The organism is Flavobacteriales bacterium, from assembly GCA_016704485.1.
In the GTDB taxonomy this organism is placed as follows: Bacteria; Bacteroidota; Bacteroidia; order Flavobacteriales_F; family PHOS-HE28; genus PHOS-HE28.
In genome coordinates this window covers 748,169-1,670,914 of record JADJAA010000001.1, presented here as the reverse complement: position 1 = coordinate 1,670,914, position 922,746 = coordinate 748,169, and the positions used below count along the sequence as shown (strand labels likewise).

The following is a 922,746-nucleotide window of genomic DNA, read 5'->3' as shown; positions in this document are numbered from 1 at the left end:
ATGATCTCGGCGATACCCCTTGCACCGGTCGTTAGTACGTTGTCGGCATGCTCGAAGGCATTATCCAGTGATAAATTCCCGAAAAGATCCCGCAACCGATCATTGTTGATCACCAATAAGGTATCAACGGCATTGCGCATTTCTTCGATACCGATCGCGGCTTGTTGCTTGCGTCGGCGACCTTCCCATTGAAAAGGACTTGTAACGATACCAACGGTAAGGATGCCCATTTCGCGAGCGATCTCAGCGATAACGGGAGCTGCACCGGTTCCGGTACCACCACCCATACCCGCTGTGATGAAGACCATCTTCGTACGCTTGCCGAGGAGTTCTTTGATCTCGTCGATATTCTCTCCGACCGCATCGCGACCACGTTCAGGTACTGCACCAGCGCCGAGCCCTTCGGTGAGGTTCACACCGAGTTGGAGTTTCACCGGCACTGGGCTTATATCAAGCGCCTGGCGATCCGTGTTACAAATGATGAAGTCCACGCCGGCAATTCCTTGCGTGTACATGTGGTTAACGGCATTGCTGCCACCACCGCCCACACCGATCACCTTGATAATGGAGCCTAGTTCTTTTGGAAGATCGAATTTCATGACTTCTGGGGGATTTTTTTGGAGTGTAATTGCGGGTCTTTCAGTAGGTCAGTTCTCGTCGTCCTTGAGCAATTCACTTGCACCTGAAAGGACTGACTTAAAGAATGAACCGATCCTACCTGGTTCGGAATGTTCTTTAACGGTGCTAGCGGATCTGCGCATTGGGTTACGCGCATCGGCCGCATGTGGGCGACGGCGCTCCAGATAATCAAAGCCTTTCATAACAAGGCCTACACCAGTTGCATGCAAGGGGCTTGTAACATCTTCAACCGCACTTTTCGCAATGTGCTCATTCGGGTATCCGATGCGTGTGGACATGCCGGTCATGTACTCAACGAGCTGTTTCAAATGCTTCAATTGTGCACCACCACCGGTCAACACCACACCAGCGATCAGTTGTTTTTCCAAGCCACTGTTCTTGATCTCGAAATACACATGTTCCATGATCTCTTCCATGCGGCTTTGGATCACTTCAGCCAACGTGCGCAAGCTGATCTCCTTGGGTTCGCGACCGCGCAGACCGGGAATGCATACAACTTCGTTCTCCTTATTCTCTGCTGCAAGAGCGGATCCGAATTTCGTTTTCAATAATTCAGCCTGATCCCGCATGATCCCGCAACCTTGGCGGATGTCTTCCGTTACCACGTTACCACCGAATGGAATTACCGCCGTGTGACGAATGATATTGTCGAAGAAGATCGCGATATCCGTTGTACCACCACCGATATCAACAAGCACCACACCAGCTTCCTTCTCCTCTTGGCTTAGCACAGCATCCGCACTTGCCAGTGGTTCCAGGATCAATTCGGTAACATGCAGACCAGCTCGGTGTACGCATTTATTGATGTTACGCGCAGCGGTCACCTGGCCACTGATGATGTGGAAGTTGGCTTCCATGCGAATTCCGGACATACCGATCGGGTCACGGATCCCTTGCTCGTTATCCACGATATATTCTTGCGGCAACACGTGAATGATCTCCTCACCCGGCGGCATTACCAAACGATAGGTCTCATCGATCAACAGGTCGATATCATTCTGCGTGATCTCTTCATCGTTGCTCTCACGCATCTTCATACCGCGGTGCTGCATGCTACGGATATGCTGTCCGGCAATACCCACATTCACGGTGGTGATCTCGACACCAGCGCTATCCTCGGCCATTTTCACTGCAGCTGTTATGCTCTCCACCGTCTTTTGGATATTTGCCACAACACCACGGCTCACCCCGTCTGATTTCGCTTTCCCCATCCCGAGGATCTCGATCTTGCCTTGTTCATTCTTTCGCCCCACGATGCAGGCGATCTTTGTGGTACCGATATCGAGGCCGGCTACGATATCAAGGTGCTCGTTAAGCTTCTGATTTTCTTGATCCATTTCTAATGCGGGTGTTTAGGGTCGTTGGAACGGTTAGGGTGTAGTGCGTTTAGTACAGACGACCTGGTCAGCGAAACGCAGGTCGATCCTGTCGTAACGTCTCCAATCGGCTTTCGGAATTCCTTTTTCGTAGAAGATCTTGAGTTTGGCGAATCGTTGTTCCAATTCGGAACCATCGCCTAAGAGGATACGCTGTGCACCGATCTTTGGTATCAGCTCGAATTCACCATCATTCTTTACAACAACCTGATCAATAAGAGCGTTCCACAAAGCGTCCTGACGAATGAACATGGCCAGTCGATGGATATCATCGGAACGGAATCGATCCACGATACTGTCCGTAGCGAATACGGATCGGACACCATCCGTTGCACCGGGTTCGTTCAACGCACCGGTGACAACGAGCACACGCGCGGTATAATTCGGATCGATCGGCATGGTGATCCCTTCCTGATCGATATAGAAACTGGTACCGTCAGCATTGAATACACGTACCACAGGTGCCCGTTGCTTTACCATTACGTGCAACGTGCCATCCATGGTATGATGTGCTTCTGCTTGCGAAACACAGGGTAGGCCGCGCAGTCGTTCTTCAATGATCGGCAGATCCAATTCACCGATCGGCGAACCAAGTACCGCGATACCTTGATCCAATACTTGGCGCCGAACACCGACATCATCAATGAAATGAACGCCTTCATCGCCGATCACGGTGATCTTCAGGTCCGAAATAAGGGTACCATCGGAGGTCCGTTCCACGAAGCCGAGCATGACCACCACGCTGATCGCGCTGAGCACGATCATAAGTGGCCGAACTATTTTCCTGAGCTTGTTCATGGGTAGCGTTGATTGAGCTGACGTTCGAGCGGGGCCACCAAACTGTCGATGTCACCGGCGCCCATGGTCAGCACGACCTCCACATGGCGTGAATCAATTTCCTTCAAAAGTGATTCTTTCTTGATGCATTCTTTCACGTCCATCGGAACATGTTTCAACAACCAATCGGAAGTAACTCCTGGGATGGGCTCTTCCCGAGCAGGGTAGATATCGAGCAACAGGAGTTCATCCAATTGCGCTAGGCTCTTACCGAAATCCTCAACATTGTCCCGTGTGCGTGTAAAAAGGTGAGGTTGAAAGATCCCGGTGATACGCTTACCCGGATAGAGCTCACGAACACTGGCTATGCATGCATCCAGTTCCTTAGGGTGATGGGCATAGTCGTCGATATAAACGACCTTTTCATTCGAAACACGTGTTTGGAAACGACGTGCCACACCTCGGAATGATGCCAGCCCTTGTTGTAAATGGTCAGGAGAAACTCCCAGGCGGAGTGCTACAGTGGAAGCCGCGATCGCATTCTCCACATTGTGCTTGCCTGCCATACCCAGTTCAAGGTCCTTGATCATTCGGCCTTCCGCGAAAAGGTCGAAAACATACTTGCCACCCACTATGCGGAGGTTCTCAACACGCGGGGACCCGGAGCCTGTAAGCGCATAGGTGATCACATTGGAACGCTCCTTGAAATGGTCAGCAATGCTTTCATGCACCAACAATGGACCATCACAAAGGATCGCGAATTCGGTGTAGGCATCGAACATGGCCTTCGGCGTACCGTAGATATCCATGTGATCTGGATCCATTGCCGTGATGATCGACTCACTTGGACAGAGCTTCAGAAAGCTGCGATCATATTCATCCGCTTCAACGACGTTCACTATCGCATCATCGTTCAGTAGAACGTTCGTCCCGTAGTTGGCGGCTATTCCGCCGAGAAATGCATTGCATTTCACCTTGCCGACGGTGAGCAAGTGGGCCAACATGGTACTGACCGTTGTTTTTCCGTGCGTTCCCGCCACAGCAACAGTTCTTCGTTCCGCCGTTACCAATCCCAACACTTCGGCGCGTTTCATGATCTTGGCACCACGGTCCTGCCAATACTTCAACAACCGCGAATCCGCAGGAACGGCTGGTGTACGCACAACAAGGATCTCGTTCGCTGGAGCGTTCGCATATTCCTCCGGAATGGAACGTGGGTCTTCATTGAATTGTACGGAAACGCCTTCGCGCATCAACTCGTTGGTCATTTCACTTGGGGTACGGTCGTAACCAGCCACTTCCGCACCTCGCCTACGGAAATAGCGTGCAAGACCTGACATACCGATGCCACCGACACCGATGAAAAAGAATTTATATCCGTTCAATTCGGTCATTTGGTGCGTGCCAATCGTATTACTTCAACTGCTATCGCTTCGGCGGCATTGCGCGTGCCCATGCTGGCGATCGCAATTCGCAACTTCTCCAATGCTTCGGTATCGTTCATTAGACCCAGTACGGTCTTTCCAAGTTCTTCCACTGCATCCGCATCGTTCAACAGAACAGCCGCTCCTCGATCGGTCAGCGCCCTTGCGTTATGCGTTTGATGATCCTCCGCAGCGGTTGGTAACGGCACAAGGATCGCAGGTTTTTGCACTAGGCACAATTCGCTTACACTTATCGCACCGGCACGAGCTACGACCAGGTCTGCCACAGCATATGCGTAGTCCATTCCGGTAACGAATTCCATGACCTTACAATCATCATAGCCAAGATCAGCGGCTGCCTTCCGTGCTTGTTCGAAATAGGGCGTTCCTGTTTGCCAGATCACTTGGATACCAGCTTCCTTGAACTTAGGCAAGGCCGCTTCCACGCCCTTATTCACCCCGCGTGCTCCAAGCGATCCGCCGGTTATAAAGAGCACCGGTCTTCCTTCTTGCAACCCGAATAGTTCCATGCCCCTTAGCCTTTTACCAGTGAGACGAACCACTTCTTGTCGAACCGGGTTTCCGGTCAACAACACTTTTTCCTTCGGGAAGTATTTTTCCATTCCTGCGTATGCCACGCAAATTCGATCCACACGTTTGGAGAGGTATATGTTGGTCTTGCCGGGGAAACTGTTCTGCTCCTGGATCAACGTCGGCACATTCATACGTTGCGCCGCAGCGAGGACCGGCCCACTGGCATAACCACCAACACCCACCGCAACATCCGGCTTGAATGTTCTCACCAGTGAACGCGCCTTCATCATACTCCGGACCAAACGCCATGGAAGCGACAGATTCTTTGCAATTGAACCACGTTGAAAACCGCGGATCGGCAAGCCTTCGATCTTAAACCCTGCCGCTGGAACTTTCTCCATTTCCATTTTTCCTTCGGCACCAACGAACAGGAATTGGGCAGCACTTTCCCGCTCACGCACTGCATTTGCAATTGCGATGGCTGGGAAGATGTGACCGCCGGTACCACCCCCGGAGATCATCACCCTAAGGTCTCCCTTAAGCGACGGCTGTCCGAGGTTTTGCATCCTTTTTTATGATCTGAATATCGTCTATACTTCGGCTTACACTGAGAACAATGCCAATGGCAAGGCAGGTGAACCAAACGCTGGTTCCTCCCATGCTCACCAAAGGCAACGGCTGACCTGTTACCGGAACAAGGTCCACAGCAACGGCCATATTGATCATGGCTTGCAGCACCAACATCAGACTGAGTCCAACTGCAACGAGCGATCCGAATTTTTTATCGCACCGTCCGGCGATCTTGACCGCTCGGAAGAGGAGTATCAAATACAGCAATAGCAACCCCAATCCACCGATGATACTTCCGTACTCTTCAATGATGAATGCGTAGATCATGTCCGAATAAGGATGTGGCAACCAGTTCCGGGAATTACCACTTCCTGGTCCGTTCGGTAACAGCCCACCGGAAGCGATCGCGATCTTGGCATGCTCCACTTGATAATTCGCGTTGCGATCATCACCTCCGAAATTGGAAACACGGTTTGTCCATGTCTCTACACGCGGCAAAACATCCAACTCCAAGGCTTCGTTCGCCATGACCAACAGAACGAATGAACCCACAGCCAAGCCTACGATAGCGAGCAACCATTTGATCGGTACTTCGCCAATGAACATGATGATCATGCAGAGAAGGAACAAGAGCGCCGCCGTCGAGAAATTTGCAGGAAGTATCAAACCACAGATCACTCCTACGGGAACCATCAGGTTCACCAGCACATCGCGGAACGTCCATTCCTTATCCTGTTGTTTTCCGATGACACGAGCGAGGTAAACGATCAATACCACCTTAGCCAGATCACTGGTCTGGAAGCTTTGGTTAATGATCGGTATCGTGATCCACCGACTGGCATCATTGATATTCGAACCGAGCAACAGCGTAAGCAATAACAAGCCTGCAACGATGCTGATCGCTAATTGCGAAAGCCGCGAGTACATGCTGTACTTCAGCATGGAAGCGTAATACATGATCACGCCACCGGTCACTAACATGATCCCATGTTTCATTAGAAAATGCAACGTGGAACCACCTTCCCTTTTGAAGGCAAGTGAGCTGATGGAACTGTACACCGCCAGCAAACTGATAACGGCCAATATCATAGCGGTCATCCAGATCACACGATCTCCTTGAAGCTTATTTAAGAGGGTTTTCAGTTCGTTGGATGGTTTTTCGTTCTCAATTCTTGATCCAGTTCCGCTGACTATAGATCCCTTACTGCGCGTTTGAATTCAGCGCCGCGCTCTTCGTAATTCGCATAACCATTTCCGCTCGGGCAAGCAGGGCTGAAAAGCACGGCCTCTCCATCCTTTGCCAATTCTCTTGCTAGAAAAACAGCAGTACGTAATTCCTTCGCATGGAACACTTGAGCATCCTCTTTTCCTTGCACTTCTTTTACCGGACCGAAGAGCACTACTGCACTAACATGTTCCTGCATGAGCTCAACCACTTGGCTTTGGGCCATCTCGTCGCTCCATGCACCGGTGATCCACACCACGCGTTGGTCCATGTTACCGAGCGCTTCCAAGGTCGCATCCAAGAACGTAGATTTCGAATCGTTGATGTAGATCACACCATCCACGGACAACACCATTTCCATGCGGTGTGGGCCTTGTCCCTGAGCTTCAATGGCAGCTTGGCGTGCTTCAAGCAATTGCCCGCCGACCATTCGAAGCGAAGAAGTAATGGGTTTCTTTTCCATCATCGTTCTGTTCTAGAGCCCCTTCACTGCGGACTTGAACTGGCGCCCGCGGTCCTCGTAATTCTCAAATAAATCGAAGCTTGAACAGCATGGGCTCAGGAGAACCACATCGCCACTTTCTGCTAGTTCATAGCTTGTGCGAACTGCTTGTTCAGCACTCGCAGTATCCACCATGACCGGAACGATGGATCCGAAAACCTCATGAAGTTTCGCGTTATCCGTACCCAAACACACGATCGCTTTCACACGTTCCTTGACAAGTTCCATCAGTGACGAATAATCATTGCCTTTGTCTATCCCTCCAACGACCCAAACAATTGGTTTGGTCATGCTCTCCAATGCGTACCACGCTGAATTAACGTTGGTCGCTTTAGAGTCATTGATGAATTCGATCCCGTGCACCATTGACACATACTCAAGTCTATGCTCCACGTTCTGGAAATCGCTGAGGCTCTCCCTGATCACCTCACTTCGGATCTCGAGTACGCGCGCTGCGATACCCGCAGCCATGGAATTATACACGTTGTGTTTGCCTTTCAGCGCTAATTCGATCATTGACATTTCGAAGGTGGTTTGGTTTGTTTTGATGTGGATATGGTCGTTAACGAGAAATGCTCCTTGGGGAACGGAATGCTGAATTGAGAAAGGCCACTGCTGCGCCTTGATAGCGTTTTTTGATAACCAAGCCGCAGACTCGGGATCATCCGCACAATGGATGAAATGATCCGTCTCGATCTGGTTCATCGTAATGCGGAATTTGCTTTCCACATAGTACTGCATTCTGTAGGCGTACCGATCCAAATGATCCGGAGTAATATTCAGCAACACGGCGATGTGCGATCGGAAATCAATAATGCCATCCAACTGGAAGCTGCTTAGCTCAAGGACGTAATGCGAATGGTCTCCATCCGCTACCAACGCTGCGAAACTGTTACCCAGATTGCCGCCCATGGCCACGTTCAATCCCGCTCTTTGCAGGATATCGTTGGTAAGCATGGTCGTTGTGGTCTTACCATTACTACCCGTGATCGCGATTATCGTACCGTTGCAATAGCGGTAAGCGAATTCGATCTCACTGATCACTGGAATACTTTCCTTGCGCGCCGCGATGACCGATTTGGCAGTATCGGGAATGCCAGGACTCTTCACAATGGTTGATGCACCCAATACGCGTGCTTCCGTATGTCCTCCTTCCTCGAATGCGATCGCGTTCCTTTTCAATTCGTCGCGGTACTTCGGCTTGATCTCGCCTGCGTCGCTGACGAAAACATCGAAACCTTGTTGTTGGGCCAACCGTGCTGCCCCGACGCCGCTTTCCTGAGCTCCAAGTACCACCAGCTTCTTCATCTTAGCTTAAGTGTTACGATGGAAATAACTGCGAGCAAGACACCGAGGATCCAGAATCGTGATACGATCTTGCTTTCGTGGATCCCTTTTTTCTGGAAGTGATGATGCAAGGGCGACATCAGGAAAATGCGTCTTCCTTCGCCAAATCGTTTGCGGGTGTACTTGAAGTAGGACACCTGCACCATCACGCTCAAGTTCTCGACCAAGAAGATCCCGCAGAGTACCGGGATCAACAATTCCTTGCGCACGAGTATCGCTAGCGTAGCTATGATGCCACCAAGTGCCAGACTGCCTGTATCACCCATGAACACTTGCGCGGGATAGGCATTGTACCATAAGAATCCGATGCACGCACCAAGCAGCGCACCAATGAATACCGCCAGTTCACCCGAACCGGGTATATACATGATATCCAGGTATTGTGAGAAGATGATGTTACCGCTCACATAGGCCAGGATCCCGAGTGTCATCACGATGATCGCGGATGTACCCGTCGCCAGTCCATCGATGCCATCGGTAATGTTCGCGCCATTACTCACTGCGGTAATGATGAAGATCACCGCGAGGATGTATACGATCCATGTGTATTGTCTTGCATTGCGTCCGAATACACCGAGTATGGAGGAATAATTGAACTCGTTATCCTTTATGAACGGGATCGTTGTATTCGGGGATTTGCGGTCGAGCATGTAATGCGCCGTACCATCCTCTTCCTCGAAAACGCTCAGTTCAGAAGGAGCGAATTGTTGTGCCAGAACTTCCGGCACTTCAACGCGCGTACGGATCGAAGGATGGAAATAGACCGTAGCACCGATGATGATGCCTAGCCCGACCTGCCCAATTACTTTGAATTTTCCCGCCAAGCCTTTCTTATCCTTCTTGAAGACCTTGATGTAATCATCGATAAAGCCGATGGTACCAAGCCATACCGTACTTATGAGCAATAGGATAATGTATATGTTATCCAGTTTCGCGAACAATACTGTTGGGATGATCGTCGCGGATAGAATGATGAGACCACCCATGGTCGGTGTGCCTTGCTTCTGCATCTGCCCATCCAGACCAAGGTCGCGTACGGTCTCCCCGACCTGCATTTTGCGCAGTAGATTGATGATGCCTTGACCCCACCATAGCGAGATCAGCAATGACACGAATACGGCCATTGCTGCACGGAACGAGATGTAATTGAACACCCCTGATCCAGGGACATCATTACCAAGCCAATGGAACAAGTGATACAACATTATTTGTGCAGTAGTTCAAGGGTTTCCTTTAATACCGCGACATCATCGAACGGATGCTTGACGCCATTTACTTCTTGATAGGTCTCGTGTCCTTTACCCGCGACCAATACAACATCACCTGCTTTCGCCATTCCAACTGCTTGGCGAATTGCTTCCCGACGATCAGGGTTGGTCCATACTCTTGCTTGATCATTCGCAGCCACACCTTCACGCATTTCGTTGAGGATCGCCATTGGGTCCTCGCTGCGCGGGTTATCACTGGTGAGCACTACATGGCTACTGTTCAACGTGGCGATCTGCGCCATGATCGGGCGTTTCGTACGATCACGATCACCGCCACATCCTATCACAGTGATCACTTGTTCGGTTTCACCGCAAACGGCATTCACGGTTTCCAATACGTTCTTCAAGGCATCGGGCGTATGCGCGTAATCCACAATACCGATGATACCGCTTGTACTACGTACCAACTGGAATCTTCCGCGCGGTGGCTCCAGGTCGCTGAGTGCTGTCAACACGTTCAAGGGTGCCTCGCCTAAGAGGAGGGCTACGGCATACACAGCAACCAGATTACTCGCATTGAATTCACCGATCAACCGAGCGTACACATCATGTCCGTCTATGTTCAAATGCAGACCGGTCAGTTGGTTCTCTATGATGCGACCGCGATGATCGGCTATGTTGTGTACTGCATACGATCGCTTCTCTGCCTTTGTATTCTGCACCATCACAGAACTGTTCTTATCGTCCGCATTCACTATTGCGAATGCAGTTGATGGCAACTGATCGAAGAAGCGCTTCTTAGCTTTGATGTACGCATCGAACGTACCGTGGTAGTCCAAATGATCATGCGTGATATTGGTGAACAACCCGGCCGCGAACTTCAATCCGGCAATACGTTCCTGCACCACACTGTGCGAACTCACTTCCATGAAACAGAACGCTATGCGTTCGCTTACCATTTCGGCGAGCAACTCGTTCAAGCGGATCGCATCCGGTGTGGTGTGCGTACTTGGGATCGTTCGCTGTCCAATGCGTGTTTCAACCGTGCTGATCAACCCACACTTATGACCCAAGGTCCGATACAAACGGAACAACAGCGTTGCAATACTGGTCTTTCCATTGGTACCTGTGATCCCGATCAACTTCAGTTTACCCGACGGATGATCGTAGAAATTCGAAGCCATGATGCCGAGTGCTTCTTCGGCATGCTCTACACGTACGTACGTAACACTCTCCTTCAGCTCGGCAGGTAACGTCTCGCACACGATCGTATTCGCTCCGTTTTCGATCGCTTTTTCGATGAATGCATGACCATCGACCTGCGTACCTTTTATGGCAATGAACGCGGCAAAGGCGATCACTTCACGGCTGTCGAAAGCCAATTTCTCAATAGCGGTATTCGTTGAGCCGACCACTTGCTCAATGCGCACACGATAGAGTATGTCCTTCAGCAGTTTCATGTCAGTTCGATCACGATCATTGAACCACTGGTAGCCTTCGTACCTGGAGGAAGTGATTGACGCTTCACCATACCACTTCCTTCGAAGCGTACACGCAGGCCCCGATTCTCCAGGATGTAGATCGCATCCTTCAATCCCATTCCCAATACATTCGGAACCAGATCCATCGCACCTGTTGGAATTCCGCGGGATACGAGCGTTACACTGGAATCTCCTGCTTGGGTCGTAACCCATTCGCTTTCGGTATCAAAGACCATCGGAACCTTCAATGCTTCCATTGCGGTGCGTAGATCAGCGCTGTTCCCGCTCAACGAAATAGGACTTGATGGCCCCTTGGCCTTAGCAAGATGAACGCCTTGTTGTAACTCCAGTCGATTGCTGTAGATCTTATCGGCGATCTCTTTGAATATCGGTCCGGCCACAACGTTCCCATAGTAACCGCTCATCGTGGGTCCATTCACCACAACGATACAGCTGTACTTGGGTGCATCTGCCGGGAAATAGCCAACGAACGATGCTTGATAGCTGACCCCGTGTTGCTTGTAGCTACCATTGCGTGCGATCTGCGCGGTACCCGTTTTACCTGCGATCGCAAAATGCGCTGCGCGTAGGTTGGTGGCAGTGCCACTATCCACAACACCTTGTAACATTCCTTGAACGATGTCAAGGGTCTTATCGGATGCTATCCTTTCGTTGATCACTTGCGGCTCGAAGGTGCTGGTCACTTTTCCGTTGCGCGTTATATGGCTCACGAAACGGGGTTTCATCATCCGCCCATTATTCGCGACAGCATTGTAGAAAGTCAGTGTCTGCAAGGGTGTTAGCGACACTTCATAGCCTATGCTCATCCAAGGAAGACTAACGCCACTCCATCCTTTCTCACCAGGGTTACGCATGGTGGGTCTCGGTTCTCCGGGCACCAGTACCCCGGTCGGAAGATCCAGACCCATACGTCGCAGACCATCAACGAAACGCTTCGGATCCTTCTCATAAGCCCGGTTCACAGCCACGCTGATACCGGTATTCGAGGAGAGTTCGAATGCGCGTTGCACGGTGATCTTTCCATAACCTCCTTCGTGTGAATCACGCATGATGCGGTCCCTGAATCGCACCGCTCCTTTTTGTGTATCTACCGTATCCGTTGACGCGATCAGTCCATCCTCCAGACCCACCATTAGTGATGCTAGTTTAAATGTGGAACCGGGCTCTGTGCTTTCACCCACAGCAAAATTCTGAGCCTCGGAATAGGTGCTGTCCTTATACAGCATCAAGTTGCTGGCGGCCTTTATGTATCCGGTGGCAACTTCCATCACGATCACGCAACCGTAAACGGCACCATGTTTCAAGAGCTGTTGTTCCAAGGCATCATCCGCGACATCCTGTAGGTTGATGTCGATCGTAGTATGTATGTCAGAACCCTCGACCGGATCAACACCTTCACCATCATCGATCGGCATCCAGACACCACCGGTCAAGCGACGTTCCAACCTACGGCCGGTAACCCCTTTCAAATACTGATCATATCCATTCTCCAACCCGATCGTGGTACTATCCCGAAGCATGTAGCCGACAGTACGTTCTCCTAATCGTCCGAACGGATGCACCCTCACCGTTCGTTTCTCGGTCACCAATCCACCGCGATATCTTCCTAAGTTGAAGATCGGGAATTCACGGAGTTGTTGCACTTGCGCATGATCCGCACGACGCTTAACTAAATGGTAACGCTCTTTCCGTTTGCGTGCATCAACAAGGTCACGCTTGTATTCAACAGCGGTACGGTCACCAAAAAGTTGTGACAACCGAATGGCGAGCGAATCCACTTTGGAACTGAACATCTCCTCGCTGAGCCCGTCAGGGATCATGTCCATGCGCACGTCATACTCCGGAACACTGGTCGCTAACAACCGCCCATCTTCACTGTAGATATGTCCGCGATCCGGTTGAACGGTGCGGTAGGTGGTCGCAACATGCTCAGCCTTTGCACGCCATTCTTCGCCTTCAACAAGTTGAATGGTGAAGAGCCGAACAGAGATCGCCAGTGCGAATAGCACCATTACGATATAGACCATGTTGGCCCGAGCGCGCAACTGTTTGGTCGTATCCGTCATGGTGTTCTGGTATGATCCATTTCCTTCTTCTCCACGTCGATCTTCACAGGTGGCACAACACTTTCCTTCAAGCCAAGCACGGCGATCCGATCGGCTACTTTACTTTGTTGTTCATCGGTCTCCAGTTTGGCACGCACGGTGATGTATTCACTGCGCAGTTCTTTTAGCTCACTATCCGTGGAGCTGAGGTTGCGAACGATACGTTCCGTGTGATAACCATAACCGATGTAGGTGATCATCAACGCTGAGCAGAATAGTATGAAGGGCATATTGCCCAACACATTCTCACGTGTGAGGAACGTTCCATTCAACACATTCAAAAAGGCACGCGGCATCCGCGCCTTACTGGCGGGCGCATCTGAAGAGCCGTTCGCTTCCTTCTCTGCTTTCTTATTTTTCAACTTGTTCACTGCGTACTGCTATTCGTAAGCGGGCACTGCGGGCCCTTGGGTTCATTGCTACTTCGCTATCGCTCGGTTGTATTGCTTTGTTACTTGTAGGATCGAAGGGGCGTGTTCTGTTTCCGTAGATGTCCTTGTTCTCATGGCCAGCGAGATCTCCGCTTCGCATGTAATTCTTTACCAGTCGATCTTCGAGGCTGTGGTAGCTCATGATCACGAGTTTTCCTCCTGGAGCCATCACCTCTGCGGTCTGTTGCAGGAACAGTTCGAGCGAAGCGAGTTCATCATTGACTGCGATCCGAAGCGCTTGGAACACTTGCGCCAAAAAGCTACTCTCCTTACCACGGGGAGTCACCGGCCTCAACGCTTCCACCAACTGGAACGTGGTGCGGATCCGTCGGGATCTATTCGCATCGACCAGTTGATGTGCCACACGGTGTGCATGCTGGACCTCACCGTATTTGCGTAATACATCCGTGAGCGCATTCACATCCAGGTCGCGTAAGAGTTGTGCAGCATCCCGGGAATTGCGATGATCCATCCGCATATCCAATGGTCCATCGAACCGAAAGCTGAATCCACGGTCCCCGGTATCGAATTGGTGACTGCTGACTCCTAGATCTGCGAGAATTCCATCGACCGGAATGGCGTGGAGGTAGCGGAGATGATTCCTGATCCAACGATAATCCGCCTGAACCAATGTGAAGTGCGGCTTATTCTCGCCATCATACTTCTCACGCAGTATAGCGGCATTCGCCCAAGCATCACGATCGCGATCAAAGGCGATCAGCCTACCGTGCGGTCCGAGCTTTTCAAGGATGGCTCTGCTGTGCCCACCACCGCCGAACGTAACATCGACATAGGTGCCATCCGGCTGGATATTCAATCCTTCAATACAAGCTTGTAAAAGAACGGGCTCGTGGTACTCACTCTTCATCTGCGTTGCCTAGGCTGCCCATGACATCCTCGGCAAGCGCGGTGAGATCCACTTTTTCGCGCAACATTTTTACATGCGTGTCGGTACTCCATATCTCCACACGGTCCATCATGCCCACCATCCGTAGCCCTTTGCCGATTCCGGCGTGGGCGAGAAGGTGTTTCGGCAGGAGCAAGCGATCACTCGCGTCCAGTTCAATTGGCGTTGCTCCATTCATGAAGCGCCTAACGAACTCGACGTTCTTGGCCACGAAACGATTCAATCGTCGCATCGTGGTCTGTGTATGCTCCCATTCGACCATGGGGTAGAGCACCAAGCACGGCTTGAACACATCACGATTGATCACGAATCCTTTCTGGATCTCACCATCGAGCTGCTTGCGCAACCCGGACGGGAGCGTAAGACGGCCTTTGGCGTCCAGTTTCAGATCGTATTCACCGAGGAGGTTCAACATGCAAAGCGTTAGCTCGAAAACGTGGCGAAAGTAGGGTAATTGACCCACTCTGTTCCACTATAACCCACTTTTTTGTTCAATCGTTGATAACTTGTCAACGGTCAAACATAACAAATGTTGCAACAACCCGCGAAAAGGCTGGAATTAGTGCATTCAAACCCGTGGGTCAAAGTGGGGCATATGAACAATCAAAGGTTCAGAATATGACTCGGAGCTGATCACCAATGGATTGCTAAAAGTCTGGGATCAAGGCAATAACACTACAAAGCCAGAGCAGGATCGATCAACCGCTTTCTGTTGATAGCGGATGATATTCGGCCGGATGATCAAGCGGGATCCGGGTTTGATGGTTTTGGCCGATAGAAGATGATCCTGAAGGATCCGGGAAGGAGAAAGTAAGTCGCCATTAGACAGCTAAGTCGCACGGATCGCGAACGGAAAATGAAGTTCGAGAACCACAGACCGCTCATGATCAATGAAGGATCACCTTTCAGCTGTTCTCCTTGGATGGGCACCTTCTTCAACAATGATCTAGTAATACTCTGAGGGTCCCCCTTTCCATGAACCAACCATCGGCATACCTTTGGACGGACCGCATAGTAAGCATGTCGAACGATCGTACGTTAATAAAGGAGGGTGAATTCCAGTACTTGGAAGCGGGCGAAGGTCAGCCTTTGATCTTGCTGCACGGGCTTTTCGGAGCGTTGAGCAACTTCAAACCATTATTCGATCACTTCACACCGAACTACAAAGTGATCGTACCCATATTGCCGTTGTACACGCTGCCGATGTTGAGTACGAACGTGGACAATCTGGCAAAATTCCTGGACCGGTTCATTCAGCATAAGGGTTTCAAACAGGTGAATTTGATCGGCAATTCGCTAGGTGGGCATGTCGCCTTGGTGTATTGTAGTCGACACGCGGAGCGCGTACGGAGCTTGGTACTCACAGGCAGTTCCGGTCTATACGAAAATGCGTTCGGCGGAGGTTTTCCTAGAAGAGAGGACAAGGAATTCATTCGCAAAAAAGTAGCCGTGACCTTTTACGATCCGAAGCATGCAACGGACGCTTTGGTAGACGAATGCTATGAAACCGTAAATGATCGGAGCAAGTTGATCCGGATCCTATCCTTGGCCAAAAGCGCGATACGGCACAACATGGCTACGGAGATCCCGAAATTGAAGATGCCCGTGTTGTTGATCTGGGGAAAGAACGATACGATAACCCCACCTGATGTAGCTGAAGAATTCCATACGTTGATCCCGCATAGCGAATTGCACTGGATCGATGAATGCGGACATGCAGCCATGATGGAGCATCCAGATCAATTCAACGCCATCTTGGAAACGTGGCTGGCCAAGACGTTGGTGTGATCGATCTGGGTCATATAACAACCTTATCGGTATTCACTGTCAGTCCATTGAAATGAAAGCCTTGGTCGCAGAACATTTGGGCAGCGGTCGTGCTCCGGAGCATTGGCCCAAAGCCACATTGCCGGAGTATGCGTTCATTGGAAGAAGCAATGTTGGGAAGAGCTCGTTGATCAACATGCTCTGCCATATCAACAAATTAGCACGAGTAAGTAACACTCCGGGCCGCACGCGGAATGTAGAACACTTCAGAGTGGACGGCACGCTGAAAAGCGATCGCCAATGGATGCTCGCGGACCTACCCGGCTACGGCTTTGCGAAAGTGAGCAAGACAGAACGCAGCGCTTGGGAAAGCATGATCCGCAATTACCTGCGCCGCAGAGAGAATCTACAATGCACGTTCGTTCTCGTCGACAGCAGACTTGAACCGCAGAAGAACGACCTTGAAATGATACAGTGGTTAGGAGAAACGGAGATCCCGTTCGCAATCGTTTTCACGAAAACCGATAAGCTCGGTCAGCCACAGGTTCAGGCAAACGTAGCCAAGCTCAAACGCGAATTGAAGAAGTCCTGGGAAACCCTGCCGACCATCTTCGAGACCAGTTCAGAAAAGTCAGTGGGCCGGGACGAATTATTGGGATTTATTGAAGAAGTGAATAAGGGCTGGGGGGCTACGGAGTAGCAAGTTGGCAGTTTTCAGTTTGCAGTCAGCAAGAGCAGTGGGCAGTCAGCAAGAGCAGTGGGCACTAGCAGTTTGCAAATTGCCCACTGCCTACTGATAACTGCCAACTGACCTAAGCCTTCAACTCCGGCAACATATGCTCCGCGAAATACGCTCCGAAGTCGCGCATTTGTTCCGCCATTTTGCTTTCGTTGGTCGCACGTTCGAACGTATCCGCCATGGTGAGAATGTTCTGGTGGAAGAACGCTTTCATTTCCTCAACGGACATTTCCTTGGTCCAGAGATCGATGCGCAAGGTGTTCTTCTCCTTATCGTCCCAAAGGGATAGGAGCACTGCTTTGCTCTGGCTTTTTTCGCCATTGTCCTCGGCTTCCCAATCGATGCGTTCGGGCACGTTGTTCTCGTCGAGTTGTACGGAAAGTTTGATCTCGGATCTTTTCATGGGTGGCAAAGTTCGGGCTCAGTAAAGAGAATGTAGAATTTAGAATGAAGAATGAAGAATTTTGAATTTAGCGCCTACATGGCTAATTGCGACTTGACTTGGGAATTGTCACTTACTACCCGAAGCACACATTCTGGCAATGCGAAAACGAAGGAACTGCTAACTGCCATTGCAAACTGCCCACTGGTGTAACTTGAGTCTTCTTTTCCTACTTCGGTTTATAGGCCTTAAGGATCACTTTTGGATCTTCGATGGCGATCAATTGCGCGAACGACACATCCGGATTCTCACTGAGGTAAGCCGTAACCATCCGATAGCCGATCCATTCACCGATATGTCCTGGGCTTTCACGCGGTAGACCGTTCGTGAACGGACCATCATTCAACATTCTACCGATGTCATCGGCTTGCTTACTGAAGAGTTTTTCATCGCTCACCAAGTTCTTCCAGATCTCGAATTCATTTGCTTCGCACCATGCGAGTTGTTCTTTAGTGAATGCGAATTTGAGGTCAGGGTGGGTATACGGAAGCAGTACATCGAGGATCGCCATCACCTTTCCGGTCTCCACTAAATTGGTCAATAGGTCCTCCCCTCTTATGTCTTTTGTGTAGTGTACCAACAACCACCCTTTCAAGGCACTTGGCACTAACATTTCAGGCACCATCCGGTCTTTCATGAACTGTGGAAATGCGTCAGGAGCCAGCAGACCGATCACAGGGCTATTGCTGCCAATGAACCATTCCACTCCCACGCCGAGAACACTATCCGTCGGAAAAATGCCAAAGTTGAAACCCGAATTGAATGCGATCACCCTTGGTGTAAGGCTATCAGGGAACAAGGTTTTCAACCTTCCGAATGCATCCTGGAATTGTAGGCGCTGAGGCTCTAGGTCACCAAGTACACTATCCACCGCTTGTTGCGCTGCACTCCAATCGGGATCACTGATAAAATCGGCAAGGACCATCGGCAAACGCGGGTCGTTCAACGCAGCACCTTGCAGGATATCTTCGATGTAGATCCGATAGAACGTTCCATATTCCGCAGATAGACCTGCGTTCACACTCGGCAGACTTTCCAAAGGTGCATTGAAAAGCCGTTGGTCCAACCGCCCTATGGTCAGGTTTTGTTCCAAAGCAATAGGGTCCACTGTCCTGTGACCATTTTCGGTACAGCTCGTCCATATACCGATAAGGGAGTACGAAACGAGGAGCAAACCCAGCTTGTTCGATCTTGCGCGCAACACGTTACCTTTGTCCATTCGTAAAACGACCCCAAAACTATGAAGAAGGCATTCGCCATTCTCGCCGTGACATTGATCGGCGCAACAACCCTTAACGCACAAAGCGATAACAGCGTGCGCTTGGGCATAAAAGTATCGCCCAACATGGCTTGGATCCGCACGGATACCAAAGGATTGGAAAGCGATGGTAGCTTGATCGGCTACAGCTTCGGCCTGATGGCTGAGTTCCCATTCGGTGCGAACGGAAATTATCGGTTTGCTACGGGTCTGACGTTGTTGAACATTGGTGGAAAGACGGAGACATCATATGAAGTAGACTCTAGCAGTGTTGTTACATCGGTTAGAAGTATTCAAAAAACCCGTCTCCGTTATATCGAGATCCCATTGGCCCTTAAATTAATGACCAATGAGATCGGCTACATGCGTTATTTCGGTCAACTTGGTTTCGACGCTGGCGTTAACCTCCGCGCCAAACAGGATATTGAGACCGTAACCACTACCAATAATGTTTCAACTACCGCAACCGTTGATGAAGACGATGTAAAGGACGAGGTGAATCCCGTAAAACTCGGGTTCCAGATAGGCGGAGGTGCGGAGTATAACTTCTCTGGTAGTACCAGCATGTTGATCGGTATTGCGTACCACAGTTCGTTCACTACATTGTTCAAGAAAGGCACCTTCAATACGGATGATACTACGCTCTTGTATAAGGCCAAAACATACGCTGATTATTTCGAGCTATCGCTTGGTGTTTACTTCTAAGCTTGGAACATAGTAATGAAGCCCCGTTCAAACGTAATTGAACGGGGCTTCGCATTTTTGTACCGATGGAAACCCAAAAGGTAATAGCCCATATCGTTGGTTGGCTGAAGGAATATTGTACCAACGCTCACCAAAAAGGATTCGTGATCGGGATCAGCGGTGGTATTGATAGCGCTGTTACCAGTGCGCTGTGCGCACGGACCGGGTTCCCTGTTCTATGTGTGGAAATGCCGATCCATCAAGCGGCATCACAAGTTTCACGTGGCCAAGAGCATATTGTAGCTTTAAAAAAACAGTTTCCCTTGGTAAGCTCGCAGATCGTGGATCTCACACCAACCTTCGACACAATTGCGCTAGCGTTACCTAAGTCGGAGAACGATGATGCTGTTCAACTCGCCTTGGCCAATACGCGTGCGCGGTTACGTATGACCACCTTGTACTACTTGGCGGGCCTACACGGATATCTCGTCGCAGGCACAGGAAACAAAGTAGAAGACTTCGGTGTTGGGTTCTTTACCAAATACGGCGATGGCGGTGTGGACCTTAGTCCAATTGCCGACCTGAACAAGACAGAGATCTATACAGTAGCACGCGCATTGGGTATCGTTGAAAGTGTGCAAAAAGCGGCGCCAACAGACGGTTTATTCGGTGATGACCGTACGGATGCGGATCAGATCGGTGCGAGTTACCCGGAGCTGGAGTTGGCTATGGAACACGTGGAAAGCGGTAACAGCGACCTATCAGAACTTAGCGAGCGCGAGCGCGTCGTTATGGACATTTATAAAAAACGTCACCGCGCCAATCTGCACAAAATGGATCCGATCCCGGTGTGTGAGATCCCGCTGGAATTGAAGAACTGATCAGTGAAGCACGTCGTTCAAGATCTGCTCCACTACACTCTGTCCGAAGAGGATGTTGAGTCCAATTGTTGCGGTAATACCGGGTTCGATAGTGGTCCGTACAACTTCGCCCTGAGGAACGGTCCAGCGCAGATCATGGAACGCATACCCCACTTCACCGCGCAGTACGAACGTTCTGTTCAACTTCGTCCTTCCATTGATAAAGCCACGAACCGCTTGATAATTCAAATTAGTTCGTTGGTCCTGTACATACGGAGCACTGGATACGCCGCTGCGCCATGCATCCACACCAACGCCTGCTTGAAATAGTGTACCTGCATTCGGTCTATAGAGAATGGCGATCTGTACTGGCAACGTATAATTGAAGTACAGCTTTTTTGCCAACCTCGTTTGCCCACCAATGAATGGCAATGGCAAGGTCAGTCCATCGCTATGGACCAGCACAAGACCGTAGTAGAATTGACGGTGCAACCCTTTCACCTTCATTTTTCCGATCAACCCACTGAAACGGATCGCAGGGTCGTTCAGCGTTTCATTCTCTTCGCTGATGTTCACGTTCACATTCCAGAACAGAATGCGGAACTTCTTCGTGAGACTGATCCCCAGCAACCCCGCAGATGCCGTGTGCAATGACCGAGGGTCCGGTTGCAGACCAACGGTATTATCGGTAATGGAAATTTCGCGATACCCGTATTTCAGGCTACCCATCACTTGCGAAGCGCGCACACGGACACCACTCAAAAGCAGCTCCTTCCAACTATCCGAAGTAAGATCCAGTTGCACATTTGCATTGAATGTCCGCGCGATCGGGAACGTTAAAGTTGCTGCTCCTGATCGATCCTCCAATCGGGTGTGTGGGGTGTTCACTCCCGTCCGTGGCAGCCATCGACCATCAAATCTTAGCCTTGGCCGGAAGACCTGTTCAAATTGTTAAAGATCGAAGGACTGTCCGAAAACCGGCCCTGACGCGACAAGCGTGAACAACAACACATATTTCGGAAAGTGCAGTCTCCGTTTCATTCCAGTTATTGCCGAACGGTACATTGAAGCATGTAAAATTAGCAAAGTGAGCAGCTAAGGATGCGTAGAAAAGGCTTTGCACGAGCTGAAGAACATGTTGAAATATATCCCGGAAAGTTGAATGGCGGATCGTATTCATGCAAAATGTACAGATGATGAACTTATCAGTTCGTCATCTACGAACACCTTGATCACTTGATACTCCACATGTGCTCACCACGCAACAACGCATCGAGATCGCCTACACCCTTCTTCTCTTTTGCCAAGGCTAATTGTGCATTGAGCTTTGTCTCGTTGGTTGCGCGATCGTTCACGTAGAACACACCGAACGGACGTGGTAAAGCTCCCTCCTTTCTTGGATCCTCGAAAATGCGAACGAGTATACTGGCCTTGTAACCATCGCGTTCGTCATGGACCCACAGGTCGGCGGCGGATGCGCCGTTCGAAAGATCAACTGCAATGGGTGTCATACCATCGAGCTTAATGCCTTTAGTACCACCAGCAAAGATCAGCGGCTTACCGTGTTCTACGAAAATAGTGTTATCGGGCTTCGACTTTTTCTCGGTGAACACTTCGAATGCACCATCATTGAAAACGTTGCAGTTCTGGTAGATCTCCAACAAACTGGTACCACGATGTGCCTCTGCACGCACCAACATCTCACGTAAATGCTTCGGGTCGCGATCCATACTGCGCGCAATGAACGTGGCATCGGCACCCTTACACAATGCCAATGGGTTGAATGGATGATCCGTACTACCCATAGGTGTGCTACGTGTTACTGCACCCTCAGGTGAAGTAGGTGAGTACTGTCCTTTGGTCAACCCGTAGATCTCGTTATTGAAGAGCAGAACGTTCACATCAACATTTCGACGCAACATGTGGATCAAATGGTTACCACCGATGCTCAGTGAATCACCATCTCCGGTGATCATCCATACGCTCAGATCCGGACGTACACCGCGCAGCCCGCTTACAATGGCTGGTGCACGGCCGTGGATGCTGTGCATTCCATACGTATCCAAGTAATACGGAAAGCGCGAACTGCACCCGATACCGCTGATGAACACAATATCCTCTTTCGCTTTTCCTTGATCCTTCAGCACCGTCTCCACTTGTTTCAGAATGCTGTAGTCACCGCACCCGGGGCACCAGCGCACTTCCTGATCACTTGCATAACCTGCGCTTGGCGCGGCATTGTCCAGAACGACATCACTTGCTATGGTCATGCTTTCAAAAGGTCTAATGCAGCGTTGTGTATCTCTGCTGATGTAAATGGCATTCCTTGGATCTTGTTCAATCCTTTGGCATCGATCAAGTATTCGGCCCGTATCATTTGGCGCAATTGACCACTGTTCATTTCGGGCATCAACACGGTCTTATACTTCTTAAGGATATTACCTAATTCTTTTCTGAATGGGAATAAATAACGCAAGTGCAAATGACCAACGCTATATCCTTCATCCGTCAATTCGTTCACGGCGGTCCGGATCGCACCATACGTACTTCCCCAGCCCAAGATCAACAGGTCACCGCTTTCGGCACCACTTGAAAGATCCAATGGAGGCACGTCCTCCACAATGCGATGCACTTTTTCAGCACGCAACTTTACCATTAGTTCATGGTTGGCTGGATCGTAACTGATGTTACCTGTCCCATTCTCTTTCTCAATACCTCCTATGCGGTGTTGCAGTCCCTTCATGCCTGGGATGGCCCATGGTCGCACACCTTTCTTGTCCCGTTCATAGGGCAGGAATGGTTCATTGACGGTACCGTTCGTTCGTGGCTTCGCGAATGGAGGTTTGATGGCCTTCAGCTCATTTGCTTGCGGGAATTTCCACGGTTCGGCACCGTTCGCGATATAACCATCGCTCAAGAAGATCACGGGTGTCATGTGCTCAACTGCAATGCGCACAGCTTCGTAGACCATTTCGAAACAATCCGTGGGACTGCTTGCGGCAACGACCGGAATGGGTGCTTCGCCATTCCTGCCAAAAACGGCTTGCCACAGGTCCGCTTGTTCGGTCTTGGTGGGTAACCCGGTGCTTGGGCCACCCCGTTGCACATTCACGATCACCAATGGAAGCTCCAACATGAACGCAAGGCCCATGGCTTCGGTCTTCAATGCGATACCCGGACCGCTACTCGCCGTGGCACCTATCGCTCCACCGTAACTAGCACCGATCGCGGAACAGATCGCTGCGATCTCATCCTCGGCCTGAAATGTCCGTACACCAAAATGCTTGTGGCGTGAAAGTTCATGGAGGATATCACTCGCCGGTGTGATCGGGTATGATCCGTAGAACAGATCAAGCCCGGCCTTCTGTGCGGCGGCAGTTAGGCCAATTGCAGTTCCTTGATTACCAGTAATGTTCCGGTAGTTGCCAGAAGGCATCGGCGCGGGTTTCACCTCGTAGCGTGTGGTGAATGTCTCGCTGGTATCACCGTAGTTGTATCCGGTGAGAAGCACTTTCAGATTCGCCGCAAGAATATCCGGTTTCTTAGCGAACTTCTTGTTGAGGAACGCTTCGGTATGTCCCAATTCACGGCTATACATCCAATGGATGAAACCGAGAACGAACATATTCTTGCAGCGATCCTTCTCTTTCATACCAAGAGACGTGTCGGCCAGCGCATTGCGCGTCATCTTGGTTACGTCGACCGTATGCACGAGGTAGTTCTGGAGCGACCCATCCGTAAGCGGCTCCGCATCATCCGGGTACCCTGCCAAGCGCAGGTTCTTTTTATCGAACCCATCTGTATTCGCGATGATAACACCGCCTTTCTTAAGCTTACCGAGATTCGCTTTCAGTGCGGCGGAGTTCATTACCACAAGCACATCACTCTGATCACCCGGGGTGAAAAGCTCCACGCTGCCGAAGTGCAGTTGATAACCACTTACACCGGCAAGAGTTCCTTGTGGTGCACGTATCTCAGCTGGAAAATTGGGGAAAGTGCTTACATCGTTACCGAACAAAGCGTTGCTTTCCGTGAACTGGGCACCAGTAAGCTGAATGCCATCGCCGCTATCCCCTGCAAAGAGGATGACCACATTGCTACGTTCTTCGACGGAGCGCGTAATAACAGGAGTATCCATTAAAGTGGCACAAAGGTACGAGGGGAGAAGAGATCAAATGATCCAGCGTCCAGCTGAATTAAGGCATCCTCATCACTCAAGCGACCAGCTCTGCGTTCACGGCTTGCACCGATCTGACCTCGGGAGCTGACTTTTTAATTGCCTCTTCAACACCCGCTTTCAATGTCATTGCCGACATACTGCAATTGCAGCAGGCACCATGCAAGCGCACCATGGCAATGCCGTCCTGCGTTACCTCTTCCAAAGTTATGTTACCACCATCGGCCTCAAGAAATGGGCGTATTTCGTCAAGTGCTTCGCGAACGCACACCTCCGATGATTCGATCTGGTATCTGTCTAGAACGGTCATGCCGGTTGTTGCATTGGAGCTGGTTTTGGTTCTTGTTCAACTTTCGCCATTCGTTCCTGGAATGCGTTGCATAGATCATTGAACGCTACAGCGCTAACGGTATTTGGTTGCAATACTGCGGGCCTTCCCACATCCCCGGCTTCACGGATGCTTTGTACCAAGGGTACTTCGCCCAAGAATGGCACATTCAATTCGCCGGCCAACGCACGAGCTCCGCCTTTACCGAAAATGTAGTATTTGTTATTGGGCAATTCCGCTGGAGTGAACCACGCCATGTTCTCCACAATACCAAGCACGGGAACATTAACGCTAGGCATTCGGAATAACCCAACACCCTTCCGAGCATCAGCTAACGCGACTGGTTGCGGTGTACTTACTATGATCGCACCCGTCAACGGCACGGCCTGCACGAGAGATAAATGGATATCACCTGTTCCCGGTGGCAGATCGACCAAAAGCAGGTCAAGCTCGCCCCAATCGGCATCCTTGAATAGTTGCTCCAATGCTTTACTGGCCATTGGCCCGCGCCAAGCTATGGCTTGATCAGGTGCCGCAAAAAAACCAATGCTCAACAGTTTCACGCCATGGCTCTCAACCGGAATGATCAAATGCTTGCCGTCCTTCTCCACTGTTTGCGGTCGTTCATTCACCACATCGAACATGATCGGCATACTCGGTCCGTGAATATCCGCATCCACCAGACCAACCTTCAACCCGCGTTGTGCTAGACCAACCGCAAGGTTTGCGGTGATCGTGCTTTTTCCAACACCACCCTTTCCGCTGGCAACGGCAATGATATGCTTAACATGAGGTAGCACTTTGCGCAAATTGCCGCGATCACCGGACAAGGGCGAAACGGTCACTTTGACATCAACTCCTTTTCCTAGTTCCTTCTTCAGGTTGAATACGACCGCTTCTTCCATGCGTTTGCGGCTATGCAACGCGGGATTGCTCACTTCTACGCTCACATGAACAGTGTTCTCGTCGACAGTTACCTCGCGAACAAGGTCCAGTTCCACGATATCCTTCTTGAGGTCGGGTTCAATAATTTGACTAAGTGCCGCTAGAATAGCGTCTTCGGTGATCGGCATGGGGCCACAAAGTTATACCATTTAGACATTCAGCCCCCTCGATCTACTCGCTCTTTTCGACCAACACATCTCCGAATGATCAGTTCCGCCGCGATGACCATGCAATGATCTTTTCGGTGCGCCTTCATCAAGAATGGCTTCGCATTCTCGGGTGCATTTGAAGATCTAAATGGCACTAGTGGTCTGGCGGTCCATCTGATAGTCCCTATCAGACAAGGCCATTCTTGGCCCTTGAAGGACCTGCACCATTACTTTCCATCAACCATAACTGCGCAATGGCCGGATCCTCGAAGAAATTGATGCTATACGTAGCTTCTTTCGGTGTAGCGTTCACCATCTTATCCACCGCGATAACATTCATCGCATCCAAGCTGCTCACGATCGCAATTCGCTCTAACCCAACGGCTATAAGATCCGGCGTGAATTCCTGCATGGTCCAGACCTGATCCGCTTGAAGGATGGGCCCCATTTTCCGCCCGTCGCTTAACCAAAGTTTGATGTCCTGTTCTGAAACAACATCCAATAAGCACATAAGCAGAGACCGATAATGCTCACTACTCACATGTGACTTCCATGTAAGCCGTGCCAATTTTTGATCGGGATAGACTTCGATGGTTGCAAAATCATCGTCGTGCTCTAGAACTACTTTCATGCCTAATGCTTAGAGTCAGCAATGTACTAGATCATAAACGAAGTTCAATTGCAGGATCCCAGAAACGGTCCGGAAAACCGAGTATGGTATCCTTCTTTACCATCACACCCTCTTCAGCCAACAACTCTTCCATGAGGGTTTCTGTTGCGAAGTGGTGTTTTCCGGTGAGCATGCCATTCCTATTCACTACGCGATGCGCAGGTACTGGAGGTTCTACGTGGTGTGCTTTGTTCATACAGAACCCTACCATTCTGCTGCTACGTGCGGCACCAAGGTATTTGGCAATGGCACCATAACTCGTAACGCGGCCCTTGGGGACCTGTCGCACAACGTCCATTACATCGGCAAAGAAATCACGCTCTTGTACCGCATTGTTCTGAATGGTGCGTTTAGGCATGATCACGAATTACTTGAACCCCTCGATCCCGAACCGCACATAATGAATGTTCTTCCCTTCTGAAAGCCAACGCTTTTCATAGTAGGTACGGATATTCATAACAGCCTGCTCTTGAGGAGATGAACGCAGAACAAGGTCTGAATAAACGTTCGTGCTTTGTTCGTACACCGGCAAATGGAATTCCGCGATCTGCTCCATAGTGTACTCATAAAGCTCAGGACTATCCGTCTTCATATGAATAAGACCTCCGGGCTTTAACACTTCCTTGTAGCGCGCTAAGAATAGCGGACTCGTCAATCGTTTGCGGGCCTTACCGATCTGAGGATCGCTGAAGGTCAACCATATTTCGCTTGCTTCATGGGTGCCGAAACAACGGATCAAATGATCCACGTGGGTTCGCAGAAAAGCGACATTCTTAAGACCTGCTTCTTGGGCATGTTTAGCACCTCGCCACAATCGCGCACCCTTGATATCCACGCCAACATAGTTCTTCTCGGGTTGCAGTTGGGCGAGACCAACGGTGTATTCACCACCACCACAACCCAACTCCAACACAAGTGGTGCATCCCGATGGAACATTTCTGCATTCCATTTCCCCTTCAGCGGGAAGCCCATTTTTTGCCAGCTCGGTGTAAGAAGGCTGAACAACGTGATCATAGGTGAGGTTCTCTTCGAATCTGGATATCTTGTTCTTGCCCATATACTGGCCGCGAATTTAGAGCGCAGAGCGATAGTCCGAGGTGATCCACTTTCCTTTGCACTATGCTCAACGGCAAGCGCATTCTCGTAGCACCCCTCGATTGGGGTCTTGGACATGCCACGCGCTGCGTTCCATTGATCGAACGATTGCTTCGCTTCGGTGCTATTCCGATCCTGGGTGCCGACAAAGGACCCTTAGCCGTTCTTTCTGCTGAATTCCCATCGTTGGAATATGTTCGCATTCCAGGGATCACCGTTCGCTATTCCGAAAGTGGGAATCAGTTGTGGAGCATGGCGAAACAGTTCCCTGCCATGCTGCGCAGCATGCAGACAGAACGTGCGTTATTCGAAGGAATGCGAGCAAAATTACGATTGGATGCCGTGATCAGTGATCAACGCTTCGGGATCCGTTCAAATGCACTGCCCAGCTTGTTGATCACGCATCAAGTATTTCCGTTCACGCCATTCGCGCAAAGCGTGTTGCGCAAGGTCAATCTGCGGAACATTGCTCGGTTCGATCGGTGTTGGATCATGGACGAACAACGATCTCCTGGACTCGCGGGTGAACTTTCGCATGGCGCTGAACTGCCCGGAAATTCGCGCTACATAGGGATTCTAAGCAGAATGGCACCGATACGGAACAGCCCTTCCGAAAGCACAGGAGCTAAATACAGGATCGTTGCAGTGATCAGTGGTCCAGAACCTCAGCGCTCACTATTGGAGAACATTCTTTTGGAGCAAATGCAAGGGATCAAGGGCGAACATTTAGTGGTCCTTGGCCTACCGGATGAACTGGATCAAAAACAGATCAAGAATATTACAATGATCGGCCATATGCAAGGTTCCAAGCTAGCGCGGGCCATGTCGGATTCCGAGATGATCGTATCGCGCAGCGGCTACACCACCTTGATGGACCTTGCTGCACTTGGCCGCAGTGCGTTGATCGTACCTACACCCGGACAAGAGGAACAAGAATATTTGGGAAGACTTCACGCAGGAACGGGTCGGTATATCGTGCAACAACAGAACAGTATCGACCTGACCACCGCACTAGGCACTACTGCTGACCAACCGTTAACACCTCAACATTCAGGGAGCGATCTTCTTGACGAGGCCTTGGGCGATCTGGCAGGGCTCTTGCAGTAGACCAATTTGCATCGCATGTATATTGAAAATTCCACATTCCATTCCAATATCCCATGGTGTTCCCCTACCTTCCCACCTTCCATGAAACCGATCACCTACATCCTATTGCTCTTGGCCGCCTTTTTAGTGTTGCCAACAACTGCCCAGACCGACCTCGAAGTTCAACTGAAAAAATTGGAGGAACAAAATTCTGCGTTCACCCTTCAACAGGAAAAAATGGTTGCACGCTTGGACTCGGTGAAGCTTGCGATCATCCGTCGAGACCTACAGAAATGGGGTTTGCCCAAATTGGAAGAAGGCGATGAATTGATCGTACACCCTGGACACATGTTGGTATACAGCGAGAAGCACGAACAACCGAAATGGACCGTACACATAGCTGCGCCCGACCTGATCAAAGGAAACTTAGCGCGTATTGACTCCTTCTTACCGGATCCATTGGTGAAGACAGGCACCGCAGTAACGGCGGATTATTGGTATAGCGGCTATGATCGCGGTCACATGGTTCCCAGTGCGGATATGCGTTGGACCTACGATGCTTTGCTCGGAACGTACTACTATAGCAATATCTCACCACAACTTGCCGACTTCAATCGTGGCAAATGGGCCGAACTGGAGGACTGGGGGCGCCGTTATGTCTACCACACCAAACGACGCGTATTCATCGCAACCGGCCCCGTTCTTCGCGATGGACTTCCTACAATGCAGAAAGCAGATCGAAAGAATGAGGTCAGCATCCCTGAGCTATTCTGGAAAGTGATCGTGGATCTGGACGGGAAGGATCCAAAGGCGATCGCATTCGTTATGAAGAATGAGAAATTGGAATACCCGGTGATCAGTTACGCAGTGCCGGTCGACAGCGTTGAGAAACTTACAGGGATCGATTTCTTTCCTTCATTGGAGGATGAGCTCGAGAATAGGATCGAGGTAATGGCGGACTATAAGGCATGGTATGAAAAAGACGAGGATAAGGCAGGTGAAACGGCTCCGATCCCTGCTCCCTTGCCAAATGGCATGTTCAATTCCGTACAAGCCAAATATCACGTTGGTAAGACCGTTACGGTCTGCGGAACAGTGGTAGCATCGCGCACAACGGTAAAAGCCAAAGCGATCTATTTGAACTTTGACACCCCGAATCCGGATCAGGAGTTCTATGCAACGGTCTGGCAGGACAAAAGCGTGAATTTCAGCTACGACCCGGAAACTTATCTCTTGAATAAAAAGATCTGTGTTACCGGTAAAGTCACCATGTTCGATGAAGTGCCGCGCATAAGCATCAACAATGAAAGCGAGGTGCAGTTATACGATGAAGCTGTTGGAAAATAAGTGGGTCTATCAGGATCGGACACAAATTGATACAACGATCTAATTCGCCTTCTCCAAGGTGAACACGAACGTTGTTCCTTCCCCCTCGTTGCTCTTTACGGCAATGGTCTGGTCGTGTGCTTCGATGATGTGTTTCACGATCGCCAGCCCTAATCCGGACCCGCCTTCGTTGCGCGCTCTGCTTTTCCCTACGCGATAGAAACGTTCGAAAAGGCGTGGCAGGTGTTTCTTGCTAATTCCGATCCCATCATCGGATAATTCCACTACGATCTGGTCACCCATCGTATAAGCCCGCACTGTGCATGTACCACCCGATCTTCCGTAGTTCACCGCATTATTGAACAGGTTGGTGAATACTTGGGCCAAGCGGTCTCGATCGGCCATTACCATAACGTCATGTGGTACTGTGTTCTTCAGTTTCACACCGCGCTCCTTAGCAAGGATCTCCATTCCTTTTTTGGTTTCCTGCACTAGATCATGGAGGTCCAACGGCGCAGTCCTCAGGTCCATGACACCGCTCTCCAATTGCGTGATCATATCGAGGTCCTCAACGAGCTTATTCAACCGGTCGACACCGGTGAAAGCGCGCTCAAGAAAATCACGGTTCACCCGATCATCCTCCAGACCACCTTCCAAAAGCGTGAGTATATACCCTTGGATATTATGGATCGGTGTCTTCAGTTCATGTGCCAGGTTGCCAATGAACTCACGTCGGAATTTTTCGCGTTCCTCCAATTCTTCGATCTGATCGCCACGTTCTCTGGCCCAAGCACGAACTTCTTCATTCACTTGTCCCAATACATCGCCTTTCAAATTCAAGTGGTCCACCTCTTTGGGGTTCCGCTTAAGATCATGCACTGTTCTGTACAGCATCTTAATGCGCCTGTGGATGAATTGCTCAATACCGAAGGAAACCGCTCCATACGCCACAGCGAAAACAAAAACGGCGACTGCGAAAGGCCACCAAACTTCTGAATTAGGAATAACACCGAATGTGCCAAGCGCAGACAAACAAGCCGCAAGGATCGCAACGATGGACGCTATCAATAGCGCTAACTGACGAGGAGAAAGTTGGCCCAAAATGAATGACCTTGTCGGCTGGATCTGTGTAAGGTCGCCCAAATATACCGTGCTTGTATGACCGGCGTAGCTTGGGTAGGCAAAGGATAACCTCCGGCTAACATTCCGGAAACGTCATTACCAACTAAGTGGATGAACGATCGAACCGGCCTCTTCGGTCAATCCAGAATGATCTGGTTGGAGTAAACAACATTGCTTTCATGCAATGCGCGGTCAACGATCTTAACTGAGAAGCGGATGGAATCAGAGAGCTGAGATATCGAAAGCGGCAATGGGTCGATCGCTACAGAAATATCACCTTCCAATGTTTTATTCTGACCATTTGGCGTAATGCGTGGGATACGATAATAAAGTGGCAAACCTGGGAAAACATACGGTGTCCAAACACCATTGATCAGATCTTCCTGTTCCAGGAAAAAATTGTTGTAGTAAGCAGAAGCGGTATCGAAAGGAGCTTGTGTATCCGAATCATCCAACCCAATATCCCCATCACCATCCGTGAAAGAAACGGTTAGCGAGGCGGAATCGCCAAAAAGTTCGAAGGATTTGAACGTGAGTTCGGGTTCTATCGGAAACTTCTCTGTTTTGCGACAACCCAAGGCGGCGCCCACTACAAAGAGCACCACAACTACTTTTGTCCATATACCCATCGCAGCATTCATTGATACAAAGTTAGCTCATAACCTCATTTTGTCACCTATCACTGACCCAACCCTCTTTCTTGAACGACCATTCACTATCAGTGGTGCTGATGAATTCAACGCATTGGCGCTGGATCTATTTCGTTTACATGCAGCAAAGAACCCGGTGTATCGGGGATTCCTGAATGGGTTGAAGGTCGACCCTTCATTGGTCGCTGATGTTGCTGGGATCCCATATCTACCTATTGGGTTGTTCCGAGATCACCGGGTTCTATTGGAAGGTTTGGACCCAAGCGCGCATTTCACGAGCAGCGGCACCACAGGCTCAACTACCAGTACACACCATGTGCCTTGGCCAAAGCTGTACGAGCGATCTTTCAGTACATCGTTCAGAGCAGTGTATGGCGACCCTAAGGGATGGCGGATCCTAGCGCTGTTACCCGCGTACCTGGAGCGCGAAGGCAGTTCATTGGTGTACATGGCTCAGCAATTGATCGCCGCAAGCGAAGACCCCTTGAGCGGCACCTACCTCTACAAATATGCCGAACTGAGCGAGGTGTTGAAGCGATCTGAACGCGAAGGGAAAAAGACGTTACTGCTCGGTGTAACGTTCGCATTACTGGACCTTGCCGAACAATTTCCGCAAGCCCTGAAGCACACCGTGATCATGGAGACCGGTGGAATGAAAGGCCGTAGACCCGAGATCGTACGCGAGGAATTACACACCATCCTGAAAAAAGCGTTTGACGTTGCAACCATCCACAGCGAATACGGTATGACGGAACTACTAAGCCAAGCATGGTCCAAGGGCGACGGGATATACCGCTGTCCACCGTGGATGCGAATAAGTTTACGCGATGTGAACGACCCGTTGAGCAGCGTATCAAACGGACGCACAGGAGGCATCAACGTGATCGATCTTGCAAACATTGCAAGTTGTCCCTTCATTGCTACGCAAGACCTTGGTCGGTGCTATCCAGATGGTTCGTTCGAAGTGTTAGGTCGGTTTGATCACAGCGATGTACGCGGGTGCAATTTGTTGGTGTAGCAGCGTAATGGAACGCTGATGACGCAGAAAGAGCTGATCAACGCGGTTCACGCTACTTGTTTCTGCAATGGCGAACCATTCATCACGCCAATACCGAAGACCCCTACATCGCCTTCACTAAAAAATAATTCTTCTTGCCGCGTTGAAGCAGGATAAATTTCCCACTCAACAGGTCAGCTGTTCCGATCATTTTGTCGTCACCTACTTTCTCGCGATTCACCGAGATACTGCCCTCCTTCAGTGCCCGTTTCGCTTCGCCTTTGGAAGCCAAGAATCCTGTATGGTCCGAGAGAAGATCAACACTATTCACACCACCGGCAAATAGATCACGAGATACTTCTGCTTGCGGAACACCGTCGAACACATCCAACCATTGTTGATCGGACAGCTTGCCCAACGCATCCGCATCACCTTTTCCAAAAAGCACTTCAGAAGCTTGTATCGCACTTTGCAACTCATCCTCACCATGCGTTCTTCGTGTGATCTCCTCTGCCAACTTCTTCTGAACGATGCGTAAGTGCGGAGCCTTGGTATGTTCCGCGATCAACGCTTCGACCTCTTCCTGGGTCCATGTTGTAAAGATCCGGATGAACTTATCAGCATCAGAATCGGAGGTATTCAACCAGAACTGAAAGAATTTGTACGGTGATGTGCGCGCGGCATCCAACCAGATATTTCCGCCTTCGCTCTTTCCGAATTTTGAACCATCGGCCTTGGTCAGCAGCGGGCTTGTTATCGCGAATGCTTCCCCGCCACTCATTCTGCGGATCAATTCGCTGCCCGTGGTGATATTGCCCCACTGATCGCTGCCACCCATTTGCACGCTGCAACCCATGTTCTTGTGCAACCAGTAGTAATCGTATCCCTGCACCAACTGGTAACTGAACTCAGTGAACGAAAGTCCGGTTTCCAAGCGCTTTTTCACGGAATCCTTCGCCATCATGTAGTTCACGGTAATGTGTTTACCCACGTCACGGATGAACTGTAAAAAACCCATCTCCTTGAACCAATCATAATTGTTCACGAGTTCAGCGGCATTATCCTTCGCGTTGAAATCGAGGTAATGTTCCAGCTGTTTGCGGATGCACGCTACGTTATGCTCCAGCACCTCCGCGGTCTGTAACTGGCGTTCTTCGCTTTTACCACTTGGGTCGCCCACCATACCGGTAGCTCCGCCGACCAGCGCCACGGGTTTATGTCCTGCACGTTGAAAATGGACCAACAACATGATCTGCACGAGATTCCCAACATGCAACGAATCCGCAGTAGGATCGAAGCCGATATAACCGCGTTGTGGTCCTTTGTTCAAGTGTTCCTCCGCGCCGGGCATACTGTCTTGCAGCAATCCGCGCCAACGCAGTTCATCCATAAATCCGTTCGCCATTCTTCAAGTTGTTCCACTCACATTCAACGAATGCATGATCAGTGCAAGGTCGGCAAAGATAGACGGGGTGTTCAGTGGATCGCCGTTCCTTTGCACAAATGGATCTGGTCACTGGCGGCACGGGAATAGTAGGTGCACACGTTCTTCTCGAGCTCACCATGACCGGAAAGCCGGTTCGCGCATTGGCAAGGCCGAAGAGTGACCGCACGATCCTCACACGCATTTTCAAGCACTACCAGCCCGATAGGGTTGATGAACTTTTGTCCCGGATCAATTGGTTCGAAGGCGATCTGGACAGTCCTGGAGCATTGGAAGATGCAATGGTCGGAGTAAGAAATGTATACCACGCTGCTGCGATGATCTCCTTCGATCCACGCGATGCACGGACCATGCACAAGGTGAATGTGGAGGGCACTGCGAACGTGGTGAACGCCGCATTGATAGCGGGCATTACGCGGTTGTGTTTTGTAAGTTCCATTGCTGCGATCGGCGAAGCACCTGGGCATGTGGAGCGCGATGAGACCTTACCGTGGAGTGCCGATGAATACACCTCGGCATATGCGCTGAGCAAGTACGATGCGGAACTGGAAATTCAACGCGGCATCGCCGAAGGACTGGATGCAGTGATCGTAAATCCGTGCATGATCATTGGACCCGGTGCTCCGGGTAAAAGCACCATGACCTTGATCGAACGACTGAGCAAGGGATCCCGATTCTACCCGCCCGGTAGCAACGCTTATGTCGATGCACGGGACGTTGCACAATGCATGATCAAGTTAACGGACCAAGCCCCGAACAGCGAACGCTATTTGCTCGTTGGCGAGAACCTCACCTATAAGGAATTCTTCACGCAGTTCTGTAAAGCCAATGGCAAACCAGCGCCAACGCAGGAACTAAAGCCTTGGATGCTTGCACTCGCTTGGCGCGCTGAACGCCTGCGGACCTTCCTTACACGCACCCGACCGATGGTAACCAAAGCAACCGTTCATAGCTCCATTATTGAACGGCGATACGGCAACAAGAAAGTAGTTGCGTTAACAGGACATCAATTCCGGCCGATCAAGGATGCTGTAGAGAATGTTGTGAAGTATATGAGGGGGTGAATTAGGGTGAATAGAACACAGATAACGCTGAAAACAAAGATGAACGCAGATTGTTAGTTGATAGTTGTTCGTTGTTGGTTTTACTTTCTGCCTAACACCTGACGCACGGTGCAAGAATTGTTACGCAGTGTTTTCTACTTCCGAGATCCACGTTCAGCAAAGCGAAAAACTCAGGAACTGCTAACTGCCAACTGAAACCAGCCTACTGCCACTGCAACCTGCCAACTTCTTACTGTCATTCGACCAAGCAGGCGCGACATTCTAGTTCGTCATTCCGGGCCACGACCCGGAACTACATTGATCATTCTTCATTTTTCATTCCCGAAGGGCCATCCTTCCTCTTGCTCAACTCGGTAATGATCTCCTCGTAGATGGATTCCATCTCGTTCGGGTGTTCACTGTAATGGTCGAAGGTTGCTTGGAATTGTTCCTTGGTGGTCCCTTGCTCGGCAAATAGTTCAGCATAGTATTCATCAGAAGGAACTTCGCCCATATGCGATACCGTCAACTCATGGTTCATGCGAGCCTCGATCAACTGCGCCTCCAATAGAACGCTCACGAATTTTTCGCGTGGCAACAGGTCAGCGGGCGGTTGGGCCTTCTTGGTTCCACAAGCGAAAAGCAACGCTACTAGCAAAAGTTGGGTAAGCTTCATCGTGCAAAACTTAATCGCTGCCCCCGTACCGAACGGTCCACTTTTCCATCAGCGTACACCATGCGGCCGTTCACCCATGTGTTCAACACTTTCGATCGGAATTGCTGCCCTTCGAATGGCGACCAACCACATTTGTATAGGAGATTTTCTTTGGACACGGTCCAGGGTGCGTCGAGATCCACCAATACCAGATCGGCATGGTGACCTTCAGCAACGTACCCACGCTTGGAAACTTGGAACAACCGAGCTGGAGCATGGCACAGTTTCTCCACCACTTCCGCAATGGTGAACACATCCTGATGCATCAGTTCCAGCATGGCCACCAGTGAATGCTGGATCAATGGTCCACCGGATGGACATTGGGCATACGGACTTTCCTTTTCTTGCAGGGTATGCGGCGCATGGTCTGTTGCTACCACGTCGATCCGTCCATCACGCACCGCTTCGCGAATGGCATCTCGATCCGCAGCAGTTTTTACAGCAGGGTTCCATTTGATCAGTGCGCCTTTTTCTGCATATGCAACATCGGTGAACCAAAGATGATGGATGCATGCTTCCGCAGTAATGCGCTTTTCCTCCAACGGTCCGGGCTGGAACAACGCGGTTTCTTTTGCGGTACTTATGTGCAATACATGCAACCGCGTGTTGTGTGCAAGCGCAAGCGCAACGGCATTGCTGCTACTGGTGTAACAGGCTTCAGCACTGCGGATCAACGGATGTTGTTCCATCGGAATGGCATCGCCCCAGCGCCCTATGGCCTGCTGCATATTGGCGCGGATCGTCGCTTCATCCTCGGCATGGATCGCGAGGAGCATGTGCGCCTCGCGGAATAAATTCTCTAGCGTTGCGGGATCATCCACCAACATATTGCCTGTACTGGAACCGAGGAATGCTTTCAATCCACAGACTGATCCGGGATCGGTACGCAATGCTTCATCCAAATTGGAATTGCTGATCCCCATGTAGAACGAATAGTTCACCAATGAACTAGCCGCGCCCAGGCCGTACTTCATCTCCAATAATTCCTGTGTAAGCGTTTGGGGTTCCGTATTCGGCATCTCCATGAAACTGGTCACTCCGCCTGCAGCGGCAGCTGCTGTAGCATGGGCGATATCCTCCTTATGGGTCATTCCCGGCTCCCGAAAATGCACTTGATCATCGATCACCCCTGGCAAGAGATAAGCTCCTTTCGCATCCAACTCTTGTACACCATGCACTTCACCAAGCCCATCAACTTCAACACGCTCGATCATGCCATCACGCACCAGTACATCTGCCCGATAGACAGCTCCTTCGTTGACAATACGTGCGTTGCGTATAAGGTGGTTGTTCATTTTATTATATTCCTTTATGGGTACAGAGTACTGGGTAGTAGGCTCTTGTCTTATGTCTTATGTCTTATGCTTTGTGCCTCGAGTCTTGGATGTTCGTTTATTCTGTCGGCGGAGGCGAAATGAACTAGGTGGTGAATGTTATTTCCCAAGACAAAATTCAAGCAAAGCGAAAAATTCCGGGACTGCTAACTGCCATTACCTACTGCTAACTGACCTACCCCAACTCCTATCGTTTCAAACCCATGCGCATCTGCATCACACCAATGATTGCTTCCTTAAAGATACCGGAATTCATTTTGCTCTTTCCCTTCACACGATCGATGAACGTGATCGGAACCTCTTTGATCTTGAATCCAGCGAGACGCACGCGGTATTTCATTTCGATCTGGAATGCATAACCGATAAAGCGCACATGATCCAAGGCCAACTTCTCCAGCACATGGCGTTTGTAGCACACGAAACCGGCAGTGGTATCGCGCACACCCAACCAAAGTATTGCCCTTACGTACATGCTCGCGCCTACACTGAGCATCACGCGGTCCCAGGACCAATCCTTCACCTTTCCCCCTTTCACATAACGGGAGCCAACGGACATATCCGCACCATCTGCACAAGCCTGGTACAAACGCAAAAGATCATTGGGATCATGACTGAAGTCCGCATCCATCTCGAAGATGTAGTCATACTTCTTCTCGATCGCCCATTTGAACCCTTTGATGTATGCGGTACCCAAACCAAGTTTTCCGCTGCGTTCGATCAGGTGTACGCGGTCCGGATGTTCCTGCATCATCCCCTTCACAAGCGCCCCTGTCCCATCGGGCGAACCATCATCAACTACCAGCACATCGAATAACGTCGCCAAACCCAGGACATGCGCAATGATGTCGCGGATATTCTCTTTCTCATTAAAAGTGGGGATTATGACCAAACGGGTGTTCACGCGGGGAAAATTGAAGGCGGTAAAGATAGGTGTAGCTAAAATCCTTGCTCTCTAGGCATTTGCCAATAAAGATCAACGCTTTCAGATACGCCCAGCAACAGTTGATCCGCCCAGGAAAAATGACCTCAAAAAATTAACGCTGATGATATCCCTCCGATCCAACCCTGCACAGTATCTTCGCAGGCCCAAAAAGAAATGGGAAGTAAAATTGGCCGGTGGGTTTCCCATTACGGTGAGAGCAGATGTAACCACCGAACCAAGAGCTAAGTCCGTCATCACATTACTTTGTACGCTATGCAAACACCCTTACCCGAAAACGCATCAGGCAGCACCGGAAGCGCGACCCAACGTATTTCCTTGAGCGGAGCGGTAAGTGCGGTATGCGCGATCCTGTTCCTTGCGATCGGTACGTTGTCTGCACAAGTGGATAGTACCACGTTGGAGCTTCCACCGGACACCACTATTGTACCGGACCGCCAGACACCGATCATTACCGTTACTGCGGATGATCTTGATTCCGAACTAGGTGGGCAGGACGTTTCGGGTATCCTGCAATCGTCACGGGATATTTTTATTTCAACTGCGGGATTCAACTTCGGTTCCGCGCGTTTCCGTATTCGCGGTTACGATAGCGATAACACCTTGGTCACCATGAACGGCGTTATGGTCAACGACCTGGAATCGGGGTGGGCCAGTTGGAGCGATTGGGGCGGACTGAACGATGTGACCCGCTACACCTCAGTAACTGCTGGTGTGGGACCTACGAATTTCAACTTCGGCAGTATCGGCGGTACATCCGATATCAACATCCGTCCCGGTGCGGTAAGAAAAGGCATCCGTGTTTCTTATGCCTCAGCGAATCGTTCGTACAACAACCGGATCATGTTATCTGGCAGTACCGGTGTGATGAAGAATGGTTGGAACGTTAGCTTTTCCGGCTCACGTCGATGGGCGCAGGAAGGTTACGTGCCTGGCACACCGTTCAACGCCTATGCGTATTACCTGGCTGCGGAAAAGCAATTGAGCAAGAAACACGCGGTGAGCTTCGCTGGTTTCGGAGCACCGATCGTACGCGGTCGTCAAGGCTTGGCCATCCAGGAGGCCTACGACCTTGCTGGCACAAATTATTACAACCCGAATTGGGGCTACCAGGATGGCGAAGTGCGCAATGCGCGGATGACCTTCGATCATAAACCATTGGTGATGGCAAGCCACATCTTCACACCTACCGATAGTGTTACGTTGACCACTACCGTGTTCTATGCTTTCGGAAGGGATGGATCAACGCAGTTGAACTGGTTCGATGCACAGGATCCACGACCGGACTATTACCGTTATCTGCCAAGCTACAATGCACTACAGGATCCCGGTCTTGCTGCACAACAAGCGGTATCCTGGAGTAGTGACCCAAGCGTACAACAGCTCAACTGGGACCAGTTCTACTTCGCGAACGATAAGAATTTGTACACCGTTGAGAATGCGAACGGCTCTGGCACGTCCGTTACCGGGAACCGGAGCAAATACATTGTTGAAGAGCAACGTGCAGACCCGAAGCGGATCGGACTCAATAGCGTTTACCGAAAGAACCTGCTCAACAACCGGAACATTACTGTCGGATTGAATTTCAATCGTCAAAGCACCCATTATTTTAACGTTCTGGATGACCTCTTAGGTGGAGACTTCTGGGTGGATATCGACCAATTCGCGGATCGCGATTTCGATGACCCGATCATCTCCCAGAACGACTTGAGCACACCGAACAAGGTAGCAAAAGAAGGTGATGTTATCGGATGGGATTACAACATTGTAACGCGCGCTACGAGCCTGTTCGGTCAGTACGAAAAGAAATGGCAGAAGGTAGAAGTTTATGCAGCTGCGCATTTGGCACAAACCTCGTTCCGCAGAGATGGCAATGTGCAAAATGGTCGCTTCCCTGAAACATCGGAAGGCAAAGGCGAGAGCCAGGATTTCTTGACCGGTGGTATTAAAGCAGGAGCTACATACAAGATCACAGGTCGCCAGTTCATTGTAGCCAATGCTGCTTATTTGAACCGCCCACCGTCACCGCGGAATTCGTTCCTATCTGCACGTACCCGTCCGGATGTGATCCCTGGTCTCCAGAGCGAATCCGTTTATACCGGTGATATCGGTTACGTGGTGCGGTACGCTCGACTAAAGGCACGTGCGACGTTCTACTACACCAAAATGATGGACCAGATGTGGAGCCGCTTCTACTACAATGACGAAGCGTTGACCGTGGTGAACTACAGCATGAGCGGTGTGGACCAGATCAACAAAGGCGTGGAAGTAGGTATCGAAGCGAACTTGACCAGCACGATCCAAATGACAGCGGTATATGCCGGTGGCGATTATCGGTATTCCAGCCGTCCGTTGGCCACGATCACTCAGAACAACAGTGCGAACACATTCGCAGAGAACCGCGTGATCTACTGGGAGAACTACAAAGTCGGTGGCATGCCACAGACCGCTGCCTCGGTCGGTCTCCGGTACAACCATCCTAAATTCTGGTTCGTTGGTTTTAACGCGAACTACTTCGGTAACATTTATTTGGACCCCAACCCGGACCGCCGCACGGCTGAAGCTATCGGCAACTACGTGGATAGCGACCCGCAAGTGGCCCAATTATTGGACCAAGTGCAGTTGGATGACAACTACACCGTGGACGCTTTCGCTGGCAAATCGTGGATGATCCAGCGGAAATACCGGATCGCATTGAATATCTCCGTGAGCAATATCCTGAACAACCAGGACTTCAAAGTAGGCGGTTTCGAGCAATTGCGTTACGACCGCACCAACGTAGACAAATTCCCCCCGAAGTTCAGCTACCTCTATGGCCGCAATTACTTCGCAATGCTTACCTTCAGTTTCTAATGACCACACGAAAGAAGAATCCCATGAATTTTAAGACCATTGTACTTGGCCTCGTTGCCATATTGACCGTAGTGGCCTGCAAGAAGGAATTCGACGCGCCACCGATCCGGACGTTACCTGTTGGCGAGGTAATCACCCTCAAGCAATTGCGAGCCATGCATGTTCAGAATGCCAATCACAAGTTCGTAGGTGACACGTCGATCTACGCAGTGGTAACAGCTGATGAAGTTTCCGGCAACCTGTATAAAACAGTCTATGCACAGGACGATTCTGCCGCAATCGTTCTTAAGCTGGTATCTTCTGGAGGGATCTACATTGGAGATAGTATACGCATTGTGCTTAAGGGCACCTTTCTTAACGACTATAATGGCATGGTCCAGCTAGATAGTGTTAATGTGGACAACAACGTTGTGAAACAAGCAACCCAGGTCTTTAAAACACCGGAATTGGTTACTATTTCAGAGCTTGCTCAGAGTTATACACCCCGCTGGGACCACCCATTTCAAGGCAAATTGGTCATGTTGGATTCCGTTCAATTCGTAACCGGTGAGGCAATTGGCTCTACATATTCTGTCGGACAGACTACTGTGAACCGGAACATTGAGAACTGCATCGGTCAATCCGTATTCGTGCGCAATAGTGGTTATTCCAACTTTGCAACGAATCCACTTCCTCAGGGTCGTGGAACGTTCGTTGGTGTCCTTGGTACATTTGATACGGATGCACAACTGTACATACGGAACATTAACGAGATCCAACTGAACGGTCCGCGTTGTAACGGCGAGGTACTTCCCATTTTCAATAAGGATTTTGGAGATGGTAGCATGATATCCGGCGGATGGACACAACAGGCCGTGATCGGAAATATCCCATGGACATACAGCACACTGGGGGGAGGACAATATGGTCTCTGCAAGAATTACTTTGGGACAAATACGGCCTGTGAATCATGGTACATTTCACCTTCCATAGATCTTTCTAATACGAATGCTCCTGTTTTGACATTCCAGAATGCGAGCAACTATACTGGAGCTCAACTGGAATTGTTATTTTCAACGGACTATGTTGGAGGTGCACCTTCTTCTGCAACGTGGAGTCCGATTCAATTCACGCTTAGTTCAGGTGGGTTTGTTTGGATTTCTAGTGGAACAATAAGTCTTTTACCATACATGCAATCCAACTTCCATTTGGCATTCAAATATGTTGGTTCCAACTTCGATGGCAAGACATGGGAGATCGATGACATTCGGATCTCTGACCAATAATTTGCAAACGAACACAACCCCTAATCCCCATACACATGAAACACATTACACTTTTTGCAATGGCCGCCTTGTTCGGAGGAGCCATGAACGCACAGGTCTTTACCAGTGGAGTAGAGGCTTGGACAGACTCACTACCCGATGACTTCGTTGGTTCTAAGACCAATATTGCATTGAGCGACATCGGACAGGTAGATGCCAACCCGCATAGTGGCACGTATGCCGTGCGCTTGGAGAACACCACTACTTCACACAAGCGCTTCACTACACAGACAGTGACCGTTGTTGAAGGAGAAACCTATGACATTACCTTTTGGGTACGTGGCGAAGGTGATATCCGCGTAGGTCTTTATGATGGCCGTCCGGGAACGAGCTCTGGCTACTCCCCTTACAACCCACAGAATTACGTAGCCATAAGCGGTAACACATGGCAGGAGCTGACGCTATCTGTTGTTGCCGGGAACGATACAACGGGTGCAGAGTTCATTTTCAGCGTGCGCAGCACGGTTGCACCAGAGCATTTGGTCATCGATGATGTGAATATCGAGACCGGTGCTGCACAGGGTGATACCCCGATCTATGACATCCAGTTCACCACGGCACCGGATGGAGCATCCCCTATGGAGAACCAATCCGTTTCCACTTCGGGTATCGTAACAGCAATTTTCCCTGCTGGTGGTGCTAACCCAGGCTACTTCCTACAAGATGGCCCGGGTCCTTGGAACGGCGTTTTTGTTTACGACAATACGAACATTCCAAGTTTGGGAGATGAGATCTCGTTAACAGCGACCGTTACGGAATACTTCACACTCACCGAATTGACGGGTGTAGTTGGATACACTGTTGAAAGCACTGGCAATCCACTTCCTGCAGCTTCATTCACGAGCACATTCGGTGCAGGTTCCGAGCAGTACGAGGGCGTATTGGTTACGGCCAACAATGCGAATTGCACGGATCCTTCCGCAGCCAATGGTCAATGGATCATTGACAATGGAACCGGTCCTTTATTCGTAAGTCCTTTGATCTACGACTACCCGAACCCTGCACAAGGAACACTGTATGACGTTACCGGACCAATATTCTACGCTTTCAGCGAGTGGAAGGTATTGCCACGTGACATCAATGATGTGGTCTTCGCAACCAGCATCGGCGAATTCGCAGGTAGCACGGTGACTGTGTTCCCGAACCCAGCGGATAACGCATTGACCATGGACCTCGGCAGCGTTAACGGTCGCACGGAATACACTGTAAGCGATGCAACCGGCCGTATTGTATTGACTGATATGGTGAACACGCAACGCAGCACTGTTGACGTAAGCGTACTCAGCAACGGCATCTATGTAGTGACCCTACGTAACGCTGATGCAATTTGGAGCACCCGTGTGCAGGTGCAGCACTAAGTAGCTGAACTAAAACAAAAAAACGCCCCGTGCTCGTTGGAGTACGGGGCGTTTTCGTTTGCTGTATATGTACAGCAGCTGAAGTACATAAAGGTTTCCCGGGGCACCGTTCAAGCCGTTACATTTATCCCACTAAAGGAGATTTGAAAGAAATATTGGGGCTCTGATCCATCGAACAAAATCCAAGTCAATGAAAAACAGTTCTAATTTTCACGGAGCACTCCTAATGCTTCTCTTTAGTGTCATTCTTACCGGATGCAAAAAGGAGAAGAACAGAATTTGTGAGCTGTATGATAGTCCTGTTGGCTACGCTGTAGGCTTCATTGAAGACTATGAGTCAAGCGCTGTAAAAGTGCATTACACGTATTCTTACTACGTTGATTCAATCAGCTATGCTGGCACTGAAAAGGTCTATGGCCTTTGGAAAAAAGATACGGACATGCTGGGCAGGTCATTCCTTGTGGTTTATGCACTGGGAGAACCTTTGAATAGTGACCTGAACACTGACCATAGCCTGACCACGGAGATGGATCTTCAACAGTTCACGGACGAACATCAGGGCTCACCACCACCACCTGATTTTCCGAACCGGTGCCGATAAGTGTGTACTCCAACTATTGGTGCGAGACTCCTGCACCATAGGCGGTCAGGCAAGTCCTACTGCTCTCGGTCGAATTCATCGAGCGGAACCGAGTTAGGGCACCTCGACTCCGCTCGGCGACCTAACTCGGCTGCGGAGTAGGTCTTCGAGCGGAACGGATTAGGACTTCGAGCGGAGCTGAGAAGCCTACTTCGCCTCCTTCACCAGGATCAAGAATACCGGGAAGTGGTCACTGTACCCATCCTGATAGGTATCGCCAACGAATGTGCGCGACGGGTAGCCGGCGTAACTGCCGTCCTTTTGTCGGAGATAAGCTTCATTGAACACACGCGTGCCGTAGTACTTGTAGGCCCCCCCTGCACCGGTGAACATACCGGGAGAGATCAGGATCTGATCGAACAAGTTCCATGAATCGCGCCACGCCAAAGAGCCGATTCCTTTTTGGTACAACGCATGCATCGGGTTGAAGAAGTTAACTCCGGTCACAAGCTTTTTATCACCTGTTGCACGCATGTGTTTTTGCACGCTCGGGTTCACGGGATCATCGTTGAGGTCGCCCATGTATAGGATATGTGCATTGGGGTTGATCCTAAGCAAGGAATCCACGATGTGGCGCCCAAGATCCGCAGCTGCTTCACGCAACGGTTGTGATCTTTTCTCACCTCCTCTGCGGCTCGGCCAGTGGTTCACGATCACGTGTGTTGTATCACCATCCAGAATGCCGCTCACCAACAATTGATCACGTGTTTTGAACGTGGTATCAGCAGTATACAACCGGTAGGCCTTGTGGCTGAACACAGTGTATTGTGCGGGGTCATAAAGCAATGCCACATCAACACCACGGCGGTACCAACAATCCTCGTGAACGATCTTCATGCCGCGCGCTTTCAAAGCATCTGCGGCTACAAGGTCATTGAGCACATTCTTATTCTCCACCTCACACAGACCGATCAACGCAAGGCCGTTGGGTTGCACATCCTTACCCATATCAGCGATAACACCAGCCATCTTATTGATCTTCCTGAAATACCGTTCGGTGCCCCAGAACTTGCTACTTTCAGGGAGGAACTCGGCATCGTCCACATCGGGAGCATCCAACGTATCATACAAGTTTTCAACGTTGTAAAAGCCCAACAATGCAGGGATATAGGCCATTTTCTCTTCTTGTGCTTGAGTAGCACCAAAGAATAACGTGGCGATAAGAACGAGTGAGGTGCGCATGGTACGATCGTCTGTTGGGGGCGCCGAATTTAAGTCATCAGATCCGGGTCTCAGTCGTATTGCCAAGATCCGTGCCGTTGTCTTTCATAAGACCAAGGCCAAAACCGCCGTTCCTTTGCACCATGCGTTTCTTGTTTTCACTAACGATCCTCACTGTTGTAACGTCCGGTTACGCGCAGACACCCATTGACCAAGCTCGGAACCTACCGGTCGGCACCTCGGCTACCGTTAGCGGTATTGTGACCAATGGTTCGGAGTTCGGTTCGATCCGTTACGTGCAGGATGCGACAGGAGGTCTGGCACTTTTTCCGGGCACAGGTTCCACAGGGGGATTCAGTCCGACGGTTGGAACAGACATTACCGTAACCGGAACCGTGAAGGATTATTACGGCTTGTTGGAGTTGGATCCCATCAGTGCGTTCACGATCAACAGTACAGGCAATGCGTCTCCTACAGCACAAGTGATCAACCCTTCGCAAATTGGCGAATCATACGAGGGTGAATTGGTCCGCGTGAACAATTGCACATTCGCCAATGCAGGTGGCACCTTCTCAAGCGGATCTGGATCGTTCAGCAGCAACGGTCAATCCGGCATCATCTATTTACGCACGGGGCATCCATTGATCGGCACGACGATCCCGCTTGGCGCGATCGACCTTGTTGCGATCGTATCGCAATACACAACGTCAACACCTGCATCGGATGGCTACCAGCTCCTACCTCGGACCAGCGCCGATCTGATCGCGAGCAACACGATCACGATCACAAGTCCGATCACGCAAGCGAATATCGTTCCCGACGGCTTCACCCTTTTCTGGACAACGAATTTAGCAGGCACTTCGAACGTTGCGTACGGAACAACACCTGCACTTGGGTCCGTCACATCGGGTTCAGGAACCACTACGGATCATTCCTTGGCATTGACCGGTTTACAACCTGCTTCCTTCTACTATGCCCGTTGTTTCTCGGTATTGAGCACGGATACGGCATGGTCAACCACTACCTACTATTCCACTGCCTCCACCAACCCCGGATCGGTCGCTGCATATTTCACCCATTCCGTGGATAATAGTGTAGCAACCATCTCTCCAGCGATCAGTCTCGGGAATTTGATCGATGACACGGTGCGTGCTTACATCGATCGCGCACAACAGACCTTGGAATATGCGGTGTACAATACTACCACCACAGGGATCACCACCTCGCTGAACAATGCGTATGACCGTGGCGTACAGATCCGCATCATTGCAGAAGCGAGCAACAGCAACTCTGCGTTGAACAATTTGAATGTTGCCATTCCCATTCTGTTCAGACAGAATTCACAAGGGAGCGGCATGCACAACAAGTTCATGGTGATCGATGCGGATGACCTGAACAACGCCTTCACAGTGACCGGCAGTACGAACTATACCAACAGCAGTTTTTACACCGATGCGAACAACCTGATCATCATCGAGGACCAAGCGTTGGCGCGTTGCTATCGGATGGAGTTCAATGAAATGTGGGGTGGATCCGGAACACAACCCGATCTCGCGAACAGCAAATTCGGTGCGGATAAGACCAACAACACGCCACACTTATTCAATGTCGGTGGCACACTGATCGAAAGCAGTTTCTCTCCTTCGGACGGCACTACGGCACGGATCGACGCTGCACTTCGGACTACGGACGCTACTGTCGAATTCGCGTTGTTCGCGTTCACGATGAACTCCCTCATAAGTACATTGACAACTGTTGATGCCCTACCCGAAAGGACCGTGCGCGGGGTCATGGAAACGGATGATATGGACATGGGCACGTACCAGGATCTATTGGATGGCGGCATTGATGTTCGACCGGACGGAGACCCGGACAGTTACCTGCACCATAAGTATGCGATCGTGGACAGAGGGACCGTAGCGGCAGCCGATCCGCTGGTGATAACAGGTTCGCACAACTGGAGCTACAATGCAGAAACGTTGAACGACGAGAATACCTTGATCATCCACAACGACGAGATCGCAGATCACTTTTATCAGGAATGGGTTGCACGTTGGACACTTGCTGTTGGCGTAAACGAAGCATCAAGAAGCACGATGGAATTCAACGCGTGGCCGAATCCAACGCATGATCAGTTCAACATTCAGTTCGAAGCGTTGCAAGGAGGGTTGGTACACACGAACGTACTGGATGCCACGGGTCGCGTGGTCATCAACTCGAATGTAGTTGCAGCGCCAGGTTCGAACAGGATCACGATGGATGTCCATGGACTGGCTCCGGGCACCTACGTTATTCAGATCGAAGAAAATGGTAGCCGTGGGCACAAGGTCTTCGTGAAAGAGTAGATCGCGCCTCGCTTTCTACCGTTGCTTACTTCGGAAAGCGCAGTGGGTGCCGTTCGTTGTAGAGCCGAAGAAATCGGAAAAGGGCTTCATCCGAATTCCGTTGCTTTTTCGAAAGTGACCGGAACTCTTCCAATAACACTGGATCGGTCTGCAATGCTCTGTCCATGCCCGCAGCGTTGAACGCTAGGAATTCGCCGGTATCCATGTGCAGCATTTGTTGCACCACCACGGTGCGATTTATTGTTCCGGAATTGTACATGTACGGATCCCAATCGCGGTACGTCACCTCATACATCATGTGCGAAAGACTACCCATTAGTCCGATGCGGTAGAAGCCATTTCCCGCAGCGATATAGACCGCATCATTCTGGCAGAAACCCCACAGCTTCTCTTTGCGAATGGTCTGTTGCGCACCTGTATCCGATTGCCATACCAACTTACTCACCACACGACGGATATCCGTCACTGGGCCACCCTCATCACGCAGCGCTTCGATCGGAACAGTTGGTCGGTTGTATCGGAACGCATTGAAATCCGCGTAAACACCGTCGTGCAGATCGAAGCCTCCGTAATACGTTTGCCATTCCGTTTGGTCGGGAATGTTGTCGGATTGCGCGTGAATATTAAGCGCAATAACCAGTCCGATAAGCACATAAATAAAACGCATCATCAATTAACTAAGGACAAATTCCATACCACAGGCCAAGGGTTGTTTCAATCCGTAATTTAGGAAGGAACCAATCACCCAAGGCGTAGATCGATCGAACATCCAGATCGCAGGAATCAGAAATGGATCGCGAACGAAACAAAGCGAAGATCGGAAACCTCTCAAGACCCTAACGTAACACTAACCGAGACCTCAAGAATTAGGAATTAGAGATCGACCAACGGGAGCAATCAGGAATTAGAATTTGAACGTATCATCTCAACCACCTCATCCGGCGCCTGCGCATGCACCCAATGCCCGGCGTATGAGATCGTCTCGATCCTGCTGTTCGGGAACTGCTCTTTTATTGCCGGAATATCTTCACGGAGGATGTAATCGCTTTGCCCGCCACGGATGAACAGTGTTGGGACCTTGACCATCTTCGAACCGATCCCCGCGAGGATGTGATCCATCTTTTTCGCGAGTAGATCGATATTCATTCGCCACGCCAATTCACCTTCGCTCTTCCAGTACAAATTCTTCATCAGAAAAGACACCACGCCGGGTTCCGGGACCTTACTGATCATATATTCCTCCACCTCCTTACGCGTACGCCCTTTTGAAATATCAGCGTTCAACAGGGCATCAACTATGTACTGTTGCGTATTCGCATGTTCCTTCGGACTGATGTCCACCACGATCAAGCGCTTCAACAATTCCGGCCATCGCTGCGCGAATTCCATGGCTGTTTTCCCACCCATGCTATGGCCCACGAGAACGAGTTCCTTCAACCCAAGACCAGTGACAAGTGCATGCACATCCGCAGCCATGAGCGGGTAGGAAGTTTCCGTTCCATGTTCCGATCGACCATGATCACGCAGGTCAACGAGCAACACATCCAAGGCCGTTACCGAAGCATCAGATGGTGTGCCCAGTTCCTTGCCAATGCTTCCCCAATTATCGGAGCTTCCGAAAAGTCCGTGCAGGATCACCACGGGTGTCGCGCCTTCGGGACCCATGCGGCGGTAGTGAAGTTCAACGGTAGTCATTATTTCACTGAAGGGATCAACGCATCGCCCCGCAACTCACGCAGGTACAATTGGATCGTATTCTCCATGCCGTAACGCAACGCATCACAGATCAACGCATGACCGATGGATACCTCATTCAACCCCGGAACACGCGCGTTGAAGAATGCGAGATTGTGTCGACTCAGATCATGGCCTGCATTCAGACCAAGTCCACACAGTGTTGCATGGATCGCCGCTTTTGTGAACGGTGCTACCGCTGCTTCGCGATCCGCACCGTATCCTGCCGCATAGGGCTCGGTATACAATTCAATGCGGTCCGCACCCGTTCTTGCAGCATGATCGATCTGATCAAGATCCGTACCCATGAACAGCGACGTGCGAATACCGGCTTTTTTGAACGTGGCCACCACCTCGACGAGTTGCGCTTGGTTCGCGATCGCATCCCAACCGGCATTGCTGGTAAGCACACCGGGCGGATCGGGCACCAACGTCACTTGAGCAGGCATTACTTGCAACACAAGCGCAATGAACTCCTCACTGGGATACCCTTCAATATTGAATTCCGTGGTAAGCACCGGCTTCAATGCGAACACATCACTTCTACGAATATGGCGTTCATCGGGTCGCGGATGCACTGTTATTCCTTGTGCTCCCCATCGCTCAATATCCAGCGCCATGGCCACCACATCGGGGTCGTTGGCACCACGTGCATTGCGGATCGTAGCAAGTTTGTTGATATTCACACTGAGTCTTGTCACCTGTCTGTTGCGTTACTTTGTTCCCCTTGGGTTCAGCAAAAGTAGGACCCAAGGCTCGACCGATCCGTTACCATGCATGCGCTTGACCTCATAACCCCGGATATTCCACCGTTGCGTCCGCACGACGATATAAAGCGTGCATTGGATTGGATGGAAGAGTTCAAGGTGATGCATTTACCTGTGGTGAATGAAAAGCGGCTGGTTGGTCTGGTGAAGGATACGGACCTTATGGAATGCGCCGATGCGCACGCACTCGTTAGTACCGTAATGGAGCAAGTGGAGATCCCGTTCGCACGGGCCGGGCAGCACATCTATGACGTAATGAAGCTTTTCAGCGAACGCGGCCTATCGGTTGTTCCGGTGTTGGATGAAATGGGCGTATATGTTGGATCGATCACCGAACACCAAGCGTTGTTGAAATTAGCTGAGCTTGCGAATGTCGGCGAACCCGGCAGCATCGTGATCCTGGAAATGAACCTGATCGACTACAGTTTGCAATTGATCTCACGGATCGTGGAAGGCAACGATGCACGGATCCTGAGCGTTTACTGCCACACGTTGCCAGGCACCAATCGCACGGAGGTGACCCTGAAGATCAATCGAGAGGACATCAGCGATATCCTGCAGACCTTCGAGCGTTATGATATTTTCGTGAAGTCCACCTTCCAAGGCTCTCGCTTTCAGGACGATCTTCGTGGGCGGTATGATGAACTCATGCGCTTTATCAACACCTGAAAGCTGGGTTTGATGAACGGTGAATGGATAGTACGCTCTCCGGTTCAAGACCGGAGTGACAGACGATGAAAGAACTGATCTACGCAGATAGATGTGGCTGCAAGCGGCTTCGGACTCGGAGGTGAATGGTGATTGGTGAATGGTGAATGGATAGAACACGCTCCGGTCCAAGTGCCGTATCACCGGATGCCAGGCCCGGAGAGAAGGACGCTGAACGAATGGATGAACGCGGCCTTTCGCCATGTGGCGGGATCCTTAGTTACACTGTTACTGTTCGAATGGTCGACATGGGTCCATTGAATGGATACACGTCCATATAGATGAGATCGAAGTTGACCATACCAATGTTCATCTGCATGCTGTTCAGCAGCACAGCGCTTTTTGCGCAAGAAACCGCCGTGAGCGACAGCGTGGTCATACAGGTAATGGGCGTAGCAATTTCAGGGAATAAGGTCACCCGGGATCGGATCATTTTGCGGGAACTGGTGGTGAAAGAAGGAGAGGCATGCGGTTCCACAGCACTGTATGAAAAACTGGAACGCAGCCGTCAGAACCTGATGAATACAGGGCTGTTCAATAGTGTCACCGTTTTGCCGTTGTACCTGAATAAGACAACCGCGATGATCGAGGTAACGGTGAACGAACGCTGGTATTGGTGGCCCGCGCTCGTCTTCGACCTAGCGGACCCGAACTTCAATACGTGGTGGCTCACCAAGGACCTTAGCCGTGTGAACTACGGCGTGTACCTCTACAAATACAATTTCCGCGGGCAGAATGAAACGGTCTACGTCAATGCACAGTTCGGTTATACCCAACAGTATGCCATCCGGTACAAAGTACCCTATCTGGACAAACAGCAGAAATGGGGCATGTCCGTTGGTGCGAGCTTTTACCAACAGGCGGAGATCACGGCAGGCACCCTCGATAACAAACGCATCCTTATCCGGAACCCGGATGGGAGCAACAGGGATGTGTGGAGCGCCGACATCGGCGCAACCTTGCGCAAGACCCATGATTTCCGACATAGCTGGCGATTGGGCTTCACACAGGCCGAAGTGGCGGATACGATCGTACACGTGGCTGAGGATTATTTCAACGGCAACTCCAACACCACCCGTTACCTGAGCCTCACTTATTCCGTGACCTGGGATAAACGGAACCTCCGATCGTTCCCGACGAAAGGTCATTTTGCTGAGCTAAGACTGGACCGTTACGGATTAGGGCTATTGGACAAGAATGCACCGGAAGTTACCACGGCCTACCTGGAAGCTACCCGTTGGTTCAAATTGAACGAACGCTTCACCTTCGCTCTGGGCGCACGCGGCAAACGCACCTTCGGTAGGCAGCCTTATTATGTGCAACAAGGATTGGGATACCGCAATTCAGTGCGAGGCTATGAGTACTATGTGATCGACGGTGATCATTATGCATTGGGCAAGGCCAACTTCCTGTTCGCGTTGTTCAAACCGAAGACCTTCCGGGTGGAGTTCATTCCCATTGAGAGTTTCCGCACCGTGTATTTCGCGTTGTACTTGGATGCATTCGTGGATGCGGGTTACGTATGGGATAGCCGCTATGCCGATCAGAACTTTCTGGCGAATTCACCCATGTCCGGCTATGGCCTTGGTCTGGACCTAGTTACCAGTTATGATCAGGTAGCACGGTTGGAATACACCTTCAATGCCTTGGGCGAGAGCGGTTTCTTTTTGCATTTTACGCATCCATTCTAGCACGCACCTTGAACTTATTCTTGGATGTAAGCATGTTCGCAACACGCGAAATGGGAATACACCCAACTGCAATATCTTTGGACGGAACCCAACGACCAACGGATGCGCGTAGGTGTAAATGGTAGAGCAAAGGATATTAGCGGCACACCTGCTGTTATCCGTGTATTGGAACAGATCCATGCAGCTGGGCTTGAGTTGGCATTGACTCCCGATATGGCCACTTGGCTCAATGAGACTGCGGGATCAATTCCGTGGAAGGTCCTCACTGAAGCGCCGCTCGAGGCACAGGGGTTGGATATGATGATCAGCCTTGGTGGCGATGGCAGCTTGCTGGATACCGTGGCCATGGTAGGCCGATCCGAAGTACCCGTAGTAGGGATCAACTTGGGCCGGTTGGGCTTCTTATCCAATGTTCGCTTAGAGGAAGTGGACGAAGCACTCGCGGTGATCAAACAAGGCAAGCACACCATATTGGACCGCTCGTTGGTAGAAGTTACGAACCATGCGGATATACTGAGCACGCAGAATTTCGCGCTGAACGAGGTAACCCTTCACAAACGGGACAGTGCGAGCATGCTTGCCGTGCATGTACACTTGGGCGAGACCTACCTGAACACGTATTGGGCCGATGGATTGATCATTGCCACACCCACTGGATCCACCGCCTATTCACTCAGTTGTGGCGGCCCTGTGCTGGACCCATCGAACAATGCGCTGATCATCACACCCATCAGTCCGCATAACCTCAATGTGCGGCCCTTTGTGGTCCCCAATCATTTAACGCTCCACCTTCAACTGGAGGCGCGTTCGGCCAAGTGCCTATTGAATCTCGATTCGCGCAGCCATGCGATCCACGGACAAAGCATGGTCACCGTGCGCAAGGCCGATTTTGTGGTAAAGATGATCCAGATCGAAGAAGGGGAATTCCTACCCACGTTACGGGCAAAGCTCAATTGGGGCTTGGATATCCGGAGTCCGAAAGTGGAAAAGAACGCTAAACGTTGATATGTAGGTCAGTAGAAGGACTCAGAGGTTGCGGATCCAGATTACCTTCGCGCTCGCTAGCTAGGACATACCAATTCCGGGCTACGAACGTTGGTACCGGGATGCTACGCAAGATCTGCCTACTCATTGTGATCGGCTCGCTGATACAGGTTCACGCCCAAGTGAATGAGATCGGCATCACCGGTGGCCTTATGTACTACATCGGTGACCTGAATCCTACGCGGCACTATCCAAAAGGCACTAAACCAGCGGTCGGCATTGTGTTCCGGCATAACATCAACGATCGCTATGCCATTCGCCTTCAAGGGCTTTACGGAACTTTACAGGCTTCGGACAGCAATAGTCCGGATAGCCTACAACAGCTACGCAACCTGAGCTTCCGTTCCCGCTTGTTCGAGGCTGCCGTTCTATTTGAGATCAATTTCTTCAAATACCGCGACAAAGGCAAAGAAGGCAAATTCTGGACACCGTTCATTTTTGGTGGGCTTGCTTATTTCAGGGCCGACCCGCAAGCGCAACTGGGTGATACCTGGATCCGGTTACAACCATTAGGAACAGAGGGCCAAGGCACAACGGTAGCAGATAGGGACATCTACAAGATCGATCAGATCGCCATTCCGTTCGGTGCCGGGTTGAAGGCCAATGTGGGCCGGTTCGACTTCCAGTTGGAATGGGGACTACGTCGCACCTGGACGGATTATATCGACGATGTGAGCGGGAAATACGTGGATAATGGATTGCTAGAGTTCGAGAACGGACCCATCGCTGCGATCTACGCGGACCGCAGTGGACTGCCCCAGGCGGGCATCTCCAATGCAGGCCGTGCACGGGGCGATACGAACACACGCGATTGGTACCAGTACACCGGATTTTCGATCACTTACATCCTGAGCAGATTCTCCGATTGCGACGAACAGTACAACTGGATGCGTCGAAGAAATTGATACCGCGAATTTCGCGACCTTTGCACCCCATTTTAATACGCCCTTGACCACCGAAGAAATACTTGGCCGCATCGACACCACCAAGGTGCCGAAGCATATTGCTATCATTATGGATGGCAATGGGCGTTGGGCCAAGGCGAACGGCGAGCACCGCGTAGTGGGCCACGCCACCGGTGTACGCAGTGTACGCGAAGCCTTGGTTGCTGCTACGGAGGTGGGCGTGGAATACTTAACGCTCTACGCATTCAGCACGGAGAACTGGAACCGACCAGCGAATGAAGTCGCTGCATTGATGGACCTCTTGGTGCAGACCATAGCGGGTGAGCTGGAGGAATTGAACAAGAACGGCGTTCGGCTGCAAGCGATCGGCGATGTTGAAAGCCTTCCTGCTACATGCCGGGATACCCTGCGCAATGCGATCGACAATACCGCCAAGAACGATCGGATAACCTTGGTACTGGCCCTGAGCTACAGTTCACGTTGGGAGATCCTGCGCATGGCCCGCAACCTTGCAAGGGCTGCCAAGAACGGCGAGATCGATCCGGAAGAGATCGATGAGCAAATGATCGGCAACGAACTCACCACCGCCGGTATCCCCGATCCGGAACTATTGATCCGCACCAGTGGAGAGCAACGGATCAGCAATTTCCTGCTGTGGCAGATCGCCTATGCGGAACTCTGGTTCACGCCTGTACTGTGGCCGGATTTCAAGAAAGAGCATCTCTACAGTGCCATACTCGATTATCAGAACCGTGAGCGTCGCTTCGGCCTTATCAGTGAACAAGTGACCCCGGGTTGAAAGCAATGCGTTGGTATATCGTACTTCTTCTAGTGTTCATCGGCGGTTCAGCTTTCGCACAGACCAGCGGGCCTACCATGGATCCGGCGCATGCATCGGAATATGAGATCGGTGGGATCACCGTTAGCGGCACCGTTACTACGGATCCTAACGCCGTAAAACTGTTCACAGGGCTGCAAGTAGGTGATAAGGTCACGGTGCCCGGCGAACGGATCACCAACGCGATCCGCCAATTGTGGGACCAGCAGTTGTTCAGCGATGTCCGCATCGATGCAGCGGAGATCCGTGGGCGAGTCATCTTCCTGAACATCATTGTGGTCGAAAAGCCTCGCCTATCGCGTTTCAAGTTCAAGGGCCCGAACAAGAGCGAAGCTGATAAATTGCGCGAAGAGATCCAATTGGTCCGCGGGCAACAAGTGAATGATGCCCTGATCGCCAATGCCTCGAATGCGATCGAACGCTATTACATCGATAAAGGATTCCTGAAGGCCAGCGTGAACATCATCCAGATCAATGACACGGTAAAGACCGCACCGGAGAATAGTGTACTGTTGATCCTTGAGGTGGAGAAGAACAAGAAAGTGAAGATCAAGGATGTGGTGTTCACCGGGAACAACAATATCAAATCGAGAAAGCTGCGCAAGGCGATGAAGAAGACCCGCCAGAAGCGCTGGTGGAATTTCTTCGGCAGCAGCAAATTCCTATGGAGCGAGTACAGGAACGACAAGAACAGCGTGTTGGACCTGTACAATGAAAAAGGCTATCGCAACGCGGCCATCGTGTCGGATACCATGTATTTCGTGAGGGAGAAACGGGTAAGGGTGGAGATCGCCATGGATGAAGGTCCTGAATTCCGTTTCCGCAACATCACCTACACCGGCAACAGCAAGCACTCGGATGCGCAGTTGGCGGAGATCATGAACATCAACAAAGGCGATATCTACAACAAGAAATTGCTGGACAGCAGATTGTACATGAACCAAGCAGGCCGCGACATCAGCTCGTTGTACATGGATGATGGTTACCTGGCGTTCTATCCGGACCCCATTGAGCTACTTGTACCTGGCGATAGCATCGATATCGATATCCGGATCCGCGAGGGCAAACAATACCGCATCCGGAACGTGATCATAAAAGGCAATACGAAGACCACGGAACATGTGATCCGCAGAGAGATCTACACAAAGCCGGGACAATTGTTCAACCGCAGTGATGTGATCCGTACACAGCGGGAGCTCTCCACCTTGGGTTACTTCAATCCGGAATCTATGGGTGTGAATCCGATCCAGGATGCACGTACCGGCACCGTGGATCTGGAGTACACCGTAGAGGAAAAACCAAGTGACCGATTGGAATTGAGCGGTGGTTGGGGCGCAGGGCGCGTAGTGCTCTCATTGGGCCTATCGTTCACCAACTTCAGCATGCGGAATCTGTTCAAAGGTTCGGCATGGACACCTTTGCCTAGCGGAGATGGCCAGACGTTGAACCTTAGAGCACAGACCAACGGACGGTTCTTCCAATCGTACAGCTTATCCTTCGTGGAACCTTGGTTGGGTGGCCGGAAACCGAATGCGCTCAGCATATCCGCGTATCGCAGTGTACAGACCAATGGCGAGAACAGGTTCATAGACACCGAAGATGGCCGCATAGCAAACCCATTGCGCCAATCCTTGATCATTACAGGTGTAACCCTAGGCATCGGCAAGCGTCTGCAGTGGCCGGACAACTATTTCATCCTCCGCCAGACCTTGGGCTATCAATTGTACGATCTGAAGAACTATTCGAGCGGAGCCGTGGTCTTCTCGTTCACGAACGGTGTCAGCAATGTGCTTTCCTACACGCTCCAGTTATCGCGTAGCTCCATCGACCAACCGTTCTTCTCCAGAACAGGATCGAACACCACGATATCCGTGAAGGCCACCCCACCCTATTCGCTCTTCCAACCGGAGCGCGATTGGGCGGATCTGGAACCGGAGCAGCGTTACGAATGGGCGGAGTTCCACAAATGGAAATTCAGTACGCAGTGGTTCAATAAGCTCACCAACCCGAAAAGCGGTCGCAGTTTGGTGTTGATGACCCGTGCCGGATTCGGCTTCTTGGGAAGGTACAACAGTTCGTTGGGCGATTCGCCGTTCGAGCGGTTCTATTTGGGTGGAAGTGCGTTAACGGGCTTCCAGTTGGATGGTCGTGAGATATTGGGCTTACGCGGCTATGATGATTTCTCGCTCGCACCGAACACCGGGAATTTCGTAGTGGCCAAATACACCGCGGAATTGCGCTACCCGATCTCCTTGAACCCATCGGCCACCATTTTCACCCTTGCGTTCCTGGAAGCCGGTAACAGCTACGGCAGTTTCAATGATTTCGACCCCTTCAAACTATACCGTTCAGCTGGTATAGGATTGCGATTGAACCTCCCGATGTTCGGCCCCATGGGCTTGGATTACGGGTGGCGTTTGGATGATGTACCGAATCTTCCGAGCATGGCCAAAAGTCAGTTCCATTTCACGATCGGCATAGATCTTGGCGAGTTATAGACCGGATCACCTATTTTCGACGGCTCCGCATGAAGAACAACCTCATATATACGATCGCTCTGCTAGCTGCTTTTGCATTCGCCCCAAAGATGGATGCACAACGGATCGCATTCGTGAACACCAAGTACATCATGGATAATATGCCGGAATACAGTACGGCACAGAAAGAGCTCGATCGCTCGAGTGCGCAGTGGCAGGAGGAGATCGATGAACGGCATCTGGGGATCAAACGGATGCGTGAGTCGTACAATGCGGAAGCGATCCTCCTTACGGAAGAGATGAAGCGCAGTCGCATGGAGGAGATCGATCGTCGCGAACGCGAAGCACGTGACCTGCAGAAACGCAGATTCGGCCCTGGTGGTGATCTCTTCAAGAAGCGCGAAGAACTCATCAAGCCGATCCAGGACCGCGTATACGATGCGATCAAGGAAATAGCAGGAACCAGCTATATCGCTGTGTTCGACCTGGGCGGAAGCAGCAGCAATCTGTTGTTCGCCAGTGAGAAATACGATAAGAGCGATACTGTTCTGCGCAAGCTTGGTATCCGTCCGGGAAAGGAAGGGACCGATGGCGCGAACGACGATGAGAAATTCGGCGAAGACCCGCCGGAAGAAGAAAAGCCTGATCCCGGAAAGGGCGGAATTGACCCTAGAGGCGGCAAGGACGAAGTAAAACCACGATGAACAAACGAACAATGAAAACTGTATTTCTCGCACTCGGCTTATTGCTGAGCACCGTACCGATGGCCACCGCACAGAAGCTCGGTCACATCGATCGCCAGCAATTGATGCTCTTGCTACCTGGCCGCAAAGCAGCTGAAACGAAAATGCAGGACTTTGCCAAGACCTTGGATGATCGCTTGAAAGCGATGGGTGCCGAGTACCAGCAAAAAGTTGCCGATGCACAAAAAGATGCCCCGGACATGACCCAGACACAAAAAGATATGGTTGTGACGGAGATCCAAGATCTGGAGCAACGCATCCAAGCAGCGCAGGAAAAAGCACAGGAGGACCTAGCCAAGCAGGAAGAGGAATTGTTGCGTCCTATGGTAACGGAGACCAACGCGGCGATCAAGAAAGTAGCTGAAGCGAACAACTTCGTCTACATCTTCGATGTAAGCACGGGCTTTGTCCTGTACTACGATAAAGGTGAGGACATTCTACCGTTGGTAAAAGCCGAATTGAAGATCCCTTGATCAGATGGACCCACGTCCCATCGGTATCTTCGACAGCGGGATCGGTGGGTTAACAGTGACCAATGCAATGCAGCAGGCGCTCCCTACGGAGCGCCTGCTCTATTTCGCGGATACGGTACACATTCCCTACGGACAGCGTTCGTTGGAGGAAGTACGTCAATTCAGCACCGCCATAACCCGGGTATTGATCGCAGCGGATTGCAAACTCATTGTGATAGCGTGCAACACCGCTTCTGCCGCAGCACTCGCCCACTTGCGCGCACACTTCCCTACCGTCGCGTTCGTCGGCATGGAGCCAGCAGTAAAACCGGCCGTGGAACAAACGCTCAGCGGTGTCGTGGGCGTTATCGCCACCACGGCCACTTTCCAAAGCGCTGTCTATGCCAGTGTGGTCGGTCGCTTTGCGAAGGATGTTGAAGTGATCCACCAACCTTGCCCCGGCCTGGTGCAACAAATAGAAGCCGGCGAGTTAGAGACCGATCATACAGAAAAAATGCTGCGCGGTTGGCTGGAACCGATGCTGGCCAAGAACATCGACGCATTGGTATTGGGCTGCACGCACTACCCGTTCGTACGCCCGTTGATCGAACGCATCCTTGGCCCTAGTGTCCGCATCATCGACCCGGCACCTGCCGTTGCAAAACAGGTCGACCGGATCCTTGAACAGCGCGACCTGAACGCACCCGCGAAGCAAGTTGGTGGCTTGGTTGCTTACACAAGTGGCGCTACGGAACAGTTCACGGCGTTGTTGCCACTACTTGGGTTGGAGCAGATGGAAGTTCGCGGGGCTGTTTGGGGAGATGGGGATGAGGTGTTGGAGTTGGGTGGGTAGGAGATTGTTGCTGTTGATATTATTTGGAGATTATGATACCAAGGAGTATCGTTGCAACGGGGTGGGTTGCCGCCAGCCTTAATAACCGGGTGCATGATCTTAGCATAGAGTTAATATAGCCGCGGTGATCTTGCACTACAATAAAGCGACTACATTCGTGTAAAGGACACAATACATGGTACGGATCGTATTAGCTGGACTGGGTTGCCTTTTGTTCATTTCAGCCAGCACGCAATGGGTCGACTGGAGTAATCAATACCCATACGCGGGAAGACGTGTCTATGCGCATACCATGCACCGTACCAGCGATGGGAACTTATTGCTATGCGCCAGTATTCATGGTGGTTGGACAACCGGAAGCGGGATTCCTTTCGAGGACCCACCCCTCGCTACGTACTTACTGAAAACACAGCCCAATGGCGATACCCTGTGGACCCAACGGATCGATTCGTTGGTGCCCTACACTATTTCACATGTTGTTGATCTATTCGATGGGAATACCCTGATCGCCGGAACGGCAAGCATGAATTGGACCTATTGTGGTTTTGCGTACTCGACCATCCCTATGCCCCAAGTTTTCGCCATGAAGATCGATCAGCAAGGAACTATTCTCTGGAGGCATGTGTACGACCTACCCTGCGCCAGAATATTGGCCGACGCATGGGAAACGGACGATCAGGAAATACACCTGCTTGCTCTGGATACCCAAGAGCCGAACATCGTGGTCGGTTATATTCAACCGACGTGGTTCGAGAATTACACGTTGGATACACAGGGTAATACCATTAACATGGCTATGATCCAGGAGTCCGATCCTTTCTTTGGGGCCTGCATAGGTAGTGCGGGTCACCGGGCAGGGCGTTATTTACTGGCCACAGCGTTGGACACGGTGGGCCAGAATAACAGCTACGTAAGACTTGGAAAGCTGGACGATGATGGAGTTCCGCTGGGTTTTGTAACGGTAACCGATTCCTCGATCAGAACGGTCGTGGACATTATAACTACGGTGGATAATGGTCTGTTGATGACGCTGAGCAACGAATACTCAACTAGTCGACTGATCCATACGGATACACTTGGTGCCACCTTATGGGATCGCCAGTATGCCACCCGGTTTCAACAAGCGCTGTCCTTGTCGGACGGTACGTACTTGCTCGTTGGAACAAGCGGAAGCTTTGTGACACCGGACATGAATCAACTCTGTGTTACTGCTGTAGCGGCCAATGGCGATTCCATTTGGTCACGGGTTTATGGCGACTCGCTCCGTGACCGGGGAACGAGCATGCTGGTGACCAATGATGGTTTCGTGGCGTTCGGGACGAAGGATATGTATTCGGGTTCTGTACCGCCCCGTCTATTCTTGACATGGGACACATTAAGCAGCACCGTCGGAATTGCCGAGTACCAACTGAACAACGAATTACTTCTAATCTACCCGGTACCCGCTGACCAACAGGTGCGCGTACAAATACCACCACTTGCAGGTCCAATTCACATAGAGGTGATCGATGCCACTGGGAAAATGTCACACCAAGAGCAGATAATGTCCGGTGCGCGTGAACACGTGCTGTATGTTAGCGACCTTTCAAACGGAAATTATACAGTGATAGTGAGAACCGTTAAGGAGCTGCTTGTTGGCCGTTTGGTCGTAGCGCATTAGAACCAACCAATTACTATTCTCACGTTTTACACGATATACGTTTCGCTGTAGTCAATAGTATCACATATCCTCAGAACCGGAACCGCACCCCAGTACCCGGTTGCAAAAAGAAAACGAACGGATCATCGAACAGTTCCATGTACACTGTTCCATCCGCAAAGAGGGATACCGGCGCTTTCGGGAAGGTGTATTCTATACCAAGAACGGCATCAATTCCCAAGTCGACACTGCTCACACGCTCATCGCTCACATAGATCCAGTCATTGTCGTTCGGTAATTTGTAGCGGTAGCTGAACCGATAGCTCGCAACATGTGCTTGCCCTCCGAAACCGAAATACCAACTCAGACCATTTACATTACCAATAGGGTTCTGAATAAGGTAATGGACCTGCACCCCGATCGGCACCGAAGTACCGTACCCCAGGAACTCGTGCTTATCGTAGTTATAGCCACGGCGATCATACCACCGCTGATATTGCCTGTTGTAGAAACTGTTCCCTGTAAAGAACTGGGCGCGTCCGACGCTCACTTCAAGGGCTTTGTTGTTCCAGTAGTGTTTCAAGGTCAATCCGCTCGGATCGCCTAGCCGGAAACCGATGCCCCAATTCTGTGCAGCGGCGGAAGTACCCATGAGAAACGAAGCAAAAGCGAGAAGTTTAATGGAATAGCGCATGTGAGGAATTTTATTCATGGTACTCAAGCAAATGCTATGCCCCGCATATTTCTTAGTATGCCCTGTTCGGATGCTCTATCAACGCGGCAAATGTTCCCCATTGTGCTTCTTGCTTTACCCGTTTTCAACACGCGCTCAACTAGAACAGTGTTAGCCATACGATTTACGCGGAAATCACTCCATTACGAGATCACAAAAAGGCGCCACCCGGATCCGAATGGCGCCTTTATCTTTTTAATATCCCAGCACTACGCCGTTTGTTTCGCGTGCTTGCCTTCTGCAACTTCTTCTACCAATCTGGCATTGAATGCAGGGAGATCCTTGGGCGAGCGGCTGGTCACAAGACCTTCATCCACCACTACTTCATCATCCACCCAGATCGCGCCGGCATTTACCATATCGGTTTTTATGCTCTTGTAACTGGTTATGCCTCTACCTTCCAGTACGCCTGCTTCTGCAAGCATCCACGGACCATGACAAATTGCGGCCACGGGCTTTTTCTGTTTGAAGAATGCCTTCACGAAGTTCACGGCATCGGCGTTGGCGCGCAATAGGTCCGGGTTTATCACTCCGCCGGGAAGAACCAGGGCATCGTACGCATCGCTCGTCGTCTCTTTCACGGTCGTATCCACTTCGATCGACCCGTGCCAATCACCATCTTTCCATCCTTTGATGGAACCACTTTCCAGTGATACGATGTGGGTGGTTGCACCGGCTTTTTCCAATGCTTCCTTTGGGCTGCGTAGTTCACTGTCCTCAAATCCGTTCGTTGCCAGTATGGCTACTTTCTTTCCTTTCAATTCGTTGTTCATTGTATGTGTTCTTTAACTGTTCGTGTATGTTGATCGTGTTCACGTCACCCTGTAATTCCGGGTGCAACGCCGCGGTCCGGTCGTGGTGCGCGCGGCTGCTTTCTGGGTTTAATTGGTGGCGTGTGCTCTTTCTTCGGAACCGTTCGATCACCACGTTCTTGGGGTTTCATTGATGGCTTTTCCATGATGCCTATACTGGAACATAGTTCATGCCGAAGGGTGGAAGCCGCATGCATAGGCACTTCCTTAAAAATACCCTGTGCGAGAATTCCCCGATCATGCGCAACACCGGCAACACCTTCAACCAAAAAGAAGGGGCTGTCTCAAAAGAGGCAGCCCTTTTCATTTTGTTGAAAAGCCGTTGGAAGTTGATCTTGACAACTCGTTTTGGGTGATCGACCTTCGGGCATGGCTTCACAAAGAAAAGTCGTGTTCAAGGACTACGACCCGAGTCAAGCGATGCTCTTGCCACCATCGTTGGAAGAACTCATCTCAAAGACACATGCCGTACGTGTAGTTGGTTCGGTTATCGACCAGATCGACATCGGTTCGCTGGCCGACACGTACAAGGGTGGCGGCACCTCTAGTTACCACCCGCGTATGTTGCTCAAGGTATTGGTCTATGCTTACCTGAACAACATCTACTCCTCGCGTAAGATCGAGGCAGCGATCCAGGAGAACATCCATTTCATGTGGCTTGCCGGGATGAAGCGTCCGGATCACCACACGGTCAATCGGTTCCGTGCCCAGCGGCTCAAGAACCACATCAAAGAAGTGTTCAGCCAAGTGGTTCTGTTGTTGATGGAAGCGGGTCATGTGGATCTCAAAGCAGTGTACACCGATGGCACCAAGATCGAGGCCAATGCCAATAAGTACACCTTCGTTTGGGCCAAGAGCATTGCCACCAACAAGAAGAAAATGAAAGCCCAGTTGGAGGAGCTCTGGAACTACACCCAAGGAGTAGCCGCTGAAGAACTACAGGGCGATGACCCCGGTGAGATGGAAGAACTCGACCCGAAGAAAGTGGCCCAGACCATTGATGCGATCAACGCCGCGCTCAAGGACAAGAAGATCGATCCGAAGACCAAGCAAAAGCTCTCTTACGCCAAGAGGAACTGGCCGGACAACGTGCGCAAGTACAAGATGCAAGAGTCCATCTTGGGCGAGCGCGGTAGCTACTCGAAGACCGATCGCGGAGCCACCTTCATGCGCATGAAGGACGACCACATGGGCAACGGACAACTCAAGGCCGGCTACAACGTGCAATGGAGCACCCAGAACCAGTTCATCATACACTACAGCCTACATCAGGACACCACCGACACCAAGACACTGATCCCCACTACAAGGAACTACAAGCCCAGTTGGGCAAACTGCCCCAAGCGGCTGTGGTCCGCCGCATGGCGGAGCTATGGCTCGGAGCAGAATTACGAATACTTGGAAGGCGAGGGCGTGGAGGCTTTTGTGAAGTACAACTACTTCCACCGTGAACAACAAAAGAGCTACTGGGAAAAACACCCCTTTGTACAAAACAGACTCCACTACAACGCTGCAAGGAACGAGTATACCTGCCCCATAGGCCAGCCCATGCGGCATATCGGTGACCAGCGCTCAACAACAAAGGCCGGGTATGTGCAAACCGTATCGCGCTACCAAGCAAGCAACTGCGCCACATGCCCCATGAATGGTGTTTGCCACAAGGCCAAGGGTAACCGGATCATCGAAGTGAACCATCGGCTTAACGAACTTAAAGCCCAAGCCCGAGAAAAGCTCACCAGCGAAGAAGGTCTAATGCACCGAAGCGCTAGACCGGTGGAAGTGGAATCGGCCTTCGGTAACCTCAAGCAGAACAAAGGCTTCACCCGGTTCATGCTAAGGGGACTCGATAAAGTCGCCTTGGAAACCGGACTACTTGCAACTGCGATCAACCTGAAGAAGTTGGTCAGGATCCTTCAAAAAAGGGCTGAGGAACGTCTAAAAAGTGCCTTGGGTTCGGTCCTGTCCTTTACACGGGCAAGGCCGCAAATAATCCCGATCTGGTAGGTCTCTGAATCAGCACCACATCCAATCCCCATCAAAACAAGAAGGGGCCATCCCTTTCGAGACAGCCCCTTCTGATCTTCTCCCGAACGTTCAACGGGAGTGATGATGTCAACTTTCACCTCAACATCATATTCGAATTAATGTCCGTCCTTGTCATGGTCGGCATCGGTCTCCGCATCCACCTTTTCCTTTTGGGTCTCCCACCAGGACTTCACTTCTTTCGAGGTGTTCTCGGCATCGGACTTGGTCATATCCCAAGCATCGGCGGTCGCATTCTCAACGTTACCGATCTTCTCGTCCAACATGTTCAGCTCCTTGGTCAATTCAGCTTTCATTGCCTCCTTGTCCGCTTTCACACTTGGCTTGATATCCGTATTCGCAAGGTCCTCATTCACCTCCGCGAGCTTGTTGTCAACCTTCGTGCGCAGGTCGCGTAGGTCGTTCATGATCTCCGTGCGTTCGGCTTGCCAATCCCGTGCGGTCGTCGCGTCGATCGCTTTGTCCTCGATCTTTTCCACTTTATCATTCATCTCGTCGCGCTGCTCTGCTGGCGTGTTGTTGCAGCTCACTACAAGAAAAGACCCGGCTACTAGCGAGGCCATTATCAAATTGCTCTTCAACATTTTCATTTGGTTGGTGTTTTTAAGGGTTCGCTGGGTTCATTACCATTCGCGTACCGATCCTTTACGAATAGGCGTCGGCGGCATACACACCCTATCTACGTAAGCGTGTAGCACGAACAAGAAGATCACGAGGTCCGTGCCGGAATGAACGCATCATGTGGAACCTACACCCCAACGTGTGGCTTGGTTCCACAATTCAGGAACGCCAGAGCAAGGTGCCGAATGCCTCGTAAGCCCCGCGTACAGTGGGCATGACCACCCTTACGAACTCCATGGCATGGCACGTGCACCCATTAAAGTGTTAACACGAATCATTAACTAAAACCCCAATAAAGATGAGCACACCAACCGAAGACAAGTTGAAAGGCAACTGGAACGAACTGAAAGGTAAACTAAAGCAGAAGTACGGCGAGTTGACCGATGATGATCTGACCTACGCTGAAGGAAAAGAGGATGAGCTATATGGTAAGATGCAGCAGAAGTTGGGCAAGACCAAAGATCAAGTGCGCGATATCGTAGAAGATATGCGGTCTGCATTCAACAAAGAAAAACAGGCGCACTGATCGTGCCGATCACCTCAGTACATGAACTTGCTACAAAGCAAGTAGCAAGAAATAGGAATAGGCGGTCTGCGGGAGCAGACCGCCTATTCTCATTCAACACCATCATGATCCCGCGAAACACAACGAACAAAATAAAAACTAAAACAGGAATGGATCGTCAAGAAGCGATCAATCAATGAAAGGAACAGATCTTGCAGTAGCTATGCACAAGAACATGGCACGCGAGTAGTACCTTTGAATATGCCGTGTAAATAATACCAACCACCATCACCATGAAAAAGCAGAAGCACACACCCGTTAATCCGAACGTTGCTGCGGAAGGTGTACCAGGATTCCACCACGTAAAAGGGCCCGGCGGCTACTACATGGCGAGCATGAAAATGGATGACGATGAAGTGGAATTAGGACGAGTGGATTCCGGCACCGGCGAACAACCCGGCAACTTGGAAGAGACCTCCGAATACATATCGGAGCGGATCAAGCCCTTCCCACCGAAAAAGGGGTGAATCTGCTATCGCTGGATCGTCACGTTCGCATCAAACCTTCACCGGATCTCATACCTTCGCCTGGTCTCCGCTTCAGGACCCTGCGACTCATCAAACCTTTGCCTGGGCTTCTTCCTTCCGGCAGCGACCCAGTTTCTCATTGGCGCAATGAACAGCAACTGCGGGGTCCTCTTTGAGATACCCAGCAAAAGCTTGAAGCAGCGGTTTGAGGTCGCACGCGAACTGACCTCCAACTCCCTATCTAAGGTACTTGTATCGCCTGTTCGTAGATGACGATCCTGGAAGCAGTCACATGGTTCAGCTTCCACCAGCCCAAGCGCTCACTGCCGTTACCATCCACCATCGCGAAGCCTATATACAGCACCTCACCAAGTGGTAACAGGAAGCAATCATTAATTGTTTCCGACACGATCTGATAAGGAGGTTCATAGTTCGGAGTTGATACTCCTGAATTGGTGCGCCTTAATTGTATTGCATCCGCGTAGAATGCATCCTCACTGGTGAGCATGTAGTCAGTGTGGAACCACAGGATCTTCGTAACGTTCGGTACTATGGAGCTGATCTGATCAACCAGTGCCAAGCGCCGACAGGAATAGACACGGTGGATCATGGATACACTGACCGTATCGTCATGAACGAATGACGTATCAGAACGTTGAAAACTGCGCAGGGTAGCATTCGCATGTTGGCTCGTCAGGACGGAATAGGCCTGGAAACCGCCACCCATGGAAAAGTTCGTTTGCAGAAAGATCTGAAAGTCCGTGATCCCATCCGCATCCACGTCCATGTCATGCGTGACCGATTGGTTGATCATCGGTTCCAGAACGACGGAATCTCCGTTGATCAGCATATTGTCCACCAACCCGAAGGTGATCGTATCACCCACGTTGATCGTTGTCTGCACCGGCGAGGGACCGCTACCCGCAGGATCCTCAATTCCATGTTCCTTTCGGCATGAAGTGCTGAGAATGATCGCACAGAAAATTAGAATGCTGGAGTTCTTCATGGCATGGGAGAATATGTAAATGTATGCACTGATGCATTGTGAATGCGTTGTTGAACTACACGATCAATTCAACCTTCGCCGTCGCACCAAACCTTCGTCGGCTCTCCCCTTCAGGACCCTGCGACATATTCATCGGTGCCGCTGATACCCAACGTTTCGATGTACGCACACACGATCGTGTTCACACTACCCTACGGCGCTTGTATCGCCTGTTCGTAGATCACGATCCTGGAAGCGGTAACATGGTTCAGCTTCCACCAGCCCAAGCGTTCACTGCCGCTTCCATCCATCATCGCGAAGCCGATGTACACCACCTCGCCAAGTGGAAGCAGGAAGCAATCACTATCGCCTGTAGTCTGTATTTGGTAAGGTGGTTCATAGTTCGGAACGGGCGATGAATAGTTCGTGCGACGCAAAGCGATCGTATCCGCGTAGAACGCATCCATTACGGTGAGCTCGTCACCACTTTGGAACGGAAGGATCTTCGTAACGTCCGGCACGATGGAACTGATCGGATCCAATGGTCCCACCCGTCTGCACGAGTAGACCCGGTGGATGATGTTATCGACACTTACCGTATCATCATGAACGAACGTCGTATCGGGCCGCAGCAGACCGCGCACTGTGGCATTCGGATGCACGCTCCGCATAAACGAATAAGCCTGGAAACCGGCACCCAAGGAAACAGAGGTTTGCATAAAGATCTGAAAGTCCGTGACCCCATCCGCATCCACATCCATGTTATGCGTAAGCGACTGGTTTATGCCAGGCTGAAGCACGATCGAATCGCTATCGATCAGCATATTGTCCACCAGCCCGAATTCGATCGTATCACCGATGTTGGCAATACTTGTCATCGGCGATGGATCGATCCCCGGATCATCTTCGATCGCGATATCCTTCCGACAGGAGGTGCTGAGTAGGAATGTACAGAGAATAAGGATGCTGGAGGTCTTCATTGTTCGAAAGGGATATGTAAATATAAACATCGAGCCGCATCGCTATCCAATTGCTCTTCACACGTGAACAGCAGTCAGAAACACTAACTCCATTCACGCGTCCAACGGCAAAAGCCCGTGCCGCGCGGCGAAGAGCACCATGCCCACCTTACTCTTTACGTTGAGTTTCTCGAAGAGGCTTTTGCGGTAGTAATCCACGGTGCGGCCTTGGATGCCCATTAATTCCGCCACGTGTTCGTAGGTATGTTCTTCCGCTGCACATACCAATAGCAGGAACTCCATTTCGCGTGCCGTCAGTAGTCCACCCAGTTCTTCGCTTTGGCGTTCGTACACGGTCTTCTCTTCATTGGAATTCATCATGCCCTGCAGCACATCCTCGGTGTGGTAGTAGCCCGTCAACATCAAACTATCCAGTGCGAGCTTTAGTTCCGATGGCGGCGCTTCCTTCAATAGGAACCCGCGTGCACCGGAGCGTATCGCACGCACCATGGCATCTTCCGCCGCATCGAAGGTCAAGGCCAACGCACGCACCGAAGGCGCATTTTTCCGGAGCCAATCCATGGTCTCGAACCCGTTCATGACGGGCATGCTCAGGTCCACGATCGCGATCTGCGGCAAGTTGGTAACATTCAACGCGTCCACGAATTCCTTGCCGTTCGGGAAATCCATGGTAACCCGGTACCCTTCCATACTGTTCACGATGCTGGCCAGGCCTTTGCGCACCATGTGGTGGTCATCGATCAGCGCTACGGATGTTTCCATTGGGGAGAGGGCTAAATGTCCAGGAGCAACCAGTGCCCATGGCGGTCACCAAGGTAGCATCGTAACCGATCAGTGCGCAGCGGTTGCGGATATTCAGCAAACCGGTGCCCTCCGTTACCGCGAGCGGATCGAACCCGCACCCATCATCCGTAATGGATAGCGTGTGCTGTACAACGCCGCTCATGCGTACACGGATGTGTTGGGCATCCGCATGTTTCAGTGCATTGTTCAGCGCCTCTTGGAACGAGCGATAAAGAATGATCTTCGTATCCGTAGGTGGATCCAACGGATCATCTTCTATCTCCACCTCCACGTGCACCGTACGGATGCGCATGATGCGGTTGGCCTCATCGGTGATCGCCATCGCCAAGGTGCGGGTCTTCCACTTATCATTGTTCAAGGTCCTCCCCAACAACCGCACTTCGTCAATGGCTTCCTTCAAGGCCCCCATGGCCATGATGCGTGGCTCATCCGTATATTCCGGTACGGTGGAAAAGCCCATGCGCGCAGCGGTGAGCAACTGCCCCACACTGTCATGCAGCTCGCGACCGATGATGCTCAAAGTCTGTTCGCGCGAATCGCGATCCGCACTTACTACTTCCTGCTTGCGCCGAAGGTCCGCCTCGGCCATTTCAGCACGGTGCTTATGGCGCTTGTTCGCATTCACCACAAGCAAGAGTCCCGTGATGCTGATCATGATCACCAGCAGCAACGTGCCGATCAGCATAGCGAATATGAGCGAAGGATCATCCATGTGCGGTACTGCTTTCCAATTTACAGGCAAATGCAGTGATGGCATAACGCGTTACACACAGCATCGGCATGATCTGGTAGAGCCGTTGGGCAAGCGCATGGTCCTGCGCGTACACGCGATCGATGATGGTGAGGATCGGCGACATGCAACCGAAGTAGACCAATAGCCCCATGAAGAGCCAGAACCCTGGCACGAGCTGCAACGGCACAGCACTGGTCTGCGCCAACTGCCACAGCACGGCCATAAGCACCAGAGTAAGTACTACCGCGCTAAGCACGATACCGCGACCAAGAAATACGTTCGGGTCAGCGTCCCGGTCCATAAAATCCCATGCCATTGCACTGACCACGAGTGCTGCACCGATCGCTACCACCAGGATCCGTGCAGGCACCATCAGGTAGCAGATCCATAGCGCGATCAAGCAATCGACCAATGCGTAACCATTGTAGAACGCGGTGTTATTCACGCTTCGCCATGCCAGTGCAGCACCCATTAGTTCCATGAGCAGCCCGGCACCGATCAGCAGACCCACCACCCGGAACGCCGGTTGGCGAGGTACCGGTATCCGTAACCAAAAACCCAGCGCTATGCTCATGCTCACTAAGAGGAGTATCCTATTGATATCGGCTGCGCCCATGCCCAAGTATACCACATGTGCAGGAACCGCATGCGTTCAACAGCCAGGCCTGCGGGGTTGCCCTCTTTCCGGTAAATAAAGCAATGCACAATTCGGCGGGCAGAGCGAACCCAGATCCGCCCCCTTGTTCTTGAACTTCTCAGTGTGATCCACATCATCCAATTCCACCCCTACACCAACCCAACAGAGGCTCTGGTAAAAGTCCTTCTCCTCAATGCCACCGTGACCATCCTCTTTCCATGTTGCCGGCTCCGCAGCAGGCACCAGTTCCAGCAGGTCGCTCCCGGTCAATCCGTTCTCGGCGATCAACAGATCCAACTCACCCTCGTAGAGGAACGTGATGCTCGTAACATCCACACCCGACCGGAAAGGCTCCCACGTTGGGCCGTCCGTGCGGCGTTTCACCACCTCCTTCGTATACCGGTCGCCGCTATCCGCCAACCAATTCGTTATGGCATCAGGTGCACGCACCAAATGACCACCAACAATAACATAGTAGGTAGCGGTAGGCGTATAGGTGTAGGTATCGGCCGTGCCGTTTACCGGGTACATGCAGACGAACTGCAATACCAGATCCAGCGCGCCATTCCTATCCAACCCGAAGTGAACGGTGATGCCGCGCAGGTTCCCTTGCCCAGCCGCGCAAGTAGCCAACGAATCCAGCGCTCTACTGACATCGTCGACCGAAAAGCGCAGCTGGGGCACCACGATCGGTTGGGGAGAAGCAACCGGACCGCGTTGAATATGAAGGGAAAAATCACGCGAGATACACGTGAATTCTTTCTTGGGGACGTACCGGAACTGGGTCATGGAATGTGGTTCTATTCTGGCGGCCAAAGTACCGGCCCCGTTCGAGGTGGCACTGCGTGTTTTTCATAGGGGGGTACTCCCGAAAAACACGCAGTGCTATTCCAGAAATTATGTTACGGATCTCCCGACAAAATGCAACCCAACGAAAGCGCGTAATGCACCATGCAACCTCCTGCACAACGCCAAGCCGTAACCGACCGACCACCGATAACCATTGCTGTACTTGGATATTCCCCTCTATGTACCTGATCGTATCCTGCACAAAAGCACAACGAATTCATCGCAACGCGCAGAACGCAATACACATTTTCCGCGACAATCCGCACTGTTAGTATAGGTCTCCACCCCTATGATTTTTCGGGAGTAGTACCCTAGGGTTTTTCGGGAGTAGGCGCATTCAACAATGCGCTTATTTCGCCTTTGCAAAGAAGTTGATCACACCGATCATGGGTTCCTGGCCTGCTGACAGAAGAACCCGCACATGATCCTGCGACGTGGTGGAAGAAGTACTTGTGTAACACCAACAAGAAGTACCACATGAATGCACAATGGATCGATAGAAGTTTCTTGGATGGGAATGGGCGGGAGGTATTAAAGCCCGAATGCGCATGCGTACCATTTGCACTGCTTAACGTCGGCTTCAACTTGGTTTCTACTATAAACATATCCAGCTGTAATATCAGAATACCTGTAACTGGGTATTGTGAGCAGATCATCCTCTCGTGACTTTTGTTCGAACGAAACACCATGCCAACTCACCGCACCACCGCCTCTGTACTTCGCCTTCGCGAAGGCCCAAGTACCAATCGATCCATCATCGGTCGCCTACCGCAGCATACCGCATTGGACCTCTTGCAAGGACCGCGGAATGGTTGGGCGCAAGTGAGCGCAAAATTGCGCGATGGCACACTTACCGGTTGGGTAAGCACCACCTACATCGAACCGGTTGCCACCGCTCCACCGATAGATGAGCCTGCTTGGTTGAAGATCGCCCGTGCAGAGATCGGTGTTAAGGAATATCCAGGTCCTGAGCATAACCAGCGCATAATTGAATACCACAGTACTACAGGTCTCAAAGCAACCACCGATGAGGTGGCATGGTGCTCGTCATTCGTTAACTGGTGCATCACCAAAGCAAACTTGCGCGGCACCAACTCCGCCGCCGCTCGCAGCTGGTTGCAATGGGGCAAAAAAATTAACGAGCCCGTTCCCGGATGCATCGCAGTCTTCAAACGCGGCAACAGCACCACCAGTGGCCATGTGGCCTTCTACCTCGAAACGCGCGGTACCGGCATCATGGTGTTAGGCGGTAATCAGAGTAATAGTGTTTGTGTAAGTAGTTACCCGGCGAGTGATGTGTTGGGGTGGCGGTGGAGCGCATGAACGAAGCTTAAGTCAACAAATTCCTCAAAAAAATGGCAACAAAGAAATCACCTCCCCGCGTCCTCAATTGCCTTCCTTCATTGAACACCGCAAACGATTGGAACTTGCACACAGCACGTGCCGCTGGCGCACTACGCGCACCAGCACCACCTCCGCCTAAAAAAGACTTGCGAGAAGATTGGTGGACCATTGGCGACCAAGGAAGTACCGGCTCGTGCGTTGGCTGGGCTTGCGCCGAAGGTGTGCTGCGTTGGCATTTCGCAAAAGCCGGAAGGATCGCCACCAACCGTAGGCTTAGCACGCGCTTTACATGGATGGCCGCAAAGGAGATCGATGAATTCACCGACAAACCAACCTCATTCATTGAAAGCGATGGAACCAGTCTGAAAGCAGCACTCGATGTATCGCGCAAATACGGCGCAGTGCTGGATAGCGTGTTGCCTTTCGGTCGCGGAATACTCTATCCGGATGAGACCGATGTGTTCTACGCGATTGCTGCGCAGTTGAAGGTGATGCGCTACTTCTCATTAGGCCAAGACCTGAATGAATGGCGGCGCTGGATCGCCAACAAAGGCCCCATTCTCACCCGGCTGAACTGTGACAACGCCTTTATGGATGCGAAAGAGACACGGGGCAAACTAGCGCGCTACCGTGCCAGCGACAACCTAGGTGGCCACGCTGTCTCTATTGTCGGATACACGCCTGATCATTTCATCGTGCGAAACAGTTGGGGAACCACTCTGTGGGGAGACAAAGGGTTTGCTTACGCCAGCAAATCATACGCTGAAGCGGCGTTCACGGAATCTTATGGTGTAGAAGTCTAAATAATTGAACTGAAAAGTATATGACAATGAGACGAACAACAATTGCGATATTCCTGCTTTCAACCTCATGCACAATGTTCGCACAAACGGGGCCATTTGTTTTTCCAAACAGTGAGTCTCGGAAAAGCAACATAGACTTAACAAAAGTTGAACTGAATAAATTCCTTGAACCGTCTGATTCGTCAATACAAGTAAAGAGTGTATATGCATTTTTGAAAGACGATCGAGCCGAAAACAAGAAACACAAACAAGCATTCCGAAGAGCTTCGTTCCAAGCACTGGATAATGACCGCTCCGCCGATTCAAAAGAACTGATCGATTCACTGAAAGCCGCATATCGACAGCGAAGGCAGGATTTCCAGTCGTACAGAGAAGAATTGTTGCGCATCCGGTTCGATCCGGATGTAACAGAAGGGCTTTATGGCTTGGCGGTCCGGCGAATTGCGACGGAATATTTCTACGATGGTTTCAGTTCTGAAGAGGAACGGGGAAAACTCCTAAAGAATAATCTCCTCACGTATAGTGGGCAAGCACAGAAAGCATCTCTATACTCGGAGGTTGTTTATGATTATTTCGGACCAGTGCGAATGGGTTTTGGTGCGCTGATCAGCAACAAGACGAGTGAGCCAGATACAGTGCCAGTTTCAGACTCCAGCGCCACTTTCCAAGATCAGGTGCAACGTATTCTTGGCGGTGGCGGAAACGGGGTTTTGAATTTCGGTGTGCCAATTGTCGGATTTACCTCACTGAACCGTCGATTGTCCATTCGCTTGCATTATGCACCTCGATTATCCTTCGATCTTCCTAAGATCGGGGTAGACACAAATGTCGTTGGCCAAAACTTTGATAATGGTGCAGAAATGGTATTTTCACTTACTGGGATTAAGGATCGCATGGCTCTTTTTGGTCAAGTGCGCTATTCTCACATAAGTGGAAATGCTGTTTTTTGGCATAATCTTGATCGTACGTCAGAGGGAGGTATCGATCTTTGGCAATTCAGCGCAGGTTTAGCATTGAATAGCGTCGTTCGAATAGTGGCTAATTGGTATTCCGGAGATGATTTCGTGAAGAAGAATTTCCAGTTCCGGTTTGGTGTGCAGATAGTACCTAATTCTTAACTCCACAGATTTACGTTCCATTCGACCATGAGCCATCACAATAATGTGGTGGCAAGTCAATGCATTTCTGACCGATAGTACTGGCATCATAAGATCTCTATAAGTGATCAGTACGCACTGGATCAAAAATGAGTAAAGTGAAGGACCCCATAGTGAACTGCCACGTGCACTTGTTCAACAACTATCACGTGCCTCCAGAGCATGCAAAGGGTATTCTTCCGTGGCCGTTGTACAAGTGGGCGCGAATGGATTACTTCATGAAACTTTACGTGAAGTGCAACCGACGGAAGTATGCCGAGCGGTATGAACCGGCACAAGAAACCATACGCATAAACAAGGTAAAGGCGCAGAACAGGATCCAACGAAACAGCTTCTTGAAGTTTGTACGAGGTGCGTTTAATTTGATCGTTACGATCTATGTGTTATTATTCCTTTATGAAGTTTTGGTTGAAAGCACCTTCTATGGCGGGTCGAAATATATCGCGGCGTTCTTGGCGTTACTTGTAAAGTATAAATTATACTTTCATGAATTACACTGGGCGATCAAGACCATATTCGTAGCAGCAATTATTGCATTCATCCCAGCCGTTCGAAGACAGATCTGGTTCCTTCTACAAAAGTTTGTTCCAATGATCAAGAGCTTTCCTGCTACGGAGTACATGGACCTTTTGGAGCGATACGTACTTATCGCACGCTTCAGCTCTTATGGTTACGAGACGAAAAGTGCGAAAACCGGTGATGACCAAAGGCGACTAAGTCTACTCTTTCAAAAACTCCGGGCCCAGTACCCAGCCGAAACCAAATTCATTGTTCTACCAATGGATATGAAATACATGGGTGCGGGGAAGGTCCACCGATTAGGTGATTTCCACAAACAAATGGAAGGGCTTGTAAAACTTACCAAAGGTGAAGATCATGGACATCAAATACTGCCTTTCATCTTCATTGATCCACGCCGAATTCGTGAAGAGGATGACTTCTTCAAGTGGAAAGTAGAATACGGTAAAGTAGTCTTGCTTGAATGTAAAGTCCAGAAGTATCTAAGCAATGGTTGCTGCGGATTCAAGATCTACCCGGCTTTAGGTTATTATCCTTTCGATGAAGACCTATTGCCCGTGTGGGCGTATGCAGCTCAGGAAGGTTTACCGATCATGACCCATTGCGTGCATGGCACAATATATTCCCGAGACAAGATCACTGATGAAATGGCAAAGCATCCTGTCTTCAAGCGTTCAACCGGAATAGAGGACGCACATGACGATACGGTGATCGCACCCATTGACCTGTTGGAACTTCGCGGAATCGACTTTCAAAAGAACTACACACATCCATTGAACTACCTCTGCCTGCTGGATGATGACCTCTTGAGGGAGCACCTCGTGAGCTGCCAACCCCGAATTCAAACGTTGTTCGAAAAAGGTCCCGATGAAAAATTCCGATCACTTTCTCAATTGAAGATCTGCTTGGCACATTTTGGTGGTGTTGATGAATGGAAACGACATTTAGAAGCCGATAATGACCAGTACAACCAAGATCTGAACCTGCATGCTGAAAGCGGATTATTTCATCGATCGTATTATGACAACGAACACAAGCGCATCCAATGGACACGTGTCTACGCTCACTGGATGGAAGCTGACTGGTACACGATCATTTGCAGTATGATGTTGCGCTATGAGAACGTTTATGCAGATATCAGTTACATATTGCACGATCCGTGGATACAACCGTTACTGAAAAAGACGATCGACCATTCAGTGAAGAAACTCGGTGAACGGGTCCTGTTCGGTACAGACTTTTTTGTCGTGAGGAACCACCTATCAGAAAAGGAGCTCTATGCCAATATGCTGGCCGGCCTGAGCGAAGCACAATTCGACCTGATCGCCAGGACTAACCCGAAGCACTATTTGGCGAACACGTTCCACAGAATAGCACATAGTTAAGATGAGAAAACTGAACCGAAGTAAAGTATCTCCACCAGACCTACAGTACAGTACGGAAGGAGAGAAGACGTTCAATGAACTTCGGAAGTTTTATGCGCAACCTTTAGAGAAGCGAAGCCAGATAAGACACAAGGCTCCACAGTATTCTCGTGATGTAAACCGAGATCTTCTGGAAACCTCCAATAATGCATGTGCGTATTGCGAAGCACCCTTGAATGAAAAGACGGTACACATCGACCTGTACCGACCGGTAAAAGTGGAACCAAATGAGCAGGTTGGCGACCACTATTGGTGGCTATTGTTTGATTGGCAGAACATGCTACCCATATGCAATGAGTGCAGTTTTGCAAAGGGAGCACAGTTTCCCATCGCCGGAAAACGTGTTCCTATCAAGCATGCTGATGACCAGCCTCGGGGGAGTGCGCTCGAGAAAGAAGAACCGTATTTGCTGAATCCTTATGAAGACGATCCGGAGGAGTACTTCGACTATTCATCTAATGGAATGATAAAGCCTCGTTCCACTTTAGGGCACATGCAGAAGCGACGAGCCGAGGTGACCATTGAAACTCTGGACCTGAACCGGAAATCCGCCATCAATAGAAGGAGTGATATGGTTCACCGAGTTCGCGACTTGACAAAGTCTCTGGTTCTTAAAAAAAAGGGTGAGAAACTACCTCGAACCGTAGAAGAAGATCACTTCTTGAAAGGACTGATAGACCCGCAAAGTCCAATGCGGAATCTGAGTAACCATGTTCTTAAGGAGGACTTCGGACTAAAAATCCTCATTCAAGGCGACGGCCTGCACGTCGAAACAATAAGCAAAGGGCTCAATAAGCCTGGGTCCTTATTAGAAGCTGAGACCGGAGCGCGTACGAAACCGGGATCAACACGCGCTAATAAGGAGTCTCCAAAGAAGACGAGTTCCGAGGCGCAAAGAACTCCTCCGAAAACCGCCACAGAGAATGCGCCGTCCAAGGAGAAAGTCGCGCATCAAGCGCTGACCATTAGCAAATTAATAGTTGAGAATTACAGGATCTTCGAGAAGGCTGTATTCTTGATCCCCCAAGAACGCCCGAAAGACCTAGTAGACACAGAACGTGAACTGAACTTAGACTTGAACACGGAAACAGCGGGAGGCAATCAAGAGGAACGCCGGAAGACGATCGACGAAAACGGCTCCGAATCTCCACAACAGGAAACCTTTCGACACAGCGGTTGGAAAATGCTGCTGGGTGAGAACGGGTCAGGAAAAAGTTCGCTGCTCGAAGCACTTGCATTGATACTCAGCGGCAAGAAAGCCTTGAGTAAGATGAAGGAGCATTTCAGCACTAGCTTGAGGCGTGGAGCTACGTCAGGTAGAATTGAAGTCTACTTTCATCAGCGAACAGATCCTATCGTAGTGAACATCACGAATAGCGGATTAAAATGGGAGCAAGGTGAGGTCCCGAATATATTTCTTCGTGCATACGGGCCTGTTCGATTGCTGCCGCAAAAAGGCAAGAGTTCTGATCTGTTAGAGAAAAGGGGAGTGAATAAGAACATCCAGAACCTCTTTGACCCGTTCTATCCCATGGTAGATGCCGAAGAGTGGTTACGTACCATAGTGGTAAAGAATCAACAGCAGTTCTTCGATGTTTGTGTGGCCTTGAAGGACCTGCTGGATCTTACAGATAATTCTACACGTCTCGACTTTCAATTTGAAAACAACAAGCCAACACAATTCGGGCTTTTCGTGAACGGGTCATTCACCCGCTTAAAGCATTTTAGTGCGGGTTACAAGACCATGGTTGGTCTAGCCTGTGATATAATGGCAGGCAATCCAACGGATACGCATCAAATTAGAGGCGTGGTACTAATTGATGAGATCGGTGCACATCTGCACCCGAGTTGGCGCATGAGCATCTTAAGAAGATTGGAACAGACATTTCCGCTTATCCAATTCATCGCGAGCACCCATGAGCCACTATGCCTGCATGGGCTGGGTGCTGGTGAAGTAGCATTGGTCAAGAGAAATGTGGACGACCCTTCCATGGCTACAGTACACGACGACATGGATTCGCCGGCTGGCTTACGTTCCGACCAGCTCCTTACCTCAGAATTATTCGGATTAAGTACAACCCTGGACCCGCGCACAGCTGAATTCTTTGACCGCTATTACAACCTCATAGCGAAGGCATCGGCGTTAGATGATTCGGGTAAGGCACAACTGAAGGATCTACATGAACGACTCAACAGAAAGAGCATTCTCGGTAGTAGTCGGCGTGATATGTACTTGTTGAGGCTGATCGATGAGCACTTGATGAAGTCACCGACCAACGTACGATTTCCCAAACCCACTAAGAAGATAATAGAGGCTTTAACGGATGCTTCCTGGCGCCTGAACAACTGAGCTCTTCAATGATCAAACGAAAACGCGTAAATGCCCCGCAGGCACTTACCATAACCTCGGATGCCTTCAACAAAGAAAAGGAAGAGGTGGAAGCATGGCTTCGAAGCGATTTCCACAAGGACCTAAAGCCCGATTTCAAGCTTTACAAGCACGAAAAAGTGCCTGAGTTGTTGGAGCTTATGTTCCATGGTAAATGTGCATATTGCGAATCACCTTACACGCGCACACAACCGCTGGATATTGAGCATTTCAGACCCAAATCCGAAGTGCTCGTAGAATTGACGAACAAGACCGAAACTAAAGTAGGTGTATATGCTAAGCTCGCAATGGAATGGGATAATCTACTCCCTTCATGCATAGACTGCAATAGAGCGCGCTATCAATATGTGTATCGAAAGAACCCCATAGATGGGTCCTATCAATGGAAAAAGCTAAAACAAGGAAAGGCAAACTCTTTTCCATTGTTTGATGAAACAATGCGTGCGAGTGCGCCGCTGTTCGATATTTCAGGCGAACAATGTTTGTTGTTGAACCCTTGTACGGACGAACCTAGCAAATACTTGGAATACGATGACTCAGGAGTAATGAAGGCCATTGCTTTGCCCTCATCAGAGAACGTGATAAAAAGGGAGATCCATTGGCAAAAAGCGATCCGTTCCATTGAGATCTACGGCTTGAATAGAAAGGGGTTGGTCGATATGCGCAGAGAATACATTCTGCGATTAAAAATGCGTTTTGAGATGATCTTGAAATTGATCGACCTATCGAACGAGATCGGTAAGGATATCAGATCATTCAAGGATAAAGTACCAACACGTACATTGAACAAACTTGTAAAAAAGACCACAGGAACAATTGAGGCGATGATCGAGCAAGAGGTGGAATTGCTGATGCAACTGACAGAGCCGACCAAGCCTTACTCTGCTTTAGCCAAGCAATTTGTACAAGCTTTTGTGAACGAGTTCATAAAGGCTTGACAATTTACATTCCATCCAATGCCCATTGATCCATGGTCTGCAAGAATGGAAGCTCGTCTCTCGCGCCCCCCAGCAAAAAAAACGACCCAGCAAAAACAGCGGGGTCGTTCCATTCAAATGAGGGGCACACCTACACCTCACTGCCGTGATCCCAATGCCGATGTACCACGGTAAAAGGAGACATCGGATCGGATTCTTCTGCTATGCTGGTGGTTCTGGACATCGGTTCATAGCAGTCCGTGAACTGTAGTTCGGCGATGGAACCGTTGGACAATATATTCAGCCGGATCTCGCCGCGTTCCGGGCAGTGCACCAAGAGGGTTGCTTTGTGCGGAAGTTCCGCTTCGGGCGATGCGGGGTCCACCAGGTAAGCGAACTGCGCATCCGCTACCCATTGCGTAGTGCAGCGGCGCATTTTTAAACCCGCTCAGGGTCAGTCTGCCGCATAGCAGACGACCCTGCCACTCATACACCATCCCCGAACGGAAGAATCCTAGCACAACTGGCCGGGGTTCTTTTCATTTACTGTAGCCCGCACGCGGCCGCTCGAGGATGGGTTATGCAGCACGGGCAACGTTCGGATCACTCTTTACGCCTGACGCTGAGTGGGTTATCAGTCCCCGTGTTACAAGCAGGCATACCCCACGCAATGGCATAAGCACCTCTGTATCAAGTAAGTGTACTGTAACTTGAAGTATCGTTACACATGGTACAGGTACACATACTCACGGCACAAGTACATGTACTTACGGGACAAGTACATGTACTTACGGGACAAGTACATGTACTTACGGGACAAGTACATGTACTTACGGGACAAGTACATGTACCAACGGCACAAGTACATGTACTTACGGGACAAGTACATGTACTCACGGCACAAGTACATGTACTCACGGCACAAGTACATGTACCAACGGCACAAGTACATGTACCAACGGCACAAGTACATGTACTTACGGGACAAGTACATGTACCAACGGCACAAGTACATGTACTTACGGGACAAGTACATGTACTTACGGGACAAGTACATGTACTCACGGGACAAGTACATGTACTCACGGGACAAGTACATGCACTTACGGGACAAGTACATGTACTCACGGGACAAGTACATGTACCAAAGGCACAAGTACATGTACTTACGGGACAAGGCCATGTACCAATGGAACAAATACAGCCTCTTGCACCAGGCCTACATGAAGCAGTTCTGAACCACAAGTGTGCACCACGAGGCGCACGGTGCAAAGCACCATATAGTAATATGGTATAGGTAGTAGGTCAAATCACACCATCTTTACCTCCAAAGTTCACGAGCCGGAGATGGAGGCTTATGCCCCCTATAGTAATATGGTATAGGTTTGGGATAATTGCACCCCAATGATCATCTGGCAGCGAATGCAGTTCCGAAGGCGGAAGTCCAGACTAAGGTTCAATGTGCCCTATAGTAGTATGGTATAGATAGCGGACCATTTCACCTTTTACTTCCTCAAGTTCCCGAGGCACAAGCGCAATGCTGGTTCAGGTGAACTCCCTCAAGATCAATGGAATGCACTATTGAGCTTGGTGTCGGGTACCATTAAGTTTAGTGCGGGGTACCACCCAACTGGGTGCAGGGTACCACCCAACTGGGTGCAGGGTACCACCCAACTGGGTGCAGGGTACCATTAAGCTTAGTGCAGAGTACCACTAAGCTTAGTGCAGGGTACCACTAAGCTTAGTGCAGGGTACCACCCAACTGGGTGCAGGGTACCACCCTGCTGGGTGGAGGGTACCACCCAACTGGGTGCAGGGTACCATTAAGCTTAGTGCAGAGTACCACTAAGCTTAGTGCAGGGTACCACTAAGCTTAGTGCAGGGTACCATCAAGCTTAGTGCAAGGTACCACTAAGCTTGGCACAGGGTACCACTAAGCTTGGTGTGTGGTACCATCAAGCTTGGTGCAGGTTACCACCCAGCTGGCAGCGGAAGATTAATTTGCTCTATGCAATTGATTTTTGAAAAGTGAGCGCAGAAGCATTAGTCCGTTTTTTGTATTTCTGAAGGACCATAAAAGACGAGGCTGGTAACACCGTTCAGCCCTAATTTCAGCCACCCGAGATGCCCGTAAATAAGAATGCCCTTATTCGCTATCAGACAATGGACCGTTGCTTTGCGAACCGTGGGCGCGAGTATTTCATCGAAGACCTGATGGAAGCTTGCAACATGGCGTTGGAGGAGTTCACCGGAGCAGGTGCAAGCATCAGCCGCCGCCAAGTTTTCGAGGACATCAAGTACATGGAGAGCGAACAAGGATGGGCTATCCCGCTGGAGAAACACAAAGACGGAAAGCGTACTTTTTACCGGTACAGTGACCTTGAATTCTCTATCAACAAGCGACCGCTGAACGAGAGCGAAGCGGAACAATTGAAGGAGGCGCTCTTAACGCTGAGCCGATTTAAGGGCATGCCGCAGTTTGAATGGGTAGATGAATTAGTTGCTCGGTTGGAAGCTGGTTTCGGGCTGAAACAAGGGGCTGCTCAGGTCATCGAGTTTGAGCAGAACCCGTATTTGAAAGGTGCCGAGCACATTACCACATTATTTCATTCGATCATCAATGAGCAAGCCTTGGAAATATCTTACCAAGGCTTCAAGCAAAATGCGCCTAGCATTGTGTTGCTCCATCCGTATTACTTGAAACAGTATAACAACCGTTGGTTTGTTTTTGGTCTTGAGGAAGAGGGGCGTATTGTCAATATGGCCTTGGACCGGATCCGGGATATTGTACCCAGTAAGGTGAAATACATACCGAACGATGAGGTGGATTTCACGGAGTATTTTGAGGATGTTGTTGGTGTAAGTGTACCTGCGGATCAAGAAGCTGTTGTTGTCAAGATCCAAGTCACGGATAGACTTTGGCCTTATTTGGAGTCAAAGCCTATACACGGTTCGCAGAAAGTAGTGAAGAGAAAAGACGGCGGCGCGACTATTCGTTTAGAAGTGAAGCTGAACTACGAGCTACAAGCCTTGTTGTTATCTTATGGAGAAGGGCTACAGGTTATTGCGCCGGAAGAACTACGCCAAGCGCTGCTTTTGCGGGTGATGGAAATGAAGAAGAACTACGCGAAATGAACTGTGCAGATAGACTGCACAGGTGACCGGGACTTTTGGTCCGTTGCCATAGGGAAGTTCGTTGGTTGAGCGATTATCCAACCATATAGACCCTTGGTGGCGAGGACCAATGACGAACACGCTCATCATATCCTTCGACCTGATCCGGCACGGTGAGATCACCAAGCCCTTGGCGATCGCATCTCTCTTGGCACACCAACGGAGTAATGAACGGCTGCGTGGACAGATGCACGTGGAACACCTCTCGATCAACATGCTCGAACACGGCGGCACGGCCACACCCGAGCAATTCGAAGTGCAACTCGCGGCGCTTGATGTGAGCCGCTTTAACGCCATCGCGCTCTCGGCTTACATCTGGAACGAGTACCTCACCAATGGCATCATCGCATTGCTTCGTCGTCTTGGGTTCCTTGGCAAGGTGGTCCTCGGAGGGTATCAAGTCACCTACGGGAACCGAGCAGAATTGCTGCGTCGGTATCCGGATTGCCAGGTCTTCATCTCCGGACAAGCCGAACAAGCCTTTGCCGAATTGACGGACCATCTCGATGCCGACGAACCCGTGTTCGTGAACGTACCAGTGGACTTCACACAACTGGCCTCACCGTATCTCACTGGCGAATTGCCTGTACCAATGGGAGCCGGTATGGTACGGTTGGAGACCAAACGCGGCTGCCCCTACCGGTGTTCATTTTGCGCACACCGCGACCTCGCCACTCACCGCGTGCATAAGCACCCACTGGATAAAGTCTTTAAAGAGTTAGCATTTCTCACTGAACATCGTGTGCAACGCGTGAACATACTCGACCCCATCTTCAACGCTGGGAAGGAGTGCCTGGATATAATGCAAGAGATCGTTCAACTCCGTACGCGCTCCACCTTCACCCTGCAATCGCGCTTTGAGAATATCCGAGGCCAACAGGTTAATGCATTCCTGGACCTTTGTACGCAAGCCAACTTCCACTTGGAGTTCGGGTTGCAGACCACGGACCATGCAGTGTCCAAGAAAATTGACCGCGCCAATCGGATGGATCTTGTCGATGCTGCTATTGAACAGCTTGTGGAGCGCGAGATTCCTTTCGAAGTGAGTTTGATCTACGGGTTGCCCGGACAGACCTTGGAAAGTTTCCAGCGTAGTATCGACCACCTCTTATCCAAAGGCTGCAGGGACGTTAAGGCTTGGCCGCTGATGCTTTTGCCCGGAACAAAGCTCTACGACCAGAAGGATCAATGGGCTATGCGCGAGGATGCCATGGGCGAATTCAGGATCCCGGTGGTCACGGAGAGCAACTCGTACACACGTCCGGAATGGGAGGTCATGGATCGTATGGCTGCCCAACTTCTGCCGACAAACCGACTGGAGAAAGTCGCTTGAGATCATAACCTGCAAACACATCTACACCATAACCCTCCACCGCTTACTTTGACCCCCGTTGCATGAAACTGATAGACGCCATAATATGTGCCCTTCGCCTGAAGAACGGCTCGGATACTTTGGAGGGTGTCTGTAATATCGTCAAGGTCTTATTGAGCCAGAAGGACGTTGAGCCATCGAGCTTGCTTGCTGAGGTGGAGTTGTCTGGTGGGCGTGTTAGTATATCCGATGACGGTAGTTTACAGTTGGATCCAGAACGTATGTTGAACCGGGTCCGTTTTTTTCAGGCCCACGCATGGGAATTGCGCAATGCGCTACGATCCATGCCCTTCGCGCAGACCGTTGGCTTGGAGCTGGCACTCATTTATGCCTTGGCCGTGCGCCCAGCAGGAGTGTTGCCTACGATCGCTCAAAGAGGAGAAGGATTATGGTCCACCTTGAATGAATTGGCAGAGGAGTTTAAGGACTTTGGGGAGCAGCATTCGTATCTTCTTAAAAATGGCGGCGCACTGGCAACAAGCCCAGTACAAACTGAGCTTTTTCTCATGGCATCAGCGGGTTTGGAACCGATCGAGTATGTGGAAGAAATGCGTAGCCTCCTCTTGCGCGATAGTCACATGGGCCAGTTCTGTACGCCATGGTCCGTTGCAATGCTTATGGCGCGGCTGCTCGGAGACGTGGAAGAGGTATTCGACCCAGCTGCGGATGCGAGCGTATTGCCAGCAGTGCTCGCAGCGCGTGCGCCACATTCTGTAAAGCTCGACGCGGTATTCTTCAACCAATTCGCATTCTTCTTCAATACGCTGCAAGCACGTATTCTCGGGGCAGACCTGAACGCCGCCTTGAACGAACCATCAGCACCCGGTGCTTCCAACAAGAAGTATACGCATTGCATTAGTGCACCACCTTTCGGTGGTCGAGTGAAAGAGGAAGGAAGGCTACGCGCGATAGAACCCTATGAGATAGCGATCAACCAGATCCTCAAGCGGCTTGCACCCGAGGGGAAGGCGGTGATCCTTGTGCCCGAGAGTATGTTGTTCGGCATCAACAGAGCGCATCTACGCAAACAGATTCTTGACCTAGGGTTGCTCGAAGCAGTGATCTCGTTGCCAGCAGGATCCTTCACACCCTACTCAGGGATAAAGACCTCGATCATTGTTTTGAATGGATCACGGCCAACGAATGCGCCTGTCCGATTCGTGGATGCGGGTTTGCATGTCACATACAAGACGCGATCCGAAATAACACTCGATGTTAGCAGCGTGCTGCAGGCGTTGGATAGCACTTATACCTTACAAGGTGTTTTGGACGTGAAGGTTTCTGACATCCGTTCCGACGAGCATGTGTCTTGGAGCATGAGTCGGTTTGCCAGCCTGCTTCAACAAGCCCATATCGTGGCCGAAGCGGATGGTGTGGACGTGGTTGAACTCGGCACCGTGCTTTCGGACGATATCCTCTCCATGGGCGACCTCGCCGGTCTGCCGCTCTTCCAGGTCTCCGAGCTTTCAACGGATGTCCTCGACATGAGGCGCACGGCGCGTGATGGGCAACATGAAACCGGTTCTGTCAAGAAGGGACTGAAGAGATTGGATGTGCCAGCACTGCTACTTGCACGGGTGGGCGGAAAGTTGAAGCCGACCTTATTCGACCCGGTAGATGGACCGATCGCCGTGGGAAGCAATGTATTCATGTTCCGTGTGGATGCGGCTCGTGCTAATACCGAATACCTCGCAACAGAACTAAGAACGCCCACGATCCAAGATCAGCTCGACGCATACCACCAAGGAAGTACGATCGCTTTCATAGCCAAAGCAGACGTTCTGAGAATTCGGGTTCGCTTACCCGAACTCAAGGATCAACTGCGCATTGTTCGCGAACGGAAGGAATCCATTCTATTGGCGAAGAAGGAGGAGATCGCTAGGCAGGAAAAACAGCATGGCCTCTCCACTGATGAGTGGCAGATCCTTGGTGCAGTGGAGCACAGCTTCCGCCCGGTGGTGGCGCTTCTGGAGCAACCCATGGCCGAGATCCATGCAGTACTCAACAGTTTGGGCCCAGTTGAAAAGTCTACGATCACCACCGCCCTAGATACAATGAATAGTGGATTGGATCGCATGCGCGGTCTCTTTCAATTGATCAATGCGGTGATCCGATCAGATAAGGAGAGTCTAAGACCAGTGCCCATCGACCTTCGTCGACTGTTCCGAACGGAATTGCGCGGACTTGCCGACCAGGTGAAAGCGCTTATGGTCATTTTCGAATGTGAAGCTGGACTAGAAACCACTGAAGGAGTGATCGCACATGTCGATCAACAACAGTTCGCACTTGTCATCCAGAACTTGTTCATCAATATGGCCAAACACGGCCTTCGATCGGATCAGGAACAATTGGTCGTACGGGTGAGGGTATCAACGCGTATTGAACCTCAACGAACGCGATTGGTTATCACCATCGAGAACAACGGCAAACCCTTTCCGGAAGGTTTTACCCATGAGCACTTCATCACCTTTGGCAAGCGTCTGGACATGAAAAAGGGCAATGGCATAGGCGGCTATCTGATCGATCGGATCATTGCCAACCACGGCGGAAAGTTCGTGTCGGGTAACCTGCCAGTGAGCGATGACAAGTACCGATCGAGTTTTGAACGCGATCAACGTATAGACGAGAATCATTGGATACCATTTGACCGGGAAGCTGTATCCACTCAAATGTTTGTCCACTTCACCATTGACCTTCCCATTTCGCATGACACTGTTTGACCTGGTTCCGATCGCCTTAGTAGATGACGATGAAGCATACGCCAAAGCCCAAATTGCTAAGGCGGTCGCGCACGGTTTCGAAGTGACTTGGTTCAAGACCTGGGCCGAGGCTAAGGAACCGATCCGAGAAAAGCGTTTCAAAGCCTTGATCCTCGATGCCAGAGGGCAGGTGGATGAACATTCACCCACCGAGGACATCGACCACCTGCATGAAGCCCGCAGGGATCTGGACCAATGGAAAGGAGCGAACATTCATATTCCGTATGTGATCAATACCGGCTTTGACGAAGGTGCAACAAAGAACCGTCGTGATGAGCGGCGGTACTTGAAAGGGAACGAGAAGGACCTATACGCGGAACTACAGAGCCTTGTTGATCGAAGCAACGAGCAAGCGCTTCGTGATAGGTATGCCGATGTGTTCGCAGTGCTCCAAGTTCCTTATTTGGATGCCGTTGCCGACCCTATGTTCATGGACGCATTGCGCTTTGTGGATCGCGGGGACAAGTCCGGTAGTGATCGCTTATTCATGAATCCTTTGCGTCAGGTAGTGGAGCACTTCTTCTATGCCGCGCATCGGCACGGGTTACTACCCGATGTCCTTGTAAAGCCGAGGGTCAACCAACGCTTGTCAGCACTGTTCCTGCGGGGCGAGCGCGTGCTTTATCCGAGCCGTTCTTCGGCCACGGTGGCCTTGAAGTGTGACCGCCCGATGATGCCCCGGATCGTTGCCGATGCACTGGACAATATTCTGCGGGTAACCAGCGAAAGCTCGCATGCGGACGAGACCGCTGAGGATTCCAATTACAGCTTGGACAATCTCGAAGCACTACACGAGCATGGTGTAACGCCTTACCTCTTGAGCACCATCGTGTTCCAGCTCATGGACGTGTTGGTCTGGTTCAAGAAGTTCGCAGCAAAGTATCCAGACCCCAAGGCGAACCGAACCTGGCTACACGAGGAAGCGGTAGGCAGCGACGGAGTTCCCCTACTCGACGGTGATACCAAAGAACTGGGCCGCGTCGTGGTCAAGAAACGCAACGATAACACCTACGCCCATGCTGGCGATGCCTACATCAACAAGGATCTGATAAAACTACACAGCCTTGTGGATGGCGACCTCGTTTCCGGCCAAGTCAAACAAGTCGAACTGAACGGACAGTCTAAATGGGAATTTACCACCATCACCAAACATTGACCATCTTCACCCCATGATAAACGGAACACTCCGCTCCGACGTCGACCGCCTCTGGGAGGCCTTCTGGACTGGCGGCATCGCCAATCCGCTCACGGTTATCGAACAGATCACCTACTTGCTCTTTTTGCGCCGGATGGATGAGATCCAGACCACCAAAGAGAAGCAGAGCGCCAAGCTCGGTGGGCCCATCAAGGATCCCATTTACCCGCCCAAGTACAAGGCGTTGCGGTGGAGCAGTTTCAAGGACAAGGACCCGGATACATTGTTCGCGCTCTTTACGCGGCCTGATGCGAAGAACGATAACCTCACGGTCTTCGATTTCATGAAGCAGATGGGGCGCGAGGGCAGCGTGTTCAGTGAGCACATGAAGGGTGCTACGTTCATGATCCCCTCCGCGCGGTTGCTGGACCGCGCCGTGCAAATGATCGCCGCGCTGGACATGGCCGACCGCGACACCAAGGGCGACCTCTATGAATACCTGCTGGGCAAGATCGCTACGGCAGGACGCAACGGCCAGTTCCGCACACCGCGCCACATCATCCGCATGATGGTGCAACTGATGGTTCCGCAACCCACCGATACCATCTGCGATCCCAGTGCCGGCACGTGCGGTTTCTTGGTGGCGGCAAGCGAAGAGATACGGCGCACGCACCCGGACAGCTTCCACGAGAAGAAGTTCCGCGAGCATTACAACACCAACCTCTTCACCGGGGTCGAGTTCGACTCCAGCATGTTGCGCATTGGTGCCATGAACATGATGTTGCACGGCATTGAGCACCCGCAACTGATCGGGCAGGATGCGCTTAGCAAAGAGCAAGGCCACATCAGTGAGCGCTTCTCGCTGGTGTTAGCGAACCCGCCGTTCAAAGGCAGCTTGGACCACGACGCTGTGGACCCTGCGATCTTGCGCACAGTGAGCAGCAAGAAGACCGAGTTGCTCTTCCTAGGTCTGATCCTGCGCATGCTCCGCACAGGTGGCCGCGCAGCTGTGATCGTGCCCGATGGTGTGCTCTTCGGCAGCAGCAAGGCGCACAAGCAACTGCGGCAGGAACTGATCGAACGCCAGCAATTGCAAGCGGTGATCAGCATGCCCGGCGGCGTATTCAAACCCTATGCAGGGGTGAGCACCGCGGTGCTGATCTTTACCAAGACCGATAGCGGCGGTACCGACAACGTGTGGTTCTACGACATGCGTGCCGACGGTTTCTCGTTGGATGATAAGCGCACACCGCAACTCACCGAAGAACAGCTTGAACTCCAATACACCGAGCCCACCAAGGGAGCGAAAACGCTGCACGAGAAAAGCAACATCGCCGACATCCTAGCGCGCTTCGGTGCGAAAGGTGAAAGCAAACGTGCACGAACCGACCAGAGCTTTCTGGTGCCCTTTGCGGACTTGAAGGCCAACAACTGGGACCTCAGCATAAACCGCTACAAGGAGGTGGTGTACGAGCAAGTGAAGTATGCCACGCCCGCCGAGCTGATCAACGGCAAAAAGGGAGAACCCGGCCTGCGCCAATTGGCCGCCGACCGTGTGAAATTGTTGGACGAATTGGAGGCGTTGTTGAAATGAGCGTGCTGGGCAATTATATCCAGATACTTGGTGGTGGTACTCCTAATCGCGATATCGAGGGCTATTGGGAAGGTGATGTCCCATGGGCTACGGTGAAGGATCTTACATCAAAGCATATTTCGGAGACGTACGAGTCGATCACTGAACGCGGTGTAGATAATTGTGCGACACAGATAGTTCCAGCCGGAACGTTATTGATTGCAACACGCATGGCTCTTGGGCGCATGTCGATCACGAACGTGCCGATGGCATTCAATCAGGATCTGAAGGCGCTTGTTATAAATGGCAAGGTTGACCAGACCTATCTCTATTACTTTCTATTTGCGAAAGAGAATTACTTCATTTCGCGTGGAAACGGAGCGACGGTGAAAGGCTTCAAGATAGAAGATATCCGCAGCTTACCTTTTGCTCCGCCCGCCCTCCCCACGCAGCGTCGCATCGCGGCGATCTTGGACAAGGCGCAGGCGCTGGTGGCCAACGACCGGCGAACCTTGGCGGTTTACGACCAACTTGCCAAGAGCCTGTTCTTGGAGCTGTTCGGGGATCCGGTGCGGAATGAGAGGGGGTGGGAAACTGTAGACTTGGGTTCGTTGTGTGAGGTCGTCCGTGGGAGCAGTCCAAGACCACAGGGTGATGCGCGATACTTTGGAGGTCCCGTGCCTCGCCTAATGGTTGCAGACTTGACCCGTGATGGGATGTATGTGACACCTCAGATCGATTCACTCACGATTGAAGGCTCACAGCGCAGTCGTCCAATGAAACGTGGTGACTTGGTGATGGCTGTAAGTGGGAAGCCAGGCCTGCCAGCGATCCTGATGGTCGACTGTTGCATACACGATGGATTTGCAGGATTTCGTGACTTTGACAAAGGCTTTGACCTGAGGTTCATTTACCATTATCTGAATATGCTCGCCGTAGGGGTCAGCGATAAGTCGGTGGGAGCCATCTTCAAGAATATCACAACAGAAGAGATCCGAAGAATGCGTATTCCACTTGTTCCACTCAAAGCGCAGGAACGGTTCGGAACATTACTCCATAACATCCAAAAGCAGCGCACCTGCATTGCAGCAAGCTTACACCAGAGCGAGGGCTTGTTCGGGAGTTTGTTGCAGGGGGCGTTCCGGGGGGAGTTGGGGAACTAACGGAAGAGGATCACGCAGCACGGACATAATGTATCGCACCCTCTCACCAACCTATAACGCCGCCTACCAGCAACACTTGGAAGCCTTTCAACGTCGACTGGCGCGCACCTTTCCGCAACGCACCCACTTCACAGACTTCTATCCGAGCATCGGTACGCGAACGAATGAACCGGTTGATGTGCTGGTCTACGGCCAGGCCGTGGGTGGTTGGCACCCGGAGTGGGACTTCACGAAGGCAGTACCGAGGGGCCGCATAGAAGAGAGCAAGCGCTACTCCAACGAACCCTTCAAAGACCACTCCCCGTTGGATTGGGTGAACGTGTTGTGGACGAACACTACCTTGAACAAGTGTAGCCCGGAAGAACAAGCCTGGTATACCGAACGGGAGAAGAACTACCGCGCTTGGTCATCGTTCTTCTGGCAGGCCACGGTCAAGCTGATGCAGGTTCGGCACGGCATCACAAATGAGGACGCGTGGGAATGGAACCGTCAACTGGTATGGTCCAACCTCTACAAGATCGCACCGCAGAACCGTGGCGAAGTGGCCAATCCGGATGTGGACGAGCGCATCCTGCAACGACCCGAATGCGTGGATCTGGTGCGCATGGAACTGGAGGAATTACAGCCGAAACTCTGTGTGGTGCTCACCAACGATACGTGGTGGTCGCATTTTCGCACGGGGCTGGGGATCAAGGAAAGTAGACCAACTGACTCGTCGGTCGAACGCGCAGAGCAGTACGGAGATACCCGCATCGTGGTGGTGAAACGGCTGCGTGGCTTGAGCTACAAGACGGTAGTGGCGGATATCGTGAAGTGGAGTGGATAGACAGCACTACCGGTGTTCCACTGCGAACCTACGCCGGAGCGAGGACTTGTTCGGGCTTTTGCTGCAGGGGGCGTTTTGGGGGGAGTAGGGATCGGAAATGGCTATGCGACCGGCCCTCTCTTTACGAAGTACATTTCCAGCTCTCCTTTCCCTTTCACTGGTATTTTGCCTCGCGATGTGAAGGCAAGTCCCGGCACGTTCTTCACCAGTTCATAGGTGCTCTGCGAGATGTTTACTTGGCCCACTTCGCTATTGCTCTCCATGCGGCTGGCCGTGTTCACGGTGTCGCCCCAGATATCGTACTGGAACTTCTTCACACCCACGATGCCCGCCACCACTGGGCCGGTGTGAACACCGAGACGCATCTCGAAGGCCGGTTTGTTCAAGGCTGTTCGTTGCGCTTTGTACCTGACCATGAATTCCTGCATCTCCAACGCGGCCTCTACAACACCTGCCGGTGATCCGCGCAGAGGATCAGGCACGCCACCTGCCGCCATGTAAGCATCGCCAATGGTCTTGATCTTCTCCACACCGTACCGGGAAATTATCCCATCGAACGCCTCGAAACACGTATTGATCTCGGCCACCAGATCCTGAGCACTTAATTGCACGGATAGCTCCGTGAAGCCTTTGAAGTCGGTGAACAGGATGGTGGCGGGATCGAAGTCCCGCGCCTTTGCCGAACCGTTGGCTTTTAGTTCTTCCGCCACTTCGGATGGCAGGATGTTGAGGAGTAGTTCATCGCTGCGTTCTTTCTCGCGCAACACCGCTTGTTTCTCCGCTACAAGTTCGGCGGTACGGTCGTCCACCTCGCGATCAAGATCATCCCGTTGACGCGCTACCAGCTTGTTGTTTTGAGCGGCAGTGACGGCCAGATAAATGACGACTGAAACCGGCACAGCAACATAGGCGAGATAATCGGAAAGTGTGAGCCATGTCGTAGATGGTATTTCAGTGACCAGGCCGAAGCACGTCAAGAGGAAACTCAACAGACTGGACACAAGCGCCCCTGCCCCGATCCAACGTCCGAAACCCTTCTTACGCACCAGGCGAATGCCAAGTCGGATCAATTCGATCGCGAACCAGAGCGCTATGGAATAGCGCAGTACCGCACCAACCACCAGTGCGACCAAAAGTGGCCACTGATCATCGGACAAACCTGCATCTATGCTGTATTCCCCCGTGATCTCCGAAAATGACCAGGAGATCTTCCCGAAAAAGTACAAGCGGCCAGCGCTGGTTGCCGAAACGAACAAGACACCGAAGGTGAGCCAAAAGGCGCGCCGACTTGATAACCCACCTAGCATGCGCCACAAGACCATGATAAGCACATACATAGGCCATAGAAGGAGGATCTTGTCAATAATGCCAATGACCTGGATGGTGGGCCACGGCAAACCCAACAAGCCCATCTCACTGGTCAACTTGGCGCATACCCTGATCCTGTAACGAAGGCCAGCAGGGCCAGTAGCCACCACTGCTTATCATTCCGGTCCAAAGACCAGAGGACCAAGGCGAGCAAAAGATGATGGCGTTGACCCCGATGAAGACACCATAGTGCATCGCGGACAGCTGTACGTTGTAGGCGAAGTTCGTATAGTGCAAAGTGGGGTAGGGAATTCCATTCCTTGCCGGATCTATCCGAATAGCGAGCACTTCTGGTTCGCCTTGGCACGCGAATGTGATCGGTAGGGTAAAGCGCCGCAGCGTGTCCCAAATTGGTTGATCAAGATCATGAACAACCGGCGGCAATTCCCGGACGTGCACCAACCGATGGCCGTTCAAAAAGATCTCAATACCGGCAATGGATCCCAAACTTAGTGTCAATGGGCTACCGCGCAGGGAACTGTCGCAGAGAAGATGGTACCGCACCCACAGGGCTTGCGCAGTGTCCAATTGTTCCTTTGGCAACGTGATGGGCGCATACCATGAACCGGCTGCGACCCAACCGGAATCATTCAAGTCGCGCGATGCGAATGTGCCATCATCCCCAAAGTGGTAACACAGAAGCCCGTAGTTGGACAAGTATATTCCCGGGATCTGTCGACCCATGCCGGGCACTACCGAATTAAAGTCCTGCAGTTGTTCCGCCGTGATAATTGTTGGCTGCTCCTCCTCGGTTGGTCCATCTTGTTGCGCCGTGCATAGCCCTACGACCAAAAATGGCGATCGCAACTAATAGCAGGCGTGTGTGGGTGCACATGTCCGCAATGTAGTGCTTCAGAGGAATTAGCATTCTCTTAGCAGCAAGAAGACCGGTTCTGAAGTATCCACATGTATTTTAGAGCCGTAAAGGGCCACACGCGGCAGTTACCATCACAAGCCGCACATCATAGGCTCGACTTATTCGCATCTTGTAATTGTACAAGTGCTTAGAATATCGTCAATTGCGCCTCCATGTCGTTGAGCACCCCGAGCAACTTCCGCTTCCTCGTTGAAGAGTGGCCCTCCATTGCGAAGGAGGCCATGGACGCGGAGCGGTATGCCTTGGCCGCACCGATCGCCTCTGCCGTGTATGCCCGCCGTGCGTTGGAACGTACCGTGCACTGGCTGTATGATAACGACAGTGACCTACAGCGCCCTTACAACAGCCAGTTGAGCGCGTTGATGGATGAACGGTCCTTCCGGGTACTGATACCACCACCCATCTACATCGACCTGCAGTACATCCGGCGTACCGGCAATGCCGCTGCGCATGATAAGAAGGTGGTGGAGAGCCAGAGCGTAGCCTCATTGCGCCTCTTGTTCCGGTTCTTGAAATGGATGGGTCGTACGTACAGCGCATTCGACATCGAGGTAGGAACATTCCAAGAGGAGGCACTCATAGTACAAGTGAAAGTGAAGGAAGTTCCGAACAGCGCGGAGCTTCAACAGTTACAGGAGCGTTATGAAGCGCAACGTGTAGCGATGGAGACCGAGCGCGAGCAACGGTTGAAATTAGAAGGAGAAAAGCAGATATTGGCAGAACGCCTGGCAGCGATCCAGGAGCGCAAGGAGCGCCATGAGAACATACCCATACCTGCTTCTGAATATTCGGAGGCGGATACACGGTTACTCTTCATTGATGAACTGTTGCGCGAAGCAGGCTGGGACCCTGCCGCATCCAACGTGATCGAATACCCGGTAACAGGGATGCCATTGAGCACCAATCCCAACGGCAACGGCAAGGTAGATTACGTGCTCTGGGGTGCAGATGGTAAACCGCTGGCCGTAGTAGAGGCCAAGCGCACCACCCACGATGCCCAACAAGGCCGTGTGCAAGCAAGCCTTTACGCTGATTGCCTGGAACGCATGACCGGACAGCGCCCGGTGATATTCTATAGCAACGGTTTCGATACGTGGATCTGGGATGACACCTTTTATGGTCCACGCGCTGTACAGGGCATTTACACGCGGGACGAATTGCAACGGGTCGTTGATCGGCGTATCGGTCGTGTGAACATTCGGCATGTGCCGATCGATGAGCAGATCGTGGAACGCTATTACCAACATCAAGCGATCAAGCGGGTTGCAGAAAGTTGGGTGGATGAAGATGGCATGCGCGGTCTTAAGCGAAAAGCATTGATCGTAATGGCCACTGGGGCTGGCAAGACGCGTACCGTTGCCGCGTTAGTGGACCTTCTACTGAAAGCGAATTGGGCGAAGCGTGTGCTCTTTCTCGCTGATCGCAATGCCTTGGTCACACAGGCAAAACGGGCCTTTGAGAAGAACCTGCCGAATGTTACCACATTGGATCTCACCAAACAGCGCTATGATGAAAGCGCACGGGTGGTCTTCAGCACCTACCCCACGGTAATGAACCGCGTGGACCAAGTGCGGAGTGATGATGTGAAGACCTTCGGTGTCGGTCACTTCGATCTGATCATTGTGGATGAGGCGCATCGCTCAGTGTACGATCGGTACGGTGCTATTTTCACCTATTTCGATTCCTTGTTGGTCGGCCTTACTGCAACACCACACGACCAAGGGGATCGGGATACCTATGCCTTGTTCGATTGCGAAGAGCATAACCCGACATCGTTCTATGAATTAGGGCAGGCCGTAGCCGATCGTTTTCTGGTGCCGCCCATTGGCAAAGCAGTGGACTTCGGCTTTCTGCAACGCGGTATCCGCTACGATGACCTGAGTGAGAGCGATAGGACACATTACGAAGAGACCTTCCGGGACGACCAAGGGAATATACCCGAAGAGATCGGAGCGCCCGCGATCAATAACTGGCTCTTCAACTCGAACACCATCGATCAGGTGTTGGCCTATGTGATGGAGAACGGGATCAAAGTGGAAGGTGGTGAGAAGCTGGGCAAGACCGTTGTCTTTGCAAGGAACATAGACCATGCCCGGGCCATACAGAACCGTTTTGAAGATCAGTTCCCGCAGTACGGTGGGCATTTCATGTCGGTGGTACACAGTAAGGAGCAATACTCCCAGAGCATCATAGATAATTTCAGTGATAAGGACCGGTATCCACAGATCGCCGTGAGTGTGGATATGTTGGATACGGGTATTGATATTCCTGAGATCGTGAACTTGGTGTTCTTTAAACCGGTCTATAGCAAGTCCAAGTTCTGGCAAATGGTTGGCCGCGGCACACGCTTATGCCCGGATCTGTTCGGTCCCGGCCAGCACAAGGAGAACTTCAGGATCTTCGATCTCTGTGGCAACTACAGCTTCTTCAACCTGCGGCCGGAAGGCATTGAACCTGTGCGCTCCCCCAGCCTATCGCAACGGATCTTTGAAGCAACTATCCTACTTAGTGAACAACTGCGTGAACCAGCCCATCAGGTACCAAAAGATCAAGCACTACGCGTTGAGCTTTTGAATAGTGCGCATAGTTGGGTCCAGGCACTTTGGGAATTGCGGCACACCGTGCGCATTCGTCCTGCGCAACGTGTGCTCGATCACTACCGTGAACGTACCGCATGGAATGCGTTATCAAAAAGCGGGATCAGTGATCTGTTCGAGACCGTTGGTCACTTGATCGAACTACCGGACAAGGACGAGCTGGCCAAACGATTTGACCTACTTATGCTCGATCTGGAAATTGCTGTGGCCCAAGAGGCGCCGTCAGTAGATCGCCTGTTCCGCACGTTGGCCTCAACCGCCACACAGCTTGCCCGGCTCTCCAACATTCCCGTAGTGCAGGAGCGGTATCCAGCGATCAAAGCAGTTCTTGATGTCGCAAATGATCAACAACAACGAGCCGCTGTGTTCGGTCTGGAAGCCTTGGAATTCACACGAAAACAATTGCGCGATCTAGTGCGCTTGATACCGCGCGAGGAACGCAAAGTGGTATACTCGGACCTGAGAGATGAGTTGGTGAGCGAGGGTGAGGATATCATCTCCATGCCAGGTAGCTACACCATGCGTAGCTATCGGATGCGTGTAGAGGAGTTCATCCGCTCGCACAAACACCAGCTTACCATTCACAAACTATACACCAATGAGCCGATCACGACCGCTGAGCTAGTGGAACTGGAACGCATCCTGTTCGATGGAGACGAACGCGGCACGAAGGAGGCTTTGATGAAGGAACTTGGCGAGGAACGGCCACTAGGCTATTTCATTCGCAGCATCATCGGCCTTGATGAAGGCGCAGCAAAAGCAGCCTTCGGCGAATTCTTGTCCGGCTCCATCTTCAGTGCTACGCAGATCCACTTCATCGATTCCATCATTCGGCACCTCACGGTGAACGGCGTGATCGACAAACGCATGCTCGCAGAGCCGGGTTCAACGTTCACGGACCTACACCAAGAAGGGATCTTCGGCCTATTCCCGAATGAGAATGATCAGGATAAGATCATCTCGGTAGTGGAGTGGGTGCAAGGGAACGCACAGCCGGGTGAGCGCAGTGCTTGATCTGAACAAATACTTTAGGCGCATCTTCGCCACGCAGCTAACTGATACAGCGCTGAACAATAATCACACGAAGGACAATACATAGGTTGTTCAACACGATCATGCAAACACAGAAATACAGTATCCAACAGCCGCTTATCGAAAGTTTATTGTCGTGGGTGAAAGAGAAAGAGATCGCGATACCCGAGATCCAGCGCCCATTCGTTTGGGATAAGAGCAAAGTCCGCGATCTGATGGATAGCATCTACCAAGGTTTTCCAGTGGGCTACATTATTACATGGAAGAACCCGGATGTGCGCTTGAAAGATGGCAGCATTGGCAGCGGCAAGAAGATCTTGATCGATGGGCAACAACGCATAACAGCATTGCGTGCTGCTTTAATGGATGAATACGTGGTGGACAAGGATTATGCGCGGATCAAGATCAAGATCGCGTTCCATCCCATCACCCAGAAGTTCGAGGTGCAAACGCCCATCATCCAAAAGGACAAGGCGTGGTTGCCGGATATCGCGGTGTTCTTTGGGAGTGGTTTCAGCTTGATCAAATTGAACAAAGCATACACCGCAGCAAACCCGGATGCAGATGCCGAGCTTGTGGAGAGCAGCCTTGGGCAATTGGCCAATTTAGCCAAGCGGCAGATCGGCGTGATCGAACTGAACCACGAACTGGACATAGAGACGGTAACGGAGATCTTCATCCGCATCAACAGCAAAGGAGTCGTATTGAGCCAAGCGGACTTTGCCATGAGCAAGATCGCCAGCAACGAGCACCATGGTGGTCCGGTTCTGCGCAAGGCCATCGATTACTTCTGCCACCTGAGCAAAGAGCCGCAGTACTACGAGCACATCAAGGAGAACGACCCCGAGTTCGCAGCCACGGAGCACTTCAAGAACATGAAGTGGCTACGCAGCGAAACCGAAGATCTCTATGACCCGGCCTACACGGATATGTTGCGTGTTGCCAGCGGTGTGGAATTCGGTCGTGGTAAAATGAGCGACCTGGTCAGCCTACTTAGTGGACGCGATTTCGTGAACCGCACGTTCGAGGAGACCATTATGGAAAATTCTTTCAAGCAGTTGGACGCTGGTGTGGCCCGCTTCATGAATGAGACTGACTTCAAGTTCTTCACGTTGATCCTTCGGTCGGCAGGCTTCGTGCGCAGCAAGTTGATGCGCAGTAAGAACGCGATCAACTTCGCCTATTTCTTGTACCTGCATTTGCGTCGTCAAGGAATGGACCGAGGCAATGAATTACAAAGCTTGGTGCGCCGTTGGTACGTTATGAGCATCTTGACCGAACGTGCAACGGGCAGCTTCGAAAGCCAATTCGACTTTGACATCAAACGGCTGAACGAACGCAATGCTTCCGACTACTTAGCCGAGATCGAAGCAGGTGACCTGAGTGATGCGTTCTGGAATTCTGTACTTCCAGGGCATTTGGAAAGCCCAGTGATGAGCAGTCCGTTCTTCGGCGTATTCCTAGCTGCCCAAGCCAACGCGAACGACCATGGTCTGTTCAGTCGGCACCTCACCGTGAACGACATGTTGCTTACACGCGGAGATGTACACCACATCTTCCCCCGCAGCTTGTTGAAGAAGAATGGCTTGGGTCGCAGTCTGTACAATCGCGTGAGCAATCTGGTGTACATGGACCAACCCGGAAACATCAAGATCGGTGACAAAACGCCAGCGGTATACTTTACGACCGTTGCGGACAAGCTTGAGCAAGGCAAAGGTGACATCGGTGGTCTGCGTAACATGGCCGACCTGCGCAAGAACATGCGCGAGAACTGCATCCCAACAGCTATCTTCGACTATGATGTAAAAAGCTACCAGACCTTTTTGGAGGAACGCAAACACCTGATGGCACAAAAGATCAAGGGCTATTACGAAGGCTTGTAAATTTCAACAACCAGCACCACCCCATGCGAACTCTCCTACTCTTCCTAACTGTAATTCTTTCTACGCTGGTTCAAGCGCAGACCACGGAATGCACCACCGAGGTCGTGGAAGATCTAGAAAGTGGGTTGGAGAGTTTTCGGGTTATTGAAGGAGTGTTGAATTTGTGATCCATGCATAGCTCTTCCGCAGCCCGTTTCATCCACCACGCCATTGCGCCCAGCTAATGAACGCACTGGACAAGGTCCTCATTCTGGATCTCGAGTTAGATCAGCGGAGTAAAAAACTCCTGGACGTAGGAGCTGTGCTCGGGAGCAGCGAATTCCACAAGCGTAAGCTGGATGGACTTAAGAAGCTGATAGACAGGGCAACCATTGTCGCCGGGCACAACCTTGTTGGCCATGATGCGCCTGTGCTTCGGAAGCACATGGGGCAGAATGTATTAAAGGGTAAGGTGCTCTTGGATACTTTGTGTTGGAGTGCATTGCTGTACGCCAATAAGCCCTATCACAAGTTGGTGAAGGGCTACAAGATCCGCAACGAGGACGGCGACAACGATCCGCTCAGTGACGCAAAACTGTGTCGCGAACTATTGGAAGAACTTTTAGGTACATTCAATTGTTTGCCTGTTGTCATGCGTTCGGTCTATGCCGGTTTGCTTTCCGGACAGGAAGGGTACGATGGCATGATCGAGCTTGCGGCACATGAGCAGGACAAGACAGACGTAGCCGACTTGATCACCTCGCGTTACTCAGGCCTCATTTGCGCTTCTGCTCCGCTGCAACGCTTTACTACTGATAGACCTGTAGAGCTCGCGCATGCGCTGGCCCTGATCGACACGACCGATGAAGCATCCATCCTACCCCCTTGGGTCGTACATAGCTTGCCTTTTACCCAACAGGTACTGCATAACCTGCGGTTCGCACAGTGTAATGATGCGGGCTGCGAGTACTGTGCGACCTGGATGGATGCAAAGCGCGGACTGAAGGAGTATTTCGGGTATGATCACTTCCGATTGTTCGACGGTGAAAGCCAGGCTGGAGTGCAGGAAAAGGCCGTCGGTTCAGCGTTGGCCGGAGAGTCGGTCCTGACCGTCTTCCCCACTGGCGGAGGCAAGTCGCTCACGTTCCAGCTGCCTGCTCTAATGGAAGGTGCGCTTACCCGTTCGCTCACCGTGGTCATCTCGCCGTTGGTTTCGCTGATGAAAGATCAGGTGGAGGTGCTGGAACATCGGCACCAGATAGTGCGTGCGGCCCATCTGAGCGGACTACTTTCCCCATTGGAGCGGCAAGAAGTCCTGAAGCAAGTAGAGGATGGCGGGATCCACCTGTTGTATATCGCTCCGGAAACGCTTCGTTCTCCCACGCTTTCCCGTCTGCTGCAGAAGAGACAGATCTCGCGGTTCGTTATAGATGAGGCCCATTGCTTTTCCAGTTGGGGGCATGATTTCAGGGTGGACTACTTGTACATCGCGCCCTATCTGAAACAGCTTCAGATCGACCTTGGGCGCGAGAAGCCCATACCCGTATCCTGTTTTACTGCCACCGCCAAGCCGCAAGTGGTGGAAGACATCCGGAACTATTTCAAGAATGGCCTTGGTCTGGACCTTATTCCCTATATAAGCCAAGCGCGGCGGGAGAACCTGGAGTACGAGGTCCTTCCTGTGGAGGACACCACTGCCGAAGCCCGTCAACGTGTGTTATTGGGCCTGCTGAACACCTGTGAGAAACCCGCGATCGTGTATGCAAGCCGGACCAAACGCGTTGATGAGCTTGTAGATCGCATCAAGGCGATCGGGATATCGGTCCGCGGATTTCATGGCAAGATGGAGCGCGAAGAGAAGCAGCTCAATCAGGAGAGCTTCATGGATGGTGAGGTGGATGTCATGGTGGCAACCTCGGCTTTCGGTATGGGTGTGGACAAGGAGGATGTGCGATCCGTCATCCACTACAACATCTCCAGTTCGCTGGAGAGCTACGTACAGGAAGCCGGTCGCGCTGGCCGCAACAAAGACATTGATGCCAAGTGCTACATCCTATACAATGAGAATGACCTGGGCGGCCATTTCCACTTGCTTCAACGGACCAAGCTCAATCAAAAGGAGATACAGCAGGTATGGCGTGCGGTAAAAGGCATGACCAAGATCCGGGACAAGATCAGTCGTTCGGCTTCGGAGCTTGCCAAAGCCGCGGGATGGGATGAAGAGATGCGTGATATCCAGAACCGCGTGGCCGCATCCCTTGCAGCCCTAGAGGACCGAGGCTACATAAAGCGCACGCTGAACTCCCCGCAGGTTTTCGCTACCGGTCTAATGGTCAAAGGACTGGAGGATGCCTTACGGATAGTACGGGACAATACCGGATTAACAGAAAAACAGAAGGAGAATTGCATACGGGTATTGCAGCGACTAGTGAAACCGGATGAGGATGGAGTGGGTGTATCGCAAGTCGATGTGGTCGCGGGTCATCTCGGAATGAAGTTGCGTGATGTGATCGAGACCGTACAACTGTTGCGGAACATCGCGGTCTTGAACGATGAGCAGGACCTGACCGCCTATGTGGATGGTCGACCACGTGCGGGTTCCAAAGCACGGTTGCAACGCATCCTGAATACCGAAAAGGCATTGGTAGGGCTCCTGGCCGAACAGGAAATGACCGTGACCTATCGCGCGCTGAACCAAGGCATTCTTGACCAGGGGGTGGACAGCAGGATAGAGGATCTGAAGCCACTGTTCCTGATCTGGAAGAAACGAAGACTGGTAGGGATCAAGCGCCTGGACCGGCAAGCAGATAGCTACAGGATAACACTATTGAAGGACCCGGAAGAACTACGGAAGGAGGTGGAAGCGCGCCAAGCACTTGCCTTGGCTTGTTTCGAACAACTTGAGAAACTAGTACCCGATACGTCGAAGCTCGCTGACGATGCCAAGCAGGAATTGCGTGTGAAATTCTCCTTGTTGGGGCTGAGAGCGGCAATGGCCGAAGGGATGTTCGGCAAAGAGCATGACCTGAAAGCCATTGCCGATGCATTGCTGTTCCTACACGGCATGAATGTACTGAGCCTGCAGGACGGGTTCATGGTCATGTACCAACGGATGAATGTGGAGCGCGTGGAGCAGAACGTACGGAAGCAATACACCCAAGAGGATTACGGTAACCTGAGGCATCATTACCAGAACAGGGTGGAACAGATCCATATGGTGGGAGAGTATGCAGCACGCCGTATGGAAAGCGTTCAGGCCGCGTTATCTTTCGTAGATGACTATTTCCGCTTCGAGCACGATGTCTTCGTGCAGAAATACTTTCCGAAGCGCAGCACCGATATCACACGGCCTATCACCCGAAGCAGATTCACTGAGCTTTTCGGGGATCTGGATACGAAGCAATTGGGAGTGGTCAATGATAGTACGGACCAGATCCTTGTTGCTGCGGGTCCGGGGAGCGGTAAGACCCGGGTCCTTGTCCATAAGGTGGCGAGCCTTCTGCTCATTGAGGATGTGAAGCCTGAGCAATTCCTTATGCTCACGTTCTCGAAGGCTGCGGCAATGGAGTTCCGCGACCGCGTCCATGCCATGGTTCCGGAGTATCGAGGCCTTATCCGGATCACGACATTCCATGGCTTGTGTTTTGAACTGATGGGTCAGCTCGGCGATCTGGACCGGTCGGAAACTGTGATCAGCCGCACCATGGCGGCTATCCATGCCGGCGAAGTGGATGTCACCTCCATTGCGAACAAAAGCGTGATCGTATTGGATGAATTCCAAGATGTTGATCAGGAGCAATGGCAACTGATCCAGATGCTTGCTGAGACCGCAGAGAAACCACGCATCATCGCAGTGGGTGATGACGACCAGAACATCTATGAATGGCGCGGTGCATCGCCAAGATTCATGTCGGAATTCCGAACCCGCTTCAAGGCGCGATCGCATAGCCTACTTGTGAATTACCGGAGCAAGGAGACGATCGTTCGATTGACGAATCATATTGCCTCCAAGATCAAAGTCCGGATAAAAGATGGTGAGGAACTTGTAGCAAATGACGATCGGCCGGGAGTGCAACGTGTGGTCCGATATTCCGGCGGCTATCATTTGACAGGACTGGTAAAGGACGTCGCACGGTCGACGCTCACCGGCACGACAAGTGTATTGACCCGCACGAACAATGAGGCGATCATGGCAACGGCCATGCTGGAGCAACATGGCGTCAAGGCGCGCTACATCGGTGGCTCGGATGACTTCCCCGTAGGTCGCTTGCGCGAGGTCCGAGCGTTCGGCCAATTCGTTCGTGAACGCCATCCAGGAATTGGTGTTATTCCCAAGGAGGTCTGGGACAATGCCGTTAAGGAATATATAGAAGGGCTCAAGGGGAATCCATTGCGGGCGGACATGAAAGACCTACTTGCGCTCTTCAAGAAAGGGAACCAAGGGCGACATGACCTATCAGAATGGGATGCTTTCGTGCGTGAGATCAGGATCAGCGACGCCGTGAAACCACAGAAAGGAGTGGTGCATGTATCTACCATGCACAAGAGCAAGGGCAAGGAGTTCAATAACGTGTTCGTATACCAGAAGAACTACCCGATGGAGGAGGACAAAGACCTCCGCCTACTCTATGTGGCCTGCACAAGATCAATGGACCAATTAGTGATCCACACGAATGATCAGTTCCTTCCCACCTACAAACATGCCTCGTTGATCAGAGAAACGAATGAGGTGGTATACCCTCGGCCCAATAAACTTGAATACGTGCTTGGTATGAAGGAGGTGAACCTGGGATCGTGTTCATATAACTCCGACCGGATCACATCCCTTTCTGCGGGCTCCAATATGGTGCCGGATGAGAAACAATTCACGAACGGAAGTGCACTTGGTCTTGGCACCGGGAACGGCAATGTGCTGCTCTACGCGCGCAAGTTCATTGACTCGACACTACCCCGTTTCGCAAATGAGGGATATCGTGTTTCAGGCGCTACGGCAGAATACATTGTGCATTGGTACGATAAGGAGAAGGATAAGAGCTATGAAGTGGTATTGCCTCGCGTGCAGTTCACGTTGGGTTGACAGGGTAAAGGCTGGTCAACATCAAATACCGTGAAGGACATTGCCGATGTGGTGAAGCCGTATGCTCCGTTCATTTTCGAGATGGAACTGTTCGGCACTTGCCCGGATGAGGATACTTGGCCTGTGGACCGGAGCTGGAAAGTCTTTAACGCATGGTTCAGTTACCACGTGGGGAGCATGGTATGGGATCTATCGCCGGAGGTGATCTTGGAACATAATGACTATTGATGGCGGGGTGAGAGCTGAACACTACCAATAGAAAAACGACGCAGTAGAGCTCTTAGCTAACTTTCTCAAAGAACACTATCAAAGGCCGCGTGGCCGGAACGATCATTCGAGATACGGCAAGTTCATACTTGAACGAACGCCACGATGCCAGAAACACCGTACTACCAATTCAACCGGGAAGAGCATGATCCAGCTGTACTGAGCGACACGACTCACTCCCCACTAAAAAGATCCGGACCCGCTAGGGCGTAGCTGCGTGATCGGCCAGTTGGTGGTTCCACTTTGTGCAGGTGTACCAATTGGTCCAGCAGGTGGCTGATGCGGGCCTCGTCCATGGCGATATGTTTGGCAAGGGCCTTCACGGTCATGGGAGTGGCAAGTGCCTTGAGGATGGCTTCCATCTCATCCGCTTCGGTGAGCTCTTTCGGGGCCGTGGTTCCGGAGGCTTGGTATACGGCGGCAACGTCGGAGGCAATGGGCAGTTCGAAGAGTTGAGCGCTGGAGAGTTTACCCTTGGCGAGGTCCTCCATGTCCAAGGCATGCGGATCGGAATCGGGCAAAGGCTGTGCGCCACGATCCACCAGTGCGCGGTTGCCGCTGCGTGGATCGGGATGGTGCTTCACCCACACGGGCACCCACTTCTTCTTCAGGTCCTCAGTGGCGCCGGCCCAGGTACCTCCCTTGTTGGCATCGGAGCACACCACCACGGCCGCACGGCTTAGGCAGTACACATACTTGTTGCGCGCCATGGCATTGGCCCCGGAGAAACCCACTTCGGGGTGCGAGGCACAGAGCAGGACGATGTCACTGCGTTGGATGGCATCGCGGTACTTGTGACTGGTGGCCATCTTCAGCAGGCTATCGGCCACCACCCCGATCACGGTACCACTGGCTTCGATGGCACCGCGCATGGAGGCTTCGTCCACACCGCGCGCACCACCGCTTACGATGGACCAGCCCTGTTGTGCGGCGGCGTGGCCCAGTTGGCGGGCGAAGTGCAGATCGGCCTCGGCGGCGTTGCGCGATCCGATCACAGCAAGTGCCTTGGTCTCCAGCTTGCGGCGGTCGCCTGCACCATGGAACAAGGGCGGCGCTTGGTCGCCGAGCATGGTGGTGAGCCGTTGCGGATAATCCGGCGAGGAGCGCGTGATCACCCAGAGCCCTGCACGTTGCCACTTCTCCAGCAACAAGGCAACTTGGAAACCGCGATCCAGCAACGGTGCGATACGCTCCAGGGTGATGGTCTTGTCCTGAAAGGTGGCCAGCGTGTGCTTCGGATCGCCAATGAACAGGTCGCCCGGTGTGTGCTCATGTGCAAGCAACCACGCACTGAACCGTGACCATTCGCCGGTGGAGAGCGGCTGCACGGCGTTGCCTCCGGGCAGGTGCGCGGTAAGCAGCAAGGTGGCTTGGTCGTCCGGTCTTAGGTCCATCAGGTATGGGAGGTGCTTGCTAGTGCGATAGGGTACACCAAGGTACAACCGGCCTGTAGCAGTTGTGCCGAAAGAATGGCAATGGTCCAGCCGGAATCCACCACATCGTCCACCAATAGCACAGGCCCTTCGGGCACCGTACCGATGGCGAAGGCGCCATCGAGGTTATGGCACTGGTGGTAGCGGTTCTGCATGGCTTTCTGCGCCTCGTTCTGGCGGGTCTTTTCCACCACGTTGTGGAACGGAAGTTCCAACTTGGCGGCCAATCGGCGTGCAAGATCGGGAACCAATTCCGGATGGCGAAGGGAGGGCACACAGGTCACCCACATTGGGGGCGGATCCGGACACCAGCGCTCGTTCACCATTTCGGCAAGGGCGTGGACGAGTTCGTCTTTGAAGTGTCCGTCGTGCTTCTGTTGCGCCACCAACTTGCCCCAACCGGAGTCGCCCCAACGGCAGAGGATCCTTCCGGGCTGCGGGCGCAACTCCAGCGGTATGTTGCCCTTAATGTCGAGCGCATCCAAGCCACCTGCGGGTAGTGCCTTCGGACAGGTGAGTACCATCTCCGCGCTGCGCAGAAAGGTAGCCGCGCGGGCCACTTCCGCTGGGGGCATGTCCGCCTTGAAGTGCTTGTCCAAGCAATTGGCGCAATGTCCACAGGGTGCATGCACGACATCATCCAAGGCCTGTTGAAGGAATTCCATGCGGCAGCCAGTGTGTTGCACGTAGGCCACAACTTGCTCACGTTCGCGCTCTCGTAGTTCCATGAGGCGCTGGATGTGCGCATGGTCCAAGGTGTAGGCCACCGGTGTGCGCTTCCACAGATGGTCCTGCAACACCACCGGCGCAGGGTCCTCCATGCTCAGGAATTTCAAGGCCTGTTCCAACTGCCCGTAGCGCAGGTTCATGGTCGGCTCCAGTTGCCGGATGGAAAGACCGTTGCCACCTTCTAAAGTCTTCAGTATCTGCAGCACATTCGACTCGTTCGGGAAAGCGTTCTCTTGAAAGTAGGCATGGATCTCAGCATCTTCTTCGCCATGTAGGAGTATCCCGTAGGCCTTCTCGATCGCCCTTCCGGCGCGCCCCACTTGTTGGTAGTAGCCGATGATGGAGCCGGGAGCTTGGAAGTGGATCACGAAACCCAGGTCGGGCTTGTCGTAGCCCATGCCGAGTGCCGTGGTGGCAACTAAGGCCTTGATGCTTCCATCGAGCAGTTGCTGCTCCAAGCGCTCGCGCAGATCGCCATCTTCGGTATCAACGACGGAGGCATGGTAGGCCCTTGCTTCGATCCCGTTCTGTTGCAACCATTCGGCAACGCGCTCCGCATCGCGCACGGTAAGGGTGTACACGATACCGGATCCGGGGAGCAGGGGCAGGTAGTGCGTCCGCCAAGCGAGGCGTGCGGCTTGGTCGGGGAGTTGCACAGCATCGAGCATCAAACTGTCACGCACTAAGGTCCCACGTTGTATGGTGAGGTCGCCAAGTTGCACCTTCAGATCGTCCACCACGCGTTGGTTGGCAGTGGCGGTTGTACCCAGTACCGGTAGGTTGGCAGGCAGTTGTTTCAGGATCGCGATGATGCGCCGATAGTCGGGCCGGAAATCGTGCCCCCAATCGCTGATGCAATGCGCTTCGTCCACCACGAGCATGCCGATGCGTCCAGCGATGGGCAACAGCACCTCGGCGATAAAACGTTCGTTGGCCAGTCGTTCCGGACTGATCAGGAGCACATCGGCTTCACCGGATACCACCTGCTCTTGCAGCGTCTCCCATTCATCCGTGTTGGCACTGTTGATGGTGATAGCCTTCAGCTCCATGCGCGCTGCGGCCTGCAATTGGTTGCGCATCAAAGCCAATAGCGGACTAACGATAACGGTGGGTCCATGCCCTTTTTCGCGCAGCAACTTCGCACTGATGAAATACACATTGCTCTTGCCCCAGCCGGTACATTGCACCACCAGCAAGCGCTTTCGCTCACGGACCAGGGCGACGATGGCTTCCAGTTGACCTTCCCTGAAGGTGGCCTTGGTATCCCCTACCGAACTCCGCAACAAGCGCAAGGCATCTTCCTCTAAGGTGCGCATAGGACAGGATCCATGGGTTTGTGGGGCGCTAGTAACATTGGGCGCTAGTTCGGGTCGAAGATCGTTCAAGTTCCCTCATCTTGGTTGCACCATGCCACCCTCATCTACAAATACACCGCTATGAAAGGTAGGCAATTTGTGAGATCATTGTGATTGTGGAGACGCCGAAGCGGTCGGCTCCTGAATTAAGGTTTTAGAGGATTGTAGTTAGCTTCATTTGTTGGTCCAAAGCCTGTATATTGTGCAAACCGCGTTGACGAGAAAGCGGTCAGCAGAATGAGTGAGTTACCGAACCCTACCCCGCCCAGCTTCGAAGAACTGAAGCAGGTCAATTCACATGGTGCCGAGTTCTGGAGTGCCAGAGCGCTGCAACCGTTGTTAGGTTATGACCAATGGCGGCGATTTGAACAGGCCATCAAACGGGCACAAGATGCGTGTAGAGAGTCAGGGAATGAGCCGACCGACCATTTTGCCGGCGCCGGCAAAATGGTCCCTCTTGGATCGGGCAGTGAGCGCCAGTTGGCCGATTTCCACCTCTCCCGATTCGCCTGCTATCTAATCGCCATCAACGGCGACCCTCGCAAGCCGGAGATCGCCTTAGCGCAGCAGTATTTTGTTGTGCAAGCGAGACGCCAAGAAGTGAATGACCAATTGGCCGCAGACAAAGAACGGCTGCAAATTCGCAAGCAAACAGCCGAAGAATTCAAAGCATTGAGCGGTGCTGCACAACAGGCTGGGGTGAACGGGCGCATGTTCGGTGTATTCCACGATGCTGGTTACAAAGGGCTCTACGGAGGTATTGGTAACGCACAGATCAAACAGCGCAAGGGCATCCCTGGCAAAGAGCAATTGCTGGACCGCATGAACGCAACCGAACTCGCTGCGAACCAATTCCGCATGACGCAGACCCGTGACAAATTGGCCCGGGAAGGTGTGCATGGGGATCAGCAGGCAATACGCACACACGAGTCAGTAGGCAAGGAGGTGCGTGATGCCATCCGTCGTATTGGTGGCACACTACCGGAGAACATTCCACCTGCCGAACACATTAAGAAAGTGGAAAAGCGATTGAAGACCGCCAAACCCAAATGGACTCTGGATGAGCGCGATGCGCACGGTCTGCGCGGGGGCGAAGAGCCAACGTCTGAAGAGCCTTCTCGGCTCCGGAGAACACGATGAACGAAGGGCGCTGTATCCTAGTATCTTCCCCCGCCGAACCCGATCTTCGGGCAGGCCATTGCACCATGATCCGAACACTCCTCCTCACTATTGCGCTGCTCGCGTTGGGCAGCGTACACGCGCAATGCATCAGCTGCGCGATCGATGCCACTTGTTTTGCCACGCCGGCCTACCCTACCCTGTGTCCGTTGCAACCACCCGATGCTACGGCAGGTGAAGCGTATGCAAGCGACATCACCTTTTGGTTACCGGCCAACTTCACCGATCCGGGAACGGGAATGAACGTCAACTTTTTGCAGATGACGATCACCAGTGTCACGGGGGTGCCCTTCGGCATGGAGCTTACGTCGAACGAACCGTTGGGCATCTACTATCCGCAGGTGAACCAGTATGGTTGCGCGCGGCTGTGCGGCACACCCATTGGAAGTGGCACGTACACCATCGCGATCAACATCATTGCACAGGTGGAAGCGAGCGGTTTCACGTTGAACGTGTCGCAGACGTTTGGTGTCACGTTGGTAGTGCAAGCGGGCAGTGGTGGAAATGCAAGTTTCACATTCACACCCAGCAGCGGATGCGGAAGTGCCGATGTGCAGTTCACCGCGTTGCTCGATGGCGCTCCGGCACCCACAAGTTATGCGTGGGACCTTGGCAACGGGAACACGAGCAACAGTGCCACGCCGAGCGCAAGTTTTGATACGCCGGGCGATCATGTGGTAGCGCTCACCACAACGATCGGCGGCTTCGTACTTAACGATGTAGTGCTGGGCGGCGTGAGCGACAATTGGTGCGGCGATGTAGAGGAACCATCGCTCTTCGGTGCGTGCACGGGCGATCCGGATCTGTACTACGTGCTCACCGATGGCAACGGCAACAGCACCACGAGTGGCACTGGAGACAACAGCACGAGCATGACCTGGAACGATGTGGGCCACCTCTTAGCGAACCCACCGTATTCGATCGCCTTCTTCGATGAAGATCCCGTGAGCCAGGACGATGACCTCGGCACGTTCAACATCCCGACCGGCAGCAATGGCGTAGTACCTTTCGCGTTGGGCAACGGCACCTTCGGCAGCCTCACCATTTCCGTGGTACCGCAATTGGTCTTCACCGATACGGATACGGTCCGTGTGTTCCCTGTACCCCAACTTTCCACGAGCTATGACACCGCCGCAGCATTGCTCTGCGCCACGGATACCATTCCGTTGACCTACGTCTGGTACAACAACGGCGACACGGTGCCCAACGTGAACGGCCCTTGCGTTCCCACGGATAGCACCGGCTTGTGGTGGGGTGTTGCAACGAATGCATTCGGCTGTACTGCTAACAGCGATACCATCGTGGTGTGTCCATCGGTCACCATTGAAGCAAGCGGACAAGTGCTGTTGGTTCAAGGCGATTTCGAGAGCTACGCGTGGAGCCTGAACGGCGTACCCTTGCCCGGCTCGGACGCCCCTTTCGTGGTGGCTGCAACAGGTGGGCAATACAGTGTTACCGTCACCACCGCAACGGGCTGCACGCTCACTACTGATTACATGTTGGTCATCACTGCACTCAACGAGGAAGTCGATGCGGAGATGATCATCGCCTTTCCGAATCCGAACACCGGGCGCTTCAACTTGGTGCTTCCATCGGACATGCACCAAGCGAGCATCAACGTATTCGATGCAAGTGGCAAGGTGTGTTGGAGCGGACAGCAGCGCAACACGCCGAGCCAAGCCATCCAGTTGCCCGATGCCGCAGCAGGTCGCTACCTAGTGGTGGTGCGTGCAGGTGAACGCGTGCGGACCTTGAGCGTGGTGGTGCAGTAACACGATCTCCCAACCGCAGATGGTGATCATACACTATACCTTCACCTCCGCATTCCGATAAGTTCGGACATGCCAACCGAAATACCGGAACCAAACCACGCAAAATTTCAACCGATGCGCACTTCCATTATCATCATTACCGTTTTCCTTTCTTCGCTCATCCAAGCGCAGACCACCGGCAAGATCCTGGTCATGTCCAACGTGAACGCCCAGGTGATGGTGGACAGCACCGCCGTTGGTGAAGTAGTGGCCGGCACGCCCTTCATGCACAATGCACCCGTTGGCGATCACATGGTACACGTAACCTATGGCACCGGCGAAAAAGCTGTGGTGCAACAAAAGGAAGTGGCAGTTGCAGCAGAGCAACTGAGTCCGTTGAACTTCATCTTCGAGCATAAGGAGACCGGTACCGGCACCGCTGAACCGGTGAAGGAACCAAAGAAGATCGATACCGAGTAGCGCAGAGGGACTACAAGTGCGTTCACCATTCACAACGTGCTTTCGAGCCTAGCCTCCTTGCCTCGCAAAAGACAGCGAACGCGGTCTCTCCTTCACTATTTCTATCTGCGTTTATCCCACCTTTAAACTCTGTCACTCCGGGCCCCGACCCGGAGAGCGTGCTATCAGTTCTCCCCCATGTCCCACCTACTCTCCAAAAGCACGTACATGCGGGGCAAGCAATGTCCCAAGGCGTTGTGGTTGTACAAGCACCGGCGCGATCTGTTGCCACCCATCGGTGCGCAGCAGCAGGCCATCTTTGATTCGGGCACGTCGGTAGGGTTGATGGCGCAGCAGCTTTTTCCAGGAGGAGTGGACTGTGCGCCGCCTTCGCCGTTCGAGTTCGCGCAGAGCGTGGTGGATACCGCAGCGGCCATTGCGCGCGGTGAGCGGGTGATCTACGAAGCGGCGTTCATGCGCGACGGTGTGTTGGCCGCGTTGGACCTGCTGGTGCATACGGCCGAGGGATGGAAAGCATTTGAAGTGAAAGGCAGCACAGGCGTGAAGGATGTGTATGTGCAGGATGCTGCGTTGCAGTACTATGTCATCTCGGGCAGCATCGCGTTGGCGGATGTCAGCATTGTGTACTTGAACAACAGCTATGTGAAACAGGGCGCGGTGGATGTGCAGCAGCTCTTCAACCGCACCTCCGTACTTGCGGAGGTACTGCGTGAGCAAGCGGCGATACCCGCGCGCATCGAAGCGCTGAAACAGGTGGTGCAACAAGAGCAAGCACCCGTTGTCGACATTGGTCCGCAATGCGATGCACCCTACCCGTGCGACTTCAAACCACACTGTTGGTTGCACATTCCGGAGCGGTCGGTATTCGAGCTAACAGGTGCTACTGAACAGAAATGGTCGTTGTACCAACGGGGCATCCTGAAGCTGGTGGACATTCCGGAAAATGAAAAGCTCAGCGCTGCACAACGTCGGCAAGTGAATGCATGGAAAAGTGGCGAAGGACACATCCAGCACGAACCGCTACACCAGTGGTTGGCGGCGCTGGAATACCCGGTGCATCATTTCGATTTCGAGACAATGATGCCGAGCATACCGCTCTATGACGGCACACGTCCGTTCCAGCAGATGCCCTTCCAATACAGCTTGCATGTGCAGTCCGCACCAAGTGCACCGGCAACGCACCATGAGTTCCTAGCGGATGGCACCAGCGATCCACGCGAAGCACTCGTGCAGCAATTGCTCAAGGACATTGGTCCAACGGGCGACATCCTCGCGTACAACGCAACCTTCGAACGCATGGTGCTGCGCGATCTAGCGCGCGACCTTCCACACCATGCACCAGCCATCCAGCAACTACTACCGCGCATCAAGGACCTGATGGATGCCTTCAGACACGGTTGGTACTACGCCCCGCAAATGAACGGCAAGTACGGCATCAAGACGGTACTCCCTGCCTTAGTGCCAACACTCAGTTACAAGACCCTCAACGTGCAGGAAGGCGGCACCGCCAGTCTGCGCTTCACGCAACTCGCCAGCGGCACCTACACCGGCAACGTACCCCAACTGCGGACCGACCTGTTGGCCTATTGCAAGATGGATACGCTTGCGATGGTGGAGGTGTTAGGGGTTCTTCAGCAAGTAGTGCTTTAATTCTTCGCGGCGCAGCAGTTAGGCAGGTAGCGGTGCAGTGATGATCCAGTTCTTTTATGTGCGTCACAGCAGCTCGGCAGGCAACTGTGCGTGGCGATCCGGTATCCGCGCGGCAGCCGCCCACTGCGGGCTCGTAGGCGTGAAGAAATTCCAGTACGACATCTGGGGCGATACGGTGAACACGGCAAGTCGTATGGAGAGCAGCGGTGAGGTTGGCCAAGTCAACATCAGTGAGGCGACCTATGCGTTGGTAAAGAGCGAGCCTGGACTTACCTTCACTCCAAGAGGCAAAGTTCAAGCGAAGGGCAAGGGTGAAATGGAGATGTACTTTGTTACGAACCAAGAGCCAGCAGTAAATGCTATCATTGTAAAAGAAGATCCCGGAACGAATATCTGTTATAACGCTAAACGATATTGGCATTGAGGAAAACCCGTTAGCAGATCGAATGTTCCCATGAACACATCCGATGCAGCCCATACTCGCGCATAGAGCCGAACTGTTACCAATTTACTTACGAAAGCTTTTTATATTCCCAAGCAAAACCCACACACCATGAACTACGCAGCAACAACCCTTTGCGCATTGTTCCTCGCACTTGGCCCAACAACATTCGCACAACCCGGTAGCTTGGATGCCAGTTTTGATGGAGATGGAAAGGTGACTACCGATTTTGGATCCATGAATGCTCAAGGAGCATCTGTTGCAATTAGGCCGGACGGAAAGCTGGTCGTAGTCGGAACAGTAACGAACAATTCGCTTTTCGCTTTCGGTGCGGTCGGTTACAACGTTGATGGTAGCCTCGACACTGATTTTGGGACCAATGGGAAGGTGGCTACCAACATGGGACTGAATAATGCCTCCGTATATGCAGTAGCGGTACAATCGGATGGAAAGATCATCATGGCCGGAGGTGCTTACATTGGCTCTACGTACGTCTTTGCGTTGGCACGGTATAACCCGGATGGCACCCTTGACACCAGTTTTGGTACGGACGGTAAAGTGACAACTGCCGTTGGAAGTGGAGGGCCTGCTGAGGTCGGATCACTGGCGATCCAGTCGGATGGGAAGATCATAGCTGCAGGGGGTGCGTACGAAGATGTGTCACAAATTGTAAGCGGGGTTTTCGCCCTGGTACGTTACAACCCGGATGGAACGCTCGATACCGACTTCGGTGTTGACGGTAGATCGACAACGGAGTTCGGTTATAATTTTGCCCGCATTCGATCAGTCGCCATTCAGCCGGACGGGAAGATCGTAGCGGTGGGCGTTTCACACTGGTCTCCGACCTTTGACATCGCACTGGCCAGATACAACGTTGATGGCAGCTTGGACAACAGCTTTAGTGATGATGGAAAATTGACCACCGATCTGGGTTATGATCAGGGAAACGGCAATTCAGTAGTGATCCAGCCGGACGGGAAGATCCTGTTGGCCGGAAGCATCGGTTCTGGTTCAGCAAGTGATTTTGTTTTGATCCGCTATAACACCGATGGCACGCCTGACACGGATTTCGGAACGGACGGCCATATTACAACTGACATCGCGGGCGGATTCGATGATACGGGCAATTCTGTCATCTTGCAGCCGGACGGGAAAGTGTTGTTGGCAGGGACTTCCTATAATGCTGCAAGTACCGATTTTGCATTGGTCCGATACAACGCGGATGGAACGCCTGATCCAGATCTTGGCTCGGTCGGTATCGTGATCACCGACTTTAACGGTTTCGATGACATGGCCAATTCGAGTGCGCTTCAACCGGACGGCAACATCATTGTGGCCGGATACGCGAACGATGGCACCGACTATGCGTTTGCAGTAGCGCGTTATCTCTCTGGGCTCAACGTGGGTATTATTGATCTTTCAGTCGCCAATGATAATGCCCTGATCTATCCGAACCCTATTGGAATGCACGCAACGTTGGAGTATACGTTGCAGCATGCCGAGCGGATCAGCATCCATCTACTCGATATGCAGGGCAGAACAGTTCACACGTTCATTGAGGGGCAGGAACAAGCGTCCGGTTATCACCAGCAAAGGATTGAACTACCCGAAGCACTCCCAAGCGGCACTTACCTTATCGCTATTTCTTCCCCCAAGGGAAGGCTTACGGTGCAAGTCGTGAAGTAATAGGATCGCTGAACTAATTTGATATGTTACCGCATGCTTTCATCTCGAAGGGCATGCGGTAACCTGCATTGATGCCGGCTAAGTGATCAGGTGAAGATGGCCTCGCCGAATTAGCGGTCGGGATCCATGTTCACACTATGCATGCAGATCGCATGGATAGGATCACGACCTTCGGCCATTTACCATTCACTCGCCCTCAACTTCGCTCCGTAAGACCAGTTCATTCGAAGGGAATAGCAAGATGTTTATGTTCTTAGTGAAATAAGGTTGAGGAGAACAAACCCAGCAACTCGCGAAAATCGGTAGCGCATTCAACGCATGGAGAACCGAAGAATGAAATATATGCCGAGAAGCCTACGGCAACTCCCCAGCCAACCACTTCAACTGCAGTTCGGCAAGCTTGGCTTCGTATTGTGCGGCAAGCAAGCGTTGTTCCGCAGTGATGAGGCCTTGTTGCACTTCGCGTAATTCCACTGCGGTGATGGCACCGAGCCGGTAGCTCTCCAGCGCCACGTCCGTTTGTGTGCGTGCACCACTGAGGTTGCTTTGCTCCAACGCAACACGTTGGTTGGCGGTGGTGTGATCCGTCCATGCGTTGAGCAGACTTTCCTCCAACATCAGTTCCGCTTGTTCGGTGCTGATTGCGGCTTGCTCGCGGGTCAGTTTCGCAACTTGCATTGCCTTGTTGGCCTGTGCTCCATTGAAGAGCGGAATGTAAATGCGTGCGCCATAGTCCGGGCCGATGCTTCGGTTACTTTGCAAAAATCCTACTGCGGAAGTGGACTTCGTGTAACCGTAGTTGCCGAAGACATCCACCTGAGGAAGTAGTGCTCCACGCAATTGCTTCACGCTGAAGTCCGCCGCGATGCGTTCTTGCCGTGCGAGTTGTAGTACACTGTTCGCGTTACGCGCAGCTTGTTGGATCTCTCCGAACTCCATCGGCTGCGTGGATGGAATATCCGTACCGAGTGCGAGCTCTGTTGCTGGAGCATTTCCCATCAATGCATTCACACGGGCCACCGCAGCGGATTCCTGCACCAGCAGATCCAACACGGCAGCACTGTCGGCGCTCTGGTCGAGTTGCGCTTGCACCACGGCAAGACCACTGGCACTTCCGATGCGCTGTCCGGCACGAGCGATCTCCAGCCGTTCATCGGAAATGCGAACACCTTCGCGTTGCACAGCGATGCCTTTCCGCAGTTGCACCACCTGATAATAAGCGGCGAGAACATCGTACACCGTGGCTTCGATCTCCTGCCGCAAACGTGTTTGGCCGATCAGTTCCAATGCTTCCAAGCGGTCCTTCGCGGCGAACATGGCAAGGCCATCGAACACGGTCCAATTCAGTTGCACAGCGCCATCGAGCACACGGGAATCGGCATTGTCCGCCTCGCGCACTTCGCCACTGAAGAAGGTCTGCTTAGTACTGCTGTTGTCCACGCTGTAAGAACCCACAGCATCCACGGTCGGCAGCATACCTGCTTGTCCTGCGTTGTTCAACAATTCCGCGCTGCGCGCATCCAACCGCGCTAGGCGTATACCGTGGTTCTGTTCCACAGCGATGCGTACGGCATCATCGGCAGTAAGCATTTCCTGGGCGAAAAGGCCCGTAGTGCAAAGCGCAAGAAAAAGAGCGATCGTATACTTCATGCGTTCGCGTTGTGTTCGTTAAGCAGTGTGTCCTCTCCTGCCGCATCCGTGCTTTTGTTCTCACGGCTCAAGTAACTGTAAAGTGCAGGCACCACATAGAGCGTAAGGATCAGTGCGAAGAGCAATCCGCCGATGATGGCGACACCCATGGGCACACGGCTTTTCGCTGCGGCACCAAGTCCCAGCGCAATGGGGAGCGCACCAAGACTGGTGGCCAAACTGGTCATGATGATCGCCCGGAAACGCTGGGCAGCAGCGTCGATAACAGCTTCCATTTTCTTGAGACCGGCCTCTTTGCGTTGGTTCGCGAATTCCACGATGAGGATACCGTTCTTGGTGACCAGCCCCACGAGCACGATGATACCGATCTGCGAGAAAATGTTGAACGTGTGCCCACCGATCCAGAGTGTCATCAGCGCACCGGCAAAGGCGAGCGGAACGGTGAACATCACCACAAGCGGATCGATCCAGCTTTCGAACTGGGCGGCAAGTATCAGGAAGATGAGCACCAGTGCAAGCAGAAGTGCGAACAGCAAGCTGTTGCCGCTTTCGGCGAATTCCTTGCTCACACCTGCCAACGCAGTGCTGAAGCTGTCATCCAGCACCTCTTCCGCGATGCGGTCCATTGCCGCGATGCCGTCACCGATGGTGCGGCCCTCGGCCGGTTTCGCACTCACCGTTGCGCTCACGTAACGGTTATAGCGGAAGAGCTGTGGCGGCGTGCTGCGGTCGGTGGTACGCACCAGATTGTCCAGCTGCACCATCTGGCCTTTGTCGTTGCGGACGTACGCACTGCTCAGGTCGATCGGTGCCGCGCGGTTGTCACGTGTGGCCTGACCGATCACCTGGTACTGTTTGCCCTGCATGATGAAATAGCCGTAACGCTGTCCGCTGAAATAGAGCTGGAGCGTTTCCGCGATATCGCGCATGCTCACACCCATGGCCCGTGCCCGATCGCGATCGATCTCCACGTTGAGTTCCGGCTTATTGAACTTCAGGTTCACATCCACCACTTCGAACATGGGATCGGCACCGGCCTTTTCCATGAAGGTAGGGATGACTTTTCGCAAACTTTCGAAATCAGGTGCTTGTATCACATACTGCACGGGAAGGGTCGTGAAGCGCGATCCGCCGATGGTGGGTTCCTGGATCACGAAGCTGCGTGCCATGTTGAAGCGCTGCACCTTGCCCATGATGTCCTTGGCGAGTTGATCCTGCGTCTTCGTGCGTTCGCCGGGCTGCACCAATGTCACGCGCACGAAGCCCGTATTGGTGGAAGATGCGGTGCCGAAGCTGGGAGCTGTAACGCTGATGAGTGCCTGCCGTTCGGGCATTGTATCCACCAGTTCGATCACGTTGCTCAAGTAATCGTTCATCAGTTCGAAGCTGGTTCCTTCCGGAGCTGTGCTCATCACCATGAACCTGCTCTTGTCCTCATCCGGGGCCAGTTCGCTGGGGATGTTGATGAACGAGATCACCACCATACCAACGCTGACGAGAATGATCGGGAACACCAACCACCGGTTGCGGAGGAAGGCTGAGAGTGAACGTTCGTAACCGCTGGACAGGTTCTCGAAGAACCGTTCCGTAACTATAAAGAAGCGGCTATGCTTGGTCTGGCGCTTCAGGAAGCGCGCGCTCATCATCGGTGTGAGCGTGAGTGAGACCACTGCGCTGATGATCACCGCACCAGCGACCACTACACCGAACTCCCGGAACAAGCGACCCGTGAGACCGCTGAGGAAGATGATCGGAAGGAACACAGCGGCGAGCGTGATGGTGGTACTCACGATGGCGAAGGTGATCTCCGCACTGCCTTTGCGACCGGCCTCCATGGGATCCATGCCGCCTTCGATCTTGCTGTAGATGTTCTCCAACACCACGATCGCATCATCCACTACGATACCTGTTGCGAGCACGATGGCAAGCAGTGTAAGGATGTTGATACTGAAGCCCGATGCCCACATGATGAAGAAGGAACCGATGAGCGAGATCGGTATGGCGAGCACGGGAATAAGCGTAGTGCGCCAGTCGCGCAGGAACACGAAGATCACGAGCACAACCAGTCCGAAGGCGATGAGTACAGTCTCTTCCACTTCCACGATCGCAGCGCGGATACCTGTGGTGGTGTCCATGGCAACACTGTAACGCAGATCCTCGGGCAGGTCCTTCTTGATCACTTCCACACGCTTGTAGAACTCATCCGTAATAGCCACGTAGTTGCTGCCGGGCTGTGGTGTAATGGCGATCGCGACCTGGGGAATGCCACCATTCCCACGCAGCAAGGAACGTTCGTTCTCCGGGCGTAGTTCGGCCAGACCAATGTCGCGCAACCGTACTACACGACCTTCCTCTTCGCGGATGATAAGGTCGTTGAACTCTTCTTCTGTCGTAAGGCGTCCGGAAGTTCGGATGCTCAGTTCGGTATTGAATCCTTCGATGCGGCCGCTGGGTAGCTCCACGTTCTCGCGGTTCAGTGCATTGCGCACATCGATCGGTGTTACTTGGAAACCGGCCATCTTCACCGGGTCCAGTTGCAGCTTCATGCTGAACTTCTTCTCCCCCCAGATGCGGATATTGCTCACGCCGGGAATGGTCTGAAGTCGCTCCTTGAAAATATCGTTGGCGATCTGTGTCAGTTCAAGCAGATTACGCTGATCGCTCTGTACGGTCATCGCAACGATAGGACTGCTGTCAGCATCGCTCTTCGCTACGATGGGTGGATCCACATCCGCAGGCAGATCGCGCAAGCTGCCGCTCACCCGGTCGCGCACGTCGTTGGCTGCGGCCTCCAGGTCAACGTCCAATTCGAATTCCACGGTGATGGTGCTTCGGCCATCGGCACTCACACTTGTAAGGTTGCGGATGCCGGCGATGCCGTTGATCTGCTCTTCGAGTACCTCAGTGATCTGGCTCTCCACGATATCGGCGTTCGCACCCACGTAGTTGGTAGTGACGGTGATCACCGGCGGATCAACGCTCGGGTATTCGCGCACGCCTAGGTAGCCGAACCCGATGATGCCGAACAGCACGATGATGATCGAGATCACCGATGCGAGCACCGGGCGGTTGATGCTGACGGTTCCGATGTTCATTTTGCACTGTCCGTTACCACCGTTGCGTTCATGGATGTCGATGAGATCGCAGAAACGGGCATGCCTTCTCGCACTGCAAGTATTCCCGTAACCATTACCGAATCACCGACCTGTGCGCCGCTTGTCAATTGCACAGTGTTCGCACTGCGGATGCCGGTCTTCACACGCAGGCTCGCAGCCTTGCCATTCTTGATCACGAGTACTTTTTGTCCTTGGATATCCGGGATCAATGCTTCAGCAGGAACAACGAGTGCATCGCTGATCCGATCCAAGCGCACGTCCACTTTCGCGAAGGATCCAGGGAGAAGATGACCATCCTTGTTGTCGCTGCGTGCACGCACTTTCACGGTGCGCGTCGTAGGGTCCACACTCGGATCCACGGCATAGACCTTACCGACATACGTAGCCGTATCTCCTTCCAATGAGAAGCTGATCGCCGTACCGGGTTTCATCATCCGACCATACCGTTCCGGCACTGCGAACTCGATCTTTATTGGATCGACCTGTTGCAATTTGGCGATCATGGCGTTGCTGCTCACATACCCTCCTTCGCTCACGGAACGCAGTCCTACTTTCCCATTGAACGGTGCGCGGATGGTGCTCTTCGCGATGCGTGCGCGCAGTTCATCCGCTTCGGCCTGCAAGCCTGCGCTCTGGGTCTTTGCTGCATCGAACTGTTCTTGACTGATGCCGCTCACCGCGAGCAATTGTTCCTTACGACCGCTATCATCCTTCGCCAATTTCAGGTTCGCTTCCGCTTTGCGCAATTGTGCTTGCAGCTCATCATTGTTGATCTGCACCAGCACTTGTCCTGCTTTCACGTTCCCCCCTTCCGTAAAGCCGATGGAGGTGATCCGTCCGGCGAGTTCGCTCACGAGATCCACTTCTTCATTGGCCATTAATGTGCCGGTGGTCACGATCGCATTGTCCAAGTTGGATGGCTTCAGCACGTGTACCTGAACGGCCATCGGTGGTCGTGCACCTCCCTTCTCCATGTTCTCATCGCCGTTACTACAGGCTGTGAAAAGCAAAGTGCCAGCGAATGCGAATAGCGCGGTGGCGATGTGTTGGGAGGAGAAGGGAAAAAGAGATGATCGGCGATTCATTTGGGAAGCTTCTTCGAATAGGTCATAGGTGCGGGTTCCATTCCATCAGTGGGCATGCGTTCCAGCATTGCCTGAACGTCCTTGATGAATTTATTCCTGGCGTTGTCGGTCATGGGGCCCATGACAAGATCGTTCACTTCGGTGTATGCTTTCTTGATGGCCTTCACCACCGGCTTGGCCTTGGGCAACAAGCGGATGTGGTGCTTGCGGCGGTCGTCCGGGCAGTTCACCCGTTCCACGTAGCCTTTTGAGCTGAGCAGATCCAACGCCCGCACCATGGTCACCTTATCGACCATAAGCTGCTCTGCGATCTCCTGTTGGCTCATGTGTCCATCGCTTTCGGCAATGGCGATCAGCACAACGAACCAGCGATCGAGGTCATACACTCGCATGCGGTGCAGCAGCTGCGTGTAGTACCGCTGCGTTAGTACAGCGAACCAATGGCCCAAGGGTATGTGCGTTCCGTTCACGGGTACAAAGTTCGGAATGAAACTGTTACATTTGTAACTATTTCATGAAATGATCGTGAAAACTTGTGAATGCAATAGGTCCTCGAGCAGTTCCACATCCTAAATGCGAAGGACTTCGGAACGATAAGCCCGATCCCGGCAAGCCATATGGTAGAGGGATCCGCGCGATGTTCGCGAAGTAGCGGTTGTTAGAGCTACGAGAAACCCCAAGATCATTTACTGAACAAGACAACGAAGGAGCGACTGAACTGATACTACATATCTGCCGACTTGGCGTGGTATCATCAACAGCCCTGCTTTGTTCCGGGAAACCACTCCTAATTTAGCGGACCTATTGACCACGTTTAAGGCATAGTATGCCGCATCCTTTTATGATCCATACGTTAAGCAATGCGCATTGCATTTGAGGTCCTCGCGGTGGGGTGTATCGTTTTTACGTTGCTTCCCTTCTTGCGCTATGAACACTGGTTGATCCGGATGTTCGACTTTCCAAGGTTGCAGATCTTAGTACTTGCCACCGTTGCTATTACTGGAATGCTCGCTTATTACACTGCATTGACCACCGTGCAATGGATCATCGCGGGTATTACGGTCATCGCGTTCCTCTTTCAATTAAGCCGTATGCTACCTTATACCGTATTCGGTAAGAAACGCGCGCAGGATGGAATTGCGGGCAATGGGCGATCCGTGGTTTCCATCATGAGTGCGAACGTGCTGATGACCAATTCGGCACACCACGAACTCTTGGCGTTGATCGAGCAGGAGGACCCTGACATGGTACTCACCTTGGAAACGGATAAGCACTGGGAAAAATCCCTTTCCGTCCTTGAGAAAGACCGACCCTATACCTTGAGATGCCCGAAGGATAATTTATATGGCATGCACCTCTATTCACGGCTGCCGCTTCATGATGGGGAGATCCGGTATTTGATCGAGGACGATGTGCCCTCGGTACGTACGGAAGTGGAATTACCTTCTGGTGAGCGTTTCACCTTTTATGGCTTACACCCAAGGCCGCCAGCACCAAAAGAGAATGAGACGTCCATAGAACGGGATGCTGAGCTGATCGTCGTGGCCAAAGAAGTAGAGCAATTGAACGGTGCAGTGATCGTTGCAGGAGATCTGAATGACGTGGCCTGGTCGCATACATCGCGGCTATTCCAACGCATCAGCAGACTATTGGACCCCCGCATGGGTCGGGGCTTCTTCAATACGTTCCCAGCTCAATACATGCTCCTTCGTTGTCCATTGGACCATGTATTCCACAGTACCGATCTTCGGTTACTGAAGCTCCATCGCGCCGGCCCTATCGGTTCCGATCATTTCCCGATCTTCATTCAACTTGTCTTGGCTCCGGGAGCGGACAATGGCAACACACCGCCGAAGCCCGACGCGCAGGATCGGAAGGAGGCAAACAGAAAGGTTGCTAACGGAACTTCCTAGTAAAGCATTATTGGGCCGTTGAAGAAATTACCCGATCTATATCCGCAATGTGCAACAATCGCACACCACGGTGTGATCCACTGCGGTTGCTGTGCGTTCATTATCCTCCAAAATTTCAACACTTCCATGTACGTGCACTGCGTGTGGCATTGAACGGTATAGGAGTTGGATGTCAATTGTTCAACCAAATCCACAACAACAATGGCAAGCAAAAATAAACCGACCGGTCTACGTAAACTATTCGAAGATCTATTGGCTGATATCTATTACGCAGAAAAGAAAATAGCATCGGCTCTAAAGACCATGACGAAAGAGGCGCAGGATGGCAAATTGTCGAAGGCGTTCGAAAGTCATCACAAGGAAACACAAGTACAGATCGACCGTCTGGAGAAAGTCTTTAAGCACTTGGACTTACCTGTAAAGGGAAAGAAGTGTGAAGCGATCGAAGGATTGCTCAAAGAGGCAAAAGAACTGATGGATGAGTTCAAGGACGATCCAGCATTGGATGCCGCTTTGGTATGTGCTGCGCAAAAGGTGGAACATTATGAGATGGCCAGCTATGGATGTCTTGTCACCTACGCGGAAGAACTAGGTCTTTCCAAAGCAGCCGATCTGCTCAAGCAAACATTGAAGGAAGAACATGGCGCTGACGAAAAGCTGAGTCAGTTAGCAGATCCTGCATTGAACCGTGCAGGTGAGAAAGAAGGAACGAAGAATAGCACCTCGGCTCCGCTCGGCGCACTCGGGAAGAAGAAAGCGAAGAAAGAGGTGAAGAAGCGCGCCAATCCGAAGAAGAAGTCCAGTAAACGCAAGCCAGAGAACATCAATAAGATCAAAGAAAAGAACACACCAGCAATGGTAGGTTAGGTGGTGGACTACCCTTAGAGGACCGGCATGTTGATTCATGTCGGTCTTCGACATTTCGTGTCAGCTCATTTCAAAAAATGGTTGTCCATGATCATGGCAACTGAACTTTGGTAATGATCATTTTCTCCTTATTGCCTTCACATAGATCAAGGATCTTATCAGCGGGGTGCGTAATTTGGGAACGACCGGACAATACACTTCTGGTTCCGCCTGCTTCCAAAACCCCAGCTGCGTTGCAGTATACGAATACGATGTTGTTCTCGAACGCTCTGGTGGTGCAAAGCGAGTCGATCAAATGGATCTCTTCCTTCATTGCTTCAGCATCTTTTGTGGTACCCTCCGGGAATGACCAATAGGTTGGCGAGATCACCAGCTGAGCACCTTGTGCATTCATCGCTGCAAAGAGTTGTGGGAATGCAATATCCCAACACACAATTAGACCGACGTTACCGAATCGGGTTGGGAACACCGAGGCAAGTGTACCCGGCGTTATTGCGATCTTCTCGGTCTCCCATAAATTCACTTTACGATAGACCCCTGCAACGGTGCCATCGGAATTCAGGTAACAGGCTTGGTTATACAATGCACCGTGCTCTTGAACGGTCCATGTGCCAGGCACTAGATCGATCGCATACGTGGCGGCCAACCCCTGCATGCGTTCCATGTAGGCCGGAGCATGTTGCACGAAAGCGGTTTGCCCGGTCAATGGGCCACAAATGGCATCTTCAGGAAACACGATAAGGTTCGCGCCTTTCTTCTTTGCTTTCGCAACGAACTCTTCCATCCGCTCCATGTTCTTCAACGGATCGCTCGGTGCGATGTTCATTTGTACCACTGCTATATTAAGCTCCATCAGATAAGTTCAATGTTCGATCATAAGTGCAAACCAAAGGCCACAGGTCAGGCATTGCAATATTACTCGCTACCGTATTCTTTCAACGTATTCAACCCTTACCCGACCTCGAACATTGCCACGTTCAACTTCAGGTAGCAAAGCAAATGAATGAGACAAGGCCATAGGAAACCATCGCACGGTCTCCGATAGTCGCCAGAAATTGGTTCTGTATGTCACCATTAGGCGATCCTTCGTCCGACACGCACTGATAGATTAAAGCTGCACATCAACCACCACTTCATTCCTTCTACCGAACAGTTTGAAGGGAGGGTCGTAACCCAAGAAGCTCCACTGACCGGAATGGCTGATTCCTTCCTCGGTGAGGCGTTGGAACAGTTCGTTCTTGTATTGCTGGATCTTTTCATCATTGGCAGAACCACCGAATGTGATCGCAGCAACGGTGCGTTCGCTCTCTGTTGTGAAACGTACCTGCGCGTTGGTGGGTGTGGGCAATTCATCAAGTGTGTATTGGGCAGGTACCAGGAATTTCATGGTCACGTTGCTGTCCATTTCCATCACCACCGGTGAGGTCATCGCGAACTTCTGCTCGCGTGCGTTCCCTCCGAAAATGTAACCTGCGAGCATCCGGAACCCTTCACTGGAACTTTCCGCATAGGTCTTAGCATCCATCGTTACATAGATGAAGTTGGCACGCTCGTATCTGCGCACTTCAATCCCGTCATAGGCCTTGTCCACGCGGTAGGGGTATACCTCAATTCCCTTCACTTGGCTTTGCGCCCAGAGCTGGGAGATGGCAAACAGCACAAGCAGTATGGCCAATACGATGTACACGATCTTCATTGTCCGGTTGGGGTAGAGGGTATAGGAGCATAACACCCCAACGGTTGGTTTTGTTCCTGAATTCCTGACGGAAAGTGAACAGGTCCGCGTGGAGGATGCTACTCAAGAACTGTTGGACTACTCCACCTGCAACGGCGGCCCCACCACTTCCATGCCATGTGCGCGGAACACGCGGGCCACTTCTTCCTTGCTCGGTGGCAAGGTCCATTGTGCGGTCTCTTGGAAAAATGCTTCCATATCACCAGCCGGTTGGTAGGTGACCAACATCCGTGCATGATCGGTCAATTGAATGAATGCGTGCGGCACACCACGCGGAAGGAAAATGGTATCACCAATGCTGGCAGGAAAGTGTTGTTCGCCCACTTGGAAGCGGTACTTCCCTTCCAACACATGGAAGTATTCGTCCTGGTCGGCATGGATGTGCAGCGGTGGACCACCATTCGGGCTCTTACCGATCTGTTCGAACACGGCCAACCCACCATCGGTATCCGCACTGCCGATCTTCATGTCCAGCGTATTGGCCGTAACACCTTTCATGGTAAGGTGCTTGCCGTTGCGGGCTTCGCCGGAATGCGTAATGAAGCCGTTCTTGATGGGCATGGTGATCAGGTTGGACGCATTGGAAAGCGTGGCAAGCACGGTCGTGACGAACACGCTTAGAACGAACCGACGACGCTGCATGATGGCTGTGTTTGACACATCAATATTAGGTGATCGACCGTCGACAGGCATATGATCCCTTCAACCAAGCTGATTCTGCATTCCATATGACATTACCGAAGAGACCATTCTACGGGGTCACTGGGTCTGTGCCATTCAATAAATACCTCAGCGCAGATACACTACCACTCGAACATCCGGTATCTGCTAGCTTTGCACGCTTCTGAACGGCACGGTGTACCGCTTTGATCCGCTCGTTCGATCCGAAAGCAACCTGCCGCAATTCCTTCTACGCACGTTGGCCGCCACGCCCAAGGAAAAAGAATAATGAAGCTTACCAAACTATTCAAGGAGTTCTACGAAAGCGAGAAAGCCGGTGGCATTGTATTATTGATCGCTACCATTCTTTCTCTTGTGCTTGCCAATTCTACGGTGGGTGCCAGTTATATAGCGCTTTGGCAATTCGACATCAATGGCCACTCGGTGGCACATTGGATCAACGATGCGTTGATGGCGATCTTCTTTTTGTTGATCGGTCTGGAGCTGGAACGAGAGGTCTACATCGGTGAACTATCCAAGATCAAGAATGCTTCGCTACCGATCATTGGTGCGATCGGTGGATTCGTTCTGCCCGCATTGATCTTTCTGGCCTTCAACTTCGGCACGGAAACCAGTTCGGGTGCGGGGATCCCTATGGCTACGGATATCGCCTTCGCCATCGGAATTTTGTCGTTATTGGGAAGTAGAGTTCCCACGTCACTGAAGGTATTTCTAACGGCCTTGGCGGTGATCGATGATCTGGTGGCGATCATCGTGATCGCGATCTTCTACACGAAAGCATTGGTGTTCGGGGATCTGATGATCGCGCTATCCATTTTCGCCGCATTGGGTGCACTGAACCGGTTGAAGGTACAGAACCTGATCCCTTATTTAGTAGGCGGGGTGTTCATGTGGTACTTCATGTACAATTCCGGTGTGCATGCCACCATCACGGGTGTGTTGTTGGCATTCGTGATCCCGTTCGGCAAAGGTGACGAAACGTCTTCTTCCTATGTACTGCAGCATGTGCTGCATAAGCCTGTAGCGTTCGTGATCTTGCCGCTTTTTGCCTTGGCGAACACGGCCATACTCATAGCTCCTGATTGGTACAGCGGCCTTGGTGAGCCTTATAGCATCGGCATCATAACTGGTCTAGTGATCGGCAAACCGGTGGGCATCTTCCTGCTTACGTTCCTCGGCGCTGCAATAGGGTTGTGTTCCTTACCCAAAAACCTGAGGTGGTCGAACATTCTTGGCGCGGGACTTTTGAGCGGCATCGGGTTCACCATGTCCATATTCATAACGCTATTGGCGTATCAGGATAATGACCTGATCAATGGATCGAAGATCTCGATCATCATCGCTTCGAGCATTGCGGGCGTTGCAGGGTTCGTTTTCCTACGCTTTACGTTGAAGGACCGAGGTGAGGAGAATGAAGAGAACGATGATGAGGATGAAGTGCAGGTTTCAAGGGCATAAATCAGACCTCTAAAGCTGGCGTCATTTCTTCGAGCAAGTAGGCGAGCAGTTCTAGATCATCATATTGGCCACGGCCCGGAACTTCAGTCTATATTCTTCATTCTCCATTCTCCATTCCCGAAGGGTTCTTGAACCACTCCGCATACATCCTGTAATTATTCGCGATGCGTTCGATCTCGTTCTTGCTGAGATCTTCACCCACCGTGCGGATGCGTTTAGCGGGGACACCAGCCATTAAGGAACCGGGTTCAACGATCGTGTTCTGCAACACCACTGCCCCTGCGGCTATGACAGATCCTTCACCGATCACGGCATTGTCCATGATGATCGCTCCCATACCCACAAGCACTTTGTCATGTATGGTGCAACCGTGAACGATCGCATTGTGCCCGATGCTGACATCGTTACCAATAGTGAGACCAGTGCGTTCATACGTGGCATGCAACACGGCGCCATCCTGAATGTTCACGCGATCACCGATGCGGATCGAATGCACATCGCCACGTACCACGGCATTGTACCACACACTGCAATGATCGCCCATGATGGTGTCGCCGATAACGACAGCTGTTTCAGCGAGGAAGATATCGGCTCCGAAGGAGGGAGTGAAGCCGCGAACGGATCTGATGATTGACATGGCGGGAAACGAATGGAACGCAGATAACGCTGAAAAAAGGGCTGAACGCAGAACCTGAATTTAGTGGATTATTGCAGGACGCGAGCAATCTAAATTCTTCATTCTACATTTTTCATTTTTCATTCCTTTCAGGTGCAACTTTTCCGCAGCCTTCTTTCTGGCAGCACTCGGGAAGTTTGGCAAATGCCTTTTCACTGCCGGGTACGCCGTCCGCTCCGTAACCGAGATCGATCAGTGCGGTGCGCAGATCCTCCGGCGTGTTCTTGCGCGGATCGTATTCCACGTTGACTGCACTTGCTTCCAGATCGACGACCACTTTTTTCACGCCTTTCTCGTAGATCATGTTCTTTTCGATGGTCTCCTTGCACATGTCGCATACCGTGGTGGTCTTGATCACGAGTTGTTCGGTCTTCTTCTTCTTGGTATCCTGTGCATAGCTGTTTACCGTAAGCAGTGCGAGGAATAGGATGATCAGCTTTTTCATGGAGTAATCTGTGTTTGGTTCTTGGGTTTTTTAGCAATGTTGAAACGAAGTCCGCCGTAGAGCATGGCCTTGTTCGTTGGCCCCCAGATCAGGGACGCGTCAAAATATGGGCCATACGGATCATTGGCAGCAATGATCTGTTGGTTCTGAAGTGTACTTGTAAGATTCTCCCCACCGATGTAGAACTCCCATGTACCTACAGTTCTGGAGATCTGCGCATGCATCGTGGTGTATGCCGGGGAGCGTTCCGCGAACCGATATTCTGCAGGATTGGAAGCGGTGTTCGGAATTCGTCCTTCGCCGAAAAGGTTCAGAGTGATATCGAAACGCCACTTATCCTTCAGGTCGGAATAGGCCAGATCGATGAGGCCGCGATGGCTCGGTGTGAAAGGACGTTGACGCATTACGCCATCGTATGTCGTTCGCACATCGTAATACCGGTAGCTCACTTTGAAATCGAACCGACGGCCGAGTTCAACTTGGATATCGGTGAGCAAACTGTTCGCGTACGATGGTCCATCGAGCATGTAGAACGCAATGGTCTGCGGACTGCGATCCAGATCCGTGACCAATTGTTCCACGAATTCCGTGCGGTAAAGATCCACACCGAATACCCACTTGCGATCGAGCATTTTGAACTTGTGCAGGAACGAAGCACCGAAGTTCCACGACCGTTCCATTCCCAACGGACCTTCGATCACCACCGTACGTGAACTGGCCAGCACACTTGAATTCTCGATCAACGGGTTCGCTGTTCTGAACGCATGGCCCAAGGAAAAGCGCAAGTTGGTAAGTGGTCCGAAGTCGTACTTCGCATGCACCCGCGGGCTTACTGTATTGCCGTAAACTGAATTCGCATCAGCTCGAATGCCAGCGACCAATGCCAATTTCTCACGTTTGCGTGTGTACTCTGCGAACACACCAGGCATGCGCTCCGTACGTCCGAAGGTGCTATCAGCAGCGGTCATGTTCGGACGAAAAGCCTCAGAATAATCATCGAACTGGAACGTAACGCCTGCTTTCAATTGATCCGTTCCTGTACCGAGCAACATTTGATACACCGCACTCGCATACAAGCTTTCCTGCGTACCGGTATAATTGCGTTCGCCGAAGAGTGAACCCACATCATGTTTGCGTGCAGTGAACAGGAACCCGATGCTCTTCGAAGGATCGTTCTTGAACACGATCCCGTGCTTACCGAACACATCGATCATTTCATTGCGGATGTTCACGTTGTACGGCGCGTGTACCAACACATCGCTGAGTGTATCCGCAGTGCGTGTTGTAACTCCGCCGATCCGTTCGTCATACACATACCGAGCACCCAACTGAATGGTGCGTCGCTCTGTACGGTAGAGCCAGCGGTCCATGACATTGATCCGTTTTGATCGTGGCGAATCCAGGAACCCATCCGCATTCTGATCCATGTCCTGTTGGAACAGGTTACCGTGGAGCATCAGGATATTGTCGCTGTTCTTCCCGGTGGATTGTGCCGTATGCACATTCGCCTCGGCCCTTCCCTGTGAGTTGCCGTAGAGGTTGATGAAGAGCGGACCTTCAGCAGCAGGATCGCGGAGGCAAAGATCGATCTGGCCTGTCATGGCATTGGGACCATTCACAGCGGTGCCGATCCCTTTGCTCAGGTTGATATCCTGGATCCACGTACCGGGCAGCAGTGTAAGCCCGTAGTTCGATGACAAGCCACGGATGAACGGCAGGTTCTCCATGCTGATCTGTGCGTACCTCCCATCCAGACCGAGCATGCGGATCGTCTTCGTTCCGGATACGGCATCGGCGTAATTCACATCGATGGTTGCGTTCGTCTCAAAGCTTTCGCTGAGGTCGCAACACGCAGCGCGCTTCAATTCCTTCTGTCCGATGGTCTCCAGATTGATCGTTGTGCGCGAATTGAGTTGCGTACCACTCACGCGTTCCACCACCTCTGCGCTTTTCAATTCCTGCACAGCTCCCAGCGCAACGCGCAATGCTTTAGTCGGTGTTACATCGAAGTTGAGGGTATCATTCCGGAACCCAACGGCTGCGACCACCAGTTTGGCAGGCCACGCATCAGGTTGTGCGATGGCAAACATTCCATCAACATCCGTAACAGCGGAAACCGTTGTTCCTAGCCAACCAACGGAAGCGCCGGGAATGCGTTCCGTACCCGAGAGGCTTTCACCAAGTACTTGACCTGTGACGGTCGGTTGTGCGTGTGCCAACAAGCTCCCGAAGAGCAGCGGCACGAGTAATAATCCTATTCGTTCGTAGTGAAACATGATCGTTCATTTCAAAGTTCGGATCCGCCAAAGCGGAAAAAACGGACGTGCCACACGAATGCAGCAGGTGGAACCAAGAAGAACGATCTAAATAAGGAAGCTGCCGTTTGCAGCCAAGCGCACACTCAAGAGTAAGGGCGGCGGTATAGCTTCTCCACGTGGTAACACGCGGGTCGGCTGGAAAAGTGCAATGCGCACAGGTTCTTGATCAACGACCGTAGCAGTGAGGTCCAATGCCAATTCCACATGTTGTGTGAATGGGTCAGTGTATCCAACAGCTTGTGTGATAGCACAACATGTTGCTTTCACTACTGGAATAGCGGAAGGCGCATCATCCGGGCAGCAATCATCGGCCAGACCAACGCTCACCACGGAGTGTCCAGCGCTTAGGCAGGTCATCCGCGACAACGCGAACCCGCTTGTAACGAACAATAAGAGCACCGCCAAAAGCGCTGCGCTCCATTTGTTCTGTCTAATGCACTGGTTCATTTCGTCCGGCAAATATACGGTGATCGGTATTTTGGGTTCCATCGTTATGAAAAGTTGGTTGTTCCGAGCCGTCATTCCGGGATCCCGTGTCTAAGTAATAGATGACGCAACGGAAAGACCATCCCCGCAACTACCCTTATCTGCGGTTATCATCTCTTTCAGTGTTATCAGCGTTCCATCTCTTCTACCACACACACATTCAAAGCCCCTCATCCATACCCACTATCTTTGTGCCATTCAATAAGACCAGTCCAAAATGCCTGAAGCAGCCACCAAACCGCCCGTATCCGTTTATGCCGAAATGACCCCGAATCCAGCGACGATGCGATTCGTGAGCAATGTGGCTTTGGTACCGGATAGTCGTTTATTGGAATTCCGCACACCAGCGGAAGCCGAAGCGGTTTCTCCGTTTGCAGCACATGTCTTCAACCTGCCTTTCGTGACGGGAATTTTCATCTCGGGAAACTTCATCACCGTAACCAAGAACAACTCCGTGAGCTGGGATCTGGTGCAACTGGAATTGCGCGAATACATCCAGGATTACCTGAAGGACGATGGCCGCGTAGTGTTGAGCGATGCCCCTGCGCAAGCCTTGGCCGACGCGAACGAACGTGCGAGTACGCATGCACCGGCAAAGGGTCCGGAGGACGAACAGATCATCAAGATCCTGGAAGAGTACATCCGTCCGGCAGTGGAAGGTGATGGTGGCCATATCGCATTCCGTTCCTTTGAGGATGGGATAGTTACCGTGAGTTTGCGCGGATCATGCAGCGGTTGCCCAAGCAGCATGGTAACGTTGAAGCAAGGCATTGAGAACTTGCTGAAACACGAAGTGCCAGGAGTAAGAGAGGTCGTGGCGGAGGAGTTGTAGCGGACTTCAATTCTTTTATGCATTCCACACCGTCTTTGCATCTTATGGTCAAAGCGATCGAAAATGCGAAAGAACATCCTACTGAGTGCACTCCTTGGAGCAATTCCATTTGCACCTACAACAGCCCAGAACTTTGGCGAGATCCACGGGCGCGTCGTAGATTCCAAGACGCGTGAAGGCGTGGCCTTTGCGAGTGTGACCACTTGGCCCAGCGGCAGCGGACCTGGAACGGAAACGGACATCGACGGGCGCTTCAAACTGAAGCCGTTAGAGCCCGGCACCTATACGCTCCGCTTCTCTTTTACCGGTTTCAACACCTTTGAATTGGGGAGCATCGAGGTACTCGGCGATAACATCACACGCATTGGTGAAGTAACGCTGGAAGGGAATCAACTTCCGGACCTCGTTATCGTTCATCGCAGATTCGAACGGCCTTTGATCGATATGGATAACCCTACGGTGAATACCTTGCTCGCACCAGAATTCGAACATGACCCGAACAGAAAGAACCCAACCGATATGATCGAAAAGAACTTTCCGGGAGTAACCAAGTCGCGCGATGGCGAAAGCTTGATCTTCCGCGGATCACGCCCAGGCTCCATGGTGTACTTTGTTGACGGTGTGAAGGTCACTGGAAAATTGAGTGGGGTGCCATCTTTCGGAATACGCAGCATAAGTGTATACACTGGCGCCTTACCTGCACGTTATGGTGATGTAACAGGAGGCGTGGTGGTGATCGACACCAAGTCCTACCAGGAAGAATGGGCACGGCGTAATGTTGAAGCCGAACGTGAAACCTTGACCAATAGTGAGAACATCATTGAATGACGTTGTTGCGCAGGACCGATACGGACCCTTCGAGTGATGAAGAGTTGGTGGCTTTGCTGAGGCAGGGCCACCAACCTGCGTTGGGTATTCTATGGGACCGGTATGCGCACCTTCTTTTCGGAGTAGGAATGAAATACCTGAAGAACACCGAGCGATCCAAGGATCTTGTTGTAGAGCTGTTCGCGACATTGGGATCGCTTGTTACGAAACAAGAGATACAGCGTTTTCGTCCGTGGTTGCACACCGTCATGCGCAACAACTGTTTGATGCTATTGCGCAAGCAGGACACTACTACGACATTCCCGAACCAAACGTGGAATGGAACCGATGACATTGATCACGAGGACGCGATCCTTCATGAGAGCACCTTGCAACGACTGGAGAGCGCTATCTCGGAATTGAAGGATGAACAACGCATTTGCATTGAGCTCTTCTATTTGAAAAAGCAGAGCTATCAGCAGGTCGCAGAACGAACACAACAGGATATACAGCAGGTCCGCAGCCATCTCCAGAACGGTCGGCGGAACCTGCGCTTGATACTAGAACGCTCCGGCGTAACCAATACCCGCTCCAATGTCCGATAAGCCCAACATCCATCCCTTTGCTACGACAGGGTCACCCACACGCACGGAGTTGCAAGCATACATGGAAGGCAAACTTTCGCCGAGTGAACAACATGCCATTGAAGTGCATCTGGAACATGATCCGTTCCTGCGCGATGCAGTAGAAGGCCTGCATGGATCCGGTGCATTCGTGGCATTGGATCAACTTACGCCACCGTCATTGCCTCCGCAAACAACAGGATCCATCTGGGTGGTCGCCACAACAGTGGTCGTGATCACGACAAGCGTACTTGCCTTCTCGGGATCACCCGAGGTGACGGGACAGAATGAAGTGGAGATCGCGGCAATTCCATCAACGGAAAACACATTGGTACTGACGGAACCCGAACTGCACGCGGAATTGAAACCTTTGGAACCCGAAGAGATCGAAGCCTTGGTGCAACTGGCAGAGACCTTGCAGATCGGGCATCAGAAGAATGACCTGCACACGAAGGCCATGGAACATGTTGCGGATGTACGCGAACCGATCCTTTTGGATAGCATAGTCGCCGTTGATCCCGTCCTGAAACTGGATCGCATTGCAGTCAAACCTGAACCCGTGCATGCCAAGAGATCGTCGTTGCAACTGATGTATCTCCACGACCTGAAGTTGGTGGACCCCAAAGAACTCTATGCACATGCAGCGATGCTTGCGATCTCTGAGCAAGGCGTTGATGCTAGTTTCAGCGACAAGGATGCAATGAATGCAGCACATCGGAACCAGCGCATAATGCCCTACACGCCGTACATGGAGACCGCCATGTACAAGTTCGCACACAACGACCACAAGGGTTGTTTACAGGACCTCCAGCGCGCGTTGGACCAATATCCGAACGATGTGAATGTGTTATTCTATTCCGGGCTATGCTGTTACAACCTGGGATCATACCAACGCGCAAAACGTTTGCTCTCCGCAGCAGCAACACACTCCATCACCGTATTCGATGAGGAAGCGGATTGGTACCTCGCATTAACCTTGGACCATACCGGTGATGCAGAAGAAGCGAAAGCGGCAATGATCCGTATCGCTGAGCAGAACGGATTCTATTCGGAACGTGCGAAGAAGGAGTTGACGAAAAAGTAGCAGTTGGTACCAAAAGAACAGGGTGCCCTAAGACACCCTGCTCTCCCCTTGGTCCCTATCCTTAACTACAACGACAGGACTTTGAATTCGGTTCGGCGATTGCGCTGATGTTCATCTTCTGTGCACTTTGTGCAATCGCAATTCTCACTTGGCATTGTTTCACCGTATCCTTTGCTGGTGATGCTTTCCTTCGGAATACCTTTTTTGAGGATATAATCCACGGCACTCTTCGCCCGTTTCTCGGAAAGCGAAAGGTTGTACGCATCCTTACCGCGACAATCCGTGTGTGCGCTCAGCTCGATCTTCACAGTAGGATTCTCCTTCAGCGTTTCCACAAGCTTATCAAGCTCAATGGCGGCATCCGGGCGGATATTCCATTTGGCAAGGTCGTAGAAGATGTTATCCAAGCGGATCACGGCATTCACGGCCAGCTTCACAAGCGCGAAATCCTTCTTGAAGACCTGGCTGGACTTCCCCTTCGTGCTCAGCGCTCCGCTCTGCTTGAAGTAACCTTCCTTGCCTACACGGATCCGGTAGTCACTTTCCGGCTTCAATGTAAAGTAGTACTTACCGGCTGCATCGGTGGTCTCGGTCTTGATATGTTCATCGTTACCATCGGTAAGTACAACGGTCGCACCCGGGATTGCCTCTCCGGTCTCAGCACTCGTAATAACCCCTTCAACAGCAAATTCGTACTTCTCCAATTCCACGATCAGGTTAGCGATATCATCCGTCGTTGTGTTGATCGGAAGATCTACGGGCAGATAACCATTGCGGGATACCGAGAGGATGTATTGCTCCAGGTAATCCGCTTTGATCCGGAACTTTCCTCCATCCTCGAGTTCGATCTCGCGTATCACCACTGTATCTCCGTTGGTATTCTTAAGGACGAGATCAGCGCCATCGATCGGTTCACGTGAGTCCTTGTCGATCACGATACCAGCGATGATCATGGTCTCAGGCCTTACAGTACATCCATAGATATCATCGCTTCCTTCGCCACCAGGTCTATCGCTTGCGAAGAACCCTGCCGTATCATTGATCAAGATCAAGCTGTGATCATTGTATCGTGTGTTGATCGGGTAACCCAAATTACGCAAACGCAACGGTCCTGCCGGAGTCAAGCGCGTAGAGAAGATATCCAAGCCACCAAGACCAGGCTGCCCTGTACTAGCAAAGAACAACGTGCTATCTCCAGTAAGGAACGGGTACATTTCATTCCCAGCAGTATTCACCAACGGCCCCATGTTCACGGGTGCACCCCATTGGTCTCCTTGATTCTGGCTCACCCAGATATCGGTTCCGCCTTGTCCGCCCGGCCGGTCACTTACAAAAAAGATCTGTGCACCATCGGGAGAAACACACGGGTGCCCGTAGTTAGCGTTCTTATCATTGTGATCGAACGGAATAAGCGCATCCCATTCCTGTTGTCCGAATTCACCGGTAACAACATCAACGAAATAGATGCCTAAGTTCAGGTAACCGTCATCGCTTTTCCCAACGGAACCATAGTGCACATTGTCTCGGGTGAAGTACATCCGCTTATGCGTGGAATCGTAGCTCACCGTACCATCGTGATACCTGCTATTGATATCCTTGCGCATGACAATGGGGTCCTCGGCGGTCTCCCCTTTCAACAATGCGGTATACAGATTGAGGTAGGGCTGATCATCCCAACCGTAGGTGCGTTTACCTCCCGCACCCTCACCGCGTGCACTGGAGAAAAGCAATAGTTCACCCATTACGCTCATTCCAAGATCGGCCTGAGGCGAATTGATAGGCACCTTTCGCACGGAGTTGGTCGTACTATCGCTCATTAACTTTGAAAGCAAATGTGGATCCTTCGTGTAAGCATCCACTGTACGGTCATCCGGGTTCAATGCCGCGTAATTCCCATACCACTCGTTCGCTTCCGTATACTTTCCATTGGCCCTGAGCTGATGTGCATAGGCCAACATGTCCTTCGGCAATTCTTTACCAGTGGCCATCAGCTCCGTATAGATGGATTCCGCCTCTGCGTGTTTCTCCAATTTCTGGTAGGTCTGTGCCAACTGGCGCAGGTCATCGGGCGTAGCTGTTCCTTTGGTCCTTCTACTCTCATAGATAGCGACTACCTTCGAATAGTCGAACTTCTCCGTCGCTTCGTCCAGAATATTTTGTTGCAACTTCTGTGCTTCAGCTACTGGCGTGCTCAGCAAGAGCAGAAGCGTCAACGCGGCAGTGGTAGCGTGTTTTATCCAAGATGTAGTTCCCATGTTCATGGATCAGAAATAGCGGGGTGATCGAATACCTTTCAACTTGTTTCCCAGCTCGAAGCTCAGCATCACCTCATGCGATCCGCCGCTATGATCGCGCATTACGGAGAGCGGAAAATCATATGCATACCCTACGCTGAGATCTTTGGTAATGTGGTATTGGGCCAATGCGCCGATCGCATCGGTATGGCGATACATGGCGCCTAACCAGAACTTCTCGTAGAATAGGAAATTGGCACTGAGGTCGAAACTGATGGGAGCGCCTTCAACGGCCTTCACCAGGAATGTCGGTTTGAACTTGTGGTACAAGCCCAGATCGAATACGTAGCCACCTGTAAGGAAAAGGTGTGGACGTTGCCCAGCCTCTGAAACGAATTCAAGCGAATCGGTCTCAAAGAACTTCGTGCTCAACATCTTCGGTGTACTCAACCCTAAGTAATATCGGTCGCTGTAGTACATGATCCCGAACCCGAATTGCGGATCAAGCTTTGTATTCACGTTCTGCTGAAAGACCTGATCACCAGGGTCGAGCGGATTCAGGTCCGCGTACTTCCCTTGCAACAGGTTCAATCCTCCTTTGATACCGAAAGCGAGTTTCGCATCGCCCATGAAGATCCGATAGGCGATATCCGCCATGAACGTGTATTGTGTGATCGGGCCGTGCGAATCGCGCATCACGGTTCCACCAACACCTAAGCTCTCCCGCCATAACGGTGAGTGAACGGTGAGCGTTTGCGTAACCGGGGCACCTTCGAAGCCGACCCATTGGTGTCTGCTCAACGCCTTCAGGCTAACACGATCCGCACTTCCTGCATAGGCAGGATTCAGCGCCAACAGGTTGAACATATATTGGGTGAACTGTGGATCCTGCTGGGCCAACATCGTCGTGCTGAAACCCAGTGCGAGGACCATGCCCATCCAACGTTTAGCGAATGCTCTCATCTGCGTGTGATGTTTGCTAAAGAGGTTTCTCATCGGCGTAGATAGATATAGCCAGTGTATGGTTCCTTATCACCTCCAATATCCAGGATGTAGTAATAGGTGCTCTCCGGCAACAACTCTCCGAATGCTCCTCCGAACTGACTCGTACCATCCCAGTCATTGTTGTACGGACTCTTATCGAGCACCTTACTGCCCCAACGGTTGAATACTTGTAGTGACCGTACATCGTAATACTCCAGGTTCCGGATCACATAGACATCGTTGGTTCCATCTCCGTTCGGCGAGAACGCATCCGGGATCACGAGCGTCAAGCAATCCTCCAAGAGGATGGAGAGCGTATCCGATGTTGTGCCACAAACACCGTTGCTTACTGTCCATTGGAAGATGTTAGCACCCAATTCCAGCCCACTGATCGGTGTACCGGAGTTGGTCGGTTCAGAGATCGTCGCATTACCAGCAAGTATCGTCCAGAGTCCAGAAGCCAACGGATCGTTGACAGGTGATGCCTCCAAATTGGTTCCTGTGAATTCATGATCACAGAAGGTTCCACTCAGGCCTGCATCCGCATCCAGAATAGTTCCATCATACATGAAGATGAACATCTGGTCCGAAGTAATTCCACATACACCATTATCAACCGTCCAGACGAACGTGTTCACTCCTGTTCCAACGTTGGTGACCTCAGTGAACGGATCGTTGACGTCAGCGAATGTGCCACTACCCTCTTGAACGCTCCATGTTCCAACAGCAAGGCCCGTAGGGCTGCTAGCGAACATGGTGATAGGGCCGGTCAGCGTGGTTGAACAGAGATCCATATCCGGTCCAGCTGCTGCCACTGGTGAAGAACCATCGAACACTTCGACCACCACGGTATCTCTTGTGATGCCGTTCGCGCATGGACCATTGTCGATCATCCATTCCAACACGATCACACCTTCACCGAAGCCACCCAGCGTAGCACTTGGAGATGATGGATCGTCCAGCGTGCCAACGCCACTGATAATGGTCCACTGACCCGTTGCAGGGAACGGAGCTGGATTACCAGCCAACGATACTGTTGGTGTCGGCGTGCAAAGTTGTTGATCGGGTCCAGCGTTCGCCGGTTCTTGTTGGTCGTTGAATATGGTAACAACGACTGTATCAGCGGTTATGCCGCATGGTCCGTTATCGATGGTCCACAGGAATTCCGTTGCTCCGATACTCATTCCACTGACAGCAGTTTGTGGATCCGTATCCACGTCTATTACAGCCGTTCCGCTCAACACTGTCCATACTCCACTAGCTGGGAATATAGGAGCGCTGGCTACTAGCGTGGTGGAAGTGGTCGGTGTGCATAGGTCCTGATCCGATCCTGCATATGCAGGCTCCGCATTACCATCGTAAATGAATATGCTCACGCTATCACTGGATGTTCCACACGGTCCGTTGAAAATGGTCCAGACCAGATCATATTGACCAACTCCAAGACCTGAAACAAGTGTATTCGGATCATTCGGATCGGTGAAGACCAGTGATGGATCCGATGATGTCCACGTTCCAACACCAGGGAACGTTGCATCGTTCGCTTGCAGGATCGCAGTTGAAGTCGGTGTGCAGAATTCCTGATCGGCTCCAACTGCGGCAAGTGGTGCATCCACATCGTACACATAGATGCTTACCGTATCAATGGTCGGTGGTCCTGTTCCACATGTGCCGTTGTAAACGGTCCAGAGGAATGTGTGGATACCTACTTCGAGGTTCGTGATCAGCGAAGTTGGGCTGTTGATCGAATCAACTACTGCAGAACCAACAAGTACGGTCCATGTTCCCACGCCGGGCTCCCATGGCAGCAAGGCCGTCATGTACGTTGTATCCACCGGGCTACAGAAGATTTGATCCAACCCTGCATCAGCAATAGGTGCAGCAGGATCGTATACCAGCACCGTCACCGTATCGGTCAGTATTCCGTTGTTCGGACATGGATCCCATGAAAGAGTCCATACGAACATATGCGTACCAGCTACGGTCAGATCGCTTAGTTGTGAATTCGGATCTGTTGGATCGGAGAACGTACCTGTTGAAGGTCCGGAGATCTGTGTCCACATACCTACTGCAGGAGCTGGAGGTGTTTCACCTTGCATCGTCGTGAACGGTATACCGAGACAGGTCTCCAGGTCCGGACCTCCATTTGCTGAGGCCGTGGTATCGTCGTAGAGGATCACGATCATAGTATCTGCTGTGGTACCGCAAGGGCCATTGTATACTTCCCAACGGATGGTATTCACGCCAATGGACAAATTGGTAATAAGGCTTGCTGGATCTCCGGGTTGTTGTGGTATTCCATTTCCACCGATCACGGTCCATGTACCAAGCGCAGGGATCGTCAATGCGCTACCTGCCATGAACACGCTATCCTGCGGAACGCAGAGTTCCTGATCCATACCTGCATTTGCTGGCGGGTTGTTCGGATCGAAAACGCGGATCTCCAACGAATCACGGGTAGTAATACATGCGCCGCCGGTCAATGACCATTCGAGGATATTGATACCGATAGGCAAATTATCAACGGTTGTCGAAGGTGAATTCACGTCGGCGATATTACCACCACCTTGAACTACTGTCCATGTACCCATTGCTGCACCTACAGGAGGGTTACCGGCAATGTTAGCAACGCCTGCAGGGAAACAGAACTCTTGATCCGGCCCTGCTGCCGCTGGTGGTGCTTGTGCATCGAACAGGGTTATTCCAACAGTACTGCTGGTAATACCATTCAGACATGCACCGTTGTCCACTGTCCAAGTAAATTCATTCAAACCAATGCTAAGACCTGTGACGTTGGTATTCGGATCATTGAGGTCTGCGAACACACCCGTGCCGCTGGTCAAGGTCCATGTTCCAACTGCTGGGAACGTCACTGAACTACCGGCCATGAAGGCATTGGTAAGCGGCGTACAAACTTGCTGATCAGGTCCAGCATCCGCATCCGGATTGTTCTGATCGAATACGAATATGCTAACTCGATCCGTGGTGACCGCATTCGCGCAAACACCGTTCTCCACGGTCCAGATCAAGATGTTCTCACCTACCGCAAGTCCGGATACCGATGTGTTCGGATCATTGATATCTGCGATCACGATGGACGGAGGTCCAAGCGCAACTTGCCATGTACCTACGGCTGGGAAGATCACGTTGCTGCCTTGCAGATTGGTGGTAACGGTAGGGCCACCTGCAGTACAAAGCTCCTGATCAGGACCAGCATCTGCATCGGGGTTCGCATCGTCGTACAAACGAATGCGCAATGTATCCGTGGTAATACCATTAGTACATGGACCATTATCAACCGTCCAGACCACGTTGTAGATACCCGGTGTAAGACCCGTTATGGTCGTAACGGGATCGTTAGGATCCGTTATCGTACCACCGCCACCAATCAACGTCCATGTCCCAACAGCCGGGAAGATCACTGCGGAACCATTCAAGTCCACTGCTGCGATCGGCGTGCACAGATCCTGATCCGGCCCAGCATTCGCGATAGGGTTATTCTCGTCGTAGATCGAGATCGTGATCTGGTCCGTAGTTACGCCTGGCAAGCAGGGGCCATTGTCCACGGTCCATTCCAATACGGTAACACCAACACCTAGATCATAGACTCCTGAAAGTGGATCGTTCACATTATCGATGGTTCCCGAACCGCTTACAATGGACCATGTACCAACGGCTGGGAAGATGATGTTACTTCCGGACAGCGTTGTTGAAGCGGAATCGACCGTACACAATTCCTGATCAGGGCCGGCATTTGCGATCGGGTTCTGATCATTAAAAATGAAGATGCTCATGGTGGCTGCACCTTGTCCATTAACGCATGGACCATTGGAAATACTCCACTGGAATATGTTCTCGCCAACAGCCAAATTGGTTACCGCACTGTTTGGATCATTGACGTCGTCAATATCACCAGCACCGTTCAGAAGTGACCATGTACCGATGGCAGGGATGGTTACCGCACTTCCAGCGAATGTTGAACTGGTAGTTGGTAAACAGAAGGACTGATCAGGACCTGCGTCGGACAACAGGCCATCATCATCGTACAATGAAATACTCACCTGACTGGATGTGATGCCGTTGGTGCATGGTCCATTATCCACGGTCCATGCGAACACGTTCACTCCAATGCCCAGATCAGTGATCGTCGTTGTAGGCGAGGTCGGATCGGTGATGGTACCGTCACCACTTACCAAGGTCCATTGACCAGAAGCTGGGAAGACCACCGTACTGCCGGCCATATCGGCGATCGTATTCGGCGTGCATAGGCTCTGATCAGCACCAGCATCTGCGATCGGGTTGTTCTGATCGAATACGAATATGCTCACGGTATCGGAAGATGGGCTTAGCAAGCATGGTCCATTATCCACGGTCCAAGCGAAAATATTCTCACCAACAGTCAATCCGTTAGCTGTTGCTGCAGGGTCGTTCGCATTCGTGAAGAATCCGCTACCGCTTACTAAGGTCCACGTTCCCACTGCAGGGAAGATGATAGCAGAACCGGCCATCACCACACTTGTAGTCGGTGTTGTGGTGCACAATTCTTGATCAGCACCTGCATTCGCTGCCGGATTATTCTGGTTGAAGAGGAAGATACTTACGTCATCCGTTGTAGTACCGTTCGCGCATGGTCCGTTGGAAACGGTCCAGGTGAAAATGTTCTCACCAACCGTTAATCCAGTTACCGTTGTGTTGGGATCATTCGCATCGCCGAACACACCTGTTCCGCCCGAAACGGTCCATTCGCCAGTTGCTGGGAAGATCAACGAACTACCTGCCAACGTTATTGCAGTTGTTGGCGTGCAAAGTTCTTGGTCCGGGCCGGCATCAGCGATCGGATTATTCTCGTCGTATACGAAGATCTGCACATCATCGGTCGTAAGGCTGTTGGCACATGGTCCATTGGAGACGGTCCATCGGAACGTATGCACACCTACAGGCAGTCCGGTTACCGATGAGTTCTGAGAGGTCGGGTTCGAAATAGTACCGATACCACTGATCAACGTCCAAACACCTGTTGCAGGGAAGATCACATTGCTTCCTGATAAGTTGACCGATGAACCGGGCGAGCAGATCTCTTGATCCAATCCAGCGTCGGCGATCGGATTCAACACGTCGTAGACCAACACGACCATCGTATCTACGGAGGTTCCGCACGAGCCATTATTGATGCTCCAAGTGAACACATTCACGCCCACATCCAAATTCGTAACAGTCGTCGAAGGATTATTCGGTGCGGTGATATTACCAAAGCCACCGATCCGCGTCCAAGTACCTAATGCTGAACCGACCGGCAGATTACCCGCCATCGTAACCGTGGAACTTGGTGTGCAGAGCTGTTGATCAGGACCTGCGTTTGCAGCAGCAGCACCGGAATCGAACAGGAATAGACTTATTTGATCCTGCGTTACGGGGTTGGGGCAAGCACCATTATTCACTTCCCATTGGAAAATATTCTCTCCGAGGCCGAGTCCACTGACTGTTGTGAATGGGCTATTCGGGTTGGTGATAACACCTGTACCACTGACCAAGGTCCATTGACCCACAGCTGGGATATTCACAGCACTTCCGGAAAGGCCAGCACTTGTTATCGGCGTGCAAAGCTGCTGATCCGGACCTGCATCAGCAACCGGGTTGTTCGGATCGAAAACAAGGACCGTCATCAGGTCGCTGGTAATTCCGCATGGTCCATTGTCAATGCTCCAACGGATATCGACAATACCAATGCTCAATCCGGTAACCGAAGCAGTAGGTGAATTCGCATCGCTGAACGTTGCAGTTCCTTGCACGACGCTCCAGGTTCCGATCGCACCTCCCGTGGGCGGTGTAGCTGCCATGGTGATGGGGCTTGCCGTTCCACAAACGCTTTGATCCGGACCTGCCTGTGCTGTTTGCGCAGCACCATCGGCCACGATCACGATCACGTTATCACTTGTCAACCCGTTAGGGCAGCTACCATTGTTCACCGACCACGTGAAGGTGTATGTTCCAACAGTAAGGTCAGTAGCTAGGGTTGTTGGTGAGTTCGGTGAAACGATCGTTGCAGTAGCTGGAGATACGGTCCACACGCCGGTTGCAGGGAAGGAGACCCCACTACCCTCCAGTGTCACCGTATTTCCGATCGAAGTACAAAGACTCTGATCGATACCAGCATCCGCGCTTGGGTTGTTCGGATCGAAGACGGTAATGGTCATCTGATCGTTCGTGATCGGATTCGCGCATGGGCCATTGCTCACATTCCATTGGAAAACGCTTTGACCAACCTGAAGATCGGTGATCGTTGCAGTAGGACTTGTAGGGTTGGTGATCGAACCGGTTCCACTCACCAAGCTCCAGAACCCTGTTGCGGGTCCAACCAGATCGCTACCCGCCATGGTAACGGTTCCGTTCACAGAACAGATGGACACGTCCGGCCCAGCATTCGCCAATGGCGTATTCGCATCGAACACCGTAATGCGAACGACATCTTGCGTTATACCATTCGGACATGGGCCGTTACTTACCTGCCATTGAAGATCAACAAAACCTACGACCAGATCGGTGATCTGCGTATTCGGACTGCTTGCATTCACGATCGTCGCAGAACCGTTGATCACGATCCACGAACCAGTTGCTGGAGCGATCACGTTGCTCCCTGCCATCGTAACACTATTGGTACCAACCGGAATACAAACGGACTGATCCGGTCCTGCATTCGCAACCGGGTTAGCCGGATCGAATCGCACAATAGTTACTTCATCGTTCGTTGTTCCGCACGGTCCATTGTTCACCGTCCAACGTAGAACGGTACTACCAATACCCAATCCGGAGACCGACGTGTTAGCCGTGGATGCATTCGCGATGGTGGCCGTACCACTGATCAACGTCCATGTCCCTGATGCCGGGAAAACCACTGCATTTCCTGCTAGCGTAGCTGAAGGAGAACCGCACAAGGCTTGATCAGGTCCAGCATTCGCAGCGGGTGTTGCAGGATCGAACAGTCGTATCGTAACCTCATCGAACGTGATACCATTGGGGCAAGGGCCGTTGCTAATGGTCCAACGATATACGTTATTGCCAATAAGCATTCCGGACACGGTCGTGTTGCGTACGGTCGCATCCGCGAAAACGCCGGCTCCACTAATTACGGTCCAAATACCGGTAGCTGGTGCTGTAGGCGCATTTCCAGCTAATGTAACGTTGGCAACCGGTGCACAGACTTCTTGATCCGGACCAGCACTGGCCACAGGTGCGTTGCGATCGAAAACACGGATCACGACGTCATCGGTATTCACTGTAGGTGTACATGGACCATTCGCGACGGTCCATCGGAAGGTGTTGACCCCTACAGGTAGGCTGGTAACTGTGGTGGCCGCATTGTTGGGACCTGTGATAATACCTCCACCACCGACCAATGTCCAAGTACCTATGGCAGGAGACGGCATAAGGTTACCAGCTAGTGTGGTACTCGCAAAAGTTGAAGCAGAAGCGGTACAGAGGTCTTGATCCGGACCTGCATTAGGCACAGGAGAATTTCCATCGAAACGCACTACGGACACTTGGGAGGTTGTTACTCCATTTGCGCATGGGCCATTGTACAAGGTCCACTGGAATACGTTGGTTCCGAGACTTAATCCGGTCACTGCGGATGTAGGAGAGTTCGGTGTCGTGAACGTTCCCGTCCCGCTCACCAGCGTCCACAGCCCGGTTGCAGGAGGTGTCGGCGCATTACCGGTCAAGTTCGTCGATGTGGCACACAACTGTTGGTTGGCACCAGCGTTAGCGTTCGGGCTGTTCTGATCGAACACCGTAATGGTCATTTCATCCTGCGTGGTCGGCGGTGTGCATGGTCCGTTCAGGATCGTCCAACGGAACGTATTCACGCCAATGCTCAGACCACTTACCGCCGTAACGCGTTGGTTCGGGTTTGCGATCACACCTGAACCGCCTTGCAAGGTCCATTGGCCCGTAGCTGGTGCGATCAGCGTGTTACCGGTCAGCGTGGTGTTCAACGTTGGCGTACAGAGCTGCTGATCCACACCCGCATTTGCGGAACCTTGTACATTACTGTATACGAGCACGGTCACGGTCGAATTGGTAGGAGCTCCACATGGGCCGTTCGAGATCGTCCAGCGGAATGTGTTCGTACCCTGCACTAGGCCGGAGACGGTTGATGTAGGACTGTTAGCGTTAGCAAAAATTCCACCACCGGTCACCAGCGTCCAAGTCCCTAATGCTGGAGATGTTGCCGTATTAGCGGCAAGCGTTGTACTCGATGCGGGTAGGCATAACGATTGTTGTGGCCCCGCATTCGCTGCTGGTTGGTTCGGATCGTAAGCGGTAATAACAACAGTATCATCGGCAAAGCCGCATGAACCGTAGTTCACACGCCAACGGAGCACGTTCGGGCCAGGAGCAAGGCCATTGACCACCGCATTCGGTGAATTGGGGCTTGCGAACGTACCGGCTCCACTAATAACGGACCATGTGCCTTGCGCACTGGGCCAAGGTTGCTGACCGGCCAGCGTGGCGGAAGTTCCACACACGCTTTGATCCGGTCCGGCATTGGAAGGCGTGAATGGTGGCGTAATATTGATCAAGTAGCCTTGTGTACCGGAGCCGTTCAAAATACAAGCGTTATCACGTACATTGACGGTAAAGAGCTGCTGTCCGATATTGGCCGTTGTAGGTGACCAACAGAACGTACCCGTTGGCAACGGACCCGCTGAAGTTGTGAACGTGGCCCCTGGTATGGCGTTGTTCCAGGTCATGGTCACGACATTTCCCGCATCGGCGTCAAGGGAGTTAACATCAAAGCAAAAGCTGGTATTCGCACAAACGTCGTACACGAACGTGCCTGTGTTGTTGATACCGGAGACCGTGGGGTTGCTATTGTTGCAAGCAACCACCGCGAATTGAAGATCACGGGTATACGTGCCGATCAGCACGCCATTCCGGTATTCACGCACCAGAACGGTCACAACGGAGAACTGCTGAACACTGGGCGTGAACGTAATGGTTCCTGTCTGTGAGTTGATCTGTACCGCGTTAGCACCACCACTGGTGATCACTGGTTGCAGGAATGTGTAGCCGTTGTTATAGGCTAGAATAGCGCCACCCGCTCCGCGTGCAGGAGCCAATGAGAAAACCAGCGAATCACCGGCAAGGTCACTCACGCCGTGGTTGTAAACCATAGGTTGCCCTACACAACCGAATGGAATAGGGTCATTCAAGAAGCGAGGTGAACTGTTGCATGGTTGAATGGTATTGTTCAACGTTGCGCTCAAGTAGAGGTCCTTACCACCCGGGTTGTTCAGTGAGGTGATCGCGTTATTCCTACAACAGAGATTCCAATCGATCAGCCAATCAGTACCACAATTATTCCATGCGGAAAGGTTGATCACCGCGCTATAACGGTACCGCTCCACACCATATACTCCAGCAGGAGAATTGCAACGGTCGATAGCCGAAGCGCATATCGGTGTTACGACATCAACACTTTGAAAAACAAAACACCCCGTGAACGAAGCTCCGCATTGTGACGATGAAACATCGAATCTGAGGTCCCCATTATTACAACTTACGGGCGCAGCAACACCGTTGCAATCCCTGAAAAAGCTAAGGTTGACACGATACTGGTTATTACCTAAACACTCATAGGTAAGGTCGCCACCCATGGCGTGTGTTGCATACGCTTCGGCATTCCAAAGCAAAAGTGCCGCGACTGCGGGCAATACCGTTCTTAGTGAACGTGTGATCAAGGCACCCATCCAACGAGTGACCCTAAAAAGGCGTACGTGTTCTGCCATGTACCTTACAGCTTGTAGGCACTTTTCCGGAACGGCATTCAAGGAGTTACCCTCTTGTGCTGACGATGGTCCGTATCCTGCACTTCAGATAAGTGCAACGAATACGCGAACCGGTTGAGTGCTCGACAAACCTATGTTCATGAGCAAGTGAAGAAGAACTCGATACGTCGTACTTGTCAACACGGCTATGTTGGACCCACAGAGCGTTTCACATCACCGGAACTTGATCCCGTATGGAATGCTTTCTGCATATCCCTAAGCATGGATCAGAAAATAAACGCCTGAAGGGTCGATCGAAAGTTCAAAAAACAATGCTTCGGATCAAATTCCACGCGCAACATTTCAAGGAAGTCTGAACAAAAAGCGTGGATGAATTCCTAGTGCGAAACAGGTCCAGGAACTTCGACCTACTCGTGTGGTCTGTAGAACGTAAGTTTTCCGCCGCGAACATCTGCCATGTACAACTTGCTCATCGCAACTTTTTTGCCAACCGGTTCAACATTCTGATGTGCTATGGTGAATAAACCCTTACCAGCAACTGCAACAACCACGGCGGTGTGTTTCATATATCGCTCACGGGTTATCATATTCCTGCTCCGGAATTCCACTTCCACGTTCGCGAACTGAACGATATCACCGGGTAGGATCTCTTCTTTCCTCCAATCCACGATGTCACCGAAAACATAAGACCCATCCCACGTTGCTCCACCAGAATTCAATGCTTCCGCAGCAAGGTCCCAGCATTCTCCGCGACCAACTTTCTTGCCTTCATGACCCAATACAAAAGTGACGATGCGTTGATTCAGTTCCGGTATGGCACTGGCCGTGCTATCCGGATCCTGAGCATGGGCATGCGAAAAGAAGAACAGTGCCAGTGGCAGACAGGTCGAACTTACCATCATTTTCATGTACCCAAGATAACGAACGGAACAGGCACTAAGTATTTCCTAATTATAGTGAGTAATGCTGCTATGATCCCGTATGGCAATAAATTGCCGACCATGAACCTTTGGCGCGTTGTCATTTTTCTACTGATCGGCCATGTCATGATCCCATGCTGCGCACAAAGTGTACGTGACAATGAAGTGCGCTTATTGGGCGGGATCCACATCGGAATGGACAAAGCAAAGATCACCGATCCTGGGTCGCCCTCCTTTACCTCTACAGGTTGGTTGGCCACAGCTTTGGATCTTGGCACGTCGCTTACGCATCGCGAACGTTGGGGGTTCTCGGCGATCGGAGCATTGGCACTGAATGGCTATTACTTCCAATACGATAAGATAAAGTACAACTTGTATCATCAGACGCTCCGCACCGAACTTCAACCTTGGTGGCTGGTTTCAACTGGACGAGGCAATAGAACAAAACTAAAGATCGGTGCAGGGCTTGGATTCAGTTTTCAATCCGGAGGTTCCGTTTCCACTTCGAACAGGGATCTTGTTTCAGTCGCTTCCGCTCCTGGCCGGAATTCATTCTTCATTGCACCCGACATTACGTTATTCAACTTCGGAAAAAAGAATGCCTTCGAGATCGGCCTGCGGTATTTGTATCACTTGGATCGAAGCGCGGCGCTTAGAACCACCATGACGGTGGGAAATAATCCGACCAGTGCAAGTGCGACCAACGATTATTTCGGTCTTGTATTCCGGCAACATATCGGTTTCAAAAAGAAACAACCGCCTCCTGCTCCAATACAGGAAGTTGCTTTTCAGGATCGGGAAAATGATCTATTGACAACACTAAATGCAAAAAGCCATCGAATAACCATAGAGGTTTGGGACAATGCAGAGGTTGATGGTGATACGATCTCCGTATTGCTGAATGACCGGTACGTCCTATTCGGACACGCGCTGACCAAACGAAAAGAACGGATCGTCATCGACCTGCCAAGCAACTATAACATCCTGGAATTCGTTGCGCACAATGAAGGACGCGTTGCACCGAACACAGCAAGCTGTACCGTAAACGCGGGATACGGAAAGAAAGAGCTATTGATCCGTACCAGCAACGAGAAGAACACCACCGTTGAGATCAATTATGAACCGAAACTCAGTCGTAAACTAATGCGCTATTATGAGGATCACCCATTGGAGGATCCCGACTAACTAAGTTCAGTTTCCGAACACACGTTGTAGGAGATCGGTCGTACGCGCCATCGGGTCCTGTCTGATCTTGGCTTCTTCTTGAGCGATCAGTTTGAACAGACCGGCAATGGCCTTGTCGGTAACGTATGCATCCAGGTCCGGGTCCACGGCTTTTCCACCGGTGAGCATTGTCGCTCTGTTGTACCCGCTTGCCAACGGGGTCCAGTAATTCGTTAATGCCACTTTCGCTGTAGCCTTCTCCACAATGGGGCGGAACTTCTCGATCAAGGTTGCGTTCGTTTTCTCGTTCAGGTAGTTCGTTGCAGCGTTGTCACCACCTTTCAGGATCGCGAACCCATCACCTACGGACATACCCAAGACGGCATCCTTAAGAACGGGCAATGCTTCTTTCGCAGCTTCTTCCGCGGCGCGATTCATGGTAAGCTCGAACTCCTCCACTTGCTTGGTCATCCCGATACTGTTGAGCGTACTTTTCATCTTCTCCGCTTCCGGTGGGAATGGAATGCGGATCAGCTCGTTCTTATTGAACCCATCCAACGCGGAACCCTTCAGAACAGAACCTTCCGCACCTTTGGTCAACGCCTCCTTCAATCCAGCGATAACTTCATCATTGCTGATGCCACTGGCACCGCCACTGGTTACCTTATCCGCCGCATCCTTCAATACTTTGGGGAATTGAGCCTGTGCAGTAAAAACCGTCGCTGCAAGGGAGAAAAGCGTGATCGCGTATTTCATGTTCTTTGAATTATGTGGACCTAAAAGCAAAGGCCATGCCGTTATGAATACGACATGGCCCTATGCGGATGTATTGGAATTGGTTACGCAGTCTTTTCGTACACCATACGGTAGTGCTCAAAGATCTCGCGTTCGAATACCTGTAGGTTCGGTGCGATCTTGTACCGGCGGATCCACTTACGGAAATCACTATTGAGCAACTTAGGCGCAAGGCTAGCGTAGAGCATATACTTCTCCAGGTCCCACTTGTTGAATGCAGAGGTCCAGCGATGAATGGTCTCTATGTAATCCAAGCGGCCACTATCGGAGTGGATTAATTTGAAATGTTCTTTTTTGGCGGGGCGCTCCATCCCTTCCTGTCCATATGGTAACCATGACCCAGGGAACACATCGCAAACCAGATCCATGAGCTCTTCGCCGGAATAGTCCGTTCGATTCTTATACACGTTGGTCTCTCCGAACTTGATATCCTCGAACTTCACCATGTTCGGGCCGAATACCATGGTCTGGCAGTAGAACCTACCACCTACCGGCAACAACGCGTTCATTTGCTTGAAGTAGGTCTCATAGATCTCTTCTTGCTTACCCGCTCGGTATTCATCAACACTGCACAGGTGCTCAGGGCTACCCATTGCACAAACGGCGTCGAACATACCGAAGGTCTCCGGCGTGATCTTCTTGCTGTCCATATGGTGAACGTTGAGACCGTTCTTTCTACAGGCATTCGCTTGTCCTTCCGCGAGCACCACACCAGTTGTCTCCACACCTTTCTTATTCAGAAAATCGATGAACGCACCCCAACCGCAACCGATATCGAGCACCTTCATACCGGGCTTGATGTTGCAGTTATCCATGATGAATTGGTGCTTTTTCTCTTGCGCTTGCTCAAGTGAAAGCGAGAAATCACCATCGAAGCGGGCGCCGCTATATCCACCTTTCTCACCTAAGCTCAGGCGGAAGATCTTATCCATGGTGGTGTAATGCGCGTCGAGGTCTTGTTGGTCTGCCATAGGAAGTAGTGCTACTTTTTATTTTTTGCGGCGGTGAAGGTAGGCTGTTGGATCGGATGTAGGAATTAGCCGGAAAACCTTGGCTGGTATTGACTTAGCGAAGGGAACGCCGAAAAACCATGCGGTCCCAACCGCGTGGATCAGGCACATCACGCTCAGAACATCGCTGAAACCCGAGCCGCTCGTACAAACGCTGTGCAGCATACATGGTCGGTTGTGTCCAAAGCACGAGGCCAGTTGCACCTTCATTCTTTGCTCTATCGATACACGCTTGCACCAAGAGTTCCCCTACCCCTTTCCCACGGGCTTCCGTAGCAACGGCCAAGAGTCTGAATTCCCGTTCGCCGTCCTGTGCAAGTTGTTTAAGGGCACTGTCAGGGTGAAGGAAAAGTGTTGTTCCAAGAACAGCACCCGCACAGGTCTCTTTCGCGACCAGTAATGTACCAGCGGGTTCAAGGTTCTCAGGCGTCATCATATTCGATGCGGCCTCTTTGGTAGTAAAGGAGCCTATAACGTATACTTTTCGAAGAAGTGCGGTGACTTGTTGCCATTCGATAGGGCTAGCGCCTTCAGAAACGACAGGACATCTTAAGTCCGACCCCATTTAAACTTGTTCAAGAAAATTTTACAACCCCAGCAAAACCTCACCTGGCTCCTTACCGCCGAAGACCAACTTCGTCGGATCTTCGATCATCTGTTTGATCGCCATGAGGAAGCTCACGCTTTCCTTGCCATCGATGATGCGGTGATCATAGCTCAACGCGAGGTACATCACTGGACGAATGACCACTTGGCCATTCACTGCAACAGGGCGATCAACAATGTTGTGCATGCCTAGGATCGCACTCTGCGGTGGATTGATGATGGGTGTGCTGAGCATGCTGCCGAATACGCCACCGTTGGTGATGGTGAACGTTCCACCGGTCATTTCATCAATACTGAGCTTACCGTCACGTGCTTTGATCGCAAGCGTTTTGATCCCGCCTTCGATCTCGGCGAGACTTAGTTTTTCTGCATTGCGCAATACAGGGACCATTAGACCTTTCGGGCTACTAACAGCGATACCGATATCTGCATAGTCGAAGGTGATCACTTCATCGCCATCTATCTGGCCATTCACGTTCGGGAATAAGTGCAACGCTTCGGTAACGGCCTTGGTGAAAAAGCTCATGAAACCAAGGCTTACACCTTTCTCTTCTTTGAACTTGTCCTTGTATTTGTTGCGCAGGTCCATCACTGCACTCATGTCCACTTCGTTGAAGGTGGTGAGCATAGCGGTCTGGTTCTTCACGCTTACCAATCGTTCACCCACTTTCTTCCGAAGCGTGCTCATGCGAGCACGTCCCTGTTCGCGGGTACCACCCCATCCATATAATGTAACGCCGCTGGCATCAATACCAGCGCTCACGTACGCATCCACATCACTGCGTGTAATGCGTCCGTTGGGTCCGGTACCTTTCAGCTTATCGGCGGTAATACCCTTGTCAGCCATAACAGCTTTTGCAACAGGAGTTGCGTGTGTGGCTGCGGCACTATTGGCAGCCACGGGTGCTGCTGCAACAGCAGGCTTATCGGCCTTTGAGGTCGACGCTGCGGATACAGGCTCTTTCGCTGCGGCCTTTTTTTCCGGTTTCACGGAGGTATCGATCCGGGCAACAACATCGCCAACGCTCACGGTAGCATCTTCTTCAGCCAGGATCTCGATCTTACCTGCTTCTTCAGCACTTAATTCAAGTGTCGCCTTATCGCTGTCTATCTCGGCGATCGGCTGGTCCTTTTCCACCACATCACCGGTTTTAACAAGCCATTGCGCTATGCGAACTTCACTAATGCTTTCTCCGGGACTCGGCACTTTAATATCGACTGTTGCCATGTGTATACTTGGTCTGTGATGTTAGTTCTGTTCGATCCAAAAACTATTGGATCACGCCTTACTTTTTTTCTTCGGTACGGGTTTCGCGTTGGCCTTTCCGTTCGCTACCACTTTTCTTTTGGACGTCGTTGTTGCTTTGCTGATACCGAGGTCCAGGAATGATTGTTCCACGATCGCTTTTTGTTGAATAGCCCAGCGAACGCCGCTTCCTGTGGCGGAGGCGCCACTGATGAATCGAGAGATACAGTGCAGTTCCACCGCGGACCAATTCAACTTAAGGTAGCCCCATGCGCCCATATTCACGGGTTCTTCCTGCACCCAATAATGGCTTTTTGCATGTTCATACTTTTTCAGGATCGCACTTAGCTGCTCTTCCGGCAACGGATGCAATTGTTCAATACGAACGATCGCAACATTGTCGGCATTCAGCTCTTCTTTCTTCTCGAGCAGTTCATAATAGATCTTTCCTTGGCAGAAGATCACGCGTTCAACTTTCTTCGGATCAGCGGTAGCATCATCGAACACCTCTTGGAAACGGCCGGTGCTGAGTTCTTCCAGCTTACTCACGCAACGCGGGTGGCGCAACAAGCTCTTTGGCGTGAACACCACTAGCGGACGACGGAAGTCGAATGCCAATTGACGACGTAATACGTGGAAGAAGTTAGCAGGCGTAGTACAGTTCACCACCAACATATTTCCATCGGCACAGCTGCCCAGGAAGCGTTCCATTCGTGCAGAACTATGCTCCGCACCTTGGCCTTCATACCCGTGCGGCAGCAGCAGTACCAAGCCGTTCATGGTCTTCCACTTCTCTTCTGCGGCACAGAGCCATTGGTCCAGAATGATCTGTGCACCATTCACGAAATCACCGAATTGTGCTTCCCAGATCGTTAGGGTCTGCGGCGTAACGAAACCATAACCGTATTCGAAACCAAGCACGGCATATTCGCTGAGCAACGAGTTATAGATCTGTAATAATGCTTGATCTTTCTTCAGGTGCTTGAGGTGGATGAACTCCTCGTCGCTATCTGCCATTTTAACGATGGCATGGCGGTGGCTGAACGTACCCCGTTCCACATCCTGCCCAGTGAACCGGACCGGATGTCCTTCAACGAGCAATGAGCCATATGCCAACAACTCCGCCATTCCCCAATCCAGTCGGTCATCTTCGATCATTTTGGCACGATCACCCAGGATCCGTTCCATTTTGGCGAAGAACTTTTTACCCTCTGGCACAAGGGACAGTTTCGCACTGATCTCCAACAATACCTTCTTGGCCACGCCGGTTTCCGGACTTGTTCTGAAAATAGAAGCATCTGGTCGATCGAACCCTTCCCAACGGTCCGCCAAAAAAGATGAGATCTGGCTTTTCTCGATCTGTTTGGCCTCATCCAAGCGTTCTTGCAGCATTGCTTGGAAATGATCTTCCATCTCCTTGGCAAGTTCCGCTTCTATGGCACCACTTTCCAGCAATTTCTTCTTGTAGATATCGCGCGGATCAGGGTGCTTGGCGATGGCCTTGTACAACACGGGTTGAGTGAATTTCGGTTCATCCCCTTCGTTATGGCCATGGCGGCGATAACCCAATAGATCGATAAAGACATCCTCGCCGAAATGTTGTCGATAATCCAGGGCCAAGGCCATTACGTATGCGACCGCTTCAACATCATCCGCATTCACATGGAAGATCGGACATTGCGTCACCTTGGCCACATCCGTACAGTACGTACTGGTTCGGCCATCGATATAGTTAGTGGTAAAGCCCACTTGGTTATTGGTTACTATATGCACGGTACCACCGGTGGAATAGGCTTTCAGGCCGGCCATCTGTACAACTTCGTACACAACGCCCTGTCCCGCAATGGCTGCATCTCCATGAATGATCACCGGCACTACTTTTTTGTGATCGAAGGCATGGTCCTGTTCAATGATCGCTCGTGCGATCCCTTGCGCCACAGGTCCAACACTTTCCAAGTGACTCGGGTTCGGGCTTAGTGTAAGCTTCACCCCTTTACCGGTCTCTGTGATCACGCAGCTACTATAGCCCATGTGGTATTTCACATCACCTTCAACCAATGCATCTGAAAAATCCCGGCCTTCGAATTCCGCAAAAATGCTTTCGTAGGTCTTATTGAGCGTATTGGCGAGCACGTTGAGCCGTCCGCGATGTGCCATGCCGATCACGATATCCTTAATGTCGTGGACCCTAGCACCGTGTTCAATGATCCAATCCAACGCTGGGATCAGCACTTCTACGCCTTCAATGCTGAATCGTTTTTGCCCAAGGAACTTCTTACCCAGAAATTTTTCAAAGACCACGGCCTGGTCCAATTTCATAAGGAATTCCTTCTTCTCCGATATGGAGAACGATGGCGTATTGCGAACCTTTTCCATTCGGTCCTGAAGCCAAGCAACACGTTCAGGTTTGCGGATATAATGGTATTCCACACCGATATTGTTGCAATATGTAACCGTGAGGAACTCAAGGATATCCTTCAGTTTAGCCGGTCCAAGACCTACTTCATCTCCTGCTTGGTACACTGTTTCCAGGTCATCCTCATTCAATCCAAAGTTGACCAGATCCAACGTGGGAGTGTATTTACGCCGTTCGCGGACCGGGTTGGTATGGGTAAAGAAATGGCCACGCGTGCGATGCGCATTGATCAACTCCAGCACTTTGAACTCACGGCGCAGATGGGCGACATCTCCTTTTTTTCCTTCGACTACACCCGCATTGGCGCCACCATCGGGAAGTTGCGGAAATTTGGTACGAGCCAGATCGAATCCCTCGAAAAAGTGGGCCCACGTACGATCAACTGAAGCGGGGTCCTTCTGGTAAAGTTGGTACTGTTCGTCCAGCCAAGCGCTGTCGACGTTGCTGAGGTAGGAATAGGTGTCCATTCAATAGGTCCTGCGGATCCTGTACAAAGGTAGTTTTTCCACTTGTGCGGGCGCGAAGCGTTTATACGTAAATTGGTCTTCGTGGGTTCCGGCGATCGCTTTGTCGAAGAAACCTTGGAACTTATTGGTAAAAAATACCACGGATAAACCCTTGAACGAAAAGGGACGGCGTCAATATCTGCCCGCATAGCGCAAGCGGGTAAGCACCTTTTGCAATGCTCTGATCACACACTCTCCGGCCAATGCATGTAGCCCGCCACCCGCCATGGTCCGCTTTAGGTGGGCCTCCGGAATATCCACGCGATACATGGCAACCTGAAGGGCATGCTGATTTTTCTGTTGCAGCGCTGTCAAAACCGGAAGTACATCCTTACGAAGTGTTTCGAATGCTTCATCACCCACATCTGGCATGGGCAGTTCCTGTTCAGAAAGCGAGAGATCCTTGCGCAGTTGTGTAACCGTGGAGGCCAGAACTTCACCACGATCCAAGTACCGTTGAAGGTCACCATCGGACCTGCTCGGCATCTCAATATTCGAGTTGTTATCCACGATCGCAAAGGTCATACCTTTCCGCATTAGAAGTGTGGCACTATTTTCGCGCTCCGGATCCTTGAATGATCAATAGCTCATGTTGATCGAGATCCAACCAACATACCCGAATCCTACCGACCATGCAAATCAGAACGCTTACTGCACTAGCTCTACTTGTTTCCGTAACGGCCACCGCTCAATATGGCACGTTCAATGCCGCCTCTGTAAAAGCAGCGAAAAGCGAAACCGTTCTGGTGGTGCTCGATGCCACCGACACGCCTTACAACAAGGCGATCATGAACGCAATGAAGAGCAATTGGAAATTCAATGAGAACATTGAGTTCGTCAACATCGATGCGATAACGACCGCGCCCATTGCCGAGGACAAGTTGTATTTGGTAAAAACATCGAAAGTGGATCCCGTGAAGTTCGAGGGTACGTTCTTAACGCTGATGCAGGGCTGGAAAGCGAAGAAGAACGATAAGCTGGAGATGAAGGACAATGCGTTCACCACGTTCCCGGTTGAACAGGAATTGGCGTATATCCTGATCGACGAAAAGGGTATGGCGGAAAAGAGCACATCGTCTTTGATCAACCTCTATGTGAAGCACTTGCAGGATTATTTGAAGCAAGTTGAAAGTGGCAAGATCACGGATAAGACCACTGCGGATAGGATCTATTCCAGCCGTACACGCTTTGTGCGCGAAGCTGAACTCTGGATGGCAAAAGAACATTTGGACAAGACCATTCCGGATGCCGCAAAGGTGAAGGAATTCTATACGGCTCCCGCCCAGTTGATGGACCTAGCGCAATTGATGAGCGCCGTACAAAGCGCTGATAAAAGTGTTGTGATCAGCGATGTTGTCCTGACCGGTGACTATAAGAACAAGCATACCTTCAAGCGCGTATTCAACGCGGGCACAGGTGAGCTGATGTACCTCAATGATGATGCCGCCATCTATGGCAAGAAGGAAGGTTTCATTGAAGAAGACCTGAAGAATCTGGAAAGGGCCAGGTAGACTGACTACTCACCTTAATTCGTTGCCCACCTGAAGTGGGGTCGTTGACCATGTCGCGAAGTGCTGCGCTGCTACAATTATTCGACGGTATGGAGCGTGACAGACTTGCACTGTACGCACGTCTTGATCCGCTTTCCGAAACCGCACTTGCCGCCGAACCAGCGCCCGGGAAATGGAGCGTTGCTCAAGTGATCACCCATTTGGCGATCGCTGAGGAAGGTGCGTTAGCATATCTCCTGAAGAAGCGTGATCTAGGCGCTCACGGACCAGTTCCTTTCTCCGCAAGGTGGCGCATGGCAGCGCTTCGGGCAGCCCTCTACCTTCCGTTCAAATACAACGCTCCTGCCGTGGTGGCAACAGTTCCTTCAACCTCGTGTTCCGTGGCCATGGAACGCTGGGCAGCTGTGCGTAACGCGATGCGTTCAACGTATGTTTCGATCCCTGAAAGCGAGGTGGGACATGACCTTTTCAAACATCCGATCGTAGGCAAGTTCGATCTGATCCAAAGTGTAAAGTTCATGCACCATCACATGCGTCATCACGAAAAACAGATCGAACGCACGTTAAGATCAGTGAAATGAACCTTTATGACGTTACCCTATCTTGCGTGGGTAAATCCGTATACCGACCATGAAGCAAGCATCGATCGTGCTTTTTCTGCTATTCACCGCGAATGCTCTTTATGCGGAGCATTTACCAGGCGGCTCAATCACTTATAAATGCGTCGGCAATTCATTGTATGAGATCAACCTGACGTTGTTCAGGGAGTGCAGTGGTACGGCAATGATCCCTCAGGAAATGAGGTATGACAGTGATTGCGGCATCAGTTTCGTGCGCGCCAATATGTTGCCGGATGCGACCATGGAAACCTCGCAGTTATGTGCGGCGAGCATGGCGAACAGCAATTGCAACGGTGGCCCATTGAGCGGGTACTTGGTCTATACGTATATCGATACTCTCTTTTTAACGCCATGCGATGGCTGGACGATCAGCTGGGACATCTGTTGCCGTTCAGCCTCGTTGAATCTGAGCGCAACGCCCGGCCTGTATATGGAAGCGAAGCTCAATAATGTCCCAGCTCCGTGCAATAGCTCATCACAATTCACGCAACAGAGCTTACCGAACGTGTGTGTGAACCAGCCCATTATTTATGACGCTGGCGCTGTGGATGACAACGCGTTCAGGCGTAATTTCAGTTTGGTCGATGCCCGGTATTATGGCGGAAGTCCGGCATTGGTCACCTATACCTTCCCGAATTATGGCGGGGAACCAATAGTCGGGATGACGATCGATGCGGCAAGCGGTGAGATCAGTTTTACGCCGACGAACATTGGAAATATCGTGACCGTAATTCAAGTGGATGAATACGACAGCAGTGATATCTGGATAGGCAGCGTGATGCGCGATCTACCGTTCGTTGTTGTTGCTTGCACCAATGCACCTCCGGATCCGCATTCCGGTACCATCGCATCGATCACTGGTGATTGTGAGCAGACGGGAGAGCGTTCACTATCGATCTGTAGCAATGGAGAGTTCTGTCTGACAACCGGGATCAATGACCCAACGGCGAGTGACGTGATCTCACTTACGACCAATATCGACCAGGTCATTCCGGGTGCAACGATCCAAATTTCGGGTACCAACCCCGTAACCGCGACGATCTGTGGAAATGCGAATGGCACTTCGATCGGTATACACCCATTCACGATCACTGCGGTGGACAACGCTTGCCCCATACCGGGTTTGCAGGTCTATACGTACCAGCTGACCATCGTTACTAGCGACGACCCGTTGTGTAGTTCGATCGGAATACAAGAGTTGGAACAACCCACGATCCGCGTTCATCCAAATCCAACGAATGATCGGATCATCATTACCGGAACGCTTGGCACTAATGGAAATTGGCAGTTGTCACTGTTCGATCTACAGGGTAGAAAGGTGCTGGAACGTACCGTGGCATTAACTTCCGATGGAGCGGTACTTTCCTTGACCACGATCATAGCGAACGGCACCTATTCATTGAAGTTGACGGACCTTACGAACGGCACGACGATCAATACTTCAGTTATACTGGATCGCTGATCCGATCTGCATGAAATGCTTGCGTTCGATCATAAGTATGGTTAGACAATTCAAAGGCATATGTCCACGATCCTGATTACCGGAGGAAGCGGGATGATCGGAACCGCACTTACCAGAACGTTACGTGAAGCCGGGCATACAGTGCGCCATTTAAGTCGTACTGCAGGTTTTCATGACGGCGTAAATGCATACGCTTGGAACATTGAACAGGGTACGTTGGATGAGCGTGCGCTGGAAAATGTTGAACACATTGTGCACTTGGCAGGTGCCGGGATCGCGGACCAACGCTGGACCGATGCACGCATAAAAATTCTGATCGATAGTCGCTGTGCCTCGGCACGCCTTCTTTTGGAAAAGGTGCGATCCAGCGGCACAGTGATCAAGAGCTTTGTGAGTGCCGCGGGCATCAATTATTACGGTGCAGAAACATCCGATCATATCTACTCTGAAACCGATCCGCCGGGACCGGACACCATAGCGCGGATCAGTGTTGCTTGGGAAGAGGCCGTGGACGAGTGGGCCAGCCATTGCCGCGTAGTGAAATTGCGCACACCGATCGTTCTATCTCCGAATGGTGGGGCTTTGCAGAAACTCGCAGTACCAGTGCGATGGGGTCTTGGGTCACCGTTGGGAAGTGGCGAACAATGGGTGCCCTGGATCCACATCAATGATCTCGTAAGGATCTACCAGCAAGCGATCTTACAAGAGGATATGGAAGGTGCCTACAATGTGAATACCGGGTTCGATGTGACCAATGCGGATCTTATGCGGACCATAGCTCAGGTATTGGGCAAGGCCTATTTTCTTCCTCGCATACCCTCCCTCCTCTTGAAGGCGATATTGGGTGAATCATCATCTGTTCTTTTGGAAGGCAGTCGGGCATCGAATACGCGCTTGATGGCAACGGATCTTGCATTTGAATTCCCAACATTAAAGGAAGCATTGATCAACCTTCTTGATCGATAATACCACATACTGGCACTTCGAACGAAAATGGCGATGGATCGCCTCCGTCGTCTTTGATCGCAATTCCTGTATATTGGTGGCCCATTTACGCAAACTACACCGTTCATGAAACAACTTGTACTCGCTACTTGCCTCCTTTTATCTGCTGCAATCGTAAAGGCCGAACACCTTCCTGGTGGATCGATCACTTATGAATGCATCGGTGACAACTTGTACGAAGTGACACTATCGATCTATCGTGATTGCAGCGGCACGCCAATGACCGGCCAATCCCTTCATTTTGAGAGTGATTGTGGTACGACCTTCACCGTAGGAACCACGGATTTTCCACTTGCTGTCCTGGATGTGACCGAAGTTGCATTGCTGTGTGATGCCAGCGCATCCAACAGTACATGTAACGGTGGCACATTGAACGGCTACGAACGCTATCGTTATAGAACAACGGTTTATTTGGCACCTTGTGCTGATTGGACCATCAGCTGGTATATCTGCTGCCGTGCTGAGGCATTCAATGTTGTGGGAACACCAGGTCTCTATTTTGAAGCAAAGTTGAACAATGTGATATCTCCTTGTGGGAGCTCTTCATCCTATACGGACGTCAACGTGCCTTACACCTGTGTGGACCAGCCATTCCTATATGATATTGGCGCTGTTGGTGGTAGTGCAGCAAGCCGCAGTTTTCATTTGATAGATGCACGTTATTTCGATGGTAACCAAGCTGTATCGATCGACTATGAGGCCCCGAATACGGGAGTTGAACCCATCCTAGGAATGGTCATTGATACGGCCAATGGACAGATAAGCTTTACACCGACATTGACCGGCAGCTTCATCGCAGTCGTGCAAGTGGACGAGTATGACATCGATGGGACCTGGATCGGTAGTGTAATGCGCGATCTTCAGTTCGTGGTCTTTGCTTGTAGCAGCAATCCACCTTCGCCGACTTCGGGTACGATCAGCGGCACCACTGGTGCTTGCCAACAGACCGCTCCAAGAGCAGTGGATGCCTGCACTTCAGGTGATTTCTGTTTCACAACGATCATTGATGACCCCGACGCGAGTGATAGCATCCAATTGGTCAGCAATATCGGACAAGTGCTACCTGGGGCGACCTTCACGGTTACCGGGGTCAATCCGATCAGCGCGACCATTTGTGGAAATGCCCAAGGTCTGAGTTCCGGTCTCTATCCGTTCACCATAACGGCAGCTGACAATACGTGTCCTATACCCGGTGTGCAGATCTTCACATATCAGTTCAGCGTTGGTAGTGGAGCAGGGTTGGATGGCACAGCAATGGCATGTTCCAACACGCTGGCCTTTGCATTGATCGATTCCCTATTGGGTACACCAGCCGTAGGAGGCGTATGGACCGGACCTGGCGGGGCGAGCAACGGCATGTTCGACCCTGCGATGGATGATGATGGCGATTACACGTATACTGTTACCAGCCCCAACGGATGCATTACTTCCGGCACGGTGACCGTAACACTGTTGCCTGACACCGACCCGTTCTGCATTTCTACAGCGGTATCGATGAATAGTGGCCGATCATTCGATGTTTTCCCGAACCCGACGGCAGGCACGTTCGTAGTATCGGGATCCTTAGTTTCCACTGGAAATTGGCAAATGGCGTTGATCGATCTTCAAGGCCGTACTGTGATGACCAAAGCGCTGTTGAATACAACGGACCGGGTTACGGTCGTAATCCCTGAGAATTTGCGGTCGGGAGCTTATGTATTGGAATTGCACGATGGAGTTTCGGGTGCATGTGAACGCCGAACGATCCTGCTTAACAAATGATACGATTCCGCACTACAGGATCGGGTGATCCTGTAGTGCGGAATAGATCAATTCAAGCCACCCGAGCCTGCAATTTGGCAACCATTTCGCGGAGCGCGGTTTTTTGGGCTTCCGGAACGCTGATGGCATTGAGTTGTCTTCGCGCAAGTGCTTCCAGCCGTTCTATTTCGGCTTCAGCTTCTTGATGAACGCCAAGTGCTTTTAGCGTATCGATCATCTTTTCCACGTTACGCGCAGCGCTGGTCTTGGCCAGTTCCTCCTCAAGCGTTGTGTCCGCTTTCTCCACGGACACTTCCGATCCGCGAATAAGCAACCATGTCTTCTTTCCTGCCCGTAGATCACCGCCGATCTGTTTCCCTAAAGTGGCCTGATCGCCGAAGGCATCCAAAAGATCATCGCGTAACTGGAACGCCGATCCCAAACTTTCACCGAACAGACCGATCCGTTCCTGGTCCTCCACCGATGCGCCGGCCTTACAGGCTCCTATCTTCAACGCACCTGCCAGCAACACGGCGGTCTTCAGCCGTATCATCTCGCGGTATTCATTCAACGATACATGCGAGCGGGTCTCGAAGGACATGTCCTTCTGTTGCCCTTCACACACCTCAAGTGCGTACCGATTGAAGATGGTAAGGACCGCTGGATCCAGGCCCATGAGCTGGTAGGCCTTTACCAGCAGCGCATCACCGCTGAGTATTGCTGTATTGGCATTCCATTTTTCATGTACCGTGGCCATGCCCCTTCGTAACCGGGACCGGTCCATGATATCATCATGCATCAACGTGAAATTGTGAAAGAGCTCGATGGCTACCGCTTCGTTCAACACATCCTCTGATCTTCCGCCGAACATCTCGCAAGCCATCAGCGTTAATAGTGGTCGAACCCGTTTAGCAGGCAACTTCACGAGGTAAGCCATGGGCGCGTAAAGCGGATCATCGGGTAAAGAACCCGTCCACCTGGCGATATGCTCCTCGACCAACGCGCGATGTTTCTCCATCACTTCTCGAGCATCTTCATGAGATACTCCCCGTAGCCGCTTTTCAACAACGGTTGAGCGAGAGCCTCCAAAGCAGTTGCATCGATAAAGCCTTTCTTGAACGCAACCTCTTCAATGCAACCGATCCTCAAGCCCTGTCGCTCCTCGATCACTTGTACGAATTGACCAGCTTGTGTAAGTGAAGCGAACGTACCGGTATCCAACCATGCGGTGCCCCGATCAAGGATCTCCACTTTCAATTTACCCCGCTTGAGATACTCCTTGTTCACATCGGTGATCTCATATTCACCACGTGCGCTGGGTTTCAGATCACGGGCAATGGTCAACACCTCGTTATCATAGAAATAAAGTCCTGGAACAGCGTAGTTGCTTTTCGGTCTGGCCGGTTTCTCTTCAATGCTCAACGCCTTATTGTCCGCATCGAATTCAACAACGCCATACCGTTCGGGATCGCTTACATGATATGCGAAAACGAGACCACCGTCCGGATCAATGTTCGCGCTAAGCTTGCGACCAAGGCCCGATCCATAAAAAATATTATCACCAAGGATCAGTGCTGCACTATCAGATCCAATGTGCTCCTTACCGATCACGAATGCTTGCGCAAGTCCATTCGGTATCTTCTGTTCAGCATATGAGAAATCGCAGCCAAGCGACCGACCATCACCGAGTAATTTCTTGAAATTCGGAAGGTCGTGCGGCGTGCTGATGATCAAGATCTCTCTGATACCAGCAGCCATAAGCGTGCTGAGCGGATAATAGATCATCGGCTTGTCGTACACGGGCATCAGCTGTTTACTCACTGCCAATGTCAACGGGTGTAACCGTGTGCCGGATCCACCTGCTAGAATAATACCTTTCATTCTTCTTTAGTTCCTGATCGATCAACAACGTCCAAATGCGTTCCACCTTCTATCCGCAATTCATCAAGGTCGATATCACTCTCCTCATCCAGAATAATAAGCAAGGGCTCACGGAATGCTTTGGTGGTCATTACTTTCTCGAAGCTCAATAGAAGCGAGGGCAGGATCAACAAATTAGTGAGCATGGCCACCAACAATGTGAATGACACCAATAACCCCAGGGCTTGAGTGCCTCCGAAATCAGAGAAGACGAACAGGCCGAATCCGCAGAAAAGTACAATTGAGGTGTACAACATGCTCACCCCTGCTTCACGCAGTGCCTCGATCACTGATATCCGGATCTTCCCACCGTTCAAATTCAATTCCTGACGATACTTCGAGAGGTAGTGGATCGCATCATCGACCGCAATACCGAACGCAATACTGAACACGAGGATGGTACTAGGCTTGATCGGAACATCCAGATAACCCATCAACCCGGCGGTGGTGATCATCGGGATCAAATTCGGCACAAGTGAGACCACGACCATGCGCGCGGAATTGAAGAGCAACGCCATCAACGCACTGATGATGATCACGGCCCAGATCAACGATATGATCAGGTTCTTCACCATGTACTTGCTCCCTTCCAGAAAGATCACGCTCGCACCGGTAAGCACCACTCTATACTTGGACGGGTCGAAAATGGAATCCACCTGAGTGCGCAGTTTGGCAACGATACCATCCATGCGCGCAGTGCCAACATCTGCCATTTGAAGAGAAATGCGCGTCGTGCGTCGCTCATCATCAAGGAAGGCACGTGCCATTCCTCCTTTGTCCTGCGCACCTTCCAAGTACGGAAGGATAAAGCTCTTTTCACTGGACTTGATCAAACCATAACGCGATGGTTCACCACTGTAGAATGACTGACGTATGAATTTCACAGCGTCGGCAATTGAAAGTGAGCGAGAGAATTCCGGATACTTGGCCATTGTATCCTGCAGCTGCGAGATCCGTTTTAACGAAGCCTCGCGCAAGGCGCCACCATTCTTCCGCGTATCCACCATGATCTCCAGCGGCATGATCCCCTTGAATTCCTGTTCAAAGAAGCGCAGGTCCTGCATGACCGGATCATCAACGGGCAGGTCGTCCACCACCCGACTTTCATTCTTAAGGCGTTGCACGCCAATAAGGCCAACCACCAAGATCAATAGCGTTACCGAATACACCCACGGCCTTTTGTACTGAACAATATCGATCACTGAATTCGTAAGCTTATCCACCCACATCCGGTCCAAATGCGCAAGGTGCCTATCCTTCGGTTCATCCTGAAAGCTGAAGATGATCGGGACAATAAGAATGCTGAGCACGAACACGGCCATGATGTTCAATGACGCAATAACACCGAATTGTTTCAACACATCGCTATAGGTCAGTGCGAATGTTGCGAAGCCGACAGCAGTAGTTGCGTTGGTGGTGAATGATGCTTTGCCAACACGGTATATGACCCTGGAAAGTGCCTTCACCTTGTTGTGGTGCTTAGCATATTCGTAGTGATATTTATTGATCAGGAATATGCAATTGGGTATTCCGATCACGATCACGAGCGGCGGAATGATCGCCATCACGGATGTTAGTTTATAACCGAACAACCCGATGGTGCCCATGGCCCAGATAACACCAACGCTCACCACCAACAGGCAGATCAACATTACGCGCCAACTCTTGAAGAACAAGAGTATCAATGTAGAGACCACCACCACCATGAGCGCAACGAACATGCCCATTTCGCTCTTCGTCCGCGCAGTCACCACCGTACGGATGAACGGCAGTCCACTGCGATAAACTTTGAATCGTTCCCCCTCGAACTTTTTTACGCGTGCTTCGATAAGTTCGACCATATCGCCACGATCGTTACTGTTGAATCGCTTCGAGTTCACGAAAACCATCATCAAGCTGGCACCTGACTCTGGGTTGTACAACGAATTCTCATAGAACGGCAACGAACGCACCTTGCGCAATACACTGTCCAACTCGGCTTGATCCGCCGGCGGGCGAGAAAAGATCGGTTTCAAATTGAATCGTTTCAAACTGTCACTACGGACCAGCTCGAAAATATTAGCCTCCGAAAAAACAGAATCAACCCCATCCTGTTTCGTAAGGTCCCTTCCCAGATCATACCATGCCCGAAAATTCTCGACCTGATAAAGCGCCGGATCCTTTACGCCAAGGACGATCACATTTCCATCTTCGGAGAATTTCTCCAGCAATTCTTCATAGTGAACATATGCGCTATCATTCTTTGGCAATAGCCCGCCGAACTTGTAACTGAATTCAACCGTGGTGGCCTCATAGGCAAAAAATGCCGTTATAATGGCCAACCCAAGGAGGATCCCTGTCCGGTTCCGAAGTATTCTGCTAGAGAGCCAAGCCCACATTGGGGAATAATAGCGCCCCGGTATTTGCTCCGCAGGCCATAGGCACAAAGAAACGATATCTACCGGAAGGAAACCCTATCAAAGTCCTATCCCAAGGGTCAATTTTACCGCAAGGTCGTCCTTTACATACCCAAACGCATTGGACCCCATGCGATAGTAGGCACCTGCACCAAAGCGGATCACGTCAAATTTCAGGATGCCATCCAGTTGAAGACCGGCCTCGTAGAACCCTTCACCCAGCCCTTTTATGGCATATCCTTTATGGAACTCCGGGTGTTGCAGTTCCCCCCACGCCGCACTGGCCACCAATGTGGGTTCCGGTTGGAATTTCCCTTTGCCCTTGTACAGTAATTTTCCGAATGAATGACGCAGATGTACCGCACCATAGCGATCGGCCAAAAATTCGTTCGGATGCATGGTCTGGAAGGCATTGGCGGCTGCGATGGGCACTGTTCCGCTCCACGTTCCGCGCATATTGAACAAGAACGGATATGGGGCCTTATCATCTGCAACTCCACCGATCACCTGAACGGATAATGCACCGAGCATCCGCACCCTGAATTTCTTTTCCACCATCGCGTTCAAGCGCCACGTTTCAACGGTTCCATCATACAGGCCATCGAAGGACTTGAACGCATTCACGAAGAGAACCGGCCATTTGGAGCCCAGCGTGATCTGCCGATCCGGCATGCGCGCCAGTTGTTCCCTGTACGCAAATCGCATGCCTATGGTAAACGCGCCCGTTACGAACCGATCGGTCAAGAGTGTTAGATCATCCGCAATGGGCTGTGCGAATTGGTAACCGATAACGTTCGTTCGATCGGAGCGCTCCGTGCCAAACCAGAATTTCAACGAGCTACTTACGCGTACCAGCAGTTCTGCCCGCATTTGTTCAATACGGTCCATGCGATTCATGTAGAAGAACCGGTAGCTTTCACTCGTGAATGACCTTGGCGTTCCGTTGAACTCCACCCCACCGCTTTCAGCAACATCGCTTTTGTAGGTAAGCTTCAATTCCAGGTCCCTACCCGGCTTCGGTTTGATGGTGAGATCCCCACCATATTTCCAGTACTTATCCTTGAAACCATAAGCGACATATCCACCCAACGATGCATACCGTGTAAGCCGATCATTGGTCGCAAGACTGGGTCCGATACGGTAACCTTCGTATCCGTTCAACGCCATAAGTTCATTTAGCCGCAGATCAACGGGGCCTATTGGGATCTTACCGGAAAGCGCATAGCTGAGCCACTTCAATTTGCGATCAAGACCCACTTCATCGCCCATACTATCCATCACTTGGTAGGTGCGCAATTCCTTCGCATCCAGGGAGTCATTCCGAAGTGCATCCCAATAGCTATCATCCCTGCGCGTTGCCAAACGGTCCATCTCGAATTCCGGTCCGCGAAGCTCTTTGCGCTGCACATCCGCATCCACTTCAATATCCTTCAGGTAGGTTTTACCGATACCGACAACGTTCGCCCCATTCAACTTCAGGCCATCGAAATAAAGTGATGTATTCAATTGCACGGGGAACCATGCGAGGCCATCGATCTTTTCATGATGCTGTTGCAGTTTGATGCTCGCAGCACCGCTCCGCTCAACAGGTTCAGCGATCACGTTCTGCAAGGCATAGCCATCCGTATTCACGTAGAGCACACCCTTCAACCCTTCGAATTTTTTTCCACTTCGCGGACGGTAGCTGATCACGTACACACTGTCAACGCCTTGGTACAACGTATCCTCGATCACGAATAGGTAGTGGTTTGTGCTTGATGGACCGATCGGGCCCAAGTACGTTTTGTCATTGAACGCGATCTGATCATCGTACACGGAGAATGACTTCGTTGACGCGGCAAGTGCTAGCAGCGAAGGGTCCTTCAAACCACTTACGCGCATGGCCAACACCTCTTCGCGTTCCTTTGCCGGTGGCTCGAATGTCTTTTTCGTAGCGCTTTCGATCACCGCGAGATGCTGTTCATTATAGAACTTGGTCATATCGATCTTCAATGTATCCGGTACCGCACTCGCTTCAGGTTCTGGTTCTTTTACAGTATCGGGCTCAGCAATTTCGGAGCTGTCCCGTAAACCGGTGAAAACCGTTTTGCTATAGCTCGTGTAGCGGTAACTGCGGAAGCGCATACCGTCGTTGATCTTACGGTTCTTGTACACTTGTTGAATGATCCGGTGCGCTGGGTTCTCCGTTGGCAGGATCAGGACCTCGGCCAGCTCAGCGGTGATCTGCTGAAGTTTGATGATCTGAAAATCCGATGAACCGAACATCGGCTCTGAACTAGCATATCCAACATAGCTCGTACGCAGCGTTACCGGCATCCTGGATACGCTGATCGAGAACAGCCCATCAATATCCGACTGTGCACCTTGCTGCGCACCCACCACCGCAATATGCACGAATGCGAGCGGCTCCAACGTTCTGTCATCCACCACGCGACCTTGTAGCACGGTCTGCGCATACGCGAACGAATTCGCGCAAAGCAACGTGGCAAGAAAGAAGAAGCTCCGGAGCATGGTTCAGAGGGGTCTTGTGTAGGACGGCGCGTTGCGGCGAAAAGTAACAGATGGTGGTTTAATTCATTCTAATTCGCCAAAAACGTGCGCGGCCTAACGAAGATGGCGAGTAGTTCGCATGATATGCTTTCATGCGCCTACTCGCCATTCACGGAGATCCAATGATCTTCGATCACATCATTTTAACGGCTTTCTTCGTTATTGGCTTACCATCCAACAGCAGTGTAACATAGTAAATTCCTAGCGCAAGGTCAGCGGTGTTCCAATTGAACTGGTAACTGCCTTGCTCCATGTTTGCTTCATGCAGCACGCGCAATTGTTTACCATCAGCGCTGTTGGCCATGAGTTGCATCCGACCACCTTGTTCCAATTGGTAGTAAATGGTCGTTTGCGTTTCGAATGGATTCGGTGCAATATGAAGCAAGCGGTCGTTCGCTCCATTCAGTTTTTCATCGATCAATTCTTCTCCACTAGTACTCCGCTGGTCAGAATGTATAGCGCAGCAGCTTGCAATATTCTGGTCCATGGCATCCAGACGATCCGTAAGGTGCTGAACCTGATCATTCAGTGTGGCGTTGGTGGTTTGAGCTTCGGCGAGTTGGGCTTCTAGCACGGCGACTTTAGCGTCTTGCTCCTGCATTCCAGCAACGACAACGGGGATTATTGCAGTGTAGTTGATCCCTTTAATAACCTGCGCATCTGCCATGACTTCATTCGTTTCTTGATCCAGCACAGGTGCGATATGAATATCATGGACCACATCAGGCATCACATTCTCTACCTCTTGTGCAATAAAACCACGTTGCAAACCCAGCGGCAAGTTCATGTAAGGGTTCTGATCGGTTAAGAACTGGTACGTAGTGGGCCTTAACTGCCGAATTATTTCCATAGGATCAGTAATTTCTTGCACATCAGTCTTGATACTTTCGTCAGACCATGTTACTGTCCCGGACGCCGTTATATTGCCTTGAACATGCACATTGCCCTGAAAATACCCTGCCCAACTAGTGGCTGTTGTTGCATCAACCCTGCCGTACAACCCAATATTGTTTGTTGCAGTTGAGTGACACCAACCATATACAGCGGCGGCTTGAAAAGTACCGCCAAAGGTTTCAGCGTGAACTCCGTTCGTATAGAAGGAATTGTCATTCGAAATGAAATCAGCTGCCCGACCCACGGCACCGGCTCCAGCACCATTCGAAAACACCTGTATACCTCTGGTGCCACTATTGGAAGTACCTAGAGCACTGAAACGACCACCGATAACGAAGCCATTCGCATTGGAAGCAGTAACATCCAATCCACGAGCAAAGTTCGTGGAAGCGATGGTCATTTTGGACGTTGCTAGTGCTCCGCCAAGATTCAAACCGATACCGACCGCATCGTTCGCATCGGGACAATTCGGATCCACAGCACCGAAAGCCGTGGAAACGTTATTCTGAGGGCCAGGATCTGTCGACCAATCACAATCTGCAAGGCCTGTCGTTGGCATTGGCCTATGTTCTAAAACCCCATCAGCCCGAACTACGACCATGTCTGTAGAAGTACTTATTGGGTCTGTAGGGAGTTGGCGGATGCGCGCAAAACCATCCAAAACATCCAACCGTTGCGTTGGGTTCAAACCTGCTGTGAAGTAATCGCCTATGCCTAAATACCCTTCATTGCCGTTAGCTGCTGGGAGCATTCTTGCAATTTCTAAACCAGCAAAAGTATTCGCAACGGTCGTATTGTCCGGCTGACTAGTGAATACAAAACACATCGGATCCGGGCCTTGACCTTGATTTGCAGTGAAATCATCAGACCAACTAAGGATCGAGTGCGTTAGACCATTAATTGGTCGCATGCCAATGTATAAACCATCAGAATCCTGTGTAGCATAGGTTCCTACACGCATCCAAGGTCTATATCCCGGTGTAACACCAGTGAAGCCACTGTATATATGCAAGTATGTCAACGGGGGATTCGGGGCCGGACTACCAATGCCCAAGTGCCCGCTAAAATCCAGATTACCGGTCTGGTACCATCCCCAGTTCTGATTGACCAAAGTAGGGGTAAGCCGCATACGTAGAATGTTACTAGTGCGCCATTCGTGCGGAAAGTTTGCCATAGTTGTAAAGCGCAACGGCTGGGTACTGTTGATGTTACAGCCTAAGTATTGGACCGGGGTATTTATTAAGTTACCTGCCGTGTTCCAGAACTGAGCAGTGCAAAAGTTAGATGTGACGAGAAGTATCACACATCCGGTAATTTTGGTTCTCATTTTCGTGTTTTGTTCTTATACCAGATCAATGCATGTAAACGAATTTCTCACGAATGCTTTCACCATTGTTCAATTTAATGACAAGCGTATAGACTCCTAGTGGGAGGTCCGCAATACTGATCATTCCTGAATTTACCTCTCCTTGATTGAACAACCTGCCGGACATATCGAACAGTCCATACGCACTATTTGCTTGAATTCCACCAATAACAAGTTGTCCTGATGCCTGATCCACATAAACGTGTTGCGTGACATTATTATAGTCCAATATACTTGTGGCCATAGGACAACCATTAGGGTCGGAAGAAACACAAACAGCATCGAACAAGTAGTACGCCGCTATAGACGGGTTAGCCGAAAGATGGACGGTATCGGTGAATGCATCAGCAAAAAAGTTGCCGATCACAACATACCTATACGCACTATCTGCAATAAAACTCCCACTTACCAGCGTCCAATTCATCGTATCCGTGATAACTGTTGTGTTGTTCACATGCGCATAGTTCCTAACGACAAACTCCGGTCCGGCACCAGTTGTTAATTGCCAGATGTGTTCATTCATCGTAAAAAGCAACCCTTGATTGTTACAGGCCCAACGTGCTTCCCAGTAGCTACCTTCCGTGGCTAGGTTAGTATAGAAACTAGCATAGTAGGTTTGCCCAACTACCAGAGGTTGAATTAACTCTGCGCCTACCAATTCATGGAAATCGTCCACCAAGAAACAACCACTGCCTACATAACCGTCACCGTCATAGGCATATTGCCATGTAAAGCCATTCCAAGGAACATCCAATAACGTATCAATTCCACCAAGGTTTCCCGCGCATGCATGAAAATAGTCTGGGCTTTGGTCCCAACGGTTCCAATACAAAGGCTTACTTGTAAAGCCAAATATTTCTGGGCACGTATCATGCAACTCAAAACTGGGGTTTGGCACTAAATTTTGCGCATTTGCAAAAAGAGGAACTAGGGTCAACAGAAAGCACACTGCCCAATTGGCAATGCACTTTCCGTTGTATCTAGAACTAAAAAGCATTCGTTTGTGCATTCCTAATGACCAAGTTATTGATCCGGTCAAAAAGTCTTCTTTACGATTCAAGCGTCAAGTAGCATCGACCTGTTCTATCGCGCTTGCTCAAGGACCGCATGAGTTGCGGGAATGCTGCCTAGCCTAGCTCAGGGAGACGTACTGATTTCTGTTTATCTGAGTCACTGTAATGTGATAATAGTTAAACAAGAGCTGCGATGATAAAGTTGAAAAAAGAATGTAATCACACCGATCTTTGTTTTCCGTACTTTTAGTCTTTCGGGCCAAAACAGTTAATTCTTGCAGCGCGAGCAAAACCCATTTCTCTTTCGATTCGTGGCTAGGTCCTCCCAGGTAGCTCACATCACTAACCCGCACCTAGGTACCTTTGCAACCCCAATGTTCAGCGCAACCCGTGATGCTATCGAGTGGTCCAGAAAGACCACGCCCCGCCGTTTGCGGAATGCGGCATCCTTGTGGACGAGCTACCAGCGTGCCAAGCGGAGCAAGGAACCACATATTGGCGGCATGCCGTTCAGCATAAGCTTTGAGCCTACTACGGCGTGTAATCTGCGTTGCCCGGAATGCCCAAGTGGGTTGCGTTCATTCACGCGGCCTACGGGAAATCTGAAGACGGACCTCTTCCAACGCGTCATGGATGAACTGGGTCCAGACCTGTGGGCGCTGACGTTCTACTTTCAAGGCGAGCCGTACATCAATCCGAATTTCTTGGATATGGTGGGGATCGCGAACAGCAAAGGGTTGTACACGAATACCAGCACCAACGCGCATTTTCTTACGGAAGAAAAAGCGGAGGCAACTGTGCGCAGTGGTTTATCGCGGCTGATCATTTCGTTGGATGGTACGGACCAGGAAACGTATTCGGCCTACCGCAAAGAAGGCGAATTGGCCAAGGTGATCGAAGGCGCAGAACGCGTTGTGAAGTGGAAGAAAAAGTTGAAGAGCTTGACGCCCCACATCGTTTTCCAATTCCTGGTCGTAAAACCGAATGAGCACCAGATCGGTGAAGCGCGTGCGTTAGCGAAGAAGATCGGTGTGGATGACCTCTGGTTGAAAACAGCCCAGATCTACGACCCGAAAGATGATCATCCGTTGATCCCAACGCAGGATAAATATGCGCGCTATAAACGCAGCGCCAATGGCATTTGGGAAGTGAAGAACAAGCTCGATGATGAGTGCTGGAAAATGTGGCACAGTTGTGTTGTTACGTGGGATGGTCGCGTAGTTCCCTGTTGTTTCGACAAGGACGCGCACCACGTACTAGGCGACCTGAACACCCATAGTTTCAAGGAGCTTTGGCACAGTGATGCCTACAACGATTTCCGTCGCCAGCTGTTGCATTCGCGCAGCAGCATTGAAATGTGCAAGAATTGTAGTGAAGGGAGCCCTGTTTGGGCGTGATCGTTCGTCTCCGAACGCACCTCACACCTTCATGATATCCTTCTCCTTCGCCTCGATCAGTGCGTCTACTTTCTTGTTGTAGACCCCGGTCAATTTTTCGACTTCGCCATCGAGGCTTTTGGCTTCATCCTCCGGAAGACCATCCTTCTTGGCTTGTTTGATCGCATCCATGGCTTTCTGTCGGCTACTGCGGATGCCTACTTTGGCATGTTCACCTTCAGCATGTGCGTTCTTCACCAACGCTTTACGGCGATCCTCGGTAAGCATGGGTACGTGGATGATCACACTTTCACCATTGTTGCTCGGATTGAAACCGAGGTTGGCACCGATGATGGCCTTTTCGATCGGATCGATCATGTTCTTCTCCCACGGCTTCACGAACAGTGTACGCGCATCGCCACTATTGACCGCAGAGACCTGTGACAAGGGCACCATTTGGCCATAGTAATCCACGCGAACACCTTCGAGCATCATAGGGTTGGCGGCACCAGCACGGATCTTCGTCAATTCATTATCCAAGTGCTCAACGGCACTCTTCATGTGTTGTTCGCACTGTTGGATAGCTGTAGCTGTATCGATCATCAGGAATAGGAATGGAGCGCGAAATTAGGCAGTCCAAGTGGAACGGCTAAAAAGCAGCGCTAGTGAAATGGAATTAAAGCTCAACCAAGGTCCCCACTTTTTCACCTGCGACCAATCTGCCGAGATTTCCGGGTTTGTTCATATCGAACACGATGATGGGTAGATCATTCTCCTTGCACAGCGTGAATGCGGTGAGATCCATCACGTTCAGGCCCTTGGAATAAACCTCGTCAAACGAAATACGCTCGTACTTGGTGGCGGTCTTGTCCTTTTCAGGATCCGCAGTGTAAATACCATCCACGCGCGTCCCTTTGAGGATCACATTGGCTTCTATTTCGATGGCACGTAAGCTGGCAGCGGTATCCGTTGTAAAATAGGGATTGCCTGTACCCGCTCCGAAGATCACGATCCGTCCCTTTTCCAAATGGCGCACAGCCCGGCGCCGAATGAACGGCTCAGCGATCTGCTCCATTTTTATAGCGCTCATCAAGCGGGTCTTATACCCTTGTTCTTCCAACGCGCTTTGCAAGGCGAGGCTATTGATCATCGTGGCCAACATCCCCATGTGGTCTCCTTGCACACGATCGATCCCGCTTCCTTCGGCCTGCATGCCGCGGTAGATGTTCCCGCCACCGATAACAATGGCCACTTGGACCCCTTGATCGGCAATTGCCTTGATCTCCTTGGCATACGACCGCAGGCGTGCGCTGTCGATCCCATAAGCCTGATCACCCATAAGGCTTTCACCAGAAAGTTTCAGGAGGATGCGTTTGTATTTATTGGCCATGATCAGGATTTGTGAGGCGAAATGTAAGCGTGCTGGACAGAACTGAATTAAAAATGGCACAAAAAAACGGCCCCTGTAAAAGGAGCCGTTCTTCAATTAGTCGTTCATGGCGATCACACGGTCAACGAGTGACGCTTGAAGGCCGTAGCGGTAAGTTCCTTGTCCTGCGACTGGAGGTATTGCTCTACGTTCATCTTATTGTCCTTGATGAATTCCTGTGCGAGCAAGGTGCTTTCCTTGAAGAATTTGTTGAGGCGACCCTGTGCGATCTTTTCAGCCATTTCAGCTGGTTTTCCCTCTTGGATAGCGAGTTCCTTGCCGATCTCCAATTCCTTGTCGATCACACTTTGCGGGGTACTGCTCTTATCCAACGCGATAGGGCCCATAGCCGCGATCTGCATAGCAACGTCCTTCGCTGCGTTCTCAAAACCGGCCTTATTCAACCCAACGATACTTGCCACCTTGTTACCAGGGTGATTGTAAGCATAAACGTAGGGAGCTTTAACGATTGAGCAAGCACTGATGTCGATCTTCTCGCCGATCACACCGGTCTGTTCGATCAACTTTTCAGCTACGGTCAATTTGCCATCGAATTTGGCTGCTTTCAAGGCCTCAATGGTATCGAGCCCATTCTCCAATGCGATCTTCGCCATAGCCTCTGCCATTCCAGCAAAGTCCGCGTTCTTCGCAACGAAATCGGTTTCGCAATTGATACACACCAACGCACCTTGCGTGTTATCGGCGGTAGTCGTTGCGATCACCAAGCCTTCGCTCGCGTCACGATCGGCACGTTTGGCTGCAACTTTCTGGCCTTGCTTGCGGAGAACATCCACAGCGGCATCGAAGTCGCCATTGGCCTCCATAAGCGCCTTTTTGCAATCCATCATACCAGCCCCGGTCGACTGGCGTAGCTTATTCACATCGGCAGCAGTAATAGCCATTGTGGTCATTTTGTTTCAAGTTTAGTTGTTCGTCCGAACGTTGAACAGAACAGCCGTTCAGGTCGGAACTATCAACGATCAATTATTCAACGTCGCTATCAGCGGCTTTTTCACCGGCAACAACGTCCGCAGTCACAGCCTTTGGTGCCTCAAGCACTTCAGCTTTCGGCTCTTCTGTTGTTTCTGCAGCGGCTACGGCAGGCTCAAGTTTTTCGGCTTTTGGTCCAGCTCCTTTTGGTGCGGCTTCCTTACGTGGACGTAGCACTCTTGCTTTTGGTGCTCCATCCTCTTCACCCTCGTCATCGGAATCATCGGCAACGGCGTTCTTATCGTTCTTCCGCTCTTCGAGACCTTCCTGGATCGCTTTGATCATCTCGTTCATTACCAATTCGATGCTCTTTGTGGCATCATCGTTGGCCGGGATCGGGAAATCGATCAAGGATGGATCGCTATTGGTATCAACCATTGCGAACGTTGGGATACCCAATTTGCGCGCTTCAGCAACAGCAATGTGTTCCTTAATGATGTCAACGATGAACAATGCGCTAGGCAAACGGGTAAGATCGGTGATGGAACCAAGGTTCTTCTCCATCTTATCACGCTGGCGGCTCACTTGGAGACGTTCGCGCTTGCTCATGTTCTCAAATGTTCCGTCCGTACGCATACGATCGATGGTGGCCATCTTCTTGATCGTGCGACGGATCGTACCGAAGTTGGTCAACATACCACCGCTCCAACGCTCCGTAACGTAGGGCATATCGATGGCTTTTACCTTTTCAGCAACGATATCCTTCGCTTGCTTCTTGGTAGCAACGAACAGGATCTTCTTACCACTTTTAGCAATGCTACGCATGGCGTTGGTGGCTTCCTCAAGCTTTGCAGCTGTCTTGTTCAGGTCAATGATGTGGATCCCTTTCTTCTCGGCGAAGATGTAAGGAGCCATGTTCGGATTCCACTTACGACGTAGGTGTCCGAAGTGTACGCCTGCTTCAAGCAGTTGGTTGAATTCAATACGGGCCATTCAGTTCTTCTTAATTGTTCACATTCCTTGTTCCCTGTAACAGGCATCCCGCTGGTAGCCGTCCACCAAAAGGCGGATGAGTCCAGCGGGATTGGATCCTGAACAAGCGTGGGACCTTAACGCTTGCTGAATTGGAAACGCTTACGCGCTTTCTTGCGACCGAATTTCTTACGCTCCACTTCGCGTGGGTTACGTGTCATCAGATCTTCGGCTTTCAATTTCGGTTTGTGGTCGGCATCGACTTTCACCAATGCGCGAGCGATACCCAAACGCACGGCATCCACTTGGCCGGTAATTCCACCACCATCCACACGGACGGTGATATCATACTTCCCAACGGTATCCGTTAGTTTGAATGGTTGCTGCAGTTTGAATTGCTGCATGGTTATCGGGAAATAATCGCTGCTTTCACGACCATTCACGGTAATTGCACCGTTCCCTTCTGTGAGGGTGATGCGGGCCACCGAAGTCTTACGACGGCCAAGGCTAAGTACTGGTTCCATATTACTTAATGGTATTCAGGTCGATCTTACGGGGCTTCTGTGCTTCGTGCTTATGGTCAGGCCCTACCACAACGTGGAGGTTACTGAACAAACGACGGCCAAGACGGTTCTTCGGGAGCATACCGCGAACGGCGATCTCCATCATAGCCTCTGGCTTACGTGCCATCAGGTTCTTGGCCGGCTCACGGGTCTGTCCTCCTGGATGTAGGCTATAGCGTTGATATTCCTTGTCTGCCATCTTCTTACCGGTAAGACGGATCTTATCGGCATTGATCACGATCACGTGATCACCACAATTAACGTGCGGTGTGAAGGTGGTCTTGTGCTTACCGCGAACGAGCATTGCTACTCTGCTTGCGAAGCGTCCAAGTGTCTCATTTTCAGCATCAACGATAAGCCATTCAGGCGTTACCGTGGCCGCGTTGGCCATGCTGGTGGTGTAGGTTGTAGATGCCACGGCTATAGTGGTTTTTTATGGGATAGGGCCCCGGAAATGGGGTGCGAAGATAGATCCTTTTTCTGAAAACCAACACAGGGCTGTTCAGAACCTTATATGGATCGATCGGCTTAACCGCTCGCGAACGTGGTCAAGTTCACGTATTCCCGATTGAAACTGAGCTTAACGAATACTTGACGCAAAACCATGTCCGATCCTACAATAGACCACTAGACCAAAGAAGGGTACAGAAATGCTCAGTTAGATAAAGCACTGGTCAGGGTGGAGCCCCCAATTCACGAAGAGCGAAGATCTCAGTAGTCAAAACGTTTTCCCGATCGCTCCCAGTTGATCAACAGCACGTACTTTGAGGGCCACAGCCACAATCCTCACCCGTCGCGACGTTGACTTTTGCGGTCTTGTCCTCGTTCACCACGCAACACGCAGCATCTTTCGTTCGTGTTCCGGTTACGGTTATGCTTACTATACCGAGACCATCCTTTTTCACTTCGGCAATTGCAGGTGCGGATAAGTAGCGTTCGAGGATATCGTCAGGAATGATGATCGGCTTGCTCTTCACGACGTTCACGTTCTCGAATCCTGCATCTACGATCATCTTCATGTATTGGTCCTGCTGGATCGCTCCCGTAACACAGCCTGCATAAAGCTCTGCCGCTTGGCGCAGTTCCTGAGGCAACTCTCGTGTAAGCACAATGTCGGAAACACTGAAGTGTCCGTCTGTCTTCAGGACACGGAACATTTCGCTGAACGCTTTTTGCTTATCGGGCACAAGGTTCAATACGCAGTTGCTTACAACAACATCCACCATGTTGCTTGACAAGGGTAGCTGTTCAATGTCCCCTTGACGGAACTCAACGTTATCGTAACCAAGCTTGATCGCATTTGCCTTGGCCTTTGCGATCATCTCTGGTGTAAAGTCCACACCGATCACTCGACCATCCGGGCCGACAGCTGCGCGTGCAACGAATGCATCGTTACCTGCACCACTGCCAAGGTCCAGTACCGTATGTCCCGGTTTGATCCCTGCCGTCTCCGTAGGCAGACCGCAACCAAGTCCCAGGTCCGCATCGGGTGCATGACCTTGCAGACCGGTGTAATCATCGGTCATGATGTTGTAGACTTCGGTACTGCAACCACCAGCACCACAACACGAAGCAGCGTTGGCTTCTTTGCTTTGAGAAGCGATGTCCGCGTATGTTCGGCGAACGGACTCTTTCAGTTCTTCTGCGTTCTTCATCTTATTTTGTTTATCGTTATTTTACGTTCAATGTTCGTTCAGGTACAACATGTGGTATCAACCGCTTTGAAGCTGGTCATCATCTCAATAAAAGTCTTCTGCGCCATCGCCCATTCTTTGGGGTCGATGCAATAACAGACGCGCTTACCATCGATATCTCCTTGAATCAAACCGGCTTCTTTCAATTCCTTCAAATGCTGGCTCACCGTACTCTGCGAGAGGGGTAGCTCATCCACGATATCACCACAGACACAAGCGTTCTTCTTGATCAATAACCTCAAAATGGCTACACGCGCCGGATGTGCTAAGGCTTTCGCATAACGAGCTATCCGATTATCGCGCACCGTGAATTCTTCGAGTTTGGCAAGTCCCATGTTTTGGTCTTATTAATCGCAATATTACGATGAATAATTGAATCGTGCAAATGGTATCGGAATTTTTCTTGACTCAGACCATGCCGGCCCTGTTCTCAGACCGCTACGCATCACCCTTACTATTGAACCGAAAGGAGCAAAATGCGTCTTATCTTCACCTATTCGTGTACGTCCAATGAGATCCTCACTTCTTTCCTTCGCCTTGCTGATCGCTCCCTTGCTTAGTGGTCAACCTGTCCTTCTGCCTAGCATTGGTATTAGTACGCTTCCGGGCAACGATGATCCAGTCTGTACACTACCACTGCAAACACCTCCGATCACCTCAGTTGGCCGAGATGCGGGAGAAACCGCAGCGGACTTCACGCTGTATGACCGCGATGGAAATGCGTTCAACCTGCATGATGCATTGGCTGCCGGCAAGCCGGTGTTGATGATCAGCGCGAGCTATACTTGCCCGGTCTTCCGGAACAAGGTCCCATCCATCAACAGTGTAGTTGCGACCTATGGCGATGAATTGACCACCGTGATCATTTACACTGTTGAAGCACATCCCGATCAGGATATCAGTCCGTATTTCGGCGTGGTGAATACGGGAGCCCAGAACATCAGCGCGGGCATTCTCTATCGCCAACCAACAACTTATGGCGAGCGGAAGGATGTGCTGGATGCACTTACGTTGGATATGCAGATCGATGCTCCGATCTATTTGGACGGACCCTGCAACGAATGGTGGGACTATTACGGACCTCAGCCGAACAACGCGTACTTGATCGATACCACTGGCGTGCTCTTCGCACACCACGATTGGTACGATAAGGATCCGGAGAACATCATCTGTGATATTGATAGCCTGTTAGGAAATCCCGTGGATTGCACAACGACTTTAGGAGGCTCCTTCACTTTCGAACTGACCGGCAACGACACGGTCTACGGTGCCGACGCGACCACGTTGACCGCTGAATGTCTGCTCACTAACCCATCGACCTCAGATGTACAGGTGCGTGTTGTGCGCATGAACATGCAACTACCAACGGGTTGGAGCAGCTCGCTGTGCATGGATATCTGTTATCAGACGGACACGATTACGGCGTACGTTACCATCCCTGCGGGCGACGAACAACATTTCTACAATTATTTCTATTCGCCTCCGAGTGTCGGGACCGGCTATGTGCGCGTTGGATTCCGCAATATGGATGACGACACGAATGGCTTTACCCAAAGGCTATGGGGAATCAATAATGGGCCTACAAGCACAGAAGAACATTCCGATGCGATCGATGCTTGGCGTCTTTATCCGGATCCCGTAACGGATGTGTTCAACGTACAAGGTCCTCAACGCACGGACCGCATCCGGATCTTCGATCTTTCGGGCAGAACGGTGGCGACGATCGCTGGCACCAATTCATTCGTGATACTGGACAGGGAACCGGGTGGCTATTTCGCTTTGCCTATGTTGGGGCATGAACTGGTGGGGCCGGGGTTGCGTTTCATGAAATTGTAGAGAGTCGTGATGTTGATGGTCACTCTTTTGCATGCATTTGATCGCAAGAACGATCATTGCATTCCCGCTATTTGAAATCACATGAGAATAATCAATATCATATCCCAAGTCCTCTTCTATATGGGATTGCTGCTAAAGCTGTTTCACATTCACTACAATGCCATATTGATCCTGATCGGTCTTGTGGGAGTAGTCATATCGTTAATAGTAGGCGTACTGAAAAAACAGCAAAAGGCCACGTTACTGCTGACGTTGGCAAACTTCGGGTGGTTACTGCTAGTATTCGTGTCCGTCAAGTTCCTGCCAATACAATCGGTGATTCTGATCGTTGCAGCACTACTGACGTTAGTAGCCGCAGTCTTTATCATTCGCGCAGGGCACCCAAAAAGGCTTTTGCCTATCCTGATCACGATCCCGATCGCATTGTTCTTTTACTTCTTACCTACCCACGAGCGATATAGGATACTCTGTATCAACTGGAATTACGAAATTGAGACAGACTACATTACGTGGGATAAATACTCCTGGTTCCTGTATCAAAATGATGAGTTTGCTAAAGCACTTGAAGCATCCACAAAAGCCAGAACCATTGCGGATCAACTTGAAGACAGTGATTGGGTGCAACTCATTGATGCACATCATGAAGCTATAGTAGCGAGAGCATGGGAAAAATACCGCTAGCGAATGCTTAAGTCGAACATGTAAACTGATCCTCTTGTTCATTGTTTAAGACAAAGAGGCTTGAATATCCAACACTTGTGGCGCAGGTTCGTTTTAGCTGGGCGTGCATTTGAAAAGACGCATTCATCGAACAAAAAAAGGAGCCACGTTCACGGCTCCTTTTTTCTATTAGAAAATACCAGATCACATCTTCTTAATGATGAATTCCGTTCTGCGATTGAGTTGGTGTTGTTCCTCTGTACAAGTACTCTCTACGCTTCCTTCGCACGGGCAATCGTTCACCAATTTGCTTTCGCCGTATCCTTTTCCTGTGATACGTGAACGCGCGATCCCTTTGCTTACGATGAAGGCCATACTGCTCTTCGCACGTTTATCGCTCAATACCCTGTTGTACTCAACGGAACCGCGACAATCGGAATGACTACCGAGCTCGATGACGATCCCCGGGTTATCATTCATCACCTCCACCATTCTATTCAATTCAGCGGCTGCATCCGGACGGATATTCGCTTTGTTCACGTCGAAATAGATCGTCTGTAGGTCTATAAGCGAACCGAGGTCATCGCCTTTCGCTGCCGGTTGAAGGCCCACTTCCATTGATTCGTTCTTCTTCAATTCTCCATACGCTTTGATCAGTTCATTGTACGTGATCTTCTTGCTGAGGTAGCCCTTGCGCGAAAGCCGGATCTGCATGTTCAGTTCGTCACCAATGGCTCGTTTCTCCAGCGCCGTACGAACGTTTCCTTTGTCATTAGTCATGCCGATCAACAATGGTTCCGGTGATCGATCTTCAACGATGTTCACGTTCACATCCTTCAGCGGATCGCCTGTTCCAAGGTCGGTGACATGCATCAGGAAAGAGATCCCCAATGCACTGACCAGCGTAAGATCCTTCTCCACTAGTGTATCCAGTTCAGTTAATAGATCCAGGTCCGTTGCGTATTTAATGAACTCCTCCTTTTCCGCAGTGATGGAGTATTGCTGGCCAGGTTCAAGTGAGAAACCGTATCGACCGCTGGCATCCGTCATCGTGGAATCAAGTGTCTCGCCATTCGCTCCGACCTTCTTCACCAGCACACCTGCCAATGGTGCGTTCGTTGTACCCTCTCTTACGATGCCATCGATCTTCAATTCATTCCGCAACTTCGCAGTGATCGTAACGGAATAAATATCATCATCACCCTTTCCTCCAAGGCGATCGCTGGAAAAATAACCGCTGGAACTGTTGCGCAGAACGAACCCAAGATCATCCGCAGTACTGTTGATCGGTGCACCGGGATTCCGCACTTTACTGAATGTGGTGCCTGTGACATTCGCCATCATTACATCAAGACCACCAAGGCCTTTGTGACCGTCGGAAGCAAAGAAGAGCACATTGTCCGTGGTGATGAACGGGAACATTTCATTGCCTTCGGTATTGATCCCTTCCGCATTCGCAGCGGGGCCCCAACCGCCTATACCGGCCTTCTCACAATACCAGATATCGGTACCGCCTTTTCCACCCGGTCTATTGCTGGTGAAGTACAATCGGTTGCCATCGGGTGTTAATGCAGGGTGCCCAACGGAGTACCGATCATTGTTATGGATGAATGCATTTTCCTTCTCCCATGGACCGGTACCCGAACGCGAGGTCGAATACATTTTCAGACCGGTCACACCACTTTCGTCCTTGCCGCGTTTATGTCCATCGTAGTTGTTCCGTGTGAACAGCACTTGTTGTCCTGCGGAGGTCGCACTCAAGTTGCTTTCGTGGTACTTGGTATTGAACGGGCCATCCAATGGTCGCACGTTGGTCAGGTCACCGGTCGTACTTGCATCGGCTACATACAGATCAAGGAATGGCGCATCATTCCACGTATGGTTCCGTTCTTCTGCAGCCCTATCCCTTCGCGCGGAAGCGAATGTTACTTGCTCACCGAGCATACCCACTCCCATGTCTGATCGTTCGGAATTGATATCAAGGTTCTTCACGGATGCGCCAAGTAGATTCCGTTCGTTCAGTTCCTTCACATAACCGACGGCGTTGTCCTGCAATTCAGTTCGCGAATCCTGTGCAGCAAGTCCTTTATATCGCTCCAGAACGAGGTCCGCCTCAGCGATCTTTCCGTTGCTCCGCAGCACCTCACTGTACCGATAAACATCCTGTGGACTTGCGGTGGGCGGCGCTACAGCTTTCGCGTACCAGCGTTCCGCATTGCGCATATCGCGTAAGCGCCAGTAGCAATCTGCTAGGTTCGAAGCAACGTCCAATTCCGCGGCACCTTTCCCTACAGCCAATTCATACAACCTGGCAGCTTCGATGTAGGAGAACGCTGCATATTTCTTATCCGCCCGTTTGATCAGGCCGCTCTGTGCGTAGGATCCTGTCGCGATCAACAATGCAGTGATCACGGTCATGATGGTCCTGTTCATATACATATAGGTCATCTGCGTGTGCATGGATCAGAAGTAGCGTGGTGAGAGGATCTTATTCTTATTGAAACGGAGATCGTAAGTGAGCATCAATTCATGTGAACCGCTTTGATAGCCGCGAAGTTCTGTCGTTGTAAAATCGTAGGCGTATCCCACTTTGAACTGATCCGTTACTTGGAACGCTGCAATTGCGGAACAGCTCGACTGATTGCGGTAAGCGCCACCGATCCAGAACCGATCATGGATGACAAATAACGCACTGAGGTCGATACTGATCGGCGCGCCGTCCACTGCTTTTACCAAGAACGATGGCCGCAGTTTTACAGCATCGCTGAGTGTGAATACGTATCCACCGACAAGAAAAAAGTGTCTCTTTTCAGCCAGGACCTCTGTCTCACCAGCGGAAGTGACCACCGTTCCATAACTGTTCTCCATCAACTTGGGAGCACTGAGACCGAGGTATCCTTTCTTGCCCCAGTAGTACAATCCGAAACCGAAATTGGGAGCGGGTTTACCGGAAACGTTCTGTTGGAAAACCGGGTCCGATGCATTCACATTCGCCAATTCACCCACTTTTGCTTGGAACAGATTGATACCTGCTTTCAGTCCGAACGCTAGTCGCGTATTCTGTCCTGTTCGGATGCGATAGGCAAAATCGCCATAGATCAATGTGGTATTCACCGGACCGACCTTATCATTCACAACAGAGAGTCCGAGGCCGAGCTTATCGTTCTTTAGCGGTGATTGGATGACCAGACTTTGTGTGCTTGGCGCGCCATCGAGGCCGCTCCATTGTTGACGGGCCAGTGCAGTAATGCTCAGTAGTTCATTGGATCCAGCGTATGCCGGATTCACGGCCATCATGTTCCACATGTACATGGTGTATTGCGGATCCTGTTGCGCTGAGGCAACCGTTGATCCGATCGCAAGTACCAGTGCTAGGAGAATGTGCAAGTGCTTCTTCATGTCTCTTTGGTGTTGCTCTGGTTATCGGTTGATGTAGACATATCCGGTGCGCGCTTCATCACCATTCCCCAGATCCAGGATGTACCAATACGTTCCGTTCGGCAGGTCTTCTCCGAGTGAGAATGAACCCGTGTTATTCCCTTTCCAATCGTTCATGTATGGCGCAGCACTAAAGACGCTATTGCCCCAACGGTTGAAGATCGTTACACTGGCCTGCGGATAATTCTCCAGTCCAGTGATCACCCACGTATCACCGATGTTATCACCATTCGGTGAGAAGCCTTGTGGTATCGCTAGCGCATCATCCGAACATTCTACTGTGATGAATACTTGACCAATATCGCATAGCGGCCCGGGATCACAGACAGTGTAGGTTATGGTATCCGGTCCGCAATAGCCAACATGCGGCCTGTAGAACAGGTTACCATCCTGATCGATGGTCACATCACCATGGATCGCAGTCGCATCGGTCACTGTAAGTGGATCACCATCCACATCGATATCATTATCCACAACATCGATCGTTACATCACCTCCTTGTGAAACCGAGGTACTATCATCAACCGCGATCGGGGGGTCGTTCACACAGATCACATCGATCGTTACGATCCCGGTATCGCACAATCCTGTGGTATCGCAGATCGTGTAGGTGATCATATCCTGCCCACAGTAATTCGGATCCGGCGTGTATGTCAACGATCCGTCGCCATTGATCACCACCGTTCCATTACCGGCAGTTGCAACGGTCACAGAGAATGGATCACCGTTCAGATCGTAATCGTTGATCATCACATCAATGGTGATCGGCGTATCCTCGAACGTCGATAGGCTATCATCCACAGCAACCGGAGGGCAGTTCACGATCACCAGAATGATCGCGGAATCGCAAGCTCCATTATCATCGCAGATGGTGTAACTGATGGTATCCGTACCGCAGAACGTCGGACCCGGGGTATAGGTCAGTGTTCCATTACCATTGATCACAACAGTTCCGTTACCAGCCGTCGCAACAGTAGTAGTGAACGGATCACCTTCTGGATCGCTGTCATTGGCTTCATTGTCTATTACAACAGAACCGCCACCATTCACCGACGCGGTATCATCAACAGCCCAAGGCGGGAGGTTATCCGTTACGTTGATGATGACGACGATCGTATCACATGCATTGAGGTTATCGCATATAGTGATCACCAGCGTGTCGCCACCAACGTAACCAGGATCGGGTGTGTATGTGAAGCACGTATCACCATCCGCGAAGTTCGTCGCTGTTCCGTTCGTTGGGTTAACGATCACGGCAGTCACATCGACTCCATCGCCTTCTGGATCGATCGCGTTCAAACAGATAATGATCGATGTATTCAACATGGTATTGGCATACACAGTATCCACTACATTTCCGCCTACCTCAACGTACGGCGGATCATTGACCGGCGTAACCGTGATGTACACAACAGCCGTATCGCAGATCGCAGGCAATGGTATACCGGTATCGCAGATCACGTAGATGAGGGAATCCGATCCATTGAAATTCGGACCGGGTATGTAGGTTATCGTTCCGTCTCCATTCACTGTCGCTGTACCGTCCTGAGGACCGCCGATCACGGTCACTGAAGTTGGGTCGAGCGGTGAACCGTCAATATCGTCATTATCATTGCTTATCACATTCACGATGATCGCTGTGTCCTCATTTGTGGAAACGATGTCATCCGTTGCAATTGGTGGATCGTTCACCGGTGTTACATCAATGATAATTGTGATCACATCGCATGCACCTAGTCCGTCGCATACTTCGATCGTAACCGTATCGGGTCCGTTGTAATTGGCGTTCGGTATGTAGGTGAAGCAGGTGTCGTTATCGCTCAGACCTGTGATCGTACCATTCAATGGGCCGTTGAGTGACCCGGTAACATCCACTGCGTCACCATCGGGATCGATCGCATTGAGACAGATGATTATCGATTGATCCTCCGGCGTCGTAATGGCCAATGAATCGATCGGTGTTCCGTTCCCATCCACGATCACCGGTGGTTGATTCGAGAGCACGGTGATCACTACGACCACGGTATCACAGCCATTGAATGGATCGCATATCACAACCGTCACCGTATCCGTGCCAACGAATCCTGGGTCAGGTGTGTACGTAACGCAGGTATCACCATCATTCACACCGGACATGGTACCATTCGTCGGTCCGTTCAATGTTGCGGTGGCATCAAGCGTGTCGCCTTCAGCATCCGTTGCGAAGAAGCAGATCACGATCGGCACATCCACCAATGTTGATACGTTCAATGTATCGATCGATGTACCTCCACCATCCGTGATAACAGGTGGGTCGTTGACCGGTGTAACCGTGATGTACACAACAGCCGTATCGCAGATCGCTGGCAGCGGCACACCGGTGTCGCAGATCACGTAGATGAGGGAATCCGAGCCATTGAAGTTCAGTCCTGGCACATAGGATATTGTTCCATCGCCGTTCACCGTGGCCGTGCCGTCCTGAGGTCCACCGATCACGGTTACGGAAGCAGAGTCGAGCGGTGATCCATCGGCATCATCGTTGTCGTTGTTGATCACATCCACAGTAATTGCAGTATCCTCATTCGTGGTAACGGTGTCATTCGTAGCAATGGGTGGATCGTTCACCGGTGTAACATCAATGACCATCGTGATCACATCACACCCTCCTAAACCATCACACACCTGGATCGTAACCGTATCGGGTCCATTATAATCCGGATCGGGTATATAGGTGAAGCACGTATCGTTGTCATTCAGACCATTGAGGGTACCGTTCAGAGGTCCGAAGGTTGCACCGGTAACATCCACTGCATCGCCATCTGGATCGATCGCATTGAGACAGATAATGATCGGTTGATCCTCCGGAGTTGTAACAGCGAGGCTATCGATCGGTGTTCCGTTCTCATCCACGATCACCGGCGGTTGATTCGGGATCACAGTTATCACTACGACCACAGTATCGCATCCACCGTTCTGGTCGCATACCACTACGGTAACGGTATCCATTCCAAAATATCCGGGATCCGGTGTGTATGTCACGCAGGTGTCTCCATCATTCACACCGGACATTATACCATCGTTCGGACCGTTCAATGTTGCCGTTGCATCAAGTGTATCGCCTTCAGCATCCGTTGCATTCAAACAGATCACGAGTGGTACATCGGTCAACGTTGAAACGTTCAACGTATCGATCGGTGTGCCTCCATTGTCCGTGATCACCGGAGGCGAATTCGGTAGGACCGTGATCACTACGTTGATCGTATCACAAGCACCTTGATCATCGCAGAACACGATATTAACGGTATCCATTCCAACGTAATCGAGGTTTGGCGTGAAGGTGAAACACGTATCGTTATTGCTCAGCCCGGAAATAGCACCATTGCTTGGTCCGTTCAGGGCATCGGTAACATCCACAGGGTCCCCATCAAGGTCGAATGCCAACAGACAAACAGTGAGGGGCACATTCACTGAGGTAATTACGTACAGAGTATCAACAGTACCACCCAATGGATCATTGACCACAGGAGCATCATTGACCGGAAGAACAGTAATGAATACGTAAGCTGTATCACACAATGCCGGTAACGGAACCCCGAGGTCACAGACCACATATTGCAATGAGTCCGGACCGTTGTAGTTCGGTATTGGATCATACGTGATCGTGCCATCCAAGTTCACAACAGCCGTTCCATTGAAAGGACCATTCAGGATCGTTACGGAAGTACTATCAATACCACCATTGGGATCTGCCGGATCGGAGTCATTGGTCAGAACATCCATGATCAGTGCTGTATCCTCGTCGGTGGTATAGTTGTCGTCCGCAGCCACGGGTGGATCATTCACAGGGATCACATCGATCACGACCGTAGCGTTGGAACAGAAGCCTGCATCATTGCAAACGGTATAGGTGAAGTCATCTGCGCCGTTGAAGTTCGGATCCGGTGTATACGTAATGGTACCGTCCGGATTCACGACTGCGGTACCATTGGTCGGAAGATCCACGATCGCCACAGTGCCAATAAGCAATACTCCGGTCGGCGAATTATCGTTCGCTAGTACATCGATCACCACAAAGTCGTCCTCATTCACCGCGCTCACATCATCAAGGGCCTGTGGCGAAAGATCATCCACGGTAAGGAAGAGCCAAGCCGTATCACAGAGCACCGGCAACGGGTAACCGACATCACACACTGTGTACTGGATCGAATCCGGGCCCACGTAATCCAGATCCGGGAGATATGAGATACTACCATTAAGCTCTGCGTTAGCGGTTCCATTGAAAGGTCCGGCGATGATCGTGATGGAGGTCACATCAATGCCGCCGTTCGGATCAAGACTATCGGTATCGTTCGCTACCACATTGGTAAATACGATCCCATTCTGTATCGTGTTATCGATATCATCGTTCACGATCGGCGGATCATTCACGGGATCAACATTGAAGGTGATCGCTGCCTGATCACATGCTCCCTCAGGATCGCAAAGCTCATAGGTCAACTGCGCAGTGCCATAGTAGTTATCCGCAGGATCGAACGTAACGATGCCGGTCACCGGGTCGTAGGTCCAAACACCGACCGCATTGGTCATGTTCGTCTGTACTCCCGGTGTTCCTGTGTCAAGATCAACGGTGAATTCACCAGGGCCGTTGGTCGGCGGAACAGGGTCACCATCCTGGTCGGTATCATTCGCAAGGATGTCAACGGAACCGTTCACACCATCTTCCAACAATGTTCCACCGAATTCGCCCTGCGCATCGGGAAGGTCATTTACGGAACTGACAGTGAATGTGATATTGGCTTGATCACATCCGCCATCCGGATCACATAGCACATAGGGAGTGGTAGCTGTTCCGAAGAAATTATCGGCAGGGTTGAAGGTGACGATACCAGTCGTGGTATTGTAGCTCCAGAAACCTTGCGTTGTTGGTAGCACCAATTGATAACCGGGGTTCGCGGGGTCCAGATCAATGATGTATTGGCCTGCACCATTGGTCGGTGCTGATACCGTACCATCCGCATCCGTATCGTTCGAAAGTATGTTCACGGTTCCGTTCGCTCCGTCCTCGATCAATGGTGCAAGTACGATGTCATCCACGGCATCCGGTGGATCATTCTGGGCAGAAACGACGAACGTGATATTCGCATTGTCGCACAGCCCGGTCGGGTCGCACAACTGATAGGAAAGCGTTGCGGTACCATGGTAGTTATTCGCTGGGTTGAAGGTCACGATCCCGGTCGCCGTAGCATAGGTCCATGTACCCAGTGCATTGGTCACTGTTGTTTGAATACCAGCCGCCACCGGGTTCAGGTCAATTCTGAATTGGTTCAACCCGTTCGTCGGCGGGGAGGGGTTTCCTTCTGGGTCCGTGTCGTTCGCAATGATGTTGACCGTTCCGTTGGGGCCATCCTCAACGAGCACGCCGCCATTATCGTCCACTGCATCAGGCGCGTCGGGAACCGATGTCACAACGAATGAGATCGTCGCAATATCACAAAATCCTTCCGGGTCACACAATTGATATTGGATCGCAGCTGTGCCGTTGTAGTTATTCGCCGGATCGAAGGTGACAATTCCTGTTGCCGGATCATAGGTCCATACGCCTGCCACTGTTGTATTGTTGACCTGCACACCACCAAGACCGGTATTGATATCCACGGTGAATTGACCAACACCATTCGTGGGTGCGGTAGGGTTTCCTTCTGGATCCGTATCATTTGCAATGATGTTGATGGTACCGTTGGCACCATCTTCCACGAGCGTTGCACCTACATCCGAGATCGCATCAGGTGGATCACTTATTTCAAGGATAATGATCGTTGCGGCAGCCGTTGCGCACAACGGTTCAAGATCGCAAACTTGATAAGTGAAAGAGACCGTACCACTTGCGTTCACGTTCGGTATATAGGTGAGGTTTCCGTTAGGGCTGAATATGATCGTTCCATTCGCAGCCGCAGTACCTCCGTCCAGAACGCTCCAAGTGAGCTGACCGTTCGTGTTATCGATATCACCATCGTTACTTGCTACATTGACACTGGGCACACCCTCTTCATTGATATCGAATGAATCATCCACGGCGGTTGGCGCATCATTTACCGGAGTGACGTTGAACGAGACAAAGGCCGAGTTGCAGGATCCACCGGGATCGCATAACTGATAGATATGTGAAACACTGCCGTTGAAATTATTCGCCGGATCGAATGTGATCACTCCCGTGGCGGGATCATAGGTCCACACTCCGGTAGCATCAGGATCCGTGATCTGAATTCCCTGCATACCAACGTTCAGATCAACAGTGAATTGGCCAGGTCCGTTGGTAGGAGCGGTCGGGTTACCATCCGTATCCGTATCATTTGCAATGACGTTGATGGTTCCATTGGCTCCATCTTCCGGAATGTTACCACCTACATCATCGATCGCATCAGGAACACCGCTTGGCACACAGATCGGTGCAAATACCATGTCGTTGTATGCACTGACATCAGCTTGCCCAGCACCGGCTGCTGTTGGTACACCGGTACCATCCACACCGCCGGTAAGCCGCCCGTTCGCATCGATATCGGTCAATAAGAAACCACCATCACCTTCAAGTGCATCCGGGCAACCGTCCGCATCGGAATCGTTATCGAATCGATCGGCAAGGGCATCACCATCGGAGAACCGATCAACGCAAAGTGTCTCAATGATATATCCTGGACTTCCAGCTGAAGCGTTATAGAGGTCCATGCGGATCCTGGAGACCGGGAACGGAAACACAAAACGTACGGTGACCTGTGGCTCGAAGGAATCGACGCTGGTATCGAAAGTACTGGATACATCACAGCTATGTGTTGCATCAGAAGCTACGGTAATTGAAGCACCGAGAACGGTAACATAGGCTGTGACATCAGGAACAAGCGTACCGCTGGCATCGAACACATCTAGATAGACCCGTTCCAAGCGGTCCATGTCCACCAGATAGAATTCCATGTTCACGGCAGCAGGTGCGAACTCGATCTCCGCAGTACCGAAGCCTTCAGGATACACATAGGTATACCCTCCTTCTACAGCGGTAGCCAACGTGGTGGTGAGTTCCGTATAGGTGATGTCCACGATACCGTCATCCACTGTCACTGAAGGGTTCGGGTCCTGCGCAACAGGAACCGTTATGAGACAATCCATCTCAGCAACATCCAGGATCCCGTCGTTGTCATCATCCAGATCAACTTCATCCAACACACCATCATCATCGTTATCACCGATCACCAACATTGGCGGTTGTATCGCCATGGCCTGCAGTTCCCAGCGACAAAATTCCGCTCCGTCGTCAAACCGAACGACGATCCCGAATGAAGACGCGGTCGCAATGAATACCAACAGGACCGTGAAACAATAGCGTAATGAACAGCTCATACGTAGCGTAGTATGTGTCAGATGTAGTTTGAAGAAAGCAGTGTGGGTCCGGGATCCAACCATTGTGTATTTGATAGGAGTATCATCAACTTCTCTGGCCGGAACATGGCTCACCCCTGATCAAAGAATAAAGCATGACCGTCCGCAACATTAAATGTTCAGGCGGATGGTGAGAGCTCCAACACCTCCTGCAAACCTACCCGCATTGGGAAGCACAAGTACCGGGCTCACCTAACAAATACCAACAAGTGGATGTGTTAAGAACCCATATTCAAAATTGATAGCGGTGAGGAGCAGCGCTGCAGGGCCATCGGGTCTTCGACCCGCGCCCGCAGAAAGATCGAGGAACCACAGATAGACACGGATAAACACAGATAAGTCCACCGTACCGCGGATATGTGATCAACTATGGAGCAAAGTCTCTCCAAATCGACACCTTTGCAGTTAAACCAATTTCACAAATGGTCTACACTCAAGGAGGAGGTGTGGTTGAGACCCAATAACCTTGTGCAGCTATGCGCTTAGGATACAAGAACTCATATCTTCTCAAAAAGGAACCCATGAATTCAATTGGAAAACGCACTCCATTTCTCATAGACGAACAACGCTTTTACCAATGATCACTTACGGCAACTGTTGGATCCGCACGTTCGTAGGTACCACCCCGCCGATGTTGGTCAGAATTGGATCGCGATCATTATTGGTTCCCGTATAGCGCACCACACCATCCATATTGCAATCCTCTGAATGGTAGCCGTTCACAGTATTCGTTGGTACTACCCCCCCGATCTTTGTAAGGATCACGTCCCGATCATTTACCGTGCCGGTGTACTTGATCACCAGATCATGGACCACGTTCCCTAACCACAGTACACGCACTCCGTTCACCTCTTTTTGAGCTTCGGTACCATAAGTAAGTGTAAGCGGGTTGGTAAGATCTACACTTGCGGTTCCAGTAGTGAACGGGATCGCAGCTGCGGTCATGCACCCCAAGTGATTACGATGCCGCGCGACAATGAAATAGTTCCCTGTAGGAGCATTGAAACTCACCGGCGAAATACCATCCTCCGCTACGACATCACCATCGCTCTGTAGAAGCGCGGAACGCGTAGCAACAACGGTGGTCGGTGACCCTTCGGAACGCAATTCAATGAATACCCAATCCACGATCGCGTTGTTTCCCGTGATGCTCTGTACACCGGCCTGAATGGTCTCTCCACCACCACCCACATGCACGAATTCCGGAGCAGTGTAAGGTTGTAACGCAGGGATCAACGCAGCTATCCGTAGGTCATCCCGCATCGACCCGATGTTCGTTTCGTATGCTCCTTCCAACATCATCTTCAAAGCCAATCGCATACCGCTGTTCACCACTTGGATATTGTCCAGGTAGAGCCTGTCGCCATAGTCATTCACTGCTGTGAATCGGATCACGACCTGTTGCCCATCGTATGCGCTGATGTCGATATCATGCAACAGCCAATCGGTTGCCAGCCCTGGTGCCCACGGAGTGGATCCCGTTGCGGAAGTGGCAAGTGCGCCTGCTTCCGCGTAGTACAGTTGGATCCATGAACTTCCGCAATTGGTACTGATCTCCACGCGAAGACCGTCCGTATACGAAGCGCCATACATTTTATACGCGTGATGGAATTTCAATCGTGTTCCGGAACTACCACCTAGCGTTGTCACCGGCGAGATCAAACGATCCAACTGACCGGGAGCGTTGTAGTAATAATTGTCGATGCGCCATGCCCGCGTCGCATTTCCATCCGCACCGATCGTCACCGCCAGATTGCTCCAAGTATCCGCGTTGTCCGGGTTTTCGAGGCTCCATCCAGCAGGTGTCAGCAACTGATCTTCTGCATCCGCGATCAACGGTGTGGAGGCTGTGCTGTTCTCAACGGTGATGTAGCCGGGAAGCGTTCGGGTACTGTTCCCGTTGGCATCGCTCACATCAAGCGTTACGTCATATACGCCGGGTGTTGAATACGAGACCACCGGACTTCGATCGGTACTTGTGGCTGGCGATCCACCTGGAAAGCTCCAGCTCCAGGTCGCATTGGTTCCGTTCAACGCACTGTTATCCCAGAATTGCACGTCTGGAGAAAGACACGATACGGTGCGTTTGTCCGCAGCGAAATTCGCAACAGGACCCGCCAAGGTCTCCAGGGCACTTTCCCAAACACTGCGATCGGTACCGTTGCGGATCTTGCCATCCCGGTAATTGATCAATAAGCGTGTGCTATAGATCTTGGTGGGGAGTCCTGCGTTCCAAAGTGCCCACGCAGGTGCAGCATTGCTCCGGTGATACACACCTCGGCGTGTTCCGATGTACAGATCACCTGCACTGCCCAACTGATGTACGATGTTCGATGGCCATTCACCGTTCAGGTTCGCATCCGTGATGTTGGTCCATGAAGATCCGCCGTTCACGCTTTTGTAAACGAGGTAGCCATCCATGTTCGGTGAGTTACCGTACTGGCTGGTGCGGCAGAGCCACACGGTCTGTGGGTCGGTCGCGCTTACAGTTACATCGTAAGGAACCCACGTGTTCCCGTTGATCATTGCGGAATTCGGTGTAATGTTCGTCCAGTTAATGCCGCCGTCAACGGTGCGCCATACCTTCTTCACGCCCCACCAATCGGGATAGGTACATACGTACATGGTGTTCGGTTCGCTGAGGGCCATATCAATGTTGGTCACGTCCTCCCCGAAGTCATACACTTCTATAAATGAAGCACCGTTATCATCCGTTCGCCACAGCGCTGTGCCGTTACCAAGGAAAGCTGTATTCACGGCATTGGGGTGCCAGACAATTTCGCTACTTTCTCCTGTTATGTAACTGGCGGATGGTTGTTTGCTCCACGTACTGTTCCCGTTAGCAACATTCCTATCGCCGCTCAAGGTCTTATAGCCGTAATCGCTCAATACGCGCCGATCATATTGCGGATGTGCGAAACCGCGGAACCCATCACCACCATCGGTACAGACCCATCCGTTGGTATACACATCGTTATCCTTGAGCATGGTGCCGTTGTGGTACGCACCACCGAGCATCACATTGCTACCGGTCCAACCACCCGCTCCGAATCCCCAGAAGTCCGTACCGCTGATGCCGAACATCCGTTTGTTGAATGTGGCACCACCATCATTGCTGTAGAAGACCCCACCATCACACCCGGCCCAGATCTCCGAACCGCCGTAATAGCGGAAGTCGTGAATATCGGCATGGACGTAATCCACCTTACTGCTATGGCTCCATTTTGCTGGGCACGTGAATGATACTCCACCATCGGTGCTCACCCAACGTTGCACGCCGCAAACGTTCACCTTGTTCTCATTCGTGGGGTCCACACCAAACGCTAGGTCATAATAGTATTGGCCTCCATCATCCTGTCCAACATCATTCCATCCCATCAAATTGAAATTGGTGGGTGATGGCACCCCAGCGGGCGAAGGACCACAGCATTGGAACGTCCAATTCACACCTTGATCACTGCTCTTGTAAACACCGTACAGACCGCTACCGCCATTTGCCGCTCCGGTACACAATGCGTACACCACATTCGGAGCCGCTGCACACACAGCGATCTCCGTCCGTTTCTGTTCATCCGGAGCTACCGGTAACGGCCAACCTGTAACGATCTGAGAAAAAGAAACACCGTTGGATGTACTTCGCCAGAACTCCGTTCTGTTCGACGTTTGTTTAACGGCATATACCGTATTCGGATCGTTCGGCCTGAACTCCAGTTCCTGCCAGATCCCGGTCTGTATCTGCGTGAAACTGGAACCGGCATTGGTACTGCGCCATAGTCCTTTATCACTGATCACGTAAAGTAATTGCGCATTGGAAGGGTGCATGACGATATCGCGGATACTGTGGCTCAATGCATTGAAGGTGGCATCGCCGATAACGATCCATGTTGCACCTGCGTCAATGGACTTGAACAGATCACCTTCCGCACCGAAATAGACAATGTTCGGATCGCTGATGTGGATCTCGATACTCAGGACCTCACCGACCAACATACCCTTCGTAACGTTCAGCCAATTCAGTCCCTTGTCAATGCTTTTCCATAGTCCTGCGTTAGCGGTTCCGGCATAGATAACATCCATGTTGGAGACACTTTGTTCCACGGTATAGACATGCGCAGCACCAGCGGCGTAGCTCTTTACCACCGACCCGTGGTCCCAATCAATGGGTCCGATGCAACTCCAATTTGCAGCACGGGAAGCATTCAATTGTTCCGTCTTGATCACGTATTGCCTAGAACTCTCGGGATATTCAGCGCGTTGTTGCGGATCTACCGGCACCAATTCGTGACCGATCTCGCGTTTCCATCGCTTATAGTATTGTGTGTGGGCATTCTTCACGAACGGCTGTGTTGCGTAATAGGCCTCATATGCAGCTTGCACAGCACTAGGGTCAGGGTCAGGCGCATACATCAATTGCACCCAACCGGGCAGTGTACCGGACGCATATCGGAATTGCTCCAATTGTGCATTCATGGAAACCGATAGTGAGATCGTGCACAGGAAGAAAAGGGCTCTTAGCATTGCAAGGAATTGATCGTTGTAAGGGGGTCCGTCCATTCGGATCGGTTCTATAGCTCGAACCCGGATCAGCGGCAATGTACCGTGAAACCTGATTCTAACGAGAACAACAACGCACGAAATCCAGTAGTCCTATTCAGATCACGCCTAGCTCCTTACCCACTTTTGCGAAAGCTGCAAGAGCCTTATCGATGTGTTCATCGGTATGTGCTGCACTCAGCTGAACGCGAATGCGTGCGGTATCTTTCGGTACAACAGGGTAAAAGAACCCGATCACATAGATACCTTCATCCAACAGCTTATCCGCCATTACCTGGCTGAGCTTGGCATCCCCTAGCATAACGGGTACAATGGCCGCTCCGGCTCCGCGTGTCTTGAATCCGAGCGCTTCGATCCCGCTCCGGAACCGATCCACGTTCTTTTCGAGACGATCGCGCAATTCCGTGGATGCCGTAAGGATATCGATCACTTTAATGGAAGCACCTACAATGGAGGGGGCCAATGAATTACTGAACAGGTAAGGCCGTGAACGTTGACGCAGGAGTTCAACGATCTCTTTTCGTGCACTTGTGTAGCCACCCATAGCACCACCGAGCGCTTTGCCCAATGTACCGGTAATGATATCCACGCGTCCGGTAACACCGCAATGCTCAACGCTCCCTCTACCCGTTTTCCCAATAAAGCCTGCAGCGTGGCATTCATCCACCATCACCAGCGCTTCATACTTGTCGGCCAGGTCGCAGACACCTTTTAGGTCAGCGATGATCCCATCCATGCTGAAGACACCGTCGGTAACGATGATGATGTTCCGAGCACCATCTGCCCGGGCCATTCTCAACTGGACCTCAAGGTCCGCCATATCGTTATTGGCATACCGGTACCGCATGGCTTTGCTCAAGCGCACGCCATCGATGATGCTTGCATGGTTCAGAGAGTCACTGATGATCGCGTCCTGTTCTGAGAACAGCGGTTCGAAGACCCCTCCATTCGCGTCGAAACAAGCCGCATAGAGAATGGTATCATCGAGCGAATGGAACTTTGACAATTTCTCCTCCAGCTCCTTGTGGATGTCCTGGGTACCGCAAATGAACCGAACACTGCTCAGCCCATAACCATGATCATCCAGCGTGGCATGGGCCGCTTGCACTACCTCCGGGTGTGACGAGAGGCCCAAGTAATTGTTGGCACAGAAATTCAGCACCTTCTGGGAACCGACCGTGATCTCCGCATTCTGCTTGCTGCGGATAATGCGTTCCTTTTTGTATAGCCCGGCTTCTTGGATAGCCGCAAGTTCATTGACCAATTGGTCCTTTATCGTTCCGTACATCTGTGGTGATTGGTCCGCGAAAGTAGCCATGCGGAATTTGTCGCTGCACGTACCCGATCCACACCCTAGTAACCCCATCTTGGCATAGTCCGTACAAGCCCCAATTCACTAACTATTCAGTGACCTGAGAAGTTCAATTGCCAACAGGAAGTTGGTTATTTCACCCGCAGAAATTGACCGCCCGTCGGGGTAAAAGCTATATTCGTCCCACTTTCCCACTTTCCCATGCGTGCATTCGTTAGCCGTTACCCCGTACTTCTTTTTGTGTTGCTCACCTTATCCTACCAATTCGTTGTGGTAGGCGTAGTTTGGGCCAAACTTGCTCCAGGCACGCATATAAGCAACGACGAGGTTGCTCATATGATCTTTCGGTTCCGTGTATTCGGACCGCTCGTATTCGCAGTAATGATCACGGCCTATTTAGAAGGCATGGCCGGCATGCGCAAGCTGTTCGGGGCTTTCTTCCATTGGAAGGTATCGGCTATATGGTACGCGCTCGCTTTTTTATGGAAGCCCATATTCACCTACATCGGGATCACGACCATTGCGATCCTTGGAATTCGCGCGTGGCCCGGATTCGTGGTGGATGATTTTTTCGGTGGCTCTTGGGAGAACCTAGGCAACCTCATGAAGAATATGCCGTTCATCGTCGGGATCGCATTCGTGGAAGAGACCGCTTGGATGAAATTCTCCGTGACCCGTTTGCAGGACCGCTATAAGGCTTTGCCTGCTTGTTTGTTAGCCGGAACGGCATGGGGCCTTTGGTATTTACCTATGCTTTTGATCGGTGAGGGTGTACCGGATGGTTACCCTTGGCATATGTTCATGTTGAGCATGATCGCATTGACATTCTTTCTGAGCTGGACGTATAACATGACACGGAGTGGCACCATCCTGTTGATCATGCAGATCATCAGCAACTGTGCATTCTTCATGTTGCCTGTGCTTCCAGGCCTATGGGGCGGTGACCCGACCTATATAAACGGCTTCGTATCGGTGAACATGTTGAGCGCCATAGCGATCGTCGTGATCTTCGGTTGGCGCGAAATGGGACGTACCACCCGTGCCAAATGGAGCGACCTCAACGCTGAAGTCGACCCGGAACAAGACTCTGAAAAAGAGTACATGATCACTGCGGCTTGAACTTGGTTCTGTCGTGGTCCTGAAGACCTACCCCGTGCATTGTCCTGCCCGGCCATTGCATCTTCAGCTCTCTATCTTTCAGTAAGTGAAAAGCTTCTTCCGTGCTGCATCCTTAGAGGTGAGCACATCGCGCACTATCCAATGCGAATTGTCGCATCGTCCACGGCGACGAAGACCGCGGTCCGCATCCTGTGCATTGTTCTTGAATGCATACCCCGTGAGGGGTTTTTTCATCACAGCGATCCGTTCAACCCACGTTGTACGAATAGAACAGGTCGATACTTCTTTACACCAGCGTCGAATTTCCATTGCGAATGATCCAGCAACCATCCATTCCTCATATGTGGTTCTGTAGTCGATCGGAAAGTGGCTATCGGAGGCCTCCGCTAACTGACCGATCCACTGATCAAACGAACACGATCATTAAAAACTCGATCCCCATGAAACACATAGTGTTAACAGCTGCTTTACTAGCAGCATTCGCAAGCCCGGTACTTGCACAGAAAACGAAGATGGTAGGTGGTGCAGAAATGTATCCTACCAAGAACATCATTGAAAACGCAGTGAACAGCAAGGACCATACGACACTGGTGGCCGCCGTTAAAGCTGCCGATCTGGTGGAAACACTTTCCAGCGAAGGACCATTCACCGTAATCGCACCGACCAACGCAGCATTCGATGCCCTACCTGCTGGTAACGTAGAAGGTTTGTTGAAGCCAGAAGCGAAGGCACAATTGCAGGGCGTATTGACGTACCATGTATTGGCAGGTACGTTCGACAGCAAAGCCGTTGCTGAAGCGATCAAGAAAGGCGGTGGAAAAGCAAGCATGAAAACTGTAGCCGGTGGCGAACTGATGCTCAGCATGAAAGGCAGTGACCTGATCGCGATGGACGCAAGCGGTAACAGCGCAAAGGTGACGATCGCTGATGTATACCAGAGCAACCGTGTGATCCATGTGATCGACGCCGTGTTGCTTCCGAAGATGTGATCAACTGACTAATTGGGGCCACCCCAAAACATACTTGGTGGGTCAAGACCCCCTCTACCGAACCCGCAGCAACGCGGTTGAGGTGAAGGGGCTTCTTGATATTCTATTGGGGCTTGGCGTACCGCTGACCATTGGACGAAATGTTTGGGATCCATCAACCACGTATTCCAACTTCCATTCGAGCATTTCCATAGATGCGATCCATAGCGGTGAGAACAACCTATTCTCATCTTTTTCGATCAGCTGCTGAACAAACCGCGATCTTGCTTGTTTATCATTTGTTCGTAAACATTAAACAAAAAAACAATCATGAAACACGTAGTGCTAACAGCTGCTCTTGTAGCAGCATTCGCAAGCCCAGTACTTGCACAGAAAACGAAGATGGTAGGTGGTGCAGAAATGTATCCTAGCAAGAACATCATTGAAAATGCAGTGAACAGCAAGGACCATACGACACTGGTAGCTGCCGTTAAAGCTGCTGATCTGGTGGAAACCCTTTCCAGTGAAGGACCCTTCACCTTATTCGCACCGACCAACGCAGCATTCGATGCCCTACCTGCTGGTACCGTAGAAGGTCTTCTAAAGCCAGAAGCTAAGAAGCAATTGCAAGGCGTATTGACCTACCATGTATTGGCCGGTAAGTTCGACAGCAAAGCCGTTGCTGAAGCGATCAAGAAAGGCGGTGGAAAAGCAAGCATGAAAACTGTAGCCGGTGGCGAACTGATGTTCAGCATGAAAGGCAGTGACCTGATCGTGATGGACGCAAGCGGTAACAGCGCAAAGGTGACGATCGCCGATGTGTACCAGAGCAACGGTGTGATCCACGTGATCGACGCCGTGTTGCTTCCGAAGATGTGATCAACTGACTAATTGGGGCCACCCCAAAACATACTTGGTGGGTCAAGACCCCCTCTACCGAACCCGCAGCAACGAGGAGAAGGTATAGGGGTTTCTTGTTTGGACCTGTTCCTTTTGCGTCGCTGGATCGCGGACGGAAAGTGTGGAAATGCTCAATGCATCATTCCGGGTTTCTTTCTGGGAGCGTTAAGTTGAGCGGGCGCGAAAACCGCCACTTGCTCATCCTGAGCCACCACTTGCTCCGGGGTGCATGCGCTCATTGTGGGATCGGGAGACATTTGTCCTGTCAACAACGACGACCAACCCCTCCGAACAAAATGAACATTGTAAAACGCACCCTCGTCTCCGCCGTCCTCTTCGCTGCCGCTGTCGCCTTCTGCAGTTCCATACACGCCAACACCTTCAATGGAGTGCCCGAGGGCGTGAACGGAACAGAGGCCGTGGTACGCATCGACCTCGTGAATAGCTCCTTCATGGTCAGCAACGACACGGCCACCGTGTTGCAACGGGTGGTGAGCGCGGGTACTGATGGACAATACAAGGCACAGGTGCTCGCACCTGATGGCACCGTGATGATGGAAGGAAGCTACAGCGACGTGAAGTGCACCGTGCAGAACGGCCCCTTCACCTACTACTACAACAACGGTAAAGTGAGCGCCAAGGGAGCCTACGCCATGGGGATCAAGACCGGGATCTGGCTACGTTTCGATGCCCAAGGCAAGGCTTTGGCCGAGCGCGTCTACACAGGGTTGAACTGGGAGCAGACGCAGATCCAACTCGGTCTGGTGAGCGCGGCAGATACAAAACAGTAAGCACGACTAGGAAGCAGGAAAGGTGAACGGGCCGTCTCCAACGAGGCGGCTCTTTTGCGTTCATGTGGAACGAAGATCTGTCGGCTGCGGATCGGGTTTGCGCCAATGTTCCTAAGTCACGGCAGGTTCTCCTTCTATAAGCCCCTGCCGTACGCACGTTTCAGACCCGCATTTTACCGCTTCATCACTTTTGTAGCACGCTTCAGCAACTTCAATTAAATGCGGCATGAAATGGAGATACCTTCGACATGCGATAAGTGCACAAAAGCTTTCAATGCTCTTCCCGACTTAAGTTAGATGAACTATTGGCATTGCTCATCGTTCATCCCCGGAAAAACAATCATCATGAAAAAGACGATCCACTTATTAGCGATCCTTCTACTGCTATCAACATCGCTCGTCGCGCAACCCATTGAGCCGAACTGGAACTACATCCGACCTACCAATACCGGCCTCGGTGGTGATTATTTCAGGAACATCGAAGTGGACCAATGCGGTGATAAATGGACAGGCGGATATCTTCCTTTTTACAGCGAAGGAAGTGTGGTCCGTTTTGACGATTCCGTATTCACGGCGTGGAGCAACTTTGAAGGATACATTCCGAACGCACAGGTCTTTGGCATTGCGTTCGATCAGAACAATGGCATTTGGGTAGCATGCAATGCGAACGTGAATTTCAACGAACACGGCGGAGTTGCGAATTATGACGGCACCTCATGGACAAAGTGGGACATGACCAATGCGCCATTTCCCACTGACCTGATGCTTGCCATTGCAGTTGATCACACCAATAATGTATGGGTCACGTTCTATGACTTCGGGCAAGGTCTTGGCGGTCTCGGAAAATACGATGGTACAACTTGGACCATCTATACGCCTTCCAATTCCGGTCTGCCTACAATTGACCTTACCGATATCGACGTGGATGCGCAGAATAACATTTGGATCGCCAGTCATGCAGGCTTGGTCAAATTCGACGGCATCAACTGGACCGTATTTACGCAAGCCAACTCCGGGATCGTCTTTGACGAGATCAATGATGTCGAGGTCGATGAAAGCACCAATAAAGTATACGCCGTCTCCACCTTTTCCGTAGACATTTACGACGGAACGAACTGGTCGCACATCAACGCCAACAATGCGCCATTCGGTAATATCTACATGACGGAAGTAGATGCGAAAGGAGCAACCGTGATGATCGGTTCCGTAGGTGGAACAGCGCCATCCGGAGTACGGATCTTCTCCAATGGTCTTTGGATATCGCACAATACACCCGGTAATATTACAGATGTCCGGATCGAGGATGATGAAACGTTCTGGACCTGCGGAAATGGTTTCGTGGAAAAGTATGATGGCACCAGTTGGACCACCTACACCAGTAAAAATACGGGAGCTACATCCATGCTCAACAATGCTGTTTTTGTAGATAGCAGGAACCGTATCTGGCTTTCCAGCGATCTGAATGGCGGCATCAACGTGTTCGACTGTCCAAAGTGGGAGGATTACGGACCGTATAACGAGGACCTATGGCCCGCGCCCATTGATTATACAGGCACCGGAGGCGGCGTAACCGAAGATAGTTATGGTGATATTTGGATGGCCTTCAACGGGCTCGCGGGTGGAGTAGTCCAGATCCCAGGGGGTGATGTGAACGACACTGCTGCATGGCATTTATGGGACAATGCGAATAGCGGTGTGTCCTTGCAATTTCTGGACGTGATCGGATCCGACCATACCGGCAACGTGTATATCGGGCACGATAACAATTGCAGTTTTTCAAAATTCGATCATGCAACGGATTCATGGACAGAGGTCAGTCTATACAATGCCGGAGATCCGGTCTGTGTTTTTGGCCAAGGCCTGAACAGGATCCGCGTTGATGTGGACAACACTGTGTGGTTCTGCGGTACGTACGGATTGGCCAAATATGATCAGACCAACATCACGTATTATAACGCCAACAATTCTCCACTACCACAGGGCAACATTGCGGATATAGCTTTTGATACGCAAGGAAATAAATGGATCGCTACCGAGCAAGGACTGTACAAATTCGATGACGTGACTTGGACACTATACGATACGAGCAACACCGGATTGATCGCCAACTGGATAACTGCATTGCTAATTGATGGTACGGGCACACTCTGGGCAGGCTGCGAAGACGGCGTTCTTGGTGATCCCGCCGGGCTTTGTTCGTTTGATGGAACAGTCTGGACACCATACACCACTGCGAATTCAGGATTGCAGGAAAAACTCATACGGCAATTGGAAATGGATACGCTTGGGAATCTCCTGGTGCTTTCCCAAGGGAAAGGCGCGGCCCTATTCAACCCCAATGGTGTACAAGGGTATGAGTGCATCGATAGAACGTTGCGAACTTGCATACCAACAGGTGTAACGGAATTGGCGGAGCATGATGATCCAGCGCTGACCGCTTTCCCGAATCCATTCTCGAACACGACCACACTTTCATTCACGTTGGAAAGCGCTGGATCCGTTTCACTAACGCTATATGACGTGGCGGGCAGGGTCGTAAAAACAATTCCCTTGGAAAAACCTACGGCCGGTAAACAAGAGATCCAACTTTCCTTGGGAGAGTTGCAGGGAATGAACTCAGGTATTTTCTTCGTCGACCTGAGAACGGCAACGCACGCTTACATAACAAAGCTCATCATTCAGTAAGGTCCTTTCCAGAAAGAGGCAGCTCAGCTGGGAACGCTGAGTCTGTGGACGAAGATGGGTTGCACGGGTAAGAGCATACCGGATACCGGTCTCATCTGCTGCCCTAGAGCCAAACGCCATCACCAGTTGGCAAAAGCCTCTGATCCAGCAAGGTGAGAAATGGGCTCTTCCGTGCTCATTCACGGCTATCCGACGGGGCCGACCAGCCATGCTCCGCCAGTTGCTCAGTTACATCCGCCACTTGCTCAAGCCCGCTTCGGTTCTGCTTCAGGACGGGCCAATTTTGACCCGTCGAAAGCAACAAGCACCCCACGAAAATGAACCTCCGCACCTTCTTCGCAACACTGATCAGCCTTATCACCCTTAGCTCCTATGCAACGGGTCCAGAGCAGATCGTCTTCCATGGTCGCATCTTCGTTGCCGGCGCGGATAGAGCAGGTAGCACCTTGACCATCACCACAGACGGACAGGAGCCTGAACTGATCATGGCAGCAATTGATGGAACCTACCGCGTGAGTGTTGCCGAAGGCAGCACCGCAGTGCTTTGCTTCGCACACAATGGCCACATCAGCAAGACCGTTTTGCTGGATACACAGCATGCCTTCGCCTCTTCCACCACCACCAGCCGCAACAAGAAGATCACGTTCGACGTGATCCTCCAAGAGAACCTTACACCTGAGATGCAGGCGGAGCAGAATGTAGTCGGCAGTATCCGTTTTGTACGCGGCAGTGGTTTGATGAAAGTGGGTTACGAGCAGACCACCATCCAGCCGGTTCTGGCCATGTTGGGCAAGTAAGCAGCGGCACTCGAATGTGGAACAAGCCCATTGGCCTACCCATTCGTTCAGGGAAATACGGAGCAACTATCTTCGCAAGAGCCATCATAACCTACCACCACTGGTCATGATACGATCGTAAACTGTTTCCATAACCCACCCTACCATGACACTCACAGGCCCCGGAGAGCCAACTCCCTCCAGCGTTCCTCCCACGGAAAAACCGACCACCGTGCCCCGTGAACAACCCTCCTACCCGCAGCCGGACCGCCCTGTTACCCGTCCGCAGGAAACACCAACACGCCCATCGCACGAACCGCCGACACGGCCCCAACCGGGTTCATGATCGTGAACCCTCCCCTTCGTTCCGAACACGGCGAAGGCTATGCGGTATAACCATTCGCACACCCCAACATAGGCTACCTTCAGCGCATGAATAGGACCAGGGACCAGATCCTGATCGCGTTGGCCGTGATCGCCCTTTTGTACGTGGGCAAGGCATTGTTCATCCCCTTGGCCTACAGCTTGCTGCTTGCCTTGGTGCTCTACCCCATGGTAGCACGCATGGAACGGCGGGGCATGAACCGTATCCTCGCCATCACTGCAAGTCTGGTCGTGGTGGTGGTGCTCTTTTCCGCACTCATCGTCCTGCTCGTTTGGCAATTGAATGCGTTCATGGCCGAACTGCCCGCCTTGCGCAACGGATCGCCACTGGTGGCCAATGCGGTGGACCTCCTCAGCCGGTACGTTCGGGATCTTTCCACCACCGACATGGATCACTTGGATGCCCTCTTGGCCATGCTCCCCGCAGGACTTGCCAACGCATTGCTACCGGCACTGAACGCCATGTTCGGCATGGTCTTCAACCTGCTCATCATACCCATCATCGCCTCTCTGATCCTGCTCCACCGCAAGCGCTATGTGCTGGTGCTCACGGAGATCGCGGGGCCCACGTTGCGGCCCGTGCTACCCGCCGTGCTGCAACGCAGCATCCACAGTTTCTCGAAGTTCATTACCGGCACCGCCAAAGTCTATGTGATCGTGGGGGTGCTGAACAGCATCGGGCTCCTGCTCTTGGGTGTGGAGAATGCCATCTTTTTCGGTATGCTTTCCGCGCTGATGACGATCATCCCCTACGTGGGCATCATCGTAAGTTCCCTGCTGCCGATGGCCGTGGTGTGGATCGCGACCGGGAACATGCTGTACCCTGCCGGCGTGGTGCTGGTCTATGCAGTGGTACAGTACTTGGAAGCGAACCTCATCTTTCCGAAAATAGTCGGCCGGCAGCTCAACCTCAACACCCTTGCCTCCATCGTCATCGTGCTGGCCGGGGCCGTGCTCTGGGGCGTTTCGGGCATGATCCTCCTGCTCCCCTACGTCGCCATCCTGAAGATCGTTAGCGCAGCGATCCCCTCCATGCGTGGGATCAACATGTTGTTGGGGGATGAGGAATTGGGGGCAGAGGAGGATGGTGGGGTGGGGAATTGAATTGGGGGATGCGGACTGCCCTAAGCGGGTTCAGACCCATACGCACCACGTACCTCATTGAGGTATTGATCCGGATCAATGTCCTTTATCCAGCTGCTGGCCCTTGCCTGAAGCCGCCTTAGATACGTTGCTTCGAACTTTTCATCTAAATCGATAAGTTCGATCAACTTCAAAGCCCCCTTCTCGATCTCACCGGTCTGCAAGTTCTGGCACCCGATCGCCCTGACGCCCATGGTGTGGTAGAGGATGTTATCCTTTAGATCCGCAAGCACTTGTTCCGAGGCATCAATGATATATACGCCTTGGCCATCACCATTCAAGTGGACAGAGGGTTTCCCCCTACTACCAGCTTCCACCACTTTGCCATAGAGGTATACTTCGCTTTCTACCGATGTTGCTTCCGTACGAAAGAAATGTGTGCGAACTTCGATCCGCAGTTCTGTAGTATTCGGTAACGAAGTGCGCAGCGTAAAGGCAAGATCCGAATCTTGCGCCCAGCGCTGTATAACCTCGATCGCCTTCGCGGTACGTGGTTCCAACACATCTATAGTGCCACTTGTGACCACCAAGCCCAATACCGCACCGAGCTACGCCACAGCTTGCAAGCCAGTGCGAAATAAACTACGCATTGAACCTTCCTGCACTTCGTAGCTGATAACCGGGTGCTCGCGCTGATCATTCGGGAATAGCAATACCTCCGCTTCGGCCTGCAATTCGCGCAGCGCCTTATTGTCATAGTCCGCTGGCTTCAATGGCTTACCCGCCTTGGTGCCTTCCAGTACTACTTCGAATGTTGCCGTGTTTTCCACGTTTCAAAGGTAGGTGGGCAGGTTCACGTTTTTGCGTAAACCCATTCAAGGACGAGTCACCCTATGTTCCTGGTCATTACCACAGGATCGTCGTTGGCAGATCGCTGCGCAGGCTTGGCCGCGTGGGTATGGTTTACCATGCACGGATTCTAAATGTTGCTTGTCCGGGGCGATTTCTTGTGGTTCTCTTGGTGTTTTGTAATGCCGGGTTTTTGCTAATGAAGGCCGAAGATCGATCGTATAACATCAAGGCTATCGAGAATAATATGAAGACCTCCTCCTACTTGCATTTGGGCGCAATATGTTTCCGCTTCGGGTGAGTCGAGGACCGGTATGATAGTTCCGTTAGAAAACACTAAGCAGGTATTGCACGATTGCACTTCGTTATTTTTGCACGGCAGTGGGACAATGTCATAGGCTTTAGGCAACGTTGTGCGGTCTTCGTAAGCGAATAAACGGTCACTATTTTCAACGAGGAATAGGCTTAACGTACTGTCTGCTGAAATGTGCAACAAGGTCTTGCAAGGGAAGTTGACAATTTTAGTATGTCCGTTAGAAAGTTCCGTTTGCTTATTAATGGTGTCAACTTGTGAAGACGGTTTCACACTCCTAACGTTAATTGTATCTGGATTTTGGCAAGCCAATAGACACAATGAAAGAATAATGGCGAAACTTTTAAATCTGCGAAGGGTCTGTCCGGCCCAGGCCTTGAGCCGGGATGGCGGACGACTGTGTGACTCAATAGCGGAATCGTTCATGACATTCCAGATCTAAGGTAAGGTGGACACGCAAGCTGTCAGCCGTTTGGGTATCCTCAATAGATTCACCCTCACGCCTTAACCACCCCATTCCGATAGAGATCAAGCGCGTTCTTCAAGATGCCCGTGATCCTCACCATCGGTAGGTCAGCAGTAGGGTCGATACGCAGGATCTTCATCCGTGAACGATCGCCTTGTTCCAATGCGGGATGGTCCAAGTGTTTGCCTTCCACGAAAAGAATGTAGGGTTCCTTGGTCTTTTTGTCCGTCCACAAATAGCAGAACATTTTCTTGCGGTAGCAGAAGCATGGCATGCCGTATTTCCGTGTTTCGTGAACGTGTTCATCCTGTTCAAGAATGATCTTCCGAAGCACCAACAAGCAGCTTTTATTTGGTTCTGCCTGGGCCAAGTAGAATGTATCAAGGTCCGCGATCATACGTTCGTGAATGTAAGAACGTCTCAGCTTCCGCCACGGGAATCCCTTCCTCGCGATCTTCCATGCCAAGGATAACTGCATTCTACCGAACTTCGGGCCCGGTTCTTGCAAAGACGTCCTTAAACCCACTAAATCATGCTCCGCATACCATTTCTTATCCTCGGTCTTGGCTTCGGCATTCTAGTTAACGCCCAGCAGGATGCGCTCGCTACACTCACGGGCGACGGTAGCCTGCAATGGATGGTGGTCGGCAACGCCACAACACCCAAATGCAGCCCCGGCGATGCCATCTACACATTTAGTGCAAAGGAGGTTGTGATACAACAATGCGCGGAAGGTGCATGGAAGAGCACCAAAGAGGTATTGGAGCCTTGGAGTGCCGGCGGTAAGAACGGCATTGCTTTCGGAGGTGCGCGTTACGAAGTGAAGAGTTTACCTGCATCCGCTGCTGCTTGCAAGGGCAATGCGAACTGCGTGCGGCTCACGACCGTACCTGATGGTAAGACGGATGCCACGCGCAGCATCTACCTTGCACACTGATGGAAGAAAAATTGCCGAACAGAAGTACCGACTATTCCAAAGCGGTAGCGCCGCTGCTCACCGTGTTGGGCATTACCGTGGGGGCTTGGCAGTTCACCAGCCAGATGAGCCATGAGAGCAAGATGGAATTCAGCCGCAGCATGTACACCAAGAAACTACAGGCATACGAGGAGGTGGGTAAAGCCGTAGGCGATCTGCTGGTGGTACCGCATGACGAGCGGCTGTGGATCAGTGCCGAGGATACAATGGCTTTCGACAGCTGCCTAGAGCGGTTCCGCACGTGCTACTGGGGCGTGCTGCCATTAGTGGAGGATAGCACCGTTGAGGTGGCCATGATCCAGTTCAAGGACATGGCGCGTTTCTATCGCCGTGGTGAGAATGACTACCATGATCTAGCGCGCGAAGGCATGAGCCTGATGAATGCCTGCAACCAATCGTTGGAGAATCATTGGAGCAGACCAAAAAAAGGGGAATAGGTACGCAGCACTCCCGCGGATAACAGGTGCATTGCGCCACTTCATCTTGTTTTATATTCGCGACCGCATGGCAAAGTTCGATATCGACCGCCGGGTCCTACAAACGTTCTTGTTGGGGGATCGTGACTTCACGAACAACGAAGATCTGATACTACGCGATCACCTCGCGTTGGTGCGTACGAGGCTGGCCAACGAGCGCACATTGCTCAGTTACATCCGCTCTGCATTATACCTTCTTCTTGGTGGAATTGCCCTGCTACAGCTGGAGAATTATGGCGATCTCTATTGGGTAGGCAATGCTTCTTTGGTGATGTGTGTTCTCTTTATCACCATCGGCTTTTATCGCTACCATACTCTGCGCCGCCAGCTGGATCGCATGTACCCGAACCAGATCAGCCCAAAGGATCCGGCGGAATTTTGAACATGGAGATAGCTCTGGTGCTTGGCCTTTTAGTGGGAGCTATTGTCCTGTTCAGTATGGAACGTATAGGTGTGGACGTGGTCACGGGTCTACTGCTTATCGTACTTGTACTTACGGGCATACTCAGTCCAACCGAAGCGTTCGAGGCCTTCGGCTCCGAATTCATCGTTATGTTGGCCTCCATCTATGTGATCACCGCTGCGGTGGAAACCTCGGGCGTGCTTGATGAATTGGCAGGCCGTCTCAGTCGCTCACGTCCGGCGAAGATGGTGCCACTGATGCTGTGGCTCTTGCCTTTTACTGCACTGTTCAGTGCGTTCATGAACAACACTACCTTGACCGCACTGCTCATACCGCCAGTGCTGGCTTTGGCGAAGAAATCGAAACTGCCTGCGAGTAAGATCCTCATGGCGGTTGCTTACGCCAGCATCGTTGGGGGAACGTGTACCGTCATTGGCACGAGTACCAACATCGTGGTCTCCGCCTACCTGAAAGATCATGGTATTGGCACCATCCGTATGTTCGATTTCTTCAATATTGGTCTAGTGCTGGTTGCAGTGACCGTGGTTTACTTGCTTACGGTAGGCCGGTGGCTTACACCTGTTAGAGAAGCTCCGGACGAAGAACAGGGAGGTCCGGTGCGCAGCTACACCAGTGAGATACGTGTGCTGCCGGAAAGCAGTTTGATCGGCACGCCAGTGGGTGCTTCTGAACTCACGGCCAGTGGGTTCGAAATACTAACCGTGAAACGAGGTAGCCACCAGTTCTTCCGCACGATAGGCATGCGCTACCAAGAGGGAGATCTGATATTGGTACAAGGCGATCTGGATATGTTACTGGCGGTAAAGGATAAGGCAGGTATTGATATCGTGGCCGACGAGTTGTTGGCAGAGAACGGATTCGATGAAGGGTTGAAGTTGACCGAAGTATTGATCCCGGCGAGCTCGGATCTTGTGGGGCTTACCATTAAACGATCCCGTTTCATGGAGCGCTATGGGGTGGCAGTAGCTGCAATGCACCGCGCTGGAGAACGCCTGACCAGTCACCTTGGGCAGGTGAAACTGCGCGTGGGAGATGTACTGCTGGTGCAAGGCACCCCCGAAGCTTTGCGCACGTTGAATGAAGAGCACAGCTTGATCCTGCTGGAAGAACACACACCGGATCCGAAGCGCGTGCGTAAGGGGTATATCACCATCGGCCTCTTCTTAGTGGCGATTGCGCTGAGCGCGACCAGCCTTGTGCCGACGGCCATTGCATTCATGAGCGCTGCGATCGCTACCGTGGTATTGCGCATTACCGAAAGTGTGAAGGCCTATGCCAGTATTGACTGGCGATTGATCGTCCTGATCGGTGGCATGACGGCCATGGGCACCGCAATGGTGAACAGTGGAGCGGATGTATTCCTGAGCGATGGGGTAATGAAGCTATTTGCTCCGTTAGGTGTACAAGGCACCTTGGCGGGTTTCATGATCCTTACCGTGCTTCTTACTCAACCCATGAGCAATGCAGCAGCTGCTTTGGTGGTACTCCCGATCGCTATCAGTGCCGCAACATCCTTGGAGGTTTCTCCACTCACCTTTGGTATGGCCGTGATGCTCTCCGCGTCGATCTCACTGATCACGCCATTCGAGCCCTCGTGCGTGTTGGTGTATACTCCTGGACGTTACCGCTTTCTGGATTTCGTTCGCGTTGGCGGGCCGCTTACCGTGCTGCTGTTGGTAGTGGTTTTTTTCATGGTGCAACGTCAGTGGCCGCTATAGAGCGGATCAGCATCAGTTCCGCACCCTAATACCATTTCCTAATTCAGACCCACCCGATCTACTTGCTCTTTTTGTCCGATCCATTCCCAAAAAACTAGTTCCGTAACCTAGGCCATGCAACGATTTTTTAGGAAGTCTTGAATAAAAATAGCTACGCATCTTTTGGCTGGATCTGAATTGGGAAAAGGTATAACTGACCAGTTCCCGGAGACCAGATCTTGAATGCGTCACGAATTGTTTTTCTCACCACTCCGCTCGTTTGTGTTCAAGTACACGAGGGGCCATGAACGTTTCAATGATCTGTCCGAGAGAGGGTATTTCCGAAAGTTATAGCCGCATTGTGTCCCAATCCCATCTACATTCATTCCGTTCCAAAAGGTAAATGCAGTATTCCTGAACGCAACGACCCCGGCAATTTGCCGGGGTCGTTGTTCAGGGACAGTGTTCAGGAGCCCGCACTAACAAGCACCAACCACCGGACTGTCGATCACTGCACCTTAACGAATTGTTCGGTGAGCACTTCTCCATTCGCGACCATGCGAACGATGTAGTTGCCGTTCTCCAGATCGTTCACATCGATCGTGAGGTCGCGCACACCTGCTTCCAGGTCATAGCTCTTGCTGCCTCGTACAATGCGTCCGCTCATGTCCATCACGCTCACTTCCATTTGCATCGCCAAACGGCTGTCCAAACGGATGTTCAGGATATCGGTAGCAGGCACTGGATACAAGGTGGCCTGTACAGGTACCTCACTGGTCAACATCTTAAGATCTTCATCGCTCAGTGAGCGCGCGTCACGTCCGAGCGCATCGCTCAATTGATCCATTGGGTCCATGCCATCGGAGTTGAAGAATGGCAGGAACCAGTTGCAGATCCAACCGTTCAGAACGAGGAAGGGAGCTCCTTGTACATCCAAGGATGCGCAGATGGTTCCACCTCCTTGCACGAGCAAGCTGTTGACATCGAAGCCCGTTGTTGTTCCCAGCACCACGATGCCCAGATCCAATGTATTCGGATCATACACCACAGTGTGGATGCGGTACAGACCAGGTGTAGTTACGTTGAATTCCGGTGTTGGACCAGCATTCACGATCACCAATCCTTGGCCACGTGTTAGCACATACACGGTGTTATATCCCGCAGGTACCTGCGCATCTCCGGCAGGGTTACCGTTAAGCGTAGCAGTGCCGTTGTTCAAGCAGCTCAGGAAGTTGTCCGGATCAATGTTCCCTGCATAAGGACCACTCACCTGTACTGGTGCACCGGCCACATCCAGGCTCGCACAGAGTGCACCACCACCTTGGATCAATAGACCGTTCACATCGAAGCCCGTTGTTACGCCTGGCACCACGATGCTAAGGTCGAGGTCACTTGGGAAGACGAAGGAGTGGATCGTGTAGAGACCACCGCTCGTAACCGTGAACTCAGGTGTTGCGCCGAGTTGCTCGATAACTAGACCAGTTCCACTGGTGAGCACATATGCCTGGCTGTATCCTGCTGGGACGTTCGCATCACCGTTCACGTTGGCACTGATGGTTACTTGTCCATTCACCAAGCACGCTTCATCGCTCACTGCGGTAAGGGTTCCAGCGTCAGCTGTGCATGCGCACTCGGCCACGTTGAACTGTGTACCAGCTACATCCAAGGATGCACAGAGGCTACCACCACCTTGCACGAGCAATCCGTTCACATCAAATCCTGTTGTCGTTCCAGGTACCACCACACTTAGGTCGAGGTCACTTGGGAAGACGAAGGAGTGAATGGTGTACAGACCACCGCTTGTTACGGTGAACTCCGGTGTTGCACCGAGTTGCTCGATCACCAGACCTGCACCGCTTGTCAATACATACGCTTGGCTGTATCCTGTTGGTACGTTCGCATCGCCATTGGCTGTTGCCATCAACATTGCGCTGCCATCAACTAGGCATGCATCGCCGCCACCGCTCATCGTTCCGGCCATTGGGTCGACTACGTTGAACTGTGCACCGGCCACATCGAGTGAAGCGCAGAGTTCGCCACCACCTTGTACCAACAAACCATTCACATCAAAACCAGTTGTCACACCAAGTACCACTACGCTGAGGTCGAGGTCACTTGGGAAGACGAAAGAGTGGATCGTGTACAGTCCACCAGTTGTTACCGTGAACTCAGGTGTTGCACCGAGTTGCTCGATCACGAGACCTGCACCGCTTGTCAACACATACGCTTGGCTGTAACCAGCTGGTACGTTCGCATCACCGTTGGCCGTTGCAGTCAACGTTGCTTCGTCACCATTGAAACATGCATCAGCACCACCGCTCATCGTTCCGGCCATTGGGTCGGTCACGTTGAACTGTGCACCTGCAACATCAAGACTTGCGCAGAGACTTCCGCCACCTTGCACGAGCAATCCGTTCACATCAAAACCGGTCGTTGTTCCAGGAACCACTACGCTGAGGTCGAGGTCACTTGGGAAGACGAAGGAGTGGATCGTGTAGAGTCCGCCTGTTGTTACGGTGAACTCAGGTGTTGCACCGAGCTGCTCGATCACGAGACCTGTGCCGCTGGTCAACACATACGCTTGGCTGTAACCTGCTGGGACGTTCGCATCGCCGTTCGCCGTAGCGACCAACACAGCACCATCACCTTGCAAGCAGAAATCAGCACCACCGCTCATCGTTCCGGCCATTGGGTCGGTCACGTTGAATTGTGCACCTGCAACATCAAGACTTGCACAGAGACTTCCGCCACCTTGCACGAGCAATCCGTTCACATCAAATCCTGTTGTCGTTCCAGGAACCACAACACTCAGGTCGAGGTCACTTGGGAATACGAAAGAGTGGATGGTGTAGAGTCCGCCAGTTGTTACCGTGAACGCTGGCGTTGCACCGAGCTGATCGATCACGAGACCTGCACCACTGGTCAACACATACGCTTGGCTGTATCCTGCTGGGACGTTCGCGTCTCCATTTGCAGTTGCCACGAGAACTGCACCATCACCTTGCAAGCATGCATCAGCACCACCGCTCATGGTTCCGGCCATTGGGTCGGTTACGTTGAACTGTGCACCTGCAACATCGAGAGAAGCACAGAGGCTACCACCACCTTGCACCAACAATCCGTTCACATCAAAACCAGTTGTCACTCCAGGTACCACTACGCTCAGGTCGAGGTCACTTGGGAAGACGAAGGAGTGGATCGTGTAGAGACCGCCTGTTGTTACGGTGAACTCAGGTGTTGCACCGAGTTGCTCGATCACGAGACCTGCACCGCTGGTCAACACATACGCTTGGCTGTATCCTGCTGGGACGTTCGCATCGCCGTTAGCAGTTGCCATCAACATTGCATTGTCGCCGTTGAAGCAGACATCAGCACCACCGCTCATCGTGCCGGCCATAGGGTCGGTCACGTTGAATTGTGCACCTGCAACATCAAGACTTGCACAGAGACTTCCGCCACCTTGTACGAGCAAACCGTTCACATCGAATCCTGTAGTAGTTCCAGGAACCACAACGCTCAGGTCGAGGTCACTTGGGAATACGAAGGAGTGGATCGTGTAGAGACCACCGCTTGTTACCGTAAACTCTGGTGTTGCACCGAGCTGCTCAATTACGAGACCTGCACCGCTGGTCAACACATACGCTTGGCTGTATCCTGCTGGTACGTTGGCATCACCGTTTGCAGTTGCCGTCAACGTTGCTTCGTCACCATTGAAACATGCATCAGCACCACCGCTCATCGTTCCGGCCATTGGGTCGGCAACGTTGAACTGTGCACCGGTCACATCCAAGGATGCGCAGAGTGAGCCACCGCCTTGGATGAGAAGGCTGTTCACGTCAAAACCCGTTGTCGTTCCAGGTACCACAATACTCAGGTCGAGGTCACTTGGGAATACGAAGGAGTGGATGGTGTAAATACCGGGACTCGTTACGGTGAACTCAGGTGTTGCACCCAATTGCTCGATCACCAATCCTGCACCGCTGGTCAATACATACGCTTGTGAAAAGCCCTGAGGTACGAACGCCGCACCATCGGGGTTTGCTACCAGTGTTACACCGCCCGCGCTGAAGCATACATCAGGCTTCGAGGTGGACATTGCACCAGCGACCGCATCGCATGCGCTGATCACCGATAGGGTGTAATCCTCCACATCGCCAGCAGCGTAATTGTCACATGCTTCGGCATAGCTGAAGGCTTTCATTGAGATCCGCATGCGGTAGTTACCATCAGGAGTGCCCGAAGGGATGTTCACGGAACCGTTCTGCACGCCGAATCCGGTTACCTGCAACACCCGCTCAGCGTTGTCGAAGGTGCCGTCGTTGTTCAGATCCAGCCATGCGCGCCAACGGTAGCGCAAGAAGAAAGGACCGGATGGGTCCAAGGTCACCGGTAAAGCAGTACCGGCGGTGGCGGTAACGGAGAGCGCGGTGAAGTCACCGTACCCATCGTTGTCGCCACTGGAATTGTTCAGATCGCCAAGCACCACGCGATCGATGTTGATCACATTGCCCGATCCACCGTCACTGGGACAGTATGCTTGGGAGAATGCTGGTTGACCGAAGCCAACAAGCAGCGCAAGTGCGCTCACATAGCGGATCATCCGCTGCATTCGTTTTGCGGAGCCCCGTGGGGGTGGAGCTAAATTCGACGTTTTGTCCATGGTCGGAGTTTTGTTTAGGGTTTCTGAACAATAATTAAACAGCCGACATGACGGATTGTTCATGCATGGGATGGAAAAAGATGCAAAGGCCCGTAAACAGTGGGATTCTGAAGGCATGTGGGAACGCGCATACCCTGCCTGCGCTTAGGCGCTGGCTCCAGCGGAATGGCCGAATTGGCGGTTTGACCTACAGGGATAGTTAAAGATCCGTCCACCAAGCCTCACTTGGACCCGTTAAGGAATCCACTGAGATCACCTCGCCGATACGCGGTGTTATGATGGGCATGCCGAGTGCATTCGCTTGCTTGGTTACGCGCACTACGGGGTCGGTCCAGCTGTGCATGGCCAGCACGAAAGAACCCCAATGGATCGGCATCATTGCTTTCGTACCAACATCCACAGCGGCCTGTGCTGATTCCTCTGGCATCATGTGGATCTCCGCCCACTTCTCGTTGTATTGGCCACACTCTATCATCGCAAAGTCGAAGGGGCCGTACTTCGCACCGATCTCCTTGAAGTGCGGACCGTAGCCGCTATCGCCGCTGAAGAAAATGCGATCCTGTTTTCCGTGGATCACCCACGAACCCCAAAGCGTGCTAAAGCGATCGGTAAGTGCTCTTCCTGAAAAATGGCGAGCAGGTCCCAACGCGAAACGGATGCCTTCGTGGTCGACCTCGTTCCACCAATCCAATTCATGGATCCGGCTTTCTTCAATTCCCCAAGAACGTAAGTGCGCACCTACGCCAAGTGGGACGTAGAACTCCTTTGTTTTTGCGTTCAACGCTTTGATGGAACCATAGTCCAAGTGATCATAGTGATCGTGTGAAAGCAGGATCGCATCGATCTTTGGTAAGGCCGCGATCTCGATCGGTAGTCCTTCCGTGAATCGCGCACGACCCAGCCACGGGTGCGGTGCAGGCACAGCGCCGAACATGGGATCGATAAGGATGTTCTTTCCATCCAATTGCAACAGGAATGCGGAGTGACCGAACCATACCATGCGCGCAGCCTTTGGCGGTGAAGCGATCAACGCGCTATCCGGATGCAGCACGGGGATCTTGCTTTTCGGCGATAAGTTGTCACCTCCTGCTACAAAATCGTAGAGGGTCGTTGCCAGGTCCTTTGCGGACATTGACATGCTCGTTGGCAGGATGTTCTGGAACTTTCCATTGCTGAAGTTCGCCGACATTTCATATTTCTTTTTATCCATGCTGTTGGGCGTTCCGCCGAATTCCGAACTGCTGTTCACGAAGATGCTACCGGTAAGAAATAGGAGTACCGGAACTCCCATAACGTAGGTGCGCCTACGTTTGAACCAGTTCTTGTTCATGCGATGGCTTTCAGATAGGCCTTCGCGCGATGGTGTAGAAAATTATCTGCCACGAAACCGACGCTGCTCAAAAGTATCAGTCCAAGTGCAACCCCTTTCCATGTGCCGGAACCAGCGAGGAAGATCAACGCGATCCCCGCAATACAGATGGTGCTCCAGATGAAATTCATCATGCGGTAATTGGTACAGTCATTCTCGACGCGTGCGATCTCCACCGCTTTGGCACCCTCCGGATCCTGCTGGTAGCGCTGGGCAAATGCTGTCGCATGTGCAGGCCGGGTCACTTGCATCAACCCGCCGTAACCCGTGGAGATCAACACTATGACGCCAAGGGGGATCAACATTCCGCGTAGCATTTCACCTCCATTCCTCCACGCAAGGATGCTTGCCAAGAACACGATAACGCCCACGATCAACATCAATTTTCCTTGGGCGATATCTCCTTGTGCCCATGTGTTCGTGTGCGCTATCATTTTGCTTTCAGGATGCCTTCATCGATCAGGTTCTGGAAAGAATCCTCCATCGTTTCTTTCATCGGACGGAAGGTCATTCCTAGCTCCTTCTTGATCTTGGAGTTGTCCGCATTCCATGGCACATCAACATTCTTGCGGATGAATGGACGTGTGAAGAGTTTGCTCGTGAATGGTCCGATGATCATCAGCAACCACTTCGGCAACGCTTTCGTTGGTAGCGGGAAACGATCGCCATACTTGGGCAATAGCACTTTACCCATCTCCAAAAGATCGGTGGAATGTGCCGAGGTGATGTACCTCCCTTTGGCGGTTGGTGTAAAGCCAGCTTTGAAATGCGCCTCAGCGACATCGCGGACATCCACTAGGCCAACACCCATTCGTGGAGCGCCCATTTTCATTTCACCGCCACCCAGCATCTTCAAAATGTTGATGCTTTCCGACGTGGTATTTCCGGGATTCAGGGCAGGCCCCATGACCAAGGACATGTTCACCGTTACCAGGTCCCATTTGTCTTGGGACTTCGCTAGTTCCCATGCCTTTTTCTCGGCCAAGGTCTTAGAAAATGAATAGGGTTGATACTCCAAGGAAGAAGTGGTGTTCCAGATCTCTTCGGTGAGCTTACCGCCGGGTGCATTCACCGTATCAATGGCATCGCCGTAGATCGCTGCGCAACTGCTGGTGACGACCACACGTTTTACGGAATCCACTTCGGTGGCGGATCGCAACACGTTCTCCGTACCCTTCACAGCGGGATCTATCAATTCTTTCTGCGGATCTTTTACGGTCGTAGTGAATGGCGATGCGGTATGATACACCAATTCGCAGCCTTCCATCGCGGCTTTGTACGACCCCGGCTTCAGCAGGTCGCCTGCGAAGAATTTGATCTGCCCGCTCGACTTCGCGGCCGCTTCCTTCAAATGCGCGATCTTCTTTTCGTCATTCGGGTTGCGCACTGCGGCGTGAACGGTAAGGCCATCATCCAGCAAGCGCTTTACCAACCAGCTGGCCACATAGCCGTTAGCGCCGGTCACCATCACTGGTCGTGTTCTATCTATCGTTGTCATCTTCTTTTCGTTCTAGGGTGCAAAAGTCCATCAACTACAAGCAACCGCTTAACATCAATTCCTGTAAGGCAAACACATTTCACTGAAGTTTCCGAAATGACCCTCAGTTGAGCAGTGGCCGGTTGCGGTATTCATTCGGCGTCATCCCTGTTCTCGCTTTGAACAGCCGACTGAAGTAATGCGGATACGTGAAGCCCAACCGGTAGGCGATCCCGCTGATGGCATCGTCTTCACTGAGCAACAGATCTTTTGCTTTCTCCACTACGAAGTGATTGATCCGATCCCGGGTTGACATGCCCGTTTCCTTTTTCAAGAGGTCGCTCAAGTAGTTCGGCGATAAGTGTACTTGGTCCGCGAAGTGTTCAATGGAAGGCATGCCGATCTCTACGAACTTGCCTTGTTTGTAGTAGTCCTTCAATAAGTGCTCGAACTGGCTCACCACATCGGTGTGCTGCGCCGAGCGCGTGTGGAACTGGCGCTCGTAATACCGAAGACTGTAATTCAGGATAAGTTCCAAGGTATTCACGATCACGCGTTGGCTGTGGCCATCGATCCGCGCGCTGATCTCTGATCGGATCAGTTCTACGCAATCGTTCACTATTTTTTGTTCGGCATCGGAAAGGTGCAAGGCTTCATGCACATCGTACGAGAAGAACCCGTAGTCGTCCATGTGCTTTCCCAACGGCATGTTACGGATAAGGTCCGGGTGGAAGAAGATCATCCAACCATTGATCGCTCCCAACTTCTGTTGCTTGGTGATGGAAGCTACTTGGTCCGGTGCCGTAAAGATCAAAACACCTTCATTGAAGTCGTACGTATTCCGGCCATAGTCCATGCCGCAACTGGCGTCCTTCAGCGCGATGGAATACAGGTCAGTCCGCAACTTCCGACCAACCCATTCAGGGCCGATCTCCCATTTGCTCACATCGATCACCGAGATCAACGGGTGCGTTGGTTTATCAAAACCACAAAGCGCGTGCAGTTCGCTTATGGAAGTGATGTGATGGATGGTGTTGGGCATGTTCGATAGGATCGTAACCGCGTGCAAAGTTCCGCCTAACTGGTGAAGCGGACTAACACGAATTCCTGATGGGCTTGCACGAACTGTGGTTGATGGTGCTATGCATTTGCAACTGATCCACCGAACGTTGCAACACCGATCTTCTTCAGCGGTTTTATATCCGTGCCGAGCCCGTGGATAGTGCGCGCATGACCTTGGTATAGCATCTTTGCGGACCTTGCGGGCCAGAAAGGACATTGAACCGAACGCACCATGAACAACGCCTTGCTCATCGCCACATCGTGGCTCGCGGTCACACTCCATCTGGTGGTCGCCGTGCTCGCGCTCCGCCGCATGAGTGAGCTTCCACTTGTGCCCATGGTGAATCTCGCTGTTGCGGGGTGCGTGCTACTCTATTGGATGCGCCAATGGTACGGATATCTGTTCCGCGGTATTACGTGGTATGTTGCGGACCAATGGTTGCCGTTGTGTGCGTTGTGCGTTTGTGTGTTGTGCGTGTTCACCCTAGCGGGAAAGTATCGAGGTGCACTTCCACATGCGATCATTTTTGGTATTGATACCGCTGTGCTCCTTGCCGCCGCCATCTTTTTTACCGTCTTCCGGATGGACCGTATGATCTGAATGCGAACAATGGCACAGGGCATCGGCCAATTCGTTGTTCGCCGATCCGTGGAACGAACCAACGCATAAAGACTTCGCGAGGGTGATCCGGTATAAGTCTTTCCTGCATTCATGTAAGCTGAAGGAGACGGATCGGTGGTTCCTTTGTACCTTGTAGGCAACGATCATGGCAACTTCCACCGTACCCCTCAAACGCAGCTACCCGGTAACGGGTATGACGTGCGCCAGCTGTGTGCTGAGCGTAGAGAAGGCGTTGAAGGCCCAGCCCGGTGTTGCCACCGCTTCCGTGAACCTCGCGACCAACACCGCGCAAGTAACCTTCGATCCGGAAGTGAGCAGCGAAACCGACCTGCAGAAGGCGGTACAGGAAGGTGGGTTCGATCTGCTGTTGGAGACCGACGGTGACAGCCAAGTAGATCTTGAAGCGCTGCAACAAAAGCGTATGACCGCGCTGAAGCAGAAGCTCTTCGCAAGCATCGCGCTCAGCATCCCGCTGATGATCGCGGGCATGGTGTACATGCATGCGTCATGGTCACCGTGGGTGCAGTGGCTGCTCGCTACACCGGTCGTGCTCATCTTCGGAAGGCAGTTCTTCATCAACGCATGGAAACAGGCCAAGCACCGCAGCGCCAACATGGATACACTTGTTGCGCTTAGCACCGGTGTGGCGTATGGCTTCAGCGTCTTCAACACATTGAACCCTTCGTTCTGGACCAGCCGCGGACTGGAGCCGCACGTTTATTTCGAAGCAGCTGCGGTGGTGATCACCTTCATTCTCCTTGGCAAGTATTTGGAAGAACGTGCGAAGGCAGGAACCTCCAGTGCGATCAAGAAACTGATGGGACTACGACCGAGCACTGTGATGCGCGAGGATGCAAATGGTCAACCGCAGGAAGTGCCCATCGCGGAGATCACGATCGGTGATGTGTTGCTCGTGCGACCGGGAGAAAGCATTGCGGTGGATGGTTCCGTGATCGACGGTGACAGCTACGTGGATGAAAGCATGATCAGCGGTGAACCGATCCCCGTTGCGAAGAGTGCGAACGCCAAGCTGCTCGCCGGTACCATTAACCAGAAAGGAAGCCTGCGCATGACCGCTGAAAAAGTGGGCGCTGCAACGTTGCTCGCTCAGATCGTCCGCGCCGTGCAGGATGCGCAAGGCAGCAAAGCGCCCGTGCAGAAATTGGTGGATAGGATCGCTTCGGTCTTCGTGCCAGTGGTGATCGGTATTGCGGTGCTCAGCGCGATCGGTTGGTGGGTGCTCGGTGGCGAACACGCGTTCACGCAAGGACTGCTCGCCATGGTCACCGTTCTCGTGATCGCATGCCCCTGCGCACTCGGTCTTGCAACGCCCACTGCGATCATGGCCGGCATGGGCAAGGGTGCCGAGAACGGCATCCTCATCAAGGACGCCGAGAGCCTGGAACGTGCACGTAACATCACCGCGATCGTGCTCGACAAGACCGGTACCATCACCGAAGGAAAACCGGAAGTCGTAGAAGCCATCGGGTTAGAAGATGCAGAAGTTGCGAATGCGTTGTTAGCGATCGAATCGCGATCAACGCATCCGTTGGCGGAAGCAGTTGTGCGGTATCTGAGAAAAGGTGAATGGTACATGGTGAATGGTGAACGGACAGAGCCGGGGCCTCCATTCACCATTCACCCATCACCATTCACCAACTTCGAAGACCTGACCGGCAAAGGCATCAAAGCCACCCTCAACCTGCCTACCGGACAGGCAGGCGGCACCACATGGCTCGTCGGGAACCGCCGATTGTTGGAAGAGCACGGCATCTCCATCCCTGCTGAGCGCCGTGAAAAAGAACGCAGTTGGGGTGATGCGGCAAACACCGTCATCTGGTTCGCTGATGAAAAGGAAGTGCGCGCCGCCATCGCCATTGCGGATCGCATCAAACCCTCCGCCAAAGAGGCAATCGCACGGCTGAAAAAAGAGAACATAAAAGTCTACATGCAGACCGGCGACAACCAACGCACCGCACAAGCAGTAGCGCGCGAAGTGGGCATCGAACACTTCCGCAGTGAAGTACTCCCGAAGGACAAGGCCGCATTTGTTCACGGCCTGCAGCAACAAGGCGAAGTAGTCGCAATGGTCGGCGATGGCATCAACGACAGCGAAGCACTTGCTAAGGCCGACGTCAGCATCGCCATGGGCAAGGGCAGCGACATCGCCATGGACGTCGCACGCATGACGCTGATCAGCACCGATCTGAATACAATTCCGCGTGCCATCACCCTCTCGCGCAAGACCGTCTCCTTCATCCGCCAGAACCTCTTCTGGGCCTTCATCTACAACATCATCGGCATCCCCATCGCCGCCGGATTGTTGTATCCCATCAACGGCTTCCTGCTCAACCCCATGATCGCCGGTGCCGCCATGGCGTTCAGTAGTGTAAGTGTGGTGAGCAATAGTTTGCGGTTGAAGTGGGTGAAGTTGGGTGGGTAGGGAAGTGCGTCCATGCAAATTGACGGTAGCCTTTTAACCCGCGCAGACTCTTCGCTTCGAGACCCTTTTTATGGCAACATGATGAGGACTTGCGGAAGCGTGAAGCAAAGGATCGAATAGATCCAGATCCAACAAGGGCAACGCCGCTCAGAAAATGCCCTCCAGATCAGTGAATATCTGGGAATCCAAGGTTCCTGCCTAAAAGAACATTCATATCTGGATCATCACAACCACAGTAACCGCCGTGAACGGTTAGCTTGCACGCTGATACTACAAGTCCGATCATCATCAACCAAAGGATCCAACCAATGAAAAAACATTTCCTCACTATGGTTCTGAGTGTGGCCACCGTTTTAGCTTCTGCGCAGACCGCGACCAACTTCAACTGCAACGATTGCTCCAATGTGCCACACGAACTCTTTGCTGAACTCGACGCGGGCAAGGTGATCGTGCTCGTTTGGGTAATGCCTTGTGGCGCATGCACCGGGCCATCCTTGACCACGTACAATGTGGTGGAGAGCTATCAATCATCCAACCCGGACAAGGTGAGGATGTATCTCTGCGATGACTTTGCGAATACCAGTTGCACTTCGCTCAACAGTTGGAAGAATTCCACAGGTCTTACGAATGCAGTCACCTTTTCCGACGCTGCGATCAACATGGGCGACTATGGCTCCGCTGGTATGCCGAAGATCGTTGTTCTTGGCGGGGGCGGTCACACGGTCTTTTACAATGTGAACAATACGGTCAATATCACCGATCTTCAGGATGGGATCGATGCTGCCTTGTTGGCAACGGGTATACAGGAACAAAGCGAATTGGCTTCTTCACTCAACGTTTATCCCGATCCAATAGTGGACAATGCGCAGATCAAATTCACCCTTGCACGATCGGCCGATGTAACGCTTGACCTGTATGACCTTTCAGGCAAGCTGGTGAAGAACGTGTATGGCGGACGCCTTTCAGCAGGCGTACACAGCATCGAACTCGCCACCGATGCTATTCCAGCTGCCGTGTACCTGGTAAAACTCTCTGATGGAACGCAGAACGCGTTCATCAACATGGTCATCGCCCATTAGTGTGGTATGGGAGATGGAAATGAGGACGACTTCCATTGATGTTGGCATAGTTGGCTGAGGAACCACCGCTCCGGATGATAAAGGGATCGATCGCCATTCTGGTACTTTTTGTCGCAACGATGGTGCTCCTTCCTGTGCGGATCCAGGCCCAGTGCTGTGCCGGCGGCAGCGGAAGTTGCATTGCAGGAGGAGCTGCTCAGGGGGTTTTGGCGGAACGGCAGATGGAACTCAATACCAACTTCCAGTTCATCAACACGAATAGGTTCTACAAAAATGATCAACGTGCCAGCGACCGGACCTTCGACAGCTTTCAAAGTCAGTACGAGTACTTCAAATTGGCCTATGGTATTTCGGAACGTTTGACCTTGTCGTTGGAGAGCGGATACTATTTGTTGAAGAAGGAGGTCGGTCTGGCGAGCGATCCTGCCACCACGTATACCTCCTCGGGAATTGGCGATCTTGTGGTTTTTCCCAAGTACGATATCTACAAGAAGAATAACGAAGCAAAAGGGACCACCAACGAGATAACCATTGGCTTGGGCTACAAGATCCCACTTGGATCGTACAACGATTCAACTGGAAGTGTTGAGCCCTTTTCGGGACATACCTATTATGTAACGAAGCCAACGTCGGTACAGCTATCCTCGGGCGCCCAGGACCTTATCTTCTACACGTTCCTTCACCACGGTTTCAGATCGAAGCTCAACGTGTTCGCGAGCGCCATCTACATCAAGAAAGGGTGGAACCCGAACGGCGAAAAATTGGGGGACTATGCGAGCGTGGCATTGTTCGTGAGCCGAACATTCCTTGATCGCTTGGGCATCACCTTGCAAGCCCGTTACGAGACCGTTGCACGGATGCGGATGAATGCGTCCGTTCTTCTTTTCGGAAGCCCCTCCACGTACTTTCCTGAAGCAACGGGCTACAAGAAGTTCTTCCTCACTCCCCAGATCAGTGTTACCAAAGGCAAGTTCACCATTTATGCCGCCACTGATGTGCCACTCTATCAGAGTATGCAAACCTCTGAATATTACACGCAGGTCGGCTCGCAATACACCACCACCATTGGGCTTTCATTCCGCTTCTTCACCGCGCAACCTCGGATGGCTCAATTGAAAGGAACGGGCCAATATTACTGCCCCATGCACCTCGAAGAGGTTTCCGACGGGCCGGCGAAATGCCCCAAGTGCGGAATGGACCTGGTACGGCCGAAATAATTCACGGTCTATTCTTCGCACGATCCGCACACAGTTTGGAGCGGACCGTAGCCATACTTTTCATTGTTCCCTACTTTATGAACCCGCGCGGGTCTGCGCTTCGAGATCCTGTGGAACTGCGGGTGCGGCAGGATCCCTGCATAGGTGACTTGCCGAGGTTCTGAATGTATTTTTCTACCTCCGCAGCCTCTAGTATTGCATCGTCACTGCGGCTGATAAAGGTGTATCGCGATCAGTTCCTCCCAACATGAACTCCCTCTGCAGTGGTAAGCGTTACGAAAATGAAATGCTCCTCAGCCGTCACCGGAATATGCCACTGACTGCCTGCTGTTACGTTCTTTTCATCGATCAATTGTCCGGCAGGGGTGAATAATCGGCAAACAGCCTCGTTAAGCGGAATTTTAGAGTTGATGATGAGTTCTCCATTTGATCGCTATATGATCAAACCTGTGGATGCAACTTGTTCAACAACACTGTTCACGGATCCAAGTTGGCAGATACAAGAACCCTTGTCATCAGCAAATAGGATCTCGCAGGGGTCGAGACAGACTTGCACGAACTGCGGACCTTCCGATGGATACGATCACGGGCATATTGAAGGACGCGCTTGATCTTTATCGGAATGGAGTGGTTAAGGTGTGAGGGCGAGCGCATTGAGGAAGCCCAAACCAAGCTGATAGTTTGCGTGTCCACCTTGCCTTAGATTTGGAATGATCTGAACGATTCCGCTATTGAGCCACAGGCTAAGTGAATATGGCCCCTTCACCTTGCTTGATCCAAATGCCATAAATTTGCTTGTATGAATTTGGAACAACAAAAGATCGAGCTTATCAATTGGATCAACTCGGTCAATGATAAAGTTGTATTGGATCATCTTGATTCGCTCAAGAATGCCACTACGGTTGCCGTTCCTGAAAAGATCATGGAACTCTTAAGGATCTCTGCCGAAACGGATCTTTCTGGTTGCGTTGAGCACACCTCGGTGAAGGATCTGTTGAAGGATCGGAAATGACCAAGAAGGTTGTTTGGACGCCCCTAGCTGCGCGCTCGTTGGTGGAGTTGACGGAATATGTCAGGCGAATGTGGGACGAAACGATCGTTGATGATCTTCATTCCATGATCGACGATTCGATCCATAGTATCGCAGTGTATCCCGGAATTGGCGTTGTAGTTGAAGGCTCTGAATTTCGAAAGTTGGTAATGCATAAGAACGTGTCCTTGTTCTATTCCGTTGATTCCGATAGTGTCAAGATACTTTTGATCTGGGACAATCGTATGGATGATGCAACCATATTTTCCAACTTGACCAAATCGGGTCAATAGCTTGAAGCCCGACTCTAATCCACCTCAGGGGGAATCGCGAAACGAGCCTCCGTAGATGCTTCCACCGCATGGCGGAGAACCCTTCGGCTGCTAAAAGGGTACCCAAACCAAGCTAATAGTTTGCGTGTCTACATTACCTTAGATTTGGAAGGTCATGAACGATTCCGCTATTGAGTCACAGGGTCGTCCGCCGTCCCGGCTCAAAGCCAGGACCGGACAGACCCTTCGGAGGTTTAAAAGTTTCGCCATTATTCTTTCATTGTGTCTGTTGGCTTGCCAAAATCCAGATACAATTAACGTTAGGAGTACGAAACCGTCTTCACAAGTTGACACCATTAATCAGCAAACGGCACTGTCCAACGGACATACTAAAATTGTCAACTTCCCTTGCAAGACCTTGTTGCACATTTCAGCAGACAGTACGTTAAGCCTATTCCTCGTTGAAAACAGTGATCGTTTATTCGCGTACGAAGACCGCACAACGTTGCCTAAAGCCTATGACATTGTCCCACTGCCGTGCAAAAATAACGCAGTGCAATCGTGCAATACCTGCTTAGTATTTTCTAACGGAACTACTGTACCGGTCATGGACTCACCTGAAGCGGAAACATATTGCGCCCAAATGCAAGTAGGAGGGGGTCTTCATATTGTTCTCGATAGCCTTGATGTTATACAATCAATCTTCGGTCTTCAATAGCACAAACCCCGCATTACAAAACTCCAAGAGAACCACAAAAAACCGCCCCAAACAAGCAACATTTGAATCCGCGCAGGGTTAACCCACGCGGTCGAGCCTCCGCAGTGGTCTTCCGCTGCATGGCGGAGAACCCTTCGGCCTTTGAATGCGCATCATCCCAAACATGGTCTTCACGCCGATCCACAAGGATCACCTATAACGTTCTCAGAACCGCAACCGAACGCCACCCTGCACCATCCGCGGCATTCCGGGTCGGTAGCCTGCGGGTAGTTGCGCTGCTTGGTACACGGTGTTACCAAGGTTCGCTACCGTGCTGAACACCTCGAAGTGCGCGTTGAAACGGTACGACGCATTCGCATCTACGATCGTTCGCGCGGCGATGATCGTTGTGTTGGCATCGTTGAGTGAACCGGTAACCGTTGCTACTTCGCTTTGATAGTTTGCACTAATGCCGCAAGTGAATTTTCCTGTAACAAGGTCGAGCCGTCCGTTGATCTGGTGCGTTGGAGTATATGGTATGCGATCACCTTCCAGCACATTGCCCCATGGTTCGAAACTGCTATTGAAACTGGAACCGAATCGCGCATCAGTGAACGTGTATGCAACCGATAGCGGCATGCGCATCCGCGTACTCAACCCGTTCAGCACATCCCAATTCGCATAGAATTCCACGCCTTGCACCACTGCTTTTCCGGCGTTGAAAAGATCACCCGTACCACTTCCTCCGGCTGCTGCTAGATCGCTACCGAGCATCTCACTGTAGTTGTTCAGGAAGCCGATCAATTGCACATTCAGACCCGTGCGCTCCACGCGAACACCCAACTCGTAATTGATGCTGGATTCCGGCAACGTGCCCGGTTGAACACCCGGAGGAGAGAAGCCTTTGTGTAAACCTGCGAACACGCTGACCAATTTGCTCAATTCAAGATCAGCACCTATACCGGGTATCCACACATCCACTGTATTCGTAGTGGTGCCCAATGCATTTCCTGTGCGCCCGGGATCTTGTTTTCCAAAATCATCTTGCGCCATAACGATATGCTCGTAGCGAATGCCAGGATGAATGGCAAGACGACCGAGGTCCAGATCGTACGCTGCATGCGCCGCGATCGCATCGGCCGTCGCGATCCTGTTGCTTTCCGTTCCAGGCACACCACTGCTGGTCTGATAAAGTTCGCCGTTGTTCATGCGCCATCCATCGGTCCATTGAAAGCGATCCATGTAATCACTGTGCAAACGGACCCCAGCTTCAAGACCCTGCTTTGTTTTCGCGCGTTGGATCGTATGCGTAACGATCAGTTGCGCACCGGACGATTGGTAATTGCGGTTGTTCGCTTTGATCGAAAGAGCATCATCCGCGGATGTATTTCCGCGCAGCGTATTGAACGCGTCGGAATGTGCCTGTGGATCGCTTAGCAATTCACTGATCCCGGTTGACGTCCCAGTGCTGTCGGTCACCTTATCCAATTTGTACCAGTTGCGAAAGGTGTTCGTTCTGTAGAATGTCGCAGCGATCTCGGGACCCTTCTTGAGGCGCAGTGCATACCGCACACTTGCAAGATCATGTTCCGAACGCATATTGTCCTTTGCTGAAGCGGCATATCGCGAATAGGGATCATTCGCATAGTCAGTAGCTGTAAGCCCGAGGTAGGTTTCGTTGTTGTTCTCTTTGGTGTATCCCGCTTTCACGGCAATTGCATGTTGCACGCGTCCGGAATCCGATGAGGTCCATTGCCACTTACCGAGATAATCCTGCTTATCAAATCCAGTATTTCCTCCATTGCTCAATTGCTTGAATCCATCAGATCCTTGCTGAAAAGTTTCCGCTAAGAATTGATGGCGACCAACAGTAGCGCCTGCATTGGCGTGCAAATTCCGCGTACCGAATGATCCGCCCCACATGCCGAGCATCGCTTGCTCTTTATCCGGGACCGGTGTCGAGATCAGGTTTACCGCACCGCCTGTTGTCAGTGGCCCGTAGCGCACTTGGCTGCTGCCTTTCACCACCTCCACAGCATGCATACGACCAGTTACCGGAAAGTAATAGGCGGCCGGTGAGGCATACGGTGCAGGGGCGATCAACACACCATCTTCCATCAAAGTGATCTTGGACGAGCGCTCAGAACCGGCACCGCGCAGTCCAATATTCGGGCGAAGGCCAAAACCATCTTCCTCTTGGATATTCACGCCGGGCACGGACCGTAACAGGCGGTGAATGTCGGTAGTTGCCTGTGCTTCGATCTCCTTCGGACCAATGTACCATGCCGAACCGGCCATGGTGCGGGAAGGACCACTTCCACCAGTGATGGAACTAAGCACTGAAAAGGCCTTAAGGTCAACTACATTTTCAGCAAGGGGCTGAGCAACATTCGTTACAGCGCCGTTCGTGACCTGGATCTGTTTTTCCACCACCTCATAGCCTACGCTGGTGTAGCGAACGGAATAGGATCCGGGAGCAAGTGCATTGAAACCGAACTTACCATTCGCATCAGCAACGATCGTTGATCCGTTCGGCCCCAGAGATACGCCAACGAAGGGGATCGGGGCACCCTGTTCATCCGTTACGGCTCCTGATACACTTCCAGTTTGAGCGACCACCCACACAGGTGCTAAACCAAAAAGCACTGGTAGAAAAGCGACGCTTGAATACCTGAAGAACCGACCAATACCACCAATTAAAAGAGCGTTCATAAAGCTGATCATATGAACCGCAAAGGTGAGATCACGCAATGCGCACTGAAATACCTTGATCGGGGTATTTGGCAACCTGGTCAACTATGATCGAACAGATAGCACGCAACTACTGCGCACTGAAGTACGGAACACTTCACCCCTACCCTTTGTCCACAACACGCGGAACCTTGAAATAATCGCTGTCCTTCACCGGACTGTTCTTCAGTGCATCGGCCTTGGATACAATATCCTCCGGAACGATGACATCCTCGCGCAGCACGTCGTTCTCTTCGGTCATGAAGATCAAAGGTTCAATGCCTGTAGTATCTACCTCGTTGAGTTTTTCAACGAAACCGATCACCCGTTCCATATCGGCAAGCATGGCGGTACGTGCAACGGGGTCACTGAAATCCAGGTGTGCGAGTTTCGCGACCCTATCCAAGGTCTTTTCGTCGATCTTCATTGGTCCTGCAAGAGAGGTTCTTCGATGATGCGGTACACCTCCTGCCGCAAAGTTACCAGATCGGCTTCAGTAAGGCCTTTGGTGGAAATAACAGGATGAATGATGGTGCGGGAGATCCCCGGCCTGCCTCTGCTGAACAATTCAGTGGGTTCGCCGAGCAAGCGCCAATGATCGCGAAAGGTGATGGGTACGATCGGGATCTGCTTTTCAATAGCAAGCTTAAAGGCGCCGTCCTTGAACGGTTTCATGCGCGGAACGAACGGTGGGATCCCTCCTTCCGGGAACATGGCGATGCTGGTGCCGCGGTCAATGGCCTGCGCGACTTTGCGGAATGCCTTCGCGGCCGAACTGCGATCACTGCGGTTCACCGTGATGTTCATGTTCTTGAAAAAGATGTTGAAGAGCGGCCAATTGAGCAGTTCATATTTCGCGATGAACAGGAAATAGTGCGGCACCACATTGTACATCTGGATGATGTCCAGGTAACTGCTGTGATTGCAACAGATGATGTACGGTGCTTCAGGCAACTCACCTCTGCGCTCGATCCGAACGAACACACCGGAACCGCATTGCAGGAAATAAGCCCACCAGCGCTTCAGTCGGAATGCCCGTTGATAGCGGTCCGGACGGTGCAAGAGGATCCTGAATGGGATATAAAGGATCGCCAACGACAGAAAAAAGACCAGTGCGAACCACACCTTGTACAGCACACGTAGCGGCATGAAGACCAGCTTGAACACCGTATTCCTGCGGCTCTCACTAGTGGCTACGCGATCCTGTGGGGTAAGGATCCGCGACCGGAATTCATTATCAACGCTCTGACCCATGGTCCCAAAAAGGGTCGCGAAGATAATCCGACCTTTCTGAGCGACTTGCGGTACCGGCCATTTCGCGGAAAGTCCTGCCCAACGGAAGATGTCGCGCTAAATTTGGACCCATGGCACGAATTCTGACCGGGATCCAATCGACCGGCACCATACACTTGGGTAATGTTCTTGGCGCTATCCGTCCGGCAATTGCCATGGCGAACGATACCAAGAACGAATCCTTCCTGTTCATCGCGGACCTGCATGGTCTAACACAGATCAAGGATCCTGCGATCATGCGTACCAATACGTACGGCGTGGCAGCGGCTTGGCTGGCTTGTGGACTCGATCTTAAGAAGACGGTTTTCTACCGCCAGAGCGATGTGCCTTTGACGGCTGAATTGACGTGGTATCTGAGCTGTTTCTTCCCCTACTCGCGGTTGGCATTGGCACATAGTTTCAAGGATAAGGCGGACCGGTTGGAGGATGTGAATGCGGGCCTGTTCACGTATCCCATGCTGATGGCTGCGGATATTCTGTTGTACGATGCGAACGTGGTACCCGTAGGAAAGGACCAGAAACAACACATCGAGATGACACGGGATGTCGCGGAACGGTTCAACCATCAAATGGGTGAAACATTTGTGTTACCCGATTCGCTCATCGACACGAATGTGATGACGGTTCCCGGTACCGATGGGGAGAAGATGTCCAAGAGTAGAGGCAATCTGCTGAGCCTTTTCGCGCCGGAGAAACAACTCAAGCAGGAAGTCATGAACATCATGACCGACAGCAAAGCGTTGGAAGAACCCAAGGATCCGGATACATGCAAGGTTTTTGCGCTATATCGTTTAGTGGGATCTCCGGAAGGTACCGAGACCATGCGTAAGAATTACCTAGCTGGTGGTTATGGTTACGGCCACGCGAAAAAGGAATTGCTCGCCGTACTTCTTGATGTGTTCAAGAACGAACGATCGGAGTACGACCGCTTGATGAATGATCTTCCCACACTGGATGAACAACTAAAGATCGGTGCCGAAATAGCAACTGTTGTTGCACGCGGGGTTCTTGATCGCGTTCGAGGGAAGTTGGGTTATTGAACTTCGCTGATCACCGCACGGGCCTTTGCCTGCGCCACCAAATGAAGGGCGGTAACCAGATCAGGAAAAGCAGGAACAACGAATAGCAATGGAACCGCAGGAATCGCGGGCTTGGTCGCTCCATGGATGCGCGCACCGGTTGCGATCGGCACCATGCAATGAACAGATCGGCGATCGGCATTGCACCGAATAAGTAGCGCCGTTCATCGGTACCTAGTGGAAAACCGAAACCGTCGACGGTGCTGCTCATTTCCAGATCATGGAACACATCGCCATTCGCTCTGCACGCACCAGCGCCAACGATCATAGCCACTGGTCCGGTGCCGAAGATCAATGGCCCGGAATCGATATCGCCCGCACCCTTATTGTTCTTGGGAAATTCGTTGACAACCGGCACGCCAAGGATCTCGTCGAAAAAATAACCTGAAAATGTAATGAACTGTTCTTTAGCGAACGTGCTATCGATCTCAGGCAACAAGAGGCACATCAATGCCAACGAAGACCCACGCATTTCACGTAACGCAGAGTTGGTCTCCGGATCCCATTCGTGGGCTACTCCCTTGTTCTGACCCATGCTGCGCCGCACGTGTTGCACCCAAGTCCGGCGCACATCCGAGAACCTGTCGAGAAGGATGCGATCATGGAGCGCCAATGCCGCCATTGCGACTGTTGCATCCGCTGGCCAAGCCATGCCATTGTATGACTCCGGGAATGGTGTAGGCGCGTGAATGAAGGTGGACGCGATCGTATCACAACGCCGAATGAACGCGTGACGCTCTTCAATGGAAATAGCTTCGATCCCGGTAGTTTGCAGAATGGACCCGTGCAAATACGCCGACCAGCCTGCATGAAAAATGCCATGTTCTGGTGGTAACAACTCCGGGAAACGTCCGCGAACACGTTCACTTTCCAATGCATTCAACGCCCAACGCGCTTGATCGATCCGTTTCAGTTTCAGATCATGATCACACCAACGCGCTGAATTACAATTTGCAAGGCCATACAACGCATAACTGAACGCCTCACCTTCCGGGAACAAGCGTTGCATACGTTCCGGAACACCGTTGTGCATGGGTGGTCCGAGTGACGTAAGCAATGCATCGACTTGATCATATTCGGCAACGGATCCCGGCAATTCAGTTCGGTGGATCGCAATGTTCCACCAGATCACCATTGCTGTGATCACCGACACGAATACGATCACTACGGTCAACGATCTTCGCATAATTCACGCCCAAGATATGCCAGACCATTGCGCGTCAATAGGTCTCAGTAGCGTTCCACCGGGACACACGCAACACCGGATCTTGTCGAAATTCACGGACCACCTCCTAGGACCTAACCCCTGTGGCCTTAAATTCGCGCCGCTCTCCGGAACCAGATCAACGCTTCGACCATTATGGAATTCTTTGCCTTTATACACAGTCTGCTACGCTATGCCGTACTCGGCACCGTTGCAGTTGCGGGTTTTGCTGCCCTGCGTGGCTATCTCACAAAGTCACCGATCCTTTCATGGGAACGGGCGGCGGCAATTATTGGGATGATCCTTTGCCATGTTCAGCTGGTCATCGGGCTCTTGCTATACGTTACGCGATATGGCTCATTCGAAGAGCGGTTCGGAGCAGGTTCGGACATGCTTCGTTTCTGGAAAATGGAACACATCGGTACGATGATTGTCGCAGTTGCGTTGATAACGATCGGTCGTGTTCTAAGTAAGAAAACGAATACTGAATCCTCCAAACAACTACGAATTGCAGTGTTCTACTTGATCGGCTTGTTACTCATGTTCGCAATGATCCCTTGGCCATTCATGGCAAAGTTCAATCACATGTATCAATGGCTCTGATGCGACCGATCGTACTCCCCATCCTCTTCACGATCTCGATAATTGCTTGTAGCAGCGGAACGGATCCATCTCCCGACACATTAGCTAGTAAAGGCACGAATGGTGCTGAGATCTACGCAGCCAATTGTAAATTGTGTCACGGCAGTACGGGTGATCTTGGAATGGGAGAAGCGAAGGACCTTTCCGTATCGGTATTATCCAAGGAAGAGATCATTTCAATGGTCACGAACGGCAAAGGCAACATGGTTCCATACGAGAACATCCTTACAACCAAGCAGATCGAAGCTGTCGCTGAATACGTGCAGTCCCTTCGCAAGACAGAATGATGGATCCGTTGGAGTTCTCGGGGAAGACCGAGACCGCTGTGCTTATTGGCCTGATCACTGAGAAGCAGGATGAACAACAGCTCAAGGAATACCTGGATGAGCTGGAATTCCTTGCAACGACAGCAGACATCAAGACCTTGAAGCGTTTCACGCAACGATTGCAAAGACCCGATGGGCGCTATTATATCGGGAGTGGCAAACTGAATGAAATAAAGACATGGGTCGAGGAACACGGAGCGGATTCCGTGATCTTTGACGATGAACTCTCCCCAGCGCAACAGCGGAATCTGGAGAAAGTGCTGGGTATACCGGTACTCGATAGGCCACGGTTGATCCTTGATATTTTCGCTCGAAGAGCACGATCGGCGCACGCGAAGACGCAAGTAGAGTTGGCGCAGAACCAATACATGTTACCCCGTCTCACAAAATTGTGGACACACTTGGAACGGCAACGTGGCGGCACCGGAACACGCGGTGGTGCTGGTGAAAAAGAGATCGAGACCGACCGTCGATTGGTACGCGACCGCATCTCACTATTGAAAGAACAGCTGAAGCAGATCGATCGCCAAATGGCCACCCAACGTGGCAACCGCGGCAAATTGATCCGCGTGGCCGTTGTGGGTTATACGAACGTTGGTAAGAGCACATTGGTGACCTTGTTGAGCAAGAGTGAAGTGTTCGCTGAGAACAAATTGTTCGCTACGCTGGATACCACCGTAAGGAAGATCGTGCTGGGCAACCTGCCCTTCCTGATGTCCGATACGGTAGGGTTCATTAGGAAGCTGCCCACACAATTGATCGAGAGTTTCAAAAGCACGTTGGATGAAACACGCGAAGCGGATCTCTTGTTGCATGTCGTGGATATCAGTCACCACAACTTCGAGGAGCAGTACGCGACCGTGAAGCAAACGTTGAATGAGATCGGGGCCGGTGATCAGCCTGTCATCGTTGTGTTCAACAAGATCGATGCTTACCGCCCAACGCCGCATGACCCTGACGACCTTGCTCCGAAACGTGTGGACCAGTTCACGTTGGAAGAATTGAAAAGCACATGGATGGCGCGAATGGAAGGCGAAGAGGTCATTTTCATAAGCGCTGCCGATCGCCAGAATATTGATGGGCTGCGCAAGCTGTTATACGAGCGCGTAAAGGCTTTGCATGTAGCGCGCTATCCTTACGAGAGTGATCTTTTGTTCAAGGATGAATACTTGGCGGGGGGTGAATTACCGTAGGTGATGGCCGCGAAGCCCAAGAAAAAGGCCAAGAAGAAAGGCACAGGAGTGCGCGTGAATTGGGTCAAGTTCCTATTGATCCTGTTGGCAGTGCTTTTGATCGGATTCTTCGCGTTCATGCAAAGCGTGCGCAGCGGCATGTTCGGCGAGTTGCCCTCTGAGGACGATTTCAAGGAGATCAGACATGAGCAGGCCACGTTGATCCTTGGATATGATGGATCCACTATTGGAAAGATCTTCGCAGAGGATCGTACCAGCGTAAAATTCGAGGACCTTCCACAGCATTTGATCAACGCGTTGGTCGCTACGGAGGATGCCCGATTTTTCTCCCATGAAGGGGTGGACGGCAGATCGTACGTGCGTGTATTCTTCCGTACGTTATTGGGTCGTGACAGAAGTGGCGGCGGCGGCAGCACCATCTCGCAACAGATTATTAAGAACCTGTATGGTCGTGGCAAACACGGCATGCTCACCACGCCGGTGAACAAGATGAAGGAGGCTTTGGTAGCGCAACGTTTGGAGCGGATGCTCACGAAGAACGAGGTGCTCGTCCTCTACTTCAATTCGGTTCCTTTCGGAGAAAATGTTTATGGGATCGAAGCTGCGGCGCATCGTTATTTCAGCAAAACCACGAACCGGTTGAACGTGCAGGAAAGCGCCGTACTGGTGGGCATGCTCAAAGCGAACACCACCTACAATCCAAGACTGAATCCGAAGAATTCCAAAGATCGAAGAGATCAAGTGTTGGGCTTGATGCAGGGTCGTAATTACCTTACGTCAACTGCTGAGGACAGTCTAAAAAAACTGCCGATCCTCCTTCGCTATTCTGGAGTGGATGCATTCGATCGTTACGGTTACTTCAATGCGAAAGTGCAGCAGGAAGCGGATGTAATCCTGCAGGGGATCGAGAAAAAAAGCGGAACGAAGTACGATCTGAAGAAAGACGGTCTTCGCATTACGACCACCTTGGACCCGGCGTTGCAGCTCAGTGCATACAGAGCGGTTCATGAGCATTTATCGACGATGCAACCCAAGTTGGATCGCGAACTACGCGGTTCGAAAGCGCGGAAGTATTGGGAACAGCGGCAGAATAAAAAGCCTTCCAAGAAATGGAAAGCGAATGCACAATTGATCACGGAGATCTACGAACACGAACAACGCGTGGTGGACACGTTGAGCTACCGCGACAGCCTCTGGCATTACCGGACCTTGTTGAACGGCGCTGTATTGATGATGGACCCCAGTAACGGTGCCGTACGTGCTTGGGTAGGTGGGAATGACCATCGCTATTTGCCTTATGATCTTGTGCAAGCACGGCATCCGATCGCAAGCACCATTAAGCCAGTGATCTATGCCGCAGCATTGGAGCGTGGCATGTTGCCCTGCACCTATTTGGACAATGAGAAAAAGACCTACGCAGAATTCGAGGACTGGGCACCGGACAATTTCGATCGGGACACGATCGGTGGTGAAGTTGCGCTCTGGTATGCGCTCACCAAAAGCATGAACCGACCCACGGTCGATCTCTATTTCAGGACCGGAGTGGATACCGTTCGGCAGACGATGAAGTCACTCGGCATACCATATGGCGAAGCTGCAAAACCTGCGGTGGCCTTGGGCGCTACCAACGTATCGCTCACGGAGATCGTTCCGGCATACGGAGCGTTCGCAATGAAAGGCAGACGCGTTCGTCCACAACTGATCTCACGTATAACGGATGCGAAAGGAAAGGTGATCTACGAAGCGAAACCATCGCGAAGTTCCGTGGCCGTGAGCGAGGCGACCGCAGCAACGATCACCACCATGTTGCAACGTGCAGTGGACCAAGGAACCGGAACAGCACTGCGAAGCCGGTATGGGATCACGGGGCCTTTTGCAGGGAAGACCGGTACCTCACAGAACTACAGCGATGCATGGTTCGTGACCTATACGCCAGGTCTTGTCGTAGGGGCTTGGGTAGGAGCGTTTGAACCGGACGTGCATTTCCAAGGCGCGAATGGAACGGGTGGTCATTTGGCGTTGCCGATCGTTGGCCTTGTACTGAAGGACATTGAAAAAGCACCTGATCTGCGCAAGCGGTATATCCGGTCGTTCGATTGGTTAGCGAATACGGAAGTGGATCTGGATTGTGACGCACGTCGCAGTGGAACCGCGATCGAGCGTTTCTTCGAAGGCCTGTTCAAACCAAATGAAGAACCAGTGGAAGCGGTTCCGCAACCTGATTATACCAAACCAACGGATTACACCGAGATCGAGGAAGAGGTGAAGAAAGACCCAGGGTTCTTTGATCGGTTATTCAAGAAGAAGGAGTGACCTAGTGGTGAATAGCGAATAGTGATAGGTGAATGGTGAATGGTAACCTCCGTTCACCCTCTACTGATCACTGGAACAATTGCTCAAGGATCCACGAAAATGACCTGGCTTCGACCCAACAAACTTCCTTGGGCATCATAGGCCATGACGATGTAGCATCCAGCTTCCAGACCCATGCGTTGCATCGTTACTTGCTCGCGAAATGGCCCTTGCATTGTACGTATTATTCGACCTGATCCATCCACAAGTTCGATCGACTTAACAGCCGCTGACCCCAACTCCATCACCACTGCATCGCTACTTGGGTTGGGGTAAACTGTTAGTTGCGCCAGGTTACTGTACTCACCGATACCGACCGAGCACAGACCCAGTTGGCAAATGATCACTGAGCTCTCCACAATTCCAGTATTGACATCCAAATACGGCCATTCGGTTGTTGTTGGGGATGTGTCGCAGATGTGTGCGAAGTTCCCTAATGTGCCATTATTGATCGACGTACCTGAAATACAAATGGTCCCTTGGTCACGGATCTCGCAACTCTGATGATTCAGAAAATTTTGTGTCTCAACAATTGCGTTAATATGGTTATTGGAAATCGCCTGAAATTCCGGAACCCCATTGATCAATGAGTCAGTGCAAATAATGATCCCATCATTTTCAAAGCCGTTAAGTACATGAAGTGATCCTGCCGTGATCGATCCCGAATTTTGCACTAGAAGCGATAATTCTACTCGACCTACAATACTAATAGACCCTTCATTCGACTGCAACCTTCCGTTGTACTCAGCTCCCATCAGTGAACATGTTGCACCGAGGTTATGTATCATACCTAAATTCAGTATCACATTACCCTGAAGGACTCCACTCCAATTGTGCATATTGCGCCCCCAGCCATTTACGATCGAATCATTGGCCTGAATACTACCGAAATTGAAACAAGTGTCTTTGACGTTAATGAACACATCAGCTACAATGTTGCTATAATTCCTAAACGTTCCAGAATAAAAGCACCACATCCGCACAACATCGATCGAACCATAATTATGCAATGTTCCGAACACGGATAACTGGCCGTTACTTGTGATCGAACCAGCTGGTTCGATCCGTAAAAAAGTTGCATTGATCTCCGTGTCAGGCAAAGTCGCTACCATGGCGTGCGACACGATCAAGGTGTCGCACGCACTCGGATCACATCCGCAATCCCAAACTGTTGAGTCGTTCCAGTTACCTGAAGCTATCGTATGGCACGCCTCCGCCAAAACTGGCCCAGCCATTGCGAAACTAGAGATCAACAGGATCAAGGCCCTTATTTTCCACATGACCGATCAATTGGTTACGCCAAAGTAGCTCTTGACCATGAGGGAACTTGAATTTCTGCTCTCACTTTCAGGAAAGGCGAGAATGAACAAGGAACGGTCTATTTCACGGAAGACAAAGAACCAAGCTCTTCAGTTATTTATGAAGACCAGCTGGCTTCGTCCCGTCAAACTACCTTGTGCATCGTAGGCCAAGACGAAGTAACACCCTGCTTCCAGAGCCATCCGTTGCAATGTTACTTGCTCGTAAAACGGACCTTGCATGATCCGGATCATTCTTCCGGATCCATCCACAAGTTCGATCGACTTTACAGAAGATGACCCAAGTTCAAACACCACTGCATCGCTACTTGGGTTCGGGTAAACCAAAAGTTGAGGAGCGTTACTGACCTCGTCAATTCCAACTGAGCACAGCCCCGGCTGGCAAACGATCACCGAGCTTTCAACTATTCCTGTATTCACGTCCAAATAGGGCCATTCCGTTGATGTTGGGGAAGTGTCGCAGATGCGGAGCGTGCCTTCAATGCTTCCTTCGTTAGTGGACTCACCGGAAATACACATCGTGCCACTACCAAACACTCTACATGGTTCTGGATTAAAGAAAACATTGGTTTCAACTAACGCCCCTCCGAATATTTTAGATATTTCCGCCGAACCTAACCCCGGCAATCCAGTTATCAAAGAGTCTGAACAAGTGATGGTCCCGTGTGTTTCGAGACCAGTACTTACTTGTAAAGTAGCGGTAACGATACTGCCTGTATTTTCAATAATGGAGGAAAGTCTAATTGCTCCCGAGACATAGATCGTACCATAATTAGCCAATGATCTACCCTCAATATATTGAGCTGTCAATGAGGAGCCGACACTTACATTATCGAAGAATCCGAGGTTACCAAAAACAGCAACTTCCATCAGTGCATAATTATAAAAACTACTTCCGAATCCATTAATGATCGTATCGTTCACTGTAAACGTACCGTAATTGACGCACGAATCTTTCGACATGATAAAAAAATCGGCTACAAGAACTCCCGTATTGCGCATATAGCCTTGAGTAAAGAAATCCAGCCATGATTCATCAATGAGGCCGAAATTATCCACTGTTGAGGTAATATTCACTTCAGATGAACCCGTTAATGATCCGCTCGCTTCGATCCGTAGATAAGCGGCGTCGATGTACACCACTGGATCAGTTGTTAGGAGGTCGTGTTCGACATAGAGCGTATCACACAGTACCGGATCACAACCACAATCCCAAACTGCTGGATCGTTCCAATTTCCAGATGCGATCGTGTGACAAGGCTCAGCGCAAAGCAGACCCATCAACATGCAACTGAAGATCGTTAGAACCAGTCTTCGCTTATACCTCATGATAGTACATTAGGGTTGTGCCAAAGTAACCCGGATCGAGAACCACTTTACACGTTCAATCGAACTGATCTGAGCAACGGTTCCGTAGGCCAGGGAATGGAAAATAATACGGATCCCTATCGAGCACTTCGACCTACCAACAGCTCCGTGACCTTTCCCCGCAACCGCATAAAAGGCAATTCATACCAGCGGTAGATTGCTGCTGCGGCAAAGATGGAAGTCGCCCAGAAACCAGCGTAAAGAAGAACTGTTTCCGACTTTGAAAGTCCTTCAGCTGCGTCCAAGAAGAAGTAGCGCAGCGGCAAGTGCACGAGGTAAAGTGCATAGCTGATGGTACTCAGGAACTCAACGGGCTTGGTAAACTTCGCGGTTGAATACCACGAAGAAAGAACGGGCAATGTCATGGCCAATGCAATGCTGATGAACGTGAAATACCATGTGGACAAGTAGCCGACATTGGTCATGCTCCACGGTATTGTTGCGAGCCAATAGCCAAGCACACCCACTATGAAAGCGAACCACTTCAACTTACTCCATGCTTCTCTGTAGTAGTGATGGAACCACGCAGCAAGCACACCAAAGCCGATCATGTCCAAACGATTCACGACCAACTTGCGGATGATCAGATCCTGCTGGAAGAGTGATTCGATCCCATCGATGTACGAAAAGCGGATCACCGTGGGAAGTATGATCATGACCATTGTCGCCAACAAGAATGCATAGCGTATAGGCAGTTTGATCAACCGCAACACACCATGCACAGCGATCGGGAAAAGCAAGTAGAACCATTCTTCAACTGCCAATGACCAGGACTCCCAGAACATGAGTCCGAGTTGAACATGGAAATTCTGGAGGAAGAGGAAATAAGCCCACGTATTTGTGTGAAGTACTCCTCGCGAGACACCTGCATAGGCCAACCCGATGTTCACGAATAGGAACAAGTAGTAATTGGGCAGTGTACGAAGCCATCGTCGTTGCCAAAAATTCAACAACGCTTTGTACCAAGGCAGTTCATTTTCTTCCAGCGAGCGCAGTAAAATACCACCCACCAGGAAACCGCTAAGAACGAAGAACAGATCCACACCATCAACATAACTTATTGAAAGATCCGGTGGCCAATAGGCTCCGAGCAGTTCAAGCGAATGGCTGTACGCGACCTGTATGATCGCCAGTGCCCGCATAACATCCAGACCAAAGATCCGTTGCGACTGTGATCCGTTGGTGAGCATGAACGACGGTGCGTTTACGAGTTGGATCTACGCGAATGCCTGCATATCGCAAAGCTTCCGGTATTGACCATTGGCCTCGAACAACTGTTTATGCGTTCCGCGCTCGATGATACGTCCTTCCTGCATCACGCAGATCTCATTGCAATGTTGGATGGTGCTCAAACGATGCGCTATCACCAAACTTGTTCGGCCTTCCAACATCTTGAAAAGCGCATCCTGCACCAGCCGTTCACTCTCAGTATCCAAGGCACTTGTTGCTTCATCCAGGATCAGTATCGGAGGGTTCTTCAACACAGCCCGTGCAATGCTGATCCGCTGTTTTTGCCCACCACTGAGACGGTTCCCACCATCACCGATGTTCGTTTGGTAGCCACCATCCATGGCCACAATGAAATCGTGTGCATTCGCGATCCGGGCAGCGCGTTCAATGTCCGCCATGGCCACACCGGGTGTTCCGAACGCGATGTTATTCGCGATGGTATCGTTGAACAAAATACTCTCTTGCGTAACGATACCCATCAAAGACCGCAGATCGCTAATTCGGAGGTCGCGGATATCATGACCGTCGATCAGTAACGCGCCACCGGTAACATCAAAGAAGCGTGGAAGCAGACCAGCCATGGTCGTCTTTCCACCGCCGCTCATTCCTACCAAAGCAACACTGTGTCCTTTCGGTATCTCCAGATCGATCTCGTTCAGGACCGTAGTGAATGCACTACTGTTCTTGTCACCTGAAATTGCATCGTACGCGAATGAGACCTTCTTGTAAGTGATCCGATCATTGAAAGCGGTGATCGGTGCCGCATCCGGTTTTTCCTTCACCGTATTCTCTACTGCGAGTAGATCGAAAATGCGTTGACCACTAGCACCACCTCTTGTAATTGCTGAATACCCTTGCGAAAATCCTTTGATCGGTGCCAACAACTGCGAGAAGATGATGATGAACCCAAGGAAGCTGTCTCCGGTCAACGAGGGTGTAGCACCCAGAACATACGAACCGCCGATGTATGCGATCGCGGCCATGACCGCAGCACCCATGGTCTCACTCAAAGGCGATGCAATATCCTGCCGATTCAGCATGGCGATACTGCTGCGGGCGAGCATCTCATTCTCGCGTGCAAAACGCCGCTCCATATCCGCCTCGCCGTTGAAGGCTTTCACTACGCGGATACCCGTCAATGTTTCTTCAACCCGTGCCAACACATCGGCGCTCTTTTCCTGAACGCGGTTGCTCCGGCGTTTCAGACTTTTACTGATGCGACCGATCAACAGACCGCTGATCGGCAGGAGCAACAATGAGATCAAGGTGAGTTGCGGTGAAAGCGTCACCATGGTGGCCAAGAACAGGATCACAGCGATCGGCTCGCGGAATACCATTTCGATGTAGAACATCACCGAGTACTCGATCACTTGCATATCGTTGGTGATCAACGAGAGCAGATCGCCTTTCCGCTCGCCGCTGTGATAGCTTAACGGCAACGACATCATCTTCCCGTAGATCGCAGCGCGCACATCGCGAACGATCAAGTTGCGGAAATTACAGATCGCTACGAGTGCGAGGTAACGGAATAGGTTCTTGAAAAGGAAAAGCACCACCACGCAGATACTGATCACCAACAATGCCCCCATTTGCCCGCGTTCCTCAATAAGCACGGTGAGCCCCCAATTGAACGTTCCTTCCAATCCTTCGCGGGTCCATAAGGCAGCGGGGCGTTCATGCACCATTTGTACCTGACCCAGTAACAACCTCAAAAAGGGAATAAAAAGCAGTAACGAAGCCAGGTGGAACAGCGTTCCCAACAAGTTGAACACCGCGTTCAGCGCGGCAAAATGCCTGTACGGCTTACCGTAAGCGAGTATCCGGAAGAAATTGCGCATTCAGGTTGAAGGTCGCGAAGTTACCGGTTCGACCCGGCGGTTGGTAGGAACCATACGGAACCTGACGCTCACCCACTACCTTCGCCCACCAATGGACACTTTAAGACAGAACAAGGTCAATAGCATGCTGCAACGCGAGCTAGCGGAGATCTTCCAGCTCGAAGGGCGCAATTTCCTACCGGGCGGGCTTATCACGGTATCAGCGGTGCGCATAAGTCCGGACCTCGGATTGGCAAAGGTTTACCTTAGCCTCTTTCCGGTAAAGGACAAGCAAGGCGTTATCGATACGATCAAAGCACAGAGCCATCGCCTACGTGGGCAATTGGGTGGCCGTATAGGCAAGCACATGCGCATTGTGCCGGACCTGAATTTCTACATCGATGACTCGCTGGATCGGGCCGATGAGATCGACCGGCTATTGAAAAAGTAGAGCAGATATTCCCACCAACTCGTTTAATGATCTCACCTGATAAATGCGGCACGTGTCACAGAGTTCTTAGAAACCCAGAACATACAGATCAGTGAACCTGACCGTCGATGCGGCACATTCTAAATTCTACATTTATCATTCTCCATTTTTCATTCCCAAAGGGCAATGCAGTATGATCCGGTAAAACGTCGGTTAGGGGTGGTCTTCAACCGTACGCCCTTTCTGCGCAAGATCTTCTACGGCCTTCTGGACCTGCTCTTACTAAGAGCATGGCACATTCAGCGAGAGCTTACCAAATGGGCTGCTGATAAGCGTGATCGGCAACTAGCGATCTACGATGCTGGTGCTGGATTCGGGCAATACACCTATTGGCTAAGCAGCAAGAGCAGGAAGTGGAACATTACTGCGATCGATGTGAAGGATGAACAGGTTGCTGACTGCAATGCATTCTTCAGCAAGATCGGTCGCACTCAGGTTAAATTCGAAGTTGGGGACGTTACCAAATTCACCAAAGCGGATACGTTCGAGCTAGTAGTTTGTGTGGATGTCATGGAACACATTCTCGAAGATGAAGCGGCGTTGAAGTGTTACAGCACATCGCTTAAGTCCGGCGGCATGTTGATCATCAGCACACCGAGCGACCAAGGTGGTAGCGATGTGCATGAGGAAGGTGAAGGCTCTTTCATTGAAGAGCATGTGCGCGATGGGTATAACATCGACGACATCCGAGCGAAGTGTCTGCGAAATGGATTCACGAAAGTTGAAGCGCGCTACAGTTATGGAGCACCGGGCAAGATCAGCTGGAAGCTCAGCATGAAGTGGCCGTTGCTCATGTTGCAGGCGAGCAAATTATTCTTCATCCTACTACCCTTCTATTACGTGATCGCCTACCCGATCGCATTCGTGTTGAACATGTTCGATGTGCGCATGAAGCACAGCACGGGTACAGGACTGATCGTTAAAGCTTGGAAGTAGATCGTACGAACAATGAACCTCCCACTGCTCTTCGCTCGTCGGTATTTATTGGCCAAGCGCTCGCAGAACGCAGTGAATGTGATCACCATCATCAGCATCGTGGTGATCGCTGTGGTGACCGGCGCAATGGTCGTTGTGCTGAGCACATTGAACGGTATCGGTGATCTTGTGGATTCCATTTACAGTCCGTTCGATCAGGACATCACCATCACTCCGGCAACGGGTAAGACCTTCCCTAAGAATACGCTTGACCTTTCGCAATTGAACGCGCTGCCGGAAGTACAACGATCAAGTTGGGTGATCGAAGAAAATGTATTGTTGCGGTGCGGTGATCAGCAAGGCGTTGCAACCATGAAAGGCGTGGAACCACAGTACTTGGAGATGAGCAGGCTGAAGGACTTCTTGTTCGATGGCGCCATTTCATTGGAAGGAACCACCGGCCCGACCGCGATACTTGGCATTGCATTGAAGACCGACCTTGCCGTTCCGTTGGATGATGGTGTTTTCCAGCCGTTGGAAATAAGCGCTCCGATACGTGGACGAAAACTGAGCAAGTACCAACAGCGGGCCTTCGAGCAGTCGTCATTGGCCGTAAGCGGAACGTATACGATGAACATGGAGTTCGACGCTAAATATGCTGTGGTGCCGCTTGAATTCGCACAAGAAGTATTGCATTATGACAGCTCCGTGAGTGCCTTGGAGGTTCAACTAAAAAACTCCAAGGACATGGACCGGGTAGCGAAAAAACTGCGCGTGGACCTCGGCCCATCGTTCATTGTAAAAACGCGTTACCAGAAAAATGCGTTGATGTATCAGACCAATGCATCGGAGAAATTGTTCACGTTCATCATTCTTGTTTTCATTGGCCTTATCGGGGCGTTCAACATCATCGCATCGTTGACCATGATGATGATCGAGAAACAGCAGGACATGAGAACGCTGATCAGTATGGGAGCCACACCGGGCGTGGTACGCAGGGTGTTCTTCAATGAAGGATTGTTGATCGTGATCGTCGGCATTTTTGCTGGATTGGCGCTTGGCCTTGGTATCTGTTTCGCGCAGCAACAATTCGGGTTCGTGGCCTTGAGCGGATCAGTTGTGGAAGCCTATCCCGTATTAGTGCAAGCAGAGGACCTCGTTGTGATCTTCTTCACGGTGCTTACTATCGGCGTGTTGGCCGCATGGGTACCGTTAAGGACGTTAAGCAAGCGGTTCTTGAACACGTGGTGAGGTCGGTGAATGGTGAATGGTGAATGGGTCGGTCCGATCACCATTCAGCATGTGCTACTGACTTTTATTCACTTGCCTGATCAATTAGAACAAAGTGGGGTAATGGGTCGGTCCTATCACCGTTCACCATTCACCATTCACCTCACTTCACACGGCAACCTCCACCGAATACAGTGCGATCACTTCGTCCAGGATCTCTTCAATGATCTTGGGATCGCGTTCCGTACACAGGCGAAGGCGCACTTCCTTCACGTTGGGAAGACCACGGAGATAATTGCCGTAGTGGCGCCGCATTTCAACAACACCTTCCCACGGACCTTTCCATGCAAGTGAGCTCAACAAGTGTTCGCGACAGGCTTCCACACGGTCTTCAATTGTTGGCGCCGGTAGATGTGTACCCGTGGCCATGAAATGCTTGATCTCGTTGAAAATGAATGGATGGCCGATCGAGCCCCTTCCGATCATGATCCCATCCACGCCGTAGCGATTGCGATATTCAACGGCCTTTTCCGGTGAATCGATATCGCCATTCCCGAAGATCGGGATATTGATGCGTGGGTTGTTCTTCACCTCACCGATCAATGTCCAGTCCGCGGGGCCTTTGTAGAGTTGTGCACGTGTGCGACCGTGGATCGCCAATGCCTGGATACCGACTTCCTGTAACCGTTCGGCCACTTCCATGATGTTCTTGGTGTGGTCGTTCCAACCAAGGCGTGTTTTCACTGTCACCGGCACCTTGACAGCATTAACGACCGCTTTGGTGAGCCGCACCATTTTGTCCACGTCCTGTAACAAGCATGCACCGGCGCCTTTATTCACGACCTTATGAACGGGGCACCCGTAATTGATATCGATCAGATCTGGTCGCACTTCTTCAGCAATGCGGGCCGCCTCTTCCATCGCATCCTCTGAGCCACCGAAAAGCTGAATACCAACAGGGCGTTCATTCTCGAAAATATCGAGCTTCTTCATGCCTTTGGCCGCCCTTCGGATCAACCCTTCACTGCTGATGAACTCCGTATACATCAGATCTGCACCATGCTTTTTGCACAACGCACGGAACGGCGGATCGCTCACATCCTCCATGGGAGCGAGCAACAGCGGGAATTCGCCAAGTTCTATGGGGCCGATGCGGACCATCGTTTTTAAGGGCTTCAAAGGTAAGGAAGTGGTGGTGAGTGGATGTAATGCTATTACGTTCAACTCACGATCTCTGAATATGTAATGTGCCTAGTGAGATCGTAGACCCTGAAATCTTCGCGGTAAGGGATTGACCTCCCTTTGGTCGGTCTTTCTGTCGGACGGCAGAGGGCTTCAATGTGACGGTCGCTGCGTGACCTGGTTCATTTTAATACGATCGCTTTTTCGAGCTAGTTCGAGCGCGATCGTATTAAAATGAACGCCGCTACGCGGCGTCACATTGGCGGAGAGAGAGGGATTCGAACCCCCGTTACCCTTTCGAGCAAACACACTTTCCAGGCGTGCGCCTTCAACCACTCGGCCATCTCTCCGGTTGTACGCCCCACGATCTTGTTGTGTGGCGGGGCGCGAAAGTAAGCTACTCAGTTAGTTCTCCTGCCAAGGACTGCACGAAATGTTGAGCAACGACCTCGTTCTTCGAGTACATCCCCAATAGGAACATAAGCTTCGTCACTGCAGCCTCAATTGTCAGATCCGCACCGGAAACCATGCCCATTTTCAGGAAGGCTTGGCTGGTGGCGTATTTCCCTTGTTCTACTCTGCCGCCTACGCATTGGGTAATGTTCACCAAGAGCACGCCCCGTTGTGTCGCTTCCTTCAACGCACTGATGAACAACGGGTCCCGCGGGCCATTTCCGCTACCGAACGTGGTAATGATCGCGGCACGAAGTCCCGGTTGTGACAAAGCATGATGCACCCAACTTGGTCGAATTCCAGGGAACAAGCGGATCACGGCCACTTCGGTGTTGAATGCAGTATGCACCTTGAACTTTGCGGAACGATGAGTCAAGATCGCCGACCGATCGTATTTGATGTGTACGCCGGCTTCTGCCAGAGCTGGCCAATTGGGTGACCGGAAGGCTTCGAAACGCTCTGCATGCACTTTAACGGTCCGGTTACCTCGCATAAGTCCGTATTCGAAATACACGGCCACTTCCGGGACCATTGCTCTTCCTTCTTCGTCTTTTGCAGCCGCGATCTCAATGGCGGTGATAAGGTTCTCTTTGGCATCGGTACGGATGGTGCCAATGGGTAATTGGGAACCCGTAAGGATCACCGGTTTGTTCAAGCATTCGAGCAGAAAACTGAGTGCACTCGCGGTATAGGCCATGGTATCGCTGCCGTGCAGTACTACGAAACCATCGTACAGGTCGTAGTTTTCCCCTACGATCTCGGCCAAGCGCACCCAATGCTCCGGGTTCATATCGCTGCTATCGATCGGCTCTTCGAACGCGACCGCTTCCAGATCCACTTTTACACGCTCCAATTCTGGGACTTGCTCTTCCAGATGTGCAAGATCCATGGGTTGTAGCGCACCAGACTTAGGGTCAGCCCACATGCCGATGGTGCCACCGGTATAGATCAGAAGAACAGAAGGTTGTTTCATGCGTTACGTGGGGCAAAAAGACGTTCGGCGTTTGCGGTAGTAATGGCAGCGACCTGTTCGAGCGTAAGGCCACAAGCTTCAGCAAGTTTTGCAGCGATCAAGGGAATATAGCTGCTCTCGTTGCGTTTACCGCGATGCGGAACGGGCGCTAGATAGGGGGCATCGGTTTCTAACACGCAATGGTCAGCACCTACAACGGCCATTGTTTCTGCGAGGCCACCGTTCGGGAAGGTGATAACGCCACCGATACCCAAATAGAAATCGCCCAGTGCTTTGATCCGTTCCGCATGTTCTGGAGTTCCCGTAAAACAATGGAATACACCGTGCAGTCGATCATCGTTCTCCTCTTCAACAATAGCAATGGTCTCCTCGAAGCTCTCGCGACAATGGATAACGATGGGCAACGCCATTTCCTTCGCCCAGCGCACGTGCTGCCGAAAGACGTCCTGCTGTTGGATCAAAAAGGTCTTGTCCCAATGCAGATCGATGCCGATCTCTCCTACGCCACAATAACGTCCTGTGCGCAACAGCCGTTCAACCTCGGCCATTTGTACTTCATTATCCTCGCTCACCGAACAGGGATGCAACCCCATCATTGGGTAGCAAACATCCGAATACGCTTCTGCCAGTGCATCCATTGCCTCGATACTTTCTTTGTCGATGTTGGGCAGGAACAACTTCTTCACCCCTGCATCCAGCGCGCGTTGCACCATGGCTGCCCGGTCGCCTTTGAATTGGTTATGATACAGATGAGCGTGCGTATCGATGAACATGGCGCGAAGTAACGGAGTCGAGCTCGAACTTGAGCCCTTCAAAGTCGAAGAACAGGGCCTACTTTTGACAGCGTATTTTACGGGACTGCCCAATACCAATGGGTTGCCGTTCCTCATCCATGAAGATCCTTGTACTTCGATTCAGTTCCATCGGTGATATTGTGCTTACCAGTCCGGTACTACGGTGCCTCAAAAAGCAAGTAGCTGATGCGGAGATCCATTTCGCGACCAAATCGGTATTTGCGGATCTGGTGAAGTTCAACCCGAACGTTACTAAAGTTCAAGAATTGGATGAGGATATCAATGCGTTGATCGCAAAATTGAAACCGGAAAAGTTCGATGTCGTCATCGACCTGCACAACAACCTACGTACCGCTAGGATAAAACGGGGTCTCGGCGTTCCTTCACATAGCTTCCCGAAATTGAACGTGGAGAAATGGCTTTTGGTAAACCTGAAGTGGGACCGTATGCCCAAGATCCATATCGTGGACCGCTATCTCAGTGCGGTGGCTTCTTTAGGTGTGAAGAATGATGGAGCAGGGTTGGACTTTTTCATACCACAGGAACGGGCGGTGAAGTTGAGCGACCTACCAACAACGCATCAGAATGGATATACCGCACTGGCCATAGGTGCGGCTCACGTTACCAAGCGATTGCCGGAACACCGTTGGATCGAACTGGTGCAAATGATCGAAGGTCCGCTGGTCTTGATCGGTGGCGAGGACGATGTGCGTATTGCCCGTGGCATTGCGAACGAAGTAGGTGGACGCGCTTGGGACGTTACCGGTAAGTATGATATTCTGGGCAGCGCATCATTGATAGAGCAAGCGCGCGCGGTGATAGCGCATGATAGTGGCGCCATGCACATCGCATGTGCGTATCGCAAGAATGTGGTAAGCATTTGGGGCAATACCGTTCCTTCATTCGGTATGGGACCCTACATTCCAACAAACCCGGAACGTGCCCACATTTCTGAAGTTCTGGGGCTTTCGTGCCGCCCGTGTTCCAAGATCGGTTTCAATGATTGCCCAAAAGGTCATTTCCATTGCATGGAAAAGCATGACCTACAGCGGATTGCAACTTTGGCCGAACAGATCACGTAATACCCGCTCATGAGCTGGGATATCTACATTCAGGACCTACCATTGGTGCCATCGATCAAGGAAGTTCCCAATAGCCATGTTCCCAAGCCGATCGGCAAGCGAACGGACCTCATGGCAAAGATCTATCAAGCTCTACCAAAAGCCGAGGGCGAAGGAAGTGACTGGATCTTCTTGCGTGATGAAGGCGTGGACATGAGCATCCAGTTCCACATGGAGAACCGCGATGAAGTCCGGTATCTATTGGTACACGTTTTCGGTGGTGATCAAAGTTCAACTTACGTTTCAACGATCCTCAGGAAATTGGAACTGCGTGCTTTGGATACCGAGACCGGTGAATTCTTCTGTGAGAGCTAGTGGGACGCGGATCGCGATCGCGACTATTGGATCGCGAATAATTTCTTCAATTCCGTTGCTTCCTCGGGTTTCATTTTTCCGCTTAGGATCAAACGCAATTGCCGACGACGCAACGCTCCATCAAACTTGATCTGTTCCTCCTCGTTACTGGGCACCACCTCAGGCACCCGTGTGGATCGGCCATCCCGATCCACAGCAACGAAGGTGTAGATCGCGCTATTGGCTTTGATGCGTTCACCGCTCATTTGATCTTCGATCCATACGTCTGCCCATACCTCCATACTGGTAGCAAAAGTGCGGCTCACGTGGCTCTTAATGGTAACGAAGTCGCCTAGTTTAATGGGTTTATCGAAGCTGACATTGTTCACCGCAGCAGTCACTGCCAAGCCCTTGCAATGCCTGTGTGCACTTATTGCGCAACTCATATCCAACCACTTCAAGAGTTGCCCACCGAAGAGGTTGCCGAGTGTATTGGTATCGTTCGGCAGGATCAGGTGAGTTGTTTCGGTATAACTATCGGTAGTGGATCTGGAAGTGTTCGGGCTCATAAAGGAGGGGCTTCGGAATGTGATATGGGAGGCAAATGTAGACCGCCAAGTTTGCGCTTCGATCAATGCGCAATAGAACAGCGTTCTTTGCACACAACCCAGCGAGAAATGTTGAAGATCGGCAGCAATGCCCCCGAAATTGATCTTTTGGACCAACACGGTGATCGCTTTCGCCTGAGCGAACTGCGTGGAAAGAAGAATGCTGTGATCTTTTTCTACCCAGCGGATGACACAACAATATGCACTGTGGAGGCCTGTGCCTTCCGTGATTCGTATGAAACGTTCGTGAATGCGGATACCGAGGTTATCGGAATAAGTGCTCAGGATGCTGCATCACATCAGCGATTCGCCAATAAATTCTCGTTACCCTTCCGGTTATTGGTCGATGATAAAGGCACAGCACGCAAAGCCTATCATGTAGGTAGGCTATTCGGGTTACTGGACCATCGACTTACTTACGTGATCGATGAACAAGGGTTGATCATAGCGATCACCAAAAGCACATTGTATGGGGAGAAGCATGTGGCTGATGCATTGGCAGCCATACCGTGAACGAGTTACTTCGGAAGTGTGTAGAACAGCACTTGTCCGTCATCAGTACCGGTAATGAACCACTCCTCCCAGAAGAGCAATGGCGCACGGTGGTGTTGGTCCTTATTCTCCGGGAACTCAATGGTCTGTACCACTTTATTCTCGGCATCCACGAACTCGATCACACCGCTCTTTCCTGTACGTACGGTATAGTCACCGAACGTTGATTCGCTTTGCTGATAGAAGCGATCGAAATTGGAGTTCTTTCCTATCAATCCCATTCTGGTTGCGTCCTGATAGGTCGGTATCCAAAGGTTATCCCGCAGCACCATCTCCCGCTTACCGGTCTTCACGTTCCACACGGCTCGTTTGCCGGAGTGTCCGATCAATACCACTTTCTCGCCATTATCATTGAAGCCCACATGGTACACCGCAGTACCATCATCTTCATTGAAGGGGTATGTTCCCACCATCTTTCCACTTTCGATATCGTAAAGCTCTGCGCCGTCGTTAAGACCAACAAGAATACGGTCACCTTTTGGCGCAATGGCCAAAGCAACAACTTCTGCTTTACTTGTCTTGATCGTTCTTGCAGCAGGCACAACAACAATTTGCGCCGTTGAAAGAACAGGAAATGCTAATACAGCCGTGATAAAGCTCCAACGAAATATACTCATGCTCAGATCAAATTACGTTGCATGGCCAACCAATCCATTGCCTTGTTCTTGTCATTGAACATTTGGATGGGCCTATGCGGTTTATGGTGTCGAACGAAAACATTCGCAGCCAACTGATGACCGAAATCACGGACCAGGATAGCGTCCGCGGCAATGTATTTACAGGAATCCTCGGTTGATGCATACGCACGAGCTTCATTGCTCATGGTAGTTCCGGCCCCAACGGAGACCATGAGCAACACCTTACGTCCACCCCGTTCTTTCTCGATCGCATCGAACATCTCTTGTACCTGTTCGGCAGAGATGGTCCGTTCTCCTTTGAAGTGCGTGTGTGCAACGTCGTTCTCCAAAAAATAAATGGTACAGAATTCTAAATTCAATTCATGCATTACTGCCGTTCTCGTGGGTACTAAGTTATGGAGTAGGATCAACGGATCAGTAACCAAGCTGAACGTGAAGGATCCGTTCGCAACGCATCAAGCGCCTTAACTGCTTCTGCCCTTGTGGCATAGCTACCGAACGCGACGGGGTGAAGTCCTTTATGTTCTTCAAGTCGTAATGCTGCGTACCCCGAATTGCGTAGTTGTTCCAGCAATTTATCTGCATTCTCCGGTTGCGCGAAACAACCACCGATCAAGTGGAACCGTTTGTTCATCAGTGGCACTTCGACCTTGGGCGCCGGGATGTCCGCTACGGACTTTTCCACCGCGATCTTCGGTGTCGGAGCGATCTCCTTTTCCGGTGGCGAAGGCATACCCAGATCAACAGTGACCATGGTCTCGTCATCCGTTGTGATCGGGATCTTCTGTACGCCTAATTGATCGTTAGGTAAGGTGAAGACCGGCAGCTCTGCAATGTCTGGTACCGCGATCGTTACAGCGGAGTATGTGATGGCTGGTTTTCCTAGTGGTGCGAAATTGGCCCATTCCGCACGTTGCCCTTGACCGGATGTAAAGTACCATACGGCTGAAGCGCTTAGAAGCAATGCCACAGAAGCCGCAGCAGCCCAGAAAATGGACGTGGGCCGTTCAACTGGTTCTGCCACGGAAACCACAGGGTCCAAGGTTCGAACAACAGGAGCCTTTTGCTCGAGGAGGATCGCTGGAACAGGACGCAGCCCGTATGCATCTTTCAAGAAGTTGACGCGCTTGTCCGGATCGAACTGGAGGTTCCGATCGCTATCTCTGTAGAATATCCCGATATGGGGCACTTCCACCCTGCCATGCTGGTCCATTTCACTGCGCCAGTTGGCAACTTCCGTAGCGATCTTAGCCGTAGCACGATCGAATGAGATCCCTTCGCATTTTGCGATATGATCCGCTAGAACACCATCATTACGAACCAAGTTCCGGTTGAAACTTAGATCCTTGCCAGGTGGGTGCACCAGTTTACGGCCTTCATCCAATCTGGCGCTTTTGTACTGTGTAAGGAAACCGCCCCATTGCGGTACAATAACACAGTCGTGGCAATAAAGAAGCTGATGCAATTCCCGCGCGATACCCATTCTTAGCGGTGCGAATTTAACCCAGAGATCCGTTTTCGTGCTAATTCAAGATCCGCAGGTGTATCCACGCAGAATGAAGGGTGTTCAGTAAGGCCGATACGAACCTTGTGTCCATTCTCCACCCAGCGTAATTGTTCCAGACCTTCAGCCACTTCCAACGGCGATGGCTTCAAGCTGACCAATTGCTCCAACACTTCCGATCGATACCCGTACAGACCAACATGTTTTAAGAAACGGAAATGTTCATGCCTTTGTCCGTCACTGACATCACGTAGGAAAGGGATCGCGGCACGACTGAAATAAAGTGCATCCATTTTAGTATTGACCGTGATCAATACTTCTCCGGGATCATCAAGATCATGATCATCCGTTACTACTTGCGCCAAGGTAGCTATTCCGCCGGGCGCGGCAACGAGTGTTTGGCAAAGTTGGTCGATCTGCAAGGGTTCAATGAATGGCTCATCACCTTGCACATTCACGACTGCATCAAATCGATGTGCACCACTGATCTGCAATGCTTCGAAACAGCGGTCCGTACCACTCGGGTGATCCGGAGAGGTCATGACCGCCTTACCGCCGAATGCAGCTACGTGATGCATGATCCGTTCATCATCCGTTGCCACTACAGCCTCAAGAATACCTGTTGCCTTGCTGGCCTGTTCCCATACCCGTTGCACCATGCTCTTGCCACCGATATCCACCAGCGGCTTACCGGGCAACCGACTACTTGCATAGCGCGCCGGGATCACCGCCAGAACGCGCATGCTTTTCATAACTCGAAGGTCATCTGTACCTGGAATGTACGCGGCGCTTCGATCGCCAAAGGGCGCAAAGCATAAACCTCATTCGTGAGGTTGTTCACGATAACGGAAAGCCGCACTTCTTCCGTAAGGTCCAACCCTGCACGTACATCCACCAATGTAGTTCCTGTTGTATGGGTCTTCATCCAGGAACTTACCCCGGTCTTCAGGCTTAGTGCTGAAGAGGTCGACTCATCCAGATCAACGAAGACCTTATCGATGTTGCGCACATGACTGTTGTAGCGAACACTGAAACCACAGAATACCTTGTGATAGGTCAGTTGGATGTCCGATCGGAACATATCACGCACTCGGAACTTCAGGATATTGCCCTCGGTATTGGAACTCGTTGTGTTATACGAATAGGGAAGTGCACCAAGACCTGCGGAACGTGAATAGACCTCATCCGGTGTAGTGGAAATGGGCGTGGTATGGGTGTAACCCGCAAGCACTCCGATCTCCACTCCACCGATCTTTCCCTTGCCACCTAGCTCGAATTCATATCCGGTAACCTTGGCACCACCTGTATTCACACTTTTGAAACCGAAACCAGGGTTGGAGAAGGAAACGAACGGAGTCCATTGTCCAAAGGTGAATTCCACATAATCGGTGAATGTTTGTTGGAAATAGACGGCATCCACATATCCCATGAAATTTCCGATCTTGAAGCCTTGTTTCACGCCTCCTTCCACGTTCCAACTTTCCTCCGGTCGCAGCTCCGCATTGGGGTATATCACCAACTGGCCCACACTGGTATTGATGAACCGCTCACCGATCGTAGGGAAGCGGAACCCTTCGCCGTAGCTGGCGCGAAGGAAAGTAGCTTTGTGTATTTGGTACGTAGCCCCTGCTCGCACTACCGGTCTGGCAGCAACTTCATCATTCACGGTGAATTGCTCATACCTGACGCCAGCGGAAATAGCGAGTTTGTTCCAGAGCTTCTTATCCAGCTGAATGAATCCGGCAAGGTTCTCAGCGGTGTTCAATCCGGAGCTGGTTTCCGTTAGCCTGTATAACTCCGCATCACTCTTTACCGAGCGTAGGACCAATCCACCGGTAATAACGGTCTCGCCGAATAGTTGTAATTTCTGTTGGATCTGGTATTCAGCATGGAGAACATCGTTCCTATTGCTTTGGCCACCACTGTTCTCGAAGATCTGGCGGTGCCAGCGAGTTCGGATGGAATGCCGCGTACCGGCATTCGAGAAATAATTCAGGAACGGGTCGATATAGAACTGCGTGCCTTGCGTAACGGTAATGGTGTTCGGTTCGGGTCGGTATTGTCCTTCTTCCACATCATCCCAGATGAAAACGCTTGTATTCCGGCTTTCCATAGCGTTGGTATTAATACCATAATTGAGGCCTTTCACCTTTTTATTACGCCACCGCAACCCGGTATTGAATCGGATGCGCTTGTCATACCCACCGGGCCCGATGCGAAGCGGATCAACGGCAAGGGAATCCGGTGAGATCGGCTCGGGGCCTACGAAACCATCATCCGAAAGTGCATTCCCGCCAACTACGAGATCCAGATTACCGATCATGCGAGAGTGGAAAAAATTGACCCCGGAAATGGTAGGGTTGTTATCTCCCCACCACTTCGCTTGGGCGCTGCCAGGCGTATCATACATACCTGTGAACGCCACAACACGGGTTTTAGGTTCCTGCCTTGGGAACGCGGTCCGTACGTTGATCACCCCACTAAGCGCGGCACTACCGTAGAGCACCGAAGATGCGCCCTTGATCACCTCTACTTGCTCCAAGTTCTCCAGCGGCAGGAACGTCCAATTAGGCCGTCCGATATCCCCGCTCAGAATAGGAATGTCATCCACCAACACTTGTACGCGGGATCCCGCTCCGTAGCTGAACCCGCTGCCTGCACGTATTTGCGGATCTTCATCCACCACCACCACGCCGGGCACTTGGTCCAATGCGTCGCTCATGGAGGTAATGTTCTTGTTCTGCACGATATCAGGTCTTAGGACGCTTAAGGATTGTGTTACCTCTCCTACCCGTTGTTCGAACCTACCAGCACTAACAACAACTTGATCGAGCTGGGCAGTTGAAACGACCAGCTTGATGTCCAACCTTCGATCTTCTCCTGCTGTTAGGATCACCTTCTCGGAACGCGGGGCATACCCGATCATGCTAATATGCAATTCATATTCACCAGGAGGGAGCGTAAACATGTAGGAGCCATCCACATCGGTGACCATCCCCTTGTTCGATGCGTACTGTACGCTTGTGCCGATCAATGTTTCGCTGCTGGCCGCGTCGGTTATAGTACCGCGCAAAGTGGCATCCTGTGCTTGCGTTTGGAGAAACCCAAAGCCAGCTAGCAGTAAGTAGACAAACCTTTTCATTTGTGCTGTTCAATAAGGATCGCGTTGCGGTTACATTTGCCCGAACACCCCCTGAATTAGAGTTGGTTGTGTTCGTGGTGCGGGTAAATGTAGAAAAAGAGCGCGTGGAAGATCAAAAATGGATACACCGCATCGCACTCTCGATGCTAAAAGGCATTGGTCCAGTGAATGCCCGGAACTTGGTTGCCTACTGTGGCGGGGTGGATACGATCTTCACAGACAGGAAATTGAAGAATACCTTAGAAAAGATCCCGGGTATTGGTCCGAAGTTGATCGGGAGCATAACGGACAAGAAGATCATTCCACTGGCTGAAAAGCAGTTGGTGTATGTGCAGAAGCATAAGCTGCGCATGCTGTTCTATTTGGACCGGGATACGTATCCGAAACGCATGCATGAGTGCGTGGATTCACCTGTGCTCATGTACGCGAAAGGCAATTCCGAATTGGACGGTCAGCACATGGTCGCGGTCGTGGGAACGCGCACACCAACTGAACAAGGGAAACGCTTGTGTGTTGAACTTGTGGAAGGCTTGAAAGAATGCAACGCCACCATAGTAAGTGGATTAGCGTATGGAATCGACATAGTCGCCCACCGCACTGCGTTGAAGAATGGCATGGCGACCATAGGCTGCGTAGCCCATGGTCTTGATCGATTGTATCCAGCAGAGCACGCCGCAACAGCAAAGGACATGTTGGAGAATGGTGCATTGATAACGGAATTACCAAGCGATAGCCCCTTCGCACCAGGAAATTTTCCAGCTCGGAACCGGATCATAGCCGGACTAACGGATTGCACCATTGTAGTGGAAAGTGCTCCAAAGGGAGGATCGTTGATCACCGCTGATATTGCAAGCAGTTATGATCGTGATGTATTTGCTTTTCCCGGGCGACCAAGCGATCCGCGCAGTGAGGGTTGCAACAAACTGATCCAACAGAACAAAGCCGCGTTGATCACAAGCCCTATGGATGTGATCACCTTGATGGAGTGGTTGCCCAAGCATAAGAAACCAGTACAACCATCATTATTCGTGGACCTGATGCCCGATGAGCAGATCCTTGTTGACATACTCAAGACCCAAGGCAAAGTGGATATCGACACGCTGTGCATCCAAAGCAGGATGGCACAAGGCAAGGCCGCAGGTCTTTTATTGAATTTGGAGTTCAGTGGGGTTGTGCGTGTGTTGCCGGGAAAGGTATATGCATTGAATTGAGGATGAACGAACCAATGGCGGCTCGCTTCCCGAACGAAGAGTGGTAGCGTTTCGAACCAGGACGATCCATTTTGGGGCCCAGGATCACCTGTCGACCACTCAAGGTCCGTAGATAATGGGGCACTCTTCAAATGAAACCATATCCTTGAACTTGCGTTAAAAACCTTCCCGAAACCGCTTGTCAACACCAATGACAGTTCTACCTTCGCGGCCTATTTCAACCCCAAAACGTATGGCAACCGCCAAAACTGCACCCAATAACCAAAAACTGGTTGACGCTTTCATGAGCGAAGTGAAGGTCCGTAATGGAAACGAACCCGAATTTCTTCAAGCTGTACACGAGGTTGCCGAAATGGTGATCCCGTTCATTGAAGCCAATCCGAAGTACAAAGGCAAAATGCTTTTGGAGCGCATGGTAGAGCCGGAGCGCACCATTATATTCCGCGTGCCATGGGTGGATGACAAAGGTGTTACCCAAATGAACCGCGCATTCCGTGTGGAATACAACAGCGCGATCGGGCCGTACAAAGGCGGTCTGCGTTTCCACCCGAGCGTGAATTTGAGCATCTTGAAGTTCCTCGGTTTCGAACAGACCTTCAAGAATAGCCTTACCACTTTGCCAATGGGCGGTGGAAAAGGTGGAAGTGATTTCGACCCGAAAGGAAAGAGCGATACGGAGGTAATGCGTTTCTGCCAGAGCATGATGACGGAATTATTCCGCCACATCGGCCCTGACACCGACGTACCTGCTGGTGATATCGGTGTTGGTGGTCGCGAGATCGGATACTTATTCGGGCAGTACAAGCGCTTGGCCAATGAATTCACCGGCGTCCTTACCGGCAAGGGCACCAGTTGGGGTGGATCATTGATCCGTCCGGAAGCGACGGGTTATGGCTGTGTCTATTTCGCACAGGAAATGATGGCCCGCAACAAGACCAGCTTCAAAGGCAAGGTGGTAGCAGTAAGCGGAAGTGGAAACGTTGCACAATACGCCATTGAAAAGGCGACCCAGTTCGGTGCGAAAGTGGTTTCCGCCAGTGATAGCAGTGGCGCGATCTATGACCCAGCTGGTATTTCCAAAGAGAAACTCGCTTTCTTGATGGACCTTAAGAACGTAACGCGTGGTCGTATCGAAGAATACACCAAGAAATTCAAAGGGTCGAAGTTCGTGAAAGGTGCTAGCGCATGGGATGTAGTTGCTAAGTGCGATGTTGCATTGCCTTGCGCTACCCAGAACGAGTTGGATGCAAACGATGCGAAGAGCTTGATCAAGAAAGGTGTGAAGTATGTGGCAGAAGGAGCCAATATGCCGACCACCCCTGATGCGATCACCATTCTACAGAACGCGAACGTGGTATTTGCTCCGGGTAAAGCCAGCAACGCTGGAGGAGTAGCAACCAGCGGTTTGGAGATGAGCCAGAACAGTTTGCGTATGGCTTGGACCCGCGATGAAGTGGATGCCAAGTTGCATGCGATCATGAAGAACATCCATGCTGCTTGTGTAGCGCACGGTCAGGAAGGCAAGAGCATTAACTACGTAAAAGGTGCGAACATCGCTGGCTTCGTAAAAGTTGCTGACGCGATGTTGGATCAGGGAGTGGTCTGACCTTGCTCGATCTCTTTTTGAGAAGATCAATTAGAATTGAAAAGCCCTGTCATGTTGGTGGGGCTTTTTGTTTCACGGACATTCATCGAAACAAGCACATGCACTGGAATCTGCATTGAATGATCAGTGCCTAACATGATCTTAGGTAACGATCTGCCTAAATTGCACAACATCAAATACAATTAGAATGAGAATTTCATTATTACAATTCGCAACTATCGTCGGTATTTCGGCAACAGCACAAACGCTTACCAGTACGACCAATATTCCTGTGGCAACAATAACCTATAATACTGGAAGCACACTATATGTCGAGCCTACCCCACCCGGACCTGATCAAACTTGGGATTTTTCAACGTTGTCTTCTCCGGGCACTGGAAACCATGGAATTGCTTTAGCCTCAACTACGAATAACGCCTCGTCTTTCCCTACTTCGAATTGGGCTATTCATACGTCTGGGGGAATCTACGAATACTGCGAAGTGAACGCAGCCGGTTGGTTCAAGATAGGGGCATTTACTTCTTCTGATAATTCTCTGGCATTTTACGATGACTCTGAAATGATCCTGTCATTCCCATGTTCCTATAACACAACATGGACGGATGAATGGAGCGGGACCTACGGGGCTTCTTCAGCCAGCCGGACCGGTACGATAACATGTGTTGCGGACGGCTATGGCGAGCTGGTCATGCCTTACGGAACAGTATCCAATGTATTGAGGGTGAAACGGACTGAAGATTATATTGATCAGCATGGCAACACGCCCTATCGCCACATTTACATCAACCATATGTTCTACAAACCCGGAGTCTTGGTTCCGTACGTCACGCTCTCTGATGAAACCATTACGGTCTATAACACGGTCACCTCTCATTATGAACGAACCCTATGGCTCCGCGATGCCCCACTTCAGATGGAAGAAGGACCATTCAACGCGATCGGTATTGACCTCTATCCTAATCCCACAACGAACAGCACAAAGCTGGTGTACTCTGGTGTTGGATACAGCATGCAGCTTGAACTAACGGATCTTATGGGCCGCTTGTTGCGTAACGAACAATTGACCAACACAGCCAACGGCGTGCAAATACATGACTTGGACGTAAGCACACTGCCTGTAGGAATTTACCAGCTCCGTATTTATTCGAAAGATGGCCAACAAGGCACTAAGCGCTTGATCGTTCAATAACCTTCGAACCTTTTAATGAATAGCCCCGCTGGAAATTCCAGCGGGGCTTCTTCGTTATGAATGCAAATTGAATGCGAGGTCACTCTACAATGATCATCCGCGCTTTGCTACCGATGAATCCTGCGGTATAGAGTCCCGCTGCTAGACCCGAGACGTTCATGATCACATTGGTCGCACCAATGCCAACGCGTTCTTGCAAGACCACACGCCCCGTGGCATCACGCAAAAACATGATGTGCCCTGCAGCCGTTGGGCCCACATTGATCACTACTGCGTCAGTTGCCGGAACGGGATAAATAGCACCGATCATTGAATGTCGTTCTTGACCGTCTACCGCCATTGTAATTCCGCCATCGGCATTTACTTGCTTCACTTGATAAACTGCTCCGGTAGTTGGCCCAATAAATGCTACCACGCGCAGATCTGCAATGGTCCAATCCAGGTCCAAGGTCAATGTGTACGTACGTTCCACCAAGGTTCCTAACGTATTAACTGCAACTGGATCACCAGCTACATCGGTGATCATATCACGTAGTACATGGCGATGATCATAATTCTGTTGTGCGCCATTCCCATAATCCTGTTGATACCCGATAATATGATCCTGGGTCAATGCCACATGGATCTCATCATTGTTCGCCGGAGTACTGGTATAATACACTTCGACATCAACGGTCAGCATACCGTTCTCAACGGTAGCGGCAATTCCAATATTGGCCGGCGATGTTTGTGAAAGGATATTGCTGACAGCGTTGCTCCAACTTGAAGCACCGGACAAGGCTTCGCGGTTCACCGTGCCCTGCGGTTGGAAGTTCACGCCGAATACACTCCACAATGCCGTACCATCCGTTGTACGAAAGTCGGGTTGCCCTGAGGAGGGATTCGCAAGGGACCCACCATGTACTTCAACCCCTACCAACTGATCATTGTACTGTGTAAAGAGGTTTGTAGCTACAGCATGTGCCGCAGGACAATTACCACAATTGATCGCTGTGAATTCTTCCAATAACGCAGTACGCTGCTGTGGCATGATACTGACCAGCGTTTGTGAATTGCCGAAAAGGGGCAGTACAAGAAGGAGCGTCAAAAGGTGTTTCATAGTGAAGCGGTCGAATGGTGAAATTATTCAAAGGTGCTCACACAAGTGTCATAGTAGTGATCGTCGCGGCAACTCGATGACCCTTACACTGACGCCTTGATCAAAACGAACAAAGCCTCCCAATAGGAGGCCAGTTCTCAAAGGCTTCATTCCTGTTGTTAGTTGCTTATCAGCTCAGCTGCCGAATGACCAACAACTAACGATCAGGTCTAACAGAACTCGTCGTAAGCCATCGCTAAATTCTCGGCGATCATCTCGGCACTGCGACCTTCTATGTGATGGCGCTCCAGAAAATGCACAAGCTTACCATCCTTGAACAATCCCATTGAAGGGCTACTTGGCGGATAAGGCAGGAAATGCTTACGTGCTTGGTTCGTGGCATCAGTGTCCACACCAGCAAAAACCGTAACCAGATTATCTGGACGTTTTTCACCATTCAAGGATTGCTTAACACCTGGGCGAGCAGCACCTGCGGCACAACCGCAAACGCTATTCACCACGCACAACACCGTGCCGGGTTGTGACAATGCTTTATCAACTTGCTCAGGAGTATGTAGATCTACAAAACCGACAGCTGTCAGTTCGGATTTCATTGGGGCAACTAATTCTGCTGGGTACATTGGGTCTTGTTTTTTGTTATTCGTTATCCGTTGTGCAATATGGTTGTCGTAGAACGGCCGCCTCCCTTACCTGATCAATTCACTTCTGATCAACAATACAGGCACTCAAGGCGTGGTACAAAGGTAAGTATTGAGGAAAACCGTGATCCGTGTTCGGGCCATCGGTCATAAGGCCCGTTTCCGTTTGAAGAAGGCCTTCAACAGATCGGCACATTCCGCCTCCAATACGCCACCTACAACAACGGTCTTTGAATGCAACGTGCGTTGACCGAACCTTCGATACCCCGCTTTTTCATCGAACGCACCGAAAACGATGCGCCCCATTTGTGCCCATTGCAAAGCACCAGCGCACATTACGCATGGTTCCAACGTTACGAAGAGCGTACAGTCCTTCAGGTATTTACCGCCGAGGTTCTGTGCTGCTGAAGTGATCGCTTGCATTTCGGCATGTGCGGTAACATCGTTCAACCGTTCGGTGAGGTTGTGTGCGCGTGCAATGATCTGGTCCTTGCAAACGATAACAACACCGACCGGAACTTCGTCAGCCTGAAAAGCCAATTCTGCTTCGCGCAATGCATGCCGCATGAAATGTTCATCCGAGGTATGATCGATCATTCCAGAAGCACTTTCACACGTTGCGGTGCTGAGCCCTGCTTTGAAACAAGCTCGATGAAATAGACGCCGCGTGCGATATCAGCAACATTGAACCGGACCACATCACTGGACGCAGATTCCTGCATGATCGCCCGCCCGCTGATATCGAGTAACCGAACAACTCCTTTACGACCATAGGTTGCAACGGACAAGAAATCGCTTGCAGGGATCGGCCACGCCCCCAGCGCTGGAACCAGCTGAAGCTCTTCCACACCCACTTGGAAAGCCGGGTCGCAATCCTGGTAATGCTCCGCATGTAGCGCATCATCCACAACGATATTCTCATCACTTGGGATACCGAATGCATAGGCGAAATAGAAGAGCATCATCTCGTTGGTAGTGGCTTCGCCAAGCCATACCCAATCCGGCGGTGAATTCGGGTTACTCAGGTTGTCTGCCGTGTTATCGTAATCTGCTTCACCATACAACACGGTTCCAGCGGGCAAATAGATCGGATGTCGGAATTGATACATTCCCTGCCATCTGAAATCCCATTTGGGTATGTCGATCAGCGGAATGGTATCACCACCGGGTGGAATGGCATACGCTTTCATCCTCTTTCCAAGCAAGTGACTGTGAGGGCCGATCGCAGTAATGGTCGCGGCAATGGGAGCTGTATATTGTGCATGAAAGGTTCGCACCTCATTCGGCGCAATGACCAGTGGGCCATCCGTGATCGTAACCACATGATCAAGCACGGGGTCTATCGCAAGTTCTCGCATGAACGGAGCCGTGCCGAACTGGATGTTCACGCGTGTACTGTCCAACTCAACCGTACTCAATGCAGGATAGTGCACTTGTATGACGAGGTCCGCTCCGGCAAATAGTTTAATTCCCATACCACTTGGTGTTTCCAAGGCATCGGATCCAGGGACCCAGATACCAATAAGCTTTGCGCTGTTCACACCGATCCCGCCAAAATTGGTGTAGCCGGGTTCAATATCCTCATCATCCAACACCTGGGCTTGGCCCGATGTATCCTGGAAAACAAGAACGTGATGAACGATAGGGCGGTTACCTGGTACTACTTCCAACTTTGTAATGAACTGATCGGTCGGGTTATCGATATCCAACACAAAGCATCTATAGAGATCACTGCTGCTCGGAGGTACCACGTAATCTTCCATGATCGCGGTAAGATCCGGCTGCGGAATTTGCGATGCGTTGGCGTAAATAGGTACCGGTGGCGCCAACAGAGGGTCACCTTCCGGCGCTCCACCATCAACCCATGAACCAATGATATCGATCTCCTCTTGCGTAAGCACGCGCTCATGTGCTAAGGACCGATAATTGGGGTCAGGTGGCCACGGTGGCATGTAGCCAAGTTCCGTTGCCGCCTTTACGTCATTCCGTGAATAGTACGCATCAGTGAAGGTCGTTAAACTGAAATGCGCCGCTCCACCTTCATGATGACAAGTTGTGCAATGCGAGTAAACGATGCACGCTACATCCTCGCTCCAAGTAGGTGTCTGCGCACGTGCAGTAAAAAACTGGAGGCATGCAGATATGCCCGTAAAAAAGAGAGTTGCTTTCTTCATTTCATTCTCTATCCGGTCATTCAAAGGTCGCACGTTCTAGGCCGGACCCGCAACTCCAATTGCAGACTCCTTCTGACCTTCGCCTACCAACAAATTAAGTATACCTGGTTTGATATCCTTTACGTTCAACTGCATTTTCACTTGACCATTCCATTCATTTTCTTCCAACGTACACAACACGCTGAACGGTTTTCCGGTCTTGATCATTTCGAAATGGTGTCCTAATTTGAACCCGATCGCATCGAAGCTAAGCTTTGGATCCTGCGGGTGTGCTAATTCCATTTTCACGTGATCCTCACCAACGATCCTGGCGCGACCGCGATCCACCAGCCCTCTGATCAGGAACATGGGACGCATATTCCCTGGACCATATGGTGCCATGTAGTGCAATAGACCAACCAAGGGTTTATCCAGGTCCTTTAGTCGTAGTTCGAGGTCAGCTACTTCTTCCGGAATTCGCAATTCAGGATCCATTGTATTGCGCACCACGTCTTCGAATTTTTTCTTGAAGGCATCCACATTCTCAAGTGGCATACTGAGACCAGCGGCATACATATGTCCACCGAATTGCTCCAATAGATCGCTGCAGGCATTGATCGCTTCGTACACATCGAACCCCTTCACGCTTCGCGCACTACCCACAGCCATACCGTTGCTTTCGGTAAGCACAACGGTGGGTTTGTAATGTTTCTCGATCAACCGCGATGCCACGATCCCGATCACACCCTTATGCCACGTATCCTGAAAAACCACTGTACTCCAACCATCTTGCGTTACAAGGTCATCGATGTGTTCCAAGGCCTCACGTGTAATGTCCTTGTCCAGCACTTGGCGTTGTGTATTGTTCACATCCACACGGTTGCCGATCTCCGCAGCTTGCTGAGCTTGTTTGGCCAACAACAATTCCACTGCTTGGCTACCATGTTCGATGCGCCCTGCGGCATTGATCCGTGGTCCGATCGAAAAAACGAGGTCGGTAATTCCCTGCGTCCTTTTTGCGTTGCTCATATCCAGCATTGCCTTAATACCTGGCCTTGGCATGGAATTCAATCTCAGCAATCCGAAGTGTGCAAGTACCCTGTTCTCGCCATTCACGGGAACAATATCACACGCCGTGCTTACCGCAACTAGATCCAACAATGGTTCCAGGTCACTGAATGGCATGTTGTTGTTCTGAGCCAAGGCTTGCATCAACTTGAAACCAACACCACAGCCGCTCAATTCTTTGAATGGATAATTGCAATCATTCCGTTTCGGGTCAAGCACAGCCACCGCGGCGGGTAACTTATCCCCTGGTCTGTGGTGGTCACAAATAATGAAGTCCACCCCTTTGGAGTTGGCATACTCCACTTTGTCAATGGATTTGATACCGCAGTCCAACGCAATGATCAACGCAACTCCTTCGGATTTGGCATGATCGATCCCTTGCGTAGAGATCCCATACCCTTCTGCATAGCGATCCGGAATGTAGAAGCAGATATTGCTCGTGAATTTCTGTAGAAAGGAATAGACCAACGCCACGGCCGTAGTACCGTCCACATCATAATCGCCATAGACCATTATGCGTTGTTTCTCGGCCAACGCCTCCTCGATCCGTTCAACCGCTTTCCTCATATCGGCCATGAGGAACGGATCATGCAACTGATCCAAGGACGGCCTGAAGAAGACGGATGCCTGCTCATGATCCTTAATTCCACGCTGCACCAGAATGCGCGCTCCACGTTCCGGGCAACGATCATGCACCAATGCTTGGACCAGGTCGTTATCAACCTCTGGCACCAATCTCCACCGCTTTAGTTTTCCCATCCGATCAAATTCCGATTTTGGCACACCTAAGAACAGTATTCCACCCGAGCATTCATGACGTTGAGAACAACCCGTAAAAACCGACGAACATCTACCGATCAAGCTCCGAAGATACTTGAACCGTTCAAACCGTTCATTCGGCCAACAACAGCACTTTCCCTTCCTCCAGCTCCTTCTTGTCTTTTGCGCTCAATTCCGGATCCATTGGGTCCATTGCCTCCAGTTCTTCGCGCACCAAGCGCCCGACGATCGCGCGACTTTCCCATTGATCGTCGGCTGGCACTATGAACCAAGGTGCATGCGGAGCAGCAGTAGCGCTTATCGCCTCCTCATATGCGTTCTGATATGCATCCCAATGTCCACGTTCCGCAATATCACCCATACTGAATTTCCAGTTCTTCTCTTTTTCCTCGATACGCTCAAGGAACCTTTCCTTTTGAGCCGCTTTGCTCATGTGGAGGAAGAATTTCAACACAACAGTTCCTTGCCGTGCAAGATGTGCTTCAAATTCCCGAATGCTCGCGTAACGATCCTCCCAGAAGGCTTTATCCGCATCATCCGGCTTCATGATCCCAGGAATATGTTGGCCCAACAAATACTCCGGATGCACTTTAACGACGAGCACCTCTTCATAATGACTCCGATTATGGATCCCGACCATCCCCTTTGCCGGAAGGGCCTTGGCGTGTCGCCACAAGAAATCATGGCTCAATTCCTCGCTATTAGGTGCTTTGAAGCTATGCACATTGCATCCCTGTGGGTTCACACCACTCATAACGTGGCGGATACAACTGTCCTTGCCCGCTGCATCCATTGCTTGGAAGATCAAGAGAAGCGACCTTGTACCTTCTGTATATAATTTGGTTTGAAGCTCACTTATACGATCTCTGTCCTTCTCGAGTGAATCCTTCAATTCCTTTTTCTTGAGTTCATCACCAAGATCAGTCTTGAAAGCACTCAGGTCGACCGTTCCTTGCTTATTGACGCAAAAGCTTGGCATATGAAGAAGTTCGGTCATTTTTCGTTCCGGATATTCCGAAATATAGTGGGCAACTGCGATAGGACGCATTCAATGCCCATGTGATACCCTTCTGTGACGACTAATTGACCTTGGTGCGATCAACTGAATTTCAAACCAAAAAATGCACGAAGGACCATCCGAACGTAACAAAGCCCCAACTTTCGTAGGGGCTATGCTACCTGAGGGCTTTCAGCCTTCGGCAGGGCGAACGCTCAGCCTTGCTAACGGTAGCCGTTGATGTATGCGTTGGCAATGATCTCGCTTTCGCGAATAAGGCCTTGCACGATCTCTCGGATCACGTCATTCAACTGTTGTTCCGTGTAACGGTTCAGGTCATTGTACACGTGCGTTTTTCGCTTACTGCTTTTGATGAAGGCTATCTTGTCCTTCTTCGTCATGGAACCTTCTACGCAAGATCGCGCTGAAAGGATCCAGAGAATTGCAAAATAGTTCGGCGGCCCTACAGGGACGGGACTATAATTTAATGGACCTTACTAGGCCAAGTCCTCAAACATCCCTTGAAAACCGGGTATGGACGGGTCATGGTATAGCATTTACGACCCTCCATGAACATGCATGCTGACATCTATAAAAAAGTACGGCGGCACCTCCAAGAAAGTGCCGCCGCAGTTGTATCGTCTTCAAGTTAAGAAACTGCCATCCGGCTTAACGTACGAATGGTAAGCATTTCATGCAGGAGCCGCATGTAGCGTTCCACATCTCCTTTCAACATGTAACGCGTTGCTTGGCGCTTCAACTTGAGGTAGTGGTCCTTTGGGGTTGTCATTTTCTATCTGGTTTAAGGAATACACCGTGACATATTCCAACGCCGTGCCAAACTGCGTGGAACGGAACAACAAGCAGTGTTTACAAGGCATTCCGCGTACCCATGGATCCAGGTCCGGCGTACACGACGATGAACAAGGAGCAAAATGACCGTTCCTAATTCCCTTGATCACAACGACCCGGTTTGCCTACATTTGGCACCATGCTGCGCGGAGCCTATCTGGTAGGTATTGCTGGCGGAAGTGGCTCCGGCAAGACCAGCCTGGTGCGCGCTCTCCGTGAACGGTTGCCCGACGGCACTGTTTGCCTGGTTTCCCAAGATGATTATTATCGCTCCAAGGAAGAGCAAGGGGTTGATGCAAATGGTAAGGTCAACTTCGACCTTCCTCAAGGGGTTGACCTGAATGGCTTGGCAAAGGATCTTCGGACCCTGGTTGCAGGCGACCCGATCTACCGGAAGGAATACACCTTCAACATAGAAGGTCAGGAACCGAAACTGATAGAACTACGTCCTGCTCCGATAATTCTGGTGGAAGGTTTGTTCGTATTACACCATGAACCCGTACGTGAGCTTTTCGATCTGCGGGTATTCATTGAGGCCAGCGAAGGAGCGCAGTTGGATCGTCGCATAAAACGGGATACGAAAGAGCGCGGTTATGGAGAGGAGGAGATCATGTATCAATGGGATAACCATGTGTTACCTGCTTACCGCAACTATTTGCTGCCATACAGGCATTTATGTGATCTGCACGTGGTGAACGAAAATAATTTTGAGCGCGCACTCACCGTTCTGCATGACCATTTGCTCAAAACAGCAAGCATCGTGGAGCCTATATCACTGAGCGGTATAAAGACTCAATGATACAAGCGGTGCTGGCGGATGTAGCGCAACACATCGGGAGCGACCAACGCTTCAACTGGTTTCCACGTTCCTATATCCTCACGGATGCGTGTCGAAGAAACGTTCAACATTGGTGAGTCGTTGACGATCTTTACCTTGGCGTGATCGCGGTATACGGCATTCTCCAGGTGTTGCTCCACACCTTCACGTGGATAGACCAGGATAGTATGGTGCTCCAGGATCTCTTCAGGATCTTTCCAAGTGTGCAATGTGGCTAGGTTATCACTACCAATGATCAGATCGAAAACGTGATCCGGCCACCGATGGCGCATGAACCTTAGGCTATCTGCCGTGTAACTTGGCCTTGGCATATCGATCTCAAACCCACTGGCCACCAACTTTTCATTGCCTTTTACAGCAAGCCGTACCATGGCCAAACGATGCGTATCCGCACTTAGTACAAGGTGTTTCTTGAATGGATTCTGGGGTGTTACCACCAACCAGACCTGATCCAGTTGCTGGGTCCTGAGCATATGCTCGGCAATAGCAATGTGGCCTACATGTGGCGGATCGAAAGACCCAAAAAGACACCCGATATGCATGGGTCAGCGAGAAGTGTTTTTTCGATGGATTACCATATTCTGACGATCAAGCGGCAGTGGGTCACTACCAGTTCCGAGTTTTGATCGATCTTACGTGATCATCCAAAATAAGTTCCAAGGCATTGAAATTGCTTTTACTCGGATCAGCCAATAAATTTCTTGACCAGATCATAAGCCTCGTCACAAGCGTGTTCAAGTGTATCATTCACAATGATCGCATCGAACTGATCGGCAAATGTCATTTCGTGGGCTGCTTTATCGATCCGCTTCTTCAACGTTTCGATGCTCTCCGTATCACGTTTTCGAAGACGAGCCTCCAATTCCTCGATGGAGGGTGGGCTAACAAAAATGGCCAGCGCCTGATCACCGAATACCTTCTTTAGATGAAGGCCACCGATCACATCCACATCAAAAATGGCGATGTTACCCAGTGCCCAAATGCGTTCGATCTCACTTTTCAATGTTCCGTAGACCATACCGGGATACACTTCTTCCCACTCTATGAATGCATCCTGTTCGACCTTTTCCTGGAACTCCTCCATGGAAATGAAGAAATAATCCTTTCCATCCACTTCAAAAGAACGCTTCGATCTATTGGTAGCGCTAACAGAGAACGTAAGTCGAAGTCCTTGGGCCAACAAGCTACGCACGATCGTGGTCTTCCCTGCTCCCGACGGAGCAGAAACGATGATGCACTTACCGGTTTTACTCTGCATTTCCGTCGATAAACTCACAACACATTAAGGATCTGCTCCTTCACCTTTTCCAACTCGTCCTTCATGCGCACTACTACTTGTTGGATCGCGGCATCGTTGGCCTTTGAACCGATGGTATTGATCTCGCGCCCCATTTCCTGTGCAATGAAACTGAGCTTACGCCCTTGTTGCTCATTGCCGTTCATGGCCTCTTCAAAGTACGTGCAATGCGAACGCAGCCGAACTTTCTCTTCGGTGATATCAAGCTTCTCCAGATAGAAGATCAATTCCTGTTCAAAACGATCTTGATCCACTTTTGCTTCCAATTCGGCAAGCTTAGCGCGCATCCGTTCGCGTGTCCGCTCAGCCCGAACAGCATCCATTTCAGCAACCTCGTTCAACAATTTGCTGATCTCGGCCACGCGTTCCTTCAATTCGGTATGAAGTCGGGCACCTTCGCTGAGCCGGAACTCATCGAGCGCCGCAACAGCATCATTGAATAGAGCTCTCACAGCATCCCATTCTCCCTCGGCAATTTCCTCCGCTGTAGTTGTAGCAACGTCCGGCATGCGCAGAACATGTGCGAATAGGTCGGTGGTTATGTGCGGGTCGATGTCCTGTGCGATCTCCTTCAACTCCGTGTAGTAGCCACGTACGAGCTCGCGATCGAAGGAAGTTCGTTTCGCACTTTGTAAGCCTTCCACATTAATGAACGCTTCGGCCTTACCCCTGGAAATGTGGGTCGCCAGATATTGGCGCAACTCCACCTCGAACTCCTTGTATAGCGAAGGCACCTTCAGGAAAAGATCCAATTGCTTGCTGTTCAAGGACCGTAATTCCACAGTCACTTTCTTTTCCTTCACCACCCCTTCGGCCCGGCCGAAACCGGTCATTGATCTGAGCATACGCAGTTATCTAGCGGGCAAATGTAGTGGTGGCGAGGCTGTTGGCGGTGAATGTTGGGATCAGATGATCAGATGATCAGAAAATCAGAAAATTGAGTGACTGCATGGTCGAAGCAAGGGTCCATAGCACTGGCACGCAGAAAAGACAGTGAGCGTCCATTTAGCCCGTCATTGCCCAAGCCGACAGCTAATGACCGACAACCACATTCACTATCCGCGGTGATCATTACTTTCTGTGTTATCAGTGGTCTATTCACTATTCACCTGAACTCTTTTTCCCGTTTACTCACCAAGTACACACCCAAGAAGATCGCTGCACCGCAAATGAGTTGTGGCAAGCCAAAAGGTGTTTCATACTGACCTGGTATACCCAAACGTTCCGCACCGATACGCATGAAGAGCCACGTGCCCAAAGCAGCCAGCACCGGCTGAATGTAGATGTAGGTTCCCACCACACTTGCCGAAACAATACCCAATGCCCACGTGTTCAACAAGTACGCAACGAATGTTACCATGATCACCACAAAGAGGAAGGAGGCCAGCACCGCATTGGAAAGCGAATGCCACTGCACAACGCTCAATTCCTTCCACGAGAAAGGCGTTATGATCAATAACCCGAAAAGGAATGACCAGGCCATAACGGTAATGGCATTGTACTTCCGCATAAGCGGTTTAACAATGACCAAGTAGATGCCATAGCTTATCGCATTGATCAGAATAAAAAGATCACCTAACAGTGTAGCTCCTGTACCCCCATCCGATGGCTTGAAGAAGATCAACGCCAAGGCACCGCATGCGCCGAGCACCACACCCAGCACTTTGGTGGGCGTTACGCGCTCGTTGATCAATATGGCAGAAAGTACCAGCACCAGAATGGGTGTAGCCACCATGATAGTGCTGGAATTGATGGGCGACGTGCGCATCAATCCATTGAAGAACATCGTTTGGTTTACCGCCACGCCGAAAAGTCCACAGAGAAAAAGCCGGACCAGATCAGCGATGGCCGGTCGTTCGAAGCGCAATGCATAGATCAGCCAGAAAAGCGCTCCTGCACCGAGCACCCGCATCAGTACGAATCCGTTCGGGCCAATAGCCTCGGGCATCAGTCCTTTAGCGATCACATAATTAACGCCGTAGATCGCATTCACGATAAAAAGCGCGATATGTGCAAGGGTATTCCGGTCTGCTATAGGCATGGCGTTCCTGGTCGTGATCCGAAATGGGATGCGAATTTAGGGTGCTGGCCTTAGCGGTGGATCAAACATCCTAAGAAGCAGAGCATAGCATCCTTTTCACTTCTTGGCGCATTTATGAAGCCCCAAATTCAAACACCTTTAACCCACGCAAGGTGAAGCCCAGCTGGTCCTCGAAGACACCGCCGCCGGTTCCGCAAGCTTGCTGAATGTCCGCTGCTCCCGGCCTTGAGCCGGGATGAGCGGACGCCGCTTGACAACTGCAACCGGTAGGTAAGCCGGAACCATTCCTTGAAAAAAGGTGCTGGTGCGGTTATGACCCTACTCCTGCACCATGATGTACTGGTACCGCATATCCAACTGCGTCGCATCAATCGTATCCAACAGGCCTTGCGTGATCTTTATTGGATAAAGGGAATAGTTCACTGGCTTAAGCATTATTTCCTTCCATTGTGATGGAGCAATTTGCGCCGGGCGTTGCGCCATGATGACTTGCATGGTGAGGGCATTCGGCACCTCGACTACGCTCGGCGACCTAATGCCGCTAGGTCTTCGAGCGGAGTCGAGAAGCCTAGCGGATTCCTTGTCTTGCGCACACAAAAACAACGGAACCCAAAACACGAAAACGAATGCGATCAACCTCATCGTAAAACAGTTAAGTGGGTCGATAGTTTAGTACCACCCCAACGCAACGTAGCGGTGTATGCACCATGCTCTTGATCACTCAGATCGAAGCTGTGAATGGTACTCCACTGCGGTATGCGTTCTTGCAAAATAACGCGACCTGCTGCATCCAGTATTTCCAACGAACCTACTTCTGAATTTGCCGGATAACTGATGGTGAATTGGCCGGTGCTTGGGCTGGGAAACACCGTAGCTGTTCGAGCGGAGCCGAGAACCGACGGTGTGAGGGTATTGATCCCCAAGCTATCACACACACTGCCATCTATTGGGCCTAAGTGGTAGTTGGGGTGGTTGGGTAGGGAGTTGAAATTGTACGTGGGTAGTTCAATGGCATGTTGCTGGAAATCGCAAGCTAAACCAGGAAGGTCCGGCGCATTGATCACATGCAAATGAAAGGTGCCATTGCCGGTGCTGATGTAAATTTTACCATCTGGAGCCAATTGCGCTATATCAAAGACCGTTGCCAAAGGTGGGCTGGGCGAGTAGAAGCCATCCCAAGTGCCCAAGTGGACCATAGACCCTGCGATATCTGCAACGGTGACATCGTATTGATACACATCCAAGACCGAGGACACATAAAGGAACTGACCACTGGGCGAAAACGCAACGCCTCCCATCTGGTTATAATCCTCTATGGCGATATGAACCGGGTTGGACAAAAGACCAGTGCAACGATCGAAATCAAAGATTTCTAAATCGTCTTCTGCGCCATAGTAATAGGCGAACTTGTCGCCATTCGGAGAAAAGCAGACCTGACCTCCATCAGCATGCCGCAACATACCAACTGATTGCTGGAATGGACCTTGGATACCATAGGGTGTGACTAATAAGCGCAAATAGATATTTGCAAATTGCTTGTGACAGAAGACCCACCAATCTCGTCCGTTGGCATGCCGCACACTGGTGATCTTACCAATGTTCAACGTGTCATCGATCAGCACGATGTTCTTGGAAACAACTGAACCGAAGCCTCCATTCATATTCAGGTCAATCGCGGAAACGTATAGGTACTGAGCGAATGATTCTGAGAAGTTGTCGATAGTCCCGTGAAAAAGGTAGTGCCGTGAAGGACTCCCAGGGATAGGTATGATCAACGCGTCTTGAGGTGTATGTAATCCTTCGTTATAGGTCGTTGAGTAGTTACTAGGGCTCAGCCCTGTCCCATTCTGCATGGTGTCGCCTATTGCATCTGCTACCCATGCTCCGTTGGTGCTGAACAACAGAACACCATTGCTAACGGTAATATTGGCATTCGCTCGACTATAGCCGATATCCCGGTACTGGTAGTAGATGTCCGGTATTCCTAAAATATAATCAATGTTGGTGCCTCCCCAAGGGGAGCCCTCATCGTTATCGTATCCCATTAAGAAGAAATTGTTCAACCCTTGGGCGAAGCTTTGGTGACTGACCAATTGGCCAGCCACCAAGGAGATCGCTATGCCGATAGAACGCATGCTTCTCGGTTGGGTTGTCATCGCACGATCATCAGTTTACCAGTACCAATGAGATCCGTGGCACTGCTTACTACGTAATGGTAGGCACCTTGCTTCAATTCCGCTGTGCTGAACTCGTGGCGTTCATGTTCCGAGCTTAAGCCGTGCCGTAATACTTCTTTGCCCAGCGCATCGTAGATTAAACCCACGCAGGGTGAACCCCAGCTGTTCCTCGAAGACAAACCTCCGCCGGGTCTGTCCGCTGCTCCCGGCCTTGAGCCGGGATGAGCGGTCGACCCTGCGGCTCGCTAGCGTAAACGACAAGCCTTTCATGACGATCAAGATCCATTTATTGTAATGCAAGATAACTGCATTCCATCACAGTCGGCGTCAACTCGGCCTGCGCTTCAGCGGTGCCAAGCCATTGATGACAAGTAAACTTCTCGAAATAGACCGCGTCGGGTTTACTACTCAGCTTACGAACGGCCATACGTTTTAACCCACGCAAGGTGAAGCCCAGCTGGTCCTCGAAGACACCGCCGCCGGTTCCGCAAGCTTGCTGAATGTCCGCTGCTCCCGGCCTTGAGCCGGGATGAGCGGACGCCGCTTGACAACTGCAACCGGTAGGTAAGCCGGAACCATTCCTTGAAAAAAGGTGCTGGTGCGGTTATGACCCTACTCCTGCACCATGATGTACTGGTACCGCATATCCAACTGAGTAGCATCGATAGTATCCAAAAGCGCTTGTGTAATGCGAATAGGATAAAGCGACGCATTAACCGGTTGCAACATCATTGCTTTCCATTGCTCCGCAGGAATAGTTGCCGGCCGCTGTTGTATGATCACATGCATGGTAAGCGCGTTGGGTGCTGGCCATGCACGTGCTGTGGACGGGCTTTGTGCCGACGCGAGTATCGGTAAAGCAAGCATAAGTAGGAGGTAGTAACGCTTGCTCATGGTTGTAGTATTACCCGTGTGTTGGCGGAACGAGTGCCCCATTGCATGCGGCAATTGTACAAACCTGCTGGGGTGTTCTCTAATGCCACATTATGTATTTGGCTCCAAGCTGCCAAACGGTGCTGGTAGACCACCCGGCCTTGTACATCCAGAACCTCCAACAAACCGGGTTCCGGGTGAGCCGCAAAACTCAACGCGAATGTGCCTGTGCTTGGGTTGGGGTGTGCGCTAACGCTCGTTCTCGGCTCCGCTCGAACACCTAGCATGCCTGTATTGATCCCCAAGCTATCACACACACTGCCATCTATTGGGCCTAAGTGGTAGTTGGGGTGGTTGGGTAGGGAGTTGAAATTGTACGTGGGTAGTTCAATGGCATGTTGCTGGAAATCGCAAGCTAAACCAGGAAGGTCCGGCGCATTGATCACATGCAAATGAAAGGTGCCATTGCCGGTGCTGATGTAAATTTTACCATCTGGAGCCAATTGCGCTATATCAAAGACCGTTGCCAAAGGTGGGCTGGGCGAGTAGAAGCCATCCCAAGTGCCCAAGTGGACCATAGACCCTGCGATATCTGCAACGGTGACATCGTATTGATACACATCCAAGACCGAGGACACATAAAGGAACTGACCACTGGGCGAAAACGCAACGCCTCCCATCTGGTTATAATCCTCTATGGCGATATGAACCGGGTTGGACAATAATCCTGTACAACGATCAAAGTCAAAAATCTCCAGGTCATCCTCCAATCCATAGTAGTACGCGAACTTGTCGCCATTGGGTGAAAAGCAAACCTGACCAACATCTCTGTGCCTGATCATGCCAATTGATTGTTGGAAAGGCCCTTGAACACCGCTAGCTGTAATCAACATTCGATAATAGACGCTAGTGAACTGTTTATGACAATACACCCACCAATCACGGCCATTAGCGTGTCGAACTGCAGTTATTTTCCCTTTATTAAGAGTGTCTTCCAAGAGAATATTATTCTTAGTAATGACAGAGCCCAAGCCGTTGTTCGCATCCATATCAATAATCGAATAATACAGATAACTGGCATATGATCCCGAGAATTCATCCAAAGTCCCGTGAAACAAATAGTACTGTTCATCATTTGCAGGGTTTGGAATGATTACAGCCAATTGTGATCCATGCAACCCCTCCGGATAGAGGGAAGTATAGTAGCTTGGACTTAATCCTGTTCCATTTTGCATGGTGTCACCTATGGCATCAGCCACCCATGCACCGTTGGTGCTGAAAAGCACGTTGCCAAGGTCATCAGAAATATTCGCATTCGCCCGACTGTATCCGATATCACGGTACTGATAGTAGATATCAGGCGTACCAGAACTAAAATTGACGTTAGTGCCACCCCACGGTAAGCCCGCGTAATTCTCGTACCCCATCAAGAAGAAATTATTCAAGCCCTGCGCGAAGCCTTGGCGGCTTACCAATTGGCCAGCCACCAAGGCGATCGTTATGCAGATCGAACGCATCTTTCTCGGTTGGGGTATCATCGCACGATCATCAATTTACCAGTTCCAATGGCATCCGCGCCACTGCTTACCACATAATGGTATGCACCTTGCGTCAATTCCGCTGTGCTGAACGCGTGGCGTTCATGTTCCGAGCTTAAGCCGTGCCGTAATACTTCTTTGCCCAGCGCATCGTAGATGACTAAAGTGCCATTTTTGTCTTCGGCCATGCTGTACAAGAGGGTAGCAGCGTCATCAGTCGGGTTCGGTTGGATACTCACTTTTGAGACAGCGTTGAGTTCCAAGTTCTTGTAGATGATGCCATGTTGCAGACAAAGGTTGGCATCGTCGTATTCCACATCGTCATCGATCAGTGCATAAAGTGAGCGTGCACGGAATACCGCGTTACCACCCACCAGTGGGCACTGGTTGGCAATCGCGAAGAGGTCACTGGTCTGTGTTGTGGTGAAATCGTCCACGTCCTTACCGATGGTGGCCAGATAAACCTCGTTTACTGTTTTCGCGTTGCCTTCTATCAATTTAGTCGTTACGATACTTGAGTTTGCCAACTTAACTCCATCGGCAGTGAGCACGTTGGAGGCGTTGGCACTTAGTAATCCGCTAGCCAAGACCAAGAGGGCGTATATTCTTTTCATTGTTCCAATATTATTCGAACAGCAGCGCTTTGTGCCCCCCAAGCTAACCTACAGTTGTAAATACCCGCCGCCTGGCCGTGCAGCCCAACTTTATGCACTTGGCTCCATGCTGGCAGTTGCGTACGGAGCACAAGCCGCCCGGAAACGTCGCGCACTTCTACTTCACCGGCGAGACTTTGCACCGGATAACTCAACATGAAGTCGCCAGCACTTGGGTTCGGATAGACATTTACGCCGAGCCGTAGCGATTCTTCAAGCACCCCAACATTGATCCCCAAGCTATCGCACACACTCCCATCCACCGGCCCCAAATGGTAGTTGGGGTGGTTGGGGAGGGAGTTGCTGAAATAGCGTGTCAGATCAATGTCATGCTGCTCGATGTTACATGCCAACCCTGCGGAATCCGGAGAGTGGATCACGTGCAGTTTATCTGTGCTATTGCCAGTGCCAATGTAGATCTTACCATCCGGTGCGAGTTGAGCGATGTCGAACAAGGTTGCCAACGGCGGGAATGGGGAGTACGTACTGTCCCATTCGGCGATGAGGACCTCGGATGCAGCCAGATCCGGTGCCTCGGTGTCATATTGGTACACATTATCCACATCTGTTATGTAAAGGTACCGACCGTTCGGTGAGAAGGCGGCTCCATTTCCAAACTCCAAGTCCGTGTACGTGACCGACACTGGTGATGAAAACAAGCCTGTGCATCGATCGAACTCAAACAACTCCAGACCAATATCCCGCCAGTAATAGGCGAACTTGGTCCCATCGGGCGAAAAACACACTTGCCCCGTAGCCCAGATACTGAGATCGCCAATGGACTGGGTGCCGTCCAAGTTGATGCCTGCTGGGGTGATCAAGTAGCGATAGAAGGTATTGGTGTTCAGTATGCGGCAGAAGGCCCACCAATCGCGGCCGTTCGCATGACGTACCGCTGTCAAGTGCCCCAGGCTGATCTCATCGTCCAGGATAGAAACGTTCTTGCTCACCACAGCACCCAAACCCCCATCTAAACTCATGTCGATGGTCGTGAGAAGCAGGTGCTCTGCATAGATATCGACGCTGTTGTCGATGGTCATGTGGAGCAGATAGTAAATGTTAGAGTCTTCGGGCTTGGGTAGGATCAATACGATTTGGGAACTGTATAAACCCTGCGGATATTGGTTGGAGTAGGATCCAGGATTCAGGCCACTTCCGTTGACCATCGTATCACCTAAGGCGTTCGCGACGAATACGCCGTTCGTGCTGAACAGAAGCACTCCATCCAAATCAGAAATGTTTGCGCAGGTACGACGGAATCCGATATCGCGTGAGGTCGTATTGAGAACGAGATTTCCGCTAATGAACTGCAAATCAACACTACCGTATGGAGGAGGGTAGCCACTCCCGAATCCACCCAGCCAGAGGTTGTTCAATCCTTGCTGGGCCTGAACTTGACACAAGGGTAATAACCCTTTTAACAAGCCGAAGCAGAAACAAACAAGGAACGCCAACCTGATCATCGCGTACCGCCCTACTTAGTGAACGATCATGAGCTTACCCACACCAATTACCCCGGAAGGTCCTCGAACCTAAACCCACGCAGGGTGAACCCCAGCTGTTCCTCGAAGACAAACCTCCGCCGGGTCTGTCCGCTGCTCCCGGCCTTGAGCCGGGAGCAGCGGTCGACCCTGCGGCATGCTAGCGTAATCGACAAGCCTTTCATGACTTTCAAGATCCATCAATTGTAACGCAAGTTAACTGCATTAAGACCACAGGGTGACCCGTCCTAAAATAAGTTTACAGGTTTTGTTTGATGTCCGAAGATAGATTTACGGTTATTGTTTCGTCCTGATCTGGGTTTACGGTTGTTCGCTTTTTATAGTAATTCTTCCAGGAGCGTTGTACATGGAGTTGATTGTTATGGACGTGGTCTGGGGTGAACATGCTTATGCTGGCATGTGGTCTTTGAGTGTTGTATAGGAATACGGCACGATCAAGTTCCACGCGCACATCTTCTATTGTATCAACATGGCCCAAGTCCAAATACTCCTGTTTGAGTATGCCGTTAAGCCTTTCGGCCACAGCGTTTTCCAAAGGATCACCGTTTTCGGTCATACTGATCGTAATGCCATTGTTTTGGAGCATTAAACCCACGCAGGGTAAACCCCCGCTGCTCCACGAAGACAAACCTCCGCCGGGTCTGTCCGCTGCATTTGAGCGGTCGACCCTGCGGCATGCTAGCGTAATCGACAAGCCTTTCATGACTTTCAAGATCCATCAATTGTAACACAAGTTAACTGCATTAAGACCACAGGGATCACCACGGTGCTCCTTTCCCATCCAAGTATCCGTATTCATGGTATGCCACTAATGGGGCAGCGCGTTGCTCTCCTCGCACATAGAAGGCGAAGCTGGAATGTGGATATTCAACAGCATCTTCCGCTAACCGCCATTTCTTACTGATAGGATTAGCATGGATATACTTCAACTTCGCCTCGATCATCTTACCACTGAAACATTCGATCAGATCAGTGGAGGTTGCGAAAACACGGTGTTTCTGTCCACGTGCAACATCAGAAGGGCGCAGTCCGGAACTCAATTGCGTTAGAATGGAATTTCGGCCATCTGCTTTCAGTCTTTCGATGATCTCATACGCTAATAATCGTTTGCCATTGCTCAGGACCGTATTGATAGCTCCATCTTGTGGAACTCGGATCACAAAATGTGCATGGTTGGGCATAATGGCATAACCAAAGAATCGGTATCCAAGAGAATGAGCTTGGTGCATCCAGTTGTACACCAGATCATATCCGTTCACTTGTTCCAACAATGGCAGCCATTGATAACAGGTGAACGTCGCGAAATAGACCGCGTCGGGTTTGCTACGCAACTTACGAACGGCCATACGTCGAATGTATCGCTAATTCCGGCACAAGGGCGCAGGGTCGTCTGCCGTACGGCAGACATTCCGCAAGCCTACTGAACCGGTGGAGGCTTGTCTGCGTGGGTTTAAGCGTCATGTGAAATCGTTATCGCGTCTTCGATGTCGCAGGGTCGTCGCCAGAGCACGACAGACCCGGCGAAGGTTTGAGGGCATGGTGTTCCGGATCGTGATCCGAAATGGGATGCGTATTTGAGGTGATGTAGTTGGGCATATGATCATGCACACCGTACAACAACAAAGACCTGCCCCTCTCTTCCCTGGCGATCACACCAACCTACCTTCGCAGACCAACAGAAAAGGAAGCACAATGCGACGCGGTACCAAAGCCATTCACGCAGGCGTAGAACCTGATCCAACAACCGGGGCGATCATGACCCCGATCTACCAGACCAGCACCTATGTACAGTCGGCACCTGGCGATCATAAAGGCTATGAATACAGTCGCACGCACAACCCAACGCGGACAGCTTTGCAAAAAGCGCTTGCCGAATTGGAGAATGGCAAACACGGTCTCTGTTTCAGTAGCGGTATGGCGGCGATCGATGCGGTCGTGAAATTGTTGAAACCCGGTGATGAAGTGATCAGTACGAACGATCTATACGGTGGTACTTATCGCATTTTCACCAAGATATTCGAGCATTATGGGATCAAGTTCCACTTTGTGGATATGAGCGACCCGGACAATGTGAAGGCCAACGTGAATGCGAACACGAAACTGATCTGGGCCGAAACACCAACGAACCCGACCTTGAAGATCATTGACATCAAGGCACTGGCGGCCATTGCGAAAACGCAGAAGTGCATGCTCGGTATCGATAACACGTTCGCTAGTCCTTATTTGCAGAACCCCATCGACCTGGGTGCGGATATCGTAATGCATTCAGTTACCAAGTACCTCGGCGGCCATAGCGATGTGGTCATGGGCGCATTGGTGGTAAAAAGCGATGACCTCAACGAGCGGTTGGCCTTCATTCAGAACAGTTGTGGCGCCGTACCCGGTCCGCAGGATTGTTTTCTGGTATTGCGCGGTCTGAAAACGTTGCACCTACGCATGGAACGCCATTGTGAGAATGGGAAAGTGATCGCCGAGTGGTTGGTAAAGCACCCGAAAGTGGACAAGGTCTACTGGCCAGGATTACCAACACACCCGAACCATGCCATCGCCAAGAAGCAAATGCACGGTTTCGGTGGTATGATCAGCTTCACCATAAAGGGCGATAAGTTGGCCGATGCAATGAACATCCTCTCCCGGACCAAGCTTTTCGCTTTAGCGGAATCCTTGGGTGGAGTGGAATCCTTGATCGGGCACCCGGCAACCATGACGCATGCAAGCATACCGCGGGAGGAGCGCTTGAAGGCGGGGTTGGCCGACAGCCTGATCCGACTAAGTGTAGGTGTGGAAGACGTGGAAGACCTTATTGACGATCTTGCTCAAGCACTGGCGTAATTCACGGATGTCTCTGGCCATTGTTCGTCGGGGTCCAGAAGACATCTGCCGAATTTCATGATCCCTATATGGAAGTGAGTTTCCACGTTAGCCCCGTTTATGGTGGGTCCCGAGACGAGCTGACCCTATATCTTTACGTTCCCTCATTGTTCGCAGCCCCTCTCCTCGCGACCATAATTTTCAACTATACATGCGCAATTTGTTACTAGTTATTCTCACCGTGTTCTGCATGCCTGTTATTGGTCAACAGGATGATGAAGGGTTTCGTTGCAATGCCAACAACCAAGATGAGCTGACCAAGCACCTGAACAACACCCCTGGTGCTTTCGAGGATGCCATGCATGCAAAAGGGTTGTTGGATGCTCGAACAGAAGGCTTTTCAGCCAATGCGGAACGTGGAGGTGACGAACCGTATATCATTCCAATGGTTTTTCACATTATTCACAACAATGGCGTAGAGAACATCACCGATGCCCAGGTCTATGATGCCGTAAGGATCTTGACCAACGATTACACGAAACAGAACGCGGACTGGCCGAACGTACGCCCAGAATTCCTGGACATTGTTGCCGATGTGAACATCGAATTCCGTTTAGCAACGCTTGACCCCGAAGGGAACTGTACGAATGGAATAACGCGTACTGTTTCCACCCAGACCTATGATGGCGATTTCGAGATGACGCAGTTGATCCAATGGCCTCGTGATCAATACATGAACATTTGGGTTGCAGCGTCCGCAGGAAGTGGCGTAGCTGGTTATACGTATTACCCTCAGTGGTTGGATAATTGGCCCGAAGCGGATGGTATTGTCATTGGCCATAATTACGTTGGGTCCATTGGCACGAGCTCCATTGGCACTTCCAGGGTGCTAAGCCATGAAACAGGCCACTGGCTTAACCTAGCGCATTGTTGGGGAAGTACGAATGATCCTGGCGAAGAAGACAATTGCTTTAGCGATGATGGGGTTTCGGATACCCCGAACACCGTGGGGTGGCAATCCTGTTTCTTGCAAGCAGCATCCTGCGGATCACCTTTGGATAACGTGGAGAACTACATGGAGTATTCCTATTGTGGCAAGATGTTCACTGTAGGTCAAGGAGACCGGATGATAGCGGCACTTACAAGTAATATAGCACAACGCTCCAACCTTTGGCAATCGAATAATTTGGCTCAGACCGGAGTTACCACGGACCCGGTTCTTTGTGCAGCGGATTTCCTGCATGGCAATACCGAGATCTGCACTGGAAGTACGGTCCAGTTCACGGATATCAGCTACAACAGCGTAACGCAGCGCACGTGGACATTTCCTGGCGGAACCCCAAGCACTAGCACTGATGAACAACCCATCATTCAATACGATGCTGCGGGGACGTACCCTGTAACATTGCTAGTGAGTGATGGTGTGAACGACCTGACCGTGAGCCAACAGGATCTGATCGTGGTCTATGCAGATACGGGCTATGCCATTCCGTTCAATGAAGGGTTCGAGGCACTGACCAGTATACCGGATAATGAATGGATCGTGCGTGACGTTGATCAGAACGGAACATTCCAGCTTACTTCAAGTGCAGCGTCAAGCGGAGCGAACAGTATCATGCTCACCAATAATAGCAGCATGGTCGGCAGTCTGGACAATATCTACTCGCCCACCTATGACTACTCCAATGCTGGAGAAGTGGTCATTTCCTTCCGGTATGCGTTTGCCATGCGAAACGCGAATAACGATGACCGGTTACGGTTCTACGTTTCCAATAATTGCGGAACGACCTGGTCAATGCGCAAGCAGTTACGCGCCGGGATCGACCTTACTACGGGCGGTATCGTGAGTGGATCCTATGTTCCGAATGATCCAAGCGAATGGGGTTACGCCGTTGTGGACAACATAAGCTCCAATTACCATACCAGTGATTTCCGGATACGATTCGAATTTCTAAGTGATGGTGGCAATAACGTCTACATCGATGACATAAATCTATCGGGAACACCATTGGGGCTTGATGATCTTACCGCTACGGAAAACGAACTAGAAGTAGTTCCGAACCCGGCTACAGAATCCTCGTACGTGCAATTCATATCATCCGGATCAACTGCAATTGACCTTTCGATCATCGACCCAACGGGGCGTCTCGTCAAGACGGTATTCCAAGGAAAACCAGCTGTCGGTCTGCAACGAATATCGCTGCCTATATCGGAATTATCAGCCGGGTTCTATATGATCCAACTAGCACAGGGTGATCAGATCTATTCAGTCCGATTTACGGTGGATCATTCATATTGAGCGAATGGATCTGCGTATTCCCAAGAATGCTTTCGTCAGGTTTTTGCAATTCCTCAACTTAGTAACGCACTAGTGGCACCATGATCCAGTGGAACTTTGCAGAACTAAGACGAACTTCAATACTTTTACTACCCCCCTCATTTGGACCAAAACCTTCCTTTATGAAACTGTTCCTACCCTCGTTGCTCCTTTTGGCAATTGCAGTGCCTTCGTTACAAGCACAGAATGGAGATGTACCGTTCAGCTGTAAAGCGAACGACCTCCACCTTTTGGACCCTGCGCGCGCGGAAGACCCAGCTCTACTAGCACAGATAGCGACTTTGGAAGCGGAGTTGGAGGTATTCACCCAGGAATTTGCCCTGGACGCTTCACGAGGTGGTGGGAGTTATACCATTCCGGTGGTATTCCATATCATTCACGAGAATGGTCCTGAGAATATTTCCGATGAGCAGGTCTTTGATGCCATGCGTGTATTGAATGATGATTTCAACAAATTGAACAGCGATTGGCAGAACGTGAGACCGGAATTCTTAGGTATTGTTTCTGACGTTGGAGTGAACTTTGCACTGGCTCAAAAAGACCCTCAAGGGAATTGTACGAAAGGCATCACGCGAACGGTTTCTGCGCTTACGAACGTAGGTGATCAGGACATGAAGGACCTCATTCAATGGCCACGGAACAAGTACATGAACGTATGGGTATGTGCCTACGCGGATGGAGCAGCTGGCTATACCTATCGACCGGGTGCAGCTGACTTTTTCCCCACTGGGGATGGCATTGTGCTATTGCACAATTATACAGGTGCGATCGGAACCAGTTCCCCCGGCCGCTCACGTACATTGACGCACGAGACAGGCCATTGGCTGAATCTGAAACACACATGGGGTGATTCGAACGAACCCATTGTAACATCGAATTGCTCAGATGACGACAGCGTTAGTGATACACCGAATACCGTGGGTTGGACGAGCTGTGTATTGAGCGGTATTTCGTGTGGCAGTTTGGACAATGTTGAGAACTACATGGATTACAGCTATTGCTCCAAGATGTTCACCGAGGGACAGAAGACACGTATGATCGCTGCATTGAACAGCGGCACAGCACAGCGAAGCAGTCTTTGGACAACGAACAACTTGAATGCGACCGGTGTGGGCTCACCAGCTATCCTGTGCGCAGCAGAGTTCACAAGCAGTATTCAGGAAATATGCGCAGGCAGTACGGTCACATTCAGCGATGTGAGCTACAACAGTGTTAGCTCACGGACCTGGAGCTTTCCTGGCGGCACACCCAACACATCCACGGACCCGAACCCATCAGTGACCTACACCACTGCCGGAAACTACGCGGTAACATTGGATGTGACCGACGGCACAACGAATTTGTCCGTAACGACCAACGATCTAATAACCGTGTTGGCCAACCCTGGTGCAGCGGTACCATTCAATGAAGGCTTTGAGAGCATTAGCTCATTGAATGGATCTTCTTGGACGGTGTATGATCCGGACAACAACAATACATTCCAACTAACGAATGCAGCCGCATTCTCGGGAAGTAACAGTGTTCGTTTATTGAATACCGCTTCAATGACAACGCAATTGGACGAATTCTATTCCGAACCGTTCGACATGTCGAATGCCACTGAGATCGTTGTCACGTTCCGCTACGCATACGCTCAGCGCAATACCACCAACGACGATCGTTTGAGGCTGTACGTCTCCAACAATTGTGGTGACACATGGTCCATGAGAAAGCAATTACGCGGATCCAGTGACCTGAACACTGCCGGAGGAACGGTTTCAAGCAGCTTCGTTCCCTCTGGCGATCAATGGGGCTATGCTGAAGTGACCAATATCAGCAGCTCATACCATACCTCGGATTTCCGGATCAAATTCGAGAGTGAAAGCTATGGAGGCAATAACATCTATGTAGATGACATCAACCTGAATGGTATGCCGGTCGGGCTTGAAGAGCTTTCAGCGAACAGTGGCTCATTGATGATCATCCCGAATCCCGCTCAGGACAATGCTCAACTACTGATCGAAATGCCGTCCAGTGACCAAGTGGTCATTGACTTGATCGATGTTACAGGGCGAAAACTTATTGAATTGTACAACGGTAATCTGGCAGGTGGACCGCAACGGATCGACCTACCGATCTCCACACTTCGAAGTGGTGTGTATATGGTGCGTTCACAACACGGCGATCGCTCGGAAATGATCCGGTTCGTGGTGGAGTGACCGACGAATCCAATTTATTAAAGAAGCCCTTGCCATTGCAGGGGTTTCTTGTTTTGCAACTAGGGCTTCCCGCATCTGCGCTAAAGCGCTGTACGGGATGAATTTCTCCCCATGCCCGGCACAAAAAAACCCCGCTTTCGCGGGGCATTTTGTTGTCTGACCAGGGCTTCCCGCATCTGCGCTGAAGCGCTGTGCGGGATAAACTTCTCACCACGCTCGTAAAACAAAAAAACCCCAATTTCGTGGGGCATTTTGTTGTCTGACCAGGGCTTCCCGCATCTGCGCTGAAGCGCTGTGCGGGATAAACTTCTCACCCTGATCGGACAAAAAAAACCCCGCTTTCGCGGGGTTATTTTGTTGTCCGACCAGGGCTCGAACCTGGACTCTTCTGGACCAAAACCAGACGTGTTGCCAATTACACCATCGGACAATTTCACATTCTTTAAGCGACCATATTGGCTTAAGGAGGTGCAAATTTAACAAGATCCGCTATTCGGAGGGTGGTTCCACCAACTACTTTGGTATTTTCGCGGCTTATCGTTTCGCCCCCAGAGGAGTATGCCGTACAAAAAACTGAACATTATCACCGGTTGGCTTGTGTTCTTGGTCGCCAGTTGGACCTATATCGCAACCATAGAACCCACTGCCAGTTTCTGGGATTGCGGTGAATTCATCGCCACGGCGTACAAATTAGAGGTCGGCCACCCTCCAGGAGCCCCACTTTTCATGATCTTGGCCAGACTAGCTGGCGCATTCGTTGATCCGGAGACCGTTCCATACGCCGTGAACGTGTTGAGCGCTATGGCAAGCGCCTTTACCATATTGTTCCTGTTCTGGAGCATAACGCATATGGCGTACAAGTTGGCCACGCGCAATGGAGTTGTGGTAACACTAGGCGCTGTGATCGCGATCATGGGTAGTGGTGTTGTTGGCGCATTGGCATACACGTGGAGTGATAGTTTCTGGTTCAGTGCTGTAGAAGGTGAGGTTTATGCGCTGTCCAGCTTTTTTACGGCCATTGTATTCTGGGCCATTCTCAAATGGGAAAGCGAGGCCAACGAGCCGCATAGCACGCGCTGGCTCATACTCATTGCCTATTTGATGGGCCTCAGCATTGGAGTTCACCTATTGAACCTGCTTTGCATCCCTGCGATCGCCTTCGTTTACTACTTCAAACGGTATGAAGTTACCACGCTCGGTATCGTAAAAACGTTCATCGCATCGGCCGTGATCCTTGGTGCAATACAAGCGATCATTATTCCGGGCCTTGTTAAAGTGGCCAGCAAATTCGAATTGCTGTTCGTGAATGAAATGGGCATGCCCTTCAATTCCGGCAACCTGATCTACATCCTTCTTTTGGTGGGACTGATCGTATTTGGGATCCGTTACACGCAACGCAATGGGCTGGTCCTTTGGAACACCGTCATCCTCGGTGTAAGCGTGATCCTTATTGGATACAGCACCTACGCGATGATCGTAATTCGCAGTGCTGCTAATCCACCGATCGACGAGAACAATCCGGAGAACGTGTTCAACCTATTAAGTTATTTGAACCGTGAACAATATGGGGACCGCCCACTATTGAGCGGTCAGTTCTGGGATTCACCCTATTCGAATGAGCGTTTGGACGGGACTCCTGTATACACGGCCACCTATCTGATCAAGAAGAACGATCGACCAATTAAGAAATTCTACGACCGCTGGAGCGCACAACATTTCCTAGCAGAGCATCCTGACCATACGGTGGATCACGAATACATCATTACCGACCCACGCAAAGGAACCGAGGTAGTGTATGATCCGGATTTCACGATGCTTTTCCCCCGCATGTACAGCGCTCAGGCCAATCACGAAGATGCGTACAAGAGCTGGAGTGATTTCAAGGGAACGCCGATACGGACCACCGATCGGGAGAATAAACCAACGATCGTGTTCAAGCCTACGTTCGTGGAGAACATGCGTTACTTCTTCTCCTACCAGATGGACTGGATGTACGGCAGGTACTTCATGTGGAATTTTGCTGGAAGGCAGAATGATGTGCAGGGCCACGGGAACAGCATGGATGGCAATTGGCTATCCGGTATAAAACCTATTGATGCGGAACGGCTGGGAAATCAGGATCAGTTACCTCCGAGCATGACCAATAACAAAGCATTCAACAGGTTCTATTATTTGCCGTTGATACTGGGTCTTATCGGCATGCTTTATCAAATTGTAAGGCATAGTAAAGATGGCTCCGTAGTCGCGCTTCTGTTCCTATTCACCGGTGTGGCCATCGTGATCTACCTGAACCAAACACCGTATCAGCCACGAGAACGTGATTATGCTTATGTAGGATCCTTCTATGCATTCGCGATATGGATAGGCCTTGGTGTGTTCGCGTTATATGATGCTGCACGTACGCTTACTCAAAAGGAACTTATTTCGGTCCTAGGTGTTGCATTAGGTATCGGGATTCTGAAATATGTTGTGGAAACCGTACTTGGTGATGACCATGCAACGTCATACACATTGCTCTATATCGCGCTTCTGGGAGGAGGTGCTATTGCCCTGTTCCATGTATTAGGCAAAGCGCTGAAAAACGAAACAGTTGCTGGCGTACTTGCTACATTGATCGGACTTACCGTACCGTTGATCATGGTTGCAGAAGGATGGGACGATCACGACCGTAGCATCCGAAAACCAGCACGTGACCTGGCAAGCAACTATCTTGAAAGTTGTGCCCCGAATGCGATCCTCTTCACCAATGGCGACAACGATACGTTCCCACTTTGGTATGCACAGGAAGTTGAAGGCATACGCACGGATATCCGCGTAGTGAACCTAAGCCTGCTGAACACTGATTGGTACATCGATCAGCAACGCAGGAAGGCCTATGAGAGCGAACCAGTTCCTTTCGGAATGGCACCTGAGCTCTATCGCCAAGGAACGAGGGACGTTGTGGCGTTGATGCCGCGTGGGAATGATGGTTACCGCAACATCAAACAAATGATGGAGTTCGTTAGCAATCCGAAGAACACCGAAGTGCTGTTCCAACGCGGTGTTCGTGACTCGTATTTCCCGACCAACAAATTCAGTATTCCTGTGGATAGCGCAACAGTATTCGGCAACGGTACGCTCTCGGCTGCGGATACGAATTGGGTGCGCAGTGTGGACTTCGAGATCCCGCGGCAAATGCTCTTGAAGAACAGCCTGATGGTTTTGGACCTTTTGGCACACAACGATTGGGAGCGTCCCATTTACTTCGCAGTGACGACCGGACCGGATAGCTACATCAACCTACAGGACCACTTCCAATTGGAAGGACTCACCTATCGTCTGGTACCTGTAAAAAGCGAAAGCTCCAACCCGAATACGCAAGGTCGCGTAGCCGCGGATATCATGTACGAGAACGTAACCACGAAATTCCTGTGGGGCAATATGGACAGTCAGGAGCCGGTATATCTTGATGAGAACATCCTGCGCATGACCACCAACCTACGATTGCAACTAAGCAGTCTTGCTGAAGAGTTGATCGCCCAAGGAAAGGACGACAAAGCACTTACGATCCTTGACCTTTCGCTCAACAAGATGCCGGAACACAATGTTCCCTATGACCGGATCCTTTTACCGACCGTAGAAGCCTACTACGCGATCGGCGAGATCGAGAAAGGGAACGAACTGAGCGAGCGGATCTTTACGATCATGGAAGAGAACATGGTGTATTTCAATAGTCTGGAACCACGCTTCGCAAGTCATTTGAACAATGAAATGGCAATTGCACATGCTGTTATGGGACGATTGGCATCCGTGACATCGCGTTCTGATACAGCAAAGGGAAAATTACTGGAAGATCGTTTCCGAATAATGGAGGACTCGTATCAAGCCAAGCAATTGGAATTGCAAGGCGAAGGACGTCGTACCACCAGACAGTCGTTCTGAACGGATCGAATGGAGCAGCGGATCGGAGCTATGGCATCGGTCCGCTGTTGTATTTTAAGCCGTTGCTATCACTAGCTCGAATGTATTTCGCTCGAACGCCCTCCGTATTAAAACTGCTCTATCCTGGGCGGATCTGGAATATGGAACGCAAGGAACGTGCGGTATACTTGACGTTCGATGATGGACCGATCCCCCATGTAACGCCGTGGGTGCTCGAACAATTAGCTACTTACAATGCAAAAGCCACGTTCTTCTGTATTGGCAAGAACGCATCCGAGAATCACGAGATCCTAAAAAAGATCACGGAAGGAGGCCATACCATTGGCAACCATACGTGGAGTCATTTGCGCGGAACCAATACACCAACAGCAAGCTATATCGACGATGTGCAAGGCGCCGAAAACGCGTTGGGGCTTGGTGTGAATGGAAGTGAAAGGCTACTATTCAGACCGCCTTATGGGCGCATAACGAATGACCAGGTTCACGAGCTTAAGGACCGATACCGGATCGTGATGTGGGATGTCCTAAGCGGAGATTTCGATATGCGCTCAACGCCAGAGCAATGTCTGAAGAATGTAACAAGGAATATCAGATCCGGCTCCATCGTGGTATTTCATGATAGCGTAAAGGCGGAAGAACGGTTGCGCTACACACTTCCACGGACGCTGGAATACCTGAGAAATGAAGGCTACGCGATGAAGGCTTTGCGGTAGACCATTACAACACCTTGACCACCTTGTATTCCGTCCGTCTGTTCACGGCATGTTCTTCATCCGAGCATTCAGTTCCGGCAACGCACCTGTTCAGGATCCTGCTGCTACCAAAACCTTTTGCCACAAGCCTTTCCTTCGGCACCGCCTTGCTCACCAGATAGGCCGTAGCTGCTTCCGCTTGTTTCTGGGTCATAGGCTGATGCTTGGTCACATCACCACGAGCGTCCGTGTATACGCAGATCTCGATCACCAATTGTGGGTTCACCAGCATACGTTCTGCCAGCGCATCAAGCTCCGTCTTGGCCAGAGGGTCCAATGTAGCAGACGAACTGTTCCAACGAACGAATTTGAGGGCAATAGCACTGTCGAGAACGATCGGTTCAAATCGAAGATCACGCGCTTGATTCAGGTCGATCACTCCTTGCTTTATACCGATGGTTGAAACCGGAACGCTTTGCCCGAAGAACCCTGCTTTCTCAAAGAGCACCTCGAACTCCTCGTTGGTCTGCAAGCGCATACTGAAGTCGCCCCCGGAACCGGATCTGGTCGCCTCCGAAGAAAAACTACTGGTATTCACCACGCTGATGTTCATGCCTTCGATGAAACCAAGCCTGTCCTTATAGGAAACCGCACCGCGCATCCAGACACCTGCATCCGCAACCAAGTGCACATCACGCGTGGTGATCTGTTCCTGCTCAATATTCTCCGTACTGAAATGTCCTTGGCCATCGTAGCGACCGGCCATCTTGGCGACCACGCGGTAAGCTTTGTTCTTTTCAACTGGGAACGTGTATTCACCATTCGCATCCGTGAATGCTGTACCGATCAGTTTCTTGTCCGCATCATATAATTGAACTTCCGCAGCTATCACAGGTATTTCGAATTCATCATCGATCACATGCCCTGTACATAGGTAGCGTTCATCCAATGGGGCCAACATATCGAAGCGATAAATATCATCATCACCCATACCACCGGATCTGTTGCTGGAGAAATAGCCATGCTTATCCTCAGCATCAATGATGAACGCAAAGTCATCTTTCGGTCCATTGACCGGTGCTCCTACATTAACAGCAGACTTGTACATGCCATTCTCCATACGCTGCGCGGCATATACATCCAGACCGCCTAGGCCCGGGTGGCCGTTGCTCGCGAAGTACAATGTGCCTTTCGCACTAATGAACGGGAACAGTTCGTCACGGGACGTATTAATGGAATTGCCCAAGTTCTCAGGCTCGCCCCACTGACCACCTTGGTCACGGCATACGTAAATATCGGATCCGCCATACCCACCTGGCATGTCACTTACGAAATAGAGTGTTCTGCCATCCACGGAAAGGGCTGGGTGACCAACGGAGATCTCAGGATTGTTGAACAGGAACTGTTCCACATTGCCCCATCCATTGTTCTTCGGATATGCTTTGTAAATTCCTAACCTACTGATCCCGTTCTGACTTTTCTGTTTTCGACCTTTGAAGAATGAGTTACGGGTGAACCAGATCGCATCTCCGCTGTTGCTAGCAGTAGCAGGCCCTTCATGTAACTTCGTATTCACATCGCCTTCCACGACCTTGGCGTTCGAAAGATCCATATCCGATCCTCGTTCTGCGGTGAAGAGGTCCAGAAAGGGTTGATCATTCCAAGCAGCCCTTCGCTCAACGATCGTAGTAAGGTTCCTTGAGCTTGAGAACAGCACTTTATCGTTCCCTAGCCAACATGTACCAAAATCCGAGAACGGTGTATTGATACCAACAGAACGGACAGTGAACCGATCAGTATCCTGCGAAAGTTTTTTTGCAAAGCCGTTGATATTGCTCCGCCGAACATTCGCATCATCGGAAGATACCAAAAGATAACGATCCATCCATTCCTCAGCTTCTTCGTATCGTCCGTTGCTTTTCAGTACTTCGGCATAATTGTACATGTCCATTGGCTCACGGCTCATGAACTTCACCGCGGAAGCGAACCATTGTTCGGCTTCCATGGTCTTTCCTATTTGCATGTAGCTTTTGCCAAGACGTCGTGTAACGTGTTCAGTGACCGCACCTAATTCTGCAGCGATCGTGTACTCCGGAATGGCCCGTGAATAAGCCATTTGTTCGAAGAACTTATCCCCTTCATTCACGTGATAGTCCGCTTTGGTCTGAGCAATGGCTGATCCCATTGAGAACAAACCAATAACGACTATGGCTATGCGGAATAACATGGGTTCAGAAATAGCGCGGCGATATGGTTCTTCCGTTCACGAATTTCAGATCATAGCTCAACATGAGCTCATGCGTACCGGCATTGTATGCACCGATCTTTGTGGTTGTAAGATCGAACGCATAACCTGCTCGGAATTGATCCGTAATACGATATTGGCCCATCACTCCGAATGAATTTCCTACACGGTACATGGCACCGAACCAGATCTTTTCGCGGAACAGGAAATTAGCATTCAGGTCCAAAGAGAGCGGTGCTCCCTCTACCACACGCATCATAACCGACGGTTTGAATTTCAGGTCACGATCCAATTCAAAGACATAACCTCCCATAAGGAAATAATGGCGTGCTTCGGTGGATGTGACCAATGCCGTTGCACTTGCAGCATCGATAGAATTCGTTAGCAACTTAGGTGCTGAAAGTCCGATGTAGTATGTGGGGCTATGCCAGAAAAGGCCAAAACCGAAGTTGGGGAGAATGGTGGAGGAAATGTTCACACTTGCTGGATCGGGATCAACACTGGAGAGCGAACTTAGGTCCGCTTTGTAGAGATTAACTCCGCCTTTAAGTCCGAAGGCAAGCTGAGTTTTTTCTCCGGTCCGTATGCGATAAGCAAGATCCAAATAAGCTCCGGTCTGTTTCGTTGGTCCGATCTTATCATTGATGGCAGAGAATCCCAATGCGATCTTTTTACTTTTCAATGGTGTGTGCAATGCGAAGGTCTGCGTTGCCGGAGCTCCTTCGAAACCGACCCATTGATGGCGACTGAGCGCCATGATCGTAAACACATCGGCGCTGCCCGCATAGGCCGGGTTGAAGGCCAACGTATTGAACATGTACTGGCTGTACATGGGATCCTGTTGAGCAACACAAGGCAGTGGTGCCATTGCGCAGATCATCCCGATCGCTTTGATGATATGTCGGCGATGGATCATCTGTTCAAGTAGATGTATCCGGTGAAAGGCGCTTTGCTGGTACCAAGATCCAGCACATAGAAGTAAGTACCTGTCGGTGCAAGTTCTCCCATGATCGCTCCGTTCGAGGTGCCGTTCCAAAGAACTTTTACGTTATCATATCCGACTGCATCGAACACTTTGGCACCCCAACGATTGAAGATGCTAATGCTGTTTTTCGGGAATCCTTCAATTCCGGGAATGATCAACGTTTCATTTATACCATCTCCATTGGGAGAGAAGGTCTCTGGAATAAAGATCTCCGTAACGAAATCACACGGTGATGATGCGACAATACGGTAAGATCCGCATCCATAGGCATCGGTAATGAATGCTTCGAAGTCAGCGCTTGTAACAACAGGTGTACTGGTGAACGCATAGTTCTGCGCAGGGTCTATTGAACCTTCAGCTCCGCTCACAACATAAGATCCCGTGTCTCCACCTAGGATATTGAAGAGCACGGTATAGGTGCGATCCACCAAATTGCAGATCGTGATGGCCGTATCGATCCGCGGGCTGGAAACAACATCCACGCTCAACGTTGAGCTATAAGGGCCGCAACCGGGAACGTTGATCGTATACAAGAAATCGTAATTACCTGGCTGGATGTTCGTGGTATTCAAGTTCCCACCGTCCAGTTCACCGGTACCATCGAGATCCTGCCATGTACCAGTGGCCTGAGGTGTACCACTCAGCAATGGAAGCAATCCAAGGGAATCCGTCGTATCACAAACCAATACGGATGCATCCTGACCGGGGTCCGCAGGAGAATTGCTGAACAATGCAAGCGTAGCTACTCCATCTGGACAGATATTGTTTCCTGGTATGATATACGAATAGTTACCAGCAGGATCAGTACTCGGATCAAATGTTCCATTGAAACCAGGCTGAGGGCCTGTCCAAGTACCATTCAACTCAGGCGTTCCGCCAAGCTCAGAAAACAGATCGAAAGGCGCAGCTGTTGTACAATATTGAACGGAACCGCCAATACCAGCGTTCGGAAACGAGGAAGTCGTAACCGTTACCGTGGCGAACTGGTTCCCACATTGGGCATCAGACGTACTATAAACGAATGTTTCCGTGTTACCTGGCAAGATCAACGTAGCGTTCAATGCTCCTGTTACCGAATCGACAAGTGCAATAGAACCAGCAGGAGATGACCAAACACCACCACCATCAGGATTCCCGCCAAGCGCATTGAACAAAATGTATTGTGCATCGGACCCGCAAACCACGGCGGAACTATCCGTGCCCGGGTTAGAACCCAGACCAACTACAACAGTGACATCGCTGGAGGCCGCCGAACAAGGTGGGTTCGCCGCGAACGAATACCGCAATATCCATGTCCCAACTCCCGCGCTTGATGGGTCGAACACATTACCAGCCAACGCACCGGAACTATTCACATCAGTCCACGAACCACCTGGTGCAGCGTTCGGGCCAAGTGCAGCGAACACGTTCAATGAATCAATACCAGTGCAAACATTGAGCGTTGTTGGTACTCCGGCATTTCCCCCCACCACCACGGTCATCACCACTACTGAAGAATCGGACTCACATGGTGACGAGCCGGTTATCAAGTAGGTATATGAACCAGCGGCATCGTTACTTGGGTCAAATGATGCTGTATGGATATTTCCATCCGGATCCTTCCATACACCACCCGTCTGTGGGCCACAACCAAGCAGCGTGAAAAGGTTTATTGTATTTCCGCTGGAGCAAAGCGTTCCAGCCCCATCACACCCCGTGTTCGGAGCAATTGGTTCAGCAACGATGATGTTGGCGGTTGCAGGTGCACAGGGCGCTTGTGCCGTAACTGTATACGTATATGTACCCGGTGCATCAATGGCCGGTGTATAGATACCATTCCCTACATGCGGGTTTCCGTTGAAGGTCCATGAACCACCGGTCTGTGCAGTAGGCCCGAGTAGGTCGAACAAAACAGTAACACCATCATTTGAACACGTTGCGTAGTTCTGGCTCGCAATTCCCGCAATTGCCGCGGGCCTAACCGTGATGACCGTAGTCGCAGTATCCGCAGGGCAACCCGCTATGGCTGCTACGACATAATGAAAAGTACCGGTCGGTTCACTTCCAGGGTTGAACGTAGCTGGATGCGGAGCCCACACATTATTGAACCAGGACCCACCTGCATCAGGGTTCGAATTGAGCTGAATGATCAAATTGAAGGATGCACTTGAAGAGCATACCGTAGTACCGCCATTTGCTCCTGCGAAAGGAGCATCCACTACGTTAACAGTTACTATTGCCGAATCCGCTGGACAAGTAGCCGAACTGGACAAAAGGTATTTGAACATCCACGATGATCCAACAGGAACAGCAGTTGCATCGAAAACCGTTCCGCCGATCAATGCACCACTACCACCCAGATCCTGCCATGTTCCGCCACCTTGCGGGTTACCGGTCAATAGATCAAATAACACAACTTGAGATTGTGTTTCACAGACCGTTACGTCTGAATTATTACCTGCATTCAGCGCATTGGTCACGGTAACCATAACGGTCGAACTGGCATTACCGCAAGAACCTGCACCGGTCAATGTGTAGATATAGTTGTAGGTTCCAGGTGTGACTCCTGATATGTTGAGTTGGCCTGTTGGTGAAACAACACCAGCGCTATTCACATTCGTCCATGTGCCACCGACCGTAACCGAGGTGCCTAGCGCAGCGAGCAGGTTTACCGAGCCAGCACCCACACATGTGGTGATCTGCGCATCGCTCCCTGCATTCGGTGCTTGTGAGATCGTTATCTGGACCTGAGCGGTCTTATCATCACAAGGACCGTCTCCTAACACAGTATAGGTGTACGCGCCGTTTGCTGCCGTATCCGTGCCGAGGTTGGGACCGATAGCGTTATTGTTCAAGGTCCAGGATCCATCGGTATCCGGGTTACCTCCAAGCAGATCGATCAATGCAATTACCCCATCCGACGAACACAATGGCGCTACCGTATTGATACCAGCATTGGACTCTGGCGTTTCAATGATATTCACCGTTGCGCTATCAGCAGAACACGGGGCAGTTGCCATGATCTTGTACTTGTAGATCCCCGGTTGTGAATACCCAGGCGTGTAATTATCTCCTACTTGGACGCCATCTGGGTCGTACCAATCTCCGCCGGTCTCCGGACTACCACTGAGCACATCGAATAGCGGGAATTCAGGATCGCTGCTACACACTTGACGTGCTCCATTGCTTCCCGCATCGGGTGCGTGCTGTTCGATGACGTTGACCTCTGCAGTTGCATTTGGGCAAGGAGCCACCCCTGTAGATGTATAGACAAAGACACCGGCTGTATCCACACCGGGTAGATAGAAATTACTATGAGACGCACCAGATGCACTCACCCAATAAGAAATTGGATTAGGTGTTGCGCCAATAAGCAGGGTGAACATATTGATCGGATCATCATCATCACAGATGGTGATCAGCGCATTTCCACTGCCTGCATTGGGAGCTATGTTCACGGCAACGTTCACGATATTGGAGTCGCTGGGACAACCAGGCAATCCCAACACTGTGTAGACATAGACCCCTACAGGATCGGATGCCGTATTAAAAACACCGGGGTGGGAAGCATGTGTCGGTCTATAGTTCCAACCCCCACCTGTTTGTGCCGATGGACCTAGATAAGGGAATAGTGGGGTGAGACCTCCAGTGCTGCATAACGTAGCATTTCCATTTTCTCCTGCATTGGACGCTGGATTAACGCCGATCGTCAACGTGGACGACGTATTCGGACAAGTACCTGTTCCAGGAACGGTGTATGTATACGTACCAGGAGGCGTATTACCAGGAATGAAAAAGCCATCCATGGTATTTGTTGAAGGTGCAGGCCCTGTCCAAACACCTCCTGCAGCTGGCGTACCGGTCAACCGCGTGATCATGTTGAACCCTTGTGATGGGTTACACACGAATATGGAATTAGAGCCACCTGCATTTGGTGGCGCTGCCAATGTCACAACTACTTGTGAACTATCAATGGTGCATGGTGCCGCTCCTACAACCCTGTATGTATAGGTACCTACAGTAGAAGTACCCGGTACAAAAACGCCATTGCTTGCACTTGCGCCAGGACCGGTCCAAGACCCCGAAGCATCCGGCGTACCGTTCAATCCAGTGATCAATTGAACACTTCCACCGTTCGAACAAATATTCAACGAGCCATTGGTACCCGCAACCGGTCTGCGATTCTCAATGATGGTTGCCGTAGCCGAACTGTTCAGACATGGTGGATCGCCAGTGACCGTGTACACATACGCTCCGGGCATGCTGGTCCCGGGAGTATAGACCCCATCATGAGGCAGCGCATCCGGTCCGACCCACGTGCCTCCTGGTTGCGCTCCGACCAGAACGCTGATCAACAGGAATACAGAATTATTACTACAAACTGTGCTGGTTCCGTTCGCCCCCGCAGAAGCCGCTGTTTCAACGGACACCGAAAGGCTGGATGTTGCATTTGCACAAGGCGTTTGACCCACCACAGTGAAGATATATACGCCTTGCGGATCCACACCGGGGATGAACAAAGGCCCGTGTGGTTGGCTATTGAAGGACCACGTCCCTGCTTGCGGCGTACCACCCAATCGGGAGGTCATGTTGAATTGCGTACTGTTCGAGCACACTGAAGTGTTTGCGGAAGTGCCAGCATTTGGCGCAATTACCTCCGTAACAGTAAGTGTAGCTGTAGCATTTGCGCAAGGTCCGGCACCTAGTACACGATACGTGAATGTGCCTGATATATCCACTGCGGGATCGTACGATGCACCGTGTGCTACAGCACCTCTGAACCAATCACCGCCACCCTGAGGGGATCCACCCAAAAAGGGTAACATGTTGAATGCAGCACTGTTGCTGCATGTGGTCGTAGATCCATTCTGACCCGCGTTCGGCGCACTATTCACCGTTACGGAAACTTGGGCGCTTGAAGCAGCACAGGAAGGTGTTCCGGCCAATGTATAATTGAACGTATAGGTTCCAGCAGTAACCATGGTCGCATTGAAGATCTGACCGCTCAGTGCTCCGGTTGCAGAGAGGTCCGCCCATGTTCCGCCAGTCTGTGGTGAACCTGTAAGCCCTGTAAATAGATCCACGGATGCATTCGTTCTACATACATTGAGCGCCCCGTTCGTGCCCGCATTAAGTGCAGGTACAATGATCACCTGAACCGTGGATACATCTGCAGCACACAACCCGATCCCGTCGACGGTGTACGTAAAATCGTATGTTCCTGGAGGGAGCCCAGGCGGTGTAAATGTTGAACCAGTGAGGTGTCCGGTTGAATTCGTTGCTACCCATGTTCCGCCGACATCTGGTGTGCCACCCAATAAGGGAAATAGGTCAATGGAAGCAAGGTCCGCACAAACCGTAGCGGTTCCATTCGATCCTGCATCCGGACCTTGGTTCACAGTTGCGGTGACTGTTGCTGTTGCGTTGGTACACGGTGCAACGCCAGTCACGGTATAAGTGTATATACCGGGCATACTTGTACCAGGAATGAAGACGCCCGTACTCGCGCCGCCGGGTCCGGTCCATACGCCACCCGCATCCGGTGTGCCGCCGAGGATCGTGAATAGCTGAACAGGACCATCCGTTGAACAGCGTTGAAATGCGGCACTGGTTCCAGCAACGGGCTGTCTATTCTCGTTCACTACCAGAACGGCCGAGGCAGAAAGGCAAGGTGTTGTCCCTGCAACGGTGTATGTGTATCCACCTACTTGCGAGATGCCCGGTTGGTAATTGCCACTGGGCAAAGCCGTACCATCCGGTCTCGTCCATGATCCACCCGCCTGTGGTGTTCCTCCCAAAGCCGTGATCAATGCGAATTGCGCAGCGCTACTACACACTGTGATTGTTGCATTGTTTCCTGCATTTGGTGCAGCGATAACGTTCACCGTTGCGAATGCCGTATCATTTACACATGGTGAAGTACCCTGTACAACGTATGTGTACGTTCCCGGTGTACTTGTTCCTGGGGTGAACATTTCAAGCACAGTCGTCATTGACGGACCGAGCCAAGTACCGCTTCCATTCGGTGTGCCACCCAAAGCCGTGATCAAGTTGAACGGTCCATTGGTGCTACAGACCGTGATCGATCCATTGATCCCTGCATTCGGTGCAAGCACCCTGTTCACTTGCACAACAGAAGAGGCACTCGCGCATGGTGATGTACCTACAACCGTATACGTGTAGCTGCCACCTGGTTGCGTTGCCGGGATATATGTCCCATTATGCGCAGTACCATCGGGTCTGGTCCATGTGCCCGTTATTGCCGGAGAACCACCGAGCAGTGTAAACAAATTCACATTGCTTGCATCACTACAGATCGTTATCGTGCCGTTCGTTCCTGCATTGGGTGGAGATACAACCGTGATCGTAACCGTTGCCGTAGCATTTGCACAGGGAGCAGTGCCAACAACGGTGTACGTATACGCACCAGCGACGTCAGTTCCTGGAGCGAATGTGCCTGAATGCGGAGCACTAGCCGGCGTCGTCCATGATCCAGTAGCATTCGGTGAGCCACCGAGCAATGCAAAGAGACCGAATGATGGACCATTTGAACAGGTTGTGAACGTTCCGTTATTTCCTGCAACAGGTTGTTGAACAATGGAAACCGTAACCACTGCGGAAGCACTGGCACATGGTGCTGCACCAGCCACAGTATATGTGTATGCACCGGGCACATCGGTGGCCATATTATATGTTACAGGATGGGCCAGACCAGTGGGGCCAACCCACGTGCCTCCCGCAGCGGGTGTTCCACCGAGTGAATCGAACAATGAGAAGTTCGATGCGTTCGAACACTTTATAACCTGCGCGTTACTACCCGCATTTGGTGGATCATTCACTGTTACCGTAACCGTGGCAATTGCATTCGCGCATGGCGCGAGACCTGCAACCGTATAGGTGTACACACCTGCCGAACTTGTACCTGGAATGAATGTACCTGAAAATGCCCCACCACCTTGTGTGGTCCATGTACCTCCTGCGTCCGGAGTTCCTCCCAAACTTGTGCTGAGCTGAAAATTTCCATCGGTGCTACATACCGTTCTGGTTCCGTTGGTCCCAGCATTGGGTGCTTGCCTTTCAGTAATTGTAAGCGTTGCTGTTGCATCCAGGCAAGGTGCTGTTCCTAAAACCGTATACGTATACACACCACTAATATCCGTTGCAGGAGTATAAGTCGCTGCATGTGCAACTCCACTAACTGGACCGGTCCATGACCCTGTCGCTGCAGGCGTTCCGCCTAAAAGTGGGCGCATTGGAAACGGCGCATCACTGCTGCAAATGGTCGCTGCATCACTTGTACCAGCGTTTGGCGCTACAACTTGTGTTATGGTTGCAGTGGCCGAAGCTGCGGCACATGGTGGTGTGCCAAGTACGGTATAGGTGTAGATGCCAGAAGCGGAACTACCTGGCGTGAATGTAGCAGCAACCGGAAGACCATTGGGGCCTGTCCAAGCTCCGCCGGGGTCAGGGCTACCGGTAAGCAGCGTGATCAAATTGAACGCTGATCCATTATCACAGACGGTACGCGATCCACTAACACCGGCTTCCGGTCCTGTGATGATCGTGGCGGCCCACCCTGAAGCAACTACTGTGGCATTGCTGGTCCACTGGAAGGTTAGACAACCCGTTGCTCCGGTAGCTAGAAACGATTGACCTGTAAGATCATTGGTAGAGCTACCCGTCGCTAGGATCGGAGCCGCGGTGGTTGCTCCGTTATACACTACCAGTATATCGCTACCCGCTAAAGGCTGAACCGCGAATTGTGTGAACGTGACCGATGAAGCAGGACCAGCGCCCGAGCCTCCTGTGGGGCATAGCACAACGGTGAACGTTTCAGAATTACCGTAGTTACCGGCCGCTCCACCAGAATCATAGAACGTACCTGAACAGGAGTTTATCACAAGACCGTCGGAAGCAACGAAGACTTGGGCAATACTTCCAGAAACTCCACAAGCCATCAAAAGCCCTAACGAACACCGCAGGGACAACCGTTTAAAAATGGTATTCAGTAGAATCGCAGTCACCGTGAATTATTCAATCCAGAAAAGGGAAGCCAAAGGTAGCGCTAATAGATCATTTGGACCCTTTAGGCTTGCAATTATCAAAGGAAATTGGCGACGAATGACCCAAATCGACCGACGAATGACAAAAGAAGCACGGCCTCCCTAACTAATAACCCCACAAACTCCCGTATTTACACGGCTATTCACCATGCTCGAGGTCAACATTAGGTGGCACAAAATGCCTTCCTGGGCACTCGTGAATTCAACTAGATCCAACCGCGAAGAACGAATTACTCACCGCCTGCAGGCACCGATTTCTTTGTTTTCCCGATCGTTATGGCAAGCATCACTTCGTGTGAACCGGTGCTGTAGTTCTGTAAGTTGGACGTGATCATATCGTATGAGTAGCCGAACTGAAAGGTCTGCTTGTGCCAATAACCGAGCATTACACTGATCGCATCATTCGTTCTGTAGGATGCACCCAACCACACCGCATTCTTGTATTTGATCGTGGCCGTAAGATCTACTTTGAGTGGTACCGGGTCCACGTACTTCAAAAGGAAAGAAGGTTCGATCCGCCAATCATCACCCAAGAAGAAGCGATAGCCTCCAGAAACATAATAGTGTTGTTGCAGTCGACTCAAACTACTGGTGGAACTCTCCAAGAACGTGATCTTATTACCAAGGATCTGAGGAGCCGTTGCACCCAACCAGAATTTAGGATGGTAGAGGTAAAACCCGAATTTGGCATCGGGTTTAATACCGCCGCGCAACTGATCGTCGATGACTGGATCATTGGGGTCATGGAAATCGATCTTGGAACCATCGATCAGGAACTGGAGCATACCTGCGGAAAGTGCAAATGAAAGCTTCAGATCACCTGTTATCTTGAAATGATACGCATATGAGAACTGCACACCAGTGCGTCTTGTTGGTCCAACGTTATCCGTAAAGATGTAGCCACCAATACCCATTTTCTCACCTACCGGCGTTGCGCCGCTGAGCGTAAACGTGCGTGGAGCATCCTGTATGCCCACCCATTGGGTGCGATGGCCACTACGCAATTCAAAGAATGGTCGACTTCCCGCAACGGCCGGGTTGATGATATAATCGTTGAACTGGTATTGGGAAAGCTGAGGTAATTGTTGTGCAATGGCGCCATTCAACGCCAAGGTCAGGATTCCCACTAGGATATGTCTTAGGTTCATCATGGCGTTATCGTATCACAGTTAATGGGCCTGTGTAAGCATCAGGGAACAACGGGTCGTTCAGCTTTATCACATAGTAGTACGTACCCACTGGCACGTATCCACCATTATACCTTCCATCCCACGGTGTTCCGTATCCAACACTTTCAAACAGCATTTCCCCCCAACGGTTGTATATCTCAACTTCCATCTGCGGGAATTTATCCACGAAGTCGATCTGCCAGTATTCATTGTACCCATCACCGTTCGGCGTGAATCCAGATGGGAATACCACGTCCGGCAACACAGTGACGAGTACCGAATCAACTGCGACACAACCATTCGGTCCGGTGACCGTTACGGTGAACCACGACGTTACATTAGGTTCCGCTTCAGGGTTTGAAGCGCCGTTACTTGAGAGCACTGAATCCGGAACCCAGATGTACGAAGAACCGTTCGGCCCTGTTGGTGATCCTCCTAACGTTACGGTTCCGCTCAAGAAAATAAATTGATCCGGACCTGCATCGGCGATCGGCAACTGAATTACCGTTATCGTTACCTGATCGGTCGATGTACACGGACCATCAATTGCAGTCAATGTGAACGTATGGGATCCTGGAGCTAACACACCAACATCGATCACTGCGGATGTTCCTACTTCAATATTCTGATCGTCGGTCCATAAGTACGACGTCGCACCTGTACTTCCGGAACCGTCCAGAAGCGTGATCGTCCCTGTGCATTGTATCACATCCGGTCCCGCATCGGCCTGCACTGGACTTAGTGCATTCACCGTAACAGTAGCTGTCGCTGTACACAAGTTATCATCGGTCACTGTCACGGTGTACGACCCAGGGGCAAGGTTCGCAATATCCTCCGAAGTGGAAGTAAAATTGTTAGGCCCTTGCCAAGCGATCACAGTTTGTCCGGTTCCTCCGCCGATCGTCGAATTGATGAGGCCGTCCGTCGCAGTAAGACAACTTGCATCCACCACAGTATCAATGATAATGGTCACGGCAGAGGGTTCACTTATTGAGAAGATCAATGTCGTATCACAAACGGTTCCATCATCGATCGTAACGCTTATTACTCCCGGACATAAAGCCGTTGCCTCGTTCGGTATAGGACCGTTCGGTACTGTCCAAGCATACGTGTACACACCTGATCCACCTGTCGGGGCGAGCACGATGCTACCATCACATGATCCATTGCAAAGAATATCCTGCTGTACCACATTCGGATCGATCGGAGCATAAGGAAGAACGGTGAACGCAACAATGGTATCGCAACCCAATGAATCCGTAACCGTAACAGTATATGCTTGCGCACAAAGCCCGGTTACCGTATTCGTTCCTTGCCCCGTAATGACACCTGGTTCCCATAAGTATGTCAGTGTACCTGTGCCACCTGTCGCAGACAAAGTTGCTGCACCATCACACGGTCCAACACATGTTTCGTTGGTGAATACAAGAGCCGGATCGATCGCGGATCCCTCAGTAATACCGAACGGCAGGAGAAGCTGACATCCACCGGAATCGATAATGATCAATTGATAGGTTCCGGCGCAGAGCGAACCGATCATGACCGTATCCTGATCGATCAGTGTTCCATTTTGATCCGTCCAGGAAAGAGTGTAGGGCGGCACACCACCGCTGATGGTTGCCATAGCGGAACCGATGCAATTACCAGCGCAAGTATTATTGATCAAGTCCAACTGAGCTTGCAGAAAAGGTGGATCGATCAACGTAATTGTAATTGTTGTATCACATCCGTTCAGGTCCGTAATTGTCACATCATAGGTTCCGGCACACAAGCTATTCAAGCTGCTGGTATCCGGCAATAATGGATCAGACCACGAATAGGAATAACCGGGCGTACCTCCTTGCGGATCAATTGAAATGGTTCCATCACAAACGCCATTGCAAGAAGGGTTCGTGGCAATGATATTGGCAGTTAACAGATCGGGCCCTAGGATCAGTGCACTGAACAGCGTGCTACACCCGGTCACTGTATCGGTAACCGTTACTGATATGGAACCAACGCACAGCTGCGTGGCTTGCGGAGTTCCTTGTCCAACAGGTGGCGGGTTCCAAACATAATCGTACTCACCGCTTCCGCCCGTAGGTGCTATCGTTGCGGAACCATCACATTCCCCGAAACAACTGACCTGCGTGGTACTCAAGTTCGGGACCAGATCAGGCGGAGCTGTAACAAAGGCCGTGTCCAACGTGATACAACCGGTAGCATTGGTGACCTGAACCAAATACATACCTGCACAAAGACCTGAAACGGTATTCGTGTTCTGTAGGAGATCATTTCCTGCCCCATCGAACCAAGCGATCGTGCAACTTGGATCCGAGCAAACGAAATCGACATTCACGGTTCCATCGCATGTATTTGCACACGTTGTAGTATCGCCGGAAGCGGTGATCACTTCGCCATCGATATCCGTAACAGGCACCAGCAGTGCAGCTTGGCAACCATTATCATCCGTTACCAGAACAGAATACAGACCAGCACACACACCACCCAATATGCTATCGGTTCCATAGATCGCGGCACCCAATGTCCAGAGGTAGGTATAGCCCGGCGTTCCACCAATTACATCTACCTCCGCACTGCCATTGCAAATACCGCATTCGCTTTGAATGCTCGTTGCGGAGAGGACAATAGCAGGTGGTTCATTGATCGTCCATGTCTGTGTGGCGGTGCACCCATTCGCATCGGTAAGGGTCAACGTGTATGAATCAGCGCACAATTGTGATGCAATGTTCGTACCCTGTCCATTCCCCGGGTCAGGAGACCATGCGTATGTAAGCGTTCCGGTACCACCTGACACTAGCGTAGTGATCGTTCCATCGCAGACCCCGTTGCAAAGTATATCCGTGGCAACACCGGAGATCGTGATCGGTAATGGATCCTGGATCAATACGGTGACCGTGGTATCACATCCGGTTGAATCGGTGATCAACACCGCATACGTACCTGCGCATAGATCAATGGCCTGTGGCGTCGTTTGGTTATTGGGATCATTCCATACGAACGTATAGGGCGGAACTCCTCCCATGGCTCCAACAGTAGCCGTTGCATCGCAATCACCTGGACAGCTTGGCGGTGTGTTCGTGATGTTGATCGTCAACGTGGTTGATGGTAGAACCTGCGCCGTATCGATCGCGATGCAACCATTCGCGTTCGTCACTTCAACAAAGTAATCGCCATGGCAAAGGCCACTTACAGTAAGCGTATTCGCAATAGAGTCACCGGCCGCGTTGTACCAAACGGTCGTACAGATCGGAGCGCTGCAGATATAATCCACACTTACGATCCCATCACAGTCGTTCGCACAACTCGTGAAACCGTTGATCATGGTGAGCGTTTCCGCATTAGCATTTTGAACAGGGACCAGCAACTGTGCTGTACATCCACTGCTATCGGTCACAGTAAGGTTGTACAGGCCTCCACAGAGATCCACCGCATTCTGATCCGTACCTATTTCAGTACCATTCAACATCCAGCTGAAGTTGAACGGCGGAGTACCACCAACAACCAGTGCACTAGCGGTGCCATCGCAAGCAGGACAACTACTAATTGTACTGGTCGCAGTCACTTCCAATAGTTGAGGTTCGTTGACCGTGATCGTGTCCGTGATCGAGCAGCCATTTCCATCCGTTACGGTCAGAATATGATCTCCAGCACAGAGTCCGGTCGCTATTGGCACACCTTGTCCGTTCGGTGGAACAGGCGTCCAGAAGTAGGTGTAACTACCGTCGCCTCCTTGCGCAGTTGGCGCAATGGTTCCGTCGCAATCTCCATTACACGAAACGTCGGTTACAACTGGCGCTAGTGCTAATGGCAATGGTTCCAGGATCAATACACTTACTGTCGTATCGCAGCCAGCACCATATGTGATCAAGATCGAATAGGTTCCAGCACACAAACCCGTAACGGATGGTGTCCCTTGACCGTTGATCGGCGGAGGCTCCGGGCTCCAGGTGAACGTGAATGGACCTGACACTCCGCTAACGCCAACTGTTGCTTCTCCATTGCACTCACCGGAACAACTCACCGGCACACTACTGATGTTCGCTATCAGTCCTGTTGGTGGCGTGACGAATGCCGTATCGATCGAAACGCATCCGTTGCCGTTGGTCACTTGCACGTAGTAGATTCCAGGGCATAATCCCGTTGCCTGATCCGTAGGTTGATTCAGGTCGTTACCAAGTGCATCTGTCCAAAGCACAGTGCACAGCGGTGCGCTACATACATAAGAGACAGATACTATACCATCACATGAATTGGTACAGGACGTGACTCCACTTGCAGTGGTCAACACTTCGCTATCTTCATCACTCACCGGTACGGTCGATTGTGTAGAACAACCGTTCGTGTCCGTGACAAGAACCGTGTAGATGCCAGCGCAGAGGTCGATAAGTGTTGCTGTCGACCCGACGTTATTCCCAAGCGCATCGGTCCATGCAATTACAAAACCAAGTGTACCTCCTGAGATCTGCACCGTGGCTGTTCCCACGCACAAACTACATTGACTACTCGTACTCGATGTAGAAATTACCAGAACAGGTGGTTCGATCAGGACGTAGGTGAAGGTCGAATCGCATCCGTTGCCATCCGTAACTGTAACATTGTACGTTCCAGCGCATAGGTCAATGGCCGCTCCCGTACCCTGTCCTATCACATTCGGACTCCATGAATATTGATACGTTCCATCGCCTCCCGTTGCATTCAATGTTATTGTTCCATCGCATTCACCGCCGCATGAAATTGGCGTGACCACCGCGTTATCCACTATTGGATCCGGGCCCAATATCAACACGGACTCCGTGTGTGGACAACCTACACTATCCGTGATCAACAGGTCGTATGAACCAGGGCAAAGACCGGTGGCCATTGGCGTTCCTTGACCACCGCCCGGTTCTGGACTCCACGAGAATGTATAGGGCGGCGTACCACCGGTCGGGCCAGCCGTTGCAGTACCATTACAGGTATCCGAACACAATGTTGGTGTGCTACTGATGTTTGCCAGAATATCGGTGAATGGATCCACATTGAATGTGATCGTCGTATCGCATCCGGTACTGTCAGTGAGCGTAACGGTATAGGTCGTGCCTGCGCATAAGCCTGTGGCGGTATATGTTCCTTGGCCACCAATGTTCGCGTCCGGTTGCCAATCCGCAATGATGGTTCCTTGCCCGCCGGTTGGAGCTACGGTAGCAGATCCGGAGCAAGGTGACGCACAGGTTTCCGGCGTGATCGTCAGATCAGGAATGATCGGTGGCGCAGTAGTAATGATGATCGTGATCGCCGTATCGCACCCCGCTGCTTCCGAGATGTTCACAATGTACGTTCCGGCACAAAGCCCCATTCCAGTATCGGTAGTATCCGAACCAATTGTTGGAGCTGGGATCCATTGATAGTGGAAAGGTGCGTTACCCGAAAGTGGATCAATATGCGCCTCTCCTCCACATTCATTCGCGCAAGACCCAGCGGTAACTTCCACATCAAAACTCAGGATCGGAATAGGAAGGATAGTTGTCGTAACCGTTGTGTCACATCCACCACCCACATCAGAAATGGTAACACTGTAATCACCGGGACATAGTCCAGTTGCTTCCGATGTTCCTTGGCCTGTCACGTTCGGTGTCCACAGGTATTCATAGATACCTGTACCTCCTGTCGGCATTACCGTTATGGTACCATCACATGGCCCGTTGTAGCACGTCTCATGCGAAAGTGTCAAGTTCGGGTCGATCGGATCCACGCCACCCACATCGATCAGTAGGGTTGTATCGCAAGCAGCAGCATCGGTGATCACCAGTGTATAGCTCCCTACGCAGAGATCGGTCACGTTGGGTGTGCCTTGGCCGTTGATCGGTGTTGGCGCCCAGACATAAGTAAGCATACCCGTACCGCCTGTGGCTGGAACGCTGATCGCACCATCGCACACATTTCCGCAGGAAACATCAGTAACCGCAGGGATCGCATCGATACCGGATGGCGTGCCGATGATGAATTGCACAGTGGTATCGCAACCATTCGGGCTCGTTACCGTGAGCGTGTACGGACCGGCGCAAAGGCCTGTGGCCATATCAGTTCCTTGGCCCGTGATGGTTCCTGGTTCCCAGAGGTAGGTCACGTTCCCGATCGTACCGGGCACAACTGCGGTAGCTGACCCATTGCAAACTCCGCCACAATCAGTCTGCACTATATCCAGTGACGTTACAAGCGGTTGCGCATCGAGGATGGTGAATGCAATAACCGTATCGCATCCAGCTGCATCTGCAATGGTCAAGGTGTAGTTTCCGGCACACAGGTCAGTAGCCGTGTCGGTCCCTTGACCGTTGATCGGATCGGGTGCCCATGTATACGTAAGTATGCCTGTTCCTCCTGATGCCGTAGCAGAAGCAGACCCGCTACAAACTCCTGCACATGCAATATCGGTCGTCGTCAGCGTCGCATCGATCGCAACAGGTTCATCGATCTCAAAGACCAACGTGGTATCACATCCACCGGATGAAACGGTTACCGAATAACTGCCAGCGCATAGATCCGTAGCGCTTCCTGTTGATGGCGTGATCGGTGGTGTCCAAACATAAGTGAACGTTCCGTCACCACCCGTTGTAGTGAGGATGATCGACCCATCGCAATCACCCGAACAGGATATATCGCTCACAACGGATGTAACGTTGATCGGGTCCGGCGCAGGTACCGTGAAAGCGATCGTCGTATCGCAACCCGCCATGTCGGTTATCGTTACAGAATATGCGATCGCACAAAGACCTGTAACGTTCGCTGTGCCTTGTCCTGGAAGCGTTCCGGTTGGGTCCGGCTGCCAATCATAAACGAATCCTCCAGCACCACCGGCAGCGATCACACCTGCTGTACCATCGCAATCACCTGGGCAAGAAACAGGAGTTACTTGTAACGATAGTGTGATCGGAACGGCATCCAATATTGTGAATGGAACCACTAGTTCGCACCCGTTATCATCGGTGATCAACACGCTATAAACCCCGGCACAGAGGTCCGTAGCATTGGCCGTGCCTTGCCCGTTCACATTAGGGGTCCAGAGATATTCATAATCGGTAGTGCCGCCACTTAGGACAACTCCGGCAGCACCAATGCACGCTGTTCCACAAGTAATGTCGGTCTGTGAAGGCACTGCAGTAAGTGGGAATGGTTCATTGATAATGAAGTTGATCAATGTATCGCAACCGTTCATATCGGTGATCAACAAACTATGCGGTCCGGCGCAGAGATCCATAGCGTTCGGAGTTCCTTGGCCTGTTACGTTCGGTGTCCAGAGATAAATGAATCCACCCGCCCCGCCGGAAACGGACGCACTGGCTGTTCCATCACAAATGCCGTTACAGGAAACATCGGTGGTTGTAAGAATTGGATCCAAGGGAAGCGGTTCATTTACGATGAATGTCAAGGTGGTATCGCATCCGGAGTTATCCGAAACGGTTACGGCATAGGTTCCAGCACAGAGGTTGATCGCACTGGAACTTGTATTTACAAGCGGTAGTGCCCACAGATAGGAAAACACGCCAGACCCACCCGTTGTAGTAAGCACTATCGATCCATCGCATTCGCCTGCACATGAAGCGTCCTCGATCGTTGCTTGTGCATCAATGAACGTTGGTGAATCGATGGTGAACACGATCGTAGTGTCGCAACCACTTTGCGTATCGGTGATCAATACGGAATAGGCTTGTGCGCAAAGTCCTATCGCTGTTGAGCTTGTTTGTCCTCCTGGACTCCATAAAAAACTGTAGTCACCAGCAGCACCACCTGGGCTAACGGTTGCAGCTCCGTCGCATAGTCCGAAACAACTTGCAGGGAACGTAACAAGTGCTGGAACGATCGGCGCTGGTTGGCCGATCGTGAAGACCTGCGTGGTATCACATCCATTCAGATCTGTCAGTGTTACGTTGTAATTTCCAGGGCACAATCCACTTACACTATTGGTCCCTTGACCCGTAATGGTGCCCGGACCCCAATTGAATGTTAGCTGCCCTGTGCCACCAACCGGAGCAACCTGAGCGGTACCGTCACAGTTCCCGAAACAGGTCACATCCGTACTGGTAAGGTTTGGAATGATCGGCTGGAGATTGAATACGAAGACCGTATCGAACGTGCAATTATTCAGATCGGTGACCTGCAGCGTATTGGTACCTGCACAGAGTTGGCTGAATGAAGGACCCGTGCCGGCGCCATTGTTCCAGTTATATGCAGGAGGCTGTACACCGCCTACGGCCAACGCGGTGCGCGTTCCGTTGCAAAAATTCGCACAAGTAGGTGGCGTTCCTTGTCCAAAGAAGATCACACCCAGCGGCGGCGGTTCAGAAACGGTTACCTGAACAGCACATGAAACCCCTTGTCCTTGGTCGGTCACGATCACGATCTGCGGTCCACCGCATGCTGCTGTCCATGTTTGCGTTTGCGGACCACCCAACCAACTGTAGGTAAAACTACCAATGCCGCCGGTTACTGAAACAGTGACCGTCGCATTGCAATTTCCTCTGCAACGCACACCGAATCCATTGTAATTACTGGTTACCGTAGCATTGATCGTGAACGGAGTTTGACCAGGTCCGGTAGCGCAAACGCTGATATCCCTATCATCGCCGTTCAGCACAGGTCCCCATGGAACTTGCACATCGGCTACAATAAGCAGTGCGTTGTCGTGATCAATGGAATTGCGGATCACTACGTCATCCGGCATTTCATTCAATTTCACAATGCCATTGTTGGCTAGTAACCGGCCGCTGCTTCTCCGTTGTTGGATCAATGCTCTCGCCTCCAATTTATTGCCGTTGGTGATCAATGTTCCATGGTTCAAACGAAGGTCACGATCCGTGAGCACAAGGTCGCTTTGCATGGACCAGGATCCACTTGCATCACAACTAACAGTAGCGTTGATCGGCGTTCCGCGAAGGTCGAGGATCTCCCCACCATGTTGTTTGATCAAGTTCACCGTTCCGCTATGAAGCCATTGAACATCACCCATTGCGGACCAACCTCCTGCAACGTTGATCTCCGAACCACTATCCCCTTCAACACGAACGCGCGCAAGCGACCCATACACATGCAGTCCCGCGCACCATGCAACACCGTTTATCGTTAGAACGGAATTAGCCTGAGGTGCTATTACGACATCGTTCTGAATACGCGGCACACCTGCGCCCCCGATGCCATTTTCCGTGGCGCTCCAATTCCCGGCATCATTCCATGATCCATTGCCACCAACCCAATAAAGGGTCTGAGCATGAACCGCAACGGAAAACGTTGCAAGCAAAAGGAGCAGTGCGGTCTTGATCGTGTTATTGATCCGCTTCATGTTTTGTTCTTTACCTAATCGAATGCAGGGCAGTTGATCATTCGTTTATCCTTACCTGCTTTCGAACAGGGCGTAACTCCCAGAATGATCTCGTGTGTATTGGAACTACCTTCACGCAATCGTGAAGTTGTAACATCATAACTATAACCGAGTTGGAAGAACTGCAGGAATCCTACCTTCATCATTAAGGTCAATGCATCTCCGTTCCTGTAACCAATACCCAAGGCGATGACCCTGTTCCACTCGATCATTGCGTTGACATCCAACGCTACCGGTGAACCTTCTGCTACCTTGAACATGGTGCTCGGTGTAAAGGACATCTTCGTACCCAGTTTGAATCGGTAGCCAGCACTGAGTTTGAAATGACGGGCCAATTTGGAACTCGTCCCGATGTTCTTGATCTTATTACCCAATGCTTGTTGCAATGCCAGTCCACCCCAGAATCGCTTTCCGTAAACCCAGATACCTGGTGAAATATCCGGGACGACCAGCGACGTGGCCTTACCGTCGAGTGCAGGATCTCCAGCATCGCTCAGGAACGCTTCGCCCACATCAAATTTCATTTGCTGCACTCCTGCGAACACGCCCAAGGCCATGTAGTAATCCTTCGACATTTGAATGTGGTAGGCATAGGCAAGAAGAAATCGGGTATACCCCCAATTTCCGGCTTGATCCGCTTCCACGAACATGCCAATGCCATGCTTGTTATTCTGGAATGGCTTGTTCTTACCTTTCAATGACGCATGCAAACTTGCCCATCCTGTGGTAGGCGCACCGGGGAGTCCTACCCATTGTTGCCGGAACCCTAATCTCACATCCAAACAATCCTTACTTCCCGCTACCGCCGGATTAATACTGAATTGATTGAACACGTATTGCGTGTATTGCGAAAGTTGTTGGGCACACCCCACTGTCCCAACAAGCATTACGATACACACTATCAAAGCACCCCTCATCGCACAATAGAGATAAAGCCCAGATACGGGTCACTCTGCCCTTGGAGTTGGTTCAGTCTGATGCTGTAGTAGTACGTACCCTCTGAAAGTTTTTTCCCCTTATTGGTGCCATCCCATGGCTCCCGGTACCCAATAGCCCTGTACACGATCTGGCCCCACCTGTCATGGATCACTACTTCAGCACCGGGGTAATCATTGATTCCCGGGATCTCCCAAGTATCATTGAAACCATCACCATTCGGAGTAAGGGTGTTCGGTGGTTCTATTAACCGAATGACATTCACCGTTACTTGGTCAACATAGGTACAACCGTTGGTCGTGGTGGTTACCGTATAGGTCGTTGAACCAGTAGGCGCTGCAATGGGGTTAGGGATATTGTTATCGCTCAAGCCCGTTGTCGGAGACCATATGAACGTACTTCCAGCTGGTCCGGTCGCATTCAATTGCGTGCTACCTCCCTGCCCGATCTCAACGTCTGAACCAGCCGAATAATCCACGCCAACGATATCCACACCGGGTCCGCTCACGTCGATGGTGAAATCACATTGGGCCGGAGTTGTTGCACCACCATTTGGGGCACCGGCAACGGTCAACCAATACTGTGTCGAAGGATTCAGTGCTTGGGTAGTGAATGAAAAATCCTGTGAATCCGAAACACATGGCGGCACTGCACTGAACGTGGAAAGTGTACACGATCCATCTCCGCTGAGGATCAGGGCGGTCAGCATATTGCCCATGTTGGCCACTTGCGGGCAGTCGATCCCAGTGATATCCACATCCAACACGCCACCAAGTGAGTTGGTCGTGAACGTATACCAGACCACATTATTCGTATTCGTGCATAGGCCAGGGATCCCCGGTGGTCCAGTATTGTTACCTCCCACAGGTTGTTGCCCACAAAGTGTTTGTGCCGTCGCGCAGCTATTGTTCGGCGGTTGCGCGAAAGCGGTTAAACCCGCTAATAGCAAACATGGAATGACAACGGCAATGCGCATGGAACAGAAAAAGGACGTTAGCCGCGTACACATACGGCAACGCCGAAGGTAGGATCTGACGCATGCATCTTTTCAGTGGGAACACGCTCATTTTCACACAAGAAGTTGTTAAGCGTGTAATGCTGACGGATCACTCCGGGAAGAGTATCGGCCAGCCAATGGAATGGAATGGTATGCAAGCCGTCCGAGACTAGTGACCCCACCAGGAGTCGAACCTGGATCTAGAGTTTAGGAAACTCCTATTCTATCCATTGAACTATGGGGCCTTTACCTCGCACGAATTGGACGAGCTAAAACGGGCGGCAAAAGTAGGGGAATAGCTGATAATCGGGGCAGACCCGAATCCATCCACAACCGATTGGTGGAACCTTGTCACCATTTTACCGTAACAAACGCAGGATTAAGTATGAACTTCGCAGACCACAGGAACGTAATTTCTTGTGGTTTCGATGGTCGGACCAATGCTCTCCACAGGTCTAATACTTAGTGTAGAACGAAATTGAGCAATACCATATGACCAAGAGCATGGATACAGCATCTTCACCGTTGGAGACGGCTGTGTTATTCCTGATATTCAATCGGCCGGATACTACGGATAAGGTCTTTGAGGCTATACGCAATGCACGTCCACCAAGGCTCTATATAGCAAGTGATGGTCCTCGACCAGGCAAAAAAGGCGAAGCCGAGTTGGTTGATGGTCTTCGAAGTTCGATCCTTGAAAAAGTGGATTGGCCGTGTGAGGTACACACGCTGTTCCGCGATACCAACCTTGGATGCAAACTAGCTGTTAGCGGTGCAATTACCTGGTTCTTCAGTAAAGAGGAGCAGGGGATCATTCTAGAGGATGATTGCTTGATAAGCCCAACCTTCTATCTGTTCTGCCAAACACTCTTGCAACGCTACGCGAACGACGAGAGCGTAGCAGGAATTACGGCCGATTTCCGACCACTGAAGAGCAAGAATGAACCGGACACGTTCGGTCGTATCGGGTATCCATTGATATGGGGCTGGGCCAGCTGGCGGCGAGTGTGGAAGAACTATGACCCGGATGTAAAGAAATGGACGGGTAACATCAATGATTTCCCACGTTTGGCCGTAAAGCCTTCAGCAACCCAGCAATACCTTAAAATGGTATTCGATGGTGTAAAAGAGGGACAGTTGGATACGTGGGACTTCCAATTCAACTTCATGTGCCAGTTGCACGAGCAGGATTTTCTATACCCTCACGTGAACATGATCACGAACATCGGATTTGCAGGAAATGCCACGCATACGGATAATCCGCACGACACCAATGCAATGCTTCCAAGGGCTGATGTGAAATTCCCATTGGCCCCTGAATTGCCGGGTAGAGCCTATGAGCATTGGTTGGATAAAAAAGTCTTCTCAGCAAAAAGCATCACTACAAAAGCGATGAACCGACTGTACCGATGGTCAATGGCCATGCGTTCGAATTCATGAACGTATTGATCATTAACTCTGCCGATCTCGAAGGAGGTGCAGCGCGTGCCGCGTTCCGCTTACATCAAGGCTTACGGCTTATTGGCGTTGGCTCCCAGCTAATGGTGCAAAGCAAAACAAGTGATGATCGATGGGTACAAGGTCCGGTAAGCACGTTCGATAAGGTAATGTCCAAAGTGCGTCCGAGCATTGACATTATACCCGTGAATCGTTACCCCGAGGGCAAAGGCAAGATCTTCTCACCAGCTTGGCTTCCCTTTTCCGGCATGGTGGATAAGATCAATGCGAGCGATGCCGATGTGGTGCATTTCCACTGGATAAACGGCGGCATGTTACGGATAGAGGATATTGCCAGGATCAACAAACCGATTGCTTGGTCCTTGCATGATATGTGGCCGTTCACTGGTGGATGCCACTACGATGGTGAGTGCGGACGGTATACGGATCGATGCGGCAAATGCCCTGTTCTGGGGTCGACCGATGAGAATGACCTGAGCCGAAAGATCTTCCGGCGCAAGGAAAAAACCTATGCGAACAAGAAATTGACGATCATTGGACTCAGTCGTTGGATGGCGGATTCTGCCCGTTCCAGTACACTATTGAAAGACCACAACGTGGTGAATTTGCCAAACCCGATAGACACAGAGGTCTTTAAACCGATCGATAAGCAATTCTGCAAACAGTTGCTTGGTCTTCCGGTAGATAAACCTGTGGTTCTTTTCGGAGCTGTTAATGCCACTGCGGATCCACGCAAAGGATTCATACATGTAAGTGAAGCACTTCGCAGATTACCTAAAGACAGCGTGGAACTTGCCGTATTCGGTGCGTCGCGCCCGGAACAACCACCCGATCTTGGGCATCCGATCCACTACTTGGGTCGCCTGCACGATGATACTACCTTGTGCATTCTATACAATGCCGCAGATGTGGTTATCGTACCTTCCTTACAAGAGAATTTGAGCAATACGATCGTGGAAAGTCTTGCGTGCGGAACACCGACTGTTGCGTTTGACATTGGCGGTAACAAGGACATGATCGATCACCATGTGAACGGAGCATTGGCCAAAGCCTTCGATGCCGATGACCTTGCTACCTGTATTCGTTGGGTGCTGGAAAACCCGGACCCTGCTGCTATTTCTGCCAATGCACGGCGCATTGCCATGGAAAGGTTCGAAATGGCAACCGTAGCACGTCGCTATGAAACATTGTACACCGAAATGATCGCGCGCGGCAACTAGCGGATCTCAGATCCGTTCGGAACCGGACTCCTGGGCTGCACGAACACTAATTTCCCTTGGGCATCTTCACCCATCAGCACCATTCCTTGGCTTTCGACACCGCGCATTTTCCGTGGGTCGAGATTGCAGAGAACGAGTACCTGCGAGCCAACGATCGCTTCTGGCTCAAAATGCTCTGCTATGCCACTAACGATGGTCCGTGGTGTAGGCTCACCCACTTCGATCGAGAGCTTCAGCAACTTATCTGCTTTCGGGATCTTCTCCGCTGCAATGATGGTACCTGCGCGCAGATCTAACTTGGTGAAGTCCTCGAACGTGATATTCGCTTTGGCTACAAGGGCTTTTTCCATAGGCGTTGGAACAGGATCTTTCGGTTCAGTATTCGCGGTGGCCATATTCGCTTCAGAGGTTGCGTGCAAACGCTCAACCTCCGCGGCGATCTCTTCATCCGTGATCGGTTTGAAAAGGTGTTCGGCCTTGGCCAATGGCATACCCGGCTTGATCAGGTCAGCACGCAACGCATCGTCCCACACTAGCTCCTTCAGCCCCAACATGGCGCGTAATTTTGCTGTGGTATGCGGAAGGAACGGCTCCAACACAACGCTTAACAAGCCGCAGATCCGTAAGCCATTGTACAGAACTGTTCGTGTGCGCTCAGGATCGGTCTTTTCCAATTTCCACGGCTCAGTTTCGGTCAAATAGCGATTCCCGATCCTTGCCGCGTGCATGGCACTGGCCAATGCTTCACGGAATCGGAACCGATCATTCTCTGCGGCAACTTTTTCTGGGATCACATTCAATTCGGCCCATAACTCAACATCTTGTTCTGGACCTGCACCAGGCTCTGGAGCCTTACCATCATAGTACTTATTGCACAACACAAAGATCCGCTGAACGAAATTCCCGAGTATCGCAACGAGTTCGTTGTTGTTCTTGTCCTGGAAGTCCTTCCATGTGAATTCCGCATCCTTGAACTCAGGCAGGATCGTCGCCAAGGCATAACGCATTTCATCCTGTCTATTCGGCCAACGTTCCAGATACTCGTGCAACCAGACCGCCCAATTCCGGCTCGTACTGATCTTCTGTCCTTCGAGGTTCAGGAATTCATTAGCGGGCACGTTCTGCGGAAGAATAAAACCACCGTGCAACTTCAGCAACATCGGGAAAATGATGCAGTGGAAAACGATATTGTCCTTTCCGATGAAGTGGATAAGTCGGGTATCATCTGCCTTCCACCACTTCTCCCACTCTCCCGCACCGGAACCCTGATCCAACGCCCATTGCTTCGTGGCGCTGATGTATCCGATCGGAGCATCCAACCATACATAAAGTACTTTACCGTCGGCTCCAGGCAATGGAACAGGCACGCCCCAATCCAGATCACGCGTCATGGCTCGTGGACGAAGGCCCTCCTTCAACCAACTATTGCATTGGCCAAGCACTTGCGGTTTCCATTCGCTCGCATCATGCTGTTGTACTGAATCCAGCATTCCTGTATTGATCCACTCTTCCATCCACTGCTGGCTACGCTCCATGGGCAAATACCAGTGCGTTGTTGGCTTCAGGATCGGTTTGGCTCCGCTCAACGTGCTACGTGGATCTTTTAATTCTTTCGGGCTAAGTGCGCTACCGCATTTCTCGCATTGATCACCATAGGCATTAGGATTCTCGCAATTAGGACAAGTGCCCATGATGTAGCGATCGGCCAAGAACTGGTTGGCCTCCGGATCGAAATATTGTTGTTCTTCTTTCTGTGTGAACACCCCGTTCTTTTCAAGTTCCAGAAAGAACGCTTGCGAAGTTTCCTTATGCAACTGACTGCTTGTTCTGTGGTAGATGTCGAAGTCTATCCCGAAGTCAGAGAACGCCTTCTGCATCATCGCGTGGTACTTGTCCACAATTTCTTGCGGTGTTGTACCCTCTTTGATCGCTCGGATAGTGATCGCTGCTCCGTGTTCATCGCTACCACAAACGAACAGAACTTCCTTGCCTTGCAACCGCAGGCAACGTGCATGAATATCGGCAGGCAGATAAGCACCAGCGATATGTCCAATATGCAAAGGCCCGTTCGCATATGGTAAAGCGGCGGTAAGGGTATAACGTGCTGGTTGTTTCACGGGGATCGATCTAAGAGCAAACGAATGTGGCGCAAAAGTAGGGCGCTGGTAATTGCGGGATCAATGCGGAATGATCTCGTTCGAAATGCGACCTTCGCTCCATGAATGTGATCACCCCAAAACCGTTGCGCAAAGGAGACCTCATTGCAATAATTCCTACTGCGCGTGCCATAAATGCTGAAGAATTGAAAGATGGTATTGCGTTGGCAGAAAGTTGGGGCTTGCGTGTAAGGCTGGGAGCGGGCATTGGGCGCAAGCATTTCCAGCAAGCCGGTACTGACAAAGAACGCGCTGCGGATCTGCAAGCAGTGATCAATGATCCTGAAGTACGTGCTATCTGGTGTGCGCGTGGCGGTTATGGCACCATACACCTTATGGACAAGGTGGATCTAAAACCGCTACTTAAGAATCCAAAATGGATAGTAGGGTTCAGCGATGTGACCGTGCTGCACAATGCCTTACACGATCTGGGTGTGGCAAGTCTTCACGCACAGATGCCGTTCATGATCGCGAAAAAGACCGAAGCCTGCCGAGAAACATTGCGTGCTGCGTTGTTCGGTGAGGCAGAAGAGATCAGTTACCAATTTGATACCGCTGGAACGAAAGATGCATTGACCCGCACAGGCGAAGCCACAGGTCAACTGGTAGGAGGCAACCTCAGCATTCTTTATGCATTAAGAGGTTCTCAACTCGATATCGATCCTGCGGGAAAGATCCTGTATTTGGAAGATCTGGATGAGCTCAATTACCATTTGGACCGCATGTTACAGAACCTGAAGTACAGTGGGTGGTTCAAGAACCTTGCAGGGCTGGTGATCGGCCACATGACGGACATGCACGACAAGAATGATGAAGACCCGTTCGGGCAAACGGCACATGCTATGATCAAAGCGGCCATGGGTGATGTGAACTATCCTGTTTGCTCCGGTTTTCCGGCAGGTCATGATGCGGACAACCGCGCAATTATCATGGGCCAAAAAGCAAAACTCAGCGTCACCAATGAAGGTGCAACGCTGAGTTTTATACTGAAAAGCTTAAAGGCTTAAGCGCGGTTACCGCACTAGTTGCGCTCGAACTTATTGTAACCGGCCGGGATCTCGAAAAGAGCGTCTTTCTGCGGACCTTTAGCAATGTTGGATACTTCCAAGCGGCCTACTTCGGCACCATCGATCTTCTGTTCCAGACCTACGATCGGAAAAACACCTTTTGAATCCGGGATCTCCAAGAAGAACACTGCTTGTTCATCCTTGCGATTCAACGTTTCCAAAAGTGGAATAAAGAAATCAAAGGCATCGGCAGCCACCCAATACGTGATCAGCCTGTCCTCCGCGTTGCTCTTCACGACCCACTTCTCGCACTTATAGTTGAGCATTTCTTTGGATTCGTTCGTTTTCGTGATGCTGGTCTCCACCTCCTTCGGCAAACGCATATTGGGAACGTCCATGAATAATTTGCGCTCGGGGCTCAGCGCCACCACGGTCTTATCATGTGTATCCACCAGCATGATACCTTGAACTTCCCCTTTGGAGCTGACCTCCTCGATCCGCACGTGATCACCTTTTACATAATACTTGTAACTGGTAACGACAGGACCGGATGTTTTCTTGAACTCAATGACACCCTCAAAGGATTGAGCTTGCGTCATGGTCGTGAATAGGCCAGCTACCAGCGCTAGATTTCGCAGTGATCGGATCATTGTGTTCTTTATGAGTGATGCCGGATGAACGGCCAACGAAAAGTTCCTCAATTTTAACCCTTGTAACGAGCCTTTTCACCGAAGGGTTACGATAACTTATCGACGAATGGCAGAGCATAACGTACTCGGGATCCAAGGAGAGCAACTCGCATGCCGATTTCTGGAACAGCGGGGATATGTGATCCTGGAGCGGAATTGGCATCATGCCAAGCACGAGTTGGATATTATAGCCCAGGACGGTAAGGAACTCGTGATCGTAGAGGTGAAAACCCGGAGCAGTGACAAACATGGTGAACCGGAAGATGCCGTAAAACCTGGGCAACGAAGTCGGATAGTAAAAGCCGCCAACGCCTACGTAATGGCAAGTAATTGTGAATTAGCGCTCCGATTCGACATCATTAGTGTGATCTTGCACCCGCTAGGCAAGCCATACATCCATCATATTGCCGATGCTTTTTACCCCAAATTGAATGACCGAACGCTCTAAAGGACCTCGTGGAAGAGGCCAGGATAAACGCACTTCAGCACCAAAAAGAAGCTCAGATCGTTCTGAAAAAGGGCAAGGAAGCGAACGTTCCGGACATCCGGATGAACGCGGCCCTCGCGGCGAGACCGACGATGACCGCTGGAAAAAGCGCAGTGGAGTTGGTCATCCAGGTGCGCGAAGCGAAGGTTCTAAGAATGACCGTAGTAATGATCGCGGTACCGGATCAAGTGGTCGAAGCGAAGACGGTAAGCCCAAAAGCAAAGCACGCCCAAAAAAGCGCACTGCGAGCGGTTCGGGTAAACGCGGGGCCAGCGCCGGTCGTGGAGAAGAAGGACCAGAAAGACCATCTGCACGAGCTGGCAAAAGGCCACCTGCATCAGGAAGGGCCCGCACGGGTGAAGCTCCCGGTAGTCGTGGTGGCGCACGCTCGCCCTCCGGAACGAAAGATGGCGAACATAGCGAACGCCCAGCTCCAAAGAAATTCAGTAAGGATAGATCACGCGCCACCCGTGATGCACGTACCGCCGGCCGAGGCTTAGGTCGTGGCCAGGACCGTAACAGCAAACGGGGCCGCATGGCGGAAGAAGGTAACGACGATGGCCTCATTCGTTTGAACCGTTATTTGGCACAAAGCGGCGTGGCAAGCCGCCGCGAAGCTGATGACCTGATCAAAGCAGGCGTGGTACAAGTGAACGGCGTAATTGTAACCGAACTTGGAACAAAGATCAGCCCCACCGACCGTGTGCATTACGGCGGGCAGCGCCTGACCACCGAGAAAAAACGCTACGTTCTACTGAACAAACCGAAGAACTTCATTACTACCACGGACGACCCACAGGACCGCCGCACCGTAATGGCACTGATTGACGATGCCTGCACGGAACGACTTTACCCAGTAGGTCGTTTGGATCGACACACGACCGGTGTGTTGCTCATGACCAACGATGGCGATCTGGCCAAAAAGCTCACGCATCCCAGCTTCGGAGCCGAAAAGATCTACTCCGCAACATTGGATCACCCAATGACCAAAGCCGACCTGGAACAACTGGTCATTGGTGTTGAGTTGGAAGATGGGCCTGCCGTAGCTGACGAAGCCAGTTTCGTACAAGGCAAACCCAAGAACGAGGTTGGGATCAAGATCCACATGGGTCGGAACCGAGTAGTACGCCGCATGTTCGAGGCACTAGGCTATGAAGTGCTGAAGCTGGACCGCGTAATGTTCGCTGGCCTAACGAAGAAGGATCTACCGCGCAGTAAGTGGCGTCATTTATCCGAGAAGGAAGTTCTGTTCTTGCGGAAGAGGAAGTGAGGAGGTGGATTTTCTAGTACGAGAATAACATGTAGGTCTTTTAGGTGATCTGCATTCGTTGCACTTTTTTTCTGGTGCACAACACCGAAGCTGACCGTTGTCCGGTTCTACAAAGCGGGTTCCGGACCAATTAATGCCGGTCCTCGTGTTCCGCATATTCTTGCGGTTTAGCCAGACTACTTTGGTAGCGATCGGAATCACAACGTTATGCGGTGATCATAGCTTCATTTCCTAAAACACTTTCCCATGTTAAGATCAATTCTACTCGCAATTGCATTCATTACCATAGGCGCCGATCTATACTCTCAAAGGGTCTTACCAGTTGGCGAAGGAACAGTTGGACAAGGCAGTGTGTATGATATGGTCGAATACAATGGCCAAGTTATTCTAGGCGGCCTCTTTGCCAGCTTTAATGGCCATGCACGTAAAAACCTACAAGGCTGGGATGGCGCAAACCATTTCGATTATCCGGGGGCTTTCGAAGCACCAACGAACCGGGTAAGCGCTCTGGAGATCTACAATGGCGATCTCATCGCAGGAGGTAATGAACCCATTTTGGGGAACATTGCGCGTTGGGATGGAAGCACATGGCACCCAATGGGTGCTGGGATCAACGGTACTGTAAAGGCTATCCATATATTCAACAATGAGCTATACGCGGCCGGCTCTGACGGTACGGTAAATACCTGGGACGGTTCGGTCTGGCAGCAGTTAGGCGATGCGTTCAACGGTTCAATTGAAGCAATTCAAGGGCACAATGGCGAATTGTATGTAGGTGGTGATTTCGATCAAAACGCAAGCAGCACAGTGGTAATTCGACGCTTGGCAAAGTGGAACGGAAGCTCTTGGGTAGAAGTAAACAATGGCCTGAACAATAGAGTGCAGAACATGCTCTCAACTTCTGACGGCTTGATCATCGTAGGATACTTCGACTCGCGCGGCGATGGGGTCCAGAATTTCCCGTCTTGGACCATTTTTAACGGGTCAAACTTCAACGAACCAACATTCACAGTACGCAATAATCTCATTGGCATCGAGTCGGTATGTGCTCATCCCCAAGGTGGTTTCATCCTCGGCGGCTATGGGCCATATTCAATGTGGGTCAATGGCAGCGAAACGCTCGATATTCACTTCAACTGGCTTCGCAATATTATCCAGTACAACGGGAAGCTTTTTGTTTGTGGGTCTAGCGGTACGTCATATAATGTGATACGGGGGTTAGGTCATTTAGTAGAAGGCACCGAGTACGCATTGTTGGATGCTGGAAGCAATAGCGCCGCGATAACGCCGACCTCATCCATGTTTCATGACATTTACCGCAGCTTACCAGGATTCGAGGCACCTAAAGGTGACAATACGTTTACGATCAGTTTAACCTCGCCATGGTTGATCGGAAAGAATATGGATACTCTTCACAGTTCTGTGCCAATATATAACGTGAACGACCCTCCGTCCGCAGGTCCTAATGCGAATGTCATGAACAGCGACTATTACGAACGATACTACCAGGTCTGGAAGTTGGATCGAGATATGATCAGCCATCACGCACTGCACTGGAACGATGCCGGCTACACAGCACCTTATGTCATTTCCTCATGGCCCGGCAATGGTGATATGAGCAATGGGGAACCTGCACAGATCGCACCATACGCAGACTTGAACAGCAATGGGCTTTATGAACCAAGCACAGGGGAATTCCCCCTGATCCGTGGCGACCAAGCCATCTATTACATCCAACATACAGTGCAAGAGTCTTGGAACCAACATCCAACGATGAAATTGGACCTGAACATTATGAGTTATGCTTTCAATGACCCGATCGAAACTGACCTCTACTCAACTGTGTTCTGCAACTTCAACATCGTTAATCGCGGCAGCGATAATTATACGGATGCCCGTTTCGGAATTTTCGCGGATCTGGATATTGGTTATTCAGAAGATGATGTTGTGGAGTGTGATTCTGCACTAAACCTTTTCTTTGCTTATAACAGATATGACATTGACCTAGGGGCGTCTTTTACTGATGCTTATGGATCTTTCCTACCCGCACAAGGGGTTCAGTTTCTTAACGAACCCATGACAGCTCACTCCTCCTATAGAAGCGGTCCACTTAATGTGGAAGACCTCATGAGCGGCACGTTCAACGGCGCACCATACATGAACTTGGAGTATCCCACACATTTCCAATTTCCGGGTGGTGCATGGACTGATACGGTTAACAGCGTGCCGACTAGCACCCTGAATCGCATGACTATAGGCTCGATAGGCCCATTCACCTACAACTCCGGCGATACCATCTGCGTGGACGTGGCCTACCCCTATGCCATGTCTGCAAGTGGGAACCGACTGGAGAGTGTGACCGACCTTAAAGCGCGAGCCCAAGCCTTGAGGGCATGGTACGCCACGCAAGATTTTGCATGCGGTTATTATCCGGATAATATCACCCAAGTAGCCACTTTGGACGCATCGACTTTCGCGCTCTATCCGAATCCAACGAGTGGAGAAGTAACGCTAACGGGGTATCCTGCTAAAGAAAGTCTGGCCATAACCGTTCACAATGTGCTCGGGGCAGTCGTTCAGCAACAAACATGGCCCGCTGCCAAACCACAATTCACCCTAAGTACGGATGGATGGAACGATGGCATTTACATTCTTTCCATAGCCGGCAAGGATAGAACAACTGCACTGCGCCTAGTTGTGTCACACTAAAACGTTGGTCGCAATAGTCTTGGATAAGGTGGCTTTCTAGCAAGGACAACACGGTGCGCAAGCCCGCTGTGAGCAAGGCGTCGAAAATTTTCTTCACAACCAACATCCGCCTGTGAACGAACTGCCCCATTTCCAGCGTTATAGCATGAAATGCTTCGATACTTTCGCATCTTGCCGATGCTGCGCCTATTCCGTAATGCCTTGCTGGTACTGGCCACTCTGGTGGTTCTGGGTGCGGGAGCGTTGGCTGTTCTGGCCCATGTTTACGAGGATGAAGTGAAGGCAACCTTGGTCAGTGCCATTAACGAACAACTGAGTACGCCGGTAAGTGTTAGCGACATGGACCTTACGCTGGTAGCGCGTTTCCCGCAGGCCAGCATGCGGTTGCACAACGTACTGGCCAAAGAAGTGCGCACCGATGACGTTGTACCGGACACACTACTATTTGCTCGAGAGCTCTTCTTGGAATTCAGCCTTTGGGATCTGTTCCAAGGCAACTATACCGTTGAACAAGTACACGGCGAAGAGGTCCGTTTGTACGCCGGTCTGGATGGAAATGGTAACGAGAATTACATCATCTGGAAAACCGATTCTACAACAACGTCTTCAACCGCGATCGCTCTCAATAAGGTGAGTGTTGATGACCTCATTGTCCGGTTCAGGGATGCGCGGACCGATCTGAAGATTTTGGCCCATCATGATAAAATGGTCGTTCGAGGACAATTCAGTGATGCTATCAGTGAGCTGAACCTGAGCGGTGACATCTCGCTCGCGCATTGGAGACAAGGCGAACACACACTGCTCGAAAACCGTTCGGGGCATGTGAGCCTGGCAATGGAATTCGGAGGTGCGGATGGGGTCTTTCGGATCACAAAGGGCCAAGTGAATACCGGCAATATGCCAATCGACCTAACACTTGCTGTAACCCCAACAACTGAAGGAAAATTTCTGGATCTCCGCGCCAATGGCCTTGGATTGGACCTCGCTGATGTGATCGCTGCGCTTCCAGAGGGTCTAACTACGCCGATCAAGGAATACGGCATGAAAGGCGAAGTGGATCTCGCTATACACTATGCAGGACCGTTGGACAAGGATGGGCCGGAACTATCCGTTGGTGCTAAGATCACCAATGGTCAAATGAAGGAAAGCCATTCAGGAACCAAGTTCACCAACATCAATGGCGAAATGGCCCTGGACCTCACGGCAAGTGGCGTAGCGAAGAACCTTGCGGTCAAAAGCTTCTCGGCCCGCAGCGGTAGCGGCAGTATTAGTGGAAATTGGAAAAGCAACGGGCTTTCCAACGCAGAGGTCAAAGCAGACCTCAAAGGCGACATTGCGCTAGCTGACCTGTTGCGATTCGCGCAGATCGACACCTTGGAAAAAGTAAGCGGAAGACTGAAAGCCGATGCACGGATCGCGGGCAAACTGCGCGACATGGGAAACATTCGGGCAAGTGATCTTGCGGCACTGAGGATCACTGGCACGTTGACCTTGCGTGATGCGGATCTGAAAATGAAAGGCGTTCGACACAGAATATCACATCTCGATGCGGACCTGGCCTTGCACGGAAATGACGCCACTGTACAAGGTCTACGTGCAGAGTTCCATGAAAACCCGGTCGTTCTAAGTGGCACATTGCGCAATTTGGTGCCATACATTCTGTTCAAGGACCAACGCCTAGTAATTGAGGCCAAGGGATCCTCGCCACATATCGATCTTGCGGCGTTGTTGCGCAGTGATGATGCACAAACCGCAAATGCAAAAGACTACACGTTGGTCCTTCCTGCAAGCATCGAACTGGATCTACAAGCGCATGTAGCGGAACTGGTATTCGAGGAATTTACTGCCACGGATATCGACGGTCGCTTACGCATGAAAGACCGCGTTTTCACCGCATCACCTGTATCCTTCAACACAGCTTCAGGTAAAGTAACCGGAACGCTTTCATTGGATGCCAGCACCGGCAGACCGAACCTGGCCCAATCAGCGATCATGCCGTATCCATTGGCCATTAACGCTGTGGTCACGAACATCAATGTTACCGATCTGTTCAAAGAATTCCAGGACTTCGGCCAGGACTTCATCGGTCATCAACACCTTAGTGGAACCGTCAATGCTGAGGTTGCATTCAACGCGCCGTTAAGCGCAAGTATGAAGTTGGACCCCGATCACGTGGCATGTGTCATGGACATCAATATGACGAATGGCACCATCAAAGGCCATCGACCATTGCTCCAAGTAGCGGACTACTTGCAACAGAATAAGCTTGTGGCTCCATTCGTTGATACGAAAGCATTGCGAAAGAATTTGGGCGACGTTCACTTCGCAACGTTGGAGAACCAGATCGCCATTCGGAATGGAGCCGTGCATATTCCGAATATGCTCGTGAGCAGCAATCTGATGGACATTGAATTGAGCGGCACGCATTACTTCGATGATCGCATTGACCACCATCTCAATTTCCGATTGAGTGATCTGTTACGCACTGGAGAGCTAGCAGATGAATTCGGCCCGATCACAGATGATGGCACAGGCATGCGGATCTTCTTACACATGTCCGGCACTGCGGACAACCCAGAGTTCTCAAGCGATGGAGCAATGGCCGCGGACCGAAGGAAGAAGCAGTTCCAGAATGAAAAACAGGAATTGCGTTCCATCCTTCGCGAAGAATTCGGTCTAGCTAAAAAGTCGACCAGCAACTCTGGTACAACAGCCAACACAGGTGCACAAACAACACAATTCACAGTAGTGCCGGCCGGTACGGATACATTACAGATGGCGGGCGCACGAGGCCCTAAAGAGCGTACAGGATTAAGTCGGTTCCTCAACACCAAGGAAGACGAACCAAAAGCGGTCTTCGAGGTGGAGAATTGAAGTGGGACCCGCATTCGCTTTTACCAAGAAGGCGCCACATCACCACGTTTTCAATTTCAACTCCGGTCAGATCATTCTTTCCTACGCTCGTAACTGCGGGCTACGACCAGGAGTGCGTTCTATCTCTTTGACCATGCAGGCGTTACATCTTCTGATCGTCTGATTTTCTAATTGTCTGATCATCTGCTCCTCTTTCCCGAACTTCACGCCGCGTTATGGATCTCTACTCCCGAAAACAACGATGGAAACTCGTGCTCGCCGCTGTGGCGTTGTTGCTCGTAGGTGCGTCGTTGTGGTATAGTAGCAGCATTGTAGAGCGGGTGCGATCGGAAGAACGGCGGAAAGTGAAACTTTGGGCAGAAGCGGTGCAGAACCGGGCCCAATTGGTCAACTACACAGAGAAATTGTTCGATCGGTTGCGCGAAGAAGAACGCAAGAAAGTAGAACTCTGGGCAGAAGCGATGCTTCGGTTGGTGAACACCAAGGAAACGGATTTCTCTTTTTACTTGAAGGTGGTGAGCGACAATACCACAGTACCCGTGATCATTACGGATGCAAAAGGCGAAGTGAAATTCCATCGAAATCTGGATGAAGGGATAAGTGACGACCCGAACAAGCTCCAAGCAGAAGTAGCCGAAATGGCCAAGCTCCATGAACCGGTTGAGATCGCGATCCACGGCGATCAAAAACAATTTCTTTACTACACGGACTCGAAAGTGTTCACCGAGCTACAGGAGGTCATGGACGGGATCATCAGTTCCTTCATTTCCGAAACGGTCATGTCCACTGCCGCCGTGCCAGTGATCTATACGGACAGTACGCGTACCAAGGTGATCGAAAGCGGCAACATCGAACCTGAAGTAATGGCGGACAGCGCTGCCTTGAGATCACGGATCAGATCCATGGCGCAAGCGAACACACCGATCGTGATCGACCTACCGGGAAAAGGGCGCAACTACATTTTCTATGAAGAATCCTTGGTGATCACCCAGCTACGCTATTTCCCGTTCGTACAGTTGGCCATATTGGGGCTGTTCCTTCTGGTTGCTTATGCCCTTTTCAGTTTGTTCCGCAATGCCGAACAGAACCAGGTCTGGGTCGGTATGGCCAAAGAAACCGCGCATCAATTGGGCACGCCACTGAGCTCTTTGATGGCATGGATGGAATTACTGAAAGCACAGAATGTTGATCCCGATGCGCTCGCCGAAATGCGCAAGGATGTGGACCGGTTGGAGGTGATCACGGAGCGCTTCAGCAAGATCGGAAGTGCGCCTGCATTGGAACTCGAAAAGCTCTACTATACGCTACGTGCAACCGTATTGTATCTACGTCCTCGCCTACCCTCACACGCAAAGATCGATGTGGTACAACCTGCCGATCCGGAACAATTGATTCCGTTGAACAGGGCGCTCTTCAGCTGGGTGATCGAGAATTTGATCCGCAACGCCATCGATGCCATGGAAGGTGAAGGGTCCATTACGTTGGAGATGATCCCCGAAGGCAACGAAATACATGTTGATGTTACCGACACTGGAAAAGGCATACCGATATCTCAACAACGCACTGTATTCCAACCAGGATTTACGACCAAAAAACGCGGCTGGGGACTAGGTCTTTCCCTCAGCAAGCGTATCGTCGAACAATACCATGGTGGCCGTATCGTAGTGAAGAAAAGCACACCCGGCGTTGGCACAACATTCCGGATAACGCTTGCCGCAGAGACCTTGGGCAACAAGATCGTGACCGAACCCATTACCAACGTATGAGCGGCATCTACGTTCATGTGCCATTCTGCAAACAAGCCTGCACCTATTGCGATTTTCATTTTTCAACTTCCGTAAAAAGCAGAACGGAATTGCTGAATGCAATGATCCTGGAGTTGGAATTGCGTAAAAATGAAGTGAGCGGCACTGTTAGCACGATCTATTTCGGAGGTGGAACGCCCAGCCTTCTGGAACCGGATCGGATCGCCTCTTTCATTGAAAAATGCAAGACCCTTTTCAGCGTTACGATCGATGCTGAGGTCACATTGGAAGCGAATCCGGATGACATAACCAAGGAACGGTTGGTGCAATGGCTTGCCGCAGGGGTCACGCGCATGAGCATGGGCACGCAAAGCTTTCGGGAAGATCGATTGAAATTCATGGGACGTGCCCATACGGCCTCGGAAGCAATGAAGGGCATTGAACTGATTTCCAAAGCCGGCTTCGCATCATGGACCATTGACCTGATCTACGGATTACCTCAAATGGATCTGAACGAATGGGATGAGGAACTTACCATCGCATTGGATCATGGCATGCCGCATCTCTCTGCCTATTGCTTAACCGTTGAGCCGCGCACTGTTTTGGCGCATCAAGTACAAAAAGGCACAGTACAAATGCCGGGTGATGACGTGCAAAGTGCGCAGTTCGACCGTTTGATGGAGCGCATGGATTTAGCTGGTTTGGACCATTACGAGATCAGCAATTTCGGAAAACCCGGACATTGGTCGCGGCACAATACAAGTTATTGGGAAGGTGTTCCGTATGTAGGCGTAGGGCCGTCAGCACATTCGTTCAACGGAACCGAGCGGCGATGGAATGTGGCGAACAACGCGCGTTATGTGAAAGCGATCAGTGAAGGTCAAAGATTCTGGGAAAGTGAGAAGCTCACCCCTGCACAACGGACCAATGAGCTACTAATGACGGGGTTGCGCACAAGTTCAGGGGTCGATCGTTCGAAATTGGAAATAGATCCGTTCACGATCAATTCATCGGCAATAAACAACTATGTATCGAAGAGGCATTTATTTGTTACAGCCGAGCGATTAGTTTTGAGCAGAGCGGGACGTCATTTTGCGGACCGAATTGCATCTGATCTATTCGTACCAGAAGATGATCGCTGAGATCTCACACCACGGCCGTACGTTCAAGGTTGACCTTTCAAAACCGCTCGACCTGTCCATTCCAATTCGTTCCGGAACCGGACATTTACGCGCATGGGGAGTTGATCCCGTTCGCATGGAACCCGTTCAGAATAGGGATACGATCTATGCCGTTCAGCAAGGTGCTCCAGTGAATTTCCGGAATGTGTTCTTCAATCCGCATGGACATGGCACGCACACTGAATGTGTCGGTCACATTTCACCCATCGTTCATTCGGTAGGCAGTATTTTCAAGCGTTATTTCTTTACCGCTCAATTGCTCAGTATCCGACCGCAGGATCGCCGGACCGAAGGGCAAACCGTGGATAACGTGATCACCTTGGAGCAATTACGCAGTGCCTTATCAGAACGGCCTCCGGAGGCTTTGGTTCTAAGAACTTTGCCTTACGTTGATCACCGGGAACATGACTGGACCGGGACCAATCCGCCCTATATCCAAGCCTCTGCGTGTTCATGGTTACGAAGTATTGGCGTAAAACATCTATTGCTTGATCTTCCCAGTGTTGACCGCGAAGAGGATGGCGGAAAGCTGGAGGCGCACCACGCATTCTGGGGACATCCGCACACACGGGATCAGGAAAGCACCATTACCGAATTGATCAACGTACCAACTGATATCCGGGATGGGAATTACCTCCTGGAAATACAACTGGCCAACTTCGTGAACGACGCTGCACCCAGCCGTCCGGTGCTTTACGCGATCATCCCATGACCTTACAGGAATTCCGAGATCATTGTCTTAAAAAAGAGTGGTTCAGTGAAGACCTTCCATTCGATAAGGTCACCTTGGCGTTCCGTGTTGGAGGAAAGATCTTTGCGTTAATGGATACCGACATTTTCGCGAGCGTGAACTTGAAATGTGATCCAGAACGTGCGATCGAACTACGCGAGCGTTTTCCCGGAATTACGGGAGGATACCACATGAACAAGCAACATTGGAACACCATTGTTACTGACGGATCCGTCCCCGGCAAACTACTGCTGGAGTTAGCAGACCATAGCTATGACCTTGTTCGCGCGTCGCTCACAAAGAAGCAACGTGAGGCAATGGGAGCGTGATCGACAAGCTGAACATCGTTCTTATAGATTTGTCCCACCCGAAAGGGACCTCGTATGAACACTCGTAGACCATTCCAATACGTTCTTAGCCTATTTTTCAGAGGCTTGCTTTTGCTTGTTCCGGCCACGATCATGATCTGGGCGATGTGGACCGCATTGAAATTCCTGGATGGCATCATCCAAACGGACATACCCGGGCTAGGGCTGATCATCCTGATCACGATCATTACGCTTGCTGGTCTGTTAGGCACCACCTTCCTCTTTCAGCCATTAGCTGCGATCGGCGAAGAATTGTTACAGCGGATCCCATTCCTGAAGACATTGTACGATGCATTAAAGGATCTTGTTGAAGCTCTAGTGGGAAGCAAGCGGAAATTCGATCGACCTGTCCTTGTGCGCATTGGTGACGGTTACGATGCAGAAAGGATCGGATTCGTAACCCAGCATGACCTCAGTCACCTAGGCCTCGGAACAGATAAGGTAGCCGTTTACTTACCCCACGCCTTCAACTGGAGCGGTAATTTGTTCATTGTCCCGGTCAGTCACATCACACCGCTGAATGCCAAAGCAAAAGATGTAATGAAATTCGTTGTTAGCGGCGGCGTATCGCAGGTGGATGATGAAACAGAACCTACCGGATCCGGCATGCCGGTTGCATAAAAAGCTCTCAAAATGAACGCGCGGATCTTACTCTTAACGCTTTTACTAACGCACTGGGGTGCATCGTTCGCACAAACCACAGTTACCCCAGGCTCTTATGCTTTTAGCACCGGAGTACACCCCACGTTCAACTTCATTTTCGAAGGCACCAACTCAAAATATATTGAGAGCTATTGGAAAGATGAATTGAAGAAGATCAGCATTGGCGTATCGAACAAAAAGGAGGTTACGGGTGAGGGCAGTTTGATCCCCTCGATATCGCGGGACACTTTGCGGATCCTGATGAAAGGAGAACAGCGCAAAGGCAGTCCGTTGCTTACGGCACATGTGTCAATTCAAAGCACCAATGGGTATATAGGACCCGATAGCGATTCTGAAGTGTACGCAGCGGCTGTGGCATTCGTACAACGACATTCCACAGCGATCCGCCGCCAATTGGCACAACAAGAGCTTAGCGCTTCGGAAAAAGACCTTGATCGGTTGCAGAACGACCTGGAGCTATTGGAACGGGAAAAGGAACGAGCGGCAGCAAGTATTATCAAGAGCAATGAGCGCGCAGTTGAAGCTGCTCAGGAACAGATCACGACACGAGCCGAAATGGATGATCTGGGCCCGAAAGTCATCGCAATGCGCGAAGAAGCGAACCGCACCATGAACGAGGATCTTGCGAAGGAATTAAAAGGGTTGGAAAAGGAAGAGGCAAAAGCGCTCGCAAAGAACCGTCGTGCAATAGACAAGGAGCAGGACATGAAGAAAAAAGCCGAAGATCTGGCATTGGAGATCAAGAAGAACGAGGAGGACCAAGAGCGTAAAAAGGTAGCGGTCGAACAACAGAAAACGTTGGTCAAAGCACTTAAGGAAAAATTGGATTCGATCCCTTGAAACCATCTACCAGTTGGCAGTGGGCAATTAGCAGTTGGCAATTGCACACTGCTAACTGCCCACTGGAAACTGCCAACTGAAAATGCACGCTCGCCGCAACGCATTATTGCTCCTTCACCTGATCGTATTCATCTGGGGCTTCACGGGGATCCTGGGCAAATTGATCGACCAATCACCTTTGCACCTTGTGTATACGCGCACGGTGATCGGTCTGGTGGGAATGGCGTTGGCAGCTTGGTGGTTGGGCCGTACCATATCCCCACTTACTCCGCATTTGCGGAATTACTTGCTTACCGGCTTGATCATCGCTGGTCATTGGATCACGTTCTTCGCCGCCATCAAACTCAGCACTGCGAGCATAGCTGCGGCTTGCCTCAGTACCAGCACCGTATTCACTGCTTTGTTGGAACCGTTCTGGTTCAAACGCAAGATCCGTATGTACGAAGTAGTGCTTGGGGTCATCGTTGTTGCAGCGTTGATCATGATCTTCGGTATTGAATCGAAGCATCGCATTGGTATTGCTGTAGCCACATTGAGCGCATTCCTAAGTGCGTGGTTCAACGTAGTAAATGCGGTGCTTGTGAGTCGGGATAATGCGATCAGGATCGGTTTCTACGAAATGCTCGCCGTCGTTCTTTCGATCGGGATCTACTTGCTCATCACCAATGACCTGCCTTTGCCATTGTGGGAGTTACCGACCGATACGATCATCTATCAATTGATCCTTGGTCTCGTCTGCACATCGTTCGCATTCGTTATTGGAATAGCCGTCATGAGGCAGTTGTCTCCTTTCACCGTTGTACTAACTGTGAACTTGGAACCCATCTACACGATCATCATCGCATTGATGATCTGGGGCGCGGAAGAGCAGATGAAGCTGGGATCATACTTTGGTATTGCATTGATCTTGGGATGCTTGATGGTGAATGGCTGGTTACAGCGCAAGAAAGCTCGCGGTGAAGTGGTGACACCAGCACCCTTGACCCAAGGGTGACCAAGCAGATCAAGCACAACGCGGAAGGAACCGGAAAACCCCGAACTTTGCGCCATGCGAAAAGTGTTCGGCATCGTGTTACTGGCTGCGTTCGGCCTATTGGTGTTCTTCATTACCAGAGAAGCCTATCAGCCGGAGGCTTCCAGCACTGAAGTAAGTTCCACGATCTTGCTCGAGCGCGTGCGGCCAGTGCTGAAATTGGTTACCGTTGAGGGTGATTTCAGCGAACTCTATACCTTTAAGCAAGCCGACGCGAGATTCGAATTTTTCAAGCAATTCGCAGCGTTCCAGAAACAGGCGATCGTGAGAGTTCAAGGAAGGGCCAGCATTGGGTATGACCTGGAAGGAATGGAACTCGCTTTCGATACAGCCACGCATACCGTGCGCCTAACGGGCATGGATACCCCAAAGTTGCTTTCATTGGAACACGATATGGACTATTACGACCTGGAAGCAGGCGCCTTCAATGCCTTTACTGCTGCAGATATGACCAAGATCAATTCCGAGTCAAAACAACTGATCTCTGACAAGATCGAGAATAGTGGTCTTTATGAGGCTGCCGCAAAACAGCGGGACCAGATGCTTACGGTAATGCGCGCAGTGATCGAGAACTCCGGGTGGAATTTCGAGGATAATGTTTCGCCCCGTGATGGTCGTTCGCGGCTGAATGTAGAATAGCAGCACTTTACCTCAGACCACAGCAAACACATGCCCGATACGATCGTGATCCCTGCATATAAATACTGCCCATCGCTCTTCCAATACGAGCGTTGGAATACCCGATCCGTACAAGTTGGTGACATCGGTATCGGTGGAGAGAATCCCATCCGCGTGCAGAGCATGACCACCACGGACACGATGGATACCGTGGCGACCGTTGCACAAAGTATCCGGATGATCGAAGCTGGATGCGAGCTCGTTCGCATTACTGCACCGAGTAAAAAAGAGGCGGAGAATTTGGCCGTGATAAAAAAGAAACTGCGTGAGCAAGGATACACTGCGCCACTTGTTGCCGACATCCACTTCACACCGAATGCAGCCGAGATCGCAGCGCGCATCGTAGAAAAAGTGCGTGTCAACCCAGGAAATTACGCCGACAAAAAGAAGTTCGATGTACGTGAATACAGCGACGCACAATACGAAGCCGAACTGGAACGTATCCGGGAGCGCTTTACGCCATTAGTGCGCATCTGCAAAGAAGAAGGTACCGCAATGCGCATCGGTACGAACCACGGAAGTTTAAGCGATCGCATTCTGAATCGTTATGGCGATACGCCACAAGGCATGGTGGAAAGTGCCTTTGAGTTCCTGCGCATTTGTAGGGATGAAAACTACCACGAGATCGTGTTGAGCATGAAATCCAGCAACGTGCAAGTGATGGTGCAAGCGTATCGCTTATTGGTGCATCGCATGATGGAAGAGGGTTGGAACTACCCTTTACATTTAGGCGTGACCGAAGCTGGAGACGGCGAAGATGGTCGCGTAAAAAGTGCGGCTGGCATCGGGGCTTTATTGGAGGACGGACTAGGCGATACCGTTCGTGTTAGTCTTACTGAAGATCCCGAAGCAGAGATCCCGGTTGCACAAGCATTGGTCAAGCGATACACTGCTCGTCCGGGCCATAGCGCGATCCCTGCTATCGGGAAAAGTCCGGTCGATCCATTTACGCATGAACGTCGACTCACGCATGAAGTGCTCAATATGGGTGCTCGCCATGTGCCTATTGTTATGGCGGATCTTAGTATGAAGCAGTCGATCTCGCAAGCAACTTTCTTTGCATGGGGCTATCGGTATAGCGTACCCCTGGATAAGTGGAACATTACGGACCAAGCATGTGACTATGCCTACATCGGCCAGAACACCATTGAATTCGAATTGCCCGGGACATTGGGCATACTACAGGATCACGCAACATGGTTGACGAATAGGACCAAGGTCCAACATTATCCATTCATTCAAAAGAGGGAGTACGTTGATGGCGTGGAACTTCATCCACGATTCAACATGGTACATGCGACCTTACAAGATCTTGATGAAGCGTTCATTTCAAAACTGGAGGCCGACGAGACAGCAGTGCTGCTGATCGTAACGAAGAACACGCATGGCATGGCGGAACAACGGCGCTTGTTCTTCGAACTGATGGAACACGGCTGTGAAGTACCGGTCATCGTTGCTCGTTCCTATGGCAGCATCACGAAAGACGACCTGGTTTTGCAAAGCAGTACGGATATGGGTCCGCTTTTTATTGATGGATACGGCGATGGAATATTCATTACCGACACCGACGGTGGCCGTGAGGATCTTGTTTGCCGAACTGCATTCGGCATCCTTCAAGCTACACGAACGCGCACCAGTAAAACGGAATATATCAGTTGCCCAAGTTGTGGGCGCACCTTGTTCGATCTACAAGAAACGACTGCAAAGATCCGTGCACGGACCAGTCACCTGAAAGGTGTTAAGATCGGTATCATGGGTTGCATCGTAAACGGTCCAGGCGAAATGGCCGATGCCGATTATGGCTACGTTGGAACTGGTCCGGGCGTGATCACATTGTACAAAGAGAAGAACGTTGTAAAGCGCAACGTACCGAGTGCGAACGCTGTGGATGAGCTTATTGAGCTGATCAAGAAAGGAGGAGATTGGGTGGAAATGGAGTGAGGCTCACACCCAATTGCAAGGTGATGGTTTCATCACCTTGCAATTGAATGAGTTCCACGTATTGACGATCAGTAAACTGACCTCGGATGCAGAGAACGGCTGATATAATTCCGTGAAAAAGTAACCGTGGAAAACCGTTCTAAAGGGAATTGATCGTCCTCATGAACGGCTCCAGCATACTGGTCGCTCAACGTGTTACTGCAACCTTGGCTTCGGAAGAGATCTGATCCGTAGGTGGTTCGTAGGTCACAACAACGATCGCGAGAAGTGCAGCAATTGCAGCAGCTTGTATCAAGGTGAGGTACTTCGGTTCCATGGTGGTCTATTCTAATTGGTTCATCCCTTGCTACGGGAGCATTCCACCGAATGTGACACGGCATCGACACAAAGACCTAGGACCATGTCGAACCAAGGAAGTACATCGACGGACCTCCTTGGCGAACAACGGTCAAGAACACCGAAAGAGGTCGGTCATGGGGCCAAATAACCTTTGATCGACTCCACATACGTTCCGAATGCCGTGGCGCCTTTTGGTGAGATGGAACACGTTGTTAACGGATAGTTATCCCGGAATCCCTTCTTTACAAGTACATACCCAGCTTCCTTCAGCTTGCTGATCTGCACACTAAGATTGCCGCGCGTTGCACCTGTCTGCTCCAGGAGCCATGTGAATTCTGCATGTTCAACGCTCACCAAAAGGCTCATAACAGCCAATCGGAGCTGGTTGTGCAATACGGGGTCCAATGGTTCAAACGCCATTTTCGTGACGCCGAAGGAGGAGACCTGGGATCAAATAGCCAAATATGATGGCCGCTGCAAATACCAAGGAAGAGTATTCGTGCAGAAAGAAGAACGATAAGATCCCGAATGCCCAAAAGACCACTCCACCGAACATTAGGGGCCGAAAGCGGATCAGAGCGCCAGTAGCGAATGTGGGCAATCCGGTAAGAAGCAGTATGTACGGATTCGGGTTCATCTGATGAGAAACCGTACCAATGATGATCAGGATTAACGTAATTACGAACGAACCCCACAGCACGGATTGAACGCGGTCCATTAACGTACTTACGCCACGCTGCTTGCCTTCGCGGTATCCGTAGACCGCTGAAACCACACCACCTATCACGCCGGCAATTCCCCATGCTGCACCTTTGGTCTGAATGCCGTTGGATCGTAAATAATGATCAGCGATTCCTGCCAAGGCAAGCAAGATCCCCCATAACAGGAAGAAGAAATTCGATCGTTGAAATGAACGTTTCGCTTGAGCGACCATTTGATTGATCACATCCAAGCTTTGGGCGGGGGTCAGTTGGTTTTCCATTTTGATGTAAGTATAGTGCAAATGTAAACTAGTTTATATAATAAACCAAATATCAGGATAAATTTGTGAAATGTCATTCACACTACTGATAGCAGGCGCCACAGGATTGATCGGCAAAAAGACGCTGGAACTTGCGCTCGCTGACCCGTCCATCAACAAGGTCATTGCACCGGTCCGCAAGAAACTTCCGGATCATCCAAAGCTCGAACAATGGGTTGATAGCGACTTTGCAAAGGCATTGCGCCCCGGAAAAGCCGATGCCGTGATATGCTGCTTAGGAACCACGATCAAAAAAGCGGGTAGCAAAGAAGCCTTCCGGCATGTGGATCATGACCTGGTGATCACGCTTGGAAAGTGGGCGAAGGAAAATGGCGTTGGAACCTTCTGTGTTGTGAGTTCCATGGGGGCAGATGCAGGATCCTCTATCTTCTACAACAAGGTGAAAGGGGAAATGGAGCGCGATCTTTTTGCGCTTCAGCTTCCTACCCTGCACATCTTCCATCCTTCCATATTGAAAGGTCCACGAGAAGCAGTACGTATTGGTGAACGGATCGGAATTGCGGCAATGAGCGCATTCTCCTTTATTACACCGGATAACTATAAGCCAATGCCTTACGATACGTTAGCAAAAGCGTTGATCAGTGCCTCTAAGATCAAAACCAGTGGCACCTATACGTATCGGAAGATCTTTGAACTCGCAGGGAGATAGACCGATTTGCTTTCCAAATGAATCTGAAAGTGCCATACTTCTGCCTATATTCGTGATATGTTCCGCGCAATTATGATTTGGCTGATGTTCGTTGCCGCATCTGCGCGTGGACAAAGCGAGTCCGTATTACCGGAAATATCAGGTTTTTGGTACATGCAGACAACCTCTTGGTTTCCTGTCGGAACGAATATGAACTTTGAATATACGGAACACGTATTGCAATATTCGTCAGAGCCGGAGCAGCTAGCTTATGGCCTTTCATGGCGTGCATTAACGAACTTCGATTTCGAGCAGATCGGTTGGTTGGCGGTGGATCAGAGCAGCGTCTATTTCAGAAGTACTTCGCCATACCATGTTGGGTATGTCTCGTACTACGACACTACAATGCGCCAAGTATACGACTTCGACTTAGCCATCGGAGACACGGCATATTTGACCAACCCGCCCAGTTCGGAATTTCCTGCCATAGTGTGGGACATTGACACGGCCTTCATCGCCAGTGCGCCAAGGACACGCTTTATTTTGGACAATGGCGATATTATAGTCACAGGGATTGGGAGTTTGCAAGGACTGCTTCGTCCACTATTGTATCATCACGAAAATTACTTCGAACTGCTTGATTATTGCGGTGAATACTTGGATACGGATAGCATTCAATACACCGGATGTTGGCCGAATGCCGTTGGAGTAGCACAAACGTTGAACCCAAATATCAGCATCTTTCCGAATCCGAATGGTGGAGAGTTCTCCATTTTACATTCAGATCCTGGGACCAATTACACTGTCTTGGATATGCGAGGTGCAACAATTGTATCGGGTCTTATTGACGGAGAAAGCACATTAGTGCAGATGCCGATTATTGCTCCCGGTCTTTACGTTCTTGATGTGAACGGCCAACGCAACAAACTGATCATCGAGTAAGGTGTTCTCGGATGGCTCGGTCTAACCAGACCTATTGGGTCGAGCAGGCCAACAAACGTAACTTCAAGAAGACGCTCAAGCTTGAGCGAATTCCTTCGCGTTAGAACGTGATCACTTTGGTCTTACGCACCACCGCCAATTCGGCACCATCCAGCTCACTCGTGCGCTCTTCGCGCATGCGGTTGAAGGCTGGTCTTAGCTCTTCCGCCAAAGGCTCCGTATTCGGGAATTCCTCGCGGCGGTGATCCACTTGAACACCATTTTTCCAGAAACGGAAACAGACATGCGGTCCGGTGGCCAAGCCCGTGCTGCCGACCTCGCCGATCACATCGCCTTGCTGAACAGCGTCACCCGCTTTCACCAACGTCTTCCGCATGTGCAGGTATTGCGTGGAGTAGGTACCGTTATGGCGGATCTTCACATAGTTGCCATTCCCTCCCGTATACCCTGACTTTTCCACAACACCATCCCCTACCGCCAAGATGGGTGTACCGTATGCCGCAGCGTAATCCGTTCCAAGATGCGCTTTCATCACTTTCTGAACAGGATGCAATCGCCTGCTGGAGAAACCGGATGAAATGCGACTGAATTTGATGGGTGACTTCAGGAACGCCTTACGCATACTATTCCCTTCGCTATCGAAATACTGCTCCACCCCATCTGATTGCGCAAATTCAAATGCCTCTTTGATCACGCCACCACTGGCATACCGTGCCGCAAGTATCTCCGGTCTACCGTAAGGTTTTCCTTCAACGCTCTGCTCTCGGTACACCACGGAGAAAACGTCATCCTTCTGGATCCGATAGAAGTCAATGGTCCACGCGAACACATCGGACAATTGCATTGCGAGTGCTGGATCTGCTCCTGCTGCAACAAAATCATTGTAAAGCGCACCGGTCACTAAGCAAGCGACGCTATGTTCTTCGACTTTGATAGGTCGATGCCCTACACGTACATGCAAACTATCCTTCAGCCCGAACACTACATATTCAACGGGATCCGATTCATAAACAAAGTAATCAGGGCCATTCGTATTGTCCGCTTTGTAAACGAACGCATAAGGGTGCCCAGTGCGCATTCGTCGAACATCAAAATAAGGTTCTGCCAATTCAACCATATCCTGTACCGTGTTCATGGACACTCCTTGCTCAGCAAGTAGGTCACCGAACGTTGCACCTGACTTCACGGTACCTTGTTCAATGGAATAGCCCGACATTGGAATTCCGTAAGTACTAGGTGAAGATGGAATGGTATCCACAATGCCCACGGGATCACTATCCGGCTTGTATTCCACGTGGGGACTGACATCCACGGTCAAGAGTGTTCCTACTGCTCCTGCCGTCAGCACGGAGCCCAGCGCCCATTTGATCCAAACTTGCATGCAGTGCAAATAACGTGCGTTCAGAATAAACGGATCGCATCCTGTGGAAGATCATTTCCACTAACGAGTGTTGGTTGGTATTGGGATGATGCGACGAAAAAGGTACAGGGCACACACCCAATTTGCCTCCGGTAGTCTATCAACTGATCAAACTTATTCCTTCGCGATCGGGTGCGCCAGGCCTTCGTAACTGGCAAGTTCCATCTTAATGGAGCCCACGAGCACTTGCGCTTGCGCAAGCACTGGAATGTGGTTTCCGTCGTCCGTGATCCACACATTAAGGTCATCGTTACCCTCGAAAATACGGCCTTCTTGCACGACTGGTTGGAATTTCAGACACTTGTATTTTCCATTGCGCAACTTGATCGTCTCTTTACCCATGAACTGCATGCGCAGCGGCCAAAGCTCACCATCCATGAACGTCTCGATCGTGTACACATCACCCACTACAGCGGTGCTATAATTGATCGTACGTGCATAATAGAAGGCGCTAAGCATGTCCTGAACACTTCCCGGCACTTTGTACACCTTGTCCTCTTGGGTCTTAACTTCCCGCTGGTTCTGTGTATAGATGTAGTTCTGGGTAAATTCATACCCACCTTCACTCACCTTACGATCAAAGATCCACGGGAACACCCCTTGCGCATCAAAGTAGGACTGGTATGTATCATCCACTTTAAAGAATGCATTGAACGCACCCAAGCTTCTACCTGTACCGACCGCATGCCAAACCTCGCGGCCTTGAAGATCGCGGTCGCTTTTTTTGAGTTCAACGACTGCTTCACCCGCATCTATCCAGCCGTAGTGAACTACATAGGTTAGTTTTTCACCGGGTTTGAAGGCATCGTGTTGGATCGTGCGCAACGGATAATTGATCGCGCGACCGGGTGAAGGGGTTACAGGGCTTGGCGGAAAACCACCTTGTGCAAACGCCAAGCTGAGAACACCTGCCCCGAACAATGAAAAGACTGCTTTACTTGCCATGCCTTTTGATATGCAAAACCGGTGCCGAACCACGCCTTTGTCTGGAGAACAGGACATTATGTCGGGCAAATTTGCGTTCACACTACGATATTCACGATGCGTTTGGGGACCACGATCACTTTTTTCGGAGTTTTTCCTTCCAACCGTTCCTGCACCTCAGGATTTGCCATTACCTGCGCTTCCACCTCTTCTTTTGAAAGTGTGGCGGGGAATTCCAGCAACATGCGGGTTTTTCCATTGAAGCTGATCGGGTATTTGAAACTATCCTCAACCAAATACTGTGGATCGAAAACCGGCCAAGGCGCTGTTGTGATGCTTTCCGTATGGCCCAATTTGCTCCAGAGCTCCTCCGCGATATGCGGTGCAAATGGCGCGAGGAGTATGGTCATCGGTTCCAGCACATCACGTTTGTGGCTCTTCAATGCACCCAACTCGTTCACTGCGATCATGAACTGCGCAACACTGGTGTTGAAGCTCATGTTCTGAATGTCTTCCGTTACCTTCTTCAGGGTGGAGTGCAAGGCTTTGAACTCGGCTTTCGTGGGAGCTTCATCGCTCACGCTGAACACATCGCTTTCATAGAACAGATTCCAGAATTTACGCAGGAAGCGGAAGGTGCCTTCGATGCCGTTGGTGTCCCACGGCTTGCTTTGCTCCAACGGGCCGAGGAACATTTCGTAGAGGCGCAGGGTATCGGCGCCGTATTTGGCAATGATCTCGTCGGGGTTCACCACGTTGAACTTCGACTTGGACATCTTCTCCACGTCGCGCAACACCCTGAAAGCGCCCTCAGACACATACACGCCATCTCGAAAATCAGTGTTCCAGTTCTTAAGTGCCTCTAAGTTCACAGAGGATTCATCAGCCTCGATGAACTCAATCGGTATCAGAACTCGATCCATAGCCTCTGTCATTTGCAAGAGGTGCACATCGTGAAACAAGAGGTCTGGGGCAATATCATTTTTGGCTCCAATGGCATTGCACGCAGCGCGACGAATGGCGTTCTGGGCAGCTATTCGACTGCCTCCATCATCGGAAAATTGTTGATTGAACAAATCCGCTGAGACATACAAAAGAATATCCCAATTGAGAATCGGATAAGGACGTTCAACATGAGTTGGATTGTTGTCGACCAATGGTAATCGATTACGAAACGCCACAGCAGAGCGCCCAGTAATCATCCCCTGATTCACCAACTTCTTAGCCGGTTCATCAAAAGGCAACCAACCGCGATCATGCAGGAACTTGGTCCAGAACCGGAAGTAGAGCAAGTGGCCTGTGGCGTGTTCGCTGCCACCCATGTACAGATCGATCTGGTTCCAATACTTGATGGCTTCCGGTGATGCGAAACGGCCCTCGTTATGCGGGTCCATGTAACGCAAAAAATACCAACTGCTTCCGGCCCAACCGGGCATTGTGGTGGTCTCTAACGGATGGCCATCGTAACTCCAATTCTTCGCTCGAGCCAATGGTGGTTCTCCATCTTCTGTAGGAAGGAATTTATCAACCTCCGGCAAAACCAAAGGCAATTCACTTTCTGGTAAAGCGTAGGGAATATCGTCCTTGTAGTAGATAGGTATCGGCTCGCCCCAATAGCGCTGGCGGCCAAATGCAGCATCGCGCAAGCGGAAGTTTATGCGGCCTTCACCGGCACCCAATTTTTCCAACTCTTGGATCGCGCGCGTGATCGCATCCTTCACTTTCAAGCCCTTCAGAAATCCTTCGCTACAGATGATCGCGTCCTTGCGCTCGTCGGCTTCCTTTTCGATATCTGCTCCTTCGGTCACGGCAATGATCGGCAGGTCGAACTGCTTCGCAAAACGCCAATCACGCTGGTCTCCACCGGGCACGGCCATCACGGCACCAGTTCCATATCCAGCGAGCACGTAGTCACCCACCCAGATCGGAATATCGGCGCCCGTGAACGGATGCTTGGCGTAGGAGCCTGTGAAAACACCACTCACCTTTTCCACCTCGGCTTGGCGTTCGCGTTCACTTCGGTTACTGGCGGTTTTCACGTAAGTCTCGACTTCTGCTCTGCGATCATCAGTAGTGTACTTGCCCACCAACACATGTTCCGGTGCTAGCGTGATGAACGATACTCCGAACAGCGTATCTGGCCGCGTAGTGAATACCTCGATGAAATCTTCAGCCACAGTAAAACGGACCAACGCCCCCTCACTTCGCCCGATCCAATTTCGCTGCGATTCTTTTAGCGAGGTACTCCAATCCAATTCGTCCAGCCCTTCGAGCAGCCGTTGCGCATAGGCCGTGATGCGCATGCTCCATTGTGGCATGCGCTTCCGCTCCACTGGGTGTCCGCCGCGCTCGCTCACACCATCCTTCACCTCATCATTGGCAAGCACTGTTCCCAGGGCGGGACACCAATTCACCCAAGCATCGCTGAGGTAGGCCAAGCGGAAATACTGCAACACCATCTGCTTTGTCCGTTCGCTATACGAACTCCATTCTGCCGCTGTAAATCCGCCCACGAACTCCTCCACATCTCCCGTAAGGATGGACGCATCCTGTCCTTGGCATCCCTGCTGTTCGAAACGCGCTATCAGATCTGCAATGGGTCTGGCCTTATCCTGTTTTGGATCATACCAGCTTTCAAAAAGTTGCAAAAAGATCCACTGGGTCCATTTGTAGTACTTCGGGTCACTGGTGCGCACTTCGCGACTCCAATCGAAGCTGAAACCGATTCTGTCGAGTTGCTCGCGATAACGTGCCAAGTTGATCTCGGTGGTCTTTGCAGGATGTTGACCTGTCTGGATGGCGTACTGTTCTGCAGGCAACCCGAAGCTATCATAGCCCATGGGGTGCAACACATTGAAGCCGCTGTGTCGTTTGAAACGAGCAACGATATCACTTGCTATGTACCCGAGCGGGTGCCCAACGTGCAGGCCAGCGCCACTGGGATACGGGAACATGTCCAGGACATAATACTTAGGTTTCGACAAGTCGTTCTCCACACGATAGGTGCCATCGGCTTTCCATTTCTCGCGCCATTTCTTCTCGATCTCGTTGTGGTCGTACTGCATATTCTTCCGTCTACGGTGGCAAATGTACTGGGCTACGCCAAGTCGGAACAATGCATTCGCCGCCCTAACTACATTTGTCGCCGATGAGTATGGACCGCAATTCAAGATCACGCACTCGTTCCGCAGGGTTTGGGACCATTATCGGAATTGCACTTGTGCTGTTCATGCTGGGCATTCTCGGCTTTTTGGTCCTGAATGCCCACGCCTTGGAGCAGTATTTCAAGGAAAACGTGCGCGTTGAGCTTTTTCTGAAGCGGGACCTGAAGGAGGTTGACATTATGCAGTTCCGTAAAGAATTGGATACGGAGGCCTACTCCCATGAAACCCGATACGTTACTGCAGACGAAGCGGCCGAGCAATTGAAACAAGATCTCGGCGAGGACTTTTTGAATGTGCTCGGCAGTAATCCCTTATTACCCTCCGTGGAATTACGGTTAAGCGCAGACTATGCCCAAACAGATAGTTTGAAGTGGATCGTTGAGAGTTTGAAAAAGGACCAACGCGTACAAGAAGTAGCGTACAATGCGGCAGTGGTCGAGAACATCGATGCTAATTTGAGCAAAATAGGCCTGCTAGTGCTTGGGTTCACTGCATTGTTGTTGATCATTGCCATAGCGCTTATCAACAATACGATCCGCTTGGCCATATACAGCAAACGCTTTCTTATCCGCACGATGCATTTAGTGGGAGCCACGCAATGGTTCATCAAGAAACCCTTCATTTCACAGAGCATGTGGCAAGGCATAGTGGGTTCCATTGTTGCTGTTGGTCTAATGGTGGGGGTGCTTCAATTGGTAAAGCATTACATGCCGGATATGCTCGCGTTCACGGACATGTTCACCTTGGCGCTTTTGTTCATCGGAGTAGTGGTTCTAGGACTACTTATATCGTTGGTCAGCACGTGGTTCGCAGTACGTCGTTACCTTCGCATGAATTCCGAGGACCTTCATTGGAGTTGAATAAGCAGATCATGGCATCCAAGCACAACGAACAAATGGATATGGCGTTCACCGCCACCAATTACAAATTACTGTTGATCGGCCTCGCGATCGTCGTAGTTGGGTTCATGCTCATGGCCGGGGGTGGTAACGGCGATCCGAATTCCTTTAATGAGGCTGATATCTTTAGTCCAAGGCGCATAACCGTTGCTCCTATTGTTACGCTGATCGGCTACTTATTCGTGGTCTATGCGATCCTGAAAAAGACAGGTGGTTCGGAGGCATGACCATTATCCAAGCGATCATCCTCGCGATCATCGAGGGAATCACCGAATTCCTGCCCGTTTCAAGTACTGGGCATATGATCATCGGATCCAGCATCATGGGGATCCAGCAGGACGAATTCGTGAAACTTTTTACCGTTGCGATCCAGTTCGGAGCTATCCTTTCCGTGATCGCTTTGTACTGGAAACGCTTCTTCCAGACCTTCGATTTCTACACAACGCTTTTCGTCGCATTCCTGCCCGCAGTTGTTGCAGGCCTTCTGCTGAATGACTTCATCAATGCCTTGCTGGAAAATGTGGTCGTGGTCGGGGTTATGTTATTCCTTGGTGGGGTCGTGTTCTTGTTCATTGATCGTTGGGCTCCCGGTGGAAAAAACGAGGAAACACAACCCATTAGCTATAAAAAGGCGTTCATCATCGGTGTGTGGCAGTGTATCGCAATGGTGCCTGGTGTGTCTCGTTCCGCGGCCACGATCATTGGAGGAATGACGCAAGGTTTATCGCGAAAGAACGCGGCGGAATTCAGTTTCTTTTTGGCCGTACCGACAATGTTCGGAGCCACGGTAAAATCCATCTACGATTACATCAAGGACGGTGGTGAATTCACCAGTGAGCATTTCCAGCTTTTCGCCATTGGCAATGTGGTGGCGTTCATAGTCGCGATCATCGCAATTCGTTCGTTCATAGCCTTTCTGAGTAGGCATGGATTCAAGGCATTCGGTTGGTACCGGATAGTGGTAGGCGGGGTCATTATCGTGTTATACTTGATGAATGTACCCTTGCAAATGATGTAAGCGCTACAGTCACAAAGGCTACCACCAACATCCTGGTACCTTCGCCGCTGTTGATCCGTATGGAGGAAACCGGAAAATTTGAGGATTTTGTATTTCTACCCGATGACGGAGGATTCGTTCTGGTGGACAAGCCGTTGGACTGGACCAGTTTTGATGTGGTAAAGAAGATCCGCGGAGCTATGCGGAGCGTAGTTCAAAGACGGAACTTCAAGGTAGGTCATGCTGGCACGTTGGATCCATTGGCTAGCGGGCTATTGATCATTGCTTACGGGTCCTTCACGAAAAAGCTTCCCCTCATTACCGGACAGACCAAAGTCTACACCGGCACCATCACATTAGGCTATGTAACAGATAGTTATGATGCTGAAACGGAAAAGATCCGCTTTGGGCCATGGGAACAACTGGATGATAATACCATCAAGTCCGCCTTTGCCCAGTTCCATGGCGAGGTAATGCAGCGCCCACCTAACTATTCTGCCAAGCGCTTTGAAGGTGAGCGCGCGTTCTGGTTGGCACGCGATGAAGAACGTGCCCATTTAGTCGATTTTCCAGAGGTTAAAGTATTGATATCCAAGCTGGAAGTAACTGGAATCCGCGACAACGAGGTCGATTTCGAGGTACATGTGAGCAAAGGCACTTACATCCGATCCTTGGCCCACGACATTGGTCAGGAACTCGGTTGTGGCGCATACCTCAGCGCATTGCGGCGCACGCATATCGGCGACTTTTCCGTTTCCGACGCCCGACATCCGTTTGAATGGACGCAATTGATCGCCCCGTTGTGAAATAGGCCTCCAAGCCCGACACACCTGTTCTTACCACCTGCTGGTCAACCTTTTTGACCTCGGCGCAGTTATGATATTATCTTCGGCCCCCCAAATAAGCAGCGGGAGCCTGTAAGCTCCGCAAAATTCATGAAACTAGCATCATTCAAATTCGATCTGCCAAAGGAGCAGATCGCCCTATATCCAACCAAAGATCGCGACGGCGCCAAATTGATGGTTCTGCACCGCAAGGACGGGAAGATCGAACACAAGAAATTCAAGAACATCCTTGATTATTTCAATGAAGGCGACACCTTCATCCTGAACAACACCCGCGTATTCCCTGCACGTATGTGGGGCAACAAGGAAAAAACAGGAGCGAAGATCGAGGTCTTCATGCTGCGCGAATTGAACCGCGAAAGCCTGTTGTGGGATGTGATCGTTGATCCTGCTCGCAAGATCCGTATCGGTAACAAATTGTACTTCGGTAAGGACGATGAACTTGTAGCGGAGGTGATCGACAACACTACCAGCCGTGGCCGCACCTTGCGTTTCTTGTTCGATGGCACCTACGAGGAATTCAAAGCCGCGATCACCGAAATGGGTGAAACACCTTTGCCTCGCTACATCAAACGCGAAACTGAGCCTAGTGATGCCGAGCGCTACCAAACGATCTACGCCAAAGAAGAAGGCGCTGTAGCAGCACCAACCGCTGGTCTTCATTTCAGCCGTGAGCTGATGAAGCGGATGGAACTGCAAGGACTGGAGTTCGCCGAAGTAACCTTACATGTAGGTCTTGGCACGTTCCGCCCAGTGGAAGTTGAAGATCTGACCAAGCATAAAATGGACTCCGAGCAGGCCATTATTACGCCAGAAGCGTGTAAGATCGTGAACAAAGCGATCGTGAACAAGAAGCGGGTATGTTGTGTAGGTACCACCACGATGCGCGCCATTGAAAGCAGCGTGAACACGGAGAACCAGTTGAATCCATACAACGGATGGACCAACAAATTCATCTTCCCGCCATATGATTTCAGTATCGCGGATAGCATGATCACCAACTTCCATATGCCAGAAAGCACGCTCTTGATGCAAGTAGCTGCATTCGGTGGATATGACCATGTTTGGAACGCCTACAAAGTGGCCATGAAGGAGAAGTATCGTTTCTTCAGCTATGGCGATGCGATGTTGATCATCTGATCGGGATAATTAACTCTGAACGAAGCCGTGGGTCCATGATCCGCGGCTTTGCGCTTTCAGCACATTTCGATCGTAACTCATTTATCGGTTAATTCGTGATCATGGAACGTAGCGCCATCATTGTAGCCGGAGGCCTAGGCAAACGCATGGGAGCCTCCATTCCGAAACAGTTCTTGTTGCTCAAGGGTAAGCCGCTGCTATGTTATTCCATCGACGCGTTCCGGGCCTATAATGTCACCATGCAGATCGTGGTCGTCTTACCAGAAGCGCAGATCCCGATCTGGAAAAGCCTTTGCATTGGTCATAAATTCTTTACAGAACATGAGATCGTGGCCGGTGGCGAAGAACGATTCCATTCCGTTCAGAAAGGACTTACCAAAGTCACTCACAACGGTGTGGTTGCCGTTCATGATGGCGTACGACCACTGGTAGATGTAGGTCTGATCGGTCGTTGCTTCGATGGTGCCAAGGCCAATGGGTCAGCCATTCCAGTCGTACCGATAAGTTCGTCAATACGGGAGGTCATGCCAGAGGGGTCCAGAGCGATGGATAGAACAGGGTTCCGCATTGTGCAAACCCCTCAATGCTTTCGTACGGACCTTCTGCGTAAGGCGTTCGAACTACCCTACGACCGAGCATTCACGGATGAAGCCACGTTGGTGGAGCGCTTAGGAGAACCCGTGCATTTAGTGGAGGGCGATGACGCTAACCTGAAGATCACCACGCCAATGGACCTAAGGGTAGCTGAAGGGCTGGTAGTGTGATCATCCCGTATTCCACCCCATTTAATGGATTAACACCGACCTTTGCGCCGTGAGCACTACACCGATCGATATCCGCAGCCTTTCCAAGGAACAACTAACCGCTTTAGTCGCTGACCTTGGCGAAAAGCCCTACCGCGCCAAACAACTCTGGGATTGGTTGTGGAAGAAAAAAGCACGTGCCTGGGATGATATGTCCGACCTACCCAAGGCATTTCGTGAAAAACTGAGCGAGCACACGTTATTTCGTCCGCTAGAATTGGTAGAAGAACAACGAAGCGAAGATGGCACGATAAAGTGTGCTTTCAGGACCTGGGACGGTCACATTGTTGAAGGCGTTCTGATCCCGACACCAAAACGGCAAACGGCATGTATCAGCAGCCAGATCGGGTGTAGTTTAACGTGTACGTTCTGCGCAACGGGCAAGCTGAAGCGCATCAGAAATCTGGATGCCGCTGAGATCGTGGACCAAGTGACCTTGATCGATGATCTTGCACTGAAATACAACAAAAAGAACGTCACCAACATTGTTTACATGGGCATGGGCGAACCATTGCTCAACTATGCCAATACCATGGCTAGTGCAGATCTCATCAACTCGCAGGATGCACTGGGAATGGGCTCGCGCCGCATAACGGTGAGCACTGCTGGTATTGCAAAAATGATCCGGAAATTAGCGGATGACGGTGCGCGTTTCCACCTTGCGATCAGCCTTCACGCCGCTACGGATGCCAAACGTGATACCATCATGCCGATCAACGAACAAACGCCCTTGGCAGAGCTGAAGGACGCCTTGCGCTACTATACCCGCATGACGAAAAAGGATGTCACCTTCGAGTACATTCTATTGAAGGGGTTCAACGATTCCATCGCAGATGCACAAGACCTTGTGCGCTATGCAAGCGACGTGGATTCGAAAGTGAATCTGATCGAATACAATCCGATCGATGCTAGCGCGAACGTAAAGGGATCTTTCCAACGTTCAAGTGATGAGGATGCAGCAGCATTCATGTACCACTTGGAAAGCAAGGGCATTGTCGCTCGTATTCGCCGCAGCCGTGGAAAGGACATTGATGCAGCCTGTGGCCAGTTGGCGAACAAGAATACGCCTGCTATAAAGGACGGTGAGCGGGTGATGAAGTAGTATCTTCGCTTTTCAAGCTGCTTGTCAGAACCCTAGACCGACCTTGAACCCAAGGAAGAATGCGGGAACCGTATCATCGGACTCTATAGTACTGTAGAGGTACTCAACCCGACTATTGGTAAAGTCCACTCGTGTTTCCTCAATGACCTTTACTGAATGACGCGATCGCATAGCGACCCCACCATAGATATCACACATCCAATTGCTTGAAGAACTGAACAACTGGTAACCTATGTATAACCGGAGGTCATTGTAGGTGCGCACATCAAGCGAACGTTGCGGATCTTCCGGGAAGCGTCCTAATGAGTCCTTATGGAGGATCTTCTTGGAATACTCCAAGTGAGCGAATTCAAGCTGCGAATACCACCCTTGCGGCTCAATATCGATCTGATGATAATAACGTGCACCGATGTGAAAACTGGGGTTAGCTTGGATCTCAACACCTCTTCCATAATCGTCGGCATCATCACCAGCAATGGATAGTGCCAGGAAATTCCGATACGTAACGCCAATACCGACCTCAAGGCTCAATCGCGGTGTAAGCGCACGTTCATAATAAAGCGGGATCTCTCCTCGAAAAAAGAGCAATGGGTTGATCTTGAATACGTTTTTCACACAATTCACCGTGTCGAATGCTGCATTTACCCGGTCCTTGTACAAAAGGGTCTTCGGTTTTTCCTTTTGGGCCATGGCCACCATACTCAACGTACAGGCAGCGATCAGCAGGAAACTGCGAAAAATGGAGGAACGGGAATTCATGCGTTGCGAAGGTAGGTAGTTGTAGGCTTACCCAACGCAGACGAGAATCTTGAAAAAGGTTGCGCGGCAACGTGCGGTGTTCGCCATCTTTGCCGTTCCCGGCAGGCCATTTGTTCTTCGAGGGTGCAAGCATTGGTGACCATTGAAGCCATACAGCGGCCGATCGCCGAGGAAATGAAGGCCTTTGAGCCGCATTTCCGAGAAGCCATGCGCAGTAAGGTCGCGCTGCTGGACCGGGTTATGCACTACATCGTTAAGCGGAAAGGCAAGCAAATGCGGCCGATGTTCACCTTGCTCAGTGCGAAGCAGTTCGGGCCTGTGAAGGACAGTGCGTTCATCGCTGCAAGTTTGATCGAATTGCTTCATACGGCAACCTTGGTCCATGACGATGTGGTGGACAGCAGCTCCATGCGTCGCGGATTCTTCAGCATCAATGCGCTTTGGAAGAACAAGATCGCGGTATTGGTCGGCGATTACCTGTTAAGCCGAGGCTTGTTGCTCGCGATCGAAAAAGATGAATTCCAGTTACTGAAGATCGTCAGTACTGCTGTTCGGGAAATGTCCGAAGGCGAATTGCTTCAACTGCAAAAAACACGGAACTTGAATTTCAGTGAGGACGTGTATTTCGACATCATCGGCAAGAAAACGGCCAGTCTTATTGCTGCGTGCTGTGCAAGTGGAGCAAGCGCTGCAGGCCAGCCTCTTGAAGCCGTGCAACGCATGCATAAATTCGGGGAACACACCGGCATCGCCTTCCAGATAAAGGATGATCTGTTCGACTATGGCAATGGTGAGGACATTGGCAAACCGACCGGGTTGGACATCAAAGAAAAAAAACTGACGCTCCCATTGATCTATTCACTGGACAAGGTCTCGAAGTCCGATCGTCGGTGGATGATCGATGTGGTCAAGAACAAGAACGAAGATGACCGATCGGTGAAGCGTTTGGTGGAAATGGTATCGGAAGCAGGTGGGATCGCACATGCGCATGCACGCATGCTCGAATACCGCGACAAAGCCATCGGAACACTGCATACCTTTCCGAAGAACGAATACCGCGACGCCTTGGAAGGCCTTGTACAACTGACCGTGGAGCGAACGAAATAAGAACGCACTAGACAACGTATCCGGAACAATGAAATTCATCGATCACCTACTTCACACCACCGTATGGTTTGCGTTCGTTGGAGCTCTTGTGGCTTGTACACCGCAACAAGCACCTCAGAAAACACAACCGCCGGCAGAAGAAATAAATACCGCACCAAAGGATACGATCAAGGCTTCGGTCCGCAAGGATGGTATCCAGGACATTAAGATCCCGGATGCTGGTAGAATGACCGGTCTGCAAGAGAATGGCGAACGGCAAGGGCCGTGGACCTCTTACTTCGGGAATGGCACAATTCGCAGTAAGACCGTGTATAGCGATGGAAAGCAGAATGGCTTGAACGAAGTCTTCCACGATAATGGAATGTTGTTCTACAGCGGTCAATACAAGCTCGATCTCAAGGTCGGAGAATGGAGATTCTATGATCGTAAAGGCGTATTGATCAAGACCGCCCAGTTCGATAGCTTAGGTGTGGAGCTGAAATAGCACCAACCGTAAATTGTACCCGTTGGATCAACGGCTGCGGTCGCTAGTGTAATTTCACACCCCGGTAATGATCGCGCCCCACGCCATTCAGGAAGTAAAAGAAGCTGCTCGCGTAGAAGAAGTAGTGGGCGAATTCGTTGCGTTGAAACGGAAGGGTTCGCGGTATTTGGGACTGTGTCCATTCCACAACGAGAAAACACCCTCCTTCAATGTTACCCCGAATCTGGGCATCTACAAATGCTTCGGCTGTGGCGAAGCTGGTGATAGCATCACCTTCCTTACGAAGCATGAGCACCTCAGCTATGTCGAGGCGCTGAAGTGGCTTGCGAAACGGTACAACATCGACCTACCGGAAGAAGAACAAACACCGGAACAGGAGATCGCGCAAAGCGAACGCGAAAGCCTTTCCGTGATCCAGCAATGGGCCATGAACTGGAGCGTGGAACAGCTCTGGGAAACGGACGAGGGCAAGCGGATCGGGCTCTCCTATTTCCGCGAACGCGGTTTCTCCGATGCCACGATCAAAGAGTTCCAATTGGGCTATGTCCCGGAACAAGGCAATGCGTTTGCATACGCAGCGCAAGCCAACGGATTCAACGCGGAATTGTTGGCGAAAGCGGGATGGATCAAACGCAGAGAGAGCGATGGATCTCCTTGGGATTTTTTCCAAGGCCGTGTTACGTTCCCGATCCACGGACTAAGCGGCTCGCCGATCGGTTTCGGTGCGCGCACATTGAAGAGCGATAAAAAACTACCGAAGTATTTCAACAGTCCAGAGAGCTTGCTGTACATAAAAAGCAAGTCGCTTTATGGTATCTACCAAGCCAAGAAAAGTATCGTGCAGCATGAACTGTGCTACTTGGTGGAAGGCTATACGGATGTGATCAGCTTACACCAAGCGGGGATCACGAACGTTGTGGCAAGCAGCGGTACCAGTTTGACAGAGGATCAAGTTCGTTTGATCAAGCGTTACGCGGCCACGGTCTGCATATTGTACGATGGCGATGCCGCTGGAATGAAGGCCAGCTTGCGCGGTATCGATCTGATCTTGAAAGAAGGATTGAATGTAAAAGTGGTCACGTTCCCGGAGGGCGAGGATCCGGACAGTTACGCGAAAAGCCACAGCAGCAGCGAGGTAACGGCACACCTCACGGAACACGCTCAGGATTTTCTGGTCTTCAAGGCCGAACTGCTCATGGCCGATAGCGGCAATGACCCGGTGAAAAAAGCAGCTGCGATCCACGAGATCGTGGAGAGCGTTGCGTTGGTTCCGGATCTGGTCCTGCGTGCATTGTACGTGAAACAATGCAGCACCTTGTTGCAGATCAACGAACAGGCCTTGATCAGCGAAATGAACAAGGTACTGCGCCGGCAGTACAAGAAAAAACTCGGCGGCGACTTTGTTCCGGAAGAACATTTGGCTCCTGATCTATCAGCGCCACAACCGATCGTAGAGGACCTCGGCACCGCACCACAGGAACGTGATCTCCTCCGCATGCTCTTGAGCTATGGACACGAACGGATCATGGTGAAATTCCAGGATGAAGAAGGCAATGCCGAAGAAGAAGAAACCAGCGTGGCCGAGTTGATGTTCGAGCTGTTGGCACTGGATGATATCCTCTTTGACGAACCGTTGTTCCGCGAGATCTACATCGACTACCGGCACAAGAGCAACTTAGGTGAAACCATTGATGCAGCCCGCTACGTTGGGCACGAACAAGAGAACTGGCGCGCCATGGCCATAGACCTTCTAACGGAGAAACATGACCTAAGTCCGAACTGGAAAGCTCGCCACAAGATCCATGTGAAACGCGAAAGTGAAGCGCTGCGTGATGCACTTGAAGAAGCTGTGGACATCTTGAAAGAGCGCCGCGTGGACCGCATGATCCGGGACAAGCAAGAAGACCTGAAGACCGCCGATGAACTGAACGTGATCGCCACGTTGCAGGAAATCATAAAAATGACCGAGGCCAAAAAAAAGTTGGCAAAGAAGACCGGGCGGGTTGTTGTTGGGTGAGGGTGTGGGGGTTGGTCTAAAAACAGAATAGGACGGCTCGTTCTGACCATGGGCTTATTCGGAAATTAACTCCTCCACCTACCTTCGCCAAATGTCACCCGCGCATGCACACGCGCATGACCATGCCGGTCATGAACACACGCACGGCGAGCCGAGTATGGCCAGTGCCATTGCGCTGCGTACTGCGTTCTACATCAATCTAGCTTTTACGATCATTGAAGCAGTTGGTGGTTGGTGGACCGGCAGCATTGCGGTGATCACCGACGCCATGCACGACGGTGGCGATTGTTTGGTGTTGGGTGCCGCGTGGTGGTTACAACGCGTAGCAATGAAAGGCCGCGATGCGCGGTACAGTTATGGTTATGGCAGGTATAGCATGTTGGGCGGTTGGCTCACGGCGTTGGTGTTGATCGCTGGTGCATTAGGCATGTTGTTCTTCAGCATTCCGCGGCTCTGGGACAATGAGCTACCGGATACGCCGGGCATGATCGGCATTGCGATCTTCGGGTTGGCGATGAATGGCTTCGCTGCTTGGAAATTGCATGGTGGAGAAACACTGAACGAACGCGGAGCCTACCTTCACTTATTGGAAGATGTGTTGGGTTGGGCGGCGGTCCTGGTGGGTGCCGTGATCATGTATTTCACCGGATTTGCTTGGATCGATCCATTGATGAGCATCGGGATCAGCTTGTTCATTCTGTACAACGCATTCGGCACGTTACGCAATGGCACCGCGATCTTGATGCAAGCGCAACCGCACCGGATCCACGCAGAGGAATTGGAAGCCGAGTTGAAACAGATCCCCGGTGTTGCCGAGTTGCATGATCAGCATACTTGGACATTGGATGGTTCCTTCATGATCCACACCGTTCACATTGTATTGGGTGATGTAGATGCCACACGTGCTTCCGAGATAAAGATCTTAGCGCGAAATAAGTTGAAAACACTTGGCATACACCACGCCACCATAGAACTGGAGTGGCCGGGCGAGCACTGCAGCATGGAAGAACTTACTCCCAACAATGCGTAAGAACCTGTTCCGCCTAGTGGCGAAGATCAACAAGGCAATTCTTCCACGACTGTGGGACAAGGACCTTCAACGCCTGAGTAAATTCCAGAAACTGATCGTAGGCTGGCGGATCTGGGTGACGAAGAATGCGCTGTAGGCCCGGGAGGGTCGACCAATGGAACTAAAATGGTTGCGAAGCTGGATCTCTGCTTGCATGTCAAACAGAAAGTACATGAACTTCAGATGCGGTGGTCTTATAAAAGATCTTGTGTTCACCTACCTCTTTAACCCGCACGTCCGGGTCACTTGTTGATCTTCCTAGTTTTGGATGTACAGCGATCAAACGTAACGCTGTACGGAACATACTATCCAGCTTTTCACTGTATCGGAACGAACCGTTCCGCTCCGCCCAATAGGTCAAAATTTGCAAACGCTCATTTTGCGCATTTGCGGTCCAGATCACTTTCCGAGCCATTCATCCACGGCCTTATCCGCGTCGCGTGAAGAAAGCGTTCTGCCCGCCTTAACGTCTTGCTTTCCTTTAGCGATCGATGCCTGTTGGTCTTTATTCAACTTATAAAGCTCCAGATCCGCTTCATCGGTACCGAACAACCTAAGCGCCTCGCGCAGTAATGCGCTATTTCTAGAACGCTGAATGCGACTGATCAACCGTTTCTTTAATTCAACCTCTGACATCCACGTTGTATTTGGAAACGTAAATATACGGCCATTCCGAAGTGCAACACCACTGCAAAGCGCAGCGCATTGTACATGGTATCGATATACCCATAGCACTTTGGAGGCCACGATCCGCAATGGCATTAGTGGGTCGGTGGAAAATATCCCGGCCCGCATTACCCTATGCCCTAATTTTGGCCGGTGAAAACCATTCTTGGCTTTTTCTTGTGTCTCTTCCTCCTTGTTGATCCCGCTTCCGCGCAAACGGTTACGATCAATGAATTGCAGGCAGCGCATGCCTTCGAACCAAATGCGGAAGTAGGCAAGATCTCCGATTGGGTGGAATTGTACAACGCAGGTCCTGATTCCTATCAATTGTTGGGTACGCGGTTGGTGATCAACGGTGTTAGGCACATGATAGATGCCCCAATGGTAATTCCTGCAGATTGCTATTTCGTTCTGTGGTGTGATGGTGAACCAGCCTTAGGGCCGGACCACATTCGGGCTACGTTGCCGCGTTCCGGTGCATCCGTCCAATTGGTCGCTGCGGACGGTAGAACCATTATGGATTCAGTATCCTATTCCGAACTATCGGCGACATTAAGTCTCGGCAGAGAGAACAGTGGTGACGGCAGCTTTACGATCTTTGACACACCCACTCCGGGAGCCGCGAATCGCTATCCGGGTTATGCAATTGCGCGAACAGCCACGCCTACTCCCTCTGTGCAAGCGGGTATCCGGATCACACCGTTCGAACTTGATCTTGTTGGCGATGAACACGATGAGATCCGTTATACCACGGATGGCACTGCTCCGAGCCAACATAGTGAACGGTGGCGATCTCCGATAGAGGTCACTGGAACGAAGACGGTCCGTGCGATCGCATACCGGAAAGGGTCCTTACCTAGTTCTGAGATGCATGCGTCGTACGTATTTGAACCAACGCTGCACCGAGCGATCCACCTAACCACGGAGCCGGAAGATCTTTGGAATGATAGAACAGGGATCTATACGAAAGGTGCTTTCGCCAATAACACCCGCACGGGCAAGGAATGGGAGCGTCCAGTGGTTGTACAGTTCCTCACATCTGAAGCCAATGCTACCGAACATCAAGGCAGCATTTCAGCAGGGATACGGATCAGTGGAAGTGGATCACGAGGAATGGAAAAGCGTTCATTCAAACTATTTGCACGTGAGGAATATGCAGGCCCTGGAATTGGTTTCCCTTTCCCGGATGATGCATTTTATACCGAAGCGATCCTACGTGCAGATGCAAGTCCGAACGGCTACTTGCATAATACCATCATGGAATCCGTTGTTAGCCAAGGCAAGCTAGCGCTGGATGTACAGCCTTCAACGACGTGGCCGCTTTACCTGAACAATGTTTACTGGGGAACCTATCGTTGGATGCCGCCGAAAGATGAAGAATGGTTGTGCGCTTTGAGCGGTACCGCTGATCTGGACGTGTTGGTCGGTCCGGCATTGCGTGCGATCTGCGGCAGTAATACCGACCTACACCACGCAATTGGGCTGATCGAACAGAAAGCCCCGATGCAGGAGATCGAGGAGTTGATCGACCTGGAAAGTTTGATCGATCTGGCCTGCATGGATCTGTATACAGGTCGTGCGGACCATGACCTGAACGTGCGATGCTATCGGCCGCATAACAATGGTGAACCAGGAAGGTGGCGCTGGGTCCTTTACGATATGGATCTCTGGAGTGCCCCGAAAGAGAATAGCGTCCGGCGCATGTGCATGTCCACGGAATTGGAAGCCCCCTATCTATCGTTGTTGTTGGCACATCCCGAAATTCAGGAGCGTCTGTTGATCCGCATGGTAGCGTTACAAGCCACTATTCTGGATCCATTCAACCTACAAGCCATTGCGGATAGCATTTACCAAGCGAACAGTGCGGTTCTTGCGGAGGATCAAAAACGATGGGAAGGCCAGTTGGACCGTCCGGATCCACATCAAGCACTAGAGGAAGTCCATGAAATGATAGCAGAGCGCGGTCCCCTCTTAATGCAGTATCTCGGGGAACATACGGGGCATGAAGTACATACCGTTACGATAATTGCTCCCGATCCAGGATCAGGCCATTTCTTGGTGAATGGTCGCGAGCTGGCTCCGGGCCGTAAACGTATCCGTTCATTCAAGAACATCCCGACCACCATTGAAGCGAGACCACATCCAGAATTTACATTCACGGAATGGAATTCGCATTCGAGCGACCCGGTTCTCACATTCTATGGAACCGAGTCCCAGAACGTGATCGAGGGTGGATTCACGCCGTTATTACGAACGCACAAGGACATCCTTCAACAAGGAGTCGAACAGAAAGCGGCCGTCGGTATTCCCTAGTCTAGGATCCATAGCGCGTTCCGGATGTGGCATCATGCCGAACACATTGCGCTCCTTGTTGCAGATGCCCGCAATGTTCTCTTTGGATCCATTTGGGTTCGCCGTATCGAATGTGCGTCCTTCGCTATCGCAGTATTTGAATAGGATCTGATCGTTCTCCTTCAAACCTTTCAACGTTGCTTCATCCGCATGATAGCGTCCTTCACCATGTGCAATGGGGATCTTCAACGCTTTGTTCGGTATTGACCGCGTTAATTTGGTTCGTTGAGTAACCGCTTTGATATAGACGTTCTCACAAACGAACTGTTGGCCTTCATTGTGCATAAGCGCTCCGGGCAACAGGCCCGCTTCGCAAAGCACTTGGAATCCATTACAAATGCCGATCACGATCCCGCCGTTCGCAGCGTGATGTGCAACCGCACGCATCACCGGAGAAAAGCGCGCAATAGCACCGCTCCGTAGATAATCGCCGTAGGAGAACCCGCCTGGCAGAACCACCACATCAACGCCTTTCATGTCCACTTCCTTATGCCAAAGCCGTTCAACGGGTTGCTCCATCAATGTACCTAGCGCGTAGGCCATGTCTTCATCGCAGTTGGAACCAGGAAAAGTGACTATGCCGAATTTCATAACAGGAGTGGATCAATTGTTAACCGACCGCGAAGTTACGGAGGTGGTTGGTTCTAGTGGTCTTGGCATTTGACGGGAGCCGCAATTCATTGTCCTCTGAGCATTGGGGATGGCTTGTGGAGCACTCGACCAACTCAACCCCACATGCCCCAAACAGCTAGTGCTCCCAGTGCCAGCACACCGAGTTCCCCAACCCACGCACGCTTATTGGTGTTTACGGCATACCCGCATAAAATGGCCAAAGGAACCGCTACGATCACGGGCGGAAAGCGTTTGGAAAGCATCCAAAGCAGCCCGCTCAATACAATGGTTGCCGCACAATACGCAAGGAACGAAGAGCGCAAGTTCTTTTCGCGCATTACGCCACTGCCATAGCCTTTTGCGAATGCCAGTGCTCCTGTACCTATAAAGGCCGCTAACAGAAAATAGAAGAGCACCCGTTGTGATCGAACTACTTCATGTGTCGAAAGCGTGTTTCGGTCCATGATCGTATACAAAGGCCTCCAATGCTCCACGCCCATCAACTTCAGTATCCCCCATGCCAAATAAAGCACCACAGCAACACCCAGAAAAGGAACCAAATGATCACGCCAGAAGAATGGGCGGATCACGGAGACCGAAGCCCACACCACCACGACCATGAAGGCGTAGGGCAAATAGAAAAGCGAGGCAATACCGATCAACAATCCGGCATCGAATAAGGGTCCTAACGCACTACCCATGTTCGTAATGGACCACGTGCGTTGCAGCGCGAACAAAAGGAAAGGCATTCCGAATAGTGCGGGCCCTATAGGCACCGGGTCGCCAAAAGCCGCAAGCAATAACGGGAAGAATAACGCTGGCAGATGGTTCCGGCGCAACATCAGCTCAGAATTATTGACAAGCGCGGTCAATTGAATAGCGACCAGGATGATAACGACCATACCAGCCGTTCCGCGGATCCAGCTCGTTTCATTTACCAGGACCAGCATGGCCTGATGAAATGGCATGGATACACGCGGTGTCGAACCTGCATCCCAGACCCAGGGCAGGAACAGCGCGGGTACAATAACCATCAGAAGCGCAAGAACTGCTGGGCGATTGCTTCGAAATAGGCCTGCGAGCATGATTTTACGTTGGTAACTCCTGATCGCTATCTTTGGCCGCGCTCAAGAGCACGCAGCATGCAAAAGATCTTCTTCGCCATTGGCCACTTTACGGAAACCTGTCTTAGCCTATTGGTAGGTATGGGATGGTTGCCTAATATCTTGATCTCGATCACCCTGTTCATCGGACTGATCTACTGGTTGAACCTACAAGGTAAATACAACAAGAAGGCACAAAAGAACAGCACGTTGGCTTAAATGCTGCTATTGGCCTTTTGATCTGCATTTTACGCTTTCTGGGGAGTTGCGGCTTTTCCAGTGGGCTTCTTTACGAGGTCCAAACCGATATCCAACCGCATATACCGACCTTCGAAATTGATCAACGCGGCCGAACGATAGGTGGCCATGATCGCCTGTTCCAGATCTTTACCGAATGCGGTCACGGAGAGCACGCGACCACCGTTCGTTATTAGCTGATCTCCTTTCATTGCCGTTCCGGATTGGAACACGTATGCATCCTTAACGCTCTCGAGTCCGAGGATCGGTTCACCAGTGGCATACTTACCGGGATATCCTTCAGCGGCCATTACGATCGTAACAGCTGTGCGGTCCTCAACATCCACGTGGCATTCGCTTAACGTACCGGACGCAATACCTTCGAAGAGATCCAGCAGGTCGCTACGTAGACGTGGCAGAATGCATTGTGCTTCGGGATCACCTAACCGTACGTTGTATTCGATCACATACGGTTCGCCGTTCACGTTCATAAGTCCCATGAACAAGAACCCTTGGTAGTCAATACCCTCTTTCCGCAAGCCACGAATAGTGGGAGCAGCAACACGGTCGTGTACTTTCTGCATGAAGTCCTTGTCCGCGAACGGAGCTGGCGAAACCGCCCCCATACCTCCGGTGTTCGGACCCGTATCTCCTGTACCAATACGCTTGTAGTCCTTTGCTGATGGCAGTATCTTGAAATGCTCGCCATCAGTAATGAGGAATGCGGAAAGCTCAATGCCCTTAAGGAATTGTTCGATCACCACTTTTTGACCTGCATCTCCGAAACTGGAGCCATCAAGCATTCCCTTGATCGTTCGAAGTGCTTCCTTTTTATCATTTGTAATGATCACTCCTTTGCCTGCAGCGAGGCCATCGGCTTTGATCACATAGGGTTCGGTCATGCGATCCAAATGCTCCTCCGCTTCTTTCAATTGACCTTTAACGAATGTGCGGTGTGCGGCTGTTGGAATGTTGTGCCGGAACATGAACTCCTTCGCGAAATCCTTGCTGCCCTCCAACTGTGCAGCGATCTTGCGTGGCCCGATAACGGTAACGTCCTTGAGCGTGGGATCCTCTGCAATGCGATCGTGGAATCCATCCACCAACGGTCCTTCGGGCCCAACAACGATGATGCGGATCTTCTTTTCCTTCAGGAATGCACGCACCTTTTTCTGATCGTTCAGATCAAGTACCACTTGCCTTCCATGGCGCACCACACCTGGGTTTCCAGGAGCTACGTAAAGTTCATCGAGGAGTGAGCTCTGCGCTAGTTTCCAAGCCATAGCATGCTCTCTTCCTCCGCTGCCGATCAATAGAACGTTCATGTGTTGCCTTTGCTACAAAGGAACATCGCTCGACCGGGGTGCCGAAATGTTCTTTTCAACAAACCCGCCGATCCACGGGCAGAAGTCCAATCCGACGGAAATACGCGTGTATCAAAAAACGAACGGCGGTGAAGCTCTTAGCCACACCGCCGTATTAAAAAATCAAAAGGTCAAGAATTGAAAAGATCAATGCTCGTGCTTAATGCGCTTAATGCTGCAACCCACATTCCGTGTTGTTGCTGGATCAATGGCTGCACCACTCGCCAATGCGTTCAACGCATTCTCCAACCACTTTTCTTTTACCGCAGCGGGATCGGAAACATTATCATCGATCGCGCCTTTGTACACAAGCTTCATGTCTTTATCGAACAAAAAGACGTGTGGCGTAGTACGCGCACCGAAGGCATCTGCAACGACATGGTTCTCATCCAAAAGGTACGATCCACGAAATCCCTTTTCCTTATAGCGGGCCTGCATATCAGCGAATGCATCTCCGTCATCACGCTTGGCCTCGTTGCTATTCACCATGGCCATTCCTATTCCGGAACGTGCGCTCATTGCAGCAAGTTCAGGGTATCGTCCTTCCCAACCAACACTGCCTTCGCTACCAATAACGAACGGACACGTATTACAAGAGAAAATAACAAGCAGGCCATTGTTACCGACCAGATCCCTCAATGAAGTGCTGGTACCTGAAACATCCATCATCACCTTATCAGCTGCAGGCAAGGTCCCACCAATAGCGAGGTCCGGAAGTGGTTCGTGAGGGATGACCGTGAATAATGCAAGTACGCTTAAGGACAGAAGTTTCATGATCATTTTTATTGACGTGTTGTGATTGAAGGACCAAGGTACGAAATGGCCATCTTTTCCTGTTGCTTTGAGTGTGACATAATGACCTCAGTATTGTATGCCCCACCGCCGCTACTGCATGAAAAACTAACTTCGCCTACAAGATATGGAAGAGGTACTGATCATTCTTGCGGCATTGCTCGCATCGGTTCTTACATTGATCAGTGGCTTTGGATTAGGCACGTTGCTGCTACCTGTATTTGCGTTGTTCTTTCCATTGGAGATCGCTGTAGCATTGACCGCGGTCGTTCACTTGCTGAATAATCTTTTCAAGACGGGTCTGCTATGGCGAACCGCTGACCTTGGTGTGGTATTACGCTTCGGTGTTCCCGGGATCATTGGCGCGTGGATCGGTGCATTATTGCTTACCCGTCTTGAAGGTCTATCACCGCTTTATAATGGACTCCATGGGCCTGTGAGCATTACGAAATTGGTGATCGGTATATTGATGTTGGTCTTTGCAGTATTGGAATTGATCCCGAACAGTAAGAGCTGGTCCTTACCTCGTAAATACCTTGTTCCGGGTGGTGCTTTGAGTGGTTTTTTCGGAGGACTCAGTGGGCACCAAGGGGCATTACGCAGCATTTTTTTATTGCGCTGTGGCTTGGATAAGGCCTCATTCATAGCAACCGGTGTAGTGATCGCCGTGTTGGTGGATATTGTGCGGATACCGATCTATTTAAGATCGATGCCGGATGGTTTTTTGCGTGAACAAGGCGTGATACTTATACTGGCCACTGCTGCTGCATTCCTAGGTGCCGTGATCGGCAAACGGCTAATTCCCAAGATCACGCTACGCAGTGTTCAACTGATCGTTGGGTTCATGTTGGTGTTGATCGCGATCGGTCTGTTGCTCGGGTTTATTTAGGTGACCCCAAACCTGTTTTGATCGGGATGCGATGACCCAGGAACAAAAAAGAACGCCGCCCATTGTTGAACGGCGTTCTTTTAACGCAGTAGAGAGAGCGGACCTATTGAATGGTAACTGTCTTCGTCCGCACTGTTTCCTTTCCGAAGTAGATGTTCTTCCCACCTTGATCTTCGTTGATGTAGGAATATGCAGCAACCTGCACAAGGCTGGTACCAGTGGCTAATCCACTAAGCTCATCAGCGGTAAAGTCGCAGGAAGTAGCGCTACCCACGAGGGTTTTCGCAACACTACCGACCAGGAATAACATGCTATCCGCACTTGCCACGGCCTGAACCGTAAGCGTGTAGCCATTTGCACGAACCACCACATCACTGCTTGAGACCGCGTCAATTGCAGGAAATGCGAACTCCGGGACACTGCGCGTAAAACCTGCGAACCCATTATCGCCAGCAACGGTCCAGTCCGTGTTACTGTTGCTAAAGTCGATCCCCAATGGGTTGGCCTGTGATGGTGTTGACGTATAGCTATTATTGGACTGTGCCGTTAAGTCCGTCCCATTCACTCCAACAGTACCCACATTTACGAAACTTGCGAAATCATCATTACTGAATACCGCTATACCGACACCGATCTCTACGGTGACATTACCAATTGGTGTCGTTGTGGTCGTCCAGGTCTTAACACCCCACAAAGAGGCATCCGCATCCACGAAATTCGGAGTTGTACTTGGTGTCGACGAAGTGCTACCTCCATCAGGAGCAGCTGGTTCAGGATCATCATCCTTTTTGCAAGCGGTAAGTACAATGCCTGCAGAAAGTGCGAAAACAAAGAGCGAGCGGGAAGAGAAGTGGTGTTTGTTCATGTTCACTGTTTTTTTACGAAAATTCGAATTCTTAACGAAAGCAAGACCTCCGTGAAGAACAACATTAGCATACGGAGAACATCCTTATTCATTCTTAGAATGCCAAGATCGTGCTGTCCATAGTTCCGGCCGAACAAGGTAGGCATGAACTACAGCGGAATATTCCCATGCTTTTTCTTTGGCATGGAGTCCACCTTGTTCCTTAGCATTTCCAACGCAGCCATGATCTTTACTCGCGTTTCCGAAGGCCTGATCACTTCATCAACGAACCCCCGTGCAGCCGCTTCATAGGGATTTGCGAATTGCTCTTTGTACTCGCTTTCTTTTTCCAGTAGCTTGGCCTTAGGATCTTTGGAATTCGCGATCTCATTCTTGAAAATGATCTCCGCTGCTCCTTTCGCACCCATCACGGCGATCTCCGCACTGGGCCATGCATAGTTCATATCACAACCAATATGCTTGCTGTTCATTACGTCATACGCGCCACCATATGCTTTGCGCGTGATCACCGTTATACGCGGCACCGTTGCTTCACTGAATGCGTAAAGCAATTTCGCACCGTGGTTGATGATACCACGCCATTCCTGATCGGTACCAGGTAGGAATCCCGGAACATCCACGAACACCAACAATGGGATATTGAATGCATCACAGAATCGAACGAAACGAGCGGCTTTTACGGAAGCGTCAATGTCCAGCACTCCTGCAAGTACAGTCGGTTGGTTAGCAACGCAGCCAACGGTCCGGCCTGCGACACGTGCAAAACCAATGACCATGTTCCGCGCATATTCGGCATGCACCTCCATGCTACTGTCCGGATCGATCACCGCATTCAGGACCTCTCGTATATCGTACGGTTGGTTCGGGTTATCGGGGATGATCGAATCGAGTGCGGGGCGCAATTCATCAGAGGCCGTGTAGGGTAACTGTGGCGGATCCTCTTCGCAATTACTGGGAATGTAGGCGATCAGTTGACGTAATTGTTGAATGGTCTTCAACTCATTCTCCGCTGTAAAGTGGGCGACACCACTCTTGGTCGCATGGGTTGAAGCACCCCCAAGGTCTTCACTGGAAACCTCCTCATGCGTAACGGTCTTCACAACATTCGGACCTGTCACGAACATGTAGCTCGTGCCTTCCGTCATTAACACGAAGTCCGTGAGCGCAGGGCTATAGACCGCTCCGCCAGCGCACGGTCCAAGAATAGCACTGATCTGCGGCACAACTCCACTGGCTCTAACGTTCCGGTAGAAAATATCGGCATAACCCGCAAGGCTGACCACACCTTCCTGAATACGTGCTCCACCACTATCATTGAGTCCGACCACGGGTGCACCATTCTGCATAGCAAGGTCCATAATGCGGCAGATCTTGGCAGCATAGGCCTCAGCAAGCGAGCCACCGAGCACCGTGAAATCCTGCGAGAAGACGTAGACCGTTCGACCGTCAATTGTACCGAAACCGGTAACAACACCGTCACCTAAGAACTTTTGTTCAGCCAATCCGAAATTATGGCTGCGATGCGTCACCAACTGACCGATCTCTTGGAAAGAACCTTCATCCAAGAGCAGACCAACGCGTTCACGTGCAGTGAGCTTTCCCTTTTTGTGTTGCGCTGCAACCCTTGCCGGACCGCCGCCTTCCAATGCTTTTTCAGTCTGCTGATCGAGGAGGTCGAAGTGTTCTTTCATATCAGAATACGATGGGGTGTTCCGTTCAAATGCCGGTGCCAAAGTAAGTGCGTATGCACATGGCATGGAATATCGACACGAACAGGTGCGTACTTTCGGCCACTATGACCTGGCGATTTGCGGACCTACCCGTACGGACGAAGTTCATGTTCACACTAGGCATACCTGTGTTGGGCATGATGCTTCTCATTGGCAAGCAGGTGGACTCCAATATTAAGAGGAGCGCCGTTTATGAGTACATCAAGGGCCAGACCGAACGCATCGGTCTGTTCGCCAATGTGATGCATGAGCTCCAGAAGGAAAGTGCCTATAGTGGCGGATTTTTGATAGGCAGACCAGTGACACCCATGAAACTGAAGGTGCAATTCGTAAGAACGGATGTTAGCATTGCCGCGCTACAGGACCCAACACGGAAAACGACCTATTCGGCGGAGGAATTCGGCGCATTTACGAGCCTACCGATCTTACGCGAACGTGTTCTGGAAAAGCTCACGGATATAAGTACGGTATGTCGGGCATACCGCACTTTGGACCAGACCATGTTGGATGAGCTTGGTCGGGTACAGAAACTTCAATTGGACCCCGAGACCAAGGATCGTATGTACGCGCACGTTGGCCTTTTGAATGCCAAAGAAGCATTGAGCGTTGTGCGCGATCAGTTAAGCATTGCATTGAACAGTCCAGCCGTTTATGCGGAGACGATGGCCCTATTAGGAGAACAGGTCTCTGTGTATGAGACCAATATGTTGCTCTTTGAACGTGATGCACCTCCGGAGGTAATGGCCACTTATAAATCCGTGTTCCAAGGGGCCGATGTGAATTTCATGCGATCGGTCATTGGCACGGTTAAAGAACGGCGTACGCTGGACCGAACGAACATTGCTTCCACGGAATGGTGGGAGCTATCTCTTCGTGCTTTGGATAAACTGAAAGAAGTGGAAGATCATTCGCTTGCACTGATCGTGCAGAACACCGTTGCAAATTCGCGTAATGCGCGTTTGCGATTGATCATTGTACTGATCGCATTGTTCGGTGTTGTTGGTGCGGTAACGGTAATGGGTTATGTGGTGTTGCGCGGTGTAAGCAGTACGGTGAATGAGGTGAATCAAGCGGCGCGTTCATTGTCTTTGGGCGAAGTTGGTACGGACGTTCCGGTTAACAGTGCGGACGAAATAGGACAGATGGCCGAATCCTTCAACAGTATGATCGACAACATACGTTCCCTGGCCAGTAGCGCGGAAAGCATTGGTAAGGGGAACTACGAGACCAGTGTATTGGTCCGTGGTCCAAATGACGTGTTGGGCAACGCACTTACGCGGATGAAGGAGAACCTGAAGGCAGCCCGATTGCGGGATAACGAACAAGCCTTGGCGCTCAATCAGGAAAAGAAAAAGATCGAAGAAGCAAATGTAAGGATCCAGATGCTGATCAAGGAAATGCATCACCGGGTTAAGAACAACTTTCAGGTCATCGCCAGTTTATTGCGCATGCAGGCCGCAACGTTGGCCAATGAGGAATTACAGGAAGCATTCGCTCAAAGTCAAAGCCGCATTACATCGATGGCATTGATCCATGAGAAACTATACCAAGGCGATGAGCTGGCCACGGTCGATGTTGGAAATTATATCCACGAATTGTTCGCCGAGCTTGTTCGATTCAATGATGTGGACGAGAGCATTTCCTATAGCACGGACCTCGACAAGGAACTCGCATTTGATCTTACGACCATGGTTCCCCTGGGTCTATTGATGAACGAATTGATAAGTAACTCCTTCAAGCACGCCTTCAAAGGAAGTACCGAAGGCCTTATATCGTTGTCGATCCACCACGCGAGCGAAAGGAATTACGATATGGTCTACACCGACAATGGCACAGGCATTCCACAAGAAAAACTCAATGCAAGTCCTGAAACACTTGGTGTATCGTTGATCAACAGTCTTGTGGAGCAGCTTAATGGGCGCATGGCGGTACAGGGTGACGAGAACGGCACCACGTATCACATCCGTTTTGCTACGCGACCTTCAGGGCACTAGTCCCATAATTCCGAAGTTTATGAATACTTAGGTCCATTCGGTCAAAAACGCTGCAACCTTGGCGGCTCTGCCCTCTGCGGTGAGTGATCCAGCATACGAAAAGCCCACTTCCGAAAGACCCTCGAACTGAAGCGTGAAGTGAATAGCTTAGCGTTTCACCTGTTCCAATACGTTGAAAAGGTTCAACTCATCAACTCGGCCTCCACCTCTTCGGTCAGGTCCATGTTGTGGTAAACGGTATTCACGTCCTCATCCTCCTCCAATAGGTCGATCAACTTCATTACGTTCCGGGCCGTATCGATATCAGCAGGGATCGTACTCAATGGGAATCGTTTCAATTCAGCGCTCTTACTCTCTACAGCAAGGCCCTCCAGCTTTTGTTGGATATCCCCAAAACTGGTAAAGGCTGCAAGTACCGTAAGTGTCTCGTCATCGCGGATCACATCATCGGCGCCAGCATCTATCAACTCCATCTCGAACTCGTCCAGATCACGTTCACCCAAAGTCGAATTCTCGATCACGAATTCTGCTTTCCGATCGAACACATGTGCAAGAGACCCTGAGGTACCTAGCGTTCCATCGCATTTCGAGAAGAACATACGAACGTTTGCAACGGTACGCGTGGTGTTGTTTGTAGCAGTTTCAACAAAGATCGCAATGCCCCCAGGTGCATACCCTTCGTAGGTCATTTCGGCATAATCCGCCTCATCCCCTCCTGCTGCCTTTTTTATGGCGCGTTCAACGATCTCCTTGGGCATATTCATGCCACGCGCGTTCTGCATGGCCATTTTCAACCGGAGGTTATTGTCCGGTGAGGGACCGCCAGCCTTAACGGCCATTGCGATCTCTTTTCCGATCCGGCTGAACAATTTGCTCAACTTGGCATTGCGAGCAAAGATCTTGTGTTTACGTTTTTCGAATATGCGGCCCATCTAGTTACGCTGAAGTAAGCTATGTCCGCACTGGCGAACAAGTAGCCAAAAGTAGGTGTTGACAGGCGAATACCTAAATGCGAAGCCGCAAGTCACGGTGATGTGCTTGCGGCTTCCGGATCCAACCCCTCATCGCGCGTACCATACGGGGACGTTCAAGTAACCCTATATGAAATTGGACATACGCTTTAACCCGGATCTTGCATTAGGATTCGTAGCGAGGATCAAATTCACAACGGTATCAAGGATTTCATTGAGGAGGAATAGCCTGAGCTCTACTGACGAAAGGAAATCCAGTGAAACGATTGATACCACAGTGAAATTGGGCCGTAGCAGAAGATCTACTGCAAGATCCGGGTTCAATTGAACCCGATGAGCGTAATGCCAATATTGAACGGAGTGAGTTCCGGCCCTTTGTTGTTCTGGAACAACGGAGTAAGCGCATATTCCGCAAAGACATTGACAGGACCGTAACCAAGTCGCACGGTAGCGGTTGCACGGTATGGTAAGAGCAGGTGATCTCCTTTGTCACGGTCTTTGTGTTTCACACCATCAACACTGTATTTCTGCTTGTACATGGTATCGAAATACCACGTACCGATGACACCGAATGCAAGATGTACATTATTCTTTCGACTATAGCTCTTTGCTGTACGCGTAAGGATCTCATCCTCTGATGGCAGGGGCGCGCGTTTTGTGTTGAACTCCAACATCAACGGCACACGCAGACCCATTTGACGCAACTTGTTCTTGCGGTAATCCGGGCTTTCCATCGGCACTCCATAGATCGAATCACGGTCATAAGCAAGTAGAACATTGTTCTTCAGATGGTAGTTCGCGAACTCTAATCCAAGGCCGGTTACCAAGCCAGCATGGTGGCTACCGAATTCCAATTTCTGTTCCATGAAATTGATGCTGAAAAAGCGGGACTTCAAATTATCGATCTCCATGAATTCAGCGTCCTTATCCAGATCGGCATCACCATCCAGGCCAAGCAAAGTGTTCACACCAACGTCCAGGCCTGCCCAGTATGTGAAATCGTTCCTACGGCCTCTTCGTAAATCCTTTAACCGCTCCTCAACGTTAACATTAGTAGAGTCGAATTCACGCTTTTCCGTAATGATCTTGAAGATCTTCCGCTTGGTCGTGATCCGGATCGTGTCCCGATCTTTATTTCCGGTCGTATCCGCCTTGATAATATCCGCATAGAGTCCTTTGCCAGGTTTAACGCCGACCACCAAGTTGCGCCCATCCAGGCCTTCAGGCGTTCCGGTGGTATCGGTCTGGGCATAAATGCCCGTTATCAGGCAGATCAGGGCGAGTGTTATCAGGGTGCGCATGGTCGTTGGTTTTAGCAGTCCTCATTCATAGGACGAGGTAGGGTCTCGTTTGTTACACGTGAGAGCAATAAAACAGACAATGAATACCCGTACATTCATGGACCGATCTCCGCGGCGCCATGGAATTAAAATGGTCCTGTAATAACCCGCTCATGGCCTGATCCGCCTTAATAACAGAAAACCCTGCACGAATGCAGGGCTTTCACTGGAAGAACGGCGATCCGCTCATCCGTTCTCAGGACGGAAATTGAAGCGCATATGTGTGGTCTTCCATATACCTTCAGGGTTTTCACCAATGTCGATGCGGGCCAGTTTGCGAAGAACGTACTCCGTCAATGCTACGTTCTCTGAGTGGCACGATAGTACCTCGACCTTACCTTCCTTATTGATCACGAAGCTCACATACACCTCACCATGCATGTTCTCTTTGGCCAACACTGGGAACGCTACGTTCCGGTTCAATGCACGTTCCAAGTTGCGCTCCATGACAGCAAGCTTGGATGAGTTATCGACAACTGCTGTGGGTGGGTTGATCGCCTTGGCCTGGCCAAGAATTGCGATCGTTGCTAACAAGAAAATGGAGCGGGAGATCATGGTTTTCATTGTGTTTGCTATTTGTTGGTTTACACTGAATAAGACAGCAACACCCCATGATCGGTTACAGGTTCAAATGATGGTTGTGATGAACGGTAATAATTTTGGTTGAGTGGATACGCAGGAGAACGGAACGGCGGACATGTCCCACTGTAGCAGGATGATGCAGAACATCCAGAACAACGTAATACAGGGGTGATCGCTGTTCGGCGATCCGTACTACCGCTTAGCGGTAATGGAAAGGTTGCGCCCTAAGCGCAGGTCGAACGTACGGTGGCGATCACCGGTCTTTTCAATGGTCAGTCCGGATCTGTCACCCGCGATCACTTTCAAACCCTTATCGACAGCCGCTACGGCATCGCTAATGCCTAACGGTTCAGTCGTGGCATCGGGTTGGTCCAGAACACGTTCACGAACGGTAGATGCGAACAATCCACCAACGGATACCGTCTTCGTATTTGTAGCTGGCGAGGTCACTTCGGCCAAGGACTCAATGTAATCAGGCACTTCGGCAACCTCAACATTGTCCAGTACCGGACGATCAACTTTTACATGAGGGACTACGACGTTTTGCTCAGCAAACTGCAAGGGTTCATCGCGTTGTATGGGTCGCACGGATGGCATGTCATTCTCCTTCTTCAGAGGCGCATTAATTGCTCTATTCTGTTGTAAGGTGATCGGATCTATTGACGAAGGTCCGTTCTTATCATCAATGACCGCTTCATTCTCAGCGACCTGCTGCTCCAAAAGAACATCCATCTTGTCAGGAGTAGGAGCGTCGTTGGTCGTGGTATTGTTAAGGTTGCTCGCAGGTTCAATTTTCTCAGCCACCTGTGGAATACGTTGAGGATCCTCTCGCAACATCCAGAAACCAACACCGAGCAATATTGCGATACTAGCTGCAACGGCCAACGCCATTTGCCAACGGGCTGCTCCGATCGCGATCACCTTCGCTCCTTTCTTCAATGCATCCTTATAAGGGAACCCCATTGGTTCAGGCTGCACACGAGCTTGTTGCACTAATGACCACGAGCGTGCCAATGATGCATCTTGATCGATCAACTTTACTATCGCGTCTTCTTGCTGTGCGTTCAGGTCTCCTTCCGCTAGAGCGATCAAAAAATCCTCTGCGGTATACAGCGATGGCATTCCCACAGGAGGCAATTCCCTTACCAGTGATCCCTTTTCTGCAAAGGCCATCGCTTCAGGCACCAACTTGGTCAACGCATAGATCCGTTCCGCGCTTTGATGTTCAGGGTTTTCAACAAGATAAGCCGTCAGCGCATTCAGTTGCGCCGGTGTAAGGTCTCCTTCCAACCGGGCGATCAGCATATCTCCCAATGGGCCTTCGCCCGGCATTCCAACTGGAGGAAAAGTGCGCTTAAGCGCCTTCTTCTCCACGTTGGAAAGCGATGCCTTCGTTATCGTCAACGAAGGCAGCTCTTCATCATCCGGCATCAAATGAGGATTCGCTAATAGAAAGGCCTCCAAGTCATGCTCTTGAGCTGGTGAAAGGGTTCCTTCCATGCGATCAAGCAGGTAGGCCTCGTAGTTGGTATGGTCAATGCGTGTGCTCACAATACGGTTTCCAAATGGCCGATGTATTCCTTCAGTGCCGAACGGCCTCGATAAATGTACACTTTCACTTGTGCCAGGTTCAAGTCCACTAACTCAGCGATCTCTTCATAACCATAACCTTCCAGATCGCGCAAGAGCACCACACTGCGTTGAATAGGCGGTAATGTAGCCAGCGCAGCATCAAGAACGGCTTTCAGATCCGGCTGCGACTGGCTTACGTGCTGCATGCGTTCATGATGGTCTTCCAAGCGCGTACTTCGTGTCCCTTTTCTAACTTCATCCACAATGGCGTGGTGCGCTGTGGTGAACAAATAACTTTTCACTTTATTGGCATCCACTTGATCCACCTTCATCCAAAGCCGGGCAAAACTTTCCTGTACCACATCCTTCGCTTGTTCTTGATCACGCAGGTGCTTCACTGCAAAGCGATAGATCCCATCCGCATGAGCATCAACAGCTGCATTATAGTCGAAGAGAGTCACCTTGAGGGAGGATTTCTTTTTGTGTGACGGGTACGTACAACATAAAGTTACAGCGATCCAGGAACTGATCAGGATCAACTAATGGTCGGCGATTAATTTACGAAGCAAAAAAATCCCCGTCCATGCCTTTTCGGCCCGGTACGGGGATCTATTATCGTAAAGGAACTCCTTAGTTCTTCGCAGCTGCACGAGCGCCATTTGCCACTTCGTGAACAGCTTCTTTTGCACGATCCTTGGTCTGCTTCACTTTGTTACTGGCGTCGTCTGCCAACTCGTCAGCATCATTCTTCATACTCTTCAGAATGCCTTTGCCTTCATTGGCCATAGCTGCGAGTTTGTCACGCAGATCGCCACCTTTCTTGGAGATCTTCTTCCGTGTTTCTTTGCCTGGATCGGGTGCAAAGAGAATGCCCAGTGCTGCTCCCGCTGCTAATGCGGCGAGTGTAATTGCGATGGTACTTTTTGTACTTGCCATGATGAATTAGAGATTAGAATTGGTTATGCTTTCTTTCTTCACGTAAGGTAGTATATGTTCGGTCAAATTCCAAATCTGACACCTATTTACCATAGTTTAAGATCCGGACATCCTACTGCATCATGCGTATTGTGCATGGCTTTGAATTGAGCTAGTGAATGAAAAGGACAGCCAAGGATACTGGAACTTGGAAATATTCCTAATGGAATTACCAGAGGCACAACCATTCCCATTATACTGCGTCTATCTTACGCTACCAAACCGATCCATATGTGCAGAACATTGAGCCTCTTCCTGATCCTCTCTACTAGTCTCATCTTCGGGCAATTCGGTCCTGTGCAGATCGCATTCGAGAGTGATGTGGCCTACCCCTCAAAGACCTTGGCCGGCGATGTGGATGGCGATGGGTTAGTAGACCCCATCACTTATAGCCTTGTTGGCGGATATACGTACGGCACGCAGCTCACATGGTATCGCAATTTGGGGACCGGAGCATTCGCGCCCAAACAGGTTATGTTCACCGGCAACATCGCGAACAATGCAAGCGTGTTGATCCGCGACATGGATGACGACGGTGATGGCGACCTGGTGATCGATGGGAGCTGGTACAGCAACGATGGTACGGGCGCAGTGGCCTTGGTGGGAGCCTTCTCTCCGAACGGGGGCGCAGCACTTTTGTTGGAGGATCTGGATGGCGATGGTGATATCGACGACCTTGTCCGCACGGCCAATGGCGTGACTATATTACTGAACAACGGCTTTGGCACTTTCAGCGAGGGTGCGGCGCTAGGACCCACGGGGACCAATACCACCTTAAGCGCATCGTACGCTGATGTGAACGGTGACGGCCTCGCGGATCTCATCATCGGTGGCGATAATGCGCAAGTGGGTTGGTACGCAAACCTGGGTAGCGGAACCTATGGACCACAGCAAGTGATCATCGATCTCGTTTCACCTACGAAGACATTCTGTGGCGATGTCGATGGCGACGGTGATGCGGATGTCATCGGTTTTGGCCTTCCCGGCGGCACAGTATGGTTCGCGAATAACGGCTTAGGCGCATTCTCCATCGGCGATACTATTCCGTACGGATATCCGCAGGTGATCGCTGACGTCGATGGTGATGGTGATGTGGACTTCAGCGTAACTAGCGGTACGAGCTGCGATGTGAAGATCCTTCTCAATGACAATGGCGCATCTTGGACTATCGTGAACGTGGAAATGGTGAGCGGTTACAACCTAGTAGGTACCTCTTACAGCATCGGCGATCTGAACGGTGATGGTCGCATGGATCTGCTCGCTTCCAGCGGCATGGATATCGCAGGCTGGTTCGAGAATCTCGGCAATGGCACTATCGGAGCACGAAAACGATTTTGCCAAACCATGGCCGGTGGATACGATCTATCCGGTGCCGATATCGATCTGGATGGCGACCTGGATCTGGTTACGGCAAGTTATTATGGCGACTGGGTGTCCTGGTATGCGAACAACGGCGACGGCACATTTGGGAGACAGCAAATAGTGGTAGAAGATCGAGATAAAGTGAGCGTATCAAGAACTGCTGACCTCAACTACGACGGCCTGCCGGACATCATTACCAATGTTGCAAGTTGCGCGATCATTTGGAACAACAACGGTGGCTCGTCATGGACCGTGGGGACATTGCCGGATCTTGGTTCCTCGCGTTGCGAAGTGGATCTGGATGCCGATGGAGATCTGGACCTGATCGGTACCGGGAGTTGGTATGAGAACAACGGTTCAGGGGACTTCACGGTACACGCGGCGATCGAACTGGCACTTACGGGGGATGTTAAAGCCGGTGATATGAATGGTGATGGAGCCATTGATCTGGTGATCGGCGGCACGATAGTTTTAAGTGATGGCGTCGGCATTTTCACCACCGTGCCTGGAGGAATTAGCTTGGACGAATTCGCGCTAGGGGATCTTGATGGTGACATGGACGTTGACATATTGGAATACCGTTACGGTTATCTCGTGGGATACTACAACAATGGCGTTGGCAATATGACAAGTGACACACTTTCCACAACACCTCCAGGCATGCCGCGCACACTGATCTTAGAGGACATCAATGGGGATTCGTACCTCGATGCTATTTGGGCATTAAGCAACGGATACACGCACCAGACGTACTACAACTTGAACCTCGGAAATGGGCAGCTGAGCGGCAACTCGTTGATCGACCCCACCGCCGAAAGTGCTGCGGCCATGATCTATGCAGACTTGAACAATGATGCAGTACCCGACCTCGTGACCGTGCGATTCCGTTCGATCAGTTGGCAACAGAATCATTTCTATGATGCATATCGCTTACGAGGTTCGGTATTCCTCGACTTTGACGTGGATGCCATGCTTGATCCCACCGACCAAAAAGTACCCTACCAACTAGTAAAGACCGATGCGAACAATATTCTTGTTTGGACCAACAGCTTTGGCGATTACGACCTGCCGGCTGACACTGGGACATGGAATGTGTGGACCACACATCCACCGATCTATGCGGTCACTAACAACCCGGATACGTTGAGCGCAACACTGACCAATGCGTTACCGATCGCGGCGGATCTCGACTTTGGGCTAGCACCATCCGCGACCGCCGATACGTCAATTGATCTTTCAATAACCACTGGCGGAGCATGGTCATGCAACAGAGAAGTTGGTATCTGGCTGGATCTGCGCAACACCGGCACATTCATTCCGCAGAATGGATACATCGATGTGGAGATACTCGGGACTATTACGGTGGATGACTTGTATCCGGCTCCTGATTCAACATCTGGCGATCACTATTACTGGAACATCGACAGCCTCGGTTGGTTCCAACACTTCGCAATAGGTATCGCTGTTACCCTCGGCCCGATCGGAAGTTCCTCTAGCCTCACAGCAACATTTAATGCAGGAAATATGACAACACCGGTCTTCACGAACACTGGTGGCTTCATTGGAACATGTGCCTATGACCCTAACGACAAACTGGTCACGCCACAAGGTTATGGACCGGCAGGTGCGGTGCCGGTGGATATTGATTGGTTGGAATATACCATCAGGTTCCAGAATACGGGTACCGATACCGCATTCACCGTGGTATTACTAGACTCGCTTGATCTTGATGTGGATCCAAACTCATTGGATATCATTAGCGCATCACACTCGCTCACACACATTCAAGTGGATGCTGATCACGTAGCACAATTCCGATTTCAACAGATCCTATTGCCGGATAGCAATGTGAACGAGCTTGCAAGTCATGGCTACATCAAATACCGCATCAAACCGAACGAAGGTTCACCCCACCTCACGGAGATCACGAACACCGCCGCGATCTACTTCGACCTGAACGAACCGGTGATCACAAACACTACTTTGAACACTTTGGTGGATTGCAACTTGTTCACGGCAAGTGTCACAGATCTTGGTGGTTCAGTTTTGGAAGCCAATGCAAGTGAAAGCTACCAATGGTTCATGAATGGTGCCATCGTTACGGATGCGACGGAACAACAGTTTACTGCCACCGAAAAGGGTATGTACACCGTTCAAGCAACCAGCGAATATGGATGTGTGGCTGTGAGCGACCCGTATCAAGTGATCATTACGCATATTACGGACCACGACCAATTGGGCGTGACCGTTACTCCGAATCCATTCAACACCCGAACACGATTGGATTTCAATGAGGTGTTGACCAAGGATCACATGATCGAAGTGATCGATGTAAGTGGGCGAACCTTGCGCACTTTGCAAGGGAACGGCACCTCTGCATTGATCCTGGAAAGAGGTGAATTGAGCGTTGGGCTTTACATGGTTCGCATCAGTAAAGCCGAAAAGTTGTTGAGTGCCGTGAGTGTCGCGGTTGAATAATTCACGTTTCACGCGGCTTGATCATGACGAAATTCCGCACAAGGATCGGGATCTCGTTCAAAAAGATAATAGTGCGAGGCAGCCATTTGCCTTTATTTACGTCTAGTCAGTGTAACCGCCAGAAACAGCTAACACCATCTCCAAAACTCAATATCGAATGAAGACCAAAGCAACGATCCTAACAACGCTTATTGCCATTGCGGTGATCGTAGGCTGTAAGAAAGAGCCTGATAACCCTGCTGCACCTTCAGATCCTGTACCGGACCAGTATGCATTCCAGCAGTTCTTCGCAGACAATATCGCGGATGCTACACAGAGTTTTTCCGTTAATGCTACCACTGGGGGACAAGTAACCGGCATGAAAGGCACGCAGTTGATCTTCGAACCCAATACATTCCTAAATGCTGACGGCACACCTGTTAGCGGCCAAGTAAATGTAAAATTGGTTGAGGTGCTTTCCGTTAGCGATATGATCTGGTTGAACGTACAAACCGTAGGCAATGATAATGGCACATTGAAGATGTTGCGCAGTGGTGGCGCAATGAATATTACTGCTTCTCAAAGCGGAAATGACCTACGCATAACACCGGGAGGTCTTGTTGTCAATATTCCAACGGAGGTTGGTGACCCCGCGATGGAGCTCTTCAGTGGAAATATCAATACCGATGGAAGCATGACATGGGAGCGCATTGACTCTTCTACGGTAGTCGTTGAAGAAGACTATTTTGATCTATTCTACAACTTCGCTCCGGACTCTTTGCAATGGATGAATTGCGACCAATTCTACGAATATCCTGACCTTACGCACGTAACAGCTACGGTGCCCACTAACATATCTTTTGGCAGTACCTTCGTTTGGATAACCTTCCCCTCTGAAAATGCAGTGGTCTGGATGAATCCGACAACTGGTCAATTCTTTACCACCCCATTATCGTACCAAGGAGTTCCTGTGGGTATGCAGGCAACGATAGTCGCTTTGAATCGTACGATCGCGGGAGACTTCTCATCTTTCACACCGATAACAATTACCAATGGAATGAACGTAGCATTGACATTCACGCCCACCACATTGACAGAGTTCTACGACCAACTGAACGCGCTTTGACCACTTAGCATCCTGTTGAAGAAATTCCTCATCCATAAGCTAATCTAAAATGAAGACCAAAGCAACGATCTTAACCACGCTTATTGCCATTGCGGTGATCGTAGGCTGTAAAAAGGAGCCGGATAACCCAGCTTCACCTGCACCGACGCCGAACCCCGTGACAGGTAGTTCGCCTCTCAGAGCTTTATTTGTGAACAACGTAGCCAACGCTACGCAGACCTTCATTGTCAATGCCGCAACAGGCGGCCAGGTCATGGGCAATAAAGGAACGCGGTTGGATTTCGAACCAAATGCTTTCGTATATGAAAATGGCACGCCAGTGATGGGTCTGGTGCAGGTTTCCTTAGTTGAAGCCCTATCGGTGATATGATCTGGTTGAACAAACAGACCGTTGGTAATGATAACGGCACCCAAAGACTGTTGATCAGTGGCGGTGCGATCAATGTTTACGCGAATCTGGGCAACACGCCGGTTCAAATAACCGATGGCGGACTAATTGCCAAGATCCCCACAAGTGTTGGCGATCCATCAATGGAGTTGTTCAGAGGGAACGAGAACGACTTAGGGGACATGATCTGGGATCGCATTGACTCCGGAATAGTTTCCGTTGATACCGCGTACTATGACACCACGGACTACACGTACACCTTTCCGTACTACTTCTACTACGACATTGCCGGAAACACCGACGTTCAGTGGACCAACTGCGATTACTTCATGTATGATCCGAACCCGACCACTATTACTGCGAGCATGCCTACGAACCTATCCACCGATAGTACCGCGGCCTGGATCGCATTTCCAACATTGAATTCGTTATCAAGCTTATATGCATCAAGTCCGCAAGCCTTTACGACCATGCAAGTTGTACCCATAGGTATGCAGGCGGTGATAGTCGGGCTTAGAGATGAAGGCAACGGTAATTATTCTTCATCATTCAACCCCATAACGATCACTAGCAACATGAACGTTCCAATGACCTTCGCTCCAACGACTCTCCAACAATTCAATGATGACGTGAATGGATTATAACATTCGCTAGTGTCTTAATCGGTCAGTACGACCTAAGTTCCTGCGACGTCTTGTTGAACGCCTTTTGAGAGTAGCCTGGTTGACTTGCTTGACTAACATTCATCGTGATAGACCCGACCCCCATTGGCGATCCATTTGAGTGTGCTGTTACCAAACGACTATTGACCACTAGGCTCGAATAACTTTAACCATAAAAACTCAAAAAATGAAACCGACTCGATTAATTCTGATCGCTCTTGTCGCAATAGCTACGATCTGGGGATGCAAAAAAGATGTTGTTGACAATACACCAGCACCATCACCATCACCAACACCAACATCGAGCGAGCCAATGTTCCGTCAGTATTTCGCGGACAACGTAGCTGACGCAACGCAGACGTTCACGGTAAATGCTGTTACAGGTGGTCAGGTAATGGGCACAAGGGGAACTCAATTGGACTTCGAACCTGGAGCCTTCATATATGATGACGGTACACCCGTAACTGGTCAGGTCCAGGTATCGTTGGTCGAAGTTCTTTCGGTCAGTGAGATGATCTTGTTCAACATACAAACCGTTGGAAATGACAACGGCAACCTAAGGATGTTGCGTAGCGGTGGTGCAATCAATGTATATGCCAACCAAGGCAGTACGCCAGTGCAAATAACGAATGGTGGCCTTATTGCTAAGATCCCTACCGATATAGGCGATCCGTCAATGGATCTGTTCAGTGGCAATATCAACAGTGATGGGAACATGATCTGGGATCGCATTGATTCTGCTATTGTTTCCGTTGATTCCGCTTACTATGACACAACGGATTATACCTACACATTCCCCTATTACTTCAATTACAATTTCAATCCGGAAAGCAATTCAAACTGGAACAATTGTGACTTCTGGTGGGACTATCCGACCACAACATCGGTACAAGCAACTATTCCTTCAACGTATACTTGGTACAACACACAAACGTGGATCATCTTTCCTACGGAGAACGCTTCGGCAGGTATGTATTCCAATCCTTCGCTAATTGTAACCTCCCCCCAGGTCGGTGTAGGTGCAGACGCGGTAGTAGTTAGCATTTACGGGGATTCCTTGGGCGTTTATTCCTCCTTCAACCCCATAACGGTTGCCCCAGGCATGAACATACCGCTTTCATACACACCTACTACAATTGCCCAGTTCGAAGCCGATGTGAACGCACTCTAGCGCATGACCTTTGAGTTCATAGAGCCTCGGCCATTGCCGGGGCTCTTTTTGTTCCTTGGTAATGATCCTTCCACATAAATGTTTGAGAACGGGATCGCATTTGCTGGCCAAGAAGAGCTACTTTCCAGCCGATGAAGCCATCTCGCATCGCCACCATTCTATTGGGCATACTTCTGGTGAATGCGGCTGCGATCCTGTTCTTCCGATACTTCATTACGATCGATGGTCCCATGCATGTGTTGCATGCCTCGTTGCAGAAAGCACCTTGGCCTTCACCTGAACATGCAGCGCATGGGTTCACCTATTACTGCGGCATGCGTTCGCTTGGAGATGCGATCACCGCAGTGTTACTTCTCTTCCTGGAACCGCAACATGCACATGACGTCTTTGCGACACTGGTCAGCAGTGCGGTGGTGATCGCGGCAGTCGCCTTTTTACGCGCACAAGGCACGCGGGTCGGAATTCCGATCCTATGGCTCGTTCCGGTCATGTTCAACACGCTCTTCATCTTAGGCTTATTCCACTTCCTGCTCGGCGTTGCGATAAGTCTTGGTTCAGTGGCTTGGTGGAAATGGCACGCTGAAAAGCCACGTATACGCTGGTTCGGATTACTGGTAGGCATGGCCCTCGCATGGTTCACACACCGAGGCGCACCTGCACTCTTGTGTTTGTTCATGTTCCCGACATATTTATTCGAACTACGCCAAGAACGCAGAACCGCATTCTTGACCGACCCTCGAGAACGCAACAAATGGCTCGCTTCGGGTGCCGTTATCCTACTGATCGGTGCGTTCCAATTACATAGAGTTCTTGAGATCATCAACGTACCCATACCGACCTCACTCCCGCCATTCACCAGAACATTTCTCTTGAAGACCCTGTTCATTTTTGACCAAACGAAAGAAAAATGGCTGATCCTTGGTATTGGCCTCTTGCTCTTGATCTCCATAGCCACAGGAATTTGGGCACGGTGGCGCCTTGGGCGTAAATTGGTTTGGCATGATGTATTGATCATCCTTTTCCTCGTCCTGTTCGCGATCACGTGGTTAACCAATTCGCCTCATGGTCGCAGGCTTATTGTATCGGATCGTGTGCATTGGCTAGCGCTTGTTGTTCTTGTACTATGGCTGATCGCCATTGCCGATAACGCACGGGGCATAGCTGCACGCATTATCGGAGGTGCGGCCATTTGCGCACTTCCATTACAAGTGATCAGACTTACGCAGGCCGAGCGTTCTTTTTCGACCTTGGAACCATCACACATGCTTACAATGGAAGCGTGCGCAGCATTGGAGCCCAACAGCATTGTGCTTTCCGTAATGGCTGGGTCCGATCGGATGCAACAACATATACAGGCCTATGTGGCCACTAAGCATAACGGAATACTCGTCGCTCCTACTGAATTTCTCCTGTCCTATGGCCCGTATGCCAGAACGAAAAAGACTGACTGGCTCCGCTTTTCCCGGGATCCAAATTGGTTGTTACGTCACTGGCGCGAGGGTATTCCCCCGGAGGTGGATCAGGTCCTTTTCATCGGCCAGGGCATCGATCAAAAAGTAAGCAAACACCCTTGGCCTACGCTGCTAGGTGAACGCTTCCAGCCAAGTTTCGAAAATGAGTTTGCTCGGATCTACACGGCAGTGAGGGACACGAGCATTTCGACGAGTCGTTGACCACAAAGGTCTACGTTACGAAACTTCTTTCGATCAATCCAACTTCAGCACAGCCAAGAACGCCTGTTGCGGCACTTCCACATTGCCGATCTGCTTCATCTTTTTCTTACCCTCCTTCTGCTTTTCGAGCAACTTGCGCTTGCGGGAAATATCGCCGCCGTAGCACTTTGCGGTTACGTCCTTACGCAATGCTTTAACGGTTTCGCGTGCCACGATCTTTGCACCGATCGCCGCTTGGATCGGGATATCGAATTGCTGACGAGGAAGTAGCTCTTTCAACTTACCGCACATCTTCTTACCCAGTTCATGGGCATGATCGCGGTGGATCAAAGCAGAAAGCGCATCCACTTTTTCGGAGTTCAACAGGATATCGAGTTTGATCAGGTCACTTTCTTTTTGACCGATCGGGTGGTAGTCGAAACTTGCGTAACCGCGCGAAATGCTTTTCAGTTTATCGTAGAAATCGAATACCACTTCCCCGAGTGGCAATTCAAAGGTGAGCTCAACGCGATCCGTAGTGAGGTAGTTCTGACCCGTGAGCATGCCGCGCTTTTCAATGCAAAGGGTCATGATCGCACCAGTATACTCGGCCTTAGTGATCACTTGTGCCTTGATGTAGGGTTCCTGAATACTATCAATGTGCATTACCTCCGGCAGTTCGCTCGGGTTGTGGATCTCCATTACATCACCGTTGGTCTTGGTAATGGTGTAGCCCACGTTGGGTACCGTGGTGATCACGGTCATGTCGAACTCACGTTCCAAACGTTCTTGGATGATCTCCATGTGCAACAGCCCGAGGAAGCCGCAGCGGAAGCCGAAGCCCAACGCTGCACTGCTCTCTGGCGTCCAAGTAAGACTGGCGTCATTGAGCTGGAGCTTCTCCATGGCATCGCGAAGCTCTTCATATTCGTCGGTCTCCACCGGGAATATCCCGGCCCAGACCATTGGCTTCACGTTCTCGAAGCCTTTGATCCCTTCGGCGCATGGACGGAGAGCATGCGTAATGGTATCTCCCACTTTTACTTCGCTGGCGGTTTTGATCCCACTGATGATGTAGCCCACATCACCGGCCCGCACTTCGGGCTTCGGTTGAATGGTCATCTTCAAGCAGCCCACTTCATCAGCATTGTAAACAACGCCAGTGTTGAAGAATTTTACCTTATCGCCTTTTTTGATGGTTCCGTTCATAACGCGGAAATAGGCAATTATCCCACGGAATGGATTGAAAACACTATCGAAGATCAGTGCTTGTAATGGTGCTTGAGGATCACCTTTTGGTGCCGGAACGCGCTCCACCACGGCCTCCAGAACTTTGTCTACACCGATACCCGTCTTGCCGCTTGCACTCAGAATATCTTCCAGTTTGCATCCCAAGAGATCTACGATCTGGTCTTTTACCTCTTCCGGGTTGGCGCTGGGCAGGTCCATTTTATTCAGGACAGGAATGATCTCCAGATCATGTTCCAATGCCAAATACAAATTACTGATGGTCTGCGCTTGTATCCCTTGGGTAGCATCCACGATCAACAATGCCCCTTCACAGGCGGCAATGGAACGGCTTACTTCGTAGCTGAAATCCACATGGCCGGGCGTATCTATGAGATTCAAAATGTATTTCTGACCATTCAAGGTGTAATCCATCTGGATAGCCTTGCTCTTAATGGTGATCCCGCGCTCGCGTTCCAGGTCCATGTCATCCAGATTCTGGGCCTGCATATCGCGGTCAGAAATGGTACCGGTCATGTGCAGCAGCCGGTCAGCCAAGGTGCTTTTGCCGTGATCAATGTGGGCTATAATGCAGAAATTGCGAATGTGTTCCATGGAAAGGGCCAAGCCCAAGGTCGAAAAAGTCCGCGAAGGTAGCTTAAGGTACGCGAGATCCAGATCCCTAATGCTATTACGGCACCGGAGCGGATCTGTCCAATGTCATCCAACGGTCAATATTTCCATGCTTCCGATACTTCATACGTCGTATCTTGCAAAAAAGCCCCATTCATGCGGAGCTCAGGCAACTTTTCCACCCCAATTCCCATCACTACCGGGAATGCCATGACAGACGAAGAACTTGTGCACGGTTGCACACATGGTGATCCAACAGCGCAAAAAGCTCTTTATCAGCAGTTTGCGCGAAAAATGATGAGTATTTGCATGCGGTATGCCCACAATAAGGACCAAGCACAGGACATTCTTCAGGATGGTTTTGTGAAGGTGTTCCAGAAGATCGACCACTTCCGGGGCGATGGGCCTTTGGGTGGATGGATCGCGCGCACGGTGGTGAATACCGCGTTGGATAATATCCGCCGCAACAAACCGTACGACCATAGTATTGATCTTACGGAAGCAGAATACCTGCATCAAGAGGATGAGCATGTGCTAAGTGGCATGTCGGCAGATGAGTTGATGGGCTTGATCCAGAATTTACCCACCGGTTATCGTACGGTCTTCAACCTGTTCGCAATTGAAGGGTACCCGCACCGCGATATCGCTGAAATGCTTGGTATCTCCGAGAATACGTCGAAATCGCAATTCATGAAAGCGCGGGCCTACCTGCGAAAAATGCTACCCAAAGAGGTAGCTGAACACTATCACTACGGCAATGAGTCTTGAAATGAACGATCTGTTCCGCGAGCGATTCCAAGGGCATGAATCCCCTGTGGATCCTGGTGCATGGGATGCCATCCAGTCCAAACTGGCGATGGGTGCCCCGGCGGCAGACCCGGTGATCAAACTATTCCAGGAAAAATTCCAGGGGCATGAAGCACCTGTTGATCCTAGTGCATGGTCCAATATCAGCAGTCAATTAGGCCACCCGGCTGCTACGGGCATTAGCAGCGTATGGGGCTGGGCAGCAGCAGGTGTTACGGCATTGGTCATTGGCGGAGCAGCACTATTCATGACCAATGATCCAGCAGTTGAGTTAGCCGATATCCCTCAGGATCCCAAGGAAATACACATTCCCACATTGGTTTCCACCACAGTACCTGCTAAAGTTGACGCTCCTATACCTGCTGAACAAGAGCTTATTATATCAAATTCCGCGGTGCTCAAGTCAGTGGCACCTGCAAAACTAGCTCAGGCAGTATCATTGGGTATAGAGCACATTTCACCTGATCCAATAGTTACGGAACCGGTTGATGGGTCGGTTAAGGGTGCTCCAGAAGCAAAGGAGGAGGATCCAGTTAAGACCGATGCTGAATTTCCTGAACCGATTGATGGCCCCATCATTGTTGCACAGATCATCGATGAGCTGACCACCAAGGCAGCAGAAGCCGCCAAGAATGTACTGGAAAATGCTAAGCCGGAGCTGAGTTCATCAGCGACTACAAGTGTTGCGGACGAACCGAATGAGGATAACACCGATCAACCATTGACCGATCTAAAGCCAATGGCACCTTTACCGGAGTTGTTCATTCCGAACACCTTTACACCGAATGGGGATAACATCAACGATACGTTTGAAGTGATCGCAGAGGGTTACGAAAAGGTCATGGTTCGGATCTTCTCCGTCAAAGAGAATGTTCAGGTCTTTAGTACCGATAATGGATCCGTCTGGAATGGCGACAACTGTTCGGACGGTTATTACCTTGTTGCGGTTGAAGCAATTACCAAGGATGGCCGATCAAAAACTGGATCTACCATGGTTTGGCTCAACAGGAACAGGTTGAATTGATCTCGAGCAATTGTTAGGAAGGTCTTATGTTCGGGGCATATATCCTAGTTGAGGATATGAGTTGGAAGAAGACCCCTTTTTACGACGGATGCAGTAACATCTCTTTACCATGCGGATATTCATTTTTCTAACCCTTTTGTTTTTAGGAGCGGCAACGTCTCAAGCGCAATTCATAAATATCGCTGACGGTGGCACCGCTTATGGATGTTCTGGTGCATTGCTGGATAGTGGAGGTGAAGGGGCAGCCGGATACAGTAATAATGAAGACTTCACCATTACCATTTGCACGGACGGCACTGGTGGGCAAACAGGCATATCCCTACAGTGGATCACGTTCAATCTTTCAACTCAAGGCACCGCACCGACGGATAATATAACCATATATGATGGTGCTGACATCAGTGCACCGTTGATCGGCACATGGTTCGGAACGGACAATCCAGGGATCATCTCATCCGGCTTCGGGAACGTTAACGGTTGTTTAACGATCGTATTCCATAGCAATGACGTGGGTACCGGTGTTTTTGCAGCTGCACTCTCATGTGCAACACCTTGTAACCCACCGGTCGCATCTGCTACTATGGGCCAAGCGATACCAGCGTTGGTATGCCAGGGCGAAGTAATTACATTCGACGGCTCTGCGTCCACAGCCGCTGGGGGTGCTACGCTCGCTGAATACCGTTGGGATTTTCAGGATGGAACCCAAGACAGTCTTACTGGACCGATCGTTACGCATTCATTCGCCGAAGCGGGTGAATATGTGGTGCAGCTTATACTCACCGACGATAACGAGTGCAACAACAATAACTTGGTAGACCTACAGATCTTCGTAAGCACCACGCCCACATTCGCTGGTACATTGCCAGGCGATACGATCTGTGAAGGTGAGTCCGTCAATCTTTTGGCCAGCCCTACAGCCGTTACATGGTCCGCTCTTCCAGAGAACAATTTAGGAGGCGGCATCTTTCTTCCCGACGACCAAGGCGTACCTTTCACTTCAACCTTAATTTTTACCAATTTTTCTCCGGGACAAACACTAACGAACATCAACGATCTTCTATCGGTATGTGTTTCCATGGAGCACTCATTCATGGGTGATCTCGTGATCTCGTTGGCATGCCCTAGTGGCCAAAGCGTCACTTTCCATCAGCAAAATGGGGGAGGAACCTATTTAGGAGAGCCTGTGGATATTGAAACATTGCCAGATTCCATTGGAGTGTGCTACAATTATTGCTGGAGTCCATCTGCGACAAATGGTACCTGGGTGGATAATGCCCAAGCAACATTGCCAGCTGGCACGTACGAGAGTTTGAATCCAATGGATGCGTTGGTCGGATGCGAACTGAATGGAACCTGGTCGTTTACGATAACTGACCTATGGGCTATTGACAATGGATTCTTGTGTGATTGGAGTATGAATTTCGATCAGTCCCTATTCCCTAGTCTTACAACATTTACACCTGTATTGGGAACAACTACCGCAGACTCTTCCAACTGGGTGGGTAACGGAGTATCTTCAGACCCGAACAATCCTCTTGCAGGTGTAGCAACTCCAGTAGGCGTTGGTAGTCATGACTATGTTTTCTCTGTAACCGACAATTTCGGTTGCACCTACGATACGACCATCACCATCGTGGTAAACCCAGGCATCACGGGGCCGATCATCCATGCGGAGGCGGGCAAGCCGTATTGGGTACCACAGAGAATTATGCATCCTATCAATGGTCCAACGCCAGTACTGACCCTACCATTACCGTAGGAACCGGTTCTTACTCCGTTACGGTCACCAATGCCGAAGGTTGCTCTACCACTTCAGCGCCATTCACAGTTACGGTAGGATCCAATGTCAATGCTGCATATCTGACGAACCTTCCATCACCACAACCGTTCGGTGCTACGATCATTTTCTCCGATAATTCCAGTGTTGATGGCTCCACCATCGTCAATTGGCAATGGATCTTCGACCCGGTGAACGGGGGAAGCACCCAACCCAACACCACCAATCTCTATGAAACTCCTGGAACCTACCCTGTTACCTTGATCGTTACCGCAGCCGATGGCTGTACGGACACGATCAATGGCTCATTCCGGATCCTTCCGGCGGATATCGAGATCCCGAACGTGTTCACCCCGAACGGCGATGAATGGAACCAAAACTTGGTATTCGAGAACGTACAGTATTACAAGAACAACCTTACGATCTTCAATCGTTGGGGGAACAAGGTCTACGAGAAAGAGAACTACGCGAACAACTGGCAAGCATCCGATGTTCCGGATGGCACCTATTTCTATGTGCTTTCCGTTCCTGAAGCCAACAAGGAATACACCGGCCACGTGACCATACTGCGTTGATATTACTGAACGCTTAATGGAAAGCCCATGACGTTCCACTTTGTAGGAAACCCGGACCATAAGATAACTATTTAACCTCTTGTCCGATCGAATTTGAACGCTCGTATCTGCAAGGTCCTTGGCTATAACTTGGACTAGCACATCACGAATAGATGCAATTAACAACAACATAATTGCCTTGAAGGTCTTAAGTTTGCGAGCCTTTGACCAAGGACCGGATGGATAAAGACCGGTTAACACGAAAGCATTACTACAGATTTACCATGCGGATACTCAGTTTATTGACATTCTTCTTTTTCTTGGCTTATGCTAGCAACGCTCAGATCATTAGCATTGCGGACGGAGGCACAGCTTACGGATGTTCGGGTGCATTGTTGGATAGTGGTGGTGAGGGTGCTTCAGGCTATGGCCCGAATGAAACGCAAATGATAACGATCTGTTCGGATCAAACTACTGGTACGGGCATATCGCTACAATGGGTCACATTTAACCTATCAACAGCTGGTAGTGCACCAATTGACCAGCTCTCGATCTATGATGGTGCTGATACAAGCGCCCCACTGATCGGGGTATGGAGCGGGTCCGATAATCCGGGTATTATTGCTTCTAGTTTTACGAACACCTCTGGTTGCCTTACGATAACCTTCACCAGCAATGAAACTGGCGAAGGTGTATTTGCAGCCGCATTGAATTGCGTAACCCCATGCGAACCGCCTACTGCTTCCGCTACTATTGGGTCTGCAATTCCTGCCCTGGTTTGTCAAGGAGAGGTCATCACTTTCGATGGTTCAGCATCAATAGCCGCTGGTTCGAACTCACTGGTTGAGTACAATTGGAATTTTGATGATGGGATCCAAGACAGCCTTACAGGGCCTATTGTAACACATTCATTCCCGAATGCAGGCGAATATGTTGTGCAACTAACATTAACGGATGATAATGAGTGCAATAACACCAATTTAGTGGACTTGCAGATCCTTGTAAGCACCACACCCATTTTCGCTGGTACTTTACCAGGGGATACGATCTGCGAAGGAGAATCCGTGAATTTATTGGCAAACCCTGTAGCCGTGGAATGGACCGGACTTCCTGAGTCCAGCTTGGGTGGCGGTATTTTCCTACCGGATGACCAAGGTGTAGCGTTCAACACTTCAATCGTCTTTACCAATTTCGCTCCTGGCCAAACGCTTACGAACATCAATGATCTGCCTGCTGTATGTGTGGATATGGAGCATTCATACATGGGTGATCTCGTGATCCAATTGACCTGCCCTAGCGGTCAAAGCGTCACGTTCCATCAGCAAAATGGTGGTGGCACATTCTTAGGAGAGCCGATCGATGACGATTTTACTCCGGACGCAATGGGAGTGTGCTATACATACTGCTGGAGTCCGACAGCGACGAATGGCACGTGGGTCGATAATTCTGGCGGCACTCTTCCTACGGGCACGTATGAAAGCCTGAATCCAATGAACATATTAGAGGGTTGCGAATTAAATGGAACCTGGACGTTTACAGTAACGGACCTTTGGGGGTCTGACAACGGTTTCATTTGCGACTGGGGCCTTACTTTCAATTCCTCCCTATTCCCAAGCCTAACAACGTATACACCTGTATTGGGAACAACTACCGCAGACTCTTCCAACTGGGTGGGTAACGGAGTATCTTCAGACCCGAACAATCCTCTTGCAGGTGTAGCAACTCCAGTAGGCGTTGGTAGTCATGACTATGTTTTCTCTGTAACCGACAATTTCGGTTGCACCTACGATACGACCATCACCATCGTGGTAAACCCAGGCATCACGGGGCCGATCATCCTCACCGGTGATCAATTGGTCTGCGATGGTGGCATTGCATTCATCAATGCACCAGCGGGATACGATACCTACGAATGGAACAATGGCGCCTTCGGCCCTAACATCAGTGGTGGCCCCGGCACTTATATCTGCACCATTTCATTGGGTGATTGCTCCTTACCATCCGAGCCCTTCGTTGTTACAGGGGCCCCAAGTCCGGACCCTGTCATTACCGGGCCAGGGTTCAGTTGCGGAGGCGGGCAAGCCGTATTGGGTACCACAGAGAATTATGCATCCTATCAATGGTCCAACGCCAGTACTGACCCTACCATTACCGTAGGAACCGGTTCTTACTCCGTTACGGTCACCAATGCCGAAGGTTGCTCTACCACTTCAGCGCCATTCACAGTTACGGTAGGATCCAATGTCAATGCTGCATATCTGACGAACCTTCCATCACCACAACCGTTCGGTGCTACGATCATTTTCTCCGATAATTCCAGTGTTGATGGCTCCACCATCGTCAATTGGCAATGGATCTTCGACCCGGTGAACGGGGAAGCACCCAACCCAACACCACCAATCTCTATGAAACTCCTGGAACCTACCCTGTTACCTTGATCGTTACCGCAGCCGATGGCTGTACGGACACGATCAATGGCTCATTCCGGATCCTTCCGGCGGATATCGAGATCCCGAACGTGTTCACCCCGAACGGCGATGAATGGAACCAAAACTTGGTATTCGAGAACGTACAGTATTACAAGAACAACCTTACGATCTTCAATCGTTGGGGGAACAAGGTCTACGAGAAAGAGAACTACGCGAACAACTGGCAAGCATCCGATGTTCCGGATGGCACCTATTTCTATGTGCTTTCCGTTCCTGAAGCCAACAAGGAATACACCGGCCACGTGACCATACTGCGCTAACTATTGACTACGTCCTTAATGAACGGCCACCCTGTTGCGGTGGCCGTTCTACTTTTGCCCCCCGAACCAGTTCCGTATCCATGAAGGTCATTGATCATCTGAAACAAGCCAAAAAGCGAACACTATTCTCCTTTGAGATATTGCCACCGCTCAAAGGCAAGGACATCCACTCCATCTACGAAGGCATTGATCCGCTTCTGGAGTTCAAACCGAGTTTCATAAACGTTACCTACCATCGTGAGGAGGTGATCTACAAGGAGCGTGGCCATGGACTATTGCAGAAGATCCGCCTGCGCAAACGACCCGGCACGATCGGCATATGCGCCACAATAAAGACCAAGTACGATATTGATACCGTACCGCACTTGATCTGCGGAGGTTTCAGCAGAGAAGAGACCGAAGATGCATTGATCGAACTGAACTTTCTTGGGATCGACAATGTTTTGGCGTTGCGCGGTGATGCCATCAAGAACGAATCACACTTCATCCCGGAGCGGGAAGGACACCCATTTGCAGTTGACCTGATCCGCCAAGCAGCCGGATTGAATAAAGGACAGTATCTGCACGATGAAGAAATGGAGGCGGCGCCTACGGATCTCTGCATTGGTGCGGCCTGCTACCCGGAAAAACATCCTGAAGCGCTGAACTTGAACGTGGATGTTGCCTACTTGAAGAACAAAGTGGATGCAGGCGCGGAGTATCTGGTCACCCAGATGTTCTTCGATAATACCAAGTACTTCTCATTCGTTGAACAATGCCGAGCCGCAGGGATCACCGTGCCGATCATTCCAGGCCTGAAACCGATCACCACCATGCGGCATATTGCGTTCCTTCCCAAAACATTCCGTGTGGATCTGCCGGATGCATTCGCCAAGGAGTTGGTAAAATGCAAGACCAACGATGCGGTGAAGGCCGTTGGTGTGGAATGGAGCATTGCCCAATCAAAAGAACTGATGGCCAAAGGTGCTCCGTGCCTCCATTACTATACCATGGGAAAAAGTGACGCGGTGAAGCAGGTGGTGAGCAGCGTATTCTGAGCAGTCTTCTTGGGTACCGGGATGGATCATCGTAACTTCGTGGAACCCGGCACATGCGCACCCTGATCATCGTCCTGAGCTTGTTCACAGCGCATTTTCTGTCCGCTCAAGTATGTTACGATAAGTGCGAGATCCATGAGATCGCGGAAACAGAATCACGCGGACATCTGGGATGGATCAAAGATGACCGGATATTGACACCGCGTGGTTACGACATGACGTACCACCGAATGGATCTCCATGTTGATCCTGCGGTTCGCACTATCGAGGGCACCATCACCCATGTATTCAGGTCAACTTCTGAATTAACCACTTTGGTCTTCGACCTGAGCAGTGACCTGAACGTGGACTCTATCAATTACCACGATACACCGCTTTCGGGAGTATCGGATAATGACCTATTGGCCATTGCATTGCCGCAACCCATTGCAGAGGGTGTTCTGGATTCGATCACCATCTCATGGTCGGGCATTCCACCGGTTGCTGGTCTGGGCTCCTTCAACCAAGCCACCCACAGCGGCACACCGGTACTTTGGACCTTGAGCGAACCGTACGGAGCGAGCGATTGGTGGCCGTGCAAGGAAGACCTTGAGGACAAAGCAGATTCATCGGATATGTACGTTACGGTACCCAACGGTCAGCGCGTCGCGAGTAACGGTCTGCTTATTTCTCAAGATTCCTTAGGCAATGAGTCAGTGCGTTTTCATTGGCGTCACCGCTATCCCATCGCCCATTACCTAGTAGCATTCGCCACTACCAATTATGCGGTGTACAGTGACTTTGTTCAGCTCCAGGACAGAGTAATTGAAGTACAGAATTATGTTTATCCGGAAGATAGTCTGGCGGCTACGGATGACACCCCGATGTTGATCGCGCAGATGCAGTTGTACAGTAATCTATTTGGTGAATACCCCTTTGCGAACGAGCAATATGGACATGCGCAATTCAACTATGGCGGCGGTATGGAGCACCAGACCATGAGCTTCATGGGTGGATTCAGTTTCGAGCTGATGGCGCATGAATTAGCGCACCAATGGTTCGGGGATAAAGTAACCTGTGGATCATGGGAAGACCTCTGGTTGAATGAAGGGTTCGCCACGTATTTGAGTGGTCTCTGCTACGAACACCTGGCACCGGAAAAATGGTTACCCTTCAAATACAGCCAACGGGATAATATCACGAGCAGACCTGATGGCAGTGTGCGCGTGCAGGACACAACATCCATACAGCGCTTATTCAGCGGAAGACTCACGTATGCGAAAGGTGGGTTTCTGGTCCACATGCTGCGTTGGGTATGCGGAGATGACGCCTTCTACGCCGGTTGCCGCAATTATCTATCAGATCCTGCCTTGCAATACGGAAGTGCACGAACTCCGCAACTGAAAGCGCATTTGGAAGCAGCAAGCGGTATGGATCTCACCGAGTTCTTTGCGGATTGGTATGTCGGTGAAGGGTATCCGATCTACAAGATCCGCTGGAGCCAGAACATGGATAACACGGTAACCGTGGAAGTGAACCAGACCACTTCGCATCCCAGTGTTCCTTTCTTCGAAATGCCGATCCCTATGCGGTTCACGAATGCAACAACTGACACCACCCTTGTCTTCGAACACACATATAGTGGTCAACGCTTTACGGTGCAATTACCGTTCAGTGCAGACAGTGCTCAATTCGACCCTGAGGTATGGGTGTTGAGCGGCCAGACGGTTATCTCGAAAATACCACCCGCTGCCTTTGAAAGCGATCGTTTGGTTGCCTTTCCGAATCCAGCTATGGACCAACTTTCCGTATACGTTGGAATGGCTTTGCATGGAACGGTTACGGTTACTGTCTCGGACCCATCCGGCAGGGTTGTCCTGTCCCGATCAGTTCAAATAAGACAAGGGCAGCTTGATCTCAACGTGCAGCACCTAGCATCCGGGGTATACCACCTCGGAATAACGAGCGAGGATAGAAGCGCAGTTGTTCAGTTCGTTAAGCAATAGACCCTTGGGAACGAAGCATTCGCTGCACGTATTTACCGAGTACATCGAACTCAACATTCACTCGTGCGCCTGTCCTTAGTGCCTTGAACGTAGTGTGTTCAAATGTGTATGGAATGATGGCCACACTGAACGAACTATTGGTCAGTTCCGCGATCGTAAGGCTTACACCATTGAGGCAAACACTACCCTTCTCCACCAACAAATGGGATTGCTCCGGCAGGGTGAACGTGAACGTCCAACTGCCATTCAGGTCTTCTACGCCAACGCACTTCACAGTGGTATCCACATGTCCTTGGACCATGTGCCCATCCAAACGATCACCAATTCTCAAGCACCGCTCAAGACCTACAGCATCGCCGACCTTTAGCGCACCAAGATTCGATCGTTCCAGCGTTTCCAGAACTGCTGTGACCGAATAGGTGTCACCGTTAATTTCTACTACGGTAAGACAAACACCATTGTGGGATACGCTCTGATCCACCTTCAGCTCCGTAGCGATACTCGCACGAATTAAAAGATCCCTGTTCGAGCCAGTCGTAGTTACGCCAACAACCTCGCCAAGTGCTTCAACGATACCTGTGAACATGGATCAATTCTGGTTGGCCGGAACACCGCTTCCAGTGATGTGCACATATCCTTTCAACACCATAGCTTCATCACCTGCAAGACGCTTGTAGACCACTTGGCAAACGTAGTAATACACACCATCAGGTAGTGGCTGGTCGGTATCCATGTATGTGCCTTTCCAATTGATATCCGGGTCTGTAGCTGTGAATACGACCTGCCCCCAGCGGTTATAGACCTCAAGATCGATCTCCTTTACGCCGCGATAAGGGAATGGACCGAACTGGTCATTGGATCGATCCCCGTTTGGGCTGAAGATATTGGGGAGCGTGTATTCTGGGCAATTATCACCACACACCGGCGTACCGAATGCACTTTCATTTCCAACGGTATCAACAGCAGTAACAACGTAGCAACCCGCAACGGAAGTGCCATCAACATGTGTAAATACCGTATCAACGGCATTCGTAATGGTTGCGATCAGGTTGAACGTACCGCCCAATGAATCCGCGAAATACACGAAGTAGCCGTAGGTGTCATCCGCACAACTGGAATTCGGGTTGTTCCATTGAAGGGTATTCAACGGCTCCTCGCAATCATTGTCCAACGAAACAATAGGCGCACACGGCGGAGTAAGATCCACGGGTATAGCACACACCTCCTGACTCCAATTGTACAAGGGTGAAACAATGGTCGTATCGCCATAGGCCCCAGTGCTTACCACATAGTAGCAATACTCTGCGCCGTTCACCAATCCAGTATCAACGTAGTTCTCTTCGGTGCTCGTGCCAACAAAGTCCCATGTAGCACCATTGAACCGGTACACATCGAAGGAATTGTTCAGCCAAGGAGTTTGGTAGGTCCACGAGATGGTAACCTGTTCATCATTGGGATCTGCATCTATGAATACGGAAGAAGCAGGACTGCTGGACCCGATCGTATCATTCCCTCCGGCACCCAACAGTTCCACACGGTAAACGTGTGCCATGGTCTCGGTGTCGATCCCGTTATCAATGAACATGGTGTCCGGGTGGGCAATGAAATTATTGAGGCCACTTGTGTAGATCAATTGGTTCGCAGAGGTAAACCCATCACCACGATACAGTTTGAACTGATAAGGGCCCGGACGTGCAATGGTATCCAGATCGTAGGCATTGCTCCAATGCACGGTATCGACCCCTACAGTGGCGTCGGTAACCCCAACGCTCACCTTGGTGATCACCGGTACCTGGCGATCAAGGATCGTACAGAATTCCACGCTTGCATAGCTTTCTGCATTACCACCATTCGCAAAGCGTGCAACGATCATGTAGCAGTATTCACTGCCGATCGCAAGCGCCCCATTGTCCGTAAAGCTCGTGGCATTCAATCCGGAAGTGGATCCGATCTGTGTGTAACCCGTGTAAGCTGGCACCCCGGTCTCGCAATACCCATGAATAAATCCGTAGGAGCCGTTGCGCCGGTAGATATCATAACCTGTTGCATTCGCACACACGCTAGCATCCCATGTAAGTTCGATCTCATCACCGCTAGGGGTTGCCGCCGGATTCAACGGTGCAGGAGCAACAACCTTGACGTTCATCACGCTATAATTGCTCAGTTGCGCATTACTGGGTTGTTCGGCATTATCCGTAGCGCTGAATACGATCTGATAGGGCAAGGTCCGCACATGACTACAATCGATGTTCCAATTGAATGTACCGTTGATCGGGTTCGTAGGAGAAGGACTAATGAACGTTGCCGGAGATATTGGCACCTCGAATGGCTGGCCTAATGCTTCGAGCGTAACAAGTTGATCCGTATTCGGGTCGCTCGCTTGGACATTGAATGAGAGGACAGCTCCTACCTCCATGCACGTATCAGCAACCAACGAAACCACAGGAGGAACATTCGTACACGGGATCACCGTGATCTGCATATCACGGAGAACACTACCCACTTCATACCATTGCCCACCTACCAACTTCCATTCATGTACAACAAAAGCTATGTTGTATTCACCTATAGCATTCGGCGCGTTCCAAACAATGGTCCCGTTCGTTGGGTCTATGCTGTAAATATCTGGTGGCGAGGTGAACCCCGGACTTGGAAACACATATCCCGGTATGGGCAAGGCATCAAAACCCAGACAGACAACAGGTTCGTAGGATAAGCTATCGCCATCCGGATCGAATGCCGCAGGGTTATGGATCCAGGGTTGAAAAATACAGGCATCCTGTATGGGTTCGTTCAAAAACCGAACGGAGCAATTCTGCCCTGTATTAGGAGAAATGGTAAGCGTTGTCCTGAGCGCGAATTCAAGGGTAACGGATCCTGGGAGATTAATGACATTCGCATTCCGGTTCGGGTCGATCATGGTCAGCGTAAAATTCCCTGGTCCAGTGTACTGGTGATTTCCGATATACCGATTGATCCGGAGATCACGATCATCGTCGTCCACGATATTACCATTGCGCCAAAGTGTATCCAGCGTACCGTCTCCCCAGTTCAACTCCAAATGATCCCTATCCGCAGCAATGGAACTAAGCTTCGTATAGGTAATGATCGTGGCCTGGTAAGTGAACCCACCTATGGAACAAACGATGATCTCTCCCGCACGATTATGGGTCGCCAATGCCGAAGTGGACAGCAGGGCGAACAAACAAAATGCAAAAAGAGCCTTAAGTGGATTCATACTTTGCGGAACGTACAAAGTTCGGTGTTCTTGCTCAGGAACCATAACCGTTGCTCGTTCTTATCGAGAATAACCACACGAACGCCTTGTAACGGTTCGGCCATTCTTTCCACGCTCGGATGAATATCTTTACCCACTTCGTAAAAAAACCTATCAAGCCATTATTCGTACATCAATGATCGTTCTATCCAAAAGCACGCGCCCCACAGTTGGTAAAGACACCTTGTACATTGTCAACTCGATGCAGGACCTGCGGCAGCTGGACGTGGAACGCAACGACCGGCAATACCTTATTGAGCAGCTCAAGGTAGACCCACTAATGGCCAGTTTGGACATTAGCGGGCGGTTGGTCCTTGTACATATGGTGCAGAAAGGAGAACGACCTCATCAGTTGGAAAAGGCCCGTTGCGCTGGTGACAAAATGGCTATTAAACTGAATAGCACCAAGCGAAGAACGGCACAGTTGGTAAGTCTACAGAACGATCCTGAACTCACATTGGCAATGGCGGAAGGAGTTGTATTGAGCAGCTACGCCTTCAGCAAGTACATGAGCGATAAAGGGGAGGCACCGACCATGTCGAAGCTTTCGGTGGAAGCCAAGGAGGTCACCACTAAAATGATCGAGGAGTTGGATGATGTTTGCTCTGCTGTGCATACTGCCCGCGATCTGGTCAACGAACCGGTAAGTTTCTTGAATGCACCACAATTGGCATCTGAGCTGAAGGACCTAGGCAAGGAAAGCGGGTTCAAGGTGACCACATTGAATAAAAAGCAGATCGAGGCTTCTGGCCTTACTGGACTACTTGCTGTGAACAAGGGAAGCATTGATGAACCCACTTTCAGTATCCTGGAGTGGAAGCCTAAAAATGCGACCAATAAAAGACCCATTGTTCTTGTGGGGAAAGGCGTGGTATATGATACCGGCGGCCTTAGCCTTAAGCCGACGGCCAACAGCATGGACCAAATGAAATGCGACATGGCCGGAGCTGCTGGTGTGGCCTGTGCAATTTCAGTTGTTGCACGTCAGAAACTTCCGATCCATGTCATTGGGATAATTCCCGCAACGGACAATCGTCCGGGAGGCAATGCCTATGCACCCGGAGATGTGATCCGGATGCACAGCGGCAAGACCGTTGAGGTATTGAATACCGATGCCGAAGGCAGAATGATCCTGGCAGATGGACTAAGCTACAGCGAGCAGTACAAGCCAGAACTGATCATGACCATGGCCACATTGACAGGTGCTGCCATGCGTGCCATTGGTACCTATGGCACCGTGGTAATGGGTACCGCATCGGAAAAGGAATTCTCGCAATTGGAAGCCGCCGGTGCCAAAGTTCATGAACGTACCGCCCGACTTCCTTTTTGGGATGAATATGGCGATGAGATCAAGAGTGATGTGGCTGATATCAAGAACTTGGGAAGTGATCTAGGCGGTGCTCAGACCGCGGGCAAATTCTTGGCCCACTTCACTACCGCCCCCTACATCCATTTGGACATTGCAGGCCCAGCCTTCATTAGCAAGCGCAGTGCGTACCGACCAAAAGGAGGAACTGGCACAGGTGTACGGCTCTTGTATCAATTCCTGAAGGAGCGCTCGAAGAAGTGAGTGGGAGTTAGCAATAAGCAGTTGGCAGGGGCAGTAAGCAGTTGGCAGGGGCAGTAAGCAGCTCCGGAAGCTTTTCGTTTCGCTGTAGAAGATGCTTCGGGAAGTAAGACAGAAGAACCAAGACTGATCAGCACCCTTATAGTGAACGCAGGGAATTAGGAATGGAGCGAAGCGACCGATCAGGAATCAGGAATACGACCAACGGGAGAAATCTGGAATTAGGAATCAAGCGAAGCGAGTAATAATAAAATGACCGAAAAACCTTTACGCATTGGAATAAGTTGCGGCGATCTTAACGGGATCGGCATCGAGACCGTACTGAAATGTATGGAAGATACCCGCATGCTCCAAGATGCCACCATCATGCTCTATGCCTCGGCACATGCGGTAAGCCACCACCGCAAAGCCTTGGGACTGGAGGAGGTTCAATTTCAACGCGTTAACGATGCACGTGACGCTGTTCCCAAGAAATTCAACGTGGTGAGTGTTTGGGAAGAGGATGTGAACATCGAACTAGGGCAACAGTCCAGCGAATTGGCAGCTTATTCAATAAAAAGTCTCGAAACAGCTGCACAGGACCTAGCCACCGGTAAGATCGATGTGCTGGTTACAGCACCGATCGATAAGAACAGCATGCAAAAAGCCGGTTTCGCATATCCGGGGCATACGGAATTCCTGCAACACTTGGCAGGCGCGGACAGTCAGGTATTAATGCTCTTGGTATCGGACAACTTACGTGTGGGCACCGTAACCGGTCACATACCGATCAAGGACGTTGCCAGCGCCATTACCACCGAACTCATCTTGGCCAAAGGACGCCTCATGCACCAAAGCCTTCTCAAGGACTTCTGCATACCAGAACCGCGCATTGCCATCTTGGGTCTTAATCCGCATGCTGGTGACAACGGTACGCTGGGCAGCGAGGACAAAGAGCAGATCGCACCGGCCGTCCGGCAACTCAACAGCATAGGCATACAAGCGATGGGCCCCTACTCTGCTGATGGTTTTTTCGGGAACGGTTCCTACAAGCACTTCGATGGCGTATTGGCCATGTACCACGACCAAGGCTTGGCACCATTCAAAGCCCTGAGCTTCGGTACGGGTGTGAACTTTACGGCCGGTCTACCCATTGTGCGCACCAGCCCGGATCATGGTACTGGTATGGATATAGCCGGGAAAGGAGTTGCCGAAGAGGGCAGCATGCGCAACGCGATCTGGTTGGCCTGCGACATCCTACACAACCGCGAACGCTATAAAGAGATCAACGCGAACCCGTTGCAGCCACAGAAGCGGGAGAAGGATCGGTGAGGGAATTGATTGAAACTCCGACCACTGATCATCGGCAACACTTGTATGACAGATCCCACAAAGTGTGCAGTAGTTTTCGAAAAGTGCGGTCCGTGTTATTGGCTTGCACTAATCCTTCTTCAAAAAAACGCCTCGTTCCGCCAACAACCAGCAAAGACGATTCTGTAACGTCAACCCCGGTCACGAATGGACCTTGAGATCCGCCGTCATTAGCTATCAAATATTCGGCGATCCTATTTCTTAATTTAACTGATCTTCTTTTTACCAATTGCAGACCATTCGAATTGACTTCGGCCTTAGGGTCTTGACTGAACGGATCCATTTCATAACACTCGGATCTTATGGTATCAGAATCCAAGTTCCTAAGAACGACTAGCCTCATTGCCACTTTCAGTTGCAACGATCTAAACTTACTCAAATAGTAAAGGCAATTCTTTTCGAGTGAACCAACTCCAAATGCGTGCAATAAATAGGACTTTGCGGCATCTTCACTCAATTCATCCATAGTGTAAAAAGAGTGGTTTTCAGTGACCTCAACCGGCAATGGATATGCTTTGTTCGGAAAGTAAGAATGTAACGTATCGACCGGCTGAATAATAAAATATTCCCTACGGGTCACTACAGTGTTCTGTAGGCTGTCAAATGAGAGTATCACATACCAATTGTCAATGGAATCGGGATACAGGAAATCTCGATGGAACTCGATCGTTCGATCTGTTCGTATCACCTTAGAAATGTGATACGCCGTGTCATCTGCAACGAAGTAGACGTGCTGAATACCGACCGAGTCAATGGTTTCAGGGATCACAGTTTCCTGACCCAACATTCGGAGGCTACTAGTAATGAGAAGAAGAAACACGAAATATGAAGATCTCATCCCTGATCAACTATGAGAAACGAATACATTGATCTATCTCCGTGCTAATTCAAAGGACCCTCATCGGCTTTCTTCCCAAACTCAGGACAAAAATCAATCGTAACGCCGCCTTTAATCACCGTGAACCGTGACGTCCCCTTTTCTTTCCTCACCCGGTAAGGTGTATCAACCTCTCCTAAAGACGTATAGCCCATGCTAAGGTTACCAGCACAGGGTTTATATGTCTTCCACAAATAAATGCTGTCGCCAATTATGATAGCTCCACGATCCGTTCGCTGTGTATTTGTGCTTGTTATACCAACATCGATCAATTCATCGGCACTAGTAATTTCTCTTATCCGATCAATTTCGCGATAGGCATAAATAATATTCGGCACCAAAAAAACACCCGCCACAAAGATGCAAACGGCACCAAGCAATATGTTCAGTTTCGTTTGGATCTTCATGAACTCAATGCTTCATCAGGGCCGTTGCTCAATTCAAGAGTTCATCTTATTCACATTCAACCGTCCTAAGATAACGAGCAGTTCTCACCAAATGTGCATTAATTAACGTGGATCAACGTTCATTCACGGTTAAACCACCTCAGCAAAGCTTAATCACCCTGCCGTCACTTTTCCCCGTAAAACACTCCGGCTCCACGCATCACCCCCATCCCATATGCTGGATCCCACTAATCACGTACATTTGCCGTCCGCTTTTCCAATGGACCCGCTCAAGGAACATACCATTGCATTCTCTGGCCTAAAGGATGGTGAACATACGTTCACCTATAAATTAGGCAAAGAGTTCTTCGATGCCGCTGGCGTTGAGGACTTTGAGGGTGGTGATGTGGCCGTGAAGGTTTCCATGGACAAGAGCACGACCATGTTGGTGACGAACATTCATGTTGAAGGCCCAGTGGCTGTGCGTTGTCACCATTGCAATGAGCCCATGGACTTCGCTTTGATCGGAGACCAGCGCCAAATATTCCAACTAACGGATCAGGAGGAATACGATGATGATGAGCTCATCGGCTTGGGAACCCATGCCTATGAAGTAAATTTGACGCACTATATCTACGAATGCTTGCGCCTATCAGTACCTGCACGGTTGGTCCATGCCCCGGGAGAATGTGACCCAGAAGTGGAAAAAGTACTTGGCAAGTATAGTGTAGAGCACGAACCTATTCCCGACCCACGTTGGGAAATACTCGATAAATTGAAGAACCAGCAGCCTTAAGCTGCACTTGTTTAGTAAGACCATGCCAAATCCAAAACGTCGACACTCGAAGCAGCGCACTGCCAAGCGCCGTACTCACCAGAATGCTGGAGTACCAACCTTGAGCAAGGACCCGAACAACGGGGAAGTGCATTTGCGCCACCGTGCCTACAAAGTGGGCGATGACCTCTACTACAACGGAAAGTTGATGGTAGCAGGAAACGAAGCCGAAGCCTAAAAGCCTGAAGCCTGCCGCAGGAATATCCCGTTGCGAATTGCAATGGGCATACGTTTGCGAATAAGGCTTTTTGCTCTATGAGGATCGGCATCGACATCATGGGCAGTGACCACGGGCCGGAGGTTCCCATTCGTGGTAGTGTGCTTGCATTTCGCGAGCTTCCGGAAGAGGTACGTCTTGTCCTTATTGGTGACGAAGCCGTGATCAAGACCGTTCTTGCTGAAGAGGGCGTGGATCATACCAAGTTCGATATCGTTCCCAGCGCGGACGATATGACCATGAACGATAACCCTACCAAGGCTTTCCAAGCGAAACCGCGGAGCAGTATCAGCATAGGGTTCAATTTGTTGAAAGAGGGCAAGCTCAATGCTTTTGCCAGTACCGGGAATACCGGAGCCATGTTGGTGGGAAGCGTGATCTTCATCAAGCCCATCGAAGGTGTATTGCGTCCTTGCATACCTACTATTGTACCTAAGGAAAAAGGTGGTGTCGGTATACTATTGGATGTAGGCGCCAATGCCGATTGTAAGCCGGAGTTTCTGGCCCAGTTCGGCCTTTTGGGTTCGATGCTCGTTAAGCACGTCTATGGTGTGGAGTCACCCAAAGTAGGCTTGCTCAATATCGGTGAAGAAGAAAAAAAAGGCGATGCGCTTCGCCAAGCCACCTTCGGCTTAATGAAGCAGCAAGGCGACTATAATTTCGTCGGTAATGTGGAAGGGCGCGATCTCTTCAACAACAAAGCGGATGTAATGGTCTGCGATGGATTCACCGGTAATGTTGTACTTAAGGTGGTTGAAGGCTTCCACGACCTGCTGGAGGACCATGGAGTGGATGACCCATTCCTTCATCGCTTCAACTATGAGAATTATGGCGGTTTGCCTATTTTGGGCATCAGCGGTAATGTGATCATCGGTCACGGGATCAGCAATGATGTTGCCGTAAAAAGCATGATCATGGCCTCACGCGATGTCGTGCTCAGCAAATTGAATCAACGGATCCGCGAAGCATTGCAATGAGCAGTACCACTGCAGCCATAACAGCCGTATTCGGGTATGTCCCGGAGTTCAAGTTGAGCAACAAGGTGCTCGAAGGCATGGTGGAGACCAGTGATGAGTGGATCACGGAACGCACAGGTATCAAGGAGCGCAGGATCCTTACTGGCAAAGAACAAGGCCTCAGCGCGATGGCCATTCCGGCGGTATTAGGGCTTCTTAAAAAACGCGGTATTTCACCTGAAGAGATCGATCTATTGATCGTTGCGACGGTTACCCCGGATCGGGTCTTTCCAGCAACGGCGAATATTATTTGCGATTCGATCGGTGCTACCAAAGCTTGGGGCTTCGATCTCGGCGCTGCGTGCAGTGGATTCCTCTATGCACTGACCACGGGCTCTCAATTCATTCAGAACGGCGTACACAAGAAAGTAGTTGTGGTCGGTGGGGATAAAATGAGCAGTATCGTGGATTATGAGGATCGCACGACCTGCATCATATTCGGTGACGGTTGCGGTGCGGTATTGCTGGAACCAACAACGGATGGCACCGGCATTCTGGATAGCATTCTACGCAGCGATGGAAGTGGCGCCAAATACCTACATCAAAAAGCGGGAGGCAGTGCAATACCAAGCTCGGCACGGAGCATTGAGGCAAAACAGAATTTCGTCTTCCAGGATGGTAAGCCGGTCTTCAAGTTCGCTGTCACCAATATGGCGGATGTGAGCGCGGAGATCATGGAAAAGAACAAGCTGAGCGCGGATGATATCGCATGGCTGGTTCCTCACCAGGCCAACAAGCGTATCATTGATGCCACTGCACGTCGCATGGGGTTGGATGACACTAAAGTTATGGTGAACATCGAGAAATACGGGAACACCACCAGTGGTACCATTCCCCTCTGTTTGTGGGAGTGGGAATCAAAATTGAAGAAGGGAGACAACATCATACTGGCAGCATTCGGCGGCGGATTCACGTGGGGTTCGATATGGATCAAGTGGTCCTATGACGCATGAATCTCCTACTTTCATACTTTAGTCCCGTGCTCACGGGCGAAAACAGCAAAGACACATGAACCTAACGCAGATCCAAGACCTGATCAAATTCGTGGCCAAGAGTGGCGTGAGCGAAGTAGAGATCGAACAGAAGGATTTCAAGATCACGATCAAGGCGCCTCGCAAGGAACGGGAAGTGCAGATCGTGACCCAAGCGGCAGCTGCCGCCGTCGCCTCGCCTGCGGCGTCTGCACCAATAGCAGCACCTGCACCAGTGGAAGTGGCACCTGCTGCAGCGCCTGTTGCCGACACGAAATACATTACGGTCAAAGCGCCAATGATCGGCACATTCTATCGAGCAGCTGGTCCCGGCAAGCCCATTTTCGTGAACGTAGGTGATGTGATCAAACCGGGTAAGACCATTTGCATCATCGAGGCAATGAAGCTTTTCAATGAGATCGAAAGTGAGGTCACCGGCAAGATCGTAAAGGTGTTGGTCGATGACGCCAAGCCCGTCGAATACGACCAGCCGTTGTTCCTGGTCGATCCTTCATAGCCGCTACGTGGAATTCAGAATGAAGAATTTAGAATGAAGAATTTTTGCGCCTAGCTCTCGCCGCCATCCGGTAGTTCGGCAAGCCAACTGACAACCAACTCCCATGTTCAAGAAGATACTGATAGCCAACCGGGGAGAGATCGCCCTCCGTGTTATCCGCACCTGTCGCGAGATGGGGATCAAGTCCGTTGCAGTGTACAGCACAGCGGACAAGGAAAGCCTGCACGTGCGTTTCGCGGATGAAGCAGTTTGCATCGGTCCACCACCTAGTAGTGAGAGTTACTTGAGGATGTCGCGGATCATTGCGGCGGCGGAGATCACCAATGCCGATGCGATCCACCCAGGGTACGGGTTCTTGAGCGAGAATGCCAAGTTCAGCAAATTGTGCCAACAGCATGGTATCAAGTTCATTGGTGCATTGCCGGAGCAGATCGAAGCCATGGGTGATAAAGCCACGGCCAAAGCAACCATGATCGCAGCAGGAGTCCCTGTAGTTCCAGGTACTGAAGGCTTAGTCACCGACCTGACCATTGCGAAAAAGGAAGCGAAGAAGATCGGCTACCCGGTCATTCTGAAAGCTACGGCTGGCGGTGGAGGAAAAGGTATGCGCTTGGTGTGGAAGGAAGAAGAGTTCGAAGAGGCCATGGAAAAAGCCAGTCAAGAAGCTGGTGCTGCATTCGGCAATTCCGGCATGTACATGGAGAAGTACATTTTGGAACCACGGCACATCGAGATCCAGATCGCTGGCGACCAATACGGTACGTTCTGCCACATGAGCGAACGCGATTGCAGCATTCAGCGAAGGCACCAGAAGTTGGTGGAGGAAACCCCTTCACCGTTCATGACCAAAGCGTTGCGCAAGAAAATGGGCGAAGCGGCCATCAAAGCAGCAGCCAGTGTGAACTATGAAGGTGTAGGTACGGTAGAGTTCCTTGTGGATAAGGACCGCAACTTTTACTTCATGGAGATGAACACCCGGATCCAAGTAGAGCACACCATTACCGAGGAAGTGATCGATTACGACCTGATCCGTGAACAGATCAAGATCGCAGCGGGTATTCCGATCAGCGGACTCAACTACGAGCCAACGCGCCACAGCATTCAGTGCCGTATCAACGCGGAGGACCCGTTCAATAATTTCCGCCCGAACCCAGGAAAGATCACCAGCTACCACAGTCCTGGCGGCCACGGCGTGCGTGTTGACACCCACGTATATGCTGGCTACACGATCCCACCGAACTACGACAGCATGATCGGCAAGGTGATCGTTAGTGCCCAAACGCGTGAAGAAGCGCTCAATAAAATGGAGCGTGCGTTGAGCGAATACATCATCGAAGGGGTGCACACGACGATCCCGTTCCACCTGCAACTGCTGCAGAACGAGGAATTCCGCAAGGGCAACTTTACGACCAAGTTCCTGGAGGACTTCGAGCTGGTGAAGCCGAGTTGAACCAAGGCTTGGCCGCACATGGCTTAGGTTCTTACTTCATTTTCCGCCAAAAGCGGAGGCCTTCTCATCTGGTTCAGTTAATGATGCCGATCCTTCGCGAAGGAGGATCGAGAACTCCCTATTAATGTTGAGCAGAACCAAGAAGTGTACGATAGAGTTCGCGTTCCGCAATGAGCACAATTGGTAGCGCCAGAAACAAGGGATCAGCCTTAGGCCAACAACCACGGCATAACGCCGAAGGCCACCACGGCCACGCCGCAGAGTGAGATCACCAACCAATTCAGCGGAGTAACCACCAAGGTCGTGCCTTGCTCATAGTCGCTAGGTGTGAATGTTTCACGGATCACCAGAACGTAGTAGTAGATGCCTACCACGGCCATAAGCACTGCGAATAAGGTGAGCTTGATGAAGCCTGCACTTATGGCCAAAAGGAACACTTGATATTTCGCGATAAAGCCAGCGGTCAACGGTATTCCGGCCAACGAGAGTAGGAACACCATGGCAAGTATCGCAAGCCAAGGATGTGAGCGGAACAAGCCACGGAATATGCGGATGTTCTCGTCGCCATTTGCGGCACGCTTTACTAACGTGAAAATGATGAACAGGCCTACTGTTCCAAGCGCATAGGTAAAGGTGTAGTAGAACAATACATTCGCCGTATTGGGCTGATGGCTTAACAATGCCATCAACAAAAAGCCGCTGTGCGCAATGCTGGAATACGCCATAAGCCGCTTGAATTGGGTCTGACGCAATGCAACGATGTTACCGATCAACAAGGTGGCAAAGGTCATCACCAACAACGCTTTGGTCATGCTCGGCGGCAACGCGGTGATCTCCAAGAAGCGATAGAACGCAGCAAATGCCCCCATTTTTACCACGGTGGCCATGAACGCCGTGATCAACGTAGGTGCACCTTCATACACATCGGGACTCCAAAAATGGAATGGTGCAGCAGCGATCTTGAATGCCAATCCGATGGCTGTAAAGAACAGACCCAACAGGAATAACATATTGGAAGGCGCTAAATTGGATGTAGCAAATGCCTGAATGGTCGCTATGTCAAATGAACCAGTGGAGCCATACAGTAACGCAATACCCATCAAGAAGAACCCGGAGGAGAATGACCCGAGCAGGAAATACTTGAAAGCGGCCTCACCACTTCGCATGCTATGCCGTTTCCCACCCGCCAGAACGTATAGTGGAATGCTGAGGATCTCAATTCCGAGGAAGAGCACCAACAGGTTATTGTAGCTAGTGATCAGCATGGCACCGACCAACGAGAACAACATCAACGTGTAATGCTCCGCCACATGTTCCGTCATACGCTCGTAGTAGTCCACGCCGAACAGGAAGATGAGCATCGTGATAATGATCAACCCGCTAGTGAACAGCACGCTGAAACGATCGAAGCGCACCATGGTCTCGAACATCGGGTGGTTCAAGTTCCAGCCAGTCTGGAGGAAGTACAGTGCAGCCAATAGACCAATGACCGCTACCGGGACCAGCAGTTTTCTATTCCCGAACAAGCCTAGGTAGAGTACGATCACACCAAGGACCGATATAAGGATCAATGCGCTCATATCAGTGGAGTATGGGGAAAGCGTTGATCATAAGCTGCACAGGGCCATTCACCAGGTCGAGGATGGGAGCGGGATAGATACCGAGGATCAACGTGATGGCGATCAACGGTACTAAGAAGAGATGATCAGTGGTGTCGGCATCCTGCATATCCGGGTGTCCTTTATCCGGACCCAGCATGATGCGTTGATAGACGTATAGCATGTAGATGGCACCAAGAACGATCGTACTAACCGCTCCAAAAGCCATCCAAGCGCCACCATCCAATTGCCAAAGACCGTTGAACATGAGCCACTCACCGATGAAGCTTTGGGTAAGCGGTAAAGCGATCGCATTGCCCAGGACCAACAGGAACAAGGCTGCAAGGCGCGGCGTCTTAAGTTTCAAGCCACCCATGGCGGAGATCTCACTGGTGCCGGACCGCTGCTGAACTGCGCCTACGATATAGAACATAGCCATCATCAGTACGGCATGTGCGAATGTTTGGTACAATGAACCACTAATGCCGTAAGTGTTCCACGCGAAAAGGCCAGCGGTGAGTATACCCACGTGGCTCAACGAAGAATAAGCGACCAACCGTTTGAAATCCTTCTGTCGGAACGCAATGATCCCTGCATAGATCGCACCAATAACGCTCAACCAGATCACCGTATTCTGCCAAAATGCAGCACCTTCCGGAACGATGGGGAAAATGAACTTCAACGTACCGTAAATACCCATTTTCAGCATAACAGCACTCAACACCATAGTGCCCTGTAATGGTGCCATGGTATAGGTCTCCGGCTGCCAGCTGTGGAACGGGAAAATAGGAAGCTTGATCGCAAAGGCTAGGAACAATGCCCAGAACAACCAGGTCTGCGTATTCCCATCGAGAGCAACATTTGCTAGTGCAGTAAAGTCCGCGCTATGTGTGGGTTCGTGCACCACCAAGTAAGCAATTCCAAAAAGCAATGCTAAACCACCGAGCAAGGTGTAGATGAAGAAGCGCATCGTGATCATCCTGCGACCCTCTCCTCCCCAATACAGCAGCAAGAAGAAGATCGGCACTACGGAAAGTTCATAGAAAATGTAGAAGAGGAATGCATTCTGGGCGGTGAACACCCCCAACATAAAGCTTTGCGAGAACAGCAACAGGGCATTCACCAGAGCAGGCTGACGCAGGTCCTGTTTGTATCCGGTCGCAATGATGAACGGGAAGATCACGGCAGTAAGGATCACCATGAGCAAGCCCGTACCATCGAAACCGAGTTTGAAATTCAACCCCCACTCCGCGATCCACACATGATCGAAATAGGTCGCTTCGATCCCTCCGAAACCTTTCCAGAGCCAGAGTGCCACACCCAATGTGAGGAATGTCGAAACAAGCGCAATTGTCTTAGCAGCAGCGTTCGGCCGGAACACCGCGAGCAGCAACGCTGTAACAAATGGGATCAGCAAGAGAATGAGCACTTGCATCTCAATTGACGAATAGGGTGATCAACAGAAAAACAAGGATACCGGCAACCATTCCGAACACATAGAAACTGGTGTTACCGGTCTGCAGGCGACTTATCACTTTACCAGCGCGCAGGGTCATATTCCCCACTCCGGTCATTAGCGGAACCATCACTTTCTCTTCACCGATGCTGAAGAAATGGGCGCTGATCCAACCGTACGGTTTTTCGAAGAGCATGGCATAGAGCTCGTCCAGTTTCCATTTATTGGCGATCAATTTCTTCAAGCCGAATAGTTGAGCCGGGTCACCATCCAACGTGGTCTTCTTCACGAATCTGCCATAGGCGTATACGATCGTAAGGATCACCAAAACTGTACTTACTCCCATAAGGATCCACTCCGTAGTATGGCTCAATCCAAGACGTTCACTGAGGATACCCTCTGCGGCGGTGGCCAGGTAAGTCTTCATCCCTTCATCGCCCCCGAAGATGTGCGGAACGTTCAACATGCCGCCAACAACACTTAGCGCAGCAAGCACCATTAATGGCACGGTGATCACCAATGGACTTTCATGTGGATGTGCAGTGCCGCGATAGGTCCCATAGAACGTAAGGAACAGCAACCTGAACATGTAGAACGCCGTGAGCACAGCGCCGAACAACAGCAGCCCATAGACCACTTTGTTGTCCTGGAATGCGTGCGCCAGGATCGCATCCTTGCTGAAGAAACCACTCAACGGTGGCAAGCCTGATATCGCGATCGTTCCGATCAAGAATGTAATGAAGGTGATCTTCGTAACGCCTTTCAATCCACCCATCTTCCGAATGTCCTGTTCGCCACCCAGCGCATGGATCACACTACCTGCACCTAGGAACAATAAGGCTTTGAAGAAGGCGTGTGTGGTAACGTGGAACATGCCCGCACTGTATGCACCCAGACCAAGCGCAGCGAACATATAACCCAATTGACTGACGGTAGAATAGGCCAGTACTTTTTTGATATCGTTCTGGAACAGGCCAATGCTGGCGGCCAATAAGGCGGTTGCCGTTCCGATATACAGGATGATATCTTTGGTGAATGGAGCGAGTTCGAACAACACGGAACTGCGAACGATCAAGAAGATACCGGCCGTGACCATTGTAGCGGCGTGGATCAAGGCACTTACCGGTGTTGGACCCGCCATAGCATCCGGCAACCAAGTGAACAACGGGATCTGCGCACTTTTACCCATTGCTCCAACGAACAACAGCAGTGTTGCGCCAACGATCATTCCATGTCCGGTTCCGAAAGATCCAGCGCGATCCATGATATCCACATAGTTCAACGTCCCGAACAGGTTGAAGAGCAAACACATCCCCAACACCACACCAACATCACCGATGCGGTTCATTACGAATGCTTTCCGAGCAGCATAGTTGAATTCCGTGTTCGTGTACCAGAATCCGATCAACAAATAACTACAAAGACCAACGCCTTCCCAACCGATGAAGGTGATCAAATAGTTCGCTCCCATCACAAGCAATAACATAGCGAACGTGAATAGATTCAGCATGGCGAAGAAGGTTGCCACACGCTTATCGTCATGCATATAGCCCACTGAATACAGGTGGATCAGCGAGCCGACGCCGGTAACGATCAGCATCATGGTCAATGAGAGCGCATCGATCTGGAAGGCAAATGGGATCTCCATTCCACCTACGTTGATCCAGTCGAAGAACTTGACGATTTTGACCGGATGTGCTGCTGGATCATGCCCCATGAACAAGAGCAGGCTCACCACAAAAGATCCGAGGATCATCAATGTCGCGAAACCGCCACTTGTATTCCCGCTCAATGAACGGCGCAAAGCGGCGTTGATGATCGCGCCCACCAAGGGTAGTACCGGCACCAGCCAGCTCCAGAGAACGAGTGTGTCGAAATTCACCACTTCAATCGGTTCAATTGGTTAACGTCAACGCTATCCACATTCCGTTTCATCATTACCAGTATGGCCAGGCCAACTGTTACTTCCGCAGCGGCTACCAACATGATGAAGAAAACGAAAACTTGTCCACTAGGGTCACTGTGGTAGGCACTGAATGCGGCAAGGAGAAGGTTCACGCTATTGAACATGATCTCTAGGCACATGATCAGAATGATCGTATTGCGGCGGAACAGAACCCCTGTAACCCCGATGCTGAACAACGCAAAGCTGAGGAACACATAATGCTCCAAGGGTACTACTTGTATGGCGCTGATGACGGGTTCCATTACCTGCTGCCTTGCGTGTTAGAAGGATCCATGGTCGGTGGTGTAGCACCAACCAGTTCGTTCCCTGTATAGGGCTTTGGAAGGTCACTTGGTCTTTCCCGTTTTGCCAACATCATGGCTCCTACCATGGCGCTGAGGAACAACACGCTGCTCACTTCGAACGGCAATAAAAAATCATTGAATAAACAGATCCCGACACTTTTCACCAACCCAACACTACCATCAAGTGCGCCAACCTGTGGTGCTACGGTGATCCCTTGCCGGACCGCGGCGACCAACGTTAAGAACAACAGACCGCCAGAGGTGGCTGCAGCGATCCGCGTGGCCACCGACTTACGCAATCCGCCGACCGTATTCAGATTCAAGAGCATGATCACAAAGAGGAACAGCACCATGATCGCTCCGGTATAAACGATCACATGCACCATGGCCAGGAATTGGGCATTCAGCAGGATATAGTGCCCTGCAATGCTCAGGAAACAGATGATCAACGCGATGACACTGTTCACCGGGCTCCGCGCACTTACAACGTAGGCCGCACTTACCAAGCTGATCAAAGCGAAAAAATAGAAGAAGTACTGCATGATCAACGATTATGAGCGAAGCGCTCTTGTTGTTTGAACTTGATCACGGCCGGTGTCTGACGCTTGGTCACATCCACCCTTTTATCCTTTTCGATCGGCTCCACAAGTTCATCCTTTCCGAAGATGAACGGCATGCGCAAGTAATCGGCCTGCACGATGCGATCGGTAAGGAAGATCGCCTCCTTCGGGCAAGCATCTTCACAATCGCCACAGAAAATGCAGCGCAACATATTGATCTCGTACACCGCAGCGTATTTCTCTTCACGGTACAAATGCTCTTCTCCTTTTTTACGCTCAGCACTAACCATGGTGATCGCTTCAGCAGGACAAGAAACGGCGCATAACCCACAGCTGGTGCAGCGCTCGCGCCCTTGGTCATCGCGTTTCAACACGTGTTGTCCTCTGTAGATATCGCTCCTTGGGCGCTCTACTTCCGGGTACTGGATCGTTGGCCGTTTGATCCTGAAAAAGTGCTTCAATGTGATCCACAGTCCAACCATGATCATCGGCAAGTAAGTGCGCTCCACGAGCGTCATCTTCTTATTGCTGACCACTTTGGATCGGTTGGTGAGGGGTTGCATTGCGGCTGCCATTAGAACCCGTTCTTGAATACAAGCCAACCGCCTGTTAATAGGATGTTCAGGATCGCTAGTGGGATCAGCGTTTTCCAACCCAAGTTCATCAGCTGATCGAACCGGAAACGCGGTACCGACCAACGCACCCACATGAAGAAGAAAATGAAGAAGAACGTTTTTGCGAACATGGCGATCATCCCAAGGATCGTTACAATGTTCGGGTCCCAGCCCAAGCTATGGATCCCGGGAATGTCATATCCACCGAAATAGAGTGTGGCAATGACCGCGCTGCTCATGAACATATTGGTGTACTCCGCAAAGAGGAAGAACCCCAGTTTCATGCTGCTGTATTCGGTATGGTATCCGCCCACAAGTTCCGTTTCGCATTCAGGCATGTCGAACGGTGCGCGATTCGCCTCTGCGAATGCACAGATCAGGAAAAGCAAGAAACCCAGCGGCTGTTGAACAACACCCCAATGTGTTGCGATCTGATACTCCACGATCCCGCTCAGACTAAGTGTTCCTGTAAGCATCACCAGCGCCACAACGCTCATACCCATGGCCAGCTCGTAGCTTACCATTTGACTGGCCGCACGAATTGCACCCAGCAAAGCGAACTTATTGTTACTGGCCCACCCACCGAGCATGATGCCATATACACCGATGCTCAAGATGGCGAAGACATAGAGAATGCCGATCTCGGGATCGGTGCCCTGTAGGTTGATCGTGGTTCCGAAGACCTCGAGCGTACCACCCCACGGAATAACAACACCCGTAAGCAAAGCCGTGGTCATGGCAATGGCAGGTCCTAAGAAAAACAGCTTGCGGTTCGCGGTAGCAGGAATAAAATCCTCCTTCATGAACATTTTAGCACCATCGGCCAACGGCTGCAATATCCCGAATGGACCTGCGCGATTAGGTCCGATCCTATCCTGAATGAAGGCTGCCACTTTACGTTCTCCGTACGTGGAATACGCTGCTACTGAAAGCGTTACCACGAAAAGCACCAATAAGAAGATCAGCGTAGGTAGCATACTTCGAGGTCATTGCCCCGGTATCCATGGACCGGAACGGTCGCGAAAGTAGCCAATGCTCTCTGTAACCCAAAGTATGCATTGGAAATTCTACTAAGCCCTTTAATAGTTGCACCGATCCGGCGTCCGGAAAAACTCAGACTACGTATCAGAATTTCAGTCGCCATTTAGAGAGCTCGTTCATTCACCACCATTCCGGAACCCTTGCCACCATAGCCTTTCAACTATCTTGACCAGTCCTCGAAAGTAAGCGCCCATGCATAAAAAGCAGGCTAAAGCAATGGGTAATTAACCGAAAGGTCAACACTGATCGTTGGTAAGTTGACGTTCTTTAAGTGATGGCTGATCTCCTCCGAATTAGAGCATTCCGAACAATTCCACGTCTCGTATGTTTCTTTTGAACATCAACTTCAATTGGCCTAGCTAAAAAAGCCGAATTGGGTTTGAAAGACTTTGTTGAAGCGCTAGATTTGTGGTCCGGTCTCCCTCGGTCCTCTTGAGTGAAAAGTTTCTTAAGTAAGTGACCGATCTCAAACTTGTCGTCATAAGGTAGTTCGCTGGTCACACCGACGAACTTGAAGATCTTGGAAAAGGGGCTTAAATGCCGTGATAAGAGGGGTGGTTCGGTGAATTGGAGGCAACTTCAGTGAGTCGGTCTACCGGGAGAGCCTTGAGTCATGGTATGCGGCCCCTGATCCTTTTTATACAGGTAACGTTCCGCTTCCGGGTCAACAGAACCCATCATTGCAGAACACACGTTTTCCGCTTCTTGATCTGAAGAATTTCAGGAGCGCGAACGCGGATCCACTTTCGGAGGATCACCCTTCCAACCCCTTCAACCGGAACGGCTCCACGTGCGGATCATCCGGCGCGGCGGTATCCAGCACTTTTTGCTGCACCTTCAGTGTGTAGTGACCTTGGCTGATCACACTGTGGCGATCGATCTTACGCGGACCTTCCTCAACCCAATCACCTGCGGCTTTTTTATCGAAGCGACATTCGTTACAAATGAATTCCTCCACTTCGCCCCACTGATCCTTGCGACCGGTGATGCGTAGAATGTCGGCTCCTTTCTTCCAGATCACGACCTTACCGGAACATTTGGTACAATTTCGATGTGCATCAATAGGCTTCGTGAACCATACACGGCTAGCGAATCGGAACGTACGGTCGGTCAATGCACCGACCGGGCATACATCGATCATATTACCGCTGAAATCGTTGTCGATGGCTTGTTGAATGTAGGTACTGATCTCGCTGCCATCACCGCGATTGATGACCCCGTGAACACGACCATCGGTGATCTGTTCCGCCACTTTTACGCAACGGTAACAGAGAATGCACCGCGTCATGTGCAACTTGATCGTATCACCGATATCGATCGGGTCGAATGTGCGGCGCTCGAAACGGTAGCGGCTCCTTTCGTCCCCGTGCGTGTAGCTCAGATCCTGCAGATCGCACTCACCTGCCTGGTCACAGATCGGGCAATCCAACGGGTGATTGATCAACAGGAATTCAGTAACGCCTTTGCGCGCATCGAGCAGTTCCGGGCTGGTGGTATTCTCTACCACCATACCATCCATAACATTGGTCCGGCAACTGGCTACCGGTTTAGGCATTGGGCGCGGGTCCTTATCGCTACCCTTGCTCACCTTTACGATGCATGTACGGCAATAGCCACCACTGGTCTTCAACGAGCTGTAGTAGCACATTGTCGGAGGCACCACATAGCGCTCGGCAACGTTGCGTTCACCGATCATGCGTGCTGCCTGAAGGATCGTGGTACCCTCCGGCACTTCGATCTCGATGTTATCTATGGTAACCTTAGGCATGGCTTAAACGGTGGCGAATTTCTGTTTCCGAACGAAGGGTTCCTTTTCGAAATGTTTCGGGTCCTTCACCTTCGTTGGATGAGTAGCATGGAATTCGAATTCTTCACGGAAGTGACGGATGGCCGCTGCCACGGGCCAAGCAGCCGCATCCCCTAAAGGACAAATGGTATTCCCTTCGATGCGCCGCTGGATATCCCACAGTAGATCAATGTCATCAATTCGGCCTAGTCCATGTTCCAAGCGATGCAGGATCTTGTCCATCCAACCGGTGCCTTCGCGGCACGGGCTGCATTGGCCGCAACTTTCATGTGCATAGAACCTAGCGTGTGCCCATGTGCTGCGCACGATGCATTGTGCATCATTGTACACGTAGAAACCGCCACTACCCAACATGGAGCCACTTTGGAAACCGCCGTCGCTGAGGCTTTCGTAGGTCATAAGGCGCTGTTCCAACTTCAAGGTCTTGAACAGCAATTCAGCAGGCAGAATGGGTACGGATGAACCACCGGGGACGCAGGCCTTCAATGCTCTTCCAGCAACGCCACCGCAGTACTCATCGCTCATAACGAACTCCTCTACCGGAACGCCGAGATCAATTTCGTACACCCCGGGTCTGTTGATGTTGCCGCCAGCGCTGATCAATTTGGTACCCGTGCTTTTACCGATGCCGATCTTGGCGTACTCGGCACCACCATCATTGATGATCGGCACCACCGCAGCAATCGTTTCTACATTGTTCACCACCGTAGGGCAACCATACAAACCCTTCACTGCCGGGAACGGTGGTTTGATGCGAGGATTGCCCCGCTTGCCTTCCAAACTTTCCAACAAGGCGGTCTCTTCCCCGCAGATGTATGCACCTGCACCGATCTGTACGTAGATCTCGTGATCGAATCCACTCCCCAGAATATTCTTGCCCAGCCAACCGGCAGCACGTGCTTCGGCAATGGCTTTTTCAAGGATTCGTAAGACGTAGAAATATTCACCACGGATATAGATGTAACTCGTGTTCGCACCCAGCGCAAAACTGCTGGTGATCATCCCTTCGATCAACAAGTGTGGGATCTTCTCCATCAGGTACCTGTCCTTAAAGGTGCCCGGTTCGCTTTCATCCGCGTTCACCACCAAATAGCGCGGCACGCCTTCCGGCTTCGCCATGAAGCTCCATTTCAAACCAGTAGGGAAACCTGCACCACCACGACCACGCAGGCCGCTTGTCTTCACCTCTTCCATCACGGCTTCAGGCGCCATGGTGCGCAATGCTTTTTCCACACTGCGGTAACCGCCATTCGCGCGGTAACCCTCTAGTCCTTGGATCCCTGGCTTTCCGTCGTGTTCAAGCAATAGTTTACGTCCCATTACTGATCCGTGTATTTGGAACGTGGCTGATCACGTAGTTGATCGATCAATGCATCGACCTTTTCAGGGGTCAGGTTCTCGTGGTATTTAGCTCCACATTGTAACATAGGTGCAGTTCCGCAGCTTCCCAAGCATTCCACCGTTTTAAGGGTGAATAGTCCGTCCTTGGTGGTTTCACCGGGATGTATGCCCAATCGTTTTTCAATGTGTGCAATGGTATCATCCGCACCACGTAAAAGACAAGGTGTTGTGTGACAAACTTCAAGCACATGCGTACCTACAGGACGCAGGTTATACATGCTATAGAAGCTGGCCACTTCGTACACTTCGATGTGTTGGATACCTAACACGTGTGCAACAGCATCCATGGCATTCACGCTTAACCAACCATCATTTTCTGCTTGCGCAACATGAAGGATCGGTAACAAAGCGCTCTTAGTACGGTCCGCAGGATATCGTTTCATCAACTCCTTGCATTCGGCAAGGCCTGCTTCGCTGAAGGCAAAAGGCAGTGTGCCTTCCTTGGTGGTTATGGGTCTTACTGTAGTTGACATTACGCGTCCAATTCACCAGCGATCACGTTCATACTGCTCATGGTAAGGATCGCGTCGCTCAACATGCTGCCTTTAATGATCTCCGGGAATGCTTGATAATAGATGTAGCACGGTCTCCGGAAATGCACGCGGTAAGGATTTCTGCCACCATCGCTCACAATGTAGAATCCCAACTCTCCGTTCCCGCCCTCAACGCAATGGTAGATCTCACCACGTGGGATCTCTGTTTCGCCCATGACCAGTTTAAAATGATAGATCAAGGCCTCCATTTCACTGTAGACAGCCTCTTTCGGTGGTAATACCCATTCCGGTACATCCGCATGGTAGGTGGTCTTGTCGGACATCTTATCCAACTTCTCCAACGCCTGGCGGATAATGCTCAAACTCTGGCGCATCTCCTCTTGCCGTACCATGAAACGATCATACACATCCCCGTTCTGTCCTACGGGAATGGTGAAGTCAAAGTCCTCGTAGCTGCTGTATGGATCTGCAACGCGCACATCATAATCTACACCACATGCGCGCAAATTCGGCCCGGTGAACCCGTAAGCCAATGCTCTATCTACCGGAAATGCACCACAGTTTATAGTGCGGTCCATGAAGATGCGGTTACGGATAAGCATATCGTCGAATTCCTTCAACCCTGCTGGCATCTCTTTCAGCAAGGATCGGATCCGTTGGAATGCGAGTTCAGAGAAATTCCGTTCGAACCCACCGATACGACCCATGTTCGTGGTGAGACGTGCGCCACATATCTCTTCGTAGACCTCGTAGATCTTCTCACGCCACTGATAGACGTAGAGAAAAGGAGTCGTTGCACCGGCGTCCTGACCGATAATGGTGTTACAGATCACGTGATCCGCAATACGCGCAAGTTCCATGGCGATAACGCGGAGATACTCCACACGCTTAGGAAGTTCAATGCCACACAGCTTTTCCACCGCCATGTGCCAACCCATGTTGTTGATCGGTGAACTGCAGTAGTTCATACGATCCGTAAGGGTAGTGATCTGGTAGAACGGTCGCCGCTCCGCTATCTTCTCGAATGCGCGGTGGATGTATCCGATGGTTTGCACTGAATCCAGAATGATCTCGCCATCCATGGTGAGTACGTTCTGGAAAATACCATGTGTCGCTGGGTGCGTTGGGCCAAGGTTGAGCGTGGTGAGCTCGCGCATATCGCCGCCATCCACTCGGTCCTTCTTCCAATGATCGATATGTTGGTTGTCGCTCATCGTCCGAACATGCTATCGTTCTTATCCCTACGAGTTGGGTCTTCCATTGGGTAATCCTTCCGCATAGGGAAAGCCGGAAAATCCTCCATATTGAGGATACGGATCAAATTAGGGTGACCCTTGAACTTGATGCCGAAAAAATCCCATGCCTCCCGTTCCATCCAATTTGCTGTTGGCCAGAGATCGGTAGCAGTGTCGAATTCCGCATCCTTCAGCGTGGTAAAGCTCTTTAGGCGGATACGGTGGCCGTTCCGCATACTGTGCAAGTGGTAAACCACACCAAGCTCCTTCTCAGTTCCAGGAAAGTGCATGCCACACAGCGTGGTCAAAAAATTAAAGTCCAATTCATCGCGAAGAAGTCGCAATGCATCATGCACACGGCCTTTAGGTAGGGTCCAGCACATCAGATCTACCTGTTGCTCATGGCCCAATAGATCAGCACCAAAAGCAGCGGTGAGCTTTTCATGGACCAATTGGTCGCGCTCGGTATGGGTGGCAAAACGTGGCACTAATCAATGTGGTATTTATCCATAAGATCCTCGTACTCTTTACTATAGCGGCGACGGAGGCTTTCATTCGCGGCCAGTTCCTGGATCTTCAGGATACCATCGATCACCTGCTCCGGACGGGGCGGGCAACCTGGGATGTACACATCAACAGGAATGATACGATCAATTCCTTGCAGAACGCTGTAGCTATCGAAAATACCACCGCTGCTCGCACAAGCACCCATGCTCAATACCCATTTGGGTTCAGCCATTTGGGTGTACACATCCCTAAGTACCGGTGCCATTTTCTTGGCGATCGTACCCATTACCATGAGCAGATCACTTTGGCGCGGGCTGAAGCTGAGGCGTTCCATACCGAACCTACTAAGATCGTAGTGCGAGCTCATGGTGCTCATGAACTCGATGCCGCAACAGGACGTGGCGAACGGTAGTGGCCATAAGCTGTTCTTACGGGCCATACCAATGGCGTTTTCCATGCTAGTCGCAAAAAAGCCAGTGCCCGTATACCCTTCCGGAGGGGCTACAATGGTCGGCTTACCGCGTTCGCTGGATGGTTGTATGGAGTTCTCGTCTTTCATTTAAGCGTTCATTCCCACTTGAGTGCACCTTTTTTGATCACGTAGAAAAATCCTGCCAGCACAAAGGCGATGAACAATACCATTTCCACGAAACCGATCATGCCCAACGCCTTGAAATTCACGGCCCATGGGTAGAGAAAGATCACTTCCACATCGAAAAGAACAAAGAGGATGGCGATCAGGAAATACTTCACGGAGAACGGCCTGCGCGCGTTGCCCTGTTGCTCGATCCCGCATTCAAAGCTCTCGTCCTTGGTCTTACCGTGACGCTTGGGGCCGAAGGCTGCCGCCGCCGCCAAAGCAAAGCCCACAAAGCCAACGGCAATGAAGATCTGCATTACGATCGGCAGGTAATCGTGGGGGGTGGATAGCGTTTCCAAAGGCGACAAGTTCCGTTGTTGGGGCGCTAAGGTAGCAAGCTGCGGTTATTTGTGGAAGGTGATAGTTGTTAGGGTGGTAATGTGAATTGCGATCTGGATATAAATTGAGAAAATGAGAGAGAACGAAACCTCGACGTGGCAGCTAGCTCACTTAAGAGCAGCTAGAGGCGAGGAGGCATGGCGGAGTGCAATAGGCCTTACCGCTAAAAAGGTCCAAAAGAAGTACCATTATTCCTTAACCCATTTCAAATGCCACGTACGGCCATGCCTTGCTTGCAAAAACACGGTGTAGAATCCAGAACGCACGCTAAGCATATCCACGTATGAATTCGTAAGAAGCTCATCCAGAACCAACACGCCTCGTGCATCGAATAATTTGAGTGAAACCACACCCTTGTCCTTCAAGCCATCAATCCAAAGTTGATCGATTCCAGGATTTGGATAGATGGCTACCATTCCATAGCGAGACGCATTGTCACTCATTCCCCCATCCAAGCCATACAAACTACCTATACCAATTGCTCCTTATACTTAGGGCTATCCTTGGTTAGTCTATACCCTTCTGCGGCGTTACAAATTCGCTCCTATTTATCTGAACAGGATCAATTTTCCTAGATCTTTTTCGTTCAGCATATACAAATAAACACCGGCTTGCAAATGGCTAAGGTCGATTTGGTCAATTTGGTTCGAGAGTGTTTGGGTATAAATGGATCGGCCACTCATATCGACAAATTGGAAAGTTTGGATAAGATCGGTTTTACGGTTGATCGTGATATGACCAGATGAAGGGTTCGGCGAAACTATACTCGGGACAACGGACCCCACAGGTTCAATACCCATGTTAATAGGGCATGAGATGGTATACAGTTCATCAGAATCGATCTGTGGCACACCATTTAACTTGTAACAGGTCAAGGCTTGTTCCACGCCCGGGCCTGTAATGAAAGGAAAGCTGATTCCTGTAGATCCACCGATTCCTTCGATGTAAATAAATCCAGATTCTAAATTGAACCGCCTGCGAACTTCCCCATTCGCTAACGTAATGATGTCAATACTATATATTGTACTTACAAAATAATCATACCAGAATATCGAGTCACCGACCATAGCGCTGTAGTCGTATAAAACAGTTTCTCCCGGTCCACCGTACGGATCAAGAACGCTGTAAACCTTTCGTGTTAAGGTGTCTTCCCTAACGTATCTTTTACCGAAACCCGGGTTATACAAAAGACCACTCACGATCTTATATTCCACACCCAGTATTGTTGTATCTCCAATAATAGAGTACGTGTCTGATCCGGTCAGATAGTCGCATTCTGGCGGCATTCCATAAGCGACTAGACATTGAACATCCCAAGTCGCATTTTCGTTCAATGTTGGAATGTAGGCTTGTGCCTGAAGAAGCGCCGGAAAGCATTGTAGTAAAGCAAATAGTATCGAGCTGAATTGCGGTGCTGTGGGTTGCGGATTTTCCATTTGTGTCATTGCTGAATAACTAGTTTTTCGCTACGCAAGTCACGCTCTTTGTTTACAAGTGAAACTATGTATGTTCCGGCACCAATTGAACGCGTATCCCATACTATTTGGTGTTTCTCTTCGAGCAGTTGAAGACGATACAATTCCCGGCCGCTCAGATCCTGGACAATCAAATATGCATCAGTCGGTGGTACCAATAGGTCGTAGTGAAAGGCAACCCAGCCATTTGCAGGGTTTGGGTGTATGGCTAATTCTGGTTTTGGTTGCGTGTTTGCATTTTCACTTATACCCACATCCAAGCCATACAACCGACTAACCATGCGCTGGGTAGTGTCGTTGGTGGTGCCATCATCGTAGCCGTGGTAAGCCCCCCAGATGTAATAGCTGCCATTGGGAGCTTGAGTAAACCCATCAATGCTGCCGTGCGTAAAGCCTTGGTAATCGTAATATCCGCATCCAGCATCCACGAAATGATCATCCAATAAATTCCCGGCAGTATCGATCATGCAAATGCCTTTCCTAGTTTCACCGTTCACACGTTCGTAACCGCCAACAACGATCAACCGGGTTTCATCCAGCGCGTATACTTTACTAATTATGGCGCCAAACCCATTGTTAGTTTCTACTGTCTCAAATGACAATAGGTTGAAACTTGGATCCAACGACCCATCTGGCGTGAATCGAGCAAGGCGTAATGTATCCGGGTTCCCTAGAATCCTGAACAATCCTGCCGCATACACCCGCCCATCATCAAGAGGTAAGAATCCATAGGCTTGGCCCCAGTTCACATTCGCTTGGAACGAGGGATCCAAGGATCCATCTGTATTAAAGCGAATGATGTTGCTAGCTTGCTGCCCATCCCAGACACCTGTTGAGCCGGAACCGATGAACTGGCCATTGGGCAATTCAGTAAATTTATCCAAACTTCCTGCACAGGTACGGTGGGTCTTGGTAGTATCCAAATAACCGGTGTTGCTGAACCAGACCAAACAATAGAGTCCTTCGAATCCCCTAATTGAATCAAGCAGATTGTGAACCCCGCTCATTAAAATGCGACCGTCAGGGTATACGTGGTAGTCGCCGCCTTGTAAAGAACTGAAGTAGGGGTCTGCATTCATGTGAATAAATGAAGAATCGACCAGCCCCGTTGATAGTAAGCGATGAACCGTATGCTCACCCACATAAAACTGGTCATTCCATGGTTGGATCCTGCCTCCACCCCATGAATAAGGAAACCATGGCCTACGGTTACCAAGTTGATCTACTCTAGTAAGGAGCCGAAACGTGCCCGGGGAGTCCCCGGAAAAACGAATCTGTCCGGATAATAACAAATCCCCATCCGGCAAAGGCATAACAGAAGACACATACCAAGTGTTGATCTCAGTATTGAATGACGGGTCCAGATCGAAAGGCTGCTGGGAATATGCGACATAGGTCAAGGTTGAACAAGTCGTCATTAGAAGCAGCCATGCAGGGCTGTTTCTTCTCATCGCTGAATGACCAGTTTTTCTGTACGCAAATCTCGTGACTTATTCGTCAAAGTCACAACATATGTGCCGCTACCAACTCCTCGTGTATCCCACACCACTTCGTTCTTTTGCACCAGTAATTTCATCCGGTAAACTTCGCGGCCTTGTTGGTCCCGAATAATAATGAATGCATCCGTTGGCGGTACCAGAATATCATAATCAAAGGTTACCCATGTGTTGGCTGGGTTAGGGTGTATGGTCAATTGTGCTGGAGGTCGAGTGTTAGCATTTTCGCTTATGCCCACATCCAACCCATACAACCTACTTACCATGCGCTGGGTGGTATCATTGGTGGTGCCATCATCGTAGCCGTGGTAGGCCCCACAGATATAATAACTGCCATCAGGTGCCGGAGTAATACCAGCTATTGAACGTGTGTATACAGGAGTTGAGTTGATATTCACTTGATAGAGATAAGAGCCACCGCCATCTCCAGAAAAATGGTCACTCAAGAGATTGCCAGAGGTATCGATCAATGCAATGCAACCGCGTTGTTCCCCATCAACAGTTGCAAAATTACCTGTAACAACTAAGTGATCCGGTGCTATTGAGTAAATGGTGCGAATGATACCATAAGGATCATTATTGGGATATAACGGGTTTATGAATCTGTATCTGGCCGTGTTGTTGAAAGTGGGATCCAAAGATCCATCCGGCATTAGGCGCACTAAGTTGAGGGTGTCTGCTATGCCATCGACGATAAAATTTCCTCCCACGTATACCCTCCCATCATCAAGTGGCAAGAATCCATACGCCTGCCCCCAATTCACATTGGCTTGGAACGAGGGGTCCAACGACCCATCTGCATTGAATCGTATGATATTACTTGCTTGCTGGCCATCCCAGACACCAGTAGAGCCGGAACCGATGAATTGACCATTCGGTAATTCAGTAAAGAAATCTAAACTGCCCGCACAGGTTCGGTGGGTTTTGGTGGTGTCCAAATAACCAGTGTTGCTGAACCAGACCAAACAGTAAAGTCCCTCGAACCCTCGGATCGTATCATGCAGGCCATGAACTCCGCTCATTAATATCCTGCCATCAGGGTATACGTGGTAGTCGCCTCCTTGTAAAGAACTGAAGTAGGGTTGAAGATTCATGGGTATAAAGGACATGTCCTGATAGCCATCTTCCTGGATTCTTCTTACGGTATGGGGTGTGTTTACATAGAACTTGTCCATCCAAGGTCTTATTCTTCCACCCCCTAATCCACTATTGTAGAAAGAATTATCTCTTATGCCGTTAGGGAGCAAGCGAACGAGTCGATACTGATCAATTTCGCCATCAAAGCGCATAATACCCGACGCGATCAATTTTCCATTTGAAAGCGGAAGCGTGGATGATACATACCATGAATCCATTTCACAACGGAAGGAAGCGTCGATGTCAAATGGTTGTTGCGGATATGCTAAACTGGCAATTATTGAACCTATTGCCAGCAGAAGCAGCCGCATTGGGCTGCCGAACGCTTCCATTCTTGGTTTTGCCATGGCCCGTGGTATCGAAGGCTGCTGCCGCCAACGCAAAACCCACAAAGCCAATGGCAATGAAGGTTTCCATAATGATCGGCTGGTAATCATTGGTAGTGCATATTGTTTCCGAAGGCGACTATATCCAGTGCTGGCACGCTAAGGTAGCAAGCTGTGGTTATTTGTGGAAGGGGATAGTTGTTAGGGTGGTAATGTGAATGGCTTCATCGTTTGAAATGAACCGATCGGCACAGCCATGTGTTTACTGATTGAGGCACTTCACTTTTAAAACCCCTTTCAATCAACAATGACATACGGAAACACCTCGTACTCCGTTCATCCATAAGAACATCCGCATCCGTACATTTGCAGTTGATATCCAGTTCCTAAGACCGCTCCATGCCCGAATCCACTTATCCTCTCCTCGAAAAGATCATTGTACCAGCTGATCTGCGTTCAGTGCCAGAAGAGCAATTGGAACAGGTGTGCACGGAATTGCGCGAGTTCATTATTGATGTTGTGAGCGTTAAGGGTGGGCATTTCGGTGCCAGCTTGGGTGTGGTGGAGTTGACCGTGGCACTGCATTATGTATTCAATACGCCTTACGACCAATTGGTTTGGGACGTAGGGCACCAAGCCTATGGCCATAAGATCCTTACCGGTCGGCGCGCGAATTTTCATACAAACCGTCTTCATGGCGGATTGAGCGGTTTTCCTAAGCGAAGTGAAAGCGAATACGATACGTTCGGAGTAGGCCATAGCAGCACCAGTATTGGAGCAGCCGTTGGTATGGCTGTAGCGAGTAAGCTGAAAGGTGAAGAGGACCGACATTCCGTTGCCGTGATCGGCGATGGTGCCATGACCGCCGGCATGGCTTTCGAAGCGTTGAACCACGCGGGTGGCGCGAATACCGATATGTTGGTCGTGTTGAACGACAACTGCATGTCCATCGACCCTAACGTTGGGGCCTTGAAGCAATATTTAACGGATATCACCACCAGCCACACCTACAACAAGGTGAAGGACGAAGTGTGGAAGATCCTGGGAAAAGTGAGCAAATTCGGTCCTAACGCGCAGGCCGTTGCACAGAAAGTAGAGAATGCAGTTAAGAGCGCTTTGCTGAAACAAAGCAATTTATTCGAGAGTTTGAGCTTTCGGTATTTCGGACCTGTGGATGGGCATGATGTGGATCACTTGGTAAAGGTTATGCGCGACCTACGCGACATTCCCGGCCCTAAGATCCTGCACGTGGTCACCAAAAAAGGCAAGGGCTATGCACCTGCCGAAGCTGGAAGCCCGACGGTATGGCACGCACCAGGACTCTTCAACAAAGAGACAGGCGAGATCATTAAAGTTGTACCGAAAAGCCCGCAACCACCGAAGTATCAGGACGTTTTCGGACATACGATCGTTGAGCTGGCCGAGAAAAACCCGAAGATCGTGGGTGTTACACCTGCTATGCCGAGTGGATGCTCGTTGAACATCATGATGAAGGCCATGCCTGACCGCGCATTCGATGTGGGTATTGCCGAGCAGCATGCGGTGACCTTCAGTGCTGGAATGGCCACACAAGGCATGGTCCCGTTCTGCAACATTTACAGCAGCTTCATGCAACGGGCGTACGACCAAGTGGTGCATGATGTGGCCTTACAGAACCTTAGTGTGGTATTCTGTTTGGACCGTGGTGGCTTGGCCGGCGCTGATGGTCCCACGCACCATGGAGCTTTTGACATTGCCTATTTCCGGTGCATACCGAACATGATCGTAAGCGCACCGATGAACGAGGAAGAGTTGCGCAACTTGATGTACACTGCACAGCTCAGGGAACACGGTCCGTTCAGCATACGTTACCCACGTGGCGAAGGTGTTATGACGGAGTGGAAAACCCCGTTCAAGGAGATCAAGATCGGCACTGGTCGCAAAGTGCGCTCAGGAGAAGATGCGGCTGTACTCACGTTGGGACATATCGGAAACATTGCTGCAAAAGGGATCGAAGCATTAGAGTCTGAAGGCTACAGCGTCGCCCACTACGACATGCGTTTCGCGAAGCCGATCGATGAGCTGTTACTACATGAGGTCATTGGAAAATTCAAACACGTGGTAACGGTCGAAGATGGTGCGATCATGGGCGGTATGGGCAGCGCCGTGCTGGAGTTCATGGCCGACCACGGTTATCAGGCCCAAGTTAAACGGCTGGGAATTCCGGATCGCTGGATCGAGCACGGCTCGCAGAATGAACTCTATACCGAATGTGGGTTCGATGATGCAGCGGTTGTAGCTGCGGTGAAGGAGATGGTGCAAGAGCAGAAAGGAAAGAAGGAGAACCGGGCTAGTGCTTGAGTTGCCTTCGTTTAAAACCCTGAGATCACAAAGGCGATGGCAAAAGCGGTCAAACCAAAGTGTATAGTGATCGCTGGTCCAAATGGTGCTGGTAAGACGACGTTTGCGAAAACATTTTTATCAAAGGATGCGAATGTCCTGAGCTTCTTGAACGTGGATCTCATCGCAGCTGGTCTTTCGCCTTTGCGTCCTGAATTAAGCGCACGGGCAGCAGGTCGCATCGTGTTGAAAGAAATTGAACGGTGCATTAAGCAGCGTAGGTCATTCGCAATTGAATCTACTTTGAGTGGAATGACCTATACATCCATTTTTAAGAATTTGTTGACCAAAGGATACGCGTTAGAGATCCTCTTCTTAAAGATCGACGATCCAAAGATCTGCATCCGGCGTGTAGCTGAGCGCGTAAAGCAAGGCGGCCATCATATACCAGAGCACGAAATTCTAAGAAGACATGCACGAGGATGGAAGAATTTTAACTCCATGTACCGCGAACTGGCAACTAACACATGGGTATTTGATGCTTCAGGTCCGATACCCGTACTTTTGGAACAATGAATGACCACGCCATGAATGATAGTCCACGAAAGATCACCACTGAAATGATCTTGAAGGCTCTAAAGCGTTCCGCCAAAGAAGCGCGTCGTTTGGCAAAAATGCATGGCACCAAGATCTGGGTGATGCAGGATGGCAAGGTGGTTGGGTTGGAGCCTTGAGGTAAATAAGCAACTAGTTAAATTTTCTCGCGGCATGACTCATATATTAAGTGATTATGGGGCTTGATTTTTACATATCTGAGTGCAAAGAATTGGGCAAACACTAACATGTTCAACTCAGCTTGTAAACCAGTGATCCTATTTTTACTTGCTTCCATATTCACATTCGGTTGTAGTCAACACGAATACAAGCCTGAGGGCATAAACCTTGCTTTTGCTGAAGGTTGGAAAAGAGACACATTGGGCTGTTCGGGCGAGCGTTTAAACTTCGCCAAAGACAGTCTGTTCATTATCCAGAAGTTCGAGGGCGTTACCGTCGAATATTTCACCGAGGTCTTTGGCAGTCCTGATCGAGAAAAAAGACGGGAGCTGGAATGATTCTTTACTATTGGGTTTCATGCGCTAAACCTCCTCCAATTAAAATGATGGACGGGTCAGTTCATGAATATCCCCCGGGAATTTTAAACACAGGTGCCAGAACATTAGAGGTAGTAATCGATACCAAGAAAACAATCACGGATATTTCGTTGCCCGTGCAATAGAGATCAGGTTTTGCGGAACACAAATTCCAAAGAAGCACGCCGTTTGGCCAAAATGCACGGCACCAAAATCTGGGTGATGCAAGATGGCAAGGTGGGGGGGAACCGTGAACCCCTGTGGCTACCGCCGGGTCAACCGCGTACTCCCAATGACCCCATCGGTTCCCATCCAGGTCAGCGTGTAAGTTCCACTGGGCACATCATTCATTTGCAAGGTCATTCGGCGGGTTTCGGGTGATGTGAATTCGGCGAGCCATTGCTTGGCAACATTTCCTTGGCCATCGATCAATTGAAGGATCGTACGATCTGCTTTGGTTGCGGGGAGGTCCACCGTGGCGATCTCATCACACGGATCCGGGAATGCGCGCAATTGGATCGGTTGGAAAAGTTTATTGGGACCATCCTGCCAAGAACCATCCAACCAGCGCACGGTCCGTGCGGGTGACCATCCTTTCCGGTCACTGATCACCAACAAGGGCATCGGCATGCGTTCGGTATACCATACGTGGCGTACTTCGCTTCGATGGACCACGTTATAGTCATCGGCATCGGTAAGCTTGAGGTCATAACGTATTCGGATCACATTATCCACCACACCGTATGGCATGATCAACGAACCCCAGCCATCAACGTTCGCATTCAGGATCGTTTTACGGATCACGATCCGTCCCGCACCAGTAACGGCTGCAACCACGGTATCGGCCCACTGGGAATTGACGGAACACGGAAGGTCCAATAACACCAACGGCGGATCGAAACGGACCAGCGCATTATCGGAATACGTACCGAGCCAATAGAACGCCGTATCACCTACTTGGTAGAATGCGATGGGATCACCAGGAACTTCAAGTACCAATGCATCATCAGGAAATGCACCCGCACGTGGAGCAAGCGACCGTGTTGTCCAGTTGTACGGTACGAGCACCCCGGCTGGCAAACTGCTGTAGTCCCATTTCGAACCCATACCTGCAAGCCCTGCTTTAACGTAAGGCACGTCATGATAGCCCCAAAGTTCATTCTCACGTGGGATCACACTATTATTCAACGTGACTTGAGCGAACATGCTAGTTGAACACAACATCGCGATCGCGAAAATGTAACGCTCCATGCAAACGAATTTACGGTAAAGATGATCCACCTTCATCCGGGAATGTCAAATATTCAAATTGGCCTGTATTCCATCGAACTACGCGATCCACTGAACGCATCTGCATGGTATCCGAAAGCTCAGCGTAGGAGAACACTTTTGTTCGAGGTGGTGTTCCTGGTACGGCAAAAAGGATATCCACCTGCTTGATCCCACTCGTATCTCTTCCGGCCATTAACAATGCTTCTACAAACCCGTGCCTAAAAATAAATGCACCGCACGTGTCGCTCGGTAAGCCTTGGATGAAGATGTGCTCACCGGGCAATGGTTCCGGCGTGTTGGCAATGATGGCTCCGATCGTCTTTGAGGCAGGGATCCAGTTGTCGTTATTCTGCTGAAGAAAACACTCTGAAGCAATGAGCAGAATGGCTATCAGCAACCAACGAAACGGTCCTTGCAAAATGCGGAACAGGATGATTGTGATCAACCCACACAGGAACGCAGATGGCATGTACAAAAAGCGATCACTCTCGCTTGTGCGTGTGCTAACGCTTGTGATCAGCGGCACACTACATGCGATGATAAGCATCCAGGACCAAGCGAGCGCATTGATCCTTTCCGATCGCACATCACGTGTTCGGCGCACGTAGATCCACCCGACAAGAACGAGGATCAAACCAACGAGGACCGTAGCAACGATCATTGCATTCGTGTCAGCATTGGGTGGTATGAGCAATCTTCCCAGCACCTTCGGAATGTTGCTGAAATAGTTCGTGAACGGTTGCGAAAAGAAATCGACACCGTACGAGTTCGCGACCTTTTCTGTTGCCCATGCACGGATCAGGAAGTGCAGAACGAGTGCTCCCATCCATGCCGTTGCGAAAGAAGTAAGTCGCTTGGCGCGAATACCGTTCAACCACAAGACGGGCAACGCGATCAAGGAAAAGGTCATGGCCGTTTCGTAAACCAGCATACCTGTAAAAAATGCAACTGAGGACCAGGTGATCCGCCAACGATCGGTCATGGACGACAGTGAGATGATCAACGCGAGCAGAACGAATAAGGTCGCTAGCGATGCTCCCCTTCCAACGATCCAAACAACACCTTCGTTGTGGAACGGGTAGCATAGGAAAAGCAGACCAGCGAACATGGATGCATTACGCAGATCGTCGTTCTTTTCTTGAATAGTGCGGCGTACGAGAAATGCTAAGCACAGTGCATTGCACCAGTGGATGATCACATTCGTCACCCGGTATCCTACAGGGTCCGTGCCAAATAAAAGGTGGTTCGCCCAGATCGAAAGTTCAGAAAGTGGGCGGAAAAAACCATGATCGCTCAGGTCACCTTGAACACCGATCCGCCAAACCGCACTGAAGTCATCTGCGAAGAACGATAAGCCCAATACACGCCAGTACAACGCAAAGGCGACCACTAGATACAGCAAGGCGATCTGCCAGAATGGGGTCTGTTCTTTGGACGTCGACATTACGAAGCGCTAAAACTACGTGGTTCCGATGCCTAAGTTCGCTCCGTGTTACGTCGACCGTTCCTCATCATCCTTCTGGCCTTTGCCGTGAGCGTAGTTGTACGCACACCACAACTGGACCGGCCGCTCAGTGCACACCATGAGTTCTGCACTGCGATAGCGTTGATCATTCTATACAATTGGCACACCGATGGCTATTACACACACCACGGTAACCCGATCGTATCGTTCACCGGATCGGCAGACCTCTACCCTTCCGGTTTCGCCGATGGACCTGCTCAGCACGATGGTCTGATCTACTATTTCTCACACCCTCCATTGGCCTATGATGTGCCGTATGCATTGTTCCGGATCACCGGGACTGCTCCGAGCGTGATCGGCCTACAGTTGTTGAATTTGGCCTTTCACTTGATCACCGCATGGTTCCTTTTCCTTGCACTGAAGGCACTTTATCCGCCGGAAAAAAAGACGCTTGCTCCAGTGTTCGCTGCGGCACTGTACCTCTTCATGCCCGCTCCCTTGTGGTTCCATGGCAACGTGTACATGAGCGATATGTTCGTACAGAACTTCTGGGTGATGCACTTGGCGATAGCGCTGCGGATGTTCTTGGGATATTCGCTCGATAAACGATTACTACTTGCATTCTTCATCACTCTATTTCTATCGGTACTAACCAGCTGGTTGGGTGTGTTCGCGGCAGTGGCATCCGGGTTGGCAGCATTGTGGAAATGGAAAAAAGAACGCTCCGCACGCTGGCTAATTCCAATGGCCTTGGCTGCGCTGGCCGTGGTTTTAGCATTGAGCTACACGGCTTGGCGTTACACCCGCGTGGTCGACTTTGATCAGCTCATCGCGTTCTTCCAAAGTCGGTTCGAGGTGCGCGGTTCTGTTGGTCTGGAGGAAGGTGTTTGGCCGCACCTCAAGCAGATGATCGTTAACTACCGAATGGGATTTCTACCCTTGCTGATCCTATTCTTCGCGATCGCTCTATTCAAATTGAAAGGGCGATCGAACACAACCGTCCTACGGCCTAACTCGCTAACGCTATTCATCCTATTAACGGGACTTCCTGTGCTTTTGGACCATGTCTTCCTCCTTCAATATGCGGATCATGATTTCACCGTGTTGAAAGCAGGACCGATCCTCTGTGGCCTTGCTGCGATCGGCATCGCGCGGCTTGAAGAACGCTGGAGTATCTCATTGATCACGCTGACGTGTTTTGCCGGCGTACTGTACTTCTATCGCATAAACCCACTTCCTGATAAGGACGGCACACGCTATGCGCATGAACGGAACATTGGTCAAGCGATCGCTGCAGAAGTATTGCCGAACGAAGCAGCATTCACCTTGGGTTCAACACCTGAACCACAAGTGCAATGGTATGCAAAGCGCACCTTGTTCAGGATCGACAGTATGCCTCAGGCCGAAGCGTTGATGCGCGCTCAACAAACACCGAATGGAGTTGTATTCCGGATCAATGATCAAGAAGTAACGGCAGCGAAGATCCGTGTTGCGCTACCGCCTATTTCGCCTTGAGCCGCGTGACCTTCCAGCCCATGTAGCCGAATAGGATGGTCATAAGGGGTGATACCCAGTTGAAGATACAGTACGGAGCAAAGGCCCAGACCGCCACGCCCAATACGCCACTCTGTGCAACGCCACAGGTATTCCACGGAACCAGCACGGATGTTACCGTACCTGAATCCTCCAATGTTCGGGAAAGGTTCTCCGGTGCGAGATCGAACTCCTCGAACGCCTCTTTGTACATCTTGCCGGGCACTACGATCGCGATGTATTGATCGGATGCGGTGAGGTTGAAGAACACTGCAGTACCCGCCGTGGTGGCGATCAAGGACCCTGCGGAATTCACCATGGTCAGAAGTCCATCCGTGATCCTACGCAGCAGGCCGACCGCCTGCATGACCCCACCGAACGTAAGCGCGCAGATGATCAGCCAAATGGTATTCAACATCCCGCTCATACCTCCTGCGGAAAGCAGATCATCCGCCATTGCATTGCCGGTAGTAATGCTGGTCTTCATGGCCATTGAAGTGATAATGGCTCGGTAGGATCTTTCCCAATAATTATCCGCTTGCCCACCGATCGAAGCCACGATATCCGGCTGGTAGATCAACGCGAACAACCCGCCAAGCAAGCTCGCGATCAGCAATGCTGGCAATGCAGGCATGCGCTTGTAGATCATAAGGACCACAGCTAATGGCACAAGAAAAAGCATTGGTGTGATATTGAAATTAGCATCAATTGCTTTGGTGAGCGAATCAACATCAGAAGAATTCACCGCTCCATTTCCCGTAAATCCTGCGATCACAAAAACGAGCAACGAGATGATCATACTCGGTCCAGTCGTCCATACCATGTGACGGATGTGCGTGAACAGATCGGTGCCGGCAACTGCGGGAGCGAGATTGGTAGTATCCGAGAGCGGCGACATCTTGTCACCGAAATAAGCACCGGAAATAATGCTGCCGGCGATCCAGCCTTCCTCCAGACCAAGTGCTGTGCCTATTGCCAAAAGTGCGATTCCAACGGTGGCAACTGTGCTCCACGAACTACCTGTTGCCAATGACACAAGTGAACAGATCACACACGATGCGAACAGGAAAAAATGCGGTTCAAGAATTTTCAATCCATAATAGATCATGGCCGGAACAATGCCGCTCATAAGCCAAGTACCGGCCAGTGCACCGATCAACAAAAGAATAAGGATCGCACCCATGGCACTGGAAATGCTCTCTACGATTCCATCGTAGATCACTTCCCAAGTGCGTCCCGTAGTAATGCCTACCATACCAGCCAATGCCGCCGCAACAAGTAACGCGATCTGATTGGGTCCATAGCTGGAATCCTCACCGAAGTAGATCACGTTGGCTGCCAACACGCCTATCAGCAACACGATAGGTATCAATGCCTGAAGCAAGGATGGGCGTTGGAGCGTTGGCGTATCCAAAATCACGTTCGGTTAGGGGTGCCCAATGTAAGCGGCTGACAGCGTTCCGCAACCATTTGCCCATTACATACTACAAGACCTTCTCACGTACCTGACGACCACGTTCACGGATGAATGCCTCAAAGAAAAAGGAGCCCTTTGAGCTCCTATTCCAAAAAACATGATCTACTGATCAAGGCAATTCACACGGAGTAGGATCCAGGTCCTTCAGCTCTTTTGTGGTGAGCATATCCATTGCGATCTTGGTATTCCCGGTACCTGCATTGATCGCACTCACTTTTTCGAAGTAGCACTTTGCTTGACCACGATCACCTGATGTGTAGTAGTAGTAAGCAAGATAAAAATTAGCTTCTTCCGCATCGGCAAGTGACTTGGCCGCCTCCTCTGGTTTCATTTTACGTATCACCTCCTCATAGAATGGTTTTGCCTGCCATGTGGTCTTCTCAGGGTCCAGCCCAACATTGGCACGAGCACGGCCCATGTAGCCCTGGTAAATATCCGGCTGGTAGGTGATGTACTTGGCCCAAGCACTATCTGCAATGGCGTATTCCTGCGCACGTTGTGCGGTAGATCCCAAATAATAATAATCGTTCACCTCAACCTTTCCGCTCAAGGTCTTTCCTTGATAAGCTTCAGTGGCACGTTTGTACATTTTTGCTTTGTTGAAAAAGCCACCGGCTTCCATGAACAATTGTGGATCGGAGTTCTTCATTTTCGCAGCGGCCAATAGTTTTTCACCGGCAAGGGAATCATTGCCCAACATGCTTATTGCACGACCGTAGTACTGCAGGTCGCTCGGGATCAGTTCATCCTCAGGCTGTTCTTTCATATAAGCTTCAATGGCTGGCATCGCGTTCACGGAATCCTTCAATTCCACGTAGTTATAAGCCTTCAAACGTGTAAGTACTTTGTTCTTTACTCCGCCCTCTTCCAACTTACTGATGAGGTCCAATGACTCGTTGTACTTCTCCACAAGGAACAAGAATTGAGCATAGCGGACACGTGCGCTTTCATTCCCTTTGTTCAGCTCCAGATACTTGTCATAGTCCGCAGTTGCTTTGGTAAAATCACGTTTGAAGTAATACGCTTCCGCACGCCCGCGGTAGGCTGGAGCGTAAGCGGGGTCAATTGCAATTGCGTTATCGTATTCCGTGATGGACGCATCGAAATTCTTTGCGCGGTAGTACATGAATGCCTTCTTGGCAACCGGTTTAGCACTGGTACGTTGAAGGTCCGCAGCTTTCTTATAGTTAGCCATCGGCTCCGAAGCTTCACGCGGATTCTGCTCGAACAATGCATCGCCCTTAACGATGTACGCCTCAGGGTCGGCAGGGTTCAATTCAATTGACTTCTCAATGAATGCCACCGCGGTCGCTGGATCTTTTACATCACCATAGGTCAACCCTTCCGCCGCTTCGCGATAGACCTCTGCCTGCATGGTCTTGGCCATTTTGTTCTTCTTGTCGATCGCATTAGCAATGGCAGCATCAAACGCTGTTCTTGCTTCAGCTGTCTTGCCTTGAGCTTGCAAAACTTTGGCTACTCCCACTGCATTCAGCGGCATTAGTGGGTTTACCGCAACACCGCGTGAATAAGCGTACTTGGCACTGTCCAACTTATCGTTGTAGTAATAATTCTCACCCAAACGGAACCAGGCGTCGCCGTTCGTAGGTTCTGCAGCCAGAACAGCCATGATAGCGGATGTGGCCTGCTCAAAACGCTCATTTTCCGTGAGCTTTGATGCCAGATCCAGCGGAGTCTGTGCGTTAGCAGAAAGTGTTACTGCCACGAGCGAAGTGGCCAAGATCAAATTCTTCATTTTTCTATAGTGTCGTTATCAGGGCTGAACGATCTCAATATCACGACTTGGGGTACGTTCTGGTGCCAAGCCTTGCTTTAGAATGATGCGTTGCCCTTTATGACCAGCGACAAAGGAAGCAAAACCGGTGCCAAGGCCGCTTTTCCCTTCAGTAACAAGCATGATCACCTTACGCCGAAGCGGATAGGACCCATCCTTAAGGGTGCCTTGGTCAGGTGGGTATGCCGCACTGGTATCCGTACGGGATACGGGCAGCATCCGGATCTGGGCCCTCAACGCATTGCATGCTGGATCATCCTCATCACTGACCTCAGCGAAGGGTATGAAACCGATGAGAAGGGTATCACTGGCCACGCGTTGTACAAGGTCATCAATTCCTTCAGCGGCAGAGCCGCGCTTCATGCGCTGCACATCACCCGCTAAAAGCGAATCGACCAAGGTGCGCGGCACGCTGCTCCCTTTACGATCGAACAGCAACGTTACCTTTTCCGAAATCCCAGGAACCACTTCGCCGGTGATCAATGCGACCAACTGCTCATTAGAGATCTTCTTTAGGGAACTATTCGGCGATACAATGACGGCGATACCATCGGTGGCAACATTTTCCTTTTGAACGGCCAAGCTTCGGGTCCTGAAATAAGTTTCTTGTTCTCCTCCCGGAAGGAACGCGCCGAAAACCGCCCGCACGCTATCCGCCATCATAGCCTGGACCAACGCAGCTTCCGGCATGTAGTGAACAACCACTTTAGCATCCTGATACGTGCTATTGAAGACCAAAAGTTGATCTTCCAACATTTTCTCGAACCCCTCATCGGCCAATATCACTGCACGGCCAAAGGTGGGGGAGTCATCTACGTTCGGGTCCCGTGGAGCTTCGTTACACGCCGTAAAAAGTATCGAGACAAGAAGCACGCTGCTGATGGTCTTCCGTTGAACGAACTCGAATATCGTGTTCATCCGAGCACCTCGAACGCTATTAGAGAATAACGAACCGGTATCACATGTCGATCTTACTTTCATCGTCTCTCCTGTTTTTCCGGAACCATAGGATCCCGCGTATTAAACCGTATCCGACCAACACAGCGCCAAAGAGGGTCCTGTACTGCCGCACCGTATCACCGGCAAAATTCGTGAATAAAAATAAGCAACCTGCCACGATGTAGATCATGAACATGGATACAGCGAACCATTTCATTGGAACTTGGTTGATGGTAGATAAATATAGTTGCTACAATGAGGGTCCAAAAACCTGATTCGATCCAGAATAAGAAGGTTGTCACCAAAAGCAATGTTCTGCATCAGAACAGATCCAGGCCCGAAATGGATCCAATACGTTCCAAGAGGACACTCAGCAACACGGATGGATAGCCTTTAGCATTGAGCTACTTCAGTGTATAGACCACTGGAAGGATATAACGCACTTTAACGGCCTTTCCATTCATCTTTCCAGGGCTCCACTTCGGCATCGACTTTACGACGCGCAATGCTTCCTTATCCAAACCTGCCGAAACCCCACGCTTGAGGGTAACATCCGTAATAGCACCAGAGCTGGATACCACGAATTCGATGTAAACCTTCCCTTGGATCGCGGCATCCTTTTCCATGGCCGGATATTTCGTGTTCTTCCCTAAGTACTTGTACATTTCCTCCAGTCCACCTGGAAATTCCGGTTGTTCCTGAACAGATGCCAAGTCGAACGTAGGCTCGTCAACAGGAGGAGGAGGCGGAGGTGGAGCCACGATCTTTTCTCCTTCTTGGTTGAAGGTGCCTACGTTGGTCTCCACAAGTTCTTCCATTACCGGTGGTGGTTCTTCCACGGGGTCATCAGAAGCCACGAGCTCGGTGAACTGTACCACTTCTACTTTAACCGGTGGAGGAGGTTCTATCGGAGGAGGAGGTGGTGGTTCCTCCTTTTTCTCTTCCTCAAACAGATCAAGGTCAACATCCACGATCTTTTTAGCAGCTACAACTTCTTCGTCACCACTCATCATTGCAATAACCTTAGGGATACTAACCGCTGCCCCGAAGAATAACAAAGACCCGACCACAGCAATGGCCAACCCGCGCACATAATCTCGGCGTAAGGTGAATGCACCGTAGTCCTGATGACGATCTGCAAAGACCATTTCATTACGCGCAGGCGCAAGGACGTTGGTCCAACTAAGGTCGATGGCCATGATAATGGACAAGACCAATAACACACCTATAAGGATCAAATATTCCATGTTACAAGGTGCCTTTAGTTGCGTTCAACAATTGGAGTTCGCCCACTTTGAGGCTATCCATCACACCATAGGAACCAATACCGCTGATGTCCATTTCATCGACCATGTCGATCATGTTGCGGTACTTGGCGTCTTTATCCGTCTTAATAATGGCTTTAAGGTTATCCGGCTTGCTCTTCAGCTCTCTGCGTTTGGCCGTGTACTCCTCTTCTGTCAATTTCTTGTCGTTGTACTGTTTGGCAAGATCATTCAGTAGAGTCACCGTTTCCTTATTGCGTTCAACCAGGATCTTCTGCACGTTGCTAAAGTCTGTTTTCTCTAGAACGGTCGGTGGCTTTTCTCCACCTGCCAAAATGAACTCTCCGAAATAATAATAGACCTCATCATTACCTGTTAAAAGCAGTGTGATCGCGTTGCTCAATTTGGTTTCGTTCTTTACCGCGTTCTCATCGGGAACCGGGAACGTCATTTGCAGGCTACTGGGCCTGTACATCGTAGTGGTAAGAATGAAGAACGTAAGAAGCAGGAACGCAAGGTCCACCATCGGCGTCATGTCGATGTGTGTACTGCCTTTCTTGGCTCGTTTTTTCTCGTGCCGGCCACCGCCTCCACCACCTTCGGGTACTTGTGCCATGGTGTTGTTCTGTTATTCGTTCCTTCTTACTGGTGCTGTACACGCAACGGTGTCAAAGGTTCGATCGGTGTTAGTTACAACCTCGATGATTCGAGATCGGTGATCATTTTGAATTTACTGATCTTGATGGCCGGTGATTGGAAGATCCGGATCACTTCGGCCACCTTTGAATAGTTCGTATTCCCATCCGCCTTCAGAGCAATAACGGGGTCCAGCCCTTGGTCATTGCCATTGCGGAAGATGTTCCGGGTAAAGGTGATCCACTCGCGCAGTTGGTTATTGAGGCTATCGGTAGGGATCCCTTGGTAATTATTGGAGAATTCCTTGCGTTCACTTCCGCTATCCAATGCCATGAATTTCTTCATTTCCTGGAGTGGAATACCGACCGGCCCAACGTTACCGAAGCGCTGAAGCTCTTCCGCAGAAGGTGTGTAGTTCACCAGTTTCCCAAGTTCTACAAGCACTTCCTGTCTCACTTTAAGGTCGGTCATATCCCAGAATACGCGTCCTGCGCTATCCACGATGATCGTCATCATGTTATTCACAGGGATGGAGGACTCGGAAGTAGAAGCAGGCGTATCCACGGCTACGGCTTCTTCTGGCCGGAACTGTGCGGTAAGCATAAAGAAGGTCACCAACAAGAACGCAAGATCCACCATGGGCGTCATGTCCAGCGCGGGTGTGCCTTTGGGCATTTTCAGCTTAGCCATTGTCGCGGAGCTATTGGGTTGATTCGTTCATGGTTCTGTGCAATGCACGCATCACACTTACATGTGAACAGAACGCAAAGCATTCGTTTACTTGTGGTTGGCCAAGGTCTTTGCTACACTGAAACCAGCCTCGTCAATACCGTGGGTAATACCATCGATACGGTTGCTGAAATAGTTGTAGAAAATAATAGCGATCGCGGAACCTGCAACACCAAGAGCTGTATTGATCAAGGCCTCGGAGATACCGGTAGAAAGTGCTGTAGCATCCGGGGTACCAGCAGCTGCCAGTGCGGAGAACGCTCGGATCATTCCAAGTACGGTACCGATAAGACCCAACAGTGTACTTACACTGGCACAGGTTGAAAGGATCACCATATTCTTGCTCAACATCGGCAATTCCAAGGAAGTTGCTTCCTCGAGTTCCTGCTTAATTGAGTTGATCTTGGTCTCCTTGTCCATTTCTGGATCCTTAAAGATCGTATTGTACTTCTCCAAGCCACTGCGCATTACGTTAGCTACAGAACCTTTCTGCTCGTCGCAAACCGCGATAGCCTCTTGGATGTTGTCATTGGCCAAGTGCTGACGCACGTTAACGATGAACGAGTCGATACGGCCTTTACCCTTGGCGCGACCAAGTGTAATGAAGCGCTCAACAGCAAATACCAGAACGATCAGGTTCACACTGATCAGGATCGGCACGATGAATCCTCCTTTGTAAATGGTACCAAAAAGCTTACCGGGATTCGTCTCTATCGGGTGGCCGTGTATGGGGTCGTTGTTCTGGAAGTTGGCGGGATCACCAAGCACGAACATGTAGAAGCACACCGCTACAATTAGGATAAGAGGGAATACGATCGCTACGAATAGGGAATTCATTTTCCCGCTCTTCTCGTTGCTCATAGGTTCCGGTTTAAATTAGAGTTATGGTTGATCAGGTTTCTTATGGTCTTGCCGATCATGCGTGTTGCATGAGGCCGGAAAGGTAGGGGGCAAACTTAGTAAGTTCTGCGAACGGTTCTACAAACATCACTTAACGAACCATGGTGATCCCAATGAACAAGGACCAAGTGGTCATTATCAGGGCGTTCAATAAGACTTAGCTGGATGTACATGGGGTTCATGGTCTTAAGCACCTTTCAACGATGAGATGCGATCGATCCTTGCATTGCATAATGCGGTTTCAAGGAACGGTTGTGTTTAGCCAAGGAACGGTATACATTGCGCTACAGTGCATATTCATTGAAAGATCTAGAAACGCAAGGCGTGATCGACCAACACAAAACACAATGACAATTGGACTCGTCAGCAATGCTACACACTTGGCTTCAATGAAGAAAACGCCGCGCTCTTAGCGAGCGATGGACAGAACTTCACTGAAGTACCGTGGACCGATCGTTGCCTTGAATACATATAACCCAGGAGCTAAGCCTATCACAGAAATGCGCCCGTACTTGGCAACTTCATTCTTTACCCGTTTCCCATCCTCGGTAAACACTTGGACCAGCACGTTTGCTTCAGAGGTATTCAATAATACATCATTCCCGCTGATCCGGAACAATTGATCAACGAGATCTTGAGCATCATTTATCGACTGGTCAAGATCCAAGAACAAGGACCAAAGACGAGCTGGGCCACTTAACAGGTTCTCGTGCGTGAAGTAGACCGTATCGGGCGCCATCCATACGATGCTTTCGGTCTGCACAAGCGATAGGCCGATGTCGCTTCGTAATACAGTTCCACCAAAAAAGTCGTGCTCTTCATAATTGCCGAGTTGCCAAACGAACGGTTGACCTGTAGTGGTATATCCAATAAGTGCAATGGTATTTGATGTCGCATCCAATGAAGCACCCGTGATCAACCCTTGCGTAATCAATGTGTCTCTGCGTATGGCCGAATGCACACCGGGGTCAGCGGAAAGGGCGTACAAGTGCGTTCGCTGATCCACCCAATTCTTGGTGAAGATGAAAAGGCTATCATCTAACGCTATGAAGGCCTCACAATCCCAGTTGGTACCATCGAATATCGGAGTGAAGTCGGTCTGGTCAGCAAAGTTGAATTCGATCACCTCGGCCAAAATTTCTGTCGTAGAACTATTTTCCAAGGAAGTCACGGGAATTCGAAAGACACGTAGATCCGTTCGTGAACCCAAGTTGTTCCCAAAGTCACCAACGAAGACCCATTCACCATCAGTGGTCAGTTCCTCCCAATCGATGTTGGTGGCATTGGTAACGACCACGGTCTGTAGAACATTGCCGGTTGTTGGGTCGAACCGATAGATCGCATTGGGGTTTCCGCTATCGGCAACGCCCCACAATGCGTCCCCGATAAGAATAGTTCCGCTGATCTCATTCAGGGTTTCAGGAAGGTCCGTAAGCAACTCCGGCACCAGAGGCTGAGCTGTAGAACTCAGCGCTGACAACGACAAGGTGATTGCACTTAGTAATAAGCGGGACATGATACGAAGGACTGGAATAAAACCTGAAGGTGGTTCAATCCACCCTTTTCACCTCACCAGAACCGGCAATGGACTTTTTCACTTGTGGGTCTCCGGTATACCGCACACTACCACTTCCGGCAATGGTCGCATCAAGAACTGCGACGGCGTTCACCACAATATCCCCGCTCCCTGCAATATTCGTCCTTGCATTCATGCATTGCAAGCCCTGTGAGTCAACATCACCACTACCTTCTATCGCAATGTTAAGATCCGTGCACGAGCCTTTCAGAACAAAATCACCAGATCCCTCGACCTTTGCTTTTATCGAACGCGCTTCATATGTCATTTGGATATCGCCGCTGCCTTCGATCTTCAGCTCAACGTTGTCTGCTTTGAATAAGCCAGTTCCAGTCACATCTCCGGAGCCTTGGATCTTAACTTTATCCATAGTGGGAACTATAATCTTGACCGTGAACTCTTCCTTCGTTCTGAACCCTTCGCTCGTAGCGATGACCCAGATGCCATCATGCACCTCGGTGGTGATCAGATCCGCGATGTTCTGTTGCGCTACGATCTCCACGGACTGTTCATTGCCGGGCGTGATCACCACATCCATGGATCCTTGGAGCGTTATCCCATGAAAGGCATCAACACTTACCGGTTTATGCACTACATCACCTGTCCCCTTAACATTATTCGAATTCCAAAAAAGGTCAATGCCATTCCCTTTGCCGAAAATAAAGTACCACGCACCAATGACCAGCGCAACGAGAATGATCTTTTTCATGCTATTTCAGGATGTTGAAGTTGTCGAAAGATAAACGCGGTAACAATGTCATGCATTGGATCATGATGAACGGTCCCAAAGAATTAAGGGCGGGTCCCGTAAAATGGAACACTGCCGTTAATGGACATGCGTTGGATCAGATCGGCACGGTGTTCGCATAATACCGGTTAAGAACCCAAGACAATGAAAAATTTAACCACATTCATTCTCACTGCTCTGATGGCCACTTCGCTGCATGCGAATACCACAGAGCAAGACAGCACCGGCTTGCCGGGAGATCAGTTCAGCTTGGAAGCTGCGCTGGATCTGTTCAAGAACTCCGCCGATCTGGAGTCGTTCGAAACGACACTGAATCTAAAGGACAAGCAAGTGAACAACTTGGATCTGGATGGCAACGGTGAGGTGGATTACATCCGTGTGGTGGATCATTCAGAAGGTGATGCCCATGCCATCGTTCTCCAGATCGCTATGGGGAAGGATGAAGCTCAGGATGTGGCTGTCATCGAACTTGAGAAAACAGGGGAAAGAACCGCAATGGTCCAGATCCGTGGCAGCGAAGAGCTGTACGGCAAGGATGTGATCTTCGAACCTTACGAAGAGCAGGATGTTGTAGACCCGAATAGCAAAAGTGGTCCTGCTCCAGTTGATATGTATTGGGTCCGTGTTTGGGTGAACGTGTGGTCATGGCCTTGCGTGGATTACATGTATGACCCCTATTACAGTGTTTGGGTATCGCCATGGTACTGGGGTTACTATCCACCATGGTGGAGGCCCTGGAACCCATGGGGTTACCACACCTACTGGGGCTGGCACAGCCACTATGACAACTGGTACCAACCGACCTATGTGTGCCGTACAACGAATGCGAACGTGATCTACGGACATCGCGCATCATTCTCACCCCGCATCCGGACTTCAACCGCACCGATACGTTCGAAGTTGGATGCATCCAGAACAACACGGAAGGAATCAATGAATTCAGACACGCGTAGAGCTACGGGCAGTGAGGATCTGATCGCACCACGATCCGATCGAAAAACAAAGGAACCCGTTCGCACGCAGCCGGAACGCACTGTGCCAACTCCGGAGCGCCGCAACCCTGTTGATGAGCAGCCGAACAGAGCAACTCCTGAACGCCAAACACCTGACCGTACACGGACCGCGCCTACCGAACCGCAGCCTACAAAACCGGCACCGCGCACACCCGATCGTAAACAACCTAACCACCGCAATCCTGGAAAAGGCGACAAGCGCACTGCACCAAAACCATCGCCAGATCGTAGCATACCGCAACGGAGTCCAACTCCATCGCCGAACCGCACTCCAAAGCGGTAACGTGTTGGAGAAAACCATCCAAAAGTTGCATCTTGGCGACCCGAACCAACGCCAATGACACTGATCCAAATGAAACGCCAAGCATTCCTAGTGCTTGGCGTTTTTTTGCTCCTCGCAGCATGCACCTCCACAAAGCCCGCTGAAATGCCCTCTTTACCTGACACCGTGGTGTACATAGTGCGCCATGCAGAAAAGGCGGATGCTTCTCCGGATACACCACTTTCCACTGCTGGCATGGCCAGAGCAGAAGCACTCGCAGACAAATTGATCAATGAGCCTATAAGCCGGATCTATGCGACCACCCTGCAACGCACGCAACAAACCGTAGCGCTGCTCGCCAAAGCCAAAGGAGTTGCCATCGTTCCATTGGACCCGAATGATACTGATGAGCTGGTGCGGCGGATCAAAACAGATGACCCAGGCCAAGTGATCGTTGTTGCAGGGCATAGCAACACCATCCCCGGTATTATTCAGGCGCTGAACGGAACAGTAGTGGAACCGATCGAGGAACACCAATTCGATCGGATCTATAAAGTAGTGCTTTCCGCAGATGGAACCTCTCGTGTGGACCTATTGCATTTCGGTGTGGGCACTCCCTGATAGAGCTATACCCAACTTGCCCGGCGTGGATAGGAACCACGTGCCACATCTGCTGCGGTCTGCGGCAGATTGATCAATACCTGAGCATTATCGGGTGAACAAGCCTGATACAATGGGAGTTCCATTCCTGGCCGTACCAGGATCAAACTAGAACCCGTTGGTTGGAATAGGAACCGTGCAGCCTCCGCAGTTGGTGTAGTGATCACATTTGCCTGATCATCAGTTGTGCTCATCCGTATGCACAGCCCTTTTGCGATCAGTTCGTTGATCTGCAGGCTATGCCGTTTGCAGAACATATCCAAGTGCATATAGCCCTTCAGCAACCAGATACGCAATGGCGCAGTGCTCTTATCGTCACGATGGTTCTCACTCTCCGTGGCCAGGAACTGCGCTGCTGAACACTCAGCAAAAGCTTCCTTGAAGGGGGCATCAGGTTCAGGGTCCTGCTTCAGCATAGCGCGAAATGCCCGTTCCGCTCCCTTGCGCACCATGATCAATTCATTCTTTGCGTTGTGCAACAATAATGTCGCAGCAGCCTCTGTAGGAATGTATCCGTGATAGCGTTGGAACTCGTGGTCATCCTCCCTGCGGCGCAATAAACCCATACGAACAAGAGGACCAATAGAGGCATAGCGGCCCAATACGTCCATCAATTCCTGATGGCCCAACTCCTGAAGACTACGCAAAGTGCGCAACCGAGCGATATAGATTTCAGCGGACATGGCCCGAAGGTCCGGCGCTATTTGCAGCGTTGAACCACCGCACTGATTGGATCATCAACAGTTCGTGTCTGATCATAAATAAAATGCTCCGGAAACCTGCGTGGATCGGGGGAACCCAGCGATCAAAGCGTATTATCAACGCTTGGCTGTCGGGAAATAGCATGGCATTTCCGCAGGCTTTTATTAGGATGGCTGCTCCCCTTTGATATGGATCTCCAATTCCGCTGGATCGCTGCGGATCGGAACTACCTATACCTTGCACCATCAATGAAAAAAATAAACGACACCACCATTGCGCTTTTGATAGATGGGGATAATGCCGCGCCGAAACGCCTGGCAGCTATTCTGGAAGAAGTAAGCAAACAAGGCACCATAACCATTCGCCGGATCTACGGTGATTGGACCACCACGGGAATGACCGGTTGGAAAGACCTTTTGAATAGCAACGCCATCCAACCGGTGCAGCAATTCGCCTACACTAAAGGAAAGAACAGCACGGACAGTGCACTGATCATCGATGCCATGGACATTCTGCACGGCGAACTGGTCGATGCGTTCTGCATCGTGAGCAGTGATAGCGACTATACCCGTTTGGCCACCCGCATTCGGGAAAGCGGCTTGTTCGTAATGGGTGTAGGCGAAAAGAAAACTCCCGATGCATTCGTGAAAGCCTGTGAACGCTTCATCTATGTGGAGAATCTGGACATTCAGGAAGGTCCGAAACAAGAGGCAACACGCGCTGGTCGGGGAAAGACATCCTCCGTGAAACAGGCATTATCGGCAAATGCCGGACTTATGCGGAAAATGCGAACAGCGTTCAACATCGCAAAGGGAGAAGAAGAGGAGGTTTCGTTAAGTCTTATTGGTCAAGCATTGCGACGTTTGGATCCCGGGTTCGACCCACGGAGCTATGGGCATGCATCGCTTTCGTCCTTGGTCAGTGCATTGAAGGATCAATTGGAAACTCGCCGCGAGGAAAAAGGGAATATGGTGATGGTACGTTTCAAGAACTGAATGCTTAGCGGACTGTTCTGAAACAGTTGAACTTGCTTGTCTTTGATGGCTTGTATCGCATTTATCTACTGTAGGTGTGGCATTGAAAAATTTAGAATGAGAAGTATTTGGTTCTTCGCTAGCTTAGTCATTGTACTCTCTCAATCAGTGAATGCACAGACACCAATTTTGACTGACTACTTGCTCTATCCGAGACTAGATACTGCAAATTGGTTTGTCGATTTCGAACAGCTAAATGCTGATTATTCTCGCGTTGCTAATCAATGTCAGACTTGTATTACATCGAGAACGGATACAACCAGAACAAGGTCTTGTTTTAACACTTCAAGAGCCCATGTGCGTCTTGATACCACTTTCCATAATTTAAAATCTGAGAACTTGATCGGTGAGTGGCGGGTTATTAATGCTGGTGTAATTGAAGTAGCTGACAGTCTCGCTATCAATGCCCCAGAATATGGTCGAGTGCAAAAGATAATTGCTGACCACGGTGATGGGCAAGGACAAATTACCTTCACAAACAAAGTGATGAAAGGAGATATAAAATTTGGGGGAAAAAGACTGAAAAGGAGAAAGCGATACGTAATCATTGAAGGGAGGCACCTCATGACGAAGAAACTAATTGGTTTGTGTGGCCCAATTATGATTGGCCTTATTGATGACCGTCTGCTGATATTAGATCTTCTATCATATGAGGAGATCGTGAAAAGAGATGAATATTTTGTTTTTCGGACAATCATCAATCGAACGATCCTAGAGAGAAAAGAATAAAGCGAACACTTAACACCCGATCATAGATCCGATAACGACGATCCGGAACTCCTTGGTCAATAAGGCATTGAACTATTGACACCGGGTTCATGATCCAGTATTTTGCGAACCATGCCCATGCTTCGCCTCTCCCACGGTGATCGGTATCTGGTCGCCAAACACCACACTATTGTCCTTTTTTTCGGTGTCATCGCTTTCATTACGTTGGCATTCGTACCCGATCTGTTCGATCCGGATAGTGGCCTTCAGGATCCCGAACCCGTAGGTCCATATCTGAATGGTGTGTTCACTGATGAAGCACCCACACCCGGTACCGATTATGCAACGTATACCATTGAGAACGCCTTTCCGAACCTGACCTTCAATGATCCAGTGAAAATGCTGGAGCTGCCCTCCAATAAATTCATGGTCTTCAGCAAATCCGGCTATGCGTGGATTTTCAATAATTATCCTTTAGCGAGTACGAAGATCTTGGTCCTCAATGTGAATAGTCAAACCCAGATCAATGAAGATGGGGGTATGCTGGGTGCCGCATTGCATCCGGAATATGGCCAAGCTGGGTCTCCGAATGCGCATTATTTCTATGTATGGTATCGTTACCATCCGATAGGCGACCCTAGGGGCCAACAGGCTTTCATGCGCCTCTCCCGATTCACCATGAACGCCGCGGAAACCTACGTTAACCCAGCATCCGAATATGTACTCGTACAACAATTCGATCGACAGAACTGGCACAACGGTGGCGACATGTTCTTCGGTCCGGATGGCTTCTTGTACTTCGCTGTTGGAGATGAAGGCGGTGCTAACGATCAGTACAATAGAACACAGAATATTAACTCTTGGTTCTTTGGGGGTGTTTTCCGCATCGACGTGGATATGCAGGGAGGTTCCATCAGTCACGCCATTCGCAGACAGCCCATCAACGGCGCTAGCCCACCTTCTGGTTGGCCGAACAGTTTCAGCCAGGGTTATTTTGTGCCCAACGACAATCCTTGGCAAGATGCAGGAGGTGGCATTCTAGAGGAATACTGGGCGATAGGTACGCGCAGCCCACACCGTATGACCTATGACCCGCCGACCGGAGATATCTGGATCGGGGATATCGGCCAAAGTTCACGAGAAGAGATCTCGAGGGTTTTCATTGGAGCCAATCTGCAATGGCCTTATCGCGAAGGTGATATTGCAGGGCCCAAGGCAAAGCCCAACCCTTTGATCGGAGTTGACCAGCTCCCGGTATACTCCTACCCGCGCAGTTTTGGCCAATGTATTATTGGTGGTTACGTGCTACGAGGTGATAAGTACCCCGAATTGGATGGCAAGTACATTTTCTCCGATCATGAAACGCAGAACATTCACACCTTGGAACTTTCTCCTTTTGGTACTGCGCAGAATCTTCAATTCCTACTGAATGTGCCTACAGAGGGCTCTGGAAGCAAGGACGGCATCTCATCCTTTTCACTAGCATCAGATGAAACACTGTACATCCTGGACCTTTATGGGACCAACCTGGATGGCGGAAAGATCCACAAGTTGGTCCGCGTGCAACATGGTGTGCCTTCCCCACCAGAACAACTTTCCCAATTGGGTGTGTTCACCAATATGACCACCTTGGAAACCGCACCGGGCATCATTCCATTTACCGTGAACAGTCCACTATGGAGCGACCGAGCAGAGAAAAAACGGTGGATGGTCATACCGAATGATGGGTTCCATGACTCTCCAAGCGAGCGTATTGGTTTCGACCCGGATGACCATTGGACCTTTCCTGCCGGCACGGTAATGATCAAACACTTTGAATTACCCCTGAACGAGAACAACCCTTCACTAACGGCGCGACTAGAAACCCGTTTCATGATCTACAAGAACAACGGGGAAGCTTATGGACTTACCTACCGTTGGAACGCAGCGGGTACAGAAGCCTTTTTGATCGAGGGCGAAGAGATCGGCGAGTACACAATAACCCTTGCCAGCGGTGGTACCTACGAGCAGACCTGGAATTTTCCGAGCCGACAACAATGCATGACCTGCCATACGACCGCGTCCGGGTTTGCGCTAGGCCTAAAGACCCATCAACTCAACGGAGACCTGCTCTACCCTTCCACTGGAGTAACTGCAAATCAGATCACAACGTTGAGCCATTTGGGCATGTTCGATCAGGCCATACCTGATGTGGATGAACTACGTCGTGCAAAGCCACTGGATGACATCACCGCGAGCGCAGAAGACCGAGTAATGTCCTACTTGGATGGGAACTGTTCTTCGTGCCATAGACCCAATGGAGTAGATGGTGCGTTCGATGCGCGGTATGCTACACCGCTTGCCCAAAAAGGCCTCGTGAATGAGCCGACCATAGGCATGAATTCGCCGATGGGGCAATTCGTGATCGCTCCAGGAGATACACTTGGCTCTGAATTATGGATGCGCGACTCCCGGCCGAACGGCGTCGCCAACTCAATGCCGCCCATGGGCAAAGAGATCGTACACAATGCCTACATGAGCGTACTTACGGAATGGATCATGACCGTGGACCCGGTGACCTATGCGCAAGAACGTACACCACTATACATAAAGGTATTCTTACAAGGACCCTATGAAAATGGCGCCATGTCCGATGCGCTGCGGAGCACAGGGTTAGTACCAACAGACGACCCATACCCCGGTCTGGCGATGCACACAGGGAACAATGCAACCGTATACGCTCACACCCTAGCGGCTACTACAGAACGCAAAGTGATCGATTGGTTGTTAGTGGAGCTACGCGATAGCCAAACCCCCACCACCGTACTGCAAACATTTGCAGCGCTCGTGCTAAGCGATGGCACGGTGATCGACCCGCAGGGAGGACCTTTGATGGTACCAAGTTCAACAGGTGCGCGTTTTGTCGCGGTACGACATCGGAACCACTTAGGAGTAATGACCGCAACCCCCGTTGACCTCAGCACAGGAGCTGTGGTCATTGACCTTACCGACCCGGTTACGGCGGTCTATGGCGCCGAACCTCTGGCTACCATGGCGAATGGTTCAAAAGCATTGTGGACCGGCGACGTGAACCGGGATGGCTTCATCCGCTATACCGGCACAGAGAATGATCGCGACCGAATATTGTCCCTCATTGGAGGCGTAGTACCAACCGCGACTGTCCCTGGTTACCTATCCGAAGACCTCGATCTGGATGGAATCGTCCGCTATACGGGCACGAACAACGACCGGGATCTGATCCTGCAGAACATTGGTGGCGTAGTACCGACCAACATGCGCATGGAGCAACTTCCTTGATCGGTCCAATGTATAGGAAGGATTCCAGGTACCTTCAAAGCGAACAGAACCAACACCAAATGGAACTTGCTACCGTAGCGATCCCGGGCAGCTAGCGTATTCTTCTTGCCAAACTCAGGACGATCATGCCCTCGGTGATCGCACAAGCACGTTAGTTACCTTTGCCGCCCTTGAAAAGTCCGGCATGTCCAAACAATTCGCACACTACGACGAACTCGATCTCCCAAAACTTGCCGATGAGGTATTGAAGCAATGGGAGCATGAGGACACTTTCGGGCGGAGCCTTCAGTTGCGGAAAGACGCACCTCCGTTCGTGTTCTATGAAGGTCCACCAAGCGCTAATGGGCTTCCCGGGATCCACCACGTAATGGCACGTGCCATCAAGGATATTTTCTGCCGGTACCAGACCCAGAAAGGCAAGCTGGTGCATCGCAAAGCAGGTTGGGATACGCACGGTCTACCGATCGAACTCGGCGTTGAAAAAGAACTGGGTATTACTAAGGAGGATATCGGTAAGAGCATCAGCATCGAGGACTACAACGCTGCATGTAAAAAAGCAGTGATGCGGTACACCGATGTCTGGAATGACATGACGCGGCGCATCGGTTTCTGGCTCGATCTGGAGCATCCGTATGTAACGTACCAGACCAAATACATCGAAAGCGTTTGGCATTTACTGAAGCAGCTCTATGATCAGGACCTGTTGTACAAGGGCTATACGATTCAACCCTACAGCCCCGCTGCGGGAACTGGACTAAGTTCTCATGAACTGAACCAACCCGGAACGTACAAAGCCGTGAAGGACACCAGTGCGGTGGCCATGTTCAAGGTTCAGCAGGATCATGCTTCCGAGTTCCTTTTCAAGGATGCGGTCGGCGATGTTTTCATTCTTGCTTGGACCACCACGCCTTGGACACTACCGAGCAACACGGCGCTCACTGTTGGTCCTAAGTTGGACTATGTGCGGGTATTCAGTTTCAACCCTTACACCCATGAGCCACAGACCATGGTCTTGGCAAAGGCGCGGGTATCGGCTTATTTCAGTGAGGGTGCGAAGGACGCCTCCTTTGAAGACTATAAGAAGGACGGGAAGAACATCCCTTGGAAGATCGATGGCGAATTCTACGGTCACCAATTGGAAGGCATCCGGTATGAACAGCTTTTCCAGTACGGCACGCCGGAAGGTGGAGATGCCTTCAAGGTGATCGGTGGAAATTTCGTGACCACAGAGGACGGTACGGGTGTCGTTCACACGGCACCAAGCTTTGGAGCGGACGACATGCGCGTTGCGAAAGAGCATGGCATCGGATCGCTTACGCTGGTGGACCTACAAGGCAAGTTCACCCAGGAGATGGGTGAGTACGCTGGCAAATACGTTAAGAACGAATACTACCCTGCCGGCACTGCGCCGGATAAAAGCGTGGATGTGGAACTCAGCATCAAGCTGAAGGAAATGGGTCGCGCCTTCAAAGTGGAGAAGTATGAACACAACTACCCGCATTGCTGGCGAACCGACAAGCCCATCCTCTACTACCCGCTGGACAGTTGGTTCGTGCGCACCACGGCCAAGAAGGACCGGTTGATCGAACTGAACAAGACCATCAACTGGAAACCGGAAAGCACGGGCACCGGGCGTTTCGGGAATTGGCTGGAGAACGTGCAGGATTGGAACCTCTCCCGCAGTCGTTATTGGGGCATTCCGCTACCGATCTGGCGCACTGCTGATGGGGATGAGGAACTCTGTATCGGCTCGTTGGAGCAATTGAAAAAAGAGATCACACGTAGTGTAAAAGCAGGTCTCATGAAAGCGGATCCGTACGCGGGATTCGATGCTGCCGACATGAGCGAGGCGAACTATGCCAAAGCTGATCTGCACCGCCCATTCGTGGATGACATTGTGCTGCTAAGTCCTGGAGACAAGCCCATGCACCGTGAAACGGACCTGATCGATGTGTGGTTCGATAGTGGCAGCATGCCGTATGCGCAACTGCACTATCCATTCGAGAACAAGGACCTACTGAATGAGCGGTTCCCGGCTGAGTTCATCGCGGAAGGAGTGGATCAAACGCGCGGTTGGTTCTATACCCTGCATGCAATTTCGACACTCTGTTTTGATAGCGTAGCCTATAAAGCCGTGGTAAGCAATGGCCTTGTTCTGGATAAGAACGGGCAGAAAATGAGCAAGCGCCTTGGTAATGCAGTGGACCCGTTCAAGACCTTGGACGAGTTCGGAGCGGATGCAGTGCGGTGGTACATGATCAGCAATGCATCACCGTGGGACAACCTCAAGTTCGATGCCGACGGGATCAAAGAAGTGCAACGCAAATTCTTCCGGGCGCTGTTCAATACCTACAATTTCTTTGCGCTCTATGCGAACATCGATGGCTTCGATAGTAGCACAGCACCTGTGCCCATGGCGGAACGCAGCGAAATGGACCGCTGGCTACTTTCCCGGTTGAATTCATTGATCACCATCGCGGATGCGAACTATACCGATTATGAACCGACCGTCGCAGCTCGTGCCATTCAGGACTTTGTGATCGAGGACCTGAGCAACTGGTATGTGCGCTTGAATCGGAGACGGTTCTGGAAAGGCGAATTGGGTACCGATAAACTAGCAGCATACCAGACCTTGCATCAGTGCTTGGAGATCATCGCGATGCTGAGCGCACCCATTGCACCGTTCTTCAGCGATCGGTTGTACCGCGACCTTACCGGAACAAGCGTTCATTTGAGCGATTGGCCGAACGTTCAGGAGAATTTGATCGACACCGAATTGGAAGCGCGTACAAAACTGGCTCAACAACTGACCTCATTGGTTCTGAGCATCAGGAAGTTGGAAGGCCATCGGGTGCGCCAGCCACTTCAAAAAATGATGGTCCCAGTATTGGATGAAACCATGCGGAAGCGTCTTGAGGCCATCAAGCAACTAGTTCTCAATGAAGTTAATGTGAAGGAATTGGTGTTGTTGGACCCTAGTGAAAGCAAGTTGGTCAAGAAGATCAAGCCTGACTTCAAAAAGCTAGGTGCTCGCATGGGAAAGCTCATGAAAGCCGTGGCTGGGGCGATCAATGGGCTGGACCAGGTTCAGATCTCGCAGTTGGAAGAGCAAGGCGCCATCAACTTACGTGTTGAGGACCACGATGTTGAGGTAACCTTGGCTGATGTTGAGATCACGGCCGAAACGGTGCCCGGACTGAGTGTTGCCAGTGAGGGAAAAGTCACAGTTGCGCTGGATATAACGCTGAACGACAGCTTGATACAGGAAGGCATTGCCCGGGAGTTGGTGAGCAAGGTGCAGACCTTGCGGAAAGAAACCGGCTTAGAGGTAACGGACCGGATAATGCTCCACATCCAGCGCAATGGAGACCAGCAGTTTGAGCATGCGATCGAGGCCCACGCTGCCCATATTCTGGCTGAAACACTTGCGTTAACAAACGTCAACGAGCTTTTGGTTACACAGTTACCGAATGGCAACACGGCTAGGCACACCGTGGAATTGAACGAAAAATTGAGTTGCCAGCTGAGCGTTGGTAAAACGTCCCAATAGCCTTAATAATCGCTATATTCGCGGCTCAAATTCAAGACCTTTGCGCCATGGCCAAGAAAACCGCTGCCAAAAAAGCTGTAAAACCAGCAACCAAAAAAGCTGTTAAGGTTGCTCCTAAGAAGGCAACGAAACCGGCCGCTAAAAAAGCAGCCAAGGCGAAACCTGCGCCCAAGAAAAAGGCGGTGGCAAAGAAGCCCGTGAAAAAAGTTGTTGCTAAGAAAGCACCTTCAAAAAAAGTAGCTGCCAAAGTGAAGAAAGTGGTTAAGCCATTGACGAAGAAGAAAGCAGCTCCGACGAAAACAAAGAAGGCCGTGGTAACCAAAAAGGTAGCCAAGCCAGTAGCAAAAAAACCAGTGGTAAAAAAAGCAACACCCGTAGCGAAGCAAAAGCCAGCTGCGCCGAAAGCCGCACCTAAACCTGCGCCTGAAAAAGCTACCCCGAAGGCCGCAAAGACCACCAGAAAGCGTGCGCCTAAAGTGAAGGAGCCTAAGATAAAAGTACCTGCAAAACCGTTGGTAACACAGCGTGTTGCGCCCAATCGCCCAATGCCGGCACCTGTTGTAAAAAAGCAGGTCTCCACATTGGAGCATCCTTCGAAATTGCGCTACAATGATGACGAGCTGGTCGAGTTCCGTACGCTGATCAACAAGAAGTTGGATGAGGCCCGTAAGGACTATGATCTGTTGAAACAGACCTTGGCGAACAACGACAACAACGGAACCGATGATACAAGCCCTTCGTTCAAAATGATCGAGGACGGTAGTGAAACATTGAGCCGTGAGGAAACGTCGCAATTGGCGGGTCGTCAAGAGAAGTTCATCAAGCACTTGGAAGATGCATTGCTACGGATCCGCAACAAGACCTATGGTCTTTGCCGCGTTACGGGTCGCCTTATCAGTAAGGAGCGTTTGCGTCTTGTGCCACATGCTACGTTGAGCATTGAGGCAAAGCAGCAGATGAGCAATTGATCATTCCGCAGGCAGAACTTATTCCAAGGAGCACTTGAAGCGTTCGATCGCGGTTATCCTACTTGTTCTTTTGGCCGACCAGGTGCTGAAAGTCTGGGTGAAACTGAACTTCTTCTACGAGAGTTCGGTCTCCATCCTTGGCACCAAGGGCTATCTCCATTTCATTGAGAATCCGGGCATGGCCTTTGGCATGGTGTTCGGCGGTGAGCGCGGTAAGTTGTTGCTCACCTTATTCCGGATCATAGCCGTTATCGCGATCGGATACAGCCTCTGGCGCATGAGCAAACAGGGTGCGCGCACCGGCCTGTTGATCAGTGTTGCCTTGATCTTTGCCGGAGCGTTGGGCAACATCATCGACAGCACGTTCTACGGACTGATCTTCAGTCAAAGCACCCCGTATCAAAAGGCAATTCTCTTTCCTCCCGAAGGCGGCTATGGAAGTTTGTTCCATGGCTCTGTTGTGGACATGTTCTACTTCCCGCTCTGGCAAGGTCATTTCCCGCAATGGTTCCCTTTCTGGGGTGGCCGATCGTTCGAGTTCTTCGAACCGGTATTCAATGTTGCGGATGCGGCAATAACCGTTGGTGTGGTGCTCTTTATCCTTACGCAGCGCAAAGGGAAAGAGGCCGATGCAGTTGAGGCAGGACCTATGCGCACCGAAACATCCGAAGTCGGTCCGGCAGCTCAGGGCGCAGTAATCTGATCACCGAAGATCCAGTCGCATACCGAACACGTTCTGGAATGCGCCGGTAGTTGCCGTTGAAGAACCCGGCACCTTACTGAACAAAAGCGTAGGGCGCAATTCGTTGAACAGGTGTATACTGCTCCAGAACGGACTCTTAGTGCCAAGGCGAAGGTCCAATCCGGCAAGGGCATACCCTGCACCCCACGCGGTAGAGGCAACGTGTACCTCCTCGTACTCATCGGCTTCGAACGATGAGTCCAGTTCGGGATAATCACTGAATGAACGGGATGTCGTGGTGTTTACTATTCGTTGGACCGATGCTGAAGCGTTCAGTGTAGTGCCCAACATTGCTCCGAAACCTGCATACCACGTCAATTTATTCGCGGACCGTTTGCGCACGAGGTAGGAAGCGTTCAATCCAATGCGGGTAAAGCGGTATTCTGCGGAATATTCCTCACGCCAGGTAGTATCCACGTAGGACTGTTGCCCGTTCAAACTGGAGGTGAGCGTGTCATAACGCCCGGTAGCGGAGCGGTCCCACGTACGGCCCAGAAAGCCGTTAGCCAAGTAGGAAACCCCGACCCGGAGTTCTTTATCAAAGCGAGCCTCTGCCCCTTTCTTTCTACCCATATCCAAACCGAGCGATACTTCAAGGACCGGTCCGCCATTCGCCATGCTTTCCCACTCTTCCGGACCATTCCGATACGTGCTGAACGTGCTCTGGCTGCCGGTATCCCACGAAAGGTCCCGCTGCAACAATTCCGAAGTAGGCATCAGGTTCCGCCAATCCGTGGTGGTCAACAACGGTGAACCCCCCGCGAAGAACCCGACCGGGAAATACACCGTAGTGATCAGTGGAGCACGGTCCGTTGAAGTGGGTTGCTCTTGAGCGGATGCTACAACTGCAACGAGCAAGGAAAGAACAAGGTTAAAAGGCCTTACGGCTTTCAGTAGCGAGGTCATGGTCCGGATCAAATGAATGAGTACAACGCTGGTCGCTGTTGGATAGTACACCTGACGATAAAAGACCGGGAATACCTGATCACACTAGCTTCTTGGCAACGTTTTGGCGCTTGGCGAAGGTGGCGATTTTCACCACAAATGTTGATGCGGAGAACCAATCTTTGATTAACCACAAATGTGTCTGCGGAGCACTGAACCGCCACTTTTGCCAAACGCCTGTTAGCGGTTCGTTGTTTTTTGTTTGCTATCATTGCTTTGTCTGCTTAACTCCGTCTCTTATTGCAGTTTCAAGGGTGTCAATATTTATGTCCTTTAGAGTTTTGAACTTAATGCAATAGCCTGTAACACTTGCCTTACCAATTGCTTTTCCGTATGTGTCGGGCAAATACTTTTTGTCTTCAATGCCCATAATGTATACAGATATTCCTGTCGTGTTTGCACTTATACCAATTTGATAAAACTCTTTGGTTTTACCGTCAGCATATTTTATTGTTTGAAGTCCGTACCCAATATTTGGATTTGAAACAATTTTTCCTTTATCGTCTTTACCGTCTAAAAACCATAGTTTACATTTTGGCAAAGCTTGCATTATGCGTTGGTGCAATGTTTCAAGGTCAACTCGCTTTGGTTCAGATTGGCTTTCAATATGCTTTTTGATTTGTTCTTGTGTGTTCATATTTAATTATGGAAGTCCATTTTAAGAGGATTTGTTGTTTTATTCTTATTCGTCATTTAAAGAATTTATTCCTTGTTCTTTGAGTTTAGTTAAAGCATCTTTCATTGTCTTTACTTGCTCGGCTGGATGTCCTTGCCAAATGGCAACTTCACCGACAACTCTAAATGGTTCAGTAGAACGATACGACATTGTCGGATTTCCTGAAAATTTTTTGTCAGTTAAATCAGGATCGTTTTCAATTTGTCCTGTTGGCTCAACCAAGTAAACTCTTTCTCGTCCGTCACCTACAGCAAGTTCAGCCCCCCAAATTGCAGGGTCTAATGTAGCAGCAAGAAAAATATATTTTGAATTTTTTCTTTGTCCATAATTTGAATTGTAACCAACTTCTATGAGGTCACCAAGATTTAGGCCTGCTTTTGTCCCGTGAAAATAGGTCTGAGCAAAAGGTGTTGGAGCTAAATTTTTTGAGTTGTCTTTTTCTTTTATATTGTCCATAGTTAAAATTATTGTCTACTGTTCGATGGGTCGTCCTACAATGACCGCTAACTAGTGGCTTGTAACAACAGTTGCGTTTATTTCTGGACTTGGTCGGTGCGTTGAGTTCATTCTATTGCACTATTAAGGCATGTAAAGCACAATAGAGTGTTAGATGTCAAGATCTCCCAATAGACTTCGGACCTTATACCCACGCTGTCTCTTCTGCCGTCCGGCAAGACCCTGCGCACTGCGGGTGGGGTTCCTAACAAGGAGCCAGTGCCGAGGTTTAAGTGCATTCAACTTTGTGTTCATGTCAACTGGCAATTAGAAAAAACACCACTGATCCGCTGCACGAATTATCCGCACGGATCAAACGCTAGTAACACCTGTTTTGACCAACCCTTCCTTCACCAATAACTCCGCGATCTGCACCGCGTTCGTAGCAGCGCCTTTGCGCAGGTTATCCGAAACGATCCACAGGTTCAACGTGCGCGGTTGGGTTTCATCCCGGCGAATGCGGCCCACGAACACATCGTCCTTTCCATTGGCATGCATCGGCATCGGATACAAGTCCTGCTCCGGGTCGTTCTGAACGGTTATTCCCGGTGTCTGTTCCAATAATCGAACGATCTCTGTGAGCTGGAACTCCTTCGCGAATTCCACATTCACGGCCTCGCTATGTCCACCGGTAACCGGCACGCGCACAGCGGTTGCGGTAACGCGGATATTCGGGTCAAGGATCTTCTGCGTTTCATTCACCAATTTCATTTCCTCCTTGGTGTAGCCGTTCTCCATGAACGCATCGCACCGCGGGATCACGTTCCCTTCAATGCGGAACGGATACGCCATTTCGCCGGGCACTCCGTTGCGCTCATTGGTAAGTTGTTGCATAGCCTTAACGCCGGTACCCGTTACGGATTGATAGGTGGAAACGATCACCCGTTCCACACCGTACGCTTTGTGCAAGGGAGCCAAGGCCATCACCAATTGGATGGTGCTGCAATTCGGATTGGCAATGATGCGATCCTCGGATCCAAGCAGATGTCCATTGATCTCCGGCACGATCAATTTCTTGGTGGCATCCATGCGCCACGTACTGCTGTTATCGATCACCGTACACCCCACTTCAGCGAAGCGCGGTGCCCACTCCAGCGATGCCGCACCACCCGCAGAGAAGATGGCAATGGCGGGCTTCATGGCAACCGCTTGTTCCATGCTGAGCACCGTATGTTCTTTACCGTTGAACTGGATCGTGGTGCCTACTGAGCGTTCACTTGCCACTGGCAAAAGTTCCGTGATCGGGAACTTGCGCTCCTGAAGCACCTTCAACATAATTTCACCCACCATACCGGTGGCACCAACGACTGCAACGTTCATGCTTCTGTAGGAATATTTGTCCGCGTAGTAGGATACCGTGCTACAGTGCCCGAAAGTACTACCTTTCCGATCCTATACCCCCACATGCACTACGTACTTCGATCACTACTTGCAGCATGCATCGCCTTGTTGTTCCCGTTCCTTGGCACAGCGCAGTTCACGGATGACTTTACCGATGGTGACTTCAGTGCGGCACCGGTCTGGAGCGGCTCCACCACGCAATTCATCGTTGTACCCGATGTCAGCAACAACCGGTTACGCAGCAACAGTCCGGGTGCCGCAACGTATCAACTTACCACACCGAGCGCCCTTGCCAGCAACGCACGCTGGGAGTGGTTCGCGGACCTGCGCTTTGCGACCAGTAGTGCCAATTTCGTGGATGTGTATCTGATCAGTGACAACGCCGACCTCAGCCTCACGCTGAATGGTTGGTTCGTACGGATGGGCGGTACTGCCGATGTGATCGAATTGTTCAAACGCGTTGGGGGCGTGAATACATCCGTAGTGGTAAGTCCTGCGGGGATCGTGAACAGCAGCAGTACCAATCCATTCAAGATCCGCGTTGAGCGAAGCACTGCGAACGCATGGACACTCTCCTACGACGATGGGAACTTGGGTACGTTCGTTGACCTTCCACCGGTTACCGATACCGACATCACCACCAGCACGCATTTCGGCATCTCCATCGTGCAGAGCACCTTGGCTGGCGCGGTGAACGGGCATTTCTTCGATGACTTCTTCGCAGGTATCATACCAGTGGATCTTGCGCCACCGACCATCGTAGCGGTAGAGGTCATTGATGCGTTGAACATTGATGTGGTCTTTGATGAGCCGGTGGATCCCACCACGGCGAATGTGGCCAGCAATTATGACATTCAGCCCTTTCTTTCAGCAACCGCTGCCGTGCGCGATGCCATTCAATTCAACCGTGTACACCTAACCTTGATCAGTGCGCTTACCGGTGGCAACACCTACACGTTGATCATCAATGGCGTAGAGGACCTTGTTGGAAACGCGATGGCCTCCGCATCATTCCCGTTCACTTACGCGGTGCCTGAACAACCCGCCTACCGCGACGTGGTGATCAACGAGATCTTCGCGGACCCGAGCCCCGTGATCGGATTGCCCGAAGTGGAATACATCGAACTCTACAACGCAACCACCAACAAGACCTTCGACCTGGATGGGTGGACGTTCAGTGATGGCGGTACGCCGGTATTGCTGCCTTCTTACACCTTGCTGCCCGGTGAATATGTGTTAGTGATCGCCGCAGCGAACCTGCCCGTATTCGCGACCGTTCCGAACAAACTCGGCATCACCAGCCTACCTGCGTTGAACAACGATGGCGATGCGTTAGTGCTTACCGACAATGTGTTGACCACCATCGATGCGGTCACCTATGCGCTGAGCTGGTACCAGGATGGCATCAAGGATGATGGCGGTGGGTCCTTGGAACAGATCGACCCGACATCACCGTGCAGCGGTGCAAGCAACTGGCGTGCAAGCGTGGCACCAGCAGGTGGCACACCGGGCACGCAGAACTCCATCTTCGCGATCATCCCCGACACCCAACCACCAAGCCTGTTGAACGTGCAAGTGGTCTCCCCTACTTCGCTCATCGTGGTCTTCAGTGAAGCCATGGATGCAAGCAGTTTGGTGGGCGCCAACTATTTCATTACACCGCTGATCGCCACCGGCGATGTGTTCCCGAACGTCACCAACGGAGCGACCGTAGAATTGCTGCAGCCCCTTGTGGAGGGCGTCGTCTATACGCTTGTGGTAGAAGATGCGTCGGATTGCACGGGCAACCTGATCAGCACCAACAACACTGTGAACTTTGCGTTACCCGAACCGGTGGATAGTGGCGATGTCGTGATCAACGAAGTGTTGTATGACCCCGTTGTGGACGGAAGCGATTTCATAGAACTTTATAACCGTTCACAAAAAACATTGACCCTTGCCGGAATGCAATTGGCCAACATTACTGGCGGTGTCATCGCAAGCCCCACCGCGATCAACAGTGCATTGCTGCTGCTCCCCGGCGAGTACGTGGTGATCACAACGAACGCCGCTAACATCGCTTCCGTGTACCCTCAAAGCCGCACCGAACGGTTCGTGGAGAATGCATTGCCAAGCTACAACAACGGTGAAGGTTCAGTCGTTCTGCTAGCCCCGGATGGCAGCACATTGGATCGCTTCAATTACACGGACGACCTGCACTTCGAATTGGTGAACAACCCCGAAGGCTACAGCTTGGAACGCGTGGATCCGGACCGCCCGACCGATGATAACAGCAACTGGCAAACGGCATCCGATGTAGCCGGCAGAGCAACGCCTGGCTACCGCAATTCGCAGTACTCCGAGACCGCGGACCCAAGCGGCGAGCTCACCATCGAACCCGCGATCTTCAGTCCGGATAACGATGGCTACCAGGATGTGCTCACCATCGCCTACACCTTCAACGAACCCGGTTTTGTGGGGAACATGATCGTGTACGACATCGCAGGGCGTGAAGCAATAAAGCTGATGGAGAACTTACAGCTCGGCACACAAGGCGCCATCTCGTGGGATGGCATCATGGATGGCGGATCCTTGGCTCGTATGGGACCCTACATCGTAGTACTGGAAGTGTTTGACCTGGCCGGCAACGTGGAGAAGTATAAGAAGACGGTGACGTTGGCGCACCGGTTGGATTGAGGGGGGTGCGTTTAAGCCTCGGTACCCGCAGATCGCAGGGTCTCGAAGCAAAGACCGTGCTGCTGTTTAGTTGATATCTGCGCTCAAAACCTTTCACGCGCCATGTCCCACTCGCGACCAGTTTACGTATCTTTGGCATGCCTGAGGTGTATGAAGGTCGGCTTCATGCCGTTGAAGTGCAAGCTTCTTAATACACCTCGGGCATTTTAGTCGGCAGAGAAGTTATCTAATGCCTCGATCCTCAAAAAAGAGGAACGCAAGTACCGATCCTAAAGCCCAATGGCAACTTCCGTAATACAAACAAATGGCTCCAAGCCTTGGGAACTGACCGTACCCAAGAAGGATCATTACAGCCCCGACGAGGTGATCCAAGCATATTTCAAGGGCAAGGAAGTTGGAAAAGCCGATGGACTTAAGGAAGGCAGTGAAGCAACTCGTCAACTACTTCTGAAGGCCTTGACCGAGAATCTTTCCAAGGCCGGATCGGAAACCAACAAGGTGCTGAAGGCTTTCAAAGTACAAAAGTTGAAGACCGAAAGTGCCCTGTTGCGCATTGATTCTTGGCATCGATTCAGCGTAATGATCGTCGCAACCGAAGCAGCCTTCAAGAGCGATAAACTGCTGAAGGTGTACGACGTGGTCAACGCGTTGGAAAGCACCGTCACCAACGATCAGTTCCATATTCGGTTCTCCTTCGTGGCTGGTGGAAAAGACCTTGATCCGAAGGCACTTGCAGCCGATGGTTATGTGCTGAAGCTAAAGAGCTGAACTCGTGAAAGGTCACGCTGCGCACAACGAAGCCGCTTGCGACCTACTGAATACATCAGGGACTTTTCCGGATTGGGTGATCACTACTGCATTCTATTCGGCGATGCACTTGGTCTATGAAAAGCTATTTCCGCTGACCGAGAAAGGGGAAACGCTCAACTCCTTCGACCAATATTTTGGGAGTAGATACGCGCGAAAAGGGCCGGGCGACAAACCCTCGAAACACGAAGCCACTGTGGATCTTGTCAAATCCCACTTGCCGGGGGTGGCCTCATATTACCGTTTGCTGAAGGATTCTTGCCACAATGCGCGCTATCGGAGCTATGTGGTAAAGCCTTATGAGGCAACAGTAGCGCGCAACCAGCTGCAGAACATCAAGGCAGGGTTGGCAAAAAGGAAGGGTAAGTAGGCTGGGTTCTATTTCCCCTCCACAACCCTAACCTCCTCCTCTGTCAATCCATACAGCTGGTACACCAGCGCATCAATTTCTTTATCCGTCTTGTCTATCTGGGTTTGCAGCGCTCGGGCCTTGGTCTGCTGCTCGGTAAAGTAGCCCAGCCACTCCGCCTCCTCGGCAAGGGTTAGCGTCACATTCGCTTTCTTCAACTCCTTCAAGAAGCCCTTGAAATCCAGCACGGGCCAGTTCTCCAAGTTGCGCGAAAGTTTTGGGAGGGTGTACTTGGATAGGAGAAGAGTGGTAAACCTGATTGATAATTCGTTCAACTGAGTCGCGTAATTCAAGGCTGCTTCGGCTTTAATCTTGAATGGGGACTTATCAGAATCTTTGAGTTTCTTGATCGGTAGCTTCTGGATGTATTGGACTTTATATTCCTGATATCCGCCTCGCCTAGTGATCGCAAGTTTTGACATCACAAACTGCAATAGAGCACTGTTCAACAGTGCCAAGATGTATAGATCATTGGTTGGGATGACGAAGCCGGTCATGTCTAGTACACAACTCCTACTCAGAGTGTAGTTCGCTCCCAAGGAAACGTTAGGATAGACTATGTACTCTTGATCAAAGTCCAGTTTGCGGTTGATCTGCTGGTATTCGTACCAAATCTTTGAACCATTCTTTACCCCGTCGCAAATAATAGCGCGAGTTTCCAAGCGACCTCTCTGTAGTTGAAGTGTGTGGAGCGCAATCCCTAGTTCTTCCTCGTTGAGTAAGGTGTATTCACCATCACGTCGCTCATATGGGAAGATGACCTGGGTTTCAGCCATCGGACGCGTATATCGCTTGATGTCTTTCCCGAATATGTAAGGTTTGATTGTAGCCTGGGTCGACGCAGTGGTAAGGTAGCCTTCGTTGTATCCGGTCTTGATTCCTACTAAAGGAAGTAACCCAAGGTCCTTCAGATAAATTGAGCCATAACTAAGCTTATTGATAAGTGCCGCTTCAATGGGCGTATGAAAACTGAAATCGTTCGCGATGAAGTCAACCATTCGAATGCTGTCGTATGGCAATGCACCCATCAACTCAGCCAAAGAGTGGTAGATCAAGTCAGGCACAAAGGCATAAGCGAATTCGTAGTTCTTGGGTTCTTCCTCCTTGCGTCCAGTGAAAATCAATGGGTACGCCGAAATCCCCTCAAAGACATCAAGGTCATCAAAATCAACTACCTCAATAAAACGGAATCGCTTGGTCAGGAACGTAACGAGAGGTGTCCCATAACTTGCTTGGAAAAACTTTCCTGACGAGATAAAGGATAAGAGACCGTGCGGCGATAAGATGCGATATGCAAGTTCATAGAAATATGTGAACAGATCGGCCTTTCCCGAAAATACTTGATAACCTGCTTCAAGACTTGCTGAAAACGGTTTGATCAATTCCTGCCGCACATACGGCGGATTCCCAATCACCACATCAAACCCACCCTTCGCAAACACCTCCGGAAACTCCTTCTTCCAATCAAAGGCCTTGTCACCGGCCACGGCGGGGTCGTCGATCAGGCTGTTGCCGCACTTGATGTTGCTGCTGAGGTCGTTCAGCTTGCGGCCCTTGGTGGCAGTGCGCAACCAGAGGCTAAGGCGTGCGATCTCCACGCTCTCTTCGTTTATGTCAACACCAAAGATGTTGCGCTCCAGGATGTGGTCGCCGATGTCCTTGAAGGTGATGCTATGGCCCAGCAAGCTGGCCTGTAGTTCGTCCACGTAGCGGTGCTCAGCGATCAGGAAATCCAGTGCTTGGTTCAGGAAGGCGCCGCTGCCGCAGGCGGGGTCGCAGATGGTGAGGCTCAGGAGCCAATCGCGGTACACATCCAACTTCGTATCCAGTTCTTGAATGGTCTTCTTCTGCCTGCCCTTGCGGCCCTTGGCATACTCCTCGTCCAGCACGCCCAGCTCGTCCTTCTTCTCGGTACACAGCCGGCCGACCGTATGCTCCACGATGTATTGGGTAATGTACTTCGGCGTGTAGAACACACCGTCCTTCTTGCGCTTGGTCTTCTTGCTATCCACGGCGCGGCCCTCCAGCTGCGCGGTGATGTTCTCGATCTCATTGAGGCTATGCTCGAAGATGTGGCCGAGGATATTCACGTCCACCTCGCTACCGAAATCGTACGCATGCAATGCGGTGAGGTGTGTCTCCAGAATCGCATCGCTGATGCGCACACTGTCCAGCAATTCATCCGGTTTGAAGAGGCCACCGTTGTAAGCGAAGATCTCCTGTGTACTGCTCTTGTATCCGGCATTCAGCCAACCGAAATACTTCTGGCACCGTTCGTAGAGCGGTCGGTACTCGTCCAGTTCAGTAAGCTTGCGCCACTGTTCCAGAATGCCGCGCAGCGTGTTCGGCGGCAACAAACCTTTATCCTCGCTGAAGAGCACAAAGAGGAAACGGTCCAGCAGCTTCTGGGTCTTCTTGTAGAGAACCAGTTTATCGTGTTCCGGGTGGTTGGTGCAGAGATCCTGCCACAACGCATTCTTGAAGGTGCTGTAATCCTTGTAGAGCAGCTTCGTGATCTTCTCCCTCCTGTTGCAGGCTCTCGGCCTTCACTTTTTGGGGATGCCACTCAGCAGATTGTCGCGCTGCAAACAAAGCCACAGCAACCGGAACCCTTCCGCATTCAACGTGAACAGGTCCCACTCGATGTGCTCCACCGCATTGTCAATAAAGAACCGCAACTTGTGGAAGTTGCTGGTGATCACGTAAACGCAATCGGTGTGGTTGGCCTTGTAGTTGAAGGCCTGCGTATTGATGGTCTGTAGGTCGGTGGTATCGGTGCCCTTCAGCTCGATCACCGCCAACGCTTTGCCCTTTTGAAGGATGGCGCCATCGGCCTTTTTCGCGCCTTTCTCGTTCTTGAATTCGCTGGTAAGCTCGTAGTCCTTTTGCGGGTTCAGCGTGTAGCCCAGCACATTCACGAAGAGGTCGCGCAAGAACCCTTCTTGGTACTGCTCTTCTTTCGCTTCGCGGATGTTGGCCTGTATACTGGGATCATGAAAGTGCGCCGTGAACGTGGCATACGCCGCAGCCACGCGGGCATCATTTTGGTCTTTCAAATACTTATTGAGAACGGCAGATTGGAAGAGGGACATGGTTACAAAGGTGATCAGATCGAAGTGAATCCAATGCGCCCCACCCTGCCCTCCCCGGCGGTGAGGGTCAGAGTGCTACGATCGACGGGCGCTGCTGAATGATGGTTTCGATGCGTTCAAGTACGCTGTTCAAATGCAATAACACCTCTTCGTTGCGGAAGCGCAGTACGTGAAAACTTGTTTGGTTGAGCCACTGCGTGCGCAAGGCATCATAGTCTTGTTGGTGATCATGGATGTCGCCATCCACTTCGATCACCAACCTGCGATCCAAGGAAACGAAATCAACAATGAAATTGCCCAACACATGCTGCCGCCGGAAATAGGTGCCGGTCCTGTTACCTCGTAACGCACGCCACAGCACCTTTTCAGCCTTGGTGGGGTTCGTGCGCATCGTGCGAGCACGCTCCTTCAATAGTTCATAGATGCGCACATTGGCCGTATGCAACCCATGCACGGCACCACCCACACCACGCGCGCTTGGCATTGCCCCCTCGCTGCCGACTGGCGGAAGGGCCGGGTTGGGGTCTGCCCCCTCCCAATCGGGGAGGGCCGGGGTGGGGCGTATTTCCTTCTTCATTCTCCAAAGTTCTACTTCCCTTCCACAACCCCAACCACCCCATCCTTCAACCCATACAGCTGGTACGGTGGCAAGGTACTTTGGAGCGGGGCATGTGCGCCCACGATGTTATAAACAGGAACACGCGCAACCTAGCGTGCTGCGGTTTCAACCCCTTCAAACATTAGCAGCGTCTCCCATCTTCGGAAACCCTGCTTCTTTTCCATCACTCCATTTTCCCCCTTTCCGATCCGTACCTTATCGCCAACCCCTTGACGAGAAACTCGGCGATGCGCATACCCAAGACCCCTTGCCCGGTGCACGGGCTGGTCCCTTTCTGGAACGGCATTTACCCCATCATCAGCAAAACGCCGCACCCGGTGTTGCTGTGGTTGTATACCATCCACGCCAAGGCCAAGGACCAAGCGTTGATCATTCATTACAACGTTTCGCAAGAGGATATTGTAAAGGAGATCGAGCTCTTCTGCAGGTACAAGGTGGGCGATAGCGTGGAGTTGGGTCCTTTTGCGCGGCGGCGCATCGTGGGCCGCAAGTGGGACTTCCAGACCGGTACCATGGTGTACCAGTTGGAGGGCAACCGGCAGGGCAGCGAAGTGAGCATGGACCAACAGGAGTTGACCCGGCGGATCGAGGAGGCGGTGCAGCCACTTGGGTGAACAGTGCAAGCGGTTGCTGTGCGTTCATGGAGCGTACCATCAGCTTTACGTTGGATCGTGTCCTCGTTCGTAAACGCTGCGCTCCCTACTAGGATAGCAGCGCCAAATACGCCTGTATCCTGCGTTGGTCCGTACGTGCGTATCCCGGTTCATGAACGTGCGGTAGTGTCAACTTTTCAGCGTCGCTGAAAGATCGACATTCGTACACTAGGGTCGTTTACAAAAATTGTTCAACAGGACTTACAGATCGTCAGGTTGCAGGCATTGGCAAAGGATCTGTGATCCGTAGATCAGAACTCCGACCATGGTGGCCGGGGAAAATAAAAAACCAAACACACAATGACACTTATGAAGTATAAGCAATCTCCGGTGACTTCCGCTTCACCGGTGGATCGTTTGGCCAGTGAGATCTTTGGCCAGCACATTGGTCGTTTTCTGGGAAGCGACGGATGGCAGGACCACGCGCCACGCGTGAACATCACCGAGAACAATGAAGCGTTCAAATTGGAGATGCAGGCCCCGGGATTCGACAAGAAAGACCTGAAGCTGGAGATGGTGGACGATACCCTTACCATACGCGGAGAGCACACTGTGGAAGATGAGAACAAAGAACTCCGATGGACCCGGCGCGAGTTCAGTCGCACGGCGTTCGAGCGCAGCTTCGTGTTGCCGCAGAGCGCGAATGCCGAATCCATCAAGGCAGAGTACGTGAATGGCGTACTGCAACTCACAATTCCAAAAAGCGAGGAGGCCAAGCCCAAGACGCGCATGATCAGCATCAAGTGATCGTGCAAGTAACCGCGGCGTAGTGCTGCGGAGATGGCCGGAAGTGGGATGTCGTCCGCTGTGCAGCGGATGGCATCCCGATCCTCCTAGAACATTAAAAACCCCTATGGACCAATGAAAACCAAGAGCGCATTCATGGGCATGCTCGCTTGGATAGCGATCATGCTCAACCTTTCCGCCTGCAATGGGCAGACCACCAACCAACATACACCTTTGAGCACGGACACGCTTGCCCAAGGGATCAGCACTCCGCACGTGGACGTGCGCGTGAACAAGCAGTACGATGAGAACGGTAACCTGGTGGCCTTCGATTCCACGTACACCTCCATCTATCGCAGCCAGAACAGTGATCCGGCCTTCATGGACAGTGTCTTCAACGACTTCAAGCCGCGTATGGGACTGCGCTATCCATTCTTGAACGATCCCGGGTTCAACGATCTGTTCTTCAACGACACCCTCTTTCATCATGACTTTTTCCATGATGACTTTTTCCAGAAACGGATGGAGATGAATGATCGCTTCATGCACCGCATGATGGTGGAGTTGGACTCGATGAAGAACGCTTACCTGCAAAGCGAGGTCAGGAAAAGAGAACCCACCCATTAACGACCAAGGCGATGAACAGTTTCGAGGAAGCGATCATCAAAGTATACATGCTTCAGCGCGATACGCTTCGGGAGCGTGCGCGTAGCATGCTGGAGCAGGCTCCGGACCTCGACATTCCGCCCACGTGGGTGGTGCCCATGGATGTGCCCGCGATAGATAAGCTCGTTGGCAGCCAGAAGCCCTACCTCTACTTCGATCGCAAGCGGTCGCGGTTCACACACATCGTACACGCGTTCACGGTAGTGGACAAAGCTTCCCGACCAGAGAACGTTTTCCCTGTGCAACGGGTGATCACGATACCGGAACCGATGGGCTAGTGCAGTAAGCCGCGCTCCGGTTCCAGCCCATGCGTAATACTTCGTGCTGATCGCAGGGTCTCAGCACTCCCGACCAACTCCATCAAGTTCCCGCCAGAAGCTAACGGCACCTGCGGGTCGATCTACATTTGTTGATCATGAACTCTTCTGCTATGCGAACAACCCTACTTGCAACCTTCGTTGTCCTCTTTATGGCCAAGACACATGCACAGTGCGGTTGTTGGTTGGAACCCGATAGCAGCTATACCACCATTACGAACAACATGTGGTACATCCCAAGCAATACCCAAACATCCACCACCCCGCCGGATGATGGGACCTTCGGACCGATCACGCTACCGTTCAACTTCCAGTTCCTTGGTGTGGACGCGGACACGGTCTTCATCAATACGAACGGTCTGCTATCCTTTGACTTTGCCGACATCACGTTCAACGCAAATGCCTTTCCCGCTACATGGGTCCCGGTTCATTGCGCCGTTCTGGAGCGATGTGGACCTGCGCGGATCCTGTGTGGATTGCAACAGGGTCAGCTACAAGCTAACTCCTACTGCACTTTTCGTGAGTTGGCATCGGGTCGGCTATTGGTCGGCCCAGACCGATCTGCTCAACTCCTTTCAGGTGATCATTACCGATGGCACTGATCCGGTGATCCCGGGTGGCAACAATGTGAGTTTTTGCTATGGTAACATGCAGTGGGCCACTAGCGATGGCAACAGCGGCGCGAATGGTTCTGGAGGGATCCCGGCCACGGTAGGTGTAAATCAGGCAACGGGCGCCGATGTCAGTTATGCCCAAGTTGGTCGTTTCCGTGAGCTGGGTATGAACTACGACGGACCCTATGGTGAAGGCTCAGGTGTGGACTGGTTGGATAGCGCACATTTTGTCTTCAGCACTGCGGATCCCGTTGGGGTGTCGCCTATTTTCGCTTGGCAGAGCGACTGTGATACCATCGTTGTGATGGTAGGTGGTGAATTGGAATATGACATGTTGGTGTTGGCCGGTGGTCCGGGGCAATCGGTCAACGTGGTCTCCGAGTGTACCACGGTACAGTCCTACACCGAACTGTCCAACACGCAAGGGGCGCAAGCACTGGTAACGTCGTTCATGGCACCGGATGAAGCGGATATTGGTTTCCATACCATAACGTATGTGGCACAGAACGACACGGCCAACACGACTTCCGCGACTGGCACGTTGGTAGTGCAAGTGGTGCCCGACATTACTACAGGGATCTCCGATCATACGGAAGATCGGTTGTCCATCTCCCCCAATCCCGTGGAAAGCGTATTGCGTTACACCATTGATCGCGATGCACAGGACCGCTTCTTACAGATCCTTACCATGGATGGCCGTTTGATCCGGCAATTGGCAACACTTCCCGGTGCCTACACAGGTACCATTGATGTGCATGATCTAGCACCGGGCACTTACTTCTTGCGCAACGGAAGCTTTGCAATGCGCTTCATGAAGGACTGAGCAGAACGCACCGTAAAACCTCCGCACGTTCACCTTTAAACCCACGTAGGTTCTTCACCTCCAAACCCTGCCCGCCGCATGGCGATAACCCTATCGAGGATCAGAGCATATTTATTTTCTTAAAAGCACACCAACTGTTCAATTCCATAGTAGCATTGTAGTACAAAGGTCACCTCCCGACCATGGAAAAAGAACAACTGCGCCTTGCTATTGTGGACGACCATCCGCTTGTTCGTGATGGATTTGTGCGACAGTTAGAGAATTGGCCCTATGCGGGGGAAGTACACCAAGCAGCCGATGGCGTTTATTTTGAGGAGCTGTGCCGCACGGTTGGGCATTTCGATATTGTGGTAATGGACCTGAGCATGCCACGGCGGGATGGGTATGAGACCACGCAATGGTGTACACGCCACCATGCGCGCACCAAGGTGTTGGGCTTAAGCCTTGCAGTGGATGAATACATTGCCCGAAGGATCATGGCGTGTGGTGCCCGTGGCATTGTCTCCAAGGAAAAAGAACCACAGGAACTCCTGAGGGCCTTGGACCACTTGCGCACTGTTGGTTTCTATTACAACGAATGGGTGACCAAGGCGTTGCGGTTGTCTTGGGAAATGGAGAATGAAGCGAAACCGCCGGAGTGTACGGCCGCCGCCATAACACCCCGCGAACGCCAATTCCTGATGTGCTATGCACGGCCACCGTTCCCGCAACTGAAGGAGGTCGCCGTACGCTTGGGCATTAAATACAATGGTGCCGAGAGCATGCGCAAACAAGTGGTGAAGCGCACAGGTTGTGCTTCGCGCGAGCAGATGATCGACCTCCTACGGCGGTTAGGCTGGGGGTAGCACATGCTTGTTCTGGGGGTGCCGGGAACTGAATGCTATACCATACTACTATAGGGCGCATTCTTCTATTCTTTTCGTGAGGCACTCTAGTGGTCCAGAACGGGTACTTGTAGACCGCGTGCCGCCAGTCGTTTTTGTTCCCGTGGTACGTGTACTTGTGCTTTTGGTATATGTACTTGTCTCATCAGTACATGTACTTGCGTTATCGGTAGATGTACTTGCCCCATCGGTACATGTACTTGTGCAATCAGTATATGTACTTGCGCCATCGGTACATGTACTTGTGCCACCGGTACATGTACTTGCGTCATCAGTACATGTACTTGTCTCATCGGTACATGTACTTGTGCGATCAGTACATGTACTTGCGCCATCGGTACATGTACTTGTCTCATCGGTACATGTACTTGCGCCATCGGTACATGTACTTGCGCCATCGGTACATGTACTTGCGCCATCGGTACATGTACTTGCGCCATCGGTACATGTACTTGCGCCATCGGTACATGTACTTGCGATCAGTACATGTACTTGCGCCATCGGTACATGTACTTGTGGCGCATGCAGGGCTATGCAGCACACGCACAACACTACTTGCGACGTGGGTATGTACACTTTCCTACAACCCACGGTGGGCGCAGGTTTCAGCAGGCCTACCCCCGGCTAGCCGTTGGTGAATGACACCCCGGCCAGCCGGGGGTATTTGAACGAATGCGAACCGCGCTACGATTAACACCCCATAACAAAAGCGTTTGTGGGTACAGCATGATAGGCCCTCGCAAAATGAACAAACTATGGTATGCAGTAAAACTCGGACACAGCCGAGTGACCTTTGTGGCCTTGGTCGATAAAAGCCGCACGAACATCAGCATGCTCACGGGCAATGCAGCGTACACCACTCCGAATCCGACGTTGGCGGCCTTCACCGCCGCCACGAACGCTCTGGACACGGCAGTGCAGGCCTACGATTTCAGCCGTAGCCGCTTGGACAAGCAGGACCGTGACCTGGCCTTTGTGGCACTAAAGGCCATGCGTGCCGATCTGGGTGCCTACGTGCAGACCACCAGTGGTGGCGAAGCGACGCTGATCACCAGTGCCGGTTTCGAAATGGAAGCGGGACGCCATCCGCTGGGCCTGTTGCCAGCACCGCAGGATGTGCGTGCTGTTAGCACCGCTTACCCCGGCAAAGTGGAACTACGTTACAAAGGCGTGAAGGGCCGCTTGGTGTACGAGGTATCCATCTGCGCTGGCGATCCGAAAGTGGAAGCCGACTGGAGCCTCTACACCACCACGGGCAAGAACCGGGTCTCCATCACCGGCTTGAATAGTGGTAAGGAATACTTCTTCCGGGTAGTGGCACTGGGTGCTGCCGGAGCAAGCCCACTGAGCGACGTTGCAAACGCGAAGGCCGCTTGAGCATGCCGCAATTGACCAAGGCCCCGGTGCCCGCTCCAAACGCGGCCGCCGGGGTCGCGGTCGTTGAAACAACACCTACACCCATGCAGACCACCATACGCCCCATGCACACCGCAGACCTGCCCGCCGTCGCTGCGCTGCACCCCACCGCCGCCGCCGCACTGTTGGCGCATGTGCGCTGGTGTTTGCACACGCCCTACGCTAGCGCCATGGTGCTTGTACACGCCAATGCGGTCCTCGGCCTGGCCACCGTGGTACGGTTCGCTACCAGTGCGCAGGTCGGGCGTTTCCACATACACCCTGCGCACCAGCGCCACGGCTTGGGCACCTTGTTGTGGCACGCAATAGTTGCTCAGCACACGGCGCAGCACATGCCGATCTTGTTGCATTGCGATCCGCGCATCCTGGCCTTTTGGGAACGGCAAGGATTGGTGGAGCAATGCGCCTTTTCCACCTACGCCAACGGCCTCTTCCAAGAAGCCACCCGCGACGAAGTGGCTATTATGCAACCCCACCATACCCTGGCCCTGCTGCGGCTGGACCAACGCGCAACCGGCGAAGACCGCAGCATGCTCTTGATGGAACACCACTACGCGGGCCAAGCCTATGTAGAAGGTGGGCAGGTGCGCGGTGTGTTGCTACCGATACTCGGCAACGGCTACATCGTGGCAGATGCGTCTGAAGTAGGTCTGGAATTGCAACGGTGGTTGCTGCCCACCCAACACCGCATAGCAGTACCCGAACTGAACACACCCGCCAACGAACACCTCTTGGACCGAGACTACGATGTAGTAGGCACAACGGTGCGCATGGTGTGGGGCACTCCACCACGCTTCGATCCTCAGCTGGTGTTCGCTTGGCCTTGGTGAAGGGAATTACCTATCCGAAATTGGAACGCCCCTGACTTGAAAGTTGGGGGCGTTTTTTTTGGGGGGTGGGGGGGCTGACGTTTGGAGTAAATATGTAGGGAATGTTTCCGCTAAATTGACCCTTGACCTCCCATGCTATGGAAAGACCTGAACTTGCATCTGAGTGTCTTTCAGTCCCCTATGCTTTACACGTTGTTAGCGATGGTTCCTCTTGTTTTTCATAACTGAATATAAAGTCCGAAAGAAACTTCTGGTGGAGAGAAGAATGTCTTTTTATACTGCTTGTCAAATTCCGAGTTGGTCGTGGGTTGTGACGGAATCACATACTCTGTTCCTCGTTGATACGTATCCCCAAGATCTGCAAACAGTAAGCCATAGTCGAACTCCGCCCCAATCCCAACTCGGTCTGTAAAAAAGTATCTAAGACAAATAAAGTTGTTCACTCCCCAGATCAATCCACCTCCCATAGTAATTGTTGAATTTACCTCTTGAGTTACAGTTATGCTGTCAGGTATTACCTTGTAGTTCGAGCTAAAGTTGAAATTCCCGACAGAGAAAATAGGGATCTCAAAACCAGTCATGATTTCTAATTTGTCAAAGGACTTGGAAAAACAAATTGATGGTCCAACATTGAATACGGTCTGTTTAAAGTCGTAGTCTACGTAACGGTCAGGGTCTGATTTCGTGTAATAGTCCTTCCTAATGGCATAGCCAAATTTGAGACGTATGGATATCTCTTTGTTAATAAAGTAGCGCAAAGAACCGCTATATTTCAAGTTGGTGGTCTTGTCTTCATAGGAGTCGTCCAAATAGGCTGTTTCGTGTCCAGGGAAGTAGTAGTCGTTGAGAGTTTTGTCAAGTTGTCCATTATTGCCAAGACTCAATCCAAATTCAATTTTCTTGTTTTGACCGAGAAGGGCTAACGGAAGAATTAGGAGCAGTACGATTGAGGCTATTTTCATTTTTCCTGTTTTTAATTTCCGTTAAAGATCGGCTATGGCGCGTTCCTTATTCGGTATAGGTTAAGTTGTGTGGTGCTGTATGTATTTGAACTGATGTATTGCGTAGGCATTGGTGAGACTCCGGGTCTGCGGTCGCAGAGCCTCCCTTGCCCGGAGTGACGGCCTTGTGGCCGTGGGCCGCGATGCGTCCCTGTGGGGATGGACGAAGAAACCATTACTCTTTCAAATCCTCCGTTCGGCAGACATATCATTATGATCTGCGATGCGCAGCATCTGTGTTCTCAGCGTCCTGCCTGCCACCGGCACGGTTCCATTCTTCTACACGCCAGCCGGAACACGTAACAACCAGCTCTTGCAAAAATTCTGCAGTGCAACGGTACGGGATCGAAGATAGATCATTGCATTTGTTAGCAACCTTGCCCAAAGAATCTTGGTGCTGCCTATGTTAGTACCGGCCTTTAGGAGACCTTTGCAACCACAACTACGCATAACAATGACCACCGAATTAACCAAGAGCCAAGAACTGATCGCTCGCCGAAAGAATGCCGTTCCCAATGGGGTCGGCATGTTCAACCATGCTACTGCAGCGCATGCCAGCGGAGCTACGATCACGGATGTGGATGGCAGGGAGCTCATCGACTTTGCCGGTGGCATTGGCGTTGTGAATGCAGGGCACTGCCCACCGCCCGTTGTGAAAGCGATCCAGGAACAAGCGGCGAAATTCCTGCACGTCAGTTTCAATGTGGCCAGCTACGAGCCGTACATCGCGCTCTGCGAAAAGTTGAATGCACTGCTGCCACATGGTGGGCCAACCAAAACATTGTTGGTGAGCACCGGTGCGGAGGCGGTTGAGAATGCGATCAAGATCGCTCGGCAAGCGACGAAACGGCAAGGCGTGTTATGCTTCACCGATGCGTTCCATGGTCGCACCCTAATGGCCATGACCTTGACCAGCAAGGTGGGCTACAAGCCGGATTGTGGTCCGTTCGCTCCGGAGGTGTACCGCACGCAATACCCGAATTTCTATCGGTATGGTGCTGGTCGTACCGAAGCTGATTTCGTAAAAGCCGAACTGCACCGGTTGGAAGAACTCTCACACAACACCGTTGCACCGGAGAACCTGGCGGCCATCATCATTGAGGTGGTGCAGGGCGAAGGCGGATTCAACGTGGCACCATCGGCCTACCTGAAAGGCTTGCGTGCATTCTGCGATAAGCACGGCATTCTCTTGATCTTCGATGAGATCCAAAGTGGATTCGGCCGAACAGGAGCTTGGAGCGCGTACGAACAGTTCGGCGTAACACCGGACCTGAGCACGTGGGCGAAGAGCATGGGAAGCGGCATGCCGATCGCGGCCGTAATGGGCAAGGCGGAAGTGATGGACAAGGCCGGGCCAAGCAGCATTGGCGGTACGTACATCGGCAACCCGCTCAGTTGCGCTGCATCGTTGGCGACACTGAAGTACATGGAGGAGATCGACATCAACGCGAAAGGCAACCATGTAGGCAAGGTGATCCGCACCCGGTTCGAGAAGATGAAGGCAAAGCATGCATGCATCGGTGATGTGCGCGGACTCGGTGCCATGCTGGCGATGGAGTTCGTGAAGAACAACGACCCGCACCAGCCCGATGCCGATACCTGCGCGGCCTTGATGACAGCTTGCGCAAAACGTGATCTGATCGTGATCAACGCGGGTACTGAAAAGAACATCATCCGTATTCTATGTCCGCTGGTGATCAGTGATGAACTGCTGAACAAAGGCTTGGACATCATGGAAGAGGAACTGGATAAGATCGTTGCGGGATAGGTGATGAACGCGAAGTTGAAGAATTGTAAAGAGTACAGGGTACCGGGTACTGAGTACTGAGTAGAACGCACCCAGTACCCAGTACCCATTACCAACCACCCAAAAAACATGAAACCATTCTCAATAGCCGGAGTCCAGATGCGCGTAAGTGCTTCTTACAGCAATGTGGAAGCTATGAAGCTGAAGCTGGACATTCTGATGCACATCTATCCTTGGGTGGAAATGGTGGTGTTCAGCGAGCTCTGCGCATACGGTCCATTAACACACAATGCACAGGAAGTGCCTGGTGCTTTCGAACAGGAAATGTGCGCGTTAGCTGCAAAGCATGGCATCTGGTTATTGCCGGGTAGCATATTCGAAAAAAAGGATGGAAAGATCTACAATACGGCCACGGTGATCGACCCGGAAGGAAGTGTTGTTGCACGATACCGGAAGATGTATCCCTTCTATCCGTATGAGGTTGGCGTTACACCGGGCAGTGAATTCTGCTTGTTCGATGTACCGAACGTTGGTCGATTCGGTGTAAGCATCTGTTACGACATGTGGTTCCCTGAAACATCGCGTACGCTTGCTGCCATGGGTGCCGAGGTGATCCTTCATCCTACGTTAACAGGCACGATAGATCGCGAGATCGAATTGAGCATTGCGCGTTCGACAGCAGCCATTAACCAGTGTTATTTCTTTGATGTGAACGGGCTGGATACGGGTGGCAGCGGCCGTAGTATCGTATGCGGGCCGGACGGCAAGGTCATCTACCAAGCACAGAACAACGAAGAATATTTCCCGATCGAGATCAATTTGACCAAAGTTCGCAGAAGTCGTGAACTGGGCATTCTCCGTCTTGGACAGCCGTTGAAAAGCTTCCGCGACAACCCGATCGACTACACGATCTATAGGAAAGGCGAAAAACTTTCGTATCTTGAAAGCCTCGGCCCATTGATCAAACCGACACGCTTGCAGGAACTTGGGGAGTTACAGATGCGCGATGAAGCGCGTATCGTACACGACCCGTCCGTTACAACTGTCGAGACCTCTTTCAGGCCAACTTCGGAAGCACCCGAAACTTGAACCCAAGGCGATCCGTGCAATTGGAAACCTTAACCAAAAACGCCAAGGCGAACTCCATGGGAAGTACCACAACGAACAAGAGCCACCAGAAGATCAAGGATTTTATCAGTTGGTTCGAAATACCAGTATACAATATCCACCGAGCGGCTGCTTTTTACAATGCCATTTATAGCATCGAGATGGAGATCAACACATCCACGGATTATGCCATGGCTTACTTCCCTGCGGATAAGGGTATAGGAGGTGCGCTGGTCGCTGGCCCTGGCTGTGTCCCCAATGCTACGGGGGTATTGATCTACCTCAATGCCGGAAACGACCTCGATAGCATATTGGGTCGCGTAGAATTAGCAGGAGGCAGAGTGATAATGCCGCGCACCATGATCAGTGAACAGGCAGGCTCATTCGCATTGTTCATAGACAGTGAGGGGAACCGTTTGGCCTTGCACGAAGGACCTCCACGTCGCGTGCCGGAGGCCAAGCAGGTAAAAGCAGCCACCAAAGCGATCGCAGCTAGACCGATCACTGCTAAAGTGAAAAGCCACGCGGTGAAAAAAAGAGCTGCCCCGAAAAAGCGGTGATCTCGTCCCCTACATTCGTCGTTACTTACAATGACGAGAGCGTGTGTGATGGGCCCTATGCATAACGGATGTTGTTCGCAGCATCTGCTACTTGCATGGTGCTATTTGCGGATCTAAAGACCATCAACGCCATTGGTGGCTCTCTCATGTTGTGAGTCAGGAAACGTTCTACCTTTTACTGCCATGAAAATGCCACAGACCAGTCTTCCTCGCCAACACTTCAATGCCGCCAGGCTTCGTTCGTTCACATGGAACAAATTGAAGATGGAGGCCATAGCGCTGGATGAAGGGCGTGGCAAAAGCACTATTGCATTAGAGGCCTTGAACGAATTACTTGTCATCGAGCCGTATTGGGCTTTTCCTGGTCTGGAGCGGATCCATTCACTACTCGAGCTGGTAGACACCAAACAGTGGCATACGTTCCATACAGCTGTTGCGCATATAGTTCGCGACCTGGTAAGTGGCTCCTTTCGGAATGACCCGTTGTACAGTGAGGATACCCAGAGCGGTCCGGAGGAACACGTTCACGAACATGATCGTCATAAGCAGAATTATTTCGAGGTACTGTTCGTGGATGAGATCGATACCGATGAGGAACACGCGCTGAAGCATAAACTGCGCAAATGCCGGGATCAGAGCGATCGGTTCACGTATGATGTGATCGTGGTACGCACGGTACAGGATGCGCTGATCGCACTCCTGTTCAATCACAACATCCAAGCGTGCGTGATACGCTATGGGGTGCCGTTCCCGAGTGCGAATGCGAACGGGATCCTGCGCCCTTTCCTTCACCTGTTCGATGCGCTCAACCTTAGCACCATCAACAAGAGCGACCTAGGCCCTAAGCTTGGAAGCTTGGTGCGGGATTTCCGACCGGAGATCGACCGGTACTACGTAACGGATACGCCGCTCAGTGGCTTGCAGGAATCAACGCTCAAGAATTTCCGCAGGATCTTCTATCGCAGTGAGGACCTTCAGGAAATGCACCTCACTGTTCTTCGCGGGATCCGTGAGCGCTTTGAAACGCCGTTCTTCACAGCGCTCAAGGAATACAGTAAGAGGCCCATGGGCGTATTCCACGCCATGCCGATCTCGCGTGGCAATAGCGTATTCAAAAGCCGTTGGATACGGGATTTTGGCGAGTTCTACGGTCGTAACCTGTTCCTTGCTGAAACAAGCGCAACCACCGGTGGACTTGATTCGCTGCTCCAGCCGACCGGTCCGTTGAAGAAGGCCCAGGAACTTGCGCGTGATGCGTTCGGATCCCAGCATACGTTCTTCGCGACCAATGGCACCAGCAGTTCCAACAAGATCGTGGTGCAGGCGTTGGTAGAGCCCGGTGATGTGGTATTGATCGATCGCGATTGCCATAAGAGCCATCACTACGGGATGGTACTTAGCGGTGCATATCCGGTCTATCTGCACAGTTATCCGTTGCCAAAATACAGCATGTACGGTGCGGTTCCGTTAGAGCACATCCGCGAAAAATTGATCACCCTGAAGAACGCAGGGCGCTTGGACAAAGTAAAAATGGTCCTGCTCACGAACAGCACGTTCGATGGTGTCGTTTACAACGTGGAACGCGTAATGGAACAAGTGCTTGCACTGAAGCCGGACATGATCTTTCTGTGGGACGAGGCCTGGTTCGCGTTCGCACGGTTCAGCGCCATCATGCGCAAGCGCACGTCGATGTATGTTGCGGACAAGCTGCACAAGAAGTACAGGACCGAAGAATATAAGGCAGCGTATGAAGCGCATATCGCTTCGTTAAAAGAAGGAGAGCATCCACGCATGCCGGATCCCGCAAAAGTGCGGATACGCGCGTATGCGACACAGAGTACGCACAAGACCTTGAGCTCCATGCGGCAAGGCAGTATGATCCACATTTGGGATGAGGATTTCAAGCGTAAGAGCGAAGCGGCGTTCCACGAAGCGTACATGACGCACACCAGCACCAGTGCCAATTATCAGATCCTAGGGAGTTTGGATATCGGTCGCAGGCAAGTGCAATTCGAGGGATATGAACTCGTAGAGAAAGCCATCGAACTCGGTATGATGTTGAGGCGCACGATCCGCGAGAATCCGAAATTGCTCAAGTGGTTCGACATCATCACCATTGGGGAATTGATCCCGAAAGAACATCGGGAAAGCGGTATCGAGGGATACTATTCAAGGGAAAGTGGTTGGAATGATATCGAGAAGGCGTGGGCCGAAGATGAATTTGCATTGGACCCCACCAAGATCAACCTGTTCACCGGCAGAACGGGTATTGATGGGGACACGTTCAAGAACAAATACTTGATGGACAAGTATTCCATCCAAGTGAACAAGACCAGCCGGAACAGCGTGTTGTTCATGACCAACATTGGTACCACGCGAGGATCGATCGCTTACCTGACCAAAGTCCTACTGGAGATCGCGGATGATCTTGAAACGCGCAATGCTGGAATGGACCACGCGGAAAAGAAGCTCCACATCTCCACCATCCGATCACTCGTTGAGCAGGTTCCGCCCTTACCGGATTTCAGTCACTTCCACAATTCCTTCGTTGCTGTTCCTGGTGTACCCGGTGGCGACCTACGCGCCGCCTATTTTTTGAGTTACAAAGAAGAACGTTGCGTCCATTTCAAATTGCACGATTGTCTTTCCGTGATGCAGGCCGGTCAGGAGTTGGTATCCGCATCTTTCGTGATCCCTTATCCGCCAGGGTTTCCTGTGCTTGTTCCGGGCCAGGTCATCAACCATGAGATCATCGACTTTCTGCTCGCCATCGATGTAAAAGAAATACACGGGTATAGACCTGAATTAGGTCTGCGTGTATTCACCGACGCGGCGCTTGGAAGGCAGCGGACAGGAACTGCAATGGGCGGTATGCGCATGGCGACCAGCGTGAGCAATGGGTCGGGAAAAACAACGAAAAAGACGAAGAAAGCATGAGCAAGGTCTCCACCCACGACCCCCCCCCCCCCCCCCGTTGGCGCGCGGCGCCAGCCCCCTCCCCCCCCCCCCCAAGGGGACTGGGGGCTTGGGGGGGGTCCCCCCCAACAAACAAAACAACACAAAAAAAAAAACCCCGAACCCTCCCCTCCTCCGGGAAAAGCAAACAAACAACCCCCTCTTTCCCCCCCCCCGAGGGTGGGAGAAAGGAAGCGCCGCAGGAGGTTTTACCCCTGCCCCAGGGCGCAGGCCGGCCCCCCCCCCCCCCCCGGGCCGGCGGGCCGGCCGCGCCCGCCCCGGCCGGCCCCCCCACCAAAACAAACCCCGCCTTCCCGTTCCCCCCCCTCCCCCCCCCCGACCTCCCACTTCTCCCTACTCACAACCCCCCAAAAAAAAACCACCAAGGCCACCCGCCCCCCCCCCCGGGGGGGGGTTCCCCGCCCCCCCATTAGGGTGAATTATCCCCCCCCCCCCGCTCCTATCAAAACACCCCCCCCCCCCCCCCCCCACCCCAAACAAGGGCCCCCCCGTTTTCAAAAAACCCCCCCCCCCGGCCGGCCCCCCTCCCCCCCCGCAAAACCCCAACTTGCCGCTAACGAAAACGCCATCCAGGAAAATTTCTGAAGGTTGCAGCAAACCAAAGAAGAAGACAAGGCTTTGCTGACTAACACGTTCAGCTCCCGCTAAGACCATGGCACCAAAGGCAGTCTAGAACATTCTAAGTTAAAGCTGAGCAAGAAAACCACTTCGAAAAGAAGCGCACGAAGACCCCCCGTAAGCAGCCAGCCCAAAAGGCAGGAAAAAAGCGCCCCGCAAGGGGCGGTCCGAAGGCCGCCCCAGGACAAGGCCGGCAACGCAAAACCAACCGTGAAGGGGGTTAGTGATATCCGTCGTTTCTTCTACAGGAATGAGACGCCGATCTATTTCATCAGTGCTACCAACTTCAATTTATTGGGTGCTGATGAATGGGTGAAGGGGTTCAAGTTCATTACGTACATCGAGTGCTTTGATGGCATGCACCCGAACTCCATGAGCCCCATGCAGGAAGAACCCCATGAAGAGTTCCAGAGCATTGAGGACATCAACAACTATCTGCTCAACCACAGCGAAGTGCGCGACTACATCAATGCGCGTAAAGTGAAAGGCAAAGCAGGCAAGGTGCTGTTCCTGATGTTCGATGAAAAGACGGAGAAGCTGGCGAAGAAAATGGGGCTCGAGGTGATGTTCCCCAGTGCCAAGATGCGCACCTTCATGGACAACAAGGTGAACACGAACCGCATTGCGGAAAAGGCAGGCGTCCCGTGTGTTCCTTACGTACTGAGTAACGTAAAGAACTATGCTCATTTGAATAAGGTCAGTGCACGATTGGGTACCGACCTGGTGATCCAAACACCATTCGGTGATAGTGGCCATACTACCTTTTTCGTTAAGAATGAAGAGGATTATAACAAGTACGCCAAAGAGATCGAAGCCGAGAAAGAGTGCAAGGTGATGAAGCGCATCAACTGCCATGGCGCTGCGATGGAAGCATGTGTAACGCGCCACGGAACCGTTGTTGCACCGTTGATGACGGAGCTTGTCGGCTTCAAGGAACTCACCCCTTACAAAGGAGGCTGGTGTGGCAATGAGATCTTTGCGGAAGCGTTCACGCCTACGATCCGGCGTAAGGCACGCAAGTATGCGCAGTTGTTCGGTGATCAGCTGATCAAGGAGGGCTACAAGGGATACTTTGAACTTGACTTCTTGATCGACAAGGACAACGGAGAGATCTACTTAGGAGAATTGAATCCTCGGATAACAGGTGCGAGCAGTATCACCAACCACGCTGTATTCGCCATGAGCGATGCACCGCTGCACCTGTTCCACATGATGGAGTACATGGACCAGCCGTACCAACTGAACGTGAACGCGCTGAACCGGCGCTGGGCCAAAGAAGAGAACATCGATAGCTGGGGCCAAATGGTGATCAAGCACACACAGGATGATATCCGCCGTGTGACCGATGCACCGCGCAGTGGCATCTGGCGTATGCGTGAAGATGGCAGCATTTACTTCTGGCGCATGGATACGCACCGACGTTATGTGGAGCAAGAGAACGAGGCCTTCTTTCTGCGGATCACACGGGTGGGTGATTGGCTCTATGAAGGTGCCGATATCGGGATCCTCGTAATGCGCGGGCGAATGATGACCGACGACTTCCAGTTACTGGAACGTTCCAAGAAATGGTTGAACGCCATAAAGAACGAATACAAGAGCGTAGTACCGGGGTCCCGCAGTGAAAGCGAAAAGCAAATGCTAGAGATCGGAGGTTTCAAAATGATGTGAACAGTACAGGGGATAGAGTACCGAGTACAGGGTATCCGAAAAGAGGTACTCTGCACCCAATACCCGTTACGGAACACCCTGTATATTTAACACCCATCGATGTACATTAAGTTGAAACTCGTTCATGAGCCTTGGCCCGGAGATCGGTTCAAGAAATTCTTCGACCATGCGTGGCCTTTGTTCCGCATCTGGTATTTGAGCGAGGGCGAGGATAAACGTCCGGATCTTGTAACCTGCAGATCGGTGCTAGAGTTGCACATGCCGGAGCTTATCCCGACCTACAACAGCCTATGCCGAATTGCGAATAACGACGACGTGGCCAGCAGATTCCTGAGTATGTGGTGCCCGCCGCCCTACTTGGCCGGATGCTCGCAGATCGCATGGACCAAGGGCAGTCCGACACTTATACGTAACTACGATTTCGATCCACGTTATTTTGATGGTCGCCTGCGTTTTACGGAGTACTGTAAGCCTGTGATCGGCATCCAGGACAGTGCTTGGGGATTACTCGATGGAATGAATGCAGATGGATTAGCGGTTTCACTTGCGTTCGGTGGACGTAAAATAAGTGGTATCGGTTTCGGAATTCCGCTAGTGATCCGCTACGTTCTGGAGACCTGCAGCAACGTTGAGGAAGCGTGCGTAACACTCCAGCGCTTACCGGTGCACATGGGCTACAACGTTACCGTGCTGGATAAGTCCGGGAACTACGCAACGGTCTATATGAACCCCGACCGGCCAGCGCAGGTGGTCTATCATGCTGTGGCAACGAATCATCAACACCAAGTGGAGTGGGATGAATACGCGGCGTTCACCCATACGATCGAACGCAAACATCATTTGGAACACTGCCTAGCTGATCCGAAATTGACACGCGCTGGACTGATCAAGCAATTCTTGAAAGCGCCATTGTATAGCCAACAATTCATACGCGGCTTCGGCACGCTTTATACTGCGGTCTATGATGTTGGAAAAGGCAATGTGAAGATCATTTGGCCCGATAAACAGGTAGAGGCGAGCTTCACTAAATTCGAGGAGCAGCATGTGGAGGTTGTGTTGTTACGGCCTGTGGGGCGGTACTTGGCGAAGTGATGAGGGTAGATGCTCCCAAGTCCGTGGTTTGAACTATAGAGAGAATACGATCTTGAACCACGGAGGACACAGAGGAGAAGCTGCTTAACACTTGCTTCTTGCGGGATGCTTTACGATCACTGATAGTACTTAACTAAATGAACGCACCATATTGGTCATACAACGATCTTACCGAGCAGATAATTGGTGCTGCGATAGAAGTACATTGCGAGCTAGGCCCTGGGTTGTTAGAGAAGGTATATGAAGAGTGTTTATGCCGTGAATTGGAGATCCGCGCAATTCCATTCAAGCGACAAGTTCTGGTGCCGATCATTTACAAAGGCGAACAATTGAAGACACCGTACCGCTGCGACCTTTGGGTAGCCGATCGTGTGATCGTAGAGAACAAAGCAGTTGCGGCCCTTACGGATATCGACATGGCCCAACTTATGGGATACCTGAAACTTTTGGACCAACGGCTCGGGTTACTGATCAACTTCAATGTGAAGTACCTCAAGAACGGAATACGCAGAGTTGCCAATGGTTCGTTGATCTGAGCATGTGATCCGAGGAACAAACACATGTCGGTCATGCTCGCTCCCATGGAATTTATCTGTGTTCTCCGTGCCCTCTGTGATTCTGAAACATCCACGCATTCCTCTGTGTCCTCTGTGGTTATAAAGCTTCCAAGCAGCTCCCTCGTCCCCGCATAACTTTGCACCATGCCCAACACAATGACCGCACCGACCAACGCACTCTTCAACCAAGCCAGCTACATAAACGGTTCCTGGATCGGAACGGGTGATGGCACCTTCAATACCGTGCTCGATAAATACCACGGCACCGAGTTAGCGCGCATGCCAAATGCTACCGAGGCGCAAATGGAACAGGCCATCGCTGCAGCTTATGCAAGTCGCGAAGTGCTTCGTAAAATGAGTGCCGGAGAGCGGAGTGAAAAGTTGGAAGCTCTAGCAGCGTTGATCGAGAAGAACAAAGTTGCCTTGGCCCAATTGATCGTACAAGAAGGAGGTAAGCCCATCGGTTATGCAGAAGGTGAGATCGCGCGTTGCATATACACCGTGAAGACCGCCGCCGCGGAAGCCCTTCGTTCCACCGGAGAAAGTGTACCCATGGACGTTGGCGCCGGAGTGGGAAAAACTGCGTTTACGAAACGATTTCCGATCGGTGTGATCGCTGCTATTACGCCATTCAACTTCCCCTTGAACTTAGTGCTGCACAAAGTAACTCCCGCTATGGCCGTAGGTTGTCCTGTTGTGCTGAAACCTGCACCTCAAGCACCGCTTAGCGCGTTTGCTTTGGCTAAAATGTTGGAAGAGATCGGCTGGCCCAAAGGAGCCTTCCATGTTATGTTGAGTGGAATTCCTGTTGCGGAAAAACTGGTGACCGATGAGCGCATTGCGATGCTGAGTTTTACAGGAAGCGACAAAGTTGGATGGCACTTGAAGGCGATCTGTGGGAAGAAAAAAGTAGCATTGGAACTTGGTGGTAACGCTTCAGTGATCATTGATGATGATACCGATCTTGCCGCTGCCGCGAAGTCCGTTGCCATGGGCGCCAATCTTTACGCTGGACAAACGTGTATCAGTACGCAACGCATTTATGTAGTGGAGAACGTACACGAAAAATTCAAGGAACTACTTGTGAAGGAGTATGGCAATTTGAAAGCGGGTGACCCTGGTGATAAGAGCATTTCGGTTGGACCGATCATCGATAAAGGTCATTTCGAACGGATCAGCACCTGGGTGGATGAAGCAGTAAAAGCAGGTGCGAACATTCTCGCCGGAGGAAAGGCCGTTGATGCCGATCGCAATATTTACGCCGCCACCTTGCTGTCCAATGTTAAGCATGATATGAAAGTGAATTGCGCAGAAGTATTCGGTCCTGTAGCGGTGATCGAACCCGTAACCAGTTTCAGTAAGGCCATCGCGAATGTGAATGATAGTGTGTATGGCCTGCAGGTCGGTGTTTACACCAACAGCATCGCGCACATGAAACAAGCGCATGAGGAACTCGAGGTCGGTGGCATCATCATGAACAACATTCCCGGTTTCCGGATCGACAACATGCCTTATGGCGGTGTCAAGGACAGTGGCCTAGGCCGCGAAGGGTTGAAGTATGCGATGGAAGAGATGACCGAAATGCGTTTGCTGGTCTATTGATCGGCCACTTCGACCTTTTTCCAGCGCTCAAAAAGCACCACGCTCAACAGGAGCATCAGTATCGCATAGAATGTATCTTCCAAAGGAATGGTGCCCATGCGTATGCCGAGGTTTTCTGCATCATCATACCATACTACCGGGTGACCCGAGAAGTAACCTGTTAGCGTACCATTGATCAGGAAGAACGGGATCAGCAGAACTATAAAAGAAACGAGGAAACGACCGAGGTAGCTGACCTTTTGGGTGGTAAGCAGAAGTACAAGCGTTACACCCAACGCCAAGAACGTGCTCGCGGTATACCACTTATCCCAATTGAAAATGCCGATCACGAATGAGGCCACCACAAGGACCCAAGCGATCGCTCTCGCAATTCGTGGCGACCATGGATCCGGACGTAGAGTACCGAAAACAAAGTAGGTGAACACGCAAGCGTACGGAATACAGATAAAGAACAGCCATTCCTCGATCGGAAGTCCGAGCACATCGAACCCAACCAAGTACTTTTCATTGAATCCCCACACTCCCATGCTTGTGAACATTACATCCCAAGCGATGAACAGGGCCGCAACGAGAAGAAGAGCTGGCCATAATGCTCGCCAATGAAGATGCAACCGGATGCGCGGGTGGAATGAAAAGAGAAGGGGTATAATTAGCCCACCAAGGTCCAGGAAAAGATAGAGAAAGCGCTCCATGACCGTTAGGCCTCAGCAGCCGTTTTCTTGAAATATTTCAACGGCACGAATAACATTCCGAAACATTCCCCATCTTCCTTACCCAAATGCTTGTGGTGCATTTTATGTGCTCTGCGTATGGCTCTGAAGTACCAATTATCCGTGTTGCGGAGCCACTTCGTGCGCTGATGGATGAAAATATCGTGTACCAGGAAATAAGCCAGTCCATAAAGCGTAATTCCCGCAGCGATCCATATACGCACATCGGCAATACCGTTACGCACGCCGAAAAAGAACAGCGTGATCGCAGGCGTTGCGAAGATCAGGAAGAAAGCATCGTTGCGTTCGAAAACGCCTCCGTGGTCCTTTTTATGGTGATCCTGGTGCAACGTCCAAAGGCCACCGTGCATCACGAATTTATGCGCGAACCACGCGACGAACTCCATCAGCAAGAATGCCAGGATCATCGCTCCGATATTGATCAACCAGGTCATTGTGTTGCAAAGATCGCTTTCAATGTCCGTTCACGATGATCGAAGATCGCCTCAATGCGTTTTCTCACGAACAGAGCATGAACGAATCTGCCGAACGCACCGAACGGTAACCGATAGACCACCCTATCCTCAACCCTGATCCCATAAGGTGTTCCAACGAAACGATGCTCGTGTTCCCACTTCGCGAAAGGCCCTTTGATCTGTGCATCCATGAACTGGAACGGGGCTTCAACACCTCGGATCTCCGTACGCCAAGCCAAGGGTATTCCGAACAAGGGCCGCACGCGATAATCAATGTGCATACCACTGAACACAGGCTTATCGGTATCCTTGGTCTTGATCTCGAAGCGCATATCCTCCGGAGTTATCCGCGAAAGGTTCAATGGTGCTGAGAAGAACTCCCAAGCTTCTTTCTGGAGGATCGGCAGTACGATCCGGCGTTCGATCACAAAGTCTTTCATCTGTTGGGCGGGTTTAAAATTAAATGGCGTGACAACCTTACGGTCGCCACGCCATTTTCAATTATTCAAGATACGATCATTGCTTTTGAACTGGAACTACCAATTCTCCAGAAGCATTCTGCAGACGCAACCAGTATGCTCCAGTGCTAAGATCAGAAAGATTCACACGGATAGGTTGTGCTCCACCGGTAAGGTCTCCAAGGCTGTTGACGCGGAGGATACGACCGGTTACATCCTGTATGGACAACGTTGTCTCTCCACCGAAAAGAAGGTCCATGTCCAAAAGCACTTCATCTACCGCTGGATTCGGGTAGGCGGTGAACGATGTTACGATCGTGTTCTCCTCAACACCGGTCGGCAATGGCAATTCAACGAGTGGTCCACCACTTGGTAAGGCTACCCATAGTCCGAAGTTCGCACCGTTGCTGTTCATTGTTGCATCCAAGAAGCCGGATGCGAGTACCGTGATCGCATTACCGGCAAGCGACAATGCAGCAAGAGGTGCTTGGTAACTTACTACCGAAGTACCCATTGATTCCACGCTCAGGACATAATTCGCTTCTGGTAATTCAAGGTACCCTGCGAACTCTCCATAACTAATATCATCCACGATGTTTCCGGCTGGAACAGACGTTTCTACAATATCGACCATGGGGGCATCCGTGCTGCCATGAAATACAAGTACGTCAACATTCCCTGCGGATGTGCTGGTCTCACGTGCACCTCCTGTAACATAAAGATCGAAAGGAGTGGCAGGTGAATAACCTGTAGCGCTTACAATACCATTAGCGATGATGATGTAGGTCTCATCAGCTTCCAACGTGTAGGTAAAGCGTGCTAGTGCAGCAACAGTATCGGTAGAAGTTGGAAGTGCAATGCTTATATCGAAAGGCACTCCTGCTTGAGCATCCACGAATGGGCTAGCGTTACGGAATGCGAAGTTGTCCAGAAGCGGTGTGTTGTTCAACCATACATCCACTTGCGCGGCTGCCAGGTCAGCACTGTTGTGGATCACTTGCACACGAGCCGTAGGAATAGCAGACGCTGGCAATGCAACCAATGGTCCTCCGCTTGGAAGGGCTACATAGATACCGAATGGCGCACCGTCGCTATTCATTGAAGGATCCAGGAATCCCGATGCGATCGCGACCAAGGCGGCACCTCCGAGGTTCAATGTACCCAGCGGTGCTGAATACGCTGCTACGATCGTGCTGTTGAATTCATCCCTCACTTGCAACGTGAAGTCCGTAGTAGGCAATTCCAGATAACCTGCAAACGCTCCGTACGGTGCATCTTCCACGATGGTGGTATTCACCACTGCGCTTTCGTAGATGTCAACTGTTGGTGCATCGGTACTACCGTGGTGAACCAATACGTCCGTCATCATTGAACCTCCAACAGCCGCTTCCCTGCCCATTGGATATACTTCCAACGTGAAAGGTACTGCAGGTGAATATCCTGTTGGGCTTACGATACCGTCCGCAACAATAACATACGTTTCGCCATCAGCGAGCGTAAAATCCTGTGTAAAAATGGCATCAGCGGAACTCATGCTTGTTGAAAGCGCTATTCCGATAGTGAAGCTCACTCCCGCTGGTGCATCAATGAACTCTGTTGCATTCCTGAATTCGAAGTCATCCAGTAAAAGGGTGTTATCCAAGTAAACATCAACAGAGGCCGCAGCTGCATCCGCACTGTTGTGGATCACTTGAACGCGCGCTGTCTGCGCTTGTGCAAAGGAAGCCCCCAGAATAAGGGAGAGGGCAAGAGTAGGTGTTTTCATTTTCGTAGTTGTTTTTAGGTTAGTTCATTAAGAACAGCCTAGTATCCTGTTTTGTTCATTCATAATTACATTTTATTAAACACAATATTATAAAGCACTGGTTATCAGTAAGAAAAAAATTAAACAATTTCGCACTTATACTTTGTTCAATGCGGTCTTATACACCGCGATCGCCCTTTCGCGAGCGGCATTATGCTCTACGATCTGCTCGGGTAGCTTCAATTCACCATATTCCGGAGCCCACTTCAATACATACTTCATCTTCGGATCGAACCGTTCCAGTTGCAACGTTGGATTGAATACCCGGAAGTACGGTGCAGCATCGCATCCGGATCCTGCCGCCCATTGCCAGTTCCCGTTGTTGGATGAGAGTTCGTAGTCCATCAACCACCGTGCGAACCAGGCCTCACCCAAACGCCAGTCGATCAATAAATGCTTACAGAGAAAACTGGCCACGACCATACGCACCCGGTTATGCATGAACCCAGTGGCACGCAATTCCCGCATCCCTGCATCCACAAGCGGATAACCCGTGCGCCCTTCGCACCATGCAGCAAAACCTTTTTCATCATCGCGCCATGCAATGGCGTCATATGCTTTTCGGAATGCGTTCCGCTCCACGTGAGGAAAGTGCCAGAGGATCTGCATGAAGAACTCACGCCAGATCAATTCATTCAACCATGTTTCACTGTTCGCACGCGCCAAGCGCACCATCCCTCTCACCGACACCGTGCCGAAGCGGAGATGAACCCCAATGCGTGTAGTTCCTGCTATGGATGGTGTGTTGCGGTCATCAGCATACGCCTTCAACAACGCTGGTGCAGGTTCCAATGGCGCAACTTCGTAGGGTGCATATTCAAAGCCTAGTTGCTTTAGCGTGATGCGTTCATTCCTGCTGTCTTTTAGCAGGCCACCAAGTTCTCCTTCGCTGTTATAAGAGGCCACTCCATCAATTGCCATTCGAGCTCTCCAACGTTTTGCATACGGAGTGAACACGGTGTAAGGTGTTCCATCTTCCTTTAGTACCTCATCACGCTCGAAGATCGTTTGGTCCTTATAGGTGCGGAATACATGGCCATTTGCGATAAAAAGGTCGTTGATGTTCCGGTCACGAGTAAGTGCATAGGGTTCATGATCATGATTCGCGTAGACACCAGCAATAGCGTGGTCTTGGATCAACTTCTTGAATACCTGAAGTGGATCACCATGCAGCATCATCAGTGACGCGCCATGCGCTCTCAATTGATCATCCAGTGAACACACGTTATCATACAAAAAGCTTAAACGACGATCATTACGGTCCTCGAGTTTCTCAAGTATGTTGGTATCGAAGATGAACAGCGGCTGCACGTTGCCACCATCCCGTAACGCGCGAAAGAGTCCGTGGTTGTCATTCAGACGAAGATCGCGACGAAACCAGAAAATGTTCATTGGCCGTTCACGGCTCATGGCTCTGGTAGAGCGGTCGCTAAAAGATCCCATGCTCTCCAAACACATACTGGGAACCACGCGGTGAAAAGTTTGGGGTGTTCCGTCAGCTCGTGTGCCAAGGTCTCGCGTTCCACCCAACGCCAATCGGAAGCCTCGTTCGGATCTGGATCAGGGTCGTTAGAATAGCGACCGATCAACACATGGTCCAATTCATTCTCGACGAGACCATTCTCCAATTCAGCGCGATACATAAAATGTAATACCGGCGTCAACTCAGTTTTTATGCCCATCTCTTCGAACAGTCTACGCCCCGCGGCCTCCTGAATGGTTTCCCCCGGTCGTGGGTGCCCACAACAGGTATTGGTCCACAGCCCAGCTGAATGGTACTTGGAAGAAGCACGTTGCTGCAACAATAATTCTCCTTGATCATTGAAGAGAAAAACTGAGAATGCCCGGTGGAGCAAACCCTCACGATGTGCTGCGAGTTTCTCCATGTGGCCGAGTTCACGATCATCAGGATCGATAAGGACCACCTGTTCCGGCTCGTTCCACAATTTCCCTTCTGCACTCATATCAAATTGAATTTATCCTGTACCACAGCACCCACAAGCAGGCGGATCTTACCTCGTTTGCGAACACTGATCCGTCGTGTAAAGAGTTCACTTGCCGGAGTGGAGCGGATCTTTTTATAGAGACAGAGATAGTACACATAGGCCAAGTGCACACCTATTCGCGCTCCTTTGGGCAGTTGACGGATACCGATCGCTGCGTGCTCAAAATCCGCTCGGATATCATCTTCGATCCGTTGTTTCTGGTCTGCCGTAAGTGCGTTAAGATCAGTTCCAGGAAAGTAGGTGCGTCCCAATTCCTGATTATCCTGCTTAAGGTCTCTGAGGAAATTTACTTTTTGGAATGCCGCGCCCAGACTCATAGCGTATGGCTTCAACCGTTCATATAGAACAAGATCACCATCGCAAAAAACACGCAAGCACATCAGCCCTACCACCTCTGCACTACCTAGGATGTACTGATCGAAGGATGTTCGATCATGTTCCCCACGTTCAAGATCCATCGCCATGCTGTCAATAAAGATATCGATCAAGTTCCACTCGATCCCGGATCGCCTCACAACGTTCTGAAAACTATGTAGGATCGGATTCAAACTGATCTGTTCTTGAATGGCAAGTTCGGTATCCGCTCTGAATCGGTTCAACAATTCCTTTTGCGGATGTTCATGGAACGTATCCACGATCTCGTCAGCAAAACGCACAAAGCCATAGATCGCATGGATCTGGTCCCGAAAACGCGGATCGAGCATTCGAACACCCAACGAGAACGAAGTGCTGAACGCCCGAGTGGTCTTTCGGCTGGCAGCTATGCACACTTCATCATAAATACTCCTGTTATTCATCGTGGTTCGGAATTTAAAATGTGCCGGGCCACAACTTCACCAGAGATCAGCGCTGGCGGAACGCCGGGACCAGGAACGGTGAGTTGACCTGTGTAATAAAGGTTCTTGACCTTCTTACTCCGGATGCTTGGCCTCAGTATGGCTGTTTGCATCAGTGTATTGGCCAATCCGTATGCGTTGCCTTTGTATGCGTTCATATCCTTCACCAGGTCGCTAACAGAATAGCTACGCTTGTAGATGACGTGTTCGCGGACGGTCTGACCTGTGATCCTTTCCAGTCGATCCATGACGATATCATAAAAGCGTTCACGCGTAGCGTCATCGTCCTTCAGACCCGGAGCGATCGGAATAAGAATGACCAGGTTCTCCATTCCTTCCGGAGCTACCGTTGGATCGGTGATCGACGAACATGAGGCATAGAAAAGTGGCTTTGTCGGCCAGCTGGGATCGGTGTAGATCTCCTTTGCATGTAAATCCAGATCCTCGTCGAAGAACAAGGTGTGATGATCAAATCCGGATAGTTTTTTGTTCACCCCCAAGTAGAACATCAGAACAGATGGAGCCAATGTGCGCTGATCCCAATACTGCTCCGTATAACGACGATCCGGCGCATTCAAAAGGTGTTGTTCCACATGATGATAATCGGCACCTCCGATAACCTCAGTGCATTCATAGGAGCCTTTCTCCGTATGTACCCGAACGGCTTGCCCTCCTTTTACTTCTATGTTCTGCACGGTTTCGTTGTACCGGATCTCCACACCTTCCTTTTCTGCTACTTGGACCATGGCATCCACGACTTTTCCCATACCACCCATGGGATACCAGGTTCCTAATGCCATATCCGCATGATTCATCAGGCTGTATAAAGCAGGTGTTTCCTGCGGCGTTGCCCCCAGAAACAGGACAGGGAATTCCAGCAGCTTGATCAACCTTGGATGCTTAAAGTATTTCCGCACGTGCTTACTAAAGGAGGTGAACAACTGCATCCGGAATAGTCCTTTCGCAATACGCATATCAGCGAACTCCATCAACGAGATACCTGGCTTGCGCACCATATCATGCATACCGGTCTCATACTTGAAGCGGGCTTCGTTCAAGAATTCATCAAGCGCCTTGCTGCTGCCTGGTTCCAACGACTCGAACAGTGAGCGAAGTCCTTCCATAGAAGAAGGAATGCGCATCCTATCCGATTCTCCGAAGTAGACCGTGTAGCTAGGGTCCAGCCGGACCAGATCATAGTGTTTGCTGGGATGCGTATCGAAATGGGCGAAGTGTGTTTCGAAAACATCGGGCATCCAATACCAGCTAGGGCCCATATCGAACGTGAAGCCGTTCGCGCTGAACGTTCTGGCCCTTCCGCCTGCTTGGTCATGCTTTTCCAACAAGGTGACCTTCCGACCAGCGCGGGCCAAATGTGCAGCTACGGATAACCCAGCAAATCCTGCTCCAATAACAATTATCCCGCTCTTCATTGAAGCTGTACCCTCAATTGTTTGCGTGCTTGATTGATCCGGCTCTTGACAGTACCGATCGGGATCCCCATGGTGTTAGCGATCTCATGGTATTTGTAGCCTTTGAAGTTCATTGTAAAAGGCGTTCGTATCGTATCGGGGAGTCGCTCCACACGATCCTCTATCTCCAATGTGCTATACGAACCGATCGGACTTTGGAGGTATCTGCCATTGGCAACAGGTAGCTCTTGCCTTGCCGCAGATTCCATGACCAATTGACCACGACGATCGCGTTTCACACCATTGATGAACGTGTTACGAACAATGGTGAACATCCACGCTTTGATATTCGTACCTGTCGTGTATTGGTCCTTATTCATTAACGCTTTCAACATGCTCTCCTGGATCAGGTCTTTCGCATCGTCCATATTCCGGGTAAGACCTAGTGCGAAATAGAGAAGCCGATCGTTCAGAGACATCAGGCGCTCGTCAAAAGTTGGTTCTTCTTTGTTCATTGTTTTTGTCTTTTCGTTAGACAAAAGTAATCACAAAATGTGATTTTCCAAATCTCGTCATGAATTTTGTTGACTATCTATGCTGAAACAGTGAACAAAAAAATATTATTACAACGCACAGCGCAGCGTTCGTTGAGCATGTATACCCTCAACGGCTGTTCCCTAAGGATCAAGAAAAATCAGCGGATCGCCTCCTTGAAGTGGACAAGGTCTGGCACTACGGTCTGGTTCTTGTTCGGTTTAATTCCGACGAGACCGGAGTTATGGAAGAACAAGAGCCGAGGTTCCGAAAAGTGTTTGTGAAGCGTTTTCAAATAGGCATTCACATCCTGCACATTCTGATACGAGATGAAGCCAGTAACGAGGATATCCGGACGCCTGTACTCCACTACTGGCGCCAGGTCATCAAATGGAACAGATTGCCCAAGATAGATCGGCCGATGACCCAGTTTTCGAGCCAAGTAATGACCGAACAAAAGGCCCAACTCGTGCAACTCGCCTTCAGGCAGGAAGAAGAGGATCGTCAGCGGATCTGAACGTTTTTCTGGAATTACGCCATCAATGGCAGAGATGACCTTCTGTCTGATCAGGTTGCTGATGAAGTGTTCCTGTCCTGGTTTTACCGCATCGATCTGCCATAGAACACCGACCCGTTGCAAAAAAGGTTGAATAACCTCCAACATGGTTGTTTCGAAACCAGATCGCAGCACACAACTACCCATCACTTTCTCGAACCGATCCTCATCGAGTTCGGTCATGGAGAGTATCAAACTTTCAACATGGTCCGTGATCCCGCCATCGCCTTCCTGCATGGCCAATACTTGGTCGCGGATCTGCGTATCGCTCATCTTCGCCACCTTCGAGATCTTGAATCCGTTATTGTTCAGGAACGAGATGTTCAAGAGCTTACGGAGGTTCTCATCAGAATAGCTACGGATGTTGGTATCCGTGCGGTCCGGTTCGAGCAACGCATAGCGCTTCTCCCATATTCGGATGGTGTGAGCCTTAACGCGGCTCAATTTCTCAAGGTCCTTTATGGAATAGTTACCCATTGATGTGTTCACTAGCGGATGTATAACACCCAAAGACGCGATCTGTTCATTCTTAAAGAACAAAGATCACACAATTACATTTAGCTCGCCTTCGCTCGACCCAGTGGTCTAGAATACTTCTTCGAATAGCCCGTTCGATCAACAACTCGGCGTCCTTTGCGCCTCTGATCTCTGCGATGAGTCATATAGCGTATGTAAAAGTTCATTTCCAAGTAACCAACGAATGCAAGATTGAAATTCAACTGATCAAGACCATGTTTATCATATTCCGCTATAATTCACTAGATTGCATAGCCGCAAAACGGAACTGGGATCCGTTCTGGATCGTTGATGGTGTGTTGGGGCGGTGATCTTGTCAAACGCTGAAACTCTTCCGATGAAGAACATTCTACCCCGTCGTACAACGTTGATCACCTTGCTTTCTGCTGCGCTAGTGGTCGGTCTTTCGGCATTCGAAACGTTGGAACGATCCAATACGGACCCTACGGTCACAAAGAGCGCCGTACCGACCAGCGACTTCACCAATTTCGAATCAGCACATGTACATCCGCTGGACATGACGCCTGATAAGACCAAACTGTTGGCGGTTAACACGGGCAACAATTCTTTGGAGGTGTATGCATTCAGTCCGGGCGGGTTGATCCATATCGCTTCCATACCTGTTGGGCTTGATCCGGTTACCGTACGTGCAAGAACGAACAATGAAGTATGGGTGGTTGATCAAGTAAGCGATGAAGTAAGTGTTGTGGATTTAACACAAAAAGCAGTGATCCGCAGCCTAGCAACCGAGAATGAACCAGCCGATGTGGTATTCGCCGGATCACCTCAACGCGCGTTCGTTTCCTGCGTTGAACGCGAGAGTGTACAAGTATTCGATCCAGCGAATTTGAATACCGCGCCTACAGAAGTTCTATTGAAAGGCGAACAGCCTAGGGCACTTGCAGTAAGCCCTGATGGCACTACCGTTTACGCCGCGTTCTTCGAGAGTGGCAACCAGACAACCGTTGTTAGCGGGAGTGATTTCATGGCGAACGGATTCTGTTCCCCACAAGGAGGCTGTACCTCCGTCCCCAATGATGTTACCAATCCTGCGGGTCCGTACGGAGGTGTTGTTCCCGTTCCGAATTCCGGAACGGCATTCGACCCACCAATGAATCCATCGAACCCACTGCCACCTGGGACCAACAGTATGGTAGTACGGAAGAACGCATCCGGGCAGTGGATGGATGCCAACGGCGGGAATTGGACGAACATAGTAACGGGAGCTGTTCCCGGTGTTTCACGTGTTGCCGGATGGGATATGCCGGACCGTGACGTAGCCATGATCAACGCGAATAACCCAAGCACCGGGTCGGTTACGTATAAAGCGCATCTTGGAAATATTTTGATGGCCATGGCGGTTCATCCATTGAGCGGTGAGGTCTTTGTGGTTGGCACCGATGCCACGAACGAGGTTCGCTTTGAGCCGAACCTGAATGGAAAATTCCTCCGTGTGAATGTTGCACGCTTCATGCCCGCCGGTAATCCGTTGGTCGCCGATATGAATCCGCACATCAACTATACCACAAGTACTTCGCCTCCCATACTTCGGCAGCAGTCGATCGGTGATCCGCGCGGCATTGCTTGGAAATCTGATGGAACGAAAGCTTATGTTACGGGCATGGGTTCGAATAACGTGATCATGATCAACACCACGGGAGCACGTACAAGCCCGGATCCGATCACCGTTGGCGAAGGACCTACCGGAATTGTATTGGATGAAGTGAACAACCGTGGCTTCGTGCTGAACAAATTCGATGGCTCCATTTCAACCATTGACCTTACCACGAACAAGGAGACGGCGCGAACGAGTTTCTTCGACCCTACCCCGCTCGTGATCAAAGTTGGTCGCAAGCATTTGTACGACACACACGCAGGCTCAGGGCACGGCCATATCTCATGTGGCTCCTGCCATTTGGATGGACGTTGGGATCGATTGGCATGGGACCTGGGGAACCCGGCTGGTGATATGATCACCGTTGTAGATCCTGCAGGCACAAAGGTTTTCCATCCGATGAAAGGACTGAAGACGACGCAATTCCTGATCGACATCATCAACCGCGGAACAGGCAAATTGCATTGGCGCGGAGACAAGTCAAGCTTCGCGGAATTCGCTGGTGCGTTCAGTGATCTACAAGGAGCGGACTCACCGATGGATGCTGCCGGCATGCAGGAATTCTCTGACTTCCTCGCAGCCACCTGGCATGTTCCGAACCCCTACCGCACCTACCGTCCAGAGCTTTCCGTAGCGGCATCGACCGAGCGGATGAATCCTGGAAAGGTGCGTTTTACGGGAACCTCTTTCCAAACAATTCCAACCGCTGGGGTGAAATTGTTCGTCTCTGTGAACGTGAACTGCTCACATTGCCACCAGACAGGAACTGGTCGTGGCCACCTTCCGGGGAACGGCTCTAATTCCGGAGCAGGTAGTCCTCCGATCGTTAACATGACGAACAATGTTGATATGGTACCTGATCTTCGCTCAACCTATCGAAAGAACGGATTCTTTTACAACACGACCGAGTGTACCAGTGGTTTTGGCATGATGTCCGATGGCGTTATGGAAACGGTATTCAATCAATCCGGAACGGGTAGTTATCTGGGTGATTACGAACCGGAGTTGTTAAGCTGGTCCGGCGGAATTACACAAGTGAACAGTCCGGCAAGTCATAACTTCGATCTGGTACATCCCAGTCAAGATGCAATGCCTGCCGTGGGCTTGCGACATACGTTGAACGGTGGAGTAGGCAGTACGACACAGCTCACCTTCATGAAAACGTTGGTGAATGACAAGCCTGCTGAATATGCAATGATCGTAAAAGGACTTTACGCAGGCGAACAACGTGGGTTCTATTATACCGGAAGCGACAGTTACCAGTCGGATTTCGCCAGCCAGACCGTTACGCATGCGCAACTCGTCGCATCGGCCCAGGGTGGTTCACCCTTAACCTGGACCATCGTTCATCCGAACACCAAGATCCGTGCAGGAGTGGATCGTGATAGTGACGGTACGTTCGATTATGTGGATGGCGATGTTGAGCTCGATCTGGCAGTACTATTGGATGGCCCGATGAACGGGACCAAAATGAACACAGGGCTGAAAAGCAGCGGTCTTTTACCTAATTCAGACCCATACGGCATGGGCGAGATCATGGATCCTGCGTTACTTGGCCGCACAGGAAACAGCGCACCGGTTGATTGGGTGGTGGTTGAACTGAGAGACCCCAACAACCTAACGATCATTGTGGATGCAATTGCGGCGCTTGTACTTTCTGACGGACGAGTTGTAATGTCCAGCGGCAAAAGTCCATTGCTTTTTGCCTCGGCAACACGTGGTTCATATCACGTTGCTGTTAAACACAGAAATCATCTCGGTGTTATGACCTTATTATCCGGTGCTTATGGAATCACCGTTCAACGTGTAGACCTTAGCAACCCAATTGTGCAGACCTGGGGCACAGATGCACGCGTAGAGAAAATTGGGATCAGTAGACTATGGTCTGGGGATGTCAATGGAGACGGCGTCGTGCGTTATACCGGTTTGAATAATGATCGGGACATTATCCTTACCAAGATTGGCGGTGTAGTGCCAACCGCAAGCGCAGCAGGCTACGTTCCAGAAGATGTAAACCTGAATGGTACGGTGCTTTACACGGGCACGCTCAATGATCGCGATCCAATTTTGGAGAACATCGGTGGCGTGGTGCCGACCGCAGTGCGCGTAGAACAATTGCCGTAACGGGTCTAGTTGTTCCTTTTTTCGAGTTCCTCGATCCGCTCCACAAGCTTATCCAAGTTGCGGAAGTGGATATAGCTCTTGCGGTACTTACTCGCCTCCCAGGCCGGTGAACCCATATAGCTTTCACCTGCTTTGGTGTTCTTGCTGATCCCACTTTGCGCTGCGATGATCGTACCGTCCGCGATCTTCAAATGACCGATGATCCCCACCTGCCCGCTGAACATGCAGTTCTTACCGATCTTGGTTGAACCTGCTACTACTCCGCCAGCCGCGTAGTAGGTGTTCTCGCCAACCTCTACGTTATGAGCGATGTGGATCAGGTTATCGAATTTCACGCCTTTACGCAAGATAGTTGAACCCAACGTAGCGCGGTCGATCGCGCAGTTCGCACCGATCTCCACATCATCCTCGATCACCACATTTCCGATCTGCGGGATCTTCTGTCCACTACCGGGTCCCATTGCGAAACGGAATCCATCGCTACCGATCACTGTGCCACTGTGTATGATACAGTTCTTCCCTATCGTGCAATCGGAATAGATCTTCACTCCCGCGAACAGCGTTGTGTTGTCGTCTATCGTCACGTTATCTCCCACGAAACATTGCGGGTAGATCTTAACGTTCTTTCCCATCTTCACGTTCTCACCTATGAATGCCAATGCACCCACATAGCAATCTTCACCCATCGTAGCTGAGTCCGCAATTGCCGCCTGCGTTGAAACACCTTTCTTATTCAACTTGATGGTATTATACATCTCCAACACTTTTGCGAAAGCGCCTTGCGCATCAGCCACTCGTACCAACGTGGCGTTCACCGGTCCAGTAAGTGGAAAGTCCTTTCCGATGATAACTACGGAAGCGGTTGTGGCATAGATGTATTGTGCGTAGGCTGGGTTCGCCAAAAAGCTCAGCGATCCGGCACCACCCTCCTCGATCTTTGAGAGCGAAGAAACGGTCGCGTTGACGTCGCCTTCAACGGAACCTTGTAAAAGTTCAGCGATCTGTTGTGCGGTGAAATTCATGTGTTCTGGAACTTGGACGGCCAAGTTAATCCGCGCTTACCATACGGTATGGTTTGAACACACGATCTTTGCATTTCACTCAGTCAATCGTTGACCAGCAATTAGCAGGATCGAGGCGTTGTCTGATCATCTTATTGCCTTATCGTCCGATCAACTATGCCTGACCTCGATATCCGCGAAAAAGTTCGACTGCTGCCGCACCAGCCGGGGGTGTATCAGTTCTTCGACTTCAGTGAGCGGATCATATACATCGGCAAGGCCAAGGATCTCCGTAACCGGGTCGGCAGCTATTTCAACAAGCAGAAATACGAGACCGGCAAGACGGCAAAACTTGTGGCCAACATCGTGGATGTAAAAGTGTTCGTCGTTGCCACGGAGTTCGATGCATTGCTACTTGAGAATTCGCTGATCAAGCAACATCAACCGCGTTACAACATCATGCTCAAGGATGACAAAAGTTATCCTTGGATCCGTATCCGCAACGAACGTTTCCCGCGCGTGGAAGGCATGCGTAACCCGGAGAAGGACGGGTCGGAATACTTCGGTCCGTACGCCAGTAGCCGCGTGATGCACACTGTTGTAGAACTGGTGAACAAGATGTACAAGTTGCGCAACTGCAACTATGATCTCAGCGAAAAGAACATTGAGCGCGGCAAATACAAACGTTGTTTGGAATACCACATCGGAAATTGCAAAGGCCCCTGCGAAGGATTGCAACCGATCGAGGATTACAACGAAGATATAAAAGTGATCCGGCAGATCGTAAAAGGACGCACGCGAGGAGTAGCGCAAATGCTTCGCCAACAAATGAATGTCCACGCCGATGCGCTGGACTTTGAACGTGCCGAACAGCTCAAGCAGCAGGCTGAACAACTGGAGCGTTACCAGGCTAAGAACACCATTGTTCATGCGGATATCGGCGATGTGGATGTATTCTCCTTGGCTGCTGATGCAGGTGGCACGTGTGTGAACTATCTGCGCATCATCGACGGTGCTGTGATCAACGGCATTACGGTTGAATTAAAGTCGAAGTTAGAGGAAGAGCCTCTCGAGCTTTTGCAAATGGCGATCGCTGAATTACGCGAACGTTTTCACAGCGACGCACCGGAAGCCATCGTTCCTTTCGACCCTGAAATTGAAATGCCGGGCATCACGTTCACTGTTCCGCAACGCGGTGATAAAAAGTCTCTGTTGGATCTGAGCGAAAGGAATGCACGCTACTTCCTCTTGGACAAGCGCAAGCAAGAAAAACTTGTTGATCCAGAAGCGGCGACGAACCGGATACTTGAGCAACTGAAACAGGATCTGCGGTTAAGTGAACTGCCTGTTCACATTGAGTGTTTCGACAATAGCAATACACAAGGTACCGATCCGGTAAGCGCTTGTGTAGTGTTCAAGAATGCCAAGCCGAGCAAGAAGGATTATCGGCACTTCAACATCAGGACGGTCGAAGGTCCGGATGATTTCGCCAGCATGGAAGAAGCGGTCGAGAGACGGTATATCCGGTTGATCAGGGAAGATGAACCCCTGCCCCAATTGATCGTGATCGATGGCGGAAAAGGTCAATTGAGTGCAGCCATGAATGCTTTGGAACGCCTAGGTCTGCGTGGCAAGATCGCAATCATTGGCATTGCGAAGAAGTTGGAGGAGATCTACTTTCCCGGTGATCCATACCCTTTACATATTGATAAACGCAGCATCAGTTTACGTGTGATCCAACACATGCGCAACGAAGCTCATCGCTTTGGAATTACACACCATCGCGGCAAGCGCAGCAAGCGCGTTATCAAAACAGGGTTGGAGGCGATCGCAGGGGTCGGACCCGGAACTGCACAGAAATTACTAACGCGTTTCGGGAGCATCAAGGGGGTCAAAGAAGCGATGCCTGAAGATGTGATCGCGGAGATCGGAAAGAAAAAAGCGGAGGTTGTTCTGAAGGGTTTGATGACGGGCTGATCATGACGAAAGTCTCGATCCTACTTCCTTTTCGCAATGCCGCTTCCACGCTGCAACGTGCTTTCCGCAGCATGATCGACCAAACCTTCTTGGATCATGAATTGATCCTGATCGATAACGGGTCTTCGGATACGAGTACGTCCATTGCAGAAGAATGGTGCAAAAAGGATCAGCGAATTCGGTTGGTCCGCGAACCAACTATCGGGATCGCACACGCATTGAACACGGGTCTCGAACACGCGAAGGCGGGCTACATCGCACGCATGGACGCCGACGACATTGCACAGCCTGAAAGGCTTCAGAAACAAGTGGAATTCCTGGACACGCATCCGGAGATAGGCGTAGTTGGAACACGAACGAATTTCATTTCAACTGTCGCGAACAACCGTGGAATGGAGGCGTATGTGAATTGGCAGAACGCGATCATAACTCCTCGCGAGCACTATTTGAAACGCTTCGTGGATGCACCTGTCGCGCACCCTTCGGTTCTATTCCGACACGATCTTGTACAGCAGTTCGGTGGATACGATACTGGCCCGTTACCTGAAGACCACGAACTCTGGTTGCGATGGATGCATCACCGTGTTCGCTTCGCCAAACTACCGGATGAACTGCTTACATGGAACGATCATCCGCAACGTTCAAGCCGAACACATTCCAATTACAGTGTGGACGCATTCTTTACAACGAAAGCCAAATGGATCGCAGCTTGGTACCGAAGAAAATTTCCAAGTGGCAGACCTGTGATCATTGCAGGCACCAGCACGCTTTGCAAGGCTCGCGCTCGAATGTTGGAACACGAAGGCATCCCTATTTCAGCATTCACCGATGTTCGTGAACGCGTGCTACCCCGATACCGATTCATCCTACACAATGAATTACCAGGACCTGGCGAAGCGTTGATCATCTCCTTCATCAGCCAGCGCGGTACGGGGGATAAGATCGCTGCATTCCTTGTCTCTCGTGGATTAACCGAAGGAACTGACTTCATTCTTGCCGCTTAGCAGCCAAGCTACCTTTGTATCCATGAATAGTCCCGCATTTGACAGGTCCATGACCCTTCAACGACTTACAGATCAACGCGCGTACTTTAAAAGTGGTGCTACGCGTTCGTTCGCAGTTCGAAGAAAAGCGCTAAAAGATCTGCAAACTGCGATCCGGTGCCACGAAGATGAGTTGCTTGCAGCATTGCACAAAGACCTTCGCAAACCGCCTTTCGAAGCGTTCATTAGCGAGATCGGTACTGTGTATCAAGGATTACAGCACGCACTTGATAGCTTAAAGGAGTGGATGCGACCGGAACAGGTCTCAACTCCACTGTCCCTGCAAGTTGCAAGTAGTTCGATGAGGGTGGAACCGCTTGGCGTTGTGTTGATCATCGCGCCTTGGAACTATCCCTTTCAATTGGTCATGGAACCGTTGATCGCTGCTATTTCAGCGGGGAATTGCGCCTTGATAAAGCCCAGCGAAGAGACCCCGCACACTGCGGCGGTAACAGCTAAGATCATCTCCTCTGTTTTTGACGTTAAGCATGTCGCCGTCACACAAGGAGAGGGAAAGATCATTGTTCCTGAACTGATCGAAGGCTTCCGGTTCGATCATATCTTCTTCACCGGAAGTCCTGGTGTAGGTAGCAGGATCATGGCTATGGCCGCGCCGCAGCTCGTACCTGTAACGCTGGAACTTGGTGGTAAAAGTCCGGCCATCGTTGATCGTACAGTTGATCTTAAGATCGCAGTTAAGCGTATTGCATGGGGCAAATTCTTCAACGCCGGGCAAACCTGCATTGCACCGGATCATGTGTTGATCCACAAGGACCGAAAGGATGAGTTCTTAGAATTGCTTCAACGAACTCTGATCACATACTACGGCACTGATCCACAGAAAAGTTCGCACTATGGGCGTATCATCAACGCTGCACGATTCGAAAAACTAAAAGGCTATATGGGTCAAGGCATGACCGTTATAGGAGGTCAAGTGGATAGTGCAGACCGTTACATCGCTCCGACAGTGCTTGTCGGCGTAACCCATGATGACAGCGTCATGAAAGAAGAGATCTTCGGCCCAATACTTCCAGTGATCACTTGGCAAGCAAAGGCAGAAGTACTTGAACATATTGAGCGTAATCCGTTCCCGCTTAGCACATATATTTTCAGCAGCGATAGAAAAGTCCAACAGTATTTCAGCGAACGGATCGCATTCGGAGGAGGTTGCATCAACAACTGTTTGCTTCACTTCGGGAATGACGAATTGCTCTTTGGTGGCATTGGGACAAGCGGGATGGGTCGTTATCACGGCAAGTACGGCTTCGATACGTTCTCCCACACAAAATCGATCGTTGACTCAAGTACACTCATCGAACACGGCTTGCAATATCCGCCTTACACAACGTCGAAAGAAAAGATCGCGCGTTGGTCGATGAAGTAAGCCACAGGCTTTGTGATCAATCTCACATTCTATGCGGAACTGCCGAACGAACTTTGTTCAAACCCTTGAACATGACGTATCGGTACTTCGCAATTTCCATGTTCGTTCTTCTATATGCCAACGCGTATTCGCAGCACGTTGGCAATAGGAATGTGGTGTTGGAAGAAATCACCATTCCCAATATGCCGGGTATTCATTCATTCGCTTGGGGCCAACACAATGGTGAGTGGTTGGTCATCGGTGGACGAACCGATGGATTGCACCAACGCCAACCATTCGCCGCGTTCCTAGCATCTGCGAACAATACGATGGCGTATGTCTTGAACCCGGTCACGAACGAGGTCTGGAGCGCTGATCTCTCATCCTTACCGACCGCATTATTCGAACAACTCCAGAGCACCAACCTCGAGTTCCATCAACGGGGCAACACACTGTATATCATCGGTGGATATGGTTTCTCGCCTACAGCCAATGACCATATTACGCACAGTCAACTTACTGCCGTGAACGTACCAAATGCGATCAACGCGATCAAGAACGGAAACTCACCGAACGCATTTTTCCGACAAACGACCGACGATCGAATGGCCGTTACGGGAGGCTACTTGGGGTTCCTTAACGACGAGTTCTATTTGGTAGGCGGCCAGCGGTTCATGGGGCGATACAATCCTATGGGTCCTGACTTCGGACCAGGCTTTATCCAGGAATACACCAATGCGATACGCCGTTTCGGTATTGACGACGACGGGTCAAGCATGAACATTATCGGGTTCACGGAAACGACCGATACACTTGAACTACATCGTCGTGATTACAATCTAGTACCACAGATCTTTCCAAATAGCGAACAAGGCTTTACCGCATTCTCAGGGGTGTTCCAATACGGAAGTAATGTCCCATGGCTCAACACGGTGGACATTACCTCATCCGGCTATTCCGTTACACCGGTCTTCGAGCAACTACTGAACCAATATCATACGGCGCACCTCCCTATGTATTCGGCGACAAGCAATACGATGTCAACGGTATTCTTCGGAGGTATCGGGCGCTATTACTTTGATTCGAGCGGTCAACTTTGGGATGATACGGAAGTCCCTTTCGTGAACACGATCAGTAGTGTACAGCGGAATGGATCCGGCGCGATGGTGGAAACTTCAATTGGTAGTATGCCAGCATTGCTCGGAGCAGGTTCGGAGTTCATAACGGACCCCAATATCCCGATCATGTTCAACAGCATTATTGATCTGGACCAACTCTCTGCTGATACTGTTCTTGCAGGACACATCATCGGTGGAATAGAGAGTAGTGCAGCCAATATCTTCTTCATCAATACTGGAACACAAAGTGCTGCAAGCACCCGCGTTTTCCGAGTGTTGCTTGTGCGCGATGTGAATGCCGGAATAATTGATCAAGAAAAGGATCCGTTGTCAGTAACGGTTTCCTTGAACAACGAGGGAAATCAGCTTCTGATCAACGTCGATCTGCTCTCGAACGGCGTTGTGGAAATGAATATTCTGGACAGCACTGGTAAATTGGTCAGGGCCGTTCTGAATGCACGTGTGCCTAGTGGGCCACAACAATTCATTGAGAATGTCAAGGACCTAACGGCCGGCGTGTACTATTTGGATCTCGTTCAGGGCGATCAACGCAACACTGTACGTTTCATACGCTGATCGGATCTACTCAAGAACACGTTCCGCGCGTTTAGGTTTCAGTGCATCACGGATCAACAGCATATGCTCTGCATCACATTCGAGCGTTGCTTCGACACGCACTGTACGATCGGTCGTCCAGTGATCGAATTCCGCCACTCCTTCTTTTATGCAAAAAGTGTCCACGTGTTTCAAAAAGTGTTCGGCGGTCGTTTGTGCATCCGGTCCGAAAAAATCCCAATGAAAGCGAAGTAGAGGCATTACGCTAATTTATCGCTCAACAAACGCATCTCAATGATAGGCGCCATCTTCTCATAAAGTATCCTATAGGTCGCTTCGGTTATGGGCATGTCCACGCCGTATTTTTCATTGATCGCATACACACATTTAACCGCGTAGTATCCTTCGGCCACCATGTTCATTTCCATTTGGGCAGCCCGCACGCTGTATCCTCGACCTATCATATTCCCGAACTCGCGGTTGCGACTAAAGGTTGAATAGGCGGTTACCAACAGGTCACCGAGATATGCCGGCTCGTTGATGTCGCGCGCGATGGGATGCACAGCAGCGACAAAACGTTCAATCTCCTGAATGGCCCGACTCACAAGGACCGCACGAAAATTATCGCCATATCCAAGACCCACACTTATCCCGGCGCATACAGCGATCACGTTCTTCAGGATCGCAGCGTATTCCGTTCCATAGATGTCATCGCTTAGCGTGGTCTTCATAAAACGCCCGTTCAACGCATCGCCCATTGCTTTTGCTTTGTTCTGGTCCTGACACGCTATCGTCAAATAGCTCAGTCGTTCCATGGCCACCTCTTCTGCGTGGCACGGACCACAGATCACTCCAAAGTCATTCTCAGCAACACCGAATTCATTAAAGAGGTATTGACCTACGATCTGGTTCGTTTCCGGAACGATCCCTTTTACTGCACTGTAAACGGTCTTCCCCTTTAGATCACCTGGTTGCAACAGGTCCATTATTGCTTTGAGGAATGCACTTGGCACCGCGAGGATCAACACATCGGCACTTTGCACAACACTGCGGATATCCGTATCCATGGCCAATCGGGAAGGGTCGAATTGGGCGGCACTGATGTAATCCGGGTTATGTCCGTAGGCATTGATGTGTTTGATCGTTTCAGCCCGACGCACCCACCAACCCACGCGTTCACTGTTCGCTGACAATAACTTCACCAATGCTGTGCCCCAACTACCTGCGCCGATGACGGCAATACGCTGTTCCGCCATTAGAACGTAACATTCGTTTCGATCTCCTTTCCATCACGCACCACTGTTACTGGTGCTGTATCTCCCTTCTCGAAAACGCTAAGCCCTTTCATGTAGCTCATCATATCGGTCACATCGACCGGTCCCATTTTGATCACGATATCACCGGTCAGCAAGCCAGCATTCGAGGCAGGCTTGCCTTCCGTAACACCATCGATCCGCATACCCTTTCCATCGAACAAATAATCCGGAACTACACCAAGTGTCACTTTGAAACGGGGAACATCATCAGAGTCCGTATCGATGGTTTTCGTGAATTCCAATTTCCCATTATCATTCAGATCCACTACAAGTGCTTCGATGTAACGCATTACACGCACCATGCCTTCGTAGTTGACCTTTTCCTCATCGTCGCTTGGCTTATGATAATCCTCGTGCGTACCAGTAAAGAAGTGGATCGCAGGGACCCCTTGTAAGTAAAAGCTTGTGTGGTCACTTGGTCCGACACCACTTGTCGTTGTCTTTGTTCTCAAATTCCCGGCTGCCAAACTATCCACATCGGCCCATGCTGGCGAAGTGCCAACACCATTGATGCCGATCACGCCGGAAGTGTCCAACCGGCCAACCATATCCAAGTTGATCATATAGTTCAATTCTTCTATTGGCATCGTTGGGTGCTTCGTCCAATAGTTGGATCCAAAGAGCCCTTTTTCTTCTCCACTGAAGGCAATGAACAGCACGTCGTTGGCCTTCGCATTCTCCATCTTCTTAAGGTCACGGGCCAACTGAATGATCGTTGCCACGCCGCTCGCATTATCATCCGCACCGTTATGTATCGCCCGCTCACCGCGATACAACGACCCTTCATCGCCCCAGCCAAGATGGTCGAAGTGAGCACCGATCACCGCAACATTTTCTGCACCATTATCCAAGAGTCCAACAACATTGTATGCTGTCATTTGGGGCCGCTGAATATCCGTATTGATCACGCAGGAGTTATTGTCCACGATCAGGTCGATGTGCAAATTACCCTTTACAAAAACGACAGGAACCTTACATGCCGTGACCTTTGCATTCAGTTCTTCGGATGGCACTTCAACATCCGGATCATCGGTATAGAACAACACACCGATCGCACCTTTCTCGATCGCTTTCTCTGCGCGTGCGTGCAGATCATGGTAAGCCAAGAACTTGCTGTGCGGATGGATACCATCCGGCGAGCTGATATTGATCGCCACGATCCGTCCTTGTGTTTCGCTATTGGCATAATCGTTCTGATCCAGGTCCGGCGCTTCAATGCCATAACCCACCTTCATCACTTTACCACGAACACCTGCGCTTGCCGAAAAGGCTAACGGATAGAACTGTTCGTTCAACTTCAACACCGAACGGCCGATATTCAACCGATTCGCCGGACCAAGTTCAGGCTGCCCGTTGAATGTGAACGCTTGAAGAAAGGTACCATCATCACCCATCGGTTTCAGTCCGATGGATCTGAACTGCTCAACAACATGCTCTGCGGCCAATTTCTCTCCGGGTGTACCGGACTCGCGGCCTTCCAGCGCATCACTCGCGAGAAAACGAACATCGGCTCGCATTTGAGCAATGGCAGTACTGTCCGGGTCCAGTTGACCATACATGATCAACGGAACAACCAAGCACGTAAAGATCGATATCAAATAGTATTTCATTTCAGCGGCTAAGATACTCGTGACCATGTCATTTTACTTTGGTCCGCCACCATCAGCAAATGAAAAAGATCCTCGCAGTGTTGCTGGTACCCAATGGAACCGAATTGCAATGGCAGGTAATTCTGCTGTGCAGTTCATTCATTGTAGGGGCGTTTACAGCAGTTCTATTGCATAGGGCTGTGGGTACTGGAATAAAGAAGATAGGAGGTCAACGACTTTGTGGAGCGAATAAACGGCCGAATCGTTGAGCAGGATACATCTGCAAAGCTATTGCAACAGTAGAACTCTTAAAGGATCTGTATCCAAGATGGCTGACAGGCCTTGTTTTATGGATGGGCACTTCGTTACCAACTTTTAGATACTCCAAGCCCCGCCTACTGAGATAGATCCCATCTCCCGCCAAACTTGATTATATGACGAAAATCATATTTTACTTCGCGGCCACATTTCTACATTCATCGCGCAAAATCAACAATTGGGTCTATAGACCGCTGAAGAAATGGAACGCGAAAAGACAGATATACTTGTGATAGGTGCCGGCCCTTCAGGCACTATTGCCGCTTCACTTGTGAACAAGAGCGGATTGAAAGTAAGAATTGTAGAGAAGGAGAAATTTCCTCGTTTTGTGATCGGGGAAAGCCTGCTTCCGCGCTGTATGGACCATTTTGAAGAGGCCGGGTTCATGGATGTGATCAAGAAACAGGGCTATCAGGAAAAGCAGGGCGCCATCTTCCTAAAAGGAAAGGAGCGCTGTGAGTTTGAATTCTCTGAGCAATTCACCAAAGGCTGGGAATGGACCTATCAGATCCCAAGAGACCATTTTGACAAGGTTCTGGCGGATGAGGTACAGCGAATGGGCGTTCCCATCGATTTTGAAACAACCGTTACCGACATCAAATTCAACGGGTCAGACTCGGTGACCACTGTTGTAGATAAGGACGGCAAGGAAAAGCAGATAGAAGCGCGTTTCATCATCGATGCAAGCGGATACGGAAGGGTCATTCCGCGCCTTTTCAACCTCAACGTGCCATCTACCCTGCCACGAAGAGACACCCTGTTCACACAGGTGAAAGATGTGAACCGCCCTACCGGACACGACAGTCAGCGGATCGTGATCGTTGCTCACCGACAGGACGTTTGGATCTGGATCATCCCATTCTCAAACGGAAATACTTCTGTTGGATTTGTGGGCAACCCGAAGTTCTTTGAAGAATTTGAAGGCACCAAGGAAGAAAGACTACGCGCAATGCTTGCCAGCGAGCCGCACACCCGTGAGCGTTTCAAGGATGTGGAAATGCGCTTTGAACCTGTGAAGATCGAAGGCTATTCCATCTCGGTAAAACAACTCTACGGAGACGGCTATGTGCTTACGGGCAATGCCACTGAGTTCCTCGATCCTGTTTTCTCAGCTGGAGTAACGTTTGCCACCGAGTCGGGTGCTGCCGCAGGAAAGCTTGCAAGCCGCCAATTGAAGGGTGAAAAGGTGAACTGGGACAAGGAATATGTAGATGTGGTATTGCACGGAGTGGCCGTGTTCCGTACCTACATAGAAGGCTGGTATGATGGCACGGTACAGAAGATCTTCTTTGCCAAGGATCCCGGACAGGAGAACAAGAACAAGATATGTTCGGTGCTGGCCGGATACGTGTGGGACATGGACAATCCGTATGTGACCAAGCACGACAAGGCGGTAAAGGCGTTGGCCGAAGTGATAGACATACGGTCTGCGGTCAAAGGTTAAGTGAAGGCACTCTACCTTGTCGCTTAGGACCTGAACCAACAATGCGACAACTTTTATTTATTCCACTGCTCTTGCTTGTTGGTTGTGTACAACCGACCGGATCCATGGATCAAGCTCCGAACAAATGGGCAAGTGGTAAAATGCTATCGGTTCTTGAAGCACAAGAACACCGTGATACGGATAAGCTCTGTTCATTACTGGCCAATGGAAATGATGAGGTCCGTGAAGCTGCTGCGCTTGCATTTGCTTCGGTCCAGGATAGCACCTCGATACCGTGTTTATTGAACGCGCTGAGCGACAGCAGCGTAGTTGTTCGAAGTGCGGCGGTATTCGCGATAGGTTTCATTGCGGATAGCACCATCGTTTCGACATTGACCACCAACTATGCGCAAGAGACGGACAGCATGGTTCGGAGCGCTTATCACAGTGCATTGGTCATGGCCGCTCACCACATGCCTGGCTCTCGAAGTGTTGAAGAGCTCGTATCCCTAATGGAGAAAAGCATTGGGCAAGACCGAGCTCGCGTTGCGGATGCGCTTCGCCGAGTCGATGCAAATGAGCTTAACAGGATCTCCGACACCTATTTCAAACTGATCAACGATGAAAGGGACTCGGATACAAAAGCATTTCTTGTACGCGGCTTGGCTAAGTCGGAAGATCCCAGAAAAGACGACCTGCTTCGTTCATTGTTAAGTGTTGAACAACCGATCGCCGTGCGAGTCAATGCTGCACGGGTATTGGGAAGTTCCAATGATGCAATTTCATTGAACGAACTTGCTCGCAACATCGTTGACCCGGAATTGACATTGCGCACTGCAATACTCGAAGCGCTTGATGCAAAAGCGGAACAGCTCGACCCAAAGATCCTTTTGCAGATCCAAGCCCAGGTCGATCAACTCGACCCTATAACGCGACTGAATTACTACGCCTTGTTATTTCCTCACAACACAACAAAAGGGATGGCGCGTGATACCATTAGGAGGATGATGATCCGTGAGCCTTATGCAGAAGCAGCCCGGTTCACAGCGATGGCCGCTGACGAAGAGCCCGGTATTGACGCAACCATGAACGCGATCATGCTCAGCGATGCTCACCCAGCAATGTCCTATGCGGCCTACCGGATCTTGGCTGAACGAACACTCTCCCGGATGAACAAACCGAGAGCGACCCCGCATAGCCAGCAGGTAGAAGAGGCCGCACCATTCTTCCGGTCCGTCATGGAAACAGGCAACCCCGGATTGATAAGCGCAGCTGCTGAGGACCTGCAAGTGGTACATCCTAAGGACCTCACAACCCTATTTCCAAAAGACCTCGAAATGGCATCGTTCAAGTCGTTGAAGGCCATTCAGGATCTCGAAGCGCGGTCGTTGATCGCAACGTTGGCGGCGAAACGGGATGGGGCACCTATTCCTGAGCACCCCGTGATCGCATTCAACCACCCGATCGACACAATGCGTTTAAAGCAATTGCAACAAGGCCAACGTTACACGATCAGAACCAAGAAAGGAACGATCATCATAGCAACGGATGTCAATGGCGCTCCTGGAAGTTGTCTCGCATTTGATTCGTTGGTCACTGCGGGATACTACAATGGCAAAGCCTTCCACCGCATGGTTCCGAACTTCGTGGCACAAGGAGGTTGTCCGCGCGGCGATGGTTACGGTGGCATGCCGTGGACTTTGCGTACGGAGATCAGTCGCAACCTATTCACTACTGGATCCCTCGGTCTTGCTTCCGCAGGTCGCGATACGGAAAGCTGTCAGTTCTTCATTACGCACAGCGCAACGCCGCATCTGGACGGTCGTTACACCCGCTTCGGCGAAGTCGTGAACGGAATGAACGTCGTACTGAAATTGCAGGTTGGTGACGTGATGGAGTCGATCGAACGAACAGTGAACTAGAGCACTACTGATCGAATTTCTCCGGCCGCATCTGTGGGAACAGCAGCACTTCTTGGATCGCAGGGTTGTCCGTAAGAAGCATTACAAGCCTATCCATTCCGATACCGATACCACTGGTCGGTGGCATGCCGTATTCCAGAGCGCGTAAGAAATCCTGATCGATGAACATGGCCTCATCATCACCGCGTTCCATCAATTTGATCTGTTCCTCGAAGCGTTCGCGTTGATCGATGGGGTCGTTCAGTTCGCTGTACGCATTTGCTACTTCGAACCCACCGATATACAATTCAAAGCGTTCGGTAAGGCGATCATCATCGCGGTGTTTTTTGCAAAGCGGACTCATCTCCAAGGGGAAGTCCATCACGAAGGTGGGTTGGATCAATTCAGGTTGTACCAACTCGCTGAACAACTCATCGATCAACTTGCCTTTGCCCATTGCGGCAGTCACTTCAACGCCATGTTTCAGGCACAATTCTCCTAGCTCCTTTTCAGTTGCTTCAAGTGGGTCGATCCCTGTTTTTTCTTTGATCGAACCACACATGGTAATCCGCTTGAACGGTGCTTTGAACTGGATCTGTTTCCCTTGGAACGTGGTTTTTTCAGAACCATTAGCTGCCATCGCAACGTGTGCGAAGACCACCTCCATATAATCCATCATCCAGCGGTAATCTTTGTACGCAACGTACAGTTCCATCACGGTGAATTCCGGGTTATGGGTGCGGTCCATTCCTTCATTCCGGAAGTTCCTGCTGAACTCGAAAACGCCTTCGAAACCACCAACGATCAATCGCTTCAAATAGAGTTCATTCGCAATGCGCAAATAGAATGGAACGTCCAACGCGTTGTGATGCGTTTCGAAAGGACGCGCCGCTGCACCACCCGGAATAGCTTGTAGGACCGGAGTATCAACCTCGATGTAACCAGCCGTCTGGAATGCCTTACGCATCGCATCGAAGATCCGTGTCCGTTTCAAGAATGTCTCGCGCACATTCGGATTCACGATCAGATCAACATACCGCATACGGTAACGCAACTCCGGGTCACCGAAGGCGTCATGAACATTGCCATCCTCATCGGTCTTTACTACAGGTAACGGGCGAAGTGATTTCGCCAGCAACGTCAATTCCTTTACGCGCAGTGTTAGCTCACCTGTTTGCGTAGTGAACATCTGCCCTTTAACACCGATCAGATCACCGAGATCAAGAAGCTTTTTGAATACATCATTGTAAAGAGTCTTATCCTCACCGGGACAGATCTCATCGCGGTTCACATAGATCTGTTGATCGCCAGTATGGTCGCGCAGCACCGCGAACGATGCCTTACCCATGACCCGAACACTCATTAACCGACCCGCAAGAACGAGCTGCTCTACCCCATTCACGTCCACAGCCAAGGATTTTACTTGTTCTGTAGTATGCGTAACCGGGAATTGAGCTGCAGGGAACGGCTCAATGCCCAATGCGCGAAGCTTGGTAAGTGATTCGCGGCGGATCACTTCTTGATCTGAAAGGTTCTGGGACATAGTGAATTGCTTATTCAGCGGCCGCGAAGATACCGGTATGCAATGAACACCGGTCCATCGTACACTACATGGTGTTGCTTTCTTGAACATCCTAGTGGATCCAGATCTAAATGGACACCGGATCCAAGTTTTCACCGTTCGATCAAGAACGACCTTATTTTTACACCTAAGTTCCAGCTCCAAAATATCGAAATCCACCTACTATCTTTGAAGCTATCGGTCATGGGTAAATTACAGGATAAAAAAGTTGAGTTAGCTCAACTGCTTCTCGCGGAAACGGATCCGAAGACCTTGGAATTGGTAGAGCATGCATTACTTGGAGTACCTCCATTGCATTTTACCGAAAGCGAGATCAAGGACCTGGAAAAGCAAGTAGCGCGTATTAACAGTGGTGAAGAAAAGCTCCATTCGTGGAGTGATGTGAAAAAGCGGTTAGAAGGGAAGTTGCGAAAATGATCATTCGCTTTCTGATCTCTGATACTGCTGAGTCACAAATGGCAAAAGCCAAAGCTTGGTATGAACTCCAGTCTCCTGGATTAGGCGCACCTTTCTTGCAAACACTGGATGAAACATTTGACAGCATTCGAACCTTTCCACGCGGGTTTCCAATTATTCGAGGCACCCTACGACAAGCTCCGGTTAAAAAATTTCCGTATGTGATAATCTACCAGGTCGGTCGATCAGAGGTCCGAGTCCTGCGTGTAATCCATGGTCGCCGCCACCCCATCCATAGGACTGGCGGGTCAAGAAAACCTTAATCACATCAACTTCGTATGACCAGAGTATTTTTGACCCCAAAGAAGACCAGACCACCACATGCAAAACTTGATCGACGCATTTCCTAAGCAATTGAAAGAGGCCCTTGAGATCGGCCGTAAAGCTCAGCTCAAAGCACCCGGAGGGCCATATTCCAACGTCGTTGTTACCGGTCTAGGTGGCAGCGGAATTGGCGGTCGTATTGCAGCTCAACTGTTGAGCAAGGAAGCGAAGTGCCCGATCGAAGTGTATAGCAACTATTACCTGCCGGGTTATGTGAACCACAAGAGTTTGGTGATCGCTTGCAGTTATAGCGGCAATACCGAAGAGACCTTGGCCGCCATGGAACAAGCCCTGAACAAAGGTGCTCGCGTATGCGTGGTCACCAGCGGTGGTGCCATGTTGGAGATGGCCAAAGCAAAAGGCTTGGACCATATCATTATTCCAGGTGGGAACCCACCGCGCACCATGTTGGCATATTCGTTGGTCCAACAATTCTTCTTGTTGCATCATTTTGGGATCTGTGGCGATGGTTTCGAGGGTGCGATAAACACCGCTGCGAACATGTTGCAGGATGATAAAGCACACATCCAGAAAGCAGCAATGGAACTCACCGAAAAATTGGTGGGTAAGCGCTTGGTGATCTATAGCGAAGCCAATACGGAGGCCGTGAGCATCAGATTCCGTCAGCAGGTGAACGAGAACAGCAAAGAACTGTGTTGGCACCATGCCATTCCCGAAATGAACCACAATGAATTGGTAGGATGGGCCGGTGGCGACAAGAGTTTGGGTGTGGTCATCTTCCGTCATAAAGAAGACCATGAACGCACACAGATGCGCATGGAGATCAACAAAAGCATCTTCGAGAAATACACACCGAACATCTTCGAGGTCTGGAGCAAGGGCGACACATCATTCGCTCGTCAGTTGTATCTGATCAACCTCGGCGATTGGGTGAGTTTGTACTGGGCACAGAAAAAAGGTGTTGACCCAAGCGAGATCGCGGTGATCAATATGCTGAAGGGGAAGTTGGCGGAGGTGAAGTAACGCAGTATTTGAACCGCAACGACGCGACGACGCAACGTAATACAAGACACGTTGGGTCGTCGCTTTGCGTTTGGCCCCTGGCTCCAAATGTTCATGAATTCAAATGAGTAAAACGCACTGTAGTGACATTGCCGAGTGATCATCTTCCGATCGACCACACTGCGTTGCGTCGTCGCGTCGTTGCGGTATACACCTCTAGTTAACTCGTTCGTTGCACCTTTGCTGTTCGATACACCAATGCGAAAAGTCCACTTCCAAGACCTCGGCCTGATCCCTTACGCGGATGCATGGGCGTTTCAAAAGGGCCTATTCCAGGATACCATCGACCGTAAGATCGCGAACCGCAAATTGCCGGCAAACGAACACATCGCAACACAGGACCATCTGCTTTTCTGCGAGCATCCACACGTATACACGTTAGGGAAAAGCGGCAAGCAGAGCCACTTGCTCTTGAACGAAACCGGCTTGCGCGAAAAGGGAGTAGAGTTTTTTCCAATTGATCGCGGTGGTGATATCACTTATCATGGGCCGGGGCAGATCGTCGGTTATCCGATCTTCGACATGGACCATCATTTCACGGATATTCATCGTTTTTTACGCACCTTGGAAGAGGCCGTGATCGGCACGTTAGAAGCGTATTCGATAAAAGCAGGACGAATTGAGGGTCTAACAGGCGTATGGTTGGATTGGGAAGAGCCCTTGAAAGCACGCAAGATCTGCGCACTGGGCATACGCGCCAGCCGCTGGGTGACCATGCATGGTTTCGCATTCAATGTGAACACGGACCTGAGCTACTACGAAAACATTGTTCCGTGCGGCATAGCCGATAAAGGCGTAACGTGTATGGCAAAAGAACTTGGCGGCCTATTGGATATCGAAGCGGTTAAGAACCGATTGAAGTTGGAATTGGCGGATCTCTTCGATGTGGAGCTGGTAACTGACTGAACGACGCCTACACATTACCTTCGGCGGCAATCCCCAACACATGCGCATATTGTTTCGTTTCTTCCTTTGGGTAGCTATTGTTATTGGCGCACTGATCGTTCTTGCATATGCAACGGGCAATGATCATCTGATCCGCGGTTTGCGCTATACCTATCTCATCGGACGCGGTTCTCCGGAGATCGATGACCGCGATTTTTTTCCTTATTCCACTATTCCTGCACAAGCACCACAACCATGGCCGCAAGGAGAGCGCTACGGAACGCTTGCACTAACGCCAGAGCAAGAGAAGGAACTAACGGACCTGTATTCGGTAGGTTTTGCGGTTTTCCAACATGACAGTTTGATCTTCGAGCAATACTGGAACGGCTGGGATGCGGATAGCGTGAGTAACAGTTTCAGCGTAGCAAAGAGTTACATCAGTGTGCTCACTGGCATAGCCATGGATGAAGGAAAGATCAACAACGTGTTCCAACCGGTCGGTGATTTTTTACCGGAGTTCAAAGAGGGTTGTTACGCTAACATCTCGATCTACAACCTACTTACAATGAGCACGGGTCTGGATTGGAGCGAAAGCGGTGCTAACCCGTTCAGCGATAATGCAAAAGGCTACTACGGGTACAATGTTCGCGAGGTAAGCCTTGGGCAGCCTTGTCGCGACGAACCGGGACAGAAATTCGATTACATCAGTGGCAGCACGCAGATCATGGCTGAGGTGTTGGAGGCGGCCTACGGCCAACCGTTGGATGTACTCGTTCGTGAAAAAATATGGGGACCATTGGGTTGTGAGCATGATGCGTATTGGGGTAAGGACCGTGAGGATGGTGACTTCCGTGCGTTCTGCTGTTTATATGCCACCGCGCGCGATTTCGGCAGGATCGGGCAGCTCTATTTGGATAGCGGCATGTGGAACGGGAAGCAGATCGTACCACGCGAATATTGGCTTGCGTCCATTACACCGGCGGATCTGGAAGACAACGGCAAACGCAATGAACGTTACGGCTATTTCTGGTGGTTAGCAGAAGTTGACAGCCATCCGATCCACTATTGTCGTGGATTCCACGGTGAGTACGTGGTCGTAATTCCACACGAGGACCTCGTATTCGTACGTACTGGCATGAAGCGTGAGGAAGTGAATACGGAAGGTCACCCGAACGATGTGTACCAATGGATAGCCATTGCACGGGAATTGGCTGCGAGGAAAAGTTGATCCATGCGAAAAGACATCCATCCACCTAAGGTCGAAGGTGTTGCTATGGCCGTTGTGCGCGAGCCCGATGAAGATGGTGAAGAAGCGTGGTACGTGTATTTGATCAACCGTACGGATAGGGAATTGGATACCGTGCTGATCAGTTCACGTGGGTATGGCGAGCTGGAAGGTGAAACGCGCAAGACCAGTGAGCTACGCCACATGCTCGAGCATTTAGGTCCAAAAAGTTGGGCCCGCATTGAACGCATCGTGGAAGACGTATTCGCGCTAAGCAACCAGTATTGGCTCAGCTATTATGTGGACGGTGTGATCTACGACAAGAAGTACATATTCTTGGCGGGCAGCATCGAGGAAACCAATTTTACCACCATCCCGCTTATGGAGAAGCGTGGCGTGATGATCGAGTAGAAATAGGAGGATCGGCATCGATCACTATCGGTCTTTCCTATCTACTAGCAACCGGCTTTCAAAATAATAGGACGATCGGCGCTGATCAACTATTTCTGCGTTATCTGCGCTCCATCCCTTTCAACGAGCCAAAACCGTACATTGGTCTATTGATCAATCGCAATGAGACCGGACAAACCGAACGACCTGAGCAAGGTCCTATTCCTGGACATCGAGACCGTACCTCAGGAATATTCCTGGAACAAGTTGAACCCAAGCAGCGCAAAACTCTTCAGTGATAAAACGCGTTTCGAACAAGAACGGAATGAGAAAACCGCTGAAGAGATCTACAGTGAGAAGGGAGGGATCCTAGCGGAATTCGGAAAGATCATTTGCATTGGTGTAGGAAGCGTTCAGAAGAGCGAGAGCGGCTATTCATTGCGCGTCACTTCCTTTCAGGATGATGACGAAGCCGTTGTGCTACGAAAGTTCGTTGAGCTGTTGAACAAGCACTATTCCGCAGATGACCATTGGCTCTGCGGCCACAATGGTAAAGAATTCGACTTTCCGTACATCGCACGCAGGTGTGTCGTACACCGGATCCAGCTACCGAAACTGCTCGATGTTGCCGGTAGAAAACCGTGGGAGCTCGGCTTATTGGATACCATGAACCTGTGGAGCTTTGGCGACCGGAAAGCCTATACCTCACTGGCGTTGCTCACCCATATTCTCGGTATTTCAACACCAAAGGACGATATCACCGGTGCTGATGTCGCACGGGTTTACTACGAAGAGCAGGGGCTTGAACGGATCGCTGCATATTGCAAAAAGGATGTGGTAGCGACCGCTCAGGTTTTCTTGCGGTTGACCGGAAAGGAGCCGATACCTGAGGAGCGGATCACGCTGGTCTGATCATTATCCCTTTTGCATTGGGGAAATTGTCTGGTCCCGATCGCATTTAACGTGCAATACCGAAACTCTGCTACCTTGGCCGCGTGTTCAAAAAAACCGGAATAGGGGTCAACGAAGACCATTTGCTTGAGTGGAGTTTGTTCCTTCTGGTTTTCAGCATTTCATTGCTATCGGGGTGGGCCATCTTCAGTGCTAACCCGTTCGAATTCCTTCGGCATGGTGGCGATCAATTGGGCTATTACCATTGGCTACCATCGGTCTTCATCGACCAAAGTGTTGACCATATGTATTGGTGCTTCAACATGGAGAATGGAAAGCGGCTCAGCATATTCACGTTGGGCGTTTCAGTACTACAGCTTCCGTTCTTTTTCCTCGGGCAGATTGGTGCCGAAGTATTCGTTTACCCGATCGATGGCTTTTCATCGCCCTATGGCGTTGCGCAGTTGATCGGGATCGCAACCTATGCAGGAGCCGGGATCGTATTGGCCTACCGGATCGCCAAGCGCTACAGCACAGAGGAAAGCGCATTGATAGCAGCGGTCACCCTGTTCGCTGCGACCAACTTGTTCTACTACAGCGTCTATGAACCCAACATGTCGCACGTTTATTCGTTCTTCCTGGCGGGGTTGTTTTGCTACTGCTCAATGCGCCTATTGGACGGAGCTGATCATCCATCGAGATGGATACATGTATTCCTAGTTGTTCTTGGTGGTTCATTGCTCGTCCTTATTCGGCACTTGAACATCGTTACGTTCATCTTCCCTTTGGTCATTGTGCTGAACCGACCCAATGGGTTTACCACGCTGTGGCGGAATGTCATCGCACATCGGGTTGCGTTGATCACGGGGGTTGTCCTGGCCATCATTCCCTGGGTCCTGCAAAGTTGGTATTGGCATTACATAACGGGCGATTGGATAACGTTCACCTACGGTATGAAGGACGAGCATTTCGACTTTACGACCATGGAACCCTGGTCCGTATTGACCAGTGTGCGAAACGGTTGGCTGACCTATACACCGTTGATGATCCCGGTTGTTATCACGCTTTTGGTTCATGCATGGCGTCGCTCTGCTGTGGCGATCGGCATATTGCTGGTCTTACTGTTCACGTGGTTGCTGTACAGCGCATGGTGGTGTTGGTGGTTGGGCACCAGTTTCGGTGGGCGCGGATTCGTTGACCTCTACGCCTTGTTGGCCATTCCGCTTGCTTGGCTCTTCCGTTCGATATTTACACGTTCCATATCCACGCGTGTCGTTACAGGGTTCTTACTCACATTTCTGATCTTCCTGAATTTCGGACTCATGGAACGCTTCAACTGGGAATGGTCTAAAGAAGATTGGACGTGGCAACTCTTCTTTAAGGAGGTCAGTGGCATTCTTGGCGGTCGTTGATCAACTAACCTTGGAATAGCACTATTCGAACAAAGCTGACACGCTGTTCTTAGTTCAGTTACGAGGGAGAGCATAGACCAAACCACAGGACCACTTGAACTACAACGTCGTGTGCAGCCTAACGTTAACGACCGATCAACGCCCTGTGGTCCTTGCGCGTTCGTAGTCCGGGTAAGACAAAAGGTCATCCGACCCAGAGATCGGAGTAACCTTCCCGAATTGTTTGAAGTATAGCTGCATCGTCATAGCATCGTAATGCAACGCTTCATTTTCGAACTGTTCAATTTGAAAAACGTTGAGCCAAATGAAGAACGCTCCGACCAAGGCTGACAAAACGCGTATGCGTACGTTCTGGGTAAGAATTAAAGCTACAAAAGCGGCCAAGGGAATGCTCATGATTGCATAAAGGTCGATCATGCAACGCTGCCCCAGACTTCCCCCATACCACCAACACCACCAGGAGAAAGTTATATAAATGGCAACAATGAGGGAAGCTAGTACAGCATTCCGGTACCCCTCAAGTCGACCGCGTAATAGTATGATCCCGATCGTAGCAAAGAACATGATCGGAGTATATACATACCATCCTTTTCGAAAACTGAATAGTCCTTCAAAAACATGTGGGTGATCGAAAAAAAACCCTTCACCAACGTAGGGGTTGAAGAAATAGTGACCTGTTATGGTCTTCCAATAAACAAGTTGTGGTATCCATATAAGGAAGGCCAACAGTGCCATCCATACAATAAGCGGCCATTTCTCAAGGAAGAATTTCAGGCGTTCGATCATCGACCGAAGGTCCGTTGTCCGTATCAAGAAAAAAAGCAAGAGGATCACGGCATTCGTAGGCCTTATCAGAATGATGGCTCCAGCCAGGAGCCCAAGCACCGTACTGGTCCTGAACGTTGGTCCGTCGTACCACTTAAGGGTCATCAACATGAATAATGCGATCAATGTGAACGAGTAAACATGTGACATCGTCCCAGAGTGCGTTGCATAACAGAACAGATTTGTTCCGCCACCGACCAAAAGGATCACAATTGCAATAACCGTGTCCGAAAAGCCTGTTCGTTCAAGTATGCGACGAACGGCAAGCAGTCCGATCAAAAAGTAGCAAAGTCCACCGATCAATAACAAGATCTTGTAGGGTGGAGACCAACCGTCCGCTGGGTATCCCATGACCTTTGCCAAAAGATGACCAACAAAGAAAAAAGGCGAGTAAAAAACAGCTACGCCCATGGTCATTTTGATTATGGGTTTTCCAGATGCTGTATAATTAGGCCAGAATAAAAAGTAATCGTCGTCGAATCGGTATTCATGTTCCAAGCGAATATCATCATAGATGAATAACGCTGGTAGATATGCGTAATACGAATGCACATCCCATTCGATAACTCTATCGCGGTCACGCCACAGTCCAAGGTCCATGTCTACCTGGACGCCAAAGATCAGCAAGAGAAAGATGATCATGGAGGACCGGAACCGTTTTGGTAGCACGCGCATATTGTAGGGTCCCAAATTATGGACTGGTTGTGACAAGGAGGTCGATCATCGATTGATCGAACGACTGGCGTATACTTGTTGACTGAATGAATTTCACCTGGGCCAACTTAAGCAAGCCGGTCGGTCTTATGCGCATCGTTTTCGCATTCGTGCCATTCGTTGCTTTGCTGGCTTATGGATTATGGTCTTTCCCCCTGGCCACTTTCGGCCCTGAAAGGGAACGAATTCCGGGTGACCTTAGGGATGCCCGATTCAACAATTACATACTGGAGCATTACCACGCGTATGCTACTGGCCGGATAGATGATTATTGGGATGCGCCGTTCATGTATCCCTATAAGAATGTGATCGCCTTCAGTGACAACCTTTTGGGTACGGCACCGCTGTATTCGCTCTTCCGTAGCATAGGATATAATCGAGAATCTGCTTTCCAGTTCTGGATCTTGACGCTGTTCGCGCTGAATTACCTCTGTTGTTTTTTAGCATTATGGGCTTGGGCCAAGCGCCCTCTGCTGGCCGCAGGGGGTGCCTTCATTTTCGCATTCGGCATCTACATGATCGGCCACATGGAACATGCGCAAATGTTCCCGAAGTTCATGATCCCCATTGCGTTCCTTCTCTGTTGGAAATGGCTGAATACAGGGCGCTTGTTGCATGTGTCCTTATTAGCGATCGCCGTCGTGTACCAGTTCTATTGTGGTATCTACTTGGGGTTCATGCTCTGTTATGGACTATTCTTCCTTGTACTGGCGTACGTTCTTTTCAACTTCAAACGCGCTTGGCAGGAACGTGGTCGATCATGGCGGCCTTATCTAGGTTTCGTTACGATCATTGTTGGTGGTGCATTATTGCTAATTCCGCTCATGCAACCCTACTTGGAGATTTCCGCAATTGCTGAACCACGCGATTTCAATGCGCTTATAAGTACGGTCCCAAGACCTGCATCCTACTTCTTTACGCACCCCGCAGCACTTTCATGGAGAAGCCTTTCAGAACACGCTGCTTATTCGTTCGACGACTGGTGGTGCCATTTCCATTTCATGGGTGCCCTTCCTTGGATCGCCGTACTGCTGATACCTGTAGTGCTCTGGAAGTATCGTGAACGTGCGCAAAATGCCCAGTTGGTCGCAATAGTAGGTTCTGCAATGTTCTTAAGCATCATTTTCTGCTTACGAATAGGAGACTTCACGTTGTACAGCTTGATCTTTGCACTTCCTGGATTCAGTGCCATGCGCTCCATTGACAGGGTCGTTCATGTACAGGCCTTTTACTTCGCTTTAATAACGGTATTGGTCTTTGCGCAATTCGGTAAAAAGGAATGGAGCCGAATGTTGATCGGCCTTACCATAGTACTATTGATAGTATTGGAGAATAAATTGGATATGACCAAGCTTCGTTCATTTAACAAATACGATGCGCAAGGCATGGTCGACCGGATCGTTCTGGATATGGAACTGCAACGGGACAGTGCGGCGAAGGCCATTGCCTACATGCCCGTACGCAGTGTTATGCCTTACGAAGAAGACCATGTGCGCAGCATAGAGTTACATCTCAACAGCATGCTGGCAGGGCAGCAATTGGGCGTTCCTGTTGTAAACGCATATACCTGTAACTATCCCGGTAATTATATGAAATTCTGGGAAGAGATGAATGAACTTAGGTTGATCGACTGGTGCCGCTTCAATGGCATCAACCTGGCGGATATTTCGAGTACAAATAATTTAAGACGCTCTATTCTTCGAACCGACACGATCAGGATCTTGGCTTCTAATGGACAATATGTATGCGTAGATCTGGACCATGAAATCGTAGTGGCGAATAGACCCGAAGCCGATCTCAGGGAAACGTTCGTTCGATCGCAGTTGATGGATGGTCGTTATTGCTTTTTGTCGCACACTGGAAAATTTCTAGGTGTAAGGTTATATGGTGATTCGAGCGTTATTGCGGGGTCGGACGAACTTGGGGACATGGCTTTGTTCCGACAAGTTCAAAACGATGATGGAACATTCTCCTTCTTAGTTGGGAATGGTGTTTTTATTGAACTCAATAAAAGCACCAAGGAACTTAGCGCTCGCGATACGATCCCGGACGAACAATGTCGTTTCCGGATCGAACGTGTTTTCAACACACACCAATGACAACCACAATTCTCGGTGTTCGCAGTACCGTGTGGATGACACTGTTCGCTATCGTCATGTTCGCCTTCGTGAGCTACCGTGCATGGAACACCTCATTCACACATGACGAGTGCTATTCGTTCATGTATTATCCTCGCGACTCTGTCATTGACATTCTCTTATACAAGGAGCCATTCACCAACAATCATATCCTGAACTCTTTGGGCATGAAATGGTCTGAGGAAGTGTTCGGTAATAGCGAATTTTCGCTACGCATTCCAAACCTATTGGCACTCCTTCTTTTTTTTATCTATTGCATTTTATTGTTTCGCCGATTACCAATTTTGATCGCAATTCCTGGTTTCCTTCTAATGAACTCGAATTCGTTCTTGATGGAAATGTTCTCCATTGCTCGAGGATATGGATTATCCTTCGGATTCTTGATGATGGGGATCTATCATCTTTCAAAGGCCGGATCCAAATCTCTTTCAATACATATTATCCTATTCCATTTTGCGGGCCTCTTGGCTTCGCTCAGCAATTTCGTTCTACTTGGCACCTACGTATCCATGATCCTAACCCATATGATCTTTTTAGGAAGGGCAAAGGTGATAGACCCTGCAATATCGTTGCGCAATTCTTTTATACTTAGCCTGTTGTTGGGCTGTATCTCCGCTTCGGTGATGTACACGCCCATTATCCGCATGCTTGAATTCAACGACTTGGACTTCGGTGGTAGGACGAATTTCTTCGACAGTACAATGTGGACTTGGATCTTCAGCTGGTTCCATCCGATCGTGATTTCTGCTCGCGTCACATTGCTGATCCAAATTGCGATCACCATGATCATACTTGCTTCCGTAGTGTTAACTATTCGCAAACTTTCGATCCGCAATTATCCCAGCCCTGAGAATGGCATCCATTTCGAAACAACCTCATTGGTACTCGCATTGACATGGCTAGGCATTGAGGTCCAGCATCTATTGTTCAACGTTGACTACCCGCAATCCCGTTTCTCACTATTCATGTTGCCTCTGTTCATATTGATCCTGCTTGAAACATTGAATACGGCACATGGAAGGTTCTCATTGATCGTGACCCGGTCATTTATCGGCATTGCCGCCGCACTCTCGTTCGGGGTTTTTATATATGAATATGGTCCGCAAAAAAGTATTGAATGGCAGTATGACCTTTGTACGAATGAGGCTATGACGCTGGTTCGTAATGATGCGCGAGAACACTTACATAATGGCAACCCTATCAAGGTGGGAAATACATGGCAGCTTGAGCCTTCTATCAACTATTACCGCATGGTCACGGACCTTCCTTTGACAAGAGCGGATCGGGAAGGAATTACGAACATGGATGGTTATCGTTATGTCCTCGCTGCTGATATTGATGCGAATGAGTTCGAGAATTATATCACTCTCGCCTCCTTCAATACTTGTGGAACCGTTCTCTATCGGCGCATTGGACTATATGATAGTGAATAGAACTATCAGTCCAAACCCTCCAGCACAATGTCCCCCAACTCATAAGCCGGGATGCCATCTGCGCCCCTGTTCATTGCAATGGGAAACGCATCGCCTCGATCCATTTTGTGGTAGGTAGCACTGGCCATCCAGTGGTGGAGATAGAACGTTCCGCGTAGTTGGAATCTTCCATCAGGTCCGGATGTGGTGTGGTAGCTGGCAGACCAATGTTCATTCCAACCAAGCACTACTCCTTCGTTGATCGGTTCACCGTGTTCATCCACCAACCGCCCGGTAATTGCAGATACGGTTCCTTCCGAATAGTTCAGGTAATTCGGTAAACAATCACATGGCCCTGGGTCCGTGTTCGGATCGAATTCCACTAGGACGCGCATGACCGGTTTGGGTGTGCCCTTTACCGTGAGCCCACTTGCCGTTCGTGTGATCCCTTCTCTATTCAATACGCCCATGAAACTAGGATGGAATTCATTCCACACTACGTCTTTGTATTGCCACCAGGAAAACCCTTCGGCGCCGCACGCACGACTTTGTTGCAACACCTTTTCCGCGAATGTAAGTTGTGCTTCATAAGGCACGGAGTCGTTATCCGCTGGGATAGCTGTTTCGCCAATGATCCAAGGCACATCCACATTGCGATGATACCACGTAAGTTCATTGCGCACCTGATCAGGCTCGTATTCGTACGGGTGGAAGCTGATGAAATCCACGTTCAATAGATTGGGGTCGAACTCGAATGTTTCCCGGATCCCGGTAAGGCCTACCGTGTAGAATTGGTATGGCGCATGTTCGCGAACCAGATCTCGCCAATGCGCTGCAATTGCGATCGCTTCCTGTTTCGGTCGTTCCGATTTATCGAAGTATAACGGCTCGTTGAACATATCAAAGGCCATGAGCGCAGAGTCCTTTGTGATGCGTTCTGCGATGGAAACAAAGAGGTCTTCGGTTTCTGGAACATCGGCATGCACCGTAGTAAGGAAGATCGAGCGCAGGCCGGCCTCGCGTACGATGCGCATAACGGTATCCAGTTCATTCAGGAACCGCTCATCATCAGGAAGCACTTCAATAATGGTGTCCACATCGTTTATCGTGAACGCCTTCATGAAATAGCCCTTACGGTCGCGCAACAGTTCCCCGATCCCGACCAACCGCACGGTATTGAACCCTGCTTCATGGATCAGTTCCATATCAGCACGAAATGACGTATGCATAGCAGCGCGCGAAGGTTCTTCGTTCGGGTCCACCCGTGCATAATCCTTGCTTGGTCCGGCCCAGATCGAATCACCGCGTACATGGATGGCCAAAATATAATTAAGGGCCATCGGATAGAACGGCTTTTCGCGAACCACGAATTGGCCATCGCGCATTTCAACTGCACCATCCAACGACCTTCGTCCACAACCCGTGCAACCAACCACCAAGAACGCCAACAGTAACACATGAAAGCTACTGACCGCCGCTAAATGGATCTTGGGTTTACCGAACATCACTGATCACTGTAGCTGTTGGGACCATCGGTCGCGCGTAACCAGAATGTCCTTAACGGTAATGGTCGTGAGCCCCTCGTTGTAGAGGTACAGGACCGCAGGCAGAGCACCGCATTGTGGAGGCATTCGGAATGTGATGTTGAACTTGCCTTGCGGCAGAGGCAGTGGCTCGAAGCGATCAAAGCCGCCGGGCATCTCTTGCGAAAGAACCAAAGCAGGTGATCCACCGTTGTTATCAACCCAACTTACATCCATTTGCACATTGATCATGTCAAAAAGCACGTCTTGCTCTGGCACCTGTAGACCACGCAGTTCGTACGGATAGAGGTTGGGTAATAAACAAACTTCATGAACGGTGTTGTCCGCACACGTTGTACTATCGATCCGCGGTGCGAGTTCTTGCGCTTGCATTCCCCTCCCCCACAGTGTATCCGTAACAATGGAACGCTTCGCACTGTTCATTGAGAACACCATCACTTCCTGTGGTTGTTGCCCGATCGCTCGGTAACTGTTATTGGAGCATACCACCTTTCGCAGAGCGAACTGTTCATCGGCCAACAAGGAGTCGATCGGAATATAACTTTCATTTGGGCCGTATTTACTTTCCCAGACCATGAGGTCGCCGGGCCGTGTATTCCAGCCGCGTTGTATCGGTGTCGGAAAGCCGTATTGCGCAATGTACTGGAGTGTATCGAACTGATCCAGCCCTGCACGAAAGGCGATAAACGGATGCGTTGAGTGTACGCGCATACCCTCCTTTCGCAAGCGCTTGACACTGTCTCCGGCCTCATCCAACATCCATTGTTCTTCATTCGCATGGAACGGCAGCTCGGTCTCCGAATGCAGATCCGACCAACCCCAGCCAGCAAGTGCAACTACGACCACCGCACCTAGCGCAGCCTGTAACCGTTGTCCGGGAAGAAGGATCGCTGCTGCGCTGATCAGAACATATCCTGTGAACAATGCGGCGATCGGTACTACGGTAGCAACAACGCGCCAGAGCCCTGCGGAACCGAATGTTCCTTTCCACCAGATCAACGAATGCAGACCCAGTGTTGCAAAAACAGGAACCGCGCAAACAGCAGCTAGCAAGAGCAGTGTGTTGCGGAGCTCTTTCGATCGCCAATAGAGTACCGGCCAAATAGCGCAAGCCAAGAGCCCGAGCACCAGCAACGGTTGACCGAAGATCTGCCGCGCGTGATCCACGAAATGGAAAAGATCACCAGAGCCGTAGGTGTCATTATCCACATGATATGGATCGCCGTACCAATACCACAGCGGATCGCCAATAAGCAACCCGCCAACGAATCCGTAGACGACAAAACCTACTCCAAGCCATGGCAATGCTTTCCACTGTTTGCACCAAACGATCCACAGTGCCACCATGGGCAGGAACAAAGCATATTCCGGTCTGGAGAACGGAGTGAACGACACCATCAACGCAGCAAGCACATAGCGTTTCTCGAACAACAGATAAACCGTAAGGACCGTAAGCAGCCCGAACAATACCTCCGTCATTCCATTGACCACCAACTGCGCATACTGGGGAGAAAGCATGACCAATAACGGGAATGTTAGCTGCGCAATTCCACCTGCTCTGCGGAGCACACGGATCGCAAAGAACCCGGTAAGGATCGCTACCAAAGCATTGAAGCACGCCATGCCGGCATAGCCCAATTGTGCGAACGGAGAAGCCAGGAGCGTGAACAAAGGCTTGCCCCAATGCTCCACGAACAATCGCGGGTGCAACCACGAATAGCGCGCTATCATGTAGTGCTGAATGCCATCGCCCTTTTCAGCAATGCCATCCGAAACGGCCCGGTACGCAAGCAACACAACGCCAAGGAGCACGACAAGTGCCCCAGCGAACCACTCCACCTTCGTACGGTCCGCTCGGGTCGGATTATGCGCGCGCACTGATGCCATATTTCACAATGCACCAGATAGCCCGGAATCCATCTTTCCAACCGATCTTTTTTCCTTCTGCGTATGTGCGTCCATAATAACTGATGCCGACCTCATAGATCCGAGCACCCTTCACACGTGCAAGTTTCGCGGTCACTTCGGGTTCAAACCCGAATCGTCTTTCGCGCAGGACCAACCCTTTGGCAATATCGCTACGGATCAGTTTATAGCACGTCTCCATATCCGTTAGGTTCAGGTTGTTGAACGCATTGGAAAGTTGGGTGAGGAACTTGTTGCCGATGCTGTGCCAGAAGAACAGGATCCTGTGCGGGTGATGCCCAATGAACCGAGATCCATAGACCACATCGGCAAAGCCCTCCAGCACTGGTCTCAGAAGATCGTTGTATTCGCGGGGATCATATTCCAGATCGGCGTCCTGCACCAACAGGTATTCACCTGTGGATTCCAAGATACCGCGATGTATCGCAGCTCCTTTGCCCATGTTCTTCGGTTGCTCGATCAAGCGGATTCCCATTACCGGGTTCGCTTCCATGTACCGCTTCACGGCTTCCACGGTGCCATCCGTAGACCCATCGTTCACAATGATCACCTCCTTGGCGATGTCGTTGATCAACACAACGTCGCGCACTTTATCCAAAATAAAATGGATCGTGCGTTCCTCGTTGTAGGCGGGAATGATGAGGGAAAGTGTGCGTATCGGCAGCAAAGCGTCTATGTTGGGGGCTGTAAATTTCGACAACCGGATCGAAAGATGACCATTTCTTTTAATACCGATAATATTGGATCCCTCTCACACAGGACAAAGACCCCCTTTCGCACCCGCTCGAACAACAGACCAGTGTACCCATTACTGACCCCATTTGGCTGGAGATCCAGCGCGAAAGGTCTATCCTAGAGCTAAGGACAGGTCAACTAATATCTTGCGCACCATAAAGGTTTGCATAGCTGACATCCAGAGGGGTCCGATCCAAGTCGCTTAGCATTACATGTGAATAGTTCGCCCGAATGCGAACTGCTCATTCGAATCAAACCTGATCAGTTCATTCTTGCTGCGGAATGCCGGCACCTACTCAAAATACTGTTTAACGCTGATCTCAAATCCTTCCAGTTCAAACCCATTTCCTGAGCCGTTCGAGAAGAACAACTTGTTGCGCGTTGGCTGTTGGTGGGTCAGTACACTGTACCTATGTTCGAATGGACCTTCTCCCAACGAGCGTGGTAACAAGGTGATCTGCTGTTCCGCATCATCTTCGGAAAGGATCAATTCACCTCCATCGGTATAGCCTTGTTCCCAATGGATCGTTCCGCGCACCACCACTTCCGTATGTGTGGCACCGGGCAGCGTATTGATCGGTAAACCATCGATCTCCAACGGATATTGCTCGCCCCCGAAACACCAGTTGGCACCCTTGGCGCATGGCATTGCATTGGTGCGGTGCGGTAGCGGAATTCCTGTGCCACTTATCTGTTGGTAGATGGTCTCTGCTTTGAATGCGCGATCCAAGTCGCGCAGGTCGTAGATGTACGTTTCGCCGTAAACACCGAGGGGGTGGCCATAGAGTATCTGCATTGCTGGATCATTACGCGTGCCCTGCTCCGTGATCACCAAATACTTGGCTCCACGCCCAGCATACTCTGAAATACTAACAGCACGATCGGGGCCACAACCATAACCCGTTCTTCCTGGCTGTCCCATGAAATACAGAGAGGCATTAATGGTTGGATCATCAATACACACCACTTGGTCGCCAGGGGCAATACCCAAGCTGCGCAGATAGGGAGTGATCGTCAACAGGTCTTGCAAGGAGTTGCGCCGAAGCGAATTCCAATACTTCAATTCTTCTGAATGGTATAGCGGCAACAGATCCTTTCGGTCCATTTCTGAGTTCGGATTGCTCCGCATATTCATATTGTTGGCCGCGTACGCCACATTGTAACAAAGCAGCCCAAGAATTGCCCACCGAAGCCATGCCGCGTTGAACAGGTCCGCATGATACTTTCGAAGCCACCATGCCCATGAGACCACGGGTACCAATAGCGCGATCAGCGGGTTAATGAAATAGTAATCGTGTCCATCCAAAGCATGGAACCACAGGATCGAATAGATCACCGTGCCGATCAACAAGAGCGCATTGAGCAAGAGTACTGCGCCGGGCACTTGCTTACGCCCTTTCACCAGACCGATCAGCGCTATCCCTACCAACAACCAAACACTGGTATCGAATAGTTGGAACACCAGAATATCACGTGCATATTGGATCGCATTGTCGATCTGTTGTGCATCCATTTCCCACAACGGCCAAAAACCATTGAATGTGTATTTACCTTGGTGTTGTTCGTTATAGATCTCCGCATGGACGTACCACGCCATGATTATTGCCAATGCGACAAGAACCACGCCCCAGCCGAATTTGGATTTAGGGAACACAGTGCTCAATTCGCCCATGCTCTTGGGGCGGAGTGTTGCAAACGCATAGATCGCAAGAACAGCTACAAGGCTCATGCCTGCGGTTACTTTCAGCAACGTCGCAAGTGCCCAGAACGCAAGCGTGAAGACCCAGTGTCGCTTTTTCTGTTCGGTAGCGTAGCGGACGAAAAAGTACCAACCGATCACTGCCAGGTCGAATGCTGGAACATCAGTAAGGAACCCGACCGTGTAATAGGCGATCACCGGAGACGTGGACCAAAGTAAGCTTATACCGATCGCCCAAAAGTCGCTCTTCAGCAAACGCCGCAACGTTAGGAACAGCGCATAGGCAGCAAAGAAATGCAAGATCAATCCAACTAAACGATAGGCGAATTCACTCTGACCGGTAAGCTTCCAGATCTGCGCAACACTCCAATACAGCAACGGGAATTCGCCTGCACTATACCCACTAGTGCCACCATCTGCCATTTGCGCGTGGATCTGTGGAGACGCGAATGACGCACCACCTGCGTAGTAGTTCCAAGTAAGTGACAGGCAATCGGTCTGCCGCCAGAGGTGCATAGGCAGCGGCCGAAGATTCATTACACGGCCATACTCATAAGCACCGCACAATGCTAAAAATCCGATCAGGAATAGCACACGGCCACCAATCAGGGAATGGATACGGCGTAGAACATCCATGATCAACGCTGCGATCAGATCACCATTTCCTTCACGTTGTCCGCGATCACCAAGCGGCCTTCCGTCTTTGCTTTTACTTCATCCACGGTAATGCCGGGCGCAAGTTCAAGCAGTTTGAATCCTTCCGGTGTAATGTCGAACACTCCCAGGTCGCTTACGATCTTCTTAACACATGCAACACCGGTAAGTGGCAGGGAACACTTCTTCAACAACTTGCTTTCTCCGGCCTTGTTGGTGTGCATCATACATACAATGATATTGTCCGCGCTTGCGACAAGATCCATCGCACCGCCCATGCCTTTCACCATTTTCCCGGGGATCTTCCAATTGGCGATATCGCCATTGTCGCTTACCTCCATGGCGCCGAGAACAGTGAGCTGCACGTGCTTTCCACGGATCATGGCAAAGCTCAAGGAACTATCGAAGATCGACGAGCCGGGCAATGTAGTCACCGTTTGCTTGCCAGCATTGATCATGTCGGCATCTTCCTCCCCTTCCAATGGGAAAGGGCCCATGCCTAGCAAACCGTTCTCGCTTTGCAGCACCACATGGATCCCTTCGGGAATATAGTTCGCCACAAGTGTGGGAATTCCGATGCCCAAGTTCACATACCAACCATCGCGCAGCTCCTGTGCGATGCGCTGTGCCATTTCCGTTTTCGATAATCCCATTGTTCAGTGCTTGTAGTTCGGCCAAGGTAGTAGTTGTTCAGGGTTGCACGATACGATCGTATTGGATGCGGCCCTCCAAGACCTCCACCGCACGTTGTTCCGGGTTCCAGAGGTAACAGGCAACACGGGCCACCTGCGGCGATAGCTGCTCCATAACATGCTGGTAGCGCACGGTGACCACACCATCGATGGGCCGCAAATAATGGATCGGATAGGCTGCGTAGTGTTCTTGCTCATCGCCAACGTGCGTGCTAACGACCCACGAACACGGTGCCGCTCCATCCAACTTCACGTGCAGCTCTACTGTGATACGAATGGGTCCTAATACGAGGGAGTCAAGGACCGGTGTGGGTAGGTTGATGTATTCATCCGCAACCGTTGTGCTTTCGATCGGTGCATTCATAACCGGCACGTAGATCAACTGCGGTTCATGCATATACAACCCCAGACCGTCATGACCGCCATTGGCAACTTTCTTGTACGCAGGATCCAACTCTTGCGTGAACCGTTCGTCGGCAAGCAAGAGGTCAACGGGTAGTTCCGGGAAACCTTCGGATATTCCGTTCGGTCGTACACTGCTGCCGCGCGATGCATAAGCCCATACCAATGCATGTTGATGATACAACCCCAAACTGAACGCGGTGTTCTGTGATCGTAACGCGAAGGGTTCGACTACAAGCGTATCCGGCAAGGATTGTTCCGACCACAACAACGTACGATCCACATTGAACAAGAATGCACTGCGCAACGGCAAGAACAACAACGCGATCGCTACCCATTGCAATGATGGAAGTTTGAACTGAAGGGCATCAACAGCGAACGCGAACGCGACAACGGAAAGGACAACGAACTGCAAAGCCGCACGGTCTTCCGGGTAATTGATGTGCAGCGCCTTCGCCATGAACAACGTGGTCAAAACAAGACCGATCAACGCAACACTAAGCAACACGACCGGCGCTATCCGCCAACGATCACGCGCTGCCCAACAGCCGAATGCAAGAACCGCACATGCAAGCAGCGCGACACTTGCGATCCATACACGATGATCCGAACCCGTTACCAGCAGGAACAACGGGATCACCGTAACGGGCAAGAACCCATCCAACGAACCGTGGTAGAGCAATCCTCTTTCCGAGAACCCTTCTGCAAAAAGAATGGCGGTGTATACGAGTATTGCACTCACTGCAACAGCGACCCAACTCCACGGACTCCGCAGTGCTTGGCGTACGCCTTTATACCCAGTGAACAACAGCGCAAGACCGATCAACAGACCCAATGCCGGCAACAATGCAAGGTCGGCCCAGATGGCCAATGTCGATGCAAGCAACAGAACAAAGAATGATCTCCAGTGTGCTAGTTCCGTGAGTCCGATCGCTGCGCTGATCGCGACCAGAAAGAATGCCATACCCAAGCCGTACCCTCGGCACAGCGAAAAAAAATCCAACACAAGCGGGCAGAACAACAACGCCAGTATCAGCGACCAACGCACAAAGACATTTGAGCAACGTCTTGCCAAAAGTCCTGCGGCAAACACCCAAAGGATATACGCCAATACGTTCGGCAAACGCAATACAAAAAGACCTTCGCCGAATGCCTGTGAACTGATCCAGGTTAACACCGAATTCAGCACATGGTTGTTCGCATCCCAATGCGCCGTGCCCGGCCAAAAGTTCCCGGAAAGGATGTAATGGAAAAAGGTCGCGGCCTCATCGTGTACGATCGGCACCAAGGCTGCACGTGCTAGGACATAGATGCATGCGATGCTTGCAACGCCGATGAACAGCACACGCTCTTTCCGATCAGGACCCATTGAAGTTGAATCGTCAAATACGGTCATGGGTCGATCGCGTAAACACGTACATGCACATCCTTCAACTCAAAGTTATTCCGTTCCGGGTTGTACAGGAACACCGCAGTATTCGCGGAACGCCCCTGCCATGCCGGAATGCGACGGATCACGTGGAGCCGAGTATTGTTCCAGGTCCGTTGCATTGCACTGAGTTCAACGCGATCATAATACGCCTCGTCCGCATCGTTCGCGTGCACATCCGTGATCAACCCTTGCGTTACGATACTGTCATCCGTTGCAACCAGTTCGATCTCCACAAAATACGGTTGACCTTCTACACCATCATTCCCCAACGAGCGCCAGAGTTCGACCGACTCCCGATCACTATGCGGCACTGAATAGGTCGTATCGAACACGATAACTTCGTGCAGTGGTTCATCCCGTTTCCACACGACCAACCTTCCTGTCGGTGATACATGGATGGTGTTGAAACCCTCCGGATCCGCAATGACCTCCGGGTCAGTGATCATGAGATCGCAGATCGGTTGCGGGTGTACTTCACTATCCAAGGACATCGGCACATCTCCGCGGAATCGTCGGCCAAGATCCCAGGATTCACCAAGGTATTTGAGCGCGTTCACCACCAACGGTCGTTGTGCTTTTTCCTGTTCGGAGTTGATCACGTCGAACACTTCCTGCCCTATGGCCTGGTCCGCCCAAACGGAGGTATGATCCACATTCGCTGTAACCGATGTACGCATTGGGAACACCAGTACGAAGGGGCTCAACCAAACGATCCCGGGCACAACGCTCCGAGCTCTATCCAACGCAAAAGCCAAGAGCAGTAATGTGATGGGAATGAAGTGGATCGCAGTGCGTTCGATCGGGTATGGCGTATCCAACAGGACGTGCATTGAACTGGTTCCTGTGCAGAGCAGTATTAACAGCGTACCGAATAGGAACAACGGAATGCGATCCGGATCATGCTTTTTCCAAAAGAAGTAGAACACCGCCCATACAATTGCCACGAAAACGACCGTTGCGATACTGTATGCCAACCAGTACGCATTCACGTCCAATGTCCAGCGCGCCAACGAACCTGCAACATCCACCGCCAGGCCATGAACGCCACCGAAATACAAACCGCCCTTTGCGTTCAATCGGTTACCGTAGTATGCCAAGAACAGCACAGGCAGCCCACCTCCTAGCCCTACGAGCATTGCTTTCTGAACAAGCCGTTCCCGATGTAACGCAAACGATGCAACCGCCATGACCAATGCAATGCAGCACACCGGCAAGAGCGATAGGCATGCGAACGCGGCCAACACCATGAAGAGCGTCATCAACCCCAGCGATCGCAGATCACCGCGCTCAATAAAACGAAGCAGCCACAAACAACCCATCGCTTCGAACGCAACGGCCGACCCATAGCCTCTGAACAATGAAAAGTACTCGAACAAGAACGGCATGGTCAACAGTGAGAGACCGAAGCACACGCGGATGATGCGTTCATCGACATACCGCACCAGCGCAATGATGGCGTACGCATAGATCGGATAAGAAAGCACCGCGAACAACCGGATCGCAACCAGCGACTTTCCAAAGAGCAACGTGGACCAATAGCTCACCAATGAGACCAACAGATGATTGCCCGCATCGAGCAATGCGTTGGGCGGCAGCACCACGCCTGTATCGATGTAGAACCGGAACATGCGCGCCTCGTCGTGGACCAACGGCACGTATAGCGCACGTGCAAGAATGTACACGGACATTGCGGCCGCAACACACCACCAAAGCAACCGTTCCGGGTGTATTCGAGGACGCATTACGGAACGATCACGAGCGAATTACGCGGTGCGCACAGTGCGCTGTTCAATGCGCTTCTCGTAGTTGGTGCCTTCGAAAATGCGTTGAATAAAAATGCCAGGTGTATGGATGGCATCCGGATCCAACTCACCGGGTTCCACCAAGTGCTCCACCTCAGCAACGGTAATTGTACCCGCCATGGCCATGACCGGGTTGAAATTCCGCGCCGTGCCTTTGAAGATCAGGTTACCGGCCTTATCCCCCTTCCATGCTTTCACCAACGCGAAATCCGCGCGGAGCCAGCTTTCCAGGATGTGCATCTTCCCACCGAAATCGCGGGTCTCTTTACCCTCGGCCACTTCAGTACCGTAGCCCGCAGGCGTGTAGAAAGCAGGAATGCCAGCGCCGCCCGCACGGCACCGCTCGGCCAACGACCCTTGCGGGATCAGCTCCACTTGCAACTCGCCACTCAACATCTGGCGTTCGAACTCTGCGTTCTCTCCCACGTAACTACTGATCATCTTCTTGATCTGCTTGGTCTGCAACAACAGACCCAGACCAAAATCATCCACACCGGCATTGTTGCTGATGCAGGTAAGCTCCTTCACACCGGTGCGCACCAATGCCGCAATGCTGTTCTCCGGAATTCCGCAAAGCCCAAAACCACCTACCATCAACGTCATACCGTTCTTGATCCCCTTCAGTGCCTCATCGGCATTGGCCACTACCTTGTTCATGCTGTTGCTTTTTCTGTACGCTGCTAATGTAACGCGCTGCGCGGTAATGGTACTGCCCCAGCAACGTCACTGTGACCCACCAACGTCAATGCGGGCTGTCATCCCGGGTGTGACCCGGGACGCAGTCCCGACCGTTCAAACGGAACCGGTATAGGCTTCTTTGATCCATGCTTTCAATTCACTGTCCAGGTCCTTTACAGAAGTTAGTTGTACCCTATGCGTACACATGGTCCCGAATGGTCCGCTTGCTTCAAGGCGGTCCGTGATCGGTTCGTCCTTCAGTTTGAAACCCAGATCGATGCGTGTTCGCGTTGCGGGCCTTATCAGTACGAATTGCCGTTTGCGGATAACACTTACAGAGCCTTTCTTGGGTGTGATCGTTACATCCTTCCCCAGGGTCATTATGTAGGCGATCAACCCTTCATAGACCGGCAACAGCGCTTCTTTACCTTGGTATTGCGCTTCCACAAGATCTTCCGATCCGGTATCGGTATCCTTCGAAAGCGCCACGATCGTATTGGCAAAGCCATGCGTAACGCCGTGTTCCTTCTTCAGGAAGTCAACGCCTTCTGAATGTTTCCCGAATGCTTTTGTTTTCAATAGCTTTTTCCATTCGTCCAATGACCGGCCTGTTTTCTCCGGCATGTTCGCGATCATTGTTTTCAATGCAGGGTCCATGGTTCAAGGTTCTTTTCTGTTCAACGGATACGGCTATGACCGTGCAGCCGACCAAATTCAGCAAAGCCGCATTATCATGTGCATGCGACACAAGATACCGGTTGCAGGGCGATCGTGCTATCGGCTTCTGTTCAATTCCCACTTCCAAATAACGCCTTCGTCCGGTTCGTTCAGTTCTTCAGTTTTCACGAACCCGCACTTTTTCAGGACCATGGTAGATGCATTCTCTTGTCCGAGGGTATGTGCAACAATGCGGTTAACGCGTTCATCGTTGAATGCGTTCTGAACAAGTCCTTCGGTCATTTCCGTTGCCAGGCCCCGGTTGCGGTATTCCGGCATGATCTCGTAGCCGATCTCCACGGTTCCATCCAGTGTCGGTCCACCTTTGTAACCGCCGCTTCCAATTAGTTTGTTGTCCTGTTGATGGATCGGGAAATAGGTCCACCATCCTTTCTCGTCTTCGCTTTCTGACAACTTATCCAGTGCATACCGGAGTGCCTCTACACCGAATTCCGTATAGTTCTCGGGCACGGTCACGTTCAACTTCCTGGCAAGGTGTTCATGTCCTTTTATCGCTTCATGCAGGATCTCTGCATCGCACTGCTTCAGGATCAGTTTCGGTGTTCGGGTTGCCATGTTCTCTCTGCGGTATTCCAAGTTGCCCATGATCACACAGGCGATGCTTGGCTCTTTCTTATCTACGACCACTGCAGGATCGTCGCCAATGCGACAGACCCAACGAGGCTTCAACCCATCCCTTTCAACCGAAGTCGACCCCAGCTTTCACAAAGATCTTCTGTACTTCTTCTTTCAATGGAAACGGTTTTAATGGCGGCACATTAGCACCGCCAGGATTTCCGATCTGAATTGTGCCTACAAATGATTTCACGCCGCCAAAAAGCAGGCGCGGGATCTGTCCCAACACTTCTTTGCTGCTTTTGATCTTGAATCCGAATTGCAACCTTTTCCAGTGGACATAGGTATGTGCGTACGGATATTTTTGGCCGATGATGTGCGCCCACTCCAAGTGCGTCCACGCAGCCTTTAAGTTACCGTTGGCAAATTCTGCGCGGTACCTTTCCAGCTCCGCTTTGTAATACGGTTCTAGACTTTTGGGGATGGCCGTGTAGAATTTCATGCGTGCTAATTTAACTTGAGATATGGCGTTGCAATTCTATGATGCCTAAAGTTCTCTTCATTGCGCGACAGATCCAGTGGCGGTCTGGGATGAAACCGTGATCACGGTTTATCCTGTCGTGGATCGATCGTTAAGACCGATATGATAACGCGGTCTGATCAGATGCTATCCATTACATTCCTAGTGATCCGATCACATCTGCTGAAGCCAAACTGAAAGAGGTTCTTTTCATTCGAAAGTTCAGCTAGCTTCTCTTTGAGCATTTCCTTGGCTCGATGTTGCCGCACTTTAACATTGGCAGGAGTTAGGTCCAAGGCAAAGGCGATCTCATTGATGCTCATATCTTCCACTTCCTTCATTACGAAGACGGCCCTGTATTTTTCGGGCAATTGGTCAATGGCATTTTCTACCACGCGTTGTACTTCCTTACGTATCATTTCGGAATCCGGATCATGGCGATGGTCTTCGGTCATTGTCAGAAGCATATTTTTCTTGATGTTATCGGCCTGCTCATTGATCGGAAGGACCTTTCCCTTTTCCTTCAGCCTTTTCAACGTTTCGTTTATTCCTATGCGGATGAGCCACGTGGAAAATGAAGATTCCAACTTGAACTGATACAGTTTTGTATATGCATTGATATAACTGTTCTGCATCACATCTTCAATTTCCACTTCGTCCATGAGGTAGCTCCTTATCACACGATAGAGTTTTTGATTGTTCCGCCTTACCAGGATCTCGAACAATTCCTTCTCCCCACCAAGAATGCGTTGGATGATCGTCGATTCGTTGATCTTGGGAGCGTTCAGCTCCAGGGTGTTCTTCGCTTCCATTTCCTATGCTTTCCCTATTAGATACGGAAAAGTGAAAAAAGGTACAAAATATTGTAACCTCTTTTCGATCGGGTGCTCTAATACCATGAAACAAGTTCACGAACACACAAAGAACAGAACATCATGGAACCGAACGTACAATTGGTAAAGAACATTCTGAAGTACACATTTGGCCTTGTGCCGATCGTTGCTGGCTTGGACAAATTCACGAACATTCTGACGAATTGGAGCCAATACATTTCTGAGGGATTGGCAGGCATGCTCCCTTTTGAGCCTTCAACCTTTATGATGATCGTGGGCGTGATCGAGATCGTTGCTGGAATTCTCGTTCTGACGAAAACCAAGATAGGTGCTTATGTGGTCTCTGCTTGGTTGGCAGCAATAGCCTTGACCCTAATTGCCAGCTGGAGCTATGTGGATATAGCTGTCAGGGATCTGGTCATGGCCATTGGGGCCTTCTCATTGGCAAAATTATCAGAGATCGACCCAAGCAGACCTAATAGTTGAAAAAGCGTGTAACCTCTTTTGGGGTTTCGCATCAAACGTTGAACGAGTAATCAAAAAAACCAAGAAAAAAATGAAAACGCTAACTCTTAAGACCCCTCTGGTCGTCGCAATGTGCATGTTCGCATTATTCTCTCAAAGCTGCAAAAAGGATGAGATCCCAACTCCAGCTTTAACGTCAACTGATAATTCAGAATTCAAGGCGGAAATGCGCTACCTATGGTCTGATCATGCCACATGGACACGAGATGTCATCATTGGAATATTGGACCAAACTCCCGATGCCAGTGCCGATCTGGCACGGTTGCTGGAAAATCAAGTGGATATTGGAAATGCTATTAAGCCGTACTATGGAGACGCTGCAGGTCAGGCATTGACCGATCTGCTAACTGAGCACATCGTAATTGCTGGTGATATATTGGTCGCAGCCCGAGATGGTGATACTGCAGGCTTTGATGCTGCCAATGCTGCTTGGTATCAGAATGGAGAAGATATAGCTGTGTTCCTAAATACGGCCAACCCTGAAAATTGGGAATTGGAGCCTATGAAAATGCACATGGAACATCATTTGGATCTGACATTGGCTGAAGCTGTAGCGCATCTAAGCGGAAATCACGAAGAAGAAGTACAAGTCTATGACGATGTGTATGAGCAATTGATGGACTTGGCTGATATACTTGCTGATGGAATCGCAGATCAGTTTCCTGGTCAATTCTAAAGACCAATAGGAAGATGAAAGCAAATGGGAACTCTATTCTGAAGGCAGAAAGCTCACAAAGTTCCGATCATCGCGCGGTGGTAATAGAATCACTGCGTGATGATGCTTTTGATAGAGAGAACGAATCAAAGATCGAGCTGATAACTCAAAAGTTTACGGATATCATTGAACTACCAGGATCTGACCTGACCAATGATAGCATAAGGGATACGCCGACAAGAGTGGCCCAAATGTATGTGAATGAAGTTTTTACTGGATTGAACCCAAAGAACATACCTAAGATCAAGCTGTTTAAGAACTCTGATCGTTACCAAACCTCCATAGTGGAACTGGACATTCCTTTTACGTCTTTTTGCGAGCATCATTTTGTACCAATACAAGGGAAAGCAAATATTGCGTACATACCAAAGGACCATGTAATTGGGTTGTCCAAAATTCATGGACCAGTCGATTATTATGCAAAAAGGCCCTAAGTTCAAGAGCGGTTAACAATGCAGATATTACAGGAATTGAAAGGTGCTCTTGATACAAGGGATGTAGGTGTGATCTTAAGAGCAAACCATAGTTGTATATCTTGCAGAGGAGTTGAGGACTTGGGCAACTCAACCCTTACATCCGTTTTTTGGGGTCAGATAGAAAATAACCCTAACTTAATAGCGGTGCTACTCGCTAATGATTGCAGCTAAGGAGATACCAGAGCAAGTGCGGAAGGAATTATTGATCAAAACCAATTGATGCCATGAAGATGCAAAATGTAAAGATAAAAACGATAGCGCATGCTACCCATGATGTGCTCAGGATCGTCACTGAAAAACCGGATGGCTTTGACTTTGTTCCTGGTCAGGCAACAGAGTTGTTCGTCGATAAGAACGATTGGCGTAAAGAAGGAAGACCGTTCACATTCACGTGCCTGCCGAATGACCACGACCTCGAATTCATTATTAAGACCTATCCCGAGCACAACGGCGTGACCAATGAGTTGCTGAAACTTAAGGTCGGCGATGGCTTGATCGTGAACGACGTTTTCGGGGACATTGCATACAAGGGTGAAGGTGTTTTCATTGCAGGTGGTGCGGGTGTCACTCCGTTCATTTCCATATTGAGGGATCTGCAGGCAAAATGTGAACTCGGCAGTAACAAGCTGATCTTCGCAAATAGAACGAGAAAGGATATTATTCTGGAAGGTGAGCTCAGCCAATTACTAGGCAAGAACTTTATAAATATCCTATCTGACGAAGAAGCGGATGGCTATGCCCACGGCAGGATCACGGAGGACTTCATCAAAAAGAACCACCCGCAGCTCAATGGCTATTTCTATGTCTGTGGGCCTCCGCCAATGATGGATGCTGTAGTAGCGCAATTGACCCATCTGAATGTTCCGAAGAGCTCCATTGTTATGGAGGCATTCTGAGTTTGGAATAGGTGAGTAGTGGAACGATCAGCAAGTCGACCATTGCGCCTACTCAAAGACCGACATTTAATAGGCCCAGTCATGGTCTTCTTTTTAGAGGCCACAAAGTGCTTGTGGACCGCAGGGTCACGAGGCGAAGATCCTGCGAGGGTGTAAAGAACAGGCCATTGGGAAAATTGGTCGAATCATATTCATTCCTGACTTCTGCCAAGCCGTTTTTTTGAAAAATGACATTGTGTAATGACGCGGGTTTCCGCTTGCTTTGTACTCGAATTGTCATACTAACGGGGTGTCTGCATCAATTCGAAAGACCAAAACCGGTTCCGGTGCCACTGCTGTTCAGGTGGTACGTTATGAACGACGTCGTGTTGTAGTGCTCAAACACATAGGCAGCGGACATCGCGCTGATGAAGTGGCAGCATTGGTCGATGGTGCGCGGCAATGGATTTGGCGTTCAACGCTACAGCAGCCGCTCTTTGTCACTGAGACACGACGTTCGTTGGCCTTGGCCACTACGCGTTACATAGGTATCTCACATGCATTTGCTTATGCTGTTCTACAAGGTAGCGCCAAACAATGCGGACTTGATACGTTAGAGGATGAACTGCTGTTGGACTTAGCCTATATGCGTTTGGTGGAACCGTCCTCGAAGCTGCGAGCTATGGAACTATTGGAACGGTATTTCACGCGGCGTCATTCCCAACGTTCCGTGTACCGGGCCTTACCCAAGCTGAACCGGCATAAAGAGACGTTGGAAACGCTTGCAATGACCTATGCTAAGAATGTGCTGGGCGCATCGATGGAACTGGTACTCTACGATGTCACCACGTTGTACTTCGAGAGTTTTAAGGCTGATGAGCTTCGCATTCCGGGTTTTTCCAAGGACGGTAAATCGCAACAGCCACAGATCGTTCTTGGCCTGTTGGTCACCAATACGGGGTTCCCGTTGGGTTATGAAGTATTCGCTGGAAACACCTTCGAGGGAAAGACCATTTTGCCCGTATTGCGGGCTTTTATGGCACGAGTAGATACGAAGGACCTTGTGGTGGTGGCAGATGCGGCCATGCTGTCGGAAAAGGTGCTTAATGAAATCCGTCAGGCGGGCATGTCTTACATCGTCGGCGCTCGCTTGGCCAATTCATCTCCCACGCTAATTCATCGGATCAGCCAGGAGCTGGGTCAGCTGGACAACGCTATCGTCCGGGTACCCTCAAAACATGGTGATATGGTATGCGCCTTCTCGGCCAAGCGCTTCAAAAAAGACCAAACCACCATGCAACAACAGCTTACCAAGGCCCAAGCCTTAGTTGCGCGGAAGAGTTCATTATGAGGTCGCCAATATCTGATGAAACCAAATTGATCATCAGTGATCTTGGCTTGTCATACTAATTGGCAGAAGTCAGGAGGGTGTAAAGAACAGGCCATTGGGAAAATTGGTCGAATCATATTCATTCTCAACACATCCAATACTTCTTATTCTTGAAGTCAATGGTTGTTGGGCCTCCCGAGCAACCACCTACTTCATCAAGTTCGATCTGACTTTTATCCTTTGCGATGATCCAGTTACCTGACTTATGCATCATTATGCGCCCTGCGTCGATCACTTCTCCCTTCCCAACAAGAGTGAGTTTTCCATCTCCTTCGTAGACAACTTGTATCGAGTCTCCTTTGATCACTACGGTCACTTTTTCTCCCATTGACTTTCCCTGCCATTCAGCAAAAGCAATATCGAAGCGATACGTCCCATCTAACGGGATCTCATTCACTCCTCGACTATCTGAAGAATACCTCTCTGTGAGTCCATCTTTTGTGCCATTCGGTTCGATCAACGTGTCGAAAATTCGTTCGGTATCAGAACGATCTCTATCATCCGTTACCGAATTCTGTTCCGTTGAACGACTCGAACAAGAGTTCAGAAAGACCAAGGCGAGCACGAACTGAATTGTTTGTGTCATCAGCATGCATATTAATGGCCAACACAAGGTGACGTCTGTTGCGTTGTGCAATTTGTAATTCCAGCCCGCATTTATATGCGTGTGAGTTTTGTCCAGATAGTACGAATGAAACTTTCTTTCGCTGCTTCTGCGTGTTTAATATCACTGAATGGCTGTACCCTCCTTAGGTCGGGATCAATATATTTCCCGTCCTGATTAATTAGCAATAACTCGATCTCTGCGTCATGCAGCACTTCGAAATAACCTCCATTTATATCGTCGAACCGTGTTTTGGTGAGTTGCTTGCAGTTGATCAGTTGCTTGTAAAAATTCTGTGGCAGAATATCAGTATTGGCCAATTTGTCCAAGAGTATTTCTATTTGCTTGTTGTCTATTCTTTTGGTTTCAGAATGGCTGATCGTCATGGTTCCGAACTCTTCAGCATGGAAGGACACATTCACCGTATTGGGCACCTTAATAACAAGATACGGCCAGTCATTCGTGTTCTCGGTCCGTTCGCAATACTCTTTATTCCAGAACGCATCCAGCTTGATCGTCAATACAAGTTGACTCCACAGATTAAGGGTGACCGTCTCCCAATTGGAATCATGTAGGGTCACATGGTCGAAGAAAGTCTCGAACGTTGATTTGAGTAAATTGCTCCAATCAAAGCTATCATCAAATGCGGCCTTCTCCAACCATTCAGGTCTATTGTAACCGATCACGCTCATGTAGAGTTGGCACTAAGGTCTAGCAAATTCATCGATAACACTTACACAGGGTCATCGCCAACCGGTGGAAGTACGTGCGAATGCATAGTGTTGTCATTATCCGAAGAGATCTGTTCTGGAAAGATCCGTACGGTCCGGATTCGTTTCGTCGATCAGGGCATCCTTCCATGCACGCTTCCAATCTTTCAATTGTTTCTCGCGTGCTATCGCTGCCTTGATATTTGAGTGCGCTTCAAACCAGACCAGTTTATCTGCGTTGTATCGGGCGGTGAAGGACTTAGGGTCTTTGTGCTCTTTATGCTCTTGTACACGCCGGGCAATATCATTCGTTACGCCCACGTAGAGAACCGTGTTGCGAGCATTGGCCATGAAGTAGACCCAATAGAATTTCATGTAGTGAAGGTAATGGGACTGCGTTCCGGGTCACGCCCGGAATGACAGCCCGCAGTGACCATGACCACAACACCCTCACTCCCAACTAGGCGTCTCTGGAAAACCATTGGTCTCGTGCGCGCTCTTGCCACGGCAGTTGATCTCTACACCGAGGTCGCCTTCTGGGCGTTCGAAATCGCCTTTGCTGATCTGGACCGTGGTATCCGCGTACACCTTGTTCATATAGTAGCCGTAGATCGGTAAGGCCATGTTGGCGCCTTGTCCTTTGTCGGTGGTACTGAAGCGTACACTGCGGTCGTCGGCACCGGTCCATACGCCGGTTACCAGATCCGGTGTAATGGCCATGAACCATCCATCGCTGTTGTTCTGCGTGGTACCGGTCTTTGCAGCTGTTGGGTACTTGATGTTCCCGTACTTGGCGCGGTTGCCCCAACTCATGCGCAAACGAACACCGGTACCCACGGTGCGACCAGTGCTTGGGTTGTAAGCGCCATCGGTAACGCCCTTCAGCATATCCAGCATGATGTACGCCGTGCGTTCATCCAACGCTTCATAAGTGACAGGCATCACATCGAAAATAGTATTGCCGTTCATATCCTCGATGCGCGTGAACGTGATCGGTTCGATGTACACCCCTTGATTCGCGAAGCTGGCGAACGCACCGGTCATCTCCATGAGTGTAAGATCGGCAACGCCCAAGCAGAGCGATGGCACCGGCTCCAAGGGGCTCTTAATGCCCATGTGCCTGGCAAGTACCGTAACTGCTTGCGGACCGTACTGTTTCATGAGCCAAGCAGTAACGGTGTTCATGGAATTGGCCAATGCGTATTGCACGGTTACCATGCCGCCATACTCGCCATCACTGTTCTCGGGACACCAGGTAGGCTGTCCATCGGGCATATCGAAACAAACGCGTTGGTTCGGTAGTTCGTGGCATGGTTCCATACCTTCGCGGATCGCTGTAGCATAAACGAACGGCTTGAAGGTGGAACCCACTTGCCGACGTGCCTTTTCCACGTGATCATATTGGAAATGTTTGAAGTCTATGCCACCGACCCATGCTTTTACGAAGCCGGTATGGGGGTCTACGCTTAGCAATCCGCTTTGCAGGAATCCTTTGTAATAGCGGATCGAATCCATCGGGCTCATGACCGTATCGATGTCCCCTTTCCAACTGAATACTTTCATGGCAACCGGCTCATCGAAGATCTTTGGAATATCATCCTCCTTCACAACTGGCCAATACGTATCACATCCACCTTCTTTCGGTTTGCAATGGAAGTGCATGGAGCCCTCGTGTTTCACCGTTTCGATGTATTTTGAAGGACGCTCGCAGTTCGGGCATTGTTTACCGACCAGGTTCTTATACCGCACACTGCGTTTCATGGCCGAATTCAGGATGGACGCTACCTCATCTTCGGTCACGCGGAAATCGAACGGGCGGTTCTTCTTCCGTTTCATATCGCGTTCGAAATCGGGTTGCAGTTCAGTACCCAAATGTTCGGCAACAGCGTACTCACCGTATTGCTGCATGCGCTTATCGATGGTGGTATACACTTTCAATCCGTCGGTATAGACATCGTAACGGCTACCATCGGACTTATGTATCTTGTAATTACCCGCATCATCTTTCTCACTCAGTAATGCTTCCAGTTTTCCACGCAGTTCCTCACGGAAATAGGGTGCCGGTCCTTCGGTATGGCTAATGCGCTGAAAGTCCAGCCCCATGGGTAACGCTTTCAATGAATCATATTGCGGGGTTGTAAGAAATCCGTTCTTGCGCATCTGGTCCAGAACGACCATGCGCCGGGTCATGGTGGTATCGGGTCTTCGCAATGGATTGAACAGTGCCGGGTTCTTACACATGCCCACGAGCAGTGCGGCTTCCTCGACCTTCAACGAGTCCGGTGTGGTATTAAAGTAGACCCGTGCGGCACTGTTTATGCCTACGGCCTGATTGATCCAATCGAACCGGTTGAGGTACATCGCGATGATCTCATCTTTCGTGTATTGCCGTTCCAGTTGCGCGCTGATGATCCACTCTTGGAATTTCTGGAATGTTCGTTTGAAAAAGTTCGGTGCACGATCGGTGAACAGCATTTTACTAAGCTGTTGAGTAAGGGTGCTAGCTCCACCGCGCTTTCCCAGGAACACGGCTGCTCGCACCGTTCCTCGTACATCCACGCCGCTATGGACACGGAAGCGTTGGTCTTCCGTCGCGATCAGTGCATTTACCACATTAGGGCTGATCTGATCATAATTCACAGGAATGCGGTTCTCTCTGTAATACTGGCCCATTTGGGTACCATCGGCAAAGAGCAGCGCTGTAGCCAGATCACTCCGCGGGTTCTCCAGGTCAGCCGTACTTGGCAGGTCGCTATTCGCAGCCGAGAACAGCATTGTTAGCAAAACGATCACCGGCGATAGCATTAGCAGCCACCAGAGCCTAAGCCACTTTTTCGATCTTATCTTTTTGGGTTGTTCCGTCATGTTGAACGAAGGTCTAACGCCTTTCCGCAATCATTGAATAACGGACAAAGTTCGGTGCTGTTTCGTGTATCACGTTCTTTAACGACTGGAGTTATGCAATGTACAGTATGCAGTACTCAACGGACGTCATGCAATACCACTCACTTCGAACGCTCCACGCTTACGCCGATATCCAGCACACCCTCCAAAACCTCTGTGCGCATGGCTTGCTCCAACTTCAACGAATAACGCCCGTTGGCCGGGAATCTGTTGTGCACCTTGTAAAGCACTTTGGCTTGGTACCGATCGGCAGTGATGAACCCGGTACCTTTGCCGTACCATCGACCCATGGGATCCGCCAACAAGCATTGCACCGTATCGCGCATTTCCTTGCCTCCCGGCCCTTTCAGGTCGATGAACAAGTACAGGTCGCTGAACGGATAATCACCCGTATGCCGCACGTCGATGAACACGTCGTGTTGAGAAATGGTATCGGTAATGTCAAAGGCGAATTCCGGCTGATAGCTCCGGTCCCACGTTCCATTGGGGATGGGCAGATCCTCTTGAAAAACAACACCCTCAGTACACCCGAACAAGAGTGCTGAACACAGACACCATAGAATGATCCGCATACCTAGGCCGCTGGTGGTTTTGGTGGCGCAGCATCACCGCCTGGAGCTGGCCCGTCCTTACCCTTACCCTTACCCTTACCCCTGCCCCTACCGCGGTTCCTCCGGCTCCGTTCTGGGCGCGGACCATCACCTTGAGGCCGTGGGCCAGCGTTCTGTTGCGATCCACCTTCCGGGCGTGGCTTTCGTTCCGGGCGTGGGCCTCGCGGCGGTCTGGGTCCTTCGCCTCCTTCGTTCGGACCCTTGGCCTGTGCAGGGCCACGATCATCTCTATTCCCGCTTGGACGTTTCTTCTTTTTCGAACGCTTCTTACCGGACTTGATCTTGGTATCGAAACGCGACAGATCTTCATTGCCCAACACGTTCTCATAATCATGTGTTTTAACAGCGACCTGTTTCGATTCATCCTCCATATTCAGATCCACTTCAGGCTCAATTCCTTCTTTGTTCTGGGCTAGGATGTCGCGCACCACATCGATCGGAAACCCAGCCATTACAAAAGGCCCACCGGGTTGCTTGAAGCCATACCACATCTTCTCAAGGAAAATGTCGGTCTTCATATGTGCGCCTATGCCTTGCTTGGTCTTTAATTTGGCATTGGTCGAGGGGTAGCTCTTGATCGCCTCGATGTACATATCGAGCTCGTAATTGAGGCAGCACTTGAGCTTACCACACTGGCCAGCAAGTTTCTGTGGGTTCAGCGCCAATTGCTGGTACCGCGCTGCACTGGTCGTAACACTGCGGAAATCCGTGAGCCACGTACTACAGCACAACTCGCGCCCACAACTTCCTATACCACCGATCCGCCCAGCCTCTTGCCGTGAACCGATCTGTTTCATTTCCACGCGCACTTTGTAGGTATCGCTCACTGTTTTCAGAATACTGCGGAAATCGACGCGTTCCTCAGCCGTGTAATACACAGTCGCCCGCGTGCCATCAGCTTGGTATTCCACATCGGTCACCTTCATGTTCATGCCCGCTTCCTGCGTAACATTGCGGATCCCATGCATGGTATCGTCCTCTAACTTGCGGACTGCATGCCAACGATCAATATCCTCTTGGGTAGACTTGCGTAACACATTGCGCAGATCATAGACCTCTCCGATGGTCTTCTTACGATCCATTTGCGCCCGGACCAGTTCACCCGCTAAGCTCACCATCCCGATATCATATCCAGAGGCGGATTCCACAGTAACCAGGTCTCCCGGCAGTATCTGCAAGCCAATGGTGTTACGGTAAAAAGCCTTCCGTGTATTCTTGAAGCGCACCTCCACCCCATCGAACGGTTGTTGGCCGCCTGGAATAGGCACCCCCGCCAACCAATCGAATACCCCCAGCTTATTGCATCCACTGGAGCTGCAATAGCCGTTGCTCTTACATCCGGCCGGTTTTCCGTCCTTCCCACTACTACATCCTGTACACGCCATTTCGGTCTACTGTCTTACCCATTCAGTTCAATTGGGTATGGTGCGAAGATAGTTTGGGTGAGGTTGTTATTAAGAAGAGCACAACCTATTGGTTTCAACAGATAAGCACTAAGAGGGAATGAGGTACGCACTCACCATTTTCGCCGCGAGCATGGTCATTAGCGGGTTTCAAGTACGCGGTTTCCCGCATCTCACTAGCTTGGCACCGCCTACGCACATGACAGACCTGCAACATGTAGAAGCTGATTTCCGGACGTATTTCGGACGCGAGCTGATCCCGTACAGTGAGGCTGGTCATTTTTTCGAAACGGAAGCCTTGTTCCTGTATCACTTCAAGAACGTGCTGTACTTCGTTAAGGCCGTGATCGAGCCGTTGGAAAAGAAGGGTATGGTACGCGAAGATTCCATTGTGGATCTTGCATGTGGTCTCGGACAAATGTCGTTGGCACTGGCTTTATTGGGTTACCGCAACCTGACGCTGTACGACCTGGATACCGAACGGTTGAATGTCGGCCTGGGTCTGATACACTTATACTGCAATGGCTACACGCCGCAAGTGATCAACGCAAGTGCGATGGACCTGAGCACGGATTTTGACGTATTGATCTGCTACCAGACCATTGAACACCTGAGTGATGAGGGCAACTATTCAGTTGCGAAAAAGCACTGCCAAGTGGCCTTTTTGGCCCGCGTGGACCAGCACATAAAAAAGCTCTGCTATTTCAATGCTCCCAACCGCACTTACCCGGTTGATGGACATGATACCGGAAGGTTGTTCTTTCACTACTTACCGATACCGGTAAAGCGTTTCCTGATCTACCGCAACATCGTTAGGTGTTCATGGGAAGGGATCTCCAGACCCATATCGATCGGTTTTCTGAACCGGCATTTGCCACGATTCCAGTTGGACAGTACGTACTATGCCTTCGATAGCATGTTGGACTACGTGAGCAATTACCCCCGATTCGACTACAAAGGCCAACGTATCCCAGCAGTTGACCCGAAGAACCTTTCGCGCAATAAGAAACTCGTGAATCAATTATCTCTATTGCTCGGCAAAGGCATCCAGCGGATCCTACCAGTGATGAGCGTGATCTATCGAACCAACTAGCCTTCTGTTGCAAGGCCCGTTCACTTGCCTTTCCCTACCAGGTACATCATCCGATAGCTCAGGTCTATGAAGAGCACTTTCGGGTTCGCATTGCGTTCAATGTGTCCGTGCGCGGTCTCCAGTTCTTTCCGGATGCCATCGGAATTGCGCTCACTAAGGAGCTTGCTGAAATTCTCTACGAACTCCTGCTCCTGTCCAAAAGCGCGCACAAGCTCAGGTACCTTCTGCCAGTGCAATACACATTGGCGGATCAGGTAAAGCCCGTATCGCATCAACGACTTCTGGCGCTCGCGTCCCATCTTCTGGAACTGCTCCGCGAAATTGGTAAGGTCAACTACTTGCTTACCATAGCATACCCGCAACCAATCCCGGAAGAAGACGAACATTTCCTCCTCGCCCTTATTGGCCATGTCCACCGCTTCCAGCAGATCCCCTTCGCTACGCAGCGCAAGCGCCATGGACTCCTCTTCACTTAGCTCAGGGAAGCGTTCGCGCAACGCACCACTTATTTCCCCAGGACGTAATGCAGGTATTTTCATCAATTGTGCGCGACTGAGTATGGTCGTCAACAACAATTGCGCATCCGTACTGACCAACAGGAAGACCGTGTTAGGCTCCGGTTCCTCCAGCACCTTCAACATCTTGTTCGCTGCGGCCGCATCCATTAGTTCCGGCAACCATACCAACATTACTTTATAGCCGTTGCTGTAGCTCTTCAGACCAAGTTTACGTTGGATCTCTTGTGCAATATCCACGCCCATGCGCAATTGCTTGTTCTCACTTTCCAATGTGAACCGCCACTTGTCAACGTCCAGATAGGGCTCCTCAAGCACCGCTTTGCGCCAAGTGGGCAGGTAGTATTCGCACACCTTGGGTTTCTTTTCCGCAAAAAAGATCGGAAAGATCAAATGCAGGTCCGGGTGTTCCAATTTGCTTGCTTGCACACAACTTGTACAAACGCCGCAGGCGTCTGCCGCATCGGGGTTCGAACACAAGATGTATTGCGCATAGGACAATGCCAATGGCAGGTTCCCGCTACCGCGTGGACCGAGGAACAATTGAGCATGCGCCACGCGACCTTCCCTGATATTGCCGATCAGTTTTGCCTTTAAGGTAGCATGTCCTATGACCTTGGAGAATAACATGGTGCGAAAGTAGCCTCACAGAAATGCACAACGAAGAACTTTGGATGGTGAATGGTAAAGTGGATCCCCGGCGGTTGCAGACTGACCACCGAAAACTAATTTCGCGCCATGCATACCATGAAGTCATATTCTTTTGCTGGCAAGAAAGCATTGATCCGGGTGGACCTGAACGTACCGCAGGATGAGAATGGAACCATTACCGATGATACCCGAGCACAAGCCATTGTGCCGACCGTAAAGAAGATCTTGAAAGATGGGGGCAGTGCAATTCTGATGAGCCATTTGGGTCGCCCTAAGGGAAAAGTGAACCCTGCGATGAGCCTGAAACCCATAGCGGCACATTTAAGCACCTTGCTTGGCACCCCGGTCCAGTTCGCAATGGATTGCATCGGTGATGACGCAATAGCAAAAGCCGCAGGGTTGAAACCGGGAGAGGTGTTGGTGCTTGAGAACTTGCGTTTCCATCCGGAAGAAGAAGCGGGGGACGAGGCCTTTGCAGGAGCTTTGGCTGGGTTAGGGGATGTGTATGTGAATGATGCATTCGGTACAGCGCATCGCGCACATGCAAGTACCACCGTAGTAGCCAAGTTCTTCCCGAAGGATAAGCTCTTCGGAAGTTTACTACAAGCAGAGATCGACAGTGTTGGCAAGGTATTGGGTAACCCACAACGCCCCATGACCGCAATTGTTGGTGGCAGCAAAGTGAGCAGCAAGATCGATGTGTTGGAGAACCTTATCGGTAAATGCGATGAGCTGATAATTGGTGGGGGCATGGCCAACACGTTCATAAAAGCAATGGGTGGGCAGACCGGTTCAAGTCTGGTGGAGGATGACCTTTTGGAGCAAGCACGCACCATTATGGCCACAGCAAAAGCGAAGGGTGTGAAACTGCATTTACCAATTGATGCTGTTGTAGCAGACGCCTTCGCAATAAACGCGAACACCGATCAATGTCCTGCAAATGAAGTTCCCGACGGATGGATGGCGTTGGATGTTGGCCCTGAAAGCTCCAAATTATTCCGCGGATCTGTTCTACGTAGCAAGACCTTATTGTGGAACGGCCCCATGGGAGTTTTCGAGATGAAGCCTTTCCAACAAGGAACGGTCGCCATTGCGCAAGCGATTGCCGAAGCCACGGAGAAGGGTGCGTTTTCACTGGTCGGCGGCGGTGATAGCGTAGCTGCATTGAACCAATTCGGCCTGGCTGATAAGATCAGTTACGTAAGCACTGGCGGTGGTGCCATGTTGGAATACCTGGAGGGTAAAGTGTTGCCTGGCATTGCTGCGATCCAGAGCTAAGCGACTTCAAATTAGTTGCCATCTCGTCAACGATCGACCCGGCGATGATAGCAGATCCTTGCTGTTGCGTATCTTTAGCAAAATTCCCGAATGTTGACCAACGCGCAGGGCGTGTAGTGAACAGTAAGGGACCACTAAAAACAACCACCTTTTGGCAAGATCATCCAGTACTTTCAGTAAGCGCGAAAAAGAAAAAAAGCGCATTCAGAAACAAAAAGAAAAAGCCGTTCGAAAAGAAGAACGTAAGGCGAATGCACCAGGCGGAGGCTTGGATAACATGATGGCCTACGTTGACGAGAACGGTGTGATAGTTAATACTCCACCCGACCCAAATGCAAAGGTCGAAGTTGATGCTTCCGAGATCGTTCTAGGCATTCCACCAAAAGAAGAGGGCGAGGAGGATGCTCCGCGCACGGGTAAGATCGATTTCTTCGACACTTCAAAAGGGTTCGGATTCATCCGTGAGGACGGATCACAAGAGCGCTATTTCGTACACGTAAGTGGCATGCTCGAGGAAGTAGGCGAAAACGATAAAGTAACCTACGAATTGGAGCGTGGGCCTAAGGGAATGAACGCCGTTCGCGTAAAGAAGGTGTAACGCTCATTCGCGTGATCGGCTCGATCACTTCACTGATCTTAAGGTTATCGGTTCCGCCGAATTACTAAGGTTCGCACTGTTCCCAGCATACTTCCCGATATGGATTCTCCCTACCGTTTCGTTGCCCATTTCATTGAACGGTTCGGCCCACGGAAAGCCGGAACAGAGGCTGAGACCAACGCGCAACATTACCTCGGCGAACAACTCCGTACATTCTGTGATGATGTAGCTGTAGAGCCATTCTCTGCTGCATTGCGTGCAAAGTTCAGCTCACTGCGTTTTTTCACGTTTGGATTCTTGGCTGCACTGATCATTCCCTACTGGTCACTTTCCATCGCCGTGCTTGTCGCACTGGTGAACGCGGTGCTCTACCTCTTCCATTTCGTACTGTTCCATAATGTGTTGGATGGCTTGTTCTCCAAACAACTATCGCACAATACGGTTGGCACCATTGAGCCTCAATTGAAAGCAGAAAACACATTGATCTTTACGGGACACATGGACAGCACTCCGGAGTTCATCTGGTGGTATTGGTTGAAGAATTGGGGTGCCAGGGCAATGATCATGGCTGGGCTAGCATGGCTCTCGCTACCGATCTATTTGCTTATTGCATGGCTTCTCAAATGGAGCGTATTCGGGTCGGTAGGCTGGTGGATCTATGTTGCACTGGCACCATTATCACTGGTCTTCTTTTTCATTCACGGCAACCGCGTGGTCGATGGCGCACAAGACAATTTGAGCGGCATTGCAATTGCCTATGAAGTTGTCCGCCAATTAGCCAGTAGAAAGTTGCAACATACGCGCATACGGTTCGTGTCTTTCGGAGCCGAGGAATGTGGCCTTAAGGGCTCTGCTGCTTATGCCGTTCGATACAGAGAACAATTGATCAAAGAGAACGCACAAGTGATCAACCTCGATGGGGTATTGGATATTGACAACATGTTTGTACTGGAGGCGGAACGACTGCCTATGCAGATACACGACAAGAAGCTGGTCGCCGCGCTGCTGAATGCTTTCGAACGTAATGGACTGCCCAAAAAACCAGGGACGATACCGATCGGAGGTACGGATGCGACAAGTTTCACTGCCCGTGGAATTGCAGCCACGTCGATCGTCGGATTACCCATGGGATCATTGCATCCGACCTACCATACGCGGCTCGATGTTCTAGAATGCTTGAACCCCAATACACTTGATCGGATCACAGATGTTCTTGTGGACTTTGCGTGCACGCTTGATAAAAGACCTTGATCGGGAGTGATAAGGTCTTAACGGATCATTTATTTTTCTTCTTGGAAATATTCCCAAGTGCTCCATATTCCAATTCACGCATTTGCTGAATAAGATCAGCGTCAGCCTCGAATTGCTTTTTCTTCTTGTTGTAGTAGATCAACGCAAACGGAAAGTCAAGTTCGTCGAGATCATGATCCGATAGTCCTTCAGAGGGAAGCATTGTGATGAACGCCTCGAACGGAATGGGTTTCACCTTCGTTGGGTCCTCAGCGCGCGCATCGACAATGAATTGTTTCTTGACGTATCCTTCTTTCCAAACGTTGATGGCATAAATATCACCGATCTCAAGTGTTACATCGAATCGCCCCCTACTGTCACATTCCCAGACCGCAAGGTCTTTGTGGTCCTTTCGAACACTCACCTGCACTCCTTTGACCGGTTTATCGTCAAGATCAATTACATGCCCCTCTACCATCAACAAGTTTGCAGATATCGCGAGCAGCTTCGGTGTTGTTTTTTGACCTAGTACACTTGCAGATAGAACGATCGCAAATGCGAATAAAGTGGTTCTCATGGTGATCAATTGGTCAGGGGCGACTGCAACATACGTTGGTTCAGCCCTACTTATGCAATAGAATACCTTTTCAGGCCAAAAAGCACTGCCGGATCAACCGCCACACATTCGACATCTCGACACCGTTCGACGCATCGCCCTGCTGGTCACTTAGGCTATTCCCGTACGACCATGGCCTGTGCCTGGTTGCCTAGGCCCATGAACACGGCTATGTAGTTTCCTGGTAAAAGTGAAGCGATATCGATCGTGCCTTCGGCGGCCTTCGGGCCATTCGTACGCATCACTTCCCGTCCGGATAGATCCATGACCCGCACCTGCATTACCGGAAATGTATTGATGAAACGTACCAACGAGGAGGAAGGCACAGGATATACCAACGGTTTCTGTACGTGGTCGATCTCGGTAGTAGGCACCGTCATATCAACGATGATGAATTGCCACATCATATGATTGATGTGCATCAGGTTATGACAATGGTACATCAATGGCCAGCCGTCGGTAGTGTACTCGGCAAAACGCATAATAACGCGCACCGTATCGCCTACATCCACGTTGACAACCGACTTCGGTCCTTGCTCCCACTCCATTGGTGGCATGCCGTTCCGGTCCAGCACGAAAAAGGACCCGCCATGCATCGTCATCGGATGGGCCATGTTGGAGTGGTTGATGTACGTCCAGATCTCCGTATCGCCCAGCATGATCGTATCATTGATCGCATCCATATCCCATCCTTGGCCGTTGAGCATGAACATGCTCATACCTCCCACCATGCCGTTGCCGGTGATCTCCTTGATGCGTGTTAGCGCCGCCGAGGCCTCGGGGTAAGGTTGCACATTGGCCAACGTAGCAGGGATCGTTGTGATGGGGTCCGCAGTGGGTTGTCCTACACGAATACGCAGGATCGGGAAATCAATGCCATTGAGTGAACTGCTTTCCCATAAGAGGTTATTCGAACCAGGCATGGTCATTGGCAGTTCACTTCCATAGCTCATCAATAACAAACTGTCGCCTTCCATACCGGTAAGATCGAGAAGAAGTTCTACCCTTTCGCCACTGCTCAGCATGATCCGGTCCATCGTTACAGGGGCATCGAGAAGACCTCCTTCACTGGCGATCACCTGGAAAGGTACATTCCCTTCGAAGCCGAATGGATAATACCTAGCAGTTGAAGCGTTAAGCAACCGGAGCCGCACCACCTGTGCCGGACAATCCAAGTAGGGGTGAGCTGTGCCATTCACCAAGATGGAATCGCCGTATGGCGAAGAGACCAACTGCCCCGTTGGTGAAAATTTCTTGTCCTGCACCGCCAGAGGAAAATCATCAACACCATAATTGCGCGGCAACGCCAATTGGTCCTCTTCATCATCGCGAACAATGATCAGTCCGGCCGCGCCCTTGCCCACTTGTGCCCCGATCAGGTCCATCGTGTGCGGATGATACAGGTACACGCTTGCTTTGTCGATCACCTTGTATTTCACGTTCCAAGTATCACCCGGCTCGATCACCCTGGGCGGGCTGCCATCGAATACCGGTGGCACTTCCATGCCATTCCAGTGCATGCCGGAGATCTCCGCTAACTGGTTGTGGATCCGAAAGCGCGCGGTATCCCCTTTGTGCAGGATCAGCGTTGGTCCAAGGTACGGCGCGTTGATGCCGTATGTCTGGGTCACCACGCCGGGATAGAATTCATGGGTACTCTCGTCCAGCGTTAGATCGAACGTGTCCAGCTCGATGGCGGGTGGAATGGCCAGTGGGTTTTGGGCGTTTGCATTGACCGTAACGAGGGCGACCACTGCAATGAACAAAGCGGATCGATTCTTCATGGAACATTATTTGAAGCTCAATGTTCATAGATCCAAATGGAATACAGTATGATATATATCATACTGTATTCCAGAAGAAGACAAGAAAAAGAGAAGTTTCCACCAACCGGGATCCATTCCGCTTCTTACGGCGCTATACCCACTTTCAATATGAAATTACGCTTGCATCCACTTGGACCGTTCCAACGCTGGAGTCATGGCTGGTGCGATCACACGGATCTTCTCGAACAGCCCTGAATCGTCGATCGCGGGGATCGGCCCTATAAAAGTCGCGCTTTTAGCAGCGAACAGGTTCAGTACTAGACTCAGAAGAAATGCCTTACTAGCGATCCCAAGCAAAGCGCCGCCCAGTTTATTCAGGAATCCTAATTGCACCATATCTACGAGTTTGGTCACAACGCGCCCAATGATATGCACGACAAGCACGATAAGGACCAGCGTGAACAAGAACGAAATGATCTCTTGCGAAGGATCGAGCCCGATAAGCACAGCAATTTTATCATTCAGCATCACCGCCCCCCATATACCAAGGACCAGAGCAACAAGACCAGCAAGTTCTACGAAGAAACCGCGAAAGAACCCACGAACCAAAGCATAACCCAAAAAAACAACAATGACCCAGTCCACCCAATTCATCCAATACGACCACTTGGTCCGGTGAAAATAGCCACTTACTCCTTACCCGGAAACTGATCGCAATTACCATACTGGGACCAAAGCACCGTTCTTTGTCGGCAAATCAAGGCTAGTACCGTAAATGCAGTGCTACCTATAGACCTGAAGCACGTGGACCTCGCATTCGAAAAACGCTGGCGCGACCTGATCAAACGCTTAACGGAACGATTCGATTCCGGCACATTGGATCTGAATGCGACCCTATTCCTCATCGGTGTACAAGAACTCGGGCAGCACGCGCGCGAATTCAAGAAGGACGAGAAAGTGAACCTCATGCACATCGCGATCTGCGTTGTACTAATGCCTTATGGTTATTACCAAGAGCTAGGACGGGATCCTGATGGATGGCCACATTTCGAACGCGTAAAGGACCTGCCACTGCTAAGTGCCGAGGAACAAGAGCGATTAATGAAAGAAGCCGTACTCGGCTATTTCGAGACGACTTAGTGCGAACTAGTTGGTAGGCAGAAGAAAAACGGTCTCCTCGCTGGTCTCTTCCTCCAGGATCTTAACGATCCCTTCACCGAACAAACTATCCACGGTGGTCTCAATATCAAGTACCGCGAACCCGCTCTGGCCTTGCTCGTAGAAATCCGTGTAATCGAATTCAGCAACACCACTTAGGTCCGTAACCGCGGTCTTGTTCAACCGTGTATAATCACCTGTCGGCACAGCAGGGTTGGCAAATAATTTCACCTCGGCGCCAGCCACCTTCGAACCATCTTCCATTTTAACGGAAATGAGCACCTTGGTGGGCTTTTCCTTGTTGCACGCCGCGAACGATGTGGTCAATAGCACAAGAACAAATGCCTGAAGAACTGCACGATGGAGCTTGGAAAAAGACATTGGGTTACTTTTGTTGCCTTGTAATACAAGGGTTGAAGGATGTCAAATGTAATCAACAACACCACGTGTTGGCAACTTGAGGTTGCAAAAGCCATGACCGTCCTTGGGGTGCTTTTGGTTGCCTGCCCGCTTTGGGCCCAGCGGCCACAGGTTGAAATACGCACTGAACTGGGCACGATGGTGATCGAATTGTACAATGAAACGCCCCAGCACCGTGATAATTTCATCAAACTTGTAGAGGAAGAAACTTATGATAGCCTGCTCTTTCATCGCGTAATTCCGGGCTTAATGATCCAATCCGGGGACACGGATAGCAAATTGGCTGCTCCTGGCGTTGCATTGGGCAGCGGTGGGCAGGCATACACCATTGAGGCGGAGATCATACGAGGGGCCATTCACAAAAAGGGGGCCTTAGCGGCCGCTCGCCAGCCGGATGAAACCAATCCGGAGAAGCGGTCAAGTGGCTGCCAATTCTACATTGTGCATGGCCGGAACTATCAACCGGATGACCTTGCCCGCTTGCGGTTCCGAAGAGAAGCACAAGGAGACACCATAACCTATACCGAGGCTGATCAGCGTGCGTATTCCACAGGTGGCGGCGCACCACATCTCGATGGAAACTATACCGTGTTCGGGGAAGTTATCGATGGACTTGATGTTATCGATGCAATAGCAAATTTGCCCTGTGATGCCATGAACCGCCCGCTTAACGACCTGCGCATATACATGCGTGTATTGAAATGAGTTTACTTGACCGAGTTGCCGCTTTAGAGGCAGAAGTGAATAAAGCAATAGCTACAACTACAGCAGAAGTAGAACAGCTACGTATTGCATTACTAGGCCGCAATGGCAGTGTTACCGAGCTGTTCGATGCATTCAAACAAGTTGCTGTAGAGGAGAAAAAACAACTTGGGCAGCGCATGAACCAGCTGAAACAGCTCGCCCAAGCGCGCATTGAAGAACTGAAAACCGGACTTAGTGAGGCCGGGGACACGGATACGGAGACCGTCGATCTTTCCGCACCTGCTTTGACCGAGCCGACCGGATCCCTGCACCCGATCACGATCATTAGACAGCGAATAGTGGACATATTCTCCCGTCTTGGTTATACCGTAAGTCAAGGTCCTGAAGTGGAGGATGACCACCACAACTTCAGTGCTTTGAATTTTGCGCCGGATCATCCTGCACGGGATATGCAGGACACATTTTTCGTTGCTGATAGCGAACTGGCATTGCGTACCCATACCAGCAGCGTGCAAGTGCGTGTAATGGAACACAGCAGACCACCGATCCGTACAATTTCACCGGGTCGTGTATACAGGAATGAGGCGATCAGTGCGCGCGCACATTGCATGTTCCACCAAGTAGAGGGACTTTACATTGATAAGGGTGTAAGCTTTGCCGATCTGAAAGGAACGCTGGACTACTTCGCAAAAAGCATGTTCGGGCAGGAGGTGAACATTCGCTTACGACCAAGCTATTTCCCGTTCACTGAACCCAGTGCAGAGGTAGATATGAGCTGCACGATATGCGAAGGAACCGGCTGCAACATTTGTAAGCACAGCGGATGGGTAGAGATCATGGGGTGCGGAATGGTCGACCCTGCGGTGCTCACCAATTGTGGAATTGACCCGGAAGTGTATACCGGCTTTGCTTTTGGCATGGGTATAGAACGTATTGCGCAATTGATCTATCGCGTACCCGATCTCCGCATGTACTGGGAGAACGACGTACGGTTCCTGGACCAATTCACCGCTGCCCCATTCCGGGTATGACCACGAAACCAACCGCATTGGACACACAGGTATGCATACTGGGTGCTGGTCCGGGTGGCTCTGCCGCTGCGTTGCAATTGGCCAAACTAGGTATCAGTTCAGTAGTGATCGAAAAAGCAACATTTCCGCGGGACAAGGTCTGTGGCGACGCGCTAAGCGGAAAGGTAATGCGCACCCTTGAGCGTCTCGATGCGGTTCTTGCGGAAACCGTTAAGAGGCATTCGGAAAGTATGCCGAGTTGGGGTGTAACATTCATCGCACCGAACGGGAATGCACTTCGGGTACCCTTCTCCAGAGAAACCGGGATCGGGGAAGCCCCGGGCGCCATACTTCCGCGGTTCATATTCGATGCGTTACTGTTCGAACATGTGAAAAGCACCGATGGCATTACGGTGATTGAGGGTATTGCTGCAAAAAAGTTCACGCGAAGTGCGAGTGGATGGCACATTACGGATCAAGATGGTCTGGTTTCCGTTAATGCCCGTATGATACTGGATGCTTCAGGGGCTAATAGTCTATTCTCCAGACATATAGCGAAACTTCCCATGGAGCCGGAGCACCACGCTGCCGGTGTGCGAGGTTACTATTCTGGCGTATCAGGTCTTGATGCTCAGGGTTTTATTGAATTGATCTTTCTAAAGGACCTGTTACCCGGTTATCTCTGGATATTTCCATTGCCGAATGGCAGAGCGAATGTTGGTTTAGGCTTACGCAGCGACGTAGTAAAGAAAAGACGCGTTGACCTGAAGGCCCTAATGTCACAATTGGTTCACCAGCATCCACAACTTCGCAGTCGATTTGAGCATGCTACCCTGGAAGGAGCCATTCAAGGTATGGGGTTACCATTGGCAAGCAAGCGTAGAGCCCTGAGTGGTGATGGATATATGCTTATTGGTGATGCAGGCCATTTGATCGACCCGTTTACCGGAGAAGGAATCAGTCATGCAATGATCACGGGTGTTTATGCAGCAGAAACAACTGCGAACATGCTCCTTGCGGATGATACATCAGCTAAAGCAGCCAAACACTATGACGAACGTGTATGGAAACGGCTGGGAAAGGAATTGGCGATCAGTACCCGTTTACAGCAAATGGCCAACAGACCCGGTCTCTTCAATTTCGTAGTGGATCAGGCGAATAAGAACCCCGCTCTTGCCCATACGATCAGCAGTATGTTCAACGATCTGGATCTGCGGGAACGGCTCAAAAAGCCAGGATTCTACGTGGATCTTGTGCTTGGCCGAAAATTAAGGGCTTGATAAAACCTTACCGGCTGCAGGTGACCTGAGTGCACTTCATCGTTGGGAAAGCTGGCTGACCCAGAGGAGCTGTACCAAACTGGTACACATACTCAGAACAGCTTACACCGTTCTTGAAATAATATACCGCACCGTAGTGTTCTGTCACTTTCCTGTACATTGATGTGCGTCCCGCGCGTGAAACCGTTACATCCTTGATGACGCGTGCACGACTCACGGTAAGTTCTTCGGTGATGGACGGATCGAACATTACTGCTAGTGTGGCGGTCGGTGTTAGCTCAACAACTGCGGCGATCGGAGCGACCGGAGCAGGAACATGCAGTGTTACCGCTGCAACAGGCACTACCTCCGCGATCTGTGTGAATTGGTCTTCAGATTTTTCCCTAGTTGTGAGATGTACCATTGGCGCATTGATCATACCGGTAGTCACTTTTGTACCATACTCGTAATCCGGATGAATGATATACCCACGCTTAGGCAGGACCACTACGGCATCTGACTGTGCAAACCGTTCGCGCTCAGTACTCATGCGACCGATCATGGCCTGTTCTCCAACCACTCGAAGATCAGTATGGTAGATGAACGCTCCTGCAACTTCATTGAAATAGATGTAGCCAACTGGGCCGTCGAACTCAAAGTCCTGTCCTCTTTTCGGTACGACCAATTTCATATTTGCAAGAACTGCAAATGAGGTGACCGTTGTGATTCCAGGAACACGTGTATCAACCATCAGTTGGCGTGATACGCAACCCGGACGCTGAAATTCGATCAAGTATGCTGTACCTAGGTCAAGATCGAGGTCGATCGTAGTACCAATGTTCTCCAACAACGTAGTCTCGCCATTCTCAGGAAGGAGGATGATACGCGCCTCGTCCAACAGGATCGCTTCGATCTGTAGGTCCACTTTCAATTGAAGGTTACCAGCTCCTTCACCGTGTGCAAGGGTCGAAGTTGCAAGTGCTATCATTAAAATTGCCGGGATCAGAAGTGTGTTTTTCATTGTGTTTTTATTCGAACACAAAACAACGGCGACCCAAGACCGTGTACAATCCCCACATCTAGGTATTCTGTTCATGGAGAACTGGAATTCGTCGTTAAAAGGACGAACGTGTTTTGAAACGGCTCGGTATGAAGGGATCGGCAAACAGTAGGCGCGAACCGCAGTTGGCCAACAGGCCTGGAAGATTCCATTTATTAGTTGATTGTGCGAAGAAGACTACCGCTCTGGATGGATACGATCAGCGGTAAATTCAATGATCTGGATCAATGCGAATAGCTCAATAAAGCCAAAACCCTACGGGGCATTGTCCTCTACCCTGAGGTGGACACTTAATTCGCGCTTAACGTCTGCAAGTAACCTCGGTGCACTTCGTTGAAGGGAAAGCCGGCTGAGGATCAGATGTTGTACCGAACTGGAACACATACTCGGAACAGCTAACACCATCCTTAAAATAGTATACGGCTCCGTAGCGCTCAGTCACTTTCCTATACGTTGCGGTGCGTCCTTCGCGTGCAACCTTTACCTCCTTGATGATCCGTGAACGGCTCACTATAAGTTCTTCGTTGATGAACGGGGTGTCCATAACTGATGCTGTGATCATCGGCATTGATGCAGCAGTTCCGGTGATCGGCGCAACAGGCAGTGTTACAGATGCTATGGGTGCATCTGGTTGTGTCACTGGAGTTACATCAGGCGCAACTTCCGCAACCTGTATGAATTGGCCTTCAGACTTTTCACGCCCTGTGCGGTGTACCATTGGCGCGTTGTTCACGCCGGTAGACACTTTTGTACCGAACTCGTAATCCGGATGAATGATATAGCCACGCTTAGGAACGACCACTAGGGCATCCGGCTGTGCGAAATGTTCGCGCTCCGTATTCATGCGATCGATCATGAATTGCGCACCCACCACCCTATAATCGGAATGGTAAAGGAATGATCCGGTAGCTTCATTGAAGTAGATATAACCCACAGGGCCATCGAACTCAAAATCCTGTCCTCTTTTCGGCACAACCAGTTTCATTTTTGCACGAGCGATCAAGGAGGTGACCGTGGCGTTACCGGTAATACGTGTATCAACCATCAGTTGGCGCGATACGCAACCTGGGCGCTGAAATTCGATCAAGTATGAAGTGCCTAGATCAAGATCGAGGTCGAACATAGTGCCGATGTTCTCCAACAATGTAGCCTCACCGTTCTCAGGAAGAAGGATGATACGCGCCTCATCCAATAGGATCGCTTCGATCTGCAGATCCACTTTCAAGTGGAGTCTACCAACTTCTTCTCCGTATGCCATGGTCGAAGCCGCTAGTGCTAGCGTACAAAGGACCGGGGTGAAGAGCGAGTTTCTCATTGTGTTGCTATTCCACTACTAAATAACGGCGATGCAAGACTAAATACAATCCCCATAAATGGGTATTTTGTCCGTGGGCCATGTCAATTCGTCGGTAAAAATATATCATTCATCGACACCAATCAAGGTTATTAACAATTAGCACCTCCATTGTTAACAATCCCGCAATCGTACGCCTCCCTAAGGATACCGACTATTGCGACCAATACAACAAAAAACGCTTCCGCTATGACCCGACAACCTTCGTCGAAATGCAACCCTGCGTGGTTTTTTTCACTGCTTTACGAAACGAGTGACCCTCCTTTCGCCTGAGATCCGTGCTTCATCAACATATGATCTTGGGCCAAGGTCTGCTATCGGCAACCGTATAAGGTTATTTCCCTTTGGAATAGATACAGCCGTGGTCTTAAACGGTATGCCCAACGCATCGGCATAGCGAAAGACATATAGATCATACGATCTGCTGTCCAATGAAACCAATTCGCATTCATGCATCAGGTATTATCAACTTTACGCACTTCAATGGAAAGTCTCTTCTTGCTCGTACTTTGTTTGCTCATTGGTCTTGCCTTGCAGCGTTCGCAAAGTCTGCCGGCCAATGCAGCTGCTTCCTTGAACCAGTTCGTGCTTTTCGTTCCGCTGCCTGCGTTAGCATTTTATTACATCCCGGAGATCGAGCTGGAGCGACACTTACTCTATCCGCTTGGCGTGGCATGGATCTCCATTGCGGCATCGTGGTTGGTGTTTGGCAGCCTTGGCCGCTGGCTAGGATGGTCGCGAAAGCTTACGGGTTGTTTGGTGCTTACCAGCGGCTTGGGCAACACTAGCTTCGTGGGTTTTCCAGTGATCGAAGCGCTGTATGGAAAAGAAGGATTGGCCACAGCGTTGATCGTGGATCAGCCTGGTTCATTCGTGGTACTGAGCACGGTAGGTATCGTAATTGCAACGTTGTATTCCGGCGATGTTATTCGCACCGGCCCGATCATCCGCAAGATCATGTTGTTCCCGCCGTTCATAGGGTTTGTTTTGGCCGTAGCCATGAACCTATTCGACCTGCACTTTCCGGAATTCATATGCGCCGGTCTGTACCGGCTTGGTAGCACCATAACGCCGGTAGCATTGGTGGCCGTGGGGTTGCAGTTGAATTTGGATCGGCGCAGTAAGCACTTGGGCTTCTTGGCGGCCGGGCTTGGTTTCAAATTGCTTGCCGCACCCGCGATCATATACCTGCTCTACGTTGTTATCCTAAAAGGCAGCGGCCAAGTGGTACAGATATCATTAATGGAAGCTGCCATGGCCCCGATGATCACTGGCGTGATACTGGCATCTACTCATGGTCTGAAACCACGCTTGGCGAACATGATGGTGGGCGTGGGGATACCGTTTTCGTTGATTACGTTGATGGGATGGTATTGGTTGATATCAAATTCCTAATTCCCAAGGGTTTCCATTAACTGATCGTTCAATATTGGGAGTGTTGGAATAAGGAATGCGCCCAAGTCGCCAGATCGAGCTGATCGCTACAACCAAAGGCTGAGCCAAAACACACAGACAAGAGTTCCTGAAATCGGGAATCAACTCTAGAGCGTTGCAAGAACGAAAAAACGAAAGCACCCAAAGACACTCTTCAACACAAAGAAGGGAGTGATAGGGATCAGAAATCGTTATACCTCGCTCAACTTGATCATGTTCGCCATGCCTTGTTCGGCGATGGGCATACTGGCAACGTTAACGACGAGATCGCCTTTGGCGACGTGTTTCTTGCTGCGTAGGATGTGCTTGATATCGGCTATGGTATGATCCGTGCTCACGGTCTTATCGTAATACTCGGCACGCACTCCCCATACGAGGTTGAGCATATTCAGGATCTGTTTGTTGCTCGTAAAGGCATAGATATGCGCTTTAGGGCGCATGCTACTGATCTTGAATGCAGTGTAGCCGCTATGGGTCATGGTAACGATGGCTTTGATGTTAATACCTGCTGCCATGCGCACACTGGCTTTACAGATGGCATCGGTCACCATGCGTTCGTTCTGCTCCAGTTTGGATTCGGGCACGTTGTACATGATATCGCTTGTTTCCATTTCCACCAGGATCTTGTTCATGGCTATAACAACTTCCACAGGGAATTTACCTACGCTGGTTTCAGCGCTGAGCATAACGGCATCAGCATGATCAAGTACGGCGTTGGCCACGTCATTCACCTCCGCACGTGTGGGCGTGATGCTGGTGATCATGCTTTCCATCATCTGTGTAGCTACGATCACCGGACGGTGTTTCTTCAGGCAGCGTGCAATTATATCCTTTTGCACCAATGGCACTTTCTCCATGGGAATTTCAACACCTAGGTCTCCGCGCGCGACCATCAATGCATCGGCCTCTTCAATGATGGCGTCGATCTCCGCAAGTGCTTCGGGTTTTTCGATCTTGGCCACTACACGCGTATGTTTTTCGCGACTACGTATAATGTTCTTTAATTCCACAATGTCGTTGGCATTGCGAACAAAACTGAGTCCGATCCAATCCACATCGTGATCCAGTGCGAATTCAAGGTCCTCCATATCCTTTTCAGTAAGACATGGCAAACTGATCTTCGTATTCGGCAAATTCAACCCCTTATTGGAGCTGAGTACGCCACCGTGTATCACTTTGGTGGTCACGTTCTTTTTGCCATCGGTAGCGGTAACCTCCAATCGCAATCTGCCATCGTCCAGCAGCACGATCTCCCCGACCTTAATGTCGTGTGGAAATTGCAAATAGCCGGTGCTAACGATCCCTTTGCGTCCTTTTATCTGCTCGTTAGTAATGATCAACTCACTACCGTCGACCAGTTCGATCGGACCGTTCTCCATTTCACCCACACGCATTTTGGGGCCTTGCAGGTCGGCAAGTATCGCGGTCGTATGGCCCAACTCTTCGTTCAATTCGCGAATGGTTGCGATCAACTTCACATAGAATTCATAATTGCCATGGCTGAAGTTCAGACGGCACACATCCATGCCACTCAGCATCATTTCGCGCAGCACTTCTTTAGCCGCTGATGCAGGGCCTAGTGTAGCTACTATCTTGGTTTTCGGGTCGTTCATAGAGTTTTTCTAGCGCAATAATTTATGCCCATTGCGCAATTGATCAAATGGTAGGTTGAAAGCAGCGAGCACGAATTCGGCAGCACGTATCCGATCCACTAGGTCGGGCACATCTTCTACAACTTCGTTATCCACTACCAGAAAATAGTCCGCATTCTTTTGATCGGCGATCAATACTCCCTGATCACCATGATTGTTTATCAATGTATAACCTCCGCGATCCGGATGAACCACATGATCATACACCCCGAAATGTGCCTCACGACCCCCCACCTCCTCTGTAATATCCTCTCTTCGGCGTGTCAACTCCAGCTCCATTGCGTGGTTCATGGCCCAACACAACCGGTAATCATGCTCATGGCAACTGATCCCGATGACCGTTACTTCCGGATCTGGTTCAATATCGAGTTTGAGTTTGACTTTGGCCATAACGTTTGGAGCAGACTAATGAAAGTGATCTCGAGTTCAAAGGTAGCTGTGACATTGCTTGAACCTGGATCATGAAGTAGGTTTTGTTGCTTAGATCAAAAGCGCAACAGCATCGTGGTTTCGTTGGCGGCTATCGACGAAGCCCACTATGTCCCATCACCGGAAGTATCTCTTTTTGGCCGTCGATTCGTCGGCCCGGGTCTACGACGTGGCTTGGGTACTGGACCGATTTCGGTCGAAACGCTCAGAGAACTTGCCACATTGTTCTTCGGGGGCCTTGGCGGGCGTGGCTTTCGTGAACGCATACTCGAAAAAGCATCCTGTGCCGCTTCCTGCTCAGCACTTTTTTTGCTGATCCCTCTACCCGTGCCTTTTACCTTTCCTTCAATATGCACCTCTGCGACGTATTGTTTTCCGCGTCCCTTACCGCCTTCTTCATTAATTACGAACTCCACGCGTTTACGACGTTTCTGGCCCCATTCCAACAATCGGCTTTTGCCATCGCGGTCCTCTTTTTCCAACTCCTTCAGGTCGAAATGGACGTTGATCAACTTGATGACCACTTTACGTGTCCGTTCGTAGCCGCGATCCAGGAACATGGCACCGATCAGCGCTTCCATTGCATTACCGGGAACCGATGATTCTTGGGATCGGGCAACATTGCTTTCCATGACCCGTTCGATCTGCGTATGTTGGGCCAATAGGTTCAATTGACTTCGACTTACAAGCTTACTGCGCATGCGCGTAAGGAACCCTTCGCCTTTTTCAGGGTACGTATTAAAGAGCAATTCGCCGATAATGGAATCCAGGATGGCATCGCCCAAGAATTCCAAGCGTTCATTATCGGGAAGGTCGGGTCTGTCCTCAGTAACTGCGCTCACGTGCCGCAGTGCTTGGCGGTAAAGCGGCAGATCACCGGGTGTAAGGCCTAATGTAGATCTGCACCACGCACGCACACGACGCTCTTCTGCATTTCGTGCTCGGCTGAAAAGGCTACGGAACAAAACGTGGGTCAATGGTACTTACGGAAGATCACCGAGGTATTGTGTCCTCCAAAACCGAAGGTATTGCTAAGTGCGATGTTCACTGTTCGCTTTTCTGCCTTGTTGAATGTAAAATTCAACTTAGCGTCCAATACAGGGTCGTCAGTGAAGTGATTGATCGTTGGAGGAACAATATCGTTCTTCACGGCCATGATCGCCGCAACACCTTCTACGGCCCCTGCCCCACCGAGCAAGTGGCCTGTCATACTCTTCGTAGAACTAATATTGAGCTTATACGCATGTTCACCGAATAAGCGCTGGATCGCTTTTACTTCTTGCGGGTCGCCGATCGGTGTGCTTGTTCCGTGGGTATTGATATAATCAATATCCGTTGCATCAATACCAGCATCGTGCATGGCGTGCTTCATACACAGCTCAGCTCCAAGACCGTCCGGGTGAGGTGCTGTTATGTGGTAGGCATCGCTGCTCATACCCCCCGCCGATCACTTCAGCATAGATGGTTGCGCCGCGAGCTTTGGCGTGTTCCAGATCTTCAAGTATGATCGCCGCACCGCCTTCGCCCAGAACGAACCCATCCCGGTCCTTATCATAAGGCCGAGAAGCGGTTCCGGGGTCATCATTGCGCGTGCTCATAGCATGCAACGCGTTGAATCCACCAACACCAGCCTCATAGACCGCAGCCTCACTCCCGCCTGTTACCACAGCCACACAGGTGCCAAGTCGGATGTAGTTGAAAGCATCGATCATCGCGTTGTTGCTACTAGCACAAGCACTGGCCGTAACATAACTCGGTCCATAGAGCACATGGCGCATGCTGATCAACCCAGCAGCACTATCGGCTATCATCTTTGGGATGAAGAATGGGTTGAAACGCGGTGTTCCATCACCCTGTCCAAAACCGATACACTCGTCCTGGAAGGTTTTCAAGCCACCAATACCACTGCCCCAGATCACGCCGATCCGCTCCCGGTCCGCCTTATCAAGATCCAGTCCGCTATCCTTCATGGCCTCATCGGCACAAACGACAGCGAATTGGCTGTACGGGTCCATTTTACGCGCTTCTTTTCTATCCATGAAGTCCTCGGGGTTGAACCCTTTGACCTCACAGGCGAATCGCGTTTTGAATTTAGCTGGATCAAAGCGAGTGATTGGCGCAGCTCCGCTACGGCCGCTCACCAAGCCCTCCCAGTACTCCTTTAGGGTGTTCCCGAGTGGAGTGAGCGCACCCAGACCAGTGACAACCACGCGTCTGAGCTCCATGCTAAATACGTTTACTTGGCGTTCTTTTCCACGTAATCCACAGCCTGACCCACGGTTTGGATCTTCTCGGCTTGATCATCCGGGATAGCAATATTGAACTCTTTCTCGAACTCCATAATGAGCTCGACAGTATCAAGGCTATCCGCGCCAAGGTCGTTGGTGAAGCTAGCTTCGTGCGTTACCTCGGCCTGGTCTACTCCGAGCTTATCCACGATAATAGCGATGACCCTTGACTTAATATCCGACATGTTCTTGTTGTTATTTGTTGAACAGGGTGCAAAGGAAAGCATTTTCGACATGCGCACGCATGATCTTATTTGAATGGCACCAACACGTGGTCCAATCCCTTGCGCTTCAGGTCGGGAACTTGACAATTTTTTGCTGGGAACCCGATGGGGATCAGCAAAAATGGTCGCTCATTGGACGGGCGATCCAGAATTCCCGCTAAAAAATTCATTGGGCTTGGCGTATGCGTTAGCGTAGCCAATCCGGCATTATGCGCTGCTGCTAAAAGCATTCCGGTAGCAATTCCAACACTTTCAGCCGCGTAATAGTTCTGGTGCTTATTACCATCGGCATCCATTTCATAGGCGCGTTTGAATACCACGATGAGCCAAGGGGCGATATCCAAGAACGGCTTGTTCCAGTCTGTCGCGAACGGCTTCAGGTCATCCAACCACTCCTCGGACATACGGCTTTCATAGTTGATCTTTTCTTCTTGCTCAGCGGCTTCGCGGATCTTGTGCTTCAGAGCTGGGTTTCCTACCACGCAAAAAGTCCATGGTTGTTTATGGGCCCCACTTGGTGCGGTATTCGCCGTGCGCACCACCTCAGCGATCACATCGAACGGAACCGGTTCGTCACTGAAGTAGCGAATGGTGCGTCTTCGGTCCATAAGACCATGGAATTGCCTTGCACGATCCAGCATTTCAGTAGGACCATAGCGAATAAAATCGAGCGGTACGTGGGGCGCTTCGTCTTCCATGATGGGATGAAGTTCGGGAGGAATTCCAGGATCACACCAAAACCTCACCTTTGCGCCATGTTCCGCGTGGCGATATTGGCATCAGGCAGTGGCACGAATGCCCAGCGACTTATCGAACACTTCAACGAAAATGACCGTGTGGATATCACCTTGATCGGATGCGATAAACCCCAGGCCGGCGTGTTACAAAGGGCATGGGATATGGGAATTCCGAGTTATTTGTTCAATGGTGCAGCCCTTAAGGATGGCATCTTACTGAAAGAGCTCCAAGGTCAACGAATCGACCTGATCGTACTGGCGGGATTCATGCGATTGATCCCAAAAGAAATAGTGCTGGCCTATCCCGATCGCATCATCAATATTCATCCTTCGCTCCTGCCTGAATATGGCGGCAAAGGCATGTACGGAGAACACGTACATCGCGCTGTGATCGCGGCAGGTGAAAATGAAAGCGGGATCACCATCCACCTGGTGAACGAGCAGTATGATCAGGGAAAGCACTTATTACAAGTGCGATGCTCTGTGTTACCGACCGACACCCCGGAAACGTTGGCTGCGCGCATCCACCATTTAGAGCATGAACACTATCCCAAAGTGGCAGAAAAGTATTTGGATCACCTTGAGGAGAAGCTTGGCGGCATCGGCCACCAAACATGATCGTTGCTCACAAATACCGGACAATCACCAATAAATAACGAATGCATTATTTCGACCTCAAACAGATCGGCAAAGCCTTTTTGATCCTTTTCGCGGTGATCGACATCGTTGGTGGGATACCCTTGATCCTGGATGTACGCCAAAAGGCAGGTAAGATCTACCCGGCGCGTGCAACGCTGGTAAGTATGGGGATCATGATCACATTCCTTTATCTGGGCGAGACCATTCTTTCCATACTTGGTATCGACGTGCGCTCCTTCGCAGTCGCTGGAGCCTTGATCCTATTCTTCATTGCGTTGGAAATGGTCCTTGGACTAAAACTGTTCAAAGAAGACCTTTCCGCACCGGGGCTTACGGATGCTTCGGCGGATAACAAAGTGTACAGCATAGTGCCTTTAGCATTTCCTGTAATTGCCGGTGCAGGCACGATCACAACTGTATTATCACTCCGAGCAGAGTTCGATCGGCCGAATATTCTTATTGCGATCATCCTGAATATGATCCCGGTCGTATTGGTGCTCTTACTCACTTCGCGTATCGAGCGTTTGCTAGGCAGGGTTGGGCTGATCGTGATCCGCAAAGCCTTTGGAATTATTCTGTTGGCGATATCCGTTAAGTTGTTCGCAGGTAATATTACCTTCCTATTCCCTTCCACCTGAGAACGGGATCACGCCCGATCAACAACATGAAGGTCACGATCCATACGGACGGTGCTGCAAGCGGAAACCCCGGTCCCGGTGGTTATGGTGCTGTATTGGAAAGCGGGAAATACCGCAAGGAATTGTGGGGGGGCTTCAGGCTTACTACCAATAACCGCATGGAACTGCTAGCCGTGATCATTGCGTTGGAGGCGCTAAAAAATCCAGGAACGGATGTGTTGGTGGTGAGCGACAGTAAATACGTGGTTGATGCTGTTGAGCAAGGCTGGTTATTAGGCTGGGAAAAGAAGGGGTTCGCGAAGAAGAAGAACTCGGATCTCTGGCGGCGATTCTTGAACGTATTCCGCCAGCACAATGTGAAGTTCCAATGGATCAAGGGCCATAACGGTCATCCACTTAATGAACTATGTGACCAATTGGCCGTAGCTGCTTCGCAACAGAAAAAACTCGACGCCGATGAGGGATATGAAGCGTCCCTTTCGGGTGGTCAACTATTCGACGGTGGTTGATCGCGATCATTCACATCGACATATATTCGCAACCTATGGCCAAACTTTACGCCACAATAAACAGTGCAGAAGGTCCAGTGGAACTTGAACGGAAGGCCACTTCCGCTCCATGGTCTTTGATTGGTGAAGGCGCACCTGATCTTGTAAGAACCGGCCCTAGCAGTTACAGCTTGGTACACAATGGTCGCAGCTACCGCGTTCTGGTCTTGAAAGAAGACCGCGAGAACAATACGGTAAGGTTGCGCATTGGCAGCGGCAGTTACACTGTTCAGCTACAGGACGAACAGAGCCGTATGATGCACACCTTGGGGTTCGACAAGGCGGTGAAGAAAGTACGCGAGATCAAAGCTCCAATGCCCGGACTGGTCTTGAATATTATGGTGAAGCCCGGAGACGTCATAAAAAAGAATGATCCGATACTTGTACTGGAGGCGATGAAAATGGAGAATCTGATCAAAGCACCAAGTGATTCGATCGTTTCATCCGTTCAGGCAGAACAAGGCAAGGCTGTTGAGAAAGGGCAGATCCTGGTATGTTTTGAGTGAGCAGCATCGCTAAGAATTGAAAGTTCTCACTTTCATTCTTTGATGTGATCGCTACCTTTACCACATGGACCGCAAACAATTTCTTTCTCGCTCTTTGAAAGCAACGGTGGGCACTTTGGTTGCCGGACCCTTGTTAGCCAATACTTCCGGATGTAATTCACCGGAGTCTCCTGAACAAGGAATTCCTGCATCTGATGGAACACCCGGGTCTTCGACCGTTCAGGTTGTGCTCTCACAAATTGCATTACCTTATGCGTATAACGCGCTGGAACCCGCGATCGATGCCGAGACCATGGAGATCCACTACAGCAAGCACCATGCAGGGTATGTAAAAAAAGGGAATGCCGCCATTGAAGAAGGCAATGTCAAGGCCGCGAATGAAATGGATCTGATGGCCACGATCGGTCAGTACGGTGCGGGCGTCCGGAACAACGTTGGTGGCACATGGAATCACAACATGTTCTGGGAAGTAATGGCACCTGCTTCAGGAACGTTACCTATAGGCAAGGTACTCGATGCGATCAACGGAAGCTTCGGTTCCTTGGATGAGTTCAAGACCGCATTCGCGGATGCCGGAATGAAACGGTTCGGTAGCGGATGGGCCTGGCTGGTAGAACGCAATGGCAAGCTGGAGATCGGCAGCACACCGAACCAGGACAACCCTCTAATGGATGTCAGTGAATTCAAAGGAAAGCCGCTCCTGTGCTTGGATGTTTGGGAACACGCCTACTATTTGCATTACCAGAACAAACGCAACGACTACGTAGCGAACTGGTGGAGCATCGTGAATTGGGATGCGGTCGCTAAGCGATGGGGGTGATCCAATTACTTCAGTTTCTTGCACCTCGTGGATAATGCACCACTTTCGATCATGGTCGATAGTTCAGCGGCGATATCCGTGAATCGTGTTCGTGGACCACAGGAATAGAGTTCCTTCAATGGGTCCTTATCCGTGATCATTCCCATAAGCTCTGGGATCTCAGGCGCTTCATACAATGCTGCGTATGTAGCATAATCCATATTCAAGAATGCTACGTTCGGACCAATTCCGCGATTATCCAAGAGGTATCCCTTGCCAAGGTCCGTGGGTCTGGGTGGTCCATTCTCAGAGCGCAGGTCGCTAGGTGCGGGATAAGAAATTATGGTAGAACCATCTTCCGAAAGCAACACAGGAACATGATCCGCATGATCTTCTTTCGTACTGTACACCAACACATGAGGACCTGTATCTGCCATTGCTGGCATTTCCGTGGATATGTCGGTCCCGGATGTGGTAGTGGTCTCTTTGTTGCTCATCTCCTTTTGGCCGCAACAGGCATAGGCAAATACCAGAACACTCCCGATCAGAAAAGTCTTCATCGCGCTACGATAATGCGTTCGTTCCGTACTCCTTTATCCGTGATCATTCGCAAGAGGTAAGCGCCTTCTGCATACGTGCTCAGGTCCATGGTAACTCGGGTCCCTGCCACAGAATTAAGGATCGGTTTGGCCACTACGTGCCCATTGAGGTCGATCAGTTCTAGTTGTTCAAGTGATCCATTGAACTCGGAAAGATCGATGAACAGATTGCTCAGTACAGGGCTGGGGAAGACACGGATCCCGGCCGTGGCGATGCTTTCTTCCACTCCAACAGTAGCCCCTCGTTGAATATCCATCTGTAACAAATAAGTGCCTAGTTCACCTGCGAAATAAGGAGCCACATGGAAGTAAACCGTACCGCCTCCGTTGAGTACGATATTCCCGCTTGAGACATCATCGAACACAGGAGACCATGTGCTACCATCCGTGGAATAGGACCAGAGACAGTCCACTGTATATGTGTTGCCGTTCCCACTATTGTACGCATCATGCACTCGCGCGTTTATCGAGTAATTGTTACCTGCAGAAAGATCGATCGCGTAGAAATCCTGATCGGTACCCGTATGCAAATTGGACCCGGTAGTGTTCACAGATGCATTGTTTCCACTGAAATTAACGGTCATTGTCGCGGCTTGTGCAATGGCATCGTTCACTTCATATTGATCGGGTTGTTGTGTTGCTGCGGTAACCGTAACAAATATGGGGTTCGAGAAATAGCTGGAACCAGTAAGCTGCCAACCCGTGTTGTTGGGATTATGCTGCGCCGCGATCAAGTAAGTCCCTGGACCTACCGTTACGCTGACTGGCCCGAATGTGAGATACGGCGCTATATAGGAATAGCCACTTGGTAGTCCTTGGTTCTCATCCAATAAACCGACATCCTGTGCCCAAGAGCCATCCAGATTATACATGGCCACACCGTATTGTCCTAGGAATGTGCTGAAGCCATCGTTCTGGATATTCAGGTTCACGGATATTTGTCCCCCTTGCGTAAGGGAGGTTCCTGGACTCACTACCATCGCTGTAGCAACCTCCAGATCATTCGGGTTGATCACATTTATTTGAGGTAAGTTCGTATAGCCACCATTGTTGCCCACCAACACCCATTCTCCTCCAGTTGGTCGATAGAAAACACCCACATAATACACACCCGGCAACATGCTGAACAATCCAGTGGTAGAGAATGTCAGGTCACTGTTATAGGCATTACCCGCAGGCAGTGTATAGCCGCTTAATGTTTGTACGAACCCATAGAAGTTATTGGCATTATCGAAAACCGCAGCAGCATAGTCACCACTGAATCCATTCGTACCGTTATTGACGATGTTAGTGGAGACACTGAATGCTTGTCCATAATACAGTGTGGATGCGGATGGTGTAACATAGTTGTACAATGCCATGGTATTTGTTGGTGTTCCACCACCACCACCTCCGCCTGTTGCCGGTGTAATGCCGACCAGCGCTTGTTGCCCGCTGTTATAGCCACCGGAGCCACCGCCCGTTCCAGTGGAACCTGGATTGAGCGCACCTACTTGGAAATAGCCATCTGCTTGCCCAGACCAGCCCCAATTGAAGTGAAAGAAGTTGTTGTCGTTGTATCCATCCGCCACGAAACAGTGCCCGCCACCGGTCCCAAGTCCAGCATAAAGGATCGGTCTGCTGGCGTCCAATTCAGCACGCAGCATGTCGGTCCATTGTTGTTCGGAATAGTTCTCTCGTTTCTCTCCATGCATCGCAGTGCTATACCCAAAATAGGTTTTCATTGCATATTCCGAACAGGCCTGAATGGGGCTACCTGATGTGATCATGTACGCATTACTCGTTTGAGGGCTGTACTCCATGTCCACGCTTACACCACAGTGGTACATCAGCGTAGCAACCGCGCTATTCGCACTGTTCACCGCATTGGGCATTGAACTCCAGTCATAGGTCGTGCTTCCGAAATTGGCACTCAGCGTACCATAGTTCGGTGCATTGTAAGAATGGAAACCTGCTCCATTTGCTGGATGATTGTGGTACTTCATTACCTGCGCCATGGCCGTTGCGACACAACCCGAAACAGAGCCACCAGGGCATTGTGCATTAACGTGCGGTGTTTGCCCCCAAGTGGTCTGTAACAGTGGATTCACCGCTCGTTCTGCACCACTGAACTGCAGGGCATCCGTGAGCACCATTCCCCATTGGGCTGTTACCTGAGGATCGACACTTGCTCCTTGTTGGATCACAGCACGCAACTCCTGCGTGTACCCTTCGAACCACTTTGCTATCTGCGCCGGTAGATCACCGGTCGGGAAAACCGACTCCGTCGAATAAGCCAAGATCGGTAGGGCAGCGTCATCGCCGGAAACAACAATGAATCCTTGATCGGCAACATTGTAGATGCGATACAGTGTAGAGCCTCCTTCGGTCTTACTGACCACCAATTGCAATTGCTCGGAACGAAGCCCCGCTACGCGGCTTTCCATGAACCGTTGAGCAACGGTGCGCGCTATGGATTCAGGAACTTGTGCTGCCTGAGTTTGATCAGGTCCGACCAAAGAAGCAGCAATGAGCACGAGCGATACGACACAAAAACGCAGAGAAGAGAGTCCGTTTGGATTCATTTGGTTAGGGATTGATAGGATGGTTCGGAACAGAGCAAAGCTATTACAATGCTGCGCCGAGTACAATACCTAATTCGGGGGATATGGGTAGGTGCCGCCCCTCAGAGACAGATGATCCCGGTTTCAGTCTGCCACTAATTCAATGTCGAAATCAACCAATTCCACGAATTGACGAATACGATCATCGATGTCCTGACGGGACAGTTCCGTCAAACGCTCAATGCCGAACTTTTCACAGGTAAAGCTCGCCATAGCACTTCCGACAATAATGGCGCGCTTCAGATTATCGAAGCTATGGTCCTTCGTGTGTGCCAAGTAACCGATGAATCCACCAGCAAACGTATCACCGGCACCGGTAGGATCAATAATATCTTCGAGCGGTAACGCCGGTGCAAAGAACACCCGGTCATTACCGAACAGCAAAGCGCCGTGTTCTCCTTTCTTGACTACAAGGAACTTTGGGCCCATTGCCATGATCTTGGCGGCCGCTTTCACCAAACTGTGTTCGCCGCTCAATTGGCGTGCCTCGGCATCATTGATCGTGAGAATATCGACCCGAGCGATCACTTCTTTCAGCTTATCCATGGCGATATCCATCCAGAAGTTCATGGTGTCCATGACCACCATTGCAGGCCGCTTATCCATTTGGTCCAATACCTTACCCTGTACCGTCGGGTCAAGGTTTCCAAGCATTACGTATGAAGCTTTGCGATACGCTTCCGGCAACACCGGGTCCAGTTCAGTCAATACGTTCAAACGCGTTTCAAGCGTGTCACGGTTATTCATATCGTAGTGATACTTACCACTCCAGAAGAAACTTTCCTTGCCTTTAAGCACTTCCAAACCACTTAGGTCAACGCCGCGTTTGCGCAAGTCCTGCATAACTGCCTCTGGAAAATCATCGCCCACAACACTTACAAGGCCCATTTTCTCTAAGAAGACCGAAGCGGCCAAAGAGATGTAAGTGGCAGCGCCACCAACAGTTTTTTCAGCTATGCCGAACGGGGTTTCAATGCGATCAAAAGCGACAGTGCCTACAGTGATGAGTTCCATGTTCTACGTGTTGTACAGGGGTTATCCAAAGCGAGAAAGCCGCTGTTCTGCGGCTTTCTTTTGCTCCCCGGGCTGGACTTGAACCAGCGACCCCATGATTAACAGTCATGTGCTCTAACCAGCTGAGCTACCAGGGAAGGTTTCCCGTTTAAGGGACGGCAAAAGTAGAACGATCAGTGGATATGGCAATAAGTAAGTGAATAATTCGGGCCGAACCTTGCTACAAGCCAGTGTCACAGCGGTCTTATTGGCCAATGACCTCAACGTTCGGTCCGTAACCTCGGTGATCACAAAAATTCAAGAATCTTACATATGGCCTTACCCGGGGGACAATTATTGCATGGTACAATACCGTCACTTACTCATAAAGACCTCCAACATGCGTCCAATCTTTCTGTTCATAATATACAAATCTCTACCCTTAAGTGATGTAAAATAAGGAGTAATTGATACCTTGTAAGCTGTTTAGTAGCAATCCGATTGAATAGTTACGGTCACGATCCAGGGTGCCGGACGCAAGGCTTCCTCAGACGGAAGACCCGGAGGCAGTTTAATAATCGAATAGTATTAGGAAATGCGCATTGCTTTCATATTCTTTCTGACGGTTGCGATAGCTGTTTCATCTAACGCCCAGTTCTATCCGGAAGCAAATGCCAGTTGGTACGGGCGTGATGATAACGGCGGCCCTCCTGGTTTCGATGTTTGGCTCACGATGAGGTCTTCGCCAGACACATTGCTTAACGGCACTATTTACAAAAGGATATCGGAATACAATGACGCTACTTCACCTTATTTCAATAGGGATCATTATGTTCGCTCCGCCCCGAATGGTAAGGGTTATGTTTATCTGCCCGATTCGGCAGCTGAGTTTCTTACTGGCGATTTGTCTGCACAGACCGGAGATACGGTGTTTAATGTTCTGTTATCTCTAACAGGCACAAGCTGGATTTCCTATTAGAAGCCATCTCAAAAATAACTTTTGAGAATTATCATTACGCAAGCCAACTGCACCATGCCTAAGAAGAGGTCTGCATGGTATTCATACCGAACGAATGTACGGCGCGAGTTAAACAACCACGCGAACAACCTTTCGACCTTCCAGCGGCGTTTGTAGCGCCGTAATTCCCGTCCATCTTGATGCACTTGTCGTTTTCTGTTACTCCTGTGCGGACATACCAGTTGGATTCCGCGTTTCTTCAATGTGCGTCTTAGTTTGTCACTGTCGTACGCCCTGTCGGCGATCACACGTTTGGGCTTTATGGCACACGAACGGATCGTCCTATCGGCTAGCTTTACTTCATGGGTGCTGGCGCTAAAGGCCCGTACGGTGAGAGGAATACCAACAGCGTCTGTGACTGCCATGATCTTGGTGCCTTTCCCTTTCTTAGTAGGTCCAACACAAGCCCCCTTTTTGGCACTTGCGAAGGTGCCATCGATAAAGCATTCGGTAATGTCGATCTTCCCTCGATCGCGTAGATCTGATGCAAGAGCATGTAGCAGTTTATCCCAAGAACCGCTCTTGCACCAGTGTTTGTGGTACCGATGGCAAGTCTGGTATGGCGGGTATCTGCCAGGTAGATCTGCCCATGGTGCACCGGTCCGGCATATCCACAAGATCCCGTTAAGCACCGCACGTGGATCTTGTCTGGGCCTGCCACGTGTTTCGCTCTTATGAAAAATACTTGTAAGCGGTTTTTCCAACACTTCCCATTGCTTGTCGCTGATGTCCATCGCTTTTCTTAGCGAAGTACATTGCGCCAAAGAAGAAGATCAACTGGAACATTAAAAAGTTGATCAAAGCCCAGTGTTCATAGATAACTTAGGCAATGCTTATTTTTGAGATTCCTTCTACTATGTCGATCTAATTGTTGATTCTGTAGTGATTCTTTCGTCTTTAGGAGTCTCCGTTACGAGGCACTACCTAAAGCCAGATCTGTTCAACCCCCTTGGGGCGGAAACCGTTTTCTGGCAAGAAGGCATGGGAACAGTATCCGGTCCATTGTTAGAATTAAGCGGCGTGTTCTGGAATTGCTGTGTGAATGACACCATACAGTACGATATTAGCAACTCTGGTTTACCCGGCGGTGTTGGGTCGTGTTCCTATTTAAGCCAGAGTGTTCATGGGCTGCAAAATGGCTTTGAATCACTTATCCCACACCCCAACCCTTCCACCGCCCAATTCACCTTCAACCTACAACAACCCAAACACATTGTAGTTTACGATGCCTTTGGCCGCGAGATTCTACAAACCTTCGGAAGCAGCGTAGATCTTAGTGGAGAGCCGGAAGAGGTTTATGTGGCGCGGGTTTTTTCGAATAGTTCAGTGAACAGCCCCCAAGTGGTTCGGTTGGTGGTAGCGCGGTGATCTAGCGTATTCAAACTTTTAATTACTGAGCTTCCCACAATCGCTGGTAGACCTCCGGGACAACCAATACACGCTGCTGCACCGTCACTAACGCATAAACACCTCCATTATGCGACCATTCTTTCTCTTCGTCAGCTTTATTTTGATCCTAACATGTAATGCTCAACCCTGTAATGATGTAGCAGCGTGCATGATCGTCAACCAGAACAATGACGGTTCGTTCTTTTTCGAGAATTGCTCAACACCGACGGCCAACTCACAGTTCCTCTGGAACTTTGGTGATGGCACTTCTGAGAACGGCGTAGTTGTGGATCATTATTACACACAACCCGGAACCTATACTGTTTGTTTGACCATTTACTGGCTGAACTGCGTGGATAGCACGTGTACAACGATCGTGGTGGGTGACACTGATCCGTGTGATGACCTCAATGCTGGTTTCTCGTCCAACACCACACCCAACGGCACTTTCTTCAGCAATGCAACAACAGGCGTTGGTTTCGTGAGCACTTGGCATTGGGACTTCGGCGATGGCAACACTAGCAACATCGAGGAACCCGAACACTTATTCGCGCCTGGCACTTACACCGTTTGCCTCACGGCCATCAGCATTTTTGAGCAACAAGGCGGCGGATCGGTCACGTGTTCTGATTCAACATGTCAAACGTTGGTGATCCAGGGCAATGATCCGTGCGACTTTTTACAAGCCTGTTTCGAATCCACCCAGATCAGCTCCAATAGTGTTTATTTCAGCAACTGCACGCCGACTGAACTAGGAACGGTATTCACTTGGCTCTTCGGGGACGGGACGACCAGTAACGATATTGCACCAACACACACCTACGCGAACGCAGGTAATTATGAAGTCTGTTTGGTTGCAGAATGGCAGAATTGTTTTGATAGCACATGCACGTATATCGCAGTGGGTAATGACCCTTGCGCAAACCTGAATGCCGGCTTTAGTGCGAACACAACACCCAGTGGAACCGTCTTCTCCAACGGAACAACAGGAACCGGTTTCCAAAGCATCTGGTCCTGGACATTTGGAGATGGCGCCACCAGCGACAACCCACAACCCATCCACACTTACGCTGAGCCGGGCATCTATTACACCTGTTTAACGGTGATCAGCCTATACCAATATGAAGGCCAGGTGGTCACATGCGTGGACTCTATCTGCATCGATGTCATCATCGAAGAACCTTGGGTCTGCGACGATGTTGAAGCATGCATCCTGGTGAACGATTACGGTAGTGGTACTTTCTTGTTCGAAAATTGCTCGACACCGATCGCCAACTCACAATTCATGTGGGACTTCGGCGATGGCACTACGGATACTGGCATGATCGCGGATCATGTCTATTCGCAACCCGGCACTTATACTGTTTGCTTGACAATGTATTGGCAGAATTGCGTGGATAGTACGTGTACCACCATCGTAGTAGAGGGTGTTAACCCTTGTGATGAACTAAGTGCAGATTTCTATTACTCCGGCGGAGAACAAGGAATGAACTTCGGACACCCGAGCGTAAACTTGGACTGGACCTATTACTGGGATTTCGGAGATGGCACAACGGGCTTTGGCCCAAGCCCATACCACACCTATCCAGGACCAGGCACCTATCTGACCTGCCTGACCGTTTCGATCTGGGATCCAATTAGCCAAGACTCGTGCTTCGCAGATCACTGTGAATCGATCGTGATCGGTAGTGGCCCGTGTGACTTCCTACAAGCCTGTTACGTGCCAACACAAACCAGCTCCAACGTCGTATTCTTCAATAATTGCACCCCGAACGAACCGGGAATGGTTTTCACCTGGCTCTTCGGAGACGGGTCAACCAGTAACGACATTGCACCAACACACACCTATGCGAACGAAGGTGTTTATGAAGTTTGTTTGGTTGCGGAGTGGCAGAATTGTTTTGATAGCACCTGCACCTATATTTCTGTAGGGCAAGGCAACCCTTGTGATGACTTCGCTGTAGAATTATTCTGGAACCAAGGTGGCAACGACACCTATTTCTTCAACGGAACCGCGAACCAACCGAACGTGACTTATACGTGGTTATTCGATGACGGAACCCCGGACGCAACTGGCCAGAATGTGCAACATGTTTTCACCGATCCGGGTACCTATTGGGTTTGTGTTGTGGGGACGTACTACAATGAAGTTGCTCAAGATACATGCATTGTTGAAGACTGCTTTTCATTGGTCGTAGCAGGAGGAAGCCCCTGCGACGAACTTGACTCCAACTTCAATTACTCAGGTGGCGCCTCCGGCATGAACTTCGCGAATGCCGTGATCAATAACACATGGACCTATTTCTGGGACTTCGGGGACGGCACAACGGACTATGGCCCAAATCCCTACCACACCTATCCAGCACCTGGTACTTACCAAACCTGCTTGACCGTATGGACCTGGGACCCGGTGAACCAGGACACGTGTTTTGCGGATCATTGTGAAGCGGTCATTGTTAGCGGCAGCGGAGATCCTTGTGAAAACCTGAATGCCGAATTCATATCCACGACCACACCGAACGGCACGTTCTTCAGTAACGCAACAACTGGCGTTGGTCCACAGACCACGTGGTATTGGGAGTTCGGCGATGGCAGCACCAGTAACGACGCGCAGCCGAACCATATGTTCACGGCGGGCACCTATACCGTTTGCCTCACGGCGATCAGCATCTTTGAGCAGCAAGGTGGCGGGGTGGTCACCTGTTCCGATTCAACGTGCCATACACTGGTGATCCAAGGCGGGGATCCATGCGATTTCCTGGTCGCCTGTTTCGAACCGACCCAGACCAGCTCCAACATTGTTTATTTCACCAACTGCACGCCGACTGAACTAGGAACTGTATTCACTTGGCATTTCGGAGATGGATCGATCAGTAACGACTTGGCACCAACACATACGTACGCGACCGAGGGCAGTTATGAAGTGTGTTTGATCGCAGAATGGCAGAATTGCTTTGATAGCACATGCACATATATCACCGTTGGGCAGGGTAACCCATGCGATGACTTCTCGGTATCCCTTGCGTGGAATGAAGGCGGCAATGCAACGTATTTCTTCAATGCCACATCAAACCGACCAAACACCAGTTTTACGTGGTATTTCGGGGATGATACACAATCAACCGGCGCAGCGACACAACACGTTTTCAATGATCCTGGGGAGTACGAGGTCTGTGTGCTGGGTGCTCTATACGACCCCATTACCGGAGACACGTGTTTGGTTGAAGACTGCGCAACGCTCACGGTAGGGAACACAATGGGCTGCGATAGTTTCTCCACTTGGTTTGATGTGGTCTACGGGAACGCAGCTGTATTCTTTGAAGCACATACTTCGCAGAGCGTAGATGGATATGTTTGGGATTTCGGCGATGGAACGGAAGGGTATGATAGCGACGAGATCCATTATTTCGAACCCCCGGGACCATACACTGTATGCCTGAGCACATATTACTGGAATCAGAATACACAGGACACCTGCTGGTCCACTTCCTGCCAAACGGTTGAGCCTTTTGGTCCGAATGGCGTTACCGATCTGAATGCACTAGACCTATTCAGCATCTATCCACAACCCGCAACCGATGTCATCACCATCGACGGTGCAACGCCTATGACAGAAGCGATTGTGCAGTTGTTCAGCATGGATGCTCGTCTGGAACACCAAGAACGGATCACGGCTTTACCCCATCAATTGAATGTTTCTCAATTACCACCAGCGGTTCATTTGATGCGGATCCAGTTGGATGGTATTCGATACAACTATCGCATAGTGATCCAATAGGATCTTCTATTTTCGTAAAAGTCCCGAACTTGGCGGTATGTACCGTCTTGGTTTGGGACTTTTTCTTTTCTGGTGTTCGGTGATCAATGTGGTCGCTACGGAATACATTGTTCCAGTTGGTGTGGATGTGGGCGAATTCTTCGAAACGCTTCCGACCGATGCGACCTACATCTCATTCTCTGCAAGTACTTCTTACAAGAGTGAGGGCGATATCGTACTGCCCGATGTGCAGTTCTGCGTGATCGATGGCAAAGGGGCATCGCTCGTGCTAGGGCCGAATTCGAACGGCTTTACCCGACAGGTCCTAAACCAGAAAATGGTTGACAAGAAGTTGACCTGCCGCTATGTGATCCGTGACTTTTCAGAGATCACGGGAGGTAAGAAGGCGATCGACCTGCAAGCAACATTGGGCAGCATCGTGAGCAATTGCCGGCTCCATGATCAGACCGAAATTGCAGTGGACCTCCGGTTCTGTTTAATGGCCCGTATCGAGAACGTATTGGTGACGAACCCCAAAGCCGATGGCTTCGTAATTCGCACAGGCGATTGGCCGGGAGCTTCTGCAACGAACAGTCAGAGCAACAGTACGGTACTCTCACAATGCCGCGTGTACTGTAGCAACACCACTACGAACGCTTATAGTGTGCTCAATTGTGGAGGCGTGCGGTTAGTGGATTGCATCTCGGAGGGAGGAGAAGCCGATCGCGACCTCTTGCTATCTGCAGAAATGCATAATGACCAGGAGCGGTTCGGCTCCAACCCAACTATGAAGTCCTTCACCCTGGAGAACTTTCATGTGGAACACAACGTGCGCAAGGAGAGCATACTCGTGAATATGACCCCACAGGCATCCGTAAACCTGAGCAACATCTACTGGAACAGCGCATCAACAGCGCCGGTGATCCGCTACGTGCGCGGCCAACTGAACCTATCAGACATTGGCTGGTGGACCGATAACCACCGTATCATTTCGCGCGTTCATGCACCGCGCATCAACGTAACACGCTGCCATAGCAAATTGCGACTTGGCGATAAAGAGTCGACTACAGCAACGCGATCTGGTAGTTTCGAGTTGGCGGATCCGCTCGGTGACGGACAAACATTGGACACCCGGTACATCCGAGTAGTGCAACCCTCGAAGTAAGGAGTGATGCATTTATTGAGGTGTTCTCTCACCCGAACAAGAGGTTCCGTGGAATTCGATTATTCGTTCAGCGAAGGTCAGCACTGCGCTAGCGCCATGATCGAACGCGGTCTATACGGATAGGTAACAAGGCATAGGGTTCCTCCTACATTTGGCCATTATGTCGGCTTCTACTTCACCAAAAAGCACCCGCTTCGTTGCCCTTGATGGTGTAAGGGCTGTATGTGCTTATGTAGTAGTACTGCATCATTTCGGGCCGGATATACCCATGCTGCAGCATCCGTTCATCCTCGCGTTCATAGGACAACTCAACCTGTGCCTCACGCCGTTCTTCGTATTGAGTGGCTTTGTGATCACCTATCACTATTTCGATCTTCCAAGCGGTGGTTTCAAGCCCTACATTATGCGCCGCGTTGGTCGCATAGTGCCACTCTACTTGGTCCTAAGCACAGTTACGTTCGCGGTCCGGATCCAACAAGGAATGCACGTGGACGGTAAGGAGTTCTTCTTCTACCTTATCGATATCGCCCTTCTGAAGGGTTGGTTCGACGAGCTTAAATTTTCCGGGATCATGCAAGGCTGGTCCCTAACGACCGAAATGGCATTCTACCTCTTAGCGCCATTCATTTTCTTAGTGATACATCGCAGGGGCTGGCGTGCCGTGATCGTACTCCCGCTATTATTCGTTGGGTTGGGCCTTCTGCTAGTGAACGTCGTTGGCGGAAATGCACTTTACGGTTTCATGGACTCCAACATGTTCATGTTCGGCGCTACCGTATTAGGTCGTGCTCCTGATTTTTTCGTCGGCATTGGTCTCGCGATCGCTTACAAGAAATTGGGGAGCACCATCCAAAACCATTACGCAACTCTGATCGGCTCCATCATCATTACAATTTGTTTATTTGTTCGCGCCTACTTCCATTGGGACTATAATGCAGTGGGCGGTATAATGATCTCAAACTTCGTGCTTCCTGTGTTCGGGGTCAGCTTGCTATTCTGGGGCTTTCTTACAGAAGAAACGTTGTTGCGAAAGCTTCTATCGACCAAATTGTTCCAAGTTGTGGGACGCAGTTCGTATGCCTTCTATTTGATCCACTTTGGTGTGTTCTACACGGCTTTCCACTCGGTACTCGGGCACCTCCCGGCCACGATCTTCACGTTACAGATTCTAGCGGTGGTGCTGTACCGTAGAGTAGAAGCTCCTTGTGCTCGTTGGGTTAAGAGGCGTTGGCCGTTTCCGGTATCGTTGGCTGCTGGGAACAGCTGATCGTAAGATGTCCTTTTCACGATCCGAGACAAGGTCCCTTACATATCCAGCTAGGTGTTGGGGCAACCCGTAACTTTAATTTCACTTCCACTACGACTGCTTACCATCCTCCACATCATAACGATCCGCGTGAACAAACCACCCGGCGTACTCAACTCCATGATCAGCGTATGATCCTCCGGATCCGGTGTTGATGATTCCTTATGGAGAAACGTCTGGCTCACTTCCACCGGCTGTACTGTCTCGGCTACACTTCCGCCACTGCGGATGAGCGTTAGCCGTGCGAAAATAAGAACGGCCCCAGTTTCCTGGGGCCGTTCTCGTTCAATTTGGTTATGTGTTACGCCGCAACATCAGCACGCTGTGGCAACAATTGAAAATCGCTCAATACCACTTCCGTGATGTAGCGCTTGCTCCCATCCTTGGTTTCATATGAGCGGTGTACCAAACGCCCCTCCAATGCAACGGGTGAACCTTTGCGCAGAATGCGGGCCACGGCATCAGCGGTGCTTCCCCATGCAACAACAGTATGCCATTGTGTGTCGGTAACGCGCTCACCCTGTGCATTGCGGTAGCTATCGTTCGTGGCCAATGAGAGGCGAGCCACCTTGCGGCCTTCTGCTACTTCGCGGATCTCTGGATCAAAACCAAGATTGCCAATAAGGTGTACTCTGTTCTTTAGCGTGTTCATGGGAATTGGGTTTTAGTGTTTTGTTTTCGTTACGCCGAGGGATTGTTCCCAACAGCGATGCAAACATTCACTGCTGCCCATTCCTTAATCGGTTAATATCCGTATGTAGTCGTTCATAGCCGTTTGCTGTCGGTTGCTTAGCGGGATCAAGAATGGCTTCGATGCCGTTTTCCGAGTGGTCGCATCTTCCTTACATTTGCTAGAGCGAACAGCATTTCCGCTGAGTTGTTCAACAGGAGTGTTGGGTAGCCATTAGCTAGCAACTATTAGATGAGAATCCCCATATTTTATATACCGAAAACTCGCTTTAAAAAATTCTTGTTTATTGAGAAAAAATACAAATGCGGAAAAGAAATAATTCCTCTTGGTTGTGATTGTCATCCTGCATATGCTTTACAAAAATTAAATATTCGAAATAAGAGTCTTCCTTTTGACTGGTTGAATACAGACTCAATAAGAGGTTTGGAATTTGTGTCTGAAAACTTAAAGAATGATTTTATTGATTTTTTGAGTGATCTATATATAAATTCAAGAGGACATATTGTTTCTGAAAAATATCCTTATGCGGAATTTATGCACGAAAAAAATCTGATCGTCCTAAAATCTGATAAAGATAAATTCCTACGAAGAATTGATAGGCTAAAATCATTGTTAAATAATGAAATTTATTTTATCTATAATGTAGCTAGTGACTCTCTCGGATCAGAAAATGCTGTTGAAGAGTTTTACAATTCGGTTTTAGAATTTAATGCTCAATTAAAAAACACTCAAATTCTTTGTATATATATCAGATATGATGAAAGCCTCAAAGAAAATGAATCTCATTGCCAAAAACTTGTGGATTCACTGGCAAGTTTTAGCAAAATCAACATTACAAATTATGTTAGAGAGAAAAACAAAGAAGGGATCTGGGGAAATGAAAAACATTATCCAGCATTATTCAGGTCATTGGGAATTAAAATTCATTTGACTTTTCCCAAAATATATCTAAAATAACATTGGCTAGCACCGTAAAAATCCACCTTCTTAGAAGGTGGCATTGAGAAGCACCTAAAAGGGCGGCACGTCAGAACTCGAAGCTCTGTTGCTGAGCCTCGACCTTCTTTTGCTCCTTTTCTTGATATTGAACATACCGCTTGATCATATCCTCATCCAAACCTACTGTACTCACGAAATATCCTCTTGCCCAAAAGTGATTCCCCCAATACGGCTTCTGTTTAATTTGTGAATAGCTCTTGAATATTTTGATTGCTAGTTTGCCTTTCAATACTCGTATATGCTGCGATATTGAAACCTTCGGTGGAACAGACACGAGCAAATGGATATGATCCTCTTGAGCGCTTAACTCTTCAACAACACATCGTTTCCGCTCACAAAGCATTCGAACGCCATGCTCTACTAACTCCTTAACTGCACCTTTCAGTATCCGAAACCGGTATTTGGGCACCCACACAATATGGTAATCGCACTCATAAACCACATGGCTGAGTCACTTATATTTACCCAAAGGCAAACATAGGCATAGCCTCAAGCACATGAGCACCAGCATAGCCGGAGGTTTATCAAGGAAAAACAAGAGCGGCCCCAGTTTCCTAGAGCCGTTCTCAAGAAGTTAGACTATGCCTTACGCCGCAACATCAGCACGTTGTGGCAGCAATTGAAAATCGCTCAATACCACTTCCGTGATGTAGCGCTTGCTCCCATCCTTGGTTTCATATGAGCGGTGTACCAAGCGGCCCTCCAATGCAACGGGTGAACCTTTACGTAGAATGCGGGCAACGGCATCCGCTGTGCTACCCCATGCAACGACAGTGTGCCATTGTGTATCGGTAACACGCTCACCCTGTGCATTGCGGTAGCTATCGTTCGTGGCAAGTGAGAGGCGAGCCACCTTACGACCTTCTGCTACTTCGCGTACTTCCGGGTCAAATCCAAGGTTGCCAATAAGGTGTACTCTGTTCTTTAGCGTGTTCATGGGAATTGGGTTTTAGTGTTTTGTTTTCGTTACACCGAGGGATTGTTCCCAACGGCGATGCAAACATTCACCGGTGCCCATTCCTTAGTCGGTTAATACCCGTATGTAGTCGTTCATAGCCGTTTGCTGTCGGTTGTTTGGCGGGAACGCCAATGGCTTCGGTGCCGTTTAATAAGCGGTCACTATTTTACTTAGATTTGATAGAGCATAAGGTTGCTCGCGAATAGGCATTTTGAATCATTGGGACCGAACTCAAAACCAAGAATAGCATGAAAATGGACGATCTTAAAAGCAAGCCCACTGGAAAGCTGAAGTCAATGATAACATCATTAAAAGTAGTTGCTGTTTTCTTGTTGGTGGCCGTAGCAGTTTTATTTTATCAGGGTAGTTATGCCATTGCATTTGCGGAGTTTGCAATCATTGCTGTGATGTTTATATCTATTAGTAGAATCAATAAAGAATTGAAATTAAGACAGGATGGTTCGGCAGATTTATTGAAGTAAATGCATGAATTATCCTCACTCAATAGCGACCTGCAGGATTGATGGGGTTTGCAAACACCACCTAGTTGTTTTTGCTCGTTCACAACCAAAGTAGAAATGCCGATGCATAGCAACGATTATATCCAAAGACCTCGCAAAGCGAATGCAACGCAAGCTTCTTCCACGGTTATGAGCCACAGCCCACAGGCTTGTGTTGTTATGCCGAATGAAAGAATAATTAATGGAGACTAGCGACCATTTCAAAAACGGGGCGAAACCGAAAAGCCAAACGAGTAGGTAAAAAGAATGGCAAACAATGAAGACGTATTCAATTATCACAGTATCAACGATGTGGTCAACAAACTCGTTGAAACAAAAAGTTGAGAAAACACTAAACGAGAAAACCATTGAAGGATATGAAGTTGTAACAGTTGCATTTGGACTAAATATATGGTGGATTCCAACAGCATTTATAACGCTTCGAAAATAGGAATAAATGGAATACAACCTCTTAATGTTAGCTAATCAAAAGTTGAGGTTTAATGCCCCAAAGTCAGGTTTCTGATAAGTGGAAGATTAGCTTTTCAATTCAAGTTTTGTGGTAATGATCTTGCCGTTAAGGCTGCGCCAATCCGTTTATACATCTTGGAGCACTCCATTAGCCACTGCGTTCCCGATCCCCGTATCTTAGCATAACCCTCCATAGGCAGCATTTGCACGAGCATCTGTGTCTAGGAGGTTGAAAGGCCATTCACTTTTGCCAGAATTGACCGAACCGGAACTGATCCAAGGTTGCTTGGACGGAGACCGTCGCTGCCAGGAAGACCTGTATGCGCGGTACTCACGGCGTATGTACGCAGTGTGCTTGCGCTATGCCCGTCATGAGCTGGAGGCGCAGGACCTTATGCAGGAAGGATTCATCCGGGTATTCGAAAAACTTAGCAGTTTCCGATTGCAGGGGTCGCTGGAGGGGTGGGTGCGCAGGATCATGGTACACACATCGATAAACCACTATCGCAAAAAAGCGTTCCAGAACGAGAAGTTCGGCCTGGAGCATTTGCCAGAGGGCCAAGTGGACTCATTGGCAGTGGATCGTCTGGGCGAACGGGAGCTCATGGCGCTGATAGCGGCCTTACCCGATGGATATCGACACGTTTTCAATCTCTACGCGATAGAGGGATACGATCATAAAGAGATCGCGGAAATGCTGGGATGTGGGGAGAGCACATCGCGCAGCCAATTAAGCAAGGCCCGGAAGTATCTCCAGGACCGAATAGAACAAAAAGAAAATTACACCCATGCGGGAAATGCATCCCATTGACGAACAATTCAAGGCGCTGTACGACGCAGAAGCCACGCCTCCGGAAGAGGTGCGTGCTGCGATCGGACACCGTTTAGGTTGGAACAAAAGCGTAGGAAACGGAGTTTCTTTCCCGTCCACGTTATTGTTGCTGGTAGGCGTGGCCGGATCGGCATTGGCCTGGTACCATTGGAGCGATACCACCACGAGCACACAGCAGGAATTTGCGGCCATTCAGGAACATCAGAAAGAGATCACTACTGAACCGGCGGCGTCCTACTCAGAAGCAACGACAGGTCAAGCTGCTGTTACTTCAGAACCAACAAGCCAAACAGAAGCAGGGGATATTGATCAGACCACCGTGGTATCTGAAGGTCAAAAGGACGGAATAACCACGTCGGTTCCGAAAGTTGATAAAGCAACGAAAGGCAACGCTCCGTCTCGACCGAACGCTGTTTCTACCAATAAGCAGAGCACCCTGCCAGCAACTACTGATCATAAGCAGAACACCGTGCTAGCAACTTCTGCTAAGCAAGGAGAGTCTGGTCCTGTTGCTCAGAAAAAGGAAGCTTCAGCTGTGGCCGCCAAGACAAAGGGTGTTGAAAGCGGAATTGATAAGTCGGAAGGTGTTGAAACGGGTTCATCTGATACCAAAGAAGAACAGTCAGGCAACACTGGAACAGTTGCCAAGAATTTCGATGATGAAAAAACAAGCAGTACAGCAGCAAAGACCGACGACCTTGATGAACCGGAATTCACTGTGGGGCATTCTGGGACAGAAGCCTGGATCGGTCCTGCTGTGAACATTGACCGATTGGATACGCGCTTTGCATTGATCGATATGGAAGCGACTGCAAAACAGCCGTTCACCGCAAAGCGTGTCGCCGATTACGTAGTTCCCCATGGAAATTATTGGGTAAGCATTTATGGAGGATTGAGTTCCGTCAAAGGCAAATGGTCGGGTGTGGATGCAGAGGCACTTGATCGATCGGAAGACTGGAAAAGCGGATGGCAAGCTGGCGCACTGGTGGGCCGGACATGGCGTTCCGGATTTGGGGTTGGCGTAGGTGCTGGCGTTGCGCGAATTCACAGCACGTTCTCGGATGAGCGTTCCTCTATTTCAGGTGAGGCCGCTGATCTAGATACCGCGTGGACCACATCAAACTATCCGGGGACAGAAATTCCGATCTCCACTTGGTTTATTGACACCACGTTCACGCCGATCTCTGGGCCTCAAATACGTAGAACGGCAAATAACCAGTACACGGCCATCCAGATCCCGCTTTCGCTTTGGTGGCACAAGGACATTAGGCGCTGGAAAGTAGGTGCAACGGCAGGTGTGATGGGCTGGATCCCCATGAAAAGACAAGGGTTGACATTGGCGCGACCTACATCGGATGCGGAACCTGCACCAACCACGCTTTCAAGTCCGGAAACCGAACCACGGTACGGAATTCAGTTACACGGAAATGCAGGTTTAAGCTTGGGCTTTATGCTTTGTGAGCAACTGACCCTCCTTGCCGAACCAATGATCAGTGCGCCGTTGTACAGAGGGAATGAAAATACGTCCATCTCGCTTTCACGGCCCACTATACAATTAAGGCTTCACTATGATATCCACTCACGCATACAACGTTCAAAATAAGAGCCTTACGGCTGTTCTGTCGCTGCTGCTGCTATGCGGCATGGTGAGCGCACAGCCGTATTGTGACATACTACTTCGACCTGCTTTTGATGTTTCCTTCAACGGCAATGTGATTACGTGCGTGAATCTTTCAACACCGCTTACTGCGGGAACTACAGAGCTGTGGAACTATGGTGATGCATCCGTTGCGGATAATTACGCCTACCATGAATACACCACTATTGGGGTTTACCCTGTATGCCTAACGCTGACCACGCAGGATGGCACATGCAGCTCCACGTACTGCAGAAATGTTGTGGTGCCAGAGAACGATTGTAATGGTTCTTGGGATTCGAACTTTTCCAGTACACAGACCAGTACCAACACATTGACCCTTACGGATATATCCACTTCAGGAACACCCGATTCTCGCCAATGGGGCTTTGGGGACCTTTCGGCGGTTTCCACTGATGAATCCCCATCGCATACGTGGTTACTTCCTGGTTCACACCTTGTACATCTTACACGTAGGCAGAACGAATGCGTAGTTACGGAAGCACATTGGGTTACCGTTGATGGCAACGCAAGTACGTGCGGTCAAGACCTGTTCGTGAATTTCACACATGAGGAGATGGGCGATCAAGTGGTTTTTCAATCCGAACTTTCTTCCTTGACGGCCATTCCCGTGATCGCGTTATGGAGCTACGGAGATGGTGAGTCGGATACCGCATTCGCGAGTGCGCATACGTATGCTGAGCCAGGTGAATATCAAGTTTGCCTATTTGTTGGCGCTGCCAATACAAGTTCATTCGACACGTGTTTTGCGTTTGTTTGCCGCACCATTACTGTGGGAACTTCCCTAGTAGGAATTGCAGAAACCGAAGAGCGCGAGTTCAAGGTGTGGCCCATTCCGTTCCAGAATGAACTGCACTTATCCGCACCTTGGATCTCAGGCAATTGCACGGCCAGTTTAACGGACGCAACGGGCAGGGAGATCCACCGTTCGCAACAACACGTTACGGAACGCATGGACCTCTACCTGCCCGATCTGCGCAGCGGTGCGTACATGCTAGAGGTTAATTCAGTCCTGGGAAGCAAGCGTACCCTTCTGATTCGTGATTGAGGCATCGTCATCCCAGCCTTTTCCTGTGGTGCTCGCCAACAAGTGGAATTCACTGAGCGCCACTTCGGTGCTGTAGCGTTTCTCACCTGACGCGGTTTCCCAGCTGCGGTGGACCAAGCGCCCCTCAATGACAAGGCCACTGCCCTTACGTGTCAATTCCGCCAAGCGCTCTGCTTGTTTGCCCCAAGCGGTTATCGGGTGCCATTGGGTGTTATCCTTCCACTCACCATCAGCTCCCTTATAGCGTTCATTCGTTGCCAAGTTGATGCGCACCATGTGTTGGCCTTTGCCCATCTCTTTTAGTTCAGGATCACTGCCTAGGTTGCCGATCAGCTGTACTTTATTCTTCATCGTTGCCATCATTCGTGGTTTGTTTTAAGACCGGGGGTTTGTTTTCCGATTCGACGGCAAAGCAGGGACCGCTGGATCCATCGATCCGGGCAGTATGCGTTTACAGGCGTTTACAACCGTTTGTTTTACATCTTTCGGCTTTCGGATCCCATTGCCGTCAGGTTCAACTTTCCATTACGGCATCAGCAAATTGACACTAGGATCCGCCTCGATCATTTCATGTGCGACGGCGATTTGTTCCATATGCACCCAGATCCGTTAAATTGCCGTTGGAGAACCAAAAGTCCTTTCAGCGTTTAACTTTGCCTACCGTATATCAGAAGAATATTTTCACGCAACTCCTATCGACCTGAACATGAGCCCCAAGAAGAACAAGATCCTAATACCAACCGATTTTACGCCTGTTTCTGATGTTGCGATGAACCATGCGCTGAATTTAGCCAAGCACAATGGTGCAGAAGTGTATTTGCTGCATGTTGTGGACAAGAAGGAAGAGGTTGAGGCAGCACGCGCAAAACTTGAAAAAGAGCAAGCAAAAGCAAAGGAAATGAACGGCGCGGTAACAACGCATAGGCTCGTTCGTGTTGGTTCTATTTACAAGGATATTGGCGATGCCGCGGCAGAGATCAATGCAAATCTGATCGTAATGGGAACGCACGGTATGCGTGGTGTACTCATGTTCACTGGCAGTCGGATCCTGCGGATCATCACTTCTTCAGAAGTTCCCTTCATCGTTGTACAGGACCGGTTGATCAAAGAAACCGGTTATGACTCGATCGTAGTACCGTTGGACCTACACAAAGAGACCCGTCAAAAGCTGACCATCGTGGCCGATATGGCCAGAACCTTCAATAGCAAAGTGCACTTGATCGTACCCAAGGAAGATGACGAATTCCTGCACAAGGAATTGGCGAATAACATCAAGTTCGCCACCCACTATTTGAATGAACGCGGCATTGAGCACGATGCTACCATTAGCGAAGAGGACAGCAATGATTTCGTTCGGGCCGTAGTAAAACATGCATTGGCCCTTGATGCGGATCTGATCACCATCATGAACCTTTCCAAGGGTAATATCTTCGGTGCACTTGGTCTACCTTACGAGCAGGAGATCCTAACGAACAAAGCACATATTCCGGTAATGTGCATGAATCCGCGCGAGACCGGAACCAATTCCGGTTGGTCATTCCAATAAGTTGGGGGAGTAGTTCTTGTGAGAACAAAGGCTTATGCCCGCATTCCGATCACGAGTATGTCATCCACTTGTTCGTGATTGCCGCGCCATCCCATGAAGGCGTCCTGCAATTGATCGCGCTGCAAATGCGTAGGCTCCTTGGCAATGCTCACCAGCAGCTCACGGAACCTGCGGTACAGGAATTTCTTACCCCTATCCCCTCCGAATTGATCGGCATAGCCATCTGAAAAGATGTAGACCATATCGCCTTCCATTAGCGAGATACGGTGATCGGTAAATTGGGTTCCCTCCAGATCATAACTACCGATCGCACTCTTATCCGGCGTGAACTGAAGCACCTCATTGTCACGCACCAAGTAAAGCGGGCAGTTGGCCCCGGCGTATTCAAGGATCCGCTTTTCGGGATCGAAGCTACAGAGCGCCATATCCATACCATCACGCACTACATATTCCTCCCGATCCTTGTGCAATGCTTCATAAGCAATGCGGTTCAGGTCGCGTAACATTTCCGATGGGCGGGCTCGGGCCTTGTCCTTTACCGCTTGATTCAATCCATTGTGGCCGATCAAGCTCATGAATGCCCCTGGAACCCCATGACCTGTGCAATCCACAGCAGCGAATACGACCCGATCAGCGACTTTTTCGAACCAATAGAAATCACCACTTACGATGTCCTTGGGCCTGTAATACACGAATGAATCCGGAAGAAGTTCCTTGATCCGTCTTTCTGGAGGAAGAATGGACTCCTGCAATCGTTTAGCATATTTAATGCTGTCCGTTACATTGGTGTAGAGTTCTTCTACTTTCTTGCTCTGCTTTTCGACCTCCTCCTTCTGACGCACTACTTCTTCGGTACGCTCCAACACCTTCATTTCCAGAACACGTTCACGTTGGCCGAGCTCATCGCGCATTTTCAACAAAGCATGGCCCAACATATCGTCCTCACTAAGAGGTACGAATGTGGCCTCAAAATCACCAGCGGCAACGGCATGGGAAAAATCAGTGGTCCGCTTAAGGCCATCGACCAAAGAGGTTAGTGCAGTACTCATGTCACCGATCTCGTCATTGGTGGTGCGCACCTTGGTCCCTGGGAATACACCCCTACCTAAACTAAGCAACACTGTTCGCAACCGCTGCACAGGAGTAACGATCCCGCGTATAATGATCACAGCGATCAGAACGCCTATGACCACCAGTGCAATCCCCATATAGAGCACATAGAATTTAAGCGAGTCGAAACTTCGGATCATACCACCACCGAGTTCCTTGCGCTTCCCTTCCTGCATTAACAATAATCCATCCAACTTATCCAGTACACGTTTTGCTTGTTGATCCAGTGGTCCACCCTCCTCTGCCATGTCATTGCGCTGCAGGTGAATGAATGGATCACTATAACTTTCCAACGAAGGCAATAGTTCCTTGATCTGATCATGCAAGCCGAATAAAGCGCTCATCTCTGTTGTGATCTGATTCATGGCGGCCACCTCATCCTTATCCCAACTGGCCATAAGCGTGTCAACACGATCCAGAAGCTGTGGAAGATCCTGTTCGGTGATCTTCAACAACGCGGTTTTCTCCGGCGCATCCGCACGGCTTTCCAGCAAGGCCCAATGCTTGATCAGCATTTGGGAATTCACCGTCATGTTCCGCAGGCGCACGAGCGCATCAACCGAGGGTGAATAGATCTGGTTGATCTGGTCATTAATAGTCCTGGATCGCCCTAGCGTACGATTAGTAAGCATCACTACGATCAATGCGAAGAAGATGAATATGCCGAAGCCCATTCCGATCTTCCTGCCAATGGTCATTCGCATGGACATCGGGCCTTAATCTTCGAATCCGTCAGGTGGCAGCTCTTCGAACAACCGCCGGAATCTATCGGCATCTGCTTGTTCCTGTAGGCTGTAATAGATCCCTTCCAAGCCCATCAACGTTTCCCGTCGCTTAGGGTTCAGATCATGTGCCTTCAGCATATATGGCAATGCCGCTTGAAAAAACTCCTTCGCTGCGACCTGGACTTCCAGGATCGTTGGAATTTCATCATCAGCCGTAATAGCGCGAATGTTGAATACCCCGCGATTGAAGTAAAGTGTGGCCAGATTATAGTTAGCGCCGTAATTCTCTGGATCAAGGGCCAATACGTCCATATAGGTATCTACTGCTTTCTGGAACCTGTCCAATTGATTGCGGTCCTTGATGAATTGCTTGGTGTAGACCGTGCCCAGCGCATTCTTGAATTCGATCTCGCGTGCCAACACAGGGGCCTTGGGGTCCATGCGCAATACAGCGCTGCGGTATTTGTCGAACAAGTTCGCGGCATTTTCCGCCTCAAGATCATTCAACGCACGGGCTGCATCATTGAAATACGTACGTGCCAAGAATTCATACGCCTGCTTGGCATTCTCCGTATAGGTACCAACGTTGTCCAAGGAAACACAAGTGAACAAGCTACCTATGGCCTCATCGCGCAGAACATCTGCTTCAGCCCCCACACCAGCATCCTTATAAATGTCCTTGTAAACAAAACCACGGAGCAACCAGGCTTCCGGGTTGGTTCCATGTCTTGGGCTATTAACTACATCATCCACCAAAGAACGAGCAGCGGGTAGATCACCGCTTTGGTATTTCTGCAACGCTTCTGCCAAGGAGTCCACCTGAGCATGAACGAACACCCCGCTCAAAAGCAGAAAGAGTGTTATGGTTATGCGTGCTACCCGGTTCATTCTTCTACACGTTGAGCCAAGTTCTTCAGGGTTGAGCCTACAACCAATCCGTGTTTGTGCGCATTGGCCATGCTAAGTTCATATTTCAGCAAGTTATCCACTTTCACAAAGTTGATCACTGCACCATCATCCAGAGCCCCGGCATATTCAGTGACCACCATCGTGGGCTTATTCGCCAAACGCTTATAGATATCAGACAACAAAGCGAGGTTATCCCTGCTTACAAAAAGGATGTGGCACCGTTCGATATCGGGTGAGTTCGGTAACTTCCTTACCTCAATGGGTTGCTTACCGATCGTGCGAGTAGAATATTGCTTGATCAGCTCCTGATAGAGATTATTGCCACCTATTACGCCAATGATGAAATTGCCATTGCGCATCTCCCCCTCTTTCCACTCTACTAACTTCGCGATATTGTACACATAGTTGGCCTGAAGGATGGCCGTCGTATCCTTGTCCGCATCCCGTTGCTGTTGTGGCACCGTAGCACACACCAGAAAAGGCAGAACCAGAATAATACGAATTATGCGACCCACTGTCATGAAGCGAACTGTAATCCCGGGGCACCTCTTTGCCATTCTCGTGCCGATCCGTTCCTACAAGCGGCAAAGTACCGTTGCCCATGGGTTGCGTTGGCTCTTGTTATGGACCATCTGTCAACATTCTGCTGTTGACTTGGCTGCTCAGAAAATGGACCTGAGCTATTTCGATCAAAAAGTTCAACAAGAAGCCCAGGGTTACCAATGGTTGAGTTGGAGTACAAGTGCCATCGGTCATCGCCTAACCGGCAGTCCACAGGGCGCATTGGCCGAACATACTGCTGATAGTCTTTTCCGCCTGTGCGGATTGGAAACGGTTTCGCTGTTCCCTTTCTCGGCACAAGCATGGGGCCGCGACCGCGTTTCCTTGGAAATGAACGATGGCGAGGGTGTATTGCACCTTTCTGCCGTATCACTGGCCAACACGCCGTTGGATGTGGCCATTGAAGCCCCAGTTGTGGATATCGGCAACGGCTTGGAAACGGATATCGAAGCAGTGAACGGAACACTCCAAGGCAAGATCGTACTTGTGAACCTAGGCTTGGTAAATGCGATAGAAGGTGCCAAGAACCTTCATCGAAGCGAAAAGGTGTCGTTGGCCATGCAACAAGGTGCAGCGGGCGTGATCTTTGTCAATCAAGTAGAAGGGCATATTCTACTCACCGGAACGGCTTCGATCGATGGCAACTTGATACCGATACCCGCCGCGTGTATTGCCACGGAAGACGGGATCCTGCTACGGGAACAACTCGCACTTGGCAAGACCTACACTGCGAAATTGTCCATGAAGAATACCAGCGCCATGGTAACGGCGAATAACGTGATCGCGGAGATCAAGGGCACATTACATCCAGAGGAGGTGATCATTGTGGGTGGTCATTTGGATTGCTGGGACCTGGCCACCGGTGCAACGGATAATGGTCTAGGGTCTTACTCCATACTCGATCTTGCGCGGGCAATGCAGTCAATGCCGTTCAAGCCGGAACGCACCGTTCGTTTCGTATTATTCATGGGAGAAGAGCAGGGTTTATTGGGTTCACGCGCCTTGGTAAAGCATTACCAAGAAACGGGGGAATTGGATAAGATCACGTGCATGATAAACCTGGACATGAGCGGTCACCCACAAGGATTTGGCGTAGCCGGGCCGGAAGGGTGGCACGCTGCGATCGCTGATCTTTTACCCGCCATGCATGCCATGGATAGCACAGCCTTCGAAGGAAGGGTAAGTGAAGAAGTGTGGTTGCACAGCGACCACCAACCCTTTCTCATGGCCGGTGTTCCGGTACTTTATCCCTTAAGCGACCTCGGAAAACACGTTTACGGCTGCTACCACAGCAGTTGCGATGATATCCATTTGGTGGATCCGCAAGCCATGGTGAACAACGTGCGCTTTACCGGTGCGCTGGTCTATGGATTGGCGGCAACAAAAGAGCTACCAGCCCATTTTACAAAAGACCAGCTACGCCAGCGCCTTATCGAAGCTGAGCTGGAAACACCGTTGCGGTTGGGTGGTGATTGGCCTTTTTGAGAACAAGCGAAAGGCAATGAGTGAATGGTGAACGGTAAGTATTGCCGCGCCATTCACCAAAGACCGTTCACCCTCTCCTGACTTCTGCCAAGCCGTTTTTCTGAAAAATGACATTGTGTAATGACGCGGGTTTCCGCTTGCTTTGTACTCGAATTGTCATACTAACGGGGTGTCTGCATCAATTCGAAAGACCAAAACCGGTTCCGGTGCCACTGCTGTTCAGGTGGTACGTTATGAACGACGTCGTGTTGTAGTGCTCAAACACATAGGCAGCGGACATCGCGCTGATGAAGTGGCAGCATTGGTCGATGGTGCGCGGCAATGGATTTGGCGTTCAACGCTACAGCAGCCGCTCTTTGTCACTGAGACACGACGTTCGTTGGCCTTGGCCACTACGCGTTACATAGGTATCTCACATGCATTTGCTTATGCTGTTCTACAAGGTAGCGCCAAACAATGCGGACTTGATACGTTAGAGGATGAACTGCTGTTGGACTTAGCCTATATGCGTTTGGTGGAACCGTCCTCGAAGCTGCGAGCTATGGAACTATTGGAACGGTATTTCACGCGGCGTTATTCCCAACGTTCCGTGTACCGGGCCTTACCCAAGCTGAACCGGCATAAAGAGACGTTGGAAACGCTTGCAATGACCTATGCTAAGAATGTGCTGGGCGCATCGATGGAACTGGTACTCTACGATGTCACCACGTTGTACTTCGAGAGTTTTAAGGCTGATGAGCTTCGCATTCCGGGTTTTTCCAAGGACGGTAAATCGCAACAGCCACAGATCGTTCTTGGCCTGTTGGTCACCAATACGGGGTTCCCGTTGGGTTATGAAGTATTCGCTGGAAACACCTTCGAGGGAAAGACCATTTTGCCCGTATTGCGGGCTTTTATGGCACGAGTAGATACGAAGGACCTTGTGGTGGTGGCAGATGCGGCCATGCTGTCGGAAAAGGTGCTTAATGAAATCCGTCAGGCGGGCATGTCTTACATCGTCGGCGCTCGCTTGGCCAATTCATCTCCCACGCTAATTCATCGGATCAGCCAGGAGCTGGGTCAGCTGGACAACGCTATCGTCCGGGTACCCTCAAAACATGGTGATATGGTATGCGCCTTCTCGGCCAAGCGCTTCAAAAAAGACCAAACCACCATGCAACAACAGCTTACCAAGGCCCAAGCCTTAGTTGCGCGGAAGAGTTCATTATGAGGTCGCCAATATCTGATGAAACCAAATTGATCATCAGTGATCTTGGCTTGTCATACTAATTGGCAGAAGTCAGGAATGGTGAACGGTAAGTATTGCCGCGCCATTCACCAAAGACCGTTCACCCTCTTTATTTCGTCGCTGATGCCGCAGGCATAGCCTCAAGATCGCGGTCAAAGAGGTACAGTCCGCCTTTGTCGCTACCGATCAGGTTCAACTTATCGATCAATGTGCGTGCTAAGGCTTCCTCTTCGATCTGCTCGCTGACGTACCACTGCATGAAGTTGTGTGTGGTATAGTCCTTCTCCTTCAAACAGAGATCTACAACACCGTTGATCTCGTTGGTAACCTTGGTCTCACTATCCAATAGCGCTTTGAAGATCTCCGTAATGGTCTTGAAGTTGGTACCGGGTTGTTTCAATGCCGGGATCACAGCCTTACCTCCGCGTTCGTTCACGAACTTCACGAGTTTCAGCATGTGCATGCGCTCCTCATCGCTGTGCTTGTACAAAAAGGCAGCGGTACCGCTTAGGCCTTGGTTCTCGGCCCATGATGCCATGGCTAAATAGGCCTGGCTGCTCATGGCTTCAATTGCAATTTGTCCGTTCAATGCACCTTCGATCTTTTTGCTTAGCATAATATGTTTGTTTAGTTGCGCAAATGTAACATGCGTGTTGGTGAACCCACGTCCACTCGTAATGCTATCCCTCTCAACGCTTATTGAACCCGTTCATGGCTTGATCGATCCCCAAAAGACCAAATTGTAAGATCGCTTTTCGCGCGAGTTCTATTCGCGCATCCAAGGTCTTGCGCTCTTCTGTGTCCCAAGGCCCTAGCACATATTCGCTTTGGCGGCCGCGCGCAAATTCACTACCTATTCCGAACCGCAAACGGGGATATTCATCAGAACCGAGCACTTCGATAATGCTCGCAAGGCCATTGTGCCCACCTGCACCACCACGTGGTTTTAAGCGAATTGCACCGAACGGAATTGCTAGGTCATCGGTAACGACCAAGAGGCGCTCTGGAGTGAGTTTCTCCTGATCCATCCAATAACGAACAGCTTTCCCGCTAAGGTTCATGAACGTTGCCGGTTTCAACAAGATGAACGTGCGGCCTTTATGACGGAACTCCGTTACATCACCATAGCGTGCTGAAGTAAAGGAGGCGTTGAATTCACTGGCTAGTGTATCCAACACTTGGAACCCGATATTGTGGCGCGTATCAGCGTATTCCTGGCCAGGATTACCCAGACCTATGATCAAGTACTTCACGTTAGTGTGATCTAATTCACTTCCTATTATCTCAAGCAGATGTGCAGACCGTGCGTACGTTCCAGCGCTCTTGCGGCCACAAAATAAGTTGGTCCAGCCTGTTGTAAGCTGGACCAACCCCAAATTTAAGAATCCACAAGGGTTTAGGACTACTTTGTATCTGCTGCCTTTGCCGGCGCTGCGGCTTTGGCGGGCGCTACAGCTCCAGGCGCTCCTGCAACAGGCTCTTCTTTCTTCTTAGGCACCTTGATGGACACAACCACATCATTCGGGCGTTCCATCACTGTTAGTCCTTTATACTTCAGGTCAGATACATGAACGGTCTCGTTGATGTCCATTTTGGCAACATCGAGATCCAGGTGCATCGGTAGGTCGGCTGGCAACCCTTTCACACGCAACTTGCGCATGGTCTGATTGAGCTTGCCACCATTACGAACACCGATCGGCTGGCCGCTAAGTCGCAAGCTCAATACCGCATTGGTCGGTTTATTCTCATCCAGTTCCACGAAATCCACGTGCAACACGCGATCTGTAAGGGGATGGAATTGTTTCTCTTGGATCAGCGCAAGGGTCTTTTTCCCATCAACATCCAACTCAACACCGTTAAGTTCCGGTGTGAAGACCAGCTTGTTCAAAGCGGATTCATCAACACTGAAGTGAAAATTTTCTTTGCCTCCGTAGAGAACGCAGGGCACGCGTTTCTCACGACGCAGTTGCGCGGCATACTTGGTGCCGATTTCTTTGCGGGCCGTGCCGCTGAGTGCTACTTTGTTCATTGGGTTAGTGGTTATGCGATGATGAAGTGGCTGCTGATGCTCTCATGTGTGCTAACGCGTTTGATCACATCAGCAAAAAGTGGAGCAACAGAAACTTGTTTGATCTTAGTGGACTTTTCCGCCTTCTCTTTATTCAGCGGAATAGTATCTGAAACGATAAGTTCGGTGATGGCGCTTTCCTCGATACGTTCATAGGCATCGCCGCTCAAAACCGGATGGGTACACACCGCACGAACGCTGTTCGCACCTTCGGCGATCATCATATCGGCTGCTTTGGTAAGGGTACCAGCGGTATCCACCATATCATCCACCAATACCACGTCCTTGCCGGAAACGTCACCGATCACGGTCATACTATCGACCTTGTTGGCTACTTTCCGTTGCTTATAGCAAATGGCCATATCGCAGCCCAGGTGCTTAGCATACGCATTGGCGCGTTTGGTACCTCCCGTATCGGGCGCAGCCATGATCAGGTCTTTAAGGCCCATCTCCTTGATGTACGGAAGGAATAAGGTGCTAGCGAACAGATGATCCACCGGCACTTCAAAGAATCCTTGGATCTGATCGGCGTGCAGGTCCATGGTCATGATGCGATCAACGCCTGCGGCAGTAAGCATATTGGCCACCAGTTTAGCGCCGATGCTCACACGTGGCTTGTCTTTCCGGTCCTGGCGGGCAAAGCCGAAGTAAGGTAACACGGCCACGATCCTCTTGGCACTGGCGCGGCGCGCGGCATCAACCATCAACAACAACTCAAAGAGGTTATCGCTGGGTGGAAACGTGCTTTGTATGATAAAGACCAGTTCACCGCGTACGGTTTCTTCAAAGCTGGGCTGGAATTCGCCATCGCTGAAGCGGCTTACAGCAACCTCTCCCAATCGCTCGCCACTAGCGGCGGCGATCTTCTCAGAGAGGTACCGGGTGGCGGTACCACTGAAGATCTTGGAGCTTTCCTGTACGGCGGGCATTGGTGTTCCTATGGTCTTTTTCAGCCACAAGGGCGGAAAAGGGCTGCAAATGTAGTGATCTTCCGCAGGTTATCAACGATCGTTAGTGAAGGTTATTGATCAGGCCACCCCGGAGGCTATCAACCTTAAGGCGCTTACCTTGCAGCCGTTACGGATAATGGTATCCACTAACTAAGCCCATCCATTCCCTTTGAGCAAACGATCCTATTCCGCTGGCACCCTGATAAACGACGTACTGGCAGCCGTACGAAAAGCAGGCCGGGCGGGCATTACAAGCCAGCAAATAGCCCTTCAACTTGGTTACAAGGACAAGGATCAACGGTATTTGATCTTTGATGCGCTTGATCTGTTATTGGACGAAGGACGCATTGAGCCGGGTAAAAAAGGGCGATATGTTTCGACCGGAGAAAATAGCACTGACAGCGTGGAAGGGATCATTGACATAATTACCAGCGGAGCGGGCTACGTTCGCCTTGGGCTGGGCAAGGACGACATCTATGTGAGCGAGCACAATGTGGGCACGGCAATGCACGGCGACAAGGTGCTCATTAAGATCTCCGGCGGACGAGGCAACCGCATTGAGGGCAAGGTGCTTAAGGTATTGGAGCGACGACGTATCGAATACGTAGGAACCGTTCACCAAAAGGATGGACGCGCGATCCTGGTTGCCGATGACCAGAAGATCCGCAAACCCTTCTTTATTCCACCTCAGGACCTCAATGGCGCCAAGACCGGGGAGAAGGTGATCATTGAGCTGGGCGAATGGAAGGATAGCCGGGATGTGCCGCGGGGCAAAGTGCTGAGGATTCTTGGCAAGGCCGGTGAGCATAATGTGGAAATGCACGCCATACTCGCGGAGTTCGGCCTGCCATTGGAATTTCCAGATGCCGTCCTTGAGGCCAGTGCAGCCATCCCGGATGGTGTTACTCCAGAGGAGATCGCCAAACGCAGGGATATGCGCAAAGTACCCACACTGACCATCGACCCGGATGATGCAAAGGATCTGGATGATGCGTTAAGCGTTAAGAAACTGGGCAACGGCAATTGGGAGATCGGCGTACACATTGCGGATGTAAGCCATTACGTGCGGCCGAACACCATCGTTGACACCGAGGCCGCTACCCGCGCCACGAGCGTGTATTTAGTGGATCGCGTAGTGCCCATGCTACCTGAAAAACTCAGTAACGACCTGTGCTCCTTGAACCCGCATACGGACAAGCTCAGCTTCAGCGCGATATTCGAGATCAACGATGCAGCCGAGCTAAAGAACGAATGGTTCGGGCGCACGGTAATGCGTTCTCACCGCCGATTCGCGTATGCGGATGCACAAGCGGTGATCGATGGCAAAGGCGAAGGCGAATACCAAAGCGAAGTCCTTACCCTACACAAGTTGGCCCAGATCATGCGCAAAGCACGGGTGGCAAATGGTGCCTTGGAGATCGGCGGGAATGAAGTAAAATTCAAGCTGGACGAAAAAGGAAAGCCCTTGGGCGTTTATGAAAAGGTGATGGGCCCCGCGAACTGGTTGATCGAAGAGTTCATGTTGCTCGCGAACAAACGCGTTGCGGCATCGATCGGAAAGCCGAAGCACGGCAAACCAATGCCTTTCGTCTATCGCATACACGATCTACCCGATCCTGAAAAAGTGGATCAACTACGGGCGTTGGCAAAAAGCTTTGGACACGATATGCGCCAAGCCAAGGGCGAAGGCATTGCGCACGCGATCAACCAATTGTTGCACGATGTGACCGGAACTGAAGAAGAGAACATCATTAAGCAAGTGGCCATCCGCAGCATGAGCAAGGCCATTTATAGCACGGAGAATGTAGGGCATTATGGTCTAGCGTTCGAGTTCTATACGCACTTCACCAGCCCGATCCGCCGCTATCCGGACCTGTTGGTACACCGCGCCATTGCGCACTACCTGGAGAGCAATAAACCGTTGGACCAGGACGCCTTGGAACTTGCTTGCGCGCACAGTTCGCGCATGGAAAAGCAAGCCAGCGATGCGGAGCGCGCCAGTATAAAATACAAGCAAGCCGAGTTCTTGTTGGAGCGCCTTGGGCAGACCTTCGATGGTATCATCAGTGGCCTTACCTCGTGGGGGATCTACGTGGAACTGAAGGACAATAAATGCGAAGGGTTGATCGGTCTCGGCAACCTGTCCGGTGATACGTTCCGCTTCGACCAAGAGAAGTATGCGGTAGTGGGACAACGCACCGGACGCAAATTCAGCTTAGGCGATGAGTTGAGTGTAACCGTTGCCGCCGTGAATATGGAACGCCGGACAGTGGATATGACCCTGGCCGGTGAACCACTGATGGTCACCAGCAGCGGAAAGTTCGAGCGCCGTAACGGCAAGCCGAAGAAAAAGGGCGGCCCAAAGACCACAACGCCGAAGCACAAGAAGAAGCAGAAAAAGGGGAAGCGGCGTTGACCGGAAATCCGGCAATTTCTACTGCACGATCACTTTGCGTGTGATCTGCTGCCCCAGCTGATCGAAGCGTATCAAAAAGGCACCACGCATTTCCGAAGGCATTCTGATCTCCGTTAACCCGTTCGCATTGGTTCGCCCCGTTGCAAGCGTTCGCCCCGCAAGGTCGGTAATGGTGTAAGAGGAAACAGCCGTAAGTCCATGCACGGTAAAGCTACCGTTGCTCGGGTTCGGGTAGATGTGTAGATCTGGGGCAAGCAGTTCTTCTGCAATACCAATGGGGTCTTGGGTGAGCTTGAGAATGAATGCCTTATCGCCGCTGTAATTTGCAATGTTCACTGAATCAACACTTAAGTTATGGCTTTCAGAAACACCGGCTACATAGATCGCTCCGTTCATGGTCACTAAGTCGGTTGGTCTCTCCCAAGACGATGAACCCGCTACGTGTGTTGTCCTCAATGAAGTCCCGTAAGGGTCCATTAGCTGGATTGCAAAATCGTAAATACCAGCGCTTATAAGCGTGTCGTTGCCAGTGGACAGTGCCTCTTCGAACATGGTTATTACCACGCGGTTCTCGTTCAAAATAGCGATGTTTGCAGCATAATCATTGCCGTAATCCAATGATGGCGTTGTAGTGAAGCCCAGCCGGTCGCCAGCCCCGCTAAAGGTTACATTGAACGAACTAGACCGACCAGCTTCCTGCTGCCCAACGGGTGAAATACCGTTCGAGAAGTACAGCAATGAATCGGTATAGGCACCAACCAACACCACGTTATTGCTTGCATCACATGCTAAAGCCAGTGCAATCGATTCTGCCTCGATTGCATAAAGGATCCGGTACCATTCCAGTACACCCGAAGGGTCGTATTTGATCAACAAGGAGGCGTCATTGGCTTCTGGCTGAAAAATCACCTGTTGCCCGTCGAGGTATACATTGTTTGATGCTGTTATGGATGCCGTTACGTATACGTTGGAATTACCATCGAGCGCAATTCCCCAAGGCTTTTCAAAATCTTCTAACCCAAATACGCTTTGGGTCCAGATCAATGAACCGACATCGGTATATCCCATTGTAATTACCTGTTGGTCCATACGCGCAGTAATAAAAATGTCTCCCGATCCATTCACCACTAAACCGTTCTCCGTTATCCACGCATGCTCGATCGTTTCTGCCCACAATAAGATTCCGTTGGGGTCCATCTTTAAGATCTGCAGCCCATAAAAATCTTCACCCCCAGCTGAGTCACCGAAAAAATAAAGAGTTTCATAGAAGTTAATGGCCACATAGATATTCCCAACATCATCATTGTACACCCTAGGCACCAATATCCCACCTCCAGTATTAAAATCATTTTCAGCAAGTATCGTGATCCACTCTAATCCCAAGTTACTATCATACTTCGCCATATACACAGAGCGGTCGAATTCCGTAACGATCGTATCGGTAGCTATGATCAGTGGCACTGATTGAAATAGGGTGCTAACCGCATAAAGCCCACCATCCTGCGCTGCGGCAATACTTGGTTCGAAATAGGTGGTTGCAATGGGGTGTACTTCGTGGGCGCTCAAGGAGAAGGTTTGCGCCAACAATGAATCCTGAACACCCCAAATCAATAACCCCGTTATTGTTATACAGATTATTTTCATTTTCAATGCGCAGCTAATGGAAGTGGCGTAAATTGGATCAAATCAATACGTTTTGACACTGTTAGCGGGTCCGGTGGCTCGTTTGTACAGGTCTGGCTCAGAAACTGACAAAGCAAATTCTTCCGTCGTTCAAGATCATTGAATCCCGATCTTCTATCACTGATAAAAGGAAACTCGAAATCTCCATCATTCGATGGGTCATAGACATAGAATAACCCACTCATGTTATCATCCCCGGTGTCGCTGTTCAGGTCATCGTCCCATGTCCCAGTTGTCTGGCCCAGATTTAGAACGTACCGGCGTCCTATTAAGAATGGTGAAACACTTTGAAAAAAATTACGATCCCTAACATCCTGAGAAACTGTAAAATTATATCCCGCACCCAAGGTTTGGCCGTTATTACGCCCATTGCTGAGTAATGGCCCGCCTGAATTCCAAGGATAAAAATGCGGGTCTTGCGGAATATCGCTAGCACCATCAAGCGTTGGTAGCCAATACCGAGCCCCCTCACCAAATGCAAGGGCATTTACATGTGTAAAAACGGTTTTAGTCTCCCCCGCATGGCAACCTGCACAAGTATTCACCGAAAGCTGATGCCGGATCAGTTTTGCTTGCTCGGAAGGTTGTAAAGCATCATAGCCACCAGTGGCGGCAACTGCATTCCGATCTAGGTCAATATATTGGGCTTCTTCTCTTCGGACTATACCAGAACCGGATAATAGAGTTGTTGGCATATTAAAGTTTCCATTTAGCACCTGGAATCTATGGCCATTGAAAACCCAATTGATCAAATCACTATTGTTCACTTGTTGGTTACTGTAAAAATCTTCTTGAATGTTCGGTGCGTCATTTGCCGTATGATCGGGGTTGTTCGTTAAGGGGACCAGTGATAATGAATGCGAGACACTCTCCAGTTCAAACTGTCGAAATTCCCAGTCTTGCTCCTCCCAGGCTTCTTCAGCTGTTTGTCCAAGAACAAATGTTGCAAAAGCTTTTTCATTCGTTCGCAAACGATTGATCGCGCTACCATTAATCTTATTCGGAGCAACATTTGGCAGAGTAACCACGTCTGTTATAGCCTGTAGCGCATTCTTATAAGGGTTGTCGGCGGCAGCATTACCAAACGAAAAACCCGGATCTGATAAATTCAACCAAGCGCGTGCAAAGTCTTTCAATTGACAGCGCGTGGTCTGCGGATTACCGTACTCGAATATTACATTCATGCCGCGCCAATCAAACCGACCCACTCCATTGTTTTCCAATGATTCCGTTTGATTTGGGCTTATCGGTATGGAACCGGTCACTGGGTCGATCAGTGTAAAAATGAATCGGGTTTCACCCATATTGGACATTTCAGCTGTGTATCCCGCATTTCCTCGGAGGTCCAGTCGATTTACAATTGCTGTCAACTTAAAGGGGGCAAACTTTCTTATGTCCTCTTCTGGCAGGGCATCCCAAATTGCTTCCCATGTAGACGGGGTAATGGTCAAAAAGGATATCGGATCCACCTTCCTGATCCACGGTTCGATCATTTTATCAAGTGCAAAGTTCCTTGCCTTTACCGTGTAACCATTCACGGATTGGTCGGTGATCCATTGCTTGATCCAATCATTCAAAAAACCACGCAGGCCATCTGCATGCATGCCATTCTCCATGTTGGCCATAAGTGTCCCAAAGGTCCAAGCCCCAAGATGGTCACCATTATTTGTCGCGACATTATAAGTTCGATCTACGTCCTCAACAACCGATAGGTCTGTTATGAATAATGATTTTTCCTTTTCCAATGGTGGGTCACACAATGGGGCCTCCTTAAGATAGACACTGACTTCAACCTCCTTGAATGCGTTGAATGCTTGTACATCAAAAAGCGGCCAATCACCATATTTCACTTCGCGCCCAACGTGTCCTGTGAATACTAAAAAGCGATTCTTCGCCTTCAATGCCAGCTCTGCACTATTGATCCTGCTGATGACATCATTGATCTTGTCGTGCATATAACACGCATATTTTTTATCTCCCTTAATCGAATCAGGCGCTATGCCATCATCCATTAACGCCAGCTCAATTTGGCCTAGTTCGTTATATATATATTCAGCTTAAGAGGTAAAATGCTGTCGCTTTCATAACGTACACGAACCATTAAGTTTTCACCTGTCTGTAAGGGTGTCTTTAGTTGCTTCAGCCAAAACTGTTTTGCATAAGGTGGGTACTGCTCAAACCGGCCCTGTGTGGGCGCAGGAGGTGGAGCAGATGTCACAATAGGTTCCGGCGTGTCGCCAAAGAAAAACCCATAGACCAAGATCGGAACCAATATTAGGGAGAGCGTAGTCTTAATCATCAATATTCTGCTAAAGACGTATCGAATCTACGTATAATTTCCAAGCATTCCCATTTTTACCTTAAGAACACAAGTATGGCAAACGACCTATCCAACGATTGGGTTTTTAGGCCACGACCTCAGTACAGTACAAGGTACATCGCACGCACAGCCATTAAAAGAACAACCCACTGATCAAGGACCAATGGGTTGCACGGAATAGGTTCAGAAAACGATCACACCGTGTTCAAGCGCTTGGCAAGATCGTCCTTGTAGCTACCGCCGATCGGGATCACTTTTTTATCGTTCTCCAAGATCAAGTTCGGTTGCTCGATCGCTGTGATCTTATCCAACCGAACAATGAAGCTACGGTGTACGCGAATGAAATCAGCTTCCGGTAATTTCGATTCGATATCCTTCATGGTGCTGTGAATGGTGTACCGCGTATTGAGGGTATTGATCACCACATAGTCCTTCAGCGCCTCGATGAAATAGATATCTCCGGTCTTCAGTTTTACAAGCCGGCTGTTGCTCTTTACGAACATGATATCGCGGTTGCTGTCCTTGTTCTCCACAAGCGAATACAACAGGTCGCGTTCCTTCAATACCTCAGCCTCTTTCTTGTGCTTATACAACGCCATTTCGATCGATGTATGAATATCGATCTCCTTGAACGGCTTTATGATATAACCGTAAGGCTGTGTCACTTTAGCTCGTGCCAAGGTGCTTTCATCAGCATAGGCGGTCAAGAAAATGACAGGGATGTTGGTCTCCTTTCGGATCGCCTCGGCGGCTTCGATCCCGTTCATTTCGCCCTTGAGCATGATATCCATCAAAATGATGTCGGGCATATATTCAGCGGCAAGTTTTACCGCGTTCTCTCCGGTGTTTGCGGCACCCACCACATTGTACCCCAACTTCTTAAGGCTGTGCTGAATATCCTTGCTTACGATGCTCTCGTCCTCAACAACGAGTACATTGGTTTGGGCCATGGTGCTGTTACTTATGTCGATCAAATGTAAGCAAATAGGTAACCCCTTCGCCGATCACTAGTTGGATCTTGCCATCCAGCTGTTCGGCCAAGGTGTGTACGAGTTCCAATCCCAGGTTGCCATCTAGCTCTGCGTCAAAGCCTTGCTTCACGCCAATGCCGTTATCACTTATTGTGATACGGACCTGCTCTTCCGTGTTCTCCAACTTGATGCGAACCTCTCCTTCGCGTTCATCCGGAAACGCGTGCTTCAGGGCATTACTGATCAGTTCATTCAGGATCAACCCGCAAGGAATAGCTTGGTCGAGCACGAGGTTGGTTGATTTAAGGTCCTTGTGCAACGCTATTTTTCCATTGAGGCTGTAGCTCATCATCAGGTTACTGCTGAGGCCATCAATGTAGTTCGCAAGATCAATAGAGCTGAAGTCCTTCGTCTGATACAAGCTTTCATGAATGAACGACATGCTCCGTATACGATCACGGCTATCCCGCAACAATTCCAGTATGCGTTCATCATTGCCAACGTGCGCACTTTGTAGCGAAAGAATACTACTGATGATCTGTAGATTATTCTTCACGCGATGATGCACTTCCTGCAACAATACCTCTTTTTCACCGAGGCTCTGCATGAGTTTCAATTGCGATTCCTTGCGGTCCGTTATGCCATAACCGATGCACGATATCTCGGTGACCTTGCCATCTGTTATGATCGGATTCAGGAAGGTCTCCACCCAAAGCGATCGCCCGTATTTATTCTTTAGCTCGGCTTCGAATTGTTGCGGAATGCCTTTCCGTGCCGAAGAATATTTAGCTGTTGTTGGTCCGTCTTTTCCTTCTGCAAGCTTGTTGCGCATAAGGGAAACAAAATCATCGCCTTTGGCAAGGAGAAGACCCATGTGCTGCTCCGTGTTCTCGCGGAAATGCTCGTTATAGGAAGTAATACAGAATTCGGTATCAAGCGTCCAGATCATGACGTTGGCAGCATTCTCGAAGATCGCCTTGAGTCGTGCAGCTTGATCGCGGACCAGTTCTTCTGCCTCCTTTTTATCAGTGATCTCATGACCCACTCCAAAGACCTCCTTCACTTTTCCATTATCACCGAAGACCGGGCTTAGGAAGATCTCATTACAAATGCGTTCACCGTTAAGATCGCTCCGATCGGTCTCGAAGCGCACAGGGGTTCCTCCGAATGCTTTTGCGTATTGTTCATTCCAGAACACGTGGTATTCCGGATCAGCGAAAAGTTTTCGCGGCGAGTTCTGATCCAGGTTGATCTCTGGATCCACTCCGTACAAGCGGTGCACCATCATCTGGTATCCACGATTGAACGACGTGAGTTTAATGTCCGGGTCCACGGTCCAGAACAGGTGTTCACTGCTTTCGAAAAGAGCCTTGAGCTTGGCCTCGTGTTCACGCACTTTTTCCTTGGCGGCGTACATGGTCGTTACATCGTGGAAAATACTCCGTGTAGCCACTGGCTCTCCGTTCACATAACGCGCATTGCTGGTTCCTTCCACGTGAATACGTTCACCGCTCTTGGCCACAAAAACGGTATCGATCCTATCCTTCTGCTCACCTTGCATAACACGCACGCGCACTGCCGCATAGCGTTCGCGTTGCATGGGTTCAATAATGTCCAGGATCCGCAGATCCTTTAGCTCTTCATCGGTATAACCAAGCGCTTTCCTCCATGCTGCATTCACATATTCGAACTTACCCTCCGCATCAACACTTTGTATAAGGTCGGTGGCATTCTCGAACAGGTCACGGTATTTTTCTTCACTTGCCTTCAGTGCTTCCTGGTCGCGTTTCAGGTGTGTGATATCCCTTGAAACACCCATCGCGCCTAAATTCTTTCCGTCTTCATCGAATAACCTCGAGGCCGCCAAGTAACTCGTGAACACTTCACCATACTTGGTCATGTTCCGTATTTCACCTGCAAATACACCGTGATCATTCATTTCCTTTTGCACGGCCAGGAACTGGCTTTCATCCGCATATAATTTACGGCTGTTCGTGCCCATTACCTCTTCGGCTTCCCAACCAAAACGCATTGCAGCAGCAGGGTTGTATTCCGTAATAAGACCTTCCTGGTCCGCAGCAAGGATCATGTCCAACGAACTATCCACGAGACTTCTGGCAAACCGTTTGGACAACCGCAGTGCATCTTGTGTTCTACGGTGTTCGGTGATCTCTTGCCGGAGGACCTGATTCACCTCTTCAGCAACATGCACGCGCATACGCTCCTTGATCAGTTCCTGCTGTGAACTTTGATCCTGTATGGTTAACTGGACCGCTCCTATGCCTTCATGCGTTGTTCTCGCTGCAAAAAGCATTATGGCAGCCTCAGGCGCTGAGGTCAAACCTATCTGAACAGGCCCTGCACTGCCCTTCTCTTCCGCAAGCTCCAAGAGCTGTTCGAACTTCGCACGATCATGCTTTTTTACAAGGTCGATCGCCCTAGTGCCTATCAGCTGCCCTCCCAATAATTCATCCGCGGCGGGGTTCGCATAGTTCACAGCGCCCTCCACGATCAATAGGATCCCATCCCGTATATGCTCAACAAGGCTGCGGAAGCTATTGATCAACGCGTGTTGTTCCAATTCTGCTTGCTTGTACCGTGTGATATCGATCAACGAACCATCAATGATACCTGCCTCTCCAGCATGTTCATCCAAGTAGACATTCTCAAGTACGTGGATCGGTTTTCCGTTCTTGTGCTTGAGCAGGATCTCGAAGTTGATCAACTTCTTTTCGCTCTTCAACCGTTCCAAGTATCGATCTCTATCAGCTGAAGAATAATAGAGGTCCAAAACGGAATGGTCCACAAGCTCTTGCTTGTTAGCATAACCAAGCATGTGGGCAAGGGCATCATTGCAGATCAAGATCCTACCTTGAACAGTAGTGCGAAAGACACCAGCAAGATTGCGATCCACCACATCATTGAACTGCTGCCGAAGTTCCTTCAACTCTTTTTCCGGACCATGCGCATGATCCAGATCCGGCCCGGAATTCTTGGGTTCGGTTCGCATGGGACGAAATTACTTAATGATGGACATTGAAATCGTCCTATCATTCGAAGTAGGAAGCGAAAGGTTCAATAGGGTTAAGGTAATTCAGTTGTACCCGCTTCGTAAGGAGGTGGTATTTTTTCTCCATTGATCTTTACCTCTACACCATTCTTGAACTTCGTGGTCATGATCACAATACCTTGTTCATTGTGGAACTCAAAATCACCTTGCTCAAGACCCATTGAAAAGCGACCGTCGTATTTCAGTTGACCATTTGGCCAATACCATTTGTGTTTTCCGTTGGGCTCTCCATTCACAAAGGATCCCACGAAATTCTTCTTTCCACCTTCCACATACGTATGGCGCCATTCACCGTCCTTCAGGCCTTCCTTATATGCACCTTCTTCTCGGTGATCCCCAACTTCGTAGAACCACATACCTTCTTTAAGCCCATCAATATATTCACCCTGAGTGATCACTTTTCCTAATTCATCGTACTCAACGGAGCTGCCATCTTCCTTCCCTTTTCGATACAACTCCTGCCGATGCGTTCTACCATCTTCATAGAACCATTGCCACGTTCCTTGCGGTAAGCCATCCATATAAACCCCTTTCTGCTCTACTTTTCCACTCTTGTGATAAAAGGTCCAATCTCCTTCTTTGCGACCATTGGTATAAGATCCCTCGGCTCGCTTTTCTCCTGATGCGAAGTACTCGGTCCAAGGTCCTTCAAGAGCGCCAATGTTATTGATGGCGCCTTCACTTATCAATTTATCACCCACATAGATCTTCGCACCAACAGCATCTCCATTTTGTGCGAATTCCTTAAAAAGGCCTTCTTTTTTTCCGCTCTTGGAATAGCTCCCTAGGCTACTTACTTTTCCGTTGGGATGGAATGTTCGTTTAATGTCCACCGTCAAACTCTCCTGACCTTTTGCATCGATAACACCAGCGTCATACTTGATCATATCCTTCAAGCTGCCCTTCTCATCGAACGACTTGAAAACGCCCTGTTCCTTGCCATCCACGAAGTTTCCTTCGGATCTTACCTTTCCATTTGGATGAAATTCTTTCCACGGACCTTGTTTCAATCCCTGCCTATCAATACGGTTGATATCCTCACGCCTGCGTAACATCCCCGCACCGTATGTGAGCAATGAAACAACACGCCCATCTTCCGCATACTCATAGCCCTTTCCTTCCTCCTTCCCCTCTTTGAATGGCACTTCTTTTTGGATGATACCATTGGGATGGAAATAGCGCGCCATCCCATCACGTAGGTCATTCACATACAATTCCTCACTTACCAGAACACCTGTGGTATCGAATGAACGAGATGCACCGTTCTTTTTATTCGCTGCGTAATTGATCTCATTCTGCAATGATCCATCCGGTGCATAGAACCTCCAGAGACTATCCAGAAGAAAATTGTCCCGGTTTCCTTCGCTGCGCAAAACACCTGTATCGTAATAGTTCTTCCAGAAACCTTCTGGTTTTCCATTCAATAGAACACCTTCACTGCTCACCTTGCCATTGGGAAAGAAATATTTTGTTGGACCATCTTGATCCGGTTGTGCTGCAAGTTGCAACACACAAATAACAAGAACGATAGTATTGAACACCCTCTTCATCAGAAAATTAAATTCTTTTAAAAAGTTTGATAGTATAGTATGGTCGGTTCATTGTGTTGATGAAGAAATGTCCAGATGTTTGGATATATGGGATATCAAAAGTAACGCACGCGTTATGAACGATCCATCAGCAATTTGAGGAAAGGTCATACCCTGAGTATCTAGGGATGTACTTCATATTATCAACGATCCAGAAATGGGTCGCTTCAATGGTTTTTGTTCAAAGAAGGAGCTGAACTTCGACTGTTTTGATCGTTCGATCAGTGTGTGAACTGGATCGATAAGAGATGTTGTGTTATTGCCCATTTTTCTTAAGTGGAATTTGTGTTGACCGGCTATCTGAATGTTATCACAACTAATGAACAGTTCGGAGCGTGATCGAACGATCCGATCGTTGATAAGCGTTGGATCAATGGGTAGCAAGAACATCAATGCTCTTGTCTTCAGACATATAGCGACTTCGGACCTAACAGCGGTTGTTACGGGTATCTTTGTATTATGACAAAGACCATCTTCATAGGAAGCGATCATGCAGGGTTTGAATTGAAACATATTCTAAAAGATCACCTGCGTAATAAAGGATTCGAAGTTCAGGACAAAGGCACCCATGTTAAGGACAGTGTGGATTACCCGGACTATGCCCATGCGGTTGCAAAAAGTGTTGTAGCGGAACCGGATAGCTTCGGAATTGTCATTTGTGGGAGTGGTAACGGAGTTAACATCAGTGTGAATCGGCATAAAGGGATCCGCGCTGCATTGGCTTGGTCAGAAGAGATCGCAGAACTAGGCCGTCAACATAATAACGCGAACGTATTGTCCTTGCCAGCGCGATTCATTTCTGATGACCTGGCCATAGCAATAGTGGACACGTTCGTATCAACAAAGTTCGAGGGAGGTAGGCATCAACTTCGTGTGAACAAGATCGAACTGGACGCATAGGGAATGAGATATGCATCACTAATTCTCGTTTTGAGTTTAGCGCAGTTCAATGTACAAGCTCAACTAGACAGTATTGCATTGCGTTATGCGAACACGATCACACTGGAAGAACTACATGATCACTTGGTCATATTGAGCAGTGACTCGTTCATGGGACGGGATACGGGAAAAGAGGGTCAGAAAATGGCCGCAGCGTATCTGAAGAAGGAGATCGTTGAGATGGGCATCCCACCCTTACCCGCTTCGGCCCCTGGGTCAATAGTTGATGGCTATTTTCAACAATATGAATTGGTAGAAAGCCGCGTAGGTACGATCACGTTAACGGGCGGTGGCAAAGAGCTGATGTTCATGAAAGAACTGCTCTATTTTAGTGAGTCCCTGCCTCAAGCTCGGGCGGTAAGTGAGGTCGTATACATGGGCAGTGGTAGCACAATGGCTGAAACCAAAGGGTTGAAGGGCAAGGTGGTGATGATCGACGACCCAGGCAATCAGGATATGGCTATGATGGTCGCATTACGCATGAGCAATGATGCCGCAACAAAGGCGGGTGCCGAGGTACTGTTGATCCCCACAAAGCGATTGGAGCTTTTGAAAGAGGAACTTGGGCACTATGCGAGCAGTTCGCGCATGCGTCTGGCAACTGATGTTCCAGAGAAGGTGAAAGAACCACGCGCTCAGTTGATCCTTGTGGACGCCGACGCTATGGACGGTATGCTTGGAAAATGGAAACTGAACAAATTGTCCAGAAAAGGAGCAGGCAAAAAGGTGAGAGTAGACCTTGCTTTGGGAAAGGGTGAAAGTGGACATCGGGTTCTAGCAGAGAACGTGCTGGCCTACATAGAAGGCACGGACAAGAAGGATGAGGTGTTGGTCATAACCGCTCATTATGACCATATTGGCGTAGAGAATGGTGTGGTCTATAACGGAGCGGATGATGATGGTACCGGGACAGTAGCAATTCTGGAGATCGCAGAAGCGTTCGCAATGGCAAAGGCAGACGGCCATGGTCCACGCCGAAGCGTTCTGGTGATGCCGGTAAGTGGCGAGGAGAAGGGTTTGCTCGGTTCAAGTTACTACAGTGATCATCCGGTTTTTCCGTTGGCGAATACCATTGCGGATCTGAATATTGATATGATCGGAAGAAGGGATAGTTCGCACATGACCAGTGATCCGTACATCTACGTGATCGGTAGTGATCGCTTAAGTACTGATCTTCATGTCATGGACGAGAAAGCAAATAGCACCTATACACAGCTCGACCTGGACTATACGTTCAATTCCGAAGATGATCCGAACCGGTTCTATTATCGGAGCGACCATTACAACTTTGCCAAGAAAGGGGTACCAAGTATCTTTTATTTCAGCGGTGTACACGAAGATTACCACCAGCCTACGGACGATGTCGAGAAGATCCTATTTGATCTATTTCACCAACGCACACTGTTGGTATTCCACACGGCCTGGTTGCTTGCAAATGCCCCCGAAAGACCCGTTGTGGACAAGCCCTTGAAACCTTGAGTTACAGCCTGCTCGCCATTGGTATTGCGGGCTCCTTCAGAAGGTCGGTAACGAACAGTTCTATGTCCTGTTTGTATGCCGCATAGCGTTCTGCACCTGTTCCGGGGCCATAGAAACCGGTATGTATCCGCCTTACCATACCATCGCGCCCAATAAATATACAGGTCGGATAGCTCATTACGGCGTTGAGGAATGGCAGTGCCACCGAGGTGCTATCTTTATTTGCGCAGCCCACGAGTGCAATAGGAAAATCGAGATCCAGTCCATCTCTGTACCGTTTTAGGCCGGTAATTGCCTTGGTAGAATTCGGATCGCGCTCAAATGCAAGGGAGATGATGTTCAATCCGTTAGCATGGTGCTTGGAGTACAGCTCTTGAAGCAATCGGCTTTCATCGACGCAATTTGGGCACCAACTTCCCATGATCTGAATCACGAGCACCTTACCTGTGTTCTCCGGAGCCTTTGAGGCCACTACCCCACCATCAATGTCCGGAAAGGACAGGTCCACCATGTCATAACCCTCTTTCAAGTATGTTAGTGAATCTGCATTCCGAAGTTTGAAAGAAGGGTTTCGAAAAGCGATCCAGGGTTCTTGAAAGTGGATCCCGCTCCAGAAACGGCCGCACAGCGTATCATTCTTCAGGAGTGCTTTGAACAAGAAAGCATGGGAGCCATCGAATGTGGAGAGAAATAGAGAATCACCGCGTAGCGTTCCGTCCAAATAACGATAATCGCCTGTTTCTGTAGCGAATGTACCGGTTACATGGTCCCCGTTCTGATGAAAAAGACCAATGGCATCTTCCTCCTGCTCAGTTCCGAAATGCGATTCCCATTGGTTGCCGAGGGTCGCAGTTGTTCCGGTCTGTTCAAACCTTGAAAAGTCACCTGCTTTCGCAGTAAAGGCTATGGCGTAATTGGCCCCTTTGTAATAGTTATGCCATTGCCCCACCAGGGTGCTATCATTCACGATCGAGCCAGTGAATTCGGTGTCGAAATAGGGTAGTTTCCAAACAAAATGATCCTCTTCGAATACTACCTCGTCAACAATGATCGACTCATCTGCATTATGAATGACCACATGCCAAGCGTCAATAGTATGCTCAAGATCGAATAGGAATGGGAGTGCGTGCGTAGTATTCGCTATGGAGTCGGTTAGAGCTAGTTCCATGCGCCAAGGTCCGGTGCGAGGCACCATGGCTTCGCTTTCCGTGTTGTCCGTGCCGCACGCCGAGACCAGCAAGGTCAAGGCGAACAAGAAAGGAGCAATGGAACGAATTTTCATTTAGGTAGCGAAACTAAGGAAGACGCATTATGGCGTGCTCACCCTTTTCGTGAACCCTCGTGATCCTGATCAGTCTTTTCTGTGCTTCCTACAGGTCGAATTTGATCCCTTGGGCAAGTGGAAGTGTCGTGCCATAGTTGATCGTATTCGTCTGGCGTCGCATGTAGGTCTTCCACGCGTCACTGCCACTTTCGCGACCGCCGCCGGTTTCCTTCTCGCCACCGAAAGCGCCACCGATCTCTGCGCCGCTTGTGCCAATATTCACGTTCGCTATTCCGCAATCGCTTCCTACAGCTGAGAGGAATTGCTCTGCTTCAAGAAGGTCGCGTGTCATAACGGCGCTGCTCAATCCTTGTCTTACACCATTCTGGATCGCAATAGCATCGTGGATGTCACCCTTGTATCTGAGCAGGTAAAGAATAGGTGCGAAAGTTTCTTCCTGCACGATGTCCATATTGGACTCAGCCTCGACGACAGCAGGTTTTACGTAGCAACCGCTTGCATATTCCTCTCCGGAAAGAACACCGCCTTCAACAGCGATCGTGGCTCCTTGCTTCTTTGCTGCCAGCAATGCGTTCTCATACATTTTCACAGCATCCTTATCGATCAAAGGACCAACATGGTTCTTTTCGTTCAGTGGATCACCGATACGAAGCTGACCATATGCTTTGATGAGCTTATCGCGGAAGGCGTCATACACCTTATCTTGAATGATCAGACGGCGTGTACTTGTGCAACGCTGACCACATGTACCTACTGCACCGAATACTGCACCGATCAAAGCCATATCCAGGTCTGCCTTATCGCTGATGATAATGGCATTGTTGCCACCTAGTTCTAACAGGGAACGGCCTAGGCGCTGACCAACTGCTGCGCTCACGGCTTTACCCATGCGCGTGCTACCCGTTGCGCTGATCAATTGGATCCGCGCGTCCTTGCTCAACCACTCCCCTACTTCACGGTCACCGTTCACGATCGTACTAACACCTTCTGGAACGTTGTTTCGTTTGAAAACTTCAGCAGTAATATGCTGGCAAGCAATGCTCGCAAGTGGTGTTTTTTCACTCGGCTTCCAAAGGCAAACATTCCCGCAGACCCATGCCAGTGCTGTATTCCAGCACCACACGGCTACAGGAAAGTTGAATGCAGTGATAATACCCACAAGGCCCATTGGATGCCACTGTTCGTACATGCGATGGTCCGGGCGCTCGCTGTGCATGGTCAGGCCGTGTAACTGCCGAGATAGACCTACTGCAAAATCACAGATATCGATCATCTCCTGTACCTCACCAAGACCTTCTTGGTAGCTCTTGCCCATTTCGTAACTCACCAATTTGCCGAGATCATACTTGTGCTTTCTTAGTTCTTCGCCGAGCTGTCTTACAACCTCACCTCGCTTAGGAGCTGGCCATGAGCGCCATTCTAGGAACCCCTCTCGGGCTTTGGCGACCAACTTCTCATATTCGGCCTTGTTAGCACCACGCACCGTACCGACCAAGGCACCATCAACAGGACTGAAGCTTTTCAACTCAAGCCCCTCCCCCTTCAACCAATTGTTGCCCGTACTTACGCCGCTGTTCAGATCCTGAACACCAAGGCGGTTCAATACGTCAGATATTTTGTTGGTGCTTTTTGCAGTAGTCGCTGGCATGTTGTTGAGGTTCGTACCTGGTTTTGAAAATGGAGTGCAAAGGTACGGAGGTGTTGTCGGGGCGACTTCAGTATTGCGGTGATGCGCTGCTCATCTGGACCCGTTTTCAACGAAGCATTTGCTCAGAGTGACGAGTTTACATCTAAGCAGTTGAATCTCAGCGAATTATGATTATCTAGTAATTGCCGCCACAAACGATCGCTATTGCGCGAATCGATAGCTGGGATGGGTGTACTTCCATCGCGAGCCAAAAGTTTCTTGGGTGAGCAAAAAGCGACATTCTCAGGCTTCGAGTTTTTTGGCGATGTATAAAGTGCTAGAAGTTGGCCGTCCGTTGATGAGGGATAAAAAATTTGACCACTTCCCCATCGCGAATCCCTTAATCAGTGAGCTCAGTTTACCGAGACCTTTATATTGCTCGCTAAGCATGGCAATATAGTATGCGTCCATCCACATCCGTTTGGTCTCTAACAAAGTGAAACCATGTTCAAGGAGCAAGGTGTGAATGTCCTTTTGTCTGAAATGTGATAAGTGACGAGGAACATCCCAGGCTGCCCAATGTGGACCGTAATGCTGGGCGTCCCAACTGGAGCGGTCTGGTACGGCTATGATCAAAACCCCTTTGTTGGCCATCAGGGCGAACAGTTTTTTGAAGTGACTTCGCAGGTCCGGAATATGCTCAAGAACGTGCCACATGGTTATGGCGTTGAATTGTTCTTGGTGTGGAAGATCATCTATTGAAGGTACTACGGGAATACTGTAATTCGCAATAACTCCTTCGCGTGTATGGAGGCTTGGTTCGATTCCTTGTACTAAATAGCCCCGGCTCATAAGATGTGCTAGGAATTGACCCGTTCCACAGCCAATATCGAGAATTTTGCCATTAGGCTGACGGGCCTTTAGTAATCGAAATTTTCCGCGCAAAGTGAATCTCCGTGCAAGCTGGTACAGTCTGTCTTGGAGACTAGAATTAGCATTGCTATGTGATATATATTCCTCACTTTGGTAGTACTTACCGAGGTCATTTGATTTGGGGCGAGGGTTGGTAAATCGGAATCCACAATCCGAGCAATCGACAAGGTTGAAATTCTCCTTGGATACTGAGAAGTCAATGACGTTTAGGGCGTGCGTTGCCTGTTCCGATGCGCACAGGGGGCAGTTATTTAGATGTTCCAAAGTGTTATGTTCCACGTGGAACGATCTTTATGTTCAACGACCGAGATAGACTATTAACACGCTTAGGTCTGCTGGAGAAACGCCGCTAATTCGCGAGGCCTGGCCAAGGGTTGAGGGGCGTATCTTTTCAAGTTTTTGTCTAGCTTCCATACTTAGTGAGGTTAGGCGACCATAGTCAATACCAAGATCTAGGTTGACCCCATCCAGGCGAGTTAGTTTGTTCGCCATTTCGCGTTCTTTTGATAGGTAACCTTCATATTTCGAATTGATCTCAACCTGCTCAATCACTTCTTCGCGTAGATCTTCAGCGTCGGCCGCGACCTGAGTAACACGCTGCGATAGAGGCTCGAGGTCTGCATAGGTGATCTGTGGTCGTAGAAGGATGTCGAATAGTTTCACCTTTTGGTTTATGGGTGATGTTCCACGTGGAACGATCACTGGATTTACCGTACGGGGATCAACGCTTTCGTCCTTAAGCGCTGTTAGAAGGGCTTGGCTGTGTCGAGATTTGGATAGAACGCGTTCTAGTCTTTCGTTGCTTGCAAGACCTATTGTATGGGAGCGTTCCGTAAGGCGAATATCTGCATTGTCTTGTCGCAGAAGAATTCGGAATTCTGCACGACTGGTGAACATTCGATAAGGCTCTTCGGTTCCTTTGGTTATCAAGTCATCAATAAGTACGCCGATGTATGCTTCATCCCTGTTTAAGATGAATGGATCCTTTTCTACAAGTTTCAGATGTGCGTTGATACCCGCCATAAGGCCCTGGCAGGCGGCTTCCTCATAACCGGTTGTGCCGTTTATTTGACCGGCGAAATACAATCCGGAAACTAGCTTGGTTTCGAGCGTAAGTTTAAGTTGGGTAGGGGGGAAATAGTCATACTCCACCGCATATCCGGGTCGAAACATCATGGCCCCAGAAAAACCAGGTATGGCCCTCAGGGCTGCCAGCTGTGTTTCTTCTGGCAAGCTTGTACTGAACCCATTGATATAAGTCTCAACGGTATTCCAGCCTTCGGGTTCTACAAAGATCTGGTGGCGGTCTTTATCTGCGAAGCGGTCGATCTTGTCCTCGATACTAGGACAGTAACGTGGGCCAATGCCCCGGATCCGACCGTTGAACATTGGGCTGCGGTCAAACCCCGTTCGAAGTATATCGTGGACTTCCGGACTTGTATAGGTGATCCAGCACGACAATTGCTTTTTGCCATTCTGTCTCTTTGCGAAGGGGGAGTTCCCGGGAATAAAGCTGAAGTTAGAAGGGTCACTGTCGCCTAGTTGTTCTTCGAGTGCCGAATAATCAATACTGCGACCATCAACACGTGGGGGGGTCCCGGTTTTCATACGACCAGCTTCGAAGCCTAATTCAATGAGTTGCTCAGTTATACCGTGGCTTGCGTTTTCTCCAGCCCTACCTCCGCCGAGCTGGCGCTCTCCGATATGCATGATCCCGTTCATGAACGTACCGCTAGTAAGAACCACTGCACGACATGAAATGACCTTTCCCATACCGGTTTTTACACCAGTAACTCGGCCCCCTTGGACGACAATGTGGTTAACACTATCCTGCCAGAAGTGCACATTAGGTGTACCTTCTAACATGGAGCGCCACTCTGCCGCAAATTGATTGCGATCGTTCTGGCTACGTGGACTCCACATCGCAGGTCCCTTGCTTCTATTGAGCATGCGGAACTGTACGGTGCTACGGTCACTCACGATTCCGCTATAGCCACCGATGGCATCGATCTCCCGTACGATCTGACCCTTGGCAACCCCACCCATTGCCGGATTACAACTCATTTGTCCAATAACGCCCATGTTCATGGTTACCATGAGCACTGTGGAGCCCAGGTTAGCTGCAGCAGCTGCCGCTTCACATCCGGCGTGGCCGCCTCCAACCACAATTAGATCGTATACCTCGTTGTTGATCATGGAGAATGCATTGTATTGCGCTCGGTGCACCATTGTTCCACGTGGAACGATCCGCATGACGTTCTGATCCTCAGGTGGTTGTGCTTTTGAGTATGAGTGCGTTCCATGGACGCAGCAAAGGTATAGTCTATTACTGTCGGTTGTTAATCAAATGAACGGAAAAGACCGGCTGGTCTCACAAGTCGGATCAAGACTCCAGAACAACGGAAAGTTCGGTTGTTATTGTTCAGAAGAAGACCATACGCTAGTGAAGCGTTGTGCCCCCTTGTTCAGCTGTTTCAAGCCTAGAGGATCAACTAATTCAAGACCGGTAAGCCCTGCGAGTTATTACAGCTGAACGCCCTTCAACATCAAGCGCTGCCACTCAGGGTTCTTGCGAAGAAACTCTTTCACGAATGTACATGACGGCACCAAGCTCAGGTTGTTCTGTTCGGTCCAGGTAAGCACCTTTACTGTAATGACCTCGTCTATACCGTGCCCAGCAATAGCAACCGGCACATCAACGTGGGTAAGGAATATTCTGTCGCCATTACGATCATATTCCATACGGACCCGATGACCATCAACGCGCATTACGAATTGCCGTGATTCTTCTTCGTCGCTTAGCGGCAGTGCCTCTAGCTCAGGAAGGGAAAAGGGGTCTTTTTTGGCCATAATTGGGCTGCAAAGGTAATACTATTCCCGTTTTGCGTAACACGAAAAATTATTAATGATTGATCCGGGTTGATAATGAAATGTATTGTGTTGTTCACCGCAACAGTTCTCACAATAGTTTGATGAACAATGAGCAGTAGGCTGGATCAAAGGTTAAGTGTAGCTGCTACGAAGGGCAAGCCGATAGGAGTCACTCGAACGGTGAATTCAGCGTCATAAGCTAATCCAAGGTCTATAGCTAAGTGCTCGCCGATGATACGCACCCCAAGGCTATGCACATAGAAGGATCTATCTGGATCGGTAATGATATAGTGTTCCGTGACGATTGAAACATTAGGAAAGGCTCGGACAGCACCGGCAATAGAAAAAACCGGACCACGGGCAAAGTCGCTACCGTCATGAATAACACCACCAGAAAGCGTGATCTGATTGTCAATGTTTCCGATCGTAATTTGACCCATACCCGCAACGAAACCGGGTGCTTTTTTTAGTTCGCCGACCTCTGTTTGGGCAGTGGGCACTCGTGTGCGGAGATAAAAGGCCGTAACGCCAATATGGAAGATCTTGGACGGGCTTCCACTCACTTGCGCTCTTGCGGTGAAAACCGGGCCATTCTCTTTGGAACTGATCACCGATACCAGATCGATCCCTCCGGTAACACTAAGCGCATTGGTGATACCATAGCTCGCGGTATTCAACGAGACCATTGTGTTCTTATACCAGCCTTGTCTTTTTTCAAGTGGAATTGCCGAAGGGCTCTGAAAGTAATGAGTACCATATTGGTTGTTCGACCTTCTAAAACTACCGGGTCGACGTTTGCCAACAAGGGCCAAGGGGTATGTTCCCAAAGAGCAGTTCATACAAATGGGCGTGGCGTGTTCCTCAACAGGACCAACACCACCCCACGCCTGTGACGCATGAACATCGAGGTTCGGAAAGCAAATGGAAACCAAGATCAGACTAAGCAAAAAACACGCAGATAAAAAGGATGTTTCTCGTATGTGTTCTCGTTGCATATGTTCCAAGACGCTGGAAAGTGGCCAAGGATGCCCAGTGGCCAAAATTAGATAGAAGTTTGAACTGAACGAGATAACTGTCCAAGTGTACATATCGAGTAGAATGTCGTCAGGGGTTATTCATACCGATCACCAGCCTTTCGTTATTGTGAAGGTCACGACCAATGCAATTAACTAAGTACAACAGAAAACCGGACCAGAACCAGAACGGATGCGGGTCCATAACCTGTAACTTTACACCGCAACAACCATTACGGCATGTACGTTGATGGTTCTGAGGGAACATGCGCAACGATCACGAGCATCTTATAGTCAAACTCGATGCTTTCATACGGAAGTATTACAAGGACCGATTGATCCGTGGAGTGATCTACTCCATTGGCTTGTTGGTGCTGTTTTTCTTGATCGCGGCTTTTTTGGAGCATATTGGACACTTCGGCACCGCTATGCGCACAGGTTTGTTCTGGGGAAGTATTGCTGCCGCAACGGTCGTTCTTGCTCGGTTCGTGGCATTACCACTGGTGAAGCTGTTCCGATTAGGTGAAGTGATCTCCCATGCAGAGGCTGCCTCGATAATCGGCACTCATTTTTCAGAGGTAAGGGACAAGTTGTTGAATACATTGCAGCTTCGCGAAATGGCCAGCACCCAGCCTGCCAAACGCGAATTGATCGAAGCCGCTATCGACCAACGGAGCAAGGAGCTGGGTCCGGTGCCTTTCGTTAACGCAATTGACCTTCGTCGCAATACACGTTACTTACGATATGCACTTCCTCCGCTAGCGATCCTGCTTGTTGTGTTGTTCGCCGCACCGAGTTTGATAACCGGTCCAGCAAAGCGGATCATTGAGCACAGTAGCGAGTTCATTCCAGAAGCGCCTTTCAAGTTCGTTCTGGAGAACGATAGCCTTGACGTACCCGAAGAGCAGGATTTTGAGTTGGTTTTGGCCATAGAGGGCAATGCAATTCCACAGCAAGTTGAGCTTGTGGCGAATGGCCAGCGGATCCCCTTGGTAAAAAAGGACGCCACTCGGTTCATACACAGGTTCCGCAATGTGCATCAGGCGATAACCTTTCGGTTTGCGGCCGAAGGCTTCACCTCGGAGACGTACACACTGAACACGGTTCCTGACCCGTTATTGCTGGACTTTGGCATTACTGCGGAGTATCCCGCATATCTGGCCAGGCCTAAAGAGACATTGAGTAATACAGGAGACCTTGTAGTTCCAGCGGGCACCCGTGTCACGTGGAACATCAATGCCCGAAGTTCGAATGAATTGGCGCTCGCATTCGATGACACCACATTCACGCTCTCTCCAGCTGCAAGTGATAATGGAAATGCGGTATTCAGGGCTGAACGTCGATTCCTACAGAGTCACACGTACCGCATGACGCCGCGCAACGCAAAGCGCATTGCCGTGGTGCCCTTGCAGTACAGAGTAGAGACCGTGCCGGATCTTTATCCAAGTATCCAGGTGGATACACGCACGGACAGCAGTGCATTGAAACGCATGTTCTACCATGGTGAAATAGGTGATGATCACGGCTTCAAGCGCTTGGTCTTTCATTACCGATTCACGGTGGGTGGTGATAGTCTTGCGGCGGATCAGCGCTCCGGTGCCATGGAGCTACCCATAGAACAACGCAACACACGTCAAGAATTCTTCCACAGTTGGGATCTGTATGGTCTGCAACTTTTGCCAGGTGATCGCGTGGAGCATTGGTTTGAAGTGTGGGACAATGATGGCGTGAATGGGAGCAAGAGTGCGCGCAGTACGCCGCAGGTCTTCGAAGCGCCTACGTTGAAAGAGTTGTCACAACAACAGGACCAACAGAGCGAAGCTATAAAAAGCGGATTGAAAGAGAACATCAAGGAGGCCCAGGACCTACAGAAAGAATTGGACAAGTTACGTCGCGAAATGCTCGACAAGAAAGAGTTGAATTGGCAGGATAAACAGAAGTTGGAAAATGTGATGCAGCGGCAACAGGACCTGCAGAACAAGATCGAAAAGACCAGTCAGGAGTTGCGTCAGAGTCAGCAACAACAGCAGGAATTCCGTCCGAATGATGAACGTCTATTGGAGAAACAACAACAAGTGCAGGAGCTGTTCGAGAACGTATTGAGCGAAGAAATGAAAGATCTCTACCGTCAAGTGCAGGAACTGATGGAGAAGTTGGACAAGGAGAAGATCCAAGAGCAAATGCAAGAGATGAAGCTGGGGCAGGAGGATGTTGAGAAGGAGCTTGATCGTGCGTTGGAAATGTTCAAACGGATGGAGGTGGAGCAGAAAGCTGAGGATATTGCCAAGCAGTTGGAAGAATTGGCGGATAAGCAGGAAGAGTTGAGTGAAGAGACTAAAGAAGGAAGCAAGGACAATGAAGATCTGAAGAAAAAACAGGAAGAACTGAACACAGAGTTCGAGGACCTTCGGAAGCAGATGGACGAGCTGGAGAAAAAGAACGAAGAGTTGGAGCAACCAATGGATATTCCGAAGACGGACGAACAGGAGAAGGCCATTGAAGAGGACCAGAAGGAGAGCGGGGAACAGTTGGATAAAAAGCAGAATAAGAAAGCAGGGGATTCGCAGAAACAAGCAGCCGATAAAATGGACCAGCTTGCCCAGGAAATGCAGGCTGCCATGGAAAGCAGTGCGCAAGAACAGCAGGAGGAGGATATGGATGCGCTCCGGCAACTGTTGGAGAACATCGTGCAACTCAGTTTTGACCAAGAGGGCTTAATGGAAGACCTCGGCACAACATCCACCAAAGACCCGCGGTTCATTGAGCATGGGCGCACCCAAAGAAAGCTTCGCGATGACGCCAAGGTCATTGAAGACTCGCTATTTGCATTGAGCAAACGCGTACCGCAGCTGGAAAGCATCGTGAACCGTGAAATGAACTCGGTGAATGCGAACATGGATGAAGCGACCGGCTTCCTTGGTGAAGCGCGTGCCAATGAACGCTTCAAACCAATGGCGCTGGACAAGGAACAGCATGCCATGACGAGCCTTAACAACCTAGCTTTGCTGTTGGATGAGGCATTGCAACAAATGATGCAGCAAATGGCACAAGGCAAGCCGGGTAGTGGCAGTTGCAGTAAGCCTGGCGGAAGCGGCAGTGGTAAGGGTAATAAACCCAGTATGTCCAAGATGAAGGCGCAACAAGAAGCCCTTCAGAAGCAGTTGGAAGAAATGCGCAAGGGAATGGAAAAGGGCAAGATGCCCGGTGAAAAACCTGGCGAGCAGAACCAAGGTGGGATGGGAATGCCTGGAATGAGCCAACAATTGGCCCAAATGGCCGCGCAACAGGCCGCGATCAGGAAAGAAATGCAGCGCCTTTCACAAGAACTGAACAAAGACGGAAGTGGCGCAGGCAATCCTCTCGGTAAACTTGCCGAGGAGATGGAGCAACAGGAAAAAGACATTGTCAACAAGAATATCACACAAGAAACAGTTCGGCGCCAGCAGGATATCATGACCCGCTTATTGGAGCACGAGAAAGCCGAGCGTGAAAGGGAGCTTGATCAGAAGCGAACAAGCAACGAGGGCAAGGAATTACCACCTGCTGATCCAGCACGTTATTTTGACTACCAGCGCCGTAAAGCGCGTGAAGCAGAACTGTTACGAACAGTACCTCCGGGATTGAAACCGTATTATCGCGATCGGGTCAATACCTATTTCGATACATTTGACCGACCCTGAAACGACTATGGGAGCTTTAACAGAAGAGTTGGAATACACCCAGCGAATTAACTTCCCCGCCAAAGCGGAGAACATCGCATTGGCTGAGAAATTGATCGATGAGGCTTGTACAAAGCACAACGTTCATGAAAGCCACTATGGTAACATTTTGATCGCCCTTACCGAGGCTGTGAACAATGCTATTCATCACGGTAACAAGCTGGATCCTTCGAAAGAAGTGTCTTTGGGCTACGAGGTTAAAGGTGAGAAGATCATCTTCGTAGTGCAGGACGAGGGTCCGGGTTTTGATACCGAGAACTTGCCGGACCCAACGGACCCGAAGAATTTGGAGAAGCCGCACGGACGTGGAGTTTTCCTTATGCGTGCCTTGGCCGATTCGGTTGAATTCTCGGACAATGGCGCAACGGTTGCCATGGCGTTCAGCCTTAAGCCCGTTGAGGAATAAGATCAAGATGCCGACCATCACGTTCAAGGCCGTAGGTGTCAACAGTGCTTACCGCGATCGTGATGAACTGCGAAAGTGGCTCTGTGCCGTAGCACGATATCACGGACATAGCATTGGTGAGCTCAACTTCGTACTAATGACCGACAAGGCCTTATTGGAGTATAATAAGCGCTACTTAGGGCATGATGAGTATACCGATGTGATCACATTCGATGGCCAAACCGGAACCGGGATCTCCGGGGATATCCTTATGAGCTATGAACGGATCAAGGAAAACGCGGCTTCATTCGGCGTGTCGATCCAACACGAATTGAGACGCATAATGGTCCACGGGTTATTGCACTTGTTAGGTCATAAGGATAAGACGAAGGCCCAGCGCTCCTCCATGCGCGAGATGGAGGATGTGTGGTTGAAGAAACTGGCCTGAAACCAAATGTTTACTCAATAAAGAAGGGCCGTTGCCTCGAAAGACAACGACCCTCTTTTGCTGTCGTGAGCCGCCTCGCTCTTAGTCCACGACAGGTTGTTATTCGCCTTTCATTTCGCCCGCCAATTCAATGGCCGCAGCATTGGTGGCTTCTGCTTTAGCTTTGATCTCCTTCCAATTCTCAGGAGTTGCATTGCTCACTGCAGTAAGCGCTGCTTCCAGATCTTTCTGAGTACTAACTAGCTTGTCGCGATTCGTAGTTGCTGATTCTTTATTCTCCGGTGTTGATACTTCCACCATTTTATTGGCATTACCTAAATGGCCACTAACCATTGACAATGTTTCTTTAAGCGTGCCGGCCATGGCTTGTATCTCGCCTTTGTTGGCCTGTTCAATAGCCGGCTTTGCAACAGATCCAGTTGTCTTTTCTTGCGCCATGAGCGATGTGCCAGCGAATAATAGAGCGATCGTAAACAGTGTGTACTTCATTTTAGTTGGGTTTGATTAGGTTCTAGAGAGTCGTCCGTGTCTAAAAAGCGTGCCAAGTAGTTCGGTTTTTTCTATCTGCTTGACATTGCAAAGCTAAGGGTTGTTGACCCCTGAATTACAGTGTTTTGCGGAGAAAACGGCAAAATCATACCTCCAAACGGCGAATGCATTCTTTGTAACGCTCAAGGGCGTTATTATTGTTCACAAAGGCTCCTTACCTAGATCTATCACGGGTTGTGGGCCTTGTTGGGCGAAATACATTTTCCGGGATGACTATCTTGTTCGCTAATTCAGCTCCGACATGAACACATTGCTGCATTATATTATGATCATGGCCACATTGGCCAGTACCAGTCAAGGCATTGGCCAGACCTTCACGCTAACAAGCAAGGATGTTGGCGGGCAAGCTACCATGCAGCAGGTCTTCAATGAGTTTGGTTGTACTGGCGCGAACTTGAGCCCGGAACTAAGTTGGTCAAATGCTCCGGCCGGGACAAAGAGTTTCGCAATAACCATGTACGACCCGGATGCACCAACAGGAAGTGGGTGGTGGCATTGGACAGTTTTTGACATACCTGTGGGTACATCGAGTTTGGCGAGCGGGGCTGGTGATGTGAACAAAGGCCTACTTCCGGCTGGCGCATTGCAAGGTCAAACGGATTTTGGAGTAGTTGGCTATGGCGGACCATGCCCCCCACCTGGTCATGGGCCTCACCAATATTTGATCACTATCCATGCGCTCGATATTGAGACACTTGGATTGACCACGTCGGCTTCCGCACCAATGGTAGGTTTTACCGTTAACCAGCATACGTTGGCCAAGGCCACGATCGTATTTTATTACGAACGGAAATAGCATGGATCATTGAACGGTGAAAAAGAAACGCACCCTTGCTCACCAATGTTCTGAACCTCGAATTGAACTGCAACGGCGTTCCGGTATTTTGTTCCCTAAAATGCTGCGGAGTTGGATCGGCAGGATCACTTCATTGACGTGCGCAATAGACGCGTATAGATTCCGAGATCATTCCCGTCACGCCTGAATACCTTTGCAGCCTTAATTTTTCGATCCGTTCAATGTCCGTAAGAGTTCGTTTTGCCCCAAGTCCGACCGGCCCACTCCACATGGGTGGAGTGCGTACCGCGCTGTATAACTACCTATTCGCAAAAAAGAATGGTGGTAAGTTCTTACTGCGGATCGAAGACACGGACCAGACCCGCTATGTACCCGGAGCCGAGGATTACATTAAGGAAAGTCTGGAGTGGTGTGGTATGATCCCGGATGAAAGCCCCTGGGTCGGTGGTCCCGATGGGCCTTATCGCCAAAGCGACCGAAAGTACCTATACAAGCAGTACGCGGAAGAGCTTGTTCTCAATGACAAAGCGTATTACGCGTTCGATACCAGCGAAGAACTGGATGCCATGCGCGAGCGTCTAAAGGCCGCAGGTGTTGCAGCGCCTGCGTACAACGCCGTTACGCGGGAGCACATGAAGAACAGCCTAACGCTAAGCGCCGACGAGACCAAGGAGCGTTTGGAACGAGGCGATGAACATGTTATCCGCCTTAAGGTGCCACGCCATGCCGAGGTGCGGTTCGAGGATGTGATCCGGGGTTGGGTAGTTGTACACAGTGCGAATATCGACGATAAGGTGCTGTTCAAAAGCGATGGAATGCCCACGTACCATTTGGCCAATATCGTTGATGATCACTTGATGCGCATAACGCACGTTATCCGTGGAGAAGAATGGTTGCCAAGTGCTCCGGTACATGTACTGATCTACGAAGCCTTTGGCTGGGAGCGACCAGCATTCGCACACTTGCCCTTGATACTGAAGCCGGATGGTAATGGTAAGCTGAGCAAGCGTGATGGTGACCGTTTAGGATTCCCGGTGTTCTCTTTGGACTGGACCGACCCGAAGACGGGTGAAAAGAGCAGCGGATACCGCGAGAAAGGATATTATCCGGAAGCATTCATCAACATGCTTGCACTCTTGGGGTGGAATCCGGGAACGGACCAAGAGATCATGAGCTTGGCAGAACTAACGGAACTTTTCGATCTGGAACGTGTGCATAAAGGCGGAGCAAAATTCGATCCGGACAAGACCAACTGGTTCAATCAACAATACTTACGCATGCTTCCGGATACGGAGCTGGGTGCGCAACTACAGATCAAACTGAAGGATAAGGGAATTGACACTTCGCTTGAGCGTGCCACTAAGGCCGCAGTGTTATTGAAAGAGCGGGCCACCTTCGTTGATGACATGCTGGAGGGAACCTATTTGTTCATTTCCGGTTCGCCATTGGAGAGTGCCTCTGATGCTGCAAAAGCAGATCTGGCAAAACGCTGGAAACCCGAATTAGTGCCTGTTGTCGAGCGTTTCATCGCAATGATCAACGAAAAAGCACCCGTTGCTGCCGACGATTTCCATGCTTTGTTCGATGCATTGTTGGCAGCAACCGGAATGAAGATCGGACAGGTCATGCCGATCTACCGGCTATTCGTCGCAGGCACTATGCAAGGCCCCGGCATGTTCGATGTGAGCGCCTTATTAGGCCATATGGAAGTAGCTGATCGCCTGAGAAAAGGGTTGGTAATAGCAGGCTGATGGGCGTAATACAAGTGAATGGGATCCGGCTTCAGGCGTTTCACGGTTGTTTGGAAGAAGAAGGTGTTATCGGAGGGAACTACCGTGTGGATATCCAAGTGGAAGGCGATTTCGTTGATGCGGAAAGAACCGATGATCTGAAGAATACCGTGGACTACGGCCAAGTAGCCGCCATAGTACGGGCCGAAATGGCCATACGCAGCAAACTGATCGAGCATGTTTGCAGTCGCATATTAACGGCAATGAAAACGGAGTGGCCGCAAGCAACGCGTTGGCGGGTACGCGTCGTAAAAGAACGCCCCCCGATCCATGGAGACGTGGACGAAGCGGTCTATACACTGGAAGGCTAATCTAGGGTCTGTTTTCGAATTTCTGCTGATCGGCCTGATCCAGCCTGATCTGTTGTTGTATCTTCGCGGCCCCATTCACGGTCGCGTGGCCGAGTGGCTAGGCACAGCTCTGCAAAAGCTGCTACTGCGGTTCGAATCCGCACGCGACCTCACTAAGAAGTGCTCCGGAATTATTCCGGGGCACTTCGACTTTTGTAGGATCGGCATCGCATTTAGTTCAAGAATGGCAGTTTATCCGGTCGTTGAAATTACCTTGGCCCATACCGATCGACGATATATTGCGTTCCCAGCATTGCCTGTTATTAGTCCCATGACGCTCAAAACAACCCTGTTCGTAATACTAAGTGTTCTTGTTGGATCAGTCGATGTGTTAGCGCAGACCACATCGATAGGCCAATGGCAGGACCATTTACCCTATCGAACTACGATCGCAGTGGCTCTTGGCGGTGGTAACGTGTACTGTGCTACTACAACCGGGCTTTTCAAATACGACCCATCGGCCGGAGAGATCGAACGCCTGAATAAAGTGAATGCTTTAAATGACGTGGGGGTCCAGGGAATTGCATGGAATGAGCCATTGGGCATGTTGGTGGTGTATTATTCCAACGGCAATTTGGATCTGATCCAAGGCAGTACGAGTTATAATATGAATGACATTAAGCGCAGCACGATCCTGGGTGATAAGGGCATTTATGGCATTCACTTCGAGGGCACCACAGCCTATTTGAGCTGTGGGTTCGGTATCGTTAAGGTCGACCTGGTCGGCAGAGAGGTACAGGATACGTGGTTCATCGGTCCGGGTGGTTCCCAGGTCGAAGTGGCAGGCGTTGCTTTCTATGGAGATTCGATCTACGCCGCAACGCGAACCGGCTTGTTCAGTGCTTGGCGAAATGCAGCGAATTTGGCAGCATTCGATAATTGGCACAAACGCATCGACATGGCTTCCACAATGTCCAGTGGGCCATTCAACGACGTTGTGAGTTTTGGAGGTAAGCTCCTATTGAACTTTGACGGGACAGCCAATGATTCGGACACGTTGCTCGTATTGGACGATTCGGGAGTTTTTCAACCATTTCAGCCGCTATTTGGTCGTGAGAACCGAAACCTGAATGTTTCAAATGATGGACAATTCGTGATCATTCCGCACAGAACTGACATACAACGGTTGAACTCGGTTTTGGACGAGGTGACTCCTCAATACGGATATGAGGGAACGGAGGTCAAGGCTTCACAGGCCGTTCATGGTGAGAATGGGGTTATTTGGGTCGCGGACCAACAATTAGGCCTCGTAAAAGGCGAAGGTTATGGGGTTGGAACATCGATCCTTCCTAATGGCCCAAGGCATACATCGGTATATTCCTTGACCGCAAGTGGAAATGCAGTATATGTTTCCAGTGGAGCCCTGGCCGGTAATTGGACCAATACATTCCTGAAGGATGGACTGTACAATTATGTCGATGGAAATTGGATGTCATTCGACCGTGATAATACGCCCTTGATGTTCGGCAATAATGGTTATGGCGAAGCGGTGAATGATATTGTGGCCGTTGCGATCGACCCAAAGGACCCGAACCATGCATTCGCTGGCTCTTGGGAAGAGGGGTTGATCGAATTCCGTGACCGGGTTCCAATTGGATTCTACAATACGGATAATAGCTCATTACTGGAGGAGACCAATAGCGAACCGAACAAAGTGGATGTTGGCGGACTTTGTTATGATAAGGAGGGAAATCTTTGGATCTCGAACGCGAATACGGCTAAACCCATCCAAGTATATACCAAGAATGGTGATTGGCAGGGGTTTGACCCCGGTGCTATTTTGAATGGGAACACGCTTGTTGGAAATATTCTGGCAGCTTCCAATGGATATGTTTGGGTCATTCGTCCACGTGGAAATTCATTACTGGTGTTCGATCCTGGCAATAGTATTTTGGATACAGGGGACGACCGTTACAAACTTCTCACCAATATCGAAGGGGCGGGGGGGCTTCCTTCGCAGGATGCGTATTGTTTTGCTGAAGATAAAGAGGGTCAGATATGGATCGGGACGAACAAGGGGGTTGCGGTTTTCTATAACCCCTCTTCCGTTTTCGACGGCGAGGGATTCGATGCACAACAGATCCTGATAGAGCAGGATGGAAACACGCAACTTCTATTGGAAACGGAATCAGTCAGCGCGATCGCTGTAGATGGTGCGGATCGCAAATGGATCGGCACCCAGACCAGCGGCGCGTATCTGATCTCGTCCGACGGACAGGAAGAGATCCATCATTTCACGGCGGCCAATAGTCCATTACCCAGCGACAACATCATTGGCATTGCCGTGAACGAGGTTACCGGAGATGTCTTCTTTGGTACTGATCGCGGTATCATGAGCTATCGCAGTGATGCAGTTGATGGAGTTAACGATAGTGATTGTGCTAAGGTTTTTCCGAATCCGGTTGTACCGAATTATACAGGACCGATCGCAGTAACCGGGTTGGTGCGGGACAGCGAAGTAAAGATCACGGATGTTAGTGGAAATTTGGTGTACCGTACGACCTCGCTTGGTGGCCAAGCCATTTGGAATGGAAATGACATGGCTGGGAATCGGGTAAGTACCGGGGTGTACTTGATCTTTGCTAGCGACCGTTCCGGAAGCTTTAAGTGTAATACCAAGGTCCTCGTTACGCGCTAGCAGCCATGCTACATACCACGCGTGCTGTTGTTCTGCGAACCATAAAGCATGGAGATAGAACCGTCGTATTGAAAGCATACACGGAACTATTCGGGTTGCGCAGTTACATGGTCCGCTCTGGTGGAAAAGGAGGAGTCGCCCCTTCGGCATTGCTTCCTTTATCACGCGTGGAACTAGTCGTTACCGAGAATACGGAACGTGAAATGCACACCGTACGCGAGCTCCGTGTAGAAAGGCCCTACACACAACTTCATGTGGATGCCATACGCGGCACCTTGGCCTTATTTACTCAAGAACTTCTGTACAAAGTGCTTCGAGAGGAATCCGAAGATCCCGACCTATTCGCATTCGTGGAAGAAGCTTTGGAAGCAATGGACACAGCTCCCGATGTGCGTTGTTTCCCCTTGGTCATGCTGGTTCATCTCTCCGGGCACCTAGGTTTCTACCCGGAACCTCCCCGACAAGGCGAAGACCGATTCGACCTGAAAGAAGGTCACTTCATTAAAAGCGCGGCCCAGCTGTCTGGCCCGGGCGCCGAACCGGGGGGACATACTCTAGGTCCTCCGTTGAGTGCGCTTCTGGCTCAACTGCTTCAAGTGAACTTCCGTTCGATGGCAACAATTACAATTCCTTCCATGCAAAGAAGGGAACTTTTGGAACGCCTACTGCTCTATTATCGGTTGCATGTAACAGGGTTGGGCGAAATGCGTTCACCGGCGGTGCTGCATCAGGTTCTGGGGTAGGGGGGCGTAACTTGCGGCCGTATTAGAAACCATGGAATTTCCTACTCGGCATGTGCCGCCAATTGCCGCGCAGAAGATCAAAGAGATAACTGTTCACGGGCATACGCGGCACGACGCTTACTATTGGATGCGGCTTACTGAGATCCAGCGCGTCACTGTGCCGTACGACGAGCACACTCAAGAGGTCATTGCCCACCTCGCGGCAGAGAACGCGTATAGCGATGCCGTATTAGCTCCCGTAGCGGGTTTGCGCGCCCGACTTTACGAAGAGATCAAGGGGCGTATCAAAGAAACCGACCTCAGTGTGCCGTATCGGGAGAACGGGTATTGGTACCATCACCGGTATGAAGAAGGCAAGGAGTACCCTGTACATGTGCGTCGAAAAGATGAACCGGATGCAGTTGCCGAGGACATTCTGAATGAGAATGAATTGGCCGCAGGTCTAGCTTATTTCGATCTTGCTGATTACGAAATAGACCCAAACAATACAATTGTCGGATACAGTATTGATACGGTCGGTCGCCGCCAATATGAAATTCGGTTCCGCGACCTGCTCACAGGAAAAGAACTACCCGATACGATCCCTGATACCGGTGGTGGTTGTGCATTCGCGGATGACCGTACGGTATTCTATCCCAGACAGGATGAGACCTTACGCAGCTATCGGATCTACAGGCACATTTTAGGGACGGACCCGATCTCTGATGTGCTCGTATATGAAGAAAAGGACGTCACTTTTAGCTGTGATATCTATCGGAGCCGCTCTGATCGTTTCATGATCATAAGCACGGAAAGTAGTTTCAGCAGCGAGCATTTATTTCTCCCGGTTGACCAGCCCGAAGGAACGTTCCAGGTCTTCCTCCCGCGTGAAGAAGAACACGAATATTCAATCATACACGTGCCAGGAGCAGCTCCGGAAGAAGCAGGCAAGTGGTACATCATGACCAACTGGAAAGCCACTAATTTCCGGTTGATGGAGTGCGCCGAAAGTGATACGCGTAAAAAGGCCAAGTGGAAGGAAGTTCTAGCGCATGACCATGAGGTCCTATTGGAAGATGTGGATGTATTCAAAGATCATCTGGTGTTCAGTGAGCGGAAAGACGGCCTTCCGCACATTCGCGTACGGCGGATCAGCGATGGTCATGAACACGAGATCTCATTCAATGACCCTGCCTATGTGTGTTACACAGGGGTCAATACGGAGTGGAACTCGGATCAATTGCGGTTCGGCTATGCTTCGCTTACTACACCAAGCGGCGTTTATCTGCACGACCTGAACACGACCAAGGATACGCTATTGAAACAACAGGAAGTGATCGGGGATTTCGATGCGGCCAATTACAAGAGTGAACGCATTTGGGTAACCGCAGGTGACGGTGTTAAGGTACCCGTGTCGTTGGTTCATCGCAAGGGAACTTTATTGGATGGCACGGCCCCGCTATTGCTTTATGGTTATGGTAGTTACGGGCACAGTATCGACCCTGTTTTCGGCAGTGCACGGTTGAGTCTTTTGGATCGTGGATTCGTGTTCGCAATAGCCCATATTCGGGGCGGCGAAGAGTTGGGCAGAGCGTGGTATGATAACGGTCGTTTGGAATACAAGCTCAATACGTTCACGGATTTCATTGATTGTGCAGTGTCATTGGTTGACCGGAACTATGCGGACCCCAAGCGACTATTCGCATGGGGCGGAAGCGCCGGTGGATTATTGGTCGGTGCAGTATTGAACATGCGTCCGGATCTATGGAAAGCGGTTGTTGCCGAGGTCCCATTTGTAGATGTGGTAACCACCATGCTGGACGATACCATTCCGCTGACCACGGGTGAATACGAAGAGTGGGGCGACCCGAATGAAAAGGAGGCCTATGAACGCATGCTGAGCTATTCGCCGTATGACAACGTAAAGGATGCCGAATACCCGGCCGTATTGGTGATCACAGGACTCCACGATAGCCAAGTACAGTATTGGGAACCTGCAAAGTGGGTTCAGCGACTAAGAAATCACCAAAAAGGCGATGCACCGATTTTGTTGCACACCGACCTGGAAGCGGGTCACGGCGGCGCTACGGGTAGGTTCGAAGCACTTAAGGAAACCGCTTTGATCTACGCGTTCCTGATAGAGCAAGCAGGGTTGAACAATACGTAGTATGAACGATGTATGTGAGCTGTTCAGCTCGCAATACTTTCCACAAGCATGATATCCTCGGGCAACATGGGGATCACATTGATGGGCCCGCCGGACCGGCTTTGAAGCCGCTCGTAATCTCCAATGCTTGCGAAGAACAACTGATGGGCTTCGCCATCATTTGAACCTTCTTGTAGGGGGCTTTCTGCGGTCTTGACCTCCCAGATCACGCCGAAAACTTCGCGACCATTTCGCAATTTGAATCGGCAGTGTTTATGGGCATGCTTTTGAATGATCGTGGTATCCATGGCGAGGGGGCTACTGCTGGAAAGGTACAGCGAACCGCACGCATAGCCTAGCGTCATTTATCAACGATCGTGCTTTTTAAGCTGTCCAAACGCGATTAATGAGCGACCAATTAAGGGGATACGTATCAAAAGAAAAAGTGAAAACAATTGGATAGAGACCCTTGTAGGACCATCAAGAGCCTTGGGCCTTGATCTTGATCTTCTGACCAGGCTTCAAGCCATGGCTCACTACCGCGGAGTTCAAGCGTTTCAGGTCGTCCACGGAAATGCCGGGGTACATGTTTGCGATGCCCCACAACGTATCACCTGGTTGAACGGTGTGGTACGTGTATGCCATATTATTTACAGGCTGCTCGGCTGCTTTCGATTCAGAAGTAGTGGAAGCGGTTTCCAAGTGCTTGCCGACCAACAATTTTTGCCCAGCCCTGATCATGGTTCCGCGGATCCCGTTCATGCTCTTCAACTGAGAAACCGAAATACGGTACTTGCTTGCGATCACCCCTAATGATTCGCCTCGGCGAACAGTATGATACCGGTTCTTGGTAGATGCTTTTGGTGCAGTATTATTCACTGCAATTGTTTCTGGTCGAGGTGCTGGAGGTGCAACGATCGTTCTCGTACGGAAATCAGCCTCATTCGCAACATAAATTCCAGCCGCAGCAACAGGTAAATAGACAGTGGTTGCTTTTGCAGAGGCCGGTACAACGCCGAGCTTCAACATAGGGTTCAACGCAAGTAATGCATCCGGGTCAACGCCGGTAACTGCTGCAACACTGCGCAGATCCATGGCATAGTCCACCTGCACAGTGTCCACATCAAATGCACGGAATGCCGGTGCGACGGGGTATAGATTATGATCCGCGTGGTGCTCGAACAAATAATTCACGGCGATGAATGCAGGAACATATCCACGGGTTTCCCTCGGTAGGTGACCGTAGATGGCCCAGTAATCCTTTGAACCACCACTTCGACGAATTGCCTTGTTCACATTACCCGGGCCGCAGTTATATGCAGCTAGGGCCATTGACCAATCATCGTACATACCATATAAATGCTTCAGGTAAAGACATGCCGCTTCCGTGCTCTTGTATACATCGTGGCGCTCATCGACATAGCTTGTAACATTCATGCCATAGGAGCGGCCTGTAGGTAACATGAATTGCCATAGCCCAGCAGCGCCTGCACGGCTATGTACTGAAGGGTTCAATGCGCTTTCTACAACAGCGAGATACTTCAGTTCCAACGGCATATTGTGCCGATCCAGAGCTTCTTCAAAGATCGGGAAATATAATTCTGAGAGACCGAGCATGCGGCTGCTCATCTCACGTTTACGTGTTACGTATAAGTTGATATACGAGTCCACAACATCATTGTAAGTAAGATCGAAAGGTGTTTCAGCATCCAGGTCGGCAACCCATACTCGCACCTTTTCTTTCGGCCAATCCGGAACAACATCTGGGGCAAAACCATGGATGTTGTGATGACCTGTGTCCGTAGTGAACTTCGAATTCGCGATCCAGGGAAGCCTTGCTAAAGCATCGATATTCGCGATCACTGGGTCGTCTTCCAATAGCACGGTCACGACCGTGTCCGGCATGTAGATCACCTCTTCAACCGGTTGCGCAAAAAGAGCAAACGGAGTAGCAAGCGCAAAAAGGGCTATGTGGCGAAAAGGCATTGACTGCTAAAACATCGTTGCGATGTGGGCGAAGTTATCCCTAATACGGACTTTCTGATGCGTTTGTTGTAGTTGCGCTGTGTTAATGTTTCCATCGTAACGCTGAACATCAGCAAGATAGGGACATTCTCAGAACAACCGCTTGGCTGCTGCTAAGAGCTTCGCCTCCGCAAACGGAGTAGCAGTAAGCTGGATCCCATAGGGTAGACCGTTGCTGTGTGTTCCAGTAGGCAAGCTGATGGCAGGCACGCCGGCCAAGTTTGCTTGCACAGTGAAAATGTCCTGCAGATACATGGCAATTGGATCGTTCACAGCGCCATGCGCAAAAGCGGTACCGGGGCAAGTAGGGCCTAGCAGAATGTCATAGGTTGAGCAAGCCTCGATCGTGCGATCGCGAATGATACGGCGCACACGTTGAGCTTGTGCGTAATACGCATCGTAATAACCAGCACTCAAAACGAATGTGCCAAGTAGAATACGTCGCTGTACTTCCGGCCCGAAGCCTTCTGAGCGGCTTAGGCGATAGGTTTCTTCTACGCCTTTGGCTTTCGTACTTCGATGACCGTAGTGGATTCCATCGAAACGAGCCAAGTTGCTGCTTGCTTCGGCCGTTGCGAGGATATAATAGGCTGGCACTTGGTGATCGAGCAAAGGGATCTCCACTGGTTCAACGGTATGACCTTCGGCCTTTAATCGATCGATCTGGGCTTTTAAATGGGCCACGACCTCGGGATCCATGCCGTCGCGTTCCAAGCCTTCACGGAAATATCCGATCCGGAGTTTTCCCGGATCGGCCAAAGTGACCGGTTCTACTGGCTTACGACTCGTTGTGCTGTCTTTCGGGTCGTGTCCGGCCATAACCTGATAAACCGCGGCCACATCATCAACTGTATGTGCAAAGGGTCCGATCTGATCGAAGCTACTGGCAAAGGCGATCAACCCATAACGACTGACACGGCCGTACGTGGGCTTGAATCCGATCGTGCCAGTGAACGATGCAGGCTGTCGAATGCTTCCGCCAGTATCACTACCCAAGGCCACATGTACAATGTCCGCAGCTACGGATGCTGCTGCGCCGCCGCTTGATCCGCCGGGAACCATATCAGTGTTCACCGGGTTCTTAACGTTGCCGAATGCACTGTTCTCATTGCTACTGCCCATGGCGAACTCATCGCAATTGGTTCGGCCAATGATCACGGCATCAGCCGCCAGAAGGCGTTCAACGGCAGTGGCCGTATAAAGCGATGTGAATCCTTGCAACATCTTGGAGGACGCACTCACCATATGGTCCTTGTAACAGAGGTTGTCCTTGATGCTGATGACCATTCCGGCCAATGGCCCCGCTTTGCCAGCAGCGCGTTTGGAATCAACCGCTTCCGCTTGTGCAATAGCCGATGTGGGGAAGAGTTCCAAGAAAGCGTTCAGGTCCTTTTTTGATACAGCAGAAGCCAATGCTGCTTCTGTGGCAGCAAGCACACTGCCGCCCTTGGACAACACCTCTTTCTCCTCGGAAAAGGTCTTTGTAGAAGGCACAACAGGGTCAGGACTTGGTCTCGTCCTTGGATTTACTGTCGTCCTTGAGGTCTTTACTGGCATCCTTGAACTCCTTCATGCCTTGGCCAAGCCCGCGCATGAGTTCGGGGATCTTCTTACCGCCGAACAAGAGCAATAGCACCACAACTACCAGAACGATCTGCCATGGACCGATCACACCAAGAAGAATGGACAAAGGAAGAAAAGACATCGTGGTCACAGGATTAGGCCGTAAAGGTAATGCATTGCTTATCGGTACAACCACGGCGCTGGATCAGTCTTCTCCAAGCCATTGGCGGTGATCTTCCAGATCTCAATGTGTGCTACGGACCCATTGTCACCGTTCAGGACGGTACCAACGGTTTGTTTGGTGTCGACGTTCTGACCTTTAGCTACGCTTGCCTCGCGCAAGTTGCTGTATACGGTCCTGTACGCGCCATGGCTTATGATCACGGCTTTTCCGGCACCCGGTAACACGATCACGCTGCTAACCTCGCCTCGGAACAATGCCCGCACCGGTGCGCCGATCTCTGTAGTAATATCGATACCGCTATTATCAATTTGGATACCCGCGATCACCGGATGTGCCTGTTTTCCGAATCGGCTGGTGATCACACCTTTCTCAACAGGCCATGGTAATTTGCCTTTGTTCTTCACGAAATCCTCATTCAGTTCTTTTGCCTCCGGGGTAAGTGTGAGATCCAACTTGCCGGTTTTTGCTGCTGTTGAACCCGCCTTCGGTTTCATGCTTTCCTCGATCGCCTTGCGGATGGCCCTGTCAAGTTCCTTCCGTTTGTTTTCTTGTTTCTTTTGGGTCTCCTTCAGTTTACTCTCTTCCTTTTTAAGGCTCTTCAAAGCGGTCTGTTGTCCATTACGGTCACTATCCAGTTTCTGCTTTTCCGCGAGCTGATCGTTCACCAGTTTTTTCTTGTCACTCCTTTGTGTCGTGAGTCCTGCAACGCGCTGTTCAATGGCAGCACTCGTTTCTGAGATCAGCGCAGCTTGTCGTTGGCGTTGTTCGCCGATCTGGTTCAAGTAGCGCGAACGTTTGAATGCTTGTTGAAAGCTACTTGCCGCGAATAAATAGCTCATGCGATCATATGAACTGCGGTTACGATAAGCGAATTGCAGCATGCGTCCATATTCTTCCTTCAATGTTCCCAGGTCTTCGTTCAGGGAAGCTACCATTTGCTCATCGTCCAGGATCTGCTGTTCCACGCGACGTAACTCACCGCTCATGGTGTTGATCAATTGCTGGCGTGTACCGATCTGGCTTTCCAGTAATTGCAATTGCTGCTGCGTAACCCGTTGTTCTTTTTTTGCTTGGTCTATCAGTGCCGTGGTGGTGCGGATCTGTTTATCCAAAGCCGTGCGCTTCTTCTCAAGGTCGCCTTGTGATTGGGCTGAAGAGAAGGTAGGGAGTAAGAGAACAAGAAGTAGGGCGAACCGAATTAGCTGACGCATCATTGAACGTTGATCCATATTTCCGTCGAGGACTGCGATCATATTGGCCGCGAAACTAAGTTCTACACTAACGCATCCATGCGAATTGAACGTATGAAGGCTGACAACGCAGAACTAATAACCGTTCTCTGATCACGGCATCGGAACGAATTTCTCGGGGATCGAGAAGTTCATTTGGAGTGGTCCTTCCAACACGATCCGTGACAACTCAAGCACAGCCGTGGCTTGTCTTCCAGGCTCGGTCAACGTGATGCTGACCTTTGTCGGCATATGATATTGGTCGCTCCCGCCACGCTCCAGATAGTCGATCTCCGCAACTTGGTCACGGACCAGGTCTGCTATTTGCACACGCGTGACCAACATGCTATCGGGTTCCAGCCAGTAACGGAATACGACGGCTTCCACCTCTTCCGCTTTACGCAATGTTCGTTCCAACCTCCGTTCACCCATATCGCGGTCACGGGCCAAAGTGTCGCTGGGGCTAATGTCTTCTGCAGCACGTACGAAGCGGCGTTTTTCTTTGCTGGTCAGAACATATTGGCCGTTCTCGCGATCACTGCGGTACTTTTCGTTCGGTTCCAACCCAATCGGCAACCCCAGAAGGGCGTCCTGAAGTAGATCAAGGTCGGGTTGGATCTTGAATTTCTCCAATGTGGCGGTGGTATCCCCTAAGAAATACTGATCATCGATGCGATTCAAAAGCTTAACGCTATCCTCGGTGATCACCAATCGAGCGGCTTCAATACCCAGTGCAGGAATTACGCTGATCCATGCCGCGCTGTCGGTAACAGATCGGATCAGTGCTTTGAAATTTCTATTTCCGGTCGGTAAACGGAGATCAATTGTGGCCTTTGCAGAATAATAAGGCACCTTCATCCGCTCGGAATTGTTCACGATCCGTTCAATGATCCGTTCTGGAGATCGTGCTGGGATGTCTCTGCCGATAAGGGGTAGCGGTTTGCCGCTCTTGCATGCGCTTGAGGTGAGGAGTGCGAGCAGTACAACTGCTTTTGCTGCTCTCTTCATTCAACGCGAATGCCTTGTTCGATCTTTCGGTCAATTGCCTCAGTAGCACCACCCAGCGTCTTGGCTTTTTTCCATTGCTTCAAGGCTTGATCGACCTCTCCTAATTCGAAGAGAATATCTCCGTAGTGTTCCACAACAACACCATCCGGTGGCGCAGCTGCCAATGTTTTTTCCAACCATGTGCGGGCCTCCGCGTATTTGCCTTGGCGAAAGAGTACCCACCCGTAAGTGTCCATGTATGTGGCTTGTTCGGGTTGTACTTCCAAGGATCGTTTGCTCATACGAGCAGCTTTTTCCAACTGCTCATTCCGCACGCTGAGGTAGTACGCGTAATTGTTCAGCGTACCAGCATTGTCCGGCTCAATGATGAGTGCTTTATCGTAGGCCTGATCGCTCTTTGTGTACTCTTTGCCCTCATTATAGGCATCACCCAAGCTGCTCCAGAACTGTGCTTCTAGCGGGGGATTATCCACAATAAGGTCACGTCCGGCGATCAAGGTCTCCGTTGCTTCATCATGCCTTTTCAATTGGGAAAGCGCTATGCCGTGGTACAAATAATTCTCCGGTACCGTAGGGAACAGACTGATCGCTTCTTCCGCATCACTGCGAAGCCCTTCATAGTCGGCAAGTTGAAGGTCGAGCTGCATGAGCTGCATGTGGATCGGGTAGCGGTCTTTCTCATGCTCCAACGCCTTACGGAATTGATCTCGGGCTTCAGGAAATTTACCATCGCGCAGCAAGAAGTCACCATGGATCGTATGGGGTTTCCCGCTTTCCGGATGTGCTTTTTCCAGGGCTTCGATCAGGTCATATGAACGCTTGATAAGGTCCGGCCGGTCTCCCGGTGTTTCGCCTTCTTTGTTGGTCATTTCAAAGAAGCCTATGAGCACTTGCATTTTGGCATCGACGTCGAGGTCGGGATCAAGGAACGCTTCGCCCAATTCGTTGTAAGCCTCGTCCATCTTGCCCGTGCCATAGTAGTGCTCGGCCAAAGCAATGCGGATCATACTGTTGCTGGGGTCCAATTGCAATGCCTTCTTGTATTGCTCCTGCGCTTTTTCATTATCGCCTTGTTGGGCATAAACCTCTGCTAGCAGTCCTTGGTACTGAGGGGCATCCGGGTCTGATGCAATGGCCCGTTTTACCAAAGCTTCGGCCTCGACCAATTTACTGGTGCCCATTAGCATCCCGAACTCCTGCATGATCAACTCCTCCGTGAGTCCCATGCGCTTTTCAAGATCATCATAAACTTCAATCGCCTCATCGACTTTGCCTCCTTGGGCAAGCGTGTTGGACAGGTCGAAATAGACCTCAAAACGGTCGGGCCACTTTGCTACTACGCCTTTATAGACCTCCGCAGCATCGGCACTTTGTTGGTTCTGGCGATAGAGGTCAGCTAATAGGAAGCGATACCAGATGTTTTCCTTATCGGCAGCAACCGCACGTTTGGCGTAATCAATGGCAGCTGGGAAAGTCTGGGCCTGGTGAGCGAGTTTCGCCAATTCGAACATGGAAGCCGAATTGTTCGGGTCCAACTTCAAACATTGTTGGTAACGCTGAACGGCCTTCGGGAGCTGGCCGCTTAAGCGAGCTTGTGTTGCCTCCATGAACAGACGCATCACTTCCGCACGCTTATCGTTCGGCTGCGGTCCGTTGGCCTCTGTTTCCGGGTCGAATGTTGGATGTTTGTCGGATACTGGTTTTGAAGATCCGCAGGCAGCAAACGTGAGGATCAACACAAACAGAAGGAGATAATTGGAAGAGGCCAGCACTATATGATAGTGCTTGGAGGGTTTTGCCTCCGATCTATCATAACTGCTCCTATTTACTATTTCGTTCATCCGAACGTACTGTCGTCACTTATGCTCAGGTCCAATGCTGTTCCGCTCACGATCGAGCGTTCTCCGATCATGCTGTTATCTATTACGCAGTTCTGTACACGCGTACTACCCCTTAGGATCGAATTGCGCACTACACTGCCGGTGATCGTGGCGCCACTTTCAATGGAAACATTAGGTCCTACCACGGCATCGGTGATCGTAACATTCTCTCCGATGAAGCACGGCGGGATGACCACGCTGTTCACGGTCTTCAAGCTTTTGCTTACCAGATCACCGGGCTTAGAGCCGAGGTCACTCGAGAGAAAACCAAGGACTTTGGTGTTGGTATCCACCATGGCGTTCTTGTTGCCGCAATCCATCCACACATCAACGCTTCCGGCCTTGAAGCGAGCACCTTTCTGCTTCATGTTCTCCATAGCGTTGGTCAACTGGTATTCGCCTTTGTCCTTGATGTCGTTATCGATCAAGAACTGCATTTCCTTTTTCAAGTTGTCGCCATCCGCGAAGTAGTATATGCCGATAATGGCCAGATCGCTTACGAAGGTCTGTGGCTTTTCCACGAACTCGGTAATGATGCCTTTATCGTCCAGCTTCACTACGCCGAACGGCTTAGGGTCTTCTACTTGGTTCACCCAGATGACCCCATCGCAATCCTTGTCAAGTTTCAGTTCTGCTTTGAATAGCGTATCAGCAAAAGCAACGATGACAGGTCCGTTCAATGCGCTCTGTGCGCAGAGAATGGCATGCGCCGTACCCAAGGCTTCCGTTTGGTAATGGATGGTTCCCTTGGCGCCAATGCCTTTCGCGATCGCTATCAATTCCTCTTCCACTTTTTTACCGAAGCGTGGGTGGGTCACGAAAGCGACCTCTTCCACGGACTCACCCGCAACAGCAGCGAGGTCCTCAACTAAGCGTTGAACAATTGGCTTTCCTGCTATCGGCAACAGGGGCTTAGCGGTCGTGTGGGTGTGCGGACGCATCCGCTTGCCCATACCCGCCATGGGTACGATGATCTTCATAGGTTGTATTTACTCACTTAACGCCGGTATGACCAAAGCCTCCTGCGCCACGTTCCGAGGCGCGAAGGTCCGGAACTTCCTTGAAAGTAGCACGCACATACTGCGCAATTACCATTTGGGCCACACGTTCACCGTCCTTCACTTCGAAGATCTCCTGCCCTTGGTTGACGAGCAAAACACCAACTTCCCCACGATAATCGGCATCAATGGTGCCCGGAGAGTTAAGTACTGTTACGCCGTGCTTGAAGGCCAAACCACTGCGCGGTCGTATCTGCGCTTCGGTTCCTTCTGGCAATTCCAGATACAGCCCCGTGGGGATCAGCGCGCGCTGGCCCGGTTCAAGGATCACAGGCTTGTCCAAGTTTGCATGAAGGTCCATGCCTGCGCTGTGCTCCGTGGCGTAGGCAGGTAGCGGGTGATGGCTTCGGTTTATGATGTTGATGTTGGACATGAACTTTTCTGGAGTTGCCACAAAGGAAACAACGGATGGCAGTTAGTGAACGCCGTCCCGAACCATGGAACGAACATGTGAGCTTTTTTAATCTTTGACTGGTACTTTAGCTTTGCTTTTGTCACGGAATAACGATGGCTATCCGTATAGGGGCAATATCCCCATAATTCGGGATTGCAGTCTATCCATGACGCGAATAGCTTGCGCCCATTGTTCAACCAATCCCAGAACACATATGAAACACATTTACATTTTCATACTTGCCACGTTATTCTCCACCGGAGCTATTGCTCAGGTCTGCTCAGGAGGGCCCGGTGCAAATTACATACCCATAACGGAGAATGCGACCATTTCTACTTTCGGAAATTATTGGGTGTGCGAAGGACTTACGGTGGAATTTACGACAACCGCTTTTGTTCAGGTTGAAGATGGGTGTACGATCACGGTAAGTGGTGGTGTACCTGGCAGTAATTTCACTGTCAAGTCGAACGGTTTGGTCATTTTGAATTCTCCGAACCACATCGTTTCTTTCGATAGTACCAATACCACGGTTATTGACAACACCGGGAACAACTACCCATATCCATGTGGAGAAATGGCTTGGAGTTATGCCAATGCACCTGCTGGTGGATGTGCAGCACCCACATCGGTTACGGAGGAAGCTGTTCAGTTGCAATTGAACATTTTTCCGAACCCCGCCAACGATCAACTTGGTCTGCGTTCCGTTGATCGTATCATCCTGGTCAGAATTATTGACCTCAGCGGTCGCGAGGTATTGCGTAGTCCACTAGTAGGAGGCTTGATCGATGTCTCCACTGTTCCTCCCGGCGCTTATCTTGCCATGGTAAGAAACGCCAATGGTGAACGAGCCGAACGTGTGGTGATCTATCGGTGATCTACGAAAGCGTCTTCCGCAGCGCGGAGCCTTCAACACGCCAAATTGCGAATATGAAGCTGGCAAGACCAGCCGCACGAATGCCATAGCCCACAAGCCCGTGTATCTGCAATTGTTCAATGCCCCACCACATCATCACCGCACCTGCCATGTAGAGCAACACACGGCTAACATCATACGGAATAGGGTAGTGCTTTTGCCCCCATACGTAGCTGATCATGGCCATGCCTGCGTAACATGCGAGTGTTGCCCATGCGCTACCCATGTATCCCAGCACGGGGATCAATGCGAAGTTGAATGCAATGGTGATCGCGGCACCAATGATGGCGATGGTGCCGCCGGTCTTGGTACGGTCGGTGAGTTTGTACCACACGCTTTGGTTGTAATAGATGCCGAGGAACACGTTGGCAAGCATAAGGATCGGCACCACACGCAACCCTTCGTGGAATTCCGGATTAGGAATGAACCATTTGAACAGGTCGATGAATAACATCACCACTAAGAATGCGGTCATGCAAACGGCCACGAAAATATTCATGATCCGCGCGAATGTTTCCCGACTGTTCTTCTCTTTCGCATGGCTAAAAAAGAACGGTTCTGCACCCATGCGGAACGCTTGGATGAAGAGCGTGATAAGTACAGCGAGTTTGTAGCACGCACCGTATATCCCGATCTGCGTGTCGGCAATACCCTCTGGCAATAAATACTTCAAAATGATGCGATCAGCAGTCTCGTTGACCATGCCAGCAAGTCCGGCGATCATCAATGGTCCACCGAATAACAACATGCTTCGCAATAGTGGCTTACTGAATTGTTTGAACGCAGGCCATTGTGGGAGGAGCATTACCAGTTTCACACCTGTACTGATCAGGTTGATCAAGAAAACATAACCCACGCCGAAGGACGGATCATACACAGCATCGATCAACGCATTTGAGTTGCCCGCGTTGTACTTCTTCATGCAATAGAGAAAGATGAACAAATTCAGCACCACGTTCACCACAACACTGATGATATTGATCGAAGCAAAACGCCAAGCACGCCCTTGTTGTCGCAAGCGCGCCATAGGGACTGCTGTAAGTGCATCTATGCCGATGATGATAACAAGCAGCAGCACCTCTGTGGAATGCGAAGGAAAGCCGATGCCGCTCGCAATGGACTCGGACAACGAAGCACCCAGAAGCATGAAGACCAGTGAGGAGAAAAGCAGTGCATAGGAAGCCGTTGTGAAGACCGATCCGCTTGACCCTTTTGCGAGGGGCGTGTTCTCATTTGATGTAAAGCGGAAGAACGTTGTCTCCATTCCGAACGTTAGGACGACGTTCAAAAAAGCGGTCCAAGCGTAGAGCGATGTGATCACGCCATACTCGGCTGGTTCGAAAACACCCTTACTCGTGTAGAGTGGCACCAGCAAATAATTAAGGAACCGCGCGCCAATACTACTGGCACCATAGATGGCCGTTTGGCCTGCAAGATTTCTAAGAGCGCTCAAATTAAAAGGTAAATGGAACGCAGTTAAAGCTGATCATTATGATCTAGAAATGATAACGACATGCTTAAAGTGGAGCTTCGGTAGCGGGCCATGCATTCGCCTTATCTTTCAAAGGATTGCTGAAAAAGAGAATGCATAATTGATCGATAGAGTTGAAATAGATCTTCATTTCAGATCTTACCATATCATACACGTCAGCGTCATCAGCGTTCTACCTACCCTTGAACTCAGCCTTCCGTTTTTCCATGAAAGCTGTGGTCCCCTCCACAAAATCGGGCGTACCGAAGCACTTACCGAATTCCTCGATCTCACGATCCATGCCGTTTGCGCCGTGCTCGTAACCGGCATTCACCGCGCGTATGGCCGCAGCTAAAGCGGTAGGACTGTTGCGCGAGATCCTACTCGCTAGTTCCATACACGTGCTCAATAATTGATCCGAAGGCACCACTTGGTTCACTAGTCCCCATTGCAGTGCATCGGCAGCGTTGATCATGCCACCGGTGAAGATCATTTCCATGGCCTTGCCTTTGCCGACCAAACGCGGTAAACGTTGTGTGCCGCCGTAACCCGGAATAACACCCAATGTTACTTCGGGCAATCCCATGCGTGCGGTCTCACTTGCTATCCGGAAATGGCAGCTCATAGCCAATTCCAGTCCGCCGCCAAGTGCAAAACCGTTCACCGCCGCGATCACTGGTTTGTTCAATCGTTCTGCATGATCGAAGAGTTTATTATGGCCATCTGCGCTCAGTGCTTTGCCATCGGCCGTGCTGAAATCGGCGAACTCTTTTATGTCGGCACCAGCAACAAACGCTTTGGCACCGGTACCAGTTATGATCACCACGCGAACGCTCTTGTCGGCTTCGGCGTCGTTCAATGCGCTATCCAATTCCGCAATGGTTGCGCGGTTAAGGGCATTCAACTGATCAGGCCGGTTGATGGTGATCACGCGAACGTGGTCTTTGTTATCGATAAGAAGGTTGGACATGTCAATCAGAAAATTAGATGATCAGAAAAATTGATCCTGATCACTTGGGCAAATGTACCGAGCCAATAACAATGCGTGAATGCTACCCTAAAAGGACCTTGGACATAGACCACTTTAAGCGCTACCTCAACGGCAGCTTCAGAACGAATGTTGTTCCCACGCCTACGTTCGTAGTGAATGTAACAGTGCCGCCAGCAGCTTCAACAATGCGCAACACCATGGCGAGACCTAGGCCCATACCGCTGCTCTTGGTGGTGAAGTTTGGTTGGAAGATGCGTTCGCGGTCGGCTTCTTCAATACCGACCCCGTTGTCTTTTACCTCGGCGACAGCAAGGGTTTTTTCGCGGCGGAGTGTTACCGAGATGTGGGCAACGCGTTCATCCGGAACGGCTTGCATGGCATTCTTCAATAGGTTGTTGAAGACACGAAGGAGTTGCTCACGATCCGCATGGATGAGCAATGGGTCAGCGGTGTTCCGCTCTAATTCGAAGTGAACGTTCGGCGTACCATTGAATACGGAAAGCGCCATCTCGGCCACCTCACCGAGGTCGAGGTCCTCTGGCTTGGCACGTGGCATCCGTGCGAAATCACCGAATGCATTGGCAATGCCACTAAGCACTTCGATCTGTTGTACCATCCCCGTACTGAAGCGATCCAACTTCGCTTCGGCATCCGGTGCATCGGGCGCCCATGTGCGTTGGAAGTGTTGTATGCTCAGCTTCATGGGCGTAAGCGGATTCTTGATCTCGTGTGCAACCTGCTGGGCCATTTCGCGCCATGCGGTCTCTCGCTCACTTCGCGCTAATTTTTCGGCACTCTCACGCAGTTCGTCCACCTTGCGGTTGTATACTTCAACGAGTTGCCCCACTTCATCCTGTCCGCGATAGCGAATGGGTCGGTTGGTACCACCAAGCGCTACTGCACTTAGCGATCGCTTTAAAAGATCAAGTGGGCGTGTTGTCCAATTACTGATGAATACAGCTACAAGAACACTTAACGCAAAGAGCAACACGAAAAGATTTACCACTGCGACCAAAACGCCGTTACGCTCCACTTCCTGTTGCGCTTGATCAGCAAAGGACGGAAGTGCGATATAGGCAAGTACCAATCCGTTACGATCGCGGAGTGGCATGTACGCCGAAAGGAATTTAGCGTTGCCGATCGCTTCTTCCTGGACGAATGAACTGGCATTGTTCAGCACCACGTTCCGATATGCGTCAGGGTCCATCTTCTTGCCAAGAAGACCTGCTGCAAAGATCTGTGGGCGAGATGTGGCGAGCAGTGAACCATGCACATCGTACAGCGTAATATCCGTAAAGAACACGTTACTTGCTCTGCTGAGAAGGTGATCCAAATAGGCGGCGTGATCGCCGTTCAGAACGGTTTCTCCAACGAATTTCTGCTGCAGCTCTGCATGCACCGAACGTGCTTTTTCCATGATCATGGCCTCAAAGCGTTGTATGTATTGCCGCGTGAGCAATCGCTGCGTACCCACTCCGAAGTACACGAGACCCACCAATGCGAAAAAGCCCAATGCTACCCTCACTTTTGCTCCAATGCCCATTGGCGGAATACCGTTGGAACGGATCATGGTATCCAACAGGAATACCAGTGCCACGAGGATGCTGAAAAGGGCGAAGAGGTAACTGAACGTGGTGGCTTGATCTGTGAGGTCCGGTTCCAGCAGGCCCAGGACCAACAATGTTCCGTTGGGATCGCCGATCGCTAGTTGTTCATATCCGTCATCCGCATACCAGAGTAGTCCATCTTCGTCAAGTTTGCGGTCCCAATGCAACGAATAAGGTGTTGCACCTGAGCGGTCCACGAGTTCGCTATTTTCATAGCGCGCTACCGCGTATCGATCCGCGCGTCGCATTAATGGGTCGTCTCCACCTAACAGCAGGTCCGGAAACCCCAATCCTTGTGTTGCAGAACGTGGGTGTAGTTCGATGACTAACTGTGCAGGAGCGGCACTGTCGTTCGGCATTACGGCTACACGTGCATGATAAAAAGCTGTTTGCCCCGGCTGCTCCTGCATGAAGAGGTCGGGCATGTCCACGGCAACCGTTGGAAGCGTGAAGGCACTTTGTGAGCTTCCGAAGCTTTTCGGAGGATCCGGATCGGTCGCACAAAGCGCCTGGCCATCTGGCCCAAATGCGAACAAGCGAACATCGTATCGTTCCCAATATCCATTGAAGAAGCGCTGACGAACACGTTGGTCCAATTCCACTGAACCGCATGGCGATAGCCCGCTGAGCATACCGTACAGGTCATCCGCTTCTCGCAACCTGGGCGCCAATTCCCGGAACATCAATTCAACAACAGGGTCTTCACGCACTGCAAGTCGTTCGGCAAGCACCTGCCTTTCGCGATGCTCGCGGTTGCGCGTATATTTCGTAAGAACGTGAGCGCTAATTCCCGCCACCAGAGCAACTCCAAGCAAGACCTTCCCAAAACCAGGTGTACGGCCAATGCCCCACAATAGAACGAAGAATAAGGGAACGGGCCAAAGGAACAGGAGTGTATCATAAACCCCTATAACATGATGGACCAGTGTGCTCAAGCCGAGTATAAGGGAGCCTGCAATGGCAACGGTTCTGACCGGTGCGTTGGGAATAATTTGTTCAAGAATGGCTGAAGTGAGCAACACCCATGAACCGAAGAGTAGCGCTATGCTCAGTAATGCCAATGCACTGATCGAACTGAGTTCTTGCACGTGGTAAAGGTCAAGGTCCACACTGCTGTCATTCACTAAGCCAATGAACAAATGAGTGACCCATGCAGCATGTATCAGACTTATGGAAAAACCAATTACGACATGTGCAGGTCGAATAATGGAACTGGCGCTTCGCCTTAGTGCTGTCCTTACAAAAGCAGCGATCAAGGCCAAGAGTGAAGCATTAATGAAGAGGTCTCCAAGTGAAGGGAAACGAGCTGAGGCGGCATATAGCGCAGGATCGAAAAACACCAATCGGTTCAATGGTGAATCCGGTGCCCAATAGAGATACAGCAGTCGCACGGCAACTAATATTCCCCCGAATAAAAAGATGCCTGACCAGCGGTATCCGGAGATGACACGTTGCATTGACCAATGCCACAACGCGGAAATGCTAAAGGCAATGGCCATTGAGGCAAGCAATAGGCGTATCCAGACCCAATTGCCCATTTCAAGCGCCCCATCGCGCCAGGCGACGCGGAACATGGTCTTACCTGCCGCGTCCTTCACCTCAGGACCTTCTGTTCCTAACAACATCGCGAACAGACCATTCGGTGCGTTCAATGAAGGGTGAAAACCGCTCTGCATATAGCGGTTCTCCATCGGTGGTGTGGACCATACGGGGCGGAGCGCATGCAACTCCAGGTCACCTTCACGTGCTGAAGCATGGATGTAAAGTCCATTGAAAAGTTTTAGGTGTCTACCCATTTCTCCTCGGAACAAACGCGGTTCCATGGGTGGCGCACCTGTCCAACAGATCAAACTGTCTTTGTACAGACCGAAGTATATGGTGCCATTACGCTCGCGTTCCTGGGCCAAAGGGGCGGTGCGGTCCCGCATCCACTCATCAGCCCCTGTCCGAACAAGATTGGTTAATTCTGATCCCGCGGAGTGATCGAGCGCAACTGCGCCTTGGTCCATTAACTTTTGAATGCGGTGCGACTCTCCAATAGCCTGCTCGGCTGCATCCGGCTCATGAACGGTCCAAGCGAGCACAGCGAAAAGAAAGCCGATAAGAAGTAATAGAAGAGTGCGCCGCATTCGAAAGAGCAAGCCGCAAGGGCCGCGCCAAAGTACGCTACTGATGTGGCAGAAGTCTTGATCGGTCCACCGGGAATAACCTTTTCGTCGATGGTGGCGTAGAACGGCATCGGTCCACTACTCATGGGCCGGATTGAACTTACTGGAATGAAAAAGGCACTATTTTTCGTGCTTGCGTTGCTTTTGACCGGGCAACTCATCGCACAGACCGGAACCGAATTCTGGTTGGCACCGCCGGAAGTCACCGCTTCACATGGTGACCAGCCGATCTTCATCAACGTAACAACGTTGGGCCAGCCGGCAGTGGTCACCATTTCCCAGCCTGCCAACCCGGCTTTCAATGGCGGTGTCCCGATCGTATTGAACTTGGCTGCCAACTCGGCTCAGCGATATGACCTCACTTTGTTGAAGGTCGAATTGGAGACGCGGCCTACGAACACCGTTTTGAACACGGGTCTCCGAATTTCCGCAACGTCGAACATCACCTGCTACTACGAGCCGAGCTACACGAACAATCCTGACATCGCAGCTCTGAAAGGGGCCAACGGCCTTGGTACGGAGTTCTACATCCCACTGCATAAGCACGCACCCTTTTACAACCATGGGTATGCTGCGCCGAACAAGGCTTACGCATCGTTCGATATCGTTGCTACTGAGAACAACACCGTAGTGATGATCTACTCACCGGTTCCGGTGGACGGTCACCCAGCACTCACGCCGTTCACGGTAGATCTTAACATAGGCCAGACCTATTCCTGTGCATGGACAGGCACCAATCACACGGATCCTACCACGCACCCTTCAGGGGCTGTTGTGCTTTCGGATAAACCGGTCGCGATCTCCATCAAGGACGACAGTAACCACAACCCTTCGGGCGGTTGCTACGACCTGATGTTGGACCAGATCGTCCCGGTGAACATCCTTGGTACCGATTACGTCGCAGTGAAGGGCGCCTTGAACGCCACTGGTGACGAGTCGCTATTCGTGATGGCCGTGCAGAACAATACGCAAGTGTACATCGACGGCAGTCCCATCCCCGTGGCCACGCTATTCGCGGGCCAGTATTACCGCCACGATATGGATTACTTGCCAAGTGGTGGCAACAATGCAGCGTACGTCAGTGGATCAAAGCCACTTTATGCCATCCACGTCACCGGCTTCGGTTGCGAACAAGGCATGGCGATTCTCCCACCACTGAATTGTGCGGGTAGTACGCAGTTGAGTTTCACGCGAAGTACAAGCGAAGCATTCTTTTTGAATCTTTTGGTCCGGAATGGATCGCAGAACGACTTCGTAGTAACAGGACCCGGTACGGCAACGATACCGGGTGCGGCATTTCAAACGGTACCAGGAACTGGAGGTGAGTGGATGGCCGCGCGTATCCAATACAACACCACACAGGTGCCGGTGAACCAAGCGTTCATTGTTAGCAACACCTCGGATGTGTTCTCCTTGGCCATCATCAACGGAGGGGGAGGTACAGGTTGCCGGTACGGCTTCTTCTCGGAATTCTCGGGGCGCATCGATATCAGCGCGGGTTCAGATCAAACGCGTTGTGCTGGCGATAGCGTAGTTCTCGCGGGAACGGTTTCCGGTGGAAGCACCACGGGCATCTGGACAACAACAGGCAGCGGAACATTCGCTCCCAGTGAAACTGCATTGAACGCGTCCTATCATCCGAGCATTGGAGACCTCGCGATCGGTGCGGTCACGTTGACATTGACCTCCACGGGGCCATGCGAGCCGGTTGATGACGCGATGGTCGTCACCTTCAGTCCGAAGCCGATCCCGAACGCTGGTCCAGACCAGAGCGTATGCCGCAACAATGCCGTAGTGCAGTTAGCCGGAAGTATGCTGAACGCCGTGGGCGGTGTATGGACCGGTGGTGCGGGAGCCTTTCTGCCCAGCAACAGCAACCTGAACGCGACCTACACGCCGACCGCAGCCGAACTGACCGCAGGCCAAGTGTGGATCAAATTGACATCGACCGGCAACGGTGTTTGTAGTGCGGTTCCGGACAGCATGTTGGTGACATTCACGCCAACACCGACCGCGAACGCCGGCCCTGATCAAACGCGCTGCGCGAACAACTCCTTGGTGCAATTGAATGGAGCGTTCACTGTTGCAACTGGCGGTGTTTGGAGCGGCGGATCTGGTTCTTTCGATCCGAGTACGACCAACATGTCCGCGCAGTACACGCCTGATGCAGCCGAGGTTTCCAGCGGCTCAGTGACACTGACGATGACAACGACCGGCAACGGCAATTGCGTTGCCGTGAACGACCAAGTGCTCATCAACTTCACAGCAGCACCTGTGGTGAATGCGGGCGCTGCGGTTTCGCTCTGCGCCAACAATGCAGTGGTTACGCTGAACGGTTCCGTTACCGGCGCGACAGGTGGTGCATGGAGCGGTGGTGCGGGGTCGTACACGCCGGACAACACCACGCTCAATGCGACCTACACGCCAACTGCAGCAGAGATCGCCGCAGGCACGTTGACGCTGACCTTGAGCAGCACGGGCAATGGTAACTGTGTGCCGGTCACGAGTAACAAGGTGATCACCTTCACGCCAGCCCCAACGGTGAACGCCGGGGCGAACGGAACGGTGTGCGCGAACAATGCGGACATCACATTGGCCGGTTCCTTCACGCTCGCTACGGGCGCGGTTTGGAGCGGTGGTACGGGCACATACAGCCCGAACAACACCACGATGAACGCGGTGTACACGCCGAGTGCGGCGGAACGGACTGCGGGCACGGTAATACTGACGCTCACTACGGTCGGCAACGCTAATTGCAACGCGGTAAGCGCGAACGTGAGCTATGCGATCACACCTGCTCCGACAGCGAACGCTGGAGTTGACCAAACACTTTGTGCGAACAACGCAGTTGCTACGCTGAACGGATCGTTCACGGTGGCGACTGGCGGTGTATGGAGTGGAGGAGCTGGCTCCTTCGACCCGAGCACCACGAACATGGGCGCCCAGTACACACCGACGCCTGGCGAGATCTCCAGCGGTTCGGTGATACTGACCTTGACCACGACAGGCATCGGCGGTTGCCTCGCGGTGACCGATCAAGTGCGATTGAACTTCACCGCAGCTCCTGTTGTAAGTGCTGGCTCTGCTGTTTCGGTTTGCGCGAACAACGTGCTGGTCGCATTGAATGGTAGTGTGACCGGTGCGACCGGTGGTGCATGGAGCGGTGGTACCGGGTCCTTCAACCCCAATGCGAACACACTGAATGCGAGCTACACACCGAGCGCAGCGGAGATCGCCGCCGGTACAGTGACACTGACACTAAGCTCAACCGGCAATGGCAATTGCAACGCGGTACCGAGCAGCAAGGTGATCACCATCACGTCAGCACCTGTTGTAAGTGCTGGTTCGAATGGCACGGTTTGCACGAACAACTCTGTGATCGCATTGAACGGATCCGTGATCGGTGCGACCGGCGGCATCTGGAGCGGTGGCACGGGCACGTACAACCCGAACAACACCACGCTCAACGCGACGTACACGCCGAGCGCTGCCGAGCGCACGGCTGGAACCGTTACGCTGACCTTGACTTCAGCAGGCAACGGTAATTGCAATGCGGTAGCGAGCAACGTGACCTACACGATCACGCCCGCTCCGACGGCTAACGCAGGTGCTGATCAATCGTTGTGTACCAACAACCCTGTTGCCTCCTTGGGTGGAAGTGTGACCATCGCGACGGGCGGTATCTGGAGCGGTGGCGCTGGCACCTTCGCACCGAGCACTACGAACCTCAATGCGACCTACACGCCGACCGCTGCTGAGATCGCAAGCGGTCTCGTGACCTTGACCTTGACCACGACCGGCAACGGCACTTGCATCGCTGTTATAGATCAAGTGCAATTGAACTTCACTCCAAGTCCGGCCGCGGACGCCGGTGCAGACTTATCGCTTTGCCGCAACAACGCGAGTGTAGCCCTGGGCGGATCGGTAACGGTAGCAACGGGTGGGATCTGGAGCGGCGGTGCTGGCTCCTACACGCCGAACAACACCACACTGAATGCCACCTACACGCCGACGCCGGGGGAACTCGCAGCGGGTACCTTGACATTGACGCTGACCACCACCGGCACTGGGAATTGCAACGCGGTTGCCGATAGCCGCGTGATCACGTTCACGCCATCACCAACCGTGAATGCAGGTCCGAACGCCACGGTCTGCGCGAACAACTCGAACATCACGTTGGCTGGGGCATTCACCGTTTCGACCGGAGCTCAATGGACCGGCGGCGCGGGCACGTACAACCCGAACAACACCACGATGAACGCGGTGTACACCCCCACCGCAGCTGAGCGCACGGCTGGTACCGTAACGCTCACACTCACCACGGTGGGCAATGGCAATTGCAGCGTGGTCAATGATCAGGTGACCTTCACGATCACTCCCGCACCGACCGCCAACGCTGGTCCCGATCGCACCGTGTGCGCGAACAACGCAGCAGTGGCTTTGAACGGTTCCTTCACGATCGCTACTGGAGGTGTTTGGAGCGGCGGTGCAGGCACTTTCGATCCGAGCACCACGAACATGGGCGCGGTCTACACGCCGAGCGCGGCGGAGATCACGGCGGGCATAGTCACACTGACGTTGACGACCACGGGCAATGGTAGCTGTATTGCGGTGAATGACCAGATGGTGATCAGCATCACGGATGCGCCAACTGTGAACGCGGGCGCGGCAGTTTCGCTCTGTGCGAACAATTCACAAGTGAGTTTGAGCGGATCAGTGATCGGCGCGACCGGCGGCATTTGGAGCGGTGGCACGGGCACTTTCAACCCGAACAACACTTCGCTTACCGCGACCTACACACCTACCGCGGCAGAGATCGCTGGTGGAACGCTGACACTGACATTGACCAGCACGGGCAATGGCAATTGCAACCCGGTGATGAGCAACAAGGTGATCACCTTCACGCCATCGCCGATCGTGAATGCTGGTGCGAACGGATCCGTTTGCACGAACAACGCAACGATCAGCTTGAACGGATCGGTGATCGGTGCTACCGGCGCGATCTGGAGCGGAGGTACGGGGACGTACAATCCGAACAACACCACGCTGAACGCGGTCTACACACCGAGCGCTGCTGAACGCACTGCTGGTACGGTTACGCTGACCTTGACTTCCGCAGGCAATGGCAATTGCAATGCGGTCAGCTCGAACGTGACCTATTCGATCACCCCAGCTCCGACCACCAACGCTGGTGCCGACCAATCACTTTGCAGCAACAATCCGGTGGCGACCTTGAACGGATCCTTCACGGTTGCGACCGGTGGTATCTGGAGCGGTGGAAATGGTTCTTTCAGCCCGAGCACCACGAACATGGGCGCGACCTATACGCCGACGGCGGTGGAGATCGCGAACGGGAACGTGACACTGACGTTGACCACGACCGGCAACGGCACGTGCATCGCTGTGACCGACCAGGTGCAACTGTCCTTCACCGCAAGCCCCACTGCGAACGCTGGTCCTGACTTGACCTTGTGCCGCAACAACGCCAGCGTGCCGATGGGCGGATTAGTGACGATCGCGACCGGTGGTATCTGGAGCGGTGGTGCAGGATCCTTCACGCCGAACAATACCACCCTCAACGCGACCTACGCACCGACCCCAGCGGAACTCGCTGCAGGTACATTGACTCTGACATTGACCACGACGGGCAACGGCAACTGCAACAGCGTTTCTGATAGCCGTGTCATCACCTTTACGCCCGCACCAACGGTGAATGCCGGTCCGAACGCGACAGTGTGCGCAAACAACTCCGCGATCACGCTTGCGGGTGCCTTCACCGTATCGACCGGAGTGATCTGGAGCGGTGGAACGGGCACGTACAACCCGAACAACACGAGCACCAACGCGGTGTACACGCCGAGCGCTGCTGAACGTGCCGCCGGCACGGCAACGCTCACACTCACTACGGTTGGCAACGGCAATTGCAGCGCGGTAAGCGACCAGGTGACTTTCACCATCACCCCTGCACCAACTGCGAACGCTGGTCTGGATCGCACGGTGTGCGCGAACAACGTTGCCGTAGCCTTGAATGGTTCCTTCATGATCGCTACCGGAGGTATCTGGAGTGGTGGTGCAGGCACTTTCGATCCGAGCACCACGAACATGGGTGCGATCTACACGCCGAGCGCGGCAGAGATCACGGCGGGTATCGTGACCTTGACCTTGACGACCTCCGGCAACGGAACGTGTAATGCGGTGACCGATCAGATGGTGATCAGCATCACCGATGCACCTACAGTGAACGCCGGTGCGCCGGTCTCGCTCTGCGCGAACAATGCTCAAGTGAGCTTGAACGGTAGTGTATTTGGTGCAACGGGCGGTGCATGGACCGGCGGTTCCGGCACTTTCGCGCCGAACAACACCACACTCAGTGCGACCTATACGCCGAGCGCTTCGGATCTCGCTGCGGGCACGGTGACTTTGACGCTGACCAGCACGGGGAACGGCAATTGCAATCCGGTATCGAGCGCGCGCATCATCACATTCACGCCAGCGCCAACGGTGAACGCCGGACCTGACGCGAGCGTGTGTTCCAACAACGCGAACATCACCCTGGCCGGTGCCTTCACTGGCGCAACGGGTGCGATCTGGAGTGGCGGAACGGGCACCTACAACCCGAACAACACCACATTGAACGCGGTGTACACACCGAGCGCTGCCGAGCGTATCGCAGGTACAGTGACGCTGACACTCTCTACGGTTGGTAACGGCAGCTGCAACGCGGTAGGCGATGCGGTGACCTTCACCATCACGCCTTCACCAACCGTGAATGCGGGTGTGGACCGCACGGTCTGCGCGAACAACGTTGCCGTAACACTGAGCGGTTCGTCCACTGTCGCTACAGGCGGTATGTGGAGCGGTGGCAATGGAACCTTCGATCCTAGCACCACGAACATGAGTGCGATCTACACGGCAAGTGCCGCTGAGATCGCGAACGGCTCTGTGACACTCACCTTGACGACCACAGGGATCGGTAACTGCGTCGCGGTGACCGATCAAATGACGATCAACTTCACGGCAGCACCAGTGGTGAATGCTGGTGCGCCGGTATCGCTCTGCGCGAACAACGCACAAGTGAGCTTGAGCGGCAGCGTTACGGGAGCGACCGGTGGTGTATGGAGCGGCGGCACGGGCACTTATAGCCCGAACAATTCCACACTCACCGCGACATACACGCCGACAGCGGGTGAGATCGCAGGTGGCACCTTGACACTGACCTTGACGAGCACCGGAAACGGCACTTGCAATCCGGTACAGAGCAGCCGTGTGATCAACTTCACGCCTGCCCCTTCGGTGAATGCTGGTCCGAACGGAACGGTTTGCGCGAACAGCTCCGCGATCACTTTGGCCGGTTCACAGAGTGGTGCCACTGGCGCTGTCTGGAGCGGTGGCACAGGCACGTACAACCCGAACAACGCGACGTTGAACGCTGTGTACACCCCGAGCGCTGCTGAACGCACTGCCGGAACCGTGACACTCACGCTCACCACGGTGGGCAACGGCAACTGCAACGCCGTGAGCGATCAGGTGACGTATTCGATCACTCCTTCGCCGACGGCCAATGCTGGTCCGGACCAATCGCGTTGCGCGAACAATGCGGTTGCAACCCTTACGGGAAGTGTGACGGTTGCCACAGGCGGTGTTTGGAGCGGCGGTGCAGGCGCTTTCACGCCGAGCACCACGAACCTGAATGCGACCTACACGCCAACGGCTGCTGAGATCGCGACCGGTTCGGTCACGCTTACGCTGACAACGACAGGCAACAACAACTGTGTCGCCGTTCTCGATCAGATCACGATCGACTTCACGCCTGCTCCTGTTGCGAACGCGGGAACTCCTGTTTCGATCTGTGTGAACAATCCGCAGGTGACGATGACCGGTTCGGTTTCCGGCGCCCCAGGTGGTATTTGGAGCGGCGGCCTGGGATCCTTTACCCCGAACAACACGACCTTGAACGCGGTTTATACGCCGACCCCAGCGGAACTCGCAGCGGGCACACTGACGCTGACCTTGACGACGACGGGCAACAGCAATTGCAATGCGGTCACCAGCACACGCACGATCACCTTTACTCCAGCACCTGTAGTGGATGCCGGTGCGAACGGAACGGTCTGCTCGAATGCTTCGCTGATCACCTTGAACGGATCGGTGAGCGGTGCGACCGGCGCGATCTGGAGCGGTGGCGCAGGTGTCTTCACGCCGAACAACGCAACGCTCAACACGACCTACCAGCCCACTACTGCGGAACGCAATGCAGGTACCGTAACGCTCACGCTGACCTCTGCTGGCAACGGCAACTGCAACGCGGTGAGCGATCAGGTGACCTTCAGCATCACGCCAGCACCGACGGCCAACGCCGGTGTGGATCAGTCGTTGTGCTCGAACAACGCCGTGGCCACGATGAACGGATCGTTCACGGTTGCGACAGGCGGAATCTGGAGCGGTGGCGCGGGAACTTTCAGCCCAAGTGCCACGCTGATGAATGCGACCTACACGCCGACCGCTTCGGAGATCTCGAACGGTTCGGTGACGCTGACATTGACAACGACCGGGAACAACAATTGTGTGGCTGTTGCGGATCAAGTGCTGATCAGCTTCACACCAAGTCCTTCGGTGGATGCAGGAATTGATGTGTCGGTATGCCGGAACAATGCGGCCGTATCGCTTAGTGGTACGGTCGGTGTCGCAACCGGCGGTATCTGGAGCGGCGGCGCAGGATCCTTCACGCCGAACAACACGACGCTGAACGCGACCTATACGCCGACGCCTGCGGAACTCGCGTTGGGCACATTGACGCTTACGCTGACCTCTACCGGCAACGGCAACTGCAACGCCGTGTCGGATAGCAAGGTCATCACCTTCACGCCCGCGCCTACTGTGGATGCCGGCGCGAACGGAACCGTTTGCGCGAACAACTCCGCCATCACACTTGCTGGTGCGCTTACCGGTGCATCGGGTGTGACTTGGAGCGGCGGCACGGGCACCTACAACCCGAACAACACCACGCTGAATGCTGTGTACACACCGAGCGCTGCTGAACGCACTGCCGGTACTGTCACACTGACGTTGACCACGACGGGCAACGGCAACTGCAACGCAGTGAACGATCAAGTGACGTACAGCATCACGGCAGCGCCAACGGCCAACGCCGGGGCGGATCGTGTGCTTTGCGCGAACAATGCGGCGACGGGATTGTCCGGTGCGTTCTCGATCGCCACGGGTGGCATCTGGAGCGGTGGTGCAGGCACCTTCGATCCAAGCACCACGAACATGAGCGCGATCTACACGCCGACCGCGGCCGAGATCGCAGCTGGTAGTGTGACGCTCACCTTGACCACCACAGGCAATGGCTTGTGCAACGCGGTGACCGATCAAGTGCTCTTGACTTTCACCGATCCACCATCTGCGAACGCTGGTGCGAACGTTACCCGTTGCGCGAACAATGCGGCTGTGGCACTCGGTGGCAGCGTGGTGGTTGCGACCGGTGGAACCTGGACCGGTGGAACAGGAACGTTCTCGCCGAACGCGAACACGCTGAACGCGACCTACAACCCAGGCGCAGGTGACCTCGCCGCTGGACAAGTCACGCTGACCTTGACCACGACCGGCAATGGCAACTGCGCACCTGCGACTTCAACGAAGATCATCACCTACACACCTGCGCCGATCGTGAACGCAGGTACGAACGGAAGTGTTTGCGCGAACGCGGCGGCCATCGCCTTGAATGGTACCGTGACCGGTGCCGTGGGTGGAGTATGGAGCGGTGGCGCTGGATCCTTCAGCCCGAACAACATCACACTGAACGCGACCTACACGCCGACCGCTGCGGAGATCACCGCGGGTACGGTAACACTGACCTTGACCTCTGCAGGCAACGGTCTTTGCAATGCGGTAACGAACAACGTGACCTACACGATCACGCCCGCACCAACGGTGAATGCCGGTGTGGATCAGTCGGTGTGCGGCAACAACGCGACCGCTACGCTGGCCGCTGTGATCACGGTTGCTACAGGTGTACAATGGTCCGGCGGAACCGGTGTGTACAGCCCTGGAAGCACGGCACAGAACATTACGTACTCGCCTTCGCCGATCGAAGTCGTGAACGGATCGGTAACGCTGATCGCAACCACGACCGGCAACGGCACTTGTGCAGCAGTGAACGATGCGGTGACGATAACCTACACACAGGCTCCGATCGCTAATGCGGGTCCTGACCAGACCGTGAGCAGCAACAACGCGAACACCACGTTGGCGGGTAGCTTCTCTATCGCCACGGGTGCACAGTGGACGGGTGGTGCAGGTACCTACAACCCGAACAGCACCACGATGAACGCGGTGTACTCGCCGACCCCAGCGGAGATCGCTGCGGGTAGTGTGACGCTGACCTTGATCACCACCGGTAATGCGAGCTGCTCGCCCGCAACGGATCAAATGACGATCACATTCGGCGCAGCACCGACGGCGAACGCGGGTCCTGATCAAACGGTCTGTGCGAACAATCCTGCATTGCAACTGAACGGGGGGATCACCATTGCTACCGGTGGCATCTGGAGCGGCGGGACGGGCACCTACAACCCGGGTAATAGCGCACTCAATGCGATCTACACGCCGAGCGCAGCGGAGATCACAGCAGGCACTGTGACCTTGACGCTCACCTCGGTGGGGAACGGCAACAGCAATCCGGTGAGCGATCAGATCACGATCACCATCACACCTGCACCAATCGTGAATGCGGGCGTGAACATCAACACATGTGCGAACCAATCCACGGCGCAATTGACCGGTGTGGTCAACAACGCGACCGGCGGTGTTTGGAGCGGTGGTTCGGGCACTTTCAACCCGAGCAACACGAATCTGAACGCGACCTACACGCCAACTCTTGGTGAGATCGCGGCTGGTACGGTGACGCTCACCTTGAGCAGCACGGGCAACGGATTATGCAACGGCGTGTCGGATCAAGTATTGATCACGATCGCACCAGCACCTGTGGTGAATGCTGGAGTGGACCAGACGGTCTGCGCCAACAATTCAAACGTGCAGATGGCCGGAAGCGTGAGCAATGCGGGCGGTGGCATCTGGAGCGGTGGTACCGGCACGTTCTCGCCGAGCATCAATGCACTGAACGCGGTGTACACGCCAAGTACTTCGGAACTCGCCAACGGCTCCGTGACCATCACCTTGAGCAGCACCGGGAATGGTAGCTGCGCATCGGTGAGCGACCAAATGACGATCTTCTTCTCGCAGAGCCCTGTGGTGAACGCTGGTCTCGACCGCACGGTGTGCGCGAACGATCCGACGGTGATCTTGAACGGCTCGGTGACCATCGCCACTGGCGGTGTGTGGAGCGGCGGCGGTATATCCTTCACACCGAACGCGACCACCTTGAACGCGACCTATCTCCCGAGCCCTGCAGAAGTGGCCCTGGGTACCGCAACGCTGACCTTGACCAGCTCGGGTAACGGCTTGTGCAACTCGGTGAACGATCAGATGGTGATCACCATCATCGCCTCCCCAAGCGCGAACGCCGGTAGCAACATCGCGGTCTGTTCCAACAACGCACAAGTCCAACTCGGCGGCTCGGTGAGCGGCGCCGGTGGTGGCCAATGGAGCGGTGGTGCGGGCACGTTCACGCCTTCGATCGCTTCGCTGAACGCGAGCTACACGCCGACCCCGGCCGAGGTGGCCGCAGGCACCATGACCTTGACGTTGACCACGATCGGCAACGGCAACTGCGTTCCGGTTTCGGACAACGTGCTGATCACTTTCACCGCATCGCCGACCGCGAGTGCTGGTACAGATGGGGTGCGCTGTGCGAACAATGCAGGCATTCAACTCAACGGCAGTGTCACAGTCGCGAATGGTGGAACCTGGTCTGGTGCGGGTGGAACGTTCACGCCGAATGCGAATGCACTGAATGCGACCTACGCACCTTCCGCTGGTGAACTCGCCGCCGGCCAGGTGACACTGACCTTGACCACCACAGGCAATAACGGTTGTACGGCAGTGAACGATGCGGTGAGCTACACGTTCACCCCTGCGCCAACAGCCAACGCCGGTTCGGACCTCAACAGCTGCGCGAACAACGCGAGCGTGGCACTGAACGGTGCGATCACCGTGGCCACGGGCGGTCTGTGGACCGGTGGATCTGGTGGCTTCAGCCCGAACAACACTGCTTTGAACGCGACATACGTGCCTAGCGCGGCGGAGATCGCAGCGGGTACGGCTACCCTCACACTCACCACTGTTGGCAACGGCCTATGCAGCGCGGTATCAGACCAAGTAGTGGTCACCATTGCGCCTTCCCCGATCGTGGATGCGGGAACCGCCCAGTCGGTCTGTGCGAACAATGCGACACTGCAATTGAACGGCTCGGTTTTGAACGCGGCTGGTGGTATTTGGACAGGTGGCGGCATCTTCAGCCCATCGTCCAGCGCGTTGAACGCGACGTACACACCGAGTGCAGCGGAGATCGCCGCAGGTGTTGCAACACTCACGTTGACAAGCACTGAAAATGGTCTGTGCAGCCAAGTGAGCGATCAGGTTGCCATCACCATTACACCGGCACCGGTCGTTGAGGCTGGCGCTGGAGGGGTGTATTGCATGAACAACTCGATCATCCAGCTCGCGGGGAGCATCACCGTGGCTAGCGGTGGTACTTGGTCCGGCGCGCAGGGTGGTTTCAGTCCCAATGCCAACACCCTCAATGCTGTGTACACACCATCTGCGGGTGAGCTGGCGGCGGGATCCGTGACCTTGACCCTCACCTCAACGGGGAACAATGGTTGTATCGCTGTGAGTGATGTCGTGAGCTACACCTTCACACCTGCGCCGACGGCCAATGCCGGTTCGGACCTCTTCTCCTGTGCGAACAATGCAGCGGTTGCCCTGAACGGTGCGATCACTGTTGCGACAGGTGCACTCTGGAGCGGCGGTAATGGAACCTTCACACCGAACAACGCTGCGCTGAATGCGAGCTACATGCCGAGCGTTTCGGAGATCGCAGCAGGCACCGTCTCGCTCACGTTGACAACGGTTGGCAACGGCACCTGCAGTCCGGTAAGCGACCAGGTGGTGATCACCATCACCCCATCGCCGATCGTGGATGCTGGAGCGGCGCTCACTTCCTGCGCGAACAATCCCGCTGCTCAACTGGCCGGATCCGTGCAGAACGCGACCGGTGGTATCTGGAGCGGTGCGGGAACCTTCTCGCCGAGCGCTGCGAACCTGAGCGCGATCTACACGCCGAGCGCGGCCGAAGTGCTTGCTGGTAGCGCGACCATCACGCTTACCAGCACGGGCAATGGCTTGTGCAATGCGGTTGCCGACCAAGTGGTGTTGACCATCACAGCCGCGCCGATCGTGGAAGCGGGAACGCCTCAATCGCTCTGCGCGAACAATGCGGTCGTGCATCTCGGCGGTCAAGTGATCAACGCGACGGGTGGTACCTGGAGCGGTGGTGCTGGCGCTTTTATGCCGAACGCGAGCGCTCTGAACGCAGCTTACACACCGAGCGCGGCGGAGATCGCGAGCGGTCAGGTTTGGCTCTTCCTTACCTCCACGGGCAACGGTGGTTGCCTCTCGTCACGAGACTCCGTTCAAGTGCAGTTCACTCCAGCACCGACGGTGAACGCCGGACCGGATGCGCACATCTGTGCGAACGCTGCACAGGTGAGCCTGAATGGTGTGATCACTGTTGCGACCGGTGGTCTTTGGACCGGAGGAACTGGATCGTACACGCCGGGCAACACCGCGCTGAACGCGACCTACTTCCCCTCGGCTGCGGAGATCGCTTCCGGCCAATTCACATTGGTATTGCGCAGCACGGGCAACGGGAATTGCACGGTAGTGAGGGATAGCCTGATCGTCCTGGTGGATCCTGTTCCTGTGGTGAACGCGGGTCCGGATCAGCAGATCTGCGCGAACAACTCCAACGTGCAACTGAACGGCTTCGTCGGCAACGCGCCGGGTGGAGCATGGAGCGGTGGTGCGGGTATCTTCTTCCCGAGCAATACCATGCTGGCCACGCAGTACGCGCCAACAGCCGCTGAGATCGCTGCTGGTTCGCTGACGCTGACCTTGAGCTCCACGGGCACGGCGTTCTGCCCTGCAGTTACCGATCAAATGACGATCGTCTTCACCGGTTCACCTATCGCGAGCGCTGGTAACGATCTGCAGATCTGCGCGAACAACAGCGCAGTGCAACTCACCGGCAACGTGACCAACGCAAGTGGCGCTTCTTGGACGGGTGGCAGCGGAGCCTTCGCGCCGAACGCCAACGTACTGAGCCCGGTTTACACGCCGAGCGCTGGTGAACTCGCCGCAGGTTCGCTGTCTCTGTACTTGACAAGTACGGGCAATGGCAACTGCATCGCGGTGCGCGATACGGTGGTCGTGACCTTCACTCCAGCACCGACGGTGAACGCCGGTGTGGACCTGGATGTGTGCATGAACAACCCGGTGGTGACCTTGAACGGTGCCATCACGGTGGCAACAGGTGCACAGTGGACAGGTGGTCTGGGAACCTTCACGCCGAATGCGCAAGCACTGAACGCACAGTATGTGCCGAATGCCTTCGAATTGGGATCGGGTAGTGTGCAACTCACTCTTACAACTACGGGCAACGGCAACTGTATCGCAGTGACCGATCAAGTGACGATCACCGTAACGCCTTCGCCTGTGGTGAGCGCAGGTGCGGATCTGATCACCTGCTCGAACCAACTGCAAGTACCATTGAGCGGTACCGTCCAGGGCGGTGCTACCTCAGGTATGTGGAGCACTTCCGGCACAGGGGTGTTCAGCCCGAGCCCGAGTACACTTAACGCGACCTACATCGCCAGCAGCCTCGATTCGCTGAGCGGTACGGTCGACCTCACACTTACCTCTACCAGCAATGGTCTCTGCAACGCTGTGAGCGATGTGATGACCATCACCATCCTGCCGAACGCGATCGCAAGCGCGGGTGTCGATCAAACGGTGTGTTCCACGACGAGCACGATACAACTGAACGGAACGATCACCGGCAATGCGACCCAGGGCCAGTGGACGACCACGGGTGCTGGTAGTTTCTCGCCTAGCGCAAGTGCAGCAAACGCGGTGTACCAGATCGCCCCTGGTGATCCGGCCTTGAGCACACTCACCTTCACATGGAGCGTGAACAGTTGCGACAATGCGATGGACCAAATGGTGCTGACCATCACACCGGAGTCGGTGGCGGACGCGGGTGCTGATCAAGTGACATGCTTCGGCGACCTGGATGTGGTGATCAACGGATCCATCAGCGGCGCTTCGAACAGTGGGACCTGGAGCACCTTGGGTAGTGGCACATTCGCCAACGCGAACACTGCGTTGAGCAACATCTACCAAGCAAGTGCGAACGACCAGCTCGCTGGCGGTGTGAACCTCGTCCTGACAGCTACGAACACAGGTGTTTGTGCTGCGGCGATCGACACGATGTTCATCGCGATCCAGCCTGCGGGCACGGTGAATGCAGGACTTGATGTGACGGCTTGCGCGAACAACGCAGTGACCGTTCTGACCGGAACATTGAGCGGTGATGCCACGCAAGTGCAGTGGACCACATCGGGTACGGGTTCCTTCTTCCCGAATGCCAACGTGCTCACGCCGACCTACATCCCGAGCGCGATCGACACCGCGATCGGTAGTGTAACGCTGACGCTGACCGCACCGGGAACCTGTAACAATGCGGTGGATGATCTGCTGCTGACTTTGACACCTGCGCCATACGTGAACGCGGGACCAGATCAGACCTACTGCGACCAAGTGACGCAGTTCGACCTGAACGGAACGATCTCGGGCATCACGAACGCGGGCCAGTGGACCACCAACGGTACCGGCACGATCGCCAATGCAGGTGCATTGAACACGACCTACATCGCCAGTGCTGCGGACGTGGCGAATGGCTCCATCACCTTCACGCTCACTTCGCTGAACAACGCGAACTGCAATGCAGTGACCGATGCGATGACCATCTACCTCACCAGCGGCCTCATCGTAAGTGCGGGTCCTGACCAGAACGTTTGCGTCGCATCGGATCATGCGAACATGCTGGCCACCGTGCAGAACGGATCGCCTTCGGGCATCTGGACCGCTACCGGTTCGGGCACCTTCCAACCAAGCGCCGATGTGTTGAACGCACAGTATTTCTTCTCCGCCGGTGATGTCACCAACGGATCCGTGGTGCTCACGTTCACCGCAACGAACACGGGTACCTGTCCAGTATTGCAGGACCAAATGGTGCTCACCTTCGGTAGCAGCAGCTTCGCGTATGCCGGTGCCGACCAAGCGCTCTGCGCGAATTCGCCGATCGCACTACTCGCTGGTAACTTCAGTGGTGGTGCGCAAGGTGTGCAGTGGAGCAGCGCTGGTTCAGGCTTCTTTAGCAACAGCACCAACCCGAATGCGACCTACACCTTGAGCGCTGCTGATATCGCTGCAGGTCAAGTGAACCTGACGCTTACGACGATCACGGGAGGTTCCTGCTTGCCTGCATCGGATGTGGTGGTGATCGCGGTGAACGCGCTGCCGAACATCACGGCAGGTGCGGACATCATTGCTTGCACAGCGGCTCCGGTACAGGTTACTGCGAACGCTGCGAATGCAGGTGGTGGCATGTGGACCACCTCGGGAACGGGAACCTTCTTCGACCCGAATGCATTGGCTACGCTGTATACACCAAGCGCTGCGGATAGCATTGCAGGCACTGTAACACTCACCGTGACCACTACGGGGATGCAACCTTGCAGTGCGGTTTCAGATCAGTTGGTGATCAGCTTCGGCGGCGGCTTGGATGCGGCAGCAGGAATGGACATCATCGCTTGCAGCACCGATCCGAACGTGGCGCTGAATGGTGTGGTGGCAGGAACTACGACCGGTACGTGGACGACCAGCGGCACAGGTTCCTTCATGCCGAATGCCAGTTCACTGAACGCAACTTACATTCCTGGTGCTGCGGATTACGCCATCGGCAACATCAACTTGATCCTGAGCACTACGAATAACCAAGGCTGTCCTGCCGGTCGCGACACACTTGTGGTGAGCTACCATGTGCCACCTACGGTGAACGCAGGTGTGGACCTACTGCTGTGCAGTGGATTGGAGAATGTGCAACTGAACGGCAACGCACAGAACCAAGGATCGGTGCAGTGGATCACCATGGGTACAGGCAGCTTCACTCCGGATGCGACTGCCCTTAACGCAACGTACGTGCCGACCGCTAACGATAGCATCGCTGGTGGTGTGTACCTCGTGCTAACAGCCTTCGGAACAGGCACGTGTGCCAACGCCTCGGACTCAGTGTTCATCGACATCGGACCAACGCGTATCGCGAATGCGGGCAGTGATCAAACAGTATGCGCGGACATGGATCCGATCGCTCTCGGCGGAAGTATTGCCGGTGTGAGTGGCGGTGCATGGAGCACCAACGGAACAGGAACCTTCCTTCCGGATGCTTCGACCTTGGGCGCCACCTACGTGCCAAGTGCAACGGACATGGTGTTCAGCGAACTGCGCTTCATCCTCACCACAACAGGTAACATGGGTTGCCCTGCGGATGTGGATACCATGATGGTGGCATTGCAAGCCGTGCCGACCGTGAGCGCTGGTAATGACATCAATGTGTGCGATGCGAGTGCAACAGTCGACCTCTCCGGAGCCTTCACCGGCGCAAATGGTGTGCTGTGGAGCTCGAACGGATCAGGCTTCTTCCTGCCAAGCAACACTGTGCCGAACGCCGCCTACGAACCGGGCAACACGGACGAGCAACTCGGTACCGTGCGTATGATCCTCACCACCACCGGCAACGGTGTGTGTGCGGCCGTGAGCGATACGGTGATGCTCTCCTTCGTGAACCCACTGCAAGCCGATTTCACGGTGAGCAATGCCTGCGCGGGATCACAGACGCAGTTCACCAGCACGAGCACCACGACGGGTGCGCCGATCATCGGTTGGAACTGGAGCTTCGGCAACGGGGCCAGTGGTTCTGGTCCGCAGACCACCACCAGCTTTGACACACAAGGTCAGTACTTGGCAACGCTAACGGTCTTCGCGCAGAACGGCTGCAGTAGCACTGTTACCCGTACCATTGATGTGTTGAATGCGCCAGTGGCCGGCTTCACGATAACAGGTGATCCATTCACGGATACGCCGATGGAATTCACGGACAACTCCTTCGGTGCAACGAACTGGCAGTATGATTTCGGGGATGACCAAGGCGCAATCATTGCGGAACCTGTACACGAGTACACCGAAGATGGTCAGTTCATCATCATCCAAACGGTGACGAACGCGGCGGGCTGTACAGATCGAGATTCATTGTTGATCAGCATCGCTGTAAAGGACATCCTTCCACCGAAACTGCCGAACGCGTTCAGTCCGAACGGCGATGGTGTGAACGATGTGTTCTACGTCCGCGGAGGTCCATTCGAGACCATGCACCTGAAAGTGTATAACGGCTGGGGTGAAATGATCTTCGAGACCACTGATCCAACCTTCGGCTGGGATGGAACGCACGAGGGCAAGCCGGAGATCAATGGGGTGTATGTGTACTCCGTGATCGCCACTACGACTGATGGAACACTCCATGACAGGTCGGGTAAAATGACCTTAATACGATAAGCAGAACGAAGAGCCCCATGAAAAACTTGAAAACACAGCTCGCCGTTGCCCTTGCAATCTGCGCGGGCACAACCAACTTCGCCCAAGATGCGCACTTGTCACAGTACGAGACCGCACCGAACACATTGAACCCTGCTTTAACTGGCATGTACGAGAACGCTGATTTCCGCATGACCAGCAATGTGCGGAGCCAATGGAACAGTTTGTCGAGCAGTTTCCTTACCACTGGTTTCGCTTATGATGTGTCGTTGCAGAGGCGTTTCGGGGTAGGATTGAGCATGGTCAACTACAACATGGCTGGGATCATGAACACTTTCCAGCTTGGTGCTGACGGGGCCTACAACGTTTCCGACCCTAAGGCCAAACACACGCTATCGGTTGGTGTACACCTTGGCTTGCTATATAAGAAAATGAACGATCAACAACTTCTTTGGGATGCCCAATACAACGACGGTTATTTCAACAGTGACCTACCTTCCGGGGAGTTCATGCAAAGAGGATCAAGGTGGATGCCCGATGTTTCTGCAGGTATCGCATACAGGAGCACGAACTCACGCAAGAGTGTCAACCCTTTCGGCAACTTCGCGATGTTCCATGTCACCACACCGGATGAGTCCGTACTGCGAACGACCAAGAGTGATCTGCCGATCCGTTTCTCCGTGAATGCTGGCGCTCGCGTAGAGGTGGCGACGGGCATCTTTGTGATCCCTGTGGGGCTATACATGCGGCAAGGAAATGATCAACAGATCAACGCAGGTATGATGTCGGAGATCGGGATCGCCGGCACTCCTTATAGCGCGGTCGTGGGTTGTTCATACCGGGTAAGGGATGCGGTCATTGCCCAGGTGGGTCTTAAGCACAGCAATGCGGCTTTCAGATTCAGCTACGATATCAACGTATCTCCTTTACGGAATTACACGCGCAAGAACGGAGCCTTTGAGTTCTCGATCCTGTACTACGGTTCACACTCCGGAAGGACGCGTAGGGTAACGAGCAGTGCATTCTAAGAAAGGTGTCTATGAGCGTCATTTCTGCATACGATTACCGGGAGCCCTGTGATGATCTCGTTTATTTCGTCTTGTCCCACTCCTAGTTGACTCTTCCATTCTAGAGCGGAATGGTGTCAATCTATTCTAGGACAGGAAAAAGAAAAAGGGCCGTCTCTTACGAGACAGCCCCCTTTGTTTCATGAGTTCCTTAGGGGTTACACCCCATCGTCCCGTAACCACTTACGGTCGAGTAGGATGCGTCCTCACCATCTTCGTCGTCGAAGAAGCCCACACCTTCAATAGCGTAATAATTCCCATTGAATTCCATGGATCCTCCATTCACCGTGATATCTCCGTCCTTGGAGAGGTAGATCCCTCCATCGTTCTGGAAACTGATGATGAATGCGAAACTGAAATCCTGCAGATCCTCTTCGGGTTGATCGAGGTCATCGATCCAGTTGAGCACTTCGTAGCTGGTGTCGCTGAGGTCATCAGCATACACGAAGTAGTAAGCGAACCCGTAGAAATACTGGAATGGATCTTCACCATCTTCGAAGTTTCCGTTCTGTAAGGCTTCGAAATCTCCGGAGATCCCAATCACACCGGCCACGTCTCCCATGTCCGGACCGAAAAGACCACCTCCGGTGGTGTTTGTATCTCCCAGTGCGAAGCACACGGCAAAGTCAATATCAAGCATGGTATTGCCAGCGTAAACCGTTCCTCCGCCTGCGCCCATGCCGGCTTGCGGTTCGGTGATCACGACAATACCACCTTCATCGGTCCAGACCCACTGGCCGCCATTGCTTGAGGCGAAATTGATGCCGGAAGCAGGTATGGTGGAAAACGAGAAGTCCCTTGAACCATCGTTTTTCGAACGGAACACGAGGACCTCATCCATTGTACGGTTATAGATGCCCACTGCAGGTAGCTCCTGGCCCTTTTGCCAGAGCTTGCGTTTCAGGACCGGGTCCGTAATTTCAGTTGCCTTCGCAGGTTTGGTCACGGACACCGTTTCCTTGTTGCACGAGATCACCAGAAAGCCGATCAAGGCGAGTGGCAAAGTAAACCTGAGCAGGTTCCGGAATGTGGTTGTAACGCTGTTCATATTTTGGTGTTTTCAGGTTGTGTGAGCCTTGCTCAGAAGAGCCATCCAAGTCGCAACTGGCCTACTACATTTGGTCCGAGCTGGATGCTGCTTACGTTGTCCTTCTTCCCATCGGTGTTAGTGGTGGCTGTGCCGGTATTGTCGTCGTTGGCCGCTACCGTCTCGGTCTTGCTCTTCATGGGCATGGTCGCAGCAAAGCCAAAGCCGAGCTCAGTGCCGAAATAGAGCGACTTGGCGAGATAATAATCGAAGCCGGCGACGGCGTTCAGGCCAATTCCCAAGCTACCACTGGTCTTCTTTTCATAGCCCACCTCGCGTTTGTTGTCGTTCAGGTTCAGTTGGGTTTCTTTCTTCGTGTTCTTGTTGGTAAAGCTCAGGTCCAAGTATCCACCGATGTACGGTGAAAGGCGATCGGTACCCGTCATGTGCTTCTCAAGACCGGGCTGCACAGCGATGGTAATGCTGCTCTCCTTGTCCTTCAATTCGAGCATATCGGACTCGCCATCCTCATCCTGCGTAATGGTGGTCTTATTCTGGAATCCCAAGAAAACACCCAGGCGCATAGCGGAGGTCGCAGATCCGAATTTACGGAACTTGATACCGGCCATCGTAACGGGGCTGCCACTTAAGGGAGCGATCATCAATTCCAAGTTCTTTTCTCCTCCGGCAGGACGATACTGTGTCTGTGCTTGTGCTGTCGCGATGCATGCAATAGCGACGGAGACTGCCAATACATATCTTTTCATGGTGGTGGTTATTGGTTTTGTGTTTGGACAAATGTATTTCTTCCGAGCAACAAAACAACAGCGGTGATCTATTTTGTTTTGAACGTTAGCCTTGTGTGGAATACCGTCATATCGGAGTCGAATTGCTCACTCGTTAAATGATCTGCAACTAAAAAGACCGTCATCTATCCGGAGTTCTTCGGACGATACACGCTGCATTAACGGAATACGCAACGCTCGACAACCCAAGATCCGGGTTGGATCGATAAGGAATAACAAAAGAGATCTACCCTTTCAACGCCTCTGCCCCACCCGGTGGGTGCTGTTATCCCTTCAACGCTTCAGCCCCACCAACGATCTCAAGGATCTCGTTGGTAATGGAAGCTTGGCGTGCTTTGTTGTAGGTCAACTTCAGCTCCTTCAACATGCTGTCCGCGTTGTCTGTTGCCTTGTGCATGGCGGTCATGCGGGCACCGTGTTCTGAAGCGTTGCTGTCCAACAGTGCCTTGTAAAGCTGGATCTTCAAGCTCTTGGGAATGATCTCTTCAACGATGGTCCGGCGATCCGGTTCCATGATGTAGTCCACGTTCTGTGTCTTTGCAACCTTGTTGTCGGATGCAGCCGGTGCGATCGGCAAGTAGGGCTGCTTCGTGGGGTATTGAACAGCGGCGTTCTTGAACTTATTGTAGAACACCACCACGTGGTCGAATTCGCCTGCCGCAAAACGATCCATGATCAATTCAGCGACCGGAGACACCTTGTCGAAGCTCAGGCCATCGTATAATTTAGCAAGGTCGGTCGGTAGCGTAGCATTGAAATACGGCGTACGGCGATAAGCGTCCATGGCCTTTTTTCCGATTGGTAACACGGTCACTTTTTGACCTTGGGCTTCAGCTTCCGCAGCGGCTTTACGGATCATGCGGAACACTTGGGTATTGAATGCCCCGGCAAGTCCGCGGTTACTGACCACGGCAACGAACAATACGTTCTTTACCTCGCGTTGCTGGCTGAATTTGCCTTCATTGCTGTCCAGACTTGCGCTAACGTTACCAAGGATAGCCTGAAGCTTTTCGGCATACGGACGCATCCGCACTATGGCGTCCTGGGCGCGACGCAACTTGGCAGCGCTTACCATTTTCATGGCTGCGGTGATCTGCTTGGTGCTGTTCACCGAGACGATCCTGTTGCGTACTTCCTTGAGGCTTGCCATTTGTTAGTTGGTATCAGGCACAGGGTATTGAGTAACTAGTACTCTGTACCCAAATACCCTGTACTAGCATTTAGTTGTCCAAACTCTTTACCAGGTCCGCTGCAACGGTTTCCAACACACCGGTGATCTGGTCGTTGTACTCACCACGCTTCAAAGCTGCCAAGGTTTCACTGTGTTTATTGCGAAGCATGGTAATGAATTCCGCTTCGAATTGCTTCATGTTCTTCAACGCTACGTTTCCGAGCAATCCTTTTGTACCGCAGTAGAGAATGGCGATCTGTTCTTCAACACGCACGGGACTGTTCTGTCCCTGCTTCATGATCTCCACGTTCCGTGCACCCTTATCCAATACCGCTTTTGTAGCGGCATCGAGGTCGGATCCGAACTTGGAGAATGCCTCCAATTCGCGGTAGGCAGCTTGGTCCAATTTCAATGTGCCAGCAACCTTTTTCATGGATTTGATCTGCGCATTACCACCTACGCGGCTTACGCTGATACCTACGTTGATCGCTGGGCGTACACCGCTCAGGAACAAGTTGCTCTCCAAGAAGATCTGTCCGTCCGTGATCGAGATCACGTTGGTAGGGATATAGGCTGATACGTCACCTGCTTGGGTCTCAATGATCGGAAGCGCGGTCAATGAACCACCACCTTTCACTTTTCCTTTCAAGCTCTCGGGCAGGTCGTTCATCTGCTCAGCAACGGTCTGGTCAGCGGTCACTTTCGCGGCACGCTCCAGCAAACGGCTGTGTAGGTAGAATACGTCACCTGGGTATGCCTCACGCCCTGGTGGGCGTCGTAGCAACAACGAAACCTCGCGGTAAGCAACAGCTTGCTTTGAAAGATCATCATACACGATCAGTGCAGGACGACCGGTATCACGGAAATACTCACCGATAGCTGCTCCGGTGAACGGTGCATAGAACTGCATCGGTGCAGGGTCGCTGGCGTTGGCGGCAACAACTGTTGTGTAGGCCATAGCACCGGCCTCCTCCAACACTTTTACAGTACCGGCAACGGTCGATCCTTTCTGCCCGATCGCCACGTAGATGCAGTACACCGGCTTACCGGCGTCGAAGAATTCTTTTTGGTTGATGATCGTATCGATCGCCACCGTGCTCTTACCGGTCTGGCGGTCACCGATGATCAATTCGCGCTGGCCACGACCGATCGGGATCATCGCGTCGATCGCTTTGATACCTGTTTGTAGTGGCTCTTTTACGGGTTCACGGAAGATAACACCAGGTGCTTTGCGCTCCAGTGGCATTTCGAACAATTCACCTTTGATCGGGCCCTTACCATCAATGGCTTCACCCAGTGTATTCACTACGCGACCAACAATTCCCTCACCAACATTGATGCTGGCGATCCGCTTTGTGCGTTTCACGGTATCACCTTCTTTGATCCCCACGGAAGGTCCGAGCAATACAGCGCCCACGTTGTCTTCCTCAAGGTTAAGAACGATCGCGCGCAGGCCGTTGTTGAATTCGATCAACTCACCGCTTTGCACACCTTGTAGTCCGTAGATGCGGGCGATGCCATCACCCACTTGCAGAACGGTACCGACTTCTTCCAGCTCGGCTTCGCTGCGGAAACCGGCAAGTTCTTGTTTCAGGATCGCCGATACTTCGGCTGGTTGTACTTGGGCCATGTCTGGGTTGCGTTAGATCGCAGGGATGTACGGGTTCTTGGAGAATTCGCGGCGCAGGTCGCTCAGACGACGGCTTACGCTACCGTCATATTGTTCATCGCCAATGCGGATGATCACGCCACCGATCAAAGTGGGTTCCACCGTCTCCACGAGTTCGATGGTCTTACCGGGGTGTTTTTCCGTTGCCAAGGCCCGCACCTTTTCACGGGCATCGTCGCTAAGCGGAACGGCACTGGCCACCTCGGCTATGATGATCCCTTTGTGTGTTTTGTATAGTTCAGTAAATGCTGCGGCCACTTGTGGTAGCATGGTTTCGCGATTCTTGCGCACCAGAATGCCAACGAAATGGCTGGTCATTTCGCCGATCTTACCGGCAAATATCTTGTCCAGAATAAGGCCTTTTTTATCGGCCTTCACCACTGGGCTGCGCAAAAGCACTTGTAATTCGTTGCTTGCGGCACATGTGTTCGCAACAAGAAGCATATCCTCTTGCACAGCATCCACCATGTCCTTCTCCAAGGCCAAGGCCATAAGAGAGCGTGCGTAGCGATATGCGACCGGTGCAATGTTCATGACTTGCGCAGGTCGGCTTCCGCCATCACTTTATCAACAAGGATTTTCTGGATGCTGCTGTCACTGAGTTTTTCCTTCAGGATCAGCTCCGCCACTTGCACGCTCAGTTGGCCCATCTGGTTCTTCATTTCGGTAATGGCCGCATTCTTTTCATTGCGGATATCCTCACGTGCACGTGCCAAAAGGGCATCACCTTCTGCTCTTGCCTTTTCTTTTGCACTAGCGATCTCGCGATCGCGGATGTCACGCGCCTCCCTCAACAAGACCTCACGTTCTTCACGTGCTTCGCGCATGAGATCTTCGTTCTTGACTCCCATTAGCGCCATTTCTTCACGGGCTTTTTTGGCCTCGTTCAAGGAGTCGGCTATGGATTCTTCGCGTTCTTTCAGCCCATTCAGAATAGGCTTCCAAGCGAATTTCGCCAAGATGAAGAGCACCACCCCGAAGGAGAGTGTCATCCAAAATATAAGCCCGATGGAGGGCTCCATTAAACTTGCGAGCAGCATTGGCGTGCGGGTATAAAAAGGTTAACGTACCATTCCGCTGGAGCCTGCATTGTTTGCAGGAAGCGGTGCCGAATGGCTTACTTCAATACGACCAACAAGCCAACTACCATCGCGAAGAAGGCAGCGCCCTCCACCAGCGCAGCGGTAAGGATCATATTGGCGCGGAGGTCATTGATGGCTTCCGGTTGACGTGCCATAGCTTGTACAGCATCGCCGCCAATGCGGCCAATACCTACGCCAGCACCAAGTGCAGCGAGACCAGCGCCGAGAGCAGCAATTCCATAGCCAGTACCGAGATCGAGAAGAACAGAAAGGAACATGTTAGTTCGTGGTTTTAAAGGAAAAATTCAGGTTTCAGTGATGTTGTGGTTCTTCAACCGCAGCGCCAATATACATGGCACTAAGGAAGGCGAACACATAAGCTTGTATGAATGCAACGAGCAACTCGAGCATGGTCATGAAAATGGTAAAGGCCAATGAACCCACGGCAACACCGACACCGGCGCCTGTACTTGTTTCGCCGAAAACGAATATCAAACTGAAGAAGCTAAGAACGATGATATGCCCGGCGGTCATGTTCGCGAACAGTCGGATCATCAACACGAATGGTTTCAGGAACATGCCCAGAACTTCTACCGGAGTAAGGATCAATAACACCAATTTAGGCACACCTGGCATGGCAAAAATATGTCCCCAATAGTGCTTATTGCCGTTGAGCGTAACGATCAAGAAGGTTATCAACGCCAGAACGAGGGTCACGGCGATATTGCCTGTGAGATTGGCCCCACCGGGGAAGAACGGAATAAGGCCGAGCAGGTTATTCAAGAAGATGAAGAAGAATACCGTAAGCAAATAGGGCATATACTTCATATACTTCTTTTCGCCGATCGCGCTTTTGGCGACATCGTCGCGTACAAAGAGAATGACAGGCTCCAGCAGGTTCTGCAGCCCGCGAGGTGCCTCTCCTTTACGGCGGAGGTAGGAGTTGGCTACGCTGATGAAGATGATCAACAGCAACACAATGCTTATCCACAAGCTTACTACGTTCTTGGTAATGCTGAAATCGAATGTTGCTTTGGTAGCAACGTCATCTATCGTTGTGTGATGGGCATCAACAGCCCCTGTTTCAGTTACTGCAACAACATCACCCTCTTCTAGCTTGTAGCCACCATAAGTCTTGTGGCCATGATCGAACTTGCTGCTGCTAAAAACGGAAAGGCCGCGCTCGGCGTTGTAAAGGATAACTGGTAACGGAAGGGTATAGTGCCCAAATAAGTGCCAACCATGCTCGTCTCCAATATGATCGAGGATCATTTTGCCGGGATTGAATTTCCCTCCTGCCTCATCTACTTCCTCCTGTATAATGTCGGGTGCTTCTGAATCGCTCTCGATCGCCTTAACAATGGCACTATCAACGACGTGGTTGGACCCTTGCTCCTGCGCGAGAACGACACCCGCAAATAAGCTTGCGACCAATAAGGACGCGGTTTTTAGGAGGGTTTTAACGGATCTCATAGGTGGTTGCCCCTGTGAATTCGGGCGCGAAGGTAGAACTATGCGGCGAAAGTTGGTAGCGGAAGATCCGTAAAAGGCGGAGTTCACCTTTTTCCGGTCTCTTTGAACAGATACACCATGGCACCGACAATACCGAGCAGGCTAAGTATGATCGTGAATACGGGATACTTCAGCTTCAGTAGACCATCCAAATACCAGCCGCCCCATGTTCCCGCGAGCACGATCCCGATCATACTGAACCCGAGACCGGTGTAGCGCAAGTAGCCGTTGTAGTTGCGTCTTGCCTTTTCCAGTTCCTCCGGCGTACTCACGGTTTGGGGAGTTTGCGCAGAATTCCGGACAATCGGATAGTGCTGAATGCTAAAAATGCCAGATATAGGAATGCGAAGGCAATGGCGATCGGAATGGCCTGCTCTTGTGTTAAAAAGAAGATAAGCACCACCAGCAGAATAAGTGAAAGGAACATCTTTACCACCAAGCCGGTCATAAAGCGGTGCACGAAACCCTTAGGGTCATTAACAACGGCGCGCTCCTGCCAATAGTGTAAGAGGAACGTAATGGAGCCGAAATAGAGCAGAATGCCAACATGAAATTTCATAAATGGCTTGTCAAGGACATAGAGAGCAAGCCATGTGGCACCAGCACATATTCCCGTAAAGAGAAGAAGCGGCAGCGTGAATGACCGTGAACGGGCCTCCGGAACAGGAGCCATGGATCGACGTGTCGGCTTGAATGCTTAGCGCGTAGCTTGCACGGTGTTTTCCGTGCGGCCATTGCTTTCCGTGCGCAAGCGAACCGGGTCCATTTCCTTAACCACACCACCAGCCATGCTGCAATTACCGGTGAAAGTAGCACCGGGCTCGATCGCCAGTTTCTTTGTGTTGATGTCACCCTGCAATTTGGCAGTTGCCTTCAAGCTAAGCACATCCTGACAGTTCACTTTGCCGATCACGGTTCCTTCAATATCACTGCTTTGGCAGATCACTTCGCCTTCAATAACTCCACTTTGGCCAACGATAACGCGGCCCTTCGCATTCACGGAACCCTTCACTCGCCCGTCAATACGGATGTTGCTATCCGATCTGATCTCGCCTTCGATCACAGTGCCCTCCATAATGGAATTGATCTTGCCTGGGCTCACGGTTTCTAATGGCTTGTTCATGGTGGTAGGGGCGGGTTTTTCACTTCGGAACATGGTTCCCATTGGGGTTAGGGTCAGTCAGATAGAACCACAAAGGTAAGTATCGGTGTTGTTTTTCCTATTGTCCTTCAATATAGTTCTGCATGAAGAATACTGTGTAGGCATCCACATCCTTGCTTTGGTAGAACTGAGCGTAATTCTTGGTGCTGATCGCAAAGGCGGGGAATCCTTGGTCGTTTACCGTCATCAGATCCAACGTATTGGTCATGAACAGGTTGTAATATTCCATGGCTGCGGCTTTAGTTGGGAAGACACCAACAAGTATCACTTGGTGTTCGGGATCCAAAAAGGTATTGGTCACTTCCAACTGTGTTGCGGGCAAATGCGTAGTGTTGAAGTTGCTTAACAAGGTTTTGAACATGTCCATATCATTTCCTTCATTTGGGACGATCATGGCAAATGAGTGCTGGCCGGGTTCGTCCTTGAACAGCTCTGTATCCAGAACGGGCTTGCTAGGAGGGGCTATTGTACCTGAATCCGTATTCGTTTGCGAAGTCTCGCCACCACCCATAGCGTTCAAAAGGGTTGTCGCGGCATTCGCTTCATCCGTTCCTGGGAATAATACCGTGATCTGGGTAAGGGCGTTCCGGAACCCATTCGCATCGCGCATACCGCCGATGGCCATGGCTCGCAACATGTGGTATTTGGCAAGGAAGTGGTTGCGGGGTTCATTCTCAATAACGCCATTGCACGAGACTATCACGGAAGAAAATAAGTATTGTCGGTACCGATCGTAGACTTCTTTATACACCGCCTCTTCTTCGAACCTTCGTTCTTCATCGGCTGCAAGAATGTTCGGATCGCGGATGAGTCTTGCGAATTCGGAATCCGGCCAACGCTCAAGAATAATATTGGCATAGAGTTGGGATCCGGAACCGTCCGGAGAGAAGTAATTCGTGGTCTGTTCTTTTTCCAAGTAGATCCTGTACAGCTGGTAATAGCTTTCCGGAGTGAACTGGCAATCTTCGAACCTATCCGTTAGTACCTCGAAACTTTCAATGGCGTTGTCCGGGTCCTTCAGTTGTTCTTTATAGATCATGCCGCTTGCATACAGCGCACCGCATACCTTGCTATTACTGGCCTCCAGAGCTTCTGGGTCCATTGGGAGGTCCTTCATATAAAAGGAAGGGTCCTTCCATTCTTCTTCGGCCTTTTCTTTTTCGTCGCCGTTTTCTTCATCCGCAAGGAGGTCTTCTTCGATCACTTGGTCTGCCAACGCGCTACCGGACTTGTCTTTCCGGCGCCAATCATCTTCGAGCTTTCTATTGCCCCAGCGCTTTCTGAATTGAGTGAGCCCGCGGCCTATCTGCTGGGGCGAGTAGAAGTACCAATTTCCTGTCTCCCCTCCGGTTGGTGTTACTGTCGGTTTACCAGCGTCAGGGTTGTTCTCCAATAACGTACGCGCTTCATCTTCCGCTCTGGCAGCCTCGGCTTCTCGATCCTCGCGGTCACGAATTATTCTTCTAAGCCTCTTCTCTAATTCACCCTCGTCCAGTTGTGCTAACTCTTGTAGGCTATCCTCCAGAGCGATGATCTCCAATTGTTCCACAAGGTCACCCAAAACCTGCGCACGGGTCTCAACTTCCCGGTAGCGTGCGTGCTCTTCATTCAGAACCGTTAACGTGCTGTCATAATATTTCTGAGAACGAGCATAAGCACGGTCATCAAAATAGATGTCGGCCAATTTCATGTAGGTCTTGGCCTTTTGCTTCGTGTCAGTGGTACTAACGCGCGAGCTTGTTTCCAAGTGGTCTATAGCCGAAGAATCCATCCTATCCTTAAGGTCCAGATCCGCGATCGCATAATGGATCATGTCAAAGTGATCGACATTCTTGTCATCACGCAGCATTCCTCGCAGCTTTTTACGCAGCGTTTTACTATCGCCGCGTTTGTATGCCAATGCCTGAAAGATCTGCGCGTGGAATGCCATTTCATAAGGTGGCCCCATTTTAACCACGGATGCGAACTGCTTAATTGCTTTCTCCTCTTGACCCTTAACATCATAGAGTTGAGCAAGAATAAAGGCCCAGCGGATGCGCTCCCGCTTGGCTTCTGCCTGATCCACGGCACGCTCCAGATGAATGATCGCATCGTCGATCTTTCCGCGCTTCAGGTTCAGCTCGGCATACACGGCGCTCAACTCACCGTGGTCGAATTTCTTAGGGAGTTTTTTCTCTTCCGTTACTTGGTCCAAGGCGGTCTGTGCCTTGCCGAATTGTTCCAGTTCAATGGCGGTACGGGCTAGCCAGATCTTTCCTTCCAGTTGTTTGTTTTCTCCCTTGAATCGGCGAGCGATGTACGCGAATCCACGCTCGGCCTCGTAATAATTGCCTTTGTAGAATTGACTTTTGGCGATCACGAAGTAGGCATCATCGATCCAGCTGTTCCGTTGTTTGCCTTCGATATCCATGGAATGCCGTTCGATGACCAGCGAACATTTATCAATGCATTTCTCCAGATCGGGAGTTGCTGAGGTTTTTTGCTCGACGGAACCATAAACGAAAAGCGGTAGGACCTTATCATAGTCGTCCTCATAAGTATCTTCAATGGTCCGTACCGTTTCTTTCTGGATCTCATTGGCGTTGAACCACCCGTTATCACGCGAGTTCAAACGATGGAAAGCACGGTTAAGAAAGGCGTCCTTTTCTGGTGAGCAGCCCGTTATGAGTGCAACCATGAATAGACCTGACATCCATTTCACGTAATATTTAGTGGCTCTTGTCACCTTTAACGGTTCCATAACTACGAAAGGGCGAAGATATTTCATTGGTCCGGGATAGACCGCTGCAAAAAATGGTGACCAGCCTCAATACTGGGAATTCAACTGGTCCTGACCCCACTGCGAGAGCGTTCAATTTGCATTCTATTGATGCTGTCCACACTTGGTATGTTGGCTTATCACATCTATTCCCACCTTTGCGGGGGTATGGCAACCGTAACACCAAAGGCGGAAAAGAAGAGTAAGTTCAGTACTTGGTCCGCCAAGTTGCGGGATAAGTACCGGTTGATGCTCATCAACGACGCTACGTTCGAGGAGCGGTTGAGCATACGATTGACCCGGATGAATGTACTGCTATTGGCACTTGCAGCCTTTACCATACATGCCGCTTTCGTCACTGCAGTCATCGTGTTCACTCCGTTGAAGAAATACATTCCGGGATATAGCGACCAACAGACCAAACTGAATGCGTATAGGAGCACGCTTCTAGCAGATTCGTTGGAAACGGAGGTTGCAATACGCGACCTCTATCTACAGAATCTACGCAACGTTCTGAGCGGTGAGTTGCCAGCTGACAGTGCTACGTTGTTCACTCCGGTTAAAATACCCGAGGCGGCTGACCTCGCACCGAGTAAGGCGGATAGTGTGTTGCGGGCCCGAAATGCTAAAGAAGAAGCGTATAGCTTAACCGAGGGGAAAGGCACATCTGACAGGAGAAGCTTGAGCAGTATTTTCTTTTTTCCGCCCTTACGAGGCATCGTTACATCGCCATTCGAGGTGGGACAGGAGCATTTTGGGATCGACATTGTTGCTAGTGCCGATGCGGCAGTTAAGGCGTGTTTGGATGGCACAGTGATCATGAGCAGCTGGACAACGGATGGAGGTCATGTACTGCAGATCCAGCACAGATTCGACCTGATCAGCGTGTACAAGCACAATAGTGTGTTGTTGAAAAAGACAGGAGACAAGGTACGAGCTGGGGAGGCCATTGCGATAGTAGGGAACAGCGGTGAGTTAACTACGGGGCCGCATTTGCATTTCGAATTGTGGTTGAACGGAGAACCAGTGGACCCGCAAGCTTATATGGTGTTTCAATAAATGAATTCCTGATTCCTGATTTCTAATTCCCGGTGATTTTATCTATCTTCAATTTAGTCGTTGGGAGGTAATAGCCACAGCCGTAGACGAAACCATCCAAAGCCATATCAAACCCAAAGCGCTGAACTCAGGAATCAGGAATCGATCCCGATCGTTCAGGTCAGGAAAACTGAAGGCCCAAGGCCTAAACAAAGTAGAAGACAGAACCAAGGGACTTAGGAATCCCGCCACTTTGGGCGGGAGGAATTAACGATCGACCGAAGGGAGTAATGTAAATGTCATTCAAGTCTTCCATAGCTAAAGCATACGCAGGCATCGCAACGCGCGATGTGATGCGGCGGGCCATGGACCCTTTGGCTGCACAGAAAAAAGTGTTGCGTGGCTTGCTTGCTGGAGGTGATCCAACGGCATTCGGGAAGGATCATCGGCTGGATGAAGTGGATGATCACATTGGACTTCAACAGGCTGTTCCGTTGCGCGATTACGAAGCGTTGAAACCGTACATCGATCGGATCGTTGCAGGTGAAGAGGATGTGCTATGGCCCGGCAGACCGCTCTATCTATGCAAGACCAGTGGAACCACTAGCGGAGCGAAATACATACCCATCACCAAAGAGAGTTTGCCGAATCACATTGACAGTGCAAGGCGCGCTTTGCTTGCTTATATGCACCACAGTGGCAAGGCTAATTTCGTGGATGGGAAGATGATCTTCCTGCAGGGTAGCCCGGTTCTCGACCATACCCACATGATCCCAACGGGACGGTTGAGTGGTATTGTTGCCAACCATGTACCGAGCTATCTGTTGAAGAATCGCATGCCGGGTATGGCCACGAACAGCATACCGGATTGGGAATCGAAAGTTGAAGCCATCGTTTCCGAGACCATGACCGAGGATATGCGGTTGATAAGCGGCATACCAGCGTGGGTGCAGATGTATTTCGAACGGTTGTTGGCGCGGACCGGAAAAAAGAATGTGCGGGAGGTATTCCCCAACTTCTCATTGTTCGTCTATGGAGGCGTGAACTATTCACCATACCGAAGTAGAATGGAAACGCTTATCGGTGGATCAGTTCCAAGTATTGAGCTATTTCCTGCCAGCGAAGGATTCATTGCATACCAGGATAAGACCAACGAAGAGGGATTATTGCTTGTAGTGGACAACGGCATTTATTACGGATTCTTGGAACTTGGAAAGGAACAAGGGACGGTTGCAGAAGACAATGCGACTCGTGTGTTGTCCATCGCAGAGGTGAAAGTTGGTGTGAATTATGCACTCGTGCTCTATACAAATGCTGGCCTCTGGGGATACGAGATCGGTGACACCATCAAATTCGTTTCGCTTACGCCACCACGCATTGTGGTAACCGGCCGTACCAAACATTACACCAGTGCTTTTGGGGAACACGTTATTGCCGAAGAAGTGGAAGGCGCATTGAAAGATGCCATGGCTAGCATCCCATGCGAAGTAGCGGAGTTCACGGTTGCTCCGGAACTTGCTCCGACCCAAGGCTTGCCTTTTCACGAGTGGCACATTGAGTTTGCCGCACTTCCTGCCGATTTGGAAAAGTTCGCATTAGCCATCGACACAGCACTTCAAAAGCGCAACCCGTATTACAAGGACCTGATCACCGGAAGTGTACTGCGCCCTTTAGTGATCCGTTCACTACCCCGCGGTACGTTCGCTAATTGGATGAAAGCACGTGGCATGAACGATGCGCAGAGCAAGGTGCCCCGCTTGGCGAATGATCGGCGGTTCGTGCCGGGAGAGTAGCGATACACGCGCTCACCGGCAAGGTCCGTTCTTGGATGAAGAAGATCGATATCTCTTTCGGCCATATTGCGCGCCACCATGTTGGTGAACGTTTGGCGCCAACTGTGCGTAGCCTCAATAGGTGGGTCGGTAATGCCGACGAACCGGTTCACAAGTACCAGAGCCAGCCAGAACCGAATGTCCGAAACGAGACGCGCCACGTCACCAAAGACAATGGGCTTGGTCACCAAATTTTTGAGACCTGCATCATCAAGAAGGTTTCCGGTATTACGATATCACCTCCGCTTTCGGGTAGCGCTGCTTCCAAAAGTCAAGTGCCTTAATGTTGGCGAGGGTAATGACAGTGCGATGGTCCAGTCGGACCTTGATGGCTTTAAGCCCTTCTTTGATGGGCTGGGTAAGGATCAGTTTTTTTCTTGCTCGTGGCATGGTCAACGTGTTTAGGATTGCTTTTTAATTACGATAGTGATCAAAAACCGGACCACCTGTTTAATCATTTGGTCGCAAGGCTAAACAAACCCTGACATCATAAATTAAAAATAGTTTGTGATCAACCGTTCTCTATGTGCACAAGTAATTTACTATCAGTAGTTTACGGGTTGGTTTTCTTATTTGTTTTTCCATTAACACCTTTCCTCGAGAACATTTTCATTACAGGCCATGTTCGGTCAAAATCCTTCTTGCCTTAGGTCTGCGCCTGCGTTAAAACTCTACGATCAAAAAGAACAAACTCTGACTTCGCGTTCTGCTACATCTAGATCCTACACACGACGTAACGTCCAATTTCGCCCGACCTTCGCGCCCAATGTCCGTTATCGGCACCGATATACATCATGCAGCAGACCTGCTCCGTAAGGGAGAGCTCGTCGCGATCCCCACCGAAACGGTTTATGGCCTAGCGGCAAATGCGTTCGACCCCGACGCTGTCCTGAAGATCTTTCAAGCGAAGCAACGACCTGCCTTCGACCCGCTAATTGTACATGTGCATGACAGAGAACAGGTTCCAGGCATTGTGAGCGAACTACCAACAGGAGCAATACAGTTGATGGACGCATTCTGGCCCGGCCCGTTGACCTTGGTGTTACCCAAAACAGCACTGGTACCGGACCTGGTTACCAGTGGATTGAACACTGTTGGAATACGCATGCCAGCGCATCCCGTGGCCTTGGAGTTATTGCGGACCTTGCCCTTTCCACTTGCTGCTCCAAGTGCTAATCCGTTCGGCTATGTGAGCCCGACCACGGCACAACATGTTGCAGATCAGTTGGGCGAGCACGTGCCATACATCTTGGATGGCGGTTCATGTACAGTAGGTGTTGAAAGCACCATTTTAGGATGGGAGCAGAGCGGTAAAAGTATAGAAGGACATTGGGTGTTGTACCGCCCGGGTGGAATTACGGTTGAAGAATTGGAGGCGGTGATCGGATCAATATCCACCGCGAAACGGACCGTTACCCCAGTCGCTCCTGGTATGTTGGACAGCCATTATGCCCCGCGGAAGCCCGTGTACGTTGGTGATGTACATGAACTACTTGTCGCGCATCAAGGACAACGTGTTGCTGTGATCTCATTGAGCGCGGAGTACCCGGCTTGGCGATGTGAACGGTTATCAGCTGGTGGTGATCTGAATGAGGCAGCGCGGAATCTGTTCAGTGTACTGCGTGACCTTGATCGCTCGGATTCAGAAGTGATCTTGGCTGAAGTGTTTCCCGAACAAGGTCTCGGTCGAGCGATCAACGATCGGCTTAGACGTGCAGCCGCCAAATAGCTCTGGTCGTAGTTAGCTGAACAGTGAATATTCTTGAAGTCCGGCTTTTTCCTTGGCGACCACAATTTCGATCGGAGTACGTTGCAGATATGCTAGGCTTAAGATGCCCGACTTCGGAACCGCCAATAAACCCGACCTTTGCACCTTGTCTAAAAATCAAGGATAGGTCTAGGTTCATAGCAGACTGTTTCCAGAACAGGACAAATGCCCAAGACCATTGCCATACTCGGTTCCACTGGTTCCATAGGTACACAAGCCTTGGAAGTGGTGCGCACCAACCCGGAGCATTTCCAAGTGGAACTGCTTACATGTGGCATGAACTGTGATCTTCTTGTGAAGCAAGCACTTGAATTCAAGCCGAATGCGGTGGTGATCGGTGATCAGGCGCGACTATCTGAGATCAGGGACCTGCTGTTTCCGCAAGGGATCAAAGTGTATGCTGGAGCGGAAGCGTTGGAGCAGGCCGTGCAGATGCAAGAGATTGAAGTGGTACTAACGGCGCTTGTCGGTATTGCCGGTCTGCGCCCCACTTTGGCAGCGATCGAAGCCGGAAAGCACATTGCGTTGGCGAATAAGGAAACACTTGTAGTTGCAGGTGATATGGTAACGAAGGCCGCGAAAGAAAAGGGTGTGAACATCTATCCGGTGGATAGTGAGCATAGCGCTATTTTCCAATGCATGGCAGGGGAGTGGAACAACCCGATCGAGAAGGTCGTTCTTACGGCAAGCGGTGGCCCGTTCAGGGGCTGGACCCGTGAGGAATTGGCGACCGTCACCAAGGCCCAGGCTTTGAAGCATCCCAATTGGGAGATGGGTGCAAAGGTGACCATCGACAGCGCAAGCCTGATGAACAAAGGCCTTGAGGCCATCGAGGCCAAGTGGCTATTCAATTTGAAACCGGAACAGATCGAGATCATCGTTCATCCGCAGAGCATCATCCACAGCATGGTGCAGTTCCGCGATGGCAGCATGAAAGCCCAGATGGGCCTGCCTGACATGAAGTTGCCGATCCAGTACGCACTGGCTTATCCGGAACGACTGCCTACGAATTGGCCCCGGCTTGACTTTGCACAATACAGTTCACTCACCTTCGAACAACCGGACCTGAAAACGTTCCGCAATTTGGCATTGGCATTGGATGCAATGGAAAAAGGCGGCAACGCACCGTGCATTCTCAACGCCGCGAATGAAGTAGCCGTAGAGCATTTTCTGAAGGACCGTATCGGTTTTTTGGAAATGAGCGACCTAATTGAACACTGTTTGGCCACCGTGCCATTTCACAAAATCCAGTTGCTTGAAGACCTGGAGGCCACCGATGCGGAAACGCGTAGGGTGGCGAGAACACGAGTACCCGCTTAATGGACATATTGATCAAAGCAGCCCAGCTAATTCTTAGCCTTTCCATCATTGTGATATTGCACGAGCTGGGGCATTTCATCCCGGCCCGTTGGTTCAAGATCCGCGTGGAGAAATTCTATCTCTTTTTCGACCCGTGGTTCTCGCTTTTCAAAGTGAATAAAGGCGGTACTGAATATGGTATTGGGTGGTTGCCGTTGGGTGGCTACGTGAAGATCAGCGGCATGGTCGATGAGAGCATGGATAAGGAACAGATGGCCAAACCACCTGAGCCGTGGGAGTTCCGAAGCAAACCCGCTTGGCAACGCTTGATCGTTATGGTCGGTGGTGTTACGGTGAACTTGATCCTGGGCATGCTGATCTATACGATGGTGCTCTTCGTTTGGGGGCGTGATTTCCTTCCGCTAAGTGAAGTAAAATACGGCATACACCCGAGCGAAGTAATGAAAGCAGAAGGGGTGCAGGAAGGCGATCGGTTGTTGAAGTTGGATGGTCGCACACCTAGAACATTGGAGGAACTCACCAAGGACATTCTATTGACCGATGCGCATACGCTGACAGTAGAGCGCAACGGAACTGAACAGGAAGTGAAGCTCAGTCCGGATGTGAGTGACAAGATCCTGAATTCGGGAGAGAAAGAACTTTTCGGAATTCGCATCCCTTTCATTGTGGATACGGTCATGGTAGGAGATAATGCAGAAGCGGCGGGGGTCAAAAAAAATGATGTGATGCTGGCCGTCAACAGCACTGATACTAAATTCTTCGGTGATTTCCGAAAAGCGCTTGCTGAGCATAAAGGAGCTGAAGTAACCTTGAAGGTCCAACGGGACGGAGCGCCCATTGCCATAACCGTTAAAGTGAGCGAAGAAGGCACGATCGGAATTGGAAATCGTTCGCCTGATACCTATTTCAATTATGGTCATGAGACCTTCAGTTTCGGAGAATCAATTCCTGCCGGGATCTCGCTTGCCATGAATACGCTTACGGGTTACGTTAGCTCATTGAAGTTGTTGTTCTCCAAAGCTGGCGCTAGTCAGATCGGTGGTTTCGGATCCATTGGAAGTATGTTCCCATCCACATGGAATTGGCAAGCATTCTGGAGCCTTACGGCGTTGTTGAGTATTATCTTGGCATTCATGAACTTGCTTCCGATCCCTGCATTGGATGGCGGCCATGTGATGTTCCTACTTTACGAAATGGTCGTTGGAAAACCAGCCCCACAGCGCGTTATGGAAGTAGCCCAAATGGTCGGCATGGTCCTGTTGCTTGGCCTAATGTTGTTCGCCAATGGTAATGACCTTTTCAAAGGGCTGAACAACTGATAGGAAGATCTACGGAATAGGATGCTCGATTCGCTGTCAGAAAATAAGAAGCAGCTCACTAAGTTCATCATTATTGGTGTGTTGGCCGTGCTTACTGACCTTGCATGTTACACAGCATTCCTACAGATAATTACCGAGGATCTTTTCGGAATCATGAATAACGAAGCAGTGAGTAAAACACTGTCGTTCCTCTGTGGGTTAACGGTTACCTATTCCTTGAATAAGCGTTGGACGTGGCGCCGTAAGGACCGGAGCAATCGCCGTTTAGTAAAGTTCCTGCTTACGTATGGGGTGTCACTGGTCCTCAATGTCAGCATAAACTCCTTGTTGTTGTACATGTTGCATGAGCAAGAGCTATTCGCTGCTGTACCGAAAAAGTACTTGGTCGCGTTCATTGGTGCGACCGGATTCTGTTCAGCCGTGAATTTCATCGGTCAAAAGTTCTGGATCTTTAAGGGCATCAAAGTGGACGCCTGAGCGGGTTGTAATACATTCACCACCGAACCCGCCTGACCGTGACCATGGATCCCTACATATTCATCATCATTGCATGTGTTGCGATCATCGTATCGCACATGTTCAATTTGCTTGCCAAGGCGACGAATATCCCGAGTGTATTCATGCTCATCGTGCTAGGGTTGGCGATGCATCAGGTGATCGCCTATTATGGGTCATACACTCCCGGCCCCTTGGTGTCACAAGCGTTGAACATCTTAGGAATTTCCGGATTGATCATGATCGTGCTGGAAGCAGCGTTGGACCTGAAACTCACTCCGGATAGAATGGGAATGATCGTTCGATCCTTTTTCGTAGCACTGTTCACCATGTTGATAACAGCAGTAGGCATAACATTCTTGATCCAGTATTACACCGGTGCGGAACTGTACAAATGCATGGTCTATGCCATACCACTCTCCATTGTAAGCAGCGCCATTGTTCTGCCTAGCGTGGCTAATTTGCAGAAGGACGTTAAAGAGTTCCTCATCTATGAAGCAACGTTCTCTGATATTCTGGGGATCATGTTGTTCTATTTCCTGATCGAGGATCACGGAGGGTCCACCTCGGTCGACATGGCCTTCGGTCTGATCAGCAATGTGGTGTTGACCATTATTGTTTCCGTGGTCGCCGGTATGGCTTTGCTGTGGGTCTTTCAGCGGATCAAGACCAAAGTGAAATTCTTTCTATTGATCGCTACGCTGATGTTGCTTTATGCAGTTGGGAAAAAGCTGCACCTGTCATCCCTACTGATCATTCTGATCTTTGGTTTAATGGTGAGTAATCAGAGCTTCATTTTCAGGGGGCGCTTAGCACGCATGATGGGAACCTGGAGCATGAAGAACATTGAAAGTGAGCTTCACTTGGTTACCGCTGAAACCGCATTCGTTGTGCGCACCTTCTTCTTTATCGTTTTCGGCCTTACCATTGACGTCATGCGGCTCATGGATATCGATGTGATCCTTTTGGGAGCTGCCCTTATCGGCATCCTATACATCGTTCGTCTTGCGGTTGCAACATCGTTCAAGGTAAAAGGCCTTCGAACGATCACCTTGGTAGCACCGCGCGGGTTGATCACTGTTCTTTTGGCTTATAACATCCCGGAGGCCTTGCACATACCCGGTCGGGATGGCAGTTTGCTTCTGGTCGTTATCCTGACCTCCAGTTTGATCATGATGTTAGGCCTTTTGATGAATGGAAAGAACCATGACCTAAGTGCTGTGGAACCCGATCCCGACACATTCCTGGACGCACCAGAAGAGGGAAATGGCCACGCAAGCATTTAAGACCATTTCGTCATTTTAAGAGCAAGCAGTTCGGGTGGTTTTTTAATTGTACGGTTATGCGCTGACCCCGTGATCCGGAACCATATGGTGAAGCGACGCGTATACAAATGCAACCTTCGCTACCATGCCACACGTTATCCTAATAGAAGACGATGCACTCGTGCGCAAGTTGTTGGAAAAGAGACTTGTGGCAGCACAGTGGACCGTTACTGCATTGGTGGATAGCGCTGGTATGGTAGAGCGTGTACGATCGGAACGTCCGGATGTAATTCTTTTGGAGATGTCCCAGCGCCAGGCCAATGGGTTCGAGATCGTAGAAGCGTTGCATGCTGAAGGACTCAACACCCCCGTAATTGTGATCTCTGGTTTTGATATAGAGCACTTGGTCACGAAGATGCCCGAAGGTGCTACAAGCGACGTTATCCATAAGCCGTATGATCAAGAGGAACTACTGCAGCGTATGATGCAGTTGGTCGCTGCGTAACACATCAACATGTTGATCGTGTAGTTCCGGACCATTGAAGAAGTTCCACCACCTTTGCGTGTGTGCAGAATGATGTGATAATACTTGGCCACGGCCTTGCTGGCGCAGTGCTTGCAGAAGTCCTTCAACAGCGTGGATCGCGTATCCATGTTTTCGATCAAAGAAGAAACGGAAACGCATCCTTGGTCGCAGCAGGCGTAGTGAACCCGATCGTATTCAAGCGCGATATTCCGAGTTGGCGTGCAGGAGAATTATTGCCGATCGCTGATACATTCTATAGGTCATGGCAAGAATGTAATGGCGTTGATCTTTGGCATCCGTTGCCTATGGTCAAAGTATTTCCAACGCCCATTGAACGCGATCAATGGGAGCGGGTCATGCAGGATACTGAAAGTTCCCCTTTCATAGCTCAAAGGCCAGAAATAGATGTGGACCAAGCACCGGTCGATGCTCCGCACGGCTATGGAACGGTAACACAGGCAGCATGGTTGGATGTTCCCGCGACCCTTTCAGCGCAACGAGAAACCTTGATCGGCGAAGGTCGGTTCACGGAACGTGACGTGCGAGAAGAGGAGGTTCTAATTGGGCCGGATCACATCAGCATTGGTGACGTTCGAGCGCATTGGCTGGTTCGTTGTACGGGTCCATTCTCAACGGCGCAAGGTTTAGCCCCCGTGAAAGGCGAAACATTATTGGTGCGGATCCCCGGTCTTGAATTCAAGAACATGGTACACCGGCGGGTATTCATATTGCCGCTGGGCGATGATGTGTATCGCATTGGCTCCACCTTCGATTGGACCAACGTATGGACGGGTAGAACAGTAGAAGCACGCGAAGAGCTACTCGGCATGCTTAGGGCATTCGTTAAGCTCCCGATAGAAGTACTGGAGCATTCATCAGGGGTTCGGCCGGCCACAAAAGATCGTCGTCCCATATTGGGTAGAACAGGACGATATGAGGCCATATTCAATGGGCTTGGGTCTCGAGGTGTTTTGTTGGCGCCGTGGTGCGCAATGCATTTGGCCGAGCACCTATTCGAAGGAAAAGAGATCGATCCCGAAGTAAGTTTTGATCGGTTTTCATGAAGAACATTACCTCGCCTGTTCATTCCAGGGTGCGAAATGGCATTAAGCTTTTAAGCGCTCACCCTCTATCACCTTTTCCAAAGCGTCCCGGTGAAACTTTACACTGATCCTTCCGAGAGGTAAACGAACATCCGCATTCACTTCTTTGTGCGTCCCACTCAAGTCCCAATCCAGCTGGGGATAGCGTTCCGTGAATGCCACCGGATCACTATCGATAACGAATTCGGCATGTTCATACCCCTCGGAATACGGCGAGCTGCTTTTAGGGGAGGGCAGCTCGATCACGGCGATCGACCGACCTTCAAATAGGATCGGGGCCTTTAACTTGAACGTTGCGATCAGTCGCCCAGAAACTATTGACTCAACGAGCAAACGAGCATGTTCCAGAAAGCACACTTTCATCTCCGTATAACAGATCTCTGTCTCCACACGGTAACAAATGTGATCCAATTCGAAGGGGCTCACATCAATGTCATGCCTTTTTAGCGATGCGAAAAGTTCAGTAAGAAATGATCTTGGGTCCGGTATCATGAACGTGTTATTGCGAAATGGTAAAATTCGGGAGTTGATCTGCAAGACCATTGTTCGGTAAATATCCGGAGAAGTACATGAATGTCATTTTGAGACTGTTGTGGTGCAGCTGCGAATGGATTTGACCTCATACATGATGCGATCAATGAATGGCATAGTTCACTTTCCATTCTGAGTAGGGGAGCTTGCCTGCCGCATGGCAGGCTGAGGTACCTTTGCATGATCCACATGCATTTCTCCTTCCTTCAATTTCGTAACATGTTATCAATGATCGCTATCTCAGCGTTCTTGATGACCTGTGATCTCATCCGCAACAACGTGCACACCGCGAACATAGAACCCACTGATCCACGCTGGACCGTGATCGATAGTCTTACCAAGATCGGTCAATACGCATCGGCATTGGAGCAGGTGAATGGGTTGCTAGCGGATGCCCAGGACCGGAACGATTGGCGCACGGAGTTCAAAGCGTGGATGTACCGCGGAACGTTCGAACAACGAACGGGAGTTGAAAAAACAGTGTGGTTGAATGCATTGGAAGAGCGTTCAGCACAGGCCAATGTGCCGTTGAAACAAGTATTGCACTCTGTTATTGGTGAGAGCTATTGGAACCTTTATCAACAGAGTCGTTGGCAGGTGTTGCAGCGAACGGACCTTGCGTCCTCCGAAGATGTAGCGGAAAGCGATCCAAGCACATGGACACAGCGCCAATTCATGTCGAAGGTGATCGCGGAATATGCAGCGTCCGTGGAACCGTATGATACATTGAAACAGATCCCATCAGCGGGACTCGGTGAACTATTGGGAAATGAGCATGGCGCGATCGAATTGAGACCAACGGTATACGATCTACTGGGAAGGCGGGCCATCGAGGTGTTCAGTAATTCCGAAACGCGGCTAACGGAACCGGAGTGGCGGTTCAAGCTGGACGACCCGTTCTACTTCGAGCTCTTTGAAGCGTTCGCATGGAAGAAGATCACACATCGCGACAGTGCGTCGTGGGAGTATAAAGCGTTGATCACCTACCAACAACTTGAGCGCAGCCACCTGGCAGATGATGCTCCGGTAGCGCTTACGGATATCATTCTCGATCGCTTGTCATTCGTGCGGGAGCATAGCACGTTGGCAGATAAGGACAGCTTGTACTACAAAGCCCTTTCCATTTTACAGAGCCGGTTGGTGCGGTTACCGGCCTATAGCGAAGTTGGTGTTGCCATGGCAGCCTGGCACAGCGAACAAGCCGGTAACTATCAGCGGTTGGTCGGTGATGCTTTCAAGGAAGAACGGATCAAAGCACGAACTCTGTGCGACTCAGCGATCGCCAAGTTCCCCGGTTCCTATGGCGCAATAAAGGCGGCGGTATTAAAAGCGCAATTGGAGCGTCCTTCCCTACAGTTGTTCGCCGAAGAGGCGGTTCCCGGAAATGCGGGATCCACGATCGCGGTGCAACACACGAATGTAATGAAACTGTGGTTGCGCGTTGTAATGGACCCTCAGGACATCAACGAAGATCAACGCTATGACCATGATCGCGGTGCGCAGTTGGCCTCTAAAAAACCAATGCGCGAGTGGTCTGTGGTTGTGCCTGATGACGGTGACATGAATGCGCACCTGACCGAGTTGCCGACCGAAGGGTTGCCTTACGGCAGGTATGCCATTCTGATCAGCGATAGCGAACGTTTCAAAGCGGAACATGACCTGTTGGTCTTCGCTAATTTCTGGAGCACCGATATTGCCATCGTCGATCGTTACCACGGAAATGATCTGGACCTGTTGGTGCTGGATCGAACAACGGGCAAGCCGATAAAAGGTGCGAAAGCATGGGCATATGTCAGGAACCAAGATCACTCCGGTAATCGCCGTTTCATTGGGGTTGAAGAATTCACGACCAGTGAAGAGGGAATGGTCCGAACGACGCTTAAGGGTCAACAAGGTCAATTGAAATGGAGCATATCAAATGGCAATGACAAGTTCCATACGGCGTCACGTTGGGTCCATATGGATCATTACGAGGAGCAAGAGGGATCATTGCACACGTTCATGTTTACGGATCGCGCGATCTACAGACCAGGGCAGGAAGTATTATTCAAGGGTATTGTTACTGCCAAGAATGGAAAGAACACCGCGGTAAAAGCAGGTTACGCAACGCAAGTGGAATTCTTTGATGTGAACGGTGAATTGGTTGACACCTTGAATGTGACGACCGATGAATACGGTTCGTTCCATGGCTCGTTCAGAACACCGCAAGGAGTGCTGACCGGTGGCATGCACATCGAAGAAGAACATGGGTCCGCGTACTTTCAGGTTGAAGAATACAAGCGTCCAACATTCGAGGTTTTGTTCGACCCGATCACCGATACGCCGAAACTGAATGCCGAAGCAACCGTTACCGGTGTTGCAAAAAGTTACGCAGGTGTTCCTTTGGATGGTGCCGCTGTGCAATGGACAGTAAAACGAGGCGCACGAATGCCATGGTGGTGTGGCTGGGGATGGCGTGGTTTGCCGTGGGGCAGAGAAACACAATTGGCCAGTGGTATTGCCGAATGCGATGCAGAAGGAAAGTTCATCATCAAGTTCATTGCGCAACCGGATCGGATGTTTCCGCGTGATGCGGACCCAACATTTTTCTATACCGTTGAAGCAAGTGCGGTCGACATCAATGGAGAAACGCAAACAAGCACAACGACGATCAATGTCGCTTACCGCAGTGTTGACATTGTGATCAACGGTGGCGATGCGATCGATCGTTCGATAACTGATAGTTTGGACGTGCGTGTGAAGAATTTGAACGGTCAGGATGTCGATCTTCCAATGGACATTAAGATCGTGGAATTGCAAGCTCCTGTCGAGGCACCATTCCGTGATCGACTTTGGGAACAACCAGACCGTTTCTTGCCAGGCCAGAATAACCTGACGCAAGAGGACCCGATGAACTGGCCGATGAAACGTGTTCACTTTGAGCAGGCGGGTATCAGGGCAAATATGAAGGCGACATTCTTGCCGGAATTGGACGCTTGGACAGTGGGACTGTATCGTGTGGATGTTAGTACGAAAGACCCTGATGGGGTTCCGGTGACGGTTAGTAAACTGATCACGATCTACGATCCAACAATTCAGAATACCGGGTTCGTGAATGAGGCATTCCACTTGCAGTCACTGAAGACATCCGTGGAGCCGGGGGAAAGTGGAGTGATCCTGATCAGCAGTGCGCTGGATGAATGCCGCGTATTGATGGAAGTGGAACGCGACGGTAAGATCGTTGTGAATAGGCGCATTCGCTTGACGAAGGGCCAACAGCGATTGGATATCCCGGCATTGGAAAGCGATCGCGGTGGTTTCGCAGTACATTTTGTTTGTGTTGAACGCGGACGACAACACACCTCGACAGAATGGATCGATGTTCCGTGGAGCAACAAGGAATTGAATGTCGAGTGGCAAACCTTCCGCGATAAACTCTTACCCGGTCAAGGGGAAGAATGGCGCTTGAAGATCACCGGACCAAAGAAGGAAAAAGTAGCCGCGCAATTGCTCACTGTGATGTACGATGCATCATTGGATCATTTCGTACCACAAAACTGGAACCTATCCATTTGGCAAAGCAATTCAGCACTATTGGGTTGGTCACATGCAGAGCCCTTCGGGCAGGCGTATGGGCAAGAGGTGTATCGGAACTATGCCGGCGCTGCGGACACGATGCGGAGCTATCCATATTTGGAAACTTTTGGTATGGGAAGTTACAGAGGGAATCTGGAATACTTGACCGGAGGCTCCAGAGGTGTTGTAATGCATCGGAACACGAGAATGGATGCTGATGCGCCTGCGCCGGGGTTATTTGCTGAAGATGAAAGGAGTATCGTTGCAAGTCCTGCTTTTTATGATGCCGGGGTCGGTGGACTTACTGAGCAAAGGTTAGATAAAGATCCTGAACTAAAGCCGATTTCAGAGGCGCCAGTTCAACAGCCCCTCCGCAGTGACTTCCGCGAAACGGCATTTTTCTTCCCCGATCTGCTCACTGATCGCGATGGTTCCATCGTGTTGAAATTCAAAACACCTGACGCATTAACGCGTTGGAAAGTATTGGGCTTGGCACACACGCCGGATCTGAAGATCGCGAATTTCAGCAAAGAGACCATCACGCAAAAACCGCTGATGGTCGTACCGAACCTACCGCGCTTTTTACGCGTTGGCGATCGCATCACGTTGACCGCAAAAGTGAATGTGATCGAAGGGGATGAAGTCCTCGGTGAAGCAACACTGGAGCTCTTTGATCCACTAACGAATAGAACGGTGACGAAAGAGTTTGGAGTTTCAGACGCAGTGCGGAATTTCAGTGCTGGCCCAGGCAAAAGCGCGTCTCTTGAATGGGAGATAACAGTGCCGGAAACATGGAGCGTTGTTGGCATTCGTATTTCAGCAACAAATGGAGAGATCGGTGATGGCGAAGAACGTGTGTTGCCAATTCTAACAGATAAAGTATTCGTCACCGAAAGTTTACCGATCTCCATAACGAAGGCAGGCACCAAGACCTTCACGCTCGACAAGTTGAAGAACACAACGAGCACCACACTGAAGCATCAGAACTTGAAATTGGAGTTCACACCAAATCCTGCTTGGTACGCGGTACAAGCTTTGCCGTACATGATGGAATTTCCGCATGCATGCGCCGAGCAGACCTTCAGTCGCTATTACGCGAACAGGTTGGCAGGGCACATTGTAGAAGAACGTCCTGTGATCAAGAAAGTATTTGAAGCCTGGAAGGAGCAAGCAGAAGCCAACGCGAATGAAGGAGCGTTCCTATCTGCGCTTGAGAAGAATCCTGAATTAAAAACGGCTGTGCTCGAGGAAACACCGTGGGTGTTGAACGCGAACAATGTAACCGAACGCAAGCGTCGCATTGCGTTGTTCTTTGATCTGCAGCGCATGGGTTCCGAAGAAGCTGTTGCGTTGAAAAAATTGGAGGACACACAATTAAGCAGTGGCGCATGGCCTTGGTGGAGCGGCATGCGCGAGAGCCGGTACATAACTCAACATATCGTTGCAGGTTTCGGGCATTTGGAAACGTTGAATGCTTCGGATCTCCGTGGAGAAGGACCAGCACAGCAGATGTTACAAAAGGCAGTGCAGTGGTTGGATGCAGATGTCGATCGTGCATACAAGGAGCTTGTGCAGCGGAACAGCGCTGAAGCACTTCAGAAATATGAGCCGAGCATATTGGATATCCACATGCTGTATACGCGCAGCTTTTTCGAACGTTGGCCGATCACAGGCGGAACGAATACCGCGATCGAATTCTACAAAAAGCGATTGGCCGCTACATGGCTAAAGAATGGATTTCAAGGGCAGGCCATGGCTGCGTTGGCGTTGGATCGTATGGGTGACCATGCAACTGCGGAGCTGATCATGATATCGTTATCCCAGCGTGCAACGCGGAATGAAGAGCTTGGCATGTATTGGAAAGAATTCAATGCAGGATATTCCTGGAATGAATTTCCGACAGAGACACATGCGTTGATGATCGAGGCATTCCATGAGGTAACGAAGGATGATCAAAGCGTTGATGCGTTACGCCAATACCTGTTGAAACTAAAACAGACCACGGATTGGAAAACGACGAAAGCCACAGCTGAAGCGTGTTACGCGTTGTTGCTAACGGGCAACGACCTGTTGGAGCCGAAGTCTCAACCGGTCATCAAAGTGGGTACGGAACTGGTACGAGCAGATGCACAAGAAGCGGGCACGGGTTACTTCACACAAAGTTGGAGCGGAGGCAACGTGAAACCCGAAATGGGCGCGGTAACGATCACCACATCCGAGGACGGCGTGCAATGGGGTGCGTTGCATTGGCAATACCTCGAGCAAATGGACAAGGTCACGCCACATGATAGCCCTTTTGTCATCAATAAGAAAGTGATGTTGCATGAACAAACGGAGAACGGCCCGCAATTGATCGCATTGGACAAAGCACGCAACTTAGAGCCTGGTGATCTGCTCACCATCCGCATCGAGCTAAAGACCGATCGGTACGTTGACTACGTGCATCTGAAAGATCTGCGAGCGGCGGGTCTGGAGCCAACGGAAGCTATCAGCGGATACAATTATCAAGGCGGATTGGGCTATTATCAAAGCATCCGTGATGTGGCCATGCACTTCTTCTTCGATCGCATTTCGCCAGGCACCTATGTGTTCGAGTACGATCTTCGGGTAACACACGCGGGCGACTTCAGCAACGGAATTACGACGGTGATGTGCATGTACGCACCGGAGTTCAGTAGTCACAGCGAAGGGGTGAGGGTCGCAGTGGAAGAGTGATCCAGGGGTAGTCAAATGTTGTTAGGATGATCGGAAGATGCTGATCGTGTTGACTTTGTGCCTCGATCCGAGTTAACTTCGCGTGACTTTTTTTCAGGACCCCTCCACTGAGAATACCATTAATCGCCGGCTCCTTCTCCCAGCAGGTTAACCGAAGTTCATTCATGTTTTCACGTTTTCTTCTCGCATGCTTTGCGTTGAGTGTATTGCCATTAACAAGTATGGCACAAACCCGCTCCGTGTGGTCCGACCAATCGTTTCCAGCAGCCACCGCCAATTCTGGAGAGCGCCTCATCACACCGAACCAAGCGCGTTACGTAACGTTGGATATGCCCGCGTTGCGTTCTCAATTGGCACAGGCTTCGGCTGGTACCATCCTGGATCGCCGGTCCGCAACTACGATCATCGCTTTGCCAACACCAGCTGGTGGCTCTGCCGATTTCCGTATTCTGGAAGTATCGATCATGCACCCGGACCTACAAGCACAATTCCCACAGATCCGCACATACAGTGGGGTAGGAGTGGATGATCTCGCAACTACGGTGAAGTTGGATATTACCGAACAGGGTTTCCATGCAATGGTCATGCCGCCAACACGCGAGTCATGGTTCATCGACCCGTTATTTGATGGCAACATAACGAGCTATCAGGTCTACGAGAAAAAGAATTTCATTAAACCACATGCTGCAACTTTTCAAGGATGTAGTTATGATCAGGTGAATGATCTGGATGCAGCGGCATTGCAAACACGCCAGTGGATCGCTGAAATGGGCACGGATCGCGTGGGCGATTGCCAGTTGCGGACCTACAGATTGGCATTGGCTTGTACAGGTGAATATGCTGCAACCAAAGGAGGAACAACAAGTGGTGCCATGAGTGGAATGGTCACCACGATGAACCGCGTGAACGATATGTTCGAACGCGATGCAACGTTGACGATGGTAATGGTCGCGAATAACAGTTCCTTGATCTACTTGAATTCAAGTACGGATCCGTATACGAACGACAATGGATCGACCATGTTGGGCCAGAACCAAACTACATGTAATAGTGTGATCGGTAGTGCCAATTACGACATTGGCCACGTTTTCAGCACCGGCGGTGGCGGTGTAGCTTATCTGAATAGTCCGTGCAATAATTCGCAGAAAGCAGGAGGCGTAACAGGTCAACCCAACCCTGTCGGTGATCCATTCGACATTGATTATGTCGCGCACGAGATGGGCCATCAATTTGGCGGTAACCATACACAGAACAATAATTGCAATCGTGCTTCTTCCGCTGCTGTAGAAGTAGGTAGCGGCGTTACCATCATGGGTTACGCAGGTATCTGCGCGCCGAATCCGTTGAACAACAGTATTGCAATGTTCGGTGGATACAGTATGCAGGAGATAGCAGCGAACGTGACCAGCGGGACAAGTAGCACATGCCCGACCTCCGCCACAATTGTTGGGGAAACAGCTCCGAGCGTAAGTGCAGGAGTTGACCGGACAATACCGAGGTCAACACCGTTCGTGCTTATCGCCAGCGGCAGTGACGCACAAGTCTCCCAGACATTGACCTATAGCTGGGAACAAATGGATAATGCGGTAGTGACCATGCCTCCGGTTTCCACGAATACAGGCGGTCCCGCATGGATCCCGAAACTGCCGTCAACATCACCCGTTCGCTGGATGCCTAGCATTATGGATGTGATTGCAAACAATTCACCAACCTGGGAAGTGCTTTCGAGCGTCGGTCGCACGTACAACTTCCGTGTAACTGTGCGAGATAACTTGGACAACGGTGCTTGCAATGGGCAGGACAATATGGTGGTAACGGTAGCTTCCAACAGTGGGCCTTTTCTTGTTACGCAACCCAACACTGCGGTGGCCTGGCCTGCACTTTCATCACAGACTATCAATTGGGATGTTGCCAACACAACAGCTTCACCGGTAAGTTGTGCGAATGTGAATATCCTGCTTTCCACCGATGGTGGCCAGACGTTCCCTACGACGCTTATTGCGAGTACTCCGAACGATGGCACACAGACCGTCACCTTACCGAATTCGCCAACTACCACCGCACGCATCAAGATCGAAGGCGCGAATAACATCTTCTACGACCTCTCGAACACGAACTTCACGATCTCTTCATCCAGCCCGGATTATTCTCTGAACGTAACTAACGCTACGGCATCAGCATGCCAACCGAGCAATGCTACATATGCAGTGCAGGTCGGATCCTTGCTTGGCTACATCAGCCCCGTTACGCTCAGCGTCAGCGGACTCCCTGCAGGTGCCAATGCAGCATTCAGTACGAACCCGGTAACGCCCGGGGGCAGCACTACCCTCACCATTTCGAATACGGCAGCTGTAACTCCTGGTACTTATGCGATCACATTGAATGCCACCAGTGCAAGCGGCCCCCACAGCTTGCCATTGACGCTTACTGTTCTGGGTTCACCCGGACAAGTGACGTTGTTGACGCCTGCGAATGGAGAACCCGCAGCAACCGGTCCGCTTACATGGAATGCCGATCCGAACGCGGTAAGCTACACGGTCACCCTAGGATCGAATGCGGCAATGACCACGATCCTGGAAACGGGGTCCGGGGTCATCGGAACGTCGTATCAACCTACAATTGCCAATGCGCCGAACACCACCTACTATTGGAATGTTCGCGCGGTGAACGCATGTGCAACCGCAGCTCCTAGTGCAACATGGTCATACACCAGTTCTGACTGTCAGCCGGTAACGGTACAGGTCATATTGGACCGGTACGGTGCGGAGACCACATGGACCATTAAAGATGCATCGCAGAACACCGTTGCTAGTGGCGGCCCTTATACTTCCGTCGGCACGAATGGGGAATACCCACAGCCTGACATACAACTTTGTCTTCCTGCGGGTTGTTACGATCTGACAGTGAATGACACGCAGGGTGATGGCTTGTGTTGCAATTACGGGGAAGGATATATAGCTATACTGGATGGTGTCGCGCCATTGGCGTATGCGAGCAGCTTTACCAATACGGTCACCGTCAATTTTTGTGTTGGCGTTGGATGTGTGAGTACGTTCCCTTACGCTGAGGATTTCGAGAGCGGCTTGGGAGATTGGCTACAGAACTTCGGGGATGATATGGATTGGACCCGTTTGTCGGGATCGACGGTTTCGAACAACACGGGACCTTCCGGTGATCATACCACGGGAAGTGGTTTCTACCTCTACACCGAGGCAAGTAATACCGGGTTTCCATCCAAAGTAGCGGAACTTATAGGACCCTGCATTGATCTTACAGGGTTGACCACAGCGCATATGACCTTTTGGTACAATATGCTCGGGGCGAATATGGGTACGTTGAACGCCGATGTATGGGACGGGTCCGCATGGACCAATGGAGCCTTCAGCATTACCGGAGCGCAGGGCAGCAATTGGATACAGGGCAATGTGGACCTTGATCCTTACCTAGGGAATACCATTCGCGTTCGTTTCCGAGGGGTCACCGGAAACGGCTATGCCAGCGACATGGCCATTGATGATATTCAGTTCGATGGTTCTGCTACGCAACAGGTTCTGCTCTCGGCAAAAGCATTGTTGCAGGGTCCTTATGTGGAAGTAACCGGCCTCATGAACGATGATCTGCGCGCAGCATCGCTGGTGCCTTTGGATGAACCATACACCCTGCCGGATTTCAGCCAAGTGCTTGGTGGTGGTGAAACGACAACCACAGGTGTGCTTGCTGTTACAGGTAACAATGCGATCGTGGATTGGGTGATGTTGGAGCTTCGTTCGGGAAGTAACTCCTCCAATGTTCTAGCAACACGCTCGGCATTGATCCAACGTGATGGGGACATTGTTGATGTGAATGGTGTTTCGCCAGTTTCATTCCCTGTTCCTGCGGCGAATTATTATGTGGCGGTCCGTCACCGGAACCACTTGGCTTGCATGGCGGCAGCTCCAGTGTCCTTATCAGCTAACACAACAGCGCTGAACTTCAGTACAGTTGCCACCTTTGGTACAGCAGCACAACTGAACGTTGGTGGAACGAATGTTATGTGGGCCGGAAACGTAATTGTGGACAACGAGCTATTGTACACCGGTCAAGGCAATGATCGTGACCCCATACTAACTTTGATAGGTGGAGTCGTACCGACCAATACCACAGCGGGCTATTACCTGGAAGATGTAAATATGGATGGTGTTGCCCGGTATACAGGAACCAACAATGACCGGGATATTATTCTTGAGAACATCGGAGGTACGGTTCCTACCAATAGCCGTGCAGAGCAATTGCCGTAAGCGATAAGATTATGCGATCTGGCGTTATATTCGCCATTATGAAGCACAGTTTACTGATCCTCTCCATGGTCCTGTTGGGGGCGTGTGGCGATGGGAAAAAGGACGTTGCCGATGGCCAAGCGCTTGCTGATGAGAATGCGCAAGGGTTGATCGTGGACCTTGGTAGGTATGACATGCCGCTGATCGTCGACCTTGGCGATCCAGCAACGCTAGGCGTGGATACCCCGATGGTCAAATGGAATGAGGAATTCGGGCGGATGGAAGTATCTGGTGGCGAGCATTTCGAACTTACGATCTCAGAAGAACCTGCGGATATGGCACGGTTGAAGGCCGATCTGGAACGCAGTATGCTGCAACAGAACACCGTACTGGAAGAAACCCCGGAAAAGATCGTCTACAAAAGCCAGTTCCCGGATGATGATCTCGTGTTCATCCATTTCCAGCAGGTCGTAACTGTAGGTGAGCGTACGTTCATTGTGCGTGATGCGGATCAAGGGCGCTTCAATGAAGCCGATGTTGCCCGTATGAGCAACGCGGTGAGTAGCAAGACCCCAGCATGATGCTACGCGGGCTCATAGCATTGCTCTTCATTGGTAAGCTGTTCAGTGCGCAAGCTCAGGCCAGCAACGAACAATGGCTCACGGGCCTTAATGCGTATTGGGAAGAGATCAATGCGGAGTACAGTGACCCTATGCACTCACCCTTGTTGGCGGAAGACCGGTCACACTTCACGGAACTCGAGCGTTTTGAGCCGAACAGTACGTTTGCGGTCACCGCGCAGTTCAAGGCTAAAAAGGGAAAGGAATTCGGTATGCGGACCTCAACGGATCGGATGCCGATCTACCAGACTGTTGGGCGGCTTTCCTTCAAGATCAACGGTAAAAAATACAAGTTGACCGCCTATCGGAATGTGGAATTGGGTAAACAGGAGGAGTACGCCAATTATTACTTCGTTCCGTTCACGGACCTGACGAATGGAGATGATACGTACGGAGGAGGGCGATACATTGATCTGGAAGGACCCCTTGAAAAAAATGTAGCCTTGGACTTCAACCGGGCCTATAACCCGTATTGTGCCTATAATGCCAAGTATTCCTGCCCTGTTCCGCCCTCTGGCAATCACCTCAACATCAAGGTGTTAGCGGGAGTTAAAATGGCCCACGAGTAAGGCGGTATTTCCACTTTGCGTAATCGTGTACTTGCCTCCTCTGGATCGCTTGCCAACAAAAGCATTGGTAAAAATGCTCCGGATCCCGTATCCTTGCAGTTAGTTTAGAAGAACTCCCTATGCGTCTATTTCATGTTTTGCTTGTCGCGCTGCTTGGTCTACCAAGTTTTGCCGGTGTACTGGTTCTAGAAGGAAACTTCCAAGGAAAGAACCTGTTCATACAGAATCCGTTCTCCGAAGCCGGTGTTGGTTTTTGTGTGTTCGAGGTAACGGTGAACGAACAGATCGCTACGGATGAGATCAATAGCAGTGCTTTTGAGGTGGATATGAACAACTTCGGAATGAAGTTGGGCGATAAAGTGGTGATCAAGATCAAGCACAAGGATGGTTGCACACCGGTTGTTCTGAATCCTGAAGTGTTGAAGCCCAAGAGCACCTTCGATATGGTCAAGCAATCGATCGGAAGTGATGGCACGTACACATGGACCACCGCCAATGAGACCGGTGAGCTGCCTTATATCATTGAGCAGAAGCGCTGGAACAAATGGGTGAAGGTGGGAGAAGTAATGGGCGTTGGTAAACCGGGTGAAAATGTTTACACCTTCAAAGTAACACCGCATTCAGGCGAGAATACGTTCCGCGTTAAGCAGACTGACCTCACCAAACGCGCCCGTTTCAGCGAAGGCGTAGCATATACGGACCCAAGCGTGATGCCGGTAACCTGGTCGCCGCTTAAGCCGAAGGATGTGATCACCTTCAGTGCCCCGACCTTGTTCGAGATCTACGATCAGTACGGTAATATCGTGAAGCGTGGATATGACACCACCGTTGATGTGAGCACGTTGAAACGGGATATGTATTACCTCAACTACGATAACAAGACCGGCGAGACCTTCACCAAGAAGTGATCATCGTTCACAACACAGTTGAAGCCTCTCTCACCGGGAGGCTTCGTTGTATAGTGCAGGTCAATGACCAATATGCTTCCTCATGATCCGAATAGAACACATCGGCATTGCCGTTAAAGACCTTGATAAGGCGGAAGAGCTTTATGCGAAACTGCTGGGAACCCCGAGCTACAAACGGGAGGCCGTGGAGAGCGAAGGTGTGATCACCTCGTTCTTTCAAGTAGGTCCGAATAAGATCGAGTTGTTGGAAAGCACCAAAGAAGATGGACCCATCGCAAAGGCGATCGAAAAACGCGGTGAAGGCATGCATCACATTGCATACGAAGTGGCCGATATCCGCGAGGAAATGGCACGGTTGAAGGCAGAAGGGTTCACCCTGTTGAGCGAAGAACCCAAGCGTGGCGCGGACAATAAATTGGTGTGTTTCATCCACCCGAAAAGCGCCGGTGGCGTATTGGTGGAATTGTGCCAGGAAATGGCAACGCAATTTCCGTCGTAGGGGCGAATCATGATCCACCCGGCACAATCCACAGCGCGTAGCCTGTGGCTACGCGCAACACGCATTGATCAATGTAGCCTATGGCTACACAACAGGTGTTTCAGCGAGGCGCAAGCAACCCCATTCTACCCACGATCGTTCAATATCACGATCAGGCTCATCAGTTCTTTCCGCGTTATCTGCGTTCCATTATCCAAGCAACCCCAACCTACCCACCATCCCCACAATATCCTCTTTCCCAAGGTCCAGAAACTCCGCATGCAGTCCTGCTTTGCGCGCACCCTCCACATGGTGGAACGAATCATCGATGAACAACGTGCGTTCAGGATCAGCACTATGCGTGTCCAACACGAAATGGAACGCATCGGAATTCGGTTTTCGCAGCCGCATTTCGCAGCTGTAATAGGCGCCGTGGAACAGGCTCTTGAACTCGGTGATCCCATTCTCCCGCGCAATGATCGCTTCGAACGCCGGTACGTGGATCGCATTGGTATTGCTCAATAACAGCACTTGATAGTGTTCTTTCAATTGCGCGACAAGTGAAAGGCGCGCTGGAGGAACGGAGCCCAACATGGCATTCCAGCATTGATCGATCTGTGCATCGGTAAGTCCGGAGGAGTGGAGCTGGCGGATCCGGTCGCGGAATGCAGCGGGGCTTAGTTCACCCGTCTCGAATCCATCGAACAAATGGTCCTGTTGTGCCTTGCTGTAAAGCGCCTCGAAATCCGTGTACCCCAAGGCCTTGAACGCATTGGCAGCAGCGTGGTAATCCACGTCGATCAACACGCCGCCGAGGTCCAGAAGGATCGTTTCGTACTTCATTTTTTCAACGGGCGAAAATAGCGCCTACTTTTGCGGCCCTGAATTCGGGCCCATAGCTCAGTGGTCAGAGCAGGGGACTCATAATCCCTTGGTCGCAGGTTCAAGTCCTGCTGGGCCCACAACATTCCGATTCGGCGTGCACATGCAACGTCCGCATCACGGCCGCACGGCGTACACACGCATCATCAGGTCATCGATCTGGAACCTTCCTTCTCCGTTCTGGTTCCAGAGGTAGAAATGGAGCGCATCTCCTTCCTGCATTTCGGGTACGGGTATCCGCAGGTCAATTGCTTTCCAGGTACTGTCCGTGAGGCCGGTCATAGGCTCCATGCGGAACGAATTGTAAAAACCTTGTGTTCCATCAGCATGGGAAACACGGGTCACGCAGAGTGCTTTGGATGCTTCGCCAGCAAGAACCTCATAGCGCATGAAACCTACTTTCAGATAGACCTCGCGACCGGGCGGAATGATACCGGCCGGTGCGGTGAATGATGTGCCGTAATCCCTGTGTACATCGAATACGCACACACTGTCTTTGCTGAACGCATGGTCCATCCGCTCCAAATGTCCACCTGTCCAGTAGCGCGTTGGTCGTTCAAGGTCGGTGCTTTCCGTTAACACAAGCTCCAGCCCATTGGGGTGGTACGGCGCTTCTTCAGAACGGCCGCCGAGGCTGAAACGATACGCGTCATCGGTCTTCAGAAAGGTGTAGGCATACTTGGCTGCATCCATGTGTTCATGGTGGATGATGTCGTTCCTGTATTGCCAGTATTGGAAGAGGAACAGTCCAATGCAGGCCACGATGAAAACGCGTGCGGCTGTCCACCATCGTGGTGCAGCGCGTTGCAGGAGCCATGCTGCTGGGATCAACAGAACGGGGTAGTGGTCAATGTACACCCGACTGGCGAAACCACTGCCGTAATACCAGATCCACCAGCAACTGATCACGTAGGTATTCACTATCCAGTACAACACGGTGAACCCTGATCGGATGCGATCCGTGCGCCATAACAGGAACGCCGAACCAGCAGCCAGCAATAGGAACGGCGACCAAACAAATAACCCGCGCCGGATCCCGATCAGTACTTCGTAGACCATCGGCCTATCCCAATAGAACCCTTCATTGCGGTACCCCCATTCGAACCAACGGCCGGTCTGCGCATGCCAGAGAACGGGTTGCAGCCCAACGGTCAGCAAGATGATCAGTACGGCAAGCAACAACACGTACCAACGCTGCACCAACCGAGCAATGAGCATTACGGTATTCGATCCTGCCACGATCGGTATGGCCAGAAGCACCAAGCCGTTCACGGGTCGTATCAAGATGATCAGTCCGAAAAGTGCGGCCGCTGGTAAGGCCCAGCGCAGTCCTTCGCTACAGGCCAACTTATGCACCAGGAGCAGGAACACACTGATGGCACAGAACGAATACACGTGGGACCAGCCCGGTTGTATGGCCACGTACTGTAGCAGCGGCGTGGCGAACCCGAGACCAAGGATCAGCCAGGCAATGACCCTCTCGCGCACACTCAAGCGCCGGAACAACGCACGCAAGGCCAACAGGCCCAGCAAGTAATACACCCATCCGCCGATGCTGATGGCTTTCATTTCGTAGGCGCTGTAGCCATCGCGTGGAGCGGTATCATCCAGCAATGCCAGCCCATGACCAACGGCGAACCACGGCGCCATGGCGATCGCGGTGCCGCAGAAATACTTGTTCAAGGTGCCGTTGGGTGTGCGCTGCACGTATTCGTATGCGAACGGTTCATTGCCTAGGTCGTTCCGCAAAAAGGCCGCTGTGAGGTAACTGTAATAGCCCTTTGCGTCACTGCGGATGGTGTCTTTCCATCCATCGCCGTTCTTGCCGATCCACAGTCCATTCACCGAAAGCACCACGGTGCAGATCATTACCGTGAGGATTGCAAGCCAAGAACGAGAGCGCAGGATCGATCGCATGGTACGACGGCGTGAAGATGGTGATCGAAGTTGAGAAGTGCGGAATGGATGTATTCAGGAAGAGTCAACGCACACGAAACCGTCACTGCTAGCCACACCGTCACTGCGGGCTCGACCCGCAGTCTCGGTCTCGGAGCCAGGATGACGGAAACCCGTTTCAGAACCATTCATCTCTTAAGGTATATACCTTGCAACTGATCGGACAACGAAATGCAAAGCTTTTCATTTATGTCACTGAAGCGCCGGGTCGTCCGCCAAAACCCGGACAGACCCGGCGGAGGTTTGTAAGATACCGATTACGGCGTATAACAAATTATTCAACGAGGGGCTTTTGGAGGAATTGCTAACCAGTTTTAGAATAGTCAATACGCAAAGGGGCGTTGTTAATCTGGATCAACTCACGAGAAAGACCATACTAAGCGGATTGGAGTAATCATGGAAAGTAGCAAGCAGCCATACTGTTGCGACAGATTTCGTCTAAGGGCAACTGTAAATAGCGAGTCTGGTCTGAATATTAGGATTGTACAGATGAATCCGAAGTATCTTATGGACAAGACCAAGCCATATCGTTTCTTCATCACTCCAGGATATGACGGTACCGCAGAGTTTACCCCTACTCTGAATATTGCACATTGTCCTTTTTGCGGCGTTAACTTATTCGATTATTACGTTGATGAATCGTTTGTGAATGAATCCGAACCATCGCGCTTATTTCCTGACCAAGCCTAAATTTCCCCTGTTGGTCCGAGTTTGTAATTCGTGCCATTGACAACCGCACAATGCAAGCAAAGCGGAACCACGAACAGCGGTACGGCCCGGATCACTTCAAGGCGCAAACCCCAACAAAAACCACAAAAACCTGTCCCTAACAAGCAACATTAAACCACCGCAGGGTGAGACCAAGCCGTAGCCCACGCAGACAAACCTTAAGCCCCTGCAAGGTGAACCTTAGCCCACGTAGACAAACCACCGCCAGGTCTGTCGCGCTCTGGCGACGACCCTGCGCCCTCGAAGCCGGAAAGACATCAACCCATTTCACTACGAGTCATGCCGTATCAATTCAACCAATAGAACCGAGTTTCCCCACATGTGGGTATTGTAGGAGGTGGAGCAGGCCCGGACATTTGTAACGTCAATGTCAAACACACTCCCCACAATGAAAAAGCAAGCCACCAACCTCTTCCTCTCTGCTCTCCTTACTGGTCTTTGCGCACTGATCGGTATCGGACTCTTCGCAGCACCAGGCAACGAGACCACCACGGATAAGTTGGTACTAACAGGATGGTTGCACATGGATACCCTGGATGCACAGGATGTAGTTCTTGCAGTTGAGTTGGGAGATTCCGAGTGCATGTTCGCCAAGGTGCAGCCGAACGGTCGTTTCGAGTTCCATGTTCCTGTGAATGTGAAAGCCCGTTTGATCTTTTACAAGCCCGGCTTCATCACCAAGTCTGTTGATGTTGATACCCGCAACGCATTGAACACCAAAGACGCCCAGAAAGCCAACCAAAAAGTGGATTTCGATGTGATCCTTGAAGCAAACGACATTCACCGCGGCCTTGAGTACGCTGGTCCGGTAGGAGCCATTACCTTCCTGAATGGTTCGGGCCTAATGAAAGTAAAGCACGACCGCAAGATGATCCCGGTTGAGACCATGGCCGCTCTTGCTGGTGAGTAGACCGAACAGGACATTCAATAATAGCATGAAGCCTCCCGCCGTTAGGCGGGGGGCTTTGTTCGTTGTTTCATGCGCAGCGACGGCACGCCTTTATTAAAAGCCGGACCTTTACGCTGTATGAAACGCTTATCATTCACCAGTGTATGCTGCTTGCTTGGTCTTTTAGTCTTCGCGCAACCGGCACGGATAATGACCTGGAACGCACTCAACTTTTCTACGGCGTCTCAGGACAGGGTCGTCTATTTTCAGACGGTCGTGGATTCGCTACAGCCGGATATTCTGGTTGTGCAGGAGGTAGAGGAGGAGCCTGCTGCAGCGTTCTTTCAGAGTGCGGTGCTGGGCGGCAGCATGGCGATGGCACCGTTCGTTGATGGCTTCGGTACGGACAATGCGTTGTACTATAATGCTACTGTATTCGAGGCCGTAGCCAACATCCCCATTCAAACGGACCTGCGCGATATTTCACAATTCGTGTTGGTGCATTTGGCCTCCGGCGATACGCTGCGGGTGTTCTCCGTGCATTTGAAATCCAGCTCGGGTTCGGACAATCAGGACATGCGCTTGAACGAGGTGAATGCCTTGCGTCAGGTCACCGATCAGTTGCCAGCGGATTCCTACTTCATCGTATGTGGCGATTTCAATACCTATGGTTCCAATGAACCGGCCTATCAACGGTTGTTGTCCACTACGGGGAGCGGTTATTTCATCGATCCCATCGTGTTATCCGGAATATGGAACAATGCGAACTACGCACCCCACCACACCCAAAGCACACGCAGCACCGCGTTCGGCGGAGGCGCATCCGGCGCTATGGACGATCGGTTCGACATGATCCTCTTCTCGCCAAATTTGCTAGCCACAAATGGCGTGACCTATGTAACGAACAGCACCTGGGCCGTTGGTAACGATGGGCAACATTACAACCAGAGCATCAATGCGATGCCGAACGCATCCGTAAGCCAGACCATGGCCGATGCGCTCTATTATGCCGCGGACCATTTGCCGGTTGTCGCATCCATTGAGTTCTTCAATAGGGTTTCTGTTGAAGAACGTGTTGCACTGAACACGCTCACCGTTTATCCCAACCCAAGCCACGGAACGATCACCGTAGAACTACCAGCCGATCACACTTCAACAGTAACCGTGTTGGATGCAACGGGCAGAATGGTCTATTCCGACAAAGGAATTGGGTCGCTAGCATTGGACCTCAACAGCCTAACCGGTGGCGTGTACTACTTGAAGGTGACGAGTTCGAGCGAAGAGCGCGTGGTGAAGTTGTTATTGCTTTAGTACTTCGGTTTACGCCACGGCGAACTCTACATGCGCTACGGTTCTGCAGTGAGAGAAAAGCAATTTGCTACGGTCTATCTACGATATAATTCAGTTCGGTTACACCGCACTCGAATCGGTGCGTGGTCACCAGCTTCAGTTTCGTTCTGTCCTTGATACCCGTGAACAATGGAATGCCTTTTCCAAGAATGATCGGGTTCACGAAGAGCCAATAGCCGTCGATCATCTGATAGTTTTTGCGACCATACAATGTCGCGTCGCTTTTGCTGATCCGCTTACCAACATTCTCTACTATCCTAGATCTAAAGCGTGATAGCACCTGCACATTTTTCCAGGGTGAAGAGAACACGCTCAACCTGCGGCGTTTCAGATTTGCCGGAGCATATCCCAGTGGACCAACGCATCGCCAAGGGTGCATCGGGTGGGGTCACCATCGCCACCAAGTGCGCGCATGGGTGTGTGACATAACATCTGATCGCGCGTAGGTGGCGGCACACCGGCCGCCATGGCTTTTTGGAATGCATCGAGTTGCAGTTCATCTTGGCGGGTGCTGTCCTTTTGCAGGTGATCGCTGAAGAACTCATCCACCTCGAATAGAATGTGCTTCGCATAGCCGGTCTGCGGATCCAACAACGTTATGTCATGCGGGTACATGGGCGTATTCGGATTGTTCAATTGGCGCAGATAGTACAGGCTGCCGAACGCAGTGAGGATCAACGGCACATAACGCTTCTTTTCGTCGCGCATGATATACGGGTAGATCGCTGGCTCATATTTGATGGGGTCCACCACTTGCAACAAGCCATTCCCATAGGTTCCAACACCGTTTTGCCAAAGCGCCAATACTTCCGGCGTAACCGAAGGAGCCAACGCATCGACCACTGATTGCTCCAAAGGAATGCAGCCTGCATCCGGAGGGTACATAGCGAGGAATTTTTCCAACATGTGTTTTCTAAGTTGATGCGAAAATAGGGTTCATTTGACTGAATGAGATCGGTTGCTCACACGCATGATCCACTCAGTTTAGTAAGAACTAAGCTTTACGATCCGGGCACATGCAGCACTGAACCTGCTCTGATAAGAATGATCACGAGATCACTGCTTTAGAACCTTCCCACTTTGCACAAGCTCATTGTCCGACCAGATCTGATAGAAGTATAAACCGGGGTCAAGGTCAGTGGTGTTCACTGTTGTGGAGCCATGGAAACGGTAACTATCTACAGTTCTTGAAGAGGCATCAAAAAGGGTAAGCTGATAGGCCTGGTCCTGTTCGGCGGTAATGTTCAGTGTATTCGAGAAGGGTACAGGAAAAACACGCACTTGCGGAAGCACCGGTTCTGGTTCGGAGACTCCTACTCCTCCTGTGCATTGGCTATGCACCACAATTGGGAAGGGTTCATTGACGGTGTTGTCGTTAAGACTGGTCAGCGTAATATCATTTAAAGAGAAACCCATAGTACTCTGCTGGATACTTTCAATGGAAACCGAATCAACCGAAGAAAGTGAAGGACGATGCGCACACGTATTACCGATACTATCAGCTTGTACAATGTATGGTAAAGTCATCGTTGAAGTGGAGATCTGGAAGAAAGCACTTTTGCGATAGAGGAAGAGAAGCCCAGATGCGGACCTGGTCAATTGAACAACTGAACTATTATATGACGAATTTACCGGTATCACCCATTGATGATCGCGCTCATGCAGAACAACATCATTGCTTTGGTCAATGATCCAGATATCAGATTGCCCTAACATTTGTGGCGGAGAACCCGAAATTGTTGAACCCAATTGGTACATCAGTACCGAGTTACTGTCATAAGGAATGAAATGCTGAATGTTGAAATTCGAATGCCGCATGAATGACTTAGAACTTAGCAGTTCCCCGGCACTATCAATTACGAGCATGATCGGATGTGGCGCCAGATCAACCCGGTTCAACCCGATCGCATATCCATCACCCATTCGGACTACGCCAACTAGCCTGTCCTGATATCCCGAGTCGAACACCTTCGCCCATTGCACATTCCCGTCAAGATCAAAAGCAACCGCATTTATTGCATTATTGATGGTTGCAACCGCGACCAATGAATTGGCATTCATTGTGATGTCCATGTTTCCAACTATACCGGATGTATGCACCTTTTTTGTCCATATAGGCGTTCCGGTAGTATCCAATTTAGTAACATGGAAACTAGAGTCCAGTGGAGAATAGAACGAACTGTTCCGCGAATAGGCCAGACCGTAAATATGATCTTGATGCAATACGACCTTATGCAACGGCATGGTTGCATTGTTTGAAGGCCGCCTCGCCCATACAAGCTCACCCATCCCATTCAACTTGTAGAGAACGAAAGACCTTAAGCCCATTCCAGTGTAATATCCCAGATCGGGATCAAACGTTCGCGTTACTGAATCCCTCAGCGCACTCACGTAATAGCCGGATTGACCGTCGGAAATGATATCCGTTGGGTAAGTGTATTTAGTGGTGATCACGGAGTCGCCCTCAGAACTGTCGTGGATTTCACTGGGATGAATAGACAGTGACCGACTCCAGAGCGAATTACCGGTACTATCAACCTGAACTAAATAGAAACAGGTATCGAATTCTTGGTATGTGCCAGCGTTGCTCAAGCTCAAGGAGCCATTGCCATCATTGGCGCCAATTATAGTGTGCGGACTATACTGTAGACCGAATGGAAGTGATAGGCAGGTTTCGAAACAACACGAGTAGAGCGGTTGGGCTTGGCACGTAAACGTTGGTTGTAACAAGAAGAGGGTCAGGATCAAAAAAGTGAACGACCCATAGCGGTGACCTTTCGGAATTGAACCGCCCCAACGACATAGGTTGTTGAGGTACACCGATCGCCTATCAACCGAATTCTTGTCGTTCATGATCTGCTCGTTCCGCTGAACTAAGATAGCTTGAATAGTTGGCGCGTGTATGTGAACCTTTGTAGGCTATGCTCATTACGCTGGATAACAAGCGCGCCATGCTCTACTAACGATCACCATTGAGCAATTCTGATCGAATCACGGATCGGGATGGTCGCATTCGTTCCACCTTTGCAAGCGAATGAAAAAAGTGATCGTAACCGGAGGGGCAGGGTTCATTGGCTCGCATACCTGTGTGGAGTTGCACAATGCGGGGTACACGCCTGTGATCGTGGATGATCTGCGGAACAGTGAAGAGCGCGCGTTGGAAGGGATCGCGGCGATCATGGGCAAAGCACCTAGCACCCACCGTGTGGATTGTACGGATGCAGCGGCGATGGATGCCGTGTTCGCAAAAGAAGGAGAAGTGTTCGGCGTCATTCATTTCGCAGCGGATAAAGCGGTTGGTGAGAGTGTGAAGGAGCCCTTGAAATACTACCGGAACAACGTGGGTTCGTTGGTGGTGCTGTTGGGTGCAATGAAGAAGCATGGTGTGGAGCGCATCGTGTTTTCATCGAGCTGTACGGTCTATGGTCAACCGGAGGAACTGCCGGTAACCGAAGCGGCACCGGACCGCAATGCGAACTCACCTTATGGCTTCACCAAAGTGGTGTGCGAACAATTGTTGCGCGATCAAAGCGCTGCGGTACCCGGTCTGAAGGCTGTGCTGTTGCGTTATTTCAATCCGATCGGTGCACACCCGAGTGGGTCCATTGGTGAATTGCCGCTGGGTGTGCCCAACAACCTGGTGCCCTTCGTTACGCAAACAGGTGCGGGCATGCGCAAGGAATTAACTGTGCATGGCAACGATTACGCAACACCGGATGGCAGTTGCGTGCGCGATTACATCCACGTGGTGGATCTTGCCTGGGCCCATGTGCGCGCGTTGGAATGGATGGAAGAACGTACCGCGCCGTTATGCGAAGTATTCAACATCGGAACGGGCAACGGCATAACGGTACTTGATGTGGTGAACACCTTCATGAAGGTGACCGGTGTGAACATTCCATACACGATCGGCCCACGGAGACCGGGCGATGTGGAAAGCGTTTATGCAGAGACGAGCAAGAGCGGCAAAGTGCTGGGTTGGAAAGCAGAACGCGGGTTGGATGATGCCTTGCGCGATGCCTGGACCTGGCAATGTGCGCTGCAGAAAAAGTGATCACGACCCGATCCCGAAGATAACCGAAGCATAGGTACACGCGACGCCAAGGGCGGTACCTGCATAGATCTGCGCAGGTGTATGATCGGTGATCAACAAGCGCATTGTTCCGAGTATACCTGCCACCAATATCAACCCGGCGATCACGAAGAAGGTGTTAAGTCCGTGCAGTGTTGTTAATCCACAGATCGCGCCAAGCACGCCGCCGATACCGACCATGTGCGCGCTGATCTTCCATTTTAATGTGATCAACGTGGTGAATAACAACGCGACGAATATGCCGATGAAGAGCGCGCCAACGGTCCAGTGGAGCGGTGTGCGCTGCAGCAGGTACCACATCATGCCGTAGTAGATCAGCGTAAGTAGATAGGGTGGAATACGCTCGCCGCGTTCAGGCATCTGCAAGCTGCTGATAATGCCGGTGCGCAACAGCAGTACCGTGCTGGTAAGTGGGAAGGCGATCGTCATCAACGCGACCATACCGAAGATGATCCACCGGTGCTCCGGAGCCAGAAAGAACGCCACGTGAGGATCTATCTGAAAGATCAGCATCACCAGGTACAAGGGCATGAACAACGGGTGCAACAGCACGGAAAGAAACTTGGCAACTGCGCGCATGATCCCGGATACGATCACAGCACCTTCCGCAGGCGTGCTACGGGCAGTCCCAATTGCTCACGGTATTTAGCAACGGTGCGGCGCGCAATGTTGTAGCCTTTCTCCTTCAACAACGCAGTGAGCTCATCATCGGTGAAGGGCTTCTGTTTGTTCTCCGCGTCGATCGCATTGTTCAGGATCTTCTTCACCTCGCGTGTGCTCACTTCCTCACCACTATCGGTACTGAGGCTTTCACTGAAGAAGAACTTGAGGATGAACGTGCCGTGGTTGGTCTGCACATACTTGCTGTTGGCCACGCGACTGATTGTGCTGATGTCCAAGTGAACGCGCTCCGCAATGTCCTTCAGGATCATCGGTCTCATCTTGGTCTCGTCGCCGGTAAGGAAGAATTCCTTTTGGTAATCCATGATCGCTTCCATGGTAACGAGCAAGGTATTCTGCCGTTGCTTAATGGCATCGATGAACCACTTGGCGGAATCCAATTTCTGCTTGATGAACTGGAGCGCATCACGCTGTTCCTTGTCCTTCTTTCCTTTGGAATATTCGGAGATCATTTCGCGGTACGCACGGCTCACACGCAGTTCCGGCGCGTTACGTCCGTTCAGCGAAAGTTCCAATTGGCCCTCCACTTCGTTCACGATGAAATCCGGAATGATCTCCTGTGCTGCGCGATCGGTGCCACGCATGGTGTTACCGGGTTTCGGGTTCAGGTGTACGATCAGTTCAATGGCGCCACGCAAGGCGTCCTCATCGATCTCCAGCTTATCCAGGATGCGCTCATAATGCTTCTTGCTGAACGCTTCAAAATGTTTGTCGATGATCTCTTCCGCAATGCGCTGATCCAAGCTGTGCGGAATACGCCTTACCTGTAAGAGCAAGCATTCGCGTAGATCGCGCCCGCCCACACCGGCAGGGTCCAACGACTGCAACAAGGAAAGGGCTTTCTCCAGCTCTTCCTTTTCGCAACTAACGCTTTGTGTAAAGGCAAGATCGTTCACGATGTTATCGAGGTCGCGACGCAGATAACCGTCCTCATCCAAATTGCCGATCAAGTTCTCGGCAAGCATCACGGTACGTTCATCACTGCGGCGCAGGGACAGTTGTTGGCGCATCGCATCCTGGAACGTAGTGCCACCGGCCAGCGGGATCTCGCGCTGCTCATCATCCGGTCCGGTGTTATTGGCACTGAGCTTATAATCCGGTGTTTCGTCGTCCTGATAATAGTCGCTCAGGTCGAACTCGTCGCGTTCAGCGTCCTCCTTGTCGGTCTCCTCAGTAGTAGCAATATCCATGTCGAGGTCATCCTCCTCGTCCTGATCCTCTCCTTCCTCCAGCGCGGGGTTCTCTTCGATCTCTTGCTTAATGCGTTGCTCCAGTTCAATAGTAGGCACTTGCAGCAACTTCATCAGCTGGATCTGCTGAGGAGAAAGCTTCTGTTGAAGTTTGAATGATAGGTTCTGCTTGAGCATGTACGGTGCAAAAATACACAGAGCCTGGGCACGGTGCCCACGAATATGCAACCCTTTCCGGATCAGGACTTCACCACCCGCCTGATCGCAATTACATGTGCAAAGAGCACTAGGGGAACGACAACGGTCGGTAGCAGGTTCATGGGGAAGTACAGCACTGCAATGTTCGGTTGATCGAAAGCGAGTTGTTGTATCGGTGACGGAATGCAGAACGCTGCGGTGATCACCACATTGAGCAACAACATGAGCGTGAGCACATTCCAAACAAGAAGCAGGCGCTTGTTCACTGAGCCATTTCTAAAAGCGATGTACGCAATGACCGGAGCACTCAGACCGGAGAGTACATCGAAATTGGTTCCATGTACGCTCATGTATTTGCTCAAAAGAGCAATGTTCACCAAGCAGTACAGGACAATTTCAACAGGAACACGGATCACATGCATCCAGGTCAATGTGCGTAGATCGGAACGATCCATAAGAGCACGGCCGCTCTTGTTGAGCACACAGGCCGCTATAAAAATGAGCGTTGGCAACACGCCGAACGCGAATACACGCGGCGGTATGGAAGAGGAATCCGTGTAGAATCCCGAGAGACCCAATGCGGCCTGTAGACCTGCCCAAAGCAATACGCCGATCAGCATCCCGCGCGACTTTAAAGCGAGTACGAAACAGATGATCGTGGCGAGCGTGATCAGGACAAACAGAAGGGTGATCCAGATCGGGAGGGTGGGGAGCATGGGTGTGAAAGGTTCGATCTATTTATCAATTGATCCTTTGCGTGGCCCGCTTCGGATCACCGATCAGCGATCGTACCCAACAACCTCGGCCTCCTCGGCATTGTCCTTCACAGCTTCAATGGCCTTATCGCGTTCGCCGGTGGTCGCAAAGAGTTCGCCGGTCGCTACTATTTCGCCATCATAGGATTGTAGGGTGAAACCGTGGCCTTCTTCGCTGCGGCTGCGTTCGTAACTGCGCGCTTCAGGTGCAAGACTCACGGCGCGCTCAATGGCCTCTTCAGCCTCGGCCTTGCTCTCAAAACCTTCGCTGGTAAGCAGCACCTTGCCGCTGGCTGTCTTCAATTGAAAGCAAAGGTCATTGTTCGTGTCCCGGAATAATTCAAAAGTACTCATGTGTGGGCCGAATTTACGACATCCGGATCTGGGTCGTTCGGAATGCGTAGTAGTGTTCTCTGTAGGTTCTTCAGCCGTATGGTGGCAACTTAGCGTTCTGCCGTCGGGACGATCGAAGCAAAGCACCGATGATGATCGATCGCAGAACACCTCCGCACTGAGTACTACGCAACGGCTTTTCGCACAGGAGCTGGTTAGCACGTTGCTGCTGCGTTCACGAAGTTGATCCACCGGAAAGCGTTACTTCGATCCCGGAATGAGCGAGTTCGTGCCCAAGTTATTCACCCTGTGGAAAGCGGGGATCACTGGAGAACAGCTGCGCAAGGACATTTCATCCGGCATCATTGTCGGGATCATTGCCTTACCACTGGCCATCGCTTTCGCGATCGCATCAGGCGTATCGCCGGAGAAGGGACTGGTCACGGCGATCATTGCCGGCTTCGCTATTTCCGTGTTCGGAGGCAGCCGTGTACAGATCGGTGGACCTACCGGTGCCTTCATCATTATTGTGGCGGACATCGTTCGCGTGCATGGTGTGGGCGGGCTTACCATCGCTACGTTCATGGCGGGGATACTCATCATGGTGCTCGGTTTTGTGCGAGCTGGCGGATTGTTGAAGTACTTCCCGCATACGTTGGTCGTGGGCTTTACATCCGGCATTGCCGTGGTGATCTTCTCTACGCAGATCAATGACTTCGCTGGGCTGGGTATGATGGAAGTGCCCGCGGAAATGGTCTCGAAGTGGTCGGCGTATGCGAGGCATATTTCCACGCTCAACCCATATGCTGTGTTGCTTGGTATAACATCGCTGTTGCTCACGGTTCTTTTGCCCAAGCTTACGCCTCGCATACCGGGCCCGCTGGCCGCGATCATGGTGTGTACTGCTGCTGCTTGGTTCTTGCACTGGCCAGTGGAGACCATTGAAGGTCGCTTCGGCGCGATACCGAATACCTTGCCGATGCCCGGGATAGCACCGATCAGTATGGCTACGCTGCGCGAACTGATACAACCGGCCATTGCGATCGCGCTGCTGGGTTCCATCGAATCACTGTTATCCGCGGTGGTGTCCGATGGTATGATAGGTGGCCGCCATCGCAGCAACATGGAATTGGTGGCGCAGGGTGGTGCGAATATGCTCTCTGCTCTTTTTGGCGGCATTCCCGCAACTGGTGCCATCGCGCGCACAGCGACCAACGTGAAGAACGGAGGTCGTACGCCGATGGCCGGCATCGTGCACGCACTCACATTGTTGGTGATCATGCTGGTGGCCGCACCGTTGGCCGGTAAGATCCCGCTGGCCTGTTTGGCGGGCATTCTCATCGTGGTCGCATACAACATGAGCGAATGGCGCAGCTTCCGTACGATCCTGAAAGGTGACCGCCATGATACTGTTGTGCTGTTGGTCACGTTCCTCATCACGGTCTTTTTCGATCTTGTACTGGCCATTGAAGTAGGCATGGTGCTTGCCGCCTTTCTGTTCATGAAGCGCATGAGCGACATTTCCGATCTGCGGCCGGTGATGAATGAAGGCAGTGACACCATGATCGCTGATGAGGTGGTGGACATTCCGAAGGATATGCTCGTGTTCGATATCAGCGGGCCTTTGTTCTTCGGTGCCGCGCAGCGGTTCCACGATGTGCTGGCAGAGATCAACGATCGACACAAGATCATTGTGTTCCGCATGAAGAACGTTCCGATGATCGATGCTACGGGAATACATCGGTTGGGCGACATCATACAACTTATGGAGCGCGGCAAGCGCCGGGTCGTTCTCACGGACCTCGATCCGCGTGTTGCACGGATATTGGAGACCGAGCCTTGGTTCCACAAGGATCGCGCAGCACGGGACATGAAGGAATTGCTGGCCCGGTTGGGAACGTGATCACGGGGAATGAACGGAAGTGATCAGGGCTACGCAGCATTGTACGGCCGGACGCAGGGGTACGGAATATTGGTGAAAACTGACCGCGAAACACCTGCAAATAACCTAATGATCACCCGATCTTCGTGCCGTAGATGGCGATGCGTGCTCCCGGGAAAAAGATGTGGAAGTTCTTGAAAGGGCTTGCCATTGCTATGGTCGGTATACTCGTGATCCTGGCGGCACTTGCTGCATGGTGGATACCTAATTACGGCGAGGCATGGTTGGATACTGCGCTGCGCGAACGCATCGCGGAGACCATCGATCAGGCCAGTGTGGATGGGTATCATTTTCACATGGACAGCTTGCTGACGGATGTCAAGACCGGGTCCGTGACCATTACCGGAGTGGAACTGGATTTTGCACCGGAACTGATGGATAGTTTGCGTACCGGAGCCTTCCAGTATTTGTTCGATGCCAGTGCGGATCGGATCGAATTGCATGGGCTTTCCTTTTGGCGCTTGCTCTGGAAAAGGGAATTCCGCGTGTCGTCTTTCTCCATTAGCGGCCCCACATTCAACTACTTGATCGGTGATGAACACATCCGTTTGGAAGATCCTTTCGAACGGTTGAAAGGGGATAACATGAACGTTGCTATCACGCTGCTAACAGCAGATACGATCAGCGTACTGAAGGCTTCTGCCACGGTGCAGGATCTCGGTGAACGGTTGCCCGATATGCAGGTAAGTGAATTGGATCTTATAGGGTACGGCGTGCGTGTGTTCATGGGCGCTCGTCACAACGGTGTGCGGTTATCCGTCACAGGCGCAGAGCTGCAATTGGAAAGCATGCACACGCAATTGGCAGATGGCGCAGCATTAAGCGTTGGTCGTGTTGAACTATCCTTGAGCGAGCGCAACGGAGTTGTACGTGATTTCCGCCATGTAGCGCCACAACGGGATTCCACCAATTCTGAAAAGCTGCCGAATACGGAATTGATGGTGGCATTGGATAGCCTCCTGTTAACGGGGTTGGAGGTGGATGAACTGATCGCACACCAGGTGCTGCATTTAGGTAATGCACAGATCTTCGGACTGCAAATGGAAGCAGCGTTGGATAAGACCTTTCCGCTAGCGCCGCGTACACCAAAGGTCCTCCCTCCGGCAGCGCTGCTCGGGGTGCGCTTTCCAATTCGCGTGGATACGATCTCCATACATGATGCACACCTCCTCTACCGCGAACGCGATGATGGTACGGAGCGATGGGGTGAAGTCGCCTTCGATCAATTGAATGGCCTGTTCCTTGGAATAACCAATGAGCTAGGTGCAATAGAAGGAACTCCGGAAATAACAGGAACCCTCAAGGCCACACTGTTCGATAAGGCACCGATAGAGATCACCTATTCCGCGCAATTGGATGGATCGGAGAACTTTGTGATCAACGCAACGGCAACGGATCTTCCGGTAGTACTTCTGAATGATGTTACGCGCCCGTTGGCGCGGTTGCAGATGGATGCAGGCCTATTGAAGCGCCTGTATCTGCACATGGAAGGCGATAACATAAAAGCGCATGGAAAGCTTGCACTCAGCTACACTGATCTCAAAGCGCGTGTAGAACCTGGTACACCGCGAGAGAAATACAACAGTATGATGGGCACGGTCGTGGAAACCATGTTGAAGGAGTTGTACGGTGGCGGTCTGGATGCCGACCGCGAGCGCAACTTCAGCATCGACCGTGATCCCGATCGCGCATTGACCGGGTACTTATGGCACGCTACGCGCGAGGGCTTGATCCGCAACCTAAGTCCTGAAGTGGTCGATCGTATGAAAAAGATGTTGCGTGTTGAAGGCGATCTCCGCAGGGCAAGACGTGCGAAACGGCGCGCAGATAAGGAAGGGGAGTGATCGTTGAAAAGCATCTAGATTAGTATACAGTTCAGTAACAAAACAGATCAGTTCAGCATGTCCGATCCCGTGATCGACCTTACAACACTTTGTCGTCTATTCAAGAATGACCGTAACAGGATCCAGGAATGGATCACACTTTATCTTGCCGAAACCCCAGCTTATTTCCAGCAGATCATGGAAGGAGCCGCAACGAATGATGCCGAACAAGTACTTAGGGCTTTGCATGACCTGCGTCCCATGGCACATTACCTGGGTGCGCCGCACATGTTGGTGCTTTGCGATGCGATCAAGGAGCTGAGCTCCGCATCGGACCCACAGGCTTTTCAGGAAAGCATCGCTGAATTGCTTTCCCATGCCCAGAGTATAGAAGTTGCGCTCAACGCTGAATTGAACAACCGGTGATCGACCCAACAAGAACAGGTAGTTCTACGAGGTGCTGAACTGGTTCTTGGCACCGACCTTTGCATGATGATCCGATTGGCACTTACAGATGATCAGTTGCTCTTTCGCCGGGGCATGGCATTATTGCTTCGCGACATGGCCGGTGTGCAAGTGGTACTTGATTGCGCCAATGGCGAAGAGCTTCTCGCAGGGTTGAAGAATGAATCGGTGGACATTGTTCTGCTCGATCTGCAAATGCCCGTAATGGATGGCGTAGAAACAATGCAACGGGTACGCAAGGATTTTCCGGATGTGAAGGTGATCGTCCTCAGTAGTCATGATGAAGAGCAATACATCCTGCACTTGATGGAGCTCGGCGCTAATGGTTACTTGTTGAAGGACACCGAACCGGACGTGATCGATACCGCGATCCGTTCCGTTGCGCAGAGCGGATACTATTTCAGCGATGCTCTGAACAAGTTGGATCTACATGGACTGGTGAAGAAGCGAAAGCTCACCCCAACGTTCAATGACATCGATCCATTGAGCGAACGCGAGCTTGACGTCCTGCGCGGTATCTGCAAGGAGTTCACTACGGCGGAGATCGCGGAGAAGATCTTCATAAGTCCGCGCACGGTGGATTTCCACCGGAACAATCTGTTGTTGAAGACCGGCGCGCGCAATGCGGCGGGTCTGGTCGTATACGCAATGAGCAAAGGCCTTTTTGCACCGTGATCATGAGGGTGCTGCGCATGGTCCTGTTGGTAATGCTCGGTGTATCACACTTTGCGCAAGCACAATGGGATACCCTTGCATTGCCCTTCCGTTCCATCACCATTGAAGATGGCCTTTCGCAAGGCATGGTGAATACGATCATCCAAGATCGCTACGGCTTTATGTGGTTCGGAACAAAGGATGGACTGAACCGATACGATGGTTATCATTTCGAAGTATTCCGTAATGATCCTGAGGACAGTACAACGTTGACCGACAATAACGTACACCTGCTCTTCGAGGATCGCAATGGTCGCTTGTGGGTCGGCACGGACCGTGGGCTCGATCTCTTCGATCGGAAAACAGATTCATTCCATCACGTGTTGCACGACCTTGCGCCCGGAGACGGATCGCCGCACCAGATCGTGCAGGACCGCAACGGTAGCTTATGGTTTTCGCGCAACGATGGTCTTTTGCGGGTGGACTTCGGGGCGACCGCGAACGAGACCGTGCAAGCCCCAAAGGTGACGGCGGTAACCCGCGTGCTGAATAGATCCTGCTGGGTGACCATGGATCGAAGCGGCACGATCTGGTTGAGCGAATTGGACGGCGTCAGCTACCGCATCGATCCAAGTCGTGCGGGTGCGTTACGCATGGACACGGTCAGACTCGACCAACCACTGGGCAGTACGCGACGGGGGCGTTCACTGTTGGATCTGACCGGTATGATCGTTGTGGAGGACACGATCAAGAACGTGGTTTATGGATTACACAAATTCGGTATCGTGCGTTTGGATCCGCTTACGGGTTCAGTGCGGAGTATTGTTACATACAAGGCTCCATATGGCGACATGCGAACGGGCCTAGCCTCCGTCGACTCACGCGGCAGGATCTGGATCTGCGCCTATCCGGGCACATTCCTATTCGACCCAAGCACTTCGCGTATGCACCGTGTGCTACCAATGGATCCCAACCTGATGCATCGTTCAGCTGTAGTGCAGATGAATTACCGCGATCGCAACGGACTGCTTTGGATCGGCACTTCGGGCTATGGATTAATGACCCATGATCCACGCACTGAGCGCTTTCATACCGTTTCCGGAATGAGCTGCCACGCCATGGTGCCTGTACTGCACGGTCGTGTGAACATAGATCGCTCGGACCACTTCTTGGCCGAGTACGATCCAGCGACCGGCACTTGGCCCTTGTTGCTTCCATTCAGCGAATACTTGACCCGACCGGAACTCCGCGTACAGAGCGTGGCAATGGGATCCGCAGTGATGGATCCGAAGGGACTGTATTGGCGGGACTATGCCGGATTGGTCAGCTATGCACGTGACAAGGATGCCATCGTGCGCTATCCGCGCGATCCGGCTGCGGTCGCTGAATTTCCCACGGAGTACTGGTGCTCGCCGCTCCTGCTCGAAGGTGACAGCAACATCTGGTTCGGCAGCGTTCATACGTTCGGGCGTTTCGATAGGCGAACGAATACATACACTTACTGGAACCTTCCGCCTGGATTAAAGAATGCCGGGACTTCGCAGATCGTCCAAGTGATCCATCGAGCAAATGATGGTACGTTCTGGTTGGGCACTATCGCTGGTCTGCTTCATTTCGATCGTCGATCGGGTGGATGGGCACACTTCGTTCATGATGCCGCAGATGCACATTCGATCTCATCGGATGTGATATTTTCCATTCTGGCGGACAAGGACGAAGCTAATTTGTTGTGGGTCGGCACCAATGGTGGCGGGTTGAACAAGTTCGATACCAGATCCGGAAAAGCCGAGCACATCACCACCAAGCAGGGCTTGCCCAACGATGTGGTCTATGGCGTGTTGAATGATGAGGCCGGAAACCTGTGGATGAGCACTAACAAAGGACTCTCGCGCTACACACCGGGGACCGGAGATTTTCGCAATTACGATGCAAGCGATGGTTTGCAGAGTGATGAGTTCAACCGATACGCGTACTGCAAGATGCCGGATGGCACGCTTTATTTTGGTGGGGTCCAGGGCTTCAATCATTTCCGGCCCGAGGAGCTGGAAGAGGATACGCTGACAGCACCGCTCCGCATCACTGGTATAAAACTTATAAATAAACGGGTGGACTTCCGAGAAGCTGGATCGCCACTCACCGCACCAACCTATTTGAGCGAAGGGATACGCATTCCGTACAGCGCGAACATGATCACGTTCGAGTTCGCTACCATGGAATTCGCAGCACCAATGGACCACCAATATCAGTATAGGCTCGAAGGCTTCGACACGAATTGGATAATGGCCGGTACGGATCGCAACGCCGTATACACCAACCTCGATCCGGGTAATTACACCTTCCAGGTCCGCGGCGATAATCGTGATGGTGTGTGGGATACTGAAGGCACTTCGTTCAAGCTGATCGTTTTATCGCCATGGTGGCGCACATGGTGGTTCTATGCGCTCTGCGTTCTTGCACTTGGTGGCGCGGTGCTGGCTTACTTGCGCATGTTGCGACAACAACGGAACCGTTTGGAAAGTACCGTTATGGAACGGACATCGGAACTCAGTGCGGCCAAAGAACGTGCAGAACAAAGTGAACGCGTGAAGCAACAATTCTTGGCCAACATGAGCCATGAGATCCGCACGCCGATGAACGCGATCGTGGGCATGAGCAATGCCTTGCGCAGAGATGCTCCCACCGATCCCATAACCCGGCAGAGCTATGTGGATGCCATTGCGCAAAGCAGCGAGAATTTATTGGGTATCGTGAATGAGATCTTGGACCTGAGCAAGATCGAGGCCGGTCGATTGGACCTTGAAAAAGTGCGCATGGAACCGCGTGCGATCGCAATGAGCGTTGTGGACGTTATGCGCCACCGTGCAGAAGAAAAGCACCTGAATTTGGACGTGAGCGTTGCGAAGAACTTACCCAAACAGGTGGTCGGTGATGCAACACGCTTACGCCAAGTGCTGATGAATTTAGTCGGCAACGCAATCAAGTTCACGGAGCATGGAAGCGTTCGTATCAACTTGGACATACAAGAACAATTGACCGATGCGGTCATGCTGCGCTGTTCGATCACAGACACGGGTATCGGTATTTCAGAGGAACGCTTGGCGCGCGTTTTTGATGAATTCACGCAAGCCGAAAGTGATCACACCAGACGTTTCGGTGGAACGGGATTGGGCCTTACGATCTGCAAACGTTTAGTAGAAATGCAGGGCGGAACCATCAGCGCTGTAAGTGAAGTGGGCAAGGGAAGCACATTCTCATTCACCATTCCTTATGCGATCACGGATGCGAATAAGGAGGGTGTACGGGCCGATGATCATCGGCCCCCGCCAACAACCAATACACCACCACTTAATGATCTCCGAATACTACTCGTAGAAGACAACAAGCTCAACGTAATGGTAGCGCGAGTTGAACTGGAGAACGCCTTAGACGATGTCCATATCGATGTCGCAACCAACGGCCAACATGCATTGGATCTCCTGGATGTGAATACATACGACGTGATCCTGATGGATGTCCAAATGCCCATCATGGACGGCTACGAAGCTACACGCGCAATAAGAAAACTCTCTGGAGAAAAGTCCCGCATCCCCATCCTCGCCATGACCGCCAACGTCATGCAGGCCGAGGTACAGCAATGCATGGATGCGGGAATGGATGGCTTTATTCCCAAGCCGTTCAAGCAAGATGAGCTGGTAGCGGCGATCGAAGTGGCGATCAGAAGCTCAGACACTTCGACTACGCTCGGTGCGGGCAATTAGAAAAGTCATTCCGGGCCTGTCATCCCGTGCTACGACACGGGGACCGGAACAGATAATAGCTACTTAGTGGTGATCGATCCCGGCACGTATGGGACTCGTCGGAAGCGGCATTTCTCCCCTCTCTTCGGGCGCTGTTCGAGCGAAGCCGAGAACGAGGGGCCGGGAGTGAGGGCGCATTCATTTTTCTGATCAACAGAAAAACTAGTAGTTCTACCAGTAGATCAATCAATAGGATGACGAACCTTCGGTGCGTTTAAAACGATAACTCGATCACGTTCCATTTCTAAAACCTGAACAATGAAACACTTCATCAATAAGAACATAAGCTTGGCCTCAACGGTCATCGCCGCACTTGCATTTCTATTCCTCTTCACGGGTTGGAGTACGATCGCATCCACAAGCGAGCCGAACCCACTCGAAAGCGAAGTAGTGGTTGATGAAAAACCGGAATGGTTCAATCTACGGCCCGAAGTAGAGAAGGCTTACGGTTACACGCATGCCGTACGCATTGGCAATTCGATCACCATCAGTGGAGCAGTGAGCATGGATGACGAAGGCAACCCGACAGCAGTGGGCGACCTGGCACAACAAATGAAGAACTGCTATGCGGATCTGGACAAGGTGCTGAAGCATTACGGTTGCACGTTCGATGATGTGATCGCGGAGAATGTTTTCACAACGAACATGGCCAGCTTCTTGGAAAATGCCGCATACAGAAGTGAGATCTACCCCAAGCAATTCCCAGCAGGATCCTGGTTGGAAGTAAAAGGACTTGCCGTACCGGAGTTTATGATCGAGATCGAGTTGGAAGTACATAAACCAAGTAAGTAGAACGATTCGCAAAACAGGTATTTATACCTGTTCGCACTTCAATGGATCGACCAAGATTTGCAGTCAGGGATAAACACACTCTCCCTGTAACGATTTCCACCAACTCTCAAAACCAAGAACCAATGAAGTATTTGAAAACAGTACTATTATCCGCAGCAACGCTCGCACTAAGTTTCACTAGCTCAACAGTTGTAGCGCAGGACGCACCGGCTGTAAAATACATTGCACAGACCACTAGCGAATTTGTGATGCCCGATGGTGTTACACGAGAAGAAGTACAAAAGACCTTCCAGGAGTATTTTGATAAGGTCATTTCGAAAAGCACGATCGTGAAGCATTACAACATGTACATACACGCATGGGGTTCACTGGGTGCTTCTTATGTCACTACGTTGGAATTCGATAGCTGGGCGGATATGGATAAGTTCGGCGACGAATTCGATAAGTTGGAGAAAGCCGCATGGCCGGATGAAGCCGTACGCAAGGCATTCTTGAAGAAATTGGGCAGTTATAGCAACCCCCATCATCGTGATGAGATCTTTACGGTGATGACCACCATGCGGAAATAAGGCGTTCACAGGTTTCTATTAAGCAACGAGGGTGAAGTGCTGTAGCGGCACACTTGATAGAAAACCGAAATGCGAAACCCCACCTACGGAGACTCTTCCGCCGGGTGGGGTTTTTGCGTTGTTCCTGGCGATCCTTGCATGTCGCACGACGCGTATCTTGGCGCTCAGATCAGGTTTGAACATTACGTGTTCTTAGGATTCAAAAAGACAATTCCATGAAACCAATGCTCCGTTCCGTCAGTTCCGTAATTGCATTTAGTGCGCTGCTTTCCGCTACCGCCCAAACCACACCCTTCACATACCAGGACATGCTGATGCTAGATCGCATCGGCGGTGTCGCGGTGGATCCAACAGGGCATTACGCGGCGTTCAATGTGCGCGCCACCGATATGGAGAACAACAAAGGTGTTTCCACATTCTGGTTGAAGGACCTTATGAAACCGGCAGTTCCAGAAGTGAAATTGGGTGTAAGTGAAGGCGGTGCATTTGATGCATCATGGTCGCAGGATGGCAAGCAGCTCTACTTTTTAAGTGGCCGTGGTGAAGGGGGCACAACACAACTTTGGAAGACCGATGTCAGCGGCGCGAAGGCCGAACAAGTAACACGACTTCCATTGGACATTGCCGCGTACCGGATCACACCGGATGGGAAAGGCATTGTCGTTTCGTTAGCGATCGATGAAGCGTGCAAGGATGATGCGATCACGTGTACTGTTACCAAGAACAAAGCACGTGCTGCGGATAAGTCATCGGGAATGGTGTACACGAAATTGTTCGTGCGGCATTGGGATACGTGGGCCGATGGAACACGCAACCACTTGTACTACGTGCCAATGGATGGCAGTACACCACCCGTTGCGCTGATGCCCGGCTTCGATGGCGACGTTCCGTCGAAGCCATGGGGTGGTGCAGAGGACTTTTTCATTTCGCCGGATTCAAGGACGGTTTATTTCGCTGCGCGCTTTGCTGGAACAACCGAGCCGTGGAGCACCAACTTCGATATCTTCAGTGTGCCAATTACCGGTGGGAAGAACATGAACTTGACCGAAGCGAACCCGGCATGGGATGCCACGCCTGTCGTATCGCCCGACGGAAAGACACTTGCGTACAAGGCCATGAAGCGTCCGGGTTTCGAAGCTGATCGGTTCGAGATCCAGTTGCGCGATATTGCCTCGGGGAAAGTAACACCGCTTGCTTCGAATTGGGATCGCAGCGTAGATGGAATGCAATGGAGCACCGATGGAAAAAGCTTGTACGTGATCGCTGGTGATGTGGGCACGACACGGTTGTTCAAGGTCGATGTGAAAACGGGTGCCGTTACTCCTCAAAGTACGGGTGGTCATTTCGATGCAGTGCACCAAACACCGACCGGATTCGTTTTCCAGAAGAGTGGCTTGAATAGCCCTACACAGATCTACGCGGCAGCTCCCAAAGCCAAGATGATCGATGAAGGAGCAACGACATTAACGAACGTGAATGCAAGTTTGAAGAACAAGGAGTTCGGAGCCTTCGAGCAATTCAATTTCAAAGGATGGAATGAAGAAACGGTGCACGGCTATGTGATCAAACCAACAGGTTATGTCGAAGGCAAAAAGTACCCGGTAGCATTCTTGATCCATGGCGGACCACAAGGCAGTTTCGGTGATGGTTGGAGTTTCCGCTGGAACCCACAGACCTACGCTGGTGAAGGGTATGCAGTGGTCATGATCGACTTCCACGGATCAACAGGTTATGGCCAAGCGTTCACCGATGCGATCTCCGATCATTGGGGCGACCGTCCGTTGGAGGACCTGCAAAAAGGGTGGGCACATGCGTTGAAAACCTATTCGTTCTTGGATGGTGATCGCGCTGGTGCATTGGGTGCATCCTACGGCGGATTCATGGTGAATTGGATCGCCGGCAATTGGAAAGCACCGTGGAAATGTTTGGTAACACACAACGGAGTTTTCGATACACGTTCAATGGCCTATACCACGGAAGAATTCTGGTTCTCGCAATGGGAATCCGGCGGAGCGGACGTGTACGAGAACCCAGCGAAGTACGATGAATTCAATCCTGCGCTACACGTGAAAGTTTGGTCGGTGCCCATGTTGGTGATCCACTCGGACAAGGACTATCGCATACCGTTGGCGCAAGGCATCGGCGTGTTCTCTGCACTTCAGGCAAAGAATGTCGAATCAGAATTCCTACGCTTCCCGGATGAGAATCATTGGGTGCTGAAACCACAGAATAGCATGCAGTGGCACAAGACCGTCTTTGATTGGTTGGATGCGCATTGTAAAGATCAAACGATCAGAAAATAGGATGATCGTTTGACGCGCGTCCTGCCGGGCTGAAGAGAATTAGTTCTTAACGATACGGGTCGTCCAACGATGTTCGGTACCACGCAGATCGAGTTCATAAAGACCTTCAGGAAGTTGCTCAAGGTCCACGTTGATGCGGTGTTCGCCTTCCGCGAATGATCTGCCTGAGATAGCTTGTTGCACGATGCGACCTTGTGCATCCAACAGGCGAAGAGCGATCTTGTCTTCGTGTTGTAAGGTAAAAGTAACCATGATGTTCTGATCAGTTGGGTTCGGGAAGGCACTAAGCAACGAACGAACTTGATCGGGTTCCACGGATGTACTTATATCCTTCAGGTATTTACGCAACACGATGTGGTTATTTCCATCCACTCTTGCCCAACCTGCACCAAGGATCTTATCGTTGCTGAAAAGTGCTAACTGAACGCAATCTGCATCTCCATCGTCGGTAGTACTCACGTTGGACCCGGTCATGTTGAAGGTTAGATCATAGCTACCGTCGGCATTCAATCGCGACACGACCCAGTTCCTACCTTGCATGGCATTACCGAAAGAGCCAGCTACGAGGATCTTACCATCGCTGTCAACAAGAATATCATTGACAACATCGCTATAGGGTGTCGTGGTATTGAGGAAAACGCTACCATCAGTGCCGAATGAGTTATCGACAAGGCCATCTGCTGTGTAGCGCGAGATCATTTGTTCTGACCTATCGCCTATGCGCACACCCCCCAGAAGCACATTTCCGTTAGGGGTGATCGCAATAGCGTAAGCTAGATTAGTGTTGCTTTCCGCAGTATTCAGCGTAACTCCGTTGCTCGCACCGAAGTCGTTCGTTATGCTACCATCGGGGTTGATCGAGAACAGTAGCATCTTTCTTTCTGAGGAACCGATCAGGCTTGCATAGCCAGCGAGCAACAGATTGCCGTTCCCGTCCAATTTGCCAGCAAGGGCGTGTGCCCGGCTGGTACCTGTATAAGGCAAAGAGGACCCATCGCCTTCAAGTGTACTATCCAACGTGCCGTCTTCCAGGTAGCGTTCGTGAAGGATCTCAGGATACAGGCTCGGGCCGGTTTGTCCTACCATCATGATCTTTCCATCTGGCTGTGCGATCACAACATGACCTTGCTCACCATCTTCTGTTTGGTGTACGCTACGGATAAGAAATCCGGAACCATCATTGAATGAACCATCTAAGTTTCCATTGGCCAAGAACCGAGCGATGAATATGTCTGAAGTGGTGTTAGCCACATCGCTATACGCCGTTCCACAAACGAGGATCCTGCCTTGAACGTCCAAAGCAATTGAAGACGCGATCTCGTTACCATCTCCAAAACTGTGGATGATCGCGCCGTTGTTTCCGAAGCTTGGGTCCGTTGTACCATCTTCGTTGAAACGAAGAAGAGCAAGGTCCCAGGTAGTGCCATTAAAAGATCGTGCAGCCACCAAGATCGTCTGGTCCGGCTGCACCAATACACACGTGGCTCGGTCATCCAACCCGCTGGCCAAGTGTGGCACCACCACAGTGCCGCCGTCGCCAAAGTTGGTATCCAGATAGCCGGGCTGCGCCAATACTGTTGAATAACTAGCGCAGAAAATAAGTAGGGAGAGTATCTGTTTCATGGTGGGCAATGGAGTTAGCATGGTTGCTTTTCGTATCGAAAGTAATCTATGGACTTCAGGTAGCAAGGTATTTTTTCGTCTGCGAAGTACCGTCGGTCATTGCCCTGCTACAATACCACTTTAGTAGTACGCCATAGAAAACAAGTAGTGTTCGTGCCGACTATTTCTCCTTTCCGTCAAACCTTTTCTGTGGCTGAGTCTAAAGAAATGTGTTGTCCTCTCGCGCCTTGCATCTGGATCACTCCGCCCCCATCTGTTCGGTCTCCATTCTGGCGCGCATCTCGTTCTTCATACGCACGTCCAGCTCTGCGGCGTAGTCCTTGCCCCATTTGTTCCCGAATTCGGTGGTGGCGCGCTCGGCGCACTCCCGGGCCTTGGGCAGGTCACCCAGCACTTCGTTCGCCACGGCGATGTTGTAGCAGGCCTTGCCGCGCAACTTCACCTCGGGATCAGTGAGCATGGACTCCCAGATGTGCATCGCAGATTGCCAGTCGTTGCGGCCGATGTGGACGTTCGCATCGCTCAGGCGTCGATCACCGCCCGTGTAGAGCTTGCGCCTAACCGTGGCCGAGGTGGGCGCGAAGCGCTCGGCGTAGCGCTTGGCGGCGCCCAAGGCCATTCCCTCCACCACTAACTGCTTGTCCGGCATGCCTTGCTTGGCAAGCTGCTTGGTGCGGTCCACATATTCATCATGGGCCACGGACTTGTCATAAAACATATCGGTGATGGTCTTCGCACGGCCATCGTACACGCGCCAACCGTACCTCACCGTGGTCTTGCGCTTGGCCTGGAACTCCACCTTGGGTGGACCGCTCGGCTTCCCGTTGCTGTTAATGTTCTGTACGGTGCGTTCCTGCACGTCAATGTTCACGTCGGTATCCAACGCTTCCAGCGCCACTAGTATGTCGGCCTCGTTCCGGGAGCACACCTGGATGATGGTATCCCAGGACAAGGGTTCGGGAAGTACACCTGTACCGGATCCGACGAAGCGGCCCGGTTCGATCACCACATCAAAGCGGCCAAGGGGGAGCAACGCTTCCTTCAGCACGGTATTCATGCGCTGGCCCAGGTCCCGGTCCATCCCTGATTCGCGGCTGGCCATGCTCTCGAAGGCATTGGAGAACCCGCTCCTGGGCGCAGTGCGGTCCATCAGCACCATGCGGCTGGCCATGGTGGGCACCGCTATTTCCGCGGGCATCTGCACGGAGATGTCGCGCCCGGTGGTGCAGGCGGTGAAAAGGATCGGGAAAAGGACGAGGGAAAAAAGGAAGTGGGATACAGTGCGCATGGTTGTTTGTGGGTTGGTGGATCAGCGGGATACGGTTGTTCGTAAAGCGATACCGAAAGGCAACAAACCGGTCGGGATCGGATCGCGGGCGCAAGTGGCGCAGAGAAAGGAGAGCAGGGCGAGTGACTTAATGATAGTGAGGGCTAAAACCCAGAAGACGGAAGGGTCAGGCTCGTTGCCTTCAGAACGATGGATACGAACATACAAACCAGCGATAGGAAGTTGCGAGGAGAGAGAGACAGGAAGGTATGGTCTTTTCATCGCAGAAAAATGTAAGGATGGTGATCAGTGAAAAAAGCTAGAGAGAATGTGAGAAAGGAATTCATCGGTAAGGATCGAACGCATTCGCATTCTATCTTTCTTTCCACAAAACCTTTTCTGTGGCTGCGTCTAAAGACATGTGATGACCTGCTGTCCTGCGTATCCGAAATAATACGAACTGAGTATATCGAGTTGTTGTTGAGGACAGCGCATGTTTTAGTGCACCGGAATATCACTCGGGTGAAATTGCTGCCTAAGGGAATCTTACTTCTTATGATCATTCGTGGGTTCCTGTGGTTGCGACTGTGAGATTTCTTCTACCTATCAGTGTCCTCTGTGCTTGGACTCACAAATGCTGCCTAGCTGGAATTCAGATCCTTTTCACGAAGTACATTTCCATTTCTCCCTTCCCCTTGGTCTGCACTTTTCCACGGGAGGTGAATGATAGACCCGGCTCGTCCTTCACCAATTCATGGGTCGCTTCACTAATGTTCACTTGCCCAACTTCCCCTGATGATTCCATGCGGCTTGCCGTGTTCACCGTATCGCCCCAGATGTCGTATTGGAACTTCTTCACGCCCACTATACCGGCAACGACGGGGCCGGTGTGGATGCCCACGCGCATGGCGAATGCCTGTAATCCTTGCTGATGCCGAGCATATTCCCGTTTGCCGATGAAAGCTTGCATTTCCAAGGCGGCGTGGACAACATCGATCACAGATGACGACCTTGGTTCAGGCAGGCCGCCTGCGCACATGTATGCATCTCCGATGGTCTTGATCTTTTCGATACCGTACTTAGTGATGATGTCATCGAATACCTTGAAGCAGGAGTTCAGTTCCTCCAACAGCGCTTGGGGGCTGAGTTTCTCACTGGCTTCCGTAAAGCCTTTGAAGTCCGTGAATAAGATAGTGACGTTGTCGTGCTGTTTCGCCTCGGCGGCACCGTGCTCCTTCAATTCCAGCATCACCTCCTCGGGCAAGATGTTCAAAAGCAGCTCGTCCGATCGTTTACGGGCCAGGTCAAGTTCCGCGTTGCGGTGTGAAAGCTCTACGGTCCGCAGTGTCACTTTGTATTCCAATGTGCGGTTGTGTTCCGTTATGATCCGTTCGTTCTCCATGAAAGCATGTAGGGCCTGAGCTTGCGCTAATTCCTTGTCTTTCCGGATAGCACTAATACGGTAACCGATGGCCACGGAGAACAGAAGCACCTGGAAGGCCATGGCCATTTGCGTGGCAATAGCGGCATTACCCGCTCGGACGTAATACAGGGTAGCAAAGGTCTGGTAGAGCACAGCGACCAAATATGGCAGGGTCGATAACAGAAATAGCCGTGCTTGAATGCTTCCCTTAGCAGCTATGAGTATCTGAAGTACCGCGGACAACAGTATGTACGCCATAACCGTCGAGTCAGTCAGCGTATTCAAGGGGTGGAACAGTAGGGAGGGTATCAAGCTGGAAATGGCTTGGAGGATGGTATAGAGGATCGCAACGATGAGCAACAGCCTGTATAGGCGGGGGAAATGAAGTTGTGGACCGATGTAGTAATACATCAGTCCGAAGCTGCCCCATACCAACATCAGTACACTTACTAGGATCAGCATGTTGGTACTTATGGTATGGCCCTGGAACACGATGACACCGATCACGTCCTGAGTCACCCCATAGTAAAGAAGCAAGCCCACGAGGAATACGATGAAGGCGAGATAAGCACGATCCCGCATCGTAAAATAAAGGACGAGGTTGTACACGATCAGGAGCAACATCAATCCTGCGAAAAGTCCCTGCCAATAGTTCGCATGCGCCATCCGACCGGACATCTTCAGCGCGCCGTGCAAGCCGAAATACGGATAGTATCCTCTCGACCCTACGGTCGTGCGGATGAATATCGTATCTGAAGCGCCGGCCGCGATCCGGATCAAAAGGGAGTGCGTCCTGGCGAATATCGGTCCCCGGTTTGGAAAGAGGTTTCCGCTGACCTCTGTCCGCTCTTCCTCAGGACCAAGTGTCTGATACGTCACCACCGTATCGCACGGCGGCAGGGAAAAATAAAGGAGGGCCTCCTGGTCCCGGTCATTGAAGAGGACCAACCGTTGCCAGATCGAGGTGTTGGAAAGGTTCTTCAAACTGTCCCGGACCTGGATTAAGTACCGCCAGTTTGCACTCGTTGATGCGGCCCGGACCGAGGGAAGGTCCATAGGGATGTTCGGCTCGGTCCAGACCTGTACGTAAGAGTCAACTTCCTTCAGCCTTTTATTGTTCAGTGTGAATCGGCGATCGTGGACGGACTCTGTGCTCACCGGCCTTGCGGTCTCCACAACATTTGGAAATCTGTTGATGGTACTGAATGCTGAATCACTCGTTGGTTTCCCGTCTACGGAACATAACCGCAGAAAGACCATTAGCGTGATCAAAATGCGGAATTCTGTAATCTTCATGACTAAGGAAAAGCAGATATATTTCCGAATAAGGACATCCTCCGTTTCAGATCCTTTTCACGAAGTACATTTCCATTTCTCCCTTCCCCTTGGTCTGCACTTTTCCACGGGAGGTGAATGATAGACCCGGCTCGTCCTTCACCAATTCATGGGTCGCTTCACTAATGTTCACTTGCCCAACTTCCCCTGATGATTCCATGCGGCTTGCCGTGTTCACCGTATCGCCCCAGATGTCGTATTGGAATTTCTTCACGCCCACGATACCTGCTACCACTGGTCCGGTGTGAATGCCGATACGGACCTCGAAGAAGGGCAGCCCAGCCGCGATCTTGCGTGCCTTTTCTTTGGCCACGAAGTCGCGCATTTCCAAAGCAGCTTGTACCACATCGCTGGCGTGTGTGGCGTTGGGTGTGGGCAAGCCTCCGGCGGCCATATAGGCATCACCGAAGGTTTTTATCTTCTCAATGCCGTATTCTCCGGTTATACGATCAAAACCGCTGAAGCATTCATTGAGATCCTTTACCAATTCGCGTGGACTGAGTATTTCGCTGAGCGCGGTGAAGCCTTTGAAGTCGGTGAAGAGCACGGTGACCAGATCGATCTGCACGGCAGCGGCCTCGCCTTTGGCCTTGAGTTCTGCGGCAACTTCTGCGGGCAGGATGTTGAGCAAAAGTCCTTCGCTGATGTCTTTTTCTTTTTGGATAGCCGCACGCGATCTTCGTGTTTCGCGAAGCCTATGTCCGAGGCCTCCTGCGAATACCAACAAGCCGATACCTGAAAGTAACAATAGATCTCTACGGTTCTTTTCTTTGGTCAGGATCGTTAGGTTCTCCGATCGGGTTTGTTCTTTTTCGGCTTCATTGGACAAGCTGTCGGCGAGCTGTGTCTTTTCGAACGTGTAGTTCATCTCTACGCGCGTCATCTCGCGTGTGTTCTCCTTGCTTATGAGCGAATCGCGCAGTACGATGTGTTGTTTGAAGACCTGAAAAGCCTTCTCAGTATTACCTAAGTCCGTGTATGCCATGGACAGCTCCTTATACGCAGCCGCCTCATCTGCCAGGTCATCGTCCACCTTGGCCATTTCCGCCGCTTCTTTCAGCAATGGGATGGCCTTATTTGCATTGCCCATTGCGATGTGGGTGGCCCCTTCGCCGATCTTATTCTGGATGAGGGTGTAGGACGATCGGGTGAGCGTTGCGGCCTGAGAGAAGCTGGCGAGAGCCTCCGGGTAGCGGAGCAATTCGCGCTGTGTGTTGCCCATGTCATTGAGTATACGGGAGGCCGATTGCATGTCGCCGTCCTTCAAGGACAACGCAAGGGATTCTTCCAAGAATTGAAGCGCGATCACATGGTCCCCTTTCATATTATGGACTATGCCCATTTGTGCCAAGGCATTGCGAATGCGAGGGTTTCGCGTTGCACGCATCAGGACTATGGCCTTTTCCAATGGAATGATCGCTTGATCCGGTTGCTGCACATCAACATAGATGGCAGATAGGTTAACATAGCCGTGCGAAAGAGTTGCTGTATCCATTATATCCTCGGCAAGTCGTATCCCTTTCATGCAATGGGTAATAGCTTGTGGATAATAGCCCTGAAGGTGGTAGCTCAACCCTATGGAAAGCTCGGCTTCGGATTCTTGGGTCGTATTCGTGAGTGTATGGTGGTGGTCACGTACTGCCTCCAAATAGTAACGCGCGCTATCATAAGCTCCGACCATGCCATGCAATTTTCCAAGCATTCCTTTGGCTAGCATAATGCGTTCGGTGGCTTTGATCCGCGTGCAGAAGCGAACAAGTTCGCGGGCAGTTACCAGCGCACTGTCTTCCATACCCATTCCGGCGAATCCTTTGACGAGGTTTCCCAAAGCCTGAGCACGCAATGAGTCGGGTGCCAAAGTGTTCGATGCTGCATACTTCAAGCTGTCCAACCCATTGGGTTGGGCTTGAACGGTCCCGGAGAACAGTACCATCTGCACCAGGACACACGTGAATACTAAATGCTGTAGAAGCCTTGGCCAATGCTGTTGACGGTTTTTTATTGAAAGGGGGAGCATCTTTGCTTGGTGGGTGCTTGGTCCATTCAAATTGTTCGAACCTTGCCACGAACACAAATGGACGACCTTCTACTGCCCTGTACAATACCCACTAATGGGTATAGGATAGCAACGTGTCAAAACCGTTGTGGATCACGTTCTGTTTTTATATCTCTTTGTATTGAATGGCTTGGACCGCATCGAACTCCAAGCCGACCGCACGTGCGCGTTGGATGTTCTCACTACCGTATTCGCTGCGCAGTTCAACGCGTTGGTTCTCATCGCTCATTATGCTAACGCATAGTTGGGTGGACTGCACTATGAACCATCAACTGCTAGTGACGGATGTTTGTAAGACTGATCGTGCTTCATTCGCAATGATCAAGGTATGCTAGGTCGCCTGCCAGTCGTAATTCCGGAAGTTGCCCGCCACGCTATGTAGCAGCACTAAAGCAGGTCTGCAATGGTGGAATCGGACAGGGCCGTCCACTACTTCGCCGCCTCCATCATTGCCTTCACGGTCTTCGGCGCACTGCCAACGAAGATCTCATTTCCGATAACGATCACGGGGCGTTTCAAGAAGGTGTACTCTTCCAAGATGTACTTGCGGAAGTCCTTCTCGGTCAGCTTCATCTCATTGAGCCCCATGCTCCGGTACTTCATGGCGATCTTGCTGAACAGTGCCTCATAGCTTCCTGCCATGGATCGTAGTTCGTCCAGTTGATCGCCGGTGATGGGCTGCGTTTTGATCTCTTGCAGCTCGAAGCGCTTCAGCTTCGGGATCTCCGCGAGAATGCGCTTACAGGTGCCACAATTAGCTAGATGGTAGATCTTCATGATGAGTTATAACAAAGCTACCCTTGGTTCTGTTCGCGGATGAATGAGCAATTTAGAACTCCGCACTCCCCGGCGTTCTCGGAAAAGGGATCACATCCCGGATATTCCCCATACCCGTTACGAACAAAACAAAGCGCTCCAAGCCAAGTCCAAAGCCAGCGTGCGGCACTGTTCCAAAGCGACGCGTGTCCAGATACCAATCGAGTTCATCGGCGGGTACATTCATGTCCTTCATGCGGGCTTCCAACACGTCTAGTCGTTCTTCTCGTTGGCTGCCACCGATGATCTCACCGATGCCGGGGAAGAGCACATCCATGGCAGCGACGGTCTTACCATTTTCGCTGTACCCGAAGTCGCCGGGCGCATTGGTGCGCATGTAGAAGGCTTTGATCTTCGCGGGGTAGCCCGTTACGATCACCGGCTTTTTGAAATGCTTTTCTACCAAGTAACGTTCGTGTTCGCTTTGTAGATCGATGCCCCATTCCACCGGGAATTGGAACTGCTTTTTCTGGTACGGTTTGCTGCGCAGGAGAATATTGATCGCATCGTCGTACGTGATCCGCTCGAATGGATTTTCCAACACGAATTGTAAACGCTCGATCAGCCCCATATCGCTTCGTTGCGCTTGGGGCTTGGTTGCTTCCTCTTCTTTCAAACGTGCATCGAGGAATTGCAGATCGTCAATGCTGTTCTTGAGCACACGCGCGATCAAATGTTTGCACAAGCCTTCTGCCAGGTCCATGTCTCCTTTTAGGTCCATGAATGCGGCTTCTGGTTCGATCATCCAGAACTCGGCAAGGTGGCGTGTGGTGTTGCTGTTCTCTGCACGGAATGTTGGTCCGAAGGTGTACACTTTGCCTAATGCAAGCGCAGCGAGTTCAGCTTGCAATTGGCCGCTGACGGTAAGCCGACTTTCAGCACCGAAGAAGTCTTCTTTGAAATTCACTTCACCTGCGTCATTCAATGGCGGTGTCTTTGGATCGAGCACACTTACGCGGAACATTTCCCCAGCACCTTCGGCATCGCTGGCGGTAATGATCGGGCTGTGGAAATAGTTGTATCCCTCGCGATCGAAATACTCGTGTATCCCAAAACTTACTTGGTGCCGCATACGGAAAATGGCGCTGTACGTATTGGTACGGAAACGCAGATGCGCATTCTCGCGCAAGAATTCCAGCGAGTGTTTTTTCGGTTGGATCGGATACTTGGTCGCATCGCTATCACCCAACACCTCGACCGAGGTCACTTTCATTTCTACGCGTTGGCCGCTGCCTTGCGATGCGATCAACTCTCCGGTACACTTCACAGCGGCGCTTGTGGTAAAACGAGCGCGTGTATTTTCATCCACTTCATCTTGGTTGATGACGCATTGCAGATTCAGGATCGTACTCCCATCATTCAACGCAATGAACCGATCATTTCGGAAGGTGCGTATCCAACCCGCAACGGTTACGTGTTGGCCCGTTAGTACTTCGTTCTCGAGGACTTCTTTTATGGAATGCATAGTGATCGGAAGATCAGAAATTAGTTGATCAGACCAGTGCGCTGACCTGCGGTGTATTTTAATGGTCCGCAAAGATGCACAGACAACCTCGAATGTGCTTAGATGAATTCTCCACGGACGAGCCACATCGATCCGTTCGGGCGGTGTTCCAAGGCATGGAGATCCTTCGGATCACCATCAATTCGTTAGGACCACCAATCGCCAGATCATACCTGGCCTGTCATCCCGAGCTACGACAAGGGGACCGGAACACCTATCCCTATCCATCAATACCCCCCTAACCCTAATGTGGTATAGGTTGGCATGATCGAGTACCCGTGCTTTGTTCGAGCAAAAGACCCCTGTTGCGAACCGCCATGTGCCAAGCCCGCACCTATCTCCCGGTAGACCGGATCCGCTCGATCATAATGGTTGTTCTTATCATGTGCGGCGGCTGTGTTTGTGCTCAGGATCTGAGCAACATCAAGGACCAGAAGCCGGTGCAGTTCAGCGGAAGCGCTACGGTGCAAGGTGGGCCATACTTCTATTCGGGTGATGAACAACCGCGTAACCTTCCTTGGTTCTGGAATGCGAGTTGCATGACTGGCAAGTGCTGTCCAGCTTTTCGGTGGGTTCGCAACAGCGCAATTTCAGCTCGCACCAGTGTGCATTTCATCATGTCCATCAACAGTTTTGAAAAGATGGTTCAAGGAGCGACGCATACTACCAACGTGTTATTGTTTACCCTTTTTGATCTCAGTTACTTCGTTCTATGAAAGGGTATCATCCTCTCCAGCTCGCCAAACCACAAAGAACATGATCAAGCCCCCGCTTCTACTTTTCTTGTTCGCACCTTGCTTTGCCTATGGCCAAATGACCATAGGTAGCGCGGGCGGTGAACTCAACAGTTCGACCAACCGCATCGAATACAACATCGGTGAACCGGTCGTGGGGACGGTTGGTTCCGGGTCGAATACACTCACACAAGGATTCGAACAACCTTGGGCCGATGTCGAAGTAGGCATCAGTACCGCAGCTCCCGAAGCAGCGATCAATGTCTACCCGAACCCTACGCGCCAAGACCTGAACATTCAGTTGCCAAGCAACGCGCATCACAACTACACAGTATATGATGCAGCCGGGAAACTCATACTTTATGGCAACTTGAACAACAGCCTCACCACACTCGATGTTGCGAACCTGAAAAGTGGCAACTACAACCTGATCGTAGACGATACGATCGACCTCAGCAGACAAACATTTCGCATTATAATAACGCTTTGAACTCATGAAAAATCTCTTCCTCACCTTAGCGGGTTTCGTACTCGCTGCAACGTTGTTCGGGCAAGCGCCACAGCGCATGAATTACCAAGCCGTATTGCGCGATGCGAACGGCGTACCACAAGCAAATACCGCTGGCACACTTGGATTGGAAGTTCGGCAGAACACTTCAACAGGTCTTGTGGTCTACAGCGAAGTACACAACATAACAACTACAACGATCGGCCTTGCGCAAGTAGCACTAGGTGGCGGCACAGTGATCACCGGCAACTTCGCGAACATCGATTGGAGCGCTGGTCCATACTTCGTGAAAACATCGTTGAACGGAACTGCAATGGGTACCGCAGAATTACTGAGTGTGCCTTATGCATTGTACGCTGAGAACGGCGGTACGCCCGGCCCTGCGGGACCAACGGGGGCACAAGGTCCTGCTGGCACACCAGGTGCAACTGGCGCACAAGGTCCTGCTGGTCCAGCCGGCGCGCAAGGCGTTCCGGGATCTACTGGTGCCGATGGTACTGGAGTAACGATCTTAGGGTCATTCACCAACATCAACCAATTGCCTGCAACGGGTGGTGTTGGCGATGCATGGTTAGTGAACGGCGACCTATTTGTATGGAGTAGCAACACGAATAGTTGGCAAAATGTGGGTTCCATCCAAGGTCCCGCCGGCCCGGCTGGAGCAACGGGAGCAACTGGTCCGCAAGGCGCAGTCGGACCACAAGGGAATAACGGAGCCATAGGAGCAACTGGTCCACAAGGAACACCGGGCACACCGGGCGCTACAGGCGCAACGGGTCCACAGGGCCCCATCGGTCTAACTGGTCCGCAAGGTACCCCAGGTACACCGGGTACGAATGGCGCAGTCGGTGCAACAGGCCCTCAGGGTAACACAGGTGCACAAGGCCCACAAGGAACACCGGGTACCGATGGCGCCACCGGGGCAACAGGCCCACAAGGCACAACAGGTCTGCCTGGAACGCCGGGTACTAATGGCACGGACGGCGACGATGGCCTAGATGGGAAGACCGTGCTCAATGGGGCCATCAATCCCGCACCAGGCACTGGCGCTAATGGAGACTTCTACATCAACACAGCCACGAATTTCTTGTATGGACCGAAGACGGCAGGAGCTTGGGGAGCAGGCGTTTCGCTAGTCGGTCCCACCGGCCCTTCAGGTGGTGGAAGCGGCTGGGCACTTCTAGGTAATACAGGCACTACGCCAACTACCAACTTCGTTGGCACCACGGATATACAATCCTTGGCCTTCAGAGTAGGAAATATTCCGTCTGGTCTCCTTAGTGTCGATACCACAAGCGGAACAACCGCACTTGGCAATATGGCTTTACGGGCTAACACCACCGGGCCTCTCAACAGTGCCTTCGGCTGTCAAGCCCTTCGAAACAATACGGACGGGTACTGGAACACCGCAGTTGGTTACCAATCCCTCTACAAGAACACATCTGCAAATGGGAACACCGCAATGGGTACCGGTAGCATGTACAATACCACCACGGGCATTAGCAATGCAGCTTTCGGTTACCGCGCTTTGTACACGAACTCCACCGGCCAACGCAATGTCGCGATAGGTTCTGCAGCACAATACACCACCACAACTGGCTCCAACAATGTGGCTATTGGCTGGAATGCATTACGTGTTAACACGATCGGCAACTCCAACGTGGCCATCGGTATACGAGCGCTCCAACAGAACCTGAATCGAGGCAACCTCGTCGCCATTGGAGACAGTGCACTCTTCAACAATGCCAATGGATTGGCTCCTTACGTTCCAGGAGGCGAGCCGGGAACCAATCCGCCAGCTGGATTCTTCAATACAGCAGTGGGAAGTAAGTCGCTCTATTCCGTTGTTTCCGGGTTCCAGAACACAGCGCTCGGCCACCGAAGCCTATACACCAATCTGGCGAACTACAATACGGCTATAGGAGCGAACGCACTTCAAATCTCCAGCACGGGATCGGGAAACACGGCCGTAGGAAACGAGGCACTCTACCTGAATACCGCCGGGGGTGACAACACCGCCGTAGGTATAGGTGCCATGTTCAGCAATTCAAGCGGCAGTTTCAACACGGCCATTGGGTCCGGGGCTGGTCCGAATGCAGCGACCCGTAGCAACACCACCGCATTGGGTAGCGGGGCTAGCTGCACTGCAGGCAACCAAGTGCGTGTAGGAAATAGCTCTGTATCGACCATCATCGGTGCCGTACCATTCGCCCCCGCAAGTGATGCGCGCTTCAAACGCAATATCCAGGAAGATGTGCATGGCATCGACCTGATCATGAAACTGCGCCCCGTGACCTACAACTTCGATGCACACAAGATGGCGGCATTCCTGAAGGAGGACATGCGCTATGACCAGAATGGGAACGCCGTTCTTCAACCCCCGCACCCGGATATGGTCGCTGCCCGTGACCAAAAAGCCGCGATCCGATTCACCGGTTTCCTTGCTCAGGAAGTGGAAAAGGCTGCGGATGAATTGGGCTATGATTTCAGTGCCGTTGTAAAACCTGTCGACGAGAACGATATGTACGCATTACGGTATTCGGAATTCGTTGTACCTCTAGTAAAAGGCATGCAAGAGCAACAAGCGTTGATCGAATCACAACAAGCAATGATCGAGCAATTGCAAGAGCGGATCGTACGATTGGAACAAGGTCGTTGAGAACGAAATGATGGATGGATGAAGGCTGCCATACCGGGTGGCCTTCGTCCGTTTGATCCATCAGGAATGGATAGGAATTGGATCCATGCTGTACATTGGTGCCATGGGAAAGGGTCCTGTGCGCATCGCGATCGTAGAAGACGACTCCGAATTACGGGAGTTGTTGCGTCGGCGCGTAGAACGTACGGAGGGCATGAAAATGGTGCGGACATTCGTGTCCGGAGATGATTTTCTTGGAGCCTTAACGGACTGCGACGTGAACGTGGTGCTTATGGACATCAACATGCCGGGTACCAATGGCATCGATACGGTGCGTGCCGCGAAGACTGCGCGTCCGGAGATCCAGTTCCTGATGCTTACGATCTTTGAGAACCCGGCATACATCTTTCAAGCACTGTGCGCAGGAGCAACAGGCTACTTATTGAAAAGCACAACGAGCGAGGAGTTGGAAGCGTCAATTCATGATATCCATCAAGGTGGCTCGCCCATGAACAGTACAATTGCAAGATTGGTCGTGAATAGCTTTCAGCAGGAAAGCCAGCAGCGTATCAACGACGAACTGCTCACCGAACGCGAGAAATACATCCTCGATGGTCTGGCGGCTGGAATGATGTATAAAGAGATCGCCGCGAAAGCTGAGATCAGTACGGAAACAGTTCGTGTACACGTGCGCAAGATCTACAGCAAGCTACACGTCAGCTCGCGCATGGAAGCCATCCGGAAAGTATATCCGAAAGGGCATTGAAGAACTGAATTCACTCACGGTAAAGGCAACACCGCCTTGATCCTGGTTCCTTCAGCGTCTGAAGTGAGTGTAAATGTGCCGCCAACACGCTCCGCGCGATCACGCATATTTCCCAATCCATTTCCGTTTCGTGCTGTTGCACTATCAAACCCCTTTCCGTTATCCCTGAACTCCAAAATGAACTGGTCATTTTCTAGCGCAACAGCTAAATGAAGTTCAGAGGCCTTCGCGTATTTCAACGCATTGTTGATCGCCTCCTTCACAATGTGAATTGCATTCCTTCGCCAATCGGGAGGTACGTCGCGGTCCGTCGTGATCGTTGGTTGTTCGAAGTACAATTTGATACCCGTATCATGCAACATCCGCTGGGCATGTTCTTTCGTACGATCGATCAATGAAGAGATCTTGTCGTTGTGCGGATCGGTGTTCCAGACCACATCACTTAGTGTGCTTCCCGTGTTCATTGCAATTCGATCAATGGAAGCCAAAAGTTCTCTCAGTTCTTCCGGGTTCTTAGTGCGCGCGTAATTTGCTTCGCGGCTCAACAGGCTGATCTTGGTCAGCTGGCTACCGAGTTCGTCGTGGATGTCTTGCGCTACATGTGTGCGCACGGCTTGTGTGGAGAGCGCTTTCTCCGTGCGTATAAGATCTTGATGGGTACTTATCAATTCCTCATTTTTCACGTGTAACATTCTCGCGCTTGCGCGGCTGCGTCTGGCACCATTCCAGAGCAAGGCAGCAATAGCGGCAAGTAGCAACGCTCCAAGCACCGCGAACAGGCGTTGGTTCTTTACTTTGTCATGTTCCAACCGGGTCAAAGCGTCTTTCTGTTCTTGCTCGTAACGCATGCGCGTCTCGGTCAGTTCCTGGGCTTTGGCAATATCCATATCGGCAACCAGTGCATTCATTGCTTTGGTGCCCATATCAAATGCATTTTTGGTACCACCAAGTCCTGCTAAGCACAGACTTTGCAATTGATGGATGTAGGTAAGTTCATAGTTGTTCTCCATGGCTGTGGAAATGGAGTCCGCTATGTGCAGATCTGCTAGCGCTGCGTCATATTCATGTTGAAAGAATCGCACCTTGCCACGCATGCCGTAGAAATGGGCGATGGAAACGGGGCTTTGACCTTGGACAAGTTGCTCTGCTTTGGCAATATAGTAGGCGGCTGAGTCCATGGTGCTTTCGTCCATGTGATACTCAGCCATGGCCAATAAGCTATTGGAAGTATTTCCTGGGTTGTCGTTCGGGGTGGCTATAGCAAGGCGTTGATAATATTTTGCACTATCCGTTAAGTTCAGGTCTTTGCACAATACGGCGATCCCATCATACGCATTGCTAAGGTCCGGCCCGGGTGGGAGTTGCTCCAATAACCGAACTGCTTTCAACGTGATGTTGTACGCGCGTCGGTTCTCGCCCATTCCGCGATAGCAGTAACCTTGGTAATTCATCGCGGCGGCTTGCGTCGCTGTATCGCCCATTCGTGTTGCTATCTGTTCCAATTTCAATGCGTGCGAGATACTTTCTGGATAACGTGAGGCGAAATAATTCGCCATGCTCAGCAGTTTTTCATTCATCATCCGGTGTGGATCAAGTGTTCCATCGGGAAGAGTTCGTGCCATAGCCTCAGCGAGCGCTTCGGAGCGTTCAGCCCAAGCAAGAGAACTATCTAGCTCTTGTTCCTTGAACCATGCCCGCGCAGTAATGTTGATCAGCCTTAAACAGGCCGTGTCCTGCATGTTGTTCTTGGCTGAACAGGTTCGCGCAAGAGCGGAGAGGCTGTCTGCAACGGTACTTTGAGCTTGCGAATAAGCCGCTACGAATAGCAGATACAGCAAGGCAGAGATGCGATAGTTCATAGGGTAAGTGCCGAAAGTATGGAGCACAAAGAAAGACACGCTAGCAGGCAATGTAAATAACACATGGGTAGTATGGTCCAACTATCATCAGCTGTCCCATGTTCCATGATCGCGAAATTCTAAGAACCGATCTCAGCACGGAATTGATCGCGGGTTGAACGAGTTGGTTCAGGGCTTCCTCCTGCCGATACTGTTCACGTTCGCATCTCAATAGAACGTAGTGCTGCTGTTCGGATCGATGGTCCCGCCGCATCGGATGCCGTTCCGACCAAGGGCCTCCATCGTCGGAGTGTTGGTCATCACATACCGGTTGGTAACTGCGGAAACACCGACCTGAACATTTGTCTGGACGCGCGCAGCTTGTTGCACTCTGGTATGGCTGTTCAGGAAATCCACGTACTACTGTTGCGATGTTTCATACTTCATCATATAGGCGGCAGCGTATCCTTTGGGATGGGCAACGGGCAATGTAGCAAGGACCAACAGCTTAGAACTATTGATGACGGCTTCTCTAGTGGGTGGCCCTCGTCATAATTATTGGGTAATTGATGTATGATAATAGGAATGGTAGTATTCTTACAGAGACTATGATCGGGAAGCACCCAACAAAGCATGTTGCATCGTACGGACTAATGCGATCTGCAATACGGTCAGTGTGTACTTTATGCCTGGTATGGTCCATCACGAACAGCTGCCATGCTCAAACCGAACTGGATTCGTTGCAACGGATCTGGGATAACACAGAGTTGCCCGACACGGTACGTTTTGGAGCTTACTACGACCTGATCTGGGACGGTTATGTCTATAGTGAGCCGGACACTGCATTCCTAATGGCGGAGCATATGCTTGGAGAGGCCCGAAGGAAGGGGTTATTGAAGTATGAAGGCAATGCATTGAGTTTAATGGGTGTGGTCTGGTATGTGCACGGTCAACCCAGAAAGGCATTGGAATATATGTCCAAGGCACATGCGAGCTATGTGGAGGCGGGAGAGCGGGAAGGGGCGGCCGATGTGCTAACGAACATGGCTAACATGTATTCCTTTCTTGGCTCGAAGGACACGGCTTTAGCGATGATCAACGAGGGGATGCAGGTCCACATCGAACTGGGCGATAGCCTAGGTTGGGCGAACGACCTGAATGCCATTGGAACCATACACATGGCACGCAGTGATAATGCAAAGGCGGTAGATCACATCAATGATGGTCTACGGATATTGCATGCGATGAACGACCAGGGCGGAATTGTTGCTGGTAAGATCAATTTGGGCGCCATCATGATGAACCAAGGCGACTACCCTGCGGCTCTGGTCCATATGCAGGAAGCCGCAGCGATCGCGGATTCCATCGGCCAGCAACATTCCCAAGCAAGGGCATTGCACGAGATCGGAGCGTGCTACACGGAATTGGGCCAGCTGGATTCGGCCTTTCGCTATTGCGATCGGTCACTCGTCATCCGTCGGCAGATAGATGACAAGCGAGGCGTGGTGGAATGCCTTGCTGAGCTAGGTCGCATTCTTCGTATACGGAAGAAACCCGAAAATGCACTTGTTTATTTGAAAGAAGGCGAGGGTATTGCTTTAGAAGCGGAAGTGGCCTTTGGGTATTCCACCATACTGAACAGCATGGGTCTCGTATACCTCGACCTGGGTCGAGTACAGGATGCATACAAGTTGTTGGACCGTGCAAGAGAAGCAGCCGTCGATGCTGATTGGGTGATCCTGCAACGTGATGCAGCAGAGTTGCGCTATCGCACCCTGAAAGCATTGCACAAACCAGAGCTCGCGCTGAAAGCATACGAGGAATTTGTTTTCTTGAATGACAGTTTGGTTCGCGAAGAGAACATACGCGAAGTACTTCGTAACAACTTTCGATATGCTTACGAACAGCGAGCGATCAACGATAGTTTAAAGTATGTTGTAGCGGATCAGCAACGATCCATATTCCATGCACAAGAGATCGGTACCCAGTGGAAAAGACTTTGGGCATTAGGGGGAATAGGTGTGCTTCTTGCCTTACTGCTGATCTCATATTGGTGGCGATCGCGGATATTGAAGCGCACGAATAGTGTGATCCTGAATGCACAGGCGCAACTGGTCTCCAGTGAAAAGAAACGAGAAGCATTGGAAGTGCGTACGCACATAGCCCGCGATGTCCATGACCAATTAGGAAGTGAGCTCACGAAACTGGTGATGCTCAGTGGCGAAGCAAAAGCAATGGCCCAACCATATTCCAGCCAATTAACTGCTGTTACTGTTGACCTGGAGCGAATAGCCGGTGAAGCAAACCGCTCGTTAGGTGATATTGTTTGGGCCATTGATCACAACCACGATTCGATGGCAGGCCTTACCGATCGCGTACGTTCCCATTGTGAGCGCATGCTGAAATTGAGCCAAGTTCCACACGTTGTTGATTGCGTTCACACCGGCGAAGACAGCATACTTGATCCGGCTACGAAACGTGATGTCTACATGATCGTACGCGAGTCACTGAATAATGCTATCAAATATGCAAAAGCAACGCATATCGCGGTAACCTTTCATACCGATGATAGACGGGTACTCTATGTCTTGCAGGACAATGGCGTAGGGTTCGATCCGACCGATAAGGGCGGACATGGGCTACAGAATATGCGCGAACGCGCAAAGCGGATCGGAGCAGACATCAGAATGGAAAGTGAGAGTGGGACGACTGTACGGTTGACCTTAATATTGGATACGCAGTAGAGATCCAATTGCATATTCAGGGATGGGCCCTGCATTGGATCCACACTGTTGTCTAGTTCCATGGGAAAGCTGCCTGTGCGCACGGCGATCGTGGATCTCCACCTGACCCGCTGATCCGTTCAAACTCCCTTTTCGTTCTGCGCTGGCCCCTTTCTGCATCCGACCATTGGCCCTCAATTGTAACAATGCACCCTTCCCCTGGGGAACAGTGAATGACATGTCGGCATCGCAAGCGCGAACAACGTGTTCTCACATTACGCCTGTTCAGATTGAAAAAATGCGAAGTCAAGACGCGAGACCTGCGCAACATGAGTGATGCAAAGGATGTGTGAGGGTGTTGGTTCTATTGAACGGGACGAAGGGAAACTTCCAGGAGTGCTTTTTGGTAAAGAATAATTGGTCAAGGTGGGATGACCTCAAGATGCGCGGTGGACGAACGGCACGGATCCGTGATAAACGGTAGAAACATTATTTAGTCGGAAACGTTTCCGTGTTGATTTCGTTTCCTACATTTGCACCCGCTGTCATCATGGACGAGAAAGAAATACAGATCATCGATCAATCATCCAAGGTATTCATGCGCCTCGGTATCCGGAGCGTGAACATGGATGATATCGCGCAGCATTTGCGGATCAGCAAGAAGACATTGTACCAGTTCGTGAAGGACAAGAACGAATTGGTATCGCGCGTTGTGGGTCATATCTGTTCGCATCACCACACGTGCATCACAGGCATTTGTGAACAAGGCCATAACGCGATCGACGAGAATTTCGAGATCACCCGTTTTGTTGCTGCCCAAATTGGTGAGATGCATCCGAGCATTCACTTCGATCTGGAAAAATATCATCCAGAGGCGTGGGCATTGTTGCAACGCAACGAACGCGAGGACATCTACAAGTGTGTTACCGGTAACATGCAGAAAGGAGTGAAGGATGGCTTGTACAGGGATGACCTGAATGTTGATGTGATCGCGCGCATCTACATCTCCCGGTTCGATGCGATCTTCGATGGTATACTCTTTCCGAAGGAGAAGTATCGCTTTGAAGATGTGATCTGGGAATTGTTCCGCTACCACGTTCGCGGCATGGCCAGTGATAAAGGTCTGAAGTATTTGACCAAGAAAGTTAAGAAGGAACGCGATATCTCCCCGAGCAAAAAGGCATTAAGATCATGATCCATCGAGTATGGTTAACCCTGGGCCTAGTAGCCCTGACGAGCATTGGCGCGAAGGCACAGGGCCCTTTGAGCCTTAGCCTTCAACAAGCGCTGGATCTAGCAGCGAAACAGAGTTACGCCGTACAGGCAAGTGCGCTGGAAGCGGAAAAGTCCATTCATCGGAGCAAGGAAATAGCCGCTGTTGGTCTGCCACAGATCAATGGTTCAGTACAGCTGCAGAACTTCATTGATGTTCCTACGCAGTTGATCCCGAATTTCTTTAGCCCCCCTGGCAGTGGAGCGCCGGAGCTGCTTCCTGTACAATTCGGTGTGCCATGGAGTATGAATGCCGGCCTATCGCTGAACCAATTGATATTTGATGGTTCCTACCTCGTGGGATTGAAGGCGGCAATGGAGTTGAGGGTCCAAAGCCAGCAAGAGCTGGAAAAAGCACAGGCTGATGCGCGGAACCAGACGGCCAAGGCATACTTCGGTGTATTGGCGGCTGAAGAAGGGATCCGGTTGATCGGTGAAAGCCTACCGCTATTGGAGAAAAGTTTGAACGAGGTGACGGCCACCTTCGAAGCCGGTTTTCTGGAGCAGACCGATGTGGACCGGATCAACATCCAGTTGGAACAAGCTCGCGCTCAGCAGCGGAATTTTGAGCAACAAGCGAATGTGGCGCGTATGCTATTGGCTCTGACCATGGGCACACCACAAGGTACACCATTGATCCTTACGGATGAATTGGAGAATATACTGAAAGACCCGAACGAGACCAGTTTGAGCGAGCAGGAATTGGTAGCCTCCTCGCATATCGAACTACAGGCGGCGAACACGATCGTTGGACTAAGCGTTCTGGAACACAAGAATGATGTGGTCAAAGCACTTCCCTCATTGGGTGGTTTTTTGCAACACAGCCAAGTATGGAACGGACCTACGTTCGATCCCGGTGGCCAATACCAGTTCTATCCCACCACACTTTGGGGTCTGCAATTGAACGTGCCCATCTTCAGCAGTGGTAGTCGTATCCAAAAGGCCAAGCAGACCAAGATCGCAATTGAACAGGCCAAGGTGAATCAAACAGCAACCGAGCAGCGCCTGATCGCAATGGCCGAACAAAGCAGATCACAAGCGCGCACAGCAATGGACAATCTGTTGACGGAGGAGAAGAGCATGGAGTTGAGCAAGAAGATCATGGACCGTACCACGATCAAGTTCAATACCGGAAGTGCAAGCAGTTTCGAATACACACAAGAACAAGGCAACTATCTAATGGCTCAGCAGATGTACATCCAACGGATGGTTGAATTGTTGATGGCGCGCGCAGATCTCAGAAAGTCACTGGATCTCTATTGAATCAACGGACCAACTACGTGCACATGTGCTTTCGCGGCACCGTTGCGAAAAGCACTACGCAGAACAACTTATCACCGCAATCGAATTTCCCAACTACACAATGAAACACCCGATCATTACAATAGCGATCACGGTCGCACTAACGATCCTCTTGGCTTCCTGCGGATCCGCGCCAGATAAGAGCGACCTGGACCGCAAGCGCGCAGAGCGTGATTCACTGAAGGTGAAGTATGCGGAATTGGGTACACAGATCAAGGACATCGAGACCTGGTTGGCGGAGAACGACAGCACGGTGCGCCGCAACCTGAACACGGTAACATCCGCTGAGGTCAAAGCCGGCTCCTTTTCGCATTACGTCGATGTACATGGTGTGGTAAAAGCGGATGAGTCCGCTGCACTTTTCGCACAGCAAGGCGGTCGCGTCCGTCGTGTTCTTGTGAAAGCGGGAGACAAGGTGAGTGCGGGCCAATTGCTTGTAAGCATTGATAATGACATTGTAGCAAAGCAGATCGCCCAAGCCGAAACAGGCATGGAATTGGCGCGTACGGCCTTACAACAAACAAAAACAATTGTGGGATCAGCAGATCGGTAGTGAGATGGAGTTCTTGCAGATCAAGTCGCAAATGGAACAGGCTGAAGCTGGCCTTGCCGCGATGCGCGAACAACAACGCTTGAGCAACATTACAGCTCCTTTCAGCGGGCAGGTGGATGAGATCATGTTGCGCGTTGGCGATATGGCCAGTCCGATGCAACCCGTAGCACGTGTCGTAAATGAGCGGTGTACAGTTGGAAGCGGATATTCCGGAGAGCTATCTGAGAACGATCCAAACAGGAGCACCTGTAAAAGTTTCATTCCCAAGCCTGAATGAAACCTTCGATGGAGAGTTGGCACACGTAAGTCAGTTCATCGACCCCATGAATCGCACGTTCAAAGTATCCGTGCGTGTGCCGAAGGCAGAGAAATACATGCGGCCGAACCTCCTAAGTGACATCAGCATACAGGACGGAAAGAACGACAGTGCGTTGGTAGTACCTGCACGTGCAGTGTTGCAGGACGTGGACGGTAATAACTACATTTTCATTCTGGACAGGACGCGTAATGATGAAGCGATTGCACGCAAAGTGATGGTGGAGCGCCTGAGCCAGTACAAAGGCAGTTTGAGCATTGCCCCATCGCAACCGGGCGCATTGCGTGGTGGCGAACTGATCATCGATGAGGGTGCGAAGAACGTTAGCGAAGGTGCAACGGTACGTGTTGCGGAGCCATTGCAAATGGTCGTGAAATAAGGTCTACCGCAGCAGTCCAAAGCAGAACGATAATGCACAGCAACGAGGATATTGAGAAGGATCTGCATGGTCCGGAACGTCAGTTCGCCATCACCACGTGGGCGGTGAACAACCGCACCACCGTGATCGTGCTAACGATCCTGATCTGCGTCATGGGTGTATACTCCTACATTGTAATGCCTAAGGTGAGTTTTCCTGAGGTGGTTACGCCGGAGATCTTCATTGCTACGCCGTACAACAGCAGCTCGGTGGTGGACATCGAAAAGCTGATCACCAAGCCCATTGAGAAGGAATTGAACACCATAACCGGTGTGGATCAGATCACCAGTACCAGTGTGCCGAACTTCAGTTCCATCGATGTGAAGTTCACGTATGACATTTCACCGACCGAAGCCTTGCGTAAGGTGAAGGACGCCGTGGATAAAGCACGGGGTGATGCGAATTTCCCAACGGACCTGCCATCGGAGCCGAATATCTTCGAGATGAACTTCAGCGAGCTTGTGCCGGTGATGAACATCAACTTGAGTGGTGATTATCCGATGGAGCAACTCCATGAATATGCCAAGCATTTGGAGGATCGCATAGAAGACCTTACCGAGATCAACAAGGTGGAGATCCGTGGTGTTCCGGACCGTGAAGTACGGGTGAGCGTGGACCTCTATCAGATGGAGGCGCTGATGCTCAACTTCGATGACATCGGTAACGCGTTGCGCAGTGAGAACCTCACCATGAGCGGTGGCGACCTCCTCACCGGAGATCAGCGGAGAAGCGTACGGATCGTCGGCGAATTCAAGGACATAGCGCAGATCAAGGATATCGTTGTAAAGAATGAAGGGCAGCGTGAAGTACGCTTGCGCGACATTGCGGATGTGACATTCGGTTACAAAGAGCCGGAGAGTTTTGCGCGTGAGTATGGCAAGAGCGTGGTGATGTTGGACGTGATCAAACGTGCTGGCGAAAATCTTTTGGATGCCAGTGACAAGATCAATGCTATCCTTAAAGAAGATGTCGGCAGGGAACTACCTACCGACCTTACCATTACTGTTACCGGGGACCAAAGCGAACAAACGCGTGTGAGTGTGGATGAGTTGATGAACCACATCGTATTGGGTGTTGTTCTAGTGATCGGTGTACTGATGTTGTTCCTCGGTCTGCGCAACGCGATGTTCGTTGGACTTGCGATCCCGATGAGCATGTTCATCTCCTTCACCTTGCTCAACCTGTTCGGCATTTCATTGAACATGATGGTGCTGTTCGCATTGATCCTTGCATTGGGTCGATTGGTGGATGATGGTATCGTGATCGTAGAGAACATTTACCGCCACATGAGCAATGGCGAACCCGCCATGAAGGCCACGGGCCTCGCGGTAGGTGAGGTGACCATGCCGATCATTGCTGCCACAACGGCAACGGTAATGGTGTTCGCTCCGCTGTTGTTCTGGCCCGGTATCATGGGTGAGTTCATGAGCCTTATGCCGATCACGTTCATGATCGCGTTGGGTAGTTCATTGTTCGTTGCGTTGGTCGTGAATCCTGCGTTGGCATCGAAATTCATGAAGGTGGAGAACGATCACATGCCCACCAAGAAGATGTGGCGTGTATCGGGCATTCTCATTGCGATCGGTGTCGTGTTGGCCATGATCGGCGGAGTTGCACACAGTACGTTCGTCTTCAGCATTGGTACGTTGGCTGCGTTCTTCGGACTAATGGGCATTGCCAACAATAAGATCTTTGAACCACTTACCAACTTGTTCCAGAACAATTGGTTGCCGAGGTTGGAGCACAAGTACGAAGGTTTTTTGCGCTATGCCTTGAGCAAGCATCATCCACGTACGTTCTTGTTCGGCACATTTGGCTTGCTGATCCTGGCCTTCGTTCTGTTGGGCTTGTTCCCACCGAAAACATTGTTCTTCCCGAGCAATCAACCACAGTTCATCAACGCCTTCATTGAAGCGCCGATCGGTACGGACATACTCAAGACCGACAGCATTACCCGTGTAGTGGAAGCTCAGGTAATGAAGGTGGTGAACGATCCGCAGTACAGCGAAGTGCGCGAACTAAAGGATGAGGATGGAAATGTGATCGGTAAGGATACCGTGAACTTCCTTGTGAATTCCGTGATCGCGCAAGTTGGGAAGGGCACCAGCGATCCTGGTACCGGGCAGGTGGAATTGGGAGCTACGCCGAACAAAGGGCGTGTGCAGATCAGCTTCGTGAAATTCGCCGACCGTAAAGGGATCAACACGAACGACGTATTGGAAGCGTTGCAGAAAGGTGTTACAGGATACCCCGGCGTTGTGGTCACCGTTGCGAAGAATGCTGATGGGCCGCCCGTTGGAAAACCGGTGAACATCGAGATCCGCGGCAAAGAGATCGATGCCTTGTTGGACGAAGCTGAGAAAGTAAAGGCATTCATCGATGCAAAGAACGTACCTGGGGTCGAAGCACTTCGGATCGACATCGATCGTGCGAAACCGGAGATGCCGATCGTGATCGATCGCGAGAAAGCGCGTCGCTTGAACGTAAGCACATACGCCGTTGCGGATGCCATTCGTACAGCGTTGTTCGGCAAGGAAGTCAGCACCTTCCGAATTGAAGGGGATGATGATGATTACGAGATCAATGTGCGCTTGAAGGATGAGTACCGGTACGATGCGCAACAGTTATTGGACATGCGCATTACGTTCCGTGACATGCTTACCGGACAGATCCGCCAAGTGCCGATCAGTGCGGTAGCACATGCGGAATATGGTAGCACGTTCAGCGCGATCAAACGCAAGGACCTCGACCGGGTGATCACCGTTAGCAGTAACGTGATCGCGGGTTACAACAACAATGAAGTGGTGCAGCAGATCAAGGATGAGATGGCCGCAGGGTACACCGTAAGCCCTGTGAACAGTTTGCGATTCACCGGCGAACAAGAGGATCAAGCAAAGGACATGAACTTCCTGTTGATGGCATTCGTAGTTGCGATCTTCGTGGTATTCCTGATCATCGTAGCGCAGTTCAACAGCATCAGTTATCCGATGATCGTTATGAGCACGGTGATCTTCAGTACCATTGGTGTGTTCTTGGGCTTGGTGGTCTTCCGCATGGATTTCATCATCCTCATGACCATGCTCGGCATCATCTCGCTGATCGGTGTCGTAGTTAACAACGCGATCGTATTGATGGACTTTGCTCGGTTGTTGTTCGCACGTGCACAACGTAAATTGGGATTGGGAACAGAGGACGTTATCCCGAATGATGAGAGCATGGAAGCACTGATCATTGCAGGTCGCACACGTTTGCGTCCGGTGTTGCTTACGGCGATCACTGCGGTATTGGGTCTTTTGCCATTGGCCATAGGACTCAACTTCAACTTCATCAGTCTGTTCACCGAATTGGATCCACACATCCACATGGGTGGCGACAACGTGATCTTCTGGGGACCGCTCAGCTGGGCAGTTATCTACGGTCTCATCTTCGCAACCTTCCTAACGTTGATCATGGTCCCGGTGATGTTGTTGATCGTACAAAAGATCAAGCACCGCCGTGCATGGAAACGCGGAGAACTACCGATGGACATCAGCGGTTTCGAAAGCGCAGGTGGGAAGTCGTAGAACAATTCTCTTTTTCAAATTGAAAACCCCGGTCGGAATGATCGGGGTTTTTTGCTGCCGGATCGCGTTTGGAGCTGATCAGAATAGCCGATCGATGCCGCGAAGTACATGATCAATATCAGTCATTAGCCGAAGGGCAACGCGCATTCTTCATGGTGCCGAAGAAACGTTTTTAAGGTGCCCTTTATCCCCGGCTTAAAGCATATTCAACGAATCCAGCAGCTCCTGCTTCTTGCGGCGGGCAACCGGAATGTTCTGTTCGTTGGAAAGGACCACCTCGCCACCGTCGCCACGAATGTATTTTTTGATGTGTTTGGTGTTCACCAAAAAGCTGTTGTGGATCCGGATGAAGTGGTCCTCTGTAAGGATATCCTCGAATTCCTTCAGCGTTCGCGAGATCACCAGCTTCTTTTTGTCCCGTAAATGGAGCGTGGTGTAGTTGGAGTCCGATTCGCAACTTACGATCTCGTTCACGTGCACCAACTCCAAGCCATCGCTAACAGGCAATGCGATGGTGCGATCACCGGTGGATCGGTCGATGTTCTTTAACAGCATATCCACCATTGGTGCGCGCTCCGTTCCGACTATTGTTTTCTCCGCCTTTCCGATTGCCTCGGAAAGCTCTACCGGGTCGATGGGTTTTAGTAAATAGTCGAGGGCGCTGAAGCGGATGGCTTTTACAGCATAACTCTCATGGGCCGTGGTGAAAATAACGTGTGGTCGGTTATCACCTAAGCCCTTTAGCAGATCGAACCCGGTCAAGTTCTTGAGCTCGATGTCCAAAAAGAGAAGTTGTGGCGCACATTCCTTGATCAGCGCAATGCCGCTGGGCACATCTTCTGCTGTGCCGAGCAGGTTGATGCCTGGATGGCGACGTTGCAATAAGGCCGAAAGCCCTTTGCGTTGTTGTTCTTCATCGTCTACGATAACGGCAGTGAAGTGGGTCATGGTCTTGTTTGAATGGTTTCTTGCGTGGCAACGAGCCGTTGAAGTTCTTTGATCCGTTCTAGTGCTGCTCCTAGTGCAACTTCAAGTTGTGGTTGATGCGGACCATGTCTGTGTCGAACTCACCGTTCATTTTCCTGCCTTCATTTCCAACAACTCCTTGCGCAGCATCTCTAACTCTTCGCGTAGCTGGTCGTTAATTTTCTGCTGCTCTAGGACAGTGACATTCAGTTCCTGGATCGCTTTTACAATGGGTACCGTGAAGCTTGCGTAGCCCAAGGTATAGTGGTCGGTCTCCGATTTTGGATGATGCACTCCACTGAAGTCATAGCCCGCCAACCGCGCTGCTTCTTCAACTTCTTGAGCGATGAAACCGGTCTGTCGTTGTGCCGATACCTCGCTCAGCCGTTCCCGGTATTGTGCCTTCCCATCTTCATCCGGCAACGTATCCATGCGTTGTGCAATGCCAAGAAATGCATCCACACCGTGGGCGTCCAGGGTGTAGGTCACGGGTCGCAGCCGCGCAATGAATTCTAATCCGGGTACGTCCTCCTGAACGTGGCGCTTGAACCGGCCATCACTCAGGTCCTGCCAGGCACCGAAACCACCAGTGAGGTTTGTGTGGACCGCCGTACCGATAACCGCACGATAGTTGATTCCAGCGGTGGCGAAGTATCCCACTGCAATGGTGCCTGTAAGGTCAGCATTCGTGCCCGCAGCCGCACCCAATGCCGTGTTGTCGTTGCCAGTATAGTAGTTGCCATAGAGCGCCCATGTACCCAAGGCGGTATTACGATTTCCCGTACTGTAGATATGCATGGCCATGCAGCCCATAGCCGTATTGTCATTTCCTTCATTGGTCACGAGGGTTGAATATCCAAAGGCAGAGTTCTGCGATCCAGCTGTGTTCATGTAGAGGCTACCTCCTCCGACGGCACTGTTACCATAGCCGGTTGTACTTCCCCGAAGTGCTCCAATGCCATGCGCGGTATTGCTATGTCCTACGGTGTTCATGTTTAATGCCCAAGCTCCATGCGCAGTGTTCTGCCAGCCCGTGGTGTTGCTCTGGAGGGCATGGTACCCGGTGGCGGTGTTCTCGTATCCCGTCGTGTTCGTCAGCAGCGACCTGTATCCCACCGCCGTATTCCCATTGCCGGTGTTCTCTGCTGGGTCAGTGGAACCCCGCAGCGCCTCGTAGCCCACAGCTACATTCGTGTTCTCGAAAGTGGATCCGCTATTGTTGGCGTATTGCATGGCATAAGCGCCTATAGCTGTAGCATTCGATCCGGCTTGGTTGGACCCAAGAGCTGAAACACCAAGAGCAGTATTCCAATCCCCTAAAGAGTTGGAATAGAGAGCAACGGCTCCGATGGCTGTATTGCTATGCCCAGTAGTGTTGAACCATAGTGCGTTTCCTCCAATGGCACTATTGCTATATCCTGAAGTATTAGAGTTGAGCGAATAGGATCCAATGGCGGTGTTGTCATATCCCGTTGTGTTGGAAAACAGTGCGTTCAACCCATTTCCTGTATTGAGCGTTCCGCTAGTATTTAGAAAGAGTACCCTGTGACCATTTGCGGTATTGGCGCTTCCCGTTGTATTGAAATAAAGGGATTCAAATCCCATGGCAGTGTTTTGCGCCCCTGATGTATTGGCATAGAGGGTCCGCGCTCCATTGGCAGTATTATTATTCCCTATAGTGTTATTCTGTAGGGATTCGAATCCCATAGCAGTGTTTTGTTCTCCTGTTGTATTTGAATAAAGAGAATGGTTACCACATGACGTATTCCATTGGCCAGTAGTATTGAAGTAAAGGGTCCTGAACCCCATGGCTGTATTGTTGTTCCCCGTGGTGTTGGAAGCCAATGCCCAAAACCCAATGGCGACATTGAAATTTCCCTCGGTGTTGGAATGGAGTGATTCATATCCGCTGGCCGTATTGCCCCATCCGAGCGTATTGGCGCGCAATGCCCCGTTACCTATGGCGGTATTCCTGCCACCAACCGTGTTGTACTGGAGTGCCTGATACCCGGTGGCGGTATTCTCGTTCCCCTCGCTGTTGGAGATGAGCGCCAAATGACCAAGGGCCGTATTGAAGCCTCCAACGGAATTGGAATACAGTGACTGATGACCATAGGCAGTATTGCCGATACCCGTGCTGGTGTTGCCCCCAGCTTCATACCCTAAAAATGTATTGAACAAGAAATGGTCGATCCGTCCCGCTTGCTCTCCATTCACCCTGAAGGTGAGCGGTACATCATCCGTAGTCCCCAAAAAGTGGGTGCCGTCTACTGTACCCGCGTTGCCGTTGAGTTGCCATCCGCCACCACCTCCCGCTCCGAATTCCACCCACTGCGTTCCATCCCAATACCAAAAAGATTTTGTTGTTGTGTCGTACACCACCAATCCATCTTCCGTTCCGCTGAGGCCCGCCATGGCGAGACGAGAAGCTGTTGAGAGTCGTGGTAACAAAGCACCCAACAATAACCCGTTGTTATCCGCATCGAGCAATGCGTATGCATTTGGTGCGGAACCAGTGGTATTGATCCCCACATTCTGAGCTTGGGCCCAGAAACCGGTGAAGAAGATCAGGATCGTTAAGATCGTTCGGTATGTGAAAGTAGGTGCCATGGAGAGGGGTTAAGTGGCTCAAGTTATTGTTTTGGAAGCTATCGTCAATGATCCGTTGCAATGCAGGTTGGGTCGGCTGAGCATTTGGGCCGAATGATCGAGCAACCGCCGATCCCGCGGCACGCGTTGGTCCAATACATGTCCTGCACGAACTACCAACGTGCCACCCGTTGCACATAGCACCTGGCAGATCCGATCGTTATTCAGGTTTTCGGATGTGCCGATCAGACCCAGATCAAAAACAGGAACAGCCTTCGATGATAGTGCCAACTGTTCGGGATGATGCGAGACATGATAGGTCTGCTTGGTACACTGGCCTTCAACTAAACGTATGCGTATGGAACCTCCGCAAACCATCCGAACACGAAAGGATCCCGTTGGCCCAAGCCTCACTTCCTTGCGTGAATGTCCTTGCTGGATGACCAAGTGTGGCTGGGATATCGCAAATGGAGCCACCTCCACGGTACCAAACAGGACCACTGTTGCCTTGCTTGAAGGCCACAGTGCGTAGCATGCACCAGCCACCGATAGCAGCAGGATGAAAAGATGGATAAGTATATCGCTCGCCATGATAGGACCAAAGAGAAGGGCTGAACGAGGCTGGAAAAAGGACGGATGAGCCGATGGCGGAAATGGGTGCGTGGATGGTGTTCCCATCCCCGTGTCGAAGCACGGGAAGACAAATCTGGAATGACATGGTGATGGTGGGAGAGATGGGAACAAGAACGCCCGTGGTTCTTCCACGGGCGCCTTGCACTAAGACATATCTGGTTCACGCCGCTCTTAGCGTACGGGCGTTGTAACTATTTACGGAAGATGCACTCCAAACCATGCCGAGCGGGATGGTCAGGAGAAGTCCGAGCCCACCTGTGAATAGGATGATTGGAATGGAAATTAGGAACATGATCACACCACCGGAGACCGTGGCGTAAAGCATGCCCAACGGGCCGAAGAGAAAGGAAAGTAGGAGAGCAATTCCCGTGCTCTTTTGTTTGATCAAGATCGTTCGTTGAACTGTGCTCGCAGTGTTCATGGTAGTTTGGGTTTCGTTACGAGGCGGCACAATGCCGCTCCGTTGAGACCAAAATTCTGAAAGCATTCATGGTTTGAAATGCGTTATTGAGCGGATGGGGGCTATGGATGAGCGGATGGCGGGAAATGTTTGTTAGGTCCCGAAATACCTAACCAAAATTTTTGGAAGGGTATTGCATACCTATAGCGAATGATCAACCGACCATCAATGGGACTGTTACCTCCACGGTTGTCCCTACTGCAACATCCCGATATCGGAAACCCGCAACTGATCCTTTCAGGCCGCCAAGCATGTCCAAACGGTCACGCGTGATCTGCGTGCCCATTGATTGATGAGGTTTATTCGATGATAGTTCTTGCTTAGCTAAAGATGGACGACCAACACCATCATCCGATACGACCATGGACAAATTCCCATCGCTTTTGCTGATCGTCAAGCGGATGTGCCCATTGCTCTCTTTGCGCGATATTCCATGCCAAATTGCATTCTCCACAAATGGCTGGATCACAAGCGGTGGAACCAGCGTGGAAGCCTGATCGATAGCTGGGTCCACCTCAATAGTGTAGTCGAATTTTCCCTGCATACGCGATCGTTCAAGATCCATATACAAGCGAAGGCACTCCAGATCTTGCTCCAAGGGGACCTCGGCGTGTTGACTGTTCTCCAACACCAAGCGCATGAGCCGGGAAAACTTGGTAAGAAAACCAGATGCAAGATCTTTGTCATTCTCTAACACATATCCATTGATGCTATTCAACGCGTTGAAAATGAAGTGGGGGTTCATCTGGGTACGAAGGATCTGTGTTTGTATACGGGCGGAGTCTCGCTCGTACCGTTCTTTTCTGCGCTTGCGGTCGAAACGATAAACCAAACCTATGCTGCCAATGAACAATGCTCCTCCAAGCCCAAAACCCAAGGACTTGTTCCTCGCCTGTTCCGCTTCCAAAGTGGCCAATTGCCTATCGCCTTCCAGTTCTGTGAGGTGAGCCACATGTTCGAGGCTGTCCGTTAGTTGTTTCTTCTCAAATGCATAGCGCAATTGAAGTCCGACTGTTTTCTTGGCATTCTCGGTATTCAGTACACTGTCCTTCATTTGCTGGTGCAATTCCAGGATCTCCATAGCCCTTTTCCAATTACCTCGATTTGCGAGCACGTTGTGAAGCACTTCGGTGGCTTGAACGATGCCTAGTGGATAGCCGACCTCTCGTGCGATCCGTACCGCGTGTTCAGCTTCCAATTCGGCGTGCTCTAGCTTGTTCTGTTTAAAAAAAATGTTGGCTATACTACTACGGGTCGAGGACTCGCTGTGCTGGTCTTGCGCGGATCGGTCGAGCGCCAAGCCTTGTTGATAGTATGACATGGCGCTATCCAAAGAACCGACATCCTCATGAAAATGCCCTATCTTGTATAAGGCCGTCGCTAATGATCCAGGATCATCGATCGCTCGGCTGATCTTCAAACTTTCTAGGAGATGTTGCTTGGCTAGGTCACGCTCTCCATTGCTCTTGAACGCATCACCAATATGGCCATGTACAAGTGCCTCGCCAGAACGATCACCTGACTCTGTGTAAAGCGCCAGACTCGAATTGAATTCTTCCAGTGCCATTGCTGATTCATCTTGTTGTCTGAGGATGGTCCCGATGTTCATATGCAAGTTCGCCTGTGCAATTTTGTCGGATAGCGCGAGGTTGATGTCCAAAGCACGATGATAATAGGTAAGTGCCTCCTCTAAAATACCTTGACTTGAATAAATGCTTCCAATGTTATTCAAGCAGGTGGCCAAACCCTCATCTTTTCCGAGCTTCTCGTAAACCACCTCGCATTGATGCAGCCACTCCAAGGCTTCTACAGGCCTGCCGCGTTCTGTATAATACATCCCGATATTTAGTAGGCCATTGGCGATCCCACGTTGGTCTTGAAGCTCCTGGAATATGGCCAAACTCTGTTGCAAATAGATCAGGGAACTGTCCGGCAACCCTCGTTCACCATAGTAGTTGCCGATGTTGTTTAGCGCGGTCCCTTCGTTCTTTTTGTCATTTGAAGTGCGATAAACGCCCAGAGCCGTGAATAAGCAGCGTCTCTGCTCCTGATGGTTCCCCATAACGCCGTATACCTGACTTTGATTGTTCAGGGCGTCAGCTGTGCGTTCATGGTTGCCATTCGTTTCATAGACGTCTTCCGCTGAACGGAACATTGTAAGTGCGCTATCCAACGAACCGAACATGAAATAGGAAACACCCATATTATTGATCGCCGTTCCACGAAGCCCGTTGAGCGTTCGCCTCACGGAGCTTTTTAACTTCCCATTAGCCAATGCCCTATCCGTTTGGCGAAGTGCATCCTTGCACAACACAAGGTTAGCGGCCGGGTCAGTTAAGTATATGTGTTCGCTCAAAGCGATCATGGCACTTATGCGGGTCGTGTCATTTTTTGCTTCGGCAATGACCCTATTGATCGAATCGACCACGTGGTTTAATTGAGCGCATACGCGGTGCGTACTGATAATGAACAGCACGCATACCAACGCAATGGGCCACCGACTTAGCCAGTTGCTAATATCATATTTCGTACAGGGCCTCATGCTGCTATCCGCCATGGCAGAAGGACCTCGACCTTATGACCTACTGTGAGAGGAGTCCAACGCAGTGTCGCTGGTCTTCGCTCCGTTTGTTGGTACAATTCAAGTCGTGCCTTTGTGATAGAAACGCCGTGGTCAGACCCCGTTTCAGTCATCACAGTCGTGCCTGAACCAGTTTGTTCGCCATTGTCCTGCACGGTCATCAGTAGTGCATCGTCCACTTTGCTGACGGTTATGCTGATGCTCCCATTCACTTGCTGTGCAAGATCCTTCCAGATGGCCTCTTCGGCAAAAGGCTGTAGTAACATCGGTGGGACCAAGACCTCTTCTTGATCAGTATTTGGATCTACAATAATGGTATAGCTGAATCGGTTCTGGGTCCTTGTCCTTTCCAATTCGAGATAGTCTCGGAGAACATCCAAGTCGCGCTGCAAGCTCACTTCATCTAGGCGTGCATTCTCCAAAACGGCACGCATCAGCCGTGCGAAGCGCGTTAGGAAGGAAGATGCCAAGTCACTTTCATTCGCTTGCACGAATTCGTTGATACTTTCGAGTGCGCTATGGATGAAATGAGGATTTACTTGTGCGCGGAAAGCTTGGGTTTGGAGCACTGCGGTCTTGCGCACATGTTGATCTTTCCGTCGCCTACGGTCGATCAAATATGCAGTGCAGGCACAGATGACGAGTAACAAAGCTCCTCCCGCGATCAAACGAGTGGTGTTCTTCTCTTTGATTGCTTTGAGTTGCGAGGTCCTCTGTTCATAACTCTTTTGAGTGGTTTCTATTGCTTGAGCAACGCTATCTTTTATCTGAATCCGTTGCTGGGTATCGGTCACTCGTAATCTTGTCATGCGCCCTACATTAGCAAGGTCAAGGATACTATCACTCAAGTGCTGCGCTGCTTTACGTACGCCATACGCTTGTTCCCAAAAGCCTGTTGTAGCATACGCGTTGCCTAATGTATTTAGTGCACGTTGGGTATCTTTCGGGAAGCCCAAATTTTGGAAGTGTTTGACAGCATCCTCGCCATAACGGATTGATTTTTTGTACCACCCTCGTACTAAGGCCTGTGCTGACATAGTACGGAGGGAATTTGCAATTCCACGTTCATCACCTAACGCTAGACGGCGCGCAAGACTTTTTCCATATGTCTCCATCCTTCTGCATGTTTGCCAACCATGCAAAGCGCCTCACCCAAGTAGTATTCACCTTCGGAAATATCCCTTGGATAGTCTAGTTCCTTGCGGATCGCAAGTGACTTTCTATGGCCATCAACCGCATCAGTCCAATTGCCCATTGAACCAGCAATGAAGGCTAAATTCTGAATTGATTCGGCCAGGGCCTTTTTGTTTCCGATCTCAATATTGATACTCTGCTGACGCTGATATGCGTTCAGTGCATCTGAATAGTCTCCCATCTCCTTATATATGTATCCCAAATTGCTCAAAGACGCCGTCTGACCTTCCTTGTCATCAATCGCTTCGCGGATTGCTAATGCACGCAAATGAAACCGAAGTGCTTGTTCACTGTCTCCAAGCTTGTTGTACATATACCCTAGATTATTCAAAGAGTTGGCGAGTCCATAAGGGTCGTCCAGGTCTTCTCGAATCCGCAATGCTTCGTGATAATACTTAAGTGTGCTGTCAACATATGCGGTCGTGCTGTAAACGAATCCTATATTGCTGATAGAATTTGCGATACCTGCTTCATCTTTAAGTTCTGAATAAGCACGAAGGCTTGCTCTGTAAAGTATTATCGATGAATCTTTTTGCCCGTTATTATTTACCAGATACCCTAACCAACCATATGCTTCCGCTTTGCCTTGGGTATAATCTAGATCCTCGGATAATATTCTGGCCGCGACACAATATTCTGTGGTGAGTTCAGGATGCGGCCAACGGGAAAAGCGTGCGAGTTGCAACAACGTCGAAACACGAGCAGTATCCTGCCCTGTCTGGTCCAATATCCGAGTCAATGAATCAAGTTCGGGGGTCTGCGCTAAGACGCAGAACGGTAAAAAGGCGATTAGTATGGAGGCGAAGCATCTCATATGTACCACGACTATGCACACTACAGCCGAGTGTGCAGCCATCTATAGTACGCATCGCGATAAATGTAGGAACGATATGTCACCGCAGCACCGTCACATGCCCCCTCAACTTCCTTCGCCCAACGAAGCTTTGCGCACGTAACCCCACCTGCCATACATACACACCATCTTTCACTGGCAGACTTCCCATTGTACCGTCCCATGCTTCGTGTTCATCGTCCGTCTCGAAGATCATCTCGCCCCAGCGGTCCCAGATGGTAAGGTTGTATTCCTGCACGGTGAAGCCGTCCAGCACGGGCAGAAACACGTCATTGATGCCATCGCCATCCGGGGTGAAGGCGTTCGGCACGTTGATGATCACGTCCGGGTCGATGATCACCGTTGCGTAAGCGGTGTCCACGCAATCAAACTCGTTGGTGACGATCTGTTGCACCTCGTACGTGCCAAATGTGGCATAGACGTAGGAGGGGTCCGGGTCATGCGAAAAGCCTATCCCATCAACAAAATGATAGGTCCAATGCTCGACATCTTCAGAAGAGGAATCATGGAACTGGATCTCCGTGCGATAGATATCCGTATGCGCTGGATCGGCGGCAAAACATGCTATGGGCAAGGGATGCACGGTGATCTGTTCCGCGTTGGACAAGGTGTCCGAACAGCCGTTCGCGGTGGTAACCACCAAGGCGACATCGTAAATTCCGCTATCCGCGAATGCCAATTCAATGCTTTGCCCGGTGCCCCATAGGGCATCATTGATGTACCAAGCCCACGCCGTGTTGTTGTAGGGTTGCGGGACCTGACTGGCATCGCTGAACATAGCTGTGCCCTCCGCGCAGAATTCCTCCTGGGACAAGTTGTAATCCACCTGCGGTAACGGAAAGATCTCAATAAGGGTGTCGATCACCGCGATGCAGCCTTGGTCGCTTACGTTGTGCAGAACGATCGGATGAAAGAAGGGAGGCGAGGCGGAGAATATATGCGCGATCGATGTGCCCGAGTAGGGGATCAAGCCCGTCTCCAATTCCCACCAGGTGTTATCAATGCTTCCCTGCGGAATGGTGGACGTGCTGGTGATCGCCGTGCTTTCCCCGAAGCAGTTCGGCGCGAAGACCAAGCTGTTCACTGGTGCGGGGTTGATGGTGATCGTGCGGGTGGTGGTGTCGCGGCAACCCCAAAGGGAGGTCACGATCAACCGGTCCGTGAAGGAGCCGCCCCATAGGTTCCAAGGGTGTTGCGGATGCTGCACCGTGGACGTGCCGCCATCGCCGAAAAGCCAGTTCCATTGATCGATCACGTCCACACCGTTGTTCCATGCGATCGTGGAAAGGTCTGTATAGGAAACCGTGTCGTACTGGCATGCGTCTGGGACGGTGAAGTCCGCGTGCGGAACGGGATGCACCACGGTGGTGTCGCCGTACGAGGCGGAACAACCCCGGTCGGAGGTGGCGGTGAGCGTTATTGCAACGAGCTGTTCCATACCGTACAGGAAGGGCGGCACCTCCCCATCGACATGATCGGGTTGACCGGTGATCTCCCAAAACCAAACATCGATCGCTCCGCAGGCGATGGTGCTAGTGTTCACGATCTCAAGAGAGTCGTAGGAGCATACCTCCTCCACCGTGAAGCCCGGATCGGGCAAAGGATGCACATACAGGATGGTATCGGTCACGCTGGTACAATTATCCGCATTGGTGTACGTGTAACGCAGCGGCACTTCCGGGCAGTCCAGGAAGAGAGAACAAACCGCCGGGTCGAATACGGTTACGGACTCCCAGCCGCTGCCGCAGTCCACCTCAAAGCTGCCTCCGGGATGGCTGATCAGCGGTGCCAATAGAATGGGAGAGGCGTTGCGGCAGATGTGGTAGAGATTGGTGTCCGGGGACCAAGTGACCAGCGTGGTATCATTGACCGTGAAAGGGATATGAATGGAATCCGTACATCCATACGAATTGGTGTAATGATAGGTGATGATGTGCGGGTTGAGCATGCTTGTCAAGCCATCCGCCGCAGGGTTTGGCGCAGATGCGCTCCAATTCGGTTCAGGGGGTAAGGAACTCCACGACGAACTACCAAGAAGAGGGATGGGTGCTACAATAGGGTAAGCTTGTTGGCCCTCATTCGAGCAGAACGGGCCGTAGGGCTGGGCTTGTAGCACTACCGGATGGGTGATCACGTCCAGCTCCCCTTGTGCGCACCAGCCATCATCGGAAATGAACTGCACTACAACATGGTCACCGGTCGCAAGATGCTGGGTCAGCATCAGGTCCTGCGAGCATAGTTCCGTTGCATTAGGATCGGGGGATGCCGCAATGCCATTGATATACCAATGGTAAATGCCGACGGAACAAGATGGATTTTCTACATTCACACATACATTATCACTGCATGGATCACCTTCTTGGGTTAACTCCAACCCCAGGACTTGAGCAGACTCGTTCAGGATCAGGTTGTCGATGAAAAAATAGGGATTCCCGTCTGCGGGTGGGCAAGCCGGGGCCATTCCACAGGCACCACCCAAAAGAATGGCCGCATAATTAGCATTGGGATCAAGCGTAATATTCAATGTCTCCCATTCCCCATCAGGATAATAATCTATGGACCCTATCATGTCGAAATTGGCTGGAGGACAGCCATAACCGGCAAATGGGATGTTTGCGCAAGCAGTGGTCCCATATATGGCAATGGTATAGGGGCCGCAATTATTTGGGCCTGCAACATCACTGGCGCTTCCGTTTACCAGTGATGCAAGCAGCAATGAAGCAATGCTCAAGCGCATTACATACTGGCATCCTCCGCTTAAGGTCTCTGTCAAACAGGCACCTGCATATTCATAGTACCCTGGAGATGCAATGAGCCCCAGTACCGAATTCCCATCCGGAATAAGCATAGGAATGTAACCCGGATAGTAAGGCCCCGGAGTATAATAATCCACGGTACCATCGGATGATTGGCCCCAGTAATCCAGATAGTCCAATGCATGGTAAATATCTGTACTGACCTGCGTCGGTGCTCCTGTATTCTGCTCGAACGATGGGTTCGGGATGAATGATAATGGAGTGCTCTCACACGGTGGCTGCCCCCAAGCTGCCCCGAACACGACCAGGAGCATAGCGCAGGCAGCGGTCCTTGCCATCGTTCGCATACGCCATAGCGACCGTGCGCATATACGCTTGCGCGAGGCGTGGCCTGCATGCGTTCGGGTAGTGCCTTCGATCCTATGCTCGTTCCCGGCCATACCCACCCCCAAGGCCATGCAGCCCACAAGAAAACGCCATGTGTGGTTCGAAAAACGAAAGGAGGTTTCTTTGCTCCACATGGCGGTACCGGAGTTCATTTGCGGGGTTTCCACTCCTATACAAGTTGAATGATGCGGACCCTAAGCCCGGCGAACTCCTTCCGAAGTGTTTTCATTTCGTCGCGTAGCAATTGATCCTCTCGCATGCCGAGGCAACCTTGCGCAATCGGGGTGGTAATTGTTTGCGCTATAACAAGATGTGGCAGAATAATTACGGATAGGACCAATCCCAATGGTGCGATCAAATCACAGAATTTTTCCATTATTGAATGAGGTCGTACCGCCTTCTTACTAAGGAACATAATGGGGCAAATTAGAAAATTGAACTGAATTATCAGTGGCCGGGTTGGAGGAGGTCTTCCTTTTTTTGGAGGCTTTGGCGGATCCAAAGCCCGCCCGAGATAGTTCCCGGACGGGCTTCGTTGCCGTCGATATGGTCAGTCGTTCCGCTATCGGCGAACAACCAAGGGTAAACACACAACCTCACGCTCCGTTTCGATCCGCACGTGATACATTCCCGATGCGAGATCACCCAGGTCAATCTGCATGGTGCTGGTCCCGACTATCATGTGTTGTTGAAGAACCTTACCCAATGCATCCAATACCAATATGCGGCCAATAGTCGGCAACCCATCCATCGTGATCGTGAATTGACCATTGTTCGGGTTGGGGAAGATCGCCATCCTTTGGCCAGTTGTTCCACGTGCTGCAATATCGGTAACGATAACCTGAAAGCATTGCTCGATACCTATGCAACCGTCTCCACCGTAAGCTGTTGCGCAAACAGAATACACCCCTGTCTCTGACGGCATCAAAAGCGCTTCGCCATCGGTATGGTCCGGATCGTCGTCCCAGCTCCAGGCGGCCGGGAAGCTCCAAACGATGGAATCCGCATCGATCAATACCGGCAACGCGGTGAAGATGTAGGTGCCGGGGATGGTCTCGGTATCCGGTGCTAGGATCGGATCCAACTGAAGGTCCATCACGTTCACCTCCAACTGGGCCGTCGCACTTTCGCATGGTCCCGCACCTGTTGCGGTGTAGGTATACGTGCCCTCTTGGCTTATTCCAGGCATGAAGAGGCCAGAAGTGACCCCGAATTGATCCGACCAAACCCCACCTTGTTGAGGGGTTCCTTGCAAGTACACGAATAGGTTGATAGGCGCGCTAGTTGCACAGACCTCGACCGATCCACCGATACCGGCATTCGGGGCTGCATCCACCACGATGGTGGTGCTGTCGCTGCTGGTACAAGCGCCCTCGGTTACGGTGTAGGTCAATGTCCACGTCCCCGATCCTGCTATTGCTGGGTCGAATTGGTCGTCACTAACACCTACGCCGGTCCATGTGCCACCTACCGGACTCCCAGACAATGTGATCGGCGAGTCGTTGCTGCAAAGGGGGGCATGGGTGCCGATGATGATGACAGGTGGGGCCAGCACGGTAACGAGGAGGGTATCGATGCCGGGGCAACTCGTTGGGAAAGAACTGGAGAGCTCTCCGGTGATCGCATATATGCCAGGCTCTTTTTGGTAAGGGCTGAAATACCCTGTAGTAGTAGATCCTGGACTGCTCGTTATCACCGAGTCGGCTCCGGTAATGGACCAGTAAACATTACCCCCGCCCATCCATGTCCACGAAAGCATAAATTCATCGTTGCTGCACAGTGCAGTGTCGGGGCCCATTGGCAGTGGGTTCAGGCAAGCGGCCAAGTAGAGGTAACCATACGCGACCTCTGTGCAATCACCGTTCGGAGCATGGTAGGTGTATGTGGCATTTCCGCTGATGGGCCGGACCGCGCAGGATTGGTCCACCCACCCGTCAGGCTGGGCAAGCCCCCCCCAGGTCCCTCCCGCGGGTTGTGCGGCGAATACGACCGGCTCCAAGTTGCAGCCACCTGGCTGGCCGGAGATTATCTGGGTGCTGGGAGCTCCAATGGCCACGATCGTGGCCTGAATGGCCATTGGGCATGGGTCCGCAATAGAATAGGTGAGGGTGAACGAGCCTGACATTGGCGGAGTGAACATATTGTCCTCCACTCCGGGTCCGCTCCATGTGCCGCCCGAAGGTGTTGCGTGATCCAGCAGATACGGAGCACCAGATGTGCATAAAGTGTCGAAGGGAGTGAGGGTAATGCCGGTGGTGAGGATCTCGCCCACGCAGTTGCAGGAAAGGTCCCAGGTGTCGTTCACGGTACAGGTGTTGCCATCATCGCAGGGTGTGCCGGGCAGCGCGGTGCCACCGGGGGTGCCTGCGCAGTCATCATTACCCCCCAAGAGCCGCGCGATGCGGTTGCGCCCCGTACCGTTATAGGAAGTGAAGGTCCCTCCGATCAGCGTCCGGCCATCGGGCTGTTGGGCAATGATATTAATATTTCCTTCCGCTCCGGTACCGGGGTCGAAGCTGTGGTCTATGCTTCCATTGGTGTTCAGCCGCGCAATGGCGTTGCGGGGAGTGCCATCATAGCTAGAGAACTGTCCTCCGATAAGGATCTTCCCGTCGACTTCTTGGATCGCAACAGTAGATACACGGTCATTCAACCCCATTCCGGGGTCGAAGCCTATGTCCAAGTTGCCATCCACATTCAAGCGTGCTATGCCGCTGCGGGGCGTTCCATCGTATTCGGCAAACCCACCTACGATCAGGGTCTTGCCAGCCAGTTCCGGGCCTGCATCTGGGGGGTAGATGGCGATGGCATGGACCGTAGGGTCGAAACCGCCGTCTGCTCCCGATCCGGGTTCGAAACTGTTGTCCAGACTGCCGTCCGCGTTCAGGCGGGCGATGTTGTTGCGGGCTGTGCCATCGTACTCGGTGAATCTGCCTCCGATCAGGATCTTGCCGGCCAGTTCCGGACCTGCATCCTGTGGATAAATGGCAACGGTCCGTACTTCCGCGTCTCCCCAATCGATCGTCGTTCCCGTACCAGGGTCGAATCCGCTGTCCAGACTCCCGTCCGCGTTCAAACGGGCTATGTGGTTACGCGGTGTGCCGTCGTATTCGGTGAATGCGCCGCCGATCAAGACCTTGCCAGCCAGCCCCGCTCCTGCATCCGGGGGGTATAGTGCTATGGCCTGAAGATCGCCGTTCTGCCCATCATTTACCGCTCCGGTGCCGGGGTCGAAGTTCAGGTCCAAGCTGCCATCGGTATTCAGCCGGGCGATGCCTTTGCGTGCGCTACCATCGAGGTTGCTGAAGTACCCAGCGATAAGGACCTTATCCGCCAACGCAGCACCTGCATCAGCAGGATATACCGCGATGGCGCGGACAGCAAGCCCATAGGAATCGAAAACGCCATCGCCCTGCAAATCTTGGTCGGAAAAGCTTGGATCCAGTGTACCATCTGCGTTTAGTTGGGCGAGGCACTTGCGGCGTGTGCCGTTGTAGCGGGTGATGCTCCCTCCGACCAATACCTTGCCATCCGCCCGCGGCACAATAGCCTCCACGCTGCCGTCCGCTCCTGTTCCTGGATTAAAGCTAAGGTCTATCTTGAAGGAGGTGTCCAGGCGCGCGATACTTCCGGCAGTGACCCCATCCACGTAGCGGAAGTTCCCTCCGATGAGCACCCGGCCATCGGGTTGAAGGGCGATCGCTCGGACCCAAGTGGACAGGCCGGCGAACACATCCACATTAGCATCCTCACTGCCATCGGGGTTTAGCCGACGGACGATGGCCCCGCTCTGTATACTACCGACCAGAATCTTTCCATCGGATTGCAGGGCCAGGGACTCAATGCCGAATCCAGTAGATGTGAAGCTTGGATCCACGCTGCCATCCGTATTCAAGCGGGCCAAGTTGGTGCCTCCTCCGGCCAGCACCTTGCCATCGGGTTGAAGCACAATTGAAGAGACGCCAAATTCCATTTCTTCACCGGGGTCGAAACCGGTATCCAAGCTGCCGTCGTCATTCAGCCGGGCGATATAGTTGCTTACCGTACCATTGTACTCGGTGAACCCGCCCCCGATCAGGACTTTTCCAGCCAGTCCCGGGCCAGCGTCCGGGGGATAAAGGGCCATGGCACGCACAATGCTTCCACCGCCATTATTAGCCACACCGGTGCCGGGGTCGAAGTTCAGGTCCAAGCTGCCGTCCACATTCAGCCGGGCGATACCGTTGCGGGGCGTTCCATCGTACGCGTTGAATCCTCCCCCGATAAGGATCCTACCATCGGGCTGTAGAGTGACGGCCTTAACGGCCCCATTCGCTCCAGCGCCGGGGTCGAATACGGTATCCAAGCTGCCGTCCGCGTTCAGCCGGGCGATGCCGTTGCGGGGGGTGCCATCATATTCGGTGAGTTCTCCTCCGACCAAGATCTTGCCAGCCAGCTCCGGGCCAGCATTTGGTGGGTATATGGCGATGGCTTGGATCGAATAGAAGCCGCCACTTGCTCCGGCCCCGGGGTCGAAGCTGGTATCCACGTGGCCGTTCGTATCCAAGCGGGCGATGCCGTTGCGGGCTGTGTCGTTGTACGAGGTGAAGTTCCCTGCGATCAAGATCCGGCCATCGGGTTGGACGGCAATGGCCTCCACGCCGTTATCAGTTCCTGAGCTATACCCGAAGCCCACATCTGTGGGGTTGAAGGTCGGGTCGTTGGCGCCCGCCTGTGCAGTGGCGGCACCGGAGACCAGTATAAAGGAAAGTACCGTGAGGATCCCCAGCAGGGAATGCAAGAAGGGAGATTTTGCGTTTGTCATTTGGTCATGGAGTTGGAAGAGGAAGATCAGTGTGGATTTTGTTTGGTATGGTGATATGATCAGGGAGAAAAAACGGTCACCATGAAAACATCGGTTTAGATTCTTATGCTTTTAGGAACTACCGTTGGATCAGCAACCGTTGCTGCCCCCGTGTATCATGAGATCGCCAAGTTAGGGTGTAGGACCCGACCGCCACTTGAGAAAGGGTGCCATTGCCGCCAACTTCCGGAGTTCTTGTTCACGCGGCTCTTAGCGTACGGGCGTTGTAGCTATTTACAGAAGATGCACTCCAGACCATGCCGAGCGGGATGGTCAGAAGAAGCCCAAGTCCACCCGTGAATAGCACGATCGGAATGGAAATCAGGAACATGATCACACCACCGGAGACCGTGGCGTAAAGCATGCCCAACGGGCCGAAGAGGAAGGAAAGTAGGAGAGCAATTCCCGTGCTCTTTTGTTTGATCAAGATCGTTCGTTGAACTGTGCTCGCAGTGGTCATTGTAGTTTGGGTTTCGTTACGAGGTGGCACAATGCCGCTTCGTTGAGACCAAAATTCCGAAAGCATTCATGGTTTGAAAAGCGTTATTGAGCGGATGGGCCACTTCATTGAGTGGCCGGTGATCATGGGTGTTTTCCACGAGGTGACTTCGGACAACCAGTGCCGTTAAAACCCGTAATTAAGAGTTTCTAGAAACAGGACCTGCTGCGAGCTATCATAGTTCACGCGTAGGTCCACAGCGTTCAAACAATACACCTCACGGTATAAAGCTTAAACTCATCGAAGGTAATAACGTCACACTGGAATCATTGAGCGGATAGTCCGCGCAGGATAGTACTTCTCCGGAAATACGGCGAGACTGTTGATAACCCCAATATAAGTTGGAGGTTGAGTCATTTGGATGAGAAATATAGGTACGCAGGGTATCTATAAAAGGCAAATCAATGGCATTTTGGCCTAAGTCATCAGCAAAGCGAATAGTGTACCCGATCACCAATGAACTTGAATCGGGGACTATATCGTTTGTGGCAGAAATAGCAATCCATTCGTCACTTGGCAACGAGAGCTGACATTTCAAACCGAAATAATTTACATAGCATCTCGTTCGCGGTCCGTAATTGTGTTGAGATGTGGGATAAATACCTACGACCGGATTTCCTTCTTCGGGCGCAGTAAGGCATCCACAAGGTCCGATAGCGGTCCAGTCTTTTCGAGTCATTCTAGCATTTAAATAGATTGTTTGAGCAGAATTTGGAAGCGTCTGGCTAGTGTAAGGCAAATAGTACGTTGAGTCATTTTGAGGTCCATAGGTGATAGCGCAGCAACAACCGTTATCCTCATTTGCCTCGGGGTCGTAGTTATCGCTTGTGACATCCGTACAACCCATTCGGGGTTTACGACATGCGCTAGCTAGGGTCATTATCAAGAAGAAAAGTAGAATTGATCGCATAGTAATAGTTGATTAGATCACTTTATGTGGGAACGTCCTAAAACAATAGAGACGCATCCGGTTAAATAGGTACGACGAGGGAGGCCACTAAACTTATTATCAATTTTCCCACGATCATCATAGTATGTGTCCTCTCGAGTGGTCACATCAATACCTAACGTGAAATCCACTCGGCCACTATACGTCCAACCGAGCTGGAGACATCCATGCCAATACCACTTAGTATAGTCTACGACATTGTGTTCCATATCGTTTTCCGTAAGCAGTTCATTCACCGGCCAATTTTCCGGCATCGTACGTATAATTCGCTTGTGCCAGCCCACCTCGGGTCCCATGTTCAACCCAAAGTGAAAGCCACTTCGATCTACTCGTTCACGCCAGAACATTCGCCGTATTCCGTACCGCATTGAAGCAATTTTCGGTTCGAGATCTTTTCTTCGCGTATAACATCGAATGCCTATGCTGAAGTTCCCTGTTTTCAACAACGGCAAGTCTAAGCTTTGGTTCGAAGAGTAAGAGCCTGGAAAGTACGCGTAGTCTGCAACGGCCTCGAAATCGCACTTCGCCCCGAATGGGATCAATACACTCGCCCGCACGCCATATTTCGGTCGGTACCCTCGGAGGTACTCGATGGACATCTTCCCTAGACTGTACAACTCCCCTTGATCAAACCCATAACCGCACAATCCTCCAATACCAAACCGAGCACCCAATTTAGCGCTCGTAACAGCTTGCCCAGACTGGTTTGCAGAGGTGTCGGGCTCTGGCGATTGCGCATGAATACTCATTCCGCCGTTCAGGAGTAGAACCACAACAAGTAGCCCACGATTGAACTGCCGAAGGAGCGGCCCCCATTGCCTATCAGCATTGGCCGGGTTAGGCCTACGACTTAGGATCTGCGGTTTCATTTTACCATTCTAGTTTGCAGCTTAATGACAAGAGGCTTAGCGTGCATTTGATCTATCAACCGGTTACCTAATTTGTTAGCACGCAATCTAACAAAACCATTCATTTGGTATTCCTTGAAGTATGAATTGCGTGATAGGTCATTTTCCATTAACGGATTGATACGCATGAGGATAATAGGGAACAGAGAGTACATTTTCATGTGAGTTAGATAGCATCCCATGGCAACACCAGTAGAACGCGTGTGCCGATAGCTACAGGTACAAAGGTGAAAGATGCCGGTGCTCCACACTGTGCGGCCCACAAGTCAAGTCGTTCCTTGGTAATGGATGTGCCCAAGGAAGTGTGACCGTTCTTTTTATAGTTCGTGATCTGGCGTCCAACACCGTCATCATCGACCGTAACATGAAGTGCACCGTCAACTTTGGCCACGGAGATCCGGAGGTGTCCCGGTCCTTCTTTCCCAGACAGACCATGCCAGACAGCGTTCTCAACAAAGGGTTGCAGAAGCATTGGCGGCAACGCAATGGTCTCCGGATCCACATCGGGTGCTACAACCGCCGAATAGGTGAACCGTCCTTTTAAGCGCATTTGTTCCATTTCCGCATATAAGCCAAGCACCTCAAGTTCGCGCTGTATCGTTACCTCGTTCATGCGGCTCATCTCGAGCACATGCCTCATCAGTTTACTGAACTTGGCGAGGTAGCCCGCAGCTGCTTCAGCTTCGTTCTCCAGAATATGTTCATGGATGCTTGATAGTGCATTGAATAGAAAGTGCGGGTTCATTTGTGCCCGGAGCGCTTTGATCTCCAGTTCGATCGAAATGCGTTCAGCCTTGGCTTGACGACGACGACGGTCGAACCGGTAATACACTATTCCAAGAACGATCACGACCAGTGCAGAAAGCATGATGATGACGGCAATATTCCGGTTCTTCGAGGCCATCACCCGTGCCTCCGTCCAATTGGTTTCCAGGGTGGCACGAACTTCCCTATGCGCTATGCTGTCCCGTTCGCGGGTCTTTGTGAAATTACGTTGCATAGCCGTAATGATCGAGTCCATCGCGTGGTCCCTCCTGGCGAGATAGGCCTCAATGCTAGTGGCGAGTTCTCCCATCTCTTGGGATTTCTGCAATTGGCCTAGAGAGGCATATACCCCACTCAAAAGAGAAGCTCCTTGCTGCTTTAGCTCGGCATCGTCCACTTCCGTAGCAAGATAAAGTCCTTTCTGTCCAAGCGGTGCAGCTTTGCTGTGTGAGCCGCTCTTCACCAGCTCTTCGGTCATTCCAAGGTATCCGCGTGCCTCTGTCCTTCTGTCACCCGTGGCATTAGCCAGTTCGATGCTGCGGCGATAAAGCTCGGTTGCACCGCCACACTCTTCGATCTTCCGGCACATATCACCCATCCCCGCCAAGGCGATGCCTTCCAGATCTCGGCTACCGATGGCTTGCGCCTTTTGTCTGGCACTGTCCAAAACAGCAAAGGCTGTTTCATACTCGCGCTGATCACCGCGTAATTTTCCAATGCGTAGGAGGGCGACGCACTCTCCGGAGTCAGATCGTAACGTGCCATAAAGTTCCTGGGAACGTTTGAAGGAGGTCATGGCCAACGACGGTTCGCGCATGAGTTCCCATGCCTCCCCCAGCTCAAATTGTTCACGTGCTTCCATAGCGCTACCATTCTTCCGGATAGGCATAACAAGCCGATCTCGGGTTCTCGCGATCACTGCCGTATCGATTCCTAGTTGAGCAAGGGGTGTTGTGGTAGGCAATAAAACAACCAAGGGTTCTTGGAAGATCGGCTCCGCACTGGCCACCTCCTCCATCTCTTTTAGCTCATTCGGGAGCCCAGCAAGATCTACTATGTCACTTGTGTCAAGTCTCTTGGAGTTAGTTTGCTCTGCTGCCTTTAGTATTGGTGCCGTCCTCTTTTGTTCAACAACCGGCAATGGTTCTGGGGTTTCGGTATTTTGAACAGGATCATCGCCTGATTCCAAATTCGATCCTGCCGGACGGAATCCTATGGATCCATACCGTACGTTGGATGCGGTACTTAATATTTTAGCGTACTTTATGGCAAAAGCGGTGCTTACATCGACGTCTCCGTTTTCCTTATGCAAAGCAACAATAGCTGCCATGGCATCCCTAGCTCCTGGATCAAAACCAATGGATCGGAACTCATCAAAAGCGCTTTGGTAGAATCCCATTGCGTACAGGTTGCCGCGTTCGTGGAGAAAATGGCCAATATTCAGATCGGCAGTGGCTTCGATTCTCTTGCACACTTTGTGTATCCTCGTTTGCCATGAACCAAAATTTCCGTTGTCTGCTATATAAGTTAGGCGCTGGCTCCTAGTACACAAAATATCTACGCTATCTGGCTCGGAGTTCCTATACAATACGGCCAAATAAAGCATTGCTTGAGCCTTGGTAGTGTCATGTGGTGCCGTTCGGATCAACGTGCGTAAGTCATTAGCGTTCGTTGGGTATTGTGCCATACCATTCAGAGCCATCGCAGTGAGAACTGACGTTAGCAGTATCTTTTTGAAGATGGTGATAAAGCGCTTCATCTTAGGCAATTCCATAATAGCGGAGCTCTGCGCACATGAGTTCGTAATGAACGCAGTTTGAAGGAAGCTACGTCTCTTTGAACACACACAAAAGCAGGCTCCATTGCTCGCTAATATGCGGCTTTTATTTCTGCCGTTGTAAACGGACATTCCCATCCTGCCATTCTTCACGTTACACATTTGTTGTTCTGATCTGGTTTGGGGATTTCAAAGACCGTCCAGGCCATTCCTGGACGGTCTTTGTGACATTCATTGTTGTTTTACCGCTGAACAACAACAGGTAAACTCATCACCTCTCGCTCAGTTTCGATCCGGACGTAATACACTCCTGAAGCGAGATCACCCAGGTCCATCTGCATAGTGCTGCTCCCGCCTATCATGTATTGTTGAAGCACCTCCTTGCCCAATGCGTCCAAGATCTTTATGTGGCAAGTAGTCGGGAAACCTTCCATCGTGATCGTGAATTGGCCGTTGTTCGGATTGGGGTAGATGGATACGCTACTGCTTTCGCGATCCAGCTGCGGAGCACCAACTGTTAGCTGCGTTTCAAAGCAGACCGCCGTGTCGCCCGCGCATCCGCCACCGTATGCACGTGCACAGATGGTGTAGAATCCCGCTGCATCCGGTGGATCCAGGTATGCCATTTCGTCCAACGGATCATTGTCTGTACCGGCCCAGTTCCATCCGGTTGGTATTGTCCAAACGATAGAATCCGCATCAGGGAGTTCTGGGGATGTTGTGAAGAGCAGTGTTCCCAGTTCGTCGACAGTAGCCGTTCCGTCGATCATGACGAGATCAAGGTCCATCACGTTCACGTTAACGGTGGCAGTGTTATTCAAACATGTGCCTGTACCAACGATAGTGTAACTATAATCACCTTCAAGAGCAATCGCAGGGTCGAAGAAACTCGAACCTAATTCACTCGGCCCAGTCCATGCGCCATCCGGGTCTGGAGTTCCGTTCAGAACAGTAAGAAGGTCGACAGGATCTGCTTCGGCACAAAGCACTAATGATGCATTTTCACCTGCATTGGGCGCATTCGTTTCGCTCACTGTTACCGTGGCCGATGCAGTTGGGCATGGCGCTGTACCCAGCACCGTGTAGGTGTATACACCAGGGTTCATCGTCGCTGGATCGTACATGTCGTTAGGTGCATTGGGCGTCCAAGATCCACCGGATTGTGGTACGCCTCCCAAGCTCTCGAAAAGGGAAACAGCGGCGGCATTGTCACATAATTCAAGGTTGCCATCACTTCCAGCATTGGGTAATGAATTCACCACAACAGAAACAGTGGCGCTGGCACTTGGGCATGGGCCACTACTGGAAACCAAGTACGTATAGGTGCCGGATTGCATATTAGTAGGGTCGAACATGCCGGATGTAGCGCTGGGTCCGCTCCAGTTGCCACCTGCTTGCGGGTTACCTCCCAAGACTACGAAAAGATCCGCAGGGTCTGAAGTTTGGCAAAGGGTAAGCGCGCTGCTGCTACCTGCATTTGGCGCGTCCGTTTCGCTTACGGTAACCGTTGCGGAGGCGTTTCCGCAAGGACTTATGCCATTCACCATATAGGTGTATACACCGGGGTCCATGGCACTAGGGTCATACGATCCGGTAGTGGGGCTCGGACCGCTCCAGTTTCCACCGACTTGTGGGTTTCCTGTTAATTGCGCGAACAACGATACGGGGTCACCATTGCTGCATGCAGATAAGGTCCCATTTGCACCTGCATTCGGTTCCTGATTCTCCACCACGGTCACTGTGGCGGTAGCGTTGGAGCATGCGCCCACACCAGCTACCAAATACGAATACACGCCGGGGTTCATCGTGGCAGGGTTGTATTCCCCGTTCGCTATTGGGCTGGGCCCACTCCACGTGCCACCCGCGCTGGGGTTGCCGCCGAGCTGTGCGAACAAACTTTGGGGCACCATGCCGGAACAGGTGCTAACGTTTCCGTTGGTACCGGCGTTTGATGGCTGCGAGACAGTGATCGCAGCAGAACGCTCCGGACCGTAAACTCCGCAACTGTTCACGGGTGTTACGGTGATGGTTGCGTTAGCCGTTAACGTAGTGGAGAAAGTCGAGCCGCTTCCTGTACTAGGAGAACCGCCAGGAACGGACCATTCGAAGTCAACTCCGGAAACTGAGTCGACCGAAAAGGTGGTAAGACTACCTGCACATGCAGCTATACCTTGCACAGGTGAAGGTTGCGCTGGCTCTTGCGAAATGTTCACAGGAAACGAAGCCGTGGCGCTGGTGCCGCATGCATTCGTTGAGAAAACCTGCACCGTACCCGCCGAACTGCCAATGGTAACAGTGATGGTATTGCCGGTACTTGTCACATAGCTCCATCCTGCGCCAGTGGGAACAGTCCAATTGTAAGCCCCTGGCAAAGCGATATTGGGGCCGGAAGGCGGTGTGGCGGTGAACGTTACGACCGCTCCTGGGCAAAAATTATTCGGCACAGGCGTGGCAGTTATGACCGGTTGACCAAGGGTTCCGGCCGTCTCCACATTAACAGTGCGGGACACCACCGAACTCCATTGCCCGTGGTTGTCTTTCAGTTGTAGTTTCAGCGTTTGGTTCCCGGTGGGGTAGCCACACAGGTCCAATGGGCTATTGGCATAGTTGATCTGTTGCTGCGGGGAGTCGAAGACCTTGGTCCGGACCAAGGGGTCGAGCTCGTTGGTCGGTGTGCCTACCCAGTAGCGAACTGCGACAATTTCCCAAGGACCAGTATGGAGCTTCTCGAATGTGCGTGTTACCACACTGCTCCATCGTACCGCACCATCAGAGGTATGGTCCTTCAAACGCAAATGAACGATGTGGGTGCCAACGGACAAGGTATCCGTATCCAGTGGTACGTTTATCAAGTTCACGGTTGTGGCAGGCGCTACTGCCACGAAAATCCGGTTCGTATGGTTCTGGTCGAACCAGTATTCATAGCCCCTAACGGAGGGCGATTGGGCATGGAGCGCCATGGCGATGACCATGGATACCAAAAATATGATGTTGCGTAGCATGGTTTCTTAGTTTTGTTGGGCAGCGCCTGAGAAAGTAACGTTGATCGTTCCCCCGTTGGTGGAGCCCAATGAGGGTTGTAGACTCACCCAATGGGGGTTAAAGGGGATGGCACCTTCCTTCCAAGGTGAGCCTAAGGGACCACCGTAGATGCCGACCTGTCCAGTGGAACCCATCGTTAAGCCTATACTGCCTTGGACGAGGTGATAGTCGTAGCTCTCGTCGTAGGTGGTGTATGAGCCGAGGTTGAAGAAAACATTGGTGAGCGTGCTCTGAAAGCCTACATTGCCTCCACCATCGATTGCGCCATTCCAGTTCATAGTATTTCCGCCGTTCATGGCGAAAAGATTATTAGAATAGGTCGAGGCACTATTGAGGCTAAAGCTGCCAGAACTTCGAGTGAAGATGTTGTTGCTGAATACCACACCTTGGTTGACACCATTATTGTTGGTCATATTTAGGATGATGCACTGGGTGATCTGCGCCGTAGCGATCGACCCAATGTTGATGCCTCCCGCAATGATGCTATTCTCCACGAGAAGACCTTGTGGTGCTGTGTAGCTACCATTTCCAATGCCGCTTCTGAAGATGCAGTGCTTGATATTAAGATTGGATGGTGGGACCTGTTGGTATCCAGCAAGTGTAAATCCTGCAAAGGCACAACGCATGAAGCTCACATTAGATACACCACCGGTGAATCGAACGACACGGTCAAAATTGATTCCATGGAAGCGGGTACCGCTGCCAGCGGATGCGATGACAATATCCTGATTGTAGGCATAAGGAATCACGGTAGGCAAGGTTACTGCGGTCCCAGCGTTAAGGACCCCGGCACCAATGAATGTCAGGGGTTTGTTCACGGTGATCCCAGTGCAATTGATGGGCCCACCCGGCAGTATTATGGTATCGTTCTCGCTCGCATTGATCACGATAGTGGCGAGATCATTCACGTTGTATGAGAAATAGGACGTTCCACCACTAAGCCTTGTGATCACCTGCGCAGTTGCACCCTGCAGAAGGAACAGCAAGAACAAGAGGGAAACAAGGAAGCGCATAGGTTGGGTTTGTTTCGGTTTCTGGACCAGAAGGGCCCTATTCGCGAAAGGAGACGTTGAATGGTTCATGGTTTTAGTTGGTTTTTAATGTTCGTTGTTGATGGAGTCGGTTTCGACGCAAGCCAATTCAATTGCCCTTGGTGCAAACACAGGTTCCTCCCAATAGTTGAGCGACATCTTCGCACCCTTGCCGTACCATGTCAAGTTGCGTTTTGTTGCCACATTGATCATCATAGGGTCGCGTTTCCGATTGACCGTTGCTATCGGTTACGTGGACCTCACACGTCAAGCATTTTTGGCATGCTGGCAGTGCGAACAGTAGCATGATCATGGCGGCCCAGTTCAAGGTGGAACGCTTGATCGAATGCGAGTTGTTGGGAGTACTTGTTGAATGGTTCATGGTGTTGAGGTTTTTGGAGATGATCTCGTTTCGATGGGTCCAAAATTCCTGTGATCATCTAGCTCTCGCCAGTCCGATCGCGTGGATGGCGGAAATGGGCGAGAGGATGGCGGGTTGCGGTAAATTGGAAGTTTTAGCGGTTAGGGATACCGCGTGGAACTTATGTCAACAGCAAAAAGAGGATACTTCACACAACACATTTCCGCTGAACGGCCTTGCACGTGTAAGTTCGTACCATGATCGCCCGGTACCTCCTTGTTTCAGCTTGTTGTTTTCTCGTTGTTCGTGGTGCTGCACAAACAACTGCAACCCTTTCGGGGAGTGTCGTCGATGCTACGACCAACACGCCTTTGTCCGGGGCCTACGTGGAAGTATTCGTTGCAGACTCAAGCATGGGATCTACCACGAATGCGAATGGCACATTCCGGATGACCGATCTGCCGACAGGGATACACCGTGTTCGCGCATCCTTTGTAGGGTATGCCCCAGCGGAGATCACGGAGGTGTGGGTGCGTGCGGGCAAGGAGGAAAGCGTGGAGCTATCCATGCAGCGCAGTGCGAATGAATTGGGCGAGGCGGAAGTTCGCGCTCTGGCACCACAACGCTTGGATGCGATCGGAACACATGTTCTCACGGTAGAAAAAAGTCTGCGTTACCCTGCCACCTTTTTCGACCCAGCACGATTGGCCATGAGTTTTGCGGGAGTTGCTTCCACGAATGATCAGGCCAACCATTTCAGTGTGCGTGGCAATGGACCAGCGGGCAATGCGTGGCTGTTGGAAGGAGCCGAGATCGTGAACCCGAACCACACTGGAAATGCGGGGACACAAAATGACCTGCCGACATTGAGTGGCGGTGGAACAACTATTCTGAGCGCACAGATGTTGGGTACATCCCGGCTCTTGCTGGGCGGTTTCTCTGCACCGTATGGAAATGCGTTGGGTGGTATCATGGACATGCATTTGCGCGCTGGCACCAAAGAGCGTCATGCGTTCACGGTGCAAGCCGGACTTATCGGTATCGACCTCAGTGCAGAAGGGCCGTTCAAGAAAGGCAAAGGCGCTACGTACTTGATCAATTACCGCTACTCGACACTTGGGTTGCTTGGGGCGATGGGCGTTGCGTTGGGCGATGAAAAGATCACCTTCCAGGACCTATCATTCAATGTTTCCATTCCGTTCAAGGACAAGGCACAGCTCACCTTCTTCGGCATGGGCGGCAACAGTAGCAACGTGTTCGACGCCAAGGATCCCACGGAATGGGAATTCGACAAGGACAGCCAGAACATAGACTACACATCGCAGGTGGGTGCGGCCGGAACCACCTTCCGGTTAGCATTGGGTAAGAACGCCGTTTGGAAGACCACCGCGGTGATCTCGGAGAACGATCAGGAACGGACGGAGACCGGACCTTTTTTTGCACGGCGTGGTTCTGTATATACCGTGCGCAATGCACTTAGTGAACAAAAATTATCGCTCGTCTCGTACGTGCGAGGCAGTATCGGATCACGAACGAATTACCAATTGGGCGGTAGTGCGATGCAACGCATTATGCGCAAGACGATCCTCATTGATGAAGTCATCGACGGATGGCTGATGCGACCCTATGGCGAAGTGGCGCATGATCTTACCGAACGCTTACGCGCTAGTGTTGGCTTGGCGTATTCGTACTACACACCGAATGGTTCAGAGGTGCTTGAACCGCGTGTCACCATGAGCTGGCGCACGCTCAAAGGCAGAACGTTGACCCTGAGTGCAGGTCAACGCGGACAACTGCCACGAACACAATTATTTCCTGCCACACAGTTCATCGGTCTCGATAATAGCTCCATTGGCATGACGCGTATACAGGAGATCGTGTTGGCTTATGATCATCCGTTCAAGCCGTATCTCGTGATGCACGGTGAAGTGTTTGTGCGGCAATTGGTGGATGTGCCGATCTCAAGTGGTTCCGGGTTCTTTGGAGTGATAGGAACAGGAAGTGGTAGTTTAGTGAACGGCTGGGACGATTATTATTTCATGCAATTATCGGATCGTGGCAAAGCGACGAATAATGGCGTGGAACTTAGTTTGGATCATAGCTTCCACAACAATTTCTTCTACCAAATAAATGGCACCGTATTGGATGCGACCTACACGGATGTGGAAGACCGAACGCTTAATAGCCGATGGAACACACGAGCCATTGGCAATGTGGTCATTGGTCGCGAGTTCGTTAAGGAGAAGGAGCGATTGAAACGCACATGGGGCATCAACATGCGTGCGAACCTAACCGGTGGTCAACGTTACACACCGATCACGGACCCTGCATCGCAACTCACGGATCCTTATAGCAGCCAGTACCCAACATTCTACAGATTGGATCTGCGCGTCTATCTGAAACGCGAGCGCAAAGCACACACCGGCATGTGGTCGTTGGATCTGTTGAACGCGACCAATGCGCAGAACGTATCGTACCAATATTTCGATGTACGCAAACGGGAAGTGGTGACCAAATACCAATTGGGACTTATTCCGAACGTGAGTTACCGCATCGAATTCTGATCGTCACGAACACCACTTCGCACCATGAAAAAAAGCCGTCTTCTTGTTCTTTGCTTTGTGTTTCGCAGCCTTCGCCTATTTGAACTTGAACGACCCCGACCCGATCATCTGGGTCGCCGCCTATACCATTACTTCAGCGCTCTTCGTGATCGCTGCTTTCGGCAAGTCGCAACGGAGCGTCATCGGCACAGTAGCCGCCATCCTTTTCATTTGGATGTGTACCATGACCCCGGGCATGATCGACTGGTTCCAGCTCGGCATGCCCTCCATCACCGGCGAAATGAAAGCCACGGATATTCACGTGGAAGTAGTGCGCGAGTTCCTCGGATTACTGATCGCCGTTGTTTCCTTGACGGTCTTGTTCATGGTTACTCCAAAGCGATCATAAAAAGTGGAACGAACTACCATGCAGTCCAAAGTTCATTCACGTTAATGAACGTCCATTAACGGTTAGATCTTCTTCGGCCATGCAGGCGCGATAATTCTACATTCTACATTCTACATTTAATTATGCGTCGCTTCCTCCAACTCGCCGGACCACTCACTGCACTGCTGGTGTATTGGACCATGCACGAAAACGGCACTGCACCGGCGGCCATGGCGGGCATCGTTGCGTGGATGGCCGTGTGGTGGATCAGCGAAGCCGTACCGTTGGCCGTAACATCGGTATTGCCGATGGTGCTTTTCCCGTTGTTCGGCATCGACAGCATGGCGGGTACTACAGCGAATTACGGCAAAGAGATCATCTATCTTTTTCTGGGTGGATTCTTGCTCGCCTTGGCCATTGAACGTACTGGTCTGCATCGGCGTATCGCGTTGCACATCGTATCGCTTGTAGGGAGCACCGGCCCTCGGTTGGTCGCTGGCATCATGCTCGCCAGTGCATTGATCAGCATGTGGATGAACAGCACCAGTTGTGTGTTGTTGATGTTGCCGATCGCACTCAGTTTGTTGGATGGGGATGGCTCGCTGGAAGCACGCAAGAAACTCACCGTACCGTTGTTGTTGGCTGTCTCTTATGGAGCAACTATCGGTGGCATGGCCACACCCGTTGGAACACCACCGAATTTGATATTCCTGGAGATCTCAAGGACCATGTGGCCGGAACGGCCACCGATCGGTTTCGGACAATGGATGTCCTTCGGAATACCTTTTGCGTTGATCTATATGGCGTTCGCATGGTTGTTGATAACGCGTATCGTATTTCGCGTTCCCACGCACCGCATCATTGAAGTTGCTCGAGTAAAAGAAGGCTTGGGCTCCATGGGAAGAATGACCAATGCCGAGGCAAAAGCAGGCATTCTTTTCGCGCTGGTCGCACTGCTCTGGGTAACGGGCGATGGTATCTCTTTTTCAGATACGGTAAACGTAATGGGTTGGCGTGAAAAATTCCAGCTCACAGCGTTGAACGATGGTGCGATCGCGATCGCTGCGGCCATCCTTTTGTTCCTCATTCAAGCACCCATGCCATCCGCGGAAATGACCAGAACAAAGGGCCCACTGATGACGTGGGACATTGCGGAACAGAAACTTCCGTGGGGTATACTCCTCTTGTTCGGTGGCGGTTTTGCGATCGCATCGGGCTTGGAGAAAACCGGTCTGGCCCACATCATGGTAACAGCGCTGAACGACTACAATTCCTTGCACCCGACCGCACTCATTGCGACGGTAAGTTCGGTGGTCTGTTTAATGAGCGAACTCGGCAGCAACACGGCAACGGCCAGTCTTACGTTACCCATCCTCGCGGAAAGCGCAACCGTTTGGGGCATGGATCCACATTGGTTATTGATCCCCGCAACACTCGCGGCAACTTTAGGTTTTGCTTTGCCCGTGGCCTCGCCCATGCAGGCCATCATCTTCGCCAGCGGTCGCATTCCGGTGCGCGAAATGGTTAAGGCCGGTGTGTGGATGGATCTTATCGGGATCGTGTTGTTGACGATCTTCTTCGGGATGTTGAGATAGCGAAGGATCGATACGAGCGCTCTTGTAGAAGTGAACGTGTGCGACGTCGTGGTCGTGGTAATGAACTGCGTGATCATGGACCCGCATAGTGATCTTCGCTTCGAGACCTGCGAGCTACAGGTAGGGCAGGCTCTGCGCGCTAACGTTGACCTGTTGGTAGAAGCACAACCTTCCCAACATGTTTCCCTTCGCCGAAACGGCGGATCTGTTGCGCGGCATGCTCTAACGGATAAGGCCCATCGATCACGGGTTTCAATTTTCCGGCCGAATACAGTGCATGGATATGCTCCAGTCCATCATTCGATCGCAATGCCAGGATATGCAATTGGCGTTTTCCAAAGAGTCGTGCAATTAGCAACTGCAGCATTCGCGTTAGATCCCCTCCGATGGTAACGTACTGTCCACCGGGCGCTAAAGCGCGGGCACAGTCGGCAGGGGAGCGGGTGCTTTTGCAATCAAGTATCAGGTCGTACCGTTCACCTGTTCGGGTAAAGTCCGTTCGTGCATAGTCCACTACGTGGTGGTACCCTTGTGCAAGAAGTGCCGATCCTTTTGCAGCGGAATCAACACCCGTAACGGTTGCTCCATAGCTCTTGGCCAGTTGCACCGCGAACGATCCAACACCACCTCCAGCACCGTTGATCAAGACCCGTTGACCGCGTTGCATCTTGCCGATCCCGATCAGTGCTTGATAGGCCAGCAACGCCGCATGCGGAATGGCAGCGGCATCGACGAAGGACATATCCGCAGGCTTATGCACGAGCGCTTCTTCATGGATCGCCAGCATCTCTGCAAAGCTCCCGAACCCTTTTGCGGAGATGTCGCCATGTACCGCATCACCAATTTTGAAACGGTTCGCGTTCGTGCCACATTTGACAACAGTGCCGGATAGCTCCATTCCCGGTATTGGATGTTTTGGTTTGAATAACCCGAACAGCAACCGATAGATCAACGGCCTGCCGCGCACCCAGCTCCAATCATAGTCGTTCACCGATGTGGCATGCACGCGCACAAGAACCTCATGTTCCTTTGCAACAGGCTCAGGCACCTCTTTGTAGAGCAGGTCCTCGGGTGGTCCGTAACGATAACATACAATGGCTTTCATGGCGTTCAGTGCATGAAGGTATCGGATAGTGATGCAAGCGTAAGCGCACGAATTGGTAAGTGGATGCACACGCGGATAAGTGGTAATGCACGATCCTGATCACTTGCCAAAACCTCCGCTGAACAAGGATAAGCTCGGCGAATTCTGCTGAAGGTGAAGTCACCGGATCACCGACATGCTGTGCTGGAACTCGGCGGAACGCAGAACATCGTTAAACGGTTAACGGTGATCTATCGCAATGCGCCTTACCGCTCACGTATCCGCAACGGCAGGTCCGATCCGCGCGCAATGGCCACCGCCAACGCATCGCCCCCCTCGGTGAAGGGCCAACAGAACAAGGTGGTGATGCGATGGTCCTTGCGGATCTGTTCCAAGGCCTGCAGCGTGGTCCGTTCGGCAAGGCCCGTTCGGCGATACTCCTGCAACACCATTGCACTGCACAGGTATACCGCCTCGTACGCTGCACCCACTGGCGTTCGCTCATACAACTCCTGCTCGGTGAGCGTGCCCATGAGAAAGCCTTCCATTAATTCCGCCGTGGTAGGGATCAGCAGTATCCAGGCCACCGGTCCATTGGGGTCAGCCTCCTCGCTCACCGACGCCGGATGCAACTGCCGCAAGTGCGCCAAGACATCTTCATCCACTTGCAGTTGGGTCGGGTCCTCATGCACCGCGAAGACCTCCTCGGCGAGTTGCATCATGCGTGCGAAGTTGTCCATGGTCTTGCTCGGAATTGCTGGCCTGCGCAAGGTATGTGGAACTGTTCACACAAAAGAACACGGAGGTCTCTATCTTTTCTGGATCGATCACGGTGTGCTATTTATCGTGGGCTGGGAATGTTCAAGAATTCACTCAGTATACTTGCGCAATGCCGTGGTGAGGTTTTTCCCACTGCGGATATCGTTAGAGATCGTGAGAACAGCACGGAGCAATTCAAGGGATGCATGCGACGTACATTGATGGAGCGGCCAATACTATTCGTGCGATGGATCACCATGGCGTGTTTTGTTTTCCTGCGTGCCTCCCTAAGTGCCCAAGAACTTCAAAGTGACCAACCGGGTTTTAGCGAAGGGGCTTCGCCAGTGCCGCAAGGGATCATACAATTGGAAGCCGGTGTGCAGCGGGATCGGTTCGAAGGAGATAGTACGAATGCGGATCTACCTATTGCGTTGCTGCGCATTGGCATTCTGAAAGGTGTGGAATTGAGGCTGGACGGTGACCGAACCCTGAATGCGCAACAGTTGGAGGAATATTCCTGGAGCGTGGGCACCAAGATCGGTCTGATAAATAACGATGAGATCAACTTAGCGGTGCTTGGCGAATATCAATTTGATGATCAAGGTGCCAGCGGTGGACGTTTCGCTGTGCTTGCCGTACGCGATCTCACTCCCAATTTTGAATTGACCATGAATGCAGGCGCATTGCTGGAACCAGGATCGGATGTGCCTGAATTTACGATCACGACCTCCGGTCAACAGCAGCTTTCCGATGCATTTTCGATCTTCGGTGAAGGCCATTGGCGACAGCCTGTCGAAAATAGAGGAAACATTACTTTGGATGGTGGGTTTCTCTGGCTGATCATACCCAATATCCAAATTGACATTGCCGGAGGGCGCGAACTGCTCGAAGCGAATTGGTTCCTTACTGCGGGTATTACCCTGCGTTCTAAATTCTGGTAGTCGACGGAAGTCACACAACGTTTAGGGAACACACTAGCCACTTATGCCTTTGCCTTGTGCGCTGGATGGTGCACCCAACTGCCATCGCGCTCGCTGATCCACCCACTGGTCCAGCTTAAAGAGCCATCCATCAGCCTTACGCTCAAGCCCATTCCGCCCCGCCCGATGGTCCCACCGGAATACCATGATCGAGGTATACCGGGTTCCGCCTGCAAAGCGGACCTTTACGACCCTCCAATGAACGCCCCAAGCATCACTGCCATTCGCCTGAATGAGCTACCAGCCTACCGTTGGGCCAATGTGGTCGAGGTGATCATGCCCACCACTGACGTGGACCGCGACCTGGTGTTGCGCTTGGTGGAACTGGGTTTCGTCCCCGAGGAGCGCGTGCGCGTAGTGGCCACGGGAGCTGCCGGTTATGAACCTTTGGCCGTACGTTTGGGCGGCACAACGTTCGCGTTGCGTCGTCACGAAGCATCCTTCATTCTTGTGACCTTGGAGCCATAGCTATGGAGGTGGATACCCTTACCCTTCCAGCACACATCGTTCTGCTCGGCAACCCGAACTGTGGTAAGACCGCCCTGTTCAACCTACTGACCGGCAGCCGCCAGAAGGTGGCCAACTACGCCGGTGTAACGGTAGAGCGCAAGGAAGGAATATTGTTCACCACGGCAGGGCGCAGCGTAAAGGTTCTTGATCGCCCGGGGCTTATAGCCTGAATGCGCTCTCGAACGATGAGGCCATGACACGCGATGTGGTGACCGGGCGCAGCCGAGAGGCCCTTCCCGATCTGCTCGTGTGCGTTACCGATGCCACCAACCTGCGCCTGCACTTGCGCATGGTGCTGGAAGCGCGAAGCTTGGGCATCCCCATGGTCGTGGTGCTGAACAAAATGGACCGTGCCGAGAAGTTCGGGATCGGTATCGATGTGGACGCACTGGCACGTGAACTCGGCGTACCGGTGATCCGCACCGTAAGCGTGCAAGCCCATGGTGCCGATGAGTTGCGCGCTTTCTTGGATCTTCCCGTTAAGCAAAGCACACCCGTGGCGTGGAAGGCTCCAGGACTGGAACAAGTGATGGACACGCAGAAAGAGGTGCAACGCATCTGTAAGCGCGTGGTCACCGAACCCGCCGTGGACCTTGATCCAAGCGATCGGATCGATCGCTTTCTTATGCATCCGGTGTGGGGTTTCGTGGTGCTTGCGGTGGTGCTCTTTCTCACCTTCGTCGCCGTGTTCTCGTTGGGTGCTTGGCTCTCCGGATTCATCGAGGACGGTACCACTTTATTAGGCGGATACGTGCGGGACCACATGGACGACGGCGCATTGCGTGGTCTCGTGGTGGAAGGTATCATTGGTGGGGTAGGGAGCGTGTTCGTTTTCCTGCCACAGATCCTTATCCTCTTCCTGTTCATTCTTGCTCTGGAGGCATCGGGCTATCTGCCGCGCGCAGCATTCCTGCTCGACAGGCCCATGAGCAAGGCCGGTCTTTCCGGACGCTCCTTCATCCCATTACTTTCCAGCTTCGCCTGTGCCATACCGGGCATCATGGCCACACGCACCATCACCAATTGGCGCGATCGGCTTACTACTATTCTTGTCGCGCCGTTGATGGCCTGTTCCGCGCGCATTCCGGTTTACACATTGCTCATTGCCGCGCTCTTTCCGAACGAACCTGTCTCCGGTGCACTTGTCATGGTGGGCTTATATCTGCTCGGTATCGTGGCGGCCATGACGGTTGCGTGGGTGATCAAACGCAGCGAACGCGAAGGGTCACGACCGCACCTGTTGATGGAATTGCCGCCGTACCAATGGCCGGATCTGCGCAGCCTCGTCTATGGTATCTATGAGCGCGCCATGATCTTCATTACACGCGTGGGTACCGTGATCATGGCGCTCACCATTGTTATGTGGGGTCTTAGCAGCATCCCCTCGCCGCGCGCCGCACAGTCGGACTCGCCCATAGCGGGAACCTTGGCCGGCGAAATGGGACATGCACTTCAACATGTGTTCGCGCCCATCGGTTTCAACGCGGAGATCTCCATTGCACTGGTGCCCGGAATGGCTGCCCGCGAAGTGGTGGTCAGCGCGTTGGGCATGACCTACGCCATGGACGGCAATGATGAGGATGTGGAGTCCCAGCTGCGGGAACGCATTGCAACGGAATGGTCCTTGGCCACCAAACTTTCACTGCTCATCTGGCTGGTGTTCGCACCGCAGTGCCTCAGCACCTTCGTGGCCGTGAAACGCGAGACCAACTCGTGGAAATACATGTGGATCATGGGCGGCTATCTTTTCGGTTTGGCGTACCTTGCAAGTCTGATCACGTACCAACTAACGAACGCGATCACCGGATGACGCAGACCCTTATAGCAACCATCATCGTACTGATCTCAGCAGCTTACCTGTTGCGGATGTGGTTGCCTGTGTTCCACGCGAAGAAGAGTACGCAAGTGGCGGGTGAAGCTGTTTCCCAGCGCGCGGCCTGTGCAGCGTGCAATGCCTGTGGGGGCTGCGGGTCGTAGTTCGGTTCTGTTCCAGACACTACTCTCTAGGCCCATCTCGCGTCATGTTCACGAACATCTTCATCATTCGATGAGCCGGAGCGGATCGCAAAATGCTGTAGCACGGGTAATGTGATCATCACCGCTCAGTGACTAAGCACAGCGCTTCAAATTCAAACGGGCGGAGTACCTTTCTTATGATCATCTGGTTGATCATGCCAACTATCCCAATTGAGATTATGGAGAGCGCGAACTGCTAAAAGCGGATCGGTTCCTTACAGTAGGTGTTCAGCTGCGCTCTCAATTCTGGTAGTACGCCAAAGCCACACTACGTTCAACAAGAAACTAGCATTCTTAGGTCTTTACCTTTCTCGCTGGATCGATAACTGCATTGTCGGCACCCGGTTCCTCAGATGCTGCACCGGAACTCACATAGGTGTACTGCGCACCGAAGAGCAGGATCAAGGTGGAGAAATAGGCCCACAACATTACGATCACGACCACGCCGCCTGCGCCATAGGCATCCGCAGCACCGGTCTTGGCTATGTAAAGGCCGATCAAGAACTTGCCCAACGTGAAGAGCACCGCTGTGAAGAGTGCACCCACCCAGACCGAATGCCACGGAACTTTAGCATCCGGCAAAAGCTTGAATACGAATGCGAATACCAAGGTGACCACTCCGAATGAAGCGGCCATTCCCAGTATACCGAACAGGATATCCTCCGCTGGCACCCAGCTCCCGACGCGTTCCCCGACATTCACCAGAACGGCATCGAGAACCAGTGACATCAGGAGTAGAAAACCGAAGGATGCGATCAGTGCCAACGAGATCATGCGGCTACCGAGGTAGCGCCACACTGCGCGGCCCTTTACAGGTTCAATGCGCCACACTTTATTCAAGCCCCGCTGCAATGCCGCGAAAGCAGTTGTGGCACTCACAACCAAAGCAAGAACGCCTAGGATCTTTGCCAGAATGCCGCTGTGTTGTTTATCGGCTTGTTCCACAATGGTCTCTAGTTGATCAGTGGTATCACTGCCAATGAACGACCCGAACTGGGAGTAGATGGCGGTCTGCACCTCGTTCGCGTCATAGAAGAAACCAGCAATGGCCACTACGATGATGATCACACCCGGCAGCGCGAAAATTGTAGTGTAGGCCAAGAACCCTGCTTGGGTGAACGGGTCGATCTCCCCGAACTTGGTTACGGTGGTCTTCAGGTTTTCCCAAAAGCTTTTCGCGTTCTGCTTGAAGTTCATGTCTGTTGAAGAAATAGTTTTTAGGAGCGCCTTGCGTTCGGCTAAAAGTATGCGTTGTGGATCTCTTCCGGACCTGGACTTCAGGAACTTCATCGAGTTCATCAAATTCAGAACCATTCGGGGTAACGGGGAAGTGTACGCTCCTCGTAAAGTCAACGCCGACCTTTCCATCTTCTTGCTATTACCCATTTCACGAGACAAGTGTGCAATATCCTCCACATTCCAGATCCACGAATGCGCTGTTCGGGCATCGGCATGATGTTGGCGTTCTTCAGAGAAAAACAACTGAACAATGGGCGATAAAAAACAACTGATGGGCGAGGAGGCCATCAAGAAATTAAAAGAGATCGTGGATCACCAGACCATCTGCATGATGGTGACGGATCTGAAAGAAAGCATTTCCAAAAGTCGCCCGATGAGTGTTTCGGAGGTTGACGATAGCGGCAATTTCTGGTTCCTAACACTACGCACCAGCAGCAAATACATTTCACTGATGAAGGATCCACGTACGGATCTTTATTTCTCGAACCCATCGGATCAGGAATTCCTTACGATCAATGGCACGGTGGAATTCTCCAACGATCGCGAGCGCATCAAGGAACTGTTCAGCAAATGGGCGGAAGCATGGGTGCCCGAAGGCGCCGAGGATCCAGACCTGCGGTTGATGAAAGTAACACCACTGGACAGCTACTACTGGGACACGAAGGATGGGAAGATCGTGGCCGGCATCAAGATCATGGCTGCCATTGTTACAGGCAGTAAAGATGATGGAGGTATAGAAGGTCGCCTGCGCGTTTGAGCCTGATCCAATTCTTTGTTGAAGACCAGTGCGGCAATGGATGGCTGCACTGGTCTTTTGTTTTGGAGTGAATGCGTTGAAGCTACTGCATGATGCTGCTGCGTTCTTCAGATCATGCGAGTATCTTGTTGCCGGGTCAGAACGTGCGACATGAGAAATGCCATTCTTCAGCTGTTACTTCTAGCATGCGCCACCGCAAAAGCGGAATGCCACTATTCCAATTACGCCCTCGCGTTAAAAGTGACCATGATCACAGGTCAAGAACTTACATGCTACCGCACGATAAGCGCGTGTTACCTGAATGTGGATTCGATCCACAGTAGCCCGTATTTGAAAGCGCTCTTGTTCAACACTGATGGTGCGACGGACAGTACGTGGTGCAGGTATAGAGCGACATATCGCTACTGCGCCGAAGGGTTGATCGATTGCGCGAAAACCGACCAGGCCATACTGTATCACCTGTTCGATCCCTTCCAACTGGACAGTGCAGCGACAAGTAACATAAGTGTGGAGGCCTACGAGCGCGTGTCGGCATTGGAGTGGCTCTCCAGCGACCTACAGGTCAGTGATACGGTCCTCTTCCATCAGCGTCCGACCCAAGTGATCGCGTGTGCAGGCTACCTGTGTTTTCACCAGATCGCGGCGTATAGGCATAGCAGCGAGCTAGATGTCCTACTGCCGGAAATTGTACAATTGAATGCGGAAATTGCCGAGTTGGAAGATGGGGAAGAAGATGCATACGATGAACGCATGTTGCTTCTGATGGATCGCTTGCGCAAAGCAGACGGACTGATCGTACTATCAGGCTGTTCGGACTAGCTGCGAAGGCTAAGCCATTCAACACAGCCTCATCCAGATCACATGCGCGATGTAGAACTTGTGGGGCGCACTGCGCGGTAGCGCATTACCCATTCACGCACTACCTTCAACTCCTTCAGCTGGCGCTCACGTTCGGACTTCCATGTACTGTCGGTACTAGCTTCAATAACGGCCAAGGCGCGGTCCACACGATCCAGACTCTTTGCCAATTCAGTGGCGCGCTTTTCATCGGCCTTGATACTTGGTTCTTCACGGCCACCCAGGTTCAGGCGATCCCGTACACGGCCCAACTCGGCCATCAATGGTAGGCGGATCCTGTGAAGATCTTCAGCCAAATAGCTTCGCTCCTCAGCAGGTGTGGTGGCTGGTTCACGTGTGTTGGCCTCTTTTCGAATGATCAGCCCTCCTTCTTCCGTATAAAGCCGCGTGTCGAAGTGAACGGGAACCTGATCGGCGGGTGCAGCATTACCGATCTCGAAATTCTCCGAGTCGGCCATCACGTTCTCACTCAGCCCAATGTCCCGATCATTCATGCTCACGCTGTTGTTGTCAGCATTCGAACATCCCATGATCAACAGCGCTGTAATGGTCACGACGGAGATACCGGGAGAAGTGGTTTTTCGCAACAGTGTTTTCATACCGATCCGTGCCGCAACCTTCGCGCCACGTGGCATCGTGCGTAGACCCACCGGTTAAGTTGCCACTTGCGGAGCGGAACTGCCCCAGATCGGGGCATAGGATGCCTCACGGATCCTATCCATGGAAGTGGGTAATGCTAGCGCGATGTTCAATGTGTATCTGTCCTGAATGGATCGCATCGCTACCTCAACTAAAAAGACCCCGGTTTGGCCGGGGTCTTAACTAGCGTGTTATGTACAGAATTGCTTATGCTCGCGATCAATGCACCACGTTCAAGGAAGTAGCAGCAAGCGTACGTCCGGTAAAGAATCCTTTAGTGATATCGCCGACCACCGCAACACGATCCCCAACATGTACTGCTGGATCACCGGTCGCTTCCTTTGTTGCTCCTGACAATGCGCTTGTATCAACGGTAACCATGGTTCCCGCGTCGTTCACCACGAACCCGTCATTGGTCAACTTGGTAACACTACCATACACGACAGTGCCCGTATAAAGTGCGGGCATGAATGTCGCTACTTTGGCGTCGGCGCCATCGCTTGTGCACGCATAACTTTTCTGGCTATCCAGATAAACGGTCCGTGCGTTGATGGTGGATGCTGTGAAAAATCCTTCATCCAGAATGCCATACACCGTCACTGCTTCGTTGGCAATGAACTCATGCGGGTTGGTACCATCAGGGTCAACGCTCACTTTGATGGTACCGTCTCCATAATCAAGCATGAAACTTCCAGTGCTGGTGCTTTCAACGGTGCCGGATATACCGATCCAACTACCATCCGTAGCTTCTTTCACAGGAAGTTCTGCACTCTCCGGGGTCTGTGCGAACAGGGATGTAGTGAATAGTGCGGCAATCGCGAAACAGGTCAATTGCGTTCTCATGGGTCTGGTGGTTTTAATTAGTGAATGTTTCCAGTGATCATGCCAACAGCATTCCGATCTTTTAGGCCGGATGTCCTTCTGCTCCGTAGTGATCGCAGAATACTGCCAGTACCGGCGGGCTCAGTCACTATAAAAGTTGATTCGCGCGGACCTTGGCGTAGTTTTCGTCGTGGCATGTGGTCCACAGCTTGGGGCAGTTGACCCTCATTTGGGTCCGTACACTGAACGCCGTTGGAAATACGTGCTGAACAGCCGCACCATCATCCCTTACCGGCATGTGCCTTTCCCTCCGCGATCTTCTCATCCACCTCTTCATCCTCATCCGGCGAAAGTGGTTCCGGAGTATCGCCATTGTTCACCAGTGGGCGGTACTCCATAGCGATGTACATGGGGAAGTGATCGGATCCACAGGGTGGTAGGCGCTTCAGATCCAACAACACAAGGTCCTCGCTGTGGAAAATGTGGTCCAAAGGCCAACGGAACAAGGGTACTTTTGCATGGAAGGTATTGTAAAAGCCACGGCCACGGCGGGGATCCAGCAGCCCACTGGTTTTCCGGAACAGGTCGGATGTGGTGGACCAGGCCACATCGTTCAGGTCGCCAGCAACGAACGTGGTACACGGCGCTTCTTCGATCTCACGGGCCACGAGGAGCAGTTCCGCATCGCGCTCTTTTGCCGTTCTGTTCTCACCGGGTGCAGGGGGCCGGGGGTGCACGCCATACACGAGTACGGTTGCGCCAGAGGGTAATGTTAACGTGGTGCGTATGGATGGTACATCATCCTCCACCAAATAGCGCACTTCAGTGTTGGTAAGTGGGAACCGGGAGAACAGATGCATTCCATACAAATTATCCAAGGGCACTTTGATAGTATGCGGTCGCGTGCGCTCAAGCGGTTCCAACGCGGCTTCCCACCAGGCATCGGACTCCAACGTCAACACAAGGTCAGGATCGTGTTGTTCCACTACGCGCAGGAAAGCAGCAACATCGCGATTCGGACCCAGCACATTGGCCGCGATCAAGGACAATCGATCCTGCTCGCTTTTAGGCACACCGCGTATGGACATCACCGGTGCGAGTGGCGTGTACGGGAACACTTTTCGACCTTGATGGATCATGCTGATGGCCAACAGGAAAAGAGCTGCCAGCTCCGGTTCGCGCAATGGCCCGGACACGGCGAAGAGCATGATGGCCAGCACACCAAGCACGATCAACTGTGCACGGGGCAGATCGAACATGCGTATCCACCAGCGTTGCTTGTTCACCAAGGAAGCTGCCGTTATCACTACCACGAGCGCAAGAAGGATCCAGCCGGTCGTCCGCATGGTCAAAGGTGCGAACATTCGCGCAAAACTTGAACGGGCTGTACCCCATGAGTATGATCTTCCCCAAGTGAAATTACCCTGTGAGTATGGCATTCCACATTACCAAGGCCATTTCTGGCTTTGGTATGACCTGGCATGGCATTGGCTTAAGAAATTGGAGAACGAACTGAATTTGCTATGGACTCTTTGAACATCCGCACCGTTAACATGATAGCGCACACGGCCCTATTGGTCGGACTTACAGCACTGGGTCTCCTTGTTACGGTGACCTTGTTCGCACAAGAAAGTGTCATCCTCATACCTACCAGTTCCACCACGATCACCGTGGATAGCGCGGGAGGGATCGAGAACGTCACAAGAATTCACAACGCAGAAAGCACTAGTACCAACTGGTCTATATTTGAACAGTAAACTCACCCACTAACCAACCAACAAACCCATGAAAAACAGTGTATTAACAGCCGCATTCGTTCTCCTGAGCACCATCGGCTTCGCACAGGATAAGTCCTCCACACTTGTAGCTGCTCCGAAAGAGCCGGCCAAGATGGAAAAATCAGGTCACGGATGCATGATGGCCGATTCAAAAGCCATAGCCGACCTGAAATTGACCGCAGCGCAGCAGACGAAAGTGGAGTCCATCCTAGCGAATTGCAGTAAGGAGTGCAATGGCATGAAAGAAGGTGATGCCAAGAAAGCGGAGACCATGTCCAAGTATCAGGACGAGATCAAGAACGTGTTGACACCTGAGCAATTCGTTCAGTGGAAAGCAAGTTGCGATGCTTCAGAGAAGGAGCACAACATGATGCACAAAGAGCACATGGATTCTGCAAAATAAACGAAGCGGCAGTTGCTGCTTATGTATGGAAGCCCCGCATTGCGGGGCTTCCGTCGTTTTAAAGTGTCCTGTGTTACCCAATACACTTGCACCCGAAAGGCCAAGGTGTTTCTTTGCATTAGTTCCCCTGGTTCATGAACAATGGGTACGGTTCAGCGAGAATGAAGCAACACGTTCATAAGAGAATGGTGGTGCCGCGGCCATGTGCACGTAGCACCCGGAACAGAACGAATAGATCGAAATAATACCATCAACTTGCCATAGAAAAATGAAATCGCTTTATACAGTACTACTTCTTACCCTCTCCAATATCTTCATGACGTTCGCTTGGTACGGACATCTGAAATTCAAGGAAATACCCTGGTTCAGCAAATTGGGACTTCCTGCTGTTATTCTCATCAGTTGGGGGATCGCCCTCTTCGAATACTCGGCTCAGGTTCCTGCTAATAAGCTCGGTTTCATAGGCAATGGTGGACCGTTCAGTTTATGGCAACTGAAAGTGATCCAAGAAGTAATAACACTCGTCGTCTTTACTGCATTCACACTTATCTTTTTCAAGAACGAGACCCTGCGGTTGAACCACGTGATCGGATCCGGCTTTCTGGTTCTTGCTGTCTACTTTATTTTCAAGAAATGAGCAGGTGAAGAAAGAGGGAAGTGGAATTTAAACCTCCGCAGGGTCTCCCGTGCATTTGACGGGGACCCTGCGTTCATACCCAAGAACGCAGGGTCCCGAGGCGGAGACCCTGCGGAGGTTTAGGTCTCCCGTGCATTTGACGGGGACCCTGCGTTCATACCCAAGAATGCAGGGTCCCGAGGCGGAGACCCTGCGGAGGTTTAAGTGATCACTGATAACCAGTACCTCGCATTCAGGTAATAGGATCGTTCGCGGTTCCGTTGGCAATGGCAAGCTTGGCATCACACAGGGATGCACGAGGAGCATCGCCGTAGTGACCAGTGTATGGTGCTCTCGGAAACGTTGTTAATGGGCGCCGTATGATCGGCTCCTTGGTCCAGCAGTGCAGTTCCAAACCATCTGGTACATTACCTTAGTTCCCGTGGTTGAAGCCACGCCTTTTGCAAAAGGGAGCTAAGCCGCGACCTTAAAAATGAGCGAGGTGATCCAGCGGCTGTTTGATGGTGCGGGATACTTACCATTGTTATGGGTCCGATCGGTATCATACAAAACCTCGATCATGAAAAAGATCAGTTGTGTTATTCTGTATTTATCGTTCCAAGTGAATGTTCTTTATTCTCAGGAAACAATTACGATCAATGTAGACCCTTCTACAACAGTAGGTACACTACCTCCACTATGGCGTGATCATTACGAGGTGCATTTAACGCTTGGATATGGAGGCAACCCAACTTGGCTAGGGCCACATACTTCCTTGTTATCAGATCCCGATCTTGGAGCTGAAATGGCGCGGCTAGAACCGCGTTTTATTCGTGTTTCAAATGGTAGAGCAGACAATCCGCCGGATACGAGTTATTACTCCAGTTCCACAAGTGTCCTGAAGGAACTTCCGTATGAATTCTATAAAGGAGGCAATAACCTAACGGATGCGGACGATCTATCCAATTATGATTTTTCCTACATCGATTCCTTGATCACAGTTGTTCAGTCGTTCGGCGCAGAACCATTCATTACGATGGATTACATGCCGTTCGTTCTTAGCTCTGATACGACCCCGAATTATAATGGACTGATAGGCTTTGTTTACCAACTGGCTTATGATAATACCATACGTAACGCTCCACCTGAAAACAATGCTGTGTATGGCAGAGTGATGTACCAATTCATTAAACACTGTTATGATTCCTATGGTGTCACCTATTTTGAACACTGGAATGAACCCGATCAGAATTTCATCATGGAACATTTTTTCTGGTCAGGGACGAAAGAACAATTGTATGCAGCTTATGAGGCGATCGCGAACGAGGTCTCTGCAGACGCCAGCTTGGCGAATGCCATAAAATTGGGTGGATGTAGCTTCGCTCTATACTCTGGCGATCAGATGGTACCTCTGTATTTCCTTCAACAGGTCCAGACCAATTCAGATAAACTTGATTTCCTTTCTTTTCATCCTTATTCAGACACTCAGTTAAAAGGAGGATATGACAGTACGAAAGTTGCACTCGTTAAAAATTGGCGGGATACGTATGTTCCGAATGCTGAATTGATAAATGCCGAATGGGGGCGCATCGATCAGAACACGGATACGTGGGGAGGCTTGAATTATGGACTGCACAAAATGGAACACACCATTGACATGCTGAATAGAGATGTTGCCATGTCCTTTGAAGTTTGTTTGTTCGACCCCGAAACGTCCACGGATAATTACACCTATTTAGGCATGTACCGTGTTGGACCCATCGTGCCAAAACCAGCAGCTTATGTGTACTATAACATGAATAGGATGAACGATGCTGTCAACCGATTGCCGTTGACCATTGATCCAGGCATGTACGCATTGGCTGGAATGACGACCACAAGTGATAAGATCGTTGTTGTATTTCCTGCACCAACCCCTACTTCCGGAAATAATACCGTGCACCTGAATTTAGCTGGTCTGCCTTGGGGGGCTGGTCCGTTCCATGTGGACAGGTATGAACTAACTGACCAATCGTATCAGTTGGGAGTAATAAATAACCTCACACATTCTTCCGCTCAAAATGGAGCTACTTTTTCTGACACGGTCGTCTATGCTGCTGATAACAATAGTGGTCGCTTTATTATCTGGGAAATTTATAGTGATGGGTTGTCGGGTATTGGATCAGGACCGGAACCCACTAAGTTCTTGATCCATCCGAATCCTGCTACGGACAATTTCGAGATCCAGTTCAACGAACTACCAACGACAGCATACACCATCACGATCAGTGATATGCTAGGGAACCAGGTTTATCTTGAAGCGGTGAACAACTTGGAAAAGGATCACACCATACATGCCAAGTTGAACAACGGGTTTTATTTTGTACGCATTCCTGTAGATGGGAAGGTCTATTCATCCAAGATCAGTGTGAGGTGATCAGAGCACAGGAATTCACCGAGCAGAAAGCTTAGAACGGACATTAAACATCCGCAGGGTCTACCGTGCATTTGACGGGGACCCTGCGGAGGTTTAGGTTCAGGGCGAATGCCACAACGCTGATGCACAAGAGAGCTATGTTATGCTCTTTCAAATGGACGAGTAACGAGGTGCTCAAGTTGATTTTTGATCGTGCGGCATATCTACAATTGTAACATACAAGATCGTTATCCATCTTTGTAAAGGACGATACGATCAAATAAAAGATCAGTGATCACTAATGGAGCAAAATGAAAGCGCACAGAGATCAACCGGGCCGGGTGCGACACCATTCGTACAGACTTATTTTCACGGAACGAAGGCGGAGTTGAAAATAGGCGACCTGATCAAAGCGGGTTTCAACTCAAACTTTGGAAAAAGGATCAACGCGAAATATATATTTCTGGCAGCAACATTGGATCCTGCAATTTGGGGGGCAGAACTAGCAGTTGGTGAAGGGCGAGAAAGAATTTATTTAGTTGAACCGACAGGAGCAATTGAAAATGACCCTGACCTAACAGACAAGAAATTCCCGGGAAATCCTACGATGTCCTATCGTTCGAAAGAGCCATTCAGAGTTGTTGGAGAAATTACCATTTGGCAAGGGCACCCACCGGAGCAGGTCAAAGCAATGAAAGATGCATTAGCTGCACTGAAACAGCAAGGGGTCAATTCATTGAACGATGAATGATCTTGGACGATGGAGAACAATGGACTTACTAAACCTCCGCAGGGTCTCCCTTGCATTTGACGGGGACCCTGCGTTCATACCCAAGAACGCAGGGTCCCGAGGCGGAGACCCTGCGGAGGTTTAAGCTTCACCCAAGAATTCGCAACGGTCAAAAGCCTAACAAGGAAATGAAATTCAACACGTCCATCCCTGAAGCGCTGAAAGTATACTACACGGCTGAATTGGATCACTACCGCATTCAGTACGCAACCGGTAATTTGAAAGGTGCGTGGCGTCATTTGGAACGAGCGCACATCATCGGACAGAACTATCCGTTCGCGCATACGTTCGTGCATTGGAAAATGCTCCAGTTCGGGATCAGGATCAAAAGCGGAAAAGAGATCATTGGGCAAATTCCACGTCTGATGGTTGGAGGTGTGAAATCCTTCGTAGGTAGCGTTCCGGTCGGAAATCCCGGCGGAGCGAATGTTCCACCATTAAAGCCGTTCCCGATCGATAAGGAGCTGGAGGACATCTTTCGGAAAGCGGGACTGCATGCAGCGCATTGATTGAACCATTATACTACACCCTGAACCTAAACCTTCGCAGGGTCTCCCGTGCATTTGACGGGGACCCTGCGTTCACGCCCAAGAACGCAGGGTCCCGAGGCGGAGACCCTGCGCAGGTATAGACGCCCAAGAACGCAGGGTCCCGAGGCGGAGACAATGCGGAGGTACAGAAGGACTGGTCATTCAGCACTGCGCGGATGAACGCGTGATCAATTGAACTGGACCACACCTTTCCAAAGAATAAACCTTAAACCTTCGCAGGGTCTCCCGTGCATTTGACGGGGACCCTGCGTTCATTCATTCCCACGAACGCAGGGTCCCGAGGCGGAGACCCTGCGCAGGTATAATGGCGTGGGATCGAGGCTACATTTACGTTCACGATCTTTACACTTCATATTGAACATACAGTTGGAAAATTCCATGAAGCTCAGATCACGAGCACGAACTTTTTACATTACCGTAGTGATCCTGTTGATAGCGACCACGTTGGCTGCCTTGTATGATGGAGGTTACCACATGGAGGGTGGTGCAATAGCAGGAATTGCCGGTGCAAGTATCATTACATCGTTCTTGCCATTTTTCATTTCAATGCATTTGTTCAAAAAGCACGCATTGAATACTAATGGAAATGGACACTTCAAAATGTGGGGTGCAGTGATCTATTTCTTCTGTTTCCCGGTTAAGAGTTTGATCATCTATTTGAATTTGGCTTTACTGATAACTGGTGGAGATGGCTGGTCGTTGGGGTAATTCCCAAGGTGTGCGCCGTACAATAGCACGTGCGAAAAAGTGTGGCACGTTAAACCTCCGCAGGGTCTCCCGTGCATTTGACGGGGACCCTGCGTTCACGCCCAAGAACGCAGGGTCCCGAAGCGGAGACCCTGCGGAGGTTTAATAGCACGTGCGAAAAAGTGTGGCACAGCAGAGCGCATAAATTTGTGATCAACGGAACAGTACCGCACCCTAACTAACAACACCAACACGGACCAACACGAATGGAACAGAACGAACTACTGGGGGTAACGGACAAAGAGTTATTGGAACAAGCAAAGAAGATAAGGTCAGCGAAGACATTGAATGCTGGGCTTATTGGTATGCTCATCGGTATTGCGGTGTATAGTGTAGTAAGGAACGGGCTCGGTTTTCTGCCCTTCATTCTGGTGATCGCAGCGGTCGTTCTCGTCACTAAAGGGAAGAAGCAAAAGGAAGTTGAAGTACGCGTGCAGCAAGAGATCAGCAAGCGTGGGCTGAAATAATGAAAGATAGCGCACCGCAACGATCGGTTCGAGATCCGGTTTGATGATCTAGTATGACATTGGTTTAATATCAAGATCGTGGAACGGATCTCATTAACCGTAAGATCTAATCAAAGTGGCCACTTTACTTGCATGATCAGAAGTTCACTCCAAACGTTTTTGTATTCAAGCTCGTTGTCGGCCAATTGAAATGAAAAAAGTCCTTTGTGTAGTGGTCGTCCTAGTTGGTATGACCTCCTGCTCAGATCAAGATCTGAAACAAGAAGTTGACCATTCGGCTACATCTGAAGATGGTCGTGACAGCATTTTGAACAACTATCAATTTGTAGACTCAATGAACATATGGCCTGATCAGAAATTTCTCCTAGCAATACGAACAGAACCGTACGACCATAAATTGTTCATTCATGTTTACCATCGATCTGACACTGAGTTAAGATCGGTGCAATCTTTTGATTCTTTGGACATACAATTTTCAGAGGCTGTTCCTGTATTTGAGGATCTCAATCAGATCTATCCATGGACTTTAAGGTTCCTTATGGCACTGGTGGCAGAGGCTCTGATCAGTTCTACTACTTATTCGTTCAGGATCCAACAACTCATCTCTTGACCAGGATCAAGAACTCATACGCGAAGCCGAACCTTTGCTATGACACGGTCCGTCAGACAATAACATCTACTGCTTATTGGGCTGGAACTTCTTTCGTCGACTATGTGCTGAAAAATGATTCACTCATTCCAACTGAGGGAGTGGATGTTTACTTCCAACCACCAAATTGGACAGTTCGTGAATACTACTCCTTCGACCCTAAGGGCGAACAAAGAATTACCCGACGTGATAGCGTTCATGATGACAGTGAAGGACTTTATTCGAGAGAGACAGGTGGCCGCCGAAGTTTATCAGGAACCGATCAGAACATGGTAAAGAATTCACTACCTTGTAGACACGATCATAACAGAACAACAGCATGAATTTCAATCCGTGGCATAACGTCAGTATTGGTGACAACCTACCCGGCGTAGTGAATGGCATCATCGAGATCCCGAAAGGGAGCAGGGCCAAATACGAGCTGCATAAGGAAAGTGGCATATTGAAATTGGATAGGGTCCTGTTCTCTTCGGTGTACTATCCGGCGAATTATGGATTCATCCCACGAACGTATTGCGATGATAATGACCCCTTGGATATCCTGGTGCTTTCACAGATCGAGATCGTTCCAATGTGCATCGTATCAGCGAAGGTGATCGGCGTTATGCGCATGGTCGATGGTGGCGATGCGGATGATAAGATCATTGCTGTTGCGGAAGGCGATACCAGCGTGAACCACATCAATGACATCTCTGAACTACCCGCGCATTTCATTTCTGAAATGAAGAACTTCTTTGAGAACTATACGAAGTTGGAAAAGAAGGAAGTGGTGGTGGAACAATTCCAGAACAGGAAAGTTGCAGAAGAGATCCTGCTGAAGGCAATGGACGATTACAAGAAGAAGTTCGGAGCGTGACCGCAACAGTGCACATGCTGTTCCGGCAAAGGAGGGTACAACGTGATCGCGCTCACGCTATCACCTAGTCCATGTCCGTCAACTTCACCGGCTCGAAGTCGGAAACTTTACAGCGCATTAGTTGCGCCATCCGGATAGCTGTTTCAAAGTACAACGGAAGTTCACCGTACTCCAGTCGCATCAGGTGATCCTCCGGTACACCTAAGTGATGCGCCAGTAAGGAGCGTTCCCATCCGTACTTCTTCCGTAGTTGCCAGATCCGATAGCCGAACAGCGCATCGTTCTCTGGGGTGGTCATCTTTTTGCTCATAGGAGAGGAGTATGTGCAGACCCGGTAGTTGAAATTCCGGGCTCCTACAAAGATCATCAATATTTCGGATATTCATTCGATCAAAACCTTCACAGGGTCTCCCGTGCATTTGACGGGGACCCTGCGTTCACGCCCAAGAACGCAGGGTCCCGAAGCGGAGACCCTGCTGAGGTTTAAGGATAGCGATGGACATTGGCCAGCATTGCATGTGCCGCGTCCATGTGCAACTTTGCACACCCCAATGACCAACGAACGGACCGCAATACGGACCACCTATTTCAGCATCGTAGGCAATACGGTCCTCGCAATAATAAAAGGAGCTGCCGGTTTTTTCGGGAACTCGTATGCGTTGATCGCGGACGCCATTGAATCGACCACGGACATTGTTGCTTCCTTTCTGGTGCTCTTCGGTTTGAAGTATGCCAGTAGGCCGGCAGATAAGAACCATCCGTATGGTCACGGACGTGCAGAACCGTTAGTGACGTTCCTGGTAGTTGGGTTCCTGATCACCTCTGCGACGGTGATTGCGTATGAAAGCATTAAGAACATCGTCACACCGCATGAATTACCCAAAGCGTGGACATTGCTTGTACTGGTACCGTTGATCATTTGGAAGGAGATCTCCTTCCAAATGGTCATGAAAAAAGCAACCGAGACGAATAGCTCTGCCTTGAAGGCCGATGCGTGGCATCACCGGAGCGATGCGATAACATCCGTCGCTGCATTGATCGGAATTTCCATTGCCCTCTACTTTGGCAAGGGATACGAGACCGCGGACGATTGGGCAGCACTTTTTGCGTCCGGCTTCATCCTGTACAACAGCTATAAGATATTCAGGCCGGCACTGGGAGAGATCATGGATGAGCATGTGTACGACGACCTCGTTCTGGACATCCGGAAAGTCGCGTTAACGGTCGAAGGGGTCGTAGCTACCGAGAAGTGCTTCATCCGGAAATCCGGCATGAACTATCACGTGGGCCTTCACGCGCTGGTAAGCGCTACCATCACCGTAGAGCACGGCCATGAAATAGCACATCGGCTCAAGGACACGTTGCGGAAGGACATCCCACAATTGGGCCATGTGCTGATCCACATTGAACCCAGTAAGTAGAACGACAGAACCGCAAACCACCCCCAACTCTCCAACGCAACCCCGCCCATGAAGAACTGGAACCGGACCGGAAAGATCAAAGCCATCATACTCGCTCTTTCGGCACTGCCGAATTTAGTTGCACCCATCGACGCAGTAGGGCAACTGGAACTAGGAATGATCCTGATGCCGTTGATCTTCGCGACCATTGCCATACCCGTGATCACAAAGCTCAACGCAGCATTCGGGGCAGAGGCGGTAAAGCCCATCTGGAATGATGATCCGCTTACGCTGAAGCGACCACTGAGCATGTTCCACTTCTTCGCGTATTTCTTTCTGATCGTGGGCCTGAGTATGGAGATCGGGACCGCGCTGAAGTACCATACGCTCAGCACCATCGGACTCACATCGATCGCCTTCGGGCTGGGGATATTCAGTGGCATCCGGCTGTCGTTGAAATGGACAGGGATGAATGCGTAGATCTCCGCAGGTTCTCCCATACATTTTGCGGGTACCCTGCGTGCATGCCCAACAACGCAGGGTCCCGAGGCGGAGACCCTACGCAGGTATAGAATGCATAGGAGGTGGACCGAAGCAGGTGCAGAGACTTCGCTGAAGCCACAACGAATCTTCTACTCGAAGCCTTAACCGATCACGCAGCGATGTTCGACACCACCTCGCTCATGGGGCTGATGCCACCTGTAGTTACCGCTTGAACCCGGAAGCAATACTCCGTGCCGGTTTGCAGGTTGGTCATAACGTGGCTGTTGCGGGTGGTGTGTATGCGTTGCCACGCGTCGCTGCCTTTTTCTGCCATTTCCAGGTAAGTGAGTTTGGAGCAACTTACGCGTGTCCATTTCACCTTCAGGATCCCGCGTTCAACTGTACGTTGCACCTTCAGGTCCTTCGGGGACTCCGGCGTCTGCAACTTCGTGCGTGGTTTCACCACATCAAAACCTGCGCTCAGGATCAATGCCTTATCGCCTTTACTGATACCCTGCACGAAGCCCGAGATCTCCTTCAGTGCATCGCGAAGCGCTTCGAACGCCAAGTGTTTTGCTTCCCGACTGAGCTTCCCGCCATTGAATAGCATCGCAGTGCTCGTCGTTTCCAACGCATCACACAGAACATTCAGTGCAGGGAGCTGCGACTGCAACGTAGGGTAACCCGGATTGCCTAGAAGCATCTGCGCTACCGTGCGGCCTTTTTCCAGAACCGTAGCTGCATCCTTGGCATTGGTCCCGGTTTTAACGGTGTACTTGGCCATCGTCTTCAAGTTTGTTGTGCCGGTGAATTCCGAGCACGAGCGTTTATACTGGTCCTGTAGGGAGAATGTTCTACGCGGAACCTCCCAAGTGCTGCTAATGTCGGATCACCTCCAATTCGCAATGGGTTGATAGTGAGCAGCTAAGAACAGAGAAAGGCGCGTCCTGAATATGATCATAATTTGTTCGATCATGATCATGGGTAGCACGGGTGTGATCATCACTTTCAGGGTCAGCGCGCAGTTCGATCAGAACGTGTTCATGAGTTGATGAGGTGCAACATAGGTAGGCGAAACCATGATCATGAGTTGCCGGAACAAGAGCAAGGTGCGTGAACGTTGGAGCTAAAGTTGGTGGAGTAAGTGCAGGGTGGCAGCGAACATGATCATGAGATCCTGGAAGTGGATAGATGGTGAGAAGAACATGATCATGAGATCCGGGAATTAGGTAAAGGTTAGTGAGAATGGGATAAGAGTTACTCGAGCCCAGGTTGAGGTCAGCAACTAAATGATCATGAGTTGCGGGAGTTAAGTTCAGGTATTGGAGAACATGATCATGAGTTTGTGCGTTGGGTCAAGGTCAGCGGAAACATGATCATGAGTTGGTGGAGTTGGTACTAACCCGGAGAAAACATGATCATGAGTTTGTAGAGTTGGTACTTGCCCGGAGAAAATATGATCATGAGTTGATGGAGATCGTATCGTCCCGGAGAAAACATGATCATGAATTGGTGGAGTTGGTACTAGCCCGGAGGAACCATGATCATGAGTTGGCAGAGTTGGTACTTGTCCAGAGGAACCATGATCATGAGTTGGTGGAGTTGGTTCCTGTCCGGTGGAAATAAGATCATGAATTTGTGGAGTTGGTTCTTGATCGGTGAAGAAATGATCATAGATCGATGGAGTTGGGTCTTGTCGTCACCAAGGAAGAGCTACATCCGGTAGAACAATGCCTCAGCGTGGTGGACTAACGGCTTAGCTATGGGAAACAAGAGCTGCTTTGCGCGGAAGAAGAACTCCCTTCAGCGGAATAGGATCTTAACTGCGTAGAGAAAGACTTCAGTTGGCAGAAACTTCTTCAGCAGGCGGGTAGGGTGAGGCACTAGGCCGGGCGCTTTGGCCTTAGATGAACTTGCGTCGGAAGATCGCGCGGTATCAGGATCCTGTACTGCACATGGACCGGTTCACTACTTGTGCAACGCAGCGTGCAAAAAGGTGCGTTCGCAACCACATATTTGAAATAAAAACCATGAGCACCGCAATCGCCACCAACGTCCGCAAAGTGCCACCTATGGACTGGGCAGAGCACAAGTTGTTCTGGGCCCTCAGCATTATCGACGAAGCAGCCCTGCGGAACTTTTTCCGCTACGTACGCAAAGGCGCTGTGCGCCCTGTACTATTGGATGAGATCAATGCCGAACTGGATCTGGGCATCGGCATAGAGGACATGTTCGCTAATAGCGAAGCCATCAAGGAGATCACCGGAAACGATTGCATCGAATTCCAAGTGATGTGGCGCGGTGAGGACCTGAATTGCACCATACGGCTGGGTTTAATGACATGGTGCGGTGCTGGTGCGGAATGGGATGTACGCTTCGACGCCGAGGGCCGCGTCCTGAAGGCTTCAGTAGTCAAGGTTTGGAACCAAGGCGGACGCACCGATCAGCCGGACTTCAACTGAGAGGGAGTGCGGGGTACTGGGTTGTGTGGTTTGCTATGGGGCAGGCCTTACAACATGTAGTAAATTTCGGCAAGTTCTAAAAAGCACTGCGGCTTTATACGATCCGAAAGGTCACCAAGGTGGATACGCCGAGGGTTATGCTATCGTCGCGCATTTGCAGTTAAGAAGTCTGCTCAATGTATAAAGGAGATCGGTGGGTTTCTGGAGCGCTGAAGATGTTGGGGCTGTGGTAGCATGAAAATATCCACCATCTTTATATTTCAATAAGACCCAAGATCAACACTTCAGATCAACGAACGCGAACATCAACATGCGAATATGTACTCTCCCTTTCTTTCTGCTTTCCCTTATAGGGTCTGCCGTGCACGATCTACAGGCACAGTCGCAAGCCTGGTTGCTTGGTGGTAACCCGCCAGAGTTTCCACTCAGTGCCGATGCCGATGTGTATGGCCTCGACAACGGCGATGTATTGGTGGTGGATGGGTTTGATCTGGTCCGCGTGGATCAGATGGGCAATGTGGTATGGGGAAGGCACTACGAAGAGAACGGCTCAGTAGTGATCATTAACCATGTGTGCGAACGATCGGATGGCCAGCTCGTCATGGCGATAGCCAATGTGACCGTTGACGGAGTGAGCTTGGGCTGGATGCGCACGAACGCACAAGGTGTTCCGCAGGCCGCATCGTTCTTTACCGGCCAGCCGTTCCCTTTGACCAGCGCCAGCATTAGTTTGCACACCGATGACTCCTTCACCATGTTGTGCATCATGGTGGATCAAGATGGCAATTCTTTTGACAGGGTTCTTCGCTTCAACGCCAGTGGCACGCTGGCCTATGCAAAGCAAGAGATCGATGGGTTCAGCTTATCGGGTGTGCACGATCAACTCCAATGGAATGATGCCACTTATAAGCGCACGTCACTAGGTATTCTGAAATTGAATGCTCAGGACGAACCGGTCTGGATCTCTGATTACCTCGGTGCAGGCGTTGAAGTGGAAAGCTTACGTGCCACGCAACAAGGGGTCTATTTTACGTTCGAGCAGTTCGATGCGAGCGTGAACCGTCCGGGCATCGGCTTACTTAGCCATGATGGCGAATTACTGTGGACCAAGTTGATCATCGGCATGGATCCACTGCTACAGGACGAGCCATCATTCTTGAACTTGGACCTTGCCGTAGGCAATGATCGAATGGCCCTGTATGCTGAAATGAGCGGTGAGGATGCACTATTCCTATTCACCATGGACCTTGGTCTTGATCCGATCCACGCTGGCCGCTTGTCCGCGGAATTTACACCGGAAGTGATCGCACTTACTACAGAAGGTGGCGTGGCTTTGGCGTGCTCCCAGGACCTTGGTCGTACCGCGCTCCACATCACGGATGCGAACATGGCACTTGGGGAATGTGCGCAATCCGTGGAGTTCACCGTACAGGATGTGGTGCTTTCCACCACACCTTGGTTCCTGCCCGTCTACACACCCTATACACCGACCATTACCTCCGCCACCATCGTGGGCACACCGCTTGCTGTGAGCAGTGTAGTCGGTTGCGCGGATGTTGGCGTGGCCGAAAACCACTCCGCAACTCCCGGCATACGTGTGGAAGTGGTAGGGGGCATACTGCAAGTGGATGCGGATGTTGAACCGGGGTCGTACTACACCTTATATGATGTTGCCGGTTCCATTCAGGCGAGTGGCAGCATCCAGCGATCTCCCTTCACGGTCAGCATCCCGGATCTTTCAGAGGGGTGTTATTTGATCGGTATCAACGGGTTTGGGGCGCAGCGATTTGTGGTGGCCAAGTGACAATTGACCATGATGGAATGCACTCCTCTTTATCTTGATAGCCTCATGTGTCATGTGGGTGTGACCGCAGTACACTTCATACAAGGAAACCAGCTCACTTCCCTCGCATACACGGCCCACGCAGTAAAGCACAACCCAGCTCTGGCGCATGGCGAACCGGCAAACTGATATGGGGTCGTATCGGGACTCTCGGAACGTGAAACCGACATTCATCCGGAATGGTAGGTGGCTCCGCATGAGGTCTGTGCATCTTGGCAACATCTTTCCCACCACCTTTCCCATTGCGATGATCCTTTACCACCACCAACTACGCAGAGCTGTACTTGCCATCCCGATCATGTGCGGCATCTCGGTGCAATGCATGGCGCAGGATACGATCCCTAGCCCAGGTTGGCTGGAAAAGGTCATGAACGATCCGAGGGTCAACCGTCCGTCCGGGCAGTACAACTTGCTCACATCCATTACGGAAGAGGCAAATCAAGGCAGTGCCTTCAATGATGCGCCCTTTTATGCCCCGGCATTCAAGGACAAGGATGCCATGAGCCGCGGTATGGTATTGGCCGATAGCATACTGGCCGCATTCATCCGCACCGGTAACAACTGTGGTGCCATCGCGGCCTTGGGTGCTCGCAGCTCGATCCACGCCGATCGCCAAGAATACCAACTCGCGTTGGACGCTGAACTTCTTGCGCTGAAGTACGCTGTGAGGGCCCAGGACACGCTTTCGGAGATCGGTTGCCTTTCGTCCTTGAAGAACTTCTTCAACCGACGGAATCTGTATGATGAAGCATTGCGTATGGTGGACCGGTCCTTAGCCTTGACCCTTGCGCTGAAGGATAGTATCAACCTTCCAGACCTGTACCGGGCCCGGGTGTATGTCCTTAACGAGGCCGGCCGCAACGAAGAGGCCTTGGCAACGATCCGCACTGCACAACAGCCTGTGGATACATCCATGCGATCAATGGTGAACAATGAAACGTGGCAGTTGACAACGTTTGAAGTGTTCATTCATCAACGGGACTTCGTGGCAGCCTACGAACTCGCTGCATCCCACCGACCAATGAAGGACTTCATGGTCCCGATGTGGCAACTCATGCAAGCCCAAGCCTTGGATTCACTCGGCCGTTACACTGAAGCGCTGGCCTTGTTCCAACAGGCCTTGGAGGCAGCCAAAAGCTTCGATGAATTGGAAGGATTCGAGGAACTCGGAGAACTGGTCGCAGAACTAGCGGCACTGCACTTGAGCACTGGCGATGCGAAGGAGGCAGAGCGCATCACGCGCAATTTCCTGCGTACCGTATCGCGGAACACGACTACGGTGTACGATCACATGGCCATCCACAAAACACGTTCCGCAGCCTGCGCAGGCTTGGGGCAGTGGCAAGAGGCCTTTGCATCGCTTGCGGCATACGATCAGATCGCCGACAGCTTGGAAAATGAAAAGGAGGAAGTGAACCGAACAAAATTCCAGTTGCAATACATCATGGGTCAACGTTTGCTCGCGGATAGCCTGGAGCACAAGATCGAAATGGGTCGCACACGAACCGCTGCTGCCATTGACCTTACGCGTGAACGGAACCGTCGCAACATTTTCCTCTTTTCCGGGCTTGGTCTGTTGATCTTCGGAGCCGTGGTTTTCCGACAGCGCGGCCGCATACAAAAAGCACTGCACCGTAGCGACGAACTGTTGTTGAACATCTTGCCAGCGGAAGTCGCTGAGGAATTGAAGGACAACGGTTCTGCTTTGGCCAAACAATTCGACAGCGCTACCATCCTCTTTTCTGACTTCAAAGGATTCACGCAAGCCAGCGAAAAGCTCACACCACAAGAACTCGTAGAAGAGTTGAACACCTGCTTCAAAGCATTCGATCACATCATCACCGCACGCGGCATCGAGAAGATCAAGACCATCGGCGATGCCTACATGTGCGCCGGAGGCTTGCCGGATCCGAAGACCTCTTCACCTGCGGACGTCGTGCATGCCGCGTTGGAGATGCAGGCGTTCATGGTCGCACGAAAGAAAGTACGCGATGCGCTGGGCAAGCCCGCGTTCGAGATGCGCGTGGGGATACATACCGGACCCGTAGTGGCAGGCATCGTGGGCGTAAAGAAATTCCAGTACGACATCTGGGGCGATACGGTAAATACGGCCTCACGCATGGAATCATCCGGCGAAGTGGGGCAGGTGAACATCAGCGAGGCGACGTATGAACTCGTGAAAGATGTGAATAGTGATGGGTCGATGGTGAACGGGAAATCCCGAACCGACACCAATTCAGCGCCCATTCACCATTCACCATCGACCATTCGCAAACCTGCCTTCACCTTCACCTCACGCGGAAAAGTGCAGGTCAAAGGCAAAGGAGAAATGGAGATGTACTTTGTGGAGGGCTAAGTGCCACTTAAAGACTGGGCAGAGCACAAGTTGTTCTGGGCCCTCAGCATTATCGACGAAGCAGCCCTACGGAACTTTTTCCGCTACGTACGCAAAGGAGCGGTGCGCCCAGCGCTATTGGATGAGATCAATGCCGAACTGGATCTGGGCATCGGCATAGAGGACATGTTCGCGAATAGCGAAGCCATCAAGAACATCACCGATAACGATTGCATCGAATTCCAAGTGATGTGGCACGGTGAGGACCTGAATTGCACCATACGGCTGGGTTTAATGACATGGTGCGGTGCTGGTGCGGAATGGGATGTACGCTTCGACGCCGAGGGCCGCGTCCTGAAGGCTTCAGTAGTCAAGGTTTGGAACCAAGGCGGACGCACCGATCAGCCGGACTTCAAATGAGTGGGAGTGCGGGGTAGTGCTGGAACGGTTGGTATGGGGTGGGGGCTGGACTTATGGCATATCTAACACATGTCCGTCAGCATGTTGAAATCACAGCGTTGGTCAAGTGCAGGATACCCTATACCTTCACCGCTGTCGGTTGACAATTAATAGGGACATGGCTGAGACGTTGAACTTTTCCGGACACGAGACCTTCCATTGCAGGCCATTCTGGTTGAAGAAGGGATATGATTATCTGAAGAGCGACAAGAGCTTCAACGCAGAAGATGCCGTTGTCCATCTTGGCGTTGGCAAGAACATGGTTACTGCAATTCGTTTCTGGATGCGAGCGTTCGCAATGGCGGACGATGGTAACAGCCTCACCGACCTTGCAAACCGGTTACTGGATGATAAGGGTTGGGATCCTTACTTAGAGGACATTGGTTCGCTTTGGTTGCTGCACTACCATCTCGTGGCGAATGGACATGCATCAAGCGCACGGATCATATTCAATGAGCTGCGCGACAGGAACCCCGAGTTCGATGCCAAGACTTATTCGGAATTCATCCTATCAGAGAAAGGTACTTTCACGGACAAGACAGTGGAGAAGGATTTTGGCGTGTTCCTGCGCAACTATCATGCGAAAGCCGAAGGCGAGATCGATGACCTTGCTGGGCTCCTTGCCGATCTTGAATTGGTGAATACAGCCAAGGTAGAAGCAGAGGATGACGCCAAACGTAAAGAACGCAAGATCTATTTCATTGAGCGGCGGAAACGCCCCACGCTACCACCCCGAATATTACTCTACGCTATCCTCGATTCCATTCCTGAGAACCGATCGATCAGTTTGACAGTGATCATGGAACAAGTGGGTCGAACATTTGCATTGGACAAGGAAGGAATGTTCGAATTGTTAAGCGAGCTACCTGCACACTACAAAGACAACATCACCGTCTCGCGTGAAGCAGGCGTGATCGAGTTGCAATTCAAGAAACGTCCCGATCGGTGGACTATACTAGCTGACCATTATGGCAACTAAGTTCTCTCCTTCCATCAACGTTGTCCGCGACCAAGGCGAGGACTTCGGTTATCACCTGACCCCGAATGCGACGCGCGTCGCTGCCGAGATCATCGATGGTGAAAAGACCGGTATTCATTCGTTCCAGCTGATCGGCTCCTACGGTACGGGGAAGTCCGCGTTCCTCGTCGCGTTCATGAATTGGTTGGCGGGCAAGAACAAGCACTTCGGCAACCAGGGAAAGGCAAAGCCACCTAAGGTGATCAACCTGGTCGGTGAGTACGGGTCATTGATCGACTTCTTGGCGCAGGAATTCGAAGTGAAGAACGACCTGAGCGGCAACCAACGCATTCTTGACGCCATCCATGAGCGCTACGAAATGGCAGGGAGACTTTTCCTGATCATCGATGAGTTCGGAAAGTTCTTGGAGTATGCCTCGAAGCATGACCCGGAACGGGAGATGTACTTCATCCAGCAACTTGCTGAGTTCGTTAACAAGCCGGAGCGGAACATCACGTTGATCGTTTCTCTGCATCAAAGCATTGAGGCGTACAGCAGTGGCATCAACGCAGCGCAGCGAATGGAGTGGCGCAAGGTGCAAGGACGCCTGCGCGAACTAACGTTCAACGAACCGATCGCTCAGCTGATCCACTTGGCCGCCAGCCAATTGGCCAGCAATGGCGCGAAAGTTCCGAAGGGCGTAGATCTGGAAGCCATAGCCAAGCTGGCCAAGAAGCACCGCTTGTTCGAGGACCACACCGAGACGTGGAAACGCGAGGAGCTTAACCAACTCTATCCATTGGATATCGTTTCTACGCATATTCTCACCAAAGGCCTACAGGCTTATGGGCAGAACGAACGTTCCTTGTTCACGTTCCTTCAAGCCGGCGGTATTAAACTACGCAAGGGTTCAGATGTGTTCGGACTTCCACAGGTCTTCGACCATTTCAACAGCGAGTTCTACAGTTTTCTGCGCGGCGCCTTCAATCCCCATCGCCGACAATGGGAAATGATATGGTCCGCATTGGAACGTGTGGAGGCCGAGTTCGACAAGGACCGACTTCCATACATGGACCTCGTTAAGACAATAGGTCTACTACAACTTTTCGCGAGCCAAGGAGCGCAATTGAATGATGTTTTCCTGAGCACTTATCTGAAATTCATCTCGAGCGAACCAAAAGCTGAAAAGCACCTTGCAGAGCTGTCGAACAGAAAGATCCTGCTCTTCGTCAAGCACCGCTCGTCATACAAACTTCAAGAAGGCACTGACCTCGACTTCCAAAGCGCACTACTGAAAGCTTCTTCGGAAGTGGATAGTATCGGCGACGTAGTGCTGAAGCTTGCGCCCTACTTCCGGCACAAGCATGTGGTGGCTAAGGAAGCCACCTACAGGACAGGTGCTCCGCGACTCTTCGAATACCGCTTAAGCCATAAGCCGATCAAGGACGTGCCGAAGGGCGAAGTGGATGGCTTCATCAATCTGCTCTTCAATTCGGAGTTGTCATTGGAGCAGGTGAAGAAAGCTTCCAAGGCCAGTGAAGAAGCCATTGTATTCGGCTATTTCAACAACGCCGATATGATCAAGGACACGCTCTTGGAGATCGAACGTACACAACGCGTGATCGATCAGCACACGGATGATAAGGTGGCAGTGAAGGAGCTAAAGAACATCCGATTGCACCAAGAGCAGTTGCTCGACCACTACATCCACGATGCGCTCTTTTCCAAGAACGTGCAGTGGATCCATCAGGGAAAGGTCCGGGATAAGGTGAAGGATGCGCGCTCGTTCAACCGCATGCTCTCGGAAGTGGTAACAGCTACTTATCCCGCGACACCGATATACAAGAACGAATTGATCAACCGGGAAAAGGTTTCGCCAGCAGCTTCGACCGGCAGGAAAAAACTCTTCGGCTTGATCACTGAAAAGTGGAACGAGGAGGACTTTGGGTTCGCAGCGAACGAGTTCCCGCCCGAGCGGGCCATCTATGCTACATTACTTAAGGAGAATGGTATTCACCGAGAAGGCACGGAGGGATTCGACCTATTCGCACCCACGAAGGACAATTCCTTTCATGCGGTCTGGGAATGTTGCGAGCAATTCCTAGCCGATAGTCGTCATGGACGGAAGGATATCAATGAGCTGATTGAACGCTTGGGTGAGCGGCCCTATAAGCTGAAGAATGGGCTGATCGAGTTGTGGGTGCCACTGTTCCTGTTCATCAAACGAGGGGATTATGCGTTGTACCAGAACGACCAATTCGTTCCCCAACTGACCGGACCCATCCTGTATATGATGAACCGGCAACCAAAGGAGTTCCAAGTGAAAGCCTTTATGGTGGACGGTATTCGACTGAAGCTATTCAACCGATATAAAGCGTTCTTGGGCAAAGAGGAAGTGAAGCACCTGACCAACGGTGAATTGATCGACGTCACCAAGCCTTTCCTGACCTTCTATCGTAGCCTGAACGACTATGCTCAACAGACGCACAAGTTGAGCGGTGAGGCTAGGGACCTGCGTGCAGCGATCAAGAACGCGACCGACCCGGAGCGGACTTTCTTTGAGGACTTACCGAATGCCATGCGCTTGTCCTTGGAGGACATGGGCCGTTCCGATGAGCAGCTTGGAAAGTTCATCGGCATTCTCAGTACTGCGATAGATGAACTGCAGCAAGCACTACCGCAATTGGTCGATCGGATGGACAGTTTTCTGGGTGAAGAAGTACTCAAAACCGACACTCACTTTCCGCATACACAGACTTCACTTGTGGAGCGCTTGAAAGCCATCAAAGAACACCAACTACTGGCCCATCTGAGGCCTTTGTTCAAGCGGACCATGGCACCGCTGGACGAACGCGAAGTGTGGATCTCGTCGATCGCGGAAGGAGCGCTGGGAAAGCCGCTGAGCAAGTTCACGGACCGGGATGAAGATGAGCTGAAAGAAAAGCTCCGCACGATGTACGGCGAATTGCTGAACCTTGCGGAGATCCATGAAGTAGAGAGCGATCCCAAAGGTGCACCGGCACTGCGAATGCAGATAACCACTACCAGCAAGGGTACGCGCGTGGAGACCATTCAATACCCGGCAAAGAAGAAGGCACAAGTGGAGAGTTTGATCAAGGATCTGAAAGGCCGTCTTACTTCAGATGCGTCAGTTACGCGCGCTGCCTTAGCTTGGCTGCTGAACGAAGAGCTGGAAAAGGAATGAGCAAGTTGAAACAGGTACTGGGTATCTCGGGCGGCAAAGACAGCGCTGCCTTGGCGATCTACATGAAGGACAAGTATCCTCAGCTGGACCTCACCTATTACTTCACTGACACCGGTAAAGAGTTGGATGAGACCTATCTGTTGATCGAGCGCTTGGAAGGATACTTAGGAAAGAAAGTCGCACGACTTGAATCCGAGGACGCGAGAAAATCCGGACAGGATCCGTTCGATTATTACTATAAGATCTTTCGTGGCTACTTACCCTCATCTCAAGCTCGGTGGTGTACTAAGGTGATGAAGATCGAACCCTTCGAGGCCTTCGTTGGTGATGCACCCACGCTATCCTATGTGGGGATCCGAGGTGATGAGGACCGGGAGGGCTACCTCTCCAGGAAGACGAACATACAGGCCATCTTCCCGTTCCGGAGAAATATTTGGAGCGAGGATGTGATCCGGATGGTACTCCACAATGAGCGTATGGAACATGTGGTTGATCTCTACGCAGCAGAACTGTCTGGAAAAAAGCTCGATCTGGTCGCACAGATAAACCGCAAACCCATTCAGCAGATCCCTAACGATCGGCTTGGCAACGCGAAGCGCCAGACTGAAAAGTTAAATCGTCTGTTGGAGCAGGGAGTGGCACAATTCAATCGCGTGGTGTTCCAATTTTTGAAGGATAGCGAACTTCCTTTGAGCCAAGAAGTGGATTACGCCCTCTTGGAAAATGAGGACGTGCTGGATAAGCCAGCCATCTTCAAACTCTTGGAGGATAGTGGTGTGGGCATACCGGGTTATTACGACCAGAAAGAATTCTCGGTAGGCGAGAAGAAAGGCACTTACGCTAGAAGTCGCTCAGGGTGCTACTTCTGCTTCTTCCAACAACGGATCGAATGGGTGTGGCTCTATGAACAGCACCCGGTCCTCTTCGCCAAGGCGATGAAGTACGAGAACGAGGACGAGGGCTTCACTTGGGCGCAAGGCGAGAGCTTGAAGGATCTGATCCATCCACGTCGAATTGAGCAGATCAAGGCGGAGGCGCTGGCAAAGAACAAGGAAAAGAGCAGTAATAGGTTGTTGTCTATACTTGAGGAGGAAGATGAGAGGGCTTGTTTGACTTGTTTCCTCTAGAATGAATGTGAGTGGAATTCGATTTGAGAGCCTGAGTTACTTGATGGATTATTTCGACGACCCAATCTCCGGTATTCCGAAAACGAGTGGCGTCTATTATTGGGTGTATTGGCCTGAACTTGATGCGATGAGGTTGTCTGTGATGGAAATCGAGCTCAAACTGATGGAGTATACGGGCAGAAGTCTATTCACGTCAGAGAGAATTACAGGTTTGTATAAATTCCAAGCTGACATTACAGAACAGTGGTTCCCAAACAATGGGCAGATGTTCGGCCTGCCATTACAGAAGGCGCAGGCGCTGCGGCTATTTCTCGGCACTCCTGCAAATGTCAGTGTGTTTTCTGACTTCTTCAAAGAAGTTTGCTTCGCCCGTCCATTCTATGTGGGTAAGGCGAATGATTTGCGATCAAGGCTCGGGAACCAGCACTTCAAGAAGAAGACAGGTGTACTCTCAGAGATTGATGATCGTGGAATCTCCTACTCAGAAATCTGGGTTGGCTGGAAGGAAGTAAAGGATACGAGTGTACCGAACATCAATAATATCTTCGAGGAAATCTTTTCACGAAGAACGAAACCAGGTCTATCTAAAAAGCCGCAGTGATCAAATGAGTGAACAAGACGACCTATCAATTTTCAACGATTCTGCTGCGCATGACATTCCTTCTGGTGGCATTGATCTCTCAACATTATACCGCGCTAGTCTTGGTGGATTTGGAGCAGAAGCATTGACGGCGTATCTGACCAATGCAAGAGTCAAAGATCTTGAAGAGGATTTGCAGGTCTATGAAACCTTGGCCAACGACAAAGAATGGCCAGTGAGTCAAATTATCCAACGTGAAATAGATAGTATTCGAGTTGATGGAATTGCCAAGGACTACATCTTGGGTAAGGGTAGAGGGATCAAATACTTCCCACCCATAATTGTGGCAATTCTTCCTAAGGATGCAAATGGTCGAATTGCGATGAACTTCAATCTATCTAAGGAAGTAGACAAAGGGGTTAGAGAAGCTATTTGGAGCCTCTCTACCCACAAGGGCAATAAGAAAACCCATCAAGTATTTATCGATGCTCCGGACCTCAGTCCCGCCGACGGCTTATTCATGCTGGAAATTTCCAAGTCTTTAGACTATCACCTTTTATGCTGGGACAAGCGCAAGTATTATGCTGTAGTGATTGATGGCCAGCATCGCTTCGATGCACTTCTGAAAAGCAAGGCACTTAATCCGGAGGTTGGTCAGTATACTCAAGACGTTGTCTTTCTGGACTGCGCCAAGCTCAATGCCCCCGGCGCAAAATACCCCATGTCCCCTGTTGAGATTGTCAGAAGAATCTTTGTCGACATTAACACTAACGCTCAGCGCGTAGGTGCCGTCAGACAAATATTGATGGACGACAAAGATTTAGCCTCACTCATTGTACAGTCTCTAGTCGACAGCGCGGAACGAGACGGGGGAAGCAAGCATAAGGACCGCTTCATTCCTTCTATGACGATTGATTGGGACGGACATAGCCTGAAACACTCCTTACCGCACATTACCGGGGTGCTTGCCTTGCATCAAGTTGTTAATGATAATATGCTGCTTGGGGGGGTGTCATCAATTAATGACCTTCGCAACTACAACAGAATAGACAAGTGGGTACGTCGAATGAATGACTTCTTCCGCGTTGATGAAAGAATTAAAAAGGAAGATCGTTGGCGGGATGTCGGTTCCCTAGCAGATGCGTGGAAAGAGTATCAAACTAGCATAGAGATCGCGAATGCGGATACCACGAATGATAACGAAAACTATGAAACGGAGCTGTTCACATATGACTACCGTGTTCTAGAGGTTGCGCTTGACACTTTCAATATGGACTATGCGTCAGGCATAGTGCGCCTCTTCCGCGACTTCGAACCCTATAAGCGATGCGCGGAAATCATCGCCAAAGCTGGCGGCACAGATGAGGCAACGGTTTTGTACAACGCGCTAGTTGCCTCGCGTAACAAATTGAAGCGCACTCCATCCTATAAGCGAGCTCTCTATGAAATTCGACTAGAGCTTGATAAGGCACTATTAGAAGATGGCTACCTTATTTACACGGTGCTTTTTCAAAAGGCTCTATTCGGACTTTACGTACAAAGGCTCGCAGCTCAAATTGGCAAAGGCATAAATAGGTCCGTCATAGATAATGTGACTGAAGAATTCCTGAGGGATGTGAATGCAGTGATAACGCGACTTGCTCATGGCCGCAATAGTCTCTTCGGAAAGAAGGTTGAAGTCGATACATATGAAGAAGAGGATGAACTGTCGTCCTATGGCAATATCGCCACCTCTCTTTGGGAAGGAATCATCTACTCAAACGATAAAATTATCTACAACACCTTTGGCATTCGAAGTCTATCCGCTATCCTGAATTACTTCATTCTGCTTATTTCCAATGCTGATGAATCTAGGGACAATATTCTACAAGACATGCCGTACGTTTTTATGCGAACCTCCCGAATCGTGAAGGCACAGTACCCCTTGTATTCTGATGAACTAGTGCGTGAAACCACAGAGAAGATTCTCAAAGCAAAGAATAAATTCATTCTGTCAAGAGTGCGGAGTAAGAATTAGTCTCCAACCCCCTGCATCAACTCCTGCCCCCTTTTAAGGCATGATGAACCAGAATTAAAAATTGACAATGAGCTTCACCTAAGAGTACCTCCTCTAGCCAAGAAGGTCAAGAAAGCAGTTCTCATTCTCCATAAAAAACGCTGCATCCTCATCTCGCTTTGCACGAATGATGTCGAACCCTCCATTCGCATAGGACTCTAATAAGCTGCGTAGTTCCGTGATCTTGTCCTCTACCTCCTTCTCCTCCATGTGTTCTAATTCATTGAGGTCTAAGTCGGACTTGGCCAATAATGCCATGATGATGTAGTCCGCCACTTCGCTGGGCTGCCAAGATTTTATTTCAATGAACTTCTTCTTATCGGTCCCTCTCGCAATAGGAATGCTATAGTCCTTTTTAAGACCAAGTAACGCAGCGTACATATAGATCTCGTAACGGGTGGAGAAGTACTTGCCTTGTTTCCACTTTGCCTCCTCGGTTTGCGTACCCATCTTACCACCTTGTTCGATGGTGTAATCCAGGATCATTTGAGCGTACTGAGCATCGTACTCCGGTGCCCGTTCTTTGATGCGCGCTAAAAATTCCATATCAATTCAAGGCTTTGATTATCGTGGCCAACGAATTCCGGTTAGCTCGCTCGGCTTCCGGGATCGATGGGGTGATCTCGTACACTTTGCCAAGCTTTATTTCGGGGTCATTGAACAACTGATCGCGCAACGCAATGTTCTTGTAGAACTCTTTGCTCATGATGATACTTTGCCTATAGACCTTACTCACAGTTCTACAGAATCCCAAGGTGTAATCCTCGCCGAATACTGACATAGGTGCATCTGTGATGAGCGTGTAGAGGTCCGTGGCCCGTGTCCCTTGCCGCGCAGAGATAATGGCCATGATGGTGGCTAGCTTTATTAGAATGATATTACCAGTATTCAAATTCAAAAGTGCGTTGCCTTGATCATCTACCAACTCCGGCATATAGTTGCCATTAGCAAGTTCTTTCAAGTGAATAATGCCTCTTGCTGATAGGTTTCCCTTGGTCATATCCGCGTAATGCGTGTTCGCCTCCTTCTCTAACTCGCTCACCAACTGCTTAAAAACACGATCCCGCGTTGAGTGTGTAACCATATGGAACTCAGTGAGGACCTTGACCTTTTCTTCCAAATAAGCAGGTAGTTCACCCGTTACAAGTGCTTGTAGTTGCTCATTGATCTTGTCGCGCGCCTCTTTCAGTGAAGCAATGTCGTGTCCAAGATTCCCTGCTTCCCTATCGAACCTGCGCACATTTTCGCTCTGTGCTGTATAGTCGTGCAGCAGGTTCTTTGCCGCGTTGATGTCCAAGGCTGAGTTTGAGATCAATTCCTGAATACTGGCCGCTAGCTTATCAAGATCCTGACTGATGACCTTCCGGCGCGTTTCATACTTCTTGATCTGCTTACGGGTATTGGCAATGTCACGATCAACCCCTTGCACACTAGGCGCCAGGGCGAGGCCATTATTATACAAACGTTTTAAGTCGGGACTGAAATCATGGACAGTATGCGCTTCTTCTTCAAGGGCCTTGTTCTCATCGTGCGTCCGGTCCAAAAGTTCTTTGATCTTATTCCATGCTTCGCTTCCCCTCTCTGCTACCCGATCGCAAACCAAACAGCGTTCCGCTTCCAACATGCGCTCCACGTGTATGGGCTCAGGAACATCTATTGGTAGTCTGGTCTGCATCTTTCGCTTAAGTTGGGTCTCTTGCTCCAACCTGACCTGTAACTCTGCTCGCAGTTCAAGTTTCTTTTTGTCATAAGCACCGTATTTAATGCTGTACGATGCAAAAAGTGGCTCGGTCCCCTTCAACACCCATTTGCTGGTGAACATTCGCTTGTGGTAGAACATCAACTCCTCGTTGAGGTCCTCATTTACTTGTTCCAAATTGGCAATGGCCTGCTCGCGTTTGCCTTCAAGTTCGCGGATCTGCTCAGCCGCTGCCACACGTTGGATCAAAGCTTCCGAGCGCTCCTCCGCTTCTGCAAGATTGTCCTTCAACTTTAATTCTTGCAGACTATAGGCTTCGATTTTTTCCAGTAACTGTCGACGCTTTAACTCAAGTTCTTCGCTTTGCTCCCTATCCTTGCTCTGCTCTCGAATCTTTTTGTTGTACTCCTTGTCTGCGTCCTCTTTCAGCGATTCAGAGAGACCAACGAGATTATCATAGCGGGCGATGTTCGAAAGCACATTTATTGCTTGAGTAAGCGATGCGTCCTTGTTGAAATCAATAATAGACTCAACTTGCTCACCCTGGAACCACATGTAAGGTTTGATATTGGCAGGTAGTACCGAAGCTTTAATGCGCTCTATCTCTTCCGGGTCATTAATGATACTAGCAGTGAGAATAGACATATCCTTTCGTCGGATGATCAATTCACTACCCTCCTGTTCTTTGACCTCGTCGCTTCTCTTGTGGACACTGTAACGACGCTCAAGTTGGTATTCATGCTCACGTTCATTATGGAAGATGAGCATTACTGAGGCAGTTACCATACCCTCTTCGGTATCGTGGATCGCTTTGTCAGAGACGATCTGCTTCTTCATGAACCGTGTACCAGAGAATTTTTTCAGACTTGAATCGAAGCACTCGTCATACATTACCCAATGGAACGCGTCGAACAATTTGGACTTGCCATAACCATTGTCTCCGATGATCAGATTGATGCCATCGGCAAAAACCATCTTATTGGACCCTGCATAGCACATGAAGTCCCGCAGCTCAATACTCTTCAGTATCATGTGTTGATGTTCAAGGACAGATTTATCTTACGTTCCGTGATGCGTTCAGTCTCATTCGAAGACAGCTCACCTTCGATGGCAAGCTTCAGAACCTCGATCAATTTGACCTTCCTTGGATCACGCCATTTGTAATTCTCAGCCTCTCCGGGCCTTAGATAACCTTGCTCAACGAAAAGGTCATCCGTTAAGAATGTCTTTAGCATTTCTTCCTTCATGAGTCCTTGAGTTGCTGATGGATCGTGTAAATACTTAGATCGTAATGCTTGCAGATCTCTTCGAACACGGCTTCGGTATCGTATGGGTTCATAGAAAGCGATGCAAAGTACATAACGCGTTCCAATTCCTTCTGCACCATACTTCGTTCAACTGAGTATGTCTCCGAGGCTTTTGTTGAAAGCGTCAGATCCGGGATTACGACCAGGTCATGGATCACGGCCTGATACTTCTCAGGGTGCCTCCTTAATATTCTGCCTCTTCTCTGGATGAATTGGCGGGGGTTACCCGTACTTGAACAGAAGATCGCGTGCTGGGCGCGTGGGATGTCCACGCCCTCATCCAAGCATTTCATTGAGGCGATGACTTGGATATCACCGTCGCGAAATTGATCGAGCACCGCATCGCGGTTCGGCATCGAGCTCACGAATTTATTCACCATGATATTACTGCTAATGCTACCAACCATGCGGGTATACTGATCGATGATCCTCACCTCTTCCACACTTTCATCGCCGGTATCGTCATCAGTTGTCTTCTCCAATCGATTGCCCTCAGGAACATAGATGAACGTGTAACTGAGGTTACCGTCCTTGCGGAAACGCTCCTCCAATATCTCCTTTGCCGAGTCCATCTTGAACTTGGCCTTGTGAATGATCTGTTTGCGTTTTAGAAGTAAGCGCTCAATGATGTCACCCTTGTCCCCCGCAGCCTGGTTCATCCCCGCCAGCTTCGATAGTTTTTTGGAGATCTCTACATACTCTATCAGCTCATCACTGTCCAAATTAACAATATGCGGGTAGTAATAGTATTTGCACAAGATCCCTTCTTCTATAGCGCGCTCCATCGAGAAGCTGTAGGTATAGGGTTCCTTGTCACCGAAGAAAGCCTCCATCGCTTCACTTCCTTCGGGATCATAGATGCGCTTTGGTGTCGCTGACAGCCCGATGCGTTTCCGAGTAGGGATCGTCGCAAGCTTGTTCAGGACTGAGGCCGACCCGACGTTATGCGCCTCGTCGGCTATGAACAGCGTGTCTTGAGGAAGTTGCTTGACGTACTTCAGAAAGCGCGCCTTTACGAATGAAGCATATGTGCTAATGATCAAAAACGACGTGGGAATGCGCCGAGCGTCAGAAAGGGTTGTAGCCAGTCGCTTTTCCCACTGTTCCTTGGAGGAAACTTTGATAACTTCCTGAAAGTTGAAACTCCGAGCTTCATCTTCCCACTGGTTCACCAATGTGATGGTCGGTACCAAGATGAGTGCATGATAGGTGCCATTGGGGTCCCTGCTTGCTTCTTGCAACAAGCAATTCAATGATGTAATGGTCTTCCCGGTGCCGGTCGCCATCGCGAAGATTCCTCCATGGTCATTAGCTACCCAATTCTGATACGCATCTATTTGATATTGTCTTGGACCTGATGGATATGGGAAGCGCGGTCGAGATGTCAATTCGTCCACATCTTCTTCCAACTTGCGCACAAGACGCTTAAGCGTAGGTGTATTGGACATCCGCTCACGCTTGGAAAGCAGGTCGCGTTCATTGCTAAGCAGCTCATTCAAGTCCTTGTTTCCGAATTCGCGCAGGATGGCGACCTGCACGTCGTGGATCGGAACGTATTCGACAACGTCACTATCCCCGTTAAGCATCTTCTCGAAGTACTCACTTTGATTTTTAAGGAAAGCAGATGATCGACCGTTCTCCCACGAAAGAAAAGCATCCAGCTCCTCTAGATTCTCAAGCATTCCAAATGCCGTGAAATTGCACGATGCCTTAAATCCAACCTCGTTCAGCCCATCCGAGAAAACACCCGATTTGTAATGAGCGATGCCTCGCAGTTCCTTCGGCTTTACAATAACGAACTGGATACGCCTCTGAGCGACCAGCCATGCAAAACATTCAAAGAAATGTCGTCCTGTTTCATCAAGAGTGTTTCTTAGCGTTCGAATATCGCTGAGGTCCAAAACGTCATCCGGTAGCTCTCCACCTTGCCCGATCTCAATGGCTTGTTTGTCTGCCGGGGAGAGTATGTTGTTAGCGACCACCCGCAAAGTGCCTCCGGAATGCAAGAACTTGGCGAAGCCCAAGGCTAGGACGTTGATAGCAGAAGAGCTGAAATAGCCCAAAAGGAGGTCCAAACGAATACTATTGGACAACGCCGTCAAATAGAACTCCAATGGTTCATGGGCTGTTCCAGTCCGATAAGAAAGGTTTTCAGCCCATTTGTTCTTATTCAACATGCAACCAAATCTGTTTGGGTTAACGTTCCAATTTGTTTGAGCAAGTGTTGTTCGAAGGAGTTTCGATCATGTTCCTCAGTTTGCAAAAAAATGAGTTGTATTGTTCGGTACCAAAGATGGGCGAATATTCGTGTTACTGAAAGAATCACCGTGGATCTTCTTTTTCGTGGTCAAACAAGGCTTGGGTCGTTTAGAAAAACAGGTGTTAATTGCAGCCGTTCTTTTGCTTAATCGCGTCTTGGTATTGAGTGTATTGTCAGGAATGCCGCCCAGCGAGACATAAAGGATTTCTCGCGTAGCTCCTTGTGAAAAGAAAACTGGAGTACTGCCAGATACTCGAGCGAACCATAGCCAGCGGACTCACTTTAGACCCAGCTCACCAAACCCCCAAAGCAGCAAAAACCCCACCACACCACGTCCAACATTCACCCCATACTTACTTTGCCACCAACAACTTCAAAATGCCCCGCACCCTCTCCCTCTGCATCCTCCTACTTTGCTACTTCAGCACCAATGCGCAATGGACGCAGCGCACAAGCCCTACAACCCAGCCGCTCTATGCTGTGCAGTTCGTGAATGACACGGGGTATGCGGTGGGGTATTACGGCACGGTGATCCGCTCTACGGACCGTGGGTTGAGTTGGGCTGCCATGCCTTTCCCTAACAGTGGCGATCTGCACGATGTGTATTTCCACGATGCGCTCAACGGTTTTGCGGCGGGTGATAGTGGGCTGTTCCATACGGTTGATGGAGGCGGTTCTTGGGATGCGGTGGTAACACCGTTGCAGGAGCCGTGGCGGTGCATCACTTTCGTTTCCGCGCAGGTCGGTTTCTGTGGTGGCGGCTGGTTCGGCACGGGTGCGTTGTTGCGCACGCTGGATGGTGGCGCAACGTGGGACGTTGTGTTCAGCGGTGCGGAGATACCCGTTTCCGCCATTCAATTCCCCAGTGCGGATACGGGCTATGCGGTGCAGTACAGCTACAGTTGGGAAGTGCTGAAGACCACCGATGGCGGCGCGAATTGGAGCGCACTGCCGATACAGCCGATGAGCAGCCTCACCAACTTGGAAGGCCTGCATTTCCTGGACGTGGATAATGGCTACGTTGGTGGCTGGTACCTCCCGGCCTTCCTCCACACGGTGGATGGCGGCGTCTCCTGGAGTGAAGTGGTTCCGGGCGGATCCATGAACGTGTATGGCATAGACTTCACGACCTCCCAACAGGGGATCGCAGTGGGTACGCTTGGCGCCATCCTTCACACCTACAACGGCATCGATTGGTCGGACGAGGCGTTGCCCGGATCCACGGAGGATAATTACGCGGTGGACATGTTGGATGATACCACCGCCATCGTAGTGGGCGGCGGCGGGCAAGTACTTCGCTGGAGGTCCGCCACTACGGGGATCTCGGCCAGTGTTCATGAAAACACGGGACTCACAGTGCACCCATCACCCGCAACGGATTGGCTGGTTGTGGATGCCGAAAAAGCGTTACCCGAAGGCACGCGTTTCGAACTGCGCGATGTAAGCGGCAACATGGTGTACAGCACAGCGGCACGCACCCATGCGCGCATGGAAGTAGGAGACGTGGCTGCAGGCAACTACGTATGGCGCTGCGCGGTGAAGGGTAGTACGTTGGCCAGTGGAAAGGTGGTGTTGACGCGCTGATGCATTACGCGTACAGCGTATGTTGTTGATCAAGTGATGGCGCTGCAAAGCATCAGTCTATCCGGAAGGGCTGTGTCGGCATGCGCTCCATGTTGGCGCCCATGAACACCAAGCGATAATTCCCCGGCACCAGTTCGCCCTGTCCTTCGCGGGAGTTCGCACGCACCCACCATGCTAGTGGGATCATTACGGGGTGGTCCGTCCAGTCCGCCCACGGCATGCCACAGTCCATCTGTATCAGCTCGAAGGGAATGCGCTCCACCCAGCTGGTATCGGTGCGCAGCTCCACGCCATAGAGCGGCATCCCGCTGGCGCAACTGCCGTTCAGCATCACGCGTCCGCTGATGCGCACCCACACGTTGCCGTCAACAACACTGTCCACGTTCACTTCGATCATCCCGGGCCGTTGCGCGATCTCGCTTTCTATTTCCTCTTGTGTCGGCGTGTGTGGTGGTTCCGTAGTGCGCGGCGGCACAGGTGGCGGTTGCGCACGGTAATAGGCCTCTTGCTCCTTCAGTTGCTTGGCGTAAGCCGCTTTTTCCGCGGCGATCAAACGCAGTGCCAGCTGGTTCGCCGCTTTGGTACATCGTGGTTCCTTTAGCAGTTCCTCTAGGGCGTAATGCCCCTTTCGGAAGCGGACCACTTCCGGCGTGTCGCGGTCCCAACGTTCGTAGGCGCGTTCCCGCAACGGCTCCATGTGTTCCGGCAGGTCGATCCGCATCGTATCCGAAACAGCTATAACAAGTAGGTAAGACTCCACGTGCTCGCCTTCCACCGGAGCATAGACGAGCCATGGCGCCTTTGGATCCGTGAATAGCGATCCGCCTTTCAAGGGAACGATCACCGCTGGTCCTGCATACGAGCGGTGCACCCCCACATACGGCAGCAACTCCTGGTAGTGATGTTCCACACGATGTTCCTGCGTGAACGGGCGGAGCGGCGCAGCATGCGTTGCAAGCGTGAAGGTGAAGCGCGGCATCCCGGGTTGCGCAACCGATCCGGCGGCAACGAACAAGAGGATGAAGGTGAGTGTGCGCATCGGGAACGGTACACCAAAGATGAGGATCCGTTCATTGCTACCTACAACTGCGTACGGACCTACAAGCTTCATCCTGGTACCAGCAACAGGACCTCAGATACGGTCGTTGGGCAATGAAGGAGCAGGACGATAATGGGCGTGATCGGGGAGGCGGGTCAGGTCCGGTGAACGATGATCACTTTTCGGCTGCCGCCGATGCTTTCCACAGATGACCCAGAGGACACAAATAATTCTGACCGACCCATTCCTTGGGGGCAACGACCCTTTAATTTTGTACCCGTCTTTCTTCAAAAGAGATCCAACCATGCGAAGTACACTACTCATCGTTTCCCTGTTCGTCACCACCCTGATCCATGCCCAGTGCCTGACGTTCGATGGGATCGACGATCAGGGGCAAGTACCCAACACGCAGCTGAATGCCATCGGCATGGGTGATTTCACGGTGGAGGCTTGGATCAATGGAGTGGAAGCAGAGCAACTCAACCATGCCTACCTGTTCTCCAACCGCGTGGACGGCTTCGGTTTCATGCTCTTTTTCCATGGCCCTTGGGGTGGTGCCAACTACAAGATGCTTTGCTTGCAGTTCAACGGCGTCAACTACTTGGTGATCGACAACGGTACCTTCAACGGCAGCCTGCTCGACGGCTCGTGCCACCACGTGGCCATCACGCGACAAGCAGGGACGCTTTATTTCTACGCCGACGGCAGCCCCATAGGAAACCGCATCATTGATGGAACACCAACGGCCGCCACAAGCGCGGCAACCGCATCGATCGGTAGTGACGCCTCGGATAGCTACCCTTTCAAAGGCAACATCTCCGAGCTGCGCATTTGGAACTATGCACGCACGGGGGCGGAGATCCAAGGCAGCATGAATGTGAGCGTACCCGCGAACTCCAGCGGCCTCACAGGCTACTGGCCCATGAACGACAACGGCCAGAACATCACGGACCTCACCGGAACGTCGAGCGGCTTCACCGGCACCTCCAATGTCACTGATGCCTCGGATCCCAATTGGACGAACAATTGCTGCAGCCTGGTCCCGGTGGAGCAATTGTCCCCCGCCGATCCCATCCGCGTGTACACCAACGGCAGTGGCCAATTGGTAGTGGAGTTCCCAAGCTCGGGCCGTGCGGATGTCACCATCATGGATGACCTCGGTCGCATTGTACTTAACAGCACGACCACGGGTACGGCCGTGATCGACCTGCGGCCCTTGGCGGCCGGAGCCTACGTGGCCCGCGTGGATGCTGCCGGCATGGTGCGCGCTGCCCGCTTCGTGGTAGAAGGCCTGCATTGATCGCACTGCTTCCTAGGCGTCCGGCTCCGGTGTTCCACGGGTGCCGGACGCTTGGCCTTGGAGGCTTTCTCCGCTGCCACACCATCCCTGATCAACCTGATCGGGCGTGGGATGGGGTTACGGCTTCAAGGGTGGCCCCCCACCTCCATACCTTGAACAGCCGGGCGATCTCTTCCCGGTCCGGCGGATCGGTCCATTGCGCGGTCTCCGCGGGCTGGTAGGTCACCAGCATGCGCGCGTTCGGTGTGTTGGATGCAGGCATGCGGCTCACTGCTCTACAACACGCTGCCTGGTGCACGCTGCAGTTCCTTGCGAAGTTCTTCCGTGAGGTTTTCCGGAGTTATGCCGCGGGCAGCAAATGCGGGCCATGGATCCGCACCCGCCGCCAACACGTTGAAGAGTCCTGCTTTGCCAGAAGTGCGAAGGACGCGTTCACACAGAAGCGCACCGATCATATACGGTACGCTGGTGTACTCATCGATATCATCCCGGTCGTAGGTATTGCAGCGGTCGCGGAGATTCAACGCGGGATCGGATCGGAGGTAACGTTCCATGTTCGCACGGTGCCATGCATACGGATATTCGGTACTGCCACCGATCAGTGTGGCCAGTCCTTCATTCAGCAAGTCGGGGCATGTCGTGAACTTCCGTGCGATGAAGAGGTGTACCACTTCATGCGTGTAGATGTCCTTGTTATTGCCGGCATACACGTTATCACCTTCATCCACCATGCCGCCGGAAGGGATGGTGTGCATGAGCGGATGATCCTCGAACCCTTTCGCTGTGAACAGGTCCACCGGATCCGCGAACGCATAATAGGTGATCGGAAAAGCGGGGATGTCGAAGAAGGCCGTGAGTTGCTGCACCACGTCATGTTGTTCCTGCGCCTGCACCGCGTTGAACGTGTGCTTCGGAGAGATCACGTACGTGAGTTGATCCAACGTTCTTCGCTCCCACGTGCTGGTAAAGTGCGTGATCGGGAACGATAGACGCGCACCATCTTCAGTAGCGCGCGCAAGGAAGTTGAACGTATAGCGCGGTGTGCTTTCGGTACCGGGCGTCGCCCAACGTACGCGCAACATCATAGCATCGTTCACGGGTGTAATGGACAGCAGGGTGGGCAAGAACCGAACGTCGCCCACACTGTCGAATTCGGCGTAATACAATTCACTGTAGGGCGCGCCGTACTGCTCCAGATCGGGTGCATACCAAAAGTCGTTCCCTGCTTCCGGATCCAACTTCTTCTTGAAGAACCTGCGCAAGCAAGCGATCGCTTCCCGGTTGGTCGCATCTACGGTATCCACTGCAGGGGCAATGCGCAGATCGCTCTCCGTTAGGCGCACGTGTGCCTGTTGTTCCACCACCGGTGTGCTCACTGCTTCGTTCGCGGGTGCCCCGCAGGTGAAGGGCAGTGCGGCTAGCGCGAGTGCTGGAAGTAGGAGGCGCATCGGCGTAAAAGTAGCGGGTTGCGGAAGGACGCAGTGACGTACTGATGCAGATCGGCCTCAACGAAACATTACTGATGGAAATCGAAATGTTCTCTTACATTGCTGATCATGTTGCGTTCCGCTGCGCATGCGATCACCCTGTTCTGCTGTATCCTTTTTTGGGGTGCGGTGGGCATTGCACAGCCATCCGCATCCGCGCTGAACCGGATACAAACAGTTGTTGAAGGTGTACGAACGCCGCAACACGCCCATCAAGCAGCCATTATCCTGCGTGCACGACCCGGTGTGGTGATGTGCAGGGTGGATCACAACACACGCAACATTCTGCTGCATGTGGATCCTGCATGCACCCTCAGCGAAACGGAAATGAACGTGCTCCTCGCTCCGGTGGAAATGTCCGTCCATTGCTTCACACGCAGTCCATCCATTGATGCGCCCTTTCGCAAATTGGATCCGAAGAACTGTGGCATACTACCTCCGCGTAAATGAGGTTCGCGATCATTGCTTCCATCATCATCGGGTGTGCGGTGGCACCTTCCGGAACGGTGCGCGCGCAATGCACCAACTACACCATTACCGTTGGTGGTGGCCTCTATGACTTTGAGGTCAGTTGGAACATGGTGAATGAACTGGGTGCTGTTGTCGCCAGCGGATTTGCACCGACCACCGTTACCGCGTGCCTGCCGGATGGATGCTATCAACTCAACCTCTACGACAGTTTCGGCGACGGATGGAATGGAGCCACGTATTCCGTGGCCGTTACCGCTACGGGTGTGCTGGTCGGCTCAGGCACGTTGGCCAATGGGAGTTCGGGTACCATGCAGGTCTCGTTGGGTGGTGGATGCTCCAGCGGTGATTGCGACATGTACACCATGGTGGTCACAGCGGGGCTTTATCCCACTGAAGTAAATTGGAATCTTGTCACCGGTCCGGGCATTGTCGCCACAGGCTTTGCACCGACCACTTTAATGATGTGTTTGGATACGGGCTGTTACACCATGCAGCTATTCGATGCCTTTGGCGATGGGTGGAATGGTGCCACGTGGACGTTGAACAATGCGGGAGGCGCTTCCGTGGGATCAGGTACGCTCGGTACAGGCAGCATTGGGCAGGCCACGTTCCCCATCGGTGTGCCGGCTGCGAATTGCGCAAGTGCGGGTCCCATCACTGCAAGCGATTGTCCGGAGGCTGTGAATATTTGCACCAACATCAATTTCTCAATAGACCCTAACGGCATCGGTTCCATGAATGAGATACCGTCAGTGGGCTCTTACGGTAATCCGCTTTTTTACTACGGAGATGGATCACCCAGTCCGTGGGGTTCCGACAATGAAGGGTGCTTGCTGAACAATGAACTGAACAGTACGTGGATGGTGGTGAACATATCGCAAGGCGGGATGCTGGAATTCACGTTCGGTGGGTTGAGCACACAGGTAGGGTTCTATGATTGGATCATGTATCCGTATTCGTCTTCTACGTGCAGTGCCATACCGGCCAATACACAAGCGCCCGTGTCCTGCAATTGGAATTGGGTCAGCTATGGAGGAACGGGTCTGGCCTCCACAGTGCCAAGTGGCGGCGATGCCGGGAATTTCGAACCTCCATTGGCGGTGCAGACCGGTGATCAATACATCATCTGCTTCAGTAACTGGAGTTCGGTCTCCACCGTTGTGCCCCTTCAGTTCGGCGGCACTGCGGTGGTCAGTTGCGAACCACTACCCATTGAACTGCTGGCCTTCCATGCCAAGCGAACAGAGGGTGGCATCCTGATGGATTGGTCCACTGCATCGGAAAAGAACACGTCCCACTTCGTTGTGCAACGTTCCGCGGATCTGATGGAATGGGAAGGAATAAGTGAGCTTCGCGCAGCGGGTTCATCGTACACCACACTGGCCTATAGGTACTTGGATGCCGAGCCTATTGATGGCGTGAACTACTACCGATTGCAAATGGTGGACATGGACGGTACGATGGAGTTTTCCCCAATAGAACAAGCAACCTGGTCCTTGTCCGGAATGTTCGCTTACCCGAACCCGAACAGGGGAGCATTTCAGGTGCATGCGCCCAGCGGCGAAGTAGAGATCATGGATGCCATGGGCAGAACGGTATACAGATCATCAGCATCGACCGTTGGAAATGCCGACCCCTCGGTGCAGTTAACTACGCCGGGCATCTATACCTTGGCAAGCAGTGATGGCGCTGATCGCGCGACCACACGGATCGTGGTGTTCGAATAGGAACGGTTGCGGCGTTCTGGATCGCATCTTCTGCGCAACCTATTTCAGGTCAATGCATGCAACGCCACATACAGTGAAGTTGATCCAAATGGCAAAAGCGGAATACACTCCTCAAGACAACGAACATGAACGATCTAGCACAACAGATCCCTCAGCTTATAGGTGCTGCCTTGCAGCTCACCGCTTTCGGTGCGGGACAGTTCGGTTGGCTGAATGCGAAAGCGGCGCCCTACCTTCTGTTGAACATACTAGGCTCGTTACTATTGCTCATCGACGCGATCGGCATGATGGCCTGGGGCTTCATCATCCTTGAGTTCGCTTGGCTGTTGATCGCGTTGGTAGGTCTTTGGCGAACACGGAAGATCGCCGGAAGGAGTAGAGCACGGAGTAACTAGTGGAGCAGTTCCATGCTGCTCAGCCGTGTTGTTCCTGTTTCATCATTTCATCGATGGCGATGGCGGCATGTGCTGTGGCTGCACCTGCGCGCATTTCGGCAGCGATCCAGATCGCTTCCATCATTTCTTCTTTGGTGGCTCCTTTGCGCATGGCATCCTTGGTATGCGATCGTATGCAATAAGGACATTGCGTAACGTGCGCGATGGCCAGTGCAATAAGCTGCTTGGTCTTAGCGGGCAGGGCACCTTCCTGCAATACGGTACGGCTGAAATTGCGCCACGCTTCCATGGCAGCAGGCGCCAAGCGTTCCTGCATCTGAATCCCTTCACGTGTGGCTTTAGGGAACAGGTGGTCGTGTTCGTTCTCCATTGGTTCGTTCGTTAGGTGTTGTTCCTATTCGGCTTTACCGCGTACCTGAATACAGTTGGCCCACGGCCGATGCAGCTGCGCGTTAGCTGAGCAGTGTTCTAGTGATCTGCTACATGCGAAGTATGCACACTTCGCGACCAGGGTAGTGGTGCAAGGTCACGGTTTACGTGTTCCTTCATGCAGCGGTGCAACAGCGTTCAGCGGTCGCTCCGGTCACGCTCCTATTCGGTCAAGGATCGTGTTGTCGATCGCTTCATGAGCGCACGGACAACGCACGGGCAGTAGGGTGCCGGGCCCTTGAAACTTCCAGTGGCGTGGTGATGCAAACGATGTATTGCTCTATCGCGCCCATCGTGTTATTCTTACGTGTGGTGCCGGTGCAGGTGCTTTACGATCGCTGCCATGGCGCCATCGGAATAGGTTCCGAAAGCATTCACCACAACACCTTTCACGGTGTGCAGTTCGGATGAAACGGCATAGACGATCATTTCATCACCGGGATCGGAATTGCCCTCGAAGCGATAGACCTCGTCGATCTGGAACTCCTCCGGTCGCAGGTTCAACGAAGTGTCGTGGCACACTAGACATTCCTCATCAGCCTGGGCATTGAAGTCCAAGGTGTATCCCCGTTGCTTCAGACCCTTGATCGCTTCGGTAACCGTGTCGTAGTTGTACATCACCTCAGGTTTAATACGGGTTAAAATTCCAACGTCGCGTTGCGCTCCATCACCACCGTGGCTTTAAAGGTATGGCCTATCCGCAGTGAATGGGGTTTGCCAGCAGGTATCAGAAAACTGGAGCCTGCTGCCAACTCCGTGTTACCATCCTTCATCTCAATGGTGGCGGATCCTTCGCTGACCGAAACGATGGCCTCACTGGTGCAATAATGTTCAGGCATGAAGGCTCCAGCGACGGCCGTGACCTGCAGCATTTTGAATTGTTCGCCCACGTGGAGTGGTTTCAATTCTGGTTTTGCTTTTGTTTCCATTGTTGTTTTTAGTTCACGAGTTCTGTTTCCGCTGTGATCTTGGCGGTGCCTCCTGCATAGAGGCGAGAGATAGGACACTTCTCCTTGGTAGTGGCACCCAGTGCCTTCAATTTTGCTGCATCAAGGCCAGTGCATTTCACCTTACAGTGCAGGGTGATCGTGGTGATGTGCGGACCAGTGTCATCTTTGGCAATGGTCACTTGCGCGGTGGTATCAATGCTGGTAGGGCTCAAACCTTCCTCGGTGAGCAACAGCGACAGGTACATGCTGAAACAACCTGCGTGTGCGGCACCCACAAGTTCTTCCGGGTTCGTTCCGCCTCCACCCTCGAAACGGGATGCGAAGGTGTAAGCTCCTTCATATCCGGTGAAGCGCATGGTGCCTTCTCCTTCTTTGATCGTGCCCTTCCATTGGGCGGTTGCTTTTGCGGTTGACATCGTAGTAAGGTTTAGTGCTTATGGAACACAAAGTTACCGTGCTAATCCTATTTCAGACAAGATTGTCCTAATTTAACGTTAGCGGGATGATACGCGGTAAGCGGAACCAGGGCTATCGCCTCTTAAAGTTCAGGCAACCGTATTTCTGCGACCCTTTCTGGGTCGAAATGCTTGCTGGGCATGGCCGCGATCTAATTTCTGTGACCCATTTCAGGGTCGAATAATGCAGATGCTTCGACCCTGAAATGGGTCGTATAGATTAGTAAAACAGAATACGATACCCGTCTTTCGACCCGGAAAGAGTCGCAGGATTTGAGTTTCAATGAATACAAAAGTTTAAGAGGCTATAGCCCTGTAAGCGGAACAAGTCCTACCAACACGCAGTTGCGGAATAGCTTGGTGCGTTGAAAGGAGAGGAATGCACGCTGCATGTATTCAGCATTGATGTGCTGATCCGTTCTCGCTAGAACGCCAACTCCACTTGCAACCGACTGCGGTAGGCATCCGGACGGTACTGTTCCGTGAGCAAGGAGAAGTCCAGCTGCACCTTGAGGTTATGCCCAGAAACGTATTTGGAAATACCGAACGTGCTCTCGGTGAGCGGTGTTCTGCCGGTTTCTTTTTCCGGTTCGAACGCGCTGTAGCGTCCGGCCAATTCCCAATTGTTCTTGAAGAGGTAGCCGCCTTGCAGGTTGTATCCGTAGCCAGTGCGGACTGCACCCGTGCGTATGCCCGCACTATCGAACACGCTCGGCGATCCATCCGTTGCTTCTTTATGACCGTACTCGCCCAAGAAATAGATACCTCGGTATTTGAATGTGATATCGGCGAAGAAGGCCTGTAGGCTTCGGGTCTCTGTTAGCACGGTGCCCCATGATCCACGGTCCTGGAAACCATTCGCGTTATGGTCGTACGCCAGTCCGATCAGGATCTTGGGCGTACGTTCCCGTTCCATATCGGTCTCGGTGGTTCGCCCGTCATTGAAGAACGTGCCCAACGGAAAAGCTTCCACACGCGCGGTGAATTCACCACCGGTACTTCTACCACGGTCGCGGATACCATCACCTTGGCTATAGGCAAGAGCCCAATGCAATGGCATGTTGCCAAGAAGCAGGCTGTGGTGCAGTTGCACGCCCATTTCACGATCAAGGTTCAGCTGGGTGTTCATGATCGAACGGTCCACCAATTGCATGGTCTGCGAAGACGTGATGCGTTGGATATTTCCCGGAAGTTTTGCCTGCCCGAACCAGAGGTGGAATTGGCCTGCGAAGTTCCATTTGATCACCGCATCGCGGATGTAATTACCCGCAAGGTCATACTCCAACTTATAGACCAGTTTTGGAGAGAACACCCACCCATCCAATTTGGCGCGACAGCGGCGTATGGACCAGTCTTCTTGAAAGCTGTTCGTTGCATCCACATACGTGCCGGTGAAATTCGGTTGTATCCGTAAACGGAACTGCACATAGAACGTTGAGTCCTTTGTTAAAAAGCGTAGTCCATTCCCGAGTGTAGTATTCGTAACATCGACCTGCGCGTTGGTCATGTGCGAATGAAAGATGAAAATGAAAAGATCACCAGAAAGAAAGGTCGCTTGAACGCCATGCGTTGCTCAGGATAAGGATCTTGATGGTTCATTGTTCGGGATCGGTTACGGTGCCGTGGATCCCACCACAATGGTAACAAAACCTTTACACGCTTGGGACTACTTCGAAATTCAACACGTTCCGCTGAATGATGGCACCAAGAGCTCCAAAGCCGCAGGAGCGTAAGAAGCGCTACAGCTCCGGTCCGTTCACATTCAGCGATCGTATTGGGCAGTCTTAACACAATGGTAACATGGGCAACACGCTCATAACATACGCGTTGCGGTATTTTGCTGCCCGAAACGACCTTTTCCCTCATGGACATTTCACCCTACTGGAGCACAACCGTAAGTATTCTGACGGTCATCGGTTCGCTCGGTCTTTTCATCTTCGGTATGAAGATCATGAGCGAAGGCATCCAGAAGGCTGCGGGCAAAAAGCTGCGGCAGATCCTGGGCACCATGACGCGCAACCGGTTCTTCGGTGTGCTTACCGGATTCTTGATCACCGGACTCTTGCAATCCTCATCGGCCACAACGGTAATGACCGTGAGCTTCGTGAACGCCGGACTGATCTCGCTGTTACAAAGCGCGGGCGTCATGATGGGCGCCAACATCGGCACCACGGTCACCGGTTGGTTGGTCAGCTACTTGGGATTCAAGTTCAAGATATCGGCCATTGCCATTCCGTTGATGGCGTTCGCGTTGCCCATGCTCTTTTTCCGGAAGGCATCCATTAAGTCATGGGGAGAATTCCTGATGGGCTTTGCGCTCCTGTTCCTGGGCTTGGCTGCATTGAAGGATTCCGTTCCGGACCTCAGCGAAAGCCCGGAGCTATTGCAGTTCTTAAGTGCATACGCGCATCCGAGTTTATTATCCCGTTTGATGTTCGTTGGTGTTGGTGCGTTGTTGACGATCATCATCCAATCATCCAGCGCGGCCATGACGCTTACGTTCGTGATGACTGCCAATGGGTGGATCCCGTTCGAGGTAGCAGCAGCCATGATCCTGGGTGAGAACATCGGAACCACCGTCACTGCGGAACTGGCTTCCATGGTGGGCAATGTGCATGCGAAACGTTCTGCGCGCATTCACAGTTTGTTCAACCTGATCGGCGTATCGTGGATGGTATTTCTGGTGCCTTACGTGCTGCCTTGGATCACGTGGTTCTCGGTGGATGTGATGGGTAACGCCAGTCCGTACAGTGACACGAACGATGCACCGGAAGCCATCCCATTGGCACTGTCCTATTTCCATAGCTTCTTCAACCTGGTGAACATGTTCCTGCTCATCGGTTTCGTGGGTCCATTGGTAAAAGCATCCATCTGGTCCGTGCCGAGCAAGACGGATGAGGATGAGGAATTCCACTTGGAGTACATTGGATCAGGTGTGGTGAATACGCCGGAGTTATCCGTGATCGAGGCGAGCAGGGAGATAGCACGCTTCGGTAAGTTGGTCTCTAAAATGAACAAGATGGTAACGCGCCTGCTCACCGAGACCGAGACCAAAGCAAAGCTCAAGCTGTACAAGAAAATAAGGAAGTACGAAGAGATCAGCGATCGCATGGAAGTGGAGGTCATTAACTTCCTGACCAGCGTATCACAAGGCGAATTGAGTGGGAGCCTTTCCATGAAGATCCGCAACATGCTCTCGGAGGTGAACGACATGGAGCGCATCGCCGACATCTATTTCCAGATGAGCATGGTGATCAGCCGCAAGGAAGAAGAGCAGCTCTGGTTCACACCGCAACAGCGCGAACATATATTGGGCATGTTCGAGCTTCTGGAAAAAGCACTGGGCGTAATGTGTAAGAACCTTGATGTAGAGGATTCGATGTACTTCGATCAGGCGTTCGAGTTGGAGCAACTGATCAACAAGCGTCGTGACGAACTGCGTGAAGCGCATTTGAAGAGCATCGAGGCCGGCGACTACAACGTAAGGAGCGGCCTGGTCTACAGCGACCTTTTCTCCTCATGCGAGAAAGTGGGTGACCACGTGATCAACGTAAGCGAAGCCGCAACCGGACACCGGTAAGAGGCAGTAGTACAAGGCACATTGCACGTGGTGCGATCGGTCTTAGTGAACGACGACGAACGATGAGCTCAATGCAGGTGCGTCGTTCATTTCGATGCTCACGCGGTAGGCACCAGCCGCATGATCTGAAGTTACGAACTGGAATGTGCCATTGCCTTTTACGGTCGTTGAAGTGATCACGCGTCCTTGCATGTCGAATACCCGCAGGAGACCGTTTCCCTTCGTCCATGCAGGCGCTGTCATTCAACATTCAACATTCATCATTTTACATTTTACATTCCCACAGGGCCCGCGGTGTAACCTTTACCTGACTTCTGCGACTTACTGTTGAAACCACTCCATCGTGAGCAACGAAAAACAGACAGCCTTTATGCAAGCGTACGCAACGTGCCACGAGCCATTCGTGCGCTATTGTTCAGCGCTGGCTTATGGCAGAATGCCCGCTGAGGACCTCGTGCAGGATGTACTGTTAACGACCTACCATAAGTTCGAGACCATCCAAAAGAAGGAAGAGCTGCTTCACTATTTGGTACGTGCGGCGCGCAACAGGTCCATCAGTATCTGGCGCGTTCAAAGGCGTTCTGAGGCCATCTGTGAAAAGCAGGCCATTCGCTTGAAAGAGCGCGGTGCATCGGCAGAGATGTTGGTGGATGTCGAGATCGTTTATTCCGCATTGGATCGTTTACCGAAAGACCAACGCGAGGCGGTGGTGTTGTTCGAGGTCTCCGGACTTCCCATGTCTGAGATCGCCCAGATCCAAGGCTGTTCGGAAGGGTCGGTGAAGACGAAAGTGAGCAGGGGCCGTGCGAAGTTGCGTGCGTTGTTGGAAGGGCGCGCGAAGTCCGTGGGCGAAGAAGTATTGGGATCACTAAAGACCTTGATGTTATGACACAGCAGGACAGAACCGAAAAAGCCCTGGAGCTGTTGCGCGACCTCCCTGCCGAAGTATCGGTGGAGGATGTTAGCCAGATGGTCACGTTATTCCCGCTCATTCAACCAACAACATCGTGGTTCAGCCACATCAATTTAAACTCCATTCTCATGACCTCAGTAAGCGCATTGATCATTGCCGGAGCAGCCTATTTCTTCACAGGCATCGGCGAACCACTAAGGACTGCAGTGCAAGAGCAGCAGCCGGTCGTACATGAAGTGCCGATGATCGAGCCAACCGCTGAGGTACTATTGGATGTGCCACCCAGCGAGCCCACCAAGGCAGTTGTCATGTTGAAATCGAATGCGGAAGTTCCACAAGAACCGCTCCCTGCACCTGTCCGTATTCCCATTGCGCCAACAATTCCTGTGGTTCCCACACCAGCACCGGAAAAGCCATTGGCCATCGAGCCAACAGCGCCGCCCCCACCGCCACCCGCGCCGAGTTCAAAAAAAGCAACGAGTACAAGAACGGAGACCAAGACCTATGATCTAAAGGGTTTCACAGCAGTGAACGTATTCGGTCCCTTGGAAGTCTACATCGCGCAAGCTCCGTACACCGTAAGTGCACAAGGCACTGCAGAGGAATTGGAGAACATCGAGATGATCGTGAAAGGGAACGTATTGGAGATCCGCTATAAAGAAAAGAACTACAAGATCGTAAGGAACTACAAGAACGAGGAGCCTCATGGTATTCATATAACCTTACCGGATCTGGAACGCGTGCAACTGAACGGTTCAGGGGATATCTACATCGATGATCTCAAGGGCATGAAGATGTTCGAAATGGAATTGAAAGGCTCGGGTGATATTCATTTTGCATCACTCTTGGGGTTGGAGAAGTTGTCTGTTGCGCTTGCCGGTTCGGGAGATATCCAAGGTGAGGAAGTTGAAGTATCCGGTTCCATGAGCATTGCGCTTGCGGGCAGTGGAGACGTAATGTTCGGAGGCCGTGCGGAGAACGTAGAGGTCTCAGTAGTGGGTTCTGGTGATGTGAATCTGGAACAGCTAACGACAAGTACCGCGAACGTTACCATTACCGGTTCTGGCGATGTAAGCGTGAACTGCAAAGGAACATTGACAACGACCGTAATGGGCAGTGGCGAAGTACATACTATCGGATCCGGTGGGAGTGGTCCACACACTGATTGAGCGGAAAACTATGAGGGTAGTTGAAGGGTCTCCTTCCTCTCACTGGTCCGGTAGTGTAACTTCAGTTGTGCAGGTGCAATAGTGTATGGTCCTGCGATCATTCGCATTGCTGAACGAAAGCGTTACTGTCGCCGTGGAATGCACGAAGCGCGAAATAGGCCTCTACCACTTCGGCCAAAAGCGTCCACTTCGTAAAATTCCCGATCTTCGAGCACCCCTTTGGTACACAGAGTTCTCCGGGGTAGAATGGCCAAGGGTAAACGAACAGATACGGCAGCGCTAGCGGATGAAGATCCGATAGCGTTCGGTAACGGACGATCCGAAGTGGATCACGCCGAGCACTTCGGCCTCTCGTGGCCGGGTAAGCGTGCAGCTCGGATGCTTGCGAATGCGCCTTCAGCAAAACAACTGGTAGCGCAGCCCGGAAAAGGGTTGAATGAAAAAAGCACGAGCAACATCTTCATCGAAGGCGATAACCTTGAGGTGTTGAAGATCCTGAAGAAGGACTATACCGGTAAGGTGAAGACGATCTACATCGATCCGCCGTACAACACGGGCAAGGACATGGGTTATGCGGATGATCTTTCCGAGACCCGTACCACGTATGCGCAACGATCGGATCATGCGAATGGAGCCGCACACGATCCGCATGGAGATGGCCGATACCACAGTCAGTGGTTGAGCATGATGTATCCGCGACTGATCCTCGCACGCGAATTGTTACGTGACGATGGCGTGATCTTCGTTAGCATCGATAACAACGAAGTGCACTACTTGCGGGTACTGATGGCCGAGGTATTCGGTGATGCGAATTCGGTGGATCTGTTCGCATGGGTGAAAACTGAAACGCCGGCGAACCTCAGCAAGAAAAGCAAGAAGGTGGTGGAGTACGTGGTGTGCTATCAAAAGGTGAAGAACGGCGAGCGGTTCCGTGGCATTCGTAAATATGCGGGTACTGCGAACACGGTGTTGAACCAGAGTAATAAAGTAGGAAAGTTGGTCTTCCCGAAGAATGTGGTCACCACCAAACTTCCTGATGGCAAACTTGCAGCAGGAACGTATGGTTCGAAGAGCTACACGGTAGAACTGTTGGCAGACACCGAAGTCAAAAAGGGGTTCTTCGTAAAGCCGATCGAACTACAGGCACGGTTCCGTTGGTCACAGAAAAAGTTGGATGAGGAGATCGCTCAAGGAACATTCATTTCCATCCCTACACGTACGTTCTCGGTCGCCTATACACGTTCGGATTACGCACCGGAAGTTCCACCTAACTTGATCAACTCAGCAGTAGGAGTAGGAACGAACGAGAACGGTTCCGCACACTTGAAAGCGCTTTTCGGTGCGAAGGTCTTCGACTTCCCGAAACCGGTATCACTGATCAACTACCTGTTGGGGTTCCAGACACCGGAACCGAACGACATCATTCTCGATTTCTTCGCCGGTTCAGGCACTACGGGCGAAGCAGTGGATGCGTTGATGCAAGAAGATGGAGTGCCCAGGCGATGGATCCTCGTGCAACTTCCGGAAGCACTATCCGCTGATCATCCAGCGCGTGCATTCAATTGCACAACGTATGCGGATGTTTGCCGCGAACGATTGATCCGGGCTTTCAAGAAGAGCAAGAGCAAGTCCGGTTTCACGAGCTACACAGTGCATTGATCGGCACCGATGCTGGTAACGGACTTCGATTTCGATCGTGCACGTACACAGGCACTTGCCCAAGCGGAGCAGATGTTGGGCAACGATCTGTACTCGCGTTTCAAACTAAGCCGTGAGAAACGGTTGGAGAAGGCGATGCTCGGCACATTGGGTGAACTGGCATTCGAACACATGCTGGTCCAATACAACATCACCTTCGAGCGTGATACCAGCGACTTCTCAAAAGTGCGTACGGATCAATTCGACTTTAAGATCAACGGGAAATTGTTCGACATCAAGATAGCGAAGTTGACGACCACAAAACCACCGTCTGATCAGTGGACCTATGGGTACCCGGTGGATCAGGACCCCGCTTCCAAGGACTACGTCATTGTTGGTTGGGTCGATATGGTCGGAGAGCGTGCAGGGTTCCATGGATACATCCGTGGAGGAGCCATTGCGCGGTTTCCGGCGGTGACCAAGAATAAGTTCGCGGGCTTTGATTACCTCACGCCGAATCATGAGTTCAAATGGGGTGTGCTGAACAAAGATCTCCAGGGGTTGTTAATGGGCTACATCAGCTAGAGAAAAGCGTTGCGTGTAAAGAATGTGAAATGATCAAACCGAACAGCGTCTAACTTGCACCTCATGTTGAATGTGAATGAAGCGGTAACACTAGTAGAAGGAAAGTTGTTGCATTGGCTGAAGGAGCTCATCATACTGCTCCCGAACATCTTGCTGGCGGCAGCGATCGTGGTATTCGGTTGGCTCCTGGCCAAACTTGTAAGGTCGCTCATTTCGAAGATGTTGGCACGGTCAAAGCTGGGTCTTTCCTTGCGTCGGCTGATCGCCGATGGAATTGCTTTGTTGGTGATGATGGTTGGGTTGTTCGGAGCGCTAAGTGTGATGCATTTGGACAAGACGGTCACCTCCATTCTAGCAGGTGCGGGTATCATTGGTTTGGCACTTGGTTTCGCGTTCCAGGACATTGCGGCCAACTTCATAAGTGGGGTGGCCATGGCGGTGCAGCGCCCTATTCGTGCAGGCGAACTAGTGGAAGTAGCCGGGAAACTCGGTGTTGTTGAACGCATCGATCTTCGGACAACTGAGCTTCGCGATCTGCAGGGACTACAGGTGATCATACCGAACAAGGACATCTTCCAGAATGCACTCACCAACTATACACGCAATGGAGAACGGCGGATCGATCTGGAGTTGGGCGTGAGCTATGGGGATGATCTTGCGAAAGTGGAAGCGGTAACGGTCGAAGCAGTTAAGACCATGGACGGTCTGTTGCCCGGTCACGAGGTAGAACTGTTCTTCAAGGAGTTCGGTGATAGCAGTATAAACCTTGAGGTGCGTTTCTGGGTCTCTTCCAAAAGCCAAGGCTATTACAAAGGCAGGAAAAGTGCAGCGATCGTCGCGATCAAAGCGGCGTATGATAAGAACGACATCATGATCCCGTTCCCGATCCGCACTATGGATTTCGGTATCAAAGGCGGCGAGAAGTTGAATGCCATGTTGAGCGAGCGTTCTAAAAGCGGAGACTGATCTTGATCGAACTTTCCATGCGAACGGAACAGATCCTGGCCGGGCTATTAGTGATCGTGTCTCTGGGATGCGCAGAATTGTGCTTCGGTCAAAATGCGGTCAATACCTTTTCTGTCGAACAATTGCGGACGCTCAAGTCCCGTGATGAATTCGATTCGCTTGAGATCATAACGCGTCGTATGTTGAAGGATCTGCCTCCTGATCCTGGGCCTTTGCGCTACGATGCAGAATACTATTTGGCATTTGCGTTAGGGATGAAGGATGATCCGCGCGGTGCTACCGACCACGCGCAGCAAGCCTATTTGATCGCGCGCTCGTTGGCGGACACCACACGCATGTTGGAGTCGCTCTACCAGCTCACCAAGCTGAATGTGGAAGGAAGGCATTATGGTGAGGCGGACCATCATCGGCGCGATCATTTGGGTTTAGCTCGTCGATACGGAAAGGATACCACGCAGCTGGTGCTCGCGCTCAACAGCATCGGCAGCATGCATTCCAGACAGGAAGTTCGTGACTCTGCCGTGTATTATTATCGCGAAGGTCTGCGTATGCTAGGTGATCGACAGCACATTGCTCGCCAAGCCCTTCTTGGTAACCTGGCCAGCTCGCTTGGTGAAAGAGGCCAGCATGTGGAAGCCGAACGGCTATGGCGGCAAGCAGTTGCGGAAGCCGATAACATGGATCCACGCAACAAGGCATGGATGTACAATAACCTTGGTCAGACCTTATTGCATGCGGAACGATATCGGGAAGCGCTCGTTGCATTGGACCAGAGTGATTCACTGAACAAGGTGAGCGGTTCAGCATTGGACCTTGCGATCGAACTCGCCGAGATACGAGCGGACATTCTGGATTCCATCGGTGATGTTCATGGGGCATACCAATGGATCAAGCATGCGCGGGACCTACAGGACACGCTGTTCGAACGGTCCATGAACGAACAATTACTGGAATTGGAAACAAGCTTCGGGACACGATTGAAAGAAGAGGAGATCCAACGGCTCGATGCAGAGAACAAGGAGAAGGCTGAACGGTTGCACGCAAAGAACCTACAGCTTTATGGTAGCCTTGCGTTCGCATTGCTTTTGCTTTTCGCGATCGTGCTGGTATGGCGCAACCTGCGACAGAAGCGCAACTACTCCACAGTTCTGGAACGATTGAATGTTGAATTGAATGAACGAAAAGATCATATCGAGGAGATCAACCGATTGCTACAGTTGAAGGTCTTGCGCACGCAGATGAATCCGCACTTCATCTACAATAGCCTCAACGCCATTCATAACCTTGTGAACAAAGGTGAAACCGTAAGTGCCAGCGCGTATCTCGATGGCTTCGCACGGCTGTTGCGCATGGTGCTTGATCATAGTCTGAAGGAACTTGTTCCGCTGGAGGATGAGCTCGCTTTTCTGCGCCAATACATCAAGTTGGAGGCATTGCGCTTCGCGGATGGATTCGTTCATACCGTGGATGCGGAACCGAACTTGCTCGATGCGATGGATGAGATCCTGGTCCCATCATTGATCATACAGCCCTTTGTTGAGAATGCGATCTGGCATGGCCTTGCATCGAAACAGGGCGATAAAAAATTGACCGTTCGGTTCGTGGAAAAGGAAGGAAAGCTGATCTGTACCGTAGAGGATAATGGGGTAGGGCGGCAAGCTGCACCTCAGCGTGAACATCCCGATGGAAGTGCCAGCATCGGGTTGCAGCTCACGTCGGAGAGGCTTCAGCTCCTTTCCTATAGCCTAGGCGGAAGTGGTCGCGTTACATTCACGGACTTGATGGATGCATGCGAACCACAGGGAACACGCGTTGAAGTCGTGTTGAACGAGAACCTTTAGTACTGCTTCAAGTTCACGTCAGGGACATTGATCCGCAGTAACTTTCCGCCATGATCACTGCTGTGCAGATAGACGACGAAGTGAACGCATTGGAATTCCTGCGTGCGCGATTGAATGAAGTGGCTTCCGAAGTGAATGTGCTCGGTGTGGCGAATAACATCAACGATGCGGAGGCTCTGATCGCCGAGAAGAAACCGCAACTGGTCTTTCTTGATGTGGAAATGCCAGGTGGTACGGGGTTCGAATTATTGAAGAGACTTGGGCGATGGGACTTTGATGTGATCTTTACCACAGGACATAGTCGTTATGCCATCCAAGCCATTCGGTTCAGCGCCTTGGATTACTTGCTTAAACCTGTGCAGGCGGATGAGTTGCGTGCTGCGATCGACCGGCATATCGCCAACAGGAATAGTGCGATACCGGAGGTGCAGCAACACTTCCTCAATAACATTGAACAGCAAGAAGAGAATGCGTTGAAGCTCACGCTCACTCATGGCGACCGCACGCACGCCATAGACCCCGCCGATATTACCTGGTGCCAGGCCGATAATAACTACACCGCATTGCACCTTGCGGATGAACGTCGTTTCATATCCGCACGCACGTTGAAGGATTACGACGACATGCTTACGCCGCTTGGCTTCATCCGGGTACACAAGAGTTCCTTGGTGAACCGCCGACATGTGGATGGTGTTGATGGCGAAGGGCGTGTGCGGCTGCGCAACGGCACCCGTGTGGAAGTAAGCCGGAGGCGGTTGGAGGAGGTTACGCGGGAGCTGAGGAGCTGAACCGTTCCCTCGATCCCTTGCCGTTCCCTCGGATCTTCTTTCATGCCGTGGCGAAAGACCTTCACTTGGTGGCCAATAACCCATCATCATGAAGACCACTTCAGCCCTGCTCGCCTGTATGACCATGACATTCGCCGCGAACGCCCAATGGACGAATTTCCCGGACCCACCGCTGGCGGTCTGCGCAGCAGCGAACGAGCAGAATACCGTAAAGGCGGTAAGCGATGGGGCGGATGGCTGGTATGTACTTTGGCTCGATGGGCGCGTGAGCGACACGAAGGAGGAAGTGTATGGCCAACACCTGAATGCCGACGGCGTGGCGCTTTGGGAAGTTGATGGCAGACAGCTGATCGCCGATCCGGTGAAGAAGGTCAACGACTTCGCGATCTGCTTAACGGACCAAGGCTCACTTTTCATCGCGTGGGTGCACGGCACCGACACACTGAAGGCGCAATTGTTGGACGCAGCTGGTGCCCCAACATGGCCTCAACCCGCCATTATTGCGGGTCGTGTGGACGCCAATGCGTACAACATCGGCGCGCCACGCGTACTGGTCAGAGGCGATGGCGCCTTCGTCACGTGGATGCCTGATCACCAGGGCGCCAATCCGGTCGTAGCGTATAACGTGGTCGATGGATCAGGCGGGGTGATGCATGGCTTCAACGGGATCTACATCCCCGGCAGCGGCTATGCGGTGAACGGCATTAACCCGGACGGTAGCGGTGGGATGTTCATCCACTGGGCCACGGCGAATGCCCTCGGTGCGGGGATCAAAGTGCGGCGGGTGAATGCCAGCGGCGATCTTCAATGGATCGACAATGTGTCGCCTACCGCTGGGTCCGCCGGGATCTCCGATGGCGAGTACACCGCAGTGTACGACGGTACCGATGGCTTGGTGGTGGTGTGGAATAACAGTGGTGATGTGCTCATGAGCCGTGTCGATCTCAGTGGTACGCTCACCTGGAGCCCCGCGATCAAGCCTGTTTGTGTGCAGCCTGATCAACAGCGACGACCTACTGTTGTTGCGCAGGAAGGTCACCTTTATTTCGCATGGTCCGATTCACGCCCTCCGGCGGATAACTCCGACCTCTTCGCGCAGAAGATGGACCTGAACGGTGAGCCGCTCTGGACCGTGGATGGCGTATTGGCCATCCGGGAAAGCTCCTACATCCCGCATGCCCGCATTGCACCAACACCCGATGGTGGAGCGTACGTGGTACACAAGGCGAGCGGGGGCTTCAAGGCGATGCTGCTCAATAGCTCCGGTGTACCGGTATGGAACCCGGCCTACAAGATGACGGAAGCGAGCTACGCTCCGTTCTACGGTGACGTGCGCATGCTTCCCACTTCCGATGGCAATGCCGTCATCTTCTGGGCCACGCAGGGCAACAACATCCACGGTACGCGTATCGATCCAAGTAGCGGGATCAGCACGGGGATATCCGCGTCGAACGATGCGGTGATCCTTACAGCGTTCCCGAACCCGGTGAACGATCGGGTGAACATCGTATGCGGTGCGGACCTCTTCGGCAAACGCGGTGTGATCGAGGTCTTCGATGCCACCGGCAAACGCGTGCATGCCGAACAGGTGAACAATTTCGGCGCACTGCAACCACTGGGTCTTTCCGCTGAATGGAAAGAAGGACTGTACTTGGTGATGGTGCGCGTGGTAGGTTCTGAGCCACGGTCCGCACGCTTGATCATTCGCCGGTAAGCTTCTTTCATTCAACCACAGATTGAATGTAACACATGACATACCAAGGTCATGCAGTGCTCATTGGTCTCCTGTTGGCCTTGTCCTCGTTGTGTGCTTAGAATGCGAGCTTTGGTTATTTCGGCGATCGATCCAGTATTGATCTCAACAGCGGAACAACGGCGCCCCTACTGAATAGGGAAATGATCGTGCTCGAAAGTTGCTCATCCATCGGTGATGACCACGGCGAACTGCTCTTCTACATGAATGGTGGTCCGGTATTCCCCTTTCCTTATGACTTAGGAGCTGTTTCTGGATCGTCTTGCCAAAAGGCAAATGGAAATGGTCTGATCCACACGCGGTTCTGGGAACGGATTCATTGCCGGTGTATTCCATCACCGACCAACTTTGGAGAAGTGAACGGATCGTTGCTAAATTCGGTATCTGTTAGGACAAGGCTCAAGCAACAACAGTGCTCTGAACTCCTTTGACCACCGAAGCAATAAGACCTGGTGCATTTGTCCGAACAGCATGGCGAACACAGATGTCAGCAACCGATATGGAGGCAAGTACTACATTCTTTCGGCAGCTGATTACCGGCGAACAAAGCTCATGCTTTTCATATCCTGATCGCCGAACAATATGAACACTGAACACAGGTCTCATCAGTAACCCGCTGTGAGCATGATCGATCCGTAGAACGCATTTACAAAACACATAACATCATGAAAGCTGTCCTTGGATTTTTGCTGACTATTATCTCGATCTCGGCGTTCCCACAATTTCCTGAACCGATCGGGTTTGACTTTATCTATCATTATTTCATGATCTTCGAAGGTGGTAATTGTGCGGGGCAACCCGTGGTTGGCCCAACATACTGCTCCCAATTCAGTTGGTCTGCTCCGGACACGAGTTCCACCAGCGCTACATTGGAATACTATGAATTGCATTACTATTCTTACGTAACAATGGATACGGTCATTCTTACCACAACAACAGAGATGTCCTTTGCCATGGAAATAGCAATAATTGGTGAGGTATGGGTGACAGCAACGTATGTGGATCCGGATGGAGGATCAGGACCATCCAACATCATCATAAATAATTCACTGCCGATCTCCGTTGAGGAAAGTCAATCGCAAAAGCCTCTGAGCGTTTCTTATGATAATGTCTCGCAGGAGCTATTCATCACGAACACGAACGCCTTGGATCGTGTCAATATTTATGATGATCAAGGACGACTAATGATTTCCGAAGGTTCATCCAAGGATAAATTGAACATTGCCGACTTAGTGAAAGGAATTTACGTGATCGAGCTTGTGTTGAATAATAACGAAACTGTCCGACAGAAGATCATTAAATGAAAATGGCTCGTTCCCGCGAACACCGGTTCATGACCTCTGGTGATAGTTGCTCTTAGTGGGAACAGGTCACCTCGCATGGCTTATTGCTGATGCAGATCGCTTGTATTGGCGACGTTCATCGCGCTAACAATGATGATCGCGGGTTGCACAGTTCCCAAAGCCCAACCTGAATAGCTGTCAGTCATATTGCGACCTCCACACGAATGGAAGCAGCGTGCTGCACGCGTTCTGAATAGATCCTCCTGGCAAGTGTATTACAACGAAGACACCCACCACGCCATAAGCAACAGCGGCACTGCGGCAACAAACAAGGCCACTAACGAGAGCACACAAAGCACAAGGAATTTACCAGAGAACGAAGTAAACCCGTGTCCGAAACGACTGATCAATAACGAAGCGAGAGCGATCGTTCCCATCAGGAAACCAACGGCCAACAGGATGGCCATACCATTGGATCCCGCCGGAATGAATGCCGCGACGACCAAGACCAGAACTGCGATGCCCAGATCGAAGCCATGTGTTTTTCGCTCCATCCTTTGGCGCGTAGAATGCGCGCAGTGTCACCAGCGCGATCAATGAGAGATAGAACGCGGAAGGATGAATGATCATGTTGGATATCAGATCCTCAAGCACCGATGCATGGCGCTTACAGGTGGGGTCGGCGCAGTATTTCTGAGTGTACAGTCGCTGCCGATCGTTTTATTGCCGCATCAGCTCGGCCAACGCCATGCGGTAGATACCATAGATATCGTACGGCCCGAGCGTATCGGAGGTCTTGGTTTCCACCGGCCCACGATACTCGGTGCTCGTGCGCAGCGTGCCGAGGTCTTTAAGCTTCACTTTCTTCTCCATCACCTCCTTCTTGTCAGGATCGAAGACCTGCATGGTCATTGTCACCATAGGCTTCAGCTTTTTCCGCTCGCCGATCGTTACCGACCCGCCGTCGGCGATCATACAATTCAATTCGATGAACCGCGTTTCACCCTGGCAGTACTCCTTGGCCAATTTGAACGTGTTGTTCGGCAGGCCGATAAGCTGCGGGCCCAGGAAGCCGCCTGCGCCTGTGCCGCGTCTACCCTTCGTCCAGCACATGTGCACAGGGAAACCCAGCTTTTGCGTCAGCGCCCGTTCGGCATCCACCGCCATGGAGTCCACCAGCTCTTCCGGCAAGGCCGTACCCACTGAAAACTCCGACATCACGTTTCTCGAACGATCATTGACGGACAGTTCGGTTTTGAGCTCCTCGGCGACAGTGACGTTGAACTGATGCACGACCGCGGAGGTCTGCGCGTTCACTTGGGGAAGATGCGGAAGCGCCAAGAGCAAGAGCACGGCTCGTGAACAAGGTGCTATGATCCGGGCAATAGGGAGGGGGAAGAAGAAGCTTGATGAGATCATTGTTAGCAGGGATGGGTGAGGGAAAACGTCAACATGCACGATGGTAAATGTAGGTGCTATCAGACCATCCGGGCGCTCACGATCAATATCACGGTATTCCGGTATTGCTTGACCCGGTCCTGCTCATTTTCTTTGCGATCGGCCGGAAGGGACAGAGCCTCTATCGACACCTAACGAAAGTTCTACCCCGTGGATGACCGGTTTCCTACATCTTTGTTCATCGCACTATTGCAACGCTTCCGTCGGTGCTCTTATAGACCGAGGGAAGAAGAGGATCACATACCCAACCACACCTAACCCACCAACAGGTATTCATGCTTTACGATGCTCAACTCCCCCGCCATACCGCGGCGCTCCTCCTCGCCCTGGTTCCTCTGGGCCTCGCGCTGGACACCCACGCCCAAGCGGACACCACGGATCGGACTTCCTCGGGCAACAGTCGCGTACACGATGACAGCAGTCGCCATTCCACGGTCAGTTTCGGCTGGCACTACGCGCAACCCCTCGGCGAGTTCGCTGATGCACAAAAGCACTTCTGGGGGGCTGGATTCCATTTCGCCTTCCATGTCAAGGAATTGCCGTTCGATGCCGGCGTCGGGGTCGGTTACGAATTGCTGGAGAATGCCACCTCCACCGTCACCGTGAAATGGAACAACCTAGCGAATACAACCGGTGAGCTTGATCTGAAAAGACGGAGCTACGCCATTCTGCCCATGCTACGCTTCCGTCCGATCCAAGGCCGGTTCATGTTCTACGCTGAAGTCTTCTGGGGGGTGCGCCTATACAGCAACCGATATATTCTGGACACAGAGTCCCAAGGGGAGGCCTTCCAACGCAGAGACTACGATCCTGATAACTCTTGGGAATGGGGCACGGCGGCGGGCATACTGATCCAAGGCCACAGCAAATATTTCCTTGAAGTGAGGTTCGCCCGCACATGGGGGGGGCAAGCCACCTTCATAGACTATAACAACATCAAGCTGGACGACAAGGACAGACTTGGCATCGGGACCAGAACGCTGCGCACGGATACCTGGTATTTGCAGGCAAGTATAGCGACCTATTTGTAAGAATGTGTGGCCAGGCGGCCCACCACCATCTGGCGCAATCCCTCCTAAACGCCTCCCAAGCTGCTCCATCGAAGATAGCGTAGACATCACGCACCAACGCATGGAAGTGAACCTGCGCATTCTGGAACAATTCCGCGATCACTCAGGCCGCGCATTGCAGGTTATCAAAGTGCCCACACCGGAAATGGAATTCAACCCGCACGTGATGAACGCGAAGCCCAGCTACGATAAGATGCTACTTAAGGAAAACGAAGATTCGCTCGCAGGCGATACTATTCGCTACATCCCAGCGGCTAGCTACCTCAACTTCCCACTCTAACACGCAAGCATTATACAAGCTCGAAATAATATGCCCGAAGTTCTGTTGTACAATTATCCGCGCGCATCAGCTATTTCAGTGTATGTCACTCCGGTCTTGAACCGGAGAGCGTTCCATTAGCTAGATCGTCGCTACCACCTTCAGCTCGATCGCGATCGGAGTGGGCAGGCAGTTGATCTCAAGCGTGGTGCGGCACGGTGGGTCATGTTCGAAATGCTCCTTCCACAGCCGGTTGTATTCCGCGAAATCATCCTTCATGTTCGTGAGGTACACGGTCACATCCACGATCTTGTCCCACGAAGAACCTGCATCCTCCAGGATCCATTTCACGTTCTGGAAAACACTGCGCACTTGCGTTGCAATATCGTAGGAAATGATGGCGCCATCCGCGTCCAGCTCAACCCCTGGGATCTTCTTGGTGCCGCGTTCCCGTGGGCCGACACCACTGAGAAAAAGCAGATCACCAACACGGCGCGCGTGCGGATAGTGGCCAACAGGTTCAGGAGCTTTGCTGCTATGGGTAGAGGACATAGTGGCAAAGATGAGACTTTTCCGATCGGTCACGGCGCAGAGCCCCGGTGCTGATCATCTGCACATTGATTCATCTTGCGTGACCTCTGTCACCTTCCATGCCCTTGAATACGCGAACTTTGCTCTATGTTACCACGCGCATTGATCGTCCTTTCACTCGTGTACTTTACAGGTTGCAAAGAAGACATAGACACCATCACCCCTACCATTGGTACGATCACCGAAAGTGTTTACGCAAGCGGCGTAGTAAAAGCGGCGGGGCAGTATCACGTAATTCCGACGGCGAACGGGACGCTCTTGGCGCTCTTGGTGCAGGAAGGCGATACCGTTAAAGCCGGCCAGCCGCTCATGCGGATCGATGACCGGACGAGCAGCCTTGCCACGAACAATGCGTTCGCACAATTGCGCAATCTGGAGCGCAACGTGCGCGATGATGGCCCAGTGCTCGGCCAACTAAGTACCGCAATGGATCAGGCCCGTGATAAGCTTGCCGTGGACAGTGCCAACTACATGCGCCAGAAAGCACTGTGGGAGAAAGAGATCGGAAGTCGTTCAGAATTCGATCAGCGCGAATTGGCCTATAATTCCAGTCGTTCCGCTTACCAGCGAACACAGAAGGCCATAATGGAAACGCGCGATAAACTAAGGACCGAGCTGGAGATCGCAAGGAATACCGTGGCGATCAACACTGCAGGAAATGATGATCGCACACCGCGCAGTTTGATCGATGGCATCGTGTACGACATCATGATCGAGCCCGGTGAATTGGCCACTACGCAGAAGCCTGTTGCGGTGATCGGCAGTGCAACGGATCTGTACCTGGAATTGGAAGTGGACGAGTATGATATCCGCCAAGTAAAGCCCGGTCAGATGGTGTACGTGACGTTGGATAGTTACGCGGATCAAGCCTTCGCGGCGGAGATCACGCGCATCATCCCGCTCATGGATCAGCGCTCGCGCACGTTCAAAGTGGAAGCACGTTTCACGGAAACGCCTGCTATGTTGTATCCGAATTTCACGGTGGAAGCGAGCATTGTATTGCGTACGAAAGAGAACGCACTCACCGTGCCGGCAAGCTATGTGGTGGACAATGGGTTCGTGCTCATCGGTAAGGACGAACGGAAGGCCGTAAAGCTCGGCGCACGCGATCTGCAACAGGTGGAGATCTTGGAAGGCATAGATGCCAACACGACACTTTACAAGCCTTGATCAGCGGCCATGCAACTGCTGATCGACATCGCCATTACGTTATTGCGGGCCAAGTTGCGACAGAGCATCGTGGCAGCGGTGGGTGTCATGTTCAGCATTGCCATGTTCGTTACGCTCTTGGGTTTCATGAACGGCTTGAACACGTTGTTGGATGGTCTTATCCTGAACCGGACACCGCACGTTCGTTTGTACAATGAACTGCATCCTTCAACAGAGCAGCCCATCGAAAAAGCATTCCATCACACGGGTGATAGCACGCATCATTTCATCCGTAGCATTAAACCAAAGGACGACCTACCGCGTTTGCGCAATGCAACGGCGATCATGTCCGCATTAGAGAATGATGAACGTGTGCTTGCTGTTTCACCACGGCTGGTAGCGCAGGTGCTGTTCAATATCGGCACCACTGATCTGAACGGGATCGTGAACGGCGTGGATGTCATGAAGGAAGTGCAGTACTACACCTTCAATGATTACCTGGTGCAAGGTGATCCGAGCGATCTCGCGACAAGCAACAACACCATCGTACTGGGCAAAGGGTTGGCGGAGCTGATGGAAGCAAAGATCGGCGATGTGGTGCAGGTGACCACCGCAACCGGCGACCGTGCAATGCTGCGCGTGGTGGGCTACTTCCAAAGTGGTATGGCGGACTACGACAAAGTGCAGTGCTTCGCGAACATCAAGACGGTGCAGAAATTATTGGTGCGCCCCGGAAGTTACCTCACGGACATCAATGTGAAGTTGCATGACATTGCGGATGCGCCTGCCATGGCGAAGGAATTCACATCGCGCTTTGGTGTGCAGGCCGTCGACATACAAACGGCAAATGCGCAGTTCGAAACAGGTAGCGATGTGCGCAACATCATCAGCTACGCAGTGGGCATTGTTCTGTTGATCGTAGCGGGCTTCGGCATCTACAACATCCTGAACATGATGATCTATGAAAAGCTCGATGCGATCGCGATCCTCAAGGCAACCGGTTTCAATGGCAGCGATGTGCGCACGATCTTCTTGTTGCTCAGCATCATCATCGGCATAGTTGGAGCGGTGGGTGGATTGGTAGTTGGAATAGGCTTACAATTAGTGGTCGACAACACTCCTTTCGTAACAGCTGCTTTGCCAACGATCACCACCTTCCCGATCGACTACTCGATCAGTTACTATGTCATAGCAGTAACCTTTGCTTTGCTCACCACCTGGGTGGCAGGATGGTTCCCGGCCAGTAAGGCCAGCCAGATAGACCCAGTAGAGATCATCCGCGGAAAATGAGCAGTGAAGTGAATGCATTGGAAGTGGTGAAGGTGAGCAAGTCCTTCCATGATCCGGTTACGGTGAAAGTGCTGAAGGAGGTCTCGTTGGAATTGAAGCGCGGGGAGTTCGTGAGCATCACCGGAAAGAGCGGCTGTGGCAAAAGCACGTTGTTGTACATCCTCAGTACCATGGATACGGACTACGAGGGCGAGTTGCTCATCGATGGCGAAGCGACCCGTGGAAAGTCGGGATCACGGTTGGCGCGTATCCGCAATGAAAAGATCGGCTTCGTTTTCCAGTTCCATTACTTGCTTACGGAGTTCAGTGTGTTGCACAATGTGATGTTGCCGGGTTTGAAGCTGGGTAAGAAAAGCAAGGCGGAAGTTGAACACCGCGCCATGGAGTTGCTCAAGGAATTGGATATCGGTGAACAAGCATTGAAAAGTGCCAACCAGATCAGCGGTGGCCAGAAGCAGCGGGTAGCGATCGCACGTGCGTTGATCAATGATCCGCTCATCATCATGGGCGATGAACCCACCGGTAACCTGGATAGCAAGAACAGCGAGATCGTATTCGAGATCTTCCAACGGATCGCTTCGGAACACAAGCGCAGTTTATTGGTGGTCACCCACGATGAGGATTTCGCAAAGCGCACGGACAGGATCATTGAAATGGATGATGGCAGGGTGGTGTGAGTTGATACCTTTGTCGTTCAACTAGCCTAATACATCAGTGAACACCATGCGCTACCGCAGACTAGGCACATCCGGCCTCCAAGTATCAGAAGTTTCATTGGGCTCTTGGCTCACGTTCGGTAAGCAGATCACCGATCCCGTTGCAGAAAAGTTGATGAAGGTCGCCTACGATGGTGGCATCAACTTCTTCGACAATGCAGAGATCTACGCACGCGGAGAAAGTGAGCGCGTCATGGGCAAAGTGTTGAAGAAGATGAAGTGGAGCCGCGATTCGTGGATCGTGAGCAGCAAGGTGTTCTTTGGTGCGGGTGGCAAATTGCCGACACAGGTCGGGTTGCACCGCAAGCATGTTGTTGAAGGGTGTAACGATGCGCTCAAGCGATTGCAAGTGGAATACATCGACCTCTTCTTCTGTCATCGGCTGGACAAGAACACACCGATCGAAGAGACCGTGTGGACCATGCACCAACTGATCATGGCAGGCAAGATCCTGTATTGGGGAACCAGTGAATGGAGTGCGCAGGAGATCATGGAAGCGCATATGTTCGCCAAGCAGAACCATTTGATCGGACCGATCATGGAGCAACCGCAATACAACATGTTCCACCGCGATAAAGTGGAAGTGGAATTCAGCCAAGTTTACAAGACCGTTGGACTAGGCACAACGATCTGGAGTCCGTTGGCGAGCGGCATACTCAGCGGAAAACACCGTGACACCAAAGCGAGCAAAGGAACCCGCCTCACCATGGAAGGGTTGGATTGGTTGCGTGAACGCGAGCTGACCGAAGCGCGCTTGAAGAAAGTGGATAAGCTGAAAGTGATCGCCGAAAAGCTGGATCTCTCACTTCCTGTAATGTCGCTTGCGTGGTGTTTGAAGAACCCGAACGTTAGCACGGTGATCCTTGGCGCAAGCAAGGAAGCACAGCTCAAAGAGAACCTTGGTGCTGTGGAAGCGCAGGACAAGTTGACCACCGCGGTGATGGAAAAGATCGCGAAAGTGCTGGACAACGAACCGGTACGGCCGTTGTTCTGATCAGAGCACGATGGAACGCTCTGTGCTCTTTGCGTTGATCTCCATGGTCTTCGCTGGTATTACAGCGGTGATCGCCAAGCTCGGCATGAAGAACGTGAGCGGCGATGTGGCGCTCGCGGTGCGCACCACGCTGATCTTTGCGTTGGTGTGGATCAATTCACTCGCGTTCCGGCAGGTAACGGAATTGAAATTGCTCACACGCAATGACCTGTTGTTCCTGTGCCTCTCCGGCGTTACAACATTCCTATCGTGGCTCTTCTATTACCGCGCTATGAAAGAGGGGAGTGTAGCGTTGGTCTCCACGATCGATAAGGCCAGCATTGTGATCACCATCCTGCTCTCCGTGTGGATCCTGAAGGAACCGCTCACATGGCGTTTGGCGCTCGGCGGTTCGTTGATGGTCGCTGGGTTGGTGGTGCTGGTTTGGAAGTGAGCCCATCAATGCCCGTGTTCCCCCGAACCTTTTGTTAGTTCGCTCAGCAGGTAGTACGCACCCTTGATCACGATCCGCGCATCCGGCTCCAAAGCGGTCAATGGTTTCACTTCCGTGTAGCCTAACTCACTTGCACCAATGCGCACCGACACTTGCCGGAACGTGCCGGTGCCAGCCTCAGAGGCCGCCCCTGTTCCTTCCTCAACAAAGATGTAATGTTCATCGCCATTGCTCACCACGGCATCGTTCGGTAGGCTCCATGCCTGTGTGCTGTCGATCCTGATCAGTGCTTCGATGTACATGCCCGGCAACAATTCCTCACCGGTATCATCCAAGCGTGCATGCACCAACACGGCTTGTTGATCCGTCTCGAATGCTTTGTTGATCGCGAAGACAACGGCGGTATGTTGGCCCACCGGTTCCCCTGCATGTCCGAAGACGACCTGCTGACCGATCTTCACCTTGGCCACATCCTGCTCGAACACATTCAGGTCGATGTGCAACCGGCGCGTGTCCACGATCTCGAAGAGTGGTTTGTTGGGTTCTGCGAATTGGCCGAGGTTGACGTTGATGCGTTTCAGGTTACCGGTGATGGGTGCACGCACGGAATAGGCCGCACTCATGTTCTCCGGTGTCAGTCGCGCGGGATCCGTTCCGAAGAGCCGCAGCTTGGCGGCCAACCCTGCTTTGCGCGCACGTGCGCTGCTTGCATCGGCCTGTGCGCGTTCCACTGTTTTTGTTGCATTGATGCGATCGGTCTGTAGATCCTGTTGACGCGTAAGGTCCGCATCGAATACGTCCAGATCGGATACCGTTACCAGATAGTCCTGTTGCAATTGCAGATGCTCCAAGCTCTCCAAGGTGGCGAGCAGGGTGCCTTTCTCCACATGCTGTCCTTCTTCCACCAGCACCGACCTTACCAGACCGCCGATCAGTATGCTCACTTGCGCATTCTGGTCCGGAGGTAGTGCAAGATGCCCGTTCGCTTTCAAGGACGACTTCAATCCGCGTTGTTCCATTGTTCCTGTTACCAAGCCGATCGCTTTCACTTGATCTGCAGTGAGCACTACCTCCGGGCCGTGATCCGTGGCATGATCCATCGTTGCTTCTGGTGCAGCGGTCGTGGTGGGTTCGCTTCTGCATGCACCGAGCAGTAATATCAGCGCGATGGGGAGGAGGTAGCGCATGTTCCTTGTTGAATTCTTGATTCCCTTATTCATTGGTCACGTAATTATTGGCCTAGTAAACTCTTTAAATGAAGCAGTGTAAGCGCGAGCTCGAATCGTGTGCGCAAGTGTTCGCTATCGATGCGGTAGGAGCGATCGACCCCTTGTATGAATTCCATGTAACCGACATCGCCGTTGAGATATGCGCGTTCGGCATCGCCGCGAAGTGTTGATGCCAGTGCAGTTCCGGTGCCTTCGTAGTACGCAAGGTTCTCGCGCAATTGCACCAGCCGTGTGCGCGTTCGTATCAGCTCCGTACTGCGGGTGCGACGGACATCCTCGAACTGTTGTTGTGCGATCTCGCTGCGCAAGCGCGCAGCTTTTGTGCGCACTCCTTGTCCGCTGCCGGGTAGTGGCATCGATGCACCGATCAGGTATCCGCTGAAGGGTGAAAGACCATCCAGGCTCTGGTAGAATCCGCCACCTTGCAAGCTGGGTGCCCACTGACTGCGTTCCAATTTCCAGGCTTTCTCTGCGAGTGCGACACGCTGTTGTTCTTGCAGTAGAACGGGATCCATGCCAACATCGGGATCCGGTGCGTGCGCAAGAAGGGTCATCGAATTCGTGTCCGGTAGTGCGCCGTTCAATCCACCGGTCCAGCGTTCCAGTTCGGCTTGGTAGACTGCAAGATCGCCTTCCGCCCTGCGCAATTCAATGGCTATCTGGTCAGCACTGCTTTGCGCACTCACCTTCTCCAATCTGCCCGTCTGTCCTACTTCGAACTTGCGGTCGGCATAGGTTGCAAGTCGTGAATAGATGGTGTCCAAGCGTTTCAGCAATGCGATCTGCTCTGCGGCCATGGTCCATTGCAAATAGGCACCGCCTGCACTCTCCTTCACCACGCTCCGTGTGGTCAACTGATCCGCTTCCGCCAAGCGTAAACTTTCTTTCAGGTAGGCCGCACGTTGCGCGATCACCGTAGGGAAATCGATCCCGGTAGTGGCCTGCAGATTGAAGTCGCGCGCATACCCGCTATTGATCTGCCCGTGCTGGTATTGCGCATTGATCGGGTTGAGCTGGAACGCTGTTCTGCGCAGGACCTCCTGCTGTTGAACATTCAACTCGGCTGCGGTAATTGTAGGATGCGTTCGCAACGCGCGGCTCACTGCGCTGTCCAGCGGAAGCACTTGCGCTTGGGCACTTGTTCCAACGAAGAGCAGGAGCAACAATGCGGGTACGACGGTCGCTGACGTACCGGATGACCGTTTGCGCCTGCGGGTATACACAAGATGATAGAGCACCGGCAATACAACGAGCGTCAGCAGCGTGGAACTGATCAGACCGCCGATCACCACGGTGGCCAAGGGACGTTGTACTTCACTGCCCTCACTGTTGCTTAATGCCATCGGTAGAAAACCGAGCGATGCCACTGCCGCTGTCGCGAGTACTGGACGCAGCCGCGCGAGCGTTCCGCTGATCACACGTTCAGTAATGCGTTCAGCCTTTTCATCATCCGTTATGCCGGATCCGTCATCCAATGCTGCGTCACGGGATCGCTCCAACTGATCGAAGTAGCTGATCAGTACAATGCCGTTCAACACCGCTACACCGAAGAGTGCGATGAATCCGATGCCTGCACTGATACTGAAATCAAGTGAGCGGATCGAAAGTGCGAATACGCCACCGACTGCTGCGAGTGGCACTGCACTGAAGATGATCAGCGCTTGCTTCACCGAACCGAATGCGAAGAACAGGAGAATGAAGATCAATGCCAAGGCAAGCGGCACGGTGAGCATCAACCGCGCACTTGCTTGTTCCAGGTTCTTGAACGTTCCGCCGTATTCCACGAAGTAACCCGTCGGTAATTTCAACTTCGCATCGATCGCTTTCTGGATGTCCTTGGCTACACTTTGGATATCGCGACCGCGCACGTTGGTCTCCACGACGATGCGCCGTGCGCCGTTCTCGCGGCTCACTTGCGCAGGGGCACTTTGGAAACCGATCTCGGCCAACTGGCCAAGCGGCATCTGCGCACCATTGGGCAATGGAACCAATATGCTTTTCACCTTGTCGGCATCCGCATCGCGCATATCCGCCAAGCGTACCACAAGGTCGAAACGACGTTCCCCTTCATACACCACACCTGCATGTCCACCGGCCAGCGCGGTATTGAGCACACGGTTGAGATCGGCGATGTTGAGACCGTACTGCGCTACGCGTTCGCGATCATAGTTCACCACCAATTGAGGCATACCTACCACCTGTTCTACCTTGATATCCGTGGCACCGTCGATGGTGCCGATCAGCGCGGCCACTTCATTCCCGCTCTTGAACAATTGATCCAGATCATCTCCATAGATCTTCACGGCGATATCGCTTTTAACACCGGCGATCAACTCGTTGAACCGCATTTGGATGGGTTGTTCAAAGCTCAAGTTCAAACCGGGTATCACGTTCATTTTTTCGCTCATCAGATCGGCCATGTGTTCACGGTCCTTGGTGGTTACCCACTGGTCCTTGTCCTTCATCACGATCAAGAGGTCCTGGCTTTCGATCGGCATGGGATCCGTAGGTATTTCGCTGGATCCGATCTTGCCCACCACCTCTTTCACCTCGGGGAAGTTCTTCATAAGTATCCGTGCCAGTTCATTACTTACCTGAATGCTCTCGCTCAGATTGCTGCCCTGCCGGATCACGACGTTGGTAGCGAAATCCCCCTCGTCCAATTCCGGAATGAACTCACCTCCCAAGCGATCGAAAGCGACCATGGCCACAAGGAACAACAGCAGCGCACTGCCGAGCACCATGCGGTGATGATGCAACAGGAAACGCAACTTCGGCGCGTACCAGTTCTGCAACCGGTGGATCATGCGTTCGCTCCAGCTTTCCCCTTTAGGAATGTCCTTGCTTAGGAAGATCGACGTTGCCCAAGGCACATAGGTAAGACTAAGGATCAGTGCACCGATGATCGCGAAACTCACCGTGAACGCCATCGGCCGGAACATCTTTCCTTCCACACCGATCAGCGCGAAAATGGGAACGTACACGATCAGGATGATGACCTGCCCGAACACGGCGCTCTTCATGATGCTGCCCGCACTGGTGATCGTTTCATCATCCATGCACTCGCGCGAAAGTCGTTGACCTCCGAAGCGTTGGTGCAAGGCGAACATCATTCCTTCCACCACGATCACGGCACCGTCCACGATCAATCCGAAATCCAGCGCACCCATGCTCATCAGGTTCGCACTTTGCCCGGCCACCACCATGCATGAGATCGCGAAGAGCAACGCCAAGGGGATCACCGTAGCAACGATCAATCCGGCTCTCCAATTGCCGAGCAAGAGGATCAGCACACCGATCACGATCAACGCACCCATCAGCAAGTTGTGCTCTACGGTACCGATGGTCTTGTTCACCAATTTCGCGCGATCCACGAATGCATCAATGTGTACGCCTTCCGGTAGACTGTGCTGTACATCGACCATGCGTTCCTTCACAGCGGTAACGGTCGCCAAGGCGTTCGCTCCTTTCAGCATCAGTACAACACCACCTACTGCTTCTCCCTCGCCATTGCGGGTAAGTGCACCGTAGCGCACCGCGTGCCCAAAGCGCACTTCGGCCACATCGCGGATCCGCACCGGACTGCCGCCACGTGAACTCACCACGATGTTCTCCATGTCCTTCAGCGAGGTCACTAATCCTTCGCCGCGGATGAAGTAGATGTTCGGTCCTTTCTCGATGTAGCTACCGCCGGTGTTGCTGTTGTTGTTCTGCAAGGCGGCGAACACATCCAACAATGAAAGTTTCGCTCCTGCCAAACGCCGTGCATCCACGCTTACTTCATACTGTTTCAACAGACCGCCGAAGCTGCTCACATCGATCACGCCGGGCACGCCGAGCAAGTGCTGGCGCACCACCCAGTCCTGCAAGGTGCGTAGTTCGATCAGGTCGTACTTATCCTTGTGTGCACTGTCCACGGCCAGTGTGTATTGGTAGATCTCGCCCGTACCCGTCGTTGGCGGTGCGATCTCCGGTGTGCCATAACCCGGTGGTATGTTGGCCTGCACCTGTAGAATGCGTTCGCCTACCCATTGCCGTGCAAGGTTCGGGTCCAAGGCATCCTTGAACACTACGGTGATCACCGAAAGGCCGCTGCGCGAAACGCTGCGTAGTTCCACTACATCCGGCAGGTTCTTGAAGGCCTGTTCCAAGGGGAAGGTGATGAATTTCTCCACCTCTTGCGTGGCAAGGTTGGGCGCAATGGTATTCACCAGCACTTGGTTATTGGTGACATCGGGCAGTGCGTCGATGGGTAATCGGCTCACGGAATAAGCACCCCAGCCGATAAGGGCCAAGAGCAGCAGACCGGTGATCAGTTTATTGCGTACACTGAATGTTATTATGCGATCGATCATTGAAATGCGAAATGGAATATGGCTCCTGTAACGTCGACCCTCCCGGCTCTAGGCCGGGATGGCAGGGTAGACCGCTATTGGACGTTTGGATCGGGATCATCCCCCACGGAAATACGGGGAAACGGGGTCAACGACTTTGCCCGGACACATCCGGGCGAATATCAACTACGCTTTTGGCGGTTGCCACACGTCGTCGCTTAACAGAAAGGAGTACGACATGTCATCGATCACAGGTGGATCGGGAATGCTTACAGAGCAAGTGAAAACAGGTGTGTTCGGCGGCATCGGAACAGCGATCTGCACCGTGTGCGAAGTGCAGTCGTGATCACCTTGGAACGGAAGTTCGCTTCCATGTCCACTGTCCGTGTGTTTATGCGAGCCGCTCAAATAATGATCGGCCAAGAAACAGAGGATCGTCTCATCCGCGTCTTCCTGTGCATGTTCAACGTAATGGGCAATAAGACCGGGTAGCTTGATCAACTGATGCAATTCAGTGATCGAGCAGACGTAGGAGCCAAGGAGAACTATGACAAGCCAGCGGTACATCCGCGGCGAAGGTAAGCAGGTCCGGTGAATTGAATTCGTGCTAGCACGTTAATAGGTGTTATCCGCTATCATGAGCGTACCTACTTTCTCTTAATGTCCACGGTAGCGGGTCGCACCTCAGCGTCTCCCGTAGGAACGAAGAATGGCCTGCGGGAAACATCACGTTGTTCATCCAGCCATTGTGAAAGGCGGTCCCGACGAGCGATGTAGGCATCGCGGTGAATGACAGGAGACTGATCGAATTCACCAACCTCCTTATGGGTGTTCTCCTCCTTGTTGGAGAGGAACCGACTGATGGTTTTCAAGAGCTGCATACCAGACTCCTTGCAAGAGGCATGCCTAAAATAATATTCCTCTGTTACGCCCCGCTGCAAAGCCCATAAATGATCTGTGGTTTCTAATTTCCGGACGGGACCGTAGAAGAAACTCCCCGATCATTCAAAGTTCTTCGAATTCGGGAACTCTGACAGCGTCAATAACAGGCTGAGCGCTTTCAGCTTGTTGGGATTTCTCGTTCGAAGCGAATACCCGGATCATTGAACATTAAAAAATGCGCTGCGAATAGCGGCAACCTAAAGTATTTTACACGTCTCTAAAGGGACCATAGGCCCAATTGTATGATATGTCCTTGTGTCACCGGACCAGATCGCACTGGTCGAACTTTAGTAGAATTGCATATGAACCGTTCACTTACTTTTATTAGCGCAGTCTTGCTTAACGGTGTCCTTTCCCACTCCCAGACCTTCAAGAATTCCATCGAAGATGCGAATGGGCGTGCAATAGCGAATACTGCGGATGGTGGGTTCGTTCTTGCTGGAATTAATTGGACCCACAGTGTTACGGGTGACATGTATCTGGTGCGGACGAACGCGAACGGAGAAGTTCAATGGTCGAGAACCTTTGGCGGATCGGAGCGTGACTATTGTGCAGCAGTTGAAGAGACGAATGACGGTGGATCCATGATGGTCGGCTCAACAGAGAGCTTTGGAGCTTTGGGCAGAGATGTCTACGTAGTGAAGACCAATACAACAGGCAATGTCCTATGGTCCCGGACCTATGGCGGGCCATACGATGATGATGGTTCGGCGATGGTGCTTACCAGTGATGGTGGTGCCATTATTGCTGGGACCGCTGTAACGACCAGCGACCCTAGCACGGGAGCGAGTGCTTACGTCATCCGCATCGATGCTAGTGGCGATACACTTTGGACTAATACCTATGATACGGGATCGGGCAATGGCGCGAGTTGGATCTGTCCTGCATCAGGTGGTGGTTATCTCATTTCGGGTACAATGGGCTTGACATCGCCGTTGATCAATGGAATGATGCTGATCCGCATCGATGACAACGGTATTGTCGTTTGGAGTAAGACTACGGATACGCTCCTTGCCGATGCATTCTCATGCGCTTCGACCAGCGATGGGGGTTTCATTGTAGCCGGAAGAGTCGGTGTAGCGGCCTGTCTGCTCCGCTTGAGTTCCGATGGTGATCTCATGTGGTCCAACATGTATTACAAACAGAATTGCAGCAACAAAGCGTATTCTGTTCGGGAACTTGCAGATGGTGGTTTCGTTTTTTCCGGCGATACCGATCTACATGCCTGGTTAGTGAGAACTGATGCAAGTGGAGAACTGGTCTGGCAATACACCTATGCAGAGACCTATAAGAATTACAATCAGGTGGTGATCACCAATAATGGTGGCTTTGCCGTTGGTGGTGAGATCGTTGAACCGACAGTGCAAGGGATGCTCCACTTACGGACCGATGCCGATGGATCTACTACCTGCCTGCCAAAGACCCCGCCGATCATAGTAGAAATACCAGCATTTGCATTGTCCGCTCCATTGGTGTCGGTCGGCTCATTCGGTGCGGTAAGAATACCGAACACCGTAGTTGGAGAGGGATCCGAGAGGGTTGAATTGTGCCCCACATTCACCGGTACACAGGATATTGAAAGCACCCAACGTATTTCACTATTTCCGAACCCAGTTACGAACGAATTTACTATCAAGGCCGAACTCAATGTCATTGCATTGGAGATCGTTGATCATACAGGCCGTATGGTCAGGATCGTTAATTGGATCCACGGTCAGAACAAAGTGGATGTCAATGAACTTTCGCCTGGACATTATCTGCTGCGTATGATCCACCGTGAGGGATCAAGCATTGCTTCATTCGTAAAGGAGTAGGCGGAAGTCACTGCAACTTTATTCGTTGATCCTAGTGCATCGGAAGCGCATGGTTTTCTGGCGGAGATCCTGTACGGGTTCAACGAAGAAAGATCTCCACGAACGGGTCCCGATCCACTATGGTGTAAAAGCAAATGGCGCCGAGCCAGCCGTGGAAGAACCCAAGTACATAGATGTTCCTTTCTTTAAGGAACAGATACCCGTAAACAAGTGCAAGTACGAACGTGGGGATCATGAGCCACACAAAAGGATAATGTACCAGCGAGAAGAGGGTAGCGGTAAGCACAATTATTTGCCAGTTCGTTAAGTTCGGGGGGCGCATGTCGTGAAGATTTCCTGCGACCAACGAGATCAAAAGGAATTGTTGGATGATGCCCCATATCGGATACAGGATCAATATGGGCAGGATGTGTCATGATACGTTCAGCGTGCCGTTGTACGCACCAATGCCAATGCAAGCAACAAGCGAAACCAACGCAAAAGGCAGCAACGTTTTGATCGATGCACGGAGATTGTCCGTTCTGTATCCCCAAGCTTTCAGGCGCGGTGGATCAGTGCGTGCTTCACGGACCACGTAAACTGTCCAAGCAAGTATGATCACGGAAATAAAGAGGAACTTAAGATCTAGAAAGTCCATGAACACGAACTTGCCCATTGCCGTAAGAAAGACCGCACCAATTTCCCAATACCGTTACTTATTGTTCAAATGGATCTGGTTTGAAGTTGTACCAAGAACACTGTCCGTAATAATGCAACATACATTTTTTTACGTTGGGTCTCGCTAACAATAGATCTGGACCGATGAGGGCTTTCTCACAGTGGACCTTGCAACACCAACGGTTCACACCACACCCCACCACTCCTATTCAAACACCACTATCCGCGTAGTAGCGTTAGTTGATCCGTCCGAGTTCACCAGCGTGTAAATACCCGGTGCATTCAAGTGCATGATCGGGTCAGCAGAACCGGGATTCAGGACCAAGCTGTGCACCGATCTTCCGGTGGCGTCGATCACCTCGAATGTGCCACCAACTCCATGCACGCGGAATGTGCCATCGTTCGGGTTCGGGTACGCGAACAGCTCCTTTGCTCCCCATGTTGCTTGTGCTATTGGAGTGAACTCTTCCGTGCCGTCAAGGTCCACCATGCGCAAGCGGTAATAGTTCACGCCGTCCTTCGGATCGGTATCCATGAAGCGGTAATCCAACGTCGTAAATGAAGAACCTGCCGCACCGAGCTCGCCTATGGGTTGCCAATCGATAAGGTCCGCGGAGCGTTGCACAACGAAATGCGAAGTGTTCATTTCCGAGGCCGTTACCCAATTCAATTCGACGCCATCGGTTATGGTCATTGTCTCGAATGAAAGCAGTTCGATCGGAAGAACCACCGGCTCGCAACTGACCACCGCCGTGCCACCGAACTGCAGTGGCACAACCGTAGAAACGGAACTCCAGTTACTGAAGCAGATAAGGTATTGCTCGCCGGTCTGCACGGCCAACGGAGGTTCGTAATTCCCTGGATCGCCTCCGCCGGGAACCGTGGAAGCCAATCCTGTTCCACCGAAGCTGACCCAATTCCAATTACAGGTCACCGGTGCTTGTGCGTTCGCAGGAATATCGCTGCACGTACCGGCCGAATAGGGGTACATGATCCAATCATAAAAACCTGCTTGCGTACCCAACCCACCGAACGTGAATTCCAGCAGACCACCTTGTGAAATGTTCACCACCATCCACGTACTGTTCAGTTCATTGTTCTGCAAACATCCTTCATTGTCGGAACCCCAAGGACTGAGTGTTCCATCACCCCACGTAAGGAGCGGATTGCCATAGGAACCGAGTGGTGGGATCTCATTCATGGTACCGATACCATTCGGGTCTATTGCGAAACTGACATTGGTGCAGATGTTCACCGCATCCGGACAATCACTAGCGGTAACAGGGCCCGAATTCGTGCAATTGGTAGCCGGCACACCTAACGGAAAAGTGGACTGCCCAAAAGCGCCCGTGGACAACTGCCCGGTCTGTACGGGATTGCCAAGGTCGTCGTTCAGGGTCCATGTTGCGCCATCCCAGCCGTCACCGAAATCATCGAACATTTGCAGTGTTATGCAACCCGTATCCAAACACAACGAAAGCGTTGTGGGTGCAAAACCCGACGCTACGGTATTCGCTCCGTTGATCAGATTCCAACTGATCTCTGTGGGATACAACCCTGCAGTGACCACCATCGTGTACTGATCGCAATTTCCGCTGGAACAACCGCCACCCAAGGAGACCTGCATGGTACCGAAACTCCCGTTGCCCAAGGTGCCTGTGCCGACCACCACACCCGTTGCGGTAACGGCCACGGTATAGGTCGCACCATTCCAACCATCACCGAACGTGTCGTAGAGGTTGAATTGATAGCACCCGTCCGGTTGGCACGTGGTTATGGTAGTAGGCGCCAACCCGGTAGCGACCACCACACCCAGATCATTCACCAGCTCCCAATCGATCTCATAGTCATAGAACCCACCGCCAACGGTAATGGTGTAGTTGGTGCATTGCCCGTACACCACGCTGGCCGGTGCCAAAGCACACAGAATAGCGAGGGTGCGTATCACCGATGCCCTCATCTGCGAATAGGGGCTTCCCCACATTGTGCAGGGTCGAGGTGTTTGAACGGAGCGGTAATGGAGGGAGTGCGAATGAAGCAGGAAACGGACATCGCTACCGGTGCAAGTAACTGGTTCATATCCGCCAAGGTGATGGTGCATGCAGGATCCACATGCAGTAGAATGTTATGTGTGTTATGATCAACTCTGCATAGGACCACTCCGGGTCGTGCGCGCAGGATCATGGCGGCTTGGTGGGCGTGCTGCGGCGAAACCGTTCCGTGTACCAACGTCTGTATGCGGTTCAAGGAAGATGCTGCGGATGGTTGCGCAATGCCAACTGTACCCAAGAGCAGGATACAACAGAACAGCATCATCAAATGCACAACGGAACGTCCCATTAAAATGCAATGTAGCGAAACGGATCTGATTGTTTTCGAACTTCGTTGACACCGTCGAATTTTCTGTTCCGAATTACGCATGTTCCGCAAGCGCAAGGAACCGGTGTGCGAACTTCCGCCGTTCGGTGAAGATCCTGCACCCGTGTAAAATGCACTACCTTGGTTTGGTTATTCCAGCATGCGCTGCGATCATTCACTCAACACGCCACCAACGGAATGCACATGAACGTGATCCCAACTTTTTCCAATGCATTGCTTTCCGTGGCCGTGCTATTCGCGTTCGGCGTGCAGGCGCAAGTGCAACTAGGAAATGACATTGATGGCGAGGCAGAAGGGGATAGATCTGGGAGGGTAGTAAGCATGCCGGATCTGTATACAGTTGCTATTGGTGCATCAGGGAATAGTGATGCTGGTTCAGATGCTGGTCACGTACGTGTGTATGCGTGGATTTCCGGTTCATGGGTACAAAAAGGAGCGGACATCGATGGTCCTGCAATTGCTGATAACGACGGTTGGTCCGTGAGTATGCCGAATCCGGATATGGTCGCAATTGGTGCTACCGAATACAACCTGTTGGGTACCCGTCCCGGACATGTGCGCATCTTTGAATGGAGCGGATCAGCTTGGCTCCAGAAAGGGTCGACCCTACTAGGCGAAGGGCTGGGTGATGGTTTTGGCGGACAGGTGAGCATGCCCGATGCATTTACCGTTGCTATTGGCGCGACGTTCAATGATGGTAACGGCGCCAATGCCGGCCATGTTCGCATATACACGTGGAACGGAATGGATTGGGAGCAGAAAGGAACTGACATTGACGGCGAAGCTGCAGGCGATAATGCCGGATGGGATGTGTGCATGCCTGATGCGAACACGGTTGCTATAGGTGCACCTTACAATGATGGCGCCGCAACTAATGCCGGTCATGCACGTATCTTCGAATGGGATGGTAGTGCTTGGATACAAAAGGGAAGTGCAATCGAAGGTGAAGCCACTTTCACAGGATGGGGTGCCCGACTTGCCATGCCAAGTGCAAATACCCTTGCAGTGGGTTCAGCTTACGATGACACCAATGGCACCAACGCTGGTAGCGTGCGCATTTACGATTGGAACGGTACTAGCTGGGTAGAAAAAGGGAACGGCATTTTCGGTGAAGCGGAAGATGACCTCATGGGTGGTGGCGGCATCAGCATGCCCAATGCGAACACCATCGCCATCGGCACCGGCAACAACGATGGTAATGGAAGCGACGCCGGCCATGTGCGCATCTTTCAATACAACGGTTCCGCCTGGGTACAAGCGGGCGTGGACATTGATGGGGAAGCCACTGGAGATCGATCCGGTGATCTTGCCATCAGCATGCCCGATCTGAACACGGTAGCCATCGGTGGCATGTACAACGATGGCAATGGCAGCAATTCCGGGCATGTACGCGTTTATTCGCTCTCCACGATCACTTCAATGGACAACACGTTCGGCACCACCACCTCCATTCAACCGAACCCGACCAACGGCATGCTTACCATCAACCTCGGCACGTACAATACACCCGTGCGCGTTACCTTACGCGATGCACAAGGCCGTGCATTGAATACCACCACCTACAACAATGTGCAACCCATTACACTGCCCATTGAAGGGGTGCCGGGCATCTACTTCGTTGAACTACACAACCAGAACAACACCATTACACGGATGGTGCTAAAGCAGTAACGCACGCGGACAGTTATTCGAAGATCGCAGTTCCGGAAAGGACAGTGGAACGCGCCCAGCGTTGAGGTAGTAAACCAACTTAATGCTAACCTTGTCCGGACGAAACTGAACTCTTCCCACTCCCCATGAAATACCTCCTGCTCTCACTGCAATTGATGGTGCTGCTCAACACCACCTACGCACAGCAAGTTGACACAACGATCTTCGCCCGGATCAATGAACAGATACAGCACTTCGTACCCGATACCGCGAACGTGCCCGTGGATAGTGTTACGTATAGGATCCGCGAATTGCGCGCATTGAAGGGCGGTTTCAACATACAGGAAGCCATGGCTTATAAACTCACCGAAGCCTTGGGTAAGCAAGAGATCTCCGATTCCACCTACCAGGCCCTCAGTACCTACATCGAAAGCGGGAATGGAAAACGGCTGCTTGACAATGCCATAACTGCGATCTACCGGGACCAGTTCACCTACGCGGAACTCGGCGACCTCATCGCCTTCTACAGCAGCCCCACGGGTCAGAAAATAGCACGCGAAACACCGCTCATAATAGTGGCATCCATCAAGTCCGCGGAATTCGTAATGGCGCTATCCGGTTCAACGGACTAAGGCAGGAACACGCGGAAGTTCAATTACTAAAGAGTTTCCACCGTGCGGTGGACCACTGATGCACTAGCAGTTCGCAGAGTCTCTGTCGGACAGCAGATGAGCCTGCGTGGGTTTAGAAGAGATCAATGGTTCAAAGGTTCAGAAGGCACGTTGCAGAAAAATTCAACCGGGCGCAGCGCCCAGAACATTCGTCAAGTTCTGATCCGGTTGATCACACGTTGGATCTTTCATATACTTTCGGATCATCATGATCACAAAGCACCTCTTAGCAGCCCTAGGTCTTACCATAGGCACTCTCGCATTCGGGCAAATAACCATTACAAGTGATGATCTGCCGATAGTTGGAGAGCAATGGCAAGCACATTGGGATAATGATGGTGGCCCTGATTTTGGGCCAACACCGGCCGGTGCCGATCAATACTGGAATTGGACCAATGCCTTCTCCGTCGATGAAACCTTGACGTATGATTGGAATTCACCGGAAGATAACGCTGGTAATGATCTGTTCCCATCGGCAACGTTAGCATGGACCGCTGACGGAAGTTCAGCCTTCTACAACGTAGGGCTGGATGGCTTATCCGTAGTTGGGAGTTACTATACGGACAATGACCTTGTGCGCATCCAGTACTCGGAGGGTGGGCTTGTACTACCTACGCCTTTCACTATGAACAGCACGCGCAGCACGGAGGTGGTCATCACGACAGTAGTGATACCTGGAAACGGTAATGATGCAAGTAGGTCCGTGTCGTATCAGACCTCTGATTTCAATTGTGACGCGTGGGGTACCTTAACAACTCCCGCCTATCCATTAGGCGCAAGCGTGCTGCGCATTCATTTGAACACCGTGCATATCATGGACAGTACATTCACTGATGCTTCTGGAACCGGTAATGGGCCTTGGACCTTCACCAGTACCCAGGCGTTAGGAGATACATCATCCTGGTACCTGTACGTTCAGAATGGGCTTCCGGCAGTAGTTGCTGAAACATCCGGTGATGGCGATTACGCATTGTACAATTCAAGCACTAGCCAAACAGGAGTGTTGAATGGAACGATGGAACCCACAGAAGCTCTGGCTTACCCCGTACCATCCTTGACCGGCATGGTAAGTACCCGCCCAAATGAAGTAGCGGCTGTCCGTGTTGAAATACTCAACGCTACAGGAGAAGTAGTAAACCGACTTAATACACAGAAGGTCGACATCATACACCTGAACACCGCAGATTATGCGGTGGGAGCATACCATTTCCGTTGCTTCAATGTTCAAGGCGAGGTGGTCGGTCAAGGTCAGTTCGTAGTAGCAGATTGAAACGGTGTTTCAATGCGCCAAAGGCATTTGACACCAGGGTCGTCCGCCAAAACCCGGACAGACCCTGCGGTGGTCTAAAAGCGTGGGAGACCCCTGAGACAGTTCAATAGATCAAGCACTTTGAGATGGTAGATGCTCTAGGAATTATGTGATTACATTGCCTGCTAACTTATAGAACCAACCATGAAACCTCTCTCTGTAAAGACCACAGTACTTACTGCACTTACCCTTTTGGGACTAGGCGATCTCCTAGCTCAGCGGGACTCTACGTTCAACATGACAAGCTGGAACAATTTCGATTTCAATGGCTTCTCCTTTGGTGCGACTGATGTAGCTGAAGATGTGACCATTCAAAGCACCGGGCGCATTGTTGTCGGAGGGTGGTTTGCAAGCGGTGCGGGCGGGAATGGATGGAATTGCGGGATGACCGGGTTCATGACTTCCGGTCTACTGGACTCAACTTTCGGTGTTGATGGAAGTAGTAGACTGGACATTTCGCTTGCTTCGAATGACCGTGGTGTATCACTGATCGTTGACGGTGTGGATCGGCTTTATCTGGGTGGTGGTTCGGATTCTCGTTCTGCTATATGCCGCTTCACTCAGGATGGGATCATTGACAGTACGTTCGGTGTAAATGGCCGCGTTGTTGAACAAGGATCGATCGCGAATGGGATCACACAAATTGTATGGGATGACCAAGCCCGCTTGCTATGTTCAGGAAGTTACGGCAGTGATGGAGCGATCTGGCGATTATCTGAAGATGGTACATATGATGGGTCTTTTGGTACGAATGGTAGGGTTTTGATGGAGGCCCTCGCGAGCAGCTCCTCCTTCAATTGTATTGCTTTCGACACCGCCACAACCACATACACCGTGGCCGGTAACACCGGTAGCGACATATTGGTCGCGCGATTCAGCGCAGCCGGCACGTTGGATACCACTTTCGCTGGCACTGGTTGGACCACCCGCTCGTTAAGCAATTTCAACGACGAGCTGCACAGCATTGCCATCGATAGCGAACACCGCATCTTAGTGGGTGGTTCGCAGACCAATGGTAACGAGGCAGTCGTACTGCGTTACCAGTGGAACGGCATACTTGATACAACATGGAATGAGAACGGTGTTGTTGTGCTGAATTTCTTGGGGGTCGATGAAGCCGTGAACGAGATCAGGGTGCAAGCGGATTGCAGGGTATTGGTTTGTGGTGGCGGGGATGGATATGACAATTTGAGTCAGGCAACCCTTGCGCGGCTCGAACCGAACGGTGTCCTGGATGCTTCGTTCGGTACGGCAGGTGTACACTTAGAGACGATTGATAGTGCATTAAACACTCCAACGACGTTTACGGGAATGACATTGGACAATGCCGATAGGATCATCGCGGTCGGCCGTGTTTATATGACGAGTTTTTATTATGGTGATTTCTTGATCGGACGGTACTTATCGCCCAATGACTTCGCCGTCGATTGCACTCCGGAATTCAACCTCGGTGTTGAAGAGCTCTCGTCAGCGGGTCGCTTGGATCTTTATCCGAATCCTTGCTCAACGCAGGTCTCGATCCAAATGCCGAAGGAAGTAGCGCTTATCCAAGAAGTTGAACTGTTCGACTCTGCAGGTCGGCGCGTGGCACAGTATTCAAACCTTTCAAACGGTTCGATCTTGGACCTTCCCGCGCTCGGGAATGGGTTGTACCTAATCCGCTGCAGTGCGCGTGGTAGTGTGCTCCAAACCAAATTGCTCGTTGACAATTAGACCGCACAACGCTAGCTTGGATCACTGGTTCTTGTAGTCTGGGAAGAACACCTTAGGCCGCTGCATGGTTAACCGAGATGACCTGCATCTGTGACGGGGCAACTATCCGAACGGCACCAGGAGTGCGCAGGGTCTCGAGGCGAAGACTTATTCTATGTTAAAAACAAGCATAACGTAAAGTTTTTTTCAGGCATTAGGACTCCAGCCATGAACCAAGGATGAGGCCCACCCTTGATCCATGTTGTTGGCCGTTGCCATCATGCCTATCCCTGTTAGGTTGCTCTTCAGCAGAGCCTGCTTCCGTTTGGACACGACATACGAAGTACGGCAATCCGATCAATTCTGCACTAATTGCCGCTGCTCATAGGGCCGGTTGTTGCGGATCACGGCGCAAACACAATGGATGATCTTATTACGGACCGCATTGACAACCAATATCGGCTTCTTGCCTTCAGATACTTTGCGTTGGAAGTAGACCTTTAATTCTCCTTCGCGTTGCACGTTGGCAAGTGCAGCCATGTGGAGCATGGTCTTAAGGATCTTGTTGGCTTGATGTGATACTTGCGTTCGTCCGCGAATACTGCTACCAGAACTACGCTCAAATGGAGCTACACCAGCATGACATGCCAGTTCGCGTGGGTTCGTAAATCGATGGAAGCCATCGGTGAGCGCGATCAAATAGCTCGCTAATTGTGGGCCTACGCCGGGGATCGTGAGCAACAGGTTGTATTGTTCACTGGTTATATCATCGGCTTTGATCTGTGCCATGATCAGTTGCTCTACGCGTATCACGGCACGATCCAAAGCAACGGTCAAACGCTTGTCAAGTTGGTCGAACGCCTTTTTAATGTCCTTGTCCATGTAGCGGTTCAGGTCCGAGAGATGCTTCTTGTACATGGCTCTGACGCGAACCAAGTGTTGCCTACGTGTGAGCAGGTGCTTGAGTTTATCGAGCTTGAGGTTCTGTGCTGTGAACAAACGTGTTTTCTCTCGAAATGTGCGTGCGTATTGCGCGATCCGCAAAGCGTCCACTTTGTCGTTCTTCACACGCTTGATGCCCATGCTCTTTTGTATATCGAGCGGGTGCGCCAACCAAGCATGCCAGTGCTGCTCCACGATCAGATTAAGCAACATCAACGTATAGTGCCCGGTAGGTTCCAAACACACTAGGCATTCCCCGGTGTCAACTCCGTATCGTTTCTTCCAGCTGTTCATTAGCGTCATTACGGCTGTACGACCATTGCTTACTTGCAAGCTCTCCAAGTGAACACCGTGTTCATCGAGCAATGCGAAATCCAAGGTTGCACTGCTCACATCGATACCGATCCAATGCTTCATTTTCGTTTACTTTGAGGTTCAACAAATGATCGCTGTTGAGGCTGAGCGACAGGTCCGATGCTCCATGACTCTAATAGGCCCTTACGCCTAGCATTCTATCCGAGCCTTAGACCTGAGAAAGCCAGAGGTACCCATAAGTCTCTTAGGGCTTTAACCCTAGCTGCGGAGTTGGTTCACCCCTGGCTTGGCTCAGTTCTCTTCAGTGATCTATCGACATCTAAGAAAATAGTTCCTTAGTGACGATGCAATACTAGAGCCTGCGGAGGTTTAATCTTCTTACGCCTTCTGAATCGATCGAGAATGCCCATTGAAATGCTGGTTGTTCAGTTCTTGACCACCTTAACGCTTGCCGACTTTCCTTCAGCAGAAGTAATATCCAGAAAGTAGATTCCGCTTGCACCTTCCAGTTCGAATGTGACCTGCGCAGCTGTGCCGAAGTTGAAGGTGGCTACTTGCTTGCCGGTAATGTCGCTTACCTCTACATGTAGATCGTTGTAATAATGGTCAAGCGAAATGGTAATGTGGCCGGTTGTAGGGTTGGGTTGAACAGTGAGGTTTGGGCCGAAACCATTTTCGACTATGCCAACAACATTGGGGTCTTGATACACCCGAACATGGCCGGAAAGGTTTCCGTTGCCACCATTAAAGGGAGCCCCTATTGCCACGGTCGATCCACCAGCACTTAAAGCAATGGCGCAACCTGAAATATCGCTTGTGGAGCCACCTGAATGGTCACTTTCACCTTCGCCGTCAATATCTGCTCCGTGCTGTATCCAACCCCCTGATAGGAATTTATACACCCGCACATGACCTGCACTGAACATGTACCCATCATTATTAGGTGCCCCAATGGCAAGGGTCAAACCATTGGCGCTCAAGTTTACTGTAGCACCGGATTCATCAAAGGCTGCTTCACCATCAATAGCCGCACCAAGTGGTGTCCACAGCCCAGAAAGAAATTCATACACGCGCACACGGCCTGCCCTGATCCCGTTTCCGTTATTGAAGCGCGCCCCAATGGCAAGTGTCACGCCGTCATCGCTTAGACTTATCGAGCCACCGAATGCGTCATCCACCGCTTCACCATCAAGATCGGAACCTAACTGGACCCATTCTCCTGCCATGAATTCATAGACCCGCACGTGGCCGGAATCGTCTCCGTTCCCGTCGTTTTGAGGAGCCCCGATCGCAACGGTAGAACCATCTGCACTTAAGCTTACGGACCAACCTGAAACGTCACCGGCTGCTTCCCCATCAATATCCGCTCCTAACTGCATCCATTGCCCCGCGACGAATTCATACACCCTGACACTACCTGCGTATGTTCCGTTCTCGCTATTCCCAGGAGCTCCAATTGCCAGGGTCAACCCATCAGTACTTAAGCTAACCGACCAACCTGCTGAGTCATCATCAGCTTCTCCGTCAATGTCAGCTCCTAGTTGTGTCCACGCAGATCCATCCCATTGATACACCCGAACTTGGCCAGTATTAATTCCACTTCCGTTTCCGTCATTATAAATAGCGCCAATGGCAAGCGTCAACCCATCATCACTTAAGCTTACCGAGGCACCAGATTCGTCAAATGCAGCTTCCCCGTCAATATCCGCTCCTTGCTGTATCCAATTTCCTGAAACGAATTTGTATACCCGAACATGACCGGCATGTGTCCCGTTTCCATCATTATCACTAGCCCCAATGGCAACAGTCGATCCATCAGCACTAATGCTTACGGCCCGACCAGAGAAGTTCCATTCCTCTTCACCATCGATGTCCATACCGAGTTGGGTCCAGGACTGGGCACTTGCAATTGGTTGCATAAAAGCAACGGCAACGAGCAAGAGGCAACCTTGAACAACTCTTGGAATTGGAATGGTGGTTCTTGGGGTCATTTATATCGTACTCTGAATGTTTGCCAATTACGTTACAATGGTGCCGGACCAACTTCTTTCAAAAGACTGCGCACTAGCGTTTGTCATTCATTGCAATTCACCAATGTTGCAGCGCTTAGCGTGCCATGTGTATCAGTTGATGCACTTTAAGCCCAAATATAACCGAAGATATTCGGTGGGTCGCTGTCACTGTAGCTGGGTAAGTGCATCGCCAACTTAAATGCTAACATGTTGTGCGTTTGTTGTGTCCTTAAGAAACACTAACCAACAAGAACGGCGAGCCAAAGCTCGCCGTTCTTGTTGGTTAGTGTGTTGTGCGTTATTGAACAACGAATGAGCGAACAACCTGTTCGCCATTGTCATCCATAAGCCGAAGCATGTAGAGGCCAGCGTTCCAGTTGGTCACATCCAATTGCAGGGTGCCGTTCTGGACGGTGGTGGTTGTTTGTTGCAGGGTGCCGTTGCTGTTGAATACGGTAACCGTTAGTGGGGTGGTCGTCGGGATCTTCAACGTTAGGTTCTCGGTGGCAGGCACTGGATAAAGCGAAAGTTCGCCCCATGGGCTTACCTCTGCAATACCGTTCGGATCAAGTACGGTGATCGCACCGAACTGGGTCGCGCTGTGCGGCATGCCTTGGAATACGGCCGAGCAATGGAAGTCGTAAGTGCCCGGTATTGTAAAGGTGTGGGAATAGACCCATGGAGCTTGTTGTGGCACTCCGCTTCCGAATCCTTCAGGATTGGTTGGGAACACATCCAGCTCACCCCATGCATTATGCGATCCATCTACGCCATTCCAGGTAACCATATCACCAACGTCTATCGTTAGAAATTGCGGGTCGTAATAGGGCAGGTTCTGCGGTTGTAACATGGACCCACCGACTTCAATGTCATAATTGGTTTGCGCCATCAAGGCAAGTGGAAGTGCAGCAAGTAATGTAAGTGTTGTTCTCATGAGTTATGGATAAGGTTGGAGTCAAAGAAAGGGCAATTCCCAAGTACAGCCGTTCAAAGAACTTGCTGTACTTGGGTTGCTTATGTTGAATGTGGTTATCGGATCATACCGCTTGCATCACCGCGCGATCATGAGCGGCTGTTGCAATTGGTGCCCATCGGCAAGCGTTGCACGCAGTTGGTACAACCCTACAGGCATTCCTGAAACATCCAGATCCATGCGGTTGGCCGTTGCGGTGGTGCCAACTACCAGGCGACCTGCCGCATCCAAGAGTTCAAGGCGCACCGTGCCACCTGCATAACGCTCCAGTGAAACTTGCACACGATCCTTTGCAGGATTCGGGTAAGCATTGAGCAGAATTGTAGTGCTGAGTTCCGGTACACCAGCAATGGCGTCCGGCTCTATCAAGAGCAGTTCGCTGGTGGTGGCATTCACTGCCCATATCTTTCCATTCGGTCCTAGAACGATCCCCATTATACCGGGCATGTTCGTTTGGATACGGCCCAGTTCTACAAGAGGTGTGGAACTGATGTCGTACACGATGATGTCACCATTGCTATGGTCGGAAACAAGCAGGCGATAGCCGATCACTTCAATACCCGCTGGCTCCACAAGTCCGGTGCTGATCACTTCTTCCCAATCGTAATTCAACACGGTGGTGTATTCCGCATAATTCTCGTATGGTCCAGTAGGTGGCCACGTTGGTGCTGGTCCTGTGGTTCCCGAGTTGATGTCGATGCGCATAACGCGCTGCGCACCATGATCCACCACATAGAGCCATCCTGTTGGCTTGTCCAGGACCAAGTGGCTTACGATATGATCGTTCGGATCTTTAGTGATGGAGAATTCCTGATAGCGTTTGATGATACCATCCACATGATCATCCGCTCCCGGACCATGATCGTTGCGGAAATCGTTCATTGTCACGTCGCCATTGTAACCGTCAGTTACCCAGAAGCGGTTCAGGCTTTCGTGTGCAATGCCTTGGCTCTCGGGATTCTGATGCAGCATGTCCAAGTGGCTACCGTTGCCGCCGGAAGGTTGCGCATACACAGCAAGGTCGCTGCTCCATAGTGATGGTCCGGTAAAAGCATCGCCGCCATTGTGGTTCGCGTCATACACACCAGGGCTGGTCGCAAAATTGCCGTTGTCGGACATCGCAAGTCCGGTGGTCAACGACATGAAATGCCAATTGTTCTGATCCTCGAGCATTTGCGATTGGATCACAGGTGCATTCACATCCATGAAGGTCACGGTGCTACTTCCGCTTTCTTCGGTATCCTTATTCACCACCCAGAGTTCGTTGCGCGCAAGGTCCTTGTGGAAATCCAGGTCGCGCGGTATGTTCAACCCATCACCGGCACCAGCAACAACTTGTATGGTAGGAACTCCAATAAGGTACTGGTCGATGATGTTGGGAATAGCTGCATTAACGATCAGCTCGCTGGATAGTTCATCATTTGCAGGCACAAGGTCCGTATCGCCATTAATGTTGGATGCCCAGACCGTAAGTGTATTCGCCCCAACGCCGGAAGGTGTGAGTGGTGTACCGTGTTCGAACAGGATGATATCACCAGCGTTCATGAATACTGGACTTACATTTTCCGTGACCACCGCACCACTGTTGATGCGGTAGTTCAGATCGAATGAAGTCACCACATCCGCCCCTAACGACTGGATATGTCCGCTTACCATCACATTCGCATTCTCGAATACGTATTTGGCAGCAGTGATGGTGGTTATGGCCATGTCACGAGCGGGAGGTATTGATGCGGTGAACGTAAAGGTCTGTCCCTCGCCGGTTCCATCGAATTGTCCGGCGCTGATGCCGTTCACGAACACTTCGAAATCCAACCCATCATCGCCATAGTCGTCCGCCCAAAAGATGTCGTATTGTGAACCATCCACAAAACACCAAGGCCCTTCTGAGATGGTAAGGTTATCGCCGTACCCGCCCGGTGTTTGCGTCTGTGCACCAGCACCATTGCACCCAACGGCGGTATTTCCCCCAGCGAAGATGGTCCCCGTGCCACAGGCATTTCCACTAGGCAATAATTCCCAGTAGGTTTCATAACCGAACGCATCGGTCATTACATCAATGGTCACTTCCACCTCGCCAATGGCACATTGGGAATACACGGTGGAGGAACACGCTGCCCCAAATAAAATGGAGAGTGCAAGTGTGGGTATGGATCGTTTCATGAGATCCAAAGTAAGCAGCAAGAGCAATACAACAAGTTATGTCACGGAAATATCTAGGGATCCTAACCACATCTTATTGACTTATCGCTGGTGTTTATGGTTTGATGGCAGGGGTAGCACGGGCAAAGGCGCGTATTGCAGCCCGATGCCCCGGACTAACAAGTCTGTGGTGGTATCCTTTTGCACGCATTTTGCGTACCAAGCCACTACTTTTATCACTTCAAAACGAACAAATGGAGATCAGGACGTGTCGCCGAAGGCGAGATCACCCAAAAGGAATTCTACAACGAATACTGGAAAAAGGGCATCCCGTTGGTCTTTACAGAGGCCAGCCGAGTATGGAAAGCAACCGGAACATTCACTCCTGATTTCTTCCGCGAGAATTTTGCCGACCGTCCCACCAACGTGGATGGTACGGATTACACCATGGCAGAGATCATGGACCTGGTAGAGGGTAAGGATACATCCCGTAAGGTGCCTTATCCGTGCAAGTATCACATTCGCGGTTCTTTGCCTGAACTGGCTGGTCACATGGATCCGTTGGATCTGGGTTATGCACGCCCGAACTGGTTGGAGAGCCGTTGGTTCCAGCGCGGCAACTGGGGCAATGCTACCGAGCTGTTCATCGGTGGTCCCGGCGGTCAGTTCCCGTACATCCACATCGACTATTACTGGCTCAGTGCATGGATCAATCAGTTGTATGGCGAAAAGGAATTCACCGTTTACCCACGCGAGCAGGCACACATGATGTACCCGGATCCGAACGATCCGTGGAAGTCACTGATCAACGATCCAGAGAACCCGGACTACGATCGGTTCCCGTTGTTCAAGGGTGTAACGCCTTACAAGTTCACCATCAAGGCCGGAGAGTCGTTATACGTTCCGTTCGGATTGTGGCACACAGCGCGCTCGCTCACTACCACCATGTCGGTGGCCTATGATCTGATGAACGCGGAGAACTTCATGCCGTTCCTAAGTGAGGTATGGAACTTCAGAAAAGGAGGCAATAAGTTCAAGGCCGCTGCGATCACGGGTTATGCCGCAATGGCTGGCGCGTTGTGCAAGATCGAAGATGTGATCGGCGTGCAGCGCAAGAGTGATAAGGCGTAGGGTTCTGAAGGGCAGCGTTCATCCTCCATATATTGTGAGTGCGATCTTGGATGATATGCTGATGAAGCATGTCTTCCATTGCTGAAACCTGTATGATGCTACTCCCACGAATAGCCATGTATTTTGCATCTGTTCTAGTGTTGATCAGCTGCACTGCTGATGTCCGCGAAACAGTCAACGATCAAGAAGTTGATGGAGGTTGGGAGCTCCAACGGTTCGCGACCAAGCGCATGGACAGTATTGAGTTCGTGTTTCCCATGCCGGGCTATGCTTATGATCATCGCGACTCGCTTGTGGATGCATGCATGAACGCGATCGAGCGCAACAAGCAACTGCTCGGGTTGGATGAATTCAAAGCGCCGTACAAGATCAAGTTCTATCCATCGAAAGCGGCGATGAAGGAAGACATCAACATCGGTGTCTCCGGTCATGCGGATCATTGGAACAAGGAAGTAGCCTTTGTCGCAACCAATGATCCAGAAACAATTGAAAAGGAGAATATAATTCCGGCTCCCATCGTGCATGAGACCATGCACATGATCGCCATGGAGGAGTGGGGTTTCCCACCGGAGAATAACCTTTGGTTGAACGAAGGATTGGCAACGTATGCCGCAAACAACTGCAATGGCGAATCGGTGGATAAGGTCTACCGGTATTTAATGGGGGCCGACATGCTTGTACCTATGGACTCCTTGGTGAGCCAATTCTACAAGAACGATGAAATGGTCGCGTACCATCAAGCGGCGCATATCGTTGAGCATTTGTTGGAACTAGGTGGCGTTGAGAAAATGGCAACGCTGTGGCGAGAAGGCTTTACAAGCCTTGAACGGGTCTACGGTGTTCCATTTTCAGAGGTCGAGTCCACCATCAAGAGCAAGCTGGAAAAGAAGTATCCGAACGGTGTGGAGTTGGATTGGGAGACCTTCAAGAAAGGGTGCAAGTGAGTACGTTAGCAATGGTCAAGCGAGCGACGGCCAAGGGCTGCAGACCACGTTCAAACCCAACGCCCTAGCGCCTTTTCCACCTCCTGTACATAATGCCCACCGAACAGGTTCACGTGGACCAGTAAGGGATAGAGGTTGCACAGTTCCGTGCGCTTTTCCCACTCTTTCTCCAAGGGCTTTTCCGCAGTGTAGCCTTCAATAAGATCGGGATCCACACTGCCGAACAAGTGCAACATCGCAATGTCCATTTCGCGATGCCCGTAGTACACCGCCGGATCTATGAGCACGGGTTTACTTTCTGGATCACACATGAAGTTTCCGTGCCAGAGATCGCCATGCAATAACGCAGGGGCTTCTTTCGGAAAGAGATCATTCAGTTTGCCATAGAGCCGTTCGAACCGGAAGGCCATTCCGGCTTCCACGCGTTTCTTGTCGCGTGCCAGTTTCACCAACGGCTCCAAGCGCTGTTGAATGAAGAAGGTGCTCCATTCCTTTTCCTGTGTGTTGATCTGCTCCAACGACCCGATGTAGTTGTTGCGCTCCAGTCCGAACTGAGCATGCGAGTTACTGTGCAATTGCGCAAGGCCTTTGCCGAAGTGATGCCAGAAAGAAGGGGTCCGTTCACCATCCCCAATAAATTCCAACAAGAGCCATGTGGTATCATCCGTTTCGCCATGACCGAAAACCATCGGAGTGCGCACAGACTTTGTAGCGTTCAACCGCTCCAGGCCATCCGCTTCTGCGGCAAACATGCTGGGGTGCCGATCCGCGGCATTGGTCTTCAAGAAGAAGCTGCCAGCGCTGGTCTTTACTTCATAGGCGTCATTGATGCTGCCGCCGGACAAGGGTGCGAAGTCCGTTATTACCACGGAACCATTTATATGTTCGCGTAGATTCTGAATGAGGTCTTGCTTAAGATCTTCGGACAAGGACATCGTGCAAAGGTGGAATGAAATCGGGTTTTGTCTACATTTGCCATCCCATTAGCAAAATGGGTTGAAATATTGGGGGATTAGCTCAGCTGGCTAGAGCGCTTGCATGGCATGCAAGAGGTCACCGGTTCGACTCCGGTATTCTCCACTAAAAGACGGTCCGTGCGGCCGTCTTTTTTGTACCCCCATTTTTGGCACGTTCCGCAACGTTATTTATTTAACGTTCTGTTTTTGGTGCGTCATAGCCTGCCGTATGGCAGGGCGCAATAGTATAGCGATGGGCCTTGGCCCATCGACTTTGCATTGGCCTTGTTTTTAAGCCCTGAATGGGCGAGATAGCAATCTGAATAATATCCCCTGACCAAACTTTATAGGCACGTATTACTCCGCCCCTTCAGGGCTGTTTCAATGGCAGTATTCTTCTGCCGTAAAATCCAGCTTTGCATGTCTTAAGGGTTACGCACAACGAGGCGTCTTGCTATTGACGCTCCCGTTCAGCCATCAAATACTTCCACGTATCCAGTTGGGCCCATTGCGTATGCTTCTTGGACCTTGAACCAACATACGGGTTGGTCTGTTTGGCATTGATCAGGCGCGCTTTGGTCCGGTCATTCCATTGCAACTTCAGGAGATCGAGTATCTCCCTCTTCAGGTCCGGGTCAAGAATGGGGAAGGCCACTTCGATCCGGCGATCCAGATTACGGCCCATCCAATCGGCGCTGCTCATGTAGATCAACTTCTTGCCATCGTTGTTGAATACATACACCCGTGTATGTTCCAGGTAACGGTCCACAATACTGATGACCTTAATGTTCGTGCTAAGCCCTTTGATACCCGGTACCAGACAGCAGATACCGCGTATGATCAGACGGATCTTTACGCCCGCATTGCTTGCATCGTATAGTTTGCGGATCAGTGCATGGTCTTCCAAGCTATTGAGCTTGAGCATGATCTCTGCGTATTTGCCATGTTGTGCAAGCTCGATCTCTTTGTCGATCAACGCTTCCATTTTACTGCGGAGAGCATACGGGGCAAGCAATAAATGTTTCAATTGTGGGCTATAGCTGCGATCTTCCAAGTGGCGGAACACCTGCGCTACTTCCTCGGTCAAGGCCGGTTTGGCTGTAAGCAGGGCACTATCCGCATAGATCTTGGATGTGCGTTCATTGAAATTACCCGTGCTCAAGTATGCATAGCGCCTGCGATGCTTGTTCTCTGTCCGTTCGATCAGCAAGAGCTTGCAATGCACCTTAACATTCTCGTAACTGTACATCACACACGCCCCGGCATTTTCCAACGCTTCACCCCAGTAGAGGTTGGCCTTTTCATCGAACCGCGCTTGTACCTCAACGAATGCGGTCACCTTCTTTCCGTTGTGCAACGCATCGATCAAAGCTGCGCAGATCACCGATTCCTTTGCCACGCGGTACAGTGTTATCGCGATGTGTTTAACTGCTGGATCAGCGGCGGCCTTTTGGATCCAGTGAACCAGCATACCGAGATCGTGATACGGGTAATGCCACAGTAGATCCTGCTTTGCTATGGCAAGGAATGTGCTGCGTGAGGACAATATGGCCGGGTGCATCATAGGCGGCCAAGGCACATTGCGAAGTTTACCATGCCCTTTAACGGGCAAGTTCATCAGGTCGCTGAAGTTGTGATAACGCCCACCAGGCACAAGGTCCTGTTTGCCAAGTCCAAGTAATGAGCGCAGCATGCTCAGCGTAGTAGCTGGTATGGAGCTGTCATAAAGGAAACGCGCAGGCACCCCCGTGGTTCGTTTACGTAGGCTTTTGCGCACCTTGTCCTTCACATTGCCATCGAACTCCTCGTCCAGATAGAGTTCAGCATCACGTGAGAGTTTAATGGCATATGCTCCAAGAACTTTATGTTCCTTGAACAATGAAGACATACCGATCCGCACGGCATCATCCAAGAACAAAAGGTCCGTCCGTTTTCCGTTTGATGGTAACCGAACGAACCGGTCCATACGGTCGCTTGGAATGTTAAGCAGCACGAGCCGTTCATTCTGTTTCCCTTTTTTGAGCAAACGGCATGCGAAATAAAGCTTGCGGTCCTCGATGAAGGGTTCATTCCCTTCCCGTACCGCTGCGGTCTGGAGCAATGGGGCGATGTCCTTGTTGAATACCGCAAGCACTTTTTTCCGTTGCTTGGTTGAGATCTCCTTCTCGTTCAGAATGCGTATGCCGTTCTTGGCCAACGCGGGTAAGAGGGTTTCCCTGTACAACGCACCGAACTCACGTTGTTGCAGTATCGCTTTTTGGTTCAACCGCTCCACCAGATCATCCGGCGGCACTTCCCATACTTTCCGATCCGTCTTCTTTAATTTGAGCAGGCTTCTAAGCCCAGCAACGCGCACGCTATAGAATTCGTCCAGGTTATTGGAGTAGATGGCCAGGAAATTGATCCGTTCCAAAAGCGGTGTGTTCGGGTCCTTCGCTTCTTGCAGTACACGGTCGTTGAATGAGAGCCAGCTCAGGTCGCGATCGAAGTATTTTTCGTTCACCACCTCCGTTGGTTTCCTGCTCTTGGCAGGTTTTCGGCTTTCGGCACGCAGCACTTCGAGATTGAGCCGCTTTTGTTCACCGTAACGCTCCTTCGCGAATGGGGTAAGGAAGCGATGGGCTTCCAAGTAGTTCAGGTTCTCTTTGATCCAGGCCGCCGGTGTTAGCTTATTCTTTCGGATCACCTCCAGTTCCATGCGCAGTTGTTCGCTCTTTTCAGCGAAATCGATCTGGCCTGCTTTGGCTGAATCGGCATCGCGCATCACTTTTTGCGGAACGGTGCGGGGTGTGGCGGTGTACTTCGTGGCCATGATCAACGAACGGATCTTCGCTATGGTCCGTTTGTCTACCGCTTTCTTAGTGAGGAACAGTTCGGCCAGATCGGCGCTGTGCTCTTCGTGCCCTTCATAGGCCCAAGCATAGCCCGTATCATGGAACAGTGCGGCACATTCCAATTCCGCCAGTTCCTCCGTGGTCAAGCGCATCCCAACGCCGATCCCAATTGCAGCACGCGCCACCGATAGCGTATGCTCAAGATCGTGAAAGACCATATGTTCCGGCATGTTCCGTGTGAACCAACGCCTCACATAGGCATGCACGGATCGGAGAGTTGCCTCGTTGATCATGTAATTGCGCGAAGATAGGGTTGTCCAAGATCAATGATCACCTTTCGAAAGGTGCTCCCAGCCATCTATATTTGATGCCATAAGTTCAATGGAGCTCTCCTCGCTGCATAGTGTGCATAAAGCTCTTTTTAGCGGAACATCCGTGTTCTTGTATAGCGGAAGTTTTCATGATGAGCACACTGCCCAGCTGATCTCCATGGGTGAGCAGTTCGTGAACCAAGCGAAAGGCGACCGTGCGTTACGGAATAAAGTGGGATTCCTGATGGTGGAGTCCTATCAGAACATCATTCGGCATCGCACACGGCTTTCAGAGGAACTGGATAGGAATGCTGGTCGAAGCATGTTCCTGATACGCCAGCAGGACCTGTCGTTCGAAGTGGTGGCAGTGAATGCGGTTCCCGATCACGAGGCTGGCCCGTTGAGCAAGTTACTGGAGAATGTGAATCAACTGGACCCTGAGCAACTGAAACGGATGTTCCTCAATGGCTTGCAGAATGATAGCAGTTCCAAGAGAGGTGGTGCAGGACTTGGGCTGATCGAAATGGCAAGGAGATCTGGCCATGATCTCGTGCACCAAATGGTGAACGTGGGAGCGGATCATCAGCGCTTTGCAATGCGTGTGTTCATCGGTAACGATGATCTTCCGCGATTTTCGGATGGCGATATCGATGAACTCCATGAATTTGTTGTGGCAGAGGATATCCTATTGCTTTGTAAAGGGCGCTGTACCGAAGAACTGCGTCGCACGGTCGTTGAGATGATCTCAAAGGATCTGGATGAGGGCGCTCAGCGGCCCATTACGTGGACGAAATGCTATTTGAGTGCGACTGAGCTAATGAGCGCAGTAGGGAAGAAGGATGCGGGGTCTCTGTTCTTGATCGGTCGCTCTGACCGGGGACACTCCGTTGTGTTCGGTATCGATATGGATCCCGCGGACGCAATTGAATTGGAGAGCACCATAGATATGTTGAACGGATTGAACGAGGCTCAGCTCCAAGAACGTTATGATACAGCTGTTCCGGGTCAACAACAGGATGGGGAGACCCGATCCGTGGTTCTATTGGATCTGGCTCGCCGTAAGGTGGCACCCATGCAATTACGCCGGATACCGAATGGCGATTCGGAGTTCGTTGTAGTGGAGGTCATTGTTTAATGGCCGGATAGCAATTCAAGATAAGTTACCCAGTGATCCGGGTTCCACATACTGATCGGTAGGAAGACGGGGTTATAAGGTATACAAACCTGCTAAACCATGTTCACCCTTCTTCATATAGTGACCAGTGTCTTCGGCCGATTCGATCGCTGGTTCTCCGCGCGTTTCGGATGGTTCTTTACCAATGGCATGAAAGCACATCGTCAGCGACCAACACGAGTAGAACACGCCTGATCTCATAGTCGGATGCAGACGTTCTTCGCTTCGGTAAAGAAGCGCAGCGCATCCACACCGCCCTCGCGCCCCACGCCACTTTGCTTGGTACCGCCGAACGGGGTGCGCAGATCACGGATCATCCAACAATTCACCCACACGATCCCGGCGTTGATGTTCCGCGCAACGCGGTGACTTCGTTTCACATCCTGGGTCCACACAACACTGGCAAGACCGTATGGCGTGCTGTTCGCCATGGCAACTGCGTCCGCATCAGAATCGAACGGTTGAATGGTCACTACCGGACCAAAGATCTCTTCTTGATTGGTTCGGCATTGAGGCCCAAGCCCTTCAATGACAGTAGGTGCGATGTACCAACCATTCTTCAGTTCGCCTTCCAGTACAATGCGTTCACCGCCACACAGGATCGTGCCTCCTTCTTCTTTCGCAATGCGGATATGTTCCAGCACCTTCTCCATGTGCGGTTGCGATACCACAGCGCCGAGGTCGCTTTTCGCATCGGCAGGATCACCGACCTTCAATGCGGTTACACGCTTCACGAATTCGTCACGGAAGCGGTCATAGATCCCCCGTTGCACCAGGATCCGCGAGCCGCATAAGCAGATCTGTCCTTGATTGGTGAAACTACTGCGCACAGTGGTCTTCATCATCTCCTCGAAGTCGCAATCATTGAAGATCAATACAGCGTTCTTCCCACCAAGCTCCAAGCTTAGCTTCTTGAACATCGGAGCAGCTACACGTGCGATCTCAGCACCCGTTCTTGTTCCACCTGTAAAGGAGATGGCCGTAATGGCTGGGTGCGCAGTAATAGCGGCGCCAACCTTTGGTCCAATACCATGAACGATGTTCAGCACGCCATCAGGAATACCGGCCGCTTTGCACAACTTGCTCATGCGGTACGCGGTGATGGGTGTAATTTCAGAAGGTTTCGCTACCACACAATTGCCAGCTGCCAACGCCGGTGCGATCTTCCATGTGAACAAGTATAGCGGCAAGTTCCATGGACTTATACAGCCCACCACGCCGATCGGTTGGCGATCGGTATAGTTCACAGCGATAGCATCCATCATGTGTGCTTCACTGTTGAAGTGCAGCACGGCCGTTGCAAAGAATCGTAAGTTGGCCACGGCTCTTGGTATATCAACACGACGTGCCAATGATAGGGGTTTACCATTGTCACGCGATTCATCCGCAACGAACCCATCCATATCCTGCTCGATCGCATCCGCAAGACGCAACAATGCATTCGATCGACCTTCGACCCCCATTCCGTTCCAAACCGGAAAAGCTTTCGTAGCAGCATCAACGGCCGCTTGCACATCGCGCTCGTCACTATCTGGAGCTTGCGCGATCACTCTACCGGTCGCGGGTGCGTAAACATCTATGGTCGTACCACCCAGTGCTGGGCGCAATTCGCCATTGATCAAATTCAAGAGTTGTTCCATTGTCTTAGGGTGACGAAGGTAGAATGAACAACGGTGATCGGCCGAATGACAGTGGGCTATTCACGTTGCCAAGAAGCAACTCCATATAAAATCGAAAGGCCCTTGTTTCCACAAGAACCTTCCGACCCCTCTTTGCGCAGTCAATGGACCAAAACCTCCCAAGCTTGACCAGCGTCCTAATTAACTTTTCACCCGTCTCCGAACTTTCGATAGTGCGTATTCCACTTTCTATGTTGTTCGACGAAACAAACGTAATGCTCGCTTTCCGCATTGGATGTTAAGGATGTGCGAACGGACGTTAAAATGGGTTAAACGGTAGATCGCCATGTGAGAACCCGGTTGGAACCCGGTAGTTTCGTTCCGTGAATAAACGGTGGGTCATAGGGTTGTTGGTTGTGATCAGCGTTGCACTGGCAGGGTTAATGGCGATCCAAGTGAAGTGGATGCACGACACCTTGGTATTGCGAGAGACCCAATTCGCCATGGGAGTGAACAACGCGCTGCGTTCAGTAAGCGATCGTTTGGAACGCTTGGACCGCATGCACGAACTGGGTCAACATGAAGCTGGCAGAAGGTTGATATTGCGATTGGATACACTGCGGGAACTGGATGATGATGAAGTGAAGGTGGACCTTTCCGCAGCGAACAAGGAGCCGTTCTTACACGAACAGGCTGAACGAGGGTCGGGACTGGAATACGCGTTGGAGAATGAGCAGTTCGGGACGGAAACGATCGCGAATGGATCGTACCGCTCGGGAGAGGAAGAACTGGTTGCCGATCTTGTGCGCACCATTATGGCCAAGGAGCAACGGCGCAATATCCATGAACGTTTGTCGCCCATCATTCTGGACTCGCTCTTAGGTCAGGAATTACATGCGAATGATATCGATGTTGAATGGGCTCGGGCAGTTTATTCGGTGGAGAATGAACTCGTACTGCTCCCAGAGAACCCTGAGGTTTCCTCGAATACACTGCTGAACACACCGTACAAGGAACGATTATTCAGACATGATATAAGCGGCCCTGCATTCTACTTGCACGTCGCCATTCCCGATCAGGGGCGTACGATCTATAAGAGTATTCTACCCTTGATCATTAGTTCGGCGTTGTTCATTGGTGTATTGATGATGTCTTTTTTTTATAGCATCCGAACGATCCTGCGCCAGAAGCGCCTCAACGATATTCGCAACGATCTGGTGAACAACCTGACCCATGAATTGAAGACACCGATCAGTACGATCGGTCTTGCGTGCGAAGCGCTAACGGACCCCAGTATGCCAAAAACGGATCAACAAGTACGCACGTTCGTGACCATGATCAGGGATGAGAACAAGCGGTTGGGATCCTTGGTCGAGAATGTCCTACAGAGCGCTGTGATGGATGGCGGCCTAATGGTGCTGAAGTTGGTGGATCTGGACATCCATGAACTGTTGAAGGATGTGATCCACAGCAGTAACATCCAAGTATCACGTAGGAATGGTCGTATGGAGCTCGACCTGCAAGCGGAGATCCATCATGTACAAGGAGACCGCATCCACCTTACCAACCTGTTCTACAACTTGATCGACAATGCCGTGAAATACACTGAAAAGGAACCGCGATTGCGGATCTCCTCTCGCAGCAACGATGTGGGCATAACACTAAGTGTTTCCGATAATGGGATCGGCATTGCGTCCGGCGAACAGAAGAAAATATTCGATCGGTTGTACCGTGTACCTACCGGAAATCTCCACAATGCGAAAGGCTTCGGGCTTGGCCTGAGCTACGTCCGTACCGTGGTCTTGCGCCACAACGGAACCATCAACGTGGAAAGCACTCCCGGAACGGGTAGTACCTTCCGCATCTTTCTACCCTTTGAACATGTCCGAAAAGATCAAGCTTCTGTTGGTCGAAGATGACCCCAATCTCGGTAACCTCTTGGCCGAATACTTACGTGCGAAAGACCATGACGTAACCTTGCGCACCGACGGTCAACAAGGGTGGGATGCCTATGCGAAAGGCGCTTACGACCTGTTGATCCTTGATGTGATGATGCCTGTAAAGGACGGCTTCACCCTAGCGCGAGAGATCCGTGCGAAGGACCAGACAACGCCGATCGTGTTCCTCACTGCCAAGAGCATGAAGCAGGATACCATTCAAGGGTTTCAGCTTGGTGCGGATGATTATATCAGCAAACCCTTCAGCATGGAGGAACTGATATTACGCGTGGATGCAGTGTTGCGACGAACGAAAGGAGTTACCCCTAAGCCGGAGGAAACGAACCTCTATGAAGTGGGGAACAGTTCCTTCGAACCACGGCTTCAACTCCTACGGACTCCAGCCGGCGAACGCAAGCTCACCACCAAGGAGAGCGATCTGTTAGGGTTGTTGTGTGCCAATGCGAACGAGCTCTTGGAGCGCGGTGAAGCATTGACCAAAGTGTGGGGCAACGATAGTTATTTCAATGGCCGAAGTATGGATGTCTACATCGCAAAACTCCGCAAGTACCTGCGAGATGATGAGGCTTTGGAGATCATCAACGTACACGGAAAGGGATTCCGATTGATAACCAAGTAGATCCCGACCGCAGAGTCTTTGGCATCCGTCACTAACAACTGGTCGGTAGCAACGTGTGCTCACAGACACGCGGTACGCCCACCATCCACAGGCAGGTTGATGCCATTCACATACGCACCGGAAGGCCCGGCAAGAAATGCTACGGCGTATGCGATCTCTTCCGGTTCGGCAAAGCGTCGCAATGGGATCTCGTTCTTCATGGCTGTGGAGGCAGCATCTTCGCTGGTTCCACTTTTTGTGGCTTTGTTCTTCACGATAGCGGCTAGGCGTTCGGTACCTGTTGCACCCGGAAGCACGTTGTTCACCGTAATACCATAAGGACCTAATTCCGTTGCAAGTGTTTTCGCCCAATTGGCAACAGCGCCACGGATCGTATTGCTCACCCCAAGGTTCGGTAATGGTTGTTTCACGCTGGTGCTGATCACGTTGATGATCCTGCCGGACTTCTGTTCCTTCATGTGGGGCACAACCGCACGCACCAACGTTTGGTAGCTCAATAAATGCAGGCGGAATGCATCTGCGAATGTTGCAGTGTCCGCTTCATGGGCCAGACCGGGTGGTGGACCTCCGGTATTGTTCACCAGAATATCCACGGGCCCATTCTTCATCAATTGGGCAAGGGCTTTCTGCAATGCATCGGTATTAGCCATGTCCACGGCCAGGATGCCATGTTCTTGTCCTTGCCGCGTATCCAACAACGCAACCGCCGCCTTTAGCTTGTCAGCATTACGGGCGAGCAACGTAACACGCGCACCAAGTCTTGCGAATTCCATTGCAACCGCATTTCCAATGCCTTGTGTGCTCCCACATACCAAGGCATGCTTACCGGTCAAGTTCGTATCCATTGGCGGTAAAGGTAGAAACGCTTCAATGCATGTTGATAAGCGATCCGCAAAGTACCCGTTGCTCTATCGAACGTATGATTATGTTTGACCCTGATCAGGATGATCCTCAAACCAGAATTGAACATATGAAGAACTTCTACCAGACCATTGCTGCAATGGCGCTTGCGGCACTCATGTCCGCAAATTCCGTTGCGCAGACGAACGCAACGCTAACGAGTGTTGCGCAAAAAGCAGGTTACGCATTGAAAAAACACTCCAATGGTATTGCCGCGCCGGTCGATCTTTCGCGTGGAGGCAGCGCGAACGATGAATGTGCGGATGCGATCGTTATCACCGTGGGCCCGAGTTGTGTGCCCGTTGCAGGAACCGCTACAGGAGCAGGGGAGTCACTAGCTCCGAATACATGCAGTACATACACTTCGCCAAGTGCGAATGATGTATGGTTCTCATTTGTTGCGACCGGTACGGTATCGGTCATCTCCGTAACGGGCGGAGGCGATGATGTGGGCGGATACGATCCCATTATTGAAGGGTATTCTGGCGCTTGCGCGTCATTGGTGTCGATCAACTGCATCGATGCGACGCTGCGTGGAGAAGAGGAAATGCTTACGCTCAATACGGTGATCGGAACCACCTATTATTACCGGGTCTATAACTGGGATTATGGTGCGGCGCAGACCATTTTGGACTTCACTACCTGTGTTTATACTCCTACTGGAGTGCCGGCCAATGATCAGTGTACTGGGGCAGTTGTCCAGAATTTGTCCATCGGTGGTTCGGTGACCTTTAATGGTGACAATACCGGTGCATTGGATACTGAGGGCTTTGGCATACCACAAGTATGGGAGGCGTTCACGATCACCGATTGTGCATTTTTGACCTTGGATTACTGCGGAACAACGCCAGCATTCGAGAACTTGTTCATCAACCTGTCCGTTGGCTGCCCTGGAATCGATGCGATCATCAATACGGGTTACGAGAATACCTCGTGCGTGGATGGTAATTACACGGTACAGTACCAGTATGTACCAGCTGGAACGTACTACTACCCTGTGCTGATGGACGCCACCGCAACTGGTCCTTATACCATTAACGTTTCCGCCGTGGCATGTCCTGCTGGTTTTTGCGATGCAAGTGCTGATTCATGCGATGAGTATATCGCTCAAGTGATCTGCGGTACCATTGATAATACAACATTGTGCACGGACGGCCCTGCGGTTGACTATACGGCACAGAGTACCGATGTTCCTCAAGGCTCGTCATTGGCGATCACCGTATTGAATGGACCTAATGTCTATGCGGATGATCAGGTAGCGGTCTGGGTGGATTGGAACCAGAACGAGAATTTCGCCGATGCTGGAGAAGCGTTCATACTCGTTTCTGCGGATGCTAGCGTGACATTCACGGGTACGATCGATGCACCTGTTGACGCGGTGTTGGGGTCAACGCGCATGCGAATCAGAATGATGTGGCAAGGAACTCCCTCTCCGTGCGGAACATCGGGGTATGGCGAAGTTGAGGATTACTCGGTCAATGTGGTAGGGCCTATTGCTGCACCTGTGAACGATCTATGTTCCAGTGTTACGGCACAGGCGCTCAATGCAGGTGGGTCGTTGACATTCACCGGAACAACAGCCGGAGCTACGAATACCAACGACTTCGAAGCAGGTTCAGACCTGGAGGGGCTTAACCCTACCGTTTGGCACGCGTTCACTACGACGGAATGCACGAATGTGACCATCTCCTATTGCGATACGGACCCTGCATTCGAAGGTGTCTGGATCTTCTTAAGCCCAGGCTGTCCTGCAGGAAATGATTACTTACTTGCATCAACTACCGATTTTACCACATGCGTTTCGGGCAATGCGACCATGGAGTACATCGCGTTGGAGGCTGGAACCTATTACCTACCCGTGCAATATGATGCCGTAGCTGCAAATGGTCCATACAGCATCAACGTTTCTGCCGTTGCTTGTGCTCCAGGTTATTGCGTAGCAGGTGCTACAACATGTGATGAGTACATCGCACAAGTGACCTTCGGAATGATCAACAACACAAGTGGCTGTTCGGATGGACCGGTAGTGGATTATACAGCACAAAGCACCACGATCACACAAGGTTCAACCGTGTCCATGACGGTGTTGAATGGACCTGCTTTTTATCCAGAGGACCAAGTTGCTGTTTGGGTGGATTGGAACCAGGACGAGGATTTCACCGATGTGGGTGAAGCGTATGCGTTGGCATCTGCTGATGGCGCTGTATCGTTCACAGGCGACATCATGGCCCCGTTGAATGCAACATTAGGTAGTACCCGTATGCGGATCCGTATGCTCTATACAGGCAACCCATCACCTTGTGGCAACGCTGCATATGGAGAGGTTGAGGATTACACGGTCAACGTGGATCTTAGTACTGGCTTGAGTGTGATCCAGGACATTGCTTGGAGCGTATTCCCAAATCCGAGCAATGGTGACATTACCATTACCTATGGTGGCGAAAGCGACAAGGTCATCATCGACGTATTGGATCTTACAGGTCGTATGATCCATTCTGATGTACGCGCTCTTTCCTCCGGTCAGCAAGTACATTTGAACTTGGCCGGTGTACTGGCAACGGGCTCTTATGTACTTCGCTTGAGCGGGGCACAGGGAGTTGCGGAACAGCGCTTTGTTGTGCGTTGATCAGTTGAAGATCGAATAGGAAACGGGCGAGCAGAAATGTTCGCCCGTACTTATTTCAGCAAGCTTTGCCAAGGCCTGATCGGGAATGAACGAACCTTTGCTCCTGAGTTGTCGTAATAACGCACATGGAATTCATTGCCACACTTCGAATTGTTGGAGCAGCAACGCTCTTATTGGTATCCAATTATTGTGCGGCTCAGGAGGCGAGTGATGAACGTATCCCACTAATGTTCACCAATGGTTTGGTAAAGTCGGAAGGCACGAAATTGGATAGCTGCACGGTCATCGTTTATCAGAACAACGACAGCGTTCATTCACAGGTCACAGGCCGCTCGGGCAAGTATGAACTCCTACTAAAGCAGGATCAAGAGTATGGTATTATATTCCAACGGGAAGGGTTCGTTCCCAAGAGGATCATGATCGATACGCATGCCAAGATCACTCCGGAGAATTTTGCAAGCCTGAGCTTGGCAATGGTCATTAACCTGATGAAGGCCGAGAAATTCGATGGTGCCAATACCGACGCGTTGGACTTCCCATTCGCAATAATGAAATACGATCCGAAGTTGAATGGCTTTGGTGAGGACCCGGCTTATACGGCGGGTGTCATGCGCACCAATGGAGCGTTGCTCTTGGCCGCAGGTCGATCAGGGAAATAGGGGCGCATTTTTCAGTTCGTTCCCGGTTGCAGAGCCGTGTGAGCATTGATCGTGAGTGGCAACGCCCATCAATACCATTACAATATGGAATTCACTGCGGACTGAAGATCTGTTGGCATCAGGCTGAAGGCTTACCTTAGAGGCCGATCAAAACAAGCTGCCATGCCAATCCGCAAGCCCTTCAACGTACACAAGTGGATCGAAGACAACCGCGATCTGCTCAAACCGCCTGTTGGCAACAAGAACCTATACAGCGAAGCAGGCGACTACATCGTAATGGCCGTTGGCGGCCCCAATGCGCGCAAGGACTATCATTGGAACGAAACCGAAGAGCTCTTCTACCAACTCGAAGGCGACATTGAAGTAGGGATACAGGAAGATGGCAAGGCCGTTACCATCCCGATCAAACAAGGCGAGATGTTCCTGTTGCCCGGCAAAACACCACATCAACCGCGTAGGCCAGCAGGTAGTGTGGGCTTGGTGATCGAGTGCAAACGCGAGGACCGCGAGATGAAGGACGGCCTGCTCTGGTTCTGCGACAAATGCAACAACAAACTGCACGAGACTTACTTCGTCCTACACAACATCGAAACCGATTTCATACCGCGCTTCAAGGAATTCTATGGCAGCAAGGAACTGCGAACGTGTAACGAATGCGGTCACGAAATGGAGACCGATCCCCGATTCACGTGATCGGTTGAACGATCTTGCAGATCCACAAACTTGCCTTTGATCTGCGTTTATCATCTTTTTTCAGCGTCATCAGCGTTCCAATTCTTCGACCAACCACTCTCTCAATTGTCTAATTATCTGATCGTCTGATCTTCTGATCATAAATGGCCGAGATCTTCTCCATAGACATCCACACGCACATCCTCCCGGAGAACATCCCGGATTTTGGTTCGAAGTACGGCTACCGTGGCTTCATTCATTTGGACCACCACAAGCCCGGTTGTGCGCGCATGATGATGGACGATAAGTTCTTCCGCGAAGTGCAAGCCAACTGTTGGGACCCGCGCACGCGCATGGACGAATGCGATCAGCAGCATGTGCATGTGCAAGTACTCAGCACCGTGCCGGTAATGTTCAGCTATTGGGCCAAGGCGAAGGACACGTTGGACCTTTCCATGTTCCTCAACGATCATATTGCAGGCATTGTAGAAAAGCATCCTACGCGGTTCATCGGACTCGGTACGTTGCCCATGCAGGACACGGAGCTTGCGATCCAAGAGTTGGAGCGGTGCAAGAAAATCGGTCTTGTGGGTGTGCAGATCGGAACACACATTCACGGTGTTAACCTTAACGAGCCGCGCTTATTCCCGATCTTTCAAGCATGCGAGGAATTGGACATGGCATTGTTCGTACACCCGTGGGATATGATGGGTGCCGATCGGTTGGACAAGTATTGGTTGCCATGGCTGGTTGCAATGCCTGCGGAAACAACGGTTGCGATCAGCTCCATGATCTTCGGTGGTGTGTTGCAACGCTTACCCAAGTTGCGCGTAGCCTTTGCGCACGGCGGTGGGTCATTCCCTGCAACAATAGGTAGAATAGAACATGGCTTCGATGTACGCCCTGATCTCTGCGCAGTGGACAACAACGTGAACCCACGCGATTACCTCGGTAAGTTCTGGATAGACTCATTGGTCCACGATCCTAAAGTGTTGCAATACGTCATGGAACTCTTCGGCCCGGCCCGCGTTGCCTTGGGCACGGACTACCCATTCCCCCTCGGCGAATTGGAACCCGGCACCTTGATCAAAAGCATGCCGTGGGACACTACCACCAAAGAACAATTGCTCAGCGGTGCTGCATTGCAATGGTTGGGGTTGGAGAAGGGGAAATTCCTTCCCGGGATATAGCCCGAAAGGATAATTCTGATTCCTAATACTCTGAGGTCATATTGTTGGATCGATCTTCCTTTGGCTGGTTTCGATCTTCGATTTGTTCCGTTCGGGAGCAGAACTACCTCCTACATTCTTAAAAATACAAATTCGGAAAGCTGAGCACTACAGTTAATAAGGATCAGCAATTAGCATCAGCGCTCATCATAACCATCATAAAAATCAGCGTTCCTCTTTCTTAGACCAAGCAGTCACGAAATTATCTGATCGTCTAATTATCTGATCTTCTGATCGACGTCACCGAACCAAATTCACATGCCCATACAGTATGCGCCTGTTCCCGGTGATCTCGCTCACGTGGATCTTCCACACGTAGGTGTCGATCGGTGAGTCCACGCCTTTGTATGTGCCATCCCAAAAGCCGGTAAGTTGTTCCGTGGAGAAGATCTGCTCGCCCCAGCGGTTGAAGACGTACAGTTTATAGGTTTTTATCTCTTTGCCCCACGCTCGGAACACATCGTTCACGCCATCGCCGTTCGGTGTAAAGGTGTTGGGCACGTAGAGTGATCCATCCAACAGGATCGTAACCACATCGGTGTTCTTGCATCCGTTCACATCGGTAACGGTAACGGTATAGGTGGTGCTGGAATCCGGCTTCGCGATCGGCGAATCACAGGTATCGCAGCTCAAGGTCTCAACGGTCTCCCAAACAAGAAGTCCGTCGCCAACGGCACCGAGTTGTGCGGTATGTCCCCACTCTATGATCTGATCCGGATCGGCCAACACGTTCGGTAAAGGCCAGGTGGTAAGTGAGAGTGTTGTGTTGCCAATGCATCCGTGCTCGTCGGTTACTTCAATGCTGTAGGTGATCGGTCCCCAGACCACAGCGATCGGTGATGCGGTATCCGGATAGTTCAACGCTTCCGGTGGCGACCAACTGTACTCCACACCACCGTTCGCAAAGAGTTGCACTTCCGCACCGGGACACACGATGGTATCCGGCCATGCCGCTGGTTGCACGGTGATCAAACTCACACGAACACTGTCGGTAATGGAACCGCAAACATTCGTGGCAACCACGTAATACGTTGTTCCAATGATCGGCGTTGCGGTGGTGCTCTGCGTATTCAAAGCAGTAAGATCCGCTGATGCCTGCCAATTCCAACTATCCGCAACCGGGCCAGTGAGGAGTACGGAATAACCTGTACAGATCGCGGTATCCACGAGTACCGGGTCTGGAACTCCATCAATGACATAGATGGTGATCGAATCCGTAACAATACATCCTTGGTCGGATACGATCGTGACGTAATACGTAGTCGTATCCAATGGCGTTGCTGTCGGCGTTTGGCTGGTTGTGCTGGAAAGAGTAGGGTCGGGATCCCAACTCTGCACGGTGCCGGAAAGCAAGCTCAGTTCAATGTCGTCGCCTATGCAAACACTCGCATCGGGCATGGCCGTTCCTGCTGGAATATCCACGATCACATTCACGGATGCGGTATCCGTTCCACAGATGCCACTGGCAACTACGGTGTAGTTCGTTGTGGCTGCAGGTGCTGCGATCGGGTCCGCAATGGTCGGGTCGCTCAATCCTGTTGTTGGTGACCAACTGTATGTGTCTCCACCCGAAGCATTCAATTGGATGGAACTACCAGGGCAGATGATGGGTGCGGGATCCACGCTCGCAACAGGTCCGCTGTTACTTATTACGGTGATCGATGCGCTATCCGAAGGCGAGCAACCGTAGCTATCGGACATGACCAAGGTGACCGTGAACGTACCTTCCTCCGTATACGTATGGGTTGGCAAGTAATCCGTACTGGTACCGCCATCGCCGAAGTTCCACAGGAAGGTGTTTCCTCCGGTACTGGTGTTCGTGAACTGTACATCGCTCGGGAAACAGATCGTGTTGGGTCCGGCGATGCCGATCTGCACATTGGGTGCTGCGAGATCGAATTTGAATACACCGAGATTGCAATTAAAACTGTTGTTCGTATTGCTCCATGCACCCGGCGTGGTCGGGAAATCGCTATTTGCGCCACACCCCGCACAAACGGCTTGGTAAACCGTTCCGTTCTTGTCGAAGCGGGAAGTGCCACCATCCACATGTTCACTGCTCACCGCACCGCCGAAGAATGTTGCGTAATTGAGTGCATCGGCATCGGGTTCCAACACCATCAAATAGAAGTCACTTCCATCGGTCGTGGATTGGAATGCACCGGGAGTTGTAGGCAGGCCAATGGTAGTGCTGTTGATGGGTACACCTACATTATTGGTGCCACCACCCCAACCACTGAAATAGATCTGTCCGCAATCGCTTACCAGAAAAGCAGAAGGCGAAATATCCTCGTTGCCATTCCCGTTGCCGATCCGCGTGCTCCAAATCGATGTGCTGAGGTCATTACTGAACTTATGGATGAACTGCGAGCTGTTCGGTACTGCGTATTTACCCGGAGTAACGGGATACGCACCATGCGTTTGGCCAACGATGTAGACATTATCCAGAAGGTCCAATTGCACGAGAAAACTTTGATCGTAATTGTCCGTGCCCACGAATGTTGTGGATAACAAGGAGCTACCGTCCGGTGAATAACGCGCTATGTATCCATCGCTCGAACCGAAAAAGGACCCTGCTGCTGGCGACCCGGCCGTTGGTAGGTTGGAACTTTGCGTGCCACCGGTCGTGAAGATGTTCCCAGCACTGTCGAATTGAACACCGAAACCCGTGTCGTCTTCCGTTCCGCCATGGTACGTGCCCCATTCCATCGCAGTAAGCGCTGCATTCAATCGGAAGAAATAAGCGTCGTGTGCTCCTCCGGCATTGGTTGCCTGTGGCGCGCCGGGTGATGTCGGCATATCGATACTGGCAGTAATAGTAGAGATCACCGGTTTTTCATTGGCATCCAATGCGATCTCTCCTCTGAATTGATCACCGTAGTTGAAATTCAGCGGACCGGTATTGAGGCCATCGTTACCCAAGCCGCCAACGTACGTGCAACCGATCAATGATGTCGCAGTTGCATTGAAATGTGCAACGTAGATATCAGATCCGTTCGGGTAATTGTAACTACTAACGAATGCCACGGACCCACTATTGAAAGAAGGGTCGAAACATCCTGCGGTAACAGGCATATCGCTGGAACCAGTTGAACCCATTACGAAGAGTTCGTTGTTCGTGTTCACCACCAAACTGTGTGGCAGATCATCGCCAGTGCCACCGAGATAGGTGCTCCATACAAGTGTTGTTCCATCAGGCGACCATTTGGAAATTCCAACGTCGCACGTACCTCCATTGAAGATCGGATCGAGCACGCCAACGGTCGTTGGGTACCCGATGTCGAACACATTTCCGCCCCCGTAAAGGTGCCCGGTGGCATCGTATGTTGCAGTGAAACCGAAGTTATCTCCGGTACTTCCGGAAAAGGAACCGAAGGTGAGGATCGGGTCGATGATCAACGTGCGTGATGCGTCGATCGCTTCCTCTAATGCAAACGACAATAAATTATCCTTCAAGCTGAATGCCGACAGGATCTCATCATCAACGGAGCCATCAGCATAAAAGCTCACGGGTGCCTCCTCGACTATCTCACCGGCAGTTGTGCGTACCATCAACCGATCATCCTTGAGCACGATGTCGTCATGACCTTCGAAGCGCAACTTGATCTGATCAGGATCTGCTCCGGGAGCAACGATGAACTCGTATTTCAGTCCGCTTCGTCCATCGAAGCGAAGGTCGATCCCGGGCCAAATATCCTTTAGGAGCACTTCTCCGAACAGCGCACAACCGGTTCCCCATTTGGTGGGGTCGTCACCGAGGAAGAAATTCTCGTAATGAGGCTGCTTCATCCGGCCTTCGCTGCCCTGCGCATGACCACCCACGAATTGGACCCGATAGGCATGGGCATGAGCAGGTTCATCCAGCGATTCACCTGCATGACCATGCTGATGTCCGCCGGAACGCAGCACGTAGATAAGCGCCTCGCGCTCCACGAACAAGGCTCCCCCGGGGAATTCCACGCGGTAAAGCACTTGGTCGGGCCATTGCCCCTTGTTCTCCGTGAACGAAGCAACAGGAGTAGCTGCAAACCCTACGCCGACAAGGCATAGGAAGAATATGGAAAGGATAGCTCGCATGGAACCGCTCTGGCGGATCAGCTAAATTACACCAGATAGACATGAAAGAGGGTATTCCAGTTGCCTCGAAACCTTCTGGAAACCAACATGAACGGTGTTTTTTGTGTGAGTTCCCCTTAAGCATTAGCGAATAAGGGTGATCCGCCTAGAGTGGTTCCGGTTAAGGCAACACGCATTTTCAACGAACTATCTTTGCATTCTTAACCGATGAGCCTTCTTCCATGAGCGACGCGATCAAGCATGAATGTGGCATTGCCCTGATCCGCTTGCGGAAACCCTTGGAGTATTACCAAGAGAAGTACGGTACGCCGCTTTATGGCCTCAATAAGTTGTATCTCTTGATGGAGAAACAACATAACCGAGGACAGGACGGCGCTGGGGTTGCAACGATCAAGTTGGATCCAACACCAGGCCTCAATTTCATCGACCGCTCCCGCAGTACGGATAAACAAGCGATCCAAAAGATCTTCGCCAAGATCCACGGTGGATATAACGAGGCTATTTCATCCGATACGAATTGCTTGAATGATGTTGCCGCATTGAAAGAGCGGATGCCATTCATGGGTGAGTTGCTAATGGGCCATTTGCGCTATGCTACATTCGGGAAAGATGGAGAGGAAAATTGCCATCCGAGACGCCGGTTGAACAACTGGATCACGCGCAATCTGGTCGTTGCAGGGAATTTCAATATGACCAATGTCGATGAACTATTCGACCTGTTGGTGAGCATTGGTCAGCATCCCAAGGAGCGCAGCGATACCATGACCGTTCTGGAAAAGATCGGACATTTCCTGGATAAGGAGAACGATCGCTTGGTGCAACTTCACCAACAGTTGGGATATAATGATCGGCAAGTGACCAAGATCATGGCTGAGAAATTGGACGTGCAAAGCATACTCAAGCAAAGTGCGATCGATTTTGATGGCGGCTATGCGTTGGCGGGAATGATCGGTCACGGTGATGCGTTCGTACTTCGGGATCCAGCGGGAATTCGTCCTGCGTATTGGTATGCCGATGATGAAGTTGTGGTGGTAGCGAGTGAACGGCCGGCCATTCAAACAGCATTCGCGTTGCGCACGGAAAACGTGAACGAATTGACTCCGGGTTGCGCGTTGATCATTCGCAAGGCCGGAACGTTCAGTGAAGAAAAGATCCTGGAACCGTTGGAAAAACGTTCGTGCAGTTTCGAACGGATCTATTTCAGTCGCGGCAGTGATCGCGATGTGTACCAAGAGCGTATGGCGTTGGGTCGATCGGTCTGTCCGGCCATTCTAGAAGCTGTGGACCATGATCTGGAGAACACGGTATTCAGCTTTATTCCCAATACCGCCGAGGTGGCGTTCTACGGAATGCTGAAGGAATTGGATGATCAGTTGGACAAGGTGAAGGAACGAAGGATCCTTGCACTGGGAGCGAACCCATCCGCAGAAAAGATCCGATCCATTCTGGCTTTGCGACCGCGGTTGGAAAAGGTGGCGATCAAGGATGCGAAACTGCGCACATTCATTACAGCAGATGACGCACGCGATGACCTTGTTGCGCACGTATACGACATTACCTACGGCAGTGTGCGCCGTGATGTGGATGATCTTGTGGTCATCGACGATAGCATTGTGCGCGGTACCACGTTGAAGCAGA

739 protein-coding genes, 7 tRNA genes and 9 pseudogenes (2 of these 755 only partly in view) are annotated in these 922,746 nt (G+C 51.2%); 368 read left to right on the top strand and 387 right to left on the bottom strand.

All coding sequences use genetic code 11. The annotated features are described in order from the left end of the window. The 14 genes in view from ftsZ to mraZ are tightly spaced (at most 48 nt apart) and all read right to left on the bottom strand, a layout consistent with a single transcriptional unit that may run on beyond the window. On the bottom strand, window positions 1-599 hold the beginning of the coding sequence (gene ftsZ, locus IPF95_07025) for a cell division protein FtsZ (GenBank protein ID MBK6474449.1). It extends 1,024 nt beyond the left edge of the window; 599 of the gene's 1,623 nt are visible here — the first part of the coding sequence; its start codon is at window positions 597-599; its stop codon lies beyond the left edge, outside the window. 48 nt (window positions 600-647) lie between these two features. Then, window positions 648-1,976: a cell division protein FtsA gene (ftsA, locus tag IPF95_07020; protein MBK6474448.1), complete on the bottom strand. Its 1,329-nt coding sequence runs from the start codon at window positions 1,974-1,976 to the stop codon at window positions 648-650. A gap of 33 nt (window positions 1,977-2,009) precedes the next feature. Further along, window positions 2,010-2,813, bottom strand: coding sequence for a hypothetical protein (locus IPF95_07015; GenBank protein ID MBK6474447.1), 804 nt, complete (start codon window positions 2,811-2,813; stop codon window positions 2,010-2,012). Then, the gene (locus tag IPF95_07010) at window positions 2,810-4,186 is read right to left on the bottom strand and encodes a UDP-N-acetylmuramate--L-alanine ligase (protein MBK6474446.1); all 1,377 of its coding nucleotides are present in this window, start codon (window positions 4,184-4,186) and stop codon (window positions 2,810-2,812) included. The genes IPF95_07015 and IPF95_07010 overlap by 4 nt, the downstream gene beginning before the upstream one ends. Then, entirely contained in the window at window positions 4,183-5,316 is a 1,134-nt protein-coding gene (gene murG, locus IPF95_07005) for an undecaprenyldiphospho-muramoylpentapeptide beta-N-acetylglucosaminyltransferase (protein MBK6474445.1), read from the bottom strand. The genes IPF95_07010 and murG overlap by 4 nt, the downstream gene beginning before the upstream one ends. Then, window positions 5,288-6,463: an FtsW/RodA/SpoVE family cell cycle protein gene (locus tag IPF95_07000; GenBank protein MBK6474444.1), complete on the bottom strand. Its 1,176-nt coding sequence runs from the start codon at window positions 6,461-6,463 to the stop codon at window positions 5,288-5,290. The genes murG and IPF95_07000 overlap by 29 nt, the downstream gene beginning before the upstream one ends. A 47-nt stretch (window positions 6,464-6,510) precedes the next feature. Continuing rightward, window positions 6,511-7,011: a hypothetical protein gene (locus IPF95_06995; protein MBK6474443.1), complete on the bottom strand. Its 501-nt coding sequence runs from the start codon at window positions 7,009-7,011 to the stop codon at window positions 6,511-6,513. A gap of 9 nt (window positions 7,012-7,020) precedes the next feature. Next, window positions 7,021-8,355 (bottom strand): UDP-N-acetylmuramoyl-L-alanine--D-glutamate ligase, encoded by a 1,335-nt coding sequence (murD, locus tag IPF95_06990; protein ID MBK6474442.1) that lies wholly within the window; start codon window positions 8,353-8,355, stop codon window positions 7,021-7,023. After that, the gene (locus tag IPF95_06985) at window positions 8,352-9,599 is read right to left on the bottom strand and encodes a phospho-N-acetylmuramoyl-pentapeptide-transferase (GenBank protein MBK6474441.1); all 1,248 of its coding nucleotides are present in this window, start codon (window positions 9,597-9,599) and stop codon (window positions 8,352-8,354) included. Before IPF95_06985 ends, murD begins: the two co-directional genes overlap by 4 nt. Further along, the gene (locus IPF95_06980) at window positions 9,599-11,062 is read right to left on the bottom strand and encodes a UDP-N-acetylmuramoyl-L-alanyl-D-glutamate--2,6-diaminopimelate ligase (protein MBK6474440.1); all 1,464 of its coding nucleotides are present in this window, start codon (window positions 11,060-11,062) and stop codon (window positions 9,599-9,601) included. The genes IPF95_06985 and IPF95_06980 overlap by 1 nt, the downstream gene beginning before the upstream one ends. Beyond that, the gene (locus IPF95_06975) at window positions 11,059-13,170 is read right to left on the bottom strand and encodes a transpeptidase family protein (GenBank protein MBK6474439.1); all 2,112 of its coding nucleotides are present in this window, start codon (window positions 13,168-13,170) and stop codon (window positions 11,059-11,061) included. The genes IPF95_06980 and IPF95_06975 overlap by 4 nt, the downstream gene beginning before the upstream one ends. Then, window positions 13,167-13,580, bottom strand: a complete 414-nt coding sequence (locus IPF95_06970; protein MBK6474438.1) for a hypothetical protein — start codon at window positions 13,578-13,580, stop codon at window positions 13,167-13,169. Before IPF95_06970 ends, IPF95_06975 begins: the two co-directional genes overlap by 4 nt. Continuing rightward, window positions 13,561-14,508, bottom strand: a complete 948-nt coding sequence (rsmH, locus tag IPF95_06965; GenBank protein ID MBK6474437.1) for a 16S rRNA (cytosine(1402)-N(4))-methyltransferase RsmH — start codon at window positions 14,506-14,508, stop codon at window positions 13,561-13,563. Before rsmH ends, IPF95_06970 begins: the two co-directional genes overlap by 20 nt. Then, window positions 14,498-14,962, bottom strand: coding sequence for a division/cell wall cluster transcriptional repressor MraZ (gene mraZ, locus IPF95_06960; protein MBK6474436.1), 465 nt, complete (start codon window positions 14,960-14,962; stop codon window positions 14,498-14,500). Before mraZ ends, rsmH begins: the two co-directional genes overlap by 11 nt. A 605-nt stretch (window positions 14,963-15,567) precedes the next feature. Here mraZ and IPF95_06955 point away from each other — a divergent pair. Together IPF95_06955 and IPF95_06950 are read left to right on the top strand one after the other, a co-directional pair. Beyond that, window positions 15,568-16,335 (top strand): alpha/beta hydrolase, encoded by a 768-nt coding sequence (locus IPF95_06955; GenBank protein ID MBK6474435.1) that lies wholly within the window; start codon window positions 15,568-15,570, stop codon window positions 16,333-16,335. A gap of 52 nt (window positions 16,336-16,387) precedes the next feature. Continuing rightward, window positions 16,388-17,014: a YihA family ribosome biogenesis GTP-binding protein gene (locus tag IPF95_06950; protein MBK6474434.1), complete on the top strand. Its 627-nt coding sequence runs from the start codon at window positions 16,388-16,390 to the stop codon at window positions 17,012-17,014. A gap of 112 nt (window positions 17,015-17,126) precedes the next feature. On the opposite strand, the gene gldC is transcribed toward IPF95_06950, so the two are convergent. Then, window positions 17,127-17,456 (bottom strand): gliding motility protein GldC, encoded by a 330-nt coding sequence (gene gldC / locus IPF95_06945; protein ID MBK6474433.1) that lies wholly within the window; start codon window positions 17,454-17,456, stop codon window positions 17,127-17,129. A 208-nt stretch (window positions 17,457-17,664) separates the two neighbouring features. Continuing rightward, window positions 17,665-18,714 carry a hypothetical protein gene (locus IPF95_06940; GenBank protein MBK6474432.1) on the bottom strand — a complete coding sequence of 350 codons (1,050 nt, stop codon included), beginning with the start codon at window positions 18,712-18,714 and terminating at the stop codon, window positions 17,665-17,667. A gap of 21 nt (window positions 18,715-18,735) precedes the next feature. Between IPF95_06940 and IPF95_06935 the strand changes: the two genes are divergently transcribed. Together IPF95_06935 and nadE are read left to right on the top strand one after the other, a co-directional pair. After that, a complete protein-coding gene (locus tag IPF95_06935; protein MBK6474431.1) occupies window positions 18,736-19,458 on the top strand; it encodes a PorT family protein in 723 nt (240 codons plus the stop codon). 65 nt (window positions 19,459-19,523) lie between these two features. Next, window positions 19,524-20,318 (top strand): NAD(+) synthase, encoded by a 795-nt coding sequence (nadE, locus tag IPF95_06930; protein MBK6474430.1) that lies wholly within the window; start codon window positions 19,524-19,526, stop codon window positions 20,316-20,318. Here nadE and IPF95_06925 read toward each other — a convergent pair whose 3' ends face one another. The 8 genes and pseudogenes from IPF95_06925 to trmB all read right to left on the bottom strand — a co-directional run bounded on the left by IPF95_06925 (window position 20,319) and on the right by trmB (window position 27,624). After that, window positions 20,319-21,185: a hypothetical protein gene (locus IPF95_06925; GenBank protein MBK6474429.1), complete on the bottom strand. Its 867-nt coding sequence runs from the start codon at window positions 21,183-21,185 to the stop codon at window positions 20,319-20,321. Window positions 21,186-21,529: 344 nt separating this feature from the next. After that, complete coding sequence (locus tag IPF95_06920) at window positions 21,530-22,567, bottom strand: 2-oxoacid:ferredoxin oxidoreductase subunit beta (GenBank protein ID MBK6474428.1); 1,038 nt, start codon at window positions 22,565-22,567, stop codon at window positions 21,530-21,532. Continuing rightward, window positions 22,564-24,435 (bottom strand): 2-oxoacid:acceptor oxidoreductase subunit alpha, encoded by a 1,872-nt coding sequence (locus IPF95_06915; GenBank protein ID MBK6474427.1) that lies wholly within the window; start codon window positions 24,433-24,435, stop codon window positions 22,564-22,566. The genes IPF95_06920 and IPF95_06915 overlap by 4 nt, the downstream gene beginning before the upstream one ends. 76 nt (window positions 24,436-24,511) lie before the next feature. Beyond that, on the bottom strand, window positions 24,512-24,784 hold the full coding sequence (locus tag IPF95_06910) for a NifU family protein (protein MBK6474426.1): 273 nt from the start codon (window positions 24,782-24,784) through the stop codon (window positions 24,512-24,514). Next, on the bottom strand, window positions 24,781-25,875 hold the full coding sequence (locus IPF95_06905; protein MBK6474425.1) for an Mrp/NBP35 family ATP-binding protein: 1,095 nt from the start codon (window positions 25,873-25,875) through the stop codon (window positions 24,781-24,783). Before IPF95_06905 ends, IPF95_06910 begins: the two co-directional genes overlap by 4 nt. A 208-nt stretch (window positions 25,876-26,083) precedes the next feature. Continuing rightward, window positions 26,084-26,527: a hypothetical protein gene (locus IPF95_06900; GenBank protein ID MBK6474424.1), complete on the bottom strand. Its 444-nt coding sequence runs from the start codon at window positions 26,525-26,527 to the stop codon at window positions 26,084-26,086. A gap of 31 nt (window positions 26,528-26,558) precedes the next feature. Then, window positions 26,559-26,924: an MGMT family protein gene (locus IPF95_06895; protein ID MBK6474423.1), complete on the bottom strand. Its 366-nt coding sequence runs from the start codon at window positions 26,922-26,924 to the stop codon at window positions 26,559-26,561. Window positions 26,925-26,933: 9 nt separating this feature from the next. Continuing rightward, a pseudogene (trmB, locus tag IPF95_06890) lies at window positions 26,934-27,624 on the bottom strand (tRNA (guanosine(46)-N7)-methyltransferase TrmB). A 62-nt stretch (window positions 27,625-27,686) separates the two neighbouring features. Between trmB and IPF95_06885 the strand changes: the two are divergent. Together IPF95_06885 and IPF95_06880 are read left to right on the top strand one after the other, a co-directional pair. Then, window positions 27,687-28,769, top strand: coding sequence for a hypothetical protein (locus IPF95_06885; GenBank protein ID MBK6474422.1), 1,083 nt, complete (start codon window positions 27,687-27,689; stop codon window positions 28,767-28,769). Between the two features lie 81 nt (window positions 28,770-28,850). After that, window positions 28,851-30,095: a DNA/RNA non-specific endonuclease gene (locus IPF95_06880; GenBank protein MBK6474421.1), complete on the top strand. Its 1,245-nt coding sequence runs from the start codon at window positions 28,851-28,853 to the stop codon at window positions 30,093-30,095. A 39-nt stretch (window positions 30,096-30,134) separates the two neighbouring features. Here the strand turns inward: IPF95_06880 and IPF95_06875 are convergent, their stop codons facing one another. Continuing rightward, entirely contained in the window at window positions 30,135-31,217 is a 1,083-nt protein-coding gene (locus IPF95_06875; protein MBK6474420.1) for a sensor histidine kinase, read from the bottom strand. Window positions 31,218-31,333: 116 nt separating this feature from the next. After that, the gene (locus IPF95_06870; GenBank protein MBK6474419.1) at window positions 31,334-31,837 is read right to left on the bottom strand and encodes a hypothetical protein; all 504 of its coding nucleotides are present in this window, start codon (window positions 31,835-31,837) and stop codon (window positions 31,334-31,336) included. Window positions 31,838-31,874: 37 nt separating this feature from the next. On the opposite strand from IPF95_06870, the gene IPF95_06865 reads away from it, so the two are divergent. Next, window positions 31,875-32,864, top strand: a complete 990-nt coding sequence (locus tag IPF95_06865; protein MBK6474418.1) for an acyl transferase — start codon at window positions 31,875-31,877, stop codon at window positions 32,862-32,864. A 103-nt stretch (window positions 32,865-32,967) separates the two neighbouring features. Here IPF95_06865 and IPF95_06860 read toward each other — a convergent pair whose 3' ends face one another. Beyond that, on the bottom strand, window positions 32,968-34,248 hold the full coding sequence (locus IPF95_06860; GenBank protein ID MBK6474417.1) for a tyrosine--tRNA ligase: 1,281 nt from the start codon (window positions 34,246-34,248) through the stop codon (window positions 32,968-32,970). A 98-nt stretch (window positions 34,249-34,346) separates the two neighbouring features. Between IPF95_06860 and IPF95_06855 the strand changes: the two genes are divergently transcribed. Then, on the top strand, window positions 34,347-35,351 hold the full coding sequence (locus IPF95_06855) for an NAD-dependent epimerase/dehydratase family protein (protein MBK6474416.1): 1,005 nt from the start codon (window positions 34,347-34,349) through the stop codon (window positions 35,349-35,351). A 301-nt stretch (window positions 35,352-35,652) separates the two neighbouring features. On the opposite strand, the gene IPF95_06850 is transcribed toward IPF95_06855, so the two are convergent. The 3 genes from IPF95_06850 to IPF95_06840 form a co-directional block, all read right to left on the bottom strand. Beyond that, complete coding sequence (locus tag IPF95_06850; GenBank protein MBK6474415.1) at window positions 35,653-36,006, bottom strand: DUF4296 domain-containing protein; 354 nt, start codon at window positions 36,004-36,006, stop codon at window positions 35,653-35,655. After that, window positions 36,003-37,340 carry a dihydroorotase gene (locus IPF95_06845; protein ID MBK6474414.1) on the bottom strand — a complete coding sequence of 446 codons (1,338 nt, stop codon included), beginning with the start codon at window positions 37,338-37,340 and terminating at the stop codon, window positions 36,003-36,005. Before IPF95_06845 ends, IPF95_06850 begins: the two co-directional genes overlap by 4 nt. A gap of 226 nt (window positions 37,341-37,566) precedes the next feature. After that, window positions 37,567-38,280 carry a polyprenol monophosphomannose synthase gene (locus tag IPF95_06840; protein ID MBK6474413.1) on the bottom strand — a complete coding sequence of 238 codons (714 nt, stop codon included), beginning with the start codon at window positions 38,278-38,280 and terminating at the stop codon, window positions 37,567-37,569. Between the two features lie 294 nt (window positions 38,281-38,574). Between IPF95_06840 and IPF95_06835 the strand changes: the two genes are divergently transcribed. The 4 genes from IPF95_06835 (at window position 38,575) to IPF95_06820 (ending at window position 44,435) form a co-directional block, all read left to right on the top strand. Then, on the top strand, window positions 38,575-41,172 hold the full coding sequence (locus IPF95_06835; protein ID MBK6474412.1) for a TonB-dependent receptor plug domain-containing protein: 2,598 nt from the start codon (window positions 38,575-38,577) through the stop codon (window positions 41,170-41,172). Next, window positions 41,172-42,437, top strand: coding sequence for a choice-of-anchor J domain-containing protein (locus IPF95_06830; GenBank protein MBK6474411.1), 1,266 nt, complete (start codon window positions 41,172-41,174; stop codon window positions 42,435-42,437). Before IPF95_06835 ends, IPF95_06830 begins: the two co-directional genes overlap by 1 nt. A gap of 35 nt (window positions 42,438-42,472) precedes the next feature. Then, on the top strand, window positions 42,473-43,834 hold the full coding sequence (locus IPF95_06825) for a T9SS type A sorting domain-containing protein (GenBank protein MBK6474410.1): 1,362 nt from the start codon (window positions 42,473-42,475) through the stop codon (window positions 43,832-43,834). Between the two features lie 190 nt (window positions 43,835-44,024). Then, window positions 44,025-44,435, top strand: a complete 411-nt coding sequence (locus tag IPF95_06820) for a hypothetical protein (protein ID MBK6474409.1) — start codon at window positions 44,025-44,027, stop codon at window positions 44,433-44,435. A gap of 186 nt (window positions 44,436-44,621) precedes the next feature. Here the strand turns inward: IPF95_06820 and IPF95_06815 are convergent, their stop codons facing one another. Then, window positions 44,622-45,656 carry an endonuclease/exonuclease/phosphatase family protein gene (locus IPF95_06815; GenBank protein ID MBK6474408.1) on the bottom strand — a complete coding sequence of 345 codons (1,035 nt, stop codon included), beginning with the start codon at window positions 45,654-45,656 and terminating at the stop codon, window positions 44,622-44,624. A gap of 122 nt (window positions 45,657-45,778) precedes the next feature. Here IPF95_06815 and IPF95_06810 point away from each other — a divergent pair, with 122 nt between their 5' ends. Then, complete coding sequence (locus IPF95_06810) at window positions 45,779-47,980, top strand: T9SS type A sorting domain-containing protein (protein ID MBK6474407.1); 2,202 nt, start codon at window positions 45,779-45,781, stop codon at window positions 47,978-47,980. Between the two features lie 25 nt (window positions 47,981-48,005). On the opposite strand, the gene IPF95_06805 is transcribed toward IPF95_06810, so the two are convergent. The 3 genes from IPF95_06805 to IPF95_06795 all read right to left on the bottom strand — a co-directional run bounded on the left by IPF95_06805 (window position 48,006) and on the right by IPF95_06795 (window position 50,415). Further along, on the bottom strand, window positions 48,006-48,650 hold the full coding sequence (locus IPF95_06805; GenBank protein ID MBK6474406.1) for a hypothetical protein: 645 nt from the start codon (window positions 48,648-48,650) through the stop codon (window positions 48,006-48,008). 227 nt (window positions 48,651-48,877) lie between these two features. After that, window positions 48,878-49,645, bottom strand: a complete 768-nt coding sequence (locus IPF95_06800; protein MBK6474405.1) for an alpha/beta fold hydrolase — start codon at window positions 49,643-49,645, stop codon at window positions 48,878-48,880. 29 nt (window positions 49,646-49,674) lie between these two features. Beyond that, a complete protein-coding gene (locus tag IPF95_06795; GenBank protein MBK6474404.1) occupies window positions 49,675-50,415 on the bottom strand; it encodes a pyridoxine 5'-phosphate synthase in 741 nt (246 codons plus the stop codon). Window positions 50,416-50,487: 72 nt separating this feature from the next. On the opposite strand from IPF95_06795, the gene IPF95_06790 reads away from it, so the two are divergent. The 11 genes from IPF95_06790 (at window position 50,488) to IPF95_06740 (ending at window position 61,852) form a co-directional block, all read left to right on the top strand. Next, window positions 50,488-51,150: a CBS domain-containing protein gene (locus tag IPF95_06790; GenBank protein MBK6474403.1), complete on the top strand. Its 663-nt coding sequence runs from the start codon at window positions 50,488-50,490 to the stop codon at window positions 51,148-51,150. Window positions 51,151-51,296: 146 nt separating this feature from the next. Beyond that, window positions 51,297-51,470 (top strand): hypothetical protein, encoded by a 174-nt coding sequence (locus IPF95_06785; protein MBK6474402.1) that lies wholly within the window; start codon window positions 51,297-51,299, stop codon window positions 51,468-51,470. Beyond that, window positions 51,471-52,880 carry a BamA/TamA family outer membrane protein gene (locus IPF95_06780; GenBank protein MBK6474401.1) on the top strand — a complete coding sequence of 470 codons (1,410 nt, stop codon included), beginning with the start codon at window positions 51,471-51,473 and terminating at the stop codon, window positions 52,878-52,880. A 102-nt stretch (window positions 52,881-52,982) separates the two neighbouring features. Continuing rightward, a complete protein-coding gene (locus IPF95_06775; protein ID MBK6474400.1) occupies window positions 52,983-53,885 on the top strand; it encodes an NAD kinase in 903 nt (300 codons plus the stop codon). Between the two features lie 101 nt (window positions 53,886-53,986). Then, complete coding sequence (locus IPF95_06770) at window positions 53,987-54,829, top strand: hypothetical protein (GenBank protein ID MBK6474399.1); 843 nt, start codon at window positions 53,987-53,989, stop codon at window positions 54,827-54,829. A 58-nt stretch (window positions 54,830-54,887) separates the two neighbouring features. After that, window positions 54,888-55,628 (top strand): isoprenyl transferase, encoded by a 741-nt coding sequence (locus tag IPF95_06765; protein ID MBK6474398.1) that lies wholly within the window; start codon window positions 54,888-54,890, stop codon window positions 55,626-55,628. 5 nt (window positions 55,629-55,633) lie between these two features. Further along, complete coding sequence (gene bamA, locus IPF95_06760) at window positions 55,634-58,165, top strand: outer membrane protein assembly factor BamA (GenBank protein MBK6474397.1); 2,532 nt, start codon at window positions 55,634-55,636, stop codon at window positions 58,163-58,165. A gap of 89 nt (window positions 58,166-58,254) precedes the next feature. Then, window positions 58,255-58,848 (top strand): OmpH family outer membrane protein, encoded by a 594-nt coding sequence (locus IPF95_06755; protein MBK6474396.1) that lies wholly within the window; start codon window positions 58,255-58,257, stop codon window positions 58,846-58,848. An 11-nt stretch (window positions 58,849-58,859) separates the two neighbouring features. Continuing rightward, window positions 58,860-59,360: an OmpH family outer membrane protein gene (locus IPF95_06750; GenBank protein ID MBK6474395.1), complete on the top strand. Its 501-nt coding sequence runs from the start codon at window positions 58,860-58,862 to the stop codon at window positions 59,358-59,360. A 4-nt stretch (window positions 59,361-59,364) separates the two neighbouring features. Further along, the gene (locus IPF95_06745; protein MBK6474394.1) at window positions 59,365-60,192 is read left to right on the top strand and encodes a glutamate racemase; all 828 of its coding nucleotides are present in this window, start codon (window positions 59,365-59,367) and stop codon (window positions 60,190-60,192) included. A 175-nt stretch (window positions 60,193-60,367) separates the two neighbouring features. Continuing rightward, complete coding sequence (locus tag IPF95_06740; protein MBK6474393.1) at window positions 60,368-61,852, top strand: T9SS type A sorting domain-containing protein; 1,485 nt, start codon at window positions 60,368-60,370, stop codon at window positions 61,850-61,852. Between the two features lie 70 nt (window positions 61,853-61,922). Here IPF95_06740 and IPF95_06735 read toward each other — a convergent pair whose 3' ends face one another. Together IPF95_06735 and IPF95_06730 are read right to left on the bottom strand one after the other, a co-directional pair. Continuing rightward, the gene (locus tag IPF95_06735; protein MBK6474392.1) at window positions 61,923-62,543 is read right to left on the bottom strand and encodes a hypothetical protein; all 621 of its coding nucleotides are present in this window, start codon (window positions 62,541-62,543) and stop codon (window positions 61,923-61,925) included. Window positions 62,544-62,773: 230 nt separating this feature from the next. Further along, on the bottom strand, window positions 62,774-63,337 hold the full coding sequence (locus IPF95_06730) for a type 1 glutamine amidotransferase (protein ID MBK6474391.1): 564 nt from the start codon (window positions 63,335-63,337) through the stop codon (window positions 62,774-62,776). A gap of 408 nt (window positions 63,338-63,745) precedes the next feature. Here IPF95_06730 and IPF95_06725 point away from each other — a divergent pair. Beyond that, window positions 63,746-65,275 (top strand): annotated as a pseudogene (locus tag IPF95_06725) (IS1182 family transposase). 242 nt (window positions 65,276-65,517) lie between these two features. On the opposite strand, the gene IPF95_06720 reads toward IPF95_06725, so the two are convergent. Next, window positions 65,518-66,009: a hypothetical protein gene (locus IPF95_06720; protein MBK6474390.1), complete on the bottom strand. Its 492-nt coding sequence runs from the start codon at window positions 66,007-66,009 to the stop codon at window positions 65,518-65,520. Between the two features lie 329 nt (window positions 66,010-66,338). On the opposite strand from IPF95_06720, the gene IPF95_06715 reads away from it, so the two are divergent. Together IPF95_06715 and IPF95_06710 are read left to right on the top strand one after the other, a co-directional pair. Next, on the top strand, window positions 66,339-66,566 hold the full coding sequence (locus IPF95_06715; protein MBK6474389.1) for a CsbD family protein: 228 nt from the start codon (window positions 66,339-66,341) through the stop codon (window positions 66,564-66,566). 272 nt (window positions 66,567-66,838) lie between these two features. Beyond that, window positions 66,839-67,072, top strand: a complete 234-nt coding sequence (locus tag IPF95_06710; protein MBK6474388.1) for a hypothetical protein — start codon at window positions 66,839-66,841, stop codon at window positions 67,070-67,072. Window positions 67,073-67,313: 241 nt separating this feature from the next. Here the strand turns inward: IPF95_06710 and IPF95_06705 are convergent, their stop codons facing one another. The 6 genes from IPF95_06705 to IPF95_06680 form a co-directional block, all read right to left on the bottom strand. Continuing rightward, window positions 67,314-68,078, bottom strand: coding sequence for a hypothetical protein (locus IPF95_06705; GenBank protein MBK6474387.1), 765 nt, complete (start codon window positions 68,076-68,078; stop codon window positions 67,314-67,316). 191 nt (window positions 68,079-68,269) lie between these two features. After that, window positions 68,270-69,037, bottom strand: a complete 768-nt coding sequence (locus IPF95_06700; GenBank protein MBK6474386.1) for a hypothetical protein — start codon at window positions 69,035-69,037, stop codon at window positions 68,270-68,272. A gap of 93 nt (window positions 69,038-69,130) precedes the next feature. Next, window positions 69,131-69,799: a response regulator transcription factor gene (locus tag IPF95_06695; protein ID MBK6474385.1), complete on the bottom strand. Its 669-nt coding sequence runs from the start codon at window positions 69,797-69,799 to the stop codon at window positions 69,131-69,133. After that, a complete protein-coding gene (locus IPF95_06690; protein MBK6474384.1) occupies window positions 69,771-70,553 on the bottom strand; it encodes a hypothetical protein in 783 nt (260 codons plus the stop codon). The genes IPF95_06695 and IPF95_06690 overlap by 29 nt, the downstream gene beginning before the upstream one ends. Continuing rightward, on the bottom strand, window positions 70,546-71,190 hold the full coding sequence (locus IPF95_06685; protein ID MBK6474383.1) for a hypothetical protein: 645 nt from the start codon (window positions 71,188-71,190) through the stop codon (window positions 70,546-70,548). Before IPF95_06685 ends, IPF95_06690 begins: the two co-directional genes overlap by 8 nt. 36 nt (window positions 71,191-71,226) lie before the next feature. Then, window positions 71,227-72,000 carry a hypothetical protein gene (locus tag IPF95_06680; GenBank protein ID MBK6474382.1) on the bottom strand — a complete coding sequence of 258 codons (774 nt, stop codon included), beginning with the start codon at window positions 71,998-72,000 and terminating at the stop codon, window positions 71,227-71,229. 747 nt (window positions 72,001-72,747) lie between these two features. Here IPF95_06680 and IPF95_06675 point away from each other — a divergent pair. From IPF95_06675 to IPF95_06650, 6 genes are all read left to right on the top strand, one after another. Beyond that, window positions 72,748-73,383: a TIGR02594 family protein gene (locus IPF95_06675; protein MBK6474381.1), complete on the top strand. Its 636-nt coding sequence runs from the start codon at window positions 72,748-72,750 to the stop codon at window positions 73,381-73,383. A 32-nt stretch (window positions 73,384-73,415) separates the two neighbouring features. Next, window positions 73,416-74,207 (top strand): C1 family peptidase, encoded by a 792-nt coding sequence (locus IPF95_06670; GenBank protein MBK6474380.1) that lies wholly within the window; start codon window positions 73,416-73,418, stop codon window positions 74,205-74,207. Window positions 74,208-74,281: 74 nt separating this feature from the next. Next, complete coding sequence (locus tag IPF95_06665; GenBank protein ID MBK6474379.1) at window positions 74,282-75,325, top strand: hypothetical protein; 1,044 nt, start codon at window positions 74,282-74,284, stop codon at window positions 75,323-75,325. A gap of 128 nt (window positions 75,326-75,453) precedes the next feature. Continuing rightward, window positions 75,454-77,268, top strand: a complete 1,815-nt coding sequence (locus tag IPF95_06660) for an amidohydrolase family protein (protein ID MBK6474378.1) — start codon at window positions 75,454-75,456, stop codon at window positions 77,266-77,268. Window position 77,269: 1 nt separating this feature from the next. Next, entirely contained in the window at window positions 77,270-79,657 is a 2,388-nt protein-coding gene (locus tag IPF95_06655; GenBank protein ID MBK6474377.1) for a TIGR02646 family protein, read from the top strand. Window positions 79,658-79,665: 8 nt separating this feature from the next. Continuing rightward, entirely contained in the window at window positions 79,666-80,634 is a 969-nt protein-coding gene (locus IPF95_06650; GenBank protein ID MBK6474376.1) for a hypothetical protein, read from the top strand. A 130-nt stretch (window positions 80,635-80,764) separates the two neighbouring features. On the opposite strand, the gene IPF95_06645 is transcribed toward IPF95_06650, so the two are convergent. After that, window positions 80,765-81,049, bottom strand: a complete 285-nt coding sequence (locus tag IPF95_06645) for a hypothetical protein (GenBank protein ID MBK6474375.1) — start codon at window positions 81,047-81,049, stop codon at window positions 80,765-80,767. Window positions 81,050-81,340: 291 nt separating this feature from the next. On the opposite strand from IPF95_06645, the gene IPF95_06640 reads away from it, so the two are divergent. The 8 genes from IPF95_06640 (at window position 81,341) to IPF95_06605 (ending at window position 92,615) form a co-directional block, all read left to right on the top strand. Beyond that, on the top strand, window positions 81,341-81,910 hold the full coding sequence (locus IPF95_06640) for a hypothetical protein (GenBank protein MBK6474374.1): 570 nt from the start codon (window positions 81,341-81,343) through the stop codon (window positions 81,908-81,910). 827 nt (window positions 81,911-82,737) lie between these two features. Then, on the top strand, window positions 82,738-83,748 hold the full coding sequence (locus tag IPF95_06635) for a WYL domain-containing protein (protein MBK6474373.1): 1,011 nt from the start codon (window positions 82,738-82,740) through the stop codon (window positions 83,746-83,748). 109 nt (window positions 83,749-83,857) lie between these two features. Further along, the gene (locus IPF95_06630; GenBank protein MBK6474372.1) at window positions 83,858-85,120 is read left to right on the top strand and encodes a radical SAM protein; all 1,263 of its coding nucleotides are present in this window, start codon (window positions 83,858-83,860) and stop codon (window positions 85,118-85,120) included. A 62-nt stretch (window positions 85,121-85,182) separates the two neighbouring features. Then, window positions 85,183-87,879 carry an N-6 DNA methylase gene (locus IPF95_06625; protein ID MBK6474371.1) on the top strand — a complete coding sequence of 899 codons (2,697 nt, stop codon included), beginning with the start codon at window positions 85,183-85,185 and terminating at the stop codon, window positions 87,877-87,879. After that, the gene (locus tag IPF95_06620; protein MBK6474370.1) at window positions 87,866-89,074 is read left to right on the top strand and encodes a hypothetical protein; all 1,209 of its coding nucleotides are present in this window, start codon (window positions 87,866-87,868) and stop codon (window positions 89,072-89,074) included. The genes IPF95_06625 and IPF95_06620 overlap by 14 nt, the downstream gene beginning before the upstream one ends. A 13-nt stretch (window positions 89,075-89,087) precedes the next feature. Beyond that, window positions 89,088-90,647: an SAM-dependent DNA methyltransferase gene (locus tag IPF95_06615; GenBank protein ID MBK6474369.1), complete on the top strand. Its 1,560-nt coding sequence runs from the start codon at window positions 89,088-89,090 to the stop codon at window positions 90,645-90,647. Next, window positions 90,644-91,789 carry a restriction endonuclease subunit S gene (locus tag IPF95_06610; GenBank protein MBK6474368.1) on the top strand — a complete coding sequence of 382 codons (1,146 nt, stop codon included), beginning with the start codon at window positions 90,644-90,646 and terminating at the stop codon, window positions 91,787-91,789. The genes IPF95_06615 and IPF95_06610 overlap by 4 nt, the downstream gene beginning before the upstream one ends. A gap of 28 nt (window positions 91,790-91,817) precedes the next feature. Further along, a complete protein-coding gene (locus IPF95_06605; GenBank protein ID MBK6474367.1) occupies window positions 91,818-92,615 on the top strand; it encodes a hypothetical protein in 798 nt (265 codons plus the stop codon). A gap of 101 nt (window positions 92,616-92,716) precedes the next feature. On the opposite strand, the gene IPF95_06600 is transcribed toward IPF95_06605, so the two are convergent. Next, window positions 92,717-94,027, bottom strand: coding sequence for a hypothetical protein (locus IPF95_06600; GenBank protein ID MBK6474366.1), 1,311 nt, complete (start codon window positions 94,025-94,027; stop codon window positions 92,717-92,719). A 1-nt stretch (window position 94,028) separates the two neighbouring features. Continuing rightward, on the bottom strand, window positions 94,029-94,790 hold the full coding sequence (locus IPF95_06595; GenBank protein MBK6474365.1) for a hypothetical protein: 762 nt from the start codon (window positions 94,788-94,790) through the stop codon (window positions 94,029-94,031). Between the two features lie 222 nt (window positions 94,791-95,012). Here IPF95_06595 and IPF95_06590 point away from each other — a divergent pair, with 222 nt between their 5' ends. From IPF95_06590 to IPF95_06570, 5 genes are all read left to right on the top strand, one after another. Next, a complete protein-coding gene (locus IPF95_06590; protein ID MBK6474364.1) occupies window positions 95,013-98,471 on the top strand; it encodes a DEAD/DEAH box helicase family protein in 3,459 nt (1,152 codons plus the stop codon). A 101-nt stretch (window positions 98,472-98,572) separates the two neighbouring features. After that, window positions 98,573-100,372 (top strand): DUF262 domain-containing protein, encoded by a 1,800-nt coding sequence (locus IPF95_06585; GenBank protein ID MBK6474363.1) that lies wholly within the window; start codon window positions 98,573-98,575, stop codon window positions 100,370-100,372. 23 nt (window positions 100,373-100,395) lie between these two features. Further along, entirely contained in the window at window positions 100,396-100,539 is a 144-nt protein-coding gene (locus tag IPF95_06580; protein MBK6474362.1) for a hypothetical protein, read from the top strand. Window positions 100,540-100,595: 56 nt separating this feature from the next. Then, window positions 100,596-105,428: a RecQ family ATP-dependent DNA helicase gene (locus IPF95_06575; protein ID MBK6474361.1), complete on the top strand. Its 4,833-nt coding sequence runs from the start codon at window positions 100,596-100,598 to the stop codon at window positions 105,426-105,428. Between the two features lie 30 nt (window positions 105,429-105,458). Continuing rightward, window positions 105,459-105,656, top strand: a complete 198-nt coding sequence (locus IPF95_06570) for a hypothetical protein (protein MBK6474360.1) — start codon at window positions 105,459-105,461, stop codon at window positions 105,654-105,656. Window positions 105,657-105,868: 212 nt separating this feature from the next. On the opposite strand, the gene IPF95_06565 is transcribed toward IPF95_06570, so the two are convergent. Both IPF95_06565 and IPF95_06560 read right to left on the bottom strand, forming a co-directional pair. After that, window positions 105,869-107,059, bottom strand: coding sequence for a DNA-processing protein DprA (locus tag IPF95_06565; protein MBK6474359.1), 1,191 nt, complete (start codon window positions 107,057-107,059; stop codon window positions 105,869-105,871). A gap of 29 nt (window positions 107,060-107,088) precedes the next feature. Continuing rightward, window positions 107,089-109,173, bottom strand: a complete 2,085-nt coding sequence (locus tag IPF95_06560; GenBank protein MBK6474358.1) for a RecQ family ATP-dependent DNA helicase — start codon at window positions 109,171-109,173, stop codon at window positions 107,089-107,091. A gap of 276 nt (window positions 109,174-109,449) precedes the next feature. Between IPF95_06560 and dinD the strand changes: the two genes are divergently transcribed. The 6 genes from dinD (at window position 109,450) to IPF95_06530 (ending at window position 116,400) form a co-directional block, all read left to right on the top strand. Further along, window positions 109,450-110,352, top strand: coding sequence for a DNA damage-inducible protein D (gene dinD, locus IPF95_06555; GenBank protein ID MBK6474357.1), 903 nt, complete (start codon window positions 109,450-109,452; stop codon window positions 110,350-110,352). A gap of 65 nt (window positions 110,353-110,417) precedes the next feature. After that, on the top strand, window positions 110,418-112,163 hold the full coding sequence (locus IPF95_06550) for a T9SS type A sorting domain-containing protein (GenBank protein MBK6474356.1): 1,746 nt from the start codon (window positions 110,418-110,420) through the stop codon (window positions 112,161-112,163). 114 nt (window positions 112,164-112,277) lie between these two features. Next, entirely contained in the window at window positions 112,278-112,622 is a 345-nt protein-coding gene (locus IPF95_06545; GenBank protein ID MBK6474355.1) for a hypothetical protein, read from the top strand. A 177-nt stretch (window positions 112,623-112,799) separates the two neighbouring features. Continuing rightward, window positions 112,800-114,272 (top strand): DUF2779 domain-containing protein, encoded by a 1,473-nt coding sequence (locus tag IPF95_06540; protein MBK6474354.1) that lies wholly within the window; start codon window positions 112,800-112,802, stop codon window positions 114,270-114,272. A gap of 40 nt (window positions 114,273-114,312) precedes the next feature. Then, window positions 114,313-114,696, top strand: a complete 384-nt coding sequence (locus tag IPF95_06535; protein ID MBK6474353.1) for a hypothetical protein — start codon at window positions 114,313-114,315, stop codon at window positions 114,694-114,696. Window positions 114,697-114,825: 129 nt separating this feature from the next. Further along, window positions 114,826-116,400 carry a T9SS type A sorting domain-containing protein gene (locus IPF95_06530; protein MBK6474352.1) on the top strand — a complete coding sequence of 525 codons (1,575 nt, stop codon included), beginning with the start codon at window positions 114,826-114,828 and terminating at the stop codon, window positions 116,398-116,400. A 354-nt stretch (window positions 116,401-116,754) separates the two neighbouring features. On the opposite strand, the gene IPF95_06525 is transcribed toward IPF95_06530, so the two are convergent. From IPF95_06525 to IPF95_06510, 4 genes are read right to left on the bottom strand one after another with little or no spacing between them, the layout of a single operon-like run. Continuing rightward, the gene (locus IPF95_06525; GenBank protein ID MBK6474351.1) at window positions 116,755-118,050 is read right to left on the bottom strand and encodes a TolC family protein; all 1,296 of its coding nucleotides are present in this window, start codon (window positions 118,048-118,050) and stop codon (window positions 116,755-116,757) included. Then, a complete protein-coding gene (locus IPF95_06520) occupies window positions 118,047-121,145 on the bottom strand; it encodes an efflux RND transporter permease subunit (protein MBK6474350.1) in 3,099 nt (1,032 codons plus the stop codon). Before IPF95_06520 ends, IPF95_06525 begins: the two co-directional genes overlap by 4 nt. Then, window positions 121,142-122,251: an efflux RND transporter periplasmic adaptor subunit gene (locus IPF95_06515; GenBank protein MBK6474349.1), complete on the bottom strand. Its 1,110-nt coding sequence runs from the start codon at window positions 122,249-122,251 to the stop codon at window positions 121,142-121,144. The genes IPF95_06520 and IPF95_06515 overlap by 4 nt, the downstream gene beginning before the upstream one ends. Continuing rightward, window positions 122,248-122,721, bottom strand: coding sequence for a MarR family transcriptional regulator (locus IPF95_06510; protein ID MBK6474348.1), 474 nt, complete (start codon window positions 122,719-122,721; stop codon window positions 122,248-122,250). The genes IPF95_06515 and IPF95_06510 overlap by 4 nt, the downstream gene beginning before the upstream one ends. Window positions 122,722-123,111: 390 nt before the next feature. On the opposite strand from IPF95_06510, the gene IPF95_06505 reads away from it, so the two are divergent. Together IPF95_06505 and IPF95_06500 are read left to right on the top strand one after the other, a co-directional pair. Further along, window positions 123,112-124,164, top strand: coding sequence for an endonuclease/exonuclease/phosphatase family protein (locus tag IPF95_06505; protein MBK6474347.1), 1,053 nt, complete (start codon window positions 123,112-123,114; stop codon window positions 124,162-124,164). Between the two features lie 201 nt (window positions 124,165-124,365). Beyond that, window positions 124,366-125,031: a ferritin-like domain-containing protein gene (locus IPF95_06500; protein ID MBK6474346.1), complete on the top strand. Its 666-nt coding sequence runs from the start codon at window positions 124,366-124,368 to the stop codon at window positions 125,029-125,031. 91 nt (window positions 125,032-125,122) lie between these two features. Here IPF95_06500 and IPF95_06495 read toward each other — a convergent pair whose 3' ends face one another. The 3 genes from IPF95_06495 to IPF95_06485 form a co-directional block, all read right to left on the bottom strand. Further along, window positions 125,123-125,884, bottom strand: coding sequence for a carbon-nitrogen hydrolase family protein (locus IPF95_06495; GenBank protein ID MBK6474345.1), 762 nt, complete (start codon window positions 125,882-125,884; stop codon window positions 125,123-125,125). 255 nt (window positions 125,885-126,139) lie between these two features. Continuing rightward, window positions 126,140-126,727, bottom strand: a complete 588-nt coding sequence (locus tag IPF95_06490) for a heme-binding protein (GenBank protein MBK6474344.1) — start codon at window positions 126,725-126,727, stop codon at window positions 126,140-126,142. A 117-nt stretch (window positions 126,728-126,844) separates the two neighbouring features. Continuing rightward, entirely contained in the window at window positions 126,845-127,408 is a 564-nt protein-coding gene (locus tag IPF95_06485) for a cupin domain-containing protein (protein ID MBK6474343.1), read from the bottom strand. Between the two features lie 306 nt (window positions 127,409-127,714). On the opposite strand from IPF95_06485, the gene nhaA reads away from it, so the two are divergent. Next, the gene (gene nhaA / locus IPF95_06480) at window positions 127,715-128,905 is read left to right on the top strand and encodes a Na+/H+ antiporter NhaA (protein ID MBK6474342.1); all 1,191 of its coding nucleotides are present in this window, start codon (window positions 127,715-127,717) and stop codon (window positions 128,903-128,905) included. Between the two features lie 97 nt (window positions 128,906-129,002). Here the strand turns inward: nhaA and IPF95_06475 are convergent, their stop codons facing one another. From IPF95_06475 to IPF95_06460, 4 genes are all read right to left on the bottom strand, one after another. Then, on the bottom strand, window positions 129,003-129,542 hold the full coding sequence (locus IPF95_06475) for a gamma carbonic anhydrase family protein (GenBank protein MBK6474341.1): 540 nt from the start codon (window positions 129,540-129,542) through the stop codon (window positions 129,003-129,005). A 112-nt stretch (window positions 129,543-129,654) separates the two neighbouring features. After that, the gene (locus IPF95_06470; protein ID MBK6474340.1) at window positions 129,655-130,026 is read right to left on the bottom strand and encodes a heavy-metal-associated domain-containing protein; all 372 of its coding nucleotides are present in this window, start codon (window positions 130,024-130,026) and stop codon (window positions 129,655-129,657) included. Then, window positions 130,023-132,302 carry a TonB-dependent receptor gene (locus IPF95_06465; GenBank protein ID MBK6474339.1) on the bottom strand — a complete coding sequence of 760 codons (2,280 nt, stop codon included), beginning with the start codon at window positions 132,300-132,302 and terminating at the stop codon, window positions 130,023-130,025. Before IPF95_06465 ends, IPF95_06470 begins: the two co-directional genes overlap by 4 nt. A gap of 87 nt (window positions 132,303-132,389) precedes the next feature. After that, window positions 132,390-132,833 carry a hypothetical protein gene (locus tag IPF95_06460; GenBank protein MBK6474338.1) on the bottom strand — a complete coding sequence of 148 codons (444 nt, stop codon included), beginning with the start codon at window positions 132,831-132,833 and terminating at the stop codon, window positions 132,390-132,392. 214 nt (window positions 132,834-133,047) lie between these two features. On the opposite strand from IPF95_06460, the gene IPF95_06455 reads away from it, so the two are divergent. From IPF95_06455 to IPF95_06440, 4 genes are all read left to right on the top strand, one after another. Continuing rightward, window positions 133,048-133,662 carry a NifU family protein gene (locus IPF95_06455; protein MBK6474337.1) on the top strand — a complete coding sequence of 205 codons (615 nt, stop codon included), beginning with the start codon at window positions 133,048-133,050 and terminating at the stop codon, window positions 133,660-133,662. Between the two features lie 63 nt (window positions 133,663-133,725). Then, window positions 133,726-134,490: a TonB-dependent receptor gene (locus IPF95_06450; protein ID MBK6474336.1), complete on the top strand. Its 765-nt coding sequence runs from the start codon at window positions 133,726-133,728 to the stop codon at window positions 134,488-134,490. After that, window positions 134,487-135,074, top strand: a complete 588-nt coding sequence (locus IPF95_06445; GenBank protein ID MBK6474335.1) for a sigma-70 family RNA polymerase sigma factor — start codon at window positions 134,487-134,489, stop codon at window positions 135,072-135,074. Before IPF95_06450 ends, IPF95_06445 begins: the two co-directional genes overlap by 4 nt. Then, window positions 135,064-136,176, top strand: a complete 1,113-nt coding sequence (locus IPF95_06440) for a hypothetical protein (protein ID MBK6474334.1) — start codon at window positions 135,064-135,066, stop codon at window positions 136,174-136,176. Before IPF95_06445 ends, IPF95_06440 begins: the two co-directional genes overlap by 11 nt. 65 nt (window positions 136,177-136,241) lie before the next feature. Here the strand turns inward: IPF95_06440 and IPF95_06435 are convergent, their stop codons facing one another. From IPF95_06435 to IPF95_06420, 4 genes are all read right to left on the bottom strand, one after another. Continuing rightward, the gene (locus IPF95_06435; protein ID MBK6474333.1) at window positions 136,242-138,431 is read right to left on the bottom strand and encodes a carboxypeptidase regulatory-like domain-containing protein; all 2,190 of its coding nucleotides are present in this window, start codon (window positions 138,429-138,431) and stop codon (window positions 136,242-136,244) included. A gap of 9 nt (window positions 138,432-138,440) precedes the next feature. After that, on the bottom strand, window positions 138,441-139,373 hold the full coding sequence (locus tag IPF95_06430) for a type IX secretion system membrane protein PorP/SprF (GenBank protein ID MBK6474332.1): 933 nt from the start codon (window positions 139,371-139,373) through the stop codon (window positions 138,441-138,443). A 29-nt stretch (window positions 139,374-139,402) separates the two neighbouring features. After that, window positions 139,403-149,182, bottom strand: a complete 9,780-nt coding sequence (locus IPF95_06425; protein ID MBK6474331.1) for a gliding motility-associated C-terminal domain-containing protein — start codon at window positions 149,180-149,182, stop codon at window positions 139,403-139,405. A gap of 407 nt (window positions 149,183-149,589) precedes the next feature. Then, a complete protein-coding gene (locus tag IPF95_06420; protein ID MBK6474330.1) occupies window positions 149,590-150,084 on the bottom strand; it encodes a hypothetical protein in 495 nt (164 codons plus the stop codon). 99 nt (window positions 150,085-150,183) lie between these two features. Between IPF95_06420 and IPF95_06415 the strand changes: the two genes are divergently transcribed. Next, on the top strand, window positions 150,184-151,287 hold the full coding sequence (locus IPF95_06415) for a hypothetical protein (protein MBK6474329.1): 1,104 nt from the start codon (window positions 150,184-150,186) through the stop codon (window positions 151,285-151,287). A 6-nt stretch (window positions 151,288-151,293) separates the two neighbouring features. Here the strand turns inward: IPF95_06415 and IPF95_06410 are convergent, their stop codons facing one another. The 6 genes from IPF95_06410 to IPF95_06385 form a co-directional block, all read right to left on the bottom strand. Beyond that, window positions 151,294-152,022, bottom strand: coding sequence for a DUF4197 domain-containing protein (locus tag IPF95_06410; protein ID MBK6474328.1), 729 nt, complete (start codon window positions 152,020-152,022; stop codon window positions 151,294-151,296). Between the two features lie 83 nt (window positions 152,023-152,105). Then, the gene (locus IPF95_06405; protein MBK6474327.1) at window positions 152,106-153,032 is read right to left on the bottom strand and encodes a class I SAM-dependent methyltransferase; all 927 of its coding nucleotides are present in this window, start codon (window positions 153,030-153,032) and stop codon (window positions 152,106-152,108) included. Window positions 153,033-153,126: 94 nt separating this feature from the next. Next, the gene (locus tag IPF95_06400; protein ID MBK6474326.1) at window positions 153,127-153,507 is read right to left on the bottom strand and encodes a GNAT family N-acetyltransferase; all 381 of its coding nucleotides are present in this window, start codon (window positions 153,505-153,507) and stop codon (window positions 153,127-153,129) included. A 150-nt stretch (window positions 153,508-153,657) separates the two neighbouring features. After that, the gene (gene odhB / locus IPF95_06395; protein ID MBK6474325.1) at window positions 153,658-154,905 is read right to left on the bottom strand and encodes a 2-oxoglutarate dehydrogenase complex dihydrolipoyllysine-residue succinyltransferase; all 1,248 of its coding nucleotides are present in this window, start codon (window positions 154,903-154,905) and stop codon (window positions 153,658-153,660) included. Window positions 154,906-154,956: 51 nt separating this feature from the next. Next, complete coding sequence (locus IPF95_06390) at window positions 154,957-157,806, bottom strand: 2-oxoglutarate dehydrogenase E1 component (GenBank protein MBK6474324.1); 2,850 nt, start codon at window positions 157,804-157,806, stop codon at window positions 154,957-154,959. Between the two features lie 171 nt (window positions 157,807-157,977). Beyond that, the gene (locus IPF95_06385; protein MBK6474323.1) at window positions 157,978-158,370 is read right to left on the bottom strand and encodes a hypothetical protein; all 393 of its coding nucleotides are present in this window, start codon (window positions 158,368-158,370) and stop codon (window positions 157,978-157,980) included. A gap of 107 nt (window positions 158,371-158,477) precedes the next feature. On the opposite strand from IPF95_06385, the gene IPF95_06380 reads away from it, so the two are divergent. The 5 genes from IPF95_06380 to IPF95_06360 all read left to right on the top strand — a co-directional run bounded on the left by IPF95_06380 (window position 158,478) and on the right by IPF95_06360 (window position 164,204). After that, complete coding sequence (locus IPF95_06380; GenBank protein MBK6474322.1) at window positions 158,478-159,356, top strand: hypothetical protein; 879 nt, start codon at window positions 158,478-158,480, stop codon at window positions 159,354-159,356. A gap of 50 nt (window positions 159,357-159,406) precedes the next feature. Beyond that, the gene (locus IPF95_06375) at window positions 159,407-159,937 is read left to right on the top strand and encodes a DinB family protein (protein MBK6474321.1); all 531 of its coding nucleotides are present in this window, start codon (window positions 159,407-159,409) and stop codon (window positions 159,935-159,937) included. A 49-nt stretch (window positions 159,938-159,986) separates the two neighbouring features. Beyond that, window positions 159,987-161,438 (top strand): T9SS type A sorting domain-containing protein, encoded by a 1,452-nt coding sequence (locus IPF95_06370; GenBank protein ID MBK6474320.1) that lies wholly within the window; start codon window positions 159,987-159,989, stop codon window positions 161,436-161,438. 60 nt (window positions 161,439-161,498) lie between these two features. Beyond that, window positions 161,499-162,404 carry a TIGR01777 family protein gene (locus IPF95_06365; protein ID MBK6474319.1) on the top strand — a complete coding sequence of 302 codons (906 nt, stop codon included), beginning with the start codon at window positions 161,499-161,501 and terminating at the stop codon, window positions 162,402-162,404. 105 nt (window positions 162,405-162,509) lie between these two features. Continuing rightward, window positions 162,510-164,204: a T9SS type A sorting domain-containing protein gene (locus tag IPF95_06360; protein ID MBK6474318.1), complete on the top strand. Its 1,695-nt coding sequence runs from the start codon at window positions 162,510-162,512 to the stop codon at window positions 164,202-164,204. Between the two features lie 52 nt (window positions 164,205-164,256). Here the strand turns inward: IPF95_06360 and IPF95_06355 are convergent, their stop codons facing one another. From IPF95_06355 to IPF95_06330, 6 genes are all read right to left on the bottom strand, one after another. Then, window positions 164,257-165,201: a polyprenyl synthetase family protein gene (locus IPF95_06355; GenBank protein MBK6474317.1), complete on the bottom strand. Its 945-nt coding sequence runs from the start codon at window positions 165,199-165,201 to the stop codon at window positions 164,257-164,259. Then, complete coding sequence (gene rfbA / locus IPF95_06350) at window positions 165,201-166,064, bottom strand: glucose-1-phosphate thymidylyltransferase RfbA (protein ID MBK6474316.1); 864 nt, start codon at window positions 166,062-166,064, stop codon at window positions 165,201-165,203. The genes IPF95_06355 and rfbA overlap by 1 nt, the downstream gene beginning before the upstream one ends. Continuing rightward, the gene (locus IPF95_06345) at window positions 166,061-168,481 is read right to left on the bottom strand and encodes an MMPL family transporter (GenBank protein MBK6474315.1); all 2,421 of its coding nucleotides are present in this window, start codon (window positions 168,479-168,481) and stop codon (window positions 166,061-166,063) included. The genes rfbA and IPF95_06345 overlap by 4 nt, the downstream gene beginning before the upstream one ends. A gap of 78 nt (window positions 168,482-168,559) precedes the next feature. Continuing rightward, window positions 168,560-171,010, bottom strand: coding sequence for a carboxypeptidase-like regulatory domain-containing protein (locus IPF95_06340; protein MBK6474314.1), 2,451 nt, complete (start codon window positions 171,008-171,010; stop codon window positions 168,560-168,562). Window positions 171,011-171,182: 172 nt separating this feature from the next. Then, entirely contained in the window at window positions 171,183-173,117 is a 1,935-nt protein-coding gene (locus IPF95_06335; GenBank protein MBK6474313.1) for a tail fiber domain-containing protein, read from the bottom strand. A gap of 178 nt (window positions 173,118-173,295) precedes the next feature. Beyond that, window positions 173,296-174,141 (bottom strand): T9SS type A sorting domain-containing protein, encoded by an 846-nt coding sequence (locus IPF95_06330; GenBank protein MBK6474312.1) that lies wholly within the window; start codon window positions 174,139-174,141, stop codon window positions 173,296-173,298. A gap of 555 nt (window positions 174,142-174,696) precedes the next feature. Here IPF95_06330 and IPF95_06325 point away from each other — a divergent pair. After that, window positions 174,697-175,719 carry an SPASM domain-containing protein gene (locus IPF95_06325; GenBank protein MBK6474311.1) on the top strand — a complete coding sequence of 341 codons (1,023 nt, stop codon included), beginning with the start codon at window positions 174,697-174,699 and terminating at the stop codon, window positions 175,717-175,719. Between the two features lie 21 nt (window positions 175,720-175,740). Here IPF95_06325 and frr read toward each other — a convergent pair whose 3' ends face one another. The 8 genes from frr to IPF95_06285 all read right to left on the bottom strand — a co-directional run bounded on the left by frr (window position 175,741) and on the right by IPF95_06285 (window position 181,621). Continuing rightward, entirely contained in the window at window positions 175,741-176,301 is a 561-nt protein-coding gene (gene frr, locus IPF95_06320) for a ribosome recycling factor (protein MBK6474310.1), read from the bottom strand. A gap of 73 nt (window positions 176,302-176,374) precedes the next feature. After that, the gene (locus tag IPF95_06315) at window positions 176,375-177,091 is read right to left on the bottom strand and encodes a UMP kinase (protein MBK6474309.1); all 717 of its coding nucleotides are present in this window, start codon (window positions 177,089-177,091) and stop codon (window positions 176,375-176,377) included. Window positions 177,092-177,201: 110 nt separating this feature from the next. Beyond that, window positions 177,202-178,029: an elongation factor Ts gene (locus IPF95_06310; protein MBK6474308.1), complete on the bottom strand. Its 828-nt coding sequence runs from the start codon at window positions 178,027-178,029 to the stop codon at window positions 177,202-177,204. Window positions 178,030-178,111: 82 nt separating this feature from the next. Further along, window positions 178,112-179,050: a 30S ribosomal protein S2 gene (gene rpsB / locus IPF95_06305; protein ID MBK6474307.1), complete on the bottom strand. Its 939-nt coding sequence runs from the start codon at window positions 179,048-179,050 to the stop codon at window positions 178,112-178,114. A gap of 116 nt (window positions 179,051-179,166) precedes the next feature. Further along, entirely contained in the window at window positions 179,167-179,553 is a 387-nt protein-coding gene (gene rpsI / locus IPF95_06300; GenBank protein ID MBK6474306.1) for a 30S ribosomal protein S9, read from the bottom strand. Between the two features lies 1 nt (window position 179,554). Beyond that, window positions 179,555-179,983 carry a 50S ribosomal protein L13 gene (gene rplM / locus IPF95_06295; protein MBK6474305.1) on the bottom strand — a complete coding sequence of 143 codons (429 nt, stop codon included), beginning with the start codon at window positions 179,981-179,983 and terminating at the stop codon, window positions 179,555-179,557. 358 nt (window positions 179,984-180,341) lie between these two features. After that, entirely contained in the window at window positions 180,342-181,247 is a 906-nt protein-coding gene (locus tag IPF95_06290; GenBank protein ID MBK6474304.1) for an arsenite methyltransferase, read from the bottom strand. 38 nt (window positions 181,248-181,285) lie between these two features. Then, a complete protein-coding gene (locus IPF95_06285) occupies window positions 181,286-181,621 on the bottom strand; it encodes a winged helix-turn-helix transcriptional regulator (protein MBK6474303.1) in 336 nt (111 codons plus the stop codon). A gap of 175 nt (window positions 181,622-181,796) precedes the next feature. On the opposite strand from IPF95_06285, the gene IPF95_06280 reads away from it, so the two are divergent. Next, a complete protein-coding gene (locus IPF95_06280) occupies window positions 181,797-183,122 on the top strand; it encodes a redoxin domain-containing protein (protein ID MBK6474302.1) in 1,326 nt (441 codons plus the stop codon). Between the two features lie 81 nt (window positions 183,123-183,203). After that, on the top strand, window positions 183,204-183,803 hold the full coding sequence (locus tag IPF95_06275; protein MBK6474301.1) for a hypothetical protein: 600 nt from the start codon (window positions 183,204-183,206) through the stop codon (window positions 183,801-183,803). Between the two features lie 183 nt (window positions 183,804-183,986). On the opposite strand, the gene IPF95_06270 is transcribed toward IPF95_06275, so the two are convergent. The 5 genes from IPF95_06270 to kbl all read right to left on the bottom strand — a co-directional run bounded on the left by IPF95_06270 (window position 183,987) and on the right by kbl (window position 200,469). Beyond that, window positions 183,987-186,242 (bottom strand): OmpA family protein, encoded by a 2,256-nt coding sequence (locus IPF95_06270; GenBank protein MBK6474300.1) that lies wholly within the window; start codon window positions 186,240-186,242, stop codon window positions 183,987-183,989. A 3-nt stretch (window positions 186,243-186,245) separates the two neighbouring features. Further along, entirely contained in the window at window positions 186,246-187,181 is a 936-nt protein-coding gene (locus IPF95_06265) for a type IX secretion system membrane protein PorP/SprF (protein ID MBK6474299.1), read from the bottom strand. Window positions 187,182-187,202: 21 nt separating this feature from the next. After that, complete coding sequence (locus IPF95_06260) at window positions 187,203-194,588, bottom strand: tandem-95 repeat protein (GenBank protein MBK6474298.1); 7,386 nt, start codon at window positions 194,586-194,588, stop codon at window positions 187,203-187,205. A 624-nt stretch (window positions 194,589-195,212) separates the two neighbouring features. After that, window positions 195,213-199,181 (bottom strand): PKD domain-containing protein, encoded by a 3,969-nt coding sequence (locus tag IPF95_06255; GenBank protein MBK6474297.1) that lies wholly within the window; start codon window positions 199,179-199,181, stop codon window positions 195,213-195,215. A 97-nt stretch (window positions 199,182-199,278) separates the two neighbouring features. Continuing rightward, window positions 199,279-200,469, bottom strand: a complete 1,191-nt coding sequence (gene kbl, locus IPF95_06250) for a glycine C-acetyltransferase (GenBank protein ID MBK6474296.1) — start codon at window positions 200,467-200,469, stop codon at window positions 199,279-199,281. 225 nt (window positions 200,470-200,694) lie between these two features. Here kbl and IPF95_06245 point away from each other — a divergent pair, with 225 nt between their 5' ends. Then, entirely contained in the window at window positions 200,695-201,612 is a 918-nt protein-coding gene (locus IPF95_06245; GenBank protein ID MBK6474295.1) for a hypothetical protein, read from the top strand. A gap of 78 nt (window positions 201,613-201,690) precedes the next feature. Here the strand turns inward: IPF95_06245 and IPF95_06240 are convergent, their stop codons facing one another. Then, complete coding sequence (locus IPF95_06240) at window positions 201,691-201,846, bottom strand: hypothetical protein (protein MBK6474294.1); 156 nt, start codon at window positions 201,844-201,846, stop codon at window positions 201,691-201,693. Window positions 201,847-202,052: 206 nt separating this feature from the next. Between IPF95_06240 and IPF95_06235 the strand changes: the two genes are divergently transcribed. From IPF95_06235 to IPF95_06200, 8 genes are all read left to right on the top strand, one after another. Next, window positions 202,053-202,601, top strand: coding sequence for a fasciclin domain-containing protein (locus tag IPF95_06235; protein MBK6474293.1), 549 nt, complete (start codon window positions 202,053-202,055; stop codon window positions 202,599-202,601). A gap of 37 nt (window positions 202,602-202,638) precedes the next feature. Continuing rightward, the gene (locus IPF95_06230; GenBank protein ID MBK6474292.1) at window positions 202,639-202,851 is read left to right on the top strand and encodes a hypothetical protein; all 213 of its coding nucleotides are present in this window, start codon (window positions 202,639-202,641) and stop codon (window positions 202,849-202,851) included. Between the two features lie 59 nt (window positions 202,852-202,910). Next, window positions 202,911-203,459 (top strand): fasciclin domain-containing protein, encoded by a 549-nt coding sequence (locus IPF95_06225; GenBank protein ID MBK6474291.1) that lies wholly within the window; start codon window positions 202,911-202,913, stop codon window positions 203,457-203,459. 317 nt (window positions 203,460-203,776) lie between these two features. Further along, complete coding sequence (locus IPF95_06220) at window positions 203,777-204,271, top strand: hypothetical protein (protein ID MBK6474290.1); 495 nt, start codon at window positions 203,777-203,779, stop codon at window positions 204,269-204,271. A gap of 345 nt (window positions 204,272-204,616) precedes the next feature. After that, the gene (locus IPF95_06215; protein MBK6474289.1) at window positions 204,617-206,956 is read left to right on the top strand and encodes a T9SS type A sorting domain-containing protein; all 2,340 of its coding nucleotides are present in this window, start codon (window positions 204,617-204,619) and stop codon (window positions 206,954-206,956) included. Window positions 206,957-207,273: 317 nt separating this feature from the next. After that, window positions 207,274-207,753, top strand: a complete 480-nt coding sequence (locus IPF95_06210) for a hypothetical protein (protein MBK6474288.1) — start codon at window positions 207,274-207,276, stop codon at window positions 207,751-207,753. A gap of 145 nt (window positions 207,754-207,898) precedes the next feature. After that, window positions 207,899-208,078, top strand: coding sequence for a hypothetical protein (locus tag IPF95_06205; GenBank protein ID MBK6474287.1), 180 nt, complete (start codon window positions 207,899-207,901; stop codon window positions 208,076-208,078). Between the two features lie 86 nt (window positions 208,079-208,164). Continuing rightward, on the top strand, window positions 208,165-209,220 hold the full coding sequence (locus tag IPF95_06200) for an AI-2E family transporter (protein MBK6474286.1): 1,056 nt from the start codon (window positions 208,165-208,167) through the stop codon (window positions 209,218-209,220). Window positions 209,221-209,240: 20 nt separating this feature from the next. Here IPF95_06200 and IPF95_06195 read toward each other — a convergent pair whose 3' ends face one another. The 3 genes from IPF95_06195 to IPF95_06185 all read right to left on the bottom strand — a co-directional run bounded on the left by IPF95_06195 (window position 209,241) and on the right by IPF95_06185 (window position 211,224). Beyond that, window positions 209,241-209,759, bottom strand: coding sequence for a hypothetical protein (locus IPF95_06195; GenBank protein ID MBK6474285.1), 519 nt, complete (start codon window positions 209,757-209,759; stop codon window positions 209,241-209,243). Window positions 209,760-209,807: 48 nt separating this feature from the next. Further along, window positions 209,808-210,029 (bottom strand): hypothetical protein, encoded by a 222-nt coding sequence (locus IPF95_06190; GenBank protein MBK6474284.1) that lies wholly within the window; start codon window positions 210,027-210,029, stop codon window positions 209,808-209,810. A gap of 829 nt (window positions 210,030-210,858) precedes the next feature. Further along, the gene (locus tag IPF95_06185; GenBank protein MBK6474283.1) at window positions 210,859-211,224 is read right to left on the bottom strand and encodes a DUF1801 domain-containing protein; all 366 of its coding nucleotides are present in this window, start codon (window positions 211,222-211,224) and stop codon (window positions 210,859-210,861) included. Window positions 211,225-211,359: 135 nt separating this feature from the next. On the opposite strand from IPF95_06185, the gene IPF95_06180 reads away from it, so the two are divergent. The 4 genes from IPF95_06180 to IPF95_06165 all read left to right on the top strand — a co-directional run bounded on the left by IPF95_06180 (window position 211,360) and on the right by IPF95_06165 (window position 214,421). Further along, window positions 211,360-211,764: a hypothetical protein gene (locus tag IPF95_06180; GenBank protein ID MBK6474282.1), complete on the top strand. Its 405-nt coding sequence runs from the start codon at window positions 211,360-211,362 to the stop codon at window positions 211,762-211,764. After that, window positions 211,764-212,240, top strand: a complete 477-nt coding sequence (locus IPF95_06175; protein ID MBK6474281.1) for a hypothetical protein — start codon at window positions 211,764-211,766, stop codon at window positions 212,238-212,240. Before IPF95_06180 ends, IPF95_06175 begins: the two co-directional genes overlap by 1 nt. 67 nt (window positions 212,241-212,307) lie before the next feature. Beyond that, a complete protein-coding gene (locus IPF95_06170) occupies window positions 212,308-212,661 on the top strand; it encodes a DUF202 domain-containing protein (GenBank protein MBK6474280.1) in 354 nt (117 codons plus the stop codon). A gap of 2 nt (window positions 212,662-212,663) precedes the next feature. Then, window positions 212,664-214,421 (top strand): SLC13 family permease, encoded by a 1,758-nt coding sequence (locus IPF95_06165; protein MBK6474279.1) that lies wholly within the window; start codon window positions 212,664-212,666, stop codon window positions 214,419-214,421. 487 nt (window positions 214,422-214,908) lie between these two features. On the opposite strand, the gene IPF95_06160 is transcribed toward IPF95_06165, so the two are convergent. The 5 genes from IPF95_06160 to IPF95_06140 all read right to left on the bottom strand — a co-directional run bounded on the left by IPF95_06160 (window position 214,909) and on the right by IPF95_06140 (window position 222,948). After that, window positions 214,909-219,060 carry a T9SS type A sorting domain-containing protein gene (locus IPF95_06160; GenBank protein MBK6474278.1) on the bottom strand — a complete coding sequence of 1,384 codons (4,152 nt, stop codon included), beginning with the start codon at window positions 219,058-219,060 and terminating at the stop codon, window positions 214,909-214,911. Window positions 219,061-219,259: 199 nt separating this feature from the next. Continuing rightward, a complete protein-coding gene (locus tag IPF95_06155) occupies window positions 219,260-220,390 on the bottom strand; it encodes an MBL fold metallo-hydrolase (GenBank protein ID MBK6474277.1) in 1,131 nt (376 codons plus the stop codon). After that, on the bottom strand, window positions 220,387-220,863 hold the full coding sequence (locus IPF95_06150) for a hypothetical protein (protein ID MBK6474276.1): 477 nt from the start codon (window positions 220,861-220,863) through the stop codon (window positions 220,387-220,389). The genes IPF95_06155 and IPF95_06150 overlap by 4 nt, the downstream gene beginning before the upstream one ends. Next, the gene (locus tag IPF95_06145; protein ID MBK6474275.1) at window positions 220,860-221,927 is read right to left on the bottom strand and encodes an NAD-dependent epimerase/dehydratase family protein; all 1,068 of its coding nucleotides are present in this window, start codon (window positions 221,925-221,927) and stop codon (window positions 220,860-220,862) included. Before IPF95_06145 ends, IPF95_06150 begins: the two co-directional genes overlap by 4 nt. 103 nt (window positions 221,928-222,030) lie before the next feature. Continuing rightward, window positions 222,031-222,948, bottom strand: a complete 918-nt coding sequence (locus IPF95_06140; protein MBK6474274.1) for a helix-turn-helix transcriptional regulator — start codon at window positions 222,946-222,948, stop codon at window positions 222,031-222,033. Between the two features lie 252 nt (window positions 222,949-223,200). On the opposite strand from IPF95_06140, the gene IPF95_06135 reads away from it, so the two are divergent. From IPF95_06135 to IPF95_06110, 6 genes are all read left to right on the top strand, one after another. Beyond that, entirely contained in the window at window positions 223,201-223,569 is a 369-nt protein-coding gene (locus tag IPF95_06135; protein MBK6474273.1) for a hypothetical protein, read from the top strand. Window positions 223,570-223,735: 166 nt separating this feature from the next. Then, window positions 223,736-226,033, top strand: a complete 2,298-nt coding sequence (locus IPF95_06130; protein MBK6474272.1) for a copper-translocating P-type ATPase — start codon at window positions 223,736-223,738, stop codon at window positions 226,031-226,033. Between the two features lie 308 nt (window positions 226,034-226,341). Continuing rightward, the gene (locus IPF95_06125; protein MBK6474271.1) at window positions 226,342-227,112 is read left to right on the top strand and encodes a T9SS type A sorting domain-containing protein; all 771 of its coding nucleotides are present in this window, start codon (window positions 226,342-226,344) and stop codon (window positions 227,110-227,112) included. Window positions 227,113-227,186: 74 nt separating this feature from the next. Continuing rightward, window positions 227,187-228,329, top strand: coding sequence for a hypothetical protein (locus tag IPF95_06120; protein ID MBK6474270.1), 1,143 nt, complete (start codon window positions 227,187-227,189; stop codon window positions 228,327-228,329). Between the two features lie 799 nt (window positions 228,330-229,128). Beyond that, window positions 229,129-229,341 carry a hypothetical protein gene (locus IPF95_06115; GenBank protein MBK6474269.1) on the top strand — a complete coding sequence of 71 codons (213 nt, stop codon included), beginning with the start codon at window positions 229,129-229,131 and terminating at the stop codon, window positions 229,339-229,341. Then, complete coding sequence (locus IPF95_06110; GenBank protein ID MBK6474268.1) at window positions 229,338-229,652, top strand: type II toxin-antitoxin system RelE/ParE family toxin; 315 nt, start codon at window positions 229,338-229,340, stop codon at window positions 229,650-229,652. Before IPF95_06115 ends, IPF95_06110 begins: the two co-directional genes overlap by 4 nt. A gap of 901 nt (window positions 229,653-230,553) precedes the next feature. On the opposite strand, the gene IPF95_06105 is transcribed toward IPF95_06110, so the two are convergent. From IPF95_06105 to IPF95_06095, 3 genes are all read right to left on the bottom strand, one after another. Then, window positions 230,554-233,040, bottom strand: coding sequence for a TonB-dependent receptor (locus IPF95_06105; GenBank protein ID MBK6474267.1), 2,487 nt, complete (start codon window positions 233,038-233,040; stop codon window positions 230,554-230,556). 142 nt (window positions 233,041-233,182) lie between these two features. After that, window positions 233,183-233,485, bottom strand: a complete 303-nt coding sequence (gene gatC / locus IPF95_06100) for an Asp-tRNA(Asn)/Glu-tRNA(Gln) amidotransferase subunit GatC (protein ID MBK6474266.1) — start codon at window positions 233,483-233,485, stop codon at window positions 233,183-233,185. Then, entirely contained in the window at window positions 233,482-234,312 is an 831-nt protein-coding gene (locus IPF95_06095; GenBank protein MBK6474265.1) for a 1-acyl-sn-glycerol-3-phosphate acyltransferase, read from the bottom strand. Before IPF95_06095 ends, gatC begins: the two co-directional genes overlap by 4 nt. Window positions 234,313-234,422: 110 nt before the next feature. On the opposite strand from IPF95_06095, the gene trpS reads away from it, so the two are divergent. Further along, window positions 234,423-235,391 (top strand): tryptophan--tRNA ligase, encoded by a 969-nt coding sequence (gene trpS / locus IPF95_06090; protein ID MBK6474264.1) that lies wholly within the window; start codon window positions 234,423-234,425, stop codon window positions 235,389-235,391. Between the two features lie 10 nt (window positions 235,392-235,401). Here trpS and IPF95_06085 read toward each other — a convergent pair whose 3' ends face one another. Then, window positions 235,402-236,616, bottom strand: a complete 1,215-nt coding sequence (locus IPF95_06085; protein ID MBK6474263.1) for a hypothetical protein — start codon at window positions 236,614-236,616, stop codon at window positions 235,402-235,404. Between the two features lie 174 nt (window positions 236,617-236,790). Here IPF95_06085 and IPF95_06080 point away from each other — a divergent pair, with 174 nt between their 5' ends. From IPF95_06080 to IPF95_06065, 4 genes are read left to right on the top strand one after another with little or no spacing between them, the layout of a single operon-like run. Then, window positions 236,791-237,237 (top strand): cytochrome B, encoded by a 447-nt coding sequence (locus IPF95_06080; GenBank protein MBK6474262.1) that lies wholly within the window; start codon window positions 236,791-236,793, stop codon window positions 237,235-237,237. Continuing rightward, a complete protein-coding gene (locus IPF95_06075; protein ID MBK6474261.1) occupies window positions 237,237-237,563 on the top strand; it encodes a cytochrome c in 327 nt (108 codons plus the stop codon). The genes IPF95_06080 and IPF95_06075 overlap by 1 nt, the downstream gene beginning before the upstream one ends. Further along, entirely contained in the window at window positions 237,560-238,795 is a 1,236-nt protein-coding gene (gene hflX, locus IPF95_06070) for a GTPase HflX (protein MBK6474260.1), read from the top strand. Before IPF95_06075 ends, hflX begins: the two co-directional genes overlap by 4 nt. A gap of 3 nt (window positions 238,796-238,798) precedes the next feature. Beyond that, entirely contained in the window at window positions 238,799-241,108 is a 2,310-nt protein-coding gene (locus IPF95_06065) for a transglycosylase domain-containing protein (GenBank protein MBK6474259.1), read from the top strand. Between the two features lie 83 nt (window positions 241,109-241,191). Here the strand turns inward: IPF95_06065 and IPF95_06060 are convergent, their stop codons facing one another. From IPF95_06060 to IPF95_06045, 4 genes are all read right to left on the bottom strand, one after another. Beyond that, window positions 241,192-242,427 carry a T9SS type A sorting domain-containing protein gene (locus tag IPF95_06060; protein MBK6474258.1) on the bottom strand — a complete coding sequence of 412 codons (1,236 nt, stop codon included), beginning with the start codon at window positions 242,425-242,427 and terminating at the stop codon, window positions 241,192-241,194. A gap of 129 nt (window positions 242,428-242,556) precedes the next feature. After that, window positions 242,557-243,609, bottom strand: coding sequence for a T9SS type A sorting domain-containing protein (locus IPF95_06055; GenBank protein MBK6474257.1), 1,053 nt, complete (start codon window positions 243,607-243,609; stop codon window positions 242,557-242,559). Between the two features lie 302 nt (window positions 243,610-243,911). Then, window positions 243,912-245,024 (bottom strand): acyltransferase, encoded by a 1,113-nt coding sequence (locus IPF95_06050; GenBank protein ID MBK6474256.1) that lies wholly within the window; start codon window positions 245,022-245,024, stop codon window positions 243,912-243,914. A gap of 27 nt (window positions 245,025-245,051) precedes the next feature. Further along, on the bottom strand, window positions 245,052-246,902 hold the full coding sequence (locus tag IPF95_06045; protein MBK6474255.1) for an ABC transporter ATP-binding protein: 1,851 nt from the start codon (window positions 246,900-246,902) through the stop codon (window positions 245,052-245,054). 91 nt (window positions 246,903-246,993) lie between these two features. Here IPF95_06045 and rbfA point away from each other — a divergent pair, with 91 nt between their 5' ends. The 3 genes from rbfA to IPF95_06030 all read left to right on the top strand — a co-directional run bounded on the left by rbfA (window position 246,994) and on the right by IPF95_06030 (window position 249,537). Then, entirely contained in the window at window positions 246,994-247,332 is a 339-nt protein-coding gene (gene rbfA / locus IPF95_06040) for a 30S ribosome-binding factor RbfA (protein MBK6474254.1), read from the top strand. Between the two features lie 165 nt (window positions 247,333-247,497). Continuing rightward, window positions 247,498-248,307 (top strand): class I SAM-dependent methyltransferase, encoded by an 810-nt coding sequence (locus IPF95_06035; protein MBK6474253.1) that lies wholly within the window; start codon window positions 247,498-247,500, stop codon window positions 248,305-248,307. Window positions 248,308-248,319: 12 nt separating this feature from the next. Then, entirely contained in the window at window positions 248,320-249,537 is a 1,218-nt protein-coding gene (locus IPF95_06030) for an ABC transporter permease (GenBank protein ID MBK6474252.1), read from the top strand. Between the two features lie 147 nt (window positions 249,538-249,684). Here IPF95_06030 and dusB read toward each other — a convergent pair whose 3' ends face one another. The 4 genes from dusB to IPF95_06010 all read right to left on the bottom strand — a co-directional run bounded on the left by dusB (window position 249,685) and on the right by IPF95_06010 (window position 252,897). Next, complete coding sequence (gene dusB, locus IPF95_06025; protein ID MBK6474251.1) at window positions 249,685-250,677, bottom strand: tRNA dihydrouridine synthase DusB; 993 nt, start codon at window positions 250,675-250,677, stop codon at window positions 249,685-249,687. A 281-nt stretch (window positions 250,678-250,958) separates the two neighbouring features. Beyond that, a tRNA-Ser gene (locus tag IPF95_06020) sits at window positions 250,959-251,048 on the bottom strand. A 47-nt stretch (window positions 251,049-251,095) separates the two neighbouring features. Beyond that, window positions 251,096-252,124, bottom strand: coding sequence for a type I asparaginase (locus IPF95_06015; GenBank protein ID MBK6474250.1), 1,029 nt, complete (start codon window positions 252,122-252,124; stop codon window positions 251,096-251,098). Then, complete coding sequence (locus IPF95_06010) at window positions 252,121-252,897, bottom strand: TatD family hydrolase (protein ID MBK6474249.1); 777 nt, start codon at window positions 252,895-252,897, stop codon at window positions 252,121-252,123. The genes IPF95_06015 and IPF95_06010 overlap by 4 nt, the downstream gene beginning before the upstream one ends. A 119-nt stretch (window positions 252,898-253,016) precedes the next feature. Here IPF95_06010 and IPF95_06005 point away from each other — a divergent pair, with 119 nt between their 5' ends. Both IPF95_06005 and IPF95_06000 read left to right on the top strand, forming a co-directional pair. Continuing rightward, window positions 253,017-254,000 (top strand): glycosyltransferase family 9 protein, encoded by a 984-nt coding sequence (locus tag IPF95_06005; GenBank protein ID MBK6474248.1) that lies wholly within the window; start codon window positions 253,017-253,019, stop codon window positions 253,998-254,000. Between the two features lie 9 nt (window positions 254,001-254,009). Further along, window positions 254,010-254,354 (top strand): hypothetical protein, encoded by a 345-nt coding sequence (locus tag IPF95_06000; GenBank protein ID MBK6474247.1) that lies wholly within the window; start codon window positions 254,010-254,012, stop codon window positions 254,352-254,354. Window positions 254,355-254,377: 23 nt separating this feature from the next. Here the strand turns inward: IPF95_06000 and IPF95_05995 are convergent, their stop codons facing one another. Then, entirely contained in the window at window positions 254,378-254,902 is a 525-nt protein-coding gene (locus IPF95_05995) for an acyl-CoA thioesterase (protein ID MBK6474246.1), read from the bottom strand. Between the two features lie 108 nt (window positions 254,903-255,010). Between IPF95_05995 and IPF95_05990 the strand changes: the two genes are divergently transcribed. Next, window positions 255,011-255,454: a peroxiredoxin gene (locus IPF95_05990; protein ID MBK6474245.1), complete on the top strand. Its 444-nt coding sequence runs from the start codon at window positions 255,011-255,013 to the stop codon at window positions 255,452-255,454. 5 nt (window positions 255,455-255,459) lie between these two features. Here IPF95_05990 and IPF95_05985 read toward each other — a convergent pair whose 3' ends face one another. From IPF95_05985 to IPF95_05965, 5 genes are read right to left on the bottom strand one after another with little or no spacing between them, the layout of a single operon-like run. After that, on the bottom strand, window positions 255,460-256,110 hold the full coding sequence (locus tag IPF95_05985) for a hypothetical protein (GenBank protein ID MBK6474244.1): 651 nt from the start codon (window positions 256,108-256,110) through the stop codon (window positions 255,460-255,462). Window positions 256,111-256,112: 2 nt separating this feature from the next. Further along, window positions 256,113-256,499 (bottom strand): hypothetical protein, encoded by a 387-nt coding sequence (locus tag IPF95_05980; GenBank protein ID MBK6474243.1) that lies wholly within the window; start codon window positions 256,497-256,499, stop codon window positions 256,113-256,115. Window positions 256,500-256,537: 38 nt separating this feature from the next. Next, window positions 256,538-257,614 carry an SPOR domain-containing protein gene (locus IPF95_05975; GenBank protein ID MBK6474242.1) on the bottom strand — a complete coding sequence of 359 codons (1,077 nt, stop codon included), beginning with the start codon at window positions 257,612-257,614 and terminating at the stop codon, window positions 256,538-256,540. 2 nt (window positions 257,615-257,616) lie between these two features. Continuing rightward, complete coding sequence (gene kdsB, locus IPF95_05970) at window positions 257,617-258,378, bottom strand: 3-deoxy-manno-octulosonate cytidylyltransferase (GenBank protein MBK6474241.1); 762 nt, start codon at window positions 258,376-258,378, stop codon at window positions 257,617-257,619. Between the two features lie 5 nt (window positions 258,379-258,383). Then, on the bottom strand, window positions 258,384-260,777 hold the full coding sequence (locus IPF95_05965; GenBank protein MBK6474240.1) for a TonB-dependent receptor: 2,394 nt from the start codon (window positions 260,775-260,777) through the stop codon (window positions 258,384-258,386). A gap of 143 nt (window positions 260,778-260,920) precedes the next feature. On the opposite strand from IPF95_05965, the gene dprA reads away from it, so the two are divergent. The 3 genes from dprA (at window position 260,921) to IPF95_05950 (ending at window position 264,783) form a co-directional block, all read left to right on the top strand. Then, window positions 260,921-261,988: a DNA-protecting protein DprA gene (dprA, locus tag IPF95_05960; GenBank protein MBK6474239.1), complete on the top strand. Its 1,068-nt coding sequence runs from the start codon at window positions 260,921-260,923 to the stop codon at window positions 261,986-261,988. A gap of 232 nt (window positions 261,989-262,220) precedes the next feature. Continuing rightward, on the top strand, window positions 262,221-263,594 hold the full coding sequence (gene gdhA, locus IPF95_05955; GenBank protein MBK6474238.1) for an NADP-specific glutamate dehydrogenase: 1,374 nt from the start codon (window positions 262,221-262,223) through the stop codon (window positions 263,592-263,594). Between the two features lie 187 nt (window positions 263,595-263,781). After that, complete coding sequence (locus IPF95_05950; GenBank protein ID MBK6474237.1) at window positions 263,782-264,783, top strand: T9SS type A sorting domain-containing protein; 1,002 nt, start codon at window positions 263,782-263,784, stop codon at window positions 264,781-264,783. A 79-nt stretch (window positions 264,784-264,862) separates the two neighbouring features. Here IPF95_05950 and IPF95_05945 read toward each other — a convergent pair whose 3' ends face one another. From IPF95_05945 to IPF95_05910, 8 genes are all read right to left on the bottom strand, one after another. Then, entirely contained in the window at window positions 264,863-265,882 is a 1,020-nt protein-coding gene (locus IPF95_05945) for an Omp28-related outer membrane protein (GenBank protein ID MBK6474236.1), read from the bottom strand. A gap of 209 nt (window positions 265,883-266,091) precedes the next feature. Then, a complete protein-coding gene (locus IPF95_05940; protein ID MBK6474235.1) occupies window positions 266,092-266,502 on the bottom strand; it encodes a BrxA/BrxB family bacilliredoxin in 411 nt (136 codons plus the stop codon). Between the two features lie 165 nt (window positions 266,503-266,667). After that, entirely contained in the window at window positions 266,668-267,117 is a 450-nt protein-coding gene (locus IPF95_05935; protein MBK6474234.1) for a nucleoside deaminase, read from the bottom strand. Continuing rightward, window positions 267,114-268,727 (bottom strand): T9SS type A sorting domain-containing protein, encoded by a 1,614-nt coding sequence (locus tag IPF95_05930; protein ID MBK6474233.1) that lies wholly within the window; start codon window positions 268,725-268,727, stop codon window positions 267,114-267,116. The genes IPF95_05935 and IPF95_05930 overlap by 4 nt, the downstream gene beginning before the upstream one ends. Window positions 268,728-268,730: 3 nt before the next feature. Then, the gene (gene recJ, locus IPF95_05925; protein MBK6474232.1) at window positions 268,731-270,500 is read right to left on the bottom strand and encodes a single-stranded-DNA-specific exonuclease RecJ; all 1,770 of its coding nucleotides are present in this window, start codon (window positions 270,498-270,500) and stop codon (window positions 268,731-268,733) included. A gap of 133 nt (window positions 270,501-270,633) precedes the next feature. After that, window positions 270,634-271,500, bottom strand: coding sequence for a polyphosphate kinase 2 family protein (locus IPF95_05920; protein MBK6474231.1), 867 nt, complete (start codon window positions 271,498-271,500; stop codon window positions 270,634-270,636). A 242-nt stretch (window positions 271,501-271,742) separates the two neighbouring features. Continuing rightward, the gene (locus tag IPF95_05915) at window positions 271,743-271,919 is read right to left on the bottom strand and encodes a hypothetical protein (GenBank protein ID MBK6474230.1); all 177 of its coding nucleotides are present in this window, start codon (window positions 271,917-271,919) and stop codon (window positions 271,743-271,745) included. Window positions 271,920-272,167: 248 nt separating this feature from the next. Then, on the bottom strand, window positions 272,168-272,308 hold the full coding sequence (locus IPF95_05910; GenBank protein ID MBK6474229.1) for a hypothetical protein: 141 nt from the start codon (window positions 272,306-272,308) through the stop codon (window positions 272,168-272,170). Between the two features lie 201 nt (window positions 272,309-272,509). Between IPF95_05910 and IPF95_05905 the strand changes: the two genes are divergently transcribed. Then, on the top strand, window positions 272,510-273,169 hold the full coding sequence (locus tag IPF95_05905) for a uridine kinase (protein ID MBK6474228.1): 660 nt from the start codon (window positions 272,510-272,512) through the stop codon (window positions 273,167-273,169). On the opposite strand, the gene IPF95_05900 is transcribed toward IPF95_05905, so the two are convergent. From IPF95_05900 to IPF95_05840, 13 genes are all read right to left on the bottom strand, one after another. After that, window positions 273,163-273,750: a nicotinate-nucleotide adenylyltransferase gene (locus IPF95_05900; GenBank protein ID MBK6474227.1), complete on the bottom strand. Its 588-nt coding sequence runs from the start codon at window positions 273,748-273,750 to the stop codon at window positions 273,163-273,165. The genes IPF95_05905 and IPF95_05900 overlap by 7 nt on opposite strands. Before the next feature lie 143 nt (window positions 273,751-273,893). Continuing rightward, window positions 273,894-274,466, bottom strand: coding sequence for a guanylate kinase (gene gmk, locus IPF95_05895; GenBank protein MBK6474226.1), 573 nt, complete (start codon window positions 274,464-274,466; stop codon window positions 273,894-273,896). A 14-nt stretch (window positions 274,467-274,480) separates the two neighbouring features. Further along, on the bottom strand, window positions 274,481-275,350 hold the full coding sequence (locus IPF95_05890; protein MBK6474225.1) for a YicC family protein: 870 nt from the start codon (window positions 275,348-275,350) through the stop codon (window positions 274,481-274,483). A gap of 260 nt (window positions 275,351-275,610) precedes the next feature. Then, window positions 275,611-276,546, bottom strand: a complete 936-nt coding sequence (locus tag IPF95_05885) for an EamA family transporter (protein MBK6474224.1) — start codon at window positions 276,544-276,546, stop codon at window positions 275,611-275,613. A gap of 318 nt (window positions 276,547-276,864) precedes the next feature. Continuing rightward, window positions 276,865-277,041, bottom strand: a complete 177-nt coding sequence (locus IPF95_05880; protein ID MBK6474223.1) for a hypothetical protein — start codon at window positions 277,039-277,041, stop codon at window positions 276,865-276,867. 143 nt (window positions 277,042-277,184) lie between these two features. Next, on the bottom strand, window positions 277,185-278,702 hold the full coding sequence (locus IPF95_05875) for a T9SS type A sorting domain-containing protein (protein MBK6474222.1): 1,518 nt from the start codon (window positions 278,700-278,702) through the stop codon (window positions 277,185-277,187). Beyond that, entirely contained in the window at window positions 278,699-278,869 is a 171-nt protein-coding gene (locus tag IPF95_05870) for a hypothetical protein (GenBank protein ID MBK6474221.1), read from the bottom strand. Before IPF95_05870 ends, IPF95_05875 begins: the two co-directional genes overlap by 4 nt. 466 nt (window positions 278,870-279,335) lie before the next feature. Then, on the bottom strand, window positions 279,336-279,617 hold the full coding sequence (locus IPF95_05865) for a hypothetical protein (protein ID MBK6474220.1): 282 nt from the start codon (window positions 279,615-279,617) through the stop codon (window positions 279,336-279,338). Then, window positions 279,614-281,134 carry a T9SS type A sorting domain-containing protein gene (locus IPF95_05860; protein ID MBK6474219.1) on the bottom strand — a complete coding sequence of 507 codons (1,521 nt, stop codon included), beginning with the start codon at window positions 281,132-281,134 and terminating at the stop codon, window positions 279,614-279,616. The genes IPF95_05865 and IPF95_05860 overlap by 4 nt, the downstream gene beginning before the upstream one ends. Next, on the bottom strand, window positions 281,131-281,748 hold the full coding sequence (locus IPF95_05855) for a T9SS type A sorting domain-containing protein (protein ID MBK6474218.1): 618 nt from the start codon (window positions 281,746-281,748) through the stop codon (window positions 281,131-281,133). The genes IPF95_05860 and IPF95_05855 overlap by 4 nt, the downstream gene beginning before the upstream one ends. Further along, window positions 281,745-283,250 carry a T9SS type A sorting domain-containing protein gene (locus IPF95_05850; protein ID MBK6474217.1) on the bottom strand — a complete coding sequence of 502 codons (1,506 nt, stop codon included), beginning with the start codon at window positions 283,248-283,250 and terminating at the stop codon, window positions 281,745-281,747. The genes IPF95_05855 and IPF95_05850 overlap by 4 nt, the downstream gene beginning before the upstream one ends. A 277-nt stretch (window positions 283,251-283,527) precedes the next feature. Further along, the gene (locus IPF95_05845; protein ID MBK6474216.1) at window positions 283,528-283,992 is read right to left on the bottom strand and encodes a transposase; all 465 of its coding nucleotides are present in this window, start codon (window positions 283,990-283,992) and stop codon (window positions 283,528-283,530) included. Window positions 283,993-284,047: 55 nt separating this feature from the next. After that, the gene (locus tag IPF95_05840) at window positions 284,048-284,635 is read right to left on the bottom strand and encodes a hypothetical protein (GenBank protein MBK6474215.1); all 588 of its coding nucleotides are present in this window, start codon (window positions 284,633-284,635) and stop codon (window positions 284,048-284,050) included. Between the two features lie 346 nt (window positions 284,636-284,981). Here IPF95_05840 and IPF95_05835 point away from each other — a divergent pair, with 346 nt between their 5' ends. The 3 genes from IPF95_05835 to IPF95_05825 all read left to right on the top strand — a co-directional run bounded on the left by IPF95_05835 (window position 284,982) and on the right by IPF95_05825 (window position 290,636). Next, window positions 284,982-286,121: a cystathionine gamma-synthase gene (locus IPF95_05835; protein ID MBK6474214.1), complete on the top strand. Its 1,140-nt coding sequence runs from the start codon at window positions 284,982-284,984 to the stop codon at window positions 286,119-286,121. 190 nt (window positions 286,122-286,311) lie between these two features. Further along, window positions 286,312-288,399 (top strand): T9SS type A sorting domain-containing protein, encoded by a 2,088-nt coding sequence (locus tag IPF95_05830; GenBank protein ID MBK6474213.1) that lies wholly within the window; start codon window positions 286,312-286,314, stop codon window positions 288,397-288,399. A 161-nt stretch (window positions 288,400-288,560) separates the two neighbouring features. Further along, entirely contained in the window at window positions 288,561-290,636 is a 2,076-nt protein-coding gene (locus IPF95_05825) for a T9SS type A sorting domain-containing protein (GenBank protein MBK6474212.1), read from the top strand. A gap of 357 nt (window positions 290,637-290,993) precedes the next feature. On the opposite strand, the gene IPF95_05820 is transcribed toward IPF95_05825, so the two are convergent. Continuing rightward, window positions 290,994-291,066: transfer RNA gene (locus IPF95_05820), tRNA-Gln, on the bottom strand. A gap of 128 nt (window positions 291,067-291,194) precedes the next feature. On the opposite strand from IPF95_05820, the gene IPF95_05815 reads away from it, so the two are divergent. Together IPF95_05815 and IPF95_05810 are read left to right on the top strand one after the other, a co-directional pair. Continuing rightward, entirely contained in the window at window positions 291,195-294,557 is a 3,363-nt protein-coding gene (locus IPF95_05815) for a DUF2723 domain-containing protein (protein ID MBK6474211.1), read from the top strand. Between the two features lie 80 nt (window positions 294,558-294,637). Next, complete coding sequence (locus IPF95_05810) at window positions 294,638-295,270, top strand: polysaccharide deacetylase family protein (protein MBK6474210.1); 633 nt, start codon at window positions 294,638-294,640, stop codon at window positions 295,268-295,270. Window positions 295,271-295,274: 4 nt separating this feature from the next. On the opposite strand, the gene IPF95_05805 is transcribed toward IPF95_05810, so the two are convergent. The 8 genes from IPF95_05805 to IPF95_05770 form a co-directional block, all read right to left on the bottom strand. Continuing rightward, window positions 295,275-297,476 (bottom strand): carboxypeptidase regulatory-like domain-containing protein, encoded by a 2,202-nt coding sequence (locus tag IPF95_05805; protein MBK6474209.1) that lies wholly within the window; start codon window positions 297,474-297,476, stop codon window positions 295,275-295,277. Window positions 297,477-297,480: 4 nt separating this feature from the next. Next, window positions 297,481-298,410: a type IX secretion system membrane protein PorP/SprF gene (locus tag IPF95_05800; protein MBK6474208.1), complete on the bottom strand. Its 930-nt coding sequence runs from the start codon at window positions 298,408-298,410 to the stop codon at window positions 297,481-297,483. Continuing rightward, the gene (locus IPF95_05795) at window positions 298,407-306,482 is read right to left on the bottom strand and encodes a gliding motility-associated C-terminal domain-containing protein (protein MBK6474207.1); all 8,076 of its coding nucleotides are present in this window, start codon (window positions 306,480-306,482) and stop codon (window positions 298,407-298,409) included. The genes IPF95_05800 and IPF95_05795 overlap by 4 nt, the downstream gene beginning before the upstream one ends. Before the next feature lie 269 nt (window positions 306,483-306,751). Then, window positions 306,752-307,672 carry a type IX secretion system membrane protein PorP/SprF gene (locus tag IPF95_05790; protein MBK6474206.1) on the bottom strand — a complete coding sequence of 307 codons (921 nt, stop codon included), beginning with the start codon at window positions 307,670-307,672 and terminating at the stop codon, window positions 306,752-306,754. A 4-nt stretch (window positions 307,673-307,676) separates the two neighbouring features. Further along, window positions 307,677-317,006 (bottom strand): gliding motility-associated C-terminal domain-containing protein, encoded by a 9,330-nt coding sequence (locus tag IPF95_05785; GenBank protein MBK6474205.1) that lies wholly within the window; start codon window positions 317,004-317,006, stop codon window positions 307,677-307,679. Window positions 317,007-317,020: 14 nt separating this feature from the next. After that, the gene (locus IPF95_05780; protein MBK6474204.1) at window positions 317,021-317,962 is read right to left on the bottom strand and encodes a type IX secretion system membrane protein PorP/SprF; all 942 of its coding nucleotides are present in this window, start codon (window positions 317,960-317,962) and stop codon (window positions 317,021-317,023) included. After that, the gene (locus IPF95_05775) at window positions 317,959-318,957 is read right to left on the bottom strand and encodes a gliding motility-associated C-terminal domain-containing protein (GenBank protein MBK6474203.1); all 999 of its coding nucleotides are present in this window, start codon (window positions 318,955-318,957) and stop codon (window positions 317,959-317,961) included. Before IPF95_05775 ends, IPF95_05780 begins: the two co-directional genes overlap by 4 nt. A gap of 194 nt (window positions 318,958-319,151) precedes the next feature. Beyond that, window positions 319,152-319,223, bottom strand: a tRNA-Arg gene (locus IPF95_05770). A gap of 247 nt (window positions 319,224-319,470) precedes the next feature. Between IPF95_05770 and IPF95_05765 the strand changes: the two genes are divergently transcribed. Both IPF95_05765 and IPF95_05760 read left to right on the top strand, forming a co-directional pair. Continuing rightward, window positions 319,471-320,418: a hypothetical protein gene (locus IPF95_05765; GenBank protein ID MBK6474202.1), complete on the top strand. Its 948-nt coding sequence runs from the start codon at window positions 319,471-319,473 to the stop codon at window positions 320,416-320,418. After that, complete coding sequence (locus IPF95_05760; GenBank protein MBK6474201.1) at window positions 320,415-321,656, top strand: glycosyltransferase family 4 protein; 1,242 nt, start codon at window positions 320,415-320,417, stop codon at window positions 321,654-321,656. Before IPF95_05765 ends, IPF95_05760 begins: the two co-directional genes overlap by 4 nt. Here the strand turns inward: IPF95_05760 and metG are convergent. Beyond that, window positions 321,653-323,773 (bottom strand): methionine--tRNA ligase, encoded by a 2,121-nt coding sequence (gene metG / locus IPF95_05755; GenBank protein MBK6474200.1) that lies wholly within the window; start codon window positions 323,771-323,773, stop codon window positions 321,653-321,655. The genes IPF95_05760 and metG overlap by 4 nt on opposite strands. Before the next feature lie 101 nt (window positions 323,774-323,874). Between metG and IPF95_05750 the strand changes: the two genes are divergently transcribed. Further along, window positions 323,875-324,819 carry an LD-carboxypeptidase gene (locus tag IPF95_05750; protein MBK6474199.1) on the top strand — a complete coding sequence of 315 codons (945 nt, stop codon included), beginning with the start codon at window positions 323,875-323,877 and terminating at the stop codon, window positions 324,817-324,819. Between the two features lie 14 nt (window positions 324,820-324,833). On the opposite strand, the gene IPF95_05745 is transcribed toward IPF95_05750, so the two are convergent. Beyond that, the gene (locus IPF95_05745; protein MBK6474198.1) at window positions 324,834-325,469 is read right to left on the bottom strand and encodes a DUF4412 domain-containing protein; all 636 of its coding nucleotides are present in this window, start codon (window positions 325,467-325,469) and stop codon (window positions 324,834-324,836) included. Window positions 325,470-325,575: 106 nt separating this feature from the next. Between IPF95_05745 and IPF95_05740 the strand changes: the two genes are divergently transcribed. The 13 genes from IPF95_05740 to ispG all read left to right on the top strand — a co-directional run bounded on the left by IPF95_05740 (window position 325,576) and on the right by ispG (window position 342,027). Continuing rightward, entirely contained in the window at window positions 325,576-325,956 is a 381-nt protein-coding gene (locus tag IPF95_05740) for a YraN family protein (GenBank protein ID MBK6474197.1), read from the top strand. Then, window positions 325,940-327,265: a pseudouridine synthase gene (locus tag IPF95_05735; GenBank protein ID MBK6474196.1), complete on the top strand. Its 1,326-nt coding sequence runs from the start codon at window positions 325,940-325,942 to the stop codon at window positions 327,263-327,265. The genes IPF95_05740 and IPF95_05735 overlap by 17 nt, the downstream gene beginning before the upstream one ends. 246 nt (window positions 327,266-327,511) lie before the next feature. Then, a complete protein-coding gene (locus tag IPF95_05730; protein ID MBK6474195.1) occupies window positions 327,512-329,974 on the top strand; it encodes a T9SS type A sorting domain-containing protein in 2,463 nt (820 codons plus the stop codon). A gap of 177 nt (window positions 329,975-330,151) precedes the next feature. After that, window positions 330,152-332,848, top strand: coding sequence for a hypothetical protein (locus IPF95_05725; protein MBK6474194.1), 2,697 nt, complete (start codon window positions 330,152-330,154; stop codon window positions 332,846-332,848). A gap of 215 nt (window positions 332,849-333,063) precedes the next feature. Continuing rightward, window positions 333,064-334,614 (top strand): HAMP domain-containing histidine kinase, encoded by a 1,551-nt coding sequence (locus IPF95_05720; GenBank protein ID MBK6474193.1) that lies wholly within the window; start codon window positions 333,064-333,066, stop codon window positions 334,612-334,614. Beyond that, the gene (gene hemW, locus IPF95_05715) at window positions 334,611-335,735 is read left to right on the top strand and encodes a radical SAM family heme chaperone HemW (GenBank protein MBK6474192.1); all 1,125 of its coding nucleotides are present in this window, start codon (window positions 334,611-334,613) and stop codon (window positions 335,733-335,735) included. The genes IPF95_05720 and hemW overlap by 4 nt, the downstream gene beginning before the upstream one ends. Further along, the gene (locus IPF95_05710; GenBank protein ID MBK6474191.1) at window positions 335,725-336,486 is read left to right on the top strand and encodes a cyclase family protein; all 762 of its coding nucleotides are present in this window, start codon (window positions 335,725-335,727) and stop codon (window positions 336,484-336,486) included. The genes hemW and IPF95_05710 overlap by 11 nt, the downstream gene beginning before the upstream one ends. Further along, the gene (locus tag IPF95_05705) at window positions 336,483-336,833 is read left to right on the top strand and encodes an MmcQ/YjbR family DNA-binding protein (GenBank protein MBK6474190.1); all 351 of its coding nucleotides are present in this window, start codon (window positions 336,483-336,485) and stop codon (window positions 336,831-336,833) included. The genes IPF95_05710 and IPF95_05705 overlap by 4 nt, the downstream gene beginning before the upstream one ends. Window positions 336,834-336,887: 54 nt before the next feature. Further along, window positions 336,888-337,493, top strand: coding sequence for a DUF502 domain-containing protein (locus IPF95_05700; GenBank protein ID MBK6474189.1), 606 nt, complete (start codon window positions 336,888-336,890; stop codon window positions 337,491-337,493). 12 nt (window positions 337,494-337,505) lie between these two features. Then, entirely contained in the window at window positions 337,506-338,375 is an 870-nt protein-coding gene (locus tag IPF95_05695) for a hypothetical protein (GenBank protein MBK6474188.1), read from the top strand. Between the two features lie 82 nt (window positions 338,376-338,457). Beyond that, complete coding sequence (locus IPF95_05690) at window positions 338,458-339,369, top strand: DMT family transporter (protein ID MBK6474187.1); 912 nt, start codon at window positions 338,458-338,460, stop codon at window positions 339,367-339,369. 54 nt (window positions 339,370-339,423) lie between these two features. Next, window positions 339,424-340,047 (top strand): DUF4230 domain-containing protein, encoded by a 624-nt coding sequence (locus IPF95_05685; GenBank protein MBK6474186.1) that lies wholly within the window; start codon window positions 339,424-339,426, stop codon window positions 340,045-340,047. A gap of 30 nt (window positions 340,048-340,077) precedes the next feature. After that, window positions 340,078-342,027, top strand: coding sequence for a (E)-4-hydroxy-3-methylbut-2-enyl-diphosphate synthase (gene ispG / locus IPF95_05680; protein MBK6474185.1), 1,950 nt, complete (start codon window positions 340,078-340,080; stop codon window positions 342,025-342,027). A 471-nt stretch (window positions 342,028-342,498) separates the two neighbouring features. Here the strand turns inward: ispG and IPF95_05675 are convergent, their stop codons facing one another. Together IPF95_05675 and IPF95_05670 are read right to left on the bottom strand one after the other, a co-directional pair. Beyond that, window positions 342,499-342,786 carry a transcriptional regulator gene (locus IPF95_05675; protein ID MBK6474184.1) on the bottom strand — a complete coding sequence of 96 codons (288 nt, stop codon included), beginning with the start codon at window positions 342,784-342,786 and terminating at the stop codon, window positions 342,499-342,501. After that, on the bottom strand, window positions 342,776-343,348 hold the full coding sequence (locus IPF95_05670; GenBank protein MBK6474183.1) for a hypothetical protein: 573 nt from the start codon (window positions 343,346-343,348) through the stop codon (window positions 342,776-342,778). Before IPF95_05670 ends, IPF95_05675 begins: the two co-directional genes overlap by 11 nt. A gap of 70 nt (window positions 343,349-343,418) precedes the next feature. Between IPF95_05670 and IPF95_05665 the strand changes: the two genes are divergently transcribed. Further along, window positions 343,419-344,057 (top strand): NAD(P)H-binding protein, encoded by a 639-nt coding sequence (locus IPF95_05665; protein MBK6474182.1) that lies wholly within the window; start codon window positions 343,419-343,421, stop codon window positions 344,055-344,057. A gap of 189 nt (window positions 344,058-344,246) precedes the next feature. Then, on the top strand, window positions 344,247-344,978 hold the full coding sequence (locus tag IPF95_05660; protein ID MBK6474181.1) for a T9SS type A sorting domain-containing protein: 732 nt from the start codon (window positions 344,247-344,249) through the stop codon (window positions 344,976-344,978). A 100-nt stretch (window positions 344,979-345,078) separates the two neighbouring features. Here the strand turns inward: IPF95_05660 and IPF95_05655 are convergent, their stop codons facing one another. The 3 genes from IPF95_05655 to IPF95_05645 all read right to left on the bottom strand — a co-directional run bounded on the left by IPF95_05655 (window position 345,079) and on the right by IPF95_05645 (window position 350,387). Then, window positions 345,079-346,359, bottom strand: coding sequence for a peptidoglycan DD-metalloendopeptidase family protein (locus tag IPF95_05655; GenBank protein MBK6474180.1), 1,281 nt, complete (start codon window positions 346,357-346,359; stop codon window positions 345,079-345,081). Window positions 346,360-346,512: 153 nt separating this feature from the next. Then, window positions 346,513-347,343, bottom strand: a complete 831-nt coding sequence (locus IPF95_05650; protein MBK6474179.1) for a DUF3108 domain-containing protein — start codon at window positions 347,341-347,343, stop codon at window positions 346,513-346,515. 77 nt (window positions 347,344-347,420) lie between these two features. Beyond that, a complete protein-coding gene (locus IPF95_05645; GenBank protein MBK6474178.1) occupies window positions 347,421-350,387 on the bottom strand; it encodes a leucine--tRNA ligase in 2,967 nt (988 codons plus the stop codon). A gap of 83 nt (window positions 350,388-350,470) precedes the next feature. Between IPF95_05645 and IPF95_05640 the strand changes: the two genes are divergently transcribed. The 7 genes from IPF95_05640 to rlmN all read left to right on the top strand — a co-directional run bounded on the left by IPF95_05640 (window position 350,471) and on the right by rlmN (window position 356,272). Next, a complete protein-coding gene (locus IPF95_05640) occupies window positions 350,471-351,346 on the top strand; it encodes an FtsX-like permease family protein (protein ID MBK6474177.1) in 876 nt (291 codons plus the stop codon). A gap of 11 nt (window positions 351,347-351,357) precedes the next feature. Beyond that, window positions 351,358-351,612, top strand: a complete 255-nt coding sequence (locus tag IPF95_05635) for a DUF3098 domain-containing protein (protein MBK6474176.1) — start codon at window positions 351,358-351,360, stop codon at window positions 351,610-351,612. Then, window positions 351,609-352,403 carry an undecaprenyl-diphosphate phosphatase gene (locus IPF95_05630; protein ID MBK6474175.1) on the top strand — a complete coding sequence of 265 codons (795 nt, stop codon included), beginning with the start codon at window positions 351,609-351,611 and terminating at the stop codon, window positions 352,401-352,403. Before IPF95_05635 ends, IPF95_05630 begins: the two co-directional genes overlap by 4 nt. A gap of 59 nt (window positions 352,404-352,462) precedes the next feature. Beyond that, on the top strand, window positions 352,463-353,188 hold the full coding sequence (gene truB / locus IPF95_05625) for a tRNA pseudouridine(55) synthase TruB (GenBank protein MBK6474174.1): 726 nt from the start codon (window positions 352,463-352,465) through the stop codon (window positions 353,186-353,188). Window positions 353,189-353,317: 129 nt separating this feature from the next. Continuing rightward, window positions 353,318-354,367, top strand: a complete 1,050-nt coding sequence (gene queA / locus IPF95_05620) for a tRNA preQ1(34) S-adenosylmethionine ribosyltransferase-isomerase QueA (protein ID MBK6474173.1) — start codon at window positions 353,318-353,320, stop codon at window positions 354,365-354,367. 101 nt (window positions 354,368-354,468) lie between these two features. Continuing rightward, window positions 354,469-355,131, top strand: coding sequence for a 2-C-methyl-D-erythritol 4-phosphate cytidylyltransferase (locus tag IPF95_05615; GenBank protein ID MBK6474172.1), 663 nt, complete (start codon window positions 354,469-354,471; stop codon window positions 355,129-355,131). A 28-nt stretch (window positions 355,132-355,159) separates the two neighbouring features. Next, the gene (rlmN, locus tag IPF95_05610) at window positions 355,160-356,272 is read left to right on the top strand and encodes a 23S rRNA (adenine(2503)-C(2))-methyltransferase RlmN (protein ID MBK6474171.1); all 1,113 of its coding nucleotides are present in this window, start codon (window positions 355,160-355,162) and stop codon (window positions 356,270-356,272) included. A 24-nt stretch (window positions 356,273-356,296) separates the two neighbouring features. On the opposite strand, the gene IPF95_05605 is transcribed toward rlmN, so the two are convergent. Further along, entirely contained in the window at window positions 356,297-357,031 is a 735-nt protein-coding gene (locus IPF95_05605; GenBank protein ID MBK6474170.1) for a hypothetical protein, read from the bottom strand. A 174-nt stretch (window positions 357,032-357,205) separates the two neighbouring features. On the opposite strand from IPF95_05605, the gene IPF95_05600 reads away from it, so the two are divergent. The 5 genes from IPF95_05600 to IPF95_05580 all read left to right on the top strand — a co-directional run bounded on the left by IPF95_05600 (window position 357,206) and on the right by IPF95_05580 (window position 361,805). Further along, window positions 357,206-358,138: a polyprenyl synthetase family protein gene (locus IPF95_05600; protein ID MBK6474169.1), complete on the top strand. Its 933-nt coding sequence runs from the start codon at window positions 357,206-357,208 to the stop codon at window positions 358,136-358,138. Between the two features lie 28 nt (window positions 358,139-358,166). Further along, complete coding sequence (locus IPF95_05595; protein ID MBK6474168.1) at window positions 358,167-358,622, top strand: hypothetical protein; 456 nt, start codon at window positions 358,167-358,169, stop codon at window positions 358,620-358,622. Between the two features lie 67 nt (window positions 358,623-358,689). Continuing rightward, the gene (gene dnaG / locus IPF95_05590; GenBank protein MBK6474167.1) at window positions 358,690-360,639 is read left to right on the top strand and encodes a DNA primase; all 1,950 of its coding nucleotides are present in this window, start codon (window positions 358,690-358,692) and stop codon (window positions 360,637-360,639) included. Window positions 360,640-360,730: 91 nt separating this feature from the next. Further along, window positions 360,731-361,669, top strand: coding sequence for a cation transporter (locus IPF95_05585; GenBank protein MBK6474166.1), 939 nt, complete (start codon window positions 360,731-360,733; stop codon window positions 361,667-361,669). Beyond that, window positions 361,662-361,805 (top strand): hypothetical protein, encoded by a 144-nt coding sequence (locus IPF95_05580; GenBank protein MBK6474165.1) that lies wholly within the window; start codon window positions 361,662-361,664, stop codon window positions 361,803-361,805. Before IPF95_05585 ends, IPF95_05580 begins: the two co-directional genes overlap by 8 nt. A 60-nt stretch (window positions 361,806-361,865) precedes the next feature. Here the strand turns inward: IPF95_05580 and IPF95_05575 are convergent, their stop codons facing one another. Together IPF95_05575 and IPF95_05570 are read right to left on the bottom strand one after the other, a co-directional pair. Further along, window positions 361,866-362,123 carry a type II toxin-antitoxin system RelE/ParE family toxin gene (locus IPF95_05575; protein ID MBK6474164.1) on the bottom strand — a complete coding sequence of 86 codons (258 nt, stop codon included), beginning with the start codon at window positions 362,121-362,123 and terminating at the stop codon, window positions 361,866-361,868. Continuing rightward, on the bottom strand, window positions 362,108-362,470 hold the full coding sequence (locus IPF95_05570; GenBank protein MBK6474163.1) for a hypothetical protein: 363 nt from the start codon (window positions 362,468-362,470) through the stop codon (window positions 362,108-362,110). The genes IPF95_05575 and IPF95_05570 overlap by 16 nt, the downstream gene beginning before the upstream one ends. 57 nt (window positions 362,471-362,527) lie before the next feature. On the opposite strand from IPF95_05570, the gene IPF95_05565 reads away from it, so the two are divergent. Beyond that, window positions 362,528-364,687 (top strand): CotH kinase family protein, encoded by a 2,160-nt coding sequence (locus IPF95_05565; GenBank protein MBK6474162.1) that lies wholly within the window; start codon window positions 362,528-362,530, stop codon window positions 364,685-364,687. Here IPF95_05565 and purQ read toward each other — a convergent pair. After that, window positions 364,622-365,317, bottom strand: a complete 696-nt coding sequence (gene purQ, locus IPF95_05560; GenBank protein ID MBK6474161.1) for a phosphoribosylformylglycinamidine synthase subunit PurQ — start codon at window positions 365,315-365,317, stop codon at window positions 364,622-364,624. The genes IPF95_05565 and purQ overlap by 66 nt on opposite strands. Before the next feature lie 134 nt (window positions 365,318-365,451). Continuing rightward, the gene (locus IPF95_05555) at window positions 365,452-366,372 is read right to left on the bottom strand and encodes a hypothetical protein (GenBank protein ID MBK6474160.1); all 921 of its coding nucleotides are present in this window, start codon (window positions 366,370-366,372) and stop codon (window positions 365,452-365,454) included. A 108-nt stretch (window positions 366,373-366,480) separates the two neighbouring features. On the opposite strand from IPF95_05555, the gene IPF95_05550 reads away from it, so the two are divergent. Then, window positions 366,481-366,660 carry a hypothetical protein gene (locus IPF95_05550; protein MBK6474159.1) on the top strand — a complete coding sequence of 60 codons (180 nt, stop codon included), beginning with the start codon at window positions 366,481-366,483 and terminating at the stop codon, window positions 366,658-366,660. 29 nt (window positions 366,661-366,689) lie between these two features. On the opposite strand, the gene purD is transcribed toward IPF95_05550, so the two are convergent. Both purD and IPF95_05540 read right to left on the bottom strand, forming a co-directional pair. Continuing rightward, window positions 366,690-368,003, bottom strand: a complete 1,314-nt coding sequence (purD, locus tag IPF95_05545; protein ID MBK6474158.1) for a phosphoribosylamine--glycine ligase — start codon at window positions 368,001-368,003, stop codon at window positions 366,690-366,692. 186 nt (window positions 368,004-368,189) lie between these two features. After that, the gene (locus IPF95_05540; protein MBK6474157.1) at window positions 368,190-368,828 is read right to left on the bottom strand and encodes a redoxin family protein; all 639 of its coding nucleotides are present in this window, start codon (window positions 368,826-368,828) and stop codon (window positions 368,190-368,192) included. 133 nt (window positions 368,829-368,961) lie between these two features. Here IPF95_05540 and IPF95_05535 point away from each other — a divergent pair, with 133 nt between their 5' ends. Continuing rightward, window positions 368,962-369,723, top strand: coding sequence for a sulfite exporter TauE/SafE family protein (locus IPF95_05535; protein MBK6474156.1), 762 nt, complete (start codon window positions 368,962-368,964; stop codon window positions 369,721-369,723). Window positions 369,724-369,826: 103 nt separating this feature from the next. On the opposite strand, the gene IPF95_05530 is transcribed toward IPF95_05535, so the two are convergent. Together IPF95_05530 and IPF95_05525 are read right to left on the bottom strand one after the other, a co-directional pair. After that, complete coding sequence (locus IPF95_05530) at window positions 369,827-370,588, bottom strand: hypothetical protein (GenBank protein ID MBK6474155.1); 762 nt, start codon at window positions 370,586-370,588, stop codon at window positions 369,827-369,829. Window positions 370,589-370,737: 149 nt separating this feature from the next. Then, the gene (locus IPF95_05525; GenBank protein MBK6474154.1) at window positions 370,738-372,279 is read right to left on the bottom strand and encodes an acyl-CoA carboxylase subunit beta; all 1,542 of its coding nucleotides are present in this window, start codon (window positions 372,277-372,279) and stop codon (window positions 370,738-370,740) included. Window positions 372,280-372,383: 104 nt separating this feature from the next. Between IPF95_05525 and IPF95_05520 the strand changes: the two genes are divergently transcribed. Further along, window positions 372,384-374,312, top strand: a complete 1,929-nt coding sequence (locus tag IPF95_05520; protein MBK6474153.1) for a nitrate- and nitrite sensing domain-containing protein — start codon at window positions 372,384-372,386, stop codon at window positions 374,310-374,312. Between the two features lie 182 nt (window positions 374,313-374,494). Here the strand turns inward: IPF95_05520 and IPF95_05515 are convergent, their stop codons facing one another. The 6 genes from IPF95_05515 to IPF95_05490 all read right to left on the bottom strand — a co-directional run bounded on the left by IPF95_05515 (window position 374,495) and on the right by IPF95_05490 (window position 379,713). Further along, complete coding sequence (locus IPF95_05515) at window positions 374,495-375,244, bottom strand: YebC/PmpR family DNA-binding transcriptional regulator (GenBank protein MBK6474152.1); 750 nt, start codon at window positions 375,242-375,244, stop codon at window positions 374,495-374,497. Between the two features lie 359 nt (window positions 375,245-375,603). Continuing rightward, on the bottom strand, window positions 375,604-376,584 hold the full coding sequence (locus IPF95_05510; protein MBK6474151.1) for a hypothetical protein: 981 nt from the start codon (window positions 376,582-376,584) through the stop codon (window positions 375,604-375,606). A 225-nt stretch (window positions 376,585-376,809) separates the two neighbouring features. Continuing rightward, complete coding sequence (locus IPF95_05505) at window positions 376,810-377,187, bottom strand: hypothetical protein (protein ID MBK6474150.1); 378 nt, start codon at window positions 377,185-377,187, stop codon at window positions 376,810-376,812. A gap of 210 nt (window positions 377,188-377,397) precedes the next feature. Next, window positions 377,398-378,756 (bottom strand): hypothetical protein, encoded by a 1,359-nt coding sequence (locus tag IPF95_05500; protein MBK6474149.1) that lies wholly within the window; start codon window positions 378,754-378,756, stop codon window positions 377,398-377,400. Continuing rightward, on the bottom strand, window positions 378,753-379,238 hold the full coding sequence (locus tag IPF95_05495; protein MBK6474148.1) for an RNA polymerase sigma factor: 486 nt from the start codon (window positions 379,236-379,238) through the stop codon (window positions 378,753-378,755). Before IPF95_05495 ends, IPF95_05500 begins: the two co-directional genes overlap by 4 nt. Before the next feature lie 169 nt (window positions 379,239-379,407). Then, window positions 379,408-379,713: a YtxH domain-containing protein gene (locus IPF95_05490; protein MBK6474147.1), complete on the bottom strand. Its 306-nt coding sequence runs from the start codon at window positions 379,711-379,713 to the stop codon at window positions 379,408-379,410. A gap of 282 nt (window positions 379,714-379,995) precedes the next feature. Here IPF95_05490 and IPF95_05485 point away from each other — a divergent pair, with 282 nt between their 5' ends. The 6 genes from IPF95_05485 to IPF95_05460 all read left to right on the top strand — a co-directional run bounded on the left by IPF95_05485 (window position 379,996) and on the right by IPF95_05460 (window position 388,591). Next, on the top strand, window positions 379,996-383,592 hold the full coding sequence (locus IPF95_05485; protein ID MBK6474146.1) for a T9SS type A sorting domain-containing protein: 3,597 nt from the start codon (window positions 379,996-379,998) through the stop codon (window positions 383,590-383,592). Between the two features lie 157 nt (window positions 383,593-383,749). Then, window positions 383,750-384,697, top strand: a complete 948-nt coding sequence (locus tag IPF95_05480; GenBank protein ID MBK6474145.1) for a hypothetical protein — start codon at window positions 383,750-383,752, stop codon at window positions 384,695-384,697. A gap of 49 nt (window positions 384,698-384,746) precedes the next feature. Further along, complete coding sequence (locus IPF95_05475; GenBank protein MBK6474144.1) at window positions 384,747-385,067, top strand: hypothetical protein; 321 nt, start codon at window positions 384,747-384,749, stop codon at window positions 385,065-385,067. Then, window positions 385,064-385,729 carry a hypothetical protein gene (locus IPF95_05470; protein MBK6474143.1) on the top strand — a complete coding sequence of 222 codons (666 nt, stop codon included), beginning with the start codon at window positions 385,064-385,066 and terminating at the stop codon, window positions 385,727-385,729. The genes IPF95_05475 and IPF95_05470 overlap by 4 nt, the downstream gene beginning before the upstream one ends. 205 nt (window positions 385,730-385,934) lie before the next feature. Continuing rightward, window positions 385,935-386,918, top strand: coding sequence for a hypothetical protein (locus IPF95_05465; GenBank protein ID MBK6474142.1), 984 nt, complete (start codon window positions 385,935-385,937; stop codon window positions 386,916-386,918). 131 nt (window positions 386,919-387,049) lie between these two features. Further along, the gene (locus IPF95_05460) at window positions 387,050-388,591 is read left to right on the top strand and encodes a hypothetical protein (GenBank protein MBK6474141.1); all 1,542 of its coding nucleotides are present in this window, start codon (window positions 387,050-387,052) and stop codon (window positions 388,589-388,591) included. A 33-nt stretch (window positions 388,592-388,624) separates the two neighbouring features. On the opposite strand, the gene lepA is transcribed toward IPF95_05460, so the two are convergent. After that, the gene (gene lepA, locus IPF95_05455; protein MBK6474140.1) at window positions 388,625-390,412 is read right to left on the bottom strand and encodes an elongation factor 4; all 1,788 of its coding nucleotides are present in this window, start codon (window positions 390,410-390,412) and stop codon (window positions 388,625-388,627) included. A 228-nt stretch (window positions 390,413-390,640) separates the two neighbouring features. Between lepA and IPF95_05450 the strand changes: the two genes are divergently transcribed. The 8 genes from IPF95_05450 (at window position 390,641) to IPF95_05415 (ending at window position 400,363) form a co-directional block, all read left to right on the top strand. Then, window positions 390,641-391,198, top strand: a complete 558-nt coding sequence (locus IPF95_05450) for a sigma-70 family RNA polymerase sigma factor (GenBank protein MBK6474139.1) — start codon at window positions 390,641-390,643, stop codon at window positions 391,196-391,198. Further along, complete coding sequence (locus tag IPF95_05445; protein ID MBK6474138.1) at window positions 391,188-392,261, top strand: gliding motility-associated C-terminal domain-containing protein; 1,074 nt, start codon at window positions 391,188-391,190, stop codon at window positions 392,259-392,261. Before IPF95_05450 ends, IPF95_05445 begins: the two co-directional genes overlap by 11 nt. A 109-nt stretch (window positions 392,262-392,370) precedes the next feature. Beyond that, window positions 392,371-394,020: a PKD domain-containing protein gene (locus IPF95_05440; GenBank protein MBK6474137.1), complete on the top strand. Its 1,650-nt coding sequence runs from the start codon at window positions 392,371-392,373 to the stop codon at window positions 394,018-394,020. Next, the gene (locus IPF95_05435; GenBank protein ID MBK6474136.1) at window positions 393,951-394,613 is read left to right on the top strand and encodes a gliding motility-associated C-terminal domain-containing protein; all 663 of its coding nucleotides are present in this window, start codon (window positions 393,951-393,953) and stop codon (window positions 394,611-394,613) included. The genes IPF95_05440 and IPF95_05435 overlap by 70 nt, the downstream gene beginning before the upstream one ends. A gap of 263 nt (window positions 394,614-394,876) precedes the next feature. Then, window positions 394,877-397,030, top strand: coding sequence for a PKD domain-containing protein (locus IPF95_05430; GenBank protein MBK6474135.1), 2,154 nt, complete (start codon window positions 394,877-394,879; stop codon window positions 397,028-397,030). Continuing rightward, window positions 397,027-397,341 carry a gliding motility-associated C-terminal domain-containing protein gene (locus IPF95_05425; protein MBK6474134.1) on the top strand — a complete coding sequence of 105 codons (315 nt, stop codon included), beginning with the start codon at window positions 397,027-397,029 and terminating at the stop codon, window positions 397,339-397,341. Before IPF95_05430 ends, IPF95_05425 begins: the two co-directional genes overlap by 4 nt. A gap of 80 nt (window positions 397,342-397,421) precedes the next feature. Then, a complete protein-coding gene (metF, locus tag IPF95_05420; protein MBK6474133.1) occupies window positions 397,422-398,378 on the top strand; it encodes a methylenetetrahydrofolate reductase [NAD(P)H] in 957 nt (318 codons plus the stop codon). Between the two features lie 53 nt (window positions 398,379-398,431). Beyond that, the gene (locus IPF95_05415; GenBank protein MBK6474132.1) at window positions 398,432-400,363 is read left to right on the top strand and encodes a T9SS type A sorting domain-containing protein; all 1,932 of its coding nucleotides are present in this window, start codon (window positions 398,432-398,434) and stop codon (window positions 400,361-400,363) included. On the opposite strand, the gene IPF95_05410 is transcribed toward IPF95_05415, so the two are convergent. Both IPF95_05410 and IPF95_05405 read right to left on the bottom strand, forming a co-directional pair. Next, the gene (locus IPF95_05410) at window positions 400,353-400,949 is read right to left on the bottom strand and encodes a riboflavin synthase (protein MBK6474131.1); all 597 of its coding nucleotides are present in this window, start codon (window positions 400,947-400,949) and stop codon (window positions 400,353-400,355) included. The genes IPF95_05415 and IPF95_05410 overlap by 11 nt on opposite strands. A 3-nt stretch (window positions 400,950-400,952) precedes the next feature. Continuing rightward, window positions 400,953-403,601, bottom strand: coding sequence for a gliding motility-associated C-terminal domain-containing protein (locus tag IPF95_05405; GenBank protein MBK6474130.1), 2,649 nt, complete (start codon window positions 403,599-403,601; stop codon window positions 400,953-400,955). A 241-nt stretch (window positions 403,602-403,842) separates the two neighbouring features. Between IPF95_05405 and IPF95_05400 the strand changes: the two genes are divergently transcribed. Further along, a complete protein-coding gene (locus IPF95_05400) occupies window positions 403,843-405,210 on the top strand; it encodes a leucyl aminopeptidase (GenBank protein MBK6474129.1) in 1,368 nt (455 codons plus the stop codon). A gap of 249 nt (window positions 405,211-405,459) precedes the next feature. After that, window positions 405,460-406,518, top strand: coding sequence for a 4-hydroxythreonine-4-phosphate dehydrogenase PdxA (gene pdxA / locus IPF95_05395; protein MBK6474128.1), 1,059 nt, complete (start codon window positions 405,460-405,462; stop codon window positions 406,516-406,518). Between the two features lie 921 nt (window positions 406,519-407,439). Here the strand turns inward: pdxA and IPF95_05390 are convergent. Continuing rightward, entirely contained in the window at window positions 407,440-407,841 is a 402-nt protein-coding gene (locus IPF95_05390; protein ID MBK6474127.1) for a hypothetical protein, read from the bottom strand. Window positions 407,842-408,100: 259 nt separating this feature from the next. Between IPF95_05390 and IPF95_05385 the strand changes: the two genes are divergently transcribed. The 6 genes from IPF95_05385 to accC all read left to right on the top strand — a co-directional run bounded on the left by IPF95_05385 (window position 408,101) and on the right by accC (window position 412,826). Further along, complete coding sequence (locus IPF95_05385) at window positions 408,101-408,616, top strand: DUF177 domain-containing protein (protein MBK6474126.1); 516 nt, start codon at window positions 408,101-408,103, stop codon at window positions 408,614-408,616. Between the two features lie 22 nt (window positions 408,617-408,638). Further along, window positions 408,639-408,833, top strand: a complete 195-nt coding sequence (rpmF, locus tag IPF95_05380) for a 50S ribosomal protein L32 (GenBank protein ID MBK6474125.1) — start codon at window positions 408,639-408,641, stop codon at window positions 408,831-408,833. 77 nt (window positions 408,834-408,910) lie between these two features. Next, on the top strand, window positions 408,911-409,849 hold the full coding sequence (plsX, locus tag IPF95_05375; protein ID MBK6474124.1) for a phosphate acyltransferase PlsX: 939 nt from the start codon (window positions 408,911-408,913) through the stop codon (window positions 409,847-409,849). Beyond that, on the top strand, window positions 409,846-410,841 hold the full coding sequence (locus tag IPF95_05370; protein ID MBK6474123.1) for a ketoacyl-ACP synthase III: 996 nt from the start codon (window positions 409,846-409,848) through the stop codon (window positions 410,839-410,841). The genes plsX and IPF95_05370 overlap by 4 nt, the downstream gene beginning before the upstream one ends. Before the next feature lie 55 nt (window positions 410,842-410,896). Continuing rightward, entirely contained in the window at window positions 410,897-411,376 is a 480-nt protein-coding gene (gene accB, locus IPF95_05365) for an acetyl-CoA carboxylase biotin carboxyl carrier protein (protein MBK6474122.1), read from the top strand. Window positions 411,377-411,479: 103 nt separating this feature from the next. After that, a complete protein-coding gene (gene accC, locus IPF95_05360) occupies window positions 411,480-412,826 on the top strand; it encodes an acetyl-CoA carboxylase biotin carboxylase subunit (protein ID MBK6474121.1) in 1,347 nt (448 codons plus the stop codon). A gap of 209 nt (window positions 412,827-413,035) precedes the next feature. On the opposite strand, the gene IPF95_05355 is transcribed toward accC, so the two are convergent. From IPF95_05355 to IPF95_05270, 18 genes are all read right to left on the bottom strand, one after another. Next, window positions 413,036-414,406: an NADH-quinone oxidoreductase subunit N gene (locus IPF95_05355; protein ID MBK6474120.1), complete on the bottom strand. Its 1,371-nt coding sequence runs from the start codon at window positions 414,404-414,406 to the stop codon at window positions 413,036-413,038. A gap of 1 nt (window position 414,407) precedes the next feature. Then, complete coding sequence (locus IPF95_05350; protein MBK6474119.1) at window positions 414,408-415,859, bottom strand: NADH-quinone oxidoreductase subunit M; 1,452 nt, start codon at window positions 415,857-415,859, stop codon at window positions 414,408-414,410. A gap of 1 nt (window position 415,860) precedes the next feature. Beyond that, complete coding sequence (gene nuoL, locus IPF95_05345) at window positions 415,861-417,762, bottom strand: NADH-quinone oxidoreductase subunit L (protein MBK6474118.1); 1,902 nt, start codon at window positions 417,760-417,762, stop codon at window positions 415,861-415,863. Next, window positions 417,759-418,088: an NADH-quinone oxidoreductase subunit NuoK gene (nuoK, locus tag IPF95_05340; GenBank protein ID MBK6474117.1), complete on the bottom strand. Its 330-nt coding sequence runs from the start codon at window positions 418,086-418,088 to the stop codon at window positions 417,759-417,761. The genes nuoL and nuoK overlap by 4 nt, the downstream gene beginning before the upstream one ends. Continuing rightward, the gene (locus IPF95_05335; protein MBK6474116.1) at window positions 418,088-418,672 is read right to left on the bottom strand and encodes an NADH-quinone oxidoreductase subunit J; all 585 of its coding nucleotides are present in this window, start codon (window positions 418,670-418,672) and stop codon (window positions 418,088-418,090) included. The genes nuoK and IPF95_05335 overlap by 1 nt, the downstream gene beginning before the upstream one ends. Before the next feature lie 2 nt (window positions 418,673-418,674). Continuing rightward, on the bottom strand, window positions 418,675-419,253 hold the full coding sequence (locus tag IPF95_05330; GenBank protein ID MBK6474115.1) for an NADH-quinone oxidoreductase subunit I: 579 nt from the start codon (window positions 419,251-419,253) through the stop codon (window positions 418,675-418,677). A gap of 11 nt (window positions 419,254-419,264) precedes the next feature. Further along, on the bottom strand, window positions 419,265-420,281 hold the full coding sequence (gene nuoH / locus IPF95_05325; protein ID MBK6474114.1) for an NADH-quinone oxidoreductase subunit NuoH: 1,017 nt from the start codon (window positions 420,279-420,281) through the stop codon (window positions 419,265-419,267). Between the two features lie 818 nt (window positions 420,282-421,099). Then, window positions 421,100-422,113, bottom strand: coding sequence for a (2Fe-2S)-binding protein (locus IPF95_05320; GenBank protein MBK6474113.1), 1,014 nt, complete (start codon window positions 422,111-422,113; stop codon window positions 421,100-421,102). A 3-nt stretch (window positions 422,114-422,116) separates the two neighbouring features. Beyond that, window positions 422,117-423,472, bottom strand: a complete 1,356-nt coding sequence (nuoF, locus tag IPF95_05315; GenBank protein ID MBK6474112.1) for an NADH-quinone oxidoreductase subunit NuoF — start codon at window positions 423,470-423,472, stop codon at window positions 422,117-422,119. After that, the gene (locus tag IPF95_05310) at window positions 423,472-424,026 is read right to left on the bottom strand and encodes an NAD(P)H-dependent oxidoreductase subunit E (GenBank protein ID MBK6474111.1); all 555 of its coding nucleotides are present in this window, start codon (window positions 424,024-424,026) and stop codon (window positions 423,472-423,474) included. The genes nuoF and IPF95_05310 overlap by 1 nt, the downstream gene beginning before the upstream one ends. Continuing rightward, window positions 424,026-425,261 carry an NADH-quinone oxidoreductase subunit D gene (locus IPF95_05305; GenBank protein ID MBK6474110.1) on the bottom strand — a complete coding sequence of 412 codons (1,236 nt, stop codon included), beginning with the start codon at window positions 425,259-425,261 and terminating at the stop codon, window positions 424,026-424,028. The genes IPF95_05310 and IPF95_05305 overlap by 1 nt, the downstream gene beginning before the upstream one ends. Then, the gene (locus IPF95_05300) at window positions 425,258-425,665 is read right to left on the bottom strand and encodes an NADH-quinone oxidoreductase subunit C (GenBank protein ID MBK6474109.1); all 408 of its coding nucleotides are present in this window, start codon (window positions 425,663-425,665) and stop codon (window positions 425,258-425,260) included. Before IPF95_05300 ends, IPF95_05305 begins: the two co-directional genes overlap by 4 nt. Window positions 425,666-425,769: 104 nt before the next feature. Continuing rightward, window positions 425,770-426,348 (bottom strand): NADH-quinone oxidoreductase subunit B, encoded by a 579-nt coding sequence (locus IPF95_05295; GenBank protein ID MBK6474108.1) that lies wholly within the window; start codon window positions 426,346-426,348, stop codon window positions 425,770-425,772. 8 nt (window positions 426,349-426,356) lie between these two features. After that, window positions 426,357-426,686, bottom strand: coding sequence for an NADH-quinone oxidoreductase subunit A (locus IPF95_05290; protein MBK6474107.1), 330 nt, complete (start codon window positions 426,684-426,686; stop codon window positions 426,357-426,359). Between the two features lie 270 nt (window positions 426,687-426,956). Continuing rightward, the gene (locus IPF95_05285; protein MBK6474106.1) at window positions 426,957-427,184 is read right to left on the bottom strand and encodes a T9SS type A sorting domain-containing protein; all 228 of its coding nucleotides are present in this window, start codon (window positions 427,182-427,184) and stop codon (window positions 426,957-426,959) included. A gap of 132 nt (window positions 427,185-427,316) precedes the next feature. After that, window positions 427,317-428,213: a T9SS type A sorting domain-containing protein gene (locus IPF95_05280; GenBank protein MBK6474105.1), complete on the bottom strand. Its 897-nt coding sequence runs from the start codon at window positions 428,211-428,213 to the stop codon at window positions 427,317-427,319. After that, window positions 428,210-429,322 carry a hypothetical protein gene (locus IPF95_05275; protein ID MBK6474104.1) on the bottom strand — a complete coding sequence of 371 codons (1,113 nt, stop codon included), beginning with the start codon at window positions 429,320-429,322 and terminating at the stop codon, window positions 428,210-428,212. Before IPF95_05275 ends, IPF95_05280 begins: the two co-directional genes overlap by 4 nt. A gap of 368 nt (window positions 429,323-429,690) precedes the next feature. Continuing rightward, window positions 429,691-431,223 (bottom strand): T9SS type A sorting domain-containing protein, encoded by a 1,533-nt coding sequence (locus tag IPF95_05270; protein ID MBK6474103.1) that lies wholly within the window; start codon window positions 431,221-431,223, stop codon window positions 429,691-429,693. Window positions 431,224-431,601: 378 nt separating this feature from the next. On the opposite strand from IPF95_05270, the gene IPF95_05265 reads away from it, so the two are divergent. From IPF95_05265 to IPF95_05250, 4 genes are all read left to right on the top strand, one after another. Further along, window positions 431,602-433,542, top strand: coding sequence for a 1-deoxy-D-xylulose-5-phosphate synthase (locus IPF95_05265; protein ID MBK6474102.1), 1,941 nt, complete (start codon window positions 431,602-431,604; stop codon window positions 433,540-433,542). A 36-nt stretch (window positions 433,543-433,578) separates the two neighbouring features. After that, window positions 433,579-434,097, top strand: coding sequence for an AAA family ATPase (locus IPF95_05260; protein MBK6474101.1), 519 nt, complete (start codon window positions 433,579-433,581; stop codon window positions 434,095-434,097). Continuing rightward, window positions 434,094-434,255, top strand: a complete 162-nt coding sequence (locus tag IPF95_05255; GenBank protein ID MBK6474100.1) for a hypothetical protein — start codon at window positions 434,094-434,096, stop codon at window positions 434,253-434,255. The genes IPF95_05260 and IPF95_05255 overlap by 4 nt, the downstream gene beginning before the upstream one ends. A 108-nt stretch (window positions 434,256-434,363) precedes the next feature. Then, window positions 434,364-434,633 carry a hypothetical protein gene (locus tag IPF95_05250; GenBank protein MBK6474099.1) on the top strand — a complete coding sequence of 90 codons (270 nt, stop codon included), beginning with the start codon at window positions 434,364-434,366 and terminating at the stop codon, window positions 434,631-434,633. Between the two features lie 282 nt (window positions 434,634-434,915). On the opposite strand, the gene IPF95_05245 is transcribed toward IPF95_05250, so the two are convergent. Together IPF95_05245 and IPF95_05240 are read right to left on the bottom strand one after the other, a co-directional pair. Continuing rightward, window positions 434,916-435,902: a hypothetical protein gene (locus IPF95_05245; protein MBK6474098.1), complete on the bottom strand. Its 987-nt coding sequence runs from the start codon at window positions 435,900-435,902 to the stop codon at window positions 434,916-434,918. 10 nt (window positions 435,903-435,912) lie between these two features. Then, window positions 435,913-437,367, bottom strand: a complete 1,455-nt coding sequence (locus IPF95_05240; protein ID MBK6474097.1) for a hypothetical protein — start codon at window positions 437,365-437,367, stop codon at window positions 435,913-435,915. 45 nt (window positions 437,368-437,412) lie between these two features. Between IPF95_05240 and IPF95_05235 the strand changes: the two genes are divergently transcribed. Next, complete coding sequence (locus IPF95_05235) at window positions 437,413-438,903, top strand: hypothetical protein (protein ID MBK6474096.1); 1,491 nt, start codon at window positions 437,413-437,415, stop codon at window positions 438,901-438,903. On the opposite strand, the gene nhaC is transcribed toward IPF95_05235, so the two are convergent. From nhaC to IPF95_05185, 10 genes are all read right to left on the bottom strand, one after another. Continuing rightward, a complete protein-coding gene (nhaC, locus tag IPF95_05230; GenBank protein ID MBK6474095.1) occupies window positions 438,890-440,335 on the bottom strand; it encodes a Na+/H+ antiporter NhaC in 1,446 nt (481 codons plus the stop codon). The two genes, IPF95_05235 and nhaC, sit on opposite strands and share 14 nt — an antisense overlap. Before the next feature lie 172 nt (window positions 440,336-440,507). Continuing rightward, window positions 440,508-442,154 (bottom strand): tetratricopeptide repeat protein, encoded by a 1,647-nt coding sequence (locus IPF95_05225; GenBank protein ID MBK6474094.1) that lies wholly within the window; start codon window positions 442,152-442,154, stop codon window positions 440,508-440,510. Window positions 442,155-442,172: 18 nt separating this feature from the next. Beyond that, a complete protein-coding gene (locus tag IPF95_05220; GenBank protein MBK6474093.1) occupies window positions 442,173-443,111 on the bottom strand; it encodes a substrate-binding domain-containing protein in 939 nt (312 codons plus the stop codon). A 40-nt stretch (window positions 443,112-443,151) separates the two neighbouring features. Then, window positions 443,152-443,349 carry a hypothetical protein gene (locus IPF95_05215; protein MBK6474092.1) on the bottom strand — a complete coding sequence of 66 codons (198 nt, stop codon included), beginning with the start codon at window positions 443,347-443,349 and terminating at the stop codon, window positions 443,152-443,154. 187 nt (window positions 443,350-443,536) lie between these two features. Further along, window positions 443,537-444,379, bottom strand: a complete 843-nt coding sequence (locus IPF95_05210; protein ID MBK6474091.1) for an energy transducer TonB — start codon at window positions 444,377-444,379, stop codon at window positions 443,537-443,539. 1 nt (window position 444,380) lies between these two features. Next, window positions 444,381-445,013: a biopolymer transporter ExbD gene (locus IPF95_05205; GenBank protein ID MBK6474090.1), complete on the bottom strand. Its 633-nt coding sequence runs from the start codon at window positions 445,011-445,013 to the stop codon at window positions 444,381-444,383. Between the two features lie 74 nt (window positions 445,014-445,087). Beyond that, window positions 445,088-445,723, bottom strand: a complete 636-nt coding sequence (locus IPF95_05200; GenBank protein ID MBK6474089.1) for a biopolymer transporter ExbD — start codon at window positions 445,721-445,723, stop codon at window positions 445,088-445,090. A gap of 87 nt (window positions 445,724-445,810) precedes the next feature. After that, the gene (locus IPF95_05195; GenBank protein ID MBK6474088.1) at window positions 445,811-446,623 is read right to left on the bottom strand and encodes a MotA/TolQ/ExbB proton channel family protein; all 813 of its coding nucleotides are present in this window, start codon (window positions 446,621-446,623) and stop codon (window positions 445,811-445,813) included. 448 nt (window positions 446,624-447,071) lie between these two features. Then, window positions 447,072-448,178 carry a hypothetical protein gene (locus tag IPF95_05190; GenBank protein ID MBK6474087.1) on the bottom strand — a complete coding sequence of 369 codons (1,107 nt, stop codon included), beginning with the start codon at window positions 448,176-448,178 and terminating at the stop codon, window positions 447,072-447,074. 34 nt (window positions 448,179-448,212) lie between these two features. Then, on the bottom strand, window positions 448,213-448,947 hold the full coding sequence (locus IPF95_05185) for a DUF2807 domain-containing protein (protein MBK6474086.1): 735 nt from the start codon (window positions 448,945-448,947) through the stop codon (window positions 448,213-448,215). 183 nt (window positions 448,948-449,130) lie between these two features. On the opposite strand from IPF95_05185, the gene IPF95_05180 reads away from it, so the two are divergent. Both IPF95_05180 and IPF95_05175 read left to right on the top strand, forming a co-directional pair. Continuing rightward, window positions 449,131-450,282, top strand: coding sequence for a hypothetical protein (locus IPF95_05180; protein ID MBK6474085.1), 1,152 nt, complete (start codon window positions 449,131-449,133; stop codon window positions 450,280-450,282). A gap of 54 nt (window positions 450,283-450,336) precedes the next feature. After that, a complete protein-coding gene (locus tag IPF95_05175; protein MBK6474084.1) occupies window positions 450,337-450,882 on the top strand; it encodes a histidine phosphatase family protein in 546 nt (181 codons plus the stop codon). A 5-nt stretch (window positions 450,883-450,887) separates the two neighbouring features. Here the strand turns inward: IPF95_05175 and IPF95_05170 are convergent, their stop codons facing one another. Continuing rightward, entirely contained in the window at window positions 450,888-451,604 is a 717-nt protein-coding gene (locus IPF95_05170; GenBank protein MBK6474083.1) for a hypothetical protein, read from the bottom strand. A gap of 267 nt (window positions 451,605-451,871) precedes the next feature. On the opposite strand from IPF95_05170, the gene IPF95_05165 reads away from it, so the two are divergent. The 4 genes from IPF95_05165 to IPF95_05150 all read left to right on the top strand — a co-directional run bounded on the left by IPF95_05165 (window position 451,872) and on the right by IPF95_05150 (window position 460,212). Beyond that, window positions 451,872-452,618: an NYN domain-containing protein gene (locus IPF95_05165; GenBank protein MBK6474082.1), complete on the top strand. Its 747-nt coding sequence runs from the start codon at window positions 451,872-451,874 to the stop codon at window positions 452,616-452,618. Between the two features lie 45 nt (window positions 452,619-452,663). Beyond that, window positions 452,664-453,386, top strand: a complete 723-nt coding sequence (locus IPF95_05160; protein ID MBK6474081.1) for a hypothetical protein — start codon at window positions 452,664-452,666, stop codon at window positions 453,384-453,386. 111 nt (window positions 453,387-453,497) lie between these two features. Then, the gene (locus tag IPF95_05155) at window positions 453,498-456,662 is read left to right on the top strand and encodes a PQQ-dependent sugar dehydrogenase (GenBank protein MBK6474080.1); all 3,165 of its coding nucleotides are present in this window, start codon (window positions 453,498-453,500) and stop codon (window positions 456,660-456,662) included. A gap of 184 nt (window positions 456,663-456,846) precedes the next feature. Then, window positions 456,847-460,212, top strand: coding sequence for an isoleucine--tRNA ligase (locus tag IPF95_05150; GenBank protein ID MBK6474079.1), 3,366 nt, complete (start codon window positions 456,847-456,849; stop codon window positions 460,210-460,212). A 31-nt stretch (window positions 460,213-460,243) separates the two neighbouring features. Here IPF95_05150 and IPF95_05145 read toward each other — a convergent pair whose 3' ends face one another. Next, window positions 460,244-460,750: a hypothetical protein gene (locus IPF95_05145; protein ID MBK6474078.1), complete on the bottom strand. Its 507-nt coding sequence runs from the start codon at window positions 460,748-460,750 to the stop codon at window positions 460,244-460,246. A 7-nt stretch (window positions 460,751-460,757) separates the two neighbouring features. Between IPF95_05145 and IPF95_05140 the strand changes: the two genes are divergently transcribed. Together IPF95_05140 and IPF95_05135 are read left to right on the top strand one after the other, a co-directional pair. Then, a complete protein-coding gene (locus tag IPF95_05140) occupies window positions 460,758-461,180 on the top strand; it encodes a TraR/DksA family transcriptional regulator (GenBank protein MBK6474077.1) in 423 nt (140 codons plus the stop codon). Beyond that, complete coding sequence (locus IPF95_05135; GenBank protein MBK6474076.1) at window positions 461,176-461,883, top strand: lipoprotein signal peptidase; 708 nt, start codon at window positions 461,176-461,178, stop codon at window positions 461,881-461,883. The genes IPF95_05140 and IPF95_05135 overlap by 5 nt, the downstream gene beginning before the upstream one ends. Here the strand turns inward: IPF95_05135 and IPF95_05130 are convergent, their stop codons facing one another. The 4 genes from IPF95_05130 to IPF95_05115 all read right to left on the bottom strand — a co-directional run bounded on the left by IPF95_05130 (window position 461,884) and on the right by IPF95_05115 (window position 465,358). Next, window positions 461,884-462,828, bottom strand: a complete 945-nt coding sequence (locus IPF95_05130; protein ID MBK6474075.1) for a hypothetical protein — start codon at window positions 462,826-462,828, stop codon at window positions 461,884-461,886. A 247-nt stretch (window positions 462,829-463,075) separates the two neighbouring features. Next, the gene (locus tag IPF95_05125) at window positions 463,076-463,504 is read right to left on the bottom strand and encodes a DUF1801 domain-containing protein (protein MBK6474074.1); all 429 of its coding nucleotides are present in this window, start codon (window positions 463,502-463,504) and stop codon (window positions 463,076-463,078) included. Window positions 463,505-463,549: 45 nt separating this feature from the next. After that, a complete protein-coding gene (arr, locus tag IPF95_05120) occupies window positions 463,550-463,999 on the bottom strand; it encodes an NAD(+)--rifampin ADP-ribosyltransferase (GenBank protein MBK6474073.1) in 450 nt (149 codons plus the stop codon). A gap of 351 nt (window positions 464,000-464,350) precedes the next feature. Further along, window positions 464,351-465,358 (bottom strand): aspartate-semialdehyde dehydrogenase, encoded by a 1,008-nt coding sequence (locus IPF95_05115; protein MBK6474072.1) that lies wholly within the window; start codon window positions 465,356-465,358, stop codon window positions 464,351-464,353. An 84-nt stretch (window positions 465,359-465,442) separates the two neighbouring features. Between IPF95_05115 and IPF95_05110 the strand changes: the two genes are divergently transcribed. The 3 genes from IPF95_05110 to IPF95_05100 all read left to right on the top strand — a co-directional run bounded on the left by IPF95_05110 (window position 465,443) and on the right by IPF95_05100 (window position 469,232). Next, the gene (locus IPF95_05110; GenBank protein ID MBK6474071.1) at window positions 465,443-468,055 is read left to right on the top strand and encodes a lamin tail domain-containing protein; all 2,613 of its coding nucleotides are present in this window, start codon (window positions 465,443-465,445) and stop codon (window positions 468,053-468,055) included. 279 nt (window positions 468,056-468,334) lie between these two features. After that, the gene (locus tag IPF95_05105; GenBank protein MBK6474070.1) at window positions 468,335-468,823 is read left to right on the top strand and encodes a hypothetical protein; all 489 of its coding nucleotides are present in this window, start codon (window positions 468,335-468,337) and stop codon (window positions 468,821-468,823) included. Window positions 468,824-468,827: 4 nt separating this feature from the next. Continuing rightward, window positions 468,828-469,232, top strand: a complete 405-nt coding sequence (locus tag IPF95_05100) for a hypothetical protein (GenBank protein MBK6474069.1) — start codon at window positions 468,828-468,830, stop codon at window positions 469,230-469,232. 8 nt (window positions 469,233-469,240) lie between these two features. Here IPF95_05100 and IPF95_05095 read toward each other — a convergent pair. After that, window positions 469,241-472,363, bottom strand: a pseudogene (locus tag IPF95_05095) (Eco57I restriction-modification methylase domain-containing protein). Between the two features lie 67 nt (window positions 472,364-472,430). Next, the gene (locus IPF95_05090) at window positions 472,431-472,940 is read right to left on the bottom strand and encodes an endonuclease domain-containing protein (GenBank protein ID MBK6474068.1); all 510 of its coding nucleotides are present in this window, start codon (window positions 472,938-472,940) and stop codon (window positions 472,431-472,433) included. 251 nt (window positions 472,941-473,191) lie between these two features. Here IPF95_05090 and IPF95_05085 point away from each other — a divergent pair, with 251 nt between their 5' ends. From IPF95_05085 to IPF95_05070, 4 genes are all read left to right on the top strand, one after another. Beyond that, window positions 473,192-473,596: a hypothetical protein gene (locus tag IPF95_05085; protein ID MBK6474067.1), complete on the top strand. Its 405-nt coding sequence runs from the start codon at window positions 473,192-473,194 to the stop codon at window positions 473,594-473,596. Window positions 473,597-473,935: 339 nt separating this feature from the next. Then, window positions 473,936-474,382: an Hsp20/alpha crystallin family protein gene (locus IPF95_05080; protein MBK6474066.1), complete on the top strand. Its 447-nt coding sequence runs from the start codon at window positions 473,936-473,938 to the stop codon at window positions 474,380-474,382. Window positions 474,383-474,496: 114 nt separating this feature from the next. Further along, window positions 474,497-474,988 carry a hypothetical protein gene (locus IPF95_05075; protein ID MBK6474065.1) on the top strand — a complete coding sequence of 164 codons (492 nt, stop codon included), beginning with the start codon at window positions 474,497-474,499 and terminating at the stop codon, window positions 474,986-474,988. 11 nt (window positions 474,989-474,999) lie between these two features. Further along, complete coding sequence (locus IPF95_05070) at window positions 475,000-475,305, top strand: hypothetical protein (GenBank protein MBK6474064.1); 306 nt, start codon at window positions 475,000-475,002, stop codon at window positions 475,303-475,305. Between the two features lie 241 nt (window positions 475,306-475,546). Here the strand turns inward: IPF95_05070 and IPF95_05065 are convergent, their stop codons facing one another. Continuing rightward, window positions 475,547-475,729: a hypothetical protein gene (locus IPF95_05065; protein ID MBK6474063.1), complete on the bottom strand. Its 183-nt coding sequence runs from the start codon at window positions 475,727-475,729 to the stop codon at window positions 475,547-475,549. Between the two features lie 14 nt (window positions 475,730-475,743). Here IPF95_05065 and IPF95_05060 point away from each other — a divergent pair, with 14 nt between their 5' ends. Together IPF95_05060 and IPF95_05055 are read left to right on the top strand one after the other, a co-directional pair. Continuing rightward, window positions 475,744-476,781: a T9SS type A sorting domain-containing protein gene (locus IPF95_05060; protein MBK6474062.1), complete on the top strand. Its 1,038-nt coding sequence runs from the start codon at window positions 475,744-475,746 to the stop codon at window positions 476,779-476,781. A gap of 182 nt (window positions 476,782-476,963) precedes the next feature. Then, window positions 476,964-477,626: a response regulator transcription factor gene (locus IPF95_05055; GenBank protein ID MBK6474061.1), complete on the top strand. Its 663-nt coding sequence runs from the start codon at window positions 476,964-476,966 to the stop codon at window positions 477,624-477,626. Window positions 477,627-477,712: 86 nt separating this feature from the next. Here the strand turns inward: IPF95_05055 and IPF95_05050 are convergent, their stop codons facing one another. Continuing rightward, the gene (locus IPF95_05050; protein ID MBK6474060.1) at window positions 477,713-478,126 is read right to left on the bottom strand and encodes a hypothetical protein; all 414 of its coding nucleotides are present in this window, start codon (window positions 478,124-478,126) and stop codon (window positions 477,713-477,715) included. A gap of 283 nt (window positions 478,127-478,409) precedes the next feature. On the opposite strand from IPF95_05050, the gene IPF95_05045 reads away from it, so the two are divergent. Then, the gene (locus IPF95_05045) at window positions 478,410-479,042 is read left to right on the top strand and encodes a fibronectin type III domain-containing protein (GenBank protein MBK6474059.1); all 633 of its coding nucleotides are present in this window, start codon (window positions 478,410-478,412) and stop codon (window positions 479,040-479,042) included. 83 nt (window positions 479,043-479,125) lie between these two features. Then, window positions 479,126-479,911 carry a GNAT family N-acetyltransferase gene (locus tag IPF95_05040; GenBank protein MBK6474058.1) on the top strand — a complete coding sequence of 262 codons (786 nt, stop codon included), beginning with the start codon at window positions 479,126-479,128 and terminating at the stop codon, window positions 479,909-479,911. 218 nt (window positions 479,912-480,129) lie between these two features. Here the strand turns inward: IPF95_05040 and IPF95_05035 are convergent, their stop codons facing one another. Then, complete coding sequence (locus tag IPF95_05035) at window positions 480,130-480,873, bottom strand: hypothetical protein (protein MBK6474057.1); 744 nt, start codon at window positions 480,871-480,873, stop codon at window positions 480,130-480,132. Between the two features lie 493 nt (window positions 480,874-481,366). Here IPF95_05035 and IPF95_05030 point away from each other — a divergent pair, with 493 nt between their 5' ends. The 8 genes from IPF95_05030 to IPF95_04995 all read left to right on the top strand — a co-directional run bounded on the left by IPF95_05030 (window position 481,367) and on the right by IPF95_04995 (window position 492,839). Continuing rightward, the gene (locus IPF95_05030; protein ID MBK6474056.1) at window positions 481,367-482,680 is read left to right on the top strand and encodes an aspartate aminotransferase family protein; all 1,314 of its coding nucleotides are present in this window, start codon (window positions 481,367-481,369) and stop codon (window positions 482,678-482,680) included. Between the two features lie 108 nt (window positions 482,681-482,788). Then, window positions 482,789-483,748, top strand: coding sequence for a carbon-nitrogen hydrolase family protein (locus IPF95_05025; GenBank protein MBK6474055.1), 960 nt, complete (start codon window positions 482,789-482,791; stop codon window positions 483,746-483,748). 56 nt (window positions 483,749-483,804) lie between these two features. Further along, window positions 483,805-484,326: a VOC family protein gene (locus IPF95_05020; GenBank protein ID MBK6474054.1), complete on the top strand. Its 522-nt coding sequence runs from the start codon at window positions 483,805-483,807 to the stop codon at window positions 484,324-484,326. A 189-nt stretch (window positions 484,327-484,515) separates the two neighbouring features. Further along, entirely contained in the window at window positions 484,516-487,263 is a 2,748-nt protein-coding gene (locus IPF95_05015; GenBank protein MBK6474053.1) for an aminotransferase class I/II-fold pyridoxal phosphate-dependent enzyme, read from the top strand. A 729-nt stretch (window positions 487,264-487,992) separates the two neighbouring features. Then, complete coding sequence (locus tag IPF95_05010; GenBank protein ID MBK6474052.1) at window positions 487,993-489,588, top strand: biotin carboxylase; 1,596 nt, start codon at window positions 487,993-487,995, stop codon at window positions 489,586-489,588. Window positions 489,589-489,687: 99 nt separating this feature from the next. Further along, window positions 489,688-490,680, top strand: a complete 993-nt coding sequence (locus IPF95_05005) for a hypothetical protein (protein MBK6474051.1) — start codon at window positions 489,688-489,690, stop codon at window positions 490,678-490,680. A gap of 137 nt (window positions 490,681-490,817) precedes the next feature. Beyond that, entirely contained in the window at window positions 490,818-491,216 is a 399-nt protein-coding gene (locus tag IPF95_05000; GenBank protein MBK6474050.1) for a GxxExxY protein, read from the top strand. A 165-nt stretch (window positions 491,217-491,381) separates the two neighbouring features. After that, window positions 491,382-492,839: an aldehyde dehydrogenase family protein gene (locus tag IPF95_04995; GenBank protein MBK6474049.1), complete on the top strand. Its 1,458-nt coding sequence runs from the start codon at window positions 491,382-491,384 to the stop codon at window positions 492,837-492,839. Here IPF95_04995 and IPF95_04990 read toward each other — a convergent pair. The 10 genes from IPF95_04990 to IPF95_04945 all read right to left on the bottom strand — a co-directional run bounded on the left by IPF95_04990 (window position 492,833) and on the right by IPF95_04945 (window position 502,108). After that, window positions 492,833-493,531: a lycopene cyclase domain-containing protein gene (locus IPF95_04990; protein MBK6474048.1), complete on the bottom strand. Its 699-nt coding sequence runs from the start codon at window positions 493,529-493,531 to the stop codon at window positions 492,833-492,835. The genes IPF95_04995 and IPF95_04990 overlap by 7 nt on opposite strands. A 5-nt stretch (window positions 493,532-493,536) precedes the next feature. Then, entirely contained in the window at window positions 493,537-494,004 is a 468-nt protein-coding gene (locus tag IPF95_04985; protein ID MBK6474047.1) for a sterol desaturase family protein, read from the bottom strand. Then, window positions 494,001-494,465, bottom strand: coding sequence for an SRPBCC family protein (locus IPF95_04980; GenBank protein MBK6474046.1), 465 nt, complete (start codon window positions 494,463-494,465; stop codon window positions 494,001-494,003). Before IPF95_04980 ends, IPF95_04985 begins: the two co-directional genes overlap by 4 nt. Before the next feature lie 76 nt (window positions 494,466-494,541). Then, window positions 494,542-496,248: a DUF4397 domain-containing protein gene (locus IPF95_04975; GenBank protein ID MBK6474045.1), complete on the bottom strand. Its 1,707-nt coding sequence runs from the start codon at window positions 496,246-496,248 to the stop codon at window positions 494,542-494,544. Window positions 496,249-496,383: 135 nt separating this feature from the next. Then, a complete protein-coding gene (locus IPF95_04970; protein MBK6474044.1) occupies window positions 496,384-497,697 on the bottom strand; it encodes a deoxyribodipyrimidine photo-lyase in 1,314 nt (437 codons plus the stop codon). After that, window positions 497,694-498,251: an isopentenyl-diphosphate Delta-isomerase gene (idi, locus tag IPF95_04965; protein ID MBK6474043.1), complete on the bottom strand. Its 558-nt coding sequence runs from the start codon at window positions 498,249-498,251 to the stop codon at window positions 497,694-497,696. Before idi ends, IPF95_04970 begins: the two co-directional genes overlap by 4 nt. Further along, complete coding sequence (locus IPF95_04960) at window positions 498,248-499,090, bottom strand: phytoene/squalene synthase family protein (protein ID MBK6474042.1); 843 nt, start codon at window positions 499,088-499,090, stop codon at window positions 498,248-498,250. Before IPF95_04960 ends, idi begins: the two co-directional genes overlap by 4 nt. Continuing rightward, window positions 499,087-500,562 (bottom strand): phytoene desaturase, encoded by a 1,476-nt coding sequence (gene crtI, locus IPF95_04955; protein MBK6474041.1) that lies wholly within the window; start codon window positions 500,560-500,562, stop codon window positions 499,087-499,089. The genes IPF95_04960 and crtI overlap by 4 nt, the downstream gene beginning before the upstream one ends. Further along, window positions 500,559-501,020 (bottom strand): sigma-70 family RNA polymerase sigma factor, encoded by a 462-nt coding sequence (locus tag IPF95_04950; protein ID MBK6474040.1) that lies wholly within the window; start codon window positions 501,018-501,020, stop codon window positions 500,559-500,561. Before IPF95_04950 ends, crtI begins: the two co-directional genes overlap by 4 nt. A gap of 215 nt (window positions 501,021-501,235) precedes the next feature. After that, on the bottom strand, window positions 501,236-502,108 hold the full coding sequence (locus tag IPF95_04945) for a MerR family transcriptional regulator (protein ID MBK6474039.1): 873 nt from the start codon (window positions 502,106-502,108) through the stop codon (window positions 501,236-501,238). 376 nt (window positions 502,109-502,484) lie between these two features. On the opposite strand from IPF95_04945, the gene IPF95_04940 reads away from it, so the two are divergent. Continuing rightward, window positions 502,485-505,886, top strand: a complete 3,402-nt coding sequence (locus tag IPF95_04940; GenBank protein MBK6474038.1) for a beta-propeller fold lactonase family protein — start codon at window positions 502,485-502,487, stop codon at window positions 505,884-505,886. A gap of 5 nt (window positions 505,887-505,891) precedes the next feature. Here the strand turns inward: IPF95_04940 and lpxD are convergent, their stop codons facing one another. After that, the gene (gene lpxD / locus IPF95_04935) at window positions 505,892-506,908 is read right to left on the bottom strand and encodes a UDP-3-O-(3-hydroxymyristoyl)glucosamine N-acyltransferase (protein MBK6474037.1); all 1,017 of its coding nucleotides are present in this window, start codon (window positions 506,906-506,908) and stop codon (window positions 505,892-505,894) included. Window positions 506,909-507,064: 156 nt separating this feature from the next. On the opposite strand from lpxD, the gene IPF95_04930 reads away from it, so the two are divergent. From IPF95_04930 to IPF95_04915, 4 genes are all read left to right on the top strand, one after another. Continuing rightward, on the top strand, window positions 507,065-508,864 hold the full coding sequence (locus tag IPF95_04930; protein MBK6474036.1) for an excinuclease ABC subunit C: 1,800 nt from the start codon (window positions 507,065-507,067) through the stop codon (window positions 508,862-508,864). A 2-nt stretch (window positions 508,865-508,866) separates the two neighbouring features. Next, window positions 508,867-509,868, top strand: a complete 1,002-nt coding sequence (locus tag IPF95_04925; protein ID MBK6474035.1) for a glycosyltransferase — start codon at window positions 508,867-508,869, stop codon at window positions 509,866-509,868. Between the two features lie 49 nt (window positions 509,869-509,917). Further along, the gene (locus IPF95_04920; protein ID MBK6474034.1) at window positions 509,918-511,291 is read left to right on the top strand and encodes an aldehyde dehydrogenase family protein; all 1,374 of its coding nucleotides are present in this window, start codon (window positions 509,918-509,920) and stop codon (window positions 511,289-511,291) included. A gap of 71 nt (window positions 511,292-511,362) precedes the next feature. Next, window positions 511,363-512,964, top strand: a complete 1,602-nt coding sequence (locus IPF95_04915) for a T9SS type A sorting domain-containing protein (GenBank protein ID MBK6474033.1) — start codon at window positions 511,363-511,365, stop codon at window positions 512,962-512,964. 6 nt (window positions 512,965-512,970) lie between these two features. On the opposite strand, the gene IPF95_04910 is transcribed toward IPF95_04915, so the two are convergent. The 3 genes from IPF95_04910 to IPF95_04900 are packed head-to-tail and all read right to left on the bottom strand — an operon-like array spanning window position 512,971 to window position 515,137. After that, window positions 512,971-513,204, bottom strand: coding sequence for a hypothetical protein (locus IPF95_04910; protein MBK6474032.1), 234 nt, complete (start codon window positions 513,202-513,204; stop codon window positions 512,971-512,973). Then, complete coding sequence (locus IPF95_04905) at window positions 513,204-514,199, bottom strand: NAD(P)H-dependent glycerol-3-phosphate dehydrogenase (protein ID MBK6474031.1); 996 nt, start codon at window positions 514,197-514,199, stop codon at window positions 513,204-513,206. Before IPF95_04905 ends, IPF95_04910 begins: the two co-directional genes overlap by 1 nt. Further along, the gene (locus tag IPF95_04900; protein ID MBK6474030.1) at window positions 514,199-515,137 is read right to left on the bottom strand and encodes a M20/M25/M40 family metallo-hydrolase; all 939 of its coding nucleotides are present in this window, start codon (window positions 515,135-515,137) and stop codon (window positions 514,199-514,201) included. Before IPF95_04900 ends, IPF95_04905 begins: the two co-directional genes overlap by 1 nt. Before the next feature lie 791 nt (window positions 515,138-515,928). Between IPF95_04900 and IPF95_04895 the strand changes: the two genes are divergently transcribed. The 3 genes from IPF95_04895 (at window position 515,929) to IPF95_04885 (ending at window position 519,511) form a co-directional block, all read left to right on the top strand. Next, window positions 515,929-516,117, top strand: coding sequence for a hypothetical protein (locus IPF95_04895; protein MBK6474029.1), 189 nt, complete (start codon window positions 515,929-515,931; stop codon window positions 516,115-516,117). A gap of 251 nt (window positions 516,118-516,368) precedes the next feature. Then, window positions 516,369-517,610, top strand: a complete 1,242-nt coding sequence (locus IPF95_04890) for a tryptophan 7-halogenase (GenBank protein ID MBK6474028.1) — start codon at window positions 516,369-516,371, stop codon at window positions 517,608-517,610. A 41-nt stretch (window positions 517,611-517,651) separates the two neighbouring features. Further along, window positions 517,652-519,511, top strand: coding sequence for a peptidylprolyl isomerase (locus IPF95_04885; protein ID MBK6474027.1), 1,860 nt, complete (start codon window positions 517,652-517,654; stop codon window positions 519,509-519,511). 4 nt (window positions 519,512-519,515) lie between these two features. On the opposite strand, the gene lysS is transcribed toward IPF95_04885, so the two are convergent. Next, window positions 519,516-521,033, bottom strand: coding sequence for a lysine--tRNA ligase (gene lysS, locus IPF95_04880; protein MBK6474026.1), 1,518 nt, complete (start codon window positions 521,031-521,033; stop codon window positions 519,516-519,518). Window positions 521,034-521,255: 222 nt separating this feature from the next. On the opposite strand from lysS, the gene IPF95_04875 reads away from it, so the two are divergent. From IPF95_04875 to IPF95_04840, 8 genes are all read left to right on the top strand, one after another. After that, the gene (locus IPF95_04875) at window positions 521,256-521,489 is read left to right on the top strand and encodes a hypothetical protein (protein ID MBK6474025.1); all 234 of its coding nucleotides are present in this window, start codon (window positions 521,256-521,258) and stop codon (window positions 521,487-521,489) included. Next, a complete protein-coding gene (locus IPF95_04870; GenBank protein MBK6474024.1) occupies window positions 521,486-521,791 on the top strand; it encodes a type II toxin-antitoxin system RelE/ParE family toxin in 306 nt (101 codons plus the stop codon). Before IPF95_04875 ends, IPF95_04870 begins: the two co-directional genes overlap by 4 nt. Window positions 521,792-521,849: 58 nt before the next feature. Further along, a complete protein-coding gene (locus IPF95_04865; GenBank protein ID MBK6474023.1) occupies window positions 521,850-522,836 on the top strand; it encodes a bifunctional phosphoglucose/phosphomannose isomerase in 987 nt (328 codons plus the stop codon). 237 nt (window positions 522,837-523,073) lie between these two features. Then, window positions 523,074-523,781, top strand: a complete 708-nt coding sequence (gene lipB / locus IPF95_04860; GenBank protein ID MBK6474022.1) for a lipoyl(octanoyl) transferase LipB — start codon at window positions 523,074-523,076, stop codon at window positions 523,779-523,781. 40 nt (window positions 523,782-523,821) lie between these two features. Beyond that, window positions 523,822-524,988, top strand: a complete 1,167-nt coding sequence (locus IPF95_04855; protein ID MBK6474021.1) for a serine hydrolase — start codon at window positions 523,822-523,824, stop codon at window positions 524,986-524,988. Between the two features lie 3 nt (window positions 524,989-524,991). Then, window positions 524,992-525,396, top strand: coding sequence for a hypothetical protein (locus tag IPF95_04850; GenBank protein ID MBK6474020.1), 405 nt, complete (start codon window positions 524,992-524,994; stop codon window positions 525,394-525,396). Between the two features lie 162 nt (window positions 525,397-525,558). Beyond that, a complete protein-coding gene (locus IPF95_04845; protein ID MBK6474019.1) occupies window positions 525,559-526,287 on the top strand; it encodes a ribonuclease H-like domain-containing protein in 729 nt (242 codons plus the stop codon). Window positions 526,288-526,370: 83 nt separating this feature from the next. After that, window positions 526,371-527,678, top strand: a complete 1,308-nt coding sequence (locus IPF95_04840; protein ID MBK6474018.1) for a hypothetical protein — start codon at window positions 526,371-526,373, stop codon at window positions 527,676-527,678. 135 nt (window positions 527,679-527,813) lie between these two features. Here the strand turns inward: IPF95_04840 and IPF95_04835 are convergent, their stop codons facing one another. Then, the gene (locus IPF95_04835; GenBank protein MBK6474017.1) at window positions 527,814-529,145 is read right to left on the bottom strand and encodes a hypothetical protein; all 1,332 of its coding nucleotides are present in this window, start codon (window positions 529,143-529,145) and stop codon (window positions 527,814-527,816) included. A 119-nt stretch (window positions 529,146-529,264) separates the two neighbouring features. Here IPF95_04835 and IPF95_04830 point away from each other — a divergent pair, with 119 nt between their 5' ends. Next, window positions 529,265-531,316: a hypothetical protein gene (locus tag IPF95_04830; GenBank protein ID MBK6474016.1), complete on the top strand. Its 2,052-nt coding sequence runs from the start codon at window positions 529,265-529,267 to the stop codon at window positions 531,314-531,316. Next, entirely contained in the window at window positions 531,313-532,788 is a 1,476-nt protein-coding gene (locus tag IPF95_04825) for a hypothetical protein (GenBank protein ID MBK6474015.1), read from the top strand. The genes IPF95_04830 and IPF95_04825 overlap by 4 nt, the downstream gene beginning before the upstream one ends. Window positions 532,789-532,793: 5 nt before the next feature. On the opposite strand, the gene IPF95_04820 is transcribed toward IPF95_04825, so the two are convergent. The 12 genes from IPF95_04820 to IPF95_04765 all read right to left on the bottom strand — a co-directional run bounded on the left by IPF95_04820 (window position 532,794) and on the right by IPF95_04765 (window position 546,956). Then, entirely contained in the window at window positions 532,794-534,272 is a 1,479-nt protein-coding gene (locus tag IPF95_04820; GenBank protein ID MBK6474014.1) for a cellulase family glycosylhydrolase, read from the bottom strand. A 6-nt stretch (window positions 534,273-534,278) separates the two neighbouring features. After that, window positions 534,279-536,198 carry a DUF2029 domain-containing protein gene (locus tag IPF95_04815; GenBank protein ID MBK6474013.1) on the bottom strand — a complete coding sequence of 640 codons (1,920 nt, stop codon included), beginning with the start codon at window positions 536,196-536,198 and terminating at the stop codon, window positions 534,279-534,281. Beyond that, window positions 536,176-536,904 carry a glycosyltransferase family 2 protein gene (locus IPF95_04810; protein MBK6474012.1) on the bottom strand — a complete coding sequence of 243 codons (729 nt, stop codon included), beginning with the start codon at window positions 536,902-536,904 and terminating at the stop codon, window positions 536,176-536,178. Before IPF95_04810 ends, IPF95_04815 begins: the two co-directional genes overlap by 23 nt. A 360-nt stretch (window positions 536,905-537,264) precedes the next feature. Next, window positions 537,265-539,307, bottom strand: a complete 2,043-nt coding sequence (locus IPF95_04805) for a glycosyltransferase family 39 protein (GenBank protein MBK6474011.1) — start codon at window positions 539,305-539,307, stop codon at window positions 537,265-537,267. Window positions 539,308-539,321: 14 nt separating this feature from the next. Further along, the gene (locus tag IPF95_04800; protein ID MBK6474010.1) at window positions 539,322-539,978 is read right to left on the bottom strand and encodes a CoA transferase subunit B; all 657 of its coding nucleotides are present in this window, start codon (window positions 539,976-539,978) and stop codon (window positions 539,322-539,324) included. Between the two features lie 37 nt (window positions 539,979-540,015). Beyond that, window positions 540,016-541,815, bottom strand: a complete 1,800-nt coding sequence (locus IPF95_04795; protein ID MBK6474009.1) for a hypothetical protein — start codon at window positions 541,813-541,815, stop codon at window positions 540,016-540,018. Further along, the gene (locus IPF95_04790) at window positions 541,812-543,593 is read right to left on the bottom strand and encodes a hypothetical protein (protein ID MBK6474008.1); all 1,782 of its coding nucleotides are present in this window, start codon (window positions 543,591-543,593) and stop codon (window positions 541,812-541,814) included. The genes IPF95_04795 and IPF95_04790 overlap by 4 nt, the downstream gene beginning before the upstream one ends. 21 nt (window positions 543,594-543,614) lie before the next feature. After that, a complete protein-coding gene (locus tag IPF95_04785; protein MBK6474007.1) occupies window positions 543,615-544,310 on the bottom strand; it encodes a CoA transferase subunit A in 696 nt (231 codons plus the stop codon). 135 nt (window positions 544,311-544,445) lie between these two features. Further along, a complete protein-coding gene (locus tag IPF95_04780) occupies window positions 544,446-544,988 on the bottom strand; it encodes a DUF4287 domain-containing protein (protein MBK6474006.1) in 543 nt (180 codons plus the stop codon). A 117-nt stretch (window positions 544,989-545,105) separates the two neighbouring features. Beyond that, entirely contained in the window at window positions 545,106-545,738 is a 633-nt protein-coding gene (locus tag IPF95_04775) for a GNAT family N-acetyltransferase (protein MBK6474005.1), read from the bottom strand. Window positions 545,739-545,748: 10 nt separating this feature from the next. Next, a complete protein-coding gene (locus IPF95_04770) occupies window positions 545,749-546,126 on the bottom strand; it encodes a DUF3703 domain-containing protein (GenBank protein MBK6474004.1) in 378 nt (125 codons plus the stop codon). A 158-nt stretch (window positions 546,127-546,284) separates the two neighbouring features. Further along, the gene (locus IPF95_04765) at window positions 546,285-546,956 is read right to left on the bottom strand and encodes an RNA polymerase sigma factor (GenBank protein ID MBK6474003.1); all 672 of its coding nucleotides are present in this window, start codon (window positions 546,954-546,956) and stop codon (window positions 546,285-546,287) included. Window positions 546,957-547,079: 123 nt separating this feature from the next. On the opposite strand from IPF95_04765, the gene IPF95_04760 reads away from it, so the two are divergent. The 5 genes and pseudogenes from IPF95_04760 (at window position 547,080) to IPF95_04740 (ending at window position 550,919) form a co-directional block, all read left to right on the top strand. Beyond that, on the top strand, window positions 547,080-547,463 hold the full coding sequence (locus IPF95_04760) for a DoxX family membrane protein (GenBank protein ID MBK6474002.1): 384 nt from the start codon (window positions 547,080-547,082) through the stop codon (window positions 547,461-547,463). A 70-nt stretch (window positions 547,464-547,533) separates the two neighbouring features. Next, window positions 547,534-548,178: a hypothetical protein gene (locus IPF95_04755; GenBank protein MBK6474001.1), complete on the top strand. Its 645-nt coding sequence runs from the start codon at window positions 547,534-547,536 to the stop codon at window positions 548,176-548,178. Between the two features lie 14 nt (window positions 548,179-548,192). Beyond that, window positions 548,193-548,864 (top strand): annotated as a pseudogene (gene folE / locus IPF95_04750) (GTP cyclohydrolase I FolE). Between the two features lie 59 nt (window positions 548,865-548,923). Further along, entirely contained in the window at window positions 548,924-549,589 is a 666-nt protein-coding gene (locus IPF95_04745; GenBank protein ID MBK6474000.1) for a flavodoxin reductase, read from the top strand. A 373-nt stretch (window positions 549,590-549,962) separates the two neighbouring features. Continuing rightward, on the top strand, window positions 549,963-550,919 hold the full coding sequence (locus IPF95_04740) for an IS1634 family transposase (protein MBK6473999.1): 957 nt from the start codon (window positions 549,963-549,965) through the stop codon (window positions 550,917-550,919). 124 nt (window positions 550,920-551,043) lie between these two features. Here the strand turns inward: IPF95_04740 and IPF95_04735 are convergent, their stop codons facing one another. From IPF95_04735 to IPF95_04710, 6 genes and pseudogenes are all read right to left on the bottom strand, one after another. After that, complete coding sequence (locus tag IPF95_04735; GenBank protein MBK6473998.1) at window positions 551,044-551,544, bottom strand: hypothetical protein; 501 nt, start codon at window positions 551,542-551,544, stop codon at window positions 551,044-551,046. A gap of 71 nt (window positions 551,545-551,615) precedes the next feature. Next, the gene (locus IPF95_04730; protein ID MBK6473997.1) at window positions 551,616-552,254 is read right to left on the bottom strand and encodes a hypothetical protein; all 639 of its coding nucleotides are present in this window, start codon (window positions 552,252-552,254) and stop codon (window positions 551,616-551,618) included. Window positions 552,255-552,350: 96 nt separating this feature from the next. Further along, a complete protein-coding gene (locus tag IPF95_04725) occupies window positions 552,351-552,647 on the bottom strand; it encodes a GIY-YIG nuclease family protein (GenBank protein ID MBK6473996.1) in 297 nt (98 codons plus the stop codon). A 75-nt stretch (window positions 552,648-552,722) separates the two neighbouring features. Further along, window positions 552,723-555,137, bottom strand: a complete 2,415-nt coding sequence (locus IPF95_04720) for a transglycosylase domain-containing protein (protein ID MBK6473995.1) — start codon at window positions 555,135-555,137, stop codon at window positions 552,723-552,725. A 140-nt stretch (window positions 555,138-555,277) separates the two neighbouring features. Further along, a complete protein-coding gene (locus IPF95_04715) occupies window positions 555,278-555,748 on the bottom strand; it encodes a gliding motility lipoprotein GldH (GenBank protein ID MBK6473994.1) in 471 nt (156 codons plus the stop codon). 278 nt (window positions 555,749-556,026) lie between these two features. After that, window positions 556,027-557,172: pseudogene (locus tag IPF95_04710) on the bottom strand (hypothetical protein). A 118-nt stretch (window positions 557,173-557,290) separates the two neighbouring features. Here IPF95_04710 and IPF95_04705 point away from each other — a divergent pair. Continuing rightward, the gene (locus IPF95_04705) at window positions 557,291-558,283 is read left to right on the top strand and encodes a class I SAM-dependent methyltransferase (GenBank protein MBK6473993.1); all 993 of its coding nucleotides are present in this window, start codon (window positions 557,291-557,293) and stop codon (window positions 558,281-558,283) included. Between the two features lie 20 nt (window positions 558,284-558,303). Here IPF95_04705 and IPF95_04700 read toward each other — a convergent pair whose 3' ends face one another. Further along, the gene (locus IPF95_04700; protein MBK6473992.1) at window positions 558,304-559,428 is read right to left on the bottom strand and encodes a DNA polymerase III subunit delta; all 1,125 of its coding nucleotides are present in this window, start codon (window positions 559,426-559,428) and stop codon (window positions 558,304-558,306) included. A gap of 108 nt (window positions 559,429-559,536) precedes the next feature. Here IPF95_04700 and IPF95_04695 point away from each other — a divergent pair, with 108 nt between their 5' ends. The 3 genes from IPF95_04695 to IPF95_04685 all read left to right on the top strand — a co-directional run bounded on the left by IPF95_04695 (window position 559,537) and on the right by IPF95_04685 (window position 562,576). Then, window positions 559,537-560,727, top strand: coding sequence for a phosphoglycerate kinase (locus IPF95_04695; protein ID MBK6473991.1), 1,191 nt, complete (start codon window positions 559,537-559,539; stop codon window positions 560,725-560,727). Between the two features lie 151 nt (window positions 560,728-560,878). Then, complete coding sequence (locus tag IPF95_04690) at window positions 560,879-561,325, top strand: cold shock domain-containing protein (GenBank protein MBK6473990.1); 447 nt, start codon at window positions 560,879-560,881, stop codon at window positions 561,323-561,325. Window positions 561,326-561,424: 99 nt separating this feature from the next. After that, complete coding sequence (locus tag IPF95_04685) at window positions 561,425-562,576, top strand: M20/M25/M40 family metallo-hydrolase (protein ID MBK6473989.1); 1,152 nt, start codon at window positions 561,425-561,427, stop codon at window positions 562,574-562,576. Between the two features lie 25 nt (window positions 562,577-562,601). Here IPF95_04685 and IPF95_04680 read toward each other — a convergent pair whose 3' ends face one another. The 3 genes from IPF95_04680 to IPF95_04670 form a co-directional block, all read right to left on the bottom strand. Then, the gene (locus IPF95_04680) at window positions 562,602-563,132 is read right to left on the bottom strand and encodes a hypothetical protein (protein ID MBK6473988.1); all 531 of its coding nucleotides are present in this window, start codon (window positions 563,130-563,132) and stop codon (window positions 562,602-562,604) included. Between the two features lie 155 nt (window positions 563,133-563,287). After that, window positions 563,288-564,955, bottom strand: a complete 1,668-nt coding sequence (locus IPF95_04675; GenBank protein ID MBK6473987.1) for a multicopper oxidase domain-containing protein — start codon at window positions 564,953-564,955, stop codon at window positions 563,288-563,290. A 156-nt stretch (window positions 564,956-565,111) separates the two neighbouring features. After that, window positions 565,112-565,591, bottom strand: coding sequence for a CvpA family protein (locus IPF95_04670; protein ID MBK6473986.1), 480 nt, complete (start codon window positions 565,589-565,591; stop codon window positions 565,112-565,114). A gap of 150 nt (window positions 565,592-565,741) precedes the next feature. Here IPF95_04670 and IPF95_04665 point away from each other — a divergent pair, with 150 nt between their 5' ends. Next, window positions 565,742-566,077 carry a hypothetical protein gene (locus tag IPF95_04665; protein MBK6473985.1) on the top strand — a complete coding sequence of 112 codons (336 nt, stop codon included), beginning with the start codon at window positions 565,742-565,744 and terminating at the stop codon, window positions 566,075-566,077. Window positions 566,078-566,083: 6 nt separating this feature from the next. On the opposite strand, the gene IPF95_04660 is transcribed toward IPF95_04665, so the two are convergent. Further along, window positions 566,084-566,476, bottom strand: coding sequence for a hypothetical protein (locus tag IPF95_04660; protein ID MBK6473984.1), 393 nt, complete (start codon window positions 566,474-566,476; stop codon window positions 566,084-566,086). 39 nt (window positions 566,477-566,515) lie between these two features. Here IPF95_04660 and IPF95_04655 point away from each other — a divergent pair, with 39 nt between their 5' ends. The 3 genes from IPF95_04655 to IPF95_04645 are packed head-to-tail and all read left to right on the top strand — an operon-like array spanning window position 566,516 to window position 569,510. Then, complete coding sequence (locus tag IPF95_04655) at window positions 566,516-567,220, top strand: peptidylprolyl isomerase (protein ID MBK6473983.1); 705 nt, start codon at window positions 566,516-566,518, stop codon at window positions 567,218-567,220. After that, the gene (pheS, locus tag IPF95_04650) at window positions 567,217-568,251 is read left to right on the top strand and encodes a phenylalanine--tRNA ligase subunit alpha (protein ID MBK6473982.1); all 1,035 of its coding nucleotides are present in this window, start codon (window positions 567,217-567,219) and stop codon (window positions 568,249-568,251) included. The genes IPF95_04655 and pheS overlap by 4 nt, the downstream gene beginning before the upstream one ends. Further along, on the top strand, window positions 568,248-569,510 hold the full coding sequence (locus IPF95_04645) for an NAD(P)/FAD-dependent oxidoreductase (protein ID MBK6473981.1): 1,263 nt from the start codon (window positions 568,248-568,250) through the stop codon (window positions 569,508-569,510). The genes pheS and IPF95_04645 overlap by 4 nt, the downstream gene beginning before the upstream one ends. A gap of 7 nt (window positions 569,511-569,517) precedes the next feature. On the opposite strand, the gene IPF95_04640 is transcribed toward IPF95_04645, so the two are convergent. Together IPF95_04640 and IPF95_04635 are read right to left on the bottom strand one after the other, a co-directional pair. Continuing rightward, window positions 569,518-570,510 carry a hypothetical protein gene (locus IPF95_04640; protein MBK6473980.1) on the bottom strand — a complete coding sequence of 331 codons (993 nt, stop codon included), beginning with the start codon at window positions 570,508-570,510 and terminating at the stop codon, window positions 569,518-569,520. A 340-nt stretch (window positions 570,511-570,850) separates the two neighbouring features. Continuing rightward, the gene (locus IPF95_04635) at window positions 570,851-571,864 is read right to left on the bottom strand and encodes a hypothetical protein (protein ID MBK6473979.1); all 1,014 of its coding nucleotides are present in this window, start codon (window positions 571,862-571,864) and stop codon (window positions 570,851-570,853) included. Between the two features lie 522 nt (window positions 571,865-572,386). Here IPF95_04635 and IPF95_04630 point away from each other — a divergent pair. After that, complete coding sequence (locus IPF95_04630; protein MBK6473978.1) at window positions 572,387-573,298, top strand: AEC family transporter; 912 nt, start codon at window positions 572,387-572,389, stop codon at window positions 573,296-573,298. Window positions 573,299-573,528: 230 nt separating this feature from the next. On the opposite strand, the gene pyk is transcribed toward IPF95_04630, so the two are convergent. The 6 genes and pseudogenes from pyk to IPF95_04600 form a co-directional block, all read right to left on the bottom strand. Beyond that, entirely contained in the window at window positions 573,529-574,950 is a 1,422-nt protein-coding gene (gene pyk / locus IPF95_04625; GenBank protein MBK6473977.1) for a pyruvate kinase, read from the bottom strand. Window positions 574,951-574,959: 9 nt separating this feature from the next. Continuing rightward, window positions 574,960-575,379, bottom strand: coding sequence for an IPExxxVDY family protein (locus tag IPF95_04620; GenBank protein ID MBK6473976.1), 420 nt, complete (start codon window positions 575,377-575,379; stop codon window positions 574,960-574,962). Between the two features lie 146 nt (window positions 575,380-575,525). After that, on the bottom strand, window positions 575,526-576,383 hold the full coding sequence (gene rnc / locus IPF95_04615; GenBank protein MBK6473975.1) for a ribonuclease III: 858 nt from the start codon (window positions 576,381-576,383) through the stop codon (window positions 575,526-575,528). Window positions 576,384-576,391: 8 nt separating this feature from the next. Then, window positions 576,392-577,643: pseudogene (gene fabF / locus IPF95_04610) on the bottom strand (beta-ketoacyl-ACP synthase II). 11 nt (window positions 577,644-577,654) lie between these two features. Continuing rightward, on the bottom strand, window positions 577,655-577,891 hold the full coding sequence (locus IPF95_04605) for an acyl carrier protein (GenBank protein MBK6473974.1): 237 nt from the start codon (window positions 577,889-577,891) through the stop codon (window positions 577,655-577,657). Between the two features lie 65 nt (window positions 577,892-577,956). Then, window positions 577,957-578,628: a nitroreductase family protein gene (locus tag IPF95_04600; protein MBK6473973.1), complete on the bottom strand. Its 672-nt coding sequence runs from the start codon at window positions 578,626-578,628 to the stop codon at window positions 577,957-577,959. A gap of 57 nt (window positions 578,629-578,685) precedes the next feature. On the opposite strand from IPF95_04600, the gene purN reads away from it, so the two are divergent. From purN to IPF95_04575, 5 genes are all read left to right on the top strand, one after another. Continuing rightward, window positions 578,686-579,285 carry a phosphoribosylglycinamide formyltransferase gene (gene purN, locus IPF95_04595; protein MBK6473972.1) on the top strand — a complete coding sequence of 200 codons (600 nt, stop codon included), beginning with the start codon at window positions 578,686-578,688 and terminating at the stop codon, window positions 579,283-579,285. A 41-nt stretch (window positions 579,286-579,326) separates the two neighbouring features. Then, the gene (locus IPF95_04590; GenBank protein MBK6473971.1) at window positions 579,327-579,944 is read left to right on the top strand and encodes a MarC family protein; all 618 of its coding nucleotides are present in this window, start codon (window positions 579,327-579,329) and stop codon (window positions 579,942-579,944) included. A 26-nt stretch (window positions 579,945-579,970) separates the two neighbouring features. Beyond that, window positions 579,971-580,453, top strand: coding sequence for a ribonuclease HI (gene rnhA / locus IPF95_04585; GenBank protein MBK6473970.1), 483 nt, complete (start codon window positions 579,971-579,973; stop codon window positions 580,451-580,453). A gap of 35 nt (window positions 580,454-580,488) precedes the next feature. Further along, the gene (locus IPF95_04580; protein ID MBK6473969.1) at window positions 580,489-580,998 is read left to right on the top strand and encodes an acetyl-CoA carboxylase biotin carboxyl carrier protein subunit; all 510 of its coding nucleotides are present in this window, start codon (window positions 580,489-580,491) and stop codon (window positions 580,996-580,998) included. Window positions 580,999-581,062: 64 nt separating this feature from the next. Continuing rightward, complete coding sequence (locus IPF95_04575; protein MBK6473968.1) at window positions 581,063-581,818, top strand: superoxide dismutase; 756 nt, start codon at window positions 581,063-581,065, stop codon at window positions 581,816-581,818. A 5-nt stretch (window positions 581,819-581,823) separates the two neighbouring features. Here the strand turns inward: IPF95_04575 and IPF95_04570 are convergent, their stop codons facing one another. The 4 genes from IPF95_04570 to IPF95_04555 form a co-directional block, all read right to left on the bottom strand. After that, window positions 581,824-582,357: a hypothetical protein gene (locus IPF95_04570; protein ID MBK6473967.1), complete on the bottom strand. Its 534-nt coding sequence runs from the start codon at window positions 582,355-582,357 to the stop codon at window positions 581,824-581,826. Then, window positions 582,354-584,960 carry a thiol protease/hemagglutinin PrtT gene (locus tag IPF95_04565; protein ID MBK6473966.1) on the bottom strand — a complete coding sequence of 869 codons (2,607 nt, stop codon included), beginning with the start codon at window positions 584,958-584,960 and terminating at the stop codon, window positions 582,354-582,356. The genes IPF95_04570 and IPF95_04565 overlap by 4 nt, the downstream gene beginning before the upstream one ends. Before the next feature lie 123 nt (window positions 584,961-585,083). After that, entirely contained in the window at window positions 585,084-586,013 is a 930-nt protein-coding gene (locus IPF95_04560) for a bifunctional hydroxymethylpyrimidine kinase/phosphomethylpyrimidine kinase (GenBank protein ID MBK6473965.1), read from the bottom strand. A 63-nt stretch (window positions 586,014-586,076) separates the two neighbouring features. Then, window positions 586,077-586,150, bottom strand: a tRNA-Asn gene (locus tag IPF95_04555). A 437-nt stretch (window positions 586,151-586,587) separates the two neighbouring features. Between IPF95_04555 and IPF95_04550 the strand changes: the two genes are divergently transcribed. Further along, window positions 586,588-586,971 (top strand): hypothetical protein, encoded by a 384-nt coding sequence (locus tag IPF95_04550; protein MBK6473964.1) that lies wholly within the window; start codon window positions 586,588-586,590, stop codon window positions 586,969-586,971. 8 nt (window positions 586,972-586,979) lie between these two features. Here the strand turns inward: IPF95_04550 and IPF95_04545 are convergent, their stop codons facing one another. Then, window positions 586,980-587,744: an IS5 family transposase gene (locus IPF95_04545; protein MBK6473963.1), complete on the bottom strand. Its 765-nt coding sequence runs from the start codon at window positions 587,742-587,744 to the stop codon at window positions 586,980-586,982. Between the two features lie 247 nt (window positions 587,745-587,991). Here IPF95_04545 and IPF95_04540 point away from each other — a divergent pair, with 247 nt between their 5' ends. The 4 genes from IPF95_04540 (at window position 587,992) to IPF95_04525 (ending at window position 594,588) form a co-directional block, all read left to right on the top strand. After that, on the top strand, window positions 587,992-588,378 hold the full coding sequence (locus IPF95_04540) for a T9SS type A sorting domain-containing protein (protein ID MBK6473962.1): 387 nt from the start codon (window positions 587,992-587,994) through the stop codon (window positions 588,376-588,378). A 109-nt stretch (window positions 588,379-588,487) separates the two neighbouring features. Continuing rightward, window positions 588,488-592,177, top strand: coding sequence for a PKD domain-containing protein (locus IPF95_04535; protein MBK6473961.1), 3,690 nt, complete (start codon window positions 588,488-588,490; stop codon window positions 592,175-592,177). A gap of 37 nt (window positions 592,178-592,214) precedes the next feature. Continuing rightward, window positions 592,215-593,321 (top strand): hypothetical protein, encoded by a 1,107-nt coding sequence (locus IPF95_04530; GenBank protein ID MBK6473960.1) that lies wholly within the window; start codon window positions 592,215-592,217, stop codon window positions 593,319-593,321. A gap of 160 nt (window positions 593,322-593,481) precedes the next feature. After that, on the top strand, window positions 593,482-594,588 hold the full coding sequence (locus tag IPF95_04525; protein MBK6473959.1) for an acyltransferase: 1,107 nt from the start codon (window positions 593,482-593,484) through the stop codon (window positions 594,586-594,588). Window positions 594,589-594,928: 340 nt separating this feature from the next. Here the strand turns inward: IPF95_04525 and IPF95_04520 are convergent, their stop codons facing one another. Beyond that, window positions 594,929-595,279 (bottom strand): single-stranded DNA-binding protein, encoded by a 351-nt coding sequence (locus IPF95_04520; GenBank protein MBK6473958.1) that lies wholly within the window; start codon window positions 595,277-595,279, stop codon window positions 594,929-594,931. A 270-nt stretch (window positions 595,280-595,549) separates the two neighbouring features. Here IPF95_04520 and IPF95_04515 point away from each other — a divergent pair, with 270 nt between their 5' ends. Continuing rightward, the gene (locus tag IPF95_04515; GenBank protein ID MBK6473957.1) at window positions 595,550-596,275 is read left to right on the top strand and encodes a hypothetical protein; all 726 of its coding nucleotides are present in this window, start codon (window positions 595,550-595,552) and stop codon (window positions 596,273-596,275) included. A 70-nt stretch (window positions 596,276-596,345) separates the two neighbouring features. Here IPF95_04515 and tnpA read toward each other — a convergent pair. Together tnpA and IPF95_04505 are read right to left on the bottom strand one after the other, a co-directional pair. Further along, window positions 596,346-596,786: pseudogene (gene tnpA, locus IPF95_04510) on the bottom strand (IS200/IS605 family transposase). 117 nt (window positions 596,787-596,903) lie between these two features. Next, window positions 596,904-597,254: a single-stranded DNA-binding protein gene (locus IPF95_04505; GenBank protein ID MBK6473956.1), complete on the bottom strand. Its 351-nt coding sequence runs from the start codon at window positions 597,252-597,254 to the stop codon at window positions 596,904-596,906. Between the two features lie 275 nt (window positions 597,255-597,529). Here IPF95_04505 and IPF95_04500 point away from each other — a divergent pair, with 275 nt between their 5' ends. From IPF95_04500 to IPF95_04485, 4 genes are all read left to right on the top strand, one after another. Next, complete coding sequence (locus tag IPF95_04500) at window positions 597,530-597,757, top strand: hypothetical protein (protein MBK6473955.1); 228 nt, start codon at window positions 597,530-597,532, stop codon at window positions 597,755-597,757. Window positions 597,758-598,502: 745 nt separating this feature from the next. After that, window positions 598,503-599,057, top strand: a complete 555-nt coding sequence (locus IPF95_04495; GenBank protein ID MBK6473954.1) for an RNA polymerase sigma factor — start codon at window positions 598,503-598,505, stop codon at window positions 599,055-599,057. Next, complete coding sequence (locus IPF95_04490) at window positions 599,044-600,681, top strand: hypothetical protein (protein MBK6473953.1); 1,638 nt, start codon at window positions 599,044-599,046, stop codon at window positions 600,679-600,681. The genes IPF95_04495 and IPF95_04490 overlap by 14 nt, the downstream gene beginning before the upstream one ends. Next, window positions 600,647-601,783, top strand: coding sequence for a hypothetical protein (locus IPF95_04485; protein MBK6473952.1), 1,137 nt, complete (start codon window positions 600,647-600,649; stop codon window positions 601,781-601,783). The genes IPF95_04490 and IPF95_04485 overlap by 35 nt, the downstream gene beginning before the upstream one ends. Here IPF95_04485 and IPF95_04480 read toward each other — a convergent pair. Further along, on the bottom strand, window positions 601,742-602,143 hold the full coding sequence (locus IPF95_04480) for a single-stranded DNA-binding protein (protein ID MBK6473951.1): 402 nt from the start codon (window positions 602,141-602,143) through the stop codon (window positions 601,742-601,744). The genes IPF95_04485 and IPF95_04480 overlap by 42 nt on opposite strands. A 346-nt stretch (window positions 602,144-602,489) precedes the next feature. Here IPF95_04480 and IPF95_04475 point away from each other — a divergent pair, with 346 nt between their 5' ends. Continuing rightward, a complete protein-coding gene (locus IPF95_04475) occupies window positions 602,490-603,329 on the top strand; it encodes a universal stress protein (GenBank protein MBK6473950.1) in 840 nt (279 codons plus the stop codon). A 32-nt stretch (window positions 603,330-603,361) separates the two neighbouring features. Here IPF95_04475 and IPF95_04470 read toward each other — a convergent pair whose 3' ends face one another. Genes IPF95_04470 through IPF95_04460 form a run of 3 tightly spaced genes read right to left on the bottom strand, consistent with a single transcriptional unit; the run spans window position 603,362 to window position 606,594 of the window. Continuing rightward, entirely contained in the window at window positions 603,362-605,149 is a 1,788-nt protein-coding gene (locus IPF95_04470) for a SpoIIE family protein phosphatase (GenBank protein ID MBK6473949.1), read from the bottom strand. Between the two features lie 6 nt (window positions 605,150-605,155). Then, window positions 605,156-606,052, bottom strand: coding sequence for a hypothetical protein (locus tag IPF95_04465; GenBank protein MBK6473948.1), 897 nt, complete (start codon window positions 606,050-606,052; stop codon window positions 605,156-605,158). Continuing rightward, on the bottom strand, window positions 606,049-606,594 hold the full coding sequence (locus IPF95_04460) for a YfiR family protein (GenBank protein MBK6473947.1): 546 nt from the start codon (window positions 606,592-606,594) through the stop codon (window positions 606,049-606,051). The genes IPF95_04465 and IPF95_04460 overlap by 4 nt, the downstream gene beginning before the upstream one ends. Here IPF95_04460 and IPF95_04455 point away from each other — a divergent pair. Then, window positions 606,593-608,119, top strand: a complete 1,527-nt coding sequence (locus IPF95_04455; GenBank protein MBK6473946.1) for a M20/M25/M40 family metallo-hydrolase — start codon at window positions 606,593-606,595, stop codon at window positions 608,117-608,119. The two genes, IPF95_04460 and IPF95_04455, sit on opposite strands and share 2 nt — an antisense overlap. 253 nt (window positions 608,120-608,372) lie before the next feature. Beyond that, window positions 608,373-609,329 (top strand): IS1634 family transposase, encoded by a 957-nt coding sequence (locus IPF95_04450; protein ID MBK6473945.1) that lies wholly within the window; start codon window positions 608,373-608,375, stop codon window positions 609,327-609,329. 127 nt (window positions 609,330-609,456) lie between these two features. Here the strand turns inward: IPF95_04450 and IPF95_04445 are convergent, their stop codons facing one another. The 4 genes from IPF95_04445 to IPF95_04430 form a co-directional block, all read right to left on the bottom strand. Then, complete coding sequence (locus IPF95_04445) at window positions 609,457-609,963, bottom strand: ferritin (GenBank protein ID MBK6473944.1); 507 nt, start codon at window positions 609,961-609,963, stop codon at window positions 609,457-609,459. 73 nt (window positions 609,964-610,036) lie between these two features. Continuing rightward, window positions 610,037-610,600, bottom strand: coding sequence for an aminoacyl-tRNA hydrolase (locus IPF95_04440; GenBank protein MBK6473943.1), 564 nt, complete (start codon window positions 610,598-610,600; stop codon window positions 610,037-610,039). Window positions 610,601-610,749: 149 nt separating this feature from the next. Continuing rightward, window positions 610,750-611,376, bottom strand: coding sequence for a 50S ribosomal protein L25 (locus IPF95_04435; GenBank protein MBK6473942.1), 627 nt, complete (start codon window positions 611,374-611,376; stop codon window positions 610,750-610,752). An 11-nt stretch (window positions 611,377-611,387) separates the two neighbouring features. Further along, complete coding sequence (locus IPF95_04430; GenBank protein MBK6473941.1) at window positions 611,388-612,344, bottom strand: ribose-phosphate pyrophosphokinase; 957 nt, start codon at window positions 612,342-612,344, stop codon at window positions 611,388-611,390. Between the two features lie 235 nt (window positions 612,345-612,579). Here IPF95_04430 and rnr point away from each other — a divergent pair, with 235 nt between their 5' ends. Continuing rightward, the gene (gene rnr / locus IPF95_04425; GenBank protein MBK6473940.1) at window positions 612,580-614,781 is read left to right on the top strand and encodes a ribonuclease R; all 2,202 of its coding nucleotides are present in this window, start codon (window positions 612,580-612,582) and stop codon (window positions 614,779-614,781) included. A gap of 18 nt (window positions 614,782-614,799) precedes the next feature. Here rnr and IPF95_04420 read toward each other — a convergent pair whose 3' ends face one another. From IPF95_04420 to IPF95_04400, 5 genes are all read right to left on the bottom strand, one after another. Further along, a complete protein-coding gene (locus IPF95_04420) occupies window positions 614,800-616,425 on the bottom strand; it encodes a T9SS type A sorting domain-containing protein (GenBank protein MBK6473939.1) in 1,626 nt (541 codons plus the stop codon). Window positions 616,426-616,427: 2 nt separating this feature from the next. Further along, window positions 616,428-618,476, bottom strand: coding sequence for a hypothetical protein (locus IPF95_04415; GenBank protein MBK6473938.1), 2,049 nt, complete (start codon window positions 618,474-618,476; stop codon window positions 616,428-616,430). 502 nt (window positions 618,477-618,978) lie between these two features. Then, window positions 618,979-619,734 (bottom strand): response regulator, encoded by a 756-nt coding sequence (locus tag IPF95_04410; GenBank protein ID MBK6473937.1) that lies wholly within the window; start codon window positions 619,732-619,734, stop codon window positions 618,979-618,981. 7 nt (window positions 619,735-619,741) lie between these two features. Then, on the bottom strand, window positions 619,742-622,765 hold the full coding sequence (locus tag IPF95_04405; protein MBK6473936.1) for a PAS domain S-box protein: 3,024 nt from the start codon (window positions 622,763-622,765) through the stop codon (window positions 619,742-619,744). A 74-nt stretch (window positions 622,766-622,839) separates the two neighbouring features. Further along, window positions 622,840-624,375 (bottom strand): hypothetical protein, encoded by a 1,536-nt coding sequence (locus IPF95_04400; GenBank protein ID MBK6473935.1) that lies wholly within the window; start codon window positions 624,373-624,375, stop codon window positions 622,840-622,842. Window positions 624,376-624,873: 498 nt separating this feature from the next. On the opposite strand from IPF95_04400, the gene rpiB reads away from it, so the two are divergent. Next, window positions 624,874-625,314 (top strand): ribose 5-phosphate isomerase B, encoded by a 441-nt coding sequence (gene rpiB, locus IPF95_04395; GenBank protein ID MBK6473934.1) that lies wholly within the window; start codon window positions 624,874-624,876, stop codon window positions 625,312-625,314. A gap of 3 nt (window positions 625,315-625,317) precedes the next feature. Further along, window positions 625,318-626,832: a M28 family peptidase gene (locus tag IPF95_04390; protein MBK6473933.1), complete on the top strand. Its 1,515-nt coding sequence runs from the start codon at window positions 625,318-625,320 to the stop codon at window positions 626,830-626,832. A gap of 1 nt (window position 626,833) precedes the next feature. On the opposite strand, the gene IPF95_04385 is transcribed toward IPF95_04390, so the two are convergent. From IPF95_04385 to IPF95_04360, 6 genes are all read right to left on the bottom strand, one after another. After that, complete coding sequence (locus IPF95_04385) at window positions 626,834-628,114, bottom strand: TlpA family protein disulfide reductase (protein MBK6473932.1); 1,281 nt, start codon at window positions 628,112-628,114, stop codon at window positions 626,834-626,836. A gap of 88 nt (window positions 628,115-628,202) precedes the next feature. Then, window positions 628,203-629,765 carry an aldehyde dehydrogenase family protein gene (locus tag IPF95_04380; protein MBK6473931.1) on the bottom strand — a complete coding sequence of 521 codons (1,563 nt, stop codon included), beginning with the start codon at window positions 629,763-629,765 and terminating at the stop codon, window positions 628,203-628,205. A 282-nt stretch (window positions 629,766-630,047) separates the two neighbouring features. After that, window positions 630,048-630,956 (bottom strand): class I SAM-dependent methyltransferase, encoded by a 909-nt coding sequence (locus IPF95_04375; GenBank protein ID MBK6473930.1) that lies wholly within the window; start codon window positions 630,954-630,956, stop codon window positions 630,048-630,050. Window positions 630,957-630,974: 18 nt separating this feature from the next. Then, window positions 630,975-632,873, bottom strand: coding sequence for a tRNA uridine-5-carboxymethylaminomethyl(34) synthesis enzyme MnmG (gene mnmG, locus IPF95_04370; GenBank protein ID MBK6473929.1), 1,899 nt, complete (start codon window positions 632,871-632,873; stop codon window positions 630,975-630,977). Between the two features lie 327 nt (window positions 632,874-633,200). Then, window positions 633,201-633,527 (bottom strand): N-acetyltransferase, encoded by a 327-nt coding sequence (locus IPF95_04365; GenBank protein MBK6473928.1) that lies wholly within the window; start codon window positions 633,525-633,527, stop codon window positions 633,201-633,203. Window positions 633,528-633,673: 146 nt separating this feature from the next. Then, window positions 633,674-634,234, bottom strand: coding sequence for a hypothetical protein (locus IPF95_04360; GenBank protein MBK6473927.1), 561 nt, complete (start codon window positions 634,232-634,234; stop codon window positions 633,674-633,676). Window positions 634,235-634,827: 593 nt separating this feature from the next. Here IPF95_04360 and IPF95_04355 point away from each other — a divergent pair. Genes IPF95_04355 through ybeY form a run of 3 tightly spaced genes read left to right on the top strand, consistent with a single transcriptional unit; the run spans window position 634,828 to window position 639,113 of the window. After that, a complete protein-coding gene (locus tag IPF95_04355) occupies window positions 634,828-638,241 on the top strand; it encodes a DUF4175 domain-containing protein (protein MBK6473926.1) in 3,414 nt (1,137 codons plus the stop codon). A 7-nt stretch (window positions 638,242-638,248) separates the two neighbouring features. Next, a complete protein-coding gene (locus IPF95_04350) occupies window positions 638,249-638,686 on the top strand; it encodes an ATP-binding protein (GenBank protein MBK6473925.1) in 438 nt (145 codons plus the stop codon). Then, window positions 638,637-639,113, top strand: coding sequence for an rRNA maturation RNase YbeY (gene ybeY, locus IPF95_04345; protein ID MBK6473924.1), 477 nt, complete (start codon window positions 638,637-638,639; stop codon window positions 639,111-639,113). The genes IPF95_04350 and ybeY overlap by 50 nt, the downstream gene beginning before the upstream one ends. Window positions 639,114-639,212: 99 nt before the next feature. Here ybeY and IPF95_04340 read toward each other — a convergent pair whose 3' ends face one another. Further along, window positions 639,213-639,602: a hypothetical protein gene (locus tag IPF95_04340; GenBank protein ID MBK6473923.1), complete on the bottom strand. Its 390-nt coding sequence runs from the start codon at window positions 639,600-639,602 to the stop codon at window positions 639,213-639,215. Window positions 639,603-639,903: 301 nt separating this feature from the next. On the opposite strand from IPF95_04340, the gene IPF95_04335 reads away from it, so the two are divergent. The 7 genes from IPF95_04335 (at window position 639,904) to IPF95_04305 (ending at window position 648,125) form a co-directional block, all read left to right on the top strand. Next, window positions 639,904-640,458 carry a YbhB/YbcL family Raf kinase inhibitor-like protein gene (locus IPF95_04335; GenBank protein MBK6473922.1) on the top strand — a complete coding sequence of 185 codons (555 nt, stop codon included), beginning with the start codon at window positions 639,904-639,906 and terminating at the stop codon, window positions 640,456-640,458. Between the two features lie 221 nt (window positions 640,459-640,679). After that, window positions 640,680-642,209, top strand: a complete 1,530-nt coding sequence (locus tag IPF95_04330) for a glutamate--tRNA ligase (GenBank protein ID MBK6473921.1) — start codon at window positions 640,680-640,682, stop codon at window positions 642,207-642,209. Continuing rightward, window positions 642,209-642,559, top strand: a complete 351-nt coding sequence (folB, locus tag IPF95_04325; GenBank protein MBK6473920.1) for a dihydroneopterin aldolase — start codon at window positions 642,209-642,211, stop codon at window positions 642,557-642,559. Before IPF95_04330 ends, folB begins: the two co-directional genes overlap by 1 nt. Before the next feature lie 79 nt (window positions 642,560-642,638). Further along, a tRNA-Cys gene (locus IPF95_04320) sits at window positions 642,639-642,709 on the top strand. A 160-nt stretch (window positions 642,710-642,869) separates the two neighbouring features. Continuing rightward, complete coding sequence (locus IPF95_04315; GenBank protein ID MBK6473919.1) at window positions 642,870-645,236, top strand: hypothetical protein; 2,367 nt, start codon at window positions 642,870-642,872, stop codon at window positions 645,234-645,236. Window positions 645,237-645,241: 5 nt separating this feature from the next. Beyond that, a complete protein-coding gene (locus IPF95_04310; protein ID MBK6473918.1) occupies window positions 645,242-645,979 on the top strand; it encodes a DNA repair protein RecO C-terminal domain-containing protein in 738 nt (245 codons plus the stop codon). A 31-nt stretch (window positions 645,980-646,010) separates the two neighbouring features. Then, the gene (locus tag IPF95_04305; GenBank protein ID MBK6473917.1) at window positions 646,011-648,125 is read left to right on the top strand and encodes a S9 family peptidase; all 2,115 of its coding nucleotides are present in this window, start codon (window positions 646,011-646,013) and stop codon (window positions 648,123-648,125) included. 23 nt (window positions 648,126-648,148) lie between these two features. Here IPF95_04305 and IPF95_04300 read toward each other — a convergent pair whose 3' ends face one another. The 9 genes from IPF95_04300 to dut all read right to left on the bottom strand — a co-directional run bounded on the left by IPF95_04300 (window position 648,149) and on the right by dut (window position 657,424). After that, complete coding sequence (locus tag IPF95_04300) at window positions 648,149-648,469, bottom strand: hypothetical protein (protein MBK6473916.1); 321 nt, start codon at window positions 648,467-648,469, stop codon at window positions 648,149-648,151. 115 nt (window positions 648,470-648,584) lie between these two features. After that, window positions 648,585-650,090, bottom strand: coding sequence for a LysM peptidoglycan-binding domain-containing protein (locus tag IPF95_04295; protein MBK6473915.1), 1,506 nt, complete (start codon window positions 650,088-650,090; stop codon window positions 648,585-648,587). Between the two features lie 129 nt (window positions 650,091-650,219). Continuing rightward, a complete protein-coding gene (gene gatA, locus IPF95_04290) occupies window positions 650,220-651,686 on the bottom strand; it encodes an Asp-tRNA(Asn)/Glu-tRNA(Gln) amidotransferase subunit GatA (GenBank protein ID MBK6473914.1) in 1,467 nt (488 codons plus the stop codon). Then, complete coding sequence (gene tatA, locus IPF95_04285) at window positions 651,631-651,801, bottom strand: twin-arginine translocase TatA/TatE family subunit (protein ID MBK6473913.1); 171 nt, start codon at window positions 651,799-651,801, stop codon at window positions 651,631-651,633. The genes gatA and tatA overlap by 56 nt, the downstream gene beginning before the upstream one ends. Before the next feature lie 71 nt (window positions 651,802-651,872). Beyond that, the gene (locus tag IPF95_04280) at window positions 651,873-653,129 is read right to left on the bottom strand and encodes a peptidoglycan DD-metalloendopeptidase family protein (GenBank protein ID MBK6473912.1); all 1,257 of its coding nucleotides are present in this window, start codon (window positions 653,127-653,129) and stop codon (window positions 651,873-651,875) included. Between the two features lie 90 nt (window positions 653,130-653,219). After that, window positions 653,220-654,113, bottom strand: coding sequence for a DUF4292 domain-containing protein (locus IPF95_04275; GenBank protein MBK6473911.1), 894 nt, complete (start codon window positions 654,111-654,113; stop codon window positions 653,220-653,222). Beyond that, the gene (locus IPF95_04270) at window positions 654,110-655,852 is read right to left on the bottom strand and encodes a tetratricopeptide repeat protein (protein ID MBK6473910.1); all 1,743 of its coding nucleotides are present in this window, start codon (window positions 655,850-655,852) and stop codon (window positions 654,110-654,112) included. Before IPF95_04270 ends, IPF95_04275 begins: the two co-directional genes overlap by 4 nt. Before the next feature lie 98 nt (window positions 655,853-655,950). Next, on the bottom strand, window positions 655,951-656,973 hold the full coding sequence (locus IPF95_04265) for an NTP transferase domain-containing protein (GenBank protein ID MBK6473909.1): 1,023 nt from the start codon (window positions 656,971-656,973) through the stop codon (window positions 655,951-655,953). A gap of 13 nt (window positions 656,974-656,986) precedes the next feature. Next, window positions 656,987-657,424 carry a dUTP diphosphatase gene (gene dut / locus IPF95_04260; protein ID MBK6473908.1) on the bottom strand — a complete coding sequence of 146 codons (438 nt, stop codon included), beginning with the start codon at window positions 657,422-657,424 and terminating at the stop codon, window positions 656,987-656,989. Between the two features lie 235 nt (window positions 657,425-657,659). Here dut and IPF95_04255 point away from each other — a divergent pair, with 235 nt between their 5' ends. After that, a complete protein-coding gene (locus IPF95_04255) occupies window positions 657,660-658,319 on the top strand; it encodes a T9SS type A sorting domain-containing protein (protein MBK6473907.1) in 660 nt (219 codons plus the stop codon). A gap of 1 nt (window position 658,320) precedes the next feature. Here IPF95_04255 and IPF95_04250 read toward each other — a convergent pair whose 3' ends face one another. From IPF95_04250 to IPF95_04240, 3 genes are all read right to left on the bottom strand, one after another. Further along, entirely contained in the window at window positions 658,321-659,811 is a 1,491-nt protein-coding gene (locus IPF95_04250) for a polysaccharide biosynthesis protein (GenBank protein MBK6473906.1), read from the bottom strand. Between the two features lie 211 nt (window positions 659,812-660,022). After that, the gene (locus IPF95_04245) at window positions 660,023-660,799 is read right to left on the bottom strand and encodes an enoyl-CoA hydratase/isomerase family protein (GenBank protein ID MBK6473905.1); all 777 of its coding nucleotides are present in this window, start codon (window positions 660,797-660,799) and stop codon (window positions 660,023-660,025) included. A 121-nt stretch (window positions 660,800-660,920) separates the two neighbouring features. Next, window positions 660,921-664,556, bottom strand: coding sequence for a GHKL domain-containing protein (locus IPF95_04240; GenBank protein MBK6473904.1), 3,636 nt, complete (start codon window positions 664,554-664,556; stop codon window positions 660,921-660,923). 147 nt (window positions 664,557-664,703) lie between these two features. On the opposite strand from IPF95_04240, the gene IPF95_04235 reads away from it, so the two are divergent. Then, on the top strand, window positions 664,704-683,228 hold the full coding sequence (locus IPF95_04235) for a gliding motility-associated C-terminal domain-containing protein (GenBank protein ID MBK6473903.1): 18,525 nt from the start codon (window positions 664,704-664,706) through the stop codon (window positions 683,226-683,228). Between the two features lie 17 nt (window positions 683,229-683,245). Next, the gene (locus tag IPF95_04230) at window positions 683,246-684,235 is read left to right on the top strand and encodes a PorP/SprF family type IX secretion system membrane protein (GenBank protein MBK6473902.1); all 990 of its coding nucleotides are present in this window, start codon (window positions 683,246-683,248) and stop codon (window positions 684,233-684,235) included. A 190-nt stretch (window positions 684,236-684,425) separates the two neighbouring features. On the opposite strand, the gene IPF95_04225 is transcribed toward IPF95_04230, so the two are convergent. The 12 genes from IPF95_04225 to IPF95_04170 all read right to left on the bottom strand — a co-directional run bounded on the left by IPF95_04225 (window position 684,426) and on the right by IPF95_04170 (window position 695,443). Next, window positions 684,426-685,322: a hypothetical protein gene (locus IPF95_04225; GenBank protein MBK6473901.1), complete on the bottom strand. Its 897-nt coding sequence runs from the start codon at window positions 685,320-685,322 to the stop codon at window positions 684,426-684,428. Between the two features lie 32 nt (window positions 685,323-685,354). Continuing rightward, window positions 685,355-686,068: a hypothetical protein gene (locus IPF95_04220; GenBank protein ID MBK6473900.1), complete on the bottom strand. Its 714-nt coding sequence runs from the start codon at window positions 686,066-686,068 to the stop codon at window positions 685,355-685,357. Between the two features lie 304 nt (window positions 686,069-686,372). Then, the gene (atpG, locus tag IPF95_04215) at window positions 686,373-687,257 is read right to left on the bottom strand and encodes an ATP synthase F1 subunit gamma (GenBank protein MBK6473899.1); all 885 of its coding nucleotides are present in this window, start codon (window positions 687,255-687,257) and stop codon (window positions 686,373-686,375) included. A gap of 70 nt (window positions 687,258-687,327) precedes the next feature. Further along, window positions 687,328-688,908 (bottom strand): F0F1 ATP synthase subunit alpha, encoded by a 1,581-nt coding sequence (locus IPF95_04210; GenBank protein MBK6473898.1) that lies wholly within the window; start codon window positions 688,906-688,908, stop codon window positions 687,328-687,330. A gap of 12 nt (window positions 688,909-688,920) precedes the next feature. Continuing rightward, window positions 688,921-689,481: an ATP synthase F1 subunit delta gene (atpH, locus tag IPF95_04205; GenBank protein ID MBK6473897.1), complete on the bottom strand. Its 561-nt coding sequence runs from the start codon at window positions 689,479-689,481 to the stop codon at window positions 688,921-688,923. Next, window positions 689,478-689,987: a F0F1 ATP synthase subunit B gene (gene atpF / locus IPF95_04200; GenBank protein ID MBK6473896.1), complete on the bottom strand. Its 510-nt coding sequence runs from the start codon at window positions 689,985-689,987 to the stop codon at window positions 689,478-689,480. Before atpF ends, atpH begins: the two co-directional genes overlap by 4 nt. 77 nt (window positions 689,988-690,064) lie before the next feature. Further along, window positions 690,065-690,307, bottom strand: coding sequence for an ATP synthase F0 subunit C (atpE, locus tag IPF95_04195; protein MBK6473895.1), 243 nt, complete (start codon window positions 690,305-690,307; stop codon window positions 690,065-690,067). 34 nt (window positions 690,308-690,341) lie between these two features. Beyond that, complete coding sequence (gene atpB / locus IPF95_04190) at window positions 690,342-691,502, bottom strand: F0F1 ATP synthase subunit A (GenBank protein ID MBK6473894.1); 1,161 nt, start codon at window positions 691,500-691,502, stop codon at window positions 690,342-690,344. 83 nt (window positions 691,503-691,585) lie between these two features. After that, window positions 691,586-691,813, bottom strand: a complete 228-nt coding sequence (locus IPF95_04185) for an AtpZ/AtpI family protein (GenBank protein ID MBK6473893.1) — start codon at window positions 691,811-691,813, stop codon at window positions 691,586-691,588. After that, window positions 691,810-692,214 carry a hypothetical protein gene (locus tag IPF95_04180; GenBank protein ID MBK6473892.1) on the bottom strand — a complete coding sequence of 135 codons (405 nt, stop codon included), beginning with the start codon at window positions 692,212-692,214 and terminating at the stop codon, window positions 691,810-691,812. The genes IPF95_04185 and IPF95_04180 overlap by 4 nt, the downstream gene beginning before the upstream one ends. Before the next feature lie 24 nt (window positions 692,215-692,238). Continuing rightward, window positions 692,239-692,664 (bottom strand): polymer-forming cytoskeletal protein, encoded by a 426-nt coding sequence (locus tag IPF95_04175; protein MBK6473891.1) that lies wholly within the window; start codon window positions 692,662-692,664, stop codon window positions 692,239-692,241. A gap of 97 nt (window positions 692,665-692,761) precedes the next feature. Further along, a complete protein-coding gene (locus tag IPF95_04170) occupies window positions 692,762-695,443 on the bottom strand; it encodes a hypothetical protein (protein ID MBK6473890.1) in 2,682 nt (893 codons plus the stop codon). Between the two features lie 129 nt (window positions 695,444-695,572). Here IPF95_04170 and IPF95_04165 point away from each other — a divergent pair, with 129 nt between their 5' ends. Both IPF95_04165 and IPF95_04160 read left to right on the top strand, forming a co-directional pair. Continuing rightward, window positions 695,573-696,520 carry a M23 family metallopeptidase gene (locus IPF95_04165; GenBank protein ID MBK6473889.1) on the top strand — a complete coding sequence of 316 codons (948 nt, stop codon included), beginning with the start codon at window positions 695,573-695,575 and terminating at the stop codon, window positions 696,518-696,520. Between the two features lie 275 nt (window positions 696,521-696,795). Then, window positions 696,796-698,292 (top strand): GH3 auxin-responsive promoter family protein, encoded by a 1,497-nt coding sequence (locus IPF95_04160; GenBank protein MBK6473888.1) that lies wholly within the window; start codon window positions 696,796-696,798, stop codon window positions 698,290-698,292. A 267-nt stretch (window positions 698,293-698,559) separates the two neighbouring features. Here IPF95_04160 and IPF95_04155 read toward each other — a convergent pair whose 3' ends face one another. After that, complete coding sequence (locus IPF95_04155; GenBank protein ID MBK6473887.1) at window positions 698,560-698,721, bottom strand: hypothetical protein; 162 nt, start codon at window positions 698,719-698,721, stop codon at window positions 698,560-698,562. Between the two features lie 376 nt (window positions 698,722-699,097). Here IPF95_04155 and IPF95_04150 point away from each other — a divergent pair, with 376 nt between their 5' ends. From IPF95_04150 to IPF95_04120, 7 genes are all read left to right on the top strand, one after another. Beyond that, window positions 699,098-700,060 (top strand): threonylcarbamoyl-AMP synthase, encoded by a 963-nt coding sequence (locus IPF95_04150; protein MBK6473886.1) that lies wholly within the window; start codon window positions 699,098-699,100, stop codon window positions 700,058-700,060. A gap of 204 nt (window positions 700,061-700,264) precedes the next feature. Continuing rightward, complete coding sequence (locus IPF95_04145; GenBank protein MBK6473885.1) at window positions 700,265-701,419, top strand: 1-deoxy-D-xylulose-5-phosphate reductoisomerase; 1,155 nt, start codon at window positions 700,265-700,267, stop codon at window positions 701,417-701,419. Then, window positions 701,419-702,738, top strand: coding sequence for an RIP metalloprotease RseP (rseP, locus tag IPF95_04140; protein ID MBK6473884.1), 1,320 nt, complete (start codon window positions 701,419-701,421; stop codon window positions 702,736-702,738). Before IPF95_04145 ends, rseP begins: the two co-directional genes overlap by 1 nt. A gap of 21 nt (window positions 702,739-702,759) precedes the next feature. Then, on the top strand, window positions 702,760-703,215 hold the full coding sequence (locus tag IPF95_04135) for a GtrA family protein (GenBank protein MBK6473883.1): 456 nt from the start codon (window positions 702,760-702,762) through the stop codon (window positions 703,213-703,215). A gap of 44 nt (window positions 703,216-703,259) precedes the next feature. After that, window positions 703,260-704,519, top strand: coding sequence for a cation:proton antiporter (locus tag IPF95_04130; GenBank protein MBK6473882.1), 1,260 nt, complete (start codon window positions 703,260-703,262; stop codon window positions 704,517-704,519). A gap of 124 nt (window positions 704,520-704,643) precedes the next feature. Beyond that, window positions 704,644-705,003 carry a response regulator gene (locus tag IPF95_04125; GenBank protein MBK6473881.1) on the top strand — a complete coding sequence of 120 codons (360 nt, stop codon included), beginning with the start codon at window positions 704,644-704,646 and terminating at the stop codon, window positions 705,001-705,003. Between the two features lie 62 nt (window positions 705,004-705,065). After that, a complete protein-coding gene (locus tag IPF95_04120) occupies window positions 705,066-706,088 on the top strand; it encodes an FAD-binding oxidoreductase (GenBank protein MBK6473880.1) in 1,023 nt (340 codons plus the stop codon). A gap of 42 nt (window positions 706,089-706,130) precedes the next feature. Here the strand turns inward: IPF95_04120 and IPF95_04115 are convergent, their stop codons facing one another. Beyond that, window positions 706,131-706,619 (bottom strand): VOC family protein, encoded by a 489-nt coding sequence (locus IPF95_04115; GenBank protein ID MBK6473879.1) that lies wholly within the window; start codon window positions 706,617-706,619, stop codon window positions 706,131-706,133. A gap of 267 nt (window positions 706,620-706,886) precedes the next feature. On the opposite strand from IPF95_04115, the gene IPF95_04110 reads away from it, so the two are divergent. The 6 genes from IPF95_04110 to mce all read left to right on the top strand — a co-directional run bounded on the left by IPF95_04110 (window position 706,887) and on the right by mce (window position 719,780). Beyond that, entirely contained in the window at window positions 706,887-712,928 is a 6,042-nt protein-coding gene (locus IPF95_04110; GenBank protein ID MBK6473878.1) for a hypothetical protein, read from the top strand. Between the two features lie 221 nt (window positions 712,929-713,149). Then, complete coding sequence (locus IPF95_04105; protein ID MBK6473877.1) at window positions 713,150-717,205, top strand: hypothetical protein; 4,056 nt, start codon at window positions 713,150-713,152, stop codon at window positions 717,203-717,205. 38 nt (window positions 717,206-717,243) lie between these two features. Further along, on the top strand, window positions 717,244-717,765 hold the full coding sequence (locus tag IPF95_04100; protein ID MBK6473876.1) for a hypothetical protein: 522 nt from the start codon (window positions 717,244-717,246) through the stop codon (window positions 717,763-717,765). Next, window positions 717,762-718,373 (top strand): DUF1684 domain-containing protein, encoded by a 612-nt coding sequence (locus IPF95_04095; protein ID MBK6473875.1) that lies wholly within the window; start codon window positions 717,762-717,764, stop codon window positions 718,371-718,373. The genes IPF95_04100 and IPF95_04095 overlap by 4 nt, the downstream gene beginning before the upstream one ends. A gap of 119 nt (window positions 718,374-718,492) precedes the next feature. Further along, window positions 718,493-719,281 (top strand): hypothetical protein, encoded by a 789-nt coding sequence (locus IPF95_04090; GenBank protein ID MBK6473874.1) that lies wholly within the window; start codon window positions 718,493-718,495, stop codon window positions 719,279-719,281. An 82-nt stretch (window positions 719,282-719,363) separates the two neighbouring features. After that, window positions 719,364-719,780 (top strand): methylmalonyl-CoA epimerase, encoded by a 417-nt coding sequence (gene mce, locus IPF95_04085; GenBank protein ID MBK6473873.1) that lies wholly within the window; start codon window positions 719,364-719,366, stop codon window positions 719,778-719,780. A 189-nt stretch (window positions 719,781-719,969) separates the two neighbouring features. On the opposite strand, the gene IPF95_04080 is transcribed toward mce, so the two are convergent. Continuing rightward, window positions 719,970-720,602 carry an HAD family phosphatase gene (locus tag IPF95_04080; GenBank protein MBK6473872.1) on the bottom strand — a complete coding sequence of 211 codons (633 nt, stop codon included), beginning with the start codon at window positions 720,600-720,602 and terminating at the stop codon, window positions 719,970-719,972. Between the two features lie 46 nt (window positions 720,603-720,648). Here IPF95_04080 and IPF95_04075 point away from each other — a divergent pair. Beyond that, window positions 720,649-720,721: transfer RNA gene (locus tag IPF95_04075), tRNA-Ile, on the top strand. Window positions 720,722-720,758: 37 nt separating this feature from the next. On the opposite strand, the gene IPF95_04070 is transcribed toward IPF95_04075, so the two are convergent. After that, window positions 720,759-722,558 (bottom strand): hypothetical protein, encoded by a 1,800-nt coding sequence (locus IPF95_04070; GenBank protein ID MBK6473871.1) that lies wholly within the window; start codon window positions 722,556-722,558, stop codon window positions 720,759-720,761. 1,156 nt (window positions 722,559-723,714) lie between these two features. Between IPF95_04070 and IPF95_04065 the strand changes: the two genes are divergently transcribed. Both IPF95_04065 and IPF95_04060 read left to right on the top strand, forming a co-directional pair. Then, the gene (locus IPF95_04065) at window positions 723,715-724,236 is read left to right on the top strand and encodes a hypothetical protein (GenBank protein ID MBK6473870.1); all 522 of its coding nucleotides are present in this window, start codon (window positions 723,715-723,717) and stop codon (window positions 724,234-724,236) included. 189 nt (window positions 724,237-724,425) lie between these two features. After that, complete coding sequence (locus IPF95_04060; GenBank protein MBK6473869.1) at window positions 724,426-725,526, top strand: T9SS type A sorting domain-containing protein; 1,101 nt, start codon at window positions 724,426-724,428, stop codon at window positions 725,524-725,526. Window positions 725,527-725,593: 67 nt separating this feature from the next. Here IPF95_04060 and IPF95_04055 read toward each other — a convergent pair. The 3 genes and pseudogenes from IPF95_04055 to IPF95_04045 all read right to left on the bottom strand — a co-directional run bounded on the left by IPF95_04055 (window position 725,594) and on the right by IPF95_04045 (window position 728,418). Then, window positions 725,594-725,752: pseudogene (locus tag IPF95_04055) on the bottom strand (dihydrofolate reductase). A 140-nt stretch (window positions 725,753-725,892) separates the two neighbouring features. Then, window positions 725,893-726,471 carry a DUF1851 domain-containing protein gene (locus tag IPF95_04050; protein ID MBK6473868.1) on the bottom strand — a complete coding sequence of 193 codons (579 nt, stop codon included), beginning with the start codon at window positions 726,469-726,471 and terminating at the stop codon, window positions 725,893-725,895. 150 nt (window positions 726,472-726,621) lie between these two features. After that, the gene (locus tag IPF95_04045) at window positions 726,622-728,418 is read right to left on the bottom strand and encodes a T9SS type A sorting domain-containing protein (protein MBK6473867.1); all 1,797 of its coding nucleotides are present in this window, start codon (window positions 728,416-728,418) and stop codon (window positions 726,622-726,624) included. Window positions 728,419-728,599: 181 nt separating this feature from the next. Here IPF95_04045 and galE point away from each other — a divergent pair, with 181 nt between their 5' ends. Then, the gene (galE, locus tag IPF95_04040) at window positions 728,600-729,619 is read left to right on the top strand and encodes a UDP-glucose 4-epimerase GalE (GenBank protein ID MBK6473866.1); all 1,020 of its coding nucleotides are present in this window, start codon (window positions 728,600-728,602) and stop codon (window positions 729,617-729,619) included. On the opposite strand, the gene IPF95_04035 is transcribed toward galE, so the two are convergent. The 4 genes from IPF95_04035 to IPF95_04020 all read right to left on the bottom strand — a co-directional run bounded on the left by IPF95_04035 (window position 729,620) and on the right by IPF95_04020 (window position 732,836). Beyond that, a complete protein-coding gene (locus tag IPF95_04035) occupies window positions 729,620-730,237 on the bottom strand; it encodes a hypothetical protein (protein ID MBK6473865.1) in 618 nt (205 codons plus the stop codon). A gap of 14 nt (window positions 730,238-730,251) precedes the next feature. Then, window positions 730,252-731,706: an RNA polymerase factor sigma-54 gene (gene rpoN, locus IPF95_04030; protein MBK6473864.1), complete on the bottom strand. Its 1,455-nt coding sequence runs from the start codon at window positions 731,704-731,706 to the stop codon at window positions 730,252-730,254. A 62-nt stretch (window positions 731,707-731,768) separates the two neighbouring features. Further along, window positions 731,769-732,443, bottom strand: a complete 675-nt coding sequence (locus IPF95_04025; GenBank protein ID MBK6473863.1) for a hypothetical protein — start codon at window positions 732,441-732,443, stop codon at window positions 731,769-731,771. A gap of 63 nt (window positions 732,444-732,506) precedes the next feature. After that, complete coding sequence (locus IPF95_04020) at window positions 732,507-732,836, bottom strand: YegP family protein (GenBank protein ID MBK6473862.1); 330 nt, start codon at window positions 732,834-732,836, stop codon at window positions 732,507-732,509. A 256-nt stretch (window positions 732,837-733,092) separates the two neighbouring features. Between IPF95_04020 and IPF95_04015 the strand changes: the two genes are divergently transcribed. The 8 genes from IPF95_04015 to IPF95_03980 all read left to right on the top strand — a co-directional run bounded on the left by IPF95_04015 (window position 733,093) and on the right by IPF95_03980 (window position 745,160). Continuing rightward, window positions 733,093-734,718, top strand: a complete 1,626-nt coding sequence (locus tag IPF95_04015; GenBank protein ID MBK6473861.1) for an STAS domain-containing protein — start codon at window positions 733,093-733,095, stop codon at window positions 734,716-734,718. Between the two features lie 161 nt (window positions 734,719-734,879). Further along, window positions 734,880-736,601: a hypothetical protein gene (locus IPF95_04010; GenBank protein MBK6473860.1), complete on the top strand. Its 1,722-nt coding sequence runs from the start codon at window positions 734,880-734,882 to the stop codon at window positions 736,599-736,601. Window positions 736,602-736,658: 57 nt separating this feature from the next. Then, on the top strand, window positions 736,659-737,006 hold the full coding sequence (locus IPF95_04005; protein ID MBK6473859.1) for an Hpt domain-containing protein: 348 nt from the start codon (window positions 736,659-736,661) through the stop codon (window positions 737,004-737,006). 63 nt (window positions 737,007-737,069) lie between these two features. After that, on the top strand, window positions 737,070-737,720 hold the full coding sequence (locus IPF95_04000) for a response regulator transcription factor (GenBank protein ID MBK6473858.1): 651 nt from the start codon (window positions 737,070-737,072) through the stop codon (window positions 737,718-737,720). A 2-nt stretch (window positions 737,721-737,722) separates the two neighbouring features. After that, a complete protein-coding gene (locus IPF95_03995; GenBank protein MBK6473857.1) occupies window positions 737,723-741,457 on the top strand; it encodes a response regulator in 3,735 nt (1,244 codons plus the stop codon). Between the two features lie 297 nt (window positions 741,458-741,754). Continuing rightward, on the top strand, window positions 741,755-742,288 hold the full coding sequence (locus IPF95_03990) for a RidA family protein (protein ID MBK6473856.1): 534 nt from the start codon (window positions 741,755-741,757) through the stop codon (window positions 742,286-742,288). A 122-nt stretch (window positions 742,289-742,410) separates the two neighbouring features. Further along, window positions 742,411-742,857 (top strand): hypothetical protein, encoded by a 447-nt coding sequence (locus IPF95_03985; GenBank protein ID MBK6473855.1) that lies wholly within the window; start codon window positions 742,411-742,413, stop codon window positions 742,855-742,857. Between the two features lie 215 nt (window positions 742,858-743,072). Next, the gene (locus IPF95_03980) at window positions 743,073-745,160 is read left to right on the top strand and encodes a S9 family peptidase (protein ID MBK6473854.1); all 2,088 of its coding nucleotides are present in this window, start codon (window positions 743,073-743,075) and stop codon (window positions 745,158-745,160) included. A 39-nt stretch (window positions 745,161-745,199) separates the two neighbouring features. Here IPF95_03980 and IPF95_03975 read toward each other — a convergent pair whose 3' ends face one another. The 6 genes from IPF95_03975 to asnS all read right to left on the bottom strand — a co-directional run bounded on the left by IPF95_03975 (window position 745,200) and on the right by asnS (window position 755,145). Beyond that, a complete protein-coding gene (locus IPF95_03975) occupies window positions 745,200-746,783 on the bottom strand; it encodes a T9SS type A sorting domain-containing protein (protein MBK6473853.1) in 1,584 nt (527 codons plus the stop codon). A 238-nt stretch (window positions 746,784-747,021) separates the two neighbouring features. Beyond that, window positions 747,022-748,071: a hypothetical protein gene (locus IPF95_03970; protein ID MBK6473852.1), complete on the bottom strand. Its 1,050-nt coding sequence runs from the start codon at window positions 748,069-748,071 to the stop codon at window positions 747,022-747,024. A 631-nt stretch (window positions 748,072-748,702) separates the two neighbouring features. Next, window positions 748,703-750,769: a hypothetical protein gene (locus IPF95_03965; protein ID MBK6473851.1), complete on the bottom strand. Its 2,067-nt coding sequence runs from the start codon at window positions 750,767-750,769 to the stop codon at window positions 748,703-748,705. 46 nt (window positions 750,770-750,815) lie between these two features. Further along, window positions 750,816-752,741 (bottom strand): tetratricopeptide repeat protein, encoded by a 1,926-nt coding sequence (locus tag IPF95_03960; GenBank protein MBK6473850.1) that lies wholly within the window; start codon window positions 752,739-752,741, stop codon window positions 750,816-750,818. A 552-nt stretch (window positions 752,742-753,293) separates the two neighbouring features. Further along, a complete protein-coding gene (locus IPF95_03955; GenBank protein MBK6473849.1) occupies window positions 753,294-753,644 on the bottom strand; it encodes a hypothetical protein in 351 nt (116 codons plus the stop codon). 49 nt (window positions 753,645-753,693) lie between these two features. Beyond that, window positions 753,694-755,145, bottom strand: coding sequence for an asparagine--tRNA ligase (gene asnS, locus IPF95_03950; protein MBK6473848.1), 1,452 nt, complete (start codon window positions 755,143-755,145; stop codon window positions 753,694-753,696). Between the two features lie 356 nt (window positions 755,146-755,501). Between asnS and IPF95_03945 the strand changes: the two genes are divergently transcribed. The 4 genes from IPF95_03945 (at window position 755,502) to IPF95_03930 (ending at window position 759,830) form a co-directional block, all read left to right on the top strand. Further along, complete coding sequence (locus IPF95_03945) at window positions 755,502-755,900, top strand: hypothetical protein (protein ID MBK6473847.1); 399 nt, start codon at window positions 755,502-755,504, stop codon at window positions 755,898-755,900. Between the two features lie 40 nt (window positions 755,901-755,940). Next, on the top strand, window positions 755,941-756,408 hold the full coding sequence (locus IPF95_03940; protein ID MBK6473846.1) for a T9SS type A sorting domain-containing protein: 468 nt from the start codon (window positions 755,941-755,943) through the stop codon (window positions 756,406-756,408). 4 nt (window positions 756,409-756,412) lie between these two features. Continuing rightward, window positions 756,413-759,085 (top strand): tail fiber domain-containing protein, encoded by a 2,673-nt coding sequence (locus IPF95_03935; GenBank protein ID MBK6473845.1) that lies wholly within the window; start codon window positions 756,413-756,415, stop codon window positions 759,083-759,085. An 85-nt stretch (window positions 759,086-759,170) separates the two neighbouring features. Beyond that, window positions 759,171-759,830: a response regulator transcription factor gene (locus IPF95_03930; GenBank protein MBK6473844.1), complete on the top strand. Its 660-nt coding sequence runs from the start codon at window positions 759,171-759,173 to the stop codon at window positions 759,828-759,830. A gap of 14 nt (window positions 759,831-759,844) precedes the next feature. On the opposite strand, the gene IPF95_03925 is transcribed toward IPF95_03930, so the two are convergent. Beyond that, complete coding sequence (locus IPF95_03925; protein MBK6473843.1) at window positions 759,845-761,689, bottom strand: hypothetical protein; 1,845 nt, start codon at window positions 761,687-761,689, stop codon at window positions 759,845-759,847. Window positions 761,690-761,896: 207 nt separating this feature from the next. Further along, entirely contained in the window at window positions 761,897-762,085 is a 189-nt protein-coding gene (locus IPF95_03920) for a hypothetical protein (GenBank protein ID MBK6473842.1), read from the bottom strand. Window positions 762,086-762,321: 236 nt separating this feature from the next. Between IPF95_03920 and IPF95_03915 the strand changes: the two genes are divergently transcribed. From IPF95_03915 to IPF95_03885, 7 genes are all read left to right on the top strand, one after another. After that, window positions 762,322-764,412: a tetratricopeptide repeat protein gene (locus tag IPF95_03915; protein ID MBK6473841.1), complete on the top strand. Its 2,091-nt coding sequence runs from the start codon at window positions 762,322-762,324 to the stop codon at window positions 764,410-764,412. Window positions 764,413-764,941: 529 nt separating this feature from the next. Beyond that, window positions 764,942-765,586, top strand: coding sequence for a TetR/AcrR family transcriptional regulator (locus IPF95_03910; GenBank protein MBK6473840.1), 645 nt, complete (start codon window positions 764,942-764,944; stop codon window positions 765,584-765,586). Continuing rightward, on the top strand, window positions 765,583-766,926 hold the full coding sequence (locus tag IPF95_03905; GenBank protein MBK6473839.1) for a TolC family protein: 1,344 nt from the start codon (window positions 765,583-765,585) through the stop codon (window positions 766,924-766,926). Before IPF95_03910 ends, IPF95_03905 begins: the two co-directional genes overlap by 4 nt. A 100-nt stretch (window positions 766,927-767,026) precedes the next feature. After that, window positions 767,027-767,518 (top strand): biotin/lipoyl-binding protein, encoded by a 492-nt coding sequence (locus IPF95_03900; protein ID MBK6473838.1) that lies wholly within the window; start codon window positions 767,027-767,029, stop codon window positions 767,516-767,518. After that, the gene (locus IPF95_03895; protein ID MBK6473837.1) at window positions 767,496-767,795 is read left to right on the top strand and encodes a hypothetical protein; all 300 of its coding nucleotides are present in this window, start codon (window positions 767,496-767,498) and stop codon (window positions 767,793-767,795) included. Before IPF95_03900 ends, IPF95_03895 begins: the two co-directional genes overlap by 23 nt. Continuing rightward, on the top strand, window positions 767,698-768,213 hold the full coding sequence (locus tag IPF95_03890; GenBank protein ID MBK6473836.1) for an efflux RND transporter periplasmic adaptor subunit: 516 nt from the start codon (window positions 767,698-767,700) through the stop codon (window positions 768,211-768,213). The genes IPF95_03895 and IPF95_03890 overlap by 98 nt, the downstream gene beginning before the upstream one ends. A 32-nt stretch (window positions 768,214-768,245) precedes the next feature. Continuing rightward, entirely contained in the window at window positions 768,246-771,815 is a 3,570-nt protein-coding gene (locus IPF95_03885; protein ID MBK6473835.1) for an efflux RND transporter permease subunit, read from the top strand. 195 nt (window positions 771,816-772,010) lie between these two features. Here the strand turns inward: IPF95_03885 and IPF95_03880 are convergent, their stop codons facing one another. From IPF95_03880 to IPF95_03810, 15 genes are all read right to left on the bottom strand, one after another. After that, complete coding sequence (locus IPF95_03880) at window positions 772,011-772,763, bottom strand: response regulator transcription factor (protein ID MBK6473834.1); 753 nt, start codon at window positions 772,761-772,763, stop codon at window positions 772,011-772,013. A 126-nt stretch (window positions 772,764-772,889) separates the two neighbouring features. After that, a complete protein-coding gene (locus IPF95_03875; GenBank protein MBK6473833.1) occupies window positions 772,890-775,391 on the bottom strand; it encodes a tail fiber domain-containing protein in 2,502 nt (833 codons plus the stop codon). An 18-nt stretch (window positions 775,392-775,409) separates the two neighbouring features. Continuing rightward, window positions 775,410-775,661: a hypothetical protein gene (locus IPF95_03870; GenBank protein ID MBK6473832.1), complete on the bottom strand. Its 252-nt coding sequence runs from the start codon at window positions 775,659-775,661 to the stop codon at window positions 775,410-775,412. A gap of 49 nt (window positions 775,662-775,710) precedes the next feature. Continuing rightward, window positions 775,711-776,088, bottom strand: coding sequence for a hypothetical protein (locus IPF95_03865; protein ID MBK6473831.1), 378 nt, complete (start codon window positions 776,086-776,088; stop codon window positions 775,711-775,713). A gap of 75 nt (window positions 776,089-776,163) precedes the next feature. Continuing rightward, window positions 776,164-776,424: a hypothetical protein gene (locus IPF95_03860; protein MBK6473830.1), complete on the bottom strand. Its 261-nt coding sequence runs from the start codon at window positions 776,422-776,424 to the stop codon at window positions 776,164-776,166. A 193-nt stretch (window positions 776,425-776,617) separates the two neighbouring features. Next, window positions 776,618-779,005: a tetratricopeptide repeat protein gene (locus tag IPF95_03855; protein MBK6473829.1), complete on the bottom strand. Its 2,388-nt coding sequence runs from the start codon at window positions 779,003-779,005 to the stop codon at window positions 776,618-776,620. Then, window positions 779,002-780,159 (bottom strand): histidine kinase, encoded by a 1,158-nt coding sequence (locus tag IPF95_03850; protein MBK6473828.1) that lies wholly within the window; start codon window positions 780,157-780,159, stop codon window positions 779,002-779,004. Before IPF95_03850 ends, IPF95_03855 begins: the two co-directional genes overlap by 4 nt. After that, window positions 780,123-780,965 carry a tetratricopeptide repeat protein gene (locus IPF95_03845; protein MBK6473827.1) on the bottom strand — a complete coding sequence of 281 codons (843 nt, stop codon included), beginning with the start codon at window positions 780,963-780,965 and terminating at the stop codon, window positions 780,123-780,125. The genes IPF95_03850 and IPF95_03845 overlap by 37 nt, the downstream gene beginning before the upstream one ends. Before the next feature lie 166 nt (window positions 780,966-781,131). Further along, the gene (locus tag IPF95_03840; GenBank protein ID MBK6473826.1) at window positions 781,132-784,386 is read right to left on the bottom strand and encodes a gliding motility-associated C-terminal domain-containing protein; all 3,255 of its coding nucleotides are present in this window, start codon (window positions 784,384-784,386) and stop codon (window positions 781,132-781,134) included. Window positions 784,387-784,796: 410 nt separating this feature from the next. Further along, complete coding sequence (locus IPF95_03835; protein MBK6473825.1) at window positions 784,797-789,038, bottom strand: T9SS type A sorting domain-containing protein; 4,242 nt, start codon at window positions 789,036-789,038, stop codon at window positions 784,797-784,799. Between the two features lie 238 nt (window positions 789,039-789,276). Beyond that, entirely contained in the window at window positions 789,277-789,537 is a 261-nt protein-coding gene (locus IPF95_03830; GenBank protein ID MBK6473824.1) for a hypothetical protein, read from the bottom strand. A 2,062-nt stretch (window positions 789,538-791,599) separates the two neighbouring features. Next, the gene (locus IPF95_03825; protein MBK6473823.1) at window positions 791,600-793,957 is read right to left on the bottom strand and encodes a histidine kinase; all 2,358 of its coding nucleotides are present in this window, start codon (window positions 793,955-793,957) and stop codon (window positions 791,600-791,602) included. 260 nt (window positions 793,958-794,217) lie between these two features. Next, window positions 794,218-796,977 carry a T9SS type A sorting domain-containing protein gene (locus IPF95_03820; GenBank protein MBK6473822.1) on the bottom strand — a complete coding sequence of 920 codons (2,760 nt, stop codon included), beginning with the start codon at window positions 796,975-796,977 and terminating at the stop codon, window positions 794,218-794,220. Window positions 796,978-796,983: 6 nt separating this feature from the next. Then, complete coding sequence (locus IPF95_03815; protein ID MBK6473821.1) at window positions 796,984-798,030, bottom strand: hypothetical protein; 1,047 nt, start codon at window positions 798,028-798,030, stop codon at window positions 796,984-796,986. A 127-nt stretch (window positions 798,031-798,157) separates the two neighbouring features. Beyond that, window positions 798,158-798,430, bottom strand: coding sequence for a hypothetical protein (locus IPF95_03810; GenBank protein ID MBK6473820.1), 273 nt, complete (start codon window positions 798,428-798,430; stop codon window positions 798,158-798,160). Window positions 798,431-798,666: 236 nt separating this feature from the next. Between IPF95_03810 and IPF95_03805 the strand changes: the two genes are divergently transcribed. The 3 genes from IPF95_03805 (at window position 798,667) to IPF95_03795 (ending at window position 802,935) form a co-directional block, all read left to right on the top strand. Next, window positions 798,667-800,973, top strand: a complete 2,307-nt coding sequence (locus tag IPF95_03805) for a TonB-dependent receptor (GenBank protein MBK6473819.1) — start codon at window positions 798,667-798,669, stop codon at window positions 800,971-800,973. Window positions 800,974-801,058: 85 nt separating this feature from the next. Further along, window positions 801,059-801,361 (top strand): transmembrane 220 family protein, encoded by a 303-nt coding sequence (locus IPF95_03800; protein MBK6473818.1) that lies wholly within the window; start codon window positions 801,059-801,061, stop codon window positions 801,359-801,361. 122 nt (window positions 801,362-801,483) lie between these two features. Then, a complete protein-coding gene (locus IPF95_03795; GenBank protein ID MBK6473817.1) occupies window positions 801,484-802,935 on the top strand; it encodes an SLC13/DASS family transporter in 1,452 nt (483 codons plus the stop codon). Window positions 802,936-803,074: 139 nt separating this feature from the next. Here IPF95_03795 and IPF95_03790 read toward each other — a convergent pair whose 3' ends face one another. Next, window positions 803,075-804,040, bottom strand: a complete 966-nt coding sequence (locus IPF95_03790) for an NAD(P)-dependent alcohol dehydrogenase (GenBank protein MBK6473816.1) — start codon at window positions 804,038-804,040, stop codon at window positions 803,075-803,077. 245 nt (window positions 804,041-804,285) lie between these two features. Then, window positions 804,286-804,759, bottom strand: a complete 474-nt coding sequence (locus IPF95_03785; protein ID MBK6473815.1) for a hypothetical protein — start codon at window positions 804,757-804,759, stop codon at window positions 804,286-804,288. Window positions 804,760-804,876: 117 nt separating this feature from the next. On the opposite strand from IPF95_03785, the gene IPF95_03780 reads away from it, so the two are divergent. Then, a complete protein-coding gene (locus IPF95_03780; GenBank protein ID MBK6473814.1) occupies window positions 804,877-805,719 on the top strand; it encodes a transporter in 843 nt (280 codons plus the stop codon). A 33-nt stretch (window positions 805,720-805,752) separates the two neighbouring features. On the opposite strand, the gene IPF95_03775 is transcribed toward IPF95_03780, so the two are convergent. Then, window positions 805,753-805,905 carry a hypothetical protein gene (locus IPF95_03775; GenBank protein ID MBK6473813.1) on the bottom strand — a complete coding sequence of 51 codons (153 nt, stop codon included), beginning with the start codon at window positions 805,903-805,905 and terminating at the stop codon, window positions 805,753-805,755. Between the two features lie 51 nt (window positions 805,906-805,956). On the opposite strand from IPF95_03775, the gene IPF95_03770 reads away from it, so the two are divergent. From IPF95_03770 to IPF95_03760, 3 genes and pseudogenes are all read left to right on the top strand, one after another. Then, window positions 805,957-806,226, top strand: coding sequence for a ferrous iron transport protein A (locus IPF95_03770; protein ID MBK6473812.1), 270 nt, complete (start codon window positions 805,957-805,959; stop codon window positions 806,224-806,226). A gap of 2 nt (window positions 806,227-806,228) precedes the next feature. Further along, window positions 806,229-808,078 (top strand): annotated as a pseudogene (locus IPF95_03765) (ferrous iron transporter B). Then, window positions 808,075-808,245, top strand: coding sequence for a hypothetical protein (locus IPF95_03760; protein MBK6473811.1), 171 nt, complete (start codon window positions 808,075-808,077; stop codon window positions 808,243-808,245). Before IPF95_03765 ends, IPF95_03760 begins: the two are co-directional and overlap by 4 nt. A gap of 333 nt (window positions 808,246-808,578) precedes the next feature. On the opposite strand, the gene IPF95_03755 is transcribed toward IPF95_03760, so the two are convergent. Next, window positions 808,579-809,481 carry a YihY/virulence factor BrkB family protein gene (locus tag IPF95_03755; protein ID MBK6473810.1) on the bottom strand — a complete coding sequence of 301 codons (903 nt, stop codon included), beginning with the start codon at window positions 809,479-809,481 and terminating at the stop codon, window positions 808,579-808,581. 292 nt (window positions 809,482-809,773) lie between these two features. Between IPF95_03755 and IPF95_03750 the strand changes: the two genes are divergently transcribed. Both IPF95_03750 and IPF95_03745 read left to right on the top strand, forming a co-directional pair. Further along, on the top strand, window positions 809,774-810,280 hold the full coding sequence (locus IPF95_03750) for a pyridoxamine 5'-phosphate oxidase family protein (GenBank protein ID MBK6473809.1): 507 nt from the start codon (window positions 809,774-809,776) through the stop codon (window positions 810,278-810,280). A 150-nt stretch (window positions 810,281-810,430) separates the two neighbouring features. Next, entirely contained in the window at window positions 810,431-811,099 is a 669-nt protein-coding gene (locus tag IPF95_03745; protein MBK6473808.1) for a hypothetical protein, read from the top strand. A gap of 38 nt (window positions 811,100-811,137) precedes the next feature. Here IPF95_03745 and IPF95_03740 read toward each other — a convergent pair whose 3' ends face one another. The 3 genes from IPF95_03740 to IPF95_03730 all read right to left on the bottom strand — a co-directional run bounded on the left by IPF95_03740 (window position 811,138) and on the right by IPF95_03730 (window position 813,945). Continuing rightward, window positions 811,138-811,788, bottom strand: coding sequence for a hypothetical protein (locus tag IPF95_03740; protein ID MBK6473807.1), 651 nt, complete (start codon window positions 811,786-811,788; stop codon window positions 811,138-811,140). A gap of 208 nt (window positions 811,789-811,996) precedes the next feature. Continuing rightward, window positions 811,997-812,620, bottom strand: a complete 624-nt coding sequence (locus IPF95_03735) for a hypothetical protein (GenBank protein ID MBK6473806.1) — start codon at window positions 812,618-812,620, stop codon at window positions 811,997-811,999. A gap of 260 nt (window positions 812,621-812,880) precedes the next feature. Beyond that, entirely contained in the window at window positions 812,881-813,945 is a 1,065-nt protein-coding gene (locus IPF95_03730; protein MBK6473805.1) for an endonuclease/exonuclease/phosphatase family protein, read from the bottom strand. A gap of 177 nt (window positions 813,946-814,122) precedes the next feature. On the opposite strand from IPF95_03730, the gene IPF95_03725 reads away from it, so the two are divergent. The 10 genes from IPF95_03725 (at window position 814,123) to IPF95_03680 (ending at window position 821,851) form a co-directional block, all read left to right on the top strand. Next, entirely contained in the window at window positions 814,123-814,356 is a 234-nt protein-coding gene (locus IPF95_03725; protein MBK6473804.1) for a hypothetical protein, read from the top strand. A 28-nt stretch (window positions 814,357-814,384) separates the two neighbouring features. Then, a complete protein-coding gene (locus IPF95_03720) occupies window positions 814,385-814,780 on the top strand; it encodes a hypothetical protein (protein MBK6473803.1) in 396 nt (131 codons plus the stop codon). 268 nt (window positions 814,781-815,048) lie between these two features. Continuing rightward, window positions 815,049-815,417: a DMT family protein gene (locus IPF95_03715; protein ID MBK6473802.1), complete on the top strand. Its 369-nt coding sequence runs from the start codon at window positions 815,049-815,051 to the stop codon at window positions 815,415-815,417. Between the two features lie 559 nt (window positions 815,418-815,976). After that, complete coding sequence (locus IPF95_03710; protein MBK6473801.1) at window positions 815,977-817,812, top strand: T9SS type A sorting domain-containing protein; 1,836 nt, start codon at window positions 815,977-815,979, stop codon at window positions 817,810-817,812. 280 nt (window positions 817,813-818,092) lie between these two features. Next, the gene (gene arr, locus IPF95_03705) at window positions 818,093-818,542 is read left to right on the top strand and encodes an NAD(+)--rifampin ADP-ribosyltransferase (protein ID MBK6473800.1); all 450 of its coding nucleotides are present in this window, start codon (window positions 818,093-818,095) and stop codon (window positions 818,540-818,542) included. Between the two features lie 167 nt (window positions 818,543-818,709). Then, window positions 818,710-819,090, top strand: a complete 381-nt coding sequence (locus IPF95_03700; protein ID MBK6473799.1) for a DUF3703 domain-containing protein — start codon at window positions 818,710-818,712, stop codon at window positions 819,088-819,090. A 420-nt stretch (window positions 819,091-819,510) separates the two neighbouring features. Next, entirely contained in the window at window positions 819,511-819,840 is a 330-nt protein-coding gene (locus IPF95_03695) for a hypothetical protein (GenBank protein ID MBK6473798.1), read from the top strand. A 245-nt stretch (window positions 819,841-820,085) separates the two neighbouring features. After that, a complete protein-coding gene (locus IPF95_03690) occupies window positions 820,086-820,346 on the top strand; it encodes an FUSC family protein (GenBank protein MBK6473797.1) in 261 nt (86 codons plus the stop codon). Window positions 820,347-820,865: 519 nt separating this feature from the next. Beyond that, entirely contained in the window at window positions 820,866-821,318 is a 453-nt protein-coding gene (locus IPF95_03685; GenBank protein MBK6473796.1) for a hypothetical protein, read from the top strand. Further along, on the top strand, window positions 821,315-821,851 hold the full coding sequence (locus IPF95_03680; GenBank protein MBK6473795.1) for an inorganic diphosphatase: 537 nt from the start codon (window positions 821,315-821,317) through the stop codon (window positions 821,849-821,851). The genes IPF95_03685 and IPF95_03680 overlap by 4 nt, the downstream gene beginning before the upstream one ends. A 64-nt stretch (window positions 821,852-821,915) precedes the next feature. Here IPF95_03680 and IPF95_03675 read toward each other — a convergent pair whose 3' ends face one another. After that, window positions 821,916-822,161 (bottom strand): helix-turn-helix transcriptional regulator, encoded by a 246-nt coding sequence (locus tag IPF95_03675; GenBank protein ID MBK6473794.1) that lies wholly within the window; start codon window positions 822,159-822,161, stop codon window positions 821,916-821,918. Between the two features lie 241 nt (window positions 822,162-822,402). Here IPF95_03675 and IPF95_03670 point away from each other — a divergent pair, with 241 nt between their 5' ends. Continuing rightward, window positions 822,403-823,272: a cation transporter gene (locus IPF95_03670; GenBank protein MBK6473793.1), complete on the top strand. Its 870-nt coding sequence runs from the start codon at window positions 822,403-822,405 to the stop codon at window positions 823,270-823,272. 48 nt (window positions 823,273-823,320) lie between these two features. Next, on the top strand, window positions 823,321-823,731 hold the full coding sequence (locus IPF95_03665) for a hypothetical protein (protein ID MBK6473792.1): 411 nt from the start codon (window positions 823,321-823,323) through the stop codon (window positions 823,729-823,731). 172 nt (window positions 823,732-823,903) lie between these two features. On the opposite strand, the gene IPF95_03660 is transcribed toward IPF95_03665, so the two are convergent. Further along, complete coding sequence (locus IPF95_03660) at window positions 823,904-824,518, bottom strand: fibronectin type III domain-containing protein (protein ID MBK6473791.1); 615 nt, start codon at window positions 824,516-824,518, stop codon at window positions 823,904-823,906. 762 nt (window positions 824,519-825,280) lie between these two features. Between IPF95_03660 and IPF95_03655 the strand changes: the two genes are divergently transcribed. The 10 genes from IPF95_03655 to IPF95_03610 all read left to right on the top strand — a co-directional run bounded on the left by IPF95_03655 (window position 825,281) and on the right by IPF95_03610 (window position 838,720). Continuing rightward, entirely contained in the window at window positions 825,281-825,460 is a 180-nt protein-coding gene (locus IPF95_03655; GenBank protein ID MBK6473790.1) for a hypothetical protein, read from the top strand. A gap of 304 nt (window positions 825,461-825,764) precedes the next feature. Continuing rightward, entirely contained in the window at window positions 825,765-826,196 is a 432-nt protein-coding gene (locus IPF95_03650) for a hypothetical protein (protein ID MBK6473789.1), read from the top strand. Window positions 826,197-826,557: 361 nt separating this feature from the next. After that, entirely contained in the window at window positions 826,558-828,000 is a 1,443-nt protein-coding gene (locus IPF95_03645) for a hypothetical protein (protein MBK6473788.1), read from the top strand. Window positions 828,001-828,286: 286 nt separating this feature from the next. Continuing rightward, window positions 828,287-830,395, top strand: a complete 2,109-nt coding sequence (locus IPF95_03640; GenBank protein MBK6473787.1) for an adenylate/guanylate cyclase domain-containing protein — start codon at window positions 828,287-828,289, stop codon at window positions 830,393-830,395. Beyond that, window positions 830,396-830,794 (top strand): hypothetical protein, encoded by a 399-nt coding sequence (locus tag IPF95_03635; protein ID MBK6473786.1) that lies wholly within the window; start codon window positions 830,396-830,398, stop codon window positions 830,792-830,794. Between the two features lie 157 nt (window positions 830,795-830,951). Beyond that, window positions 830,952-831,812, top strand: coding sequence for a DUF4007 family protein (locus IPF95_03630; protein MBK6473785.1), 861 nt, complete (start codon window positions 830,952-830,954; stop codon window positions 831,810-831,812). Then, a complete protein-coding gene (locus IPF95_03625; GenBank protein MBK6473784.1) occupies window positions 831,802-834,996 on the top strand; it encodes an ATP-binding protein in 3,195 nt (1,064 codons plus the stop codon). The genes IPF95_03630 and IPF95_03625 overlap by 11 nt, the downstream gene beginning before the upstream one ends. After that, on the top strand, window positions 834,993-836,123 hold the full coding sequence (locus IPF95_03620; GenBank protein ID MBK6473783.1) for a phosphoadenosine phosphosulfate reductase family protein: 1,131 nt from the start codon (window positions 834,993-834,995) through the stop codon (window positions 836,121-836,123). Before IPF95_03625 ends, IPF95_03620 begins: the two co-directional genes overlap by 4 nt. A 43-nt stretch (window positions 836,124-836,166) precedes the next feature. After that, window positions 836,167-836,724: a hypothetical protein gene (locus IPF95_03615; protein ID MBK6473782.1), complete on the top strand. Its 558-nt coding sequence runs from the start codon at window positions 836,167-836,169 to the stop codon at window positions 836,722-836,724. Window positions 836,725-836,728: 4 nt separating this feature from the next. Further along, on the top strand, window positions 836,729-838,720 hold the full coding sequence (locus IPF95_03610; GenBank protein ID MBK6473781.1) for a hypothetical protein: 1,992 nt from the start codon (window positions 836,729-836,731) through the stop codon (window positions 838,718-838,720). Window positions 838,721-838,813: 93 nt separating this feature from the next. Here IPF95_03610 and IPF95_03605 read toward each other — a convergent pair whose 3' ends face one another. The 4 genes from IPF95_03605 to IPF95_03590 are packed head-to-tail and all read right to left on the bottom strand — an operon-like array spanning window position 838,814 to window position 843,942. Then, a complete protein-coding gene (locus IPF95_03605; GenBank protein ID MBK6473780.1) occupies window positions 838,814-839,305 on the bottom strand; it encodes a hypothetical protein in 492 nt (163 codons plus the stop codon). Window position 839,306: 1 nt separating this feature from the next. After that, a complete protein-coding gene (locus IPF95_03600; GenBank protein ID MBK6473779.1) occupies window positions 839,307-841,490 on the bottom strand; it encodes an AAA family ATPase in 2,184 nt (727 codons plus the stop codon). After that, on the bottom strand, window positions 841,487-841,693 hold the full coding sequence (locus IPF95_03595) for a hypothetical protein (GenBank protein MBK6473778.1): 207 nt from the start codon (window positions 841,691-841,693) through the stop codon (window positions 841,487-841,489). Before IPF95_03595 ends, IPF95_03600 begins: the two co-directional genes overlap by 4 nt. 8 nt (window positions 841,694-841,701) lie before the next feature. Further along, entirely contained in the window at window positions 841,702-843,942 is a 2,241-nt protein-coding gene (locus IPF95_03590) for a DEAD/DEAH box helicase family protein (GenBank protein ID MBK6473777.1), read from the bottom strand. A 461-nt stretch (window positions 843,943-844,403) separates the two neighbouring features. Here IPF95_03590 and IPF95_03585 point away from each other — a divergent pair, with 461 nt between their 5' ends. Continuing rightward, entirely contained in the window at window positions 844,404-845,609 is a 1,206-nt protein-coding gene (locus IPF95_03585; protein MBK6473776.1) for a hypothetical protein, read from the top strand. 52 nt (window positions 845,610-845,661) lie between these two features. On the opposite strand, the gene IPF95_03580 is transcribed toward IPF95_03585, so the two are convergent. Further along, a complete protein-coding gene (locus tag IPF95_03580) occupies window positions 845,662-846,720 on the bottom strand; it encodes a hypothetical protein (GenBank protein MBK6473775.1) in 1,059 nt (352 codons plus the stop codon). A gap of 232 nt (window positions 846,721-846,952) precedes the next feature. On the opposite strand from IPF95_03580, the gene IPF95_03575 reads away from it, so the two are divergent. Further along, on the top strand, window positions 846,953-847,948 hold the full coding sequence (locus IPF95_03575; protein MBK6473774.1) for a T9SS type A sorting domain-containing protein: 996 nt from the start codon (window positions 846,953-846,955) through the stop codon (window positions 847,946-847,948). 275 nt (window positions 847,949-848,223) lie between these two features. Here IPF95_03575 and IPF95_03570 read toward each other — a convergent pair whose 3' ends face one another. Next, window positions 848,224-849,396 (bottom strand): hypothetical protein, encoded by a 1,173-nt coding sequence (locus IPF95_03570; GenBank protein ID MBK6473773.1) that lies wholly within the window; start codon window positions 849,394-849,396, stop codon window positions 848,224-848,226. Between the two features lie 108 nt (window positions 849,397-849,504). Here IPF95_03570 and IPF95_03565 point away from each other — a divergent pair, with 108 nt between their 5' ends. The 3 genes from IPF95_03565 to IPF95_03555 all read left to right on the top strand — a co-directional run bounded on the left by IPF95_03565 (window position 849,505) and on the right by IPF95_03555 (window position 852,028). Then, complete coding sequence (locus tag IPF95_03565) at window positions 849,505-849,885, top strand: hypothetical protein (GenBank protein MBK6473772.1); 381 nt, start codon at window positions 849,505-849,507, stop codon at window positions 849,883-849,885. Then, window positions 849,882-851,633, top strand: a complete 1,752-nt coding sequence (locus IPF95_03560; protein ID MBK6473771.1) for a T9SS type A sorting domain-containing protein — start codon at window positions 849,882-849,884, stop codon at window positions 851,631-851,633. Before IPF95_03565 ends, IPF95_03560 begins: the two co-directional genes overlap by 4 nt. Before the next feature lie 125 nt (window positions 851,634-851,758). Further along, the gene (locus IPF95_03555; GenBank protein ID MBK6473770.1) at window positions 851,759-852,028 is read left to right on the top strand and encodes a hypothetical protein; all 270 of its coding nucleotides are present in this window, start codon (window positions 851,759-851,761) and stop codon (window positions 852,026-852,028) included. A gap of 19 nt (window positions 852,029-852,047) precedes the next feature. On the opposite strand, the gene IPF95_03550 is transcribed toward IPF95_03555, so the two are convergent. From IPF95_03550 to IPF95_03530, 5 genes are all read right to left on the bottom strand, one after another. Next, complete coding sequence (locus IPF95_03550; protein MBK6473769.1) at window positions 852,048-852,398, bottom strand: carboxymuconolactone decarboxylase family protein; 351 nt, start codon at window positions 852,396-852,398, stop codon at window positions 852,048-852,050. A gap of 362 nt (window positions 852,399-852,760) precedes the next feature. Next, window positions 852,761-853,075 (bottom strand): phosphoribosylpyrophosphate synthetase, encoded by a 315-nt coding sequence (locus IPF95_03545; protein ID MBK6473768.1) that lies wholly within the window; start codon window positions 853,073-853,075, stop codon window positions 852,761-852,763. A gap of 20 nt (window positions 853,076-853,095) precedes the next feature. Further along, a complete protein-coding gene (locus tag IPF95_03540) occupies window positions 853,096-853,386 on the bottom strand; it encodes a cupin domain-containing protein (protein ID MBK6473767.1) in 291 nt (96 codons plus the stop codon). Window positions 853,387-853,394: 8 nt separating this feature from the next. Next, entirely contained in the window at window positions 853,395-853,823 is a 429-nt protein-coding gene (locus IPF95_03535; GenBank protein MBK6473766.1) for an OsmC family peroxiredoxin, read from the bottom strand. Between the two features lie 463 nt (window positions 853,824-854,286). Beyond that, window positions 854,287-855,369, bottom strand: coding sequence for an FmdC precursor (locus tag IPF95_03530; GenBank protein ID MBK6473765.1), 1,083 nt, complete (start codon window positions 855,367-855,369; stop codon window positions 854,287-854,289). A 357-nt stretch (window positions 855,370-855,726) separates the two neighbouring features. Between IPF95_03530 and IPF95_03525 the strand changes: the two genes are divergently transcribed. Further along, window positions 855,727-857,442 (top strand): Na/Pi cotransporter family protein, encoded by a 1,716-nt coding sequence (locus IPF95_03525; GenBank protein ID MBK6473764.1) that lies wholly within the window; start codon window positions 855,727-855,729, stop codon window positions 857,440-857,442. 42 nt (window positions 857,443-857,484) lie between these two features. Here the strand turns inward: IPF95_03525 and IPF95_03520 are convergent, their stop codons facing one another. Continuing rightward, window positions 857,485-857,685 carry a T9SS type A sorting domain-containing protein gene (locus IPF95_03520; GenBank protein ID MBK6473763.1) on the bottom strand — a complete coding sequence of 67 codons (201 nt, stop codon included), beginning with the start codon at window positions 857,683-857,685 and terminating at the stop codon, window positions 857,485-857,487. A 100-nt stretch (window positions 857,686-857,785) separates the two neighbouring features. On the opposite strand from IPF95_03520, the gene IPF95_03515 reads away from it, so the two are divergent. From IPF95_03515 to IPF95_03475, 9 genes are all read left to right on the top strand, one after another. Then, entirely contained in the window at window positions 857,786-858,331 is a 546-nt protein-coding gene (locus tag IPF95_03515) for an RNA polymerase sigma factor (protein MBK6473762.1), read from the top strand. Continuing rightward, window positions 858,328-859,524, top strand: a complete 1,197-nt coding sequence (locus IPF95_03510; GenBank protein MBK6473761.1) for a DUF2807 domain-containing protein — start codon at window positions 858,328-858,330, stop codon at window positions 859,522-859,524. Before IPF95_03515 ends, IPF95_03510 begins: the two co-directional genes overlap by 4 nt. 246 nt (window positions 859,525-859,770) lie before the next feature. Further along, entirely contained in the window at window positions 859,771-861,183 is a 1,413-nt protein-coding gene (locus IPF95_03505; protein MBK6473760.1) for a site-specific DNA-methyltransferase, read from the top strand. Window positions 861,184-861,192: 9 nt separating this feature from the next. Next, window positions 861,193-861,747 carry a hypothetical protein gene (locus tag IPF95_03500; protein ID MBK6473759.1) on the top strand — a complete coding sequence of 185 codons (555 nt, stop codon included), beginning with the start codon at window positions 861,193-861,195 and terminating at the stop codon, window positions 861,745-861,747. A 63-nt stretch (window positions 861,748-861,810) separates the two neighbouring features. Then, window positions 861,811-862,713 carry a mechanosensitive ion channel gene (locus IPF95_03495; protein MBK6473758.1) on the top strand — a complete coding sequence of 301 codons (903 nt, stop codon included), beginning with the start codon at window positions 861,811-861,813 and terminating at the stop codon, window positions 862,711-862,713. Between the two features lie 17 nt (window positions 862,714-862,730). Further along, window positions 862,731-864,554: a histidine kinase gene (locus IPF95_03490; GenBank protein MBK6473757.1), complete on the top strand. Its 1,824-nt coding sequence runs from the start codon at window positions 862,731-862,733 to the stop codon at window positions 864,552-864,554. A 50-nt stretch (window positions 864,555-864,604) separates the two neighbouring features. After that, window positions 864,605-865,342 (top strand): response regulator transcription factor, encoded by a 738-nt coding sequence (locus IPF95_03485; GenBank protein ID MBK6473756.1) that lies wholly within the window; start codon window positions 864,605-864,607, stop codon window positions 865,340-865,342. Window positions 865,343-865,430: 88 nt separating this feature from the next. Continuing rightward, window positions 865,431-867,056: a T9SS type A sorting domain-containing protein gene (locus tag IPF95_03480; protein MBK6473755.1), complete on the top strand. Its 1,626-nt coding sequence runs from the start codon at window positions 865,431-865,433 to the stop codon at window positions 867,054-867,056. Window positions 867,057-867,760: 704 nt separating this feature from the next. Continuing rightward, window positions 867,761-868,399 (top strand): T9SS type A sorting domain-containing protein, encoded by a 639-nt coding sequence (locus IPF95_03475; protein ID MBK6473754.1) that lies wholly within the window; start codon window positions 867,761-867,763, stop codon window positions 868,397-868,399. Between the two features lie 254 nt (window positions 868,400-868,653). Here IPF95_03475 and IPF95_03470 read toward each other — a convergent pair whose 3' ends face one another. The 3 genes from IPF95_03470 to IPF95_03460 all read right to left on the bottom strand — a co-directional run bounded on the left by IPF95_03470 (window position 868,654) and on the right by IPF95_03460 (window position 870,351). After that, window positions 868,654-868,932, bottom strand: a complete 279-nt coding sequence (locus IPF95_03470; protein ID MBK6473753.1) for a hypothetical protein — start codon at window positions 868,930-868,932, stop codon at window positions 868,654-868,656. A gap of 166 nt (window positions 868,933-869,098) precedes the next feature. Then, complete coding sequence (locus IPF95_03465; protein MBK6473752.1) at window positions 869,099-869,695, bottom strand: hypothetical protein; 597 nt, start codon at window positions 869,693-869,695, stop codon at window positions 869,099-869,101. 395 nt (window positions 869,696-870,090) lie between these two features. Then, a complete protein-coding gene (locus IPF95_03460; GenBank protein ID MBK6473751.1) occupies window positions 870,091-870,351 on the bottom strand; it encodes a hypothetical protein in 261 nt (86 codons plus the stop codon). 21 nt (window positions 870,352-870,372) lie between these two features. Here IPF95_03460 and IPF95_03455 point away from each other — a divergent pair, with 21 nt between their 5' ends. Further along, window positions 870,373-870,867 carry a hypothetical protein gene (locus IPF95_03455; GenBank protein MBK6473750.1) on the top strand — a complete coding sequence of 165 codons (495 nt, stop codon included), beginning with the start codon at window positions 870,373-870,375 and terminating at the stop codon, window positions 870,865-870,867. A gap of 100 nt (window positions 870,868-870,967) precedes the next feature. Then, complete coding sequence (locus IPF95_03450) at window positions 870,968-871,186, top strand: hypothetical protein (GenBank protein ID MBK6473749.1); 219 nt, start codon at window positions 870,968-870,970, stop codon at window positions 871,184-871,186. A 120-nt stretch (window positions 871,187-871,306) separates the two neighbouring features. Here the strand turns inward: IPF95_03450 and IPF95_03445 are convergent, their stop codons facing one another. Further along, window positions 871,307-871,717: a RidA family protein gene (locus IPF95_03445; GenBank protein ID MBK6473748.1), complete on the bottom strand. Its 411-nt coding sequence runs from the start codon at window positions 871,715-871,717 to the stop codon at window positions 871,307-871,309. 126 nt (window positions 871,718-871,843) lie between these two features. Here IPF95_03445 and IPF95_03440 point away from each other — a divergent pair, with 126 nt between their 5' ends. The 5 genes from IPF95_03440 to IPF95_03420 are packed head-to-tail and all read left to right on the top strand — an operon-like array spanning window position 871,844 to window position 876,338. Beyond that, window positions 871,844-872,926 (top strand): efflux RND transporter periplasmic adaptor subunit, encoded by a 1,083-nt coding sequence (locus IPF95_03440; GenBank protein ID MBK6473747.1) that lies wholly within the window; start codon window positions 871,844-871,846, stop codon window positions 872,924-872,926. 9 nt (window positions 872,927-872,935) lie between these two features. Continuing rightward, a complete protein-coding gene (locus tag IPF95_03435) occupies window positions 872,936-874,195 on the top strand; it encodes an ABC transporter permease (GenBank protein ID MBK6473746.1) in 1,260 nt (419 codons plus the stop codon). After that, on the top strand, window positions 874,192-874,872 hold the full coding sequence (locus IPF95_03430) for an ABC transporter ATP-binding protein (protein MBK6473745.1): 681 nt from the start codon (window positions 874,192-874,194) through the stop codon (window positions 874,870-874,872). Before IPF95_03435 ends, IPF95_03430 begins: the two co-directional genes overlap by 4 nt. A gap of 46 nt (window positions 874,873-874,918) precedes the next feature. Continuing rightward, entirely contained in the window at window positions 874,919-875,905 is a 987-nt protein-coding gene (locus tag IPF95_03425; GenBank protein MBK6473744.1) for an aldo/keto reductase, read from the top strand. Window positions 875,906-875,915: 10 nt separating this feature from the next. Further along, entirely contained in the window at window positions 875,916-876,338 is a 423-nt protein-coding gene (locus tag IPF95_03420; protein ID MBK6473743.1) for an EamA family transporter, read from the top strand. A gap of 5 nt (window positions 876,339-876,343) precedes the next feature. Here the strand turns inward: IPF95_03420 and IPF95_03415 are convergent, their stop codons facing one another. The 4 genes from IPF95_03415 to IPF95_03400 all read right to left on the bottom strand — a co-directional run bounded on the left by IPF95_03415 (window position 876,344) and on the right by IPF95_03400 (window position 882,782). After that, window positions 876,344-877,525, bottom strand: coding sequence for an efflux RND transporter periplasmic adaptor subunit (locus IPF95_03415; protein ID MBK6473742.1), 1,182 nt, complete (start codon window positions 877,523-877,525; stop codon window positions 876,344-876,346). A gap of 44 nt (window positions 877,526-877,569) precedes the next feature. Continuing rightward, the gene (locus tag IPF95_03410) at window positions 877,570-881,922 is read right to left on the bottom strand and encodes a CusA/CzcA family heavy metal efflux RND transporter (protein MBK6473741.1); all 4,353 of its coding nucleotides are present in this window, start codon (window positions 881,920-881,922) and stop codon (window positions 877,570-877,572) included. A 165-nt stretch (window positions 881,923-882,087) separates the two neighbouring features. After that, window positions 882,088-882,468: a hypothetical protein gene (locus tag IPF95_03405; GenBank protein ID MBK6473740.1), complete on the bottom strand. Its 381-nt coding sequence runs from the start codon at window positions 882,466-882,468 to the stop codon at window positions 882,088-882,090. 80 nt (window positions 882,469-882,548) lie between these two features. Beyond that, complete coding sequence (locus tag IPF95_03400; protein MBK6473739.1) at window positions 882,549-882,782, bottom strand: hypothetical protein; 234 nt, start codon at window positions 882,780-882,782, stop codon at window positions 882,549-882,551. A gap of 363 nt (window positions 882,783-883,145) precedes the next feature. On the opposite strand from IPF95_03400, the gene IPF95_03395 reads away from it, so the two are divergent. Continuing rightward, window positions 883,146-884,657, top strand: coding sequence for a T9SS type A sorting domain-containing protein (locus tag IPF95_03395; GenBank protein MBK6473738.1), 1,512 nt, complete (start codon window positions 883,146-883,148; stop codon window positions 884,655-884,657). 79 nt (window positions 884,658-884,736) lie between these two features. Here the strand turns inward: IPF95_03395 and IPF95_03390 are convergent, their stop codons facing one another. The 4 genes from IPF95_03390 to IPF95_03375 all read right to left on the bottom strand — a co-directional run bounded on the left by IPF95_03390 (window position 884,737) and on the right by IPF95_03375 (window position 887,654). Beyond that, complete coding sequence (locus IPF95_03390; protein MBK6473737.1) at window positions 884,737-884,979, bottom strand: CPBP family intramembrane metalloprotease; 243 nt, start codon at window positions 884,977-884,979, stop codon at window positions 884,737-884,739. A gap of 90 nt (window positions 884,980-885,069) precedes the next feature. Next, window positions 885,070-885,312: a hypothetical protein gene (locus IPF95_03385; protein MBK6473736.1), complete on the bottom strand. Its 243-nt coding sequence runs from the start codon at window positions 885,310-885,312 to the stop codon at window positions 885,070-885,072. 207 nt (window positions 885,313-885,519) lie between these two features. After that, window positions 885,520-887,274, bottom strand: a complete 1,755-nt coding sequence (locus IPF95_03380) for a T9SS type A sorting domain-containing protein (protein ID MBK6473735.1) — start codon at window positions 887,272-887,274, stop codon at window positions 885,520-885,522. Further along, window positions 887,271-887,654 carry a hypothetical protein gene (locus IPF95_03375; GenBank protein MBK6473734.1) on the bottom strand — a complete coding sequence of 128 codons (384 nt, stop codon included), beginning with the start codon at window positions 887,652-887,654 and terminating at the stop codon, window positions 887,271-887,273. Before IPF95_03375 ends, IPF95_03380 begins: the two co-directional genes overlap by 4 nt. Before the next feature lie 222 nt (window positions 887,655-887,876). Between IPF95_03375 and IPF95_03370 the strand changes: the two genes are divergently transcribed. From IPF95_03370 to IPF95_03355, 4 genes are all read left to right on the top strand, one after another. Continuing rightward, window positions 887,877-889,364 carry a T9SS type A sorting domain-containing protein gene (locus tag IPF95_03370; GenBank protein MBK6473733.1) on the top strand — a complete coding sequence of 496 codons (1,488 nt, stop codon included), beginning with the start codon at window positions 887,877-887,879 and terminating at the stop codon, window positions 889,362-889,364. A 125-nt stretch (window positions 889,365-889,489) separates the two neighbouring features. Then, window positions 889,490-889,975 carry a DUF2059 domain-containing protein gene (locus tag IPF95_03365; GenBank protein ID MBK6473732.1) on the top strand — a complete coding sequence of 162 codons (486 nt, stop codon included), beginning with the start codon at window positions 889,490-889,492 and terminating at the stop codon, window positions 889,973-889,975. 247 nt (window positions 889,976-890,222) lie between these two features. Next, a complete protein-coding gene (locus tag IPF95_03360) occupies window positions 890,223-891,284 on the top strand; it encodes a hypothetical protein (protein ID MBK6473731.1) in 1,062 nt (353 codons plus the stop codon). 183 nt (window positions 891,285-891,467) lie between these two features. Next, entirely contained in the window at window positions 891,468-893,036 is a 1,569-nt protein-coding gene (locus tag IPF95_03355; GenBank protein ID MBK6473730.1) for a T9SS type A sorting domain-containing protein, read from the top strand. A gap of 336 nt (window positions 893,037-893,372) precedes the next feature. On the opposite strand, the gene IPF95_03350 is transcribed toward IPF95_03355, so the two are convergent. The 4 genes from IPF95_03350 to IPF95_03335 all read right to left on the bottom strand — a co-directional run bounded on the left by IPF95_03350 (window position 893,373) and on the right by IPF95_03335 (window position 899,420). Then, complete coding sequence (locus IPF95_03350; GenBank protein MBK6473729.1) at window positions 893,373-894,374, bottom strand: IS110 family transposase; 1,002 nt, start codon at window positions 894,372-894,374, stop codon at window positions 893,373-893,375. A 323-nt stretch (window positions 894,375-894,697) separates the two neighbouring features. Then, window positions 894,698-896,263: a T9SS type A sorting domain-containing protein gene (locus IPF95_03345; GenBank protein MBK6473728.1), complete on the bottom strand. Its 1,566-nt coding sequence runs from the start codon at window positions 896,261-896,263 to the stop codon at window positions 894,698-894,700. A 319-nt stretch (window positions 896,264-896,582) separates the two neighbouring features. Further along, on the bottom strand, window positions 896,583-897,218 hold the full coding sequence (locus tag IPF95_03340; GenBank protein MBK6473727.1) for a T9SS type A sorting domain-containing protein: 636 nt from the start codon (window positions 897,216-897,218) through the stop codon (window positions 896,583-896,585). A gap of 117 nt (window positions 897,219-897,335) precedes the next feature. Continuing rightward, window positions 897,336-899,420 (bottom strand): T9SS type A sorting domain-containing protein, encoded by a 2,085-nt coding sequence (locus IPF95_03335; protein MBK6473726.1) that lies wholly within the window; start codon window positions 899,418-899,420, stop codon window positions 897,336-897,338. A gap of 180 nt (window positions 899,421-899,600) precedes the next feature. Between IPF95_03335 and IPF95_03330 the strand changes: the two genes are divergently transcribed. After that, window positions 899,601-900,530: a cupin-like domain-containing protein gene (locus IPF95_03330; GenBank protein MBK6473725.1), complete on the top strand. Its 930-nt coding sequence runs from the start codon at window positions 899,601-899,603 to the stop codon at window positions 900,528-900,530. A 92-nt stretch (window positions 900,531-900,622) separates the two neighbouring features. After that, a complete protein-coding gene (locus IPF95_03325; protein ID MBK6473724.1) occupies window positions 900,623-901,474 on the top strand; it encodes a hypothetical protein in 852 nt (283 codons plus the stop codon). A 50-nt stretch (window positions 901,475-901,524) separates the two neighbouring features. Here IPF95_03325 and IPF95_03320 read toward each other — a convergent pair whose 3' ends face one another. After that, window positions 901,525-902,409 (bottom strand): fructosamine kinase family protein, encoded by an 885-nt coding sequence (locus IPF95_03320; protein ID MBK6473723.1) that lies wholly within the window; start codon window positions 902,407-902,409, stop codon window positions 901,525-901,527. A 71-nt stretch (window positions 902,410-902,480) separates the two neighbouring features. On the opposite strand from IPF95_03320, the gene IPF95_03315 reads away from it, so the two are divergent. Next, a tRNA-Ala gene (locus IPF95_03315) sits at window positions 902,481-902,554 on the top strand. A 330-nt stretch (window positions 902,555-902,884) separates the two neighbouring features. Here the strand turns inward: IPF95_03315 and ppk1 are convergent. Further along, window positions 902,885-905,557, bottom strand: coding sequence for a polyphosphate kinase 1 (ppk1, locus tag IPF95_03310; protein MBK6473722.1), 2,673 nt, complete (start codon window positions 905,555-905,557; stop codon window positions 902,885-902,887). 88 nt (window positions 905,558-905,645) lie between these two features. Between ppk1 and IPF95_03305 the strand changes: the two genes are divergently transcribed. Further along, window positions 905,646-906,710 (top strand): hypothetical protein, encoded by a 1,065-nt coding sequence (locus tag IPF95_03305; protein MBK6473721.1) that lies wholly within the window; start codon window positions 905,646-905,648, stop codon window positions 906,708-906,710. A 236-nt stretch (window positions 906,711-906,946) separates the two neighbouring features. On the opposite strand, the gene IPF95_03300 is transcribed toward IPF95_03305, so the two are convergent. After that, window positions 906,947-908,389 carry an aldehyde dehydrogenase gene (locus tag IPF95_03300; GenBank protein MBK6473720.1) on the bottom strand — a complete coding sequence of 481 codons (1,443 nt, stop codon included), beginning with the start codon at window positions 908,387-908,389 and terminating at the stop codon, window positions 906,947-906,949. A gap of 362 nt (window positions 908,390-908,751) precedes the next feature. Here IPF95_03300 and IPF95_03295 point away from each other — a divergent pair, with 362 nt between their 5' ends. Then, entirely contained in the window at window positions 908,752-910,287 is a 1,536-nt protein-coding gene (locus IPF95_03295; protein ID MBK6473719.1) for a HAMP domain-containing histidine kinase, read from the top strand. Beyond that, window positions 910,250-910,945 (top strand): response regulator transcription factor, encoded by a 696-nt coding sequence (locus tag IPF95_03290; protein ID MBK6473718.1) that lies wholly within the window; start codon window positions 910,250-910,252, stop codon window positions 910,943-910,945. The genes IPF95_03295 and IPF95_03290 overlap by 38 nt, the downstream gene beginning before the upstream one ends. A gap of 59 nt (window positions 910,946-911,004) precedes the next feature. Here the strand turns inward: IPF95_03290 and IPF95_03285 are convergent, their stop codons facing one another. Then, a complete protein-coding gene (locus tag IPF95_03285; GenBank protein ID MBK6473717.1) occupies window positions 911,005-911,790 on the bottom strand; it encodes an SDR family oxidoreductase in 786 nt (261 codons plus the stop codon). A gap of 125 nt (window positions 911,791-911,915) precedes the next feature. Here IPF95_03285 and IPF95_03280 point away from each other — a divergent pair, with 125 nt between their 5' ends. The 4 genes from IPF95_03280 to IPF95_03265 all read left to right on the top strand — a co-directional run bounded on the left by IPF95_03280 (window position 911,916) and on the right by IPF95_03265 (window position 916,992). Continuing rightward, window positions 911,916-914,471 (top strand): T9SS type A sorting domain-containing protein, encoded by a 2,556-nt coding sequence (locus IPF95_03280; GenBank protein ID MBK6473716.1) that lies wholly within the window; start codon window positions 911,916-911,918, stop codon window positions 914,469-914,471. 125 nt (window positions 914,472-914,596) lie between these two features. Further along, the gene (locus tag IPF95_03275) at window positions 914,597-915,130 is read left to right on the top strand and encodes a hypothetical protein (protein MBK6473715.1); all 534 of its coding nucleotides are present in this window, start codon (window positions 914,597-914,599) and stop codon (window positions 915,128-915,130) included. Window positions 915,131-915,292: 162 nt separating this feature from the next. Then, on the top strand, window positions 915,293-915,823 hold the full coding sequence (locus IPF95_03270) for a 3-hydroxyanthranilate 3,4-dioxygenase (protein ID MBK6473714.1): 531 nt from the start codon (window positions 915,293-915,295) through the stop codon (window positions 915,821-915,823). Between the two features lie 143 nt (window positions 915,824-915,966). Beyond that, the gene (locus tag IPF95_03265; GenBank protein ID MBK6473713.1) at window positions 915,967-916,992 is read left to right on the top strand and encodes an amidohydrolase; all 1,026 of its coding nucleotides are present in this window, start codon (window positions 915,967-915,969) and stop codon (window positions 916,990-916,992) included. Between the two features lie 279 nt (window positions 916,993-917,271). Here the strand turns inward: IPF95_03265 and IPF95_03260 are convergent, their stop codons facing one another. Then, window positions 917,272-921,108, bottom strand: coding sequence for a gliding motility-associated C-terminal domain-containing protein (locus IPF95_03260; GenBank protein MBK6473712.1), 3,837 nt, complete (start codon window positions 921,106-921,108; stop codon window positions 917,272-917,274). A 221-nt stretch (window positions 921,109-921,329) separates the two neighbouring features. Between IPF95_03260 and IPF95_03255 the strand changes: the two genes are divergently transcribed. Continuing rightward, window positions 921,330-922,746, top strand: the 5' portion of a protein-coding gene (locus IPF95_03255; GenBank protein MBK6473711.1) for an amidophosphoribosyltransferase. It continues 485 nt past the right edge of the window; only the first 1,417 of its 1,902 coding nucleotides appear in the window; it begins with the start codon at window positions 921,330-921,332; its stop codon lies off the right edge, out of view.

Bases quoted from the DNA above. Each gene is read 5' to 3' on its own strand.
- ftsA (MBK6474448.1), bottom strand. From the start codon at position 1,976: ATGGATCAAGAAAATCAGAAGCTTAACGAGCACCTTGATATCGTAGCC.
- IPF95_07015 (MBK6474447.1), bottom strand. From the start codon at position 2,813: ATGAACAAGCTCAGGAAAATAGTTCGGCCACTTATGATCGTGCTCAGC.
- IPF95_07010 (MBK6474446.1), bottom strand. From the start codon at position 4,186: ATGACCGAATTGAACGGATATAAATTCTTTTTCATCGGTGTCGGTGGC.
- murG (MBK6474445.1), bottom strand. From the start codon at position 5,316: ATGCAAAACCTCGGACAGCCGTCGCTTAAGGGAGACCTTAGGGTGATG.
- IPF95_06995 (MBK6474443.1), bottom strand. From the start codon at position 7,011: ATGATGGAAAAGAAACCCATTACTTCTTCGCTTCGAATGGTCGGCGGG.
- murD (MBK6474442.1), bottom strand. From the start codon at position 8,355: ATGAAGAAGCTGGTGGTACTTGGAGCTCAGGAAAGCGGCGTCGGGGCA.
- IPF95_06985 (MBK6474441.1), bottom strand. From the start codon at position 9,599: ATGTTGTATCACTTGTTCCATTGGCTTGGTAATGATGTCCCTGGATCA.
- IPF95_06980 (MBK6474440.1), bottom strand. From the start codon at position 11,062: ATGAAACTGCTGAAGGACATACTCTATCGTGTGCGCATTGAGCAAGTG.
- IPF95_06975 (MBK6474439.1), bottom strand. From the start codon at position 13,170: ATGACGGATACGACCAAACAGTTGCGCGCTCGGGCCAACATGGTCTAT.
- rsmH (MBK6474437.1), bottom strand. From the start codon at position 14,508: ATGAAGAGTGAGTACCACGAGCCCGTTCTTTTACAAGCTTGTATTGAA.
- mraZ (MBK6474436.1), bottom strand. From the start codon at position 14,962: ATGTTGAACCTCCTCGGTGAATACGATCTGAAACTGGACGCCAAAGGC.
- IPF95_06955 (MBK6474435.1), top strand. From the start codon at position 15,568: ATGTCGAACGATCGTACGTTAATAAAGGAGGGTGAATTCCAGTACTTG.
- IPF95_06950 (MBK6474434.1), top strand. From the start codon at position 16,388: ATGAAAGCCTTGGTCGCAGAACATTTGGGCAGCGGTCGTGCTCCGGAG.
- gldC (MBK6474433.1), bottom strand. From the start codon at position 17,456: ATGAAAAGATCCGAGATCAAACTTTCCGTACAACTCGACGAGAACAAC.
- IPF95_06940 (MBK6474432.1), bottom strand. From the start codon at position 18,714: ATGGACAAAGGTAACGTGTTGCGCGCAAGATCGAACAAGCTGGGTTTG.
- IPF95_06935 (MBK6474431.1), top strand. From the start codon at position 18,736: ATGAAGAAGGCATTCGCCATTCTCGCCGTGACATTGATCGGCGCAACA.
- nadE (MBK6474430.1), top strand. From the start codon at position 19,524: ATGGAAACCCAAAAGGTAATAGCCCATATCGTTGGTTGGCTGAAGGAA.
- IPF95_06920 (MBK6474428.1), bottom strand. From the start codon at position 22,567: ATGACCATAGCAAGTGATGTCGTTCTGGACAATGCCGCGCCAAGCGCA.
- IPF95_06915 (MBK6474427.1), bottom strand. From the start codon at position 24,435: ATGGATACTCCTGTTATTACGCGCTCCGTCGAAGAACGTAGCAATGTG.
- IPF95_06910 (MBK6474426.1), bottom strand. From the start codon at position 24,784: ATGACCGTTCTAGACAGATACCAGATCGAATCATCGGAGGTGTGCGTT.
- IPF95_06905 (MBK6474425.1), bottom strand. From the start codon at position 25,875: ATGCCGATCACCGAAGACGCTATTCTAGCGGCACTTAGTCAAATTATT.
- IPF95_06900 (MBK6474424.1), bottom strand. From the start codon at position 26,527: ATGAAAGTAGTTCTAGAGCACGACGATGATTTTGCAACCATCGAAGTC.
- IPF95_06895 (MBK6474423.1), bottom strand. From the start codon at position 26,924: ATGCCTAAACGCACCATTCAGAACAATGCGGTACAAGAGCGTGATTTC.
- IPF95_06885 (MBK6474422.1), top strand. From the start codon at position 27,687: ATGCTCAACGGCAAGCGCATTCTCGTAGCACCCCTCGATTGGGGTCTT.
- IPF95_06880 (MBK6474421.1), top strand. From the start codon at position 28,851: ATGAAACCGATCACCTACATCCTATTGCTCTTGGCCGCCTTTTTAGTG.
- IPF95_06870 (MBK6474419.1), bottom strand. From the start codon at position 31,837: ATGAATGCTGCGATGGGTATATGGACAAAAGTAGTTGTGGTGCTCTTT.
- IPF95_06860 (MBK6474417.1), bottom strand. From the start codon at position 34,248: ATGGCGAACGGATTTATGGATGAACTGCGTTGGCGCGGATTGCTGCAA.
- IPF95_06855 (MBK6474416.1), top strand. From the start codon at position 34,347: ATGGATCTGGTCACTGGCGGCACGGGAATAGTAGGTGCACACGTTCTT.
- IPF95_06850 (MBK6474415.1), bottom strand. From the start codon at position 36,006: ATGAAGCTTACCCAACTTTTGCTAGTAGCGTTGCTTTTCGCTTGTGGA.
- IPF95_06845 (MBK6474414.1), bottom strand. From the start codon at position 37,340: ATGAACAACCACCTTATACGCAACGCACGTATTGTCAACGAAGGAGCT.
- IPF95_06835 (MBK6474412.1), top strand. From the start codon at position 38,575: ATGCAAACACCCTTACCCGAAAACGCATCAGGCAGCACCGGAAGCGCG.
- IPF95_06830 (MBK6474411.1), top strand. From the start codon at position 41,172: ATGACCACACGAAAGAAGAATCCCATGAATTTTAAGACCATTGTACTT.
- IPF95_06825 (MBK6474410.1), top strand. From the start codon at position 42,473: ATGAAACACATTACACTTTTTGCAATGGCCGCCTTGTTCGGAGGAGCC.
- IPF95_06820 (MBK6474409.1), top strand. From the start codon at position 44,025: ATGAAAAACAGTTCTAATTTTCACGGAGCACTCCTAATGCTTCTCTTT.
- IPF95_06815 (MBK6474408.1), bottom strand. From the start codon at position 45,656: ATGCGCACCTCACTCGTTCTTATCGCCACGTTATTCTTTGGTGCTACT.
- IPF95_06810 (MBK6474407.1), top strand. From the start codon at position 45,779: ATGCGTTTCTTGTTTTCACTAACGATCCTCACTGTTGTAACGTCCGGT.
- IPF95_06805 (MBK6474406.1), bottom strand. From the start codon at position 48,650: ATGATGCGTTTTATTTATGTGCTTATCGGACTGGTTATTGCGCTTAAT.
- IPF95_06800 (MBK6474405.1), bottom strand. From the start codon at position 49,645: ATGGGTCCCGAAGGCGCGACACCCGTGGTGATCCTGCACGGACTTTTC.
- IPF95_06790 (MBK6474403.1), top strand. From the start codon at position 50,488: ATGCATGCGCTTGACCTCATAACCCCGGATATTCCACCGTTGCGTCCG.
- IPF95_06785 (MBK6474402.1), top strand. From the start codon at position 51,297: ATGGATAGAACACGCTCCGGTCCAAGTGCCGTATCACCGGATGCCAGG.
- IPF95_06780 (MBK6474401.1), top strand. From the start codon at position 51,471: ATGAGATCGAAGTTGACCATACCAATGTTCATCTGCATGCTGTTCAGC.
- IPF95_06775 (MBK6474400.1), top strand. From the start codon at position 52,983: ATGCGCGTAGGTGTAAATGGTAGAGCAAAGGATATTAGCGGCACACCT.
- IPF95_06770 (MBK6474399.1), top strand. From the start codon at position 53,987: ATGCTACGCAAGATCTGCCTACTCATTGTGATCGGCTCGCTGATACAG.
- bamA (MBK6474397.1), top strand. From the start codon at position 55,634: ATGCGTTGGTATATCGTACTTCTTCTAGTGTTCATCGGCGGTTCAGCT.
- IPF95_06755 (MBK6474396.1), top strand. From the start codon at position 58,255: ATGGATGCACAACGGATCGCATTCGTGAACACCAAGTACATCATGGAT.
- IPF95_06750 (MBK6474395.1), top strand. From the start codon at position 58,860: ATGAAAACTGTATTTCTCGCACTCGGCTTATTGCTGAGCACCGTACCG.
- IPF95_06745 (MBK6474394.1), top strand. From the start codon at position 59,365: ATGGACCCACGTCCCATCGGTATCTTCGACAGCGGGATCGGTGGGTTA.
- IPF95_06740 (MBK6474393.1), top strand. From the start codon at position 60,368: ATGGTACGGATCGTATTAGCTGGACTGGGTTGCCTTTTGTTCATTTCA.
- IPF95_06735 (MBK6474392.1), bottom strand. From the start codon at position 62,543: ATGAATAAAATTCCTCACATGCGCTATTCCATTAAACTTCTCGCTTTT.
- IPF95_06730 (MBK6474391.1), bottom strand. From the start codon at position 63,337: ATGAACAACGAATTGAAAGGAAAGAAAGTAGCCATACTGGCAACGAAC.
- IPF95_06720 (MBK6474390.1), bottom strand. From the start codon at position 66,009: ATGAAAATGTTGAAGAGCAATTTGATAATGGCCTCGCTAGTAGCCGGG.
- IPF95_06715 (MBK6474389.1), top strand. From the start codon at position 66,339: ATGAGCACACCAACCGAAGACAAGTTGAAAGGCAACTGGAACGAACTG.
- IPF95_06710 (MBK6474388.1), top strand. From the start codon at position 66,839: ATGAAAAAGCAGAAGCACACACCCGTTAATCCGAACGTTGCTGCGGAA.
- IPF95_06705 (MBK6474387.1), bottom strand. From the start codon at position 68,078: ATGAAGAACTCCAGCATTCTAATTTTCTGTGCGATCATTCTCAGCACT.
- IPF95_06700 (MBK6474386.1), bottom strand. From the start codon at position 69,037: ATGAAGACCTCCAGCATCCTTATTCTCTGTACATTCCTACTCAGCACC.
- IPF95_06695 (MBK6474385.1), bottom strand. From the start codon at position 69,799: ATGGAAACATCCGTAGCGCTGATCGATGACCACCACATGGTGCGCAAA.
- IPF95_06690 (MBK6474384.1), bottom strand. From the start codon at position 70,553: ATGGATGATCCTTCGCTCATATTCGCTATGCTGATCGGCACGTTGCTG.
- IPF95_06685 (MBK6474383.1), bottom strand. From the start codon at position 71,190: ATGGGCGCAGCCGATATCAATAGGATACTCCTCTTAGTGAGCATGAGC.
- IPF95_06680 (MBK6474382.1), bottom strand. From the start codon at position 72,000: ATGACCCAGTTCCGGTACGTCCCCAAGAAAGAATTCACGTGTATCTCG.
- IPF95_06675 (MBK6474381.1), top strand. From the start codon at position 72,748: ATGCCAACTCACCGCACCACCGCCTCTGTACTTCGCCTTCGCGAAGGC.
- IPF95_06670 (MBK6474380.1), top strand. From the start codon at position 73,416: ATGGCAACAAAGAAATCACCTCCCCGCGTCCTCAATTGCCTTCCTTCA.
- IPF95_06665 (MBK6474379.1), top strand. From the start codon at position 74,282: ATGTTCGCACAAACGGGGCCATTTGTTTTTCCAAACAGTGAGTCTCGG.
- IPF95_06660 (MBK6474378.1), top strand. From the start codon at position 75,454: ATGAGTAAAGTGAAGGACCCCATAGTGAACTGCCACGTGCACTTGTTC.
- IPF95_06655 (MBK6474377.1), top strand. From the start codon at position 77,270: ATGAGAAAACTGAACCGAAGTAAAGTATCTCCACCAGACCTACAGTAC.
- IPF95_06650 (MBK6474376.1), top strand. From the start codon at position 79,666: ATGATCAAACGAAAACGCGTAAATGCCCCGCAGGCACTTACCATAACC.
- IPF95_06645 (MBK6474375.1), bottom strand. From the start codon at position 81,049: ATGCGCCGCTGCACTACGCAATGGGTAGCGGATGCGCAGTTCGCTTAC.
- IPF95_06640 (MBK6474374.1), top strand. From the start codon at position 81,341: ATGGTACAGGTACACATACTCACGGCACAAGTACATGTACTTACGGGA.
- IPF95_06635 (MBK6474373.1), top strand. From the start codon at position 82,738: ATGCCCGTAAATAAGAATGCCCTTATTCGCTATCAGACAATGGACCGT.
- IPF95_06630 (MBK6474372.1), top strand. From the start codon at position 83,858: ATGACGAACACGCTCATCATATCCTTCGACCTGATCCGGCACGGTGAG.
- IPF95_06625 (MBK6474371.1), top strand. From the start codon at position 85,183: ATGAAACTGATAGACGCCATAATATGTGCCCTTCGCCTGAAGAACGGC.
- IPF95_06620 (MBK6474370.1), top strand. From the start codon at position 87,866: ATGACACTGTTTGACCTGGTTCCGATCGCCTTAGTAGATGACGATGAA.
- IPF95_06615 (MBK6474369.1), top strand. From the start codon at position 89,088: ATGATAAACGGAACACTCCGCTCCGACGTCGACCGCCTCTGGGAGGCC.
- IPF95_06610 (MBK6474368.1), top strand. From the start codon at position 90,644: ATGAGCGTGCTGGGCAATTATATCCAGATACTTGGTGGTGGTACTCCT.
- IPF95_06605 (MBK6474367.1), top strand. From the start codon at position 91,818: ATGTATCGCACCCTCTCACCAACCTATAACGCCGCCTACCAGCAACAC.
- IPF95_06600 (MBK6474366.1), bottom strand. From the start codon at position 94,027: ATGGGCTTGTTGGGTTTGCCGTGGCCCACCATCCAGGTCATTGGCATT.
- IPF95_06590 (MBK6474364.1), top strand. From the start codon at position 95,013: ATGTCGTTGAGCACCCCGAGCAACTTCCGCTTCCTCGTTGAAGAGTGG.
- IPF95_06585 (MBK6474363.1), top strand. From the start codon at position 98,573: ATGCAAACACAGAAATACAGTATCCAACAGCCGCTTATCGAAAGTTTA.
- IPF95_06580 (MBK6474362.1), top strand. From the start codon at position 100,396: ATGCGAACTCTCCTACTCTTCCTAACTGTAATTCTTTCTACGCTGGTT.
- IPF95_06575 (MBK6474361.1), top strand. From the start codon at position 100,596: ATGAACGCACTGGACAAGGTCCTCATTCTGGATCTCGAGTTAGATCAG.
- IPF95_06560 (MBK6474358.1), bottom strand. From the start codon at position 109,173: ATGCGCACCTTAGAGGAAGATGCCTTGCGCTTGTTGCGGAGTTCGGTA.
- dinD (MBK6474357.1), top strand. From the start codon at position 109,450: ATGAGTGAGTTACCGAACCCTACCCCGCCCAGCTTCGAAGAACTGAAG.
- IPF95_06550 (MBK6474356.1), top strand. From the start codon at position 110,418: ATGATCCGAACACTCCTCCTCACTATTGCGCTGCTCGCGTTGGGCAGC.
- IPF95_06545 (MBK6474355.1), top strand. From the start codon at position 112,278: ATGCGCACTTCCATTATCATCATTACCGTTTTCCTTTCTTCGCTCATC.
- IPF95_06540 (MBK6474354.1), top strand. From the start codon at position 112,800: ATGTCCCACCTACTCTCCAAAAGCACGTACATGCGGGGCAAGCAATGT.
- IPF95_06535 (MBK6474353.1), top strand. From the start codon at position 114,313: ATGATCCAGTTCTTTTATGTGCGTCACAGCAGCTCGGCAGGCAACTGT.
- IPF95_06530 (MBK6474352.1), top strand. From the start codon at position 114,826: ATGAACTACGCAGCAACAACCCTTTGCGCATTGTTCCTCGCACTTGGC.
- IPF95_06525 (MBK6474351.1), bottom strand. From the start codon at position 118,050: ATGAAGTATACGATCGCTCTTTTTCTTGCGCTTTGCACTACGGGCCTT.
- IPF95_06520 (MBK6474350.1), bottom strand. From the start codon at position 121,145: ATGAACATCGGAACCGTCAGCATCAACCGCCCGGTGCTCGCATCGGTG.
- IPF95_06515 (MBK6474349.1), bottom strand. From the start codon at position 122,251: ATGAATCGCCGATCATCTCTTTTTCCCTTCTCCTCCCAACACATCGCC.
- IPF95_06505 (MBK6474347.1), top strand. From the start codon at position 123,112: ATGCGCATTGCATTTGAGGTCCTCGCGGTGGGGTGTATCGTTTTTACG.
- IPF95_06500 (MBK6474346.1), top strand. From the start codon at position 124,366: ATGGCAAGCAAAAATAAACCGACCGGTCTACGTAAACTATTCGAAGAT.
- IPF95_06495 (MBK6474345.1), bottom strand. From the start codon at position 125,884: ATGGAGCTTAATATAGCAGTGGTACAAATGAACATCGCACCGAGCGAT.
- IPF95_06490 (MBK6474344.1), bottom strand. From the start codon at position 126,727: ATGAAGATCGTGTACATCGTATTGGCCATACTGCTTGTGCTGTTTGCC.
- IPF95_06485 (MBK6474343.1), bottom strand. From the start codon at position 127,408: ATGCAGCGTCGTCGGTTCGTTCTAAGCGTGTTCGTCACGACCGTGCTT.
- nhaA (MBK6474342.1), top strand. From the start codon at position 127,715: ATGAAGCTTACCAAACTATTCAAGGAGTTCTACGAAAGCGAGAAAGCC.
- IPF95_06475 (MBK6474341.1), bottom strand. From the start codon at position 129,542: ATGTCAATCATCAGATCCGTTCGCGGCTTCACTCCCTCCTTCGGAGCC.
- IPF95_06470 (MBK6474340.1), bottom strand. From the start codon at position 130,026: ATGAAAAAGCTGATCATCCTATTCCTCGCACTGCTTACGGTAAACAGC.
- IPF95_06465 (MBK6474339.1), bottom strand. From the start codon at position 132,302: ATGTTTCACTACGAACGAATAGGATTATTACTCGTGCCGCTGCTCTTC.
- IPF95_06460 (MBK6474338.1), bottom strand. From the start codon at position 132,833: ATGGAACCCAAAATACCGATCACCGTATATTTGCCGGACGAAATGAAC.
- IPF95_06455 (MBK6474337.1), top strand. From the start codon at position 133,048: ATGCCTGAAGCAGCCACCAAACCGCCCGTATCCGTTTATGCCGAAATG.
- IPF95_06450 (MBK6474336.1), top strand. From the start codon at position 133,726: ATGCGAAAGAACATCCTACTGAGTGCACTCCTTGGAGCAATTCCATTT.
- IPF95_06445 (MBK6474335.1), top strand. From the start codon at position 134,487: ATGACGTTGTTGCGCAGGACCGATACGGACCCTTCGAGTGATGAAGAG.
- IPF95_06440 (MBK6474334.1), top strand. From the start codon at position 135,064: ATGTCCGATAAGCCCAACATCCATCCCTTTGCTACGACAGGGTCACCC.
- IPF95_06435 (MBK6474333.1), bottom strand. From the start codon at position 138,431: ATGGGAACTACATCTTGGATAAAACACGCTACCACTGCCGCGTTGACG.
- IPF95_06430 (MBK6474332.1), bottom strand. From the start codon at position 139,373: ATGAGAGCATTCGCTAAACGTTGGATGGGCATGGTCCTCGCACTGGGT.
- IPF95_06425 (MBK6474331.1), bottom strand. From the start codon at position 149,182: ATGGCAGAACACGTACGCCTTTTTAGGGTCACTCGTTGGATGGGTGCC.
- IPF95_06420 (MBK6474330.1), bottom strand. From the start codon at position 150,084: ATGATGGTAAGTTCGACCTGTCTGCCACTGGCACTGTTCTTCTTTTCG.
- IPF95_06415 (MBK6474329.1), top strand. From the start codon at position 150,184: ATGAACCTTTGGCGCGTTGTCATTTTTCTACTGATCGGCCATGTCATG.
- IPF95_06410 (MBK6474328.1), bottom strand. From the start codon at position 152,022: ATGAAATACGCGATCACGCTTTTCTCCCTTGCAGCGACGGTTTTTACT.
- IPF95_06405 (MBK6474327.1), bottom strand. From the start codon at position 153,032: ATGGCAGACCAACAAGACCTCGACGCGCATTACACCACCATGGATAAG.
- IPF95_06400 (MBK6474326.1), bottom strand. From the start codon at position 153,507: ATGATGACGCCTGAGAACCTTGAACCCGCTGGTACATTACTGGTCGCG.
- odhB (MBK6474325.1), bottom strand. From the start codon at position 154,905: ATGGCAACAGTCGATATTAAAGTGCCGAGTCCCGGAGAAAGCATTAGT.
- IPF95_06390 (MBK6474324.1), bottom strand. From the start codon at position 157,806: ATGGACACCTATTCCTACCTCAGCAACGTCGACAGCGCTTGGCTGGAC.
- IPF95_06385 (MBK6474323.1), bottom strand. From the start codon at position 158,370: ATGACCTTTGCGATCGTGGATAACAACTCGAATATTGAGATGCCGAGC.
- IPF95_06380 (MBK6474322.1), top strand. From the start codon at position 158,478: ATGCAAATCAGAACGCTTACTGCACTAGCTCTACTTGTTTCCGTAACG.
- IPF95_06375 (MBK6474321.1), top strand. From the start codon at position 159,407: ATGTCGCGAAGTGCTGCGCTGCTACAATTATTCGACGGTATGGAGCGT.
- IPF95_06370 (MBK6474320.1), top strand. From the start codon at position 159,987: ATGAAGCAAGCATCGATCGTGCTTTTTCTGCTATTCACCGCGAATGCT.
- IPF95_06365 (MBK6474319.1), top strand. From the start codon at position 161,499: ATGTCCACGATCCTGATTACCGGAGGAAGCGGGATGATCGGAACCGCA.
- IPF95_06360 (MBK6474318.1), top strand. From the start codon at position 162,510: ATGAAACAACTTGTACTCGCTACTTGCCTCCTTTTATCTGCTGCAATC.
- IPF95_06355 (MBK6474317.1), bottom strand. From the start codon at position 165,201: ATGGAGAAACATCGCGCGTTGGTCGAGGAGCATATCGCCAGGTGGACG.
- rfbA (MBK6474316.1), bottom strand. From the start codon at position 166,064: ATGAAAGGTATTATTCTAGCAGGTGGATCCGGCACACGGTTACACCCG.
- IPF95_06345 (MBK6474315.1), bottom strand. From the start codon at position 168,481: ATGTGGGCTTGGCTCTCTAGCAGAATACTTCGGAACCGGACAGGGATC.
- IPF95_06340 (MBK6474314.1), bottom strand. From the start codon at position 171,010: ATGCTCCGGAGCTTCTTCTTTCTTGCCACGTTGCTTTGCGCGAATTCG.
- IPF95_06335 (MBK6474313.1), bottom strand. From the start codon at position 173,117: ATGGCAAACTTTCCGCACGAATGGCGCACTAGTAACATTCTACGTATG.
- IPF95_06325 (MBK6474311.1), top strand. From the start codon at position 174,697: ATGTTCAGCGCAACCCGTGATGCTATCGAGTGGTCCAGAAAGACCACG.
- frr (MBK6474310.1), bottom strand. From the start codon at position 176,301: ATGATCGATACAGCTACAGCTATCCAACAGTGCGAACAACACATGAAG.
- IPF95_06310 (MBK6474308.1), bottom strand. From the start codon at position 178,029: ATGGCTATTACTGCTGCCGATGTGAATAAGCTACGCCAGTCGACCGGG.
- rpsB (MBK6474307.1), bottom strand. From the start codon at position 179,050: ATGGCCCGTATTGAATTCAACCAACTGCTTGAAGCAGGCGTACACTTC.
- rpsI (MBK6474306.1), bottom strand. From the start codon at position 179,553: ATGGAACCAGTACTTAGCCTTGGCCGTCGTAAGACTTCGGTGGCCCGC.
- rplM (MBK6474305.1), bottom strand. From the start codon at position 179,983: ATGGCCAACGCGGCCACGGTAACGCCTGAATGGCTTATCGTTGATGCT.
- IPF95_06290 (MBK6474304.1), bottom strand. From the start codon at position 181,247: ATGAAGAACGCAGAAGAACTGAAAGAGTCCGTTCGCCGAACATACGCG.
- IPF95_06285 (MBK6474303.1), bottom strand. From the start codon at position 181,621: ATGGGACTTGCCAAACTCGAAGAATTCACGGTGCGCGATAATCGGATA.
- IPF95_06280 (MBK6474302.1), top strand. From the start codon at position 181,797: ATGAGATCCTCACTTCTTTCCTTCGCCTTGCTGATCGCTCCCTTGCTT.
- IPF95_06275 (MBK6474301.1), top strand. From the start codon at position 183,204: ATGAGAATAATCAATATCATATCCCAAGTCCTCTTCTATATGGGATTG.
- IPF95_06270 (MBK6474300.1), bottom strand. From the start codon at position 186,242: ATGCACACGCAGATGACCTATATGTATATGAACAGGACCATCATGACC.
- IPF95_06265 (MBK6474299.1), bottom strand. From the start codon at position 187,181: ATGAAGAAGCACTTGCACATTCTCCTAGCACTGGTACTTGCGATCGGA.
- IPF95_06260 (MBK6474298.1), bottom strand. From the start codon at position 194,588: ATGAGCTGTTCATTACGCTATTGTTTCACGGTCCTGTTGGTATTCATT.
- IPF95_06255 (MBK6474297.1), bottom strand. From the start codon at position 199,181: ATGGACGGACCCCCTTACAACGATCAATTCCTTGCAATGCTAAGAGCC.
- kbl (MBK6474296.1), bottom strand. From the start codon at position 200,469: ATGTACGGAACGATAAAGGACCAATTGGTCAATGAACTTGCGGCTATC.
- IPF95_06245 (MBK6474295.1), top strand. From the start codon at position 200,695: ATGCGTGCATTCGTTAGCCGTTACCCCGTACTTCTTTTTGTGTTGCTC.
- IPF95_06240 (MBK6474294.1), bottom strand. From the start codon at position 201,846: ATGAAAAAACCCCTCACGGGGTATGCATTCAAGAACAATGCACAGGAT.
- IPF95_06235 (MBK6474293.1), top strand. From the start codon at position 202,053: ATGAAACACATAGTGTTAACAGCTGCTTTACTAGCAGCATTCGCAAGC.
- IPF95_06225 (MBK6474291.1), top strand. From the start codon at position 202,911: ATGAAACACGTAGTGCTAACAGCTGCTCTTGTAGCAGCATTCGCAAGC.
- IPF95_06220 (MBK6474290.1), top strand. From the start codon at position 203,777: ATGAACATTGTAAAACGCACCCTCGTCTCCGCCGTCCTCTTCGCTGCC.
- IPF95_06215 (MBK6474289.1), top strand. From the start codon at position 204,617: ATGAAAAAGACGATCCACTTATTAGCGATCCTTCTACTGCTATCAACA.
- IPF95_06210 (MBK6474288.1), top strand. From the start codon at position 207,274: ATGAACCTCCGCACCTTCTTCGCAACACTGATCAGCCTTATCACCCTT.
- IPF95_06205 (MBK6474287.1), top strand. From the start codon at position 207,899: ATGACACTCACAGGCCCCGGAGAGCCAACTCCCTCCAGCGTTCCTCCC.
- IPF95_06200 (MBK6474286.1), top strand. From the start codon at position 208,165: ATGAATAGGACCAGGGACCAGATCCTGATCGCGTTGGCCGTGATCGCC.
- IPF95_06185 (MBK6474283.1), bottom strand. From the start codon at position 211,224: ATGATCGCGGACCTTGATACATTCTACTTGGCCCAGGCAGAACCAAAT.
- IPF95_06180 (MBK6474282.1), top strand. From the start codon at position 211,360: ATGCTCCGCATACCATTTCTTATCCTCGGTCTTGGCTTCGGCATTCTA.
- IPF95_06175 (MBK6474281.1), top strand. From the start codon at position 211,764: ATGGAAGAAAAATTGCCGAACAGAAGTACCGACTATTCCAAAGCGGTA.
- IPF95_06170 (MBK6474280.1), top strand. From the start codon at position 212,308: ATGGCAAAGTTCGATATCGACCGCCGGGTCCTACAAACGTTCTTGTTG.
- IPF95_06165 (MBK6474279.1), top strand. From the start codon at position 212,664: ATGGAGATAGCTCTGGTGCTTGGCCTTTTAGTGGGAGCTATTGTCCTG.
- IPF95_06160 (MBK6474278.1), bottom strand. From the start codon at position 219,060: ATGGACAAAACGTCGAATTTAGCTCCACCCCCACGGGGCTCCGCAAAA.
- IPF95_06155 (MBK6474277.1), bottom strand. From the start codon at position 220,390: ATGAACAAGAACTGGTTCAAACGTAGGCGCACCTACGTTATGGGAGTT.
- IPF95_06150 (MBK6474276.1), bottom strand. From the start codon at position 220,863: ATGATAGCGCACACGAACACATGGGCACAAGGAGATATCGCCCAAGGA.
- IPF95_06145 (MBK6474275.1), bottom strand. From the start codon at position 221,927: ATGACAACGATAGATAGAACACGACCAGTGATGGTGACCGGCGCTAAC.
- IPF95_06140 (MBK6474274.1), bottom strand. From the start codon at position 222,948: ATGCCCAACACCATCCATCACATCACTTCCATAAGCGAACTGCACGCG.
- IPF95_06135 (MBK6474273.1), top strand. From the start codon at position 223,201: ATGAACAACGCCTTGCTCATCGCCACATCGTGGCTCGCGGTCACACTC.
- IPF95_06130 (MBK6474272.1), top strand. From the start codon at position 223,736: ATGGCAACTTCCACCGTACCCCTCAAACGCAGCTACCCGGTAACGGGT.
- IPF95_06125 (MBK6474271.1), top strand. From the start codon at position 226,342: ATGAAAAAACATTTCCTCACTATGGTTCTGAGTGTGGCCACCGTTTTA.
- IPF95_06120 (MBK6474270.1), top strand. From the start codon at position 227,187: ATGATAAAGGGATCGATCGCCATTCTGGTACTTTTTGTCGCAACGATG.
- IPF95_06115 (MBK6474269.1), top strand. From the start codon at position 229,129: ATGAATTTGGAACAACAAAAGATCGAGCTTATCAATTGGATCAACTCG.
- IPF95_06110 (MBK6474268.1), top strand. From the start codon at position 229,338: ATGACCAAGAAGGTTGTTTGGACGCCCCTAGCTGCGCGCTCGTTGGTG.
- IPF95_06105 (MBK6474267.1), bottom strand. From the start codon at position 233,040: ATGAACGCTCTTTTAATTGGTGGTATTGGTCGGTTCTTCAGGTATTCA.
- gatC (MBK6474266.1), bottom strand. From the start codon at position 233,485: ATGAAGATCGACGAAAAGACCTTGGATAGGGTCGCGAAACTCGCACAC.
- IPF95_06095 (MBK6474265.1), bottom strand. From the start codon at position 234,312: ATGGGTCAGAGCGTTGATAATGAATTCCGGTCGCGGATCCTTACCCCA.
- trpS (MBK6474264.1), top strand. From the start codon at position 234,423: ATGGCACGAATTCTGACCGGGATCCAATCGACCGGCACCATACACTTG.
- IPF95_06085 (MBK6474263.1), bottom strand. From the start codon at position 236,616: ATGCGAAGATCGTTGACCGTAGTGATCGTATTCGTGTCGGTGATCACA.
- IPF95_06080 (MBK6474262.1), top strand. From the start codon at position 236,791: ATGGAATTCTTTGCCTTTATACACAGTCTGCTACGCTATGCCGTACTC.
- IPF95_06075 (MBK6474261.1), top strand. From the start codon at position 237,237: ATGCGACCGATCGTACTCCCCATCCTCTTCACGATCTCGATAATTGCT.
- hflX (MBK6474260.1), top strand. From the start codon at position 237,560: ATGATGGATCCGTTGGAGTTCTCGGGGAAGACCGAGACCGCTGTGCTT.
- IPF95_06065 (MBK6474259.1), top strand. From the start codon at position 238,799: ATGGCCGCGAAGCCCAAGAAAAAGGCCAAGAAGAAAGGCACAGGAGTG.
- IPF95_06060 (MBK6474258.1), bottom strand. From the start codon at position 242,427: ATGTGGAAAATAAGGGCCTTGATCCTGTTGATCTCTAGTTTCGCAATG.
- IPF95_06050 (MBK6474256.1), bottom strand. From the start codon at position 245,024: ATGCTCACCAACGGATCACAGTCGCAACGGATCTTTGGTCTGGATGTT.
- IPF95_06045 (MBK6474255.1), bottom strand. From the start codon at position 246,902: ATGCGCAATTTCTTCCGGATACTCGCTTACGGTAAGCCGTACAGGCAT.
- rbfA (MBK6474254.1), top strand. From the start codon at position 246,994: ATGGACACTTTAAGACAGAACAAGGTCAATAGCATGCTGCAACGCGAG.
- IPF95_06035 (MBK6474253.1), top strand. From the start codon at position 247,498: ATGCAGTATGATCCGGTAAAACGTCGGTTAGGGGTGGTCTTCAACCGT.
- IPF95_06030 (MBK6474252.1), top strand. From the start codon at position 248,320: ATGAACCTCCCACTGCTCTTCGCTCGTCGGTATTTATTGGCCAAGCGC.
- dusB (MBK6474251.1), bottom strand. From the start codon at position 250,677: ATGGTCCGCATCGGCCCCATAGAACTTGGCGAATTCCCGCTGTTGCTC.
- IPF95_06015 (MBK6474250.1), bottom strand. From the start codon at position 252,124: ATGAAACAACCTTCTGTTCTTCTGATCTATACCGGTGGCACCATCGGC.
- IPF95_06010 (MBK6474249.1), bottom strand. From the start codon at position 252,897: ATGTTCATCGATACGCACGCTCATCTGTATCATAACCAATTCAAAGGC.
- IPF95_06005 (MBK6474248.1), top strand. From the start codon at position 253,017: ATGAAGATCCTTGTACTTCGATTCAGTTCCATCGGTGATATTGTGCTT.
- IPF95_06000 (MBK6474247.1), top strand. From the start codon at position 254,010: ATGAGCTGGGATATCTACATTCAGGACCTACCATTGGTGCCATCGATC.
- IPF95_05995 (MBK6474246.1), bottom strand. From the start codon at position 254,902: ATGAGCCCGAACACTTCCAGATCCACTACCGATAGTTATACCGAAACA.
- IPF95_05990 (MBK6474245.1), top strand. From the start codon at position 255,011: ATGTTGAAGATCGGCAGCAATGCCCCCGAAATTGATCTTTTGGACCAA.
- IPF95_05985 (MBK6474244.1), bottom strand. From the start codon at position 256,110: ATGAGTATATTTCGTTGGAGCTTTATCACGGCTGTATTAGCATTTCCT.
- IPF95_05980 (MBK6474243.1), bottom strand. From the start codon at position 256,499: ATGCATGAATTGAATTTAGAATTCTGTACCATTTATTTTTTGGAGAAC.
- IPF95_05975 (MBK6474242.1), bottom strand. From the start codon at position 257,614: ATGGGTATCGCGCGGGAATTGCATCAGCTTCTTTATTGCCACGACTGT.
- kdsB (MBK6474241.1), bottom strand. From the start codon at position 258,378: ATGCGCGTTCTGGCGGTGATCCCGGCGCGCTATGCAAGTAGTCGGTTG.
- IPF95_05965 (MBK6474240.1), bottom strand. From the start codon at position 260,777: ATGAAAAGGTTTGTCTACTTACTGCTAGCTGGCTTTGGGTTTCTCCAA.
- dprA (MBK6474239.1), top strand. From the start codon at position 260,921: ATGCTAAAAGGCATTGGTCCAGTGAATGCCCGGAACTTGGTTGCCTAC.
- gdhA (MBK6474238.1), top strand. From the start codon at position 262,221: ATGGCAACCGCCAAAACTGCACCCAATAACCAAAAACTGGTTGACGCT.
- IPF95_05950 (MBK6474237.1), top strand. From the start codon at position 263,782: ATGAGAATTTCATTATTACAATTCGCAACTATCGTCGGTATTTCGGCA.
- IPF95_05945 (MBK6474236.1), bottom strand. From the start codon at position 265,882: ATGAAACACCTTTTGACGCTCCTTCTTGTACTGCCCCTTTTCGGCAAT.
- IPF95_05940 (MBK6474235.1), bottom strand. From the start codon at position 266,502: ATGTACCCAGCAGAATTAGTTGCCCCAATGAAATCCGAACTGACAGCT.
- IPF95_05935 (MBK6474234.1), bottom strand. From the start codon at position 267,117: ATGATCGATCATACCTCGGATGAACATTTCATGCGGCATGCATTGCGC.
- recJ (MBK6474232.1), bottom strand. From the start codon at position 270,500: ATGGGAAAACTAAAGCGGTGGAGATTGGTGCCAGAGGTTGATAACGAC.
- IPF95_05920 (MBK6474231.1), bottom strand. From the start codon at position 271,500: ATGCCAAGCTTTTGCGTCAATAAGCAAGGAACGGTCGACCTGAGTGCT.
- IPF95_05915 (MBK6474230.1), bottom strand. From the start codon at position 271,919: ATGACGAAGAAGGACAAGATAGCCTTCATCAAAAGCAGTAAGCGAAAA.
- IPF95_05910 (MBK6474229.1), bottom strand. From the start codon at position 272,308: ATGACAACCCCAAAGGACCACTACCTCAAGTTGAAGCGCCAAGCAACG.
- IPF95_05905 (MBK6474228.1), top strand. From the start codon at position 272,510: ATGCTGCGCGGAGCCTATCTGGTAGGTATTGCTGGCGGAAGTGGCTCC.
- IPF95_05900 (MBK6474227.1), bottom strand. From the start codon at position 273,750: ATGCATATCGGGTGTCTTTTTGGGTCTTTCGATCCGCCACATGTAGGC.
- gmk (MBK6474226.1), bottom strand. From the start codon at position 274,466: ATGCAGAGTAAAACCGGTAAGTGCATCATCGTTTCTGCTCCGTCGGGA.
- IPF95_05890 (MBK6474225.1), bottom strand. From the start codon at position 275,350: ATGCTCAGATCAATGACCGGTTTCGGCCGGGCCGAAGGGGTGGTGAAG.
- IPF95_05885 (MBK6474224.1), bottom strand. From the start codon at position 276,546: ATGCCTATAGCAGACCGGAATACCCTTGCACATATCGCGCTTTTTATC.
- IPF95_05880 (MBK6474223.1), bottom strand. From the start codon at position 277,041: ATGCAAGTCATCATGGCGCAACGCCCGGCGCAAATTGCTCCATCACAA.
- IPF95_05875 (MBK6474222.1), bottom strand. From the start codon at position 278,702: ATGACAACCCAACCGAGAAGCATGCGTTCTATCGGCATAGCGATCTCC.
- IPF95_05865 (MBK6474220.1), bottom strand. From the start codon at position 279,617: ATGAGCAAGCGTTACTACCTCCTACTTATGCTTGCTTTACCGATACTC.
- IPF95_05860 (MBK6474219.1), bottom strand. From the start codon at position 281,134: ATGATACCCCAACCGAGAAAGATGCGTTCGATCTGCATAACGATCGCC.
- IPF95_05855 (MBK6474218.1), bottom strand. From the start codon at position 281,748: ATGAAAAGAATATACGCCCTCTTGGTCTTGGCTAGCGGATTACTAAGT.
- IPF95_05850 (MBK6474217.1), bottom strand. From the start codon at position 283,250: ATGATCAGGTTGGCGTTCCTTGTTTGTTTCTGCTTCGGCTTGTTAAAA.
- IPF95_05845 (MBK6474216.1), bottom strand. From the start codon at position 283,992: ATGAAAGGCTTGTCGATTACGCTAGCATGCCGCAGGGTCGACCGCTCA.
- IPF95_05840 (MBK6474215.1), bottom strand. From the start codon at position 284,635: ATGGCCGTTCGTAAGTTGCGTAGCAAACCCGACGCGGTCTATTTCGCG.
- IPF95_05835 (MBK6474214.1), top strand. From the start codon at position 284,982: ATGCGACGCGGTACCAAAGCCATTCACGCAGGCGTAGAACCTGATCCA.
- IPF95_05830 (MBK6474213.1), top strand. From the start codon at position 286,312: ATGCGCAATTTGTTACTAGTTATTCTCACCGTGTTCTGCATGCCTGTT.
- IPF95_05825 (MBK6474212.1), top strand. From the start codon at position 288,561: ATGAAACTGTTCCTACCCTCGTTGCTCCTTTTGGCAATTGCAGTGCCT.
- IPF95_05815 (MBK6474211.1), top strand. From the start codon at position 291,195: ATGCCGTACAAAAAACTGAACATTATCACCGGTTGGCTTGTGTTCTTG.
- IPF95_05810 (MBK6474210.1), top strand. From the start codon at position 294,638: ATGTATTTCGCTCGAACGCCCTCCGTATTAAAACTGCTCTATCCTGGG.
- IPF95_05805 (MBK6474209.1), bottom strand. From the start codon at position 297,476: ATGTTATTCCGCATAGCCATAGTCGTTATTGGTTTGTTCTCAATGGGA.
- IPF95_05800 (MBK6474208.1), bottom strand. From the start codon at position 298,410: ATGATCCATCGCCGACATATCATCAAAGCGATCGGGATGATCTGCGCA.
- IPF95_05790 (MBK6474206.1), bottom strand. From the start codon at position 307,672: ATGATGAACCTAAGACATATCCTAGTGGGAATCCTGACCTTGGCGTTG.
- IPF95_05785 (MBK6474205.1), bottom strand. From the start codon at position 317,006: ATGAAGCGGATCAATAACACGATCAAGACCGCACTGCTCCTTTTGCTT.
- IPF95_05780 (MBK6474204.1), bottom strand. From the start codon at position 317,962: ATGAGGGGTGCTTTGATAGTGTGTATCGTAATGCTTGTTGGGACAGTG.
- IPF95_05775 (MBK6474203.1), bottom strand. From the start codon at position 318,957: ATGCGCATTGCCGTTGTCATTCCATGTTTGCTATTAGCGGGTTTAACC.
- IPF95_05765 (MBK6474202.1), top strand. From the start codon at position 319,471: ATGACCAAGAGCATGGATACAGCATCTTCACCGTTGGAGACGGCTGTG.
- IPF95_05760 (MBK6474201.1), top strand. From the start codon at position 320,415: ATGAACGTATTGATCATTAACTCTGCCGATCTCGAAGGAGGTGCAGCG.
- IPF95_05750 (MBK6474199.1), top strand. From the start codon at position 323,875: ATGAATGTGATCACCCCAAAACCGTTGCGCAAAGGAGACCTCATTGCA.
- IPF95_05745 (MBK6474198.1), bottom strand. From the start codon at position 325,469: ATGATCCGATCACTGCGAAATCTAGCGCTGGTAGCTGGCCTATTCACG.
- IPF95_05740 (MBK6474197.1), top strand. From the start codon at position 325,576: ATGGCAGAGCATAACGTACTCGGGATCCAAGGAGAGCAACTCGCATGC.
- IPF95_05735 (MBK6474196.1), top strand. From the start codon at position 325,940: ATGACCGAACGCTCTAAAGGACCTCGTGGAAGAGGCCAGGATAAACGC.
- IPF95_05730 (MBK6474195.1), top strand. From the start codon at position 327,512: ATGTTAAGATCAATTCTACTCGCAATTGCATTCATTACCATAGGCGCC.
- IPF95_05725 (MBK6474194.1), top strand. From the start codon at position 330,152: ATGCTGCGCCTATTCCGTAATGCCTTGCTGGTACTGGCCACTCTGGTG.
- IPF95_05720 (MBK6474193.1), top strand. From the start codon at position 333,064: ATGGATCTCTACTCCCGAAAACAACGATGGAAACTCGTGCTCGCCGCT.
- hemW (MBK6474192.1), top strand. From the start codon at position 334,611: ATGAGCGGCATCTACGTTCATGTGCCATTCTGCAAACAAGCCTGCACC.
- IPF95_05710 (MBK6474191.1), top strand. From the start codon at position 335,725: ATGATCGCTGAGATCTCACACCACGGCCGTACGTTCAAGGTTGACCTT.
- IPF95_05705 (MBK6474190.1), top strand. From the start codon at position 336,483: ATGACCTTACAGGAATTCCGAGATCATTGTCTTAAAAAAGAGTGGTTC.
- IPF95_05700 (MBK6474189.1), top strand. From the start codon at position 336,888: ATGAACACTCGTAGACCATTCCAATACGTTCTTAGCCTATTTTTCAGA.
- IPF95_05695 (MBK6474188.1), top strand. From the start codon at position 337,506: ATGAACGCGCGGATCTTACTCTTAACGCTTTTACTAACGCACTGGGGT.
- IPF95_05690 (MBK6474187.1), top strand. From the start codon at position 338,458: ATGCACGCTCGCCGCAACGCATTATTGCTCCTTCACCTGATCGTATTC.
- IPF95_05685 (MBK6474186.1), top strand. From the start codon at position 339,424: ATGCGAAAAGTGTTCGGCATCGTGTTACTGGCTGCGTTCGGCCTATTG.
- ispG (MBK6474185.1), top strand. From the start codon at position 340,078: ATGCCCGATACGATCGTGATCCCTGCATATAAATACTGCCCATCGCTC.
- IPF95_05675 (MBK6474184.1), bottom strand. From the start codon at position 342,786: ATGGCGTTTGAACCATTGGACCCCGTATTGCACAACCAGCTCCGATTG.
- IPF95_05670 (MBK6474183.1), bottom strand. From the start codon at position 343,348: ATGGAAAACCAACTGACCCCCGCCCAAAGCTTGGATGTGATCAATCAA.
- IPF95_05665 (MBK6474182.1), top strand. From the start codon at position 343,419: ATGTCATTCACACTACTGATAGCAGGCGCCACAGGATTGATCGGCAAA.
- IPF95_05660 (MBK6474181.1), top strand. From the start codon at position 344,247: ATGAACTTTGAATATACGGAACACGTATTGCAATATTCGTCAGAGCCG.
- IPF95_05655 (MBK6474180.1), bottom strand. From the start codon at position 346,359: ATGCAAGTTTGGATCAAATGGGCGCTGGGCTCCGTGCTGACGGCAGGA.
- IPF95_05650 (MBK6474179.1), bottom strand. From the start codon at position 347,343: ATGGCAAGTAAAGCAGTCTTTTCATTGTTCGGGGCAGGTGTTCTCAGC.
- IPF95_05645 (MBK6474178.1), bottom strand. From the start codon at position 350,387: ATGCAGTACGACCACAACGAGATCGAGAAGAAATGGCGCGAGAAATGG.
- IPF95_05640 (MBK6474177.1), top strand. From the start codon at position 350,471: ATGAGTATGGACCGCAATTCAAGATCACGCACTCGTTCCGCAGGGTTT.
- IPF95_05635 (MBK6474176.1), top strand. From the start codon at position 351,358: ATGGCATCCAAGCACAACGAACAAATGGATATGGCGTTCACCGCCACC.
- IPF95_05630 (MBK6474175.1), top strand. From the start codon at position 351,609: ATGACCATTATCCAAGCGATCATCCTCGCGATCATCGAGGGAATCACC.
- truB (MBK6474174.1), top strand. From the start codon at position 352,463: ATGGAGGAAACCGGAAAATTTGAGGATTTTGTATTTCTACCCGATGAC.
- queA (MBK6474173.1), top strand. From the start codon at position 353,318: ATGAAACTAGCATCATTCAAATTCGATCTGCCAAAGGAGCAGATCGCC.
- IPF95_05615 (MBK6474172.1), top strand. From the start codon at position 354,469: ATGGAACGTAGCGCCATCATTGTAGCCGGAGGCCTAGGCAAACGCATG.
- IPF95_05605 (MBK6474170.1), bottom strand. From the start codon at position 357,031: ATGAATTCCCGTTCCTCCATTTTTCGCAGTTTCCTGCTGATCGCTGCC.
- IPF95_05600 (MBK6474169.1), top strand. From the start codon at position 357,206: ATGAAGGCCTTTGAGCCGCATTTCCGAGAAGCCATGCGCAGTAAGGTC.
- IPF95_05595 (MBK6474168.1), top strand. From the start codon at position 358,167: ATGAAATTCATCGATCACCTACTTCACACCACCGTATGGTTTGCGTTC.
- dnaG (MBK6474167.1), top strand. From the start codon at position 358,690: ATGATCGCGCCCCACGCCATTCAGGAAGTAAAAGAAGCTGCTCGCGTA.
- IPF95_05585 (MBK6474166.1), top strand. From the start codon at position 360,731: ATGTCACCCGCGCATGCACACGCGCATGACCATGCCGGTCATGAACAC.
- IPF95_05580 (MBK6474165.1), top strand. From the start codon at position 361,662: ATGCGTAAGAACCTGTTCCGCCTAGTGGCGAAGATCAACAAGGCAATT.
- IPF95_05575 (MBK6474164.1), bottom strand. From the start codon at position 362,123: ATGGCTCGGAAAGTGATCTGGACCGCAAATGCGCAAAATGAGCGTTTG.
- IPF95_05570 (MBK6474163.1), bottom strand. From the start codon at position 362,470: ATGCCATTGCGGATCGTGGCCTCCAAAGTGCTATGGGTATATCGATAC.
- purQ (MBK6474161.1), bottom strand. From the start codon at position 365,317: ATGAAATTCGGCATAGTCACTTTTCCTGGTTCCAACTGCGATGAAGAC.
- IPF95_05555 (MBK6474160.1), bottom strand. From the start codon at position 366,372: ATGGTTATTGTACCCGCGCTGTTCCTGCCCTGGGTCTGGGATGCAGGT.
- IPF95_05550 (MBK6474159.1), top strand. From the start codon at position 366,481: ATGCAAAAGATCTTCTTCGCCATTGGCCACTTTACGGAAACCTGTCTT.
- purD (MBK6474158.1), bottom strand. From the start codon at position 368,003: ATGAACGTTCTATTGATCGGCAGCGGAGGAAGAGAGCATGCTATGGCT.
- IPF95_05535 (MBK6474156.1), top strand. From the start codon at position 368,962: ATGGAAGAGGTACTGATCATTCTTGCGGCATTGCTCGCATCGGTTCTT.
- IPF95_05530 (MBK6474155.1), bottom strand. From the start codon at position 370,588: ATGAACAAACACCACTTCTCTTCCCGCTCGCTCTTTGTTTTCGCACTT.
- IPF95_05525 (MBK6474154.1), bottom strand. From the start codon at position 372,279: ATGAAAGAACACTTCGACCTCCTCGATCAGCAGACTGAAAAAGCATTG.
- IPF95_05520 (MBK6474153.1), top strand. From the start codon at position 372,384: ATGACCTGGCGATTTGCGGACCTACCCGTACGGACGAAGTTCATGTTC.
- IPF95_05515 (MBK6474152.1), bottom strand. From the start codon at position 375,244: ATGGGCCGCATATTCGAAAAACGTAAACACAAGATCTTTGCTCGCAAT.
- IPF95_05510 (MBK6474151.1), bottom strand. From the start codon at position 376,584: ATGCGCACCCTGATAACACTCGCCCTGATCTGCCTGATAACGGGCATT.
- IPF95_05505 (MBK6474150.1), bottom strand. From the start codon at position 377,187: ATGAAAACCATGATCTCCCGCTCCATTTTCTTGTTAGCAACGATCGCA.
- IPF95_05490 (MBK6474147.1), bottom strand. From the start codon at position 379,713: ATGGCAAGTACAAAAAGTACCATCGCAATTACACTCGCCGCATTAGCA.
- IPF95_05480 (MBK6474145.1), top strand. From the start codon at position 383,750: ATGAAGACCAAAGCAACGATCCTAACAACGCTTATTGCCATTGCGGTG.
- IPF95_05475 (MBK6474144.1), top strand. From the start codon at position 384,747: ATGAAGACCAAAGCAACGATCTTAACCACGCTTATTGCCATTGCGGTG.
- IPF95_05470 (MBK6474143.1), top strand. From the start codon at position 385,064: ATGATCTGGTTGAACAAACAGACCGTTGGTAATGATAACGGCACCCAA.
- IPF95_05465 (MBK6474142.1), top strand. From the start codon at position 385,935: ATGAAACCGACTCGATTAATTCTGATCGCTCTTGTCGCAATAGCTACG.
- IPF95_05460 (MBK6474141.1), top strand. From the start codon at position 387,050: ATGAAGCCATCTCGCATCGCCACCATTCTATTGGGCATACTTCTGGTG.
- lepA (MBK6474140.1), bottom strand. From the start codon at position 390,412: ATGGAACACATTCGCAATTTCTGCATTATAGCCCACATTGATCACGGC.
- IPF95_05450 (MBK6474139.1), top strand. From the start codon at position 390,641: ATGACAGACGAAGAACTTGTGCACGGTTGCACACATGGTGATCCAACA.
- IPF95_05445 (MBK6474138.1), top strand. From the start codon at position 391,188: ATGAGTCTTGAAATGAACGATCTGTTCCGCGAGCGATTCCAAGGGCAT.
- IPF95_05440 (MBK6474137.1), top strand. From the start codon at position 392,371: ATGCGGATATTCATTTTTCTAACCCTTTTGTTTTTAGGAGCGGCAACG.
- IPF95_05430 (MBK6474135.1), top strand. From the start codon at position 394,877: ATGCGGATACTCAGTTTATTGACATTCTTCTTTTTCTTGGCTTATGCT.
- metF (MBK6474133.1), top strand. From the start codon at position 397,422: ATGAAGGTCATTGATCATCTGAAACAAGCCAAAAAGCGAACACTATTC.
- IPF95_05415 (MBK6474132.1), top strand. From the start codon at position 398,432: ATGCGCACCCTGATCATCGTCCTGAGCTTGTTCACAGCGCATTTTCTG.
- IPF95_05410 (MBK6474131.1), bottom strand. From the start codon at position 400,949: ATGTTCACAGGTATCGTTGAAGCACTTGGCGAGGTTGTTGGCGTAACT.
- IPF95_05405 (MBK6474130.1), bottom strand. From the start codon at position 403,601: ATGAATCCACTTAAGGCTCTTTTTGCATTTTGTTTGTTCGCCCTGCTG.
- IPF95_05400 (MBK6474129.1), top strand. From the start codon at position 403,843: ATGCAGGACCTGCGGCAGCTGGACGTGGAACGCAACGACCGGCAATAC.
- pdxA (MBK6474128.1), top strand. From the start codon at position 405,460: ATGACCGAAAAACCTTTACGCATTGGAATAAGTTGCGGCGATCTTAAC.
- IPF95_05390 (MBK6474127.1), bottom strand. From the start codon at position 407,841: ATGAAGATCCAAACGAAACTGAACATATTGCTTGGTGCCGTTTGCATC.
- IPF95_05385 (MBK6474126.1), top strand. From the start codon at position 408,101: ATGGACCCGCTCAAGGAACATACCATTGCATTCTCTGGCCTAAAGGAT.
- rpmF (MBK6474125.1), top strand. From the start codon at position 408,639: ATGCCAAATCCAAAACGTCGACACTCGAAGCAGCGCACTGCCAAGCGC.
- plsX (MBK6474124.1), top strand. From the start codon at position 408,911: ATGAGGATCGGCATCGACATCATGGGCAGTGACCACGGGCCGGAGGTT.
- IPF95_05370 (MBK6474123.1), top strand. From the start codon at position 409,846: ATGAGCAGTACCACTGCAGCCATAACAGCCGTATTCGGGTATGTCCCG.
- accB (MBK6474122.1), top strand. From the start codon at position 410,897: ATGAACCTAACGCAGATCCAAGACCTGATCAAATTCGTGGCCAAGAGT.
- accC (MBK6474121.1), top strand. From the start codon at position 411,480: ATGTTCAAGAAGATACTGATAGCCAACCGGGGAGAGATCGCCCTCCGT.
- IPF95_05355 (MBK6474120.1), bottom strand. From the start codon at position 414,406: ATGAGCGCATTGATCCTTATATCGGTCCTTGGTGTGATCGTACTCTAC.
- IPF95_05350 (MBK6474119.1), bottom strand. From the start codon at position 415,859: ATGCAAGTGCTCATTCTCTTGCTGATCCCATTTGTTACAGCGTTGCTG.
- nuoK (MBK6474117.1), bottom strand. From the start codon at position 418,088: ATGGAACCCGTCATCAGCGCCATACAAGTAGTACCCTTGGAGCATTAT.
- IPF95_05335 (MBK6474116.1), bottom strand. From the start codon at position 418,672: ATGCAGTACTTCTTCTATTTTTTCGCTTTGATCAGCTTGGTAAGTGCG.
- IPF95_05330 (MBK6474115.1), bottom strand. From the start codon at position 419,253: ATGCAACCCCTCACCAACCGATCCAAAGTGGTCAGCAATAAGAAGATG.
- nuoH (MBK6474114.1), bottom strand. From the start codon at position 420,281: ATGCTACCTACGCTGATCTTCTTATTGGTGCTTTTCGTGGTAACGCTT.
- IPF95_05320 (MBK6474113.1), bottom strand. From the start codon at position 422,113: ATGCCTAAGGTTACCATAGATAACATCGAGATCGAAGTGCCGGAGGGT.
- nuoF (MBK6474112.1), bottom strand. From the start codon at position 423,472: ATGGGACGTAAACTATTGCTTGAACACGACGGAAAGCCAGGGATCCAA.
- IPF95_05310 (MBK6474111.1), bottom strand. From the start codon at position 424,026: ATGTCAACTACAGTAAGACCCATAACCACCAAGGAAGGCACACTGCCT.
- IPF95_05305 (MBK6474110.1), bottom strand. From the start codon at position 425,261: ATGAGCGACAACCAACATATCGATCATTGGAAGAAGGACCGAGTGGAT.
- IPF95_05300 (MBK6474109.1), bottom strand. From the start codon at position 425,665: ATGTGCTGGACCCTACCTAAAGGCCGTGTGCATGATGCATTGCGACTT.
- IPF95_05295 (MBK6474108.1), bottom strand. From the start codon at position 426,348: ATGAAAGACGAGAACTCCATACAACCATCCAGCGAACGCGGTAAGCCG.
- IPF95_05290 (MBK6474107.1), bottom strand. From the start codon at position 426,686: ATGCAGATCTTCATTGCCGTTGGCTTTGTGGGCTTTGCTTTGGCGGCG.
- IPF95_05285 (MBK6474106.1), bottom strand. From the start codon at position 427,184: ATGGTAGCCATCTATCCAAATCCTGGAATCGATCAACTTTGGATTGAT.
- IPF95_05280 (MBK6474105.1), bottom strand. From the start codon at position 428,213: ATGACACAAATGGAAAATCCGCAACCCACAGCACCGCAATTCAGCTCG.
- IPF95_05275 (MBK6474104.1), bottom strand. From the start codon at position 429,322: ATGAATGCAGACCCCTACTTCAGTTCTTTACAAGGCGGCGACTACCAC.
- IPF95_05270 (MBK6474103.1), bottom strand. From the start codon at position 431,223: ATGGCAAAACCAAGAATGGAAGCGTTCGGCAGCCCAATGCGGCTGCTT.
- IPF95_05265 (MBK6474102.1), top strand. From the start codon at position 431,602: ATGCCCGAATCCACTTATCCTCTCCTCGAAAAGATCATTGTACCAGCT.
- IPF95_05260 (MBK6474101.1), top strand. From the start codon at position 433,579: ATGGCAAAAGCGGTCAAACCAAAGTGTATAGTGATCGCTGGTCCAAAT.
- IPF95_05255 (MBK6474100.1), top strand. From the start codon at position 434,094: ATGAATGACCACGCCATGAATGATAGTCCACGAAAGATCACCACTGAA.
- IPF95_05250 (MBK6474099.1), top strand. From the start codon at position 434,364: ATGTTCAACTCAGCTTGTAAACCAGTGATCCTATTTTTACTTGCTTCC.
- IPF95_05245 (MBK6474098.1), bottom strand. From the start codon at position 435,902: ATGGAGCGTTACATTTTCGCGATCGCGATGTTGTGTTCAACTAGCATG.
- IPF95_05240 (MBK6474097.1), bottom strand. From the start codon at position 437,367: ATGTCGACGTCCAAAGAACAGACCCCATTCTGGCAGATCGCCTTGCTG.
- IPF95_05225 (MBK6474094.1), bottom strand. From the start codon at position 442,154: ATGAAGAATTTGATCTTGGCCACTTCGCTCGTGGCAGTAACACTTTCT.
- IPF95_05220 (MBK6474093.1), bottom strand. From the start codon at position 443,111: ATGAACACGATATTCGAGTTCGTTCAACGGAAGACCATCAGCAGCGTG.
- IPF95_05215 (MBK6474092.1), bottom strand. From the start codon at position 443,349: ATGAAATGGTTCGCTGTATCCATGTTCATGATCTACATCGTGGCAGGT.
- IPF95_05210 (MBK6474091.1), bottom strand. From the start codon at position 444,379: ATGGAATATTTGATCCTTATAGGTGTGTTATTGGTCTTGTCCATTATC.
- IPF95_05205 (MBK6474090.1), bottom strand. From the start codon at position 445,013: ATGGCACAAGTACCCGAAGGTGGTGGAGGCGGTGGCCGGCACGAGAAA.
- IPF95_05200 (MBK6474089.1), bottom strand. From the start codon at position 445,723: ATGGCTAAGCTGAAAATGCCCAAAGGCACACCCGCGCTGGACATGACG.
- IPF95_05195 (MBK6474088.1), bottom strand. From the start codon at position 446,623: ATGAGCAACGAGAAGAGCGGGAAAATGAATTCCCTATTCGTAGCGATC.
- IPF95_05190 (MBK6474087.1), bottom strand. From the start codon at position 448,178: ATGTCCCGCTTATTACTAAGTGCAATCACCTTGTCGTTGTCAGCGCTG.
- IPF95_05185 (MBK6474086.1), bottom strand. From the start codon at position 448,947: ATGAAAAAGATCATTCTCGTTGCGCTGGTCATTGGTGCGTGGTACTTT.
- IPF95_05180 (MBK6474085.1), top strand. From the start codon at position 449,131: ATGAAAAATTTAACCACATTCATTCTCACTGCTCTGATGGCCACTTCG.
- IPF95_05175 (MBK6474084.1), top strand. From the start codon at position 450,337: ATGACACTGATCCAAATGAAACGCCAAGCATTCCTAGTGCTTGGCGTT.
- IPF95_05170 (MBK6474083.1), bottom strand. From the start codon at position 451,604: ATGTCCGCTGAAATCTATATCGCTCGGTTGCGCACTTTGCGTAGTCTT.
- IPF95_05165 (MBK6474082.1), top strand. From the start codon at position 451,872: ATGAAAAAAATAAACGACACCACCATTGCGCTTTTGATAGATGGGGAT.
- IPF95_05160 (MBK6474081.1), top strand. From the start codon at position 452,664: ATGGCTTGTATCGCATTTATCTACTGTAGGTGTGGCATTGAAAAATTT.
- IPF95_05155 (MBK6474080.1), top strand. From the start codon at position 453,498: ATGCCCATGCTTCGCCTCTCCCACGGTGATCGGTATCTGGTCGCCAAA.
- IPF95_05150 (MBK6474079.1), top strand. From the start codon at position 456,847: ATGTCCAAACAATTCGCACACTACGACGAACTCGATCTCCCAAAACTT.
- IPF95_05140 (MBK6474077.1), top strand. From the start codon at position 460,758: ATGCCGGCACCTGTTGTAAAAAAGCAGGTCTCCACATTGGAGCATCCT.
- IPF95_05130 (MBK6474075.1), bottom strand. From the start codon at position 462,828: ATGACCTCGCTACTGAAAGCCGTAAGGCCTTTTAACCTTGTTCTTTCC.
- IPF95_05125 (MBK6474074.1), bottom strand. From the start codon at position 463,504: ATGAACACACAAGAACAAATCAAAAAGCATATTGAAAGCCAATCTGAA.
- arr (MBK6474073.1), bottom strand. From the start codon at position 463,999: ATGGACAATATAAAAGAAAAAGACAACTCAAAAAATTTAGCTCCAACA.
- IPF95_05115 (MBK6474072.1), bottom strand. From the start codon at position 465,358: ATGAACGTTGCAGTCGTTGGTGCCACCGGTATGGTGGGTGAAATTATG.
- IPF95_05110 (MBK6474071.1), top strand. From the start codon at position 465,443: ATGCACTACGTACTTCGATCACTACTTGCAGCATGCATCGCCTTGTTG.
- IPF95_05105 (MBK6474070.1), top strand. From the start codon at position 468,335: ATGGCAACTTCCGTAATACAAACAAATGGCTCCAAGCCTTGGGAACTG.
- IPF95_05090 (MBK6474068.1), bottom strand. From the start codon at position 472,940: ATGAAGAAGGAAATACGCCCCACCCCGGCCCTCCCCGATTGGGAGGGG.
- IPF95_05080 (MBK6474066.1), top strand. From the start codon at position 473,936: ATGACACTTATGAAGTATAAGCAATCTCCGGTGACTTCCGCTTCACCG.
- IPF95_05075 (MBK6474065.1), top strand. From the start codon at position 474,497: ATGAAAACCAAGAGCGCATTCATGGGCATGCTCGCTTGGATAGCGATC.
- IPF95_05070 (MBK6474064.1), top strand. From the start codon at position 475,000: ATGAACAGTTTCGAGGAAGCGATCATCAAAGTATACATGCTTCAGCGC.
- IPF95_05065 (MBK6474063.1), bottom strand. From the start codon at position 475,729: ATGTCGGCAAAGTCAAAGGATAGCAGACCGTTCGTATTGATGAAGACC.
- IPF95_05060 (MBK6474062.1), top strand. From the start codon at position 475,744: ATGCCTTTCCCGCTACATGGGTCCCGGTTCATTGCGCCGTTCTGGAGC.
- IPF95_05055 (MBK6474061.1), top strand. From the start codon at position 476,964: ATGGAAAAAGAACAACTGCGCCTTGCTATTGTGGACGACCATCCGCTT.
- IPF95_05050 (MBK6474060.1), bottom strand. From the start codon at position 478,126: ATGGCGCAAGTACATGTACCGATGGCGCAAGTACATGTACCGATGGCG.
- IPF95_05045 (MBK6474059.1), top strand. From the start codon at position 478,410: ATGAACAAACTATGGTATGCAGTAAAACTCGGACACAGCCGAGTGACC.
- IPF95_05040 (MBK6474058.1), top strand. From the start codon at position 479,126: ATGCAGACCACCATACGCCCCATGCACACCGCAGACCTGCCCGCCGTC.
- IPF95_05035 (MBK6474057.1), bottom strand. From the start codon at position 480,873: ATGAAAATAGCCTCAATCGTACTGCTCCTAATTCTTCCGTTAGCCCTT.
- IPF95_05030 (MBK6474056.1), top strand. From the start codon at position 481,367: ATGACCACCGAATTAACCAAGAGCCAAGAACTGATCGCTCGCCGAAAG.
- IPF95_05025 (MBK6474055.1), top strand. From the start codon at position 482,789: ATGAAACCATTCTCAATAGCCGGAGTCCAGATGCGCGTAAGTGCTTCT.
- IPF95_05020 (MBK6474054.1), top strand. From the start codon at position 483,805: ATGGGAAGTACCACAACGAACAAGAGCCACCAGAAGATCAAGGATTTT.
- IPF95_05015 (MBK6474053.1), top strand. From the start codon at position 484,516: ATGCCACAGACCAGTCTTCCTCGCCAACACTTCAATGCCGCCAGGCTT.
- IPF95_05005 (MBK6474051.1), top strand. From the start codon at position 489,688: ATGTACATTAAGTTGAAACTCGTTCATGAGCCTTGGCCCGGAGATCGG.
- IPF95_05000 (MBK6474050.1), top strand. From the start codon at position 490,818: ATGAACGCACCATATTGGTCATACAACGATCTTACCGAGCAGATAATT.
- IPF95_04995 (MBK6474049.1), top strand. From the start codon at position 491,382: ATGCCCAACACAATGACCGCACCGACCAACGCACTCTTCAACCAAGCC.
- IPF95_04990 (MBK6474048.1), bottom strand. From the start codon at position 493,531: ATGGAGCGCTTTCTCTATCTTTTCCTGGACCTTGGTGGGCTAATTATA.
- IPF95_04985 (MBK6474047.1), bottom strand. From the start codon at position 494,004: ATGACCTGGTTGATCAATATCGGAGCGATGATCCTGGCATTCTTGCTG.
- IPF95_04980 (MBK6474046.1), bottom strand. From the start codon at position 494,465: ATGAAAGACTTTGTGATCGAACGCCGGATCGTACTGCCGATCCTCCAG.
- IPF95_04975 (MBK6474045.1), bottom strand. From the start codon at position 496,248: ATGAAAACACCTACTCTTGCCCTCTCCCTTATTCTGGGGGCTTCCTTT.
- IPF95_04970 (MBK6474044.1), bottom strand. From the start codon at position 497,697: ATGAGCCGTGAACGGCCAATGAACATTTTCTGGTTTCGTCGCGATCTT.
- idi (MBK6474043.1), bottom strand. From the start codon at position 498,251: ATGAGTGCAGAAGGGAAATTGTGGAACGAGCCGGAACAGGTGGTCCTT.
- IPF95_04960 (MBK6474042.1), bottom strand. From the start codon at position 499,090: ATGAATAACAGGAGTATTTATGATGAAGTGTGCATAGCTGCCAGCCGA.
- crtI (MBK6474041.1), bottom strand. From the start codon at position 500,562: ATGAAGAGCGGGATAATTGTTATTGGAGCAGGATTTGCTGGGTTATCC.
- IPF95_04950 (MBK6474040.1), bottom strand. From the start codon at position 501,020: ATGTCTCTGAACGATCGGCTTCTCTATTTCGCACTAGGTCTTACCCGG.
- IPF95_04945 (MBK6474039.1), bottom strand. From the start codon at position 502,108: ATGGGTAACTATTCCATAAAGGACCTTGAGAAATTGAGCCGCGTTAAG.
- IPF95_04940 (MBK6474038.1), top strand. From the start codon at position 502,485: ATGAAGAACATTCTACCCCGTCGTACAACGTTGATCACCTTGCTTTCT.
- lpxD (MBK6474037.1), bottom strand. From the start codon at position 506,908: ATGAATTTCACCGCACAACAGATCGCTGAACTTTTACAAGGTTCCGTT.
- IPF95_04930 (MBK6474036.1), top strand. From the start codon at position 507,065: ATGCCTGACCTCGATATCCGCGAAAAAGTTCGACTGCTGCCGCACCAG.
- IPF95_04925 (MBK6474035.1), top strand. From the start codon at position 508,867: ATGACGAAAGTCTCGATCCTACTTCCTTTTCGCAATGCCGCTTCCACG.
- IPF95_04920 (MBK6474034.1), top strand. From the start codon at position 509,918: ATGACCCTTCAACGACTTACAGATCAACGCGCGTACTTTAAAAGTGGT.
- IPF95_04915 (MBK6474033.1), top strand. From the start codon at position 511,363: ATGACGTATCGGTACTTCGCAATTTCCATGTTCGTTCTTCTATATGCC.
- IPF95_04910 (MBK6474032.1), bottom strand. From the start codon at position 513,204: ATGCCTCTACTTCGCTTTCATTGGGATTTTTTCGGACCGGATGCACAA.
- IPF95_04905 (MBK6474031.1), bottom strand. From the start codon at position 514,199: ATGGCGGAACAGCGTATTGCCGTCATCGGCGCAGGTAGTTGGGGCACA.
- IPF95_04900 (MBK6474030.1), bottom strand. From the start codon at position 515,137: ATGACAGCATACAATGTTGTTGGACTCTTGGATAATGGTGCAGAAAAT.
- IPF95_04895 (MBK6474029.1), top strand. From the start codon at position 515,929: ATGAAAAAGATCCTCGCAGTGTTGCTGGTACCCAATGGAACCGAATTG.
- IPF95_04890 (MBK6474028.1), top strand. From the start codon at position 516,369: ATGGAACGCGAAAAGACAGATATACTTGTGATAGGTGCCGGCCCTTCA.
- IPF95_04885 (MBK6474027.1), top strand. From the start codon at position 517,652: ATGCGACAACTTTTATTTATTCCACTGCTCTTGCTTGTTGGTTGTGTA.
- lysS (MBK6474026.1), bottom strand. From the start codon at position 521,033: ATGTCCCAGAACCTTTCAGATCAAGAAGTGATCCGCCGCGAATCACTT.
- IPF95_04875 (MBK6474025.1), top strand. From the start codon at position 521,256: ATGGGTAAATTACAGGATAAAAAAGTTGAGTTAGCTCAACTGCTTCTC.
- IPF95_04870 (MBK6474024.1), top strand. From the start codon at position 521,486: ATGATCATTCGCTTTCTGATCTCTGATACTGCTGAGTCACAAATGGCA.
- IPF95_04865 (MBK6474023.1), top strand. From the start codon at position 521,850: ATGCAAAACTTGATCGACGCATTTCCTAAGCAATTGAAAGAGGCCCTT.
- lipB (MBK6474022.1), top strand. From the start codon at position 523,074: ATGCGAAAAGTCCACTTCCAAGACCTCGGCCTGATCCCTTACGCGGAT.
- IPF95_04855 (MBK6474021.1), top strand. From the start codon at position 523,822: ATGCGCATATTGTTTCGTTTCTTCCTTTGGGTAGCTATTGTTATTGGC.
- IPF95_04850 (MBK6474020.1), top strand. From the start codon at position 524,992: ATGCGAAAAGACATCCATCCACCTAAGGTCGAAGGTGTTGCTATGGCC.
- IPF95_04845 (MBK6474019.1), top strand. From the start codon at position 525,559: ATGAGACCGGACAAACCGAACGACCTGAGCAAGGTCCTATTCCTGGAC.
- IPF95_04835 (MBK6474017.1), bottom strand. From the start codon at position 529,145: ATGATCATCTTTCTCTTGCTGATCTTTGGCGTCCAGGTAGACATGGAC.
- IPF95_04830 (MBK6474016.1), top strand. From the start codon at position 529,265: ATGAATTTCACCTGGGCCAACTTAAGCAAGCCGGTCGGTCTTATGCGC.
- IPF95_04825 (MBK6474015.1), top strand. From the start codon at position 531,313: ATGACAACCACAATTCTCGGTGTTCGCAGTACCGTGTGGATGACACTG.
- IPF95_04820 (MBK6474014.1), bottom strand. From the start codon at position 534,272: ATGTTCGGTAAACCCAAGATCCATTTAGCGGCGGTCAGTAGCTTTCAT.
- IPF95_04815 (MBK6474013.1), bottom strand. From the start codon at position 536,198: ATGGCATCAGTGCGCGCGCATAATCCGACCCGAGCGGACCGTACGAAG.
- IPF95_04805 (MBK6474011.1), bottom strand. From the start codon at position 539,307: ATGGATGTTCTACGCCGTATCCATTCCCTGATTGGTGGCCGTGTGCTA.
- IPF95_04800 (MBK6474010.1), bottom strand. From the start codon at position 539,978: ATGGGATTATCGAAAACGGAAATGGCACAGCGCATCGCACAGGAGCTG.
- IPF95_04795 (MBK6474009.1), bottom strand. From the start codon at position 541,815: ATGACCGTATTTGACGATTCAACTTCAATGGGTCCTGATCGGAAAGAG.
- IPF95_04790 (MBK6474008.1), bottom strand. From the start codon at position 543,593: ATGCGTCCTCGAATACACCCGGAACGGTTGCTTTGGTGGTGTGTTGCG.
- IPF95_04785 (MBK6474007.1), bottom strand. From the start codon at position 544,310: ATGAACAAGGTAGTGGCCAATGCCGATGAGGCACTGAAGGGGATCAAG.
- IPF95_04780 (MBK6474006.1), bottom strand. From the start codon at position 544,988: ATGGACCCTGCATTGAAAACAATGATCGCGAACATGCCGGAGAAAACA.
- IPF95_04770 (MBK6474004.1), bottom strand. From the start codon at position 546,126: ATGAAATTCTACACGGCCATCCCCAAAAGTCTAGAACCGTATTACAAA.
- IPF95_04765 (MBK6474003.1), bottom strand. From the start codon at position 546,956: ATGGAAGCGAAGAACACCCTGGAGCTGAACGCTCCCAAGATCAACGAA.
- IPF95_04760 (MBK6474002.1), top strand. From the start codon at position 547,080: ATGGAACCGAACGTACAATTGGTAAAGAACATTCTGAAGTACACATTT.
- IPF95_04755 (MBK6474001.1), top strand. From the start codon at position 547,534: ATGAAAACGCTAACTCTTAAGACCCCTCTGGTCGTCGCAATGTGCATG.
- IPF95_04745 (MBK6474000.1), top strand. From the start codon at position 548,924: ATGCAAAATGTAAAGATAAAAACGATAGCGCATGCTACCCATGATGTG.
- IPF95_04735 (MBK6473998.1), bottom strand. From the start codon at position 551,544: ATGACACAAACAATTCAGTTCGTGCTCGCCTTGGTCTTTCTGAACTCT.
- IPF95_04730 (MBK6473997.1), bottom strand. From the start codon at position 552,254: ATGAGCGTGATCGGTTACAATAGACCTGAATGGTTGGAGAAGGCCGCA.
- IPF95_04725 (MBK6473996.1), bottom strand. From the start codon at position 552,647: ATGAAATTCTATTGGGTCTACTTCATGGCCAATGCTCGCAACACGGTT.
- IPF95_04720 (MBK6473995.1), bottom strand. From the start codon at position 555,137: ATGACGGAACAACCCAAAAAGATAAGATCGAAAAAGTGGCTTAGGCTC.
- IPF95_04715 (MBK6473994.1), bottom strand. From the start codon at position 555,748: ATGCGGATCATTCTATGGTGTCTGTGTTCAGCACTCTTGTTCGGGTGT.
- IPF95_04705 (MBK6473993.1), top strand. From the start codon at position 557,291: ATGAGGTACGCACTCACCATTTTCGCCGCGAGCATGGTCATTAGCGGG.
- IPF95_04700 (MBK6473992.1), bottom strand. From the start codon at position 559,428: ATGTTATTCTCCAAGGTCATAGGACATGCTACCTTAAAGGCAAAACTG.
- IPF95_04695 (MBK6473991.1), top strand. From the start codon at position 559,537: ATGCATACCATGAAGTCATATTCTTTTGCTGGCAAGAAAGCATTGATC.
- IPF95_04685 (MBK6473989.1), top strand. From the start codon at position 561,425: ATGGATTCTCCCTACCGTTTCGTTGCCCATTTCATTGAACGGTTCGGC.
- IPF95_04680 (MBK6473988.1), bottom strand. From the start codon at position 563,132: ATGAGAACCACTTTATTCGCATTTGCGATCGTTCTATCTGCAAGTGTA.
- IPF95_04675 (MBK6473987.1), bottom strand. From the start codon at position 564,955: ATGAAGAATCGATCCGCTTTGTTCATTGCAGTGGTCGCCCTCGTTACG.
- IPF95_04670 (MBK6473986.1), bottom strand. From the start codon at position 565,591: ATGAATTGGGTGGACTGGGTCATTGTTGTTTTTTTGGGTTATGCTTTG.
- IPF95_04660 (MBK6473984.1), bottom strand. From the start codon at position 566,476: ATGTCTTTTTCCAAGCTCCATCGTGCAGTTCTTCAGGCATTTGTTCTT.
- IPF95_04655 (MBK6473983.1), top strand. From the start codon at position 566,516: ATGTCAAATGTAATCAACAACACCACGTGTTGGCAACTTGAGGTTGCA.
- pheS (MBK6473982.1), top strand. From the start codon at position 567,217: ATGAGTTTACTTGACCGAGTTGCCGCTTTAGAGGCAGAAGTGAATAAA.
- IPF95_04645 (MBK6473981.1), top strand. From the start codon at position 568,248: ATGACCACGAAACCAACCGCATTGGACACACAGGTATGCATACTGGGT.
- IPF95_04640 (MBK6473980.1), bottom strand. From the start codon at position 570,510: ATGAAAAACACACTTCTGATCCCGGCAATTTTAATGATAGCACTTGCA.
- IPF95_04635 (MBK6473979.1), bottom strand. From the start codon at position 571,864: ATGAGAAACTCGCTCTTCACCCCGGTCCTTTGTACGCTAGCACTAGCG.
- IPF95_04630 (MBK6473978.1), top strand. From the start codon at position 572,387: ATGGAAAGTCTCTTCTTGCTCGTACTTTGTTTGCTCATTGGTCTTGCC.
- pyk (MBK6473977.1), bottom strand. From the start codon at position 574,950: ATGAACGACCCGAAAACCAAGATAGTAGCTACACTAGGCCCTGCATCA.
- IPF95_04620 (MBK6473976.1), bottom strand. From the start codon at position 575,379: ATGGCCAAAGTCAAACTCAAACTCGATATTGAACCAGATCCGGAAGTA.
- IPF95_04605 (MBK6473974.1), bottom strand. From the start codon at position 577,891: ATGTCGGATATTAAGTCAAGGGTCATCGCTATTATCGTGGATAAGCTC.
- IPF95_04600 (MBK6473973.1), bottom strand. From the start codon at position 578,628: ATGGAAGACGAAGCGCCCCACGTACCGCTCGATTTTATTCGCTATGGT.
- purN (MBK6473972.1), top strand. From the start codon at position 578,686: ATGTTCCGCGTGGCGATATTGGCATCAGGCAGTGGCACGAATGCCCAG.
- IPF95_04590 (MBK6473971.1), top strand. From the start codon at position 579,327: ATGCATTATTTCGACCTCAAACAGATCGGCAAAGCCTTTTTGATCCTT.
- rnhA (MBK6473970.1), top strand. From the start codon at position 579,971: ATGAAGGTCACGATCCATACGGACGGTGCTGCAAGCGGAAACCCCGGT.
- IPF95_04580 (MBK6473969.1), top strand. From the start codon at position 580,489: ATGGCCAAACTTTACGCCACAATAAACAGTGCAGAAGGTCCAGTGGAA.
- IPF95_04575 (MBK6473968.1), top strand. From the start codon at position 581,063: ATGGACCGCAAACAATTTCTTTCTCGCTCTTTGAAAGCAACGGTGGGC.
- IPF95_04570 (MBK6473967.1), bottom strand. From the start codon at position 582,357: ATGAAGACTTTTCTGATCGGGAGTGTTCTGGTATTTGCCTATGCCTGT.
- IPF95_04565 (MBK6473966.1), bottom strand. From the start codon at position 584,960: ATGAATCCAAACGGACTCTCTTCTCTGCGTTTTTGTGTCGTATCGCTC.
- IPF95_04560 (MBK6473965.1), bottom strand. From the start codon at position 586,013: ATGGAACTCATCACTGTAGGCACTGTCGCTTTTGATCGCATTGAAACC.
- IPF95_04550 (MBK6473964.1), top strand. From the start codon at position 586,588: ATGCGCATTGCTTTCATATTCTTTCTGACGGTTGCGATAGCTGTTTCA.
- IPF95_04545 (MBK6473963.1), bottom strand. From the start codon at position 587,744: ATGGACATCAGCGACAAGCAATGGGAAGTGTTGGAAAAACCGCTTACA.
- IPF95_04540 (MBK6473962.1), top strand. From the start codon at position 587,992: ATGGGAACAGTATCCGGTCCATTGTTAGAATTAAGCGGCGTGTTCTGG.
- IPF95_04535 (MBK6473961.1), top strand. From the start codon at position 588,488: ATGCGACCATTCTTTCTCTTCGTCAGCTTTATTTTGATCCTAACATGT.
- IPF95_04530 (MBK6473960.1), top strand. From the start codon at position 592,215: ATGTACCGTCTTGGTTTGGGACTTTTTCTTTTCTGGTGTTCGGTGATC.
- IPF95_04525 (MBK6473959.1), top strand. From the start codon at position 593,482: ATGTCGGCTTCTACTTCACCAAAAAGCACCCGCTTCGTTGCCCTTGAT.
- IPF95_04520 (MBK6473958.1), bottom strand. From the start codon at position 595,279: ATGAACACGCTAAAGAACAGAGTACACCTTATTGGCAATCTTGGTTTT.
- IPF95_04515 (MBK6473957.1), top strand. From the start codon at position 595,550: ATGAGAATCCCCATATTTTATATACCGAAAACTCGCTTTAAAAAATTC.
- IPF95_04505 (MBK6473956.1), bottom strand. From the start codon at position 597,254: ATGAACACGCTAAAGAACAGAGTACACCTTATTGGCAACCTTGGATTT.
- IPF95_04500 (MBK6473955.1), top strand. From the start codon at position 597,530: ATGGACGATCTTAAAAGCAAGCCCACTGGAAAGCTGAAGTCAATGATA.
- IPF95_04490 (MBK6473953.1), top strand. From the start codon at position 599,044: ATGCATCCCATTGACGAACAATTCAAGGCGCTGTACGACGCAGAAGCC.
- IPF95_04485 (MBK6473952.1), top strand. From the start codon at position 600,647: ATGATATCCACTCACGCATACAACGTTCAAAATAAGAGCCTTACGGCT.
- IPF95_04480 (MBK6473951.1), bottom strand. From the start codon at position 602,143: ATGGCAACGATGAAGAATAAAGTACAGCTGATCGGCAACCTAGGCAGT.
- IPF95_04475 (MBK6473950.1), top strand. From the start codon at position 602,490: ATGAGCCCCAAGAAGAACAAGATCCTAATACCAACCGATTTTACGCCT.
- IPF95_04470 (MBK6473949.1), bottom strand. From the start codon at position 605,149: ATGTCCATGCGAATGACCATTGGCAGGAAGATCGGAATGGGCTTCGGC.
- IPF95_04465 (MBK6473948.1), bottom strand. From the start codon at position 606,052: ATGAACCGGGTAGCACGCATAACCATAACACTCTTTCTGCTTTTGAGC.
- IPF95_04455 (MBK6473946.1), top strand. From the start codon at position 606,593: ATGAAGCGAACTGTAATCCCGGGGCACCTCTTTGCCATTCTCGTGCCG.
- IPF95_04460 (MBK6473947.1), bottom strand. From the start codon at position 606,594: ATGACAGTGGGTCGCATAATTCGTATTATTCTGGTTCTGCCTTTTCTG.
- IPF95_04445 (MBK6473944.1), bottom strand. From the start codon at position 609,963: ATGCTAAGCAAAAAGATCGAAGGTGCATTGAACGGACAAATTGCAATT.
- IPF95_04435 (MBK6473942.1), bottom strand. From the start codon at position 611,376: ATGAACAAAGTAGCACTCAGCGGCACGGCCCGCAAAGAAATCGGCACC.
- IPF95_04430 (MBK6473941.1), bottom strand. From the start codon at position 612,344: ATGCCCGCCGTACAGGAAAGCTCCAAGATCTTCAGTGGTACCGCCACC.
- IPF95_04420 (MBK6473939.1), bottom strand. From the start codon at position 616,425: ATGAAAATAATCTGTATAACAATAACGGGGTTATTGATTTGGGGTGTT.
- IPF95_04415 (MBK6473938.1), bottom strand. From the start codon at position 618,476: ATGGATGATGGCATAGCGCCTGATTCGATTAAGGGAGATAAAAAATAT.
- IPF95_04410 (MBK6473937.1), bottom strand. From the start codon at position 619,734: ATGGCCCAAACCAATGTACTCGTTGTTGAGGACGAGAGCATCGTAAGC.
- IPF95_04405 (MBK6473936.1), bottom strand. From the start codon at position 622,765: ATGCGAACCGAACCCAAGAATTCCGGGCCGGATCTGGATCATGCGCAT.
- IPF95_04400 (MBK6473935.1), bottom strand. From the start codon at position 624,375: ATGAAGAGGGTGTTCAATACTATCGTTCTTGTTATTTGTGTGTTGCAA.
- rpiB (MBK6473934.1), top strand. From the start codon at position 624,874: ATGACAAAGACCATCTTCATAGGAAGCGATCATGCAGGGTTTGAATTG.
- IPF95_04390 (MBK6473933.1), top strand. From the start codon at position 625,318: ATGAGATATGCATCACTAATTCTCGTTTTGAGTTTAGCGCAGTTCAAT.
- IPF95_04385 (MBK6473932.1), bottom strand. From the start codon at position 628,114: ATGAAAATTCGTTCCATTGCTCCTTTCTTGTTCGCCTTGACCTTGCTG.
- IPF95_04380 (MBK6473931.1), bottom strand. From the start codon at position 629,765: ATGCCAGCGACTACTGCAAAAAGCACCAACAAAATATCTGACGTATTG.
- mnmG (MBK6473929.1), bottom strand. From the start codon at position 632,873: ATGATCAACAACGAGGTATACGATCTAATTGTGGTTGGAGGCGGCCAC.
- IPF95_04365 (MBK6473928.1), bottom strand. From the start codon at position 633,527: ATGGCCAAAAAAGACCCCTTTTCCCTTCCTGAGCTAGAGGCACTGCCG.
- IPF95_04360 (MBK6473927.1), bottom strand. From the start codon at position 634,234: ATGGTCTCGTTGAATACCGCGAGCTATGGTATCACCAATGCGCTTAGT.
- IPF95_04355 (MBK6473926.1), top strand. From the start codon at position 634,828: ATGCGCAACGATCACGAGCATCTTATAGTCAAACTCGATGCTTTCATA.
- IPF95_04350 (MBK6473925.1), top strand. From the start codon at position 638,249: ATGGGAGCTTTAACAGAAGAGTTGGAATACACCCAGCGAATTAACTTC.
- ybeY (MBK6473924.1), top strand. From the start codon at position 638,637: ATGGCGCAACGGTTGCCATGGCGTTCAGCCTTAAGCCCGTTGAGGAAT.
- IPF95_04340 (MBK6473923.1), bottom strand. From the start codon at position 639,602: ATGAAGTACACACTGTTTACGATCGCTCTATTATTCGCTGGCACATCG.
- IPF95_04335 (MBK6473922.1), top strand. From the start codon at position 639,904: ATGAACACATTGCTGCATTATATTATGATCATGGCCACATTGGCCAGT.
- IPF95_04330 (MBK6473921.1), top strand. From the start codon at position 640,680: ATGTCCGTAAGAGTTCGTTTTGCCCCAAGTCCGACCGGCCCACTCCAC.
- folB (MBK6473920.1), top strand. From the start codon at position 642,209: ATGGGCGTAATACAAGTGAATGGGATCCGGCTTCAGGCGTTTCACGGT.
- IPF95_04315 (MBK6473919.1), top strand. From the start codon at position 642,870: ATGACGCTCAAAACAACCCTGTTCGTAATACTAAGTGTTCTTGTTGGA.
- IPF95_04310 (MBK6473918.1), top strand. From the start codon at position 645,242: ATGCTACATACCACGCGTGCTGTTGTTCTGCGAACCATAAAGCATGGA.
- IPF95_04305 (MBK6473917.1), top strand. From the start codon at position 646,011: ATGGAATTTCCTACTCGGCATGTGCCGCCAATTGCCGCGCAGAAGATC.
- IPF95_04300 (MBK6473916.1), bottom strand. From the start codon at position 648,469: ATGACGCTAGGCTATGCGTGCGGTTCGCTGTACCTTTCCAGCAGTAGC.
- IPF95_04295 (MBK6473915.1), bottom strand. From the start codon at position 650,090: ATGCCTTTTCGCCACATAGCCCTTTTTGCGCTTGCTACTCCGTTTGCT.
- gatA (MBK6473914.1), bottom strand. From the start codon at position 651,686: ATGCCAGTAAAGACCTCAAGGACGACAGTAAATCCAAGGACGAGACCA.
- IPF95_04280 (MBK6473912.1), bottom strand. From the start codon at position 653,129: ATGATCGCAGTCCTCGACGGAAATATGGATCAACGTTCAATGATGCGT.
- IPF95_04275 (MBK6473911.1), bottom strand. From the start codon at position 654,113: ATGAAGAGAGCAGCAAAAGCAGTTGTACTGCTCGCACTCCTCACCTCA.
- IPF95_04265 (MBK6473909.1), bottom strand. From the start codon at position 656,973: ATGAAGATCATCGTACCCATGGCGGGTATGGGCAAGCGGATGCGTCCG.
- dut (MBK6473908.1), bottom strand. From the start codon at position 657,424: ATGTCCAACATCAACATCATAAACCGAAGCCATCACCCGCTACCTGCC.
- IPF95_04255 (MBK6473907.1), top strand. From the start codon at position 657,660: ATGAAACACATTTACATTTTCATACTTGCCACGTTATTCTCCACCGGA.
- IPF95_04245 (MBK6473905.1), bottom strand. From the start codon at position 660,799: ATGTCCAACCTTCTTATCGATAACAAAGACCACGTTCGCGTGATCACC.
- IPF95_04240 (MBK6473904.1), bottom strand. From the start codon at position 664,556: ATGCGGCGCACTCTTCTATTACTTCTTATCGGCTTTCTTTTCGCTGTG.
- IPF95_04235 (MBK6473903.1), top strand. From the start codon at position 664,704: ATGAAAAAGGCACTATTTTTCGTGCTTGCGTTGCTTTTGACCGGGCAA.
- IPF95_04230 (MBK6473902.1), top strand. From the start codon at position 683,246: ATGAAAAACTTGAAAACACAGCTCGCCGTTGCCCTTGCAATCTGCGCG.
- IPF95_04225 (MBK6473901.1), bottom strand. From the start codon at position 685,322: ATGAACAGCGTTACAACCACATTCCGGAACCTGCTCAGGTTTACTTTG.
- IPF95_04220 (MBK6473900.1), bottom strand. From the start codon at position 686,068: ATGAAAAGATATGTATTGGCAGTCTCCGTCGCTATTGCATGCATCGCG.
- atpG (MBK6473899.1), bottom strand. From the start codon at position 687,257: ATGGCAAGCCTCAAGGAAGTACGCAACAGGATCGTCTCGGTGAACAGC.
- IPF95_04210 (MBK6473898.1), bottom strand. From the start codon at position 688,908: ATGGCCCAAGTACAACCAGCCGAAGTATCGGCGATCCTGAAACAAGAA.
- atpH (MBK6473897.1), bottom strand. From the start codon at position 689,481: ATGAACATTGCACCGGTCGCATATCGCTACGCACGCTCTCTTATGGCC.
- atpF (MBK6473896.1), bottom strand. From the start codon at position 689,987: ATGCTGCTCGCAAGTTTAATGGAGCCCTCCATCGGGCTTATATTTTGG.
- atpE (MBK6473895.1), bottom strand. From the start codon at position 690,307: ATGTTCCTTTCTGTTCTTCTCGATCTCGGTACTGGCTATGGAATTGCT.
- atpB (MBK6473894.1), bottom strand. From the start codon at position 691,502: ATGAGATCCGTTAAAACCCTCCTAAAAACCGCGTCCTTATTGGTCGCA.
- IPF95_04180 (MBK6473892.1), bottom strand. From the start codon at position 692,214: ATGGCTCCTGTTCCGGAGGCCCGTTCACGGTCATTCACGCTGCCGCTT.
- IPF95_04175 (MBK6473891.1), bottom strand. From the start codon at position 692,664: ATGAACAAGCCATTAGAAACCGTGAGCCCAGGCAAGATCAATTCCATT.
- IPF95_04170 (MBK6473890.1), bottom strand. From the start codon at position 695,443: ATGGAACCGTTAAAGGTGACAAGAGCCACTAAATATTACGTGAAATGG.
- IPF95_04165 (MBK6473889.1), top strand. From the start codon at position 695,573: ATGCTGTCCACACTTGGTATGTTGGCTTATCACATCTATTCCCACCTT.
- IPF95_04160 (MBK6473888.1), top strand. From the start codon at position 696,796: ATGTCATTCAAGTCTTCCATAGCTAAAGCATACGCAGGCATCGCAACG.
- IPF95_04155 (MBK6473887.1), bottom strand. From the start codon at position 698,721: ATGCCACGAGCAAGAAAAAAACTGATCCTTACCCAGCCCATCAAAGAA.
- IPF95_04150 (MBK6473886.1), top strand. From the start codon at position 699,098: ATGTCCGTTATCGGCACCGATATACATCATGCAGCAGACCTGCTCCGT.
- IPF95_04145 (MBK6473885.1), top strand. From the start codon at position 700,265: ATGCCCAAGACCATTGCCATACTCGGTTCCACTGGTTCCATAGGTACA.
- rseP (MBK6473884.1), top strand. From the start codon at position 701,419: ATGGACATATTGATCAAAGCAGCCCAGCTAATTCTTAGCCTTTCCATC.
- IPF95_04135 (MBK6473883.1), top strand. From the start codon at position 702,760: ATGCTCGATTCGCTGTCAGAAAATAAGAAGCAGCTCACTAAGTTCATC.
- IPF95_04130 (MBK6473882.1), top strand. From the start codon at position 703,260: ATGGATCCCTACATATTCATCATCATTGCATGTGTTGCGATCATCGTA.
- IPF95_04125 (MBK6473881.1), top strand. From the start codon at position 704,644: ATGCCACACGTTATCCTAATAGAAGACGATGCACTCGTGCGCAAGTTG.
- IPF95_04115 (MBK6473879.1), bottom strand. From the start codon at position 706,619: ATGATACCGGACCCAAGATCATTTCTTACTGAACTTTTCGCATCGCTA.
- IPF95_04110 (MBK6473878.1), top strand. From the start codon at position 706,887: ATGATCGCTATCTCAGCGTTCTTGATGACCTGTGATCTCATCCGCAAC.
- IPF95_04105 (MBK6473877.1), top strand. From the start codon at position 713,150: ATGGCACAAACCCGCTCCGTGTGGTCCGACCAATCGTTTCCAGCAGCC.
- IPF95_04100 (MBK6473876.1), top strand. From the start codon at position 717,244: ATGAAGCACAGTTTACTGATCCTCTCCATGGTCCTGTTGGGGGCGTGT.
- IPF95_04095 (MBK6473875.1), top strand. From the start codon at position 717,762: ATGATGCTACGCGGGCTCATAGCATTGCTCTTCATTGGTAAGCTGTTC.
- IPF95_04090 (MBK6473874.1), top strand. From the start codon at position 718,493: ATGCGTCTATTTCATGTTTTGCTTGTCGCGCTGCTTGGTCTACCAAGT.
- mce (MBK6473873.1), top strand. From the start codon at position 719,364: ATGATCCGAATAGAACACATCGGCATTGCCGTTAAAGACCTTGATAAG.
- IPF95_04080 (MBK6473872.1), bottom strand. From the start codon at position 720,602: ATGAAGTACGAAACGATCCTTCTGGACCTCGGCGGCGTGTTGATCGAC.
- IPF95_04070 (MBK6473871.1), bottom strand. From the start codon at position 722,558: ATGCGATCGATCCTGCGCTCTCGTTCTTGGCTTGCAATCCTCACGGTA.
- IPF95_04065 (MBK6473870.1), top strand. From the start codon at position 723,715: ATGAAAAAGCAAGCCACCAACCTCTTCCTCTCTGCTCTCCTTACTGGT.
- IPF95_04060 (MBK6473869.1), top strand. From the start codon at position 724,426: ATGACCTGGAACGCACTCAACTTTTCTACGGCGTCTCAGGACAGGGTC.
- IPF95_04050 (MBK6473868.1), bottom strand. From the start codon at position 726,471: ATGTTGGAAAAATTCCTCGCTATGTACCCTCCGGATGCAGGCTGCATT.
- IPF95_04045 (MBK6473867.1), bottom strand. From the start codon at position 728,418: ATGAACGACAAGAATTCGGTTGATAGGCGATCGGTGTACCTCAACAAC.
- galE (MBK6473866.1), top strand. From the start codon at position 728,600: ATGAAAAAAGTGATCGTAACCGGAGGGGCAGGGTTCATTGGCTCGCAT.
- IPF95_04035 (MBK6473865.1), bottom strand. From the start codon at position 730,237: ATGCGCGCAGTTGCCAAGTTTCTTTCCGTGCTGTTGCACCCGTTGTTC.
- rpoN (MBK6473864.1), bottom strand. From the start codon at position 731,706: ATGCTCAAGCAGAACCTATCATTCAAACTTCAACAGAAGCTTTCTCCT.
- IPF95_04025 (MBK6473863.1), bottom strand. From the start codon at position 732,443: ATGCTCCCCACCCTCCCGATCTGGATCACCCTTCTGTTTGTCCTGATC.
- IPF95_04020 (MBK6473862.1), bottom strand. From the start codon at position 732,836: ATGAGTACTTTTGAATTATTCCGGGACACGAACAATGACCTTTGCTTT.
- IPF95_04015 (MBK6473861.1), top strand. From the start codon at position 733,093: ATGAGCGAGTTCGTGCCCAAGTTATTCACCCTGTGGAAAGCGGGGATC.
- IPF95_04010 (MBK6473860.1), top strand. From the start codon at position 734,880: ATGTGGAAGTTCTTGAAAGGGCTTGCCATTGCTATGGTCGGTATACTC.
- IPF95_04005 (MBK6473859.1), top strand. From the start codon at position 736,659: ATGTCCGATCCCGTGATCGACCTTACAACACTTTGTCGTCTATTCAAG.
- IPF95_04000 (MBK6473858.1), top strand. From the start codon at position 737,070: ATGATGATCCGATTGGCACTTACAGATGATCAGTTGCTCTTTCGCCGG.
- IPF95_03995 (MBK6473857.1), top strand. From the start codon at position 737,723: ATGAGGGTGCTGCGCATGGTCCTGTTGGTAATGCTCGGTGTATCACAC.
- IPF95_03990 (MBK6473856.1), top strand. From the start codon at position 741,755: ATGAAACACTTCATCAATAAGAACATAAGCTTGGCCTCAACGGTCATC.
- IPF95_03985 (MBK6473855.1), top strand. From the start codon at position 742,411: ATGAAGTATTTGAAAACAGTACTATTATCCGCAGCAACGCTCGCACTA.
- IPF95_03980 (MBK6473854.1), top strand. From the start codon at position 743,073: ATGAAACCAATGCTCCGTTCCGTCAGTTCCGTAATTGCATTTAGTGCG.
- IPF95_03975 (MBK6473853.1), bottom strand. From the start codon at position 746,783: ATGAAACAGATACTCTCCCTACTTATTTTCTGCGCTAGTTATTCAACA.
- IPF95_03970 (MBK6473852.1), bottom strand. From the start codon at position 748,071: ATGCGCACTGTATCCCACTTCCTTTTTTCCCTCGTCCTTTTCCCGATC.
- IPF95_03965 (MBK6473851.1), bottom strand. From the start codon at position 750,769: ATGAAGATTACAGAATTCCGCATTTTGATCACGCTAATGGTCTTTCTG.
- IPF95_03960 (MBK6473850.1), bottom strand. From the start codon at position 752,741: ATGGTACTGTTCTCCGGGACCGTTCAAGCCCAACCCAATGGGTTGGAC.
- asnS (MBK6473848.1), bottom strand. From the start codon at position 755,145: ATGCATTCCATAAAAGAAGTCCTCGAGAACGAAGTACTAACGGGCCAA.
- IPF95_03945 (MBK6473847.1), top strand. From the start codon at position 755,502: ATGTGCCAAGCCCGCACCTATCTCCCGGTAGACCGGATCCGCTCGATC.
- IPF95_03940 (MBK6473846.1), top strand. From the start codon at position 755,941: ATGATCAAGCCCCCGCTTCTACTTTTCTTGTTCGCACCTTGCTTTGCC.
- IPF95_03935 (MBK6473845.1), top strand. From the start codon at position 756,413: ATGAAAAATCTCTTCCTCACCTTAGCGGGTTTCGTACTCGCTGCAACG.
- IPF95_03930 (MBK6473844.1), top strand. From the start codon at position 759,171: ATGCTGTACATTGGTGCCATGGGAAAGGGTCCTGTGCGCATCGCGATC.
- IPF95_03925 (MBK6473843.1), bottom strand. From the start codon at position 761,689: ATGAACTATCGCATCTCTGCCTTGCTGTATCTGCTATTCGTAGCGGCT.
- IPF95_03915 (MBK6473841.1), top strand. From the start codon at position 762,322: ATGCGATCTGCAATACGGTCAGTGTGTACTTTATGCCTGGTATGGTCC.
- IPF95_03910 (MBK6473840.1), top strand. From the start codon at position 764,942: ATGGACGAGAAAGAAATACAGATCATCGATCAATCATCCAAGGTATTC.
- IPF95_03905 (MBK6473839.1), top strand. From the start codon at position 765,583: ATGATCCATCGAGTATGGTTAACCCTGGGCCTAGTAGCCCTGACGAGC.
- IPF95_03900 (MBK6473838.1), top strand. From the start codon at position 767,027: ATGAAACACCCGATCATTACAATAGCGATCACGGTCGCACTAACGATC.
- IPF95_03890 (MBK6473836.1), top strand. From the start codon at position 767,698: ATGAGCGGTGTACAGTTGGAAGCGGATATTCCGGAGAGCTATCTGAGA.
- IPF95_03885 (MBK6473835.1), top strand. From the start codon at position 768,246: ATGCACAGCAACGAGGATATTGAGAAGGATCTGCATGGTCCGGAACGT.
- IPF95_03880 (MBK6473834.1), bottom strand. From the start codon at position 772,763: ATGACCCACTTCACTGCCGTTATCGTAGACGATGAAGAACAACAACGC.
- IPF95_03875 (MBK6473833.1), bottom strand. From the start codon at position 775,391: ATGGCACCTACTTTCACATACCGAACGATCTTAACGATCCTGATCTTC.
- IPF95_03865 (MBK6473831.1), bottom strand. From the start codon at position 776,088: ATGTCATTCCAGATTTGTCTTCCCGTGCTTCGACACGGGGATGGGAAC.
- IPF95_03860 (MBK6473830.1), bottom strand. From the start codon at position 776,424: ATGAACACTGCGAGCACAGTTCAACGAACGATCTTGATCAAACAAAAG.
- IPF95_03855 (MBK6473829.1), bottom strand. From the start codon at position 779,005: ATGAGGCCCTGTACGAAATATGATATTAGCAACTGGCTAAGTCGGTGG.
- IPF95_03850 (MBK6473828.1), bottom strand. From the start codon at position 780,159: ATGGAGACATATGGAAAAAGTCTTGCGCGCCGTCTAGCGTTAGGTGAT.
- IPF95_03840 (MBK6473826.1), bottom strand. From the start codon at position 784,386: ATGAACTCCGGTACCGCCATGTGGAGCAAAGAAACCTCCTTTCGTTTT.
- IPF95_03835 (MBK6473825.1), bottom strand. From the start codon at position 789,038: ATGACAAACGCAAAATCTCCCTTCTTGCATTCCCTGCTGGGGATCCTC.
- IPF95_03830 (MBK6473824.1), bottom strand. From the start codon at position 789,537: ATGACCACTGCGAGCACAGTTCAACGAACGATCTTGATCAAACAAAAG.
- IPF95_03825 (MBK6473823.1), bottom strand. From the start codon at position 793,957: ATGAAGCGCTTTATCACCATCTTCAAAAAGATACTGCTAACGTCAGTT.
- IPF95_03820 (MBK6473822.1), bottom strand. From the start codon at position 796,977: ATGCTACGCAACATCATATTTTTGGTATCCATGGTCATCGCCATGGCG.
- IPF95_03815 (MBK6473821.1), bottom strand. From the start codon at position 798,030: ATGCGCTTCCTTGTTTCCCTCTTGTTCTTGCTGTTCCTTCTGCAGGGT.
- IPF95_03810 (MBK6473820.1), bottom strand. From the start codon at position 798,430: ATGAACCATTCAACAAGTACTCCCAACAACTCGCATTCGATCAAGCGT.
- IPF95_03805 (MBK6473819.1), top strand. From the start codon at position 798,667: ATGATCGCCCGGTACCTCCTTGTTTCAGCTTGTTGTTTTCTCGTTGTT.
- IPF95_03795 (MBK6473817.1), top strand. From the start codon at position 801,484: ATGCGTCGCTTCCTCCAACTCGCCGGACCACTCACTGCACTGCTGGTG.
- IPF95_03790 (MBK6473816.1), bottom strand. From the start codon at position 804,040: ATGAAAGCCATTGTATGTTATCGTTACGGACCACCCGAGGACCTGCTC.
- IPF95_03785 (MBK6473815.1), bottom strand. From the start codon at position 804,759: ATGGACAACTTCGCACGCATGATGCAACTCGCCGAGGAGGTCTTCGCG.
- IPF95_03780 (MBK6473814.1), top strand. From the start codon at position 804,877: ATGTTCAAGAATTCACTCAGTATACTTGCGCAATGCCGTGGTGAGGTT.
- IPF95_03775 (MBK6473813.1), bottom strand. From the start codon at position 805,905: ATGGTATTCCGGTGGGACCATCGGGCGGGGCGGAATGGGCTTGAGCGT.
- IPF95_03770 (MBK6473812.1), top strand. From the start codon at position 805,957: ATGAACGCCCCAAGCATCACTGCCATTCGCCTGAATGAGCTACCAGCC.
- IPF95_03760 (MBK6473811.1), top strand. From the start codon at position 808,075: ATGACGCAGACCCTTATAGCAACCATCATCGTACTGATCTCAGCAGCT.
- IPF95_03755 (MBK6473810.1), bottom strand. From the start codon at position 809,481: ATGAACTTCAAGCAGAACGCGAAAAGCTTTTGGGAAAACCTGAAGACC.
- IPF95_03750 (MBK6473809.1), top strand. From the start codon at position 809,774: ATGGGCGATAAAAAACAACTGATGGGCGAGGAGGCCATCAAGAAATTA.
- IPF95_03745 (MBK6473808.1), top strand. From the start codon at position 810,431: ATGAGAAATGCCATTCTTCAGCTGTTACTTCTAGCATGCGCCACCGCA.
- IPF95_03735 (MBK6473806.1), bottom strand. From the start codon at position 812,620: ATGAGAACGCAATTGACCTGTTTCGCGATTGCCGCACTATTCACTACA.
- IPF95_03730 (MBK6473805.1), bottom strand. From the start codon at position 813,945: ATGCGGACGACCGGCTGGATCCTTCTTGCGCTCGTGGTAGTGATAACG.
- IPF95_03725 (MBK6473804.1), top strand. From the start codon at position 814,123: ATGGACTCTTTGAACATCCGCACCGTTAACATGATAGCGCACACGGCC.
- IPF95_03720 (MBK6473803.1), top strand. From the start codon at position 814,385: ATGAAAAACAGTGTATTAACAGCCGCATTCGTTCTCCTGAGCACCATC.
- IPF95_03715 (MBK6473802.1), top strand. From the start codon at position 815,049: ATGAAATCGCTTTATACAGTACTACTTCTTACCCTCTCCAATATCTTC.
- IPF95_03710 (MBK6473801.1), top strand. From the start codon at position 815,977: ATGAAAAAGATCAGTTGTGTTATTCTGTATTTATCGTTCCAAGTGAAT.
- arr (MBK6473800.1), top strand. From the start codon at position 818,093: ATGGAGCAAAATGAAAGCGCACAGAGATCAACCGGGCCGGGTGCGACA.
- IPF95_03700 (MBK6473799.1), top strand. From the start codon at position 818,710: ATGAAATTCAACACGTCCATCCCTGAAGCGCTGAAAGTATACTACACG.
- IPF95_03695 (MBK6473798.1), top strand. From the start codon at position 819,511: ATGAAGCTCAGATCACGAGCACGAACTTTTTACATTACCGTAGTGATC.
- IPF95_03690 (MBK6473797.1), top strand. From the start codon at position 820,086: ATGGAACAGAACGAACTACTGGGGGTAACGGACAAAGAGTTATTGGAA.
- IPF95_03685 (MBK6473796.1), top strand. From the start codon at position 820,866: ATGGACTTTAAGGTTCCTTATGGCACTGGTGGCAGAGGCTCTGATCAG.
- IPF95_03680 (MBK6473795.1), top strand. From the start codon at position 821,315: ATGAATTTCAATCCGTGGCATAACGTCAGTATTGGTGACAACCTACCC.
- IPF95_03675 (MBK6473794.1), bottom strand. From the start codon at position 822,161: ATGAGCAAAAAGATGACCACCCCAGAGAACGATGCGCTGTTCGGCTAT.
- IPF95_03670 (MBK6473793.1), top strand. From the start codon at position 822,403: ATGACCAACGAACGGACCGCAATACGGACCACCTATTTCAGCATCGTA.
- IPF95_03665 (MBK6473792.1), top strand. From the start codon at position 823,321: ATGAAGAACTGGAACCGGACCGGAAAGATCAAAGCCATCATACTCGCT.
- IPF95_03660 (MBK6473791.1), bottom strand. From the start codon at position 824,518: ATGGCCAAGTACACCGTTAAAACCGGGACCAATGCCAAGGATGCAGCT.
- IPF95_03655 (MBK6473790.1), top strand. From the start codon at position 825,281: ATGAGTTGGCAGAGTTGGTACTTGTCCAGAGGAACCATGATCATGAGT.
- IPF95_03650 (MBK6473789.1), top strand. From the start codon at position 825,765: ATGAGCACCGCAATCGCCACCAACGTCCGCAAAGTGCCACCTATGGAC.
- IPF95_03640 (MBK6473787.1), top strand. From the start codon at position 828,287: ATGATCCTTTACCACCACCAACTACGCAGAGCTGTACTTGCCATCCCG.
- IPF95_03630 (MBK6473785.1), top strand. From the start codon at position 830,952: ATGGCTGAGACGTTGAACTTTTCCGGACACGAGACCTTCCATTGCAGG.
- IPF95_03625 (MBK6473784.1), top strand. From the start codon at position 831,802: ATGGCAACTAAGTTCTCTCCTTCCATCAACGTTGTCCGCGACCAAGGC.
- IPF95_03620 (MBK6473783.1), top strand. From the start codon at position 834,993: ATGAGCAAGTTGAAACAGGTACTGGGTATCTCGGGCGGCAAAGACAGC.
- IPF95_03615 (MBK6473782.1), top strand. From the start codon at position 836,167: ATGGATTATTTCGACGACCCAATCTCCGGTATTCCGAAAACGAGTGGC.
- IPF95_03610 (MBK6473781.1), top strand. From the start codon at position 836,729: ATGAGTGAACAAGACGACCTATCAATTTTCAACGATTCTGCTGCGCAT.
- IPF95_03605 (MBK6473780.1), bottom strand. From the start codon at position 839,305: ATGGAATTTTTAGCGCGCATCAAAGAACGGGCACCGGAGTACGATGCT.
- IPF95_03600 (MBK6473779.1), bottom strand. From the start codon at position 841,490: ATGATACTGAAGAGTATTGAGCTGCGGGACTTCATGTGCTATGCAGGG.
- IPF95_03595 (MBK6473778.1), bottom strand. From the start codon at position 841,693: ATGCTAAAGACATTCTTAACGGATGACCTTTTCGTTGAGCAAGGTTAT.
- IPF95_03590 (MBK6473777.1), bottom strand. From the start codon at position 843,942: ATGTTGAATAAGAACAAATGGGCTGAAAACCTTTCTTATCGGACTGGA.
- IPF95_03585 (MBK6473776.1), top strand. From the start codon at position 844,404: ATGCCCCGCACCCTCTCCCTCTGCATCCTCCTACTTTGCTACTTCAGC.
- IPF95_03580 (MBK6473775.1), bottom strand. From the start codon at position 846,720: ATGAAGCTTGTAGGTCCGTACGCAGTTGTAGGTAGCAATGAACGGATC.
- IPF95_03575 (MBK6473774.1), top strand. From the start codon at position 846,953: ATGCGAAGTACACTACTCATCGTTTCCCTGTTCGTCACCACCCTGATC.
- IPF95_03570 (MBK6473773.1), bottom strand. From the start codon at position 849,396: ATGCGCCTCCTACTTCCAGCACTCGCGCTAGCCGCACTGCCCTTCACC.
- IPF95_03565 (MBK6473772.1), top strand. From the start codon at position 849,505: ATGTTGCGTTCCGCTGCGCATGCGATCACCCTGTTCTGCTGTATCCTT.
- IPF95_03560 (MBK6473771.1), top strand. From the start codon at position 849,882: ATGAGGTTCGCGATCATTGCTTCCATCATCATCGGGTGTGCGGTGGCA.
- IPF95_03555 (MBK6473770.1), top strand. From the start codon at position 851,759: ATGAACGATCTAGCACAACAGATCCCTCAGCTTATAGGTGCTGCCTTG.
- IPF95_03550 (MBK6473769.1), bottom strand. From the start codon at position 852,398: ATGGAGAACGAACACGACCACCTGTTCCCTAAAGCCACACGTGAAGGG.
- IPF95_03545 (MBK6473768.1), bottom strand. From the start codon at position 853,075: ATGTACAACTACGACACGGTTACCGAAGCGATCAAGGGTCTGAAGCAA.
- IPF95_03540 (MBK6473767.1), bottom strand. From the start codon at position 853,386: ATGGAAACAAAAGCAAAACCAGAATTGAAACCACTCCACGTGGGCGAA.
- IPF95_03535 (MBK6473766.1), bottom strand. From the start codon at position 853,823: ATGTCAACCGCAAAAGCAACCGCCCAATGGAAGGGCACGATCAAAGAA.
- IPF95_03530 (MBK6473765.1), bottom strand. From the start codon at position 855,369: ATGACCAACGCGCAGGTCGATGTTACGAATACTACACTCGGGAATGGA.
- IPF95_03525 (MBK6473764.1), top strand. From the start codon at position 855,727: ATGGACATTTCACCCTACTGGAGCACAACCGTAAGTATTCTGACGGTC.
- IPF95_03520 (MBK6473763.1), bottom strand. From the start codon at position 857,685: ATGACAGCGCCTGCATGGACGAAGGGAAACGGTCTCCTGCGGGTATTC.
- IPF95_03510 (MBK6473761.1), top strand. From the start codon at position 858,328: ATGACACAGCAGGACAGAACCGAAAAAGCCCTGGAGCTGTTGCGCGAC.
- IPF95_03505 (MBK6473760.1), top strand. From the start codon at position 859,771: ATGGCCAAGGGTAAACGAACAGATACGGCAGCGCTAGCGGATGAAGAT.
- IPF95_03500 (MBK6473759.1), top strand. From the start codon at position 861,193: ATGCTGGTAACGGACTTCGATTTCGATCGTGCACGTACACAGGCACTT.
- IPF95_03495 (MBK6473758.1), top strand. From the start codon at position 861,811: ATGTTGAATGTGAATGAAGCGGTAACACTAGTAGAAGGAAAGTTGTTG.
- IPF95_03490 (MBK6473757.1), top strand. From the start codon at position 862,731: ATGCGAACGGAACAGATCCTGGCCGGGCTATTAGTGATCGTGTCTCTG.
- IPF95_03485 (MBK6473756.1), top strand. From the start codon at position 864,605: ATGATCACTGCTGTGCAGATAGACGACGAAGTGAACGCATTGGAATTC.
- IPF95_03480 (MBK6473755.1), top strand. From the start codon at position 865,431: ATGAAGACCACTTCAGCCCTGCTCGCCTGTATGACCATGACATTCGCC.
- IPF95_03475 (MBK6473754.1), top strand. From the start codon at position 867,761: ATGAAAGCTGTCCTTGGATTTTTGCTGACTATTATCTCGATCTCGGCG.
- IPF95_03470 (MBK6473753.1), bottom strand. From the start codon at position 868,932: ATGGAGCGAAAAACACATGGCTTCGATCTGGGCATCGCAGTTCTGGTC.
- IPF95_03460 (MBK6473751.1), bottom strand. From the start codon at position 870,351: ATGGAATCCAGCCCCCCAGAAGTGCTTTTGTGCATCAGCGAACTCGCC.
- IPF95_03450 (MBK6473749.1), top strand. From the start codon at position 870,968: ATGGAAGTGAACCTGCGCATTCTGGAACAATTCCGCGATCACTCAGGC.
- IPF95_03445 (MBK6473748.1), bottom strand. From the start codon at position 871,717: ATGTCCTCTACCCATAGCAGCAAAGCTCCTGAACCTGTTGGCCACTAT.
- IPF95_03440 (MBK6473747.1), top strand. From the start codon at position 871,844: ATGTTACCACGCGCATTGATCGTCCTTTCACTCGTGTACTTTACAGGT.
- IPF95_03435 (MBK6473746.1), top strand. From the start codon at position 872,936: ATGCAACTGCTGATCGACATCGCCATTACGTTATTGCGGGCCAAGTTG.
- IPF95_03430 (MBK6473745.1), top strand. From the start codon at position 874,192: ATGAGCAGTGAAGTGAATGCATTGGAAGTGGTGAAGGTGAGCAAGTCC.
- IPF95_03425 (MBK6473744.1), top strand. From the start codon at position 874,919: ATGCGCTACCGCAGACTAGGCACATCCGGCCTCCAAGTATCAGAAGTT.
- IPF95_03420 (MBK6473743.1), top strand. From the start codon at position 875,916: ATGGAACGCTCTGTGCTCTTTGCGTTGATCTCCATGGTCTTCGCTGGT.
- IPF95_03415 (MBK6473742.1), bottom strand. From the start codon at position 877,525: ATGCGCTACCTCCTCCCCATCGCGCTGATATTACTGCTCGGTGCATGC.
- IPF95_03410 (MBK6473741.1), bottom strand. From the start codon at position 881,922: ATGATCGATCGCATAATAACATTCAGTGTACGCAATAAACTGATCACC.
- IPF95_03405 (MBK6473740.1), bottom strand. From the start codon at position 882,468: ATGTACCGCTGGCTTGTCATAGTTCTCCTTGGCTCCTACGTCTGCTCG.
- IPF95_03400 (MBK6473739.1), bottom strand. From the start codon at position 882,782: ATGCAGCTCTTGAAAACCATCAGTCGGTTCCTCTCCAACAAGGAGGAG.
- IPF95_03395 (MBK6473738.1), top strand. From the start codon at position 883,146: ATGAACCGTTCACTTACTTTTATTAGCGCAGTCTTGCTTAACGGTGTC.
- IPF95_03390 (MBK6473737.1), bottom strand. From the start codon at position 884,979: ATGCGCCCCCCGAACTTAACGAACTGGCAAATAATTGTGCTTACCGCT.
- IPF95_03385 (MBK6473736.1), bottom strand. From the start codon at position 885,312: ATGGGCAAGTTCGTGTTCATGGACTTTCTAGATCTTAAGTTCCTCTTT.
- IPF95_03380 (MBK6473735.1), bottom strand. From the start codon at position 887,274: ATGAGGGCATCGGTGATACGCACCCTCGCTATTCTGTGTGCTTTGGCA.
- IPF95_03375 (MBK6473734.1), bottom strand. From the start codon at position 887,654: ATGGGACGTTCCGTTGTGCATTTGATGATGCTGTTCTGTTGTATCCTG.
- IPF95_03370 (MBK6473733.1), top strand. From the start codon at position 887,877: ATGAACGTGATCCCAACTTTTTCCAATGCATTGCTTTCCGTGGCCGTG.
- IPF95_03365 (MBK6473732.1), top strand. From the start codon at position 889,490: ATGAAATACCTCCTGCTCTCACTGCAATTGATGGTGCTGCTCAACACC.
- IPF95_03360 (MBK6473731.1), top strand. From the start codon at position 890,223: ATGATCACAAAGCACCTCTTAGCAGCCCTAGGTCTTACCATAGGCACT.
- IPF95_03355 (MBK6473730.1), top strand. From the start codon at position 891,468: ATGAAACCTCTCTCTGTAAAGACCACAGTACTTACTGCACTTACCCTT.
- IPF95_03350 (MBK6473729.1), bottom strand. From the start codon at position 894,374: ATGAAGCATTGGATCGGTATCGATGTGAGCAGTGCAACCTTGGATTTC.
- IPF95_03345 (MBK6473728.1), bottom strand. From the start codon at position 896,263: ATGACCCCAAGAACCACCATTCCAATTCCAAGAGTTGTTCAAGGTTGC.
- IPF95_03340 (MBK6473727.1), bottom strand. From the start codon at position 897,218: ATGAGAACAACACTTACATTACTTGCTGCACTTCCACTTGCCTTGATG.
- IPF95_03335 (MBK6473726.1), bottom strand. From the start codon at position 899,420: ATGAAACGATCCATACCCACACTTGCACTCTCCATTTTATTTGGGGCA.
- IPF95_03325 (MBK6473724.1), top strand. From the start codon at position 900,623: ATGATGCTACTCCCACGAATAGCCATGTATTTTGCATCTGTTCTAGTG.
- IPF95_03320 (MBK6473723.1), bottom strand. From the start codon at position 902,409: ATGTCCTTGTCCGAAGATCTTAAGCAAGACCTCATTCAGAATCTACGC.
- ppk1 (MBK6473722.1), bottom strand. From the start codon at position 905,557: ATGATCAACGAGGCAACTCTCCGATCCGTGCATGCCTATGTGAGGCGT.
- IPF95_03305 (MBK6473721.1), top strand. From the start codon at position 905,646: ATGGAGCTCTCCTCGCTGCATAGTGTGCATAAAGCTCTTTTTAGCGGA.
- IPF95_03300 (MBK6473720.1), bottom strand. From the start codon at position 908,389: ATGGAACAACTCTTGAATTTGATCAATGGCGAATTGCGCCCAGCACTG.
- IPF95_03290 (MBK6473718.1), top strand. From the start codon at position 910,250: ATGTCCGAAAAGATCAAGCTTCTGTTGGTCGAAGATGACCCCAATCTC.
- IPF95_03285 (MBK6473717.1), bottom strand. From the start codon at position 911,790: ATGGATACGAACTTGACCGGTAAGCATGCCTTGGTATGTGGGAGCACA.
- IPF95_03280 (MBK6473716.1), top strand. From the start codon at position 911,916: ATGAAGAACTTCTACCAGACCATTGCTGCAATGGCGCTTGCGGCACTC.
- IPF95_03275 (MBK6473715.1), top strand. From the start codon at position 914,597: ATGGAATTCATTGCCACACTTCGAATTGTTGGAGCAGCAACGCTCTTA.
- IPF95_03270 (MBK6473714.1), top strand. From the start codon at position 915,293: ATGCCAATCCGCAAGCCCTTCAACGTACACAAGTGGATCGAAGACAAC.
- IPF95_03265 (MBK6473713.1), top strand. From the start codon at position 915,967: ATGGCCGAGATCTTCTCCATAGACATCCACACGCACATCCTCCCGGAG.
- IPF95_03260 (MBK6473712.1), bottom strand. From the start codon at position 921,108: ATGCGAGCTATCCTTTCCATATTCTTCCTATGCCTTGTCGGCGTAGGG.